Here is a 922746-nt window from a genome sequence, read left to right as displayed (position 1 = left end):
GTGGGGCGACGGGTCGGAGACCGGGGAGGCGGACCTCATCCGGCAGACGGAGGGCCTGCTCCAGTACGTCGACGACAACGTGGTGGCGTACGAACAGGGTTAGGGGCGTGTGACGCAGGTTACGTACGAGTATCAACGCGACCGCTGAGCAAGTCCGTTCGGTATCTCGTACATAGCGGCGTACGCTCCCCTACCTCTTCAGGAGGCGCGCATGTCGCGCAGGAGAACTCCCGGTACGAAGAAGAAGATCGCGCTCCTGGTGAGCGCGGCCGCCGTGGCGGGCGGCGGCGCCTTCGTCATGGCGAACGCGTCGAACGCCGCGCAGCCCACCCAGCAGGCGCGGACGAAGGCCGCCCAGGACTCGAACGTCTGCCAGGGCCTGGCCACCGCGCTCGGCAACAACCAGCGGTTCATCGAGGGCCAGCGGGCCGACCCCGACGCGCAGTCCGCGGCCCGGATCGAGAACCGCGAGGCCGTCGTCGCGGAGATCGAGCGCAAGCAGGCGGCGTCCGGCTGCGCGGTGGGGGAGTCGGCTCAGGACTCCCAGGCCGCGCAGCCGCCGCAGGCCGGGCAGGAGGCGGGTCAGGACGCCGGCCGGGGCGCCGGGGAACAGACCGGAGAACAGGCGGGCGGCCAGGCCGGAGGTGCCGCACAGGCCGGCGAGCAGGTCTGCGCCGGGTCCACCGTCACCCTCTCCGGCGAGGGCGGCGCGCCCGCCGCCTCCAGCAACCGGTTCCCGGTGGGCACCAGGCTCAAGGTGACCAACCTCGACAACGGCAAGTCCACGACCGTCGAGGTGAACTCGGTCTCGGGAAGCTGCGCGCTGCTCAACAACGCGGCGTTCGAACAGGTCCGGGAGGAGGGCAAGTTCCTGATTCGGCGGGCGCTGATCGAGAAGGTCGGCTGAGGCTCACACGCCCGGCACGCCCGGCACGGCCAGGAAGTCGCCGAGGCGGCGGCCGAGAGCGGGCGGTGCGGACTGCGGCAGCGCGTGGTGGGAGACGTCCGGCAGGACGGCGGTCTCCACGTGCGGCAGCAGGGCCCGCGCCCGGGCAGCCACCCCGGCGGGGTCGTGCGTCCTGCTGTTCCCGGCCAGGAGCAGCAGGACCGGCACGTCCAGTGCGCGCAGGGCCTCCGGGGCCGGGCGCGGTCCGGTGACCGGCCTGCGCTCCGGGAAGCCGACGGCGGCCTCCTGGAGGGCGAGCCAGTCGGCGTCGAGCGGGGTCGCGCCGGTCTCCCAGTCCAGGAAGGCGCGCACCCGGCGGGGCGTGGGCCGCAGCAGCATCGGCAGCGCGCGCAGCAGGTAGGCCGCCTTGAACCCGGCGAAGCACTGGGTCGGGTCCAGGAGGAACAGGCGGCGTACCCGCTCGGGGGCGTGCAGGGCGTGATGCAGGGCGATCCAGGCGCCGTAGGAGTGCCCGCCGAGGTCGGTCTCCGCGATGCCGAGGCCGTCTAGGAGCACGTCCAGCCAGCCGGTGAGGTCGGCGACCGTACGGGGGTGGCGGTCGCCGGCCGGGGTGCTGCGGCCGGGGGCGCCGATCAGGTCGACGGCGTGGACGCGGTGGGTGCGGGACAGCTCGCCGGCCTGGGCGTGCCAGGACGCGGAGGTCGCCGCGCCGCCGCCCGGCAGCAGGACGAGGGGGCGGGCACCGGCCGGTCCCGTCACGTGGACGTGCGTCTCGCCGAAGGGGGTGGGGACGGTCACCGACCCGGTCCCCGTGGGCCACTTGGCCATGACCCTGTCGTAGGCGTCGTGGAAACGGCCGGCGTCGTACGGACCGCGAGCGCTCATCAGTGGTGCCCCCTGTTTCGCTTGCTCCTTGTTCCTGCCTCCCCGGTATTGTCTCGGTGAACGAGATACTTGTCGAGCGAGACGAATCCGGAAGGGGTCCACATGCCCGACCAGGAACCGGAGATGGAGATCGTCCATCTCCTGCGCGCGGTCACCGTCGAACTGGGCGCGCACAGCGCGCGGTTCGCGCAGCGCAACGGCATGCACCCCACCGACGTCCGGGCGCTGATCGCGCTCATGGACGCCGCCCGCGCGGGCGAGGCGGTGACCGCCGGGCACCTGGGCGCCGCGCTCGGGCTGAACTCCGCGGGGACGACGGCGCTGGTCGACCGGCTGGAGCGGGCCGGTCACGTGCGCCGGGTGCGTGACGAGCGGGACCGGCGCAGGGTCACCGTCGAGGTGGACGAGCGGGCCGTGGCTCTGGGCCGGTCCCACTTCGGACCGCTGATCGGGCGGGCGGTGGAGCTGCTGCGCGGTTACGACGAGCGGGAGTTGGCGGCCATCAGGGGCTTCCTGACCGGCGTCCGGGAGGCGGCCGGGGACGACGGACGTGAGCCTGACCACAACGACCGCGGGTAACACGGGGTTCACATACGGGCAACGGCCGGGAAATCGCCGGTTGGCACGCTGCACGGCAGTAGACGCGGCGCCCCTGCCGCCCCAGCGCCGCGGCACCCGCGAGTGCGGCGAGAACACCCGAAGGATGTGGCCCCCGTGACCTTCAAGGCCGAGTACATCTGGATCGACGGCACCGAGCCGACGGCCAAGCTCCGTTCCAAGACGAAGATCATCACGGACGCCCCGGCCGGCCTCGACGCCCTGACGCTCTGGGGCTTCGACGGCTCCTCCACCAACCAGGCCGCGGGCAACTCCTCGGACTGCGTGCTCAAGCCGGTCTTCTCCTGCCCGGACCCGATCCGCGGCGGCGACGACATCCTGGTGCTGTGCGAGGTCCTGGACACGGACCTGACGCCGCACCCCAGCAACACCCGCGCCGAACTGGCCGAGGTGTCGGAGCGCTTCGCCGCGCAGGAGCCGATCTTCGGCATCGAGCAGGAGTACACCTTCTTCAAGGGCGCCCGCCCGCTCGGCTTCCCCGAGGGCGGCTTCCCGGCCGCGCAGGGCGGCTACTACTGCGGCGTCGGCTCGGACGAGATCTTCGGCCGCGACGTCGTCGAGGCGCACCTGGACAACTGCCTCAGGGCCGGTCTGGGCATCTCCGGCATCAACGCCGAGGTCATGCCCGGCCAGTGGGAGTTCCAGGTCGGTCCGCTGGCGCCGCTGGAGGTCTCCGACCAGCTGTGGGTGGCCCGCTGGCTGCTCTACCGCACCGCCGAGGACTTCGAGGTCTCCGCCACCCTCGACCCCAAGCCGGTCAAGGGCGACTGGAACGGCGCGGGCGCGCACACCAACTTCTCCACCAGGGCGATGCGCGAGGGTTACGAGGCGATCATCACCGCCGCCGAGTCCCTCGGTGAGGGCTCCAAGCCGATGGACCACGTCAAGAACTACGGCGCCGGCATCGACGACCGCCTCACCGGTCTGCACGAGACCGCCCCGTGGAACGAGTACTCCTACGGCGTCTCCGACCGCGGCGCCTCGGTGCGCATCCCGTGGCAGGTCGAGAGGGACGGCAAGGGCTACATCGAGGACCGCCGTCCCAACGCCAACGTCGACCCGTACGTCGTGACGCGTCTGCTCGTCGACACCTGCTGCGCGGCGCTGGAGAAGGCCGGCCAGGTCTGAGACCGGCCGACTCAGCCACTGACCACTCCGCCACTGACGACTCCGGCCCGGGCCACTGCGGCCCGGGCCGCGTTGTCAGTGGCGCGTGCGAGGGTGGGGTCATGGAGATCGACGGGGTCCTGGCCATCAGGGTCGAGACGGAGAACTGGCAGAAGCACGCCCGGATTGGGGCGGCCGAGCTGCGGGAACTGGTCACGCGCATCGGCCACGCCGGCGACCGCTTCCTGGTGGTGCAGCGGATACCGGACATCCCCGACGTGTTCGCGCAGGTGTGGCACGAGGAGGGCGGGGAGTACCGGCTGGAGTACCGGGCCGCCGCGGACGCGTTCTTCGGTACCGACCTCGACGATCCCCACCGCGCGGCCGACCTCCTGACCGGCTGGGCACGCCAGGAGCCCGGCTGGGACGCGGGCGTGGCCTGGGAGCCGATCGCCGTCCCGCCGCAGGAAGGTGTCCCCGACCTGCCGGACGAGGTCCGCGAGCAGGTCGAGCGGCGGGTGCGCGAGCAGCTCCGCTGCGGCTACGACAGCCGCGGGACGCTCTCCGAGATCGCGGAGGACTACCTCGTCGGCGGCGAGTACGGCGAACGGCCGGTGTCCCCCGCCCAGGCCCGGCAGTTGGTGGACCGGCTGTGGCTGGAGCGACTGGCCGAGCAGGAGTCCTGGGGCGGGGACACCACCGACCCGGACCGCCTCACCCGGGTCTTCGAGGTCCTGGACGCGGCCGGTGTCACCGCCCGGGAGAACTTCGCCTGCTGCCGCGGCTGCGGCACCGCGGAGATAGGCGCGGAGCGCGAGGGGGCCCGCGGCTTCGTCTTCTTCCACCGGCAGAGCACCGAGGCCGCCGCCGAGGGACACGGACTCATGCTGCACTACGGCGGCTTCGACGGCTCGGAGGAGACGACCACGGCCGTCGGGCACGAGGTCGTGGCGGCGTTCACGGGGTCCGGACTGTCCACGGAGTGGAACGGCGACCCGGGCAGAGCGATCGCCGTCACCCCGCTGAACTGGCGCAAACGGCTGGAGGGCTGACCGGTCCGGCGGCTGGTTCCGGGCGGTCGGCGTCCACGCACTGAGAGGACCCTCCTCTCCCCCGCCGCCGTCTGCTTCAATGAGCCCATGGTCGGCTTCCGGAAGTACGCAGCGACGGGTCGCCGTGACCTCGAGCCCTTCTGGCCCTCCCGTCAGCACGACGACTTCGACCGGGTGTGTTGCCGCGCGACGATCGCGCCGGCCCGCTAGAAGCCGTATCTCACAGGCCTTCCGCGCCTGCCGCCGGTGCGCACGACGTACGTCCCGCGACGCGCCCGACCACGAACTCGCGCCCGTCGCCCCTCCCGACGAACTCACGCGCGAAAGAGCTGACGTCTCATGGCGACCACCCGTTCCCTGTCCACCGTCACCCTCGGCTCCCCCACCGCCCCTCCCGACTCCACCGGCACCCGGCACCGGCTGCGCGCCGTCGCCCCGGGCGAGGCGCCGGACGTCGCGGACCTGCTGCCACCGGGCGCCACCTGGCTGCCCGCGCCGCCGCACACCCTGCCGGCCCTGCCGGGACACCCGCCGATGGTCGGCTACCTCGTGCTCGTCCCCGCCGACCAGCAGCCGCCGTTCCTGGACCCGGCTCCTGACCCGGGCCCGGCCCCGGGCTCGGACCCGGCCCCGGACCGCAGCGGGGGCCGGGCGGAGAACCCACTCGTCCGGATCGACCCCGCACGACGCACCGCCGCCGTGGACGGACGCGACCTCGACCTGACCTACCTGGAGTTCGAACTGCTGGCCCACCTCGTCACCCATCCGCACCGGGTGCACACCCGCGACCAGCTGGTCACCACGGTGTGGGGCTACGGACACGTGGGTGACGGCCGCACCGTCGACGTGCACGTGGCGCGGCTGCGCCGGAAGCTCGGCGCGGAACACCGGCGGACGATCCAGACGGTACGGCGCGTCGGCTACAAGTACACGCCGCCCACCGGCCGCTGAGCCCACGGAACCCACGGAATCCACGGAACCCACGGAGCCATCGAGTCACTGAGCCGCCGAGGCGGGGACCCGTCGAGCCGCTGCGTCCGTCTGCCGACGGCAGAGACCCGTTCCCCGCGGCCGCCGCACCCGGCACAGTGACCGGCATGAGACTACTGGTGCTGGGCGGTACGGAGTTCGTGGGGCGGGCCGTGGTCGAGGCGGCCCTCGACCGGGGCTGGGAGGTGACCGTCCTGCACCGCGGACGGCATGCCCCGCCGCCCGGAGCGCGGGCGCTGCACGGCGACCGCACCGCGCCCGACGGGCTCACCGCCCTGGCCGGGGCGGCGGACACGTGGGACGCCGTCGTCGACACCTGGTCGGCGGCGCCCCGCGCGGTACGGGACGCGGCGCGGCTGCTGCGGGACCGCGCCGGACGGTACGTGTACGTGTCGAGCCGCTCGGTGTACGCCTGGCCCCCGCCCGCCGGGTGCGCCGAGGACGCCCCGCTCGTCGAGGGCGCCTCGGCGGACGCCGGGCAGAGCGACTACGCCCGGGACAAGCGGGGCGGGGAGCTGGCCGTCTCGGACGCCTTCGGCGCGGACCGCTCGGTTCTCGTCCGGGCCGGGCTGATCCTCGGCCCGTACGAGAACATCGGCCGGCTGCCGTGGTGGCTGGACCGCGTCGCCCGCGGCGGGCCCGTCCTCGCACCGGGCCCGCGCGAGCTGCCCGTGCAGTACATCGACGTCCGCGACCTCGCCGACTGGACGCTCGGCGCGGTGGAGCGGGAGCTGGGCGGACCGTACAACCTGGTCTCCCCGCCGGGGCACACCACCATGGGCGGACTGCTCGACGCCTGCGCGGCGGTCACGGGCGGCACGGCGGAGCTGCGCTGGACCGACCCCGGGACCGTCCTCGCCGCCGGCATCGAGCCCTGGGTGCAGTTGCCGGTGTGGACTCCTCCGGGCAGCGACCTGCACGACGCCCTGCACACGGCGGACGTCTCGCGGGCCCTGGCGACGGGGCTCACGTGCCGGCCCGTCGAGGACACCGTGGCCGACACCTGGGCCTGGCTGCGGAGCATCGGCGGCACGGCACCCCGGCGCCCCGACCGGCCACCGGTCGGCCTGGACCCGGAGACGGAGGCGGAGGTCCTGGCGGCCGGCGCCGGCGGGCCCGGCGGTGGTGTACCTGGCAACACCCCCTGACCGGGGTGCCCGGCCCAGTGCCCCGCGCCGTCGCCTCGGCGAGACTGATGCCATGAGCATCGAGACGAAGAGCGGCACACGGCAGGCAGGACCAGCGGAGCGAACGCGGACGCGGACGCGGCGTGCGGCGCTGTCGGCCGTGCGGGGACTGGCACTGACGTTCGTCTCCCTGCCCATCGCGGTGGTCTGCTTCTGCCTGACCCTCGTGTCCGTCGCCCTCGTCCCGATCGGGATCGGCATCGTCACCACACCCTGGGTGCTGACCGGCGTGCGGATGTTCGCGGACTGGCGGCGGGTGCTCGCCGCCGAGTGGGGCGGGGAGCGGATCCAGCGGGCCTACCGGCCGCTGCCCGCGGACGCCAACCCGTGGACGCGCACCTTCGGGATGCTCGGTGACCCCGCGACCTGGCGGGACTTCCGCTGGCTCCCGGTCGACATGACCGCGGGCTTCGTCACCGCGCTGCTGGCCTTCGCGCTGCCGGTCTACGCGCTGGAGGGGTTCGTGATCGCGGCCGGGCTGTGGCGGGCCTGGGACGACACCTACTGGTACGGCTTCGTGCCCGTGACCGACCAGACCACCGCGCTCTACGCCGCCGCCCTGGGCGCCGTCCTCCTCGTCGCCGCCGTACGGCTCTCTCCGCTCGTGCTCCAGGCCCACTTCCGGCTCACGAGCGCGATGCTCAACTCGGGCCAGGGCGAACTGGCCGAGCGGGTGCGGGTCCTGACCGAGACCCGGCGTGACGCCGTCGACACCTCCGCCGCCGAGCTGCGCCGCATCGAACGGGACCTGCACGACGGGGCGCAGGCCCGGCTGGTCGCCATGGGCATGGACCTGGGCACCATCGAGGCGCTGCTGGAGAAGGACCCGGCGAAGGCCAGGGAACTGCTCGCCCAGGCCCGCCGGTCCTCCGCCGACGCCCTGACCGAGCTGCGTGAACTCGTCCGCGGCATCCACCCGCCGGTGCTCGCCGAACGCGGCCTGGGCGACGCGGTGCGCGCGCTGGCGCTGCGGCTGCCCGTCGCCTCGGAGGTCGACGTGGACCTGACCGGCCGTGCCGACGCCCCGGTGGAGGCGGCCGCGTACTTCGCGGTCAGCGAGATCCTCACCAACGCCGTGAAGCACTCCGGTGCCGACCGGATCTGGATCGACATGCACCACGAGGACGGCCGGCTGCGCGTCTCCGTCACCGACAACGGCAAGGGCGGCGCCGTGATCGGGGCGGGTTCGGGCCTGGCCGGGGTGGAACGGCGGCTCGGTACATTCGACGGTGTCCTGGCCGTCGGCTCGCCCGCCGGCGGCCCCACCATGGTCACCATGGAGATCCCTTGCGCGTTGTCCTAGCCGAAGACCTGTTCCTGCTGCGCGACGGACTGGTCCGGCTCCTGGAGGCCCACGACTTCGAGATCGCGGCGGCCGTCGAGACCGGCCCCGAGCTGTCCCGGGCCCTGGCCGAACTGGAGCCGGACGTCGCCGTGGTCGACGTCCGGCTGCCGCCCACGCTCACCGACGAGGGCCTTCAGTGCGCGCTCCAGGCCCGGCGCGACCGGCCCGGGCTGCCGGTGCTCGTCCTCTCCCAGCACGTGGAACAGCTGTACGCGCGCGAGCTGCTGGCCGACGGGAGCGGCGGGGTGGGGTACCTGCTGAAGGACCGGGTGTTCGACGCGGAGCAGTTCATCGACGCCGTACGGCGGGTGGCGGGTGGCGGTACGGCGATGGACCCGCAGGTCATCCAGCAGTTGCTGAGCCGGCGGGCGGCGGAGGACCGGCCGCTGGAGCGGCTGACCCCCCGCGAGCTGGAGGTGCTGGAGCTGATGGCGCAGGGCCGGACCAACGCGGCGATCGCCGGCAAGCTCGTCGTCACGGAGCGGGCGATCGCGAAACACACGGCGAACATCTTCACCAAGCTGAGCCTCGAGGTCTCGGACGACGACAACCGCCGTGTGCTGGCCGTTCTCGCGTATCTGGACCGCGGCCGCTGACCTCCTCTCGGGTCCCGCACGTCCCACGGGACCCAGCAATTCCCCCTACGGGTGAACACCTCCGGAGCGGCTTCCGTATGGATGGGAGCCGCTTCACCCCTGTCGGGCGCCCTCGATGCCCCGCAAGCGATGCCTCCGCAAGGAAGTTCAGAGGAGTTCCATGGGACGCAACACGAGAAAACGCCGTATGCCGCTGGCCACCAAGATCGTTGCCGGGGCGGCGGCCCTGACGGTCGGCGGGGGCGGGCTGGTCTGGGCCAACTTCTACGCTTCGGCGCACGAGGATCATTCGGGCCACAACCGGACCCGGTCGGCCGCCGCGCAGGTGGCGACGATCGACTGCCCCGACGTCGGTCAGCAGATCCGGGACGTGCCGGACCGGGCGCGCGGGGAGGTGGACGGCGAACTGGCCACGATGGACAGCCAGATCACCAACGCCTACCAGCGCCTGGCCACCACACGGCGGGCGCAGGCGGGTGACGCGCAGTTCGTGCAGAACTCCATCCTCGGCCCGCTCAAGGACCGGCGGAAGGCGATCATCGACCGGATCCAGCTGGAGATCAACCGGGCCGGCGGCAAGGCCGACGACAACCTGGACGAGCTGGCCGCGTGCCAGGGCCGCCCCGCGGACCAGATGCAGAACGGCGACGGCCAGAACGGCGACGGCCAGATGGACGACGGCCAGAACCAGGGCGGCGACGGCGACGGCGGCGACGACAACGGCAACGGTGTCGCGGGCCCGGTCGCCGAGGACTTCGTCGACATCAACGACGTCCGGCCGAACACCCGCGACAGCCGCAACGGCCTGGCCGCCGACGGCGACGGCGGCTCCACCGGCACCTTCACCACCGACTGCGGCGTCAACGAGAACAACCTGTTCAACAGCGACAACCTGATCGCCGCCCCGGGTGTCGACAACGGCGCGCACCACACGCACGACTACGTCGGCAACCAGGACAACGACGCCTTCTCCAGCGACGAGGACCTGGCGAACGCGGACACCTCCTGCCAGAACCAGGGCGACAAGTCCACGTACTACTGGCCGGTGCTGCGCCTCCAGGACGGTACGCAGGAGTTCGACGCGAACGACCAGGGCGGTGGCGCCGAGGGCAACATCGGCAAGATCCTCAAGCCCGCCGAGGCCCGGATCCAGTTCGTCGGCAGCCGGCAGGGCGACGTGGTCGCGATGCCGAAGTTCCTGCGGATCATCACCGGTGACGCCAAGTCCTTCACCAACGGCGACGCCAACGCCAACACCTCGTGGAGCTGCTCGGGCTTCGAGGACCGGCAGGTGACGGACAAGTACCCGCTGTGCCCCGACGGCAGCCAGGTGCTGCGGACGACCAACTTCCAGAGCTGCTGGGACGGCCAGAACATCGACAGCGCCAACCACCGGGACCACATGGCGTTCGTCCAGGAGGACGGCAGCTGCCCGAACGGCTTCCAGGCCGTCCCCCAGCTCCAGATCCGCCTCGCGTACGACATCCCCACCCCGACCGTCGAGAACGGCCAGGTGCAGAACCCTTACGCGGTGGACAGCTTCCCGGAGCAGTTGCACAAGCCGATCACCGATCACAACGACTTCATCAACGTCATGGACGAGGACCTGATGAACGAGGTGGTCGACTGCATCAACCGCGGCGAGGACTGCCAGTAGCGACGGGGGGTCGTTGAGCCGGGAGAGGGCCGGTGACGGAGATCGGATCCGTCACCGGCCCTCCTGGTGTTCCCGTGCGTCCGGTCAGCCGCCGTGTCCGGCGTGCTCGCCGTGCCCGGCCGGGTGCCCGCCGCCGTGCTGGACGCCCTGTTCCAGGGTCCCGCCGAGCCGGCCGCGCAGGCCGGCCACCACGTCCTCGTGGCCGACGGCGACCCATTTGCGGCCGACGAGGTAGTAGCCGCCGTAGTCCTTGGCGGTGTTGATCCACTCGCGCTGGCCGCGGTCGGTGGCGAAGGTGGCGAGGACGTATTTCTCGTCGCCCTCGCGGCAGAGGGCCTGGCGGATGGTGTCGGCGTCGGTCTGCATGTTCGGGGCGCACTCGGCCTCGGCGGCCAGGTGTTCCAGGCTGCCGGTCGCCGTCTCGGGGACGGCTGCCCCGCCGTCCCCGCCGGCGCCGCAGCCCGTCAGCGCCAGGACCGCCGCCAGGGCGGCCGGCGCGAGCAGTGGTCGGGTCAGCCTCATGTGTTCCTCCGGTCCGCTGGTGCGACATGCCGCACGGAGCCCCCGCGAGGGGCTCTCGCCATCGGTACGGCTGCCGGAGGCGAAGTACTCAGCAACGCTGGTGCCCTTGTGCCGGGGCCGTGCGAGAGTGGCGTGGTGGAACAGGACTGGGAAGAGCGCGTGACGGCCGCCTGGGCGGCGTTCGACGACTACGCCGAGGAGGACGCCGCCGGCTTCCGGGCGGTGGTCGACGCCCTCGCCGACGAGTTGCCCGCGGGCGACCCCCGCGGCCTGTTCGAGCGGGCCTGCGCCTGGGACTCCACGGGCCACTCCGACCGGGCCGTGCCGCTGTACCGGGAGGCACTGGCGGGCGGGCTCGGCGAGGTCAGCCAGTACAAGGGGCGCCGGGCGAAGATCCAGCTCTCCAGCTCCCTGCGCAACACCGGGCACCCGGAGGAGGGCGTGAAGCTGCTCTCGCCGGAACTGCTGGCACCGTCGGACGAGTTGGACGACGCCGTGCGCGCGTGCCTCGCGCTCTGCCTGTCGAGCATGGGCCGCGACCGCGAGGGCCTGTCCCTGGTACTCGGCGCGCTGGCGCCCCATCTCCCCCGCTACCAGCGGTCGATGGCCAACTACGCGCGGCTCCTGGTGGAGCCGGAGGAGGAGTAGCGCGCCCTCGCCCGGCGCGGCCGGACGGTGACCATCGCCCCGTTCGCTCGTTCTGCTGAACGTGCAGCCACAGGATGTCGCCCCGCGCCCCGCACCGTCCTCCGCTCCCTCGGCCGACCCGGTCGTCGACGTCGAGCAGGCCGAGGCGGCGCTCGTCGAGCACTATCCGCGCCTGGCCCGGCTGGCCTACCTGGTGCTGCCGCCGGGCCTGGGCCGGGGCCGCCGTGTCCTGACCGCGCACGCCCTGGCCCAGCGCGCCCTGCCCCGGAACCGGACGACGACCCCGGTGATCCCGGCCCAGTCCACCGGCCGCCCGGTCGACCCCGGGTACGCGCTGGTCCGGCTGCGGGTGGTGCGTACGGCGCTGGAAGCGGGGCTTCCGCTGCGGCGGCGGGCGTGGCCCCGGCGGTCCCAGCTGCCGCCGCTGCTGCCGCAGGTACGGGGGCTCAAGCTCTTCCCGCGCTCGGGCGGCGCCGACGAACTGGCCCTGGACCAGCGGCTGGCCGCGCTCTCCGCGCCGGGCCGGGCGGCGTACGCGCTGCGCGGTCTGGAGCGGCTGTCCGAGGACGGGGTGCGCCAGGTGCTGCGTGCCGCGGGCGTCCGTGACGCGGACGCCGCGCTGCGGGAGGCCGACGGGGTGCCGGGGCAGTACGGGCTGCTGGACTCCCCCGAGTTCGACCCCTGCTCGTTGCAGGCCAGGCCGACCGATCTGCTGCGCCGGCGGCAGCACACGAGGGCCGCGCTGGTCGCCGGGGCGGCGCTGGTGGTGTGCGCGGCGCTGCTCGGCCTGCCCGGGGACGGCTGGGGGCCCGACGGTGCCGCCGCCCCGCCCTACGCGCGGAACCCGGCGGCCGAGGCGGCCCTCGACCCCGGCAAGCTCGGCAGGGTCGCGCCCGCCGCGTGGGAGACGTCCGCGCGCACCGACTTCTCGGTGTGGCCGGCGCGCGGCGACCTCACCGGCGACGAGGAGCTGCTGCGCCGTGCCCTGGCCGTCTGGGCCCGGCCCGGCGAGAGCGTGGGAGTGTCCGCGACGCCGGGCACCCAGACCGGCGGTCCGGCCGGTCCGCCCCAGCTGCTGTACGCGGGCACCGTGGACAACGCGCGGGTGGTGATCCTGCACGACGGTCTGCGCCTCGTCCGGTACGCCGAGCCGAAGGACGGTTCCGCCGGTGCGGCCCTGGACTTCGCGCGGACCGACGGGGCCGGCCGGGCCACGGCGACCGCGGTGGTCCTGGGCCGGGCCGACGCGAACGTCCGCTATCTGACGGCCCCGTGGGTGACGGAGGTGGCCGCGCGCGATCTGGTCGAGCCGGACTCCGGTCCCAGGGAGCTGACGCTCACCGACGGTGTGACGTCCCCGCTGGCCAGCCCCGTGCAGCAGCAGTCCGGCGCGTGCACGTCGTGGAACGTGCTGGAGCTGACCGACGGTTCGGACACCCGGGTGGTGACCGACCTGGGCGAGCTGGTGCCGGCCCGCCTGACCACCGGGCGCCCCGGTTCCGCGAAGGACGCCTCGGGCGCGAAGGCCCTGGACGACTGGGCGCCGTACGCCTGTTCGCTGGGCGCGGTGCGCGGGCAGGGGGTCCGGTCGGTGAACGCCTGGGAGTTCGCGGCGCAGCCGCTGCCCGACGGGACGGGGTCGGGGGACTGGGTGTGCACCCGCGCCGAGACCTGGCGCGGTGGAGGAGCCCGGGTGCTGGCGCAGTTCCGGACGCCGGGCGGGGCGCAGGGCGCGGTGGCGGCGAAGGCGCAGGACGTGCCGGCCTGCGGCGAGCGGGACCCGCACGTGCTGGCCGGGGTGCTGTGGAAGTCGCAGGGCGGGCACTGGTACCTGCTGGCCGCGGGCAGCCGGGGCACGACGTCGATCGAGGCCACCGGCGGTATCAGCGACTCCGCCGACGGGAACCTGCTGACGGCGAAGGCCGAACAGGGCGCCCGGGCCGAGCTGAAGGGCACGCTGGACGACGGGCGGACGATCGGCGGACTGCGCTAGCCACCGTCCACCGCACCCGGGCATCCTTGCTGACATCGGCGTCAACAAGTATCGGCGGAAGGGTTCCCCGCGGACTTACCGCTCAGTACATTGACGCCATGTCTAACAAGCCTGTCCCGCTCATGGCACGGCTGCGGAAGCCGACGACCCTGCTCTTCGCGGCCGGCGCCGCGCTCGTCGTGGGCGCGGGCGCGGTGCGGCGCCGGACGTCGGGCTCGCCGCCCCGGACGAGGTCCGTCCCGCGCCCGTCCGCCTCCGGTCCGTCCCGTCCCCGCGCGCTGACGCTGCTGGTGACCGCGCACGAGCGGCTGGCCGACGGGGTGGTGCTGCTGCGCCTCGAGGGGACCGGCCTGCCGTCCTGGGAGCCGGGCGCGCACCTGGACCTGGTGCTGCCGTCGGGCCTGGTACGGCAGTACTCGCTGTGCGGCGACCCGGAGGACACCTCGTCGTACACGGTGGCCGCGCGGCTCGTCGAGGACGGGCGGGGCGGCTCGCGCGAGCTGCACGAGCAGGTGCAGGAGGGCACGGAGCTGGAGGTGCGCGGCCCGCGCAACCGCTTCCCGCTGGTCGATGCCCCCTCCTACGCGTTCGTCGCCGGCGGCATCGGCATCACGCCCGTGCTGCCCATGCTGCGGGCGCTGCCGGAGGGCGCGGAGTGGCGGCTGCTGTACGGCGGGCGGACGCGCGCGTCGATGCCGTTCCTGGAGGAGATCGAGAAGCTGGACGCGGACGGCGGGAGGGTCACCGTCGTCGCCGAGGACGAGGACGGGCGGCCCGATCCCGGCGCCTTCCTGGCGGGCCTGCCGGAGGGGGCAGCCGTGTACTGCTGTGGCCCGGAGGGCCTGATGACGGCCGTGGCGGAGCACCTCCCCGACGGCGCCGCACTGCACCTGGAGCGGTTCGCGCCGCGCACGACGGCCGACGGCGACGGGGAGTTCGAGGTCGAGCTGCACCGCAGCGGGCGCACGCTGACCGTGCCCGGCGACTCCTCGGTGCTGGCCGCCGTGCGCGCCGAGCTGCCGAACACCCCGTACTCGTGCGAGCAGGGCTGGTGCGGGACCTGCCAGCAGACGGTGCTGGAGGGCGAGATCGACCACCGGGACGACCTGCTGACCGACTCGGAACGCGGCGACTCGATGCTCATCTGCGTGTCCCGGTGCCGCGGTACCCGGCTGGTGCTCGACATGTGAACGCCGATGCCCGGTCCGGCCCGTTCAGGGCCGGATTCGATCGGTAAGGTGTTCGTATGACTACCGGGGTACGCCGCAGAATGGGCGTCGAGGAGCGGCGGCAGCAGTTGATCGGCGTCGCGCTCGATCTGTTCAGCCGCCGCTCGCCCGACGAGGTCTCCATCGACGAGATAGCGTCGGCCGCCGGTATCTCGCGCCCGCTGGTCTACCACTACTTCCCCGGCAAACTCAGCCTGTACGAGGCCGCGTTGCAGCGGGCCGCGGGCGATCTGGCGGCCCGGTTCGCGGAGCCGCGCCAGGGCCCGCTGGGGGCGCGGCTGCTGCGTGTGATGGGCCGCTACTTCGACTTCGTGGACGAGCACGGCCCGGGTTTCTCGGCCCTGATGCGCGGCGGTCCGGCCGTCGGCTCGTCGACGACCAACGCGCTCGTGGACTCCGTACGGCAGGCCGCGTATGTCCAGATCCTGTCGCACCTGGACGTCACCGAGCCGCCCGCGCGTCTGGAACTGGTGGTCCGCTCCTGGGTCTCGCTCGCCGAGTCGACGGCGCTGATCTGGCTGGACGGCCGTCGCGTTCCGCGCGCCGAGCTGGAGAGGCAGCTCGTGCACGACTTCGCCGCGCTGCTGGCGGTGAGCGCCGCCTACGACGAGGAGATGGGCGCCCTCGTGCGCCGTGTCGTCGCGGACGAGCCGGCCGACGGCCCCTTCGCGGACCTGGCCGCCCGGCTCGTCACCCTGACGGCCCGGTGAGCGCCGTACCGGCGTGGGGCCTGGTGGTGGAGACGACCGTGGGCACCGGGGAGCGCAAGCACACGGAGGCCCAGGTCGTCGGGCACGTCACGGGGTCCCGCCAGGAGGCGCTGGCGGAGCTGGAACGGCGGGCGCGGAGCTACTCCCCCACCCACCCCCTCAGCCCCCGGCGCCGTCGCCTGCTGCGGGTCGGGGACGGATTCCTGCTCGTCGTGGACGGCGCCTGGCAGTCCTTCGTCACCCGGTTCACGGTGGCGGAACTGCTGGAGGACTCGGCGGCCCCGCGAATCCCCGAGCCGGAGCCGGAGCCGGAGCCCGAGGCCGACGCGGCCCCGGAGCCGGTGGCCGGGGCGGCCCCGCCCGCCCCCGCCGAGGCCCGGGAGTCCGGGCTGGACGCGGACGGGGTGCCGGTACGGCCCGCCTGGCTGGGCCGCCGCGACCTGCCCTGAGGCGCGGCGCCCGTCCGGCGGGACCTCCTACTCGGTCTCGAACTTCCGGTACGACGGGTCCAGGTCGCGGACCTCGGCGGAGGCGTGCAGGGCGAGGCCGTCGCCCGGCTTGGCGTACTGGCGCAGCAGTTCCAGGACGGCCTCGGTCAGCCGCACCTTGGTCGCGTCGGTGCGGCCCGCGAGCAGCCCGAGCGTGACGTGCACGACGGCGTGCCCCTCGGTGTCGGGGCCGACCACGGTGTCCTCGGTGCGGCGGAACTGCGTCTTGCAGGCCGGCGGCTTCGCGGCCGCGATCTCGACGACGGCCTCGTGCAGGGCCCGCGCGAAGGCGGGCCGGTCGAAGTCGCCGGCGAGCCGCTCGGAGTAGTCGACGGTGATCTGCGGCATGAGCCCTCCCGTTGCGTGAACAGCAGGGCTCACCCTAACCGCAGACCTCCCGCCGTCAGCCGGCCCGCTGGAAGACGGCGACCGTACGGGCCGGCACGGTGAACGTGCCGGTCTTCGCCGCGTACGCCGACTCCTTCACCACCGGGTCCGCGCCCGCCGCCTGCACCGGGTGCAGGCGGTAGCCGGTCCCGGCCGCCGCGCCGACGCGCTGTTCCTGCTTCTCGGGCGTGGCGTTGAAGACGACGACGAGGTCGCCGAGGCTCATGGTGATCACCCCGGGTGTCTCGTCCTCGCCGGAGAGCGGGAAGGAGAGCTGGGACTGCACCTGCGCGGTCGTGGCGAGGGAGAAGTCCTTCTCGCCGCTGCGGATCCTCAGCAGGTCCCGGTACGCCGCCGAGGCGCCGTTGATCTGCGGGCAGCCGACCCGCACGGTGTCCAGCAGGGGCTTGGCGTAGGGCCACTTGTCCTGGTTGTCGGCGGCCGGCGGCAGTCCCCGGCCGAAGCCGTTGCCGTCGGCGCAGTTCCAGTGCAGGGCGTTGAACCAGTCGCCGCTGTCGTAGGAGTTGCGGTCCAGCGACTTGGAGCGCAGCAGGTCGGTGCCCGCCTGGGAGAGCGCCGGGCCCTGCGAGAGGGTGGCGGTCGCCATGGCGAGGACCTGCATGCGGGCCCGGTCGTCGGCGGAGGTGTCCTTGGGCAGCTTGAAGGCGAGCGCGTCGAAGAGGGACTCGTTGTCGTGGGCGTCGGCGTAGGCGAGGGCGTCGCCGGGTGCCGCCGCGTATCCGGCGGGGGCGCCGTTGTAGTCGACCTCGGAGCCCTTGACCTCCTTGCCGTCGGTGTCGGTGAAGGCGTAGTCGGCGAGGTTGCCGGTCAGGCCGACCTTGATCAGGTCCTGGTAGTGCAGGAGGCGGGCCTTCTGCTCGGCCTCGGTGCCGTTGGCCTTCGAGGAGTTGGGGTCGGTGTAGAGGCCGGAGGCGAAGCCCTGGACGCCGGGGTCCTCGTCGAAGGGGCCGCCGCCGCGCACGGCGTCGCGGGCCCGGTCGGAGAAGGTGGCGATGCCGGTGCCGGCCATGTTCTTCTGGGTGGCCTGGACGAAGCGGGCGTCGTCGGCGACCTCGCCGAAGTTCCAGCCCTCGCCGTACAGGATGATCTTCTTGCCGTCGACGCCGTCCTTCTTGAGCGTCAGCTCGTCCAGCGCCTTGCGGACCGCGAGGATGTTGGCCTTGGGATGGTGGCCCATGAGGTCGAAGCGGAAGCCGTCGACCTTGTACTCCTTGGCCCAGGTGACGACCGAGTCGACGACGAGCTTGCCCATCATGGCGTTCTCGGTGGCGGTGTTGGAGCAGCAGGTGCTGTTGGCGACCGATCCGTCGGCGAGCAGCCGCTGGTAGTAGCCGGGCACGATGCGGTCGAGGACGCTGGTCTTCGCCTGGCCGCTCGCGGCCGTGTGGTTGTAGACGACGTCCATGACGACGCGCAGGCCGTCGTCGTTGAGGGCCTTGACCATCTTGCGGAACTCGACGGTGCGCCCGGTGCCGTCCGGGTCGGTGGCGTAGGAGCCCTCGGGGACCGTGTAGTGGTACGGGTCGTAGCCCCAGTTGAAGGCGTCCTTGGCGGCGGCCTTCGTCACGCACTCCTGCTGCTTGTCGGAGTCGGCCGGGTAGGCGGCGAGGTCGCAGTCGGGCACCGTCTGCTCGGACTTCTTCTCGGGGATGGTGGCGATGTCGAAGGCGGGCAGCAGGTGCACGTAGGAGGTGCCGGCCTCGGCCAGCTCGCGCAGGTGCTTGGAGCCGTCGCTCTTCTCGTCGGTGAAGGCGAGGTAGGTGCCCCGGTGGTCCGCGTCCGCCGTCGGGTCGGCGACGGAGAAGTCGCGGATGTGCAGCTCCTGGATCTGCGCGTCCCGCAGCGGGACGGCCTCGGGCTTGCGGTAGTGCTCCCAGCCGCGCGGGGCGAGGGAGCGGTCGTCCAGGTCGACGACGAGGCTGCGCTCGGAGTCGGTGGTCAGGGCGAGGGAGTACGGGTCGGTGACCTTGTTGGTGACGACCTCGCCCGCGGTGGGCGCCCAGACCTTCACCGCGTACCGGTAGGCCTTGCCCTTCCAGGACTTGGGACCGGTGACGGACCAGACGCCGGAGGCGTCGTTCCGGCGCATCCGCACCGTGCGGTCGCCGATCTCCAGCTTCACGTCCTGCGCGGTCGGCGCCCACACGGACAGGGTGGGCCTGCCGTGGTGGAAGACCGGACCGAGGTCGGCCCCGGTCGCCCGGTCCGCGTACAGATCGTCCAGGGCGCCCGCGGTCTGTACGCCCGTCGCCGCGAGCAGGGCGCCGGTGGCGGTGCGCTGGGAGGCGACGACCTGGCCGCGCAGGGCCTCGCGGACCCGGTCGCGGTCGCGCGGGTCGACGGACCAGGCGGTGTACTCCTTCAGGTGCGGGAACTTCGCCTTCTGGGCGTCGGTGAGGGCGCTCTTCGTGAGGCGGAGCCACTGCTGGTCGTCGCCGGTGAGCCGGCCGTCCTCGGCGGCGACGGAGCCGGTGCGGGAGGCGAGCAGCTGGGTGGAGGCGGCGCCGTCGGAGCCGTTCCAGGCGACGGTGTTCCGGTCGATCCACACCGCCTTGGAGGTGGTGAGGTCGACGGCCGCCGCCGAGCCCGCGGGCTGCGGCAGCAGGTACTCCTCCTGGCCGCTCAGCAGCCACACCTCGTGGCCGTCGGCCTTGAGGTCGAGGGCCTGGTCGGTGGGCAGGTCCTTCTCGTCGCCCTTGTGGACGATGTAGCTGAGGCTGCTCGCGCCCTCGGTGAGGGGCACCTCGAAGACCGCGCCGTAGGGGTCGGTCCCGACCGGCTGGAGCGGCTTCGCCCAGTCGGTGGGGTTCGCGGCGTCGCCCCAGACGTGCAGGCCCCAGCCGTCGTAGTTGCCGTCGGCGCGCTTGTAGTGCAGTACGGCCTTGGTGGTGTCCTGGGCCGGGTACTCGGGCCGCTCCGTGGCGACCTGCTCCTTGCCCTGCTCGATCCACACCTCGCCGGTCTCGGTGACGTCGATGGTGCGGTCGGCGGCGACGTCCTTGTTGCCGTCCTTGTCGATGACGAGGAAGCCGACGTTCGACGCGCCGGGCTTGAGCTTGACGTGGGCGAAGGCGCCGTAGGCGTCGCGGCCGGTGAAGGGGTGGGTCTCGGGCCAGGTGGTCGCCTCGCCGTCGGCGAGGTCGCCCCAGGCGTACAGGCCCCAGTCGTCGTAGCTCCCGTCCGCGCGCTTGTAGTGCACGACTGCGTAGTCCCGGGAGGCGGCGGTGGGCACCTCCTCGGCCGGCGGGGTGCCGGTGCTGGAGGCGGCCGTGGCGCTCGCGGTGCGGCCGGCCGAGTCGACGACGACCGCCTTGTAGCGCAGGGCCGTACCGGCGGGGGTGTCCGCGTCGACGGTGTGGGTGACCTTGTAGGGGGCGTGGTCGGCGGTGCCGAGGGTGCGCCACTTGCCGTCGCCGGTCTGGGCGGCGAAGACGACGCGGTTGAGCTGTCCGCCCGCGACGTCGGCGCTCAGCTCGACGGTGCCGGTGGCGCCGGGGTCCGGGGCGCGGAGGGTGATCGTCGGCTCGGCGGCGGGCGCGGCGAGCCGCCCCGCGGCCTTGAGGACGACGGCCGACCGGGCCGGGACGGTGACGGTGACCTTCTTGTCGGCGCCCGACTTCACGGTGTCGTCGGTGCCGTAGACGCCGCGGAAGGTCATGTGCGCCGAGCCGGTGGCGAAGGTGGCCGACTTCGCGGCGTCCGCGTTGTTGAAGGCGACGACGTACTCGGTGCCGGTCTTCGCGTCGGTGCGGGAGAAGGCGTAGATCCCGGCGCCGTCGGCGGCGTAGCGCTCGGTCTGGACGCCGTCGGCGAGGGCCGGGTTGGCCCTGCGCAGCTCGGCGAGGGCGCTGATCTGCCGGTAGAGCGGGGCGCTCGTGTCGTAGGCGGCCTCGGCGTGGGTGCGGTCGGTGCCGAGCTGGTCGTCGTCGAGGTAGTCGGCGGTGCGGGAGGCGAACATCGGCTGGCGGGCGTCCTTGTCGCCGCCGGCGCCGGTGAAGCCCTGCTCGTCGCCGTAGTAGATCACCGGGTTGCCGCGGCTGAGGAACATCAGCTCGTTGGCGAGCTTGTCCTTCTTCAGCAGTTCGGCGTCGGTGGCCTCGGGGTCGTCCTGCTTCAGGAAGGTCCCGATGCGGCCCATGTCGTGGTTGCCGAGGAAGGTGACCTGCTCGTACGCGTTGGCCTTGTCGGTCGTGTACTTGTAGTCGTCGCCGAAGACGGAGGCGAGCTTCTGCGCGCTGCCGCCCTGGGAGGCGTAGGCGCGGGCCGCGTCCTGGAAGGGGAAGTCCAGGGTGGAGTCCAGGCGGCCCTGGGTGACGTAGGGCGCGGTGACGGAGGTGTCGGCGGAGTAGACCTCGCCGAACATGAAGAAGTCGTCGCGGCCCTTCTTGGCGGCGTAGGCGTCCAGCGCGGTCGCCCACTGGGTCCAGAACTCCATGTTGACGTGCTTCACGGTGTCGATCCGGAAGCCGTCGATGGCGAAGTCCTTCACCCACCGCTGGTAGATCTTCTCCATGCCGCCGACGACCTCGGGACGTTCGGTCCACAGGTCGTCGAGGCCGGAGAAGTCGCCGTAGGTGGCCGACTCGCCGGCCCAGGTGGAGTCGCCCCGGTTGTGGTACATCGCCGGGTCGTTGAGCCAGGACGGCACCTTGAGCTTCTTCTTCGCGGCCGGGACCGTCGGGGTGCGCGGGAAGGAGCCGGCGTCCACGCGGGGGAAGCGGCGCTCGCCGTCCGCGTAGTCGGCGTCGTCGAAGGGCTTTCCGTCCTTGGTCAGGTAGGGGAAGGCGCCCTTGGAGAGGTAGTCGTAGGACTTCTCCTCGTAGTCGACGACGTCGGCGGTGTGGTTGGTGATGACGTCGAAGAAGACCTTCATTCCCTTGGCATGGGCCTTGGAGATGAGGTTCTTCAGGTCCTGGTTGGTGCCGAAGTGCGGGTCGACCTGGGTGAAGTCGGTGATCCAGTACCCGTGGTAGCCGGCCGAGGCGTCCTTGCCGGTGCCCTGGACGGGCTGGTTCTTGAAGATGGGCGCCATCCAGATGGAGGTGGTGCCCAGCCCCTTGATGTAGTCGAGCTTCTCGGTCAGGCCCTTGAGGTCGCCGCCCTGGTAGAAGCCCTTGTCGGTGGGGTCGTAGCCGGTGGTGAGCCGGGTGCCGGTCAGGCCGCCCTTGTCGTTGCGGGTGTCCCCGTTGGCGAAACGGTCCGGCAGGACGAAGTAGAACTGCTCACGCGTCAGGTCGTGGCGTGCGGCGGTCTTCGCCAGCTTCGCGTCGGACGGGGGCGCGGGCGGGGCGTCGGCCCGCGCGGCGAGCGGGGGAAGCAGAGCGGCGGCGAGCGCGGTCACGGTGACGGCCGCGACCCGTCTCACTCGTGCGGTACGGCGCGCGACAGGCACCGGCCATCTCGGTATCACAGGCGTGAGCTCCTTGCGAGTACGGCTCGTTCGGGTCCGACCCCGGCGAGACCGTAGCGCTGTCGCAAGTCTTGCGGCAAGGCCCGTGAAAGTATCGGCAAGAACTTTCACGACCGTCGGTCGTGCTGCCGCTCGGCGTCCGGGGCGGTGGTCCACAACTCCTCGTCGTCGTGCACCTCTTCGCTCGGTTCCATGCCCAGCGACCGGGCGATCCCGGCCGATGCCCGGTGATCCGGGTGCACATGGGCCACGAATCGCGCCACTCCCCACTCGCGCAGCCACAGCGCCATGACGGCGGCGGCCTCCTTGCCGTAGCCCTCGCCCTGGAAGTCGTGACCGACGACCCAGGCCAGCTCGGCCTCGACCCGGTCGGGGCCGGTCCGGTGGAGCGTTGCCTGCACGGTGCCGACCAGCCTGCCGTCGGTGTGCCGGCGCAGCATCCAGTTCAGCCAGCCCTGCCGGCCGTCGGGCGAGTGGCCCACGGCCTGCCGTCGATAGCGCCGCCGCAACTCCTCGCGGGTGGGCGGCGAACCGCCGATCCACCGGTGCAGGCGGACGTCGTCGAGGAAGTCCACCGCTTCGCGGGCGTGTGCGACCGTCAGGGGTTCCAGCCGCAGTCGGGCTCCCCGCAACGGGGCGGCGACCGGCCAGGAGTACGTCTCGGACATGGGGTGTGTCTACCGCACACCGGTCGCCGAGGGCCCGCCACTTCCTCGTCCGGCGAGTGGCGGGCCCTTGGGCGGGGCGGGCGGGGGAGCGTCAGGCGCGGGTCCACCACACCGTCGTGTCCGCCGGCACCTTCGCCTCGCCGGCCGCCTCGGTGATCTCACCGCTGGCCAGCAGGACGCGCCCGTACGCGGGCATCGCGACCGACTCGCCGGTGGTGTTGGCGACGCACACGAAGTCGCCGCGCCGGAAGGCGACGACGCCCTCGGGGGCGCGCAGCCACTCCACCGCGTCGCCCGCGCCGAGGTCGGCGGTGGCGCGGCGGACGGCCAGGGCCTCGCGGTACAGCTCCAGGGTGGAGCCCGGTGTACCGGTCTGCGCCTCGACGCTCAGCTCGCCCCAGCCCGCCGGCTGCGGCAGCCAGCTGCCGCCGTCGCCGAAGCCGTACGAGGAGCCCTCGCGGGTCCACGGGATCGGGACGCGGCAGCCGTCGCGGAAGCCGTCCTGGCCCGCGCCCCGGAAGTAGGCCGGGTCCTGGCGGACCTCGTCGGGCAGGTCGACGACGTCCGGGAGGCCCAGTTCCTCGCCCTGGTAGACGTAGGCCGAGCCGGGCAGGGCCAGCATGAGGAGGGTGGCGGCGCGGGCGCGGCGCAGGCCCAGTGCGCGGTCGCCGGCCAGGCGGATCTGGGTGCCGAGGCCCGCCGGGTTGGCGAAGCGGGTGGCGTGCCGGGTGACGTCGTGGTTGGAGAGGACCCAGGTGGCGGGGGCGCCGACGGGCCGCATGGCGTCGAGCGTCCGGTCGATGACCGTGCGCAGCTCCTCGGCGTCCCAGTGGGTGCCCAGGTACTGGAAGTTGAACGCCTGGTGCAGCTCGTCGGGGCGGACGTAGTTGGCGGTGCGCTCGACGGTCGGGGTCCAGGCCTCGGCGACGAAGATGCGCTCGCCGGAGTACTCGTCGAGGATGCGCCGCCACTGGCGGTAGATGGCGTGCACGCCGTCCTGGTCGAAGAACGGCATGACATCGTTGCCCAGCAGCTTCAACTGCTCGTGGGATCCGAGGTCGGGCAGGCCCTCCGCCTTGACCATGCCGTGGGCGACGTCGATGCGGAAGCCGTCCACGCCCATGTCCAGCCAGAACCGCAGGATGGAGCGGAACTCGTCGCCGACGGCCGGGTGCTCCCAGTTGAAGTCGGGCTGCTCGGGGGCGAAGAGGTGCAGGTACCACTCCCCCGGCGTGCCGTCGGGCTCGGTGACCCGGGTCCAGGCGGGGCCGCCGAAGACGGACTCCCAGTCGTTGGGGGGCAGTTCGCCGTTCTTCCCCTTGCCGGGGCGGAAGTGGTAGCGGTCCCGGGAGGGGGAGCCGGGGCCCTCGGCGAGGGCGCGCTTGAACCACTCGTACTGGTCGGAGGAGTGGTTCGGCACCAGGTCGACGATGATGCGCAGGCCCAGCGCGTGGGCGTCGCGGATCAGCGCGTCGGCGTCCAGGAGGGTGCCGAACATGGGGTCGACGGCCCGGTAGTCGGCGACGTCGTAGCCGGCGTCGGCCTGCGGGGAGGCGTAGAAGGGGCTGAGCCACACGGCGTCCACGCCCAGGTCGCACAGGTACGGCAGGCGGGTGCGGGCACCCTCCAGGTCGCCCATGCCGTCGCCGTTGCTGTCGGCGAAGCTGCGCGGGTACACCTGGTAGATGACCGCGTCCCGCCACCAGTCGTGGCGCTCGGAGACGGTGGCGACGGCGGAGGTGGGGGCCGGTGCGGCGGAAGGCTGCTGGCTCATGTCGTCCTTGGTACGTAGCGAAACGAAGCGAAACGGAGCGGAACGGAGTCGGGGCGTCGGTGGCGGAAGGGGCGGCCGGCCGCGGTGCAGCGGGGTCGGATGGGCACCGCGGCCGGACGTTTTCCGGGGCGGGCGGTCAGCCCTTCGTGCCGCCCGCGGTGAGGCCGGTCACCAGGTTCTTCTGCACGAGGTAGAAGAACGCGGAGACGGGTATCGCGACGAGCACGGCGGTGGCCGCCATCAGGTTGCGCTGCGCGTCGTGCTCGCTGACGAAGCTCTGCAGTCCGACGGCGAAGGTGTACTTCGTGTCGCTCAGCATGAACGTCGAGGCGAAGGCGACCTCGCCGAACGCGGTGATGAAGCTGTAGAAGCCGGCGACCGCGAGGCCCGGCCGGGCCAGCGGCAGGATCAGCCGGAAGAAGGTGCCGAACGGGCTCAGCCCGTCCACCCGCCCCGCCTCGTCGATCTCGAACGGGATGGTGTCGAAGTAGCCCTTGAGCAGCCAGGCGCAGTACGGCACCGCGGTCGAGCAGTAGACGAGGATCAGGCCCAGGTAGCTGTCGATGAGCTGGAGCTTCGACAGGAGCTGGTACATCGGCACGATCAGGACGGCGATGGGGAACATCTGCGTGACCAGCAGGACCCACATGAGCTTCCGGTAGCCGGGGAAGCGCATCCGCGAGACCGCGTAGCCGGTCGTCGCGGCGACCAGCACGCCGATGACGGTGGTGCCCAGCGAGACGAGCAGCGAACTCTTCAGCCAGTCGAAGAAGTTGGTGTCCTGGAGCACGAACGCGTAGTTGTCGAAGGTCATCTTCGACCAGATGCGGCCGGGGTGCAGGTAGTCGTTCTTGTCCGGGCCGAGGGAGAGGAAGACCAGCCAGGCCACCGGGAAGAGCGCGACGAGGCTCGCGAGGGTCAGGACGCCGTGCGAGGCGAGGGACGCGGCGCGGCTGCGTTCGCCGCGGCGGCGCACCTTGCGCGGCGGTGCGGTGGAGGCGGTGACCTGCTCGGCGGGGGCCTTGGTGGGCGCGGTGCTTGTACTCATGGCGGCTCCTGCCTCAGTTCGCGAGCTGCTGCTCATTGCGGTTCAGCCAGCGGCGGTAGAAGGAGGTGAAGACGATCAGGATGGCCAGCAGCAGGATGCCGTAGGCCGCGGACTGCGCGAAGTCGCGCGGCTGCTGTCCGAAGCCGAGCTGGTACGCCCAGGTGACGAGGATCTGCGCGTCGGGGGCGGTGTTGCCGAACAGCAGGAAGATCACGGCGAACTGGTTGAAGGTCCAGATGATGCCGAGCAGCACGACCGTGGAGCTGACCGAGCGCAGTCCGGGCAGGGTGACGTAGCGGAAGCGCTGCCAGGCGTTGGCGCCGTCCATCTCGGAGGCCTCGTAGAGGCTGTTGTCGATGGACTGGAGGCCGCCGAGGAGCGAGACCATCATGAACGGCACACCGCACCAGGTGTTGACCATGATCGCGGAGAAGCGCTGCCAGAAGGTGTCCTCGAGCCACGCCGGCGTCGGCAGGTGCAGCCAGTCCAGGGCGGAGTTGACGATGCCCGCGTCGGCGAGCATGAAGCGCCAGCCGAAGACGGTGACGAAGGTGGGCACGGCCCAGGGCAGGACCAGGATCAGCCGGTAGAGGGTGCGGCCGCGCAGCTTCTGGTTGAGCAGCAGGGCGAGCCCGAGGCCGATGAAGAAGTGCAGGCCGACGCAGACGGCCGTCCACACGATGGTCCAGATGAAGTGCGACCAGAAGCGGTCGTAGGCCGTCGGGCCCCACAGGATGTCGGCGTAGTTGTCCAGGCCGACGAACTTGTAGGTGGCCTCGATCTCGTTGACGCCGATGGTGCGGGCGCTGTTGAGGCTGTTGGCGTCGGTGAGGGTGAGGTAGAGGCCGTAGCCCAGCGGGTACAGCACGAGGACGCCGATCACGACGGCCACCGGCGCGATCATGGCGTAGGCGTACCAGTGCTTCTGGTAGCCGTCTTTCAGACGCCGGCCGAGGCCGGGCCGCGGGGTGCGGTCACCGCGGCGCTTGCCGGTCGCGCGGTCGATGGCGACTGTCATGGTTCGACACCTTCGGGAGCGATCATCGGGAGGATCGGAGGATCAGGGGTGCGGCGCACGGCCGGTGGCCGCCGGGTCCCTCCCCTCCGGTGGGGACCCGGCGGCCACCCGGGCTCACTTGCTGAAGTCCGGCACCAGCTTGGCGATCGCGGTCTCGGCGTCGCCCAGGCCCTCGTCCAGGGACTTCTTGCCGCCGGCGATCTGCGGCAGTTCGTCGTCCAGCGGCGTCCACAGCGAGCTGTACTCGGGCAGCGCCGGGCGCGGCTGCGCGGCGGGCAGGACCGTCTGGAAGCCGGCGATGCCCGGGTCGGCCTTGACCTTGTCGGTGTAGGCGTCGTCGCGGGTCGGCAGCGTGGAGTTCTTCAGGGCGACGGCCTCCTGGGACTTCGCCGAGGTCATGAACTTCACGAACTTCAGCGCCGCCTCCTGGTGGGCCTTGTCCGATCCGGCGTAGACCGACAGGTTGTGGCCGCCGGTCGGGGCGCCCGCCTTGCCGGTGGAGCCGGCCGGGACGGTGGCGATGCCGAGGTTGTTCTTGTCCTTGAACGCCGAGCCCTTGTAGAAGTTGGTGATCTCCCACGGGCCCTGGATGATCGAGGCGACCTTGCCGCTGACGAACGCCTCCTGGATGTGGGCGTAGGTGTCCGCGGTGGTGTCGGCCTTGTGCAGGCCCTTGCCGTCGAAGAGGCTCAGCCAGGTGCCGTAGGCCTTCTTGGCCTCGGGCGAGTTGACGGTGACCTTCTTGGCGTCGGCGTCGACCGTGTCGGTGCCCTCGCCGTAGAGGAACGGCTGCGCGTAGTAGCCGGCCGTGGAGGCCCAGTAGCCGTCGGCGCCGGTCTTGTCCTTGATGGTGGCGGCGGCCTTCTTCAGGTCGTCCCAGGTCTTGGGGACCTCGACGCCGGCCTTCTTGAACAGTTCCTTGTTGTAGACGAAGGCGAGGGTGTCGGTGACCAGCGGCACGCCGTAGGTCTTGCCCTCGTACTTGGCCTGCTCGATCAGGTTGGGCTGGAACTTGTCCTGCTCGGCGAGGGCCTCGGTGCCGTCCAGCGGCAGGAAGAAGCCCTTCTTGGCGAAGGCGGGCGTCCAGCCGACCTCGGAGCGCAGCACGTCCGGGGCACCCTTGGAACCTGCGGCGGTGTCGAACTTGTTCTGCGCCTGGTCGAAGGGCACGTTGACGAAGTTGACCTTGACGCCCTTGTTGGCGGCCTCGAACTCCTTGACCAGGGCCTTGTAGGTCGGCGCCTCGTTGGTCGCGTTGGAGGTGTCCCAGTAAGTGATGGTGACCGGTCCGCCCGACTCGCTGTCGCTGTCGCCGTCCCCGCCGCACGCCGTCGCCGCGAGGGCGAGGGACGCCACCAGAGCGGTGGCCGCTATGCCACGCCGCATGAGTTCTCCTTGAGGGTGAAAGCCCGTGTGGTGCAGGGTGCGGGCCCGTCCGCCGCTCCTGCCGACACCGACCGCGTCCTTGCCGCCGTCGGGCGACGTGAACGTAACAGCGTTGAAAGCCCGCCGAAAGGTCTTGCAGCAAAAATGTGCAAGAGATCTCCGAAGTTATCCGGGCGTGACCTCTCGGCGACCGTCATGAGACGCTTGTTTACGGGGCCCGAGCGGTATCGGGCCGGTTGTGCAAGACTCTGCAAGTTCTTGCCGCCACTTTCTCGAGGGAGCGCGATGACGCAGCAGCCCGCGCCGGGCCGTCCGGCGGGCCGTCCAACAGGCCGCCCACGGCGCCCGATCGGTGTGCAAGGGGGCGGCCGACAGGTACAGTCCACCCCTGTGACCACACGGCTTGCCGACATCGCCGCCCAGGCGGGAGTGAGTGAAGCGACCGTCAGCCGCGTCCTCAACGGGAAGCCGGGCGTCGCCGCCACCACCCGCCAGTCCGTGCTCGCCGCCCTCGACGTGCTGGGCTACGAGCGCCCGGTGCGGCTGCGGCAGCGCAGCGAGGGCCTGGTCGGTCTGATCACCCCGGAGCTGGAGAACCCGATATTCCCGGCGCTGGCCCAGGTCATCGGCCAGGCGCTGACCCGCCAGGGCTACACGCCGGTCCTCGCCACCCAGACGCCGGGCGGCTCCACGGAGGACGAGCTGACCGAGATGCTGGTCGACCGCGGGGTCGCCGGCATCATCTACGTCTCCGGACTGCACGCCGACACCACCGCCGACATGCAGCGCTACGAGCGGCTGCGCGCGCAGGGCGTGCCGTTCGTCCTCGTCGACGGCTTCTCGTCGCAGGTGCAGGCGCCGTTCATCTCCCCCGACGACCGGGCCGCGATGAGCCTCGCGGTCACCCATCTCGTCTCGCTCGGCCACACCCGGATCGGACTGGCCCTCGGGCCGAAGCGGTTCGTGCCGGTGCAGCGCAAGATCGAGGGGTTCGTGCGCACCGTCCAGGAGCAGTTGGGCCTGACCGCCGAGACCGTGGAGAAGGAGCTGGTCCAGCACTCGCTGTACACCCTGGAGGGCGGTCAGGCGGCGGCCTCGGCGCTCATCGGGCGGGACTGCACGGCGGTGGTCTGCGCCAGCGACATGATGGCGCTGGGCGCGATACGCGCGGCCCGGCAGCTGGGCCTGGACGTGCCCAAGGACGTCTCGGTGGTCGGCTTCGACGACTCGCCGCTGATCGCCTTCACCGACCCGCCGCTGACCACGGTCCGCAAGCCGGTCCCGGCGATGGGTCAGGCGGCGGTGCGCACCCTCCTCGAGGAGATCGGCGGGACACCCGCCCCCCACAGCGAGTTCGTGTTCATGCCCGAGTTGGTGGTGCGCGGCTCGACGTCGTCGGCGCCCGGCGAGCGCGTCCGGCCCTGATCCTGCCCCGGCCCTCCTCCGGGTGCCGGCTCCGGGGCGGATGCGGGTCGGGCCGGCCTGGGGGATGATCGGTGGGAGACGGCTTTTCTGGCAGACTTCATGCCTATGGGTGACGCGATCATGAGGACTCGAGAACGCCTGGAGGACGGCGTTCCGCGCCCCGTCACCGAGACGACGGGGAAGGGCCCCCTGCGTCGGCTCCGCGCCCCGCGCCGGCCCCGCCTCTGGTTCGAGATCCTGCTGATCGCGCTCAGTTACTGGACGTACTCCCTCGTCCGCAACGCGGTGCCGGAACAGCGGACGGCGGCGCTGCGCAACGCCGACTGGATCTGGCGCGTCGAGCAGCAGCTCGGCATCGCCGTCGAGGAGACCGTGAACCACGCCGTCAACTCGGTCACTTGGCTCGTCGTCGGCATGAACTACTACTACGCCACACTGCACTTCGTGGTGACTCTGGGTGTCCTGGTGTGGCTCTACCGGAGTCATCCCGGCCGCTACGCGGCGACCCGGCTGGTCCTCTTCGCGACCACGGGCGTCGCCCTGGTCGGCTACTACCTGTATCCGCTCGCCCCGCCCCGGCTGATGAACGGCGGCCACTTCATCGACACCGTGATGGTGCACGAGACGTGGGGGTCGATGGCGTCGGGGGACCTGAAGAACATGTCCAACCAGTACGCCGCGATGCCGTCGATGCACATCGGGTGGTCGGTGTGGTGCGGGCTGACGATCTTCGCGCTGGCGTCGGTGCCGTGGGTGCGGGTGCTGGGGCTGGTGTATCCGGCGCTGACGCTGGTGGTGATCGTGGCCACGGCGAACCACTTCTGGCTGGACGCGGTGGGGGGTGTGGCGTGTCTGGCGTTCGGGTTCGGGATGGCATTCGTCCTGTACGGGAGGTTGCCTTACGCGTTGCCCCGGATGGTGCCAGTCGCCGCACGGCGGAGGGTGTGGTTGCCGGGGCGGGCTTGAGGGGTGCCCGGCACGAGAGTGGCCGGGGAGTGGGTGCGCAGCCCGGCGCAGCGGGGTGCCCGGCACGAGAGTGGCCGGGGAGTGGGTGCGCAGCCCGGCGCAGCGGGGTGCCGCCTGCGCCCACCCGTGCCGCCCCAGCGGCACGACTGCCCGCAGTTTGGCTACGCGTAGAACAGGTCCTCCACCACCGTGCGGGCGCGGCGGGCCGTGCGGCGGTATTCGTCGAGCATGTCGCCCGCGTGGCCCGAGCCGTGGCCCAGGTAGCGGCCCACGGCCGCCAGCTCGCGCGGGTCGGTGGGGAAGGTGTCGCCGGCCCGTCCGCGGACCAGCATCACCGCGTTGCGGACCCGTGTCGCCAGCACCCACGCCTCGTCGAGCGTGGCGGTGTGCTCCTCCGAGACCAGCCCCGCGTCCCGGGCGGCGGCCAGCGCCGTGCGCGTCCCCGTGGTCCGCAGCCCGGCGATCTCGTGCCCGTGCCGGAGCTGCATCAGCTGCACGGTCCACTCCACGTCGGAGAGCCCGCCCGGCCCCAGTTTGGCGTGCAGCTTGGGGTCCGCGCCGCGCGGCAGCCGCTCGGACTCCATACGGGCCTTGAGCCGCCGGATCTCCCGCACGGCGTCCTCGGTGAGCCCGCCCGCCGGGTAGCGCAGGGGGTCGATCAGCCCGATGAAGCGCCGACCCAGGTCCTCGTCGCCGGCGACGAACTCGGCGCGCAGCAGGGCGTGCGACTCCCACCCCAGTGACCAGCGCCGGTAGTAGGCCTCGTACGACTTGAGGGTCCGCACCAGGGGCCCGGACCGGCCCTCGGGCCGCAGGTCGGCGTCGATCAGCAGCGGCGGGTCGGCGCTGGGCACCTGGAGCAGGCGGCGCATCTCGGCGACGACCTTGTTGGCGGCGTCGCCCGCCTCCCGCTCGTCGACCCCGTCGCGGGGCTCGTGCACGAAGAGCACGTCGGCGTCGGAGCCGTAGCCCAGCTCGTGGCCGCCGAAGCGGCCCATGCCGATGATCGCGAACCGGGTGGGCAGGACGTCGCCCCACTTGGCCCGCACGACCGCCCGCAGCGTCCCCGCGAGCGTCGCCGCCGTCAGGTCGGACACCGCGCCGCCGACCAGGTCCACCAGGGCGCCCTGGTCGGCCTCGACGGGCTGGGCCTCGGTGCCGTAGGAGCCGACGATGTCGGCGGCGGCCGTGCGGAACAGCTCCCGGCGCCGTACGCCGCGCACCGCGGTGACGGCCTGGACGGCGTCGTCGGCGCGGCGGACCGCGGCGAGGGTCTCCTGCTCCAGCGGGGCCCGGCCGCGCGGCCGCAGTCCCCCGGCGACGCCGTCGCCGAGCAGCGCGACCGCCTCCGGGGCCCGCATCAGCAGGTCGGGGGCGAGCCGTCCGGCGGACAGCACGCGGGCGAGGTTCTCGGCGGCGGCGCCCTCGTCCCGCAGCAGTCTGAGGTACCAGGGTGTCTTGCCGAGCGCGTCGGAGACCTTGCGGAAGTTGAGCAGCCCGGCGTCGGGGTCGGCGGAGTCGGCGAACCAGCCGAGCAGGACGGGCAGCAGGGTGCGCTGGATGGCGGCCTTGCGGGTAACGCCGGACGCCAGCGCCTCCAGGTGCCGCAGGGCGGCGGCCGGGTCGGCGTATCCGAGGGCGACCATGCGCTCGCGGGCCGCCTCGGGGCTGAGCCGGGCCTCGCCGGGGGCGAGCTGGGCGACGGCGTCGAGCAGCGGCCGGTAGAACAGCTTCTCGTGCAGCCGGCGGACGACGGAGGCGTGCCGTTTCCAGGCGCGCAGCAGTCCGGTCACCGGGTCGGTGCGCAGGCCGAGCGAGCGGCCGAGGCGGCGCAGGTCGGCCTCGTCCTCGGGCACGAGGTGGGTGCGGCGCAGCCGGTGCAGCTGGATGCGGTGCTCCATGGAGCGTAGGAAGCGGTACGCCTCGTCGAGCTGGGCGGCGTCGGTCCGGCCGACGTAGCCGCCCGCGGCGAGGGCCTCCAGCGCGTCCAGGGTCGTGCCGCTGTGCAGGGAGGTGTCGGCCCGCCCGTGCACCAGCTGGAGGAGCTGTACGGCGAACTCGACGTCCCTGAGGCCGCCGGGGCCGAGCTTCAGCTGGCGGTCGACCTCGGCGACGGGAATGGTCTCCACCACCCGGCGGCGCATCTTCTGCACGTCCGGGACGAAGTTCTCGCGGTCGGCGGCCTGCCACACCAGGGGCTGGAGGGCGGCGACGTACTCGGCGCCGAGGCCGGGGTCGCCGGCCACCGGGCGGGCCTTGAGCAGCGCCTGGAACTCCCAGGTCTTGGCCCAGCGCTGGTAGTAGGCGACGTGGCTGCTGAGGGTGCGCACGAGGGGGCCGTTGCGGCCCTCGGGGCGGAGGTTGGCGTCGACGGGCCAGATGGAGCCCTCGACGGTGGTCTCGGAGCAGATCCGCATCATGTGCGCGGCCAGCGAGGTCGCGGCCCGCATCGCCTTGGTCTCGTCGGTGTCCTCGCCGCCGACCGGGCTCTCCACCGCCTCGCCCACGAAGATGACGTCGACGTCGGAGACGTAGTTCAGCTCGTGTCCGCCGCACTTGCCCATCGCGATCACCGCGAGCCGGCACCGCGCGGCGTCCTCGGGCGCGGCGGCCTCGGCGAGGGCCAGGGCGGAGCGCAGGGTGGCGGTGGCGAGGTCGGCCAGTTCGGCGGCGGTCTCGGCGACGTCGATGGTGCCGCACACGTCGCGGGCGGCGATGGACAGCAGGCAGCGCCGGTAGGCGACGCGCAGGGACACCGGGTCGGTGGCCTCGGCGAGCCCCCGTTCGAACTCCTCGACCCCGCGGTGCAGGTCCCGCGGCTCGTACGTCACCAGGGCCTGCCAGTCCCCGGCGTGCCGGGCGAGGTGGTCGCCGAGCGCCTCCGACGCGCCGAGGACCCCGAGGAGACGGTCGCGCAGCGGCTTGGCCGCTATCAGGGTGTCCAGCAGCTCCTGGCGGGCGGTGGGGTCGGGCTGCGCCTCCAGAAGCCGGACCAGTCCGTGCAGGGCGAGGTCCGGGTCGGCGGTGGCGCCCAGCGCCTCGAGCAGGACGGGGTCGGCACGCAGCTCGGCCAGTTCGGCGCCGTCGAGCAGCCGTTCGGCGGCCGAGGGGTCGGTGAAGCCGTGCCGCAGCAGCCGCGTGAAGGTACTGCTCCTGCGCCCCGGCGCCGTCATCTCGGCCTCCTGTCGGACTGCGGGGCACGTGGGCCCGGTCGGATCAAGGTCGTACGGGCTGAGCGTAGCCGGGGAACGGCGCGCGGGCGCCGGGACGTACCGCTCCCGCTTTCCGTTGGACCACCCCAGACTCGTACGATATCTTGTACAAGCCGAGGAAGGGAGGCACTGGTATGTCCATCACCGCCAGCGAAGCCCGTCAGAATCTGTTCCCGCTGATCGAGCAGGTCAACGAGGACCACGCCCCGGTGCACATCACCTCCCGCAAGGGGAACGCCGTGCTCATGTCCGAGGAGGACTTCACGGCGTGGACGGAGACGGTGCATCTCCTGCGCTCACCCAGGAACGCCCGCCGGCTGCTCGACTCCATCGCGGAGGCCGAGGCGGGCGACGCACGGCAGCGTGAGCTGATCGACCCGGACCCGGCCCCGGAGCGGGCGTGAGGATCACTTTCACGTCCCACGGCTGGGAGGACTACGTCCACTGGGCCGAGAGCGACCGGAAGGTGACCAAGCGGATCAACAGGCTGATCAACGACATCACCCGTGACCCGTTCAAGGGCATCGGCAAGCCGGAGCCGCTCAAGGGCGACCTGTCGGGCTACTGGTCACGGCGCATCGACGACACGCACCGTCTTGTGTACAAGCCCACCGACGATGTCCTGATCATCGTCCAGGCGCGCTACCACTACTGACACCCGCGACCGACGAAAGCCCAAGGAGTCATGCCATGGACTTCACGCTCGAAGTCATCCCGCTGCCCGTGACCGACATCGACCGCGCCCGGGACTTCTACCGGGACAAGGTCGGCTTCCACGTCGACATCGACCAGGAGGTCATGCCGGGCATGCGGATCGTCCAGCTGACGCCTCCGGGCTCCGGTTGTTCGATCGCCCTCGGCGACGCCATCTGGGACATGGCGCAGGGGCAGACCCGGCCGGAACCGGGCTCGTACCAGGGCCTCCAGCTCTGCGTCGCCGACATCAAGGCGGCCCACGCGGAGCTGACCGCGCGCGGCCTGGAGGTGTCGGAGCCGGTGCAGTACGCGCCGGACGACGGCGCGACCTTCATGTACTTCAAGGACCCGGACGGCAACGGCTGGGCGGTCCAGGAGTACCGGCGCCGCGTGGCGGAGCCGCTGCACAAGGTGCTGGCGGACCTCAAGCGCGAGGGCTGACCGGCCGGCGCGCCTGCCCGGCGGGGCGGGTCGGCGCGCCGGACGCCCCTCACCTCTGCGGCTTCGCGTCCCGCTCGGCCAGCAGGTCGGCCATCAGCCGGATCTCCGACTCCTGCGACGCCACCATCCCCTGGGCGAGCCGCTTCTCCACGCCGACCGTGCACCTCTCGACGCATCCCTTCGCCATGTGGACGCCGCCCTTGTGGTGCTCGGTCATCAGCTGGAGGTAGAAGACCTCGGCCCGCTTCCCGTTCAGCGTCCCGAGCTTCTCCATCTGGGCGTCGGTGGCCATCCCCGGCATCAGCGAGCCCTCGCCCGCGGAGGGCGCGTCGCCCATGCCCATCCAGGTCATCGGCGGGTCGGACGACACCTTGGGCAGCGCCCACAGGTCGAGCCAGCCGATCATCATGCCGCGCTGGTTGGCCTGGGTCTGCGCGATGTCGTACGCGAGCCGCCGCACCTCCTCGTCGTCGGTGCGGTCGCGCACGATGTACGACATCTCCACGGCCTGCTGGTGGTGGACCGACATGTCGCGGGCGAACCCGGCGTCCGCGGAGTCGGCGGCCGGGACCCGGCTGCCGCCGTCGTCCCCGGCGACCGCGTAGGTGATGCCGCCGGCCGCGACGAGCACCGCCGCCGCGGCCCCCGCGATCCAGCCGGCCCGTTTCGGGGTCACTGGGACAGCCCGTTGGTGCACGCGGCCCCCGGCTCGGGGGTCTGCTCGCCCTGGACGAACTTCTCGAAGAACTTGTCCACGTTCGGGTCGTCGGCGCCGGTCACCGTGCGCTGGTGCCCCCAGGCGGACAGCATGATCGGGTCCTTCTGCCCCTCGTCGGGGCTCATCAGCGAGTACGGCGTCTTCTTGACCTTGGCGGCCAGCTTCTCGACGTCGGCCTCGGGCGCCTTGTCGTTGTACGTCACCCAGACGGCGCCGTGCTCCAGGGAGTGCACGGCGTTCTCGTTGTTCAGCGGCTTGGTGTAGACGTCGCCGTTGCAGTTCATCCAGACCTGGTTGTGGTCGCCGCCGACGGGGGGCTCGACGGGGTAGGTGACCTTCTCGGTGACGTGGTTGCGCCCCAGGTCGCCCTTCCAGGTCCGTACGCCGTCCGCGCCGGTCTCGAACTTGCCGGAGGTCTTGCCGTCGGACGCCGTGTCGTCGGAGGAGCCGTCGGACTGCGACCGGACGAGGAAGACGCCGCCGACCACGAGACCGGCGACCACCACGGTGCTGAGCGTGATCGCGAGGATCCGGTTGCGGCGGTTGCGGGACTCCTCGGCACGCCGCATCTCGGCTATGCGGGCCTGTCGCGCCGTGCTGCTGCTCTTCTTGGCGGAACCCATGGGGTGTTGCCCTTCTGGGAAGTGTTCGGGAGACGGAGGAGCGTGAGGTCCGCTGATCGTAATGGCGCGAGGCCGGTCCTTCGTAGGGCGGGCGCCGGATCCGTCCCGGCCGGATCCCAGGAATGGCCCGATCGAACAGGTGGCCTCTACGCTGCGGTCACGGGGTGGGCCGGCCCAGCGAGGTCCGCAACGCGTACGTAACGGCGCTGTGGTGTGATGCTCAGGTGCCCGACCGCCTCCCGCCGTACCGGAGACAGGCGGCCTGACCAGCAAGGATGGGGAAGCGGAAGATGGACAAGCAGCAGGAGTTCGTGATCCGGACGCTGGAGGAGCGCGACATCCGGTTCGTACGCCTGTGGTTCACGGACGTGCTGGGCTTCCTCAAGTCCGTCGCCGTGGCCCCGGCCGAGCTGGAGCAGGCCTTCGACGAGGGCATCGGCTTCGACGGCTCCGCGATCGAGGGCTTCGCCCGGGTCTACGAGTCCGACATGATCGCCAAGCCGGACCCGTCGACGTTCCAGGTCCTGCCCTGGCGGGCGGAGGCCCCCGGCACGGCCCGCATGTTCTGCGACATCCTGATGCCGGACGGCTCGCCGTCCTTCGCGGACCCGCGCTACGTCCTCAAGCGCGCCCTGGCCCGCACCTCCGACCTGGGCTTCACCTTCTACACCCACCCCGAGATCGAGTTCTTCCTCCTCAAGGACAAGCCGGTCGACGGCTCGGTGCCCACCCCCGCCGACAACTCCGGCTACTTCGACCACACCCCGCAGAACATCGGCATGGACTTCCGGCGCCAGGCCATCACCATGCTGGAGTCGATGGGCATCTCGGTGGAGTTCTCCCACCACGAGGGCGCCCCCGGCCAGCAGGAGATCGACCTGCGCTACGCGGACGCGCTCTCCACCGCCGACAACATCATGACGTTCCGCCTGGTGATGAAGCAGGTGGCCCTCGAGCAGGGCCTCCAGGCGACCTTCATGCCGAAGCCGTTCTCGGAGTTCCCGGGCTCGGGCATGCACACCCACCTCTCCCTCTTCGAGGGCGACCGCAACGCGTTCTACGAGTCCGGCGCGGAGTACCAGCTCTCCAAGGTGGGCCGCTCCTTCATCGCGGGCCTGCTCCGCCACGCCGCCGAGATCTCCGCGGTCACCAACCAGTGGGTGAACTCCTACAAGCGCATCTGGGGCGGCACCGAGCGCACCGCCGGCGCGGGCGGCGAGGCCCCCTCCTACATCTGCTGGGGCCACAACAACCGCTCGGCCCTGGTCCGCGTCCCGATGTACAAGCCCGGCAAGACCGGCTCGGCCCGCGTCGAGGTCCGCTCCATCGACTCCGGCGCCAACCCGTACCTGACCTACGCCGTCCTCCTCGCCGCCGGCCTCAAGGGCATCGAGGAGGGCTACGAGCTCCCGCCGGGCGCCGAGGACGACGTCTGGGCCCTCTCCGACGCGGAGCGCCGCGCCCTGGGAATCGAACCCCTCCCCCAGAACCTGGGCGAGGCCCTCGCCCTGATGGAACGCAGCGACCTGGTCGCCGAGACCCTGGGCGAGCACGTCTTCGACTTCTTCCTCCGCAACAAGCGGCAGGAGTGGGAGGAGTACCGGTCGCAGGTGACGGCGTTCGAGCTCAGGAAGTCGCTGCCGGTGCTGTAGGCGGGCCCCACACGTGGGGCGTGGTCACCGCGCCGCACCCGTGTAGCGGGCGTGCTGGTTCCGTGTGTGCAGCGTGTCAGGGTGATCGGGTCCGAGCACCCGAGTGCGGTCGCGCACCAGGTCGGCGTACAGATCCCGCGCGGCCGCGGCGTCGCCCGCCGTGCCGGTGTAGCGGGCGTGCTGGTTCTGCGCGTGCAGGGTGTCAGGGTGGTGAGGTCCCTGCACCCGGGCGCGGTCGCGCACCAGACCGGCGTACAGGTCTACGCCGACGGCCGGGTCACCCGCCTCAGCCGTGAAGTACGCGTGCCAGTCCCGCGCCCGGAGGGTCTCCGGGTCGTCGGAGCCCAGTGCCCGGGTGCAGTCCCGCACCAGGCCGGCGAAGAGATCCCGCGCGGCGGCCGCGTCACCTGCCTCGCCCACCGCCTGGGCTTCACGGGTGCGCTCCCGCAGGTCCGTCGTCATCGGACGGGTCGTAGCCGATGGCCGGGGCGGGGCGGTCGAAGCGGTGGATGCCGGACCGAAGCCCTCGATCACCGCAAGCGCCTTCGCGGGGAGCTACTGCCATGGCGCAGTTCACGGATACGTGGCTGCCGGGAATCCGTGAACCCTGGTGGAACGCAGCCATCTGGTCTCCAAACCCGTGCGGCGGGCGTCATGTCTGGCGGCGGGGAGATCACCACCTCGGCCGTCGGCTGCGGCTCAGGAATCTGGCGTGATCGTGGTGGGAGAGCAGGGTGTCGGGGTGGTCGGGACCGAGAACGCGTTCCTGGTCGGCGGCGAGTTGCGCGAAGAGCCGTGCGGCCTTGAGGTATCTCCCGGCCTCGCCCAGGTAGCGGGCACGGTAGAAGCGAGAGCGGAATGTGTCGGGATGGTCGGGGCCCAGAACGCGCGCACGGTCGGCGGCGACACCGGCCAAGAGCCGTGCGGCCTTGAGGTATCTCCCGGCCTCGCCCAGGTAGTGGGCCCGGTAGTAGCGGGAGCGCAGGGTGTCGGGATGGTCGGGGCCCAGAACGCGCGCACGGTCGGCGGCGACATCGGCGAAGAGCTCCACCGCCTCCAAGCGGACCCCCACGAGGCCGAGGTTGTGCGCCTCTTCGTGACGACAGAGCAGGGTGTCGGGGTGGTCGGGGCCGAGGACCTGCGCGTGGTCGGCGGCGACTTCCGCGAAGAGCTCCACCGCCTCGGCGGGGCGTCTCATGCTGATGCGCAGCGCTTCCTCGAACCGTCTGGTCAGCTCGTTCTCCGGGGCGGGTCCTATTGTGGTGGGTGCGTCATGGACGGGGTCGGAGAGCTGGGTGTAGGGCGCGGTGGGGGTGGTGGACCGCTGCTGGATGAGGGTGGTCACGCCCGCGGGCCAGAGTGAGGTATCGGAAGCATCGTCCGGCGGGTCCCAGTGTGCGGTGATCCGGTCGAGCACCTGAGGGAGGGTGGGCCGCTCGTCCGGGCTCTTGGCCAGGCAGGCGGCGGCCAGGTCGTGGAGCGGTCCGTGGACGGCGTCCAGGCGCGGCTCCTCGTTGACCACGCGGTGGAGGATCGCCCAGGGCTGCCCCTGGCCAAACGGCTCGATGCCGCCGGCGGCGTAGGCGAGGACCACCCCGAGGGAGAACACGTCGCCGGCCGGCCCGACCCGACCGCCCTGGGCCTGTTCGGGGGACATGAAGCCGACCGTGCCGATTATCATCCCGGTGCTCGTCAGCGCGGTGCCCTCCAACGTGCGGGCGATCCCGAAGTCGATGACCCGTGGCCCGTCCGCCGCCAACAGGACGTTCGCCGGCTTCAGATCCCGATGCAGCAGCCCTTTGGCGTGGATGGCCTGCAACGCCTCCGCCAGGCCGGCTGCCAGCCCCCACACCGACCGTTCCGGCAGCGGGCCGGCCTCGGCCACGGCTTCGGCCAGGTCCGGGCCGGGGATGTAGGCAGTGGCGATCCACGGCGGGTCGTCCTCCGGCCCGGCGGCCACCACGGGGGCGGTGAACGCCCCACCGACCGCCTCGGCCGCCGCCACCTCCACGGCGAAACGGGCCCGGAACTCCCGCTGCCCCGCCAGGTGCGGGTACACCATCTTCACCGCTACCGAGCGGCCCCCCGGCGACCGGCCCAGGAACACCTCACCCATCCCGCCGGCGCCCAGCCGACCCCGCAACACGAAGCCACCCACCCGCTCCGGATCTCCCGCCCTCAGCGGCTCCACCCCGAACCCCCTTCTTCCGGCGCCAAATGCGCGGCTCCCCGGACGTGCTCCGGGGCCGTGAAACCCTGGGGTGCCCCTCGCCTGCGTGGAAGCCCTGGTCACTGCGCCCGCCGCCGGGCTGTCCCGGAGTCGATCACTCAGAGCCCGTCAACGGTCACCGGCACATCCGTCACACAGCTCCCACTACGCGAACTGGCCCTTCCCAGCCCGTCGTTGCCGAGTTCCGCCACTCAACATCACGTGCGACTCCGGCGCCACCGGACCGGTCAACGGTCACGAACCACCGTCCCCCTGACGGTGTTACTCCCCCTGAGGGGCGCACGCCCGGGGGCAACGACAAAAGTCCCCCGGACCTGCACACCCTCATCGCACGGTCGTACGACAACGCTGTGACGGAACGGCGGGCTCTCCGGGGCTCAAGCCTGTCCCGTGACGGCCACGAAAGCCGACCACGCCGCCCGGGCGACGGAGAGGCGGGGGGCGTGGGGGCGCTTGGAGTCGCGGATGTGGATGGTGGCAGGGGTTATCGCCACCTCGACGCAATCGCTGGGGTTGCTGCTATCGCTGTAGCTGCTCGTGAACCAGAGCAGGTCGGTGGTGTCTTCAGGCTCGGTACGATTCATGTCTCCCTCAGCAGTTGTTCGATGAATGCGCTTGACTCCCGGGCGGTCAGAGCCTCGGCCCGGATGATTCCATAGCGCAGTTCGAGGATGCGCAACTGACGGGGATCGGTGACGGGACGGTTGTCGAACTCGTCGTCGGCCCGGCCCACGGCCGTGCCGTCCCCGAACTTGAGCACTTGGATCCGCCCGCCTGTTCCCGGGTGGTCACCGCGAGATGTCGGCATCACCTGAACCTCGACGTGCCGCAACCGTGCCACCTCCAACAGGTGCTCGAGTTGCCTGAGCAGGACCATCTTGCCGCCTACGGGGCGCCGGAGCGTCGCCTCTTCCTGGACGAAGCTGAGTTCCGGAGCCGGGTCCCGGTCGAAAATCGTCCTGCGGGCCATCCGTGCGGCGACCGCCCTGTCCAGTTCTCCCTCCGACAGCGCCGGTCGCCGCGTGTTCAACAGGGCACGGGCGTACTCGTCGGTCTGGACGAGACCGTGCAAATTGTGGGTGGCGTACGAAAGAGACTCGACCGCCCGCGACTCCAGCTTCGCCAAGTCCCGCACCTGCTTGGGGTACCGGACCCGCTTCACGTCCTCCCAGGCCGCGGCGACGAGGCCGCCCGCGTCGAGGACCTGGTCCGCCTTCTCCAGGTACTCCCGCCGGGGGATCCGCTTCCCGCCCTCCACCTTGTAGACGAGATCCTCGCCGTAGCCGACTGCCACCGCGAAGTCGCCCACCCGCATGCCCACCGCCTCGCGGCGCAGCTTCAGCTGCCGCCCCACGGTGGTGAGGACGGCCACGCCCCACTCGTCGTCCGGGTCGACCTCCCAACCCGGCTCGTCCGCCCCGCCGTTCCCCGACATACGCACTCCTCCGTCGTACGCGTCCTATCGCGATGGGCGTCACGCTAAACGGAACGGCAACGCCGCGTGACCGGATACGGGCGCCCCGTCACCCGGACGTGCGCAACGGCCCCGGGCCTCACGGCCGTCGAACGGCTCAATGTGCGGCGGTGGGTTCGACGCACCCTGTCTCTGGATAGTGTCCGTTGACCTCGACCCACGTGCGTGAGGTGCTCACGGCACCGGAGACGCAGGCGGACTCACCGACGTAGACGCCGAAGACGCTTCCTTCGGCCGACGCGGTTCCGGAAGCTCCCGTCGTGCGGTTCCGGACTTCGACTCGCCAGGGGACGGCGATGTCTTCGAGAACCGGCAGCAGCTGCTCGGGAGAGATCTGTCCACGTTGCTGCTGCACCTCGAGAGCGGCCTTGACGTCATCGGCCATGGCGAGGGCCGCCCCCTTGTCCTTGCGTGCCATCGTTCCTGACCGGCGAGCCGCGCCGTTGTCCCCGTAGTCGGGCGGGGAATCCCCCGGGGGCGGGTGGGGGGCCGTGGCAGACGGGGGTACCGAGTCGACCTCCGGCGTCCCGTTCATGTTGGAGAAGAGGTCGTCCCCGCAACCAGCCAGAGCCAGCGGGGCGACAGCGACACAAAGGACGGCGACCGTCTTGCGCGAAGGCATGGCCTCAGTGTTCCGGACACCTCGGGATCTCGACTGAGTACGCATACCTAGGCCGCACGCCGTACCCGTGCCGCGGGCGCCGATGTGTCACACCCCCGTGAGCCGGACCCCGACCCAGGACCGGTCCCGGAAAGCCCGTGAATCTCCACAGCGTTCATCGCTCGGTCGCACGGTCGGGGCGTGCCGGCGGCCCACCGGCCGGACCGGGGCGCGGCGCGGCGCCGCGGAACCCTGCGCCCCGGGGGATGGCGTGAAGATCCGGTCTCATTCCCTGACCGCATTCACACACTGGTGAAGCCGGGGGCGTCGGACGGTGTTGCTCGACAGCTCGACGATGGTGATGCGTTCACCCCCGTGCTTTGATCGGTGCGCGGCACGCCGGTGGCCCGTGCCGGAGGCCCCCAACTCCGGACCCGGGCATGCGCACCGCACCGCTCCCTCTTCCCCTGACTTCCCCCGAAAGGAACAGACCTGTCATGAACACTGTCCCCCAGGTCGAAACTGCCGAGATCTCCGACGCGGACCTGGACCAGGTGTCCGGCGGCATCGGCCTCACCGCCGGCACGGCCCTCGTCGCGGGCGACGGCGCCTTCGCGGCCGGCCTCCACGCGGAGTCCGGTGCGTTCTCCCTCACCGGCGGCCTCGGCCTCTCGGCACCCTTCGGCGGCGCGGCGGCCAACGCCCACACCACGAGCCTCTGACCCGACCGAAGCCCCGCACCACCCCGGGCCCCGGACCACCGCGTCCGGGGCCCGTCGGCGACCGCTCGGCGACCGCTCGGCAGGCTGTTGGCGTCGATGGCGACCGCACCTACACTGCCGTCCACAGCGCGCGACGACCGGGGGAAGGGAACTCGTGGTGCGGGAGTGCTGGTTCTGCGGGGAGGACACCCCTCCGTCGTGGCACGACCACGTCCTGGGGTTGCACAGGGACGTGGACACCACCATGACCCCGTTCATCATCGTCCTGCGCTCCACCTGGCGCATGGAGATCGTGTCCGTGCCACGCTGCGCCCGCTGCCACACCGGACACCAGATAGAACGGACCGCGGCGGTGCTCTCCGTCGCCGCGTTGATCGCCTATGCCGCCAGCGGCCAACTGGACCGGCTGCTGGGCATCCTGTCGTCCTCGACCGGGGAGCGGGTGGTCGCGGCCATCTGGGCGGCCGTCGCCTGTCTGCCGGGGCTCGCCTGGATCGCGATCCGCCTGGGCCGGGTGCCGTGGCAGCGCCTGGCGCCCCGTCGTCTGGGCTACGCCCGCCACCACCCGGAGTACCTGGAACTCCGGGCGGACGGCTGGAAGCCCCGAGCGGACCCCGTCCACTACTGGCGAAGCCCGCCGAACCCCCATCACCCGCCCCCCGCGAATCGCCCCCGGCGGCTGATCGGGGGCTCCTTCGAGCTGCTCGGAGCAGCCTGCGGACTCGCCATCCCCGTCGCCTATTTCACCGGTTACGAGGAACTGGCCGGAGTCCTCATCGCGGCAACGGCCGGGCTGCTCTTCGTGGCCTCGAAGATCAAACCCGAGGACTGACCACGCCCGGCCAGGCCACGAACGCCTCGCCGTCATCGGCATCCGCACCCGGGGTACGGCCACTTCGTCACCCGGACGTGCCGCACAGCCCCCGTTCCACCGCGTCCATCACCCTGCGCTCCGCCTCCTCCGCCTCCGGCGGGCGCAGGCCGCGCAGGGGGCCGTCGGTGAGAAGTACGGCCATGCCGTGGACGGTGGACCAGACGAAGTACTCGGCGTCCGGGCGGTGTTCGGGGGGCAGGGCACCCGAGGCGGCCAGGTCGTCCAGGGCCTCGGACAGGAGGCGGTAGGCGGTCCGGCCCTCGGCACCGGCCGCCTCCTCCGTGTCGGTGTCGGCCATGCCCGTCGTCGCGAACGCGGCGCGGAACAGGCCGGGTTCGGACTGGGCGAAGGCGAGGTAGCCGCGGGTCAGGGCGCGCAGGCGTGCGCGGGCCGGAGAGCCTGTCACCAGCTCGCGTTCCATCGTGCGGGCCAGTTCCGCCAGGCCCGCCTGCGAGACCGCGGCCAGCAGGGCCCGGCGGTCGGCGAAGTGGCGGTAGGCCGCGTTGGGGGCGACGCCCACCCGCCGGGTCGCCTCGCGCAGGACCACCGCGTCCGGGCCGCCCTCGCGGGCCAGTTCGACACCCGCCGCGATGAGCGCGTGACGCAGGTTTCCGTGCCGGTAGGTGTTCCGTGTCGCCATCGGCGCTCCTCACTTCCGCGGCTCTCCCGATCCCCCTCGATGTGGACGGCGTACACATCGAGGGCTAGTCTACGACGCGTCGAAAATGTGGACGGCGTCCACATAGGCACGGTCGAGGGGGAACGAGCGACGTGAACGACGACGACGTGGTGCGGCTCGAGGCGCTGACCAAGCGGTACGGATCGGGGCGGACGGAGGTGACCGTGCTCGGGCCGGTCGACCTGGGGTTCGAGCGGGGGTGTTTCACCGCCGTGATGGGGCCCTCGGGGTCCGGCAAGTCGACCCTGCTGCAGTGTGCCGCCGGGCTCGACGGGCCCAGTTCGGGACGCGTCGTACTGGACGGGACCGACCTCGCGGCGCTGAGCGAGACGGCACGGACCCGGTTCCGCCGGACCGCCACCGGGTTCGTCTTCCAGGCGTACAACCTGCTGCCCTCCCTCACCGCCGAGCAGAACGTCGCGCTGCCCCTGCGGCTCGCCGGGCGGCGCCCTGCGCGCGGGGAGGTGCGGCGGGCGCTGGAGCAGGTGGGGCTCGGCGACCGGGCCGGGAGCCGTCCGCATCACCTCTCCGGGGGCCAGCAGCAGCGGGTGGCCGTCGCCCGGGCGCTGGTGACCCGCCCGGCCGTCCTCTTCGCAGACGAGCCGACCGGGGCGCTCGACCTCACGACGGGGCGCGAACTGCTGCGTGTCCTGCGGGACCTGGTGCACTCCCCCGGTGAGCGGGCGGCGGGGACCGTCGTGATGGTCACGCATGATCCGCAGGTCGCCGCGTTCGCCGACCGCGTGGTCTTCCTCGCCGACGGGCTCCTCGCGGGAGAGCTGCGCTCGCCCACGGCGGAGGCGGTCGCGGAGCGGATGACGGCGCTGGGCCGGCCCGCGGCGGAGGAGACGGCGGGTGCCCCGTGCTGAGGATCGCGCTGGGCACGCTCCGGGTCCGCTGGGTGTCCTTCCTCGGGACGGTCGTCGCGCTCGTCCTCGCGGTGGCGCAGCTGACCGCTCTCGGTGTCGTACTGATGTCGGCGGCGGAGCCCGCGCAGCGGCCCCCGCACCGATTCGCCCGCGCGCCCGCCGTCGTCCTGCCCGCCGACCCGCACTGGGACTCCGCACAGCACGATCTGGGCGTACGGTCGCCCGCCGCCGCCCGCGGACTGTCCGCGCGGTTGATACGGGACGTGTCCGCGACGGGTACCACGGTCGTCGACCGCGCCTTCTACGCGCAGTTCGCGGACGGCGGAACGAAGAAGCAGGTCGGACACCCGTGGCCGGTGGCCGAGTTCGGCGGGTACGCGCTGCGGGACGGGCGGGCGCCGCGCGCGGCGAACGAGATCGTCGTCCCCTCCGGCCGAGCGCGCACCGGGGAGTCGGTGACCGTGCTGACGGCCGCCGACGGGCCGGGGCGCTACACCGTCGTCGGCACGGTGACGCCGGTCGGCTGGGAGGACGCCGTCTTCTTCGCGGCGGCCGAGGCGGAGCGGCTGTCGCCCCGCGTCGACGCCCTGGTCGCGCTGGGGCCGGTGGAACGGGTGCGCGCGCTGGTCCCGGACACGGCCGAGGTGCTCACCGGGGCCGGCCGGCACCGCGCCGACGCGGACGCCGCCGACGACCGGGAGGCCCTGGACAACACCCTCACCCTGCTGCCGGTGATGGCCGCGGTCGCCGGTACCACGGCCGTGTTCGTGGTGGCCTCGACGTTCGCCTTCGCGGTGGTGCAGCGGCGCCGGGAGATCGCCCTCCTGCGGACCGTCGGCGCCACCGGACGGCAGGTGCGCCGTATGGTCCGCGCCGAGGCGCTGCTGGTGGGCTGCCTCGCGTCGTCGCTCGGCGGGGCGTTGGGGCTGCTGGGCACCCGGCCGCTGACCGGCCTGCTCATCGCGATGGACGTCGCACCGCCCTGGTTCGCGGTGGAGATCTCCGCGCGCCCGGGAGTGCTCGCGCCGCTCGGGGCCGCCGTCCTGACGGGGCTGCTCGTGGCCCTGTGCGGTGCGGTGGCCGCCGCGCGCCGGGCCTCGCGCGTACGGCCGGTGGAGGCGCTGCGGGAGGATACGGCCGAGGACACGGCGGTGCCGCCCGGCCGGGCCGCCCTCGGCCTCGTGGGGCTGGCCGGCGGGGCGGGGACGGCGTGCTGGATCGGGTTCGCCGCGCCCCGGACGGTCCTCTCCCCCACCGCGTACGTGGTCTCGCTGCTGGTGCCCGTCGTCGCGGTCGCCGCGCTGGCACCGCTGCTCGTGGGCCCCGTCGTCCGGATGCTGACGCGGCCGTTGCGGCGGTTGCGCGGTCCGGCCGCCCTCGTCGTGCGGCAGAGCGCGCTCACCTCGCGCCGGCGTACGGCGGCCACCGCGGCGCCGGTGCTGCTGACGGTCGGGCTCGCCCTGTCCCTGCTCACGGCCACCGACTCGCTGGGGGCCGCCCGGGACGCGGGGTTCCGGGCGGGGGTCGGGGCGCCGTACGCCGTCGTGCCGCAGGACGGAACGCGCGGGTTCAGCCCGCGGGTGGCCGAGCGGGTGGCCCGGGTGGCGGGGGTGCGGGTCGCGGCTCCCGTGCTGACCACCGTCTACTTCCCGGACGGGGACGGGCGGCTGGAGGAGAACGACGGGCTCGCGGTGGACGCCGGGGCCCTGCGTCGGTCGACCCGCCTGAAGGTCGTGCACGGGTCGCTGGACGACCTGGACGGGCGGAGCATGGCCGTCGCCGAGCGGTGGGGGATGGAGGTCGGCGACCGGGTGCGTACGAGGCTCGCGGACGGTCGCGACGTCACCCTGCGCGTGGCCGCGACCTACGCGGCGCTGCCCGGCGAGGACGTGGCGTACCTGCCGGAACGCTTCGCCGGGACGGGGCTGTTCGCCCGCGACGGTCTGGTCCGCCGTGCGTCGCTCTCCCTGGCTCCGGGCGTGGATCGCCCGGCCGCCCTCGCGCGGGTGCGGGCGGCGCTCGCGGGCAGCGGAGCACAGCTCACCACCCGGGACGGGCTGGTCGCCGCCGAGGCCGCGCAGGCGCGCCGGCTCACCGAGACCCGGCAGCGGTCCACCGCCGTGATCGTCGTGCTGTTCTGCTTCGTGGCGATCCTGAACACCCTGCTGATGGCGACCGCGGACCGGCGCCGCGACCTGACCGTCCTCGGCCTGGCCGGGGCCACGCCGCGCCAGGTCCTGCACTTCTTCGTCGCCGAGGCGCTGCTGGTCACGGCGGTCGGGGTGACCCTGGCGCTGCTCGCCGCCGGGATCAACCTCCTCGGCCTCGGCGCCGCCCTCCACCAGCTCTTCGGCACGGCGCCGGTCGTCGTTCCGTGGGCGGCGGTCGGCGCGGTCACGGCCGCCTCGGCCTTGCTGGCGGTACTCGGCACGGTGGTACCGGTGGCGTCCGCGCTGCGGCGTCGCGCCGCCCGAGCCGTCGGTCCATGACCGCCGGAGTTCGGGGAAGGGCCGGCGATGGGTCCGCCCCGCCGTTCACCGACGTCCGCGCCCCTCCGCCGTACGCGTCCTGTCGCGATGGGCGTCGCGTCAGGCGGAGCGGCGACGCTGCGTGACGGGATACGGCCGCTCCGTCACTCGGGCGTGCGGCACCGTTCCCGTCGGCGTCAGCGGGCCGCGCCGTGCGTCAGTGATGTCAGGATCTCCTCGGCGTGCGTCCACAGCAGGGCCCCGCCGATGCCGGGGACGACGCGGCGGCGGGCGCCGGGGATGCGGGAGGCGAGCAGGGCGCCGTTGTCGGGCGAGTGGGCGGTGTCGTGCTCGCCGTACCAGATGTCGACGGGCAGGGCGAGGGAGCCGAGGGCGAAGGGCCACTGCCCCACGGCCAGAACCGTGTCGCGGGCGTAGCCGGCCGCCGCGCCCCGGGCGAATCCCTCGTCGAGGGCGCGGCGGTAGGCGGCGGAGAAGCCGGGGTCCCGGTACACGGCGAGATCGCAGTCCGGGCTGCCGTCCATGACCATGTCCCACATGCTCTCGGCGTCGAAGCCGGCGAAGAACTCCTCGGCGCCCGAAGGGTCGTGCACCGCGCGTTCGGTCAACGCCCGCAGTTTGGCGGGCAGTACGGCGGCGAACTCGGGGGCCGCCACCTCGTCGGCGGCCGACACCAGGGCCAGCGCGGAGGCGAGGCCCGCCTCCGCGCAGGCGAGGGCGAACGGAGCGCCCTGCGAGTTGCCGACCACGGCGGGGCGGTCGAAGCCGCGCCGTGCGCACAACTCCCGCACGTCGGCGGCGAAGTCGGCGAAGGTCCGGCCGGGGGCGGGCGTGGACGCGCCCAGGCCGGGCCGGTCGACGGAGACGAGGCGGACGCCGAGGGTGGCCACGGCGCCGGGGCCGAAGCCGAGGCTTCGGCTGGTGGCCGCGCCGGGGCACAGCAGAACCGGCGTGCCTTCCTGCGGGCCCCACTCGGCCCAGCCGAGCAGGCGTCCGTCCGGCAGCCGCGTCTCACCGAGGCGGGCGGGGGTGGTGGTGTGGACGATCATGGCCCCCATCATGCTGCGGGGGCGGGCCGCGCCGCACTGAACTTTCCGCCGACGCGCGCCGGGCGGGTGCCCGTCACCGCCGTACCGCCTCCACCGGCTCCGGCACGTGCCCCGCGACCACGCGCTCGCGGCCGGGAACCGGGGCGGTGGCGGCGTGGCGCCGGTCCACCGCCCACGCCGTACCCGCGACCGCGAGGCCGAGGACGGCCAGCGCCGCGCCCGCCGTCGCCGGGGACGTGACGCCGAACCCGGCGGCCAGGGCGAGGCCGCCGATCCAGGCGCCGCCGGCGTTGGCGAGGTTGAAGGCGGCCTGGTTGGCGGAGGAGGCGAGGGAAGGGGCGGCCGCGGCCTTCTCCATCACCATCAGCTGGAGCGGGGACCCGGTGACGAAGGCGGCCATGCCGAGCAGGGCCACCGACACCGCGGCCGTGACCGGCGTGCGCATCAGGAGGGGGAACAGGGCGAGGACCACGACCAGGGAGGCGAGGCCGCCGAACAACGTGCCGCGCAGGGAGTGGTCGGCCAGGCGGCCGCCCAGCAGGTTGCCCGCGGTGGCGCCGACGCCGAACAGGGCAAGGAGCAGCGTCACGCTGGTCTCGGCGAAGCCGGCGGCGTCGGTCAGCATCGGCGTGATGTAGCTGTACGCGGCGAAGAGCGCACCGAAGCCGGCGACCGTCGTGCCCAGCGCCAGCCAGACGGGCAGGGAGCGCAGGGCGGCCAGTTCGCCGCGCAGGCCGGTCGTGGGGGCGGGGGCGCTGTCGCGCGGGATCAGCACGGCCAGCGCCGCTATCGCCGCCACCCCGATCGCGCTCACGCCGAGGAAGGTGGCCCGCCAGCCGAGCTGCTGGCCCATGGCGGTGGCGGCCGGGACGCCGACGATGTTGGCGACGGTGAGGCCCAGGAACATCAGGGAGACGGAGCGGGCCTTGCGTTCCGGCGCGACCATGCCGGTGGCGACGACCGCGCCGACGCCGAAGAAGGCGCCGTGCGGCAGGCCGCTGACGAAGCGGGCGGCCAGGAGGGAGATCTCGCCGGGGGCGACGGCCGACAGGGCGTTGCCCACCACGAACAGCGCCATCAGGGCGATCAGGACGGCGCGGCGGGACATCCGGGTCGTGGCCGCCGCGAGCAGCGGGGCGCCGATGACGACGCCCAGCGCGTAGGCGGAGACCAGGTGGCCGGCGGTGGGGATGGAGATGCCCAGGTCGTCCGCGACGTCGGGCAGCAGGCCCATCATCACGAACTCGGTGGTACCGATGCCGAAGGCGCCCACGGCGAGGGCGAGCAGGGCCAGGGGCATGAGGGGGTCTCGCCTTTCGAGAGCGGGGTTGCGTACGGGAGGCCGGGAGGGCCGGGCGGGGACGACTGTATGTTCCCGTACGGAACAAAGACTCTCAGGGCGGGTATTCCGCAGACGAATTCTAGGAAGCCGTTGTGTCGACCTTCACACGCGCGGCGATCGGGAGGTGGTCGCTGCCGGTCGCCGGGAGGGTCCAGCTCGTCATGGGTTCCACGCCGGTGACCAGGATCTGGTCGATGCGGGCCATCGGGAAGGACGCCGGCCAGCTGAAGCCGAAGCCGTTGCCCACCGCGCCCTGCGGGGAGCGCAGCTGCGAGGTGATCGCGGTGAGCGAGCGGTCGTTCATGGTGCCGTTGAGGTCGCCGAGCAGGATCTTGCGGGGCAGCTTCTCGTCGGCGATGGCCTCGCCGAGGGCGTCGGCGCTCTTGTCCCGCTGCCGCGCCGTGAAACCGGCCTCCAGCTTCACCCGTACGGAGGGCAGGTGGGCGACGTAGACGGCGATCGGCCCGGACGGGGTGGCGACGGTGGCGCGCATCGCGCGCTTCCAGCCCAGCTCGATGTCGACCGGCTTCACGCCGCTGATCGGGTACTTGCTCCACAGCCCGACGGTGCCGACCACCGCGTGGTGCGGGTACTTCGCCTCCAGCGCCTTCTCGTACGTCGGTACGGCGGACGCCTTCAGTTCCTCCAGGGCCATCACGTCCGCACCGGCGGCGGCCACCGCGCGGGCGGTGCCCGCCGGGTCGGCGTTGTCGGCGTTGACGTTGTGCGTGGCCACCGTGAGGTCGCCGCCGGAGCCGGTCTTGTCGAAGAGCAGGCCGCCGAAGAGGTTGAGCCACACGCTCACCGGCAGCACCAGCGCGATCAGCGCCGTCGCCGACTTGCGGACCAGGGCGATCGCCAGCAGGACGGGGATCAGCAGACCGAACCACGGCAGGAAGGTCTCCGTGAGGCTGCCGAGGTTGCCGATGGCGTTCGGGATGTGCGAGTGGGCCGCCATGACGCCGGACAGGAGGACCGCGACGGCGGCGGTGACCAGGCCCCGGCGCCAGATCCGCCGGTCGCCGCGCCAGCCGCTGACCGCCCGGCCGAGCAGGCGCCGAATCCGGTTCTGCCGGCGCTCGGGCTCCGAGCCGCCGCTGTCCGTCTCCGTCATGTACGCCTGCTGCGCCATACCGTTGCCTCACTGCCTGCCGTGCACACCGTCGCCCCCTGTGACTCAGCACCATAGGGGATGATCGGTTCCGATCCTGCCGCCCCTGGACGGCCGTACGGGCACGAGGACGTGCGGGCTTCCCCGGGGAGTTCCGCCCGGGGTCCGGGACGGACCGCTCTGTGACAGAACGGGCACATTTCACCCCATGACGCGTGACGGCGGCCCCACTAGCCGTCGGCCCGCCACAAGTGCCACCATGGAAGGGATCCGGGGACGCCGTCAGGGCGCCTCGAGATGACATGAAGGAGCCGTTGCCATGACGCAGCTTTCGGCTGCCCAGACGCCGCAGCGCAAGCCCGCCGAGGGGAACAGGGCGCTGTACGGGGGCAAGATCAACCGCCGTATCACCGTCCGGGACATCACCGCCGCCAAGGAGCGCGGCGAGAAGTGGCCCATGCTCACCGCGTACGACGCGATGACCGCCTCCGTCTTCGACGAGTCCGGCATCCCCGTGATGCTCGTCGGCGACTCCGCCGGCAACTGCCACCTCGGCTACGAGACCACCGTGCCCGTCACGCTGGACGAGATGACGATGCTCTCGGCCGCGGTCGTCCGGGGCACGAGCCGCGCCCTGATCGTGGGCGACCTGCCCTTCGGCTCCTACCAGGAGGGCCCGGTGCAGGCGCTGCGCTCGGCGACCCGGCTGGTCAAGGAGGCCGGGGTCGGGGCGGTCAAGCTGGAGGGCGGCGAGCGCTCGCACGAGCAGATCCGGCTGCTCGTCGAGTCCGGCATCCCCGTGATGGCGCACATCGGCCTCACCCCGCAGTCCGTCAACTCCATGGGCTACCGGGTCCAGGGCCGCGGCGAGGAGGCGGCCCAGCAGCTGCTGCGGGACGCCAAGGCGGTGCAGGACGCGGGCGCCTTCGCGGTCGTCCTGGAGCTGGTGCCGGCCGAGCTGGCCGCCGAGGTGACCCGGACGCTGCACATCCCGACGGTCGGGATCGGCGCGGGCCCGGACACGGACGCCCAGGTGCTGGTGTGGACCGACATGCTCGGGCTGACCGGCGGCCGGATGCCGAAGTTCGTCAAGCAGTACGCCGACCTGCGCAAGGTCATGGGCGACGCGGCGAAGGCGTACGCCGAGGACGTCGTCGGCGGCACCTTCCCCGAGGACGAGCACTCCGTCCACTGACAGACCATCGCGGTACGACACCGGCCCCGCCGATCATCCCCCGTCGGCGGGGCCGAGTGGTTCCCGGGCGGCTGTCGGCGGGATGTCGGTGGCGTGCGGCGCCTGTCGGTGGGATGTCGGTGCTTTGTCGGTGCGCCCTGCCATCGTCCGGTGCATGAAGCGAATCGACGACACCCCTCCGGCCGCGGGCAGCGCGGTCACCGTTCGGGGGCTGGCCAAGCACTACGGCGAGACCAAGGCGCTGGACGGCGTCGACCTGGACGTCCGCGAGGGCACCGTGATGGGCGTGCTCGGGCCGAACGGCGCCGGCAAGACCACCCTCGTACGCATCCTGTCCACCCTCATCACCCCCGACTCCGGCCGGGCGCACGTCGCCGGCTACGACGTCGTACGGCAGCCCCGGCAGCTGCGCCGCGTCATCGGGCTGACCGGGCAGTACGCCTCCGTGGACGAGAAGCTCCCCGGCTGGGAGAACCTCTACATGATCGGCCGGCTGCTCGACCTGTCCCGCCGGGACGCGCGCACCCGCGCCGACGAGCTGCTGGAGCGGTTCTCGCTCACCGAGGCGGCCAAGCGGCCCGCGTCCACCTACTCCGGCGGCATGCGGCGCCGGCTGGACCTGGCCGCCTCCATGATCGGGCACCCGGCCGTGCTGTTCCTGGACGAGCCCACCACCGGTCTGGACCCGCGCACCCGCAACGAGGTGTGGGACGAGGTCAAGCGCATGGTCGGCGACGGCGTCACCGTGCTGCTCACCACCCAGTACATGGAGGAGGCCGAGCAGCTCGCCTCCGAGCTGACCGTCGTGGACCGCGGCAAGGTCATCGCGAACGGCGGCATCGAGGAGCTGAAGGCCAAGGTCGGCGGCCGCACCCTGCGGGTCCGCCCGGCCGACCCGCTCCAGCTGCGCCCGCTCGCCGCCTACCTGGACGAACTCGGCATCACCGGGCTCGCCAGCACCACGGTGGACACCGAGCGCGGTGCCGTCCTGGTGCCGATCCTCAGCGACGAGCAGCTGACGGCCGTCGTGGGCGCGGTCACCGCGCGCGGCATCACCGTCTCCGCCGTCACCACCGAACTGCCCAGCCTGGACGAGGTCTTCCTGTCCCTCACCGGCCACCGTGCCAGTGCCCCGCAGGACCCCGCTCCCGCCACCGACGACGCCCGCGAGGAGGTCGCCGTATGAGCGCCGCCACCACCACCGCCCCCGCCACCGCTCTCACGCCCGACGCGCGGATCTCGCTGCGCGCGCATGTCCGGCACACCGGCGCCCTGGTCCGCCGCAACCTGCTGTGGATCCGGCAGGACCCGGAGTCGATGTTCGACGCGCTGCTCATGCCGATCGTCTTCACCCTGCTGTTCGTGTACGTCTTCGGCGGGTCGATCGGCCAGGCCCTGGGCGGCGGACAGGACGGCTATGTGCAGTACGTGATCCCCGGCATGATCGCGATGATGAGCATGACGCTCTCCCAGGGCGTCGGCACCGGGTTCAGCCAGGACTTCAACTCCGGTGTGATGGACCGCTTCCGGTCGCTGCCGATCGGGCGGGGCTCCGTGCTCTTCGCGAAGATCGCGGTCGAGATGGCGCGGATGCTCTTCGCCACCACGGTGCTGATGATCGTCGCCGTCCTGGTCGGCTTCGACATCGACCACTGGGCCGGGCTGTTCGCGGCCGTGGGTTTGTCCGCCGTGTTCGCATCGTCGATCATGTGGGTGTTCCTCACCCTGGGCGTCGTCCTGAAGAACGCGCAGTCCGTGCAGGCGATGGGCTTCATGGTGCTGTTCCCGCTCCAGTTCGGCTCGTCGATCTTCGCGCCGACGCAGTCGATGCCGGGCTGGTTGCAGTCCTTCACCGACTACAACCCGCTGTCCACGCTCGCCGACGCCGCGCGCGGGCTGATGGTGGGCGGCCCCGTCGCCCACGACCTGTGGATCACGCTCGGCTGGTCGGTGGCGATCACGGCGGTGATGGCGCCGGTCGCCATCCACAAGTTCCGTACGAAGACCTGATCCGGCCTCTCGCACACCCGCTGAGCAGCGACGACGCGCTCAGCGGGTTTCTGCTGTCCGCTCAGAGTCCGCACGAGCCCCGTCACCCCCCTCCGCGAACGCCCCGTCGATGGCCTTCCGGGTCCGGTCCTCGGAGTCCGGGAACAGGTGGCTGTACACGTTCAACGTCATCGCCGCGTTCGCGTGCCCCAGCCGCTCCGACACCACCTTCACCGACTCGCCCGCCGCGATCAGCAGCGAGGCGTACGTGTGCCGCAGCGCGTGCAGTCCCGTCGCCGCGAGCTCCAGCCGCTTCCGCGCCGGCCGGAAGGCTCCGTCCATGAACCGCGTGTAGACGACCGGGCCGTCGTCCGGGCCGCGGAAGAGGAAGTCGTCCGGCTCGGCGGGGAACGCCTGGAGGTGCGCGACCAGGGCGTGCACCACGGTGTCGGGCAGCGGGACAACGCGGTACGACTCCTTGGTCTTCGGCGGACACACTCGCACCTCGCCGCCCTTGGTCTGCTGCACCTGCTGCTCGACGCGCAGCTGCCGCTTGAAGAAGTCGACGTGCCGCACCTCCAGGCCGAGCAGCTCCCCCGGCCGCAGGCCCGTACCGGCGCCCGTGAGGATCAGGGCCCGGTACCGGTCGGGCATCTCGTCGGCTAGGGCGCGCACCTGGTCGACCGTGAGCGGCTGCACCCGGCGCCGGGGCACCTCGGGCAGGCCGACGCCAGCGCACGGTGAGGTGGCGATGAGCCGGTCCTCCACGGCCGCCGCGAAGACCGCGCGGATGCTGTTGTAGACGGTGCGGATCGTGGAAGGGCTCAGCGGCTTGAAGCCCTCGCGCGGCTTGCTGAGGCCGGTCACGAGGGCCTGCACGTCGCTGCGGCGGATCCGGGCGAGGGGCCGGTCGCCGATCGCCGGGTAGGCGTGGACGCGCAGGGCCTTCTCCACGCCGGCCGCGGTCGTCGGCCGGTGCGGCTTGGCCTGCCGCCACTGCTCGCCGTACGTGCGGAAGGTGACGCGGCCGGCGCGCGGGTCGACGTACTGGCCGGTGAGCTGTGAGGCGCTGACCTCGTCGAGCCAGCGCTGTGCGTCGATCTTCCGCTCGAAGTGGCGGGAGTGCTCCTTGCCCGCGTCGTCCCGGTAGCGGGCGCGCCACTTACCGTTCGGGCGCTTCGCGATGCTGGCCATGGTCGTCCCCCTCGCCCCGGACGTGCTCGATGCCGCCGATCACTGCTCCTGTGACGCCCCGACCGTTCTGGCGACTGACGCGCATGTCGGCGATCGATACCTCACCGAAGAACGTCCGTTCGTCGACCCCGGGCAACGGCTTCTGGCCACGCACCCAAGCCCGGACGGTGTCAGCGTCCTCGACCCGATTGGCGGCCACCTGATAGGGCGCGTCGTTTACCGGGACCAGGAGGTTGACGGGCGCCACGTCGAAGACGAGCGCCAGGGCCAGCAGTTCGTTCACGCTGACGGTTCGCCGCCGGCCTGCCTCGAAGTTGGCGACGATCGAGCGATCCCAGCGCAACCCGTACGGCTTCAGGCGCGCCCCGAGCTCGGCGGCAGTCCACCCGCGGTGGCCGCGTAGTTGTTTGGTCCGCGCCCTGATCGTGTCGATCGGGCCGACCGCCCCCTTCTCCGTGTGTTCCATAAGCACTTTCTACCAGCTGTGGACACGATCGGCAATGTCCGTCTACAGTCGTACCCAGCACAACGGGTGTCTTCAACCCGTAGAGTGTGCGTTCAGAACACAAGGAGTGCTCGTGAACCGTCGTCCGCTCGCCACAAGGGCGCAGGTCGCCGAGTACTTCGACCTCTCGCCGAACACGGTCAAGGACCAGGTGTACCGGCAGGTCGGAGTCGGCCGGCTCGCGTTCCGCGTCGGCAAGTACCTCCGCTGGGACTGGGACGACATCGACGCCTACGTCGCCGCCCAGAAGCAGCAGAAGCAGATGGAGGCCGCCTGACCGCGTTCCAGCGCGGATCAGACGACCTCCCACCGCTCCACACACGCCGAAGCCCCGGCTCATTCGCTCGCCAGCGACCGGGGCTCCAACAGAAACGGATGTACCGATGATGGCACACAGCACCCACATCGCGCCCCTCGACCGCGTCACGAACGGGCACCTGCCCTTCGTCGTCCGGGCCGCCGAGGCCACCGCCGCCCGCGCCGAGCAGGACGAGCCGCAGGCCGGCGCCTGCCACTTCCGGGACTGCGAGGACACCACCCCGGGCCACTTCGACCACTTCGCCCACAGCGTGCCCGGCCTGGAGGTCAAGGACGGAGACGACCGCCTCATCGAGGCCGGGTTCGCCGCCTGCTCCGGCTCCAACCCCGCGCCCGTGGTCTACCTGCGGAACTGGGAGGCCAACAACATGGCCGAGCTGGTCGCGAAGGTCGACGAGATCCGCCGGATGCTCGACGCCACGCTCGAGTTCGGCGCCCGCGTCTTCGCCGACGGAGACCGCGCCTGATGACCGCCCGCACAACGCAGGGGAGCCCCGACGCCACCACGGCGCCGGGGCGCCCCCGCGTTCCCGGCCAGTGGCCGACCCCCAGCACCGACGAGATCGGCCCCACCTACGCCGCCCTGATGCGCGAGCGGGCCCGCCGCGTCCTCGTCATGCAGTCGATCCGAGCAAGCCTCCAGGAACAGCCCAGCCTCCGCGCCGTCCTCGCCTGCGCGCGCCGCTGGGTCGCCGACGTCACCCGCACCGCGGATGAGGTCGCCAAGAGCAAGCGGGAGACCCGTAAGTGAACGCCTTCAACCGGCTCGCCGACCTCCTCAGGGACAAGGGCGAGCCGACCCTGTACCGGGGCGGGGCCATGCGCACCCGCGGTATCTGCCACGACGGCGACGCCCCGGACACCGTGGCCTTCCGGCCCGGGAACAACGGCTCCCTCGTCATCCACTGCCACAAGTGCGACGGGAACAGCGAGTTCCTCGCCGCGCTCGGCTGGACCGAGTCCGACCTGTACGACGAACCCCTGCCCGAGCGCGAGCGGCCCGCAGACGACGTCTGGCTGCCCTGCACCCGGCACGGCCACAAGCGGGTCGCTCAGTACGTGTACCGCGACGCCAACGGTGCCGTCGTCCACGGCGTCACCCGCTGCGACCACAAGGACTTCGCGCAGTGGCGCCCGGACACCACCACCCGGTCGGGGCGCCGCTGGTCCCTCAACGGCCCTGACGGCAAGCGCCTCGTGCCCCTGGTCCCCTACAGGCTGCCCGAGCTGCTGGCCGCAAAGGAGAACGACCGCGTGATCTGGATCGCCGAGGGCGAGAAGGACGTCCACGCCCTCGTCGACCACGGCCTCGAAGCCACCTGCAACGCGGGCGGCGCCGGGAAATGGACTGGTGAGCACTCCGCGTACTTCGAAGGCGCGGACGTGACCATCGTTGCCGACCGGGACGACAAGGGCCGGGAGCACGCGATCGCCGTCGTCGACAGCCTCCGCGGCCTGGCCCGCTCGGTGTACGTCGTCCAGGCCCGCACCGGCAAGGACGCCGCCGACCACTTCGCCGCCGGCCACAAGGACGCCGACTTCCTCAACGTCTGGGCCCCGGTCCCGCACCCGCAGGACCCGGAGGTGACGGCGTGAACCAGAACCCCGAGTGGGCCGAGAACGTCAAGGCCGAGTCCGACGCCCACACCGCCGCCGAGAACGCCCCGGAGGAGGACCTCCTCCCGAAGTCGTTCACCCCGGGCGGCACGTTCTTCCTCCAGGCGCAGGAGACGCCCCCCGCGGTCTGGGGAGAGGGCGGCGACGTGCTGTGGGCAGAGGGCGAATCGCTGATCCTCGCGGGGCCCCAGGGCGTCGGGAAGACCACGATCGCCCACCAGATCATCCGGGCCCGCCTCGGGCTCCAGGACACCGTCTTGGGCCTCCCCGTGCAGCAGGGCAGCAAGCGCGTCCTGATGCTCATGATGGACCGGCCCGCGCAGGCTCGCCGAGCCGGGCGCCGGATCTACGGCAACGACGACGAGGCCTTCCTGAACGAGCACCTGGTCGTCTGGGAGGGCCCGCCGCCGTACGACCTCGCCAAGCGGCCGGAAGTCCTCGCCGCGATGTGCGAGCGCGCGAAGGCAGACACGGTCCTGATCGACTCCATCAAGGACGGCGCGATCGGCATCTCCAACGACGAGGTCGGCGCCGGATACAACCGGGCCCGACAGAAGGCCCTCGCCGAGGGCGTCCAGGTGCTGGAGAACCACCACACCAAGAAGGCCGGCACGAACGGCGGCGAGCCCAACAAGCTCGAGGACGTCTACGGATCGGTATGGATCACCGCCGGATCAGGATCCGTGGTCATGCTGTGGGGCGAGGCAGGCGACCCCATCGTGTCCTTCCGCCACCTCAAGCAGCCCATGAACGAGGTCGGGCCCTTCCAGCTCCTGCACGACCACGCCAGCGGCCTCACGACCGTCCGGCACACCGTCGACCTCCTCGACATGGCCCGTATCAAGGGTGTCCACGGCCTCACCGCCGTAGATGCCGCCGCAGCCCTCTTCGAGACCAAGAAGCCCAGCTCCTCGGACCGGGAAAAGGCACGTCGCAAGCTCACCAAGCTCGTCGACCAGGGCCTGCTGACAAAGGTCGACGCCGCGGCCCCCGGAGATCCAACCCGTTGGTTTCCCGGGCGGGCGTACGTCCCGTCACAGCAGGCGTCATGACCCTCACGGACCCCCTCACGCACCCCTCACCGGGCGAGGGGGTCACGCACCCCTCACGCACCCTCACGCCAAACCGAAAACCGCAGATCACAGCCTCACGCACCACCACACGCACCCACACGCACCAGGGGTCTCACGCTCCCCCCTCCTCTTAGAAGGAGGGGAGCGTGACCCCCCACCAGAAACGGAAGTCCACATGACCGACCTCATCCCCGCCGCACCCGGCTGGTACCTCAAGACCGACGACGACCCCGCCCTCGAACCGATCGTCGGCTGGATGCCCAGCACCTCCACCGACCCGGACGGCACGCTCGGCCACATCCTGCTGCCCTACATCGCGAACGGTCCCGGACTGCCCCCCAGCCTCGTCCCCAACCGGTCGTTCAGGAGCAGCAATTGGGAGGCCGTCTACCGGCCCAACCACGACCCCGCCAACGACTGACCCCGCGTCGCACCGCGGCGCACCCTGTCGCTCTCACACGCGCGCGTAACCACACCCCCCGAAAGGCACCCCGATGAACGGACGCCCCGCAGCCGTCACCGCCCTCGCACAGGGCCTCACCACCGCCCAGGCCGCCGAGGCCGCCGGGGTCACCACCCGCACCGTGCAACGCTGGGTCCACGACCCCGACTTCGGCGCCGAGGTCCGCGACACCCGCAAGCAGCTCCTCCAGAACGCGGCCGGCATGCTCGCCACCGGCGCGATCCGAGCCGCGGAAACCCTCTTCCGGGCCCTGGACGACCCGGACACCCGTAACCAGATCCAGGCCGCCCGCGTCATCTTCGACACCCTCCTGCCGCTGCGTGCCAGCGTGGAGTTCGAGGAGCGCATGGCCGAGATCGAGGCCCGCCTTGGAGAGCGTCAGTGAGCCGCGCCCTCGGTCGTCTGGCCGCCCGCCTGGACCGCGCCGAGACCGTGCTCACCGTCCACGACATCACGTTCCACACCGAGGCCGGCCGAACCTTCACCCTGCCCAGTCAGGACGTCCTCACGGCCATGAGCCAGGCCCTCAAGTGGCTGTACGGCGACGGCGAAGACCGGCCCACCGGGCCCGTCATCGAGCGGCTCGCCACCGCCGACCCCGGGGAAGGCGCGGACCTGATCACGCAGACCGCCATTGGTGCCGCCCGCCGCGTCGTCGCGGGGGTGAGGGAGTGACCGAGGAACTGCTGTCCCCCGACGAACTCACCGACCGCTGCTGGGCCGTCCTCGCCGCCGCCGCCGAGGACCGCCACGACGACGTGTCCGAACTCCTCGAAACCCTGCCCTGGCCCGACCTGGTCACCGTGGTCTGCGGCATCGGCGCGTTCACCGTCGGCGCCATGGCCGGCCGCGCCGGGCTGGACGAAGCGACGGCGCGGGCCGACGTCGCCGCCGTCGTCCGCCGGGAGCTGCTGGAGCGGCTCGCCCGACGGGAAGGGCCGACCGATGGCTGACACCGACGAGGAGACGCTCCTCCTCGCCGTCCCCCGCTCAGCAGCCGGGCAACTCGAACAGGTCCTGACCCTGGGCCTGATCGCCCTCTCCCTGCGCACCGGGGGCAAGCCCACCGCCCTGACCGACCGACTCCTGCGGGAGCTGCACAACGCAGCCCAGGGCCGCCGCAGTAGCGAACCCGCTACCCCACCCGCCGCACCCGTCACCGTGGACGAGTCCGGAGTGAGGAACGTGTTCAGCGTGGCAGAGGCCGCGGACCTGATCGGGTGCCACCCGAGCTACATCCGCCGCCTCTGCCTCGCTGGCCGTCTCCCCGCCCGGCGTACCGCGGGCGGTTGGCTCATCGACTCCTCCGCCCTGGACAGCTACCGCTACGGGCGCGAGGAGAACACGGGTGGGAAGCCAGGACCAGCATCGGCAGAACGAGCCGCAGACGAGCGCTGAGGCGTACGCCAAGGCCGCCGAACTCAAGCAGCAGGCCGACGCCGCCGACCAGGACGACGCGTTCGACATCAGGCAGCAGGCCGCGGACATGCGCCGGCACGCCGACGACCTCAAGCGGCAGGAGCGGCGCGCGAAGAACCGCGCCGACTCGGAGAAGGTGGAAGCCGCACTCACCGTCCGCCGCGCCTCCCGCCTCCACCCGATCGGAGGCGACGCAGCATGAGCGAGCAGCAGACCCCCGACGAGATCGAGCAGACCGCCGTCCAGGCCGTCACCGACGCGGACACGGCACTCGCCGACCTCGAAACCCGCGTGATCGCCGGTGAGGTCATCGACCCCGCCGACATCGAACGCGCCCGCACCCAACGGCACGTCGCCGGCCTCCAGCTCGAGGGCGCCCGCAAGCGCGCCGAGCAGCTGCGCACCGAGCAGGCCGCAGCCAAGAGGCAGCAGGCCATCGGTGACGCCGCCGCCGACCTCGACGCGCACTCCTTCACCGAGATCACCGCCAAGTACGCCGCCGCCGACGCCGCGGTACGGGACCTGATCACCGCCTGCCTGGACCGCAACACCGCGATCCGGCAGGCCCACCAGCGGCTGCGGCCGCACGGCGACTGCGAGCGCCTCCAGGTGTCCGACGCCACGCACGGCCGGGCCCCGTACGTCGTCATCGACGGGCAGCAGCACCAGACGGCCGACAGCCTCGTCGGTCCGCTGGTGCGCTACCTGCTCCAGCGGGCTGGCAGCGACTTCGGCAAGACCACGTTCGACATCCCCGGTGGGGAGTCGGTGACCCGTGCGCTCGGCAACTCGGGGATGCTGCACCCGCCGCGGGCTGCGGGCGGACGGTAGGGCGGCCGGCATGACGTTGAACGTCGGTGAGCTGGTCGCCACCATCACCGCCGACCCGCGGGGCATGACGTCGGGTCTGAACCGTGCCGAGGGCCTGCTGCGGGCCTCCGGACAGACGATGGCCGACGACGCCGATCGGGCCGGGCAGCAGGCCGGGCAGCAGCTCGGCGACGGCATCGTCGCAGGCGCTGACGGCCGACTGCGGGACCTGCGCGGCCGGTTCACCACCGCCGCCCGCCAGGCCGGAGACGACGCCGGAGACGCCCTCGGGGACGGCCTCGCCGACTCCGGCGGGGAAGGCGCAGAGCAGGCCAGCCAGACCATCGGAGACAAGCTCAAAGGCGGCCTGAAGCTCGCCGCGGCCGGGGTCGGTGCCGCTGCCGGGGCTCTGCTGATGCAGGCGTTCGGCGAGGCCATGGACCAGGGCCAGGCCGTCGGCAAGCTCCGGGCGCAGCTCGGCGCCACCCCCGCCGAGGCCAAGCGGTACGGCGAGATCGCCGGACGCCTGTACACCTCGGCGGTCACCGACACCTTCGAGGAGGGCACGCAGGCCATCCGGCACGCGATGCAGTCCGGACTCATCCCGCCGGACGCCACGAACGCGCAGATCGAGAGCATCAGCCGGAAGGTCACCGACCTGTCGAAGACCTTCGAGGTAGACCTCGGCGACGCCACGACCGCCGTCGGACAGATGATCCGCACCGGCATGGTCAGGGACGCCAACGAGGGCCTGGACCTGATCGGCAAGGCGTTCCAGATCAACGACAAGCGTGCCGACGACATGCTGGAGACCCTGAACGAGTACCCGACACAGTTCCGGGATCTTGGGCTCACGGGGTCGCAGGCTCTCGGCATCATGCAGCAGGGATTCGACGGCGCGTCGAAGGACAGCGACAAGGTCGCGGACGCGCTGAAGGAGCTGAACATTCGTGTTCAGGACCTGTCCGGCGCCGAGGGCTTGCAGAAGCTGAAGATCGACGCGAACGAGGCTGCTGCCGCGTTCGGCAAGGGCGGTCCGGAGGCTGCGGCGATGCTCGACCTGATCACGGATCGGCTCCGTGCGGTCAAGGACCCGAGCGAGCGCTACCGGCTGTCTCAGGAGCTGCTGGGCACGCAGTCTGAGGACCTGTCGAAGGCGCTGCTGTCCATCGATCCGTCGCAGGCGAACGAGCGGCTGGGTGACTTCAAGGGCACCCTCGATGAGGCGGGCAATGCGCTGCGGGACAACGCCGGCACCCGCGTCAAGCAGTTCCAGCGCGGCCTGCAACAGGGCGTCGTCGACTTCCTCGGCGGCACCGTGATCCCGGGCCTGGCCTCGTTCGGGAAGAAGCTCGGCGGGATCTGGGACACGGCCACCGCGGGTATGGACGGCGCGTCGCTCGCGGCGAAGCTGTCCGCCTTTGTGCCGATGCTCGGTGACGCGATCGCCTCGAAGATCGCGACGATCGGACCGAAGATCGCCGAAGGGCTGGCGATGGCCGGGTCGCGGGCCGCCGAGTGGGCCATGGCCAACCCGACGGCGTTCTTCAAGGTCGCGGCGTTCGCTGCTGCGTTCCTGCTGGCGCTGGCGTTCCTGCCGGAGCTGCTGATCGCCGGTGTCGCCGCGACCGTGGGCCTGATCATCGGCGGGTTCGTCGCGAAGCTGATCCAGGCCGCGCAGGTGAAGCTGCCCGAGTGGGGCGAGGCGATCAGCGACTGGTTCGGCGGCCTGTGGTCGAAGTACGTGTCCGGGCCGATCTCCCGCACCTGGAACAGCCTGGTCTCCTCGGTGAAGGAGCTGCCCGGTAAGACGGTCGGTGCGCTGGCCGCGCTCGGGTCGATGCTGGCCTCGACGGCGGCCCGGCACTGGCAGCGGTTCAGTACGGCGACGGCGCAGAAGGTCGTCGGTTTCATCAGCTGGGTGCGGGGCATCCCAGGCCGGATCACCGGAGCGATCGGCAACCTGGGCTCGCTGCTGTACAGCAAGGGCGTCGACGTGGTCCGCGGCTTGTGGAATGGGATCAAGTCCATGGGTTCCTGGCTGCGTTCCACGCTGATCGGCTGGGCGAAGGATCTGGTGCCGGGCCCGATCGCGAAGGCCCTCGGCATCAGTTCGCCGTCGAAGGTCATGGCGAAGGACATCGGCCGGTGGATCCCCGCGGGTATCGCGAAGGGCATCACGGACAACGCCGGCGTCGTCGACCGGACGATGTCGGGCCTGGTGGACACGCCTACACCGTCGGCGACCATGTCGGCGAGCATGGGGGCCGTCGGCGGCGGGCAGGGCGGCCGCGGGGCGCAGGCGCCCCGAGTCGTCCGGCTCGACGGCGGCAGCGAACTCGGCGACGCGATCATCAAGCTCATCCGCCAGCGTGTCGGCGTCAGCGGCGGCGACGTGCAATTCGTGCTGGGGAGGTAGGGCGTGAGCCGGAAGACGAAGCCGCGGAAGCACCGTGCCGACTCGGCGCAGATCGTCGCCCTCGTACAGGCCGCCGTGCCGCAGCTGCTGCGCACAACACCGGACGGTGAGCACGAGGTGTGGCAGTGCGGGCCCGCCACGGTCGTCGTACCGGTCATCCCGGACGATGCTCCGGTGGAGTTGCGGCAGGCGCTCACGGCGCACCGTAGGGCCGCCACGACGGCCCGCTGCCCGCACTGTCGGGTGAAGGCTGGGGTGACGGTGTCCGGGGTGTGGGAGGTGCGGCACGCGGCCGTGTGCCCGGGGGACCCGGAGCAGCTGGTGAAGCTGGGTGAGCGGCTGGGGGTGGGGATCACCCGCCGGGCGTGAGTGCGGCAGGGGGCGAGGGGCGTGGCCTACGCGGTCGCGCCCCTCAGTCGTGCCCGCGCCCGCGTGGGGCGGACCCTCGCCCACCAGCCCCTACGACTGGCCGCCCGCGGGGAGCGCGATGACGAACACGCCCTTCCCCTGCACGCCCTGCACCAGGCCCTCATCGGCGAGTACCTCGAGCGCGCTCTTGATCGTGCGCCGGGAGACGATGCCGCCCGTTTCCGCCTCCAGCTCAGCTTGGGAGGGCAGGCGCCGGCCTACCGGGATTTCACCCGCGTGGATGCGGTCGCGCAGCACGTTGGCCAGCTGCACGTACATCGGCGTCATGGCGTCCCGGTCCAGCTCGATCATGCTGCGACCGTATGAGCACCACCAGGGCGGACATAGATCTGCCTAGGCCGTCTGAGGACGTGCCAAGACGTACTAAGTCGGCGTACGGTGTGTGACCTGGACAACAGAAGCCCCCGCAGCCTGGCAGGGCTCGGGGGCGTGGCCGACGGGTGGAGTCGACATGGACGAGGTTACGCAGGACCAGGTCCCCAAGGGCACCCCTACGACCGCGGGCTACTGCTCGTGGCATCAGCGGATCGTCGACAGCGTGCGGCGTATCCAGCTCAGCGAGGCGGGCAGCGGCGGGAAGATCCATTACGCCTGCGTGCACTGCATCCGCATCTTCAAGCTCACCCCCTACGAGGACCAGCAGTGAGCGGGGCCCTTCCCGACGCGGCCACCCTGCCCCGCAACGTCTACTCCGGATGGGCCTGCGTGCACTGCGGGACGTCGCTCGCGGTGACGGGCGGGGTGTCGGCCGGCCGAGCGTCCGGCCGCTCGGGCGCCCATGATCTGTCGGTGGAGGTGTACTGCTGCCCGCCCCTGTCGGGCTGCGGGCCGACGAGACTCCGGTCCGGCGACGTGCCCCCGTCGTAGCCGGACCGGGACGCGGAACGGCCCCCGAGAGCGAACCAACTCGGGGGCCGTTGCCGTGGGCGGGCGCCTACAGCTTATGCAACAAGGTGCACAAGCGGGGTCACTTCGGGTGGCCGCAGTTCTCGGTCCACCATCCGCACGTCGGGCAGTACTCGTGCACGCGTGCCAGGAGACGACGGATCATCGCTCGGTCACCCCCTCGACGATGTGGACGTGGGTGTGGGTGAGGTCGCCGGGCTCCGCGCTGGTGTAGATCAACATCCCCTTCTGAGTCTGAGAAGGGGTCACGCCGATGAGTTCGTGACCAGCGCATTCGCTGCAAGAGGGGCGGTCCTCCCCCGGTGGGGGAGTGGCGGGCATATCGGACACCGGGCGGGACACGGTCCACCACGTGGCGACCGTGGCGGCCGCGACCGTGGCGAGGATGCCGGCCGCGTCGGAGACGGCGAAGACGACCGCGAGGACGGTCCCGCCGAGGACGACCAGGACCAGCGCACCGGCGAGCACGCTCCGCTCCTCCGGCTCCTCGGTCTGCTTGCCGCGGCCCATCACAGGGCCCCGTACAGGCCGTCGCCGAGCCAGTTCACGGCGACCGCGATCGGCGCCGCAGCGAACCCGGCCACGCCCGCGCTCGTACCGAGGCAGATCCCGCACCAGACGCCCCGCTTCAGGTCCGTCCCGTACCGGTTCTTCCGGGCCAGCACGACCATCACGGCGGTGAGGATGAGGACGATGCCGCCGCCGGCCTGCGTCAGCGGCAGGTACTGGGCGGCGCCCGCGGTCTGGCCGGCCTGCCCGCCGACGCCCCAGACGAGGGCGACGTCCCCCAGCCACGAGGAGATCCACAGGGCGGTGTCGGCTGCCCAGCCGATGAGGCCGCCGACGCCGAGGACTGCGAGGACGCCGTACGTCCAGGAGAGCAGGAACGGCAGGAGGGCCGCGGCGTGGTGGGCGGGCTTGCTGCGAAGGGACTTGAGGCCGGGCCACCAGTCGGTGAGGTGCCAGGCGAGGACGAGGAGACCGACGGTCACGCCGCCGAAGGTGACGATCTGCATGGAGGGTCCTATCGGAGGACGGCCACGGCGAGCGCGGCGAAGGTGAGTACGAGGGCGCAGGTGCCGGTGACCGGCGGGACGGCGCGCGGGGCGACCGCGGCCAGCACGAGGAGGGCGGAGAGCGCGGCGAGCGCGTACAGGACGGCGAGGATCACGTGTCCTCCCGGGCGGTCCGCAGCAGGCGCCGGCCGTACGAGGCGGAGACGTCGAGTCGGGTTCCGACTTCGGTTCCGCTGAGTTCCGGTTCGGCCTGGAGCCAGCCGCGGACGGTGGCGACGCGCTTGCCGAAGGTGGTGTTCGCGGTGTCCTCGGACACGATGTCGGCGGCGCCGGTTCCGGCGGGCGGAACCGTGAGCGAAACCGGTTCCGGCGTCGGTTCCGGGGCTGGCTCCGCTGCGGGCTGGAAGCCGTTGGGGAGGCTGGCGAACCAGTCGGAGAGCGGCACGTCAGGGCCGGTTCCGCCCTCGGTTCCGCCGGTTCCGCCCGCGAGTTCCGCCACGGGCGTCCATGGGCCGAGGACGGGCCCGACCGGTGCGGCGTCGACCGGCTCAACCGTTGCCGTCTGGGCAACAGTTGCCCGCTCGATGGTGATCGGTTCCGCCGGGGCGGAACTCGGTTCCGGCCTCAGTTCCGCCGACGCCTCGATCGGTTCCGCCACGGCCGGGGCCGGTTCCGCCTGCCGCTCCGAGAGCCGGTGCACGCGCCACAAAATCACCGGAGGCAGCGCCGACACGGCCACCACCAGAGCCACCGAGACGGGCAGCATCCCGACCGCCACCAGATGGCTCGCCGCGTTCACGGCGACGAGGACCAGGACGACCGCGAACACGTCCCGACGGGCCCGGAGCGCGGCCAGGGCGTAGATGTCGAGGGACGCCGGGAGGCCGGCGGCGACGTACTGGCCGAAGCCGACGGCCGCCGCCAGTTCGTACTCGGCGGAGGCGAGGACGACGAGGACCGCGGCGAGCGCGGCCCACAACAAGGGGTCGCGCTTCACGCCGCCCTACCTTCTTGAGTGCGTCCCGTGAGCCACGGCTGAAGGACCAGCAGCAGGCCGAGCGGCAGCACGTCTGCCTTCGCCTGGTTGCACGGGTCGCAGGCCAGGACGAAGTTCGCCATGCGGTCGTAGCACCAGACGGAGCGGGGCACGAAGTGGTCCAGGGTCGCCTCGTCGGTGGACGCGAAGGGCACGCCGCAGTGGAAGCAGCGGACGCCGTCGCGGCGGCCGATGATGGCCCGGAGGCGGCGGCCGCGGTGGCCGCTGAGGCGGGAGGGGCGGCGCTTGCTCACTGGTCCTCCCCGGCGAGGATGACGAGCAGCTGGTCCGCGAGGGCGCGCACGCCGTGGGCGTACTCCTCCAGGGCGGCCGCGTAGGCGTACAGGCCGCGGGCGTCCAGCTCCCGCTCGTAGAGGTCGTCCGAGCCGTGGACGTGGTTCCCGGCCTTCTTCCCGGCGAACGGGGCCTGGGCGAGGCAGGCGGTGCTGAGGGTGAGTCCTCGGAACTCCAGGACGACGGCCGGGCTGGTGTGGAGGATCTCGACGCGGTGGTGGCGGGCATCGTGGCGGGGGTGGCCGGCGCACCACGAGGGTTCGGGGAGGGTCACCGCCCCGTGGTCGGCGGTGGGCAGGGTGACGGTACGGTTCACGGCAGGTCTGCTCCTGGTCTGGTCAGGTGTCGGACTCAGGCGCCGTTCGGTGGGTGAGATCACCGGGCGGCGCCGCTCTGTCTGCACGGGGCAGACGAGGGGACCAGGAGGACCACGGGCCGGGGAGTCCGCGGACAGTCCGCAGCACACTCGGAAGCGACCGGACGCAACCGGATTCGACCGTACGGAAAACCGCAGGTCACAAGGGGTGTAGTCGGTAAAGGCGCAGGTCAGACGACCGTGCCGCAAGTTCCGTACGAAGACCTGATCCGCGCCCGTGCGGCAGGCGTCAGACGAGGGCGACGGCCTCCTGCGGGGAGAGCCGGCCGCCCTCGGCGTACGCGGCGTCGTACGCCTCGGTGCCGAGGACCCCGCGGACGCGTTCGACGGCCCGCCCGCGCGCGTCCCGCTCCATGCCCGTCGCGACGTGCCCGGGCGGGAGCATCGCGTCGGCGGCGCCGAGGCACCGGGCGCCGTCCGCGGCCCGGGCGCCGCCGTCCAGGCGGGCCAGGGCCATCGCGGCGATGGTCAGGTACGCGGAGCGCATGTGCGGGGCGATGGCCGCGGACAGCGGGTCCTCGGCCCGCACCAACGACTTGCGGATCCCGGTCAGGCACTCCTCGTGCCGGTCCTCCAGTGTGGCGAGCCACGCCTCGGCGGCGAGGATGAAGGCGTCGAAGACGACGAAGTGCGCGATGGAGAACTCCTCGCGCAGCAGCCGCAACTGCTCGCCCGCGTCGGCCGCACGCCCGGTCATGCCCAGGTGCCCGGCGAGGAACAGCCGGGCGGCGGGCATCGCGCCGTTGTGGCCCGTCCCGGCCGTGCGGTCGATCACCCCGCGCAGTACCCGCTCGCCCCGCTCCGTGTCGCCCGCCTCGAGGAGCACGCTGCCGAGGCGGGCGTCCAGGACGTCCACCTGGGCGTGGGCACCGAGCCGCTCGGCGTGCTCGGCGGCGGCCCGGTAGTCGTCGGCGGCGAGCCGGTACTCGCCGACGCGTTCACGGGCCTCGGCGCGTCCGGAGAGGGCCTCGGCCATGCCCCAGGCGTCGCCGAGCCGGCCGTAGATCTCCAGCGACTCATCGGCGTCTCGGACCGCGTCGCCCGCCCAGTCGGTGCGGTTGGCGAGCATCTGGGCGCGCATCTGCAGGCCGCCGGCCAGCTCCCACTCGTAGCCGGGGGTCTCGCGGCAGGTGCGCAGGGTGGCGTCCATGATCTCGCGCAGCCGGTCCATGTCACCGGTGAGCATCACGGAGTAGAACCAGAGCAGGCCGGGGCTGGAACAGGTCTGCGGCATCCCCGGCTCGTAGGTGTCCGCGATGATGCGCAGCTTGCGCTGGGCCGCCGGGTTCTGCCAGGCGTCCAGCTCCGTGTCCATGCAGGCCAGATGGGCCAGGTGCACCCCGCGCCGGGCCTCGGCGAGGACCTCGCCGGTCATCGGGGGCGGGGCGGACGTGCACCGCTCCCACACCGGCCGGGCGGGGGTGCCCGGTTCGGCGAAGGGGTCCGGGCCGAGTGCCATCACCTCGACGAACCAGTTCCGGGCCTCCACCCGCAGGTCGCGCATCTGCCAGTACCAGACCAGCGACAGCGCCAGGCACAGCGCCTCCTGCTCGTCCCGCTCGGCGACGGCGTGCCGCAGGGCGGTGCGCAGGTTCTCGTACTCGCGCTCCAGCCGCTCGATGGCGGCGAGCTGCTGCGGGCCGCGGAGCAACGGGTCGGTGGTGCGGGCGAGTTCGCGGTAGTACGTGAGGTGGGCGCGGGCGGCGGCGGGGCGGGCGCCGGACTCGTCGAGGCGCTCACCGGCGTATTCGGCGACGGTCTCCAGGAGGCGGTAGCGCATGCCGTCGCCGTTGCCGCGGTCGGTCACGGGCGCGGCCACGACGAGGGACTTGTCGACGAGGGAGCCGAGGGCGTCCAGCGCGGCGGGCCCGCACACGGCCTCGGCGGCGGCGAGGTCGCAGCCGCCCGCGAAGACGGACAGCCGCCCCAGCACGTCGCGTTCGTCGGCGTCGAGCAGGTCCCAGGACCAGTCGACGACCGCGCGCAGCGTCTGCTGGCGGGGCAGGACGGTGCGGCTGCCGGAGGTGAGCAGGCGGAAGCGGTCGTCGAGGCGGTCGGCGATCTGGCGCGGGGTGAGCATGCGGAGCCGGGCGGCGGCCAGTTCGATGGCGAGCGGCAGTCCGTCGAGGCGGCGGCAGATCTCGGCGCAGGCGGCGGCGGTCTCCTCGTCGGCGTCGACGCGGAAGCCGGGGCGGGCGGCGGCGCCCCGGTCGGCGAGCAGCCGCAGCGCGGCGGGCTCGGGCAGCGGTTCCACCGGGCGCAGCGACTCCCCCGGTACGCCGAGGGGTTCGCGGCTGGTGGCGAGGACGGTGAGGTGGGGGCAGCGGGCGAGGAGTTCCTCGGTGAGGCGGGCGGCGGCGTCGACGACGTGCTCGCAGTTGTCGAGGACGATCAGCATGCGGCGCCGGCCGCAGTGCTCGACGAGCCGCTCGACGGCGGTGTCCTGCCCCTCGGAGGCGGTGACGGCCCGCATCTCCTCGGCGCCGGCGCGGTAGAGCACGGTCTCGCGGGCGCCGACGGCGGTCAGGACGGCCTCCGGTACGTCGGCGGGGTCGTCGACGGGCGCCAGCTCGGCCAGCCACACGCCGTCGGGCGCCGTGTCCCCGGCCCCGTCGGCGGCCTCCTGCGACAGCCGCGTCTTGCCTGCCCCGCCGGGCCCGAGCAGGGTGACGAGCCGGGTGCCCGCCAGGTCGGCGCGCAACGCCTCCACGTCCCCGTCCCGGCCGACGAAGGAGGTGAGCCGGGCGCGGAGGTTGCCCCGGGGGCGGACTCCCTCCGGGACGGACGTCGTGCCGGGGGCGGGCGTGGTGTGGGGCCCGTGTGACGTCCCGGTGGCGGGGTCGCTTCCCGGGGCGGGCGCTGCGGCGCGTCCCGGGGCCGGGTCGGGCGCCCCTGCCGGACGCGGTGTCGAACCGGGCACCGGACCCGGGCCGGAGGCCGCCCCGGACGCCGTGCCCGGACCGCCGCCGGACACCGGCCCCGGCGTCGAGGCCGACGCCGGGGCCGGTGGCGTGGTCGTGGCGGCCGGGGCGGTCGGGCTGAGCAGTTCCGTGTGGAGGGTCCGCAGCTCCGGGCCGGGGTCCGTGCCGAGACGGTCGGCGAGGAGGTGGCGTACGGCCTCGTAGGCGGCCAGGGCCTCCGCGGTGCGGCCGGTGTCGCGCAGGGCGCGCAGGCGCAGGGCCTGGAGGGGCTCGTCCAGGGGGTGGCCGTCGCACAGGGCGGTCAGCTCGGGCAGGGAGTGCTCGGCCTGTCCCAGGTCCAGGGCGGCGGTGTGGCGGGCGCGCAGGACGTCGAGGTGCCGGGTCTCCCAGCGGGCCGCCTCCGCGGTGCGGTCGGGCAGGTCGGCGAGGACGGGGCCGTGCCACAGCGCGAGGGCGTCGTCCAGCACGACGGCCGCCTTGGCGGGGTCGCCGTCGGCGAGGGCGCGGGCGCCCTCGCCGGAGAGCCGGTCGAAGCGGTGCAGGTCGACGTCGTCCGGGGTGGCGGTGAGCCGGTAGCCGCCGTCGGCCGAGGCGACCGCCTCCGCGCCCAGCGCCCGGCGCAGCCGCCCGACCAGCGCCTGAAGGGCGCCCGTCGCGTCGGCGGGCGGGTCCCCGTCCCACACCTCCTCCACCAGCAGCCCCGCCGGAACGGCACGGCCGGCCCGGAGGGCGAGCACGGTCAGCAGGGCGCGCAGCCGCGCCCCGCCGAGCGGGACGGCCGTGCCGTCGGGACGGAGTACCTGTGTGGTGCCGAGGATGCGATAGCGCACGGACCCATTGTCCCCGCTGCCGTCGGAGCCGGTCACGGGGTTTTGACCGCACGGCGTGGCCGCCCGCCGGTCCGGCTCCGGAACGACCGCCGCCCGCGAGACGTTTCCCCCGTGCGCCCGGTACCGTCGGGCAGTCCCGCGTCCCGCAGGTGCCCGCCACGCGTGCCCGACAGTCAGGGAGTTCCATGTCCGCCGCCACCGCCCGCCCCAGTGACCGGCGGATCAGTCCCGTCTTCCTCGGGATCGTCGCCGTCGCGGCGGTCACGGGCTGGGCCACCTGGACCGGGTTCGCCGAGCAGCCGGGGCTCGCCGTGTTCCTGTTCGTGACGGCGGCGTGGGTCGTCTCGCTGTGCCTGCACGAGTACGCGCACGCCCGCACCGCGCTGCACAGCGGCGACATCTCGGTCGGCGCGAAGGGCTACCTCACGCTGAACCCGGTGAAGTACACGCACGCCCTGCTCAGCATCGTCCTCCCCGTCCTCTTCGTGATCATGGGCGGGATCGGCCTGCCCGGCGGCGCCGTCTTCATCGAGCGCGGGCGGATCCGGGGACGCTGGCGGCACAGTCTGATCTCGGCGGCGGGCCCGCTGACGAACGTACTGTTCGCCGTCGTGTGCACGGCGCCGTTCTGGCTGGACGCGCTGGACGGCGTGCCGCGCGACTTCCGGCTTGCGCTGGCGTTCCTCGCGCTGCTCCAGGTCACGGCCGCGATCCTGAACTTCCTGCCGGTGCCGGGCCTGGACGGCTACGGCGTGATCGAGCCCTGGCTGTCGTACAACGTGCGGCGGCAGGTGGAGCCGCTCGCGCCGTTCGGGCTGCTGATCGTGTTCGCGCTGCTGTGGATCCCGGCGCTCAACGGCGTGTTCTTCGACGCGGTCGACGCGCTCCTGCGGAGCCTGGGGATCGGCGACGTCGACACGTACTGCGGCTTCGAGCTGTACCGCTTCTGGCAGACCGACCCGCTGTGCACGCCGGCCGGGTGAGGCCGCTCAGCCGGTGACGGACGGGGAGGACGCGGCACGCCGGGCGTCCCGGCCGCGCTTGACGTAGTACCAGCACATGTTGGACGACAGCCCCGACAGCAGCACCCACACGACGCCGATCAGCACGCTGCCCCGCACGAAGGAGACGACGGCGGCGGCCACGGCGAGTACGCAGACGACCAGGGCGTAGAGGGCGAGGCGGGGCATGGGAACGGCTCCTGTCGGGGGGACACTGGTACCGACCAGTGTCCCCCATCGCCTCATACGTCCGTGACGCGGAGCCCGGCGTGTGCCTTGTAGCGGCGGTTGACGGAGATCAGGTTGGCGACCAGCGACTCGACCTGGTGGGCGTTGCGCAGCCGCCCGGCGAAGACGCCGCGCATACCGGCGATGCGGCCCGCGAGGGCCTGCACGATCTCCACGTCGGCCCGCTCCTCGCCGAGCACCATCACGTCGGTGTCGATCTCGTCGATCTCCGGGTCCTGGAGGAGGACCGCCGAGAGATGGTGGAAGGCGGCGGCGACCCGGCTGTCCGGCAGCAGGGCGGCGGCCTGCTCGGCGGCGCTGCCCTCCTCGGGCTTGAGCGCGTAGGCGCCCTTCTTGTCGAAGCCGAGCGGGTTGACGCAGTCCACGACGAGCTTGCCGGACAGTTCCCCGCGCAGGGACTCGAGGGTCTTGGCGTGGCCGTCCCACGGTACGGCGACGATCACGACGTCGCTGCGGCGGGCGGTCTCGGCGTTGTCGGCGCCCTCGACGCCGTGCCCGATCTCCTCGGCGGCGGCCACGGCGCGCTCGGCGGCGCGGGAGCCGACGATCACCTTCTGGCCGGCCTTGGCGAGGCGGTACGCGAGGCCCTTGCCCTGGGGCCCGGTGCCGCCGAGCACGCCGACCACCAGCCCGGAGACGTCGGGCAGGTCCCAGGGATCCTTGGCCGGAGCCTTGGCGGGGGCCTTCTGTGCGGCGCTGTCCGCACTGTCGGTAGAGGTCATGGGGCGACCCTACGTCCGCGGGGGCCGGCTCAGGGGTACGGGTCCCGGCCGGTGGGAGGCGGTCCCCGGGGCGGGTGAATCCGGGGCGAACGCCGGACCGCGCGCGCGGGGTTGCGGCAGGATGCGGCGGCATGGACGCCGTACGGGTCGCGCTGCTGCGGGAAGTGCTCGCCGGGACCGAGTGGCTGGGGGCCACCCGGTCCTTCGCGGGGGCGCTGCGGGGGTCGGTGGTCCCGCACGGTGGCGGTCTGCTGCTGGTGGGCACCGCGGGGTACGAGCCCTGGCACCTGGCGGCGCACCTGGTGGACGAGGCCGCCTGGTCGGGGACGCCGGAGCTGGCGCCCACGCTGGTACGGCACGGAGCGCGCCCGTCGGACCCGGCGCACCTCGCGGTCGGCCTGGGTCGGCTGGCGGCGGCCCGGCGCGGGGAGACGCTGCTCGTGGTGACGCCCGACGATCCGGGCGCCGGGCTCCTGGAGCGGGTGCACGACGCCCGCCGGGCCGGGGCGACGGTGCTGGCGCTGGGCACCGACCGCGCACCGGGCGAGCGCGAGCTGACGGCGATGGCGCACGAGACGCTGACCGTCCCGGACGGCGCCGAGCTGGACCTGGACACGGTCCAGCACCTGGTCAGCGCCTCGGCCGGGGAGAACGCGGTGCCGCCGCCCCGGGGCCGCCGCCGCTTCCGCGACCGCCTGTCCCGCCTGGCCGACCACCTGACGGCCCCGCCGCCGTCGGGGTGGTGACCCGGGGCCCGCGGCTCGGCAGGGTCCGGGCGGGCGGCACGGCCGCGCTCGCGGGTCCGCGCGTGGCCGGCCGGCTCCGCGTGTGCTCAGTCGTCCCGGTCGCCGTCGGCGCTTCCCGTCGGGGAGGCGTCGTGCCACTTGGGGTCGTTCTCCCACTCGAGGTTGCGCTCGCGGGCCGTCTGCATCGCGTGCTCGGCCTCGGTGCGGGAGGCGTACGGTCCGAAGCGGTCCTTGCCCGGGCAGTCCGGGCCCTCCTCGACCTTCTGGTGCTCCAGGCAGTAGTACCACTCGCCCGGTTTGCCGACCGTGCGCTTCTTGAACAGGGCCATGGACAGCTCCTTCCGCCACGGACATGTTCCCCCATGCGTGCTGGTTAGACTCGCTGCATGTCTGGCCAGTCGCTGCTCGTCCCAGGGGAGCTGTCCCCCACCCGTTCCGTGCCCGGAAACATCCGCAGGCCCGAGTACGTCGGCAAACCCGCGCCGACGCCGTACACCGGACCGGAGGTGCAGACGCCCGAGACGATCGAGGCGATGCGCGTGGCCGGGCGGATCGCGGCGCGGGCGATGGAGGAGGCCGCGAAGCACATCGCACCCGGTGTGACGACGGACGAACTGGACCGGGTGGCGCACGCGTACATGTGCGACCACGGCGCCTACCCGTCCACGCTCGGCTACCGGGGCTACCCCAAGTCCCTGTGCAGCTCGGTCAACGAGGTCATCTGCCACGGCATCCCCGACTCCACGGTGCTGCGCGACGGCGACATCGTGAACCTGGACGTGACGGCGTACATCGGCGGGGTGCACGGCGACAACAACGCGACGTACCTGGTCGGCGAGGTGGACGAGGAGAGCCGGCTGCTGGTCGAGCGGACCCGGGAGTCGCTGGCCCGCGCGATCAAGGCGGTCAAGCCGGGCCGGCAGATCAACATCATCGGCCGGGTCATCGAGTCGTACGCGAAGCGGTTCGGGTACGGGGTGGTGCGGGACTTCACCGGCCACGGCATCAACTCCTCGTTCCACTCGGGGCTGATCGTCCCGCACTACGACAGCCCGCACGCGACGACCGTGATCCAGCCCGGCATGACCTTCACGATCGAGCCGATGCTGACGCTCGGCACCCACGAGTACGACATGTGGGACGACGGCTGGACGGTCGTGACGAAGGACCGCAGGCGGACCGCGCAGTTCGAGCACACGCTGGTGGTGACGGACTCGGGCGCGGAGATCCTCACGCTGCCCTGACCTCGGACACCCCTGGACGGCCCGCTCTCCCCGGAGGGCGGGCCGTTTCGCGTCCCGGCGGGTACGCTTTTACCGACAGACCGTCGGCAAACCTATTGACTTAGGTAAGCCTAACCATAGAAAATCATGGCCATGGACTCCTTCTCGACGCTCATCCGCACCGCCTCCCACGAGCAGCACGTGGAGGCGGAGACCTCGACGTTCATGAGCGACCTGCTGGGCGGGCGCCTCGGCGTGGACGCCTACGCGCGCTACACCGAGCAGCTGTGGTTCGTCTACGAGGCCCTGGAGGCCGGGGCCGGCCGGCTGGCGTCGGACCCGGTGGCCGGGCCGTTCGTCCGGCCGGAGCTGATGCGGCTGGCGTCGCTGGAGCGGGACCTGGCGCACCTGCGCGGCGCGGACTGGCGCACGGGGCTGACCGCCCTGCCCGCGACCGAGGCGTACGCGGCCCGGGTGCGCGAGTGCGCCGAGGAGTGGCCGGCGGGGTACGTCGCCCACCACTACACGCGCTACCTCGGCGACCTGTCGGGCGGGCAGATCATCCGCGACAAGGCCGAGCGGACCTGGGGCTTCGCCAGGAAGGGCGACGGGGTCCGCTTCTACGTCTTCGAGGAGATCACCAACCCGGCCGCCTTCAAGCGGGAGTACCGCGAACTGCTGGACGGCATCCGCGCGGACGACCTGGAGAAGCAGCGGGTCGTCGCCGAGTGCAAGCGCGCCTTCGCCCTGAACACGGCGGTCTTCCGGGCGCTGGGCGAGGAGTTCCCGCTGTCCGCCTGAGTCACCGCTCCAGGCGTACCCGACCGCCGATCTCGACCCAGCCCTCGGGCTGCGGTGCGGTGAGGATCTGGGAGCCGACGCCCTGGGTGATGTTGAGGGCGCGGCCCAGCCGTCCGGTCAGCAGCAGCGCCGCCGCGCCCGTCGCCTCGTCCTCGTGGATGCCGTCGTCGCGGCCGGGGAAGGCGCGGGCCCGCACCCGGCCCGCCGCCTCGTCCTCCCACGCCCAGGCATAGATCCACTCCCCGGGCGGCGGCACCGCGAGGTCGTCGACCTCGGCGACGGTGGCGTACTGGCGCAAGGTGCGCGGCGGGGCCCACTCCGGGCGGGCCTCGATCCAGCTGAACTCGCCGTCCAGCCGGGCGCCCACCACCCCGGCCGGCGTGACGAGTTCGGGCACGTCGAGCAGCCAGGCGGTGCCGACGCAGGGGTGCCCGGCGAAGGGCAGGCGCAGGGTGGGCGTGTAGATGTCGACGACGCCGCGCTCCGGGTCGTCGACGAACACGGTTTCGCTGAAGCCGAGTTTGGCGGCCAGCTCCTGCCGCCGCTCGGGCTCCGGCAGCACGGATCCGTCCCGGACGACGCCCAGTTCGTTGCCGTATCCGCCGTTGGGCGCGCAGAAGACCCGCAGTACGTCGTAGTCGGTCACCGGGGCATTCAAGCATCGTCCGCGGGCGGCCAGAGCGGGGTGGGGGCCTCGTCGTACGGGAGGGTGGCGAGCGCGTCCGTGTACCCGCGTTCCAGGGCGGCGCGTTGGCGTTCGGTCCCCGGTCCGGCGGGGCGCTCCGACAGCCGGGACATCCGCTCCGCGTGCCCCTCGGCGACCGCGTCGGCGGTCCGGCGCCACTCCGACTCGTCCGGCAGCCGGGCGAGTATCACGCAGGCCGGTTCGGTGCCCTCCGCCAGTGCCGCCACGGCCCGGTCGTGGCCGTCCAGGATCAGCCAGCCGTCGAGGAACGACACCCACCACAGCAGGACCGGGGCGAGGGTGCCGTCCCGGGCGTGCTTGCGGTACGCCTTCACGCGCGGCGCGCCGGGGGGCGAGAGCGGGCGCAGCGGCAGGACACCGTGCCAGCCGCCGCCGCAGAGCAGTTCGAGGACGGTGTCGGGCCAGTCCCGTACGAAGTCCTCGGTCCAGATGCCGGGGGCGAACGACGCGCGTGCGGTGAGCGACCAGCGTCCGTCGTGCAGCGGGCCGTGGGGGCTGTCCTCCAGCCGACGGGCGCAGCGGTGGCGCCAGTCGGCGGCCGGGTCCCGCATCGACGCGGCGCGCGGCGGTGGCAGCGGGGAGCGGTACCCGGGCAGGCGGCGCAGGTGCAGCTCGCGGCAGCAGCCGCCGCCGTGCCAGCGGGCCCGGGTGAGGGGGCGGTCGCCCAGGTGGAGCGTGGGCGGGCCGCCGTCCCGGGCCCGGACGAATCGCAGCGGCGGTGGGCCGGGGCGGCCCCGGACGTCCAGGACCAGGGGTCCCCCAGTCGTCGCTTCCCGCACCGCCCGTTCCATACGGCCAGTATCGGGCGCGGACCGCCCCGGCCCGCAAGGGATTACTCGGCGGACCGCGCCTGGGTCCGCCGCCTGCGCGTCGCGTACACCGCGCCCGCGCCGGCCACGACCGCGACACCGGCCGCCGCGCCCAGCGCCGGGCCGGGCAGGTCCGAGCCGGTGGAGGCGAGGCTGCCGCCGCCGATGGAACCGCCGGTGGTCGTGCCGGTGCCGCCCACGGTCGATCCGGTGCCTCCGGCGGTGCCCGCGCCCCCGCCGGCGGAGCCGCCCGCCGTGCCGGAGCCGCCGCCCGTGCCGCCGGACGTGTCCGGGCCGCCGCCGTCCGGCAGTCGGGCGTCGTCGCTCAGCGCCACCGAGAGGCCGACCGGGTCGAGGGCCGTGCCGGCCGGGTAGTTGCCGAAGACCTTGGCACCGGCGTCGGTGACGGTGGCGGCGATGCCGTCGACCGTGATGACGTTCTTGTCGGCCTTCAGGTCGCCGGACTTCGCCTCGAGGTCGGCCAGGACCACGCCCTCGGTCCGCGTGCCGAGGCTGTTCACGTCGGCGGTGAGGGTGCCGGTGCCGCCGTCGAGGGTGGCCTTGAGGTTGCTCAGGGTCAGGTCGAGGCCGTAGGTGCCGCCCGACTCGTGGCCCTTGAAGTTGACGGCGCCCTGGAAGGTGGCGGTCAGCCTGTCGGCGTCCGTGTCGTAGGTGCCGGTGGCGTCCTTGAAGGTGAACGCGCCGTTCCCGGCCGCCTGGACGGCACCGCCGGAGACGGTGACCTTGCCCTTGGCGATGTTGCCGACGACGTAGGAACGGAAGGACTCCTTGACGCCCCAGCCCAGGGTGCCGTCGGCGATCTCTCCCTTGGCGGGGGCCGCGCTCGCGGGGGCCGAGGGCGAGGCGCTCGTGCTCGCCGTGGGGCTCGGGTCCTGGGTGGCGGGCGTGGTCTGCGGGTCGGTCGGCCCGGGTTCGGTGGAGTCGGTCCCGGTCGGCTCCGGGCCGGTCGGGTCGGTGGAGGGCTCCGTGCTCGGACCGGTGGTCGGCTCCGTGCTCGGACCGGTGGTGGGTTCCGTGCTCGGACCGGTGGTCGGCTCCGGCGTCTTCTTGACGACCGTCAGCGGGTCTCCGGCGGCGCCCGCGTAGCCCGCGCTGCCGAGGTACTCGCCCGCCTCGGTGGTGAGGGTGGTCGCCATGTCGGTCATCGCGCGGGTCACGGCGACCTTGGCCAGCGGCACGTCGTCGCCCTTCTTGACGGGCGTCGCGCCGGAGGTGTCGACCGTCGTCACGTCGGCGGTGATCTCACCGGCGCCGCTGTCGAAGCGCACGTCGGTGAGGGTGACCTCGAAGCCGTGCGCGGCGGAGGCGCTCACCAGCCTGCCCCGGAAGCCGAGGTCGACGGCGTTCGTCGTGCGGTCGTAGGTGCCGGTGCCTTCGGTGAAGGTGAACGCGCCGTTCCCGGCGGCCTGGGTGGCGCCCTCCGAGGTGGTGAAGGTGCCGAACATGCCGACGTACGTCCGGTAGGACTGCTTGATGCCCCACGTCAACTCGTAGTCGGAGAGCGGGGATCCGGCGGCCGAGGCGGCGGCGGCGCCGCCCAGCGTGGCGAGGGCGGTCGCGCCGAGGGCGGCGGCCGTGGTCACGGCGGCGGCGAGTGCGGTGGAGCGGCGTCGTCTGACGGGCATGACTCGGTTCTCCTTGAGTGGTGTCGGGCTGGTGTCGGGGGTGTTCAGCCCTGGTCCGGGCCCGCCGGCGAATCGGCGGACGCGGTGGGCCGGGCGCGGCGCCTGCGGAGGGCGACGGCCACGAGGGCCGTGGCCGCCAGCAGCAGGGCGCCGGCCGCGAGGGAGACGGGAAGTGCGGGGAAGCCGTCGTCGTCGGTGGTGCTCGCGACGGGGGCGGCGGAGGTGCCGGCGCCGGTCTTGTCGGGCCGCGGGCTCGCACTCGGCGTGGGCCGGCTGCCGAGGTCGGGCAGGGCGGGCAGCCGCGCGTCGGCGGTGAGCGCGACGGCGAGGGAGACCGGGTCCATCTCGGTGCCCGCCCGGTACATGCCGCCGAAGGCCTCGGCACCGCGCGCGGTGAGCTTCGCGGGGGCCTCGGTGACCTTCACCAGGCCGCCGGCCGGCTTCAGGTCGCCCGCGGTGAAGGTGACCAGGGGCACCTTCCGCTCCTTGACGTCCGGGCTCGTCACGTCGGCGTACAGCGTGCCCCGGCCGTCCTCGACGACGGTCCGTACGTTGCCGAGGCTCAGGTCGAGGCCGTGGGCGCCGGTGAAGCGGACCGTGCCCTCGAAGGCGGCGGTGAGGCCGCCGTCCTCGTACGTCCCCTCGCCGCCGGGGAAGCGGAACAGCGCGCCGCCGTCCCGGGCGCCCGCGGTGAGGGCCCACGTGCCGTCGGCGATGTCGCCGGTGACGTACTCGCGGAAGGTGCGGCGCACGCCCCAGTCGACGGCGCCGTCCCGGATCGCGCCGCCCGACGTCTTCGTGGGCTCCGGCGACCCGGCGGACGGTGCGGGGGTGTCCGACGGCCGCGTGTCCTGCCGCGACGCGGGCGCCTTCACGTCGGCGGACAGGCTCACCGGGTCCAGCGCGGTGCCGGCGGTGTAGTACCCGGCGAAGGACCGGGCGCCCTCGGCGGTGAGGGTGGCGGGGACGTTGTTCAGGGCGACGGTGCCGCCGCCGCCCCGCATGTCGATGCCGCCGAGGGAGAGGGAGGCGAAGGGCACCTGACGGGACGTCGTGACCGCCCCGGTGTCCTTCGCCCTGCTGACGACGTCCACGTGGAGCGTGCCGGTGGAGCCGGAGATGCTCACGGTGGGACGGCTGAGGGTGAGGTCGAGCCGGTGGGCGCCGGTGCCGGTGCGGTGGCCGAGGAAGTGCACGCCGCCGGAGAAGGCGGCGCGGAAGGCGCCGGTGGCGGCGTCGTAGGTGCCGGTCGCCGAGTGGAAGCGGAAGGCGCTGTCCCCGACGGTCGCCGCTCCCCGGGTGAGGGAGTAACTCCCCTTGGCCACCGGCCCGGTGACGTAGCTCTGGAAGGAGGACTTGATGCCCCAGTCGAGCCGTCCGCCCTGCACGGGTCTGCTCTCGGCGTGTGCGGCGGTCACGGGCAGCAGGGCGCCGAGGACGGCCGCGCACACCACGGTGACCAGGGCGCGAAGACGGGCGGGCATGCGAAGTCCTCCGGATCGGGGGGCCGGTAGCGAAGCAAGGTAAGGCTAACCTAAGCTCTATCGAGCCCGATGGGGCAGTCGCCGAAAGGACGGGACGGAACCGTGCGACGCTTGCGCAACCGACTGGCGGGAGCACTGCTGTCCGTGCTCGCCCTCACCCTGACCGCGACCGGATGCGGAGGCTCCTCCGAGGCCGCGTCCGGCGGCGACGGCGGCAACTCGCGGGCCGCCCCCGCGGGGGAGCCCGTCGCGAACCGGGTCGAGCCGCTCGCGAAGAGCACCGAACCGCGGCTCCCGGTGACCGTCCGCTCCGCCGACGGCGAGCGGGTGACGGTCGAACGGGCCGGGCGGATCGTCCCTCTCTCCGGCAGCCTCAGCGAGATCGTCTTCACCCTCGGACTCGGCGACCGGGTCGTCGCCCGCGACGTCACCGCCACCTTCGAACAGGCGGCCGGGCTCCCCGTGGTGACCCGGGGTCACGACGTCTCCGCCGAGAGTGTGCTGGCCCTGAAGCCCGACCTGGTGATCGCCGAGACCACCACGGGCCCCGAGGAGGCGGTGGGCCAGATCCGCGCCGCCGGGGTCCCGGTGCTCTTCGTCGAGGCGGCGAAGGGGCTGGACGACGTGGGCCCGCGCATCGAGGCCGTCGCCGACGCGCTCGGCGTACCGTCGGCCGGGAAGGAGCTGACCCGGCGCTCCGAGCAGCGGATCGCGGCCGTGCGGGGGGACGTTCCGCACGGGGACAAGCCCCGCGTCGCCTTCCTGTACCTGCGCGGCTCGGCCTCCGTCTACCTGATCGGCGGCGCGGACTCCGGGGCCGGTTCGCTGATCGAGGCGGCCGGGGCGGTGGACGCCGGGGCCGCCTCCGGCCTGGACAAGGACTTCACCGCCATCACCAGCGAGGCCCTGGTCAAGGCCGCGCCGGACGCGATCCTCGTGATGAGCAAGGGCCTCGAATCCGTCGGCGGCGTCGACGGGCTGGTGAAGATCCCCGGCATCGCCCAGACCCCGGCCGGGATGGACCGCCGCGTCGTCTCCGTCGAGGACGGCGTACTCCTCAACTACGGCCCGCGCACCGACCAGGTGCTCGAGTCGGTCGTGGCACAGCTGTACGGCGAGGACGGCGCCGAGTGACCGTACTGGACAAGCCCGCCACTCCCCGGACGCCCGCGGACCCGGCCGCGCCCCGCGCCCGGCGCACCACCGCCTGGCTGCTGACCGCGGCCGTCGCCGCCGGACTCCTGGTCCTCGTCCCGGTCGCGGCCGGCACCGGTGCCTATCCGATCCCGGTCGGCGACGTGCTCGGCTCGCTGCTGCACCGGACCGGGCTCGGCGGCACGGAACTGGACCGGGTGGCCGAGTCGGTGCTGTGGAACGTGCGCTTTCCCAGGATCGTGCTCGCCCTCCTCGTCGGCGCCTCGCTGGGCTGCGCGGGCGCGCTGATGCAGGGCGTGTTCGGCAATCCGCTGGCCGAGCCGGGCGTCATCGGCGTCTCCTCCGGCGCGGCGGTCGGCGCGGTCGGCGCCATCGCGTTCGGCCTGAACTTCCTCGGTACCTGGACGGTGTCCGTCTTCGCCTTCGCCTCCGGACTCGTGACGGTCCTGGTGGTGTACGCGATGTCCCGCTCGGGCGGCCGCACGGAGGTCGTCACGCTGATCCTGACGGGCATCGCGGTGAACGCCTTCGCGGGGGCGCTGATCGGGCTGTTCCTGTTCTTCGCGGACACGGCGGCGGTCAACCAGATCACCTTCTGGCAGCTGGGTTCGCTCGCCCAGGCGACCTGGCCGAAGGTGCTGGCGGTCCTGCCGTGCGCGGCGCTCGGACTCGGGCTCGCCCCGCTGTACGCGCGCCGGCTCGACCTGCTCGCGCTCGGTGAACGTCCGGCCCGGCACCTGGGCGTGGACGTGGAGCGGCTGCGGATCGTGCTGGTGCTGGTGATCGCGCTGCTGACGGCGGCGGCGGTGAGCGTGGCCGGTGTCATCGGCTTCGTCGGGCTCGTCGTCCCGCATCTGCTGCGGATGGCGGCGGGTCCCGGGCACCGGTTCCTGGTCCCGGGCAGCGCGCTGCTGGGCGCGCTGGTGCTGCTCGCGGCCGACCTGGCGGCCCGCACGGTCGCGGAGCCGGCCGAACTGCCGCTGGGCGTACTGACGGCGCTGCTGGGCAGCCCGTTCTTCTTCTGGCTGCTGCGCCGCACCCGGCGCAGGCAGGGAGGCTGGGCATGACAGGGCTGAAACTGACGCGGTTCATGCCGTCGTCCCGTCCGGTGCCGCCGCCCCCGGCCGCGCCGGGCGACGTCCTCGCCGAGGCCGAGGGAGTGCGCGTGCACCTCGGCGGGCGGCCGGTCCTCGACGGCGTGGACGTGCGGGTCCGCGCGGGCGAGCTGCTGGCCCTGGTCGGCCCCAACGGGGCGGGCAAGTCCACCCTGCTGGGCGCGCTGGCCGCCGACGTCCCGGCCGCCGGGGGCGTCGTACGCGTCCACGGCCGCCCGGTGTCGCACTGGTCGGCGCCCGAACTCGCGCTGCGCCGGGCGGTGCTGCCCCAGGCGGCGTCGCTGTCCTTCCCGTTCGCGGTGGAGGAGGTGGTCCGGATGGGCCGGGCGCCCTGGGCGGGCGGTGACCGGGAGGGGGAGGACGACGCGGCGGTGGCCGAGGCGATGGCGCGCACGGAGGTGACCGGGTTCGCCGGGCGCCCGTTCTCGGCGCTCAGCGGCGGAGAGCGGGCCCGGGTGGCCCTCGCCCGCGTCCTCGCGCAGCGCGCTCCCCTGCTGCTGCTGGACGAGCCGACCGCGGCCCTGGACCTCAGGCACCAGGAACTCGTGCTGCGGCTGTGCCGGGAACGGGCGCGGGCCGGGGACGCGGTGGTCGTCGTCCTGCACGACCTCGCGCTGGGGGCGGCGTACGCGGACCGGGTGGCGATCCTGCGCTCGGGCGGGATCGCGACCGACGGTCCCCCGGCCGAGGTGTTCGCCGAGGGGCTGCTGTCGGAGGTCTACGACCAGCCGGTGGAGGTGTTCCCGCACCCGCGCACCGGGGCGCTTCTCGTCCTCCCGCGCCGCGCACCGTGACGCGCTCCCCCCCCCGCTCCGCCACCCGCCGGGCGCCGCCGACGCTCGTCTTTGACGCCCTTTTGACCTCCCTATGGGCACGTCATTGAGCCACCGTGACCGGCCCGTGCTCATACACCGTCCATGAGATTCGGATCACCGTATCGACGGGTTTTACTTAGGAAATCCTTAGGTATGTTAGGCCAGCCTCACCTTCCCTGTGAGGCCCGTCACGCGCACTTTCGGCCACCCTTGGAGCCCCGCATGCGAGCCGCCAGACTCACCGCCGTCACCGCCGTCGCAACCGCCGCGGCCCTGGCAGCAGTCACGGGCTGCACGGAGAAGAGCGGCGCCGAGGACGGCGAGCACGTCGTCGCGGTGACGGCGACGGACGACAAGTGCGAGGTGTCGAAGAAGGAGTTCCCGGCCGGGCACGTCGAACTCGCCATCGAGAACAAGGGCTCCAAGGTCACCGAGGTCTACCTCCTCTTCCCCGACGACCGGGTGGTCACCGAGCGGGAGAACATCGGCCCCGGCACCAAGCAGCGGGTCACCGCCGAGGTGAAGGCCGGCGACTACCGGATCGCGTGCAAGCCCGGCATGAAGGGCAAGGGCATCCGCCAGGACGTGAAGGCCACCGGCGGCAAGGCGGCCGAGCGCGACCCGCGCCTGGACGAGGCCGTGGCCGCCTACCGCCAGTACGTGCAGGCGCAGGCCGACGAGACCCTGCCGAAGGCCGAGGCGTTCGCGAAGGCCGTCGAGGCCGGTGACCTGGAGGCCGCGAAGAAGGCGTACGCCCCCTCCCGCATCGGCTGGGAGCGCACCGAGCCGGTCGCGGAGTCCTTCGGCGACATCGACCCGAAGGTCGACGTCCGCGAGGACGGTCTCGAGGAGGGCCAGGACCCGGCGACCGACTGGACCGGCTGGCACCGCCTGGAGAAGGCGCTGTGGCAGGACGGCCAGATCGGCGACCGGGAGAAGGAGCTGGCCGCCACGCTGGTCACCGACCTGAAGGACTGGCAGAACCGGGTCGGCAAGGCGGACATCACCCCCACCTCCATGGCCAACGGCGCCAAGGAGCTCCTCGACGAGGTCGCCACCGGCAAGGTCACCGGCGAGGAGGAGCGCTACTCGCACACCGACCTGGTCGACTTCAAGGCCAACGTGGAGGGCGCGCAGAAGTCGTACGAGCTGCTGAAGCCGGTCGCGAAGGAGAACGACGCGGCGCTGACGAAGGAGCTGGACCGCCAGTTCGGGGCGCTGAACAAGCTGCTCGACCGGTACCGCCCGAGCACCGCCTCGTACGAGTTCACCTCCTACGACAAGGTCGGCAAGGCGGACCGCAAGGAGCTGTCGGACGCGGTCAACGCGCTGGCGGAGCCGCTGTCCAAGCTCGCCGCGGCCGTGGTCACCAAGTAGGCGCGGGGAGACGACGATGACGGACACCGAGCCCCCCGGCCCCGCCCCCGATAAGGGTCCCGCCCCCTCCCGGCGGGCGCTGATCGGCTGGGGCGGCGCGGGCCTCGCGCTCGGCGCCGCCGCGGCGGCCGGCGGGGCGGTCGCGATGGACCGCACCGGCGACGACGCGGACCCGGCCGGTGCCGACGCGGGCGCCGCCGTCCCCTTCCACGGCGCGCACCAGGCGGGCATCGCCACACCGGTGCAGGACCGGCTGCACTTCGCGGCGTTCGACGTGACGACGGAGGACCGGGCCGCGTTCGTCGCGCTGCTCAAGGAGTGGACGGCGGCGGCCCGCGCGATGACCGCAGGGCACGCGGTGGGCGAGGGCGCCTACGGCGGGCTGCCCGAGGCCCCGCCGGACGACACCGGTGAGGCGCTGGGCCTCAAGCCCTCCCGGCTGACCCTCACCATCGGCTTCGGCCCCTCCCTCTTCGCGAAGTTCGGCCTCGCCGACCGGCGCCCCGAGGCCCTGGCCGACCTGCCGAAGTTCCCCGGCGACAACCTCGACAGGGCCCGCAGCGGCGGCGACCTGTGCGTCCAGGCCTGCGCGGACGACCCGCAGGTCGCGGTGCACGCGATCCGCAACCTCGCCCGCATCGGCTTCGGCAAGGTCGTCGTGCGCTGGTCGCAGCTCGGCTTCGGCAAGACCTCGTCCACGACGCCCGACGAGCAGACGCCGCGCAACCTGCTCGGCTTCAAGGACGGCACCCGCAACATCGCGGGCACGGAGCGGGACCGGCTGGAGAAGTTCGTCTGGGCCGCCGCGAAGGACGGCTCGGACTGGATGGCGGGCGGCTCCTACCTCGTCGCCCGCCGCATCCGCATGCACATCGAGACCTGGGACCGTACCTCCCTCCAGGAGCAGGAGGACGTGTTCGGCCGCGACAAGGGCGAGGGCGCCCCGGTCGGCAGGGCGAAGGAACGCGACGAGCCGTTCCTGAAGGCGATGAAGCCCGACGCGCACGTCCGGCTCGCGCACCCCGACTCCAACGGCGGCGCGACGCTGCTGCGCCGCGGCTACTCCTTCACCGACGGTACGGACGGTCTGGGCCGCCTGGACGCCGGTCTGTTCTTCCTCGCCTACCAGCGCGACGTGCGCGAGGGCTTCATCCCCGTGCAGCGCAATCTGGCGACGGACGCGCTCAACGAGTACATCCAGCACGTGGGTTCGGCGGTCTTCGCCGTGCCGCCCGGGGTCCGCGACGCGGACGACTGGTGGGGCAGCACGCTGTTCGGCAAGGAGGCGTAACCGTGTTCTCCAACTACCTGATCGGACTGCGCGAGGGCCTGGAGGCCTCCCTCGTCGTCTGCATCCTGATCGCCTATCTGGTCAAGACGGGCCGCCGGGACGCCCTGAAGCCCATCTGGGCGGGCATCGCCGTCGCCGTCGCCATCGCGTTCGGCTTCGGCTGCGCGCTGGAGTTCGGCTCGCAGGAGCTGACGTTCAAGGCGCAGGAGGCGCTGGGCGGTTCGCTGTCCATCCTGGCCGTGGTCCTGGTGACGTGGATGGTCTTCTGGATGCGCCGCACCGCCCGGCACCTGAAGGCGGAGCTGCACGGCAGGCTGGACGCGGCCCTCGCGATGGGCACCGGCGCGCTGGTGGCCACCGCGTTCCTGGCGGTCGGCCGGGAGGGTCTGGAGACGGCGCTGTTCGTGTGGGCGTCGGTGCACGCGGCGAGCGACGGCACCCCGCGCCCGCTGATCGGCGTGGCCCTGGGACTGGCCACGGCGGTGCTGCTCGGCTGGCTGTTCTACCGGGGCGCGCTGCGCATCAACCTCGCCAGGTTCTTCACCTGGACCGGCGGCATGCTGGTCGTCGTGGCGGCGGGCGTCCTGGCGTACGGGGTGCACGACCTCCAGGAGGCGGACCTGGTGCCGGGGCTGACGAACCTGGCCTTCGACATCAGCAACACGGTCGATCCGTCGAGCTGGTACGGCACCCTGCTCAAGGGCGTGTTCAACTTCCAGCCCGATCCGACCGTCCTCCAGGTCACGGTGTGGCTGCTGTACCTGGTCCCGACACTCGCGCTCTTCCTCGCCCCGGTAGGGTTCGCCTCCGGGAAGGGGAAGGTGAAGGAACCTGATGAGCCAGGATCGCGGCCCTCGAAGGCCCCGCAGGCTTGAGAAGTGCGCGCTCATATCCGCCTCGGCGACCGCGTTGTCGTTGGCGGCGAGCGGATGCGTGGTGGTGCACGGCGAGCGCGAGGTGCTCCCCTCGGCCACCCGGGCCGAGGCCGCGAAGGCGCTGGAGCAGTTCACCACCGCGTACAACGAGGCGGACAAGGCGTACGACGCCGAGCTGGACGCCGACCGCACGACGGGAGCCCTCGCGGCGATCGACTCGGCACGGCTGGAGGCGGGGGCGGCCAACCATCCGGACGGCAATCCGACGCACACGCCGCTGGAGCTGACCGACGCGAAGTTCACCATCCCGGCGAAGGCGGGCTGGCCGCGCTGGTTCGTCGCGGACACCAAGGCCAACAAGGGCGGCGACGCGCGCTGGTTGCTGGTGTTCACCCGGGACGGTCTGAAGGACACCTGGGAGGCGGCGTACCTGACCCTGGTCGCCCCCGGCAAGGTGCCCGAGTTCAAGACCGACGCGGACGGCTGGGCGGAGGCGGTTCCCGCGAACGCGGCGGACGTGAGCATTCCGCCGGGCGAGCTGAGCAAGGACTACACGACGTATCTGCAGGACGGCGGCAAGACCTTCGCGGACGGGACGCACACCAGTTCCTGGCGGGCGTTGCGCGAGAAGCGGTCGACCCGCCCCGGCCTGGCCACGCAGTACATCGACGAGCCGCTGACGAACGGCGACTACGCGCCGCTGGCGCTGCGGACGAAGGACGGCGGGGCGCTGGTGTTCTTCACCACCCGGCACTTCGAGAAGCAGACCGCCGCGCGGGGCGCCTCGGTGCCGACGCCGAACAAGGACGTGCTGGCGCTGACGGACGGCGAGATCAAGCAGTCGCTGACGATGGAGTTCGTCTCCAACGAAGTGGCGCTCGACCCGGCGGACGGGCCGGTGTCGGTACTCGGCCGCGTCCAGGGCCTGACGGCGGCGAAGGGCGAGTAGCCGCCGCCCCGCCCGCCGCGCGCTCTCGGCGGCGCAGCGGCGGCCTCACGGCGCGGCGGTCTCTCAGCGGCGCAGCGGCCAGGCGGCGCCCTGGTGGTCGCTCTCCTCGCCGACGTGCCGGGCGCAGGCGTCGGTGAGGGTCTCCAGGACGGTCAGCGGGTCCGGCAGCGGATGCTCGGGGCCGCGTACCCAGTGCACGGTGCGGTCCTCGCCGGGCAGCCGGGCCGGCGGCACCAGCACGTAGGAACCGCGGCAGTGCCAGCGCAGGCCGGGGTGCTCGTCCATGGTCTCGGGGTGGCAGTCCAGCTCGCAGGGCCACCACTCGTCCTCGTCCTCGGGGGTGCCGCGGGTGAGGGTGAACAGCAGCATGCGCCCGTCGTCGCTCTCGGCGACCGGACCGACCTCGACACCGGCGGCGAGCAGCCGCTCCAGCGCCTCCCGCCCGGCCTGGAGCGGTACGTCCAGGACGTCGTGCACCATGCCGGTGGCGGTGATGAAGTTGGCCTCGGGCTGGTGCCGGGCCCAGCGCTCGATCTGGGCGCGGTCGGTGGTGGACTGCGTCTGCCAGGCGAACGACACCGGGTGCCGGGCCGGGGTGGGACAGCCCACGCGGTCGCAGGAGCAACGGTATCCGGCGGGGTGTGCGGCGGGCGCCAGGGGCAGTCCCGCGCCGGCGGTGGCGAGCAGCAGATCCTCCCGGCCACCGTCTCCGGCGGCCTCCTTGGGGCGGCGTCCGCGCAGCCACGAGGAGAGTTTGCCCTGCAGACCGCTCCGACCGCCGAACTCCGCGCTCATCTATCCCCTTGCCCTCGCCGTCGTGCGCACCAGCATGCCCTATCGTCGCACCATTCAGCGCTTCGGGGTCGCGAAGGGACAAACTTCCCTGGTCAGACCTCTTCGGTCACCGGGGAGCGAGCCCGTGCAGCGCGTAGTCGACGAGGGTGTCGGTGTAGGCGTGGGAGAACGGTCCCGTGTGCTGGAGCCAGCGCTGGGCGAGCGGGGAGACGAAGAGTTCCAGGGCGATCCGCGGGTCGATGTCCTGCCTCACCTGGCCGGCCCGCTGGGCGGCGCGCAGCCGGTCGGCGTGGAGCTGGAGCGACGGCTCCAGGAGCCGGTTCACGAAGGTCCGGCCCAGTTCCTCGTTGACGACGCCCTCCGCGGCCAGGGCGCGATAGGGGGCCTCGAACCGGGGGTCGCGCAGCTCGTCGACCGTGGCGCGCAGCACGGTCTTGAGGTCGGCGGCCACGTCGCCGGTGTCCGGGATGGTGTACGCCTCCTCGCCGGCGGCCTCCACGAGCCGGTCCCCGAGGTCGAGGAAGGCCTCCAGCAGGACGTCGGCCTTCGAGGACCACCAGCGGTAGATCGTCTGCTTGCCGACGCCGGCGCGGGCGGCGATGCCCTCGATGGTGGTCTTCGGGTAGCCGACCTCGCCGACCAGGGCGAGGGCGGCGTCGTAGATGGCCTGGCGGGACCGCTGGCTGCGCCGGGTGGCGTCGGGGTGCGGCCGCTCGGCGGCGGGGGCGTCGGGGACGGGGACGGACTTCTGTGTGGCCATGTTCCGAAGCTACCAGGTTGACAAGACGCTGCGTCTCGCGGACGGAGGGCGGACCGCGGCGCGGGCCGCCGCCGCTCAGCGGCGTGTCGCCCGCGCGTCCTCCAGGTAGTGCAGCACGGCCGCCACCCGCCGGTCGACCTGGTCGGCCGGGGACAGGTCGAGCTTGGCGAAGATGCTGCGGATGTGCTTGTGGACCGCGCCGTCGGTGACCACGAGCCGCCCGGCGATGGCGCTGTTGCCCAGCCCCTCGGCCATCAGGGCCAGCACCTCCCGCTCCCGCGGACTGAGCCGCTCCAGCCGGGTGTCCTTACGGGTCCGGGTGAACAGCTGGGCGACGACCTCCGGGTCGATGGCGGTGCCGCCGCCCGCGACCCGGCCGAGCTCGTCCATGAACTCCTCGACCCGGCCGACCCGCTCCTTGAGCAGGTACCCGAGGCCGCCGACGCCGCCGGTCAGCAGGTCGGTGGCGAAGGACTGCTCCACGTACGCGGACAGCACCAGCACGGCGAGTCCGGGGCGCCGCCGCCTGGCCTCCACGGCGGCGCGGACGCCCTCGTCGGTGTGGGTGGGCGGCATGCGGACGTCCAGGATGGCCACGTCGGGCTCGTGCGCGTCGATGGCGTCGAGCACCGAGTCGGCGGTGTCCGCGGTGGCCACCACGTCCATCCCCTCGGCCCGCAGCAGCAGGGCGAGCCCTTCGCGCAGCAGCGGGTCGTCCTCGGCGATCACGATCCGCAGGGCAGGGTGCACGTCACGTTCCACGGGGAGGTCCACTTCCAGCTCGTCGGGGCTCGACGACCCTACTCCGCGGCGGAGTTGGCGACGGACACCGTCATGCTTCCCCGGTGGGCCAGGGGTCGCCCCAGGCCGCGTCCCGGGCCGCCTTGTACAGGTCGCCGTGGCGCTTGGTGACCGTCCGGCGGCCGAGCCTCTCGTCGGGCTCGCACAGGTCCAGCAGGACCTGGCCCTTGCGGATCTGCGGACGCCGGACCACGCGGGAGGGGGCGGGTTCGACGGGGAGCCGGGTGGCGGCGACGTAGCTGAACTTCTCGTCCTCGTAGGCGAGGGAACCGCTCTTGACCTGCCGGTGGAGGCTGGAGCGGCTGACGCGGGCCGCGAAGTGGCACCAGTCCGTGCCCGGCACGATGGGGCAGGCGGCGCTGTGCGGGCAGGGCGCGGCGACCCGGAACCCGGCGGCGATCAGCCGGTCGCGGGCCTGGATGACGCGGGCGTACCCGGCGGGGGTGCCGGCCTCGACGATCACGACGGCCCGCGCGGCCCTGGCGGCGGCGTCGACGAGGGCGGCGCGGTCGGTGTCGGTCAGTTCGTTGAGTACGTAGGACACCGTGACGAGGTCGGCGCTCTCCACGGTGAGCGCCGCTCCGATCCGGGCGCGCTGCCAGCGGGTGTCGCGCAGGGTGTCGAGCGACGCGGCGATCTCACGGCCGAGGGCGAGGGCGGGTTCGGCCCAGTCGAGCACGGTGACCGGACGCGTGCCCTCCCAGGTGTCGCTGACGGCCCAGGTCGCGGCGCCGGTCCCGCCGCCCACGTCCACGTGGCTGCCGGGCACCCAGCCCGGCACGGCCGCGGCGAACTCGGCCAGCGCGGAGCGCACCGCGGCGAAGGTGGCGGGCATGCGGTACGCGGCGTAGGCGACGACGTCGGCGCGGTCGCGGAGGATGGGGGCGTCGGTGGGGGTGTCCCCGCGGTAGTTGGCGATCAGCCGCTCCACGGCCTGCGCGGCCTGCCGGGGCGGGAGCCCGTCGACGAGGTCGGCGAGGGTGGCTCGCAGGGTGTCGGCGGGGGTGGCGGGGTGGTTCACGCGGCGATTGTACGAGGCACTCCGTGGGGTGCGGTGGGTCGCGGGGGCCTTGGTTGACCGGTGGCCCTGCGTGAGGGCGGGCGCCGGGTGGGTCGCCGGCCCGGCGCTGCCCGGGTGCCTCCCCCGGTGCCCGAACGGCCCGGGAGGTACCCCCACCGCCCACCCGTGCCGCCCCAGCGGCACGACTGCCCGCAGTTCCGTCAGGCGCGTACCGATCTGGCCACGCCGGTGCACAGGGCCGCTCGGGGGGCGTTGGACGCGGGGCGGCGGCGGGGGTGGACCGTGTTGGCGAGGAGGATCGCGAAGGTTTCGGTCGCGCGGTCGAGGACCAGCATCGTGCCGGTGAAGCCGGTGTGGCCCGCCGTCCCGCGCCCCGCCAGCTCGCCCATGAACCACGGCTGGTCGATGACGAAGCCGAGCCCCGGTTCGGTGAAGAGCAGCTCCACGAAGTCGGGGCCCAGGATGCGGGCCGGCCCGTGGGAGCCGCCCGCGAGCAGGGTCCGGCTGAAGACCGCGAGGTCCCGCGCCGTCGAGAACAGCCCCGCGTGTCCGGCCACCCCGCCCAGCGCCCACGCGTTCTCGTCGTGGACGACGCCGCGCAGCATCCCGCGGTCCACCTTGGCCCACGGCCGCCGCTGGTCCTCGGTGGCCGCCGCGCCGGGACACGGTCCGAAGCGCGTGGCCGCCATGCCCAGCGGCCGGGTGATCCCGTCGTGGACCAGGACGTCGAGGCCACGGCCGGTGATGCGCTCCAGGACCTGCTGGAGGAGCAGCATGTTCAGGTCGGAGTAGCAGTACGTGCCGGGCACCCCCACGGGCGGCTCGGCGCGCAGCCGACGCAGCCGTTCCTCGTCGTCGGCGCAGTCGTACAGCGGGAGTTCGGGCCGCAGCCCGGAGGTGTGGGTGAGCAGCTGCCGTACGGTGACGCGGTGCTCGGCCGCGGCGCGGAAGTCCGGCAGGTAGGCGCCCACCTCCGCGTCGATGCCGAGCGTGCCCCGCTCGATCTGCTGCACGGCGGCGACCGCGGTGAACAGCTTCGTCAGCGAGGCGAGGTCGAAGGGCGTGTCGACGGTCATCGGCACCCGGGCGCGCTCCGGCAGCTCCACGCCCGTGTCGCTGTGCGGGTCGTAGAAGGCGTAGCGCACGGCCCAGCCCGCCGCCTCCTCGACGGCGAGCACGGGTCCGCGTCCGACGGCCACGACGGCGCCCGCCGCCCAGGGGCGTTCGCCGGCCGTGAGGTCGTGCACCTGGGCGACGGCACGGCGGAGCCCCTCGCGATCGAGCCCGGCCCGCTCCGGGGTGTCGCCACGCAGTCTCGGAGCGCTCAGTTGTCCGCTCCCTTGCCTGTGCCCTTGGCCTTGGCCTTGTTGACCGTGCCCGTGCCCATGGCCTTGTCCGCTCCCTGCCCGCGGCACATGGTCACGAGGAAACCGAGCGCCACGACCGCCGCCACCAGCTGGACCACGGCCATCGGAACGGCGGTGTCCTCCCCGGCGATCCCGACCAGCGGGGAGGCGACGGCGCCGATGAGGAAGGAGGAGGTGCCGAGCAGCGCGGAGGCGGAGCCGGCGGACTTCCTGACCCGCATCAGGGCGAGTGCCTGGGTGTTGGGCAGGCTGACGCCCATCGCGGACATCAGCACGAACAGCGCGACGGCGACCGGCCCGAGCCCGACCTCGCCGAAGACCCCGAGGGACATCAGCAGCAGCGCGGTCGCGGCGGCGATCACGACGACGAGGCCGAGGCCGAGCACCCGGTCCAGCCTGACCCGCCCGACCAGGATCTTGCCGTTGATCTGCCCGACCACCACGAGCCCGACGGAATTGAGGCCGAACAGCAGGCTGAACGTCTGCGCGGAGGCCCCGTAGATCTCCTGGACGACGAACGGCGACGCCGCGACGTAGGCGAACAGGGAGGCGAAGGCGAAACCGCCCGCGAGCATGTACCCGGTGAAGGCGCGGTCGGCGAGCAGCCCGCGCATCGCGCGGAGGGTGTCGCCGGCACCGCCCGCGTGCCGCTCCTCGACGGGCAGGGTCTCCGGCAGCCTGGCCCACACGACGACGCCGAGCACCACGCCCACCATGACGAGGACGACGAACACGCCCCGCCAGTCGGTGAAGCGCAGGATCTGCCCGCCGATGAGCGGTGCCACGACCGGCGCGACGCCGGAGATCAGCATGAGGGTGGAGAAGAAGCGGGCCATGGCCACGCCGTCGTACAGGTCGCGCACCACGGCGCGGGCGATGACGATTCCGGCGGCGCCCGCGAGCCCCTGGACCAGCCGGAAGGCGACGAGGAGTTCCACGTTCGGCGCGACGGCGCACAGGGCGGTGGCGACGACGTAGACGGCGAGCCCGGCCAGCAGCGGGCGCCGGCGCCCCCACTTGTCGCTCATCGGGCCGACCACGATCTGCCCGAGGGCCATGCCGGCCAGGCAGGCGGTGAGCGTGAGCTGGACGGTGGCGGCGGGCGCGCTCAGGGAGCGGGTGACCTCCGGGAGCGCGGGGAGGTACATGTCCATCGCCAGCGGTGGCGTGGCGGTGAGGCTGCCGAGGATCAGGGTGACGAGCAGGCTGATACGCCGGGCGGCGGGCAGCGCACGGACTGTCTCCCCGGCCCCCGGCGACGGGTGCGGCATGGGTGGTGTGGACGACGGTACGGACGGTATGGACGGCCCGCGCTCGGGCATGTGCCCCTCCCTCTTCTACAGATCCGCCGCCTATGCTCTCAGGTCGTACGCAGTTGAACGAACCTGAGCGAGGGTGGGGCAGGGTGTCAGCGGTGACCGGGCAGAAGGTGCGCTGGGGGATTCTCGCGACCGGCGGGATGGCGGCGCGATTCACGGCGGATCTGGTCGATCTGCCGGACGCGGAGGTCGTGGCGGTCGCGTCGCGGACCGAGGCGTCGGCGAAGACGTTCGCGGAGCGGTTCGGGATACCGCGGGCCTACGGTGGCTGGGAGACGCTGGCGCGGGACGAGGACGTCGACGTGGTGTACGTCGCGACGCCGCACTCGGCGCACCGGACCGCGGCCGGCCTGTGTCTGGAGGCGGGCCGGAACGTGCTGTGCGAGAAGCCGTTCACACTGAACGCGCGCGAGGCGGCGGAACTGGTCGCGCTCGCCCGCGAGAACGGCGTCTTCCTCATGGAAGCCATGTGGATGTACTGCAACCCGCTGGTGCGGCGCCTGAAGGCGCTGGTCGAGGACGGCGCGATCGGCGAGGTCCGCAGCCTCCAGGCGGACTTCGGCCTCGCGGGCCCGTTCCCGCCCGCGCACCGGCTGCGCGACCCCGCGCAGGGCGGCGGCGCGCTCCTCGACCTGGGCGTGTACCCGGTGTCGTTCGCGCAGTTGCTGCTCGGTGAGCCGTCGGACATCGCGGCGCGCGCGGTGCTCTCGGAGGAGGGCGTCGACCTCCAGACGGGCGCACTGCTCTCCTACGACGGCGGCGCTCTGGCGACGGTCCACTGCTCCATCACCGGCGGCACCCCCAACTCCGCGTCGATCACGGGTTCCGAGGGCCGTATCGACGTCCCGAACGGCTTCTTCTTCCCGGACCACTTCGTCCTGCACCGGGACGGCCGGGAACCGCGGGAGTTCCGGGCCGACCCGGCGGACGGGCCCCGCGAGAGCCTGCGGCACGAGGCCGAGGAGGTGATGCGGGCCCTGCGCGCCGGGGAGACCGAGTCGCCGCTGGTCCCCCTCGACGGCACGCTCGCCGTGATGCGGACGCTCGACGCGATCCGGGACCGCGTCGGCGTCCGCTACCCGGGAGAAACGGGAGACCGGGGCGAGCAGGGAGAACCGGGAGACCGGGGAGGGGCGGCGGAGCCGGTCGTCACGCCGGCTTGAGCCCCGGCTCCCCCGCCTCGGTCACGAAGGACCCGGCGGTCGTGAGCGGCGCGCCCTCGGTGCTGACGTGGGACACCGTCTTGAAGTCGGCGCGCGCCGACTCGCGGCCCAGGGACACCGTGGCGTAGCCGCGCCGCCCGTTGAAGAACTTCAGGTGCGGGTTGGCGGCCATCAGGGTGTCCCAGTTCGACGGCTTCTCCGAGCCGTTGCCGCCGCTGGTGACGGACGTGGTGACGATCTCCGTGCCCAGGGTCCGGGAGTCCGGGTCGTCGAAGTCGCGCTTGATGTCGAAGCCGTAGGAGACGTGCACGTCGCCGGTGAGGACCATGAGGTTCTCGATCCCGGCGGCCTGCGCGCCGGCCAGGACCCGCTCGCGGGAGGCCGGGTAGCCGTCCCAGGAGTCCATGGAGACCTTGGACGGCGTGGTGGTCATGTTGTACCGCTGGGAGAAGGTGACCTGCTGGGGCACCACGTTCCACAGGGCGTCGGACCGGTGCCAGCCGTTGATCAGCCAGCGCTCCTGGGCGTCGCCGGTGAGCGTGCGCCCCGGGTCCTCGGACTCGGGCCCGGGGAACTGCCAGCCGTCGCCGTACGCCTGGTTGGAGCGGTACTGCCGGGTGTCGAGCACGTCGAACTGGGCGAGGCGTCCCCAGTGCAGGCGGCGGTAGAGCTTCAGGTCGGGGCCGTCGGGCAGCTGGGGCCGGCGCAGCGGCATGTTCTCCCAGTAGGCGCGGTAGGCGGCGGCCCTGCGGATGAGGAACTCCTCCGGCGGGACGCTGTTCTCCGGCGTCTCGTCGGCGTAGTTGTTCTCGGTCTCGTGGTCGTCCCAGGTGACGACGAAGGGGTGCGCGGCGTGCGCGGCCCGCAGGTCGGGGTCGGACTTGTAGAGGGCGTACCGCAGTCGGTAGTCCTCCAGGGTCACCGTCTCGTGGTTGAAGTGGGCGGGCAGGGTGCCCGCGGGGTAGGCGCGGGAGCCGCCGGTGGCGTTCACGGCGTACTCGTAGAGGTAGTCGCCGAGGTGGAAGACGACGTCCACGTCCTCCTGGGCCAGGTGCCGGTACGCGGTGTAGTAGCCCTGGTCGTACTTCTGGCAGGAGACGACGCCGAAGGTGAGGCCGGAGACCCTGCTGTGCTGCGCGGGCGCGGTGCGGGTCCGCCCTGCCGGACTGACGTAGCGGCCGGCGCGGAAGCGGTAGTGGTAGACGTGGCCCGGCGCGAGGTGGCCGACCTCGACGTGCACGGTGTGGTGGAACTCGGGGTGGGCGGTGGTCCGGCCCCTTCTGACGACGCGGCGGAACCGTTCGTCCAGGGCCAGCTCCCAGCTCACCTCGACGCGTTTGGCGGGCAGTCCGCTGTCGGCCTGGTACGGGACCGGGGCCAGGCGCGTCCACAGCAGTACGGAGTCGGGCTGCGGGTCGCCCGAGGCGACGCCGAGCGTGAAGGGGTCGGCGGTCAGCCGCGCGGCGTCCAGCTCGGCGGCGCTCGCGGTGCCGGCGGCCGGCAGGTTGACGGAGAAGGCGAGCGCGGCGGCGGCGCCGGTGACGGTCAGGAAGCGGCGGCGGCCCAGGCTGCGGGCGGCGGCGCGGAGTTCGGGCGCGTGCGAGGACTGCGACCGGGCCGGAGCCGAGGTCGGGGCCTGGTGGTTCGCGGGTGTCATCCGTTCCTCCCCTTACGGTGGTTGCAAGGGGCATTCGACGGTCCGGGAACGACCCGGGCTTGGCGCGGACATGGCGGTCGCATGTCGGACGGATGAGTTCCGCATGTTCGGCGGCCCGTACGCTGCCGAGTCATGAACACCGTGAGAACCACCGTCGGGGAAAGCACCGACGAGGAAAGCAACGGCGCGCGGAAGGTCGCCGTCGTCACGGGCGCCGGGTCCGGCATCGGCCGGGCGGTCGCCGTCGAACTGCTCACCGCCGGCTGGTCGGTGGCCCTGGCCGGCCGCCGTCCCGAGCCCTTGGCCGAGACGGCCGCGGCGGCACCCGCGGGCGCCGGCACGGCGCTCACCGTCCGGGCCGACGTGTCACGCCCCGAGGACGTGGCGGCCCTGTTCGGCGCCGTGCGCGACCGGTTCGGGCGCCTGGACCTGCTGTTCAACAACGCGGGGACGTTCGGCCCCGGTGGCGTGCCGGTCGAGGAGCTGCCCTACGAGGCCTGGCGGCACGTGGTGGACACCAACCTCAACGGGGCGTTCCTGTGCGCGCAGGCGGCGTACCGGCAGATGAAGGAGCAGGACCCGCGGGGCGGCCGGATCATCAACAACGGTTCGATCTCGGCGCACACGCCGCGGCCGCACTCGGTGGCGTACACGGCGACGAAGCACGCGCTGACGGGTCTGACCAAGTCGCTGTCGCTGGACGGCCGTCCCTACGGCATCGCGGTCGGCCAGATCGACATCGGCAACGCGGCGACCGACATGACGGCCGGGATGCAGACCGGCGCGCTCCAGGCCAACGGGGAGACGGCACCCGAGCCCGTGATGGACGTCGCCGACGTGGCGCGCACGGTCCGGCACATGGCCGACCTGCCGCTGGAGGCCAACGTGCAGTTCGCGACGGTCATGGCGACGGCGATGCCGTACGTGGGGCGCGGCTGAAACTCTTCACACGATCGGAATTTCGGAGTCCGCGGTATTGCGGCCGGTGACGGACGTATGCTCAAATCTCCTTCACCAGAACTTCACACTTGAAGCGTTGGGGTCCACACTTCCACCACGCTCCATGGGCCATACCGAGGGGGGAGGCGGCAGCCGTTCCGGCACACCGGTCGCACCGGTGGCGGGAACGGCTGCCGCACCGTTTTCGTTTCCCGGCTACGCCTGCCCGGTCTCGAAGCGGGCGATCCGGCCGTCCTCGTCCACGGTGAAGTCCCAGCGGGTGCGCATCTCGCCCCAGGTGTCGTTGCGGTAGCGGGCGATGAGGGCGCGACCGCCGTTCGACTCGTTGTCGACCTCCATGTGGCCGTTGGAGGAGAAGATCTCCTGGTCGATCCACTGGTCGAGGTTCCGGTCGTCTCCGTCGTCGGCCATGGTGGCGTCCGGCGCGAGCAGCGCGAGGAAGGCCTCGCGGTCGTGGGCGTTGACGGCGGCGACGAAGGCGCGGACGGCCGGGTCGCTGAGTCGCGTGGTCTGAATGGTCATGGCGGCAGCGTCACACCGCCTCCGTACCCCCGCCACCCGCCACCACCCGAACGGCGCCCGTGACGGGCCCCCGCGCCGCCGACGGGTGACGGTGGACCGGTGAGCCGCCCGCAGCGTACGAGGGAGCCGACGTGAAGTGTTTCGACCGGCGTGATCTGGGCCTGCTGCTGCTCCGGCTGGGCACCGGCGGCGTCCTGGCCGCGCACGGGTCGCAGAAGCTGCTCGGCTGGTTCGGCGGCGGCGGGATCGAGGGCACCGGCCGGGCCATGGAAGCCATGGGTTACGCACCCGGCCGGGCCAGCGCCACCGCGGCGGGCCTGGCGGAGGCGGGCGGCGGCATGCTGCTCGCCCTGGGCCTGGCGACCCCGGCGGCGGGTGCGGCGGCGGTCGGCGCGATGGCGGGCGCGGCGGCGGTGCACGCCCCGAACGGCTTCTTCGCGCAGGCCGGCGGCTACGAGTACGCGGCGTCCCTCGGTCTGACGGCCGCGGGCCTCGCGGTCTCGGGCCCCGGCCGCCTCTCCCTCGACCACGCCCTCGGTCACGCGGTCAACCGGAGCTGGATGGTCCCCGCCGCCCTCGCGGCGACGGCGGCCGCCACGACGGTGGTCGTGGGAGCGCGGAACAGGCGGTTGCGCAGGGCGGCGGAGGGACGGCAGGAGCCGCTGTTCGACTGACGGCCGCGGCGACGGCCGACGGCGGCGGGCGTACCGCGCCGGGACAGGGCGGCACATGGCACGCTGCTCCGTATGAGCGACCACCCGGACGGCGCGCGAGCCGACCTCTGGAACACCGTCGACGACCTGTGGAAGTGGCTGGAGGCGGACCAGCCCATCGGCGGCAGGGAGGGCCTGCTGCTGCGCATGCTGAAGCTGTCGGAGGAGGTCGGCGAGGTCGCCGAGGCGGTGATCGGCGCGACCGGCCAGAACCCGCGCAAAGGTGTCACGCACACCTGGGACGACGTGGAGGCCGAGCTGTGCGACGTCGTGATCACGGCGCTGGTGGCCCTACGGACCCTGACGCCCGAGGCCCGCGAGGTATTCGGCCGGCGCCTGGCACGGGTCGCGGCGCGCTCGCTGGACACGTCGCCGGACACGTGAGCACGCGCGGAGGTCCGCACCCGTGGGAGTCGGTCACGGGTGCGGACCGGTCACGGCCCGGTCAGCCCGCGCTGCACGACACGGTCGGCCAGGTCCAGTTGCCGTTGGCCTGGATGGTGGCGCCCCAGTTGTCGCCGCTGCCGTTCGACCTGGCGGTCAGGGTCTGGGCGCTGGGGTAACTCGCGTTGACGTTCCAGGTGGTCATGACCTTCGCCGGGGACGGCACGTTCATGGTCACCGTCCAGTCACTGGCACCGCTGACGGAGACGTTGAGGTTGTACCGGTCCCCCCACCGCTGCCCGGCGGACAGCGTCGCGGTGCAGCTGCCGCCACCACCGTCGCCCCCTCCTCCCCCGCCGCCGCTGCCGCCGTCGGGGGCGACCGCGCGGCCGGTCTGCGGCGAGATCATGCCGGAGCACAGCCCCTTGCCCGCCAGGGTCTGCGCGATGCGCGGGATGGCGGCGAGGGTGTTGGCGGGCCAGTCGTGCATGAGGATGACCTGGCCGTTGCCGAGGCGCGAGACGGCCTGCACGATCGCGTCGGTACTGGCGTTGTTCCAGTCCTGCGAGTCGACGTCCCAAATCACCTCCGTCAGCCCGTACTTGGCCTCGACCGACCGGAGCGTCGCGTTGGTCTCGCCGTACGGGGGCCGGAACAGCTTGGGCGTCCCGCCGCCGGCGCCCGCGATGGCCTGCTGGGTCCGGGAGATCTCCGAGTCCATCTGGGCCTGGCCGAGCTGTGTCATGTGCGGGTGGGTGTAGCTGTGGTTGCCGACCCACATTCCGGCGTCGACCTGGGCCCGGACCAGTGAGGGATTCTGGGCCGCGTACTGGCCCTGGTTGAACATGGTGGCCCGCAGCCCGTTCTGCCGGAGCGCGTTGAGCAGGGACTGGGTGTTTCCGGAGGGGCCGTCGTCGAAGGTGAGCCCGACGTAGCCGTTGCAGGCCGCGGCCTGGGCGGGCGCGGCACCGGCCACGACGGTGCCCGCGGCGGCGAGCGCGGTGACGGCGACGCCGGTGGCCAGGGTGCGCAGGGAACGCAGGGGGCGCGACGACGCACGTGGTCTGGTACGCATACGAGTGATTCCTCCTCTCTGAGCGTGCGGTGGTGCGGTCAGCCCGCGGTGCAGGAGACCGAGGGCCAGGTCCAGTTGCCGTTGGCCTGGATGGTGGCGCCCCAGTTGTTGCCGCTGCCGTTCGACCTGGCGGTCAGGGTCTGGGCGCTGGGATAGCTCGCGTTGATGTTCCAGGTCGACATGACCTTCGCCGGGGACGGCACGTTCATGGTCACCGTCCAGTCACTGGCACCGCTGACGGAGACGTTGAGGTTGTACCGGTCGCCCCACTTTTGCCCGGCGGACAGCGTCGCGGTGCAGCCGCCGCCGCCACCGCCCCCGTTGTCGCCACCGCCGTCGTCGCCACCGCCGCCGGTGCCGCCGACGTTGATGTTGGAGCTGCCGCTGCTCTGGTAGCCCTCGGTGGCCATGATCATGTAGTAGTTGAAGCTGCCCAGCGGCATCCCCGCCCGCGCCCACGCGTCGAAGTGGTTGCCGGTGGTGATGGTGCCGCCGGTCCGCTTCGACTGCCGCACGCTCCAGTACTGGTCGAAGGTGCGGGTGCCCTCGACGGAGGGCTTGTTGACGCGGGTCGTCTTGTAGATGTCGTAGGTGCCGCCGTCACTGGTGACGGTGCCCTTGTACTCGCCCGTGGGCCGGTAGGTGCCCCAGTTGTCGACGATGTAGTACTCGACGAGCGGGTTGGCCGTCCACCCGTAGAGCGTCAGGTACGCGTTGCCCGACGGGTTGAAGGTGCCCGAGTACTGCACGGTCCGGCGTCCGCCGTTGGCCCATCCCTTGCCGGCGACGAAGTTGCCGGTGTTGCGCCACGAGGTGCTGTACTGACCGCCGGACCCCATGTTCATGGAGACGGTGCCCTGGCTGTCGGTCCAGAACGAGTAGTAGTAGCCGTTGTTGGTGCCCTCCTGGTTGGTCGTGACGACCGTGTCGGCCCGGGCGGTGCCCGGCAGCATCAACGCCACGAGCGCGGCCAGCGCGAAGGCCCACGCACTCCTGGTCAGAAGCGTGACGGGGCCTCGTCTGCGGCGTCTCGGTTGGACGAGCAGGTTCATGGGGGGTCCTCTCTGCGGAGGTGCGGACAACGGCGCCAGTGTTGGCCTGCACTCGTCAAGCGTCAACAGTTTCGGTAGAAGTTTCGAAACCTTCGCCATGCCGCAAGAAGCCCCTCAAGAAGGGAAGTTGCAGCTCACCCCACCCACAATCCACACCACCACACCGATGACAGAGGCATCCGACAGGAGGTGCCGGAAAGAACGAAGCAAGCTTCCGAAAATTTCGAGACTCAGGCTCTCTGGACAGCCGCGGCGCGACCTCACATCCTCGGTAGAGGCAGCGCACCGTTCTCCACAACGGAAGTTGGTCGCTCGTGAAGTTCAGCTATGCGATGCTCCCCGACTACCCGCTGGCCGAGTCCCTGGAGTCGATCCGGCTCGCCGACGAACTCGGCTTCCACGCCTGTTACGCCGCCGACGAGACCTGGCACAAGGACCTGTGGCTCCTCTTCGCGGCGGCGGCAGGCCGCACCGATCGCATCCGCCTGGGCCCCAGCGTCTCCCCGGTGACGCTGCGCGAGCCGACCCTGATCGCCCAGGCCCTGGCCACGCTCGACGAACTCTCGGGCGGCCGCGCCGAGGGCGTCCTGTCCAGCGGCAACTTCGGCCTGCTGGCCCAGTACCGCATCGACTGGGCCCGCACCAGGCCGCTGTCCCGCGTGAAGGAAGCCCTGCACGTGATGCGCACGTTCCTCGACGAGGGCGCGATCACGCACGAGGGCGAATTCTTCTCCTACGACGGCCTGTTCACCTTCGCCCGCCCGGTCCAGGACCGCCTGCCGCTGAAGCTCGGCGCGATGCGGGGCCCCAAGTCCTTCGAAGCGGCCGGAGAGTTGTCGGACGGCTGCCACCACGCCCTGAGTTACACCCGCGAGGCCTACGACTACGCGGTACGGCACATCAGGGCGGGTGCGGAGCGGGCCGGGAAGGACTGGCGCTCGCTGGACATCGGGGCCTGGGTGGTCTTCGCCACCGGCCCCGACTCGGCGACCGCCAAAGAGGCGGCGCGCAGCATGGTCGGCATCTACGCCTCCTCGATGCCCGAGGAGCAACTGCGCCGCAACGGCGTCGACCCGGCGGAGCTGAAACCGGTCGTCGACGCGATCGGCGCCGGCGACCTGGCCCGCGGCATCGAGCTGACCACCCCGGAGATCGCCGACCGCCTCTCCGTCGCCGGCACGCCCGAGGAGTGCCGGGAGAAGATCGCACGGGACATCGCGCCCAGCGGCGTCAACCACATGATCTGCGCGATCACCGACCGCGCCCTGGTCCGGGCGTTCACGGGCCGGGACCTGCCGGAGGCGGCGGACGTGGACACGCAGCTGCGGCTGATCGCGGAGCGGGTGATGCCGGGGTTCGCCTGAGTCCTCACCCTCGTCCCAGCATGCTTGCGCCCCATGGCTCGGAGCAACAACTCCAACACTGAGCGACTCGGCCGCGTACTGGGTGTGGGCCGGGGCCACAGGAGGTCTCGCGAGCCACGGCGAGCACGGCGAACGGATCCAGTACCAGGACGGTGATTGATTCCGGGCAGCGCGGCGAGATGCTCCGCGGTGCCGGCCCGGATGCGGTCCGCCGCGACCGTCGCCGTGTCGTCGAGGACGATGTGCGGAGGTGCTGTCGTCACCTGGCGCCCGCTTCCCTCAGCCGCCGGTCGAGTTCGGCGTCGAGAGCCGCCCGTTCGCTTGCGCTCGGGTCGTAGCCGTCCCCCTCGCGCAGGGCGACGCGGGTCCGTTCCGGCCTGCTCCGCACGCTCCTCGGGGGTGAGGAGCGTCTCGGCGCCCGGTGGTTCAGCAGCCCCCGTCCGCGAGCACGAAGTACCCGGGTGACGTCTCCTTCAGGGTGTGCGTGACGAAGACGTTGTACAGGCCCATGTTCTGGTTGGAGCCGTTCGCGTAGGTGTAGCCGCCGCTGTGGTGGGCGCGGCCCGCGGTGACGTGGTGGTAGTTGGTCGCCGTGTAGCACTTGGCCGCGGCGCCCGCGGTCGTCGCCGTGACCGCCCCCGAGCGCGCCCCCTCGGCGCCGGAGGAGTCGATCGCGGCGACCGTGTAGCGGTAGGCGGTGCCCGCGCTCAGGCCGGTGTCGGTGAACGCCGGGCCCGTCGGGGAGCCGGCCTTGGTGCCGTCGCGGTAGACGGCGTACGAGGCGGCGCCGTTCACCGCGCTCCAGGACAGTGACGCGCCCGTGTCGGTCGTGCCGGTGACCGTGAGTCCGGCCGGGGCGGGCAGCGTGCCGCCTTCGCCGTCGTCGGGGGCGTCGTCCAGGCCCCAGAACTTGCCGGTGTAGTAGCTGGAGCAGATGTGGTTCAGGTAGTACGTCCCGGTGCTCCCGCACTGGTCGGCGCCCGAGCCGGGGCTCACCGCGAGCCCGTGGGCCATGCCGGCGACCGAGAACAGGGCGACGGCGGGCCGGCCGGTGGAGTCGTCGTAGGTCGTCTCCGTGGTGCCGCCGGGCAGGGTCCGCGTGCCGGAGGCGGTCTGGCCGATGCCCCAGACGTCGGTCCACTGGTCGCGCAGCTCGGTGCCGTTGACCGGGGCGACGGTCCGGTCGGCGGTGCCCTGCCAGATCGCGACCCGGGGCCACGGGCCGGTGTACCCGGGGTAGGAGCCGCGGACCTTGTCGCCCCACTGCTCCGGGGTGAGGCGCTGGTCGCTGTACTGGCAGCCCGAGGCGGCGCTCACGCTGGTCGCGCACTGCGCGGGCAGGCCGGAGTTCACCGCGCCGCCCGCGAACACGTCCGGGTAGGCCGCGAGCAGGTTGGACGTCATGCCGCCGCCCGCGGACAGGCCGGTGACGAAGACACGGTCGCGGTCGGTGCCGTACCGCGCCGCAGCGTGCTCGACCATCTGCACGACCGAGGCGGCCTCGCCCCTGCCGCGGGTGTCCTCGGCGGGGTCGAACCAGTTGAAGCAGGACAGGCTGTTGTTGGCCGCGCTCGTCTGCGGGTAGACGACCGCGAAGCCCCAAGCGTCGGCGAACTTCCGCCAGCCGGAGTGGGAGTGGTAGTCGCTCGCCGACTGGGTGCAGCCGTGCATCGCCACGACCAGCGGCGCGTCGGCGGGGAGGTCGGCGGGCGCGTACTCGTACATGGCGAGGTTGCCGGGGTTGGGGCCGAAGTCCGTGACCTGCTGGAGGCCGTCGGCCGCGGCGGCGGGCGGGGCGAGCGGGGAGAGGGTGGTCAGACCCGCGGCGAGGGCGAACGCCGCGGCCAGGACGCAGCGTCCGAGGGCGCCGCGCGGGGTGAGGGAACGCATCGAGTGACTCCCGTGAGTGGGGTGGGGCGGGGTGGGAGGGGAGCGAGTGCGGGTGCGGACGCGGACGCGGACAGGACCGGCACGCCGGCCCGCCGGTGTACGGGCTTGCTGGTAGCGGAACGTAGGACCGGGCTGCTGACCGCGACATGTCAAGGGCTGCCAGCAGGGCGATGGCGCGGTGGTGGTCGCGACCATGGCGTCGGCGGGGACGGTGTGGCAGAGCCCCGCAGGTACGCGCCGCGGACCCCGGGACGGCTCCGTACGGCCCTGCTCCAGCCCGCGCACGAGACCCGTTCGGCCTCCGCCATGGTGGGAAGCACCATGTGCCCGGCCCGAATTGTGGGGCGGGCCCACGTGTCTGAGGCCTCCCGTCCTTCCTACGGTGTTCCGCCATGGAGAGCACCGAGAATCCCCTCACCCCCCGGTTCCTGGCCGGACGCAAGGCCCTGGTCACCGGGGCGGCCGGCGGGATCGGCCGGGCCTGTGCCCTGGCCTTCGCCGCCGCGGGCGCCCAGGTCTACGTCGTGGACATGGCCGCCGGGCCCGCCAAGGACGTCGCCGCGGCGACCGGCGGTACGGCGATCGTGGCCGACCTCTCCGACCCGGACGCCGTGGACACGCTGCCGGACGACGCCGACATCGTGGTCAACAACGCCGGTCTCCAGCACGTCGCCCCCGTCCACGAGTTCCCGATGGACCGCTTCGCCCTGATCCAGCGGGTGATGGTGGAGGCGCCGTTCCGGATCCTGCGCCGCACCCTGCCGCACATGTACGCGCGGGAGTGGGGCCGGGTCGTCAACATCTCCTCCGTGCACGGCCTGCGCGCCAGCGCCTACAAGTCGGCGTACGTGATGGCCAAGCACGCCCTCGAAGGGCTCAGCAAGGTGGTCGCGCTGGAGGGCGCCGCGCACGGTGTCACCAGCAACTGCCTCAACCCCGGCTACGTCCGCACCCCGCTCGTCGAGGACCAGATCGCGGACCAGGCGCTCGCCCACGGCATCCCGGCGGGTGAGGTGGTCGAGCGGGTCTTCCTCGACCGCACCGCGATCAAGCGGCTGATCGAGCCGGCCGAGGTCGCCGAGGCCGCCCTGTGGCTGTGCGCCGAGAACACCGGCTACATCACGGGGTCCTCCCTCCCGCTGGACGGCGGCTGGACGGCCCACTGACGCCCACCCCCGCCACGCCGCCACTCCGCCCCACCGCCCACTCCCGCCACCCCGCCCCACCGCCACGCCCGCTCCGCCGCCGCCCGCTCCCGCCGCACTCACCTCCGTCCCCCGCTGCTCCCCCACCCCCCACCACCCACTCCCCCGGACCCGCTCGACCGTCCCCGACGTCCCCCGAGCCCGGCGGATCCGACCCTCCTCGCCCCGAGACGGTGACACACATGGCCAGCGCTCACACCGCCGTGAACGATCCAGGCAGCCCGAAGAAGCCGGCCGACCTCCGCAAGGTCGTCGCGGCCAGCCTCGTCGGCACCACCATCGAGTGGTACGACTACTTCCTCTACGGCTCCGCCGCCGCCCTGGTCTTCGGCCGGGTCTTCTTCCCCGAGTCCGACCCGCTGACCGGCACCCTGCTCTCCTTCCTCACCTACGCCATCGGCTTCGCCGCCCGGCCGGTCGGCGCCGTCGTCTTCGGCCACTTCGGCGACCGGCTCGGCCGCAAGAAGCTGCTGGTGATCAGCCTGCTGATGATGGGCGGTTCCACCACCCTGATCGGCTGCGTCCCCGGCTACGCCACACTGGGCGTCGCCGCCCCGCTGCTGCTGACCACGCTCCGCCTGGTCCAGGGCTTCGCGCTGGGCGGCGAATGGGGCGGCGCGGTGCTGCTCGTGTCCGAGCACGGCGACGCCCGGCGCCGCGGCTTCTGGGCGTCCTGGCCGCAGGGCGGCGCACCGGCGGGCAACCTGCTGGCCGTCGGTGTCCTGTCCCTGATGACCACGGTGCTCAGTGACGACGCGTTCAACTCCTGGGGCTGGCGGGTGCCGTTCCTGCTCTCCGGCGTACTGGTCATGGTCGGCATGTGGATCCGGCTGTCCGTCGACGAGTCGCCGCTGTTCAAGGAGGCGCTGGCGAAGTCGAAGGAGCGCGAGGCGGAGCAGAAGGCCGAGCAGTTGCCGTTCGTCGCCGTCGTCCGCGACCACTGGCGGGACATCCTGGTAGCGATGGGCGCCCGCATGGCGGAGAACATCTCGTACTACGTGATCACCGCGTTCGTCCTGACGTACTGCGTGGAACACCTGGACATCGAGAAGCAGCCGGCGCTGAACGCGGTGCTGATCGGCTCGGCCGTGCAGTTCTGCCTGATCCCGCTGTTCGGCGCCCTCTCCGACCGGGTCGGCCGCAAGCCGGTCTACCTGGTGGGCGCGCTCGGTGTGGGCGCCTGGTCCTGGGCGTTCTTCGGCCTGCTGGACACCAGGTCCTTCCCGGCGCTGGTGCTGGCGGTCACCGTCGGACTGGTCTTCCACAGCGCGATGTACGCCCCGCAGGCCGCGTTCTTCTCCGAGCTGTTCGCCACCCGGATGCGGTACACCGGCGCCTCCATCGGCGCCCAGCTCTCCTCGGTCGCGGCCGGCGCCCCGGCCCCGCTGATCGCCACGGCGCTGCTGGGCTCCTACGGCTCCTCCACGCCGATCTCGGTGTACGTCGGGCTGTCCGCCGTGGTCACCGTGATCGCGGTGGTCGCCGCCCGGGAGACCCGCGGCACGGACCTGGCCGAGGTCGGACCGGCCGGACCCGCGGCGGCGGCACGTCCGGCCGCCGGCCCGAAGGAAACCGCCTCCAGGTGACCCGGCGCCGAGCGCGGCGGGCAGGAGGGGGGCGGCCTACCGTCCCCCTCCTGTCGTGCCTCCCCGCACCGTCGCCCTTGCGGCGGTGTCCCGTCTTCCACACAATGGTCCGCCCATGCCCAAGAACACGTCCGCCGCCGCCCACCTGCGCCGTCTGCTCGAACTCCTCGCCGCCGGAGCGCCCGCCGAGGACTTCGGCGCCGTCGCCACCGAGGCGCGACGCTCCGGCGCCGGCGCCGACGACCTGGCGGAGATCGAGCAGGCCACCCAGGCGGCGCTGCGCGTGCACAGCGCCCTGCGTCAGCACCAGCGCCGGGAGGCGGAGCTCACCGCCCTCTTCGACACCGCGGGCGACCTCGCGGCGCTGCGCGACCTGGACGCGGTCCTGCGGTCCATCGTGCGCCGCGCCAGGATGCTGCTCGGCACCGACACGGCGTACCTGACGCTCCCCGACGAGGAGGCGGGCGACACCTTCATGCGGGTCACCGACGGCTCCGTGTCGGTGCTGTTCCAGAACCTGCGGCTGCAACTCGGCGAGGGGCTCGGCGGCCTGGTCGCGCAGACCGCCCGGCCCTACGCCACCCCGGACTACCGTACGGACGAGCGCTTCCACCACACGCACAGCATCGACGCGGGTGTCCTGGACGAGGGCCTGGTCGCGATCCTCGGCGTCCCCCTGCTCCTCGGCTCCGGCAGCGGCGGCAAGGTGATCGGCGCCCTGTTCGCCGCCGACCGCACCCCGCGGACCTTCTCGCCGGACGAGGTGGCGCTGCTGTGCTCGCTGGCCAACCACGCCGCGATCGCCATCGACACCGCGAAGGCCATGACCGACGCGCGGGTCGCGCTGGCCGAGCTGGCGGAGGCCAACGCCGTGATCCGGGAGCGCTCGGCCGCCATGCAGCGGGCCGAGGAGTCCCACGACCGGCTCAGCGACCTGGTGCTGCGCGGCGGCGACGTGGCCGACGTGGCCGCCGCCGTCGCCGACCTGCTCCGGGGCGACGTCACGGTGTTCGACGCGGGTGGGTGGCCGCTCACGGAGACCGCGCGCGGGGCGGACCCGGCCGGCGGGAGCGCGGCGCACGACGCGACCGGCGACGACGGGGGCGGCGGCCCGGCCCAGGCCGGCGCGGCGGCCGCCGTGGTGCGTGCCGCGGAGGACTCGCGTGCCACCGCCCACGCGGTGCTCCACGACGGGCGCTGGGTGTGCGCGGCGCTGGCCGGGCAGGAGATGCTGGGCAGCCTGGTGCTGTCGGGACGGCCGGACCTGGACGGCCCCGACCGGCGGCTGTTCGAGCGCAGCAGCGTCGTCACCTCGCTGCTCCTCCTGCTGCGGCGCTCGGTCGCCGAGACCGAGAACCGGGTGCGCGGCGACCTGGTCACCGACCTGCTCACCGCGCCCGACCGCGACCCGGCCGGCCTGGTGGCCCGCGGCCGGAACCTCGGCGTCGACCTGAACCGCCCGCACCTGGTGCTGGTCGCCTCGACGGAGGCGGACGTCCGCGAACGGCTGGCCGGGGCGGCCGTGCAGTACCTCTTCGGCACCGGCAGCGTCAGCGCGGAACACGCCGGTACGGTCATGCTGGTCCCGGCCGGCGGCGCCACGCCGGGCGGGGCGGCGCGTGCCGCGGCCGAGCAGCTGACCCACCTGGTCGGCGCCCCGGTCACGGTGGCCGGAGCCGGGCCCGCCGCCGGTCCGCGCGCCCTGGCCGACGCCCACGCCGAGGCCGCGCGCTGTGTGCAGGCGCTGCACGTGCTCGGCCGCCGGGGAGCCGGGGGCAGTGCGGGCGAACTCGGCTTCCTCGGGGTGCTGCTGGGCAAGGACCACGACGTGGACGGCTTCGTCACCGCCACCCTCGGACCGCTCCTTGAGTACGACGAGCGGCGCGGCACCCAGTTGGTGCGGACCCTGGCCGCCTACTTCGGCTGCGGCGGGAGCCTGACCCGGGCCAAGGAGGAGCTGCACGTGCACATCAACACGGTGGTGCAGCGCCTGGACCGCATCCAGGCGATCCTCGGCCCCGGCTGGAACAGCCCGGAGCACGCGCTGGAGCTGCAACTCGCCCTGCGTCTGCGGCTGCTGTCCCTCAGCTGACGCCCGCCGCCGTCAGCAGGCGCTCCGCCACCAGGCGCGCGCCCCCGTCGCCGACGACGATCGTGTAGTGGTTGGTGCCGAGGACGCGCGTGGTCCTGAGCAGCGCGCGGTCGACTCCGGCCGCGGTGAGCCGCCGCTCGTCGTACAGGCCCTGCGCCTCGTCCATCAGCCCGCGTTCCGCCCACAGCAGTCCGGCCGGCCGGGGCAGCTGGTGGACGGCGTCCGCGACCGCGCCGCCGAGCTGGTCGGTGCCGTCGACGCGGACGGCGTCGAGCCGGCACGAGGAGCGCAGCGCCGGTTCCTCGCCGACCAGGTCGCGCTGGATGTAGGCGTCCACCCAGGGCGACCAGGCACCGGCGAAGGCGGGATGGCGCTGCCAGAACTCCCGGTAGGCCGCCCGGTCGGGGAACGTCATCGACAGGCGCCGCATGGCCGGCCCGATCACGGCGGTGATCAGCTCGTCCGGGCTGAGCCCGGCGGGGACGGGGAAGCCGACTCCGCCGTCCACCAGCAGCAGCGCCGAGAGCAGATCCGGGTGGCGTACGGCGGTCAGGGCCGCGGTGAAGGCGCCCATGGAGTGACCGGTAAGGACAACGGGTCCGGCGTCCAGTGCCCGCACCACGGCGGCCATGTCGTCGGCGTGCGCCCCGATGCCGTACGGGCCGGGGAGCGGGCCGCTGCCGCCCCGGCCGCGCAGGTCGGGTGCGAGCAGGGTGACCCGGCCGGCGAGGTGGTGGGCGACGCGGGCCCAGGTGAGGCCGTTGGCGGTGATGCCGTGCAGCGCGAGCACCACCGGCGCGCCCGGCCCGGCGGCCGGCCAGCGCAGTACGGCCAGTTCACCGCCGGCCACGGGCACCCGCAGCTCCTCGTACGGCGGAAAGCCGGGATCGTCGGGGGTGAGGCCGGCGGTCGGATCGTGCGTCGGGGTGTCACTCACGGTGCGGGAGCCTCCTCGCGGTCGGGCGTGGCGCGCGGGGTGCGGGCGGCGCGCAGTCGCCGGGGCAGCCGGACCACGCCGCCGGGCAGCAGGTATATCACCGCGACGAACAGCGCCCCGAGCAGGAACAGCGGCTGGGACAGCGGCACCCGCAGCACGGCCGGCAGGCCGGCGACGGCGCCGGAGCCCGCGAGGTCGCCGAGCCGGTGGTCGGCCCAGGTGTAGAGGACGCCGCCGAGCATCGGGCCCCAGCGGGTGCCGGATCCGCCCAGCACCACCATGACCAGCAGGGAGAGGGTGAAGTCGGAGGTGGTGGTCTGCGGGGTGGCGCCGCCGGTGAGCAGCAGGTAGACGATGCCGCCGAGCGCGGCGAGGGTCCCGGCGAGGACGAAGGCGATCAGCTTGAAGCCGTACGGGCGCAGCCCCAGCATCTCCACCCGGCGCTCGTTCTCCTTGATCCCCTCCCAGACCCGGCCGGTGGGTGAACGGACCGCCCAGTGGACGACGGCGAGCACGAGGACCAGGTAGGCGAGGGCGATCCAGTAGAGGTTGGCGGTGTGGTCGATGCCGACGAGGGAGGCCGGCAGCCGGTCCGCCGGGGCCGCCCTGCCCTCCTCGCCGCCGGTGACGCCGCCGGGGTCGCGCTGGACGAGGATGGAGCCCGCCTGGGCGAAGGCGAGGGTCACCATGGAGAACCCGATGCCGCTCACCCGCAGGCTGACCGCGCCGAGGAGGGCGGCCAGCGCCACGCCCGCGAGGAGGCCGAGCACGGCGGAGGCGGCGAACGGAAGGCCCGCCTCGAGCATCACGGTGTTGGTGACGTAGGTGCCCGCGGCGAAGTAGAGCGCGTGGCCGAAGGAGAGCAGCCCGGTGCGGCCCAGGAGCAGGTCGTAGCCGGTGGCCAGGGCACCGAAGACCAGGCAGAGGGCGAGGAGTTGGAGGTTGCCGGGGCTGCCGATCGGCCCGTCGAGGAGCCCGGGCAGCGGCAGTGCGCTGTAGGGGGCGACGAGCAGCACCGCCAGCAGCGCGGCCGGCCACCAGCGGGTGGCGCGGCGCAGCGGCCCGGCGCGGCCGGCGAGGTGGGGGTCCGCCGTGCGGGCGTTGCCGCGCGGCTCGGTGGCGGTGGTCATGCGAGCCTCCCGGTCAGCCCACGCGGCCGGACGAGCAGCAGGGCGGCGAGCAGGACGACGACGGCGAGGTCGCCGAGTCCGTCGGTGGTGTAGTAGTTGGCGAACTGCTGGACGAGCCCGACCCCGACGGAGGCCAGCGCGGCGCCGGTGAGCGAGCCCATGCCTCCCATGACGACGACCACGAACGCGAAGATCAGCAGCGAGGTGCCCTGTTCGGGGTCGACGGAGCCGAAGTAGAGGCCGCCGATGGCGCCGCCGAGCGCGGCCGCCGCCCCACCGATGGCGAAGACCAGGGTGAACGCCTTGCGTACGTCGGTGCCGAGCGCGGTGACCATGGCGCGGTCCTCGACGCCCGCGCGGACGACGAGGCCGTGCCGGGTGCGGCCGAGGAACACCTTGAGCGCGATGAGCACGATCACGGCGGCGGCGATCAGCACCAGGCGGTTGAGCGGCACCTGGGCGCCGAGCAGCCCGAAGGTGCCGGACAGCGCGTCGGGGGCCGGGAAGGGCCGGGCGTCGGCGCCCCAGATCGCGGAGAGCAGCGCGGGTACGGCCAGGCCCACGCCGACGGTGGCGAGGATCTGTTCGCGGGGACGGGTGTAGAGCGGGCGGATGACGGCGAGTTCGAGGACGACGGCGGCGGCCGTGCCCACGGCCGTGCCGAAGGCGACCGCGAGGACGAAGCCGAGGCCGCCGGGGCCGGCGCCGGGGAGACGACCGGAGGCGGCCCACCAGGTGCCGTAGGCGCCGATGGACATCAGGGCGCCGTGCGCGAAGTTGAGCACGTCCATCAGCCCGAAGATCAGCGACAGGCCGGAGGCGACCAGGAAGTACAGCGCGCCCAGGCCGAGTCCGGTGAGGACGAGCAGAACGACGGTGGACATCAGGCTTCCGCCTCCTGGTCCTGGACGGTTCCGGGGTGCGCGGGTGGGCGCGCGTGTGGCTGCGTGTGTGGGTGCGCGTGTCCGACGCCGAGCAGCCGGCGGGCCGCGTCCGGGTCGTCGAGCAGGCCGGCGGCGGGGCCGCGGTGGGCGGTGCGGCCGTCCGCGATCACGGCGCAGTACCGGGCGAGGCGCCGCACCACGGCGAGGTTCTGCTCCACCAGCAGCACCGGCACCGTCTCGGCGGCCCGCTCCAGCACCCGGGCGACCTCGGCGACGACCTTGGGCGCCAGCCCCTTGGTGGGTTCGTCGGCGATGATCAGGCGGTTGCCGTTGAGGAGGGTGCGGGCGATGGCGACCATCTGCTGCTGGCCGCCGGACAGGGTGCCGGCCGCCTGGCGGGCGCGGGTGCGCAGTTCCGGGAAGAGTTCGTACACCAGGCCGTACGCGGGCTCGCCGGCCCCGGGCCGCTCGGCCAGGCGCAGGTTCTCCGCGACGGACAGGGCCGCGAAGACGCCGCGGTCCTCGGGGGCGTAGCCGACGCCGCGGCGGACCAGGGCGTGGGTGGCCAGGTGCACGGTCTCCTCGCCGTCCAGACGCACGCTGCCGGTGCGCGGGACGAGGCCGAGGATGCCGCGCACGGTGGTGGTCTTCCCGGCGCCGTTGCGGCCCAGCAGGGCGGTGGTGCCGAGGGCCGCGACGTCGAGGTCGACGCCGTGCAGGATGTGCCGGCCGCCGACGACGACCTTGAGGCCGCGCACGGTCAGCAGCGGCGGGGCGGCGGTGGCTTTGGCGTTGGCGTTGATGTTGGCGTTGGCGTTGGCGTTGGCGTTCACAACTCCTCCCCGAGATAGGCCTGTTGCACGGTGGCGTCGTCCATCACGGCCTGCGGGGTGTCCAGGGCGAGCAGCGTGCCGTGGTGCATGACGGCGAGCCGGTCTGCCAGGCCGAGGAGGACGTCCATGTGGTGCTCGACCATGAGCACGGTGCGGTGCTCGTCGCGGTGCAGGGAGCGGATCAGCGCGGTCAGCGCGGGCACCTCCTCGGCGCTCACGCCCGCCATCGGCTCGTCCAGGAGCATCAGCCGGGGTTCGCCGACGAGCAGCACGGCGAGTTCCAGCTTGCGTTTCTCGCCGTGGGAGAGGACGTCGGCGGGGGTGTCGGCGCGGTGGGCCAGCTCGGTGCGGGCCAGGACCTCGGCGACCTGCTCCGGGTAGCCGTCGGCGCGGCGCCAGACCCGGTACGAGCCGCCGTCGGCGGCCTGGGCCGCCAGCTCCACGTGGTCGGCGACGGTCATGCCGGGCCAGAGGCTGGAGGTCTGGAAGGTCCGCCCGAGTCCCCGCCGGGCGCGGGCGTAGGCGGCCTCGCCGGTGATGTCGGCGCCGTCGAGTTCGATAGTGCCCCGGGATGCCCGGTTGATGCCGCTGACCAGGTTGAACAGGGAGGTCTTGCCGGCGCCGTTGGGGCCGATGAAGGCGAGGAACTCGCCCTCGTGCACGTCGAGGGAGACCGAGTCGACGATGGTGGCGCCGCCGACGGTCCAGCCGATGTCGCGCAGGCGGAGCACGGGTGCGGGAGCGGCGGTGCCGTCCACGGTGCTTCCGGAGGTGCTTTCGGGGGTGCTTTCGGGGGTGGTGTCGGGGGTGGTGCCGGAGGCGGTGTCGGGGGTGCCCATCCGCTCAGCCCGCCGTCTTCCGCACCGGCGGGGCGACCGACGCCATCGGCACGGTGTCGATCAGCTCCGGCTCGGCGTCGGCGCCGCTGCCCTTCAGCCGGGCGGTGAACATGGGCTGGAGCAGGGCGTGGTCCTCGGCGCGGATCTGCTGCCTGCCCTTGGGACCGTCGAAGGTCCAGCCCTCCAGCGCGTCCACCATGGCGGCGGTGTCGGTGGCGCTGCCGGACTCGACGGCACGCACGATCATCTGGGCGGCGGTGAACCCGTCCGGGCTGAACAGGTCGGGGGTGCCCCCGGACTCGGTGATGCCGTCGAGCATCGCCTTCTCCACCGGGTTGCCGCCGCCGGCCCCCGGGAAGTAGTGGGCGAGGAAGGACACCTTGGCGGCGCCCGCGCCGAAGACCGGGTACGAGGCGGTGCCGGCCATCCCGGTGACGACCTTGGCCGCGTCCAGCACGCCCTGCTGGTTGAGCGCCGTCCACAGGGCGGGTGCGGTGGCGCCCGCCCAGGCGACGAAGACCAGGTCCGGCTCGCCCGCCTTGACCTGGCGGGCGAAGGGGGTGAGGTCGGTGGCGCTGGGCGGGGCCAGCACGGAGCCGACGGTGGCGCCCTTCCTGCCCAGGACGTCCTTCACGGCGGCCACGTTGGCCTGCCCGAAGGCGGAGTTCTGCGCGAGGACGGTGACCTTCTTGCCCTTGGCGTCACCGAGTTGGGCGCTGACGGCGAGGATGTCCTGGTAGGACTGCCGGCCGGAGCGGAAGGTGTAGTCGTTGATGCCGGTGAGCGCGTCGGTGGCCGCGTCGCCGTTGATGTACAGCACCTTGTTCTGCGCGGCCAGGGGCGCCATCTGGAGGGCCACCCCGGAGTCGGTCGTCCCGGCGAGGATCCTGTAGCCCTTGCCGATGAGGGTCTTCGCGGCGGCGACGGCCTTCGCCGGGTCGCCCGCGTCGTCCTGTTCGGTGACCTCGATCCGGTGCCCGCCGGCCTTGTTCGTCCCGTGGGTGGCGTAGGCCAGGCCCGCCTTGAAGCCCTCCTCGTACTGCTTGCCGTAGGCGGCGAGCGGTCCGCTGCGGGAGTAGACCAGGCCCACCTTGACCGGGCCGTCGCCGCCCGATCCGTCCGCCTCGGTACCGGCGGTGCCGGCCGAGGAGCAGCCGACGAGCAGGGTCGTGGCGGCGAGCAGGGCGAGCGCGCCGAGCGCTCTGCCTCTGGTGGTGCCTGTGACGGTGGAACGCATGATGACCGGCTCCTTGGAAGGTGTCGCGGCGCGGGATTGCCGGAACGATAGGGGCGCCGCGCGGCGGGCGGCATGTGGCCGGTCACCGCTCCTGGACGCCCGGTCATGGCATGGGCGCACATGGCCGCGGACGCCGGGCGCCGCAAGGGTGGAGAACGGCCGTCGAACGCCCGCCCCCCCCCCGCTGCACGCACCACTCGGCACTCGGCCCGGGACCGCAGGGCGCGACGGCCCGTGTGCGAGCAGGCACCCCGACCCGGACGGAGAAGGAATCAGCATGGACAAGGTGGTGGAGTCGGCCGCACGGGCGGTGTCGGACATCCCCGACGACGCGGTACTCGCGGTCGGCGGCTTCGGCCTGTGCGGCATCCCCTCGACCCTGATCGGCGCCCTCGTCCGGGGCGGGGCGAGCGGACTGCGCGTGGTGTCCAACAACTGCGGGGTCGACGACTGGGGCCTGGGCCTGCTCCTGGCGGCGGGCCGGATCGCCCGGATGACGTCCTCCTACGTGGGCGAGAACAAGGAGTTCGCCCGCCGGTACCTCGCCGGTGAGCTGGAGGTGGAGCTGACCCCGCAGGGCACCCTCGCCGAACGGCTGCGGGCCGGCGGCGCGGGCATCCCGGCGTTCTACACCCCGGCGGGGGTCGGCACCCAGGTCGAGGAGGGCGGCCTGCCCTGGCGCTACTCCCCCGACGGCGGCGTCGCGGTGGCCTCACCGCCCAAATGCGTCAAGGAGTTCGGCGGGCGCCGCTACCTCCTTGAGGAGGCCATCACCGCCGACTTCGCGCTGGTACGGGCGGCGGTCGCGGACCGGCACGGCAACTGCGTCTTCCACGCGGCGGCCCGCAACTTCAACCCGCTGTGCGCGACGGCGGGCCGCGTCACGGTCGTCGAGGCCGAACGCGTCGTGGAGCCCGGCGAGCTCTCCCCGGACGCCGTCCACCTGCCGGGCGTGTACGTGGACCGGGTGGTCGCCGCCGACCCGTCCTTGGACAAGCGCGTCGAACGCCGCACGGTCCGCGGCCCGCGCACCGCCACCGCCACCGCCACCGCCACCGCCACCGCCACCGCCACCGCCACTGTCGCCGAGGAGAACTGACCATGCCCCTGGACCGCGACCGACTCGCCGCCCGCGCGGCCCGTGAACTGCGCGACGGCCAGTACGTCAACCTGGGCATCGGCCTGCCCACGCTCATCCCCGGCCACCTGCCCGACGGGGTGCACGTGGTGCTGCACTCGGAGAACGGCATCCTGGGCGTCGGCCCCTACCCGTACGCCGGTGAGGAGCACCCCGACCTGATCAACGCCGGCAAGGAGACGGTGACCACCGTCCCCGGCACCGCATGCTTCGACTCGGCGCTCTCCTTCGGCATGGTCCGTGCCGGCCGCATCGACGTGTCCGTGCTGGGCGCCATGCAGGTCTCGGCCGGCGGCGACCTGGCGAACTGGATGATCCCCGGCAGGATGGTCAAGGGCATGGGCGGCGCGATGGACCTGGTCCACGGCGCCCGCCGCCTGATCGTCGTCATGGAGCACACGGCGAGGGACGGCTCCCCCAAGATCGTGGAAGAGCTGACCCTGCCCGCCACGGGCCGACGGGTCGTCGACCGCATCGTCACCGACCTGGCCGTCCTCGACGTCACTCCGCGAGGGCTGCGCCTGGTGGAGACGGCTCCCGGGGTGTCGGTGGACGAGGTGCGGGGAGCGTCGGGGGCGGAGCTGCTGATCCCCGAAACCTCAGCCTCAACGGTCTGAGGGAAAGCCTCGCCGGTGCTTCGACGTGCGGCGCACGATGTCTTTCACCTGGTTGCTCGCCTTCGCTTCGTCGTCCTTCCCGCCGGTCGGGGCCCCGGCGCCGCTCTGCGTGACGGTCGTGGAAGGCTCCTTGCCCGGCCGCACGGTGAGGACCCTCGCCGCCAGGGGAACGTCATGCCGTACGACACGATGGGCCGCGGGAAGTAGAATGAGCTGAGCCGGCGGCGGGCCAGCCAGTGGAAGAGGGCACTGCCTGCGACATCCGGGGGGCCGGTGCGCAGGGAAAGCAGGACAGCGTGGACAGACTTGCGGCGGTCGAGCACGCGCTGCGCGCGGCGACGCCGAACTCCCTTCTCGACGCCGTCACGGTGGCCCTCGTGGAGCACTACGGCGTCGTACGCGTCGAGCTGCGCCTGGTCGACTACGGCATGCGGTCACTGCAGGCAGTCGAGACCGTTCCCCTCACCACGGAACCGGTCATGATCCACGACAGCCCGCAGGGACGGGCGTTCGGGTCCCAGGAAGCGTACGCGCTTGCCGACCCCGACGAGCACACGGTGACCGTGCATCTCCCGGTGACCGTCCGGGGCGACCGCATGGGAGTCCTGTCCGTCACCTTGCCCGAGGACCGCTACGCCCAGGCCCCGGTCCCGGTCCCGGAGATACAGCACGTCTGTGACGTCCTGGGGCACGAGATCCTCGTCGCGGAGCGCGACACCGATCTGTACGTACTGGCCAGGCGGGCCGCGCGGCTCACGCTGGCCGCCGAGATGCAGTGGCAGTTGCTGCCGGGGCGTGCCTGCTCCCGCCCCGAGTTCTCCCTCGGAGGCCACCTCGAACCCGCGTATTCGATCTTCGGGGACAACTTCGACTGGTCCGCCTCCGCGGACGAGCTCACGCTGACCGTCACCAACGGCATGGGCGAAGGCATAGAGGCCGCCCTTCTGACCAACCTGGCCGTCAACGCCATGCGCAACGCCCGACGCGCCGGCCTCGGCCTGGCCGATCAGGCATGCCTCGCCGACCAGGCGGTATACGCGCAGTACGGCGGTACGGCCTACGTCTCGGTCCTGCTGCTCCGCTTCGATCTCGCGACCGGCGACGTCCAGGCCGTGGACGCGGGATCCCCCCGGCTCTGGCAGCTGAGGGACAAGCACGTGAGGGCGGTGCCGTTCGACGCCCAGTTGCCACTCGGCATGTTCGAGGACACGCCGTACGAATGCGAGCACTTCCAGGTGCTTCCCGGCGACCGTCTCCTGATCGGCAGCGACGGCGTGTACGACGCCGCCTCCTCCGTCGGCGAGACGTACGGGGAACGGGCTCTCGCGCGGTCGCTGAACGCCACCCGGCTCCTTCCGCCCGCCCAGGTGCCCGAAGCGGTGTTGCGCGAGCTCGCGACGTACCGGGGAGAGACCCCGCTGGACGACGACGCGCTGGTCGTGTGCCTCGACTGGAACGGGCGTCCCTGAGCGCTCGCGAGCAGCCGAGCGGCGGGACATCACGCGTCAGGCGCCGGTGATCTGGGCGACCTCCGCCGGGTCCAGCCCCGTGAGCTGCGCGATGCGATGGGCGGGGACGCCTCGTGCCAGAGCCTGGCTGACCATGCGCTCACGGTCGTCGTTCGTATGGCGAAAAGCCCGGAGTTCCGCCTCGGCTTCCGCGGTCGAGCGGGGCGCACAAGCCCCGCGCACCCGGTCGGCTTCCTCCGCGCTGAGAGGGATGGGCAGGCGTTCCGCGACTTCGGGGATACTGCCGTCCGCCTCCTGGGGAAGCACCCTGAGCAGTTCACTGCCCGCCGTGACGTCGTGGGCGTGCAGCCACGCCAGTACGGCGGGGGTTTCCATGCACTCGAGTTCACCCACCGCCGCGGCCGGCGCCCCCAGGCAGGTGTGCGGGTCGGGCAGGACGAACAGGTAGGCGGTCTCAGCCATGGTGACGGTCAGCTCTCGTTGGAATGCGGAGCGAAGCACCGCGATGCTAGCGGAATCCGTCCGGTCGTGCCGCAGGCCGACGGGGGACGGGTCGCCCTCAAGACGACGTCCGGCATGATCGTGCCCTGTGTAGGCTCGGGCGCGTCACTCGTTTGCCAGAGATGCCACTCATGCGCTAAACGTTGCGGTCAGACAAATGATCAGCAGTGAGATATCCAGTCAGCCAGCACGAGTGGGAGACGAGAGCGACGTGCGGTGTCAGTGCGGCAACACGACGGTCAGACCGCTGCCGACGAACGGGCGGGGCGCCGTGTGACACCGGGCACCGTCCCTTCTCGCGTCGTGGGTCACCGCCGTGGCTCGCCGGCGGCAACCGCTCTCCCCCAGCCCCTGGGCCCGTACGAGTGCGATCTCGTCCGCCGCAGCCTCACGGTGGTGGAGCCGCAGGCCCAAGACCTGGCCGTCTATTTCTACGCCATCCTGTTCATGCGCCATCCCGGCGTCCGCGACCTCTTCCCGGAGGACATGGACGTGCAGCGGGACCGTCTTCTGCGGGCTCTTCTACGCATCGTGGATCTTGTCGACTCCCCCGAGCACCTGGCCCGTTTCTGCTCCAGACTCGGCCGCGATCACCGCAAGTTCGGGGCCGTGACGGCACATTACGCGGCTGTGGGCGAGTGCCTGCTGGAGACGCTCGCCCGCTACGCGGGGCCGGCCTGGACGCCGGAGACAGCCCTGGCCTGGCAGCGCGCCTACGGGATCGCATCCGAGGTGATGGTTCTGGCCGCGGACGACGACGCCCGTCTTCGCCCTGCGGTCTGGTCGGCCCGCATCGTTGAGCACCGCCACCTGGGCAACGCCCTGGCAGAGATCACTGTGGTGACTGATCCGGCCTACCCCTATCAGGCCGGCCAGTACGTCAGCATGGAAACCCCGTGGCGGCCCCGTGTGTGGCGGCACTACTCCCCCGCCAACGCCCCGCGGCTGGATTCGACGCTGACCTTCCACGTCCGGCATGTGCCCGGCGGCCACGTGAGCCACGCGCTGGTCTACCGGGCTCGGGTCGGCGACGTCGTGCACCTCGGTCCTCCCGAGGGCGACATGCTGCTTTCGAACGCCTCCGCGCGGGACCTGCTGTTCGTGGCGGGAGGCACGGGTCTCGCCCCGGTCAGAGCACTGATCGAGCAGCTCGCGGCCGACCGGGAACAGCCGGAACGGCGTGCGAGTCTTTTCGTCGGGGCACGCACCGGCGACGAACTCTACGGATTCAACGACATGCTTCGCATGGCGCAACGCCACCACTGGCTGACGGCCCGGGCCGCCGTCTCCCACGAACACGTCCCCGGCGCCCAGGGCTTCCTTCCCGAAGTGATCACCACGGCCGGTCCGTGGGACCACGCGGAAGCGTTCGTCAGCGGGCCGCCCGGCATGATCGCTGCCACGCGTCAGGCACTCAGGCGGTGCGGGATGCCCGCCTCCCGCATCCACCACGACTCGTGGGGAGTCCCGGTGCTGGACGCTCCGCTGGAGCCGGCACATCAGGAGCAGGAAGAGGACCACTACACATGAACGACCGGCCAACAGGCCCCGGCTCCGCCGGCGAACGCCTCCTTCAGAGCCATCTGGGGACGGGCGACCGTGCCGCCTCCTTCTACGACCGGCAGGTGCAGCCGCAACTGACGGCGCAGATGCTGGAGTTCATCAGGCAGCAGACCATGGTCTTCCTGTCGACCGCCGACGCGGCCGGCAACTGCGACACCGGTTTCCGGGCCGGTCCTCCCGGCTTCGTCGTCGCTCTCGACGCACGCACCTTGACGTACCCCGAATACCGGGGCAACGGAGTCCACGCCGGCAATGGCAACATCGTCGAGAACCCGCACCTGGGCATGCTCTTCATCGACTTCACCCATCACCACATAGGGCTCCACGTCAACGGAACCGCCCAAGTGGTCGGTGACACCGAGCAGCGACGCCTCTACCCGCTTCTGCCCACCGACACCGCCCAGAGCCGGAAGCCCGCCCTGTGGGTCCACCTCACCGTGGACGAAGCCTACGTCCAGTGTTCGAAATACATACCGCACCTCGAACCGGCTCCCAGGCCCAGGAGCCTGACGAACCGGCCGAAGGACGGCGACTACTTCGTCTCCCCCGCACCCGACCGCCGCCGATCCGAGTACCAGGGCTCCGGACACGGACTGCCCGCCAGGCAGCACGAACGACTACGGTTCGTGCCCGACCAGACCTGAGACGTTGCCGGGGTCCTTCCCCGCGGCGGTGTCGCGCGTCTGCCGACCCGCGGTCCATCGGGTCCGGACCGTCTTGCCGTGGGCGCGGGGAAGTATCTCCACCGGGCCGAACAGTTCCCGGACGATGTTCAGCCCGTGGCCGCCGAGCCCGTCGAACCTCGCCAGGCGGGCGGTCGGTACCGCGGGACTTCGGTCATCAACGTCCACAACGACAGCCTGCCCGTCCGTGCGTACGGTAAGGCGCCACCAGCCACCGGCGTGCCGGGCGGCGTTGGCGACCAGTTCGGACACCACGAGCGCCAGAGCACCGAGATCGGCCTCCGGCCGTTCCCGGGCCACGAACGCTGTCGCGGCGCGCCGTGCGTCCCCGACGTTGCCGTCTGACGACGTCATCGTGATCAACGGACACTCCGATCTGCACTGACGGCTCCGCGCGAAGCCCGAAGCCGTGCAGCGCGCAGGCGTCCGGGGAGACGAGCCGGGAGCCTGGAGCCCCGGACTGCGCCGCCTCGCCCTCCCACTCCGTGGACGGTTCCCTCGAATCGCATCCGCCCCCTGGTGAAGCCGGTTCGCGGAACCCTCCTTGCCCGGGCATTCGTCTCGACTGCCACTCACCTACCCGTAAGCTCCCCCCGCACGCGCTCCAACTCACCGCACCGCCACAGCGGCGCCTGAGGCCGCCCACAGGTGAGCCGCCGGGTGCGCCGCCCGGGATCGGCAACGCGGCGGAGGAAGGCACCGAGTCGCCGGGGCCGGGTGGATGGGCCGACCCGCGGACAAGGACGTAGACTCCCCTGGTCGAAGCCCGTCACCACCGTGACCTCGGCAGGCGACCCAGACTTCAGGCAAGCAGCACCCGGTGACTCCTGCCCGGGCCGGAAAGCAGGAGCTCGTGAACAGGTTCGCCGCGGTCACGCGGGCACTGCGCGCCGGCGCACCCCATTCCCTCCCGAACGTGCTGGCCGCGAGCCTCGCCCAACACTACGGGGCGGAGGACGTCACCCTTCGCCTGGCCGACTACTCCGTGCGCTCCCTCCAGGCCGTGGGCCTACCGGTCGCGGAGCCGGTGACGATCAACGGCAGTCCGGCAGGACGAGCCTTCGACACCCAGGAGCCCCTTGTCGAGGAGTGCGGGCCGACCGGCCTGATCGACGTACACCTGCCCGTCACGATTCGGGGAGATCGTATGGGCGTCCTCTCCGTCCGGCTGCCCGCGGACAGGTACGTCGCGGATCTGGTGCCGCAGATGCAGCGTCTCAGCGAAGCGTTGGGGCACGAGATCCTCGTCGCCGAGCGGGACACGGATCTGTACGTGCTGGCCAGGCGGGCCACGCGGCTGACACTGGCCGCGGAAATGCAGTGGCAACTCCTCCCGGCGGGCCGCACCTGCACCCGGCCGGAGTTCACACTCGGAGCCCATCTCGAACCGGCCCGCGCGGTGTTCGGCGACAACTACGACTGGTCCGTGTCGGCGGACCATCTCACGTTGACCGTCGCCAACGGCATGGGAGAGGGTATAGAGGCCGCTCTGCTCACCAACCTGGCCGTCAACGCACTGCGCAACGCCCGCCGGGCCGGCCTCGACCTGGTGGGCCAGGCGTCCCTCGCGGACCAGGCCGTCTTCGCGCAGTACCGGGGCCGGGCCCACATCTCCGTCCTCCTGCTCCGCCTCGATCTCGCGACGGGAGAGGTCGAGGCGATCGACGCAGGTTCACCGCGCCTGTGGCGGCTGCGCGACGGCGCCGTCGGCGCCGTCCCGTTCGACGCGCAGCTTCCGCTGGGAATGTTCGACGAGACCGTCTTCGTGCCCGAGCACTTCACCGTGCGCCCCGGCGACCGACTGCTCTTCGCTAGTGACGGAGTGTTCGACGCCCCGTCACCCGGCGGCGACCGGTACGAGGAGCGTTCCCTGCCGCGCGCGCTCGCGGCAACGCGGCTGCTGCCGCCCGCCCAGGTGCCCGGGGCCGTACTGCGTGACCTCGCCGCACATCACGGAGACGGCCGGCTGGACGACGACGCCCTGGTGCTCTGCCTCGACTGGTACGGACGCACCGGAGAGGAGCCGCAGTCGGACGGGAGGGACGAGTGACTGCGGGGCGCAGGGGACGGGGCATTGCCCGACCGGCGCCTCAAGCCGTTCTGTCGGTCCGGTCGGTACGGCGGACCAGCGCGGTGCCCTCCACCGAGTCCCGGAAGGCCGACAACCCCTTGAGCAGGGCCGTTCGGGACGAGCGAGGCATGGTTTCGATCAGCGATCGCAGCACTTCCTCCCGCCGGGCCCTGAGCTCGCTCAGATAGGTCTCACCCCGCGTGGTCAGGTGGAGCATCAGCTCCCTGCGGCTCACGGGACTCGGGGCCCGCTCCACGAAGCCGAGCGCCTGCAGCCGGTCGCACAGGCGGCTGACCGACGGCGCGGAGGACCCGAGGATCTCGCCCAGCGCGCGCAGGTTGATGCCGTCCTGCCGCTCAAGGCTGTAGAGCACCCGCAACTGCGAGGAGGACACCGGAGTGACCTGGGCGGCATCGCGACCGCGCTCCCACAGAACCTCCAGGAGTTCGATGACCTCACATGCCGCTTCGGCCGCTTCCCAGGACCGAGGCGAGGGCGGGGTGGCTGGCGAGTTCATGACGTGAAACACTCCATTGGGATGATCATCCCCGTATCACGGGTTGAACTGGTTGAACATCCCCGCTTCGGGGTTCCGGCTGGTGCGCCCCGTCCTTTGCTCCGGCCGCCTGACGGCCGCCTTCCCATGGCCTCGGCCAGGGCACCCGTGAACCATATCTTCCCACGGGGGCCGTGCCGCCTGTCGCTGCGCGGTCCGGCTGCCACCGGGCAGCCGTGCCCGACGGCCTTGTTCCACGGCTAACTGCCCGATTCCCCTTCCCCCGTCTCGATCGCCGCTTCGGCTTCCGGGGGCAGGCAGGCCGCCGAGGCACACGTGAGGTAGTCGTGGGTTCCGGTGATGCGAAGGAGGCGCTCAAGGACCGGACGCGTGTCGTCCAGGTGGAAGCGGATGCCCGCCTCGTGGGCGTCGCGACGCAGCTGCAGCAAGACGCTCAGGCCCGTGGAGTCGGCCATTTCCAGTTCTCGGCAGTTCAGTCGCAGGCTCCGCACGCCCTCACAACCTCGCAGCGCCTCCCGGGCCCGGTAGAGCACCTCGTCGCCGACCTCGTGGTCCAAGTCGCCGACGAGGGCCAGGCACAGTGTGTACGGATCGGTGGAGGGCAGGATCTGGAGGGGTTCTGCCTCAGGAATCATGGGCACGGGTCGGTTCCGGAGTCGAGGGGTCAGGGTCGGGTGGCGAGCTCGGCTCGACCGGTGCCGATGACGGCGCGGGCGCGAGGAAAGTCGTGAAGCTGTTCCTCCAGCAAGTCCAAGCCCGGTAGCAGGGAATGGGCCGGGACGCCGCGGGCGGTGAGGACTTCGGCGGTCCAGGTGAGGAAACCGGTGAAGACGTCGGCATCGTCCACGTAGAGGGCCGCGGCCAGGAAGTCGACGATGTGGGCGAGGTCCTCTGCGGTACGTTCGCGCTGCTCGTCGTCGTACGAGCGCATCGCGGGGAGCCGCCGCTCCAGGCGCTGGGACGTCTCGCGTACGAGGCTGCGCGCGGAGCGGGCGACCATGGTGTACTCCTGGTCCGCCAGGTGCGGCAGGTCGTCGACGGCCTGGTGCGGCGGCCGGGGCCGGGGCAGGGGGCCCGCTGCGAGCCGGTCGGCGGCGGCACGGGCCTCGGGTGCCCAGGCGTCGGCCCCCAGGCTGCGGGCGTGACGGCCGTCGGTGCCGAAGGCGAGGCCGCCGACCATGACCGGCGTACCGACGGCCTGCACCGCGGTGATCGCTGCGTGCGCCGGGGGCAGACGGGTGGGGAGGGCGGCGGACAGGCACACGGCGGTCGCCCCGCTGCGGTGGATCTGGCTGACGAGGTGCGCGGTGGGCACCTGGGCTCCGAGGTAGCCCACCTGCCAGCCGCGCAGGCGCAGCGTCTCGGCGAGCAGGCGGGCCGGCAGCGCGTGCCATTCCTTGTCCACGCAGGCGACGGTCAGCTTGCCCCGGGAGGTGGCCGGGCGCTGCCTGGGCAGGGCCGCGATGACGCGGTCGTTGATCGCGGTGGCGGCGTGCTCGTCGGCGACGCTCATACGGTTGGCGGCCCATTCGACACCCACCTTGTGCTGGACGGCGCCGATCACGTCCAGCAGCACGGTTTCCGCCGCCAGCCCGGCCTCCAGCGCGTTGTCGATCACGTCGAGAGCCGAGTACTCGTCGGCCGTCCGGACGGCCGTCCAGAGTTTGTCCATCCATTCCACGGCCTGCTCGGCGCGCTCGGGAGCGGCGAGCCGGGCTCCCCCGCGGTGACGAACGGGCTCCCCGTCACGGCCGGGGGCGGAGGTCGTCGTCATGTGGTGTACCTGCCTCGCGTCGTCCCGTCCACGGCGCTGAGATGCGCTCCACGGGGTGCGGTGACGGCCAGAACGGCGATGTCGTCGTGGCGGCCTTCTCCGATCCACTCGTCGGTGAGCATCTGGACGCGTTCGACGACGGCGGCGGCGGGGATGCCGGCGCATTCGGCAAGGGCTCGCTTCAGGCGCTGCTCACCGAACATGACGTCGCCGACAGGCCCTCCCCTGGCCTCGGTGACTCCGTCGGTGTAGAGCAGGCACGTCTCGCCCGGGGCGAGTCGCACGTGTGTGGTGCGGGAACTGATCGTGGGCAGCACTCCGATCAACGTGCCCTCGGTGTCGGCTTCCTCGACCCGGCCGTCCCGTCGCACGATCAACGGCACGGGGTGGCCGGCCGACGTCAGCCGCAGCAGTACGTCGCGGTCCTCGCGGCGTACGGAGGCGAGCACGAGCGTGGCGAAACGCACCCGGTCACTGCCGCGCATCGCGTTGTTGAGCCGCCGCAGCATACGGGCGTGGTCGTCGGCCATGGGCAACAGGGCATGCAGCGTGTTGCGGATCTTGCCCGTGAGGACGGCGGCCTCCAACCCCTTGCCCGCCACGTCTCCCAGCACGGCGAGGGTCTCGGGGCAGTCCTCACCTGGCGGGTGGACGTCGTAGAAGTCACCGCCGATCAGCTCGGTCTCCACGCTGGCCCGGTAACCGCCGGCGAACTCCACGCCCTCCACCTGGTGCAGTGCGGGCGGGAGAAGGGCACGCACCAGGGTGTCCGCGACGACGTTCTGCTCGGCGTACAGTCGCGCGGCCGACATCGCGGCGCCCGCCCGTGCGGCGAACAGCCCGGCGAACGCCTCCTCCGATGCGGTGAAGCTGGTCTGGCGCGCCCGGCGCAGCAGGATCAGCGCACCAGCCGGCACTCCGTGTCCGGGGAGGGGCGTGATGGCGAGCGAGCCGACTTCTCCGAAGCCTTCGGGGACGAGCCAGTCCGGGGCGGTGGCGGGATCTATCCACCGCGAGGGCACCGGCGGAAAACCGCGCAGCGCCTCGGCGAGTCCCAGCACGGCCTCGGGCTTGCTGGACACGGTGGCCTGGGAGAGCTGTCCCAGGTGGTCACAGACGACCACCGGCAGCTTCCGCGCCCGGGTCGGGGCGATGACCAGCGCGGCGTCGGCGAGGTGCGCGGCGGCCAGGGTCGCCGTCACCTCCATGCAGCGGTCCAGGTTCAGCGAAGCGAGCAGGGCGCTGGAAGCCTCCGCGAGGAAGCGGGTGCGCTCTCGCTCCGTGGCGAGCTCTGCGGCGACCGACCGGTAGGCTGTTTCGTCCACCAGCCACCACGCCGTTCCGCCGTCGGCGAGGCTGGACCTCTGCGCCGAGAAGTAGCGATCACCGACCTCACCACTGGCCTCACGGTGCTCTGCGGCGTGATGGGCGGAAGCGAGCCACGCGGGCGAGGACAGCGGCTCTTGGATGCGCGCGGCAGGCAGAAGGGCCGAGGCCGCGTCGTTGAGCTCGACGACGCGGCCTCCTTCGTCCACGACCACCACTGGATAGGGTGCGCCAGCGGGACCCACCGCACCGGCGGCGGGCATACCGACACTCTCTGGGAGAGTAGCCATGGACGGGCCTGAACTCGGCCCTTCACCTCACATCTCACGAGCACGTCACTTGTCGAATGACAACTATTACTCAAACCCGGCGAGCGGGCAACCCGCACCGGCGACAGGATGAGTACCCGCGGTGGGCCCTCACACCCCCCTGAGGCGAATTCGCCGCGGAGCCATCTTGGAGCCCTGGTGTTCGAGCTGGCAGAGTGCGGAGCATGAGCGACGAACAGCTGGTCACAGTCCGAGAGAGCGAACGGGCGTTCGTGGTGGCGGTCACCGGAGAGATCGACGTCGACGCGGTCAACGAGCTCCATGAGGCCCTGGCCCGGGCATTGCGTGCGAACGCCGCCATGACAGTGGTCGACCTGTCGGAAACCGAGTTCGCCGACTCGAGCCTCCTCAACCTTCTCCTGGAGGCGCAGCAGAGACACACCGCCGAGGGCCGGCCGTTCGCCGTGGCCGGACCGTTCCGCCCGGCGGTGACGCGCCTGTTCAGGATCACCGGCACCGCGGACCACCTACCGCTCGCCGAAACCGTGGACGCGGCTGCCCGGCAGGTCGATTCCCAGCGCTGAGATGCACCACCTCCGCGGGGACGCGTCACGAACACGACATGCGCGGCGCCTGGCCGGGAAGCGCGGGGATACCGTCGACCACCTGCGCCTCACGGACCTCACCTGCGAGTTCCTGCAACCGTGCCGAGTTCCTGCAACCGTGCGAGGAGTGCGCACCCCTCGCACAGCACCGTGTCGTAGCCTCCGTACGACTCGAGATCGAGGATCGCCGCCTCCACGTGCCGGATCTCGGACACCCGCATCGCTGCTCCACTGCCGCCACGAGCGGTCACGAGACCGAGGCGGGGCGACAGCAGGGACAACAACTCGGCTCCACTCGCGTTGCGGACGATGTCGTCGTCGATGCCGCTGCGCTTCACGAGGAGGGGGTGCGCGCGTCCGATCACTCGAGCAGCGGCCTGAACTTCGCACCGGCCGGGCCCAAAGGCCCTACTCGTGGACGGCTTCCCCTCCGGCTTTGCACCGTTTCGGTAGCGTTTTCGCGCAGAACCGACCTTCGAGATGATTCCCTTCGGCAACGGGATGGCCGAGAAGGGGGGCCGGAGGGGCGCATCAGGGTCGACCGACCCCGACGGATTGTCCCCTCACGGCGTGCACCTTGGGGTGTGTGCCTTCGGGGCGTGCCTCGCAGGGGGTGCGTCACTCATGACGGCGCGATCCACCCTGCCGTCTCCGTGAGGGCGGTCACGAACCTGCGGCCCCCGGTGGAGGGCCCGACGGCCCGCCGTGGCTCGGCATCACCTTCGGCGTCCTTGTGGTGATCGGAGCTGTCTTCTTCGCCGTGACATCACAGCACTCCTATGCACCATCGCTTTCGGGTTCACCGTCACGAACAAGACACGCCGGTGGGTGAGTGCGCTCCTTTCGCGCACGTTTCATCCCGGGCCGTCCCGGCCCCAGGGAGGGCCGGGACGGACGCTGTCGACGTTCAACCGGGGGTCCGGGGGCACTTTGAACTCCATGACGACGTGAAATCGCTGAGGACGGGCATCTGAGGGTCTCTGAGAAGGAGGAGCGCCATGACTTTGGCCGGCCCGTCGGCGTCGCACGCGCCGCAGCACGAGTGCACCTCTTGCCGGGAAGGGGAACAGCACAGAGTCCAGTCACCGCAAGAGCCGGAGCGAGAACGTCTGAATCGCAAGTGGAACGAGATCCTGCAAGAGACGAGGGTCGCGCAGACGGGCGTGCAGATTCTCTTCGGTTTCCTGCTCAGCGTGGCCTTCACACCGCACTTCCACAGGCTGGAGACGTTCGACCACGTCGTTTACGTGATCACAGTGATACTCGGCGCCTCGGGTACCGGTGCACTGATCGCGCCGGTGTCCATCCACCGGCTTCTGTCCGGGCAGCGAATGAAGGACCACATCGTCAGGGTTGCGGGCCGGCTGATGGTGTGCGGAATGGTGCTCCTCGCATTGACGATCGGCGGTACCCTTCTGCTCCTCCTCCACGTCGTCGTACCGGGCCTTCTCGCCGAACTCCTGGTCGGTGGAGTCATGTTGTGGTTCGCCTTGTGCTGGTACGGCCTGCCCGTCTGGCTCCGCCGTCGTTCCGACGACGACGCGGCATGAGGTCGCCGCAAGCTGGCAAGGCGTGACTCCGTGCGGCGCACGGTCACGCATGGTCCCGCCCCGCCGGGGCAATCGACAGACACGCCTCGTTCAGGAGCCCCCTCATGATGATCCTCGGAATCGTCGCCGTGTGCGTCGTTCTCGCTCTGCTCGCTTTCCTCGTGCCGCGCCTGTCCCGTCACCCGCAACGCGGCACCCAGCGCACGCTCGGCCTCGGGTCCCGGGCCGGCGGGAAGGCCCCCGGCGTCCTCGGCCGGGCTCTCAGCAAACCCTTCCGCAGCAGTTCCAAGGCAGTCGGCCGCAGCGGGTCGGCTGGTCGACGGGCCCGTGGCCATATGCCGTTCTGACCTGTCGCGTTGTCCCGTCGTGAGCGCTTCCGGAGAGGACATGCATACGGCCGACGGAATGCGCACCATCGCTTACTGGTCGGCGAAGACAGGCACATCCTGGGCCGTGCACGTGCCCCCGGCGTCTGCAGGAGACCCGCGTCCAGCCGGCCCGGGGCCATCGAGGAACCGCGCAGCCGACTCGGCCGCACCCGCAACCACCCAGGAACGCGCGGAGTCGATGAGCCTGCCGGAGGACGAGGTCGTCGAGGCCCGTCTGGCACCCGACGGCTACGACTCCGCTTCGTTGGACGCGGCCCTCCACGGCAGCGAGGACGGTGAATCGGCCCTGGCGGACTTCACCGGCGCGGACGACGACGCCCTCGAACGGGTCGAGGACCTCCACGCGCTCGCCCCCGTGATCGCCGCGGTGGACGAGCGTGACCGGCGGATCGTCCGCTGGCGCTTCGTCGACGAACTCACCCAGAAGGAGATCGGCGCACGCCTCGGCTGCTCGCAGATGCACGTCTCCCGCCTCCTCACGCGCCTCCTGGCCCGTGTCTGCGCGACGGCATGCTCACCACCAGCTGAACGCCGGCCGAGGTCGCTCTCACTCGTTGACCTGGAGCGGGACGATGAGGGCGGAGGCAGCCGCCCGACGAAGAGGTCGGGGCCGTGCCGCGCACCGCGGCTGCGCGGCCTTGAGTACCCCCGGGCGCGCGGCCCGAGCCGGTCGGCGCGGCTCGAGTGGCAGGGGGAGCAGGCCGCGACAGCGTATGCGCCCGGCCGGACCGCCCCGGCACCGGGAGTAGAGTCTGCTCGCTGCTCGGCCCGCGCCGGACCGGGGAACGCAGCCTGATGACTCCCCATCGAGAGCCGGCCAGGAAATGCCATGACCAGTACGCAAGAACCGCTGGAGCCGACCTCGCACGTCACCGGGTCACCGGGCGAACCCTCCGTCGACGACCGCGTCAGACGCATACGGCGTCGGCTGGAACGGCTGATCGGGATCGCCGCGACCGAGGGCAACGCGCTGACCGTCCTGCGCAACGGTGACGAGATCTTCGCCGCGATGCTGGCCGCGATCCGGTCCGCCGAGCACACGGTCGACATGATGACCTTCGTCTACTGGAAGGGTGACATCGCCCACCAGTTCGCCCAGGCCCTAGCCGAGCGCGCCCGCGCCGGGCTGAGGGTGCGGCTGCTGCTCGACGGCTTCGGCAGCCGGCTGATCGAAACCGAGCAACTCCGGGCGATGGAGAGCGCCGGGGTACAGGTTTCGTGGTTCCGCAAGCCGCTGCGCCTCTCGCCCCTGAAGCAGAACCACCGCTGCCACCGCAAGGTGCTCGTCGTCGACGAGGAGACGGCCTTCACCGGCGGGGTGGGGATCGCGGAGGAGTGGTGCGGCGACGCCCGCAACCCAGATGAGTGGCGCGACACACACGTCGAGGTCCGCGGGCCGGCGGTGGACGGCATCGCCGCGGCTTTCGCGCAGAACTGGGCCGAGTGCCATGACGAGCTCTTCGACGACCGGGACAGGTTCATCGAGCACCGTCCACAGGGCGACGCGATCGTGCAGGTGGTGCGCGGCTCGGCCAGTTTCGGCTGGCAGGACATGCAGACCCTCATCCGCGTGATGCTGGAGTCGGCCGAGGAGCGCTTCCGCCTGGCAACCGCGTACTTCGCCCCGGACGAGTACTTCGTCGAGCTGCTCTGCGCCGCAGCACGGCGCGGGGTCGAGGTGGAGATCGTGCTGCCCGGGCCGCACACCGACAAGCGGGTCTGTCAGCTGGCAGGGCAGCACTTCTACGAGGACCTCACCGCGTGCGGGGTGAGGATCCACCAGTACCAGCCGACGATGATGCACGCCAAGGTCATCACCGTCGACCGGGTCGCCGCGCTGATCGGCTCGACCAATTTCAACCGCCGCTCGCTCGACCACGACGAGGAGGTCATGCTCGCCGTTCTGGATCCGGAGTTCGCCACGACCTTGGACGAGCACTTCGACGATGATCTCGCGGCCAGTGAGCTGATCCAGGCAGGCCGATGGAAAGGACGTCCTCTCGTCCAGCGGACCCGCGAATTGGCCGTCCAGCCGATCCGCCGGTTTCTGTGAAGCACTCGCAGACTTTTCGCCATACACCGAACCCAGCGCGCGAAAAGTCCCGTACAAGCTTCTCGTAAACGCATGTGGTCTCGAGGCGTGCCGGGCTCACGGCAGGGCATATGAGGGCTCGGAGGTTGATAACTATGGTTCCCTTGCTTCTCGTTCTGCTCCTCGCATTGATCCTTTTCGGCGCAGGTTTCGCCCTCAAGGCCCTGTGGTGGATCGCCGTTGTCGTGCTGGTGCTCTGGATCCTTGGCTTCGTGGTTCGACCCGCAGGCCAAGGCGGTCGCAAGGGCCGCTGGTACCGCTGGTAGACCCGCTGTGCACGTGGGGTGGAGCCGCGGACATTCACGGTTCCACCCCACACCCGTACCCACCAGAATAAAAAATCCTTCAACGTTGCCCCGGCCGCCGTTCCGTATTAACGGCAAGCGGCAAGAATGACGCCGCCCCCCCTCTCGTGGTGGGTGACCACTGTCACAGACCTTCACCGTGTCGTCCCCTCCGGGAGACCGAAGCCCGTCCCGCCAGTCGGCAAGGGGGCTTGCCGACATGATGCTCGCTGGTGGCAGGATGAACCCTATGGATGTGCGCCGCAGAAACAACGTCGTGGTCACCGGCCGTGCGGACGGGCCGGTGGTGGTTCTGGCGCACGGGTTCGGCTGTGACCAGAACATGTGGCGGCTGGTCGTGCCCGCCCTCGCCGATCACTACCGCGTCGTGCTCTTCGACTACGTCGGCTCGGGCAGGTCCGACCTGTCGGCGTGGAGCGAGGAGCGGTATGCCGCCCTCACCGGCTATGCGCAGGACGTCGTCGATCTCCTGGAGGAACTGGATCTGCGGCGCGTGGCCTTCGTGGGGCATTCGGTCAGCGCCATGATCGGGCTGCTGGCCGCCCGTGCGGTCCCGGAACGGATCGGGTCGCTGGTCATGGTGGCGCCCTCGCCCTGTTACATCGACGACGACACCTACCGCGGCGGATTCAGCGCCGAGGACATCGACGAACTGCTGGCGTCCCTGGAGTCGAACTACCTGGGCTGGTCGGCGGAGATGGCACCGGTGATCATGGGAAACCCGGAGCGGCCGGAACTGGGCGAGGAGCTGACGAACAGCTTCTGCGCCACCGACCCGGACATCGCCCGCGTCTTCGCCCGCACCACGTTCCTCAGCGACTCCCGCGACGACTTGAAGACGGTGACGGTACCGACGCTGGTTCTCGAATGCGCCCACGACGCCATCGCCCCCCGCGAGGTCGGCGCCTTCGTGCACGCCGAGATCGCCGGCTCCACCCTGGTGACGCTGCCGGCCACCGGGCACTGTCCGCAGCTGTCGGCACCTCAGGCCACCAGCGCCGCGATCCTCCTCTTCCTGGAGCACACGCAGTGATGTGCCGCGCGGACGAGCACCCCGAACCCCGCGAGGCAGGCGCCGGAGCCTCCACGGATGCCGCGTTCACCGCCCTTTTGGAGGACAGCGCCGAGGAACTGTACGAGTCGGCGCCGTGCGGCTATCTGTCGACGCTGATGGACGGCACCATCGCAAAGATCAATGCCACCCTGCTGGACTGGCTCGGCCTGGAACGCGAGACGGTGGTGGGCCGCAAGCGGTTCGCCGACCTGCTCACCGTCGGTGGCAGGCTTTACCACGAGACGCACTTTGCACCGCTCCTGCAGATGCAGGGCGAGATCAGCGGCATCGCCCTGGAGATGAAGACCTGCGGCAGTGACCGGCTGCCCGTCCTCGTGTCCTCCGCCGTCAAGCACAGCAGTGACGGCGAGCCGCTGCTGATCCGCACCACCGTCTTCGACGCCTCCGACCGACGCGCCTACGAGCAGGAGCTGCTGCACCGCAAGCAGGACGCCGACGAGGCACGCAGACAGGCCGAGGAGGCACGTGAACAGGCGGAAGCCGACAGGAGCCGGTTGCAGGAAGCCCTGGCGGTGCTCCAGCAGTCGCTGCTGCCCGCTTCACTGCCCGCCGTGCCGGGGGTGGAGACGGCCGTGTATTACCACACCGCCTCGCCCGACCGACTCGGTGGCGACTTCTACGACCTGTTCCCCCTCGACGGCAAACGCTGGGCGTTCTTCCTCGGAGACGTGTGCGGCAAGGGCCCCCAGGCCGCCGCCGTCACTTCCCTGACCCGCTACACCCTGCGCACCGCCGCCCTGCACGACCCGGACCCCGTCGCGGCCCTCACCACCCTCAACTCGGTGCTTCACGACCGCTACACCGGCGGCGACCCCCGTTACTGCACGGCGATATTCGGTGTCCTCGAACCCGATCCCGCCAACGACTGTGTCACGGTGCGCCTGGCCTCCGGCGGTCACCCGCCCGCCCTCGTGGCCCGCAGCGACGGCACCGCCGCCCTCCTTCCCACCCCCGGCGGCTTCCTGGTCGGCGCCCTCGCCCACGCCCACTTCGCCTCGACCACCACGGAGCTCCACCCCGGCGACACCCTGCTCCTCTATACCGACGGCCTGACCGAAGCCCGTACCGGACCCGACCGCACCAGCCTGTACGGCGACGACGCCCTGCTCGCCTTCGTCACCGACCACGCCGGTGCCCCGCCCGAGGAGATGATCCAGGCCTTGGCCGGCCTGCTGCGCGGTCTCGGCGACGGAGTCGACGACGACACCGCCCTGCTCGCCCTCGGCAGCCCCGCCCACACGTCCGCACACTCACCGGCAACGAGTCACCTGAGATGAGCCCGCTCAAGATCGCCGCCCGCGACGCGGCCACCGGTCCCGTTCTCCACATCCTCGGCGACCTCGACTACACCACCGCACACCAGCTGCGCGCACACCTCACCGCTCTCACTCTCCGGCGCGGCCAGCGTCTGGTCCTGGACCTGGCGCGGCTGGACTTCTGTGACTCCAGCGGCATCACCGTCCTGATCGCCGCCCACAACCAGGCCACCGCGGCCCATGCCACGCTGGTCCTCGCCGCGGTACCCGACAACACCCTGCGCATCCTGCGCATCGTCGGCCTCGACCAGCTCTTCCCCCTCTATGCCGACACCACCGCCGCGACCAGTACCTGACCCGTCGACAGGAGTGGCGTCACTCACGGTCGACCTGGGAAAAGGACCAGCGGCACAGGTCGGACGACCTCGCCCGGGCGAGCCCCGGGGGGGGCGGCAGACGAGTCGGGCTGTACGCCGGGTTCTGTTCCGGCGGGTCCTCGCGGGCCCGCCGGCGACGGCCATCCATCTAGGGCCGGCGTTGCCACCGGCCTCCAGCGGTCTACCCGCGGACTCGGGCGGGCAGCCCTCGATCGTCCGCGCAGAGACGCCCCTTCTTGCGAGGAGGCGTCTCCTCTTGACCTTGCTCCGGGTGGGGTTTACCTAGCTGCCCAGGTCGCCCTGGGCACTGGTGGTCTCTTACACCACCGTTTCACCCTTACCGGGGGCCGAGGCCTCCGGCGGTCTGTTTTCTGTGGCACTGTCCCGCGGGTCACCCCGGGTGGCCGTTAGCCATCACCCTGCCCTGTGGAGCCCGGACGTTCCTCGGGAAGTCCCGTGAGGGACTCCACGCGGCCGCCCGCCCGGCTCGTCTGCCGTACGGACCATGGTACCGGGCACGAACGCGGCCTTCGGACGGGCTCAGAGGAAGTCGCTGGTGTCCAGGTCGAAGGAGAAGGGGGCGGGGAGCGTCAGCGGCTTCCCGAAGGTGACGGTGCAGTGCTGCCGGTAGTCGTCGTGGCCCGGATCGCTGAACAGTGTGATCGACGACTCCTGGCGGTCGACGAGCAGGTAGAACGGGATATCACCGCGCGCATAGGCGTGGCGTTTGGTCTCGCGGTCGGCCTTGGGCTTGCTGGAGGTCACCTCCAGCACCAGTGAGACACCGTCGCAAGGCATCCAGGGCTCGGCTCCGCGATAGAGCCTGGAACCCGCGGGCGCGAAGGTGCCGTCAGGGATCACATGGTCTGCCGGGAGACCATCGGCGTTCTTCAGTTTGAGGCCCTTGTTGCCGGAGAACTGCATGTCGGTGACGGACCGCCGGTGCACCTGACTCACAATCAGCCCGATGTAATCCTCGTGGTCCCCGTCCGGCGGCGGTGTCACGACGATCTCCCCCTCGATCAGCTCCGCCCGGAACCCCTCCGGGGTGTCCAGGGCGAGAAACCACTCCAGCAAGAGGTCCTGCGTGATCGGTTCGTGTGCCATGGCAGTCATGTCACGCCCCTCCTTCGGTCGCTCGCCAGATTGGGGCATCGGCTGATCACCTGTCCGAGAGATCGGGAACCGTTCCCTCGATCGTGGCACAGGAGCGACGTCGCTGTCCGGAGGCCGGGGCCTCGCGCTTGACCCTGTCGCAACGTCAACGTTTCTACTGGGGTCATGCGGATCGGAGAACTCGCCGACGCCGTCGGCGTCACCACGCGGACCGTGCGGCACTACCACCATCAGGGCCTGCTGCCCGAACCGGAGCGGCTGGCCAACGGGTATCGGACGTACACGTTGCGGCATGTCGTCGTGCTGGCCAGGATCAGGCGGCTGACCGAGTTGGGGCTCGGCCTGGCGGAGGTGCGGGACGTGCTGGCGGACGACGCCGGGAAGGACCTCGCCGAGGTCCTGGAGGAGCTGGACGCGGATCTCGCACGGCAGGAGGCGGCGATCCACGAGCGCCGGGCGCGGCTGCGGGCGCTGCTGGAGGCGGAGGGCGGGGTGCCGGCCGAGGGGCCGGTCGCGCCCGAGCTGACCGAGCTGTTCGCCGGGATCGGGGACGTGTCGGGCTCACCGATGGCCGTGCGGGACCGGGAGATGCTGGTGCTGCTGGAGAGCACCGTCGCCCCGGAGGAGCGGGAGGAGCTGCTGGCCGCGATGCGCGGGGCCCTGGGTTCGCCGGAGGCTGCGGCGCGGGCCCGCCGCGCCTATGCGCTGCTCGACGAACTGGCCGACGCCGGCGCCGACGACCCCCGTGTGGCGGAGGCGGCCCGCGTACTCGCCGACTGCATGCCCGCCGAGCTGCTGCCCGAGGACGGCTTCGACCTCGACCCCGGCCACGGTCTCCTGCGCGCCCTGTACGCCGACTTCGCGCCGGCCCAGGCGGAGGCGGTCCGGCGGGCCATGGAGATCGCCTCCCGGGGACGGCGGTCGTGAGGGGCACCGGTCCCGCCGCGTTCGCGCACCTGCTCGTCCGGCACGAGCTGCGGCTGTGGGCGAGCCTGTGGCTGTGGGCCGCCCGGCGGACGCACGACGCGGCGGCCGGCGGGTCCGCCTTCGGGTACGCGCGGGGGCAGGGCGCGATGATGGCCGGGTTCGCGTTCGTGTGTGTCGTCGAGTCCGTGATGATGTCGGTGCTGCTGCGGGACTGGCCCGCAGCGCACCATGTGGTGCTGGTGCTGGACGTGTACACCGTCGTGATGGTGATCGGGCTGCACGCCGCCTCCGTGGTCCGGCCGCATGTTCTGGACCCGGGCGCGGGCGTGCTGCGGATCCGCCGGGCCCTCCACGTCGATCTGCGGATACCGCTGGAGCGGATCGCCTCCGTCCGGCGCGAGCTGCGCACGACGCACGAGCCCGCCGACGGGGAACTCGCTCTCGCCGTGGGGTCCCAGACCTCCGTCACCGTCGAGCTCGCCGAGCCCGTCGCCCACGTCTCCTTCTTCGGGCGGCGCCGGGAGGTGCGGGTGGTGCGGTGCCATGCCGACGACCCGGGGGCGCTGGTACGGGCCGTCGAGCGGGCGCGGGCGGGGGACGCCGTACCCTGACCGGGGGCTGGGGAGCCGGCTCGATGTGAAGGAGTACGTGTGCTTGTCCTGCTGCCGCCGTCCGAGGGGAAGGCCGCGTCCGGCCGGGGCGCCCCGCTGAAGACCGGGTCGCTGTCCCTGCCGGGGCTCACCGCGGCCCGGGAGACCGTCCTCGGCGAGCTGGTCGAGCTGTGCGCCGGCGACGAGGAGAAGGCGCGCGAGGTGCTCGGGCTGAGCGAGGGCCTGCGCGGCGAGGTCGCCAAGAACGCGGAGCTGCCGACCGCGGGGGCCCGTCCGGCCGGGGAGATCTACACCGGGGTGCTGTACGACGCCCTGGACCTGGCCTCGCTGGACGCGGCCGCCAAGCGGCGGGCGGCCGGGTCGCTGCTGGTCTTCTCGGGATTGTGGGGTGCCGTGCGGGTGACCGACCGGATCCCCTCCTACCGGTGCTCGATGGGCGTGAAACTGCCCGGTCTCGGGGCGCTGGGCGCGTACTGGCGGGCTCCGATGGCCGAGGTGCTGCCGGAGGCGGCCGGGAACGGGCTGGTCCTCGACCTGCGGTCGGCGGCGTACGCGGCGGCCTGGCGGCCGAAGGGCGAGGTCGCCTCGCGGACGGCGACCGTGCGGGTGCTGCACGCGCCGACCCGGAAGGTGGTCAGCCACTTCAACAAGGCGACCAAGGGGCGGATCGTCCGGAGCCTGCTGGCGTCCGGGACCGCGCCCGAGGGGCCGGCGGAGCTGGTCGGCGCGCTGCGCGACCTGGGGTACGCGGTGGAGGCGCAGGCGCCCGCGAAGGCCGGGAAGCCGTGGTCGCTGGACGTGCTCGTGGACGAGGTGCACTGACCCCCGCCGAGTCCCCGTTGCATGTCTTGCAACGGTGATTGCAGAGCGTGCGGTTCGGCGGCACGATGAGGGCATGAGTTCTCCGCTGCCCTCCTCCCCCGCCGCCTCGGTGCTGGATCTCGCGCCCGTCGTGCCCGTCGTGGTCGTCGACGACCTCGCCGACGCCGTGCCGCTCGCCAGGGCGCTCGTCGCCGGCGGGCTGCCCGCGATCGAGGTGACGCTGCGGACACCGGCCGCCCTCGACGCGATCCGGGCCATCGCCGATGAGGTGCCGGACGCGGTGGTCGGCGCGGGCACCGTCATCACGGCGGAGCAGGTCGGTGAGGTCGTGGCGGCCGGGGCGCGGTTCCTGGTCAGCCCGGGGTGGACGGACGTACTGCTGGAGGCCATGCGGGCGTCCGGGGTGCCGTTCCTGCCGGGGGTGTCGACCACCTCGGAGGTCGTGGCGCTGCTGGAACGCGGGGTGCGGGAGATGAAGTTCTTCCCGGCCGAGGCGGCGGGTGGCACCGGCTATCTCAAGGCGCTCGCCGCGCCCTTGCCGCAGGCGCGCTTCTGCCCGACCGGCGGCATTACGCCGGCCTCCGCCCCGGAGTACCTGGCCCTGCCCAACGTCGGCTGCGTGGGGGGCAGTTGGATGCTGCCCAAGGACGCGGTGGCCGGCCGGGACTGGGGGCGTGTGGAGGCGCTGGCCCGGGAGGCGGCCGGACTCAGCGCAGGTGGGACGTCTCGTTGAACAGGCGGACGCTGGCGCCGCCGTCCGCGTAGTACGCCACCGCCGACAGGGACGCGGCCGACAGCTCCATGCGGAACAGCGACTCCGGCGGGGCGCCCAGCGCGAGTCGCAGGAACGTCTTGATCGGCGTCACGTGGGAGACCAGCAGCACCGTGCGGCCCGCGTACGCCGCGACGAGCCGGTCGCGGGTGGCGGCGACCCGGACGCCGGTGGCCGCGAAGCTCTCGCCGCCGCCGGTCGGTTCCGCGTCCGGGGAGGCCAGCCAGGCGTCCAGGTCCTCGGGGTAGCGGTCGCGCACCTCGCCGAAGGTGAGCCCCTCCCACGCCCCGAAGTCGGTCTCGCGCAGGCCCTCGTCGACCGCCACCTCCAGGCCGAGGCGGGCGGCGACGACACCGGCGGTCTCACGGGTGCGGGCCAGGGGTGAGGCGACGACCGCCTCGATCGTGCCGCGCCGGGCGAGGCTCTCGGCGACCTTCTCGGCCTGCTCCCGGCCGACGGACGACAGGGACGGATCGCTGCCGCCGCTCCCGGAGAACCGCTTCTGCGGGGTGAGGGGCGTCTCCCCGTGCCGCAGGAGGACGAAGGTGGCGGGGGCGCCCATGTCGGGGGGTCCCCAGCCGGGCGAGGCCACGGTCTTCGCGGCCCGCACGTCGGCCTCGCCCGGGGTCTCGGCGGCGACACCGGTGCCGGGAGCTCCGGTGGCGGCGGTGACGGCGGAGGGGCTGACGGCGGTGGCGCTGACGGCAGTGGCACGCGCCCCCGTGCCGGCCGTCGCGGTCCCCGTGCCGGTCCGGGGGGCCTGCTGCGCCGGGCGCTCTCCCGGGGCGGTGCGGCCGGCGGCGCCGCCCGCGTCCAGTTCCGCCGTCGACCCGGACGGCGACCACGCCTCGCCGCGCGCGCCCGCGTCCATCGCCTCGTTGGCCAGGCGGTCGGCGTGCTTGTTGCTCGCGCGGGGGATCCACTCGTACGTCACGCGGCCGGGCGGGAAGACCCGCGCGGCCTCGGCCGCCAGCGGCTTCATGTCGGGGTGCTTGATCTTCCAGCGGCCCGACATCTGCTCGACGACGAGCTTGGAGTCCATGCGGACGTGAACGACGGCGTCCGGATCGAGTTCCCTCGCCGCGCGCAGGCCGGCCAGCAGCCCCCGGTACTCGGCGACGTTGTTGGTGACGACCCCGAGGTACTCGGCGGCCTCCACCAGGGACTCCCCCGTCGCCGGGTCGAGGACCACCGCGCCGTAGCCCGCGGGCCCCGGGTTGCCCCGCGACCCGCCGTCCGCCTCGACGACGAACTCCCGTACCCGGCCCTGCGCACCGGCCACCGGATCAGTCACCGAACCGGCTCCCTACAGTCCGGAGTCGGCCGTGCGCACCAGGATGCGGCGGCAGTTCTCGCAGCGGACGACCGTGTCGGGCGCCGCCGCACGGATCTCGCTCAGCTCGGTGATGGCCAGCTCCTGGCGGCACCCCTGGCAGCTGCGCTGGTACAGCTTGGCCGCGCCGACGCCGCCCTGCTGCTCGCGCAGCTTGTCGTAGAGCTTCAGCAGGTCGTCGGGGACGGAGCCCGAGACGACCTCGCGCTCCTTGGTCACCGAGCCCGCCTCGCCGTCCAGCTCCTCGACGGCCGCGTCACGGCGCGCGGTGGCGTCGTCGATCTTGCCCTGGACCGCGCCGACCCGCTCGGTCAGCTCGGCGACCCGCTCCTGCGCGGACTCGCGGCGCTCCATCACCTCCAGGACGACGTCCTCGAGGTCGCCCTGGCGCTTGGCGAGGGAGGCGATCTCGCGCTGGAGGTTCTCCAGGTCCTTCGGGGAGGTGACGGCGCCGGAGTCCAGGCGCTGCTGGTCGCGGGCGGCGCGCTGGCGCACCTGGTCCACGTCCTGCTCGGCCTTGGTCTGCTCGCGGGCGCAGTCGCTCTCCTCGGTCTGCGCGGCCACGAGCAGGTCGCGCAGCTGGGTGTGGTCCTTGGTCAGCGACTCGATCTCGGCGTGCTCGGGCAGGGACCGGCGCTTGTGCGCGAGCTGCTGGAGCCGCGTGTCGAGGCCCTGGACGTCGAGGAGTCGGATCTGGTCGGCGGGCGCGGCTTTCAGTTGGGGGCTCCCATTGCGCTAGAGGTCGGGGCGGACGCCACCTGGGCGGTCCAGGGGTCGGTGACCGTTTTCGAGACGTGGACCCTGAGGTCCCAGCCGTTGCGGTCGGAGATCTCGTCGAGCTGGGCCGCGCCCAGCTCGCACCAGGGCCACTCGGTGGCCCAGTGCGCGGCGTCGAGCAGCGCGAGGGGGCTGTGGGCGCGAGCCGCGGAAAACTCCGAGGCCGGGTGGTGGCGGAGGTCCGCGGTGAGGAAGGCGTCGACGCCCGCCGCCCGTACGTGGTCGAAGAGGCTGTCGCCGGAGCCGCCGCTGACGGCGACCGTGCGCACGGTCGCCTCCGGGTCGCCGGCGACGCGGACGCCCTGCGCCGTGGCGGGCAGCCGCTCGGCGGCGCGGGCGGCCAGCTCGCGGACGGTCAGCGGGTGCGTCAGCTCGCACACCCGGCCGAGGCCCCGGCGCCCCTCCGGGTCGGCCGGGTCCGGCACCAGGGGCCGTACGACGTTCAGGTCGAGGGCGCCGGCCAGCGCGTCGGAGACGCCCGGGTCGGCGGTGTCGGCGTTGGTGTGGGCGACGTGCAGGGCGATGTCGTTCTTGATGAGGGTGTGCACCACGCGGCCCTTGAAGGTGGACGCCGCGACCGTCGTCGTCCCGCGCAGATACAGCGGGTGGTGGGTGACGAGCAGGTCGGCGCCGAGCATCACCGCCTCGTCGGCGATCTCCTGGACGGGGTCCACCGCGAACAGGACCCGCGTGACCTCCTGGTCCGGGTCGCCCACGACGGTGCCGACCGCGTCCCAGGACTCGGCCCGCTCGGCGGGCCACAGGTTGTCCAGCGCGGCGATGACTTCTGACAGACGGGGCACGCGTGCAAGGCTACCTGGAGCTTCTGTGCCGTTGTACCCGCAGCCGCGCACACCGGCCGACGCCGCGACGGCCCGGTCCGGCACAGCACACCCCGTGCCCTTCCCTCAGGCGAATCGTTCCTGTGACACACGTATGTGTGATGAGGGCCGTCCCGGTCCCCCGCCCGTGCGTACGAAAACTAGCTTCGTCGCCGGAGGTGACCGAACGATGACGGTCTGTGCGATCGAGCCTTCGGCGGACCCCGGCGACGGCGGGACCCCGAAGGTGGGGTGCAGCATCACCGCGGAGGGTGCCTACGCCGCGCGTCTCGCCCGGAGCGAGGGAAGCGGCGAGGCCTGGTATCCGGAGCGGTGGACACTGGACGGCCCGGAGCCGTACGCGGTGCCGCTGCCGGGCAACCAGCCCGAGGAGCCCGGCACCGAGGTGCAGCCGATGGGCGACGGGCGGGTCCTGGTCCACCGCGTGACGGCCGGCCGGCACCTCTTCGCGCTGCTGTACCCGACCGGGCCCGGCACCGGCGAGCTGTCGCTCGGCGCGGTCGAGTGCCCCGCCGACGCCCCCGGGCTGCGGCTGCTGCCGCCGGCTCCGGGCGGTGAGCGGGCGTACGCCCTGGCGGCCGGGGCGCGTTCGACGGTGCTGTGGCAGGTCGCGGGCGGCGCCTTCGGACCCGAGCGGGTGGCCGAGATCCCCGGCCGCTGCTCGGGCGGGGTCTGGCTGGACCGTACGGGCCGGATGCTGGCGGTGGACCGGGAGACCGGCGGGCGCACCAAGGCGGTCGTGGTGGACCTGGAGCGGGACGGCGAGGTCTCGCCGCTGCTCCAGATCGCCCCGGACAGCGACGACCGGCTGCTGCTGGCCGACCCCGACAGCGGTCTGGTGCTGATCGGCTCGGACGCCCCCTCGCCGGGGCGGGAGCGGCTCGGCTGGGGCGTCCTCGGCAGCACGCTGCCGGTGCGTTTCCCGGAGTGCCTGCGCATGCCGGACTGCGTCGTGACGCCGTTCGCCGTCCAGCCGGGGCAGGTGCTGACTCCGGAGCGGTGCGGGGTGGCGCTGCGCGTGGACGGCGCCTTCGGCAGTTGGGTCGGGGTGTGGCGGCCCGCCGAACGGCAGGTGCGTCATCTCCCGCCGCCCGACGGCTGGTTGACGGGGGCCGGGCTGTGGACGCCGGACGGGGAGCTGCGGCTGCCGTGCTCCACACCGCGCTCGCCGTGCGGGGTGGCCCGGCTGGTCGCGCCGGACGCTCCCGGCCAGGAGGGGCCGGAAGACCCGGGTGGCGCAGACGGCGCAGACCGCACAGAGGGTGTGGGCGGCGCGGGCGTCGGGCGGTCCGAGAATCCGGAGGAATCGACTCCGGACGAGTCGGGCAAACCCGGCACGGCGGACGCTCCCGCCCCCGCCCAGCCGCGCCCCGTACCGCTTCAACAGGCCCCGCTGGCACGGCTTGTAACGAAGTAGTGCCGGTTGGCGTGGTCGCCTGGATCCGCCCCGAGGTGTGCCGGTTAGACTCGCCCGGCTGTAGGAAAGATCATGTTGACGGGGTGAATTCCTTCCGATGAACGACGCCAGCACGACCCAGCCGATGCAGGCCGCCGGTGCCGACGTTTCCGAGACCGACGCCGGCCACGGCAAGCACCGTGGACCGGTCTCCAGCCAGGAGGGCGAGGCGACCCCGCAGGGCCGCCACCGCAAGCCTGCCGAGGAGTCCCAGACGGCCGCCTGACGCCACGGACGAGGCATAAGTCTCAGACACAGGCACAGGCACAGGCACAGGCACACACGAAAGCACGCGGCTCCGGCCCCGTTCGTCGCATCCGACGGGCGGGGCCGCTGTCGTCCCCCGCGGCACCGTCCCGCCCGTTTCTCCCCGCCCCTACCGGTACCGGACGACCGTGTCGGCGAGGACGGGCGCGTCACCGCGCTCGACGGCGCTCACGGCCACCCGCACCTCCGACGTCTCCCCCGTCTCCCCCGTCTCCCCCGCCCCGGCACCGTCCGCCCCGGGCCGCCGCCACATCCGCACCCGCAGCGTCTCCCCCGGGTACACCACCCCGGCGAACCGCGTGCGGTACTCGCGCACCCGGGTCACGTCGCCGTCCAGCAGCGTGTCGACGACCGCCTTGAGGGCGGCGCCGTAGGTGCACAGCCCGTGCAGGACGGGCCGCTCGAAGCCGGCCCGCGCGGCGAACTCCGGGTCGGCGTGCAGGGGGTTCCAGTCGCCGGAGAGCCGGTAGAGCAGGGCCTGGTCCTCGCGCACGGCCCGGTCGACGACGCGGTCCGCCGGCTCGGCGGGCGGTGGCGAGGGGCGTCCGGACGGGCCCCGCTCGCCGCCCCAGCCGCCTTCCCCGCGTACGAACACCTCGGCCTCGTCGGTCCACAGGGGCCCGTCCGCGTCGGCGACCTCGGTGCGCAGGACCAGTACGGCCGCGCTGCCCTTGTCGTACACGGCGACGACGCGCGAGGACGCGTTCGCCCGGCCCCGCACCGGGACGGCGGGCCGGTGCAGCCGCAGCCGCTGCCCGCCGTGCAGGACGTGGGCGAGGTCGACGTCGACGCCGGGCACGGACAGCGCGCCGATCACCCCGGGGACGCCGCCGCCGGCGACGGTCGCGAAGCTCGGCAGGACGTGCAGCCGGGACTCCAGGGTGTAGCGCAGCTCGCGCGGGCCGGTGGCGGGCCGGCCGGCACCGATGCCGAGGTGGTAGAGCTGGACGTCCTTGTGGTCCCAGGCGATATCCCGGACCCGGGGCGCGGCGGCGAGCGCCGCGGCTGCGTCGACGGGCATGTCCCTCCCGGCTCGTCTCCCATGCGTCCCTGCAGTTCCCGGTCACCGTACGGGAACAGCGGGGACGAGCGGCACCCATGACATTTGTCCTGCCGATCTCCGGACAACCGCATCTGCCGCGCGTCCCCGCCGGCTCCGTAACGTCATCGGCATGAGACCGACAGAGGGCACCACCCCCGCCGTCTCCTTCACGGGAGCGGCCAAGGCGTACGGCGACGTCCGCGCCGTCGACGGCGTGGACCTGCGCATCGGGCGCGGTGAGACCGTCGCGCTGCTCGGACGCAACGGCGCGGGCAAGTCGACGGCGATCGCGCTGCTGCTCGGCCTGTGCCCGCCCGACGCGGGCACGGTGGAGCTGTTCGGCGGCCCTCCGGAGCGTGCCGTGCGCGCCGGCCGGGTGGGGGCCATGCTCCAGGAGGCGCGGGCGGTGCCCCGGGTCACCGTGGGCGAGCTGGTCGCCTTCGTGGCCGGCCGCTATCCGGCGCCGATGCCGGTCGGGCAGGCCCTGGAGCTGGCGGGGATCGCGCCGCTGGCGGGTCGGCGGGTGGACCGGCTGTCCGGCGGGCAGGTCCAGCGGGTGCGGTTCGCCCTCGCGCTGGCCGGCCGCCCCGGCCTGCTGGTCCTGGACGAGCCGACGGCGGCCCTCGACGTGGAGGCCCGGCACGCGTTCTGGGAGTCGATGCGGGCCTACGCCCGGCGGGGCAGCACGGTCCTCTTCTCCACGCACTACCTGGAGGAGGCCGACGCGCACGCCGACCGGATCGTGGTCGTCGACCGGGGGCGGGTCGTCGCGGACGGCACCGGCGACGAACTGCGCCGGGCGGCGGGCGGCAGCCGCGTCTCCGTCGACCTGGCCGGCCGGCCCGCCGACGGATTGGAGCTGCTGCCCGGAGTGCGCGCGGTGGAGATCCGCGGGGACCGCGCGCTGCTGCGCAGCGAGGACTCCGACGCGACCGTGGTCGCCCTCGCGGAACTCGGCGCGATACGCGGCCTGGAGGTGGCCCCCGCGTCCCTCGACGACGCGTTCCTGGCCCTGACGACGAAGACGAAGGAGAGCGCGCGATGAAGAGCGGGACGATCGACTACCTGCGGCTGGAGACGCGCCGTACGCTGCGCGATCCCGGCTTCGTCATCGGCGGCGTCGCCATGCCGGTCCTGATGTACCTGCTGTTCACCAACCTGGGGGGCGACGCGGGCGAGTGGAAGACGGGCGCGATGGTCGGCATGGCCGCGTACGGCGCGGTCGGCTCGGCCCTGAACACCGGCGGCGGGGTCGCCGAGGACCGGGCGATCGGCTGGCTGCGGCAGCTGAGGGTGACGCCGATGCCCCCGCACCAGGTGGTCGCGGGCCGCGCCCTGACCGCCTCGGTCACCGTGCTGCCCGCGATCGCGGCGGTCCTCGGCGCGGGCGGCCTGATCAACGGCGTACGGCTGGACGCCTGGCAGTGGGCGGCGCTGGCGCTGCTGCTCTGGCTCGGGTCGGTGCCCTTCACGCTGCTGGGGCTGGGCAACGGCTACCGGCTGACCGGGCAGACCACGGGCGTGGCGAACATGGTGGCCAATCTCGGCCTCGCGGTGCTGGGGGGCCTGTGGTTCCCGCTCGCGCTGTTCCCGGAGTGGCTGCGCACGGTGTCGTCGTACACGCCGACCAACCGCTTCGCGCAGCTGGGCACTTCGGTGGCCACGGGGCAGGCGCCGCCCGCGGGTGGAATCCTCGTCCTCGCGGGATGGCTGCTGGCGTTCGGTGCGTACGCCGTCCTGTCCTACCGCCGCGGCGCGGGAAACGACTGAGCGCCCGGTGCGCCCGAGCGGAAGGAAGCCGACAGCCATGACCGGGACCCGAGGGCGGCTGCGCAGGATCTCGCACCGCCTGGACGCGTGGCAGCTGGCACGGCAGCCCGAGCCCGAATCCGAACCGGCCCAGGGCGGCGAACGGCCGGAGCGCGTCGGCCCGCCGCCGACCGGATTCACCCTGCTGCCGTGGCTGCTGATGGGCCTGGGCAGCCTGGCGAACATCTTCCAGGGGAACAGCGCCAACCCCTGGATCGGCGGCGCGGGGCTGATCGTCTTCAACTCGCTCTACATCCACGTCGCCTTCCGCTCGTTCCACAAGACCTTGCGCGAGTCGCTGAACACGCGGCTGGCGCTGGCCGCCATGGCGGTGGTGACCTGTGCGCTGGCGCTGGCGTACGGCGGCAGCTGGCTGCTGTTCTTCCCGCTGCTCGGCCTCGCCGCGGGGGCGGCCCTGCGCGGCCCGTGGCTGGGCCGGTGGGGCTGGTCGCTGACGGTGGTGGCGGGTGCCGTGGCCGGCGTCAAGGACGGCTGGAACGGCCTGAACATCGCCTACGGGACCTTCCTCTCGACGATGGTGACGGCCGCGATCCTGAGCCTGTCCGACGCCGTACGGCAACTGCGGGCCGCCCGGGAGGAACTGGCCACCCGGGCGGTGGCGGAGGAGCGGCTGCGGTTCTCGCGGGACCTGCACGACCTGCTGGGGCACACGCTGTCGGTGATCGTGGTCAAGTCGGAGGCCGCCCGCCGGCTGGCACCCCGGGACCTGGACGCCGCGCTGACCCAGGTCACGGACATCGAGTCGGTCGGCCGCCAGGCGCTGACCGAGATCCGCGAGGCGGTCACCGGCTACCGGGAGGGCAGCCTGGGCACCGAACTGGACCGGGCCCGTTCGGTGCTGGACGCCGCGGACGTGGAGGCGGTGGTCCGCCGCACGGGCCCGCCGCTGCCGCCGCAGACCGAGGCGCTGCTGGGGTGGGTGGTGCGGGAGGCGGTCACCAACGTCGTACGGCACAGCGGGGCGAGCCGCTGCGAGATCGCGGTCCGGGGCGGCGCGGACCGGGTCCGGCTGACGGTCACGGACGACGGCACGGGCGTGGCGGGCCCCACCCGGGGGCCGGGCACGGGCCTGACCGGCCTCACGGAACGCCTCGCCACGGCGGGCGGTTCGCTCACGGCGGGGGCGGAGCCGCGGGGCGGCTTCTCGGTGACGGCGGAGCTTCCGGTGCGGGCGGAGGAACGGCCGGTGGGCGCACCGGCCTAGGAGAAACGACACCCCCTGGCGCCGCGTCCTACTCTTGCCCCCGTGACCGACGAGACGCCGCGCGCCCACCCCGTCCGTGTCCTCCTCGCCGAGGACCAGGGCATGATGCGGGGCGCGCTCGCGCTGCTGCTCGGGATGGAGGAGGACATCGAGGTGGTCGCGCAGGTGGCGGCCGGGGACGAGATCGTCGACGCCGCGCTGACGCACCGCCCCGACATCGCCCTCCTCGACATCGAACTGCCGGGCCTGAGCGGCCTGGACGCCGCCGCCGAGCTGCGGGAGCGGGTGCCCGGCTGCCGGGTGCTGATCCTGACGACGTTCGGCCGCCCCGGGTACCTCAGGCGGGCCATGGACGCGGGCGCCGCCGGCTTCCTGGTGAAGGACGGCCCGGTGGAGGAGCTGGCCGGCGCGATCCGCCGGGTGCTGGCCGGGGAGACGGTCGTCGACCCGGCGCTCGCCGCGGCCGCGCTCAGTGCGGGTCCCAGTCCGCTCACCGGCCGGGAGTGCGACGTGCTGCGGGCCTCGGCGGACGGGGCGACGGTCGCGGACGTGGCCGCGGTGCTGCATCTGTCCGAGTCGACCGTCCGGAACTATCTGTCCGCCGCGATCGGCAAGACGGGGACGCGCAACCGGGCGGAGGCGCTGCGCGCGGCTCGGCAGCGGGGGTGGGTTTGAACTGGGGTGGTGCGTCGGCCGCGGGCCGGTGGGGGTTGCTCGCGCCCCGCGGCGGAGCCGCAAATGGATGCAGCCCCGCGCCCCTCAGGAGGCGCCCCTTCGGGGCGCTCCCCTTCGGGCGCGTTCAGACCTCTGCGCGCTCAGTCCCTCGTGCGGGTCTTCGGCAGCCACGTCCACATCAGTACGGCCGCCGCGACCAGGACCGCCGTCGCCGTGCGGAAGACCAGGGCGTAGCCGTCCGTCAGGGCCACCGGGCCGGCGTGCTCCTCGCCGCCCGACCGGGACGCCGCGATCGTCGCCATCACCGCGAGGCCCAGCGAACCGCCCATCGTCCGGGAGGTGTTGATCAGCCCGGAGACCAGTCCGGCGTCCCCGGGGGCCGCGCCGGAGATGGCGAGCGAGGCCAGCGGGGTCGCGGCCAGGCCCGCGCCCAGCATCATCAGCACGCCGGGAATCATGATCGCGGTCACATAGCCGCCGTCCGCGGTCATCGTCGACTGCCAGCCGAAGCCGACCGCGGCGACGAGTGTGCCGAGCACGGCCACGTTGCGCGCGCCGAGCACCGGCAGGAACCGCGGGGCGGCCTTCGAGCCGAGGATGACGGCGAGGGAGCTGGGCACCAGGGCGAGACCGGCCTCCAGCGGGGAGTAGCCGAGGACGTTCTGCGCGTACAGGGTCATGAAGAACCACATCGAGAACATCGACGAGCCGGACACCAGCATCGCCACGTTCGCCGACGCCACCGACCGCAGCCGCAGCAGGCCGAGGGGCATCAGCGGGGCCGCCGTCCGCGCCTCCACGAGGAGGAAGAGCCCGAGCAGCGCGAGGCCGGCCAGCAGCGGCACCAGTGTCGCGCCCGCGGCCCATCCCTCGGACTCGGTCTGCGAGATGCCGTAGGCGAGTGTGGCGAGCCCGGCGGTCACCAGCAGCGCGCCCGGCAGGTCGAGGCGGCGGCGCTCGCCGCCCCGGCTCTCGGTCAGCCACAGCAGGGCGCCGGCCAGCACGACCGCGCCCACCGGCACGTTGATCAGCAGCACCCAGCGCCAGGACAGCCCGTCCACCAGGACACCGCCCACCAGACCGCCCGCGGCACCGCCGCCCGCGCCCACGGCGGTCCAGGTCGCGATCGCGCGGGCCCGGGCCGCGCCCTCCGGCACCGCGGCGGTCAGGAGCGTCAGCGTCGAGGGGGCGAGTACGGCCGCGCCGAGGCCCTGCACGGCCCGCGCCGCCAGCAGCTGCCAGCCCTCCTGGGCGAGTCCGCCGCCCAGCGAGGCCAGCGTGAAGAGCCCGAGCCCGACCAGGAACATCAGCTTGCGTCCGTACAGGTCGCCGGCCCGCCCGCCGAGCAGCATGAACCCGGCGAAGGCGATGGCGTAGGCGTTGACCACCCACTGGAGGCCCTGGGCACTGAGCCCGAGGTCCGTCCGCATCGAGGGCAGGGCGACGTTGACGACGGACACGTCGAGCACGACCAGGAACTGTCCGGCGCAGGCGATGGCCACGACCAGCCAGGTCGGCGGCGTGCGTCGCGGGGATATGGGGCGTGCGGAGGTGGCGGCGGCGGGGGCGGTGGCTTCGGGCATGGGTGTCATGGTCTCAAGTCCGCTCTGCCCCTTGCATCGGTTTTTGGTCGCACCCGCCGCCGACCCGTCCTAGGACCCGAGACGTAGGCGACCGGCCGGTGAACCGCGTGTAGGCGCGGTCCCAAGAGAAGGTCAAGAATTAGTTAGGGACTCGAAGCAACGGAATAGTTGCCCCGGCGCACGAGGTTCATCCTGCACACACCCAAGATCCGCGCATCCACCGACTCCCGGCCTGGAGGCCCCACCCCATGTCCCACACGACGACCGACGAGCCCGTGCGGCAAGCGAGCAGGGCCACCGTCCCGGTGCTCGCGTTCGCGGGCATCGTCGTCGCGGTGATGCAGACCCTGCTGGTCCCGGTCATCAAGGACCTGCCCCGACTTCTCGACACCTCACCCAGCAACGCCACCTGGGTCCTGACCTCCACGCTCCTGTCCGGAGCCGTGGCCACGCCGATCATGGGCCGGCTCGGCGACCTGTTCGGCAAGCGCCGCATGCTGATCGCCAGCCTGTCGGTGATGGTCGTGGGCGCGCTGCTCAGCGCGCTCACCGACGCCCTGGTCCCGATGATCGTGGGCCGCACCCTCCAGGGCTTCGCGATGGGCGCGATACCCCTCGGCATCGGTCTGATGCGCGACATGCTGCCCCGTGAGCGGCTCGGCTCGGCGATGGCGCTGATGAGCTCCTCGATCGGCGTCGGCGGCGGCCTGGCGCTGCCCGCCGCGGCCCTGGTCGCGCAGAACACCGACTGGCACGCCCTCTACTTCGGCGCCGCCGGCCTCGGTGTCCTGTCCATCGCGCTGACCCTGCTGGTCGTGCCGGAGTCCCCGCTGCGCGCCAAGGGCACCTTCGACCTGCCGGGCGCGCTGGGTCTGTCCGCCGGCCTGATCCTCTTCCTGCTGCCGGTCAGCAAGGGCAGCGACTGGGGCTGGTCGTCACCGACCACGCTCGGCCTGTTCGCCGCCGCCGTCGTGGTGCTGCTCCTGTGGGGTCTGATGGAGCTGCGCGTCGCGGCCCCGCTGGTCGACCTGCGCACCACGGCCCGCCGTGAGGTCCTGCTCACCAACCTCGCCTCGATCATGGTCGGCGTCTCCTTCTTCGTCATCTCCCTCGTCCTGCCGCAGCTGCTCCAGTTGCCCTCCGAGACCGGCTACGGCCTCGGGCAGTCGATGGTCGTCGCGGGCCTGTGCGTGGCCCCGCTGGGCCTGACGATGATGTTCACCGCGCCGGTCTACGCCCGCCTGTCCGCCCGCTACGGCCCCCGCACCACCCTCATCATCGGCCTGCTGATCATCGGTGTCGGTTACGCCGGCGGTCTCGGCCTGATGAACGCCGCCTGGCAGACCGTCGTCACCTCGGTGCTGATCGGCGCGGGCATCGGCCTCGCCTACTCCTCCCTGCCCGCGCTGATCATCGGCGCGGTCCCGGCCTCGGAGACGGGCGCGGCCAACGGCCTCAACACCCTGATGCGGTCCATCGGTACGTCGGTGTCGAGCGCCGTCATCGGCATGGTGCTCGCCAACACGTCGAACGTCGTCGGCGGCGTCGCCGTCCCGACCATGCACGGCTTCCGCGTCTCCTTCCTCATCGCGGCCGGCGCCGTCGCCGTCGGCCTGGTGCTGGCCTTCTTCCTCCCGCGCCGCAGCCCGGCCGGGGTCTCGCAGCTGCGGGCGAGCAGCGAGGAGGACGCCAACCTGGCCCGCGCCGAGCGGGCGCTCGCCGGGGCCGGGCAGCCGCCGCACGGCTTCCGCGGCCGGGTGCTGGCCGCCGACGGCGCGCCCGTCGCCCGCGCCAAGGTCACGCTGATCGACCGGCACGGACGGCAGGCCGGCGCGACCCTCTCCGCGGGCGACGGCAGCTACGCCCTCGCCGTGCCCGCACAGGGCCCGTACGTCCTGGCCGCCCGCGCCGCGGGCCACCCCCCGCTCGCCCACGCGGCGACCCACGGCGGCGACCGCCCGGTCGACCTGGACCTGTCCCTGCCGGGCGAGACCGTCCCGGCCTGACCCTCTGCCGTCCCGGACCCGTACCCCCTGTCGCACCGCGCGGCGGGGGGTACGGCAGCATGGGCCGCCGCACACCCCGTACGACCAGCGAAAGGCCCCCATGACCGCGGCCCCCGGCTCCCTCCCCGCCCCCTCCCCCGACGTCCTGGCCGCCTTCGAGGCCGCGAAGGGGTTCATGCCCGCGCACGAGGGCCGCGCGCTGTACGCCGCCGCCGTCGAGGCGGGCGGGCTCGGGCTGCCGCTGCTGGAGGTCGGCACGTACTGCGGGCGTTCCACCGTGCTGCTCGCCGACGCGGCCCGCCGGGCCGGGGTCACCGCGCTCACGGTCGACCACCACCGGGGCAGCGAGGAGCAGCAGCCGGGCTGGGACTACCACGACCCGGAGACGGTCGACCCGGAGCTGGGCGTGATGGACACCCTGCCCGCCTTCCGCCGCATCCTGCACCGGGCCGGTCTGGAGGAGCACGTGGTCGCCCTCGTCGGCCGCTCCCCGCAGGTCGCCGCGTTCTGGAACTCCCCCCTCGGACTCGTCTTCGTCGACGGCGGCCACACCGACGAGCACGCGAACGCCGACTACGAGGGCTGGGCCCCGCACGTGGCCGACGGCGGCCTGCTGGTCATCCACGACGTCTTCCCGGACCCGGCCGACGAGTTCACCGGCCAGGCCCCGTACCGCGTCTATCTCAGGGCGCTGGAGTCCGGCGCGTTCACCGAGGTCTCGGTGACCGACTCGCTGCGCGTCCTGCGGCGAACCGGCACGGGGATCCGAAGGCGCGGTTAGAGTCGCTGACGTGTCGTACACAGGCCCGGACTTCGAACCGCCCCAGCGCCGCCGCTCCCCGCTGCGCCGCCCCCTGACCGTGGCGGTCGCCGCGCTCGTGCCCGGGGCGCTGCTCGGGTGGGGGGTGTACGCGGCGGTCGGCGGCCCGGACGACGGCGACGGAGGCGGCGCCGACCGCGCGGGCGCCGTACGGACGTCGGCGGCGCCGTCGTCGCTGCCTCCCTCCTCCAGTGCTCCCGCGTCGCCCGGCGACGACGACGGCAAGAAGCCCGCGGGTTCGTCGCCCGCGCCCACGTCGAAGCAGCCGTCCGCCTCCCGGCCCGCCGCCTCGGGCCCCCTCAAGGGCAAGGTCGTCGTCATCGACCCGGGCCACAACCCCGCCAACTTCCAGCACGCGTCCGAGATCAACCGCAAGGTGAACGTCGGCACGCACTGGAAGGAGTGCGACACGACCGGCACGGCCACCAACGCGGGCTGGCCCGAGGCGAAGTTCACCCTCGACGTGGCCCACCGGCTGCGCACCCTGCTGGAGGCGCAGGGCGCGACCGTGAAGCTGACTCAGGACGGCGACCGTGCGTTCGGTCCGTGCGTGGACGAGCGGGCCCGAATCGGCAACGAGGCGCACGCGGACGCGGCGATCTCGATCCACGCCGACGGGTCGGGGGCCGGCAACCGCGGCTTCCACGTGATCATGCCGGGCGCGGTGCACAAGGGCGCCGCCGACACCCGCGCCATCGTGGCGCCCTCCGCCGAACTGGGCCAGCGCGTCGCGGGCAACTTCGTGCGCGTCACGGGCAGCGCGCCGTCCAACTACCTCGGCGAGGGCACCGGCCTGGTCACGCGTACGGACCTGGGCGGTCTCAATCTGTCAACGGTTCCCAAGGTGTTCATCGAGTGCGGCAACATGCGGGACGGCAAGGACGCGGCGCTGCTGACCAGCGGCAGTTGGCGGCAGAAGGCGGCGGAGGGGATGTCTGAGGGGATTGTGAGTTTCCTGCGCGGGTAGCGCCGGTCGTCCCGATCCCTGCGGACAGCCCCGAGGTCCGGACGATAGTGTCGTCCGTACGATGAGGGGCCACCCCCGCGCTTCACACCGGAACCTTTCGGCGCCATCGTGACAGCGACGCCTCTACCGACGACGAGACGACCTACGAAGGACCTGAAGTGAATATCCGCTCCCTCACTCGAGGCGACGGCGTGGTGATCGGAGCAGCGGTGTTGCTGTTGATCGCGTCGTTCCTCGGCCTCTACTCCGTCAAGGACGCCCCCGACAGTCTCGAACTGCCGAACCTGTGGGGCAGCGGGCCCGTCGTGCTCGGCGTCGTCCTGGCGGGCATCATCGGCGCCGCGCTGATCGTGGTGGCCCGAGGGCTGCCGCAGCCCAAGAAGGTCGCGGGTCTCGACCTGGGCCAGCTGGGCATCGCGTTCACGATCTTCGCTGCCTGGAGCGCGCTCGGCAACGTCTTCGACCCCGCGAGCGGCGTCGACAACGTCGGCGGTGGCTCCGACGGTCCCGACCTCGGCATGGGCCTGATCCTCGCCCTCGTCGCCACGCTGGTCATGGCCGCCGCGGCCGTGGCCACCCCGCTGGTCCCCGCCCTCAAGGGCTCCCTGATCCCGGCCGCCCGTCCGGCCGCGCCGCAGCCCTACGGCGGCCAGCCCCAGGGTGGTTACGGCTACCCGGGCGCCCAGCAGCAGCCGTACGGCGGCCAGCCCGGTCACCCGGGTCAGCCGGGTCAGCCCGGTCCGTCTTTCGGTGGCCAGCCGCAGCCGGGGCAGCCGCAGGCCGCTCAGCCGCAGGCGCCGCAGCAGGCGCAGGCGCAGCCGGCCGGGGACTTCTCCCCGTTCTGGTTCGCCGTGCCGGTGCCGCGTCCGCTGTTCGCGGAGGACGGCTCGCCGACGCCGATCGCCGAACTGGCGCCGGGCACCTGGTACCTGGCCGTCGAGCAGCGCGGCGCCAACCTGGTCGCCCAGACCCAGGACGGCCGCCGCGGCGTCCTCCAGGACACCTCGGGCATCCAGCGCGGCTGATCACTCCGACGCCGCAGAAGCCTCAACGGCCCCCCGTCCGGACTCGGTTCCGGGTGGGGGGCCGTCGGTGTACAGGTTTCCTTCGGGCTCGGGCGGCCATACGGAAGGCATGTCCAGATACAGCGGTTCGAACTCCGCGGGCAGGGCCGTCGCGATCGTCGCGGACATCATGGCCTTCATCCTCGGCCTGTGGATCCTGATGTACCTGTTGGACGCCAACCGGGCCAACGACCTGGTGCGGTTCGTCCATGACGCGGCCAGTTGGCTGGCGGGCTGGTCGCACGACCTCTTCACGTTCGACGAGGCGTGGGCCCGGGTCGTCGCCGGCTACGGTCTGGCCGCGGTCGTCTACCTCTTCGTCGGCCACGCCGTCGCCAACCGCCTCGGCCGTCACTGACCGCCGGTCCGCCGGTCCGCCGCTCAGACGCAGCAGTCCGGGTCCAGTCCCCTGGGCAGCCGGTCGCCCGCGAAGACCTGGCAGGTGGCCTCGTGGCCGCCGAGCGCGGCGACGGCGAGGAGCAGGGAGCCGGCCGTCCAGGTGGTCAGTTCGCGGGGCCAGATCGCGTCGTCGTCGAAGACGTAGCCCGTCCAGTACAGGCCGCTGTCCGCGTCCCGCAGGTGCTGGATGGACTGGAGGATCTCCAGTGCGTGGTCGGACTCGCCCACCGCCCACAGGGCGAGCGCGAGTTCGGCCGACTCGCCGCCGGTCACCCACGGGTTGGGGACGACGCAGCGCACCCCGAGGCCGGGGACCACGAACCGGTCCCAGCTCTCCGTGAGGCGGCTCCTGGCCTCCGTGCCGGTCAGCGCGCCGCCGAGGACGGGGTAGTACCAGTCCATCGAGTAGCGGCCCTTGTCCAGGAACCGTTCCGGGTGGCGGCGGATGGCGTGCCGCAGCGCACCGGCCGCCAGCTCCCAGTCGGGCTGCGGCTCTTCGCGCTGCTCGGCGATGGCGAGCGCGCAGCGCAGGGCGTGGTGGATCGAGGAACTGCCGGTCAGCAGGGCGTCGGTGGTGTCGGTGCCGTCGTCGCCCTGGCGCCAGCCGATCTGTCCGCCGGGCTGCTGGAGGCGCAGCACGAACTCGACGGCCGCGTGGACGACGGGCCACATCCGGTCCAGGAAGGTGTCGTCGCCGGTGGCGAGGTAGTGGTGCCAGACGCCGACGGCGACGTAGGCGACGAAGTTGGTCTCGCGGCCGCGGTCGGTGACGTCGGCGAAGTCCCCGTCGGCGTAGGCCGCGTACCAGGAGCCGTCCGGGTTCTGGTGCCGGGCCAGCCACGTGTAGGCCCGCTCGGCGGCCTCGTGCTCGTCGGCCGTGTCCAGGGCCATCGCGGCCTCGACGTGGTCCCACGGGTCGAGGTGGTGCCCGCGGAACCAGGGGATGGCTCCGTCCGCGCGCTGTACGGCGAGGATGCCGCGGACGGTCGCGGCGGCCTCGGCGTCGGTGAGGACGCCGGGCAGGACGAGGTGTTCGGTACGGGGGGTGCGGGGCGAGCGCGGGGTCGTCACGCGGCGTCCACCGGCGGCAGGTGCGGCTTGGTGGCGTAGGCCACGAAGCTCTTGCCGATCAGCGGGTTCAGCGCCTGCTCGGCGACCCGGGTCGCCAGTGGCTTCTTCATGATGTCCCACACCAGCAGCTTGTGGTACGCGCGCACCGGCAGCGCCTTGTCGTTGTCGACGCCGAACGCGCACTTCAGCCACCAGTACGGCGAGTGCAGCGCGTGCGCGTGGTGGGTGCCGTACGGCTTGAGGCCGGCCTCGCGGATGCGCTCGAGGAGCTGGTCGGCGCGGTAGATGCGGATGTGGCCGCCCTCGACCTCGTGGTAGGCGTCGGAGAGGGTCCAGCAGACCTTCTCGGGGCCGTAGCGCGGCACGGTGATCGCGATGCGGCCGCCGGGCCTGAGGACGCGGACCATCTCGGCGAGGACGCCCTTGTCGTCGTGGATGTGTTCCATCACCTCGGAGATGATGACGACGTCGAAGGAGGCGTCGGGGAAGGGCAGGGCCAGCGCGTCGCCCTCCATGGCGGTGGCGGTGGCGCCGGCCGGGGCCTCGCCGGCCTCCTTCATCGCCGCGAACCACTTGGCGACCTCGCGGATCTCCTCGGCGTTCTGGTCCAGCGCGACGACCTGGGCCCCGCGCCGGTAGCACTCGAACGCGTGCCGCCCGGCGCCGCAGCCGAGGTCCAGGACGCGGTCGCCCGGGGCGAGCGGGAACCGGGAGAAGTCGACGGTCAGCACGTGGCCCTGCTTTCGGGGTAGACGCCGGTGTCACTGGTGGTCGGGGTCGCGGGCACGATCCTCGGGGTGGCGGTGGGGGCGGGGCCGATGGCCTCCCGGTAGCGGGCGACCGTGCCCTCGGCGGCGCGGGCCCAGGTGAAGTGCTTCAGGACCCGTTCGCGTCCGGCCGCGCCGAGTCTGGCCCGCAGTTCGCGCTCGCCGAGCAGCCGGTTCAGCCCGGCGGCCAGCGCGTCCGCGTCGCCCGGCGGCACCGCGAGGCAGGTCTCCCCGTCGGGTCCGGCGACCTCGGGGACGGCGCCGCCGGTGGTGGCGAGCAGGGCGGTGCCGGTGGCCATGGCCTCGGCGGCGGGCAGCGAGAACCCCTCGTACAGCGACGGCACGCACGCGACCTCCGCCGACCGCACGAGGTCGACCAGTTCGGCGTCGGAGATGCCCTTGACGAACTCGACGGCGCCGTCGAGGCCGTACCGCTCGATCGCCTGCGCGACGGGTCCCTCGGCGGGCCGCTTGCCGACGACGACGAGGTGGGCCCGGGGGTGCTCGGTGCGCGCCTTGGCCAGCGCCTCGACGAGGAAGACCAGGCCCTTGAGCGGCACGTCGGCGCTGGACGTGGTCACGATCCGGCCCGGCACCCGCGGCACCGACGGGTCGGGCGAGAACAGGTCGGTGTCGGCGCCGATGTGGACGACGTGGATGCGGTCGTCCCGGACGCCGAGGTGGTCGACGATCTCCTGGCGGGAGGTGCCGGAGACGGTGAGCACGGAGGGCAGGCGGCGTGCGACGCGCTTCTGCATCCGGGTGAAGGCGTACCAACGGCGCACGGAGTAGCGGCGCTTGCGGCTGTCGGCGGCATCCAGCTCCAGTTGCCGGTCGACGGTGATGGGGTGGTGGATGGTGGTGACGAGCGGCGCGCCCACGTCCCCCAACAGCCCGTACCCGAGGGTCTGGTTGTCGTGCACGACGTCGAAGTCGCCGCGGCGGGCGCGCAGATGGCGCCGGGCGCGCAGCGAGAACGTGAGCGGCTCCGGGAAGCCGCCGGTCCACATGGTGCCGACCTCGAGCGCGTCGATCCAGTCCCGGTACTCGCCCCGCTTCGGGGTGCGGAAGGGGTCGGGCTGGCGGTAGAGGTCGAGGCTGGGCAGCTCGGTGAGGGAGAGCCGGTCGCCGACGAGGGGCCCCTCGTCCAGGACGGGGTAGGGCTGGGCGCCGATGACCTCGACGCGGTGGCCGAGGCGGGCCAGTTCGCGGGAGAGGTGGCGGACGTAGACGCCCTGGCCGCCGCAGAACGGGTTCCCCTTGTAGGTGAGGAGTGCGATGCGCAGCGGTGGCAAGCCGTCGGCTGCGGGTTCCGGACGGGGACCCGTCTGACTGGCCTCGGCGGTCACTCTGGGCCCCCTTCTCGCTGCGCTGTCCCGCGACACTACGTCGGGAGGTTAATCTAGAACAAGTTTCAGACTTGATCGTCAGCGGCTTCGAATCTACCGGCAGGTAGCCGGGCTGTGACGAGTGGATCAGGTGATTCACGCCACGGCGGGAGCACGACGGGAGCACGGCGGGAGGGGGAGCGGGTGACCGAGGCGGACGAGCGGGCGACACAGGCGCCGGGCCCGGCGCATCGTGCCACCACCCCGCCCCTCACCGAGCGGCAGCGGGAGCGCCGCGGCCGCATCCTGCACGCGACCGCCCAGCTGGCCTGCCGGGGCGGCTTCGAGGCGGTGCAGATGCGCGAGGTCGCGGAGTCCTCGCAGGTGGCCCTCGGCACCCTGTACCGCTACTTCCCCTCCAAGGTCCACCTGCTCGTCGCGACGATGCACGACCAACTGGAGCGGCTGCACGGCACCCTGCGCAAGAGCCCGCCCACCGGCGAGACGGCGGCCGACCGGGTGGCGCAGACCCTGATGCGGGCCTTCGGCGCACTTCAGCGCGAACCCAGGCTGGCCGAGGCGATGGCCCGCGCCCTGACCTTCGCCGACCGCAGCGTCTCCCCGGAGGTCGACCAGGTCTCCCGGCAGACGACGGCGATCATCCTGGACGCGATGGGCGGCCTGGACAACCCGACCCCGGAGCAGCTCTCCGCGGTCCGGGTCGTCGAGCACACCTGGCTCTCCACCCTGATCACCTGGCTCGCCGGCCGCACCTCCCTCGCCCAGGTACGGGTGGACATCGAAACGGTCTGCCGCCTGATCGACCTGACGGACGCCGGCCCGGGAGAGCGGGCGGCGCGCCCCTGAGCGCGGCCGCCCGGCCCGGCCGCCACCGCCTCCCGGCCGCTCCCTCCCTCCCGGCCGCCCCTCGGCCCCGGCCCGGTGGGCGGGTAAAGTGGCGGCGTCGTCATCACCCGTACGGGGGGAAGCCGGTGCAATTCCGGCGCTGACCCGCAACCGTGAGCCGCCCGCCGAGCCCGCCCGGGGCCGGTGGACGGTGAGCCGGACTGCCCCGCGCGGATGTGACCGGCTCACGTGCCCGGCGCCCGCCGGCGCACGGGCACCGTCGAGGCATACGGGCCGAGCCGCCGGGGGTGCCCCGTGCTGCCAGGCCCCGCACAGGGAAAGGCACCCGCCGATCATGAACGTCCGCCGTCGCAGCAGCGCCGCGGCTCTGGCCGCCATAGCCGTGATCGGCGCCGCCACCGCGCCCGCGGTCGCCGCCGATCCGTCGCCGTCCTCCTCCTCGTCCAAGAGCGGACCGTCCGGGCTGTACGGGACCACGGACCCGCAGTACGACGGTGTCTGGCGCCAGTCCCTCGCGCTGCTCGCGCAGGACACCGCGGGCGTCGTCCCGTCCTCCAAGGCCGTGAAGTGGCTCACGGAGCAGCAGTGCGCGAACGGCTCCTTCGGACCCTTCCGCGCCGACCCCGCCAAGGCCTGCGACGCCAAGACCATGGTCGACACCAACAGCACGGCCGCCGCCGTCCAGGCCCTGTGGGCCGTCGGCGGGCACGGCGACGTCGTCGAGGACGCCCTCGGCTGGCTGAAGTCCGTGCAGAACGAGGACGGCGGCTGGGGCTACAGCCCCGGCACCCCCAGCGACGCCAACTCCACCTCCGTCGTCATCGGCGCCCTGACCGCCACGGAGACGAACCCCGAGGACGTCCGCAAGGGCGGCAAGTCCCCCTACGACGCCCTGCTGACGTTCGCCCTGCCCTGCGCGAAGGACAAGGGCGCGGGCGCCTTCGCCTTCCAGCCCGACAAGGACGGCAAGCTGCTCCCCAACGCGGACGCCACCGCCGCCGGTGTCCTCGGCTCGCTCGGCAAGGGCCTGGTCACCGAGGCCGGATCCGGCGCGAAGGCCAAGGCGGCCACCTGCTCCGACGCGGGCGAGCCGACCCGCGAGCAGGCCGCCGCCAACGGTGCCGCCCACCTCGCCGATGCCCTCGCCAAGGACGGCCACCTCGTCTCCGCCCTCGGCGGCTCCGCCGACCAGCCCGACTACGGCAACACCGCCGACGCCGTCGTCGCCCTCGCCGCGCAGGGCGGCGCCGACCGGGCGGCCGAGCCGCTGGCCTGGCTGGAGAAGAACGCCGCCAAGTGGGCCGCGGAGAGCGGCCCCGCCGCCTACGCCCAGCTGATCTTCGCCGCCCACGCCACGGGCACCGACCCGCGCGCCTTCGGCGGCACGGACCTGGTGGAGAAGCTGAACGCGACGGGACCCGCTCCGCAGGGCACGACCGCCAAGGACACGGCCACCGCGAGCGACGCGGACGAGGCGGAGAAGAAGGACGACGACTCCCCCTTCGGTGTCTGGTGGTTCGTCGGCGTCTGCCTCGTCTTCGGCATCGGCGTCGGTTTCCTGCTGAGCAACCGCAACAAGAAGCAGCAGCCGTGACCCGCCGCCGCCTCGTCCTCCTCTTCCTGGCCGCGTTCCTCCTGATCGGGAGCGCGGGCCAGGCGCAGGCCGCCGGATACCGCTACTGGTCCTTCTGGGACCGCGACGGCGGGAAGTGGGTCTACGCCACCCAGGGCCCGTCCATGGTCCGCCCCTCCGACGGCGACGTGCAGGGCTTCCGTTTCGCGGTGAGCGAGAACTCGGGCGACGCGGCCCAGCCGCGCGGCACCGCGGACTTCGCGTCGATCTGCGCGAAGACACCGGCCGAGGAGGGCAGCAAGCGGGTGGCGCTGGTCCTCGACTTCGGCACGGCCCCCGACGCCCCGTCCGGCGAGACCCCGCCCGCCCCGCGCACCGCCTGCGCCCAGCTCTCCCCCGACGCCACGACGGCCGACGCCCTGGCCGCCGTCGCCGGCCCCCTCCGCTACAACACCAACGCCCTCCTGTGCGCGATCGCGGGCTACCCGAAGTCGGGCTGCGGGGAGCAGGTGTCGCAGGAGCAGGAGGAACAGGAGAAGCAGGGGACCACAACCACCCCGGAGCAGAAGGACACCTCGGACGACGGGGGCCCCTCGGTCGGCCTCATCGCGGGCGTGGCGGTGATCGCCACCCTGGCCGCCACAGGCGCCTGGCAGGCAAGGCGGCGCAGGAATGCAACCCGCTGAACCCGCTGTCCCTGCGGGCAGTCGTGCCGCTGGGGCGGCACGGGTGGGCGCAGGCGGCACCCTGCACGCGCCGGCAAGCGCCCCCACCCCCGCCCGCCACCAGCGCCGGGGCGCCCTGCACCCCGGCGCCTGGTGGCTCTGGGCCCTGGCCCTCGGCACCGCCGCCACCCGCACCACCAACCCCCTCCTCCTCGCCCTCCTCGTCGCCGTCTCCGCGTACGTCGTCGTCACCCGCCGCCCCCACGCCCCCTGGTCCCGCTCCTACGGCGCCTTCGTCAAACTCGCCCTCGCCGTCCTCCTCGTCCGCCTCCTGTTCACCACCCTCCTCGGCTCCCCCATCCCCGGCACCCACACCCTCCTCACCCTCCCCGAAGTCCCCCTCCCCGACTGGGCGCAGGGCATCCGCCTCGGCGGCCGGGTCACCGCGGAGGGCCTCACCTTCGCGCTGTACGACGCGATGAAGCTCGCCACCCTCCTCATCTGCGTCGGCGCCGCGAACGCCCTCGCCAACCCCTCCCGCCTCCTCAAGTCCCTCCCCGGCGCCCTGTACGAGATGGGTGTCGCGGTCGTCGTCGCCCTCACCTTCGCGCCGAACCTCATCGCCGACGTCCACCGCCTGCGCGCCGCCCGCCGCCTGCGCGGCCGCCCGGACCGGGGCGTACGCGGCCTGCTCCAGGTGGGGCTCCCCGTCCTGGAGGGCGCCCTGGAACGCTCCGTCGCCCTCGCCGCCGCGATGGACGCCCGCGGCTACGGCCGTACCGCCCAGGTCCCCGCCCGTGTCCGCCGTACGACCGCCGCCCTCACCCTGGGCGGCCTGCTCGGCGTCTGCGCCGGCACGTACGGGCTGCTGACCGCCGCGGGCGGCACGTACGGCATCCCCGTGCTCCTGGCCGGTGTCGCCGCCGCCGTCGCGGGCCTGTGGCTCGGCGGCCGGCGCACGGTCCGCACCCGCTACCGCCCGGACCGCTGGGACGCCCGCGCCTGGCTGGTGACCGCGTCCGGCGCGACGGTCGCCGCCCTGCTCCTCCTCGCCGCCGCCCGCGACCCGGCGGCGCTGCACCCGGGCGTGATCCCGCTGACCGCGCCCACCCTCCCGCTCTGGCCCGCGGCGGCCGTACTCGTCGGCCTGCTCCCGGCGTTCGTCACCCCCGCGCCTGACCCCGTATCCACCAAGGAGCCGTCGTGATCCGCTTCGAGGACGTGTCGGTCACGTACGACGGTGCGGCCGAACCCACCGTCCGGGGCGTCGACTTCGAGGTGCCGGAAGGCGAACTCGTCCTGCTCGCGGGCCCCTCAGGCGTCGGCAAGTCCACCGTGCTCGGCGCGGTCGGCGGTCTGGTCCCGCACTTCACCGGCGGCACCCTGCGCGGCCGGGTCACCGTGGCCGGCCGCGACACCCGCACCCACAAGCCGCGCGAACTCGCCGACGTGGTCGGCACGGTCGGCCAGGACCCGCTGTCCCACTTCGTGACGGACACCGTCGAGGACGAGCTGGCCTACGGCATGGAGTCCCTCGGTCTCGCCCCGGACGTGATGCGCCGCCGCGTCGAGGAGACGCTGGACCTGCTGGGCCTGTCCGACCTGCGCTCCCGCCCGATCGCCACGCTCTCCGGCGGACAGCAGCAGCGGGTCGCCATCGGCTCGGTGCTCACCCCGCACCCCGAGGTCCTGGTCCTGGACGAGCCGACCTCCGCCCTGGACCCCGCCGCCGCCGAGGAGGTCCTGGCCGTCCTCCAGCGCCTGGTCCACGACCTCGGTACGACCGTCCTGATGGCCGAGCACCGCCTGGAGCGGGTCATCCAGTACGCCGATCAGGTCGTCCTGCTCCCGGCCCCCGGCGAGGCACCGCTCCTCGGCGCCCCGGCGGACGTGATGGCCGTGTCCCCGGTGTACCCGCCGGTGGTGGACCTGGGCAGGCTGGCGGGCTGGTCCCCGCTGCCGCTGACGATCCGGGACGCCCGCCGCCGGGCCGCGCCCCTGCGCGAGCGCCTGGCCGGCCGGGAGATCCCGGACCGCACCCCGTCACCGTCCGCCACGCTCCCCGCGCCGCCCGCCCGGCGCCCCGTCACCTCCCGTTGGCGCCGCCGCAGGAAGCACCCGGAGACTCCCCCGGCGCCCACCCCCTACGCCGCCGAGGTCCGCTCCCTCGCCGTGCGCCGCGACCGCGTCCAGGCCCTGCGCCACGTCGACCTGACCGTCTCCCCCGGCGAGACGGTCGCCCTGATGGGCCGCAACGGCGCCGGAAAGTCCACCCTGCTGTCCGCGCTGGTCGGCCTGGTCGAACCGTCCGCCGGTTCGGTCCGGACCGGCGACGCCGTACCGCACCGCACGGCCCCCCGCGACCTCGTACGCCGGGTCGGCCTGGTCCCGCAGGAGCCGCGCGACCTGCTGTACGCCGACACGGTCGCCGCCGAGTGCGCGGCAGCCGACCGGGACGCGGAGGCGGCGCCCGGCACCTGCCGCGCGCTGCTGTCGGACCTGCTCCCCGGCATCACGGACGACACCCACCCCCGGGACCTCTCGGAGGGCCAGCGCCTCACCCTCGCCCTGTCCGTCGTCCTGACCGCCCGCCCGCCGCTCCTCCTCCTGGACGAGCCGACGCGCGGCCTGGACTACGCGGCGAAGGCCCGCCTGGCCGGCATCCTGCGCGCCCTGGCCGCCGAGGGCCACGCGATCGTGCTGGCCACGCACGACGTGGAACTGGCCGCCGAGCTGGCCCACCGCGTGGTGCTGCTCGCCGAGGGCGAGGTCATCGCCGACGGCCCGGCGGCGGACGTGGTGGTGGCCTCCCCGTCGTACGCCCCGCAGGTCGCGAAGGTGCTGGCGCCGCGCAAGTGGCTGACGGTCGCGCAGGTGCGGGAGGCCCTGGCATGACCGGCGGCACCCCTCCCCAGCGCCAGGCCCGCGCCGTGCGCCTGGGCCCGCGCTCGGTCGCCGCGCTGATCCTGGTCAGCGCGGTGGGCGTGGCGGGCTTCGGGTGGCCCTTCCTGGCCCCGCCGGACGCGTCGCTGAACGCGCACGCGCAGGACGCGCCGTGGCTGTTCGCGGGCGTGCTGGTGCTGCTGGTGGCGGTGGTGGCGGCGACGATCTCGGAGTCGGGCCTCGGTCCGAAGGCCGTGGCCATGCTCGGCGTGCTGGCGGCGGCGGGCGCGGCCCTGCGTCCCATCGGCGCGGGGACGGCGGGCCTGGAGCCGATGTTCTTCCTCATGGTCCTCAGCGGCCGGGTCCTGGGCCCCGGTTTCGGCTTCGTGCTCGGCTCGATCACGATGTTCGCGTCCGCGCTGCTGACGGGCGGGGTGGGGCCGTGGATGCCGTTCCAGATGCTGGCGATGGGCTGGTTCACGATGGGCGCGGGCCTGCTGCCGGGCCCGGACCGGCTGCGCGGGCGCGCGGAGCTGCTGATGCTGGCGGCGTACGGCTTCCTGGCGGCCTTCGCCTACGGCACGGTGATGAACCTGGCGGGCTGGACGTTCATGAACACCCTCGCCTCGAACATCGCCTTCGACCCGGACGCGTCGATCGCGGACAACCTGGCCCGCTTCCTCTCCTACTGCCTGGCCACGTCGCTGGGCTGGGACGGGGGCCGCGCCGCCATGACGGTCGTCCTGACCCTGGCCCTCGGCACCCCGCTCCTCAAGGCCCTGCGCCGCGCGACCCGCAGGGCGGCCTTCGAGGCGCCGGTCACGTTCGAGAAGGGCGACGGGGTGAGCCGCCCCACGTGAGCCGCTTCACCTACGAAGCGGCTTCGTAGGCGGCGTCCAGCCGACGGACGGGCCACCGCTACGGCAGCGCCTGCGACACGTGGAGCTTCTGGCAGTCCAACGGCTGGTACTGGACCGGCGTCAGCGGTTCAGGTCCAGTACGGGCAGGCCCCGCCCCTCGTACGCCTTCGTAGCCACCGTGGCGATCAGCGCGTCCGCGCCCCACTCGGGCAGGTGCCGAGCCGCGTGGATCGCCGCGCCGATCCCTGGCGGCACGCCGTCACGGCTCAGCTCTGCGATCGCGAGCACTGCCGGGTAGTCGAGGTCGACGGTGTGCATCACGTCCAACTGCCCGACGTGTTCGGCGATGCCGAGAAGCTCGCTCTCCGCCTCCAGAACGGAAAGGGCCGGCACCCACAAACGGGTCTCCGTCTCGAAGTTCGCCCGGTGGACGAGAGCGGACACCTGCCGATTGCCCGACAGCGCCACGAGCGTGGGCGTGTCGAGGACCAAGTGGTGCAGGATCACGCGGCATCACTCTGCTGCCCGGCAAAGGCCTCCCGGAGCCTGCGTCCCATCACCGCGCTCTCTTCGTCGTCCACCTCGACCCCGAAGTTCTCGGCCAGGTAGGCGCGCGTCCGCTCGGCGCGCTCCAGGCGCTCTTCCTCCGTCAGCGTCGACTCCGCGAACTCCTGCACCAGGGATCGAATAGACGTCCCCTGCGCCTCCGCGATCACTGCCAACCGGTCCCGCACCTCGGCCGGGACCCGGATCATCGCATCACTCATGCCCGCAGTATACGTCGACGTATACACGGACGGAGGCCGCTTGACGCGCATGCTGCTCCATCAGCTTTCGGGCCGTGCAGTAGCTTTCCGGCATCCCCGAAACGACCGGAAGCGACCGGAGGTCCACCCATGTCCCGTCAGGCGCCCTACCTCGCACTGGCCGACGTGCTGCGGACGCGGGTTCTCGCCGGAGAGTGGGAGACCGGGGCGCGGCTGCCGTCGCGGGCGCGGCTCGCCGAGGAGTACGGGGTCGGGCGCAACGTCGTACAGCGGGCGGTGGACCGGCTGGTCGTCGACGGGCTCCTCGAAGGGCGTGCGGGCTCGGGCACGTACGTCCGCAGCCCGCGTGAGCGCCTGCGTCTGGTCCGCTCGCGGCACCGGGAGCGGGCGGGCGGGCGTCCTCGCGGCGCCGACGCGCGGGAGCGGGGCGGGGCCGACGCCTGGGACGCGGACAGCCGGGTGGGCGTCCCCGCGCCGGAGGGGATCGCCGAGCGGCTGGGCATCGCGCCCGGCGACCTCTGCGTCACCACGCGGTACGAGTTCCTCGCCGGCGGGCAGCCCGTCCAGCTCTCCGAGTCCTGGGAGCCTCTGGCCCTCACCAAGGGGACCCCGGTCGCGCTGCCCGAGTCCGGGCCCCTGGCTGGCCAGGGGGTGGTCGAGCGGATGCGTTCCCTCGGGATCGTCGTCGACACGGTCGTCGAGGTGCCGCGCCCGGCCCGCGCCACCCGGGAGCAGGCGAACCTGCTCGGCATCAGCCCGGGGGACCTCGTCCTCCTGATCGAACGGACCATGTACGACACCGTGCGTCGCCCCGTGGAGACGGCGGACATGGTCGTCCCGGACCGGTACCGCGAGGTGGTCTACGAGTTCGGAGTGGAGCGCCCCGCCCGCACCACCGCCGGGCGATAGGCATGCCCACGTCTCACCGGCTCGGACTCCTCGGCAACCCGGACTTCCGGCGCCTCTTCGCCGCCACCGCACTCGGGCAGCTGGGCGACCGGATCATCTTCCTGACGTTGCCGCTGGTGGCGATCGCGACCCTGCACGCCGACGAGTTCCAGGTCGGGCTGCTGACCGCGACGACCACGGCGGGCTCGCTGCTGGTCGGGCTGCCGGCCGGGGCATGGGTCGACCGGATGCGGAAGAGGACCGTGCTGATCGGCAGCGACCTCCTGCGCGCGGCGGCCCTCCTGACGATCCCGCTCGCCTGGTGGGCCGACCTGCTCAGCGTCCGGCTGCTGTACGCCGTGGCCCTGCTGCACGGGGTGCTGACCGTGTTCTTCGACGTCGCCCACGTCAGCTACCTGCCGCATCTGGTGGGACGCGACAAGCTCGTGGAGGGCAACGCGAAGCTCTCGGCGATCCGCTCGGTGACCAGCATCGGCGGCCCGGCGGTGGCGGGGCCTCTCGTCGGTCTGGTGGGGGCTCCGGCGACGCTCCTGGCGAGCTCCGCCGGAATGACCATGTCCGGCCTCTTCGCGGCCACGATCCGCCGGCGAGAAGAGACGCCGGAACCCGGCCCGAGCCCTCGACTCGGACGGGAGATCAAGGAGGGCCTGCACTTCGTCCTCCGGCACCCCGCGCTGCGCGCCATCATGATCTCGGACGCGCTGTTCAACCTCTCCCTGGTGATGTACCAGACGATGCTGCTGGTCTTCCTGGAGCGCACCATGGGCCTGGAGCCCTTCGGCATCGGACTCGTCCTGTCGGGGATGGGGTGCGGCGCCCTGCTGGGCGCGTTGACGGCCACCACGCTGGCGAAGCGGATCGGACAGCGACCGGTCATCTGGCTCACCACGCTGGCCACCTGCCCGCTGGCTCTCCTCATGCCGTTGGCCCGCCCCGGCTGGACCCTCTACGGGGGTGCCGTCGGGCTCGCCGCACTCTCCCTGGGCGGCGTCGTCCGGGTGGTGGCCCAGTCGAGTCTTCAGCAGTCACTCACCCCGGACCGGCTCCTGGGCCGGATGGCCGCGACGGCCCGGTTCGTCTCTTCGGGCGGCGTTCCGCTCGGCGGGCTCATGGGCGGGGCGTCCGGGGCCGCGTTCGGCGCGACGGCGACCTTGTGGATCGGCGCCGCCGGTATGACGCTGAGCGCCGTCCCCGCCTTCCTGTGGTGGCACGCCGCGCGAAACCGGCCTAGCTGTGGGTGCTCACGACGGTCCGGAAGCGGCGGCGGTACTCCGTCGGTGTCGTGTCCAGCCTGCGGCGGAAGGCCCTGACCAGGGTGTCGACGGTGCCGAAACCGCAGGCGGAGGCGACGCGTTCCAGGGTGGCGTCGGTGGACTCCAGCTGCTGGCGGGCCACTTCCACGCGCGCCGACTCGACGTAGGCGTACGGAGTCGTGCCGAGTTCGGTCTTGAAGATGCGGGTGAGCTGCCGGTCGCTGACGTGGGCGTGGGCCGCGAGGTCGGCGACGGTGAGCGGCGCGGCGATGTTGCGCATGATGTGGTGCCGGAGATCCTCGACGCGCCGGGTGGTGGAGACCTGCTCCAGCGGCACGCTGAACTGGCTCTGCCCGCTCGGCCGTTTCAGGTACATCACCAGCTGACGGGCCACCCGCAGCGCCACCGCCTCGCCGAGGTCGTCGGCGACCAGGGCGAGGGAGAGGTCGAGGCAGGAGCTGATGCCCGCGCCGGTCCACACGTCGCCCTCGCGGATGAAGATCGGGTCGGCGTCGACCTCGACCTCCGGATGCTCGTCCGCGAGCTGCCGCGCGGTCGACCAGTGCGTGGTGGCCCGCTTGCCGTCGAGGAGCCCGGCGGCGGCGAGAACGTGCGCTCCGACGCAGACGGAGGTGACCCGCCGGGTCTGGCCGGCGAGCCGCCGCACCCACTCCACCACGACCGGATCGGCGAGCGCCCGGATCCGGCGCCGACCGTCGACCTCGACCGCGCCGGGCACGATCAGGGTGTCGACGCGCCGCCCGGACAGGTCGTCGAAGGTGACGTCGGGCAGGACCCGGACACCGGCGGCGGTGGTGACCGGGCCCGTGGTCCCGGCGGCGAGGACCACCTCGTAGCCCGCCGCGTCCTCCGTCTCGCGCCGCGCGAGGGAGAACACCTCCGGCGGTCCGGTGACGTCGAGCAGGTCGACGCCGTCGAAGAGCACGACGACGATCAGTCGTCCGGCGGGGTTCACGGTGCCTCCCGGGGCGTCGCACGGCCATGTCGGTATCTGCATGTTAGACGACGTTGCCGACACCGGCGGGCGGCCGTAGCGTCGTGGGAGCAGGCCGACGCAACGGCTGCCGCCCACACCCGAATCCCAAGGAGCCCTCATGCCCAGAACCACGCTGCGCCGCGTCAGCGGACTCGACGACACCCCCGCCAAGCTCGCCGACTCCACGCTGGTCCTCGTCGACTACCAGAACACCTACACGACCGGCGTGATGGAACTCGACGGCTGGCAGGACGCGCTCGACGCGGGCGCCCGCCTGCTGGCCCGCGCCCGCCGGGAAGGCGCCAAGGTCGTCCACGTCGTCCACGACGGCGGCGAGGGCAGCCCGTACGACCTCGGGGCCGAGGTCGGGCAGATCCACCCGAGCGTCGCCCCCGTCGACGGCGAGCCCGTCGTCACCAAAAAGGCGCCGGACTCCTTCTTCGGCACGGACCTGGGCGAGCACGTCGACGCGGCCGGCCACAACGACCTCGTCGTCGTCGGCTTCATGACGCACATGTGCGTGACCTTCACCGCCCAGGGCGCCTTCCTGCGCGGCAACCGCCCCACGGTCGTCGCCGACGCCTGCGCCACCCGCGCCCTGCCGGTCGCGGACACCGAACTCGACGCCCGTCAGGTGCACTACGGCGCCCTCGCCACGGTCGCCGACATGTACGGAGTCGTCGTGCCGTCGCAGGACTCCCTCACCTAATCCGGTACGGAGCCCGCCCCGCACTCGAACCAGACCGCCTTGCCGCCCCCGGCACCCGGCGCGACACCCCACTTGTCGGCCACCGCGTCCAGCAGCACCAGCCCCCGGCCGCCCTCCGCGTCGTGGCTCACCCACGCCGACGGTACGGGCTGCCGGGGGCTCCCGTCCGCCACCTCCACCCGGACCCCGCCCGCCTGGCGCAGCAGCAGCAACGTGCAGCGCCGGTCCGGGACATGGCGCACGACGTTCGCCAGCAGCTCGGTGACGCCGAGTTCCACCGCGTCGGTCAGCTCGGCCAGGTCCCACTCGCACAGGTACGAGCGGACGATGCGGCGGACGTGCCCCGCCGAGTGCGCGCCGGCGGTGAAGCTCATCCGGTACTGGTCCGCGCGGTGGCCCGCGAGGACCGAGGGAAAGTATTCGTTCACGGCACGAGCCTGACGTCGGACGACTACCGTGGGCTACGCAACGGATACAACCGGTGCCCCAGTGGACCGAGTTGTGCGCGAAGGGGGCTGTGCGTGACCCACATCAACGTCCTTGACCCGGGCGCCTCGCCGCTCGACTACTACGGCTTCGAGCTGCGCCGCCACCGGGAGGCCGCCGGCCTGACCCAACGGCAGCTCGGCGACATCATCAACTACACCGGCTCGTTGGTCGGCCAGATCGAGACGGCACGGAAACTGCCGACGCCGGAGTTCAGCGAACGGGTGGACGCTGCGCTGGGTACGGGAGGATTACTGTCCCGACTCGTCGACCTGGTGATGCGCAGTCAGGTACCGGCCTGGTTCCAACAGGTGGCCGAGTTGGAGGGGCGGGCGGCCGAGATCTGCACCTTCCAGACGCATATGATCCACGGCCTGCTCCAGACCGACGCCTACGTCCGGGCCGTGCTCGGCACACTCGACCCGAACGACCTCGACGACCGCACCGCGGTACGGCTCGCCCGCCAGCGCATCTTCGAGAAGGAGGAGCCGCCGGTCTTCTGGACGGTCCTCAGTGAGGCCGCGCTCCACCAGGAGATCGGCGGCCGGGACACGATGCGCGGGCAACTGGCCCACCTGTTGTCCTTCGAGAACAATCCCCGGATCAACGTCCAGGTGCTGCCGTTCTCCGTCGGCGCACACCCTGGACTCACCGGCTCATTCAACCTCTACCGCTTCGCCAAGGACCCGACCATCCTCTACACGGAGAGGTACGGCAGCGGTCATCCGACCGCCAACCCGGAGACGGTCAAGGACTGTTCGCTCCGTTACGATCACCTCCGGGCCGCCGCGCTGTCCCTCAAGGACTCGGCGGAATTGATTCGCCGGGTGATGGAGGAATGCTATGGACAGCAAGGCCATACCGACGACGGCCCAGTGGCGTAAGTCCAGCTACAGCAGCGACCAGGGTGGCGACTGCCTCGAAGTGGCCGAGACCCCCCACGCCACCGTCGCCGTACGCGACTCCAAGACCCCGGCGGGCCCGACCCTCACCCTCGCCCCCGCCGTCTTCGCCACCTTCGTCGACTGGGCCCGCACCACCCACAAGTGACGCGTCGGCGTGCGCAATTGCGCCAACCATGAGCCGCACTCTGGGCCGTGTGATCTTCGTGTGCCTAAAGTGTGTGCGCCTCAGGCACTCGCAACAGGTCACCCCCTGACACACGACCGCGGCGGGCACGCACCACCTCTGCCCGACTCGCGCCGGTCGAGCGCGGCCTCACTCGGGCTCGGGTGGCGGCGCCCTCCGTCCGAGAGGAAGCCGGCCCATGGCTGACGAGATGGTGCGCGCAGCGCAGCAGTTCATCAACACCACGTATGACGACGGCGCCAAGCTGGGCATATCGCGGCTCGACGAGAACGGCCAGACGAGCTGGACCGTGATGTACGCCCTGACCCGGGCGCTCCAGTACGAGCTGGGCATCTCCGGCCTGTCGAACAACTTCGGCCCCACGACGCTCTCCACGCTCCAGTCGAAGTACCCGAACATCCACGCCTCGGGCGCTCCCGAGAACATCGTCCGGATCGTGCAGGCCGGCCTGTACTGCAAGGGGTACGACGGCGGCGGCATCGACGGGACGTACAGCGAGCGGGTCCAGGACTCGGTGCTGTCGCTGAAGTCGGACATGGGTGTCGACTTCGCCTACCCCGGCGGTGACGTGGTCCCGAAGGTCTTCAAGGGCCTGCTGAACATGGACCCGTACGTCACCGTCAACGGCGGTTCCGAGCAGATCAGGGCCGTCCAGCAGTGGATGAACGGCGAGTTCGTCAACCGCCGGGACTTCTACATCGTGCCCTGCGACGGACACCACTCCCGGACCGTCGCCACGGCCATGCTCTACGCGGTGCAGTACACGATCGGTATGGCCGACGGCGTGGCCAACGGCAACTTCGGGCCGGGCACCAAGTCCGGGATCAAGGCGCACACGCTGTCGGTGGGGTCGTCCGGCACCTGGGTGCAGCTCTTCACCGCGGGCATGCTGCTCAACGCGCGGCCGGTGTCGTTCGGCGGCACCTTCACCTCGGCGCTCGCCGACGCCGTCCGCTCGTTCCAGTCGTTCGCCAAGCTCCCGGTGACGGGACAGGGCGACTTCTCCACCTGGGCGTCGCTGCTGGTGTCGTACGGCGACCAGGACCGCAAGGGCTCCGCCTGTGACGGCGTCACCCGGATCACCCCCGACCGGGCCAAGGCCCTCAAGGCGGAGGGGATCACGATCGTGGGGCGCTACCTCACCAACCCGGTCCCGGGCGGCGGCACGGTGCCCGAGAAGGAGATCCAGTCCGGGGAGTTGCAGACCATCGCCGACGAGGGCATGCGCTGCTTCCCGATCTACCAGACCTTCGGCCGGGGCGCGAGCGACTTCAGCTATCCGCTGGGGCGCGCCGCGGGCCAGGCCGCGATCAACGCCGCCCTCGACCACGGGTTCAAGTCCGGGGCCAGGATCTTCTTCGCCGTCGACTTCGACGCGTACGACTACGAGGTCACCGACAGCGTCCTGCCGCACTTCAAGGGCATCGAGGACGCGATGCGCGACGACGGCAACCGGTACACGGTCGGCGTGTACGGCCCGCGCAACGTGTGCACGCGCGTGTCCGACGCCGGACACGCCTCGGCGTCGTTCGTGTCCGACATGTCCTCCGGGTTCTCCGGCAACTTCGGATACCCGCTGCCCGCGAACTGGGCCTACGACCAGATCGTCACCAAGACCGTCGGCTCCGGCAGCGGCTCCATCAACATCGACGTCAACATCGCCTCCGGACGGGACAGCGGTCAGGGATCCTTCGACCCGCCCCGCGGCGTCAAGCCCGACACCCGTCTCAGCCCCGACGTCACGACGGCCATGGAGACCGACGTCGGCAAGTACATGGAGTCCCTCGGCTTCCCCCTCGACGGGGGACTGCGGTCGTACCAGCACTGGAAGTGCTTCGAGCGCACCGTCACCGCGCACGACGACCTGATCACGGAGCTGTCGAACCGGCACAACATGCGCAAGGCGCTGATCCAGACCACCGCCTACTGGGAGATGCGGCACATCTCCCCGGACGACGAGGCGGCCTGGGCCGCGGTCATCCTGGCCTTCAACACGACCCGGCAGTACATCCGGGACACCTCCACCGGCATCGCCAAGCAGCGCGCCGTCACCCTCATCGGCGCCTGGAACCACGCGCTGGACAAGGGGTACGGGTCGGGTCAGCCGCGCCGGGACGTGTCGGTGGACGAGGACAAGTACAACGCGTGGAAGCAGGCGTACGACAGCGAGACGTACGCCCTGACCAGCGTCGCGCTGATCCACCGCTGGGACATCGACGGCAAGCCCGGCGGCGACGACGACTCACCGGCCCTGCGCCAGCCCACCCTGGGCTACACGGACCAGGAGATCTACGAGGTCCTGCGCCGCTACCAGGGTCCCGGCGACGTCGCCTACGAGGAGGCCAAGAAGAGAATGGGGCTCTACTACGTGATGGAGAAGTACAACTCCATCTCCCGCAACCTCTGACAGGAGTACGGCACATGTCAGGCGACCAGCCCTACGCCGAGCACGAGGGGGCCGTCCTGCTGCTGTTGCTGCTGGCCGGTCTCGTCGCCGTGGTGTGGCTCACGGTCCGCGCGGTCACCGGCCTGGTGCGGGCCCGCCGGAACGGCACGACCCTCCTCGGCCCGGCGGCCGTACTGGCCTGGGACGCGGCGGTCGGCATGTACACCTGGGGGCTGCTCCACCTGTTCTTCTTCGACGACCACGCCCAGGCCGAGGCCTGTGCGAAGGCCGTCGAAGGCAGGGTCACCGGCTACGAACCGACCTTCGTGCCGCTGCACTTCGGCTGCCGCGCCGGTGACGGCCGGGTGACCGAGGCGGTCGTCCCGTCCTATCTCAACCCCGCCACCCTGCTGCTCGGCATCTGCGCACTCGTCCTGACCTGGCTCGTCATCGCACACCACAAGAAGGGCACCCACACGTGACCACCCCCCTGTCCCGCCGCCACGTCCTGCGCCGTGCCGCCTTCCTGGCCGCCGGGGCCGCCGTCGGCTCCCAGGTGCTGTCCTCCCCCGCCCTCGCCCAGCCGGCCGGTCCGGAACCCGACAAGCTGCGCGAGTCGGTGCGCAAGGCGCAGGAGCGCAACAAGCGCGTCCTGAGCGGCGTCCCGTCCCGCAACGGCTGGGAGATGGAGAAGACCGCCGACAACCGCGGGCACGTCTACACCAGACCCGTACCGGGCCTTCCGGTCGACGGCGTCCAGGTACGCATGGGCGACGTCGAAACCGTGCTGGTCCATGTGGTCCGCCGCTTCCACTACGAGGTCGACGAACTGCGCCACGGCGACGTGACCGGCTGGCGCCACCCCTCCACGGTCCGCAAGGGCATGGCCGAGTCGAACCAGGCGTCCGGTACGGCGGTCCAGATCCGGCCGGGTTCCTACCCGTCGGGAGTGCGGGGCGGCTTCTTCCCGCAGCAGTTGACGGTGATCCGGGACATCCTCGCGGAGTGCGGCGGTGTGGTCCGCTGGGGCGGCGACGACAAGCACCCGGACGAGGCGCTGTTCTACATCGACGTCAAGCCCGGTGACGACAGGCTGCCGAAGCTCGCCGAGAAGATCGTGGAGTGGGACTGGACCCCCGGCAAGGGGGCCGGTTCCGGCACCGGCTGAGCCGGAGCGGGAGCCGGACCCGGTCCGGGCCAACGTTTCTGTTCGATTTATCGTCTTCGCACGTGTGTCCACTCCGGGCACGCTCGATGACCTCGAACGGAAACCCCGACCGTGGCCCCTGCCGAACTCACCGTCCGCCGGCCCGAACAGCGCCGGGACAGACGTCCGGGCAACGCCCTGCGCGCCTTCGGGCGCCGGCATCGCGTGCCGCTGCTCGCGACCCTGCCCACCATTCCGCTGTACGCGGTGTGGTGGGCGTTTCTCGCGACGGGCGGCGGGGACCTCGCCGCGCAGGAGGCGTGGGCCGACTTCGCCTCGAACCACGGGGGTTCGGCGTACGGGCTGTTCTGGTACGGCGGGATGCACACCGCCAACTACAGCGTCTTCTCGCCGTACTTGATGGCGCTGGTCGGTGTCCGCACCGTCACGGTGGTGTCCGGGCTCGCCGCCTCCTGGCTCGCGGCGGTGCTGCTGGTGCGGGGCGGGGTGCGCCGGCCCGTGTGGCCCGCGCTGCTCGCCTCCCTGGCGCTGTGGTGCGACGTCGCCTCGGGCCGGGCCACCTTCGCGCTCGGCGTCGCGCTCGCCCTGGCGGCCTGCGTGCCGCTGGTGCGGGAGCGGCGCCTGTGGCTCGGCGCCGGGTACGCGGCGCTGGCGACGATGGCCTCGCCGGTGGCCGGGCTGTTCGTGGCCGTCGTGGGCGCCGCGTTCCTGCTCGTACGGGACTGGGGGCGCGCCCTCGTCCTGCTCATACCCCCGGCGGCCGTGGTCGGGCTGACGACGCTGTTCTTCCCCTTCACGGGGGAGCAGCCGATGCCGTTCGCCCGCATCTGGCCGCCGGTCCTGCTCGGTCTCGCCGTCACCGTGCTGGCCCCGCACACCTGGCGGGTCGCCCGGTGGAGCGGGGCCGTGTACGCGCTGGGGACCGTGCTGACGTATCTGATCGCCTCGCCGGTCGGGACGAACGTCGAGCGGTTCGCCGAGTTGTTCGCGCCCGCCGTGCTGCTGGCGGCCCTGCTCACCGCCCCGCCCGCGCTCACCGCGGACCGGGTGCGGCGGCTCGCGCGGGGGCTGCTGGCCGTCGCGCTCGCCTACTCCGTGTGGTGGGTGGGCGGCAAGACCGTGAGCGACCTGAGGGTGTCCACCGTCGTGCCCGCCTGGGCCGCCGAGACGGAGGGTGTCGTGGCGGCTCTGGAGGGGTTCGGCGCCGACCGGACGCGGGTGGAGGTGGTGCCCGCCCGCAATCACCGGGAGGCCACCCTGCTCGCCCCGCACGTCAACATGGCCCGCGGCTGGAACCGGCAGCTCGACGTGGAACGCGGACGCCTGTTCTACGACGGCAGCTTCTCCGCGGCCACCTACCGGGAGTGGCTGGACCGGTGGGCGGTCGGTTTCGTCGTCGCCCCGCTCGGCAAGCCGGACGGTCCGGCGAGGGCCGAGGCGAAGCTGGTCCGGGACCCGGAGCGGCGGCCCGAGTGGCTGGAGCCCGTCTGGCGGGACGCGCACTGGCAGGTGTACCGGGTGCGGGACGCCGTACCGCTCGTCTCCGCGCCCGGCACCGTCGTTTCCACCGGCCCCGCCGACCTCGTACTGCGCGTGGCGCGGCCCGGCGCGGTGACCGTGCGGGTCGCCTGGTCGCCGTGGCTGCGCAGCGACGGCGGGTGTCTCGCGCAGGAGGGCGAGTTCACCCGGCTGACGGTCGACGAGCCGGGCGAGTACCGGATCAGCTCGCGGTACGGTCCTTCGCCGGGGCCGGGGGGCCGCTGCTGACGCCGGGCGCGGGCTCCGCGGGCTCCTTCGCCGCCGCCACGGCCGTCCGGGCCCGCGGGCCCTGGAACCAGTACGTCAGCCCGAAGCCCGCCGCGACCACGGCCGCGCCGCCCACCGCGTCCAGCACCCAGTGGTTGCCGGTCGCCACGATCGCCGAGACGGTGAAGAGCGGGTGGAGCAGGCCCAGGGCCTTCATCCACATCCTCGGCGCGATGACCGCGATCACCACCCCGCACCACAGCGACCAGCCGAAGTGCAGCGACGGCATCGCCGCGTACTGGTTGGTGAGGTGGGTCAGCGTGCCGTAGTCCGGCTTGGAGAAGTCCTGCACGCCGTGCACGGTGTCGATGATCCCGAGGCCCGGCATCAGCCGCGGCGGGGCCAGCGGGTAGAGCCAGAAGCCGACCAGGGCCAGCAGCGTGGCGAAGCCGAGGGAGGCGCGGGCCCAGCGGTAGTCGACCGGGCGGCGCCAGTACAGGATGCCGAGGACGGTCAGCGGGACGATGAAGTGGAACGACGTGTAGTAGAAGTCGAAGAAGTCCCGCAGCCAGCCGACGCCGACCACCGCGTGGTTGATCGTGTGCTCGATGTCGATGTGCAGGAACCGCTCGAGGTCCAGGATCTGCGTCCCGTGCTCCTCGGCCCGCGCCCGGCCCGCCGAGTTGCTGCCCCCGGTCGCGGCGAGGCGGACCTGGGAGTAGGCGGCGTAGGTGACCCGGATGAGCAGCAGCTCGAGGAGGAGGTTGGGGCGGGTGAGGACCCGGCGCAGGAAGGGCAGCAGCGGGACGTGCTTGAAGCGGGCCGGGACCGGCGGCGCGTAGGCGGTCGGGGTCGGGTTCTCGAAGTAGGGCGACGTGCGCGGCAGGAAGGGCACGGCGACGGCGGCGGCCAGCGCGGCGAGCAGCACGACGTTGTCCCGCAGCGGGTACAGCGCCTCCATGTTCGGCAGCATCATCTTCGCGGGCAGCGTCATCACCAGGACGACGGCGACCGGCCACACGTACCGGTCGGAGGCCCGCTTGCCGACCCGGCCGACGAGCGCGGGCAGCACCCACAGCAGCTGGTGCTGCCAGGTGGCCGGGGAGACGACGACGGCCGCGCAGCCGGTGACGGCCACCGCGAGCAGCAGCTGGCCGTCACGGGCGTAGCGCACCGCGCGGCGCAGGGCCAGGACGGCGACGGCGGCGCCGAGCAGGAGGAAGAGGGCGATCTCCAGCGGACCGTTCAGGCCGAGGCGGAGCAGGACGCCGTGCAGCGACTGGTTGGCGAGGTCGTCGGCCTCGCCGCCCAGGCCGACGCCGGCCATGTGGTGCACCCAGTACGTGTACGAGTCCTGCGCCATCGCCGCCCAGGCGACGGCGGTGCAGGCGGCGAACGTGATCGCGGTCGACACGGCGGCGCGTCTGCGGTCGGTGAACCACAGCAGGGGGACGAAGAGGAGGACGGTCGGCTGGAAGGCGGCGGCGACGCCGATCAGCACGCCGCCCACCCGGTCGCCCTGCGCCCCCCGTACGGCGAAGCAGCCCAGCAGGACCAGCAGGACCGGGATGATGCTGGTCTGGCCGAGCCAGAACGCGTTGCGCACCGGGAGGGACAGCATCAGCAGGCTGATGGCGACGGGCGCCGCCAGCAGCGCCGTACGGCGTCCGACGGGCTGGGGCAGGGCGCGGGCGGCGACCAGGCCGAGGGCCACCACCAGCAGCAGCGAGCCGAAGGTCCAGCCCCAGCCGAGGGCCTGTTCGGCCGCCCGGGTGAAGGGTTTGAGGACGAGGCCGACGAACGGCGTGCCGGTGAACTGAGTGGAGTCGTACAGCGACCCCTCCACGTGCAGGACGCCGTGCTCGCCGACCCAGGTCTCCAGGTCCGTCAGGCGTTCCCCGCGCGGGGTGCCGAGGACCGACGCCACCTGCCGTACGGCCAGGACGGCGGCGATCAGCCACAGGCCGAGACGTGCGACGCGCAGCCGTGCTCTGGTCGCGTCGGCGGCCGTGGCTCCGAAGGAATCCGCCGGTCGCCCACTGTGCTCCGCATTCGCCACGCCTCGTCGGCCTCCCGCCCCGTTCGTACCGTCCGCACGTACCCTACGTACCGCGTTCGTGTACGCGGTGTGTCGTCCCTGCGAACCCTATGAGGCTCGCACCACCTTCGGAGGAAGACGCGAGCACCCCCCACTCAACCTGACAACCGCCCGCCTTTCGATCCGGCGAGCGAGAAGGATCACAGCTCGCGGCCGAGGGAACCGCGCACGGCGCGCGCATGTCCCCTGCGTGCACGCCATTTCGGTGCACAGTGCAACGAAAAGCATACCGGGCGTAAACGGCGCATCAGCGCCTATGGTCGCTTTTCTGCCCGTGGCCGAGTGCCGCGGGCTCTTTCCGGCCCGGCGACAGCGCCGCCGTACGGGTCACACGGCGTTCCCCCGCCTCCGTCCCTGTCCCCGTCGAAAGCAGGCGAGCGTAGTTTTGTCGGCCGCCCCCGTCGCCACTCCCCCGTCCCGCACGACCCCCGCACCCGTCCCGCGTGCCTCCGGCGCCCCCACCGCCACCGATCCCGCGCTCGTCCGGCGTGCCGTCAAGGCGGCGGCGCTGGGCAACGCGATGGAGTGGTTCGACTTCGGCGTCTACAGCTACATCGCCGTGACGCTGGGCAAGGTCTTCTTCCCGTCGGGCAATCCGACCGCGCAGCTGCTCTCCACCTTCGGCGCCTTCGCCGCCGCCTTCCTGGTTCGTCCCCTCGGCGGCATGGTCTTCGGTCCGCTCGGAGACCGGGTCGGCCGGCAGAAGGTGCTCGCCGTCACGATGATCATGATGGCGGCGGGCACGTTCGCCATCGGCCTGATCCCGTCGTACGCGACGATCGGCGTCTGGGCGCCGGTGCTGCTGCTGCTCGCCCGGCTGGTGCAGGGCTTCTCCACCGGCGGTGAGTACGCGGGCGCGTCCACCTTCATCGCCGAGTACGCGCCGGACCGGCGCCGCGGGTTCCTGGGGAGCTGGCTGGAGTTCGGCACGCTCGCCGGGTACATCGGCGGCGCCGGCCTGGTGACGCTGATGACGGCGCTGCTGTCGGACGGCGACCTGATGTCGTGGGGCTGGCGCATCCCGTTCCTGATCGCGGGCCCGATGGGCATCGTCGGCCTGTACCTGCGGATGCGGCTCGAGGAGACCCCGGCGTTCGCGGCCGAGGTGGAGAAGGCGGAGACGGCGCGGGTGAAGGTGCCGCTGCGCGAGATGGTCACCGGTCAGTGGCGGGCGCTGCTGCTCTGCGTCGGCCTGGTGCTGGTCTTCAACGTCACCGACTACATGCTGCTGTCGTACATGCCGAGCTACCTGACCAGCGAGCTGGAGTACGACGAGACGCACGGGCTGCTCGTGGTGCTGGGCGTGATGGCCCTGATGATGGTCGTCCAGCCGTTCGCGGGCGCGCTGACCGACCGGGTCGGACGGCGGCCGGTGATCGCGGCGGGCTGCGCGGGCTTCCTGCTGCTGTCCGTCCCGGCGCTGCTGCTGATCCGCGAGGGCAGCCTGCTCGCGGTCGCCCTGGGCATGGGCGCGCTGGGCCTGCTGCTGGTCTGCTTCACCGCCTCGATGCCGTCCGCGCTGCCCGCCCTCTTCCCGACCCGGGTGCGCTACGGCTCGCTGTCGATCGGCTTCAACGTGTCTGTGTCCCTGTTCGGCGGGACGACACCGCTGGTGGTGACGGCGCTGATCGGAGCGACGGGCGACATGATGATGCCCGCGTACTACATGATGGCCGCGGCCGTGGTCGGCGGCGTGGCGGTGTGGTTCATGACGGAGTCGGCGGGCCGCCCGCTGCCGGGCTCGGCACCGGCGGTGGAGGGACGGCGCTGATCGCCCCCGTCTGAGAGACTGCCAGGATGATGGTCAGACTCGCCGAGGAGCGAGACTTCCCCGGATTCCTGGGCCTGGCGGGCCAGGTGGAGCACTGGTTCGGCCCGATGGTCGAGGAGGCCGGATTCCACGACGCGGTGCGCGAGCACATCCGCCGGGGCGCGGCCCTGGTCGCCGTCGCCCCGGCCCCGGACACCGGCGCGAGCCCGGGTGCGGGCGCGGAGCTGCTCGGCGGGCTCCTGTTCGGCACGGACACGGAGGCGGACGCGCCGGTCCACCACGTCCACTGGCTGGTCGTGTCCCGGCAGGCCCGCGCGGGCGGCGTCGGCCGTGCCCTGATGCGGGACGCGATGCGCAGATGGGTGCGGGAACCGGCCGACGTCGAGGTGGTCACCTTCGGCGCCGACCACCCCGGCGCCACCGAGAGCGGCGCCCGCGCCTTCTACGAACGCCTCGGCTTCACCCCCGCCGAAGTCGTCGCCCCCGGCCCGGAGGGCGGCTCCCGCCAGCTCTTCCGCCTCGGGGCACGGGTCCGGCCCGCGCACCGGGAACACGTCACGACGTACACGGGAGGCCCCGCATGAGCGAGTCGAAGGTCTGGGACGACGTCGACAGCTACTTCATCAGCCACCTCGCACCGGACGACGACGCCCTGGCGGCCGCCCGCGGGGAGAGTGACGCCGCCGGGCTCCCCCCGGTGAACGTCGCCGCCAACCAGGGCAAGCTCCTCCAGCTCCTCGCCCAGATCCAGGGCGCCCGCACCATCCTGGAGATCGGCACCCTCGGCGGCTACAGCACCATCTGGCTGGCCCGCGCCCTGCCCTCCGACGGCCGCCTGGTCACCCTGGAGTACAGCGCCCGGCACGCGGAGGTGGCCACCCGCAACATCGCCCGCGCCGGCCTCGACGCCCTCGTCGACGTCCGGGTGGGTCCCGCGCTGGAGTCCCTGCCGAAGCTCGCCGACGAGAACCCGCCGCCCTTCGACCTGGTCTTCATCGACGCCGACAAGGGCAACAACCCGCACTACCTCGAGTGGGCCCTCAGGCTCACCAGCACCGGCAGCCTGATCGTCATCGACAACGTGGTCCGCGGCGGCCGCGTGGCCGACGCCGGCGACACCGGCGACGACGTGCGCGGCACCCGCGCCGCCATCGAGCTGATCGGCAGCCATCCGCGGCTCAGCGGCACCGCGGTCCAGACGGTCGGCACCAAGGGGTACGACGGTTTCGCCCTGGCACGCGTGCTGGCCTGACCCCGCCGAGCGGCTACGCCTCGTGGTAGAAGCCGACGTTGACGCTGCGCGGCTCCGCGCGGTCCTGGACCACGACCTCGCCGCTGCCGCCCCTGGGCAGCGGCACCGTGCCGCCGTACGGCAGGGACTGCAAGTGTTCGCCGATGGTCAGCCGGACCTCGCTGGAGGGGTCCGGCTGGGAACCGCGCAGCCAGCTCAGCCGCCAGGTGCCGTCGGCCCCGCAGCGGAACTCCAGGTGGACCCGGGAGACGAACAGCCAGTCGTCCGGCGTCGACAGCCGGCACACGGACCTGTCCCTGCCCACGCGCAGCACCGCGTCCGGCTCGCTGGGCGCGTCGGCCATCTGCATGCCGGCCGTGGCGCCCGCGTCCGCCGCGGTGACGGCGGCCATGGTGAGTTCGAGCACGTGCGCTCCTTCTGGGTCCGTTGGCCTGTCGCCGCCGCATGATAGATCGACCGGTGGTGTGCTGTCCGGCACAATGGGGTCATGACCGAGCGAAAGCCACCTGGCGTCGACTTCGAGTCCTGGGTCGACAAACAGATCCGTGATGCGGACGCGCGCGGCGAGTTCGCCGAACTGCCCGGCGTCGGCAAGCCCCTGCCGAGCGAGATGGACAGCACCTACGACGAACTGTGGTGGGTCAAGCGGAAGATGGCCCGCGAGGGCTTCTCCGTACTGCCGCCCACACTGGCCCTCCGCAAGGAGGCCGAGGACGCCCTGGAGGCGGCGGCGAAGGCCCCGTCGGAGCGGGTGGTCCGCCGCATCGTCGAGGAGATCAACGTCAAGATCCGCGACGTCATGTTCAAACCGCCGCCCGGCCCCCCGCTGGGTCTGAAGCCCTACGACGTCGAAGAGGTCGTACGGCGGTGGCGGGAGGGCCGGGCGGAGCGGTGACGCCCGTCGCTCACAGGCGCATCAGACGGTCCGCCAGCTCGCGGTAGTCCCGTAGCGCCAGGCGGAGTTGCTCGGTGTCCGTGCTGGGCGCGCCGCCGGCCTGCCCGGCCTCCTGCCAGGAGGTGCGCAGGGCCTGCCGACGGTGCGCCACGGCGTCCGTGAGGACGGCGGCGACCTCCTCCAGGACCCGGTCGGCCTCCTCGACGGAGGCTCGCGGCGCGTCCACGAACCCGGCCACCGCGTGGTGCAGCCGCTCACCGAGCCGGTCGGACGCACCGGGCGGGAGGAGCGCGGGGGCCGACGCGGGGGTGGTCGCCGGGGTTGCCCCGGCGGCGGTGCGGGACACGGCGGCAGTGGCGGCGTCGCCGCCCGCCCGGGTGCCGGGGGCGGCGCCGGAGTTGGGGACGGGGTCGGCCCCGGTGCCGGGACCGGCAGGGGTGCGGGGATCGGCGACCGCGCCGGGATCGGCGGCGGTGCCGGGGTCGGCGGCGATGCCGGGATCGGGACCGGTATCGGCAGGGGTGCCGCGGTCGGCAGCCGTGCCGCCGATCTTGCCTGTGGTGCCTGTCACGTCGGACATTGCCTCAGCTCTCCTTCGGCCGGCGCTTGCCGAGCGACCACCCGTGCGGCGCCCGGGCCGCGCGAGTCGGTGCCGGTGCCGGTTCGCCGGCTTCGGTACCGGTCCGCCGCCCGTCGCCGCCGTCGTGGCGGGCCGGGCGCATCAGGGCCTCGAACAGGGCGCGGGCCTCGACCATGGACGCGCGCATCTCCTCCGTCCCCGCGCCACCGCCGTCCCGGGCGTCGTCCACGCGCGCGTGGGTCACGCGGTGCACGCGGCGGTAGCCCTCGACGTGGTGGGCGTGGTGCACGGACAGCGCCGTGAGCTGCTCCTCGTACTGCCCGCCGTCCGGGAAGCCCCGCGCGCCGGCGAGTTCCGCGAGCAGCCGGTCCGCCTCGGCGACCGCCTCGCGCGGGGAGTCGACGAAGCGCTCCTGGGCCGCGGTCCAGCGCGCCTCGAAGCGCTCGCGCTCGGCGGACTCCAGGGGCCGTGTGCGCAACGACCCGTGCCGCCGCACCCGTTCGGTCAGTTCGCGTTCGGCGGCCTTGGTGTCGCCGTCGTGCCGGGCGACGGCCAGGTCGTACTCGGGCCCGAAGCGGCGCTTCAGACTTCCGCCGTGCTGGGGGCCCCGTGCGCGCAGGGCAAGGACGGCCGCGGCGACGAGCACGACCGCCACGACCACGATCAGAGCGATGATCACGCCTGTGGACATGAGTGCCTTCCGGGTATTCCGCCTGCCGGCTCTCCGAGCAAGCCGGTTCGCGGTTCGGGTTGCCTCCGGGGCCGCGCTCAAACGGCGCACGGCGTGCGCCGAGGGCGCATCGGTGGGAAAATACGCTTGCTCCGTCCACCGGTCCCTGCCGACCATGCCCGTCATGACCTGGACCGTCGCCCCGGAACCGTACGACTCCCCCGTCGCCGCCGCCCTCTGGCGCGCGTACTACACGGAGGTGAGCGACCGCTGGTACCAGCTGTACGAGGGGCGCTCCACCGACCCCGACGAGCTGGAGCGGGAGATCGCCGCGTACTCCGGCTCCGACCTCGTACCGCCCCGGGGCGGGCTGCTGGTCGCGCGCTACGGCGGTGAACCGGCCGGCACCTCGGGCGTGCGGCTGCTGGACGACGCGACCGCCGAGCTGACCCGGGTGTTCCTGTACGCCGGGATGCGCGGCCGGGGCGGCGCCGCGCTGCTCGTGCGGGCCGCCGAGGACGTGGCACGCACGCTCGGGGCCGAGCGCATGGTCCTGGACACGCGCGGCGACCTGATCGAGGCCCGCGCCCTGTACGCGCGCCTGGGCTACACCGAGACCGAGGCGTACAACGAGAGTCCCTACGCCGAGCACTGGTTCGCCAAGCCGCTGCGCCGCGACTCCTGACGGCGCCCCTCTAGCCGGCCCGCGCGGGCGAACGCCCCTTGCGCCGCTCCTCCCCCTCGCGTCCCGTGCGCCGGTCCTGCGGGCGCTCCCGCTCCGAGCCGCACAGTTCGCCGGTCAACTCGTGCACGAGTTGCACCAGGTCGGTCGGGCGGTCCGGCCCCCACCAGTCGCCGAGCAGTTCGGCGAGGGAGTCCTCGCGGGCCAGCGCCAGCCGTTCGGCGACCTCGCGGCCCCGGCGGGTGAGGACCAGGTCGGGGCCCTCCCGGACGGCCAGGTGCCGTTCCTCGACCTGGCGGGCGGCCGCCATCACGGTGGCCAGCGGGACGGGACTGCGCTCCGCGAGCTGGGCCGGCTCCACCCGGCCGTACCTCCGGACCCGCAGCAGCATCCAGCTCGACGCGGGCAGCAGGTCGTACCCCGCCCGTGCGGTGATCCGGCGGTAGATCTCCCGGCGGCCCTCCCGGGTGCCGAGCACCGACAGGGCGCGGCACACCTCGTCGTGCGAGGAGCGCTCCACCGGGTTGCTGGCCAGGGTCTGGGTGGCGTCCGGCGCGGTGACCGAGCCGCGCAGCCGGTCCTCCTTGAGGAACCAGGCCAGGAGGAAGGCGACGAGGGCGACGGGGGCGGCGTACAGGAAGACGTCGGTGATGGAGGAGGCGTAGGCGTGGATCGCCTCGGGGCGCAGCGCGGGCGGCAGGGCGCCGATGCCGCGCGGGTCGGCCTTGAGCGTGTCCACGGAGACGCCGGGCGGCAGGGCGGCGCCCCGGAAGGCGTCGGTGAGCTGGTCGGCGAGTCGGCTCGCGAAGACCGTGCCGAAGATGGCCACGCCGAACGAGGCGCCGATGGACCGGAAGAAGGTCGCGCCGGAGGTGGCGACGCCCAGGTCCTCGTAGGCGACGGCGTTCTGCACGATGAGGACGAGGACCTGCATCACCAGGCCGAGGCCCAGGCCGAAGACGAAGAAGTAGGCGCTCACCTCGCCGGTGGCGCTGTTCTCGTCGAGCTGGTGCAGCAGGAGCAGCCCGAGGGTGGTGACGGCGGTGCCCGCGACGGGGAACACCTTCCAGCGGCCGGTACGGCTGACGATCTGCCCGGAGACGGTCGACGACAGCAGCAGGCCGAACACCATCGGCAGCATGTACACACCGGACATGGTGGGGGTGACGCCCCGCACAACCTGCAAGAACGTCGGCAGGTAGGTCATCGCGCCGAACATCGCGAAGCCGATGACGAAGCTGATGACGGCCGAGAGGGTGAAGGTGCGGACGCGGAAGAGCTTGAGGGGCAGGACGGGCTCGGCCGCCCGGCGTTCCACGGCCACGAAGAGGGCGGCGAGGACGACCGCGAGCACCGCGAGCCCGATGATCTGCGGGGAGCTCCAGGCCCAGGTCGTGCCGCCGAGCGAGGCCACCAGGACCAGGCAGGTGGCGACGGAGGCGATGAGGAGGGTGCCGAGGTAGTCGATGACGTGCCGGGTGGTGCGGCGCGGGATGTGCAGGACCGCCGCGATCACGGCCAGGGCGACGATGCCGATGGGCAGGTTGATGTAGAAGACCCAGCGCCAGCTGAGGTGCTCGGTGAAGACCCCGCCGAGCAGCGGCCCGAGCACGCTGGTCGCCCCGAACACCGCGCCGAACAGCCCCTGGTACCGGCCGCGTTCGCGGGGCGGGACCAGGTCGCCGACGATCGCCATCGACAGCACCATCAGCCCGCCGCCGCCCAGCCCTTGCAGGGCGCGGAAGGCGATCAGCTGGCCCATGCCCTGCGCGATGCCGCACAGCGCGGAACCGACCAGGAAGATCCCGATCGCCAGCTGGAACAGCTTCTTGCGCCCGTACTGGTCGCCGAGCTTGCCCCACAGCGGCGTCGCGGCGGTCGCCGCCAGGAGGTACGCGGTGACCACCCAGGACAGGTGCTCGAGACCGCCCAGATCGCTGACGATGGTCGGCAGCGCCGTCGAGACGATGGTCTGGTCGAGCGCGGCGAGCAGCATGCCGAGGAGCAGGGCCCCGATGGACACGAGCACACCGCCGGCGACCTGCTCCCGCTCCTCCGGCACCCCGGGCCCCCGCCCGGGGTCCGCCTCCGCAGCCTCGCGCACCTCTCCGGCCATGTGGACCTCCACGGATGTCATGACTCGCGCGCGTACCGACGCGCGCTGCCCATCCTGGTCGGTGTGACCGGATATGGCCGTTTCAGTCCTCCGGGAAGCCGGTATTCCGGGGGCGTGTGCGCGGAAGTGTGGAGAAGATCTGCATAATCTCTGAAGTTCGCGAGGGGAGTCGCGAGGGGCGCGAGGGGAGGGACGAACGCGTGGAGCAGGAGAAGGAGCCGTCGCAGGAGCGGCCGGGGAGGGCCTCGTGCCCGGAGTGCGGCACGCCCAGAGCGGCGGACAACACCCCGTCCTGCGCCTGCGGGACACGGGCGTCCGACGCCCTGCGCGACGCGCGCACGGCCCAGGCGGCAGCGGCGGAGGACTTCGACCCGCTGCGCATACGGCCGTACGTCGAGCTGGACGGGGCGGCGGAGCCCTCCGGTACGCCCGAGGCACCCGGGGCGTCCGCGGCGCCCGCGGCGTCCGGCGAGCGCCCCGACGGGTCCGCGTCCGACCCGGACGCCACCATGACGCTGCGCGCGGTCGGTGCGGGTGCGGACGGAGGTGCGGGCGCCGGTACCGGTGCCGGTTCGCGCGACGGAGGCACGAAGGCGGCACCCGCGCTGCCGACGCCGCTCGCCCCGTCGGCCGGCTCGCCCAGCGCGCACGACCTGCGCCTGTTCGAGGCTTCCGCCACCGCGCCCCTTCCGCAGGTCTCGCGGCCGGGCCCGGGCACCGGGGGCGCGAGCGGCGGCGGACGGCCCTCGCGCGGGCGCCGCAAGGGCCTGCTGCTGAGCGCGGCCGGAGCGGTCGTGGTCGTGGTCGGCGCGGCGGGATACGCCAGCGGGCTGTTCTCGTACGACACCCCGTCGCGGGACGGCGCCCTGCCGGACGAGGTCCGGGCGAGCGTGCCGGACCCGTCGACCGGCGAGGCCTCACCGAGCGAGGAGCCCAGCGCTTCCCCGGCCTCGTCGGCGCCCTCCGCTTCCCCGTCCCCGTCTCCGTCGGCGTCCGCCTCCGCCTCCGCCTCGGCGAGTGCGAGCGCCTCCGCCTCGCCGTCCCCGTCGAGCGCCTCGCCCACGGCGTCCCGGCCGGCCGAGCCGACGCAGAGCACGACCGCACCGGCCGAGGACGCGCCGCCGGAGTCCGAGGAAGAGGGCCTCGCCCCGGGCGACGGCCCCACGCTCCAGCGCGGCGACCAGGGCCCGGAGGTCGTGGAACTCCAGCAGCGCCTGAGGGGGATGGACATGTACTGGGGCGACTTCAACGGCAACTTCAACCGCCAGGTCGAGGACGCGGTCCGCCAGTACCAGTGGTACCGCGGCATCTACACCGACGGGGTCGGCGTCTACGGCCCGGACACCCGCCGCAGGCTCGAGTCGGAGCAGCGACAGCGGTAGCCGCACGAGGGGCGGGCCAGGAGCCCGGGCAGGCGGGCCCCCGATGGCTGTCCCGGCCGTCCCGGCCGTCCCGTCAGCCGATGTGCAGGCGCAGCGTGCCGTCCGCGCCGGCCTCGACGCGCACCCGCGTGAGGTCCTCCACGACCACGTCCGGCCCGTGGAGCCCGGCGCGCGGCCCGACCCCGACGACGCGCATCCCGGCGGCGCGCCCGGCCGCGATGCCGGCGCCGGAGTCCTCGAAGACGATGCAGTCGGCGGGGGCGATGCCGAGCTCGGCGGCGCCCTTGAGGAAGCCCTCCGGGTCGGGCTTGCTCGCGCCGACCGACTCGGCGGTGACCCGGACGTCCGGCTGTGCGAGCCCGGCGGCGGCCATCCGCGCGGTGGACAGGGCCACGTCGGCCGAGGTCACCAGGGCGTGCGGCAGCCCGCGCAGCGAGGCGAGGAACTCCGAAGCGCCGGGGATCGCGACGACGCCCTCGGTGTCGGCGGTCTCCTCGGCGAGCATGCGCGCGTTGTCGGCGTGGTTCTGCTCCATGGGCCGGTCCGGCAGCAGCAGCGCCATCGAGGCGTAGCCCTGCCGTCCGTGGACGACCTTCATGACCTCGTCGCCGTCCAGCCCGTGCCGGTCGGCCCAGCGCCGCCAGACGCGCTCGACGGCGGCGTCCGAGTTGACGAGGGTGCCGTCCATGTCGAGCAGCAGGGCACGGGCGGGCAGAACGGTGGTGGCGGTGGCCGTCATCGGCAGACTCCAAGGCACGGGGAGGAGAAACAAGGTGGCCCCGCCCGCCGGTCAGGGAGAACGGGCGGGAGCCACTTTGTTCATCCACGGTACAAAACGGAGCGGGGATAGCGCCAGCGGCCCGCGCCACCGATGCCCGCCCGGCCCCCGCCGACCGCCCCCGCCGACCGCCCCCGCGGACCGGTGGCGGCCCGGGCCGGCCGGCACTCAGCCGCTGATCGCCTCCCACAGGCTCCACACGCCCAGGCCCAGCATGAGCACGGCCGCGATCTTCGTGATCAGCGCCAGCGGCACCCGCTTCATCAGGGCCTTTCCACCGACGATGCCGAGCCCGGCCACCGCCCACAGCGCGAGCACCGCACCGAGACCGACGGAGAGCGGATCGTCGTAGCGGGCGGCGAGGTTGGCCGTCATGATCTGCGTCAGGTCGCCGAACTCGGCGACCAGGATGAGCATGAATCCCGCCCCGGAGACCTTCCAGAAGGACTGGTCCTGCGGCTTGCGGACCTCCTCGTCCTCGTCGTCCTTCTTCATCAGCAGCACGGCGGCACCGCCGAGGAACAGCACGCCGGTGATCGCGTGCACGAGCTGCTGCGGCAGCAGGGTCAGCACACTGCCGGCCGCGACCGCGAGCACGACGTGCAGCAGGAAGGCGGCGGCGACGCCCGCGAAGACGTACGAGGCGCGGTAGCGGGTGCCGAGGACGAGGCCGGCGAGGGCGGTCTTGTCCGGCAGTTCGGCGAGGAAGACGACACCGAAGACGAGCGCCGTCACGGTCAGGCTGATCAAGATTCCTCAATCGGTCGGGGCCACCCCACCGAGAGTGCTGATTGCGCGGATCCCACGATCCGCGCGACGCGCGACACCTCGGCACGGCAGCACACGGATCCACCCGTGCCGTACGGCACGGGCGTGCACTGCTTGCCGAAGGTCTCGCTGGCCAGCCTCGCGCACGAGGCCTGCCTCCGGGCGCCGGCTCAGGCGGGCTGAGCAGTATGTCGACGGTCCGGCGAAGAGCTACTCCCCTTCTGCGCCGTCCATAGTACGCGAACCTCCGGACGGGACCGAGGGCCGAAAGTCCCGCGCCGAGTCCCGTCAAGGTCCTGTGACGAGTCCCGTCACACTCCTAGACGTGCCATGCACACGTCACTAACTTCTTACCGACCGCACACCTGTGCGTCATGCGGCGTCGCGAGCATTCCCCTGCCCGCGTCCCAACACCCCCACACCTCAAGGGAGTTCGCATGCCGAAGTTCTACGCGCGTCGACGGCTCGGTTTCCTCGCCGCGTTCACCGGGCTCATAGCCTCCGCCGGGCTCCTCAACGGCCCGGCCGCCTCCGCCGCCCTCCCCACCCCGGTCAGCGCCGCCACCGCCCGCACCTACCTCTCCTCCCTCACGGTGGCCTCCGAGGACCGCACCGGCTACGACCGCGACCTCTTCCCGCACTGGATCACCCAGTCCGGCACCTGCAACACCCGCGAGACGATCCTCAAGCGGGACGGCGAGGACGTCGTCACCAACTCCTCCTGCGCCGCCACCAGCGGCACCTGGTACTCCCCGTACGACGGCGCCACCTGGTCCGCCTCCTCCGACGTGGACATCGACCACATGGTCCCCCTCGCCGAAGCCTGGGACTCGGGCGCCGACTCCTGGACCACCTCGCGCCGGCAGTCCTTCGCCAACGACCTGACCCGGCCCCAGCTCCTCGCGGTCACCGACAACGTCAACCAGTCCAAGGGCGACCAGGACCCGGCCACCTGGATGCCCTCGCGCAGCGCCTACCGCTGCACGTACGTGCGCGCCTGGGTGCAGGTGAAGTACTACTACGACCTCTCGGTCGACTCGGCGGAGAAGTCCGCCCTCCAGGGCTACCTCGCGAACTGCTGACGCGCCGTCCACCGTCCGTTCGTCCATCCGTTCGGCCCGGAACCTCCCCGCCGGCCTCCGTCGTTCCGTACCGTACGGTGCGACGGAGGAGAGGATCATCATGGCGGGACTGCGCCTGGGCCCACTGCTGAGATACGCCGACGGTTCGTGCGCGACCGTCTGGGTGGAGACGAGCGGCCCCTGCACCGCCGAGGTGCGCTGCGCCGACGGCGCCCGGGGCACGGCCCGCACCTTCCGGATCGCGGGCCACCACTACGCCCTGGTCCCGGTCGGCGGTCTGACCCCGGGTACGGCGACGGAGTACGAGGTACTCCTCGACGGCGCGAGCGTGTGGCCGCCGGCCGACTCCCGCTTCCCGCCCTCGGTGATCGCCACGCCCACGGACGACGACGGCATGCGCGTCGCCTTCGGCTCCTGCCGCTGGGCCGCGCCACCGGCCGGCGGCAAGGACTCGGTGGGCCCGGACGCCCTGGACACCCTCTCCGCCCGTCTCGCGGCCGACCCCGAGCGCGCCCGCCCCGACGTCCTGCTGCTGCTCGGCGACCAGGTGTACGCGGACGAGGTCTCCGACGCGACCCGCCACTGGCTCGCCGGCCGCCGCGACCTGGACCGGCCCCCAGGCGACCAGATCGCCGACTACGAGGAGTACACCCGCCTCTACTACGAATCGTGGCTCGACCCCGAGGTGCGCTGGCTGCTGTCCACCGTGCCCAGCTGCATGATCTTCGACGACCACGACGTCATCGACGACTGGAACACCTCCGCCGCCTGGCTCGCCGACATGCGGGCCACCGACTGGTGGCAGGAGCGGCTGCTGAGCGGGCTGATGTCGTACTGGGTGTACCAGCAGCTGGGCAACCTCTCCCCCGACGAGCTGACCGCCGACCCGCTCTACGCCGCCGTCCGCGGGACCCCCGACGGCACCGACGCCCTGCGCGCGTTCGCCGCCCGGGCGGACTCCGACCCGGCCTCCGTCCGCTGGAGCTACCGGCGCGACTTCGGGCGCACCCGGCTGCTGATGGTGGACTCCCGCGCGGCACGCGTCCTGGACGAGGACCGCCGCACGATGCTCGACCCGGGCGAGGCCGCCTGGCTGCGCGAACAGATCCTGGAGGGACGGGGCGACAGTGACAGCGACAGCGCGTACGACCACCTGCTGATCGGCACCTCCCTGCCCTGGCTGCTGCCCCACCTGGTGCACGACGTGGAGGCGTGGAACGCCGCGATGTGCGGCGGCGAGCGGGGCGAGCGCTGGGCGCGGCGCGGCGAGTGGATCCGGCGCGGGGCCGACCTCGAGCACTGGGCCGCGTTCCCGTCGTCCTTCGACGCGCTCGGCGACCTGATCGCCGAGGCCGGTACGGGACCGGGGGCGCCCGCGACGGTGAGCGTGCTGTCCGGCGACGTCCACCACGCCTACGTGGCCGAGCCTTCGTGGGCGGGGCGTGCGCCCGACGCGCGGGTGGCCCAGCTGACCTGCTCCCCGGTGCACAACTCCGTGCCGCTCTCGATCCGCCTCGGCTTCCGCTTCGGCTGGAGCGCCCCGGCGCGAGCGCTCGGGCGGCGCATCGCCCGGCACGGACGCTGTGCGCCGCCGGCGGTGAGCTGGCGCAGGACGGGCGGCCCCTGGTTCGGCAACCAGATCATGACGCTGACGCTGCGGGGCCGGTCGGCGCGACTGCGCCTGGAGCAGGCCCGGGCGAACCGCGACGGCACGAACGTGCTCCGGATGATCACGGACCGGGAACTGGCGTAGGCGGGATACGCCGGGCGGGGCGTGCGGCGGGCGGGGCGGGGTATGAATTGAGTCACGTCCGCAGGCCGCACCGCGGGCGTGGGAGCGCTCCCACCTGCCTCGGCGTCCATGCCGTGCAGGTGACCGCACGTCAGGCTATGGCTAAATGTTGAACTTGCAAGTACTCATTAGGCACACCTAACGTGGGCAGCCCACTCGGTTCCGTCCCCCGCCGGCCGCGCCCTCGGCCGGTCGACCGAAGGAGCAACCCCCCATGCCCGAACGCCTCAACGGCACCAACGCCCAGCCCTACGTACTCGGCTTGTTCCGCATGGTCGTCGGCCTGTTGTTCGCCTGCCACGGCGCCGCCTCCCTGTTCGGCGTCCTCGGCGGCGCGGCGGGCTCGGGCGGCACGATCGACGCGGGCACCTGGCCGGGCTGGTACGCGGCCGTGATCCAACTGGTCGGCGGCGGCCTCGTCCTGCTGGGCCTCGGCACCCGAGCCGCGGCGGTCGTCTCTTCCGGCTCCATGGCCTACGCGTACTTCAAGGTGCACCAGCCGGGCGCCCTGTGGCCGATGGAGAACGGCGGCGAGGCCTCCGTCATGTTCTGCTGGGTCTTCCTGCTGCTCGCCTTCACCGGTTCCGGCGCCTTCGGCCTGGACCGGCTCCTCGCGCGGCGCACGTCCGAGCGGAAGCAGCCCGCCCCGGAACCGAAGACGCCGGTCGCGGCCTGACCGGACCGCGCGGGGCTCCCCGTCGTCACGCACGCCGGCGGAGCCCTGCGCGGTCGACTTCGGTGTGAACGTCACGCGCCGAACACACGAGCCCCCTGTGAACCCTCTGTCACACCCCGGGCGTACGCTGTATGGCTGTCATTGGCCGATCCTGCCGTCCCCGCGTCTCGCGGCAGGCCCGGCCCACGGGGGAGTCGTCGGGGAGTTGTGGTCGTGGAGAGTCTGGGAGTCGTCGGGGCACTGGTCAGCAGCCCGTGGATCTATGCGCTGGTGGCCGTCTCGGTGCTCCTCGACATCTTCCTGCCGGTGCTGCCGAGCGGCGTCCTGGTGATCACGGCGGCGACGGCGGCGGCCGCCGGTTCGGGAGCGGCGGCTGCCGGACGGGTGCCGCAGGACGTCCCCGACATCCTCGTCCTGACGCTCTGCGCGGCGACCGCCTCCGTCCTCGGCGACCTGGCCGTCTACCGCCTCGCCTGGCGCGGCGGGGCACGGCTGGACCGCGCCATCGCCCGGTCCCGGCGGCTGACCACGGCGCAGGAACGTCTCGGCGGCGCCCTGGCCCGCGGCGGCGGCGCCCTCGTCGTCCTGGCCCGCTTCGCCCCGGCCGGCCGCTCGGTCGTCTCGCTGGTCGCCGGCGCGGCCCATCGCCGGATCCGCGAGTTCCTCCCCTGGTCGGCCCTGGCCGGGCTGGCCTGGGCCGCCTACAGCGTCGCCCTCGGCTACTTCGGCGGCCAGTGGCTGGGCGCGAGCTGGCTGACGACGGGCGTGTCACTGGCGGCGCTCTTCGGCGCGGGGGCGGGCGCGGCGTACCTGATGCGCCGCCAGCCCCGGACCGCCGAGGCCTCGTAGCAGCGGCACCGGCCTCATGGCGGCAGGTGCCGCGGTGCGGCCCGAGTGGTACGGGGCCGGGCGCGGTGCGGCCCGAGCGGCACGGGGCCGGGCGCGGTCCCGCCGGACGGCGTCAGGAGGCCCGTCGCGCGCCGCCGCCTCCCCGAATCTCCAGGCCGGCCAGCAGCTCGGCCGTGGCCTCGGCGACGGCCTCGACGGCGCGGTCGAAGGCCTCCTGGTTGTGCGCGGCGGGCGCGCGGAAGCCGGAGACCTTGCGTACGTACTGAAGGGCTGCGGCCCTGATCTCGTCCTCGGTGGCCTCCTCGGCCAGCACCGGCGGACGCAGGGTCTTGATGCTGCGGCACATGACGTCAGTCCTCCCTCTCCAGGTCCACGCGCCAGTCGTTGGACCTGATCCAGTGGCCCTTCGGATACTCGAAGTCGGCCTGCCCGAGCAGCGTGAACCCGGCTCCCCGGCAGACCGCGTTGGACGCGGCGTGGCCGACGCTCGGGAACGCGTGCAGATACCGGTGGGACCCGTCCGCCCCGGCCGCCTCCCGGACGGCGCGGGCCGCCCGCACGGCCAGCCCGCGCCCCTGGAACTCGGGCAGCACGCCCCAGCCGGCCTCCCAGATCTCGGCGCCCTGCCAGGTCCGCCGCCAGTACCCGACGGAGCCGACGGTCTCGCCGCCCGCCGCCAGGGTCACCCGGTACATCCGCCCCGGCGCCGGCTCCACGTACCGGCGGTTGCGGAGCAGGAGCTGCTCCTCGCTCTCCGGGCCGCCCAGGTGCGCCGTCATCTCCGGGCTGTTCAGCCTGCGCAGCAGCCACAGGTCCCCCTCCGCCCAGGGGACCAGGCTCACCTGCTGCCCGCCCGCCCCGGTCCGCCCGCCGTCGAACTCGTCCACACCGTCCATGTCTTTCACGGTAGGGCAGGGGTCTGACAGCCGGACCGGCCCGCGGCGCCACCCTTTCGCGTGAACCACCGAAGGGAACGCGCGCCTCAAAATCGAACAGGCGTATCATTGGAATGTGGCTACGACCTATGATTTCCCCAGTGACCTCCTCGCCGGTCAGGAGGAACTGCATCAGGTCCGGGCCGAGCTGGCGGCCCTGCTGAAGAGACTGCCGTGGTCCGTCGAACCGCTCGACGGGTTCAGCGACGACAACGGCTGGCGCAAGGTCGAGCGCCCGGCCTCGCCCGGCTGGTCGGCGGACGACCAGGCCGAGGTCGAGAAGCTCCGGCAGCGCGAGCGCGAGCTGGCCGTGTTCGTCAGCACCCATCGCTACTGGTCGGAGATCACCGGCCCCGACCAGGTGAGCGCCCGGTCGGCGCTGAAGCGCGCCCACGAGGCCCCGCCCGAGGACGCCTGAGGAACGTCACGCGGGCGGGACCGGTGTGCCGGGCCGGGGACGGCCGGAGACTCAGTCCTTGTCGTTCGCGCCGTCCTTGCCGTTCCCGCCGTTCCCGCCGTCCTTGCCGAGGAGCTTGTTCATCTCGGTGATCTCGGCGTTCTGCGCGGTGGCGATGGCGTCGGCGAGGTCCTTGGCCGGGGCGTAGCGGCCCTTGGCCTTCTCGGTCCCGGCCATCTCGACGGCGCCCTCGTGGTGCTCGACCATCATGGTCAGGAACATCGTGTCGAACTCCCGGCCGGAAGCCTCCTTCAGCTTCGCCATGTCCTCGTCGCCCATCATCCCGGGCATGCCCGAGTGCGCCGAGTGGTCCATGCCGGGCATCGACTCCGGCACTTCCTCGCCCCAGGCCGTCAGCCAGCCGGTCATGGTCGTGATCTCCGGGTCCTGTGCCTTCTCGATGCGCGCGGCGAGGTCCTCGACCCCGGCCGACGCCGACCGGTCCGCGGCCAGCCGTGCCATCTCGAGCGCCTGCCGGTGGTGCGGGATCATGCCCTGCGCGAAGGCGACGTCCTGGGCGTTGTGCGCGTTCTCGCCGGTCTCGTTCCCGGCCGTGCTCCCCGCCTCGGCGCCCGCGGAGGCGGAGGCGTGCGGGCCCTCGTGACCGCTGCCGCCGTCGCCGTCGCCGCAGGCGGCGAGGAGGAACGCGGCGGTGGCCGTCGCCGCCGCCAGGGCGGTACGGCGCGTGCGGATACGGATGCTGGTCCTGCTGGTCATGCGTGAACTCCTGCTGTGAGGGGGGATGGACATGCCGGTGCACCGCGCCGCGCCCTGGCGGCGCGGGTGCGGGGGGCGGTGTCTATATCCGCAGGAGCTGGAGTTCGGCGAGGGAGGGCGGCGCCCGCGCACCGTCCGGTGCGGCGGCCGCGTACGCGCGTACGATCCCGTCGCACCCGACGACGGGGACCGGGTCGGGGACCGGCGCCGGCAGCACCGGTCCGTCGCTCACCGCGCCGGACGCGCACATCGCGTCGGCATGCCGGAGATGGCCGCCGCCGCAGGAGCCGTCGTCCTGCGGGCAGCCCGCGTGCGCCGCGCCCGCGCCCGTCGTCGGGGACCCCGCCGAACGCGTGTGCGTGCCCGGGCCCGTGGAGGCGGCCATCGGTGCCGCCGACGCGTGCCGGTGCCCGGCGGAGTGCTCCGGGAGGCCGCCGCCGGGCGCCAGCCCGTGCATGCCGAGGAGTCCGGCGAACAGCCCGAGCACGCACACGGCCCGCCACCACCGCGCGGGCGGTCGCGGGACGTACTGCTCGGGGCTTCTCACGGACCTCATCCTAGGGAGGCGGGGAACGAGCGCACGCGTAAGGCCCCCGGAAGAACTCCGGGGGCCTTCGCGCCGACGACGGCGCCGGTCCTGGTGGGCGCGGACGGTTTCGAACCGCCGACATCCTGCTTGTAAGGCAGGCGCTCTACCCCTGAGCTACGCACCCAGGACGAGTCGACAGCCTACATGGCCCGGGGCGCTGCCCGGCAAACGTGTTCGCACCGTGCCCGGCCGACGGGCCGGGGGTTATCCCCACCCCGGATCCGGTAGCGGTCCGGATCCCGGCGGGGGCCCGCGCTCCGTACGGTCGAAGAGCCTCGCCGACGGGGCCGTCCGCCACCGCGGAGGGGCTCGGGCGCGGCACCTCGTCGTCCGTTCCAGGGGGAGACCGTCATGCCTGCCCGTACCGTTCCCGTCCGCGTGTCCGCCGCCGTCGGCGCCGTCGCCGTTCTCGTCGCGGGCCTGAGCGCCTGCGCCTCCGCGTCGGACGACAAGGACCCCGAGCACCGGTCGTTCGACCTGCCGGGCCGCACCCTCACCGTGGACACCGACGACTCCGCCCTGGAAGTCGTCGCCTCGGACGACCACGCGTCCGGCAGGATCGAGGTGACCCGGTGGTTCTCCGGGTCGGTCGCCGTCGGTTCGGACCCCGAGGCGACCTGGAAGATGGACGGCGACCGGCTGGTGCTGCGGATGCACTGCTCCGGCGTCATCGCCGACTGCGCGGCCAAGCACCGCGTCGAGGTGCCGCGCGGCATCGCCGTCAAGGTGAGGGACGGGGACGGCAGCGTGCGGGCGAGCGGGTTCGAGGACGCGTTGGACATCCGTACCGGCGACGGCTCCGTGCACGTCACCGACTCCTCCGGGCCGCTGAGGCTGCGCACCGACGACGGCTCCGTACGGGCCGCGGTCTCCTCCCGCCGGGTCAGCGCGCACACCGGCGACGGCTCGGTCCGGCTGGACCTCGGCGCCGTCCCGGACGAGGTCGAGTCCCGTACGGGCGACGGCTCCGTGACGATCTCGCTGCCCCGGGCCACGTACAAGGTGTCCACCGACACCGGTGACGGCGCGGTCGACGTGTCCGTGCCCACGGACGACACCAGCGCGCACGTGGTCGACGCCCGGTCCGGTGACGGCAAAATCACGGTCCGAACCGCGAACTGACCGGCCCGTGTGTTCGTCCTCAACGGGTGGGAGAATGAACCCGGGCAGGACGGACGACACGGGAGAGTGATGTGACGGCGACGCCATCGCAGCCGTACTCGCCGATGGCGGTGCGCGCCCAGCGCCCACCGCGCCGCTCCCACCGCTCCCGTCCCCGGGCGCCCCGGCCGGTCCGTGACGCGCTCGCCCTGATGGGCCTGCCCCTGCTCGCCGTGCTGGCCCTGCCCGCCGCGTTCGCCGGGGGCGGTACCCGCCGCTGGTTCGGCGGGCGGGCCGAGAGCCAGCGGGCCGAGGCCCAGACCGCCAAGGACGACGCGGCCGCCGCCTTCTACGAGCTGGACACCGCCCAGCGGGACCTGCGGATCTCCATAGAGACGATCGCGGCGGTCGACTCCTCCCCCGCCGCCCGGCGCGCGGTCACCGACTTCGAGGCCCTCGGCCGGCGCATCGACGAGGTCAGCCACCAGTACATCAGTGCCGTCGACGCCCACGACCTGGACCGGGACGACCTGGAGGCGTCGGCCGCCGCGCACGCCCGCGGCGAACTGACCGCGGCCAGGACCGAGCTGGGCCGGGTCAAGCAGGAACTGGACCGCTTCGCCGAGGGGCTCGGCCCCCTCCTCGGCAAGGCCGAGACCCAGCTGGCGCGGCTGGCCCCCGCCGTGGAGCGCGCCCGGCAGGCCCTGCTCGCCGCCTCCGACGCCCTGGACTCCGCGCGCGGATCCGGTCTGAAGGCGGACGACCTCGCCACCCGTCTCGCCCGTCTCGGCCCGGAGCTGACCCGGCTGAACCAGGGCGCGGGACAGCACGGAGTGCCCCAGACCCTCGAGCGCGCCGAGCGGGTCACCCGGGAGGCCGAGGCGGTCCGCGCCGAGGCGGAACGGCTGCCCGAGCGCGCCGCCGAGACCGGCCACCGGCTGGTCTCCCTGCGCACCCGCGCCCAGGCCCTGACCACCCGCACCGGACAGGTCGAGCCGGTCCTCAGCGAGCTGCGCCGGCGCTTCACGGCCGCTTGCTGGCAGGACCTCCAGCACGTGCCGGAGCAGGCCACCGAGTCGGTCCGGCAGGCCGAGCAGAAGCTGGCCGAGGCGCAGGCCGCCCGCGACGAGCAGCGCTGGCCCGACGCCACCGCCCTGCTGTCGACGGTGCGGGCGCTGCTGAACTCGACCGACGAGGCCGTCTCGGCGGCCGGCGACCGGCTGCGGCAGCTCAACGCCGTGCAGAAGGACCCGCAGCAGGAGATCGAACGCACCCGCTTCGCCATCCGCGACGCCCAGCGCCTGGCCATGGCCGGCCGCAACACCCCCGAGCCACGCCACGCGCGCCCGCTGGACGAGGCCGTGGCCCGGCTGGAGCGGGCGGTCACCACGCTGGAGGGGCGGCACCCCGACTACTGGCACTTCCTGACGGAGACGGAGGCGGTCCGGCAGGCGGTGGCCCAGGTGGTCACCCGGATCCGCGAGGAGCGCGGGGCCGGTCAGTGATCGCCCGGGACGACCGGGTCCGCCGGCCGGCCGTGCCGGTTAACCTGTGCGCATGCCTCGCTACGAGTACCGCTGCCGGACCTGCGGCGACACCTTCGAACTGAGCCGTCCCATGGCCGAGTCCTCCGCTCCCGCCGCCTGCCCGGCGGGTCACGGCGACACGGTGAAGCTGCTGTCGACGGTCGCGGTCGGCGGCTCGGCCTCCGCGTCCGCGCCGGCGCCCTCGTCGGGTGGCGGCGGAGGCTGCTGCGGCGGGGGCTGCTGCGGCTGAGCCTGCCGCGACGGGCTGCCCGCTCCCCCGGCCGCATGATCCCGGCACGGCGAGGAACCCGCGGAGGAAGGCGTCCGCAGCGGACAGCGAAGGGAGCCGCAGTGTGCCCCGTGCCCTTCCTCAGGATCCCTTCAGCCGCGGTTTCCTAGCGTGGGCGTCATGACAGCCATCGCAGCGCAGCCGGCCGCGGACAGCGGCGCGGGCCCGCAGTGGATCAACGACCTCATGGACGCCCTCGGCGCACCGGGTGCCGGTCTCGCCATCGCTCTGGAGAATCTCTTCCCTCCGCTGCCGAGCGAGGTGATCCTGCCGCTGGCCGGGTTCGCCGCGAGCTCCGGCCGGATGAACCTGATCGCCGTCCTGCTGTGGACGACGGCGGGTTCGGTGATCGGCGCGCTCGCCCTGTACGGGATCGGTGCGCTGCTCGGCCGGGACCGCACGGTGGCGATGGCGGGGAAGCTGCCGCTGGTGAAGGTGTCCGACATCGAGAAGACGGAGGCGTGGTTCCTCAAGCACGGGACGAAGGCCGTGTTCTTCGGCCGGATGATCCCCATCTTCCGCAGCCTGATCTCCGTCCCGGCGGGTGTCGAACGGATGCGGCTGCCCGTCTTCCTCGCCCTGACGACGCTGGGCAGCGCGATCTGGAACACCGTCTTCGTCCTGGCCGGCTATGCGCTGGGGGACAACTGGTCCGACGTCTCGGGGATCGCGTCGACCTACTCGAAGGTGATCCTGGCCGCGGCCGCCCTCGCCCTGCTGGTCTTCGTCGTCATGCGTCTGCTGCGTCCGGGCGCCGGCCACCGCAGGCGGGGCCCGGACGACAGGTTCAGCGAGCCGGGCTCGCCGCGCGCAGGAACTCCCGGAGGATCCGCTCACCGGCCAGGACGCCGCGCTCGGGCAAAGCGCTGATCGTCGGGGCCGTCCACCCGGAGTCGGCCAGTTCGCCGTGGCCCGGGCGCCAGCCCCGGTCGGCGGCGAGCAGCAGGTCGGCGTCGAGGAGCGAGTCGCCCGCGGCGAGGGTGAGTTCGGCGCCGGTGCGGCGCGCGACCTCGCGCACGGCGGCGCTCTTGGTGAGCGGCTTGGGCACGGCGTAGATCTTGCGGCCCTGGAGGGACACGGTCCAGCCGCGGTTCTCGGCCCACACGGCGAGTTCCTTCACCCAGTCCTGGGGCAGCAGGTCGCGTTCGACGACGAGGTAGGCGAAGAGGTCCTCGGCGACCCGGTGCTTGCGCACCCACAGCGGGTCGGCGGTGTTCGTCAGGTGGTCGCGGACCTCGGCCAGCGACGCGCATTCGTCGGCCAGCCGCGCGGTCACCCGGGCGTGCCAGGCGGGGTCGGAGACGCCGTCCACCAGCAGGTGGCCACCGTTGGCGCAGATCGCGTACTTCGGCGGCGGGCCGGGCAGGTTGATCCGCTGGTACTGCTTGCGGGTCCGGGTGGTGGCCGGCACGAAGAGCGCCGTGTCGCCGAGGTCGGTCAGCAACTGGGCGGCCGTCTCGGTCAGGTAGGACAGGGGTCTGCTCTCGTAGACCTCCACGCACAGCAGGCGGGGTGCCCGCAGGTCGGGCATGGTCAGTCCGAGGGCGGCCGCGGAGTAGATGAGCGTGCGGTCGAGGTCGCTGGCGACGAGCACCGGCATCAGAGGGTCACCGCCTTGCCGTCGGCGCCGGTGGCGCCCCGCGTGTACTGGGGGTGGATCAGCCCGACGCAGGTGTAGGGCAGGCCGTCGACCTCCTCCACGGGTACGCCCCGCTGCTCGGCCAGCAGCCGGACGTGGTCCAGGTCGGCGCCGGCGCCCGCCCGGGCCAGCACCTTCCACGGCACGCGGCGCAGCATCACCCGCGTGGTCTCGCCGACGCCGGGCTTGACGAGGTTCACGTCGTGGATGCCGTACTCCTCGCTGATGCGCTCGACGGCGGCCCAGCCCTCCCAGGTGGGGGTGCGGTCGGCGGAGAGGAGCTCCTTGGCGTGGGCGTCGACCGTGTCCGTGACCTCGGGGAAGCGGGCGGAGACGGCGTCGAGGAAGGCCGGTGACAGGTCGGCCCCGGCGAGTTCGCGGTAGAACTTCGCGCCGTGGAAGTCGTGCGGGCCGACCAGGTCGGCGCGGAGCACGGTGCGGGATATCAGGCCGGAGACGGTGGAGTTGAGGCAGGCCGAGGGGATGAGGAAGTCGTCCCGGGTGCCGTAGGTGCGTACGCAGGAGCCGGGGTCGGCCAGTACGGCGATCTCCGGGTCGAAGCCGGTGACGCCGTCGGAGGCCTCGAAGTCGCGCAGGGCGGCGGCTAGTTCGCGGGTGATGGCGCCCTTGCCGGTCCAGCCATCGACGAAGACGACGTCGGCGGGGTCGTGGTGGCCGGCCAGCCAGCGCAGGGCGTTGGCGTCGATGCCGCGCCCCCGGACGATCGACACCGCGTAGTGGGCGAGGTCGAGGCCGTGCCGGTACCGCGCCCAACGGCGCATCAGCACGCCGACGGGGGTGCCCGCGCGGGCGAGGGAGACCAGGACCGGGCGGGGCGAGCGCTCCGCGAGGACGATCTCGGTGACGGCGCCGACGGCGCGCGCCAGCCGGGCGGCGGACGCCTCCAGCGCCGCGTGGAACAGCTCCTGGTACTGCTCGCTGGGCTGGTACTCCACGGGCAGCGACTCGGCGTAGTGCGCGCCGCCGCTCTGGATCGCCTCCTCGCGCTCCTCGGTCGGCGCCTCCAGCGTCACGTCGGAGAGGTCCTGGAGCAGCCAGCCGACCTCTTCGGGCGCGTACGAGGAGAACGCGGGGCCGCGCAGCGGCTCGGGCAGCATGGAGGGCCTTTCGGGGGCTTGCGGGACGGGCGGGATGTCGGGGACGTCGGGGACGTACGACGGGACGACCGCGAGCAGGACGTGGGGGACGTGGGCGGCGAGCCGGGCGGCCAGCCCGTCCGGGGCGTGCAGCGCGGGGGTGTCGGCCGCCGAGTCGACGACGGCGACCACGGCGTCGAAACCGGCGCCCGCGACGTTGTAGGCGTAGCGCTCGCCGGGGCCGTCGGCCGGGTCGTCGTGCGCGGGGAAGACCAGGCGGGTGCGTATCGCGTAGCCGGGGTCGTCGACGGCGAGGACGGGAGAGCGGGTGGTGGTGGAGTAACGCACGTCGACGTCGTCGCCGGCGGCCTGCTCCAGCGCCCGGGCCAGGCGGAGCGGGGCGTACATCAGCTCCTCGAAGCCGAGGACGAGCACCCGCCGGGCGCCGGCGGGCAGCGCCTCGGCGATCCGGGCGGCCATGGCGGGGAGGGCGGCTTCGAGGCGGACCCGGTGGGCGGCGGTGAAGCCGTGCCGGCCACCGTCGGGAAGACCGGCGGGCCAGCGCAGGTCCACGGGGGTGGCGTGGGGGCGGGTGCGGTGGTCGTGTGCGGGGCCGACGACGCCCTCCAGGGGCGTGGGGAACTGCGCGACCGGCCACGACGGCGCCGCGGACGGCCGACCACCGGCCTGCGCGCTGTCCGCCTCGTACCGCGTCACCAGGGCCTGCCCCTTCTCCAGCACCCCGTCGGGGAGCCGCACCGTCCCCGAGGCCGCCGCTACGAGATCCACCCGCGCGCCGATCTCCCGCGCGAACTCCTCGAGGCGCCCCGCGTCCGCCGCCGACCGCATGTCCACCAGGGCGACCACCACGTACCGCTCCCGCGGATAACGCTCGTGGAGATCGCGCACGGTGTTCAGCACCGTGTTCCCCGTGGAGAACTCGTCGTCGACGAGGACCAGCGGCCCGTCCCCGGCCAGCAGCGCGGGGTCCTCCGGCAGCAGGAGGTGGGAGGTCGCGTGCGAGTGGGACTCCTCGAAGCCGCCCGCCCGGGCGACTCCGGCGACCGGACGGCGGGTGGAGTGCAGGTACGGGGCGGGGCCCAGGCCGTCGGCGACGGAGTGGCCGAGTCCGGTGGCGGTCTCCGCGTAGCCGAGGACGACCGCGCGTTCGGCCGCGTCCGCGCCGAGCAGCTCGCGGACCCGCCGGCCGAGGGCGACGCCGTGCCCGTACACGACGGAGGGCGACTGCGGGACGTGTTTGCCGAGCACGTTGGAGACGAGCAGGTGCGCCCGCTTGGGGTTGCGGCGCAGGGCGAGCCCCAGCAGGCCGGTCAGCGCCTCGTCGCCGGCGAGTTCGACGCCGAGCCGCTCGGCGACCCAGCTGCCGGACCAGACTCCGACGGGCTCTTCGGCGTGCGCTTCGGCGTGCGCCCTCTCGGTCATGTACTCGTGCCTCCCGTTGTCCGCCGCGGCGTGCGCCCGGCGTCGGTCATGGATCGCTTGGGTCCGGTCACCCGGCGTTCAGTCGGACAGGCCGGCGGCGAGCAGTTCCACGAAGCCGATGTCCTCGTTCGCCACCCCGAAGACCTCGGCGCGCAGCAGGGTCCGCTCGGCCCAGGCGCGATGGGGCTTCACCTCGTTCATCTTGTTGGTGTAGGCGGACCTCATCACGCCCCCGCCGCCCCGTTCGGGCCGCAGGATGTCCTGGGCGTCGCTGTACTCCTCGTGGCTGACCACGGACAGCGCGTGCACGGGGAGCACGTGCGAGGGGTGGATGCAGGTCTTGCCCAGCAGGCCGTTGGCCCGGTCCAGGGAGATCTCGCGCAGCAGGCCGTCCATCGAGTGCTCGATGAGCTTCTGGCGCAGTTCGACGGCCTGTCCCTCGAGGAAGGGGCTCTGCCGCAGCTGCGGTTTGAACATGCGCTCCTGGACGCGGAAGTACTCCCACACGGGTCCGGTCACCGTGAAGCCGGTGCCGTCGGCGCGGGCGAGCATGTTCACCACGTCGGCGATCACGGAGGCGACGATCTGGACGTCGTAGGCCGTCATGTCGGGGCCTCTGCGCAGCCCGTAGGAGGAGCAGAAGTCGGTCACGCCGAGCCGCAGGGCGAGGACGCGGTCCCGGTACTTGTCGACCGCGCGGAAGATTCCCTCCAGCGTCTGCACCCGGGTCTCCCGGTAGAGCAGGTCGGGGGACTCGAGCACCGGCATGGCGAAGAGCCTGCGGCCGCTGGTGGCCTCGGCCGCGGCGAGCGCCTCCAGGAAGGGCATGCCGCGTTCCTCGGTGAACTTCGGCAGTACGAATCCGGACAGCAGCCGCACGGCGGGGCCCAGGCGATGGACGAGGTCCGGTATCTGCTCGGGGGTGCGGACCCGGATGAACAGGAGGGGCAGGTCGACGCCGGAACGTTCCGCCAGGTCCGTGAGCCGGCGGACGAGGTTCTCCTCGCCGAAGGGCACGTCGGCGTCGTCGATCGAGTCCTCCAGGCACAGCACCATCGACACCAGACCGCGGGCACCCTGCTTCAGGATGTCGTCGGCGAGGCTCGGCCGGGTGGCCGGGCTGTAGAGCGTGGCGCCCAGGGCCGCGGACAGCAGCCGGGCCGGGGAGTCCGCCGTGAAGGAGCACGGCTCCTGATGGAAGAGACGCTTCCGCACATCAGGGGCTATCTGTCCGAAGTGACGCATTTAAACTCCCCCGTGGTGTCTGGGCAACCTGTTGAGCGGCGAAAGGTGGCCGGTAATAGTACGTACGTATCCGTGTCGGAGGTTCCCACCGGGCATGAATTCCAGGTAACCCGGCCGTGTCGGTGACGGCGAGCCGGGGCGGGCGGACACGGGCCGAGTACCCGCCCCCGCGTTGTCGTGACCAGGACCGAGAGGGCAGGATGACGGCATGACGCACGCGATGCTGAAGGGGTCGAACGTCCCGCTGCAAGCCACCACGGTACGCGCCGTGCTGCGCTGGACTCCCGGGCAGGGGGTCCCCGACGTCGACGCCTCCGCGCTGCTGCTGGGGCCGGACGACCGTGTGCGTTCCGACGAGGACTTCGTCTTCTACAACCAGCCCCGGCACCCGTCCGGCCAGGTCTGGCGGCTCGGCAAGAAGCGGGTCGCCGAGGGGCTGACCGACACGATCCAGACAGACCTCTCGGGGGTCGAGCCCTCCGTGGGCCGGATCCTGCTGGTCGCCTCGGCGGACGGGGTCGCCTTCGACCGGGTCACGTCGCTGCGCATCCTGCTGTACGACGCCGCGGCCGCCGACGCGGAACCGCTGGCGTACTTCGACGTCAAGCCGGAGACGGGCCAGGAGACGGCGCTGATCTGCGGCGAGCTGTACCGGCGCGGGGAGGGCTGGAAGTTCCGGGCGCTGGGCGAGGGCTACTCCAACGGGCTCAAGGGCCTGGCGACCGACTTCGGCATCTCGGTGGACGAGTCGGAGGGCGCGGACGATCCCATGTCGGCCCCCCGGCCCGACCCGGCCCCGCCGGCCCCCGCCCAGTCCCAGTCCACGCCCGACCCGTCCGTGTCGGCCCCGCCGGTGGTCGGTCCCGACCAGCCGACGGCGGTGCAGCCCCTGCCGGAGGTCTCCCGGCCGCTGCCGCCCGAGCAGCCCGCCGGCGTACCGGCGCAGCCCGCCTACGGCTATCCGCAGCAGCCGGCGGCCCAGCCCGCCTACGGGTACCCGCAGGCGCCCGCAGCGGCCGGGGTCACCGGGGCGCAGTCCGGGTACGGCTATCCGCAGCCGGTCACCGGGGCGCCCGACCCGGACTTCCGGCTGCCCCCGCAGGGGCCGCAGTTCCTCGGCCGCTAGTCGCCGCGGAGGGGCCGCACGGCCGCGGGACGCGCAGGGGCCCGGGTACCGGCTCAGTGGTCCGGGTACCGGCTCAGTGGTCCGGGTACGGGCTCAGCGGTCCGCCTTGCTCTTGTGCCCCCGGCCCCACTGGAGGCCCCACCCGTACAGCCGGTCCAGTTCGCCCTGGAAGCCGTACACGAACTTCACCTCGCGGCGGACGATGATCTCGTCCTTGACGTTCTCGAGCATCACCACGGCGCACGACCGGGCCTGCGGATGGCGCTCGTCGAGGCCGATCTCGATGCGGGGGCCGTTGCTCGGGTAGAGCGTGACGACTGCGTGCGTCCGGTCGAAGGCCGGGGTCTGGTCGTAGATGTAGGCGAAGAGCAGCAGGCGCTTGATGGCGTTTTTGTGGTCGAGGTTGATGTACAGCGTCTCGCCGGAGGCCGAGCCGAAGCGGTCGTCGCCGCTGAGCTTGACGTAGGGCGGGGCGTTGACGTCGCCCAGGAAGCCGCCGAGCGGCTGGACCACCCCGCGGGTGCCGTCCTGGAGTTCGTAGAGGCAGCCGAGGTCGAGGTCGACGTTGACCATGCTCTGGCTGTGGCCGACGACCTCGGGGGGCTTGAGCGCCTTGAAGGGGTGCCGCAGCAGGCTCTCCCGCTGGACGCCCGAGATGTCGGAGGTCCGCATCCGCCAGGAGAGGTTGACGCGGAGATTGCCGGTGGCCGCTCCCTGCTTGGTCAGGGAGACCTGGCTGTGCCGTTTGGTCAGCTGTATGGAGTTGGTCGCCGCGCTGCCCGAGTCGAACTCGGACTCGCGGCCGCGCCACAGCCCGTCCAAGAAGCCCATTCCCGCCCCACCTTCGCGTCACCGCCGACGGGGCGGCCCCGAGGAGTCGTCCTCGTCGGCCGCCCCGCTCAGAGCGTTCCTCGTCCGGGCCGGGTTCACACCAGGGGCATGGGCGCACCGGGAGCGCGTCCCGGCCCGGAGATCAAGGGTTTCACACCCCGGAGGAGACCTCCGCCTTCTCCTGGTCGCCGCCTCCGCCGGCCGCCGCCAGTGCGCGGTTGCGGCGCACCGAGGACCAGAAGGACCAGCCGATCAGGATGACACCGACGAGGCCGGTGATGATCTCGTGGATCTGGTACTGGATGGTGACCAGCAGGATGAGGGCCAGGGCGCCGATGGCGTAGTGGGCGCCGTGCTCCAGGTAGACGTAGTCGTCGAGGGTGCCCTGGCGGACCAGGTAAACCGTCAGCGAACGGACGTACATGGCGCCGATGCCGAGGCCCAGGGCCATCAGGACGATGTCGTTGGTGATGGCGAAGGCGCCGATGACGCCGTCGAAGGAGAACGACGCGTCCAGGACCTCCAGGTAGAGGAACATGAAGAACGCGGCCTTGCCCGCCAGCTTGACGGCCGACTTGGGCTTCCCGGCGCGTTCCGCCGCCTCTTCCTCCTCGTGCTCGCGTTCCTCCTCCTCTTCGAGTTTGTCCTCGAAGTAGCCGGAGAGGCCACCGACGATCATGTAGGTGATCAGGCCGGCGATGCCCGCGAGCAGGACGGTCTCCGCCTTGTCGGCGTGTGCGCCCCCGTGCTGATGGGCATGGGCGCCGAAGGTGATGGCGGAGACCAGCAGCACGATCAGGGCGATGCAGACCGACAGCATGTCGACCTTGCCGAGCTTGGCCAGCGGACGCTCCAGCCAGGCCAGCCACTTGATGTCCCGGTCCTCGAAGATGAAGTCAAGGAAGATCATCAGAAGGAACATGCCACCGAAGGCGGCGATCGACGGATGGGCGTCCGTCACCAGCTCCTGATAGCGGTCCTTGTCGGTGAGCGCGAGGTCGACGGCCTCGATCGGTCCGAGCTGGGCGCTGATCGCCACGATCACGACCGGGAACACCAGACGCATGCCGAACACCGCGATGAGGATGCCGATGGTGAGGAAGATCTTCTGCCAGAAGGCATTCATCTTCTTCAGGATCCCGGCGTTGACCACCGCGTTGTCGAAGGACAGCGAGATCTCCAGGATGGAGAGGATCGCGACGATGCCGAAGGCGGTCCACCCCCCGTAGAAGACCGCCGCGACCAGGCCGAGCGCGGTGACCGCGAACGACCAGCCGAAGGTTTTCAGAAGCACTGGCTACCCAATCGTGTGTGTACGGGGCTCCCCCGCGCCGTACTCGGCTTTACGAAACGTTGACTCCGAAGTCTAGAGCGATGCCGCGAAGCCCCGACGCGTACCCCTGCCCCACTGCACGGAACTTCCACTCGCCCTGGTAGCGGTAGAGCTCGCCGAAGATCATCGCGGTCTCCGTGGAGGCGTCCTCGCTGAGGTCGTAGCGGGCCAGTTCCTGGCCGTCGGCCTGGTTGACGACCCGGATGAAGGCGTTGCTGACCTGGCCGAAGGCCTGGCCGCGCTCGTCGGCCATGTGGATGGAGACCGGGAAGACGATCTTGTCGCAGTGCGCCGGCACCCTGGCGAGGTCGACCAGCAGCGACTCGTCGTCGCCGTCGCCCTCACCGGTGAGGTTGTCGCCGGTGTGCTCGATCGAGCCGTCCGGGCTCTTGAGCTGGTTGTAGAACACGAACCACTCGTCGCCGAGCACCCGGCCGCCGCCGCACACGAGTGCGCTCGCGTCGAGGTCGAAGGGTGCTCCGGTGGTGGAACGCGCGTCCCAGCCGAGCCCGACCAGTACCTGTGTGAGGTTCGGTGCGGCCTTGGACAGGGAGACGTTGCCGCCCTTGGCAAGCGTGACGCCCATGGTGATGGTCCCTCCCCGGGTGATGGTTCTTGGGTTTCCTGCGCGTCCGGCGCCGCACGTAAACCGTGCGGCGCCGGACGTGTCGAGACCGTGCCTCGCCGGACGATCGAGGCCGTCGTCCCGGCCGTTCAGTCGGTCGGTCGCCCAGACCCGCTCAGACGTTGACGCCGAAGTCCTGGGCGATGCCGCGCAGGCCCGAGGCGTAGCCCTGGCCGATGGCGCGGAACTTCCACTCCGCGCCGTGGCGGTACAGCTCGCCGAAGACCATGGCGGTCTCCGTGGAGGCGTCCTCGCTCAGGTCGTAGCGGGCGATCTCGGCCTCGCCGGCCTGGTTGACGACGCGGATGAACGCGTTGCGCACCTGGCCGAAGGACTGCTGGCGGTTCTCGGCGTCGTAGATCGAGACCGGGAAGACGATCTTCTCGATGTCGGCGGGGACCGTGGCGAGGTTGATCTTGATCTGCTCGTCGTCGCCCTCGCCCTCACCGGTGATGTTGTCGCCGGTGTGCTCGACCGATCCGTCCGGGCTCTTCAGGTTGTTGAAGAAGATGAAGTGCGCGTCGCTCGCGACCTTGCCGCCGCTGTTCAGCAGCAGCGCGCTGGCGTCGAGGTCGAAGTCGGTGCCGGTCGTGGTGCGGATGTCCCACCCCAGACCGACGATGACCGCGGTCAGGCCGGGGGCCTCCTTGGTCAGCGATACGTTGCCGCCCTTGCTGAGGCTGACTCCCACGAGTCCTCCATTGGTGTCCAGGGGCGGGGTGCCCCGTAGTGCGTGGATATCGGATCAACGAGTCGATCCTAGTGACGGGTTCCCGCCCCCCGCAGTCCCCGGAGCCGACAAATCACGTGGTGTCGGCACCCGGGGCCGGTACCCGGCGTCGGCGCCGGGCGCCGGTCACAGGGAGTCGAGCGCCTTCACGTACTCGGTCAGGTCACGGGCGTCGGGCAGACCGTTGACCACGGTCCAGCGCACGACGCCCTCCTGGTCGATGACGAAGGTGCCGCGGACCGCGCAGCCCTTGTCCTCGTCGAAGACGCCGTAGGCGCGCGAGACGTTGCCGTGCGGCCAGAAGTCGGAGAGCAGCGGGTACTCCAGGCCCTCCTGCTCGGCGAAGACGCGCAGGGTGTGGATGGAGTCGTTGGACACGGCGAGCACCTGGGTGTCCCGGTCGGAGAACTGCGGCAGGTTGTCGCGCACCTCGCACAGCTCGCCCGTGCACACGCCGGTGAAGGCGAAGGGGTAGAAGAGCAGCACGACGTTCTTGCGGCCGCGGAACTCGGACAGCCGGACGGTCGCGCCGTGGTTGTCCTTGAGTTCGAAGTCGGGGGCCTTGTCGCCGACCTGGATCGCCATGTCCCGTACATCCCTTCCGAGGGTGGTTCGCTGGGAACACCCTACGCAGGGACGGTCGCGGCCCGCGGACGGGCCGACAGCGGTCGGCTGCCGGCCCGTCCGGGGTCCGGTTCGTCGCGGAGCCCGGGGGCTACCGCTTGGACTTGGCGGCCTTCGGCGTCGCCAGCCGGCTGCCGCTCCAGTCCTTGCCGACGCTGACGCTCTTGGACGCCGTCAGTCCGGCGGTCGTCGAGGCTTCCGAGATGTCACTGGCCTCGACGTACCCGTCACGGCCGGTCTTCGGCGTGAGAAGGAGGATCGACCCGCCCTCTTCGATGTACGTGGTGGCATCCACCAGCGCATCCGTCAGGTCGCCGTCGTCGTCACGGAACCACAGCACGACGGCATCGGCCACGTCCTCGTAGTCCTCGTCCACCAGCTCGCCCTCGACGGCGCCCTCAATGGCCTCGCGGAGCTCCTGGTCGACGTCGTCGTCGTAGCCGATCTCCTGGACCACCTGCCCGGGCTGGAAACCCAGCCTGGCGGCAGGGTTCGTCCGCTCCTCCGCGTGGTCCGCGGTCGCGCTCACGGGTTGCCTCCTGATCATGTTTCGGTAGATGTCTTGTGGCCTCGCGCGTGCGCGAAGCTTGGCCGTAGTCCACACGGGCGGGACGGATCGCGCAAGTACCCGGCGTCCGGGACCGCCGAAACGGTGACGATCCCGGCCGTGTCGACGCAACTCCAGCCATGCCGTCCAGCCTGAAGGTGACGTACACCACACCTATCTGCCCCGTTTGCGTATTTGGGAACCATGTGTGGGTACGAGACTCGAATGAACGTGCCCCCGATTCTCACGGGAGAACCGGTTACCCCACGGTACAGATGACGATTGCCGCCGCGAGGTCCACGATGGGGAATCAGCGGGGCAATCGGCGCAGACACCCGGAAAGAAACCGAAAAAACACCGGAAAACGGCCCTCCGACAGCGAAGGAACAGCGTGGCTTCCGCATCCGATCGCAGTGATCGCAGTCCGATCATCATTGGCGGCCTCCCGAGTCAGGTTCCCGACTTCGATCCCGAGGAGACCCAGGAGTGGCTCGACTCGCTCGACGCCGCCGTCGACGAGCGCGGCCGGGAGCGGGCCCGGTACCTGATGCTGCGGCTGATCGAGCGGGCCCGCGAGAAGCGCGTGGCCGTGCCCGAGATGCGCAGCACGGACTACGTCAACACCATCCCGACCAAGAGCGAGCCGTTCTTCCCCGGCAACGAGGAGATCGAGCGCAAGATCCTCAACGCCACCCGCTGGAACGCGGCGGTGATGGTCTCGCGCGCGCAGCGGCCCGGCATCGGCGTCGGCGGTCACATCGCGACCTTCGCCTCCTCCGCCTCCCTGTACGACGTGGGCTTCAACCACTTCTTCCGGGGCAAGGACGAGGGCGACGGCGGTGACCAGGTCTTCTTCCAGGGGCACGCCTCGCCCGGCATCTACGCGCGCGCTTACCTGCTCGACCGGCTGAGCGAGGAGCACCTGGACGGCTTCCGCCAGGAGAAGTCCAAGGCGCCGAACGCGCTGTCGTCGTACCCGCATCCGCGGTCGATGCCGGACTTCTGGGAGTTCCCGACGGTCTCCATGGGCCTCGGTCCGATCGGCGCCATCTTCCAGGCGCGGATGAACCGTTACATGCACGCGCGCGGGATCGCGGACACGTCGCGTTCGCACGTGTGGGCCTACCTCGGCGACGGCGAGATGGACGAGCCGGAGTCGCTGGGCCAGTTGTCCATCGCCGCCCGCGAGGGCCTGGACAACCTGACCTTCGTGGTCAACTGCAACCTCCAGCGCCTGGACGGCCCGGTGCGCGGCAACGGCAAGATCATCCAGGAGCTGGAGTCGGTCTTCCGCGGCGCCGGCTGGAACGTGATCAAGCTGATCTGGGACCGCACCTGGGACCCGCTGCTGGCCCAGGACCGCGACGGCGTGCTGGTCAACCGCATGAACACGACCCCGGACGGCCAGTTCCAGACGTACGCCACCGAGTCCGGCGCCTACATCCGCGACCACTTCTTCGGCGACGACCACCGGCTGCGCAAGATGGTCGAGGACATGACCGACCAGCAGATCCTGCACCTGGGGCGCGGCGGCCACGACCACCGGAAGATCTACGCGGCGTACAAGGCGGCGCTGGAGCACAAGGGCCAGCCGACGGTCATCCTGGCCAAGACGATCAAGGGCTGGACGCTGGGTCCGAACTTCGAGGGCCGCAACGCCACGCACCAGATGAAGAAGCTGACGGTCGACGACCTCAAGCGCTTCCGCGACCGGCTGCACCTGCCGATCTCCGACAAGGAGCTGGAGTCCGGCCCGCCGCCGTACTACCACCCGGGCCGGGACACCGAGGAGATGCAGTACATGCACGACCGGCGCCTGGGCTGCGGCGGGTACGTGCCGACCCGGGTGGTGCGGTCGAAGCCGCTCGCGCTGCCGGACGACAAGACGTACGCGACCGTGAAGAAGGGGTCGGGTCAGCAGTCCATCGCGACGACGATGGCCTTTGTGCGGCTGCTGAAGGACCTCATGCGGGACAAGGAGATCGGCAGGCGGTTCGTGCTGATCGCGCCGGACGAGTACCGCACCTTCGGCATGGACTCGTTCTTCCCGAGCGCGAAGATCTACAACCCGCTCGGCCAGCAGTACGAGTCGGTGGACCGCGATCTGCTGCTCGCCTACAAGGAGGCGCCGAACGGGCAGATGCTGCACGACGGCATCTCCGAGGCGGGCTGCACGGCCTCGCTGATCGCGGCGGGCTCGGCCTACGCCACGCACGGCGAACCGCTCATCCCGGTCTACGTCTTCTACTCGATGTTCGGTTTCCAGCGCACCGGCGACCAGTTCTGGCAGATGGGCGACCAGTTGGCGCGCGGTTTCGTACTGGGCGCGACCGCGGGCCGTACGACCCTGACCGGTGAGGGCCTCCAGCACGCGGACGGACACTCGCAGCTGCTCGCCTCGACCAACCCGGCGTGCGTGGCGTACGACCCTGCCTTCGGGTTCGAGATCGCGCACATCGTCCAGGACGGCCTGCGCCGCATGTACGGCGGGGACGAGCAGCACCCGCACGGCGAGGACGTCTTCTACTACCTCACCGTCTACAACGAGCCCATCCGGCACCCGGCCGAGCCGGAGAACGTGGACGTCGAGGGCATCCTCAAGGGCGTGTACCGCTTCAGCGAGGGCACGGGCGGCTCCATCCCCGCGCAGATCATGGCGTCGGGCGTGGCCGTGCCGTGGGCGGTGGAGGCGCAGCGGATCCTCGCCGAGGAGTGGAACGTGCGCGCCGACGTCTGGTCGGCGACCTCCTGGAACGAGCTGCGGCGCGAGGCCGTGGACTGCGAGGAGCACAACCTGCTGCACCCCGAGGAGGAGCAGCGGGTGCCGTACGTGACGCGGAAGCTGGCGGGCGCGCAGGGGCCGTTCGTGGCGGTGTCCGACTGGATGCGGTCGGTGCCGGACCAGATCGCGCGGTGGGTGCCGGGGACGTACCAGTCGCTGGGCGCCGACGGGTTCGGCTTCGCCGACACGCGCGGGGCGGCGCGGCGCTTCTTCCACATCGACGCCGAGTCGATCGTGGTGGGCGTGCTGAGCGAGCTGGCGCGGGAGGGGAAGGTCGACCGGTCGGTGCTGAAGCAGGCGATCGACCGGTACCGGCTGCTCGACGTGACCGCGGCGGACCCGGGGGCGGCTGGCGGGGACGCGTAGTTTTCGTCACCCCTGTACCCCGTACCGCCTGCCGGGAGCCCAGGGACGGCACATGGCTCACCCCCGTCCGTCAGTGACGGGCGGGGGTGAGAACACCTGGGCGAAGGGTGACGCCGTGACCGAGTACGGACCGGCGGTTGCGAGCGTCGCGCGATCCTGCCCGGTCCATGACCACGTCCGGCCACGTGAGCGGGGGCACCTGCGCGATCCCTGTTCGAGGCTCGCCGTCAACGCCCTGAACTCCTTGTGGAGTTCGAGTACCCCCGTGCCGAGTGTCATGCCTGCTTCGAACATGCTGCCTGCGCGCCGCCCCCCTCCGGCAGCGCGCCGCAGCCGCACGCCCTCCGTGCCCTGCGGAGGACATGACCCACTGTGACCTGCGAGGTCTGGTGGAGGGGAGGGTTCGCGGCCCCTGTCACCCTGATGGACGAAACAGGGGGCCGGCGAACTCCGCGGGCCGGATCAGATGTGGCCCACGCCCGCGCCCGCGTCCGCGTTCTCACCGCGCTTGGTGAGGAAGGCGACGAAGACGGCCACGACCGCGACGCCTGCGGCGACGAGCGAGGCGAGGCTCATGCCGGAGATGAAGGTGTCGTGGGCGACGTCCGCGATCTTCCCGGCGACCTCGGCGGGGGTGCCCTCCGCCACCGGCGGGACGCCGACCCGGACCGCCTCGGAGGCCTGGTCCGCCTGCTCCGGCGTCAGCTCGGGCAGTCCCGCGTCCGCCCAGTTGCCCGGCAGGTCGCTGTCGACCTTGGAGGCCATCACGGCGCCCAGCACGGCCGTGCCGAGGCTGCCGCCGATCTGCATCGCGGCCTGCTGGAGTCCGCCGGCCACGCCCGAGAGCTCCATCGGCGCGTTGCCGACGATGACCTCGGTGGCGCCGACCATGACGGGCGCGAGGCCGAGGCCGAGCAGGGCGAACCAGATCGACATCAGACCGCTGCCGGTGTCCGTCTCCAGCGTCGAGATGCCGAACATGGCGACCGCGGTGCACACCATGCCGCCGGCCAGCGGGATGCGCGGGCCGACCTTGGTGATCATCGCGCCGGCCAGCGGAGAGGCGACGATCATCATGCCGGTGAGCGGCAGCAGGTGCAGACCGGCGTCGATCGGGCTCATGCCGTGGACGTTCTGCAGGTAGAAGGTGACGAAGAACAGACCGCCCATGAAGGCGATGGCCATCAGGACCATCAGGACCACACCGGCCGACAGCGGCACCGAGCGGAACATCGCCAGCGGGATCAGCGGCTCCTTCACCTTGGTCTCCCAGACGGAGAACAGGACGAAGCCCACCACCGACCCGGCGATGAACAGCCAGGTCTGCCCCGAACCCCAGCCCCACTCGGGGGCCTTGATCAGCGCCCAGACGAGGGCGAACATCGAGGCCGAGAGCAGCACGATGCCGAGGACGTCGAAGGAGCGCGGCGCGTTCTCGGCCCGGTGGTCCAGCAGGATCATCACGCCGAGCACGACGGCGACGATGCCCACCGGCACGTTGATGAAGAACACGGACTGCCAGCTGACGTGCTCGACCAGCACGCCGCCGAGGATCGGGCCGCCCGCGGTGGAGGCGCCGATGACCATGCCCCAGATGCCGATGGCCATGTTGAGCTTCTCGGCCGGGAAGGTGGCCCGCAGCAGGCCGAGCGCGGCCGGCATCAGCAGCGCGCCGAACAGGCCCTGGAAGACGCGGAAGATGATGACCGCGGAGATGCTGCCCGACAGCCCGATGGCGCCGGAGGAGACGGCGAAGCCCGCCACGCCGATGAGGAAGGTCTGCCGGTGGCCGAAGCGGTCACCGAGCTTGCCCGCGGTGATCAGCGCGACCGCGAGGGCGAGGAAGTATGCGTTGGTGATCCACTGGACGTCCGCGAGGCTCGCGTCCAGGTCGTCCTGGATGGCCGGGTTGGCGATCGCCACGATGGTGCCGTCCAGGGCCACCATCATGACCCCGACCGCGACGGTGACGAGAGTGACCCACGGATGGCCCCGCCATCCCTTGGCGGGCGCTGAACCCGCCGGGGTGCCGTCACCCGGTCCCGGCTTGTCGATGGTGGTCTGACTAGTCATACCGATGAGGCTAATGACAGCCGCTGACAGTTGACAAACCAATTCACGAGTCAGTAACTGACAAGACATCCCCCATTTAGCCTGAACTGGGGAAACGTACGAAGGAGACGACTTTTGAAGGTGGCCGGCACGTCGGCACCGCCGGAGACCGCCCCCGCGGCCTCCCGCCCCGGCCTGCGCGAACTCAAGAAACAGCGCACCCGGGACCTGCTGCTGCGCTCCGCCCTCGAGCTGTTCACCGAACGCGGTTACGAGGAGACGACCGTCGACGACATCGCCGAGGCCGCCGACGTCTCGCAGCGCACCTTCTTCCGCTACTTCGCCTCCAAGGAGGACGCGGCGTTCTTCGTGTCCCGGCTCGCGGAGTCCCGCTTCGTCGACGCCGTGCACGCGCGGCCGCCCGAGGAGGCACCCCTGGACGCGCTGCGCATGGCCCTGGCGGAGAGCTGGAACACCATCGGCGAGGCCGTGGAACAGCTGGTCCCGCTGGAGCTGCACATGCGTTTCTACCGGGTGGTCGAGTCGACGCCCGCGCTGCTCGCCGCCCATCTGCGGCGCGCGACGGAGCTGGAGGAGGAGATCGCCCGCGTCGTCGCCGCCCGCGAGGGCCTGGACATCGACCGGGACCCCCGGCCCCGCGTGGTCGTGGCCGTCTTCGGCGCCGTGATGAGGGTCACCGAGCGGATCTGGTCGGCGCGCGACGACGCCGGCCTGGCGGCCCTGCGGGACCTGACGACCACTTACCTGGACCAGGTGGCACCCGCGCTCACCGGGAACTGGCGCCGCGCCGAAACGTGATCCGTGTCACTGGATTCACGCGAGACCGGCCCGTTCTCCTAGTGTGTCCTCCCAGTGACTTCCTTCGACACCTCCCCGCAGCTGAACGTCTGGCGCGTACTGCTCGCCCTGGCCGTGGTGTTCGTGATGCTGGCGACCACCGGCTGGACCGCCCTGCGCGACCGGCGGGGCCCCACCGCCCTCGAAGCGTCGGTCACGGCCTGGGAACACGGCCGGATCGACGGACGGCGGCTGCCCGACGCACAGGCGTCGCCCACCCGGCTGGCCCGCTTCTTCGCCTCGCTCACCGCATGGCAGCGCACCAGCCTGGCCCACCGGTATCCGCTGGCCGTCGGCAACATGAACGGCGCCCCCGTCCAGCTGCGCTACGTCGCCAACCGTTCCGCGCTGCACAAGGCGCGGTCGGTGGAGCGGAAGCGCATGCACGACAAGCACCTGTCCCCGGCCGGGCAGCGCGAGGCGGGCCGGCGGATGCACAACTACGAGTCGCTGCTCGACCCGGGCCGGCACATCCTCGCCTTCGATCCGGCGGGCTCGGGCAGGGTCGCCGAGGTGTTCGGGAACCTGAACCGCGCCGACCGCGTGTCCGTGGTCGTGCCCGGCGTCGACACCGAACTGCTCACCTTCCAGCGCACCGACCGCAAGAAGTACGCGGCGCCCGTCGGCATGGCCCGCTCCCTGTACGCGGCCGAGCGCGCGGCGAGCCCCGGCACCGGCACGGCCGTGATCGCCTGGGCCGACTACACCTCCCCCAGTGGCCTCGGCATGGAGGCGGCCACGGCGAACCGCGCCGCACACGGGGCCGTACGGCTGAACGCCCTGCTGCGCGCACTGCCCGGCAAGACGCCCGTCTCCCTGTTCTGCCACAGCTACGGCTCCGTGGTGTGCGGCCTCGCCGCCGACACGCTGCCCCGCCGGGTGACCGACATAGCGGTGGCCGGCAGTCCCGGCATGCGCGCCGAGAACGCCTCCCACCTGGACACCTCCGCCCGGGTGTGGGCGATGCGGGACGCCGACGACTGGATCCAGAACGTGCCGTACCTGGAGGTCGGCGGGCTCGGGCACGGGGCCGACCCGGTGTCCGCCGACTTCGGGGCGCGGGTGCTGTCGGCGCGGGACGCCCGGGGACACAGCGGCTACTTCGTCCCCGGCACCGACAGCCTGCGGAACTTCGCGGGGATCGGCGTTGGCGCATACCGCACGGTCGCCTGCGCCGGCGAAGACGACACATGCCGGGCGGATTTGTCCGTGGCGACGGCGGCCGGACGCGCGTAGAGGCGCAGAAACTCCGGTTTGCACGGGGAGGGGACGAAGAGGCTCATGCCGCATACGATGAGCCGCATGGGTGACGTACTGGCCGGATTTCATGCCGCCTGGGAGTTCGAGTCCGACTCCGTGCTCATCCGCTACGAACGGGGGATTCGAACACCCAAGCTGTTTCAGGCCCTGGGGGAACGCCGGGTGCCCCTGGAGGCGATCGAGGGCGTGACGCTCACGCCGGGCAGGCGCGGCACCGTCGTGCTGCGCGTCCAGCCGCGCGCGGGCGCCGATCCGCTGATCGAGGCGGCGGCCGGACAGCTGAAGGAGAGCGGCGACCCCTACCGGCTGGTACTGCCCGCCGAACGGGAGACGCTCGCGGAGTACTACGCCGACGAGCTGACGGCGCTGCTGACCGGGTCCGGCAGGACCGAGCGCTACCTGGTGGCCCCGCCCGAGGCTCCGCTGCACTTCAAGGCGTACGACGGGAAGGCGTCCTTCGACGGGAAGGCGGTGTCCTTCCGGTGGTCCTGGACGGGCGCGTCCTCGGCGAAGTGGAAGGCCGGCGACCAGAGCTTCCCGGTCGCCGGCCTCGGCGGGGTGGAGTGGCGGTCCCCCGAGACGTTCGAGGGCTACCTGCGGCTGCTGCCCCGCGACGCCGACGCGGTGGCCGGTACGGCTGCCCCGGCCGCCCCGGCCGCACCGCCCGTCCCCCAGGCCGACCAGGATCCGGCGGCGGTCGTGTTCGGCCTCGGGTACGGGCCGGTGCACGAGTCACTGCCGTTCGCGGCGGCCGTGCTGGCGGCGGTGCGGGAGCGGGGCGCCGTGGCGCCCGTTCCCGTTCCGGTGCCGGCGCCGCGTCGTGACCCGGCGGACATCGCCGAGCGGATACGGCATCTGGGGGAGCTGCATCAGCAAGGGCTGGTGACGGACGAGGAGTTCTCCTCGAAGAAGGCGGAGTTGCTGGCGGAGCTTTAGCGTCCGTCCTCGGGGCGCTTCTCTACTCCCGTCCGGCAGACGTGAACGTCATGTCCGCGTAGCGGTCGCCTGCGACCTTTTCCGCGATCGGTTCCAGTGCGGACAGCTCGGTCTCCGTCAGGACGATCCTCGTCGCCCCCGTGTTCTCCTCCACCCGCGTCGGCTTCCGCGTGCCCGGGATCGGGACGACCGGGAGGTCGTGGATCCGGGCGCGCTGCTGGACCCAGGCCAGGGCGATCTGGCCGAGGGTGGCGCCGTGGGCCTCGGCGAGGGCGCGGACCGGGGCGAGGAGGGCCGCGTTGGCCGCCGCGTTGCCGCCGGTGAAGCGGGGCTGCTGACGGCGGAAGTCGCCGTCGGTGAGGTCCTGTTCGGCGTCGGTGAAGGAGCCGGTGAGGAAGCCCCGGCCGAGCGGCGAGTAGGGGACGAGGGTCACGCCCAGTTCGCGGGCGGCCGGCACCACGCCCGCCTCGATGTCCCGGCTGAACAGCGACCACTCCGACTGCACGGCGGCGATGGGGTGCACCGTCTGCGCGGCCCGCAGCTCGTCCCCCGTCACCTCGCTCAGCCCGAGCTGCTTGACCTTGCCCTCGCGGACCAGGTCGGCCATGACGCCGACGGTCTCCTCGATCGGCACGTTCACGTCGCGCCGGTGCATGTAGTAGAGGTCGATCACGTCGAGGTCCAGACGGCGCAGGCTCGCCTCGACGGCCTCCCGGATGTACGGCGCGTCGTTGCGGATGATCCGCCTGGTCGGGTCGTCCGGCGGAATCGACAGGGCGAACTTGGTCGCGACGACGACCTCGTCGCGGTGGGCCTTGAAGAAGGGCGAGAGGAACCGCTCGTTCTCGCCCGCGCCGTAGGCGTCGGCGGTGTCGTACAGCGTGACGCCCAGCTCCAGCGCCCGCTCCAGGGTCGCCCGCGAGGCGTCGGCGTCCGTCGGTCCGTAGGCGAAGCTCATGCCCATGCAGCCGAGGCCCTGGACGCCCACCTCCGGGCCGCCCGCGCCGAGCCGGGCCGTCGGGATCCTGCTGTCGGTCATCGGTTCCCCTCTTCCTCACGGGCACGTCCCGCGTCCCCGTAGAAACTGATCTTGCGGTCGAGTACGGCGACGGTGTCCTGGAGTTCGGCGATCCGCGTCAGCACGTCGCGCCGGGTGGATTCCAGCAGTTCCCGCCGGTCGAGGTAGGTGCTCTCGCCCTCGCGCACCATCTCCGCGTACCGCACCATGTCGGCGACCGGCATGCCGGTCATCCGCAGCTTGCCGACGAAGTCGAGCCAGTCCAGGTCGCCGTTGCTGTAGCGGCGCTGCCCGGTGTGCGAGCGGTCGATGTGGGACATCAGGCCGATCCGCTCGTACCAGCGCAGCGTGTGGGCCGTCAGGCCGGTGAAGGCGACCACCTCGCTGATCGTGTAGCGGTCCTGCCCGTCGGGGCGCGGGTGGCGCCGGGGCGGGGTGGAGCAGATGTCGGTTCCCGTGGCGTGGCCGGTGGCGTCGGGACCGAGGGTCCCCGCCGTGGTCTGCATCACCGTCATGGCCTCAACGCTATGACCTTGGAGTGCACTCCAGGCAAGCGACGCCGGCCGGAACCCACCGCCGGAAATCCGCAGGACACACGACCCGGCAGGTCACTAGCGTGCGGGCATGAGTCTCGTACGCCGTGCCGTCGCCGAGGACGCGGAGGAAGTGCTCCGCCTCCGGCAGGTGATGATCGCTTCCGTCAGTCCCGACGCCTCCACCGACTGGCAAACGGAATCGCTGCCCGGCCTGCGGTCGAGACTGGCCGATCCGGACGGGGACTTCGCGGCGTTCGTGGTCGACCACCCGGACCACCCCGACCGGCCGGACGCTCTGGCGGCGCTGGTGGTGGGGACGCTGGAGTACCGGATCGGCGGTCCGAACAGGCCGGGCGGTCTGCTCGGGTACGTCTTCAGCGTCGCCACCGACCCGGACGCCCGGCGCCGCGGGTACGCGCGGGCGTGCATGGACGCGCTGCTGGAGTGGTTCCGCGAGCGCGGCGTGGGGCACGTCATGCTGACGGCCTCCCCCGACGCCGAGCCCCTCTACGCGTCGATGGGCTTCACGCGCGACGCGACCCCCTCGATGCGGCTGTACCTCTGAGCCGCTTAGGCTCGGTGCCATGTCCTTGAAGAGCCTCGCGTCGATCGAGAACTGGCCGGTCCCCACCGCCGCGGCGGGCGCCGTACGCGCCGACGGCACGATCCTCGGCACCCACGGGCCGACCACGCACCGCTTCCCGCTCGCCTCGGTCACCAAGCCGCTCGCGGCGTACGCGGCGCTCGTGGCGTACGAGGAGGGCGCGATCGAGCTGGACGAGCCCGCCGGGCCGCCCGGGGCGACGGTCCGTCACCTGCTCGCGCACACGTCGGGCCTGGCCTTCGACGAACACCGGACGACCTCCGCACCCGGGGAGCGCCGGCTGTACTCCAACGCCGGTTTCGAGCAGCTCGGCGACCACATCGCGAAGGCGGCGGACATGCCGTTCGCCGAGTACGCGCGGCAGGCGGTCCTGGAGCCGCTGGGCATGAAGTCCACCGCCCTCGACGGCTCCCCCGCGAAGGACGGCGTCTCCACGGTCGAGGACCTGCTCCGCTTCGCCGCCGAGGTGCAGGCGCCCCGGCTGCTCGACCCGCGCACGGTCGCCGAGGCGATGACCGTCCAGTACCCGGGCACCAAGGGCGTCCTGCCGGGCTACGGCCACCAGAACCCCAACGACTGGGGCCTCGGCTTCGAGATCCGCGACGGCAAGTCCCCGCACTGGACGGGCTCCGCCTCCTCCCCCCGCACCTTCGGCCACTTCGGCCAGTCCGGCACCTTCCTGTGGCTCGACCCGGACGCGGGCCTCGCCTGCGTGGCCCTCACCGACCGCGCCTTCGGCCCCTGGGCGGTGGAGGCGTGGCCGCCGTTCACGGACGGGGTGCTGGCGGAGGTGCGCGGCTGAGGTGGCCTACTCCCTGGGCCTGTACTCGTTCTCCGACGGCGAGTTGGCCGCGTTCGACATGGACGTGGTCCGGGCGGTCCTCTCGCCCGTCGCAGCCGTGCCCGAGGAGGTGATCGACGGGGCGACGGAGTGCTGGATCCGCGCCGCCGACGGCAGCGAGGCCGAGGTGAGCGTCTCCGGCGGCCTGATCTGTGTGATACGCCCACAGGCCGGCGACGTGTGGAAGATCATCGTCGAACTGGCCGACCGGCTCCGCGCGGCGGTCCTCCTCCCCGACGGCACGCTCCTGTGCCGGGAGGAGATCCGCGGACACCTCCCCGGAGGCATGGAGCACGATGCCGTTCTCGTCCCGGAGATCACCCTCGCGGCCTTCGAGAGGGCGGCGGGCCCGTTCACGCACCCGCTGGCCTGAGGCGCGGCCTCTGCCCCGTCAGCGGGCCGCCATCTCCCACACCAGCAGCTCCGCGCCGGACGCCGCCCCCGCCACCGCTTCCAGCGCCTCGGCGTCCGTGACGCGGGCCGAGTCCCCCGCGCCCAGCGCCTCCCCGCCCAGCGTCACCTCGCCCCGCACCACATGCACGTACACGTACGCCCCGTCCGGCACCGCCGTCCGCTCCCCCGGTGACAGGCGGCGTACGTGGAGCATCGCTCCGGCCTCCGGGACGGCGTACGGGGTGGAGTCGGCGATGCCCCGGACGGTCTCGTAGGCCGGGTCGCCGCCGGGATCCAGCGGGGCCAGCCACATCTGGACGAAGGTGAGGGGGACCGGCGCGTCGTTGCGCTCGACGTGGCGGACGCCGTCCGCGGCGCTGAGGCGTTGCACGTCCCCGGCGCGGACCACCGTCTCGCGGCCCGTGCTGTCGCGGTGGGTCAGCTCGCCCGACACGACCCAGGTGACGATCTCGGTGTGGCTGTGCGGGTGTTCGTCGAAGCCGGCGCCGGGGGCGAGGTGCTCCTCGTTGCAGGCCAGCAGCGCCCCGAAACGCAGGTTGCCGGGGTCGTAGTGGGGGCCGAAGGAGAAGGCGTGGCGGGAGGTGATCCCGGCGGCCGGATCACCGCCCGGATAGCGCTCGTCGGCGCGGCGTACGTCCATCACGCTGTTCACCGTAGACCCGGCGCGGCACGGTCCGGAGCGCGGCCGTGCCGTGCAGTACCGCCCCGGCGGCACACCCGCCCGGCCCGATAAGGCAGTCTTGTCCCCGTGCCCGAACCCGAAACCGGCAAGCCCGACGCCCCCGCCCAGCCCCCTCACTCGCACACCGCGACGCTGAAACGGCTGGAGCAGTCCTCCGGATCGCTCGCCGCGCAGGCCATCGCGCGCATGGACGAGACGCTGCCGTGGTATCGGGCCATGCCACCGGAGAACCGTTCCTGGATCGGGCTGGTCGCCCAGGCCGGCATCGCCGCGTTCACCGAGTGGTTCCGGCGGCCGGACGCGCCGCAGGCCATCTCCACCGACGTCTTCGGCACCGCGCCGCGCGAGCTGACCCGGGCGATCACGCTGCGGCAGACCGTGGAGATGGTGCGGACCACCATCGAGGTGATGGAGTCCGCGATCGACGAGGTCGCCGCGCCCGGCGACGAGTCCGTGCTGCGCGAGGCGCTGCTCGTGTACGCCCGGGAGATCGCCTTCGCGACCGCCCAGGTGTACGCCCAGGCCGCCGAGGCACGCGGTGCCTGGGACGCGCGCCTCGAGTCGCTGGTGGTGAACGCCGTGCTCAGCGGCGAGGCCGACGAGGGGGCCGTGTCGCGGGCGGCCGCGCTGGGATGGAACTCGCCCGAGCACGTCTGTGTCGTCCTCGGCACCGCGCCCGACGGGGACTCCGAGCTGACCGTGGAGGCCATCCGGCGCGCGGCCCGGCACGCCAAGCTCCAGGTACTGACCGGGGTGCTCGGGGACCGGCTGGTCGTGATCGCCGGGGGCCGCAACGATCCGCTCGCGGTGGCGAAGTCGCTGATCGGGCCGTTCGCGCAGGGGCCGGTCGTCGCCGGTCCCGTGGTGTCGGACCTGCTGGCCGCGACCCGGTCCGCGCAGGCCGCCGCGGCCGGACTGAAGGCGTGCACCGCCTGGCAGGACGCGCCGCGCCCGGTGCTCGCCGACGATCTGCTGCCGGAGCGCGCGATCGCCTCCGACCCCTCGGCCCGTGAGCAGTTGGTGGAGGAGATCTACAGACCGTTGCAGGAGGCGGGGGCGGCTCTCCTGGAGACGCTCAGCGTCTATCTCGAACAGGCGAGCAGTCTGGAGGGTGCGGCCCGGATGCTCTTCGTTCACCCGAACACCGTGCGCTACCGGCTCCGACGTGTGACTGACGTCACCGGATGGTCACCCTCTGATGTACGGTCTGCGTTCACACTGCGGATCGCGCTCATCCTGGGGCGTCTGGCCGACGGAGATCCGCAGTTCTAGGATTTTGTGCAGGGTCCACAAAACCCGCTCCCGTTCTTCGTCCCTGTCCCCACGGGCGGTCGTGGCCGTCCTCAAGAGAGAGTGTGAGAGTGCTCGTACTCGTCGCTCCCGGCCAGGGCGCCCAGACGCCCGGCTTCCTGACTGACTGGCTCGCCCTCCCCGGTGCCGCTGACCGCGTCGCCGCGTGGTCGGACGCCATCGGACTCGATCTCGCCCACTTCGGCACCAAGGCCGACGCGGACGAGATCCGAGACACGTCCGTCGCCCAGCCGCTGCTGGTCGCCGCCGGAATCCTCTCCGCCGCGGCACTCGGTGACATTTCCGAGATCGCGCCCGGCGCGGTCGCCGGTCACAGCGTCGGCGAGATCACCGCCGCCGTCTTCGCGGGCGTCCTCGACAACACCGCCGCGCTGTCCCTCGTACGCCGTCGGGGTCTGGCCATGGCCGAGGCCGCCGCGGTCACCGAGACCGGCATGTCGGCGCTGCTCGGCGGCGACCCCGAGGTGAGCGTCGCGCACCTGGAGAAGCTCGGCCTGACCCCGGCGAACGTGAACGGCGCCGGTCAGATCGTGGCCGCCGGCACCATGGCGCAGCTGGCCGCGCTGGGCGAGGACAAGCCCGAGGGCGTGCGCAAGGTCGTCCCGCTGAAGGTGGCCGGCGCGTTCCACACGCACCACATGGCGCCCGCGGTGGACAAGCTCGCCGAGGCCGCGAAGACGCTGACGCCCACCGACCCGAAGGTGACGTACGTCTCCAACAAGGACGGGCAGGCCGTCGCCTCCGGTGCCGAGGTGCTGGAGCGGCTGGTCGGTCAGGTCGCCAACCCGGTCCGCTGGGACCGGTGCATGGAGACGTTCAAGGAGCTCGGCGTCACCGCGCTGATCGAGGTGTGCCCGGGCGGCACGCTGACCGGGCTGGCCAAGCGGGCGCTGCCCGGCGTGAAGACGCTGGCCCTGAAGTCCCCCGCCGACCTCGACGCGGCCCGCGAGCTCGTCGCCGAGCACACCCAGGCCTGACAAGGAGCGCGAGAGCATGTCGAAGATCAAGCCCAGCAAGGGCGCCCCGTACGCGCGCATCCTCGGCGTCGGCGGATACCGCCCGACCCGGGTGGTGCCGAACGAGGTGATCCTCGAGACGATCGACTCGTCCGACGAGTGGATCCGCTCGCGCTCCGGCATCGAGACCCGGCACTGGGCCGGCCCCGAGGAGACGGTCGCCGCGATGTCCGTGGAGGCGTCCGGCAAGGCGCTCGCGGACGCGGGGATCGACGCCTCCCGGGTCGGCGCCGTGGTCGTTTCGACCGTGTCGCACTTCGCCCAGACCCCGGCCATCGCCACCGAGATCGCCGACCGGCTCGGCACCGACAAGGCCGCGGCCTTCGACATCTCGGCGGGCTGCGCGGGCTTCGGCTACGGGCTGACGCTGGCCAAGGGCATGGTCGTCGAAGGTTCGGCCGAGTACGTGCTGGTCATCGGCGTGGAGCGACTGTCCGACCTGACCGACCTGGAGGACCGGGCCACGGCCTTCCTGTTCGGCGACGGCGCGGGCGCGGTCGTGGTCGGCCCGTCCCAGGAGCCGGCGATCGGCCCGACGGTCTGGGGTTCGGAGGGCGACAAGGCCGAGACGATCAAGCAGACGGTCTCCTGGGACCGTTTCAGGATCGGCGACGTCTCCGAGCTGCCCCTCGACCGCGACGGCAACGTCAAGTTCCCCGCGATCACGCAGGAGGGCCAGGCGGTCTTCCGCTGGGCCGTGTTCGAGATGGCGAAGGTCGCGCAGCAGGCGCTGGACGCCGCCGGGATCAGCCCGGACGACCTGGACGTCTTCATCCCGCACCAGGCCAACGTGCGGATCATCGACTCGATGGTGAAGACGCTGAAGCTGCCGGAGCACGTCACGGTCGCCCGTGACATCCGCACCACCGGAAACACCTCGGCCGCCTCGATCCCGCTCGCGATGGAGCGGCTCCTGGCGACGGGTGACGCGAAGAGCGGCGACACCGCCCTCGTCATCGGCTTCGGGGCGGGTCTCGTCTACGCCGCGACGGTCGTTACCCTCCCCTAGGCACTCCGTGCCGGATCATGCGGTCCGGGACGGAGAGCAGCAACACCCGCCGCGACGCGGCGGGCCGCCACACCCTCTGGACAACAAAGAAGGAGCGCCATCATGGCCGCCACTCAGGAAGAGATCGTCGCCGGTCTCGCGGACATCGTGAACGAGATCGCCGGCATCCCGGTTGAGGACGTCCAGCTGGACAAGTCCTTCACCGACGACCTGGACGTCGACTCGCTGTCCATGGTCGAGGTCGTCGTCGCCGCCGAAGAGCGCTTCGACGTCAAGATCCCGGACGAGGACGTCAAGAACCTCAAGACGGTCGGCGACGCGACGAAGTACATCCTCGACCACCAGGCCTGATCCGCCGATACTCGGGCATACCCCGGGTATCTGGCAGATCCGGGCAGACTGCCCCGCCACCCGGCGGTGGCGCCGTACGAATCCGTATCCCGTTGGAGAAAGAATTCCCGTGAGCTCGACCAATCGCACCGTGGTCGTCACCGGTATCGGCGCAACCACACCGCTGGGTGGCGACGCAGCCTCGACCTGGGAGGGCCTGGTCGCCGGCAGGTCCGGCGTCAAGCCCCTGGAGCAGGAGTGGGCCGCCGACCAGGCGGTCCGCATCGCCGCGCCCGTGGCCGTGGACCCCTCCGAGGTCATCCCGCGGCCGCAGGCCCGCCGCCTGGACCGCTCGGCGCAGTTCGCGCTGATCGCGGCGCAGGAGGCCTGGAAGGACGCCGGGTACTCCGGCAAGGCGGGCGAGAGCCCCGCCGAGGAGGGGGCGGCCCACGTCGACCCCGACCGGCTCGGTGCGGTCATCGCCTCCGGCATCGGCGGCGTGACGACCCTCCTCGACCAGTACGACGTGCTCAAGGAGAAGGGCGTCCGCCGCGTCTCCCCGCACACCGTCCCCATGCTCATGCCGAACGGCCCCTCGGCCAACGTGGGCCTGGCCGTGGGCGCCCGTGCGGGCGTGCACACGCCGGTGTCCGCCTGCGCGTCGGGCGCCGAGGCCATCGGCTACGCCATCGAGATGATCCGCACCGGCCGTGCCGACGTCGTCGTCGCGGGCGGCACGGAGGCGGCGATCCACCCGCTGCCCATCGCCGCGTTCGGCAACATGATGGCGATGTCCAAGAACAACGACGACCCGCAGGGTGCCTCGCGCCCCTTCGACACGGGCCGCGACGGCTTCGTCCTCGGTGAGGGCGCCGGCGTCCTCGTCCTGGAGTCCGCCGAGCACGCCGCCGCGCGCGGCGCCCGGGTCTACGCGGAGGCGGTCGGCCAGGGCATCTCCGCCGACAGCCACGACATCGTGCAGCCGGAGCCGGAGGGCCGCGGCATCTCCGCCGCCCTGCAGAACCTGCTGGACCGCAACGACCTGGACCCGGCCGAGATCGTGCACGTCAACGCGCACGCCACCTCGACGCCGGCCGGTGACATCGCCGAGCTGAAGGCGCTGCGCAAGGTCCTCGGCGACGACGTCGACCACATGGCGGTCTCCGGCACCAAGTCGATGACCGGTCACCTCCTCGGGGGCGCGGGCGGCGTGGAGTCCGTGGCGACCGTGCTCGCCCTGTACCACCGGGTGGCGCCGCCGACGATCAACGTCGAGAACATCGACCCGGAGGCCGAGGCCAACGCGGACATCGTCCGCGGCGAGGCCCGCAAGCTGCCGGTCGAGGGCCGGATCGCCGCGCTGAACGACTCGTTCGGCTTCGGCGGGCACAACGTGGTTCTCGCGTTCCGGTCGGTCTGACGGACGCACCCGCGCGCACGAGGAAGGCCCCCCACCGGCCGGTGGGGGGCCTTCCTCGTGCCCGGACGGCGCCGGTGGTCACACCACGTCACACCACCTGGTGCAGCCAGCGGACCGGGGCGCCCTCGCCGGCGTGGCGGAAGGGCTCCAGTTCGTCGTCCCAGGGCTTGCCGAGGAGCTTGGCGATGTCCGACTCGAGGTCGGTCTCGCCGCGCTGGGAGCGGACCAGGGCGGCGCGCAGCCGGTCCTCGGGGATCATGATGTCGCCGTGGATGCCGGTGACGGCGTGGAAGATGCCGAGGTCGGGAGTGCAGCTGTAGCGCTCGCCCTCGACGCCCGCGGAGGGTTCCGCGGTGACCTCGAAGCGCAGCAGCTGCCAGCCGCGCAGTGCCGAGGCGAGCTTGGAGGCGATGCCGGCCTGGCCCTGCCAGGAGAACTCCGAGCGCCAGGTGCCGGGCGCGGCGGGCTGCCGGATCCAGTCCAGGCCGACGCGCGTGCCGAGCACACCGGCGATGGCCCACTCGACGTGCGGACACAGCGCGCGCGGCGCGGAGTGCACGTACAGGACTCCACGTGTCGTCACCGGAACCTCCGGGCTGAGCGGGACATCTCGGAACGGGGTGGAACGGCCGTGACCGGGCGGGCCACGTTCATGGCGAGGCTACCGTGCGGCGGGGCAAGGAGTGTGACCTACCGTCGGTCCCGCCGTCGACAAAACGCCGCCATTCACCCGGCAGGACGCTTGTACGGGTGTGAGGCGTCGCATCGCCGCCCTCGGGAACCCTCGCGCGGTGTCATGGGTTGAGCACGGTGGAGGCACGAGGCGAGGGGTGGGACCGGTATGGGCCGAGGGACGGACCGGCGAACGCGGCGTGTCCGTCGCCGGGCGGGTGCCGCGCTCGCCGTCGTGACCGCCGCCGCCCTGGGCGCGGCGGGCTGCGACGCCGCGGGCGGCGACTCCCCCGCCCCCTCCGGCAGCGCGTCGAAGCGGGCGAAGACGGCCCCGGCCTGGGACACGAGCCCCGAGTCGGTCGCCGCCGTGGGCGACTCCATCACGCGCGGCTTCGACGCCTGCTCGGTGCTGTCGGACTGCCCCGAGGTGTCGTGGGCGACCGGCAGCAGCGCGGAGGTCGACTCGCTGGCCGTACGGCTGCTGGGGAAGGCGGACGCGGCCGAGCACAGCTGGAACTACGCGGTCACCGGCGCCCGGATGGCGGACCTGACCGGGCAGGTGACGCGGGCGGCGAAGCGGAAGCCGGAGCTGGTGGCGGTGATGGCCGGGGCGAACGACGCGTGCCGGGCCACGACCTCGGCGATGACGCCGGTGGCGGACTTCCGGGCGCAGTTCGAGGAGGCGATGGCCACCCTGCGCGAGAAGCTTCCCAAGGCGCAGGTGTACGTGTCGAGCATCCCGGACCTCAAGCGGCTGTGGTCCCAGGGGCGTACGAACCCGCTGGGCAAGCAGGTGTGGAAGCTGGGCATCTGTCCGTCGATGCTGGGCGACGCGGACTCCCTGGACCCGGCGGCGACGCTGCGGCGCAACACGGTGCGCGACCGGGTGGAGGACTACAACGAGGTGCTGCGGGAGGTCTGCGCGAAGGACCGGCGCTGCCGCACCGACGACGGCGCGGTGCACGCGTTCCGGTTCGGCACGGACCAGTTGAGCCACTGGGACTGGTTCCACCCGAGCGTGGACGGCCAGGCCCGGCTGGCGGAGATCGCGTATCGCGCGGTCACCGCGAAGAGTCCCTGACCGGAGTCCCTGACCGGAGTCCCTGACCCGGCCGCTGACCTGGGCGTGTCCTAGAGTTCCGCACATGAGCGAACTCTTCGGCACACTTTCCGACGGCACCCCGGTACACCGCTGGACCCTGGAGCGGGCCGGCGTACGGGTCCGGGTCCTGTCGTACGGCGGGATCGTGCAGTCGGCCGAGGTTCCGGACCGGGACGGCAACACCGCCGACGTGGTGCTGGGGTTCGCGGACCTGGACGGCTATGTGACGCACCCCGAGCCGTACTTGGGTGCGCTGGTGGGGCGGTACGCCAACCGGATCGCGGACGGACGCTTCCCGCTGGACGGGCGCACGTACGCGCTGGCGCCCAACGAGGGGCCGAACGTGCTGCACGGCGGCGCGCGCGGGTTCGACAAGCGCGTGTGGGACGTGGAGGCGGTCGCGGAGGGCGTCCGGCTGAGCCGGATCTCGCCGCACGGCGAGGAGGGCTTCCCGGGGCGCGTGGAGATGTCGGTGACGTACACGCTCCAGGAGTCGGGCGCGCTGCGGATCGCGTACGAGGCGGTCACGGACGCGCCGACGGTGCTGAACCCGACCAACCACAGCTACTTCAACCTGGGCGGCTCCGGGCACGCGGGCGGGCACGAACTGCGGCTGGCCGCCTCCCGGATCACACCGGTCGACGCCGGCCTGATCCCGACCGGCGGCCTCGACGACGTGACGGACACCCGCTTCGACTTCCGGCGGGCGCGCAAGGTCGGCTCGGGGTACGACCACAACTTCGTCCTGGACAAGGGCGTGACAGACGCCGCCGAGGAGGTCGCCGAGCTGTACGACCCGGCGTCGGGGCGGGTGCTCACGGTGGCGACGACCGAGCCGGGCCTCCAGCTGTACACCGCCGACCACCTGGGCGAGCCCTTCGCCCCCGGTGACGGGATCGCGCTGGAGACCCAGCACTTCCCGGACTCCCCGAACCGGCCCGGCTTCCCGAGCACGGTGCTGCGGCCGGGCGAGGTGTTCCGCTCGGAGACGGTGTACGGCTTCTCGGTGCGCTAGGGGGTGCCGAGCCCCGGCCCGGCCGTCAGGTTCCGGGCCGGGGCTGTTCACCGGGGCGCGCCCGCGGGCGTCCCTGGTCCGACGTTAATCGTCGTGGTGATCCGGCGGCCCGCGATCGCGCGTCCGATCAGGAGTTCGTACGAACCCTTCACAAACGGCTACGAGTCGGTCGTCACGCGCCATGGCGCCCGCCCCTCCTGTCACGCGATACTGCCGCCGTCCGCAGCGCACCCCCACGGCGACGGAAGGACCTGGACTCCCTTGAGACCCATACGTGTTCGGATCGGCGTACTCGGACTGGCCCTGGTGGCGGGGCTCGCCACCCCACTCGCCGCCCCCACGACGGCGGCGGCGACACCCCCGGCGGGCACCGCCCCCGCGCCGACCGTCGAGGAGCGGCGGCTCGACGGGGAGGTGCCCGGGGAGATCCTGCGGCGCTCCGGCTTCGCCGCGGTGGCACCGGCGTTCGCCCGGAAGCTCGGGCGGGCGGACACCTACGGCGAGGCGCGTGCCGTGGTGGCGCGCGAGGGCGCGGCGCTGTGGCGGCGGGCGGTGGACCGGGTGCAGGGGCGCGGGCCGGCCCGCGGGGACCTCAGCCGCGACGACGACCGGCCGCTGTACTGGGCGCGGCTCGCGATGACGCGGGAACTGCGCACCTGGGAGCCCGGGTTCGGGCTGGGCGAGCGGCAGCGGGCCGCGCTGCTGGCCGAGCTGGAGCGCACCTCCCGCGGGCAGAGCGACCTCCGCCTGCCGCGCGACGGGCACGGGAAGGGCGGCGGCAAGGGCGTGAAGCGGGTGCTGCTCACCGGTTTCGACCCGTTCACCCTGGACCGGGACATCCGGATCTCCAACCCGTCCGGCGCCGTCGCGCTCGCCCTGGACGGCACGGTGATCGACACCCCGGACGGTCCCGCGCGGGTGGAGACGGCCGTGTTCCCGGTGCGCTGGGAGGACTTCGCGCAGGGCGTGGTGGAGCGGGCGCTGCGGCCGTATCTGCCGCGGGTGGATCTGTTCACCACGGTGAGCCAGGGCCGGGTCGGACGCTTCGACGTGGAGCGGACCAACGGGGCCTGGCGGGGCGGCTTCCCGGACAACGAGAACGTCTCCCGCACGGAGACGGTCCCGGTGGCCGATCCCGCCTCGCAGCCGCAGTGGACGACGACCACGCTGCCGTACGCGGCGATCACGGCCGCGGACACGGGCCGTTTCCCGGTGTACGACAACACGCGGGTGACGGAGATCCCGGCGGGCGGCACCGAAGCGGTCGTGCGGCCGGACGGGCCCACGCCCGGTTCGACGGCCCGGGAGGGCGGCGGCGGGAATTACCTCTCCAACGAGATCGCCTACCGCGCGACGCTGCTGCGGGACCGGCTCGGGCTGCACGGCACGCTGCCGGGCGGGCACGTGCACACGCCGGTGCTCCAGTTCGGGACGGGGAACACCGATCCGGCGACGGGGGCGGTCACCGACCCGGAGTTCGTGCGCAACCGGCTGGACATCGTGGCGCAGACGCGGGCGATCGTGGCCGTGGCGGTCAGTGCCCCGGGGCCGGACCGGGGCTGACGGCCGGGTCGGGAGTGTCGCCGCCGGACGGGTCGCCGGCGCCGTCTCGGGTCTCCTCGCCCAGCAGTTCGCGGGCGAGGAGCGTGGCGCCGGCGACCGCGCCCGGCATCAGGAACACCGCGACGAACGGCACCAGGAAGGACACGCCCAGCGGGGTGCCGAAGCCCCAGACCAGCATCCTGCGCGAGCGCAGCAGGGCGAGGCGCTCGCGCAGTTCGACGCCGCGGCGCTGGAGGGCGACGGCGGCCAGCTCCTCGGTGAGGAAGAAGCCGGTGACGAAGAAGCCGACCACCGGGACCACCGTCTGGCCGACGACCGGGATGAAGCCGAGCGCGAAGAGCAGCACGCCCCAGACGGCGGCCCGGACCAGGATCCGCAGGCTGTCACGGCCGGAGATCCACAGCTCGCGCCAGAGCGGCAGGGAGGACACTGGAGCCGTGCCGTCCGGGGAGACGTCGCGGTCGACGCGCTCGGAGAGGGCCTCGTAGAAGGGCTGGCCGACCAGCAGGGTGACCGCGGTGAAGGTGAGGACGGCCAGGAGCAGGGCGAGGGCGAACAGCACGGCGGTGAGGAAGCCGCGGAAGAGCCCGAGCCAGGGGCTCGACCAGTCGTCGGCGAAGGGGGTCACCCAGCCGACGAAGTCCTCGCCCCTCAGCGCGAGCGCGATCAGTACGCCCACGTACAGGACCAGGGTGATCAGGCCCGGGACGAGTCCGAAGCCGTAGCTCCGGCCGTGCCGGGCCACCCAGCGCTGGCCCTTCATCAGGTGGCCGAATCCCGCCCCAAGATCACGCATGGGCGGCACTCTACCGGTCGGCGCGCCGGACCGTTTCCGGTCCCGGCACGGCCCCGGTCAGACGAGCGTCACCGTGATGTTGCCGCGGGTCGCCTTCGAGTACGGGCAGACCTGGTGGGCCTTCTCCACCAGCGACCGCGCGGTGGCGGCGTCGACCGTCGGGATCTCGGCGGAGATCTCGACGATGATGCCGAAGCCGTCGTCGTTCTTGCCGATCCCGACCTTCGCGGTGACGGTCGAACCGGAGATGTCGGCGCCCTCCTGACGGGCCACGACGCCGAGCGCGCCCTGGAAGCAGGCGCTGTACCCGGCGGCGAACAGCTGCTCCGGGTTGGTGCCGGCGCCGTTGCCGCCCATCTCCTTGGGCGGGTTCACGACGACGTCGAGCTTGCCGTCGTCGGTGGCGACCCGGCCGTCGCGGCCGTTCTCGGCGGTGGCGACGGCGGTGTAGAGGACTTCGGACTGCTGGATGGGCATAACGGGTGTCTTCCTCCTCGGTCCGCCGTGACTCGCGCCCACGATCACGACGGATTTCGGAAAGACACTACCGCATGCCGGAAATCCGGGGAAGTCCACTCCCGCCCCCGCCGGCGACGTCGTCGTCAGAGCTTGACGATCATCTTTCCGGTGTTGTCGCCGCGCAGGACCCCGAGGAACGCCTCCAGGTTGTTCTCGATGCCCTCGACGACCGTCTCGCGGTACTTCAGCTCGCCGGAGCGGACCCAGGGGCCGACCTCCTCGACGAACTGCGGCTGGAGGTCGTAGTGGTCGCCGACCAGGAAGCCCTCGATGCGGCCGCGGGTCTGGATGAGCCGGGCGAGGTTCTTCGGGCCGGGCGCGGGCTCGGTGTTGTTGTAGACGGAGATCGCGCCGCAGATGGCGATGCGGCCGTTCAGGTTGAGGGAGCCGATGGCGGCCTCCAGGTGGTCGCCGCCGACGTTGTCGAAGTAGACGTCGACGCCGTCCGGGGCGGCGGCGCGCAGCTGCTCGCTCACCGGGCCGTTCTTGTAGTTGAAGGCGGCGTCGAAGCCGTACTCGTCGAGGAGCAGCTTGACCTTCTCGTCCGAGCCGGCCGAGCCGATGACCCGCGAGGCGCCCTTGAGCCTGGCGATCTGCCCCACCTGGCTGCCGACGGCACCCGCGGCGCCCGACACGAAGACGGAGTCGCCCTCCTTGAAGGACGCCGTGCGCAGCAGACCGGCGTAGGCGGTGAGCCCCGTCATGCCGAGCACGCCGAGGTACGTCGACAGCGGCGCCGCGTCCGGGTCCACCTTGACGGCGTTCTTCGCGTCCAGGGCGGCGTACTCGCGCCAGCCGAAGAAGTGCAGGACGTGGTCGCCGGCGGCGAAGCCCTCGGCGTTGGAGGCGACGACCTCGCCGACCGCGCCGCCCTGCATGACCTTGCCCAGCTCGTAGGGGGCGGCGTAGGACTTGGCGGCGCTCATCCGGCCGCGCATGTACGGGTCGACGGAGACGTACAGGTTGCGCACCAGCACCTGCCCGTCGCCCGGGGTGGGGACCTCCGCCTCGACGAGCGCGAAGTCCTCGGGCTTGGGCCAGCCGACCGGGCGGGTGACCAGGTGCCATTCGCGGTTGACGGCGGGGAGGGCGGGGGAGTCGGTCATGGGGCACCTTTCCTGGGGCGTGCTCGGAGTTCCTGCCGAGAATGTTTCATGTTCTGAAACAACCATGCGGCTGAACATTTCAGGTTGTCAAACAAATGGGTACCCTGGATTCCATGGCCACACCACGCGACACCCCCCGCCGACCCGACGCTCTCACCCTCGAAGTCGTCGAGCTGATCGGCGAGGTCGTGGCCCGGTTCCACGCGGACTACGAGGAGGCGGCGGCGGAGCGTGCCCTGACCGGGGCGCAGGCCAAGCTGCTCAGCCTGCTGTCCCTGGAGCCGCTGCCGATGCGGAAGCTGGCCCACAAGCTGAAGTGCGAGCCGTCGAACGTCACGGGGATCGTGGACCGGCTGGAGGCGCGGGGGCTGGTGGAGCGGCGCCCCGACCCCGGCGACCGGCGGGTGAAGGTCGCGGCGGCGACGGAGGAGGGGCGCCGGGTGGCGCGGGGGCTGCGGGAGTCGCTGCGATTCGCCCGGGAGCCGCTGGCGGGGCTCTCGGAGGGGGAGCGGGTGGCCCTGCGGGACGCGCTGCGGCTGATGGTCGGGGAGAGCCCGCCGGAGGGCTGACCTCACGGCACGGCGGACCCGTATGGCAACCCGTGGAGGTGCCCCGCCCGCGGCGGCTCCGCGACGGTCAGGGCAGCGGCCTGTGGTTGACCCAGACCGCCTTGTACGGGTGGCGGCCCTGCCACCGCCTGATCAGTGCGACCGCCCCGGGCATGGTGAGGACCGCGTTCAGGGCCTCGACTCCCCGTTCGACGATCCGACCGGCCTGAACCCCGAAGCCCTGGCGGTCGAGGGCCGTGTTGCGATCCTGCCGCCCGGCCACCGCCTCGCCTCACGCACCGAGGTCACTCTCTCCGACCTCGCCCGGGAGCCCCCCCCCCGCTGGAAAGGCGTGGGCTGGACCGGAGCGCCCGAGGCCCGGCATGGGCCCGGGGTCGCCGAAGCCCCCCGCAGCGGACTCGTCCTCGCCCGGATGCGGGACGACCGCCGCCGTCTCGTGGCTTCCTTCGTCACCGCCGCCATGGACGCCGCGGCGGCAACGTGACCTACGTGCACCACCACAGGAAGCGGTCGCAGGTTTCCGTCGGGGTCGGGTCCGGGGAGTCCGGCGGGGTGGGGGACGCCGTCGGAGGCGGGTCGTCGTTCGGCTCCGTGGACGACGGGTCCAGGTCCGAGGGCGGCCGGGTGGCGGTCGGGACCGGTGCGCGGGAAGCGCCGGGCGCGCCGGACTCGCTCGCCGTCCCGGACTCCTCCGCCTCCGGGGACTCCGAGGGGGACGCCGACACCGTTGTCGACGCCGATGCCGACGTGGACGGCGAGCCCTGGGCCGGGGTCGTGCGCGAGGTGTCGTCGGCCGGGATCACCGACGCCTCCCCCACCTCGCGGGTGGCCCCGCCGTCCGTCGTCTCGCCGCCCGCCGCGGCCGGCTTCCGGGGGGAGTGCGGGGCGTCCATGCCGAGTTCGGCGAGGCTCAGTCCCCCGGCGGCCAGGACGAAGCCCGCGGTGACGAGCAGGGTCCGGCGGCGGCGCCTGCGGTGTGCGGCGGCCTTGCGGTCGCGGCGGCTGGAGCGGGCGCCGGACGGCGTGGCGTCGCCGGGGTCCTCGTCGTAGCCCTCGTCGGGGCCGTTCACCGCGCCTTCCCGGGGCCCTTCGTCGGCCGTCACCGCTTCACCGGCGGACCTCGGGGCTTCCTCACCCCCCGTCAGGTGGGCGCCGGAGGCGTGGAGTTCCTGGGCGGGCGTGCCGCACCCCGGGCAGGCGAGGGCGCCGTTGAGGTGCCGTCGGCACGGGTGGCAGTAGTCCATGACGCGGGAAGGTTAAGTTCCGGGACGGGCGCGTTCCTAGAGGCCACTGTGAATGTTGTGTGGGGAAGCACGCGACCTCGTTTCTTCCCCCGATCCGAAACTGCCGAAACCGTTATGTGTCCGACCCATTGACACCCCGCGCACCCCGTCCTTACTGTCACGCCAGCATTTCGAACGAGTGACGAAATATCGAACACAGCGAAGGGCAGCCGCCGTGCGCATCACCGGAATCAGCACACACGTGGTCGGGACGCCGTGGCGCAACCTGACCTACGTCCAGGTGCACACCGACGAGGGCCTCACCGGAGTCGGCGAGACCCGGATGCTGGGGCACACCGACGCTCTCCTCGGCTACCTGAAGGAGGCCGAGGCCAACCACATTCTCGGTTCCGACCCGTTCGCTGTCGAGGATCTGGTCCGCCGCATGAAGTACGGCGACTACGGCCGCGCGGGCGAGATCGTGATGTCCGGCATCGCGGTCGTCGAGATGGCGTGCTGGGACATCAAGGGCAAGGCGCTCGGTGTCCCGGTGTGGCAGCTGCTGGGCGGGAAGGTCACCGACAAGGTCAAGGCCTACGCCAACGGGTGGTACACCACCGAGCGGACCCCGGAGGCGTACCACAAGGCCGCGCAGGGGGTCATGGAGCGCGGGTACCGGGCGCTGAAGATCGACCCGTTCGGCACCGGGCACTTCGAACTGGACCAGGAGCAGACGAACTACGCGGTGTCGCTGATCGAGGCCGTGCGGGACGCCATCGGTCCCGACGCCGAGCTGATGCTGGAGATGCACGGCCGGTTCTCGCCCTCCACCGCCGTCCGGCTCGCGCGCGAACTGGCGCCGTTCAGGCCGGCCTGGCTGGAGGAGCCGGTCCCGCCGGAGAACCTCAAGGCACTGAGGAAGGTCGCCGACAAGGTCGACATCCCGGTCGCCACGGGGGAGCGCATCCACGACCGGATCGAGTTCCGCGAGCTGTTCGAGGACCAGTCGGTGGACGTCATCCAGCCCGACGTCGGCCACATCGGCGGCATCTGGGAGACCCGGAAGCTGGCCGCGACCGCCGAGACCCACTACACCCTGGTCGCCCCGCACAACGTCGGCGGGCCCGTGCTCACCGCCGCGAGCCTCCAGGTCGGGTTCACCTCCCCGAACTTCAAGATCCTGGAGCACTTCAACGACTTCGCGGACGCGGAGATCAAGCAGGTCGTCAAGGGCGCCCCCCGGGTGGACCCGGAGGACGGGTGCTTCCACCTCTCCGACGCACCCGGTCTCGGCGTCGAGCTGGACACCGACGCGGCGGCCGAGTTCCCGCAGCAGCAGGCGCGGTTCGACCTGTGGGCCGAGGGCTGGGAGAAGCGCTCCCCCAAGGAGGCCGGGGCATGAGCGGCGCGGTCCTCGTCGAGGCGCCAGGGGTGCACCGGCTCGTGCCGCACGAGCCGCGCGAACCGGGGCCCGGCGAGGCGCTGGTGCGGGTGCACGCCGCCGGGATCTGCGGCAGCGACCGCGAGGTCTACCAGGGCAACCGGCCCGAGGGGTACGTGCGTTACCCGCTCACCCCCGGACACGAGTGGTCCGGGACGGTGGAGCGGGTCAGCACCGGGGCACCCGCGTCGCTCGTCGGCCGGAAGGTCGTGGGCGAGGGCTTCCGCAACTGCCAGGTGTGCGACCGCTGCCACGCGGGCGAGACGACGCTGTGCACGGCCGGCTACGAGGAGACCGGGTTCACCCGGCCGGGTGCCATGGCGCCGACGCTGACCCTGCCCGCCCGGCTGCTGCACACCCTGCCCGACGACGCCGATCTCACCGCGGCCGCCCTGCTGGAGCCCGCGGCCTGCATCGCCGCCGCCGCGCTGAAGGCGAACGCCCGGCCCGGCGAGCGGGTCGCCGTCGTCGGCACGGGCACGCTCGGCATGTTCGCCGTGCAGTTCCTGCGCGCCGCCTCCCCCGCCGAGCTGCTGGTCGTCGGCACGCGCGGGGACCGGGAGGCGCTGTCGCGGCAGTTCGGCGCGACCGACTTCCGGACCAAGGACCGGCCGCTCCCGGACGACTTCGACGTCGTGATCGAGACCGCCGGGTCCGCGGACGCCGCCCGCACCGCCGCCGCGCTGCTGCGCAGGGGCGGCCGGCTGGTGCTGACCGGCATCCCGGCCCCGGGCGCCGACGGCCTCGACCCGACCGACCTGGTCGTACGGCAGCTGGAGGTGCACAGCGTCTTCGGGGCGCCGCCGGACGCCTGGGCGCACACGGTGCGGGTCTTCGCCGCCGGTCTGCTCGATCCGCGGCCGCTGGTGACGCACGAGCTGCCGCTCGCGGAGTTCTCCCGGGCCATCGAGCTGGTGGGATCCGGCGACCCGAAGGTCGGAAAGGTGCTGCTGCACCCCGACGCCCTCCCCTGAACCGTACGCCGGTGCGGGGGCGACCTGACGGCCTCCGCACCGGCGTACCCCCACCGGACGGACGACTCGCACCCGGGCGACCGGCGCGGACGGACGCGGCCGGCACCCGCGGCCCCGCACGCCCGCCGCCGCGAACTTCGTCCGACATACCGAACACTAAGGACAGCTTGTGACCGACCCTTCCGCCCCGGCCGCCGCACGCAGGCCCGGTGAGCAGGCCCTCGCCGCCCTCGGCCTGGCCGCGCCCGACCCCGACCCCGCCGACGCTTCGCCGCACTCGTTCCCGGGCGGCGGCCGCTGGCGCACCGAGATCCCGTCCTGCGAGGGGCCGGAGGCGCTGGGGGTGGTGCTCAAGGAGTCCTCGCGCCTCGACGTGCCGATCCACCGGATCAGCCAGGGCAGCGGCGTGTGGATGCTGACCGACGCCGAGATCACCGAGATGGTCGAGGCCACCGCCGAACGCGACATCGAACTCTGCCTGTTCACCGGTCCGCGCGGCACCTGGGACATCGGCGGCTCCACCCGGACCGACTCGGGCGGCGCGGGCCTGCGGGCGCGCGGGCACGCCGCGGTCGCCGGCTGCGTCGAAGACGCCGTGCGCGCGGCCGAGTTGGGCGTCAAGTGCCTGCTCGTCGCCGACGAGGGCGTGCTGTGGACGCTGCACCGGGCTCGCACCTCCGGCCTCCTGCCCGCCGACACCACGCTGAAGCTCTCGGCCCTCGTCGGACCGGTCAACCCGGCCTCGTACGCGGTCTACGAGCGGCTCGGCGCCGACTCCATCAACGTGCCCAGCGACCTGACACCGGATCACCTGACCGAAATACGGCGGGTTTCGGCCGCGCCGATGGACATGTACATCGAGGCTCCCGACGACCTCGGCGGCTATGTGCGCATGTACGAGGTCGCCGAACTCATCCGGCGCGGCGCACCCCTGTATCTGAAGTTCGGCCTCTCAAAGGCACCCGGGATCTATCCGTACGGGCACCACCTGCGGGAACTGACGCTGGCCACCGCCAAGGAGCGGGTGCGGCGCGGCCGGCTCGCCCTCGACCTGCTCGCCCGGCACCGCGCGGACGGGGAGATGGCACCGCTCGGCACCCGGCTTCCGGGGGCGCTCAACCGGTTCGAGATCTCGTCATAACGTTCCGGAAAATCCCTTCACAAAAGACGACACGACCGCGCACAATCCCACACACCTGCGTCGCCGACACAGCCCTCACCTCAAGGATGATGACCATGCGCAACCGCAGAGCCGCACTCGCCGCGATAGCCTCCGCCGCCTCGCTCGCCCTCACCCTGACCGCCTGCGGCCAGAACAGCGAGGGCGGCAGCGAGGAGGACAAGGGGGGCAGCGACGGCGCCACCGTCGGCATCGCGATGCCGACCAAGTCCTCCGAGCGCTGGATCACCGACGGCGCGAACGTCGAGAAGGAGCTGAAGGCGAAGGGGTTCGAGACCAAACTCGTCTACGGCGAGGACGACCCGGACCAGCAGGTCTCGCAGATCGAGAACATGATCACGCAGGGTGTGGACGCGCTGATCGTGGCCGCGATCGACAACAAGTCCCTCGGCAACGTCATGCAGCAGGCCAAGGACGCCGACATCCCGGTCATCTCCTACGACCGGCTGATCCTCGGCACCGAAAACGTCGACTACTACGCCTCGTTCGACAACGAGAAGGTCGGCGAGCTTCAGGGCGGCTACATCGTCGACAAGCTCGGGCTGAAGGCGGGCAAGAAGGGCCCCTTCAACATCGAGCTGTTCGCCGGCTCCAACGACGACAACAACACCCGGTACTTCTTCAACGGCGCGATGAAGGTCCTGAAGCCCTACATGGACAAGGGCCAGCTGGTCGTCCGCTCCAAGCAGACCGACCTCAACCAGGTCACCACCCTGCGCTGGGACGGCGGCACCGCCCAGAAGCGCATGGACGACCTGCTCACCTCCAGCTACCGCAGCGCCCGGGTCGACGCGGTGCTCTCGCCGTACGACGGCATCTCCATCGGCATCCTGTCCGCCCTGAAGTCGGACGGCTACGGCTCCGGCAGCAAGCCGATGCCCGTCGTCACCGGCCAGGACGCCGAGATCGCCTCGGTGAAGTCGATCAAGGCGGGCCAGCAGACCCAGACCGTCTTCAAGGACCTGCGCGAACTGGCCAAGGTCGCCGCGAACATGGTCGACGCGGTCCTGGACGACAAGAAGCCCGAGGTCAACGACACCAAGTCGTACGACAACGGCGCCAAGGTCGTCCCCGCCTACCTGCTCCAGCCGGTCAGCGTCGACAAGAGCAACTGGGAGAAGGTCCTCGTCGACGGCGGCTACTACTCCGCGGACCAGCTCAACTAACCGGGCCCCACCAAGGATTGGAAGGCACGACCATGGCGGGACCCGTCCTGGAAATGCGCTCGATCGTCAAGACCTTTCCCGGTGTCAAAGCGCTGTCGGACGTCACGCTGACCGTCCGCCAGGGCGAGGTCCACGCCATCTGCGGGGAGAACGGCGCCGGCAAGTCGACCCTGATGAAGGTGCTCTCCGGAGTCCACCCGCACGGCAGTTACGAGGGGGACGTCCTCTTCGAGGGCGAGACCTGCCGGTTCAGGGACATCCGGGCGAGCGAACAGCACGGCATCGTGATCATCCACCAGGAGCTGGCGCTGGTGCCGTACCTCTCCATCGCGGAGAACATCTTCCTCGGCAACGAGCACGCCAAGCGTGGACTGATCAACTGGAACGACACCCTCAAGCACGCCACCGAACTGCTGCGCCGGGTCGGTCTCGACGAGCACCCCGAGACCCGCGTCGCCGACATCGGCGTGGGCAAGCAGCAGCTGGTGGAGATCGCCAAGGCGCTCTCGAAGAAGGTGAAGCTGCTCATCCTCGACGAGCCGACGGCGGCGCTGAACGACGAGGACAGCGGCAAACTCCTCGACCTGATCCTTCAGTTGAAGGAACAGGGCATGACCTCGATCATCATCTCGCACAAGCTGAACGAGATCCGCCGGGTCGCCGACTCGGTCACCATCATCCGCGACGGGCGCTCCATCGAGACGCTCGACGTGAAGGCGGCGGAGACGACCGAGGACCGGATCATCAGCGGCATGGTCGGCCGCGACCTGGAGAACCGCTTCCCGGACCGGACCCCGCACCAGCCCGAGGAGGGCACGGCCCCGGCCCTGGAGATCCGCAACTGGACCGTGCACCACCCCATCGACCAGCAGCGCAAGGTCGTCGACGACGTCTCGATCGAGGTGCGGCGCGGCGAGATCGTCGGCATCGCCGGGCTCATGGGCGCGGGCCGCACCGAGCTGGCGATGAGCGTCTTCGGCCGCACCTACGGCCGGCACGCGGGCGGCACGGTCCTCAGGGACGGCAGGGAAATCCGTACGAAGACCGTCCCGGAGGCGGTCAAGCACGGGATCGCCTACGTCACCGAGGACCGCAAGCACTACGGCCTCAACCTCATCGACACCATCAACCGGAACATCTCGCTGACCGCGCTGGGCAAGGTCTCCAAGCGGGGCGTGGTCGACGAGCACGGTGAGCAGCAGGTCGCCGAGGACTACCGCAAGTCGATGAACATCAAGGCGCCGACCGTCTTCGAGCCGGTCGGCAAGCTGTCCGGCGGCAATCAGCAGAAGGTCGTCCTCAGCAAGTGGATCTTCGCGGGTCCCGAGGTGCTGATCCTGGACGAGCCCACGCGCGGCATCGACGTGGGCGCCAAGTACGAGATCTACACGGTCATCGACCGCCTGGCGGCCGAGGGCAAGGCGGTCGTGTTCATCTCCTCCGAACTGCCGGAGCTGCTCGGCATGTGCGACCGCATCTACACGATGGCCGCGGGACGGCTGACGGGTGAGTTCTCGCGGGCCGAGGCCTCGCAGGAGGCGCTGATGCGGCAGATGACGAAGGACAAGCAGGACCAGAAGACCCTGAAGGGCGAAGAGGTAAGCCGATGAGTACGGACCTGACCGCCAAGACTCCCGCACCGGCGCCGCCCGGCAGCAAGGGACCGGCCTCCGGCGGCGGCCTGCTGCAGCTGATGCTCGACGGCATGCGCCGCAACATGCGCCAGTACGGCATGCTGATGGCCCTCGGCCTGATCGTGGTGCTGTTCGCCGTGTGGTCCGACGGCGACCTGCTGCTGCCGCGCAACGTCTCCAACCTGGTGCTGCAGAACAGCTACATCCTGATCCTCGCGATCGGCATGATGCTCGTCATCATCGCGGGCCACATCGACCTGTCGGTGGGCTCACTGACCGCGTTCGTCGGCGCGACGGCGGCCGTCCTGATGGTCAGGAACGACCTGCCCTGGCCGGTGGCGGTGATCCTGTGCCTGGCCATCGGCGCCGCAGCCGGCTCCGTGCAGGGGTTCTTCATCGCCTATCTCGGCATACCGTCGTTCATCGTGACCCTCGCGGGCATGCTGCTCTTCCGCGGTCTGACGGAGATCTTCCTCAAGGGCCAGACCCTGGGCCCGTTCCCGAAGGACCTTCAGAAGATCGCCAACGGCTTCCTGCCCGAGGTGGGACCGAACACCAACTACCACAACCTCACCCTGCTGCTGGGCTTCGCCCTGATCGCCTTCGTGGTGTACCAGGAGGTCCGCGACCGCAAGCGGCAGCAGGAGTTCTCCCTCGACGTGCCGCCGGCCAAGCTGTTCCTGCTCAAGCTGGTCGCGCTGGTCGCCGCGATCCTCGTGGTCACGCTGCTGCTGGCCAGCTACAAGGGCGCGCCGATCGTGCTGCTCATCCTGGGCGTGCTGGTGGTCGGCTTCGGCTACCTGATGCGCAACGCGATCATCGGCCGCCACATCTACGCCATCGGCGGCAACCTGCCCGCGGCCAAGCTGTCGGGCGTGAAGGACAAGAAGGTCACCTTCCTGGTCTTCCTGAACATGGGCATGCTCGCCGCGCTGGCGGGGCTGGTCTTCGCCGCCCGCTTCAACGCGGCCTCGCCGAAGGCGGGCCTCAACTTCGAACTGGAGGCCATCGCCGCCTCGTTCATCGGCGGCGCGTCGATGAGCGGCGGCGTCGGCACGGTCCTCGGCGCGATCATCGGCGGCCTGGTCCTCGGCGTGCTGAACAACGGCATGAACCTCGTCGGCATCGGCACCGACTGGCAGCAGGTCATCAAGGGCGCGGTGCTGCTGGCGGCGGTCGGGTTCGACGTGTGGAACAAGCGCAGGGTCGGTTCGTAACGGATCTCGGGCCCCGCCACTCACGGCGGGGCCCGCTTCTTCTCACGGAAGTACAGGAGCCGCACGCATGGAACTGAGCAGACGAACGGTCATCGCGTCGGCGGCAGCGGCCGGCGTGGCCGCCACCGCGGTCGGCGGCACGGCGTACGCGTCGGGAGGCAGGAAACCGGTGAAGGAACTCTTCGGCAGGCTCGCCGACGGGACGAAGGTGTACCGCTGGTCGCTGGAGAACGGCGGCACGCGGATGAAGGTGCTGTCCTACGGGGGCGTCGTGCAGTCCCTGGAGGTCCCGGACCGCCGGGGCCGCTACGCCAACGTCTCGCTGGGTTTCGACAACCTCGACGACTACGTGGCCCGCAGCCCGCACTTCGGCGCCCTCATCGGCCGGTACGGCAACCGCATCGCCAAGGGCCGCTTCACCCTGGACGGCACCACGTACCAGCTCTCCGTCAACGACGGTGAGAACTCCCTGCACGGCGGCGCCCTCGGCTTCGACTACCGCGTGTGGGACGTCGAGCCGTTCACCCGGGGCTCCGACACCGGTCTGGTGCTCCACTACGTCAGCGTCGACGGCGAGATGGGCTACCCGGGCACGCTCAGGGCGAAGGTGACGTACACCCTCACCCGGCGCGGCGACTGGCGCGTCGACTACGAGGCGACCACCGACCGGGCCACCGTCGTCAACCTCACCAGCCACGTCTACTGGAACCTGGCCGGCGAGGGCAGCGGCACCGTGGAGGACCACGAGCTGGCGATCGCCGCCTCCCGCTACACGCCCACCGACGCGGGCCTGATCCCCACCGGCGAGCTGGCCCGGGTGGCCAGCACCCCCTTCGACTTCCGCCGGGGCAAGCCGATCGGCCGCGACATCCGGGACGCCCACCCGCAGCTGGTCACCGCCAAGGGCTTCGACCACAACTGGGTGCTCGACAAGGGCATCACCGACCGCCCCGAGCACATAGCCACCCTGCGCGAGCACGCCTCCGGGCGCACCCTGCGCATCGCCACCGACCAGCCCGGGCTCCAGTTCTACTCGGGCAACTTCCTCGACGGCACCCTGACCGGCACCGGCGGCTCCCTCTACCGCCAGGGCGACGCCCTGTGCCTGGAGACCCAGCACTTCCCGGACTCGCCGAACCACCCGTCGTTCCCGTCGACCGTGCTGCGGCCCGGCGAGACGTACCGGACCTCGACGGTGCACTCGTTCGACGCGTAGGCGGCAGGCCACGGCAGCGGGCGGACACATTTTCTTCACACGCGTTGAACGGTGCCCCGTCCGCCTCCGTATACAGGGGCGGCCCGTGTCCCCCGCACGGGCCGCCCACTTACGGAGGTCCACTTGTCCGGCAACGTCACCTCGTTGTTCCGCAGCACCGCGGCGCACAGCCCGTCGATGGCGGCGCTGACGCGGGAGAGCGGCGCGGCGGCGGGCGCGGGACCGGTGGACTTCTGCATCCCCTGCAACCCGTACTTCCCCACCCCGGCGATGTTCGAGGACCTGGCCGGCCGGCTGCGCGACATCGTCACGTACTACCCGAGCAGCGCCGACACCATCACCGCCGAACTGTGCGGTCTGCTCCAGCTCCCGCCGCAGTGCGTGGCGATGGGCAACGGCTCCACGGAGCTGATCACCTGGATCGACCACCTGCTGGTCCGGGAGTCCCTCGCCGTCCCCGTCCCCACCTTCGGCCGCTGGACCGACCAGCCCATGGAGACCGGCAAACGGGTCGACATGTTCCCGCTCCAGGAGGCCGGCGGCTTCGCCCTCGACCTCGCGCGGTACGCCGAGTTCGTCCGCGCCAGGGGCACCCGGGCCGTGGTGGTCTGCAACCCGAACAACCCCGACGGCGGCTATCAGCACAAGCAGGCGCTGGTGCAGTTCATGGACACGATGGCCGACCGGGACCTGGTGGTGGTCGACGAGTCGTTCCTGGAGTTCGCCGACGCCGAGACGGACGCCAGCGTGGTCCAGGAGGCGATGCTGCGCCCCAACGTCGTCGTCCTGCGCAGCCTCGGCAAGAACTTCGGCCTGCACGGCGTCCGCTTCGGCTACCTGGTCGCCAACCCGGCGCTCGCGGGCCGGGTGCGGAGCATGCTGCCCAAGTGGAACCTCAACTCCTTCGCGGAGCACGTGGTGTTCATGCTGCGCGACCACGGCCCCGAGTACGCGCAGAGCCTGCACCAGGTGCGGCGCGACCGCCTGGAGATGGCCGCGCAGCTGTCCGCGCTGCCCGGCCTGACCGTCTACCCCTCCCAGGGCAACTTCCTCTTCGTCCGCCTCCCCGTGGGTGCCGAGGGCACCGCCGTGCGGGACCGCATGCTCACCGAGCACCGGGTGCTGGTCCGTGAGTGCGGCAACAAGATCGGTTCGTCCAGCCGCTTCCTGCGTCTCGTGGTGCGCCCCCAGGCCGACGTGCGTCGCCTGGTGTCCGGCCTGGAACAGGTGCTCTACGGGGCCGGGAGGGGAGCCGCCGTGCCCGAGCCGGCCACAGGGACCGGCTACAGCTCGGGCACGGCGGCGGTGGACCGGCTGATGTACGAGACCAACGGTTCCGGCATGCGCGCGATCACCGCACGGGCCGCCGGTGCCGGTGCCCCGGGGCCCGCCGCCGCTCCGGCTCCCGCCGCGGGCACCGGCACCGGCATACCGCTGCCCGCCGCGGTGCCCGCCGCTCCGGCGGCCGCCGTGCCGCCCCCGGCGCCGGTCCCCCAGCCGGCGCCGTACCCCGGACCGGTGCCGGTCCCCCACCCGGCACCGGTCCCGCAGCAGCCCGCGCCCGCTCCGGTTCCGCAGCCCGTGCCCACGCCCGTGCCGGCGCCCGTGCCCGCGGCCCCGCCGGCCGCCGCGTATCCGGCGTCCTTCGGCCCGACCCCGCCCGGCGTCCCGGCCCGCGGTGGGCTCACGGCCGCCCAGGTCCGGGGCACCGACGGCCTGGAGTCGGTCCCGGCGACGGGCTGGCCGAACGCGGCGGGGATGGGCCGGGCGGGCTGACCCCCGCGGCGGCTCCTACTCGTCCCGCTCGGCGGAGGTGGCTGTCGGGCTCGGGCAGGGTGCGTCCGTCGGGGAGGCCGTGGGGCCGGGAGTCGCGGTTCCCGGCTCCCCGGAGCAGTCGTCCGTGGCAGTCGGCGAAGGGCTCGGGCCGGTCGGGTCCGGTGTGGGGTCCACGGGGTCCGTGGGGCTTTCGGTGGGGGTCCCGGTCGGTGGCGTGGTGGGGCCCTGGCTCGTCGGGGGCAGCGGCGGGGAGGACGGGTCCGGGCCCGTGGACGGCACGGGCCGGGAGGGGGAGGGGGACGGCCCGGGGCTGCCGTCCGGCGTGGTGGCCGGGTCCGGGCCAATGACGACGCCGTCGTCCACGCCGTGGCCGGCGCCTCCGCCCCCGTGGCCACCGCCGCTGCCGTCGCCGCCGCCCTCGCCGTCGACGGGCTCGGTCGCCGGGGTGTCGCCGCCCGCGCCGGGGCTCTTCGGTACGACGCCCTCGCCGTCCGGGACGGTGTGGACTCCCCGGCGGTAGAACTCCAGCCAGTACCGCACCGTTTCGAGGTAGGCGCGCGAGTTGTTGTAGCTGAGGACCGCCCGGTCCAGGTCGGCCCCCCGGCCCAGGTCGCGGTCGCCGGCGCAGAGGTAGTGCCCGGCCGCCAGCGCCGCGTCGAAGACGTTGTTCGGGTCGGCGCGGCCGTCGCCGTTGCCGTCCGTGCCCCAGCGGGCCCAGGTCGAGGGCAGGAACTGCATCGGGCCCACCGCCCGGTCGTAGACCGTGTCGCCGTCGTGGGCGCCGCCGTCGGTGTCCAGGATCAGGGCGAAGCCCCGCCCGTCGAGGGGCGGTCCGGTGATACGGCCCAGGGTCGTGCCGTTCCGGTCGACCGCGCCGCCGCGTGCCTGGCCGGACTCGACCTTGCCGATCGCCGCGAGCAGTTCCCAGGGCAGCCGGCAGCCGGGGTCCGTCCGGCCGACGGCCGTCTCGGCGGCGCGATAGGCACGCAGCACGGTGGCCGGAATGCCCGACTGGGCGCGGACCTCGGCCCGCGCGGGCGCGGGGGACGCCGGGCCGCCGGCGCGCGTCGTCAAAGGCGGGAGTTCGGTGTGGTACGAGCCGTCGCCGGGGGGCGCGAGCTCCGCGAAGGGGGTGTCCGCCGTCGGCAGGACCGGGTCGTCGGCCGCCGGTCCCGCGTGGGTGTCCTTCGCGTTCCCGGTGAGGCCGGGGGCCTGGGAGGCGGTGAGGGCCGCCATGGCCGCCACCGCGAGGGCGGTCGTGCGCAGTCCCTTGCGGGTCCGCCCGCGATACAGGCGTCGGGCACGGCGTACGGGCATGGTCGTCACTCCTGTCGGGTCCGTCGGGGATTGGGGGGTGTCAGCGGCCGAAGGTGTCGAGGGCGGAGACCAGCCAGCGTCCGTCGCGGCGTACGACGTCGACGGCGAGCATGGCCGCCGCGTACACGCCCTCGTCCTGCGCGGCGTTCCCGTCCCCTGCCGCCTCTTTGGTGCCGCTCTTGTCGCCACGCGTGGCGACGCTGCTCTGGTCGGCGTAGACGAGGACCCGGGCCCGGTCGCCGTCGATGCGTTCGACCGCGCTCTCGGTGACGGTCGTGGTGAGCACCGCCTTCTGCGCGTCGGCCCGCTCGCGGACGTCGGCGAGCAGCTCGCGGTGCTGACCGACGGCCTTGCCGGTCAGGAGCTCCTTCGCCGCCTTGTCCAGGGCTCCGGGGTCGGCGTGGTCGTAGGAGAAGAGGCGGTCGACGGCCTTGGTCACCTGTCCCTTGATCTCGCTGGTGCGGGCGAGGTCGGTCAGTGCGGTGTTGCTCCGCGCGGGCTCGGACCTGAGCCCTTCGGCCTCCGCGTGCGCCCAGCCCGCGAAGCCGCCGAGGAGCACCGTCAGCGCGCAGAGCAGCACGAGGACCGGGGGGCGGCGGCGCGGGCGGACCCGGGTGGGCTTCCGCTCGTCGCCGACCGTGGGCGCGTCGGCGGTGGCGGCGATGTCGGCGGTCTTCGTGGGCTCCAGGACGGCCGTGGCGCCGCGCGTGCGCTCCAGGCCCGCGGCGGGGGCGGCGGGGGCGGCGGGCCGGGTCTCGCGGGCCTGGCGGCGCCGCTGGCGGTTGATGTGGTGACGGGTCGTCGACATGGTGCGGTGTCCTCCTCGCTGCGGCCGGCTTCGCGGTACGGAACCGGGTCAGCCGGTCGATGTGCCGCCGACGGGTGCCTGTCCGAGGGCGCTCAGCTTCCACCGGCCGTCGGTCCGGGTGAGTTCGCCGAGCATGCGGCTGTCCTTGTCGGTCTTCGCCCCGTCGGCCGCCTCGACGGTGACGCGCAGGGCGACCAGCACCCGGGCCCGTCCGGCGCGGTCGTCGAGTTCGGTGACGGCGCCGGACAGCACCCGCGCCGTGCTCACCGTCCTGGCCTCCTTCACCTGCGTGGCGAACTCGTCGCGGCCCGCCGCCAGTTGTTCGTGCAGTTCGCCGGTCGTCGACGACGCCCACAGGTCGAGGCCGCGCTTCAGCTCGCGGTGGTCGAGCGTGTTGAGGTTCTGCACGGCCTGCTCCCCGGCGGAGAGCGCCGCGTCCCGCTCGGCGGCGTACGCGGCCCGGTCGTCGTGGGCCGCCCGGTACCAGTCCTGGCCGGCCCAGGCGGCGAAGCCGCCCGCGACGAGGGTGAGGGCCAGTGCCAGGGCCGTGAGCGGCCGGAAGCGGCCGACGTCGGGGAGGCGGACCGCGCTCTTCATGGGGTGCTCTCCAGTCTCCCGCGCATGCTCAGCGGGCCTTGATGTCGACGATCCGCCACCGGTCGTCCTCGAGCCGTGCCGTCACCGTGAGCTGGGCCGCCGCGGTGGTGGCCCCGGCCTCGTCCTCGCCCGTCCCCTTGCCCCTGTGGGAGGTCTGGTCGAGGAAGACCAGCAGGCGTGCCCTGTCGCCGTCGAGTTCGATCACTCCGGTGCGGACGGCCCGGGTGCTCAGGGTGACGCGCTGGTCGGTGAGGTCGTCGCGGACGCGGGCGAAGAGGGTCTCGTACTGGCGGGCTGCGCGGCCGTCGAGGACGGTGCGCGCGGAGCGCTCGGCGGCCCCGGTGCCGTCCGGGGTGTAGGAGAAGACCCGGGCGAGGGCGTTGCCGACGTCGCCCGCGACGCGGGTGGTGGCCCCGGCGTCGGTGAGCGCCTGGTTCCGGGCGGGCGCCTGCGACCTCAACTGGTGGGCGCCGTAGAGGAATCCGCAGCCGCCGAGGACGAGGACGGCGGCGGCGCCCGCCAGGGCGGCCTTCCGCAGGCGTCCGTTCGGCGGGCGGGCGGCGGCGGCTTCGGGGCCGGACTCGGGCTCGATCTCGGGCTCGGCGGCCTCGGCTTCGGACTCGGCGACCTCGGCTTCGGGCTCGGCGGCCTCGACCTCGGCCTGGGGCTCGGCGGTCTCGTCCGCCGTGCCGGGCTCCGGTGCGGCGTTCCTGCGCAGCAGCCATGTCGGTGTCATCACTCCCCGCCCTTCTCCTCCGCGACGGGCACCGCGCTCAGCGCCCTCACCTTCCACTCCCCCTCGCCCGTGCGGGCCAGCACCGCCTCCAGGCGCTTGCGGTCGGTGGCCGGCTTCTTCGTCCCGGCGGTCCCGGCGGTCCCGGCCGGGGTGACCTCGACGCGGACGGTGGCGATGAGCTTGGCCGTGCCGGACCGCGTGTCGAGCGCGGTGAGGGCGGCCTCGGTGACCGTGCCGCGCGCCGAACTCCCCGCCTCGGCCTCGGTGTCGCCGAGTTCCTCGCGCAGCGGTCCGGTGGAGACGTCGCGCCAGTTCCGGATGCTCCGCTCGGCGCTCTGCCGGGTGGTGGCGTCGAGCGTGGTGAGTACGGCGATGCCCTCGCGTCCGTCGGCGAGCGCCTCGTCCCGTTCCCGGCCGCGGACGAGCGCGTCGTCGGTGCGGGCCTGCGTGTACGTCCACGCCCCGGTGCCGCAGAAGGCGAGGGCCAGCGCGAGCCCCGTCCCGGTGAGGATCCGCGCCCGCCTCATCGGGTGCTCCCGGTGCCGGCCGGGGCGAGGAGACCGGTGAGGCCGGCCGGGGCCTCGCCGCTCTGTCCGGGCAGGGCGAGCGCGCCCGGGAGTGCCGGGGAGGCGTCGCCCTCGGCGGACTCGGCGGGCGTACCGGCGCTGCCCGAGGGCAGGGAGCCGGGCTCGGCGGGGTCGGGCACCGCGCCGCCCTTCGGGGCGTTGGCCGAGCCGCGCACGTTCTTGCCGCTCGACGCCGGGGCGGTGCAGGCGGCGCCGGTGTTGAGGGCGGGAGCGGTGCCGAGGTCGAGGCCGTTGCGGTAGCGGGTGGCGCCGTATCCGTCGGTGCAGGGCAGCGGGCTGAAGAAGGTGACGGCCATGCCGAGGTTCAGCTTCCCTCCGTCGACGGCGGTGGCGCCGGCGGAGACGGCCGCCGGGTACTTCACGAGGAGTTCCTCGATGCCGCGCTGCCGGGTGACGGCGACCTCGGAGGTGGTGAGGAGGTTGGCGAGGACCACGCCGAGGCTCGGGTCGAGGTCCCGCAGCAGACCGCTGACCTGGGTGGCGGCCTCGGGGGTGACGGCGAGGAGGCGGCGCAGGTCGGCGTCGGAGCCCTTGAGGGCGGCGGCCAGGTCCTTCGCGCCGGCGGCGAAGTCGCGGATGGCCTGCGCCTCCTGGGCCTGGGTGCGCAGGACGGTCTCGCCGTCGTTGATGAGCAGGGTGGTGGAGGGCAGGGCGCGGTCGGCGGCCTCGACGAAGTCGCTGCCGCTGTCGAGGAGCACCTGGAGGTCGTCGCCGTGGCCTTCGAAGGCCTTGCCGAACTCGTCGACGACCGTGCGCAGGTCCTCCAGCGGGACCGAGCCCACGAGGTCGTCGACGCTGGCGAGGACGTCGGTGACGGGTGCGGGCACCTGGGTGTCGGCCTGTTGGATGCGGGTGCCGTCGGCGAGGTAGGGAGAGCCGTCGCTCTCGGGCCGCAGGTCGATGTACTGCTCGCCGACGGCGGAGAGCCCGGCGACCACGGCCTTGGTGTCGGCGGGGATGCGGGGCGCGGACTTCTTGATGCGCAGCTCGGCGACGACGCCTTCGGCGGTGAGGTCGATCGGCCCGACGCGGCCCACCGAGACGCCCCGGTAGGTGACGTCGGAGTGGGTGAACAGTCCGCCCGTGCGCGGGAGTTGTACGTCCACGGTGTAGTAGTCGGCGACGCCGACGTACCGGCCGAGGTCGGCGTAGCGGATACCGAGGTAGGCCAGGGCGAGGACGGCGATGAGCAGGAAGGCGAGGTTCTTCAGCCGTACGGCGAGGGTGATCACCCGTGCTCACCTCCGGGTGCGGCCACGGAGGGCAGCGACAGGGGCGAGGAGGCGGGCGACGGCATGTCCTCGGGGACGAGCGGCGGGATCACCTGGCTGCCGGGTACGGCGACCATGCTCAGGTACGTGTTGAGGTAGTCGCCCTTCACCCCGCGCAGCACCTCGTCGGTGAACGGGTACGTCAGCAGCACCTGGAGCGAGTCGGGCAGGTCCGTGCCCGCGTCGGCGAGCGCCTTCAGCGTCGGCGCGACGGCCTTGAGGTCGGCGATCATGTCGTCCTTGCTCGCGTTGATGGTGGAGACGGCGACGCCGGAGAGCGTGTCGAGGGAACGGAGCATGGTCAGCAGGGAGCCGCGCTGCTTCTCCAGCGTCTTCAGTCCCGGCGAGAGGTCGGTGAGGACGGTGCCGACGTCCTCCTTGCGGTGGGCGAGGGTGGAGGAGAGCCGGTTGACCGCGTCGAGGGCGTCGGTGATGTCGCCCCGGTGGTCGTCGAGGTCGCCCACCAGGGTGTTGACCCGTTTCAGCATGGAGCGGACCTCGGGTTCGCGGCCGCCGAGCGCCGCGTTCAGTTCCCGGGTGATGGTCTTGAGCTGGTTGACGCCGCCGCCGTTGAGGAGCAGGGACAGCGCGCCGAACACCTCCTCGACCTCGGTGTTGCGGCTGGTGCGGGCCAGCGGGATGACACTGCCGTCGGTCAGCCGGCCGGCCCCGGAGTCCTTGGCGGGCGCGGCGAGCTGGACGTACTTCTCGCCGAGCAGGCTGGACTGTTCGAGCCGTGCGGTGGCGTCGGCGGGCAGCCGCACCTCGCCGTTGATCTCCATGGTGACGCGGGCCGACCAGTCGTCCTCGCCGAGTTCGATGCCGGTGATCCGGCCGACGGCGACGTCGTTGACCCGTACGGCCGCGTGCGGGACCAGGCTCAGTACGTCCTGGAGTTCCGCGGTGACGGTGTAGGGGTGGTCGCCGAGGTCGGCGCCGCCGGGCAGCGGCAGGTCCTCGATGCCGTCGAAGCCCGGCACGCCGGCCGGGACCCCGCCGAGGGTCAGGGCGAGGGCGAGACCGAGGGCGACCAGTCCGCCGGCGGTGAGCCCGGCCACCCGGCCTCCGGGGAGCGTCGCGCGCTTCATCGGCCGTCCCCCTTCTCCGCGTCGGTCGCCCCGCCGGTCGCGCCGGCCACGGGCAGCGGCAGCAGCGGTCCGCCGCTGCTGATCTCGTTGAGGTTGGCGCGGCCGTCGAGGGTGCGGGTGTCGGGGTTGTAGGCGTTCACGACGTTGCCGGCGGCCAGGGGTGCCACGTCCAGTGCCTCGGCCAGCGAGGCGCGTTGCTCGACCAGGGTGCGGGTGATGGGGACGAGCCGGTCGACGTTCTTCTTCAGCTCGCCGCGGTTGTCCTCGATGAAGGTCTTGACCTGGCCGAGGGCCTTGCCGAGTTCCTCCAGCGCGCCGGTGAGGTCGTCCTTGTTGTCGGCGAAGAAGCTGACGACCTCGTCCAGGTGTTCCTGGGCGGTGCGCACGTCGGTGTCCTTGTTCTTGAGCATGGTGGTGAAGGTCTGGAGGCTGCCGAGCGTCTTGAACAGGTCGCCGCTGCTGCCGTCGAGGGTCTTGGCGGCCTTGCCGAACTGCTCGACGCCGTCGCCGATGGCCTCGCCGTTGCCGTCGAGGTTGTCGGCGCCGGTCCTCAGCAGGTCGGACAGGGCGCCGTCGGCGTTGGCGCCGTCCGGGCCGAGGGCGTCGCCGAGTTCGGTGAGGGAGTCGTAGATCTGGTCGATCTCGACGGGGACGCGGTTGCGGGCGGCGGGCAGGACGGCGCCGTCGGCGAGGGCGGGGCCCTTGCGGTAGGCGGGGGTGAGCTGGACGTAGCGGTCGGCGACGACGCTCGGCGCGACGACGACGGCCCGCGCGTCCTCGGGGACCTTGATCCCCTCGTCCAGGCGGAGGCCGACGCGGACCCGGGTGCCCTCGGGGTCCACCGACTCCACCTCGCCGACCCGTACTCCGAGGATGCGCAGGTCGGATCCGGCGTAGACGCCGATGGCGCGGTCGAAGTAGGCGGTGACGCGGGTGCCGTCGGGTTCGAGGGCCCGGGTGGCGGCCAGGCCGCCGGCGGCGAGCACCACGAGGGCGAGCACCGCGGTGAGGATCTTTCGGCGTCGGGTCATCGCTCACCGCTCCCCTGGGCGGCCGCCGGCTGTTTCGGCGGCAGGCATCCGGTCTCGGGCTGGGAGGTCTCGGGCAGGTAGGCGCGGGGCACGACGCCGCACAGGTAGCTGTCGAACCAGCGGCCGTTGCCCAGGGTGTTGCCGACCAGGCGGTAGTACGGGCCGACGAGTGCGAGGGTCTCGCCGAGTTGGGTGTTGTTCTTCTCCAGGACGGTGGTGACCCGGCCGAGCGCCTTGAGGGTGGGGCCGAGCTGCTTCTCGTTGTCCTTGACGAGGCCGCCGAGTTCGGTGCCGAGGTCCCGGCTGCCCTTGAGCAGGGCGCTGATGGCGGTGCGGCGGTCGCGGAGTTCGCCGAGCAGCGGGCCGCCGTCCTCGATGAGGGTCTCGAAGCTGGACTTCTTGTTCTCCAGCGTCTTGGTGAACCGCGCGCTGCCCTTGAGGAGTTCGGAGAGTTTCGCGTCGCGTTTGGAGATCGACTTCGACAGGTCGGACAGTCCGGTGGCGGCCTTGCGCACGTGCGGCGGTGAGTCCTTGAAGGTGTCGGAGATGGTCTCGAAGCTCTCCGCGAGCTTCCCGGTGTCGATGGCGTCGACGGTGCCGCTGAGGTCCTGGAAGGCCTGGGTCACGTCGTAGGGGGAGGTGGTGCGGGCGAGCGGGATGCGGGCGGCGGGGTCCTGGCGGCCGGAGCCGAGCGGGTCGAGCGCGAGGTACTTGTCGCCGAGGACGGTCTTGATGGCGATGGCTGCGGTGGTGCGGTCGCCGAGCCAGGCGTCCTCGACCTCGAAGCTGACCTTGACCTTGGCGCCGTCGAGCGCGACGCCGGTGACCTGTCCGACCTTGACGCCGGCGATGCGCACCTCGTCGCCCTCGTCCAGGCCGGCGGCCTCGGAGAAGTCGGCGCTGTAGGTGGTGCCGCCGCCGAAGGGCAGCCGGTCGACGTTGTAGACGAGGAGGGCGATCAGGGTGAGGACGAGCAGTCCGGCGACGCCGACGGCGACGGGGTTGCGTTCCTTGACCGGCTTGAACAGCGGCTTCCCGCGGGGGCGCTTCATCCGCGGCACCTCGATTCGGTGATCGCGATGCCGGTGGGCGGCTTCGAGCCGTCGGAGGTGGTGACTCCGCTCACGCGCGCCTCGCAGAGGTAGAGGTTGAACCACGATCCGTAGGAGGACAGGCGGGTCAGCGCGGTCATCTTGGCGGGGCTCTTCGCCAGGAAGTCCTCGATCTGCGGGGTGTGCTCGCCGAGGTTCGCGGAGAGCCGGCCCAGTTCGCGGATGTCCTTCTTGAGTGGCGCCCGTCCGTCCTCGAGGAGACCGGCGGTGACGGTGGTCAGGTCGCCCATGGCGGCGACCGCCTTGCCGAGGGGTTCGCGGTCCTGGTTGAAGCCGGTGACGAGCTTCTGGAGGGTGTCGACGAGGTCGTCGAAGCCGTCCTCGCGGTCGTTGAGGGTGTCCAGGACGGTGGTGAGGTTCTCGACGACCTGGCCGATCACCTTGTCCTTGGCGGCGACGGTGGTGCCCAGCGAGCCGATGTGGCGGATCAGGCTGTCGACGGTGGCGCCCTCGCCCTGGAGCACCTGCACGATCGACCCGGCGAGTTCGTTGACGTCCTTCGGGGACAGGCCCTCGAACAGCGGCTTGAAGCCGTTGAAGAGCAGGGTCAGGTCGAGCGCGGGCGTGGTGCGGTCCAGTGGGACGGTGCCGCCCTCCGGCAGGGTGCCGGTGAGGTCGCCGCTGCCGCGGCCGAGGGAGACGTAGCGCTGGCCGACCATGTTGAGGTACTTCACGGCGGCGGTGGTCGAGCGGGGCAGGGTGCGGTCGTCGCGGACGCTGAAGGTGACCTGGGCGGTGCGCCTGTTGACGACGCGTACGTCGGTGACCTCGCCGACGGTCACCCCGGAGATCCGCACGCTGTCGCCGTCGATGAGCCCGGTGACGTCGGTGAACAGGGCCTTGTAGGTGCGGGTGCCGGTGCCGGAGTCGACACCGGTGCCGGCCACGCTCAGGCCGAGGACGGTGGTGGCGAGGGCGGTGACCACCACGAAGACGAGGGACTTGAGCAGCGGTCCGGTCAGCGGGCGGCGCCGCGTGTGCGCGTGGTCGGCACCGGTCATCGCAGGGTCACCTCCGTACCGCGGTAGACGGGGCCGACGAGCAGGCTGCTCCAGTCGGGCAGGTCGCCGGGGCTCTTCTCGGCGGCGGGCGCGATCAGTTCGTTGACGAGGTCGTTCTCCTGCGGGGAGTTGGCGGGCCCGAGGTCCTGCTCGGCGGCGGGCGTGGCGGCCCGCGCGGTGGGCCGGGGCAGGGTGCCGAGGTAGGGCACGGAGGGGCAGCGGGGGCCGCCGCCGGAGTCGTACACCGGGGTGTCGCGACCGGGGCGGTAGGCGCCGCGGGAGGCGACGGTGGTGACGTCGACGTGGATGCCGGGCCGGTCGGTGCCTTTGCCGAGCGCCTTGTCCATGGCCGGCACGAACTCGGCGAGGGTGCGCAGGGTGCAGGGGAAGGCGGAGGAGTACTCGGCGAGCAGTTCCAGGGTGGGGCGGCTGGTGTCGCCGAGCCGGATGATGTTGTCCTTGTTCTTGCGCAGGAAGGCGGTCACGTCCTCGGCCGTCCGGGTCGTGGCGCCGAGGGTGGCGGCGAGTTCGGCCTCCTGCTCGGCGAGGGTGCCGCTGGTGGTGGTGAAGTCGGTGAGCGCCGTGACGATGTCGGGCGCGGCGTCCGCGTAGACGTGGCTGACCTTCACGAGTTCCCTGAGGTCGCGGTTGAGGGCGGGCAGGTTGGGGTTGAACTCGGCCAGGTGCTCGTCGAGCAGGGTGAGCGTGTCGCCGAGCCGCTCCCCGCGTCCTTCGAGGGCCTGCGAGACGGCGGACAGGGTGGCAAAGAGCTTCTGCGGCTGGACGGCGGTGAGCATCGGCAGCACGTTGTCGAGGACCTGCTGGAGTTCGATGGCGTTCGCGGACCGGTCCTGGGGGACGACGGCCCCGGCGGCCAGGGGTTCGGGCGAGGGGCTCGCGGGCGGTACGAGGGCGACGAACCGCTCGCCGAACAGGGTGGTGGGCAGCATCTGCGCGCGGACGTCGGACGGTACGTCGTCCAGCGTGCCGGGCTTCATGGCGAGGGTGAGCCGGGCGCCGTCGCCGGTGGCGTCGATGGCACGGACCTCGCCGACGACGACGCCGCGCAGCTTCACCTCGGCGCCGGGGTGCATCTGGTTGCCGGCGCTGCCGGTCTCCACGACCACCGGGTCGGAGTCGGTGAACTTCTTGTCGTAGACGGCGACGGCCAGCCAGATCAGCAGGGCGGGCACCAGCACGAACACCACTCCGGCCAGCCGGCGGCGCAGCGCCTGCCCTCGTGCCCGTCGCGTTCCTCGGGGTCGGCTCATCTCACCCCGCCACCTTCACGGTCGTGGTCGCGCCCCACAGGGCCAGCGACAGGAAGAAGTCGGTGACGCTGATCAGCACGATGGCGTTGCGCACGGACCGGCCGACGGCGACGCCGACACCGGCCGGGCCGCCGGAGGCGCGGTAGCCGTAGTAGCAGTGGGCGACGATCACCATGACGCTGAAGATCAGCACTTTCAGGACGGACAGCAGGACGTCCGTCGGGGACAGGAACAGGTTGAAGTAGTGGTCGTAGGTCCCCCGGGACTGCCCGTTGAACAGGACGGTCACGTAGCGGGAGGCGAGGAAGGAGGACAGCAGCCCGATCGCGTAGAGCGGGATGATGGCGACGACGCCGGCGATGATGCGGGTGGTGACGAGGTACGGCATGGAGCGGATGCCCATGCCCTCGAGGGCGTCGACCTCCTCGTTGATGCGCATGGCGCCGAGCTGGGCGGTGAAGCCCGCCCCGACGGTCGCGGACAGGGCGAGTCCGGCGACGAGCGGGGCGATCTCGCGGGTGTTGAAGTAGGCGGAGACGAATCCGGTGAACGCGGCGGTGCCGATCTGGTCGAGGGCCGCGTAGCCCTGGATTCCGACGACGGTCCCGGTGAAGAGCGTCATCGCGATCATCACGCCGATGGTGCCTCCGATGACGCCGAGGCCGCCGGAGCCGAAGGCCACCTCGGCCAGCAGGCGCTGCACCTCCTTGAGGTAGCGGCGCAGGGTCCGCGGGATCCACAGCAGGGCCCGGACGTAGAAGAGGAGCTGGTCGCCGGAGCGGTCGAGCCAGACGAGCGGGGAGGCCATCGGACCTCAGCCTCCCTTCGGCGGGACGATCTGGAGGTAGATGGCCGTCATCACCATGTTGACGAAGAAGAGCAGCAGGAAGGTGATGACGACGGACTGGTTGACGGCGTCGCCGACGCCCTTGGGGCCGCCGCGCGGGTTGAGGCCGCGGTAGGCGGCGACGATGCCGGCGATGAACCCGAAGATCAGCGCCTTGAGTTCGCTGACGTAGAGGTCGGGCAGCTGGGCGAGGGCGGAGAAGCTGGAGAGGTAGGCGCCGGGGGTGCCGCCCTGCATGATGACGTTGAAGAAGTAGCCGCCGAGGATGCCGACGACGGAGACCAGGCCGTTGAGCAGGACCGCGACGCCCATGGCGGCCAGTACCCGGGGCACGACCAGGCGCTGCACGGGCGAGACGCCCATGACCTCCATGGCGTCGAGTTCCTCGCGGATCTTGCGGGAGCCGAGGTCGGCGCAGATGGCCGAGCCGCCGGCGCCGGCGATGAGCAGCGCGACGATGAGCGGGCTGGCCTGCTGGACGACGGCGAGGACGCTGGCGCCGCCGGTGAACGACTGGGCGCCGAGCTGCTCGGTCAGGGAGCCGACCTGGAGGGCGATGACGGCGCCGAAGGGGATCGAGACCAGGGCGGCGGGCAGGATGGTGACGCTGGCGACGAACCAGAACTGCTCGACGAACTCCCGGAACTGGAAGGGTCTTCGGAAGACGGCCCGGACGACTTCGGCGGCGAGCGCGAAGAGCCGTCCGGTCTGCCGCAGCGCGCCGGTGATCACGCGCCGCTCCCGGCGGCGGGCATCGGCAGGGTGGCCGCCTCGGCACTCTTCGCATAGGTGTCCCGGATGGCGGACCGTGCGGCGGGCGGCAGCGTGTCGATCATGCCCATGACACGCTTGCGCCGGCGGGCCACGGCCTGCCGCGGCGGCAGGCCGGGCGACGGCTCCAGCTGCGGGACGATCACCCGGGGCGCGGCGGGGACGGAGGCGGAGGCGGCGTCCGCCTCGGCGGCGAGGGTGGCCGCGTCCTTCTCCTCGGACATCCCGATGGGTCCCTCGCGCCGGCCGCCCAGGAACTGGGACACGACCGGCTCGTCGCTGGTGAGCAGCACCTCGCGCGGGCCGAAGGTGACCAGTTCGCGCAGGAAGAGCATCCCCATGTTGTCGGGCACGGTCGCGGCGATGTCGAGGTTGTGGGTGACGATCAGCATCGTCGCGTCGAGCTGCGCGTTCAGGTCGATCAGCAACTGGGAGATGTAGGCGGTGCGGACCGGGTCGAGCCCGGAGTCGGGTTCGTCGCACAGGATGATCTGCGGATCGAGGACGAGCGCGCGGGCCAGTCCCGCCCGCTTGCGCATGCCGCCGCTGATCTCCCCCGGAAGCTTCCCCTCCGCGCCCAGCAGCCCGACGACCTCGATCCGCTCCATGACGATGCGGCGGATCTCGGACTCCTTCTTGCGGGTGTGTTCGCGCAGCGGGAAGGCGATGTTGTCGAAAAGGGACATGGACCCGAAAAGCGCGCCGTCCTGGAACATGAGCCCGAACAGTTTCCGGGTCTCGTAGATGTCCCTTTCCGGACTGTTCACCATGTCCACCCCATTGATGAGGACACGGCCCTGCTCGGGCTTGAGCAGCCCTATGAGCGACTTCAGGAAAACGGTCTTACCGGTTCCGGACGGGCCCAGCATCACGCTGACCTCGCCGGCCGGAAGAGTGAGCGACACGTCCCGCCAGATGCTCTGCTTACCGAAGGACTTGGTCAGGCCCTCGACCACTACTTCGATTCCCATATCACCTCCAGCGGACGTCCATCGGATTCGCGCCGCGGGCCCGCACGTTAAGTCGGCCCGGAGCGCACTGACAACGGGTGCGGCACCGATCTCCGGCACCCCGGCGGAACTTGTCACCGCGCAGACAACATGCCCGCGCCGTACTTGTCTCCGGGGAGACAGGGCAGGGTCTCGCGGTTCCGGGGGGTGTGAAGCCCGCGGGACCCCGCCGGCGGACACCCCGGCCGCACAGGAGGTGGGCCGGAACGCGTCCGCCATGGCTCCGGCCGACGGGGGCCACCGACCTGGAACCGAGCACCGCACCGGCACGTTACGGCCGAGTAACCTCGGCGGGCAACACCGGAATCGGAGTTTTCCGGGATACCGACTTCGGCCATCCGGAACCTGTCAGGGAAAGCACAGAAACCCTTCGACACCTTGTCATCCGGTGAGCATTTCGACCCGGCCAGGGACGACCGCCGGGCAAGTGGATCAACGTCGCCCCCGCGTCTCGTCCTTGGCAGCCGGTGACTAAGGAGAATCGCGATTCACTCACCCCGGAAACAGCTTGTTCCACTTTTCAAAGAATCATGGACGGCCGCATTGTTCGGCTATGTTTCCCGCGAGTAACGTCACGGCCCAATGCAGCTCAACCCTCAAGGAGAGTCCGAGCCATGAAGAAGAGCATGAGAAGGTCGGCCCTCGTGGTGTGTGCGGCCGCGTCAGCGCTGGGCCTCGCCGCCGCCCCGTCCATGGCGGCGCCCTCCACGGTGTGGACCGTCAACCCCTCGCCGGCCAACTTCCAGGCGACGAACGTCGGCAACATCGTGCTGACCGCCACCATCCCCATGACGTGCACGGTCTCGAACGCGGCCGGTTCGATGGCGAGCGCCACCGGCAACCCCGGTGACGTCGCCGACATCACCACCATGAACTTCGGTGCGTCCGGCTCGCCGTGCACCAGTGTCCTGGGCAACGTCACCACCACGTCGGTCACCCCGTGGGACGTCGTCGGGGTGGACTACACCGCCTCCACCGGCGTCACCAAGGGCTACGTCGGCAACGTCAAGGCCAACGTGACCGCCGGCGCCTGCAAGTTCACCGTGACGGGCAAGGCCTCGGGCACCTACACCAACTCCACCGGCATCCTGGCGATCAACAGCACCGCCGGTGAACTGGTGGTCACCAACCCCGTCAACTGCGGTGCGATCGTCACGACCGCCACCAAGCCCACGTTCAAGGGCAACTACGCCGTCAAGGTCGCGGGCTCCAGCGTCATCCCGACCATCGTCGGCTCCAACCCGTAGGCCGCCGGTCAGCCACGTCCGCCCGGCCGGTACCCCGGTCGGGCGTTCGCGGGCCGTACACCGGGCCCGGAGAAGACCGGCCACCCGTCCGAGCCGTCCGAGCGGAGTCGCATGAAAGCCAAGCCAGCCGCCGCCCCGCGCCCGTCGCGGACCCGCGCCCGGGCCCGCGCCCGGACCACGTCGATCGCCGCCTTCGTGGTGCTCGCCGCCCTGGTCCCGACGACCGCCTCGGCCTCGGGCACCCAGCAGGTCGAGGCCGAACTCCCCTACGTCTGCACCCTCCCCTCGGGGCCGCTGCCCGCGACGGTGCGGGTCTCGGCCGAGTTCCCGGAACGGGCCTCGGCGGGTGAGCCGTTCACGCCGTCCGGCGTCACCACCACCGTGGAGCTCCCGGACCAGGCGGTCGCCGACCTGGCCGCACGCGACGCGGCCGGGGTACGGGCGGCCACCCGGCTCGGAGTCGGCGTCGCCCAGAACGCGGCCACGGCCACGGCGACCTGGCGGGGAAGCGCCGAGCCGGTCGCGCTGCCCGAGTCGGGGCCGCTGACGCTGGTGACGAAGGGAGACGTCCCCTCGGTGGCCGGCCGCGGCGACGGCGACCTGACGTTCTCCGCGGGCGCCCTCGCGATCGACCTGGCGCTCGAGTCGGCGGACGGGACCGCCACCGACGCGGCCACCGCCGGCCCCGGCTCGCTGACCGTCGACTGCGCCCTCGCCGAGGACGCGCCCGGCCAGGGCCTGCTGGCCACCGTGCCCGTCGGCACGGGCACCGCGGCACCGAGCGGCTCGCCGTCCTCGCCGTCCCCGTCGGGACCGGCCGGAACCTCCGGGGCGCCGGACGACGGACAGTCGGACGCGCCGGGCGACCGGGAGGCGGAACGGCAGTCGGAGCGGTCGCCGAAGGTGCTGGAGAACACCCCCGGCACCGCCGCGGACCGCGACGAGGTCCCGCCGTGCCGCTACGACGAGCAGCACCCGCCCACGGACGTGTCGCTCAACGCGTACGTCACCGGCTACGCCAACGTGAAGAAGATGAAGGGCGCCGCGTACCTCCCGCCGTCCTGCGTGCTGATCGAGCAGGGCATTCCCGTGCCGGGGCCCCCCGACCCGGACTACCTGATCTTCGACACCGTGTCGTACGCGAACTTCCACTACCAGGAGCGCAGGCAGACGCCGCCCTTCGAAGCGACCTTCCTGTCCTTCGACTTCGCCCCGGTGAAGGCCACCATGGTGCTGGAGCAGACGGACACGATGCGGATCGACTCCCGCATGAAGATGAGCATGACCGACTTCTCCACGACCACGGACACCTATGTCCGGGCCCCGCTGGTCCTGCACGTGCTGGACCTGGAGGTCAACGGGACACCCCTGGACGTCGGTTCCGAGTGCCGGACCGAGACGTCCCTCACCTCCGAGGACCCGGACCCCGCGAACTTCCCCGGTGACCACCTGGTGCTGTACGGCCGGGGCGAGCTGCTCATCGGCCAGCCGGCCACCGGATATCTGCTCCTCAGCGGCGGCGTGCTGTCCGGCGAGGCGACCATCCCCGCCTTCACCGGCTGCGGCACCGACGGCGAGGACCTCGACCGTCTGCTCACCGCCTCCGTCTCCGGTCCCGGCAACCTCATCAAGCAGGTTCAGGGCCAGACGTGCGCGATCGCCGCCCCCGTGTTCCCGAGCCCAGCCAACGAAGGCCAGTGCACCGAGGACCTCCAGCCCTACGAGATCCCCGTCGCCGAGCACTGACCCGCCCTGCCCCCGACTCCCCGGAAGGCCACCACCATGCGTCCGATCTCCACCCGCACCCGGCTCGCCACCGTGTCCGCGCTGACCGCGCTCGGCGCCTTCGCCTCGCTGGGCACGGCGACCGCCGCCGGCCCCGCGCTGAACGGCGAGTGGGCCCCCTTCACCCGCTGTCCCGTGGACGCCCCCGCGATGCTGAACGCCGACGGCTTCGACCGGACCCCGCAGTGCGTGGTGTCCAGCTCGGCGAGCGGCACCATCAAGCTGGGCGACACCACCGTGACGACCGGCAGAACCAACCTCCAGATGGGCGTCGTCCAGAACGCGGACGGCACCAGCACGGTGGTCGCCCCCGCCTCCGGCGCGCTGGTCGCCGAGCCCGCCACCGTGCCCGGCGGACTGCTCGGCCTCATGTGCCCGAGCGACATCTTCGTCATCACGGGCATCTGCGAGTCGCTGGAGAACTCGAGCCTCAACAAGATCACCGCGACCATGGAGTCGGTCGGCGCGCCCTACGCCTTCGACCAGACCGCGGGCGCCCTCACCGACCTGCCCATCGTCGCCCTGCCGGTCCGCATCCACCTGGAGAACCCGCTCCTGGGCGACAACTGCTACATCGGGACGGCCGCCGACCCGATCGTGCTGCGCCCGGAGAACCGGAACTACCCCGAGTTCGGCATGACCTTCTTCCAGGGCGACGGCACCGTGGACCCGGCCGGCGAGATGAGCCGGATCAACCTCACCGGCGCCACGCAGAACGACAGCACCTTCGCGGTGCCCGGCGCCACCGGCTGCGGCCTGAACGTCGGCCTGATCAACGCCGCGGTGAACGCGAAGACCGGGCTGCCCTCCGCCGCCGGGAACAACAGCGTCACCCTCAACGACACCCAGACCCACCTCACCGGACTCAACGCGCCCGGGACCGTCGTCCCCGACGCCGGCAAGGTCCTGGCCGAGAACTGGCACTCCGCCGTCGAGTAACAGCCAAAGGCACACACAACCGGGACACGATTCCTCCCCAAGAGATGTACAACACAACAAAGTTGATTTACCTTCAGCTTTGCCAGACCGGTGAACGCCCGGGAGACCGGTCCAGGCACCGCCCGCCGAGGGCGGGGCCCGGCCGGTCCGCCCCACCGGACATGTCGACGGCAAGGGATCACTCATGCCCTCAATCGCGCGTCCCTCGGTGCTCGGTGAACCGCTCGATCCTCTCCCCAAGAAGTTCGCGGCCTTCATGCGGCCCCTGCTCCCGGGGCTGCTGAACGAGATACGCAGCGAGGTCACCCGCAGCTACCCGGTCTACGGCAGGCTGCTCAACGGCCCGGACGGGGACGCGATCCGCCAGGGCGTCGAGCAGGCGCTGACCGCCTTCGTGGACCGGGTGGCCGACCCCTCGAGCAGCTCGGAGCTGCGGGACGAACTGCTGCGCAGATTCGGCCGGGTGGAGGCCTACGAGGGCCGCGACCTGGAGGTCCTCCAGGGCGCCTACCGGCTCGGCGCCCGTATCGCGCTGCGCCGGGCCAAGACCCTCGGCCGCCAGTACAGCCTCTCCCCCTCGCTGATCCTCGCCTTCGCCGACGCCCTGTTCGCCTACGTCGAGGAGCTGGAGTCGATCACCCGCGAGGGATACGCGGAGGTGCGGGAGCGGGCCGCCTCCGAGGAGTCCGCGTTACGAAGACAGTTGCTGCACTTCCTGCTGGCCGCCGCGCCGCTGCCCCGCACGGCCGTGTCCGAACTGTGCAAGGCCGCCGCCTGGGAGCTGCCCCGCTCGTGCTTCCTCGTCGCCCTGCGGTCCCCGGCGCCGGAGCACATCCAGGCGGGCCTGGACCGGGACGTCCTCGCCGACCTGGACATACCCCAGCCGCACCTGCTCGTGCCCGGGGACGCCACCCCCGCCCGCCTCGACATGATCGCCGCCGCCCTGGCCGGCACCCGCGCCGCGGTGGGCCTGACCGTGCCGATCACCCAGGCCGCCGACTCCGTCCGCTGGGCCCGCCGCGTGCTCCAGCTCGTTGACGACGATGTCATACCCGAGGCTCCGCTGGTCCGCTGCGAGGATCACCTGACGACCCTGTGGCTGCTGTCCGACCCCGCCCTCGTCGACCGCATCGCGGCGCGCGAGCTGGCCCCGCTCGACGACCTGCCGGCCAGGCGCCGCGACCGGCTCGTCGAGACCCTCCGCGTCCACGTGTCCACCCGGGCGCCCGCGGAGCAGGTCGGCGAGGTGCTGGGCGTGCACGCGCAGACCGTCCGCTACCGGCTGCGGACGCTGGACACCCACCTGGGCGACCGCCTCGCCGACCCCGACCACCGCTTCGCCATCGAGGTGGCGCTGCGCTCGCTCCACCTGCGCGGGCACGGCGACCCGGAGTGATGCCCGGGGCCGGCGCATGCGTCCGGGTCAGTAGGCCACGGGCCAGCCGCTGCTCCAGTCCAGCAGGTTGATGCCGAGCTTGGGCGTGCCGTTGTCGTTGCCGTCGTAGTAGTGGTAGACGATCAGGTCGCCGTCCACGTCGTTCATGATCGACTGTCCGCCGGGGCCGATGACGCTGCCGTGCGACTCCAGGACCGGCGCTCCGCCGTTGTTCATCATCGAGACGCCGTTGCGGTCCAGGTAGGGCCCGGTGACGCTGGTCGCCCGGCCGACCTTGACCTTGTAGGTGGAGCTGGTGCCGGCGCAGCAGGTGTCGTACGAGGCGAAGAGGTAGTAGTACCCGTTCCGCTTGACCACGTACGGCGCCTCGACGGCCTTGGTGCCGGTCGGGCGGGAGGCCAGGGAGCGGCGGGCGGTGTCGGAGGCGTGCTGCTTGCCGGTGGCCGGGTCGATGCGGATCATCTTGATGCCGGTCCACCAACTGCCGAAGGAGAGCCACCACTTCCCGTCGTCGTCGACGAAGAGGTTCGGGTCGATGGCGTTGTAGTCGCTGGCGGAGTTCGAGGTGTAGACGATGCCGTAGTCGCTCCAACTGCCCGGCGCCCCGGTGGTGGAGCCCGCGAGTCCGATGGCGGAGGTGTTGGAGCCGAAGGACGAGACGGAGTAGTACATCAGGTACTTGCCGCCGTGGTACGAGATGTCGGGCGCCCAGGCCTCCGGTACGGACGAGTACCGCGACCACCAGCCGGGCCGGGTGCCGAAGGCGTCGGCGCCCGCGGCGAAGGCGGTGCGGTCGGAGGACGACTTGCTGCTGATGCCGCCGCCGGTGGCGTAGAGCCGGTACTGCCCGGAAGCGGTGCGGATCATCGTCGGGTCGTGCGTGACGACGGAGCCGGTGACCCGGCCGGGGTTGGGGTAGGCCGACGCCGTGGAGGGGACGAGGGCGAGCAGGGCGGCGGTGGGGAGAGCGAGGAGTGCGGCTCGTCTGCGACGCATGGGGGGCTCCTGTTCCACTTCTCGCGTTCTGTATCTCGAACACTGGTCGTGTTGTCGGACGCTGCGCAGTGACGGAACCTAGAATCGAAGCGCTTGCGCGTCAATGCCCCGGGCGACAGCCGCGGTCGATGTCCGGAAAACACCGGGTGTCGAAGGTGACCCGCGCGTGAATTCGAACCGGGGAGTCACCGGTTCCGCGCCCCGGCCCGCCCCTCCCCCGCCACCATGGCCTCCCGTGTCACCGTCCTGAGGGGGAGCCGGACGTGAGTGTGTCCTGGGGTTCCGTGGCCGCCGTCCTGGGTCTGGCCGTGCCCGTCGCTGCCGCGCTGTGGGAGTTCGTGCTGGCGGGCCGCAAACGACTCGGCTACCGCGTCCAGCTGGACACCACCATCCGGGACTCGGCCGCCTCGGGGCCCGCCACGACGGTACTGCAGCGCATGCAGTGGGACGGCACCAACCTGCGCGACCCCTCGGTGGTCCTGCTGCGGATCGAGAACGCCGGCTGGAGCCCCGTGGTCGCCGCCGACTACGTCGCCCCCGCCAGCGACCCCGTGGGCATACGCATCGCCTTCCCCGGCCGCCGGGTGGTCGGCATGACCGTCACCGAGCGCAGCCCGCAGGTCCCGCCCACCTTCTTCGTGCCGGGGGCCGAGGGCTTCGAGACCACGGGCAGGGAGGTCAAGCTGCCCAAGGTGATCCTCAACCGCAGGACCCACTACAAGGTCCTCGCGGTCCTGGACCGTGAGGAGGGCTTCACCGAGCCGGAGTTCCCCGAGCCGGAGGTCACCGCGGGGATCGTCGGCGGGGTGCGCGGCGGGAACATCAAGAAGACCGCGTACTACCCCTTCGCCTCGCGGCAGGTCCGCTGGCTGCTCGCGTCGCTCATCCTGGTGAGCGCCACCCAGTCCGCGTTCACCCTGGCCGGGGACGACGACGCCGTCGCCGCGCCGCTGGACTGCGCCGCCGGGACCCTGCACCTGTCGGGTTCCACGGCCTTCGCGCCGGTGCTGCGGGAGGCCGCGCGGCAGTACGAGCGGACCTGCCCGGACGCGCACATCCCGCTGACCGCCACCTCCTTCAAGGGCAGCGTCGACGGGCTCGACACCCTCGCCGCCGCCGGGGAGGACGCACGGCTCCCGGACGGCCGGGGCCTGGGCGACCGGCTGGCGTTCAGCGACGGGCCGAAGTCCGAGGGCCGCCCGCGCCTGCTGCCGAGGCCCGTCGCGCTGTCCCTGTTCACCCTGGTCGTGCACAAGGACGCGGGAGTCGAGGACCTGTCCCTGAAGCAGGTGCGGGACGTGTACGCCGGGCGGATCACCAACTGGAGCCAGGTCAGGGGCAACGACGTGCCCGTCCACCTGATCAGCCGCAACCCCGGCTCGGGCACCCGGACCACACTCGAACAGCAGGTCCTCGGCGGTCGTCCCCTCCCCGCGGTCACCGCCGCGGACTGCGCCGGGCTCGACCGGGACCGGCCGGGCCGCTGCGAGGTGGGAGGCACCGGGACACTGCTGGACACGGTGGCCTCCACCCCGGGCGCCCTGGGGCACAGCGAGGTCGGCGCCGCCGCCACGCACGACGACGTCCGGCAGATCCGCATCGACGGCTACCCGGCCACCCTGGAGGGCGCCGACCAGGGGGCGTACCCGTACTGGCAGACGGAGATCGCCTACACCTACGGCGAACCGCCGGCCGACTCGATCGCGGCGGGCTTCCTGCGCTACCTCGCCAACGAGGTCGGCAAGGACATCGTCCGCTCCAGGGGCCACCGCCCCTGCGCCGAGCTGGACAAGCCGCTGCTGTGCCGGCCGGACGGCACGCCCGCCGCGAGGTGAGCCCGAGGGGGCCCGCGGCGGTCCGGTCAGGACTCCGGGCACTCCTTCCACGCCAGGTGGTACACGGTGCTGATGTCGCCGTCCGTCGAGTCCATGGTCATGAAGCTCACCCGGTCGGGGTCGGACGTGCCGGTGCTGACCCTCAGCTCGGTGTTGATGTTGAAGTTGCGCTGGACCCCGCAGGGCGCCCACACCAGCTGCGCCCAGTCGGTGCTGTCGGTGGCCTGCCAGTTGTCGTCGTACGGGCCGTCGAAGGGGTGGCTGCGGTACTCCGTGTTCGGGGAGCCCTGGAAGTAGTACGAGGCCCGCTGGGTGCCCTTGGCGCCGGGCTGGAGGGCGGCGAAGCCGCGGTAGTCCGCGCTGGCGACGGCGTAGGTGAACCCCTGCGGGACGTGCACGAGCAGGTTGAGCTGGCAGTTCTTGCGGAAGTCGGTGGGCGCGGAGCCGCCGCCCGCCTGGGCGAGGTAGTCGCTGTAGGTGACGGTGAAGGCGGTGTTGTCCTGGGAGACGGCGACCGCCGCCGTGCCCTGCGGACAGCCGGAGCCGTTCACCGTGGCGACCTTGATGACGATCTTGTCCGGCGGCGGGTCCTCGAACCCGCCGGAGGGCTGGTGCTGCGCGGGCAGCACGGAGGTGAGGAGCGCGGCGATCGTGCCGCTCAGGAGCAGGCCGGTGGCCATGGGTCTCCCATCCCGTTCGACGGTGGGGGGTGGATGTCGTTGAATGCGTCCGCCATCTACACATGGTGTGCACATGACATTCACGGTCGCATCGTAGGAAGCCCCGCCGGGCGCGGACAGACGCTCTCCCGGCCATTCACACCGGCCTGTTCCCAGCACGTGCGCGCGGGGCGCCCCGCGCGCACGGCGGCGGGCGGCGGCGGGCGGCGCCCCACCCCCAGAAAGTGTGTGCGGTCCGCACGCGCCGCGGTCCTCGTACCGGACCACGGGGCGTCCGCTGGGACAATGGCCCGGCACAGGCGGTCCCGGGCACGACGGGACCAAGAGGTACGCGCGCAACAGGAGAGGCTCCCTTGGAGCTCAGCAGGCCCCACCGGCTCGGCAGACGAGCGTTCAGCGCCCTCGCGGGCAGCACCGTCCTCGGGCTCGCGCTCGGCGGCAGTGTGAGCAGCGCGGCGCTGCCCCGCCCGGGCGGCCCCGGTCCCGTGCCCACCGGGCCGCCGCCCGGCCCGCCCGCGCCCGACGGCCGGCACCACCGGGTCGCCCTGGACCGGTACTCCCTGCTGGTGGACGGCCGGCGGCTGGCGCTGTGGTCCGGCGAGCTGCATCCGTTCCGGCTGCCGAGCCCGTCCCTGTGGCGGGACGTGCTCCAGAAGATGCGGGCGTACGGCCACAACGCGGTCAGCGTCCGCCTCGCCTGGAACCAGCACTCCCCCGCCCCCGGCACGTACGACTTCACCGGCGTCCGCGACCTCGACCTGTTCCTGCGCACGGCCGCCGAGTGCAACCTGTACGTCGTGCTGCACGCCGGCCCCCGCATCGGCGCGGACGTGGACGCCGGGGGCCTGCCCGGCTGGCTGACGACCGTCGGGGCGCGGGCCGGGACCACCGACCCCGCGTATCTGCGTCACGCCGACGAGTGGCTGAGCCGGGTCAACGCGATCGTCGCCCGCCACCAGTTCACCCGGGGCACCGGCACCGTGCTGCTCTACCGGGCCGACACCCCCGAACGCGCCGACCTGGACCACCTGCGCGAGCGGCTGCGCGCCGACGGCGTCGAGGTGCCCGTGCTGCACGCCGACTCCCCGCTCGCCTGGGAGGAGCCGGAACGGACCCGGGACGCCGCCGAGGCCCGACGGCTCCACTTCGCCCGCCTGGCCCACGGGAGCACGCTGCACAACGTCCACATGGCGTTCGGCGGCACCTCGTGGGGGTGGCTGCCCGCGCCGTCGGCGCCCGCACCGACCTACGACCCGGCCGCGGCGATCGACGAGGCACGCCGGCCGACGGCCAAGCTCGCGCCGCTCCACCAGCTCGGCCACCTGCTGCGCCACGTCCCGGACTTCACGCGGATGACCGAGGCGCCGGCGATCCGGGCCGCGGACGCCCGAGTCCGGGTGCGGCGCATGGCCAACCCGGACACCGGCGCCCAGGCGTACGTCCTGCGCAACGACTCCGCCGCCGACGTCACCTCGACGGTGCCGATGGGCGGGACCGAGGTGGAGGTCACCGTCCCCGCCCGGGACGCGAAGCTGCTGGCGACCGGGCTCCACCTGGGCGCGGGTCGCAAGCTCGCGTACGCCACCGTGCAGCCGATGCTGGCGCTGAGCGTCGGGAAGCTGGACATCGCCGCGTTCGTGGGGCGGGCCGGCGAGATGGCGCACCTGGTCCTGGACTGTCCGGACGAGCCGTGGCCGACCCGGCTGGACGAGGAGGCCGCCTGGACCTTCGACCACGGCAAGCTGCACGTGATGGTGCCGCTGAAGGAGGACCGGCTGACCCGGCTGCGGGTGCGCAGCGGCGAAACCGACCGCACGCTGCTCCTCCTCGTCGCCGACGACGCCGCCTCGCTGCGGCTGTGGCCGTACGAGACCCCCTCGGGCCGGATCCTGGTGCGCGGCCCCGAGCTGCTGCGCGAGGCCGCCCTGGACGGTCCCGTGATCCGGCTCACCGGCGACACGGTCGACGAGCGCGAGCTGGAGGTGTGGGCACCGCCCGGCATCACCGACGTCACCTGGAACGGCGAGCGGGTGCAGTCCGGGCTGGGCCGCGCCCTGAGCCTGATGACCGTGTGGCCGCTGCCGGGCGTGCCCGACCCGGTCCTGCCCGCGCTCGACGGCTGGCGGCGGCGCACGGAGAACTTCGAGTGCGAGCCCGACTACGGCGACGAGGGCTGGCCGGTCGCCGACCGGCGCACGTCGCACAGCACGACCCCGGTCCCCGACGGGCAGCCGGTGCTTTTCGCCGACGACTACGGCTTCCACTACGGCGACGTCTGGTACCGCGCCCGCCTCACCGGCGCCTCCGGCCTGGAGTCGGTGTCCCTCGCGTACAGCACGGGCGCCGACGGCCTGCTGATGGCCTGGCTGGACGGGGAGCCGCTGGGCACCCACCGGCCGGGCGGGGCGGGCGACGGGAAGGGCACCTGGACGGCCACGGCGGACCTCGAGCTGCCGCGGGCTCTGCGCACGCGGCGGGGCGAGGACGGTGAACCCGCCGTTCTCTCCGTCCTGGTCCGACGCACGCAGCACGGCCAGGACGCCTACCGGGCGGCCCGCGGCCTGACCTCGGCCCGCTTCGAGGGCGCCTCTCCCGAGGTGCGCTGGCGGATCATGGGCGCGGCCGCCCCCGACCCGGTGCGCGGGCCGCTCAACCACGGCGGGCTGTACGGGGAGCGCCACGGCTGGCACCTGCCCGGGTACGACGACGGCGCCTGGCAGCCGGGCTCCCCGGCGGCCGCCCGGGACGAGGAACCGCGCCAGGGCGTGACCTGGTACCGGACCACGTTCCGGCTGGACGTCCCGCCGGAGACCGACGCCTCCGTGGGCCTCGTCCTGGACGGCCCGCCGGACCGGAACGTGCGCGTCCAGGTCTTTCTGAACGGCTGGAACATGGGCGCGAACGTGGGCGGCGCCGAGGGCGCCCCCCACACCTTCGTCCTCCCGAACGGCATCCTGCGCACCCGCGCCGCCGCCAACACCCTGGCCCTCGCGGTCCTGTCCGACGGCGACACGGCGCCCGGACCCGGCCCGGTGCGCCTGGAGCTGCTGGGCAGCGCGGCCGGTGGAGTGCCGGTGAAGCCCGTCCCCTCCCCCGGCCGGCGCCGCGGCTGACCGGCTGCGCGGGGTTCAGCGCAGCCGGATCACGTTCCAGGACAGCGGTTCCAGGGCGGCGGTGAGCCTGCCGTCGGTCAGGGTCGTGCCGTCCACCGGGTGCGGGGCGACGCGCTCGGGGTCGGCGAGGGTGTTGCGGGCGTCGGGGTCGGCGTCCGCGAGGGCGCTGTGCTCGACGACCTCCGTCAGGTGCAGGCCGCCGAGGGCGACCTCCAGCGGGAGGGCCTCGGTGCGGGAGCGGTTGACGGCGAAGACGGCGACCGAGCCGTCCTCGGCGCGCACGGCGGTGGCGTGCAGGAGGTCGGCCTCGCCGTACTTCGCGGTGTCGTACGTCGGTGAGTCCACGCGGACGTCGAGGACCTCGCCGCGGCCGTACCTGGAGGCCTGGGAGAAGGGGAAGAAGGTGGTCTGGCGCCAGGCCGGGCCGCCCGGCTCGGTCATGATCGGGGCGATGACGTTGACGAGCTGGGCGAGGCAGGCCACGGTGACGCGGTCGGCGTGCCGCAGCAGGGCGATCAGGAGCGAGCCGAAGACGACCGCGTCCAGGACGCTGTAGTTGTCCTCGAGGATGCGGGGCGCCTCGGGCCAGTCCAGGACGCTCACCTGGGCCTCGGTCCGGCTCATGTACCAGACGTTCCACTCGTCGAAGGAGAGGTTGATCCTCTTCTTGGACTTGAGGCGGGCGCCGACGTGGTCGCAGGTGGCGACGACGTTCTCGATGAACGACTCCATGTCCACGGCGGAGGCGAGGAAGGAGTCGACGTCCCCGTCGTGCGGTTCGTAGTAGGCGTGCAGGGAGATGTGGTCGACCAGGTCGTAGGTCTCCTGGAGGACGGTCGCCTCCCAGGCGCCGAAGGTCTCCATCGCCTGGCTCGACGAACCGCAGGCGACGAGTTCGACGTCCGGGTCGATCTGGCGCATGGCGCGGGCGGTCTCGGCGGCGACGCGGCCGTACTCCTGGGCGGTCTTGTGGCCGGTCTGCCAGGGGCCGTCCATCTCGTTGCCCAGGCACCACAGGCGGATGCCGAAGGGGTCCTTGTCGCCGTGCTCGGCGCGCAGGTCGGACAGGGCCGTGCCGGAGGGGTGGTTGGCGTACTCCTGGAGTTCGAGGGCCTCCGCGACGCCCCGGGTGCCGAGGTTGACGGCCATCATGGGTTCGGCCCGGGGGCCGATCTTCTTGAGGAAGGCGATGTACTCCGAGAGGCCGAAGCGGTTGGTCTCGGTGGAGCGCCAGGCCAGGTCGAGGCGGCGCGGGCGGTCCTCCACCGGGCCGACGGAGTCCTCCCACTTGTAGCCGGAGACGAAGTTGCCGCCGGGGTAGCGGACGGCGGTGACGCCGAGTTCGCGGACGAGGTCCAGCACGTCCTGGCGCAGGCCCTCGGCGTCCGCGGCGGGGTGGCCGGGTTCGAAGACGCCGGTGTACACGCAGCGTCCGAGGTGTTCGACGAAGGAGCCGAAGAGCCGGGGGTTGACGGCGCCGACGGTGAAGGCGGGGTCGAGGGTGAAGCGGGCGGGGCGCATCTTTTCCTTTCGGGGGGTGACTTGTCCTCGTGAGGGCTCTCTGCGTGGGGGCTCTCTACTGGCCGGCCAGGCCCGTGTGGGCGACGCCCGCCACGATCTGGCGCTGGAAGAAGACGAAGACGACGATGAGCGGCAGGCCGGCCATCAGGCCGCCGGCCATGAGCTGGGCCCACTGGATGCCGTAGGAGTTCATGACGGTCGCGATGCCGTTGGGCATCGTCATCAGGTCGGGGTTGTTGGTGACCATGTAGGGCCACAGGAAGTTGTTCCAGGAGCTGATGAAGGTGAAGATGCCGACCGCCGCGAGCGAGGGGCGGGAGAGCGGCACGATGATCGTGAAGAAGACGCGCCAGCGGCCGGCGCCGTCGATGAAGGCGGCCTCCTCCAGCTCGCGGGGGATGCCCTGGAAGAACTTGTAGAGGATGTAGACCATAGCGGCGGGCGCGCACTGCGGCAGGATCATGCCCCAGTAGGTGTCGACCATCCCCATCTGCTGGACGGTGGTGAACAGCGGGACGCCGAGCACGGCCGGCGAGACCATGAGGCCGGCCATCACCACGCCCATCAGGACGCCCTTGCCGCGGAACTCGGTGCGGGCGAAGCCGTATCCGGCGAGCGCGGCGACCAGCAGCACGATCGTGGTCACGCACACGGACACGACCAGCGAGTTGACGAACCAGTTGGTGATGTTGCCGGTCTCGAAGAGGGCCGTCCAGGCCTGGCCGGTCCAGTCGTGCGGCAGCCAGTGCGTGGGCACCTCGACCGCCTCGGTCTCCGACTTGAGCGAGGTGAACAGCGCCCAGGCGAGCGGGGCGAGGAAGAGGGCGGAGACGGCGGTGCCGAGCAGGGTGAGCACGATCTGGCCGGGGGTCCACCCCCGGCGGGGGCGGGTGCGGACCGGTGGTGCGGCGGTGGTCATCGGCCGCCCTCCTCACGGTTGCGCAGCAGCCACATCCGGGCGAGGGCGACGGCCGCGATGAGCACGAAGAAGATGATGGAGATCGCGGAGGCGTAGCCCACGCGGTAGCTGGTGAAGCCCTGTTCGAGCGTGTACTGCACGAAGGTGCGCGTCGAGTTCTCCGGGCCGGGTCCGAAGTCCTGCATGACGACGGCCTGGTCGAAGACCTGGAGCGAGGCGAGGATCTGGAGGGCGACGACGAGGCCGGTGATGTTGCGCAGCATCGGCAGCGTGATGTGCAGGATGCGGTGCCAGGCGTTCGCGCCGTCCAGCTTGGCGGCCTCGTAGAGGTGGGCGGGGATGCCCTGGAGCGCGGCGAGGTAGAGCAGGAAGCTGAAGCCGACGGTCCACCACAGGGTGGTGATGACGACCGCGAGCATCGCGTACGACTTGTCGGTCAGCCAGGGCGTGTCGAGGCCGAAGACGTGATTGATCATGCCGGTGCCGGGGTTGAACAGCCACTGCCACAGGTTGGCGGCGACGGTGGACGGCAGCAGGAACGGCAGGAAGAAGCAGAGCCGCCACAGCCACTTGCCGCGCTCGATGTGGTGGGCCAGCATCGCGAGGAGGAGGGCGAGGACGGTGATGCAGGGCACGACGAGCAGCGTGAAGTACGCGCTGTGGCCGAGCGCGTCCCACATCAGGGGGTCCTTGAGGGCCTCGCGGTAGTTGTCGAGGCCGACGAAGTGCGCGCTGTCGCCGGAGATGTTGGCGTCGGTGAAGCTGAGGTAGAGGCCGCGCAGCAGCGGCCAGACCACGAAGAGGGCGAAGAGGGCGAGGAACGGGGCGACGAACCAGCCGCCGTGCTGGAAGCCCTGCCGGCGGCGGACGCCGGCGCTGTCGGCGGCGGTCGTCGCACGCGAAGGGCGGACGATCGTCTCGGCGCTGGTGGCGGTCATGCGGTGGCACCTCCCTGCGCGGCGGTGCGGCCGTCCATCGGGTTCTTCATGGCGAGCAGTTCGGCGAGGGTGCTCCTCATCCGGCGGGCGGCGGCCCCGGGCTTCGCGGAGCCCGTCGTCGAGGAGACGACGACCGGGCCGACGCGCTGGGCGAGGATGCCGGTGGAGCCGGCGAACCACACCTTGGGCTCGGTGGCCTGGTGGTCCATGGCGGAGACGTACTCGTTCTGCGGTCGCAGCTTCCGGTACGCGGCCGTGGACAGGGTCGGCGTGTGGGCGGGGATGTGGCCGCCGGCCGCCCACTGCCGGGCGTGCTGGACGACGTAGGCGGCGAGCCGGTGCGCGCCCTCGTTGGTGGCGCCGCCGCGGCCGGCCTGGTGCGGCAGGACGAAGGAGTGGGATTCGGCGTGGGTGGCCCGCCTGCCGAAGACGGGCGGCAGCGGGGTGGCGCCGTAGTCGAGCTTCGCGGCGTCGAAGACCGGCACGGACCAGTTGCCCTCCCAGGCGAAGGGGGCCCCGTTGACGAACTGTTCGGCGCCCGCGTTGCCGCCGAAGGAGGGGTCGGCGTAGCCGTCGGCGACGTGCTTGCGCAGGAACTCCAGGACCTGGACGGCCTTGTCGGTGTCGAAGGTGACGTCGGTCCTGGCGTCGTTGAACCAGGTGCCGCCGAGCTGGGTGTAGAAGGCGACGAAGAACCACCACTGGAAGTTCTGGTCGTTGTGCCACAGGCCGATGGTCTGCCGCCCCTTCGCAGTGGCCTTCCTGGCCTCCTTGAGGACGTCGAACCACTCCTCCGTGGAGGTGACCGGCACGATCCGCCCGTCTTCGCCGAGCAGCCCCGCCTTCTTCAGCACGTCCTTGCGGTAGAAGCAGAGCTGGACGTGGATGTCGAGCGGCAGGGCGTAGAGCTTGCCGTCGATGACGGCGCGCTTCCACAGCTCGGGGTTGAAGTCCTCCTCGCGCACGCCGTACTTGGCGAGCAGAACGGGGTCCCAGGGGTCGAGGAGGCGGCCGGGCGAGAAGCCGGTGACGCGGCCGAGGTGCATGACGCCGAGGTCGGGGGCGCGGTTGCCGGCCGCGGCCATGGCGAGTTTGGTGTAGAAGGGGCTGCCCCACTGGAGGGTGGAGTCCTCCACGTCGATGCCGGGGTTGTCCCTGCGGAAGGAGTCCAGCATCGCGATCATGTTGTAGCCGTCGCCGCCGCTGAAGAGGTTCCAGTAGCTCACCCGGGTGTCCGCGCCGGAGGCGAGCGCGTCGGCGCCGGTGCCGAGTCCCGCGAAGCCGAAGCTGCCCGCGACCGTCAGGCCGCCGGCCGCGGCCAGAAAGTGCCTGCGATTCAGGCCAGGTCGTCCCATGCCCTGCCCCATCTGTCGTCGTTCGCCGTTCGATGGTTGGTGGTCGGTGCTCGGTGATCCGTGATCCGTGATCCGTGATTGACGATCGATGGCGTTCGATATATCGGATGTCGCTCGTAACTTCGAACGGGAAACGTAGGTGGGAAGCGCTTTCACGTCAATGGCCTGGGCAGGATCGCGCGCAGGAGTTTCCCGGAGAGCGGAGAGACGGCCCCGGACCTGCCGCGGAACTGGCCCACAGGGCCCGGGTCTTGGCATATTGCTGGGGTGACCGGAGGACTGCCGGGGGGACGAGGAGACAGCGGTGCGTACCAGGAAGGAGATGCGGCGTCTCGCTGACGCCCTCACCGACCCCATCCGGGTGGCCGTGCCGGCCGATCCCGAAGTGCTGTTCGACGCACTCGTCGCCTCCGTCAGCGCGTGGCGGGGCCGGCAGGTGGTCGTGCACCGGGCGGCGTTCCCGCCGCACACCGCGAGCGGACTGTGGCTGGAGCGCGAGAGCCACGACGACGTGGTGGTGGACGAACGCGCGGCCGTCTGGCACCAGATCGTGATCCTCTGCCACGAGGTCTGGCACATGAGCCGCCGTCGGGCCGAGGCCGAGGCGGCGGAAAGAGCGGGGGCGGACGCCGGCACGCGGACCGGTGCCCGGCCCCGGCCGGTGGCCGCGCGCACCGACTTCTCCCTGGCCGAGGAGCAGGAGGCGGACCGCTTCGGCATGCTGATGGGCAGCCGGCTGCGCCCCTGGCTGGACGCCTCCACCGACTCGGTGTTCGCCGCGGAGGGCAGCGACCCGGCCAGTCCCCAGAGCCTCGCGGGACGCATCGGCGCCGCGCTCAACTACCGCGGGACGGCCGGATGAACAGCGTGATCAACTACCTGAGTTGCGCGGCGCTCTGGCTCGGTCTCGCGGTGAAGGCCCCCGACCTGCTGCGGCACCGGCACGATCCGTATCTGCGGGCCATCTGCGCGGTACTGGGACTGGCCGGGCTCTGTTTCCTGCTCGGGGCGCCGCCGACGGTCGGAGCCGTCAACCGGCTGAGCGGCGTGCCGAACCTCGCGGCGCCGCTCACCTACGCGGCGATCACCGGGTACTGCGCCGCCTCCCAGGTCCTCGTCGTCCACTGGCGCGGCGGCCCCCGGGTGCGGAGCACCGCCCGCCGGTGGACGCTCGCCTACGCCGCCGTGGTCCTCGGCATCGGGGTGGCCTTCGCCCTCGGCGACGCGCCCGTGGAGCGCCGCACCGACCTGGACACGTACTACGCGACGACCCCCTTCATCGCCGAGATGATCGTGCTGTACCTGGTCGCGCACCTGACCGCGGTGTCCGTCACGACCGTCTCCGCGCTGCGCTGGGCCCGGCAGGTGCGCGGCGGACTGCGGGCCGGGCTGCTGCTGCTCGGGGCCGGTTCGCTGTGCGGCGCCGGTTACAGCGTCGTCAAGCTCGTCGCGGTGGGTGCCCGCTGGTCCGGGCACGACTGGTCGGCGCTCGGCACCACCGTCTCCCCGGCCGCGGCCGGCCTGGGCGCCCTGCTGGTGGTCGTCGGGGTGCTGGTGCCGCTGGCGGTGTCGTGGGTGGGCGAGTGGCGGCGCGCGTCCCGCGCGTACGTCCGGCTCGAGCCGTTGGAGCGGGCCCTGGACGACCTGCTGGTCCGCCGGGCGCTGCGCCTGCCGCGCCCCCGGTTCGCCTCGCCCGCCACCCTCCTGATGTGGCGCCGGACGAGCATCCACAACGCGCTCGGGCATCTGGACGCGTACGGCGACCGGGACCTGTACGACCGGACCCGCGCCGACGCGCTGGCGGCGAAGGGGGACCCGGAACTGGCCGGGGCCACGGCCTGGGCCGCGGTGATCACCGACGCGCTGCGGCACGAGGCCGGACCCGGACGGGCGGCCCCGCCGGCCGCCGGCACCGTCCCGCCCCCCGCGGCGTCACCGGACCCGGCCATGCTGGCGCGGATCGCCGACGTGCTCGCCGGCACCGTGCGGGTACCGGGCGCCCCCGCCGTGCCGAGCGGCCGGGCCCCGGCGGGCACCGTATGACGGGCCGCGGGGTCTCGGCCGCCGTCGCGGGCGGCCGCGACGGCGAGCGGCACGGCCGCGACGGAGAAGGCCCGCACGAGAGGAGTGGTCGGACGTGAGTCTCGTCGTCTACCTGGCGGCACTGGTGTTCGGCATGACGTCCGTGCTGCTGTTCCGCCGCCCGCGCACCGCCATCCGCAATCCGCTGACCCTGTCCACCTGCGCGGCGATCGTCCTCGGTGCCCTGGTCTTCGTGTGCGCCGCCCCGGCCACCCTCGGCACCGTCAACGAACTCACCGGCGTCACCAACTTCGGCGCCCCGCTGACCTACGGCATGCTCTCCGCGTACAGCTGCGCGGTGCTGGTGCTGCTGATCAACTGGCGGGGCGGGCCCCGGCCGGTGGTGCGGCGCGCGGTGCTGCGCAGCATGGCCGCCTACGGTCTGCTGGTGGCCGCCATCGTCGTGCTGTTCCTGCTCGCCGACGCGGACACCGAGCGGCTGACCGACCTCGACACGTACTACGCAGGCACCCCGTTCATGCGGGAGATGATCCTGCTGTACCTGCTCGGGCACAGCGCGGCGATGCTGGTGATGTGCGCCGTGTGCGTCAAGTGGAGCCGTGAGGTGGGCGGTCTGCTGCGGGTCGGGCTGCGGCTCATCGTGCTGGGCGGGCTGCTGGACCTGGTGGGCTTCCAGCTCGCCAAGTACACGGCCGTGGTGGCCCGGTGGGCGGGGCACGACCTCGACTTCCTGTCCACCAGCGTGGCCCCGCCGATGGCGTCGCTGGCCGCGCTGGTGTGTTCCGTGGGGTTCGCGCTGCCCAGGCTGCTGCCGTCCGTGCTCGCGCACCGGCGGGGGCTGGACGACTACCGCCGGCTGGGGCCGCTGTGGGCCCTGGTGGAGTCGGTGTCCACCGCTCCCAAGCCACCGGCCGCCTGGTGGCAGCTCCCCCGGGCCCGGCTCCAGTGGCGCGAGGTCTCGATCCACGACGCCCTGCTCGCCCTGGCCCCGTACTTCGACCACCGGGTCCGTGAGCGGACCCGGGACGCCGCCCTGCGCGCGGGCCGCTCCGCGCACGAGGCCCGGCTGGCGGCGGAGGCGGCGATGCTCGCGGACGCGGCGCGCCGGGCCGCCGCCCACGAGGAGGCACCCGACGCCACCGGTTCCTACCGGCTGCACGCCACCGAGGTGCCCGGCCCGAGCGGGCTGGTGGAACTGTCCCAGGCACTGCGCCACCCGCCCGGCCGGGCCACCGCGCCCGGCGGCACGAGCCCGTCCTCCCTGACCGGAACCCTGACCGAACCCGAGGAGCCCCATGTCGCGTAGAGCCGTCGTCGTCGGTGCCGGACTGGCCGGGATGCTGACCGCGGCCGTACTGGCCGACGCGGGCGTGGAGGAGGTCGTGGTACTGGACCGCGACGAGCTGCCCGACGGGCCCCGTCAGCGCCGGGGGCTGCCCCAGGGGCGGCACGCGCACCTGCTGATGAGCGGCGGGCTGACCGCGATGGAGGAGATCGTGCCCGGCGTGAGCCTGCGCAAGCGGCTGCTCGCGGCCGGGGCGCACGAGGTGTCCCTCAGCTCGGGCATGCTGGCCCGCACTCCCGAGGGCTGGTTGCGCCGCTGGCGGCGCGAAGGTCCCATGATGCTCACCTGTACCCGGGCGCTGGTGGACTGGACGGTACGGGCCGCCGTGCTCGAACACCCGGCGGTCGAGGTGCGGCGGGCGGCCGCGACCGGCCTGACGGGGTCCGCGGGCCGGGTCCGGGGGGTGCGGATCTCGGGGCCGGACGGGGAGACGGACCTCGACGCCGACCTGGTCGTCGACGCGAGCGGACGCGGTACGCGCGTCGTCACCTGGCTGAACGGGATCGGAGTGTCCGGCGTCCGGACGCGGACCGTGGACTCGGGGCTGGTCAACGCCTCGCGCGTGTACCGGGTACCGGCCGGGGCCGAACGGTTCCCGCTGACCGTCGTGCACGCCGATCCGTACGTCTCCCGGCCGGGCCGGAGCGCCATGGTCATGCCGGTGGAGGGGGACCGCTGGCTGGTCAGCTGCGGCGGCACGCGCGGCGGTGAGCCGCCGGCCGACCCCGAGGGCTTCCTGCGATACACGCTCGGCCTGCCGGACCCGATCGTCGGCCGGCTGATCTCCGGCGCCGAACCGCTCACCGACGTGCATCTGAGCCGGTCCACCAGCAATGTGCGGCACTACCTGGACAAGGCGCCCCACTGGCCGGAGGGCCTCGTGGTCCTCGGCGACGCGCTCGGCACCTTCAACCCGGCCTACGGGCAGGGCATGTCGGTGGCCGCGTTCGGCGCCCGGATACTCGGCCGGGAGCTGGAGCGGGCCGGCGGTCTCGACGCGCCCGGCCTGGCCCGGAGGGTGCTGCGGGGCGCGGCGCGCCCGGTGGACGCCGCCTGGGCGATGGCCGTCGGGCAGGACGCCCTCTACCCCGAGACGCGCGGCGGCGGACGGCGGGGGCTCGCCGACCGGGCGGTGACGGCGTACACGCGGCGCATGACGAGGGCGGCCACCGGCAACTTCGCGGCGGCCTCGGCGCTCTGGGACGTCACCAGCATGCGCACCCCGCCGACCCGCATGTTCCACCCGTCGGCACTCCTGGCCGCCCTCGCCGGCCCCCCGCTCCCGCTCCTGCCCGGGCCGCCGCTGACCCCCGGCGAACGCGAGGTGCTCACCGGGCTCGACCGCACGGGCGGGTGACGGGACGGCCGTGCGCCACGGCGGAGGCACGGCCGTGCGCCACGGAGGGGGCGCGGTCGCCGCCCGCGCCGCTCACCCGGCGCCCCGCCGCACCGACCCCGCGCCGCTCATCCGGCGAACGCGGGCTGCGCCACCCCCCGTCCGGCCCCCGGCACCACCAGCAGCGAGCCCGCCAGCGGGTGCGGGGCCGGGAGGCCGACGCGGGCCGTGGTGAGGTACAGGTCGGTGAGGTCCGGGCCGCCGAAGGCGCAGGCCGTGACGCGGGGGACGGGGAGGGTGATCACCCGGTCCAGGTCGCCGGACGGGGTGTAGCGGCGTACCCCGCCGCCGTCCCACAGGGCCACCCACACACAGCCCTCGGCGTCGACGCACAGGCCGTCGGGGAAGCCCGCGCCGTCCTCGACGGTGGCCAGGGGGCGGCGGTTCGCGACCCGGCCGTCCCCCGCGACGTCGAACACGTCGATGCGGCGGGTCGGGGTGTCGACGTAGTACATCAGGCGGCCGTCGGGGCTCCAGCCGGTGCCGTTGCTCACCGTCACGTCGTCGAGGACGGTCTCGGCCGTGCCGTCGCCGGTGATCCGGGACAGCGTGCCCCCGCCGCGCGCCTCGTCGTAGCGCATGGTGCCCGCCCACAGGCTGCCGTCGGGGGCGACGGCGGCGTCGTTGCCGCGGCGGCCGGGGACGGGCTCGCGGTGCAGCCAGCGGAAGGTGCCGTCCGGGTCGAGCAGGCCGATCCCGTCCCGCAGGTTGAGGACCAGGCCGCCGCCCGCGCGGGGCTTGACCGCGCCCACGTGCTGGTCGGTGCGGCGCAGCGTGCGCCGGCCGGTGGCCGGGTCGTAGGTGTGGATCCGGGAGTTCAGGATGTCGAGCCACAGGAGCCGGTTCGTCGCCGGGTCCCAGGTGGGCCCCTCGCCGAGGGACGCCTCTTCGTGGACGGCCACCTCGAAGGCCGTGCCGACCGCCGTCATGCCGCGCTCCGGTGACCGAGCCGCTCGGAGAGGTCGGCCGCGCCCTTGACTGCCAGCTGCTCCAGCTCGGCCCGGCGCTCCTCGCTCCAGCGGATCATGGGCACGGAGATCGACAGCGCGGCGACGACGCGGCCGGTGCGGTCGCGGACCGGGGCGGCCACGCAGGACACGTCCGGGTTGGACTCACGGCTCTCCACCGCCGTACCGCGCTCGCGGATCGCGGCCAGGGCCTCGCGCAGGGCGGCCGGGTCGGTGATGCTGTTCGGCGTCATCGAGGTCAGCTCGGCACCGTCGGGGAAGCGCGCGGCGACCTCCGGCTCGGGCAGGGACGCGAGCAGCATCTTGCCGACGGACGTGCAGTGCGCGGGCAGCCGCCGTCCGGCCGCGGAGACCATGCGCACCGCGTGCGTGGAGTCGACCTTGGCGATGTAGATGACGTCGGTGTCCTCCAGGATCGCCACGTGCACCGTCTCGTCGCAGGTCTCGGCGACGGTCCTGGCGACCTGCTGGCCCTCGGCGGCGAGGTCGAGGTGCTCGGCGTAGCGGGCGCCGAGCTGGTACGGACGCACACCGAGCCGGTACCGTCCGGACTGCCCGGCGACCGGGACGATGTACTTGCGGGCGGCGAGCGTGGTGACCAGCTCGTGCACCGTGGTGCGCGGCAGCTGGAGCCGGCGCACGATGTCGGGGGCGGAGAGCGTGCCGTCCCCGTCGAGGAAGAGCTCCAGTATGTCGAGAGCCCGGGTCACGGCCGGCACGAGGCGTCCCATGTCCAGCCCCCTCCCTAGGTGTGTTCGAGATTTCAACAGTCGGTCGGAATAACGAACACAGGCTACTCACATCGCGTTTGCCTGGGCAATGGCCGGGTGATGATGGTTGTCATGCCGACCGGAAAGCGGCCCGCGGGCCCGTTCACGCCGCGCGACTTCCAGCTGGTCCTGCTGCGCCGCATGGCCGACCACAACCCCGGCCCGGTCGAGGACGCCCGCCGCGAGCTGGGCGCCTCGGTCGCGGACATGCGCGAGGCCAACAGGCGCTGGCAGGCGATGCTGCGCTCCCCCGGGTCCCGCTCGGCCACCACTCGGTACCGCTCCGTCCTCGGCGAGCCGGAGTCGGTGGCGCCGCGCCGGATCGGCGACCTGGAGTGCGAGGCCCGGCGGTGGGCGCTGCCCCTGTGGCCGGACCTGCGCTTCGAGGTGCTGGTCGCCGGCAGGGGCGTGGTCTGGAACGAGTGGCTGGTGCGCGCCCCCGGCGCTCCGGCGCCCGAGCTGCGCACCCTGGACGACCTCACGCCCTGGTCCTGCACGGTCGACGAGGCGGCCCGCGCCTTCGCCCCCGCCCGGCCGCTCCAGGGCTCGGCCCCGACCAGATGGGGGCTGGCCTTCACCGCCCCGGACCGGGACGGCGTACGGCACGAGGTGGTCGCGGAGTTCACCTGGGGGCTGCTCCAGCGCACGGCCGTCGGCGGGTGACGCGGGACCGGCGGGCCGGGGACGGAGCCGTACCCGGCCGGGTCAGCGCTCGTCCTCCGGGTCCCAGTCCAGCAGCCGGACCTTGGCGACCGTGCGGACGTGGCGGCGCATCGCGGCGGCGGCCTGCCGGGGCTCCCCGGCTGCCACGGCGTCCAGGATCGCCCGGTGCTGGGCCAGGGAGCGGCCGGGGCGGCCGGGCTGACGCAGGGACTCGGTGCGGCTCTCGGCGATCTGGTGGGCGATGGAGCGCATGAACTCGGCGAGCAGGCTGCTGTGCGCCGCCGCCGTCACCGCCGCGTGGAACAGCCGGTCGCCCTCGACGCCGTGCCCGTCCCGGTCGATCTCCTCGGCCATCACCGCCAGCGCGGACCGCATCGCCGCGAGGTCGTCCTCCGTGCGGCGCTCGGCGGCCAGTTCGGCGAGTTTCGTCTCCAGCGCCTCGCGGGCCTCCAGGACGTCCGGGAGGCGCCGGCGGCGTTCGACCATCTTCTCGACCGGTTCGACGTCGAGGCTGTCGCGGACCAGATAGGTCCCGCCGCCGTGCCGCGCCTCCACCAGGCCCTGCACCTCCAGGACCACGATCGCCTGCTTCACCGAGGCGCGGCTGACACCGAGGCGCTGGGCGAGGTCCCGTTCGGGCGGAAGGCGGTCGCCGGCCCGCAGGCCGCCGTCGGCGACGTACTGGCGCAGCCGCTCCAGCACCTGTTCGTACAGGCGCTGCTTGGTCATGGGCCGCAGGGCGTCGGTCATGAGATCCCCCTCTCGCCGGGAGCGTAGCACCGGGCGAGGAGGTGGCCCGGTGGCCGAGTGGCTGAGCCAATTGTTGCGCGACCCCTTGACGCCGGCTCCCGCCGGGCCCACGCTGACCAGCCAACCGCACCATTCCAAGTGGCTCAGCCACTCAGCCACTCCGCTCAGCCACTCCACATCGGCAGTCAGGTCAGCACTCGGGAGCCCCCGCATGTCCCCCGAACTCATCTCGATCCTCGTCCTCGTCGTGGTGTTCGTCATCGCCACCACCCGCTCCGTCAACATGGGCGCACTCGCCTTCGCCGCCGCGTTCGGGGTGGGCACGCTCGTCGCCGACCTCGACGCGGACGGCATCTTCGCCGGCTTCCCCGGCGACCTGTTCGTCGTCCTCGTCGGCGTCACCTACCTGTTCGCCATCGCCCGGGCCAACGGCACCACCGACTGGCTGGTGCACGCGGCCGTACGGCTGGTGCGGGGGCGGGTCGCGCTGATCCCGTGGGTGATGTTCGCGCTCACCGGCGCGCTCACCGCGATCGGCGCGGTCAGCCCGGCCGCGGTCGCGATCGTCGCGCCGATCGCCCTGAGCTTCGCCACCCGGTACTCGATCAGCCCGCTGCTGATGGGCACGATGGTGGTGCACGGCGCGCAGGCCGGCGGCTTCTCGCCGATCAGCATCTATGGCTCGATCGTCAACGGCATCGTGGAGCGCGAGAACCTCCCCGGCAGCGAGGTCGGCCTGTTCCTCGCCTCCCTCGTCGCCAACCTCCTCATCGCGGCCGTGCTGTTCGCGCTGCTCGGCGGGCGGAAGCTGTGGGCGCGCGGTGCGGTGACGCCGGACGACGACGGTGGCCCCGGCAAGGGCGGCACGGAGCACACGGGCTCGGGCACCGGCGCAGGCACGGGCACGGGTACGGGTACGGGTACGGGCACGGGTACGGGTACCGCTCCGGGCGCCGGCGGCACCGCCCCCGCCGCCGTGGCCGTCCGCCCCGACCAGGGGACCGGCGGCGCCGAGGGCACCGGCATCCGCCTCAACCCCGCCCGCACCGCCACCCTGGTCGCGCTGGTCGCCCTGGTCGTGGCCGTGCTCGGCTTCGACCTGGACGCGGGCCTGACCGCGGTCACCCTCGCCGTCGTGCTGAGCACCGCCTGGCCGGACGACAGCCGCCGCGCGGTCGGCGAGATCGCCTGGTCCACGGTGCTGCTGATCTGCGGCGTCCTCACCTACGTCGGCGTACTCGAGGAGATGGGCACCATCACCTGGGCCGGTGAGGGCGTCGGCGGCATCGGCGTCCCGCTGCTGGCCGCCGTACTGCTCTGCTACATCGGCGCGATCGTGTCGGCGTTCGCGTCCTCCGTGGGCATCATGGGCGCGCTGATCCCGCTGGCGGTGCCGTTCCTCGCGCAGGGCGAGATCGGGGCGGTCGGCATGATCGCGGCGCTCGCGGTGTCGGCGACGGTGGTGGACGTCAGCCCCTTCTCGACCAACGGCGCGCTGGTACTGGCCGCGGCCCCGGACGTGGACCGGGACCGCTTCTTCCGCCAGCTGATGATCTACGGCGGGATCGTGGTCGCGGCCGTGCCCGCGCTGGCCTGGCTCGTACTGGTCGTGCCCGGCTTCGGGTAGACCCACCTCGGAACACCGGCACGTCCGGCAGCCTCGAACGACGGCTCACGGGCGGCAGCCATCCCGGCAACAGCTAAGGAGTACGACGCGTGTCCTCTCTCTTCCCGGCCCTCTCCCCGGCTCCGGCCGGCGCCCCGGGCGACCGGCCCGCGCTGCGGTTCGGCGAGCGTTCCCTGACCTACGCGGAACTCGCGGCCGCGGCGGGCGCCACGGCGGGGCGGATCGCCGGTGCCGGCCGGGTCGCGGTCTGGGCGACCCCGGCGATGGAGACCGCGGTCGCCGTGGTGGGGGCGCTGCTGGCCGGGGTCGCCGCCGTCCCCCTCAACCCGAAGTCCGGCGACAAGGAACTCGCGCACATCCTCTCCGACAGCGCGCCCTCCCTCGTCCTGGCGCCCCCGGACGCCGCACTGCCGCCCGCCCTGGGCGCCCTGGAGCGCGTGGACGTCGACGTGCACGCCCGCGGCACCGTCCCCGAGGACCGCTGCGCCGACGGCGACCCCGCGCTCGTCGTCTACACCTCCGGCACCACCGGACCGCCCAAGGGCGCCGTCATCCCGCGGCGGGCGCTCGCGACGACCCTGGACGCGCTGGCCGACGCGTGGCAGTGGACCGGCGACGACGTGTTGGTGCAGGGGCTGCCGCTGTTCCACGTGCACGGGCTGGTCCTCGGCATCCTCGGCCCGCTGCGCCGCGGCGGATCCGTGCGGCACCTGGGCCGGTTCTCCACCGAGGGCGCGGCGCGGGAGCTGAACGACGGCGCGACCATGCTGTTCGGGGTGCCGACGATGTACCACCGGATCGCCGAGACGCTCCCCGGCGACCCGGAGCTGGCGAAGGCCCTGTCCGGGGCGAGGCTGCTGGTGTCGGGGTCGGCGGCGCTTCCGGTGCACGACCACGAGCGCATCGCCGCCGCCACCGGCCGCCGGGTGATCGAGCGGTACGGCATGACCGAGACGCTGATGAACACCAGCGTGCGCGCCGACGGCGAGCCGCGCGCCGGGGCGGTGGGCGTGCCGCTGCCCGGCGTGGAGCTGCGGCTGGTGGAGGAGGACGGCACGCCGGTCGCGGCGCTCGACGGGGAGAGCGTCGGCGAGATCCAGGTGCGCGGCCCGAACCTGTTCACCGAGTACCTCAACCGCCCCGACGCCACCGCCGCCGCCTTCACGGAGGACGGCTTCTTCCGCACCGGGGACATGGCGGTGCGCGACCCCGACGGCTATGTCCGCATCGTCGGCCGCAAGGCCACCGACCTGATCAAGAGCGGCGGTTACAAGATCGGCGCCGGGGAGATCGAGAACGCGCTGCTGGAGCACCCCGGGGTGCGGGAGGCAGCCGTCACCGGCGAGCCCGACCCGGACCTCGGCGAGCGGATCGTGGCCTGGATCGTGCCGGCCGACCCCGCCGCGCCGCCCGCCCTCGAGGCGCTGGCCGACCACGTCGCGGGCCGGCTCGCCCCGCACAAGCGGCCCCGCGTCGTCCGGTACCTGGACGCGCTGCCCCGCAACGACATGGGGAAGATCATGAAGCGGGCGCTGGACCATGGCTGAGCGTCCGGGCGCCCGGGAGTTCCTCGCCCTCGTCATCGACGACGCCTCCTTCGCCGAACTCCCCCACCCGGACGGCCCGTGGCCGCCCGACGGCCCCCTCGGCTGGCCCGGCTACGACGCCGCGCGGGCCCGCGCCGCCGAGCGCACCGGCGAGGCGGAGTCCGTCGTCTGCGGCACCGGCCGCGTCGAGGGCGTCCGAGCCGTGTTCGTCGCCTTCGAGTTCGGCTTCCTCGGCGGCTCGCTGGGGCACCGCACCGGCGACCGGCTGGAGGCGGCGTACGCGTACGCGCGCGAACACCGGCTGCCCGTGGTGCCGTTGGTCGCGACCGGTGGCAGCCGGATGCAGGAGGGGATGCTCGCGCTGACCCAACTCCAGCGGGTGGCCCGGCAGTCGGCGCTCACCCGCGCGGCCGGGCTGGCGCAGATCGCGGTGGTGCGGGACCCGGCGACCGGGGGCGGCTGGGCGACGCTGGGCGCGGGCGCCGACGTGGTCCTCGCCCTGCCCGGCGCCCAGGTCGGTTTCGCCGGGTCGCGGGTCCGGCCGCCGGACGCCGACCCCGCCGCGTACACGGCCGAGGCGCAGGTGGCGGCGGGCAGCGCGGACGCGGTCGTCCCGCCCGGGGAGCTGCGCGCGACGCTGGGGAGGTGGCTGCGGCTGCTGACGGCGCCGTCCGGCGAACCGGCGCCGGTGCCCGAGCCGCTGGGCGCGCGGGACCTGCCGGCCGACGGCTGGGACGCGGTACGACGGGCCCGCGCCGCCGGACGTCCGCGCGCCGGGGCGTACCTGGACGCGTACTTCACCGACCGCGTCGCCCTGTCCGGCGACCGCTGCGGCGGCCGGGACCCGGAGGGCATGCTGTGCGGCTTCGGCACGCACGCGGGGCGCACGGTCGCGTACGCCGCCCAGACGGGCGCGGCGACCCGGCCCGCCGGGTACCGCACCGCGACCCGGCTGGTCCACCTCGCCGACCGGCTCGGCATCCCGGTGCTGACCCTGGTGGACACGCCCGGCGCGGCCAACGACGCGGCGGCGGAGCGGCAGGGGGCGGGCCCGGCGATCGCGGACCTGTTCGGCGCCGTGGCCTCGGTGCGCACGCCGGTCACCACGCTGGTGATCGGCGAGGGCGGCTCGGGCGGGGCGCTGGCCCTGGCCGCGCCCGGCGCCACCTGGGCCACCCCGGACAGCTACTTCTCCGTCATCGCGCCGGAGCACGCGGCGGCGATCCTGAAGCGCCCGCCGGAGGAGGTGGAGGCGACGGCCGGTCAACTGCGCCTGCGTCCGCAGGACTTGGCGGCACTTGGCGTGATCCGAACAAGCGAGCAGTTGTTCCCTGGAACAGGTGATCGTCGCTCTGAAGAGCGTATGTGACTGAAGGGACCAACGATACTTACGGTGTGCGAGCGACGGGCTGCAGACCGTAGTCGACGCACATGTCCCAGTAGTCCCCAGCGGGTCCCGGCCAGTCCCGGCGGGTCCCGCACATGAACAGCGCAAGGAGCTGCACGATCATGAACCTTCTCACCGACATCCTCGCCGGCCTCGTCCACTTCGTCGGCTGGCTGGTCTGACGGTCCGAGAACCCAGGCGGCGCCGCCTCCCCGTCCCAGGGAGGCGGCGCCGTCCGCGTGTGCGGGTCCGGTCGCGGGGCTACCGCACGGCCACCGCCCGCACGATCTCCTGCGTGACCGAGCCGCCCCGGTCGTCGCGCGCGGAGGCCCGCAGCGAGACGTGCCCGGCGTCGCGCGGCACGCTCACCGTTCCATGCCAGGACGCCTCGCCGTCACCGCCGCGCAGCCGGACCTGCTGCCAGGTCTTCCCCTCGTCGTAGGACACCTCCAGCTTCCCGCCGCCGATCGTGCCGGTGTCCGGGGCGTCCGCCACGTACTCCGCGCCGAGCCCGATCCGCAGCTTCTTCCCGCCGCGCACCTTCCCCGCGAGGTCGGTGTCCACGTCGAAGGAGAGGTTGATCAGCGGCAGGTAGGTCCACCGGTCGTCCGGGGTGGCCGCGGAGCGGAAGGTCCACTCCGCGTGGCCCTCGCTCGCGAGCGGCCACCGCTCCGCGTCGAGCGCGGTGTCGGTGACGAGCCGGTACGTGTGCTCGTCGGCGGGCATGTCCCACGCGTAGGCGGTGGAACCCTTCCGCTCGTCGACCTGTTCACCGTCCAGGTACACGGACGTGGTCTGCGACATGCCGCTGCCCTCGCTCCACACGTCGCCGAAGCCGGTGTGGTCGGGCCCCGAGTCGCCCCAGCCGGGCGCGTTGAACTGGAGCTGGTTCCCGGCGCGCTGCTGTCCCCAGCCGAGCCCGGTGCCGAGGTAGGGGTGCCACACCGGCTTGAACCAGTTCAGCTCCGCGCGCGAGCCGCCCCGGTAGCGGGACAGTCCGCCGCGTTCCTCGAGTGCTCCGCCGGCGCCGGTCACCGTCTCGTGCCAGAGCTGGCCGGGGCCGGTGGACACGTACTCGGTGCGCTCGACGGGGTAGTCGATCCGCTCCCGGAAGCCGAGGCCGATCGGGAAGGTGCCGGTGATCGAGTAGCGGAACTCGCCGCCGCTCGACGGTTCGTCGCCGTGGTACTTGGTGTGCAGCACGGCGAGGTCGCGGTGGCCCGGCTCGTAGGTGAGGTCCCGGTCGGGCACGGCGCCCTCGTGTCCCTCGGACAGGTCGTACACGTAGGGCGTGTTGCGGGTGCCGGTCATGTCGACCCGTCCGGCCTCGCGCAGCCGGCGGGCGTCGGCCGCGTCGACCGTGGCGATCTGGAGCGGCCGGTCGGCGTTGTCGTCCGTGCCCCACCACGCCATCAGCCGGCCGGGGGCGTCGTCGGTCACGAACAGCGCCTCGACGCCCGCGTCCTGTGCGGCCTGCGCGAGCGCCGCCGGTTCGGTTCCCTCGGTGAGCTCGGCGAGGACCGCCTTGCCGCGCACGTCCTCGGGGAAGGGCCCGTCCCCCACGTCGACCAGCGGCAGCCGGGTGCGGCCCTCGAGCAGCGTGCCGCCGGACTGGACGGTGGCCTCGCCGATCCCCTTCACCTCGAGGAGCGGCTTGCCGAGCCGCCACACGGTCCGGTACTCGAAGCCGCCCTCGGTGACCTTCTTCGTGGGCGCGGCGAAGATGCTGTCGTACGTCAGCGGCACCTGGACGGCGCCGAAGAGGTCGGAGCCGTTCGCGCTGCGGTCGTACTCCATGAGGAGCTGCCGGGTCTCGGTGCGCTTGCGGACGTCGGCGCCGAGCTCGCGCAGCTCGCGGCCGTCCAGGGTGATCTCGCGGTCCCGGTCGACGACGACCTCGGGGGCGGCGAGGAAGCCCAGGCCGAGCGAGTCGGCGCCGTGGCTGCCGCGTACGTCGAGGAAGGACGACAGGCTGTACGTTCCTGGCTCGAGCCGGAGCTCCAGGGTGCCGGACTCCCCGACGTGGGCCGGGAAGGGGTCGACGCCCTCGGCGAGCTGCTGGACGGTCAGGTCGGCCGGCGTCGCGGCACCGGAGCGGTCCTTGACGTGCACGGTGAGCGTGTACCGCTCGCCTTCCTTGACCAGCCCGAACGCGGTGTGCGCGAGGGTGTTCCCGCTCGCGTCGGCCGCCACGACCTGCCCACTGGTGTTGCCGACCGGCGCCTTCGCCCCGTTCCCGGTGACGGTGGTGGCGGCGGTGCCGTGCGCGGGCACGGTGAGGGAGGTGTCGGCGAGGGTGGCGACGCCCTCGGGGGCGCCCCGCACGGACAGCTTCAGCTCGACGTCCGTGTCGGACGAGTTGGTGTAGGTGACGGTCCGGGTGACCGGCTCGTTGGCGTCGTACGGCCAGGAGTAGAAGCCCAGGTCGGCGCTGCCGGTGGCGGTGACGTCGGCCTCGACGGCGTCCGGCACGCTGACCCGTCCCGCGCCCAGCTGGTGGACGGGGGCGTCCAGCTCCTTCGACGTGGACATCAGCGCGTCCTTGAGCCGCGCGCCGGTCCAGTCCGGGTGCTCCTCGGCGAGCAGGGCGGCCACACCGGCGATGTGCGGCGTCGCCATCGACGTACCGTCCATGCTGATGTAGTCGCCGCTGCCCTCGGTGAGCCGGGAACGGGCGGCGAGGATGCCGACGCCGGGGGCCGACAGGTCGGGCTTGAGCGCGTTGTCGCCGTAGCGGGGCCCGGCGCTGGTGAACCAGGCCGCCTGGTCGGCGGAGTCGACGGCGCCCACCGTGAGGGCGGCGTCGGCCGCGCCGGGCGAGCCTATGGAGGACGGGGTGCCGGTGTTGCCGGCCGCGATGACGAACAGGGCGCCGGTCTCGCGGGACAGGATGTTGACGGCCTCGGCCATGGGGTCGGTGCCGTCGCTGGCCTCGGTGGAGCCGAGGCTCATGGAGACGATGTCGGCCTCCACGTCCCGGGCGGCCCACTCCATGCCGGCGATGATCTCGGACTCGCTGCCGAAGCCCTCGTCGGAGAGGACCTTGCCGACCGCCAGGGTGGCGCCGGGCGCGACGCCCTTCTCCTTGCCGTCGGATGCGGCTCCGCTGCCGCCCACGGTGGAGGTGACGTGCGTGCCGTGTCCGTTGCGGTCGGCGACCTCCTCGCCGGGTATGAAGCTCCTGCTCTCGGCGATCCGCCCCGCGAGGTCCGGGTGCCCGGCGTCCACGCCGCTGTCCAGCACGGCCACGGTGACGCCCTTGCCGGTCAGCCCGGCCTCCCAGGCCTCGGGCGTGCCGATCTGCGCGTTGGACTCGGCCATGTCGGCGGTGACCCGCCCGTCGAGCCACACGCCGTCGATGCCGGCGCCGCGGCGGGTGAACTCCCGCCAGAACGCGCGCCCCTTGTCGGCCTCCACGGCGGCCCCGCGCACGCTGGGCAGCGACCGCGTCCGCTCGGCGCCCCTCGGGGTGGCGGCCCGCGCGCCCTTGTCGTAGGTCACGATCAGCGGCAGCTCGCCGGTCTCGGTGTCGGCGAGCCCCTGCTCCAGCAGCTCACCGACGTCGAAGAGCCGCTCGTCGAGGCTGCCGTCGCGCAGGTACGGCAGGGCCTCGTCCGGTACGACGACGGTCCGGCCGCCGGAGCTGCTGGTGCGCACCGCTCCGGTGGCGCCCTCGGGCCGGTCGACCGTGATGGTCTTCCTGCCGCCTCCGAGGTCGGTGACGGTCACCCGGTCGCCGGTGACGAGGGTGACGGTGCGGGCCGCGCCGGCCGCCGAGGCCGTGCGAGGGGCGTCGCGGGCGGCGGCGGCCCGGGTGTGCGCCGGGTCCGGGGGCGGCTCCTGCGCCACCGCCGCCCCGGCAGGCAGCAGCGCGATCACGAGCCCCGCCGACAGGAGGGTCGCCCCACGTCTGACTGGTCCTGTGCTCATCCACGTCTCTCTTCATGTCGTCGTAGAGTGCAGTGACGAGTGCTGTGAGCAGTCTCAGGGGGCGTGCGGAACAAGGGAGTTGACCGGAGGCGGCGGGTAGTTGCCCTGGCGGGTTCCCGCCAGTGGCGCGGGAGGCCGGCGGCCGGGGCCGGCCACGCCCCGGTCGTTGCGGACGCTTGGCCGCCCCCCTCGGCCGCTTCGCGGTACCGGCCCGGACCCCCGGCGAGGTCGGGGCACCCCCCGTTCAGCGGCCCCCCGCCCGGCCCCCTCCAGCAGGCGCCCGGCCTCGCCGACGCGCACGATCTGTGCCTAAGGGCCGGCCGCCGGGCGGCCCCGCACGGTCCGCGCTCTCGGGAGGATTCGCCATGACCGCCAGTACCGCCAGTACCGCCAGTCTGGAGGCGCTGCGCCGCTGCCACTTCGCCGTCGACCTGGGCGCGGCGCGGACCCGCGTGTATGTGAAGGGGGCCGGGCTCGTCGTCGACCAGCCGTCCGCCGCGGCCGTCAACACCCGCACCGGCGCCCTCATCGCGGTCGGCGAGTTCGCGGAGAAGATGACCGGCCGCACCCCCGGCTACATCCGCGTGGTGCGGCCCGTCTCCGGTGGCACGGTCGTCGACATCGAGATGGCCCAGCGCATGCTGCGGCACCTGCTCGGCGACCGGATCCGCCGCGCGCTGCGCCGCAAGCCCCGGCTGCGGGCCGCCGTGTGCACCCCGCACGACGCGGACCCGCTCTCCCAGCGGGCGGCGATCGAGACGCTGGTCGGGCTCGGCGCGCGCCGGGTGGAACTCGTCGACACCCTCATCGCGGCGGCGGTCGGCTGCGGACTGCCCGTGGAGCGGCCCGAGGCGACCATGATCATGGTGTGCGGTGCGCACGCCACACAGGTCGCGGTGCTCTCCCTCGGCTCGATCGTCACCGCCGAGCGCGTCCCGGTGGGCGGCGAGGCCGTGGACCACGCGATCGTGCAGCTGCTGCGCCACCAGCACGAACTGGTGCTGCCCAGCCAGTCCGTACGCCCGCTGCAACTCGCCCTGTCCGGCAACGGCCTGACCCCGCAGGGGCCGGCGTCCACCGAGATCCACGGCCGGGACGTGGCGACCGGCCTGGCCCGCAGTGTGCGGGTGGACACCGCCACGGTGCGCAACGCCATCCAGACCCCGTTGACGGCCGTGCTCGACGGCATCGGCAAGGTGCTGCGGGACTGCCCGCCGGACCTGGTCGCGGACCTCGCCGACCGCGGGATCATGATGGTCGGCGGGAGCGCGCTGCTGCCGGGCTTCGACCAGATGCTGCGTCAGGCCACGGGCATGCCGGTGCACATCGCGGAGCGGCCCGACGTGTGCGCGGTCCAGGGTCTCGGCAGCATGCTGGAGGGCCGGGTCGAGCCGCTCGCCCTGCACCCGACGACCTTGGACGCCGGCGTCGGCACCGGCGCGGGCTCCGGTTCCGGCTCCGGCTCCGGCTCCGGCTCCGGCTCCGGCGCGGACGCCGCTCCCGGCGTCGACTCCGACTGATCCGCCGCCGTACGGCCGAAGAGGCCGGGACACCGGGGCCGGACGGCAGGAAACCGAGGAAGCCCGACGCATGACCGCGCACCCCGCGCCCCGCCCGACCCGTCTCCTCGAAGCGCTCCTGGGCGTGGGCACCGCCCTGGATCTGCCCACCGTCCTTCAGCACATCGTGGACGGCGCCGCCGACCTGACCGGCGCCCGCCACGCGTCCCTGGTGGTCACCGCGCCGCGCGGGACGCGGCTCACCGAGTTCCGCGCCGCCGGCCCGGGACCCGTACCGGAGACGGCACCCGTACTGCGGGTGCCGGTCCACGTGCGGGACGAGGAGTTCGGCGAGCTGCGGCTGGCCGGGCGGCCCGGGGCCGGTCCGTTCACCGTCGAGGACGAGCAGCTGCTGCGGGTGCTGGCCGTGCAGGCCGGTGTCTCGATCGGCAACGCCCGGCTGTACGAGACGGCCCGGCAGCGGGAGCGCTGGATCGAGGGCGCGGCGGCCGTCACCACCGCGCTGCTCACCGAGGAGAGCGCGGACGACGCGCTGACCACCGTGGCGGAACGGGCCCGGCTGCTCGCCGACGCCTCCGCGGGCGTCATCCTGCACCCGACCGCCGAGGGCGGCATGGCCATCGTGACCGCGTCGACGCCGGAGGACCCGGACGGCATCGTCGGCGCCACCATCGCGCCGGGCAGCCCGGTCCTGGAACAGCTCCTGGGCGGCGAACCGGTGTTCATCGACGACTCGGCGACCGACCCGCGCATGACGACCCACGTACGGCACCGGTTCGGGCCGAGCATGATGCTGCCGCTGCGGGCGAGCGGCCGGCTGATCGGCACCCTCGCCCTGCCCCGCCGCCGCGGCGGACGCCCCTACACGGAGGTGGAACGGCTGCTCGCGACGCAGTTCGCCTCGCAGGCGGCGCTCGCCCTCGTCCTGGCCGACGCCCGGCGCGGCCGGGAGCGGCTGGCGGTCTACGAGGACCGCGACCGCATCGCCCGCGACCTGCACGACCTGGTGGTGCAGCGGCTGTTCGCCACCGGCATGATGCTGGAGTCGACCGAACGCCGCCGCGGCGCGGAGGACGTGCGCGACATCCTCGTCCGGGCGGTGGACGAACTGCGGTCCACGGTGCAGGAGGTCCGCACCACCATCCTCACGCTCCAGCAGCCCCCGGCCGAACCGCCGACGGGCCTGCGCGGCCGGGTCCTGCGCGAGACCGCGGCCGCCGCCGCCCGGCTCGGCTTCGCCCCGTCCACCCGCTTCCTGGGCGCCGTCGACACCCGCGTGCCCGGCCCGGTCGCCGACCGCCTGATCACCGCACTGCGCCACGCTCTGGCGCAGGCGTGCGCCCGCGGGAACGTCTCCCGCGTCGAGGTCGCCGTCGACGCGGCCACCCCGCTCGCCGACGGCCGCGCCGGAGTGCGGCTGACCGTCCACGACGACGGTACGGACGGCGACGGCGCGGGGGGCGCCGCCCCGGAGGGCGGCGGTACGGACGAATCCGCCGCGGACGCCGGCGCGGGGGGCGGGGACGGTGGCGGGCACCGTGGTGGGGGGACCGCGGTGACGTGGTGGTCGCCGCTGTGAGGCACGCGCCGCCGGGCGGGCCCTGGCGCCGGCCCGGTTCACGGGACGGGTGGTGGGGACTGGCCGGTACGGGTACCCGGACCGCGATCCCGCCGGGCAGGAGCTGGAGGAAGACCTGATGAGCGAGCCGACCCCGTCCCAGGCCGAGGGCGAACGCGACGACGACCAGAACGACGCACCGGAGGTGCCGCACACCACTCCCTCCCAGGCGGAGGGCGAACGCGAGGAGGACGAGACCGCGCCGGGGAGCCCGGGGGACCGGAAGCCGCCTCGCTGAGACGGGTGGCGGCCCCGGGAACCGGCGTCGGCGCCCTCGCCGCCCGTGCGCTCCCCCGGGGCGTCGCGGCCGGTCAGTCCGGCCCGGTCCCCTCCGTCAGCAGGTCGGCGAGACCTTCCGTCGGGAGCACCATGCCGACCTGGGCGCTGCTGTTGAGGTAGAGGGCGTGACCGGAGGGGACACGGGTGAGCAGGGTGCTGACCGGCAGGTTCTCGAAGGCGAGGCGGCCCGCGGCGTGGAGGTGGCGGGCGGATGTGTAGACGGGGACCGCCGGGGTGCCGTCGGGGGCCGAGACGCGGACCGGTTCGCCGTCCGCGGTGACCAGGACGGCGACCTCGGCTCCGGACAGGGCTGCGGTGACGCCCTCGGCCGGGCCGTAGCCGGTGGTGGCGAGCTGGATGGCGCGGTCGATCTCGTCGGCGGGCTCGGGCCAGCCCATCGCCTCCGGGGAGGGCCGGTACTCCGGGTTGTCCTCCCACTCGACGATCGTGCCGTCGGAGTCGGAACGCCACTGACCGACCACGGCCCAGTCGGGCGGCGGCCCCTCGCCCCGCCAGGCGGGATCGGGCAGGTAGAGCCAGTGATCGGGGGCGAGCCTGGCCGCCTCGACGTACTCCTGCGGGGGCTCGGGGTCCAGGGGGGCGGCGGCGGGCGCCTGGGCGCCGGACTCACTCATCTCGTCGTCCTCTTGTCGTCGTGTGCATCGGGATCACCGTCCCGGGTGGGCGTCGCAGCCCCGTCCGGCGCGGGCGCGGGGGCGTCGTCCGGGGCCGGGGCGTCGTCCCGGCGTGGGGTCGCGGGCCGCTCCGCCCTCAGCCGGTCGAGCAGGGCGCGGGCGTGTTCGTCCGGGAAGAGTCCCTCACGAGCCACGAAGGTCCGCAGCTCCTCCTCGGTCAGCGGGTAGACGTCCCAGTACCGGCCCCAGTTGTCGGAGTAGACCGACGCCGCCCGGGGGTCGAACTCGTCCAGGGCCAGCTGGGCGCCGGTCATCACCTCGTGGAAGCTGTGGTGCCCCACGCCGACCAGGATGCTCGCCAGCCCGGCCCGGACGAGGCCGAGATCGACCGGGACACCGGCGATCCGGGTCAGCCGGGCCACGTGCGTGAGGATGCGGTACGCACTGCCCGAGGTACCGGTCAGCACCAGGCCCCCGGAGTCCTCGGAACGCGCCTGGAAGTCGGCGGCCATCGGCAGCGTGTGCTCCATGCCGGCGGGTGACCAGAGCAGCTCGCCGTCCCGGACCGACCGCCGCCACTCGGCCGCGCTGAGCGGCGGACCGACCTCGTCGGGGCGCAGCGGCGTCCGCAGCATCGCCTCCAGGTCGTCCATCTCCTGTGCCTCGTCCTCGGGGTCCAGTCCCGCCGCGCGGAGTTCGACGACCCTGCGCTCGTACTCCAGGAAGAGCTGGCTCTTGTGCCGGTCCCGGCGTTCCAGCGCGATCACCGGGTGCTGGGGTTCGACACCGCCCATGAGGTGGGGGACGAGGTCCTTGGCGACGCCGTTGAACAGGAACGTGACCCGTTCCCGCAGGTTGCCGGAGTCCACGACGCGTGCGAGGGCCTCGTACCGCTGTCCGACGGCGCCGGCGGACAGCTCGCTCCTGCTGCCGAACAGCCGGTAGTCGAGCCGGTTGTGCAGGGTGATGCTCCAGAAGGCCCGCACGACCTTGCCGATTTCGGCGTTGACCTGCTCATTCTCCCCGAGGTGTGCGGCGAGCCGCTGCTCGAAGAGGAGGGCTTCCTGCGCGTAGCGGATGCGGGCCAGGACCCAGTCGGGCGCGGGGCGGCTCTCCGCGCGTTCCTCCGCGTCGTCCGCCGTCGCCGCGTCGGCGTCGGGGCCTGGGTCGGAGTCCGAGCCGGAGTCCGAGCGGGAGTCCGAGCCGGAGTCGTACGCCTCCCCTCCCGTGTCCGTGTCCTCGTTCAGGGTGAGGGCCGGGAACGACTCGAGGAGCGGGGCGGCGGCCCTGGCGAGCGGTGCCTGGACCGGGCGCGGCGCGTCGCCGGGGGACGTGGCCTGGGCCGGGCGGGCCTGCTCCCAGGCGCCGGCGTCCGGTACGTCGCCGTCGGGTGTCGCCCGCAGGGTCAGGACCGGCTCCCCCGAGGGGCCGGTCGCGGACAGGTCCACCGGGAACTCCGTCCACCACACGGTGCGGCCGAGGCGCTGGGCCGCCCGCCCCGCGAGGTCGCCGGGGTCGCCGTCGGCGGACGAGAACGCGAGGACGACCGGTACGCTCAGTTCCTTTCCGGTCAACGAGGCGTCTTGCGCCAGGAGTTCGAGGAACTCCCCGGCCGCCACCCGGTGCGTCTCCCCCTCGAAGGACAGCTCCAGGAGGTCGGGCGTCCTGCGGTCCGGGGTGACCCGTACGAGGTAGGGGGCGGGTCCCTCGCGGTCCGCCCACGGCGCGTCCGCGACGCCGGAGGGCGTGTCGAACCGCGCCAGGTCGACCGTCGTCGGCGTCTGCTCGGCGGTGTAGTCCCGGCCGTCGCCGCTCTCACCGCCGTTCCCCGTCGCCACGTCGGTCGTGGCGTAGGCCCCCGACTCGTCCAGGTGGTAGGCGGCCGCCACGTCCGGGTCGGCGGCGTCACGGCCCGCGGCGAAGGCGCGGGTGAGCAGGTCGAGCAGCGTGTCGCGGAGGCCGGCGGGCCGGGTGCCGGGCGGCAGGTGGAGCACCTTGGACACCCGCGCGTCCAGGTCCGTGCCGGGGACGCCCAGGGCCTCCTCGGCCTTGACCCGGGCCCAGAACATCCGGGACCGCTCGGCCTCGCCCATCTCGTGCGGGCCGGTCAGGTCCAGGGCGGTGACGGCCTCGTCCTCGGGGTCGCCGTCCCGCATCCACCGGGCGGCCGCCTCGATCGCCGGCACCTCCACGAAGCCGACCAGTTCGTCACCGGGCCACGCGGCCCAGTGCTCCGCCGCGGCGGCCAGCACGCGGCGCACGGCCGCCCGGTCCACCCCCGAGGCGGCCTCCGGGTGCGCGGCGACCACCCGGTTCAGCAGGTCCAGGGTGAACGGGCCGGCGTCGTCGAAGTCCGTGTCGCTGCGCCACATGTGGTCCACCGCGGCCACGCCGCGCAGCAGCTCGCCGAAGTCGGCGGCGTCGTCCGCGTCGTGGCCGAAGGTCAGCCGCAACGCCCGCACCAGGCGCAGCGTCCCGGCGCGCATCTCGTCGGAGACCTCGCCGTCGCCGGAGGTCAGGCCGGCGACGGCCGCCAGCCGGTCGAGGTCGGCCTCCGAGGGGTCGGGCCGGAACAGGGCCCACGCCCGGTGGCGGCCCCGCGCGTCGGCGAACAGGGTCCGCGTGTAGCGGCCGTCGCTGCTCCGGGTGCCCTGCGCACTGTACGACAGCCGGACGCTGCGGCCCGTGGTGTTGGCGAGCTGCTGGCCCGTGGAGAGGCTGCTCAGCGGGTCGGGGACGAACGGTCCGGCGTAGGCGTCGCTCGCCGTGTTCGGCGACGCCGGCACGGCGCGGTCCCGGGGAGCGCCGCTCCAGCAGACCACGAAGTCGATCCAGTGGTCCTTCGGCAGGTTCGACAGGCTCTTGCGGCGCCTGAGCCACCCTCCGGCCTCCCGTCCGTCGACCGGCCTGACGGTGCCGTCCCGCATCGCCAGGTGCAGGTGGCCGGGCGAGCCGTGCGCGTCCAGGCGGTAGGCGGTGTCCTCCGGGCCGGGCCGCGGCAGTTCCCGCTCGGCGGAGACCAGTCCGGTGGCCGGGTAGTAGTGGACGTACGTCGTCATCCGGTCCAGGTGCCGGTCGTCGTCCTCGAAGTCGGCCGCCCACTCGGCGGCGTGGTGCGAGGCCCGTCCGATCTGCCTGCCCGTCAGCGCGCTGACGATGGGCCGGGTGGCCACCCGGTGGTGCCACTCCGGTACGTCGTCGTCGGGGTCGGGTGCCAGGCCGGGCTCGCTCGCGGTCCAGTCGCCCTCGGGGGAGCCGGCGCGCCGGACCGTGTCGACGGTGCTCACGCCGCCGTCCGAACCGAGCGTCACCTCGCCGCTGTGTGCCCACACCGTCAGACCGGTGCGGTCCGCGAGCGTGCGCGGCAGGGCGAGGTACTGGTCGCCGGCGAAGGGCACGGCCAGCACGAGCGGGGTGTCCTTCGGCAGCCGTTCCCGTGCCACGTCCGCCGCCACCAGCTCGGTGAACTCGTCGACGTCCAGGTCCCGCGTCGTGCCGTCCGGCAGCAGTGCCCGCACCGTGTCGTGCCGCCCGCCGGCCGCCACGACGTAGGGGGTGGTGCCTCGGGGCCAGGGGGTCTGCCGGGTCTCCGCGACGGTGTGGGGACCCGGTCCGGTGTCCTCCAGTGCGTCGCTGCGGGTGGGGTCCAGCTCGGCGGCCGCAGCGGCGTCCGGGTCCCAGTTGAGGCCGGGCACGCGGCGGCCCCCGGCGGTGAAGTGGCGGGTCCGGGCCGGGTCGGTGACGCCCAGTTCGGCGAGGTGGTGGGCGGCCAGCGCGGCCGGGCTGGTCGCGCGTCCGGCCGCGGCGGCCCGGTTCACCAGCGCGAACAGGGCGTCGCGGGTGTCCGGGTCCACGGCCGTGCCCGGGTCGAGATGCAGGATGCGGGCGGCGAGGGCGTCCACGTCCAGCGGGCGGTGGCGCAGCTCCCGGTCGCGGCGGCGCAGGGCGTCGAGGGTCTGCGTCGCGGTCGCGTCCGGCGCCTGGACGACGCGGATCGTCGCCTGCCGTCCCAGGTCGGCCCGGCCGGTTCCGGCGAGTTCGCCCGTGCCCGTCCAGTCGTCGGGTACGCGGGTCACGGCCACCGCCTTGACCCGGAAGTCCTGGGCGGTCAGCCGGGGGGCGCCGGCGGGCAGGTCCCGTTGCGACCGCTCCAGTGCCTCGGTCAGCCGGCGCAGGAAGTGGTTGCGTGCGGCCGTCGCCCGTTTCAGGCCCCGGTTGCCCGGGCCGTCGGCCACGTAGCCGGTGACCTCGACGCGTGGCGGGGCCCAGCCCTCCGCGCGGTTGTGCAGCCCGGCGGCGGCCACCTGGTGCGCCAGCCGCTCGATGGTCTCCCGGCCGGCCGGCGAGGGAACCGTGGACTCCCGTGCGTAGGCCACGAGGCTCCGCCGGGGCAGGGACGCGGGCGACGGTGCCGCCGGGCCCGTGAACACCGGGCCGGCGGAGGGGACGGGCGCGGGCGCGGAAGGCGGCGCGGGCGTGAGGGCGGGCGCCGAGGCCGGCTCCACCCCCTCCATGGGCTCCCCGGCCGACGAGCGCGCCCTGGCGGCGGCGAGCGGGACCTCCGCGGAGCCGGGGAGGCCGGTGGGACCGGCGGGTTGCCCGGCGGGCGGCGCCTCGGGCAGGGGCGGGGCGACGGGGCGCGGGCCCTCCTCGGGGCCGGCGGGGTCGGTGGGGCGTGCCTCCTGCCAGTCGGCGGCGGTCGGGGTGCCCGCGGTGAGGAGCGACAGGACGAGCGTGGGCACCGAGGAGCCCGTGTCGTCCGTGCCGGAGAGCTCCGCCGGGTACCGGCTCCACCACACGCTGCGGCCGAGGCGCTGGGCGATCGTGTCCGCGACGCCGGGTGCGGGCCCGTCGATGCCGGTGAGCACCAGCAGGACGGGGACCGACAGGTCCTTGCGGTTGAGGTCGGGGTCGGCGGCGAGCAGCTCGGCGAACTCGGCGGCGGAGGTGTCCTGGAGGGTGCCGCCGGTGCTCACCTGGAGGCGGGCGCCGTCCTGGAGGTCGACGTGGGCCGCCACCAGGTACGGGACGGGCCGGTTCCCGCCGTGGCCGTCCGGGCCGGCCCACGGCGCGTCGGCGAGTCCGGCCGGGGTCCTGACCCTGCCCACCTCGGGCAGCAGCGTCGCCGTGTCCCGCCAGTCGCGCCCGCCGCCGGACTCCGTGCCCATGGTGGTGAGCGTCGCGGTCCAGTCGAAGGCACCGCCGGTCTCCAGGGCGTAGGCGGCCGCCGCGTCGGGGTCGGCCATGTCGCGGCCGGCCGCGAAGCCCCGGGTGAGCAGGACCAGGGCCGCCTCGTGCCCGGCGCCGTCCACGTCGAGGGCCGGGTCGAGGTGGAGCACCCTCCTGGTGAGCGCGTCCGGTCCGGCCGCGGCCAGCGTCTCCACCGCCTTGACGCGGGCCCAGAACACGCGGGCCCGCTCGGCGGCGCCCACGTCCTCTGGGCCGGTGAGCCCCAGCGCGGCCACGGCCGTCGCGTCCACCGTCGCGGAGTCCTGGAGCCAGCGGGCCGCGGTGTGCGGTGCGGGCAGGCTCACGAAGCGGCTCAACGGCGCGCCCGGCGCGGCCCGCCACGCCTGCGTGGCCGCGTTCAGCACCCGGCGGACGGCGGCACGGTCCACTCCGGAGGCGGCCGACGGGTGGGCCGCGACGACCCGGTGCAGCAGGTCGAGGGAGAAGGGCCCGGCCGGGCCGAGGACCGGGTCGGCGTCGCGCATGGCGTCCAGCGCGGCCGCGCCGCGGAGCAGGTCCGGGTGGTCGGCGGCGTCCTCCGCGTCGGGTCCGAGGACGCGGCGCAGGGCCCGGACCAGGCGCAGGGTCGCGGCCCGGCCGGCCGGCGACGGCTCTCCCGGGAGACCGGCCCGGGCCGCCAGCCGGTCCAGCTCGGCCTCGCCCGGCTCCGGACGGCTGGTCTCCCACCACCAGCGGCGTCCGCGGACGTCGGTCCACAGCAGGCGTGCGGGGTCGTCGCCGTGCGTGCCGGCGCCCTGCACGTCGTGCGAGAGGCGCACCGTGCGTCCCGTCACGTTGGCGAGGTGCTGCCCCAGCGAAACCGCGTCGTCGGCGAGCGGGTCGGCGGCGAACGGTGCGGCGCGGAAGAGGCCGCCGGCGGGCGGGCGGTCCTGCGTGGCGCTGTCCCGGGGGGCCGAGGAGTGACAGACCACCAGGTCGATCCAGTGGTCCTCGGGCAGGCTCGACAGGCTCTTGCGCCGCCGCAGCCACTCCCCCGCCTCGTGCCGGCCGGCCGGCCTCGATCCGCCGCCGGCCAGCGGGAGCAGCAGCCGGCCGGGCAGACCGTGGCCCGCCAGGTGGTACGCCTTGTCCTTGGGCCCGGGGTCCTCCAGCGGGAGCTTCGCGGAGTACGTGCGGGTGGCCGGGTTGTAGTGGGCGTACACCGTCATCCGGTCGAGACGGCCGAAGTGGTCCTCGCGCTCCACGAGTTCGCCGTCGTCGTGCAGGCTGCGGCCGATCTGCCGCCCGGTCAGGTCGCTGACGACGGGTTGGCTCAGGACGTCGCGGTGCCAGGCCGGGGCCGAGTCGTCGGCCCCGGGGGCGAGGCCCGGGGCGACCGCGAGCCAGGAGCCGTGCGGTTTCCCGCTGCGCCGGAGCACGGCGACGGTGGTGCCGGAGGCCGGGTCGGGGTGGCGCCGCGCCACTCCGGTGTGCACCCACACGGTGCGGCCGGTGCGGTCCGCGAGCGTGCGCGGCAGGTCCAGGTACCGGTCTCCGGCGAACGGCACGGCCAGCACGATCGGCGTCGCGTCCGGCAAGGACCGCAACGCCGGGTCGGCCGCGACCAGTTCGGCGAACGCGTCGGCGTCGAGGTCGCGCGTCGTCCCGTCGGGCAGTGCCGCGGTCACCCTGTCGTGGCCGCCCTCGGCGAGGACGGCGTACGGGGTCGCGTCCCAGGGCCACGGGGCGAGGTCCGTCGTGCCCAGGGGGGTGCCCGGGACCGGCGGGGGCGCGACGGTGCCCGTGCCGTCGGTCGGGATCTCCTCCACGAGCAGGCCGTTCAGCTCGGCGGCCTCGGGGCCGGTCCAGTTCAGGCCGGGCACGCGCGTCCCGCCGATGGCGAGGTGCCGGGTGCGGTCGGCCGCGAGGACGCCCTCCTCCGCGAGGTGGAACGCGGTGAGCGCCGCCACGCCGGACGCCCGCCCGGCCTCGGCCGCCCGCCGGACCATCGCGTACAGGTCCCTGCGCATCTCCGGGTCGACGAGGACGTACGGCGCCAGGCGGAGCACCCGCCGTGCGACCGCGTCCGCCTCGAACCGTCCCGGGCGCAGCACCGGGTCGTCGCGGCGCGCCGCGTCCAGGACCTCCACGGCCGCCGCGTGACCCGGCGAGCCGATGGCGATCGTGGCCTGCCGGCCCAGCTCCGTACGGCCGACCCGGAGGGCCGGCGCCGTGGTGGCCGTCCCGCCGGGCAGCCGTGCGCGGCCGCGCGAGGTGACCGTGAAGTCCCTCGCGGTGAGCCGCGGCCGTCCCGCGGGGAGCCGGTCCTGGAGGGTGTCCAGGGCGGCGTCCAGTTCCCGGGTGAACAGTTCGCGGGCCGTCCGTGCGCGCTCGTCGCCGCGCCGCCGGGCGTCGTGCTCCCGCTGCTGCGCCGTACCGGCGCCCCGCGCGTCGGCGCCGTACCCGGCGATGTCGACCTTCGGCAGGGGCACCCCCGCGCGCCGGTTGCGCAGGCCGGCCCGGGCCACGCGCCTCGCCAGCCGTGCGACGCCCTCGCGGGCGTCGGCCGAGGGGGTCGTCCCGGCCGGGTCGAAGGCCACGAGGCTCAGCCGGGGCAGGGGTGCGAGCGGCCTCGCGGGCGCGGCGGTGACCGGCGCGGCGAACACCGTCTGCCCTCCGGCCGTCTCCAGCGCGGCCGGGGCGGGGGCCGGGGCGGGCGGCTGTGTGCCGGGCGGGTCGCCGGACGGGTCGGTGCCGACGGGGACCGGAGCGTCACCGGTGACGTCGGCTCCGGTGAGGCCGAAGTCGCCGAGGTCCACGTCGGCGAAGTCGACACCGGTGAAGTCGACACCGCTGAAGTCGAAGCCGGTGAAGTCGAAGTCGCCCAAGCCGGAGTCGGGGACCTCGAGATCGGTGACGCCGATCCGGTCGAGATCCATGCCGTCCATGCCGTCTAGGCCGTCCAGGCCGTCCAGCACGGACGGGTCGAAGCCGGGGAGGCCGGTGGAGTCCGGGGCACGGCCGTCCGGGAACGCCCTGCCGTCGTCGGGCAGATCCGTGTCGGCCATGTCCGTGTCGGTCTTGTCCGTGTCGGCCATGTCGGTGCCCGCCCCCGACTGGGCCGCGGGCGCCCGCCACCGCGTCCCGGGCGGGTCCGTCGCCGTCGCCGCGGTCGGGTCCTCTGCCGTGGTCCGCGCGTCGGGGCCGGGCGTCGTCCAGCGCGGGCGCAGGCCCAGCTCCCGGCGCAGGGTGTCGGCCGGTCCGGCGGCGGACCAGGCGTCCGTTCCCCCGGTCAGCACCCGGTCCGCGACCCGGCGCACGGCGTCGCGGAAGTCCTCGCCCGCGTAGCGGGAGTCGGCGAGTACGTCGTGCGGCTCGGCCGGCAGGACCAGGACGACGGCCGCGGCCCAGGCGCGGGAGGCCTCGGCCTCGTCCGTGCCCTCGGGCACCGCGTCCGCGAAGCCGGCGTACGCCCGCGCCCACAGCCGCCGCGCGGCGTTCGCGGCCGCCGTCTCCGACGCGGCCGTCCAGGGGCCGGGGCCGGTCATCCGGACGCGGGCCAGGTCGAGCGGGGTCAGCGCGGACGCGGGCAGCCAGTCGTCGCCGCGCAGCATCATCTCGGTGCGCTGGCCGACGGAGGGCGTGATCCCCGCCGCCTCCAGCTCGCCGAGGCCGACGGTCTCGTCCTCGGCCGGGGGCGGTGTCGCGGACGGCAGGTCCGCCTCGGTCACCCGGTCCGCGGTCCGGCGGCGGGCCTCGGCGTCCCCCGGGACGGACGGGACCCCGGCGCTCTCACCGCTCTCCCCGCTCTCCCACCGGGCCCGCCGGGCCGCGCCGAGTGCCTCCGGGGCGACGCCCAGGGCCCGCAGCCGCGCCTCGGCGTCCTCCAGCCGGCGGCGCGCCGCGTCGGCCTCCGCCCGGGCGTCCGCGACGGCGGCCTCGTCACCGCCGGTCCGCTGCGTCGTCGCGGCCGCGTCGGTCGCGGCGCCCAGTGCGGACAGGGCCCGCGCGTGGACACCCCAGGCCTCGCCGGTGGCCCCGGCGGTGGCCCCGGCAGTGGTGTCGGCGGTGTCGACGGCGGTGGCGTCGGCGGATTCGGTGACGGGCTGCGCCGGCCGGTCCGCCCCCCGCGCCGCAGCGGAGTTGGCGGCGAAAGCGGCGGGGTCCGTGGCGGGGCCCTCCGGGTCGCCCTTGGGACGGGCGGTCCGGTCCCAGGTGCCCGTCGGGGCCGGCTGCCCGTCGGGGCCGGGCAGCATCGCGACGGTGTACGTGCCGGTCGCCGGATCGTGGTGGAGGGTGGCGGCACCGCGGGTGGCCCACCAGTTGCGCGCCGAGTTGCGGGCGCCCTCGTCGGGGAGGCCGCCCGCGGACGGCCGGGTCCCGGCCGGGCTGCCGTGCGGGACCACCGCGACCACCTCGGTGTGGCCGGCCATGCCGAGCAGCACCGCGTCGCGGAAGACCAGTTCGCCGAACTGCCGGGCCGGCACCGCGGCCGGCACCGGTCCCGGCAGCACCAGCCCGTCGGCGTCGCCGTCGGCGACGTAGACGAAGGGGGCCGGGCGGCCCGGCTGCGCCGCCCAGGGCGCGGGCTCGCTGCCGACCGGGACCAGGGAGCCGTCGGGTCCGTGCCCGAGGAGGGTGACCACGCTCGGGTCGAAGGTGCCCGGCGGCCGGTGGGTGCCGTCCAGTGCGCGGCCCCACGCCGTGCCGTCGGCGTTCGTCAGGAGCCGCGGCGGCGCCAGGACGCCCTGCCGCTCCAGGTGGTGGGCGGCCAGTTCGTGGATCCGCCGCGGGTCGCGGCCGACGGCCACCGCCTGCCGCGCCACGGTCACCGCCTCGCCGAACCGCGCCGGGTCGGGGGCGGGCAGGTGCAGCACCGCCGCGGCGAACGCGCCCCGGTCCACCCGGCTCGTCACCAGGGCGACCTTGAACGACGCCCACACCAGCCGGGAGAGTTCGCTCTCGCCCACCGGCGCCGTGGCGTCGAGTCCCAGGATCTGCCGGGCCAGGTGCTCGCGCTGCGGGGACGCGGGCAGGCCCGCCAGCAGGTGGGCCAGGTGCGGCAGGGCGAGCCAGTCGCCCAGGGGGCCCGGCCGGCCGGCGTCGAGGCGGGTGGCGGCCTCGGTGAGCAGGCGGCGGTGGTCGTCCGCCGTGACGGGCGGTACCGGACCCGGGGCGTGCCCGGCCGAGCGGTGCCGGGCGAGGATCTGCTCGTACAGGTCCAGGGTGAACCGGCGTGCCCCGTCGCGGTTCAGGGCGGGGTCCGCCCGGTGCATCAGGTCGAGGGCGCCCATGCCGCGCAACAGTCGCGGGTACGGGGCGCTCTCGTCGGCCTCGGGGCCGAAGACCTCGCGCAGCGCCCGCACGAGGCGCAGGGTCCGCTCGCGCACGGGTTCCGGGACGGGTCCCGCCCCCGTGTGGAGGCCGGCCGTGCGGGCCCGCAGGTCTAGCGCGTCACCGGCCGGCTCGGGCCGGAACATGACCCACGGGTGGGCGCGGCCGCGGGCGTCGGTCAGGAGGTTGACGTACGACTGCGGGTCGTCGTGCCGGGACGGGCCGACCGAGTTCGACAGGACGGTCGCGAACACGGTGCGGCCCGTCTCGTTGGCCATGTGCTGGCCGGTCGCGACGACCGCGAGGGGATCGGGCACGAACGGCAGCGGTCCGCCGACGTCGCCCCCGAGGACGCCGCCGATGCCGGGGCGGGCCGCGGCGTAGCAGATGAGCGGCACCACGGGGTGTCCGGGGGCGAGCGAGGCGAGGCTGCGGCGGCGGGCGAGGGTCCGGGCGAACCGCGGGCCGTCGTCCTCCCGCGGACCCTGCGGGGTGTGCCACACGACGCTGCCCGGCGCCCCGTGGTTGTTGGGGAAGTACGGTGCCGGCAGGCCGAGTCGCACCCAGGGCAGCGGGGCGGGGGTGCTGCCGTGGTCGTAGCCGCTGCGCAGGTGGGTGTAGGAGGTGACGGACCCGAGGCGGCTGTGTTCCAGCGTCCGGGACCAGCCGCCGTCCGGCTCCTGGGCGAGGTCCATCGAGAGGTAGCCGGTGGACCGGTGCCCGTCGTGGGCGACGGGGACGGCGGTGACCCGGTCGTCCGCCGTCCTCGCGGGTCCGTCGGCCGCGAGGGCGGGCGCGCTGACGATCCACTGGCCGCGGGGCGCCCGTCCCTCGTCGTCCAGGAGCAGGAGCCTCGAACGGTCCGGGCCGCTCGGGAGGTGTCCGATGCCCGCCCGGCCGGTGGCGGCCCACACCTCGCGGCCGAGCCGGTCGGCCAGACCGCGCGGCAGGTCCGGGGGCGCGGCGCCGGGCCGTTCGGCATGGAGCAGGACCGCGCCCGGACGGCCGGCCAGGTCCCGGTCGAGGGCCATCAGTTCGTACAGCACCTCGGGCGGCACGGACCGCGAGAACCCGCCGAGCCCGCGCACCACGGTCCCCTCGCCCCGGCCGGCGGTCAGGACGAGGTACGGGCCGGGGTCGCCCGGCGCGGGACGCCACGGCGCGTCCTCGGCGCCGCTGTCCGCGGTCGTGCCGTCGGGGGTGCGCCGGACCCGGCCGGTGCCGTCCGCGTCGAAGTCGGCCGGCAGGGCGCGGCCGGTCCAGTTCCGGCCGCGCGGGCGGCCCTGGGCGTCGGTGATCCGGAAGTCGGGGTGGAAGGCGCCGCGGTGGGCCAGGTAGTGGGCGGACAGCGCGGCCGGGGAGACCACCCGCGCCGACGAGGGGACCGTCATCAGCCGCACCAGGGCGCCGCGGGCCGCGGCGTTCACCGGCTCCGCGGGGTCGAGCAGCAGCACCCGGCGGACCATCGCGTCCAGGTCCAGGAAGCCGCCGCGCAGCGCGGGGTCGGCCACCCGCAGCCGGTCCAGCCGCTCCAGGGCGTCGGCGGCCCGTTCCCGGTCGACGTCGCCGAGGGCGCCGAGGCCGTACAGCGCGTCCAGGAGCCCTTCGCGGTGCCGCTCGGCCTCGTCGGACGTCACGTCCTGGAGCGTGCCGACGCCCGGGGAGGACCCGGGGCCGGTCGCGGGGGCGTCGAGCGGGTTGGTGCGGTGCGGCACCGTGCGGTCCGGCGCCTGCGGCCGGGGCTGCGACTGGGGCTGCGACTGCGGTTGGGGCTGGGAGCGGGGGCGGGGGCGGTTGAGGCCGGTGGTGGCGGGCCGGGTGTGGATGGGGCGCGCCGGTGCCGGGCGGTGCGGCAGGCCGGTACCGGTCCGGGCCGGCGGGAGGGACCGTCCTTCGAGTGCGTCGAGCAGGGCCCGGGCGTGCTCGTCGGGGAACCGCCCGTCGCGGGCGACGTTCTCCCGCAGCTCCTGCTCGCCGAAGGGGTGGATGTTCCAGTAGCGGCCCCAGTTGTCCGTGTAATCCAGGGCCGGGTCGTGGCCGGGCACGTCGTTCAGTGCCAGCTGGGCGCCGCGCATCACCTCGTGGAAGGTGTGGTGGTCCACCGTGAGGGAGACGGCCAGCATGCCGGCCCGGATCAGGCCGAGGTCGAGGTCGACGCCCCACTGCTCCCGCATCCGGGCGGCGTGCAGCATGAAGCGGTACGTGGATCCGGCGGTGCCGGTCGCCACGAGGCCGCCGGACGCCTCCGAACGCTGCTGGAAGCCGGCGCTCATCGCGAGGTCGTACAGGGACGTCGCCGGCAGCCAGGTCAGGCCGTGCTCGTTGACCGCGAAGCGCCGCTCGGCCTCGCTGAGCGGCGGGCGCGCGTCCTGCGGGCGGGTGCCGATCGTCACCGACCGCTCCAGCTCCTCGACCGCCGCCCTCTTCTGCCCGGCGTCCAGGTCCGGCCGGGCGAGGATCTCCTTGGCGCGCCGCTCGAACTCGGCGTGGCTCTCGTGCTGCCGTCGGCTGGGCCGCTCCTCGGCGATCTCTGGGGGCTGCTGTTCCCGGCCGCCGAGCATCGAGGGCACGAAGTCGCTGGAGATGCCTTCGTAGAGCAGCGCGACCAGCTCGCGCAGGTTGCCGCCGCGCAGCACCTGCTGCAGCGCCTGGCGGGAGGTGCCGACGACGCCGGCCTTGTACTTGCTGGTGTCGCCGAACACGTCGAGGCTGCGGGGGTGCCGCTCGCGCGCCGCCTTCCACGCCGCGTTCGCCATCTTCCGGTACTCGGCGACGACGGCCTCGCGCTCGGCCAGGTACTCGCCCAGCCGCTTGTCGAAGGCGAGGGACTCCTCGGCGTAGCGGATGCGCGCCATGACCCACGGCGGCGCGGCGCTGTTCCGCTGCTCCGGGCCCGGCTGCGGGGAGCGGCTGCGCGCGCGGGCGGCGGAACCGGCGGGGGACGCGGTCCGCGCGGGGCCGGTCTCCTCGTGCGAGGCGGTCCCCTCGTGCGAGGCGGTCTCCCCGGGGCCGGGCGCCGCGAGCCGCGCGGCCGCCGGGGCACCGGCCGTCGGGCGCGGGACCGCGGTGGCGGCGGGCGTCGTGGGCGCGGCCCGGCGGTGGTCGTCGATGTCGACGCTCACCACGCGTCCCGCGTCGGGGTCCGTGGCCCCGCGCACCCGCTTGGCCTCCAGGGTGAGCTCGAAGTCCCGTACGGCGAGGGGGGTGCCGGTGCTCCCCTGCTGGGACGCGGCGAGGATCCGGGAGAGCCGGGCGCCGAGCGCCCCGCGGACGGCCTCGGCCCGCTTGCGGGCGACGGCCTGCGAGCGGTTGCCGTGCCCGGTGACGGTGACCGCCGGCGCCGGCAGCCCGTGGGCGCGGTTCCACAGGCCCGTGCGGGCCAGGGTCCGGGCCAGGGCGTCGATCGTGCCGTCGGCGTCCGCGGGGAGGCCGTGCTGCTCGCGGGCAAAGCGGATCGTCCGCTGGTGGGGGCGCGGGGCGTGGCCGTGCAGGACCACCAGCGTCAGCGGGTTGGCCGTCGCGGGCGCCTCCTGCGACAGCAGCGCCGCGTTGACCTCGTGCGCCGACTCCCCCGGCCGCTTGCTGTACGCCCGGAAGAACCACAGGTCCTTGGGGTCGGGCAGCGGCGCGACGGCCCGGACGGCCTCCCTGGCGCGGGCGCGCGCCCGTTCCGCCTCGCGCAGCGCCAGGGCGTGTTCGGGGCGGTCCTCGTCGAAGTAGAACGGGATCTGCTCGGCTTCGTGGACCTCGGCCAGGGCCCTGGCCGCCCGCGCGAGGCCGGTCGGGCGGGCCGTCTGCTCCGCGTCGGCGCCCGCGCGCCCGGTCTCGGCCAGGCGCCGCTCGGCGGCCTCGGCCAGCCGTCGCAGGCCGTCGCCGCCGTGCCGGTCGAGGTTGTCCTCGACGATCGCGTCCAGTTCGGCGTCCGTGACCGGGCCGCGGGAGTGGGTCTCGTTCTCCAGCGTGATCTGGTGGGTGCCGTCCTCGCTGGCGAGGACGACCTGCGCGAAGTGGTACGGGGCGTGCGGTCCGACCCGGTCGCCGGGCTTGGCGTGGTTGTGGGTGAACAACTGCGCGCCGCTGTCGTTGGTGGTGCTGACCGACTGGACCAGATAGCCCTCGCCGACGCCCGCCCAGGCGTGCTCGTTGACGCCGATGCGCCGCGCGGCCGCGGCCAGCGGACCGCGCCGGGGGTTGTCCGCCGGTACGTGGCTCAGGGCGCCGCCGTAGCGCTCGCCGGGGGTGGGGGCGCCGACGACCCCGCCGGTGAACCGCGGGTCGCGGCCGGTCTGGCGGGCGGCCCAGCGCGGGGTGACCTCGTCGGCGGGGCGGGTGCCCTCGGCGACCTCCGCCAGGGCCTCGGCCAGGTGGTGGGTGCCGGTGACCTCGCGGCCGTGCTGCCCGTTCACGGGGGCGGTGGCGACGGCGTCGCCGGCGGGACCGCGGAAGGCGGCGTGGGACAGGGGCGCGGACCCGGTGCCGGCCAGCATCTGGGCGAAGTCGCGCGTGAAGGCGTGCTCCGAGGCGCCGGACGGGGTGAGGAACTCGGGCTCGACGCGGAACAGGGGGTCGCCGTACGAGCCGTCCTCGCGCGGGAGCAGGACGCCCGTCGACTCGTCGGCCTTCAGCCGCAGGCCCGCCCCCGCGGCGGCCAGCCGTGCCGAGGAGGCGTCGATCGCCGCACGGGTGGCGTACACCTGGCGGCCGCGGCCGGTCGTGTGCTCGCCGTCGGCGGGCAGGGCCAGGGTGCGGTCCTCGGAGACGTGCAGCGGCGGCCGGTCGGCCATCGGGACGGTGCCGTGGTCCTGGCTCGGCAGGAGCAGCGCGTCGGAGCCGTCGCCGGTGCCGTCGCCGACGGGTACCTCGGCGACGCGGCGCGGGAGCGGCCGGGTGAACAGGACGCCGGTGCCGCGCTTGTCGATGACGCCGTAGTCGCGGGTGATCAGCGGCCGGGTGCGGCGTGCGTCGATCCGTCGTTCGAGGACGAGTTCGTCGGCGAGGCGGTCGAACTCCGCGTCGCCGTCGCTGCTGGAGCGCTCGCTGTCGTCGTCGTGGCCGGCGTCGCTCTCGTCGTCGCTGCTCAGGTCGCGGGCCCCCGGGAGGCCGTCCTGCTCCGAGGGGTCGACCGGCACCCAGCCCGCGCCGGTGTCGCCGTCGCGCAGGTCCAGGGCGAGGCGGGATCCCGCCGTGGGGTGCGTGGCCACGGTGACCGGTGCCTCGGGGCGCCAGACGCGCCGGCCCGTGGTGCCGGCGACGAGGACGGCGAGGGGCTCGGCGATGTGCGGGGGCAGGGCCAGGACGACGTCCGCGCCGCGGGGCCGCCGGTCGTCGTAGGAGATGAGCATCGCGAGTTCGTCGAGGCGGGTCACCCGGAAGGTCCGGCCCGGCATGAGGGAGACCTCGACGGCTCCGTCGACCGCCCGGGCGACGACCGTGTAGGGGTTGTGCCACGGCGCGGGCCGTTCGACGACCCGGCCGGTGCCGCGCAGGAGGTAGGAGCCGGGGGCGGGGGCGGGCTGCCCCGTCCTGCCGAAGTCGCGTCCGGCGGCCGCGCCGGCGGTGTCGTGCAGCAGCGTGCCCTCGTCGAGGGCGCCGCGTCCGGTCTCGATCTGCCGCTCGACGAAGTAGCGGGAGAGGTCGTCGGTGGTCTCCAGGTCGTCCGAGGAGGCGTCGAGCGCCAGGGAACCGAGGAGCTGGTGGTCGGCGGGGCCCGGCCGGGCGTCGCCGGGCAGGTGCAGGACCTGACGGGCGACCCGGTTCAGGGCGCGGTACGGGGCCTGCGGTGCCCGGTCCGCGCCGGCCTCGGCCTCGACCAGCTCGTACAGCGCCTGGGAGGTCTCCCTGAGCCGGTCGACGGGCACGGTGTCCCACCGGGGGCCGAAGACGGTGTTCAGCCATCCGGTGTCGGCCCAGGGCGGCCGCTCGTTCCCGTCGGTGGAGTCGTCGGAGTCGGAGTCGGACGAAGACTCGGCGTCGGAGTCCTCGGACTCGTCGGAGGCCTCCTGCACGGTGGTCATCGGACGGCGGCCGGGCCGTGGCGGCGGGACCGCGCCGTCCGGGCCGGCCCGCGGGGTGGACGCTGGGAGCGTCACGGGGCCGGTCCCGACCCGTTCCCGGGCCTCGGCCGGTGCGGCGGCGCGGCTCGTCCCCTCCGGGAGGCTGCCCGGCGCGTCGTGGCGGCCGGGGCCCGCCGCGCCGGACAGCGTGTCCAGACCGAACGCCTCCTCGGGGTCCGGTCCGCGTTCCCGGCCCGGACGCGGGGCCGGGGTGCGCTCGATCAGCGGCACGAAGTCGCCGCCGCGGCGGCGCAGCCGCAGGTGCGGGCCGTCGTCCCCGCCGGGGCCGGGGTAGGTGTGGGCGGTGCCGTTCTCCTCGACCAGGATGACGGTGGCGCCGGTCGCGGCGGCGGCCCAGCGGGCGACCGCCGCGTCGGCCCCGGTGGTGGTCCAGGGGGCGTCGGCGAGGTGGCGGCGCAGGTGGCCCTCCTTCGCCTCGGGGCTCGGCGCGGGGGCGCCGCGGCGCTGGGCCGGGGGCGGCGGCGAGAAGAGCGAGGTCCGCTCGGCCGGGGTGCCCGGCAGGCCGTTCAGCCGCATGAGCCGGGCGGGCGTCGACGCCGCCCGCGAGAGCAGCCGGCCGGCCTCCCGGCCGTCCAGGCCCGGCTGTGCGGCGGCGTGCCGCAGGGCGGTGGAGAGGGCGCCGAAGAAGCCGTTGCCCCGGCCGGTGGGCGTCCCCTGCGCGTAGGTGGCCCCGTCGGGCGCGGTGAGTACGCCGTCGCGGGCGAGGCGGTAGCGCGGCCCGTCGGCGTCGGCGGGCGGGAGCCAGGGCGCGGTGCTGTGACTGCGGTGCGCGGGCGGCGCGGACGGTTCCCCGCTCGGGCCCGAGGTGGCGCCGGACGGGTTCGGCGCGCCGTTCGCGCCGGACGCCTCGCGGGCCGGCTGCGGCAGCGCGGTGGCGGTCGGGGCCGGGGCGGGGACGGGCAGGGCCGCGTGGAAGTGGCCGTCGGCGGCGAGGAGCACCGGGTCGGCCGCGCGGTCGACGGGGGCCGGGCCGTCGGGGGCGGTGCCGTCGCCGTACGGCAGGAAGAGCTGTTCGCGGCCCTCGCCGGTCACCACGGTCAGCGAGGTGCCGAGGAGCCGCGCGGCCAGGGCGGGCAGCAGGTCGGCCCCGCCGTGGTCGCCGGCCCGGCGCTCGGGCGGGGCCGGGGCGTCGTCGGGGCGCCCGGCGTCCGCGGGCAGCGGTTCGGCGGCGAAGGGGCGGGCCAGGGCGAGGGAGGCCAGCGCCGCCCGCTGCGCCGGGGTCGGCCAGAACGTCTCCGGGAGCCGGCCGAGGGCATCGAACTCGGCCTGCTGCTCCCGGGAGAGCGTCACGCCCGCGCCGTCCAGCTCCTCCTGCGTGAAGGTGTCGGCGGTGTCCGCGGCGAGGGCGTCGAGCAGGTCCCGGTTGTCCGGCCTGCCCAGTTCCCGGGCGAGCCGGTCGCGGGCGGTGTGGACGGCGTCGGCGGTGACCTCGGGGTCGCCCGGGGCCCCGGCGAACCGGTCGGCGAGGTCGGCGCCGAGCAGCCGCGGCAGCCGGCCGCTCGCGTGGGCGGCGGCGATCAGCGCGTGGAAGAACGACGCGCCGTCGTGCGGTACGTCGTGCACCGTCCGCACGACGGTGCCGTCCGGTGAGGTGAGGGTGCGGGGCCCGGTGCCGTCGGCGCCGGTGACCGTGTACGGGGCGGGGGCCTCGGAACGCCAGCCGGGCTCGGTGTACTCCTGCGGCACGTCCCGCACCGGCACGGCGGCCGAGCCCTGGTGGTGGGCGGTGAGCCGGGAGGCCGCGAGGTGCAGCCGGTGGTGGTCCGCGGCGGCGGCGTCCACCCGGTCCCGCCACAGCCCCACGTCGTCGCGGGCGCTCTGCCAGGCGCGGACGGCCGGGGACTCGGCGAGGTCCCGCGGCAGGACGGTCGTCAACGGGGAGGTCCGGCCGGGGTCGCCGTCACCGAGGGCGCCGCGCTCGGCGGGAGCGAGGGAGAGCCACGCCTCCCGGGCCCGGGCACGGGCGTCGTAGTACTCCTTCTCGGCGGCGGCGAGGTCGGCGGCGCCCTTGGCCATGTCGTCCCAGGCGGTGGCGGCCTCCTCGGGGAAGGAGGTGTCGTCCAGCAGGCCGTACTCGCGGGCCTGGTTCTCGCGCAGCCAGACCAGGGCGGTGGTGTCGGCCTCGGCTGCGCGCGGGCCGCGCCGGGCCTTGCCGAGGGCGTGCACGGGACGGCTGTCGGTGAACCGGTGGTCCGCCTCGGAGACCGCCAGCCAGCTCACCGGCAGCGCGAAGAGCATGCTGCGGTCGATGCCGTACTTGACGTGGGTGCCGAGGGTGACGTCCTCGGACTCCTTGGGCGCCGTGCCGTCGTTGGCGCCGCCGACCGGGGCGGTGGCTCCGGGATTGGTCAGACCGGCGCCCGTGGTGGAGACCAGCGGCGCGGTGCCGGCCGCGCCCTCGGTGTTGTCGGTGATCCCGGTCTCCTCCGCCTGGGCGGTCTTGCGCCGCTGCATGGACTCCATGCGGGGCGCGCTCTCCACGGCGAGCAGCCGCGCGCCGCGGCGGTGCATCCTGGCGTGCAGACGGGCGCCGGCGGTGTGGGACTGGCCGATCAGGCGTGCGGAGGACTGGGTGGGCAGCACGGAGCCGTCCGCGCCGAGCGCCTCGCGGAACGCGGCGGCGAGTCCGCCCTGGGAGGTGGCCTCCTGCTGGGCCTGCGCGGGCGCCGTGCCGAGGGCGGTGAGCGGGGTGTGGCGGGCCATGCGCACCTGCGCGGCCAGGGCGTCGCCGGTGTGCCGCCCGCCGAGGTCTCCGTCGCCGAGGCCGTCGGCGCGGGCGGTGGCGAGGGTGAGCGCGTCCGCCACGTTGGCCGCGCCCCGGAAGTCGACGGCGAGCATCCCGGACCCGGTGCGGTCGTCGAAGGGCAGGATGTCGTCGCCGTCGGTGCGCCAGGCGGCGACGGCCTCCCGGCGTGCCCGGTCGGCCGTCAGCATCCGTACCGCGCGCTCGGGTTCGGCGACGTCCTGCTCGGTGAGCGTGCCGTCGGCGCCGGGACCGGACGGCGTGAGCAGTCCCGCCGAGACGAGTTCGTGGAGCGTGCCGACGTGCGCGACGGCGTGCGGCGCCAGCCGGTCGCCGGCGGCGTCGGTCATGGTGACGGACAGGGTGTAGCCGGTGACGACCTCCGCGTGCGCCTGCGTGGTGGCCATGTCGGGCATCGCGGTGCTGCCCTCGGTGTCCGTGCGGGTGGCGGCCTGCTGCCCGGTCGCCGTGCCCTGGAGGGAGGGGTTGGCCGCGAGGACGTCGCTGCCGGGGGTGCGCTGGCCGACGCTCAGGGTGAGGTCGCCGCCGCGGTCCTGCGTGGTGCCGAGCGCCGAGTCGCGGACGAGGTTCCGGTAGTCGTCCACCTCGTAGCCGGTGCGCAGCCGCTCCACGGTGGTGGTGACCGGCGTCAGCCTGAACCGGACCTGTGCGGGGCTGCCGCCGACCGGCAGGTGGTGGGGGCTGGACCAGGCGCGGTAGCGGACGGGCAGGGACATCCCGTCGGTGGTCAGCTCGTGCAGGTGGGCGCGGAGGAAGTCGGGCGAGAGCCGCTGCAGGACCTGCTCGCGGTCGTGCGAGGGCACGCCGATCTTCTCCAGGCGCGGCATGAGCTGCTGCGCCGCCCGGCTCGCGTCGAGCCGGCCCAGGGGGTGGGTAGGGAAGCGCCGGCCGCGCAGGAAGCCCGGCACGCGGTAGCCGCCGCCGAGGTTGCGCGGGGTGCCGGTGCCGAGGCCGTCCGGAGCGAGGCCGGTCTCGATGGCGTCCTGCATCGGCAGGTGGAACATGACCGCGTCGCGGACGCGCTGGAGTGCGGCGGCGGCCCGCCGCGGGGACAGGGTCTGCCCGGCACGGTCGGACAGCCGTCCGGCGGCGGCGCCGATCCGCTGCCCGGCCCGGGTGCCGACGGCGCCCATCGCGGCCGTCCAGCGGTCCCGGACGGCGACGGTCTCGGCGGCGTCGGCGACCACCAGGTACATGCGTCCGGCGTAGGTCAGGGTGGTGCTGCGGCCGCGGGTGACGGACTGCGCGAGGGCACGGCCCTTGCCCCAGGCGTACTGGAGCGCGGTGCCGTACGAGCCGGACACCGGCTGCACGCCCGGTGCCTGCTGGAGCGGCGAGTCGCTGCCCTGGAGCCCGAGCGTGGTGCGCGAGGTGGTGCTCGAACTGCCGGTGATCTTGTGGTCGTTGGCGAGGGTGTTCTCCAGGGAGGCGGGCTTGGGGTCGCTCATGACCCGTACGTTGTCCAGCTCGCCGCGGACCGCGGCCTTGAGGTAGTGCGTACGGAAGGGTCCGGCGCCGTTGAGGCCGGTGATCCGGGTGCCGAACGGGCCGAGGTACTGGCCGAGCTGCCCGGCCACGCCGAGGTCGGTCACCGCGCGGCGCAGCGCGGTGCGGACCGGCGCGCCGGGGGCGCTGGTGTGCCAGGAGCCGCCGGAGGCGCGGTCCGCGGTCTCCTGCATGAGCTGCCGGCGGCGCGGTCCGCCTTCGACGCCGAGCACCACGTGGGGTGCGCTGAGCAGCCGCCCGACGAGCGACTGGTTCGCCGGGGCCGTCCTGGGCAACGGCCGGGTGCCGTCGAGCAGTTGGTCGGCCTCGGCGGCGGAGAGCCGCTGCGGTGCGGGGGCGGGCGTACCGTCCGCGGACGTCGCGGGGGCGGGCGTACCGTCCGCGGACGTCGTGGGGGCGGGCGGGTCCGCGGGGGCGTGGCGTGCGGAGCCGTGTGCGGCGGGTACGGCCAGCTCGACGCGTCCCACGGGCTCGCTGCCGCGGCTGAACAGCGGGCGTTCGGCGACCGTGCTGACGAACACGCCGGTGCCGAGCAGCCCGGCCGACAGCAGTCGGGGCCAGCCGCGCGGACGCCGGTGGCCCTCGAAGTCGGCCATCAGCTCGACGCGGTAGCTGTAGAGGTCGATGCCGCTCTGCGACGTCAGGTGGTCGTGGGCGACGGTGATCGTGTTGCGGGTGGCCTCCTGACGGGTGTGGGCGTAGCGCCCGCCGACCATGAGGTTGCCGATCTGGCGCGGCAGTCCGGTACTCCCCACCTTGTCGTGGCCGCGCGGCGAGATGCCGGCCTCGACGCCGGCGGTGTAGGTGCTGGACTGCTGCTGGCCCTGACCCGCGACCTCACTGCCGATCACCGCGTTGCGCAGCGTCCGCTCGTTCAGGGTGGTCTCGAACCGGCGGTCGGTGAGCCGGGCCCGCAGGGTCAGCGTGTGGTGGCCGCGACGGACTTTTCCGTCCTCGACGAGCGTGACCGGGACGCCGGTGGTGGTCAGGTCGTCCAGCGCCTGGGCGAGGGTCGGCCGGTTCAGCGCCTCGCGCACCTGCCGCTCGTTGAACCACGCCGTCCGCAGCCGCGTGTCGCTGTACCGGAGCCGCGCCAGCCGCGGGTGGTTCCGCATCGCCGGCGGGACGAAGAGCGACGGGTAGGAGGCGTGCAGGGTGTCCAGGACCGTCTCCGCGAACTGCTGCAACGGCTCGCGGGCGGGCTGCGGCGTCGCGTCGGCCTGCGGCGTCGCGTCGGCCTGGGGTGTTGCATCGGTCTGCGGTGTTGCGTCGGTCAGCGGCGTTCCGTCGGCCTGCGGACCGGGCTGCGGCTGAGTCGTCCCCGGGCCGTCGTCCTGCGCGGGTGCCGTCTGCGGGCCGGGCGCGGGCGTGGTGTCGGGGCGGAAGCCCTCCGCGCGGACCTGGCCGCCCAGATGGACCGGGTCGTCCTTCTTGAGGTACCACGGCACGGGCGGCTCGGCGTCCGGGTTCGGCCCCGTACGGCCGGGCGTACGGCTGTCCCAGCCGGCCAGTCTGCGGGCGTCCCGCGTGGACATCCAGTCCAGGCTGACCACCCGTACGGGCCGTGCCGCGGACCTGGGTTCGCCGGCGCCCCGGACCATCAGGGTGCGCTCGACCCGGTACAGCGCCATTGGCTGGTTGCGGACCCGGCCGGTGACCTTGCGGGCCGCGTCGGTGCCCAGGTAGTGCCCGCGCCCGGCGGCGAAGTCCGTACGGACCGCCGGACCGCCCTGCACCCGTACGTCGGTGACCGGACCGGCGAACTGGTGGTTCGGACCGGAGGTCACCTGGACGCCGAACCGGGTCTCCCGGACGTGCCCGCGCTGGTTGGAGTACGTGGTCTGGGTGAGGTCGCGCACCTCGACCTTGGTCGACTCGGTGACCAGGTCGGCCCGGTGCGGCACCGAGCGCTCCACCACCAGGTGTCCCAGCGGGCGCCGGCCCCGGCCCCGGGTGAGTTCGGGACCGCTGACCGGCCCGGTGAGCCGTCCGAAGATGCCGAGCAGCCGCCCGGGCCGGGTGTACGACACGAGCGTGCGGTGGGCGGAGCTGCCCGGCCGCGCGCCCGCGAGGGCCAGCGCCACGTCCTCCGCCGGGTCCGTCAGGTACAGGCCCGTGGAGTCGAGCAGCCGGGGGTGCTCCCCCTCCGGGAACGTGAGCGTCCCGGGTGCCCGGCGCGGCCCCGCGTAGGGCACGGTCAGGTCGTCCGGCAGCCGCCAGCTCAGCCCGTCCCGCATGCCGAACTCGGCGGTGTGCACCAGCTGCCGCGTCCAGCGGGGAGCCGGGCCGGTACCAGTGGCGCCGCCGGTCGTGCCGTCGGCCGTGCCACCGGTCGTGCCATCGGTGACGGCCGCGGTGGCGGAGCGCGGTGCCTCGGTGACGCGGTGGACCCGTACCCGGTAGTGGACGTCGTCCAGGTGCAGGTGGGAGCCCTCGTGGGCGCGGTGCTCGGTCTGCTGGTAGGCCGCGGTGCCCTGGGAGTAGTCGGTGCGGCGGGCCCAGCCCAGCGAGGCGCCGATCTTCAGCAGCCACTCCAGCGGCGGGCCCATGCTGAGCGTCCCGGCGATCCGGCGTCCGAAGCCCACGCTGCGCCCGCCGCCCGTGCCGGCCTGCCCGCGCCGCATCGTGTCGGCCTTGACCGTGCCGCCGCCCACGTCGGGCAGGCGCACCCAGCGGTGGTACGGAACGGCCTCCACCGTCATCTCCAGGCCGACGCCGGACTTCTCCCGGCCCACGAGGCGGGCGCCGCGCGGGGCGGTGAACGCCGAGGGCTGGTCGGTCAGCAGCCGCAGCAGTTCCTCCTCGTCGAACCGTGTGCGCAGCCGCTCCGGCAGCCCGTCGAGGATCTGCCGCGCCGCGAGTTCGGGGCCGCGCAGGCCGAGGACGCCGGTCCCGGCGAACAGTCCGGTGGGTTCGGCGCCCGGCGTGCCGTCCCCGCCGGTGTCGCGGGGGTCGGCGCCGGGCCTGATCAGCGCGGCGGGGAGCCTGCTGCCGTCCTCGAAGGTGACCGAGCGCGGCGCCGGGCCGGGCGGCCGGACGTCCGTGCCGGTCAGCAGCCGGGCCGGACGGTACCGGTCCAACTGCGTCTCCAGCGGCGCCCGGTCGCCCGGGTCGGCGGGGTCGGCGTCGGGGTCGGTGATCCCGGCCCTCTCGCGCAGCCATTCCCCGTACGGGTCGGAACCCTCCGGAGCGGGGTCCGGGTCCGGAGTGGGGCCGGGGTCGGGCGTGGTGCTCGCGTCCGGGACGGGGCCGGGGTCGGGCATGGTGCTCGGGTCCGGGGTGCTGCTCGGGTCCGGTGCGGGGCTCCGCACGGGTAGGGGGCTCGGGTCCGGCGCGGGTACCAGGGCGTCGAAGTGATCGGTGCCGTTGTACTCCACGTGCAGGGGGGCGCCCGTGCCGCCCGGGTGCAGCGCGACCGTGGTGAGGGCGCCCGGCGTCCGCGTGTCGGGCTGCACGATCCGCAGGTCGAGGTCGAGCGTGTGCGCCAGCGCCTCCGGGATCAGGTCGGCGAAGGGGGACGGCCACAGGTCCACGCGTCCGGCGGTGGCCGCGAGCAGCCCGCGTCCGCCGAGCCGCCGCGCGTCGGCGGGGGTGGGCGCCACCTCGGCGAGCCCGGGGTAGTCGCTGCCCGCGACGATCTCCCGCCACCTGCCGGCGTCGCCGTCGGTGACGACCTCCCCGGCGATCCGGTCCCACTCCTCGGCGATCCGCCGCTGTGCGCCCGGGTCGGTCTCCCCGGCCAGGGCGCGCAGCCGCAGGTCGTTCACGACGGAGTGGACCGGGTCCGGCACGAGGGCGTCGACGATGTCGCCCAGCTCGCTGTGGGCGACGCGGTCCCGCACCCGCGCGCGCAGCCCGGCGATGCTCCCCGCGGCCCAGGCGGGCGGGACCGCCACGGCGCGTGCGCTGTCGAGGACCGACCGGAAGAAGCAGTTGCCGTCGGGCCGGGCGTCGACCCGGTGGAAGACCCGCCCGCCCGCGCGGACCACGTCCGCCGGGCCGGAGTCGGGGGCGGCGGGCACCGGGCCGAACCGGGTCAGATCCTCGGCCGGGCTCTCCGGCCGGCTCGGCACGGGGGCCAGGTCGGGCCTGCGGCGCGCGAGTTCGGCGGTGTCGTCGGGACCGAGACCCAGCTGGGACAGGGGCAGCGGATCGTCCGACAGTCCCCAGGCGACCTGTGCCGACTTGGCGTAGTCCAGGCCACGCACGTCGTCCTGGGAGACCAGCGCGGTCGGCGGCGGGGAGGGCGGCGGCGGGGGGATCAGGTCGTCGAGTGTGCTGCCGGGGCCCTGGCCGGCCCGCGCGGCCGCCGCCGCCCGCAGGAAGGCGGTGTACTGCTCGGGCGCCGGCCCGGTGACCGGGTCGACGGCGGTACGGCCGTCCCCGCGGCCGCTCGCCGGGCCGCCCCCGGCGGCGTGCCAGTCGGTGGCCATGCGGCGGAGCAGGTCGGGGGTCATGCGGCCGTCGCCGTACCGCGCCCCGCCGTCCGTGCCGTGCCAGCGCAGACCGTCCACGTACGCGAGGCCGGCGAGCAACTCGCGGCTCTCGGGGCGCTGTTCGGCGTCCGGGCCGAGCGCGTCGCGCAACGTGCGGACCTGCTGGAGCGTGCGGACGCGGGCGAACGCGTCCGCCGGTCCGGGCCCCGTGTGCAGACCGGCGTCCCGCGCCAGCCGGTCCAGCTCCCCGCCGCCGGGTTCCGGGGTGAACAGCCGCCACCGTCCGGGCCCGTCCTCGTTCTCCACGAGCACCGCGCGGACCTCGCCGTCCTTGTCGCGGGCCGTGCCCACCTCGCCGGTCGGCGCGTACACGGGGCGCCCGGTCCGGTTCGCCACGTGCTGGGCCACCGGCAGACCCGCGATCCGCGGCTGCCGGCCGGTCTCGCAGGAGTACAGCACCAGGGGTCGTTCCGTGTCGCCGTCGGCGGCCCACACCCGGAGCGCCTCACCGAGTTGTACGCCGCTGACCTTCACGGTGGGCCGGGAGGCGTCGTGCGTGCCGAGGGTGACGGCTCGGGGGGTGCCGTGCCCGACGAAGTAGTCGGCACCCTGTTCGGTACCGGCGCCGGGGAGCGGGGCCGGCGGACCGGTGAACACGGCACGCGGGACGGACGACCCGGTGTCCACCGTGCCCGTGCCCACCGTGCCGGTCGGGTTCGGGACGACCGGGTCCGACTCCGTGCGGACGCCCCGGAAACCGTCCTGTCCGAGCAGCGCCCGGCGTCCGGCGTCACGGGCCGTGCCGTCGTCGGACGGGTCCTGGGAGATGGTCAGCGTACGTACGGCGCGCCCCGGTTCGGGCCGTACGGCCGTGTCCGGCACCAGGCGCCGCACCTGGTCGAGCGGGACGGAACGACCGTCCAGGGTGGTGAGGGCCGGCTCGCCGACCGGTCGCGGAACCCCGTCGGCGGGACGTACGACGACCCGGGCGGGCGGTGGCGGGGAGGCGAGGGGCGCGGCGCCGCCGTCGGCACCCGACTCCACGTGCAGTGCGGTGGCGGGCTCGCTCCACGGCCGCGAGGAGAGGTCGAACTTGGCCGCGGGACCGCCGGTGGTCCGCGTGTCGCCGTTCGGTACGGGTCCGTCGCCGTCCTGCGAGAGGGTGTCGGCCTGCGGCAGCGGCGCCTTGCGGGACGGGTCCGCCGGGGCGGACGGGGGCGTGTCGGCGGACGGGTCCGTGTCGGCGGATGGATTCGTGTCGGCGGATGGATTCCTGTCGGCGGATGGATTCCTGTCGGCGGATGGGTTCCTGTCGGCGGATGGCTTCGTTTCCACCGACGGGCCCGTGTCCGACGACGGCTCCGTGTCCACCGACCCGGTGCTCTCGGTCGCGACGGGCCGGGCGTCCGGAGCCGGGCCGAGCGCGTCGGCGAGCGGCAGCAGTACGTCCGCGCCGGGGAACCCGGTGCCCGTCGCGGGGGCGTCGGTGGCGGGAGGACCCGCGAGGGGGCGTACGCGGACCGGGGCGTCGGGTGTCTCGCGGGTCAACTCGGCGGCGGTCCGCACCGGGCGTCCGGTTCCGTCCGACGCCGTCGGCGGACCCAGCACCACGGCGCGGTCGGCGCCCGCCCGGTCGAGGAGCGCGGCCGCTTCGGGCGAAGCCGCCGCCGGCGGGGGCCCGTCGGACACGACGACGGTCAGCGGCGAGGCGTCCCCCGCGGCGTCGACGGAGCCGTCCGCCCCGAGCTTCGGCGGCACGGGAGCCACATCACCCGGCAGCACATCCGGGCCCCCCGGCACGCCATCCGTCGAAGTCACGATCCCGGAAACGGGCGCGCCCCGGTCCGCCAGTTCGGCGGCGGCAGGCGGAGCCTCCCCCGTCGCCCCGACGGAACCGGCCGCCCCAGGTTCCAACGGCACGGGAGCCACATCACCGGACAGCGCCTCCGGACTCCCCGGCACACCATCCGTCGAAGTCACGACCCCGGAAACGGGCGCGCCCCGGCCCGCCGGCTCGCCAACGGCAGGCGGGGCCTCCCCCGTCGCCGGAGCCGCCCCGTCGGAGTCCACGACACCCCGGTCGCCGCCACCTGTCTCGCCGGCCCGTGTACCGGTGTTCGGGCCGGTGCCGGCACCCGTACCGGGAGCGGTACTCGTACCGCGGCCGGCGCCTGCCCCTGTGCTGCCGCTGTTGTTGCCGCTGGCACCCGTACCGGGTCCGGCGGCCGCGCCCGTACCGGTGGCACCCGCGGGGGAACCCGCACCCGTGGTCGTACCGGCGCCGGCCACCGGCCCCGGACCGGCACCCGCGCCGCCACCGGTACCGGAGTCGGCACCGACGCCCGCGCCACCGCCGGTCCCCGCATCCGTACCGACGTCACTGCCGGTCCCCGTCCCCGCACCGACGCCACTGCCGCCGCCCGCGTCGCTGTCGCTGCCGGTACCGGGGGCACCCCCGGTGTCCGTGGCCGGGGTCGTGCCGGAACCCGGGGCCGTTCCCGGACCCCGGCCGCCCGTCTCCCCCACCGGCGCCGGGCCCTCGGTGGCGGTGGGCGGCGGGGTCACCGTCACCGGCGTACCGAAACCCTCCAGCGCACGGCGGACGCCGTCCGTGTCGATCTCGGTGGCGGGGCCGTTCCCCGTGGGGACCACGCGGATCTCCGGGGCCCGCGAGAGGTTTCCGTGCAGGGCGTCGCGGACGCCGATCTCCACGGCGCCGGGAGGCTGCGCGCCCCGCAGGGCGGCCAGGTCGCGAAGGGCCTGCTCGCGGAGGTCGGCGGAACCGTTGTGGACCTGCTGCCACAGGCCGTTCTCCGCGGCCGTCACGGGCAACGGGCCTGGGGAGTACGGCGGCGGGGCCGGGGACGTGTACGGCGGCGGGGCCGGGGACGTGTACGGCGCAGGCTCCTGGGCGGAGTACGGCGGGGGCGCCTCGACGCCACCGCCCTGCGGGGACGGGACGGACGCGCCGGTGCCGCCGCCGGTGCCCGCGGGGGCGGGGTCGTCGGTGCGGTCGGTGCCGCCCCCGGCGCGCGAGGGCCCGTCGGAGTCCCGTGCCCCGGAGGACTCGGAGGAGCCGGAGGACCCGGTGTCGTCGGCCGAGACGGTGGGCGGCTTGCCCCGGAACCCTTCGAGGATGTTGCGCAGCTCGGCGCTGCCGTTCTTGGCACCGTCGGTGAGCGTCGACTCGACCTGGCTGCTGAGACCGGCGCCGACGAACGTGGACCAGCTCGTGGACCAGTCGCCGTCGAAGGCGCCCTTGATGAGGATCTCGGCGAGCGCCTCGCCGGAGCCGGTGGCGAGGAAGTCGGCCGTGCCCTTGACTCCGTAGTGCCCGGCGAGCGCGCCCGGCCGGTCGGCGTTGTTGCGCAGGAGTTGGTTGTTGCGCCACAGGTCGGGGTTGTTGCGGAAGTTGTTCCGGAAGGAGAACAGGTCCCGGAAGCCGGTCGGCGGGTTGTACCCCGGCCCGGGGCCGCCCGTGACCGGGTCGGGTCGGTCGTGCGAGGTGGTGTCGAACTTGGCGTCGGGGTCCGGCTTGGTGTTCGGCGTGGGGTTGTCGATGCCGAGGTCGGGGTCGTTCTTCACCCTCGGCGGCGGCGCCTTGTAGTCGAGGTCGGTGCCGTTCTTCAGGAAGGTGTCGTCGTAGCCCCTGACGATCTTGCGGGCGAAGTCGGCGAAAATGCTGGTGAGACCGCCGGCCGCGGCACCGAACGCGCCGTCCTTGAGGATCTGGCCCCAGTCGAAGCCGTCGGGACGGCGGCCGTCGGGGGCGAAGTTCATCATCGCCAGCCGGACCGCGAAGGTGGTGAACGCCTCCGAGAACGCCTCGGTCAGCGAGGGCGCGATGTGCAGCCGCTGGAGCAGGTGGCTGAGCGTGGAGAGGATGAAGAACCGGCTGCGCATCTTGGCCAGCATGATCTGGCTGGCCGAGGCACCGCCGGTGAAGAAGGACAGCGCCAGGTAGATGGCGATCTCGATGAGCAGCCGGATGACCTCGGCGATCACCTGCCACTTGGACTCCATGATGTCCATGGAGGTCTTGCGCCGGCCCTCGGCGATCTTGTCGAGCTGCTCGGAGAACTCCCGCAGGTAGTTCCGGCCGCCGTCGTCGGTGAGGGTGCCCATCGCGGCGGCGTACGCCTTCGACAGGTCGTCCGGCATCGCCTGGCCGATGTCGTGCACCGACTTCTGGATCAGCGCGGACATCCGGTCGATCTTGCGGCCCAGCCTGGCGTACGGCCCGCGGCTCTCGTAGGCGAGGTCCTCGTCCGCGTCGATGAGCCGCTCTCCCGTGAGGATGAAGATCATCGCGTTGACCTCGGGCGAGGGCATGATGCTCATCGGCGACCACCCGCGGGGCCGTGCGGGCAGCACCGCGGGACCGTTCCCGGCACGGGGCGGGAACGGTCCACGGCGGCGGACGGGTCAGTGGCGGCCATGCCCGCCCGTGTCACCGCCGCCCGAGCCGCCGAGACCGAAGCCGTCGGTCTCGATCCGGTTGGTGTTGCGCTCGATGTCCTCCAGGTTGCGGTCCCGGGTGTCCTCCATGAGCTTGACCTGGCTGAGCGTGGCGTCGGTGATGCTCACCAGCGCGTCGCGGACGGACATCATGGTGTCCTTGGTGACCTGCCGCTCCTTCTGCTCCTGCGGCTTGGCCTTCTCCGCGAAGTCCCCCGACGTGCCGGGCCACGAGACGGTGGGAGCCAGGCCGTCGAGGAACTCCTCGGTCATGCTCCTGGCCAGCGTGGCGATCTCTTCCAACTGCCCGCTGAGGGCCTCGATGCGCGCCGGGTCGACGTAGTAGCGCTGCCCCATGTCAGTCCTCCCCGTCCTCGTCGAGCGCGTCGCGCCAGCCCGGCGCCGGGCCGTCCGCGCGGGCCGTGTCCTCGTCGTCCTTCTCCAGCACCCCGGGACCGAAGATCCGCTCCCAGTCCAGCTCGAAGCCCTTCAGCTCGGGCACCTCGCTGCTGGGTTCCGTGAAGGGCGTCATCGCCTTCATCACGTGCCGGTTCATCTTCTGCTGCGCCGCGTTCGCCGCCTCCAGGACGCTGGCGGCCAGCTCCTGGGGGGACATGTCGCGGTACTTGTGCTCCAGGAAGTCGATGCCGGTCAGCGCGCCCTGGGCGCCCACGGTGACGCGGACGGCACGGTCGGAGGAGAGCACCGCGAACGAGGCCTGCCGCAGCTCGCGTTCGGTACGCTCGACCGCCTCCTGGGCGGACCGGAGCTCGGCCATGGCCTTCTCCAGCCGCTGTTCCAGTGGTTCCGTCACGTCCGCTCCCTGAAGTCCTGTGGCTGCACGGTCGATCTTGCCTGGTGGGGTGCCGGTCGCGGCAGCCGGGGACCGGGTGGCGTTGCTCTCCCGGCACCGTCCGCGGCGGCCGACCGCCCGGCCGTCACCGTCCGATGACGGCCGGGGTGCCGCCGTCCTCGGTGCCCCACACGTCCGCGTCCTCCTCCAGGTAGTCGGCGGACGTCGTGACTCCGCGGCTCTGGCCCGGCTCCTGCTCGGGGGAGTCGCCGCCGGTGGTGGCGACGCGGGACGCCGGGGCCAGGAAGGTGTCGCTGTCCTCCTGGCGGTTCCAGGGGCTGCGCCGCCTGCGGTTGCGGCGCTCGCTCTCCTCGGCGGCGTCGACCAGGACGGCCCGCACCCGTTCGCCGTTGCCCTTCTCGCCGCCGCCTCCCATGCCGCCCATGCCGCCCATCGGCATGCCGGGGGTGCCGGGCATGCCCGGGGCTCCGGCCGTTCCGCCCCCGGCGGCCGGGGCGAGCGGGGTGCCTCCGGCCCCGGTGGTGGCGCCGTCGGACAGCGGGGCCGCGGTGCCGGTGAGGAGGCCGTCGGAGCCGACGGAGGCGCCGGCGGTGAGTCCGCCGCCGGTGGCGGAGGCGAGCGAACCCCCGTTGCCCAGGCCGAGGTCGGGGGCGGAGAGGGTCTCGGTACTGATGCCGCCGCCGACGCCACCGCTGCCCCCGGGCCCGTCGAGCGAGCCGAGACCGTCGAGCGAGCCGAGTTCGTCGAGGAGACCCGTACCGTCCGAGGAGGTCGGACCGTTGCCCGTGTTGAGGTCGTGCAGGTTCACCGTCTCGGTGTGGCCCTGCGCGTCGGTGACGGTGGCGATGCCGGTCTCCGGATCGACGACCTGGGTGCTGCCGTCCGGAAAGTCGGTGGTCAACTGGCCGTTGTCGAGGGAGGTGACGGAACCGTCGGGGTTGGTCACCCGCGCGCCGTGGGTGAGGTCGGTGGTGGTGACGGACCCGTCCGGGTTGGTGGCGGTCAGCATCCCGGTCTGGGTGTCGAACGTCGCCCGGGTGCCGTCCGGGAACCGGGTGAGCAGGTCGTCGCCGGCCAGCGACGTGTCCCCGCCCGTGGGTGTCTGAAGCCCGGAGCCGCCACCGGCGTTCAGGCCGTCGAGGCTGCCCAGGTCGAGGTCGCCGAGGCCGGCGAGGTCCCCGTTCGACTGGGTCTGCAGGTCGCCCGGGGAGCCGGGGCCGCCCTGACCGCTCTGGCCGTTGAGGCCGCCGAGGCTCCCCAGGTCCGTCGTGGTCGTCGAACCGTCCGGACGCGTCGTCACCGCCTGACCCGTCGACGGATCCACACTCTGCGTCGTACCGTCCGGGAACCTCGTCGTCAGACTCCCGTCCTCACCCAACGACGTCACCGAACCATCCGGATTCGTCACCCGCACACCATCACCCAGATCCACGGTCGACGTCCCACCGTCCGGACCCGTCGACGTCAACAACCCCGAATCCGGATCAAAACTCGAACTGCTCCCGTCCGGGAACCGACTGGTCAGATCACCACCCGACAACTGCGTACTGCCACCCGTCGGCATGTCCAACACCCCACCACCGCCACCACCGTTCAACCCACCGAGACTCCCCAGATCCGTCGTCGTCGTCGAACCGTCCGGACGCGTCGTCACCGCCTGACCCGTCGACGGGTCGATGGTCTCCGTACGGCCGTCCGGGAACGTCGTGGCGAGCTTGCCGTCGTCGGTGAGCGAGGTGACCGAGCCGTCCGGGTTGGTCACCCGCAGGCCGTTGCCCAGGTCCGTGGTGGTGGTCGAGCCGTCGGGGCCGGTGGTGGTCAGCAGGCCGGTGTCGGGGTCGAAGCTGGTGCTGCTGCCGTCCGGGAACCGTGCGACGGGGTTGCCGTCGACGAGGCCCGGGGTGCGCTCGTTCGGCAGCCGCGTGCCGCCGCCACCGGAGTTGAGACCGCCGAGGCTGCCCAGGTTCGCCGGCGGGGGCACGACCGCGGGTTGGCCGCCCCCCGGGTTGCCGTCCGGGCCGCCGCCGAGGCCCGCGAGGCTCTCGTTCACCGCGTTGTTGGCGTCGCCGAGGTTGCCGAGGTCGTCGGTGGCCGGGCCGCCGCCGGGTCCGCCGTTCACCGCGCCGAGGTTGCCGAGGTCGTCGGTGAGCGCGCTGCCGGCGTCACCGGGACCGCCGTTGAGGCCGCCCATGTCGCCGAGGCTCTCGGTGACCGGGAGGTCCCGGTTCAGCAGGTCGTCGAGGCCGCCGAGGTCCGTGGCCGAGGGGTCGTTCAGCGTCCGCAGTTGCTCCTGGGCCTCGTCGGCCTGCTTCTCCTGCTCGGCGCGGAGTTCGTCCTGGTACTTCCGGTCCTCCTCGCGCTGCCGTTCCTGCTCCTCGCGCAGCTCGTCCTGGTAGTCGCGGTCCTCGTCGCGCTGCCGGTTCTGCTCCTCCCGGAGTTCGTCCTGGGCCCGCTGGTCCTCCTCGCGCTGCCGGTTCTGCTCCTCCCGCAGCTCGTCCTGGGCCCGCTGGTCCTCCTCGCGCTGCCGGTTCTGCTCCTCCCGCAGCTCGTCCTGGTACTTCCGGTCCTCCTCGCGCTGCCGTTCCTGCTCCTCGCGCAGCTCGTCCTGGTAGCGGCGGTTCTCCTCGTTCTGCCGGTTGATCTCCTCCTGGGCCTCCTCGGCCTTGCGCTCCTCGTACTCCTGCGAGGCCGTGCTGGTCGACTTCGGCTCCGGGAGGTTCTCGGTGAAGTCTCCGCCCAGGTCCAGGAAGGTGTTGTTCAGCGTGGACTGCACGGTCCGGGCGGGCTTGACGAGGTACTCGTCGACGCCGCGGCTCCAGATCTGTACGGCCTTGTCGCCGACCTTCGCCCAGTTGGCGATGTCGGTGAGGTCGCCGTACTCGGGGTGGTTCTGGGTGAAGCCCTCGCGGGGGTCGTGGTAGGTGGTCGAGGAGTACGCCGAGTAGGTCGTCTTGATGTCCGTGTTGGCGACGTTGTTGGTGTCCACCCACTGGGCCAGGTCGTCCAGGACGTACCGCAGCACCCGGTGCGGGTCGTAGTAGTCCGAGTTGGCCCAGGTGATCCACGCGTCCAGCAGTTTGTCGGCCGCGTCCTCCAGTGCCGAGCGGGCCTGGGAGAGGGCGCGCGAGTACACCGTCTTCCCGGTGCCGTCGCCCTCGCCCGTGCCGGGCTTCTCGTCGAACGTGTCGATGTACGCGTCGTAGTTCTCACGGATCTTCGTCAGCAGGCTGCGGAAGACCTCCGCGGCCTCGCCCTTCCAGGTCGCGTCCTCCCGGCCGAGGGCCTCCTCCCACTCCTTGATCTTGGGCCCCTGGTCCCGGAAGAACTGGGCCGCGAAGTCGAAGGCCCGGCCGGTGGTGTCGAAGGAGTTGAGGTCGACCGAGGCGTCCTCGGCCACGCCGAGGTTGCTGAAGCGGGCGTCCGCCGTGTTTCCGCCGAGCAGTTCGAGGAGCGCCGTCCGCGGCCCGTTCATGTAGCGGGCGAGGGTGACGGTGCTCATCTCGTCCTTGTTGTAGTCCTTGAACTCGTTGCCCTCGCGCACGGAGGCGTTGGCGACGTCGTCCGTCCCGGGGTCGGCGAAGATCAGCTCGTCGCCCGCCTTCACCCGTCCCTCGAAGACGATCCTGGCCTGCTTGATCTGGGTCTTCTTGCCGCCGTCGAAGAACCAGATGTCGTAGTCCTCGCCGGTGTTCTGCAGGAAGCCGGACGCGTCCTCGACGAACGAGCCGAGGCCGCGGTCCCTGATGTCCATCCGGAACAGCTTGCCGCCGTGGTCGGAGCGGAGGGTGTCGAAGACGGTGCTGCGTTCCGGCACCGGGTAGCCGGTGATGTGCGTGACCAGGCCCGCCCAGACGTCGGACGACGCGTCCGTGGCGTCCTCGTACTTGTTGACGTTGTCTATGGAGTCCGCGTCGTAACGGTCGACCACCGGGCGCCCTCTCTGGTCGGGTTGTCGTGCGGCACGCGACACGCCTGTCGCGCGGCACGGGTTCTCTAGGAGTCGGAGTCGCCCTCGCCGCTGCCGCCGGCGGTGAGGGTGTCGACCTCGTCGAAGTGCTGGAGCAGCGTCTGGGCGTCGATCGCGTCCAGGTTCTTGGCCTGTGTCTTGCGCGCCCCCTCGATGGTGTCGGTGAGCGCGTCCTGCAGCTCCTTGTACAGGTCGATCTGATCGCCGAGGAGCTTGTCGAGGGCCGTGGCGGCCTCCCGGACGCCTTCGAGCAGCTTGGGCCCCGAGATCCGCCCGTCGGTGGCCATCTTGCCGATACGCAGCAGTTGCTGGTTCTGGTCGAGGTTGTCCGCGGTGGTGTGGCCGTCGACGAGGTCGCCGAGCGTGCGGGGGTCGCCCTCCCCGCCGCCTTCGCGGTGCCTCTTGGCGTCCTTGTACGCCCGGTCCACCTCGTAGTCGCGGAAGTTCTCCATCGCGGACAGGTCGAAGTGCTTGATGTCTGTGGGGTTGTCGGCCATCGGAAGCTCTCCTGCCGCTCGGTGCCTGACGGGGGGCGGACCGCGGAACGGCGAGGGCACGCCGCCGCGTGACCGCCGCGGCGTGCCGCCCGCCGCTCCGCCGTCCGGACGGAAGCGGGACGGGGCGGCGGTTCTTAACGCGCCCGCACGTTGCCCCAGTTGTCGGCGCTGCGGCGCTCGTCACGGGAGTGGTTGTCGTGGATGGACTGGATCAGCGTGCCGTTGTCGTTGAGCAGGGTGGCCATGTTCTTGGTGGCCTGGTCCCACTCCATCTGCACCCGCCGGTACATCTCCTGGTCCGCACCCTCCCAGGACGCGACGAGCGGCCGCAGCTCGTCCTCCAGGTTGTTGAGGGTGTTGATGATCTGCTGTGTCTGGTCCGTCAACTCCTCGACGGCCTTGCGGACCACGGGGTACTGCACGTCGATGATGCCGTCGGCCATGACGTCTCCTCTCGGGTGGCCGGACGCCTCGCGTCCGGGGAAGCACGAACAGTGCGGCGTCGCTGGGGGCCGCACCGCGCCGGACGCGTCAGAGCAGCGCCTGGAAGACGCCCTGACTGGTCTTGCTGTTGAGGACCTCGGTGAGGTCCTGGTTCTCCTGCGCCAGGCGGTTGGCGGAGGTGACGTTCTCCTGGAGGGCGTCGATCATCTTGCTGATCTGGACGACGACCGTCTGGGCCTCCGTGTTCCAGCTGCGGAAGAGCTTCAGCAGGGCCTGGCCCTCGTCGCCGCCGACGCCGGAACGCGAGGCGATCTCGGCGACGTTGTTCTGGATCCTCTCCACCTGGCTCCGGGCCGACTCCAGGGACGAGACGCCCCCCAAGCCCTTGGCATAGTCCGCTTTCCTTGCGGCACTGTCCGCCATGTCGCGCTCCCTTCGTTCGAGCGATCGCATTCGAGCGATCACGTCGCACCGTTGCCCGCTGAGGCTAAGTAGAACCGCCTCTTCCGCGCAACGCGCGGCGATACTTTTCAGAGTTCGCCCGGCGGTCCGAAATATGTCTGGAGCAAGGTGGTTGACCAAAGGTTTCGAGCAGATGAACGGCCGAGCCGGGCGGACTGTCCGTCATGTGGCATCCGCCGGGACACACAGTTCGATGCGGGCGTCATTCGGGCGCTCCCGAGCGGCAAACGGTCACCGGAAACGGGCGCCGCACCGACCACGGACGCGACATGAGGGCGAATACGGTCAATTCACGGAACAGCAGCGTGGATTTCCGAGCCGGGCTTCGGCCGCGACCACAAAGACCGAAATGCACGTCGGCGAATGACCGCGGCGACCACACGGACCGGAAATCGCCCTTGTTTTCGCCCTCTTGCGTCTTCAGAAATCCCTTTGACCCTCTTGTCGGGCTCGGGGCGCGGTGTCCGCTGTGCCCGACGTGGCGGACGGGCTTCCTGTGACGAGGCTCGCGGCCTCGGCCTTCTGTCCCGGGTCCGGCTCCTCCCGCTGCGCGGCCCCCTCGCAGTCGGGCGCCGTGACCCGTACCTTCGCGGCGCCGGAGGCGGCGTCCGGGTCGAGGTCCGCGCCGGTGGGCAGTGCCGCGAGCAGCGGCGCGGGCACGGAGTCGATGTCGCCGGTGGTGTACCCGAGCGCCCGGAGGGTGTCGTCGGCGGGCACCCGGTACTTCACCCCGTTCTCGGCGACCAGGTAGGTGGTGCCGGCGTGGGCGGCGCCACTCGCGTGCAGCGCCCGCACCAGGGCGCCGTGGCCGGGCCGTACGACGGTGGCGTCGGTCGGTACGCAGGCCTCGCGCACGGGGTCGGCGGTGCCCTCCGACACGGCGACCGGGGCGAGTCCGGTCAGCGGGGCCAGCACCGAGCCGATGCGGGCACCGCCGTCGCCGCCGTCCACCTGGGCGCACAGCGCGCTGCCCCGCGGCACGGACTGCGGGACGGGGGGCGCGTCCGGCAGTCCCGCCGTGCCCGGCCGGCCGGCTCCCTCGGCCCGGTGCTCGCGCAGCGCGTCGGCGCCGACCGTGCGCGCCTCGGGCGACTCGCCCCGGTAGGCGTCCTTCTGGGTCGCCGGGTCGCCCAGCACCAGGGCGGCGCCGAGCCGGGTCAGCGGCACCAGGCCCTCCTCGTGCAGCAGGTGGTACGTGCTCGCGCCGCCGGGCACACTCACCTCGAAGACCTGGCCGACGCGGGTGGCCTCGCCGCCCAGCTCCGGGCCCTCGCCGCCGCGTCCGGGCACGTCGGGCGAGCGCAGCGCGGGGCCGGGGGCCAGTGCGTCCAGGAAGGCCGCCGAGACCGGCGCCGCCGACACGGAGCCGTAGCCGAGCGCGGTGCGGGCGTCGGACTTCTCGTCCAGCGGCAGCCTGCTGCCCCGCCACACCAGGTACCGCGTCCCGTCCGGGCCGCGCACCAGCACCCCGCGGTCGGCCGCGATCGCCGTGGCGTCCACGGGCGCGCCGGCCACCAGCGTCGTGGCCCCGGCCTTCTCGACGCCCGAGGACGTGGGCGTGCCGGAGGTACTGGGACCGGCGCCGTCCGGTCCGGTGACGCACATGTTCCAGGCCCCGCCGTCGAGTTGCCCGGCGGCGGGCAGGCCGTCCGGGGCACCGGGGATGCCGACCGGACCGCCGACGGGAACGCCCCGCAGCGAGGCGGTGCCGACGTCCTCGGTCGGCAGGTCGGATCCGCCGATCAGCCGCGCGGAGGTGTAGTTGCGCACCGGGTGCAGTACGCCGTCGGTGTCGGTCCACAGGTAGCGGGCGCCGGTCTCACGGTTGACCACCAGGTGCGGGCCGTCGCGCCAGCCGTCGTTCCCGCCGGGCCGCAGCAGCCCGTAGACCACGGTGCCGGCGCCGATCAGGACGGTGAACAGCAGGCCGAAGACGACACCGCGGGTGGTGCGTCCCAGCGGGCTCTCCGGGGCGTCCGGGGAGGCTGTCAGCAGACCCGAACTGAGCCTGCCCATCATGAAGCTGTGGGCCTGTACCTGGTCGCGCTTGGACTGCACGGCCTCTCCTCGTCTCGTCTTCCGTGGGCCCGGGCTCCGTGCCCGGCTCTCCGCCCGGCTCTCCGCCTAGCCGAACAGTCCGCGCAGCCAGCCGAAGAGACCGGCCACCCAGAGGGTGAGCGGCAGCAGTGCGACCGCGAAGACGGTGTGCGCCAGCTCCGCCGTGCGGCCCCAGTACGGCAGCATCCGGCGGCCGGGAACGGTCCAGGTGGCGATCACGAGGCCGGACGCGGCGGCCAGCAGGACCGCGAAGACCACCAGGCGGGTGTCGGTGTCGCCGTCCACCGCCCAGGCGCGGGCGAGCAGCAGCAGGCCCCAGACGCCCGGCAGCGCCAGCGTCAGCCGCTGGCCGACGGCGACCAGGCCGCGGGAGTGCAGGAGCAGCAGCAGACCGAGGACGAGCGCGGTCAGGACCTCGGGCAGGTCCGGGTGGTGGGTGAGGACGACCAGGGCGGCCACGGCGGCGGCTCCGGTGGCCGCGAAGAGCGCGGTCACCCAGCGGCCGGCCAGTTCGGTGCGGGCGGCGACCTCGTCGCCGGCGTAGGGCTCGATGCCCTCCTGCAACTGGCCGGCGGAGGAGGGCAGTGCGGGCATGCGCATGCCGGCCAGCTTGAAGGCGAACGGCGCGACGGCTCCGGCGCCGAGGGCCAGCACCGCCATCACCAGCGCCACCGCGGCCGGCGCGTCCAGCCCGGTGTAGCCGACCAGCGCCCCGGTGACCGCGGTGGCGACCGCCACCAGGGCCGTGGCGAACAGGGCCGGGGCGCCCACCGCGGTCGCCGCCAGGGCCAGCACCGCGCCGCCCGCGCCGGCGGCGCCGGCGGCGAGCAGCCGCGCGCCCACCACCCTTGCCGTGTCCGGGCCGGTGAGGTCGCCGCCGGGCAGGACCCAGCCGGCCAGCGCGAGACAGGGCGCGACCAGCAGGCCGAGCGCGGTCGCCGTGAGCCGGTCGCCGACCGCCCGGCTGGCCGAGCCCGCGCCCGCGAGCGCCAGCAGTCCGGCCACCGCCGCACAGACCACCCGCAGCGAACCGGAGCCGTCCACGCCGGGCCAGAAGAGCAGCACCAGGGCGACGACCACGGTCGCCGCCGCCGTACCGCCGAGCAGTCCGCGGGCGGCCTTCGGGCTCCAGGTGTGCATCCGCCGGCCGACCGTCTCGGATATGCCGTCCACCAGGTCGTCGAGGCGCGCCTCGGGCAGGACCTCGGTGTGCGGGCGCAGGTACAGCACCTCGCCGTCGGCGAGGCCCGCGCGGGCGAGGGTGGTCTCCTCCTCGAGCGGGGCGTCGCCCAGCCGCTGAAGCACCCAGCCGGCGTGGTCGAGTCCGGCCTCCTCGGCCTCCTCGCCCACGTACCGCAGCAGGGTGGGCAGCAGGTCGGTGACCGGTACGTCGGCGGGGACGGCCAGGTCGACGGAGACGTTGGGCGCACGTACGGTCAGGCGGCACAGTTCGGCCGCCGTGCTGTCGGTCATCAGCACAACTTTCGTCATCCGTGGGGGGACTTCGGCAGAAGGACTTCCACGTAAAGGGGACGGGAGCACAATACGGAACGCGGACGGGGCGGGGCAGAGGGGTACCGGCACCGGGACGGTCACGTGAATACGAGCCGCGTACCGAACGGTGTGCACGCCCCTCGTGGACAGGCCGTGTTCGATGAATGCAGACTACTGCCTGCGCCCGTCGGACCGTGTCGCGGACCTGGCGCCGCAAAGGGAAAGGGAGTTGCCCGGTTCGGAAGCCCCGCGCCCGATTTCCGCCCGGAATATTCACCTGCGTTCCACCGGACCACGGGCCGTCCGGAACCGGCGCGGTACAGCCTGTCCGTCCCCGGCACGCCGATAGGCGGCCGGGTCGCAATGCCCAGTGATAGCGGAGGTTCTGTCCTTGAGTGTGGTGCTGTTTCGCCGTCCCGCCCGTAGGCGCGGGCCGGAGATGCCCGAAGGACAATTGACCCTCCAGGAACCGCCGGTCCTCTCCGAGACCGTGCCGGACACCTCCACGATATGGACATATCTGCCGATGGCACTCATGTCCATGTCGATGATGCTGATGTTCCTGCGCCCGGGCGGCGGCAACGGGGTCTTCATGTACCTGGCGCTGGGTGTCATGGCGCTCTCCGCCGCCGCCATGCTGCTGGGCCAGCTGATGCGCCGCTCCGGCGAGCGCAAGCAGCGACTGAAGGGCGAGCGCCGCGACTACCTCCGCTACTTGGCGCAGATCCGCAAGCGGGTCCGGTCGACCGTCGTGGAGCAGCAGCGGGCGCTCGCCTGGCGCCACCCCGACCCCGCCTCGCTTCGGTCCCTGGCCCGCACCTCACGGCTGTGGGAACGGCGGCCGGCCGACGAGGACTTCGGCGAGGTGCGCCTCGCGGTGGGCGAGCAGCAGTTCGCCCTCTCCCTCAACCCGGTCTCGACCCGGCCGGTCGAGGACCTGGAACCGCTGTGCGCGCACGCCCTGCGCCGTTTCATCCGCGCCTACTCGACCATCCCCGAGCAGCCCCTCGGCCTCTATCTGCGCTCCTCGGCCCGCATCCTGCTGCGCCCCGAGGACGCCGTGGAAGAGGACGGCGGCGTCCCCCGGGTGCCCGCGCAGGGACGGTCCCTCGACGGCACGGGCGAGCCGGCGGGCGACGGCGCGGCCCGGCCGGCCGGTCCCGCCGACGAGGCGCTGGCGGCCCTGGTGCGCGCGGTCGTCGCACAACTCGCCGTCTTCCACGCCCCCGAGGAGCTGTGGCTCGCCGTCTGCGCCAGTGACGACCGGCGCCCCGACTGGGAGTGGGCGAAGTGGCTGCCGCACGTCCTGGACCCGCACGAGGAGGACGGCGCCGGACCGGTGCGCCGCATCACCGCGGACCTCGCCGAACTGGACGACCTGCTGGGCAGCGAGTTCGCCGAGCGTCCCGGCTTCGACCCGGACGCCAGGCCCGGCCGTGACGAACCCTTCACCGTCGTCGTCCTGGACGGCGTCACCGTGCCCGAGGGTCATCGCTGGGCCGGCCACGGCTACCGCAACGCCCTGGTCCTGGACGTGTCGGGCGCCCTGCGCTGGCGTCCGGGCCGCAACACCCTGCGTCTGACGGTGGGTCCCGACACGGTCAGCCTGGCGCGCACCGACCGCAGCCGCAAGGAGCGGTCCGTGCCGCTGGGCCGTCCCGACCGGCTCGGCCCGCTGGCCGCCGAGTCCCTGGCCCGGCTGCTCACCGCCCGCCGGATCAGCCTGGGCACCGACATCGCCCAGCCACTGGAGACGGACATCGAGCTGACCACGCTGCTCGGCATCCCCGACCTCCACCGGCACGACGCACGGGCCCACTTCGCCCGGCAGACCGGGTCCGCCCGGCTGCGGGTGCCGGTGGCCGTCGGCGTCGACGGCCGACCGGTGGAACTCGACATCAAGGAGTCCGCGCAGGGCGGCATGGGCCCGCACGGCCTGCTCATCGGCGCCACGGGCTCCGGCAAGAGCGAACTCCTGCGCACCCTGGTCCTCGGGCTGGCGCTGAGCAACTCCTCCGAGACCCTCAACTTCGTCCTCGTCGACTTCAAGGGCGGCGCCACCTTCCTCGGCCTGGAGGAACTCCCGCACACCTCCGCCGTCATCACCAACCTCGCCGACGAGGCCGCTCTCGTGGAGCGCATGCAGGACGCCCTGCACGGCGAGCTGATGCGCCGGCAGGAGCTGCTGCGAGCGGCCGGCAACCACACGTCCGCGCTGGAGTACGAGCGCGCCCGCGCGGGCGGCGCGGATCTCGTGCCGCTGCCCAGCCTGTTCGTGGTGGTCGACGAGTTCAGCGAACTGCTCTCCTCGCACCGCGAGTTCATGGACCTCTTCGTGATGATCGGCCGCCTCGGCCGTTCGCTCGGCGTCCACCTGCTGCTCGCCTCGCAGCGCTTGGACGAGGGCCGCATGCACCAGTTGGAGAGCCACCTGTCGTACCGGATCGGCCTGCGCACCTTCTCCGCCATGGAGAGCCGCGGTGTGCTGGGGGTGCCGGACGCCTACCAGTTGCCCTCCGCCCCCGGCAACGGCTACCTGAAGTCCGGCGTGGAGTCCCTGACCCGGTTCCGCGCTGCCTACTCCTCGGGCACCTACGCCCGCCGTACCGGTGCGGTGGCCCGGGCGCGCGTGGCCAGCCAGGTGGTGCCGTGGACCAGCGGCTGGGTCGTACCGCGGGCCCCGGAGTCGCTGCCGGAGCCGGAACCGGCCGCCGAGGAGCCCGGCGAGGAGGAGACGCTGCTCGCCGTGGCCCTGGAACGGCTGCGCGGGTCCGGCCCCGCGGCGCACCAGGTGTGGCTGCCCCCGCTGGACACGCCCGTGCCGCTGGACACGCTGCTGCCCGGCATCGTCGCCGACCCCGAGCGGGGCCTCACCGCGGCCGGCTGGTCCGGCACCGGCCGGCTGCGCGTGCCGGTCGCCCTGGTCGACAAGCCCTTCGAGCAGCGCCGCGACCCGCACGTCGTGGACCTGTCCGGGGCCGGCGGCCACATCGCCGTCGCGGGCGGTTCGCAGAGCGGCAAGTCCACGCTGACCCGTACGCTGATCGCCGCCCTCGCGCTCACCCACACCCCCGCGGAGGTGCAGTTCTACTGCCTCGACTTCGGTGGCGGCGGTCTCTCGCAGCTGGCCTCGCTCCCGCACGTCGGCGGGGTCGCCGCCCGGCTCAACCCGGAGCGCGTGCACCGGGCGGTCGCCGAGGTGATGACGCTGCTGGCCCACCGCGAGCAGTTCTTCGTGGACCACGCCGTCGACTCGATGCAGTCCTACCGGCGCCGCCGGGCCGCCGGGGAGTTCCCCGACGAGCGCTTCGGCGACGTGTTCCTGGTGGTCGACGGCTGGTCGACGGTCCGCCAGGACTACGACGACCTGGTGCCGAAGTTCAACGAGCTGGCCGCGCGCGGCCTCAACTACGGCATCCACCTGCTGATCAGCACGACCCGCTGGGTGGAGCTGTCCGCGCAGGTCCGCGACCAGTCCGCCACCCGCCTGGAACTGCGGATGGGCGACCCGATGGACTCCGAGGTCGACACCCGCAAGGCGCGCGCGGTGCCCCGCACCGGCGGGCGCGGCCTCACCCCCGACAGCAAGATGCACTTCCTCGCCGGTCTGCCCCGCATCGACGGCAGCGGCTCCCTGGAGGACCTCGGCGAGGGCGTCGCCCACCTGGTCTCCGAGATCTCCCGGCACTGGACGGGTCCGTCCGCGCCGCAGATCCGGATGCTGCCGCACCGGCTCCCGGTGGCCGAACTCCCCGCCCCGCAGCCGACGGAGGGCGGCGGCCTGCGGCTGGCGCTCGGCATCGACCAGGACGCCCTGGAGCCGGTCTGGCACGACTTCAGCCGCACCCCGCACCTGACCGTGATCGGCGACACCGAGAGCGGCAAGACCAACCTGCTGCGCCGGATCACCGAGGGCATCACCGCCCGGTACGCGCCCGGCGAGGCGAAGATCATCGTGGTCGACTACCGCCGGACGCTGGTGGACACGATCCCCGAGGAGTACCGCATCGGGCACGTCATCTCCCTGGACAACCTCAAGGAGACGGTCGAGGGCACGGCCCGCGCGATGAAGACCCGGGTGCCCGGAGCGGACATCGCCCCGTCGCGGATGCGCCGGTGCGACTGGTGGACGGGTCCGCGTCTGTTCGTCCTCGTCGACGACTACGACATGGTCTCCGGCAACTCCTTCCAGAGCCCCTTCGAGCCGCTCTTCGAGCACCTGACCCTCGGCTTCGAGATGGGCCTGCACATGGTCGTCGCCCGCAGCGCGATGGGCGCGGGGCGCGCCATGAGCGACGCGCTGCTGCGCCGTCTGGACGAGGCCAACAACCCGGCGGTGCTGCTGTCCTGCCCGCCCACCGAGGGCAACCTCTTCGGCAACACCAAGCCGCGCAACCTCCCGCCCGGGCGCGCCCTGCACGTCGCGCGGCGCAGGGCGCGGCTGGTCCAGACGGCGCTGGTGGAGGACGCACCGGAGAGCTGAGGAACGGCGTACGCGCGACGCCCGGGGCGGCGCCCGAGGTGGCCGCCCCGGGCGTTCCCGCGCCGTGCGAACGCACCGCCGGCACACCCCGGACCCGTACTCCCCACCGGGCGGGCAGCCTCACCCGGTGCCGCCCGGCCCCCGCGCACGGACACCCCGCGGCGGACAGCGCCGGGCGCGAGCAGCCGACCGGCACGACGCGGGACGACCACCCGCCCCGGACGCGGGAACGGCCGGACGGCACCGGCACGGCGACACCCGTCCGGGGAAGCCCGGCCCCCACCGGCCCGGGCACCGCCCGCCGGACGGTTCCGCGCACGTCCGCCGGGCGGGAGAGGCGCCGGTGCTCAGTCCCGGGCCGCGTCCGCCGGGCGCCAGCCGCGGGCGCGGGCGCGCGGGAGGGCGACGACGGCCCAGAGCACGGCGAGGACTCCGGCGGTGCCGAGGAGTACGAAGACGGTGGCGCGGTCCGCGACCCGGTCGGCGGCGGCGGTGTCCCGTACGGTCACCGGTTCCGCCTCCGTGCGCGCGGGGGCGGCGTCCGTGTCGCCGAGGACGGTGGTGACGGCGGCGTAGGCGTCCAGCTGCGGGATGTCCGCCGGGTAGGCGGTGGCCGTCAGCCGGTGGACGATCTGCCCGGGGGTCTCGTCCGGGCGGGCCGCGCGGAGCAGCGCGGCGGTCCCGGCGGTGTACGCGGCGGCGACCGACGCCCCCGCCCCCAGGTAGTGGCCGCTGCCGCGCGGGCCGCCGGAGACCACCCCGGCGCCGGGCGCGACCAGGTCGACGCCGTCGGTGGGCAGGGCGCCGCCCGGGCGGGCGCCGTTGGGCAGCATGTCGGCGACGGAGAGGACGCCGGGCTCACCCGCGGGGTAGTAGGTGCGGGTCGGTGTCTCCCGTGTGGCGTTGGCGGTCGGCGGGTCGGGGGTGGCGGCGGCGACCACCACCGCACCGGCGTCGAGGGCGTCGGCGACCGCCGAGGTCAGCTCCTTGTCGCGCTTGGGCAGGGCCACTCCGACCGCGATCACGTCCGCCTCGGCGGCGGTCGCGTCCCGCACCGCCCGTGCGACCAGCGCGGCGTCGGGCGTACCGCGCTCGTCGGTGCCGCGCAGGGCGAGCAGCTTCGCCCCCGGTGCGACGCCGGGCAGCCGCGTGCTGCCCCAGCCCTCCCCCACGATCAGCCCGGCGAGGAAGGTGCCGTGTCCGACGCAGTCGTCACCGGCGGCCCCCCGGGCGGTGACCCGGTCGCCGAGCCCGGCGGCGCCGGCCCGGACGCCGGTGTCGACCAGGGCGACGGTGGTCCCCGCCCCGTCGCCGTGCCGGCGCACCCGGGCCAGGTCCAGGCGCTGGCGCGACCAGTCCTGCTTCCCGGCCTTCTCGCGCGAGGCGGCGGTGCACTCCACGGCGTCCGCGTCGGGGTCGAGCGCGGAGGGCATCGGCGGCAGCCCCTGCCGCTCGCCGTCGGCGGCGGGCACCGCGCGCGCCGGATCCGCCAGGGCGGGCGCCGCCGTCGGCAGCAGCAGGACGGCGGACAGCGCGAGGCCGCACAGCGGACGGACCGCGCCCGGCCGGCGGCGCCTCACCGGGCCGCCTTCGCGGTCGCCGCGGTGACGTCCTGGGGCAGCAGAACGCGCAGGTCGTCGAGGGTGGGCGCGGCGAGCGAACTGAGCCGCCCGGCCTGCCGGGTGACCATCGACTCCACCACCTGCCGGGCCAGCCGGGCGTTGCCGAAGGACTGGTCGCGGGGCAGCGAGTCGAAGTACTCGCGCAGCAGCGGGCCGGTTCCGGGTCCGCACTCGTAGCCCATGGCGGAGGCCTGGGCGCGCACGATGGTGACCAGTTCCTCGGAGGAGTAGTCGGCGAAGGCGATCCGGCGCGGGAAGCGCGACGCCAGGCCGGGGTTGGAGGCGAGGAAGCGCTCCATCTCGTCGGTGTAGCCGGCGACGATGACCACGACGTCGTCGCGGTGGTCCTCCATCAGCTTCAGCAGCGTGTCGACCGCCTCCTGGCCGAAGTCGTTGCCGCCGCCGCGCGGGGTGAGGGTGTACGCCTCGTCGATGAAGAGCACGCCGCCCCGGGCCCGTTCGAAGACCTCACGGGTGAGCTGGGCGGTGTGCCCGATGTACCGGCCGACCAGGTCGGCGCGGGCCGCCTCGACCAGCTGGCCGCGCGGGAGGATGCCCAGCTGGCTGAGGATCTCGCCGTAGAGCCTGGCGACGGTGGTCTTGCCGGTGCCGGGCGGGCCGGTGAAGACCAGGTGGTGGCTGAGCGAGGGGACCGGCAGCCCGGCGGCGGCGCGGTGGCGGGCCGTGGTGATGAGGTTCACCAGGTCCGTGACGTCGCGCTTGACCTCGGCGAGGCCCACCATGTCGCCGAGGCGGGTCAGCGGGTCGTTCTCCGGTACGGCGGTCCCGGCGCTCTGCTCGGCGGCGGCCGCGGAGACGTCCTCCGGCAGCAGCAGCCTGAGGTCGCGCTCGCCGACCTGCTGGAGCGTGGCGAGCCGGACCGCCTGCCGGTCCACCATCTCCTCGAAGACGCCGCGCGCGGCCCGCCCGTTGCCGAAGCCGGCGTCCCGGGGCATCGCGTCGAAGTGCGCGGCCAGGGCTGCCGCGGTGCCCTCGCCCAGCTCGTACTGGTGCGCGGCGCACATGCTCTCCATGATGGCGACCAGTTCGGGCACGGTGTAGTTCTCGAACTCGACCGTGCGGGAGAAGCGCGAGCCGAGGCCGGGGTTGGAGGCGAGGAACTTGGTCATCTCGTCGGTGTAGCCGGCCACGATGACGACCACCTCGTCCCGGTGGTCCTCCATCAGCTTCAGCAGCGTGTCCACGGCCTCCCGGCCGAAGTCGGCGCCGCCGTGCCCGCTGTCCGAGGTCAGGGTGTACGCCTCGTCGACGAACAGCACACCGCCCAGGGCGCGTTCGAACGTCTCGCTGGTCTTGATCGCCGTACCGCCGACGACCTGCGCGACGAGGTCGGCGCGCGAGACCTCCACGAGGTGTCCGTCGCGCAGCGACCCCAGCTCGGCGAGGATCGCGCCGTAGAGGCGGGCGACGGTGGTCTTGCCGGTGCCGGGCGGGCCGGTGAAGACCAGGTGGCGGCTCATCGGCGGCGCCGACATGCCGAGTTGCTCGCGGCGCTGGGCGAGCTGGGTGAGGTTGACCAGCGTACGGACCTGTTCCTTGACGTTGTCCAGGCCGATCAGCGCGTTCAGGGCGCCCAGCGGGCCGTCGGGCCGGTCCCGGGCGGGTCCGTCGGCGGCGCCCGAGCCCGCCGGGTCGGTGTTCTCGGCGCTGCCCGAGCCCCACGCGTCGCGCTTGCCGTTGCCGGTGCTGGTGAGTCCCTCGACGGCGAGCCGCTCGCCGGGGGCGGTCTGGACCAGGCCGCCGCCCTGGTTCTCCCGCGCGAGGCAGTTGACGAGGGAGACCGGCGCGGTGGTCTCCACCCGGAAGCCGTCCTGTGCCCCGCCGGCCACCTCGCAGCCGCTGAGCGAGGCGATGGCACCCTCGCGCAGCAGCACGCCGTGGCCCTGCGGGGTGAGGACGGAGGTGCGGTTGGCGGTCAGTTCGCCCCCGGAGTCGACGACGACGCCCTCGGCACCGGGGTTCTCCACGCGGAAGTCCCGGACGGTGACGCTGCCGCCGTCCTCCAGCACGAGGCCGCTGTCCACGGCGTCGGAGACGCCGCCGCCGGCCAGGTACAGGGTGCTGCCGCCCGCCGCGCGCACGCCCGAGCCGCCCGGCCGCACGATCTCGCAGTCCTCGATGCGGCCGCGGGCCTCCCTGGTGGCGGTGATGCCGTCGCCCGACGGTTCCACGAGGCGGGCCCGGCGCAGCAGCGGGTTGGCCCCGGCACGCAGCGCGATCGCCGGGGCGCCCCCGATGACCTCCAGCCGGTCCAGCTCGGCCGCCGCGTCCTCCTCCAGGAGCACGCCGGTCTCGGCGCAGTCGCGGACGGTCAGGCCGGTCAGCGCCGGGGAGGCCGCCCCGGCGACCCGCAGGGCCACGCCCTGGGCGCCGTCCACCCAGCAGTCCTCGAAGGTGCCCCGCGCCCGGTCGGTGACGACCACGCCGTGGCCCCGGGTGCGGGAGACGCGGCAGCGGCGCAGCACCGGGTCGGTGCCCGCGGCCAGGGTGACGCCGGTGCCGGACGCGCCGGTGACCCGGACGTCCTCCAGCGTCGTACGGCCGCCGCTGCTCAGGTGGACGCCGCTGCCGGTGTCGTGCACGACCGTACGGCTGACCGTCAGCGCGGAGTCGCCCTCCAGGGCGAGGGACGGCTTGTCGGTGGAGGAGATGTCGCAGTCCTCGACCAGGCCGCGGGCCTCGCCGTTGGCGAGGATGCCGTTGCCGCGCGCGTCGCGCACCGTGCAGCCCCGGACGCGGACCTCGCCCTGCTCGGCGACGACCAGGCCGCTGGTGCCGAGGTGTTCGAGGGTGCAGCTCTCCACGGTGGTCAGTGTGGTCGAGGTGACCACGATGCCCGCGCCCTGCGAGTTGCTCACCCGGCAGTCCCGCAGCGCCAGCGATCCCGTGCCGCCGGCCAGCAGCGCCGTCCAGGCGGCACCGGCTATCTCGCAGCCGTCGAGCGCGGCCTGACCGCGCCGTACGTCCACGGCGGGTGCCTCGGCGTCGGCGCCGCGCAGGGTCAGTTCCGAGAGCATCACGGCGTCGGCGCGCAACGCGACGACGCTGCCCGACCGGGGCCGGATCTCCACGGTGCCCCGCCCCTCGGCGGCGGTGAGGGTGACCCGGGTGTGGATCACCAGGTTCTCCGCGTACGTCCCCGGCCGGACGCTGATGAGCGCGCCGGTACGAGCCGCAGCGAGTGCCTCACCGATCGTCCGGAAACGGTCCCGGTCGTCGGGGCCGACCGACAGTACCTGGCGCGACACGCGCGAACCTCCTTGCTCAGTCTGCGTCTTGGACAGGACCCGGGTGAACCGGGGGGGCGGACGGCCGCCTGCCTGCTCAGACGCTCCATTTCTGGTTGTCCAGCCCCGTGCAGGTCCACAGTTGCACACGGGCCCGGGCGTTGTGGTCGTGGTCTTCGATCTCGACGCACATGCCCACGGCCGTGTTCACGAGGTCGTGCGCCTCGTTGAGCACGAACTTCTGCGCGTCGACGCCGGTGCAGTCGGCGAGCTGGATGGTGGTGCCGTCGGCGAAGTCGGCGCCGGCCACGTCCAGGCACAGCCCCTGCGTGCGGACCGTGCCGTCGGAGGCGAACCGGAACTTCTGCGCGTCGCTGTTGTTGCAGTCCCACATCCACAGCGCCTGGCCGTCGGTGAAGCTGCCGTCGGGCACGTCGATGCAGCGGCCGGAGAGGTGGCTGTGGAACGACACGGGGAAGCCGAGGGCCGGCCCCCCGGGGGCCATGCCCGTGTTCCCGGCGCCGTCCTTCCCGGAGTCCTCGGAGTCCTGCTGCGAGGTCTTCGCCGCCTCCTTCTTCTCCTGCGCCGCCTTCTCCCGCGCCGCTTCGCCCTCCGCCGCCTTCTTCCCCTTCTCGGCGTTCTCGTCCGGGGTGTCCTTCTCCGTGCCGCCGGGGTCCGTCTTCGGTCCCGGCGGTGCCTTCGGCTTCTCGGACTCCTTGCCGTCCGCCGGGTCCTCGGCCCCGGCGCGGGGAGAGCTGACCGCGAAGTCGCCGGTCTCCTGTTCCCGGTCCCCGCCCAGGACGGTCGCCGCGGTCGTCGACGTCCTGTCCTCCTTGTCCTCGTCGTCCGGCCCGAGCAGCAGGAACGGCACCGACACGAGCAGCGCGCCACCGATCGCCGCGGCCGCCAGCACGGCCCGGCCCGGCCGTCCCACCGGCCTGACCGCGTCGTCGGGCCTGTCGATGGCGGTGGCGGTCATGGTCCGCACGAGCAGCGGCAGCCGGCTCTTGGCCGCGGACGCCCCGCCGGCATCGACTCCGGAGTCGGTATCGGTGTCGGTATCGGAGTCGGTGTGTGCGCGCGTGCCGGTACCGGGCCGGGCGCCGGAGGCCGCCGCGGGCGCCTCGGCGGCCAGGGCCACCGGCTCGTGCTCCGCCTCCGGCGCCGGCGCCGACGCGTCGGCCGCGGACTCGTGCTCCGCTCCCCGCGCCGAGGACCCGGCCGCGTCCACCGACGTGGCCGCGGCCCCGGGCTTCTTCGCTCCGGGCGGCGGTTCCGCGCCGGCACCACAAGCGGCGGCGTCCGCGGGGGCGGTGGCACGGGACTCGGAGGCGGCGGTGGAACTCCGCTCGCCGTGGGAAACGGAGTCCGCGCGCGCAGCGGGAGAGGTGGGGGGCTGCTGCGTCGAACGCGTCACGGGTACCTCCCCGAGGTGGGGGTCGAGGGGGCTGCCGGGTCTTCGCCGCCGTCCACCGGAACGCTTGCCGCGGGGACGAGGAGGGGGGCAACCGCACCGGCGTTGACCAGCAGCGAGAGGGTGGGGGATCCGGCCAGGGAGCGGGTCAGCTCCCGGGCGGGGAGGGTCGCATGGCGAAGTGTGGCGGACATGAACGCGTGTGTCGGCGAGGTGAACACCAGCACCACCGGTTCACCGTCCCGGCCTTGGGCGACCAGCGGGGCGCCGTCCGGTCCGGCCACGACGGTGACCTCGGCCGCCGCCAGCGCGGCGAGCGCCTCGTCCACGGAACCGTATCCGGTGGCGGCCCGCTGGGCCGCCGCGTCCACCGGGTCGGTGGGCTCGGGCCAGCCGAGGGCGCGGGCGGAGGGCCGGTACGCGGGGTTGGCGCGGTAGGTGCCGACGTCGCCCTCGTCGCCGGACCGCCACTCCCCCAGCACCGCCCACTCCGGCGGGGTCCGGTCCTCGGGCCACTGCGGGTCCACCACACCGATCCAGTGCCCCGGCGCCTGCCGGGCCGCGGCACGGACGGCCTCGGGTATCGCGGGGGTGCCGTCGGCCTCGACGGCGCCGGACGACGGGTGCGACGGGGCCGGCGGGGCCTCCATCTGTTCTCCGGGCCGCATGTCCACCTGAACTCTTGAACTCTCGGTCCTGTGAACCGACGTTGATCGGTCGGCGCGAACAGAATGCCACAACGACCTGCGCGGGGGGCGGGTCGAGACATGCCCGAACAGGCCTCTCACGTGCCCGTTCACTGCCCGCTCCGGGGACGTTGCAGGAGCAGTTTCCCGCCCCGGGACATAGCGACCGACGGCATTGCCGGGACGGGGGACCATCTCGCTCCGGTACGGGCTATGTTCGGTACGCCGGTACGCCGTCGGATCCGCCGTGCTCCGCCCTCAAGGAGACATCCCATGTCCTCGCAGAAGCCCGCCTCCGGCACGAACTCGACGCCGGCTTCGCCTTCTTCTTCCTCTTCCCCCTCTCCTGACGCCCCGCCGCCCGCCGCCCCCGCCTCCCGGGCGACGGAGGAGCAGCCCACCGCGGCGACCGCACCCGCCCCGGACACCCCCGCGGAGACCGCCGGGACCGGTGAGACCGCACCGTCCCGGGAGACCGCCAAGACCGCCGAGACCGCCGACACCGGCGAGACCGGCGAGGAGTCCCCGGCTGCGGCGGCCGCCGCCGGGGCGAACGGACCGGAGGCGGCGGCAAGGCGCACGGCCGTCGCCGCGGCCGTCGCGGCGCCCCCGGTCACGACCGCCACCGGCGTCGACAGCGGACGCCCCCGCAAACCCGTGCTGGCCGTGGCCGGGATCCTGGGGGCCGCCCTGATAGCCGTACCGCTGCTGCTGGCGGGCGGTGCGGAGAACGACGAGCGGCCCCGGAGCGCCAAGGAGTTGACCGCCGAGGACTCGGACACCGTGCTGGACCCGGGTTCGGCGGGCGCCGCCCTGGACGACTACGTGGCGGAGAAGCCGAGCCCGAGCCCGACGAAGGAGAAGCCGAAGCCGAAGCCGAGCGAGCCGGTGAAGGCGGTCGCCCCGCCTCCGGCGCCCGAGCCCGCGCCGGCGACGAGCGCGCCGGAGAAGAAGGCCGAGCCGAAGCCCAAGCCGAAACCGAAGCCGAAGGCCACGCCGACGCCGAACTGGACGACCGCGACGGTCCGCGCCGTGAGCGTCCTGGAGGTCAACCAGGCCTGGACCACCAACCGCATCCGCATGGTGATGCAGCCCGACGGCAACCTGGTCGTCTACAACGAGAAGGACAAGCCGATCTGGGCGTCGATGACGTTCGGCGAGAACCACCGCGCGATCTTCCAGGGCGACGGCAACCTCGTCATCCACAACGGCGCGGACCGCCCGATCTGGGCCTCCCAGACCTGGGGCAAGGAAGGCGCCGAGCTGATCCTGCGCAAGGACGGCAAGGTGGTCATCTCCCACCACGGCACCGTCGTCTGGTCGACCTGACCCCACGGGCCGGACCCCGCCGCCGCACCCACGGGCCGGACCCCGCCGCCGCACCCGCGGGCGGGGCCACGGGGGCCCGGCCGGTCGGTGGGAGTCCCGAAGGCGAGAAGGGTTCGCACGTCGCCCTCGACCGCGGCAACGGTGCGAAGGTGAAACTGGTGGGGCGGGTGGGACTCGAACCCACGGCCGACGGATTATGAGTCCGCTGCTCTAACCGGCTGAGCTACCGCCCCTAAGCGGCGTGTCGCGTACATGTGTGCGCGCCGTCTGCCGCAGCATAGCCGCTCATACGATCTCCTGCCTCGGATGGTCGGCTTCCACGGCTGCCTTCATGACCTTGAGGACTCCGCAGCGTGCCGCGCGGTTCCCGGGACACGGGACGAACGTGGGGGCACATGAAAAAGGACCCCGGAGGGTCCTCGTTCACCGCGCTCCCCCGACTGGACTCGAACCAGTAACCTGCCGGTTAACAGCCGGCTGCTCTGCCAATTGAGCTACGGAGGACCGAGCTCCCCGGACTGGACTCGAACCAGTAACCTGCCGGTTAACAGCCGGCTGCTCTGCCAATTGAGCTACCGAGGAAGGTCTCGTGTCGCATCGAACGTGTCTGCCTGGGTATTCGCCAGGGGGCGCGCGCTCGCTGCGACACATACATTAGCGCAAGCAGGGGGGTGCTCCGCCAATCGGTACTCTCCGGCACCCCCGAAGCCAGCGAAGGGAAGGGTGGCCGCCATGCGATACCGGCTCACATTCGTCGTCGGACTAGCGGTGGGTTACGTGCTCGGCACGAAGGCCGGGCGGGAGCGTTACGAGCAGTTGCGGAAGTCCGCGCAGCAGGTCGCGCAGAACCCGGCCGTGCGCAACACCGCGGAGTCCGCCGCCCAGCAGGGCAGGCACTTCGCCGACAAGGCGTACCACGTGGTGAGCGACAAGGTCGGTGACCGGGTGCCCGACTCGGTGGCCCACCGGGTCCGCTCGCTGCGCGAGCGCGGCACGAACGGCAGCGGTCCGGACGACTGGGGCACCAGCAACACCTGAGGCCCGGTACGGCCACCGCACCCGGTGCGGCAGAATTTCACGTATGGGGATAGTCGCCGGGTTGGACAGTTCGCCCGATTTCACTCGTATCGTCGTCTGCGATTCGGACACGGGCGCCGTGCTGCGCCAGGGCTACGCGCCGCACCCGCTGGAGAGCCCCGAGGGCGGGGGCCGGCCCGCGGACGTCGATCCGCAGGCCTGGCTGCTGTCCCTCGGGGAGGCGGCCGGCGGCGGACTCCTCGAGGGCGTGCAGGCCATCGGCGTGTCGGCGCAGGCCAACTCGGTCGTGCCGCTGGACACGCAGGGCAACACGGTGCGCCCGGCCCTGGTCGGCGGCGACCGGCGTTCGCAGGTCGCGGCGGCCGACCTGATCGACGCCCTCGGCGGGCGCGAGGCGTGGGCGCAGGCCGTGGGCTCGGTGCCGCAGACCGCGCAGCCCGTGACGAAGCTGCGCTGGCTGGCGCGGAGCGAGCCGGAGGCCGCCGCGCGGACCGCCGTCCTGCTCCAGGCCCACGACTGGCTGGTGTGGCAGCTGCTCGGGCGGCCGGCCCGGCGGACCACGGACCGGGGCGGGGCCTCCGGCACCGGGTACTGGTCGGCGGCGACCGGCGGTTACCGGCCCGACCTGGTGGAGCTGGCGCTCGGGCACCAGGCGATGCTGCCGGAGGTGATCGGCCCGTCCGACGCGGCCGGTACGACGCCGGAGGGGCTGCTGATCTCCGCCGGGACCGGCGAGACCCAGGCCGCCGCCTTCGGGCTCGGGATCGGACTCGGCGACGCCGTGGTGTCGCTGGGCGCCTCCGGGTCCGTGATGGCCGTGCACACCGAACCGCTCGTCGACCAGTCCGGGATGATCACCGCTCTGGCGGACGCCACGGGCATGCACCTGCCGGTCGTCACCACGCTGAACGCGGTGCGGGTCCTGCGCGGTACCGCCGAACTGCTCGGCGTGCCGGACCTGGAGGGGCTGTCCGAGCTGGCGATGAAGTCGACCCCCGGGTCGCACGGCCTCGTGCTGCTCCCCTACCTGGAGGGCGAGCGGACGCCGAACCTGCCGCACACCGCGGGGACGCTCGCCGGCCTGCGGCGCGAGTCGATGCGGCCGGAGCACCTGGCGCGGGCCGCGTTCGAGGGCATGCTGTGCGGTCTCGCCGACGCCCTGGACGTGCTGCGCTTCCGGGGCGTGGACGTACGGCGGGTGTTCCTGCTGGGCGCGGCGGCCGAGCTGCCGGCCGTGCAGGCGGCGGCGCCCGCGCTGTTCGGGACGCAGGTCGTCGTACCGCAGCCGGCGGACTACGCGGCGATCGGCTCGGCCCGGCAGGCGGCCTGGGCGCTGGGCGTCTCCCAGGGCACGCTGGACCCGCGCACTCCCCCGGCCTGGCAGGGCGCGGTGGCGCAGGTCCTCGAGCCGGGCGAGGACCTGGCGGTCGGGCAGGCGGTGCGCCAGCAGTTCGTGTCGGTGCGCGAGCAGACGCACCCGGGCGCGCTGTGAGGCGCGGGGAGGGCCGCACCCCCTCTTGACCCTACGTGACCCCTCGTAGGCCGGAATTTGCCGTGCTCTTGGGTTAATCGGTTGAGGTAACGCGGGTGGAGTGTTCGACGATAGGGGCCAGGGGCAACCAACCGCGGCCCCTGTCGCCGACTCCGAAAGACTCAGTGTGCTCATACGACTACTGCGGGCCCATCTCAGGCCGTACAAGAGACCCATCGCTCTGCTGGTGACGCTGCAGTTCCTGCAGACCTGCGCCTCCCTGTACCTGCCGACCCTGAACGCGGACATCATCGACGAAGGCGTCGTCAAGGGTGACTCGGGCTACATCCTGAGTTACGGCGCCCTGATGATCGGCATCTCGCTGGCCCAGGTGGTCTGCAACATGGGTGCCGTCTTCTACGGCGCGCGCACCGCGGCCGCCCTGGGCCGGGACGTGCGCGGTGCCGTCTTCGACCGGGTGCAGTCCTTCTCGGCGCGCGAGGTGGGCCACTTCGGCGCGCCCTCGCTGATCACGCGGACCACCAACGACGTGCAGCAGGTCCAGATGCTGGCCCTGATGACGTTCACCCTGATGGTGTCGGCGCCGATCATGTGCGTGGGCGGCATCGTGATGGCGCTCGGCCTGGACGTACCGCTGTCCGGGGTGCTGCTCGGGGTCGTGCCGGTGCTGGCGATCTGCGTGACGCTGATCGTGCGGAAGCTGCGGCCGCTGTTCCGGAAGATGCAGGTGCGCCTCGACACGGTGAACCGGGTGCTGCGCGAGCAGATCACCGGCAACCGCGTCATCCGCGCCTTCGTGCGGGACGAGTACGAGCAGCAGCGCTTCCGGAAGGCCAACACCGAGCTGACCGAGGTGTCCCTCGGCACCGGCAACCTGCTGGCGCTGATGTTCCCGGTGGTCATGACGGTGGTGAATCTGTCGTCGATCGCGGTGGTCTGGTTCGGCGCCCACCGGATCGACAGCGGCGGCATGCAGATCGGCGACCTGACGGCGTTCCTCGCCTACCTGATGCAGATCGTCATGTCCGTGATGATGGCCACCTTCATGTTCATGATGATCCCGCGCGCGGAGGTCTGCGCCGAGCGCATCCAGGAGGTCCTGGACACCGAGAGCAGCGTGGTGCCGCCGGTGGCCCCGGTCACCGAGCTGCGCCGGCACGGGCACCTGGAGATCCGGGAGGCGGGCTTCCGCTACCCCGGGGCCGAGGAGCCGGTGCTCAGGAACATCGGCCTGGTGGCCAGGCCGGGCGAGACGACCGCCGTCATCGGCTCGACCGGCAGCGGCAAGTCGACCCTGCTGGGCCTGGTGCCCCGCCTGTTCGACGCCACCGAGGGCGAGGTGCTCGTCAACGGCGTGGACGTGCGCACCGTCGACCCGAAGACGCTGGCCAAGGTGGTGAGCCTGGTGCCGCAGAAGCCGTACCTCTTCGCCGGTACCGTCGCGACGAATCTGCGGTACGGCAATCCGGACGCCACCGACGAGGAGCTGTGGCACGCGCTGGCGGTGGCGCAGGCCAAGGGGTTCGTCTCCGACCTGGAGGGCGGGCTCGACGCGCCGATCGCGCAGGGCGGCACCAACGTGTCCGGCGGTCAGCGCCAGCGCCTCGCCATCGCGCGGACCCTCGTCCAGCGCCCGGAGATCTACCTCTTCGACGACTCCTTCTCCGCCCTCGACTACGCGACCGACGCGGCGCTGCGGGCCGAGCTGGCCCGGGAGACCGCCGAGGCGACCGTGGTGATCGTGGCGCAGCGGGTGGCGACCATCCGGGACGCGGACCGGATCGTCGTGCTGGACGAGGGGCGGGTGGTCGGCGTGGGCCGGCACCACGAGCTGATGGCGGACAACGAGACCTACCGGGAGATCGTGCTCTCCCAGCTGACGGAAGCGGAGGCTGCCTGATGGCGGGGCCTGCGGGTCGCATGATGGCCGGGGGCGGACCCGACCAGCGGTCGATGGACTTCAAGGGGTCGGGCAAGCGGCTCGTCGCCCAGTTCCGGCCGGAGCGGGCGACGCTGTTCACGCTGCTGGCGTGCGTCGTCGTCAGCGTCGGCCTCAACGTGGTCGGGCCGAAGATCCTCGGCCGGGCCACCGACCTGGTCTTCGCGGGCATCGTCGGGCGGGACATGCCGTCCGGGGCCACGAAGGAACAGGTCCTGGACAACATGCGCGAGCAGGGGGACGGCAACGTCGCCGACATGCTCCGCAGCACGGACTTCACCCCGGGGCAGGGCATCGACTTCGGCGCGGTCGGCGAGGTGCTGCTCCTGGCGCTGGCGACCTTCGCGGTGGCCGGTCTGCTGATGGCGGTGGCGACGCGGCTGGTCAACCGCACGGTCAACCGGACGATGTTCCGGCTGCGCGAGCACGTGCAGACGAAGCTGTCCAGGCTGCCGCTGTCCTACTTCGACAAGCGCCAACGCGGCGAGGTGCTGAGCCGCGCGACGAACGACATCGACAACATCCAGCAGACCCTCCAGCAGTCGATGGGCCAGCTGATCAACTCGCTGCTCACCATCATCGGCGTGCTGGCGATGATGTTCTACGTCTCCTGGATCCTGGCGCTGGTCGCCCTGATCACCGTGCCGCTGTCCTTCGTGGTGGCCACGCGGGTGGGCAAGCGGTCGCAGCCGCAGTTCGTGCAGCAGTGGCGCTCGACGGGGCAGCTGAACGCGCACATCGAGGAGATGTACACCGGGCACACGCTGGTGAAGGTGTTCGGGCGGCAGGAGGAGTCGGCCAAGCAGTTCGCCGAGCAGAACGACGCGCTGTACGAGGCCGGGTTCAAGGCACAGTTCAACAGCGGGATCATGCAGCCGCTGATGATGTTCGTCTCCAACCTGAACTACGTGCTGGTCGCGGTGGTCGGCGGACTGCGGGTGGCCTCGGGCCAGCTGTCCATCGGCGACGTGCAGGCCTTCATCCAGTACTCCCGGCAGTTCTCGATGCCGCTGACGCAGGTCGCGTCGATGGCGAACCTGGTGCAGTCGGGCGTGGCGTCGGCGGAGCGGATCTTCGAGCTGCTCGACGCGGAGGAGCAGTCGGCGGACCCCATCCCGGGCGTGCGGCCCGAGGACCTGCGCGGGCGGGTGGAACTGGACCACGTGTCCTTCCGTTACGACCCCGAGAAGCCGCTGATCGAGGACCTGTCGCTGAAGGTGGAGCCGGGCCACACGGTCGCCATCGTCGGGCCGACCGGGGCCGGCAAGACGACCCTGGTCAACCTGCTGATGCGGTTCTACGAGGTCTCCGGCGGGCGGATCGCCCTGGACGGCGTCGACATCGCGAAGATGTCCCGGGACGAGCTGCGGGCCGGCATCGGCATGGTGCTCCAGGACACCTGGCTGTTCGGCGGCACCATCGCGGAGAACATCGCGTACGGGGCCTCGCGGGAGGTCACCCGCGGGGAGATCGAGGAGGCCGCGCGGGCCGCGCACGCCGACCGGTTCGTACGGACGCTGCCCGACGGCTACGACACGGTGATCGACGACGAGGGCACGGGGGTGAGCGCGGGTGAGAAGCAGCTCGTCACCATCGCGCGGGCGTTCCTGTCCGACCCGGTGATCCTGGTGCTGGACGAGGCGACGTCGTCCGTGGACACCCGCACGGAGGTGCTGATCCAGAAGGCGATGGCCAAGCTGGCGCACGGGCGGACGTCGTTCGTGATCGCGCACCGGCTGTCGACGATCCGGGACGCGGACACGATTCTGGTGATGGAGGACGGGGCGATCGTGGAGCAGGGGGCGCACGCGGAGCTGCTGGCCGCGGACGGCGCGTACGCGCGGCTGTACAAGGCGCAGTTCGCGGAGGCCGTGGCCGAGGTGGGGTGAGGCGGGGGGTCAGTCCAGGTAGCCCCTCAGCTGGTCCGCGTAGGCGTGGTCGCGGAGTTTGTTGAGGGTCTTGGACTCGATCTGGCGGATGCGTTCGCGGGTGACGCCGAAGAGGCGGCCTATCTCCTCCAGGGTGCGGGGGCGGCCGTCGACCAGGCCGTAGCGGAGCTGGACGACCTTGCGTTCGCGTTCGCCGAGGGTGGAGAGCACCGCCTCCAGGTGCTGGCGCAGCAGCAGGAACGCGGCCGACTCGACGGGGCTGGCGGCGTCGCCGTCCTCGATGAGGTCGCCGAGGGCGACGTCCTCCTCCTCGCCGACCGGCGTGTACAGCGACACCGGTTCCTGGGCCAGCCGCAGCACCTCGCCGACGCGTTCGGCGGGCAGGTCCAGGTGGGCGGCGACCTCCCGCGGGGTCGGCTCGTAGCCGCGTTCCTGGAGCATCCGGCGCTGGACGCGGACGACCCGGTTGATCAGCTCCACGACGTGGACGGGGACGCGGATGGTGCGGGCCTGGTCGGCCAGGGCGCGGGACATGGCCTGGCGGATCCACCAGGTGGCGTAGGTGGAGAACTTGTAGCCGCGGGCGTAGTCGAACTTCTCGACGGCCCGGATCAGCCCCAGGTTGCCCTCCTGGACCAGGTCGAGCATGGTCAGCCCGCGCCCCACGTACCGCTTGGCCACCGACACCACGAGCCGCAGGTTGGCCTCGATCAGGCGCCGCTTGGCGAGGCGGCCCATGACGACGAGCCGGTCGAGGTCGAGGGCGAGGCGGTCGTCCAGGCCCGGGGTGCGCCGCAGCTTCTCCTCGGCGAACAGGCCGGCCTCCACCCGCCGGGCGAGGTCGACCTCCTCGGCCGCGGAGAGCAGCGGGATCCGGCCGATCTCGCGCAGGTACTGCCGGAACAGGTCGGAGGAGGGGCCGCCGGACTCCGTACGGGTGGGCGGCGGCGGTTCGGCGGGCGCGGGGGCGTCCGCGGGGCCGCCCGGGTGGTGCACGGCCGGCCCGGCACCGGGCTGCGCGGGCATCGCGACGAGCGTGCCGCGCTCCGCGACCGGCTCCGCACCACCGGTACCGGTGTCGGTCTGGGTGAGGGTCTGGGTCTGCACGGGGGCGACCTCCAGGATGGACGCGGCCGGCGGGGGCCGGCGGCGGTACGTCGGGGGCGGAGCCGGCTCACTCACCGCCGTCCGCCTCGCACGCGTGCACTCAGGTACCGCCCCCAGTGTGGGGTACGACACATCACCGCCACGAGGGTCGTGCGGTGACTTTTTGCGTCCGGGCCGTGACCGACGGGTAACCCGCGAGTGCCTCCGGAGGCCCTCCTAGAGCGCGGCGGCGCCGTGTTCGCGCAGGTTCTGGTCGTACTGCTGGAGGATCCACAGCTCGTTCTGGACGGCGGCCAGTTCGGCGGGGTCGCCGTGGCCGGAGAGGCGGGTGAGGCGGCCGGTGATGTCGCGGATGCGGCGCTCGACGGCGCGGCGGCGGACGGTGACGAGCTGGGCGCCGGCGTAGACCTCGTCGACGCCCTTCACGCCGCGGTGCAGCATGATCGCCTCGACCGCGAGTTCGGTGACCATGGCGCGGACCGCGTCGTCGGGGGCGGCCTCGCGGACCCGGACCAGGTAGTCCTGCGGGTCCTGGACGCCGAACTCGGCGCCGCCCGCTTCCATGATCGCCTCTCGTACGGCGGCGTAGGGCTGGGCGGTGAACTCGTCGACGCCGTACGCGTCGAAGGCCGGGGAGACCAGCTCGGGGCGCTGGAGGGCGAGCTTGAGCAGCTCGCGTTCGGTGGCGAAGACCGGGTTGCGGAGGTTGAGGGCCGGGCCCCGGGGGGCGGATGTCAGGGGCCCGGACCGGTGCTGCGGGGCGCCGCCGCGCTGCCGCTGGTCGGGCGCGGGGCCCTTGCCGCCGCGGTCGCGGGCCCAGCGGGCGAGCTGGGCGATCCGCTTGACCACGAACTGGGTGTCGAGGATGCCGAGCATGCCGGCGAGCTGCACGGCGACCTCGTGCTGGGCGCCGCTGTTCTTGATCCGGGCGACGACCGGCGCGGCCTCGTCGAGGGCCGAGGCGCGGCCCGCCGGGGTGTCCAGGTCGTAGCGGGCGACGATCTGGCGGAGCGCGAACTCGAAGAGCGGGGTGCGCGGCTCGACCAGGTCGGCGACCGCGTCGTCGCCCTTGGCCAGGCGCAGGTCGCAGGGGTCCATGCCGTCGGGGGCGATGGCGATGTAGGTCTCGGCGGCGAACTTCTGGTCGTCCTCGAAGGCGCGCAGGGCCGCCTTCTGGCCGGCCGCGTCGCCGTCGAAGGTGAAGATCACGCGGGCCGAGCCGTTGTCCATCAGGAGCCGGCGCAGGATCTTGATGTGGTCGCCGCCGAAGGCGGTGCCGCAGGTCGCGATGGCGGTGGTGACGCCGGCGAGGTGGCAGGCCATGACGTCGGTGTAGCCCTCGACGACGACGGCGCGGGACGCCTTCGCGATGTCCTTCTTGGCGAGGTCGATGCCGTAGAGGACCTGGGACTTCTTGTAGATCGCGGTCTCGGGGGTGTTCAGGTACTTCGGGCCGTTGTCCGCCTCGTAGAGCTTGCGGGCGCCGAAGCCGACGACGTCGCCGCCGATGTCGCGGATGGGCCACATCAGCCGGCCGCGGAAGCGGTCGATGGGGCCGCGGCGGCCCTCCTGGGAGAGGCCGGAGAGCAGCAGCTCCTTGTCGCTGAAGCCCTTGCCGCGCAGGAAGCGGGTGAGGTGGTCCCAGCCCTGCGGGCTGTAGCCGACGCCGAAGTGCTCGGCGGCGGCCTGGTCGAAACCGCGGTCGGCGAGGAAGGCGCGGCCGGTGTCCGCCTCGGGGCCGGTCGCGAGCTGTTCCGCGTACCACTGGGCGGCGATCTTGTGGGCCTCGACCAGACGGATGCGCTCTCCGCGCTGGTGGGAGGGGTTGTACCCGCCCTCCTCGTAGCGCAGCGTGATGCCCACCTGGCCGGCCAGGCGCTCGACCGCCTCCGAGAAGGTGAGGTGGTCGATCTTCATCACGAACGTGATGGTGTCGCCGCCCTCCTGGCAGCCGAAGCAGTGGAAGAACCCCTTGCTCGGACTGACCTGGAAGGACGGCGACTTCTCGTCGTGGAAGGGGCACAGCCCCTTCAGGTTGCCGCCGCCTGCGTTGCGCAGCTGGAGGTACTCCGAGACGACGGCGTCGATCGGGACCGCGTCCCGTACCGCCTTCACGTCCTCGTCGTTGATCCGTCCTGCCACGCGTGAAGTCTACGGGGGCGGACCGACAACTATGCGACGAGGCTTTCGAGGGATACGTGCGGGTTTGCCAGCGCCTCCGTGTCCACCCGGGTCTTCGAGCGGATCAGCTGCTGGATCGGCTCCGTGACGTCCCACACGTTGACGTTCATCCCGGCCAGCACGCGGCCCTCCTTCACCCAGAAGGCGATGAACTCGCGCTTCGCCGCGTCCCCGCGGATCACCACCTGGTCGTAGGACCCGGCGGGCGCCCAGCCGGAGTACTCCATGCCCAGGTCGTACTGGTCGGTGAAGAAGTAGGGCACGCGGTCGTGGGCGAGGCCCTTGCCGAGCATCGCGCGGGCGGCTGCCGGGCCGCCGTTCAGGGCGTTGGCCCAGTGCTCCACGCGCAGCCGGGTGTCGAAGAGGGCGTGGTGGAAGGAGGCCACGTCACCGGCCGCGTAGATGTCCGGGTCGGAGGTGCGCAGGTTCGCGTCGACGACGATGCCGCCGCCGACCGCGCGGTCGGCGATCTCCAGTCCGGCCGCCTGGGCGAGCGCGGTGCGCGGGGCGGCGCCGATCGCGGCGAGCACGTCGTGGGCGGGGTGCTCCTCGCCGTCGTCGGTGCGGGCGGCGAGCACCATGCCGTCCTGGCCGACGATCTCGGTCAGCTTCACGCCGAAGCGGAAGCGGACGCCGCGCGCCTCGTGCAGCTCGGCGAAGACGGAGCCCAGCTCGGGGCCGAGGACGCCGTGCAGCGGGGTGGGGGCCGGCTCGATGACGGTGACCTCGGCCCCGTACTCGCGGGCCGCCGCCGCGACCTCCAGGCCGATCCAGCCCGCGCCGGCGACGACCAGGTGGCCGTTGTCCCGGCCGAGGGAGCCGAGGACGCCCTTGAGGCGCTCGGCGTGGGCCAGCCGGCGCAGGTGGTGGACGCCCGCGAGGTCGGTGCCGGGGACGTCGAGGCGGCGCGGCTCGGCGCCGGTCGCGATGAGCAGCTTGTCGTACCTGACGTGGGTGCCGTCGTCGCCGTAGTGGACGGTCCTGGCGGCGCGGTCGATCGCGACGACGGTCTGGCCGAGGTGCAGCTCGATGTCGTGCCGGGCGTACCAGGCGGGCTCGTGCACGAAGACGCTGTCGCGTTCCTCCTTGCCGAGGAGGTAGCCCTTGGACAGCGGCGGGCGCTCGTAGGGGTGGTCGCGTTCGTCGCAGATGAGGATCACCCGGCCGGTGAAGCCCTCCGTGCGGAGCGTCTCGGCCGCCTTCGCGCCCGCCAGGCCGCCTCCGACGATGACGAATGTCTGATCCGCGTCGACCACTTGTCTGCCTCCTCGTCAGGGTGCCGCCACATGCGAGCGTCCCGCACGTGGCGTGGTGCGGGAAGGGGGAAGGACCCGTTCAGGCCACGACCTGCCGTGTTCCGACCGCCCGAGTACCGCGTTGTACCGCGTTTCGGGCGCCGGGTCACACCCGTCCCGCCGCCAGTCTCATGGATGCCCCGTCAGACGGGCGTGAAGCGAGCGGGCCGAGGCGTCGGTGAGGGAGGCGATCTGGTCGACGATCACCCGTTTGCGGGCCCGGTCGCCGTCGGCCGCGTCGAACAGGGCGCGGAACTGGGGGTCGAGCCCGTCCGGTGCGCGGGCGGTCAGCGCCTCGGCCAGCTCCGCGACGACGATCCGCTGGTCGGCGCGGAGCCGCTCCTGCTCGGTGCGCTGCATGACGTACCGGACGGCGACCGCCTTGAGCACGGCGCACTCCATGCGGGTCGCGCGCGGCACCACCAGCTCGGCGGTGTACCGGGTGAGCCGGCCGCCTCCGTACGCCGCCCGGGTGGCGGCCTCGGCGGCGAGGCAGAAGCGGCCGATGAGCTGGCTGGTGGCGTCCTTGAGCCGGGCCTGGGCGACGGCCGAGCCGTCGTAGCCGTGCGGCCACCAGTCCTGGGCGAGGAGCCGGTCGAGGGCGGCGGCCAGCTCGGCGTGGTCGGTGCCGGCCGGGACGTACCGTCCGACGGCCGTGGCGAAGACGGCCTCGCGCTCGGGGTCGGCGAGCAGGCAGTTCGGGTCGATGTGGCCGGCGTGCAGGCCGTCCTCGACGTCGTGCACGGAGTACGCCACGTCGTCGGCCCAGTCCATGACCTGGGCCTCGAAGCAGGTGCGGGCGCCGGGGGCGTCCTCGCGGAGCCACTCGAAGACGGGCCGGTCGTCGTCGTACACGCCGAACTTGCGCGAGAGCGGGTCGCTGGGGTGCGCGCCGCGCGGCCAGGGGTACTTGGTCGCGGCGTCGAGGGTGGCGCGGGTGAGGTTGAGTCCGACGGAGCCGTCCTCGGTGAACCGCTTGGGTTCGATGCGGGTGAGGAGGCGCAGGGACTGGGCGTTGCCCTCGAAGCCGCCGCAGTCCTCGGCGAACGCGTTGAGCGCCTGCTCGCCGTTGTGCCCGAAGGGCGGGTGGCCCAGGTCGTGCGCAAGGCAGGCGGCCTCGACGAGGTCGGGGTCGCAGCCCAGGGCGGCGCCCAGCTCCCGGCCGACCTGGGCGCACTCCAGGGAGTGCGTGAGGCGGGTGCGGGGGCTGGCGTCCCAGACGGGGCTGCCCTCCCCCGGCGCGACGACCTGCGTCTTCCCGGCGAGGCGGCGCAGGGCAGCGGAGTGCAGGATGCGGGCGCGGTCGCGCTGGAAGGCGGTGCGGCCGGGGCGTTTGTCCGGTTCGGGTGCATAGCGGGCCACTGACGTGGGGTCGTACGGGGGTGGGGTGCCTGTGCCTTCCATGCCGTGAACAGTATGCGGAAGGTGTGACAGGTGGCGCGCCGATGCGTGTGCCGGGTGGTGTCCGTTGAGCGAGTGCGGCGTGCGTCGTGGCCGGTCGCGCCCCGCGGCGGAGCCGCATGTCGAAACAGTCCCGCGCCCCTCAGGGGGTTGCCGGCGCCCTGGGCTTCAGGCTGCTGCTCGTCTTCACCGCCTCGTCGTAGCGGTGCAGCAGCAGGCGGGCCATCGACGGGTGGGTGCCCAGGGGCTCCGAGGCGATCCACGGGGCCGCTGCCGCGCACTGTGCCGCGAAACGGCCCGGGGCCGTGAAGCAGGAGGCGACGGCCACCCGGCGGTAGCCCCGGGCGGTCAGCGCGCGGACGGCCTCCGGGACCGTCGGCGTCGCCGCCGAGGCGTACGCCGGGACGACCGGGGCGCCCAGGCGGGCGGCGAGGAGTGCCGCCGTGCGGGACGTGTCCGTGCGGGAGGCCGGGGCACGGGAGCCGGCGGAGGCGAGGACGACGGCGTGGTCCGGGCCCGGGTGGGAGGGCCAGCCGGCCTCCGTGAGGCGGGCGTGCAGGGCGTCCACGAGGAGGGGGTGCGGGCCGAGCGGGGCGGCCACGCGGGTGCGGGCCGGGGAGGACCCCGCCATGTCGGGGATGTCCCGCTCGACGTGGTGACCGCGGCTGAGGAGGAGCGGGACGAGGACCGCCTCCCCGTCGCCGAGCCCGGCCAGTGTGCCGGGGAGGAGGGGGGCGTTCAGTTCTATGTGGCCCAGGTGCACCGGCAGGGCGGGGCGCAGGGCGCCGACCCGGTCGAGGAGCGCCCGTACGGTGCTCAGCGCGCGCGGGTCGCGGCTGCCGTGGGCGACGACGACCAGGGCGGGGGTGCCGCCCGGGGTCGCCGTGTTTCTGCCGCTCGTCACTGTCGTCGCCCTCATGGGTCGAGGGTGGCGGGCGGACGTTGCCTCCTCGTTGCGCGGACGTCACGGGGATTTTCCGTCGGTCCACACGGCGCCGGGGCGTCCGTGTGAGCGCGCGGCGAACCGGACGGCCCGCCCGGACGTCCCTGGTGGCAGGAACCGACCGGGGAGGGAACCGTACGCATGCGCCGCCCGAGACTTCGCAGACCGCGCCTTCCCCGTACCCGGAAGGGGCAACGGCGGCTGCTGCGGGCGGTGGTGGCCGGATGCGTGCTGGCGCTGCTGCCCGCGGCGTGGCTGCGCCTGGTCACCGACGACCGGCTGCGTACCGTCGCCGACGTGCCGCACACCGAGGTCGCCGTCGTCTTCGGCGCCGGGCTGTGGGACGGGGAGCCCTCGCCGTATCTCGCGCACCGGCTGGACGCGGCGGCGGAGCTGTACCGGGCGGGGCGGATCGAGGTGGTGCTCGTGACCGGGGACAACAGCCGCGAGGAGTACGACGAGCCGGACGCCATGCGCGCCTACCTGGTCCGGCACGGTGTGCCCGACGGGCGGATCGTCGGCGACTACGCGGGCTTCGACACCTGGGACTCCTGCGTCCGCGCCAAGAAGATCTTCGGCGTGGACCGGGCCGTGCTGATCAGCCAGGGCTTCCACATCCGGCGGGCGGTCGCGCTGTGCCAGGAGGCGGGGGTGGTCTCGTACGGCGTCGGGGTCGACGACGAGCACGACGTGACCTGGTACTACGGGAGCGCGCGGGAGGTCCTGGCGGCGGGCAAGGCGGCGCTGGACGCGGTCTTCGAGCCGGATCCGCACTTCCTCGGGCCGAGGGAGCCGGGCGTCTCGCGGGCCCTCGCCGGTGCGCGGTGACGCGTCCCGCACACGCCCCGCCCGCGCTCCTCACGCGGGCCCGGCGGCGGCGGGGAGGCCGCCGTCCCCGCGGCGTAACAGAGCGCCGACCGGCCGCGTAACACGGAAGCCGCAGGCTGGGCGGCATGCAGAACACCGCCGCGCCGAACGCCGTCCCCACGCACTGCCCGTACTGCGCGCTTCAGTGCGGGATGAACCTGACTCCCGTCGGGGGCGGGACCGTCGAGGTGTCCGAGCGGGCGGACTTCCCCGTGAACCGGGGTGCGCTGTGCGGCAAGGGGCGTACGGCACCGCAGGTGCTCGCGCCGGGGGCGCGGCTGACGTCGCCGTTGGTGCGGTCGCGGGACGGTGCGCTGGTGCCGGCCGGGTGGGACGAGGCGCTGGACCGGATCGCCGGGAGTCTGGGGCGCACGCGGGCGGAGTACGGCGCGGACGCGCTCGGGGTGTTCGGCGGGGGCGGGCTGACCAACGAGAAGGCGTACGCGCTGGGCAAGTTCGCGCGGGTGGTCCTCGGCACCTCGCAGATCGACTACAACGGGCGGTTCTGCATGTCGTCGGCGGCGGCGGCCGGGACGCGGGCCTTCGGGCTCGACCGGGGGCTGCCGTTCCCGCTGGAGGACATCCCCGAGGCCGGGTGCGTGATCCTCGTGGGGTCCAACCCGGCGGAGACGATGCCGCCGTCCATGCGCTACTTCACCGCACTGCGGGAGAACGGCGGCACGCTGATCGTCGTCGACCCGCGCCGGACGCGGACCGCCGAGCAGGCCGACCTGCACCTCGCGCCCCGGCCCGGCACCGACCTCGCCCTCGCGCTCGGCATGCTGCACCTGGTGGTCGCCGAGGGCCGGGTCGACGAGGCGTACGTCGAGGAGCGCACGTCCGGCTGGGAGGAGGCGCGGGCGGCGGCGATGGCGCACTGGCCGGAGTACGTGGAGCGGATCACGGGGGTGGCCGTGCCCGAACTGCGGGAGGCGGTGCGGCTGTTCTGCGCGCCCGAGGCGGCGATGGTGCTCACCGCGCGCGGGCCCGAGCAGCAGGCCAAGGGCACGGACACGGTGGGCGCGTGGATCAACCTGTGCCTGGCGACCGGGCGGGCCGGGCGGCCCCGGTCGGGGTACGGCTGCCTGACCGGGCAGGGCAACGGGCAGGGCGGGCGCGAACACGGGCAGAAGGCGGACCAGTTGCCGGGGTACCGCAAGCTGACCGACCCGGCGGCGCGGCGGCACGTGGCCGAGGTGTGGGGCGTCGGCCCGGACTCGCTGCCGGGGCCGGGGCGCAGCGCGTACGAGCTGCTGGACGCGCTGGGCACGGACATCAGGTCGCTGCTGGTGATGGGCTCCAACCCGGTGGTGTCGGCGCCGCGCGCCGCGCACGTCGAGGGGCGGCTGCGGTCGCTGGACTTCCTGGCCGTGTGCGACGTGGTGCTCTCCGAGACGGCGGAACTGGCGGACGTGGTGCTGCCGGTGACGCAGTGGGCGGAGGAGACGGGGACCACGACGAACCTGGAGGGCCGGGTGCTGCTGCGGCGGCGCGCGCTCACCCCGCCGGAGGGGGTCCGCAGTGACCTGGAGGTGCTGCACGGGCTGGCCGGGCGGCTCGGCGTGGAGAAGGGCTTCCCGGTGGAGCCCGAGGAGGTCTTCGAGGAGCTGCGGCGCGCGAGCGCGGGCGGCCCGGCGGACTACTCCGGGATCGACTACCGGCGGCTGGCCGAGGAGAACGGGGTGTTCTGGCCGTGCCCGGCACCGCCGGCGGACGGGGGCGCGGACCACGGCACCGGCACCGCGCCCCACCCGGGCACGCCCCGCCTCTTCCTCGACCGTTTCGCCACCGAGGACGGCCGGGCCCGTTTCGCACCCGTCGCGCACCGTCCGAGCGCCGAGGAGCCGGACGACGCCTACCCGGTGCTGCTGACCACGGGGCGGGTGGTGGCGCAGTACCAGTCCGGGGCGCAGACCCGGCGGGTGGCCGAGCTGAACGCCGCCGCGCCGGGCCCCTTCGTGGAGCTGCACCCCCTGCTGGCGGCGCGGCTCGGGGCGGCCGAGGGCGACCCGCTGGCGGTCGTGTCCCGGCGCGGGCGGGCGGTGGCGCCGGCCCGCATCACCACCGGCATCCGGCCCGACACCGTGTTCATGCCGTTCCACTGGCCGGGCGAGGGCCGCGCCAACACCCTGACCAACCCGGCCCTGGACCCGGTCTCGCGGATGCCGGAGTTCAAGGTGTGCGCGGTGCGGGTGGAAACGGTGAGGCCCTAGCGGCGTCATTCTCTCCTCTCATGATCTCCACGCGAGCGCTATGGACATGTCATGTCCCGGGTCCTTGAATCCGAGTCAGCACCAGCGCCCGCAAGCGCCGAGAGGCGCGCCCGCCCCGAGGAGATCGATGAGCCGAATACGGCACGTCAGAGGTTCCCGTACCGCCACGGCCGGCCTCGCCGCCACCACCGCGACCCTCCTGGTCGCCGCCCTGGCCCCCGGCGCCACGGCAGCCGACCGCCCGCCCCGCACCGCCGCCCTGGAGCACGCGGCGTCGGCGCTGCTGGACCACGCCGCAGCGCTGAAGCTGACGGACGCCCAGGACACCGAGGCGCGCGACGTCGTCGTCGACGAGGACGGCACCCAGCACGTCCGCTACGACCGCACCTACCGCGGACTCCCCGTCCTGGGCGGCGACTTCGTCGTCCACCTCGCACCGGACGGCGACTTCCGCTCCGCCGACCGCGCGACGGACGCCGCCCTCTCCCTGCCCACCGTCACGCCCAAGCTGTCGGCGCCCAAGGCCGCCGGCCTGGCCGCGAACGCGCTGCGCGCCGCCAACCCGGGCGAGCTGCTGAAGCGGCTCACCGCCAAGCCCGAGCTGATCGTCGACGCCCTGCACGGCACCCCGAAGCTGGCCTGGCGGACCAACGCGGTGGCGCTGGACTCCCTCGGCAACCCGGTCGCCCGCACCGTGCTGACCGACGCGGGCACGGGCGCCCGCATCGACGCCTGGGACGCCATCGAGTCGGTCTCCGGTGACGGCGAGTCGCTGTACGGGGGCACGGTGCCGCTGGAGACGACGCGGTCCGGGTCGTCGTACCAACTCGAGGACCCGACGCGCGGCGGCACGTACACGGGTGACGCGGAGAACCAGACCGACCTGTGCTTCCTGGGCATCTGCCTGGTGCGGGCACCCGCGACGGTGTTCACCGATGCCGACAACCACTGGGGCTCGGGGAACGCGGACGACCGCGCCTCGGCCGCGGTGGACGCGCAGTACGGCACGGACGCCACCTGGGACTACTACCGGGACGTCCACGGGCGCAGCGGCATCGCGGGCGACGGCAAGGGTTCGTACAACCGCGTGCACTACGGCACCAAGTACAACAACGCCTTCTGGGACGACAGTTGCTTCTGCATGACGTACGGCGACGGTGACGGGACGACCTTCGGGCCGCTGGTCTCGCTGGACGTCGCCGGGCACGAGATGTCGCACGGGGTGACGTCGAAGACGGCCGCGCTGACGTACTCGGGCGAGTCCGGCGGCCTCAACGAGGCGACCTCCGACATCTTCGGCGCCCTGGTGGAGTGGCACGCCGGCAACGCCGCCGACCCCGGGGACTACCTGATCGGCGAGAAGGTCGTGCGGGACGGGTTCGGCCGCGAGGCGCTGCGCTACATGGACAGGCCGAGCAGGGACGGAAGTTCGGCCGACTGCTGGAGCACCGCGGTGGGCGACCTGGACGTCCACTACTCCTCCGGCGTCGCCAACCACTTCGCCTACCTGCTGGCCGAGGGCAGCGGCGCGCGGACCGTGGGCGGCGTGGCGTACGACTCCCCGACCTGTGACGGCTCCACGGTCTCCGGGATCGGCCGGGACAAGCTGGGCGACATCTGGTACCGGGCGCTGACCGTGTACATGACGTCGTCCACCGACTACGCGGGCGCCCGTGCCGCCACCCTGGGCGCCGCCGGTGACCTGTACGGCACCGACAGCGCCGAGTACGCCGCGGTCGGCGCGGCGTGGAGCGCGGTGAACGTGGGCTGACGGCCTCTGCCTCCCGTGCTCACCTACGCTTGCGGCGAGAGCGCGAGCGGCAGGAAGCGAGCGCGGGAGAAGGGGACGGAGCCGATGAGCCTGAGGCAGTTCGAGTACGCCCTGGCCGTCGCCGAGGAGGGCTCGGTGACGGCGGCGGCGGAGGTGCTGCGCGTCGCCCAGCCCTCGGTGTCCCAGCAGATCCGCGGTCTGGAGCGGGACCTCGGCGTGGAGCTGTTCTCCCGCACGCCGACCGGTCTGGTGCCCACCGTGGCCGGCCGTGCCTTCCTGCGCGAGGCGGAGGTCGCCGTGAACGCGGCGCGCCGGGCGCGGGCGACGGCACGGGCCGGCGCCGACGAGCTGGTGGGCGAGCTGGTGGTGGCGGTGCAGATGGGCCTGGGCGCCCGGCAGCTGCCGGGCGCCCTGAGCGCACTGCGCCGCCGCTTCCCGCGCCTGGAGATCACCGTCTTCGAGGAACCGAACCCGACCGAGCTGGAGCGGCTGGCGCGCGGCGGTGTCATCGACCTCGCCCTGATGGCCGGGCCGTGCGAGGAGGGCCTGTACGACGGCCACCACCTCGGCGACGAGGAGTTCGTCGTCGTGCTGCCCGCCGGGCACCCGGCGCTCGCCGCGGACCGCGTCGGGCTGCGGGAGCTGGAGCGGGAGCCGTGGGTGCGGTTCGACACGAGCAGCGCGCTCGACGGCGTACTGGTGGAGGTGCTGCGGGACAACGGGCTCGCCCCGACCACGGTCGCCCGTGTGTCCCAGACGGCGACGGCCGTGCGCTGGGCCGTGCACGGCCTCGGGGTGACGTTCGTCCCGGCCTCCGCGGTGCCGCCCGGTCACGAGCACCTGGTGCGCCCGGTGTCCCCGGCCGTCTCCCAGCCCGTGGTCGCCGCGGTCCGGCCCGGCGCGGGTCCGGCGGAGACCGCGCTCCTCGAGTTCCTGCGCCAGGAGACCTGGTACAGGTTCGGTCAGAGCTGGGTGGCGCCGCCGTCCGCGACCAGTTCGGCGCCGGTCGTGTAGGTGGCGTCGAAGGCGAGGAAGGCGGCGGCCCGGGCGATCTCCTCGGGGGTGCCGAAGCGGCGCATGGGGTTGTCCGCGACCCGCTCGGCCTTGAACCGCGCGGCCTCCTCGGCGGTCATCGTCGCGTCCAGGGCACCCGTGTCGACGGGTCCGGGGCTGATCGCGTTGACCCGGACGCCGCGGGGCAGCAGCTCCCGGGAGAAGCTCCGGGCCATCGAGCGCAGCGCCGCCTTCCCGGCCGCGTAGACGCTGGTGTCCGCCATGCCGACGACGTTCGCGACCGAGGTGGTGAGGACGACACCGGCGCCCGTGCTCAGCAGCGGGGCGAGCTTCTGCACGGTGAACCAGGCGCCCTTGACGTTGATGGCGAACAGGTCGTCGTACGCCTCCTCGGTCGTCGACTCGAAGGGTGTGAGGGCGGCGACGCCGGCGTTGACGAACAGGGCGTCGACCGTGCCCAGCTCCGTCTTCACCCGGTCGGCCAGGGTGTCCAGGTCGGTCAGCGACGCCACGTCGCCGCGCACCGCCACCGCGTTCTCGCCGAGCCGCTCACGGGCGGCGTCGAGCGTGGCCTGCGAACGGCCGGTGATCACGACGCGGGCTCCGCCGGCCACCAGCAGTTCCGCCATCGCGAAACCCATTCCGCTGCCGCCGCCCGTGATCACGGCGTTCCTGCCGCTGTACGCACTCATTTCCGGGGCATCCCTTTCCACTTTTTCCACGCCCGCTTCTCACTTTTCGGAATTCGACGGGGGTCATCCCCGGGGGAATTCCCCGCCGTCCACGACGAGGTTGGTCCCGGTCACCCAGCCCGCCCGGCCGGAGACGAGGAACAGCACCGCTTCGGCGACGTCCCCGGGCCGGCCGTCGCGTCCCAGGGGCGCGGTGGCGGTCGGGCCCGGCCCCGCGTTCAGGCCCGCCCAGTGCTCCCGGGTCTCCTCGCCGCCGGGGGTGGCGGTGCGGCCGGGGCTCACCGTGTTGACCCGGACGCCGGCGGGGGCCAGCACCGAGGCCAGTCCCCGGCTGTAGGTCTCCAGCGCCGCCTTCGCCGCCTGGTAGTGCAGGAACGGGGGCACCGGGGGGACGACGGCCGCCGAGGAGATGTGCACGATCGCCCCCGAGCGGCGGCCCCGCATGCCCGGTGCCAGCAGCGAGTCCAGGCGGACCGAGGCGAGGAGGTTCAGGTCCAGCGCGTCCCGCCACTCCTCGTCGGGAATGGCCAGGCCGTCCTTGTGGGGCCGCGCCCCGCCCGCGTTGTGGACCAGGACGTCCACCCCGCCGAGCAGCTCCTGCGCGGCCGTGGCCAGCGCCTCCGCGCCGGCGGTTGTCCGCACGTCGGCCGGTACGAAGGCGGCACCCTCCGGCGCCGTACCCGTCGCCGACCTGGCGGTGGTGACCACTTCGGCGCCCGCGTCGAGGAGCCGGCGGACGATCTCCGCCCCGATTCCCCGGGTGCCGCCCGTGACGAGAGCCCGCTTTCCGGCGAGTTCCCGACGAACCGGCGCGTTTTCATTCGTACTCATTCCACTGGCCTTTCCGGAATCCCGTGATGACGCAGTCACGGTAGATCCGGGAAATGACCGGGAGCAAAGACGAAATTGCAGCGGGTGCCATAGGAACCTCCTATGGCACCCGCCGCGGCATCTCACGTGCCGTCGTCTCACGCGCCGTCGTAGGGCCGCTTCTCCTTCGCCTCCCGCAGGGCCCGCCCCCACCACACCAGCTGGTCGAGCATCGTCTTGGCCGCGGCGTCCGGGCCGGACGGGTCCCTGAGCCTGCCCCCGTCGTCGAAGGAAGCGCCCGCGTTGTGGAAGGAGACGGTGTCGCGGACGGTGACGGCGTGCAGTTCGGCGAAGACCTGGCGCAGGTGCTCCGCGGCGCGCAGGCCGCCGGCCAGGCCGCCGTAGGAGACCAGCCCGACGGGCTTGGCGCGCCACTCGGTGAAGTGCCAGTCGATGACGTTCTTCAGGCCCGCCGGGAACGAGTGGTTGTACTCGGGAGTGAGCACGACGAACGCGTCGGCGTCCGCCAGCTTCGGGGTGATCTCCGCCAGCGCGGCGGTCGCCTCCGGGGTCGGGGCGAAGGTCGTGGGCAGGTCGGTTTCGGCGACGTCCACCACGTCCGGGAGCAGGTCGTCGTGGGTGCGGAGGTGGTCCAGGAGCCAGTCGGCGACGACGGGGCCGAAGCGGCCGTGGCGGTTGCTGCCGACGAGCAGGGTCACACGGAGCGGTGCGGTCGTTGTGTCCATGCGGGAGAGCCTGGTACCTCAAGTTTGCTTGAGGTCAAGTCGGCCGGGGGCGGGGGCCCGTTCGGAGGCACCGGTCACCCGTTCACACCGCTCGGGGAGCGGGCCGGGCCCGGTGCCACTTTCCTCGGTAGGGCAGGGGCCACCGAACAGCTCAAGGGAGCACCGATGCGACGTACCGCCCGCCTGCTCACCGGTACCGCGCTCGCCGCCGCGGCCGTCGGTCTGACCACCGCGGCCCCGGTGTACGCCGGGGAGGACGCCGCCACCGGCGGCCTGACGGTGTATCCGTCCTCGGTCGTACCGGGCGAACGGGCCGTGGTGACGACGACGGCGTGCGGGAAGGGCGGCTCGGCCGCGGGCGACGCCGGCGCGGTCGGCGCGGGCGCGTTCCCGCTGGCCCCGGGCACCGGCGACGGGGCGACGACCGGCCGCTTCGTGGTGCCGCCGAGCGCGCAGCCCGGGACGTACGAGATCGTCGCGGCGTGCGGGGACGGCGACCGGCGGGTGACGGGCGACCTGGTGGTCACGCTGACCCCGGCCGCCGAGCGGGTGTACCCGAGAGGAAGCGTGAAGACGGGGGTCGGCGGCGCTCTTGGCCCCGACCCCGTGCAGACCGCGGCCGGCGTGGCGGCTCTCGCCGTCGCCGCCGCGGGCGGTACCTGGCTCCTGCATCGCCGGGCGAGAGGCGACGGGATCTGACGGGCACCCTCCGCTGCCCGTCCGCCGGTACCGCACTTCCCCACCCCCTCCGGGTCCGACCGCCCCTCGCGGCCCGGAGGGGGCCGGGGGCTCCAGGGATCCGAGGGAGAGGGGACGTCGTGCGCAGGGTCAAGGACACCGCGATAGCCGCGGTCACCGCGGTCGCTCTCGGCTCGGGGGCGTGGCTGCTGCTCGGCGGTACCCACCCCGACGCCCCGCCCCAGCCGTCGGCCGAGCAGGCCCTCACCACCCGTACCGGCCGGGGCGCCGCGGCCCCCGCGCTGCCGCCGTCCCCGCCCGACCGCGTCCGCATCCCGGCGATCGGCGTGGACGCCCCGCTGACGGGCCTGGGCCTGACCGCGACGGGCAGCCTGGACGTGCCGCCCGCCGGGAAGAAGAACCTCGCCGGCTGGTACGAGGCCGGCACCACTCCCGGCGAGACGGGCACCGCGATCGTCGCCGGACACGTCGACAACGCCGAGGGCCCCGCCGTCTTCTACCGCCTCGGCGCCCTGGAGAAGGGCGCCGAGATCGAGGTCGACCGGCGCGACGGAGGCGTCGCGGTCTTCACCGTGGACGCGGTGGAGGTGTACGCCGCCGACGCCTTCCCCGACGAGAAGGTCTACGGCGCCGCCGACCGCCCCGAACTCCGCGTCATCACCTGCGGCGGCCCCTACTCACGCAGTACCGGGTACCAGGGCAACGTCGTCGTCTTCGCCCACCTCACCGGCAGCCGGTGACACGTTCAGCACGTGCGTCCTGCCCCACGCTCCGAGCGGCGCCAGCGCCTCGTTGAGGGCGACGCCCCGGGCGGTCAGCGAGTACTCCACGCGGGGCGGCACCTCGCCGTACTCCTCGCGGTGCACGATGCCGTCGGCCTCCAGCTCCCGCAACTGCGCCGCGAGCACCTTCTCGGTGACGCCCGGCAGCGCGCGGCGCAGCGCGCCGAAGCGGTGCATCCCCTCGCCGAGGGCCCACAGGATCAGCACCTTCCACTTCCCGCCGATCACGTCGATCGCCGCGTCCACCCCGCACTGGTACGCCCCCGGCCGCCGTGCCGTCCCCATGCCCGTCACCCCGTCCCTGCCCGCTGCCTGCACCCTTCCGCCGGGGTAACCACCCACTCGCAAGTGCGTACTTGAGCGGCCGTCGGCCCCGGCGGAACCTGATCACCATGACTGACAAGACACCCGCCGCCCCTATTCCGCTCACCGTCCTCGGCACCGGCGCCATGGGCACCGCCCTGGTCCGCGCCTGGCTCGCCGCGGGCCACCCCGTGACCGTCTGGAACCGCACCGCCGCCCGCGCCGAGGCCCTCGCCGCCGAGGGCGCGACGGTCGCCGCGAGCGCCGCCGAGGCGGTGGCCGCGAACCGCCTGGTGATCGTCTGCCTGCTCGACGACGCCTCGGTCGGCGCGGCCCTGGACGGTGCCGGGCTGACCGGCCGTGACCTGGTGAACCTCACCACCGGGACGCCCGCGGAGGGCCGCGCCCGCGCCGCGTGGGCGCAGGACCGCGGCGCCCGTTTCCTGGACGGCGGGATCATGGCCGTACCGCCGGCGATCGGGTCCCCCGACTCCGGCGGCTACGTCTTCTACAGCGGCTCCGCCGAACTGTTCGCCGATCACCGCGACACCCTCGCCGTGCCGGCCGGCACGCGCTACGTCGGTACGGATCCGGGGTTCGCGGCGCTGCACGACGTGGCGCTGCTGAGCGCGATGTACGGCATGTTCGCGGGCATGGCACACGCCTTCGCGCTGATCGGCCCGGAGGACATCGCCCCGAAGGACTTCGCGCCGCTGCTGGTGTCCTGGCTCGGCGCGATGTCCGGCTCGGCACACAAGGCGGCCGACCGGCTGACGAGCGGCGACTACACCAAGGACGTCGTCTCCAACCTGGCGATGCAGGTGGCGGGCAGCGCGACACTGCTGCGCACGGCGGAGGAGCAGGGGGTGAGCGCGGAGCTGCTGACGCCGTACCTGGCGCTGATGGAGCGGCGGGTCGCGGAAGGGCACGGGGAAGAGGACACCACGGGGTTGGTGCACCTGCTGAGTCCGCGCTCCGCCGACTCCTGAAACGGCGCGGGATCCCGGCCGCGAGCCCGCCCGACGAGCCAGGGGGTGTCGTTTGGATCTTGCCGGGGTCGCGGGGCCTGGCACGCACATCTGCGGCGTTGTCGTCGGTTGCCAGGGCTCCGCCCTGTCGCCCTCCTCCGCCTTGCAGCTGCACGCACCAGACCCCGCTCGGGTCGGCCACACGGCGCCGTCGCTCGGAGCCGTCCTGATCCAAACGACACCCCCTAGCCGTGCCGGGTGAAGACCTCGCGGACGGCGAGCAGGTCCGCTTGCCTCTCCTCCGCGTCCTTGTACCGGCCGTCCGCGTCCCGGGCGGCCACGACGGTCTCCGGGGTGAAGTCCCGGCCGAAGCCGTAGGCGTTCAGGCAGTAGGCGAAGCCGGACTCGCCGAAGAGGTCCTCGTCCTCGCGTCGGCAGTACTCCGCCAGGCCGTCGGACACGTGCCAGCGGGTTCCGTCGTACCAGAAGACACCGCCCGCGTAGTGGATCGTGCGGCCCGTCGCGGAGTCGGTGAGGTTCAGCGACTCGTAGTTCTCGGGGCGGTCGCGGACCAGGGCGACGAGGGCTTCGGGGACGCCGTCGTAGAGGGACTCCTGGAGGGCGTAGTCCTCCTCGGCGTACAGGTTCAGCTCCGACTCGTGGTCGAAGGTCAGCAGCAGCACGCGGCCGTCGTCGGCGAAGTACCAGACCGCGGACTGGCCACCGCGGTCGTTCCAGGCCAGACGGTGTGCGCCGGGCACCGTCACCGGTTCGACCCCGGTGAGCGCGTCCACGACGGCCGCGCGGCGCCGCACTTCCCGGAGGGGCGTCGCCGACAGGGCGTCCCATATCGCGTTACTCATTGCCGCAGGCTATCCGCCGCCCACGACACGGCTGCGCCACCGCTACGCCACCCACTGCTCCCACGCCAGGTTCGCCACCAGCGCGAACACCACCGTCAGCAGGACGACGCGGACGAAGCCGGTGCCCTTCTTGAGGGCGGTGTGGGCGCCGAACATGCCGCCGGCCAGGTTGAAGACGGCCATCAGGGCGGCCAGCTGCCACAGGACCGCGCCCTGCCAGGCGAACGTGGCGAGGGCGCCGGCGTTGGTGCAGCAGTTGACGATCTTGGCGGTGGCGGAGGCGGTCACCAGGTCCAGGTGGAGCAGGGCGGTGAGGGCCAGGACCAGGAAGGTTCCCGTGCCGGGGCCGACGAGGCCGTCGTAGAAGCCGATGCCCACGCCCGCGAGGCCGATCGCCGTCAGGATCTGGCGGCGGGTGGCCGGGCCGGTGGCGGGCGCGGAACCGAAGGCGGGGCGGAAGATCACGAAGGCGGCGACCGCGAGCAGCACCACCATGATCACCGGCTTCAGGACCTCGGTGCTCATCCCGGCCGCGAAGAACGCGCCGCCCGACGACCCGGCCAGCGCCGCCAGGCCGATGCGTACGGCGGTGCGCACGTCCACCGGCGCCTTGCGGGCGTAGGTCACCGCCGCGCCCGTGGTGCCGACGATCGCGACCGCCTTGTTGGTGCCGAGCGCGTGCGCGGCCGGGGTGCCGGAGGGCAGGCCGAGCAGCAGGGCGGGCAGCAGCAGGAGGCCGCCGCCGCCGACCACGGCGTCGATCCAGCCGGCCGCGAGTGCGGCGAGGCAGAGCAGGACGACCGTGGTCAGCGATATGTCGGGCATGATCGCGACCCTATGGACGGAATGGATGTGCCGTCCATCAAGATGAGGGACTTCTGAGGTTCCCGCGCACCCGGCCGGGGCCTCACACGCACCGGCCGCCCCCGCTGAGGGCAGCGTTCCCCGTGGGAAACAGAAGGGATGCCACCGGGTAACACCCGCACCGCACGCTCGGTGCCATGACCTCGAAAACGCGTGTGGTGGTGATCGGCGCCGGACTCGCGGGCGTGACGCTCGCCCGGCGGCTCGGTGAGCTGGGCACGCCCGCGCTGACGCTCGGCGACGAGGAGCACCGCCCGTACAACCGGGTGCTGCTCGCCGAGGTGCTGGCCGGACGGTACGGCCCCGAGGTGATCGCCCTCCCCGCGCCCGCCGGGCTGCTGCGCGGCCGGGTCACCGGCATCGACCGGGCCGGGCGGACCGTGCGCTGCGCCGACGGGTCCGTGATCGCGTACGACACGCTGGTCCTGGCCACCGGCTCCAACGCGGTGCTGCCGCCCCTGCGCGGCCTGTTCACCCCGGACCGCGCGCTGCCCGAGGGCGTGCACGCGTTCCGGACGATGGACGACTGCCTCGGGCTGTCGAAGGCGGTGCGGCCGGGGGCCAGGGCCGTCGTCATCGGCGGCGGGCTGCTCGGGGTGTCCGCCGCCCGCGCGCTGGCCGCGCGCGGCGCCCAGGTCGTCCTCGCCCAGCAGTCCGAGCGGCTCATGGAGCGGCAGCTCGACCCGGCGGCCTCCGCGCTCGTGCGGCGGCACCTGGAGGGCCTCGGCGTCGAGGTGCACACCGAGTGCCGGGTGCGGGACGTACGCAGCGTCGGCGGAGCGGTGCGGTCGGTGGAGATGGGCGACGGGTACGCCCTCGGCACCGACCTGGTGGTGCTCGCCTGCGGGGTCCGGCCGCGGGTCGGGCTCGCCCGGGAGGCGGGGCTCGAGGTCGGCAAGGGCGTCCTCGTCGACGACGAGCTGCGCACCTCCGACCCGGACATCCGCGCGATCGGCGACTGCGCCCAGCACGCGGGGCGCGTGTACGGGCTGGCAGCGCCCGCCCTCGAACAGGCGGGTGTGCTGGCCGAGCTGCTCGCGGCGGGCGGGGCCGCCTCCCGGTCCTACACCGGCACCCGCTCCCTGACCCGCCTCACCCTCACGGGACCCGACGGTCCCCCCACCGGACCCGGGGGCCCCGTCGCCCCCTTCGACCTCGCCGCGTTCGGCGAGACCGACCCCCGCCCCGGCGACGACGTCGTGCAGCTCGCCGACGCCACCCGGGGCACCTACCGCAAGGTCGTCGTCCGTGACGACCGGCTGGTCGGCGGGGTCCTGGTCGGCGAACTCGGCACCGTCGGCGCGCTGGCGCGCGCCTGGGAGGGAGCAGAGCCGCTCCCCTCCGACGGCGGCCCCCTGCTCCACCTGCTCACCCAAGACGGAGGCTCCTGATGACCGCCACCCCGGGGATCACCCCGACGATCGTGCTGGTCGGCCACGGCATGGTCGGCCAGCGCTTCCTGGAGGCCCTCGCCGAGCGCGGCCTGACCCGCACCCACCGCGTGGTCGTCCTGTGCGAGGAGCCGCGCCCCGCCTACGACCGCGTCCAGCTCACCTCGTACTTCTCGGGGAAGACCCCCGAGGACCTGTCGATGACCGACATGGCCTTCATCGAGGAGCACGGCATCGAGCTGCGCGTCGGGGACCCGGCGGAGACGATCGACCGGGAGGCGCGCGAGGTGACGGCCCGCTCCGGGCTGGTCGTCGACTACGACGTCCTCGTCCTGGCCACCGGCTCCTACCCGTTCGTCCCCCCGGTGCCCGGCAAGGACGCCGAGGGCTGCTTCGTCTACCGCACGATCGAGGACCTCCTCGCCATCGAGGCGTACGCGAAGAACGCGACGACCGGTGCCGTGGTCGGCGGCGGGCTGCTCGGCCTCGAGGCGGCCGGCGCGCTCAAGGGGCTCGGACTCACCTCGCACATCGTGGAGTTCGCGCCGCGCCTGATGCCGGTGCAGGTCGACGAGGGCGGCGGCGCGGCGCTGCTGCGCACCATCGAGGAGATGGGGCTGTCCGTGCACACGGGCGTCGGCACCCAGGAGATCGTGGTCGACTCCTCGGGTGCCGTCACGGGCATGAAGCTGTCCGACGGGTCCGAACTCGCCACCGATCTGGTGGTGTTCAGTGCCGGTGTCCGCCCCCGCGACCAGCTCGCCCGGGACTCGGGCCTCGCGGTCGGCGAGCGCGGCGGGATCAGCGTCGACGAGCGGTGCCGCACGGTCACCGACCCGCACGTGTTCGCGATCGGCGAGTGCGCGCTGGCGTCCGACGGCCGGGTGTACGGGCTGGTGGCGCCCGGTTACGAGCAGGCCGAGACGGCCGCCGCGACGATCGCCGACGACGAGGCGTCCTTCACGGGGGCCGACCTGTCCACCAAGCTGAAGCTGCTCGGCGTGGACGTGGCGTCCTTCGGGGACGCGCACGGTGCCACCGCCGACTGCCTGGACGTCGTCTACTCCGACTCCCGCTCGGGCCTGTACAAGAAGCTGGTCGTCGGCCGCGACGGCACGCTGCTCGGCGGCATCCTGGTGGGCGACGCGGAGGCCTACGGCACCCTGCGCGCCTTCACCGGCTCGGTCCCGCCGGTCTCCCCCGAGTCGCTCGTACTGCCCGCCGGTGCCGGGGCCCCGGCGCAGCTCGGCCCGGCCGCGCTGCCCGACGACGCGGTGATCTGCTCCTGCCACAACGTCACCAAGGGCACCGTCCGGGGCGCCGTGACGGAGCACTCCTGCACGACCGTGCCCGAGGTGAAGCAGTGCACCAGGGCCGGCACCGGCTGCGGCTCCTGCGTGAAGGTGCTCGGGCAGCTGGTCACCGCCGAGCTGGAGGCGAGCGGCGTCGAGGTCGACAAGGGGCTGTGCGGCTGCTTCGCGCACACCCGCGAGGAGCTGTACGAGATCGTCGGCGCCCTGCGGATCACCTCCTTCCGCGAGCTGCTCGACCGGCACGGCCGGGACGGCGCGCGGGGCGGTGAGGGCTGCGAGGTGTGCAAGCCGGCGGTCGGCTCGATCATCGCCTCCCTCGCCCCGGCGATCGGCGCGAGCGGCTACGTCCTGGAGGGCGAGCAGGCGGCGCTCCAGGACACCAACGACCACTTCCTCGCCAACCTCCAGCGCAACGGCTCGTACTCCGTCGTCCCGCGCATCCCGGGCGGTGAGATCGCGCCGGAGAAGCTCATCGTCATCGGCGAGATCGCCCGGGACTTCGGGCTCTACACGAAGATCACCGGCGGCCAGCGCATCGACATGTTCGGCGCCCGCGTCGAGCAGCTGCCGCTGATCTGGGCGCGGCTGGTGGACGCCGGATTCGAGTCGGGGCACGCGTACGGCAAGTCGCTGCGCACGGTGAAGTCCTGCGTGGGGCAGACCTGGTGCCGCTACGGCGTCCAGGACTCGGTGCGCATGGCGATCGACCTGGAGCTGCGCTACCGGGGCCTGCGCTCCCCGCACAAGCTGAAGTCGGCGGTCTCCGGGTGCGCCCGCGAGTGCGCGGAGGCCCAGTCGAAGGACTTCGGCGTGATCGCCACCTCCAACGGCTGGAACCTGTACGTCGGCGGCAACGGCGGCGCCACCCCGCGCCACGCGGACCTGCTCGCGCAGGACCTCTCCGACGCCGAACTGGTCCGCCTGATCGACCGGTTCCTGATGTTCTACATCCGCACCGCCGACAAGCTGGAGCGCACCTCCACCTGGCTGGAGCGCATCCCCGGCGGCCTGGACCACGTACGGGACGTCGTCGTGCACGACTCGCTCGGCATCTGCGACGAGCTGGAGTCCCTGATGCGGGCCCACGTCTCGCACTACCGCGACGAGTGGGCCGAGACCGTCAACGACCCGGAGAAGCTGGCCCGGTTCGTGTCCTTCGTGAACGCGCCCGACACCCCCGACCCGGTCGTGGGCTTCGTGCCCGAGCGCGACCAGATGAAGCCCGACCTGCCGCTGCTGGACATCGGCCTGCGGCGCCCCTCGGAAGACGACCTCCTGGAAGGAAGCACCCGGCGATGACCCTGGCCCCCGAGACCCTCGCCCCCGACACGACCGGCCTGAAGGTCCGGCTGCGGCTCACCGACGACTGGTTCACGGCCTGCGACCTCGGCGCCCTGCTCCCCGGCCGCGGCGTGGCGGCCCTGCTGCCGGACGGCGGTCAGGTGGCCCTGTTCCGCGACCGGGACGGCGGGCTGTACGCCATCGACAACCGCGACCCGTTCACCGGCGCGGCGGTCCTCTCCCGCGGGCTGACCGGCACCCACCGGGGCCGCCCGTTCGTCGCCTCCCCGCTGCTCAAGCAGCGCTTCGACCTCACCACCGGGGAGTGCCTGGACGACGGGGTGATGCGGGTGGAGACGTACGAGGTGGAGGCCGTGAAGGCCGCGCAGGCCGTGCAGACCGTGAACGTCGCCTGACCCAGGCTTTCTTGACCGATCGTTTCAGATGGGTCTAGGCTGCGGATCGTGGCCAGGACCAAGGAGTTCGATCCGGACGCCGCGCTGCGGGCAGCCCTTGAGCTGTTCTGGCGGCGCGGCTACGAGGCGACGTCGATGGCCGACCTCGTCGAGCACCTCGGCGTCGGACGCGCCAGCATCTACGCGACCTTCGGCAACAAGCGGGAGCTGTACCTGAAGGCGCTGGCGCACTACGAGCAGGGGCTGCTCCCGGATCTGCTGGCGGACCTGTCCCGGCCGGGCCCGGCCCTGCCGGGGGTGCGGGCGCTGGTGCGGCGCTACGCCGCCGAGGCGAGCGCCGACGACTCGCGCCTGCACGGCTGTTTCGTCACCAACACCGCCGCCGAACTGGCCCCGCACGACACGGTCGCCGCCCGGCGGGTCGAGCGCAACTGGGACCAGCTGGAGACCGTGCTGCACACCTCGCTGGCCCGGGCCCGCGCCGAGGGCGAGCTGCCGGCCGGGCGCGATCCGCTGGCGCTGGCCAGGATGCTGCTGGTCCTGCTCCAGGGCATGCGGGTGGTCGGGAAGGCCTCGCCGGACCCGGCCAGGATGCGGGACGCGGCGGAGGCCGCGCTCGCGCTGCTCGACTGAGGACACGGACCCGCCCCTCTCCGGAGGGGCGTTTCCACGGCCACATACTGAACCGATCGGTCAAGAAATTCGGTCAAGAAAAGGGGAGATTCATGACCACCCAGCGCTTCACCGGCAGGACCGCCCTCGTCACCGGCGCGGGCTCCGGCATCGGACGGGCCGTCGCCCTCGCCCTCGCCGCCGAGGGCGCGCACGTCGTCGTCGCCGGGCGCGCACGGGGTCCGCTCGACGAGACGGCGGCCCTGATCGAGGAGGCCGGCGGCAAGGCGCTGGCCGTCACCGCGGACGTCACCCGGCCCGCCGACGTGGACGCCCTGGTGGCCGCCGCGGTGGACCTCCCCCACTCTCGACTTCGCTCGAGCGGGGGGACCCCCACCGGCTCCCTCGACGTGGCCGTGAACAACGCGGGCGTCTTCCGCGGCGGGGTGCCCGTCGCCGAACTGTCCGAGGAGGACTGGCACACGCAGCTCGACATCAACGTCACCGGCGTGTTCCTCGCCCTGCGCGCCGAGGTCCGGCACATGCGCACCCAGCCGGGCGGCGGCGCGATCGTGAACATCGCCTCCACCTTCGGGGCGCACAAGCGCAGCCCGGGCGCCACGGCCTACGCGGCGACCAAGGCGGCCGTGTCGGCCCTCACCCGGGGCGCCGCCCTGGACCACATCGGGGACGGCGTCCGCATCAACGCCGTCAGCCCCGGCGCCACGGCGACCTCGATGTCGCTGCAGCCGGGCGAGACGGAGGCGGGCCGGGCCGAGCGGATGCGCGAGGAGACGCCGCTCGGCCGGGTGTCAGCGGTCGCGGAGGTCGCGGCGGCCGTGCTGTACCTGGCGTCGGACGACGCGGCGTCGGTGGTGGGCACGGACCTGATCGTGGACGGCGGGCAGACGGCCTGACCCTCCGCGGAGGGCGGAGCCCCGGACGGCCTCAGGGCAGCAGCGGCTCGTAGACGACGCCCGTCAGCCGCTCCGAGGCGGCCCACAGCCGCTCCCCCATCGTGTCGTCGGTGGTCCAGGATGCCCGCCAGGACGGTGCGGGCGACCCGCGCCACATCGCGAAGGACGGGCCGGTGAAGGAGTCGGAGGGGACGCCGGGTGCGGTCGCCGCATACAGGACGGGCAGCGCGCCGGCCTCCGGGGACTGGGCGACGACCCGGTTCCCGAGCCGCGCCAGCCGCTCGGCGAGCCGGCGCCCCTCGGCGCGGGGCCCGGCGGTCTGGAGTCCGGTCTCGGCGTACCCGGGGTGGGCGGCGACCGCGCGTACGTCCGAGGCGCCCTCGCGTGCCGCGAGCCGGCGCGCCAGCTCGTGGGTGAAGAGCAGGTTGGCGGACTTGGAGCGGGCGTAGGCGGTCCAGCGCCCGTACCGCCGGACGCTGTTGAGGTCGCGTGGATCGACGTTCGCCAGGGCGTGCATGAAGCTGGAGACGGTCACGATCCGGGCGCCGGGCGCGGCGAGCAGGGCGGGCAGCAGCAGCCCGGTGAGGGCGAAGTGGCCCAGGTGGTTGACGCCGAACTGCGTCTCGAAGCCGTCCGCCGTCGTCCCGTGGGGCAGCGCCATCACCCCGGCGTTGTTGACGAGGAGGTCGACCCGCTCGTACGGCAGCGCGTAGGCGAACTCGCGGACGGAGCCCAGGTCGCCGAGGTCCAGCCGCGCCGGTTCCACGGCGGCGGCGGGCACCTCGCCGAGGAGGCGCTCCACGGCCGCGCTCCCCCGCGCCGCGCTGCGGCAGGCGAGCACGACGGTCGCGCCCTTGCGCGCCAGCTCCCGGGCGATCACGTGGCCGAGGCCGCCGTTGGCGCCGGTGACGACGGCGACGCGCCCGTCCAGGTCGGGGATGTCACCCGTGTTCCAGCCGGTCATCCGCGGCTCCTTCGCTGGTCCGGACCCGTCTCACCGTACGCGCCCGTCCGCCCTGAGCGGAGAGCTACCGTCCGGTCACGTCACGTTCTCATCACGAGTCCTTCATATCTCCACCACATCTCGCCCGTCTCAATAGCTTCGTCACTTCATATCCGCTCATCCGTACCAACGACACCACTTCCGGGACTCTCGATGAAGCTGCTCCGCAAGCCCGCCGCCGTGACCGTCGCCGCGCTGGCCCTGGCCGCCCTGCCGGCCGCCGCCGCCCAGGCGCACGACGGCACCCACCCGTTCAAGAACTGCACCGAGGCGTACGACGCCGGGTACTCCAACATCCAGAAGGGTGACGAGCACTACGGCGAGCACCTGGACCGCGACAAGGACGGCGTCGGCTGCGACAAGCCGCCGGCCGACTTCGTGCCCGCGAGCGACAAGGACACCGGCGCCGAGGACACCGACGACGCGGCGGGTGCCGGGAGCGGCGAGGGCTCCGGGAGCAAGGAGAGCGGCGGGGACGAGGCCGCCGGTCAGCAGGGCACCGACCTGGCCGAGACCGGCGGCGACGACAGCACGCCGTACATCGCGGCGGGCGGCGCGGTGGTCGTGCTCGTCGGTGGCGGGCTGATGCTGGCCGTGCGCCGGCGCCGCGGCGACGGCGCGGCCTGACCCGCCCTCCGGCCCGTGTCCCGGGTCCCCGGACCCCGTCCGTTCAGCGGCGTGGCCCGGGCGTACTACGGCGGGGCTCGGGCGTCTTGAGGCTGAAGGCGGCGCTGCTCAGCCAGCGCCGTGCGGCCCGGGCCACCGGGCGCTCGACGAACCGCTGCACGACGTACGACAGCGCGACCAGCGCGGCGACGGTGACGCCGACCACGACCCAGGGGTCGGCGCGGTCGCCGAAGCGGTGCAGGACGTTGACGCCGATGGCGTCGTGCAGCAGGTACAGCGGGAAGGTCAGGGTGCCCGCGACGGTCAGTCCGCGCCAGCGGACGCGGCTGGTCCAGCCGAGGGCGACGGCGGCGATCAGCAGGAAGAAGACGGTGACGACCAGGACCAGCCAGGCGCGGCCCGGCTGCCAGGAGTCCCAGTTGAGGCGGCCCCCGTCGGGCGTCAGCAGGTAGTGCAGCGCCACCAGCCACGACATGGCGACGATGCCCCACAGCAGCGGCGTCGGCCGGTAGCGGTACATGAGGTAGAAGGCCATGCCCGCGATGAAGTACGGGGCGGACGGCGGGTTCACCAGCAGCGTCAGCAGGTGGATGTCGGCGCTGGGCGCGAGCACGGCGGCGACGGTCCACAGCCCGCAGTAGATCACCACGCGCTGGTAGGTCAGGCCCTTCCAGACCACGACCGCGAAGGTCAGGTAGAAGCACAGCTCGGGCCAGAGCGTCCAGTAGACGGAGTCGAGGTGCTCCACGCCGAGCGGCGTCTGGAGCATCGTCAGGTTGGCGAACAGCACGCGCGGCGACGGGTGTCCGAACGGGTTGTCGGCGAAGAAGATCACACACCCGCTGATCAGGATGGCCGCCCAGTACATCGGGTACAGCCGGGTGACGCGGGAGATGAAGAAGTCGCGCGGGGTGCGGCCCCACGCGCTCATGCAGATGACGAACCCGCTGATCAGGAAGAAGAGTTCGACGCCGAGCCGGCCGTAGGCGAAGTAGCCGTGGGCCTCGGGGAAGACGGTGTCGACGGGGCGGCCCCAGATGGTCTCCATCGTGGAGGGCACCTGGCCGACGAAGTGGAAGAAGACCACGGAGAGGGCCGCCAGGAAGCGCAGTCCGTCCAGGGCCGCGAGCCGGTTCCTGCGGACGGGGGGCCCGGCCTCGGGGACCCGCTCCCGCACGCCGGCCCGGGGGCCGGGCACCGCGTCGACGGTTCTGTCAGCGTTTCCGTCGCCGTCGGTCGGTCCGGCCGGTTCCCTGTGCTCCGTCTGCGTCATCCAACCACCGTTCCGGGTGTCGGCCGCTGTCCGCTGCCAGGGGCCTCCAACTCTGCTGACAGCTTGCTGCTGCTCAGCCGACAGGAATTCACACCGTTGAACGTGTCACAAAGGCGGCCGGATGTGAATGTGCCGAAGGAGACCGTGGAGACCGCCGGGGCGCACGCGAAAGGCGGCACCCCCGCACGGGTGCCGCCTTTTCTCGTGGTCCGGAGCCGCCGCCGATCGGTGAGGGTGGTCGGGTGACAGACGACGGCTCCGGGGCTCAGGGGCCCCCTCGAGGGCCTACCGGTGGTCGCTGCCCTTCGACCGCGACGCCGCCCGCCCGGCCTCCAGGCGGGCCACCGGGATCCGGAAGGGGGAGCAGGAGACGTAGTCCAGACCCACCTCGTGGAAGAAGTGCACCGACTCCGGGTCGCCGCCGTGCTCGCCGCAGACGCCGAGCTTCAGGTCGGGGCGCGTGGCGCGGCCGGCCTTCGCGGCGGCGGCGACCAAGGAGCCGACGCCGTCCTTGTCGATGGTCTCGAACGGGGAGACGCCGAAGATGCCCTTCTCCAGGTAGGCCGTGAAGAAGCTGGCCTCGACGTCGTCGCGGCTGAAGCCCCACACGGTCTGGGTCAGGTCGTTGGTGCCGAAGGAGAAGAACTCCGCGGCCTCGGCGATCTGCCCGGCGGTCAGCGCGGCGCGCGGCAGCTCGATCATCGTGCCGATCGACAGCTTGAGCTTCGCGCCGGTGGCGGCCTCGACCTCGGCGATGACCTGGTCGGCCTCCTCGCGGACGATCTCCAGCTCCTGGACGGTGCCGACCAGCGGGATCATGATCTCGGCGCGCGGGTCGCCCTTGGCCGCCTTGCGCTCGGCCGCGGCCTCGGCGATGGCGCGGACCTGCATGGTGAACAGGCCGGGGATGACCAGGCCGAGGCGGACACCGCGCAGGCCCAGCATCGGGTTCTGCTCGTGCAGCCGGTGCACGGCCTGGAGCAGGCGCAGCTCGTTCTCGTGCGGCTCCTGCCGGGACTCGGCGAGCGCCACGCGCACCGACAGCTCGGTGATGTCGGGCAGGAACTCGTGCAGCGGCGGGTCGAGGAGGCGGACGGTGACCGGGAGGCCGTCCATCGACTCGAAGAGCTGGACGAAGTCCTGCTTCTGGAGCGGCAGCAGCTCCTTCAGGGACTCCTCGCGCACGGCCTCCGAGTCGGCGAGGATCAGCCGCTCGACCAGCTCGCGCCGGTCGCCGAGGAACATGTGCTCGGTGCGGCACAGGCCGATGCCCTGGGCGCCGAACCGGCGGGCGCGCAGCGCGTCCTCGGCGTTGTCGGCGTTGGCCCGCACCCGCAGCCGGCGCTTGCGGTCGGCGAAGGCCATGATCCGGTGCACGGCCTCGACCAGCTCGTCGGCGTCCTCGGCGCCCGCATGCATGCGGCCCTCGAAGTACTCGACGACCGGGGAGGGCACGACCGGCACCTCGCCGAGGTAGACCTTGCCGGAGGAGCCGTCGATGGAGACGACGTCGCCCTCCTCGACGACGTGCCCGCCGGGCACGGTCATCCGGCGGCGCTTGGTGTCGACCTCCAGCTCCTCCGCGCCGCAGACACAGGTCTTGCCCATGCCGCGCGCGACCACGGCCGCGTGGGAGGTCTTGCCGCCGCGCGAGGTCAGGATGCCCTCGGCGGCGATCATGCCGTCCAGGTCGTCGGGGTTGGTCTCGCGGCGGATCAGGATGACCTTCTCGCCGGAACGGGACCACTTGACGGCGGTGTACGAGTCGAAGACGGCCTTGCCGACCGCCGCGCCCGGGGAGGCGGCGATGCCCCGGCCGACCTGCTCGACCTTCGCCTCGTCGTCGAAGCGGGGGAACATCAGCTGGGCGAGCTGGGCGCCGTTGACCCGCTGGAGGGCCTCGGCCTCGTCGATCAGGCCCTGGTCGACGAGCTGGGTGGCGATGCGGAAGGCAGCGCCCGCGGTGCGCTTGCCGACGCGGGTCTGGAGCATCCACAGCTGGCCGCGCTCGATGGTGAACTCGATGTCGCAGAGGTCCAGGTAGTGGTTCTCCAGCGTCTCCATGATCTGCATCAGCTGGTCGTACGACTTCTTGTCGATGCGCTCCAGCTCCGCCAGCGCGACGGTGTTGCGGATGCCGGCGACGACGTCCTCGCCCTGGGCGTTCTGGAGGTAGTCGCCGTAGACGCCCTGGTGACCGGAGGCGGGGTCGCGGGTGAAGGCGACGCCGGTGCCGGAGTCGGGGCCGAGGTTGCCGAACACCATCGAGCAGACGTTGACGGCGGTGCCGAGGTCGTGCGGGATGCGCTCCTGGCGGCGGTAGAGCTTGGCGCGCTCGCCGTTCCAGGACTCGAAGACCGCCTTGATGGCGAGGTCCATCTGCTCGCGCGGGTCCTGCGGGAAGTCCCGGCCGGCCTCGGTCTTGACGATCTTCTTGAACTTGGTGACGAGCTTCTTGAGGTCGGCGGCCTCCAGCTCGGTGTCGACCGCGACCTTCTTGGCCGTCTTGGCCGCCTCCAGCGCCTCCTCGAAGAGGTCGCCGTCGACGCCGAGGACGGTCTTGCCGAACATCTGGATCAGGCGGCGGTAGGAGTCCCACGCGAAGCGGTCGTCGCCGGCCTGCTTGGCCAGTCCCTGCACGGACTTGTCGGAGAGGCCGATGTTGAGGACGGTGTCCATCATGCCGGGCATGGAGAACTTGGCCCCGGAGCGCACCGACACGAGCAGGGGATCGTCGGCCTGGCCGAGCTTCTTGCCCATCTTCGCCTCGAGGGCGTCGAGGTGCGCACTCACCTCGTCGCGCAGGGCCGCGGGCTCCTCACCGCTGTCGAGGTAGGTCTTGCAGGCCTCGGTGGTGATCGTGAAGCCGGGAGGGACCGGGAGACCCAGGTTGGTCATCTCGGCGAGGTTGGCGCCCTTGCCGCCGAGGAGGTCCTTGAGGTCCTTGTTGCCCTCGGTGAAGTCGTAAACGAACTTCGCTGCGTTCGCTACCTGGGGATCTTTGTTTTCCGACACGGGTCTCGACTCCTCGAGGACGCGGTGGCTGCCCTGACGGCGAGGAATGTACCCAGATCAAAGGCCTGTGGGTACGTCCACTTGCGCGTCATGCGCCCGTAACCACTCGTCCGCCACCGGATCGAAAGTCAAAGCTTGGCAAGCGACCGGCCGCTTATGTTTTCACTTCTTGAACGAATGGATGACCGAACGCTGGGCCGAGCGCTCATGTGAGCGCGATTCTCTACGTTTGAGTTCGATCGATGAACGATCAAGGTGTGGCACTCAGTGCCACACCTTGGAGAAGTGGAGTCGCTCATGATCCGCTCATCTGAGCGCCTCCCCTATCAGAGGTGGCGAGAATCACGCTCCCACAGGCAGCCGGATTTCACCATGCGGACCCGTGAACGGACCGCCTCCGCCGGACGTACGAGAGGGTGGCGGGCCCCGGCCCCCTCGCCGGGTCCCGCCGTCCACGACCGTCCACCGGGTTTCGTACGGAAGGACCCCCGGGTGCCCGCCATCACGCCTTTCCGCCGTCCGTCGCGGCCCCCCGACCACGCTCCCGACGACGCCGGCACCCCCGGATCCGCCCCGTTGGAGGCCCTCACGGCCCTGCGGACCCGCCTCGCCCACTGGCGTGCGTGGGGCACCCGGCACCCGCGCGCGGCCCTCGCCGCCGGCCGGGTCACGACGTCCCTTTCGGCCATTCTGGTGCTCGGGGCGCTCCTGCTGCCGAACACCTTCGTCGCCCTGGAGCCCAACCGCTTCGCGCGGATCCCGGGGGAGGCGGTCGTCGCGGCGGTGCTGCTGCTCTGCCTGCCCCGGGTGCCGCGGCTGGTGGCGGCGGCGCTGTTCGGGACCGCGCTCGGGGCGCTGACCGTGCTGAACCTGCTCGACATGGGCTTCACCGAGTACCTGGGCCGCAGCTTCAACCTCGTCCTGGACTGGGGTCTGCTGGACGACGCGCAGTCGTTCGTGGCGGACTCGATGGGCGGGGCGGCGGCGACCTGGGCGGCGGTGGGCGCCGCCGCGCTGGCCGTGCTGCTGCTGGTGCTCATGGCGCTGGCGGCGGTCCGGCTCGGTGAACTGCTGGCCGCGCACCGGGAGCGGGCGGCGCGGGGCGCGCTGATGGCGGCCACCGTGTGGATGACCTGCGCGGCGCTGGGCGTGCAGACCTTCGGCGTGCCGGTCGCCACCACGAGCGCCTCGAAGGCCGCCGAGGCACAGGCGCACCGGGTGGTGGACACGCTGCGGGACGAGGCGGCCTTCGCGAAGGAGGCGAAGGCGGACCGCTTCGGCGCCACGCCCGGCGCGCAGCTGGTGCCCGACCTGCGCGGCAAGGACATGATCTTCACGTTCATCGAGAGCTACGGCCGCAGCGCCATCGAGGATCCGGTGATGGCACCGGGTGTCGGCCGGACGCTGGACGCGAGCACCGAGGCACTGGCGAAGGCGGGCTTCCACGCCCGCAGCGGCTGGCTCACCTCGGCGACGTACGGGGGCAGCAGCTGGCTCGGTCACTCCACCTTCCTGTCCGGCCTGTGGGTGGACAACCAGCAGCGCTACCGGACCGTCACCGCGGGCGACCACCTCACCCTCACCAAGGCGTTCGAGAAGACCGGCGACTGGGACACGGTCGGGATCATGCCCGGGGTGCAGAAGGCCTGGCCCGAGGCGGACTGGTACGGCCTGGACAAGGTCTACGACGCGTTCGGCATGGGCTACCGGGGGCCGAAGTTCAGCTGGTCGACGATGCCGGACCAGTACGCGCTGGAGGCCTTCCAGCGCCTGGAGCACGGCCGCGAGCGCGACAGGCCGCTGATGGCGGAGGTCATCCTCACCTCCAGCCACCAGCCCTGGGCGCCGATCCCCCGGATGGTCGGCTGGGACGAGGTCGGCGACGGTTCGGTGTACGACGGCATCGAGGCGTCGGGCGTGAAGGCGTCCGACGTCATCACCGACTCCGCCCGCTCGAAGGAGGAGTACGGCAAGTCGATCCAGTACTCGGTCACCAGCCTCACCCAGTGGCTGGAGCGCTACGGCACCGACGACACCGTCCTGGTCTTCCTCGGCGACCACCAGCCGCTCGCCCGCGTGAGCGGGAACGAGGCGAGCCGGGACGTCCCGGTGTCGATCGTCGCCAAGGACCCGAAGGTGCTCGACGCGATCGACGACTGGAACTGGACGGAGGGGCTCGAACCGGCGAAGGACGCCCCGGTGTGGAAGATGAGTGCCTTCCGGGACCGCTTCCTGACGGCGTACGGCTCGACGCCGCACCCCACCGGCGCGGGGGGCTGATCAGCCGCCGGAGGTGTCCAGCTCGGCGTCCTCGCCGACGCCCGCGCAGTCGTACGGGTCCTTGAGCCAGCCGTCGGGCAGGACCACCCGGTTGTTGCCGGAGGTGCGGCCGCGGGGGCCGTCGGCGCCGGTGGGCCAGGGCTGGTCGAGGTCGAGTTCGTCGAGACCGGCGCGCAGGGCCTCCAGGGAGGAGGTGATCGCGAGCCGCTTGCGCATCTCGGAGCCGACGGCGAAGCCCTTGAGGTACCAGGCGACGTGCTTGCGGAAGTCGATGACACCGCGTGCTTCGTCGCCGATCCACTCCCCCAGCAGCGTGGCGTGCCGCACCATCACGTCGGCGACCTCGCGCAGGGTGGGCCGTACGAAGGAGTCGGTGCGGCCCTCGAAGGCGGCGACCAGGTCGGCGAAGAGCCACGGCCGCCCCAGGCACCCGCGGCCGACCACGACGCCGTCGCAGCCGGTCTCGCGGACCATGCGCAGCGCGTCCTCGGCGGACCAGATGTCGCCGTTGCCGAGGACGGGGATCTCCGGGACGTGCTCCTTGAGGCGGGCGATGGCGTCCCAGTCGGCGGTGCCGCCGTAGTGCTGGGCGGTGGTGCGGCCGTGCAGGGCGATGGCGGTGACGCCCTCCTCGACGGCGATCCGGCCGGCGTCGAGGTAGGTGAGGTGGTCGTCGTCGAGGCCCTTGCGCATCTTCATGGTGACGGGCAGGTCGCCGGCTCCGGTGACGGCCTCGCGGACGATGGCCCGCAGCAGGTTCCGCTTGTACGGCAGCGCCGAGCCGCCGCCCTTGCGGGTCACCTTCGGGACCGGGCAGCCGAAGTTCAGGTCGATGTGGTCGGCCAGGTCCTCCTCCGCGATCATGCGGACGGCCTTGCCGACGGTCACCGGGTCGACGCCGTACAGCTGGATCGAGCGCGGGGTCTCCGTCGCGTCGAAGTGGATCAGCTGCATGGTCTTCTCGTTGCGCTCGACCAGCGCCCGCGTGGTGATCATCTCGCTCACGAACAGGCCCTTGCCCCCGCTGAACTCCCTGCACAGGGTGCGGAACGGCGCGTTGGTGATGCCGGCCATCGGGGCCAGCACCACGGGCGGCGCGACGGTGTGCGGGCCGATCCGCAGGGGCGCGGCGGCGGTGTCGGGGGCGGGCGTGGTGAGCGTGGGCATTCCCCCATTGTCACGCACGCGGGGCGGTGCCCGCCGCGCCCTGTGGACAAAGATCGTGCATCGGTCATTAGTTAGACGCACTATCGAAGTAGGCGTAGGCTGGAGTTCATGCCCGAGCTCACCCGTCGCCGCCGCATGCTCGTGCTCGCCATCTGCTGCATGAGTCTGCTGATCGTGAGTATCGACAACACGATCCTCAACGTCGCCCTCCCCTCCATGCAGCGCGACCTGCACGCGAGCACGTCGGGGCTTCAGTGGGCCATCGACGCGTACACGCTGGTGCTGGCCGCACTGCTGATGCTGTCCGGTTCCACCGCCGACCGGATCGGCCGCAAGCGGGTCTTCATGACCGGCCTGGTGATCTTCACCCTGGGCTCGCTGCTGTGCTCGCTGGCCCCCGACCTGTCCTCGCTGGTCGTCTTCCGGATGATGCAGGCGGTGGGCGGTTCGATGCTCAACCCGGTCGCCATGTCGATCATCACCAACACCTTCACCGACCCGCGCGAGCGCGCCCGCGCGATCGGCGTCTGGGGCGCGGTGGTCGGCATATCCATGGCCGCCGGTCCGCTGGTGGGCGGCGTGCTCGTGGAGTCGGTCGGCTGGCGCTCGATCTTCTGGGTCAACCTGCCGGTGGGCCTGGCCGCCCTGCTCCTGACCCTGCGCTTCGTCCCCGAGTCCCGCGCGCCGAAGGCCCGCCGCCCCGACCCGCTGGGCCAGCTGATGGTGATCGTGCTGTTCGGTTCCCTGACGTACGCGATCATCGAGGCGCCCAACGCCGGGTTCACGCACGTGCTGCCCTTCGCCGTCCTGGCGCTCGCCGCGCTGACCGGCCTGCTCGTCCACGAGCCGCGCCGCACCGACCCCCTCATCGAGTTGCGTTTCTTCCGGTCGGCGCCGTTCAGCGGGGCCACCGTCATCGCGATCAGCGCCTTCGCCGCGCTGGGCGGCTTCCTGTTCCTGTCCACGCTGTATCTCCAGAACGTGCGCGGGCTGAGCGCCCTGGAGGCCGGTCTGTGGATGCTGCCGATGGCGGTGCCGACCTTCCTGTGCGCCCCGCTGTCCGGACGGCTGGTCGGCGGCCGGGGTCCGCGCCTGCCGCTGCTGATCGCGGGCGGCGCGCTGACCGTGAGCGGGACGCTGTTCGCCGCCTTCGAGGCGGAGACCTCCGACGTCACGCTCTTCATCGGCTACGTCCTGTTCGGCGTCGGCTTCGGTTTCGTCAACGCGCCCATCACCAACACCGCGGTCTCCGGCATGCCCCGGGCCCAGGCCGGGGTCGCGGCCGCCGTCGCCTCGACCAGCCGCCAGCTGGGCCAGACGCTCGGCGTGGCGGTGGTCGGCGCGGTGCTGGCGGCGGGCGTGGGCGCGTCGCCGTACCGCGACACCTTCGTCTCCGCGGCCCGCCCCGGCTGGTGGATCCTCGCCGCCTGCGGCCTCGCGGTCCTCGTCGTGGGTGCCGTCACCAGCGGCCGCTGGGCCCACCGGACGGCGGAGCGGACGGCCGAGCGCCTGCGGTCGCCGGAGGTGCGGGAGGCGGCGCGGACGGGGGTGTGACGGCGCCTCACGCGTACCTCACACGAACCTCACACGTAGTCGAAGTACCTGTCGGCCCAGACCGCCCGCATGTCGTCGTCCTCGTCGTCGTCCTCGTCGTCGTCCTCGTCGTCGTCGGCGTCCTCACCGTCGTCACCGTCGTCACCGTCGTCGGCATCCTCGTCGTCGGGGCCGAGCGCCGCGAGTGTCTCCGCGAACAACCGGTCGTCGTCCACCAGGGTCGCGGTCGGGCCCTCGTACGGCTCCAGCAGCAGTTCGAGCGGGACGAGGACGCACCCCGCCGCCGTACAGACCTCGTCCAGCCACGTCACGAACTCCGCGCTCAGGTCCGCCGCGGAGTCGGCGGACCAGTCGGTGCCCGTCCCCGCGGTGACGAAGCCGCCGAAGTTGCTCAGCTCGACCCACAGTCTCCCGGCGGGCCCGGCGCCGTCCGCGACCGAGAACCTCCCGTACACACTGGCGTCCTGAAACAGACCGGCGCTGCCGGACGGCCCGAAACGCCGCTCCAGCGCGGCCGTGAGGAGCGCGAAGCGGTGCGCGGATGCCTCCGCGTCGAAGTCCCGGGGCCGTTCCCGGTGGAGCGGGTCGTCGTGTGCGTTCAGCAGGGTGCGGATCTCGTCCGGGGGAAGCACGGACACGCCTTTCGGCCGGCGACGACGGATCCGCGCATCATCCCCTCGCCCCCTGCGGCACCGCACCGGATTTCTCCACCGGCAACCGCTCCGCCACCTTCGGCCAGTACCTCGCGATCGCGTCCTCCACCCCCGGCAGCGCCCGCTGCCCGGCCAGCGCGAGCGCGATGGCCGCGGCCACGCCCGTCCAGGCGACCGGGCCGAGCGGGGTGCAGCCGAAGAGGCGGCTGGCGCCCGGGGTCATGACGAGGGCGACCAGGGCGGCGGCGGAGCCGAGGGAGGTGACCTGGACCAGGCGGCTGTCGCGGCGGTCGGCGAGGGTCTGGGCGAGCTGGGTGCCGACGACCGCGCACAGGGCCATGGTCGTGGAGCGCCGCTCCGTGCCCGGCGTGAAGCGGCCCAGCAGCCAGGCCGCGGTCGCCCCGAGCGCGGTGGTCAGGGCCCGGTGCCGGATCTGCCGGAGGAGGGGCTCGCCCAGCACGGCCGTACCGAGCGGGGCGCCCGCGTCGGCCTCCTCCTGCTCCGGATCGCCCGTCTTCGTCACCGCGACGGCCATCGCCGGGAACAGGTCGGTGAAGAGGTTGACCAGCAGCATCTGGCGGGTGGACAGCGGGGCGGCGCCGCCCAGCACCGTGCCGAGGATGCCGAAGCCGACCTCGCCCGCGTTACCGCCGATCAGGATGGCGATGGCGTCGGCGACGCTGTGCCACAGGGCCCGGCCCTCCCGCACCGCCTCCACGAGGACCAGCAGGTCGTCGCCCGTCACCACCAGGTCGGCGGCGTTGCGGGCGGCGGCCGAGCCGCGGGCGCTGATGCCGACGCCGATGTCGGCGGCCCGGATCGCGGCGGCGTCGTTGGCGCCGTCGCCCACCATGCCGACGACCCGCCCGGCGTCCCGCAGCGACTCGACGACCTGGAGCTTCTGCTCCGGCGCCACCCGGGCCACGACGTCCGCGTCGCGCAGCATCCGGGAGCGGGCGGTGCGGTCGGCGGCGGCGAGTTCGTCGCCGGTGACCACGACCGCGTCCTCGGGCCAGCCCAGGTCGAGGGCGATGGCGCGGGCGGTCTGCGGATGGTCGCCGGTCAGCACCACGGGCCGTACGCCCGCCTCGCGCAGCCCGCGCACCAGTGCCGGGGAGGTCTCGCGGGCCACGTCGGCGAGGGCCAGCAGCCCGGTGAACTCCAGCCCGGACGGCGGCTGTTCGAGGACGTCGGCGGCCTTCTCGCCCTTCGCCAGGGTCCGCCGCGCCACCGCGATGATGCGCAGCCCGTCACCGGCCAGGCGCCGCGCCACCTCGGCGGTGTGCGCGGGCAGGCCGGCGCAGGCGGGCAGCACCGTCTCCGGGGCGCCCTTGACCACCAGCACCGCCGGGCCGCGGGAACGACTGGACCGGCCGGACCGGCCGGAACCGCCCTCGCGTCCGACGGCGGCGGCGTAGCCGCGGGAGGTCTCGAAGGGCAGGCCCTCCTCCTGTGTCCACCCGGGGTCGTCCCCGGCCGCGTCCAGGATCGCCTCGTCGGTGGCGTGGGTGGGCCGGGCGCCGTCGCCGTTCAGCCGGGGGCAGGCGCGCGCGGCGGTCCGTACGGCGTCGGCGGCGTCCGGGTCGCCCGCCCGGCGGACCGTGCCGTCGGTGCCGGCGACGCGCGACAGCCGCAGCCTGTTCTCGGTGAGGGTGCCCGTCTTGTCGAAGCAGACGGTGTCCATCCGGCCCAGCGCCTCCAGCGTGCGCGGGGTGCGCACCAGGACGCCCCGGCGGCTGAGCCGGCGGGCCGCCGCGAGCTGGGCCACCGTCGCCACCAGCGGCAGCCCCTCGGGCACGGCGGCCACCGCCACCGACACGCCACCGGCGACGGCCTGCCGGATCGGCGCCCCGCGCAGCAGCGACAGACCGGTGACCGCGGCGCCGCCCGCCAGGGTGAGCGGCAGCGCCTTGCGGGTCAGCTCCTGGAGCCTGGCCTGCACCCCGGCCGCGGCCGGGGTACGGGCCGCCAGCGCGACCGCGCGCGCCGCCTCGGTGTGGTCGCCGGTGTCGACGACGACGGCGCAGGCCCGCCCGGCCACCACGGTCGTGCCCTCGAAGACCATGCAGTACCGCTCCGCCACGGGGGCGCGGGGCGACGGGTCCACGCACTTGTCCACCGGCAGCGACTCGCCGGTCAGCGCGGACTCGTCCACCTCCAGGCCGTCCTCCCACAGCAGCCGCGCGTCGGCCGGCACGACGTCGTCCGCCTTCAGCTCGATCACGTGGCCGGGGTGCAGCTTGGCCGCGTCCACGATCCACGGCTCGCGCTGCGCCGCGAACTCCTCGCCGTTCCCGCCGAGTTGCTCCTCGGTGACGCGGGCCTTCTGCTTCTGCTCCGCCAGCAGCCCGGACAGCGCCCGCTCCGCGCGCAGCCGCTGGAAGCCGCCGACCAGTGCGTTGAGGTCCAGGGCGCCGACGACGAGCAGCGCGTCGACGACCGACCCGAGGATCGCGGAGGCGGCCGAGCCGACCGCGAGGACCGGGGTGAGCGGGTCGTCCAGTTCGCCGCGTACGGCGCGGGCCAGCTGCCACGACCAGCGGACCGGGGCCAGCACGGGCACCCGGCCCGCCCGGTCGGCGGCCGCGCGCAGCCGGGCGCCGGCCTGCTCCACGGCGGTCGGCTCGGGCTCGCGCTCCCGGTCGAGCCGCTCCCGTACGTCGTCCGGGTCCAGCGCGTGCCAGGCGACCCGGGCCCGGGGGTGCGGGGCGCGGGCCGCCGCCACGCCGATCGCCGCCCGGGTGCCGGACAGCAGGGCCAGCGCGGCGCTCGCGTCGACCGGCGCGTGCCGCATCCCGAGGAGCGACGACACGCCGCCCCGGCTCCTGCCGCGCGCCTCGCCGACCGCGACCAGCAGCCCGGACAGCGCGGCCCCGGACCGGGCCAGCGTCTGCGACCGGCGCCCGACCGCACGCGCCACCGGCACCGCCCGCAGCACCCGCCACACGTCGGCGAGGCCCTGCGGCGCGAGCACGTCCGCGCCCCAGGCCACCGGGCAGTCCGCGTCGGCCAGCGCGACGGCCACGTCCCCGGCGAGCAGCCCGTCCGACACCGACCCGTCGTCGCCGGGCAGCGGCCGTACGACGGTGACGACGCCGCCCTCGGCGCGCAGCCCGGCCACGACGTCCGCGAGCGGACGCCCGGCGCCGACGACCTGGTCGGCGAGGCCGGTGAAGTCGGCCAGCGCGGGGTCCTCGACCATCACCACGCGCAGTCCCGCGCGGCGCGCCGCGTCCAGCACGTCCTCGGTCCACGGGTCGGCGCCCGCGTCCGGCACCCGCAGCGCGCTGGGGTGCAGGACGACCGTGCGGGCCATCTCCAGCTGCCGCAGCCGCCCGGGGTCGCGCACGAGCACGCCGGTGCGGGACAGCGCGGCGCTCAGTACGGCGTGGAAGGCGGCGGGCCCGTAGCGCGCGGCCTTGGGCGACCCGGCGAGCACCGCCTCCGCGGCCTCCGCGACGTCGTGCTTGACCAGCAGGGTCGCGGCGGCGCCCGCCACACTGCCCGCCGAGGCGTGGGCGGCGTAGTCCTGGGCCGGGGAGGTGCGCGGCGGCGGGCGCAGCGCGGGCCCGGCGGGCAGGCTGCCCCGGCCGGGGACGCACAACTGGTCGTGCACGACCTCGAAGGCGGCCCCGCGCGCCACCGCCTCCGTCAACTGGCAGACGCGCAGCGCCCCGTCGAGCACGAGCGAGGTGGGGCTCTGCCCGGCGCCGTGGACGGCCGCGTTGGCGGCGGCGAGGGCCACGTCCATGCGGTGGTCGCCGAGCCGCCCGCGCAGCCAGGCGCGGAAGGCCGGGTTCTCGCGCAGCAGCGTCGCCACGGCGGTGACCAGGCGGGGCGAGGCCGGCAGCCGCAGCCGGGCCCCGGTCACGGCGGCGGCGATGCCCAGCACGTCGGCGCCGAGCGCGGCAGCCGCGACCCGCACCGGGGCCGGATCGCCCGGGTGGTCCGTCTCGTCCACCGGGTCGTCCAGGGCGTCCGGGGCGTCCGGGTTGTCCGGGCCGTCCGGGCCGGTGGCGGCGGACTGGTCCACCCGGGTGAGTCCGTGGCGTTCGGCGAGTTCCGCGGCGTGGTCCACGACGCGGTCGGTGAGCGTGTCCTCGGTCGCGGTCACCACCAGTCTGGCGAGACCGGTGTCCCAGTAGGCGAGCAGGACGTCCGGGTGCTCGGCCAGTGCCGCCGCCACCCGCCGCGCCACGCGCTCGGTACCGCCCGCCCGGCGCACCTCGTCCCTCGCGGCCGGCCGGAGCGCGAGGTGCGCACGGGGTCCGGCCCGCCAGTCCCGCGACCCGCCGGGCAGCGCCGCGCGGGCCACCCGTGCCGCCCGCGCCGCGAAGTCGGCGCCGCGCACACCGGCCCGCGCGGTGCCCGCCGCCGCTCCGGCCGCGGCACCCACGGCGGGCGCGGTGCCGCGCGCGAGCAGCCGGGGTCCGGCCAGCACCAACCCCGTGACGGCGTCCTGGGAACGCGTCAGCAGTCCACCGACCATGGCTCTCCCTCAGCCGGACGTGCGGGTGCGCGACGCGGCGGCCGTCTTGCGGCCGCGGCCGCGGCTGCCGCCCGAGGCGGCGGGCCGGCTCGAGGACGCCTTGGTCCCCGACTGGCTCTTGGCCCGAGTGGGGGACGCGGTCTTCTTCGCGGGCGACTTCCTGGCGGCGGTCTTCTGCGCGGTCGCCTTCTGCGCGGTCGCCTTCTGCGCGGTCGGCTTCTTCGCGGCGGCGGTCTTCGCCGACTTGGCCGTCGCCGACTTGGCGGCCGTGGACTTGGCGGCGGTCTTCCTGGCGCCGGCGCCGGTGGTCCTCTTCGCCGCGGCCGTCTTGGTGGCGGCCGCCCCGGCGGTGGTCTTCTTGGCAGTCGTCTTCCTGGCCGTCGTCTTCCTGGCGGTCGTCTTCCTGGCGGTGGTCTTCCTGGCCGCTGTCCGGGCGGACCTCGCGCCGGACTCCGAGCCGGAGGCGCCCCGCGTCCCCGTCCCCTCCGCGCCCTTCGCCGCGCTCCCGTCGCCGTTCCGCCCGCTCCGCGCGGCCTGTCCGTTGCGCCCGCGCGACTGCGTCAGCCAGGCCACCGCCGCCCCGGTGGCCGCCACCGGCCACTCCACCAGTCCGGCGACGCCCAGTACCCCGGCGCCCGTGTAGACGAGCACGCGCCGCCCGCGCGGCGACACCGCCCCGATCCTGTCCAGCGCGCCCTCGGCGGCCCTGCCCACCGTCCCGGCACCCGGCACCTTCCGCACCGCCGAAGCGGCCGCGTGCAACGGCCGCGGGAGTGTCCGCGCCGACTTCTGCTCAGCCATGACTCTTCGTCCTCGCCCTGTCCGTGCGGTGGGAACCCCGGGCTGTGGCAACCCTGGGAAACCCCGGGAACATCACCTTCCGCATTTCCCCGGGTTCCCGCACTTCGAGCACTCTCACCCGGACGATGCGGGCCCGCGCTCCAGAGCGATCGCGTGCAGCTTCTCCAGCCGCTCCCGGGATGCCTCGTCGGCCGGTGCGTACGTCACCATCCGGGGCCCCGGTTCCGGGCCGAGCCACAGGTCGGTGTGGTCGACGCGGATCCGGCCGACGTGCCGGTTGAGGAACTCCTTGCGCTTGCCGCGGTGCGCGACGACCTCGTACCGCTCCCAGGCCTCGCGGAAGTCCGGCGACTGGGTGCGCAGCCGCTTGAGCAGCATCTTCCAGGCGGGCTCGGCGAGATGGCCGGCCATCGTCGCGCGGAACCGCGCCGCCATCAGCCGCTGGGTCTCCTCCAGGTGCACGATCGAGGACCGCCAGTCCTCGTGGGTGAAGCACAGGATCATGCAGTTGCGGTCCTCGGGCGGCACCTCGTCCAGGTCGCAGAGCAGCAGCCCGTACGTCCGGTTGTGGGCGAGGATGTCGTACCGGCTGTTCTGCACGCAGGCGGGGTACGGCTCGATCTGCTCCAGCAGGGCGCGCACCGCCGGGGTGATGGCCGGGCAGACCGTCGCGGGCGTCGGGTCGACGGCCCCCGCCAGCTGGAAGAGGTGGCCGCGTTCGGTCGGGTCGAGCAGCAGGGCGCGGGCGAGGGCGTCGAGGACCTGCACGGAGACCTGGATGTCCCGGGCCTGCTCCAGCCAGGTGTACCAGGTGACGCCGACGGCCGAGAGCTGGGCGACCTCCTCGCGCCGCAGCCCCGGGGTCCGGCGGCGGCGCCCGCGGGGCAGCCCGACCTGCTCGGGGGCGATGCGTTCGCGGCGGCTGCGCAGGAAGGCGGCGAGCTCGTGCCGCCGGATCTCCGAGCCGGTGTCCCGGGGCGGGGACTGCGCCGCCGTCTCCTGACCCGTCATCGTCGTCATGCCTCCAGGGTGCCGCGTCCCGGACCCTGTTGCCAGGTACTCCCACTACCAGCATAAGGAGACTCTGGTACCACCCTCGAAACGGTCGCAGGCTCGACCACGTGACCGAAACCATCACTTCTCGTCCCGTCCGCACGGGCCCCCCGGCGACGCCCGCGCTCGGCGGCCTCGGACTCTTCACGGTGCTGCTGGCCGCGGCGCTCCCGCTGGTCGACTTCTTCATCGTCAACGTCGCCCTGCCCACCATCGGCGCGGACCTGTCCGCGAGCGAGGCGGTCCTGGAACTGGTCGTCGCCGGATACGGGGTGGCGTACGCCGTCCTGCTGGTCCTCGGCGGCCGGCTCGGCGACCTCTTCGGCCGGCGCCGCCTGTTCCTGGGCGGCATGGCGGCCTTCGGACTGACCTCGCTGGCCTGCGGCCTGGCGCCGGACGCCTGGTCGCTGGTGGCGGCACGGGCGGCGCAGGGCGCCTCGGCCGCCGCGATGCTGCCGCAGGTGCTGGCGACCATCCAGGCGACCACGACCGGTCCCCGGCGCGCCAAGGCCATGGGCCTGTACGGGGCGACGGCCGGCCTGTCGATGGTGGCCGGGCAGATCCTCGGCGGCGTCCTCGTGGCCGCCGACATCGCGGGCACCGGCTGGCGTTCCGTCTTCCTCGTCAACGTCCCGGTCGTCCTCGTGGGCCTCTTCCTGGCCGCCCGCGCGGTCCCGGAGACCCGCTCCGCGCGCCCCGAGCCGGTGGACGTGCCCGGCACCTTCCTGCTGGCCGCCTCGATCCTGACCCTGCTGGTCCCGCTCACCGAGGGCCGGGCGGCGGGCTGGCCGCTGTGGACGTGGCTGTCGCTGGCGACGTTCCCGTTCGCGGCGGCCGCGTTCTTCGCGGTGGAGCGCCGGGCCGACCGCGCGGGCCGTACACCCCTGGTCCCGCCGAGCCTGTTCGCGATCGTGTCGCTGCGCCGCGGACTCCTGCTCGTCGTGCCGTTCTCGATCGGCTTCAGCGGCTTCATGTTCGTCATCGCGGTGGCCTTGCAGCAGGGCGCGGGTCTGAGCCCGGTGGCCGCGGGCCTGGCCCTGGCCCCGCTCGCGGTGGTGTTCTTCTTCTTCTCCCTCGCCGGCCCCCGGCTGGTCGCCCGCTACGGCACCCGTGTCGTGCCCGCCGGCGCCGCCCTCCAGGGGGTGGGCCTGGCCCTGATGACGCTGGCCGCGTGGCGTTCCTGGCCCGATCTGGGGCTGGTCGAGCTCCTGCCGGGCGCGGCGGTCGCGGGGGCGGGCCAGGCGCTCCAGCTCCCGGTCATCATGCGGGTGGTCCTGTCGGAGGTGCCTGCCGTACGGGCCGGCGTGGGCAGTGGCGTCATGGTCACCACCCAGCAGTCGTCGCTGGCCCTGGGGGTGGCCACCCTGGGCACGCTGTTCCTGTCGCTGGTCCCGGGGATGGGCATGCGGGACGCCCTGGTGACGACGCTGCTGGTCCAGCTGGCGGGGGTGGTCCTGACCGGCCTGCTGAGCCTGCGCCTGCCCCGGACGATCGCCTGACGGCCGGCTGAAGCGTGCCCGCTTCTTGGTCCAGACCTCTTGACGAAAGGTCTGGACCAAAGCACTGTCATGCCTACGACATGAGACGACTCTCCCTCACCGAACCCCCACCGGGAGGCCCGGCATGATCCGCCGCAAGATCCGTCTACTGGCCGCCGCACTGGCGGCCACCGTCCTCACCCCCCTGGGAGTCGCCACGGCGTCCGCCGCCCCCACCGGCGCGACCCCCGCCCAGGCCGCCGACACCTGCGCCGTGAAGTCGAAGCCCGCCGGCAAGGTCCTCCAGGGCTACTGGGAGAACTGGGACGGCGCCGCCAACGGCGTCCACCCGCCCTTCGGCTGGACCCCGATCACCAACCCCGAGATCGGCGCCCACGGCTACAACGTCCTCAACGCGGCCTTCCCGGTGATCCTCTCCGACGGCACGGCCCTGTGGGAGGACGGCATGGACCGGGGCGTGAAGGTGGCGACGCCCGCCGAGATGTGCGCGGCCAAGGCGTCCGGGCAGACGCTGCTGCTCTCCATCGGCGGCGCGACGGCCGGCATCGACCTCAACTCGACCGCGGTCGCGGACCGTTTCGTCGACACCATCGTGCCGATCCTCAAGAAGTACAACTTCGACGGCATCGACATCGACATCGAGACCGGCCTGACCGGCAGCGGCAACATCAACCAGCTCTCCGCGTCCCAGTCCAACCTGATCCGCATCATCGACGGCGTACTGGCCCGCATGCCCTCCAACTTCGGCCTGACCATGGCCCCGGAGACGGCGTACGTCACCGGCGGCAGCGTCGTCTACGGCTCGATCTGGGGCGCGTACCTGCCGATCATCAAGAAGTACGCGGACAACGGCCGCCTGTGGTGGCTGAACATGCAGTACTACAACGGCAGCATGTACGGCTGTTCCGGCGACTCCTACTCGGCCGGCACCGTGCAGGGCTTCACCGCCCAGACCGACTGCCTGGACAAGGGCCTGGTCATCCAGGGCACGACGATCCGGGTGCCCTACGACAAGCAGGTCCCGGGCCTGCCCGCCCAGCCCGGCGCGGGCGGCGGCCACATGTCACCGTCCCTGGTCTCCCAGGCCTGGAACCACTACAACGGCTCCCTCAAGGGCCTGATGACCTGGTCCCTCAACTGGGACGGCTCGAAGAACTGGACCTTCGGCGACAACGTGAAGTCCCTACAGGGCCGCTGACGTGAAAACGCCCACCCACCAGCCGACCGAGTCGGGTGGTGGGTGGGCACAGGCCGGGGGTCCAGGGGGCGGAGCCCCCTGGTACCTCAACCGGAACGGACGTTCAGCAGCCAACCAGCCGAGAGGCGAGGTACCCCTCGATCTGGTCGAGAGACACCCGCTCCTGCTTCATCGTGTCCCGCTCCCGCACAGTCACCGCGTTGTCGTCGAGCGTGTCGAAGTCGACGGTCACACAGAACGGCGTACCGATCTCGTCCTGACGCCGGTACCGGCGCCCGATCGCGCCCGCGTCGTCGAACTCGATGTTCCAGTTCTGCCGCAGCGCCTGCGCGAGCCCCTTCGCCTTCGGCGACAGCTCCGGGTTGCGGGACAGCGGCAGCACGGCGACCTTCACCGGGGACAGCCGCGGGTCGAGCCGCAGCACCGTGCGCTTCTCCAGCTTGCCCTTGGCGTTCGGCGCCTCGTCCTCGATGTACGCGTCGAGCAGGAACGCGAGCATCGCGCGCCCGACACCGGCCGCCGGCTCGATGACGTACGGCGTCCAGCGCTCCTGGGCCTCCTGGTCGTAGTAGGAGAGGTCCTGGCCGGAGGCCTTGGCGTGCGAGGAGAGGTCGTAGTCGGTCCGGTTGGCGACACCCTCCAGCTCGCCCCACTCACTGCCGCCGAACGAGAAGCGGTACTCGATGTCGGCCGTGCGCTTGGAGTAGTGGGAGAGCTTCTCCGCCGGGTGCTCGTACCACCGCATGTTCTCCTCGCGGAGACCCAGGCCGGTGTACCAGTTCCAGCGCTGCTCCATCCAGTATTCCTGCCACTTCTCGTCCTCGCCCGGCTTGACGAAGAACTCCATCTCCATCTGCTCGAACTCGCGGGTGCGGAAGATGAAGTTGCCGGGCGTGATCTCGTTGCGGAAGGACTTGCCCATCTGGGCGATGCCGAACGGCGGCTTGCGCCGCGAAGTGGTCTGCACCTGGGCGAAGTTGGTGAAGATGCCCTGCGCGGTCTCGGGCCGCAGGTAGGCGACGGAGCCGCTGTCCTGGGTCGGGCCGAGGTGGGTGGAGAGCAGACCGGAGAACTGCTTGGGCTCGGTGAAGGTGCCCTTGTTGCCGCAGTTGGGGCAGTTGAGGTCGGCGAGGCCGTTCTCCGGAGCCTTGCCCTTCTTCTCCTCGTACGCCTCCTCCAGGTGGTCCGCGCGGAACCGCTTGTGGCAGGAGGTGCACTCGGTCAGCGGGTCCGTGAAGGTGGCGACGTGACCGGAGGCCACCCAGACCTCGGGAGCCAGGATCACGGAGGAGTCGAGACCGACGACGTCCTCGCGCGAGGTGACCATGTAGCGCCACCACTGGCGCTTCAGGTTCTCCTTGAGCTCGACGCCCAGCGGCCCGTAGTCCCAGGCGGCGCGCTGACCGCCGTAGATCTCACTGCACGGGAAAACGAAGCCACGGCGCTTGCTCAGGCTGACGATGGTGTCGATCTTGTCGGCGGCCACGGTGCTCTCTTCATTACGACGACGGGCGACGAAGCGAGATGCTTCCAGAGAATGCTTCAGGTTACCGGCGTGGGTCGCCCCACGGCCAAATCGGGGCCTCCCATCTGCGGATACGGGCGCTTGTTGACAACGGTTTCCATATTTGTTGAAAATGAGTGTCATGAACGTACGACGACGCCGCATCTCCGGCATAGCAGTCACCGCGGCCACCGCGCTCGGCCTCGGCACCCTCTCCGCCTGCTCCAGCGACAGCTCGGCGGCGGGCAATACGGACAAGTTCGACGTCGTCGCGTCGTTCTACCCCATGGAGTACCTCGCCGAGCAGATCGGCGGGGACCACGTGAACGTCACCACGCTCACCGAGCCCGGCCAGGAGCCGCACGACCTGGAGCTGAGCGCCAAGCAGACCGCCCGGATGGGCGAGGCGGACGCGGTGCTCTACCTCAAGTCCCTCCAGCCCGCCGTGGACGAGGCCATCGCCCAGTCCGACGTGAAGACCAAGATCGACGCCGCCTCGCTGACCAAGCTGGAGGACCACGGCAACGTCGAGCACGACCACGACCACGGCGGCGAGGAGCACGCGGACGAGCACGCCGAGGAGGAGCACTCCGAGGGCGGGGAGCACCCGCTCGACCCGCACGTCTGGCTGGACCCGGTGAAGTACGCGGAGATCGCCGAGGGCGTCGCCAAGTCCTTCGAGAAGGCCGACCCGGATCACGCCGCCGACTACCGCAAGAACGCCGAGGCGCTGGCGAAGAAGCTGGGCGGCCTGGACACGGCGTTCAAGGACGGCCTGGCGAAGACCGACACCAAGGTCTTCTTCACCAACCACGCCGCCTTCGGCTACCTCGCCGAGCGCTACGGCCTCACCCAGGAGGCCATCAACGGCCTCGACCCGGAGAGCGAGCCCAGCCCCGCCCGGATCAAGGAGCTCCAGCAGGAGGCCAAGGCCGACGGCGTCACCACCGTCTTCTACGAGACACTGGTCTCCGACAAGACCGCGAAGACCCTCGCCAAGGACGCGGGCCTGAAGACGGACGTGCTCGATCCGCTGGAGGGCATCACCGACAAGTCCAAGGGCAAGGACTACGTCGGGGTCATGGAGGCCAACCTCAAGGCGCTGGAAACCGCCCTCGGCGCCAAGTAAGCAGCCCGGCCGGGCAGCCCGACAGGGCGGCCCGGCCCGTTCGATCGTTACGGAGGACATCGTGAGCGACGAGTCCGTCATATCCCTGCGCGGCGTCCGCGCCGAGCTGGGCTCACGCCCCGTCCTGCGCGGCATCGACCTCACCGTGCGGCGCGGCCAGGTGGTCGCGCTGCTCGGCGCCAACGGCTCGGGCAAGTCGACGGCCGTGCGCACGGTCATCGGCCAGGTGCCGGTGACGGACGGGGAGATCGAGCTGTTCGGCACCCCCAGGCGCCGCTTCCGCGACTGGGCGCGCGTGGGCTATGTCCCGCAGCGCACCACGGCCGCGGGCGGCGTCCCCGCCACGGTGACCGAGGTGGTCTCCTCGGGCCGGCTCTCCCGGGCCCGCTTCGGCGTCCTGCGCAAGGCCGACCACGAGGCCGTACGCCGCGCCCTCGACCTGGTCGGCATGGCCGACCGCGCCAAGGACTCGGTGAACGCCCTCTCCGGCGGCCAGCACCAGCGCGTGCTGATCGCCCGCGCGCTGGCCGCCGAACCCGACCTGCTGATCATGGACGAGCCGATGGCCGGCGTCGACCTGGCCAGCCAGGAAGTACTGGCCGAGACCCTGCGCGGGCAGGTGGCGGCCGGCACCACCGTCCTCCTCGTCCTGCACGAGCTGGGCCCGCTCGAGCCGCTGATCGACCGGGCCGTGGTGCTGCGCGACGGCTGCGTCCTGCACGACGGCCCGCCGCCCGAGGCGGTCGGCCAGCACGCGCTGCCCGGCCACGACCACGTCCACCCGCACGCACCGGCGGGCGCCGAACCGATCCGCACCGGCCTGCTGAGCTGAGAAGGCGACGACCATGGAAATCCTGAACTACGCCTTCATGCAGCGGGCGCTGCTGGCCGCCGTCCTGGTCGGCATCACCGCCCCGGCCATCGGCATCTACCTGGTCCAGCGCCGCCAGGCCCTCATGGGCGACGGCATCGGCCACGTGGCGATGACCGGCGTCGGCCTCGGCTTCCTGCTCTCCTGGTCCCCGGTGTGGATGGCGACCCTGGTCTCCGTCCTCGGCGCGGTCCTCATGGAGCTGATCCGCTGGTACGGCAAGACCCGCGGCGACATCGCCCTCGCCATGCTCTTCTACGGCGGCATGGCGGGCGGCGTGATGTTCATCAACCTCGCGCCGGGCGGTTCCAACGCCAACCTCACCTCGTACCTCTTCGGCTCCCTGTCGACGGTCTCCGAGTCCGACGTGACCGCGATCTGCCTGCTGGCCGCCTTCGTGGTCCTCGTCACCGTCGGCCTGCGCCGCCAGCTGTTCGCCGTCAGCCAGGACGAGGAGTTCGCCCGGGTCACCGGCCTGCCGGTGCGCGCGCTGAACCTGCTGACGGCCGTCACGGCGGCGGTCACGGTGACGGTCGCGATGCGCGTCGTCGGCCTGCTGCTGGTCTCCGCGCTGATGGTGGTCCCGGTGGCCGCCGCGCAGCAGCTCACCCGCAGCTTCGCCGCCACCTTCGCGATCGCCGTCGCGCTCGGCGTGGGCGCGACGACCGGCGGCACCGTCACGTCGTACTACCAGGACGTGCCGCCCGGCGCGACGATCGTGCTGCTCACCATCGGCGCGTTCATCGCGCTGAGTGTGCTGGCCGCCCCGCTGGCCAGGCGACGCGCGCGGGCACTCGCCGCCGCGCAGCCCGCCGCGGATCCGGCGGAGTGCAAGATTCCGGCCACCAGGGGGGCCGCCGACGAGGTCGGCGTCTGACCGCGGTCGAACCGGGCTGGCACAATGGCCCGGCAAGCCGCGAAGACGTGAGGAGGAATCCGGTGACCACCGCTGGACCGCCCGTGAAGGGCCGCGCCACCCGGCAGCGGGCTGCCGTGTCGGCCGCCCTTCAGGAGGTCGAGGAGTTCCGCAGCGCACAGGAACTCCACGACATGCTCAAGCACAAGGGCGACGCGGTCGGGCTCACCACGGTCTACCGCACCCTTCAGTCCCTCGCCGACGCCGGCGAGGTCGACGTCCTGCGCACCGCCGAGGGCGAGTCCGTCTACCGGCGCTGCTCCACCGGTGATCACCACCACCACCTGGTCTGCCGCGCCTGCGGCAAGGCGGTCGAGGTGGAGGGCCCCGCGGTGGAGAAGTGGGCCGAGGCGATCGCCGCGGAGCACGGCTACGTCAACGTCGCGCACACCGTGGAGATCTTCGGCACCTGCGCCGACTGCGCGGGAGCCTCCGGCGGCTGAGCGGGTGGGGACCGGGGCTGCGCCCCGGACCCCCGTATCGGCCTGAACGGCCTCGTCCTCAAGCGCCGGACGGGCTTGGTTTCGCCACCCCGGCCTACTCGGTACTGCGGCCTTCCATGGCGAGGAGCTCCTCGTTGGGAATGGCGCCGCCGAAGCGGCGGTCGCGGGAGGCGAACTCCAGGCAGGCCCGCCACAGGTCACGCCGGTCGAAGTCGGGCCACAGGACGTCCTGGAAGACCATCTCCGCGTACGCGCTCTGCCAGAGCAGGTAGTTGGACGTGCGCTGCTCCCCGCTCGGCCGCAGGAAGACATCCACGTCCGGCATGTCCGGGTAGTACAGGTACTTCGCGAGCGTCTTCTCGTTCACCTTCGACGGGTCGAGCTTCCCGGCCCGCACGTCCTCCGCGAGGGCCTGCGCCGCGTCGGCGATCTCGGCCCGCCCGCCGTAGTTCATGCAGAAGTACAGCGTGAGCCGGTCGTTGTCCTTGGTCTGCTCCTGCGCGACCTGGAGCTCCTTGGCCACCGACTTCCACAGCCTGGGCATCCGCCCCGCCCAGCGCACCCGCACCCCGAGAGCGTCGAGGGTGTCGCGGGACTTGCGGATGAAGTCGCGGTTGAAGTTCATCAGGAAGCGCACCTCCTCCGGCGAGCGCTTCCAGTTCTCGGTGGAGAAGGCGTACAGGGAGATGTTCCCCACGCCCATCTCGATCGCGCCCTGGAGGACGTCCATGACCTGCTCGGCACCGACCTTGTGCCCCTCGGTGCGCGGCAGCCCGCGCTCCTTGGCCCAGCGTCCGTTGCCGTCCATGACGATCGCCACGTGCTCCGGAACCAGCTCGCCGAGCTTCGGCGGCCGCGCGCCGGACGGGTGCGGCTCCGGCGTCCTGTACTCCCGGCGCTGCCGCCCCAGAATCCCGCGTACGGCCATATCGGTTCTCTCCTACTTCTGCTTCTACTTCTCGACGTACCGCAGGGAGCGCAGTCCCCGCTCAAGGTGCCAGTGCAGGTAGGCGGAGACCAGTCCGCTCCCCTCCCGCACGTACCGCGGCTCGGCCGCGTCCGCCGTGCCCCAGTCTCCCGCAAGCAGCGCCCCGAGCAGTTCCAGGGCCTGCGGCGAGGGTACGACGCTGCCGGGCACCCGGCAGTCGACGCAGACGGAGCCGCCCGAGCCGACCGAGAAGAACCGGTTCGGGCCGGGCAGGCCGCACTTCGCGCAGTCCCCGAAGGTCGGGGCGTAGCCGTTCACGGCCAGCGAGCGCAGCAGGAACGCGTCCAGCACCAGCGTCGGCGCGTGCTCGCCCCGGGCGAGGGTCCTGAGCGCGCCCACGAGCAGCAGGTACTGCTGCACCGCCGGCTCGCCCTCGTGGTCGGTGAACCGCTCGGCCGTCTCCAGCATGGCGGTCCCGGCGGTGTACCGCGCGTAGTCGGTGACGATCCCGCCGCCGTAGGGCGCGATCGTCTCGCTCTGCGTGCACAGCGGCAGGCCGCGCCCGACCAGCTCGCTGCCCTTCGAGAAGAACTGCACGTCCACGTGCGAGAACGGCTCCAGCCGCGCCCCGAACTTCGACTTCGTGCGCCGCACCCCGCGCGCCACGGCGCGTACGCGGCCGTGACCGCGCGTAAGCATGGTGATGATCCGGTCCGCCTCGCCCAGCTTCTGGGTGCGCAGCACGATGCCGTCGTCGCGGAACAGACTCATGCCGCCCATTCTCGCGCATCCTTCAAGGCACCTCGCCACGGCTTCGCGCGTTGGTGTACGCCGTCGCCGCGCTGAGCCGCTCCGACGCGGTGGCGTGGCGTACGTCACCCGGTGCGGCGTCCCACTCCCGTCCCCCGCCGTACGGCCGCATCTGCACGTACGGCCCCTCGTGCCCCATGACGACCCCGACCCGTCCGCTGCGGGTGTCCACGGCGTAGACGCCGACGGGCGGTGTCGTCGTCATCGCAGGGCCGCCGCGAGGCGCCGCGCGGTCTCCACGGAACACCGGCCCAATTCGACGAGCGGGCAGGGGGCCTCCCGCGCGAGACTCACCGGGTCGAGCCCGAGTGAGGGCAGAACAATTCCTGCCTCGGCGAGCGCTGCGCGCAATTCTTTCACCGTGTCCTCCGCTCCTTCGACGCAGAGCGCCGAGTGTCGTGCTTCCACCGCGTTCCCTCCCTTTTACGTTTTCACTCTTCGTGTCCCCAGAATGCCGCGACGTGCCTACACTCGACAGGAGTATGCGCACTACAAGTGCGGGTCAGCGCATGGGGGTTGGTTATGGCCAATGGTTCACGGCAGGCCGCGTGGGAGTTCTTCGGAACGGAACTGAAACGACGGCGGGAGGACGCCGGAATCACCCAAGCAGAGCTGGGGGCACGGGTATTCGTCTCCGGCGGCTACATCGGGCCAGTTCGAACAGGCAATTCGTAAACCGCAGCTGGATGTGGCCCAGCGGATCGACGAGACACTACAAACCGACGGTATTTTCGAGCGCCTGTGCCGGAAGCTGATCGATGATCCGCGGTATGCGGATTACTTCGCGGGTGGCTCATGGAGTTCGAGGACGCTCCGCCAACCGCCTATACGGAGACGTCGTTTTCAGGGAGCCTGCTGGACGATCCGGCGGTGGTGCACCGTGCACGCCGAACCTACGATCTGATCAGGGGCGCCGCCCTGTCACCGGAGGCGTCCCTCACCGTGGTCCGATCGGCAGCCTGGACGGAGTTCGTACGCACCGTGGGGGCCACTCGTCCCACACGCGGTACCGCGACCTAGGACTTGCGTCCCCGCCCCTGTCGATCTTCCGGACGATGCCCAAGGCACCTCCGGCCAGTCAGAGTTGCCTCAGCCAGTCACGATGGAGGAGGCACACCATGTCGTACCCGGAGCCGCGCTACCTCGGTGAGAACGGCGAGATCAACGCCGTCTTCAGGCCGGCCGACACCCCGCCGGACATCGTCTCTCCCGGCGGCACGACCACCCACTACCTCGCGAGCCACGCCTCCACCGGGGGCGAGTTCGGCCTGTACAAGGTGGACATGGGGCCCAAGGCGCCCGGCGCCAGGACGCACTTCCACCGGGGCATCTCCGAGTCCTTCTACGTCCTGTCGGGAGAGGTGGAGCTCTACAACGGCGAACGCTGGGTCACCGGCCGCCAGGGCGACTTCCTGTATGTCCCGGTCGGCGGGCTGCACGCCTTCAAGAACGACAGCGACGACCCGCTGTCCATGCTGATGCTCTTCTCACCGGGCGCTCCGCGCGAGGAGTACTTCGAGCGCGTCGCCGACTTCGCGCAGCGGGGCGGTGAGGAGCTGCGGGCGTTCCAGGTCCGGCACGACAGCTTCTTCGTCGAGGGTTGACGGACGGGTACCCCGGGAGGGGGTTCGCAGGCCGTTGTTCAGTCCTGCACACCGGGTGTCTGAACAACTCGTCCGGCGCTTGAGTGGCCCCATGATCACGCGCCGATTCGCCCTCGCCCTGTCCGCAGCCGTGACGACGGCCCTGACGCTGTCCGCCTGCGGCGGCGACAACGGGGAGACGGCCGACGACCGGCCGTCGCCCCGGGCCGCTTCCTCCGCCCCGTCGGAGTCGAAGCAGCCCTCGGCGGCCGCCTCCTCGGCCAAGCCCGCGACCCCCGCGGAGCTGCTGCCGCTCTTCCGCGTCACCTACGGCATGAGCACCTCCCCGATGTGCAGCCACGTCGCCTGGGACGACCCCGGCTGCGGGCAGGACCTCACCGCGGCCGCGGAACTCGCCGGCGCGATGGCCAAGAGCATCGGGCGCGACTTCCCCGACGGTGAGTACACCGAGGTCGAGAAGTCCGCGGACCACGTGGTGAAGGCGGTGGGCACCGTCCGCAAGCTGGGGTGCTACGAGATGGGTTCGACACCGCCCAAGACCGACTCGGCCAAGCTGCGGGAGCTGTGCCCCTCGATGGGCACCATCGCCTCCCTGGCCTGGCTCAACTTCGAGAGCAACGTGACCCTCCCCTAGTCCGCACGGTGCTCCTCCTAGGGGGCAACCCCCCGTAAATACCGGGTTGTTGCCCGGATGTGGCGGCCCCCGGGCTTCGGCGAGGCTCGTCGCATGACGCAGCGCAAGCGAAGCAGAAGCATCCGCAACGCCGCCATCGTCGGCGTGTCCACCGCCCTCCTGGGCATCACCGCACCGGTGACCGCCTCCGCGACGGGCACGAACAGGCCCGAGCCCCTCACCTGGTCCGCCTGCGAGGGCACGGGGCTCGACCCCCGGCAGGAGTGCGCCACCCTCGACGTGCCGATGGACTACGCCGATCCCGACGGTCCCCGTATCGAGATGGCCGTCTCCCGCATCCTCGCGGAGAAGCCGAACGCCCGGCGCGGGGCCCTGCTGCTCATCGCCGGCGGGCCGGGCGGGTCCAGCCTGGGCGACCCGTCCGGGAAGGGGCAGAAGCTGCCCCAGCGCGTCCGCGACACCCACGACCTCATCGGCTTCGCGCCGCGCGGGCTCGCCCCGTCCACTCCCGCCGACTGCGGCCTGGAGCACGGCGACCTCGCCACCTCCCGGCTCCGCCCCTGGCCCGCCCCCGACGGCTCGGTGGACGGGAACATGACCACCGCCCGGCGCATGGCCGACGCCTGCGCACGCAACGGCGGCGAGCTGATCAAGCACCTCAGCACCGCCAACGAGGCCCGTGACATCGACCGCCTCCGGGCCGCGCTGGGCGAGCGGAGGATCTCCGCGTGGGGCGTGTCGTACGGGACGTACGTCGGCGCCGTGTACGCGCAGTTGTTCCCCCACCGCACCGACCGGATCGTGCTGGACAGCGTCGACAACCCCGACCCGGCCCGGGTCAACCGCGCCTGGCTGGCGGCGCACGAGCAGGGCGTCGAGGACACCTTCCCGCACTTCGCCGCGTGGGCGTCGCGGCCCGGCAACCCCGACCGGGTGGCAAAGCGGGCCGCCGACGTACGTCCGCTGTTCCTGCGCCTCGCCGCCCGGCTCGACCGCGAGCCGATCCCCTGGCCCGGGGCCAACCCCGAGGAGCTGAACGGCAACGTGCTGCGCCAGACCATGCTGGAGACCTTCGCCGCCCCCGGCCGCTATCCGACGCTCGCCAAGCTGATGCTGGCCGCCCAGCGCGGCACCGTACCGCCCGCGCCCCAGGCGCCGCCCGAGGCGGTGCTCCAGAACGTCGCCGCCGTCGGAGCCGGTGTCCTCTGCAACGACGTCGCCTGGCCCCGCACGGCGGCCGAGTACGAGAAGGACGTCGCCGAGAGCCGGGCCAAGTACCCGCTCACCGCCGGGATGCCCCGCAACGCGATGCTCTGCGCGGCCTGGCCGTACCCGCCGCGTGAGGCCCCCGTCCGGATCACCGACCGCGGGCCGTCCAACGTGCTGCTCGTCCAGAACGAGCGGGACGTCAACACCCCGCTCGCCGGCGCCCTGCGGATGCGGGAGGCGCTCGGCCGGCGCGCGGTCATGGTCACCGTGGACTCCACCGGGCACGACGCCTACCTGGCCAACGGCAACGCCTGCGGGGACGCCACGGTCTCCCGGTTCCTGGCGACCGGGCAGCGCCCCGACGGGGACCTCTACTGCCGCTGACCACTCGTGCCCGGCGTCACCAGGCCCGACTCGTAGGCCACGATGACCAGTTGCGCCCGGTCCCTCACCTCCAGCTTGCCCATGATGCGGCTGACGTGGGTCTTGGCGGTGAGGGGGCTCAGGCCCAGGGTTTCGGCGATCTCCGTGTTGTTGAGGCCCCGGGCGACCAGGGTGAGGACCTGGCGTTCCCGGTCGGAGAGGCAGTCGGGGCCCGTTCCGGGCGTGTGGTGGGCCGACGGGCTGCGCAGGAAGCGTTCGATGAGGCGGGCCGTCGGGCCGGGCGAGAGGAGGGCGTCGCCGGCCGTCACCGTGCGGATGGCGTCCAGGAGTTCGGCGGGCCTGGTGTCCTTGACCAGGAACGCGGAGGCGCCCGCGCGCAGCGCGTCCACGATGTTCTCGTCGGTGTCGTAGGTGGTGAGGACCAGTACCTTCACCCCCGCCAGGTCCTCGTCGGCGGCGATCAGCCGGGTCGCCTCGATGCCGTCCAGGTCGGGCATGCGCACGTCCATGACGACGAGGTCGGCGCGCGAGGTGCGGGCCAGGTGCACGGCCTCGCGGCCGGTGGCCGCCTCGCCGACCACCTCCATGTCGGGGGCCGACGCCACGAGCAGGGCGAACGCCGCGCGCACGAGGTTCTGGTCGTCCGCGAGCAGTACGCGAATCGTCATCCGGTTCTCTCCGAGGTGAGCGTCGTGCCGGTCGTGGTCGGGGGTGCGGCGGGGGTGGGCAGTACGGCCGTCACCTCGAAGCCGTCGGTACTCTCCCGCGGTCCGGCGTCGAGTGTGCCACCCACGCTGCGGGCCCGCTCCCGCATGCCGACGAGGCCGAAGCCGGGGGTGCCCGCCGGGTCGGGGCCGGTGCCGTCGTCGGTGACGGACAGGCGCAGGGCGCCGGGCCCGGCGTACACCTCGACGCGGACGGACGGTTTCGGTCCCGCGTGGCGCACGACGTTGGTCAGCGCCTCCTGGACGATGCGGTAGGCGGCCGCGCCGACCGCGGACGGGACGTCGTCGGCGCGCACCGACAGCTCCACGTGGGCCCCGGCGAACCGGGCGCTCTCCGCCAAGTCGGTCAGCCCGCCCAGGTTGGGCAGCGGGCCGCGCGCGTCGGGGACGCCGGCGTTGTCCTGCGCCCGCAGGACCTCCAGGGTGGTGCGCAGTTCGCCGCGTGCGGTGCGGCAGGTGTCGGCGATGTCGTCGAGGGCCCTGGCGACGGCCGTCCGGTCCAGGCGTTCGGGGTCGGCGGTCAGGACGTGTGCGGCGACGGAGGTCTGCACGCCGATGAGGGTGATGCTGTGCGCGAGCAGGTCGTGCAGGTCGCGGGCGACGCGCAGGCGTTCCTCGGCGACGCGGCGCCGGGCCTCCTCCTCGCGGGTGCGCTCGGCGCGTTCGGCGCGCTCCACTATGGCGGCGACGTACTGACGGTAGTAGCGGATGTCGATGCCGCAGAAGAGGACGGCGATCACCCAGCCGGAGATGCGGAGCAGTTCGAGGGCCTGGTGGGTGTTGACGGTGAGCATGACGCTGACCGACACGGTGAGGACCGCGACGCCGGTCACGACGGTGCGCAGGGGGCGGCCGGTGACGGCCAGGGTGTACAGGGCCACGTAGGAGGCGGGGCCCACCGCGGTGTGGTTGTTGTCCATCGCGTGGTACGGCGCGGCCACGGCGACCAGCGCCGCGAGCACCAGCAGCGGGCGGCGGCGCCGCCACACGATCGGGACGTGCGCGGCGACCAGCAGCATCCAGCCGAGGGCGTCCGGGCGCTGGGCCTCGTGGGTGAGGAGCGCCAGGCAGACGGCGCCGGCGAGGAGGACCGCGGCGAGCACGGCGTCGTTGCGGGTGCCGTGCGGGGCGGTGCGCGGGTCGCGGTTGATGGCGGCGATGACCCGCTCGCCGACGCGGGGGCGGGACGCTGCCTCGGTGGTGGGGTGCACGCGTCCATACTCCGCGACCCGCGCGCCCCACCGGGAGGGGAGGGGCGCGCTCCGGTCGTCGGGCACCTCAGACACCGACGGTTTCCCGCACGCCGTCCGGCGAGGACGGTCCGGGTTCCCGGGACAGCCGGCCCGGCCACCACACCCGGCGCCGCAGCGCGACGCTGGCGCTGGTGACCAGGTAGGTGCGGACCAGGAAGGTGTCGAGCAGGACGCCGACCGCGATGACGAAGCCCAGCTCGACGAGCTGCACCATCGGCATGCTGGTGAGCACGGCGAAGGTGGCCGCGAGGACCAGCCCGGCCGAGGCGATGACGCCGCCGGTGGTGCGCAGCGCGGCCAGCGCCGCCTGGGTGGGTTCGGCGCCGTGCAGGGCCTCCTCGCGCATCCGGTGCATCAGGAAGATGCCGTAGTCGACGCCGAGGGCGACGAGGAAGACGAAGGAGAGCAGGCCGAGCCCGGGGTCGGTGCCCTCGAAGCCGAAGAGCGGCTCGAAGACGAGGCCGCCGATGCCGAGGGCCGCGCCCCACACGGCGACGACGGCGGCGACCAGGATCAGCGGCGCGACCAGGGAGCGCAGCAGCACCGTGAGGATCAGCAGCACCGACAGCAGCACGATCGGTACGACGATGACGGTGTCCCGCGCGTTGGTGTCCTCCAGGTCGATCTGCTGCGCGCTGGGACCGCCGACGTAGGAGCCGTCGAGTGTGTCGCGCAGTTCCTCGATGGTGGCGGTCTCGGCGGCCGACTGGGGCGGGTTGGAGGCCAGGACGGTCAGCTCGGTCCAGCCCCCGCCGCTGCGGCCGGCCTCGGCGCTCTCGACCCCGTCGGTGGCGCGGATCTCGGCGAGCGCGGCGTCGGCGCGGTCGGTGGGGCTGATGACGGTGATCGGCTGGGTGCCGGACTCCGGGAAGGCGTCGGCGAGGGTCTCCATGGCGGCGATCGCGTCGGGGCGGGTGGTGAAGGAGTCCTCCTGCTTGATGCTGCCGGGCAGGGCGAACGTGCCGAGCGCGAGGGCGCCGAGCAGGACGGCGCCGCCCACCAGGACGGTGCGGGGCCGGCGTTCGGCGGAGCTGCCCATCGCGGCGAACAGCGAGCGGCGGGCCTTGGGAGTGCTGCCGTAGCGGGGCACCAGCGGCCAGAAGACACGGCGGCCGAGCAGCACCAGCAGCGCGGGCAGCAGGGTCAGCATGGCGGCCAGCGCGCACAGCACACCGACGGTGCCCAGCGGGCCCATGCCCCGGCTGGAGTTGAGGTCGGCGGCGAGCAGGCACAGCAGTCCGGCGGCGACGGTGCCGGAGGAGGCGAGCACGGCGGGGCCGCAGCCGCGCAGCGCGGCGAGCATGGCGTCGTACGGCCGCTCGACGCGGCGCAGTTCCTCGCGGTAGCGGGAGACGAGGAGCAGCGCGTAGTCGGTGCCGACGCCGAAGACGAGGATGGTCATGATGCCGCTGCTCTGGCCGGAGACGGCGGTGCCGAAGGCCTGGTTGAGGCCGTAGGCGACGCCCATGGAGAGGTAGTCGGCCATTCCGGCGACGGCGAGCGGGACGAGCCACAGGAAGGGGCTGCGGTAGATGAGGATCAGCAGGAGGGCGACCACGGCCGCGGTGGTGTAGAGCAGGGGCCCGTCGAGGGAGTTGTAGACCTCGGCCGAGTCGGTGGCGAGCGCGCCCGCGCCGCCGACCTGGACGCTGAGCCCGTCGCCGCCCCGGGCGACGTCCCGTACGTCGTTGACGAGTGCGTCGCGCGCCTTCTCGTCCGTGCCGGGCTCGGTCGACGCGACCGGGTACATGAGGGTGGTGCCGTCCTTGGACGGGATGCCCTCCGGGCGGCCGGTGAGTTCGTGCGCGCCGGCGATCTCGGCGACCTGCTCGGCGGCGGTGGCCCGGTCGGCGGCGGTCAGTCCGGCGTCGCGGTGGTAGACGAGGACCATCTCGGTGGCCTCGCCGCCCGGCAGCCGCTCCTGGATCTTGGCGACCTGCGTGGAGTCGGCGCTCGCCGGCAGGTAGTCGACGGCCCGGTCCCGCTGCACGTCCCCGAGCTTCGCCGCGAACGGCGAGGCGATCGCCAGCACGGCGACCCACAGCCCGAGCACCAGCCAGGGCACGGCCCGCCGCCGCCCCCCGCCTGTCGTTGTGGCCCCCATCTGACGGGCCTCCCTCCGGTGGATGTCTGGATCACCCTCCAGACTTCCGCCGCCCGCACCCCACCGCGTCGGACGTGAGACCGACCCTGCGGCTACTGCCCGGGGTGACGTGGGGGGTTCGTTACTCCCGCGGGAGTACGGCGTGCGGGGCGACGGGTGACTCGGGTGGCCGGCATCCACAGGTGCAGGAGGTGTCGACGGCCGGACGCAGCGTCCACCGCGGCGCGTGCGAGAACGGGCCATCGCCGTTCCGGCTTGATCGCGCTCTTATGCGCTGGGCTCGCAGGGTAGTGCACTCAGGTGATGCTCCGGACTGCCGGGCTCGTGAGGGGGCTGTGGAGCTGTGACGTCGTTATCGAAGGCATATCGCTCACCAGGGAAGCTGACGGAGTATCTCCCGGATCCATGTGAACCGATCGACCGGTGGTTTCAGGCCAGGAACGCGTCAAACGTTCGCACCACGGCCCGAATCGTCCGGGACCTGTGCCCGGCGGCCGACCTCTTCGTGGATCCCCTTGCCGGCGGTGGAAGTTCGGCTTGCGCGGCGCGCCTGCTCGGCCTGCCCTTCTTCGGTATCGAATTGGACCCCCTACTGGCATGCGTGTGTCTCGCCAAGTCGACGGCTGAATCCGGACACGCGCGAGCCGTGCCTCCACTGGTGATTCCTGACCAACCACTGGCATCGTGTCTCTCAGTAACTCGCCGCATGAGCGCGAGCACCGAACATCCCGTGTCGGACCACGAAATACTGGCGGATCTGGCGGACAGCCCGTGCGCGTCCGCCAAGTCGCGCGTGCTGTGGGGCGACGCGACTCAGGCTGAGGTATGGGACGAACTGCCTGAGGAGGCACGACATGCCGTGCTCTACACCTCTCCACCGTTCGGCCTCTCCTCACCACGACCCCAGGCACCTCCAGGGCTTCGAGCGGAGGCCGAGCTGGCCCTGGTAGCGGCGAAAGCCGCTCGGTCTGGCATCGGACCTGGCACTTTTGCCTCGTACGACCAGATCGCATCCACCGTCGTCCTCCGCGCGGCGCACCGGCTCCGGCGGCTCACCGTGATACTCGAGCACGAACCGGCCGACGACGGCTCCGATTCCCGTCTCCCGGCGATCCGTCGACTGACCGACGCGTTGGGCGGTCGCATACGGGACATCCGAATCCTGGAGTGCGGCGCCTACTCACCACGTGGCTTGTTCTCTCTGATCGTCTGCGAGGTAGTTCAGTGAAGGCAGACTCATCCGCTTACTCACTCACCGAGCACGAGTGGCCCGCGCTCGCCGCCAGCACCATCAATCTGGCTGACGCGCACGCCCGTCACTCCCTGTCCTCCGACTCTGTCCGACGTGTTTCCGAGGTAACACAGAACCTCTTGGCCGATTCCGGGTCCGACTACTTCGAGGCAGAAACCTGGTTCCGCGAGGCTCTCACCCTCCACACCGGCCAGCACTACCCGATGCGCTCTTCCTACCTGACGTACTCTGCTTCCATCGCCCTGGATGTGATCGGCAAGTACCTGCGGTCGGTGCAGGGGCCGATCGGTATGCTCACGCCGACTTTCGACAGTGTGCCGGCGCTCTTCGGCAGGAGTGGCCTGGATCTGGTGCCCGTCCCAGAAGACCGAATCCTGCCGAACTGCGACACCGGCTTCCTCGACTCACTGGAACTCGGCGCACTCGTCGTCGTAGCGCCTAACAACCCGACCGGCGCGGTGCTGACGCCCGATCAGGCATGCGCGCTTCTCGAGTGGTCGGCTCGACACGACGTACTTCTCGTTCTTGACGCGTCATTCCGGATGTTCGACCCAAGGCTGAAGCTGGACCTCGTCGAAATGGCGAACGACATTGGAGCCGACGTCACAACGGTCGATGACACCGGCAAGACCATCCCCTTGCACGACACCAAGGTCGGAGTGCTCACGGCTACCCGTGCCCTTGCCCGCGACCTCGGCTCCATCTGCACCGATGTGCTCCTCAACGTCTCGGAGCTCAACATCCGGATGCTCGCGGCGCTGCTGGAGGACGACGGACCGCATGGGGAAGCCGCCCGTGCTCGCGCCGTCGCCGCCGCCAATCAAAAGCATCTGGAGCAACGTTTCGGCCTCACACTGGACCCGCCGCATGAGCACGCATTCCAACGAAGCGTTGCCTGGCTGCACCTGGGGGGAGACCGGGACGCTGTCGTCGATGCCTGCCGGGCCAGGTCTGTGCAGGTGCTCCCCGGTGACCGCTTCTACTGGGACCGTGATCGCGACGACACAGACAATCCAGGATCGCAGTGGATACGCGTGCCGCTCCTGCGCGACAAGGACTTGTTCAACCGGGGTTTGGAGGCCCTGCACAGCGCCCGGCTTTCCGTAGAAGCCCCCAGGGAGACGGTGTGAGCAGCGACAGCAGAATCGTGCTGGTGACCGGCACCACGCTGGTCGTCCCCTCTGCGCTCCAAGAGGTCGAGGCCCGCGGGTACACCCTGCGCAGACTTGAGCAGGACGAGATCAGCGGGGCTGAGCTTCACCAGGCACTGCTAGGCGCGTCGGGGTATGTCATCGGCGGTTACGAGGAACCGGAGGCCGAGCACTTCGAGGAAGCGGATCTGCTTGAGGCTGTGGCATTCGTGGGCTCCGACTACCGGGGCATCGTGCCGGGTTGGCGGCGTGCCATGGAACTCGGCATTGCCTTTTCCGCCACCCCGGGCGCGAATGCCGACTCCGTGGCCGAATTCACGACCTTTCTCATGCTGGCTCTGGCACGACCGATTCTCGGATCGGTCGCTCGTTCGGGAGTTGACGGGCTCATCACGCCCGAGACAATGGGGCCTGCGGCATTGGAACTGCGTGGTCTCACCCTTGGTGTCATCGGCCCGGGCCGTATCGGCACGCGTGTGGCCACGATTGCTTCGGCCGGTCTTGGCATGCGCGTCGTCTATACCGGTCCACGCCGGAAGCCAGAGTTCGAATCCGTGACTTCGGCGCAGTATCTCGAGAAGCCGGAGCTACTGGCGATGTCGAACGTAGTGAGTCTGCATCGTCCCGGCCCCGCACGGGGAGAGCGGCCGGAGATCGGCCGAACCGATCTGGAGCAGATGAAGGACGGTGCACTGCTGATCAACTGCGGGCATCCAGACCTGGTCGATCCGGCCGCCCTCTTTCACGTCCTCACTGGCAATCGCGGGATACGGGCGGCGAGCGATGGGCTGCGCCGCTCGCCGGCCTGGCAGGATCTGGTGTCCCTGGGGCCCGAGCGCTTCCTGTGCCTCCCGCAGACAGGCTTTCACACTACGGCGGCGAACCTTCGGGCTTCGTCGCTCGCTGTGCAGACGGTCTGCGCCGTTCTGGAGGGCACGGACGCGGAGGCCGCAGTCGAGAACCCGGACTACCGAGAAGTCAGACGGACAATCGGGCGGTTGATCAGGGACCGCAGGTGAGACCCGCGGGAAACCGCTCACAGGACCCGGCTCGCCAGCCTCGCGATCGCCGCCCCGTCCTGGGTGCGCAGCAACTGCCTGAGCCCTCGTACCGCGGGCTCCAGGCGGGGCTGGTCAAGTCCCAGTAGTTGCAGCCCCTCTGCCCATGAGACATCGTCCTCGGCCGCCGCCGCGAGTACGCCCAGCCCTCGGTCCCTCTCCACCCGGCGGTGCAACCGACGCTGCAACGCGGGCCATCGCACGACGATCTCGGCCACGTACACCAGCAAACAGGCGCGTTCCACCGCCGCCTCGGATCGGGCCAGCGGCTCGTCCACCATGAGCGCTCGTTCATAGAGTTGCCAGACGTTCAGCATGCGCTTGGCCTCACGGATCGACGGCTCCTCCAGCCCTGCGATTCGTTCTTTCAGAAGACTCTGGATCCTGGGATGTTGTTCAAGGGTGCGTACAGCGAGGACCGCGGTGGGTGCGGACCTGGGTGTGTTTCCCGGCCTGGAACCGCTTGCGGGTGCAGTGGCCGGTTCCCCCGGGAGCGCGCTCCGCCCCGCGGAAGCGACGTGGGTCCGGCTCCGTGGCGCCGGAACGGTCACCGGTAGGGATGTCCGATGTGCGGACGGCAGTCGGGTCACGGTTTCGACGAAGCCCGCGACTCCCTGGTCCGAGACCTGGGGCAGCACGACAGGCAGTTGTACGAGCTTGCGCAGGAAAGCCCAACCAGGGCTCGGGTCCTGCGCGTAGACGCCTGGATCCGTATCGGTCGCACTCGTGTAAGCGTCCAGATGGCCGGCCACCACCGAGGGATCGAGACCGATGACGAAGCGGGCACGTAGGCCGTGCCCGGTGGCGATGCCGTTCAGGAAGAGATTGACGGCTTCGAACACCTCGGCGGTGGTATCACTGCGGCAACGGTCCAGGTCGTCGATGAACACCACGAGTTCGTTACCCGTGTCAGCGAGATCACCCAGCAACTGCCCGATGTCGTGCTGCAACAGGTACAACGATCCGGCCGAAGCACGGAGAAGCGGGTCGGTGGCCTGGTCCTGGCTGTCCTGAACGCCTGGTTCCATGCCTTCGTGTACCGGCAGGCGCAGCATCGCGCCCGGGATGAAGAGGGAGGCACGGCCAACGCAGTACCGGACGAGGGAATGGATCAGCACCGCGAGCAGAAATACGACAGCGACGACGAACGAGACGTCGGCTGCCGTCCAATCGGTACTGAAGAGGTCCAGAGACCTGTTCAATGCGGCAAGGCCGAGGAGGAAGGGCAGCAGCACCGTGACGATGCCGATGCCGAGCAGAGGCGAGACGGTGCGCCGGAGCAGGAGCCGCCGCAGGGCGAAGCGGTCGACACGGTCCAGATTGCGGGTGAACCAGTAGCGCTCGCGTTCGCTCTCGCTCGGGTAGAGCACCGGTGCCACCGCCTCAATGATCTCCCCGGCCAGTCCCGCCCAGACCTGTTGTCCGGACTGGTAGAACCAGGGGTTGAACCAGGCGGTGACGATGCCGGCCTGACCGGGGCCGGTTTCGGGTGCAGATCGGTTCCGACCGTGCCTGCCGATCAGGCGCACAGCCTCACGCGCGGTCATGGGGCGCTTGCGGGGGCGGGTCACGCCGGAGCGAGCCGGACTCGGTGCCAGATCGCGTACCAGGCTCATCAGGGTACTTTTCCCGCTGCCCCAGGGGCCCTCGACGCTGATCACACTCGGGCCGCCCTCCCCTTTCGACGGGTCGATGGGCCGGAAGGCCTGGTGGGCGAGGGCGCGAGCGAGAGCATGACGGCCGAGCAGGTCCGTTTGGGCCGGGGCATCCGACATGCCCCACAAAGTGACCGGTCCGGTTTCGATCGTCCGGACCGCTTCTCCCGTCCTCGGATTCCACAGTCTTACGGTTCCGTCATACCCAGCGGACGCAATCCGCTGGTCGCCCGAGGGGGTGGTCCAACTCGTCAGGGCCCAGACACCCGATGTGTGACCCACGAGAGGCTCGCCTGCCGAGGTCTGTGTATGCGGGTCCCACACCCGGACGGTGTCGTCGTCGCTGCCGCTGGCCAAACGGATTCCGCCGTCTGCGCCCTGCCAACTGGTCAGGGCCCCGATACGTGCGGTGTGCCCTGAGAGCGGGTCGCCCAGCGCGGCGCCCGTCTCTGGATCCCAAGTCCGGACGACAGCGTCGAAGCCCGCCGAAGCGAGTGCGGGCAGTCCTTGGCCTGTGGTCCATACGGCCAGTGCTCGCGCCCATGCGGTATGACCGGCTATCTCCGCGCCCACCGCATCGCCCGTCTCCGGGTCCCAGATCCTTATGTGGCCGTCGTCCCCGGCCGAAGCCAGTCGTTGCGATCCGTCGGCACTCTTCCACGCCGCCAGAGCCAACACCCACGGTGAGCCTGACGCCCATTCCCGGACGAGCGCTCCTGTCTCCGGATCCCAGAGACGTACGACGCCGTCGGTTCCGCCCGAGGCCAGGCACCATGCACCGTTCGCCCCCTGCCACGAGGCAAGGGCCGGTAGCCAGGCCGCTTGTCCCGGCAGCGGTTCGTACAACGCGGCTCCCGTGTCGGGGTCCCAGACCCGGACGGTTCCGTCGTCACCGGCCGAGGCGAGCCGGGATCGCCCATCCGCGCGTGTCCAACTCGTGAGCGCCCAGATTCCGGCGGTGTGCCCTGTCAGAGGCGGTCCGGCGGGTGTGCCCGACTCGGGGTCCCAGAGGCGGATGATCGCGTCATCCCCCGCTGAGGCCAGTCGTACGGTTCCGTCGGCGCTCTGCCAACTGGTCAGCGCCCACTGGCCGGCGACGTGGCCGATCAACGGCTGCATCACGTCGAGGCCCGTCCGGGGATCCCAGAGCCGGATCGTCCCTCCGTCGCCGGCGGTGACCAGACAGGAGTCTCCGGTGTCGTCGGTCCATGCGGCGACGGCAGGCATCCAACCGAGATGACCGGGCGAGGGATCTCCCACGGCGGTGCCGGTCTCGGCATTCCAGATACGAACAGTGCCGTCTGCGGCGGCAGACGCGAGGAGCATCCCGCCGTCGTTGCCGGCCCACACGGCGAAGGAGCGTACGGCGGCCGTGTGCCCGGTCATGGGTTCGCAGACGGAGTGCCCCTCGGCGTCCAGGACCTGTACCGTGCCGTCCATTCCGCCGATCGCGAGCCGGGCCGAGCCGTCCGGGGTCTGCCAGGCCTTGAGCGCGTAGACGCCCGCAGCACACAACTGAGGGATTCGGCCGGTGGGTTCGCCGGTTTCGGCATTCCACAGGTGTACGTCGCCGCCATCGCCGCCGGCCGCCAACCGCACGGAGCCGTCGGGGAGGACGAGTGCCGCAACCGCCCAGAGACCACCCGAACTCGCGGTCAACGGCTCCCCCAGCGGGTCTCCGCTGCGGGCGTCCCAGATCCTGACGGTGTGATCCGCACTGGCCGAGGCGATCCGGGCCCCGCCGTCCGGCGCGGTCCAGTTCGTCAGTCCCATGACCCATTCACTGTGTCCGGTCAGGGGTCCAACGACGGCTGTTCCCCGGGCCGGGTCCCAGATCCAGACCGTGTGGTCCTCGCCTGACGACGCGAGACGAGGCTCTCCTGTGTCGTCCCTCCACTGGGTCAGCGCGCCGACGCAGGCGGTGTGGCCGATCAACGGGGACCCCAGGGGGGTGCCGGACCGCAGGTCCCAGACGCGTACCGTACGGTCCGCGCCCGCCGAGGCCAGACGTAATGCGCCGTTCGCCTCGCGCCAGGTCACCAAGGCCCCAACGCCGCCGGGCTGGGGATCGAGCCACGGAATGCCGTCCTCGGAGGGCGCGACAACGGGGACGGTCATACCTCAGGACGCCCCAAGATGAACCGATGACTTCCCTGAGGGGCCTTGGAGCCAGCGAGGGCGATTCGAAACCCGGCCCCGTGCACCACAGATGCCCCTATGGACCTGAACGCGGAACCCACTACGCCCCCTTGAGCCGGAATCGAGCTCGTGCGAGGGATGCCTACCCGGCAAGGGCAGGTTCATTCGCCAGGCCCGGCACGGCCGTCTGCGCCCTCTCGAACTCCAGGAAGTGGCTCTGTTGCTCGCGCGTCAGCCCGGCGGGGGGGGGCGCGGCGACATCCGGGGAAGCGTCAGTTCTCCGTGCCCCGGGCACATATCAGGCGCACGCCGGCACAGTCCTGTCATGCTTGAGATTGCCCGTGAACTAGAGGCGAATCGGACGCTCGCTCTGGCCGGAAACAACCATTGGCGCCCCATTCCCTCCTTCATATGAACGGCAGCCACGGCTTCCGTATTGACGTCTCACGTCCCGACTGGGGGGTGGCATGACCGCCGAACCGCTTGCGCGCGCCCTGGACCACGAGAAGTGCCTCACCCAGCCGACACCTCTACCGGAACCACCGCCTCCGCTACTGCGGCCGGCACGGGAGTCCGACCTGTCCGAACTTCAGCGGCTCGACGAGGAGGCCTTCCAGGAGGTCGCCTATTCGGCGTTCCTGCTGCGGCAGCTCCACGACCTGTACGCCGGTCCCGCCGGTCATCTCCTCGTCCTCGACGACGGTGACGGCCGGCTGCGCGGCTACGTCCTGGCCGCTACCGCGGCGTTCCACCGAGACAGCTGGATACTCGGTCTGTGCGTGGCCGAGGACCGGCGCAGGCAGGGGCTGGGCCGGGAACTGATGCAGGAGGTCCTCGGACGGCTGCGCCGCTGCGGGACCGAACGGGTCCGGCTGACCGTGGGGCCCGCGAACGACTCCGCGATCCTGTTCTACCGTTCCCTGGGTTTCCGTCCGGAGCCGCCCGACGGGGGACTGCGCCGGGACTACTTCGGACCGGGTGAGGACCGCGAGGTGATGTGCCTCGTGCTGTGACGCGCCCCGGTGCCGCCTCGGCAGCGTGTCAGGACGGCGTCCCCGCCGAGTCCAGGAGGCGGGTGACGTCGTCGGAGCAGAGGGTCAGGGCCGCGCCCACGGTGGCCAGGGCGTCGCGCTCGGCGGGGGTGTAGGGGCCGTCGGCCAGGGCGATGCGGGCGCCCTGGAGGAGGATCGACTCGCGGCCGACGGCGGCGAGGTGCGGGGCCAGCGGGTCCAGCGCCTCGTGCAGTTCTATCGCCAGGCCCGGCACGCACGGTTCGCCGCGGACCCGGCCGGTGTCCGCCTCCAGCGCCTCGACGAGCGCGTTCAGCTGGTCCTCGGTGCAGTCCTCGAAGCCGGCCGCGCGCACCGCGACGGCGGCGGTCTCCAGCGAGGTGCGGGCGCAGGTGCCCCCCGCGGTCAGGACCGCGAGGGCGACGGTGTGGACGGCGTCGCGGAGCATCGCGGAGAAGCGGGTGGTGGTGGGGTGGTCCAGGGCGTCGGTGCCGTAGTGGCTGCGGCAGGCCGCGCACTCGACGGCGGGCGCGGACTCGCCGCGGGGCAGCACGGGCACGCCGAGCACGGTGAAGCGGCGGTGGCCGGTGAGCCGGGTGTAGTTGCGGTCGCCGCCGCAGCCGGGGCAGAAGAACTCGCCGTCGCCGACGGGTGTCCACGCGGTGCGGGTGCCCAGGATGCGTGGCAGCCGGGCAGCTCGGCTGGTTCGTCCCCGTCCAGGCAGCACGTCGCACCTCCATAACGGCGCGACAGCATCGTCGCGCTGGCGTGATGTTAGCCACATCACCGACGTGGAGTCAGTACCCAGGAAGAGACCTTTCCGTGACCATCACAGATATATGGCCGGTATATGACGGGGCCCCGCCCGCCGTTTTGCGGCGAGCGGGGCCTCAAACCACCGATTCGGCTGGTCAGCGCGTCGCGCGGTTGACGGCGGAGACGACGGCCTTCAGCGAGGCGCGTGTGGTGTTCGCGTCGATTCCGATGCCCCACAGCACCTTGTCGCCGATGGCGCACTCGATGTAGGAGGCGGCCTGCGCGGAGGCGCCCTCGCTCATCGTGTGCTCCTGGTAGTCCAGCAGCCGTACGTCGATGCCGACGCCCTGCAGCGCGTGGAAGAACGCCGAGATCGGGCCGTTGCCGGTGCCGACCAGGGTGGTCTCCGCGCCGTCGACCGTGGCGTCGACGGTGAGGGTGTCGACGCCGTCGCGGTCGGTCGTGGTCTGGCCGTTGGCGACCTGGATGCGGCCCCACGGGTTGTCCGGGTTGGGCAGGTACTCGTCCTGGAAGACGTCCCAGATGGCGGTCGGGGTGATCTCGCCGCCCTCGGCGTCCGTCTTGGCCTGGATCAGCTTCGAGAACTCGATCTGCATCCGGCGCGGCAGGTCCAGGCTGTGGTCGTTCTTCAGGACGTAGGCGATGCCGCCCTTGCCGGACTGCGAGTTGACCCGGATGACCGCCTCGTAGGAGCGGCCGACGTCCTTGGGGTCGATCGGCAGGTACGGGACGGCCCACTCGATGTCGTCGACGGTGACGCCCTTCGCGGCCGCGTCGGCCTCCATGGCGTCGAAGCCCTTCTTGATGGCGTCCTGGTGGGAGCCGGAGAAGGACGTGTAGACCAGGTCGCCCACGTACGGGTGGCGCGGGTGGACCTCCATCTGGTTGCAGTACTCCCACGTGCGACGGATCTCGTCGATGTCGGAGAAGTCGATCTGCGGGTCGACGCCCTGGGAGAACAGGTTCATGCCCAGGGTGACCAGGTCGACGTTGCCGGTGCGCTCGCCCTGGCCGAACAGGCAGCCCTCGATGCGGTCGGCGCCGGCCATCAGCGCCAGCTCGGCGGCCGCGACGGCCGTACCGCGGTCGTTGTGCGGGTGGACGGACAGGCAGACGTGCTCGCGGCGGGACAGGTTGCGGCCCATCCACTCGAAGCGGTCGGCGTGCGTGGACGGCGTGGAACGCTCCACCGTGGCGGGCAGGTTGAGGATGATCTCGCGGCCGGGACCGGGCTGGTAGGTGTCCATCACCGCCTCGCAGACCTCCAGGGCGAAGTCCAGCTCGGTGTCGGTGAAGATCTCGGGGCTGTACTGGTAGCCGAACTCCGTCTCCGGGCCCAGCAGTTTCTCCGCGTACTCCATGACCAGGCGGGTGCCGTCGACCGCGATCTGCTTGATGTCGTCGCGCGAGCCGCGGAAGACGACCCGCCGGAAGACGGGGGCGGTCGCGTTGTACAGGTGGACGGTGGCCTTCTTGGCGCCCTTCAGGGACTCCACCGTGCGCTCGATCAGGTCCTCGCGGGCCTGGGTCAGTACGGAGATGGTGACGTCGTCCGGGATGGCGTCCGGGTCCTCGATGATCGAGCGTACGAAGTCGAAGTCGGTCTGGCCGGAGGCCGGGAAGCCGACCTCGATCTCCTTGTAGCCCATCTTGACCAGCAGGTCGAACATGGCGCGCTTGCGGACCGGCGACATGGGGTCGATCAGGGCCTGGTTGCCGTCGCGCAGGTCGGTGGAGAGCCAGCGGGGGGCGGCGGTGATCCGCTGGTCCGGCCAGGTGCGGTCGGCGATGTCGACCTGCTCGTAGCCGCGGTACTTGGCGGTCGGCATGGGGCTGGGCTGCTGGCGGTTGGCCATGATGGCGTGGGCTCCTCGTGATGTCCGCGGTGTCAGCGGGTGACGGCGGTGTCACCGACCTCAGCGTGTGACGTCCGCGTGTCCGGAAGGACGGCCGACGGCACCACCAAGCTCCGCGGGGAGGGAGTCGGCCTCTACAGGCCCTCGCCGCGGCAGCTAAGGAGAAGCAGCCCGAATCGCATGATGCCCAGCACCTTAGCCGAGTCACGCGGGTCACGCGGGTCCGTATCAGTATGCGGGACCGGGGAGGGAACCGGGACAAAAAGTGCCGTATACCACTCTTCACCGGATCGCGGAGCCGCCTTGGCGCCGCTGTGCACCAATCGTGGTCGCGGATGGTGACAGCGCGGTCACACAGTGCGAAAGTGCCGGACATGACTGCATACGGGGGCTTCCAGCCCGTCTTCTGCACCATCGTGCCGCCCCACGTCCTCGACCGGCTCGCCCAGCACGCGGACCCCGTGCTGGCCGGACCCGCCCGGCGCACCCTCCAGCGCGACGCCCTGGAACGCACCCGCCGCGGTCTGACCACGGTCATCGGCGCCCCCTCCGTCGCCCCGCGCGCCGGCGCCGAGCCCGAGCAGCCGCAGCGCACGATCTACGACGCCCGGCACGGCACCGACCTGCCGGGCCGCGAGGTGCGCGGCGAGGGCGACGAACCCGGCCAGGACGCCACCGTGAACCGGGCCTACGCGGGCCTCGGCGCCACCTTCGAGCACTACCTCAAGGTCTACCGGCGCAACTCCATCGACGGTGCGGGGCTGCCGCTGGACGCGACGGTGCACTACGACCGCGAGTACAACAACGCGTTCTGGAACGGCGAGCAGATGGTCTTCGGCGACGGGGACGGCGAGATCTTCGTCGACTTCACCGTCGCACTGGACGTGATCGGCCACGAGCTGACCCACGGCGTCACCCAGCACACCGCCAACCTGACCTACTACGGGCAGCCCGGCGCCCTCAACGAGTCGGTGTCCGACGTCTTCGGCTCCCTCATCAAGCAGTACTCGCTCGGCCAGACCGCCGCCGAGGCCGACTGGCTGATCGGCGCCGGGCTGCTCGCCCCGCGCGTGACCGGCGAGGCGCTGCGCTCCATGAAGGCGCCGGGCACGGCGTACGACGACGACGTGCTCGGGAAGGACCCGCAGCCCGCGACGATGGACGACTACGTGCGCACCGGCCGTGACAACGGCGGCGTGCACATCAACTCCGGCATCCCCAACCACGCCTTCTACCTCCTGGCCACCGCGCTCGGCGGGCACGCCTGGGAGCGGGCCGGGCAGCTCTGGTACGACGTGCTGACCGGCGGCGAGCTGGCCCAGGACGCCTCGTTCGCGGACTTCGCGACGCTGACGCTGAAGGCCGCCCGGGAGCGCTACGGCGACGCGGACGAGCTGGACGCGGTGCGCAAGGCCTGGGAGCAGGTCGGGGTGCGGACGCCGTAGTTCCGTACTAGACACGGGTCCATGCGGATTCAGGTGAGGCGCACAGGAGGCTTCGCGGGCATCGAACGCCACGCGGAGGTCGACACGGCGGGACGCCCCGACGCGGGCGAGTGGCACGCCCTGGCCGAGCGGGCGGTCGCCGACGGCCGGACCACCCCGCCGGTCGGGGTGCCGGACGGGTTCAGCTACCAGCTCACCGTGGACGGGAACACGGTGTACGCCGCCGATCCCCGGCTGACGGACGAGCAGCGGACGCTGATCTCGCGGGTGCTGAAGGAGGGCGCGTAACGACGGTCGGACGCACGGGCGTTGACTTCCCTTACCGCGGGTACGGATGATCCGCGCATGGCGACTGACGACGCGATGCCGGCGCGGCCGATGCCGCGGTTCCCGGACGGCTTCCTGTGGGGCGTGTCCACGTCCGCCCACCAGATCGAGGGCGCGGCCGGGCTGCGGGGGCCGTCCGTGTGGGACGCCTTCACCGCCGGACCCGGGCGGGTGAAGGACGGCTCGACGGCCGACGTGGCCTGCGACCACTACCACCGCTACCGCGAGGACGTCGCCCTGCTCGCGGACCTCGGCGTGGACGCGTACCGCTTCTCCGTCTCCTGGCCCCGGGTGGACTCCCCCGGCGGCCTCGACTTCTACGACCGCCTGGTGGACGAGGTGTGCGCGGCGGGCGTACGGCCGGTGCCGACCCTCTTCCACTGGGACCTGCCCGCGGGCCTGGACTGGCTGGAGCGGGACACGGCGGCCCGGTTCGCCGAGTACGTGTCGGTCGTCGCGGGGCGCCTCGGCGACCGGGTCGGCAAGTGGATCACCCTGAACGAGCCCGCCGAGCACACCCTGCTCGGCCACGCCCTGGGCGTCCACGCCCCCGGCCGGAAGCTTTTGTTCGACGCGCTGCCGGCCGCCCACCACCAACTGCTCGCGCACGGTCTGGCGGTACGGGCCCTGCGCGCGGCCGGCGCCACGGACGTCGGCATCGCCAACTCGCACGGCCCGACCTGGCCCGCCTCGGGCGACCCGGCGGACCGGGAGGCGGCGGAGTTCTACGACCTGCTGCTGAACCGGATGTTCGCCGACCCGGTGCTCACCGGGCGGTACCCGGAGGGCGTCGGCGAGCTGATGCCCGGCTCCCCCGGCGAGGTGGCGGCCGACCTGGAGATCATCGGCGAGCCGCTGGACTGGTACGGCGTGAACTACTACGCGCCGACGCGGGTGGGCGCCCCGCAGGGTGCCGAGATCGAGTTCGGTGGGGTGACGCTCCCGGCCGAACTGCCCTTCTCGGTGCGCGAGATCGAGGGCCGGCCGCTGACGGACTTCGGCTGGCCGGTCGTCCCGGAGGGGCTGACGGAACTGCTCACCGGCTTCCGCGACCGCTACGGCGACCGTCTCCCGCCGGTCGTGATCACGGAGAACGGCTGCTCCTACGAGGGCCTCGACGACCGGGACCGCATCGCCTACCTCGACGGGCACGTGCGCGCCCTGCACCGGGCGATGGAGGCGGGCGTGGACGTGCGCGGCTACTTCGTGTGGTCGCTCCTGGACAACTTCGAGTGGGCCGAGGGGTACGCCCGCCGGTTCGGTCTCGTGCACGTGGACTTCACGACGCTGGAGCGCACGCCCAAGGCGTCGTACGGCTGGTTCCGGGACCTGGTGCGCCACGGACGGTGAGCGCCGGGCGACGGTGCGGATACCGGTCGGATAAACGACTCGGTGCTGTGGACGGGGAGTCGTACGCTGGAGGCAGCAGACACACCCGTCACGCGGCGCACGCCGCAGAGGAGGACGAGCAGGCCTAGAGCGCCGGCCCATGACTCAGACACCCTCAGCCCACAGCCCCGCGCAGGGGCAGGCGAGAGCGCAGTTCACCGTCCCCGCCCAGCACCCGATGGTGACCGTACTGGGCTCCGGAGACTCCCTCCTGCGCGTGATCGAGAAGGCCTTCCCGGCGGCCGACATCCATGTCCGGGGCAATGAGATCAGCGCCGTCGGCGACACCCATGAGGTCGCCCTCGTACAGCGCGTGTTCGACGAGATGATGCTGGTGCTGCGCACGGGGCAGCCGATGACGGAGGACGCAGTGGAACGCTCGATCGCCATGCTCAAGGCGAGCGAGAACGGGGAGAGCGACGGCCGGGAGACCCCGGCCGAGGTGCTCACGCAGAACATCCTGTCCTCGCGCGGCCGCACGATCCGTCCCAAGACGCTGAACCAGAAGCGCTACGTCGACGCGATCGACAAGCACACCATCGTCTTCGGCATCGGCCCCGCGGGCACCGGCAAGACCTACCTGGCGATGGCCAAGGCGGTGCAGGCCCTCCAGTCCAAGCAGGTCAACCGCATCATCCTGACCCGCCCGGCGGTCGAGGCCGGTGAGCGGCTCGGCTTCCTGCCGGGCACGCTCTACGAGAAGATCGACCCGTATCTGCGCCCGCTGTACGACGCGCTGCACGACATGCTCGACCCGGACTCGATCCCGCGGCTGATGGCGGCGGGGACGATCGAGGTCGCGCCGCTGGCGTACATGCGCGGCCGCACGCTGAACGACGCGTTCATCATCCTGGACGAGGCGCAGAACACCAGCCCCGAGCAGATGAAGATGTTCCTGACCCGGCTCGGCTTCGACTCGAAGATCGTCATCACGGGTGACGTGACCCAGGTCGACCTGCCGGGCGGCACGAAGTCGGGCCTGCGGCAGGTGCAGGACATCCTGGACGGCGTCGAGGACGTCCACTTCTCCCGGCTCACGTCGCAGGACGTCGTCCGGCACAAGCTGGTGGGCCGTATCGTCGACGCCTACGAGCAGTACGACAGCAGGAACGGCACCGAGAACGGCGGCCACAACGGCGGCCGGACACCCAGACACGGTGCCAAGACCAAGGGGAAGTAGACCAGCACGACCATGTCGATCGACGTCAACAACGAGTCCGGAACCGAGGTCGACGAGCAGGCGATCCTCGACATCGCCCGCTACGCACTCGCGCGGATGCGCATCCACCCGCTCTCCGAGCTCTCGGTGATCGTCGTGGACGCCGACGCCATGGAGCAGCTGCACATCCAGTGGATGGACCTGCCGGGTCCCACCGACGTGATGTCCTTCCCGATGGACGAGCTGCGTCCGCCGTCCAAGGACGAGGAGGAGGCGCCGCAGGGGCTGCTCGGCGACATCGTGCTCTGCCCGGAGGTCGCCGCCAGGCAGGGCGCCGAGGCGCCGACGGAGCACTCCATGGACGAGGAGCTCCGGCTCCTGACCGTCCACGGGGTGCTGCACCTGCTCGGGTACGACCACGAGGAGCCCGACGAGAAGGCCGAGATGTTCGGTCTCCAGGCCGCGATCGTGGACGGCTGGCGTGCGGAGAAGGGCCTGACCGGCCCGTCCCCGGCCCCGACGGTCTCATGAGCCTCCCGCTCGTCGCCGGTGCCGTCGCCCTGGTGGTGGTCGCCTGGCTGGCCGCGTGCGCGGAGGCGGGGCTCGCGAGGGTCTCCAGCTTCCGCGCCGAGGAGGCGGTACGGTCCGGGCGCCGGGGCGGCGAGAAGCTCGCCCAGGTCGCCGCCGACCCGACGCGCTACCTCAACGTGGCGCTGCTGGTCCGCGTCGCCTGCGAGATGGCGGCCGCCGCGCTGGTCACGTACGCCTGCCTGAGACAGTTCGACGGCACCGGCGAGGCGCTGATCATCGCCATCGCGGTGATGGTGCTGCTCTCCTACGTCGCCGTCGGGGTCTCGCCGCGCACCATCGGGCGCCAGCACCCGCTGAACACGGCGACCGCCGCGGCGTACGTGCTGCTGCCGCTGGCCCGGATCATGGGCCCGATCCCCTCGCTGCTGATCCTCATCGGCAACGCGCTCACCCCCGGCAAGGGCTTCCGCCGGGGCCCCTTCGCCTCGGAGGCGGAGCTGCGGGCGCTGGTGGACTACGCCGAGGCGGAGTCGCTGATCGAGGCCGAGGAGCGCCGCATGGTGCACTCGGTGTTCGAGCTGGGCGACACGCTCGTGCGGGAGGTCATGGTGCCGCGCACCGACCTCGTCGTCATCGAGCGCTACAAGACCATCCGGCAGGCCCTCACCCTCGCCCTGCGCTCCGGTTTCTCCCGGATACCGGTGACCGGCGACAGCGAGGACGACATCGTCGGCATCGTGTACCTGAAGGACCTGGTCCGCAGGACCCACATCAGCCGGGACGCGGAGAGCGACCTGGTCTCCACGGCGATGCGCCCGGCGTCCTTCGTGCCGGACACCAAGAACGCCGGCGACCTGCTGCGCGAGATGCAGAAGGAACGCAACCACGTCGCCGTCGTCATCGACGAGTACGGCGGCACGGCCGGCATCGTCACCATCGAGGACATCCTCGAGGAGATCGTCGGCGAGATCACCGACGAGTACGACCGGGAGCTGCCGCCGGTGGAGGAGCTGGGCGAGGACCGCTTCCGGGTCACCGCCCGCCTGGACATCACCGACCTGGGCGAGCTGTACGGCCTGGACGAGTACGACGACGAGGACGTGGAGACGGTAGGCGGCCTGCTGGCGAAGGCGCTGGGCCGGGTCCCGATCGCCGGGGCGTCCTCGATCGTGGAGCTGCCCGACGGCCGCGAGCTGCGGCTGACGGCCGAGGCCGCGGCGGGCCGCCGGAACAAGATCGTGACGGTGCTGGTGGAGCCGGTCGCCGAGGCGAAGCCGGCTTCGGCCGAGGAGGCCGTGTCCGAATGACCCCCGGGGAACTGCGCGACTTCTGCCTGTCCTTCAACGCGGCGGTGGAGGACTTCCCCTTCAACCCGGAGACCTCGGTCTTCAAGGTGCTGGGGAAGATGTTCGCGCTCACGTCGCTGGACGGGCGCCCGCTCACCGTCAACCTCAAGTGCGACCCGGACGACGCGCTCCGGCTGCGCCGCGAGCACCCGGGCCTGATCGTCCCGGGCTGGCACATGAACAAGCGGCACTGGAACACGGTGACGGTGGCCGGCGGACCGGACGCGGGACGGCTCCCGGACCGTGTCGTCCGGGAGCTCGTCGAGGACTCGTACGACCTGGTCGTCGCCGGCCTACCGCGCGCCGACCGGCTCCGCCTCGACCGCCCCTGAGCCCGCCGGGCGGTTGACGCGCAGCCCCACCGCGACCAGTACGGCCGCCGCCAGCACGATCGCCGCGTCCAGGACCAGCACCGTGTGGACGCCGGACCGCAGGTCGGTCGCGGTGGTGGCCAGCACGCCGAGCAGCGGGATCCCGACGGTGATGCCGACCTGCTGGGTGGAGGTGACCAGGCCGGTCGCCAGGCCCTGCTCCTCGTCGGGGACGCCGGAGGTGACGGTCAGGCCGTAGGAGATGATCGCGCCCAGGTGGCACATGCTGGCCAGGGACACGGCGGCGGTGGCGAGCACCACCGACCAGCCGCCCTCGCCCAGGGCCGGCAGGGACAGGCCGATGGCGCCCTGTCCGGCGAGCGCGCCGACCAGGGTGCGGCGGGCGCCGAAGCGGCCGATGACGCGGGGCGCGAGGGAGCCGGCCACCACCGACAGCACGCCCTGCACCCCGAAGACCAGACCGGTCTCGAAGGCGCTCAGGTGCAGGACCTCCTGGAGGTACAGGGTGAGGACGAAGACCACCGTCGACATCATCGAGAAGGTGACCAGGCCGCCCAGATTGCCCCACGCCACCGTGCGGCGGCGCAGCATCGGCAGGGACACCAGGGGCGCCGCGCTGCGCGACTCGACGGCCACGAAGGCGGCCAGGAGCAGCAGGCCCGCGGCGAGGGTCACGAGCACGTCGGCGCGGCCGAAACCGTGCTCGGCGGCCGTGGTGAGGGCGTAGATCAGGGAGAGCAGGCCGCCGGTGACGGTGACCGCGCCGGGGACGTCGAGACGGGGCCGCTCCGGGGTCCGCGACTCGGGCAGCAGGCGGGGCGCGAGGGGCAGCACGATCAGGGCGAACAGGGCGAGCAGGCCCATCGTGGAGCGCCAGCCCAGCAGGTCGGTCAGGACGCCGCCGGCCACCATGCCGACGGTGAAGCCCAGCGAGAGCAGGGTGCCGGAGATGCCGAGGGCGCGGTCGCGGGCGGGGCCCTCCGGGAAGGTCGTCGTCAGCAGGGACATGCCGGTCGGGACGATGGCCGCGGCGCCGAGGCCCTGGAGGGCGCGCCCGGCGAGGAACGAGGCCGGGTCCCAGGCGAGGGTGGCCAGCAGGGAGGCGGCGCCGAAGAGCGCGAGCCCGGCGAGGAAGAGCCGCCGGCGGCCGTAGAGGTCGCCCATGCGGCCGAAGAGCAGCAGGAACCCGCCGGACGGCAGCGCGAACGCGGTGACCGCCCACTGGAGGGCGGAGGTGCTCATGCCGAGGTCCGCGCCGAGCACGGGCAGGGCGACGTTCAGGACGGAGAAGTCGAGCGCGACCATGAACTGGGCCGCGCAGAGCACGAACAGGACGAGCCGGTCGCGGGCGGAGAGCCGGGGAGCGGCCTGCTGTCCGGCCGCGGGGGCCGGGGTGGAAGTCGGGGTGGTGTCGATCGCCATGGACATGAGCCTCGGGCCCCCGGAATAGTTGTGGGGAGACGCCGATTGTTCTGGTGGTGCCACCACCAGGCACTGCTGGGTTGGCTACGGGGGGAGTGCGTACGTGCCGGACGTGATCACGAGGACCGGGACCGCGGGCCGGGACCGGCGCCGCAGTGAGCTGCGGGAGTTCCTGATGAGCCGCCGGGCGCGGGTGTCCCCGGCCGAGGTCGGTCTGCCGGACGGCGGGGCGCGGCGCCGCACGCCGGGGCTGCGCCGCGAGGAGGTGGCCGTGCTCGCCGGGGTGGGCGCGTCCTGGTACCAGTGGCTGGAGCAGGGCCGCGACATCTCCGTCTCGCCCCAGGTGCTGGACTCGGTGGGCCGGGTGCTGCGGCTCAGCAACGCCGAGCGCCGCCACCTGTACGTGCTGGCCGGACTGAACCCGCCCGCCGCCGAGGTGGAGCCGGCCAAGCGGGACATGTGCGAGGGGCTGCGGCGGCTGATCGACGCGTGGATGCCGTATCCGGCGCACATCATGGACCGGTACTACAACTGCGTGCTGTACAACGACGCGGCGGCGATGGTGCTGGGCATGCGGCCGGAGACGACGTGGAACTGCATCCTCGACTTCTTCACCGACCCCCTCTACCGCTCGCGCGCCCGCAACTGGGAGCACAACGCGCGCACCGTCGTCGCCCAGTTCCGCGCCACCTGCGCGGCCAACCCGGACGACGAGGGCTTCCAGCAGGTGCTGGCGGACCTGAAGGACGCCAGTGCCGAGTTCGCCGCGCTGTGGGAGGAGCGGGGCATCGAGGACGCCGGGCAGATCCGCAAGGAGCTGGACCACCCGCTGGTCGGCCTGCTCAGCCTGGAGTCGACGGCCCTCCAGGTCCCGGCCCGCCCCGATCTGACCATCGTGCTGCACACGCCGCTGGACGAGGCGAACACGGCGGCGAAGCTGGAGTGGCTGGCCTCGCCGGAGGGGCGGCGCGGGGCGATGTACCCGGTGGCGGGGTGAAAGCGGACCGGTGGCGGGGGGAAAGCGGACCGGTGGCGGGGGAAGAGAGCGGGCCGGTGGCGGGGTGAGAGCGGGCCGGTGCCCGGGCGGGGGCGGACCGGTGCCGGGGCGCGCAGGCCGGCGCCCGGCGGGGCTCCGTATGCTCACCCCATGACCACCGAGACTCCCGGCCTCGACCCCGAGGACCGCAAGATCGTCACCCTGGCCCGCTCCGCCCGCGCCCGCAACGGCGTTCCCGAGGGCGCCGCCGTACGCGACGAGACCGGCCGCACCTACGTCGCCGGCACGGTCGCCCTGGACTCCCTCCGTCTCAGCGCCCTGCGCACGGCGGTGGCGATGGCGGTGGCGTCCGGTGCGAAGTCCCTGGAGGCCGCGGCCGTGGTGACGGAGGCGGAGTCGGCGTCGGAGGAGGACCGGGCGGCGGTACGGGACCTGGGCGGGGCTCAGACGCCGGTGCTGGTGGCTTCGCCGGACGGGTCGGTGCGGGAGACGGTCAGCGCGGGCTGAAGCTCGCGGGCCCGGCGGACGACCGTGGTACGGCGGGGCTTCGGGGATCAGGGACAATGGGCGCCATGAGCGTTCGTACCCAGTCATCCGAAGAACCGGCCGAGGCTGTTCACCGGGCCGGCTTCGCCTGCTTCGTGGGCCGCCCCAACGCGGGCAAGTCCACCCTCACGAACGCTCTGGTCGGGCAGAAGGTGGCGATCACGTCCAACCGCCCGCAGACCACGCGGCACACCGTGCGGGGCATCGTGCACCGCGAGGACGCGCAGCTGATCCTGGTGGACACCCCGGGGCTGCACAAGCCGCGCACGCTGCTCGGCGAGCGCCTCAACGACGTGGTGCGCACCACGTGGGCCGAGGTGGACGTCATCGGCTTCTGCCTGCCGGCGAACGAGAAGCTGGGCCCCGGTGACCGCTTCATCGCGAAGGAGCTGGCGGGGATCAAGAAGACCCCGAAGGTCGCGATCGTCACCAAGACCGACCTGGTGGACTCCAAGACCCTGGCCGAGCAACTGATCGCGATCGACCAGCTGGGCAAGGAGCTGGGGATCACCTGGGCGGAGATCGTCCCGGTGTCCGCCACGGCCAACCAGCAGGTGGGCCTGCTCGCCGACCTCCTCACCCCGCTGCTGCCCGAGGGCCCCGCGCTCTACCCGGAGGGCGACCTGACCGACGAGCCGGAGCAGGTCATGGTCGCGGAGCTGATCCGCGAGGCCGCGCTGGAGGGCGTACGGGACGAGCTGCCGCACTCCATCGCGGTGGTCGTCGAGGAGATGCTCCCGCGCGAGGACCGCCCCGCCGACAAGCCGCTCCTCGACATCCACGCCAACGTCTACATCGAGCGCCCCAGCCAGAAGGGCATCATCATCGGCCCCAAGGGCAAGCGCCTGAAGGACGTCGGCATCAAGTCCCGCAAGCAGATCGAGGCGCTACTGGGCACGCCGGTCTTCCTGGACCTGCACGTGAAGGTCGCGAAGGACTGGCAGCGCGACCCGAAGCAGCTGCGGCGGCTCGGGTTCTGACGCTCGCGGACAGCCGTGGCGGTCAGGGTGTCGGGGGGCGGAAGCCGATGGTCGGGACCGCGCGGCGCAGGGGCCAGGAGCCGGGCGGGACGTCGGGGACCAGGCCGGCCAGGAAGGCGTAGCGGCTGAGGGCCGCCGGGTCCTGGTCCTGGAGCGACCGGACCTTGCGCCACCAGGTGGCGATCTCGCACCAGCCGGGGGCCGACAGGGAGCCGCCGAATTCCTGGACCGAGAGGGCCGCAGTCAGGCCGGCGAAGGCCAGGCGGTCGGCCAGCGGCCAGCCGGCCAGGGTGCCGGTGACGAAACCGGCCACGAAGACGTCCCCCGCGCCGGTCGGGTCCAGGGCCTCCACCTCGATCGCCGGGACCTCGGCGCTCTCCCCCGTGCGCCGGTCCACCGCATAGGCGCCGTCCGCGCCGAGGGTGACCACCGCGAGCGGCACGTGCTCGGTCAGGGCGTGTGCGGCGGCGCGCGGGCAGGTGGCGCCGGTGTAGCGCATGGCCTCCTCCGCGTTCGGCAGGAACGCCTCGCAGTGCGCGAGGTCGGGCAGCGCGGCCAGGTCCCACGCGCCGGTGTCGTCCCAGCCGACGTCGGCGAAGACACGGGTGCCGCGGGCGGCGGCCTGGGCGATCCAGGGGGCGCGGACGCCGGGCGTGAGGGAGGCGACGGCGGCACGGGCGCGGGGCGGGCAGTCGGGGGACGGTTCCTCCGGCGGCGGCTCGTGCCCGTGGGAGACCATCGTGCGCTCCCCCTCGTACGCCATCGAGACCGTCACCGGCGAGTGCCAGCCGGGCACGGTGCGGGACGGGGAAAGGTCGATGCCCTCGCCCTGGGCGAGCGCGTCCCAGCAGTAGTCGCCGTAGTGGTCGTCGCCGAAGGCGGCGGCCAGCGAGGTGCGCAGGCCGAGGCGGGCCAGCGCGGTCGCCATGTTGGCGATGCCGCCCGGGCTCGACCCCATCCCGCGGGCCCAGGACTCGGTGCCGCGCACCGGGGCGGAGTCGAGTCCGGTGAAGACGACGTCGAGGAAGACGGTGCCCGTCAGGTACACGTCCCAGGGCGGATCCTGCGGGGCGCGCAGGGCGGCGAGCGGATCGACCTCGGGCCGCCGGTGCGCTCCCTCACCCTGGGCGTGGCGGTGTGTCGTCCGCTCGTCGGCCGGCACTACGGGCATGGCGGGCACGTCGGACGCCGTCGGCGCGGACGCGGCGGGCACGGACGCGACGGACGCGGACACGGTGGACGCGGACGCGGTGGACGGCTCGGTGGACACTGTGGACACGGTGGAGGCTGTCACGGTGCGCTCCCTGGCATGGTGCGGATCAGGCCAGTGTGCACCACCCCACCGACAACCGGGCGCAGGAAGCGGGACCGCCCGTCACCAACGCGGCACGGACGGGGTGACCCACGCGGGGTCGGCGACCCGCATCGCGGCCGCGTCGTCGCGGTCGCGGAGCGTGCCGTCGTCGTCGAGCCAGCGGCGGTGGAGGAACGCCAGCCGGTCGCGGTCGAGTTCCACGCCGAGGCCGGGGGCGTCGGAGACGGTGACGCGGCCGCCGTCGAAGGTGAGGCGTTCGGTCAGCACGTCCTCGGACTGCCAGGGGTAGTGGGAGTCGCAGGCGTGGTGGAGGTTCGGGACGGTGGCCGCCACGTGGGTCATGGCGGCGAGACTGATGCCGAGGTGGGTGTTGGAGTGCATGGAGACACCGACGCCGAAGGTGCGGCAGACGGCGGCGAGTTGCCGGGTGTTGTGCAGCCCGCCCCAGTAGTGGTGGTCGGAGAGCACGACCTGGACGGCGCCCTTGGCGAACGCCTCCGGTATCTCCGCGAACGTCGTCACGCACATGTTGGTCGCGAGCGGCACCCCGGTCCGCGCGGCGACCTCGGCCATCGCCGGGGTGCCGAGCGCGGGGTCCTCCAGGTACTCCAGGACGTCCCCGAGTTCCCCGGCGACCTTCAGCGAGGTCTCCACGGACCAGGCGCCGTTGGGGTCCAGGCGCAGCGGGTGTCCGGGGAAGGCGGCGGCGAGGGCCCTGACGGCGGCGATCTCCTCCTCGGGCGGGAAGACGCCGCCCTTGAGCTTGAAGGAGGTGAAGCCGTACCGCTCGGTGAAGGCGCGGGCCTGCTCGACGACGCCGGCCGGGTCGAGGGCGGCGCCCCAGTCGTCCTTCTCGGCCGCCACGCCCTCGGGGTGGCCGCCCCACTTGTAGAAGAGGTACGCGCTGTACTCGACGGCGTCGCGGACCTTGCCGCCGAGCAGCGTGTGCACGGGCAGGCCGAGCGCCTTGCCGAGGGCGTCGAAGCAGGCGACCTCGAAGCCGGAGAGGACGGACAGGCGCAGCTTGTCGGCGGTCTGGACACCGCGCAGCCCGCCGACGTCGACCTGTCCGGAGACCCGGGAGGAGTCGACGGCGACCTCGTCGGCGAGGGCGAACAGACCGTTCAGGTCGCTGACCCGGCGTCCCACCAGCCGGTCGGCCAACGGGCGGGCGAGTTCCAGGTACTTGGTGTCGCCGTAGGTCTCGCCGACGCCCCGGGTCCCGTCGGCGGTCTCGACCTCGACGATCAGCCGGGGGGTGTACGGCTGGTGCACGCCCTGGGTGTTGAGCAGCGGCGGGTCCGCGACGAGGATCGGCGTGAGGTGAACGGCCGTGATGGTGAGGTCGGCGGTCACAGGGGCACCTTTCCTTCGTCCATGTATGCGAATGAAGGCTAGGTAAGTGAATGCGCGGCGTCAATGAGTCGACCGCGCGCAACAGGAATCCGCGGGCCGGTCGCGGCCGGGACCGGCCCGGTCCGCCGACGCAAGCGAGCGCTGCTACCCAGTCCTGAAACCTGCAAACAACTATGTGACCTAGATCACACCGGGTCGCCTGTTTCGCGCCACCCCGCGCTTGATACAAATTGCCCGCGCGCCCCTCTCGGTCGACGGGTCGTCGCCCCCTCCCTTCACACCGTCCCTTTCGCATGCCCCGGGAACGCCCGTGTTCGCCCCCCGCTCCATTCCCTGGCCCCTCGTCGCCCTTTTCACGGCCGGGTACCTGCCTCCGTATCTGCTGCCCACCACCGTCGGCAGACTCGACACCAGCCTTCCGCTGTCCACCACACAGGCGGGCGCCGTCGGCAGCGCGCTGCTGCTGAGTTCGGCGACCGCGGGCTTCCTGCTGGCCTCCCGGGTCCAGCGCCTGGGTGCCCGGACACCGGCCCGTTTCGGGCTCGCACTGGCCGTCCTCGGCTACGGCGCCGCCGCGCTCACCACCGCCGTCCCGGCCGTCGTCGCCGGCGCGGTCGTGGGCGGTTTCGGGTCGGGGACCGCGATGACGGTCGCCGCCGCCCGGATCGCCGCCGAACGGGATCCCCACCGGGCCTCCACGGCGGGCCTGCTGAGCGTGTCCGCGCTGGCCGGTGCGGTGTACCTGACGGTGCCCCACCTCGGCCGGGCGCACGGGCTGCCGCTGGCCGCCATCGCCCTGACCGCGCTGGCGGTGTGGCCGCTGACCGGCCGCCTGCCGGGCGGTACGGCCGGCGCACCGGCCTGCGCACCGGCCGGGCAGGGCGCCGACGGCCTCGACGGCCGCACCGGCCCCGACGACACCACCGTCCCGCTCCCCCACCGCCGTTCGGGACTGGTCCTCGCCGTCACGGTGCTGTGCTGGTCGCTGGCGCAGAACTCCCTGTGGGGCGTCAGCGGCCGGATCGGGCTGACGCAGGCCGGCCTGGGCGACGCCGCTCTCGGGGCCGTCTTCGCCGTCGCGCTGGGTGCGGGCCTGGTGGGCGTGCTCGTGGCCGGCGCGCTCGGGCCGCGGCTCGGGCGGGCGATGCCCGTCGGCGCCGGCACGGTGCTCATCGCGGGCTGCATCGCGGTGAGCGCGTCCGCGACCACTCCGGCGGCCTTCGCGACCGGCGAGATCGCCTGGAACACCGTCTACCCGGTCGTCCTGTCGTACTTGATCGGCCTCGCCGCCTCGCTCGACCCGCGCGGCCGGTGGGCGGTGCTCGTCGGCTCGGCGTCCTCGCTGGGCACGTCGGCCGGTCCGCTGACCGGCAGTGTGCTGTCGGCGCAGGCCGGCTACCCCGTCATGGGCCTGGTGCTCGGCGCCGGGCTACTGCTGCTCGCCGCGCCGATGACCGCCGTCGCCCTGCACACCGGCGGGCGCCCGCTGCTGCCCGGCGCGATCCGCCGCCGCGGTGGCACCCCGGCCGCGCTGGTCGCCGCCGCGACGGGCACGCCGAGCGGTGCGGTGCCGGAGGTCGGCGCCGTGGAGCAGCCGGTCGTGGAGATCGACGTGGAGGCCCCGGCGGTGGCCGTCCAGGGCGCCTACGGCACGGCGGGACCCCGGCAGGCCGCGGCCACACCGGGGTCCGGGACGGGCTGAGCCCTACGGGTCGTGCCGGGCCCACGTCGCTGCGTCGAGCCCGTCCTACACCGTCGGGAACTCGTACGCCTCGACGTCCGCGAGGTACCGCGCCCGCAGCTCCTCGTCGTCCTCCAGGAAGGAGGCGAGGAACGAGTTGCGGGCCAGCTCCCGCAGCCGCTCCCCGGTGAGGCCGAGGGCCTCGCGCACGGCGTCGAAGTTGTCGCCCGCGTAGCCGCCGAAGTACGCCGGGTCGTCGGAGTTCACCGTGCACATGAGACCCGCGTCGAGCATCGCGGGCAGCGGGTGGTCGGCGAGGGTGTCGACCGTGCGCAGCCGCACGTTGGACAGCGGGCACAGGGTGAGCGGGACGCGCTCGCGCACCAGCCGCTCGACCAGCGCCGGGTCCTCCACCGAGCGCAGCCCGTGGTCGATCCGCTCGACGCCGAGGACGTCGAGGGCCTCGACGACGTACTCGGGCGGCCCCTCCTCGCCCGCGTGCGCGACCCGGCGCAGGCCGAGGGCGGCGGCGGCCTCGTACACCTCGCGGAACTTGACCGGCGGATGCCCGACCTCGGCGGAGTCCAGGCCGACACCGGTGATGCGGTCGAGGTACGGCTTGGCGGCGTCCAGCGTCGCCATCGCCGACTCGGCGGACTCGTCGCGCAGGAAGCAGAGGATCAGCCGGGTGGAGACGCCGTGGTTCTCGCGGCTGCTGCCGAGCGCCCGCCACAGCCCCTCCACGACCGTGCCCATCTCCACGCCCCGGGCCAGGTGGGCCTGCGGGTCGAAGAAGATCTCGGCGTGCCGGACGCCCTGGGCCCCGGCGCGGGCGAGGTAGGCGTTGGCGAGATCCTCGAAGTCCCGCTCGGTGCGCAGGACGGCCATCAGTTCGTAGTACAGGTTCAGGAAGGACTGGAGGTCCGCGAAGCGGTACGCCTCGCGCAGCGCGTCCTCGTCCGCGTAGGGCAGGGACACGCCGTTGCGGGCGGCCAGCGCGAAGGCCAGCTCGGGTTCCAGGGTGCCTTCGATGTGGAGGTGCAGTTCAGCTTTGGGCAGGGGCATCAGAGCATCGTACGACCGTTCTACCGGCGTTTCGGAACCGGTACGCGGGTGAGGTCGCGGGCCACGGTCAGCTCGCCCGCGTAGCCGGCCGCGCGTGCCTGCCGTTCGAACTCCTCGGGGTCGGAGTAGCGCTGGCTGAAGTGGGTCAGGACGAGGTGCCGCACGCCCGCGTCCCGGGCGGCCCGGGCGGCCTGTCCGGCGGTGAGGTGGCCGTGGTCGGTGGCGAGGGCCTCGTCCTCGTCGAGGAAGGTGGACTCGATGACGAGCAGGTCGCATCCCTCCGCGAGCGCGTGCACGCCCTCGCACAGCCGGGTGTCCATGACGAACGCGAACCGCTGGCCGCGGCGGACCTCGCTGACCTCGTCGAGCGCGACGCCGTTCAGCGAGCCGTCGCGCTGGATGCGGCCCACGTCGGGGCCCTTGATGCCGTGCGCGGCGAGGCGGTCGGGCAGCATGCGGCGGCCGTCGGGCTCGGTGAGCCGGTACCCGTAGGACTCGACGGGGTGGGACAGCTTGCGGGCGTCCAGGGTGTAGGCGGGGGTGACGGCGAGGGGGCCGTCCGCGGCGACGACGGGGGCCTCGGTGAGGGCGACGGTCTCGCGGTAGGCGGTGGCGTACCGCAGGCGCTCGAAGAACCGCTGCCCGGAGCGCGGGTAGTGGGCGGTGATCTCGTGCGGGACCCGGTCGAGGTTGATGCGCTGGATCACGCCCGCGAGACCGAGGCTGTGGTCGCCGTGGAAGTGCGTGACGCAGATCCGGTTCAGGTCGTGGGCGGCGACCCCGGCGCGCAGCATCTGGCGCTGCGTGCCCTCGCCGGGGTCGAACAGGATGCCCTCGCCGTCCCAGCGGAGCAGGTAGCCGTTGTGGTTGCGGTGCCGGGTCGGGACCTGGCTGGCGGTGCCGAGGACGACGAGTTCGCGTACGGACATCGGGGGTGATCCGGTCTGGTCTGGTCTCGGGTCCGGTTATCCGGGGGGCCATTCGAGGCCGCGGCCGCCGAGCACGTGGGCGTGCGCGTGCCACACGGTCTGCCCGGCGCCGGTGCCGGTGTTGAAGACGGTGCGGTAGCTGTCCAGTTGCTCGGCGTCGGCGACGGCCTGGGTCTCGCGCAGGACGTCGGCGGCGAGCTGCGGGGCGTCGGCGGCGAGCGCGGCGGCGTCCTTGTGGTGGGCCTTGGGGATCACCAGGACATGGGTGGGGGCCTGGGGGTTGATGTCCCGGAACGCGACGGTCGTGTCCGTCTCGCGGACGATCGTCGCGGGAATCTGCCCTGCGACGATCTTGCAGAACAGGCAGTCGTCCTGGGGTTCCCCTGCCATGGGGTGCTCCTCACGCCGGTGATCTTCTGGGGGCATCGTATCCGTCGTGCTCCGCGCGCACGGAGTTCCCGCGGGGTCAGCGGGCGGCGACGCGCTCGGCGGAGCCGGCCTCCGGGTCGGCCTCCGGATCGGCCTCCGGGTCGGCCTCCTCTCCGGCTCCGGCGGGAGCGGCGTCCTTCGGACCGCGCAGGGCGAGGAGGACGAGCAGGGCTCCCATCACCGCCGCGCCGGTCCACATGGCGTGCTGCCAGCCGTCGACGAACGACTGCTGTGCGGCCTGGACGAGGTCCTGGGCGTGGCTGCCGGTCCCGGGGGCGACCTCGACGGCGTTGGCGACGCCTTCGCGGGCGGCGGCCGCGGCGCCCGCGGGGATGCCGTCGAGCCGGTCGTCGACGGCACTGCGGTAGCCGTTGGCCACGAGCGCGCCGAGTATCGCCACGCCCAGGGCCGTGCCCAGCTCGCGGGTGACGTCGTTGAGTGCCGAGGCGACGCCCTGCTCGGCCCGGGGCAGAGCGCTGGTGATGGCCTCGGTGGAGGGCGTCATGGACAGTCCCATGCCGATGCCCATGGCGAGCATGCCGGCCAGGACGGACGGGTAGCCGCCGTCGACCGACACGAACAGGGCCATCAGGACCAGGCCGAGGGCGGCCAGGGCCACGCCGGCGGTCGTGGTCGGGCGGGCGCCGATCCTGGCGGCCGCCTTCGGGGCCAGGCCGGAGGCCGCCATCATCATGACGGCCATGGGCATCATCGCCACGGTGGACAGCAGCCCGGACCAGCCGAGTACGGCCTGGAAGAACGGGAAGAGGACGACGGCGATCCCCGCCTGGACGCCGAAGACGACGAGCAGCGTGAGCGAACCGCCGGCCAGGCCGCGCTCGCGGAAGAGCCGGACGTCCAGCAGTGAGGCGTCGCGGCGGCGCAGCTCCCAGGCCACGAAGGCGACGGCGGCCACCACGCCGACGGCCAGACCGCTCAGGGTGAGGGGGTCGGTCCAGCCGAGCTCGGGTCCCTCTTGCAGGACGAGGATGAGACCGGTCACGGCGACGACGGAGAGCAGTGCGCCGACGGTGTCGAAGGAATGGGCGGAGCGTTCGCGGGAGTCGGGCACCGACTTCAGCGTCATCGCCAGCGCGGCGGCGGCCAGGACCACGGGCAGCGCGAACAGCCAGCGCCAGTCGGCGACGTCGACCAGCAGGGCGGAGAGGAACATGCCCAGGATGCCGCCGCCTCCGGCGACCCCGGTCCATACGCCGATGGCCCTGCCCCGTCGCTCCTCGGGGAAGGTGGAGGTGATGACGGCCAGTGTGATCGGCATGATCATCGCGGCGCTGATCCCGGCGGCCGCGCGGGCGCCGATCATCACCCCGGCCGACGGTGCGAGACCGGACACGACGCCGGCGGCACCGAAGACGACCAGTCCGGTGATCAGCACGGGCCTGCGGCCCAGTCGGTCACCGATCGCGCCGAGCGGCAGCAGCAGCGCGGCCAGGGCGAGGGTGTAGATGTTGATGATCCACAGAACGGTGGTCTGCGAGACGCCCCACTCGACGGCCATGTGGGTCTGGGCGACGTTCAGCCCGGACACCGAGGCGATGACCGCCATCAGGGCGAGCGAGACGGTGATCAGGATCAGACGCAGCTGACGCGCGTCCGGTGTGCCGCCGGTGCCGGCCGACGTGTCCGGCGTCCGGGGAGGCTGGTGGGTGCTCATGGTGTCCTTCCGGCGGGGCATGCCGCACCGGCGCCGGTAGGGGGCCGGTGCGGCAGGGGGTGGTGCGGCATGGGGGTGGTGCGGCAGGGGGGGTACGGCAGGGGGGGTGGTGCGGCAGGGGGTGGTGCGGCAGGGGGTGGTGCGTGAATCTGTTTCGACGCTAAGCCCGCCTTGCGGTGCTGGCATACAATGTTGCCCATGACGCAAGAAGATGGTGAGCTGGACAGCCTCGTGCGCAAACGGATCCGCGCGCTGCGGGTGGCGCAGGGCTGGTCGCTGGAGGAACTGGCCGGCCGGGCCAACCTCAGCCAGTCCTCACTGAGCCGCATCGAGAACGGCCGGCGGCGCCTCGCCCTGGATCAGCTGGTCACCCTCGCCCGCGCCCTGGACACCACGCTGGACCAGCTCGTGGAGAACGCCGCCGACGACGTCGTCGTCAGCCCGATGATCGACGCCACCCACGGCCTGATGCGCTGGCCCGTGAAGGGCGACCCCGGCATGAGCGTGATGCGTCAGCGGATGACCGACCCGCCGCCCGACAATCCCGCCCGCATGCGCGCCCACCCCGGCCGCGAATGGCTCGTCGTACTGTCCGGCACCGCCGTCCTCATGCTCGGTCACCGGCGCTTTCGCGTCGAGACCAACCAGGCCGCGGAGTTCCCCACCATGCTGCCCCACGCCATCGGCGCCGAGGGCGGACCGTGCGAGATCCTGGGGATCTTCGACCGCGACGCCCGCCGCGGCCACCAGAAGGGCGCCGGCGCCGACGGCACCGAAGCCGACTGCGAGGGCACGGGGAGCCCCTTCACCTCGGGGCCCACGGCCGACCGGGGCCCCGGGTCCGGCCGGTGAGTTGCGTGCCGGGCAGCGCAGCACGCGACCTTCTTGCCTTCCACGCAAGCGGCCACGCGTTCCGCGCATGACCTGCCTACGGTGTCGCCATGACCCGAGCGCACCAGCACACCCCCCACCACGCCGAGGCAGTCCACCACCCCGGGCACGGCCACAGCAGCCCCGAGGGGCACGAGCACGATGACACCGGCCAGGCGGAGATCCTCGATCTGGACGCCGAGGTGCTCTCCGAGCACATCGCGTCGATCACCGCCTGGCTGCCGCTCAGGAGCGGGCCCCGCCGGATCGTGGATCTGGGCTGCGGCACCGGCGCGGGCACCTTCGCGCTTCTCGACCGCTTCCCCGACGCGCACGTCACCGCCGTCGACACCTCGGCCGGGCACCTCCAACTGCTGCGCGAGAAGGCGTGCGCCCGCGGCGCCGAGGGGCGCGTACGGACCGTGCAGGCCGACCTCGACAGCGACCACTGGCCCGACCTCGGCAGGCCGGACCTGGTGTGGGCGTCGGCATCGATGCACCACATGTCCGACCCCGGCCGCACCCTCGGACGCGTCCGCGAACTGCTTGCACCCGGGGGCCTGTTCGCCGTCGTCGAGCTCGCGGGCTTCCCCCGTTTCCTGCCCGCCGACGCTCCCGAGGGCCGGCCCGGCCTCGAGGAGCGCGCCCATGCCGCGACGGAAGGCTTCCACGCCGAGCACGTTCCGCACCGCGGCGCCGACTGGGGGCCGATGCTGACGGCCGCCGGTTTCACCGTCGAGGACGAGCGCACCGTCACCGTCGACATCGAGGGCGCGCGCAGCGAGGCGGTCGGCCGCTACGCGCACGGCAGCCTGCGGCGCATCCGCGACGTGGCCGCCCCCGCCCTCGACGCCGAGGACCTCGCCGCGCTCGACGAGCTCCTGGACCCGGACGGCCCGGACAGCCTGCTGCGCCGCGAGGATCTCGCCGTACGCACGGAACGCAGCGTCTGGGCCGCCCGCCGCACCTGACGCCGCGAGCCGGTACGGCTAGGGCAGGCTCGGCGGTGTCTTCGCCGGAGTCTCCTCCAGTGCGGCCAGCGCCAGCGTGATCGCCTCGTCCAGCTGGGGGTCGCGGCCCGCCGCGTGGTCCTGGGGGCGCTGCGGCACCTCGACGTCCGGATCGACGCCGTGGTTCTCCACGCCCCAGCCGTAGCCCTCCAGCCAGAACGCGTACTTCGGCTGCGTGATCAGCGTGCCGTCGACCAGCCGGTAGCGGCTGTCGATGCCGATGACGCCGCCCCAGGTGCGGACGCCGACGACCGGGCCGATGCCGAGTGCCTTGATCGCGGCGTTGACGATGTCGCCGTCCGAGCCGGAGAACTCGTTGGCGACCGCGACGACCGGTCCGCGGGGCGCGTCCTGCGGGTAACTGGTCGGCCGCATGCCGCGCGGCAGGTCCCAGCCGACGATGCGCCGGGCCAGCTTCTCCACGACCAGCTGGGAGGTGTGGCCGCCGCGGTTCTCGCGGACGTCGACGACCAGGCCCTCCCGGGCCACCTCGACGCGCAGGTCACGGTGGATCTGGGCCCAGCCCGGCGCCTGCATGTCCGGGACGTGCAGGTAGCCGAGCCGGCCGCCGGACTTCTCGTGCACGTAGGCGCGGCGGTCGGCGACCCAGGCGTGGTAGCGCAGCGGCTCCTCGTCGGCGAGCGGGACGACGACGGCGTGCCGCACCTCGCCGCCGCCGGACGGGGAGACGGTCAGCTCGACCGGCTTGCCGGCCGTACCGACGAGCAGCGGGCCCGGACCGGTGACGGGGTCCACGGCCTGTCCCGCCACCGCGACGATCGCGTCCCCGGCGCGCACCGCGACCCCGGGTGCGGCGAGCGGGGAGCGGGCGTCGGGGTCGGAGGTCTCGGACGGCAGGACACGGTCGATGCGCCAGGCGCCGTCCTCGTGGCGGGAGAGGTCGGCGCCGAGCAGGCCCTGCCGGGCGCCGGAGCCGTGGCCGCCGCGCGGGGTGACGTAGGCGTGCGAGGTGCCCAGTTCGCCGTGCACCTCCCACAGGAGGTCGACCAGGTCGTCGTGGGTGGCGACGCGGTCCAGGACGGGCCGGTAGCGGTCGAGGACGCCGTCCCAGTCGACGCCGTTCATGTCGGCCCGCCAGTAGTGGTCGCGCATGATGCGGCCGGTCTCGTCGAACATCTGCCGCCACTCGGCGGCCGGTTCGACGGTCTGCCGGACCCGCCCCAGGTCGACGCTGATGTTGGTGTCGCTGTCCTCGTCGCCGGAGGCCCGCCGGTCGCTGGGTACGACCTTGAGCCGCCCGTCGGTCCACAGCAGCACCCGCTTGCCGTCGCCGCTGACCTCGAAGTGGTCGGCGTCGCCGCAGAGGTGCTCGACGCGCTGCTGGGCGAGGTCGTACCGCTCCAGCTCGGTGTTGGGGTCGGGGTCCTCCGGGTTGGCGCGGGAGGCGCCGAGGACGCCGGTGAGCGGGTGGCGCAGCCACAGGACGCCGTCCTTGGCGGCGCGCAGCCGGGAGTAGCGGGCGGCCTCGACCGGGAAGGGCACGATGCGGTCGGCGAGGCCCTCGATGTCGATGCGGGTGGTGGGGGTGCCCTCGCTGTCGGGGGTCTCCTCGCGGTCCGGCGTCTCGAAGGGGCGGCCGTGGCGCTGCGGGCCGAACGGCGAGGGGGTGGTCGCGGCGAGGGTGATCAGGTAGGGGCGGGCGCCCTCGACGAAGGCCAGGTCGAAGACGTGCTCGTCGTAGACCGGGTCGAAGGAGCGGGTGGAGAGGAAGGCGAGGTGCTTGCCGTCCAGGGTGAAGGCGGGCGAGTAGTCCTTGAAGCGCAGCGGGGTCGCCTCGCTCACCGACAGGTCGGTGGTGTTGGCGAGCTTGAGCTGGCGCAGCGGTTCCGGGCCGGGGTGGGACCAGGCGAGCCAGGAGGAGTCGGGCGAGAAGACCAGGCCGGAGGCGTCGCCGTCCTCGCTGCGGTCGACCTCGCGGACCTCGCCGCTCTCCCGCTCGACGAGCAGGACCCGCCCGTCGTGCGAGGCGACGGCGACGCGGCTGCCGTCGGGGGCCACGGCGAGGTGCAGCACCCGGCCGAGCTGCCCGGCGGCCAGGCGCCGTGCGGTGGCGCCGGGGGCGAGCCCGGTGGCGGGCGCGAACTCCAGGGCGTCGTCACCCTCGGCGTCCGTCACCCACACCACCCACTCCTCGCCGTCGGCGCGGAAGGTGCGCGGCAGCCGGGTGCGCACGCCCGGGGTGACCGCGAGGGCGCGGGCGGGTCCGGAGCGGTGGGTGACCCAGTGCACGCCGCCGCGTACGGCGACGGCGCTGCCCCGCCCCGTGTGGTCGGGGGAGGCCGAACCGAACCAGCGGGCGGCGTTGACCGGGTAGGACTGGAGGTCGACGCGGGCGCCGCCGAGCCGGATGTCGAGCCGTCGGGGCTCGGCGCCGTCGAGGTCGTCCAGGGTCCACAGTTCACCGGCGCAGGCGTAGACGACGCGGGTGCCGTCGGTTGCGGCGTGCCGGGCGTAGAAACCGTCGAGGGGCGTGTGCCGGCGCAGGTCGGAGCCGTCGGCGAGGGAGGAGTAGAGGGCACCGGTGCCCTCGTGGTCGGAGAGGAAGGCGATGCGGTCGCCGACCCAGAAGGGGTACTCGATGTTGCCGTCGAGGCCGTCGTGCAGGCGCACGAACTCGCCGTCGTCCTCGCGGTCGATCCACAGCTTGCCGGCCGTGCCGCCCCGGTAGCGCTTCCACCAGGCTGCCTCGCGGCCCATCGGCGCGGACAGCAGCACGGTGTGCGGGCCCTGGGCGACGTCGCCGACGGGTCCGTACGGCAGGGTGGTCGCCGGGCCGCCGTCGAGCGGGACGGCGCGGGCCCAGCTGCGGCGCAGGCTGGCCTGGCCGTAGGTGCTCAGGGCGAGGACGCGGCCGTCGGCGGTCCAGCCGCGTACCTGGGTCCTGATGCTGCCCCAGTGGGTGAGGCGCTTGGCGGGACCGCCTTCGACGGGCGCGACGTGCACCTCGGGGGCGCCGTCGCGGGTGGAGGTCCAGGCGACCGTGGTGCCGTCGGGCGAGACCCGCGGGTGGTTCACCGGTACGTTGTCGGCGCTGACCCGCCAGGCACGGCCGCCGTCGAGCGGGGCGAGCCACACGTCGTCCTCGGCGGTGAAGGCGACCAACTCGCCGTGCGGGTGCGGAAAGCGGAGGTAGGCAGGCGCTGCGGGCTGAGTCACCCCCATACCCTATGCAGGGGTGCGGCCCGCCGACAGAGGTTTGGATCACTTCCCGGCCATGGGCCCGGTCCGGTCACTTGCCCTCGACCGGCCCGCAGTGCGGGTCGGTGGGGCACCAGATGGTCCGGGTGACGGTCACGGTGGGCCCGGGCCCGTTCCGGGAGGGCCGGTTGGCGGGCGGGGCGCTGGTGGCGTCGCAGTTGCCCAGGCCCTTGACCCGGAACCGTTCCTTGCCGTCCACCTTCGCGGTCAGGTTCCCGCGCACGCAGGCGCCGTCGACGACCTTGGTGACCTTGCCGTCGACGGTGATGTCCTTGCCGTCGTCGGTCCTGCCCTCGCAGTGCACGGAGGCGACCGCGTTCTCGCTCGCCGGGGCGGTGGTGCCCTTGTCGCCGTAGGAGGCGGTGCAGGTGAGCCAGCGCACCTCCGCCTTCTGCCGCTGGAATTCGCGGGTCACGGTCTGGTCGGTGGTGTACGCCACCGTCGCAGAACTGAGTCCACCCGGCTCGCACGCCACGGCCCCGCCGACGGCGACGGCCGCACCGACGACCACCGGAGCCATGCGCCGAATCCGTCTCATTGCCCACATGAAGGGCAGCGTCCCACCGCCCGGGGGTCGGCGGTAGGGCGCATACGGCCACTCCTCACTACCGTGGGCGCCATGGGCAACGACCGCAGGCAGCGCAGGCTCGTCGTGGACGAACGCACCACCTGGCTGTGGAGTCACCGGCAGAAACGGGGCCGCGACGGCGTCTGGCGGGACGCGCTGACGCTCTACCGGGACGAGGTCCGGGTCCGGTTCGTCTTTCTCGCGGGCGCGCCCGACTCCGGCCGGTACACCTCGGAGGGCGACTACTGGTGCGAGGGCTGCGTGGCGGACGGTCGCGGCAACCTGCTCAACCTGCGCGAACCCGGTGTCGTACGGGCGTTGGCCGAGGAGGCCGGGCGGCGGGGGCTGCTGCCCGGGCCCGGGGGCCGGCCGGTGGAGCTGGACGGCTGGGAGCTGTTCCCCGCCGTGGCCGCCGCCACCGACGGCTGACCGGGACGGTCGGGCCCCGGGCGATCCGGCACCGTCAGGACCAGCGGCCGGTGCGGGCCAGGAGTACGGCGGTCGCGGCGGTGCCCGCGGTGGAGGTGCGCAGGACGCTGCGGCCCAGGCGGTAGGGGCTCGCACCGGCCTCGGCGAAGAGCGCCAACTCCGCCGGGGACACGCCCCCTTCGGGGCCCACGACCAGCACGATGTCGCCGGTGGCGGGGAGTTCGGCGTCGGACAGGGGAACGTCGCCGCTCTCGTGGAGTACGGCGGCGAAGTCGGCCTCGGCCAGAAGTGAGGCAACCTGCTTGCTCGTCGCCGCGTCCGCGACGTCGGGGAAGCGGACCCGGCGGGACTGCTTGCCGGCCTCCCGGGCCGTCGCCCGCCACTTGCCGAGCGCCTTCAGGCCGCGCTCGCCCTTCCACTGCGTGATGCACCGGGACGCCGCCCAGGGCACGACCGCGTCGACACCGACCTCGGTCATCGTCTCGACGGCCAGCTCACCGCGGTCCCCCTTGGGCAGGGCCTGCACGACGGTGATGCGGGGCTGCTCGGCCGGCTCCTCGCGCACCCCGTCCGGGACGGTGACAACCAGGCGGTCCTTGCCCTCGGCGGCCTTCACGACGCCCTCGGCCCAGTGGCCGCGTCCGTCGGTGAGGACGACGTCCTCGCCCGTCCGCAGCCGCTTCACGGAGACGGCGTGGCGTCCCTCGGGGCCGTCGAGGACGTACTCGCCCGCGGGCAGGTCCTGGGGCTGCAGGGAATCGACCACGAACACCGGTGCCGTCATCGGCCGCCGCCTCCCGCCGGGTAGCCCGACAACCCCGACAACGCTGTCCCGGCGGCGGCGAGTTCGGCCGCCAGCACCTCCACGAGCTGTCCGGCGGGCAGCTCCCGGGCCATCCGGTGCCCCTGTCCCGCCCACAGCGCCAGGCCCTGCGCGTCGCCCGCCTTCGCCGCCGCCTTGCGCACCGGCGAGGTGAGGTGGTGCACCTCGGGGTAGGCGGCGGGGGCGTAGGGACCGTGCTCGCGCAGGAAGCGGTTGACCAGGGCGCGGGCGGGGCGGCCGGAGAAGGCGCGGGTGAGTTCGGTGCGCACGAACAGCGGGTTGGTCAGCGCCTGCTTGTGCAGGTCGTGGGCCCCGGACTCGGGGGTGGCCAGGAAGGCGGTGCCGAGCTGGGCCGCGCTCGCGCCGGCCGCGAGAACCGCGGCGATCTGGCCGCCGCGCATGATGCCGCCGGCGGCGACGATCGGCAGGCTGACCGCCTCCCGGACCTGGGCGACCAGCGACAGCAGCCCGGTGCCCGCGCCGCCGGTCTCCGGGTTGTCCCGGTGGGTGCCCTGGTGCCCGCCGGCCTCGGCGCCCTGCGCGATCACCGCGTCGGCGCCGGACTGCTCGACGGCCCGGGCCTCGTCCGCGGTGGTCGCGCTGACCAGGGCGAAGGTCCCCACGCGGTGCAGGGAGTCGACGACCTCACGGCTGGGCACGCCGAAGTGGAAGGACACCACCGGTACGGGGTTGTCGAGCAGTACGGCGAGCTTGGTGTCGTAGCCGTCGTCCCGGCCGCTGTCGGGGTCGCCCAGCTCCGTCTCGTACCAGGCGGCCTCGCCGGCCAGCTGGTGGGCGTAGACGTCGACGGCGGCGAGGTCGGCCGTCTCCGGCTGCGGGAGGAAGAGGTTGACGCCGAAGGGGCGGCTGGTCAGTCCCCGCAGATGCTTGATCTCCTGGTACATCCCGTCCGCGGTCTTGTACCCGGCGGCCAGGAAGCCCAGCCCGCCCGCCTCGCACACCGCGGCCGCGAGCTGCGGCACGGAGACGCCGCCCGCCATGGGCGCCTGCACGATCGGGTAGGGGAAGAGATCGGTCAGTGCGGAGGACATGACGGCATGTTGTCACGTCCTCCGCACAAGTCCGAATCCGGGCTTCCGTTGGCATACGCCAGGAGCATCCGCATCGGAACGTACGGCTCAGCGCCCGTTGAACGCGTCCTTCAGCCGCGAGAACAGCCCTTGCTGCCCGGGCTGGAACTGCCCGGTCGGACGTTCCTCGCCGCGGAGCTTGGCCAGCTCGCGCAGGAGGCGTTCCTGTTCGGGGTCGAGCTTGCCCGGGGTGGTGACCTCGACGTGCACGATGAGGTCGCCGCGGCCGCCACCGCGCAGGTGGGTGACGCCCCGGCCGTGCTTCGGGATCGACTGGCCGGACTGGGTGCCCGGGCGGATGTCGACCTCCTCCATGCCGTCGAGGGTCTCCAGCGGCACCTTCGTGCCGAGGGCCGCCGCCGTCATCGGGATGGTGACCGTGCAGTGCAGGTCGTCGCCGCGCCGCTGGAAGGTCGAGTGGGGCAGCTCGTGGATCTCCACGTACAGGTCGCCGGCGGGGCCGCCGCCGGGGCCGACCTCGCCCTCGCCCGCGAGCTGGATCCGGGTGCCGTTGTCGACACCGGCCGGGATCTTCACGGTCAGGGTGCGGCGGGAGCGGACCCGGCCGTCGCCCGCGCACTCGGGGCACGGGGTGGGGACCACGGTGCCGAAGCCCTGGCACTGCGGGCAGGGCCGCGAGGTCATGACCTGGCCCAGGAAGGACCGGGTGACCTGCGAGACCTCGCCGCGGCCCCGGCACATGTCACACGTCTGGGCCGACGTGCCGGGCGCCGCGCCCTCGCCGTTGCAGGTGTTGCAGACGACCGCGGTGTCGACCTGGATGTCCTTGGTCGTGCCGAAGGCCGCCTCGTCCAGCTCGACCTCGATGCGGATCATCGCGTCCTGGCCCCGGCGGGTGCGCGAGCGCGGCCCGCGCTGCGACGCCGTACCGAAGAACGCGTCCATGATGTCCGAGAAGTTCCCGAAGCCGCCCGCGCCGAAGCCGCCGGCCCCGCCGCCGCCCGCCTGCGAGAGCGGGTCGCCGCCGAGGTCGTAGACCTGCTTCTTCTGCGGGTCCGACAACACCTCGTAGGCGGCGTTGATCTCCTTGAACCGCTCCTGGGTCTTCGGATCGGGGTTGACGTCCGGGTGCAGCTCGCGGGCGAGCCTCCGGAACGCCTTCTTGATCTCGTCCTGGGAAGCGTCGCGGCGCACGCCGAGTACGGCGTAGTAGTCCGTGGCCACCTACGACTCCGCCAGGATCTGTCCGACGTACCGTGCCACTGCGCGTACCGCTCCCATCGTTCCCGGGTAATCCATGCGGGTCGGTCCGACCACGCCGAGCTTGGCAACCGCCTCGCCGCCCGAACCGTAGCCGACCGACACGACGGACGTTGAGTTGAGTCCCTCGTGGGCGTTCTCGTGACCGATTCGGACGGTCACGCCCGGATCCTTCGCCTCGCCGAGCAGCTTGAGGAGCACGACCTGCTCCTCCAGTGCCTCCAGCACCGGCCGGATCACCAAGGGGAAGTCGTGCCCGAAGCGGGTCAGATTGGCGGTGCCGCCGATCATCAGCCGCTCCTCGTTCTCCTCGACCAGCGTCTCCAGGAGAGTGGAGAGCACGGTGGAGACCGTACCGCGATCCTCGGCCTCGAAGGGCTCCGCCAGATCTTCCACCAGAGCCGGCACATCCGTGAAACGGCGCCCCGCGACCCGGCTGTTGAGCCGCGCCCGCAGATCGGCCAGCGACGCCTCGCCGAACGGCGCCGGGCAGTCGACCATCCGCTGCTCCACCCGGCCGGTGTCCGTGATCAGCACGAGCATCAGGCGCGCGGGCGCGAGCGAGAGCAGCTCCACGTGCCGCACCGTCGAACGGGTCAGCGACGGGTACTGCACGACGGCGACCTGCCGGGTCAGCTGCGCGAGCAGCCGCACCGTGCGGGCCACGACGTCGTCGAGGTCGACGGCGCCCTCCAGGAAGTTCTGGATGGCACGCCGCTCGGGCGCGGTCATCGGCTTGACGCCCGCCAGCTTGTCGACGAAGAGCCGGTAGCCCTTGTCGGTCGGGATGCGCCCGGCGCTGGTGTGCGGCTGGGCGATGAACCCCTCGTCCTCCAGGGCCGCCATGTCGTTGCGCACGGTGGCCGGGGAGACGCCGAGGTTGTGCCGCTCGGTGAGGGCCTTGGAACCGACCGGTTCCTCGGTGCCGACGTAGTCCTGGACGATGGCGCGCAGCACCTGGAGCCTGCGTTCACTGAGCATTCGCGCACACCTCCAGCTTCGTCCGCCCGTTTCGGCCTGTCTGGCCTGTCTGGCCTGTCTGGCCCGCCTTGACCTGTCTGCCCTGGCACTCATGGCTCGCGAGTGCCAGACTTCCCCGGCCCAGTGTACGGCCGTGGGGTACGCCCCCGGCAAGGCCGTGACGATGCCGTTAGCGTCGTCGCCGTGACGGTGACTTGGGAAGAGCTGGGCTGGGAGCGGCTGGCGGAGGGTGTGGGGCGGTGCCGGCTGCCGGGCTGGGACTGCACGACGGGGCTGGTGCTCGGCGCGGACGCGGCGCTGATGGTGGACGCGGGGTCGAGCCTGGCGGAGGGCGTCCGGTTGCGGGAGGCGGCGCGGCGGCTCGCCGGGCGGCATGTGACACATCTCGCGCTGACCCACCCGCATTTCGACCACGTCTTCGGCGCGGCGGCGTTCGCGGGCGCGGAGGTGTACGGCGCGCACGGCACGTCGGGCGCGGGCGCGCTGTTCGCGCCGGGCGGACAGGGGCGGGAGGCGCTGCGCGCGGACGCGGTGGCGGAGGGGATGGAGGCGGGGGCGGCGCGGGAGGCGGCCGACGCGCTCGTCCCGGTCCGGCACGAGGTCGGCGACGCGTGCGTGCTGGACCTGGGCGGAGACAGGCGGGTGCTGCTGGCCGACGTGGGGCCGGGGCACACCGGGCACGACCTGGCGGTGCTGGTGCCGGGCTCCCCGAACGTCCTGTTCTGCGGCGACCTGGTCGAGGAGTCCGGCGAGCCGCAGGCGGGCCCCGACGCCGTACCGGCGCGCTGGCCTGCCGCACTGGACCGGCTGCTGGAGCTGGGCGGGGCGGACGCGCTGTACGTTCCCGGTCACGGGGCGGTGGTGGACGCGGCCTTCGTCCGGGCCCAACGGGACGCCCTGGCCGCCCGGTTCGGCGTGTCGCGCTGATCATGGCGCGGGCGTTTCTCGTATCGTCGGCAGAATGCGCCAGTACTCCGCCGACCTGACCCCTCCGTGGAAGAAGCCGCAGCCCGTCCCCGAGGTGCCGGCCGATCCGGGCCTGGTGGTCGAGGAGCCCGGCACCGGGTTCTGCGGCGCGGTGATCCGCTGCGAGGCGGGCACAGTGACCCTGGAGGACCGCTTCGGCAAGCACCGCGTCTTCCCGCTGGAACCGCGCGGCTTCCTGCTGGAGGGGCGCGTGGTGACGCTGGTGCGGCCCTCGTCGTCCTCCGGTCCCGCCCGCCCCTCCCGTACGGCGTCCGGTTCGGTCGCCGTCCCCGGCGCACGGGCGCGGGTGGCGCGCGCCGGGCGCATCTACGTCGAGGGGCGGCACGACGCCGAGCTGGTCGAGAAGGTCTGGGGCGACGACCTGCGCATCGAGGGCGTCGTCGTGGAGTACCTGGGCGGCGTGGACGACCTCCCGTCGATCGTCGCCGACTTCGCCCCGGGCCCCGACGCACGGCTGGGCGTCCTGGTGGACCATCTGGTGCCGGGTTCGAAGGAGTGGCGCATCGCGGAGGCGGTGACGAGCGAGCACGCGCTGGTCGTGGGCCACCCGTACATCGACATCTGGGAGGCGGTGAAGCCGGCGTCGGTCGGCATCGACGCCTGGCCCCGGGTTCCTCGCGGTCAGGACTGGAAGACGGGGGTGTGCCGGGCGCTGGGCTGGCCGTCGGAGAACACGGGGGCGGTGTGGCAGGCGATCCTGGCGCGGGTGGGGTCGTACAAGGACCTGGAGCCGGAGTTGTTGGGGAGGGTGGAGGAGCTGATCGACTTCGTGACGGCGTGACGTTCTTGTCCGGCTGGTGAATCCAGCCCCTCCGGCGTTTGAGGAGCGGGGGTCCGGGGGCAGCGCCCCCGGGTCGGGACGGGAAGGGGCGGCGGGGGCGAGAAAAGTCCCCGTCAGTCCACCAGGTCCCGCACCACCGCGTCCGCCAGCAGCCGTCCGCGCAGCGTCAGCACCGCGCTCCCCGCCCCGTACGGCCCCTCCTCCAGCAGCCCCTCCGACAGCGCCCGCCGCGACGCCGCGAGCCCCGCCTCCCGCAGCAGCGACAGCGGGACGCCCTCCCGCAGGCGCAGCTCCAGCAGGACGCGCTCCACGCGCCGGTCCTCGTCCGTCAGGACCTCACGCCCGGCGCCCGGCGACTTCCCCGCCGCCAGCGCCCCCGCATACGCACCGGGATGCTTCACGTTCCACCACCGCACGCCCCCCACGTGGGAGTGCGCGCCCGGTCCCGCGCCCCACCAGTCGGCGCCCCGCCAGTACAGCTCGTTGTGCAGGCAGCGCCCGGCGTCGGAGGTGGCCCAGTTCGACACCTCGTACCAGTCGTAGCCCGCCGCGGACAGGGTCTCCTCCGCGATCAGGTAGCGGTCGGCGTGCACGTCGTCGTCGGTCATGGGGACCTCGCCGCGCCGGATGCGCCGGGCGAGCCGGGTGCCCTCCTCGACGATCAGGGCGTACGCCGAGACGTGGTCGGGGCCGGCGCCGAGCGCGGCGTCCAGGGAGGCGCGCCAGTCGTCGTCGGACTCGCCGGGGGTGCCGTAGATCAGGTCGAGGTTGACGTGGTCGAAGCCGGCCGCGCGGGCCTCGGCGACACAGGCCTCGGGGCGTCCGGGGGTGTGGGTGCGGTCCAGGATCTTCAGGACGTGCTGCTTGGCGCTCTGCATGCCGAAGGAGATCCGGTTGAAGCCGCCTTCGCGGAGGGCCGCGAGGTACGCCGGGTCGACGGACTCGGGGTTGGCCTCCGTCGTGATCTCCGCGTCCGGCGCCAGGCCGAACTCGTCGCGGATCGCGCCCAGCATCCGCACCAGGTCACCGGCGGCCAGCAGGGTGGGTGTACCGCCGCCGACGAAGACCGTGCGCACCTCGCGGGGGTCGTCGCCGAGCACCTTGCGGGCCAGGCGGACCTCGTCGACGAGCGTGTCGGCGTAGTTGTCGCGGGAGGCGAGGACGCCGCCGGTGCCGCGCAGCTCGGTCGCGGTGTAGGTGTTGAAGTCGCAGTAGCCGCAGCGGGTCGCGCAGTACGGCACGTGCAGGTAGAAACCGAGGGGGCGGTCGGCGGCCCCGGCGAGCGCGGACGCGGGCAGCGCGCCGTCGGCGGGGACGGGCTCGCCGTCGGGGAGTGCGGAGGGCATGCGTTCCATTGTCCCGCACCCGGCCGGATCCCCTGCCCGCCCCGTTCACTGCCCCCGTTCACTCCGCCTGGAGCACCAGCAGGGCCAGGTCGTCCTCCGGGGGCCGGGGCCCGAACTCGTGCACCAGCCGTCTGATGCGCTCGGCGACCAGCTCGGCGTCCAGGCCCGTGCAGCCGGCCAGCGCCGCGGCGAGCCCGTCGCCGTCGTCGAACTGGCGGGAGCCGCTGCGCCGCTCGGTGACCCCGTCCGTGACGCACAGCAGGGTGTCGCCGGACCGCAGCTCGAAGGTCTCGCTGACGTACGTCGCGTCCTCGACGACGCCGAGCAGGGTCTGCGGGCACGCGACCGCGGTCACCGTGCCGTCGGGCCCGAGGAGCAGCGGCAGCGGGTGTCCGGCGGACGCGAGGGTGCAGCGGACGCCGCCCTCGAAGGGGACCAGCTCGCCGTAGAGCAGGGAGAGGAAACGGGTCTGCGGTCCGTCGCCCGGGGCAACCGGTGGGCCTCCGGCGGCGACCAGGGCGCGGGCGGCGGCGTCGGCGGCCTCGGTGGCGTCGTCGAGGAGGAGCTGGTTGAGGCGGTCGAGGACGTCGGGGACGCCGTACTGCTCGCGGGCCAGCAGCCGCAGCCAGGGCCGGGCGAGCCCGATGACGACGGCGGCCTCGGGGCCCTTGCCCTGGACGTCGCCCACGGCGAAGCACCAGCGGCCGTCGCCGGCCGGGAAGAGGTCGTAGAAGTCGCCGCTGGGACCGCCCTTGTCGCGCGGTTCGTAGACGAGGGCGCTGCGCACGCCGGGGATCTCCGCGACGGCGCCGGGCAGCAGGCCGCGCTGGAGCACGGCGCTGATGGTGGCCTGCCGGGCGTACTGGCGGGCGGCGCCGATGGCCAGCGCCACCCGGCGGCTGAGATCCTCGACCAGCCCGGTGATCTCGTCGGGGAAGCCGGGGAAGCCGCTGGTGTCACAGGCGTCCGGGCCGGCCTGGCCGCCCTGGGCTCCCCCGGGGCTCTGGATGCCGCTCCGGATGCCCTCGGGGCCAAAGTCGCCCGGGTCGCCCTGGGCTCCCAGGGTGCTCTGGGTGTCCGGAACGCCCGCGGGGTCGGCCCGTCCGATGACCAGGGTGCCCAGTGGCCGGCCGCCGGCGACCAGACGGTAGGCGAGCGCGGTGCCGTGCGTGCCGAGTGCCTCGCCGGGCCAGGGGTGGCCGACGGGACCGGAGCGCCACGGGTCGCGCGGGCGGGGCGGCTCCTTCTCCAGGGCCGCGCGCAGCTCGTCGAGGTGCCCCTCGCCCGCGTGCCACACGCGGGCGAGCCGGGCGCCGACGGACGCCCCGGAGTCGTCGCTCCAGGCGCCCCGGCCCAGGGTCTCGTCCTCCAGCCACACCCCGCACCAGTCGGCGAGCCGGGGCACGATCAGCTGGCCGGTGAGGGAGGCGACCAGGTCCTCGTCGAGCTGCCCGGCCAGGAGGTCGGAGGCCTCGGCGAGGAAGGACAGGGCGCCGCGGCCCAGCCACTCCCGGTCGCGGGAGCGGCGCCGGCCGGGCCTTCCGGGCAGCACACCGGACGCGCCGTCCGGCCCTCCGGGGGCTCCCGGCTCCGTCGTGTCCGTGGACGGCGTTCCCGGACGCCCCGCGGCGCAGTCCTCGGCCCGCTCCGCGCTCCCGGCCGGCCCGACCGTCTCCCCGCCCGGCCGGACGGCCGCGACCTCGCCGGCTCCACCACCGGCACCGGCCCCCGCACCGTGACCGCTCCCCACACCCACACCGGCTCCCGCGCCGCCACCGCTCCCCACACCGTCGGCGGGCTCCGCGCCGGGGGCCTGCAGCCGCGCCCACACCGTCTTGGTGCCCGGGCGGTAGGTGATGCCCCAGGACTCCGCCAGTGCGGCGACGAGCCGCAGGCCGCGCCCGTACTCGGCGGGTTCGTGCGGTGTCTCGTGGTCGCCGCCCCTCGGGGCACGGGAGGGGTGCCGGTCCGCGACCTCGACGACGAGGGTGCCGGTCGCCTCCGCCCGCAGGCCCACCTCGACGTCGGTGCCGGCGTGCACGACGGCGTTGGTGACCAGCTCGCTGACGACGACCAGGGCGTCGGCGGCGAGGTGCTCGGTCAGGTGCTCCGTGCCGGGCAGGCCGAGCGCGGACCAGTCGGCGAGCGCGGCCCGTGCCATCGCGCGGGCGGCGCCCGGCGCCAGGGAGCTGCCCAGCAGGGTCACGCGCGCCCGGGCGCACTCCTCGAAACCCTCCTCGAAGCCCTCGCCGAAACCGTCGTCGAAGCCCTCGGCCGATGCCTCGGCGGCGCGCGCCGGCGCCGCGCCGGAGCGGGAGACGGTCTCCCGCTGCGTCGGAATGGCCCCCATGGACGTCTCCCCGGGCAGTTCGTGCGAATTCCTCACACTCGATGCCGACAGAGTGACAGACCGGCCCGGCCCATAAGCGCGGAGTTACCGAAGTGGGCCGTGATGGGTGAGAACCGTGCTAGGCGAACGTTCGAAGACGGCCGGAATCCGAACGGAAACCGGCCGTCTTCGAACATCTGCCGCGCGAACGGCGGCGGGACAGCGCACCTCATGGGGCTGCGGGCAGCCCCGGCGGCTACGCCTCGCGCGAGCCCTCGTACATCTCCTCGATCAGGTTCTTGTACTCCCGCTCCACCACCGGCCGCTTCAGCTTCAGGCTCGGGGTGATCTCGCCGTGCTCGACGTCGAGGTCGCGGGGCAGCAGGCGGAACTTCTTGATGGTCTGCCAGCGCTGGAGGCCCTCGTTGAGCTGCTTGACGTAGCCGTCGACCATCTCGACGGTCGCGGGCGCCGCGACGATCTCGGCGTACGGCTTGCCCTCCAGGCCGTTCTCCTTGGCCCACTCCGTGATCGCGATCTCGTCGAGGGCGATGAGCGCGGTGCAGAAGTTCCGGTCGGCGCCGTGCACAAGGATGTTGGAGACGTAGGGGCAGACCGCCTTGAACTGGCCCTCGACCTCGGCCGGCGCGATGTACTTGCCGCCGGACGTCTTGATGAGGTCCTTCTTGCGGTCGGTGATGCGCAGGTAGCCGTCGGGCGACAGCTCGCCGATGTCGCCGGTGTGGAACCAGCCGTCGGACTCGAGGACCTCGGCGGTCTTCTCGGGCAGCTTGTGGTAGCCCTCCATGATGCCGGGGCCGCGCAGCAGGATCTCCCCGTCGTCCGCGATGCGCACCTCGGTGCCGGGCAGCGGCTTGCCGACGGTGCCGGTGCGGTAGGCCTCGCCGGGGTTGACGAAGGAGGCGGCGGAGGACTCGGTGAGGCCGTAGCCCTCCAGGATGTGGATGCCGGCGCCGGCGAAGAAGTAGCCGATCTCGGGGGCGAGGGCCGCCGAGCCGGAGACGCAGGCGCGCAGGCGGCCGCCGAAGGCCTCGCGGATCTTGGCGTAGACGAGCTTGTCGGCGACGGCGTGCTTGGTGCGCAGGCCGGCGGGGGCGCTCGCGGTGCCGGTGCGCTTGAAGTTGTCCTGGGTGACCTTGGCGTACTCGCGGGCGATCCCGGCGGCCCACTGGAAGATCTTGTACTTGGCCCCGCCGCCCGCGCGGGCCTTGGCGGCGACGCCGTTGTAGACCTTCTCGAAGATGCGGGGCACGGCCGCCATGTAGGTCGGCTGCACGACCGGCAGGTTCTCGATGATCTTGTCGACGCGGCCGTCGACGGCGGTGACGTGGCCGACCTCGATCTGGCCGGAGGTCAGCACCTTGCCGAAGACGTGGGCGAGCGGCAGCCACAGGTACTGCACGTCGTCCTTGGTGCACAGGCCGGTCGCGGCGATGGCCTTCGCCATGTACGCCCAGTTGTCGTGCGGGAGGCGGACGCCCTTGGGCCGGCCGGTGGTGCCGGAGGTGTAGATGAGGGTGGCGAGCTGGTCCTTGGTGAGCGCGCCGACCCGCTCCTTGATCAGCTGCGGGTCGGTCTCCAGGCGGGCCGCGCCCCGGCGCTCCAGCTCGTCGAGGGTGAGGATCCAGTCCTCGGAGGTGTCGGCGCCGGCCGCGTCGATCACGACCACGTGGGTGAGGTCGGGCAGCTCGGCCCGCTTCTCCCTCGCCTTGGCCAGCTGCGCGGCATCCTCCGCGATCAGCACCCGGCTCTCGGAGTCGGAGAGGATGTACGCCGATTCGTCGGCGTTGGTCTGCGGGTAGACGGTGGTCGTCGCCGCGCCGGCGCACATGATGCCCAGGTCGGTGAGGATCCACTCCAGCCGGGTGGAGGCGGCCAGCGCCACCCGCTGCTCCGGCTGCACGCCCAGCTCGACCAGGCCGGCCGCGATCGCGTAGACCCGCTCGGCGGCCTGCGCCCAGGTCAGCGACTTCCAGTCGTCGGGGCCCTCGCCCGAGGCCGGCGGCACCGGGTAGCGGTACGCCTCGGCGTCCGGCGTGGCGGCCACCCGCTCCAGGAAGAGTCCCGCCACGGAGGGCGGACGGTTCTCGATCAGTGTCTGTGTGTCGCTCACGACATCCTCCGGGCCCGCGACGGTGCGGCTGGCTGGTGCGGCTGGCTCGTTGCGGCTGGCTCAGGTGCGGCTGGATTCACTCTCGGGCGATGGTTCGGGCGGTTGTTCGGGCCGCGGTCAAGCGGCGCGTCGGACTGTTGCCCGATCACTTGTTTAACTCACGAGTAACTAAGGGGCAGGCATCAGGGTAAAGGGCGACCGGCCCCCGCGTAAGAGCCCGCGCCCTGTCATTTCCTACAGAGGCCTGCCCGTGACATGCGAAGAGACCCGCCGCACTTTCGTACGACGGGCCCCTCGGTGTCCGTTTTGGCCGGACCCGGCGTGCGGCGCGGCGGCTACTTCTTGCCCTTGCCCGACCCCGCGCTGTCGTCGCTGGACAGCACCGCGATGAAGGCCTCCTGCGGAACCTCCACGGAACCCACCATCTTCATCCGCTTCTTGCCTTCCTTCTGCTTCTCCAGCAGCTTCCGCTTGCGGGAGATGTCACCGCCGTAGCACTTGGCGAGGACGTCCTTGCGGATGGCGCGGATGGTCTCGCGGGCGATCACCCGGGAGCCGATGGCGGCCTGGATGGGCACCTCGAAGGCCTGGCGCGGGATGAGCTCGCGCAGCTTGGCGACGAGCCGGACGCCGTACGCGTACGCCTGGTCCTTGTGGGTGATCGCCGAGAAGGCGTCCACCTTGTCGCCGTGCAGCAGGATGTCGACCTTGACGAGGCTGGAGGTCTGCTCGCCCGTGGGCTCGTAGTCGAGGGACGCGTAACCGCGCGTCTTGGACTTCAGCTGGTCGAAGAAGTCGAAGACGATCTCCGCGAGGGGGAGGGTGTAGCGGATCTCCACCCGGTCCTCGGACAGGTAGTCCATGCCCAGCAGGGTGCCGCGCCGGGTCTGGCACAGCTCCATGATCGCACCGATGAACTCGGTCGGCGCCAGGATCGTGGCGCGCACGACCGGCTCGTAGACCTCGTTGATCTTCCCCTCGGGGAACTCGCTCGGGTTGGTGACCTCGACCTCGGTGCCGTCCTCCATCACCACGCGATAGACCACGTTGGGCGCGGTGGCGATGAGGTCGAGGCCGAACTCGCGCTCCAGGCGCTCCCGGATCACGTCCAGGTGGAGCAGGCCGAGGAAGCCGACGCGGAATCCGAAGCCGAGGGCGGCGGAGGTCTCCGGCTCGTAGACCAGGGCGGCGTCGTTGAGCAGGAGCTTGTCCAGCGCCTCGCGCAGCTCGGGGTAGTCGGAGCCGTCCAGCGGATACAGGCCGGAGAAGACCATGGGCCTGGGGTCCTTGTAACCGCCGAGCGCCTCCGTGGCGCCCTTGTGCATGCTGGTGACCGTGTCACCGACCTTGGACTGGCGGACGTCCTTCACGCCGGTGATCAGGTACCCCACCTCGCCGACACCGAGGCCGTCGGCGGAGAGCATCTCGGGCGAGTTGGTGCCGATCTCGAGCAGCTCGTGCGTGGCGTTGGTGGACATCATCCGGATCCGCTCGCGCTTGTTGAGCTGGCCGTCGATGACACGGACGTACGTCACGACACCGCGGTAGGAGTCGTAGACCGAGTCGAAGATCATCGCGCGGGCGGGGGCGTCCTTGACGCCGACCGGGGCCGGGACCTCGGCGACGACCTTGTCCAGCAGCGCCTCGACGCCGAGACCGGTCTTGGCGGAGACCTTGAGTACGTCGTCGGGGTCGCAGCCGACCAGGTTGGCCAGCTCCTCGGCGAACTTCTCGGGCTGTGCGGCCGGCAGGTCGATCTTGTTCAGTACGGGGATGATCGTGAGGTCGTTCTCCATCGCCAGGTAGAGGTTGGCGAGGGTCTGGGCCTCGATGCCCTGGGCGGCGTCGACGAGGAGGATGGTGCCCTCGCACGCGGCCAGCGACCGCGACACCTCGTAGGTGAAGTCGACGTGCCCCGGGGTGTCGATCATGTTGAGGATGTGCGTGGCGCCCTTGTCGTGGGTCGGGGCCCACGGCAACCGCACCGCCTGGGACTTGATCGTGATGCCGCGCTCGCGCTCGATGTCCATGCGGTCGAGGTACTGGGCGCGCATCTGCCGCTGCTCGACCACACCGGTCAGCTGGAGCATCCGGTCGGCGAGCGTGGACTTGCCGTGGTCGATGTGCGCGATGATGCAGAAGTTGCGGATCAGCGCCGGGTCGGTACGGCTCGGCTCGGGCACATGGCTGGGGATCGCGGGCACGCAGGGTCCTGATTCTTGAGGCGTCCGCAGTGTCTGCGGTCTCGGGTCTCGGGTCGGATCGATACGTAGCCTCCATGGTCCCACGGGTGGGGAGCCGGTACGGGTTTGGGACCCTCGACGACGCGCTGGTAGTGTGGGGGGCTGTGTCTCTTGCCCTCTCAGCGCGAGGCACTCCTTCAAGAAATCACCGGCACGGGACCCTCGCGGCCTCGTGCCTGAACCTGCAAAGGCTCATTCGTGGCGAACATCAAGTCCCAGATCAAGCGGAACAAGACCAACGAGAAGGCCCGGCTGCGCAACAAGTCGGTCAAGTCCTCTCTGAAGACCGCGATCCGCAAGGCCCGCGAGGCCGCCGCCGCGGGTGACGTCGAGAAGGCCACCGAGTTCCAGCGCGTCGCTTCGCGCGAGCTCGACAAGGCCGTCTCCAAGGGCGTCATCCACAAGAACCAGGCCGCCAACAAGAAGTCGGCGCTGGCGCAGAAGGTCGGCGCTCTCAAGGGCTGAACCCCTGTCTGGATTTATCTGGTGTGACCGCCGGAAGGACCCAGAGCGGGCCCTCTCTCATCCGCTCCCGTCCGGCACCCAGGATCCGTGCGCGGCCTGCGTTCGCCACGCGGGCATGGATCCGCGAGCTTGATCCCGAGGCCCCGGTGGCCGTCCTTCCCCAGGACGGACGCCGGGGCCTCCGGTGTTTCCCGGACCGGAGGCACACGGGGAGCGTGAGGAGAGTGGAGAGTGGAGAGTGCGGTGGGCAGGGCGGGAAGGGGCGGGCCGGGTGGGCTTACGACCGTCCCCGCGAGCGCGCCGCCCGGGCTACGGTCACCACGGCCTTCTCCAGGGCGTACTCGGGGTCGTCCCCGTCGCCCTTCACGCCGGCGTCCGCCTCGGCCACCGCACGCAGGGCCACGGAGACGGCGTCCGGGGTCCAGCCGCGCATCTGCTGCCGGACGCGGTCGATCTTCCAGGGCGGCATCCCCAGCTCGCGGGCGAGGTCGGCGGGGCGTCCGCCGCGGGCGGAGGACAGCTTGCCGATGGCCCGGACGCCCTGCGCGAGGGCGCTGGTGATCAGTACCGGTGCCACTCCGGTCGCCAGCGACCAGCGCAGCGCCTCCAGCGCCTCCGCCGCACGTCCCTCGACCGCCCGGTCGGCGACCGTGAAGCTGGAGGCCTCCGCCCGTCCGGTGTAGTACCGCCCGACGACCGCCTCGTCGATGGTCCCCTCGATGTCGGCGGCCAGCTGGGACACCGCCGAGGCGACCTCCCGCAGGTCGCTGCCGATCGCGTCGACCAGGGCCTGGCAGGCCTCGGGCGTGGCCGACCGCCCGGCCGTACGGAACTCCGCGCGCACGAAGGCCAGCCGGTCGGCGGGCTTCGTCATCTTCGGACAGGCCACCTCGCGCGCGCCCGCCTTGCGGCCGGCGTCGAGCACGCCCTTGCCCTTGGCACCGCCCGCGTGCAGCAGTACGAGGGTGATCTCCTCGGCCGGGGCGGCGAGGTAGGCCTTGACGTCCTTGACGGTGTCGGCGGACAGGTCCTGCGCATTGCGTACGACCACGACTTTGCGCTCGGCGAAGAGCGAGGGGCTGGTCAGCTCGGCGAGGGTGCCGGGCTGAAGCTGGTCCGGGGTGAGGTCGCGCACGTCCGTGTCGGCGTCGGCGGCCTTGGCGGCGGCCACCACCTCCTGCACGGCACGGTCGAGCAGGAGGTCCTCCTGGCCCACGGCAAGGGTCACCGGGGCGAGAGGGTCGTCATTCGCAGTCTTCCTGGCCATCGCGACAAGCATCGCACGCGCCACTGACAACGCCGGACGAGCGATGCCGGGCGGTACGCGGCGGGGGCGGGCGGGACGCGTCGGGTGCCGGGCGGCGCTGGGCGGGCGCGTCGGGTGCCGGGCGGCGCTGGGCGGGCGCGTCGGGTGCCGGGGGGGGGGCTGCGCGGTGCGAGGCGGGTGGCGGGGGGGCGGGCCGGCTAGGGCTCCTCGCGCCAGCCTTCCCACTCCCCCGCGAACGCGTCCAGCTCACCGGGGTCCAGTGCCTCCCGCTCGTCCCGCAGGACGACCAGCCACTGCGCGTCCTCGGCGTCGTCCTCCCCGGCCAGGGCGTCCCGGAGGATGCGGGGCTCCTCGTCGAGCCCGAACCGTTCCCCGAGCGCCTGGGCGGCCTCCTCCGCCGCGTCGCGGTCGGGCAGTACCAGCACATGTCTCACGTCGCTCACGGGAGCCATTGTGGGTCAGTCCCGGGCACGGTCAGCCCTTGGGCACGATCTGCACGTCGAGGTCGATGCGGATGCTGGGGCCGACCACGGCGATGCCGCGGGCCAGCATCGTCTGCCAGCTGACGGTGAAGTCGTCGCGGTGCAGCTCGGTGGTGGCGCGGCAGGCGGCCCGCGTCTCGCCCTCCATGCCGTTGCCGAGTCCGAGGTACTCGGTGTCCAGGGTGACCGTGCGCGTCACACCGTGCAGGGACAGCGCCCCGGTGACGGCCCACCGGTTGCCGCCGCGGTGGGTGAAGCGGTCGCTGTAGAACTCCAGGGTCGGAAACCGCTCCACGTCCAGGAAGTCGGCCGAGCGCAGGTGGTCGTCGCGCATCTTGACGTTGGTGTCGATGGACGCCGCGCCGATCACGACGTGCATCGCGGACTGTTCCATGTCGTCGGCGATGCGCACCGCGCCCGCGAAGGAGTTGAACCGGCCGTGGATCCGGGCCAGCCCGATGTGCCGCGCGGTGAACGCGATCGAGGAGTGCGCGGGCTCGATCTCCCAGTCGCCCGAAGCGGGCAGCTCCGGCGGCCGGGCCACCTGGAGCGTCACGTCGCCGAGCGAGGCCAGCGTGTCCTCGACGACCGTCGCGGAGGCCCGGTACGGCGTGTAGCCCTCGGCGGACACGGCGAGCCGGTACTCCCCCGCGGGCACCGTCGCCACGAACGACCCGAAGGGGTCCGTGCCGCCGCCGACGACCTTGCGCCCCATGGTGTCGCTGACCGTGAACTCCGCGTTCGGCACGGGGTCGTTGACGGGGTCGAGCACGCGGCAGCTCAGCACGCCCGCGTCCGGCGGGGTGTGCACCGCCGCCAGGGGACCCGTCCGTTGCATCCGCTTCGTTCGGCTTCCCAGCAAGCGGCCGATCATTTGCGACACCCTCTGCACGACATGAGAAAACTAGTTGACGGAGAAACATTCGATCACCGATGTGGCTTTCGAGGCAACACGGGGCCACATCGCGGGAAACCGTCACATGTGCTGCAAGTAGGCAGGAGTGGCCCCGTGTGGTCCGGTTTCACCACACCGGGCGGGATTTCTCACAGCGGGCGCACAGGCGGCACCGACGGCCCGGTCCGGTGGGCCGACGGTGCCGCGGCGGGACTCCGGTCACGCCTCCCAGTACAGCCCGCGGACCTTCGCGCTCGTCACCGTGACCGGGGTCTCGTCGCCGGAGTCGGGCGGGTAGTAGACGAACTCGAAGCGCAGCCGTTCGGTGGCGACGATCGAGCCGCTGTTCCCGAAGTCCGGGAAGCTGTCACCGCTGGTGCCCACCCGCTCGACGATCGGCCCGGTCCATCGGGTGCCGTCCGGACGCAGGTGGTAGAAGCGGCCCTGGAGCGTGGAGCCGGGCGGCACGTCCGCTCGAAGGTAGGCCGTGGCCTGGTAGTGGGACGCGCCGGTCAGCAGGTCCACCCCGTCCACGGAGAGCGTCGTCCACTCCCGGGGCGTGATCTCCTGGTCGTCGCCGTCGGACCGGCTGATCGCTCGCGGCATGTCTTCCTCCTCGGAGTCGCCGGGCGTCCAGCCGGCGGGGTGGGTGAGGCGTTCTTCGACGCGGGCGCGCATCGACGCCATGGTGAAACCGCGCGGGTCGATCTTCCCGGGCTGCCACTCGAGGTGGCCGATCACCGATCGCTCGTTCCAGCCGTGGTGACGGCACACCGCCGCGGCGGCCCGCTCGATCGCATCCAACTGCGCGGCGGGCCACGGGTCCTTGCCGTCCCCGAGGTTCTCGCACTCGAAGCCATAGAAGTGCCGGTTGCCGTCGGTGTTGGCCTCGTTGTCCCGGGGCAGCGCCTTCTCCGCGACGACGGCACGCAGCACGTCGTCGTCGCCGAGACCGGCGTGGTTGGCCCGGCCGTAGCCGACCAGATGGACCCTGCCGTCCTTGGTGATGACGCCGTGGCACAGCGGGCCGGGCAGGCTGTCGTAGCCCTTGCGGCAGATCTCCACGGTGGCCGCGCTGCCCCGGGTCACGGTGTGGTGGATCATCACACCGTTGACGGGGCCCCACGGGCCCTTGTGGTTGCGGTTGTGGTCCCGCCAGTCGCCCACCTCGACGACGGTGAGGCCCTCCGCCTTCAGTGCCTTGAGGAAGCTGCCCGCGCTCATGGGGGTGGCCATCAGCCACACTCCGGCCGCGACCGCGTGGCCTGGCGGCCGTCCTCGCCGGGCCGGTGCACAACGGTGCGCCCCGGCGTGGGGGGTTGGGGCATGGGTTTCTCCTTCTGCCGGTGGGGCGGGCGTTCCGGCGCCGAGCCCGTCGTGTCGTGATGCCGGTGGTGGTGACGGTGGTGGTGACGGTGGCGGTCGGGAATGGCCTGTGAGGCCGTGGAGTGGTGGTGGTGTGGGGGGAGGCCGTTGGCGGGCGCGTCGGCTGCGCGACACGGTGACGTCATCCGCGCCTTCTTCCGTGCTGTACTGAAAATTCCCGGCGCCATCCCGGCCTACGCCTCCCCGCGCCGCAGAGACCGGAACGGCTCGCGATCCGGCCAGTACCGCTCCCTGCGGGAGAATCTGCGAAGTCCGTGTACTGAGGCAACGGTCTGGCCGGCTCATGGACTCCTTCAGGTATTCAGGAGGTGCCCATGGGGGATGCCAAGCAGACACGGGACGAGGAGTTCCGCAGATTCGTGATCGGCCGGTGGCCGGGGCTGATGCGCACGGCCTTTCTCCTCACCGGCGACAGGTACGCCGCCGAGGACCTGGTCCAGTCGACGCTCGAGCGGGCCTACACGGCCTGGCGCCGGGTGAACGCGGCCGACGACCCGGACGCCTATGTGCGGCGCGTGATGATCAACGCGCACGCCCGCAGACACAGAAGACGGCTCAAGGAGTTCCTGGCGCCGAAGGACGACTCCGGCCCGGTGCGCGAACCGGCCGACGCCGCCGACCCGATGGCACGGGCCGACGACCGCGGCGCCCTGCTCGAAGCGCTCGCCCAGTTGCCCGCGCGGCAGCGCGAGGCGGTGGTCCTGCGCTACTGGGAGGACCTCACGGAGACACAGACCGCCCGGGCCATGGGCTGCTCGGTCGGCACGGTCAAGAGCAACACGGCCAAGGGGATAGCGAAACTGCGCGCCGTACCGGCGCTGGCCGACACCACATTGCAGGGAGGACGGACATGACCGGTGTGGACGGTACCGGCCGGGACACGGCACAGGAGCGGATCGCTGCTCTCCTCGCGGACACCGCTCACGAGGTGGAGACCGGCGTGGCCCCCGTGGACGCCGTCGTGCGTGCGGGCCGTCGGCGCAGGGCGCGGCGACGGACGGTGGCAGCGGTCGCGGCGGTGGTGCTGGCGGGCACCACGGGAACGCTGGCCCTGACGAGCCTGCCCGGGGGGAACGACTCCAGCGCCCCCGCCAAGCCCGCCCCCGCGGACGAACGACGCGTGTTCCTGCCGCAGATCTCGCAGGTGGCCGTCGGCACGTCCGGGGGCGAGAGGTGGGCCGTCAACGTGCAGGTGTGGCCGGCACCCCACGACAGGGCCGAGGCCGTGAAACAGACCGAGGCCATGGCGGACTGGGGGCTCACCCCGGCGACCTCGGGCGACCCCGCCGGCCTCGTCGGCCGCACCAGCTACTTCGTCATCCGCTTCTACGGCCCCGAAGGCGCCACGAACGACGAACTCACCCATCGCATGGTGGACTCCGACACCACGAGCACACTGCCCTGGCCGAAGGGGAAGGAGGTCGAGGTCCTGCCCCAGCCCCTCACCGGTGAGGACGGACCGCACCGTCTGGTCATCGGGACGGTTCCCACCACGGCGAAGCAGGTCGCCTGCCACTGGAAGGACGGCACCACCACCCTGGCCGACCGCGCCCCCGACAACACCCCCGTACGCGACACGAACGCCGTCATCCGGTCCGTCCGCGGCTTCCCCACGGCGAACTGGTTCGCCTGCGCGTCCCCGGGCTCGGCCGCCTACCAGTCCGCTGAGGTGACCGAGTAGCGACTCGACGACTCGGCGACTCGGCGATTTGGCGACTCGGGGGATCAGTCCCCCGCCACCCGCAGCTCCCTCCCCTTGCCCGTGACCGCCAACGCCCCGTCCCGGTCCGTGCGCAGTACCGTCGCGCCCTGGGCGCGCAGGGCCGCGACGGTACCGGGGGCCGGGTGACCGTAGGTGTTGTCCTCGCCGCAGCTGATGAGGGCCAGGCGTGGGGCGACCTGCCGGAGGAACGCGAAGTCCTGGTGCGCCGAGCCGTGGTGGGCCACCTTCAGCACGTCGACGCCCTTCAACGCCGCTGCCGCCGGGGAGCGGGCCAACTCGCGCTGGGCCGGAGGTTCCAGGTCGCCGAGGAGGAGCAGACGGATGCCCGCCGTGCGGACCAGGAGGGTGACGCTGGCGTCGTTGGGGCCGCCCTCCGTGCCCGGCGCCGTGGTGGTCGGTGGGCTCGGCGGGGGCCACACCACCTGCCAGGACAGCGGACCGGAGCGCCGCTGCTCTCCGGCGGACGCGTGTCGCAGGGGGATGTGCCGGGCCGTTGCCTGCCGACGGACGAACTCGGCCTGGTCGGCGGGCTCCTCGAGGGCGGTCGTCCCGATCGCGCCCACCGAGCGGCCCCGCAGTACTCCGGGCAGCCCGGCCACGTGGTCGGCGTGGTAGTGGGTCAGCAGTACGAGGGGGACGCGGGTGATGCCGAGGGAGCGCAGGCAGTGGTCGACCAGGGCGGGGTCGGGGCCCGTGTCCACGACGACGGCCGTCCCCTCCCCCGCCGCGAGGACCAGCGCGTCGCCCTGGCCGACGTCGCACATCACCATCCGCCAGTCCGGTGGGGGCCAGCCCTTGATCACCCGGGCCAGCGGGGGTGGCTGCACCACCACGAGGATCAGCAGCAGGGCGCAGAGGCCGCACCACCAGGGGTGCCGCAGCAGGCGTCGGCCGGCCAGCAGCACGCCCACCGTGACGAGGGCGAGCAGCGCCGCCCCGGCCCAGCTGCCCGGCCAGTCCACTCCCGCGCCCGGCAGCCGGGCACCGGTGCGGGCGATTCCCGCGATCCACTCGGCCGGCCAGCCTCCGCACCAGGCAAGGCTCTCGGCCAGCGGCATCGCCACCGGCGCCGCCGCCAGTGCCGCGAAGCCGAGCACGGTGGCCGGGGCCACCGCGAACTCCGCCAGCAGGTTGCACGGCACCCCCACCAGGCTCACCCGCGCCGACAGCACCGCGACGACCGGCGCGCACAGGGCCTGCGCGGCACCCGCGGCGGCCAGCGCCTCCGCGAGCCGGGGCGGCACCCGGCGGCGGCGCAACGACGCGCTCCACCGTGGAGCGAGCGTGAGCAGCGCCCCCGTGGCCAGCACGGAGAGCAGGAAGCCGTAACTCCGGGCCAGCCAGGGGTCGTAGAGCACCAGGAGCAGTACCGCCGTCGCGAGGGCCGGCAGGAGTGATCTGCGGCGTCCGGTGGCCAGGGCGAGCAGCGCGACGGAGCCGCAGGCCGCCGCCCGCAGCACGCTCGGGTCGGGCCGGCACACGACGACGAAGGCCGACGCGAGCAGGCCGCCGAGCAGCGCGGTCGTGCGCAGGTGGAGGCCGAGGCGGGGCGCCAGGCCTCGGCGCTCGCTGCGCTGGGCCAGGCCCGGCGGGCCGAGGAGCAGGGCGAGCACGATGGTGAAGTTGGCGCCGGACACCGCGAGCGTGTGCGTCAGGTCGGTTTCCCTGAACGCCTCCTCCAGCTCGGGCGTGACGCGTGAGGTGTCTCCGACGACCAGGCCCGGCAGCAGCGCCCTCGCGTCCGTCGGCAGGTCCTCGGTCGCCTCGCGCAGGCCGGACCGCAACCGGCCCGCCAGGCGTTGTGCCGTCGAGGGCTTCGCCGTCGTCTCCGGTGTCTGCCGGCCGGCCCGGACACTGAGCACGGCGGCGATCCGGTCGCCGCGCGTCCTCGGGGGCGACAGGCGGGCGGTGACGTTGAACCGGGTGGTCGGCAGCAGGTTCAGCCAGCGGGAGGATGCGGCCCGGGTGCGGGACTCGCCGACATCCACGAGTACGAGGACCGGCGTCCGGGTCGTCACCGCCGTCCCGCCCCTCTCCGTCACCCGCCGCACGTCGGCCTCGATCAGCACCGTGGGCGGCACGGCACGGTCGCCCCTGACGCGCGGCCGGGTGAGGCGGGGGTCGGCCGTGACCTCCACCTCCGCGGTGACGGTGGCGTACCGCCGCGCCAGCTCCGGCACGGGTCCCCGGCGCAGGTCCGCGCCGTGCAGTGCGGCCGAGCCCGCGGACGCGGCGACGCAGAGCAGCAGGGCGGCGACCGGTACGTGGGGGCGTCCGCGCGGCGCCGCCAGCAGCAGTGCTCCGGCCAGCAGGAGGCTGCCCGTCACCACGCCCACCGCCCAGCCCGTCGGCGCGTCCAGCACCAGCGCCGCCGTCGCCCACGCCGCCAGAGCGGGTGGCACCAGGCGCAGGTCCGCGGGGCTCTCCTGCCGGGGGTGGGCCGCACCCAGCCGGTGACCGGAGGCGGCGTGCACGGCGGCGCGCGGGGGCCTCGTGAGCGGCTGCTCCTCCGCCCCGGGTGTCCCGTCCCGCCTGCCCGCACGGGTCACGTCCGTGTTCATGGCCGTACGAGGTCCCGCAGGTCGGCGAAGCGGCGCTCGCCGATGCCGTTGACCTCGCGCAGTTCGTCCACCGAGCGGAAGCCGCCGTGCCGGGTGCGGTAGTCGATGATGTGCTGGGCGAGGACCGGGCCGACGCCCGGGAGGGTGTCGAGCTGGTCGGTGGTCGCCGTGCTGAGGGAGACCGGTACGGCGGGCCCTGCTCCCACCCGTCCGCCGGAAGCAGTCCCCGGTCCCGGCGGGGGCGCGGGCGCGGACGCTCCGACCATCACCTGCTCGCCGTCCACCAGGAAGCGGGCCCGGTTCAGTCCGTCGGTCTTCGTGCCGGGCTTCACGCCTCCGGCGGCTCGCAGGGCGTCCTCGACGCGGGAACCCGCCGGGAGGCTGTGAACGCCGGGTTTGCGGACCTTGCCGCCGACGTCCACCACGATCTCGGCCCCGGCGCCGGTCGTGGGCGCGGCACCCGGCTCGGGCTCCTTGGCCGTGGCGCGGTCCTCGGCCGTCGGCCCCGGTGTCGCCGCTCCGTACGCCGCCGCCTCCCGGACCACCTCGGGTGCCGCCACGGACTGGGTGCGGCCGGACCGGAAGTGCTGCACCGCGAAGACCGCCGCGACGACGAGCAGCACCGAGAGCGCGACCACGCTGCGCCGCTCCAGCCCGCACCGTGTCTGCAACCACAACGGCATCCGCTCCCGCAGCGCCTGCCCGGTCCGCTCCCGCCAGGTCGTCGCGGCGCCCCCGGAGTCACCGGTGCGCGTGACGCCGGGGACATCGAGCGCACCATGGGCAATCGGGGCAACAGGCGCACAAGTGACATCAGGAGCACCAGAGGCGCCAGGGGCGTCAGTGGAGTCAGTGGAGTCAGTGGCACCAGTGCCGGGCAACGGCGGCCCCTTGCCCGACTCGCCCCGCATCCCCTCCTGTCCGGCGTGCTCGGTGCGCTCCCCGAAGAGCGCCTCCGCCCTTTGCCGCAGCTCCTCCGGCGGCGCGTGCCGGCGGCCGTGCCGAGCGGAGGAACGGGGGCGGGCGTGGGAGGGGGAGCCGGGTGCGCGCCGGTGGGCGAGGCGGCCGTCGGATGCCGGGGCGCGGCCCGGGCCGCTGGTCGCGGACGCGGTGCGTGAGCGTGATCGAAGAGCCATGCGACGAGGATCGGGCACCCCGGCACCCTCGCGATGATCAAGGTCAATTCCCGGGGACTACCCACCGGTTGTGGAAAACTCCGGCCCCCTCAGGTGACACGGCAGGCGCTCACCGCGACGAGACGACAACTCCCAGCAGCCCCGGCCCCGTATGCGCGCCGATCACCGCGCCGACCTCGCTCACGTGCAGGTCGGCCAGCCCGGGCACCCGCTCCCGCAGGCGGTCCGCCAGGGCCGACGCCCGGTCCGGGGCGGCGAGATGGTGGACGGCGACGTCGACGGGCGCGCTGCCCGCGCGGTCGGCGGCGATCTCCTCGAGCCGGGCGATGGCCTTCGACGCCGTCCGCACCTTCTCCAGGGGTTCGATGCGGCCGCCCTCCAGCCGGAGCAGCGGCTTCACGGCGAGCGCGGAGCCGAACAGCGCCTGGGCCGCCCCGATCCGGCCGCCGCGGCGCAGATAGTCGAGGGTGTCGACGTAGAAGTAGGCGGAGGTGCCCGCGGCCCGCTTCTCGGCGGCGGTGACGGCCTCGTCCACCGTGCCGCCCGCCTCGGCCGTCTCCGCGGCGGCCAGCGCGCAGAAGCCCAGGGCCATCGCGATCATCCCGGTGTCCACCACCCGTACCGGGATCGATGCCCCGCGCGCCGCGACGAGGGCCGCGTCGTGCGTGCCGGAGAGCTCGGCGGACAGGTGGAGGGAGACGATGCCGTCGGCGCCGGACTCGGCGATCCGGCGGTAGGTCTCGGCGAAGAGTTCGGGGCCGGGGCGGGAGGTGGTGACCGGACGGCGTTTCTGGAGGGCCTGGGCGAGGGAGCGGGTGGAGATCTCGGTGCCCTCCTCCAGGGCCCGGTCGCCCAGGACGACGGTCAGGGGTACCGCGGTGATGCCGTGCCGCTCCATCGTCCGGGCCGGGAGGTAGGCCGTTGAATCCGTGACGATAGCGACATGGCGGGACATGAGCTGGAGGTTACCTGGCGTAGTGCCCGTACGGCAGTCCGGCCCCGGCGACCGGGCGTTCACAGGGCCGTGACGGGTTCGACGGGACGGGCCGGCCGGACGAGCCGGTCGGCCCACGCCGCGTCAGGTCGTGCTCTCGGGGCGGGCCTTCTTCTGCCAGGGGTACACGGGAGGCGCGGCGGGCGGGGTGATGGCGGGGCGGGCGGTGTCCGCCTCCGCGGGCTCCCGCGCCGGGGAGTCCGGCCAGGTCTGCCGGGCGGACGCGGCGTCGGCGGGCGGGGCCTCGGGCCAGGACGGCGGCGCGGCGGCCGGCCCCGCTCCCGGCTCCGTCCCGGCCTCCGTCGGCGTCGTCTGCGTCCAGTGCCGCAGTGCACCGGCCTCCACGTCGATCTGGGCGCTCAGCGAATCCAGGTCATCGTCCGCGAAGCGGTGGGCGCGGTCGCGGGCCGCCCAGCGCAGGGCGTCGGCCGACTGTGTGATGCGCTCGGTCCGCTCGCGCAGTCCGGGCAGGCGCTCGGCGAGGGTGGCGCGGTCCGGCTCGGACTCCAGGCGCCGCAGCTCGCCGTCCAGCTCGAAGCCGTGCGCGCTGAGCCGCTCGAAGAGGGCGAGGGACTCCTTGAGGGACTCGTCCTCCGCCACGCGCGCGTGCAGCGCGTCCTGCGTGGCCCGCATGGAGGTGCGCAGCGTCAGCCGCAGCTGTGCCAGCTCGGCCGCCGGCCCCACCTGGACCAGGGACTTGGCCCGCAGGGTGTGGTCCTCGACGGTGCGGCGGGCCTGCGTGATGCCGCGGTCCACGCTGCGCTTGGCGGCGCCGACGGCCTTCACCGTGGCGTAGACGCCCAGCACGACGGCGAGCAGGAAGAGCAGGGCGAACACTGTGAGCGCTGCTTCCACGAGGCTCCTCCTTCGGACGTCCGGCCCGCGCACCGGCGGTCCACGGCACACGTCGCGCCGCTCTTCCACGGTAAACGCAGCAGGCAGGCCCAGGGTTCCGCGAGAACCCCGAACCTGCCCGCACCGGACCCCGAGCCGGCCCCTAGGGGACGCCGCGAAGCGCCTCCGGTCCGGCCACGGACACCGCCTACGCCGGCACGATGTTCACCAGCTTCGGCGCCCGCACGATCACCTTCCGGATCCCGGCCCCGCCCAGCGCGGCCACAACCTTCTCGTCGGCCAGCGCCGCCTTCTCCAGGTCGTCGTCGGAGATGGAGGGGGCGACCTCCAGGCGGGCCTTGACCTTGCCCTTGATCTGGACGACGCAGGTCACGGTCTCGTCGACGACGTAGGCCGGGTCGGCGACCGGGAAGTCCTCGTGGACCACCGAGGACGCGTGTCCCAGCTTGCGCCACAGCTCCTCGGCGACGTGCGGGGCCAGCGGCGCGACCAGCAGCACCAGGCGCTCGGCGACCGAGCGCGGGACCGGGCCCCCGGCCTTGGTCAGGTGGTTGTTCAGCTCGGTGACCTTGGCGATGGCGGTGTTGAACCGCATGCCCTCCAGGTCCTGCCGCACGCCGTCGACGGCCTTGTGCAGGGCGCGCAGGGTGCCGGCGTCGATGTCGGCCTCCGCGACGTCGGCCACCGACAGCTCACCGGTGTTCTCGTCGACGACGTTGCGCCACAGCCGCTGCAGCAGCCGGAACTGGCCCACCACCGCGCGCGTGTCCCACGGCCGGGACACGTCCAGCGGGCCCATCGCCATCTCGTACAGGCGCAGGGTGTCGGCGCCGTACTCGGCGCAGATCTCGTCGGGGGTGACCGCGTTCTTCAGGGACTTGCCCATCTTGCCCAGCAGCCGGGAGACCTTCTCGCCCCGGTAGTAGTAGGCGCCGTCGCGCTCCTCGACCTCGGCGGCGGGCACCGCGATGCCGCGGCTGTCGCGGTAGACGTAGGCCTGGATCATGCCCTGGTTGAACAGCTTGTGGAACGGCTCGGCCGAGGAGACGTGCCCCAGGTCGAACAGGACCTTGGACCAGAAGCGCGCGTACAGCAGGTGCAGCACGGCGTGCTCGGCGCCGCCGACGTACAGGTCGACGCCGCCGTGCGGCAGGCCCTCGCGCGGGCCCATCCAGTACTGCTCGATCTCGGGGTCGACCAGCTGCTCGCTGTTGTGCGGGTCCAGGTAGCGCAGCTCGTACCAGCAGGAGCCGGCCCAGTTGGGCATGGTGTTGGTCTCGCGGCGGTACTTGCGCGGGCCGCGGCCGTCGCCCAGGTCCAGGGTGACGTTGACCCAGTCCTCGTTGCGGGACAGCGGGGTCTCCGGCTCGGTGTCGGCGTCGTCCGGGTCGAAGGTGCGCGGGGAGTAGTCCTCGACCTCGGGCAGCTCCAGGGGCAGCATCGACGCGGGCAGGGGGTGGGCGGTGCCGTCCTCGTCGTAGACGATGGGGAAGGGCTCGCCCCAGTAGCGCTGGCGGCTGAACAGCCAGTCGCGCAGGCGGAAGTTGACGGTCCCCGCACCGGCGCCGGTGCGCTCCAGCCACTCGGTGATGCGTTCCTTGGCCTCGACGACGGGCAGGCCGTCCAGGGTGACGCCCTCGCCCGAGGAGCCGGAGCTGGAGCCGGTACCGGACGAGTTGATGATCTTCGCGTCGTACGACGCGAAGGCGTCCTCCCACGTCGAGGTGTCGGTGCCGCGGCCGTCGGTCGGCTCGACGATGCAGCGGATCGGCAGCTCGAAGGCGCGGGCGAACTCGAAGTCGCGCTGGTCGCCCGCCGGGACGGCCATGATCGCGCCGGTGCCGTAGCCCATCAGCACGTAGTCGGCGATGAAGACCGGGACCTGCTCGCCGTTGACCGGGTTGGTCGCGTACGCGCCGATGAAGACGCCGGTCTTGTCCTTGGCCTCGGCCTGCCGCTCGACGTCGGACTTCGAGGCGGCCTGCGCGCGGTAGGCGGCGACGGCCTCGGCCGGGGTGGCGTGGCCGCCGGTCCACGCGTCGTGCGTGCCCTCGGGCCAGGCGTCCGGGGTGAACTTCTCGACCAGCGGGTGCTCGGGCGCCAGCACCATGTAGGTCGCGCCGAACAGGGTGTCGGGGCGGGTGGTGAAGACGGTGATGCGCTCGCCGTCGATGGGGAAGTCGACGCGGGCGCCCTCGGAGCGGCCGATCCAGTTGCGCTGCTGCAGCTTGATCGCCTCGGGCCAGTCCAGCTGGTCCAGGTCGTCCAGCAGCCGGTCGGCGTAGGCGGTGATGCGCATGTTCCACTGGCGCAGCTTGGACTTGAAGACGGGGAAGTTGCCGCGCTCGGAGCGGCCGTCGGCGGTGACCTCCTCGTTGGCCAGCACGGTGCCCAGCCCCGGGCACCAGTTGACCGGCGCGTCGGAGGCGTAGGCCAGGCGGTACTCGCCCAGGACGTCGGCGCGCTCGGCCCCGGTCAGGCTGCTCCACGCCCGGCCCGCGTGGCCCGGGACCTCCCGTTCACCGGACTCGAACTGCGCGACCAGCTCGGTGATCGGGCGGGCCTTCTTCGCCTCGTCGTCGTACCAGGAGTTGAAGATCTGCAGGAAGATCCACTGGGTCCACTTGTAGTACTCGGGGTCGATCGTGGCGAACGACCGGCGCTTGTCGTGGCCCAGTCCCAGCCGGCGCAGCTGGGACTTCATGTTCTCCATGTTGGCTTCGGTGGACACGCGCGGGTGCGTGCCGGTCTGCACGGCGTACTGCTCGGCGGGCAGGCCGAAGGCGTCGAAGCCCAGGGTGTGCAGGACGTTGTGGCCGGTCATCCGCTGGAAGCGGGCGAAGACGTCGGTGGCGATGTAGCCCAGGGGGTGACCGACGTGCAGGCCCGCACCGGACGGGTACGGGAACATGTCCATGATGAACTTCTTGGGCCTGGCGACCAGCTCCGGGTCGCCCGCCAGGTCACCCTTGGGGTTCGGCGCGGCGTACGTCCCCTCGGCGTCCCAGAAGTCCTGCCAGCGTGCCTCGATCTCGGCGGCCATGGCAGCCGTGTAGCGGTGCGGCGCGGCGTCCGCCGACACAGGGGCGGTCGCCGCGGGGTTCGTCTCGCTCATGATCCTCAAAGCTCCATCGATCGTCTCTGCCAGCGGCTGCGACCTTCATGACCAGCGGCTGCAAGGGCCGGGAAATGAGAAATCCCCTCGCACAGGAGGGGACGCCGCGCCGATTCCGGCCACCGGACTACGACCGGGGTCGGGACTGATCAGCGCGGCTCGCTAAGCAGAAGGCGTACGGCACGCATGGCGTCAGGGTACCGCAGTCACCGGCCGGGCCGCTCCCGGGCTCGAGGAGCACCGGAATCCGGCGTCCGGGATCCGGAAACCGGAGGTCGACCTGAACCAAGTTCAAAGGTTACTTCGCGTAACGACCGCTAAGGGACGCCGTCACGAGCGCGCCGTCATTTGATAACAACGCAATAACTCAAACCTCCTACCCACGGGTATGGCGCCACTTAGAGTGCGGCAGCGGGACCGCTTTCCCGAACCGCTCCGGAGTCGCCCCCATGAACCCTCCCCCGATCCACCCTCGCGACAACAGCTCGCCGCCTCCCCTCACGTCCCTGACGTGGGGAGGCCTGCCGTGGTGACGAACGACAGCACGGTGGACGACACCTTCGCCCAGTTCCTCGACTTCGGCGCCGGCGTCCTCTCCCTGGTCTTCCTCAGCTGCTCGGTGATCTGGGGCCTGCTCGCCCAGGACCGGATCGTCCTCGACACCCGTCAGCGGATCCTGGCCCAGGCGGTGCACCGGGTCACCGCGGTCGCCTCGGTCGTGTTCCTTCTGGTGCACATCGTGGTCAAACTCGTCCTCGACCACACCACCTGGGTCGCCGCGGTCCTCCCGTTCGGGCTCCTGGCCACGGACGACGAGTCGTTCGGCGGCCGGGCCGTCCTCATCGGCTTCGGCACCCTGGCCAGCATGCTCATGATCTTCGTGGGGGTCACCGGAGCACTGCGCAACCGCTTCGCGTCCCCGGCCCCCGTGGCGGCCCGCTGGCGGGCGATGCACATGCTGGCCTACCCGGCCTGGTGCCTGGCCCTGCTGCACGGGCTCTACGCGGGTCGAGCGGCGAAGCCGGTCTTCACAATCCTGTACGCCCTGTCCGTGGTCGGCGTCATGGCGGCCCTGGCGCTGCGTGCGGCGCCCCGCCCGGTCAAGCGCAAGGTCGCCGACCGGATCGCCGGCCTCCTCGGCACCGGGGACCGGCTCGCCCGCGAGGAGCGCGAGGAGGACGAGGAGCCCGACGAGAGGGCGCGGAGGCGGCCGAGGGACACCGCCGCCCTGCCGGGCCACGAGCGCGCCGGGGCGTCCCGGTCACGCGGCGCGTCCCCGTCCGCGCGGCTGTACGAACCCGCGGAGCGCCTCACTCCCCCGGAACCCGCGGGCGGCTTCGCGGCGGCCTACCGCGCCGTGTCCGGCCCCTCCGGCGGTGCGCGCCGGCCGCCGCTGACGGCCGACCCGGCCGCGTCCGCCGCCCCGCCGCAGCCGGACCTGTGGCCCACTCAGGCCGTGCCCGTCGTCGACGGCGGCGGCAGCACCTCGGGCAGCTGGCCCGTACCGTCGCCGCCCCCGGTCGGCGAGGCGCCCCCGTCGCACTACGACCCGCTCAACGACACGGGGCACACCATCCCGGTCTACGGCGACACGGACGCCGCGGGCCCCTCCGGTAACGACTCCGCGCCCTACGCGTCGCCGTACGCGTCGGGCTACGGATCGAGTGACGTGTACGACACCCGTGAGACGAACGCGGTCTACGACACGTACTACCCGAACGACACGTACAACAGCGGTCCCGCCCCTGAACCAACCCCCGGTGCGCCGTCGTCGTCCCGCGACTTCGACGCACCGGGTTCCGGTGAACCCTGGAACACGCCTTCCGGAGGCTTTTAGTGAACGAGGCCCTGCCCGACGTCCCAGAGGTCCGCGTGGTCGGGCTTCCCCAGCTCACGTCGGGCTTCGACCTTGTCGAGCGGCTTGATCTGCCGATGCACCTCAAGGTGCACGGCCCGCTCGAACCGATGGGCGGGGAGCAGCTCGCGCAGCTCTCCGAACGCATCGGCCTGAAGGGCCGCGGCGGCGCGGGCTTCCCCTTCCACAAGAAGCTGCGCTCGGTCGCCGAGGCGGCGATCAAGCGCGGCGTACGGCCCGTCGTGGTCGTCAACGGCAGCGAGGACGAACCGGCCTGCCGCAAGGACACGGTGCTGATCAACCGCGCCCCGCATCTGATCCTGGACGGCGCGCTGCTGTGCGCCGAGGCCATGGGCGCCCGCACCCTGGTCATCGGGGTCACCCGCGAGTCCACGCAGCGCTCCATGGAGGCCGCCCTCGCCGAGCGCGGCCTGAGCAACGGCCGGCGGTCCGCCCTCCGCGCGCGCGTGCAGCGCAATCCGGTGCGCATGGTCACCGGCGCGGCGGCCTCGCTGATCCGCTCCATCGACGGCGGCCCGGCGATCCCGCCGGGCCGCAAGGTGAGCGCCTCCAGGAGCGGCGTCGGCGGCGCCCCGACCCTGCTGTCCAACGCCGAGACCTTCGCCCAGCTGGCGATCGCGGCCCGCATCGGCCCGGAGCGCTACGGCAACACCGGCCTGTACGACGAGCCGGGCACGGTGATGCTCACGGTCTCCGGCGCGGTGGCCCGCCCCATGGTGATCGAGGTCCCGACGGGTGTGCCGCTGCGCTACGTCCTCCAGCTGGCCGGCGCCCCGCCGGTGCCGCAGGGCGTGCTGACCGGCGGCTACCACGGCAAGTGGATCGACGCGGCGACCGTGGACGAGGCGATCGTCTCGCGCAACTCGCTGCAACAGGTCGGCGGCTCGCTCGGCGCGGGCGCGATCCTGCCGATCGGTCAGGACACCTGCCCGCTGGGCGAGTCGCTGCGGGTGGCGCAGTGGCTGGCGGAGGAGAGCGCCGGCCAGTGCGGGCCCTGCTACCTGGGCCTGCCGGCCGCCGCGCGGGGCCTCGAGGACATCCTCAACGGCGGCGGCCCGGCCGCCCTGGAGGCGGTCAAGCAGGTCGCGAGGAACGTGAAGCGGCGCGGCGCCTGTTCGCACCCGGACGGCTCGGCGATGTTCCTGGAGTCGACCGTCAAGGCGTTCACGGACGACCTGGCCGCCCATGTCCTCGGCAACGGCTGCGGGCGGCCCGTGGAAGGCGTCCTGCCGCTCTTCGAGGGGGGCAGGGCACCCACGGGCGTCCCGGGCGGCGGGGAGGAGAACGGCCCCAGCCGCCAGAAGATCTACGTCGACTGGACGCTGTGCCGGGGCCACGGGCTGTGCGCCGACATCCTGCCGGAGGTCTTCCAGCTCGGCGCCGACGGTTTCCCGACCGTCGCGCAGGCCGAGGTGCCCCGGTTCGCGGAGGCCAAGGCGGTGCGCGCGGTGCGCCGCTGCCCGGCGCTGGCGCTGCGCATCGAGGAGGACACCCGCACGCCGGCGCCGTCCTCGCGCACCAACCTGCCGGTGCTGTCCCAGGGCCGCGGCCGCCGGGCGCTGGGCCGCTGAGACCGGAGACGAACGAACCCCCCGGACCGAGGATCCGGGGGGTTCGTCTGTGTGATTGTGGAGCTAAGGAGAATTGAACTCCTGACCTCCTGCATGCCATGCAGGCGCTCTACCAACTGAGCTATAGCCCCTTGTTTTCCGCCGCCCGGTCTCCCCGGCGGCGACGCCAACATTACACGGTCGACCGGGCACAACACCAAATCGTTTCCGCTTTGCCCGTTTCGCCCTCTTGCGGGCCCGGCGAGGCGTCGGGCTGTCAGGCCGTCACGAACGAGTAGAACCGCTTGAGCGTGCAGTGCTCCTCGAGGAGCCGGCCGTAGATCGGCTCACCCTCGAGTTCGCGGTACGTCTCGATGGGGTCGCCCTTTATGATCAGCGCCCGCGCGCATTCCTCGCACCAGTACTGGTAGTCGGGGTTGACCGGCTCCATGTCGCGCACGATGGGCGTACCGCTGCCGCACCAGTCGCACTTCCGCCTGTGTGCACCCATCGCTCAGCTCCAGCTGTGGCCGCAGGCCGTGCACACGTAAGAGATTCCGCCGTTGTCGCCGAGGACTTGGGCCACGTGCCCGGATCCGCAGGAAGGGCAGCTGAGACGGGTGAGCGTGTTCCTCGCCACCGCTCCGCCGAGGAGGTGACCGACCTCCTCGAGGATGCTCCCAGGCATCGCCACTCCCTCCCGTCGGGCCGCGGTCCCCTTCCGGCCGTTTGATTCTGCCACGACCGGGCCGACCCGGTCAGCGACGCCTCAGTACCGGTCCGGACACGGAGTCCACCGACGTATACGCCTGTGGGACGCGTGTTGCTCAAGCGGGCGGAGACGAAAAATCCCGCCCCCCGAAGGGGACGGGATTCGTCCGTGGGCTGTGGAGCTAAGGAGAATTGAACTCCTGACCTCCTGCATGCCATGCAGGCGCTCTACCAACTGAGCTATAGCCCCTGGTGCCACGCGACCCGAGTCGCATGGTCCTGCTCTCCGTCCGCTCCGCTCGGCGGGGCGAACAAGAAGAACTTTAGCCTGCGACCTGCCGGAAAGTGAAATCGCGGTTCAGACGTCGTCGCCGAGCACCGGTTCCGGCAGGGTGCCGGCGTTGTGCTCCAGCAGGCGCCAGCCGCGGGCGCCCTCGCCCAGGACGGACCAGCAGCAGTTGGTCAGGCCGCCGAGGCTCTCCCAGCTGTGCGGTTCCAGGCCGAGCAGGCGGCCGATGGTGGTGCGGATCGTGCCGCCGTGGCTGACCACGACGAGGGTGCCGTCCTCGGGGAGCTTCTCGGCGTGCCGGAGCACCACGGGGGCCGCGCGGTCGGCGACCTCGGTCTCCAGCTCGCCGCCGCCGCGGCGCACGGGCTCGCCGCGCTTCCAGGCCGCGTACTCGTCGCCGTGCCGGGCGATGATCTCGTCGTGGGTCAGCCCCTGCCAGACGCCCGCGTAGGTCTCCCGCAGGCCCTCCTCCAGGGTGACCTCGAGGCCGGTGAGCACGGACAGCTCGGCGGCCGTGTTCGCGGCGCGCACGAGGTCGGAGGCGACGATCGCGTCGGGCCGCAGGTGCACGAGCAGTCCGGCGGCACGGCGGGCCTGGGCGACGCCGGTCCCGGTCAGCTCGACGTCCGTGCTGCCCTGGAAGCGGCGCTCCACGTTCCACGCGGTCTGGCCGTGCCGCCAGAGGATGACGCGCCGGCCGCGGCCGGGCTTGCCGGCCGTCACCTCGCCGGTGGCGCTCATCGCCAGTCCTCGTCGGTCCGCGTCGCCTCCTCGGCGGCCTGGAGCTTGGCGTGCTCCTCCGCCTTGCCGCGGGTCTCCTTGGCGTCGGCGGGCAGGTCCAGCTCGGGGCAGTCCTTCCACAGCCGCTCCAGGGCGTAGAAGACGCGCTCCTCGCTGTGCTGGACGTGGACGACGATGTCGACGTAGTCGAGCAGGACCCAGCGGGCCTCGCGGTCGCCCTCGCGGCGCACCGGCTTGGCACCCAGCTCCTTGTTCAGCCGCTCCTCGATCTCGTCGACGATGGACTTGACCTGGCGGTCGTTGGGTGCGGAGGCCAGCAGGAAGGCGTCCGTGATCGACAGCACGTCGCTGACGTCGTAGGCGATGATGTCGTGCGCGAGCTTGTCGGCCGCCGCCTGGGCGGCGGCGTTGATGAGTTCGATGGAGCGGTCGGTCGCGGTCACTGCCTGGCTTTCGGGTCGGCGGTCGGTTGACCTCAAGGGTCTCACGACCGCCGACACGGGCCCACGCGGAAAAACCGTCCGCCCCGCCCGCCCCGCACGCCGGCCCCTAAGACGCCGGCTTGTAGTCCTGGCCGAGCACCACCGACACCCGCGCGTTCGCGGAGACCTTCCCCTTCGAGACGGAGTCGGTGGGCAGGCCCAGGGTCTTGGCGACCTGGACGGCGTTCTCCTTGTCGGCGGCGTCCGCGTAGACGACCTCCGACGTGGCCTCGGTGCCGGAGGCGGTGCCGCCGGACACGAAGGTGAAGCCGCCGTTGAGGAGGACCACGCGGGCCTTGCCGGTGCGGTCCTCGTCGCCGGTGGCGTTGCGGACCGAGACGCTGACCGCCGCGTCCTTGTCGGGGCTCTTGGCGGTGCCGCCGAGGACGTCCTTGACGACGCTGTCACTGGCCTCGGCGCTGAGCCGGCCGTCGTCCTGGACGGGCAGCAGCGCGGTCTTGAAGTCGCCGCCCTTGGCGCGGTCGGAGAGCCCGGCGAGGAAGGTGCCGAGGTCCTTCTCGGTCAGCGGCGGGTCGAGGATCAGCCCGAGGGTCTGGACGGTGGTCGTCGCGGCCTGCGGGTCGGAGGACAGCTTGCGCAGGACGCCCTGCATGACCTGCCCGAACCGCTGGAGCTGGGCGTTGGCCTCCTCGCCCTTGGCGCTGTAGGTGGCGTAGGCGACGGCCATCTTGCCGCTGAGGGTCTGGCCCTCGCCCTTGTGCACGAGGGGCGCGGCGCCCTTGTCCTTGGACTCCGGGTCCGGGACGTCGGCGTCGGTGTCGACGTCGATGTTGCCGACCAGGTCGACGAGGATCTGGAGGTAGGGGGTGTCCAGGCGCCAGGTGCCCTCGATGTCGGTCCCGAGGGCCGAGTCGAGGGCGGTCCGGGTCGCGTCGGGACCCTCGTCGTCGACGGACTTGGCGAGCGTGGTGGTGCTGCCGTCGTCGCCGGTCAGGGCGAGCGCGTTGGGCACCAGCACCGCGGTGCCCTGCTTGGTGGTGGTGTTGTTGACCAGCAGCGCGGTGGAGGTGCCGCCGCCCTTGGTGTCGTGCAGGTGGACGGCGATCACGTCGCGCTTCTGGGCACCCGCCGTCGTCGCACCGCCGCTCTTGTCGTCGGAGGAGGACACGCCGGGCAGCTTCCCGGCGTACCAGAGGTAGCCGACGCCGCCGACCGCGACCAGCGCGAGGACGACGACCAGGGCGACGACGCGCGAGCGTGCACGCCGGCGGGCCTCCTCGCGGCGTTCGGTGCGGTTCTCCGTGAACTTCATCCAGTCGATGACGTCCTCGGAGTCGCCGGCCGGCTCCTCGACGAAGGCGAACTGCTCGGTGCGGTAGTCCCCGCCGTCGGCGGCGGAGGGCTCGTCGGTGTCCGTCCGCTCCCGCTGCCCGGCCGGGCCCGCCTGCTGCGGGATGTGGGCGGTCTGCTCGGCGACCCGCGGCTGCGGGCCGCTGCTCGCGGCCCGGCCGTAGGGGTCGTACGACTGCTGCGGGGCCGGGCCGCCGCCGTGCGGGGCGCCGGGGTGGCCGCCGTAGGCGTCGTAGCCGGGCGCGGGCGGCTGCGGGGGCTGCTGACCGGTGTCGTAGCCGCCCTGGGAGCCGTAGGGGTCGTAGGGCTGCTGAACGGGCTGCTGGGTGCCCGTGGCGTACGGGTCGTAGCCGTAGCCCTGCTGCCCGTACTGCTGCTGCCCCTGGAGCCCGTGCTGTCCGTGCTGTCCGTGCTGTCCGTGCTGTTGCGCGTACTGCTGTCCCTGCTGCTGCGCGTACGGGTCGTACTGCTGCTGCCCGCCGGGCTGGGGCGGGACCTGGCCCTGGGTGTGTCCCTGGGCCTGGCGGTACACGGGGCGGCCGTACTCGTCGTAGCCGACGAGTTCGTACTGGTCGTCGCCGTGTCCCGGGTCGTATCCGTCGTTCACCGGTGCCCCTCTCGGCTCACTCGCCGCGGTACAGCCGGCGTTTGTCGATGTAGCGCACGACTCCGTCGGGCACCAGGTACCAGACGGGATCGCCCTTGGCGACTCTCGCACGGCAGTCCGTGGAGGAGATGGCGAGGGCGGGGACCTCCACCAGCGAGACGCCGCCCTTGGGGAGTCCGGCGTCCGTGAGGGTGTGGCCGGGCCGGGTGACGCCGATGAAGTGGGCGAGGGAGAACAGTTCCTCGCTGTCGCGCCAGGTGAGGATCTGGGCGAGGGCGTCGGCCCCGGTGATGAAGAACAGGTCCGCGTCCGGATTGAGGGCGTGCAGGTCGCGGAGGGTGTCGACGGTATAGGTGGGGCCGCCGCGGTCGATGTCGATGCGGCTGACCGAGAACTGCGGGTTCTCCACGGTCGCGACGACCGTCATCAGATAGCGGTCCTCGGCCGCGGAGACCGCGCGGTGGCTCTTCTGCCACGGCTGCCCGGTCGGCACGAACACCACCTCGTCGAGCTGGAACTGCGCGGCGACCTCACTGGCCGCCACGAGGTGTCCGTGGTGGATCGGGTCGAAGGTGCCGCCCATGACGCCCAGGCGTCGCTTGCCCGACGTCGGGCCGTCGCCCGGACCGTTGACCCGGCCGGGGGCGCGGGCGGGCACCGCGTTCTGCGTGCCGCGCGCCGGCGCGTGCGCCGGGCCGGTAGGCGTGTCGTGCTCTCCCATGCGAGCAGACCCTACCGGCCCGCCCGGAGCGACCCGGTCGCGCCCACGGAGCCGCGCGCTCAGCGGTCGCGGTTGAACCGGGTGGTGATCCACAGCAGGAGCAGCAGGATGATCAGCGCACCGAAGCCGGTGACGTAGGGGCTGAGGCTCGCGTGGTTGCCGCCGTGCTCCTCGCCGCCCTCGGCGGCGAGGGTGACGAACTGGGCGGCGCTGAGGGGAAGGCTCATCTTCGGCAGGACCTATCCGGTGTGGGCGGGACAAGACGTCCGCTCATCGTATGCGGGCGCCCCGCGGGCGATCACGCCGACTCCGCCGTTGGAGCCGGGCGGAGCGCCGGGCGGCGACCGGTCCGCGACCGGGCACGGCGGGTCCGGGGGAACCTTCGGATCTCCTCAGTCGTCCTTCTGCTTGTACCCCCGCAGCAGGAACCACGCGGTCAGCACGCAGCCCACCACCATCACGATCAGGACGATCCGGAGCAGATTCCCCGGCCCCTGCTGCTCGGCGGCGGTCGCGGCCCCGGCGAGCCAGTCGGTGTGGGGGAGGTGCTGCATGGTGTGGACTCCTTCGACGTACTGCCCGTCCACGGTATCGCCGCCTAGGCTGGGCCCGGCTCCTGGGGTGCAAAGGGCCGCACAAGGGTTCGCAAAGGCCAGACATACGTACAGGTCACAGATCTTCATACATCCGTATATGGGGGAAGAGATGTCCGACAGCCACGACAACGGGCACGAGCAGGTGCCGAGCAGGCAGCGCAGGCGCTTCCCCGGCATCTCCTCGCGTGCGTACGAGCACCCGGCCGACCGCAGCGCGCTGGTGGCGCTGCGCAAGCTGAGCGGCTTCGACACGGTCTTCAAGGCGCTGAGCGGCCTGCTGCCCGAGCGGAGTCTGAGGCTGCTGTTCCTGTCCGACTCGGTGCGCGTCTCGGACCGGCAGTTCGCCCATCTGAACGTCATGCTGCGCGACGCCTGCTACATCCTGGACCTGGAGAAGGTTCCCGCGATGTACGTCAAGCAGGACCCGGCTCCGAACGCGATGTGCATCGGCCTGGACGAGCCGATCATCGTCGTCACCACGGGCCTGGTCGAGCTCCTCGACGAGGAGGAGATGCGGGCGGTCGTCGGCCACGAGGTCGGGCACGCCCTGTCCGGGCACGCGGTCTACCGGACCATCCTGCTCTTCCTGACCTCGCTGGCCGTCCGGGTCGCCTGGATCCCGCTGGGCAACGTGGCGATCATGGCGATCGTGACCGCGCTGCGCGAGTGGTTCCGCAAGTCGGAGCTGTCCGCCGACCGCGCGGGCCTGCTGGTCGGCCAGGACCTCCAGGCGTCGATGCGGGGCCTGATGAAGATCGCGGGCGGCAACCACCTGCACGAGATGAATGTGGACGCCTTCCTGGAGCAGGCCGAGGAGTACGAGGCCAGCGGCGACCTGCGCGACTCCGTGCTGAAGATCCTCAACGTGCTGCCCCGCTCGCACCCGTTCACCACGGTCCGGGCCGCCGAGCTGAAGAAGTGGGCGGCCTCCCGCGAGTACCAGCGGACCATGGACGGCCACTACCCGCGCCGCGACGAGGACAAGGACACCTCGGTGCGGGACTCCTTCCGGGAGTCCGCGTCCCATTACGCCACGCACGTGCGCAGCTCCAAGGACCCGCTGATGAAGCTGGTCAACGACATCGCGGGCGGCGCCGGCGACCTCGGGGACCGGATGCGGCGGGGCTTCGGCGGCTTCGCGGGCTCCCAGCCGAGGCCGCCCAAGGACGGGGACGGGCCGGCGGAGGGCCCCGGCGGTCCGCAGGGACCGGAGGGCCCCGGGAGCGACGGGGACGACGGGAGCGGCGGTCCGCGGGCCCCGCGGGACGGCTCTCCGCGCGACGGGGCCTGACGCCCCGCCCCGGCTCACGCCTTCGGCCGGGCGCCCTGCGCAAGGCTCCCGCACAGGGCGGTGGCGTGGTCCGAGGTGTACGGGTCGGTGGCGGCGGGGACGCCGGCCCCGGCCTGCCGGCCGGCCAGCAGCGGGCGGAGGTAGTTCGCCGAGTCCTCGGCGCAGGACAGCGGCCCGGCCTGGACGTAGGAGGCGACGAGCCGGGTCTGGTGCAGCCGCAGGTCGTCCCGGTCGAAGCGGAAGCGCAGCTCGCGCCGGACGGTGAACAGCGACTCCTCGGCCCGCGCGTCGCCGGCCGGCCGCAGCGCGTACACCATGGTGTGGTCGGCGGTGACCTCCAGGGTGGACGCGTCGCTCTCCACGATCCGCAGGCTGCCGTCCACCCGGATCCGCGGGTCGGCCAGTTCGGCGCGGGCGGGGTCGAAGCGGATCAGCCATCCGGTGGGCGCGTGCCGGCCGTCCGTGGCGGGGCGGTCGAAGCTCTCGTCGAACTGCTGGAGCTGGTCCGGGTCGAGGAGCACCCGCACGGAGCGGACCTCCCCGCCGCCGAGGACGTCCGGGTCGAGCGCCGAGCGCAGGATGTAGTTCTTGGCGGTGGTGAGCGCATTCATCACCTGGTCCTCGGAGAAGTGCGCCGTGCGCCGGGCTCCCGGCAGCGGGACGCCCTGGGCCGCGGTCCTGAAGTGCGCGGCGGGACTGTGCGCGTACAGGGACGCGGCGTCGTCGGCGCCGGGCACCCGGTCCCGCGGCGCGAGCGGGACGAGGGTCATCCGCGCCGGTTCGGCGGCCCGCTCCCCGGCGCTGTCCTGGTAGGGGTGCCGTACGCCCATGTAGACGGCGGTACCGAAGGCGACGGCGATCAGCAGGACGAGGATCAGCGCCTGCCGGGACAGTCCGGCCCGGCGCAGCGGCGGGCGGCGGCGCACGGCGGGCGCGTGGTCGGTGATGCGTTCTTGGGCGGAGAACTCCTGGAGCGGGGCAGCGCGCACGAACGATTCGTCGAAGACGACGGATCGGTACTCGTCCTCGCCGCCTCCGGGGGCGCCCTCGGGCGTTCCTCCGGGCGGACCGCCAAGCCCTGCCATACCTTCAGAGTGAGTCTGCGGAAGGGCGCGTAAACGCGCCGGTGCAGGTCAAGTTGGGACAGCTTGGCGCCGGCCGGCGGGCAGGTCAGGGGCTGCGCGGAAGCACCGACACGGCCGGCCGGGAGTAGTCGGCGGAGGCCGAGGGCGTCGCGGTGCCGCCCTGCTCGGGGCCGGTCGAGGCGGGCGGCGGCACCTGCTGCGGGCCGCTGCCCGAGGAGGCGCCCCGGTAGACGGCCGCGAAGGCCAGCGCGACCATGCCGATGCCCATCGCGAGGGCGAGCAGCCAGGCGACGGGCCGGTGCCAGCGGGCCTGCTTGCCGTAGGCCGCGGGGGCGCCGTAGGGGCGGTCGAGGGGGTCGCGGTCGTCGTCCGGGTCGTCGAGGTCGGGATCATGGCCGAAATCGCCGTACCCGTCGTCGTAGCGCTCGGCTCTGCTGCGGCCGCGGCGGGCCGCTTCCGCCTCGGTGGCCTCGGCTCTGGCCTCCGCGGCGGCCAGGAGGCGTTCGACGGCGGTCGGCTCGTGCACCGCGGCCGCCTGTACGAAGGCCTCGTCGAAGACCACGGAGGCGAACTCTTCGTCCGACACCCCGCGGTCGTGGTCGTCGTCGGGCTCCCTGCCGTCCGGGAACGGCGTGCCCCCCACGTCCTCCGGCACGGGTCCAGACTAGACCTGGGGGGTCGTTTTGGGCAGACGGCGGGGAAATTCTCCCGGTGGGTGAGATGCCCCGATCGGTGCGTCCGCCGCCCGGATGTCAGCGGCGTACGTGTCCGTCGCCGGTGACGATGTACTTGGTGCTGGTCAGCTCGGGCAGCCCCATCGGGCCCCTGGCGTGCAGCTTCTGCGTGGAGATGCCGATCTCGGCGCCGAAGCCGAACTGGCCGCCGTCGGTGAAGCGGGTGGAGGTGTTCACAGCGACGGTGGTGGAGTCGACCAGCTGGGTGAAGCGCCGGGCGGCCTGCTGCGAGGTGGTGACGATGGCCTCGGTGTGGCCGGAGGTCCACAGCCGGATGTGCTCGACGGCCCGGTCCAGGGAGTCGACGACGGCCGCGGCGATGTCGTACGACAGGTACTCGGTCTCCCAGTCCTCCGGCGTCGCCTCGACGACGGTCGCCCGGGAGTCCTTGGCGTACGCCGTCACGCGTTCGTCGGCGTGCACGGTGACCCCGGCCTCGGCGAGGGCGTCCAGCGCGCGGGGCAGGAACTCGGCGGCGATGTCCTGGTGGACCAGGAGGGTCTCGGCGGCGTTGCAGACGCTGACGCGCTGGGCCTTGGAGTTGATCAGGATGTCGACGGCCATGTCGAGGTCGGCCTGCGCGTCGACGTAGACGTGGCAGTTGCCGGTGCCGGTCTCGATGACGGGGACGGTGGACTCCTGGACGACGGTGTTGATCAGCGAGGCGCCGCCGCGCGGGATGAGCACGTCGACCAGGCCGCGGGCCCGCATCAGCTCGCGCACGCTGTCGCGGCTCTCGCCGGGCACCAGTTGCACGGCGTCGGCGGGCAGCCCGGCCCCGCCCACGGCGTCGCGGACGACCCGGACCAGGGCGGTGTTGGACTGGTAGGCGGAGGAGGAGCCGCGCAGCAGCACCGCGTTGCCGGACTTCAGGCACAGGGCGGCGGCGTCGACCGTCACGTTGGGCCGGCCCTCGTAGATGATGCCGACCACGCCGAGCGGCACCCGGACCTGGCGCAGGTCGATGCCGTTGGGCAGGGTGGAACCGCGCACGACCTCGCCGACCGGGTCGGGCAGCGCGACGACGTCGCGCACGTCGGAGGCGATGGCGCGGACCCGCTCCGGGGTGAGGGTGAGCCGGTCGATGATGGCCTCGCTGGTCCCGGCGGCGCGGGCCTTGGCCACGTCCTGGGCGTTGGCCTCGACGATCTCGCTGGTCCGGACCTCGAGGGCGTCCGCGACGGCGAGCAGCGCGTCGTCCTTGGCGGCCCGCGGCAGCGGCGCGAGGTCGGCCGCGGCGGCCTTGGCCCGGTAGGCGGCCCGGGCGACGGGGGACATCGAGTCGTACGGCGAGAGCGTGGTCATGAGGGAAGGGTAGTGCGCGCGGTGGGGGCGGACGCCTGCCGTCCCATCTCGCGAGATATGCCGGGAGACGGGCAGAAGCCGGTCCCGGGGGGCGGGTCAGAACGGGTGGACGCCGACGGGTGTCGCCGGAGCGGGCCCGTACCCGGCGGCGATGCGCTGGTGGTAGGTGGCCCGGTCGATGACCTCGAGGCCGACGATCTCCCAGGGCGGCAGCCCCGCGGTCTGCCGGTGCTCGCCCCACAGGCGCAGGGCGACGGCGGCGGCGTCGTGCAGGTCGCGGGCCTCCTCCCAGTACCGGATCTCCGCGTGGTCGTCGGCGTAGCGGCTGGTCAGCAGGAAGGGGTGGTCGTGCGCGAGCTGTTCGAGCGCCCGGCGCACCTCGGTGAGCGGGGCGCGGGCGCCGGAGACGCTGAGGGTGACGTGCCACAGGCGCGGGACGTGCTCGGGCTCCTCGCCGCGGAACCGGTCGCCGGCGGCGACGCTGGTGAGGGCGCGCTCCTCGCCGCCCGCGCGGTTCGCGCCCCGGGCGGCGCCGGAGCGCGCGCCCGTGGTGCCGCGGGTGCCCGCACCACCGCGGGAGGCGCTGCCACCGCGGGGCGCCGCCGTCTCAGGGCGTACTCCGCTCACGACGGCCCCTCCTTCACGCACACGGCTCGGCCCGGTGGTCGGCCGGGCTTGTCCCTGAGGAAAGTTGAGCAGGCCGCGCGAGATCGCGGGGCGGTTTTGCGGAACGTCCACCGCCGATTCGGGGACGTTTCGACCCATTACGGGTGCAGGATCACCAGATCGTCCCTGTGTACGACCTCACGTTCGTACGCGGGCCCGAGTTCGCGCGCCAGTTCCCGGGTCGAGCGGCCGATCAGCCGGGGCATCTCCTTGGCGTCGAAGTTGACCAGTCCCCGGGCCACCGCACGGCCCGCGCCGTCCCGCAGCTCGACGGGGTCGCCCGCGGCGAAGTCCCCTTCGAGGCCCGCGATACCGGCCGGCAGCAGCGACTTCCGGCCCTCCACCACCGCCCGTACGGCGCCGTCGTCGAGGACCAGCGCCCCCTGCGGGGCGGAGGCGTGCTGGAGCCACAGCAGCCGGTCGGCGGAGCGGCGGCCGGTGGCGTGGAAGTACGTGCCGGTGTCGCCGCCGGCCAGGGCGTCGGCCGCGTGGACCGCGCTGGTCAGCACCACGGGGATGCCGGCGGCGGCGGCGATCCGGGCCGCCTCGACCTTGGTGACCATGCCGCCGGTGCCGACGCCCGCCTTGCCGGCGCTGCCGATCTCGATGTCGGCGAGGTCGGCCGGGGCGCGCACCTCGGCGATCCGCGACGTGTCCGGTCTGCTCGGGTCGCCGTCGTACACGCCGTCCACGTCGGACAGCAGCACCAGCAGGTCGGCGCGGACCAGGTGGGCGACGAGGGCGGCGAGGCGGTCGTTGTCGCCGAAGCGGATCTCGTCGGTGGCGACGGTGTCGTTCTCGTTGACGATCGGGAAGGCGCCCATCGCCAGCAGCTTGTCGAGGGTGCGCGACGCGTTGCGGTGGTGGGCGCGGCGGCTCATGTCGTCGCTGGTCAGCAGTACCTGGCCGACGCGGACGCCGTAGCGGGCGAAGGAGGCGGTGTAGCGGGCGACCAGGAGCCCCTGGCCGACGCTGGCGGCGGCCTGCTGGCGGGCCAGGTCCCTGGGGCGGCGGCGCAGGCCGAGGGGGGCGAGCCCGGCGGCGATGGCACCGGAGGAGACGAGGACGACCTCCTGGTCGGCGCCGCGCACCTTGGCCAGCACGTCGACGAGCGCGTCGACCCGGTCGGCGTCCAGGCCGCCCGCGGCGGTGGTCAGCGAGGAGGAACCGACCTTGACGACGATCCTGCGGGCCTCGCTCACGGCCTGTCTGGCCCCCGGCCCTGTCCCCGGCGTTGCCCCTGCCACGGCCCCGTCCGCCTCTCCCGTCGACACGCGCCGATCCCTGCGCTCGCCAGGCAATCTACGCGAAGGCGCACACGCGCCGCACCAGAGTTCACGCTGCGGACGGGGCGCTCGGAGCCCGCCGGGTCCGGGCCGCGTCAAGGCCCGGCGTCAACGCGCGCGTGTCGTCCGGCGGTCACCGCGCGTTAACCCGGTTGTCCGATGCGCGACGATTCTGGAGCGACGTAGTGCCCCTGTCCCTTCCCCGCCGCCGTCTCCCCCGCCGGCCCCGGCCGTCCCGGCCCGTCCGGCGGGCCCGTGGCCCCCGCTTCGGCCTGCCGGGGCGGCGGACCGTCGTGAAGCTGCTGGTCCTGGGCGTGCTGGCGGCCGCCTTCGCCGCGCAGGCCCTGGGCGCGCTGCTGCCGCACGTGCCGCTGCTGCTGGCGGCGAGCGCCGCCTCGCTGGCCGCCGAGGGGGCGCTGTACCGGTGGCAGCGGGGCATGGTGTCGCTGTTCGCCAAGTCGCACGCCGACGTCACCGTCCGGCACGTGCTGCGGGACCTGCTGCTCGTGGTGGGCCTGCTGCGCCTCGGCGAGCAGCACCGCGAGGGGGCGTACGCCCCGCTCGTCGCCGGGCTGCTCCTCTTCTACGCGCTGCACTGGGCGATCCAGGCGGTGTCCGTCCTGGTCCGGCGCACCCGCACGCTGCCCGTGGTGACCCGGAACGTGGACGCCTCGGCGCTGCGGCTGACCCCGGCTCCCCCGCTGCTGCTGCGCCGCCCCGGGCACCGGCTGGCCGCCTTCGGGCTGCCCGCGACGGCCGGGCTGCTGGCGACGGCGGCGACCGACGCGCCGGTGTACGGGGCGGCCGGGCTGGCGGTGTCCCTGGCGGTGGCGCTGACGGGCCTGGGCGTGCTGCTGCCGCGGCTGCTGCCGGGCCGCCGTCCCGCCGGTGAGCAGGAGGTGCTCGACTGGTTCGACGCGTGGCTGGCCCGGTACCGGCCCACCGTCGGTCTGTACTTCTCGGGCGGAGCGTCCTCGGCGTACCAGGCGAACATGTGGCTGGAGCCGCTGGCCGGGCTGGGCGGGCGGCCGGTGATCGTGCTGCGGGAGCGGCACATGGTGCAGCGGATCGCGGCGACCGGCATCCCGGTGGTGTGCCTGCCGAAGGTGTCCACGCTGATGCGCCTGGAGCACTCCACGCTCCGCGTCCTCCTGCACCCCTCCAACTCGGGGAAGACCTCCCAGGTCCTGCGCATCCCGACCATCAAGCACGCCTTCGTCAACCACGGGGAGAGCGACAAGCTGTCCTCCTGCAACCCGTACGCGAAGGCCTACGACGAGGTGTGGGTGGCGGGCCCCGCGGCGCGCGAGCGGTACGCGCTGGCGGAGGTCGGCGTCGAGGACAAGGACGTGGTGGAGATCGGCCGCCCGCAGCTGGACGCCGTACGGCCGTACGCGGGGCCGCCCGCGCCGGGGGCGTTCACGACCGTGCTGTACGCGCCGACCTGGGAGGGCTGGGACGGCAACCCGGGCAACACCTCGGTGGTCGAGGCCGGGGAGAACCTGGTCCGGGCGCTGCTCGCGGACCCGGGCGTACGGCTGCTGTACAAGCCGCATCCGCTGACCGGGTCGGTGGACCCGCGGGCCCGCGCCGCCGACCTGCGCATCCGGGAGCTGGTGCGGGCGGCGAACCGGGAGCGGGGCGGGCCCCGGCCGGACGCGTCGGCGGCCGTCGCCCTGGCCCGGCGGACGGCGGAGCTGGACCGGCTCACCACGGCCGGGTTCCGGTCGGCGGCGGACCAGGCGGAGCGGATGCTGCGGCAGCCGCCCCCGGAGCCCGGGCGGGCCGGGGCGGTGCGGCGGGCGGAGGCCGCGTGGGAGGACGCGTACTGGGCGTCGCTGCCCGAGTGGGAGCACCAGGTCGTCACGGACGCCCGGCCGCCGCTCTACGCCTGCTTCAACCGGGCCGACCTGCTGGTCAGCGACGTGTCGAGCGTGATCAGCGACTTCCTGGCGAGCGGCAAGCCCTACGCGGTCGCCAACACCGGCACGCTGGCCGAGGACGTGTTCCGCAAGTCCTTCCCGACGGTGGCCGCGGCGACCGTGCTGACGCCGGACGCGTCCGGGGTGCCGGCGCTGCTCGCGTCGGTGCGGCATCCGGAGCGGGACGAACTCGCCGGGGAGCGCGCCGCGTTGGCCCTGCGTCTGCTGGGCCCTGCCGATCCGCCGTCCCGGGAGCGTTTCGCGGGTGCGGTACGGGAGCTGTGCGCGGCGGCGGTGCAGCACCGGGCCAGGATGGCGGAGCGGCTCGCCGCGGACCTGCCGCTGCCCGGCCCGCGCCGCGAGCCCGCCCGGCCGTCCGGCACCTCCGCGGCCCCGGAACCGCACGGCCGCGTCTGAGCCCGCTTCCCCGCTTCGGCCTCACGGCTTCAGGCTCCCTGCTTCGGCTTCCCTGCTTCAAGCTCGCTGCTTCGGCCTCACGGCTCTGGCCTCACGGCTCCGGCTTCACGGCTTCACGGCTTCGGCGGGCGCCCCGCCTGTCACAGCATGGTCACGAAACATGCCCCCCCCCGGTGGGGCGGTCCGGCCCGCCCCGGCCGCCGGCGGCCCCGACCCGGGGCGCGACGGCCGGTGCCGTCGCCGGACCGTTCGCGGCCGGGTCGTCGCACGCGCCCCCGCCTTCTCCGGCGCCCGCGCCCGTGCGCGCCGCCGTGCCCGGCTCCGCCCTTGACCAGCCAGCTCGTCCCCCGGTCCCGCGGGGCCCGGCCACCGGGCGCGGACTCGTCCGCGGGCGGCGGAAAACGAGTAGGGCACATGGGGCGGAAACCGGCGCAAGTCGGTAAAGAGGACAGGGGGGCCGAATGTGAGGAAGTTCTCCGGCCGCTTCGGCACGACCCATTCCGGCCGCCGGTGCGGCCATTTCCCGCTGTGGCGGGGCACAGGGTGTCCGACTACCGTGCCCGCGGAAACTCCGCGTGAATCCTTTACGCTGATGCGGCGGCGCGCTCCAGGCCCGAGCAGTGCCCGGAGCGCGTTCCGGTCCCAGCCCGCGGTCCCGTGGTCAGTTCTCGGAACAGGTTGTAAGGATGCCCAAACTCTCTCTCGTCGTCCCCGTGTACAAGGTGCAGGGCTATCTGCCCGAGTGCCTTGACTCCATACTCGGACAGGACTGCACGGACTTCGAGATCATCGCGGTCGACGACTGCTCGCCCGACGGTTCAGGGGCCATTCTCGACGAGTACGCGAAACGCGACGACCGGATTCATGTGATTCACCTCACGGAAAACGTGGGGCTGGGACGCGCACGCAACGCCGGACTGGAAAAGGCCACCGGCGATTACGTGTTGTTCCTGGACAGTGACGACACGTTGTCGGACGGCGCCCTGGCGGCCATTCGGGACCGAATCGACGCCGCGGGCGATCCCGAGATCCTGATCTTCGACTACGCGCGTACCTACTGGGACGGCCGCGTCCGCCCGAACCTGCGGGCCGACCTGCTCAAGGAGGAGGGTCCGGCCACCTTCTCCCTCGCCGAGCGCCCCCAACTGCTCGACCTGCTCCAGATCGTGTGGAACAAGGCCTACCGGCGCGACTTCGTCACCCGGACCGGCCTCACCTTCCCGCCCGGCTACTACGAGGACGCCCCCTGGACGTTCTGCTCGCTGATCAGCACCGAGCGGATCGCCGTCCTGGACCGGGTCTGCGTGTACTACCGGCAGCGGCGCGAGGGCGGCAACATCCTCAAGACGGTCAGCCGCAAGCACTTCGACGTCTTCGACCAGTACCAGCGGGTCTTCGACTACCTCGACGCGCACGAGGAACTCGCCGAGTGGCGCGCCCCGTTGTTCCGCAAGATGGTCGACCACTACCTGACCGTCCTGGAGCGCCCGGGCCGCCTGCCGCAGGACGCGCGCGCCGAGTTCTTCCACCGGGCGTCGGCCGACTACCGCGCCCGCGTGCCGAAGGGCTTCACCCGCCCGGGCGGCGGCCGCGGCCACAAGTACGGCATGCTCGAGCGCGACGCCTACACGACCATGGTCAGCGCCCTGGCGGCGGTGAAGCTGCGCCAGCGGGTCAGGACCCGCACCCGCACCGCCCTCAACCGCTCCAAGCGCGGCGCGATGGGCGCCTTCTACCAGTCGCAGCTCCGGCTGCCGCTGGACGACGACCTCGTGCTGTTCTCCGCCTACTGGAACCGCAGCGTCTCCTGCAACCCCGCCGCCATCGACGCCGAACTGGCCCGGCTGGCCCCGCACATGCGCCGGGTCTGGGCGGTCCGCGCGGAGAACGCGGGCCGGGTGCCCAAGGGGGTGGAGGTCGTCCGCGTCGGCTCACGCGAGTACTGGTCGGCCGTGGCCCGCGCCAAGTACCTCGTGAACAACGTGAACTTCGCGGACTCCGTGGTCAAGCGCCAGGGCCAGATCCACCTGCAGACCCACCACGGCACGCCGCTGAAGACGATGGGCCTGGACCAGCAGAAGTACCCGGCCTCCACCGACATGGACTTCGAGAAGCTCTTGGAGCGGTGCGACCGCTGGGACTACAGCATCAGCGCCAACCAGTTCTCGACCGTGATCTGGGAGCGGGTCTACCCCTGCTCCTACACCACGCTGGAGACCGGCTACCCGCGCAACGACGTGCTCGCGAACGCCACGGCGGAGGACGTGCGCGCGGCCCGCGCCGCGCTCGGCCTGGCCGACGGCGCCAAGGCCTTCCTGTACATGCCGACGCACCGCGAGTACCAGCCGGGCTTCACCCCGCCCCTCGACCTGGGCAGGTTCGCCCGCGAACTCGGGCCCGACGTGACCCTGCTGGTGCGCGGCCACTACTTCTACGGCAGCTCCCCGCACGTCGACGAGCTGCGCCGCACCGGCCGCGTCGTCGACGTCTCCGGGCACGCCCGGGTGGAGGAGCTGTATCTCGCGGCCGACGCCCTGATCACGGACTACTCCTCGGCGATGTTCGACTACGCCGTCCTGGACCGCCCGATCATCAGCTACGTCCCCGACTGGGACGTCTACTCCGCGGTGCGCGGCACCTACTTCGACCTGCTCCAGGAACCGCCCGGCGCGGTGGCCACCACGCAGGCGGAGCTGCTGAAGCTGCTTTCCTCCGGCGCGTACGACGGCCCGGAGACGACGGAGCGCCGGGACACCTTCCGCCGGCGTTTCTGTGAATTCGACGACGGACACGCAGCCGAACGGGTCGTGCGACGCGTCTTCCTCGGTGAAGAGAGCCTGCCGCCCATCGTCCCCTTCGACGAACGCCACCACGCCCCTACCCCCGCCCAGGCGCTCGAACTGGTCGAGCGGGCCTGACCCCGAAAGGAGACCCACCAAGCCATGGCCCCTCGGCTCAGTGTCATCGTCCCCATCTACGACGTGGAGCGTTACCTCCCCGCCTGTCTGGACTCGCTCGCGGCACAGACCTTCCGTGACTTCGAGGTCCTGATGGTGGACGACGGTTCACCCGACGGCTCCGCCGCCATCGCCGAGGAGTACGCCTCCCGCGACCCGCGCTTCAAGCTCATCCGCAAGGAGAACGGCGGTCTCGGCGCCGCCCGCAACACGGGCATGACCCACCTGGCGCCCGAGTCCGAGTTCCTGACCTTCGTCGACAGCGACGACCTGATCCCGCCGGACGCCTACCGGCTCATGGTCGGCAGCCTCGACGAGAGCGACTCGGACTTCGCGACCGGCAACGTCTACCACCTCAAGGGCGAGAAGTCCTGGCAGGTGCCGCTGATGCGGATGCTGGCCGGCGAGGCCCGGCTGGGCACCCACATATCCCGCTACGCCAAGCTCGTCGCCGACCGCATCGCCTGCAACAAGGTCTTCCGCCGCACCTTCTGGGAGAAGCACGGCTTCGCCTTCCCCGAGGGCCGGCTGTACGAGGACACCCCGGTCACCATGCGGGCCCACTACCTGGCCGAGAGCGTCGACGTCATCTCGGAGCCCTGCTACTACTGGCGGCTGCGCGAGGGCGAGTCCGCCCCGTCGATCACGCAGCGGCGCACCGACCCGGCGGGCGTGCGCGACCGCGTCACCTCCGTGATGGAGATCAGCGCCTTCCTCGCCGAGCAGCCGGGCGAGACCTACGCCCGCCTCAAGCGCGAGTACGACACCCGTGTCCTCCGCGACGACCTGCGGCTCTTCCTCAACGTGGTGCCGGACGGCGACGAGGAGTACCGCGCGGAGTTCCTGCGTTCGGCCAACCGCTTCCTCGACAGCATCGACCCCAAGGTCGTCATGGACCTCCCGGCCGAGCTGCGCGTGCAGTGGCTGCTGGTGCGCAAGCACCAGATGGAGGAGCTGATCGCCCTGCTGGCCGGCCAGCGCCGCAAGGAGACCCCCGAGGTCAGCGGCCTGGTGCGCAAGTACGCCTCGTTCCCCTCCCTGGAGGGCGCGGACCTGCACCTGCCCAAGGGCGCGCTCCGCATCGACCAGCACCTGAACATGCGGGCCCCGTTGCAGGAGGTGAGCTGGTCCGGCGGCAAGCTGGTGCTGTCCGGCAACGCCTGGATCGACAAGATCGACCTGCCGACGCGCAAGGCCTCGGTCAAGGTGCTCCAGCTGCGCAAGGACCGCTCCCGCCGCCGCATCCTGCTGCCGGCCCGCAACCTGTCCCGCCCCGAGGTCACCACCGACTCCGGCCAGGACCGCTACAACTACGAGTGGGCCGGCTGGGAGGTCACCATCGACCCCGCCCGGCTCCGCAAGGGCGGCGAGTGGCAGGAGGCCGTGTGGCACGTGGGCCTGGGCATCTTCGCCTCCGGCCTGGTGCGGCGCCACGCGGTCCACTCCAGCGGCGGCGCGTCCTGCAACTTCCCGCCGTACCACTGGCTGAGCCCGGACTTCCGGATGCTGCCCGCCGTGGAGCGCGGGGCGCTGAAGCTGCGGATCGAGAAGGTCCGCGCCCTGATCACCGGCCGTGCCCTGGACGGCGACCGGATCAAGGTCACCGGTGAGATCCGCGAGCCCCTCGCGGCGGACGAGCAGGTGGTCCTGCGGGTCAAGAACCAGAAGGGCGCCGAGACCCTCGACTACCCGGTCACCGTGGAGCGCACGGGCGGCCGGCAGGCCTTCTCGGTCGAGGTGCCGGTCGCCGACGTGGCGCTGGTCTTCCACGAGGGCGTCGACGAGAAGGCGCAGCCGGAGAAGCGGACCTGGTCCACGGTGCTGGTCGCGACCGACGCCCACGGCAAGGAGCGCCGCTTCGGCACCGTGATGCAGGAGGGGCTGTCCGACGCCGAGTTCGCGCTGCCCACCTCCCTCGGCACCCAGTCGCACCTGGTGGAGCTGGCCGTCGTGGCGGGCCACACCGGCTTCCTGAAGTTCTCCGGCCGCACCCGCCGCGCCGTGATCGACTCGGCCGCGGTGCGCGACGGCGCGATCGTCCTCACCGGCCACGCCGACCCGCGGCTGTCCGGCTCCCGCTTCCTGCTCAAGCCGCGCAACCGCTACGAGGAGCGCTTCGTCGAGACCCGGTGGCTCGACGGCGGACGCTTCGAGGTCTCCTTCGACCCCTCGCGCCTCGGCGGCAAGGGCGACCTGCCGCTGCGTGCCGGGCGCTGGAACCTGTTCCTGCGGCCCGACGAGGAGGGCGTGCCCGACGTCGCCTTCGTGACCGACCGGCTGGCCTCGGACTCGTTCCCCGTCCAGGCGGAACTCGGCGGCCGCCGCTACTGGCTGGAGAACCGCTGGGGCGACTTCCCGCAGCTCAACGCCCGTTCCGAGCTGAGCGACCTCGAGCGCGGCCCGTACCGCCAGAAGGAGCTGCGGCAGACGGTGTACGAGCCGCTGTTCCAGCAGCCGCTCAAGGACCAGGTCTTCTACCTGAGCTACAACGGCAAGCAGTTCTCGGACAGCCCGCGCGCGATGTACGAGGAGCTGGTGCGGCGAGGCTCGGACCTGAAGCACCTGTGGGCGGTCCGTGACGGCCAGGTCAACCTGCCGGACGGGATCGAGAAGGTCCGCATGTGGGGCAAGGAGTGGTACGAGGCGCTGGCCTCCAGCCGCTACATCGTCACCAACGCCCACCTTCCCGACTGGATCGTGCGCCGCCCGGGCCAGTCGATCGTGCAGACCTGGCACGGCACGATGCTGAAGAAGATCGGGCACGACATCGACACCCTGCACTTCGACCGGCGCTACCAGGAGAAGCTGGCGCTGGAGGCCAAGCAGTGGAGCCTGCTGGTGTCCTCCAACCGCTTCAGCACGCCGATCCTGAAGCGGGCGTTCTCCTACGACGGTGAGATCCAGGAGGCGGGCTACCCCCGCAACGACTACCTGTACTCCGCCGACCGGGACGCGATCACGGCGCGGGTGAAGAAGGCGCTCGGCCTGCCCGACGGCAAGAAGGTCGTCCTGTACGCGCCGACCTGGCGCGACGACCAGTCGCACAGCGCCGGACAGTACCTGTTCGACCTGCGCATCGACCTCGAGGACGCCCAGCGGCGCCTCGGCGACGACCACGTGCTGCTGATCCGCCGCCACTCCAACGTGGTGGACGCGGTGCCGGGCGCGGGCAACGGCTTCGTGTGGGACGCCTCGGAGTACCCCGACATCGTCGACCTGTACATCGCGGCGGACATCATGATCACGGACTACTCGTCGGTGATGTTCGACTACGCGCACCTGAAGCGGCCGATGCTGTTCTTCACGTACGACCTGGAGCACTACCGGGACACGCTGCGCGGGTTCTACTTCGACTTCGAGCAGGACTCCCCCGGCCCGCTGATCGACAACTCCAAGGAGCTGGTCGACGCGATCCGGGACATCGACCGGGTGCAGGAGAAGTACCAGGAGCGGTTCGACCGCTTCCACCACCTCTTCTGCGACCTGGACGACGGCAACGCGTCCGCGCGGGTCCTCGACCGGATGATCGAGCAGGCCCGGGAGGGCTGAGCCGCCGCAGCGAAGGCGAACGGGGCGGGGCCCGGAGGATCACCTTCCTCCGGGCCCCGCCCCTTTTTGCGTCCGCTCCGACCACGGCGTCCGCGGCCGGCGTCAGAGCCGTACGGTCTTCACCGAGAGCTGGCACGCGGCCGTGAAGTAGGGCCGCAGCTCGGTGCGCCGGCGGGTGGGCGGCAGCGGGGCGGGCGTCTGGCCCATCGCCCGGCGGGACTTGCGCACCGCGCGGGTCAGCACGGTCGGCGGGGAGCCGACGGGCTCGCTGAGCACCGGGCGGGGGAAGGTGAACACGTTGATCGGCTGGAGCACGTCGGTGCCCAGCTTGGCCAGCGGCACCCGGGGCGCGTCGGCCGCGGTGCGCAGCGACAGGTCCCAGATGACTTCCTTCTCGTCGTCGTCGGTGTGTTCCCGCACCAGGGTGGCGCAGTCGACGTCGACGGCGACCCAGCCGTCGCCCTCGTCGCGCAGCGGGAAGGTCAGCACCCGCTCCTTGTCCCGCCGGTGCACGGCCTCCACGACGGCGCCCGCGGCGGGCCGCGCGCCCCACAGCTCGGCGCGTACGGCGATGGTCCGGTCGTCGACCGCGACCGGTCCGACCTCGGCGTGCACCTCGCGCAGCGCGCTGCGCAGCCGCAGCCCGCCGTCCTCGTGCAGGTGCGGCAGCATCAGCGCCAGGGACGGCCCCTGTACGCGCGGCAGCGGTACGGCGAGCAGGTCCCGGGTGTCGCAGCCGTAGCCGTCGGTGGTGAGCGCCACCTCGCGCTCGCCCTCCCGGGTGGCCAGGGCCAGCTCCCAGGTACCGTTCGGCACCCCGGCGTCCCAGGGCACGACGGCCTCGCCCGCGGCGGAGAACGGGAAGCGGTGCTCCGCGGCGCCGGCGGCGCCCTTGCGCAGGACGAGGTCGGCCTGCCCGGCGCTCGGCGGCAGCGCTCCCACGGCGACGTGGACCGAGCCCTCCCGGTCGACCCGGGCGGTGGCGCGGCGGGGCAGCTCCTTGCGGGCGAAGGCCTCCTCGAGGATGCCCTCGAAGCGCTCGCGGCTGGCCCGCTCGTGGAAGTTCTCGGCGTTGCGGATGCCGGCGGCGCCCATCTTCAGGCGCAGTTCGTCGTCCTGGACCAGGCGCCGGATCGCGTCGGCCATCGCCTCCACGTCGCCGCGCGGGACGATCAGCCCGTCCTCGCCGTCGGTGAGGACGTTGCGCGGCCCGTGGTCGGCGTCGGTGGCGACGACGGGCAGTCCGGCGGCCATCGCCTCGACCAGGACGTTGCCGAACGCCTCCCGCTTGGAGGGCAGCACGAAGATCGATGCCTTGCCGAACTCCGGGGTGACGGGCGAGGTCTGACCCATCAGCAGGATGCTGTTGGACAGCCCCAGTTCCTCGATGCGGGTCCGCAGCTTCTTCTTCTCGGCGCCGTGGCCGTAGATGCGCAGGGTCCACTCCGGAGCGACGGCGTGGACCTTGGCGAAGGCCTCGATCAGCAGGGCGTGGTTCTTGTTGTCGGTCAGGTGACCGGCGGAGACGACCACCTTGTTGGTGCCGCTGGAGCGGATCGTGGAGGCGGGCACGCAGTTGGGCATCACCGCCAGGCGGTTGCGCACCGCAGGCACCTGCCGGGCGAGCGCGGCGACCTCCTCCGGGGTGAGCGCGGTGAGGGCGTCCAGGTGGCGGTAGGCCGGGAAGAGGCGCTGCTTGATGTCCGTGGCGTAGATGGCGGGCATCGAGTGCTCCTGGGTGACCTTCAGGTAGTCACCGGGCGCCTGCGCCAGCATGATCGTGTTGCGCGGGCTGGAGCTGACGACCACGTCGGCGTCGGTGGTGTCGAGGTACTCCAGGAGCCGCAGCTCCGCGAGCCGGCTCACCACCGGCGTCTTGGCACCGGCGTTGAGCGGGTAGATCAGCGGGAACTTGTCGGACAGCGGATCGTCCACGTCGGACACCGGGGAGTGCGGCCGCATGTCGGTGAGCGCCCGGACCCTCACCCGCGGGTCCAGCGGGAAGTACGACTCGTCGCGCACCTTGCGCAGCGCCACGATCTCGACGTCGTGGCGCTCGGCCAGGGCCCCGGCGAGGTTCTGCGTGGCGCTGACCACGCCCCCCATGTGGCACAGATCCCGAACGAGGAATGCGATCTTCACTTTTCGGCTTCTCTCTGCTCCCGGAGGCGGCTGGTCACCGCCGTCCCCCCCACCCCTGGCCACACGTGCGGCCACATACTCCTCACAAAGTACACACGGGCGCTCGACTGCGGGTCACGAGCCCGACACACCTGTGTAACCCTGTGAACAGCAAGATGCCGCCCGCGGGACCGGGGTTCCACGGGCGGCTGTGCGCGTCGTCACCGTCCGGCCGGACGGCGCCGCGCGGGGCTGTCGCAGAGGCGTCAGAACGGCTCGAAGCCGTCGAACTCCTGCTGGGCCTCGTCCCGTTCGGCCTCGCGGTCGCGGCGGCGCTGCGCGGCGGGGCGGGGCGCCTCGAAGCGGTGGTCCTCGCCGCGGCGCCCGAGCATCTCGGCACCGGCGGTGACCGAGGGCTCCCAGTCGAAGACGACCGCGTTGTCCTCGGGGCCGATGGCGACGCCGTCGCCGTTGCGGGCGCCCGCCTTCATCAGCTTGTCCTCGACACCGAGGCGGTTGAGCCGGTCGGAGAGGTAGCCGACGGCCTCGTCGTTGTTGAAGTCGGTCTGGCGCACCCAGCGCTCGGGCTTCTCGCCGCGCACGCGGAACAGGCCGTCCTCCTCGCGGGTGACGGTGAAGCCGGCGTCGTCCACGGCCTTGGGCCGGATGACGATGCGCGTGGCCTCCTCCTTCGGGCGGGCGGCACGCGCCGTGGCGACCAGTTCGGCCAGCGCGAAGGACAGCTCCCTGAGGCCCATGTGGGCCACGGCCGACACCTCGAAGACCCGGTAGCCGCGCGCCTCCAGGTCGGGGCGGACCATCTCGGCGAGGTCCTTGCCGTCGGGCACGTCGATCTTGTTGAGGACGACGATCCGGGGCCGGTTGTCCAGGCCGCCGTACTCGCGCAGCTCCGCCTCGATGATGTCCAGGTCGGAGAGCGGGTCGCGCTCGGACTCCAGTGTCGCCGTGTCCAGGACGTGCACCAGCACGCTGCACCGCTCCACGTGCCGCAGGAACTCCAGGCCGAGGCCCTTGCCCTGGCTGGCGCCGGGGATGAGGCCGGGGACGTCGGCGACGGTGTACACGGTCTCGCCGGCCGTCACCACGCCCAGGTTGGGGACGAGCGTCGTGAAGGGGTAGTCGGCGATCTTCGGCTTGGCCGCGCTCAGCACGGAGATCAGCGAGGACTTGCCGGCGCTCGGGTAGCCGACCAGCGCCACGTCGGCGACGGTCTTCAGCTCCAGGTGGATGTCCTGGAGGTCGCCGGGCTCGCCGAGCAGCGCGAAACCGGGGGCCTTGCGGCGCGCGGAGGCCAGCGCCGCGTTGCCGAGGCCGCCCCGGCCGCCCTGTGCGGCGACGTAGGAGGTGCCGTGGCCGACCAGGTCGGCGAGCACGTTGCCCGCGCCGTCGAGGACGACGGTGCCGTCGGGCACGGGCAGGACCAGGTCCTGGCCGTCCTTGCCGGAGCGGTTGCCGCCCTCGCCGGGCTTGCCGTTGGTGGCCTTGCGGTGCGGGGAGTGGTGGTAGTCGAGGAGCGTGGTCACCGACTGGTCCACGGTGAGGATCACGTCGCCGCCCCGGCCGCCGTTGCCGCCGTCCGGGCCGCCGAGCGGCTTGAACTTCTCACGGTGGACGGAGGCACAGCCGTGGCCTCCGTTACCCGCGGCGACGTGCAGTTCGACGCGGTCCACGAAGGTGGTCATGGGATGTGCCTCCAGTTACTGCCTACTGCGGGAATGTCTCTTGGGTAACACGCGAAAGGCGGACCCACTTCCCGTGGGGGAAGTGAGGCCCGCCTCGCGAAAGTGTCCGGTCAGGCGACCGGGACGATGTTCACGACCTTGCGGCCGCGGTGGGTGCCGAACTGCACCGCACCGGCCTCCAGGGCGAACAGCGTGTCGTCGCCACCGCGGCCGACACCGGCGCCCGGGTGGAAGTGGGTGCCACGCTGGCGGACCAGGATCTCACCCGCGTTGACGGCCTGACCGCCGAAGCGCTTCACGCCGAGCCGCTGGGCATTCGAGTCGCGACCGTTCCGGGTGGACGATGCGCCCTTCTTGTGTGCCATGTCTCCTCAGTCCCTTACTTCGCAGCCGCGGGGATCTCAGTGACCTTGATCGCCGTGTACTGCTGGCGGTGGCCCTGACGACGGCGGTAGCCGGTCTTGTTCTTGTAGCGCAGAATGTCGATCTTCTGGCCCTTGTGGTGGTCCACGACCTCGGCCTGGACCTTGATGCCGGCCAGCACCCACGGGTCACTGGTCACAGCGTCGCCGTCGACGACGAGCAGGGTCGAGAGCTCGACCGTGTCGCCGACCTGGGCGGTGGAAATCTTGTCAACCTCAACGATGTCGCCGACAGCAACCTTGTGCTGGCGACCACCGCTGCGCACGATGGCGTACACGCGGATCTCACTCTCTCGCTATGGAACGGCACCCCCGCAGTCCAGCCACCCGGTGACACACGGACGGCCTCTCCCGAACGGGGCCCGCGAGGGCGCACACCCGGAAGGAAAGAGGTTTACGGGGATGTGACGCGTCAGTCGACACGCCGACGGTCAAGATTACGGGCCCGCACGACAGGGGTCAAACCGGGCCCCGCGCTTCAGCCGGAGACCGCCGCGACGTACTCGGCGTACGCCTCCCCCGCCCGCGCGGGCGACAGGTCGAGGTGCTCCAGCACCGTGTACCGGCCGGGCCGGGTCCGCGGCGCGAACTGCACGGCCCGCACGAACTCCTCGTCGCCGAACCCGATCTCCCGGGCCACCACGGGCAGCCCGTGCCGGCGCAGGGTGTCCGCCATCAGCAGGGAGCCCTCCCGGTCGCCGCGCAGATACGTCGCGAAGGCCGCGCCGATGCCCACCTGCTCCCCGTGGCTGGCCGCGCGCCCGGGGTACAGCAGGTCGAGGGCGTGGCTGATCTCGTGGCAGGCGCCGGACGAGGGGCGGGTGTGCCCGGCGATGGTCATGGCGATGCCGGACAGCACCAGGCCCTCGGTGAGCACGGTCAGGAACCCGTCGTCGCCGCAGCCGCCGGGGTGGCGGAGCACGGCCTCACCGGCCTGCCGGGCGAGGGCGGCGGCGAGTCCGTCGACCTTCTCACCGTTCACCCGGTGGGCCAGCTCCCAGTCGGCCACCGCGGAGACGTTGGAGACGGCGTCGCCGATCCCGGAGCGCACGAACCGGATCGGCGCCTCGCGGATCACCGCCAGGTCGACGACGAGCGCGATGGGCGTCGGCACGCCGTACGAACCGCGGCCCGCGTCGTTGTCGAGGATCGAGACCGGCGAGCAGATGCCGTCGTGGGACAGGTTGGTGGCCACCGCGACCATGGGCAGGCCCACGCGGGCCGCGGCGAACTTGGCGCAGTCGATGACCTTGCCGCCGCCGAGGCCGACGACCGCGTCGTAGCGCCCCGACTTCATGCCGTCGGCGAGGCGCACCGCGTCGTCGATGGTGCCGCCGCCGACCTCGAACCAGTCGGCGCCGGGCAGGGACGGCTCGAGGCGCCTGCGCAGCCGGGCCCCCGAGCCGTCGCTGATCGCCACGGCCAGCATCCCGGACTGCGAGATCCGCTGGTCCGCGAGGACGCTCGCCAGGTCGTCCAGGGCACCCGGCCGGACGTCCACGACGAGCGGCGAGGGGATGAGCCTGGTCAGTACCGGCACGCGGTCTCCTCTCCTCGCCGGGGACACCCGGCTGTCGTTGATGATGCGCCGGAGGGCGGCCGGGGAAACGTGCGGCCCCGTCCGAACGGAATCCGAACGGACGGGGCCACACGTTTTGCGACACGTACCGGATCAGGCGGGTGCCGGACCGGGCGGGTGCCGGATCAGCCCTCGTCGGTGGCGGCCGTGACCGACGACGGTGCCTGCTGGGCGGCCGCCGCGGTCTTCTTCGACGCCGTCTTCTTGGCCGTGGCCTTCTTGGCGGTCGTCGTCTTGGCCGCCTTCTTGGCGGTGGCCTTCTTCGCGGTCGTCGTCTTCTTGGCCGCGGTCTTCTTGGTGGCGGCCTTCTTCGCCGTCGCCTTCTTGGCCGTCTTGCGGGCCGCCGCCTTCTTGGCCGGGGCCGCCTCCTCCGCGGCGCCCTCCGCCTCCGGGGCGTCCGCCGCGGCCGACGGGACGACCGTGACGGCCGCCTCCTCGGACGCGGTGGACGTGGTGGGCTTGCGCACCGCGCGGCGCCGCGGACGGGCCGGGGCCGCGCTCTCGGCCACCTCGCCGGCGGCCGGGGCCTCCGGCGCCTGCTCGGGCTCGGCCGGCTGCTCGGCCACCGGGGCCACCGTGCCGGCCGTCTCCGGGACCGTCAGTACGGCGGCCTCGGCGCCCTCGGGCGAACCGGCCGGTGCGGACACCTTCCGGGTGGCCCGGCGGCGGGTACGGCCCTTGGGCGCGGCCTCGTCCGACGCGGGCGCCGGGGACTCGGCCGGAGCCGGGGCCGGGGCGCCGGAGACGGCGTCCTCGACGGCGGCGGGCTCGGCCAGCACCTCGGCGGCGGGCTCGCGCCGCACGGGACGCTCGACCTCGTCCTTCACCGTGACGTCCTGCGCCGTCGGCCCCTCGGAGGGCACGGCCTCGGCCTTCGCCGTCTCACGCCCGGCCGTCTCGCCCTTGGCGGTCCCGGCCTTCGCCGTCTCGCCCTTGGCGGCCTTGGGCGCACCCGCCGGGGCGGACGCCCGACGGCTCGCGCGGCGCCGGCCGCGACCGCGCGTGGCGGCGGCCTCGGCCTCGGCGGCGCTGCTGTACAGCTCCTCGTCCGCGCTGAAGTCGGGCGCCGGGAGGGCGACCGGCTCGGCCACCTCGGCGGCGACCTCGGCCTCGGACTCGGTGTCCGCCTCCTGCTCCGGCGTCGGCCCGGTCTCGACCCCGGCGACGGCCTCGTGCTCGTGCGGCTGGTCGGCCCCGGCCCGTGCCCGCTTGCGGCGCTTGCCACCGCCGCCGCCACCGGCCGCGGACGGCTGGTCGAGGTGGACGATGACACCGCGGCCGTTGCAGTGGACGCAGGTCTCCGAGAACGACTCCAGCAGACCCTGGCCGACCCGCTTGCGGGTCATCTGGACCAGGCCCAGCGAGGTCACCTCGGCGACCTGGTGCTTGGTCCGGTCCCGGCCCAGGCACTCCAGCAGGCGCCGCAGCACCAGGTCCCGGTTGGACTCGAGCACCATGTCGATGAAGTCGATGACGATGATGCCGCCGAGGTCGCGCAGCCGCAGCTGGCGCACGATCTCCTCGGCCGCCTCCAGGTTGTTCCTGGTGACCGTCTCCTCGAGGTTGCCGCCCTGACCGGTGAACTTGCCGGTGTTGACGTCGATGACGACCATCGCCTCGGTCCGGTCGATCACCAGCGAACCGCCGCTGGGCAGCCAGACCTTGCGGTCCAGCGCCTTGGCGAGCTGCTCGTCGATCCGGTACGTGGCGAAGACGTCGACCTCGCTGGTCCACCTGGACAGCCGCTCGGCGAGGTCCGGCGCCACGTGGGACACGTAGCCGTGGATGGTCTGCCAGGCGTCGTCGCCGCTGACGACGACCTTGGAGAAGTCCTCGTTGAAGATGTCGCGCACGACCCGGACGGTCATGTCCGGCTCGCCGTACAGCAGCGTGGGCGCGCCGGCGCTGCCGCCCTTGGCCTTCTTCTGGATGTCCTCCCACTGCGACTGGAGCCGCTCGACGTCACGGCGCAGCTCGTCCTCGCTGGCGCCCTCGGCGGCGGTGCGCACGATGACGCCCGCGTCCTCGGGGACGATCTTCTTCAGGATCGTCTTCAGGCGGGAGCGCTCGGTGTCCGGCAGCTTGCGGCTGATGCCGGTCATCGAGCCCTCGGGCACGTAGACCAGGTAGCGGCCGGGCAGCGAGACCTGGCTGGTCAGGCGGGCGCCCTTGTGGCCGATCGGGTCCTTGGTGACCTGCACGAGGACGGACTGGCCGGACTTGAGGGCGGACTCGATGCGGCGCGGGCCGTTCGCCATGCCCAGCGCCTCGAAGTTGACCTCACCGGCGTACAGGACGGCGTTGCGGCCCTTGCCGATGTCGATGAAGGCGGCCTCCATCGACGGCAGCACGTTCTGCACCTTGCCGAGGTAGACGTTGCCGACGTACGAGGTGGCCTGCTCCTTGTTGACGTAGTGCTCGACGAGCACGCCGTCCTCCAGGACGCCGATCTGGGTGCGCTCGCCGTGCTGGCGCACGACCATGACGCGCTCGACGGCCTCGCGGCGGGCCAGGAACTCGGCCTCGGTGATGATCGGCACACGCCGGCGGCCCTGCTCGCGGCCCTCGCGGCGGCGCTGCTTCTTGGCCTCCAGACGGGTGGAGCCCTTGATGGACTGCACCTCGTCGGACGGCTCGCTCTTCTCCCGCGCGGGGCGCGGCTCGCGGACCTTGACGACGGTGCGCTCGGGGTCGTCGGCGGAGGAGTCGCCCTCGCCGGAGCCGTCCCCGGCCCGGCGGCGACGGCGACGACGGCGCCGGCTGCTGCTGGACCCGCCGCTCTCGCCGGAGGTCTCCTCGCTCTCCTCGGCGTCCTCCTCCGCCTGCTCGGCGGTGTCCGCAGCGTCCTGATCGGCCCGATCGGCCTGCTCGGCGGCGGTGTGCTCGACCTCGCCGTCCGTCAGGTCGCCGTCGGCGGCGTCACCCCGGCGACGGCGACGGCCGCCCCGGCGACGGCGACGGCGCGAGCCGGACTCCTCGTAGCCGTCGGCGTCGTCGTGGTCGTGGTCGTCGCCCGACGCGTCGGACTCGGCCTCGGTCTCGGTCTCGTCGGCGGCCTGGGGCTCGGCCTCGGGCTCGCTGCGCGTGACGGCGGCGGTGGCCCGCTCCTCGGCGGCCTCCTCGGCGGCGGCACCCCGGCGCTTGCGGCGGCGGCGCGAGCCGGCCGGCTGCTCCTCCGGGGCCTGGGCGCTCTCCTCGGCCGGCTTCACCGGCTCGGCACCGGCCGCCTCGGCGGCGGCCTCGGCCGCGGCCCGCTCGGGCGTCTGGAACTGGGGCTCGGCGAACACGGGCGCCTGGAACACGGCGACCGCGGGACGCGACGGACGCTTGGGCGCGTCCGCCTCGTCGGACGCCCCGGCGGTCTGCGCGGGGGCGGCGAACCCGGAAGCGGCCTTACGGGTGGACCGGCGGCGCGCACGACGCGGGGCGGCTTCGTCGCCGGACTCGGCGGTCTCGGCCGGCGCGGCGGAGGCGGCGGGCTCCGCGGCCTGCGTGGTCTTCGCCGCCTTCGTGCTCTTGACGGCCTTCGCGGGCTCGGGGGCCGCCGCGGGCTCGCTCGCTTCGGCGGCGGCCTCGGCGGGCGCCTCGGCCGGGGCGGACACCCGCCGCGTGGCACGACGCCGGGTCCGGCCCTTCGGCGCGGCGCTCTCGGCCTCGGTCTCCTCCGCGGCGGGCGCCTCGACGGGCTCGGGGGCCGCGACGGGCTCGGGGGCCACGGCGGCGGCCGGCTCGGCGGCGGCAGTCTCGGTGGCCGAGGTCACGCTGCGCGTGGCGCGACGCCGGGTACGCCCCTTGGGCGCGGCGTCGTCGGTGGCGGCTTCGGCGGTCCCGGCAGGCTCCTCGGCCTGCGTCGGCGTCTCGGCGGCGGGGGTCGCGGGCACGACGGTCTCGGCCGTCTCCGGCTGCGCGGGAGCCCCGGCGGGCGCGGACGCACGGCGTACCGCACGACGCCGCGGCCGGGCGGGGGCGGCGGCCTCCGGAGCCGGCGCGGGGGCCTCGGTCGCCTCGGCGGGGGCCGGCTCGGCCGGCGCGACCGTCTCCGCGGGCGCCTCGGATCCACCGGACGGCGGACCCGCCGGGCGGGACGCGGCCCTGCGCCGGCGGCGCGGCGGCAGGGTGTCGCTGGGGGTGTTCGACTCTGAGTCCGTCGAGGTGGTCGACGACTCGGTGGGTTCGGTCGGTTCGAGCATGCGGGGGTTTCTCCCGTCAGGCTCCCGGGCGCCGCGCCTGGTCCGGCATCGACATGTCGACCGCCGGTGACGTCCGCGGCTCGCGCGGTGCGCGGTCGCCGCCGTCCGGGGCGCGGGCGCCGCTCGGAAGCTCATCCGTGTCTTGTCTCGCCGGTTCCGTACCCCTTGTCGTGCACGGCCTGGCGAAAGTCTTGTGGTCGGTGCGCTGCCCGACCCAGGTGGCTCCCGAGTTCGAGGGCGGCGCTACGACGTCCGTCCCTACGCGGAACCTTCCTTACGCCGGCGCCTTCGCGGCGGCGGAAGCGGCGGCCGGTTGCGGCTCGGGCACTTCTGCCTCGCGGTCGGGCGCGAGCGGGTCGGTCACCGCACCGGTCTCTTCATCGAACAGCCCCTGCGCCAGCCTGGTCACCGCTGCGGGGACCGGCGGCGCCAGGTCGGCCACGGCGCGAAGACCGGACAGGACGTCGTCGGGTCGTACGGCAGGCGTCACGTGCCGAACAACCAGCCGCAGTATCGCACAGGGCCGGTCGGTCGGCCTATCAGCCGGTGAACCGTGCGTGGTGACGCTCTCCAGGTGCGCGACGGCGGAGCGGGTGTCGAAGGTACGGACGCCGTTCTTCGTACGGCGCTGCACCTCCACCACCGGAGCCGCGTCGAAGGCCGCGACGGCCCTCTCGGCCTCGGCGGGCTCCACACCGTCCAGCCGCAGCTCCCACACGGAGGCCGTCAGCCGGTCGGCGAGCCCGGAGGTCCGGGCCTCGACCGCGTCGACGACGTCGAGCCCGGCGGGCAGCGACGCGTCGAGGAGCAGCCGCAGCCGCTCCGGGTCGCGCGCCTCGGTCAGCGCGATCTCCAGGTACTCCGCCTCACTGCCCGTGCCGGTGGGTGCGGCATTGGCGTACGACACCTTCGGGTGCGGGGTGAACCCCGCCGAGTACGCCATGGGCACCTCGGCGCGGCGCAGCGCACGCTCGAAGGCGCGCTGGAAGTCACGGTGGCTGGTGAACCGGAGGCGGCCGCGCTTGGTGTAACGCAGTCGGATGCGCTGCACCGCGGGAACGGGCGGCGGGCCTACGGGCTGTCGCTTGCCCAGTGTCGTTCAGTCCTTCGTGAGAGCGGTCGTACTGCTACCAAGAGTACGTGCCTCGGCGGCGGATGGTTCCCGCCGGTCCGCCGGCTGCCGCTCGGCGGGCTCCCCGAAGAGCGTCCGCCGCACGTCGGCACGGGCCCGCCGGACCCGAATCCGGCCACCGGCAGCGCCTGGCGGCTCCGCCGCGGCGACGCCCGCCGGTGCTCAGTGAGGAGAGGTACCGGCCGAGGGCCCTGCTCCCAGGAGTGCGAGGAGCCCGGGGAATCTCTTCTCGACGTCCGCGCGTCGCAGACGGATGCCCTTGCGGTTGCCGTAGTCGATCTCGTCGATGAGACCTGCCTCGCGCAGGACGCGGAAGTGGTGGGTCTGGGTCTGCTTCGAGATCGGAAGATCGAACGAGTTGCAGCCCCGCTCGCCGTCGCTGCGGTCGGCGGCCAACTCCGTCATCACCGAACGACGGTTCTCGTCGGCGAGGGCACGGAACACCGTACCCAGATCGAGCGCATCGGCCTCCGGGCCGACCAGGTTCCTCCCGGCCACGCGGCACCTCCTTCAGGTACGACTTGCATCGTACCTGAAGACCGTGCTTCCCTGAGGTACGAAATTGATCGTACCTGGGTCCGGTTGCGCCGCCCCTTGCCGCCGCGCCCTGTGACCGGCCCCGGCACTCGCCGGGGACCTGGTCATCGACACTCCGAGAGGTCATCGTCATGAAGAAGCCCGAGGTGCTGATAGTCGGTGCCGGAATCGCAGGGCCCGCACTCGCGTACTGGCTCTCCCGGAATGGCTACCGGCCGACGGTCGTCGAACACGCCCGGCAGCTGCGCTCCGGTGGTAGCGCGATCGTCGTGAAGGGGCCCGCGATCCCGGTCGCCGACCGCATGGGCGTCCTCCCGCAGCTCCGCGAGCTCGCCACCCGCAACCGGTCGCTGACCCTGCTCGACCCCGACGGCAGGCGAATCCTGCAGCTCCCGCTCACCTCGGACAAGGCGCCGACGGTCGAGGTGACCCGAGCCGACCTGTCCGAGGTGCTCCACCGGTCGGCGCAGACCGGGGCCGAGTTCTTGTTCGACGACACGGTCACCGCTCTCGACCAGGACGAGGGCGGGGTGGACGTCACCTTCCGGCGGTCCGCGCCACGGCGCTTCGACCTGGTGGTCGGTGCCGACGGGATGCACTCCACCGTACGGCGCCTGGTATTCGGCCCCGAGCGGCAGTTCGCGGGCGACCTGGGCCTGTACGGCGCGACCGTCCCGCTGGCCCCCGACGCCGTCGAGGACCCGACCGAGATGACGATGCTGACCGTGCCGAACCGAATGCTGGTCCTCCACCCCTCGCGGACCACCCCGCTCGCGATCTTCACCTTCCGGGCCGCACAGCCGACGCCCCACGACCGCAAGAACGTCGCCCTTCACAAGCAGACCGTGGCCGACGCCTACGCCGACGTGCGGTGGCGGGCACCGGAACTCGTGGCGGCCTTCCTCGACCACCCGGCTCCGTACTTCGACCCCCTGACCACCGTCCGGGTGCCCTCGTGGTCCCGCGGACGGGTCGTACTGCTCGGGGATGCGGCGGCGGCGACGGCCCTGCTGGGCGACGGGTCCAGCATGGCGATGGCGGGCGCGTACGCTCTCGCCGAAGAGCTCGCCGCCCATCCCGGTGACCACGCCCGCGCCTTCGCCGCCTACGAGGCGCGGCTCCGCCGTGAGGTGGGCCCGCGGCAGCGACGCGTCGGTCTGCTCTCCAGGCTCATGGTGCCCCGCACCCGGCCTGGCCTCGCGGTGCGCAACACGGTGGGCCGCGCGGCCGGTCGCACGAACCGGATCACCTCTCGCGAAGCCGCGAACCGGTAGACCGGGTCCGCGCCGACCGGTCACCGGCCGGCGCGCAGCTCCCCGGTAGCTCTCAGCCGGGCGGGCGCCGCCATGTCCCACGAGCCCGGCTCCGTGTCCCGCAGGGACCGCCCCACGACGACCGTGCGTCCCCCACCATGCGCACCGGCACGACCCGCATCAGCACCAGCACGACGATCCGCGCCGGCATCCGGACCGCCCCGGCCGGACACCCTCGGTCAGCTCCCGGTGACCGGCACGAGGGTCAGGTACGCGATGCCGAGGACGTCGCGGTAGCCGTTGACCCAGGACGACCGCTGGCCGTCGACCCGTTCCCGGGTCTCGGCGGCCAGGGGGTGGTCCGGGTGGGCGGCGAGCCAGAGCTCCGTGTCGTGGCGGTAGCCGGACTCGAACTCCTGCCACTCCTCACCGCTCGCCGACTCGATCCAGGCCGGGCGGAAGCCCGACTCGACGGCGAGGTCGACCAGCGGTCCGAGTTCGAGGTGATCGCCGGCGTGCGCTCCGGGCCACATCGCCGCGAGTTCCGCCTCCGACGGCGAGCGCTCCCAGAACCCCTCGCCGAGCACGACACGGCCGCCCGGGCGGACCAGACGGCGCAGCTCGCGCAGCACGGCACCGGGGTCGTACGGCTGTTCCGGGTCGCACAGCGCCTGGCCGGATCCCAGGCAGAGCACCGCGTCCACGGGTCCGCGCGACGTGCCGAGGGCCGACTCCTCCACGAACTCGACCCGGTCGGCGAGTCCGCGCTCCTTCGCGAGGTCCCTGCCCCTGGCCAGGTCTTCGGCGTTGATGTCCAGACCCACGCCGGTCGCCCCGGGGACGGACTCCAGAACGCGGAGCAGCAGTTCGCCCCAGCCGCAGCCTATGTCGAGGACGGTCGCGGGCGAGGCGGCGGCGAGCCGCGCGACCATGCGCCCGGCGCGGTCTTCGGAGAGCGGCCCGTGGAAGGTCAGACTGCCGAGACGCGGGGGAAGATCAGAAGCTGTCATGCGACGGACGTTAGCTCCTCCCGGGTGGCATGCCGAGCGATTAAGTCGCGGCCCGCAGGGAGAGGGACAGCCGGCGTCGCTCGTGGTCGACGTCCGTGACGACGACGGTGATCTCCTCGCCCACCCGCACCACGTCCTCCGGCGCCCCGACGGGTCCCGCGCTCAGCTCGGACAGGTGCACCAAGCCCTCGACGCCCTCTGCGACCTGTACGACGACACCGAACGGCAGAATTTTGGTCACCGGCCCGGTCAGTCTCCGGCCCACCGCGGTGCCCTCGACGAACCGCAGAAACGGGTCCGGACGAGTGGCCCGCAAGGACAGCCGGGCCTCACCGTTCCACGTGTCGAACTGCAAGAACTCGCAGCACACCCGCTGCCCGACCTCGACGACCTCCGACACCTCCTCGAGACGGCGCCAGGACAGCTCGGGGTACGTGATGAAGCCGACGCCTGGATAGACCGGGTGATCGGGGCCCTCGTCCAGCGACACGAACACGCCGAACGACTCGACCGCCGCCACCGTGCCGGCCAGGCGCCGGCCGGCACGGAGCCGCTTGAGGAACGCCCAGAGTTCCGGGTTCTCGGTGGCCGCCATCGACAGCCCCACCCGGCCCTCCTCCAGGTCCACGGAGAGCACCTCGGCGGTGACGCGCCGGCCGACCGCAGCAGCATCGGCCGTGCGTCGTTGCCAGGAGACATCCAGCGGCCCCACCACTCCGAGTGGACGGGCGGCGAACCCGTCCAGGGTCACCGTCACCTCGGACCGGGTGGTCGCCGCCACCACACCACTGCAGACATCACCGACCTGGATCGGTGCCAGAAAGCTCCTCATTGCCCGATCGGCCGACGCATCCCCCATGCCGCCCAGGATCCCACGCATCGGCCGGACGCCGAACGCCCCCGGATCAGCCGGTCGGAGCGGTGTTCTTGACCGTCAGCGGCAGCAGCTTCTTGCCGGTCGGACCGACCTGGATCTCGGTGTCCATCGCCGGGCAGACGCCGCAGTCGAAGCACGGCGTCCAGCGGCAGTCGTCGACCTCGGTCTCGTCGAGGGCGTCCTGCCAGTCCTCCCAGAGCCATTCCTTGTCGAGGCCGGAGTCCAGGTGGTCCCAGGGCAGGACCTCCTCGTAGCCGCGCTCGCGGGTGGTGTACCAGTCGACGTCGACGCCGGTGGGCTCCAGGGCCTTGTCGGCGCAGGCCATCCAGCGGTCGTAGGAGAAGTGCTCGCGCCAGCCGTCGAAGCGGCCGCCGTCGTCGTAGACGGCGCGGATGACGGCGCCGAGGCGGCGGTCGCCGCGGGAGAGGAGGCCCTCGACGATGCCGGGCTTGCCGTCGTGGTAGCGGAAGCCGATGGAGCGGCCGTACTTCTTGTCGCCGCGGATCTTGTCGCGGAGCTTCTGGAGGCGGGCGTCGGTCTCCTCGGCGGAGAGCTGCGGCGCCCACTGGAAGGGGGTGTGGGGCTTGGGGACGAAGCCGCCGATCGACACGGTGCAGCGGATGTCGCCGGAGCCGGAGACCTCGCGGCCCTTGGCAATGACGCGGGTGGCCATGTCGGCGATCTGGAGGACGTCGTCGTCGGTCTCGGTGGGCAGGCCGCACATGAAGTACAGCTTCACCTGGCGCCAGCCGTTGCCGTAGGCCGTCGCGACGGTACGGATGAGGTCGTCCTCCGAGACCATCTTGTTGATGACCTTGCGGATGCGCTCGGAGCCGCCCTCGGGGGCGAAGGTGAGGCCGGAGCGGCGGCCGTTGCGGGTCAGCTCGTTGGCCAGGTCGATGTTGAAGGCGTCGACGCGGGTGGAGGGGAGGGACAGACCGATCTTGTCCTCCTCGTACCGGTCGGCGAGGCCCTTGGCGACGTCGGCGATCTCCGTGTGGTCGGCGGAGGAGAGGGAGAGCAGGCCGACCTCCTCGAAGCCGGTCGCCTTGAGGCCCTTGTCGACCATCTCGCCGATGCCGGTGATGGAGCGCTCGCGCACCGGGCGGGTGATCATGCCGGCCTGGCAGAAGCGGCAGCCGCGGGTGCAGCCGCGGAAGATCTCCACGGACATGCGCTCGTGGACGGTCTCGGCGAGCGGGACGAGGGGCTGCTTGGGGTAGGGCCACTCGTCGAGGTCCATGACGGTGTGCTTCGAGACCCGCCACGGGACGCCGGAGCGGTTGGGGACGACGCGGGCGATGCGGCCGTCGGGGAGGTACTCGACGTCGTAGAAGCCGGGGACGTAGACGCCGCCGGTCTTCGACAGGCGCAGGAGGAGTTCCTCGCGGCCGCCGGGGCGGCCCTCGGCCTTCCAGGCGCGGATGATCGCGGTGACCTCCAGGACGGCCTGCTCGCCGTCGCCGATGACCGCGCAGTCGATGAAGTCCGCGATCGGCTCGGGGTTGAAGGCCGCGTGGCCACCGGCCAGGACGATCGGGTCGTCGATGCCGCGGTCCGCCGCCTCCAGGGGGATGCCCGCCAGATCGAGGGCGGTGAGCATGTTGGTGTAGCCCAGCTCCGTGGAGAAGGAGAGGCCGAACACGTCGAAGGCGCCGACCGGGCGGTGGCTGTCGACGGTGAACTGCGGGACGGAGTGCTCCCGCATCAGCTCCTCGAGGTCCGGCCACACGCTGTAGGTGCGCTCGGCGAGGACGCCCTGCTGCTCGTTGAGCACCTCGTAGAGGATCATGACGCCCTGGTTGGGCAGGCCGACCTCGTAGGCGTCGGGGTACATCAGGGCCCAGCGGACGTCGCAGGACTCCCAGTCCTTGACCGTGGAGTTCAGCTCTCCGCCGACGTACTGGATCGGCTTCTGCACATGCGGCAGCAGGGCTTCCAGCTGCGGGAACACGGACTCGGCGGCCGGGGAGGCTTCGGCAGGCATCTCACGGGACCTTCGTGTGCTGACAAGGGGGACCATCCAGCCTAACCCGGCCGGACCGGTCCCCCTTACCGCTCGCCCCTCGGGCACCGTACGGCTCACGCCCCGGTGCCGGTCTACGCCGACATCGGTCTCTGCACGGTGATCGACTGGAGCAGGCCGACCGCTATCCACACGGCGAACATGGAGGAGCCGCCGTAGGAGACGAACGGCAGGGGCAGGCCGGTGACCGGCATGATGCCGAGGGTCATGCCGACGTTCTCGAAGGTCTGGAAGGCGAACCAGGCGACGATACCGGCGGCGACGACCGTCCCGTACAGGTCGGGGGTGCCGCGGGCGATGCGGCAGGCGCGCCAGAGGACGACGCCGAGCAGGGCGATGATGAGGCCCGCGCCGAGGAAGCCCAGTTCCTCGCCGGCGACGGTGAAGACGAAGTCGGTCTGCTGCTCGGGGACGAAGCGGCCGGTGGTCTGGGAGCCCTCGAAGAGGCCGGAGCCGGTGAGTCCGCCGGAGCCGATGGCGATGCGCGCCTGGTTGGTGTTGTAGCCGACGCCCGCGGGGTCGAGGGCGGGATTGGCGAAGGCGGCGAAGCGGGCGATCTGGTAGTCGTCCAGGATGCCGAGCTGCCACACGGCGAGCGCCCCGGCCGTGCCGGCGCCGAGCAGCCCGAAGATCCAGCGGTTGCTGGCGCCGGAGGCGAGCAGGACGCCGAGCACGATGATGACCATGACCATGACCGACCCGAGGTCGGGCATGAGCATCACGATCAGCATCGGCACGGTGGCCAGGCCCAGGGCCTGGAGCACGGTCCGGTGGTCGGGGTGCGGGCGGTCCCCGGCGTCGACGCGGGCGGCCAGCAGCATCGCCATGCCCAGGATGATCGTGATCTTCACGAACTCCGAGGGCTGCAACGAGAAGCCGCCGGGGAGCTTGATCCAGGAGTGGGCGCCGTTGATGGTCGAGCCGAGCGGGGTGAGCACCAGCAGGATCAGGAACACCGAGAAGCCGTACAGGAGCGGCACGGCGGTGCGCAGGGCGCGGTGGCCGAGCCAGACGGTGGCGACCATCAGGGCGAGGCCGATGCCGGTGTTCAGGAGGTGCCGGGTGAGGAAGTAGTACTGGTCGCCCTGGTTGAGTTCGGTGCGGTTGCGGGTCGCCGAGTAGACGAGGAGCGAGCCCATCAGGGAGAGCGCCACGGCGGCCGTCAGTATCGGCCAGTCGAGCCGCCGGGCCATGGAGTCCCGGGCGAAGAGGCGGGCCCAGCCGCCCTTGTCGGGGCCGTATCCGGAGATGTGGAAGCTGTTGCCGGTCATGCGCGTGCCCTCCGGCTTCTGCCCCCGGCGCCCGGCCGGGTGCCGCGCCCGGTGCCGCGTGCGCCGCCTCGCCGTCGGTGGCGGCGGGTGTCGCGGTTCTCCCCGTTCTGGTTGGGGGTGGCCGCCGGCTGGTCGCCCTCCTCGACGGGGGCGTACTCCTCGTCCGGGGAGGCCTTCTCGTCGGGCTGGAGCTCCTTGACGACGTCCTTGGGCATCTTCGGCGAGAGGATGGTCCCGTCCGTCTTGATCTTCGGGAGGCTCGCCTGCGGCTTGGGCAGCAGCGCCTTCTTCGGGTCGATGTCGCCGTCGTCGGAGACGCCGTACAGGGCGTCGTAGATGTTGCGGACGGCCGGGCCGGAGGCGCCGGAGCCGGTGCCGCCCTGGGAGATCGTCATGACGATCGAGTAGTCCTTGGTGTACGTCGCGAACCAGGACGTGGTCTGCTTGCCGTAGACCTCGGCGGTACCGGTCTTGGCGTGCATCGGGATCTTGTCCTGCGGCCAGCCGACCTGGGCGAACCGCCAGGCCGCGGTGCCCCGGCTGGCGACGCCGGCGAGGGCCTCGTCCATCTTGGCCAGCGTGGTCTTGCTTATGGGCAGCTTGCCGTGCGCGGTGGGTTCGATCTCGCGGACGGTCTTGCCGTCGGGGCTGACGATCGCCTTGCCGATGCTCGGGTCGTACATGGTGCCGCCGTTGGAGATGGCCGCGTAGATGGTGGCCATCTGGATGGGGGTGACGAGGGTGTCGCCCTGGCCGATGGAGTAGTTGATGGAGTCACCGGCGCGCATCTTGTTGCCGCTGTGGCAGTTCTCGTACGCGATCTTCTCTACGTAGGAGCCGTCCTTCTTGCCGGACTTGCACCAGGCGTCCTTGTTGGCCTCCCAGTAGTCCTGCTTCCACTGGCGGTCGGGGACGCGGCCGGAGACCTCGTTGGGGAGGTCGATGCCGGTCTTGGCGCCGAGGCCGAACTGGTGGGCGGCCTTGTAGAAGTAGTCGTTGGGGTCCTTGGGGTGCATCCCGCCGTCCTTCTTCCACTCCTGGTGGGCCAGGCGGTAGAAGACGGTGTCGCAGGAGAGTTCCAGGGCGCGGCCGAGGCTGATCGGGCCGTAGCTGGCCGACTCGAAGTTCTTGAAGACCTGGCCGCCGACGTTGTAGGCGCTGGAGCAGTCGTACCTGCCGTCGAACTCGTAACCGGCCTCGACCGCGGCGGCCGAGGAGACCACCTTGAAGATGGAGCCGGGGGCCGCCTGGCCCTGGGTGGCGCGGTTGAGCAGCGGGTAGTTGGACTCCTTGCCGGTGAGCGCCTTGTAGTCCTTGGCGGAGATGCCGCCCACCCAGGCGTTGGGGTCGTAGTCGGGGTTGGAGGCCATGGCGACGACGCGGCCGGTCTTGGCCTCCATCACCACGACCGCGCCGGCGTCGGCCTCGTAGAGCCGGTTGGTGTTGCGGTCCATCTCCTTGCGGGCGGCCTTCATCGCCTCGTTCAGCTCGTACTCGGCGACGCGCTGGACGCGGGCGTCGATGCTGGTGACGAGGTTGGCGCCGGGGGTGCCGGGGTCGGACTCGGCCTCGCCGATGACGCGGCCGAGGTTGTCGACCTCGTAGCGGGTGACGCCGGCCTTGCCGCGCAGTGCCCTGTCGTACTGGCGCTCCAGGCCGGAGCGGCCGACCTGGTCGGAGCGCAGGTAGGGCGAGTCGGTGTCCTCGGCCTTCTTCAGCTCCTCGTCGGTGACCGGTGAGAGGTAGCCGAGGACCTGGGCGGTGTTGGACTTGCCGGGGGCGGCGTAGCGGCGTACGGCCATGGGTTCGGCGGTGATGCCGGGGAAGTCCTCGGCGCGCTCGCGGATCTGCAGGGCCTGCTTGACGGTGGCCTCGTCGGTGACGGGGATCGGCTGGTAGGGCGAGCCGTTCCAGCAGGGCTGGGGGGTCTCGGCGTCGCAGAGGCGGACCTTGTCGATGACGTCCTGGGGCTTCATGCCGAGGACGCCGGCGAGCTTGGTGAGGACGGCCTTGCCGTCGTCCTTCATCTTCAGCAGGTCGGTGCGGGAGGCGGAGACGACCAGCCGGGTCTCGTTGTCGGCGAGGGCGACGCCGCGGGCGTCCAGGATCGAGCCGCGGGTGGCGGGCTGGACGACCTGCTGGACGTGGTTTCCGGAGGCCTCCGCGGCGTACTCGTCGCCCTGGCGGATCTGGAGGTACCAGAGCCGGCCGCCGAGGGTGGCGAGGAGGGAGAGGACGAGGACCTGGATGACGACGAGCCGGGTCTGGACGCGGGTGCTGCGGCCGGTCTCCGGAATGTTAGTCATGGGCGCGGCCCGTCCGCTTGAGGGTGGTGGTGGGCGACGGGTGGGAGTGGGTCACTGCTCTACTGCCTCCCCCTCGTGAGGTGTGTGCTCCTGGTGTGCTGCCGCGTCCTCACAGGCGCTTGACCCCCTTGATGCGTCCGGCGCGGGCCACGCGGGCGCGGGCCGTCTTCACCCGCAGGGCGTTGCGCTGTCTGCCGATGCGCAGGCCGGTGCCGCCGGAGAGCCAGCCGGAGGAGATGTCGGGGCTCTGGGCGGCGGAGTTGGTGTCGGCCAGCGGGTCGTTGTCGGCGCGGCGGGCGAGCGCCATGATGCCGGGGACGACGAAGGGCGCGAGCAGCAGGTCGTAGAGGGCGGCCGTGAACAGCAGGCTGGGCAGGCCGACATGGCGGGCGGCGGTGTCGCCGACGAGGGCGCCGACGCCGGCGTAGAGCAGGGTGGTGCCGACGGCGGCGGCGACCACGACGACCATGGGGCCGGTGGCCGAGCGGAGCCGTCCGTTGTCCGGTTTGGCGAGGCCGGCGAGGTAGCCGATGACGCAGAGCACGAGGGCGTAGCGGCCGGCGGCGTGGTCGGCGGGCGGGGCGAGGTCGGCGAGGAGTCCGGCGCCGAAGCCGACGAGGGCGCCGCCGACGTGGCCGTAGACCAGGGCGAGGCCGAGGACGGTGAGCAGCAGCAGGTCGGGGACGGCGCCGGGCAGGTGGAGGCGGGCGAGGACGCTCACCTGGATCACCAGGGCGACGACGACCAGGGCGACGGACAGCAGGATCCGGTTGACGCGCATGGGGTGAAGGCTCCTACGGCTCGGTCTGCTCGTTCTGCTGGTCGGTCTGGTCGTTCTGACCGCCGGTGTCGCTCTGACCGGTGGCGTCGTTCTGACCGCCGGTGTCGCTCTGGCCGGTGTCGTTCTGACCGGTGCCGCCGTCCTGGGCCTGGCCCTCGGGGTCGGCCCCGGGGGTCACGGTCACCGTCACGGTCGGCGTGGGCTCGGGCTGCTTCTTCTCCGGGAGCACCGTGTCGCGCGGGTCCTTCGCCGGGGCCTGGACGACGACGCCGACGATGTCGAGCTTGGTGAAGCTGACGAACGGCGTGACGTCGAGGATGCGGGTCAGGTCGCCGCCGTTGGGGTCGACGCGGGTGATGGTGCCGACGGGCACGCCCGGCACGAAGGGCTTGTCGGCCTGCGAGCCGAAGGTGACGAGGCGGTCGCCCTTCTTGACGTCGGCCTTGCCGTTGAGGAGTTCGACGCGCAGCGGGCGGCTGCCCTGGCCGGAGGCGAAGCCGAGTTCGTCGCCGGACTCCATCCGGGTGCCGACGGTGAAGTCGGGATCGTTGGCGAGCAGCACGGTGGCGGTGTTCGGGCCGACGGTGGTGACGCGGCCGACGAGGCCGTCGCCGTTGAGGACGGTCATGTCGCGCTCGATGCCGTCGTTCGCGCCGACGTCGATGGTGACGGTCCAGGAGAAGCCCTGGGCCGCTCCTATGGCGATCACCTGGGCGCCCTTGATGCCGTACTGGCCGGCTCCGGCGAGTCCGAGCATCTTGTCGAACTGCTTGAGCCGGCTGCGGCCGCGCTCGTCGCTGCCGAGCTTCGCCTTCAGCGCCGCGTTCTCCGTCGCCAGCTGCGCCAGCCGGTCGTGCCGGTCGCCGGAGTCGCGGATCGCGGAGACGGCGTTGCCGACCGGATCGACCGCGGACGACACCCCGTTCTCGATCGGGCCGAAGACGGTGGCCGCGGCCTGCCGGGCACCGTCGACCGGTGAGTCCTCCCCGCCGCGGATGTCCACCGTGATCAGTGCGAACGCGATGGCGATCAGCAGCACCAGGAGCAGCCGGCTCTCTTTCGTGTCCCTCACGTGCGGCGGCCGTGCCTTCCTCGTCGAAATTCGGGAATCTCGGAATGTACGTGGCGATGTTCAGGAATTCGGGGATGCGGTGCTTCGGGCGTGTGCGGCGCATCGGGCACTTCACCGCATCCGCTACCGCAACCCTCTATATCAACGATCCGCCGCACGAGAGGAGATCGTCTCGTACGGCGGAACCGAAGTGTTACGTCATCTGCGCGGCGAGGCGTCCAGCACCTGCTGGAGTGCCTCGAACTCCTCGACGCACTTGCCGCTGCCGAGCGCGACGCTGTCGAGCGGGTCCTCGGCGATGTGGATCGGCATTCCGGTCTCCCGGCGCAGCCGTTCGTCGAGCCCGCGCAGCAGCGCCCCGCCGCCGGTCAGGACGATGCCCCGGTCCATGATGTCGCCGGACAGCTCCGGCGGACACTTGTCGAGGGTGGTCTTGACGGCGTCGACGATGGCGTTGACCGGCTCCTCGATCGCCTTGCGCACTTCGGCGGCGGAGATGACGACGGTCTTGGGCAGCCCGGAGACGAGGTCCCGGCCGCGGATTTCGGTGTGCTCGTCGGAGTCGAGGTCGTACGCAGAACCGATCGTGATCTTGATCTGTTCGGCCGTGCGCTCGCCCAGCAGAAGGCTGTACTCCTTCTTCACGTGCTGGATGATCGCGTTGTCCAGCTCGTCACCCGCGACGCGGATGGACTGGGCCGTGACGATGCCGCCGAGCGAGATGACCGCGACCTCCGTGGTGCCGCCGCCGATGTCCACCACCATGTTGCCCGTGGCCTCGTGGACCGGCAGGCCGGAGCCGATGGCCGCGGCCATGGGCTCCTCGATGATGTGCACCTGTCGGGCGCCGGCCTGGGACGACGCCTCGATGACGGCGCGGCGCTCGACGCCGGTGATGCCCGAGGGCACACAGACGACGACCCGCGGCCGAGCCAGATACCGCCGCTTGTGGATCTTCAGGATGAAGTAGCGGAGCATCCGCTCGGTGATCTCGAAGTCGGCGATGACGCCGTCCTTCAGCGGGCGCACGGCAACGATGTTGCCGGGCGTGCGCCCGATCATCTTCTTCGCTTCGGCGCCGACCGCGAGGATGCCACCGGTGTTGGTGTTGATCGCGACGACGGACGGCTCGTTGAGTACGATCCCGCGACCCCTGACGTACACCAGCGTGTTGGCGGTCCCGAGGTCGACAGCCATGTCACGGCCGATGAACGACATTGAGTTCCCCATCAGGATTCGACTGGCCTTCCCAGGAGCTTTTGAGGGCTTTTCAGGTAGGCGAAGTGGGTGCAGTGACGCGTGGAGGCTTCCATCGTAGACGCGCTTTCGCGAACACTGCGCGAGGGTCTTCGCCATTGTCAGCAGATGGCGCACCGCCTCGCTTGTGGAGACGGGCCAACGGTGGGATCCGTTCCCCCGAACAGGCGCGCATATGCCACAGGGCGGTCGCTTTTACGCGACCGCCCCGGCTCCGCCCGGTCCATTCGACTGACGCGGTGTCAGAAAAAAAGCCTCTCCGGCGTGTCCCGAAGACGGATCGGAACAGACGGATCGGAACAGATGGACCGGACCAGATGGATCGGACCAGACGGATCGGACCAGACGGATCAGACCCGGCCCGGGAAGAAGATCTTCAGCTCGCGCTCGGCGGACTCCTCGGAGTCGGAGGCGTGGATCAGGTTCTCGCGGACGATCACACCGAAGTCGCCCCGGATGGAGCCGGGGGCCGCGGCGATCGGGTCGGTCGGGCCGGCCAGCGCGCGCACGCCCTCGATGACCCGCTCGCCCTCGACGACCATCGCCACGACCGGCCCGGACGCCATGAACTCGACCAGCGGCTCGTAGAACGGCTTGCCCTTGTGCTCGCCGTAGTGCTGCTCCAGCGTCTCGGCGTCCAGGGTGCGCAGTTCCAGCGCGGTGATCTGCCAGCCGGCCTTGCGCTCGATACGGCTGATGATCTCGCCGGTCAGGCCACGACGGACGGCGTCGGGCTTGAGGAGGACGAGGCTGCGCTGGGTCACGAGGGCTCCCTTGGAGATGTTCGAGATGTGTCGTGCGGGTGATGACTGAGGTTACCGGGCGTGTCGCGGCCCCGGTCACGCAGCGTCAGGCCTACCGCGTCCGGCCGGCCCCGGTCGCCGCGGTCGCCCCGGTCGCCGCGGTCGCCGTCCGGCGCCTTCAGGCGGGGTCGGGCGCGGAGGCCTCGGCCTGGGCGGCGAACCTCGCCTTCGCCTCGTCGATCTTCCGCCCGTAGTGCACGGACGCCCACCACAGGGCGGCGAAGATCGCGCCCAGGAAGAACATGGTCGGCACGACGAAACCGGCGGCGATCAGGGCGACCTGGAGCGCCCAGCCGAGGGCGACGCCGCCGGGCCGGGTGATGACCCCGCACAGCAGCACGCTGAGGAGCATCGCGATGCCGCTGACCGTCCACACCGTCGCCGTGGACAGGTCCGGGTCCTTCATGGCGACCAGTCCGGCGAAGCCGATCACGAAGAACTCGCCGATCAGCGTCGAAGCACAGAGCGTACGCACGGTTACTCAGCCCCTCCTCAGGAGCAGTCGGGCCTCGCCGACGGTGATGACGGAACCGGTGACGAGCACACCGCCGCCCGCGAACTCGCCCTCCTCCTCGGCCAGCGTGATCGCGGCCTCCAGGGCGTCCGGCAGCCGCGGCTCGACCTGGACGCGGTCCTCGCCGAAGACCTCGACGGCGACCGCGGCCAGCTCGTCGGCGTCCATCGCGCGGTGGCTGGAGTTCTGGGTGACGACGACCTCGGCGAAGACCGGCTCGAATGCCTCGAGCAGCCCCCGCACGTTCTTGTCGCCGCTGGTGCCGACCACACCGATGAGCCGGCTGAACTGGAAGGCCTCCCCCACCGCCTCGGCGGTGACCCGGGCCCCCGCCGGGTTGTGCGCGGCGTCCAGCACCACGGTCGGCGAACGCCGCACGACCTCCATCCGCCCCGGGGAGGCGACGGAGGCGAAGGCCTTGCGCACGGTGTCGACGTCCAGCGGGTCGGGACGCTGCGCCCCGACGCCGAAGAACGCCTCGACGGCGGCCAGCGCGACGGCCGCGTTGTGCGCCTGGTGGGCGCCGTGCAGCGGCAGGTAGACCTCGGTGTACTCGCCGCCGAGCCCGCGCAGCGTCACCAGCTGCCCGCCGACGGCGACCTCGCGGGCGACGACGCCGAACTCCAGGCCCTCGCGGGCCACGGTGGCATTGACGTCCACGGCCTTCTTCAGCATCACCTGCGCCGCGTCCACCGGCTGCTGGGCCAGGATCACGGTGGCGTCCTGCTTGACGATGCCGGACTTCTCGACCGCGATCTCGCCGGGCGTCCCGCCGAGCCGGTCGGTGTGGTCCAGGTCGATGGGGGTGACGACGGCGACGTCCCCGTCGATGACGTTGGTGGCGTCCCAGGAGCCGCCCATCCCGACCTCGACGACGGCCACGTCCACGGGCGCGTCGGCGAAGGCCGCGTACGCCATGCCGGTCAGCACCTCGAAGAACGACAGCCGGTACTCCTGCTGCGCGTCGACCATCTCGACGTACGGCTTGACGTCCTCGTACGTCTCGACGAACCGCTCGGCGGAGATCGGCGCCCCGTCCAGGCTGATCCGCTCGGTGATCGACTGCACGTGCGGCGAGGTGTACCGCCCGGTGCGCAGCTCGAAGGCGCCGAGCAGGGCCTCGATCATGCGGGCGGTGGAGGTCTTGCCGTTGGTCCCGGTGATGTGGATGGAGGGGTACGAGCGCTGCGGCTCGCCCAGTACGTCCATCAGCGCGGCGATCCGGGTGACGGACGGCTCCAGCTTGGTCTCGCCCCAGCGGGTCGCCAGCTCCGTCTCGACGGCGCGCAGGGCCGCGTCCACCTCGGGGTCCTCGGGGCGCCCGGGGACGTCGGCCTCCGGGGGCCCGCCCTGGGTGCGGAGGGTGCGGCTGCCGGCCTCGATGACGGCGAGGTCGGGGTCGCGGGTGGTCTCCGCGTCGATGATCTCGTCGAAGGAGTCGAGGGGGTCGGAGGGGTCGGGCTGGTCGTTCTGGCCGGGGTTGTCGCTCACGGGGACAGTCTACGTACCCGCCGCTGCGGGCAGTCGTGCCGCTGGGGCGGCACGGGTGGGCGCGGCGGCACCCCGTCAGCGCCGGGCTGCGCGACTGCCTCCCGGGGCGCCGACGGAATGGGGTGGTTGAGGTCTCGCGGCGAGTGCGGCGCCGTTGTGGCCGGTCGCGCAGTTCCCCGCGCCCCTGGGCAAGTGACGGCCCCCGGCGCCAGCACGGTACCGGGGGCCTTCTTGACGTAACGGCACCTACGCCTCCGGCAGCTTCTCCAGCTGGGCGGTGATGCGGGCGATGTCCTCGTCCGCCTTGGCGAGGCGGCCGCGGATCTTGTCGACGACCTGGTCCGGCGCCTTCACCAGGAACGCCTCGTTGCCGAGCTTGGCGTTCGCCTGGGCCTTCTCCTTCTCGGCCGCCGCGAGGTCCTTCGCCAGCCGCTTGCGCTCGGCGGCGAAGTCGATGACCCCGGAGAGGTCGAGGGCCACCTCGACGCCCGCGACCGGCAGCGTGGCCGTCGCCGTGAAGGCGTCGCCCTCCGGCTGGAGCCGCAGCAGCTGGCGGACGGCCGCCTCGTGGGCCGCGAGCGCGCTGCCCGCGAGGGTCAGCCGGGCCGGCACCCGCTGGCCGGGCTGGAGCCCCTGGTCGGCACGGAAGCGGCGGACCTCGGTGATGACGGACTGGACGGTCTCGATCTCCCGCTCGGCGGCGGCGTCCCGGAACCCGGAGTCGGACGGCCACTCGGCGATGACGACCGACTCGCCACCCGTGAGCGTCGTCCACAGCGTCTCGGTGACGAAGGGGACGACCGGGTGGAGGAGACGCAGCGTCACGTCCAGGACCTCGCCCAGGACCCGCTTCGAGACCTCGGCCGCCTCGCCGCCCGCCTGGAAGGTGGTCTTGGACAGCTCGACGTACCAGTCGAAGACCTCGTCCCAGGCGAAGTGGAACAGGGCGTCCGAGAGCTTCGCGAACTGGTAGTCCTCGTAGTACGCGTCGACCTCGGCGACCACCGAGTTCAGGCGGGAGAGGATCCAGCGGTCGGTCGAGGACATCCTCGACGCGTCCGGCAGCGGGCCGTCCACCGTCGCGCCGTTCATCAGCGCGAAGCGGGTGGCGTTCCAGATCTTGTTGGCGAAGTTCCGCGAGCCCTGGACCCAGTCCTCGCCGATCGGGACGTCGACGCCCGGGTTGGCGCCGCGCGCGAGGGTGAAGCGGAGGGCGTCGGAGCCGTACTTGTCCATCCAGTCCAGCGGGTTCACGACGTTCCCGAAGGACTTGGACATCTTCTTGCCGTTCTGGTCACGGACCATGCCGTGCAGGGCGATGGTGTGGAACGGCGGGGTGCCGTCCATCGCGTAGAGGCCGAACATCATCATCCGGGCGACCCAGAAGAAGAGGATGTCGTAGCCGGTGACCAGGACCGAGTTCGGGTAGAACTTCGCGAGCGACTCGGTCTGCTCGGGCCAGCCCAGCGTGGAGAAGGGCCACAGGCCGGAGGAGAACCAGGTGTCCAGGACGTCGGAGTCCTGGTACCAGCCCTCGCCGGTCGGCGGCTCCTCGTCGGGGCCGACGCAGACGACCTCACCGTTCGGCCCGTACCAGACGGGGATGCGGTGGCCCCACCACAGCTGGCGCGAGATGCACCAGTCGTGGAGGTTGTCGACCCAGTCGAAGTACCGCTTCTCCATCTCCTGCGGGTGGATCTTGACCTTGCCGTCGCGGACGGCGTCCCCGGCGGCCTTGGCCAGCGGGCCGACCTTGACCCACCACTGCATGGACAGGCGCGGCTCGATGGTGGTCTTGCAGCGCGAGCAGTGGCCGACGGAGTGGACGTAGGGCCGCTTCTCGGCGACGATCCGGCCCTCGGCGCGCAGCGCGGCGACGATGGCGGAGCGGGCCTCGAGCCGGTCCTGGCCCTGGAAGGGGCCGTGGGCGGTGATGACGGCGTGCTCGTCCATCACGGCGATGGCGGGCAGGCCGTGCCGCTGGCCGATCTCGAAGTCGTTCGGGTCGTGGGCGGGCGTCACCTTGACGGCGCCGGTGCCGAACTCGGGGTCGACGTGCTCGTCGGCGACGACCGGGATGGAGCGGTCGGTCAGCGGCAGCTTGATGAGCTTGCCGACCAGGTGCTTGTAGCGCTCGTCCTCGGGGTGGACGGCGACGGCGGTGTCGCCGAGCATCGTCTCCGCGCGGGTGGTGGCGACGACGATGGTCTCGTCGCCCTCCCCGTACTTCATGGAGACCAGCTCGCCGTCGTCGTCCTGGTACTCGACCTCGATGTCGGAGATCGCGGTCAGGCAGCGCGGGCACCAGTTGATGATGCGCTCGGCGCGGTAGATCAGCTCGTCGTCGTAGAGCCGCTTGAAGATGGTCTGGACGGCCTGGGAGAGCCCCTCGTCCATGGTGAACCGCTCACGCGACCACGCGACGCCGTCTCCCAGACGGCGCATCTGGCCGCTGATCTGCCCGCCGGACTCGCTCTTCCACTGCCAGACGCGCTCGACGAAGGCCTCCCGGCCGAGGTCGTGCCGGGACTTGCCCTCCTTGCCCAGCTCGCGCTCGACGACGTTCTGCGTGGCGATGCCGGCGTGGTCCATGCCGGGCTGCCACAGCGTCTCGTAGCCCTGCATGCGCTTGCGGCGGGTCAGGGCGTCGATGAGCGTGTGCTCGAAGGCGTGCCCGAGGTGCAGGCTGCCCGTGACGTTCGGCGGCGGGATGACGACGGTGTACGGCGGCTTGTCGCTCTTCGCGTCGGCCTCGAAGTAACCCCGTTCTACCCAGCGCTCGTACAGCTGCCCCTCTACCTCGGCCGGCGTGTACTGGGTCGGCAGTTCGGTGCTGGGTGCGGGCTGCGGCTGCTGAGAGTTCTCGGTCACGGGGGTCAGTTTACGGGCGTCACGGCCCTGTCCCGAAACGCGTTTCTTCTGTAACGGTGCGGCCCCCGGTGACCTGCGCCCGCCGGGCCTGAGTCAGGATGTCAGAACCACGTAAAGCATCTGAGGGGGAACCCCGAATGAGTCACAACCAGCCGGGCCCGTACGGCGGGCAGCCCCAGCAGCCCGGACCGTACGGCCAGCCGGGTCCGTACGGCCAGCAACCGCCGCAGGCCCCCCAGCCCGGCTACGGCTACCCCCAGCAGACCCCTCCCCCGCAGCAGCCGGGCTACGGCTACCCGCAGCAGTCCCAGCAGGGCGGCGTCCCGCCGCAGACTCCGCCGTACGGCCAGCAGCCCGGCTACGGCCAGCAGGCCCCTTACGGTCAGCAGCCGCCGTACGGCCAGCAGCCCTACGGCATGCCGCAGCCCCCGGCGGCGGGCGGCGGCGGCAAGAAGACCGGCCTGATCATCGGAGCGGTCGCCGTCGTGGCGGCGATCGGCGTGGGCGCGTACTTCGTGTTCGGCGGCAGCGGGAGCGGCGGCGGCTCGGACATCGCCGACGACGGGCCGCACAAGCTGACGACTCCGGCCACGGTGCTCGGTGAGTACACGAAGGGCGAGAGCGACAGCGGCACCATGGACGAGAGCGATCTGAAGGACGCCGAGTCCTGGGGGGTGAAGGACGCCAAGGACGTCAGCGCCTCGTACACCGCGGAGAACAAGGACAACCCGCTGGCGAGCAAGCAGATGATGTTCGCCGGTGTCTACGGCACCATCGACGACCCCGAGGCGGCCGTCGACGCGATGTTCGCCCACATGAAGAAGGAAAGCGAGAAGGGCGGCGACGACGAGGACGTCACGCTGCAGGGCGAGCCGAAGGAGTACAAGCCGGACTCCCTGGAGGGCGCCATCATCAAGTGCCAGCAGGCGGAGGTCGACAACTCCAGCGGCGGCGCCAACGAGCCCAAGAAGATGAACATGACGTACTGCATCTGGGGTGACCACAGCACGCTGGGCTGGGTCATGCCGATGGACATCCTGGACATCGCCGCAGGCAAGAGCGGTGACCCGGACAAGGCGGCCGAGATCACCGCCAAGCTCCGCAAGGAAGTTCGCGTCAAGGCCTGACGCGAACGCGCGACAACGTGGAAGGGGCCCGGTCACTCGACCGGGCCCCTTCACGTGTGTGCGTACGGTGCGGCTACGCCGTCTTCTGCTCGCCCGAGCCGCGGCCCCGCGAATCCCGGGGAATGAGCGTCGGGTTGACGTTGGAGAGGACCACGTCCGCCGTGATGACGACGCGGGCCACGTCCTTGCGGGACGGGACCTCGTACATCACGCCCTGGAGGACTTCCTCCATGATGGCGCGCAGGCCGCGCGCGCCGGTCTGGCGGAGGATGGCCTGGTCGGCGATGGCCTCCAGGGCCTCGCGCTCGAAGTCCAGCTCGACGCCGTCGAGTTCGAAGAGGCGCTCGTACTGCTTGACGAGCGCGTTGCGCGGCTCGACCAGGATCTGGAGGAGCGCCTCGCGGTCGAGGTTGTGGACGGAGGTGATGACGGGCAGCCGGCCGATGAACTCGGGGATCATGCCGAACTTGACCAGGTCCTCCGGCATGACCTGCTCGAACTGGTCCTTGGACTCGATCTCCCGCTTGGAGCGGATCTGCGCGCCGAAGCCGATGCCCTTGGCACCCGCGCGGCCCTCGATGATCTTCTCCAGGCCCGCGAAGGCGCCGCCCACGATGAACAGGACGTTCGTCGTGTCGATCTGGATGAACTCCTGGTGCGGGTGCTTGCGTCCGCCCTGCGGCGGGACCGAGGCCGTGGTGCCCTCGAGGATCTTCAGCAGGGCCTGCTGGACGCCCTCGCCCGACACGTCGCGGGTGATGGAGGGGTTTTCACTCTTCCGCGCGACCTTGTCGATCTCGTCGATGTAGATGATCCCGGTCTCGGCCTTCTTGACGTCGTAGTCCGCGGCCTGGATCAGCTTCAGCAGGATGTTCTCGACGTCCTCGCCGACGTACCCCGCCTCGGTGAGCGCCGTGGCGTCGGCGATCGCGAACGGGACGTTCAGCATGCGGGCGAGGGTCTGGGCGAGGAGGGTCTTGCCGGAACCCGTGGGCCCCAGCAGGAGGATGTTGGACTTCGCCAGCTCGATGGCGTCCTCGCGGCCCTGGGCGCCGCCGTTCTCGCCGGCCTGGACCCGCTTGTAGTGGTTGTACACCGCGACGGAGAGCGCCTTCTTGGCCGCCTCCTGGCCGACCACGTAGCTCTCGAGGAACTCGTAGATCTCGCGGGGCTTCGGGAGCTCCTCCCAGCGGACCTCGCTGGTCTCCGCCAGCTCTTCCTCGATGATCTCGTTGCAGAGGTCGATGCACTCGTCGCAGATGTACACACCGGGCCCTGCGATGAGCTTCTTGACCTGCTTCTGGCTCTTCCCGCAGAACGAGCACTTGAGCAGATCGCCGCCGTCACCGATGCGTGCCACGGTGTGCTTCCCCTTCGCCTGGGAGACTCCTGGACGTCGACGTCGCGTCAACGCGCAGCGGACTCCTGGTGCTGCCTTATGTCCGACGGTACCTTGCCGGGCCCCTCGTCCGGGCCCCCCTTGGCACGGTTCCCTTTGACGTGAATCGCGTCAAACCGTGCCAAGGAGCGGCAGACGATACAGCCTCCCGCCTAGCGGAGAGAGGAGTTGTCCATCTTCCGGGTGGTGATGATCTGGTCGATCAGGCCGTAGGCCAGCGAGTCCTCGGCCGTGAGGATCTTGTCGCGCTCGATGTCCTCGCGGATCTTCTCGACCGGCGTGGTGGAGTGCTTGGCCAGCATCTCCTCCAGCTGCGAGCGCATCCGCAGGATCTCGTTGGCGGCGATCTCCAGGTCGGAGACCTGGCCGCGGCCGGTCTCGCTGTACGGCTGGTGGATCAGGACGCGGGCGTTCGGCAGCGCCATGCGCTTGCCGGGCGTACCGGCGGCCAGCAGGACGGCGGCGGCGGAGGCGGCCTGGCCCATGCACACCGTCTGGATGTCCGGCTTCACGTACTGCATCGTGTCGTAGATGGCCGTGAGCGCGGTGAAGGAGCCGCCGGGGCTGTTGATGTAGATCGAGATGTCCCGGTCGGGGTCCATCGACTCCAGGCACAGCAGCTGCGCCATGACGTCGTTGGCCGAGGCGTCGTCGATCTGCACGCCGAGGAAGATCACGCGCTCCTCGAAGAGCTTCGCGTACGGGTCGTACTCGCGCACGCCCTGCGAGGTGCGCTCGACGAAGCGCGGGATGACGTAGCGGGACTCGGCGGACGGGCCGGTGTACTCGGCACGCGAGCGGTCGTACAGGCCGCTGCCGGGGAAGTCGTTCACAGTGTCTCCTGTAAAGGGGCTGAGGCGGTCGGCTCGGGGCGGGGGATTGGCTCAGGCGCCCGTGCCACCGCCGCCCGGCATGCCGGCGGCCGTGGTGATGACGTCGTCGACGAGGCCGTACTCCTTGGCCTCGAACGCGTCGAACCAGCGGTCGCGGTCCGAGTCGCGGGTGATCTGCTCGACCGACTGGCCGGTGTGCTGAGAGGTCAGCTCGGCCATGCGCTTCTTGGTGTGCAGCAGCCGCTCGGCGTGGATCTTGATGTCCGAGGCCGAACCGGCGAGGCCGGCGGAGGGCTGGTGGATGAGGATCTCGGCGTTCGGCAGCGCGAAGCGCTTGCCGGGGGTGCCCGCGCTGAGCAGGAACTGCCCCATGGAGGCCGCGAGACCCATCGCGATCGTCACCACGTCGTTCTTGATGTACTGCATGGTGTCGTAGATCGCCATACCGGCCGTGATCGAACCGCCCGGGCTGTTGATGTACAGGAAGATGTCCTTGTCCGGGTCGGCGGCAAGGAGCAGCAGCTGTGCGGTGATCTTGTTGGCGATGTCGTCGTCGACCGGCTGGCCGAGGAAGATGATCCGCTCGCCGAGCAGTCGGTTGTAGACCTGGTCGCCGAGGCCGCCACCGATGGAGGGCTCGCCGGCGGCTGAGGGCATCAGATTCGTCACGTATCCACCTGCTCGTCTTACGACGGCGCCGGGCCGTCTCACGTTTCCCTGCGGGGCTGGAGCCGCTTTCGGGGACTCCCCTGCCCTCGTATTCATGGACCCTAACGCGGTGACCCTCCGGTGCCATCCCGGTTCTGCGGGTGTTCGCCGGGGGCGTAGCGCTCCGCGGGGTGCGCGGATCCCCACCGCCGTAGCGGATCTGCCGGTTCCCGGGCCGCGGGCCGTCTGTGGCTGGTCGCGCAGGTCCCCGCGCCCCTTGCAGTGCTGTCCAGCCGTAAGCGAAAGGGCCCCGGCGTCGGAACGTCCGGGGCCCGTTTCACATCCGTCGGGGACGGCGCGAGGGGATCAGCCCTCGGTCTTCTCCTCGGCCTTGTCGTCGGCCTTCTCGGCGTCGGCGGCCTCGGTGGCGGGGGCCTCGGCGGCCTCCGTCTCCTCGTCCTCCTCGTCGTCCAGGTCGACGACCTCGCCGTTGGTGTCCTTGACCGTGGCCTTCTCGACCACGGAGGCCAGGGCCTTGCCGCGGGCGACCTCGCCGACGAGGAGCGGGACCTGGCCCTGCTCGACGACGGCCTGGGCGAACTGGTCGGGGGACATGCCGGAGGACGCGGCGCGGCGCATGAGGTGCTCGGTCAGCTCTTCCTGGCTGACGTTGTGCTTCTCCTGCTTGACCAGCTCGTCGAGGACGAACTGGGTCTTGATGCCCTTGACCGCGGCCTCGCGGGTCTCGGTCTCGAACTCCTCGGCGGTCTTGCCCTGGAGCTCGAGGTACTTCTCGAGGTCGAGACCCATCTGGCCGAGCTGGTGGTGCTCGAGGTTGTGCTTACGGGTGTTGATCTCGTCCTCGAGGAGCTTCTCGGGGACCGGGACCTCGACCAGCTCGAGCAGCTTGTCCAGGACGCGCTCCTGGGCCTGCGTGGCCTGGTCGTACTGCTTCATGTTGGCGAGGCGCTTGCGGCTGTCGGCCTGCAGCTCCTCCAGGGTGTCGAACTCCGAGGCGAGCTGCGCGAAGTCGTCGTCCAGCTCGGGCAGCTCGCGCGCGGCGACCTGGGTGACCTTGACGGTGACCTCGGCCTCCTTGCCGGCCGCCGAGCCGCCCTTGAGCTCGGAGGTGAAGGTGGCCTCGCCACCGGCCTCCAGGCCCTTCACGGCGTCGTCGATGCCGTCCAGCAGCTCGCCGGAGCCGATGGTGTAGGAGACGCCGTCGGCGACGCCGTCCTCGAGGACCTCGCCGTCGACCTTGGCCTGGAGGTCGATCGTGAGCACGTCGCCCTCGGCGGCGGCACGCTCGACCGGGGAGGTCGAGGCGAAGCGCTCGCGCAGCTGCTCCACCGACTTCTCGACGTCCTCGTCGGTGACCTCGACGGCGTCGACCTCGACCTCGATGCCGGAGTAGTCCGGGATCTCGATGGAGGGGCGGATGTCGACCTCGGCGGTGAAGTTCAGCGTCTCGCCGTCCTTCAGCTCCGTGATGTCGACCTCGGGCTGGCCGAGCGGGTTCAGCTCGGCCTCGTTGACCGCGTCGGTGTAGAACTTGGGAAGCGCGTCGTTGACCGCCTCCTCCAGAACCGCACCGCGGCCGAACCGCTGGTCGATGACCCGGGCCGGGATCTTGCCCTTGCGGAAGCCCTTCACCGTGACCTGCTGGTTGATCTTCTTGTACGCCGCGTCGAGGCTGTCCTTGAGCTCCTCGAAGGGCACCTCGACAGTGAGCCGAACCCGGGTCGGGTTCAGGGTCTCCACGGCGCTCTTCACGGTTCGGTCTCCTTGGTGGCTGACTTCTTGGGTTCTGCCGGAACCAGAGAGTGTCCGGCAAATTTCGCCGCCCGGAGACTTCAAACGCTGAGACACACGGGCGTGCAGCTTGCATAGTAACGGCAGCGACTACACGGCCCAAAAGGCGATCACTCGCACTCGTCGGGGAGGCCGGGGCGACCGACGGACGAACCGCCTGGGGGATCGGCGGACCGACCGGCGGATGGTGGTCGGGGTGGCGGGATTTGAACCCACGGCCTTCCGCTCCCAAAGCGGACGCGCTACCAAGCTGCGCCACACCCCGTCTGGTGCGAGACGTAGGGTACATGGCGCCAGGCACCGGGGGCCGCAGGGTTTCCCGGGCGTCGGTGAAGGTTCGGCGCGGACCGGAAGGGGTGTGCGCCGAGGGGCGGTGACCCGCTACGATGCGTACAGTGCCGCGGTCACCGACCTGCGGCGCGAGCTGTGCGGGCGTAGCTCAATGGTAGAGCCCCAGTCTTCCAAACTGGCTACGCGGGTTCGATTCCCGTCGCCCGCTCCGAGAGGCCTCCGGCCCGGTCCCCCAGGGATCGGGCCGGAGGCCTTCGTGCGATCCGGGGCCTGGATCCGGGGGCCTGGGTCCGGGGCCTAGAACTGGATCGAGTTGACCATGTCGGCTATCGAGTCCAGGAAGCGCTGGATGTCGTCGGCCATGCCCGTCGAGGCAAGGAAGAAGCCGAAGAGGACCGCGACGATCGCCGGCCCCGCCTTGATGGAGCCTCCCCGCAGCAGCACCACCAGGATGATCGCCAACAGCAGCACCACTGACAGCGAAATGGCCACAACTGATCACACCCTCGGTCGGTCCGCTCTCCCGGCCCGGAGGTGCGGCACCGCACACCCCCGCCAGAACCATCGTGCCACCAACCGGGCCCGGTCATGCGGCAGGTGACACATCGTCCGTCCGGTTCCGGCACCGGCACGCTCCCCCGCGCACGCGGGCGCATCCGGCTCCCGAGCCCCGTACGGAATTTCGATAGAACGTTCGTGCGGGGAATTACGGTCGCTTCGTTTCAATGCCCACACAACGCGTTCGCAGTTATTTCGAATTGTCGCGGCGGACACATCGGCAGGGACTTCGGCGAGTGCGTCGACAGGGTCATCACAGGGAGATCACAGGATCACCCACCGGCCCCGCAACCGCATTGAAGCGGACATTCCAGTGGAGTCGCCCGCCGCTCTTATGCGGCGTTTAGTCATGACGTGTCATGACAAGTGGGGTGCTCCAGACGGCGCTTCGGCGTGCGGCGGCATCAGGGGATGTGGGGGCCGTCACGCTCCCGGAGAGGCCGAGTTCCCCTAATACGGGGGTACTCGCACGGTACTCACACCGTACTCAAGACCCGAAATGCAGGAATGACGTCGAGGGTTTTACGGAATCACACGGAGAACGCTAGGGTGCCTCAGATGTTCTACGCTGCCTCGTCCCCCACCAGAGCAGCGAGGTCCTGTGACCACTCGCCGGGTTTTCGGCGGGGGGCTGCATGACTAGCTCGCTGCGATCCGACGGCGACCGGAAGTCGCCGTCCCCGCGCGCACAGCCGAGCCGGCAGCGCGACGCGTTCTTCGACAACGCCAAGTACCTGGCGATCGTGCTCGTCGGTGTGGGCCACGCCTGGGGCCAGATCCTGGACGGGAACCGGACCGTGGAGACCCTCTACCGGGTCCTGTACACGTTCCACATGCCGGCGTTCATCGTCATCTCCGGCTACTTCTCGCGCAGTTTCGATCTGAGCCCCAAGCGCGTCAAGCGGCTGATCACCGGTGTCGTCGTCCCGTACCTCGTCTTCGAGGTCGCCTACACGCTGCACCGCCGCGTCAGCGAGGACCCGCAGAGCGACTTCAGCCTGCTGGACCCGACCTACCTCCTGTGGTTCCTGTGCGCGCTGTTCGTCTGGCGGCTGACCACCCCCATCTGGCAGACGGTCCGCTGGCCGCTCCCGATCGCCCTCGCGATCGCCGCGCTGGCCTCCGTGACGCCGTCCGTCGGCAACGACCTGAACATGCAGCGCGTGCTCCAGTTCCTGCCGTGCTTCGTGCTGGGTCTGCTGCTGCGCCCCGAGCACTTCCAGCTGGTGCGGCGCCGCTCGGTGCGGATCTGGTCCGTGCCGGTGGTCGCGGCCGCGCTGGTGATCGGCTGGTGGTCGGTGCCGCGCATGGAGACCGGCTGGTTCTACCGCAACGCCGCCGTGCAGGACACGGGCGGCCCCTGGTGGTCCGGACCGGTTCTGACGCTGGCGCTCTTCGGCTGCTCCGTGGTGCTGAGCGCGTGCTTCTTCGCCTGGGTGCCCGGCCGCCGCATGTGGTTCACGGCCCTGGGCGCCGGCACGATCTACGGCTACCTGCTGCACGGCTTCCTGGTGAAGGAGGGCAGCTACACCGGCTGGTTCCAGCACTCCTTCCTGGACGAGCCGCTGGGCGAGATCGGGCTCACCGTCCTCGGCGCCACCGCCATCACCCTGCTGTGCACCAAGCCCGTCCAGCGGGTCATGCGGTACGTGGTCGAGCCGAAGATGGACTGGGCCTTCAAGGCGGACCCCGGCGACGCCGCCCGGGACCGGGAGAAGCGCGACAAGTCCGGCAGCGGGACGCGCGAGGCGTCCACCGAACCCGCCGCACCGAACGGCAGCGGCGAGAAGGTCTCCGTCTAGCGCCGCCGTTCATTCCCGGCCGGCCCGACCGAGAAGTGCGCGCATCCGCGTGTACTTCTCGGTCAGTCGTGTGCGGGTGGCCTCGTCGAGGACGGCGAGCCGCGCGGGGTCGGCGTTGTGCGCCAGGTCTGCCTCCTTGACCAGGAGTGCGCCGGGGGTGGCGAGGATCCGCGCGGCGTACGCCTCGAGCGGCTCCCCCGCCCGCTTGGTGAGGGCCAGGACGATGTCCTTGGTGCGGCGGCTCAGCGGCGCCTCCTCCAGCCACCGCTCGGTCAGCGCGTCGTCCTCGACGGCGTCGTGCAGCCAGGCGGCCGCGATCTGCTCGTCGTCGCCGCCGCGTCGCCGTACGCCCTCGGCGACGGCCCTCAGGTGTCCGGCGTACGGCCGGCCCGCCTTGTCGGTCTGTCCGGCGTGGGCGGCACGTGCGGTGGCCTCGACCTCGGCCAGGGTGAGCGGCGGGGCGGACGGTCCGGAGTCGTGGGACATGGACCCAGTATGTCGGCGCGGGCGCTCAGCCCGTCGCCGTCGCGGACTGGGCCGTCGGCCCCTCCCGGGAGATCAGCAGCAGCGCCCGGTCGTCGTTGACGTCCTTGGCCACCGCCTCGATCAGGTGCCAGGCGGCGCCGTGGAAGCCGCCGGCGACATAGCGGTCGGCCTCGCCGGTGAGGCGGTCGATGCCCTCGGCGATGTCCCGGTCGGAGGTCTCCACCAGGCCGTCGGTGAACAGCATCAGTACGTCTCCGGGGCGCAGGGTGCCCTTCACCTGGTCGAACTGCGCCCCGTCGTACACGCCGAGCAGCGGTCCCTCGGCGGACTTCTCCTCCCAGCGGCCGGTGCCCGCGCTGAGCTGGAGGCCCGGGGGATGTCCGGCGGAGTACAGCTCGTAGTCGCCGGAGTCGAGGTCCAGGACGAGGTGGATGGAGGTGGCGAACCCCTCGTCCCAGTCCTGGCGCAGCAGATAGCCGTTGGCGGCCGGCAGGAAGGCGTGCGGGGGGAGGCTGCCCAGGAGTCCGCCGAAGGCCCCCGACAGCAGCAGGGCGCGCGAGGCGGCGTCCATGCCCTTGCCGGAGACGTCGGTGAGCACGACCTCCAGGGTCCGGCCGCCGTTGGTGCGGGCCGCGACGACGAAGTCGCCGGAGAAGGACTGGCCGCCGGCCGGGCGCAGCGCCATCTCGCGATGCCAGCCCTTGGGCAGCTGGGGCAGCTTGCTCTGGACCCGGATGCGTTCGCGCAGGTCGAAGAGCATGGTGCCGCCGCGCCGCCAGGGCACGCCGACCCGGCTGCGGAACTGGGCGACGAGGAGCCCGAAGAACCCGCAGGCCGCGACGACGAGGACCACGCCGGGGGTGACCCGGGAAGGGCCCTCGGTGTACGGGCCCAGTTGCACGGACTCCACGATCAGCGCGGTGGCCGCCGCCGCGTACAGGCCGAGCAGGCTCGCCGGGCGCAGCAGCAGGCCGCCCGCGACGATCGGGATGACCAGCGCGGAGGGCGAGCACCACACGGAGTTGACCATCGTGGTGGCCGCGATGACGGGGATCGTGAGCAGCAGTCCGGCGAGCGCGATCCAGTCGGAGCCGTCGCCGCGGAAGTAGTCGACGGCGGATCGGCGCACGCCGACGCGGGCCCGGTGCCACTGCTTCTTCCACCGGGCCGTGAAGGTCTCGGCCTCCGCGCGCCGCTGCCGTCCTGCTGCCATTAGTTCGGGACCCTATCCATCGGACCGGCCGCTTGGCACGGGAGGTCCCACTTGTCCCCCGTCCGGGGCCGGACTTCACAGTGAACTTCACGAACGGCCGCCGCGCCGCAACCCCGCGGAAATTGTCTCGCCCCGCTCGCGCGGCCCTGGTACGCATGCCTCATGGGACGCACGACTGATGGCGGCGACGGTGTGACGACGACGGCCGCGGAGACGCGAGTGCCGCGGGTGCTGCGGCGCGAGGAGTGGGAGAGGTGGTACGGGACGCTGATCCGTGCCTTCGGAGGAATTCCGGGGCCGGACGAGGAGTTGGCGCTGTTCCGGGAACTGACGCAGGTCGACCGGTCGATCGGCGTGTGGGAGGGCGACGGGCCGAGCGAGGAGTGCGTCGGGACTGCGGGGGCGTTCGCCTTCCGGATGACCGTGCCGGGCGGCGCGCAGGTGCCCGCCGCGGGCGTGACCATGGTGAGCGTCGCCGCCACGCACCGGCGCCAAGGTGTGCTGACGTCGATGATGCGCCGGCAGCTGGACGACGTACGGTCCTGGGGCGAGCCGCTGGCGGTCCTGACGGCTTCCGAGCCGGCGATCTACGGCCGGTTCGGCTACGGCGCCGCGACCTTCGAGCTCGGCGCGGAGATCGACACGAGCCGGGTCCGGCTGTCGGTGCCGCCGGGCACGGACGACGTACGGCTGCGGTACGCGGCGCCCGCCGACGTGGTCGACGCGTGCGAGGCGGTCTACGCGCGGCTGGTGCCGGCGCGGCCCGGGATGCTGGCCCGGCGGCCCGGCTGGGAGCGGCTGGGACTGCTGGACCCGGAGAGCGGGCGGGACGGTGCCTCGCCCCTGCAGTGCGTGGTCGCCCGGCGGGGCGGCGAGGTCACCGGGTTCGCGCGGTTCCGGGTGCGGCCGGCCTGGGGGCCGGAAGGGCCCAAGGGCACGGTGGTCCTGGACGCCCTGGCCGGCCTCGATCCGGCGACCGAGGCGGCGTTGTGGCGGTTCCTGTACGACGTGGACCTGACCTCCACGCTGACGGTGCGGGGGCGGCCGGTCGACGAGGCGTGGCAGTACCAGGTGTCGGACGTACGGCGGTGCCGGCCGACGCTGCGGGACGCGTTGTACGTACGGCTGGTGGACGTCGGCGCGGCGCTGGCGGCGCGGACCTACCGGGCGCCGGTGGACGTGGTGTTCGAGGTCGAGGACGCCTTCTGCCCCTGGAACGAGGGGCGTTGGCGGCTGACCGGCGACGCGAAGGGGGCGTCCTGCGAGCGTACGACGGACGCCGCCGATCTCGCCCTGTCCGTGCGGGAGTTGGGGGCGGCGTATCTCGGGGGCGTGAGTCTCGGGGCGCTCGGTGCGGCGGGACGGGTGCGTGAGGTGCGGGCCGGGGCGCTGGCGGAGGCGTCGGCGGGGTTCGGGTCGGACGTGGCGCCGTGGCTGCCGCACGGGTTCTGAGCGCGGGCTCCTAGCGCTTCTGGCAGGCCGGGCACCAGAAGAGGTTGCGGGCGGCGAGGTCGGCGGTGCGGACCGGGCTGCCGCAGAGGTGGCAGGGCTGGTTCGCCCGGCGGTAGACGTAGACCTCGCCGCCGTGGTCGTCGACGCGGGGCGGGCGGCCCATGGCCTCGGGGGTGTGCTCGGGGCGGACGGTGTCGATGCGGTTGTTCCGTACGCCCTCGCGCATGAGGGCGGTGAGGTCCTGCCAGATCGCGTCCCACTCGGCGGGGGTGATGTCCTTGCCGGGGCGGTACGGGTCGATGCCGTGGCGGAAGAGGACCTCGGCGCGGTAGACGTTGCCCACGCCGGCGATGACCTTCTGGTCCATGAGCAGGGCGGCGATGGTGGTGCGGCTGCGGGAGATCCGGCGGTGGGCGGCCGCGGGGTCGGCGTCCGGGCGCAGGGGGTCGGGGCCGAGTCGGTCGTGTATCGCCTGCTTCTCCGGGTCCGTGATCAGGGCGCAGGTGGTGGGGCCGCGGAGGTCGACGTACGTGGTGTCGTCGAGCAGGCGGAGGCGGACGGTGTCCGTGGGCGGGGGTGCCGGGGCGGGGCCGAAGGTGACCTTGCCGAAGAGTCCGAGGTGGATGTGGACCCAATGGAGGTCGCCGAAGCCGAGGAAGAGGTGTTTGCCGTGGGCGTCGGCGCCGGTCAGGACGGTGCCGTCGAGGAGAGCGGCGGAGTCCGTGAACTTGCCCTGGGGGCTGGTGACGCGGACCGCCGTCCCGGCGAAGGCGGCGGTGTGGTCCTGCGCCAGCCGGTGGATCGTGTGCCCCTCTGGCACGTGCGGTGTCCTTTCCTGCCCTGCCTTTGCCCGTCCACCCGACTCGGTGGGGCAAGAGGCTCGAATCGTTCCGGGGCTCGACCCCGGACGCCGCCGGCGTTCTTCGCGTCGGCGGCGTCCGTGTGCCGGGGTCTTCCAGGGTCTTCTACTGCTGCGGGTGGTGGGCCGGGACCGGGGGGAGGTCGCCCGTGGTCTCGTAGGACGAGAGCATGTCGATCCGGCGGATGTGCCGTTCGTCGCCGGAGAACGGGGTGGCGAGGAAGGTCTCGACGAACTTCGTCGCCTCGTCCTGCGTGTGCATGCGGGCGCCGACCGCCACAACGTTGGCGTCGTTGTGCTGGCGGCCCAGCGCCGCCGTCTCCTCGCTCCAGGCCAGCGCCGCGCGCACGCCCTTCACCTTGTTCGCCGCGATCTGCTCGCCGTTGCCGGAGCCGCCGATCACGATGCCGAGGGCGCCCTGGTCCGCGGCCGTGCGCTCGGCGGCGCGCAGGCAGAAGGGCGGGTAGTCGTCCTGGGCGTCGTAGATGTGCGGGCCGCAGTCGACGGGCTCGTGGCCCGCTTCCCTGAGCCACTCGACGAGGTGGTTCTTGAGTTCGAAGCCCGCATGGTCCGAGCCGAGATACACGCGCATGCGTCGAGTGTGACACGGGGGCCGTAAGGCGGACTCCTCGGGTGGCAGCTGGGAAAAGAAGACGTAAAACTTTCGAACCTCAGGAAAAGCTCAAGTAACGATCCGGATTCAAAGGTTCCTGAATTCGTTCGCCTCCGTTTCACTGGTGCGGCTCGTACACCGCTCGTACGGGAAAGTGCTCGACCGGCGCAAAGGAAACCCTCCCCCCATGACTTCGCAGCCGACCCTGACCAAGCCCGAGGACGGGCCCGAGAACCCGTCGTCCCCCGGGTCCGGGCTTCAGGCCGGGCTCAAGAACCGCCATCTCACGATGATCGCCATCGGCGGCGTCATCGGGGCCGGGCTGTTCGTGGGGTCCAGTTCCGGAATCGCCACCGCGGGACCCGGCATCCTCCTCTCGTACGCCCTCGTCGGCACGCTCGTGGTGCTGGTGATGCGGATGCTCGGGGAGATGTCGGCCGCCAACCCGACCTCGGGTTCCTTCTCCGCCCACGCCGACCGGGCGCTCGGCCCCTGGGCCGGGTTCTCCATCGGCTGGCTCTACTGGTTCTTCTGGGTCGTGGTGCTGGCCGTGGAGGCGACCGCCGGGGCCAAGATCCTGGAGGGCTGGATACCCGCCGTGCCGCAGTGGGGGTGGGCGCTGATCGTGATGGTCGTGCTGACCGCCACCAACCTCGCCTCCGTCGGCTCCTACGGCGAGTTCGAGTTCTGGTTCGCCGGGATCAAGGTCGTCGCCATCGCCGCGTTCATCGTCGTCGGCGGGCTGGCCGTGTTCGGCGTGCTGCCCGGTGTGGACAGCGGGCAGGCGGGGCTCGGGAACCTGACGGAACACGGCGGGTTCCTGCCGAACGGGCCCGGGGCCGTCCTCACCGGTGTGCTGCTCGTGGTGTTCTCGTTCATGGGCAGCGAGATCCCCACGCTCGCCGCCGGCGAGTCCGAGGACCCGCAGCGGGCCGTCACCAAGGCGACCAACAGCATCATCTGGCGCATCGCCGTCTTCTACCTCGGCTCCATCTTCGTCGTGGTCGCGCTGCTGCCCTGGGACTCGCAGTCGATCGTCGACCAGGGCTCCTACGTCGCCGCCCTGGACTCGCTCGGGATCCCGAACGCCGGGCAGATCATGAACTTCATCGTGCTGACGTCGGTGCTGTCCTGCCTCAACTCGGGGCTCTACACGGCCTCCCGCATGGCGTTCTCGCTCGGCGAGCGCGGGGACGCGCCCAGGGCCTTCGCCCGGACCACCCGGCGCGGGGTGCCGCAGACGGCGATCCTGTCGTCCGTCGTCTTCGGCTTCGTCGCGGTCTTCTTCAACTACAAGTTCCCCGACACGGTCTTCCTCTTCCTGCTCAACTCCTCGGGTGCGGTGGCCCTCTTCGTCTGGCTGGCCATCTGCTTCTCACAGCTGCGGCTGCGGAAGATCATCCAGGCGGAGACGCCGGAGAAGCTGGTCGTGCGGATGTGGCTGTACCCGTATCTGACCTGGGCGGCCGCCGCGGTCATCGTGTTCGTGCTCGGCTACATGCTGACCGACACCGAGCACGACGGGCGCAGCACCGTGCTGCTGTCGCTGCTCGTCGCCGCGCTCGTCCTCGTCGTCGCCTTCGTCAAGCAGCGGATCACCGCGCGGAAGGCCGCCGCCGAGGAGGGGTGACCCGGCCGTCGCGGACGTACGAAAGAGGCTCGCCGGGGCGCTGTCCGCGCTCCGGCGAGCCTCTTTCGCGGGCCCGGTGGGCCTCTACCGCTTGTCGACCAGCTTCCAGGCGGTGGGCAGGACGCCCATCGCCAGCGCGGCCTTCAGCGCGTCGCCGATCAGGAACGGGGTGAGGCCGGCCGCGATCGCGGCGGTGAGGGACATGTCGGCGGCGAGGGCCAGGTACGGCACGCCGACGGCGTAGATGATCGCCTCGCCGAGCAGCATCGTGCCGGCCGTGCGCAGCATCGAGCGGTCGGCGCCGCGGCGGGCCAGCGCGCCCACGACCGTGACGGCGAGCAGCATGCCGAAGACGTAGCCGAGGGAGGGGGCGGCGGTGCCGGATCCGCCCTCCGCGAACCACGGCACGCCCGCCATGCCGACCAGGGCGTACAGCGCGAGCGAGAGGAGGCCGCGGCGGGCGCCGAGCGAGGTGCCGACGAGCAGCGCGGCGAAGGTCTGGCCGGTCACCGGCACCGGGGAGCCGGGCACGGGTACCGCGATCTGGGCGGCGAGGCCGGTGAGCACGGCGCCGCCCGCGACGAGCGCGACGTCCCGGACTCGGGAGGAGGGGATGAGGTCGGCGAGGACCTGCCCGGAGCGTCGGGCGGGGACGGCAGCGGTGCTCATGGGGACTCCGCGGTGGTGTGGACATGTCGGGACACCGCGACGCTATCCCAGCCGCCTGGAGCCGATCACCAGCAGCGCTCGACAAAGGCCCGCTCGTCGTCTTGGTGGGCTCCCGACAAAGGGTGCGGGATACACCCGGTCGCGGGTGACACCGGTCACCGAGAAGGTGAGGCGGGCGTCACCCGGGCGCACCCGCAAACGGAACGACGTATTCGGATGATCGCGTTCCGTGTCCAGTCCGTCCGCATCGTGGGCAGCCGCTGTCGCCGCGCGACACGAGACCGGAGACTGTGGGCGCTTTTGCCCTGCCCAGCCCCCACCCCAGCCCCACCCCAGCCCCACTCAGCCCCACCCTGCTCCACCCCCCACCGTCCCCATCCGCCCCCCCACGCATTGGACGAGCCGCTCCATGTCCAACAGCACCACCACCGAGGCGCCCCAGCAGCCGGCGGACGCCTCCCTCTCCCACGGCCTCAAGCAGCGCCACCTGTCGATGATCGCCCTGGGCGGCGTGATCGGCGCCGGGCTGTTCGTCGGTTCCGGGGCCGGCATCGCCGCCGCCGGGCCCTCGATCGTCGTCGCCTACACCGCCTCCGGCCTCCTCGTGATGCTGGTGATGCGGATGCTGGGCGAGATGTCCGCCGCGTATCCGTCGTCCGGTTCCTTCTCCGCGCACGCCGAGCGGGCGATCGGCCCCTGGGCCGGTTTCACCGCGGGCTGGGCGTTCTGGGTGCTGCTGTGCACGGCGGTCGGCCTGGAGGGCATCGGCGCGGCGCAGATCGTGCACGGCTGGCTGCCCGGTACGCCCGAGTGGGCGTGGGTGGCGCTGTTCATGGTGGTGTTCTGCGGGACGAACCTGGCCGCCGTGAAGAACTTCGGCGAGTTCGAGTTCTGGTTCGCCGCGCTCAAGGTCGGCGCGATCTCGCTGTTCCTGGTGCTCGGCGTGCTGGCGATCTGCGGCGTCCTGCCGGGCACCGACTCGCCCGGCGCCTCCCACCTGGGCGACTTCCTGCCCAACGGCGGCAACGGTCTGATCATCGGCCTGCTCGCCTCGGTGTTCGCCTACGGCGGCCTGGAGACCGTGACCATCGCGGCCGCCGAGTCGGAGAACCCGGTCAGGGGCGTGGCCAGTGCCGTGCGGACGGCGATGTGGCGCATCGCGCTGTTCTACATCGGCTCGATGGCGGTCATCGTGACCCTGGTCCCGTGGGACTCCCCCGAGGTCGTCGAGAAGGGCCCGTACGTCGCCGCCCTGGACGAGCTGGGCATCCCGGGCGCGGGTCAGCTCATGAACGTCGTGGTCCTGGTCGCGCTGCTCAGCGCGATGAACGCCAACATCTACGGCGCCTCCCGCATCGGCTACTCGCTGGTCGAGCGGGGCCAGGGGCCGAGGGTGCTGGGCCGGGTGTCGGGCGGGGTGCCGCGGGTCGCGGTGCTGGTCTCCTCCCTGTTCGGCTTCGGCTGCGTGCTGCTCAGCTACTGGCGGCCGGACGACGTCTTCTCCTGGCTGCTGAACATGATCGGCGCGGTCATCCTGGTCGTCTGGATCTTCATCGCCGCCGCGCAGCTGCGGCTGCGCCGCCGCCTGGAGCGGGAGGCGCCCGAGAAGCTGGTCGTGCGCATGTGGCTCTTCCCGTGGCTGACCTGGGTGGCGCTGGCCGGCATGGCCGCGGTGTTCGTGCTGATGGCCCGCGAGCCGGACACGCGGGTGCAGCTGTACTCGACGGGCGGGATGACGCTGGTCCTGGCGGCCGCGGGTTGTCTCCGGCAGCGGCGCCGGGCGGCCCGCCTCGGCTAGCCGCAGAGCCCGGCGCTCCACCGAGGGCCTCCGCACGGTCGTGTGCGGGGGCCCTTCCGTGTGTCGCGGCACGCCCCTCCACCCCTTTCCACCCTCTTGCTGTTAGCGTGCACTTGCAAGCCTTTTGCAATAAGAGGTCGGAGGGGATCCGCCATGTCCGTCTACACGCTTCCTGAACTGCCGTACGACTACTCCGCGCTGGCTCCCGTGATCAGTCCCGAGATCATCGAGCTGCACCACGACAAGCACCACGCCGCGTACGTCAAGGGCGCCAACGACACGCTGGAACAGCTTGCCGAGGCGCGGGACAAGGAGACGTGGGGCTCGATCAACGGCCTGGAGAAGAACCTGGCCTTCCACCTCTCCGGCCACATCCTGCACTCGATCTACTGGCACAACATGACCGGCGACGGCGGCGGCGAGCCCCTCGACCAGGACGGCGTGGGCGAGCTGGCCGGTGCGATCGCCGAGTCCTTCGGCTCCTTCGCCGGTTTCAAGGCGCAGCTCACCAAGGCCGCCGCGACCACCCAGGGCTCGGGCTGGGGCGTCCTCGCCTACGAGCCGCTGAGCGGCCGGCTGATCGTCGAGCAGATCTACGACCACCAGGGCAACGTCGGCCAGGGCTCCACCCCGATCCTGGTCTTCGACGCCTGGGAGCACGCCTTCTACCTTCAGTACAAGAACCAGAAGGTCGACTTCATCGACGCCATGTGGGCCGTCGTCAACTGGCAGGACGTGGCCAGGCGCTACGAGGCCGCCAAGTCCCGGACCAACACGCTGCTGCTGGCTCCCTGAGAGCCGGCCGCCCCCGGTCGTCCTGCCTCGTGATCGTCTTCTCAACCTTCACCGGGCGGGCGGAATGAGGGAAGCCCCCGCGAGGACGTGACTCGCGGGGGCTTTCCGTGCGGGAACGCCGCCTACAGGTTGCTGAAGTCCGGGCCCTTGGTGCGGGTCCGCTTGATCTCGTAGAAGCCCGGCACGGAGGCCACGGCGAGGGTGCCGTCCCAGAGCTTGGCCGCGTCCTCGCCCTTGGGTGCGGGGGTGACGACCGGGCCGAAGAAGGCGAGCTGTCCGCCGTCGGCGCCGGGCACGGCGATGACCGGGGTGCCGACCTCCTGGCCGACCTTGTCGATGCCCTCCTTGTGGGAGGCGCGCAGCTGGGGCTCGTAGGGGGTGTCGTCCCAGTGGTCCATCAGGGACTCGGGCAGACCGACGTCCTTCAGGGCGGCGGCGACCGTCTCCCTGCCCGGGCCCTCCTCCTGGTTGTGGATGCGGGTGCCGAGCGCCGTGTAGAGGTCGCCGAGCACCTCGGCGCCGTGCTCCTCCTGGGCCGCGATGACGACGCGGACCGGGCCCCAGGCCTTGACCTCCAGCATCTCGCGGTACTCCGCGGGCAGCTCGTCGAGCTTGTCCTCGTTGAGGACGGCCAGGCTCATCAGGTGCCAGCGGACCTCGATGTCCCTGACCTTCTCCACCTCCAGGACCCAGCGGGAGGTCATCCAGGCCCAGGGGCACAGCGGGTCGAACCAGAAGTCGACAGGCGTCTTCTCGGACATGTCTCTCCTCTTGAGGCGCGCGAGTAGCCGTTTGTCGGGGCAACCGACCGGCCGGCCCGCTCATTCCCGGCTGCCGCGCGTCAGGGGCGCATGGCAGGATCGGGGCTGTCCGCATACTGAACATCACCCGCAACACCACTCACATACCGAACACCACCCGAGGGAGTGCCGCCCGTGCCCGGTGAGAATCTGTCCCGCGACGAGGCCCGGGAGCGGGCCGCCCTGCTGTCCGTCGACGGGTACGAGGTGTCCCTCGACGTGCGCTCGGCCATCGGTGACGCCCGGGGCGAGGGGCCGCGCACGTTCCGGTCCGTCACCACGATCCGCTTCCGCTGCAACGAGCCCGGCGCGAGCAGCTTCGCCGACCTGATCGCCCCGAGCGTCACCGCCGTCTCGCTGAACGGCCGCGACCTCGACCCGAGCGAGGTCTTCGACGGCTCCCGGATCCTCCTGGAGGACCTGGCCGCCGACAACGAGCTGGTGGTCGACGCCCAGTGCGCCTACTCCCGCACCGGCGAGGGAATGCACCGCTTCGTCGACCCCGAGGACGGCGAGGTGTACCTGTACACCCAGTACGAGCCGGCCGACTCCCGCCGGGTGTTCGCGAACTTCGAGCAGCCGGACCTCAAGGCCCCCTTCCGCTTCGAGGTGCGCGCGCCCGAGGAGTGGACGGTGTGGTCCAACGGCGCGGGCGCACGCGCCGACGGGGTGTGGCGGTTCGCGGAGACGAAGCCGATCTCGACGTACATCACGTGCGTGGTCGCGGGGCCGTACCACTACGTCACGGACTCCTACGAGCGCGTGCTCGAGGACGGTACGCGGCTGGAGATCCCGCTCGGCGCCCTGTGCCGCAAGGGCCTGGCCCCGCACTTCGACGCCGACGACGTCTTCCTGATCACCAAGCAGGGCCTGGACTTCTTCCACGACCACTTCGACTACCCGTACCCCTTCGGGAAGTACGACCAGGCGTTCGTGCCGGAGTACAACCTCGGCGCGATGGAGAACCCGGGGATGGTCACCTTCCGGGAGGAGTACATCTTCCGCGGGAAGGTGACGCGGGCGTCGTACGAGGGCCGCGCCAACACGATCCTGCACGAGATGGCGCACATGTGGTTCGGCGACCTCGTGACCATGGAGTGGTGGGACGACCTGTGGCTGAAGGAGTCCTTCGCCGACTTCATGGGCGCGTTCGCCAACGTCAACGCGACCCGCTTCGAGGACGCCTGGATCACCTTCGCCAACCGCCGCAAGGCCTGGGCGTACCGCGCCGACCAGCTGCCCTCCACGCACCCGATCACGGCCGACATCCGTGACCTGGAGGACGCCAAGCTCAACTTCGACGGCATCACCTACGCCAAGGGCGCCTCCGCGCTCAAGCAGCTGGTGGCGTACGTCGGGCAGGACGCGTTCCTGGAGGGCGCGCGGCGCTACTTCAAGCGGCACGCGTACGGCAACACGCGCCTGGGCGACCTGCTGTCGGTGCTGGAGGAGACCAGCGGCCGGGACATGGCGGCCTGGTCGCGCTCCTGGCTCCAGACGGCGGGGGTCAACTCGCTGACCCCGCAGGTGCTGCTGAGCGCGGCGGGCACGGTCGACGAGCTGGCCGTGGTGCAGGAGGCCGCCGAGTCGCACCCCGAACTGCGCCCGCACCGCGTCGCGGTGGGCCTGTACCGGCGTACGGCCGAGGGCGCCCTGGAGCGGTACGCGCGTGCCGAGGTGGACGTCGAGGGGCCGCGCACGGTGGTCGCGGAGCTGGCCGGTGCCGAGGCGCCGGAGCTGGTCCTGGTCAACGACGACGACCTCACGTACTGCAAGACGCGGTTCGACGCCACCTCGCTGGCGACCCTGCGCGAGCACCTGGGCGCGCTGACGGACCCGCTGGCCCGCGCCCTGTGCTGGTCGGCGCTGTGGAACATGACGCGGGACGCACTGCTGCCGGCCCGGGACTTCGCCGGGCTGGTGCTGCGGTTCGCGGGCCGCGAGTCCGACATCGGCGTCCTGCAGATGCTGCACGCCTGGACCGGCTCGGCGCTGGTGCACTACGCCGCCCCCGACTGGCGCGGGACGGGCGGCCGGCTGCTCGCCGAGGGCGCGCTGCGCGAGCTGCGGGACGCGGCACCGGGCAGCGAGCAGCAGCTGGCGTGGGCGCGGTTCTTCGCGTCGGTGGCGTCCGAGGAGGCGGACCTCCTGGTGCTGCGGGGGCTGCTGGAGGGCACCGACAAGATCGACGGCCTCGACGTGGACCAGGAGCTGCGCTGGACCTTCCTCGCGCCGCTCGCCGCCCACGGCGGGGCCGACGAGGGTGTCCTGGCCGCCGAACTGGCCCGCGACGACACGGCCTCCGGCAAGCGGCACCAGGTCCGCTGCCTGGCCTCGCGGCCGTCCCCGGCGGTGAAGGCGCAGGCCTGGGCGCAGGTGGTGGAGTCCGACGCGCTGTCCAACGCGCTGGTGGAGGCGACCATCGCCGGCTTCGCGCAGCCCTCGCAGCGGGAGCTGCTCGCGCCGTACACCGAGAAGTACTTCGCGGCGATCGAGCGGGTGTGGGCCGAGCGGTCCATCCAGATCGGGATGGACGTGGTCCGGGGGCTGTTCCCGTCGCTGCGGGACTCCCGGGACACGCTGGACGCGACCGACGCGTGGCTGTCCGCGCACGAGGAGGCGGCGCCGGCGTTGCGGAGGCTGGTGCTGGAGGCTCGGGACGATCTGGCGCGGGCTCTGCGGGCGCAGGCCTGCGACGGGGGTGCGTAGGGGTTCTGTTGGTCGCCGGGTGCGGGTGCGTCGTGGCCTGTCGCGCCCACGCGGCGGAGCCGCACATCGACACGGCCCCGCACCCCTTCGGGGCGCCACAGTGCCCCGACGTGACATGAGCACCCTTGCTTTGGCCAACGGTTGAGCGTTCCGTCGTCGTTACGGAATTCGGGCAATGGCAGCCGTAACCCCTGGGCCGCACGGTGGCGGACCAGGGGTTTTCGGCATCCGAACACCCGTCCTTTAGGGCGGGCTTGTCCCGGTTCGGCGATGGGCTTGTAACAGCGGTTAAGGGGCGGATCGGGCGCGGGAAATTGCTGGTCATGACGCACAACACCCCGCTCTCCCCCCGCCCCCGCCCGCTTCACTCGCTGGCCGACGGCCGGCGCCGGCCGATGACGGTCGCCCAGTTGCGGGCGCACGGCGTCTCCGCCGCGGAGACCAACGAGCAGTGCCGGCCGGGCGGTCCCTGGCAGCAGTTGCTGCCGAACGTCGTCCTGCTGCACCCGGGCCCGCCGACCAGCGAGGAGCGTCTGCACGCGGTGCTCCTGTACGCGGCGCGGGACCGCGGCGCGGGCCCGGCCTCCGGTGCGGCGCCCGCGGTGTCCGTCTCGGTGCCGGTCCAGCCGGGCGCGGAGCACCCGCCCGTGTCCGCCTACGCGGAGGCGATGATCACGGGCCTGGCCGCGCTGACGCTGCACGGGTTCTCCGCCGCTCCCCCGCTGCCGTCCCTGGACGTGGTCGACGTCCTGGTCCCGCGCATGCGCCGGCTGCGGACCACGGGCTGTGCGCGCATCGTCCGCACGACGGCACTGCCCACTCCGGTGGAGCTGACCGGGGTCCCGGTTGCTCCGGTGGCGCGGGCACTGGCGGACGCGGTGGCGGAGCTGACCGATCCGGGCACCGTGCGCCGGCTGCTGACGGAGGCGGTGCGCGGCGGGCACTGCGAACCGGCCGCCGTGGTGCGGGAGCTGAACCGGGCCCGGCTGCTCAGCCGCCCGCACGTGGTGGACGCCGTGGACTCGCTGGTCGCGGAGGGGCGGGCGCTGGCGGAACAGCGCCTGTACCGGATGGTGCGCGAGCACGCCCTGCCGGAGCCGGTCTGGAACGTCGACCTGCGCCTGCCCGGCGGCCCCCACCTGGGTGGTGTGGACGCGTTCTGGCCCGAGCAGGCGGTGGCGCTGGAGCTGGACACCCGGGCGCACCGCAAGCAGGAGGACGACGCCGCCTGGGCGGAGCACGCCCGCAAGCGCGAGCACCTGGAGCGGCTCGGCATCACGGTCGTGCACCTCACCCCGCGCAAGCTGCGGGACTGCCCGGAGCACCAGGCGGCCGTCGTGCGTACGGCGTTGATGGCGGCCGGGGACCGGGAGCCCGCCGCGTACGTCGTGGTGCTGCCCCGGTAGCCCCGGTGGTCCCGTCGGGACGCCGGGACCACCGGGACGCCGCCGGATCAGTCGCCGCAGAACTCCGCGTCGATCACCGCGTCGCTGTCGCCCGACCAGTCGCCGTTGAAGTTGAGGGCGAGCGCGTGCCGGCCGTCCCGGGTCGTCACCGCCTCCGAGGAGGAGCCGTGGATGCCGCCGGCGTGGCCCCAGACGGTCACTCCGCAGTCGAGTCGCCGCTTGATCAGTCCGAGGCCGTAGGAGGCGCCCGGCCGCGCGGGGACCGTGGTGGTCATCTCGGCCAGCTGCTCGGCGGGTAGCAGCCGGCCGCGGAGCAGGGCGGTGTAGAAGCGGTTCAGGTCCGCCGAGCTGGAGATCATCTCCCCCGCCGAGCCGGCCAGGGACGGGTTGAGCCGCGTGACGTCGTAGGTCGGGTCCGCCGCCGTCCCGTCCAGCTTCGAGTAGGCGCGGCTGCTGGGCCGGGGCAGGGTGGTCCGGGTGCCCGGGACCGACGTGGCGCGCAGCTTGAGCGGGGCGATGATCCGGCGGCGCACCTCGTCGCCGTACGGGCGGCCGGTGACCTCCTCGATCACCATGCCGGCCAGGATGTAGTTGGTGTTGGAGTAGTTCCAGTCGGTGCCGGGCGCGAAGTCCGGCTCGTGGGCCGTGGCGATCGCCACCAGCTGCCGCGGCGTCACCGTGTCGTAGCGGTGCTCGAAGAAGCCGTCCCGGGTGAAGTAGGTGCGGGCGAAACCCTCGTCGGACGTGACGTTGTAGATGCCGCTCGTGTGGTTCAGGAGCTGGCGCAGGGTGACGCGCTTCCCGTCGTTGCCGTTGCCCTCGACCACGCCGGGCAGCCACTCGTCCACGGTGTCGTCCAGCGAGAGCCGGCCCTCGGCCTCCAACTGGAGCACGACGGTGGCGACGAACGTCTTGGTGATGCTCCCGACCCGGTAGCGGTCCCGCTCGGAACGCGGCTCGCCGGTCCTCAGGTCGCCCACTCCGGCGGTCCCGGACCAGGTGCGGTGGCCGTCGCGGGCGGTGGCGGTGACACCGGGTACGCCGTCCGCGACCGCTGCCTCCAGGGCGCGGCGGGTCGCGTCGTGGCCGTCGGTGACCGGGGGCGCCGCGGCCGGGGCGGCCAGTGCCGGGGCGGTCAGTGCCGCCGACAGCGCCAGGGCGCAGGCCGCCACCAGGGTGGTTCGTACGCGTGCGGTCATGTCTTCCCCGTCCTCTGTGTCCTTCGTGTCCTCTGCTGCGTTCTGCTCGGTCCGGGGGGAGAGACCCGGCGGGCGGCGGGAAGGTTGCCGGGTCCGGGAGGGTTGAGCACCTTTCGGCCCTCCGCCACCACGGTTGTCACGGGCCGCCCCTTGTGTCCGCGGTGGCGTATGGCGGAAGTACGCCATGACTCCATCCCGTCCCGGACAACTCTCCCCAAACGGTGTCCCCTTGCGTCAGGCTGAGCGGTCGTCCGGGATCGGATTCCGGACCGTTTCGGCCGGGACCGATCGGTTCCGGTCGAGCCGCGTGTTCCTTCCTCCGCACGTTCCTTCCTCTACAAGGGATGCCGATGACCAACAGCCCCCAGCGGGAACCGATACCGGGCGCCAGACGCGCGGCGCGGATCGTCCTGGCCACAGGTCTCGTCGCCGCGCTCGCCGCGGTCGGGCCGGTGCCCGTGGCCCTCGCCGCCGACGGCCCGGCGGCGACCGCGCCGCCCGACGGCACCTCCGTCAAGTCCGCCCACGACAAGCTCGGTTCCGGCGACGCGGACCTGCTCGCCGAGGCGAAGGCCGACGGCGAGAAGAACGTCACGATGATGGTCGCCACCGCGCCGGGCCGGACCGAGCAGGTGGCGAAGGAGCTGGACGGGGTCGCCGGCGGCACCGTCGGCCGCACCTACGACGAGCTGGGCTACGTGCGCGCCACCGTGCCCACCGCCAAGGCGGACTCGGTCATCGCCGCCGCCGCCAAGCTCTCCTCCGTGGACGGCATCGACCTGCGCGACGAGATCCCGCTCGACGACCCGACGCCGAGCGCGGACACGGCCGAGGGCGCCGCGTCCCACAAGGGCCGGAACCACTACCGCGGCCCGAACCGCTGGACCCCGGCGAAGAACCCGTACAACCCGTCCTTCGAGACGGGCGCCGTCGACTTCGTGCGGAAGCACCCGAAGTCGGACGGCCGCGGCGTCACCATCGGCATCCTCGACTCCGGCGTCGACCTCGGCCACCCGGCGCTCCAGAAGACCACCACCGGCGAGCGCAAGATCGTCGACTGGGTCACCGCCACCGACCCGGTGGTCGACGGCGACCGCACCTGGCGCCCGATGACCACCGCCGTCTCCGGCCCCACCTTCACCTACGGCGGCGAGACCTGGACGGCGCCCGCGGGCTCGTACCGGGTCAGCACCTTCCTGGAGTCGTACACCACCGGCGGTGATGCCGCGGGCGACGCCAACCGGGACGGCGACACCACCGACTCCTGGGGCGTCCTGTACGACGCGAAGGCCGGCACGGTCCGCGTCGACCTGAACGACAACCACGACTTCTCCGACGACACCCCGATGAAGCCCTACAAGGACGGCTTCCAGGTCGGGTACTTCGGCACCGACGACCCGAAGACGGACGTGGCCGAGCGCCAGCCCTTCGTCGTCGAGATCCGCAAGGACGTCGTCGTCAACTCCGCGGGCGCCAAGGCCGACTTCGTCAACATCGGCGTCATCGAGTCCGAGCACGGCACGCACGTCGCCGGACTCGCCGCCGCCAACGGGCTGTTCGGCGGCCGCATGGACGGTGCCGCGCCCGGCGCGCAGATCGTGTCGTCCCGCGCGTGCACGTGGAGCGGCGGCTGCACCAACGTCGCGCTCACCGAGGGCATGATCGACCTCGTCGTCAACCGGGGCGTCGACATCGTCAACATGTCGATCGGCGGCCTGCCCGCCCTCAACGACGGCAACAACGCCCGCGCCGAGCTGTACACCCGGCTCATCGACACCTACGGCGTCCAGTTGGTCATCTCGGCGGGCAACTCCGGCCCCGGTGCCAACACCATCGGCGACCCGGGCCTCGCCGACAAGGTGATCTCGGTCGGCGCGTCCATCTCCCGCGAGACCTGGGCCGCCAACTACGGCTCCCAGGTGAAGACCAAGTACCAGATGATGCCGTTCTCCTCGCGCGGCCCGCGTGAGGACGGCGGCTTCGCGCCGACGCTGACCGCGCCCGGCGCGGCGGTCAACTCCATCCAGACCTGGATGCCCGGCGCCCCGGTCCCCGAGGCGGGCTACGACCTGCCCGCCGGCTACGGCATGCTCCAGGGCACCTCGATGGCCTCCCCGCAGGCCGCGGGCGCCTCCGCGCTGCTCCTGTCGGCGGCGAAGCAGGCCCGCATCGACCTCACCCCGGCGAAGCTGCGCACGGCGCTGACCTCCACCGCCGACCACATCAGGGGCGTGCAGGCGTACGAGGAGGGCGCGGGTCTGATCGACGTCCCCGGCGCCTGGAAGTCGATCCGGCGCGGCGCCACCGCCCACGAGTACACGGTGAAGGCACCGGTCGACACCGCGATCGACCAGTTCCTCGAGACCCCGGGCCACGGCACCGGCCTGTACGACCGCGAGGGCGGTCTGAAGGCCGGGCAGAAGAAGACGTACGAGATCACGCTCACCCGCACCACGGGACCGGACCGGGCGGTCCGGCACGAGCTGGACTTCGAGAACAACGCCGGTCACACCTTCCGCGTCGTGGGCCGGGACGAGGTGCGGCTGCCGCTGAACGAGCCGGTCACCGTCGAGGTCGAGGCGCGGCCCGGCTCCGCCGGTCTCAAGAGCGCGATCCTGGAGGTCGACGACCCGCGCACCGAGGGCGTCGACCAGCAGGTCCTGACCACGGTCGTGGTCTCCGCCCCGCTGAAGTACGACTTCTCCGCGAAGGGTTCGGTGCAGCGCAACAGCACCGAGTCCTACTTCGTGACCGTCCCCGAGGGCGCGAAGTCGCTTGAGGTGGCGATCGGCGGGCTCAAGGGCGGGAGCCAGACCCGGTTCATCTCCATCCACCCGTACGGCGTCCCGTCCGACAACACCTCCACGCCGTACTGCTACAACAACTACCTCGACGGCAACGGCTGCCGTCCCGACGTGCGCGCGTACGCCGACCCGCAGCCCGGCGTCTGGGAGGTCGAGGTCGAGGCCCGGCGCACCTCGCCGCTGCTCGACAACCCCTACCGGCTGGACGTCACCGTGCTCGGCGCGGTCTTCGACCCGGAGGTCGTGACCGTGCCCGAGGCCAAGGCCGGCACCCCGGCGGACGCCTCCTGGACGGTGACCAACGAGTACGCCGCCCTGGAGGGCAAGCTGGTCGGCGGCCCGCTCGGCTCCTCCGAGACGTCCCGCCCGACGATCGAGCAGGGTGGGACGGCCACCTCCACGGTCGAGGTGCCCGAGGGCGCCGAGTCGCTGGACGTCGCCATCGGGGGGGTCTCCGACGCGGCCGCCGACCTGGACCTGACGGTCTACGGCGAGGACGGCGCGGTCGTCGCCCAGTCCGCCGACGGCGACTCGGAGGAGTCGGTGTCCATCACGAAGCCGGCCGCCGGGACGTACACCGTCGAGGTCGCGGGCTACTCGGTGCCGTCGGGCAGCACGGAGTACGACTACCGGGACGTGTACTTCTCCGCCGGTCTCGGCTCGGTCACCGTGGACGACGCGGCGACGGTGCGGCTCGGCACGGGCGACTCGGCGACGGTGACGGGCAGCGTCACGGCCCTGGCCGCCGCCCCGGAGGGCCGTGAGTTCTTCGGCCGGGTCCAGCTGGTCAACGCCCACGGCACGGTCGCGGGCCTGGGCAGCGTGCGGATCGGGAAGGTCGTGCCGTAGTCCGGTGCGGTACGGGGAGGGGCGGGCGCGCCGGCTTGGGCGCCCGCCCCTTCCGCTTGCTCCCGGCGGTGGGTCAGTCGCAGGTGAGGGTGCGGGACTCGGGGAGGGAAGCGGTGATCCAGGTGCGGGCGGTGGCGATGTTCCGGTCGCCGGTGATCACCGTGTCGGCGGTGGGCCGGTCCCTCAGGACGCCGACGAGGACCCGGTCGCCGGGGGCGAGGCGGGCCAGGCCGTCGTCCAGGACGAACGTCGTCGTCGGGCCGGTGCCGCCCCCGGGCACGTGGGCGCGGGTCACCCGAAGCGTGATCCGGTGCCGTGCGGCGCCCGGCACGGGTTCGGCGGCGGTCACCGTGCCCTCGGCGACGAGACGGGCGCAGGCCAGGTAGCGGGGGGTGCCGAAGACGAGGGCCGCCTCCTGGCCCGCGCTCGGGTTCCCCGGCCGTACCGCGGACTTGTCGGCCGCGCTGCCGCCCGCCGTGTCGTCGGTGGCACCGCTGCCGCTCTGCACGACCAGCCAGCCCAGGCCCGTGACGACCACACCCGCGCAGGCCGCCGCGAGGACGCCCAGGGCGAGGCGGAAGGGGCGGCGGCGCGGCGCCGGGACCGGGGCCGGAGCGGGGCGGTCCTGCGGAACGGCGTCGCCCAGGGCGTCGCCGAGCAGGTCGAGCTGCTCCCGCAGCAGCGCGACGTCGGCGGTCGCCGACCGGTACTCGCCGTGGGCGTCCGGCCCCGCGTCCGGCGGCAGCGGCTCGCCGGTGATCGCGGCCATCAGCGCGTCGTACCCGTCGTCGTACCCACCGGGGTGCTGTTCGGCGGCCATCTCACACCACCTCGTCCTCGTGCAGGCGGGCGCGCAGGGCCCGGACCGCCGTGTGCAGCCTGCTCTTGACCGTGCCCTCGGGGATGCCCAGCTCCTCGGCGATGCCGCGTACCGGCAGGTCGGCGTAGAAGCGCAGGACGAGGACCTGGCGCTGGGCGTCCGGCAGCTCGTCCAGGCCCTGCACGACGGCGAGGGACAGGACGCTGGCGTCCTCGTTGCCGGGGTGCTCCGTCTGGCGCAGCGCGGCCAGGCGTTCCCCGAGCCGGTCCTGGCGGCGCCTGGCCCGGTGCCAGTCCATGGCCAGGTTGGAGGCGACGACCGCCGCCCAGGCGGACACGTCGCGCGGCGCCTCGCGGCCACTGGCCGTCCGCTCCAGCAGCCGCAGGCGGACCTGCTGCACCCCGTCCGGCAGGTCCGCCTGCGGCACCCCGCCGAGCGCGAGCACCGCCCGCACCCGGCGTTCCTGCGCCGCGTCCAGGGGGTCGTCGCGTACGTCGTCCCCCTGGCCGCGGCGGGCCCTTCTGCGCAGCAAAGCCATTTCCTCCCCCGGCCACGTTTCCCCTACGACGCGCGAGGGGCCCGAAACGTTCGCCCGGACGGCCGCCTTTCCGCGCGAGGCGTACGTCACATCGTCGTGTGGGGCGGGAAGGGATGGGCAGGGGCGGACCGAGCCATCGCGTCCCAAGGTGCGGGAACACCGTGCAAAGGATTGGACAGGCGGGCCGGGCATCGCCCCATGATGGAAAAGTCTCGGCCGAGCAAAGCGCGCGTGAAGACACGCGCACAAACGGAGAAGGAGCCACCGTGAGGGTCGGAATCGTCGGAGCCACCGGTCAGGTCGGCACGGTCATGCGCAGGATCCTCACGGAGCGCGACTTCCCCGTCACCGAGCTGCGCCTGTTCGCCTCGGCCCGCAGCGCCGGCAAGGAGCTGGACGGCGTGACGGTGGAGGACGCGGCCACCGCCGACTACTCCGGCCTGGACATCGTGCTCTTCTCGGCGGGCGGTGCCACCTCCAAGGCACTGGCCGAAAAGGTCGCCTCGCAGGGCCCGGTCGTGATCGACAACTCCTCCGCCTGGCGCCGCGACCCCGAGGTTCCGCTGGTGGTGTCCGAGGTGAACCCGCACGCGATCGCCGACCGCCCCAAGGGCATCATCGCCAACCCGAACTGCACCACGATGGCCGCGATGCCGGTGCTGCGTCCGCTGCACGCGGAGGCGGGCCTGGAGGCCGTCGTCGTCGCCACCTACCAGGCGGTGTCCGGTTCCGGGCTGGCCGGTGTGGACGAGCTGTTCGAGCAGGTCCAGAAGGTGGGCGCGGACGCCCCCAAGCTGACCCACGACGGTTCGGCGGTCGAGTTCCCGAAGCCGGACAAGTACGTGGCCCCGATCGCGTACAACGTGCTGCCGCTGGCCGGGTCCATCGTCGACGACGGTCTGCACGAGACGGACGAGGAGCAGAAGCTCCGCCACGAGTCCCGCAAGATCCTGGAGATCCCGGAGCTGAAGGTGTCCGGCACCTGCGTGCGGGTGCCCGTCTTCAGCGGCCACTCCCTTCAGATCAACGCCCGCTTCGCCCGCCCGATCAGCGTGGAGCGCGCCAAGGAGCTGCTGGCCGGCGCCCCCGGCGTCGCGCTCACCGAGGTACCGACCCCGCTGGAGGCGGCCGGTCAGGACCCGTCCTACGTGGGCCGCGTCCGCCAGGACGAGACCGTGGACCACGGCCTGGCCCTGTTCGTCTCCAACGACAACCTGCGCAAGGGCGCGGCCCTGAACGCGGTGCAGATCGCGGAGCTGGTGGCGGCGGAGCTGAAGGGCTGACGCCCCGGGGCTAGCCCCGCCTGACCTCGTAGAGGAAGCAGCCGTACTCGACGGCCCGGACGTGGACGAACGCCACGGCCGGGTCGTCGAGCGCTTCCTGGAGGGCGGGCGCGAAGTCGTCGCCGGATCCGACCAGGCGTCCGCCCAGGATGCGTCCGTCGGCGGAATAGCGGCGGACGGTGCGGTGCGCGTTGGTGAAGGCGAGGCCGTCGCCGTCCGGCCCGGCGCACTCCTCGGCGTGGATGAAGACGGGCCCCTGCTCGTCGTAGGCGCCCGGGTCGGCGCCCGTTTCCGCCGCCCAGCGGCGCAGCGGGGCGTAGGAGACGAGGGCGACGCGCTCCCCCGCGCGGCTGCGGCGCAGGCAGCAGCGCAGGGGTGCGCCGCCCTCGTCGTCGGTCACGGGTGCGGGGACGCGGCCCGCGTCGTCGGCGGCGCGGAGTTCCTCGAGGGCGGCCCGCGGGACGGGACGTGCGGTGTAGCGGTTCATGCGGTCCAGGCTCGCGCGCGGGAGGCCCGGGTACCGGCGGGAAACGGACATCGCGTTGGGCGCGGTTCACGTGGAAGGATGGCGCAACCCACACATAACGAGGAGATGACCGCGTGCCTGGCACAAACCTGACTCGCGAAGAGGCGCGGCAGCGGGCGACGCTGCTGACCGTTGACTCGTACGAGATCGATCTCGACCTCACCGGCGCGCAGGAGGGCGGCACCTACCGGTCCGTGACCACGGTGCGCTTCGACGTCGCCGAGGGCGGCGGCGAGTCCTTCATCGACCTGGTCGCGCCGACGGTCCACGAGGTGACGCTGAACGGCGACGCCCTCGACGCCGCCGAGGTGTTCCAGGACTCCCGCATCGCCCTGCCGGGCCTGCTGCCGGGACGCAACATCCTGCGCGTGGTCGCCGACTGCGCGTACACCAACACCGGCGAGGGCCTGCACCGGTTCGTCGACCCGGTGGACGACCAGGCGTACCTGTACACGCAGTTCGAGGTGCCGGACGCGCGCCGGGTCTTCGCTAGCTTCGAGCAGCCGGACCTGAAGGCGACGTTCCAGTTCACCGTGAAGGCCCCCGAGGGCTGGACGGTCGTCTCCAACTCGCCGACGCCCGAGCCGAAGGACAACGTCTGGGAGTTCGAGCCGACCCCGCGCATCTCGTCGTACATCACGGCGCTGATCGTCGGCCCGTACCACTCGGTGCACAGCGTGTACGAGAAGGACGGCCAGTCCGTGCCGCTCGGCATCTACTGCCGTCCCTCGCTGGCCGAGCACCTCGACGCGGACGCGATCTTCGAGGTCACCCGGCAGGGCTTCGACTGGTTCCAGGAGAAGTTCGACTACCAGTACCCGTTCAAGAAGTACGACCAGCTCTTCGTGCCGGAGTTCAACGCGGGCGCGATGGAGAACGCGGGCGCGGTGACCATCCGCGACCAGTACGTGTTCCGCTCGAAGGTCACGGACGCCGCGTACGAGGTGCGGGCGGCGACGATCCTGCACGAGCTGGCGCACATGTGGTTCGGCGACCTGGTCACCATGGAGTGGTGGAACGACCTGTGGCTGAACGAGTCGTTCGCCACCTACGCCGAGGCCGCCTGCCAGGCCGCCGCGCCGCGGTCGAAGTGGCCGCACTCGTGGACGACGTTCGCCAACCAGATGAAGACCTGGGCGTACCGGCAGGACCAGCTGCCGTCCACGCACCCGATCATGGCGGACATCAGCGACCTGGACGACGTGCTCGTCAACTTCGACGGCATCACGTACGCCAAGGGCGCCAGCGTCCTCAAGCAGCTCGTCGCCTACGTCGGTGAGGACGCGTTCTTCCGGGGCGTGCAGGCGTACTTCAAGCGGCACGCGTTCGGCAACACCCGCCTGTCCGACCTGCTGGGCGCGCTGGAGGAGACCTCCGGCCGCGACCTGAAGACCTGGTCGAAGGCGTGGCTGGAGACGGCCGGCATCAACGTGCTGCGCCCGGAGATCGAGACCGACGCCGACGGTGTCATCACCTCCTTCGCCATCCGCCAGGAGGCCCCGGCCCTGCCCGCCGGCGCCAAGGGCGAGCCCACCCTGCGCCCCCACCGCATCGCGATCGGCGCCTACGACCTCGACGGCGCCGGCAAGCTGGTGCGCGGCGACCGCGTCGAACTGGACGTGGACGGCGAGCTGACGGCCGTGCCGCAGCTGGTCGGCAAGCCCCGCCCGGCGGTGCTGCTGCTCAACGACGACGACCTGTCGTACGCGAAGGTCCGCCTCGACGAGCAGTCGCTGGCCGTGGTCACCGAGCACCTGGGCGACTTCACGGAGTCCCTCCCCCGCGCCCTGTGCTGGGCGTCGGCGTGGGACATGACCCGGGACGCGGAGCTGCCGACCCGGGACTACCTGTCGCTGGTGCTGTCCGGCATCGGCAAGGAGTCCGACATCGGTGTCGTGCAGTCGCTGCACCGCCAGGTGAAGCTGGCCATCGACCAGTACGCCGCCCCGACCGCCCGCGAGGCGCTGCTGACCCGCTGGACCGAGGCCACGCTGGCCCACCTGCGGGCCGCCGAGGCGGGCAGCGACCACCAGCTGGCGTGGGCGCGGGCGTTCGCGGCGACGGCCAGGACCCCGGAGCAGCTGGACCTCCTCGACGCGCTGCTCGACGGCACGAAGACCGTCGAGGGCCTGGCCGTCGACACCGAGCTGCGCTGGGCGTTCGTGCAGCGCCTCGCGGCCGTGGGCCGGTTCGGCGGGTCGGAGATCGCGGCCGAGTACGAGCGGGACAAGACCGCCGCCGGTGAGCGGCACGCGGCCACCGCGCGGGCGGCCCGCCCGACCGAGGCGGCCAAGGCGGAGGCCTGGGAGTCGGTCGTGGAGTCCGACAAGCTGCCGAACGCCGTGCAGGAGGCGGTCATCGCCGGCTTCGTCCAGACCGACCAGCGCGAACTGCTGGCGGCGTACACGGAGCGGTACTTCGAGGCGCTGAAGGACGTCTGGGGGTCCCGTTCGCACGAGATGGCCCAGCAGATCGCGGTCGGCCTGTACCCGGCGGTGCAGGTCTCCCAGGAGACCCTGGACCGCACGGACGCGTGGCTGGCCTCCGCCGAGCCGAACGCGGCCCTGCGCCGGCTGGTCTCGGAGTCCCGCTCCGGCGTCGAGCGCGCGCTGAAGGCCCAGGCGGCGGACGCGGCGGCGGCCGAGTAGGCGGTCGGTCCGTCCGTTACGGACGAGGGGGCGCCCGGTGTCACACGGGGCGCCCCCTCTGCGCGTGCTCGGGGGCAGGGGCGCGGGACCGGCCGTACCGACGTGCGGCTCCGCCGCGTGGGCTTCAGGCGGCGCGCCCCTCCGCCGCCGCCCGCAGGGCCGTGAGGACGGTGGCGACCGCGGGGGCGTCCTCCGCGCCCTTGCGCATGGCCGCGACGACGTGCCGGACGGGGCGGTCGACGTGCAGTTCGCGCATCACCACCCCGTCGCGGGGCACGGCCGCCATGCGCGGCACCAGGGCGACGCCCATGCCCGCCTCGACCATGGCGAGGATCGCCGGCCAGCCGGCCGCCGCGTGCCCCTGGTACGGCCGGAACCCGGCGGCCTCGCAGGCGCCGCGGGTGATGTCGGACCAGGGGCCGCTGCCGCCGAAGATCCACGGTTCGGCGGCGAGGTCGGCCAGCCGCAGCCGCTCCGCGCGGGCCAGCGGGTGGTCGCCGGGCAGGGCGACGTCCAGCGGGTCGGCGAGCAGCGGGACACGGGTGAAGCGCGGGTCGACGGCGCTCGGCGCCTGCGCGGCCAGCGACAGCGCGAGGTCCACCTCCCCGGCGGCAAGCAGCTCGTACGCCTCCTGCGCCTCGGCCTCCCGCACCCGCACCGCGATCCCCGGGCGCGTGGCGCGCAGGGCGGTGACGGCCGGTACGACGAGGGCGGGCACGGCGGTGGAGAAGGCGCCGACCCGCACCTCGCCGGCCTCGCCCCGGATGTGCGCCGCCAGCTCGGCGTCGGCGCGCTCCAGTTGCTCGAACACCGCCTCGGCGTGCCCCAGCACCAGCCGCGCCGCGTCCGTCAGCCGGACCCTCCTGCCGTGGGCCTGGAGCAGCTCCACGCCGAGCTGCCTGGAAAGGTTGGTCAGCTGCTGGGACACGGCGGACGGCGTCATGTGCAGCGCCTCGGCCGTCGCGGTCACCGTGCCCCTCTCCCGCAGCGTCCGCAGGATCTGCAGCTTGCGGATGTCCCAGTCGGCCATGACGGCAACCTACCGGCGCGCCCCGCGGCCTACCGGCGGGCCCCCGCGCCGAGGACGACGCCGCCGAGGATCAGCGCCATGCAGCCCGCCTGTGCCCAGCCGGTCGGCTCGGCGAGCAGGGCCCACGACAGCAGGGCGACGCACACCGGCTGGAGGTAGTAGACGACCCCGGCGCGGGAGGGGCCGATCAGGGAGACCGCCTTGTTCCAGGCGAAGAAGGCGACGGCGGAGGAGGCGACGCCGACGTACAGCAGCGGCCAGACGGTGCCCGCCGTCGGCCGGAAGCCGCCCTGGACGGCGAGGCTGACGCCTTGGGCGGGCAGCAGCAGGACGGTGCCGACGAGGAACGTGGTGAACAGGAACCCGGCCCCGTCCAGCCCCTCGGGCCTGCGGCGCAGCAGTGCGCTGTACGACCCGAAGCAGCAGGCGGCGGCGATCATCCACAGGTCGCCGGCCGAGAAGGACGCCCCGTCGCCTCCGACGAGCAGCAGGACGCCGGCGCAGGCGACGACCAGCCCGGCGATCCGGCGGGCGCCGAGCCGGACGCCGCCCGCCCGCTCGTACAGGGCCATGAGCACCGGGGACGCCGCCATGATCATGCCCATGTTGGCGGCGGGGGTGGTGACGCCGGCCTGGTTGACGAGGGTGTTGTAGACGGTCACGCCGAGCAGGGAGGCGAGGACCACGAAGCCGAGGTGGCGCCGGATCAGCGCGCGCTGCCGCCAGGCCCGCCGGGCGCCGAAGGGGGCGACGACGGCGAGGGCCACCACCCAGCGCCAGAACGCGTGCTGGACGGGCGGCACGCTGTCGCCGAGGGCCCGCGAGGTGACGAAGCTGCCGGACCAGACGACGGTGGCGACCACGGCGAGCGCGAGACCGAGGGCGGCGGGCGCCGTCGGCCGCGCCGCCGGGGCGGTCGTCCGTCCGGAGCTGCTCCGGACGGTGGTCCGGCGGGCGGCTGTGGCCACGAAGGTCCTTTCCTGGTCGGAGGTCTGGCGGACCTACCGTCGCAGGGCCGGACCCGTCAGGTCCATCGAATCTTCGCGACCGTTCTTTGAAGCAGAACTGAAAGGTGCGGGCGACGCGGCCGTTCGCCCGCGCGGGGCGCCTCGACGAGGAGGGCGAGCGGCGCGGGGAGCAGACCGCCGGCGGCGATACTCGTCGCATGACTGAACACCCCGAGGCCCCCGAGGACCCCGTCGACGTGATCATCGGCCAGTGGGCGGCGGTGCGGCCCGACCTCGACACGGCCGGCATGGAGGTGTTCGGCCGGGTCTTCCGGCTGGCGCGCGCGATGGGCGACCGGATGGAGCAGGCGTACGCGCGCTTCGGCATCTCGCGCGGGGAGTTCGACGCCCTGGCCACCCTGCGCCGCTCCGGCGAGCCGTACACGCTCTCCCCCCGGCAGCTCTCGGCCACGCTGATGCTCACCACCGGCGGCATGACCGGCCGGCTCGACAAGCTGGAGCGTGCGGGCCTGCTGCGCCGCTCCCCCGACCCGCACGACCGCCGGGGACTCCAGGTCACGCTCACCGACCGGGGCCTGGAGCTGATCGACGAGGCGGTCGGCGCGGGCCTCGCCGCCCAGACCGAGGCCCTGGCCTCCCTGGACCCGGAACGGGCCGCTCTCCTGGCCGGCCTGCTGCGGGACCTCCTCGCCGGCACCGAGAGGTAGGCCCCGGCCCGTCCTCGGCAGCGCCGGAAACGCCCGAGGGCGCCGTCCCCGTCGGCGTACGGCTGACGCGCGTACGTGCGGCGGGGGCGGCGCCCTCGGGGGAGCCTGGGTGGGGGGGCCGGGCGGGAGGTCAGGCCTTCGCGCCGGCCTTGACCTTGCCCTTGGCCTTCGTGCCGGGGGTCTTCACCAGGTGGTCCGGGTGCGACCGGTCCAGGACCATGGTCAGGCCCGCGATGATCGCGAACAGCGCGATCGGGGCCAGGACGTAGAGGCCCAGCGTCTCGACGACGCTCAGGCCGGTGCCGGGGTCGTCGCCGTCGTCGCGCGTCAGCGCGAGCGCGGGGGACGACATGAGCAGCATCATCAGCGTCGTACCGGCTGCCAGGGCGCCGGCGCGCAGGGCGTTCTTCTTGTCCACGGTGCCAAGTTAGCGAATGCTCCCGGCGCCCGCGCGCCCGGGGTGCCCGTACGGGCCCGTGGGCGTCCGGCGGACCCGCCCCGTTCAACCGTCCCGGTCGCCGCCGCGTTCCCGCACCACGTCGACGAGCGCGTGCAGGCGGGGCGAGGCGGCGAGGTCCTCCAGGGTCACCGGGCGGCCCCCGGCGTCGGCGAGGGGCAGGCGCCAGTTCGGGTACTGGTCCCAGGTGCCGGGGAGGTTCTGGGGGCGGCGGTCGCCGACGGTGTCCGGGAGCCAGATGCCGACCATGCGGGCGGGGGTGCGCAGCAGGAAGCGGTGCACGGCCTGGATCCCGGCCTCCTCGGCCGGGGTGCCGGTGTCCCCGCCGGTCCCGTGCAGCAGCCCGAGCCGGGCCAGGACGTCCAGCCATTCCGCGGTGTCCGTCGCGGCCCCGACGCGTTCCTCCTCCAGCGGGCGGGTGAGCAGGCCGAGACGGTCGCGGAGTTCGACGTGTTCGCCGGTGAGGCGGGCGGCGGTGGACGGCAGGTCGTGGGTGGTGGCGGTGGCCAGGCAGTCGGCGCGCCACCGCTCGGGCGGCAGGGGGCTGCCGTCGCCGGTCCAGTCCCGTTCGAACCACAGCACCGAGGTGCCCAGCACCCCGCGCTCGCGCAGCGCCTCGCGCACGCCGGGTTCCACGGTGCCCAGGTCCTCGCCGATGACGACGGCACCGGCCCGGCCCGCCTCGAGGACGAGGACGGCGAGCATGGCCTCCGCGTCGTAGTGGACGTAGGTGCCCTCGGTGGGCGGGCGGCCCTCGGGCACCCACCAGAGCCGGAACAGGCCCATGACGTGGTCGACGCGCAGCGCCCCGGCATAGCGGAACAGGCCGCGCAGCAGCTCCCGGAACGGCGCGTACCCGGAGTCGGCCAGGCGGTCGGGGCGCCAGGGCGGCAGCCCCCAGTCCTGGCCGCGGGCGTTGAAGGCGTCCGGCGGCGCTCCCGCCGACATGCCGGCGGCGAAGTGTTCCTGCTGCGCCCAGGAGTCGGCGCCGCGGGGGTGCACGCCGACGGCGAGGTCGTGGACGATCCCGACCGGCATGCCGGCCTCGCGGGCGGTGCGCTGGGCGGCGGTGAGCTGGGTGTCGGTGAGCCAGGTGAGCCGGGAGTGGAAGTCGACGCGGTCCATCAGCTCGACGCGGGCGCGGTCGGTCGCGGCCGAGCGGGGGTGGCGCAGGCCCTCGGGCCACTGGTGCCAGTCGGAGCCGTGGACCTCGGCCAGCGCGCACCAGGTGGCGTGGTCCTCCAGGGCGCTGCCCTGTTCGGCGAGGTAGTCGCAGTAGGCGGCGCGGCGGCCGGGGCCGAGGGGAACCTCGTGGAGCAGCTCAAGAGCCTCGCGCTTCAGCTCCCACACGGCGTCCCGGTCGATGAGGGCGTCCTTCTCCAGTACGCCCTCGCGCAGCCGTCCGGCCCGTTCCCGCAGGGCCCGGGTGCGCTCGTGGTCGGTGACGTACGCGAACTCGGGCACGTCCTCGATCCGCAGGTGCACGGGGTCGGGGAAGCGGCGCGAGGAGGGCCGGTACGGGGAGGGGTCGGTGGGGGCGCCGGGCACGGCCGCGTGCAGCGGGTTGACCTGGACGAATCCGGCGCCGAGGGCGCGTCCGGCCCAGGCGGCGAGTTCGCCCAGGTCGCCGAGGTCGCCCATGCCCCAGGAACGGCGGGAGAGGAGGGAGTAGAGCTGGACGAGGAACCCGTGGGAGCGCGCGGCGGGGGCGGGCAGCCGGGCGGGCGCGACGATCAGGTGGGCCACGGCGGTCCGGCCGTCGGGCGCGGTGGCGGTCAGCCGGTGGACCCCGTTCGGCACCCCGTCGGCGCCGTCGTGGCGCTCGCCCTGCTCGGTGTCGACGCGCAGCCGGGTGCCCGGCGGCAGGGCGGCCAGCGCGGCCGGGGTGCCCCCGCCGTCCCAGCGGACGACGGTGGGCGGCAGCAGCCGCTCGCGCAGCTCGGTCTCGCGGGCGGTGAGCGCGGCCCGTACGGCCCCGGGGCTGCCCGTGTCCACGCCGAGGGCGGCCAGCGCGAGGGTGACGGCGGTGGCCGAGGCCCGGACGGTGCGGTCCGGGGAGGGACGGTAGGAGGTGGCGACGCCGTGCAGGGCGGCGAGCCTGGTCAGATCCTCGGGAAGGTCCTCGGTGGGGGGCTCGGCCGGCTGCGCTGCGGGCATCTGCTTCCTCTACGGCCTCGTGGGTTCCGGGACGGGGACGGCGAAGGAGGGGCCGCCCTGCTCCGGCACGTCGGCCGTGAGTTCGGGCGAGGACTCGCTGGTCAGCGGTACGGCGTCGGCGAACGGCGACTCGCTGGTGAGGGGTTCGGCGTCGGGCAGCGGCGGTTCGCTGGTCAGCGGGGTGTCGGCGCAGCTGCCGGTGGCACCGAAGACGCAGTAGTGCGGGGTCTCGGAGGCGGCGGAGGGCTCCGCCCAGGGGGTGGACGGCTCCGCCACGGGTTTGGAAGGGGCCGGCAGCAGAAGGGGCGCCAGTGCAGCCACGGGGGTCTCCTTTGGATCAGGCTCTGGGTCGGACGGTGGAACAGGCCCGTCATCGGGCTCCGGGTCGGGCGGTGTGTCGAGCTCGCTTGTGGCGAGTTACGGCAGCCCCTACCCAGTCCGGGCGAGGACAGACGCCCCAATACCGCCAACGTGGCCCTGGTCACATCCTCCCCTTCCCGAATCACCGCAGAACCGGCCAAAAAATCACCTAACCCGAGCGCGGATCGCCCAAACCGGTCACGTACGCACGCCGCCCCCCGCCAGATCCCCTTCAGCTATTCACTCAGTACATGTACTCAGTGAATACTGATCCTCATGAGCACCCGTCACATCCTCCTGGGGCTGCTCGCTTCGGGGCCGAGCCACGGCTACGACCTCAAGCGGCGGCACGACGAACGCTTCCCCCAGGCCCGCCCGCTGGCGTACGGGCAGGTCTACACGACGTTGCAGCGCCTGGTCCGGGACGGGCTCGCCGAGGTCGACGGCACCGCGTCGGACGGCGGCCCGGAGCGGACCGCGTACCGCGCCACGGACGAGGGAGCGCGCGAGCTGGAGCGCTGGGCGGTAGAGGTCGCACCGCCCGCGCCCTTCGTGACGAACGAGATCTTCGCCAAGGTCGTCGTCTCGATCCTCACCGGCGGCGACGCGGGCGCCTATCTGCTGGCCCAGCGTGCCGCGCACATGGGCCGGATGCGGGAGCTCACGGCACTCAAGACGGCCCCGGGCGCGGACCTGACGACCGTGCTCTCGGCCGACTACGCCCTCAACCACCTCGACGCCGACCTCCGTTGGATGACGACCACGGCGGCCCGGCTCACCACCCTGACCACGGAGGTCCGTACCGCATGACACACGGGGAGACGGCCACGGCCACGCACGGCACCGCGGCGCCGCCGCTGCTCACGGCCCGCGGACTGGCGAAGGCGCACGGCAGGACCGAGGCCCTGCGCGGCGCCTCCCTCGAACTGCGGGCCGGGGAGATCCTGGCCGTCACCGGCGCCAGCGGCAGCGGGAAGTCGACGCTGCTGCACTGCCTGGCCGGGATCGTCCGGCCGGACGCCGGTTCGGTGACGTACGCCGGCCTGCGGCTGGAGGAGCTGCCGGAGAAGCGGCTGAGCGAGCTGCGGCGCACCGACTTCGGCGTGGTCTTCCAATTCGGACAGCTGATCCCGGAGCTGACGGCGGTGGACAACGTGGCGCTGCCCCTGCTGCTGGCTGGCACCGCCCGCACCGAGGCCCGGGCGCGGGCCGGGGAGTGGCTGGAGCGGTTCGGGGTGCGCGGGCAGGAGGAGCTGCGGCCGGGCGAGATGAGCGGCGGGCAGGCGCAGCGGGCGGCGCTGGCCCGCGCGCTGGTCACCGGGCCGAAGGCGGTGTTCGCGGACGAGCCGACCGGCGCGCTGGACTCACTGGCGACCGAGGAGGTGATGACCGCGCTGGCGCACACGGCCCGGGAGTCGGGCACCGCGGTGCTGCTGGTCACGCACGACGCCCAGGTGGCCGCGTACGCGGACCGCGAGGTCCGGCTGCGGGACGGCGCCGTGTCCCCGCTGGAGGTGACGGCGTGAGCACGCTGACCTCCGACCTCCGACTGGCCCGGCAGCTCGTACACGGCTCGGACCGCAAGGAGTGGTGGCGGATCGCGCTGACGGCGGCGGGCGCGGCGGCGGCGACGGGCTTCGCCCTGGCGGCGGTCACGCTCGCGTCGGTCCCGGCCGGTTACTCCGTCTCCCACTTCCACGGCCTGCTGACCGGTTCCGGCACTCGGGGCGGGGTCATCAGCGGCCTGCTCCTGCTGCTGGTGCCGGTGCTGGCCTTCCTCGGCCAGTGCGCCCGGATCGGTGCCGTGCACCGCGACCGGCGGCTGGCCGGGCTGCGGCTGGCCGGAGCGGCCCCGGGGCAGGTGCGCCGGATCGCCGCGCTGGAGACCGGGCTGGCATGTCTGCTGGGCTCGGCGGTGGCGACGGTCTTCTCCGTCCTGTTCGTGCTGCGGCTGTGGAGTGGTCCGACCGCCGTGACCTGGCTGGGCTTCGTACTGGTCGCGGTCGGCGTCCCGGCGCTGGGCGCGGTGGCGGGTGCGGTGGCACTGCGCCGGGTGGTGGCCTCGCCGCTGGGCCGGGTGCGCCGGGTGGCCCAGCGGACGGGCCGTGGACCGGGGCTGCTGTTCCTGAGCGGACTGGCGGTGCTGGTGGCAGTGGCACCGCTCGCCCTGAACGAGAGGCATGTCGCGGGCAACCGCCTCGACTGGAGCACCCCGTTGACCGTCTTCAGCCTCGTGATCGCGCTGGGCGCGGGTGTGGTGTGGCTGGCCGGTGCCACGGCCCGGTTCACGGGCGGCCTGCTCGCCGTGCGGGCCCGCACCGCGGCGCCGCTCCTCGCGGCGGAACGGCTGCGCGACGACCCGTGGGCCCCGGCCCGGACCCATGCCGCGGTCCTGCTGGTGACGGTCGCCGGCACGGCCTTCCTCTGCGTCCGGCACGCCATGCTCACCGACCTGCGCGCCACGGATCCGGAGTACCGCGCCGCCGACCTGGCGTACTACACGACCGGCCTTGACCTGACCGGCGCGGCCGTCCTCGTCGCCCTGGCGATCGCCCTGTCCGGCCTCGCCGTGGGCACCGCCGAGTCCCTGACCACCCGCCGCCGGACCCTGGCCGCCCAGGTCGCCGCCGGGGTCCCCCGCACGGTCCTGAACCGCGCCCTCCTCCTGGAGACCGCCCTGCCCCTGGCGCCCGCCCTGCTGCTGGCCGGCGCCGGGGGCCTGGCGATCGGCATCTGGTACTCCTCGCTCACCGGCGACGGCTCCCTCCCGTGGACGGCCCTCCTGGTCGCCCCGGCGGTGTACGCGTCCTGCCTGCTCGCCGCGGCGACGGCACTGCCCCTGCTGGGCCGCTCGGTGCGGCCGGGGGAACTGCGGTACGTGTGACGGCGCCGCGATACGAGTCCGGCCGCCGTGACCGAACGCGGCTGACGGGTGTCACACCTGCGCGTAGCCACCGTCGGCGAAGAACTCGGCACCATTGACGTAACTCGACGCGTCCGAGGCGAGGAACGTCGTCAGGGCGGCGATCTCTTCGGGTTCGGCGAGCCGGCCGAGCGGGACCTCGCCTTCGGCCTGCTGGAGAGCCTCGGGCGGGAGCAGCTCCAGCAGACCAGGGGTGCGCGTCGCGCCCGGGGACACGACGTTGACCCGGAAGCCGTGCGTGCGCGAGCTGAGGGCCCAGCCACGGGCGAGGTTGCGGATGGCGGCCTTCGACGCCCCGTAGACCTCGAGTCCCTGGGTGGGCCGTGTCGAGGCGGTCGAACCCGTCAGGATCACCGAAGCGTTGGAGCTGAGCAGCGGCAGCGCCTGCTGCAGGGTGAAGATCGTTCCCTTGACGTTGACGGCGAACATCGAGTCGATCAGCTCCTCCGTCACCTCCCCGAACGGAGCCACGGTGCCGATGCCTGCGTTGGCGACCAGCACGTCGATGCGGCCGGCCCGGTCGCGCACCGTGCCGTAGAACGCGTCGAGGTCCGCGGGCACGGAGACATCACAGACCACGCCGGTCACGGCAGGTCCGAGCTCGGCGGTCGCGGCCTCGAGCGCGTCCTTGCGGCGACCGGTGATGAAGACCTCGGCACCCTCGTCGCGGAACGCGCGTGCGGTCGCGAACCCGATGCCGGTGCTGCCCCCGGTGACCACGGCGATCTTGCCCGTCAGTGACTTGCCCATTCGTCCCACCTCGTTGATCGACCCTTCAGATAGTCGCAACACTAATTGTTACGACAATTTGTCGCAACCTCCGTTGTTACGACTGCGCTGTCGTAACATGAAGCGTTGCGTCCGGGAGGAGGGACTCATGAGCGCCAACAGCAGGCTGACCATCGCCGCCCACGCGCTGGCCTGGATCGGTCTCTACCAGCGCCAGGGCCACGAGGTCGCCACCTCCGAGCAGATCGCGGCCAGCGCGAACACCAACCCCGTGGTGATCAGGCGGCTGCTGGGCGAGCTGCGCAGGTCCGGGCTCGTGGAGTCCCGACGGGGTGTGGGCGCGGGCTGGTCGCTGGCGCGCGAGCTGGGGTCGATGACCCTGCTCGACGTGTACGAGGCAGTGGAACCCGGCCCCCTGTTCGCGATGCACCGCACCACCCCGGACCAGGGATGCGTGGTGGGTCACGGCATCCAGCCGGCGATGCAGGACATCTACGAGGGCATCGAGGAGACCGTGCGGCACGAACTGGCCCGCGTCACGCTCGAAGACGTACTCCGGAACGTACTCGCGACACCTCGCTAGCCTTCCCGTCACGCCCGGGCTCGGCACGCGCGGCGACAGCGGCCGTGCGCTCTCAGGCTGCGCGAAGAAGGCAGAAAGGGTGCCCGGCGGGGCCGGCGTGCGGTCGGCGCCCGCTCCTGTTCCGAGGCCGTGCAGGATACCTTCGCCGGGTTCGAGCATCCTGCTGCACCAAGAGCACCTCGCCGTCGGAGGACAGCATGACGTTGGCCGGCTTGACCCCGCACCGCCTCGTTCAGGCGCTCGACCGGTTCCACGCCGCTCACCCCTGGGACCACAACGCCCACTACCACCGCTGGATCCTGCGGCAGCTCCCTCGCCGGTTCGGCAGCGCGCTGGACGTCGGTTCCGGCACCGGTGACCTGGCCCGCCTGCTCGCCACCCGGGCCGACGAGGTCCGCGGCGTCGATTCGGATCCGGCGATCACCGCACAGGCACGCGCGCTGACTCCCGAGCCGACGGCGGCCTCCTTCGCCGTCGCCGACGCCCTGACGGACCTCCCCGCCGGACCCCACGACGTCATCACCTGCGTCGCCACCCTCCACCACCTGCCGTTCACCGAGGCCCTGGACACCTTCCGCAGCCGCCTCGCTCCCGGCGGCACCCTGGTCGTCGTCGGCCTCTACCGGCCGCGGACCGCCACGGACCACCTGCTCGGCGCGGCCGCCGTCCTCCCGAACGCCGCCCTCGGGTGGCTCAAGAACAGGGGCCGGGCCGCGGCCCCGCCCACCTCGATGACCGCCCGGACCCGGCCGGCCGACATGGCGTTCTCCGGCATCGTCGAAGCGGCACGCGCGGTTCTGCCCGGAGCCCGGCTGCGGCGGCGTCTCTTCTGGCGCTACTCCCTCACCTGGCGCAGCCCCTGACCGGCCGGATCTCCCCTACGCTGAGGGTGTGGACCCCCGCAGATCCGGAGGAGCCTTGTGACCGTGACCGCCGACAGGCCGCAGATGCTCGTTACCGAGTTCGAGGAACTCGCCCGCCATGCCGACCGGAGCATAGAAGGCGCGCGGCTCGAGTTCATCAACGGACATCTTGGGGGGAAGGCCGTGCCCGACGGCGACCACGGACGCGTCATCCAATGGCTGACGCGAATCTGCATGCAGCACCGACCCGACCTGTGGCTGGATCCGACACAGGGACTGGTCGTCGAGGCGTACCGGGGCGGCCGTGCCCGGCCGGGCGGCTCCCTCGCACCGGCGGAGGCCTTCGTCGGCCAGGGCGAGTGGGCCGACCCCGCCCCCGTCCTCATGGTCGTGGAGGTGACTTCGTACGACTCGGACACCGACCGGCGCGACCGTGTCGACAAGCCCCGCGCCTACGCCGGGACGGACATCCCGGTGTACCTGCTGATCGACCGGGACACCTGCGAGGTCAAGGTGCACAGCCGCCCCGACGGGGGGCGGTACGAGACCGTGCAGACGCTGCCCTTCGGCAAGGAGGTCGCGCTGCCCGAGCCGGTCGGGATCACGCTGGACACCGAGCCGCTGAAGAACTGGGTGCGCTGACCCGGGGCAGACAGAGGCCCGGACGTCAGGCGGAAATGCCGTCGATCCGGGCCATGGCGTCCTCCGCGCCGTACGGCTGCAAGTACGGCAGCCAGCGCGGGTCCCGATGCCCGGTGCCGATGATGCGCCAGGCCAGTCCGGTCGGCGGAGCCGGTTTGTGGCGCAGGCGCCAGCCCAGCTCGACCAGGTGGCGGTCGGCCTTGACGTGGTTGCAGCGGCGGCAGGACGCCACCACGTTGTCCCAGGCGTGCAGACCCCCGCGGCTGCGCGGGATGACGTGGTCGACGCTGGTGGCGACGGCGCCGCAGTACATGCAGCGGCCTCCGTCGCGGGCGAACAGGGCGCGACGGGTGAGCGGGACGGGCCCCCGGTAGGGCACCCGCACGAAGCGCTTGAGCCGTACCACGCTGGGTGCGGGCACGGTGACGGTCGTGCTGTGCAGAAAGGCGCCGGACTCCTCGAGGCACACGGCCTTGTTCTCCAGGACGAGGACGAGCGCGCGGCGGAGCGGTACGACGCCGAGTGGCTCGTACGACGCGTTGAGGACCAGGACATGCGGCACGGGTGCCTCCTTGGGCGTCGGCGGCGCGTGGCTCGCGCCGGGACGATCTGGTTCAGTCTCCCCTCATGGCTGGTCGTAGCGCCACCATGTCCCGGTAACGGGCTGGGAGTGTTTTCGACCACACGGGATCCGTGGCCGCGGGCGTGACCAGTCCGGGCGCGGGTGAGCGGCGTCCCGCCCGCCCGTTTCGGGCCGAACCGCGTCCGGTGCCCCGTTAGTGTGGTGCATCTGCCCGTCCGGTGACCTTTCCGTGACCTTGGACCGGACCTCGGACCGGACCGCGCTGGACGGGCCGCCGCATCTGGAGGTTTCCGCCGTGTCTCTGTCCGCCGCCGTCCTGTCGGCCGTCGGTTCGTCCCCCTCTCCCTCGCCGACCCCTTCCGCCCCGACCGTGCCCTCGCTGCGGGAGGCCCACGAGAGCGCGACGAACGCCGCGGGCTGGGTCGAGGAGAACTGGTCGACGTGGCTCGCGATCGGGCTGCGGGTGCTGCTGATCGTGGTGATCGCGGTGGTGCTGCGCGCCGTCGTGCGGCGGGCGATCAGCAAGTTCATAGAACGGATGAACCGGCGGACCGGAACGTCCGGCGGTACCGCGCTGAGCGGGCTGCTGGTCAACGCCGAGCGGCGCCGGCAGCGGTCGGAGGCCATCGGGTCGGTGCTCCGCTCGGTGGCCAGCTTCCTCATCCTCGGCACCGCGGCCCTGATGGTCCTCGGCACCTTCCAGATCAACCTGGCCCCGCTGCTGGCCTCCGCCGGTGTCGCCGGTGTCGCGATCGGCTTCGGCGCCCGCAACCTGGTCACCGACTTCCTGTCCGGCGTCTTCATGATCCTGGAGGACCAGTACGGCGTCGGCGACAGCATCGACGCGGGCGTGGCCTCCGGCGAGGTCATCGAGGTCGGGCTGCGGGTGACCAAGCTGCGCGGCGTCGACGGCGAGATCTGGTACGTCCGCAACGGCGAGGTCAAGCGCATCGGCAACCTCTCCCAGGGCTGGTCCACGGCCGGCGTCGACGTCACCGTCCGCTCCGACGAGAACCTGGACAAGGTGAAGGAGACGCTCACCGCGGTGGGCGAGCGGATGAGCAAGGAAGAGCCCTGGAACGAGATGCTCTGGGGGCCGATCGAGATCCTCGGGCTGGATTCCGTGCTGCTGGACTCGATGGTGGTGCGGGTGTCCGCGAAGACCATGCCCGGCAAGTCCCTCACCGTCGAGCGCGAGTTGCGCTGGCGCATCAAGCGGGCCTTCGACGCGGCCGGCATCGCTATCGTCGGCGGCGCCACCGTCCCGCTGGAGGGCGCCCCGGCCGCCGACCCGACGGCGGGCGTCGCGGCACCGTCGGCGTACGCGAGCACCGTGTCGCCGCAGTCCATCGCCGCGTCCCCGATTCCGCCGCCCAGCACCAGCAAGTAGACCGGGCAGCCGGTCACTCACCCCCGGCTCCGCTCCCGCGCCCGCTCCCGCCCCCGAGGTAACGACTGCGTTGCCTCGGGGGCGGTCCCTTGACGGCTGCTTGCGGGCGGGCCTACGTTCTCCGTCCAACAGGAAACTTTCCTAACAGACGCGCACAGGCTTGCGGTCAGGACGTTTCCCGTGATACGCGCGGTGGACTTCCCCACCGCCCCCTGAAAAGCTGAGCGGTCGAGAGGCAGGTGTGGACACGCATGGCAGGAACCGCCGGTACGCCGGGCACCCCGCGCGTCCTGCGCGCCATGAACGACCGGGCCGCACTCGACCTCCTGCTGGAGCACGGGCCGCTGTCCCGGACCCGGATCGGCAAGCTGACCGGGCTGTCGAAGCCGACGGCCTCGCAGCTGCTGGCCCGGCTGGAGGCGGCCGGGCTGGTCCTGGCCGGGGGCACGACCGAGGGGCGCCCGGGGCCCGGCGCCCAGCTCTACGAGGTCAACCCGGCCGCCGCGTACGCCGCCGGGCTCGACGTCAGCCCGGACCGCATCCTGGCCGCCGTCGCCGACGTCACCGGACGCACGGTCGGCCGGTACGAGCTGCCCACCCCGGGCCGGCGCCCCGCCACCCCCGTCGTCCAGCAGGTCACCGACGCCCTCGACGGCGCCGTGAAGGCGGCCGGTCTTGACCGCAGCGCCGTCCACCGCGTCGTCATCGGCACGCCGGGCGCCTTCGACCCGGGCACCGGGCGGCTGCGCTACGCCTCCCACCTGCCCGGCTGGCACTCCCCCACGCTGCTCGACGAACTCGCCGCCGCGCTGCCGATGCCGGTCGAGTACGAGAACGACGTGAACCTCGCCGCCGTCGCCGAGCAGCGCCTCGGTGCGGCCCGGGACCACGAGGACTTCGTGCTGCTGTGGAACCAGGAGGGCCTGGGCGCCGCCCTGGTCCTCGGCGGCCGGCTGCACCGCGGCTGGACCGGCGGCGCCGGGGAGGTCGGCTTCCTGCCGGTGCCGGGCGCCCCGCTGGTCCGCAAGGTCAGCCGTACCGGCAGCGGCGGCTTCCAGGAACTGGCCGGTTCCCAGGCCCTGGCGGGACTGGCCCGGGAGCTGGGGGTCACCGACGTGCCCTCGGGGCCGTACACCGAGGTCGCCGCCGCCCTGGTGGCCCGCGCCGCGCGGGCCGAGGACGACGACGACCCGCACCGCCGGCTGCTCCAGACCTACGCCACCCGCCTGGCCACCGGTCTCGCCTCCCTCGTCTCGGTCCTGGACCCCGAGCTGGTGGTCCTCAGCGGCACCTCGCTCACCGCGGGCGGCGAGGCGCTGCGCGACCTGGTCCGGGACGAGCTGGAGGAACTGGCCGCCTCCCGGCCCCGGCTCGCCGTCGGTGACGTGACCGAGCACCCCGTCCTGCGCGGCGCGCTGGAGAGCGCGCTCGCGACCACCCGCGACGAGGTCTTCGACACCTCGCGCTGACCCCCGCGCCACCCGACTCGCCCCACCCCGCATCGCCCCACTCGCCTCACCCACTCATCCACTCGCCCCACCCACCTGTCCCCGTCCTGCCCCTGGGAGCTTCGCCATGCCCGGAATATCCAGGAAAGCGGCCCTCGCGGTCGCTGCCTCCGCCTCCCTCGCCCTGCTCGCCACCGCCTGCACCGGCCAGTCGGAATCCGGCGCCTCCGACGACCCGAACGCCGAGACGACCATCACCTTCTGGCACGGCTGGAGCGCCCCCGCCGAGGTGAAGGCGGTCCAGGCCAACGTGGACCGCTTCGAGAAGGCGCACCCCAACATCAAGGTGAAGGTCGTCGGCAACATCAACGACGACAAGCTCAACCAGGCCCTGCGCGCGGGCGGTTCGAGCGGCCCCGACGTGGTGTCCTCGTTCACCACCTCCAACATCGGCAAGTTCTGCTCCTCGGGCGCCTTCCTCGACCTGAAGCCGTTCGTCGAGAAGTCGAAGCTCGACCTGGACGCCCTCATCCCGAAGCCGATGCTGGAGTACACGCAGTTCGAGGGGACGCGCTGCGCCCTGCCGCTGCTCGGCGACGCCTACGGCCTCTACTACAACAAGGACGCCTTCGAGGCGGCCGGGATCAAGGCGCCGCCGAAGACCTGGTCCGAGTTCGCCCAGGTGGCGAAGAAGCTGACGAAGACCAAGGGCGACTCGTACGAGCAGCTCGGCTTCATGCCGAACTACCACGGCTACGAGACGGTCGTCGACCACTACATGTCCCAGTGGGACCACGCCTACTTCGACGAGGACGGCAAGTCCAGCGTCGCGAAGGACCCGGCGTTCGCCGAGATGTTCACGTACCAGAAGAAGCTCGTCGACGACCTCGGCGGCTTCGACAAGCTGGAGAAGTACCGCAACACCTTCGGCGACGAGTGGGGCGCCAAGCACCCCTTCCACACCGGCCAGGTCGCCATGCAGCTGGACGGCGAGTGGCGGCTCGGCATGGCGAAGGACGCCGGGGTCGACTTCGAGATCGGCACCGCGCCGATGCCCGTCGCCGACGACGAGGTGGACGAGTACGGCAAGGGCTTCCTGTCCGGCACCGTCATGGGCATCGCCCCGCAGAGCAAGAAGCAGAACGCCGCGTGGGAGCTGGTGAAGTACATGACGACCGACACCGGGGCCGTCGTCTCCTTCGCCAACGCCATCCGCAACGTGCCCTCCACCTTCCCGGCCCTCAAGTCGCCCGACCTGAAGACCGACCCGGCGTTCAGGACCTTCCTGGACATCGCCCAGCACCCCGAGTCGAACTCCCCGCCGGCCTCCGTCAACGGCGCCACGTACCAGCTGACCCTCCAGGACTTCGGCTACCAGTACGAGTCGGGCAAGGTGAAGGACCTCAAGGCCGGTCTGGAGAAGACCGCCGCGCAGATCGACCGCGACATCGCGCAGGCGAAGTAGCGGTCCATGGCCACCAACACGCTCCGCGCGAAGCGCCGTTCCTCGGCGCTTCGGACGGCGGCCTTCATGTCGCCGTGGCTCGTCGGGTTCGGCGTCTTCTTCGCCTATCCCCTGGTGTCCACCGTGTACTTCTCGCTGATGAAGTACGACGGCTTCGGCGTCCCGGAGTTCCGGGGCCTGGAGAACTGGGCGTACGTCTTCCAGGACTACCCGCTGTTCTGGCCCGCCCTGCGCAACACCCTCTGGCTGGTCCTGGTGATGGTGACCTGCCGGGTGGTGTTCGGGCTCGGGGTCGGGCTGCTCATCACGAAGATCAAGACGGGGGCCGGGATCTTCCGCACCCTCTTCTACCTGCCCTACCTCGCCCCGCCCGTCGCCGCGACCCTCGCCTTCGTCTTCCTCCTCAACCCCGGTACGGGGCCGGTCAACTCGGTCCTGGAGGGACTGGGCGTACCGGCGCCCGGCTGGTTCACGGATTCCGCCTGGTCCAAGCCGGCGCTCACCGCGCTGGCGGTGTGGGGCGTGGGCGACCTGATGGTGATCTTCATGGCGGCGCTGCTCGACGTGCCGAAGGAGCAGTACGAGGCGGCCGAGCTGGACGGGGCGTCGGCCTGGCAGCGGTTCCGGTTCGTGACGCTGCCGAACATCTCGCCGATCGTGCTGTTCGCCGTGGTCACGGGCGTGATCCAGACCATGCAGTACTACACGCAGCCGCTGGTCGCCGGGAAGGTCGCCTCCGGGATCATCGGCGGCTCCGGGCAGTCCTTCGAGCCGGGCTATCCCGACAAGTCGACCCTCACCCTCCCCCAGCTCGTCTACAACCTCGGCTTCCAGCGCTTCGACTACGGCTCCGCCTGTGTGGTCGCGCTCGTGCTGTTCGCCCTGGCCATGGCGTTCACGGCGCTGCTGATGCGCCGCCGGGGCGGACTTCTCCAGGCAGGTGACCGATGACCCAGGTATCGACGGCCGAGGTGCCGGCCCGGCCCGTCGCGGCCGGCAGCTCGCCGCAGCCCACCGAGGAGCGCACCGCCCGCCGGCGCGTCCTGCTGCACTGGATCGCGGTCCACTCCCTGGGCGTGGCCGCCGCCCTCTTCTTCACCCTGCCGTTCGTCTTCGTGGTCCTCACCTCGCTGATGAGCGACCAGCAGGCCCTCACCCGCGACCTGTGGCCGCACACCTGGGAGTGGGGCAACTACCGGACCGTCCTGGACACGCCCGGCTTCCTCACCTGGTGGAAGAACACGCTGCTGTACGCGGGCCTCGGCACCGTGCTGACGGTGGCGTCGTCGATCCCGGTGGCGTACGCGCTGGCCAAGTTCCGCTTCCGGGGGCGGCACCTGTCCCTGATGCTGGTGATCTCGATGATGATGCTGCCCCCGCAGGTGATCATCATCCCGATGTACCTGTTCTGGGCCAAGCAGCTGGACCTGTCCGGCACGCTGTGGCCGCTGATCATCCCGATGGCCTTCGGCGACGCCTTCTCCATCTTCCTGCTGCGCCAGTTCCTGCTGACCATCCCGGACGAGTACCTGGACGCGGCGAAGGTCGACGGCTGCGGGGAGCTGCGCACCCTGCTGAGGGTCGTCCTGCCGATGGCGAAGCCGGGCATCGCGGCCGTGGCCCTCTTCCAGTTCTTCTACGCCTGGAACGACTACTTCGGCCCCCAGATCTACGCCTCCGAGAACACCGGCGCCTGGACGCTCTCCTACGGCCTGGAGTCCTTCAAGGGCGCCCACCACACCGACTGGAACCTCACCATGGCCGCGACCGTGCTGGTCATGGCCCCCGTGATCCTCGTGTTCTTCTTCGCGCAGAAGGCGTTCGTCGAGGGTGTCACGCTCACCGGAGTAAAGGGTTGATGTCTGCATGAAACTCACCGTGGTCGGCGGCGGTTCGACCTACACGCCCGAACTGATCGACGGCTTCGCCCGGTTGCGGGACACGCTTCCGGTGGAGGAGCTGGTGCTCGTCGACCCGGCCGCGGACCGGCTGGAGCTGGTGGGCGGGCTCGCCCGGCGTATCTTCGCCAAACAGGGGCACGGCGGCCGCGTGGTCACCACCTCCGACCTGGACGCGGCCGTCGACGGCGCCGACGCCGTACTGCTCCAGCTGCGGGTCGGCGGGCAGGCGGCCAGGCAGCAGGACGAGACCTGGCCGCTGGAGTGCGGCTGCGTCGGGCAGGAGACGACCGGTGCGGGCGGGCTCGCCAAGGCGCTGCGCACGGTGCCGGTGGTGCTGGACATCGCCGAGCGGGTGCGCCGGGCCAACCCGGACGCGTGGATCATCGACTTCACCAACCCGGTCGGCATCGTCACCCGCGCCCTGCTCCAGGCCGGGCACCGGGCGGTCGGGCTGTGCAACGTGGCGATCGGGCTGCAACGGAAGTTCGCCGCGCTGCTCGGGGTGACGCCCGCCGACGTCCACCTGGACCACGTCGGCCTCAACCACCTCACCTGGGAGACCGGGGTACGGCTCGGCGGCCCCGAGGGCGAGGACGTGCTGCCCCGCCTGCTGGCCGAGCACGGGGACGCGGTCGCCGCCGACCTGCGCCTGCCCCGGCCGCTCCTGGACCGCCTGGGCGTCGTCCCCTCCTACTACCTGCGCTACTACTACGCCCACGACGAGGTCGTCGACGAACTGCGCACCAAGCCGTCCCGGGCCGCCGAGGTCGCGGAGATGGAGCGGCAGCTCCTCGAGATGTACGGCGACCCGGCCCTGGACGAGAAGCCCGCGCTGCTCGCCAAGCGCGGCGGCGCCTACTACTCCGAGGCCGCCGTGGACCTCGCCGCCGCCCTGCTCGGCGGCGCGGGCTCCCCGTACCAGGTGGTGAACACCTACAACCGGGGCACGCTGCCCTTCCTCCCCGACGACGCGGTGATCGAGGTGCCGGCGGCGGTGGGCGGCAAGGGCGCCGCCCCGCTGCCGGTGGCGGACGTGGACCCGCTGTACGCGGGGCTGATGGCGAACGTGACGGCGTACGAGGACCTGGCCCTGGACGCGGCCCTGCGCGGCGGGCGGGACCGGGTCTTCCGGGCGCTGCTCGCGCACCCCCTCGTCGGTCAGTACGCGTACGCCGAGCAGCTCACCGACCGGCTGATCGCGCACAACCGGGAGCACCTGGCGTGGACCTGAGCGCAAGCGTCCTCGCCGTCGACGCGGGCAACAGCAAGACCGACGTGGCCGTGGTGGCGGCCGACGGGAAGGTCCTCGCCACGGCCCGCGGCGGTGCCTTCCGCCCGCCCGCCGTGGGTGTCGAGCGGGCCGTGGACGCCCTGGCCGACGCGGTCACGCGCGCCTTCGCGGCGGCCGGGGTCACCTCCGTCGAGCACGTGTCGGCGTGTCTGGCCAACGCCGACCTGCCCGTGGAGGAGGAACAGCTGGCCGCCGCGCTGCACGCGCGCGCGTGGGGCGGGAGCGTCGAGGTCCGCAACGACACGTTCGCGGTCCTGCGGGCGGGCGTCGCCGAGCCGCTGGGGGTCGCCGTCGTGTGCGGGGCGGGCGTCAACTGCGTCGGCATGCGCCCCGACGGCCGTACCGCCCGCTTCCCGGCCATCGGCCGCATCTCCGGGGACTGGGGCGGCGGCTGGGGCCTGGCCGAGGAGGCGCTGTGGCACGCGGCGCGCGCGGAGGACGGCCGGGGGGAGCCGACCGAGCTGGCCCGCACGCTGCCGGCGCACTTCGGCCTCGACTCGATGTACGCGCTCATCGAGGCCCTGCACCTGCGGCGGGTCGAGCCGGTACGGCGGCACGAGCTGACCCCGGTGCTGTTCGCCACGGCCGCGGACGGCGACCCGCTCGCCCGGTCGGTCGTGGACCGGCAGGCCGACGAGGTGGTGGCCATGGCCACGGTCGCGCTGACCCGCCTCGACCTGCTGGACGAGCCGGCACCGGTCCTGCTGGGGGGCAGCGTGCTGGCGGCCCGGCATCCGCGGCTCGACGACCGGATACGGGAGCTGCTTGCGGCCCGCGCCCCCAAGGCGGTGCCGCGCGTGGTGACGGCCCCGCCGGTGCTGGGCTCGGTGCTGCTGGGGCTCGACCACGTGGGCGCGGGGCCGGGGGCCGGTGAGCGGGCGCGGGAGCACTTCGCCGCCTGAGCCGCCGGCGTCCACCCGCGTCACCCGCCGCGTCACCCGTCGCGTCACCCGCCGTGTCGGCGACCGGGAACCGGTACGGGGAACCGAACCGGTTCCCGTGGCGTATTCATGGGCAGGGGTGGTGCGTTGCACCGGAATCGCATCAAGATCGGGTGAAGCCCGGTGCGCATACCGGTGCGGGCAGCGATACTTGCGGCGACGGATGACCATGGGGGAGGTCAGCAGTGACTCAACCGCCGAAGGGCGGCGCGGCGCCGCCGCCGGGCACGGGCGTGCCCGGTCCGCCCGCCGTACCGCCCCGTTCCGCGCCGGTGCCCGGACCGCGGCCGGGCGGCGCACTGTCCGCTCCCCCGTCGCCTCCCTCTCCCCCACCGCCCCCGTCGCCGCCGGCCCGGCGCCGTACCGCCTTCGCCGAGGGCGTGGACCGGCTGCGCGCTGCGGCGGTCACCGAACCGGGGCGGCTGCGCATCATCGGCGCGCTGCTCGCCGTGCTCGTGATCGCCTTCGGTGCGGTCACCGCCTGGCAGATGAACGAGCGGACCACGGCCGCCGACGACGTACTGACCCGCAGCCAGCCGCTCAGTTCCGCCGCGGCCGACATCTACCGCTCCCTCGCCGAGGCCAACACCGCGGCCTCCAGCGGCTTCCTGGCCGGCGGCCAGGAGACGGAGGACTCCCGCACGCGCTACGACCACGGGATCCGCGCGGCCGCCGAGGGGCTCGTGACGGCCGCCGCCAACTCCGAGCCCAAGTCGCCGGCGGCGAAGACCATCGCCGAACTCAACCGGCTGCTGCCCGAGTACAAGGGCCTGGTCGAGCGTGCCCGCACCTACAACCGGCAGGGCTTCCCGGTCGGCGGCGCCTATCTGCGCTACGCCAACGAGAAGATGCAGAAGGAGATGCTCCCGGCGGCGGAGGACCTCTACACCAAGGAGAACCAGCGGCTGAGCGCCGACTACGGCGACGCCAAGCCCTACCCGTGGGCGGCGATCGCGCTGGGCGTCGTCCTGCTCGCCGCGCTGGCCTGGGCCCAGCACCGCAACTACCGGCGCACCAACCGGGTCCTGAACCACGGCCTGGTCGCCGCGACCGCCGCCTCCGCGGTCGTGCTGCTCTGGCTGGTCGTCGGTCACGGCATCGCACGGTCGAACCTGACCGACTCCTACGAACACGGCGTGCGCTCCCTCAACGCGCTGAACGAGGCCCGCATCGCCTCCCTCAAGGCCCGGGGCAACGAGAACCTGACCCTGGTCTCCCGCGGCGCCGAGACCACCAAGGTGGACGGCAGGACGTACGACTCCTACGACCTGGCCTTCGGCAAGAACATGGACGCCCTCGGCAAGGCGCTGACCGAAGCGGGACGGTTCGCCGACGACGAGGCCGGCGAACGGCCGGTCGGCACGGCGAACGGCAACATGACGGAGTGGAAGAAGCGGCACACCACGGCCCGTGAGCAGGACGAGAACGGCAACTACCAGCAGGCGCTGGACCTGGTGATCGGCGGCGACGGCGCCACGGTCGAGTGCTTCGACGGCGTCGACGCCGCGCTCGCCACCGCCCTGAAGCACGAGAAGGCGGAGTTCGAGCAGGCGGCGGGCGACGGTCTGGACGCGATGGGCTACCTGCCCCAGGGCGCCGGCGTGCTCGCCGCGCTGGGCGCGGCCGGCGCGCTCATAGGCATCGGCCGCAGGCTGTCGGAGTACCGGTGAGGCGGGCCGCGGACCCGGCGGGCCGGCGGGAAGGGGGGCCCATGAAGCCCGTGGCGGCGCTACCGGGGAAGGGAGGCGTGAGGATGCGTGCGCGACGGTTGCGGACCGGCCTGAAGGGCTGGGGCGGGGTGGGGGCGATGGCCCTCGCCTGCGTCCTCGCGGTGCTGGCCGCCCTGCTTCTGCCGGCGGTCCACTCACCCGGCGGGGCGGGCGGCGGCGGTGCGGACGGCGGCGGCCACGGCGTCGCCCACGGCAGCCTGGCGCGGGCCGCCGAGGAGTGCACGGACCCGGAGAAGCAGACCCTCGCCCCGTCCGGCGACGACGGGCCCACCATCGACGCGATCCGCGCCCGCAAGGGCGAGAAGCGCAAGCTGATCGTCGGCGTCGACCAGAACAGCTACCGCTGGGGCTACCGCGACCCGAACAGCGGCGGCGACGCCGAACTGGAGGGCTTCGACATCGACCTGGCGCACCGGATCGCGAAGGACATCCTCGGCGACGAGGACGCCGTGCAGTTCAAGGCCATCCCCACCGACCAGCGCATCCCCGCCATCCAGGACGGCCGGGTCGACATGGTGGTCCGCACGATGACCATCAACTGCGACCGGCTGGAGGACGTGGCGTTCTCCGCCCCCTACTTCCGCACCGGCCAGCAGGTCCTGGCGCCCAAGTCCTCGAGGATCACCGGGTACGACGGCACCCTGGCCGACACGGAGATCTGCACGGCGGCGGGTTCGACGGCGCTGAGCACGCTGGAGCAGGACCGGACGGACGGCACGCTGCCCGAGGGCGTCGACCTGCGCACCACCGTGCCCAACCAACTGGACTGCCTGGTGCGGCTCCAGCTCGGCGAGGTCGACGCGGTGGTCACCGACGGCGCCCTCGCCGCCAGCCAGGCCGCGCAGGACCCGACGGTCGAGCTGAAGGGCGACGCCTTCACCACCGAGTACTACGGCGTGGCGATGAAGAAGGACGCCGACGATCTGGTACGCCGGGTCAACCGGGTCCTGGAGCAGTGGCGCGCGGACGGGGCGGAGGGGTGGCAGCACTCGTACGACCGCTGGCTGTCAAAGACCATGGACGACGCGGCGAAGTCACGGCCGCCGACCCCGCAGTACCTGCGCAAGAGCTGACCGACGGCCGCGGCGCAGGCGAGAAGGAACACGCGAGAACGCACGAGAACACACGCACGGCACACGCAAGTCCGCGACGGCGAGAGGTGATCGATGGGCGACACGGGACCCACCGGGCCGGTGATGGACCGGGACGAGGTGGACCGTGCGCTGGCGCGGCTCGGCGCGGAGCACGAGGCGATCGAGACCTCGCTCCTCGCCCTCCAGGACCACGCGGGCCGCAGACTCCTCGAGGGCGCCGAGCTGACCGGCGTCACCGCCGAGCGCTGGGCGGCCGCGGAGGCGTCGATCACGCTGCTGTGGACCTACTTCGACGCGTACACGGGCGCGTTGCGCACCGCCCGGGAGATCCGCTCCCGGCGCCGCTGGTCCAGCCGTGAGGACCTGGTGGAGCTGACGGAGCTGCTGCGCGGCGAGGCCGTCACGGTGTCCGGCGGCGCCGCCGCCACCGCCAACGCGCCCACCCCGGACGGGGGGCCGGGGCGGCTCAGCGAGCGGTACACGCTGGTGGCGCTGGTGGACCGGATGAACCAGCTCTACGCGACCTCCCTGGACATGGTGGTCGCCGCCGACGCGGTGTGGTCGGCGCTGCCCGCCCGGATCGATTTACTCGCCGCCGAGTTGCAGCGCACCCGCAAGCTGGCGCACTCCGTGGGCGTGCGCCCCGGCGAGCACCCGTCCGGCGACGACCTGGAGCGGATCACCCGCACCCTGACGCGGCTGCGCGAGCGGGTGGTCTCCGACCCGCTGGCCTTCTGGACGCCCGCACAGGGCAGTTCAGCGCCGGGCGGCGGCCGCCCCGACACGACGGTGTACGACCGGGAGGCGCTGGCGCTCGAGGAGGTGCGCCGCGAGATCGACGCGGTGCTGGCCGTGCGCCAGGATGCCGAGCAGCGGATCGTGCGGCTGCGGGACGTGCTCTCGCGCGCCGACCGCACGCTCGCCGAGGCCCGCACCGCGCGCGGCGAGGTGCTGGCGAAGATCGCCGCGACGGAGGTGCCGGTGGTCGGCGGGCCGCCGATCGTGCTCCAGGAGCAGCTGGCGGCCGCCGCCGAGTACCGCAGGCACGCCCAGTGGCACCGTCTGTCGCCGCTCCTGGAGTCCCTGGAGGAGAAGGCGGAGGACGAACTGCTGCGGGCCCGCGAATCGTTGACGGCGGTCACCGCGCCGCTCGCGGTCCGTGCCGAGCTGCGCGGCCGGCTGGACGCGTACAAGGCGAAGATGGCCCGGCTGGGCCACGCCGAGGATCCGGAGCTGGCCGAGAAGTACGAGAGGGCGCGCCGCATGCTGTGGAGCGCGCCCTGCGACCTGCGCGTCGCCGAGCAGGCCGTGCTCCGCTACCAGCACGCGGCGGCCGAACTGCTCGGCACCGCACCGCGCGTGCCCGGCCAGGGCGGCCCGGTGGACCGGACGGGGCCCGGCGCATGAGCGATCACCGGCGCGCGAGCGGCATCCGGCGCGTGAGCGAGAAGGGGGAGGCAGCGTCATGAGTGAGGCAGGGCGGACGTGTCAGCGTCCCGGCTGCGACGGGTCCTACGAGGACATGGGCGGCGGCGAGCTGTACTGCGACACGTGCGGCCTGGCGCCGGTCGTCGCGGCGGGCGGCGCCCTCGGCTCGTCCCCGACCGGCGTCACCGGGGGCGGCCGGGGCTCGCGCGGTTCGTCGGGCAGCGCCGGTTCCCGCTCCGGCGCCCGCGGTTCCCGTACGTCCTCGCAGTCGTCGAAGTCCCGGCGCTCGGTGTCGGGCCGGCTCTCGCGGGCCGTGTCGGGCCGCTCCACGGGGCGTTCGGTGTCCGTGCGCAGCTCGGGTTCGGGTACGGGTTCCACCGGGCGCGGGCGCCTCGGCGTCGGTCTCGTCGAGGTGCCGGGGGTGCCGCGGCCCGACCCGCGCGAGATGGTGATGGACCGCCCGGAGGTGCCCGAGCGCAAGCGGTTCTGCTCGCGCTCGGACTGCGGGGCGCCGGTCGGGCGGGCACGCGGTGAGCGGCCGGGCCGCACGGAGGGCTTCTGCACCAAGTGCGGCCACCCGTACTCGTTCGTGCCCAAGCTGAAGGCCGGGGACGTGGTGCACGGCCAGTACGAGGTGGTGGGCTGCCTCGCACACGGCGGCCTCGGCTGGATCTACCTCGCCGTGGACAAGGCGGTCTCCGACCGCTGGGTGGTCCTCAAGGGCCTGCTGGACACGGGCGACCAGGACGCGATGGCGGCGGCGATCTCCGAGCGGCGCTTCCTCGCCGAGATCGAGCACGCCAACATCGTGCGCATCTACAACTTCGTGGAGCACCTCGACCAGCGCACCGGCTCCCTCGACGGCTACATCGTCATGGAGTACGTCGGCGGCAAGTCGCTCAAGGAGATCGCCAACGCCCGGCGCTCCCCGGACGGGCGGCGCGACCCGCTGCCGGTCGAGCAGGCCTGCGCGTACGGCATCGAGGCGCTGGAGGCGCTCGGCCACCTGCACAGCCGCAAGCTGCTGTACTGCGACTTCAAGGTCGACAACGCCATCCAGACCGAGGACCAGCTCAAGCTCATAGACATGGGCGCGGTCCGCCGCATGGACGACGACGAGTCGGCCATCTACGGCACGGTGGGCTACCAGGCCCCGGAGGTGGCCGACGTCGGCCCGTCGGTGGCGTCCGACCTGTACACGGTGGGGCGGACCCTCGCCGTGCTGGCCTTCGACTTCCAGGGCTACACCACGGTCTACGCGGACTCACTGCCGGACCCCGACCACATCGACGTCTTCCGGCGGTACGAGTCGTTCTACCGGCTGCTTGTGCGGGCCACCGACCCGGATCCGGCCCGCAGGTTCGCCTCCGCGCAGGAGATGGCGGAGCAGCTGACGGGTGTGCTGCGCGAGGTGGTCTCGCTCCAGACGGGCCGGGCCAGGCCCGCCGTGTCCACGCTGTTCGGGCCGGAGGTGCGGGTGACGGACACGGAGCTGTTCCCGCGGCTGGACGGCGAGGTGTCGCGGCTGGGCGCCAGGGCGGTGCGTGCGGGCGGCCGGGGCGGCTCCGGTGCGGCCCTGCCGGGCGGGCCGGGTCCCGCGCTGCCGGGCGGGTCCGGTCCTGCCGTGGGTGCGCCGGGCGGGACGGTCGCGCACGCTCCGCCGGGCGGCGCCGGTGCCGTACCGGCGGGCGCGGTGGCCACGCCGGCCACGACGACGGGTGCGCCGGGCGGCGCGAGCGCGTCGCTGCCGGGGGCCGTGAGCACGGTCGGCGGTCTCGACGCCGGGGTCTCGGGCCTGGTCAAGGCGGCCGACGCGCCCACCGCCACGCTCGCGCTGCCGGTCCCCCGGGTCGACGCCGGCGACCCCAACGCGGGCTTCCTGGCGGGCCTGATGGCGTCCGCACCGGCCGAGCTGCTGACCGCGCTGGCCGCCGCGCCGGCGCCGTCGGCCGAGACGCGGCTGCGGCAGATCCGGGCCCTGCTGGAGAACGGCGACGCGCCCGGCGCGCTGGAGGTCCTGGGCGACCTGGAGGGCGAACGCCCCGACGACTGGCGGGTGGTCTGGTACCGCGGCCTCGCCGCTCTGGTGACCGGCGCCCACGAGGACGCCGCGCTGGCCTTCGACGCGGTCTACGACGCCTTCCCCGGCGAGATCGCGCCCAAGCTGGCACTCGCCCTGTGCGCCGAGGTGCTGGGGCAGTTGGACAACGCCGCCGAGTACTACCGGCTGGTGTGGGCCTCCGACCCGAGCCACGTCAGCGCGGCGTTCGGGCTGGCCCGGGTCCAGCTGGCCGGCGGCGACCGGGCCGGTGCCGTACGGACGTTGGAATCGGTGCCGGAGACGTCCGTGCACTGCACCGGAGCGCGGGTGGCGGCCGTACGGGCGCGGCTGCGGCAGCGCACCGCGGCCGCGGGCGACCTGGGGTTCCTGGACGACCTGCTCGCCGCCGCGCGGCAGGTCGAGGCACTGGACGTGTACGGTCTGGATCCGGCGCGGCGCGAGCAGCTGTCGGCCGAGGTCCTCGGCTGCGCGCTGGACTGGGTACTCTCCGGAGGTCGGGGTTCCGTCCCTCCCGCCGCCGGGGGACGGACGCTGCTCGGCAGCGGCCTGGACGAACGCGGCCTGCGTTTCGGCCTGGAGCGTTCGTACCGCACGCTGGCGCGGCTGGCGCGGGGCGGCGAGGAAAGGATCGACCTGGTGGAACGTGCCAATCGTTACCGCCCCCGGACGTGGGTGTAGTTGATGTCGCAGATGCCCCAGCAGGCCGCTGTGCCGAAGTGCCCGAGCTGCGAGGAACCCCTCGAGCCGGGTGACCGTTTCTGCGGTGCGTGCGGATACGACCTGTCCGTGGTGCCCGCGCGGCCCGCGGACAGCCCCACCCTCGCCGTCAACGGCGCGGTGCCCGCACCGGACGGCGTGGACTGGCCGGTGGCCCGGGACTCGGACGGCCACGGCCGGCCCGCCCCGGTGCACGCGGCGGCCGAACTGCCGGGCACCGACTCGGGCGGCTCCCCGCTGCCGCCGCCACCGCCGGAGGCGCCTCCCGGGGCTCCGGAGTCCGCCGCGCCCGGCGTACGGTTCGACCGGCCGGACGAGCCCGACGAGTACCCCCTTCAGGCCCCCGACCCTCGGCTGACCACCGAACGCGACGCCGCCGCACAGGACGCCGCCGCACCGGCTCCGGCCGCGCACGCCGAGCCCGCCGCCGTCACGAAGGTGTGCGTCGCCTGCCGCGCGGGCCGGGTCGACGACGACGGCTACTGCGAGAACTGCGGGCACGCCCAGCCCCGCGAACGCGACCACATGGAGCAGGAGTCGGGTCCGATCGCCGCCGTCAGCGACCGGGGCCTGCGCCACCACCGCAACGAGGACGCGTTCTCGGTGGGCTGCACCGCGCTGCCCGACGGCGCCCCCGCCTCGGTGGCGATCGTCTGCGACGGCGTGTCCTCGGCGACCCGCCCCGACGACGCCTCCCTCGCCGCGTCCCGGGCGGCCGGCGAGTCGCTGCTGGGCGCCCTGCCGCGCGGCACGCACCCGCAGCAGGCCATGCACGACGCCATCCTCGCCGCCTCGCACGCCGTCAACGCGCTGGCCGACGAGCCCGCCACCGCCCGCGAGCAGGCCCCGCACCAGAACGCGCCCGCCTGCACCCTGGTCGGCGCCGTGGTGACCGCCGGTCTGCTGGTCGTCGGCTGGGTCGGCGACAGCCGCGTCTACTGGGTGCCCGCCGACCGCTCCACCCCGCCCGCCCGGCTCACCGAGGACGACTCGTGGGCCGCGCAGATGGTCGCGGCGGGCCTGATGAACGAGGCCGAGGCCTACGCCGACGAGCGCGCCCACGCGATCACCGGCTGGCTGGGCGCCGACGCCTACGAACTGGAGCCGCACACCGCGTCGTTCAAGCCGGACCGTCCCGGCCTGGTCGTGGTCTGCACGGACGGCCTGTGGAACTACGCGGAGTCCGCCGAGGAGATGGCCGACGCCGTGCCCCCGGACGCCGCCGCCCGCCCGCTGCACGGCGCCCGCGTTCTGGTGGGCCACGCCCTGGACGGCGGGGGCCACGACAACGTAACAGTGGCCCTCCTCCCGTTCCCGGCCCCGCCGCAGGGGGCAGGATCGGCCTGAGGCCCCCGCACGGGTACGGGTCGGGGCGGCCTCGCGGACCGCAGGGGGCGGTCCGCGCCGACGAGCCAGGACCCCGCCATCGGGGGACGTAGAGGGGGATGCGATCCGGCATGGCCAATTTCTCGAAGTCGAACGTGCCGCAGTTCGCGGTGGACGTCTACCAGAACGAGTACCTGCCCGACGGCGGCCGTGAGGTCAACGCCATCGTGACGGTCACCGCGACGGGCGGCGGCACGATCGGGAGCGCGGTCGCCGCGCCCCACCTGTACTCGCCCGGCCAGGGCCCGTCCGCCGCGGTGGCGCTGCTGGTCGACTGCTCGGGCTCGATGGACTACCCGCCGACCAAGATGCGCAACGCCCGCGACGCCACGTCCGCCGCGATCGACACCCTGCGCGACGGCGTCCACTTCACGGTCGTGGCCGGCACCCACGTGGCCAAGGAGGTCTACCCGGGCGGCGGGCGGCTAGCGGTCGCCGACGCCACCACCCGGGAACAGGCCAAGCAGGCGCTGCGCCGGCTGAGCGCGGGCGGCGGCACCGCCATCGGCACCTGGCTGCGGCTGGCCGACCGGCTGCTGTCCACCGCGGACGTCGCCATCCGGCACGGCATCCTGCTCACCGACGGCCGCAACGAGCACGAGTCGCCCGAGGACCTCAGGGCCGCGCTCGACGCCTGCGCCGGACGTTTCACCTGCGACGCCCGTGGCGTGGGCACCGACTGGGAAGTGAAAGAAGTCACAGGGATCGCCTCCGCCCTGCTCGGCACCGCCGACATCGTCGCCGATCCGGCGGGCCTGGCCGCCGACTTCACGCGGATGATGGAGACGGCCATGGGCAAGGAGGTCGCGGACGTGGCGCTGCGCCTGTGGACCCCGGTCGGCACCACGGTCAGGTTCGTCAAGCAGGTCGCGCCGACGGTCGAGGAGCTGACCGGCCGCCGCGCCGAGGCCGGACCGCGGGCCGGCGACTACCCCACCGGTTCCTGGGGCGACGAGTCCCGTGACTACCACGTCTGCGTGGAGGTACCGGCCGCGGGCCTCGGCCAGGAGATGCTCGCCGCCCGCGTCTCCCTGGTCATCCCGGAGCCCGACGGGAGCGTCCAGAACCTCGGCGCGCAGGGTCTCGTACGGGCCGTGTGGACGGACGACATGGCCGCCTCCACGTCGATCAACCCCCAAGTCGCCCACTACACCGGGCAGGCCGAACTGGCACAAGCCATCCAGCAAGGGCTGGATCTGCGCAAAGCGGGAGACATCGACGGAGCAACGGCCAAACTGGGCCGCGCGGTTCAGCTCGCCGGGGCTTCCGGAAACGCCGATACGGCGAAACTGCTCGCCAAGGTGGTGGACGTGGTGGACGCGGCGGCAGGTACTGTGCGACTGAAAGCGAAGGTCGAGGAGGCCGACGAGATGACTCTCGAGACCCGGTCGACAAAGACTGTTCGTGTAAAGAAGTGACGCACAACAACCGCGCGAGACGCCCGCTAGAGAGGGAAGCCCCGACATGCCGACCTGCCCGAACGGACACCAGTCGGGTTCCGACGACTGGTGCGAGGTCTGCGGTCACCGCATGGCCGGTGCCGTGCCGCCCCCTCCGCCGCCACCGCCCCCGGGCGGCGGCTACGGCTTCCCGCCGCCGGCCGGTCCGGGTGGCCCCGGTGGTGGTCCGGGTGGTCCCGGCGGTGGTCCGGGTGGTCCCGGCGGCGAGCCGCAGCTGTGCCCGCAGTGCCGCACGCCGCGTGAGGGCGGTGCGCCGTTCTGCGAGGAGTGCCGGTGGAACTTCCTGACCAACACCGCCACCTCGTACACCCCGGCCGCCCCGCGCCCGCCGGCGCCGCACTTCGGGCAGCCGCCGGGCGGCCCCTCGGCGGGCCCGTCCTACGGCGGCGGTGACGCCTACGACTACCAGGGCTCCCGCCCGTCCCAGGTGAACCGCCCCGCCGAACCGATTCCCCCGGGCCCGCCGCCCTTCGGCGCCGACCCGTCGGGACGCGGTGGCCCGGGCGGCCCCGGTGCCCCCGGGGGTCCGGCGGGCGGACCCGGCGGCCCCGGTGGTCCCTTCGGCCCCGGCGGTCCCGGTGGGCCGGGTGGGCCCGGCGGTGCCGACAGGCCTGGCGGTCCCGGTGGGCCCGGCGGCTACGGCAACCCCGACAGGCCCAACGGCCCGGGCGGTTTCGGCGGGCCCGGTGGTCCTGAGGGGCCCGGCGGTCCTGGTGGTCCTGCTGGCCCTGGTGGCCCTGGTGGCCCTGGTGGTCCCAACGGCCCCAGTGGTTTCGGTGGCCCCAACGGTCCCGGTGGCCCGGGCGGTTTCGGTGGCCCCGGTGGCCCCAACGGTCCGGGCGGCCCCGGTGGTCCGGGCGGTCCCGGCGGTCCCGGCGGACCGGGTGGCCCGAACGGCCCGTCCGGTCCCCCGTCCCCGCCCGGTTTCGGTACCGATCCGTCGCGTCCGGTCCCGCCTCCGCCCGGGCCCGTCCCGCCCCCGCCCGGTGGCGCAGGTGGCCCTGGCGGCCCGGGTGGCGGCCCGCAGGGGTTCCAGTCCGGCCCGCCGGCCCCGCCCGCCTTCCCGCAGGAGACCAACCGTCCGCAGCAGGGCGGCCCGTCCTTCGGCGGCGGTGACGACGACTGGGTGCTCTCCCCGCCGACGTCCGGCGGTCCGGGCGGCCCGGGAGGTCCCGGCGGCCCGAACGGCCCGGGTCCGGCCCAGGGCGGCGGCTACGGCTACCCGCAGCCCGGCGCCACCCAGGCGCCGCCCGGCCCCGGCCAGGGCTTCCCGCAGCAGCCGCAGCGGCCCCAGCAGCCCACGACCTGGTCGGCGACGATCGGCCCGGACCGCGACTACTTCATGGCGATGATGCAGCGCTCCGGCCCCGAGGCCGCGGGCCTGAACCTGCCCGCGTACTCGCCCGAGCAGCAGCGCACGCTCACCGGCAACCAGATCACCATCGGCCGCCGCCGGCACTCCACCGGCGACACCCCGGACATCGATCTGGCCGTGCCGCCGGAGGACCCGGGCGTCTCGCACCAGCACGCGGTGCTGGTGCAGCAGCAGGACGGCAACTGGGCGGTCGTCGACCAGAACTCGACGAACGGTACGACGGTCAACGGCGGCGAGGAGCCGATCCAGCCCTTCGTGCCGGTGCCGCTCCAGGACGGCGACCGGGTGCACGTCGGCGCCTGGACGACGATCACGATCCGCCGGGGATAGGCACGAGGGTGCCCCCGGGAGGGGCCTGCGTCAGGCGAACGGCCAGGCGTACGGCCCCTCTGGGTCGTCTAGCCACGCCCAGGCCCGTTCGCCGCTGACGGTGATGCCGTAGCGCTCGCGGCGCGGGGCGTCCTCGCGGTCCCACAGCGCGTACGCCTCCTGCGGGTCGAGCCCGCCCCGGCTCAGCGCCAGCAGGAAGCGGAACAGGTCGTCCTCCCGGGCCCGGCGCGGTACGCCGCCCAGGCCCGGCGTCTCGGGCTCGGCGCGGTCCGCGCCGCGCAGCGGCACGAAGTACGCGGGCGTGTGCAGGAACCGCCCCTCCGCGTGCCCGGCGTCGCGGACGGTGAGGACGACGAGCCCGGTGGCGAGCGGGGTCAGGATCCGCCCGCCGGGGCGGCACTGGGCGATCCACGCGCGTGGCACCGAGGGCAGCGCGCAGGTGGCGAGGATCCGGTCGTAGGGGGCGCGTTCGGGGACGCCGCGCGCTCCGTCGCCCGTGACGACGGCCGGGTGGTACCCGGCGGCTTCCAGGTGCCGGCGGGCCGACTCCGTGATGTCGGCGTCCAGGTCGACGGTGGTGACCAGGGCGTCATCGCCGAGGCGGTGGGCCAGCAGGGCGGCGTTGTAGCCGGTGCCGGCGCCGATCTCCAGGACCCGGTCGCCGTCGCGCACGTCCAGCTCCACCAGCATCATCGCCATCAGCGAGGGCTGGCTGCTGGAGGAGAGCAGTTCGCCGTCGCGCATCCGCGTCGCCAGCGGGGCGTCCGCGTACGCGCCGCGCACCCAGCGCTCACGGGCGCCGGGGTCGGGGTCCTCGCCCCACCGGCGTTCGTAGCCGCCCCGGACGCCGACGTAGTAGTACGGCACGAAGAGGTGGCGCGGCACCGTCCGGAAGGCCTCCCGCCACACCGGGTCGGCCTCCCAGGCGCCGCTCAGCTCGATCTCCCGCACCAGCTCCGCCCGCGCGGAGGCGGCGAGGCTGTCCAGGTCCTCGTACCCGCCCATGCCTCCACAGTACGGGCCGGGCGGGCCGCGGGCAGGGTCCCGGGGCGGGGTCCCGGGCCGGTCCTAGGTCTTGAGTCCTATGCCCCCGGGTCTGAGACCATGGACGGCGTGAATGAGATTCGGCGCGGCACGCTTCAGGAGCAGACCTTCTACGAGCAGGTCGGCGGGGAGGAGACCTTCCGCCGGCTCGTCCACCGCTTCTACGAGGGAGTCGCCGGGGACCCGATCCTGCGGCCGATGTACCCCGAGGAGGACCTGGGTCCGGCCGAGGACCGTTTCGCGCTGTTCCTGATGCAGTACTGGGGCGGCCCGACGACGTACAGCGACAACCGGGGCCACCCGCGGCTGCGGATGCGGCACGCCCCCTTCGTCGTCGACCGGGCCGCACACGACGCCTGGCTGAAGCACATGCGGGTCGCGCTCGACGAGCTGGGGCTGTCCGAGGAGCACGAGCAGACGCTGTGGAAGTACCTGACGTACGCGGCGGCCTCGATGATCAACACCCCCGGCTGACGGGTTGACGGACTGACGGACACATTCCGGTCAGTCGCCACCGGATTCCGGTCACGATCCGGTCAAGTCCCGGTTCCGAGCGCTTACTTCGGCGCCCCCACCTCTGACAGCATCCCGGCGAGGTCTGGACGACAGCGGCGGGGGGCCGGGTGGCGGGGTTCGGGGGGCTCACGGCGTTCGTGCTGCTGCGCGCGCGGGCGCACCGCCTGCTGCTGGCCGCGGCCCTGCTCACCGTCCTGCTGACCACGACGGTCCTCGCCACCCTGACCGCCTACTCGGGCACCGTCGGCGACGCGGCCCTGCGGCACTCCCTCGCCGACGCGCGCACCGGGGCCGACACCGCGCTGGTCGTGAAGGCGGACGTACCGGCCGGACAGTGGCCGGCCGCCGACGCCACCGTGCGCAAGGGTGCCGCGACGGCCTTCGACGGGCTGCCGCTCACGGTGCGGACCCTGGTGCGCTCGGGCCCGTACGCGCTGCCCGCCTCCCTGCGGCCGCCGACGGAGCGGTCCGGCGACCCCGATCTGACGTTCTTCGCGGCGCTCGACCCGACGCAGGTGCGGGTCGAGGAGGGGCGGATGCCCGTGGCGGGGGCCGCGGGCGGCCCGGTCGAGGTGGCGGTGCCCGTGGCCGCCGCCGAGCGCGTCGGCGTCGGTACGGGCGACCGGCTCACGCTCACCGACCGGCTCGACGGCCCGGCCGTCCCCGTCGTGGTGATCGGCCTGTACCGGCCGGTCGACACCGGGTCGCCGTACTGGCGCCTCGACGACCTGGCCGGGCGCGGCGTCGAGCAGGGCGGCTTCACGACGTACGGGCCGCTGCTCGCGCCGCCCGGTGTGCTGAGCGGCGGCCGGGTCAGCGCGGGGTCGTCCGGGTGGCTGGTGCGGGCGGACTACGCGTCGTTGACCACCGGACGGACCCGGGCCCTGGGGGAGGCGGCCCGGGGTGGCACGGCGTGGCTGCGCGAGCAGCCGGTGCTCAGCGGCACCACCGCGGCGACGACCGAGCTGCCCGCGGTCCTGGACCGTCTCGACCGTTCGCTGGAGGTCTCCCGTTCCACCCTCCTCGTCATCGCGGCGCAGCTCGTCGTGCTGGCGGCCGGAGCGCTGCTGCTGGTGGCGCGGCTGCTGAGCGTGGAGCGGGCGGGCGAACTGCGCCTGCTGCGGGCGCGCGGCGCCTCCCGGGCCCGGCTGGCGGCGGGATCCGCGCTGGAGGCGCTGCTGCTCGCCGTGCCCGCGCTGGTCTGCGCGCCGCTGCTGGCCGGGCCGCTGATCCGCTTGATGGCCGGGCAGGGGGCGCTGTCCCGGACCGGGCTCGGGCGGGAAGCGGCGGCCGGCGGCAGCGGCACCGTGTGGCTGGTGGCGGCGGTGGCGGCCCTCGGGTGCACCCTGGCCGTGACGCTGCCGGCGCTGACCCTGGCGCCGGGGGACGGCGGCGGCCGGTCCCGGGCGCTGCCGGGCCTGCTGCGGGCCGGCGCGGACGTGGGTCTGCTGGTGCTCGCCGGCACCGCCTACTGGCAGCTGGACCGGCAGACCTCCGCCGCCGGGACGGACGACGCCGACGGCACGGGCGCCCTGGGGGTGGATCCGCTGTTCGTGGCGACGCCCACGCTGGCGCTGCTGGCCGGGACGGTGCTGGCGCTGCGGCTGCTGCCGCCGGTGGCGCGGCTCGCGGAGCGCCGGGCGGCGAGCGGGCGCGGGCTGGCGGCGGCGCTGGCCGGCTGGCAGCTGAGCCGGCGTCCGGCGCGCGGGGCGGGTCCGGTGCTGCTGCTGGTGCTCGCCGCGGCGCTGGGCACGATGGCGATCGGGCAGGGCGCCTCGTGGTCCCGGTCGCAGGACGACCAGGCCGACTTCCGCACGGGCGCGCCGATCCGGGTGCTGGCCTCCGGCACGGCGGGCCCGGACCGCACCGACCGGATCGCGGGTGTCGCGGGCGTACGGCAGGTCGCTCCCGCGGCGCGGTCCGAGGTTCCGCTCTCCGGCGACCGGACGGCGACGTTCCTCGCGCTGGACACCGCGCACGCGGCGGACACGATGCTGCTGCGGCCGGACCTGGCCGACCGGTCGCCGCACGGGCTGCTGTCCGGGATGGCACCCTCGCGGCCGTCGAACGGCGCGAGGATCCCGGCGGGCACGGCCCGGCTGGCGCTGACGGCGACCCTGGCCGTACCGGGGCCGGGTGCGCCATCCGCCGCCCCACCCTCAGACGGCTCACCCTCCGACAACTCGCCCTCCGACAACTCGCCCTCCGACGGCTCGCCCTCCGACGGCTCGCCCTCCGACGGCTCGCCCTCCGCAGGCTCCCGCTCGGCGGACGTGACGGTCACCGTCGAGGACCGCTGGGGCACCCCGTACCGGCTCGGGGCCGGTGCGCTGGCCGCCGACGGCCGGGAGCACACCCTCGGCCTGGACGCCCCCGCCGGACCGCTCACGCTGACCGGCGTCGAGTTCACGGTGGTCCAGCCGGAGGACCGGAACGAGGAACACCGTCTGACCGTACGGCGGCTGACGGCCAGGGCCGCCGACGGGGCCGTACGGCCGGTGCCGCTGCCCGGAACCTGGACGGCCGGGTCGGAGCTGTCCCCGGCGCCGGCCGTGCCGGGCCCGGACGGTGCCCCGCCCGAGCCGCGCCTGCTCGATTCCGGTCCGCCCGCCGTCGCGTACTCCACGGGTCTGTCCGACGGCTCGCAGATCACCACGTTGACCGTGCGGCTGCGGGTCGCGCAGCCCGAGCCGGCCGAGGTGACCGCCGTGGCCGGCGACCGCTTCCTCGACTCCGCGGGCGCCCGCACCGGACAGCGCGTCACGGTGCCGATCGGCGGCCACGACGTCCCGGTGCGGATCGTGCGCTCCGTGCGCGAGCTGCCCGGCACCGGACCCGACACCACCCCCTCGGCGCGGTTCGGCGGCGCCCTGCTGGTCGACCTGCCGGCGCTGAACCGGCATCTTCAGGCCGAGTACGGCGCCGCCGTCGAGCCGACCGAGTGGTGGCTGGGGACCGGGCCGGGGAGGACCGGGGAGGCGGCGGCGGGACTGCGGGCGTTCCCGGACACGGCACCCGCCCAGGTCCTGGTCCGCGACGAGGTCGCCGAGCGGCTGCGCGACGACCCGTTCGGCGCCGGTCCCGGGGCGGCGTTCGCCGCGGCGACCCTGGTGGCGGCGGCGCTGGCATCGGTCGGCTTCGCGGTGAGCGCGGCGGGGTCGCTGCGCGAGCGGGGCCGGGAGTTCTCCGTACTGCGCGCCCTGGGCGCCTCGCGCCGCCGGCTGGCCCGCACGGTCGCCGTCGAGCAGGGCGTGCTGACCGGCCTGGCGCTGCTGACCGGCGCCGCCCTGGGCGCGGCCCTGACCCGGGCGGTGATCCCGCTGACCGTACTGACCCCGCAGGCCACCCGTCCCGTGCCGGACGTGCACGTGACCCTGCCTCCCGGCCGGATCGCCCTGCTGCTGGCCGGCATGGCCGTCGTCCCGCTCCTGGTCACGGCCGCCCTGGCCCTGCGCCGCACGGACACGACGGTGACCTTGAAGGAGCAGGGAGGTACCGCCCGGTGAACCCCGCGACCGCCCCCCGGATGCGCACCCACCCGCGGACCGCCCTCCCGGCAACCGCCCCGCACCCGGTCACACCCGCGCCCCCGCCTCCCCCCACCGGGACCGCGGTCCCCCGCGCCGAACACGGAGGTGCCGCCCGGTGACCCCCGTGACCGCCCCCTGGGTCCGTACCCGGCTGCGGGCCGCGCCCGGCGCCGCCGTCGCGCTGGCCGTGCTGGTGGCGTTGACCGCGTGCCTGGCCGCCGCGTTCCCCAGAGCGCTGGACCGGTACACGGACGCCGGTCTGCGCCAGGCCGTGGAGCGGGCCCCGGCCGACGTGACCGGCGTCCTGGTGTCCGCCGCTCCCGCCCCCGGGCTGGATGTCGCGGCCGCGGAGGACAGCCTCCGGCCCCGGCCCCTCGCCGACGGCCACCGCTCCGTGCTCGACGCCGTGGAGCGCCCGCTCGTCGTCGACGAGGAGCAGTCGTCCTACGGCGTCCGCGCCACCGACAGCCTGCCCTCGCCCGAGGAGTGGCTGCCCCGGCCCGACGGGCTGCCCGCGGAGATGGTCCTCGCCGCACCGCAGGGGCTCGGCGACCACGCCCGGCTGCGCTCCGGCCGGCTGCCGCGGGTCGCCGGCGGTCGGGCCGGCGCCTCGACCACCGAGCTGGAGGCCGCGGTGACCGAGGAGACGGCCCGCACGCTGCACATGAGGGCGGGCTCGGTCGTCCGCCTGCCCGGACACCGCGAGCTGACCGTCCGCGTCACCGGCATCGTCGTGCCCGAGCGGCCCGACGGCGCCTACTGGTCCGTCGACCCCGTCCTGCGCTCGCCCTCCCTGCGCCGCGCACCGGGGCCGCCCGGCGCCCCCGCGCCCACCTACTGGGTCGGCGGTCTGCTGCTCGCCCCCGAGGCTGCGCCCGCGCTCCTCGGCTCGGCCCCCGTGATCCGCTACTGGCACCTCGCGCCCGACCCGGACGCGCTGCACGGCCGCGACCTCGACGGGCTGGCCTCGGCCGTGGCCGCCCTGGAGTCCGGGCCCGGACTCCAGCGACTGCACGCGACGGTCAGCCCGCTGGCGGACGCCACGACCGGCCTCGACGACGTCCTCACCACGTACGGGCGGCTGCGCGGCGACATCGGCCCGCTGGTCGCCGTCGCCGCGTCGGGCGCGGGCACGGTCGCCGCCGTGGTCCTGCTGATGGCGGGCGGCCTGGCCGGTGACCGGCGCCGCGCCGAACTGGCCCTGCTGCGGGCCCGCGGTGCCTCCGTACGGGGCCTGGCGGGGCGGCTGCTGGCGGAGACGGCGGTCGTGGCGGTGCCCGCGGGAGCGCTCGGCCTCGGCGTGGCGCTGCTCGCGCTGCCCGGCGCCCGGCTGCTGCCCGCGCTGTGGGCCGCCGTCGCGGTCACCGCCGTGGCCTGCCTCGCGCTGCCGCTGCGGGCCGCCGCCGCGCACCACCGGGTACGCGTCCACGACGACCGGCGGGACGCGGCGTCGCCCCGCGCCTCCCGGCGCCGGACGGTCGCCGAACTGACGGTCGTGGTCCTCGCCCTCGGCGCGGTCGAGGTCTTGCGCCGGCGCGGCGCGACGGACGGCGCCGGCGGCCCGGTGGCGATGGCACCGGTCCTGGTCGGGGTGATCGCCGCGCTGGTGCTGGTGCGCGTGTACCCGCTGCCGCTGCGCGGGCTGGCCCGCCCGGCCCGGCGGCTGCGCGGCGCGGTCGGTCCGCTCGCGCTGGCCCGGGCGGGCCGTACCTCCGCCTCCACCGTGCTGCCCCTCCTCGCGCTGCTGACCGCGTTCACCGTCGCGGCGTTCGGCGGCTCGGTGCTCGGCGGCGTGGCCGACGCCCGCGACCGGGCGGCACTGCTCGCCGTGGGCGCCGACGCGCGGGTGGAGGCGGTCGAGGCACTGCCCTCCGGCCTGTCCGCCCGTCTGGGGGAGGCGCCTGGGGTGCGTGAGGTCACCGAGGCCGGCGTCGACTACCTGGCCAAGACGCCCGACGACGGCCAGTCGCTCCCGCTCGCGGGCGTGGCACCCGGCGCCTACGCGGCCCTGGCCGGACGGACGGGCCTCGGCGCGTTCCCCGCGGGGCGGCTGACGCGGCCGGACGGCGCCGGGGGCGACTCCGGGAACGCCGTACTGCCGGCGCTGGCCTCCCCGGCGGTCGCCGAACGGTTCGGCGACCGCGCCTTCCGGCTGCGGCTGGCCGACGGGGGCGTCGCCACGCTGCGGATCGTGCTGGTGCGGGACCGCACCCCGGCCGTGTACGGCGACGACTTCCTCGTGGTGGACCGGGCCGGGCTGCCCGCCGGGGCCGCCCCGCCGAACGTGCTGCTGCTGACCGGCGACGACCTGGACGCGGGCGCGCTGCGCCGCGCGGCGGGCGACGCCGGCGCCGTCCACCTGAGGTCCGAGGAGCGCGACAGCTACGTGGACTCGCCGCTTCAGTCCGGTGCGGAGCGCGTCTACACGGCCGCCGTGGCCGCCGGCGCCGGCTACGCCGCCCTGGCCCTGCTGCTGTCCCTGGCGAGCACCGCGCCCGAACGCGCCGCCCTCCTCGCCCGGCTGCGCACCATGGGCCTCACCCGTGCCCAGGGCCGCCGCCTGCTCGTCCTGGAATCCCTCCCGCAGGCCCTGCCCGCCGCGCTGGGCGGCGTCCTGACCGGCTGGGCGGCCGTACGGCTCCTCTCCCCCGGCATCGACCTGACGACGATCGCGATGTCGACGACGGCCTCCCCGGTGGGCCGCGCGGAACTGCGCACCGACCCGTGGTCGCTGGCCGTCCCCGCGGTGGCGGTGCTGGTGCTGGCGGTGGGGGTGGCGGCACTGCAGGCGTGGTGGTCGGGCCGGCGCGGGGCGGTGGCGGAGTTGCGGGCGGGTGACGCGAGATGAAGGCGCGACCGGAGACACGGCGTACCGCGGACGCGGACCTGGAGGAGACCCGATGACGACCGACCCCACGCTCGCCGACCCCACCCTCGCCGACCTGTCCGACCGTGCCAGCGCGTCCCGTGACCGGCCCGCCTACGGGCACGACGCGCTGATCACCTGCGACCGCCTGGTCCGGATCTTCAGCACGGACGGGGTGGAGGTGCAGGCCCTGCAGGGGCTCGACCTGCTGGTCCGCGAGGGCGAGCTGATGGCGCTGGTCGGCGCCTCGGGCAGCGGCAAGTCCACGCTGATGAACATCCTGGCCGGCCTGGACACGCCGACCGCCGGGGCGGCCCGGGTGGCGGGGCGCGACCTGCTGGCGATGACGGCGAGGGACCGCCTGGCCTACCGCCGCGCGGTGGTCGGCTTCGTGTGGCAGCAGACGTCCCGGAACCTCATGCCGTACCTGACGGCCGCGCAGAACACGGCCCTGCCCATGCAGTTGGCCGGCACCGGCGGGCGCCGGGCGGCGCGCACGGCACGCGCGCTGGAGCTGCTCGGCCTGATGGGCGTCGCCGACTGCCGCGACCGCCGCCCGCGGCAGATGTCCGGTGGGCAGCAGCAGCGGGTCGCCATCGCCGTGGCCCTCGCGGGCGCCCCGTCGGTCCTGCTCGCCGACGAACCCACGGGCGAGCTGGACTCGCACACCGCGGAACAGATCTTCGCCGCCTTCCGCACGGCGAACGAGCAGCTGGGCACCACGGTCGTCATCGTCACCCACGACCAGGCCGTGGCGGGCGAGGTCCGCCGCACGGTCGCCATCCGCGACGGCCGTACCTCGACGGAGGTGCTGCGGCGCAGCGAGGTGGACGCCGAGACCGGCCACGAGACGGTGGTGGCCCGCGAGTACGCCATGCTCGACCGCGCCGGCCGGCTTCAGCTGCCCGCCGACTACACTGCGGCCCTCGGCATGCGCGACCGCGTCGCCCTGGAGCTGGAGAGCGACCACATCGCCGTCCGCCCGGACGACAGCGAGCCGCACCACTGAGACCGGGGCCCGACGGGGGCCGGGGAGCCCTGCGAGGTTGATTCAGCGCACGCTGATGCCGAGTGCCCCCGTGCCCGCGCGCCGCAGCGCGACGGACCCGAAGGGCGTGCGCAGCCGCAGCCACGCACCGGAGGAGAACAGCGTCGGCGCGCCGGCACCGGAACCCGGCGCTCCGGACGTCCGCAGGAACCCGAGCGACTGGGCCGCGTGCACGGCCCGCACCGGCAGCCCGGTCTCCCCGACCGTCCGGGACCAGATGTCCCGCCCGATGCGGTCGAGTTCGGCCCGCGTACGGTCCTCGGCGGCCAGTTCCTCGGTCCGCGCCCGGAACTCCGCCACCGCGGCGGCGACCAGGGCGCGCAGGGCGTCCGGGGCGGGCAGCCCCGTCTCGGCCCGCCAGCCCCCGCGCGGGGGCAGCACCCCGGCCCACGGAGGCCCGGTCACCGCACCGGGCACGCCGGACGTCGCCGCCCGCTCGTCCACACTCTCCAGCAGTTCACCGGCGGACACGGTCACGTCCAGCGTGACGTCGAGCCCGCTCTCGTAGGGCTTGGCCAGCCGTACCGCGCGCACGGCCAGCACCTCGAAGGAGGGCGGCCGGCCGAAGACGGCGAGGGCCGTGCCGGCCGCCTGGAGGCGCACCGCGGCCGAACGGTCGTAGTGGAGCAGCCGGGAGAGGAAGGCCGCGAGATCCGCGGCCTCCCCCTCGTCGGCGAGATGGAGCACCGTCATGCGGCGACGGCCTCCTCCTTGGCGTCCGTGTACTCCTGGAGGAACTCCCGCTCCTCGGCGGTGATCCGCCGGGGCCGCTGCCGCTCGAAGTCGAACGGCACGATCACCGTGGAGGCCCGGACGTAGACGACGTCCTCGTCCTTAACCTCGTAGGTGAGCGTGAACGAAGCGGCCCTGATCTCGGTGACCCACAGCTCGACGTCGACCGGGTGGTGCCGGTGGACGAGCTGCCGCTTGTAGTCGATCTCATGGCGTGCCACCACGGACCCCTGCTTGAAGTCCTTCTCCGGGCGGAACAGGAAGTCGATGCGTGCCTCCTCCAGGTAGCGGAGGAAGACCACGTTGTTGACGTGGCCGTACGCGTCCATGTCCGCCCAGCGCAGTGGGCAGCGGTAGATGTGCCGCAAGATCAGCCCCGGGTCAGCTTCTTGTAGGTGGCGCGGTGCGGACGGGCGGCGTCGGCGCCGAGCCGCTCGACCTTGTTCTTCTCGTAGGACTCGAAGTTGCCCTCGAACCAGAACCACTTGGACTCGCCCTCGTAGGCGAGGATGTGGGTGGCCACTCGGTCCAGGAACCAGCGGTCGTGGGAGACGACCACGGCACAGCCGGGGAACTCGAGCAGCGCGTTCTCGAGGCTGCTCAGGGTCTCGACGTCGAGGTCGTTGGTCGGCTCGTCGAGGAGCAGCAGGTTGCCGCCCTGCTTGAGGGTGAGCGCGAGGTTCAGGCGGTTGCGCTCACCGCCGGAGAGCACACCGGCGGCCTTCTGCTGGTCCGGCCCCTTGAACCCGAAGGCGGAGACGTACGCGCGCGACGGCATCTCCACCTGCCCCACGTTGATGTAGTCCAGCTCGTCGGAGACGACGGCCCACAGGGTCTTCTTCGGGTCGATGTGCTCGCGGCTCTGGTCGACGTAGGAGATCTTGACGGTGTCGCCGACCTTGATGGTGCCGGAGTCCGGCTCCTCGAAGCCCTGGATCATCTTGAACAGGGTGGTCTTGCCGGCGCCGTTCGGCCCGATGACCCCGACGATCCCGTTCCGGGGCAGCGTGAACGAGAGATCGTCGATCAGCACCTTCTCGCCGAAGGCCTTGCTGAGGTTGTTCACCTCGACGACGACGTTGCCGAGCCGCGGGCCCGGCGGGATCTGGATCTCCTCGAAGTCCAGCTTCCGCATCTTGTCGGCCTCGGCGGCCATCTCCTCGTACCGGGCGAGGCGGGCCTTGGACTTGGCCTGGCGCCCCTTGGCGTTGGAGCGCACCCAGTCCAGCTCGTCCTTGAGGCGCTTCTGCCGCTTGGCGTCCTTCTGGCCCTCGACCTTGAGGCGGGTGGCCTTGGTCTCCAGGTACTTGGAGTAGTTGCCCTCGTAGCCGTGCAGGCGGCCGCGGTCGACCTCGCAGATCCACCCGGCGACGTTGTCCAGGAAGTACCGGTCGTGGGTGACGGCCACGACGGTGCCCTCGTACTTGGCGAGGTGCTGCTCCAGCCAGTTCACCGACTCGGCGTCGAGGTGGTTGGTGGGCTCGTCGAGCAGCAGCAGGTCGGGAGCCTCGAGCAGCAGCTTGCACAGCGCCACCCGACGCTTCTCGCCGCCGGAGAGGTTCACGACGGGCCAGTCGCCGGGCGGGCAGCCCAGCGCGTCCATGGCCTGCTCGAGCTGGGCGTCGAGGTCCCAGGCGTTGGCGTGGTCCAGCTCCTCCTGGAGCTTGCCCATCTCCTCGAGCAGCGCGTCCGAGTAGTCGGTCGCCATCTGCTCGGCGATCTCGTTGAACCGGTCGAGCTTGCCCTTGACCTCGGCGACACCCTCCTGGACGTTCTCCAGGACGGTCTTCTCCTCGTTCAGCGGGGGCTCCTGGAGCAGGATGCCCACGGTGTAGCCCGGGGACAGGAAGGCGTCCCCGTTCGAGGGCTGCTCGAGCCCCGCCATGATCTTCAGAACGGTCGACTTACCGGCCCCGTTCGGACCGACCACACCGATCTTCGCGCCGGGCAGGAAGCTCAGGGTGACGTCATCAAGGATCACCTTGTCGCCGTGCGCCTTGCGCGCCTTGCGCATGGTGTAAATGTACTCAGCCAAGAGAAACCGTCCGGCAGCTTGATCAGGCAGGTGGGCAGATACACCCCATCTTGCCGCACCGCCACCGCTGGGAGGAAACGCGTTCCCTGCGGGGGCTCTGACCTGGCCTTTCCTGGACGCCGCCGGAGCCTCCCCGGTCACTGCCGACCGCCGTCACTCGACCCCGGGCACTCTCGCAGCTCCCGGGGACGGCTCGGACCGAGAATGCCGCTCCCCCATGGGGCTGGGCTACGGTGCGGCCGTGACCAGCGCATCGGAGCGCCCCCTCCTCTTCCTCGACGTGGACGGCCCACTGATCCCTTTCGGGTCGTCGGCTGGTGATTCGGAGGCCGTTGCCGCCTCCCCGACCACCGTCGACCAGGGGAACCCGTTGCTGGCCCGGCTCGACCCCGGGACCGGGGCGCGTCTCATTGCTCTGGGCTGTCATCTCGTGTGGGCGACGACCTGGATGGAGGAGGCGAACGAAGTAGTCGCCCCGCGCATCGGCCTGCCGACGCTGCCGGTGCTGGAGTGGCCGGACGCCGACGCAGGAGGAACCCCGCGCGGTCTCCACTGGAAGACTCGCCCCATGGTCGAGTGGGCCGCCGGCCGGCCCTTCGTCTGGGTCGACGACGAGATCAGCGCCATGGACCGCCACTGGGTCGACGCCGCCCACCCCGGGCCTTCACTGCTGCACCGGGTCGACCCGGCCAAGGGCCTCCAGGACGCCGACTTCCACGCCCTCGCCGAATGGCTCGATGCCGTGCCACCGAGATGACCGATCGTCGAACTGGGCGGACTTCCAGCGGCGAGCGTCGTCGGCCGTACGACGAAACCCAAGGGCCCCGCGATTGATCACGGGAGGGCCGACGGTCCTCTCTTCGCCGTGGGGCTGCGGCGGGATGGCCTCGGCCCCTGCCTCGCGCGGCCCGGGAGCGGGCGGTGTTCAGCGGTGGGGCGGGGCGGGGGGTGCGGCGAGCAGGTGTTTGCGGTGGGCTCTGCGGCGGACGGCGGTGACCAGGGTGATGACGGCAGCCGTGGTGATGCCTACGACGGCCAGGAGGACGGCCGGTATCAGGTCGACGGCGAAGGAGACGAGACCTTCGGAGTCGCCGAGGGCGTAGCGGGAGAGGGCGCGGGAGGAGCAGGTGAGCGTGTAGTCGCCCGCTCGCGTTACCTCGGTGGTGCCGACCGGGGTCCAGGTCTCGTCGTAGGTGGTGAAGAGGTCGGCCCCCGGGTCGGTGAGACGCGGGGCGCCCGGGCCGGAGATGTCGCACTCCGGGCCGGGTGAGACGCCCGGGTACTTGGCCCAGATCGTCTGCTCGTTCTCCGGGTCGAGCCGCAGGGTGACGGTGTCGCCGTTGGCGAACTGCTGGTCCGTGTCCACGGCGTCGAGCAGGTTGTTGAACCGGTACACGCCGATGACAACGCCCAGCACCGTCAGGACGACGGCGATCGCGGCCGCGGTCAGGTACCAGTGGCGGCCGGGACGGAGTTCCTTCGCCGTCGGTGTCCGCGGTGGCGGGTGGGGCTGCATCAGGCCATTCCGTCGCGGGGGCGCGTCGTCACTGCTCGTTCCTCCGGCGGACGAGCAGCAGCACCGCGCCGCCGATCACGACCAGGCCGATGGCGGCGCCGCCGATCAGGGGCGTCGCGTCGGAGCTGCCGGTTTCGGCCAGGTTGGGGTTGGGGTTGGGAGACGGGGTGACGACCGGGGCGGGGGCCGGTTCGCTGAGGGGGTGGGTGGCGTCGGCGAGGGCGGCGCTCTGGGTGCGGCAGTCGAGGACGCCGCTGAAGCGCTGTTCGAAGCCGGCCGGGCCCCGGATGGTGAAGTCGTAGGGGCGGTCCTCCGGCAGCGGGACCGGCACCTTCCGGGTCTCACCCGGCGCGACGGTGTACTCCGTGTCCAGGATTTCGAAGGTGAAGGGCTCGTCGCCCTTGTTGAGCGCCGTGATGTCCAGGGTGCCCTCGGCGCAGTTCTCCTGCGCCGACAGGGCGGGTATCGCGCCGCCGGCGGCCCAGGTGGCGGTCGCCGTCGCCGCGACCGTCGACTCGCTGGAGCCGGCCAGGATCTGGGTCTGGCTGCGGCTGTCGGAAGCGAAGGCACGGCCGACCGGCACGGTCGTCGAGGCCTGGACGGACAGCTGGGCGGTGCCGGCCTCCGCGTCCTCGGGCACGTCGAAGAAGACCTGGCTGCCGTCGGTGACCTCGGTGACGGGCCGGCCCTTCTTGTCGACGATCCGTACCGCGTCCTTGCCGGCGGCCCCCAACGGGGGTGTCACCGTCGCACCGTCGGAGTTGGTGTGGACCGTCACCGGGCCGAGCCGCTCACCGGGGTGGCCCGAGACGGCCGGCGGGTCCAGGGCGAGGGACGCCGCGGGCTCGGCGAGGCTCCGGGCGTGCTTCTCCAGGTAGTCGGCGAGCCGCTCGGCCTGCGGGTCGGCGGCCTCGACGTCCGTGTCGTCCGAGTAGCGCCAGATGGCGACCTGGGTGCCGGCCGCCGCCTCGTCCTCGGTGAGCCCGCGGACGCCCGCCTTCTTCGCGAGCGCGGCGAGGTCGTTGACCTGCGGGTAGCTGTTCTGAAGGATCCAGCGGACGCGGCCGGCGTCCTTGTTGGTGCCGAGCGAGGTGCTGCTCCAGGGAGTCTCCTGGTACTTGGCGTCCTTCTGCGTCGGGGTCTGGATGTCGACGCAGTACGTCTGCAGCGTGCCGCCGCCCTCGACGGACATCTCGAACAGGCCGGCCTGCACCTGCTGGTCGCCGTCCTCCCCGTGGATGACCGCGGTGCCGTGGGTCTTGAGGCCGCCTATGGTGGCCGTCGCCCCGCCCTGGCCCCGCGCCGCATCGCCCTGGGCGGCGGCGGCCGGAGCCGCACCGGTCACCACACCGGCGACGGCGAGCGCGGACGCCAGCGCACCGGCGGCGAGACGCACCGCCCCTCGACCGGGCAGTGACGGCACAGCGAACGAAGAAAACACCAAATTCCCCTTCGAGCAGGACCCGTTGGCGTGGGGGAACGGTCCCACCAGCAGAATCAGCAGCCACACAAGGCTCGTTCGGCATCCTAAGGACGTGACGGTCCGGGGCTGCCGGTGATCGTCGCCCGAGCAGTGATCCGAATCGGAATCGTTATCGCCAAGAGGGTCTTTGAGCAGGGCTTATCGACAAATCCACCTGGGTTCGCTCCGGGCGCATGGGTCGATAAGCCGTGCTTCGGGCGGTTCCGGCAGGGCGTCGCTGTCACGCCACCGCGACGGGCTCCGGTCGCTGTTCGCGGGCCGGTCCCGCCGCTTCGCGCGCCGCTTCGTTCGCCGCTTCGTTCGTCGCTTCGTTCGCCGGTTCACCGGCCGGCTCCGCCGCCGCGGTCTCCCAGTTGGGTTCCGGCTGGGGTGGTGAGGTCGACGCCTCCGTCCTGCCGGTGCGCCGGAAGGCCGCGGTGCCGCGGGCGAGGTCGTGGCCGATCGCCACCGCGTCGATGTCGGCCGAGGTCCGGCTCTGTCCCTCGCGCACGTCGGTGCGCACCTTCAGCCTGCCCTGCACGACGACGGGGTCGCCCACCGCCAGTGACGCCGAGGCGTTGGTGGCGAGCTGCCGGTTGGCCCACACCGTGAAGAAGTTGGTGTGGCCGTCCGTCCAGGCGCTCTTCTCCCGGTCCCAGTAGCGCGCGGTGACCGCGAGCCGGAAGCGTGCCGACGGCCCGTTCGCCAGGTCCCGGAAGACCGGCTGGGTGGCCACGTTGCCCACGGCGCAGATCATCGTCTCGTTCATCGCGAGTCCTCCCTCCCGTACGGGCACCTCCCGTACGGCGGCCGGGGCGACCGCGTTGCTCGCGATCGCCGCGAAGGCCAGACTGCCCGCGGCCGGGCCGGTCCGCCGGGGGCTGTGGACCGCCCGGTGGCTGTGGAGAACTCCGCCACCCGTACGAGTGGCCGGCGGCACGCGAAGGTCCGCGGCCCGCATTCCCGGCGGCCTCGCCGCACCCCGCCCGCAGGCCCGGCTGCCTCGCCGCGCCCCGCCCGCAGGCCCGGCCGCCCCTCGCCGCGCCCCGCCCTCGAAGGCCCGCTGCCGTGTCCCCCTGCGGCGCCGCGGCAGGCCCGCGAAGACCCACCGCCGCACCCACCCCTACCTCGTCGCGGCCCCCACCCCCGTCACCCGCGCGTACTGCTCCCGCACCTCGCGGTACCGCAGCAGCTCCGCCGCCAGCGGGTCCAGCACCCGGGCCCGGCCGCACCCCGCGGCCGCCTCCCGCAGCAGCCGTTCCGCCTCGTGGCCGTAGCGTCTGGCGGGACCGCGGGCCGCAAGACGGCAGCTCCACTCGATGAGCGGGCCGCCGACGATGCCGGCCAGCATCAGCAGCACCGGGACGCCCAGGTTCGGCGGTACGAAGCCGATGATCTGGCCGAGCAGCCACAGACCGCCCACCACCTGGAGCAGGGTCATGGCCGCCTGGGCGAGCACGGCCACCGGCCACCACCCGGGCCGCGGCGGACGGCCCGGCGGCAGCCCCGTGCGCCCCGCCAGTTCGTCGAGGGCCTCGGGCAGCCCCTGGGCACCGCGGACGGCCGCCTCGCGCATCGCCTGCGCCCACGGGGCGGGCAGTCCGGCCGACGCCCGGTCCGAGACCGTACGCACCGCGTGCTCGACGCGCTGGCGGGCCGTGGCCTCCTCGTCCGCCTGGGCGCGCGACGGCAGCCGTCCCGTGACGGGGTCGCGCCGGTCGTGGTACCAGCGCCACAGCCGCAGCCAGGGCGTCCCGCACGCCCGGTTGGCGTGGCGCAGCCAGGCCCGTTCGGCCGCCTCGCCCGCCGCGGTGGCGCCCACGGCGTCGGCCAGCCGGTCCGCGAACTCGTCCCGCGCCTCCTCGCTGAGCCCGGTGCGCTGTCCCGTGACGTACACGGGACGCAGGTGCCGGGCGGCGGCGTCCACGTCGGCCGCGATACGGCGGGCCGGGGCCTGCCGTTCGGCGACGAACTGGCCGAGGGTCTCGCGCAGTTCGCCGATGCCCTCCCCGGTGAGCGCGGACAGGGCGAGCACGGTCGCGCCGGGTTCGCCGTACTCGCCCAGCGCGATGCCGTCCTCGTCCAGCAGGCGCCGCAGGTCGTCGAGGACCTGCTCGGCGGCCTCGCCGGGCAGCCGGTCGACCTGGTTGAGGACGACGAAGGTGACCTCGGCGTGGCCCGCCATCGGCCGCAGATAGCGCTCGTGGATCAGCGCGTCGGCGTACTTCTCCGGGTCGACGACCCAGACGACGGCGTCGACCAGCGCCAGGATGCGGTCCACCTGCTCGCGGTGCTGCACGGCCGCCGAGTCGTGGTCGGGCAGGTCGATCAGGACGAGACCGCGCAGCGGCGACTCGGAGTCCGGGTGCTGGAGCGGACGGCGGCGCAGCCGGCCGGGGATGCCGAGCCGGTCGAGGAGGCTGGCCGCGCCGTCGCTCCAACTGCACGCGATGGGCGCGGCGGTGGTCGGCCTGCGGACGCCGGTCTCGGAGATCGTCACCCCGGCGAGGGTGTTGAAGAGCTGCGACTTGCCGCTGCCGGTCGCGCCCGCGATGGCGACGACGGTGTGCTGCCCGGAGAGCCTGCGCCGCGCGGAGGCCTCGTCCAGGACCCGGCCGGCCTCGGCCAGGGTGCCGCTGTCGAGCCGGGTCCGGGAGAGCCCCACCAGTTCGCGCAACGCGTCGAGGCGTGACCTGAGGTTCCCGTCGTAGGCCAGCGGCATCAGTGCGGCCGAGGAGGCAGGGGGCCTGCTGGGCAGGACGGCGTACGGCTCGGCCCCGCCGTTCTCGTCCACCCGCCGCGCGATCAGCCCGTCGCCCCAGGCGCCCTCCCCGTCACCGGAGTCGGCCGCACCGGCGGACGCACCGGCGGACGCACCGCCGGACGAGCCCTCGTCGCGGTCCCCACGGCCGCCCTCGCGGTCCCCACGGCCGCCGTCGCGGTCCCCACGGCCCCCGGCGACGTTCCCCCGGCCGGGGTCCCCGCCGCGGCGGGACGACGCCTCCGAGTCCTTCACGCGGACGTCCTTCACGCGTGCGTGGGGCTCGTCCTCACGGGCGGCCCCGGAACCGGCTCCGGCCCCGGCTCCGGCTGCGCCCTTCCCGGCGGAAGGCTCCGGGCCCAGGCCCGCACGCTCCGCCTCCTCCGCCCCGTGTCCGGTGCGATCGACCGTGTTCTCGGTGTGCTCCGTGTGATCGGTGTGCTCCGTGTGATCGGTGTGCTCGGTGGGGTCCTGGTCAGTGACGGCGGTCACCGGTCACCTCTCCTTCTGCAGTACGGACAGCGCGGCGATCAGCTCCGCCTGTGGCTCGGGGTGCACCTCCAGGCCGTCGAGCGGAGCCAGCCTGCGCTCGCGTTCGGCGTGCATGACCCGGTCGACGTGTTCGTCGAGCAGCCGGCCGCCCCGGTCGCGCAGGCGCAGCGCGCCGTGGGCACCGATCCGTTCGGCGAGCCGCTCCCCGGCGGCACGCGCGCGCCGGCCGCCCAGCAGCACGGTGGCGACCAGTCCGGCGACCACCCCGGGGTCCGGCGCGAGGTTCCGGTCCAGCTCGCGCACCTCCTCCTCGGCGTACTCCTCCAGCTCGCGCCGCCACCGCCGTACGGCCATCCCGATGCGGTGCTCGGCGCTGTCCGGCGCGGGGGCGTGGGCGGCGAGTTCGGGGGCGTCCGCCGCCGGCTCCTGGCGCCAGGCCTCGTCGACGCGTTCGTCGGCGGCCGTGACGGCGCACAGCAGCAGGGCGCTCAGGCTCTCCACCAGCGAGTCGAGGAGCTCTTCCGGGGAGCAGTCGAGGGGGAAGGCCCGCCAGCGCTTGAGCGCGTCCCCGGCGAGTACGGCGCCCGCCCGCAACCGCCCCCTCACGCGCGCGTGCTCGCCGTCGTAGGCGCCGTCGACGGCGGCGGTGAGCCGCAGCGCGGCGGCGTACTGCGCGGCGGTGGCGCCGGCCAGCTCGGGCATCCGCGACTTCAGCGAGTCCAGGATGCCGTGCGCCGTACGGGCCATGGCGTGGTGCCGGGCCTCGAGTTCCTGGGCGCGGTGGACGAGCCAGGTCCGCAGCGGTGCCACGGCGCTGGCCGGCAGCAGCCCGCCGCCCCAGGCCGACTCGGGCAGTTCGGGGACGGTGAAGCGGGGCACGTCGCCGAGTCCGGCCTTGGTGAGCAGCGCCCCGTACTGCCGCGAGACCTCGGCGACCACCTGGTGGGGCACCCGGTCGAGCACGGTGACCAGGGTCGCGTCGTACTCCTTGGCAGTGCGCAGCAGGTGCCAGGGCACCGCGTCGGCGTACCGGGCGGCCGTGGTGACCATCACCCAGATGTCGGCGGCGCAGATCAGTTCGGCCGCCAGGACGCGGTTGTCGGCGACGAGGGAGTCGACGTCGGGCGCGTCCAGGAGGGCGATGCCGGGCGGCAGGGTGTCGGCGGTCTCGACCCGCAGCACGCGCGCGGGGTTCTCGCCGGGCAGCAGCAGGTCGTCGTCGGGGTCCCGGTGGGGCACCCACACGCGTGTGAGGTCGGGCAGCACCCGCATGCCGCTGAACCAGTGGTGATCCTCCGGGTGGCACACCAGGACCGGCGTGCGGGTCGTGGGACGCAGCACGCCCGCCTCGCTGACCCGGCGCCCCACGAGGGAGTTCACCAGGGTCGACTTGCCCGCGCCGGTGGATCCGCCCACGACGGCCAGCAACGGCGCTTCGGGCTCTTTGAGGCGGGGCACCAAGTAGTCGTCGAGCTGTGCGAGCAGTTCGTCGCGGTTGGCACGCGCGCGTGGCGCCCCCGCCAGGGGCAGCGGGAAGCGTGCGGCCGCGACACGGTCGCGCAGGGCGGAGAGTGCGTCGAGCAGCTGAGGCCGTACGTCCAAGGTCACCACATGGGAAGAATGCCCAATTTTGAGGGAATTCTGAAGCATATGAGCATGATGAGCATGTCCGCGCGCCGACCGGACACTCCGGACGGAAGGGACTACCGGGACACGAGGACAGTCCAGGCATAACGAGTGGACAACACCCGATGCGCGAGACGCCAAAAGCGATGCACGATTCGTAACTGCCTGCGATTATCAGGACCGCTTCACCGAACCTCCACATCGAGCCACGGAGGGGAAGCATCAGGGACATGGAGCCGGGAGCCCTATCCTTGTCCCCGGCGACGTCACGGACCGGCCATGCCCGGACTCCACGACCGAGGCCACCACACCTGGCCCCCGTAGCTCAGTGGATAGAGCAGGCGCCTTCTAAGCGCTTGGCCGCAGGTTCGAGTCCTGCCGGGGGCGCCATGGCTCGTTTGGCGGGAGGGACCGGAGGACGTGCGACTGCGCTGCGCGGTGCTCGACGACTTCCAGCAGGTGGCGACCGAGATCGCCGACTGGTCCCCGGTCGCGGGCGATGTGGACGTCGTCTCCTGCGCCACCCACTTCCCGGACGAGGACGCGCTCGCCGCGGCGCTCGCCGACGTCGACATCGTGGTCACCCTGCGCGAACGCGTGCCCTTCCCCGGCTCGCTCATCGCCCGGCTGCCCCGGCTGAAACTGATCGTCGCCTCCGGCATGCGCAACAGCGTGATCGACTACGCCGCCGCCGAGGCGCACGGCGTCACCGTCTGCGGTACGGCCTCCTCCTCCACCCCGCCCGTGGAGCTGACCTGGGCCCTGCTGCTCGGCCTGGCCCGCGGCATCGTCGAGGAGGCCAACGGGCTGCGCGAGGGCGGCCCCTGGCAGCGGACGGTGGGCGCCGACCTGCACGGCCGCCGGCTCGGACTGCTGGGCCTGGGCAGGATCGGCGGCCGGGTGGCACAGGTCGGCCTGGCCTTCGGCATGCGGGTGAGCGCCTGGAGCCAGAACCTCACGCGTGAGCGCACCGACGAGGTCGGCGTCGAACTGGCCCCGTCCCGGGAAGAGCTCCTGCGGACCGCCGACTTCGTCTCCGTCCACCTGGCGCTGGGCGAGCGCACCCGCGGCCTGCTCGGCCCCGCCGAACTCGCCCTGCTCAAGCCGACGGCCTACCTGGTCAACACCTCGCGCGCGGCGATCGTCGACCAGGAGGCGCTGCTCGCCGCGCTGCACGAGGGCCGCATCGCCGGTGCCGGCGTGGACGTCTTCGACACCGAGCCGCTGCCCGCCGGCCACCCGATGCGCACCGCCCCGCGCCTGCTCGCCACACCCCACCTGGGCTACGTGTCGCGCGCCAACTACGCCACGTACTACGGCCAGGCCGTCGAGGCGATCAGCGCCTACCTCGCGGGCTCCCCCGTACGACGGCTGCCCGTGTCCCCGGCGTAGGGGCGTTCAGGCGGTTCCCGCCCGGGCCGGGTCGGCCGGGCGGGAGTAGATGCCGTCGCTCCGGCGCAGGTGACCGAGGTCCACCAGGTGGCCCCGGAGCGTCACATGGTCGACCTCGCCGTCCTCGCACCAGGCGCGCAGCTTCTCGTCGACGGTGCGCTCCGGGTACTCCGTGCCGGGCGCGAAGGTCTGCTCGGCGATGTGCCGCAGCACCACCTTCTTGCGCGTCCAGCGCGCGGGCAGCCGGACCAGCCGGCCGTCCCGGACGAAGGTCCGCACCACGATGTCCGCCGGGCCGTCGTCACCCTCCACGGCGGAGGACCCGGCCGCCGACGGCACCGGACGCGCGGCGCGGGCCAGCTCCCGGAACCGGTCGTGGGCGACGACGAGTTCACCGTCGTCGCCGGACGTCACCACGCCCTGGTCGCGCAGCCGGCGCAGCGCACCGGCCGTGTCCTTCGCGGAGAGGCCCGCCTCCCGGGCCACCCGCGCGGCGTCGCCCGCGCCCAGCGCGACGGCCGCGAAGGCCCGCACCCGGCTCTCCTCGGAGAAGAGGGCGGGCAGCGCGGCAAGCGCGGAGGACGGGGTCGGTTCGGTCGGCTCGGGAGCCCCGACGGACGCGTCGGATCGGTCATTCGGCATGCCGGGAGGCTAGTGGACGCACCGGCGCGCACGGGAACGGTTTTCCACGGCCCGCCTCCCCACCGGCCCGAGCGTCCAAAAAGGGTGATCCGCACATTCCCCCCGTGACCGGCTGCGACCGGGTGCGTTGAACCGGCAGTGCGGCGGCGCGTCCTGCCGCCGCGCTCCCCGAGTCAGAAGGAGAACGTGATGTCTCGCATCGCGAAGGCCGCCGGTGTCGCCCTCGGCGCCGGTGCCGTGGTGCTCAGCGGCACCGGCATGGCCATGGCGGACGCGGGCGCGGAGGGCGCGGCCATCGGCTCGCCCGGTGTCCTGTCCGGCAACGTCGTCCAGGTCCCGGTGCACGTGCCGGTCAACGTCTGCGGCAACACCATCGACGTGATCGGCCTGCTGAACCCGGCCTTCGGCAACGCCTGCGAAAACGGCGACGACGACGAGAAGAGCGGCGGCTACGGCGGCTGAGTCGCCAGGCACCCGAGGAGCCCCGGCCTTCCCGGCCGGGGCTCCTGCCGTAAGGGCACCGCCTAGGCGTACCGGTAGATCCGGCCGACGTCCTCCAGTTCGTCCGGCGTCACGTCCCACGGCGGCAGCTTCTCGTGCCGTGCGACGATCCGCCCGCGCTGTGCGCTGCCCCGGCCGGGCGGCTCGGCGGGCAGGTAGCGGGCGCCGCGGTGGCGGGCCTGCCAGCGGGACCACTGGAGGTCGATGAAGGCGTGGTGCAGCCAGAACACCGGGTCGTTGACGGAGGCGCCGCCGACCATGGCCCCGCCGACCCAGCGGTGCACGCGGTTGTGGTTGCGCCAGGAGACGCTGCCGCGGCCGGTGCCCCACCCCTCCAGCTTGTTGCGGAATCCCTTGCGGACCGTGGAGTCGTACGGGGAGGTGTCGTACTTCGGGTCGTCCAGCGCCCATTCCAGGTCGCTCTTCGAGGGCAGGTCGAGGGGGTTGCCGGCGCGTCCGAGGTCCCGGGTGAGGTACTCGGTGTCGGTGACGTTCTCCTTGATGGTCCAGTTGCCCTCGGCGTGGGCGAAGGGGCCGGTGGTGACCCGGTGGTCGGACCGCCGTCCGGTGCCGCCCAGCAGGTCGGCGGTCCAGGGCGCCGACTTGGCGCCGCGGTCCTTCGTCCAGTCCCAGTACGGCACGGTGACCGACGAGTCGACCCGGCGCAGCGCCTCCTCCAGGTCCAGCAGGAACCGGCGGTGCCAGGGCAGGAAGGACGGCGCCATGTGCGCCGTACGCAGTCCGTCCTCGCCGTCGGAGACGTAGTACTCGATGTGGGTGCGCACGAACTCGTCGTACTCCCCGCGTCGTTTGATCTCCAGCAGCGCGTTGACGAACCGTCGCTTCTCGCTCCGGGTCAGTGTGCTGACGTCCTTACGCGTGTACGCCATGCCGCCCCCCGGGGTGCTGGTCGTGGCCGGTGGACGGGGTGTCGCGCAGGTGCTCGCCGGGGCCGAGTTCGTCGACGGCGCCGCGGGCCGCGGCGAGCGGGGTGGGGTACGACCGGTAGTGATCGATCATGCTCAGCCAGCTGCCGTCGGCCCGGCGCATCAGGTGCAGCGGGCGGCCGTCCACGGTGACGTGCCAGGTCCCGGCGCCCACGGCCCGTCCCGCGGCGGAGCGGATGCCCCGGATGCGCCGGCCGCGGTAGGTCTCGTCGAAGGCGGTGCTGTCGGCGGTCAGGGGGGCGGACCCGGCGGCGTGCGGCCCGGGGTGTGCGGGTCCCGCCGTGTCCCCGGTGCCGCCGGCCTCCGTGGCCCGGGCGGGCCGGGAGGCGGCGACCAGGGGCGCCAGGCCGACGGCGAGCGCCGGGGCGAGCAGCCCCCGCATCACCTGCCGCCGGGTGCCGGACGCCGGGCCGGGGTTCGCCGCTCCGGGGATCGCCGCTCCAGAGTTCACCGGTCCGGGGTTCGCCGGTCCGGGGTTCGCCTGCCCAGGCTTCGCCGGTCCGCCTCGCGTCGCGCCCTCCCCTTGCGCCGCGCGCCGCCGCTCCCCCTCCGTGCCGTTCGTTCTGGTGCCCGCGTTGACGGCCATGGCCCACTCCTCGTCCGGTTGCGTTGGTCCGCACCGCTAACCGCGGGGCGGGCCTCGCGGTCACCGCCCGCAGGGCCAGTCGGAGCACGGCCGCTCCACCGGGCGAGGCCGCTTCGGGCCGGTGCGCCTACAACCCCGGCCCGACACCCAGGTCGGCCACCGGCACCGTCTGGACCACCGGGGCGAGCACCCCGACCTCGGGGAGCTTGGGCGCCGGCAGGCCCAGGGCATCGGGGTTCGGCGCGGTGAGCGGCGCGTCCAGGGACAGGCCAGGCGCCAGGGTCCGCAGTTCGGCGGCGGGCGCGTCGACACCGGCGTGGTCGAAGTCGTCGCCGAGGACGTGCGGGACCGGCTGGCGCACGTCGACGCCGGGCAGCCCGCCGCGCACCGGCAGCTGCGGCAGCGTGCGTTCCGGCAGCAGCCGGCCCTCCACGTACCGCGGGCCCTCCGGGGCCCCCGCCGTCGGCACGGGCAGCTCGCCGGCCACCTCGGGCAGTTCCATGCCGAGGGCCGTCTCCGCGCCGTCCAGCGGCACCGGCACGGGAATCGCGCGGGCCGCGACGGCGGGGGTTGCGGTCGCGCCCACGGCGGCGGCCACACCGGTGACGACGGCGGCCAGGGTTCGTCTGGTGGTCGGCTTCATGACAGGCACGGTCCCTTTCGAGAAGGCGGGAGTACGGCTTCGGGAAGGCGGGAGAGGGAGGGGGAGGGATGGGAAGGGAGGAGGAGGGAGGAGGAGCGCGGCGGGGAGCGGGGTGGCTCAGCCGCCCAGCGGGAGGCCGCCCAGCAGGCCGCCGGCGGAGTTCAGTTCGGTCGTCGCGCCCTTCACGCCGTGCAGCACGGAGTCCTTGTTCTCGGTGTCCAGCGCGTCGGACCGCCCGTCCGACTGGTGCTTGATCGGCATGATGTCGATGGGCTCCGCGGTCAGCGCGTTCACGGCACCGTTGAGGCTGGTGGGCGTGAGAGCGGCGGTGTCGGCGGCGTCGTAGGCGAACGCGGGCACGGCGGAGCCTGCGGCGACCAGGGAACCGGCGACGACGGCGGCGGCCTTGAGGGACTTCATCGTGTTCCTTTCCTCGGCGACCCGTGTCACCGGTGGGATTGCTGACGCCCTCCTTAACGACCTGCGCCGGACCCGGAAACTCCGCCGTCCGGAAGACATATGAGATCTCCGGACACGGAACTCGACGCACGGGACCCGGCGCACGGGACCCAACACACCAAAGGGCCGTCGCGCCTCCGGGGAGGGAGGTGCGACGGCCCGGGACGCCCGGGAGGGGGCGGCGTCAGGAAGGGTCGGCCGGCAGCGGGTTCGCTGGCGCGGCGGCTTCCGGGGTGGTCGCCTCGGGGGTCGTGGCCTCGGGCGCGGTGGGGACGCCGGGCAGGCCGGCCAGGTCCGCGGCGGGCAGCCCGTTGCCCACCAGCGTGGCGGCGACGACGTTGACGATGCCGGTCATCACGTCCTTGACGGCCGGGCTCACCTGTTCGGCGGTACCGGAGGTGGTGGCCTTGACCAGGGCGTCGATCTGCTTCTGCAGCTCGGCCTCCGCGGCCGCGGACAGGTCGGAGGCCGCCGCGGTGCCGTCGTCGCTCTGCGCCGTGACGGGCGCCGGCAGCGTCACGGGCGCCGGCAACGTGACCGGGGTGTCGGCCTCGGCCTCCGGCGCGGTCACGGCCGGCGGCTGGGCCGGGGTGGTCGTGCCGGGTGTGGTCGCCGCGTCGTCGGCGTCCGTGTCCGCGGCGTCCGCCTTGGCGAGGGCGTCCTCGACGGCGGCGGAGAGCTTGTCCGCGTCCGTGGCGGAGAGTTGGCCGTTGTCGGCCTTGAGGACGGCGGTGAGCATGTCGGTGACCGGCGTGAGCACCCCGCCCAGCTCGGCCAGGCCGGCGACCTGGCTCTGCAGTTCGTCGGCGTCGGGGAGGGGGGCGTGGGACGCCGCGTGGGTGCGCTCCCGGGCCGGGTCGCCGTCGGCCGCCATCACCGCCGGACCGGAGAGGCCGATCAGCAGGCCGGCGCAGAGAGTGGAGGTGGCGATTCGCCGTGCGGGCAGACGCATGGGGGTTCCTTTCGGTGGTGCGTCGGATGTTGTGCCCACCGTGGAAGTGCCCTTGGCGCTCTGCAACCGAGCGGTGACCCTGCCGGTCCGCCCGCTCTCCCCGCGTGCGGCGTCTTACCTGCTGAGACACCCTGTCAAGGTCCGTGCGCCGTGTCCCGGCCCGGTCCCCCCATTCGGGGCAGCACACCGCCGTCCGCGCGGCAACGCGAACCGGCCGCCCGCTCGCGGAGGAACCGCGGTGCGGACGGCCGGTGCGGGGAGTTGCCAGTCGACGTCAGTCGTTCTCGCACTCGTTGCCGAACGCCGGGTTCAGCAGGCCGATGACGTCGATGGTGTTACCGCAGACGTTGACCGGGATGTGGACCGGGACCTGCACCACGTTGCCGGACAGAACGCCCGGGGAGTGGGCGGCGGCGGCCTGCGCGCCGCTGTCGGCGGCGGCGACACCGGCGGTGCCCGCCACCGCGGCGGCGGCGACGGAGGTCAGGGCCAGGCCCTTCGCGATACGCGACATGGAGAAGTGCTCCTTGGGGTTGTACACACATCCGGGCGGCTGCCCGGCGCAGTGTCAACGCGTGGCGCGCGCCCGAGTTGTGCCGCCAAAGGGGTGATCTCGCGAAAGGCCGGCATTCACAAATCCAACACACTTACCCGGTTTCGCCGTATTAGTACGGATAGCAGCTAGAGTCCCACACCATTCGACGCACCCGTTTCGACCGTTTCGACGCACCCGTATGCCGCGTCGCGGCCGGCGCCCGCGGCCGGGCGCGCACCCGCCCGTACCGAGCATTCCCCGTGAGCGAGGAAACGCGCATGCACCTGCCACCGACCGGCTTACGGCCACGGGTTCTGCACCTCACCCAACCGGTGGACGGCGGGGTCGCCCGGGTGGTGACGGACCTGACGCGCGCTCAGCTGGCCGCCGGGATGCGCGTCGTGGTCGCCTGTCCCGACGGGAGCCTCGCCGACCGGCTGCGTTCCCTGGGCGCCGATGTGCGGAACTGGCCCGCGACGCGTTCGCCGGGCCCGGCGCTGGTGCCGGAGGTGCGGCGGCTCGTCCGCGTGCTCGAAAACGTGCGGCCCGACCTGGTGCACGCGCACAGCGCGAAGGCCGGTCTCGCGGGGCGGCTCGCCGTACGGGGCCGGATCCCGACCGTGTTCCAGCCGCACGCCTGGTCGTTCGAGGCGGTCGGCGGTGCCGCCGGGCTCCTCGCGCTCGGCTGGGAGCGGTGGGCGGCGCGGTGGGCCGCGCGGACGGTGTGCGTGAGCGAGGCGGAACGGCTGCGGGGTGTGCGGGCGGGGCTGCGCGGACCCTGGTCCGTGGTCCCGAACGGCATCGACCTCACCCGCTTCGACACCGACGCGCCCGGGGAAGCCCCCGAGGACCCGGCCGGGCCGGGCGATTCCAGCGACCCCGGCGACCCCGGCGATCCCGGCGGCGTACGGCTGCGGCACGGCATCGGTCCGGACGCGCCGTTGGCGGTCTGCGTGGGGCGCCTGTGCCGGCAGAAGGGGCAGGACCTGCTGCTGAGCGCGTGGGAAACGGTGCGGGCCCGGGTGCCCGGCGCCCGGCTGGTGCTCGTCGGCGACGGCCCGGACCGCGCCCGGCTGGCCGCACGGGCCCCGGCCTCCGTGGTCTTCGCGGGGACCGTCGCCGACGCCACCGCCTGGTACCGGGCCGCCGACCTGGTCGTCCTGCCGTCGCGCTGGGAGGGCATGGCGCTGGCCCCGCTGGAGGCGATGGCGTGCGGCCGGCCCGTGGTGGTGACCGACGTGGACGGCGCCCGCGAGGGCCTGCCGCCCGCTCTCGTCCCGCACTGCCTGGTACCGCCCGCGGATCCGGCGGCCCTGGCCGGCGCCGTCGCCGCGCTGCTGCTCGACGCGCCGCTGCGCGCGTCGCTCGGCCGCCGGGGGCGCGCGCACGTCCGGTCCGCGCACGACGTACGGCGCACGGCCGCGGCGGTCGCGGCCCTTTACGACGGCCTCCTGGCCGACGGTCTCTTGGCCGACGGTCTCTTGGCCGACGTGGCACCCGCCGCCGACGCACGCCCCGCCGCCGACACACGCCCCGCCGTCGACGCATGCCCCACCGCCGACACACGCCCCACCGTCGGCGTACGGCCTGCCCTCGACGCACGGCCCACCGCCGACGTGCGGCCCACGGCCCCGGCGCACCCCGGCGTCGCCGTCGGCGGCACCGGCAGGAGCGCCGGCCCGCCCGCCGTTGCGCGCCCTCTCCCCATCGAGTGCAGGGAGTCCATCCACCCGTGACCGCGGAAAGCACCGTTCCCTCCCCCGCCGGCCAGTCGCGCGACCTCGGCTCCACCCCCGTCGCGGTGCTGCCGCGGCGCGACGGCACCGGGAGCCACCGGCTGCCCGCCGGGCCTCCCGCACCGCGGCCGGGCTCGCCGTTGCCGTTGCTCGTCGCGGACGGCACGGCCGCCCTGCCGGGCTCGCTGGTCCTCACCGGTGTCCCGCACCGGCCGCTGCTCGCGGCGCTGCTGGTGGCCGCCTCGCTGCTGCTGCGCCCGCGTCCGCGTCCGGACCGGCGGCCGTCCGGCGCGCTGGACGAGCTGCCCGCCCTGTGCGGCCGGATCGCGGTGGTGTGGCTGGTGCTGGCGGCGCTCGTCGCGGCGTACGCCCCCGCGCACGTGCTCCCCGCGCACACCCTGGCCGCGGGTTTCCTGCTGCACGCCGTGACGGGCTGCGCCGGCCGGGCCGCCGTGCACCACCGGCACCGTACGGCGCTGCTGAACCACCCCCGCGCCGCCCTCGTCGTCGGGCCCGCCGTGACCGCGCAGCGCGTGGCCTCGGCGCTGCTGCGCCACCCGCGCTGCGGGATGCGCCCCGTCGGGATCGTCACCGACGACCCGGGCGGCACCGCGGGTCTGCCCGTGCTGTCCACGGGCGAGGAGGTGCGGCGGGCGGTCGTGCAGAACGGCGTCCGGGACGTCCTGGCCGTGGACCCGTCCCCGCGGCCCCGGCAGGCGGCGTTGCTGCGGGCGCTGGCCGAGTCGGGCTGCACGGTGTGGGAGCTCGACGCCGAGACCGCCGCCCCGGCCCCCCGGTACGCGGCCGGGGACCGGATCGCCGCCTTCCGCTGCCGGCGTCTGGAACCGGCGCCCCGACGGCCGGGCGGCACGGGCAAGCGAGTGCTGGACGTGCTGGTGTCCGGCGTGCTGTTGCTGCTGCTGAGCCCCTTGCTGCTGGCCTGCGCGGCGGTCCTGAGGGTGGTGGGCGGTCCCGGGGTGCTGTTCCGGCAGGAGCGCGTCGGGCAGGGCGGCAGGCCGTTCACGCTGCTGAAGTTCCGCACGCACCGCCCGGCCGACGAGCACGAGGCGGCGACCCGGTGGAGCGTGGCGGACGAGCACCGGATGCCGTGGTTCTGCCGCTTCCTGCGCCGCACCTCGCTGGACGAGCTGCTCCAGCTGTGGAACGTCTTCCGGGGCGACATGAGCCTGGTCGGCCCGCGTCCCGAACGCCCGTACTTCGTCGCCCGGTTCAGCCAGGCCTACCCCGGTTACGCCGCCCGCCACCGGATGCCGGCCGGGATCACGGGCCTCGCCCAGATCAACGGGCTGCGCGGCGACACCTCCATCGAGGACCGGGCCCGCTTCGACAACGCGTACATCGACGACTGGTCGCTGTGGCGGGACGTGTGCATCCTGCTGCGCACGGCCGCCGCGCTCGTGCGGCCCACGGGGAGCTGACCCGGGTGGCCCACGCCCTGTCCGTCCTGCCCTCCCGGCCGGCGGCGCGTGTACGGCGGCTGCCGCCCGTACTGGCCGTGGTCGCCGTCGTGGCACTGCTCGCGCTGCCCCTCGGCCCGGACGGCGGGGGCGGCGCGCACCCGGCCGACGCGGTCTCGGCGCTGGCGGTGCTGTACTGCGCGCTGCGGCTGGTACGGGACCGGCGGCGCCCCCTGTCCCGCACGGCGGCCGTGGTCCTCGGCCTGCCCGTGCTCGGCCTGGCCGTCGCGGCGGCAGGGGCCCTCTCTCCGGGGGCCGGGCTCACCGGACTCGGCCGCTATCTCCAGGTCTTCGTCCTCGTCCCCGCCGCCGTGCTGCTGCTGGTCCGCGACCGGGCCGACGTGCGGCTGCTCACCTGGTCGATGGTGGGGCTGGCGCTGTGGCAGGGGGCGGTCGGCGTGCACCAGTACGTCACCGGGACCGGAGCCTCCTACCAGGGGGAGCCGATCCGGGCGGTGGGCACCTTCGGGCCGCAGGACGTGATGGGGATGGCGACCGTGGTGTCGCTGGGGCTGGTCTGCGCTGCCGGGCTGGCGCTGGGCCGGACGCCGGTGCGGCACCGGCTGCTCGCCGCCGGGTGCGCGCTCGCCCTGCTGCTGCCGCTGGCCCTGTCGTTCAGCCGCGGGGCGTGGATCGCGACGGCGGTGACGTGCGCGGTGCAGCTGCTGCTCGCGGGGGTGCGCAGGGCGCTGGCGGTGGGGGCGGCCGTGGTCGCGGCGGCGGTGGTGCTGGTGGGCGGCTTCGGGGTCGGTACGGCGATGCTCCAGGAGCGGGTCGGCAGCATCACGCAGGTCACCGACGCCCCCGACCAGTCGGTGACCGACCGCTACACGATGTGGGCGGCGGCGGCCGGCATGTGGCGGGAGCGGCCGCTGACCGGCGTCGGGCTGAAGGGCTTTCCCGAACACCGGGACGCGCACGCCTCGTTGGCGCTGTCGTCGGGCAGCGAGACCGACGGCGCGGGGGCCGGGTACCGCAGGCAGCCGTTGCTGTCCCCGCACAACATGTATCTGCTGGTGCTGGCCGAGCAGGGGCTGATCGGGCTGCTGGCGCTCGCCGGGAGCTGGCTGGCGCTGCTCGTGCTGGGCCTGCGCAGGCTGCGCGCCGTACGGCGGGAGCGGGGGACGGTGCCGGACTGCGCGTTCGTCGCCTGCGGGCTGCTGGTCTGGCAGCTGACCGACTTCGCGTACGCCGACATCGGCGGACCCTCGACCGTCCTCACGGCGGTGTGCTTCGGCCTGGCGGCCTGGTGGGCCCTGGCCTCCGCCGGGCCTGAGGTACCGGAGCGGTGACGACGACCTCGCCGCACACGGCGGACGGAACGGGCGCGCGTCACGGCGCGGACGGAGGCGGTGCCGGCGCCGCGGGCAAGGCTGTCGCCCCACCGACCGCGGCCGCCGCGCGGGACTCCGGCTCCGCGACCTTCCCGCCGCACCCGGAGACCGCACCGACCGCCGAGGCCCGGTCCTCGGGGCGCTTCCTGGCGCGGGCCGCGTTGGTCACCGCCGTGCTCTCGGTGGCCGGGTCGGTGCTCGGGCTGGTGCGGGACCAGGCGCTGGCGCGGTTGTTCGGGGCCGGCGGCGAGACGGACGCGTTCCTGGTGGCGTGGACGGTGCCGGAGTTCGCGGCGACGCTGCTCATCGAGGACGGGCTGGCCTTCGCGCTGGTGCCGATGTTCAGCCTGGCCCTGGCCCGCCGCGCGCGGGGCGCGACCGGGGACCCGGTGCGCGCGCTGGTCGCCTCGACCCTGCCCGGGCTGGCCCTCGCGTTCACGGCGGCCGGTGCGCTGGTCGCCGTCGCCGCGCCGGTGCTGGTGCGGGCCCTGGCGCCGGGGCTGCCCGACCACGCCCTCGCCGTGGACTGCACCCGGCTCACCGCCACCTGCGTCGTCACCTTCGGGCTCGCCGGGTACTGCAGCGCCGCGCTGCGGGCGCACCGGCGGTTCCTGGCTCCGGCGGCGATCTACGTCGCCTACAACACCGGCATCGTCGCGGTGATGTTCGTGCTGGGCGGCCGCTGGGGGGTGCGCTCGGCGGCGGCCGGGGTCGCGGTGGGCGGGGTCCTGATGGTGGCGGCTCAACTGCCTTCGCTGCTCCGGCGGTTGAAGCGTCACGAAGGCGAGCGGCCCTCGGTGGTGGCGGACGACGCCGCCCGGCCGCTCGCCGTCGCCCTGTTCGCCACCGTGCTGCTCTTCGCGCTGTGCCGGCAGTCGCAGGTCCTCATCGAGCGCTTCCTGGCCTCCGGGCTCCCCTCCGGGGCCATCTCGCACCTGAACTACGCGCAGAAGGTGGCGCAGATCCCGATGACGCTGTCGCTGATGCTGTGCACGGTCACCTTCCCGGTGGTGGCCCGCGCGCTGGCCGACGGCGACACGGAACGGGCCCGGGACCGGGTCGAGCGGGACGTGGCGCTGGCGGCCTGCCTGGTGCTGCTCGGCGCGGCCACCGTCGTCGCCTGCGCACCGCAGATCGTCCAGCTGCTCTTCCAGCGCGGCGCGTTCACGGCGGCCGACACGGCGGCGACCGCCGGGGTCATGCGCGTGTACGCGCTCGGGCTGCTCGGCCAGACCGTGGTGGGCGCGCTGGCCCGCTCCTACTTCTCGGCGGGCCGCGCCTCCTGGTACCCGCTCGGGGCGATGGCCGTCGGTGTCGTCGCCACCGCCGTCGCCGGCGCCTCGGCGGTCGGCCCGTGGGGGGTGAGCGGCATCGCCGCCGCCAACGCCGCCGGCATCACCGTCACCGCCGCCCTGCTGCTCGCCGGGATGGGCCCGCGCAGCGTGCCGGTGCGTCTCCGGCGGGTCCTGGGCGACCTGGGCCGGGCGGTGCCGGCGGCGGCCGTGGCGACCGGTGCGGGCGCGCTGGCCGCCGACCGGGTCACCGGTGCCGGTGCCGCCGTCTCGCTGGCCGTGGGCGCCGCGACCGTCGGCGGTGTCTTCGCCCTCCTCTGCCTGGTCCTGGGCGTCCGGGGCGTCCCCGGCACCGTTTTGCGGACGGTCCGCCCCGTCCGTCCCCCTTCCCCCCGCTCCGTCACACAAAGGCACCCGCATGGCCGTTCCCGCTTCCGGTTCCCCTTCCGCGCCGACCGCTGACCCGCGCCCGGGTACCGGCACCGGCCCGGCGCCCGCCCCCTGGGTCGCGATGTACCACTCCGTCGGCGACTGCTCGGACGACCCGTACCGCATCACCGTCACGCCCGGCCGGCTGGACGCGCAGCTGGGCTGGCTGCGGCGGCGCGGGCTGCGCGGCGTGCCGGTCGCCGAGCTGCTGGCGGCCCGCGCCCGGGGTGGCGGACGGGACCTGGTGGGGCTGACCTTCGACGACGGGTACGCCGACTTCGTCGAGCACGCGCTGCCGTGCCTGCGCCGCTGGGGCTGCGGGGCGACCCTGTTCGTCCTGCCGGGACGGCTCGGCGGCGACAACGCCTGGGACCCGCTGGGCCCGCGCAAGCCGCTGCTGACCGCCGACGGCATCCGCCGCGCCGCCGCCGAGGGCGTCGAGATCGGCTCGCACGGTCTCACCCACGTCGACCTCACCGCGGCGGACGACGCCACGCTGACCGCCGAGACCGCCGGGAGCAGGGCCAGGCTCGCCGAGTTGACCGGCACTGAGGTCACCGGCTTCTGCTACCCGTACGGCACCGTCGACGCCCGCGCTGCCGACGCGGTGCGCGCCGCCGGGTACGGCTACGCCTGCGCCATCGACCCCGGCCCGCTGACCGGCCCGTACGCGCTGCCCCGCGTGCACGTGGGCCAGCGGGACACCCCCGTACGGCTGCTGTTGAAGACCCGGCTGCACCGCCTGCGCCGCCGGGCCGCGGCGGGGGTGTGAGGTGGCGGACGTGAAGGCCCTGCACATCATCACCGGTCTCGGCGTCGGCGGCGCCGAGCAGCAACTGCGGCTGCTGCTGCGGCACCTCCCCGTGGACTGCGACGTCGTGACGCTCACCAACCCCGGACCGGTCGCCGAGGGGCTGCTGGCCGACGGCGTCAAGGTCGTCCACCTCGGCATGACCGGCAACCGCGACCTGGCCGCACTGCCCCGGCTGGCCCGCCTCATCCGCACCGGCGGCTACGACCTCGTCCACACCCACCTCTACCGCGCCTGCCTCTACGGCCGTGTCGCCGCCCGCCTGGCCGGGGTGCGCGCGGTCGTCGCCACCGAGCACTCCCTCGGCGACTCCCAGATGGAGGGCCGCCCGCTCACCCCGGGCGTCCGCGCCCTGTACCTGACCGGTGAGCGTCTCGGCAGTGCCACGGTCGCCGTCTCCTCCACCGTCGCCGACCGGCTGCGCCGCTGGGGCGTGCCCGCGCCCCGCATCGAGGTCGTCCCCAACGGCATCGACCTGGCCCGCTTCCGCTTCGACCCGGTCCAGCGGCTGCTCACCCGGCGCCGCCTGGGCCTGCCCGAGGGCGCGTACGTCGTCGGCGGTGTCGGCCGGCTGACGACGGCCAAGCGCTTCGACGTCCTGGTGCGCGCCCTGGCCCTGCTGCCGCCGGACTGCTGGCTGCTCCTGGTCGGCGGCGGCCCCGAGGAGCACCTGCTGCGCCGCACCGCCCGCGAGGCGGGGGTCGCCGACCGCGTCCTGCTCACCGGCGAACGCCCCTACCTGCCCGACGGCTCCCCCGGCCCCGACCTGCCCGCGCTCGCCGCCGCGATGGACGTCCTCGCGTCGCCGTCACCGGAGGAGGCCTTCGGCCTGGCGGCCGTGGAGGGGCTCGCGTCCGGGCTGCCGGTGCTGTACGCCTCGTGCCCGGCGATCGAGGACCTGCCGCCCGGGGCCGCGCCCACGGCACGGCGCGTCGACGGCGGCGGCGCCGGGGAGTTCGCGCGTGCCCTCGCCGAGACCCGCGCCTCCGGCGGCCCGGTCCCGGGCATGCGCGGCGCGTCCGAGGCGGCCCGCCACTACTGCGTCACCCGCAGCGCCGCCCGGCTGATGGACGTGTACGCGACCACTCTCGCGCAACCGCTGCCCCCGTCCCCTTCCCCGGCGTCCCAGGGAGTCAGTTCCGCATGACCGAGCCCCTCACCCAGTCCCCGGCCCAGCCCGCGACGGCCCCCGAGGCCCCCGCACCCGCCCGCCGGGAGCGCGCCAGGAGGGCCCTGCGCCGTGTACCGGGCCGCCTGCGTTCCCTGCCGCCCTGGTCGGCACTGGCGGCCGGCGTCCTCGCCGGCGGCCTGCTCGGCGCCGGGTACGGCCTGGTCGTCACCCCGCAGTACACGGCGACGAGTTACGTCGTCGCCGTGCCCTCCGACCAGTCCGACCCCGCGTCCGCGCTGGGCTTCGCGCAGGCCTACGGCCGGGTCGCCACCCAGCTCGCGGTGCTCGGGGACGCGCAGATGTGGGCCCACGTGCCGGTGGCGGACCTGGAGCGGAGTGTGCGCACCGCCACCTCGCCGGACGCGCCGATGGTCTCGGTGACGGCCACCTCCGCCGACCCGGAGGAGGCCGCCGACATGGCCAACGCGGTCGCCCGCGCCCTGACCAAGCACGCGGACGCCGCCGCCGACGACACCCATGTGGAGCTGCGGCAGTTCGCCCGGGCCACCGAGCCCACGGAGTCGTCCTCGCCGTCCGCCGCCGTGACGGGCCTGGTGGGCGCGAGCGCGGGCGGTCTCCTCGGCGGCCTCGCCCTGCTCGTCCGGCCGCGCCGCTCCGGCCGGGAGCCCGGACGCACGCCGGCGGCCGTACCCGGACCGGCGTCGGCCGCCGACGGCCGCGGACAGCTGTGACCCGGCCGGGGCCCCCGCACCACCCGGGTCCGCTCCCGCCCGGCCACACGATCGAACTGGTCACCGACGAGCGCGTCTTCGCGGGCCTGGCCTCCGAGTGGCGGCGGCTGTACGGCAGATGTGCCACCGCCACGCCGTTCCAGAGCCACGCCTGGCTCCGCTCCTGGTGGCGTTCGTACGGCTCGCCCGGACGGCTGCGGCTGGTACTGGCCCGCGACGGCCGCGAACTGGTCGCCGCCGCGCCGCTGATGCTCGTACGGCGTCCGGTGCCGGCGCTGGTGCCGCTGGGCGGGGCGATCTCGGACTACGCGGACGTCCTGCTGGACGACGGGCGCGGCCCGGACGCCGTGGCCGCGCTCACCACGGGCCTGGCAGCGGCGGCCCGCACCGCGCTGGTCGACCTGCGCGAGGTGCGGCCGGGCGCCGCCGCCGAACGGGTCTACGCACGCTGGCGCGGGCCCCGGCGCCGGCTGGACGACTCGCTCTGCCTGGAACTGCCCGCCCTCCCACTGGACGGGCTGGTCGCCCGGCTGCCCTCGGCCAAGGCCCGGCAGCGGGTCCGCGCCCAGCTGCGCCGGCTGGACGCGCTCGGCGTCAAGAGCCGGCCCGTCCTGCCCGACGAGGCGGACGCGGCGGTGCGGCGCCTCCTCGAACTGCACCGGTTGCAGTGGCGGGGGCGGAAGGTGACCGGCGAGCACCTGCTCCCCCGGTTCCGCGAGCACCTGGTGCGGGCGGTGGGCCCGATGGTGCGGTCCGGGGACGCGGTGGTCACCGAGTTCCGGATGGCCGACGAGGTGGTGGCCGTGGACGTGACGCTGCTGTCGCCGCGGCTGGCCGGCGGCTACCTCTACGGCGCGCATCCCCGGCTGCGGGAACGGAAGGCGGACGTGGCGGTGATGCTGCTGGACGCGTGCGCCTCGTACGCCCGCGCGCCGGGGCGCGGCACGCTGAGCCTGCTGCGGGGCGACGAGCCGTACAAGCACCGCTGGTGCCCGGAGCCGGTGCCGAACCAGCGGCTGCTGCTGGCCCGCCGCCGCACGGCCCCGCTGCTCGCGGCGGCGCTGTGCGATGCGGCGGCACGACGGCGGGGCAAGGACCTGCTGCGGCGGCGGGAGGAGCGGAGGGAGCACGACGGTGGCGGCACCTGACCGGGCCCGCCACCGCCGTGGCACCCTCCGCGCGCCCCTACTTCTCGCGCGAGTACCAGTCCAGGCGCAGGCACAGCTTCCCGCCGAGCCAGTGCTCCACCCAGTCGCCCAGTTCCAGCGGCGAGCAGTCGGCCGGCGACTCGGGCGCGGTGGACGGCACCGGGGGCACCGGTGGTGCGGTGGGCGCGGGCGGGGTGGACGTACCGGGCTCCGGGACCGTCGGTTCCGTCTCGTCGGTGCGGCCGAAGAGCACCGACCGGTAGACGGCGGTGGAGCGGGGGTTGTCGTCGCACTGCCAGACGCCGTGCGGGCAGTAGTCGGTGACCGTGTTGTAGACGGGCTTGTGCTCGTCCATCCAGGCGAGCATGCCCCGCATGTACGCGGCGTTGTCGCCGTTGCGGAACAGCCCCCACTCCGGGTAGGAGACGGGCTTGCCGTGCGCCTTCGCGAAGTCCACGTGCGCCTGGAGTCCGTAGGGCTCCTTCACCTGTTCGTCGAACGTCATGCCGCGCGGCTGGTCGTAGGAGTCCATGCCGATGATGTCGACGGTGTCGTCCCCGGGGTAGCACCGCGTCCAGGGCACGGCGTCCCGGCCGCGGCTGGGCGCGAAGTCGAACCGGAACTTCTGGCCGGGCACCGCGCGCATGGTGGTGACGATGCGGTTCCAGTACGTCTTCCAGGCCTCGGGGTCGGGTCCGCAGCGGTGGGTGTAGGTGGTGCCGTTCATCTCCCAGCCGAGCACCAGGACCGTGTCCGGCACCTTGAGCGCGACGAGGCGTTCGGCGAGGGCGCGGAAGTGGTGGTCGAAGCGTCCGGCGGCGCCCTGGCGCAACAGTTCGCGCACCTCGTCGTCGTCGACGTGCTCCTCGTTGCGTTCCATCATGGGCACGTTGAGGACGAGCATCCGGTCGGCCTTGCGGGTGCGCCAGTCGGCCCACACGTCGAGGAAGCCGGGGGCGCCCTCGATGTTGCTCCAGCGGTCGCCGGGCAGGTAGGTGTGGCCGACGCGCAGTTCCGCGCCGCCCAGCCAGTGGCTCAGCGCGGCCATCCGGGCCACGCCGCGCGGGCCGTAGTCCAGGTACGCGCCGAAGGCGGGGGCGGCTTCGGGGCCGGGCTCGGGCGCGGGCGCGGCCTCCGGACCGGGTTCGGGCGCGGGTGCGGCCGGTTCGGTTGCGGGTGCGGCCGGTTCGCCGGCGGCCGCACCGGGGCCCGCGGCCAGGAAGGCCGCCGCCGCGATCGCCGCCACCGCGGCGGCGTGCGCCGGCCGCCGCCCGGAGCGGGCCCGTGACTGCCGTACGGCCATGCCGGCCTCCTTAGATCGTTGGTCCGGTCTCCGTTACTGACACTCAGTCATATGAAATGCCATCACGCCACCGCCGTTACGGCGTTCGAGTGCGTCGATCGCCCGCACCGGTGAATCACCCCGGTACTCGCTCGAACCAGCCCGAATCCGAAGGATGTCTCCCGTGTCGCTGCTCGACACCCGTGTCCCCGCCGTAGTGCTGCGGACCGACCGGAATCCCTTTCACCACGGAACACTGGGTGCCGTGCGTTCCCTCGGCCGCGCGAGCGTGGACGTGCACGTGGTCGCCGACTGCGCCGGAAGCCCGGTCGGCGCCTCCCGCTATCTGAGCGGGCTGCACACCCCGCCGCCGCCCGGCGCGTCGCCCGCCGAGATCGCGGTGGTCCTGCGCCGCGTCGCCGCGCGGATCGCCCGCCCCGCCGTGCTCATCCCGATGGACGACGCGTGTGCCGTGGCGGTGGGCCGGGCGCGAGCGGAACTGGCGCCCGCGTTCCTGCTGCCGGACCAGCCGGGCGGGCTCGCGGAGCGCGTGGCCGACAAGGCGGAGCTGGCCGGCGTGTGCGCGTCCCTGGACCTCCCGCACCCCGAGACCGTCGTCCCCGACGGCGCGGCGGAGGCGGCGCGCGCGGCGTGGCGGCTGGGGCTGCCGGTGGTGGCGAAGTGGAGCCGGCCCTGGCTGGTGCCGCCGGGCGGCGGGCTGCGCAGCACGGTGCTGGTGCGCTCGGCATGGGAGGCCGGGGAGCTGTACCGGCGGGCGGAGGAGGCGGGCAGCCGGCTGCTGCTCCAGGCGTTCCTGCCGCCGGGCCCCGACCGGGACTGGTTCTTCCACGGGTACGCGGACCGCTCGGGCGCGGTCCGGGCGGGCGGTGCCGGCCGCAAGACCCGGGCCAGGCCGCGCGGCGCGGGTCTGACGGCGGTGGGCCGCTGGACGCCGAACCCCGAGGTGCGGGCGCTCGCCGGGCGGATCGTCGCCGAGCTGGGCTACCGGGGCGTCCTCGACCTCGACTTCCGCCGCTGCGGCACGACCGGCCGCTATCACCTGCTCGACTTCAACCCGCGTCCCGGCGCCCAGTTCCGGCTCTTCGCCGACACCGCGGGGCTGGACGTCGTACGGGCCCTGCACCTGGACCTGACCCACCGTCCGCTGCCGGAGGGGGCGCCGCGGCCGGGGCGGGTGTTCGTGGTGGAGAACTACGCGCCGCTGAGCGCGCTGCGTCCGGCCCGTGAGGGGCGCGGGGGCCGGGAGCTGGCCTGGTACGCCCGGGACGACCGGGCGCCGGGCAGGGCCCTGTGGGCGCTGTGGGGCCGTCATGTGAGCGCCCGGCTGCGGGACCGCGTGCACCGGAGCGAGGCCCGCCCGCAGGCCGGTGCGCAGGCCCGGGCCCGCGTCGTGCGCCAGGCCTCCCCGCCGGCCGCGGACCGCACCGGTGTCGCCGACCGCCCGGACGAGGACCACCGGGACCGCCCGTGCCCTACCGGCCGCCGGGACGCGGACCGGGCGGGCACCCGCTGACGCGCCACGGGCCGCCGGGGGGCGAAGAGCACGACACCCCCGGCGGTCCGTGCGGGACCGTCGGGGGTGTCCGGGGTGTCTGGGCGAGCAGGGCGGGGTCAGCGCCCGGCGGCGGCCCGGCCCCGGCGGTACAGGATCGCTCCGCCCGCGATCAGCACGGCACCCGCGGCCGCGGCACCCAGCGTGCCCTCGCTGCCGGTCTCGGCCAGCACGGGCGGCTGCTCCGTCTGCGGAGCCGGCGGGGTGTGCTCCTCCTCGGTGGGCGGCGGGGGCTCCTCCTCACCGGGGGGCGGCGGCTCCTCGTCGGTGGGCGGCGGGGGCTCCTCCTCGCCGTAGCCCGGGGGCGTGGTCGGGGGCGGGGGCTCCTCCTCGCCGTAGCCGGGGGGCTCCTCCGCGGAGTTCTCGCACTCGTTGCCGAACACCGGGTTCAGCGCGGCGATCACGTCGACGGTGTTGCCGCAGAGGTTGACCGGCACGTCGACCGGGACCTGCGTGGTGTTGCCGGAGCCGACGCCGGGCGAACCGTGGGTCGCGCCGTCCGCGTGGGCGCCGGAGCCGGACGAGGCAGCCGAATCCGACGCGTCCGACGAGGACGACGTCGAGGTGTCCTCGCCGTATCCGCCGCCGTGGCCGCCGGTCTGCTCGTCCGAGGCGTTCTCGCACTCGTTGCCGAAGGCCGGGTTCAGCGCGGCGATCACGTCGACGGTGTTGCCGCAGGCGTTCACGGGCACGTCGACGGGGACCTGGAGGGCGTTGCCGGACACTGCGCCCGGCGAGTTCGTGGCGGCACCGTCCGCATGCGAGTCGGCAAGGGCGGGGCTGCCGCACAGGGAAAGGATGCCCGTCGCGGCGGCAGCCGCGACCATCCCCCTGCTCAGGGTCTGTCGCACTCTGTTGTCTTCCTGCTGGATGGATGAGAGATGGCTGGAGAACGATCCGGGGGACGGGCTGCAGAAAGGGGAAAGGCCGGCCCCGAACCAAACGAGTTGGCCAAGGCCGGCCCCGACGCAGCCGGTCGGCTGGTGCGGAACGACGTCAGTCGTTCACGCACGTGTTGCCGAACGCGGGGTTCAGCAGACCGATCACGTTGATGCTGTTGCCACACACGTTGACGGGAACGTGCACGGGGACCTGGACGACGTTGCCGGACAGGACGCCCGGGGAGCCTACGGCGGCACCCTCGGCGCCGGCGTCGGCGAAGGCCGGAGAGGCCATGCCGAGGGCCATGATCGCGCCCGCGACGACAGCAGCGCTCTTCTTCATGAACTTTCCCTTCTCTGCGGTCATGCCTGAATGACGGCCGAAACCGCGCGAGCACAGCATTGACGGCTCGCACCATGACCTGCAGCCTGCAAACGAGGAATTGACGGCCGGAGAAACTACCGAACGTATGACACCCCGAAATTCACTCGGATGCCTCACGACACGGTCCGGCCGTTCCCCCAGGAGAGCGACGACGTCGATCCGCTCCCCGGCGAAATCCCGTTCCGTTCACGGCCGGGCGGCCCACGCGGAAATCAGCGGGCCGCCCGGACCGGGCGGAGCTGGGCTCAGCGGCCCTCGCCGTTCGCCGACAGGACCGACAGGTCCTCCAGGACGTGCGAGAGGGCGCCGTCGCGCTTGGCCTGCGTGGAGTTGTCCGCGCACTGCTGGTTCAGGTCGTCCGCCAGAACGTTGACGTCCTGGATCGGCACGAGGTTGATGACGGCGACGTTGACGTCCTCGACACCGAGGCACGGCTTGTTCAGCGTGCCCTCGACCAGCGACAGCTGGGGGCTCATGTCGCCCTTGGTGGCCGAGTTGCCGAACGCCGACTCGGCGCCGTTGCCGTTGGCCACGGCCGGCCCGTTGTCGTCCCCGATGGCCAGGGCCTGGGGAGCGGCGGCAGCCGACATGCCGATCACAGAAGCGGCAGCCGCCGCGGCGACCATTGCCTTCTTGAGCACTTCGCGTTCCTTTCGTCGTAGCGACGCACTGTCCTACGGCCTCATCAACCCGGTGCGCCATGATTGGTTGCGGGCGTTCACCCGGTTGGCCCGCACGGCATCTCGGAATCGGCGCGGGAATCGCCGGAATCCCCGGGGGAAACGCGGACCCGTACACACTTCCCGATGTCCGCCGTCGGAGTGAACGGGAGAAACCCGGACGGACTCACGGAGTTGACCAGTGCGCTCCGGCGAACGGGGTTTCCTCAGAAAGGACTGGCCAGTGATCAAGAAGGTAGTTGCCTACGCGGCGATCGCCGCCTCCGTCATGGGCGCCTCCGCTGCCGCGGCCCCGCAGGCGATGGCGATCGGCGACGACAGCGGTCCCGTCGCGGCCAACGGGAACGGCGCCTCGCAGTACTTCGGCAACTCGATGACCACGGGCAACATGAGCCCGCAGATGGCGCTCATCCAGGGCTCGTTCAACAAGCCCTGCATCGCGGTCAGCGACATCCCGGTCAGCGTCATCGGCCTCGTGCCGATCCAGGACCTCAACGTCCTGGGCGACGACATGAACCAGCAGTGCGCCGAGAACTCCACGCAGGCCAAGCGCGACGGTGCGCTGGCCCACCTCCTGGAGGACGTCTCGATCCTGTCCGCCAACGGCGAGGGCTGAGCACGGCAGGCGCCGGTACGCGCCGGGGGCGGTCCGCCGAGCACATCGGCGGACCGCCCCTTTCGCACGCCCTCGGCGCCCGGCTGCGTTCCGGCAGGATCGGCAGGATCGGCAGGACCGGCAGGACCGGCAGGACCGGCAGGACCGGCAGGATCAGCGTGCCGGCTTCGCGTACAGCGCCTCGATCTCGTCCGCGTACGCCTCGACCGCCGCGTGCCGTTTCACCTTCAGGGACGGGGTCAGCAGCCCGTTCTCCTCGGTGAACTCGTCCTCGACCAGCCGGAAGGCGCGGATCGACTCGGCGCGGGAGACGGCCGCGTTGGCGTGGTCGACGGCCTTCTGGACGTCGGCGCGCATCCTCTCGTCGTGCACCAGCTCGGACAGCGGGGTGCCGGCGGGCAGCTTCCGCACCGCCAGCCAGTGGGCGACCGCCTCCGGGTCGAGGGTGATCAGCGCGGCGACGTAGGGCCGGTTGTCGCCGACGACCAGGCACTGGGCGACGGGTGGGCGGCTGCGCAGGCGGTCCTCCAGGACGGCCGGGGAGACGTTCTTGCCGCCGGAGGTGACCAGCAGGTCCTTCTTGCGGCCGGTGATGGTGAGGTAGCCGTCGGCGTCGAGGGAGCCGAGGTCGCCGGTGGCGAACCAGCCGTCGGTGAGGGCCGCCTCGGTGGCCTCGGGGTTGCCCCGGTAGGCGCCGAAGACGATGCCGCCCTTGACCAGCACCTCGCCGTCGTCCGCGATGCGCACGGCGGTGCCCGGGACCGGCGGGCCGACCGTGCCGGGGCGGGGTCCGAGCGGCGGGACGATGGTGGCGGCCGCGGTGGTCTCGGTCAGGCCGTAGCCCTCGTAGACCATGATTCCGGCGGCGTAGAAGAACAGGTTGAGGTCGCTCTCCAGCGGGGAGCCGCCGCTGATGGCGTAGCGCATCCGGCCGCCCAGCTCGCCCCGGACCCGGCGGTAGACCAGCAGGTCGTACAGGGCCCAGCCGGCCCACAGGCCGAGGGTGGGGCCCTTGCCGCGGCCCAGGAAGCGTGCCAGGTGCGCGGCGCCGAAGCGGACGGCGAGGCGGTGGGCGCGTTCGAAGGAGGCGCCGCGGCCGATCTTCTCGGCGGTCGCCCGGCCGGTGTCGTGGATCTTCTCGAACAGGTACGGGACGCCGACCAGGAAGGTCGGGCGGAACGACTTGAGCGCGGGGCGCAGTTCGTCCGGTTTGATGCTCGGGAAGTGGCCGACCTCGATGCGGGCCAGCAGGCAGGAGATCTGGATGGTGCGGCCCAGGATGTGGGCGAGGGGGAGGAAGAGGAGCGTCGAGGCGGTCTGGCCGGTGACCTCCTTGAAGATCGGGTGCAGCAGTTCGACCGTGTTGGCGGCCTCGGCGTGCAGGTTGGCGTGGGTGAGGACGCAGCCCTTGGGGCGTCCGGTGGTGCCGGAGGTGTAGCAGACGGTGGCGACCGCGTCCGGGGTCAGCGCGGTGCGGCGCTTGGTGACCTCCTCGTCGCTCACGCCCAGGCCGAGGGCGGTGAGGTCGGCGAGCGCGCCGGCGTCGAGTTCCCAGACGCGCGGGTGCTCGGGGTGGCCGGCGGTGCTGGTCAGGACGGTGGCGGTGTTGGCGGCGGTCTCGGTGACGACGTGCCGGGCGCCGGAGTCGCGGACGATCCACTCGACCTGGTCGGCCGAGGAGGTGGCGTACACGGGGACGGTCTGGCCGCCGGCCGCCCAGACGGCGAAGTCCAGGACCGTCCACTCGTAGCGGGTGCGGGACATGACGGCGACCCGGCCGCCGGGTTCCAGGCCCGCCGCGATCAGGCCCTTGGCGACGGCGGTCACCTCGCGGGCGAACTCCGCCGCGGTGACGGGCCGCCAGGCATCGTCCACCTGGCGGCGCAGGACGACCGCGCCGGGGGCCTCGGCCGCGTTGGTGAACGGGATGTCGGCGGTGCTGCCCTCGGTGGGACGGGGCGCGAGGGGGGCGGTGCGGGCCTCGCGGACGGTGCCGCCGGCGTCCGTGACGGTCTCGGTCCTCGTGCGGGACGCCAGGTCACCGCGGTCTCTCGCCCGTTTCAGGTCCCTGCGTACGCCCATGACGGCTCCCGGTCGCGGTCGGACTGAAGTGCTTCGCGTGTACTCGCTCGCGAACTTACTTCAGAGTAAACTTACTCACGCGTAAGGAAACGTCAATGGGCGCACTCGACCACCGTCGGGTCAGGCCAGCCGGTCCGCTTCCCCGATCGCCTCGGCCAGCTCGCGCAGGTCCTCGTCCTCCGTGCGGTCGGCCAGGCCGTCGGCCCGCTCGGACAGTTCGGACAGGCCCGGCGCGCCCGGCAGGGAACTCCGGTCGCCGTCCGCGGACCGGAGGGCGTCGGCGAAGTACGCGGCGGTCGCCGTGACCCGCAGCCCGCGCTCCGCGTCCCAGACCGACTCGCCGAGGGCGTCGGTCTCCACGGCGCCGGACTCCTCGTGCGGGTCCCGGCTGTCGGGGTCCAGCCAGCGGACGGTGGCCGTGGCGAGGTGGCCGTCGGCGCCGGGCCTCGTGCGGACGGCGTACAGGGCGGTGACCGTGTGGCCGGGGCCGACCTCGCCGCCGTCGACGCGGTCGTCGCGGAAGTCCTCGTCGGCGACCTGGCGGTTGTCGTAGCCGACGAGGCGGAACTCGGCGACGGTCTCCGGGTCGAAGGCGACCTGGGCCTTGGCGTCGCGCGCGGTCAGCTCGATGTGGCGCGGCAGTTGCTCGCAGAACACCTCGCGGGCGTCCTCGGTGGTGGAGACGTACGCGGTGTGGCCGTCGCCCTTGTCGGCGAGGCGTTCCATCAGGGCGTCGCCGTAGTCGCTGCCGACGCCGACGCCGAAGAGGGTGATGCCGTGCTCGCGGCGCTCGGTGGCGACGCGTTCGAGGATGGTGTCCGCGTCGGTGTCGCCGGTGTTGGCGAGGGCGTCGGAGACGAGGACGACGCGGTTGGTGACGCCCTCGCGGCGGCCCTCCACGGCGGTCTCGTAGCCGGCCTCGACGCCCGCGCCGAGGTTGGTGGACTCGGCCGGCTCCAGACCGTCGATCGCGTCGTGGACGCGGCCGCGGTGGTCGCCGAGCCGGGTCATGGGCAGGACGGTCTCGGCCTCGTCGCTGAACGTGACGAGCGCGACGGAGTCGTCGTCGCGCAGCCGGTCCGTCATGGTGCCCAGCGCCTCCCGGGCGAGGTCGAGGCGGCCGGGCTCGGCCATGGAACCGGAGACGTCGATGACGAAGGTCAGGGCGGCCGGCGGGCGTTCGCCCCGCCCCTCGGCGGAGCGGGTGGCCAGGCCGACGCGGACCAGCGACCAGTCCTCGTCGTCGGTGCGGGCGCCGTCCACGGTCACCGAGAAGCCGTCGCCGTCGGGGCGCTCGTAGTCCTGGCGGAAGCTGTTGACGAACTCCTCGGGGCGGACCGTGGCCGGGTCGGGCAGCCGGCCCTCGGACAGGGTGCGGCGTGCGTAGCCGTAGGAGGCGGTGTCCACGTCGAGGGCGAAGGTGGAGAGGTGGTCGGGGTCCGGCGCGATCTCGCGGGAGTCGCCGTTCTTCTCCCCCTCGCCGGTGCTGGTGCCGCCGTCGTCACGCTGTGCGCCGCGCGGGCGGTCGGGTGGGGGCATCGGGGCCGAGCCGCGGCGCCGCGAGTCGACCGTGGTGTCCTTCGCCCCGCCGGACGCGTCGTCGTCTCCCCCGCAGCCGGTGAGCAGCAGCCCGCCCGCCAGGGTGAGCGCGAGCAGCGCGGTCGCGCCGCGCCGCCCCCGCTTCCCGTGAGTCCCGTACCGGTGCATCGTCAAGTCCCCCTGTGCTTCGTCGGCGCCGGTGTACGTGACTGTGACGGGGCGGCGGGGCGAAACGTGCGGCACGGGGTGTTACGGCTGTGTCTCGAAGCGGGTACGGGGGCGTCCCGCCGAGACCGGTGGGTGATCCTCCGGTGACCTAGGAGACGACGTCCTTCCTGGCGAAACCCCGGAAGGCCAGGGCGAACAGCACCAGCGCGTACGTGACCGAGACCGCCGTGCCCTGGATCATGCCGGACCACTCCGGGTTCGGCTGGACGGCGTCCGCCCAGGCGAACTGCCAGTGCGCGGGCAGGAAGTCGCGCCAGTGGCCGAGCGCGGTCACGGCGTCCAGGACGTTGCCGACGATGGTGAGACCGACGGCGCCGCCGACCGCGCCCAGCGGTGCGTCGGTCCGGGTGGAGAGCCAGAACGCGAGGCCGGCCGTGACCAGTTGGGACACGAAGATGTACGCCACGACCACGACCAGGCGCTGCGCGGCCGTGCCCGGGGCGAGCGAACCGCCCGTGGGGATGGCCAGCGGTCCCCAGCCGTAGGCGACGGTGCCCACGGCCAGCGCCACCAGGGGCAGCAGCACCATCGCGGCCAGGCTCAGCCCGAGCCCGACGGCCAGCTTGGAGGCGAGCAGCCGGGCGCGCGGCACCGGCGCGGCGAGCAGGTAGCGCAGGGAGGACCAGCTCGCCTCGGAGGCCACGGTGTCCCCGCAGAACAGGGCGACCGGGACGACCAGCAGGAAGCCCGCCGAGACGAAGAGGTTGACGGCGGCGAAGTTGGCGCCGGAGGCGGTGGCGGTGTCCATGAGGGTGATGCGGTCTCCGGGGCCCTCGGGCTCGCCGCCGATCGCGAAGGCGACGACGAGGACGAGCGGCAGCACGGCGAGGATCGCGCCCATGACCAGGGTGCGGCGCCGCTTGAGCTGGCGCACCAGCTCCACCCGCAGGGGGAGGGTGCGGCCCGCCCGGTAGCCGTACGCGGACTCGGACGCCGACGCCGGGCCGGGCGCGGGCCCGGTCGTGGCCGGCTTGGTGGGCGTGCTCATGCGGAACCTCCGATCAGGGTGAGGAAGGCGTCCTCCAGGCGGCGGTGCGGGCCGACCGACGCCACGGGGATCTCCAGCCGCACCAGTTCGGCGACCAGGCCGGGCGCGGTGCCGCCGGGGTCGAGGCGGACCAGGAGACCGTCGTCGGTGTGCACGACCGAGGCCACGCCCGGCAGGGCGGCGACCTTGTCCACGAGCGGTTCGTCCACGGGCAGGCCGGTGCCGACCAGGAGGGTGTCGCCGGAACCGACGATCTCGGCGACCGGGCCCGCCTGCACCAGCCGGCCCCGGTCCATGACGACGAGGTGGGTGCAGGACTGCTCGACCTCGGCAAGGAGGTGGCTGGAGACGATCACCGTGCGGCCTGCCGCCGCGTAGCGGATCATCACCTCGCGCATCTCGCGGATCTGGGGCGGGTCCAGGCCGTTGGTCGGCTCGTCCAGGATCAGCAGGTCGGGCAGGCCGAGCATGGCCTGGGCGATGGCGAGGCGCTGGCGCATGCCCTGGGAGTAGGTGCGCACCGCGCGGGCGAGCGCGTCGCCGAGACCGGCGATCTCCAGGGCCTCGTCGAGGTGGGCGTCCTCGGGCGGACGGCCGGTCGCCCGCCAGTACAGCTCCAGGTTCTCCCGGCCGGACAGGTGCGGCAGGAAGCCCGCGCCCTCGACGAAGGCGCCGACCCGGGACAGGACCGGGGCGCCGGGGCGGATGGCGTGGCCGAAGACCCGGATCTCGCCGTCGTCCGGCTTGATCAGGCCCATCAGCATCCGCAGCGTGGTGGTCTTGCCCGCACCGTTGGGCCCGAGCAGGCCCAGCACCTGCCCCTTCTCCACGCGGAAGGACAGCTCCCGCACCGCGTACCGCTCGGTGGACCCGGCGTAGCGCTTGCTCAGGCCGGTGATCTGAAGGGGTACGTCGGCCAGCGCCGGGTCGGGCGCGGGCGCGGCGGTGCGGCGGCGGCCGGTCCACAGCAGGGCCAGGGCGACGGCGGCACCGGCCAGGGGCAGCCACCACACCCACGCGAGCAGCGGCGCGGCGGCGGTCGTGACGCCGGGGGCGGTCGGCACCTTCAGGTCGCCCTCGAGGGAGACGGTGTACGTCGCCGGGGTGGCCGGCGAGGCGTAGCCGAGGTCGGTGGAGGCGAGGACCAGGCGGAGCCGGTGGCCCTTCTGCACCTCGTGGTCGATCGCCGGGAGGGTGACCGTGACGTCCTTGCCCGCCTTCGCGTCCTCGACGCGGACGGGGGTCACCAGCTGCGACGGGAGCACGGGCGAGGTGCCGCCGGGGCCGACGTCGTACACCTTGGCGAAGAGGACGGCGTCCTCGGTGGTGGAGCGGACGTGGACGGTGGCCGTCGGGGAGCCGGTGATCCGCAGGTCGTCGCCGACCGGGGCGGACTCGAACGCGGCGTACTGGCCGGGGAAGTCCAGGGAGATGCCGACGCCGAGCGAGGAGAGCCGGGAGAGCCCGCCGGCGCCGCCGATGCCGGGGAGGGCGGAGACGGCGGGCGGGTTGGCGCCGGCCGGGTTGTCGACGCTCTGCTCGCGGCCGCGCAGGGGCACGGAGCGCTGCCCGTTCGCCAGGCCCGGGTAGTGGTCGGCGCTCGCGCCGCGCAACTGGGCCTGTCCGTCGGTGGAGTCGACGCCTCCGGTGCGGGTGACGCGGAAGGCCGGTCCGGTGTCGGCGCCCTTGTCGTCCTTGAGGTAGCGGTCGAACCAGCCGTCGATGCGTGCCTGGACGCGGTCGGTCTCCATGTCGCCGCCGTCGTGGCCGCCCGCGATCCAGTCGACGTCCACGGGGGCGCCGTTGGCGCGGATGGCCTTCGCCGCGGCGTCGGCCTGGCCGAGCGGGAAGAGGGAGTCGGTCTGGCCCTGCATGAGCAGGGTGGGCACCTTGATCCGCTCGCCCACCGCCTGCGGGCTGCGCTCCTCGAGGAGCTTCACGGCCTCGGCGTCGGGCGTGCCGGACTCGGCGACCCGCTGGTACATGCGGCACAGGTCCGCCTCGAACCGGTCGCAGCCGCCGCCGGAGTTGACGAAGATGCCGGCCCACAGCTTCTTGAAGACGCCGTTCGGGAACAGCGCGTCCGCCAGGTTCCAGTAGGTGATCGCCGGGGCGACGGCGTCCACGCGGGCGTCGTGCCCGGCGGCGAGCAGCGCGACGGCTCCGCCGTAGGAGCCGCCCGCGATGCCGACGCGGGGGTCGCCGTCCTTGTCCAGCTCGACCTGGGGCTGCTCCGCGAGCCAGTCGAGCAGGCGGGAGACGTCGGCGACCTCGCCGTCCGGCGCGTTCAGCCCGATCTTCCCCGTGGACTCGCCGAAGCCGCGAGCCGACCAGGTGAGGACCGCGTACCCGTCCCGGGCGAGGTCCTCGGCCTGCTCCCGTACGTCGTCCTTGCTGCCGCCGAAGCCGTGCGCGAGCAGGACGGCCGGGCGGCGGCCGTCGGAGCCCGCCGTGAAGTACGAGGTGTCCAGGCGCACTCCGTCGCCCACCGCCACGGCCCGGTCGGCGCGCCGCACCGGTGCCGGGTCGTCACCGGCGACGGCCGTCCACGTCCCGGCGCCGGCGAGCACGACGACGGCGGCCGCGGCGGAGAGCATCCGCCGCGGCCCCCGTAGCAGCCCTCGCACGCGGGGCAGTCGAAGATCCATGCGTCAACGGTACGGGCCGCCGCCGACAACGGGGGCCGCCCCGGGGCTGAACCGGCGGCCCTCCCACGGAAGTACGCGGCCGGCGGCGCGTACCACGGGCGCGGTAGTCCGGGCGGAGCCCGGCAGACCGGTCGGGATCCGGCGGACCGGTCGGAGTCCGGGCCGGTCAGTCCGGGGGCCGGTCAGGCTCCGGCGGACTTCTCTCCCGGCGCGGTGGCAGTCCCGGCCGACGGGCTGCCCCGGGCACCCCGGCCGGTGTTACGGACCGGCGGGCTCGCGTACGTCCTGCGGGACGGTCACCAGCCAGCGTGTGGTGCGGCGCGGGCGCAGGTACAGGGCCCAGTACAGGGTGGCGACGGCCGCGATGCCGCCGGTCCACAGGAGGTGGCTCGGCTCCTGCTGGGTCAGGACGTAGGCGAGGACCGCGATCAGCAGGACCGGCATCGCCGGCCACAGGGGCATGCGCCACGCGCGCGCGTGCCGGTGGGCGCCGCGCCGGGCCCCGAGGGCGGCGACGGCGACGAGCAGGTACATCGCGGTGACGGAGACGCCGGTGACGCCGTACAGGGTGTCCAGGTCGACGAAGCACAGCGCGGCGCCGGGGACGCCGACGGCGAGGGTGGCGACCCACGGGGAGCCGAAACGGCCGAGCCTGGCGAAGAGTCCGTTGACCGGGGCGGGCCAGGCCTTGTCGCGGGCGGAGGCGAACAGGACGCGCGAGTTCTGGATGACCATGACGATGCCGGCGTTGACGATGGCGAGGGCCACGCAGAGGCTGACGAAGGTGCCGACGGCGGAGTTGGACCAGGCGGTGACCATGGCGCCGATGTCGCCGCCGGTCAGCTCGGCCAGGTCCGGGGCGCCGAGGGTGAGGGCGACGACCGGGACCAGGATGATCACGGCGGAGATGGCGAGGGTGGCCAGGACCGTACGGGCCACGTTGCGGCGCGGGTTCTCCAGTTCCTCGGAGAGGTAGACGGCGGTGGAGAAGCCCTGCGTGACGAAGAGGGCGATGGCGAGCCCGGAGACGACCAGCATCGCCGTGACGGGGTCCGTGCCGCCGTGGGCGCCGCCCACCTCCATCGACACGAGGGAGCCGGGGCCGCGTTCGGCGTGGGCGAAGCCCAGCACCGCGACGACGGCCGCGGCGATGACCTCCAGGACCAGGAAGACACCGGTGATCCAGGCGTTGGCCCGCAGGTCGAGCAGGCCCGCGAGGGTGGCGAGCAGCATGACGCCGGCCCCGGCCAGGGACGGGTCGAGGTGCAGGACCGGTTCGAGGTAGTCGGCCGTGCCCATGGCGATCACCGGCGGCACGATCATGACGACCAGCAGGGACAGCACGAAGACCAGCCAGCCCGCCGCCCGCCCGGCCAGCGTCGAGACCATGGCGTACTCGCCGCCCGCGCTCGGGACGAGGGTGCCCAGCTCCGAGTAGCAGAACGCCACGGCGACGCAGAGCAGGGAGCCGATGGCGATGGTGAGCGCGGTGGCGGTGCCGAGCGTGCCGAACAGGTCGGGGACGACCACGAACAGCGTGGAGGCGGGGGTCACGCACGAGAGCGTCAGGAGGGTGCCCCCGACGACCCCGATGGAACGCTTCAGTGTCCGGGACTCCGGAGGGGCCGGGGCGTCCGGGGGCGCGGCGGCGGTCTCGACGGGGCGGAGCGTGTCGGTCATGGAGCGGTTCCGATCGACTCGTGCGGCGTGGTTCGCGAGGGAGCGCTATCGCCTCCGGCGGCTGGGTCGTACGTCGTTCTGGTTCGCTCCCGACGCCGCATGGAATCGCGACGAAAACCGCTGCGTCAATGGGTGTTTACCTACGGAAACCGTTGATCGCCACCGTCCGTACATCCGGAAACGGCAACATGCCCCTTGAACCGACGGGCTATTGGGCCGTGCGGGAACCGTAGGGGGCCGGGCGAAAAAACGTGCCGTCGTCCGGTATCCGGACGCTGTCGGTGGGGGCCGGTACAGTCTTTCGCACAGCTGAATCACAGGAACAAGGCAACGGGTGGGGACCATGAAGCTGAAGTACACCGCGGCCTGGGTGGGGCTCACGGCGGCCGCGATGGTGACGGCGACCGCGTGCGGTTCGGACGGCGCGAAGACGGCGACGGAGACGGCCGACAAGGCCGTGGACAAGGCGAGCACGGTCATGGCGGCCCTCACCCGGGCCACCGACCGGACCGAGGAGCTGGGCTCCGCCGAGATCAGGACGACGACCACGCTGGAGGCGGCCGGCGGCGAGCCGGTCTCCATGGACGGCACGTACTCCTGGGGCGACGGCGCGGCCATGGACGTCGAGATGGACACCGCCGCCGCGCAGATGAGCGCCCTCCAGGACGACCCGACGACGCGGGTCGTCATGGTCGACGGCGCCTACTACTACGACATCGACCCCCAGCCGAGCGGCCCGATCGCGGGCAAGGAATGGATGCGCGTCGACGTCGCCGCCGTGACGGGCGAGGCGGGCGCCGACAACATGGCGGCCAACGCCGACCCGACGGCGGGGCTGCGCTACCTGACGGCTTCCTCGAAGGTGGAGGACCTGGGCAAGGAGACGGTCCTCGGCAAGGAGACCACCCACTACCGGGGCAGCGTCGGCGCGGAGCACATCGAGAAGTCCAAGCTCACCGAGGCCGAGAAGAAGGCCGCCGTCGCCGCCCTGGAGGCGAACGGCGGGAAGATGACCTGCGACATCTGGGTCGACGGCAAGGACCTGCCGGTGCGGATGTCGCAGACCGGCGCGGGCATGACCGTGCAGATGGACTTCCTGAAGTTCGGGACCACCAAGGAGATCACCGCTCCGCCCGCCGCCGAGACCGGCGACCTCAGCGAGCAGGTCAGGGAGCAGCGGGACGCGGCGATCGGCCAGTGACCCGCCGGTGACGCGCCGACGCCCCCGGCCCGCCGTGTCGCTCGGCGGGCCGGGGGCGTCTGCACGGCCTCAGTGCTGCGCGGCCTCAGTGGTTGCGCGCCCTGAGCCGTTGCGCCGCCTCAGTGGTTGCGCGGGAAGCCCAGGTCGACGCCCGCCGGGGCGTCGGCCGGGTCCGGCCAGCGGGTGGTGACGACCTTGCCGCGGGTGTAGAAGTGCGTGCCGTCGTTGCCGTAGATGTGGTGGTCGCCGAAGAGCGAGTCCTTCCAGCCGCCGAAGGAGTGGTAGCCGACGGGGACCGGGATCGGGACGTTGACGCCGACCATGCCGGCCTCGACCTCCAGCTGGAAGCGGCGGGCCGCGCCGCCGTCCCGGGTGAAGATCGCGGTGCCGTTGCCGAACGGCGAGGCGTTGATGAGGGCCACGCCCTCCTCGTAGGTCTCGGCGCGCAGCACGCACAGCACCGGACCGAAGATCTCGTCCTGGTACGCCTTGGCGGTGGTCGGCACCCGGTCGAGCAGCGAGAGGCCGATCCAGTGGCCGTCCTCGTGGCCGTCGACGGTGTACCCGGTGCCGTCCAGGACGACCTCGCAGCCCTCGGCCGCCGCGCCCTCGACGTAGGAGGCGACCTTGTCGCGGTGCGCCTTGGTGATGAGCGGACCCATCTCGGAGGACGGGTCGGTGCCGGGGCCGATCTTGATCTTCTCGGCGCGCTCGCGGATCTTCTCCACCAGCTCGTCACCGACGGAACCGACCGCGACGACCGCGGAGATCGCCATGCAGCGCTCGCCGGCCGAACCGTAGGCCGCGCTGACCGCCGCGTCGGCCGCCGCGTCGAGGTCGGCGTCGGGCAGCACCAGCATGTGGTTCTTGGCGCCGCCGAGCGCCTGCACGCGCTTGCCGTTGGCGGAGGCGGTGGTGTGGATGTAGCGGGCGATCGGGGTGGAGCCGACGAAGGAGACCGCCTGGACGTCCGGGTGCTCCAGGAGGCGGTCGACGGCCACCTTGTCGCCGTGCACGACGTTGAAGACGCCGTCCGGCAGACCCGCCTCGGAGAGCAGTTCGGCGACCTTCACGGCGGCCGAGGGGTCCTTCTCGCTCGGCTTGAGCACGAAGGTGTTGCCGCAGGCGATGGCGATCGGGAACATCCACAGCGGCACCATCGCCGGGAAGTTGAACGGCGTGATGCCCGCGACGACGCCGAGCGGCTGCCGGATCGAGGACACGTCGACGCGGGTGGCGACCTGCGTCGACAGCTCGCCCTTGAGCTGCACGTTGATGCCGCAGGCCAGGTCGACGATCTCCAGGCCCCGCGCGACCTCGCCGAGCGCGTCGGAGTGCACCTTGCCGTGCTCGGCGGTGATCAGCTCGGCGATCTCGTCGCGGTGCGCGTCCAGCAGGGCGCGGAACCGGAAGAGGATCGAGGTCCGCTGGGCCAGCGAGGACTGACCCCAGGTCAGGTACGCCTCCTTGGCGGCGGCGACCGCGGCGTCCACCTCGTCGACGGAGGCGAAGGCGACCTTGGTGGTGACCTCGCCGGTCGCCGGGTTCGTCACCGGCCCGTACGTGCCCGAGGCGCCTTCGGCGGTCTTGCCGCCGATCCAGTGGTTGACGATGTTCGTCATGACCGAGAACTCCTTCACAGATGGCGGCGACGGGTCGAGACGTGCCGTTGGTGCAGCTCATGCTGCTCGTACTGCTCGTGCTGCGCACGGGCCGGGACCGGTGACGGTGCTCGGGTCGCGGTCTCGGCCGTGACTCCATCCCAGCAGCCGGGCGCCGCGGGCGCGCCCGACACTGTGTCTGCGGTTCGGGCGTCCGCGTAGACACGTGGGGCAGTGTGGGCGCCCCGGGTGCCCGGGGCGCTCCGTGCCACCGCGCGACGCGGGGACCTCCGGCGCGGAGCCGGTGCGAGCGGGGAGTTGGCGCTCGTGCCTCGCTCCTGCCAGGGCGAGACCGCCTTCCCGCGCCGGAGGCGTTCGGTGGGGGAACCGGCGACCGGGCCGTGTGCCATCGGGTCGTGCGCCATCGCGTTCCCTTCTTGCCCGCGCCCTTGCGTCACCCCGGTTTCTAGCCCCGTGCGTGCGGCCTGTCAATGTTTTGTCCGGACATTCGGACGACGTGTCCCGAGTGACGTTCGAGGGACGGGAAACGGAACGCCTCCGGCCGCCCCAGTCAACGTGCCGCGCCTGAACGACGGCGTACGCCTGTGTGGCACTCGTGTCACAAATGCGCCCTCCGGGTCACACATGTCACGCGCACGCGGGTCTTCCGTCACACCCCGGAACGGCCCCTGACCGTCCCCCGCCCGGCGTCGTTCACCCGGAACAGGCTTGGTGATCGCCGGCGCAGCGCCCGGCTCCCCCCGGCGGCCGTCCCCGGTCGCCGCCGCGGCGCGCGCAGGGAGGTGCAACGAGTGACCGACCGAAGGCTCTGGTCCTACAAGGACATCGCGGCCCACATCAACGTCCAGCCGGACACCGTGCGGTCGTACCGCAAGCACGGGCTGCTGCCCCCGCCCGACCACGTGGAGGGAGGGAAGCCGTACTGGTACGCGGACACGGTCCGGGCCTGGGTGGCGTCCCGCCCGCGGAACCGGAACAGATAGACGGACGGCGGGCGGTGCCGGAAAACCGTTCGGTGCCCCAGGCCGGCGTGGGGCACAGTTCGGTCCATGGACTTCTCCGTCAAACCCGTGCTGACCGGCGACAGGACCGTGCTGCGGCCCTTCACCGAGGCGGACGCCGAGCGCATGTGGGACCTCGTCAACGACCCCGAGGTCACGCACTTCACCGGCTCCCCGCCCGGGGAACTCACCCCTCGGGTGCTGCGCGACTGGTACGGCTCGCGCAGTGCGCAGCCCGACCGCCTGGACCTCGCCGTCACCGATCCCGACGACGGCGAGGTCCTCGGCGAGGTCGTGCTCCACGCGTGGGTGCCCGAGGACCGCACCTGCACCTTCCGCACCCTGATCGGCGCGCGGGGACGCGGCCGGGGCATCGGCACCGAGGCGACCCGGCTGATCGTCGGCCACGCCTTCGAGGCACTGGGCCTGCACCGCGTCCAGCTCGACGCCTACGCCCACAACCACCGGGCGCTGCGGGTCTACGAGAAGGTCGGGTTCGTGCGCGAAGGCGTACGGCGCGAGGTGGAGCAGCGGGACGGGGTGTGGGTGGACGAGGTGCTGATGGCCGTCCTCGACCACGAGTGGGCCGTCCACCGCGGGCACCCCGACACGCCGCGACGACGCGACGTTCCCCGGCCCGGCCCCTCCGGGGCGGCCGTCACGGCTCGATGACCGTCACCCCGGCGCCGGGCGCCGTCCCCAGCGCCGCGAGGGCCGCCGGGACCGCCTCGAGGCCGATGGTGGACGTCACCAGCAGGTCGGGCCGCAGCACTCCGCCGCGGACCAGTTCCAGCATCGGCGGGTAGGTGTGCGCGGCCATCCCGTGGCTCCCCAGCAGTTCCAGCTCCAGGGCGACGGCGCGGGCCATCGGCACCGGCGTGGTGCCGTCCGCCGAGGGCAGCAGCCCGACCTGGACGTGCCGGCCCCGGCGGCGCAGCCCGGCCACGGACGCCGCGCAGGTGGCGGGCGAACCGAGGGCGTCGAGCGAGAGGTGGGCGCCGCCGCCGGTGAGGTCGCGGACGGCCGCCGCCGTGTCCGGCGTCCGGGAGGCGTCCACGGTCTCGGCCGCGCCGAAGGTGCGCGCCAGCTCCAGCGCACGGGCCGACACGTCCACGGCGACCACGCGCGCGCCCGACGCCGCCGCGATCATCACCGCGGACAGGCCGACGCCCCCGCAGCCGTGCACCGCGACCCACTCCCCCGCCGCGAGGCGCCCCTGCTGCACCACGGCGCGGAACGCGGTGGCGAAACGGCAGCCGAGCGACGCGGCCGTGGCGTACGACATGCCCTCGGGCACGGCGACCAGATTGACGTCGGCGTGGTCGAGCGCCACGTACTCGGCGAAGGAACCCCAGTGGGTGAAGCCCGGCTGGGTCTGGCGCTCGCACACCTGCTGGTCCCCCGCCGCGCACGCCGCGCAGCTCCCGCAGGCGCAGACGAAGGGCACGGTCACCCGGTCGCCGGGCCGCCACCCGGTCACCCGGTCGCCGACCGCCTCGACGACACCGGCGAGTTCGTGACCGGGGACGTGCGGCAGCGCGATGTCCGGGTCGTGCCCCTGCCATCCGTGCCAGTCGCTGCGGCACAGTCCGGTGGCCTCGACGCGCACCACGACACCGTGCGGCGCGGGCGCGGGGTCGGCGACCTCCCGCACCTCGGCCGGCTCCCCGAAGCGCTCGAACACGACCGCGCGCATCCGTCCCCTCACTTTCGTACTGTCGTGTCTGTCATCTCTGTCATGTCTGTCGGGGTGGCGTTCGCGCCTCCCGTCCCTCATCTCACGACAGGCCCATCCGAAGTCATACCCCCTAGGGGTACAGTGGAGGCGAGTGGTCCGGCCAGGACCCCACGGGTACCCGCCCGTGCACGCCCCCGACGAGGAGTAACGACATGAGCGCCCAGACCGACACCACCCAGGACTCCGTCACCACCGTCTACAAGGTGAGCGGAATGAGCTGCGGCCACTGCGAGGGCGCCGTCTCCGGCGAGATCTCCGAGATCGCGGGCGTCGGCTCCGTGCAGGCCGTCGCCGCCACCGGCGAGGTCACCGTCGTCTCCGAGACCCCCCTCGACGACGCGGCCGTACGCGCCGCCGTGGACGAGGCGGGCTTCGAGCTCGTCGGCCGGGTCTGAGCACCGGCACGCACCCCCGTCCTGGAGTCCCGACCATGACCAGCACCACCGAGGACACCCGCACCGCCGCGACGGCACCGGGCACCGACTCCGGCACCGGCACCGATCCGGGCCTCGCCGAGACCGAGCTGCTGATCGGCGGGATGACCTGCGCCTCCTGCGCGGCCCGCGTCGAGAAGAAGCTCAACCGCATGGACGGTGTCACCGCCACGGTGAACTACGCGACGGAGAAGGCCCGCGTCAGCCACCCCGCCACCACCGGGGTCGCCGACCTGATCGCCACCGTCGTGAGGACCGGGTACACCGCCGAGGAGCCGGCCCCGCCCCCGGAGCCCGCCGACGAGGCCGGCACCGGGGAGAGCGGCGCCGGGGACGGTGACGGGGACCCCGAGCTGTCGGCCCTGCGTCAACGCCTGCTGGTCTCGGTCCTCCTCGCCGCCCCCGTCGTCCTGCTGGCGATGGTCCCGGCGCTCCAGTTCGACAACTGGCAGTGGCTCTCGCTCACCCTGGCCGCGCCCGTCGTGGTCTGGGGCGGGCTGCCCTTCCACCGCGCCGCCTGGACGGGCGTGCGGCACGGCGCGGCCACCATGGACACGCTGGTCTCGCTCGGCACGCTGGCCGCGTTCGGCTGGTCCCTGTGGGCGCTGTTCTTCGGGGACGCGGGCATGCCGGGCATGCGGCACGGCTTCGACCTCACCGTCTCCCGCGCCGACGGCGCCTCCGCGATCTACCTGGAGGCCGCCGCCGGGGTCACCGCCTTCCTCCTCCTCGGCCGCTGGCTGGAGGCCCGCTCCAAGCGCCGCGCCGGGGCTGCCCTGCGGGCGCTGATGGAGCTGGGCGCCAAGGACGTGGCCGTGCTCCGGGACGGGCGCGAGGTGCGGATACCGGTGTCCAAGCTGGCCGTGGGCGACCGGTTCGTCGTACGCCCCGGCGAGAAGATCGCCACCGACGGCACGGTGACCGAGGGCGCCTCGGCGGTGGACGCCTCCCTGCTGACCGGCGAGTCCGTGCCGGTGGACGTCACCGTGGGCGACGCCGTCACCGGCGCCACGGTGAACGCCGGGGGCCGGCTGGTCGTCGAGGCGACCCGCGTGGGCGCCGACACCCGGCTGGCCCGGATGGCGAAGCTGGTGGAGGACGCGCAGAGCGGCAAGGCCCGGGTGCAGCGCCTCGCCGACCGGATCTCGGGGGTCTTCGTCCCCGTCGTACTGCTGATCGCGTTCGCCACCTTCGGCGGCTGGCTCGGAGCCACCGGCGACACGGTCGCCGCGTTCACCGCGGCCGTCGCCGTCCTGATCATCGCCTGCCCCTGCGCGCTGGGCCTCGCCACGCCCACCGCGCTGCTGGTCGGCACCGGCCGCGGCGCGCAGCTCGGCATCCTCATCAAGGGCCCGGAGGTGCTGGAGTCCACGCGGCGCGTCGACACGGTCGTCCTGGACAAGACCGGCACCGTCACCACCGGCCGCATGACCCTGCACGAGGTGTACGCCGCCGAGGGCACCGGCGAGGACGAACTGCTGCGGCTCGCGGGGGCCGTGGAGCACGCCTCCGAGCACCCCGTGGCCCGCGCGGTCGCGGCCGGCGCCGAGGAACGGCTCGGCACGCTGCCGGGCGTAGAGGGCTTCGAGAACGTCCCCGGGCGCGGCGTACGGGCCCGGGTGGCGGGCCGCGAGGTGGCCGTGGGGCGCCTGTACGACGCCCTGCCGCCCGGGGTGGCCGCCGCCGTGGACGAGGCCGAGCAGCGGGGCCGTACGGCCGTCGTCGTCGGCTGGGACGGCGAAGCGCGCGGGGTCCTCGCCGTGGCGGACGCGGTGAAGGGGACCAGCGCCGAAGCGGTGGCCGCTCTGCGCCGCCTCGGCCTGACCCCGGTCCTGCTGACCGGCGACAACCGCCGGGTGGCCGAGTCGGTCGCGGAAGCCGTCGGCATCGACGAGGTGATCGCCGAGGTGCTGCCCGAGGAGAAGGTCGCGGTCGTGGAACGGCTGCGCTCCGAGGGCCGTACGGTCGCCATGGTCGGCGACGGCGTCAACGACGCGGCCGCGCTCGCCACCGCCGATCTGGGTCTGGCGATGGGCACGGGGACCGACGCGGCGATCGAGGCGGGGGACCTGACGCTGGTGCGCGGGGACCTCAGGGTGGCGGCGGACGCGATCCGGCTGTCCCGGCGCACCCTCGCCACGATCAAGGGCAATCTCGTGTGGGCCTTCGGCTACAACGTGGCCGCGCTGCCGCTGGCCGCCGCCGGGCTGCTGAACCCGATGATCGCGGGGGCGGCGATGGCCTTCTCCTCGGTCTTCGTGGTCACCAACAGCCTCCGGCTGCGCACCTTTCGCTGACCCGGCGATGGTCCGCATTTCACGCAGGTAGAAGGGCTGAGCCTCTGGAGTCCGGCACTCGCCTCACATAAGCTCTTCACAAGGCTCGCGCATCTTCCTTACGCTTGAGCCCCGGGTGACGTACGGGGTTCTTGCGCACCTAACGGACATATGCAAGAGACGCAGATCACAGTGATGCGAACGTAACCATCTAAGGGGTTCGAAGGTCTAAGTTGGCGATGTCAGGGAGCGTCTTGGGGGGCGTGACCTGGCGTCTGGGGACGTCTTGGGGGACTTTCCCAGAGCTGCGTTGCCGGGACACGTACACCGGGAAGCTTTGAGCGGCCCTCCCGGGCGTGCGCTGTCCCGGCAGACCGCACCGACGAGCACCACCAGCACGACGAGCTCCACCAGTACCACCAGTACGACACAGCGAATTCAGGCGCTGTCCTCACAGACGCCCGGCCGGATCCCGTGGGGGGAATCCGCACCGGGGCATGGGAAGGCGCCCTGGATCGTCGGCCCGTGGGGGGACCGGCGCCAGGGCGCCTTCTGCTGTTCCCGCACCGTTCCGGGGTCCGGGCACGGAAAAGTCCCGTACCACTCGGGGCGGTACGGGACTCACCTGACGCGCTGCGGGGGTGCCTTGCGGCTCAGCGCTCCTCGACGGGGACGAAGTCGCGCTCGACGACGCCCGTGTAGATCTGGCGCGGGCGGCCGATGCGGGAACCCGGCTCCTTGATCATCTCGTGCCACTGGGCGATCCAGCCCGGCAGCCGGCCGAGGGCGAACAGGACCGTGAACATCTCGGTCGGGAAGCCCATGGCCCGGTAGATCAGACCGGTGTAGAAGTCGACGTTCGGGTAGAGGCTGCGCGAGACGAAGTAGTCGTCGGAGAGCGCGTGCTCCTCCAGCTTCAGGGCGATGTCCAGCAGCTCGTCGGACTTGCCGAGGGCGGAGAGCACGTCGTGCGCGGCGGCCTTGATGATCTTGGCGCGCGGGTCGAAGTTCTTGTAGACCCGGTGGCCGAAGCCCATCAGGCGGACGCCGTCCTCCTTGTTCTTCACCTTGCGGATGAAGGAGTCGACGTCGCCGCCCGCGTCGCGGATGCCCTCGAGCATCTCCAGCACCGACTGGTTGGCGCCGCCGTGCAGCGGGCCCCAGAGCGCGTTGATGCCGGCGGAGATCGAGGCGAACATGTTCGCCTGCGAGGAGCCGACCAGGCGGACCGTGGAGGTCGAGCAGTTCTGCTCGTGGTCCGCGTGCAGGATCAGCAGCTTGTCGAGGGCCGCGACGACCGTCGGGTCCGGCACGTACTCCTGCGCCGGGACCGAGAAGGTCATGCGCAGGAAGTTCTCGACGTAGCCGAGGTCGTTGCGCGGGTAGACGAACGGGTGACCGATCGACTTCTTGTACGCGTACGCCGCGATCGTCGGAAGCTTCGCGAGCAGCCGGATCGTGGAGAGGTTGCGCTGACGCTCGTCGAACGGGTTGTGGCTGTCCTGGTAGAACGTCGACAGCGCCGAGACCACGGACGACAGCATGGCCATCGGGTGGGCGTCGCGCGGGAAGCCCTTGTAGAAGTTCTTGACGTCCTCGTGCAGCAGGGTGTGCTGCGTGATCTCGTCCTTGAACGAGGACAGCTCGTCGACGGTCGGCAGCTCGCCGTTGATCAGCAGGTAGGCGACCTCGACGAAGGAGGAGCGCTCGGCCAGCTGCTCGATCGGGTAGCCGCGGTACCGGAGGATGCCGGCTTCGCCGTCCAGATAGGTGATGGCGGATTTATAGGCGGCGGTGTTGCCGTAACCGCTGTCCAGCGTCACCAGACCGGTCTGGGCGCGGAGCTTCCCGATGTCGAAGCCCTTGTCGCCGACGGTGCTGTCGATCACCGGGTAGGTGTACTCGCCATCGCCGTACCGCAGTACTACAGAGTTGTCGCTCACGTCTTCCCTCACCGACGTAGTGCCTCATCTTCGAGGTGCCCTGACTGTCTCTACCATCCCCCACTTGGCTGAGGAGAGTGCACTCGGGGTCGACCATCGGGCCTATTGGCGGCACTCAGTGCCGCCAACTTGCTCATCCTGCCCCCTCCGGAGCCCATCCGGAAGTGCTGTGTGACCTTTCCGACTCGTTTGATCGATCATTTTTTTCACACAGTCCGGGAGGTTTACCGCAAGGTTTCAGGTCCGGGGTCCCGCCAGCCGGAAGTCGAGCGCCGTGCACCGCCTCCCGGCGGACACCGTCCGCACCGCCTGCCCGATCGCCTTGCGCGAGCCGACGAGCACGACCAGCTTCTTCGCCCGGGTGACCGCGGTGTAGAGCAGGTTCCGCTGGAGCATCATCCAGGCGCCGGTCGTCACGGGGATCACCACCGCCGGATACTCGCTCCCCTGGGACCGGTGGATGGTCACCGCGTAGGCGTGGGCCAGTTCGTCGAGTTCGTCGAAGTCGTACGGCACCTCCTCGTCCTCGTCCGTCAGCACGGTGAGGCGCTGGTCGACCGGGTCGAGAGAGGTGACGACGCCGACGGTGCCGTTGAAGACGCCGTTCTCGCCCTTCTCGTAATTGTTGCGGATCTGGGTGACCTTGTCGCCGACCCGGAAGACCCGGCCGCCGAACCGCTTCTCCGGCACGTCCGGGCGCCCCGGGGTGACGGCCTGCTGCAGCAGCCCGTTCAGCGTCCCGGCCCCCGCCGGCCCCCGGTGCATGGGCGCCAGCACCTGCACGTCCCGGCGCGGATCGAGCCCGAACTTCGCGGGGATGCGCCGCGCGGCGACGTCGACGGTGAGCCGCCCCGCCTCCTCGGTGTCGTCCTCGACGAAGAGGAAGAAGTCCTTCATCCCGTCGGTGAGCGGATGCTGCCCGCCGTTGATCCGGTGCGCGTTGGTGACGACGCCGGACTGCTGGGCCTGCCGGAAGACGCGGGTGAGACGGACGGCGGGGACCGGGCTGCCGGGTGCCAGCAGGTCCCTCAGCACCTCCCCCGCCCCCACGCTGGGCAACTGGTCGACGTCCCCGACGAGCAGCAGATGAGCACCCGGCGGCACGGCTTTCGCAAGCTTGTTGGCGAGCAGCAGGTCCAGCATCGACGCCTCGTCCACCACGACGAGGTCGGCGTCGAGCGGCCGCTCCCGGTCGTAGGCCGCGTCGCCGCCCGGCTTCAGCTCCAGCAGCCGGTGCACCGTGGACGCGTCGGCGCCGGTCAGCTCGGAGAGCCGCTTGGCGGCCCGCCCGGTGGGCGCCGCCAGCACGACCTTGGCCTTCTTCGCCCGCGCCAGCTCCACGATCGACCGGACGGTGAAGGACTTGCCGCAGCCGGGCCCGCCGGTGAGGACGGCGACCTTCTCGCTGAGCGCGAGCTTGACGGCCTCCTCCTGCTCGGGCGCGAGATCGGCACCCGTGCGCCGCTTCAGCCACCCGAGCGCCTTGTCCCAGGCCACGTCCTGGAAGCCGGGCATCCGGTCCTCGTCGGTGCGCAGCAGGCGCCGCAACTGCCCGGCGAGGGCCTGCTCGGCGCGGTGGAAGGGGACGAGGTAGACGGCGGTGACGGGCTCGCCGCCCTCGGGGTGGGGCACCTTCTCCCGTACGACACCGGGGTCGCCGTCCGGGTCCTCCGGCTCGGCGGCCAGCTCGCCCAGGCACTCGATGACGAGCCCGGTGTCCACCTGGAGCAGCTTCACCGCGTCGGCGATCAGCTTCTCCTCCGGGAGGTAGCAGTGCCCCTGGTCGGTCGCCTGCGACAGCGCGTACTGCATCCCGGCCTTGACCCGCTCGGGGCTGTCGTGCGGGATCCCGACGGACTGGGCGATCTTGTCGGCGGTGAGGAAGCCGATGCCCCAGACGTCGGCGGCGAGCCGGTAGGGCTGGTTCTTCACGACGGAGATGGAGGCGTCCCCGTACTTCTTGTAGATCCGGACGGCGATGGAGGTGGACACCTCGACCGTCTGGAGGAACAGCATGACCTCCTTGATCGCCTTCTGCTCCTCCCAGGCGTCGGCGATCTTCCTGGTCCGCTTGGGCCCGAGACCGGGCACCTCGATGAGCCGCTTGGGCTCCTCCTCGATGATCGTGAGGGTGTCGAGCCCGAAGTGCTGCGTGATCCGGTCGGCGAAGATCGGCCCGATCCCCTTGACCAGCCCGGACCCCAGGTAACGCCGGATGCCCTGGACGGTGGCGGGGAGCAGCGTCGTGTAGTTCTCGACGTGGAACTGCTTCCCGTACTGCGGGTGCGACCCCCAGCGCCCCTCCATCCGCAGCGACTCCCCCACCTGCGCACCCAGCAGCGCGCCGACGACGGTCAGCAGATCGCCGGCGCCTCTGCCGGTGTCGACGCGGGCGACCGTGTAACCGTTCTCCTCGTTGGCGTACGTGACGCGCTCCAGGACGCCTTCGAGGGTGGCGAGCCGACGTTCACCGGGGGCCGCGGGGGGCTGGGTGGGCATGATCCGACGGTACCGGTGGGGACTGACAGGGGGCGCGGCCCGGGCGGTGACCGGCACGGGACGCTGCCGCGGTCCCCTCGGCGTCCAGGGCGTAGCCGCCGAGCTGCCGTTGCGGGCCCTTGCGCCGGTAGCCCTCGGAGTGGTGGTCCTCGCTCATCTCCCGTGCGCACCGGCACGATCGAGGTGCACTCCGAGTGGAGACGTCGGAGTTCCGCAGGGACGGCAGGGACGGCTAGCGTCAGTCGTCCACAGTACGGCGGGGGGAAACATGGGACTGAGCTACGGCTACGACATCTTCCTGCGTCCTCGCCGCGTCGCGGGGGCGCTGACCGCCGTGGCCGGGCTGGCACCCCCGTCCCGGGACGTGCCCCCGCTCGACGTCACGCTGCCCCGGGGCGACCGGGTCGTCCTCCCCTTCACGTCGGACTTCGGCAGCGAGCCGGTCGACTGCTCCGCGCGCGACACGCTGGACCTGGACACGTCCCTCATGTTCCCGGTCGACGACGCGGTGCGCGCGTACGGGGAGTCGTCCGGTCTGCCGCCCGAGGAGAACGGAAGAGTGCGGATCGGGTACGTCTACCTGACGGTCCGGTTCGAGTCCTTTCTCGACCCCGCGTACACGTCCATGGAGTTCTGGGCGGCGACGTCGGGCATGAGCCGCCTGTTCGAGCGCTCGGAGAGCATCAGGAAGACGTTCACCGACCTCGCCGCCGCCGTCGGTGGCGTGTGCTGCCAGTTCGACCGGGGGGACGGGAGTCCCGGGGAGGTGTGCTGGCTCAGCGGGGAGGCGGACTTCCCTTCGGCTCCTTCATCGTCGTGAGGAAGCGGGTGAAGGCGGCGCGCGGGAAGGTGAGGGTGGCTCGGGCGGGGGTCTTGCTGTCGCGGACGGCGACGTGGGTGGGTGAGGTGGCTATCTCCACGCATTCGTTGCCGTCACCCGGACCCGAGTACGACGACTTGCGCCAGTTGTCCATGGGGTGGTCAGAGCTCCTTCGTCATCCGGTGGATGAAGTCACGCGACTGGCCAGGGTCGAGTGACGCGGCCTCCACCTTAAGAAAGCTCGTTCGATAGGTATTGAGCTGGGCCTCGGAATCGATGAAGGCCGAGCCATGCAGCGCGTCACGGACCACGGTGTCCAACTTGGACATGGGACCGCCCACGTACGTCATTGTGCTGGAGGCGCTGGCAAACCCGTCCAAGTCCAACGGGATGACTCGCACAGTGACGTGGTCCGCCTCGGAGAGCTCCAAAAGACGCCCGAGTTGAGCTCTGGAAGTGGCACGATCGCCGACTCTGATGCGGAGTGCCGCTTCATGGATCACCGCTTCGTACGGGACGACGAACGCCTGCCGCGCCTTACGGTGCTGGATTCGCACCTCCAACTCCTCGGCGGTCAGCGCCGGCAGCCTGGACGAGAAGACGGCACGCGAGTAGTCCTCGGTCTGGAGGAGCCCCGGCACGTACAGGATTGCCACGTGGCGGAGCAACCGGGCGTGGTGTTCCAGCTCGGACAAATCCAGGAACGGCGTGGGGAGCAAGCCTCGGTACTCCTCCCACCAGCCGGTCGACCGCTCGGTGGCCATAGCGACGAGCGCGTCGATGAACTCCTCGTCCGTACAGGCGTAGTGAGATGCCAAGCGGCGAACTCGCTGCTCGCTGACGCCCGCGAGGGCGGACTCGATGTGAGTGATCTGGGCGGGTGCCACACCGAGCAGCTCCGCCGCCTGGCGGGAGTTGAGTCCCGCCGCTTCACGGAGTCTGCGCAGTTCGGTTGCCAGTCGCACCTGACGTGCCGTTGGTTCGCGCCTCTTCACCATCGACTGGCCCTCTTCACACGCCTGTTTGTGCAACTCGTTCAGCGTCAGATTACGCGATCGACTTGCCGCGTCCCTAAATTTAGATCTACCGTCGGTGACGCGACGCACACCGTGCGACACCGGGCCACCGGAAGCGCACCGCCCCGTCCTGCCACGACGGCTGCGGCAATGACACCGGCCCGCCTCACACCCCACCGCCCTCCGCGAGGAGTCCCGCATGCCTGAAAACGAAGCCTGGGAGTACTCCCTCTACATCCCCAACGACCTGCGCGCCGTCACCGTCAGCCGCCGCACCCTCCGTCTGGTCCTCACGATGCACGGCCTGATCCGCCTCGTCGACGTCGCCGAACTGCTCGCCACGGAGCTGGTCTCCAACGCCGTACGGCACACCAAGGGCCCCGCCGCCCTCCGCATCCGCTGGTCGCCGCCCGGCACGCTGCGGATCGGGGCGTGGGACGCGGATCCCGAACCGCCCGAGCCGCCCGCCCGGTTCGAGAGGGTGACGGAGCTGGAGGAGGGCCGGGGGCTGGCACTCGTGCGGGCCTGCGCGGACGTGTGGGGGTGGCATCCGCTGGCCAGACACGGCAACCGGGGCAAGTACGTGTGGTGCGAGCTGGCCGCGGGCTAGCGCCGCCGGCAAAGGCCGGGCACGCGGGAAACCCACACGCTAGCCCGGCCATTACCTCTGCCGTAATCGACCACGCTCCCCTGCTGCGGCAGCGTGGTGAATGTCAACGAGATCCCGACGAGGGTTCCGGCACCCAAGGCGCGAGGAGCGACCATGCCCATCAAGTCCGCTGGCCCCACCGCGAGTTCCGTCACCGACACCACCCGCCGCGTCGTCCAGGAGTTCCTCGCCGCCCGGATGGCCGGGGACGTCGAGCGGCTCGTCGCGCTCTTCGCGGACGACGTCGACTGGCTACTCGCCGAGAACCCCGCCGTCCCGTGGATCCGCCCGCGCTCCACCGGAGCCGAATGCGCCGCCCAGTTCACGGAGCTGGCCGAGCACACGGTGGCCGAGGACGCACGGGCCTCCGTCGACACGTTCCTCGTGGACGGCACCGACGCCGTCCTGACGGGGCACCTCTCGGGGACCGTGCGCGCGACGGGGAAGTCCTTCGAGGGCCCCTTCGCGCTGCGCCTCACCGTCGAGGAGGGCCGGATCACCCGGCATCACCTCTACGAGAACAGCGTATCGATCGCCGAGGCGTGCACCCCTTCCTGAGTCCCACCCCCCTTCGCCTGGTCCGCCACCGCGCCCGTGCGCTGTCGCGATGCTCCGCGACAGCACCTTCCACGAACCCGGAACGCCGCGCGCCGCTTGACGGAAGACGGAGAGGCACCCCCCGGCCGGGGGAGGCGGTTCCCCCTCGCGCGGGACCCTGTGCGGCGCGTCGGGCCGTGTACTGGGGGGGGAACGGCGACTTCGGAGGGACTCCCATGCGCAGCCTCACAAGACGACGTCTGCTCACCACCACCGCCGCGTCGGCGGCCTCGGTCGCGGGCCCGAGCGCCTTGACGGGACCGGCCGCCGAGGCCGCGGACCGCCTCGACGCGGGATCCGGTGACGTGGTGGACCGACTGCGGGCGCTCCCCGGCCTGCGGGTGATCGAGGAACGGCCGAGCGGCGACCCCGGCCACCGCTTCTTCGTGCTGGGTCTGCGTCAGCCGGTCGACCACAAGGACTTCCGAGCGGGGTTCTTCGAGCAGCGCCTGACCCTGCTCCACACGGGCACCGACCGGCCGACCGTCCTGTACACCACCGGATACGAGATGCCGTTGATCCCCCGGCGAGCGGAGCCGGCCGTTCTGCTGGACGGCAACCAGATCGGCGTGGAGCACCGCTTCTTCGGCACGTCGCGCCCCGCCACGACCGGTCTGGCCGGCCTCACGATCCGTCAGGCCGCCGACGACCACCACCGAGTGGTGCGGTCCTTCCGCCGGTTGTACCCCGGCTCCTGGATCTCGACCGGCGGCAGCAAGGGCGGCATGGCCAGCGTCTACCACCGCCGGTTCCACCCGCGCGACGTGGACGGCACCGTCGCCTACTCGGCCCCGAACAACGTGGACGACCGCGACGACTCGGCCTACGTGCGGTTCCTGGAGAGCGTCGGCACCTCCGCCGCCCGCGAGGCGCTGAAGGCGGCCCAGCGGCAGATCCTGCTGCGCCGTGCGGAGATGGTCGCCCGCTACCAGGCCTGGGCGGCCACGGCCGGTGACACGTTCCGCGTCGTCGGCGGCGCCGACAAGGCGCTGGAGACCGCCGTCCTGCGGGTCCCGTTCATGTTCTGGCAGAACCGCACCGCGGCGGACGTCGCCGGCATCCCCGGCCCCGGCGCCTCCACCGACGCGCTGTACGCCTGGCTGGAGGAAACCGCCGCCCTGCCCGCGTACGCCGACGCCACGGCCCGCCAGTACATCCCGTACTGGTACCAACTCGGCACCCAGATGGGCTACCTGAACGTGCCCACGGCCCACCTCGCCGGACTGCTGCGCCACCCGGGCGCCATCGAGCCGCGCAGCTTCGTGCCCCGCGACATCCCGATGCGGTTCGACGACGAGGCGATGCCCGACATCGATCACTGGGTACGCAGGCGCGGCGACCGGCTCCTCTTCGTCAACGGCGGCCGGGACCCGTCCGTCGCCGAGCCCTTCCGCCCCGGTGCCCGCGACAGCCGCGTGCTGTGGGTGCCGAACGCCAACCACCACGTCACCGTCGGCGACCTGCCCGACGCGGACCGGTCGGACGCCGTCGCGATGATCCGGCGCTGGGCGGGCGGGGGACGGCGGCGGACGGAGCGGTAACGCGGTTGCCCCGTCCGAGCCGTGTCGTCCAGACTCGGCCGTCGGGGACGGCGGGGCGGCGGGAACAGCGGGGGCGGGGACACGTGGGGGATCGGGAAAGCGACCGGCGGCTCGTGGCATCGGTGCGGGCGGGGGACCACGAGTCGGTGCGAGCCGCGCTGGACGAGGGTGCCGATCCGGACGTCCCGGACCCCGGCACGGGGCTGCCGGTGCTGTGCACGGCCGTGGCGGCCTTCGACGCCCAGGTCGCCGAAGCGCTGATGGATGGCGGTGCCGATCCGGACCGGGGACTTCCCGACGGAAGCACGCCGTTGCTGCGGGCGCTCGACGGCGGGTCGCCGGCCGTCTTCCAGTCGGTCCTCGGCAACGACCCCCGGCTGCGCCTGCCCGAACGGGAGCGTGCGCGGCTGCTCGCCCGGGCCCGGAACCGGTACGAGACCGGCGCGGTCGAGGAGTTGCGGCGCAGGACGGGGGCACGCGGTCCCGTCGTGGCGGAGCGGGTGACGGACGAGGGACACGACTGGGTCGATCAGTACACGCTCGGCGGCCGGGTCGTACGGGCCGGGCACGGGGCCGTCCTGACCTGGCTGGAGTCGCGTCTGCGGGTCCTGCCCTCCGTGGACGAACTGATCGACCGGGCCGTCGCCGTGGCGGACGAGGACCACGTCGACTGGTGGGGGGCGTGCTACGCGCTTCTGGAGCGCCACCGCCGGGAGGCGTGGCCGGACGCGCTGGCCCACAGCGACCACCCCGACCCGGTGCACCGCCGCTTCGTCGCGGACTACCTGCGGACGCGCGGGATCACCGCGTGCGACTCCCCGTTCGCCGAGCGGGAGAGCGAGCTGCTGACCGCGTGGGCCGCGCGGGAGACGGACGGTGCGGTGCTCGCCAAGGTGCTGGAGGCCCTCGCCGAGTACGAGCATCCCCGCATGGAGGCGACGGGGCTGCGTCACGCCGCGCACCCGGATCCCCGCGTGCGACTGCGCGCGGCCACCGTCCTCGACGCGTCGGAGCAGGCCCGCTCGCCCGGGGCCCGCGCGGCCCTCCTCGCCCTCCTCGGCGACCCGGACGCCCGCGTACGGCTGGAGGCGTGCCGGGCGGGCTCGCGCGACGACACCCTCCTCGCCCCCGCCGCCGAGGAACTGGTCCGGCTGGCCGAGGGGCCGTACGAGGATCTGCGGGGCGGGGTGGCAGAGACGCTGGCCTCCTCCCGGGACCGTACGCCCGCCGTCGCCGACGCCCTGGCCGCACTGCTCGCCGACGGCGACCAGCTCGTACGCCTGGAGGCCGCCTACGGCCTCGCCCTGCGCGACGATCCGCGCACCGGTGACGCGATCGGGCAGGTCGGGCCGCTCTACGGCGACGGATTCGAGCACGACCACAGGGTCAACGCGCTGTGGGACTGGACTCGCCGGGAGAACCGGCCGTGGCCGCTCGCGCCGGGCGCCGAGACCGCGTAGGCCCGACGGAGTGCGGGCGTCACAGCGCCCCGAACAACCCCTCCAGCGGAGCCGGTGTCCGGGCCGGCTCCAACGCCTCCACCAGCACCCGGCCGTAGCGGATCTTGCGGCCCGCCTTGGTGCCGAGGAAGCGACGGAGTTGCTGGTGGGCGGCGCGGCCCTGCTGGGCGGGCTGCCGGAGGAAGGTCTGGAGGCGGCGTGACTCGCCCTCCGCCTCGACGAGTTCCGTCACCGTGCTCACGCCCAGCGCGCGGATCAGCTCGTCCTCCAGGTCGGCCGCGCAGACGAAGAGGCCCTGCGGGGACGCGTCCGCCCGCTTCAGGGCCCGGACGTAGAAGTCCTGCTCCCGTTCGTCGCACAGGCCGACGAGGCGCAGGTCCAGGGCGGAGGGGCCGAGGAGTTCGGCGAAGCGGCCGACGCTCATCGCGCCGCCCATCGGGAGGACGCAGACGCCCTCCGCCGCCAGGTCCCGGCCGTGCCGCGCGGCCATCGCCTCGACCGCCGCCGCGTCGCTCGGTCCTTCGAGGAGGACGGCGGTGTGGACGAGCAGCCGGTCGGCCAGGTCGTGGGCCGGACCGCCGGGGCCGCCGGCCGCCCACGCGGTGACCGCTTTCCGCAGTGCCCCCATGTCCGTCATGGGGAAAGTCTCCCGCCCCCGCCCGTCGTCGCGACAGTGGGTTTTGACATGCAGCCGAATGGCTGCCTATCGTTAAAGGCAGCCAATGGGCTGCATGTCAGAGGGGAGGAGACGGGGCGGAGATGGACGAGGTCTTCAAGGCGCTGGCCGACGGCAGCCGGCGACGGCTGCTGGACAGCCTGAACGCGCGCAACGGGCAGAGCCTGCGCGAGCTGTGCGCCGGGCTGGACATGGCCCGGCAGTCGGTCAGCAAGCATCTGGCGCTGCTGGAGGCGGCCGGCCTGGTCACCGCCGTGCGGCGGGGGCGGGAGAAGCTGCACTACCTCAACGCCGAGCCGATCAACGCCATCGCCGACCGCTGGATCAGCCGCTACGACCGGGAGCGGGTGCACGCACTCGCCGACCTCAAGCACGCGCTGGAGGACACCGCCATGGACAGCAACGCGTTCGTGTACACGACCTACATCAGGGCCACGCCGGAGAAGGTGTGGCAGGGCCTGACCGACCCGGCCTTCACCCGTCGCTACTGGGGGCTGGAGTTCGGTACCGACTGGGCGGCCGGGTCGCCCGTGGTGTGGCGGGAGCGGGGGACCGAGACCGCCCACCCCGAGCAGGTCGTCCTCGAGTCCGACCCGCCCCGCCGGCTGTCGTACACCTGGCACACCTTCACGCCGGAATGGGCGGCGGCCAACGGGATCGACGACGAGACCCTCGCCGGGCTCTCCGCCGAGCGGCGCTCGAAGGTCGCCTTCGACATCGAGGACCTCGGCGGCGGGTCGGTGAAGCTGACCGTCGTCCACGACGGGTTCGAGCCCGGCAGCACCGCCCGCGAGATGATCCAGCACGGCTGGCCGGCCCTGCTGTCCGGTCTCAAGACGCTGCTGGAGACCGGCGAGACGCTGCCGGAGCCCCGCTGAGCCGGTCCGCCCCGCTGAGCCGGTCAGCCCCGCTGAACCGGTCGCCGGTCAGCGGCTCAGGACCGTCGCCTCGCGCATGTACGACAGCTTCTCCGGGTTGCGCACCGCGTAGAGACCCTTGATGCGCCCGGCCTCCATGCGGACGGCGACCACGGTGTCGAGTTCGCCGTCGAGCCGGATGACCAGGGACGGGTGCCCGTTGACCTGGGCCGGGTCCATGGTCACCGCGACGGGCAGCTTGACCAGGCCGCCGAGCATGAGGCGGGCCACCTTGTCGGCGCCCACGACGGGCCGCAGCACCGCCTGCTTGATGCCGCCGCCGTCGCCGAGCAGGACGACGTCCGGGGAGAGGATGTCGAGCAGGCCCTGGAGGTCGCCCGTCTCCACCGCCCGCTGGAACGCCGCGAGCGCCCGGCGGGACTCGGCCGCGGTGACCTCCCCGCGCGGACGGCGGGCCGCCACGTGCGCGCGGGCCCGGTGCGCGATCTGCCGCACGGCGGCCGGGGTCTTCTCCACGGCCTCGGCGATCTCGTCGTAGCCGAGGTCGAACACCTCGCGCAGGACGAACACGGCCCGTTCGACCGGCGCCAGCGTCTCCAGGACCAGCATCATCGCCATCGACACGCTGTCGGCCAGCTCGACGTCCTCGGCCACGTCGGGCGTGGTGAGCAGCGGCTCGGGCAGCCAGGAGCCGACGTAGGACTCCTTGCGGCGGCCGAGCGTGCGCAGCCGGTTCAGGGACTGGCGGGTGGTGATGCGGACGAGGTAGGCGCGTCGGTCGCGCACCGTGCCGAGGTCGACGCCCGCCCACTTCAGCCAGGTCTCCTGGAGCACGTCCTCGGCGTCGGCGGCCGAGCCGAGCATCTCGTAGGCGACCGTGAAGAGCAGGTTGCGGTGCGCGACGAAGTCCTCGGTGGCCGCGTCCACGGAACCGCCGTCGCCGGTCGCGTCGGCCTGTCCGCGTCCGTTGTTCTCGCTGGTCACCAGCTTCTCCCGTTCGTTCGGTTCCGGCGGTGTCACGCACACAGGACACCGGCCGGCGGGGTTCTGTGACACCCGTCCATGGTGGTCCGTGTCACAGCGGCGACCTGTCACAGGGGGCGGAGCGCCGGCGTCTTGTGTCCGTCACCGAGACACCGAGACACCGACAGCGAGGACGCGATCATGGACACCCGATTCAACCTCTTCGAGAACGAGTTCGCAGGCCGCTTCGCGAAGCGGTTCGCGGGCATGGGCATGCTGCTGCACGAGTCGCCGCTGCCGAAGGCCACGCAGGAGCTGGTGTCGCTGCGGGCCAGCCAGATCAACGGCTGCGGCCACTGCATCGACATGCACGTCAAGGAGGCCGCGGCCGCCGGGGAGAGCGCGGTCCGGCTCCACCTGGTGGCCGCCTGGCGCGAGTCCACCGTGTTCACCGAGGCCGAGCAGGCGGCGCTGGCCCTCGCCGAGGAGGGCACCCGGCTCGCCGACGCGCACGACGGCGTGTCCGACGAGACGTGGGCCCTCGTGCGCAAGCACTACGACGACGACCAGGTCGCCGCGCTGATCTGCCTGGTCGCCATGATCAACGCGGCCAACCGGCTCGCCGTGATCACGCACCAGAAGGGCGGCTCGTACGAGGCGGGGATGTTCGCGACGGCCGTGGCGGACTGACCTCGCGGAGGCCGGTCCGGGCGGCACCCGGGGCCGAGTTGCCCGAGTGCCGCCCGCCGCTCTGCGCACGTCCCTTCCCGGTCACGATTCGGCATCGGCGCCACCCCACCCCTTGAATCCACTCGTGTAATCGTTTCCAATCCTCCGTGTAATCGATTCCACGAGGAGGTGGAACGACGATGGCGAGCATCAAGGACGTTGCCGCCGAGGCAGGCGTGTCCGTCGCCACGGTCTCGCGGGCGCTCAACGGCCACCCGTCGGTCAGCCCCGCCGCCCGCGCGCGCGTGCTGGCCGCCGTCGACACGCTGGGCTACCGTCCGAACGCCGTCGCCCGGTCGCTGCGCACCGACCAGACCCGCACCCTCGGCCTGGTCATCAGCGACGTCATGAACCCGTACTTCACCGAGCTGGCCCGTTCCGTCGAGGAGGAGGCCCGCGCGCTCGGCTACAGCGTCATCATCGGCAACGCCGACGAGCGCCCCGACCTCCAGGACCACCACGTCACCACGCTGCTCGACCGGCGGATCGACGGGCTCCTCGTCTCCCCCACCGACGGCGGCTCCCCGCGCATGCTGGACGCCGCGCGGGCCGGGACGCCGATGGTCTTCGTCGACCGGTGGATCCCCGGCGTGGACGTGCCGGTCGTCAGGTCGGACGGGCGGGCGGCCGTCCGGGACCTCGTCGCTCACCTGCACGGGCTCGGGCACCGCCGGCTCGCGATCATCGCCGGGCCCGCCGCCACGACCACCGGACGCGAGCGCGTCGACGCCTTCCGCGAGGCGCTCGCCGCGTACGGGCTTCCCCTCCCCGACGCCTACATCGGCCAGGGCGACTTCCAGGCCGGCAGCGGACGCCGGGTCACCGAGGGCTTCCTCGACCTGCCCGAGCCGCCCGAGGTCGTCTTCGCCGCCGACAACCTGATGGCGCTCGGCGCGCTGGACGCCGTACGGGCACGGGGGCTGCGGGTCCCCGAGGACATCGGGCTCGCCGCGTTCGACGACATCCCCTGGTTCGTGCACACCGATCCGCCGGTCACCGCGATCGCCCAGCCCACCCGCGACCTCGGACGGGCCGCCGTACGCGCCCTGGTCGAGCGGATCGCGGGGCGGGCCGGCGAGTCCGTCGCCCTGCCGGCGCGGCTCGTCGTGCGCCGCTCGTGCGGCGAACCGCCGCCCGCCGGCTCCGCCGAACAACCCGGTGAACACCCCGCAGAACACCCCCCGTCCCCCTCCCCCGTACGAAGGAGTACGCCGTGAGCAGCCGCAGTCCGGACGAGTTGCTGCGCATCGAGGGCATCCGCAAGACCTTCCCCGGCGTGGTCGCGCTCGACAGCGTCGACTTCGACCTGCGCCGGGGCGAGGTGCACGTGCTCCTCGGTGAGAACGGCGCGGGCAAGAGCACCCTCATCAAGATGCTCTCCGGCGCCTACACGCCCGACGCCGGGCGGATCCTGGCCGGTGGCGAGGAGGTGCGCATCCACGGTGCGCAGGACTCCGAGCGCCTCGGGATCGCCACGATCTACCAGGAGTTCAACCTCGTGCCCGACCTCACGGTCGCCGAGAACATCTTCCTGGGCCGTCAGCCCCGCCGGCTCGGCATGATCGACCGGAAGAGGATGAACGCCGACGCCGAGGTGCTGCTCGAGCGGGTGGGGGTCAAGGTCTCCCCGCGTGCGCGGGTGCGTGAACTCGGCATCGCCCGGCTCCAGATGGTCGAGATCGCCAAGGCGCTCAGCCTGAACGCGCGCGTGCTCATCATGGACGAGCCGACCGCCGTCCTGACCTCCGAGGAGGTCGAGAAGCTGTTCGCCATCGTGCGGCGGCTGCGCGAGGACGGCGTCGGGATCGTCTTCATCACCCACCACCTGGAGGAGATCGCCGCGCTCGGCGACCGGGTCACCGTCATCCGGGACGGCCGGAGCGTCGGGCAGGTGCCCGCCTCCACGCCGGAGGACGAGCTGGTCCGGCTCATGGTGGGGCGGTCGATCGAGCAGCAGTACCCGCGCGAGCGGACCGACGCCGGTGAGGCGCTGCTCAAGGTGGAGGGGCTGACCAGGGACGGGGTCTTCCACGACGTCGGCTTCGAGGTGCGGGCCGGTGAGGTCGTCGGCATCGCGGGCCTCGTCGGGGCCGGGCGTACGGAGGTGGTGCGAGCGGTGTTCGGCGCCGACCCGTACGACGCCGGGACCGTGCACGTCGCGGGCGCGCCGCTGCGGCGGCACGACGTGAACGCCGCCATGGCGGCCGGGATCGGGCTGGTGCCCGAGGACCGCAAGGGGCAGGGGCTCGTCCTCGACGCCTCCGTGGAGGAGAACCTCGGGCTCGTCACGCTCCGGTCCACCGCCCGCGCCGGGCTCGTCGACCTCAAGGGGCAGCACACGGCGGCCGAGCGGATCGCCGGGCAGCTCGGCGTGCGGATGGCCGGGCTCGGGCAGCACGTGCGCACGCTCTCCGGCGGCAACCAGCAGAAGGTCGTCATCGGCAAGTGGCTGCTGGCCAACACCAAGGTGCTGATCCTCGACGAGCCGACGCGCGGCATCGACGTCGGCGCCAAGGTCGAGATCTACCAGCTCATCAACGAACTGACGGCCGCCGGTGCCGCCGTGCTCATGATCTCCAGCGATCTGCCGGAGGTCCTCGGCATGAGCGACCGCGTCGTCGTCATGGCGCAGGGACGCGTCGCGGGCGAACTCCCCGCCGACGAGGCCACCCAGGACGCCGTGATGGCGCTCGCCGTCAGCACGCACACCGGCGACTCACCGCACACCAGCGATTCACCGCACACCGACGGAACGGACGGAACGGAGGCCTCCCGTGGCCACTGACACGCTCAAGAGCAAGCCGGGCGCGCAGGGCGGCGCCACGGGCGGCCTGCGCCGCCTGCTGCTCGACAACGGCGCGCTGACCGCGCTGATCGTCCTCGTCATCGCCATGTCGGCGCTGTCCGGGGACTTCCTGACCGCCGACAACCTCCTCAACGTCGGCGTCCAGGCCGCCGTCACCGCGATCCTCGCGTTCGGCGTCACCTTCGTCATCGTCTCGGCGGGCATCGACCTGTCGGTCGGTTCGGTCGCCGCGCTGTCGGCCACCGTGCTGGCCTGGAGCGCCACCGAGGCCGGGATGCCGGTCGCGCTCGCCGTGCTGCTGTCCGTCGCCACGGGCATCGCCTGCGGTCTGGTGAACGGTTTCCTCATCTCGTACGGGAAGCTGCCGCCGTTCATCGCGACGCTGGCCATGCTCTCCGTGGGGCGCGGTCTGTCGTTGGTCATCTCGCAGGGTTCGCCGATCGCCTTCCCGGACTCGGTCTCCCACCTCGGTGACACGCTCGGCGGCTGGCTGCCGGTGCCGGTGCTCGTGATGATCGTGATGGGTCTGATCACCGCGTTCGTGCTCGGACGGACCTACATCGGCCGGTCCATGTACGCCATCGGCGGCAACGAGGAGGCCGCGCGGTTGTCCGGGCTGCGGGTGAAGCGGCAGAAGCTCGCCATCTACGCCTTCTCCGGCCTGTTCGCCGCCGCCGCGGGCATCGTGCTCGCCTCCCGGCTGGCCTCCGCGCAGCCCCAGGCCGCGCAGGGCTACGAGCTGGACGCCATCGCGGCCGTCGTCATCGGCGGTGCCTCGCTGGCGGGCGGCACCGGCAAGGCGTCGGGCACGCTGATCGGCGCGCTGATCCTCGCGGTGCTGCGCAACGGCCTCAACCTGCTGTCCGTCTCCGCGTTCTGGCAGCAGGTCGTCATCGGTGTCGTCATCGCGCTGGCGGTGCTCTTCGACACGCTGCGCCGCAAGGCGGGCGCGACGACTCCGGCCGCCGGGGCGTCCGGCGGCGGCAACCGGGGCAAGCAGGCGCTGACGTACGTGATCGCCGCGGTCGTGGCCGTCGCCGTCGTCGGCGCGACCTCGCTGCTGCACAACGGCTCCTCCGGCGGCAAGACCCAGAAGATAGGGCTGTCGCTGTCCACGCTCAACAACCCGTTCTTCGTGCAGATCAGGAACGGCGCGGAGGAGGAGGCGAAGAAGCTGGGCGTGGACCTGACGGTCACCGACGCCCAGAACGACGCCTCCCAGCAGGCCAACCAGCTGCAGAACTTCGTCAGCGGAAGCCTGTCCGCGGTCATCGTCAACCCCGTGGACTCCGACGCGGCCGGTCCCTCGGTGCGCTCGGCGAACAAGGACGACATCCCCGTCATCGCCGTGGACCGCGGCGTCAACAAGGCGGAGACGTCCGCACTGGTCGCCTCCGACAACGTCGAGGGCGGTGAGCTGGGCGCCAAGGCGCTCGCCGAGAAGCTCGGCGGCAAGGGCACCCTCGTGATCCTCCAGGGCCAGGCCGGCACCTCCGCCAGCCGGGAACGCGGGGCGGGCTTCGCGGTTGGGCTGAAGGAGTACCCGGGCATCAAGGTCGTCGCCAAGCAGCCCGCGGACTTCGACCGCACCAAGGGCCTGGACGTGATGACCAACCTGCTCCAGGCGCACCCCGACATCGACGGCGTCTTCGCGGAGAACGACGAGATGGCGCTGGGCGCGATCAAGGCGCTGGGTTCCAAGGCCGGAAAGTCGGTCCAGGTCGTCGGTTTCGACGGCACGCCGGTCGGGCTGAAGGCGGTCGAGGCGGGCACGTTGTACGCGTCCGTCGCGCAGCAGCCGAAGGAACTGGGCAGGATCGCCGTACAGAACGCGCTGCGGGCGGCCGAGGACAAGAAGGTGGAGCAGACGGTGAAGGTGCCCGTGAAGGTCGTCACCAAGGAGAACGTGGCCGGCTTCGAGGGCTGAGACCGGCCCCCGGGACCCGGCGGAAGCCAGTGGGAATCAGCGGGAATCAGTGGGAACCACTCGAATCGGAGAACGACTGATGTACGACTACGACCTGCTGGTCGTCGGGTCGGCCAACGCCGACCTGGTGATCGGTGTCGAGCGGCGGCCGGGGGCCGGGGAGACGGTGCTCGGCTCCGACCTGGCCGTCCACCCGGGCGGCAAGGGCGGCAACCAGGCCGTCGCCGCCGCCCGGCTCGGTGCCCGTACGGCCCTGCTGGCCCGGGTGGGCGACGACGACTACGGGCGGCTGCTGCTGGACTCGCAGCGGGCGGCCGGTGTCGACACGGTCGGCGTGCTGGTGGGCGGCGCCCCGACCGGCGTCGCGCTGATCACCGTGGACCCGTCCGGGGACAACAGCATCGTGGTCTCGCCGGGCGCCAACGGCCGCCTCGCACCGGGCGACGTCCGGGCCGCGGCCAGCCTCTTCCACGCCTCCCGGGTGGTCTCCACGCAGTTGGAGATCCCGCTGGAGACGGTCGTGGAGGTGGTCCGCTCCCTCGCGCCGGACAGCCGGTTCGTGCTGAACCCGTCGCCGCCGCGGCCACTTCCGCAGGAGGTGCTGGCGGCGTGCGACCCGCTGATCGTCAACGAGCACGAGGCGAAGGTGATCCTCGGCGACGCCCTCGTCGGCGAGCGGCCCGAGGACTGGGCCCGTGTCCTGCTGGCCAAGGGGCCGCGCTCGGTGGTCGTGACGCTGGGCGCCGAGGGCGCGCTGGTCGCGTCGGCGGCCGGCGGCGTGGTCCGGGTGCCGTCCGTGAAGGTGGACGCCGTGGACACCACGGGCGCCGGTGACGCGTTCACCGCGGCGCTGGCCTGGCGGCTCGGCACCGGCGAGTCGCTCGCCGACGCGGCGGCGTACGCGGCCCGGGTGGGCGCGGCGGCGGTCACGAAGGCGGGGGCGCAGGAGTCGTACCCGACGGCGGCGGAGGCCGAGGCGCTGTGAGGAAGGCGGGGATACTCAACCGGCACCTGGCGGGCGCCCTCGCCGAACTCGGCCACGGGGACGGTGTCCTGGTGTGCGACGTGGGCATGCCCGTTCCGGACGGTCCGCGCGTCGTCGACCTGGCCTTCCGGGCCGGGGTGCCGGCCTTCGCGGAAGTGCTGGACGGTCTGCTCGCCGAGCTGGTCGTCGAGGGTGCGACGGCGGCGCGGGAGGTCCGGCAGGCCAACGCGGAGTGCGCCGCGCTGCTCGACGGGCTCTTTCCGGCGCTCGAACTCGTCCCGCACGAGCGGCTGAAGGAGCTGTCGGCGGGCGCGCGGCTGATCGTGCGCACCGGGGAGGCCCGGCCGTACGCCAATGTGCTGCTGCGGTGCGGGGTCTTCTTCTGAGGACGCCGCTCGTGAGTGCGGGAGAAGTTTGAGGGGGCCCGGTCGTCGACCGGGCCCCCTCGGGTTTCCCCTCCCCATCAGAACTCCGGGATTTCCCCCCCGGGTACCCCCACGGAAGTTCCGATGCCAGGTACGACCCACGGACCCCCGGAAGGGTTGCACGGTCGCCGGATTTACTTTTCGGGACCTGTGGCGCCCGCCCCGTCCCCGGCGTGCGCGGCGAACCGGGCCGCCGTCTCGGCCAGCACCTCCCGCCCGTCCCGCGCCCACAGCCCCTCGTTGAACAGTTCGACCTCGATCGGGCCGGTGTACCCGGCCGCCTCGACGTACCCCTTCCACTCCCGCATGTCGATCGCGCCGTCGCCGATCTGGCCGCGGCCGTTGAGGACGCCCTCGGGCAGGGGGGTGGTCCAGTCGGCGAGCTGGAAGGTGTGGATGCGGCCGCCCGCGCCGGCCCGGGCGATCTGCGCCGGAGCCTGGTCGTCCCACCAGACGTGGTACGTGTCGACGGTGACGCCGACCTGGTGGGCCGGGAAGCGTTCGGCGAGGTCCAGTGCCTGGGTGAGGGTGGAGACCACGCAGCGGTCGGAGGCGTACATGGGGTGGAGCGGTTCGATGGCGAGGCGTACGCCGTGCTGTTCGGCGTAGGGGCCCAGCTCCGCCAGGGCGTCGGCGATGCGTTCGCGGGCGGCGCGCAGGTCCTTGGTGCCCGGCGGGAGACCGCCCGAGACCAGGACCAGGGTGTCGGTGCCGAGGGCGGCGGCCTCGTCGACGGCACGGCGGTTGTCGGCCAGCGCCTTCGCGCGCTCGTCGGGGTCGACGGCGGTGAGGAAACCGCCCCGGCACAGGGTGGTGACCCCCAGGCCCGCCTCGCGGACCAGCTTCGCCGCCGCCTCGACGCCGTACGCCTGGACCGGTTCGCGCCACAGACCGACGTTGCCGATGCCCAGTTCACGGCAAGCCGTGGTCAGTTCGGGCAGCGAGAGCTGCTTGACCGTCATCTGGTTGATGCTGAAGCGGGTCAGGCCGGGCTGCGTGTCGTCGTTGCTCACTGGTCCACTCCGTGCAGTTTCAACAGGGTTCGCATGCGGTCCTCGGCCAGCAGCGGGTCCGGGAACAGGAGGAGTTCGTCGGCGAGTTCGTAGGCGTGGACGAGGTGCGGCAGGGAGCGGGCCGACTGGAGGCCGCCGACCATCGTGAAGTGGCTCTGGTGTCCGGACAGCCAGGCCAGGAAGACCACGCCCGTCTTGTAGAAGCGGGTGGGGGCCCGGAAGAGGTGGCGGGAGAGTTCCACGCTGGGGTCGAGGAGGCCGCGGAAGGCCTCCGTGTTCCCGGTGTCCAGAAGGCGGACCGCCTCCGCGGCCAGCGGGCCCAGGGGGTCGAAGATGCCGAGCAGGGCGTGGCTGAAGCCCTGGTCGTCGCCCGCGATCAGCTCGGGGTAGTTGAAGTCGTCGCCGGTGTAGCAGCGCACGCCCTGCGGGAGGCGGCGCCGGAGGTCGATCTCGCGCTGGGCGTCCAGGAGGGAGACCTTGATGCCGTCGACCTTGTCGGGGTGGGCGGCGATGACCTCAAGGAAGGTGTCCGTCGCCGTGTCGAGGTCGGACGAGCCCCAGTAGCCGTCCAGGGCCGGGTCGAACATCGGGCCCAGCCAGTGCAGGATCACCGGTTCGGCGGCCTGGCGCAGCAGGTGGCCGTAGACCTCCAGGTAGTCGTCCGGGCCCTTGGCCGTCGCGGCCAGGGCGCGGGAGGCCATCAGGATGGCCTGGGCGCCCGACTCCTCGACGACGGCGAGCTGTTCCTCGTACGCCGTCCGGACCTCCGCGAGGGAGGGGGTGGCCGTCGCGGTCAGCTGGTCCGTGCCCACGCCGCAGGCGATGCGGCCGCCGGCCGCCTTCGCCTCGGCGGCGGAGCGGCGGATCAGTTCGGCCGCCGTGGGCCAGTCCAGGCCCATGCCGCGCTGGGCGGTGTCCATCGCCTCGGCCACGCCGAGTCCGTGGGACCACAGGTGACGGCGGAAGGCGAGGGTGGCGTCCCAGTCGACGGCGGCGGGCCCGTCGGGGGTGGTGTCGGCGTACGGGTCGGCGACGACGTGCGCGGCCGAGAAGACCGTACGGGAGATGAAAGCGCTTCCCGGAAGCGGCATGGTGCGGCGCAACGGCTCCGGGTGGGGCTCGTAGGTGCGCAGGGTGCCGTCGGGGTTCGGCAGGTGGAGGGTCACAGGCCGATCTCCGGTACGTCGAGGCGGCGGCCCTCCGCGGAGGACCTGAGGCCCAGTTCGGCGAGCTGGACGCCGCGGGCGCCGGCCAGCAGGTCCCAGTGGTAGGGGGCGTCGGCGTAGACGTGGCGCAGGAACAGCTTCCACTGGGCCTTGAAGCCGTTGTCGAAGTCGCCGTTGTCGGGGACCTCCTGCCACTGGTCGCGGAAGGCCTCGGTGGCGGGGATGTCCGGGTTCCAGACCGGCTTGGGGGTGGCAGAGCGGTGCTGGACGCGGCAGCCCCGCAGGCCCGCGACGGCGGAGCCCTCGGTGCCGTCGACCTGGAACTCGACCAGCTCGTCGCGGTGGACGCGGACCGCCCAGGAGGAGTTGATCTGCGCGATCGCACCGCCGTCGAGTTCGAAGACGCCGTAGGCGGCGTCGTCGGCGGTGGCGTCGTAGGGCTTGCCCTTCTCGTCCCAGCGCTCGGGGACGTGGGTGGCGGTGAGGGCCTGGACGGACTTCACCCGGCCGAACAGCTCGTGCAGGACGTACTCCCAGTGCGGGAACATGTCGACGACGATGCCGCCGCCGTCCTCCGCGCGGTAGTTCCAGGACGGGCGCTGCGCCTCCTGCCAGTCGCCCTCGAAGACCCAGTAGCCGAACTCGCCGCGCACGGACAGGATCCGGCCGAAGAAGCCGCCGTCGATCAGGCGCTTGAGCTTGAGCAGGCCGGGGAGGAAGAGCTTGTCCTGGACGACGCCGTGCTTGATGCCGGCCGCGTTCGCCAGCCGGGCCAGTTCCAGGGCGCCGTCGAGGCCGGTGGCCGTCGGCTTCTCGGTGTAGACGTGCTTGCCCGCGGCGATCGCCTTCCTGATCGCCTCCTCGCGGGCCGAGGTCACCTGGGCGTCGAAGTAGATGTCGATGGAGTCGTCGGCGAGGACCGCGTCCAGGTCGGTGGAGACGTGGTCGAGTCCGTGCCGCTCCGCCAGCGCCCTCAGCGCGTGCTCGCGGCGGCCGACCAGGACCGGTTCCGGCCACAGCACGGTGCCGTCACCGAGGTCGAGGCCGCCCTGTTCGCGCAGCGCCAGGATGGAGCGGACCAGGTGCTGGCGGTAGCCCATGCGTCCGGTCACACCGTTCATGGCGATACGCACCGTCTTGCGTGTCACGTCATTCCCTTCGTACGAGCCGTGCCGCGAGCCCCGGATCGAGTTCGAGCCGTACAGCAAGCGCTTTCTATGTAGAACGAAGCTAGCCTGTGAACGGTGGTCTGGACAAGACCGCGGTTCGGGTGAGTTGTTCGAGGGGGCGAACGACGGCGGGTGGTGGCCGTAAGGTCACCCGGGACGGCGTTCGACTCACACGCGCGATGCGGAGGACGAGGACATGACGGTGACACTGGCGGACGTGGCGGCCCGCGCCCAGGTCTCCCCCGCGACGGTGTCGCGCGTACTGAACGGCAACTACCCCGTGGCCGCCTCCACCCGGGAGCGGGTGCTCAAGGCCGTCGACGAGCTGGACTACGTGCTCAACGGCCCCGCGAGCGCGCTGGCGGCGGCCACCTCCGACCTGGTCGGCATCCTCGTCAACGACATCGCCGACCCCTTCTTCGGCATCATGGCCGGCGCCGTCCAGTCCGAGATCGGCGGCCCCGGCGGCAGAGCGGGCGGCGAGAGACTCGCCGTGGTCTGCAACACCGGCGGCACCCCGGAGCGCGAGCTGACCTACCTCACGCTGCTCCAGCGGCAGCGGGCGGCGGCGGTGGTGCTGACCGGCGGCGCGATGGAGGACGCGGTCCACCAGGCGGCGGTGGCGGCGAAGCTGCGCAAGCTCACGGAGGCCGGGACGCGCGTGGTGCTGTGTGGGCGGCCGCCGGCGCCGGACACCGGGGCGATCGCGCTCACCTTCGACAACCGCGGTGGCGGGCGGGAGTTGACCGAGCACCTGATCGGGCTCGGACACCGGCGGCTCGGCTACATCGCGGGTCCGGAGGAACGGACCACGACGCGGCACCGGCTGGAGGGTCACCGCACGGCGCTGGCCGCGCACGGCATCGAGGAGGACCCCCGCTGGACGGTCCACGGCCGCTACGACCGGCAGGCCGGGTACGAGGCCACGCTGGAGCTGCTGCGCAGGGACCCGACGCTGACCGCGGTCGTCGCCGCGAACGACACCGTCGCGCTGGGCGCGTGCGCGGCGCTGCGCGACTCGGGGCTGCGGATTCCGGACGACGTGTCCGTGGCCGGCTTCGACGACCTGCCGTTCAGCATCGACGCGGTGCCCGCGCTGACGACGGTCCGGCTGCCGCTGGCGGAGGCGGGGGCGCGGGCGGGCCGGGTCGCGATGGGGCGGGAGGACGCGCCGGTGGGGGGGATCGCCATGGTGCGGGGGGAGTTGATGGTGCGGGGGTCCTCCGGACGGCCGCGGGGTTGACGCGGGCCGTTGGTTTCGCGGTGACCCGCGTGGGTGTGGGCGTTGCTGGGGGCTGCCGCCCCCAGGCCCCCGCTTCGGCCTGGACGGCCTCGTCCTCAAACGCCGGACGGGCTGAGAGTGCCGGCCGGCGTCTATGGGCGACCGGGCTGGGTGCACCGGCCCACGTCCCCAGGCGACCAGGCCGAGAATGCCGCCCCGCGTCCATGAGCGACCGGGCTGGGATCACCGGCCGGCGTCCATGAGCGACCGGGCTGAGAATGCCGGCCCGCGTCCACAAACGACCGGGCCGAGAGTGCCGGCCGACGTCCACAGACGACCGAGCTGAGATCGCCGGCCGGCGTCGCGGAAAGTGCCGTCCGTGTCCCCACGTAAACCGAGTGATCGCGGGTACGCTCCGTGGGCATGAAGCTGGCGTTCTCCACTCTCGGTGTTCCCGGACTGCCCCTGGCCGATGTGCTGGGGCTGGCGACCGCGCACGGCTACCACGGGGTCGAGTTGCGCGCCCACCCCGAGGAACCGGTCAACCCGAGCCTCGGGCCGGACGAACGGGCCGCAGTCGCCGCACAGTTCGCGGCGGCCGGTGTCGAACCGCTGGGGGTGGCGGGATACGCGCGGGTCGCCGCGCCCGGGGACGACGACGCCGTGATCGCCGAGATGCGCGGCCTGCTCGACCTCGCCCGCGACCTGGGCGCCCCGTACATCCGGGTCTTCCCGGGCGGCGGCACCGAGCAGGGCGCCGAGGAGGCGGACGCGGTGGCCGCGCGGCGGCTGGGCACGGCCGCCGAGTACGCCGCCGAACTCGGCGTACGCATCCTGCTGGAGACCCACGACTCGCACCGCACGGGCGCCGACGCGATGCGCGTCCTCGGGCTGGTCGGGCACCGGCAGGCCGGCGCCCTGTGGGACGTGATGCACACCTGGCTGGGCGGGGAGCAGCCCTTCGAGTCGTACGCGGCGCTCTCCCCGCACCTGGGCTACGTCCAGGTCAAGGACATCGCCTCCGCCGAGGACACCACGCCGCTGGCGCTGGGTGCCGGGGTGCTGCCGCTCACCGAGGTGGTGGACGTGCTGTCGCGGCACGGCTGGGACGGCTGGCTGTGCTGGGAGTACGAGAAGCGGTGGTACGAGTCCGCCGCCCCGCTGCCCGAGCTGCTGGGGCGGGGCCGCGAGCACCTCGCCCGGCTGCTCACGGACGCGGCGTGAGCGCGGACGGCTCCACCGCCGCCGACGGCTCCACCCGCGCGGACCGTACCGTCGCCGACCGCACCCTCTCCTCCAGCCGCTCCCGGCACCCCGGCCACTCCGCCGCCGTGATCGAGTAGATCGCGGAGTCGCGCAGCCGTCCTTCCTCGCCCGGCGCCCAGGAGCGGGACCAGTTGCGCAGGACGCCCTCGAAGCGGGCGCCGGTCTTCTCGATCGCGGCGCGGGAGCGCTGGTTGCGGGCGTCTGTCTTGAGGTCGACGCGGGAGACGCCCCAGACCTCGAAGGCGTGGCGGAACAGGAGCAGCTTGGCCTCGGCGTTGACGCCCGTGCCCTGGGCGGAACGGGTCAGCCAGGTGAAGCCGACCTCGATGGCGTCGAGCGTGTCGTCGGTGAGCCAGGAGCGGGGTTCCCAGTAGGCGGTGGTGCCGACCGCGCGGCCGGTGGCGAGGGACACCTGCGCGTAGGGCGCCAGCCGTCCGGCGGCCGCCCTGGCCAGCTGGGTGTCGATGTAGGCGGCGACCTCGTCGGTCCTCGGCACCGTCGTGAAGCCGTAGGTGCTGCGGTCCTCCTCCCCCGCCACCGCCAGGTCGGCCGCGTGCCGATGGCCCAGCGGCTCCAGTCGTACCAGCGTGCCTTCGAGGACCGGGCCCTTCAGTGTGAATGTCACCCGACGGATTCTTCAGCCCGGGCCGGGGGCCGTCCAGCCAATTCCGGGCGGGCCGGGGCGGTCGCCTCCCGTGCGCGGCCCCGGCGGGCGGGAGTGAGCGTCGTCAGCGCCACCCCGCCCACCAGCAGGGCCGCCGCGCACCAGCGCAGGGGCGTCACCGACTCGCCGAGGAAGAGCGCCGCCGACGACATGCCGAAGACCGGGACGAGGAGGGAGAACGGCGCGACCGTCGAGGCGGGGTGACGGCGCAGCAGCCGGCCCCAGGCGCCGAAGCCGAAGACGGTCGAGACCCAGGCGACGAAGAGGATGGTGCCCGTCCCCTGCCAGTCCAGGGCGCGCAGGGCGGCGAGGTCCTCGGCGGGGCCCTCGGTGAGCAGGGAGAGGGCCAGCAGGGGCAGTACGGGGACGGTGGAGACCCAGACCATGAAGTTCAGCGCGTCGGGCGGGGACGCCTTGCGGGTCAGGACGTTGGACACGCCCCACGCCGCCGCGGCGCCGATCACCATCAGGAACGCGCCCAGCGGTCCCGAGGCGCCCTCGTCGATCGCCGCCACGCCGATGCCGGCCAGCGCGACCAGCATGCCCAGGGCCTGGACGCGGGAGGGACGTTCCCGCAGGACGGCGGCGGCGATCACCGCGGTGAACACCGCCTGGATCTGGAGGACGAGGGAGGACAGGCCGGCCGGCATGCCCGCGTCCATGCCCACGAAGACCAGGCCGAACTTGGCCACGCCGAGGACCAGCCCCACCGCCACGATCCACTTCCACGCCACCTTCGGGCGGCCCACCAGGAAGACGGCGGGCAGCGCGGCGGCCAGGAAGCGCAGGGCGGAGAAGAGGAGCGGCGGGAAGTGGCCGAGGCCGATCTCGATGACCGTGAAGTTCACGCCCCAGACGGCGGCGACGAGCACGGCGAGGAGGAGGTGGGAAGGTCGCATGCGTCGAGGATCGGCCGGGAGGACCGTGTAGCACCAGCGATGATTACTGCATGGTTGGATGAAGCATTGCTGTTCATTGGTCCTCCGTCGCGTTCCCCGGGAGCCGTCATGCTCGACCTCCAGCGTCTGCGCGCCCTGCACGCCGTGTCCGTGCACGGGACGGTCGGTGCGGCCGCCGCCGCGCTCGGGTTCACGCCGTCGGCCGTGTCGCAGCAGATCGCCAAGCTGGAGCGGGAGACCAGGACGGTGCTCCTGGAGCGGGAGGGGCGCGGGGTGCGTCTCACCGACGAGGCCCGGCAACTGGTCGTCACCGCGGCCGAGTTGCTGGCCATCGTGGAGCGGGCGGAGACCCGGCTCGAGGAGCGGCGCGGGGTGCCGTCGGGGCGGCTGGCCGTCGCCGCGTTCGCGTCGGCGGCGCGCGGTCTGCTGCCGTCCGTTCTGGCCGACCTGGCGGCACGCCACCCCGGTCTCGACGCGCGGCTCACCGAGGTCGACCCGCACCTGTCCGTGGACCTGGTGGCCAAGGGGGCGGTCGACCTGGTGGTGGCGCACGACTGGGACATCGCCCCGCTGCCCGCCCCGGCCGGGGTGGAGCAGGCGCCGATCGGGGAGGACCTGTGCGACCTGCTGGTGCCCGAGGGGCACCGCCTCGCGGGACGGAGCGCCGTACGGCGCGAGGAGTTGGGCGGGGAGCGGTGGATCTGCCAGCCCCCCGGGCGGGTGTGCCACGACTGGCTGCTGCGGACGCTGCGCGGTGCCGGGCACGAGCCGGACATCGTCCACCAGGCGGACGAGAACCCGACCCTCGTCGCGCTGGTCGCCGCCGGTCTCGGCGTCGCCCTCATCCCCCGGCTGGGGCGCGGCCCGCTGCCCGCGGGGGTGGTGGAGGTGCCGCTCGACCCGATGCCGGTACGGCGGCTGTACGCCCTGTGGCGCACGGGCGCGGCCCGCCGCCCGGCCATCGCGGAAACGGTCCGCACGCTGCGGGCCCACTGGCCGGGCGTCTCGGCCCACGGCACGCCGCCGGCCCTGACCGCCGGCTCCGCCTGACCGACGTTCCGTCACCGACCCTGCCCTGGCGGGTCGGAGCAAGCGCCTTCCAAGCGCTTGGCCTCTGTGCGGTCCCTTGACTGGCAGAAACTTCCCGGATATTGGTGACTCCTTGGAAGTTTCCTTCAGCAGCCCTCCGGAAGGAGCGCACGTGCACCACACCAGCACGGCCGGCCCGGGAAGCACCGCACAGCCCTCCAGACGCACCGTCCTCACCGCCACCGCGGTCGTGACCGCGGCCCTCGCGGCCGGGGGCGGCACGGCGTACGCCGACGCCCGCAGGCCCGACGACGACAAGCTCCGCGGCCTCATCTCCCGTATGACGCTGGAGGAGAAGGTCGGGCAGCTCTTCGTCATGCGGGTCTACGGCCACTCCGCCACCGACCCCGACCAGGCGGACATCGACGCCAACCTGAAGGAGATCGGCGTCCGCACCGCGGCCGAGCTGATCGCCAGGTACCGGGTCGGCGGCATCATCTACTTCGCCTGGGCGCACAACACCCGCGACCCGCACCAGATCGCCGGCCTGTCCAACGGCATCCAGAAGGCCTCCCTGGAGCAGCCGCGCGGGCTGCCCGTGCTGATCTCCACGGACCAGGAGCACGGCATAGTGGCCCGCGTGGGCGAGCCGGCCACCCTCTTCCCGGGCGCGATGGCCGTCGGGGCGGGCGGGTCGCGCTCCGACGCCCGTGCCCTCGGCCGGATCGCGGGCGCCGAGCTGAACGCGCTGGGCATCCGCCAGGACTACTCCCCCGTGGCCGACGTCAACGTCAACCCGGCCAACCCCGTCATCGGCGTGCGGTCCTTCGGCGCCGACCCGGACGCGGTGGCGGAGCTGGTGGCCGCCGAGGTGACGGGGTACCAGCGCTCGGGTGTCGCCGCGTGCGCCAAGCACTTCCCCGGGCACGGCGACACCGCCACCGACAGCCACACCGGCTTCCCGGTCATCACGCACAGCCGCGAGCAGTGGGAGAAGCTGGACGCGCCGCCCTTCCGCGCGGCGATCGAGGCCGGCATCGACGCCATCATGACCGCCCACCTGATGGTCCCCGCGCTCGACGACTCCGGCGACCCGGCCACCCTCTCCCGCCCCATCCTCACCGGCATCCTGCGCGAGGAGCTGGGCTTCGACGGGGTGGTGGTCACCGACTCCCTCGGCATGCAGGGCGTGCGCACCAAGTACGGCGACGCGCGGGTGCCGGTGCTGGCGCTGAAGGCCGGTGTCGACCAGCTGCTCAACCCGCCGGACCTGCCGCTCGCCTGGAACGCCGTACTGACGGCCGTGAAGGACGGCGAACTGACCGAGGCGCGGCTCGACGAATCGATCCTGCGCGTGCTGCGGCTGAAGGCGAAGCTGGGGCTGTTCCGGGACGCGTACACCAGCGGCCGGGACGTCGACCGGACCGTCGGCACGCGGGGACACCTGGCCGCGGCCGACCGGATCGCCGAGCGGACCACCACGCTGCTGGTCAACGAGGGGCGGCTGCTGCCGCTGTCGCGCCGCGAGCACCGCAGGCTGCTGGTCGTGGGCGCCGACCCGGCCTCGCCGTCGGGCACGACCGGGCCGCCCACCGGCGTCCTGGCGGGCGCGCTGACGGAGCTGGGCTTCACGGCCACCGCCCTGTCCACCGGCACCGCGCCCTCCGCCGCCGTCGTCGACCGCGCCGTCGCGGCGGCCGGGGACGCCGACGCGGTGGTGGTCGCCACGTACAACGTGACCGCGGGCAGCAGCCAGCGCACCCTGGTCACACGGCTGCTGGAGACCGGGAAGCCGGTCGTCGCGGTCGCCGTCCGCAACCCGTACGACGTCGCCCAGCTGCCCGGCGTGCCCGCCTTCCTCGCCGCCTACTCCTGGACCGACGTGGAGGTGCGCGCGGCGGCCCGCGTGATCGCCGGGCGGGTACGGCCGCGCGGGAAGCTGCCGGTGCCGGTGGTGCGCGCCGACGACCCGGAGACGGTGCTCCTTCCGCTCGGGCACGGGCTGACCTACCGGTCGTAGCGCGTCGTGGCGCGGGCCGCGGCACGCGCCGGGGGCGCCCCCGGCACCCCTGCGCACACCCTTTCGCGCGTCTGGCGTGCGCCCGCCCCGGCGGGCCACGCTGGACCGGGGGAACGCGGGGGGGGGCGGCGATGGGTGGACGACGGGCTGCCGGTGCCTGGATGCTGTGCGCCCTGCCGGCGCTGCTGGGACCGGCCCTGACGGGTTGTCACGCTGGTCTGCCGGGTGCGGCCGGCGAGGGCTCCGGCGGGCAGCGGCCGGGGGCGACGTCCGCCGACCTCCGGCCGTCGGGGTACGGGGCGGTGTTCCTGGCGGTGGGCGAGTGCAGCTCGTCCGGCACGGTCGGCGTCACCGAGGTGCCCTGCGACAGCGAGCGGGCGGCGGCCCGGGTGGTGGCCCGGGAGGACGGCCGCGCGCGCGACGGACCGCCCTGCCCCGGCACCACCGACTTCGTCCTGCACATCAGCGAACACCGGCCGTCCGGCGACGAGGACGGCGACGGGGCCGTGCCCCGGGGCTACGCCTGCGTGCGCAGGCTGCGGCCGCCGCACCCCGGCGATCCGGGCGGCGGGGGCGGCCCGCGCACCGTCGTCGGCGACTGCGTCCGCGACATCGGCGGCGGCCGGGTCCGCGAGGCCGCGTGCGACGGCGAGGACACCCGCGGACCGCGGTTCGAGGTGGTCGAGGCGGTCGCCGTCCGCGCGGACTGCCCCGCCTCGACCGCTCTGTACGTCCGGCTCGGCGGCAACCGCCCGGTGGGCTGTGCCCGGCCGCTGTGAAAGCGGCGGCCGGGCACCGTCACCGTGCCGGAGGAGACGCCGCTACGGGCGCAGCGCCGGCTCGCGCTCGACGTCCCGCTTGTCCAGCCTCGCGTCGAACGCCGCCAGCGGCTTGGCCGCCGACGGGTTCTCCTGCACCTTGGCGGAGGCGACGCCCGCCCAGTCCAGGATGCGGGCGGTGGCGAAGGCCTTCTGGCCGTCGACCAGGCCGGCCACGTTCGCCCCGTGGTTCATGCCGGGCGCGGTCATGACGTAGGAGTCACGCGCGCCGTGGCCGACGCGGAAGGGCTCGGCGCCCCACGGGTCGTTCTCGCCGTACACGAACAGCATGTGCCGGGCGTTGTGCCGCACCCACGTGTCGACGTCCCGCATCGCCCACGGCTCGAACTTCATCGGGATCGAGCGGGGCACGAAGTTGCGCGGCGGCTGGTAGCCGTAGCGGATGTACTTCTTCTCGATGTGCGGGAAGTGGATCGTCGGCGCGCCCAGCTGCGTGCCCGCCTGGTAGTAGTACGGCGTGTACCTCTCCAGGCCCTGGTCGGTGTAGGCGGAGAAGCCGGAGATCGTGTCGACGGAGTCCCAGATGGCCTCGTCGGTGGCGTTCTTCGCGTCGGCCGGGATGTCGGCGCAGTCGGCGAGGGTGCTGTACTGCCAGAAGCCCCACACGTAGTCCAGGACGACGGCCTCGTAGGCGCGGTCGAGGCTGCCGATGGTGTCGAAGGTGTAGCCGTTCTCGGCCGCGTACGCCGCGTACTTCTCCTCCAGCGGCGCCCGGCGCACCAGCGCCTCGCGCTGCACGCCGTTGAGCTTGTCGCGGCACTCCTCCGTGCCGACGCGGGCGAAGAAGCGGTCGTACGCCGAGTCCTCCCTGTTCACCACGTCGTTGGGGGCGACGTAGGCGACCACGCCGTCCATGTCACGCGGGTAGAAGCGCTCGTAGTAGGTGGCGGTCATGCCGCCCTTGGAGCCGCCGGTGGAGATCCAGTTCTCCGAGTAGAGGGGCTTCAGGGCCTTGAAGATGCGGTGCTGGTCGCTGGCGGCCTGCCAGATGTCCAGCTTGGACCAGTCGGCCGGGGCGGGCCGGGACGGGGTGAAGTAGCGGTACTCCATGGAGACCTGGTTGCCGTCCACGATCTGGGTCGGCTCGCGCCGGCTGGGGTTCGTGGAGACGTTGTAGCCGCCGGTGTAGAAGACCGTCGGGCGGTTCACGTCCTTGTGCAGCACGGTGATCCGCTGCTGGAACGTGCCCTTGGACGGGTGCCGGTGGTCCACCGGCTGGGTGTAGTTGAGGACGAAGAAGCGGTAGCCGGTGTACGGCTTCTCCTCGATCAGGCTCATGCCCGGTATGGACAGCAGCCGGTCCTTGATGTCGACGGCCTTCGGCTCGGCGGCGGTGGCCGCGCCCGCCGTGCTGACGGTGCCTATGAGCACCACGAGCGCCAGCAGCCATCTGAGCGCCTTGCGCATGCACCCTCCCTGTGAAACTGATGTCCGCCGGAAGCTATCGGAGCAACTCCCGCGGCACCAGAGTCAGCAGAGGATCCAGCCGGAGCCGACGGAGCTCCTGGACACCTTGCCGGTCACCCGCACGCAGCGCTTCCCGGCGTGCACGGTCACCGGCCCGGCCCGGTAGGCGAACCGGCCCGAGTCCACGACCGCCCGGCCGCCCCGGGCCTGCACGCTCACGGACATCTGCCGCTTCGTCCCGGGCTTCTTGGGGACGGTGACGGCGCACACCTGGCCGCCCCGCTGGTGGACGAGGACGGACCCGGTGGCGAAGTGGAGGGTGCGCACCTTGCGGCCGGGGCACCCGGTGGCGGCCAGCGCCTCCTGCGGCAGCCCGACGGCGAGCAGCGCGGCCGCGCTCAGCACGGCCGTGCCGAGCGCCAGCCGACGACGGGTTGTCACACCGGCGCGGTCCACTGCGGTCCCCTCCCCATCGGGCGATGACTGACGACGTACGCGTGTACGGACGCACGACGGGTGTCGCACGGTTGCGCGAGCGGTTCGGCGCGTCGCTCGCGTCAGCGGGTCGCGCCGACCGGCTCCTCCGGTTCGGACGCGCCGACGAAGGTCCGCCACAGCCGCGCGTACCGTCCGTCGAGGGCCAGCAGTTCGTCGTGCGTGCCGTCCTCGGCGACCCGCCCGCCGTCCATGACGACGACCCGGTCCGCGCGGGCCGCCGTGGTCAGCCGGTGCGCCACGACGAGTGTCGTACGGCGTCCCGCGATGCGGTCGGTGGCCTGGTTGACCTGCGCCTCGGTGGCCAGGTCCAGGGCCGCCGTGGCCTCGTCGAGGAGCAGGACGTCCGGGTCGACCAGCTCGGCGCGGGCCAGCGCGATCAGCTGCCGCTGCCCGGCGGAGAGGTTGCGGCCCCGCTCGGCGACCTCGTGGAGGTAGCCGCCGGTGAGCGTCGCGATCATCTCGTGCGCGCCGACCGCCCGCGCCGCCGCCTCCACCTGGGCGTCGGTGGCGTCCGGACGGCCGTAGGCGATGGCGTCCCGGACGGTGCCGGGGAAGAGGTACGCCTCCTGCGGGACGACGCCGAGGCGGTGCCGGTAGGAGGTGAGGTCGAGGGCGCGCAGGTCCTGCCCGTCGACGGTGACCCGGCCGTCGGTCGGGTCGTAGAACCGGGCCACCAGCTTCACCAGGGTCGACTTGCCCGCGCCGGTCTCGCCGACGAAGGCGACGGTCTGCCCGGCCGGGATGCGCAGGTCGATGCCGGTGAGGGCCGCCTCCCCCTCGTCGGCACCTGCGTACCGGAAGTGCACGTCCTCGAAGGCGATCTCGCCGCGCAGGCCGGTGACCTCGGACGGCTTCTCGGCGGCCCGCGTCGAGGTGGGCTCGCGCAGCAGTTCCTGGATGCGGCCCAGCGAGACGGACGCCTGCTGGTAGCCGTCGAAGACCTGGGAGAGCTGCTGGACCGGTGCGAAGAACAGGTCGATGTAGAGCAGGTACGCCACCAGCGCGCCGGTCGTCAGGGTCGCGTCGTCGATCCGCGCGCCGCCCACGACCAGCACCGCCGCGGCGGCGGCCGACGACAGCAGCTGCACGAACGGGAAGTAGACCGAGATCAGCCACTGTCCGCGGATGCGGGCCTGCCGGTAGCTGTCGCTGCGCTCGGCGAACCGCCGCCCGCCGTCCCGCTCGCGCCGGAAGGCCTGCACGATCCTGAGGCCCGCCACCGACTCCTGGAGGTCGGCGTTGACCGTGGACACGCGCTCGCGGGCGAGTTCGTAGGCCTTCACGCTGGCCTTGCGGAAGAAGTACGTGGCGATGATCAGCGGCGGCAGGGTCGCGAAGACGATCAGGGCGAGTTCGACGTCGATCACCAGCAGGGCGACCATGATGCCGAAGAAGGTGACGACCGAGACGAAGGCGGTGACGAGTCCGGTCTGGAGGAACGTGGACAGCGCGTCCACGTCCGTCGTCATCCGGGTCATGATCCGGCCGGTCAGCTCCCGCTCGTAGTAGTCGAGGCCGAGCCGCTGGAGCTGGGCGAAGATCTTCAGGCGGAGCGAGTACAGGATCCGCTCGCCGGTCCGCCCGGTCATGCGGATCTCGCCGGTCTGCGCCGCCCACTGGGCGAGTACGGCGAGCAGGCCGAGCAGCGAGGACGCCCAGACCGCGCCGAGGGCGACCTGGGTGACGCCGTCGTCGATGCCGTTGCGGATCAGCACCGGCAGCAGCAGGCCCATGCCCGCGTCCACGGCCACCAGGGCGAGGCTGATCAGCAGCGGCGTGCGGAAGCCGAGCAGCAGACGCCGCAGGCCGTACGACGACTCGGGGCGTACCGCCTGCTGCTCGTCGATGTCCGGGGTGCCGTTCGCCGGGGGCAGCGCGTCGACCTGGGCGAGCAGCTCCGGGGTGGCCGGGGTGCCGGCGAGGGCGGTGTCCTTGGGCGCGCGGTCGCCGGTCCACAGCCGGGGCGTGACTCCGCGCTCGGCGTCGAACTCGGCGTCCAGCTCGTCCCGTACGGAGGTGTCGGCGGGGTCCTCCGCCTTCTCGGCAGGGCGGGTGTGGCCGGGCGAGACGCCGCCCAGCTCGTCCGGGTCGGTGAGCAGGCGCCGGTAGAGGGCGGAGCGCTCCTGGAGCTCCTCGTGGGTGCCGAGGTCCGCGAGGCGGCCCCGGTCGAGGACGGCGATGCGGTCGGCGAGGCCCAGGGTGGAGCGGCGGTGGGCGATGAGGAGCGTGGTGCGGCCCCGCATGACCTGCTTCAGGGCCTCGTGGATCTCGTGCTCCACCCGGGCGTCCACGGCGGAGGTGGCGTCGTCGAGGACCAGCAGCCGGGGGTCGGTGAGGATCGCCCGGGCGAGCGCGACGCGCTGGCGCTGGCCGCCGGAGAGGGTGAGGCCGTGCTCGCCGACGGTCGTGCCGTAGCCGTCGGGCAGCTCCGTGATGAACCCGTGGGCCTGGGCGGCCCGCGCGGCGGCCTCGACCTCCTCGTCGGTGGCGTCCGGGCGGCCGTAGGCGATGTTGGCGCGGACGGTGTCGGAGAAGAGGAAGGAGTCCTCGGGCACCAGGCCGACGGCGGCCCGCAGCGAGTCGAGGGTCAGTTCGCGCACGTCGTGGCCGCCGACGAGGACGGCGCCGCGCGTGACGTCGTAGAAGCGCGGCAGGAGCAGCGAGACGGTGGACTTGCCGGAGCCGGAGGAGCCGACGACGGCGAGGGTCTCACCGGCGCGGATCTCGAAGGAGAGCCCGTCCAGGACGGGCCGCGGCTCCCCGTCGCCCGTGTCGTAGCCGAAGGCGACGTCGTCGAACTCGACGGTCGCGGGCGCGTCGGCCGGGAGGGTCTTCGTGCCGTCCTCGAGGGACGGCTCGGTGTCGATCAGCTCCAGGACGCGTTCGGTGCCGGCGCGGGCCTGCTGGCCGACGGTGAGCACCATGGCGAGCATCCGGACCGGGCCGACCAGCTGGGCGAGGTAGGTGGAGAAGGCGACGAAGGTGCCGAGGGTGATGTGCCCGCGGACGGCCAGCCAGCCGCCGAGGGCGAGCATGGCGACCTGGCCGAGGGCGGGGACGGACTGGAGGGCCGGGGTGTAGGTGGCGTTCAGCTTGATGGTGCGCAGCCGCCCGGCGAAGAGCTTGCGTCCGACCTCCCTGAGCTTCCCGGTCTCCTGCTCCTCCTGCCCGAAGCCCTTCACCACGCGGACGCCGCTCACCGAGCCGTCGACCACCCCGGCGACGGCGGCGGCCTGCGCCTGCGCGTACCAGGTGGCGGGGTGCAGCCGGGTGCGGCTGCGGCGGGCGATGAACCACAGGGCGGGGGCGACGGCCAGCGCGACCAGGGTGAGCGGCAGGGACAGCCACGCCATGATCACGAGGGAGATCAGGAAGAGCAGCACGTTCCCGATGGTCATCGGGAGCATGAAGAGCAGGCCCTGGATCAGCTGGAGGTCGCTGGTCGCCCGCCCGACCACCTGGCCCGTGGACAACTCGTCCTGGCGTCTGCCGTCGAGCCGCGTGATCGTCCCGTACATGTCGGTACGCAGGTCGTGCTGGACGTCGAGGGCGAGGCGGCCGCCGTAGTAGCGGCGGATGTAGGTCAGGGCGTAGACGACGACCGCGGCGCCGATCAGGAGCCCGGCCCAGACGGCCATGTCCCGGGTCTTGTCGCCGATGACGTCGTCGATGATCACCTTGGTGATCAACGGGACGAAGGCCATGACGGCCATGCCGCCCAGCGAGGCCCCCAGGGCGAGAACGACGTCCTTGGGATACCGCCAGGCGTACCCCGCCAGTCGTCGCACCCAGCCCCGTTGCGCGTCCACGCCGTGCCCTCCGGTCGGTCGTCCTGCTCACCTGATCTACCGGAAGGCACCAACACGGGCGAGCGGGGATTTCATCCCGCCGCGACGATCGGCCGGGGGATCAGGCCCGGACGCGCAGCCGGAGGAAGCGGGTGGTCTGTACGTCGTTCCGGTTGTCGTCGCTGACGATCAGAACCTCCAGGCGGCCCTCGGAGCGGCCGGTCACCGCCATCCCCTCGAAGTTGTCGAGGAGCGGGTTGGGCTGGGGCTGCTCGGCCGTGGCGCCGAGGGAGGGGCAGTCTGCGAGGTCGGCGAGGAGCCGCTTGCGGAGCACGGTGCCGCCGCGTCCGGGCCGGTCGGCCAGGTGGAGGCGGACGGTGTTGCCGACGCCGGAGGTGAAGCCGCGCTCCAGGACGAGGAGGCGCCCGTCGGGGGTCGCGGTGACCTCGGAGACGCCGAGTCCGGGGCCGGTCCGGTAGGTGTACCGGGCCCCGAGCCGGAAGTCGCCGTGCCGCGTGCGCTGCCAGGTCTGGAAACGGACCAGGTCGGCGGGGTCGCCGGCGAGCGGATACTCCATCGAGGCGAGCAGGGTCCGGCCGCCGGGCAGGAGGGTGAGCCCCTCGAAGCTGCCGTTCACCCGTGCGCGGCCGTCCGGGGCGGTGCGGAGGTCGTCCGGCACGGGCAGGCGGCCGAGCGGTTCGCCGGTGCGGGAGTAGCGGCGCACGGACGGCTCGGTCTCGGAGGAGACGAGGTAGGTGCCGGTGGGGGTCCCCCCGCTCGAGCGAAGCCGAGAGTGGGGGATGTCGGCGACCAGGCCCTCGGCGTCGAGCGCGGCGCCGTCCTCGTCGGTGAGCGGGATCACGCCGCGCGGTTCCAGGGTGCGCGCGTCCAGCCGGAAGAGGGAGGAGCGGTCGGAGAGGGCGGCGACCGTGCCCCGACGGTCCCGGGCAAGGGCGGAGAGGTTGCCGACGTACGTGCCGTCGTACGTCGTCTTGTCGAGGGCGTCGGAGAAGCCGGTGAGGGAGACGGAGGGCGAGCAGGCGTTCGCCGCCGGGTGCCTCCCCTGCGCGGCGGCCGGTCCGGCGGCGGTCAGGCAGCCGGCCGCCGCGAGGCTCGCGGTGAGGGCGGCGAGGACGGTACGGAGGGTTCTCGGGCGCATGCCGGTCACTCTAGGGCGGGGAAATGGACGGAAGTTGACCGCTTTACGAAAGCTGGGATGCGGGGGCGTCGGGACGGCAAGTAATGCTTCATGCCAGATCAGAAGGAAAGCGGCGAGAAGTTGGCCGGGCGCCTGTACGCCACTCTGCGGGTGCTGAAGTTCATCGCGGATCCCGGCAGTGGCGTCAAGCCGACCCTGCGGGACGAGTTCAAGGACAAGGACAGTCCACGGCAACGGATCCAGGCTCTGAAGCTCGATCTCTTCGAGAACCTGGTGACCGCCGTCCAGAAGGGCCGGCACGCGAAGGCGATGGCCGAGGTGTTCGGCGCGATGCCCTCGGTGGTGCCGTTGCGGCAGGGCGCCATCGAGCACAACCTCGGCGAGCGCGAACTGGCCGAGTTCAACGCGGGATACCGGGACCAGCTCGGGATCCTCAAGGAGGCTCTGCCCAAGCTGCTCGACTGACCGCCGCGCCGGGCGCGGGCACGCGCCCCCGGCTCGCCGTGACGCGGTGCACGGGCGCGGACCGAGCCGGCGTGCGGCCACCGTCACGCAATCGACACGCCCCGTACACCCCACCTCCTACATGTCCATGTCACGCTCGATCTACCGCAGGACTCCACACGCGTAGATCGGACACCCCACATGCTCGCGATACGCACCCGCCGCCGGAAGGCGGCGACCCTCGCCGCGGTCGCCGTACTGGCCGGACTCGCCGCACCCTCCCTGACGGCGAGCCCGGCCACGGCGACCACGACGACGAACACGGACTACGACTCGACGTACTACGAGGACGCGATAGGCAAGACGGGCACGAGCCTCAAGTCGTCCCTCCACACCATCATCAGCGACCAGACGAAGCTGTCGTACTCGGAGGTCTGGGACGCCCTCAAGGCCACCGACGAGGACCCGGACAACAGCGGGAACGTGATCCTGCTCTACTCGGGCGTCTCCCGCAGCAAGTCGCTCAACGGCGGCGACACCGGCGACTGGAACCGCGAGCACGTGTGGGCCAAGTCCCACGGCGACTTCGGCACCTCGACCGGACCCGGCACGGACATCCACCACCTGCGCCCGTCGGACGTCCGGGTCAACAGCGTCCGGGGCAACAAGGACTTCGACAACGGCGGCAGCGCGGTCAGCGAGGGCGGCGGCAGCCTCACCGACTCGGACTCCTTCGAACCCCGCGACGCCGTCAAGGGCGACGTGGCCCGCATGATCTTCTACATGGCGGTCCGCTACGAGGGCGGCGACGGCTTCGCCGACCTGGAGGTCAACGGCCAGGTCGACAACGGCAGCAACCCGTACATCGGCAAGCTCTCGGTGCTGAAGGCGTGGAACGAGGAGGACCCGCCGGACGCCTTCGAGGAGCACCGCAACCAGGTCATCTATGACGACTACCAGCACAACCGCAACCCGTTCGTCGACCACCCGGAGTGGGTGGAGTCGATCTGGTAGGCGGTCGATCCGGTAGGCGGTCGATCCGGTAGGCGCTCAGCCCACGAGGCCGGCGTAGACGATGATGTTGTCCGGGCGGTGGCCGTCGGTGATCTCGCCGCCGCAGGTGATCAGGCGCAGCTCGGGGCGGTCGGTCCTGCCGTAGACCTTGTCGGTGGGGAAGGCGTCCTTGTCGACCTGTTCCAGCGCGGTGACGGCGAAGACCGCCCGGGTGCCGTCCTCGCGGGTGACGTCGATCGTGTCACCGGGTTTGATCCTCCCCACGTTCCTCATCACCGCCGGGCCGTTCACGGTGTCGAAGTGGCCGACGAGGACGGCGGGGCCGGTCTCACCGGGGGTGACGCCCTTCTCGTACCAGCCGATGCGGTCGGCCTGGGGGACGGAGGGGACCTCGATGGTGCCGTCGTCGTTCAGGCCGAGCCGGAGCAGGGGTGCGGTGTCGACCCCGGCGGCGGGGATGGTGACCCGCACGGGCGCGGAGGCGGGCATCGCGGCCGGGACGGTCGTCCCGCTCGGGGCGGGGGCGGCGGGCGCGGTGGCGGACGGGGTGATGTGCGGGGGCGGGGTGGCCGCGTGCCCGTCGCCCGCGCAGCCGGCGAGGGCCGCGGCGAAGGGCAGGACGAGCAGGGCCGTGGCCAGTCGGCGTCCGGCGGTCAGGCGCATGGTCGGGTCTCCTGGGAAGGCCCTGGCCCGGGGGACCGGACCAGGGCTCGGGTCGTGCTCTTCAGCGCGTGGCGGCCGACCGGCGGCGGCGCAGCGCGACGAAGCCCAGACCGGCGGCACCGGCGGCCGCGGCGGCTCCGCCGATCGCCACGAGCGACGAGTCGCCGCCGTCCGACGCCTCGTAGCCCGCCGCGACACCGCCCTTGGGAACGACGGACGTCTGGACGGTGCCGCCCTGCTCCGACGTGCCCGACCGGCCCGACTCGTCGGTCCGGTAGGTGAAGCTGCACCCCTCCGGCAGGGACGGGAACGAGGTGACCGACGCCGGGTGGCCGCCGCCCTCCATGTTCGTCCGCAGCTGCGGGTGGCTGCTGTTGGGCCCCAGGATCTCGGCGAGGAAGCCGGCGCTCGCGGGGAGCTTCGGGTGCGTACGGTCCAGGAACAGGCCCGGCAGGTAGCCGTCCTCGCCCGCGCCCTTGAAGCGGACGGACGGGCCGGACGGGCCGATCGACAGGACCGCGGCGGTGCCGGCGCCTATGTTCTGGGTCTTCGTCACCACGCAGCGGACCGGCGTCACCGGACCCTGGCCGTCCGAACCGCCGTCGGTGACCGAGGGCGTCGGGGTCGGCGAGGTCACGGGCGTCACCGGGCCCTGACCGTCCGAACCGCCGTCGGTGACGGAGGGCGTCGGGGTCGGCGAGGTGACCGGCGTCACCGGGCCCTGACCGGGCGAGCCGCCGTCGGTCACCGAGGGCGTCGGGGTCGGCGTGGGAGAGGAGTCGGCAACGGCGGTCATCGCGGAGGCCAGGACCATGCCGGTCACCGCGACGGCGCCGACGGCTCCGCGCAGCACGCGCCGGCGGTAGGAGGAGGACGGGGAGGAAGCAGCAAAAGTGGGCACAACGGTCTTCTGCAAGGAAGGACAGCCTTTCCGGTCTACGTGATGTCTTGACGCTATAAATCACCGACCGGTGGAACCGTGTGCTCCGCGTCACAGGACTGTCACAGGCCACGCGCGGCCCGGCAGTGGGCCCGTGACGTGCCGTCAGCCCGAATGCGTCGGCGCGAACATCCGCAGCACCGCCGGGAGGACGACCACCGAGGGCCCCGGTGCGGCCAGGGCCTTGGCCAGGTCGGCCGCCAGCGTCTCCGGTGACGTCCGTACGCCCGGCACGCCGAACGACTCGGCCAGGGCGACGTAGTCGGGGCGGGTCAGTTCCGTCGCCGTGGGTTCGCCGAAGGCGTCGGTCATGTACTCGCGCAGGATGCCGTAGCCGCCGTCGTCGACGATGAGCCAGGTGACGTTCAGATCGTACTGGCGGGCGGTGGCCAGTTCGGCGACGGAGTACAGGGCGCCGCCGTCGCCGGAGACCGCGAGGACCGGCTGGGTGGGGTCGGCCGCCGCGGCGCCCAGGGCCGCCGGGAAGGCGTAACCGAGGCCGCCGGCGCCCTGGGCGGAGTGCATGGTGTTCGGGGCCCCGGGGTCGAAGGCCGACCATGCCCAGTAGGCCAGGATGGTCATGTCCCAGAAGGAGGGGGCGCGGGACGGCAGGGCCTTGCGGACGGCGGCCAGTACGTCCTGTTCCAGGGTGAGTTCCTGGGAGGCGATGCGTGCGCGGACCCGGTCCAGGACCTCGCGGACGCGTTCCGGGGCGGTCGGGTCCGTGCGCGGCTCCTCCACCGTCTCCAGCAGTGCCTGGAGGGCGAGGCGGGCGTCGGCGTGGATGCCGAGGGCGGGGTGGTTGGACTCCAGCTTGCCGAGGTCGGCCTCGATCTGGATCACCCGGCCGCGCGGCTTGAAGGTGTGGTAGTTCGAGGAGAGTTCGCCGAGACCCGAGCCGATCACGAGGAGGACGTCGGCGTCCTCCAGGAAGTCCGTGGTGTGGCGGTCCTCCAGCCAGGACTGGAGGGAGAGCGGGTGCGTCCAGGGGAAGGCGCCCTTGCCGCCGAAGGTCGTGACGACGGGGGCCCGGAGGCGTTCCGCGAGCTGCCGGAGCTTCTTCGACGCGTCCGCCCGGACCACTCCCCCGCCCGCGACGATCGCCGGGCGCTCGGCGCGCGCCAGCAGGTCCGCCGCCACCGCCGTCAGTTCGGGGCGCGGGGGCAGTTCCTCGGGGAAGGTGTCGCCGCCGGTCACGACCGGGATCGGCGTCCCGGCCAGGAGGACGTCCTGCGGGATCTCCACCCACACCGGGCCGTGCGGGACGGTCAGCGCCGACGTCCACGCCTCGGCGATCGCGGAGGGGATCTGGGACTGGGTGCGGACGATGTGCACGGACTTCACGACGCCCCGGAAGGAGGCCGCCTGGTCGGGGAGTTCGTGCAGGTAGCCGTGGCGTCCGCCGCCGAGGCCCGCCGTCGGGACCTGGCTGCTGATCGCGAGGACGGGGGCGGAGGCCGCCCGGGCCTCCTGGAGCGCGGCGAGGGAGGTGAGGGCTCCCGGGCCGGTCGACAGGAGCAGCGGGGCGGCCTCGCCGGTGATCCGGCCGTAGGCGTCGGCGGCGAAACCGGCGTTGTTCTCGACCCGCAGCCCGACGTAGCGCAGGTCGGAGCGGCGCAGGGCGTCGAACATGCCGAGGGCGTGCTGGCCGGGCAGGCCGAAGACGGTGGTCGCGCCGAGCCCGGCCAGGGTCTCCACGACCAGGTCTCCGCCGTTGCGGCCGGGGGGAGGATTCAGCGCGGCCTCCGTCTGCGCGGCGGTCGGACGGAGTACCAGGTCGTGGTCGTGGGTCACTTCGCGCGGGCCTCTGCGATCTGGCGGGACATGATGGTGGTCAGTTCGTACGCGGTGTGGGACGCCGCGACGGAGGTGATCTCGGCGTGGTCGTAGGCCGGGGCGACCTCGACGACGTCGGCGGAGACCAGGTTGCAGGAGGCCAGGCCGCGCAGGATCTCCAGCAGCTCGCGGGAGGTCATGCCGCCGGCCTCGGGGGTGCCGGTGCCGGGGGCGTGGGCGGGGTCGAGGCAGTCGATGTCGATGGAGATGTACAGCGGGCGGTCCCCGATGCGCTGCCTGAGCTGGTCGGCCACCTCGTCGGCGCCGCGGCGGTAGACGTCCGCCGACGTCACGATGCCGAAGCCCATCTTCTCGTCGTCGGTGAGGTCCTGCTTGCCGTACAGCGGGCCGCGGGTGCCGACGTGGGAGAGGGCGGAGGTGTCGAGGATGCCCTCCTCGACGGCACGCCGGAAGGGGGTGCCGTGCGTGTACTCGGCGCCGAAGTAGGTGTCCCAGGTGTCCAGGTGGGCGTCGAAGTGGAGCAGGGCGACCGGGCCGTGCTTCCTGGCGACCGAGCGCAGCAGCGGCAGGGCGATGGTGTGGTCGCCGCCCAGGGTCATCAGCCGGGCGCCGGTGCCGAGGAGGTCGTCGGCGGCGGCCTCGATCGTCTCGACGGCCTCGTTGATGTTGAAGGGGTTGACGGCTATGTCGCCGCCGTCGGCGACCTGGGCGAGGGCGAAGGGGGAGGCGTCCTGGGCCGGGTTGTAGGGGCGCAGCAGGCGGGAGGCCTCGCGGATGGCGTTGCCGCCGAAGCGGGCACCGGGGCGGTACGAGACGCCCGAGTCGAACGGCACGCCCACCACGGCGACGTCGGCGGCTGCGACCTCGTCCAGGCGCGGGAGCCGGGCGAAGGTCGCCGGTCCGGCGTAGCGCGGGATCCGGGACGAGTCCACGGGACCGCGGGGCGTCTCGTTGCTGCTCATGTACTGCCTTTCCTTCTTACGCTTCGTCGCGTATGTACTACTGCCGTCCGACTCTACTGGGGAGTCGGGACGGCCGGTTCGGACTGGGGTTCGGGGGCCCGGCCGGCGAGGCGTTCGCGCCAGGCGGTGAGGGTCGCCTCGTCGGTGGGGCGGGTCGCCAGGGAGACGGCGACGTAGACGGCGAGGGAGGCCAGGAGGCCGTAGTAGACGGGCTCGTTGGCGAGGATGCCGTAGGCCGCCATCAGGCCGACGACGGCGAGTCCGCCGACGGCGACGGCGGCGAGGGCGCCCTGCGCGGTGCCGCGCTTCCACAGCAGCCCGCCGAGGATGGGGACGAGGAGACCGCCGACGAGGAGGTTGTAGGCGACGGTGAGGGCCTCGACGACGTCGTTGAGGGCGATGGCGATGAGGATCACGGCGACGCCCATGGCCAGGATGAAGGCGCGGTTGCCCTTCACCTCGTCGTGCCCGTCCTCGTCGTGCCCGTCCCCGTCGTGCCCGTCCCCGCCCCGCGGACCCCGGACCGCGCCGCGCAGCCGGGACCAGATGTCGTTGTTGGCGACCGTGGCGCAGGCGATGAGGGCGCCGGAGGAGGTGGACATCACGGCGGCCAGGGCGGCGGCCAGCACCAGTCCGCGCACGCCGACCGGCAGCTCGTCCTTGACGATGGTGGCGAAGGCGTCGTCGGGGCTCGCGAGCCTCGGGTAGAGCACCTTGGCGGCCGTGCCGATGACCGCGCCGGCGACGGCGTAGACGAGGCAGTAGGTGCCGGCGACGGTGCCGCCCCACTTGGCGGTGCGGTCGCTGCCCGCGGTGAAGACCCGCTGCCAGATGTCCTGCCCGATGAGCATGCCGAAGGTGTAGATCAGCACGTAGGTGAAGATGGTCTCGCCGCCGATGCCCAGCGGGTCGAAGTACTCGGTCGGGAGCTGCGCCTTCATCTCGCCGAAACCGCCGGCCTTGACGACCGCGATGGGCAGCAGCAGGAGCAGCACACCGATGGTCTTCACCACGAACTGCACCATGTCGGTGAGCGTGATGGACCACATGCCGCCGAGCGTGGAGTAGGCGACGACGATGGAGCCGCCGAGGACGATCGCGAGGGTGCGGTTCACGTCGAAGAGGACGTCGAAGATCGTGGCGTAGGCGATGGTGGAGGTGACGGCCAGCATCAGGGTGTACGCCCACATGACGACGCCGGAGATGAGGCCGGCCCGGCCGCCGTAGCGCAGGTCGAGCATCTCGGAGACGGTGTAGACCTTGAGGCGGGCGATGCGCGCGGAGAAGAAGACGGACAGCGCGAGGATGCCGAGGCCGATGGTGACGACCATCCAGGCGCCGGAGAGGCCGTACTGGTAGCCGAGGCCGACGCCGCCGATGGTGGACGCGCCGCCGAGGACGATGGCCGCCATGGTGCCGGAGTACATGCCGGGGCCGAGGCGGCGTCCGGCGACGAGGAACTCGCTCTTGGACTTGGCGCGGCGCATGCCCCACCAGCCCATGGCCAGCATGCCGGCGAGATAGACGACGATCACGATGTAGTCGACGGCCATGTGGGGCCCTCCTTCGCGCACTCTCGGTGGCGTGTCGTGCGACGGGGTTGTCCGGTGGCGCTGCGCGGGGACATCCGCCCGTACCCGCGGCTGCCGGTGTGGATTCCGGTTCGGCTTGACATTAGGTGGCTGGAAGGCGACTGCGAAGTGTACGTTTCATCCACCAGGAGCCACTTGAGTGGAGGAATCGTCCATCGTGCGGGAATCGGTCGCCCCCTCTCTGCCGCCCACTCCCCCGGTCCCGCTGGCGGCCCTGCTGGCCCGGGACGACCTGGGGCTGCGCCAGATCACCGGGCCCCCGGCGGCGGACGTCACGATCCACGGGGCGCACACCTCGGAGATGTCCGACCCCTACCCGTACCTGCTGGGCGGCGAGCTGCTGCTGACGGCGGGCGTGCACATTCCGGAAGCGGCGGGCGCCGGGTCCTCGTACTTCGACGACTACGTCGCCCGGATCGTGGCGGCGGGCGGCGCCGCCCTCGGCTTCGGGGTGGCGCCGGTGCACGACACGGTGCCGGCGGGGCTGGTCGCGGCCTGCGAGGCGTACGGGCTGCCGCTGGTGGAGGTGGAGCCGCGGACGACGTTCTCGGGCGTGGCCCGGGCGGTGTGGCAGCTGATGGCGCAGGCCAGGATGGCCGAGCTGCGCCGGATCACGGAGGCCCAGCAGGGCCTGGCCGCCGCGGCCTCCCGTCCCGACCCGGTGCCGTCGGTGCTGCGCCGGCTGGCCGGCCGGCTGGAGGGGCGGGCGGTGCTGTACGGGCCGGAGGGCACCGAGATCGCCGCGGCGGGGCGGGAGCCCGGGGCAGATGTGCGGCGGGCGCTGGCGGAGCTGGCCCGGTTCGTCACCGGGCACACCTCCAGCACCGCCACGGACACGGCCGCCGGGACCAGGCTCACCGCGTACGCCCTCGGTACCGGGCGGGGCTTCGTCCTCGGGGTCGCCGCCCCGCACCGGGGGTCCGGGGACCACACCGTCGCGTCGATCGCCGCGGTGCTGCTCTCCCTGCTCACCGGCGAGCACCAGAGCGGCACGGGCGCGGCCCGCTCCTCGGCCCTGGTACGGCTGCTGCTGGGCGCCCGGCGCGAGGAGGTCGCCCCGCTGCTCGGCGGCGCGGAGGACGAGGACGGCGTCACCCGCTGGCACGTCGTGCACGCCCGCCGGGACACCGGCACCTCCGACGCGGTCTCCGCCTCGGCCCTGGGAGCGGCCCTCGGCTCCCCCCTGGTCGACGCGGCGGAGGACGTCGTACGGGTCCTGGTGCCCGCCGGTCCGCGGAGCCAGGCGGGCGCGGCCCCGCCGGCACCCGCCGCCCAGCCCGGCTGGACGATCGGCGTGAGCACCCCCGTGGCCCCCGCCGAGTGGCCGGCCGCCGACGCCCAGGCGGCGCGGGCCCTGGCGCGGGCCAGGGCCACCCGGGCCCCGCTGGTCCGGCACGCCGAACGGCCGGCCTTCGCCGACCTGGTGCCGCCCGGCGAGGCCGCAGCACACGCGCGGGCCCTGCTCGCGCCGCTCGGCACCGTTCCGGCGCTCGCCGAGACGCTGCGCGCCTGGCTCTCCCTGCACGGCAGCTGGGACCGCACGGCCGTCGCCCTGTCCGTGCACCGCAACACCGTCCGCCAGCGCGTCGCCCGCTGCGCCGCCCTGCTGGGGACCGACCTCGACGACCCGGACGTGCGGATGGAACTGTGGTTCGCGCTGCGGCACCTGCGGGGGTGACCCGCGTCCCAGCGGGTGGCATGCCGAAGACGCCCACGGGCGGCTGCTACACAATGGAGCCATGCCGATACCCGGGACACCCAGCCGCGCCGAACTCGCCGAGCACCTCGTCAGAACCCGTATCGCGGGTGACGTCGCCACTCCCCGCGAGAACAACCTCTCCCACTACCGGAAGCTGGCCAACGGCGACCGGGGGTTCTGGCTCGGTCTGGAGCTGGGCGACCGCTGGAGCGACGAGCAGGACGTGCTCGCGGTGATGGCGGAGCGCGTCGGCGTCAACGACGACCCCGAGCACCGCTACGGCCAGGACACCATCGACCCCGAGCTGACCGTCTCCGCGCTGGAGCGCATGGCGGGGCGGCTGCGCAAGGCGGCCGACGGCGGGCAGCGGGTGCTGTTCGCGACCGGACACCCCGGCGGTCTGCTCGACGTGCACCGCGCCACGGCCGCCGCGCTGCGGGACGCGGGCTGCGAGATCGTCGTGATCCCGGAGGGGCTGACCACGGAGGAGGGGTACGTCCAGCAGTTCGCGGACGTCTCGGTGCTCGAGCACGGGGCCTCGCTGTGGCACACCCACTCGGGCGAGCCGATGAAGGCGATCCTGACCGGCCTGGAGCGCGAGGGCCGCCCGCTGCCCGACCTGGTGGTCGCCGACCACGGCTGGGCCGGGTACGCCGCCCAGCACGGCGTGGACTCGGTCGGCTACGCGGACTGCAACGACCCGGCCCTCTTCCTCGCCGAGTCCGAGGGCACCCTCCAGGTGGCGGTGCCGCTGGACGACCACGTGGTCAGCCCGCGCTACTACGACCCGATGACGGCGTACCTGCTGACGGAGGCGGGGCTGAAGTAGCCCGCCGAGGTGACCGGCCCCCGCTAGGGGGTGTCGTTTGGATCTTGCCGGGGTCGCGGGGTCTGGCACGCACATCTGCGGCGTTGTCGTCGGTTGCCAGGGCTCCGCCCTGTCGCCCTCCTCCGCCTTGCAGCTGCACGCACCAGACCCCGCTCGGGCCGGCCACGAGGCACCGTCGCCTGGAGCCGACCTGATCCAAACGACACCCCCTAGGGCCAGGGGTTGAGGCCCTCCGAGCGGCGCTGCGCGAAGCCCGGCGTCGGGTCCAGGTAGACCCGGCGCACGATCGGGAACTCCTCGCGCAGCCGCTGCTCGGCCCGCTCGCAGGCCCACTCGATCTGCGCCGCCGTCGACACGTCCCGGAAGTCGACCTTGGCGGCGACCAGGGCCTCACTCGGCCCCTGCACGAGGGTGGTCAGCTCCAGTACGGCCTCGATGTGCTCGACGGCGACCAGTTCCGCCCGGATCCGGTCCCGGACGGTGCGCGACAGGGGGCGGCCGACGAGGAACTCGGCGTTGGAGCGGCCCAGCACCCAGGCGACGTACAGCAGCAGCGCGCCGATGCACAGCGAGGCCACGGCGTCCCAGACGCCGGAGCCGGTGAGCTGTCCGCCGAGCAGTCCGCCCGCGGCCAGCAGCAGGCCGGCCAGCGCGGCGGAGTCCTCCATGACGACGGCCTTGACGGCGGTGTCGGGGGTGCGGCGCAGATAGCGGCCGAAGGACACCCGGTGGTGGGCGGCCTCGCCGCGGACCTGCCTGAGGCCGGTGCGCAGCGAGTAGCCCTCCAGGACGAAGGCGACGGCCAGGACGATGTACGACACCAGCGGGTCGCCGAGGTCCTCGCCGTGGGTGAGGGTGTGGATGCCGTCGTAGAGGGAGAAGACGGCGCCGCCGACGAAGGTGGCGACGGCGGCGAGCAGCGCCCAGATGTAGCGCTCGGGGCCGTGGCCGAGGGGATGGTCCTCGTCGGCGGGGCGGACGCTGCGTTTCAGCGAGGTCAGCAGCAGGACCTCGGTGACGGTGTCGGCGACCGAGTGCGCGGCCTCGGAGAGCATGGCGCTGGAGCCGCTGATCACGCCGGCCACCGCCTTGGCGACGGCGATGCCCAGATTGGCGAAGGCGGCGACGAGCACCGTGAAGGTGCTGTCGCCGTTCTTCTTCGCCCCGGCCGTGTCCCCTGTGTCCGCCATGCCCCTCAGTGTTCCCGAGGGACGCGGACCACGCCTTCCTGGACGACGGAGACGGCGAGCCGCCCGTCCTGGGTGTGGATGCGGGCCTGGCCGAGGCCCCGGCCGCCGGACGCGGACGGCGACTGCTGGTCGTACAGCAGCCATTCGTCGGCGCGGAAGGGCCGGTGGAACCACATGGCGTGGTCCAGCGAGGCGCCGACGACGTCGCCGACGGCCCAGCCGCCGCGGCCGTGCGCGAGCAGGACCGAGTCGAGCAGGGTCATGTCGGAGACGTAGGTGGCGAGGACGACGTGCAGCAGCGGGTCGTCCGCGAGCTTGCCGTTGGTGCGGAACCACACCTGGGAGTGCGGTTCGCGCGGGGTGCCGAAGTCGCCGAAGGGCGGGTCGTCGACGTAGCGCAGGTCGACGGCGGCCCGCGCCTCCAGGAAGCGCTCCACCGTCTCGGCGGGCAGGTGCGGGTAGCCGCGCAGCCGTTCCTCCCCGGTGGGGAGGGTCGCCGGGTCCGGTGCGGGCGGCATCGGGGCCTGGTGGTCCAGGCCCTCCTCGTACGTCTGGAAGGACGCCGACAGGGTGAAGATCGGCTTGCCGTGCTGGACGGCGACGACGCGGCGGGTGGTGAAGGAGCGGCCGTCGCGCAGCCGGTCGACGTTGTAGACGATGGGGGCACCGGGGTCGCCGGGGCGCAGGAAGTACGCGTGCAGGGAGTGCGCGTGCCGGTCCTCGGGGACCGTGCGGCCGGCGGCGACCATGGCCTGGGCCGCCACCTGCCCGCCGAAGACCCGGGGGACGACGGCGGACCGGGAGCGGCCGCGGTAGATGTCCTCCTCGATCCGCTCGAGGTCGAGCAGGTCGAGGAGGGACTGGAGTGCTTCGCTCATGACCTGTGGTCTACAGGCCCATGTTCTTCGCGATGATCGACTTCATGATCTCGCTGGTGCCGCCGTAGATGCGGTTGACGCGGTTGTCCGCGTACAGGCGGGCGATCGGGTACTCGTTCATGTACCCGTAGCCGCCGTGCAGCTGGAGGCAGCGGTCGATGACGCGGTGGGCGACCTCGGTGCAGAACAGCTTGGCCGACGCGGCCTCGGCGGGGGTGAGTTCCCCGGCGTCCAGGGCCTCGGTGGCGCGGTCGACGACGGCCTCGGCGGCGTCCACCTCGGCCTGGCAGGCGGCCAGCTCGAACTTGGTGTTCTGGAAGTGGGCGACCGGCTTGCCGAAGACGGTGCGGTCCTGCACGTACTGCTTGGCGAACCGGACGGCGGCCTTGGCCTGCGCGTAGGCGCCGAAGGCGATGCCCCAGCGCTCGGAGGCCAGGTTGTGGCCGAGGTAGGAGAAGCCCTTGTTCTCCTCGCCGAGCAGGTCCTCGACGGGGACCTTGACGTCGACGAAGGCCAGCTCGGCGGTGTCGGAGGTGCGCAGGCCCAGCTTGTCGAGCTTGCGGCCCACCGAGTAGCCCTCGGACTTGGTGTCCACGGCGAACAGCGAGATGCCGTGGCGGCGGTCCTCGGCGGTGGGCGCGTCGGTGCGGGCGCAGACGATGACCTTGTCGGCGTGCACGCCGCCGGTGATGAAGGTCTTGGCGCCGTTGAGGACGTAGTGGGTGCCGTCCTCGGAGAGCTTGGCGGTGGACTTCATGCCCGCGAGGTCGGAGCCGGTGCCGGGCTCCGTCATCGCGATGGCCCACATCTCCTCGCCGGTGACGAACTTCGGCAGGTAGCGCTTCTTCTGCTCGTCGGTGGCCAGCATGTTGATGTAGGGCAGGGCGAGCAGCACGTGGACGCCGGAGCCGCCGAACTGGACGCCGGCGCGGGCGGTCTCCTCGTACAGGACGGCCTCGAACTTGTGGCTGTCCATGCCGGCGCCGCCGAACTCCTCGGGCACGTTGATGCCGAAGATGCCCAGCTCGCCGAGCTTGTAGTAGAACTCGCGCGGCGCCTGGCCGGCGGCGAACCAGTCGTCGTAGACGGGGACGACCTCGGCCTCGATGAAGGCGCGCAGGGTCTCCCGGAACGCCTCGTGGTCCTCGTTGAACACCGTACGGCGCACCGCGCCACCTCCAGGGTACGAATATCTAAGCGCTTGCTCAGACTCAACCGTACCGGCGGGTAGGGAGGGGCGTCCAGACCGGGACGCGGGTAACCCTCGTCACTCCCCCGCCCCCGGAGGGGGCCCGCTACGCCTCCCCCACCGCCGCGAACGCCCCCCGGGCCATCCGGTGCAGCAGGGACGCCGTCACCGCGCGGCCGGGCACGGAGCCGGGGCGGCCCAGGTGGGGGGTGGAGTTCAGGAGGCCGAAGACGGAGTGGACGGCGGAGCGGGCGGCGGGCTCGGCGAGCGCCGGGTAGACCTCCCGGAGCACCCCCACCCACAGCTCGACGTACTGCCGCTGCAACTGCCGCACCATCTTGCGGTCGGCGTCCCGCAGGCGGTCCAGCTCGCGGTCGTGCAGGGTGATGAGCGGGCGATCGTCGAGCGCGAAGTCGATGTGCCCCTCGATGAGCGAGTCGAGGACCGCCTCGGGTCCCGTCGCGCCGGCGCCCGCCCGGGACCCGGCCGCCCCGTCCGCCTCCGCCAGCCGCAGCTTCGCCCCGGTCAGCAGCGAGTCGCTGATCCCGACCAGCAGCTCGGCGAGCATCGCGTCCTTGCCGGGGAAGTGACGGTAGAGACCGGGGCCGCTGATGCCGACCGCGGCGCCTATCTCGTCGACGCCGACCCCGTGGAAGCCGCGCTCGGCGAAGAGCCGGGCGGCCTCCTTGAGGATCTGCTCACGGCGGGTGGGGGCGTCGGTTCTGGTGGCCATGAAGTCGATTCTAGACAGGGAGGTTAGCGGTCGTTAACCTGAGGGAAATGCGTTAACGCTCATTAACTGGTCGATCACTGGGTGAGGGGACCGCAGGATGCAAGAGGCACCGGAGCTGACGACGGCGGCAGACCCCGCCGCGGAGGCCTTTCGGGCCAACGAGGAGGCGCACGGCGTCCTCGTTCAGGAACTGCGCGCCAAGCTCGCGGCGGCCCGGCTGGGCGGCGGCGAGCGGGCGCGGGCCCGGCACACCGCGCGCGGCAAGCTGCTGCCGCGCGACCGCGTGGACACACTGCTCGACCCGGGCTCGCCGTTCCTGGAGCTGGCGCCGCTCGCGGCCGACGGGCTCTACGACGGAGCGGCCCCGGCCGCCGGCGTCATCGCCGGGATCGGCCGGGTCAGCGGCCGGGAGTGCGTGATCGTGGCGAACGACGCCACCGTCAAGGGCGGCACGTACTACCCGATGACCGTGAAGAAGCACCTGCGGGCGCAGGAGGTGGCGCTGGAGAACCGGCTGCCGTGCCTCTACCTGGTGGACTCGGGGGGCGCCTTCCTGCCGATGCAGGACGAGGTCTTCCCGGACCGCGAGCACTTCGGGCGGATCTTCTACAACCAGGCCCGGATGTCCGGCGCGGGCATCCCGCAGATCGCCGCCGTCCTCGGCTCCTGCACGGCGGGCGGCGCGTACGTCCCGGCGATGAGCGACGAGGCCGTGATCGTCCGCAATCAGGGCACGATCTTCCTGGGCGGCCCGCCGCTGGTGAAGGCCGCCACCGGTGAGGTGGTCACCGCGGAGGAGCTGGGCGGCGGCGAGGTCCACTCGCGCGTGTCCGGCGTGACCGACCACCTCGCCGAGGACGACCCGCACGCCCTGCGCATCGTCCGGCAGATCGTCTCCACCCTGCCGGAGCGCGGCACGCTCCCCTGGGGCGTGGAGGCCGCCGTCGAGCCGAAGGTGGACCCGCAGGGGCTGTACGGCGCGGTGCCGGTCGACTCGCGCACCCCCTACGACGTCCGCGAGGTCATCGCGCGCGTGGTGGACGGCTCCCGCTTCGCCGAGTTCAAGTCCGAGTACGGGCAGACCCTGGTCACCGGCTTCGCCCGCATCCACGGCCACCCGGTGGGCATCGTCGCCAACAACGGCATCCTGTTCTCCGAGTCCGCCCAGAAGGGCGCCCACTTCATCGAGCTGTGCGACCAGCGCGGCATCCCGCTGGTGTTCCTCCAGAACATCTCCGGGTTCATGGTGGGCCGGGACTACGAGGCGGGCGGTATCGCCAAGCACGGCGCCAAGATGGTGACGGCGGTGGCGTGCACGCGCGTGCCGAAGCTGACGGTCGTCGTCGGCGGCTCGTACGGCGCGGGCAACTACTCGATGTGCGGGCGGGCGTACTCGCCGCGCTTCCTGTGGATGTGGCCCAACGCCAAGATCTCCGTGATGGGCGGCGAGCAGGCCGCGTCCGTGCTGGCCACGGTCAAGCGGGACCAGCTGGAGGGGCGCGGGGAGGAGTGGCCGGCCCAGGAGGAGGAGTCCTTCAAGGCGCCGATCCGGGCGCAGTACGAGCACCAGGGCAACGCCTACTACGCGACCGCCCGCCTGTGGGACGACGGCGTCATCGAGCCCGCCGACACCCGGCAGGTGTTGGGCCTGGCCCTGACCGCGTGTGCCAACGCGCCGCTGGGCGAGCCCCAGTTCGGCGTCTTCCGGATGTGAGGAGGGGACTTCGATGGGGAGCTTGATGTTCGACACGGTACTGGTCGCCAACCGGGGCGAGATCGCCGTCCGCGTCGTCCGGACCCTGCGCGCGATGGGCGTGCGCTCGGTGGCGGTCTTCTCCGACGCCGACGCGGACGCGCGGCACGTGCGGGAGGCCGACGAGGCGGTACGGATCGGCCCGGCGCCCGCGACGGAGAGCTACCTCTCCGTGGAGCGGCTGCTGGAGGCGGCGGCACGGACGGGTGCGCAGGCCGTCCACCCCGGGTACGGCTTCCTCGCCGAGAACGCCGGCTTCGCGCGGGCCTGCGAGGAGGCGGGGCTGGCCTTCATCGGACCGTCCGCCGACGCGATCGCCCTGATGGGCGACAAGATCCGCGCCAAGGAGACGGTGAAGGCGGCCGGGGTGCCGGTCGTCCCCGGCTCCAGCGGCAGCGGGCTCACCGACGAGCAGCTGGCCGGGGCGGCACGCGAGATCGGGATGCCGGTGCTGCTGAAGCCCTCCGCGGGCGGCGGCGGCAAGGGCATGCGGCTGGTGCGGGACGAGGCGGTGCTGGCCGACGAGATCGCCGCCGCGCGCCGCGAGGCCCGCGCCTCATTCGGCGACGACACCCTGCTGGTGGAGCGGTGGATCGACCGTCCCCGGCACATCGAGATCCAGGTGCTGGCCGACGGCCACGGGAACGTCGTGCACCTGGGCGAGCGCGAGTGCTCGCTCCAGCGCCGCCACCAGAAGGTGATCGAGGAGGCGCCGAGCGTCCTCCTCGACGAGGCGACGCGGGCGGCGATGGGCGAGGCGGCCGTGCAGGCGGCCCGCTCCTGCGGCTACCGGGGCGCGGGCACGGTGGAGTTCATCGTGCCGGGCGGCGACCCCTCGCAGTACTACTTCATGGAGATGAACACCCGTCTCCAGGTGGAGCACCCGGTGACCGAGCTGGTGACCGGCCTCGACCTGGTGGAGTGGCAGCTGCGGGTGGCGGCCGGCGAGCGGCTCGGCTTCGCGCAGGAGGACGTACGGCTGACCGGCCACGCGATCGAGGCCCGGCTGTGCGCGGAGGACCCGGCGCGCGGCTTCCTCCCCTCCGGCGGCACGGTGCTGCGGCTGCGCGAGCCCGAGGGCGACGGCGTGCGCACCGACTCGGGGCTCAGCGAGGGCACCGAGGTCGGCAGCCTGTACGACCCGATGCTGTCCAAGGTGATCGCGTACGGCCCCGACCGGGAGACCGCGCTGCGCAGGCTCCGGGCGGCGCTCGCCGGGACGGTCACCCTGGGCGTGCAGACCAACGCCGGGTTCCTGCGGCGGCTGCTCGCGCACCCGGCGGTGGTGGCGGGCGAGCTGGACACGGGGCTGGTGGAGCGGGAGGTCGACGGTCTGGTCGCCACCGACGTACCGGAGGCGGTGTACGAGGCGGCGGCGGCCGTACGGCTGGACGCGCTGCGTCCGCGCGGGGACGGCTGGACGGACCCGTTCTCGGTGCCGAGCGGCTGGCGGATGGGCGGCGAGCCGAAGGCGGCGGCCTTCCACCTGCGGGTCACCGACCCGGTCGAACACACCCCGCGCGGCACCCACACCGTCACCGGGGACCGGGTGACCGTCACCCTGGACGGCGTCCGGCACACCTTCCACCGCGCCGCCGACTGGCTCGGCCGCGACGGCGACGCCTGGCACGTGCGGGACCACGACCCGGTCGCCGCCTCCCTCAACCGGTCCGCCCACGCGGGCGCCGACTCGCTGACCGCGCCGATGCCGGGCACGGTGACGGTCGTGAAGGTCGCCGTCGGCGACGAGGTGAGCGCCGGGCAGAGCCTGCTGGTGGTGGAGGCGATGAAGATGGAGCACGTCATCTCCGCCCCGCACGCGGGCACCGTCGCCGAGCTGGACGTGGCGCCGGGCACGACGGTCGCCATGGACCAGGTACTCGCGGTCGTCGCGCCTACCGACGACACGGCGGAGGAGACGGCATGAACACCCCGGAACCGGACCTGCCCATGGCCGTACCGGCCGAGGGCCTGCCCGCCCGCGTCCGTATCCACGAGGTCGGCGCGCGCGACGGGCTCCAGAACGAGAAGGCGACCGTGCCGACGGCCGTCAAGGCGGAGTTCATCCGCCGCCTGGCCGGCACGGGCCTGACCACGATCGAGGCGACGAGCTTCGTCCACCCCAAGTGGGTCCCCCAGCTGGCGGACGCGGAGGAGCTGTACCCGGCGGTGGCGGACCTGCCCGTCGAGCTGCCGGTGCTGGTGCCCAACGAACGGGGCCTGGACCGGGCCCTCGCCCTCGGCGCGCGCCGCGTCGCGGTGTTCGCCAGCGCCACGGAGTCCTTCGCCAGGGCCAACCTCAACCGCACGGTGGACGAGGCGCTGGCCATGTTCGAGCCGGTGGTGACGCGGGCGAAGGCGCAGGGCGACGACGTCCGCGTACGGGGCTACCTCTCGATGTGCTTCGGCGACCCGTGGGAGGGGGCCGTCCCCGTCCCCCAGGTGGTCCGGGTCTGCCGGGCCCTGCTGGACATGGGCTGCGACGAGCTGAGCCTCGGCGACACCATCGGGGTGGCCACCCCGGGCCATGTGACGGCCCTGCTCACCGCGCTGACCGGGGCGGGCGTGCCGGTGTCCGCGCTGGGCGTGCACTTCCACGACACCTACGGCCAGGCCCTGGCCAACACGCTGGCCGCGCTCCAGCAGGGCGTCACCACGGTCGACGCCTCGGCCGGCGGGCTCGGCGGCTGCCCGTACGCGAAGTCCGCCACCGGCAACCTCGCCACCGAAGACCTCGTGTGGATGCTGCGCGGCCTCGGCATCGACACCGGGGTCGACCTCGGCCGTCTCGTCGCCACAAGCGTCTGGATGGCCGCCCACCTGGGCCGGCCCAGTCCGTCCCGCACCGTTCGAGCCCTCTCCCACCAGGAGTCGTGAACAGCATGGACCACAAGCTCTCCCCCGAACTGGAAGAACTGCGCCGCACGGTCGAGGAGTTCGCGCACGACGTGGTGGCGCCGAAGATCGGCGACTTCTACGAGCGGCACGAGTTCCCGTACGAGATCGTCCGCGAGATGGGCCGCATGGGCCTGTTCGGGCTGCCGTTCCCGGAGGAGTACGGCGGCATGGGCGGCGACTACTTCGCCCTCGGCATCGCCCTGGAGGAGCTGGCCCGGGTCGACTCGTCGGTGGCGATCACCCTGGAGGCGGGCGTCTCGCTGGGCGCGATGCCGCTGCACCTGTTCGGCACCGAGGAGCAGAAGCGCGAGTGGCTGCCCCGGCTGTGCTCGGGCGAGATCCTGGGCGCGTTCGGCCTCACGGAGCCGGACGGCGGCAGCGACGCGGGTGCGACCCGCACCACGGCCCGCCTGGACGAGGCGACGAACGAGTGGGTCGTCAACGGCTCCAAGTGCTTCATCACCAACTCCGGCACGGACATCACGGGCCTGGTGACGGTCACGGCGGTCACGGGCCGCAAGCCCGACGGGCGGCCCCTGATCTCGTCGATCATCGTGCCGTCGGGCACGCCGGGCTTCACGGTGGCCGCCCCGTACTCGAAGGTCGGCTGGAACGCCTCGGACACCCGTGAGCTGTCCTTCGCCGACGTCCGGGTCCCGGCGGCGAACCTGCTGGGCGAGCCGGGGCGCGGTTACGCGCAGTTCCTGCGGATCCTGGACGAGGGCCGGGTCGCGATCGCCGCGCTGGGCACGGGGCTCGCGCAGGGCTGTGTGGACGAGTCGGTCGCCTACGCGAAGGAACGTCACGCCTTCGGCAGGCCCATCGGCGCCAACCAGGCCATCCAGTTCAAGATCGCCGACATGGAGGTGAAGGCCCACACGGCCCGTCTCGCCTGGCGGGACGCGGCCTCGCGGCTGGTGGCGGGCGAGCCGTTCAAGAAGGAGGCGGCGGTGGCGAAGCTGTACTCGTCGACGGTCGCGGTGGACAACGCCCGGGACGCCACGCAGATCCACGGCGGCTACGGCTTCATGAACGAGTACCCGGTGGCCCGCATGTGGCGGGACTCGAAGATCCTGGAGATCGGCGAGGGCACCAGTGAGGTCCAGCGGATGCTGATCGCACGGGAGTTGGGGCTCACGGGCTGAGACCCGGACGGCCGGGGGCGGGGTCCCGCGGGCCCCGCCCCTGGACAAGACCTGAGGTTAGGCTAACCTACCTTCGAATTGTCCCGCAGGGCACGACGCTCCGCACCGTTCGAAGGCAGCCACCACCATGTCCAACGCCAGCGCTACCCACCCGACCCGCCGCGGAATCCTCGCCGCCGGCGGCGCCCTCGGCCTCGGCGCCGTGCTCGCGGCCTGCGGGGACGACGACGGCAAGAGCGGTGGCTCGGGCGACGCGACGGGCGGCGGCGCCGCCAAGTCCGGCCCGTGGTCCTTCAAGGACGACCGCGGCACGACCGTGAAGCTGGACGAGGTGCCGACGAGCATCGTCGCCTTCACCGGTGTCGCCGCCGCCCTCTTCGACTACGGCGTCCAGGTCAAGGGCGTCTTCGGCCCGACCACCACCAAGGACGGCAAGCCCGACGTGCAGGCCGGCGACCTCGACGTGGACAAGGTCACCGTCCTCGGCAACGAGTGGGGCAAGCTCAACGTCGAGAAGTACGCCTCCCTCGCCCCCCAGGTGCTCATCACGACCACCTTCGACACCGCGGGCACCCTGTGGTCCGTCCCGGAGGAGTCGAAGGACAAGATCGCCAAGCTCGCCCCGAGCGTCGCGATCTCGGTCTTCGACCGCCAGCTCACGCAGCCGCTCCAGCGCATGTGGGAGCTGGCCGAGTCGCTCGGCGCGGACATGAAGGCCAAGAAGGTCACCGACGCCAAGGCCGCCTTCGACAAGGCCGCCGCCCGGCTGCGCGCCGCCGCCAAGGCCCGGCCCGAGATCCGGGTGCTGGCCGGCTCCGCGAGCCCCGACCTGTTCTACGTCTCCGGCACCAACCTCTCGGTGGACCTGGAGTACTTCAAGGCGCTCGGCGTGAACTTCGTGGAGCCCTCCGAGGCGGCCAAGAAGGCGACCGGCGGCTGGTTCGAGTCCCTGAGCTGGGAGAACGTCGACAAGTACCCGGCCGACGTCATCATCATGGACGACCGCGCCTCGACCATCCAGCCCGCGGACATCACCGAGGGCACCTGGAAGAAGCTCCCCGCGGTCAAGGCCGGCCAGGTCATCGCCCGCTCCCCCGAGCCGATCCTGTCCTACGACAAGTGCACGCCGCTCCTCGACAACCTGGCCGAGGCGATCGAGAACGCCAAGAAGGTCGGCTGACCCTCCCCCTTTCTCCCCCGGAGCCCTCCATGACGACGGCCGTGGCCGCCCCGTTCCGTTTCTTCTCCCTCCAGGTCGTACGGACGCGGCGGCTCGGCCCGTCCCTGACCCGGGTCACCTTCGCGGGGCCCGACCTGCGGGCCTTCCGCTCCGACGGCCTCGACCAGTCGCTGTCGCTGTTCCTGCCGCACCCGGGGCAGGCGGAGCCCGCGGTGCCGGTCGAGCTGGGCGAGGGCTGGTGGCAGGGCTGGCGCGAACTGCCGGAGGACGTACGGGCGGTGATGCGCTCCTACACGCTGCGGGCGCTGCGCCGGGACGGCGAGGGACACACCGCCGAGATCGACGTCGACTTCGTGCTGCACGGCCTCGAACCGGGGTCGGGGGTGCAGGCCGGTCCCGCCGCCCGCTGGGCCGCCGGCGCCGCCCCGGGCGACCGCGTGCTGATCCTCGGCCCGGCGGTCGCGGACAACCGGGCGATCCGCTTCCGGCCGCCCGGGGACACCGACCTGGTGGTGATCTGGGCCGACGAGACCGCCGTACCCGCCGCCTGCGCCGCCCTGGAGGCACTGCCGGCCGGCACCCGCGCCCGGGTCTGGCTGGAGGTGCCGCACGCCGGCGACGTGCAGGACGTCGGGACGGCCGCGGACGCCGAGGTCACCTGGCTGGTCGGGGACGCCGACGGCGGCCCCGAGGCCACCCTCGCCGCCCTCCGCGACGCCCGGCTCCCGACCGCCGGGCACCCCTACGTCTGGCTCGCGGGTGAGTCCGGCCGCGTCAAGCAGTTGCGGCGGCACTTCGTGGGCGAGCGCGGCGTCGACCGCCGGCGCGTCACCTTCGTCGGTTACTGGCGCCGGGGCCTGACGGAGGAGCAACTGCGCGAGCAGGGCTGACGTTTGCGCCCTGCGGGGGCCGCAGTGACGGTGGTCACCCCCCGACACACGTTTGATCCACTCGACTTAGGTTAGGCTAACCTAAGTCGATCAGAGGGCTTGCCCTCTTCAGCCCCTCTCGGACCGTCCCCACCGGAGGACCCCCACATGCGCTCGCACCTGCTCAACGACGCCACCGCGGAGCAGTACCGCCGCTCCGTGACCGAAGGAGTCGAGCGGGTGGCCGCCAGAATCGCCACCACCGACCGCCCGTTCACCGGTGTCACGGTCGACGCCCTCGCCCCCCGCATCGACGGGATCGACCTCGACCGGCCGCTGCACGACACGGCCGCGGTCCTCGACGAGCTGGAGGACGTCTACCTCCGCGACGCCGTCTACTTCCACCACCCCCGCTACCTCGCCCACCTCAACTGCCCCGTCGTCATACCGGCGGTGCTCGGCGAGGCGGTCCTGTCCGCCGTCAACTCCTCCCTGGACACCTGGGACCAGTCGGCCGGCGGCACGCTCATCGAGCGGAAGCTCATCGACTGGACCTGTGCCCGGATCGGCCTCGGCCCGGCGGCCGACGGCGTGTTCACCTCGGGCGGCACCCAGTCCAACCTCCAGGCGCTGCTCCTGGCCCGCGAGGAGGCGAAGACCGAGAACCTCGCCGACCTGCGCGTCTTCGCCTCCGAGGTGAGCCACTTCAGCGTGAAGAAGTCGGCGAAACTGCTCGGCCTGGGCCCCGACGCCGTCGTGTCGGTCCCCGTCGACCACGACAAGCGCATGCAGACCGTCGCCCTCGCCCGGGAGCTGGAGCGCTGCGCGAAGGACGGCCTCGTCCCCATGGCCGTCGTCGCCACCGGCGGCACCACCGACTTCGGCTCCATCGACCCGCTGCCGGAGATCGCCGGGCTGTGCGAGCAGTACGGCGTGTGGATGCACGTCGACGCGGCCTACGGCTGCGGACTGCTCGCCTCACTGAAGTACCGGGACCGCATCGACGGCATCGAGCGGGCCGACTCGGTCACCGTGGACTACCACAAGTCCTTCTTCCAGCCGGTCAGTTCCTCCGCCGTGCTGGTCCGGGACGCGGCCACCCTGCGCCACGCCACCTACCACGCGGAGTACCTCAACCCGCGCCGCATGGTGCAGGAACGTATCCCCAACCAGGTGGACAAGTCCCTCCAGACCACCCGCCGCTTCGACGCGCTCAAGCTGTGGATGACGCTGCGCGTGATGGGCGCCGACGGCATCGGCGCACTCTTCGACGAGGTCTGCGACCTGGCCGCCGAGGCCTGGAAACTGCTCGCCGCCGACCCCCGCTTCGACGTGGTCGTCGAGCCGTCGCTCTCCACCCTGGTCTTCCGCCACATCCCGGCCGCCGTCACCGACCCCGCCGAGATCGACCGCGCCAACCTCTACGCCCGCAAGGCCCTGTTCGCCTCCGGCGACGCCGTGGTCGCGGGCACCAAGGTCGCCGGACGCCACTACCTGAAGTTCACCCTGCTCAACCCCGAGACGACCACGGCCGACATCGCCGCCGTCCTCGACCTGATCGCCGGCCACGCCGAGCAGTACCTGGGAGACTCCCTTGACCGCGCTTCCTGAAGCCAGCGCCCCCTACGACTTCGTGGGCATCGGCCTCGGCCCCTTCAACCTCGGCCTGGCCTGCCTCACCGAGCCGATCGCCGGGCTGAACGGCGTCTTCCTGGAGTCCAAGCCGGACTTCGAGTGGCACGCCGGCATGTTCCTGGAGGGCGCCCACCTCCAGACCCCGTTCATGTCGGACCTGGTCACGCTCGCCGACCCGACCTCGCCGTACTCCTTCCTCAACTACCTGAAGGAGAAGGGCCGCCTCTACTCCTTCTACATCCGCGAGAACTTCTACCCGCTGCGCGTCGAGTACGACGACTACTGCCGCTGGGCCGCGCACAAGCTGAGCAGCGTCCGCTTCTCCACCACGGTCACCGAGGTGACGTACGACGAGCGGGAGGAGCTGTACGCCGTCGCCACCACCTCCGGCGACACCTACCGCGCCCGCCGCCTCGTCCTGGGCACCGGCACCCCGCCGCACATCCCGGACGCCTGCCGGGGCCTGGCCGGCGACTTCCTCCACAACAGCCGTTACGTCCAGCAGCGGGCGGAGCTGGTGAAGAAGAAGTCGATCACGCTGGTCGGCAGCGGCCAGTCCGCCGCCGAGATCTACCAGGACCTGCTGGGCGAGATCGACGTCCACGGCTACCGGCTCAACTGGGTCACCCGCTCCCCGCGCTTCTTCCCCCTCGAGTACACCAAGCTGACGCTGGAGATGACGTCCCCGGAGTACGTGGACTACTACCACGCGCTGCCCGAGGACACCCGCTACCGCCTCACGGCCGAGCAGAAGGGCCTGTTCAAGGGCATCGACGGCGACCTGATCAACGAGATCTTCGACCTGCTCTACCAGAAGAAGCTCGCCGGTCCGGTCCCCACCCGTCTGCTCACCAACTCGGCCCTCACCAGCGCCCGGTACGCGGACGGCACCTACACCCTCGGCTTCCGCCAGGAGGAGCAGGGCGAGGACTTCGAGATCGAGACCGAGGGCCTGGTCCTCGCCACCGGCTACCGGTACACCGAGCCGGAGTTCCTCAAGCCCGTCCGCGACCGGCTGCGCCACGACAGCCGCGGCAACTTCGACATCGCCCGCAACTACGCGGTCGACGTCACGGGAAGCGGCGTGTTCCTTCAGAACGCGGGGGTCCACACACACAGCATCACCAGCCCCGACCTGGGCATGGGTGCCTACCGCAACAGCTGCATCGTCCGGGAGCTGACGGGCACCGAGTACTACCCGGTCGAGAAGACGATCGCGTTCCAGGAGTTCTCCGTATGAGTACGGCCACCACCGCGGTCGGGGCGCTGACCCTGCGCCCCGTCGACCCGCTGACCGACGCCGAGCTGCTGCACAGCTGGCTCACCCACCCCAAGTCCGCGTTCTGGATGATGCAGGACGCCCGGCTGGTGGACGTCGAGCGGGCCTACATGGAGCTGGCCGCCGACGAGCACCAGCAGGCCCACCTCGGCCTGCACGACGGCGTCCCGGCCTTCCTGACGGAACGCTACGACCCCGCCCACCGCGAGCTGGTCGGGCTGTACGAGCCCGAGCCGGGCGACGTCGGCATGCACTTCCTGGTCGCGCCGACCGACCGGCCCGTGCACGGCTTCACCCGCGCCGTGATCACCACCGTGATGGCCGCGCTGTTCGCCGACCCGGCGACCCGGCGGGTCGTCGTCGAACCGGACGTCGCCAACACCGCCGTCCACGCCCTGAACGCAGCCGTCGGATTCGTGCCCGAGCGCGAGATCCAGAAGCCGGAGAAGAAGGCGTTGCTGAGCTTCTGCACCCGCGAGCAGTTCGAGAGGGCGGTGTCCGCATGAGCCTCGCCGACGCCGTCGCCCACCTGACCCCCGAGCACTGGGAGCGGGCCGACCGCCTCCTGGTCCGCAAGGCGCTCGCCGAGTTCACGCACGAGCGCCTGCTGACCCCCGAGCGGGAGCCGGACGGGGAGTCGTACGTCGTCCGCAGCGACGACGGCACGACCGAGTACCGCTTCACCGCCACCGTCCGGTCCCTGGACCACTGGCAGGTGGCGGCCGACTCCATCACCCGCCACCGTCACGGCGCCGAACTCCCGCTCTCCGCGCTGGACTTCTTCGTCGAGCTGAAGCAGACGCTGGGCCTGAGCGACGAGGTCCTCCCGGTCTACCTGGAGGAGATCTCCTCCACCCTCTCCGGCACCTGCTACAAGCTGACCAAGCCGCGGGTCACCTCCGCCGAACTGGCCCGGAGCGACGACTTCCAGGCCGTCGAGACCGGCATGACCGAGGGCCACCCGTGCTTCGTCGCCAACAACGGCCGGCTCGGCTTCGGCGTCCACGAGTACCTGTCGTACGCCCCCGAGACCGCGAGCCCGGTCCGGCTGGTGTGGCTGGCCGCGCACCGCTCGCGGGCGGCGTTCACGGCGGGCGTGGGCATCGAGTACGAGTCCTTCGTCCGGGACGAGCTGGGCGAGGGGACCGTCGACCGCTTCCACGGCGTCCTGCGCGGGCGCGGCCTGGACCCGGCCGACTACTTCCTGATCCCGGTCCACCCCTGGCAGTGGTGGAACAAGCTCACCGTCACCTTCGCCGCCGAGGTCGCCCGGGGCCACCTGGTGTGCCTGGGCGAGGGCGACGACGAGTACCTGGCCCAGCAGTCCATCCGCACCTTCTTCAACGCCTCGCACCCCGGGAAGCACTACGTGAAGACGGCCCTGTCCGTCCTCAACATGGGTTTCATGCGCGGCCTGTCGGCGGCGTACATGGAGGCCACCCCGGCCATCAACGACTGGCTCGCCCAGCTGATCGAGGGCGACCCGGTGCTGAAGGGGACGGGGCTGAGCATCATCCGGGAGCGGGCGGCCGTCGGCTACCGGCACCTGGAGTACGAGCGGGCCACCGACCGCTACTCGCCGTACCGCAAGATGCTGGCGGCGCTGTGGCGGGAGAGCCCCGTGCCCTCCCTCCGGGACGGCGAGACCCTCGCCACCATGGCCTCCCTGGTCCACGTCGACCACGAGGGCGCCTCCTTCGCGGGGGCACTGATCGAGCGGTCCGGGCTCGCGCCCGCCGAGTGGCTGCGGCACTACCTGCGGGCCTACTACGTCCCGCTGCTGCACAGCTTCTACGCCTACGACCTGGTGTACATGCCGCACGGCGAGAACGTGATCCTGGTCCTGGAGGACGGCGTGGTGCGGCGGGCCGTCTACAAGGACATCGCCGAGGAGATCGCGGTGATGGACCCGGACGCGGTGCTGCCGCCGGAGGTCTCCCGCATCGCGGTGGACGTGCCCGACGACAAGAAGCTCCTCTCCATCTTCACGGACGTCTTCGACTGCTTCTTCCGCTTCCTCGCCGCGAACCTGGCGGAGGAGGGCATCGTGGCGGAGAACGTCTTCTGGCGGACGGTCGCGGAGGTCACCCGGGAGTACCAGGAGTCGGTGCCGGAGCTGGCCGAGAAGTTCGAGCGGTACGACATGTTCGCGCCCGAGTTCGCGCTGTCCTGCCTCAACCGGCTCCAGCTGCGCGACAACCGGCAGATGGTGGACCTGTCCGACCCGTCCGGAGCGCTCCAGCTGATCGGGACCCTGAAGAACCCCATCGCGGGGCTCTGACCCACCAACGGGCGGGCACCCCGGAGACGGTCCTCCGGGGTGCCCGTCGTGCCGTCCGGGTCAGGTCCAGGGCACCTGCGGCGAGCGGTAGAAGTCGATCCCCGCCGCCTCCCAGTACGGGGCCTGCGCGGCGAGCCGCACCTTGTAGGTGTCCCAGTCGTGCGTGGACGCCTGGGACCAGCCCAGTTCGGCGACGCCCGGCAGCCTCGGGAAGGCCATGTAGTCCAGCTGGTCCGGGTCGGACAGGGTCTCCGTCCACAGCGGGGCCTCGACGCCGCGGACCGCGTCGGCCGGGGCGCCCGGCAGATAGCCGGCCGGGTCCCAGTCGTAGGACCGCTGCACCTCGACGTAGCCCGCCCAGGACAGGCCCAGCGGGGTGTCCTTGGTGTACTTCATGTCCAGGTACGTCCGGTCGGCCGGGGAGAGGATCAGCCCCGTGCCGTTCCTGGCGGCCTCGGCGACCTCGGCCTTCTCGGCGTCGCCGGTGCGGTCCAGGCCCCAGTACTGGACGAGCGCGCCCTCGACCGGTTCCGCGCCGGCCAGCTGGTGCCAGCCGACGACCGTCTTGCCGTACTTGGCGACGATCGGCTGCACCCGCTTCATGAACGCCACGAAGTCGGCCTTGGGCGTGGAGTGCGCCTCGTCGCCGCCGATGTGGAGGTAGCGGCCGGGGGTGAGCGCGGCGAGTTCGCCGATGACGTCGTCCACGAAGTCGTAGGTGACGTCCTTGTCCACGCACAGCGAGCTGAAGCCGACCTTGGTGCCGGTGTACAGCGGGGGCGCCACACCGTCGCAGTTCAGCTCGGCGTAGGAGGCGAGGGCGGCGTTGGTGTGGCCCGGCATGTCGATCTCGGGGACCACCTCGAGGTGGCGGGAGGCCGCGTAACGCACGATCTCCTTGTACTCCGCCTTGGTGTAGTAGCCGCCGGGGCCGCCGCCGACCTCGGTGGAGCCGCCGTATGTCGCCAGGCGCGGCCAGGAGTCGATGGCGATGCGCCAGCCCTGGTCGTCGCTGAGGTGCAGGTGGAGCTTGTTGTACTTGTAACGGGCGACGCGGTCGATGTAGCGCTTGACCTCGTCCACGCCGAAGAAGTGTCGGGAGACGTCGAGCATCGCGCTGCGCCAGGCGTAGCGCGGCGTGTCCTCTATGGTGCCGCCCGCGACCAGCCAGGGGCCGGGCTGCGCGGAGTCCTTCTCGACGGCGGGGGGCAGCAGCTGACGCAGGGTCTGGACGCCGTGGAAGAGTCCGGCGGCCTTGCGGGCGGTGATGGTGACGCCTGCGGGGCCGCTGTCGAGGCGGTAGCCCTCGTCGCCGTACGGGCCGCCCGCCAGGCGCAGCCGTATGCCGCCGTGGCCGTGGCCGGTGACGGGGAGCCGGTAGCCGGTGGCGGGCCGCAGCAGGTCCGCGAGGTAGTCGCCGACGCGGCGGGCCTCGCGCGAGTCGTCGACGCGGATGTGGGTGCCGCGCGTGATGCGGTACGGCGCGCCGCCGGGGTCGACCGAGGCGGGGGCCGGGATCACCCGGTCGAGGGGCGTCGGCCGGACGGGCGCCTTCCGGTCCGGGGCGGCGCCGGTGGTCATGGCGCCGACCGCCGCCACCAGCAGCAGCGATCCCAGCAGCCGGGAGATGCGGGGAGTCGTTCTGTGGTGCCGTCGATGAGGTCTCACGTGGGCTCCCTTCGCGATGAGTGCAATCGAGGGGTCGGGCTTGGGCGTTGAGGACGGGCACGGACCACTCTCCCGCACCATCACCGCCCACGGGAGCGATGAAACAATTGCCGCATGGCGGAAATCATCCAGAAGGACGGAACGTGGGTCTTCGACGGCGACGCCCTGCGGCTGACACCCGGGCGGGACAAGAACGTGGGTCTGCTCCGCAGGGAGCTGGGTGAACTGCTCGTGCCGCTCGCCGCGTTGGCGGGCATATCGTTCGAGCAGGGGAAGAAGTCGGGGCGGCTCAGGCTGCGGCTGCGGGACGGCGCCGATCCCCTGCTGCACGCGACGGGCGGCCGGCTGACCGAGCCGCACGACCCGTACCAGCTCCTGGTGGAGCCCGACCGGTACGGCGTGGCCGAGTACTTCGTGGACGAGGTGCGCAACGCGCTGCTCCTCGACCAGGTTCCGTCCGGCCCGGTGGACGCCTACCTGCTGCCGGGGCCGTCGGTGCCGCTGTCGGTGTCGGCCGGGGACGGCGTAGCGAACTTCGACGGGGAGCGGGTGCGGCTGGAGTGGAAGTGGCAGGCGGAGGACGCCAAGTCCGCCGCCGGGCCGCGCACCCTCCCCCTGGCCGACATCGTCGCCGTGGAGTGGCAGCCGACGGTGGGCCTGGAGAACGGCCACCTGCGCTTCACCGTGCGGGCGGCGCCGAGCAAGGTGCCGCCGAAGTACGACCCCAACGCGGTGGAGCTGTGGGGCTTCAAACGGGACCCGCTGATGGCCCTGGTGGCCGCGGCCGTCCAGGCCCGCCTCCCGCACCCGGCCGCCCGCACGGCCCCGGAGGACGCCGGCCCCGCCGAGGAGACTCCCGCCCCGGCGCCGGCGTCCGCACCGGCCGCCGAGGACGACCACGACGCGCTGCTGCGCCGGCTGCGGGAGCTGGGTGAGCTGCACCGCTCCGGGGTGCTGACGGACGAGGAGTTCACCCTGGCGAAGCAGGCCGTACTGAAGCGGATGTAGACCCGGGAGCAGCACAGGAACCGCCACGCCTGCCCGATATCGGGCAGGATTCTTGCACAAGCGTCTCCCTTACCCCAGGATCTACCGGGTGCACGACGAACTCGTTGATCATCTGACGCGGTCCACCCCCCTGAGCCGGGGCGAGGCACTGCGCGTGGTCCAGGACGTGCTCGCCTACTTCGACGAGACGACCGAGGTGTACGTCCGTCGCCGCCACCGCGAGCTCCAGGCCCAGGGCCTGGTGAACGCGACGATCTTCGAGCGGATCGAGGCGGAACTGAAATACCGGGCGGTCGCGCCGCCGGAGCTGTCGCTCCGTCAGCTGCGCCGCATCGTCTACGGCTGAGCAGGCCGAGAAGGACACGAGGGATACATATACATGTGCGGAATCGTCGGATACATCGGCAAGCGTGACGTCGCGCCCCTGCTCCTCGAGGGCCTCCAGCGTCTGGAGTACCGCGGGTACGACTCGGCGGGCATCGTCGTCACCTCCCCGAAGGCGGCCGGCCTGCGGATGGTCAAGGCCAAGGGCCGGGTGCGCGACCTGGAGGCCAGGGTCCCGGCGCGCTTCAAGGGCACCACCGGCATCGCCCACACCCGCTGGGCCACCCACGGCGCCCCCTCCGACGTGAACGCCCACCCGCACATGTCGGCCGACAACAAGGTCGCCGTCGTCCACAACGGCATCATCGACAACGCCGCCGACCTGCGCCGCAAGCTGGAGGCGGACGGCGTCGAGTTCCTCTCCGAGACCGACACCGAGGTCCTCGTCCACCTCATCGCCCGCTCCGAGGCCGAGAAGCTGGAGGACAAGGTCCGCGAGACCCTCAGGGTCATCGAGGGCACGTACGGCATCGCCGTGATGCACGCCGACTTCCCCGAGCGCATCGTCGTGGCCCGCAACGGCTCGCCGGTCGTCCTCGGCATCGGCGAGAAGGAGATGTTCGTCGCCTCGGACATCGCCGCGCTGGTCGCCCACACCCGGCAGATAGTCACGCTCGACGACGGCGAGATGGCCACCCTCAAGGCCGACGACTTCCGCACCTACACCACCGAGGGCACCCGCACCACGTCGGAGCCCACCACCGTGGAGTGGGAGGCCGCCTCCTACGACATGGGCGGCCACGACACGTACATGCACAAGGAGATCCACGAGCAGGCCGAGGCCGTGGACCGCGTGCTGCGCGGCCGGATCGACGACCGCTTCTCCACCGTGCACCTCGGCGGCCTCAACCTGGACGCCCGCGACGCGCGTGCCGTGCGCCGCGTGAAGATCCTCGGCTGCGGCACCTCGTACCACGCGGGCCAGATCGGCGCCCAGATGATCGAGGAGCTGGCCCGCATCCCCGCGGACGCCGAGCCGGCCTCCGAGTTCCGCTACCGCAACGCGGTCGTCGACCCCGACACCCTGTACATCGCCGTCTCGCAGTCCGGTGAGACCTACGACGTGCTGGCCGCCGTGCAGGAGCTCAAGCGCAAGGGCGCCCGGGTCCTCGGCATCGTCAACGTTGTCGGTTCGGCGATCGCCCGCGAGGCCGACGGCGGCATGTACGTGCACGCCGGCCCCGAGGTGTGCGTGGTGTCCACCAAGTGCTTCACCAACACCTGCGTCGCCTTCGCGCTGCTCGCCCTGCACCTGGGCCGCACCCGCGACCTGTCGGTGCGCGACGGCAAGCGGATCATCGAGGGGCTGCGCAAGCTGCCCGCGCAGATCGAGGAGATGCTGAAGCAGGAGGAGGACGTCAAGAAGCTGGCCGCGCAGTACGCCGACGCCCGCTCGATGCTCTTCATCGGCCGCGTCCGGGGCTACCCGGTCGCCCGCGAGGCCTCCCTGAAGCTCAAGGAGGTCTCCTACATCCACGCCGAGGCCTACCCGGCCTCCGAGCTGAAGCACGGCCCGCTCGCCCTGATCGAGCCCGCGCTGCCGACGGTCGCGATCGTGCCGGACGACGACCTGCTGGAGAAGAACCGCGCGGCCCTGGAGGAGATCAAGGCCCGCAGCGGTCAGATCCTCGCCGTGGCCCACCAGGAGCAGGAGAAGGCCGACCACACGATCGTCGTCCCGAAGAACGAGGACGAGCTGGACCCCATCCTCATGGGCATCCCGCTCCAGCTCCTCGCCTACCACACGGCGCTGGCCCTCGGCCGGGACATCGACAAGCCGCGCAACCTCGCCAAGTCGGTGACGGTGGAGTAGCCCCGTCCCACCGGGTCACCTGTCCCGCCGGGGCACCCGTCCCGCCGGGGCACCCGTCCCGCCGGGGCACCCGTCCCACCGGGTCAGGGGATGACGACCACGGGCCGCTTCGCCCGCTTGGCGAGGCGGCCCGCGACGGAGCCGAAGAGGCGGCCGACCAGGCCGTGGCTGGAGCCGACGACGATGGCGTCCGCCTCGTACTCCCTCCCCACCTCCTCGAGTTCGTGGCAGATGTCGCCGCCGCGCTCGACCAGGATCCAGGGCACCTCGGCGAGGTAGTCCGCGCACGCCAACTCCAGCCCGAGCACCTCGGTGCGGTGGTCGGGCACGTCGACGAAGACCGGGGGTTCGCACCCGGCCCACACCGTGGTGGGCAGCCGGTTGGCGACGTGCACGATGACCAGGCCGGAGCCCAGCCGGGACGCCATGCCGATGGCGTAGGCGAGGGCGCGTTCGCTGGAGGTGGAGCCGTCGAAGCCGACGACGACGCCGTGCTTGAAGGCTGGGTCGCACGACTGGCGTGGCTCTTCGGCCGCCAGGGGCTCGGCCGCCGTAGGTTCGGCGACGGGCCGCTTGCGGTCCGCGGGTTCGAAGAATTCGTGACCGGCCATGGCTGTCTCGGCGTTTTTATCCTCTATGGGGGACAACAGTGGGCGGCGGAGCTGTGTGTCCGGGAATGGTCTTCCCAACCCCATACCCCCAAGGGTACGGCGGCACGCCTCCTTCGCCCAGATCCCGCGGAGGGTCCGCCGCGGGCTGCACCGGAGCATGCCCGAGAGGGCGCCCGTAACGCAATGGTTGCTGCTCTGTACAGGCGGTTTGCACAGGATTCAACTGTCCGTCACCGGTCGTGACCGATGCGCCGCGCGGACGTTGATCCCTCTGCCGCCACCCCAGGGAGCACCCGTGACCGGACCGCACCGACCCGCCGAGCCGACGTCCGGCGCACCGGGCCGCGACGGCGTCACCGACCTCGTCCGCTGGGCGGCCTTCAGCTGCTTCCTCGTGCCCGTCGCACTGCTCTGGTACGGCGCCTCGTTCGCGGGCGCCGCCGGCACGGCGTTCGGCCTGGCGGCGGTCACCGGCGCCTGCCGTCTGCTGCTGCGCCGCTCCGAGCGCACGGCGGCCCGGCGTCGGGCCCGCGGGGGCGGACGGCACACTGGGGAAAACACACCGGTCGACTGACCGGTTTCCGCGCACAGTTCCGCTTCTTTTCAGCCAACTTCCGCGGGTGGCGCATCCGCACCCCCCACCACCCCCAAACCCCCGTTCCACCTGCACGGAAAGGGTCTCGGGACCCCTTCGCACCCTATGTGGATTGGCCACTGACACAAGGCGCACTTCCCAGGGGCGCCCCGGAGTGCAACGCTTCGTGATCGACTGCTTCACGCCAAGTTGCCATGTCGACAATGTCCCAAGTGCCGAACCAGCCACCTCGGCGCGACGGGACACAGTAGATTCGATCTTGACCGTCTACGGCGGGGGACTCGTGCAGGACCGAGGGGAAACGTGTTGGAGCGACAGACCCGAAGGGTGAAGGGCGCCGCGACCACCGAGGGGGGCTTAGCAGTATGAGCCACGACTCCGCTGCCGCGCCGGAAGCCGCGGCCCGGAAGCTTTCCGGGCGACGCCGCAAGGAGATCGTCGCGGTGCTGCTGTTCAGCGGCGGCCCCATCTTCGAGAGTTCCATACCGCTGTCGGTGTTCGGGATCGACCGCCAGGACGCCGGCGTGCCGCGCTACCGGCTGCTGGTGTGCGCCGGCGAGGAGGGCCCGCTGCGGACCACGGGGGGCCTGGAACTCACCGCACCGCAGGGGCTGGAGGCGATCTCCCGCGCGGGCACCGTCGTCGTACCGGCCTGGCGGTCGATCACCTCGCCGCCGCCGGAGGAGGCGCTCGACGCGCTGCGCCGGGCGCACGAGGAGGGGGCGCGCATAGTCGGACTGTGCACGGGCGCCTTCGTCCTCGCGGCGGCCGGCCTGCTGGACGGCCGCCCCGCCACCACGCACTGGATGTACGCGCCGACCCTGGCCAAGCGCTACCCGTCGGTGCACGTCGATCCGCGCGAGCTGTTCGTGGACGACGGCGACGTACTGACCTCCGCGGGCACCGCGGCCGGCATCGACCTGTGCCTGCACATCGTGCGCACGGACCACGGCAACGAGGCGGCCGGTGCGCTCGCCCGCCGCCTGGTGGTCCCGCCGCGCCGCAGCGGCGGCCAGGAGCGCTACCTCGACAGGTCTTTACCGGAGGAGATCGGCGCCGACCCGCTCGCCGAGGTCGTCGCCTGGGCGCTGGAGCACCTCCACGAGCAGTTCGACGTGGAGACGCTGGCCGCGCGCGCCTACATGAGCCGCCGCACCTTCGACCGCAGGTTCCGCTCGCTGACGGGCAGCGCCCCGCTCCAGTGGCTGATCACCCAGCGGGTGCTCCAGGCGCAGCGGCTCCTGGAGACGTCGGACTACTCGGTGGACGAGGTCGCGGGCCGGTGCGGTTTCCGCTCGCCGGTGGCGCTGCGCGGTCACTTCCGCCGCCAGCTCGGCTCGTCCCCGGCCGCCTACCGGGCGGCCTACCGGGCCCGCCGTCCCCAGGGCGACCGCCAGCCCGACCCGGACCCCGCGGGTGCCTCCCGGCCCCTGCCCCCGTCCGACCCGCCGACCGCCCTCCCCCCGGAGAACGCGGTCCCGTTCCAGACCCGCCGCACGGCGACCCCGATGCCGGCGGGCGCCGCCGGCGTGCCGGGACAGCGCAGCGCGCCGTGAGGTGAGGAGACGGCTCCCGTGAACGCCGGGCACGCTCAGCCCGCCCGGCGTTCACGTCCGACGCCGGGCAGGGCATCTCAGCCCGTCCGGCGTTTGAGGACGAGGCCCGTTCAGGGCCGAAGCGGGGGCCTGGGGGCGGCAGCCCCCAGCGAGGCCCGCACCGACGCCGGGGGCCGATAAGCAGGCGCCCCCCGTACAGTGGCCCGCATGAACGATCGCATGGTGTGGATCGACTGCGAGATGACCGGCCTCTCGCTGTCCGACGACGCGCTCATCGAGGTTGCCGCCCTCGTCACCGACTCCGAGCTGAACATCCTCGGCGAGGGCGTCGACATCGTCATCCGCCCGCCGGACCGGGCCCTGGAGACGATGCCGGAGGTGGTGCGCGAGATGCACACCGCGTCCGGACTGCTCGAGGAGCTGGACGGCGGCACCACCCTGGCCGACGCCGAGGCCCAGGTCCTGGCCTATGTGCGGGAGCACGTGAAGGAGCCCGGCAAGGCCCCCCTGTGCGGCAACTCCGTCGGCACCGACCGCGGTTTCCTGCTGCGCGACATGGCGACGCTGGAGGGCTACCTCCACTACCGGATCGTCGACGTCTCCTCGATCAAGGAGCTGGCCCGCCGCTGGTACCCGCGGGCGTACTTCAACAGCCCGGAGAAGAACGGCAACCACCGCGCGCTCGCCGACATCCGCGAGTCCATCGCCGAGCTGCGCTACTACCGGGAGGCGGTCTTCGTCCCGCAGCCCGGCCCCGACTCCGACACGGCCAAGGCGATCGCCGCGAAGCACGTCGTACCGGCCGGATAGCGGCGCGGGAACCGCCGGGCAGCGGCGCGGGAACCGCCGGACGGCGGGGCGCGACCGCCCGGCGGCGGCGTCCGGAAAGCCGGGCGCGAGCACCCCTTCGGACCCTGTACACTTTTTCTCAGCCGGTCGGGAAACCCCGCCACGCGGGATTCGAGCACCGGCCTTGGTGGGTGTAGCTCAGTTGGTAGAGCACCTGGTTGTGGTCCAGGTGGCCGCGGGTTCAAGTCCCGTCACTCACCCTGAGTAATCAGCCGGTGGCTCTCGGAAGAGAGTCACCGGCTGATCTCGTTGGAGCACGAGCAGGGCAGCGGCGCCGACGGCACCGCACCCGAAGCACGGCCCCGCCGACCCTCCCCGCACCTCACGACGACCGGCGCTCCACCAGCTCCGTCGCCAGCACCACCTGGTGCCGCTCCAGCCCCCGCGAGGCGGCCGGCCTGCGGTCCGCGATCTCGGTCAGCAGCAGGTCGATCATCGCGCGCCCCATCTCCTCGATGGGCTGGCGCACACTGGTCAGCGGCGGTTCCATGTGCCGGGCGATCGCCGAGTCGTCGTAGCCGACCAGCGCCACGTCGTCCGGGATGCTTCGGCCCGCCTCGCGCAGGACCTGGCCCGCGCCCGCCGCGGTGACGTCCGAGGCGGCGAAGACCGCGTCGATGCCGGGGTCGCGGCGCAGCAGTTCCGCCATCGCGCGGCGCCCGCCCTCCTCGGTGAAGTCGCCCGGCTCGATCAGTCGCTCGTCCACCTCGTGGCCCGCCTCGCGCAGCGCGTCGCGGTAGCCGTCGACGCGTCGCTGGGCGCCGTAGACGGCGAGGTGGCCGGTGATGTGGGCGATGCGGCCGCGCCCCCGGGACAGCAGGTGCTCGACGGCCGAGCGGGCGCCCCCGTAGTTGTCCGAGTCCACCGACGCCAGCGGCTCGGCGGCCGAGCGCGGGCCGCTGATCACGGCGGGGATCTCGAGCTGGGTCAGCAGGTCGGGCAGCGGGTCGTCGGCGTGCACGGAGACCAGCAGGACGCCGTCCACCCGGTGCGCCGCGAGGTACTGGGCGAGCCGCTCCCGCTCCCGGTCGCTGCCCGCGAATATCAGCAGCAGCTGCATCTCGGTGTCGGACAGCTCGGAGCCGACGCCCTTGAGCATGTCCGAGAAGTACGGTTCCGCGAAGAACCGGGTCTCCGGCTCGGGCACCACCAGGGCGATCGCGTCCGTGCGGTTGGCCGCCAGCGCGCGGGCCGCCGTGTTCGGGACGTAGCCGAGCTCCTCGACCGCCGCCTCGACCGCCGCCCGGGTCGCGTCGCTCACCCGGGGGGAGCCGTTGATCACGCGGGAGACCGTGCCGCGGCCGACGCCCGCGCGTGCCGCCACTTCTTCGAGGGTGGGCCGGCCACCGCTCCGCCCACGCACTCCGTGGCCTGCCATCGGCTCCGCCTCCCGTAGTCACCCCCGCACTCTGCGGCTGGCCTGGAATTTAACAGGCCGGTCGGGTGTAATGACCGACTCCGGCCCCTCCACCGCCGTACGGGAGTGTCTCCGTGTCGCTCGCAACGTCCAGTTAACAGGCCGATAACTGAACGCAATTCGTCGCGTCCGCTCCCTTGACACCCCCGTCCGGACCCGGGACTCTTCAACACATCACTTGTGGGAGCGCTCCCACACTACCTGGCACATACACATCCCGCACGTTCCACGCCCGAGCCGCAGCGACGAACGCACCACATGAAGCAGCGGGTCCAACCATGTAGTTGGCCGGGGGGTCGGCACGTCAGGGCAACAGGAGGACGCACATGCGAGCAGCACGCAGAGGATCGGCCCGCAGAGTGGTGGTCATGGCGGCCATCGCGTCGCTGGGCGCCGGGCTGCTGGCCGGCTGCGCCGACGACGGCAAGGACGAGGACAGCTCGTCGTCGGGCGACAGCAGCGGCAAGACCACGATCACCCTCGGTCTGTTCGGAACGATGGGCTTCAAGCAGGCCGGCCTCTACGAGGAGTACGAGAAGCTCAACCCGGACATCAACATCGAGGAGAACGTCACCGAGCGGAACGAGAACTACTACCCCGCTCTGGTCAACCACCTCACCACCGGCAGCGGCCTCCAGGACGTGCAGGCGATCGAGGTCGGCAACATCGCCGAGGTCGTCGCCACCCAGGCGGACAAGTTCGAGGACATGTCCAAGGCCTCGGGCGTCAAGAAGGACAACTGGCTGGACTGGAAGTGGCAGCAGGCCACCACCAAGGACGGCGCCACGATCGGCCTCGGCACGGACATCGGCCCGATGGCCATCTGCTACCGCAAGGACCTCTTCGAGAAGGCGGGCCTGCCGACGGACCGCGAGGAGGTGTCGAAGCTGTGGGCCGGCGACTGGAAGAAGTTCGTCGAGGTCGGCGAGGACTACAAGAAGGGTGCCGGCAAGGACACCTACTTCATGGACTCCCCCGGCGGCCTGATCAACGCCATTCTCAGCAGTGAGAAGGAGAAGTTCTACGACGCCTCCGGCGAGGTCATCTACAAGACCAACCCGGCCGTGAAGAGCGCCTTCGACCTGACCGCGGAGGCCGCCGAGAAGGGCCTGGTCCAGTCGCAGACCCAGTTCCAGCCCGCCTGGGACCAGACCGTCGCCAACAGCCTGTTCGCCACCGTCGCCTGCCCGCCGTGGATGCTCGGCACCATCAAGGAGAAGTCCCAGCCGGAGTCCGCCGGCAAGTGGGACGTCGCCCAGGCCCCGAAGTCCGGCAACTGGGGCGGCAGCTTCCTCGGTGTGCCCAAGGGCGGCAAGCACGTGAAGGAGGCCCAGAAGCTGGTCACCTGGCTGACGGCTCCCGAGCAGCAGGCCAAGCTGTTCTCCGTGATGGCCAGCTTCCCGAGCACCCCCTCCGCGTACACGACGCCCGAGGTGACCGGCGGCAAGAACGAGATGACGGGTGACGCGCCGATCGGCAAGGTCTTCGCCAAGGCCGCCGAGGAGATCCCGACCCAGGTCATCGGCCCGAAGGACCAGATCATCCAGCAGGGTCTGACGGACAACGGCGTCATCCTCGTCACCCAGGGCAAGTCCGCCAAGGATGCCTGGGAGAACGCCGTGAAGACCATCGACAACAACCTGGAGAAGTGACCGGAATGACCACCCGGCACGACACCGCCGCGTCCCCCGTCAAGGGGGGCGCGGCCCCGGGCCGCCCGCCCGGCGGCAGGTCGGCCGCCGAGGCCGACCGGAAGAAGCGGGCGAAACTCTCCCGGCGCTGGCAGCGGGACATCCGCTGGAGCCCGTACGCGTTCGTCTCGCCCTTCTTCCTGCTCTTCGTCGCCTTCGGCCTGTTCCCGCTGATCTACACCGGCTGGGCCTCGCTGCACACGGTGGAGCTGACCGCGCCCACCGACATGAAGTGGACGGGCCTGGACAACTACACCCGGATCTTCGACGACGACTTCTTCTGGAACGCGGCGAAGAACACGCTGTACATCGGCATCATCGCCACGGTGCCGCAGCTGCTGATGGCGATGGGCCTGGCGCACATCCTCAACTACAAGCTGCGCGCCTCGACCTTCTACCGGGTCGTGATGCTGGCGCCGTACGCGACGTCGATCGCCGCGGCCTCGCTGGTCTTCGTGCTGCTCTTCGGCCGTGACTACGGCATGATCAACTGGTTCCTCGACCTGGTCGGCCTGGACAAGATCGACTGGCAGAACGGCTCGTGGGCGTCGAAGTTCGCCGTGTCCTCCATCGTCATCTGGCGCTGGACCGGCTACAACGCGCTGATCTACCTGGCCGCCATGCAGGCGATCCCGCAGGACCTGTACGAGTCGGCGGCGCTGGACGGCGCCAGCCGCTGGCGGCAGTTCATCCACGTCACGCTGCCCTCGCTGCGTCCGACGATCCTGTTCACGGTCGTCGTGTCGACCATCGGTGCCTCGCAGCTCTTCGGCGAGCCGCTGCTGTTCGACGCGAACAAGGGTGCCTCGGGCGGTTCCCAGCACCAGTTCCAGACGCTCGGCCTGTACCTGTACGAGCAGGGCTGGGTCAACCAGCACCTGGGCCGCGCCTCCGCGATCGCCTGGGCGATGTTCCTGATCCTCATCGTGATCGGGATCCTGAACGCCGTCATCTCGCGCCGGCTGCGCGCCAGTAGTTAAGGAGAACCGGCCGTGACGACGACCATGACGAAACCCCCGGCCGACGCGGCACCCGACCCGTCCGGCAAGGGCAGGGGCCGGCGAGGCTCCAAGTCCTCCCGGGCCGGCGGGCACATGCACGCGGGGCCGATCGCCTACATCATCCTCGCCCTGTTCACCATCGGCTCGCTGTTCCCGCTGGTGTGGACGGCGATCGCCGCCTCGCGCGACAACCAGCGGCTCGCCCAGACACCGCCGCCCTTCTGGTTCGGCGGCAACCTGTTCGACAAGCTGGAGATCGCCTGGAACGACGCCAACCTCGGCGAGGCGTTCCTCAACACCACCATCGTGGCCGGCACCTCGGCGCTCACCATCGTCTTCCTGTCGACGATCGCCGGGTTCGCCTTCGCCAAGCTGCGCTTCCGCGGGCGGGGCGCGCTGATGCTGATCGTCATCGGCACGATGATGGTGCCCCCGCAGCTCAGCATCATCCCGCTGTACATGATGGTCGCGAAGCTGGACTGGTCCGACCAGCTCCAGGCGGTGATCCTGCCGTCCCTGGTGAACGCGTTCGGCGTGTTCTTCATGCGCCAGTACCTGCTCCAGGCGCTGCCCGACGAGATCATCGAGGCCGCGCGTGTCGACGGCGCCAGCAGCTGGCGCGTGGTGTGGCACGTGGTGTTCCCGGCGGCGCGGCCCGCGATGGCCGTGCTCGGCATGCTGATGTTCGTACAGTCCTGGAACGACTTCCTGTGGCCGTTCCTCGTGCTGACGCAGAACGGCAGTCCGACCGTGCAGGTCGCCCTCGCCGGACTGGGCCGCGGCTACACCCCGGACCAGTCCCTGATCATGGCCGGCGCGCTGCTGGGCACGCTGCCGCTGCTCCTGGTGTTCGCGATCTTCGGCAAGCAGATCGTGGGCGGCATCATGCAGGGCGCCGTCAAGGGCTGACACCTCGGCGGCACCTCACCCCCGGGGGCCGGGTCACCGCTGCCCCGGCCCCGGTTCGGGTGGGCGCCACCCGGCCCGGCTTCCCCCCTCGTCCTTCTATCCGTCGGTCTCACCGGCCGGACTTCGCGCCGACCGGGACGACCCGCCACGAACCCTCTATGGGAGCGCTTCCATGCCTGAGTCCGCAACGCCGGTGACCCCGGTGACCTTCCCCCCCGCCTTCCTGTGGGGCGCCGCCACCTCGGCGTACCAGATCGAGGGCGCGGTGCGGGAGGACGGCCGTACCCCCTCGATCTGGGACACCTTCAGCCACACCCCCGGGAAGACGGCCGGCGGGGACACCGGTGACATCGCTGTCGACCACTACCACCGCTACCGCGACGACGTGGCGCTGATGAAGGACCTGGGCCTCGGCGCCTACCGCTTCTCGGTCTCCTGGACGCGGGTGCAGCCGACCGGCCGCGGCCCCGCCGTCCAGCGCGGCCTGGACTTCTACCGCCGCCTGGTGGACGAGCTGCTGGCCGCCGGGATCAAGCCGGCCGTCACCCTCTACCACTGGGACCTGCCGCAGGAGCTGGAGGACGCGGGCGGCTGGCCCGAGCGGGACACGGCCTACCGGTTCGCCGAGTACGCGCAGATCGTCGGCGAGGCGCTCGGCGACCGGGTCGAGCAGTGGATCACGCTGAACGAGCCGTGGTGCGCCGCGTTCCTGGGCTACGCCTCCGGGGTGCACGCCCCCGGCCGCACCGACCCGGCGGCCGCGCTGCGCGCCGCGCACCACCTGAACCTGGCGCACGGCCTGGGCACGGTGGCGCTGCGTTCGGTGATGCCGGCCCGCAACTCGGTGGCGATCAGCCTCAACACGTCCGTCGTGCGGCCCCTGTCGCAGAGCCCGGCGGACCTGGCGGCGGCGCGGAAGATCGACGACCTGTCCGGCGGGATCTTCCACGGTCCGATCCTGCACGGCGCCTACCCGCAGACCTTGCTGGAGGCCACGGCGCCGCTCACCGACTGGTCGTTCGTCCAGGACGGCGACCTGGGGCAGATCCGCCAGCCGATCGACGCGATCTGCCTCAACTACTACACGCCGACGGTGGTGTCGGCGGCCGACGCCGACTCGCGCGCCCCCCGCGCCGACGGCCACGGCGCCAGCGACCACTCGCCGTGGCCCGCCGCGGACGACGTGGCGTTCCACCAGCCGCCGGGCGAGCGCACCGAGATGGGCTGGACCGTCGACCCGTCCGGCCTGCACGAGCTGATCATGCGGTACAACCGCGAGGCCCCCGGCATGCCGCTGTACATCAGTGAGAACGGCGCCGCCTACGACGACAAGCCCGGCGCGGACGGCTCGGTGCACGACCCCGAGCGGGTCGCCTACCTGAACGGCCACCTCACCGCGGTCCGGCAGGCCATCGCCGACGGCGCCGACGTCCGCGGCTACTACCTGTGGTCCCTGCTGGACAACTTCGAGTGGGCGTACGGCTACGAGAAGCGGTTCGGCGCGGTGTACGTCGACTACGTCTCCCAGCAGCGCACCCCGAAGTCGAGCGCCCTGTGGTACGGCCGGGCGGCCCGCACGGGGGCGCTGCCTCCGGTGGACGCGGCCGAGTAGACCTTCGGGGAGCCGGAGGGAAGCAGGAGCGACGCGGGGGGACACAGAAGGAACGCAGGAGGAACGCAGGAGGGACGCAGGACACGGGGCGCGGCATCCCGCGGGGGGATGCCGCGCCCCGCTCGCAGGGCCGGTGTGGGGCCCGGCCCTGCGCGAAGGAGCCCGGCCCTACTTGTAGGCGGCGAACGCCTTGGAGAAGGCGTTCGGCTCCTGGTCGACGGAGCTGCACGTGGCGTCGGCCGAGGGCTTCGGGCCGCCGGGGCAGGCCTTGTCGCGGGTGGCGGACCACATGGACAGCGCGCCCAGGCCCTTGGACTTCGCGAACTCCACGAGCTGGGTGGCGTCGTCGACCTTGAAGACCTCGGAGACGACGTCGTTGACGCCGATCATCGGGGTGACGGCGACCGTCTTCCAGGCGTCGGCGTCGGACAGGCCGAGGACGCCCTTGATCTGGGCCTGGGTGGCGGTGGCGGCCTGGGTGGCGTAGGTGCCCATGTCGTCGCTGTACGCGGGGCCGTAGTCCATCGCCATGATGTTGACGGCGCCGATGTCGACGCCGTTCTTCTTCGCGTCGGCGAGGAGGTCGACGCCCGCCTGGGTGAGGCCCTCGGGCATCACCGGGAGGGTGAAGGAGACGTCCAGGCCGGGGTGCTGCTTCTGGAGCGCGGCGATCGCCTGGGCGCGGCGGGTGTTGGCGGCCGTGTCGGGCAGCGCGCCGCCCTCGACGTCGAAGTCGACCTTGGTGAGCCTGTAGGCGTCGACGACCTTGCCGTACGCCGCCGCCAGCGCGTCGGCGGACGTGCAGGTGGTGCCGAGTTCGGAGCCGGAGGCACCGCCGAAGGAGACGCGGACGTCGCCGCCCTTCGCGCGCAGGTCGCCTATCTGGTTCGCGACGGCGTCGCTGCCGAGGTCGGTGACGCCGCCCCACTTGGGGGTGCAGCCGCCGCCGTCGGTGACGAAGGCGAGGTTGTACTCCTTCACACCGGTCGCCGCGGAGTGCGCGAGCAGGTCGAAGGCGGGGTAGAGGGAGGTGTCGACGTACGGCGCGAAGCCGGCGCCCGCGTCGGTGCCGTCGCCGGGGGTGCCGGTGGGCGCCGGGGTGGTGGGGGTGCCGGTCGGGGCCGGTTCGGTGCTGTCGGTGGCCGTGGGGGTGGGGGTCGGCGTGGGCGTCGGGGCCGGGGGCTCGGTGGGGCGGCCGCTGGGCTCGGGGGTGGCGCCGTCGTCCGCCGAGCACGCGGCGTCGTCGACGAGGCAACCGGTCGGGTCGGCGGTGCCGTTGACGACGAAGCCGACCGTGACGGACTCGCCGGCCTTCAGCCCGTCCGTGTCCCACTTCGGCGGGGTCACGGTGACGTGCTGTCCGTCGACCTTCGACTCGGCGTTCCACAGCGAGCCGAGCTTCGCGCCCGAGGGCAGGTCGAACTCGAGCGTCCAGTCCGCCTTCGCCTGCCCGCTGGTGTTGGTGACGACGTACTGGGCGGTGTAGCCCGTCGACCACTCGCTGGTCTTCGTGTACGCGGCGCCGACCGCGGCCGCCTGGGCGGTACTGGTGAACAGCAGCGCGCCGCCGCCGGCCACGGCCGCCGCGACGACGGCGCCGATCGCCTTGTTCCTGCCACTGACCTTGCGTCGGTGCGTACGCATCACGTGCCTGCCTTCGCTGTTCACGGTGCCCCCGGCGGGAGGCCGACGGGGGCGGGGTGGGGGTGCGGCAGCACGCTAGCGACCCGGAAACGGGCAAAGGGCCTGATCCGGGCGGGCGTTGACGATCTTAGGGTGGACTTAAGGGAGGGATCGGAACCGATTAATGGTCGCGTCCCGTCCGGGCCGCGGGTGTCGGCGCGGGCGTCGGCGTCGCGGCAGGCGCAGGCGCGGACGCTCGGCCCTGTCTGCGCCGGCGTACCGCTCCCCGGTGTCCGCGCCGTACCGGCGCCGGCCGCCCGTCCAGCTGGATCCAGATGCGCACCTCGGTGCCGCCCAGCACGGAGGAGCCGATGCGCACGTCGCCGCCGGTGGACTCGGCCATCCGGCGCACGATGTCCAGGCCGAGCCCGGTCGACCCGTCGGTGCCCGAGCCCCGGCCGCGGGCCATCGCGGCCTCGGGGTCGGATATGCCGGTGCCCGCGTCGGAGACGAGCACGATCACCGCGTCCTCGCCGTTGTGCAGGTCGACGGCGAAGGCGGTGCCCTCCGCGGTGTGCCGGAAGACGTTACCGAGCAGCGCGTCGAGGGAGGCGGCGAGGTCGGCGCGGGCCACGGGTATGCGCACCGGCCGGTCGGCGCCGGCCACCCGCCACTTGCGGCCCTCGTCCTCGGCGAGGGCCGACCAGAACCCCATGCGTTCCCGGACCACCTCGGCGGCGTCGCACCCGGCGCCGGGTCCGGCGGCGGCGGTCTGCGGCTTGGCGTCCCGGGCGGTGCGGATGATGGTGTCGACCTCGCGCTCCAGCTGCTCGACGGCGGCCCGCGTCTGCTCGGCGGCGGGGCCGTCGCCGAGCGAGGCCGCGTTGAGGCGCAGCACGGTCAGCGGGGTGCGCAGCCGGTGGGACAGGTCGGCGGCCAGCTCCCGTTCGTTGGCGAGGAGCTGGACGACCTGGTCGGCCATGGAGTTGAACGCGACCGCGGCGCGCCGCAGTTCGTCCGGCCCCTCCACGGGCACCCGCGCGCCCAGCCTGCCCTCGCCCAGCTCGTGCGCCCCGTCGACCAGGCGCCGCGCGGGCTGCACCATCCGTACGCCCAGCCGGTCGGCGACCGCGACGGAGCCGACGATCAGTGCGGCGCCCACCGCCGCGAGCACCGCCCAGGCGGTGCCGACGCCGTTGGTCACCGCGGACTCGGGGACGTACACCTCGACGACGGCGATCTCGCCGGAACTGAGCGCGACCGGCTGGAGCAGGGTGGAGCCGCCGCCCACCTCGGTGGTGGAGGCCCGCCCCATCTCCCGTACGGCGGCGATGTCCTCGTCGGTGGCGCGCTGCCGGCCGATGTCGGTGGCGTCCCCGCTCCCGTCACCGGGCGCCGGTATGTGCACGGCCATCCCGGCGTCCGAACCGGCGGAGGCCACGACGCGTTCCAGCTGCTCGCGGTCGGTGGTGATGGACAGGGCGGGGGCGACGGCGGCGGCCTCCCGTTCGGCGTTGGAGAAGGCGCGGTCCCGGGCCATCTCGCGGATGACGAGTCCGAGGGGCACGGCGAAGGCGACCACGACCATGGCGGTGACCGCCAGCGAGACCTTGACCAGGGCCCATCTCATCGGGGTGGCTCCAGTCGCGGCGGCTCCAGCTTCACGCCGACGCCGCGCAGGGTGTGCAGGTAGCGCGGCCGGGCCGCGGTCTCGCCCAGTTTGCGGCGCAGCCAGGACAGGTGGACGTCGATGGTCTGGTCGTCGCCGTAGGACTGCTGCCAGACCTCGGCGAGCAGCTCCTTGCGGGGGACGACGACCCCGGGCCGGCCGGCCAGGAAGGCGAGCAGGTCGAACTCGCGGCGGGTCAGGTCCAGGACCGCGCCGTCCAGTTCGGCCTGGCGGCGCAGCGGGTCGACGGTGAGGCCGCCGACCCGGATGACCGTCGGCGGCGCCGCCTCCGCCGGGCCGCCGCGGGCGCGGCGCAGCACGGCCGCCATCCGGGCCGACAGGTGCTCGACGGAGAAGGGCTTGGTGAGGTAGTCGTCCGCGCCCGCGTTCAACAGCCGTACGACCTCCGCCTCGTCGTCGCGGGCGGTGGCGACGATCACCGGCACGTCGGTGATGCCGCGCAGCATCTTCAGCGCCTCGGAACCGTCCAGGTCGGGCAGTCCGAGGTCCAGGATCACCACGTCGAACCGGAAATGGGCGACCTCGCGCAGCGCCTCCAGTGCCGTGCCCACGCTGCGCACCGTGTGCGAGGCGTCGGTGAGCTGCCGGATGAGCGCCGAGCGGACGAACTGGTCGTCCTCGACCACGAGCACACTTGCCATGGGCGGCACCGTACGCCATGCGGACCAACCCGGTCCGGGCCTGTGGACAACTCCGCCCGGACCCGCGTCCCACGGCGTTCGGGCGACACGGGTGGGGCGGGTGAGGCAGTATGGCCGCGATGCGCAGAGGACTCGTCCACGTGATCGCCTGGCTGTTCGCCACCGGCGCCGCGGTCACCCTGTCGTGGTGGGGCGTCCACACGGTGATGGCGGGCACGGCCTACGACGCCCCCCGCGCGCTGCCCATCACGGCCGCCGACGCGAGCGTGCGGGACGGGAAGGGCGGCGACGACGGCGAGGCCCTGGCCTCGTCCACGAGTCGGCCCCCGCCCCCGCCGTCGCCCTCGCGCAGCCCGTCGCCGGCGCCGAGCCGGACACCCGGCGAACCCGACCCCGCCCCGTCGCGCCCCGCGCCGTCCACCACACCGCCCGCGGACCCGGCGAGCCCCGCCCCCGAGACGTCCGGCCGGGTCAGGAGCTACGACACCGACGGCGGCCGCGCGGTCTTCGACCTCGGTACGTCGTCCGCGTCGCTGGTGTCGGCGACGCCGGGCGCGGGCTGGTCGATGCAGGTGTGGAAGACGGAGTCGTGGATCCGGGTGGAGTTCACCTCGGGCGCCGACCGGGTCTCGGTGTTCTGCACCTGGCACGACGGGCCGCCGCGGGTGGAGATCGGCAGCTACTGAACCGGACCGCTCCGGTACGGGCCCCGGTACGGGCTCACTTGAAGACGGATTCCGGCGGCGCGGGCGAGTCCACGGCCGCCGCGTCCGTCACGGTCTGGGCGCCGCCGGTGAAGTCGGTGAGCGCGCGGCCGTGTTCCACGCGCGCGGGGTGCGGGTCGGAGGCGGCGCGGCGGGTGAGTTCGGCGACGGGCAGCGGGTGGTCGGCGGCGACCAGGATCGCGTTGCCGAAGCGTTTGCCGCGCAGTACGGCCGGGTCGGCGACGAGCGCGAGTGCGCCGAACCGGGCGGCGGCGGTGGCGATCTGGCCGCGCAGGTGGGCGAGCGGCGGGCCGTCGGCGAGGTTGGCGGCGTAGACCCCGCCGGGCGCGAGCGCGCGCCGCACCTCGTCGAGGAACTCGGTGGAGGTCAGATGGGCCGGGGTGCGGGCCCCGCCGAAGACGTCCGCGACGACGAGGTCCGCCCAGCCGTCGGGCACCTTGGCCAGCCCGGCGCGGGCGTCGGTGGAGCGCACCCGGATCCGCGCGCCGGGGTCGAGGGGCAGCTCCCGCCGGACCAGTTGGACGAGGGCGGCGTCGCGCTCGACGACCTGCTGGGTGGAGCGGGGGCGGGTGGCGGCGACGTAGCGGGCGAGGGTGAGCGCACCGCCGCCGAGGTGCACGGCGCGGACCGGCTTGCCCGGCGGGGCGGCCAGGTCGATGACGTGGCCGATGCGGCGCTGGTACTCGAAGGACAGGTACGCCGGGTCGTCGAGGTCGACGTGCGACTGCGGGGCGCCGTCGATCAGCAGCGTCCAGGCCCGGGGCCGGTCCCGGTCGGGCACCAGTTCGGCGCGCCCTCCGTCGACGTCCTCGACGACGGCTTCGGCGGCGGCGCGCCCGCGACGGGCGGTGTTCCTGGACTTTCCCATCGGTCCATTATCGGACCGGGCGCGGAAGGCGTTCGGCGAAGGGTGTTCAGCGGCAGCTGTCCGCGGCCCTGATCAGCCGGGCCGCCTCGCCCAGCGCGGCCCGCAGGACGACGGGGTCGGTCGCCAGGTCCGCCTCGCCGGGCGGCAGCAGCCAGTCGGAGCCCTCCACGGGCGGCTCGGGCTCCGGGACGATGCTCAGCCCCCGGCCCTCCGTCTCCATGCAGGTGCTGCCCGGCACGTCCCAGGCGGCCGCGGTGCCCGGCGGCACCAGGAAGCCCAGGGTGTCGCAGCCGTCGTCGTGGAGCACCGAGCCCACCCCCTCGCCGGCTCCCCGCCTGATGATGTCGACCGCCTCCAGACCCTGCCGGGCCGGCACGGTGACGACGTCACAGGCATCGCAGGGGGGAACGCTGACACTGGTGTCCATCCCGGCCTCCACCACGGAACTCCTCCTCGGACGAGCGGATCGGGAGTCGGCGGGCTCCCGGTCCACCCGGTTCAACGCGGCGGACCGTCAACGGCTACGGCACGGGGCCGCCGCAAAGGATGGCACTTCATGGCAGATCGTGGATGAGATATCCGGTTTGTAGCCAAACAGCGCGTGGTGGCTCCGTCACAGCCGGTACGTTCTTGCTCGCCGGAAACAGGGCCGCGCAGGCTCGCGACCTCTCCCGGCATGGTTCGACGGTTCGCACGAGAGGACCCGGCCATGGCGTCGTCAACGGTGACCTCCGCCCAGCCCGAACGGCCCCCGCGGCCGAACCTCGCCTTCAGGCGGTTGCGCGGCAAGCGCTCCCCGGCGGAGTTCGCGGCGGCGGTCCGGCGGGCCGCGCGCGAGATCGGCGAGCGGGTCAGTTGTGACGCGCGCTACGTCGGCCGGGTCGAGGCGGGCGAGATCCGCTGCCCCAACTACGCCTACGAGCGGGTGTTCCTGCACATGTTCCCCGGCCGCACGCTCACCGACCTGGGCTTCGCGCCCCGTTCGTCGGTCCGCGGACGGCAGGCGCGCGGCGCCGGTGAGTCGTGGGAGGCGGGTGAGCCGTATAAGACGCATGACACGCGAGACAACCGAGACACACGGGATTCACGAGACAACCGAGACACGCAAGACCTGTACGAAACGCACGACAACAACGAGGAGAGCGACGTGCTGCGTCGCGCATTCATGACGAGCGGTGCCACCGTGGCCGCCGCCTCGCTGGGCCCCCTGGGACTCGCCCTGGACGCCGCGGCGGCGGGCCGCCCCACGCGACGGGCCGGGACGGGCGAGGCGGGCGCCCTCGAAGAGGCCGTCCGCCGGATCCGGCTGCTGGACGACCGGCACGGCGCGGACGGTCTCTACCGGCGCGCGGCGGCCCCGCTGCGCACCGCGTACGCGCTCCTGGACGCCGGCGCGTCCCGGCAGGCGACCGCGGACCGGCTGTACACGGGCGCCGGTGAACTGGCGATCTCCGTGGGCTGGCTGGCACACGACTCGGGGCGCTTCGACGACGCACGCTCCCACTACGCCGAGGCGCTCGCCACCGCGCGGATGAACGGCGACGCGGGCCTGGAGGCGCACGCCTTCTGCAACATGGCGTTCCTGGCCCGCGACGCCGGCCGGCCGCGCGAGGCCGTGCGGGCGGCCCAGGCCGCGCAGCGCGCCGCCCGCCCGCTGGGCTCGGACCGGCTGATGTCCCTGCTCTCGCTGCGTGAGGCGGGCGGCTGGGCGGGGCTCGCCGACCGGGTCGGCTGCGAGCAGGCGCTGGTCCGCGCGCAGACCTTCTACGGGCGGGGCCCCTCGGACACCGACCCCGAGTGGATGAGCTTCTACGGCGAGGCCGAGCTGGAGGGGCTCGAGGCCCAGTGCTGGTCCACCCTGGGCGACTGGCCGCGGGCCGCCCGGCACGCACGGCGGGCGGCGGACCTCCAGGACCCGCACTTCACCCGGAACCTCGCGCTGTACTCGGCGGAGCTGGCGGACGACCTGGCCCGCGGCGGCCGCCCCGACGAGGCGGCAGGAGCGGGCCTGCGCGTCCTGGACCTGCTGGGCGAGGTCCAGTCCTCCCGCATCCACACGATGCTGGCAGGCACGACCCGAGTCCTCCTCCCCCACCGCCGCTCCCCCACCGTGTCCACCTTCCTGGACCGCCACGGAGCACTGCCGCGACCGGCGTAGCCGCACTCCGCCGCCGCTGCGGGCAGTCGTGCCGCCGGGGCGGCACGGGTGGGCACTGGGGGAGGCACCCCGCAACGCCGGGCCGCGCACCCCACCCCGCCCCCAACGCCGGGCACCGCCAAGCACCGGCACCGGCAGGGCACCAACCGTCAGCCGCCAACCGTCAGCCGACGAGATGCCCCACGTCGTTCCAGCTCTCCACCGCCGGCTCCCCGTACGCCCACCCCAGCACCGACAGCGACGTCGGATTCAGCCGTATCCGCGCCCCGAACGACACCGGCAGCCCCAGCCACCGCGCGCCGATCGCCCGCAGCACATGCCCGTGGGCGAACACGAGCACGTCCCGCTCCGCCTCCCGCGCCCAGGCCACCACCTCGTCCGCGCGCGCGGTGACATCCGCCACGCTCTCCCCCTCGGGCACCCCGTCCCGCCAGATCAGCCAGCCGGGCCGCACGGCCTGGATCTGGTCAGGGGTCATGCCCTCGTACGCCCCGTAGTCCCACTCCATCAGCGTGTCCCACGCGCGTGCGCGCTCGCCGAAGCCCGCCAGCTCGCAGGTCTCGCTCGCGCGCACCAGCGGACTGGTCCGCACCTCCACGCCGTCCAGCCCGTCCAGCGGCGCCCGGTGCAGCCGCTCTCCCAGCAGCTTCGCGCCGCGCCGGCCCTCCTCCAGGAGCGGCACGTCGGTCCTGCCGGTGTGTCTGCCGGACAGCGACCACTCCGTCTGTCCGTGCCGGGCCAGCAGAATGCGCGGTGCCATGAAGAGGCCTTTCCGGGAGAAATGTCTGGGGGGACCTTTCCATCATCCCGTACTGTCCGTGCGGGCAACCCGAGGGGCGGTGCCCGCGTCTATCCGGTCCGAGGGCGCTTCGCGGAGCGAGCCCGGCGAGGCCGTAGAGTGGCTCGCCCGTGTCCGTCCGGGCGTACGAGTGAGCGAGAAGTGAGAAGCGTGAGAAGGGGGAGGGCGATCGGATTGCCGCACACCGAGACACCGGGCACCGAGGCGGCCCCGAACACTCGGCTGCGCTGGTGGACCGAGCTGCCGCTCATCGTCCTCGTGTACGCCTGTTACAGCGCCGGGCGCCTGCTCGTGCGGGGCGACGTCGCCGATGCCGTCGACCACGGCCTGGCCCTCCTGGACATCGAGAAGGCGCTCTTCCTCAACGCGGAGCACCCCCTCAACCGCCTGTTCACCAGCGAGCCCTGGATCGGCGTCCCGGCGGACTTCTGGTACGCGTCGCTGCACTACCTGGTCACCCCCGCGATCCTGGTGTGGCTCTTCCGCTCCCGCGCGGTGCGCTACCGCGCCGCCCGCACCTGGCTGATGACGTCCACGTTCATCGGCCTCATCGGCTTCACCCTCCTGCCCACCTGCCCGCCCCGGCTGCTGGACGCGAGCCACGGGTTCGTCGACACGATGGCCCAGTACAGCTCGTACGGCTGGTGGGGCGGCGCGGCGAGCGCGCCGCGCGGCATGGGCGGCATGACCAACCAGTACGCGGCGATGCCGAGCCTGCACGTGGGCTGGGCGCTGTGGTGCGGGGTGATGCTGTGGCGCCACGGCGGCACCCGCCTCGCGAAGGTCGCCGCCGTCGTCTACCCCCTGGGCACCACGATCGTGGTGATGGGCACCGCCAACCACTACTTCCTCGACGCGGTCGCCGGCGTGGCCGTGATGGGCGCGGGGCTGCTGCTGACGCCGTTCGTGCTGCGGACCGCGGAGCGGCTGCGGACCCGGCTCCCGGCCCGCTTCGCACCGGCCCCGACCGGCTCCGCGACCGACTCGGCGACCGCTGCCCCGACCGGCTCCGTCCCGGCCGCCGACGACGCGGGTTCCGCGAATGTCAGTGGTGGATGCCAGACTTCCGCGGGTGAGCGATTTCCACGGCAGCGCGAGCAGCGGTTCGGAGCGGGAGCCGAGCCGGACCCCGCCCCCTCGGACGCAGGGGACGAGACTCCGGCACCGGCTCGCTGAGCTGCGCGGTCCCGACGTACCGGCCAAGGCGCTGGACGCGCGCGCCCTGGCCGCCCTCGCCGCCAATCCGGGGTGCCGCCGACGGGCGATCCTCGACGGCGCCGGGGTGGACAAGGGCTCGCTGGCGAGCGCGCTGGGTTCCGCGTCCGTCTTCGGGCAGTCGCAGTTCGCCTTCACCCGGGGCAACGCCTTCGAGGCCAGGGTCAAGGCGGACGGCGGCGCCGAGCTGCTGCGGCTCGTGCACGACGGACTGGACCGGGGCGCCGAACCGCCCGCCGAGGCCACGGTGCACCTGCCCGACCTGTCCGCGACCGGCCCCGAGGGGCGTGCGGCGCGGACGTCGCTGGCGCTGCGCGAGGCCACCGGCGCGGCCGGCGCGTGGACGCTGCTCGACCATCCGATGCTCGCCCTCGAGGTCGCCGGTTCGCCCGCCTTCCTGGAGCCGGACGCCGTGGTGGTGCATCCGGACGGCAGCTGGACGGTCGTGGAGATCAAGTCCTTCCCCATGCTGGACGGCTCCGCCGACCCTGCGAAGGTGGGCGCCGCGGCGCGGCAGGCCGCGGTGTACGTGCTGGCCCTGGAGCGGGTCGCCGCCCGCCTCGACCCGGCCCCGCGCGTGCGCCACCGCGTCCTGCTGGTCTGCCCCAAGGACTTCTCCAACCTGCCCACCGCGTCCGCCGTCGACGTGCGCAAGCAGCGCGCCGTCACCGGCCGCCAGCTGGCCCGGCTGACCCGTGTCGAGGAGATCGCCGACGCGCTCCCGGAGGGCGTCTGCTTCTCCCCCGAGCAGTCGGCCGAGGAGCTCGCGGCGGCGGTGGAGGCGGTTCCGGCGACGTACGCGCCCGAGTGCCTGTCCGCGTGCGAGCTGGCCTTCCACTGCCGCGCCCGGTCCCGCGAGGCCGGCGCCGTGACCTGCCTGGGCCGTCCGGTGCGGGCGGAGCTGGGCGGTCTCTCCACGGTCGAGGACGTCCTGGCCGCGGCCCGCGGGGAGGCCGGGGACCCGGACGACCCGGCGGTGGCCGCGCTGCGCAGGGCGGCCGGGCTGCGCGCGGAGGCACTCGCGGCGGCAGGCGGGGTGACCGGGTGTCACTGATCACCACGCTCGCCCGGCTGGAGGCCGTGCACACCGGCCGGGCCCAGCCCGCCGCCACCGTCCGGCACCGGCACCTGTCCGACCGTCCCCTGGTCTTCGTACCGCTGACCACGGCCGGTGAGGCCGGGGCGCCGCTCGGTGCGCTGGTCGGCACCGACCGGGACGCGCCGCACCTGCTGGCCGTGCCGCAGCCCCGCGACCGCGACCTGCGCTTCGCGTTCCTGGCCGAGCTGGCGGACATCGTGCTGCCGTACGTCGAGGCGTACGCGGAGAGCGTCGAGGCCGCCGAGCGCACCGAGACCGACCCGGAGACGGGCAAGCGGGTCAAGGTCGAGGTCGACCTGTGCGCGGACGCCGCCCAGCTGGTCGTGCCGAGCCGCGCGGGCGTCGACTTCGTACGGCTGCTCGGCCGGTCCATGCGCTTTCGGCGTACGGCGGAGCAGGACCCGGAGACCCCGCACCCCGCACCGCCCCGGGTGCCGCTGCTCGGCCGGTGGCTGACCCACTACGGCGAGCGGGCCCGCGTCCCCGGCTCCTCGCTCCTCCTGGCCGTGACCGACCTGCTGGGCCGGCACTGGGCGACCGGGCAGTCCACGCTGGAGGACCAGCACCTGGGGGCCCTGCTCGCGTGGATCGCACCGGACGGCGCGGAGGGCGCGACCGGCGCGGAGGCCGCCCGCCGGGCCGAGCTGGCCCGCGACGGCGACGGTCAGCTGCTGTGCCCGCCCGCGGGCCCGGCCACCGATCCGGCCTTCGACAACAAGCTGCTCGCCCCCGCCATCGAGCGCTACGACCGCGCCCGCACCGCGCTGGCCGCCGCCGAGGACGGTCTGGAGGCCGACGAGCGGCTCGGCGCGCTCACGGCCGCCGAGCGGGAGATCCGCGCCCTGGTCGAGAGCCGTACCCGGCCCACCTGGGACGCGGTGTGGCGGGGCCTGGACCTGCTGCGCGAGCTGCCCGAGGGGGCGCACGCCGAGGAGCGCTGGACCCGCGATCGCTGGTCGTTCACCTCCCACCGCGACCGCGTCCTGGCGGGCGAGCCTCCGCAGCCGCGCCGCGACGACGCGGTGACGGCGGCGAACAAGCTGGCCACGCGCGAGCGCGAGCAGGCCCGTCTGGAGGCCCAGGAGGCGCTGGACGATCCGCTGGTGATGGCCGGGCGGCGGCTGGCCGGGGAGGCGTTCGCGGGCGAGGTCGTGGACGTGGTGATGGCGTACAGCGAGAGCAAGCGGCCCAGTCCGCGCCCGCTGGTCACGGTCCGCACGGACGACCGCCCGTACCTGGGCGAGCGGGTGAAGGTGTACCGCTCGCTGGGCGGCAAGCCCCAGACGGCCGAGTTCGTCGGCGCCGCGTCGTCGGACGACGCCCCGGAGGACGGCACTCTGGTCCTGCGGATCACGGACAGGATGGGCCGCGGCAAGGAGCCGGAGGCGGGTTCGGTGCCGGAGAAGGGCGACCTGGTCTGCTTCACCCTCTTCGAGCACGAGCCGCGGGGCGGCGCGAAGCTCCCCGACCCGGAGCAGACCCCGTGGACGCACGGCGGCCCGCCCGGTGAGGCGGCCTCGGTGCCGGAGGCCGCCGACGCCCAGACCGAGGAGGACGTGCTGTGACCGCCGAGACCCTCGCCGCACCCGCCGCCTTCGACCCGGGCGCGGAGGCGGCCCGCGCCACCGCGGCGATCCTCCACGACACCCTGCACGGCACCGAGCGCGGCGTGGTCGTCGACTCCCCGCCCGGCGCCGGGAAGTCCACGCTGGTGGTGCGGGCGGCCCTGGAGCTGGCCGCCGCGGGCCGCCCCCTGATGGTGGTGGCGCAGACCAATGCCCAGGTGGACGACCTGGTGCTGCGTCTGGCCGAGAAGAACCCGGACCTCCCGGTGGGCCGCCTGCACAGCAGTGACGCCGACCCGTACGACAAGGCGCTCGACGGGCTGGAGAACGTCCGCAAGTCGGCGAAAGCCGCCGACCTCGCCGGGCTGTCCGTCGTCCTGTCGACGGCGGCGAAGTGGGCGCACGTCAAGGTGGACGAGCCGTGGCGGCACGCGATCGTCGACGAGGCGTACCAGATGCGCTCGGACTCCCTGCTCGCGGTCGCCGGGCTCTTCGAGCGGGCGCTGTTCGTGGGCGACCCCGGTCAGCTGGACCCGTTCGCGACGGTGGGCAGCGAGCAGTGGGCGGGCCTGGCCTACGACCCGTCGTCCTCGGCCGTGACCACCCTCCTCGCCCACAATCCGGGCCTGCCCCAGCACCGCCTCCCGGTCTCCTGGCGGCTCCCGGCGTCGGCGTCCCGCCTGGTCTCCGACGCCTTCTACCCGTACACGCCGTTCCGCAGCGGCACGGACCACGGCGACCGGAGTCTGGCCTTCTCGGTGCCGTCGGACGGCTCGGGCCCCGACCGGGTGATCGACGAGGCGGCCGCCGCGGGCTGGGGCCTGCTGGAGCTGCCCGCCCGGCACACCCCGCGCACCGACCCGGAGGCGGTGCGGGCGGTGGCGGCGGTGGTCCGGCGTCTCCTCGACCGCGAAGGCCGGGCGACCTCCGAGCGCTCGCCCGACCCCGCACCCCTGACCGCCGACCGCGTCGCCGTCGGCACCGCGCACCGCGACCAGGCGGCGGCGGTCCGTGCCGCACTGGCCGGCCTGGGCGTGCACGACGTGACCGTGGACACGGCCAACCGCCTCCAGGGCCGCGAGTACGACGTCACGGTCGTGCTGCACCCGCTCTCCGGCCGCCCCGACGCCACCGCCTTCCACCTGGAGACCGGCCGCCTGTGCGTCCTCACCTCCCGGCACCGGCACGCGTGCATCGTGGTCTGCCGGGAGGGCGTGGGCGACCTGCTGGACGACTACCCGTCCACGGAGCCGGTCCAGTTGGGGACGCTCGTGAAGTTCCCGGACGGGTGGGAGGCCAACCACGCGGTGCTGGCGCATCTCGCGGAGCACCGGGTGGCCTGGCGGCCCTGACCGGTGCGCCGGGGCAGCCGCCGAGCCCTGACGGCCGCCGTCTCAGCCCATCAGGATGCCGGTGACCTCGGTGGCCATGACGGTCTCCTCGGCCGCCGGAACCGTCACCCGGACCGGCTCGCCCAGGTCCGACAGCACCGTGGTCACCGTCACCCCGGCGCCGGCCAGGTTGAACTCCATGCGGGTCCGCACGAGCCGGCCGCGGCCGTCGACCCACGCGTCGGCGAACACGGGGATGTCGGAGCCCAGGAGGTCGCGGGTGTCGTCCACCTTTTCCCGCACGTCCTTCGCCATCCGCAGGGTGAGGGTGTCGTGGTCGAGCATGCCGCGGTAGTGCACGGCCCGTACGCCGTCGACGGTCTCCTCACCCTCGCGACGCACCTGGCGCATCTCGGAGATCTGCCGGAGCGCGTGCTCGGGGTCGTTGACCGGGGCCCGGAGCACGTAGTGGGCCTCCGCCGCGTCCCGGGACACGAGTCCCCACATGTCCTCGCCGACCCCGTTGAGGCCGCTGACGTAGACGTGTCCGTCGGAGAAGACCTCGTCCACGTGGCTGATGCCGCCGCCCGGAAGGTCGACCGCCACGTTCCCGCGATCGCGGGCGAAGTCGAAGTCGCCGGAGACGGTCATCGGGTACTCCTCGCCGTCGCCCTCCAGCACGATCTCCTGGTGGAAACGGGCCGTCCCCCTGCCGAGTTCGGTGACGGCCGCCCGTACCGCGGAGCCGTGCTCGACGGCGGGCGAGGCCGCGGCTGGCTTGCCGTCGTCCCCGCCCCCGCGTCCGGAGCAGCCGACGCACAGCAGCACGGCGGCAGCGGTCAGACACAACAGACGACGCACGATGTCCCTCTCCGACGGATGACCGAGCACGGAACCAGGACACCGCCTCGCATACGATGATCTTACGGTCTCGAAGCCCCGCGCCCCTGGCCCGCGTCCTGGACCGGTCTCCCGGCATCGAGGCCGGAAGCGTGCGCACGGGCGATCCCGACCGCGAGCCGCTCCACCAGCCGCCGGGCGGCCTCCGGTGCAACGACCTCGATGTGCTCGCCGAACTGGAGCAACTGCCGTACGCCGTCGACCTGGTCGTACGCCACGGTGATCTCGACCCGCCCGTCGTCCCCCTGGTCGCTCGCCGCCCTGAGCCGGGCGCCCAGGATCCGGCGGGCGATGTCGAGGCTGGCGGCGTCGACACGCGCCGTGACCGTCACGTGCTCCCTGCGCTCCAACGCGTCACCCAACTCGCGTGCCGTACCGGCGAGGTCGGCACCGTCCCGTAGCCGACGCCCGTCGTCGAGCACGGCCCACCGCTGGAGCCGGGCGAGCGCGAACAGGCGGGGCTCGCCGTCCCGGTCGGCCACGAGATACCAACGCCCGCCCCGCTGCACGAGCCCGTAGGGATCGACCACCAACTCCCGCGCGGACGCGGCCCCGCTCCTCCGGTAGACGATCCGCAGCCGCCTCCCCGTACGCACGTCCCGCACCAGCCCCGCGACGTCGGGCAGGGGTACGTCGTCCTCGAACCAGGGCCGGTTGTCGATCGCGATCACGTCCGTCAGCGCGAGCGGCAGCTCGTCCCGGGCGGGCGGCGGCTGCCTGCACGACGTGAGCTTGCGCAGCGCCGAGCGGGCGGCCGCCTCACCGCCGAGCTGACGGGCCCGTTCGAGGTCGAGCCCGACCGCCCGCAGCAGGTCCGCCTCCCCGGTCGTCAGCTTCGACAGGTCGGCCTGGTCACCGGGCAGCAGGCTGATGCCGCCGTACTTGCCCCGCTCGGTGAAGACGGGAATCCCTGCGTCGACGAGCGCCCGCACATCGCGCAGGACGGTCCGCGTGGACACCCCCAGCTCTTCGGCCAGCGCCTCGGCGGTGGTCCGGGGCCGCGCCTGGAGGGCCGCGAGAAGCTCGATCAACCGCTGCGGCCGACTCATGCGACAGCTCCCTCACCGGAACACGACAGGTTCTGTCATGTTCTCAGGCGAGGCTGGCACCAGCGGCCGAACGGCCCGCCCGGAAGGAGCCCACACCCCATGCCCGCACCCAACCTCTTCCTCGTCTACGTCACCGACGTCGAGCGCGCGACCGCCTTCTACTCCGACCTGTTCGACATTAAGCCGGTGGTGACGACACCGCGTTACGTCCCCTTCGAGGTCGCCCCCGGGGTCCTCTTCGCCCTGTGGAGCGGCCGCGCGGACGCGGTCACGCCCCGCACCCCGCGCACCTCGGAGGTCGGCCTCATGGTCCCGGGCCCGGCGTCGGCCGTCGACGCGCTCCACACCGAATGGGTCGCCAAGGGCGTCACCGTGGTCGAGGAGCCCCACGACGAGCCCTTCGGCCGCACCTTCACGATCACGGACCCGGACGGCAACCTGATCCGGGTCTCGCCGGTCGACTAAGCGCCGTCACGGATCGGGTGGGTGAGGTTGATCGGGTTGCCGTCGGGGTCGCTGACGTGGGACGCGCTGTCCCCACGGCATGTCCTTGGGGCCGCCGCTGACCGAGCCGCCCAGCGTCTCCACCCGGCCGAGCGTCTCGTCGACGTCGTCGACACCGATGCTGAGCAGGATCCGCGGCGCCTCTCCGGCGCCCGGGTCCTTCTTCGCCACCAGCCCGAGGTCGGTGTCGCCGATGCGCAGGCCGAGGTAGAAGGCCGGGCCTTGGGCCGGCACCCGGAAGATCTCCTCGGCGCCGAACAACTCCGAGTAGAAGTCGAGCAGAACGTCCAGGTCGGCGGTCAGGATCACTGGCTGGATGGTGGACATGGCACTCCTGTCGAGAACGGTCGAGTAGTAGGACAGACCGCTCGAGGACGGAGAACTCATCGAGACAGCCCTGCACCGCTTCACCCGGGCGCCGCACGATCGACACCTGCTGCGGCACCCACCCGGTGGCCGTACTGTCGGACTCGAACGGCTACCGAGGAGGCCTTCCGATGCGCAGGGTGACCTATTCGATGAACGTGTCCCTCGACGGCTTCATCGTCGACCCGACCGGCGCCATCGACTGGTCGGACCCGGACCCGGAGGTCTTCCGCCACTTCACCGACGAACTGCGGCGGACCGGCGTCCACCTGCTGGGCCGGCGTCTGTACGAGACGATGCTGTACTGGGAGACCGCCGATCGGGACGAGTCACTCGACGCCGCGGAGCTGGAGTGGGCCGCACTGTGGAAGGCGCTCCCGAAGGTGGTGTTCTCCAGGACGCTGACGACGGTCCAGGGCACCAACACCCGCCTGGCCTCCGGCACCCCGGCGGAGGAGATCCAGCGCTTGCGGGCCGAGCCCGGCGGGGGAGACATCGCCATCGGCGGCGCGACCCTCGCCGCCGACGCCGCCGCGTCCGACCTGATCGACGAGTACCGGGCCATGGTCCACCCGGTACTGGTCGGCGGCGGCACCGCGTACTTCCCCCGGCACGGGCGCCGGGTGAAGCTCGAACTCGTCGAGTCCCGCACCTTCGGCTCACGCGTCGTCCATCTCCGCCACCGCGTGGTCCACTGACCGACGCGTCACGCCGTCCGTCTCCCGGCGGCCGGCACCGCCCCCAGCTCGCACCACACGTACTTCCCCCGGTTCCCCTCCCGCGCGAGCGGCTGCCACCCCCACACGTCCGCACAGGCCCGCACCAACGCCAGCCCCCGCCCGTCCTCCCGCTCCACGGCCCGGTCGAACGGCTGCGGCGGCTCCGGGGGTGAGGGATCCGCGTCCCAGGCACCGAGCCGGAGTACTCCCGCAGCCCCGGACCAGCGCACCCGTAGCGCGGCGGGCCCCTTGGTGTGCCGTACGGCGTTGGAAACCAGCTCCGTGGCGAGCAGTTCGGCGAGGTCGACCATGCGGATCAGTCCGTGCATGGTCAGGATCAGACGCAGGGTCCGGCGGCAGACGGTGACGGCTCTGGGGTCGTTCGGGATGTAGAGGGAGTACTCCCACGGATCGCTTTCGGGCATGCCGGTTCCCTTCGGGGATGGGGCGGGTGGTCGCGGTGCCGGTGTCCATGCCGCGCTGCCATGACAGGGCAAAGCGGTGCGCTTCCGACGCCACGACGTCGCAATGAGTGCGACTCTTGTCACCGAAGGTAGGGCATAGATTTATGACGCAGCAAGCGGATCGCGTAATCTTGCCTCGAACGAGCCGCGTGCGAACGGCCGTTGAACAAGGAGGAGACGTGCCGCCCAGACGCACCCGAACGGCTCGCCAGGAGCGCCTGGGAGCCGAGCTGCGAAAGATGAGGGAAGCCGCCGGCCTCAAGGCGACTGAGGCGGCGAGCCTCCTCGGCGTGAACTCCGTCCAGATCAGTCAGATCGAGTCCGGCATCGCGGGCGTAAGTGAGGAGCGCCTGCGCCGCCTTGCCGCTCACTACGCGTGCGCGGACGAGAATCTGATCGCGGCACTGGTGACGATGGCCACCGGCCGCCCACACGGTTGGTGGGAGGAGTATCGGGGGTCACTCCCCCACGCCTTCCTGGATCTTTCCGAGTTGGAGCATCACGCATCGCTGCGGTGGGACGTGGACTTCCTGCACGTACCGGGACTTCTCCAGACCGCGGACTACGCTCGCGCCCTCTTCTCCTACGTCAATCCTCAGTTCTCGGGCGAGGAGATCCAGCGCTGGGTGGAGCACCGTATGAGACGCAGGGTCATTCTCGAGCGCCCGCAGCCGACTCCGTACGAGGCCGTCATCCATGAAGCGGCCTTGCGCATTAAGGTGGTCGACAAGGCTGGCATGAGGGCTCAGCTCTCGAACATCTTGAGTCTCTCCGAATCCGACCACGTGACCGTACGCGTCGTCCCATTCGCCGTGAGCGGTTTCGCAGGCGCCGGTAGCGCGATGGTGTACGCGGGCGGACCCGTCCCCCAACTGGACACGGTCGTCCGGGACGCCCCTCACGGCACCGTCTTCGTCGACGCCGAAGCGCAACTGAGCCACTTCCGAACGTTGTTCCGCAGGGTGGAGGAAGTAGCCTTCGAGCCCGAATGTTCCCGTGAGTTCATTCACCGGCTGACGAAGGAGCTGTGACCCGATGACGCGCGGCCCATGGAAGAAGTCCTCCTACTCCGGCGGCGGCGAAGGCAACGCCTGCGTGGAGGTCGCCCTCGACCACCCCCACATAGCCGTCCGCGACTCCAAGGTCCCCGCCCGAGCCGTGCTCACCTTCCCCGCCCCCGCCTTCGCCGCCTTCCTCGCCGCCCTCCGTAGCTGAGGCACGCGGGCCGGGGAGCGGGGCTTACGCACCTCGGCCTAGGACCCGCGCCCGATGCGCGTCGCGCGCGCGATGCCTAGGGTCGGCGTCCATGCAGGCAACGGAGATCACGCGCCGCACTGCGGCGGAGCGCAGGCGCGACGTCCTGGAACGGCTGGGCAGGGAGCGCGACGTGTGGGTGTCGACGGCCCACCCCGACCACGGGCCGCACCAGGTGCCCCTGTGGTTCCTGTGGGACGGGCGGGCCGTGTGGATGTGCACCGGCGCCTCCTCCGCGACCGCGCGCAACATACGCGAGGAGCCGCGCGTACGGCTGTCACTGCCGGACACCTTCGACGTGGTGTTGCTGCAAGGAGAGGTGGAGGCGTATCCCGCGAGCGAGGTGCCCGACGAGGCCGCGGACGCATTCGCGGGCAAGTTCGGCTGGGACCCGCGGACGGAGCAGGGTGCATTCGTCTACCTGCGCGTCGAGCCGACGACGGTGCGGGCCTGGCGCGGAGAGCGGGAGCTTCGCGGCCGCGTCGTCGTGCGCGAGGGGGTGTGGCCGGCGTAGCGCCACCGGGCCGACGCGACCCGCCGGGGAATAACCGGAGACCCCCTCCTGTTACGTCGCGAAGCGACCCGCGTACGAACCGCGTGTACGACCACGTCAAGCACAGGAGGCACCCGACCATGCCCGCAGACGCCGCAGAGGAGATCCGGGGCACCGCCCACGGCACCGCTCCCGTCCCCCTCTCCGTACTGGACCTGGTGACCGTGGGGGCCGGTCGCACCGCCTCCGACGCGCTGCGGACCAGCGTGGACATCGTGCGGCTCGCCGAGGGCCGCGGATTCGAGCGGTACTGGGTCGCCGAGCACCACTCCATGCCCGGCGTCGCCTCCTCCTCCCCCGCGGTGATCCTCGCCCACCTCGCGGCCCACACCGACCGCATCCGGCTCGGCTCCGGCGGCGTCATGCTGCCCAACCACGCGCCGCTCGTCATCGCGGAGCAGTTCGGGACGCTGGAGGCCATGGCGCCGGGGCGGGTCGACCTCGGGCTCGGCCGCGCCCCGGGTACCGACGGGGCCACCGCCGCCGCCCTGCGCCGCAGCGACCGGCTGAACGAGGGCGCCGACGACTTCCCGCAGCAGCTCGCCGAGCTGATCCGGTTCCTGGACGACGACTTCCCGGACGGGCACCCGTACGGCCGCATCCACGCCGTGCCGGGACCGGTGCAGGCCACCTCGCCCGGCGGTGTGCAGTCGGCGCACCGGCCGCCGGTGTGGCTGCTCGGCTCCTCCGGGTTCAGCGCGCGGCTGGCCGGCACCCTCGGGCTGCCGTTCGCCTTCGCGCACCACTTCTCTGCGCAGAACACGGTCCCGGCGCTCGACCTGTACCGCGAGTCCTTCCGGCCGTCCGCCGTGCTGGACGCCCCGTACGCCCTCATCGGCGTCGCCGCGCTCGCGACCGACGACGAGAAGGAGGCGCGGCGGCAGGTGCTGGCGGCCGCGCTGAACATGGTCCGGCTGCGCACCGGGCGCCCGGGGCTGGTGCCGACGCCGGAGGAGGCCGAGGCGTACGACTTCAGCCCGATGGAGGAGGACTTCGTACGGTCCTGGAACGCCAACGTCGTCCACGGCACCGCCGACGAGGTCCGCGCCGGCCTCGACGACCTCCAGAAGCGCACCGGCGCCGACGAACTGATGCTCACCGCCAACGCCCACGGCGGCGACGTACGGCTGCGCTCCTACGAGCTGATCGCCGACGCCTACGGGTTGCCGACGCCGGCCTGAACCCCCGCCGGGCCGGCCCCGGCCGAGCCCAGCAGCGCGGAGATGCGGTCCGGTGCCACCGGCCGGGAGTAGAGCCAGCCCTGGCCGGTGTCGCAGCCGATGCGGCGCAGGCGGGTCGCCTGGTCGGAGGTCTCCACGCACTCGGCGGTGACGGTCAGGCCGAGGCGGTGGGCGAGCTGGACCATCGCCTCGACGATGACCTCGTCGGCCGGGTTGGCGACCCCGGTACCGGCGGCCCCGGCACGGGCGACCTCGGCGCCGGCGACCTGTGAAGCACCGGCGCCGGGAGCCGCGGCGTCGGACACGGCCTCGGACACGGCGTCGGGCACCGCTTCGGGCACGGCCTCGTACTGGAAGCCCCGTACGAACGCGCCGTCCAGCTTCAGCACCGAGACCGGCAGCCGGCTGAGGTAGGCCAGGTTCGAGTAGCCGGTGCCGAAGTCGTCGATGGCGATGCGGACGCCCATGTCGCTGAGCGCCTGGAGGACCTGGAGCGGTCGCCCGGCCGAGCCCATCACCGCCGACTCCGTCAGTTCCAGCTGGAGGAGACGGGGCGCCAGGCCCGTCTCCTCCAGGGTGTGGGCGACGTCCGCGACCAGGTCGGAGTCCCAGACCTGGCGGACGGCCACGTTGACGCTGACGAAGATCGGCGGCTCTTCGGGGTGCGCCAGCTGCCAGCGGCGTGCCTGGTGGCAGGCGGTGCGCAGGATCCAGCGGCCGAGGGGAACGATCGATCCATCCTCCTCCGCCAGTGCGATGAACCGATTCGGCGCCAGTACGCCGAACTGAGGATGATTCCAGCGGATGAGCGCCTCGACGCCCCGCACCCGGCCGTCCTCCATGCCGACCAGTGGCTGGTACTCGAGGGCGAACTCGCCGCGTTCGATGGCGGGGCGGAGGGTGGCGGCCAGCGCCTGGCGGGTCATGCGGCTGGCGTTGCGCTCGGGGTCGAACAGGGTCCAGCGGGCCCGGCCGTCGGCCTTGGCCCAGTACAGGGTGGTGTCGGCGGCCTGCATCAGGGCGGTGGGGGTGGTGCCGGCGGTGTGCCGTTCGACGACGCCGACCGAGGCGGTGACCGACAGGCGCCGGTCGGAGAGTTCGAACGGCGGCTGGAGGGCCGCCAAGACCGCTCCGGCCAGGTCGGCGAGCTGGTCGGTGCCGGTGGAGTCCTCCACCAGGAGGGCGAACTCGTCGCCGCCGAGCCGGGCCACCAGGGGCGCGCCGGACCGGGCGTGGGCGGCCTCTTCCGCGCACCTGGTCAGCCGTTCGGCGACGGCGGCGAGCAGCCGGTCGCCGACGCGGTGGCCGTGGGTGTCGTTGACGGCCTTGAAGCCGTCCAGGTCCAGGTAGCACACGCCGATCCGGCCGGTGCCGCCGTGCTCGTGGGGCTCCGCCTCCAGCGCGGCCGTCAGGCGTTCGAAGAACAGGGCGCGGTTGGGCAGCCGGGTGACCGGGTCGTGCATCTGGAGGTGGCGCAGCCGGGCCTGGAGTTCGCGCCGGGCGCTGACGTCGGCGACGGAGAGCAGCAGGCCCTCGCAGTCGCCGTCCCCGGGCTCCCCGGAGCCGGCCAGTGGTTCGACCGTCACCTGCGCCCACAGGGAGTGCCCGTCGGCCCGCTTGAGCCGTCTGGTGCAGCGCAGCCGGGGACGGTGGCCGCGCAGCACCTCCCGGTAGGCGTGCCAGGTGCCGGCGTCGGAGGCGAGGTCGACGAGGTCGGCCGCCACGCCGCCGGCCAGCGCGGCCGGGTCGGTGCCGAGGAGGGTGCCCAGGGAGTCGTTGGCGCTCACGACCAGGCCCTCGGCGTCGACGACGGCCATGGCGAGCGGGGCGGTGGTGAACACCGACCGGTAGGCCGGGGGCCCCGTACGCCCGGTACCGGGAGCCAGACCTTCGTCACGTTCTGTGATGACCGACGGGCCGAGGTCTGTCGCGGGCGCCGGCCCTTCGGAGGTTCCGTTCACCGCTCGCTCCCGCAGTGCCTCGATCTCTGTTCGTGCTCTGTTCGTGCAGGAAAGTGTGCCGATCATAGAGGCTGACACCGGGCCCTTCCAGCCGCCGTTCCGCGCTGCGGACCGGTCCACCCCTCCGGCAGATCGTTTCTGCTCACACCTGGACGGGTCCGTCACCCCTCCGACCAGTTGTGACGTTCCGTGAGTGTCTTCGGGACGTCGCCCAGGAGAACTCGCGCGAAGACCCGGCCGGCTCACCCATCCGGTGCAGGCGAACAGGTCGTAATACGACAATCATGCACAAGCTGGGTGCGGTGTCCCGTCAACCGCGTCCGGAGGTCCATGTGCCGCGCCCGTTCCCCCGGACCAGGCTGCGCAGCACCGCCGCGGTGTGCACCACGATGTCGGCGCTCGCCGCGACCTCCCTGATCAGCGCGCCCTCGGTCGCCGAGCCCTTCTCCCCGGAGCCCTGCGCGCTCCAGCGCACCGACGTACACCACTCGGAGGGCCTGGACACCTGGAACGCGGCCTACCCCCGGCCGGCCCGGGCGCTGGACGCGGTGATGGTGTTCCTGTCCTTCCCCGACTCCCAGCCGCTGACGGCACCGGCCGAACTCGCCGCCGACCACTTCCCGGCCACCGGCGACTTCTTCCGGCGCGCCTCCTACGGCGCCTTCACGCTCCGCGCGCACCCGCTGCGGGACTGGATCCGGATGCCGAGCCCGTCGACGTCGTACGCCATACGGCGCGACTGGGGTCCCGAGCACCGGGCCGCCTACCTGCGCGACGCGCTGGCCGCGGCCGACCGGCACGTCGACTTCTCGCGGTACGACGTCGTCTACTTCGTCGCGGACCCGGACGCGCCCGGCGTGGACTCCGACGCCACGAAGGTCGTCAACCTGGACACCCCGATGCGGGCCGACGGCACCGACATCCGGCGGGTCGTCACGGTCTTCGAGAACCATCCGCCGGACCGGCTGGTCCTGGCCCACGAGACGGGGCACGTCTTCGACCTGCCGGACCTGTACCACCGGCCGGTGGACGGCGAGGGCGACTGGGACACGCACGTCGGCGACTGGGACCTGATGGGCAGCCAGTTCGGGCTCGCCCCCGACCTGTTCGGCTGGCACAAGTGGAAGCTGGGCTGGTTGCAGCCCCGGCAGGTGGTCTGCGTACGGGGCGGCGAGCCGGCCCGGCTGACGATGGAGCCGCTGGGGGCGGGCCCGGGTGTGGTGGTGACCGGCGCCGCCGGAGCGCCGGCCTTCGGCCTGGGGCGGGGTACGAAGCTGGCGGTGGTGCGCACGGGGGCGGGCAGCGCGCTCGCCTTCGAGGTGCGCACGCCGGTCGGCAGCGACGCCTCCGCCTGCCGCGCGGGGGTGCTGGTGTACCGGGTGCGCAGCGGGGCGCAGTCGGGCGGCGGGCCGATCGAGGTGGTCGACGCCCATCCGGGCACCGAGGCCTGCTGGGCCGACTCGGTCTACCCCCCGCTCGCCGACGCGCCGGTGGGCCTGGGCGAGAGCTTCACGGTCCCGGGCGACGGCGTGCGGGTCGAGGTCGAGGACCGCACGGAGTCGGGCGCCTGGACCGTACAGATCACCCCCGGCTGACCTACTCGTCCCCGGCCCACCCACACGCCTGGGCGAGCCCACCACCCCCGGCCCACCGAGCGGGGGGTGTGGGTGGCGAAGCCCCCACAACGCGCGGCGAAGCCGCGCAAAAACAACGATGGCGAGGTGGGTTCGCGCTTTCCGCGAACACGCCTCGCCATCGCCAACGTGCGCCGCCAGGGACTCGAACCCCGGACCCGCTGATTAAGAGTCAGCTGCTCTAACCAACTGAGCTAGCGGCGCCTGCTGACGTCGTAGACCTTAGCACCCTGGTCGGCGGGAGGAAAAATCGAAATCCGCACCGCCGCGCGGGCCGCCCGCACCGCCGCCCAGAGCAGGATCTCCGGGCCGGGCAGCCAGGGCCGGCGGATGTCCGGGGCCACCAGCCAGCGGGACCCGGAGCGCGCCGGCGCACCCGCCGGAGCGGCGGAACCCGCGGGGGCCGGGACGGTCACCGTGTCCCCGACGCCGTGGCACAGCAGCGGCGGCACCGCGCCCGTACGGCCGTCCGCCCGGCCGCGGGCGCCCCACTCCTCCCAGTCGAGCAGCGAGGGCAGGCGCTGGGCGGTGCCCGGCGCGGCGAACAGCAGCATCCGGCCGCGGAACTCCGCCACCGGGCCGGACCCCGGGCCGTCCTCCCACAGCCGGTCGAGCATCCGGCGACCGAAGATCGCGGGAGCGCTCACCACGTCGAAGGCGGAGCCGCAGGGCAGGACGACCGGGGCCGCGGGCCGCTCCTCCCAGAGCGCGAGCGTGTCGCGCGGGTACGCGACCGCCGACGCCAGCCAGGCGGCGCCGTCCGCGGTGACGTCCGAGACGTGGGGCGTGACGTTGCGTGTGCTGCTCATACCGCAAATATCTACCGTGCGTGAGGGCGAAGCTCCGCCGGGTTACGGGAAACGGGGACACGACGGCCGGGAAGGGAGTATCTTGCCCAGCCCCCTGTCATATGCGTCCCGGTTACTCGGCCGGTTCGCCGCGCATCAGGTCGCGCCCGAACTCCACCATCTTCTTGGCGTAGTCCTCGGTCCACTCGGCCCGTTCGGCGATGTCCGCGGTCGTCAGGCGGTCGAACCGCCGGGGATCGGCCAACTGTGCCGCCGCGATCGCCTGGAACTCCATCGCCCGGTCCGCCGCCGCACGGAACGCGTGGGTCAGCTCGGTGGCCCGCTCCAGCAGGGCCCGGGGGTCGTCGACCGACTCGAGGTCGAAGAAGTGCTCCGGGTCGGCGGCCGCCTCCGCCGGCTCGAAAAGCAGGGGCGCGGGGCGTAGCCGCGGTTCGTGCCGACGCGGCGTGGGCTCCGCCATGTCTTCTCCTCCTCGTGCGTGACGACGGCCCGTCCCCGGGTGCGGGGGTCACTCCGGTGGAGTGGGCCACCGTCCATTGTCCCGCGCCCGCGCAAGAGGGCGGGGTGTGTCCGGCACCGCGATCCGGACACACCCCGCCCGCCCGGCCGTGTCAGCCGGCGTACGTCTCGAACTCGGCGACCTTCGGGGTGCCCGAGGCGCCGGTGATCTCGAAGGTGATCTTCTCCAGCGAGACCGGGGAGAAGGCGATCACGCCCGCGCCGCTGCCGGAGGCCAGGACGGCACCGGTGTCGTGGTTGAGGACGCGGTACGAGCCGACGGTGCCCTCGGAGCCCGCCGCCTCCCGGATGTTGATCTTGGCGACGGTCCGGGCGGAGGACCACTTGACGGAGACGGAGCCGGTCGTACCGGCCGGGGACCAGTACGTGCCGAGGTCACCGTCGCGGACGTTGCCGTAGCTGGTGCCGCTCGCCTTGGACGAGCCGTCGGAGCCGGCCCCGATGCTGAGGTTGGTCCCGCTCGGCGGATCGGTCGGGTCCGGGTCGGTCGGGTCCGGATCCGTGGGGTCGGTCGGGTCCGGGCTCTGCGGTGTGCAGCTGCCGTCCGACACCTTCAGGCCCTTGTTCGCGCCCGCCGTACCGCTCACGACGGACGGCACGCAGGAGGCGTCGTCGAGGGTGTAGGAGTACGGGATGGACACCGTGGTGTTGGACTGCGGGTCGGGGCCGGCCGGGTTGTTGTCGCCGCCGGGCTCGGACCAGGTCACGTTGTCGAAGATGTTGCCGCCGACCTGCCAGGAGCCGGCCTCGTCGGTGTAGAAGGTGCCGAGGACGTCCTTGGAGTCCTCGAAGTAGTTGTTGTCGACCTTGGCCTTGGCGCCCGCCCGGGAGTTGATCCCGGACTTGTTCAGGCTCACGTAGTGGTTGTTGTACATGTGGGCGACGCCGCCGCGCAGGAGGGGCGCGCGGGAGTCGATGTTCTCGTACAGGTTGTGGTGGAAGGTGACGTAGCCGTTGGAGCGGTCGCTCTCGCTGGAGCCGATGAGCCCGCCGCGGCCGGAGTTGCGCAGGACGCTGTAGGACAGGGTGACGTACTGGGTGTTGTCCTTCATGTCGAAGAGGCCGTCGTAGCCCTCCGACTCGCCGCCCGAGGCCTCCAGGGTGGAGTGGTCGACCCAGACGTTGCGGACGTCGCTCTCCATGCCGATGGCGTCGCCGCCGTTGGAGGTGGGCGAACCGGACTTCTTGACGTTCCGGACGGTCACGTTCTGGATGATGATGTTGCTGGACTCCCTGATGTGGATGCCCAGTTGGTCGAAGACGGCACCGCCGCCGACCCCGACGATGGTGATGTTGCTGACCTGCTTCAGCTCGATTTTGTCGGCGGCGGTGTTGCAGCTGTCGCCCGACACCTTGCTGGTGTTGCCGTGGTTGATGGTGCCCTCGACCTCGATGACGATCGGGGTGCTGCTGTCGGCGCGGCCGCACAGGGCCTGGTGGATCGCCGTGCCGGTGGTGGCGCGCACGGTCTGCCCGCCCGCGCCGCCGGTCGTGCCGCCGTTCTGGGTCGCGTAGCCGGTGGCGCCGCCGGCCGCCGCCGACGCCGTCTCGGGCATCGTCAGCACCACACCGGCCGCGGCCGCGAGGGCCAGCGTGCCCAGTGCCGCTTGGAGTCGCAGCGCGACTGGTCGTCTCATCCTCGGTCTCCCCATTCGCCTTCACATGCCGGAACGGAAGCCATGGCGTGATCATGTCAAACACGCCGTGGCGGAAAGCGCTTTCTCGGCGTGAGAATAGGGGTAGGCCCGGGAGCTGACAAGGCCTCAGGCAAGACATCGCGCATTCACACTATGGGTCATCGTCCTCGTACATGAACGAGCGCGGCTCGATGTGCACCCCACCCGGGGCTGCGGTACGATCATCGTGCCTGATCACGGAGGTCAACCTCCCACGGCAGGCAGTGCGTTGGTGGTCCAAGGAAAGACGCCCCACTTCCCGTGGGGAAATGCAGGTGCAAGGCCTGCCCAGCGCTCGACGAGAACCCCGGTCCCGCTCAAGCGGACCGGGGTTCTTCCGTGCCGGCCGGGCCCGGATCATCGGGCGAGCTTGGCCTCCTGCGCGTCGATGACGGCGGTCGGCTGCTCGTACGCCTCACCGCGGCTGATCGCCGCGATGTTGAAGGAGGAGAACCCGGCGAGCGTGGTGCCCGTCCGGAAGACGACGACCTTGGTCTCGACGGGGTCCTCGTCCGTCTTCGTGCCCACCGTCCAGGCGACGGCGTCCTCACCGGCCGTGAGCTTCTCCCCGGTGACCTTGGTGACCTGCTGCTTCTCCCCGTCGATCGTCATGGCGAAGCCCTTCGCGCACTTCTCGCCCGCCGTCCGCAGCGTGCCGAGGGCCTGGTCGGCGCCGTCGGCGCCGTAGGACCAGAGGGAGGTCATCGTCTTCGTGATGTCGAGGGAGTCGATGGTCGCCTCCTTCGCCTCCTCCTCCGTCATCTCCGCGAGTTCCTCCATCGAGGGCATCCCCTTCTTGGACGCCGCGGACTCCTGGACGACGAGTCGCTGGGCGCTCGCCGCCGGGTCGCCCGCCGGGAGAGCCGAGAGCACGCGGGCGACGGGCTCGCACTCCGCCCGGTCGACGGTGAGGGAAGCGGGATCGAAGACGTCGTCCTTCCCGGGCTCCTGCACCTTGTGGTCCTTGAGGTCGGCCGTGGCCACGATCCGCTTCTCCAGTTCGGCGGCGGTCAGCGCCTTCGCCGCCGGCTTCGCGGCCGCGTCGCCCTTGGGCTTGCCGTCCCCGCCGTTTCCGCCGTCCTGGTCACCTCCGCCGCAGGCGGCGACCGCCAGGGTGAGGGCGACCGCGGAAGCGGTCAGGACGGTACGGCGTACGCCGGTGGCGCGCATGGTCGTTCTCCTTGTGCTCAAGCGCCCCGCGCCGAGATGCAGCGCGGGGTCGACAAGATCAAGACGAACGAAACCCGCCCGGGGTTGTACGCGACCGCGCCGTGCCACCGACGTGCACCCTGGCCGGCCCTGCGGTACGATCATCGTGCCTGATCACGGGGCCAACCCCCCGCGGCGGGCGATGCGTTGGTGGTCCAAGGAAAGACGCCCCACTTCCCGTGGGGAAATGCAGGTGCAAGGCCTGCCCAGCGCTCGACGAGAACCCCGGTCCCGCTCACGCGGACCGGGGTTCTTCTACTTCTGCTCCCCGCCCCGACCACGTTCCTTCGCGACGGCCGCGCGCACGGCCGGGGCGATGTCGCCCGCCCAGCGGCCGAGGGAGACGAGGTCCTGGGTTCCGCCGTCGGCGGAGAAGAGCGTGAAGCCCGAGGCGTCGTGCTCCAGGACGGCGCCGGTCAGCTCCTCCACCCACTGCTCGACCGACCCGCCGGTCCAGCGCCCGTCCTGGTCGCGAGGGGCGGGCAGCGGCCGGTCGGTGATGCGCCCGGTGAAGTTGAAGACGGTGCGGACCTCGGCGGGATCGCGGCCGACGGACGCCGCCGCTTCGTCGATGACCGGTCGTGAGGTCCGGTAGCGCTCGCTGAGCCAGTCCGCCGCGTGGCCCGGAATCCATCCGTCGGCCACCCGGCCGGTGACTGCCAGGGACTTGCGGCCGACCGACCCGGTCCACACCGGCGGCGCGGCCACCGGGGACGGCTCGATGTCCCGCACCCGGTAGTGACGGCCCTGGTGGGTGACCGGGGGGCCACCGCCCGCCAGCTTCTTGACCAGGACGATCGCCTCCTCGAAGGCCTCGACGGCCTCGGCCGGTGACAGCCGAGGCACGCCCATGTCGGAGATCCGGTCCCACAGCCCGCCCGCTCCCATGCCCAGCACGACGCGTCCGCCGGCCAGGGCCGACAGGGAGGTGACCGTCCGCGCCAGCATGGGGGCGGGCCGGGTCGGCACGTTGGTGACGTTGGCGAACCCGGCGATGTTCCGGGTGCCGCCGAGGAGGAAGCCGAGTGCGGCGTAGGCGTCCAGGCGGTCGCCGAAGAAGGGGTGGTCCGACAGGGAGAAGGTGTCGAGTCCGTCCCGGTCGGCCTGCTGGACCATGCGCAGCAGCTCCGGCGCTTGGCCGACGCCGCTGTGCGCGCCGAACCCGAAAAGGACCTTTTGCTCGGGAACCGGAGACATGGTTCTTCCTTCTGCTCGACCGGTGAAGGTACGGAAACGGAACAGCACGGCAGGTTAGTTCGCACCACGAACACTATTAGTTCGTACTACGAACTGCAACTCCGGTCGATCCGGCAGACGGGAAGCGGGTACCCGGCCCTATCCTCCGCGCGGCGTCCTCGGCCCGTTCGAGGCGTCCGCCTCGACGAAGACCACGGGCACCTTGTTGTCCCGCACGATCCGGCCCAGCAGGTGCGCGAGCATGTCCCGGTCCGCCGGGTCCAGGGCGGCCGGCAGATCCTCGATCCGCCGGCACGTCTCGGCGTAGAACTCTCCCGCGAGCTCGTCCCCCCGCTCGGTGAGCGCGACCCGCACGGCACGGGTGTCCCGGGGGTCCGGCTCCCGCCGGACCAGGCCGTTGCGCTCCGTGCGGTCCACGAGACCGGTGAGGCTCGACTTGGCCAGCCGCAGCGTGGCCCCCAGCTCCCCCATGCCGCAGGGCCGCGCCATCAGGACGCACAGCAACTGCCCCTGCTGAGGCGTCACTCCGAACTCCCGGCCGGACTCGGCGTACACGGCGTTCACCAGGAACGCGGACCGCACCAGCGCGGCGACCACGCCGATACCGCCGTCATCATGCTTGACCACCCGGCCAGCCTAGCAGCGCAAAGAGCCGGTAATTCGCACAGCGAACTACGCCGTTCCCCTCCCTTCTCAGACCTGCACCAACGGCTCCCGGGTGAACAGTGCGCCCAGCTCCGGCGCGTTGACGCGGCGGTCGGCCAGGCGCAGGCCCTCCCAGACGGTGACCTGGTTGGCGGTGAGGACCGGCTTGCCCAGTTCCTTCTCCAGGGCCGGGATGTGGGCCACCGTGCGCAGGGCCGTGTCCGGCAGGAACACCGCCTCGGCGTCCGGGCGGTCGGCGGCGCGGGCCAGCGCCAGCACCTCGTCCTCCGTCCAGGTGCCGACCTCCGCGGCGGTGATGATGCCGGAGCTGACGACGTCGGACACCCCGATGCCGGCTGCGCCGAGGAAGTCCGCGAAGAGCCGCGCCACGTCGTCCGGGTAGGTCGCGCCGATCGAGACCCGCCGCGCCCCGATCTCCTTCGCCGCGTGCACGAAGGCGAACGAGGTGGAGGAGGCCGGCAGACCCGCCGCCCGGGCCAGGGCGCGCACCTGTTCGTGCGCGCCGTCCCAGCCGTGCACGAAGCTGCCGCTGGTGCAGGCCCACACCACGGCGTCGGCACCGGCCAGCCGCAGCTCGGCCACGCCCGCCTCGAGGCGTCGCGGCGAGCCCATCTCGAGCAGCGCGTCCACCCGGTGGGCGTCCTCGCCGATGTCCGTGTGCACCAGGTCCACCCGGATGTCGCTGCCCAGGAGCTGCTCGATGCGTGGGTAGTCGTCCTCGCCGGAGTGGCCCGGGTACAGGAATCCCAGTGCTGTCATGTCCACCCTTCCTGCTGCTGTTCGGTGTCCGGGACGTCACCGACGCCCGGCAGGTCCGCCGCCGCGGGTCCGACCGGACCCGCCACCGCGGGGTCGACGGGACCGGCGGGTCCCACCACCGTGGGACCCGCGGCGGCCGTCGCGGCGGGGCCGATGCGGGCGGCCGGATCGGTCAGCGCCTGGTACGGCCCCACCGCAGGGGTACCCAGTCGGCGCAGTGCCGCCCACATCGTCACTTGGTTGGCCGAGATCACGGGGATCCGCAGCTCGGCCTCCAGCTGCGGGATGACGTCGTAGGTGGGGAGGTTGGTGCAGGAGATGAACAGGGCGTCCGCCGCCCCCGGCGTGGGCACGGCCTGGCGGGCCATGTCGGCCACGTCGCGGTACGGGACCTTCCAGATGTGCCGGGTCAGCCCCATGAAGGCGCAGCCGGAGATGGTGACGCCCGCCTCGGCGACGTACGCCTCCAGCGCCCGGGTCACGGACACGGTGTACGGCGTCACCAGCGCGACCCGGCGTACGCCCAGCTCGGTCAGCGCGTCCAGCAGTGCGCCGGAGGTGGTGACGGACGGGACGGCGCCCGCCCAGGTCATCGCCTCGCACATGGCGCGTTCCCCGGCGATGCCGCCGACGAAGCTGCCCGAGGTGCAGGCGTAGGCGACGACCTGCGGCGCGATGGCGTTGAGGGTGCGGACCGCCTCGCCGAGGGTCTCGTGCTCGCTGACCATCCGGGCGAGGTCCAGACTGACCTCGACGGGTACGAAGGGGGTCCGTGTCATGTGCAGTGACACGTCGTCGGGCACCCACCGCCACAGCTCGCGATCGAGTGCGAAGTCGAACGGGGCGACCACGCCGACCCCGCGTTGCGGAGCTGGTCCGCCGAGAAAGGAGATGTCCATGGCACGCACCGGCCTCACACTGAGGAAGGGGAGGGCAACGCACCGTTACGCACGGCCGTGTTGACGAAGGTAGGTTCCGGTGCGAGCGTGGTCAATCCACTCGCATCACCTCCAGGTCAACAGCTGGTTGAGTCCCCCGTCAACTCCTGAACCGCCCCGCTTCCGCCGACCGGAGACAGGCCCGCCGATGACCACGTCCGCGCCCTCACCCACGCCCGCGTCCGGGCCCGCGCCCACACTCCTCGTCCTGGACGCCGAGCCGCTCCCCCGTCTGGGCCGGCTGACCGGCCGGGTCCGCGTCGAGCACGCCGACGCGGCGACGCTGGCCGAGCGGCTGCCGCACGCCGACGTCCTGCTGGTGTGGGACTTCACCTCGCACGCGGTGCGCGAGGCGTGGCCGGGCGGCGGGCCGCGTCCGCGCTGGGTGCACACGGCGAGCGCCGGGGTGGACCACCTGATGTGCCCGGAGCTGGCCGGGTCGGACACGGTCGTGACCAACGCGCGCGGTGTCTTCGACCAGCCGATCGCCGAGTACGTCGCCGCGCTCGTGCTGGCGATGGCGAAGGACCTGCCGGCCACGCTGCGGCTCCAGGGCGAGCGGACCTGGCTCCACCGCGAGTCGATGCGGGTGGCCGGAACACGCGCCTGTGTGGTGGGCTCCGGCCCGATCGGCCGGGCGATCGCGAGCACGCTGGAGGCGCTCGGCGTCACCACCGCGCTGGTCGGCCGCACCGCGCGCCCCGGCGTGCACGGCACCGGGGAACTGGACCGGCTGCTGGCCGGGGCCGACTGGGTGGTGGCCGCGGCGCCGCTGACCGACGACACGCGCGGCATGTTCGACGCCCGGCGGTTCGGGCTCATGCGGCCCTCCGCGCGGTTCGTGAACATCGGGCGGGGCCCCCTGGTCGTCGAGGAAGACCTGGTCGAGGCGCTGACCGCGCGCCGGATCGCGGGCGCCGCGCTGGACGTGCTGAACCACGAGCCGCCGGCCCCGGACAGTGCGCTGTGGGAGGTGCCGGGGCTGATCGTCTCGCCGCACATGAGCGGGGACACGATCGGCTGGCGGGACGAACTGGGCGCCCAGTTCGTGGAGTTGTTCGAGAGCTGGATGGCGGGCGGACCGCTGGCCAACGTGGTCGACAAGAAGCGTGGATACGTGCCCGGACACTGACGTCGCCGACGTCGCCGACCCGCGGGAGGGTGCCGCATGACCGACCTCACCGAGCTGACCGCCGTACAGCTCGTCGACGGCTACCGCAAGGGTTCTTTCAGCCCCGTGGAGGCCACCCGGGCGGTGCTGGACCGGGCCGAGCGGATCCAGCCGGAGGTGAACGCCTTCGTCCGGCTGACCGGTGAGGAGGCGCTGGACCAGGCCCGGCGGGCCGAGGAGCGGTGGCGCCGCGGGGAGCCGTGCGGGCGCCTCGACGGGGTGCCGGTCACGGTGAAGGACATCCTGCTGACCCGCGGTCAGCCGACCCTGCGCGGCTCGCGGGCCGTCTCTCCGGACGGGCCCTGGGACGAGGACGCGCCGTCCGTCGCCCGGCTGCGCGAGCACGGCGCGGTGTTCGTCGGCAAGACCACGACGCCGGAGTTCGGCTGGAAGGGCGTGACGGACTCGCCCCTGTCCGGCGTGACGCGGAACCCGCACGATCCCTCCCGCACCGCGGGCGGTTCCAGCGGGGGCGCGGCGGCGGCCGTGGCGCTCGGGGCGGGGCCGCTGGCGCTGGGCACGGACGGCGGCGGCAGTGTGCGCATCCCGGCGTCCTTCTGCGGCATCTTCGGCCTGAAACCGACGTACGGCCGGGTGCCGCTGTACCCGGCGAGCGCGTTCGGCACCCTCGCGCACGTCGGTCCGATGACCCGGGACGCGGCGGACGCGGCGCTGATGCTGGACGTCATCGGCACCCCGGACGCCCGGGACTGGTCGGCGCTCGGCCCGGCGCCCGGGGCGTACACGGAGGCCCTGTCGGGCGGGGTGCGCGGGCTGCGGGTGGCGTACTCGCCCTCGCTGGGCGGGCAGGTGGCGGTGCGTCCCGCGGTGGCCGGGGCGGTGCGGCGTGCGGTGGAGCGGCTGGCGGGGCTCGGCGCGTACGTGACGGAGGCCGACCCGGACTTCACGGACCCGGTGGACGCCTTCCACACCCTGTGGTTCAGCGGGGCGGCGCGGGTGGTGCAGCACCTGCGGGCGGGGCAGCGGGAGCTGCTGGACCCGGGGCTGCGGGAGATCGTGGCGGCGGGGGCGCGGTACTCGGCGCTGGACTATCTGGCGGCGGTGGACGTGCGGATGGAGCTGGGGCGGCGGATGGGCGTGTTCCATCAGGAGTACGACCTGCTGGTGACGCCGACGTTGCCGGTCACGGCGTTCGAGGCGGGGGTGGAGGTGCCGAAGGGGGCCGGGTACCGGCGGTGGACGGGGTGGACGCCGTTCACGTATCCGTTCAATCTGACGCAGCAGCCGGCGGGCACCGTGCCGGTGGGGGTGGACGGGGACGGGCTGCCCATCGGGGTGCAGATCGTCGCCGCCCGGCATCGGGACGATCTGGTGCTGCGGGCCGCGCATGCGCTGTATGCCGCTGGTGCGGGTACGCCGGCCGGGTAGCGGCCGGCGTGGGGGTGGGCGCAGGGGGCACCGACCGGCGGCGGCCGGGTGCCTCCCCCGCTCTCGGCTTCGCTCGAGCGGGAGGTGCCCCCACCGCCCACCCGTGCCGCCCTGGGGGCACCTCCCGGGCCGTTCAGGCACGGGGGGAGGCACGGCTGCCCGCGGCTATGCCGCCCGGCGGAAGCTGAGCGTCTCCCCCGCCGCTCCCGTGCGCCACAGGTCGTTGCAGGCCTCGGCCATCTCGTCCAGGCCCTCGGTGATGCGGCCCCAGACGGTGCCCGGGACCCAGCCGACGTCGCCGTTGAGGAGCAGGTTGTTGCGCTCGTAGAAGAGGGCCAGGTCGACGAGGGTGGTGCCGGGGCGGACCTCTCGGTCGTAGCCGTACGCCTTCGTGCCCAACTCGGCACCCGCGAAGGCGAAATAGCACAGGTCGCCCGGAATGGGCGTTACCGTCGGGTTCTCCAGTGGTGGTTCGGATGTCGCGAAGGGCGGGAAGAGGGCGTAGATCTCGTTGCGGGCGTATTTGGCGTGGTACACGTCGCCGCCGAGAGGGAGCGCGTCCCAGACGGCCGCGCAGGTGATCGGGGCCCGGTCGTCGAGCAGTTGGGCCTTGCAGGTGATTCCGCGCTTGACCAGCGAGACTTCGATGTAGCGATCAGCCATGCCCTCCATGGCAGTGCCCCGCGGCCCCGCGGTCAAGGGCGCCGGGCCGATGTATCGGACTGAAAAAGATCGGCATAACCCGCCCGCCTTCGGGTAGCTGCGCGCCCATGGCTCCACCACACAGAACCCCTTCATGGGGTATATCCGACCAATGGTCCAGGACAGCCGGGCCCACCCGCCGGTCGCTGCTCGCGGGGGTCGCGGCGCTCGGCGCACTGGGGGCGGCCGGCTGCTCGCGGGTGGCCAGCGCATCCGACGTGGAGGGCGGTGATCTGCTCGGCAGGCTCCGGGCGCAGGGTGTCGCCCGGCTCGGCATCGCGGGTGAGATCCCCTTCGGGTACATCGACAAGAACGGCGAGCTGACCGGTGAGGCGCCGGAGCTGGCGAAGGTCATCTTCAAGCGGCTCGGAGTGGACCGGGTGCAGCCGGTGCCGACGGAGTTCGGCTCCCTGATCCCGGGGCTGGCCTCGCAGCAGTTCGACGTCGTGGCGGCCGGTATGTACATCAACCCCGACCGGTGCCAGCAGGTCATCTTCTCCGACCCGGACTACCAGATGCTCGACGCGTACATCGTGCGCAAGGGCAATCCGCTCGGGCTGCACAACTACGAGGACGTCGTCAAGAAGAAGGCCAAGTTCGCGACCGGCACCGGCTACGCCGAGATCGCCTACGCGGTGGAGCACGGGTACAAGGAGGACGACATCCTGATCGTCCCCGACCAGGTGGCCGGACTCAACGCCGTCGAGTCCGGGCGCGTGGACGTCTTCGCGGGTACGGCCCTGACGGTCCGCGAGGTGGTGAAGAAGTCAAGCAAGGCGGAGGCCACCGAGGCGTTCGCCCCGGTCATCGACGGCAAGCCGCACGTCGACGGCGGCGGTTTCGCCTTCCGCCCGGACGAGACCAACCTGCGGGACGCCTTCAACGTCGAGCTCCAGAAGCTCAAGAAGAGCGGCGAACTGCTGCGCATCCTCAAGCCCTTCGGTTTCACCAAGAACGAGATGACCGATCTGACCGCGAAGGAGCTCTGCGGCGGATGACCTCGGGACTGTGGGAACTCGTACTCCAGGGCGTCTGGGTCACGGTCCAGCTGCTCTTCTTCAGCGCCCTGCTCGCCGCGGGCGTCTCCTTCGTGGTCGGCATCGCGCGCAGCCACCGGCTGTGGATCGTCCGCTTCCTCGCGGGCGTCTACACCGAGGTGTTCCGCGGGACCTCCGCGCTGGTGATGATCTTCTGGGTCTTCTTCGTGCTGCCACCGGCCTTCGGCTGGCAGCTGGTGCCGATGTGGGCGGGCACGCTGGCGCTCGGCCTGACCTACGGGGCGTACGGCTCCGAGATCGTGCGCGGCGCGCTCGGCGCGGTCGACCCGGCGCAGAAGGAGGGCGGCATCGCCCTCAGCTTCACGCCCTGGCAGCGGATGAGGCTGATCCTGCTGCCGCAGGCGGTGCCGGAGATGATCCCGCCCTTCTCGAACCTGCTGATCGAGCTGCTCAAGGGCACCGCCCTGGTCTCGATCATGGGCATGGGCGACCTGGCCTTCAGCGGCAACCTGGTGCGCCTGGCGCTCCAGGAGAGCGCGGAGATCTACACGTACATCCTGCTGATCTACTTCGTGATCGCGTTCCTGCTCACGCGGGTGATGCGCGGTCTGGAGAAGAAGCTGAAGGCGGGCGTCGGGAAGGCGCCGACGCCCAAGCCCGAGGTGGAACTGAAGCGCCCTGAGGCGACCAACGTGGGAGGTGCTGTCTGATGAAGTGGGACTGGAGCGCGGTCTCCGACTTCATGCCGCACTTCTGGGACGGCCTGCTGGTCACCCTGCAGATCCTGGTCCTCGGCTCGCTGGTCTCCTTCGGCCTCGGTCTGGTGTGGGCGCTGCTGATGCGGGTGCCGAGCCGCTGGGTGACCTGGCCGGTCGGTGTGGTCACCGAGTTCGTGCGCAACACCCCGCTGCTGGTGCAGCTGTTCTTCCTGTTCTACGTGCTGCCCGAGTGGAACATCACCTTCTCGGCGCTCACCACCGGTGTGGTCGCCATCGGGCTGCACTACTCGACGTACACGATGCAGGTCTACCGGGCCGGCATCGAGGGAGTGCCGGTCGGCCAGTGGGAGGCCGCGACGGCGCTGAACCTGCCGATGCGGCGGACGTGGACGGCGGTCATCCTGCCGCAGGCGATCCGCCGGGTGGCTCCCGCCCTCGGCAACTACGTGATCTCCATGCTGAAGGACACGCCGCTGCTGATGGCGATCACGGTGCTGGAGATGCTCGGCGAGGCGCGGCTGTTCTCGCAGCAGAACTTCCAGTTCACCGAGCCCCTGACGGTGATCGGCGTGGCCTTCATCGTCATCTCCTACCTGGCCTCCCTTGCCCTGCGAGCCCTGGAGCGACGCCTTGCCCACTGACACTCTCCCCAATCCCGAGAAGAGCCCCGAGCGCAGCTCCGGCGAGCTGATCCGCCTGGAGCAGGTCACCAAGCGGTTCGGGGACAACACCGTCCTCGACCACCTGGACTTCTCCGTCGACGCCGGCAAGCACGTCACCCTGATCGGCCCGTCCGGGTCGGGCAAGACGACGATCCTGCGGCTGCTGATGACGCTCCTCAAGCCCGACGAGGGCACGATCACCGTGGACGGGCAGAAGCTCTTCCCGGCGACCGAGAAGGAGCGGCGCGAGGTCCGCAAGCAGATCGGGATGGTGTTCCAGCAGTTCAACCTGTTCCCGAACATGAGCGTCCTGCGCAACATCACCGAGGCGCCGGTCACGGTGCTCGGGATGTCCAAGGACGAGGCCGTGGAGCGGGCCAAGGGTCTGCTCGACATGGTGGGCCTGGCCGACAAGTGCGACGCCCGGCCGGCCCAGCTCTCCGGCGGCCAGCAGCAGCGGGTGGCGATCGCCCGGGCGCTGGCGATGCGCCCGAAGGTGCTGCTGCTCGACGAGGTGACCTCGGCGCTCGACCCGGAGCTGGTCGCGGGCGTCCTGGACCTGCTGCGGGACATCGCCCGCACCACGGACATCACCATGCTCTGCGTGACCCACGAGATGAACTTCGCCCGGGACATCTCGGACCAGGTCCTGATGTTCGACTCGGGCCGGGTCATCGAGGCCGGCGCGCCGGAGAAGATCTTCAGCGAGCCGGAGCACGACCGCACGCGGGAATTCCTCAGCGCGGTCCTGTAATCACGCGCCGTGACTGCCCCAACGTCCGAGGTCGGGACGTTGGGGCATTCCTGTGACATATGCCACCGGGCCAGTGCCGCAGTTCGGAGCCCTGAAATCGGGCCAACACCCCCTCACATCGGGCACCTTGGCGGCTATCGTGGACGTCATCCGCTGTCCGGACCGGGGGCACAGGCAGGGACAGGGGCAGGGGCCCATCAGCTAGCGCAGGGGGAGACCACCGTGGCGCTGCAGCACAAGCCGACCGCGCCGCACCACTCGGCCCAGGACGCCCTGCGCGCCCTGGAGACGGTGACGCGGCACACCTCCGGTGTCACCGACACCGAGATCGCCCGCCTCAGCGGCCTCGACCGGGAGCGACTGACCCCGCTCCTGCGCATGCTGCGCCGTGAGGGCTACGTCGAGCAGACCGCCGACGGCACGTACGTCACCGGGGAGGCACTGGCCCGCCTGGGCTCGGCCCACGGCCGGGAGCAGGCGCTGCGCGAGAAGCTCCAGCGCACCCTGGACCGGCTGCGCGACTCGGTGGGCGCCGCCGTCTACATCAGCCGGTACGTCGACGGCGAGGTCAGCGTCACCCAGTACGCCGACAGCCCGGCCACGCCCAAGGTGAACGAGTGGGTGGACTTCCGGGTCTCGGCGCACGCGACCGCCGTGGGCAAGAGCCTGCTGACCCAGCTGGACCACGCGGGCCGCCGCGACCACCTCGCCCGGCACAAGATGGCCCGCCTGACCTCGCGCACGATCACCAGCGACAAGCTGCTGCTGTCCCGGCTGGAGTCCCAGCCGCCCACCGTGCCGGTCCTGGACCTCCAGGAGTACGCGGTGGGCACGGTCTGCGCGGCCGTCCCGATCACCGCCGGTACCGCCGTGGGCTGCCTGGCCCTGTCGCTCCCGGTCGAGCACGCGCACCGGCTGCGCCGGGCCGCCGACGAGCTGAACCGGAGCGCGGCACCGGTGCTGCTGTCCATGGCGATCTAGCCGGCCCTGGGGTGGTCACGAGCACTGTCCGGGACCGGGTAGTATTTTCCTCGTCGCCGGCCGCGGAGAGCGGACGGCGGGAGTCATGCGCCGCTAGCTCAGTTGGTTAGAGCAGCTGACTCTTAATCAGCGGGTCCGGGGTTCGAGTCCCTGGCGGCGCACATCGGAAGGCCCCCCTCGCCCGGCGAGGGGGGCCTTCACTCGTTCCGTGCGGGCGGCGCCCGGTCAGAAGGTGACGTCCGAGCAGGCGTAGAACGCGTTGCCCGTGTCGTGGACCGTCCACACCGCGAGGATCACGTGGTGCCCGCTCAGCCCGGACGGCAGCGTGCCGCTGTGGGAGAGGGTGGCCGGGGGCTGCTTGCCGCCGTAGGGCACCGTGAAGAACGGCGTGAGGTTGAGGTCGGACCGGGACAGGTTGTGGTTCTGGTTCCAGCCCGGCTTGGTGACGTAGTACTTGAAGTCGGTCGTGGCGTGCCGGGCGGTGAACTGCCAGCGGAAGGTGTAGCTCTGTCCGCCGTTCACCCGGGTGGTCGGCCACGCCTGGCCGTTCGGCTGCTTGGGGCTGTCGAGGGCGGCGAACGTCCCGTGGCCCGCGGAACAGATCTTTCCGTCGGCCGGACCGGAGGCGGGGAAGCCCTTGGGGCCCTCGACGCTCTGCGGCTCCCACTGGATGGCGCCGCACCCGCTGACCGTGCCGTTCTGGCACACCTTCTGCCGGCTGACGGGCAGGTCGGTGTAGCCGTGACCGCTGGCGCCGCCGGACGAGAGCACGAGGGCTCCGGTGGTCGCCATGCCCAGCGCGGCCGCGTACAACTTGGTCCTTGTGCGCATACTGCTGCTCCCTGTGACGTGTGGGGAAGTTCAGTGAGCCGTGCAGGTCTAGACCAAGTTCAGATTATTGCCGGTAGTTGAACATGTCCATACCAAAAACGGAACGCGCTGCCCGGCCGCACGGGCCGGGGCGGCGCCCCGGCACCCCGGCACCCCGGCCGGTCAGGTCCCCGTGTCCCCCCGCCCCGCGCAGAACGCCACCGTCAGGTCCTTCACCAGCACCTTGCGCTCGTAGTCGTCCAGTTCGACCAGCCCCCGCATGGTCAGCCGGGTCACCGTGTCCTCCACCGAGTCCACGACCGAGGTGAGCACGCTGGCCCGCTGCGCCGCGTCCAGCGCGGCGATCCTGCGCCGGTGCATCGCGGCGGCGACCTCGGGGGCGTACTCCACCCGGACCGGCCGCACCGAGAACACCTCCAGGCCGACCGGCGCCGCGTCCGCCGCCACCAGCCGGGTCAGCGTGTCACCGGCCACGTCCGCCGAGCTGCGGACCGTGCCGAGCGGCTCCACCGGGACCCGGGCCAGCGCCGCCTCCACGCACTCGCGCAGATACGTCTCGTGGTCCTCGACGCCCAGCGTGGCCCGCACGGTGTCCCGCACCCGCCACACCACCAGCGTCACCGCCCTGAGCACGACGCCGTTGCCGTCGGCCGCGGGCATCGGCTCACTGCGCCAGTGCCGCAGCCGCACGTCCACCCGGCGGCGCAGCAGCAGCGGGTTCACCCACATCAGGCCCGTGCGCCGCACCGTCCCCCGGTAGCGGCCGAAGAGACCGAGCACCCAGGCCCGCCCGGTCCGCCCCCGGGCCAGCCCGCCGAACCCGAACATCCCCAGCGCCCCGGCCGCCGCGTACGCCGCCCACTGCGCGGGTCCGAGCCCGGCGCCCGCGGACGCCGGCAGGCCCAGCGCCTGGGCCGCGAGGGGAGGTACGAGACCGGCCCACCAGGAGGTGGCCGCGCACCCGGCCACCCCGCACAGACCGGCGGCCACCCCCGCGGCGCCGGGCAGCACCCGCGCCGGACGTTCCGTCAGTTCCGGGTCGACCGACGGCACCGGGCGCGGGCGGGCGTTGACGCGGCGCCGGGCCGCGGGCCGCTCGCCGGGCCGCTCCCCCGGACCCTGGCGCCGCGCGACGACCGCGGGCCGCAGCGGCACCGGCGCCGGGTCGGGGTCGTCGCGGAACAGCAGGTGGACGGGGATCTCGGTGGTGGCCTCGTTGTGGATGAGCCGGGCGGGCCGCGGACCGGCCTCCGGCGACGCGGGCCCGGCGGCGTCCGGGGCCACGGCCCGGGAGCAGCCCCCGGCGGACTCCGCCGGACTCCCGGCCGAGGACGCCTTCGAGGACGCCGCCGGTGCACCGGTCGAGGGCGCGCACGAGGTCCCGGCCGAGGACGCCGCCGAGGTCCCGGCCGAAGGCTCTGTGGAACGTTCCGCCGAGGGCTCCGTGGAGAGTTCGGCCGAGGATGTCGTGTTCGTACTCATGCGTGCTCCAGCCTCCGCGCCAGACGCGTCATGAACGGGTGATCACCTGCTGGTCGCCGGTCACGAGAAGAGCCGCCGCCAGGTCTCCGGGCCCGGATGGCCGTCCGCCGCCCCGCCCCGCCAGCCCTGGGCGCGCTGGAAGGCCTGGACGCCCCGCCGGTCCGCCTCGCCCCAGCGCGGCCCCGGTCCCCTCGTGTAGTACGTGCCGAACCCCTTCCTCACCAACTGCCTGCCGAGCCGGGTGACGTACGCGTTGTCGGCGCCCGGCCGGAACATGGCGCGCCCGGGGTACCCCGCCACCCCGTGCGAGGCGGGACCCGCGGCCGGGACCGGTTCCTCCCGGGCGCCGGCCTTGCCCGTCCCGCTCGCGGCGACCCCCTTGTAGCGGTACGGCAGGTACTTGGCGGAGTCGCTCCAGTAGGCGTACGGCGTGTCCCGCTTGCGGGTGTGCGGCGGGGTCTGCTCGTACGCGGTGTAGGCGGTGCGCGTGCCGTCCGTCCAGCCGCCGAAGATCACCACGTGGGAGCCCTTCTCCGGGTCGGACGCGTTGTGGAACAGCAGGATGTCGCCGGGCTGGAGCTCCGCCTTGGTGATGCGGTCGGCGACGGTGCCGAGGCTTCCGGTCCACTCGTTGGCGGGCAGTTTCCAGGCCATCGACACGAAGCCCGAGCAGTCCTGCCGGTAACCGTCGGACCAGTACGCGGTCAGGCTGTACGGGACCTTCGCGGCCACCCAGGTCCTGGCCCGGTCGAGGATCTCCGTGCGGGTGAGGGAGGCCAGTTCCGCACCGGCCGGGGGCGCCGCGGGCCGGCCGGTCGAACCGTGCAGCGGCGACCTGGGCCCCTGCGGGGTGTCGGGCTCGTCCCCGGCGGGAACGCCCGGCCGGTGGGGCGCGTGGGCGGCCGCGGGGAGCGCCGCCGCCGGGCCCGCGCCGAGGGCGGACACGGCGGTCGCGGAAGCGGCGGCGGTGGCCACGACCAGCGTGCGGTACGCCGCCGGATGGGCGAGCGCGCGGCCTGCCGGGGAATGCGGCAGGACACGCCGCCAGTGACGGCAGCCGGGACATTCGCAATCGCTCGCGGGATCGATTTCCTCGAATACGGGAGTCTCCATGCGATTCCCCTCACACTCCCGGTGAAAATGTCCGCGGCGGCGCACTTCGGTACATGTGGGCCAGTTTCACAACTGTCGTCGTCACTCGCATGTTGACGGTCCGAATGATGTACCCGGCCGCGACGCCCGTGCTCCGGGTGCGCCGGGCGGCGGTCCGGAGCACCGGTCGGCATCGGGTAGAGTTGCGCAGGTCAGCAGGCGCCGCTAGCTCAGTTGGTTAGAGCAGCTGACTCTTAATCAGCGGGTCCGGGGTTCGAGTCCCTGGCGGCGCACAGACGGTCGAAGGCCTCTCGTATCACACGAGGGGCCTTCGGTGCATTCGGTACCAGGACGTCTTGCGATCATGACGAACGCCGTAGAACCCTGGTCCGGCTGGGGGCCGGGGGCGGAGGGGATGCCGAGGGGGGCATCATGCAACCGGGGGTCGCCATTCCATGTCTATATGGTGTGCATGCCGTGGTGACCGTGACCCACCACTGAGGCGTTCGCGAGGTCGAGGGGGACCGGAGCGGGCGAAGGAAGCGACGAAACACGCATGACCCGCGTGTGGGGGGATGACTCATGACGTCGACGCCGACGGGCGCCGGGCGGGACCACGACCCGTCCGAGACCACCCAGCTCAGGGTGCCCGGGCACCGGAACTGGAACACCGGTTCGTTCCGCCGGATAAAGAAGACGCTGCCGAAGTACGACTACGAGCACTACAGCCGCCTCGCGGGCCCCCTCACCCAGCCCGACCCGAACAAGCCGTACCGGGTGCAGTACCGCTCGCTGATATCGCAGGAGCCGCACCGCGTCCGGGTCGCCCTGATGCTGGCCGCCGCCCCGCTGCTGTCGGTGGTGCTGCTGGTGTGGCTGCTCCAGCCGGAGCACTGGACCGAGCGCGACTACCCGGCCTTCTCCTGGCTGCCCGCGCTCGACATCGTGATGCTCGTGGCGATCGGCCTGATCGAGCTGTTCCGCTGTCTGAACGTGCTGTCGAACGCGCACGCCACCCTGGTCGCCCGCGACCCGGTCCCGGTGGTGCCCGAGACCGGCACCAGGGTCGCCTTCCTCACCTCCTTCGTGCCCGGCAAGGAGCCGCTGGAAATGGTGACGAAGACCCTGGAGGCGGCCGTGAAGATCCGCCACCGCGGTCTGATGCACGTCTGGCTCCTCGACGAGGGCGACGACCCGGAGGTGAAGGAGGTGTGCGCGCGCCTGGGCGTGCACCACTTCTCCCGCAAGGGCGTCTCGAAGTGGAACCGGAAGAAGGGCCCGCACCGCGCCAAGACCAAGCACGGCAACTACAACGCCTGGCTCGAGGCGCACGGCGACGACTACGACTTCTTCGCCTCCGTCGACACCGACCACGTGCCGCTGCCGAACTACCTGGAGCGGATGCTCGGCTTCTTCCGCGACCCGGACGTCGGCTTCGTCATCGGCCCGCAGGTCTACGGCAACTACGACAACCCGATCACCAAGGCCGCCGAGTCGCAGCAGTTCCTCTTCCACGCGCTGATCCAGCGCGCCGGCAACCGCTACGGCGGGCCGATGTTCGTGGGCACCTCCAACGCGGTGCGCATCAGGGCGCTCAAGCAGATCGGCGGCCTGTACGACTCGATCACCGAGGACATGGCGACCGGCTTCGAGATGCACCGCCACAAGAACCCGGCCACCGGCCGCAAGTGGCGCTCGGTCTACACCCCGGACGTGCTCGCGGTCGGCGAGGGCCCCAACGCCTGGACGGACTTCTTCACCCAGCAGATGCGCTGGTCGCGCGGGACGTACGAGACGATCCTCAAGCAGTACTGGAAGGGCTGGTACTCGCTCCCGCCGAGCAAGCTCTTCAACTACACGATGATGATCATCTTCTATCCGATGTCGGCCCTGAACTGGATCCTGGCGGCGCTGAGCTGCTGTCTGTTCCTGGGCCTCGGCGCATCCGGCGTCAACATCGACCCGGCGGTCTGGCTGATGCTCTACGGCAACGCCTCCGCGCTCCAGATCGGCCTGTACGTCTGGAACCGCCGCCACAACGTCTCCCCGCACGAGCCCGAGGGCTCCGGCGGCGTGGCCGGCATGATCATGTCGGCGCTGTCGGCGCCGCTGTACGCCAAGGCGCTCATCGACTCCGTGCTGCGCCGCAAGAGCAAGTTCGTCGTCACCCCGAAGGGCGACTCGGCCAGCCCGGACACGCTGTTCGGGACCTTCCGGTACCACTGGTACTTCATCGTGATCTTCGCCGGTTCGATCGCCGCCGGCCTCGTCCTCGGCCACTCGCACCCCGCGATGATCATCTGGGCCACGTTCGCGCTGCTGATCACCGCGTCGCCGATGTTCGCCTGGCGCCACGAGTTGAGGAAGGCGAAGAAGCAACCGCCGGTCGCGGCGGCGGAGCCCGCGCCCCGGGTCCCGCCGCAGCAGCCCGCGCCCGGACCGGCGTACCCGCCCCACGGGCAGCAGCAGACGCCGTACGGACAGCAGGCGCCGTACGGACAGCAGGCGCCGCAGCAGACGCCCGGCTGGGCCGCCTCCGCCGACGGGGGCAACGACCAGACCATGCAGATCGCCCTTGGTGGACTTGGGGGACGTAAGGAATGAAAGACCGTGCCGGCCGCCGCCGCGCCCGTCGCTTCGCGATAGGTACGGCGGTGGTAGTCGCGCTGGCCGGGATGAACGGGCCGTGGCTCTACCGCTTCGGGACCGAGAAATACCACCAGTACAAGATCAATCAGCCGGAGTACAAGGCCGCCAACGGCAAGTGGGAGATCATCGAGTTTCCCGAGAAGTACCGGCAGAACACCATCCACGCGGCGCTGCTGCGCACCGGCAAGGTGCTGCTGGTCGCCGGGTCGGGCAACAACCAGGACAACTCCGACGCCAAGCAGTACGACACCCGGATCTGGGACCCCGTCAAGGGGACCATCAAGAAGGTGCCGACACCGTCCGACCTGTTCTGCACCGGGCACACGCAGCTCGCCAACGGCAATCTGCTGATCGCGGGCGGCACCAAGCGGTACGAGAAGCTCAAGGGCGACGTCACCAAGGCCGGCGGCCTGATGGTCGTCCACAACGAGAACCCGGACAAGCCGATCACCCTGCCGGCGGGCACCAGGTTCACCGGCAAGGAGAACCACAAGACCTTCGTGTCCAAGGACCCGGTCCTGGTGCCCCGCGCCGAGAAGGTCTTCGACAAGGCGACCGGGAAGTTCGTGCGCAACGACCCGGGTCTCGGCCGGATCTACGTCGAGGCGCAGAAGAGCGGCCACAAGTACGAGACGGGCACCGAGGACAACTACCGCGTCCAGGGCCTGTCGGGTGCCGACGCCCGCAACACGTACGGCATCGCGCAGAAGCTCGCCCTCGACAAGAAGGACTTCCAGGGCATCCGGGACGCCTTCGAGTTCGACCCGGTCGCCGAGAAGTACATCAAGGTCGACCCGATGCACGAGGCCCGCTGGTACCCGACGCTCACCACGCTGAGCGACGGCAAGATCCTCAGCGTCTCCGGCCTCGACGACATCGGCCAGCTGGTCCCGGGCAAGAACGAGATCTACGACCCGAAGACCAAGGAGTGGACCTACACCGACAAGATCCGCCAGTTCCCGACCTACCCGGCGCTGTTCCTGATGGAGAACGGCAAGATCTTCTACTCGGGTGCGAACGCCGGCTACGGCCCCGACGACGTGGGCCGCGACCCGGGCATCTGGGACGTGGAGACCAACAAGTTCACCAAGATCCCCGGCATGAGCGACGCGAACATGCTGGAGACGGCGAACACGGTGCTGCTGCCGCCGGCGCAGGACGAGAAGTACATGGTGATCGGCGGCGGCGGGGTCGGCGAGTCCAAGCTGTCCAGCGAGAAGACCCGGATCGTCGACCTCAAGGCGGACGACCCGAGGTTCGTGGACGGGCCGTCACTGGAGAAGGGCACGCGCTACCCGCAGGCCTCGGTCCTGCCGGACGACAGCGTGCTGGTCTCCGGCGGCTCGGAGGACTACCGGGGCCGCAGCGACTCCAACATCCTCCAGGCGCGGCTGTACCACCCCGGCACGAACTCCTTCGAGCGGGTCGCCGATCCGCTGGTGGGCCGCAACTACCACTCCGGTTCGATCCTGCTGCCCGACGGGCGCCTGATGTTCTTCGGCTCGGACTCGCTCTACGCCGACAAGGCCAACACCAAGCCGGGCAAGTTCGAGCAGCGCATCGAGATCTACACGCCGCCCTATCTGTACCGGGACTCGCGTCCCGACCTGGCGGGTGGCCCGCAGACCATCGAGCGCGGCGAGTCGGGCACGTTCACCTCGCGGGCGGCGTCCACGGTCGAGAAGGTGCGGCTGATCCGGCCGAGCGCGTCGACCCACGTCACGGACGTGGACCAGCGGTCCGTCGCGCTGGACTTCGAGGCGGACGGGGACAAGCTGACGGTGACGGTGCCGAGCAGTAAGAACGTGGTTCCGTCGGGGTGGTACATGCTGTTCGTGACGGACGGGGAGGGGACGCCTTCCAAGGCGGAGTGGGTGCGGATCCCGTAGCGCTCCCGCGGGTGGTGCCTTCGGGCGCGGGGAACGTGGTGGCTGGTCGCGCGCACGCGGCGGCAGCCGCACAGGTCACGGCCCCGCGCCCCCGGGGCGCTTATCCTTTCGCCAGTTTCAGGGCGTACTCGGGGTACCACTCCCCCGCCTTCGGGCCGCCCTTGCACTCGCCGTCGGACTCCCCGGGGCGCTTGACCCACAGGTAGGCGTCCACGAGGGGGTCCGACGTCTTCGTCGTCGGGGTTTCGCCGAGGGCCCGGCCCGGGGGGTTGCACCAGCGTTCGTCCGGGGCGCCCTCGGTGTAGGGGCCGTTGCCGTTGCGGCTGGTGTCGATGACGAAGTGCTTGCCGCCCACCTTGGCGGAGAGCTGCTTGCCGTAGGCGAGGGAGTCCTCGGTGGTGTAGAAGTTCGAGACGTTGACCGCGAAGCCGTCGGCCCGGTCGATGCCGGCCCGCTTCAGGGGCTCGAAGATCTGGTCGGGGTGGCCCCAGCCGGCGTTGCCCGCGTCCAGGTACACCTTGGTGTTCTTCAGGGCGGTGAGCTTCTCGATCGCGCCCTTGAGGAGGTCGTAGCGCTCCTCGTGGAACTCCTGCGGGGTGCAGCCGTCGACGAGGTGGAGCACGGCGTCCGGTTCGAGCACGACGGTGGCGGCACGGTCGCCGATGCCCTTGGCGACGCCGTCCACGAAGGAGCGGTAGGCGTTGCCGTCCGCGGCGCCGCCCCCGGAGTACTGGCCGCAGTCGCGGTGCGGGATGTTGTAGAGGACGAGCAGCGCGGTGCGGCCGGCCTCGTCGGCGGCCTCGGTGAAGCCGCGGGCCTGCTCCTCGGGGTTCTCCGGGCTGATCCACTCGCCGGTCGGCTGCTGGGCGATCCTGCGGATCTGTTCGGCCTGGTCCTTCTTGCCGTCCTCGGTGAGGGAGGCCACCTGCCGGGCCGCGGTGCCGTCGGGGTTGACCCAGAACGGGTCGGCCTCCTTGGGCTGCTGCGTGATCCCGGCACCCGCGCCCTTGCCGTCCCCGTCACCGTCCCCGGACGAGGAGCAGCCCGCGAGCAGCAGTGCCGCCGCCCCGAGCACCGCCGCCGACGCAGCCCGCCTCCTGGACATGTTTCCGGCCGGCTTGCTGCCGTACATCCAACCCCCCTGGGTGCACTGTTCCGAGGCTCAATCCTGACATACGCCTCCGCCGCCCACGCGGTTCCCGGACGCCGGGACCGGGGCTGTGCTACGGGGCGGTTCCGGTCAGGTAGGCGGAGACGACGACGTTGGCCGTGTAGCTGTCGGTGGCGCGGTCGAAGGTGCCGCCGCAGGTGATGAGGCGCAGCTCGGAGCGGCTCGTGTCGCGGGGTCCGAAGGCCTGCTGGGCGTCGAAGCCGTCGCGGGTGAGGACCTGGACGTCGTCGACCGTGAACTCGGCGGTCCCCTCGCCGTCGCGGACCACGCGGATCGTCTCGCCGGGTTCCAGGGTGCTGAGTTCGTAGAAGACGGCGGGCCGGGTCTCGGTGTCGACGTGACCGACCATCAGGGCGGTCCCGGCCGCTCCCGGGGTGACGCCGGCCGCGTACCAGCCGACGGAGCCGGGCTGGTCGAAGGGCGGTGGTTCGATCGCGCCCTCGGCGTCGAGGCCGCGGGCGACGACGGGGGCCTCGATGCCGAGTTCGGGCACCTCGAGCCGCTGCGGCCGGGCCTCGCCGAGGGGTGCGTGGGCCGGGGGCAGCGGGACGTCGGGGGGCCGGCCGGCGGCCGCCATGTCGCCGGTGGCCGGCCGGGAGACGCCCTCGCGCACGTCGGTGGCCTCGCGGCCCCACAGCCACAGCCCGAGGAGCAGCACCACCCAGGCGATGCCGGTCACCAGACGGCCACCGGAGGCGGCGGCGCCGGGTGCGGCTGCCGGGGCGGTGTCCCGGGCGTCCTGTCCGGACATGGTCAGTCCGTCCCGCGGCTCCGGCTGCGGACGCTGCGCAGCGCGACGGCGACGGCGGCGATGCCCGCGAGCACCAGGCCGGTCACGGTGTGCGCCGTGCCGGGGGGATCGACGCGCGCCCCGGCCCCGGCGTCCGACGCGGCCAGCTCCGCGGTGCCGCCGCCGCCCGCGTCGACCGGGGCGACGGGTGAGGCGTGGGTGGACGGGCGCCGCCCGTCGTGGACGGTGATGGTGCCCTTGTGCGCCTGGTCGCCGCACTTGACCTGCACGGCGTACGCACCGGCCCGCACGCTGGTGCGGACCTGGCTGGAGCCGACGAGGACACCGTCCCCGGCGGCCAGGCTGAGCCGGACGTCCGATTCGAACGCCGCGGACACGGCGACGGCCGTCTTCTCGGTGCAGTCGGGCACCCGGAGCGTGACGTCGGTGCCGGGGGCGGGCGAGGACGGGGACACGGAGACGCCGCCGCCGTCCGCCGCGTAGGTGTAGGCCGCCGGTGCGCACAGCGCGGTGGCCAGCGCGGCTCCCGCACAGAGAGTGACTTTCAGTGAGCCCATCGTGTACCTCCAGTTACCTGGAGGCTCCCCCGCGGGTCCCGTACCCGCATCCCGCGAGGGGGCCGGACTACTCCGTTCGGGTCACTCGGAGAGGTCCGCGTTTCAGACCCGTTCGACGAGGTCCGCGATCGAGTCGACCACCTGCGACGGGCGGTACGGGAAGTCCTCGACCTGCTCGGGCCGGGTGAGGCCGGTGAGGACGAGGAAGGTCTGCATCCCGGCCTCCATGCCGGCCAGCACGTCGGTGTCCATGCGGTCGCCGATCATCGCGCTGGTCTCGGAGTGCGCGCCGATCGCGTTGAGGCCGGTGCGCATCATCAGCGGGTTGGGCTTGCCCGCGAAGTACGGCTGCTTGCCGGTCGCCTTGGTGATCAGCGCGGCCACCGCGCCGGTCGCCGGGAGCGGCCCCTCGGCGGACGGGCCGGTCTCGTCGGGGTTGGTGCAGATGAAGCGGGCGCCCGCGTTGATCAGCCGGACCGCCTTCGTCATGGCCTCGAAGGAGTAGGTGCGGGTCTCGCCGAGGACCACGTAGTCGGGGTCGTGGTCGGTGAGGATGTAGCCGATGTCGTGCAGGGCCGTGGTCAGCCCGGCCTCGCCGATGACGTACGCCGAGCCGCCGGGCCGCTGGTCCTCCAGGAACTGGGCGGTGGCCAGCGCCGAGGTCCAGATGGACTCGATCGGCACTTCCAGCCCCATGCGGCGCAGCCGGGCGTGCAGGTCGCGCGGGGTGTAGATCGAGTTGTTGGTCAGGACCAGGAAGGGCTTGCCGGAGTCGCGGAGCCTCTTGATGAAGGCGTCGGCGCCGGGGATCGGCACCCCTTCGTGGATGAGGACCCCGTCCATGTCGGTGAGCCACGACTCGATGGGCTTGCGGTCTGCCATGTGCGGGTCTCCTGCCTGCGCGGTCCTGCGTGCGCCCCAGCCTAGACAGTGCGGGATCTTGTGGGAACGGCCGTCTCAGCTTCCGGTGGCTTCCTTCCAGGCGTCGATGTAGGAGGTCAGGTTCTCCTCGATGTCGTTCCAGTCGGGCTCGAAGACCTCCACGCCGTCCATCAGCTTGGTGAGGGCGATGGCGTTGGCGTCGGTGGCCTTGACGTCCTCACGGGCCGCGAAGCCGCCACCGATCTCGCTGACCTGCCGCTGCGCCTCCTGGCTCAGCAGGTGGTCGAGGAGCTTCTTCCCGTTCTCGGTGTGCGGGGCGTCGGTGACGAGTCCGGCCGCGTAGGGCAGGGCGAAGGTGGTGGGCTTTCCGCCGTCGCGGGCCGGGAACCAGATGCCGAGGTTCGGCATGGACTTGGACTGGGCGTAGTTCATCTGGACGTCGCCGTTGGCGACGAGGAGTTCGCCCTTGTCGACCTTGGGGGCGAGCTTGCCGGTGGAGGCGGACGGGCCGACGTTGTTGGCCTGGAGCTTCTCCAGGTACTCCATGGCGGGCTTCTCGCCGCCGAAGTCGTGCATGGCCTTGATGAGGACGGCGGTACCGTCGCCGGCGATGCCGGGGGTGGAGTACTGGAGCTTGTTCCGGTACTTCGGGTCGAGCAGGTCCTCCCAGGTGGTGGGGGCCTGCTCCAGCTCCTTCGTGTTGTGGACGAAGCCGAAGTAGTTGTTGACGACGGCGGTCCAGGTGCCGTTCGCTGCCTTGTCGGCGCCGCTGACGCGGTCGGCGCCCTTGGGTGCGTACTTCTGGAGCAGGCCCTTGGTGTCGGCCTGCTGGATGAAGGGCGGGAGGGTGACGAGGACGTCGGCCTGCGGATTGCGCTTCTCGCGGACGGTGCGCTGCACCATCTCGCCGGAGCCGCCCTCGACGTACTCGACCTTGATGCCGGTCTCCTTCTCGAAGTCCTTGAACACCTGGTCGTACCAGCCGTCGCCGTTCTCGCCCTTGAGGCCGTCGGCGCTGTAGACGGTGACGACGTTCTCGTCGGAGGCGGCGGAGGTGCCGGAGCAGGCGGTGAGCGGGACGGCGAGGGCGGCGACGGCGGTGAGGGCGGTGAGCGGCTTGAGGGCGTTGCTGGGCATGGCGAGGTGAACTCCTTGCGGGGTCGGGGCGGCTGGTTCAGCGGTAGGAGGCTCTGGTGCGGATCCGGGAGACGGCGAGCAGCACCAGCAGGGTGGCGGTCATGAGGACCACGGCGACGGCGGAGCCGGTGAACAGGGCGCCGCGGTCGGTGGCCGCGTAGATCAGGACGGGCAGCGGGGTCCAGTCGGGCGGGTAGAGCATCATGGTGGCGCTCAGCTCGCCCATGGACAGGGCGAAGCAGAGCCCGGCGGCGGCGGTCAGGGACGGCAGCAGCAGGGGCAGCTTCACCCGCCACAGGACGTACGCCGGTGAGGCGCCCAGGGACGCGGCGGCCTGCTCGTAGGCCGGGTCGAGGCGGGCGAGGGCGGCGGACACGGACTGGTGGGCGAAGGCGGTGACCAGGACGGAGTGCGCGACGATCACGATCCAGCGGGTGCCGTTGAGCAGCATCGGCGGCTGGGAGAAGGCGACCAGGGTCGCGAGGCCCACGACGACCGAGGGCACGGCGAGGGGCAGTACGAACAGGGCGTCGAGCGCCTTGCGATGCCGCTGCTTCAGCGCCGCCGCGGCGAGGGCGGCCCAGGTGCCGGTCGCGAGGGCGAGGAGGCTCGCGGTGGTGGCGGTGACCAGGCTGGTGGTGAGCGCCTCCAGGGCCTCGCCGCGGGTGGCCGCCTCGTAGTGGGCGGTGGTGAGGCCGGAGGGCAGCACGCCGGACCAGTGGGTGGCGAAGGAGGCGCCGAGGACCACGAGGAGCGGGAGGGCGAACAGGGGCAGGAAGAGGACGAGGAAGAGGGCCCACACGGCCCACCTCGCCGCCCGGCTATGCACCAGCACGGCGGCTCACCACCCGGTAGAGGCCGTAGAGGCCCACGGAGATCAGGACGTTGACGACGGCGACCACACAGGCGCCCGGGTAGTCGGACTCCAGGATCGCCTTGCCGTAGACGAGGGTCGGCAGGGTCGTGACGCCCTTGGCGCCGGTGAACAGGACGATGCCGAACTCGTTCAGGCACAGCACCAGGACCAGGCTGCCGCCGGCCGCGAGGGCGGGCAGCGCCTCGGGGAGGACGATCTGCCGGACGATGCGCGGCGCACGGGCGCCCAGCGAACCGGCGGCCTCCAGTTGCCCGGTGTCGAGCTGCGAGAAGGCGGCGAGCAGCGGGCGCATCACGAAGGGCGTGAAGTACGTGATCTCCGCGAGGAGCACGCCCCAGGGCGTGGTGAGGAACTGGAAGGGCCCCTGCTCCGCCCCCGTCAGGTCGGTCCACGCGCCGTTGGCCATGCCGACCGTGCCGTAGACGAACAGCAGGGCGAGCGTGATCAGGAAGGACGGGAAGGACAGGAAGACGTCGATGAAGCGGGCCACCGCCTTGGCCCCGGGGAAGGGTACGAAGGCGATGACGAGTGCGAGGACGAAGCCGAGCACCAGGCAGCCGGCGGTGGCCGCCACCGCCAGCCACACGGTGGTCCACAGCGCCTCGCGGAACGCCGACGAGGCGAGGACGTCGGCGTACGGCTGGACCGAGGTGCCGCCGGCGTCCGGCCGGAAGGACTGCTGGACGACGAGGGCGAGCGGGTAGAGGAAGACGAGGGCGAGCAGAGCCACCGGGGGCAACGCCCACAGGGGTGCCGTTCTACTCCTCACCGGCGCTCACCCCCGCGGGCAGCAGCACCGCGTCCTCGGGCGCGAAGTGCAGGCTCACCGACTCCCCGTGCACCGGCGGAGCCTTGAGCTCGCGCAGGTCGGCCATCACCCGGTGTCCGCCCACGTCGACGTAGAGCCGGTGCGTGGAACCCCGCCACTGGATCTCCCGCACGGTGCCGGTGAGCCGGTTGGGGCCGTCGCCGAGTCCGACGAGGTGCGGGCGCACGCACAGGGTGGCCGACGCGCCCCGCGCGACACCCCCCGTGTCGGCCTTGATCTCCGCGTCCCCGAAGGACACTCCCCCGGTGCCGACGGTCACCGGCAGCAGGTTCGCGCCGCCCACGAAGGACGCCGTGAACGCGTCGGCCGGCGCCCGGTACAACTCCGTCGGCGTCCCGCACGCGCGCAGCTTCGCCTTGTCCATCACGGCGATCCGGTCGGCGAGGGTGAGCGCCTCGACCTGGTCGTGGGTGACGTACAGGATCGACACGTCGGGCAGTTCGCGGTGCAGGCGGGCCAGTTCGGCGAGCATGCCGGAGCGGAGCTGGGCGTCGAGGGCGGACAGCGGCTCGTCGAGGAGCAGGACGTCCGGCCGGATGGCGAGCGCGCGGGCGATGGCGACGCGCTGCTGCTGGCCGCCGGACAGTTCCCGGGGGTGGCGGCGGGCGTAGGCGCCCATGCCGGTCATGTCCAGTGCCTCGGCGACACGGGTGCGGATCTCGGCCTTGGGGACCTTGCGGGCCTTCAGTCCGAAGGCGACGTTGTCCGCCACCCGCATGTGCGGGAACAGGGCGTACTGCTGGACGACCATGCCGATGCCGCGCCGGTACGGGGGCAGGCCGGTGACGTCGCGGTCGCCGAGGAACACCCGCCCGGAGGCGGGCCGTACGAACCCGGCGACCGCCCGCAGCGCGGTGGTCTTGCCGGATCCGGACGGCCCGAGCAGCGCCATGACCTCGCCCGGTCCGACGGTGAGGTCGAGGGCGTCCAGGACGACGTTGCCGTCGTAGGCGACGGTGACCGAGTCGAAGCGGATGCCGCTGCTTGCGGTGCTCATCAGCCGGCTGCTCCCCGCAGGAGGGCGGGCAGACCGGCGACGGAGTCCAGCACGTGACCGGCGCCCGCCTCGCGGAAGGCGTCGTCGCCGTGGGCTCCGGTGCGCACCCCGGCGACCAGACCCGCACCGGCCCGTACGCCGCTGAGCACGTCGTACGAGGTGTCGCCGACGACGGCGACCTGCCGTACGGCGTCGGCGGCGCCGGTGCGCAGGAAGGCCGCCAGCACCATGTCCGGGTACGGGCGTCCCCGCCCGCCCGCGTCGGCGGGGCACAGGGTGAGCGGCACCAGGTCGCGCCAGCCGAGCGCATCGAGGACGGCGTCCTGGGTGACGCGGGCGAAGCCGGTGGTGAGGACGACGGTGCGGCCGTCGGCGGCCAGTTCCCCGACGGCCTCGCGGGCGCCGGGGACGGGAGCGATCAGGCCGTCGTCGACGAGGGCGCCGTAGGCCTTCTCGAAGGCGGTGTTGGCCCGCCGGGCGCGGTCCTCGTCGCCGAACAGGTGCCGGAAGACGGAGATCTTGGACTCGCCCATGGTGGCGCGGACGTAGGCGAGTTTCTCGGCGTGGTCCGGGGTGCCGGGCTCGACGCCCAGTTCGCGGGCGGCGGTGTCGAAGGCGCGCTCGACGAGGCCGCCGTCGGCGACGGTGGTGCCGGCCATGTCGAGGACGACGAGGCGGATGTCGGGGGTGGTCGGAGGGGTCATCGGTGCTTTCACCAGCCCAGTTCGTTCGCGGTGGTCTCGGCTATCGCGGGTGAGCAGGTCATACCGCGCCCGCCGGGCCCGGTGACCAGCCACACGCCCTCGCGCACCCGCTGCCGGTGCACGACGCGGCTCTTGTCGGTGCACTGCGCGTACACCCCGGCCCAGCGGCGGCGGATCCGGGGCAGCGGGCGGCCGAGGAGGGACTCGACGACGCCGGTGAGGTGCTCGTAGGGGTCCTCGACGGTGTCGAAGGCGAAGGGGTGCTCGTACTCGTGGGTGTCGCCGATGGTCAGGCCGCCGTCGGCGCGCTGGACCATCAGCAGCTGCATCCGGTGCGCGGCCGCCGTGGCCGGCTGCGGCTGCCGGGCGTTCAGCTCGTCCAGGGCGGGCGAGCCGTACGCGGGGTAGTAGCGGAAGCTGTCGGCGTCGGCGACCGAGGTGGGGAGCGCTTCGCCGAGCGGGTCGGTCTGCATCATCTGGAGCCGCACCCGGCGCACGGGAAGCTCGGGCCCGGCCAGTTCGCGCACCAGGCCGCCGAGCCAGGCGCCGGTGGCGAGGACGACGACGTCGCCGGAGTGGGTGTCGCCGTGGTCGTCGCGGACGGCGTGTTCGCCGACGACGTCGCGGACCTCGCGGCCGGGCAGGAAGGTGTAGCGCGGGGACCTGCGGAGTTCCGAGCGCAGGGCGAGCTGTGCGGTGCGCGGTTCCACGGCGGCGTCGCGCTCGCAGTACAGCGCGGCGTCGAACGCGCCGCGCAGGGCCGGGTTCAGGGCGCGGGCCTCGCCAGGGGTGAGCAGCTTGTGGCCGCGGGCGGCGGCGTCCGGGCGGGCGACGGCCGCCTCGGCGACGGCGCGTTCCAGGTCGCCGCGGAGCGGGGTCAGGGAGCCGTTCGGGCGGAAGCCCAGCGCCGGGATCCGGCCGCCGATCTCCTCCCACAGCTCCCGGGCCCGCAGCGCGGTCTCCAGCTCCTGCCCGCCCGCTCGGCCACTGACCCAGATCTGGCCGAAATTGCGCAGGGAGGCGCCGCGGGCCTCGGTCTCTCGCTCGATCTGTACGACCTCGTGGCCGCGGTTCACTGCGTGCCAGGCGTGCATGGTTCCCACCACGCCGGCTCCGACGACTATCACTCTCACGACCGCCACGCTCCTTGGCATCGGGGAACCGGAGGAATCCGGCTGACAACGAGAGCGTGAACTGGTCATCACGTTTGGGCTAGACCCGTTATCTTTTCGTTACGATCCAGAGTCGGGAGTGAGGGGCGTTTTCCAGCCGTCCTAGCCGCGCAGACGCGTCGTGAAGGAGAAGCGGTCGCCCCGGTAGAGCGTGCGCACCCGCTCCAGCGGGCGGCCCTCCGTGTCCCGGGAGACGCGGTGGATGAGCAGCATCGGGAGGGCCGGCGGGGTGCCGATGAGCAGGGCCTCGCGCGGGGTGGCGAGCACGGTCTCGATGCGTTCGTCGGCGTCCCCGAAGGCGATGCCCTGCTCGGCGAGGTGGGCATAGAAGGACGAGTCGGGGTCGAAGGCGGTGTCGAGGTCGGGAATGCGGGCCACGGCGACGTAGGTGCTCTCCAGCCCGACCCGCTCGTCGTCGGCGAGCAGCACGCGCTCCAGGTGCCAGACGGGCTCCCCGCGCGTGAGGCCGGTCTCGGCGGCGAGCGGTTCGGGACACGGGAAGCGGTCGAGGGTGACGAGCGCACGGCCGGGGGTACGCCCCTGGCGCCGGACGCCCTCGGTGTAACTGGCCAGGGACAACGGCTGCGCCAGCTTCGGACCGGCGACCACGGTGCCGCGCCCCTGCCGCCGCAGCTTGCCCTCCAGCACGAGTTCTCGCAGTGCCTGCCGCACGGTCTCGCGGGCGACCTCGTAGCGCTCGGACAGGTCCCGCTCGGTGGGGATGGCGCTGCCCTCCCCCAGCTCACCGACGAGACGGTCGATCCGCGCCTTGACGGCGTAGTACTTCGGCACGCGTCCGTGCTCGGGAATCCCGGAGCGGACGGGGGCGCCCGGGGCCTGGTCGTTCGGATAGTCCACGCAGGGATGTTCGCAGACGCGGGTGGCGCCGCCCCTCGGGGACCGGCGAGGCTGCGACGAGGCCGGGGCGGCGGCGGGGAGAACGGGCGGGGAGAACGGCAGTCGCCCCGGCGACGACAGAGGCGACCCCGGCGGCGCGGCGCCGAGGGACCGGGGCCGCGACCGCCCAGGGCGACGGCGAGGAGACCGGGCCGACGGCCCGCCCGGTGACGGCGGGGTATGCCGGGGGCGCGGGGACGGGCTCGGCGGTGGGGGGCCGGTGCTGGGGGGCTCGGCGGGTGGGGCGCCGATGCCGGGAGGTTCGGCGGGTGGGGCGCCTGTGCCGGGGGGGCAGGTGGGACGCCGAAGGCGGGCTCGGCGGGTGGGGCGTCTGTGCTGGGTGGCTCGGCGGGTGGGGCGCCAGTGCCCGGGGGGGCGGCAGGTGGGACGCCGAAGGCGGGCTCGGCGGGTGGGGCACCTGTGCTGGGTGGCTCGGCGGGTGGGGCGCCAGTGCCGGGGGGGGGGCGGCAGGTAGGACGCCGAAGGCGGGCTCGGCGGGTGGGGCACCTGTGCTGGGTGGCTCGGCGGGTGGGGCGCCGGGGGCGGGCTCGGCGGTGGGCTCCGGTGCCGGGCTCGGCGGTGGGGCGCCGGTGCCGGAGGGGCAGCGGTCAGCCGCCGTCCCCCCGGCCGAACAGCGGTGCCAGCAGCAGTTGGGCCGCGCCCTCCGCGACCGCCCGCGTCCCGCCCGGCGCGAGCCGCACCGGTACGGCGCCGTCGTGGCCGCCCTCGCGCCGGGCGCGGGCGTCGAGGACCGCGGCGACGCCGTGGACGAAGGCCTCGGGCGCGGCGGCGACGGTACGGCCGCCCAGCAGCACCTGGTCGATGTCCAGCAGTGCGGCGAGGTTGGCGGCGCCCGTGCCGAGCACCCTCGCCGCCTCCGCGAGGTCGCCGCGGGCGACGGCGGCGAGGCACAGGGCCTCCACGCAGCCCCGGGCGCCGCAGGTGCAGGGCGGCCCGTCGAGCTGGAGGACCTGGTGCCCGAACTCCCCGGCGCCGGTCCTGGCGCCCCGGTGCACGCCGCCGCCGAAGACGAGACCGGCGCCGAGGCCCGTACCGAGGTGCAGGTAGGCGAAGGAGCCGCCCGCGCCGCCTCCGCCTCCCCCGTCTCGGACGGCGAGGCCGAGCGCCGCCGCGTTGGTGTCCTTGTCGACGACCACCGGCACGCCCAGCCGCCGCTCCAGCGCGTCCCGCAGCGGATAGCCGTCCCACTCCGGAAAGCCGGTGACCCGGTGCAGCACACCCCGACCGTGGTCGAGCGGCCCGGGAAGGGCGACACCGAGCCCGAGGAGGGTGGGCACGGCACCGAGGGCACCGCCCGCCGACCGCGCCCCCTCCGCGACGGGAGACTCCCGCCCCTCCCCCGAAGCCCGTCCCCCCGGGACCCGCTCGCCCGCCACCTGCTCCCCCGGGACCCGCACCCCCCGGGCCTGCTCCTTCGAGGCCGACGCCCCCGGCCCCTCCGCCGCGGGAGTCCGCAGGGCGTCCTCGGTGGGCGAGCCGGGTCCGTCCGCAGCCGCCGCTCGCAGACCACCCGCAGCCGCTGCTCGCAGACCGCCGGCACCGGGCGGTAGCAGACCCTCCGCCCCCGGCGACCGCAGCGCCTCCGTCGCAAGTTCCTCCGCCGACCGCGCCACCCCTGCCAGCACGGTCTCCGCCCCCGCGCCCAGGTCCAGCGGAGCGCGCCGCTCCGCCACCACGGTGCCGTCGAGGTCGACCAGCACCGCCCGCAGCTCGTCGCGGTCCAGGTGGACGCCGAGGGCGTGACCGGCCCCGGGCACCAGGCGCAGCACCGTGCGCGGCTTGCCGCCGGTGGACGCGCGGCGTCCGGCCTCGGTGGCGAGGCCCTCGCCCCGGAGCCGAGCGGTGATCTTGCTGACCGCCTGCGGGGTGAGCCCGGTGCGCTCGGCGAGCTCCAGCCGGCTGATGCCCTCGGTACCGGCGGTGCGCAGCAGGTCGAGCACCAGGGCGGTGTTGTGGCTGCGCAGGGCGAGCAGGTTGGCGCCGCCCGCCGCGCCCCGCACACCGCCGCCGGTTCCCTTTCCTCCGCCGTCGCTCCTGTTCACGCCCCCATTGTCCCCGGCGCTTGCACTTTGGCAACACCGTTGCGAAAGTGGGACGCATGACTGGTACTCCTTCCGGCAATCCCCCTCTGCGCGTCGGTCTCGTCGGCTACGGCCTCGCGGGTTCCGTCTTCCACGCCCCGCTGATCGCCGCCACCGAGGGCCTGGCCCTGGACACGGTCGTCACCTCGAACCCGGAGCGGCAGCAGCAGGCCCGCGCCGAGTTCCCGGACGTGCGCACCGTCGCCACGCCCGACGAGCTGTTCGACCGGGCCGGCGAGCTGGACCTGGTCGTCGTCGCGTCCCCGAACAAGACGCACGTGCCGCTCGCGACGCGGGCCCTGGAGGCCGGTCTGCCGGTCGTGGTGGACAAGCCGGTCGCGGGCACGGCGGCCGAGGCGCGCGGGCTGGCGGCGCTGGCCGAGGAGCGCGACCTGCTCCTCTCCGTCTTCCAGAACCGCCGCTGGGACAACGACTTCCTCACCCTGCGCGGGCTGCTCGCCGAGGACGCGCTGGGCGACGTGTGGCGCTTCGAGTCCCGTTTCGAGCGCTGGCGGCCGAAGCCGAAGGGCGGCTGGCGCGAGTCCGGCGACCCGGCGGAGATCGGCGGGCTCCTGTACGACCTCGGCAGCCACGTCGTCGACCAGGCCCTCGTCCTCTTCGGCCCGGTCACGCACGTGTACGCCGAGTCCGTGGTCCGGCGGGCGGGCGCGGAGGCGGACGACGACACGTTCCTCGCGCTCACGCACGCGAACGGCGTCCGCTCCCACCTGTACGTCTCCTCCACCGCCGCCCAGCTCGGCCCCCGCTTCCGGGTGCTCGGCTCGAAGGCGGGCTACGTCAAGCACGGCCTCGACCCGCAGGAGGCGGCGCTGCGCGAGGGCAAGCGGCCGGGCCCCGGCTGGGGCGAGGAGGACGAGTCGCTCTGGGGCCGCGTCGGCGCCGGGGAGTCGCCGCTGACCGGCGGCGGACAGGTGACGGCGACCGTCGCGGGCGACTACCCCGCGTACTACGCGGCGGTGGCGAGGGCCCTGCGCGCGGGCGGCCCGAACCCGGTGGACGCACGGGAGGCGGCCGCCGCCCTGGACGTACTGGAGGCGGCCCGCCGGTCCGCCCGCGACGGAGTGGTGGTGTCCCTGTGAGCGACCCCGTGAGCACGACCCCCGCGACGCCCACCGTGGCGGAGCTGGAGGAGCAGGAGCGCCGCCTGGTCTTCCGCCGGTTCACGCACGACGACGCGTGGGCGCTGGGCTCCCTGCTCGTCGAGCTGGCCCGGGAGCGCGAGGCCCCGGTCGCCATCGACATCCACCGCGCCGGACAGCAGCTCTTCCACGCCGCGCTGCCCGGCTCGACCCCCGACAACGACGCCTGGATCGCCCGCAAGCGCCGCGTCGTGGAGCGGTACGGCTCGGCGTCGTACCTGGTCGGCTCCCGTTTCCGGGCCAAGGGCACGACGTTCGAGGAGTCCTCGCGGCTCGACCCGGACACGTACGCGGCGCACGGCGGCTCCTTCCCGGTCACCGTCGCCGAGGTCGGCGTGGTCGGCGCGGTGACGGTCTCCGGGCTGCCGCAGGTGGAGGACCACCGGCTGGTCGTCGAGGCGCTGGAGCGTTTCCTCGGCGAGTAGCCCGAGCGGCCCCGGGCGGCGTGGCCGGGGAATCCCCGGTGGGTACTCGTGGTTGGCAGGCAGACACGCAGGTTGATCACGGTGCCCACCGGAGGGATCGCAAGCGATGAACGAGGCGACGGCTTCGCTGAAGGAATCGGTCGGACCGTACGGCGTCTGGAGCGGGCAACTGCGCGCCGAGGACCCGGAGGGCGCGGCCGAACGCGCCGAGGCGGCCGCCGAGTTGGAGCAGCTCGGCTACGGCGCCGTATGGCTCGGCGGCAACAGTGCCGCCCGGAACGCCGCCCCGCTGATCCGGGCGACCTCGCGGATCGTGGTCGGCACCAGCATCCAGAGCATCTGGGAGCACAAGGCGTCCGAGGCCGCGGCGGGCTTCGCCGAGCTGGAGGTGTCCCACCCGGGCCGCTTCGTGCTCGGTCTCGGCGTGAGCCACGGCCCGCTCGCGCAGGGGTACCGCCGTCCGTACTCGACGATGGTCGGCTACCTGGACGAGCTGGACCGGGCCGGGATGCGCTCCGGCCACCGAGTGCTGGCCGCGCTCGGCCCGAAGATGCTGGACCTGTCCCGGGACCGGGCGGCGGGCGCGATCCCGTACCTGGTGACGCCGGAGCACACCGCGCGGGCCCGCGAGCGGCTCGGCGCGGGCCCGCTGCTGGCCCCGGAGCTGAAGGTCGTCCTCGACGCCGACCCGTCCCGGGCCCGTGCGACGGCCCGCGCCTACCTCGCCATGTACCTGAAGCTGCCGAACTACACGAAGAACCTGCTGAACCTCGGCTTCACGGACGCCGACGTCACCGGCGGCGGCAGCGACCGCCTCGTCGACGCGGTCTTCGCCTGGGGCGACGACTCGACGATCCGCGCCCGCGTCGACGCCTTCCGCACGGCGGGCGCCGATCATGTCGCCCTCCAGCTGGTGGAGGACGACATGTCCCGCCTCCCGAGGGAGGGCTGGCGCCGGCTCGCCGCGCTGCTGGCGTGACGGCGGGCACGGGTGAACGCGCGAACGCCGGCCGCAGGGTGGAATCCCCGCGACCGGCGTGGTGTGCGTCCGGGTCGCGCCGCTACTTGGTTCCGTAATCGGAGCCGTTGCCGTAGCCGCCGTCGTGCCCGTCGTCACCCCCGTGATCTCCGTCGTCGCCGTAGCCGCCGTGGCCGTCGTCGCCGCCGTCGTCGCCCTCGCGCTCGTTGTCGATCCGCACGGTGACACCGTCCTCGGCGTTCGCCTCGGTCACCCTGATCGGGCCGGTCACCGGGTCCGCGGGCAGCTCGTACCCCTCGGGCACAACGGTCTCCCGCAGGTAGTACGACCCGGGTTCGAGGTCCTCGAAGACACAGCCGCCGGAAGCGTCGGTGGTGCAGTCACCGGTCAGGGTGTCGGTGTTGTCGCCGGAGGTCTGGAGACCGGCCAGCCCGTTGGTCTCCTCCCACAGCTCGAACTCCGCGCCGGCGAGGGGCTCGCCGTTCCCCGCGTCGGTCTTCTCCACCTCGACGGACCCCTCGTCGTCGGGTCCGGGCGGGCCGGGCTCGTCCTCGACGGTGTTCTCCGCCTCGATCTGCACCCCGTCCTCCAGGTTCCCCGCGGTCAGCACCAGCGGGCCGAAGACGTTCGGGTCGGGCAACTCGTAGCCGTCGGGCGCGGCCGTCTCACGCCAGTAGTACGTGCCGGCCTCCACCGTCCGCGCGCACCGCCCCAGGGCACCGGTCACGCAGTCGCCGCCGATCCGGGTGTCGGGGGCGGCACCGTCGGTCTGGAGGCCGTCGACCCCGTTGGTCTCCTCCCACAGCTCGAAGACCGCTCCCGGCAGCACGGCGCCCGACTCGGCGTCGATCTTCCGGATCCGCACCTGCCCGGTCTCGGGGCCGGGCTCGTCACCGGCGGTGTTCTCGGCCTCGACCCGCACGCCGCCCGCGGCGTTGTCGTCCGTCAGGACCAGTGGGCCGAAGACGTTGGGGTCGGGCAGTTCGTAGCCGTCGGGCGCGGCCGTCTCGCGCCAGTAGTACGTACCGGTCGCCACCGTCCGGGTGCACTCGCCGTCGGTGTCCGTCGTGCAGACGTCACCCACCTGCGAGTCCGGGTTCGCCCCGCCGGTCTGGAGACCGTCGACCCCGTTGGTCTCCTCCCACAGCTCGAACTCCGCCCCGGCCAGCGCGTCGCCGCTCTCGGCGTCGGTCTTGATGACCTGCACCTGCCCCGTCACCGGACCGGGCTCGTCCTCGGGGGTGTTCCGCGCCTCGACCCGCACCCCGCCGGCGGCGTTGTCCTCCGTCAGCTCGAGCGGGCCGAAGACGTTGGGGTCGGGCAGCTCGTAGCCGTCGGGCACGGCCGTCTCACGCCAGTAGTACGTACCGGTCGCCACGGTCTGCGCGCACACGCCGTCGGTGTCCGTCGTGCAGACGTCACCCACCTGCGAGTCCGGGCTCGCCCCGCCGGTCTGGAGACCGTCGACCCCGTTGGTCTCCTCCCACAGCTCGAACTCCGCCCCGGCCAGCGCGTCCCCGGTCTCCGCGTCCGTCTTCTCGACCCGCACCTCACCCGTCACGGGGTCGGGGCCCGGGCCGGGCGGTGTGTCACCGCAGTCCGGGAGGTCGCCGTCGAACGGGTAGGCGTGGAACTCGACGCCCGACTGCTCGCTGGTGTGGGTGATGGAACCGCCGCTGAAGAAACGCCCGTTGATGCCGGGCAGCGACACCGTGGACATGGAGTTCTGCGGTCCGACCAGCACGCTGCCCTGGAACTGGCCCGTGCCGACGAAGTTCGCCGTGGTGGCGTCGGGGAAGTTCCACAGCAGACGCTCGCGGTAGGCGTTGAGCGGGTCGGTGTCGTCGGCGATGCCCCCGCTGTAGGTGTTGACGGTGCGCTCGGAGCCGAGCATGTTCACCAGGACGGTGGCGTCGTCCGGGATGTTCTCGAAGACGATCCCCTGCTGCCCGCCGGAGGCACTGGCGAGGTCGAAGTCCACGTTGAACACCTGGATCGCGGACGTGCCGTCGCCGGTGAACACGGTCTGGTAGCCCTGGTTGACGGCGGTGCCGGTGGCGGTCCGGAGTTCGCCGTCCACGCGCGCGTAGCACTGGCTGGCCACGGTGAGCCGGTCGCGCAGATCGAGGTAGGGATCGGCGGCGTCCGGGTCGTGCACGAGGTCGCCGTCCACGGTCCCGGTCACCGTGCCGCCGTACCGGACGACCCCGCCGTCGGCGATCAGCCGCTGCCCCGGGGCGACCGTGATGTCGTTGCCCGTGGTCAGGAAGTCCGCCCCGTCCGGCGGCGGCACTCGCGAGCCGACGCCCGCGATGCCGATGTCGTAGACGGCGCTGCCGCCCTCGCTCTTGTTCATGTCGAAGTCGTCGAGGACGACGACCCGGCCCTCGGCCTCGGCGGCCCGTCCCCGGACGCGGAAGTCGTCGCCGGCGAAGACGTTGATGCCGTTGTCGCGTCCGGCGAACGGGCCGTTGTTGATCTCGGGGAACTCGTCCGGGCACAGCGGCCCGGCACACGGCCCGAGTCCGCCCGGCAACGGGGCGGCCTGCGCCTGCGAGGCCCCCGCCCCGACGACCAGGACGGGTGCGAGGCCCGCCACGAGGGCGCAGGCCAGCCCGGTCCGGCCCAGGCGGGGCCGGAGGGCGGTCATGCGTTGTCTGATGGAGTGCATGCGCCACAGGCTCTACTCCGGCCGGGCGCGCCCTCCGGAGAACATTCCCGCGCCCGTCGCCCCTCACACGAACGGCCCGCACCACACCACTCGCCCGCCCGCCTGTCCATCCATCCGTCGGTCTGTCCATCCATCCGTCCGTCCGGGTCGGCGCGCTCCACCCTTGGCTCATTACCGCCTGGGACTCGGCTCCCGGGGCCTGCTAGAAAACTAGAGCGATCTTCCAATTCATGCGGCCGACGGTGCGCGGGGCCCTCTGCCCGGCCCGAACCACCCATGCCCGTCCCCGCTGCCCTGCCGCCCCCGCCGTCTCCGCCGTCCCCGCCATCCGCGCCATCCGCGCCATCCGCGCTCGAACCCGTCCGAGCCACCCGGGTTCCGCATCACGACGAGGAGCACCCATGCCCGACACCACGCCACCCCGGCCCGAGCACCGGACCCAGCCCGAATCCCGGCCGACGACCAGCCGCCGTACCGCGCTGAAGGCCGGCATGGGCCTGACCGCGGGCGCCCTCGGGGTCGCCGGAGCGACGGCCCCCGCCTCGGCCTCGGCCCCGTCCGCACCGCACGCCGGCGGGGCCCGTGTGCTCCAGGCCGGCACCCCGCTGTGCGACCAGCCCGGCGACTCCGCCGCCGCCCAGGGCCTGGGCTCGGGAGACCTGGCCATTCCGTACTACCGCGAGCACGACGGCACCTGGGGATACGTCTTCGGCGACTCCTGGACCGGTATCCAGCAGACCGGGACCTACATCGGGTCTCCCGTCATGCTCAACCAGGACCGTTTCGACGCCTCCGGCGCGACGCCCATCTCCTTCACCTGGGCGATGCCCACCGCCGGCCGCGCCGGCCAGCTCTTCGACTACCGGCACGACCAGAACAACGGACACGGCTTCGAGGTCAGCCGCATCCCCAACGACTGCATCGAGTTCGGCGGCCGGACGTACATCCAGTACACGTCCGTGGCCACCTGGACGCCGCCCGCGGGCTACGACGGGTCGCTGATGTCCGGCGTCGCCTACTCGGACGACCACGGGGTGACGTGGCGGGACTACCCGTACCACTGGGCGGGCGACACCCAGGGCGTCAACCAGTCCATGTACGGCATGTGGTCCTTCGCGGGCATCGACCCCGACGGCTGGCTCTACATCTTCTCCAAGCGCTGGAACGGCACCCACGTCAACACCGCCGACGGGGGCGCGATCCAGCTGTTCCGCATCCGGCCGGACCGGTTCCGCGCCGGTGACTTCGGCGCACAGGAGAACTGGGCCTTCGTGGACGGGGGCTGGCGCTGGACCCGCTCCGCGCCGCCGTCGGTCATCCTCTCCGGCAACAACATCGGGGAGTTCTCCGTCAAGCGGATCGGCGGCACCTACTGCATGAGCTACTTCGACGTCGCCGACTACTCGATCTGCACCCGCACCGCGGCCCGCCCGGACGCCGTGTGGTCGGCGCCCAGACCGCAGATCGTCGGCAACAACACCCTCCCGCCGAGCCATTGGGGCAAGCCCCAGGTCCCCTTCCTCTACGGCGGATACATCCACCCGGGCAGCCCGAACGCGAACGCGCTGACGCTGATCGTCTCGCAGTGGAACGGCAAGCTGCACGAGCCGCCGTACTGGGTCCTCCAATACGACGGGATCGCCGCCTAGCCGCCCGGCCCTTCGGGGCCCGCCCTTCGGGACGGGCCCTTCGGGACGGCCCCGAAGGGCCACGGAGTCGCCACCGGCGCCGCTTCGGCCCCTCAGGCCCCCTTGAGCTCCTGCCGCTGCCGCCCCAGCCCCTCGACCTCCAGCTCGACGACGTCCCCCGCCCGCAGGTACGGCTTCGGCTCGGGCTGCCCCATCGCCACCCCCGCCGGCGTCCCGGTGTTGATGACGTCACCCGGGCGCAGCACCATGAACCGGCTCACGTACCGCACGACTTCCCCCACCGGGAAGATCTGGTCCGCCGTCGTCCCGTCCTGCTTCAGCTCGCCGTTCACCCACAGCCGCAGCGACAGCCGCTGCGGGTCGGGCACCTCGTCGGCGGTCACCAGCCACGGGCCGAGCGGGTTGAACGTCTCGCAGTTCTTGCCCTTGTCCCAGGTCCCGCCCCGCTCGATCTGGAACTCCCGCTCGGACACGTCGTGCGCGACCGCGTACCCGGCGACGCACGCGAGCCCCTCCTCCGCCGACTCCAGGTAGCGGGCCGTACGCCCGATCACGACCGCCAGCTCCACCTCCCAGTCGGTCTTGACGGACCCGCGCGGCACGAGCACCGTGTCGTGCGGCCCGACCACCGTGTCCGGCGCCTTGAAGAAGACGACCGGTTCGGCGGGCGGCTCGGCCCCGGTCTCGCGGGCGTGGTCGTGGTAGTTCAGCCCGATGCACACGATCTTGCCGATGCGTCCCACCGGCGGCCCCACGCGCAGCCCCGTGGCGTCCAGGGCGGGCAGCTCACCGGCCTCGGCGGCGGACCGTATCCGGCCGAGCGCGCTCTCGTCGGCGAGCAGTTCGCCGTCGATGTCCGTCACGACGCCCGACAGGTCTCGCAGGGTCCCGTCGGCGTCGAGCAGCGCGGGCCGCTCCGACCCCGCCGTACCGACTCGCAACAGCTTCATGATCCCCAACTCCTCGCTCGCGGGCAGCCCGCCCGACGTTGCGCGACCTGAGTGCGGCAGCAACGCGACAGCATCGGAGGACTGGTCGATCCTCCAAGGCGGCGGTCCACTCCGCAATACCCCGTTCACGTACTGGACCGTAGCCGGGCGGCGGACCGGCCCGCGCTCAGCGGTAGAGCACCGCCCGCTCCACCACGCTCCACGTCGTGCTGGTGACCACGTACAGCGCGGCGGCCAGCGGTACGACGGCCACGGTGACGAGGGTGAAGAAGGACATGAACGGCATGACCTTGGTGATCGCGCCGACGCCCGGCACGGCCGCCTCCCCGTCGCCGGCGGGCAGCACCGGCCGGGCGGCCATCGTGCGCCTGGTGAGCCGGTAGCTGAAGGTGGCGACCCCGGCGACGACCGCGAACAGCGCCGCGTACACGAGCCCGGCCCCGCCGAGGGGCCCGCCGTCGCCGAGTGCGTCGGCCCAGTGCCCGCCGAGCGGGGCGGCGAGGAGCCGGTGCGAGAGCAGCGCGTTGGCCTCGCCGCCGATCGAGGTGCTGGAGAAGAGGTGGTAGAGGAGAAAGAACGCGGGGAGCTGGAACAGGCTGGGCAGGCACCCGGACAGCGGGGACACCTTCTCCTCGGCGTGCAGTTCGAGCACGGCCCGCTGGAGCTTCTCGGGGTTCTTGGCGTGCTTGCGGCGCAGTTCGGCGACGCGCGGCTGGAGCTCGGTGCGCGCCTTCTGCCCGCGCGCGGCGGCCCGGGACAGCGGGTGGACGAGGAGCCGTACGAGGGCGGTGAACAGGACGATGGCGGCGGCCGCGGCCGAGGCGCCGAACAGGGGCTGGAGCAGGTCGGCGAGGTGCTCGACCAGGCTGGCGAAAACGGACATGGGTGGGTGAGCCCTCCGGGGGTCTCGTCGTGCCGGACTGAGGTGGGGCGGCATGACGACACGACCGGCGCGGGGCCAGGTGTGGAAGAAGCTGTGCCCTACGCGGTGGTCGCCGGGAGGGCGTGTCCGGGCGCTCGGGGCCGACGGCGGCCCGGGGCGTCGGGATCGCGTTGCGGCAGGAAGGCCGTACGCAGGTCACGGTCCCTGATGGCCGTATGCACCCGGGTGGGCGGCACGACGGGGGCGCAGCGCGCGGCGACGACGGCGCACGCGGCGAGCGCGGAACCGACCGCGGTGGTCGCGGCGAGCGCGACGGTGGCGGAGAGGCCGCCGGCGTCGACGAGCGCGACGGGGAGGAGCACCAGCAGCAGGGCGAGCAGGGGGCGCAGGAGGCGTGGGAGACGCTGGACGGCCGGGCGGTTCTCCGTGCTCGTCGGCGGCATCGGCGACTCCTCCTCTCGCACGCGCGTTTGCCCCAGTTATACAGGACGCCGTCACACAGGAGGCTGCGTCATACAGGCCGTTGCGCGGAACCCGGCTCGGTCTCGACGGGCTGGAGCAGCCGCCGGGTGCCGAGCAGCGCCCGGCTGACCGGGTCCGCCGGGTCGGGGTCGAGCCCGGGGCCCGGCCGCATGTCGATGTCCTGGACGGCGACGAGGGTGCCACAGGTGGGGCAGGCGCCGTACGGACTGAGTTCGGTGCCGCAGTCGGCGTGCCAGAAGGTGCGCATCGGTTCGCCGCCCAGGTGCTCGCGCCCCCAGATGCCGAGTGCCCGCAGGGCGGGCCACAGGGCGATGCCGCGGTCGGTGACGACGTACTCGTCCCGGGGCGGCGACTCCTGGTACCGGCGCTTCTCCAGGATCCCCTCGGCGGTGAGCGCCTGGAGGCGGTTGGCCAGGACGGCGCGCGGGATGCCGAGGTGGACCAGGAAGTCGTTGTAGCGCCGGACGCCGTAGAGGGCGTCGCGGATCACCAGCAGCGTCCAGCGCTCGCCGACGACCTCGAGCGCGCGGGCGATCGAGCACTCCTGCGCCGCGTAGTCCTTGCCCAGTGCCATGCGTCCACTGTAGCCACTTCCCGCCATTAGGTTCAGTCACCGAACCGACAGTGCTAGGTTGGTCCGCCTCAGGTCGGTTCATTCACCGAACCCACACCTCGGAGGGGGCCCCTCCTCCGTCGAGCCATCGAGAGCGGACCGCCACCCATGAGCGACACCGGCACGGACTCCCCCACCACGCCCGCACCCGCCCCCGCGGCACCCGCCGAACGCGCCGCACCGCCCCCGCACCCCGGCCGCACCCTCGCGCTGACCAGCGCCGCGACCGCCGTGGCGCTGATGACGTACACCGCGCCGCTCGTCACGCTCCCCGACACGGCCGCCGCCCTGCACACCCCGCTGTCCGCCCAGGCCTGGCTGATCAACGGCACCCCGCTCGGCCTGGCCGCCCTCCTCCTGGTGGCCGGCAGCCTGGCCGACGACTACGGGCGCCGCCGGCTCTTCGTCTCCGGCACACTGGCCCTCGGCATCACCACCGTCCTGGGCGCGTTCGCGTCCACGACCTGGCTGTTCACGCTGGCCCGCGTCGCGCAGGGCGCGGCGAGCGCGGCGCTCCTCGCCAGCAGCCTCGGCCTGCTCGTCCACGCCTTCCCGACCCCGGCCGGACGGCTGCGCGCCACCGGCGTGTGGGGTGCCTTCGTCAGCGGCGGGATAGCCGTGGGCCCCGTGCTCGTCGGCGCGATCCCCGACTGGCGGCTGGCGTACGGCGTCCTCGGCGCCGCCGCGCTGGTGGTGGCGGGACTCGGCGCGCGGGCCCTGTCGGAGTCGCGCTCGCCGCGGCCCGGCAGGCCGGACCTCGCCGGGGCGCTGACCTTCGGACCGGCCCTGGTCGCACTGGTGGCGGCGCTCACGCTGGGCCGGGACGGCTGGCTGCGGGCCCCGGTGGGCCTGCTGCTGGGAGCGGCGGTGCTGCTGGGCGCCCTGTTCGTGGTCGTGGAACGCCGCGCCGCCACCCCGATGATCGACCTGTCGCTGCTGCGCCGCCCGCTCTTCCTGGCCTCCTCGGCGGGCGGGCTGTTCACGGGCCTGTCGGTGATCGGGCTCTTCAGCTTCCTGCCGACGGTGCTCCAGCGGGCGCTCGGCCTGTCCCCGATGGCCACGGCCCTGCTCTCCCTGGTCTGGGCCGGTCTCGCCTTCGCGGTGGCGCTCCAGGCACGCCGTTTCGCCCACCGCGTCTCACCCCGCCACCAACTGGCCGTCGGCTTCGCCCTGCACGGAATCGGCGTCCTCACCATGCTCGGCGCGGTCGGCGCGGGCTCCTGGGCCCGCCTGCTGCCCGGCCTGGTCGTGGCGGGCGTGGGCAGCGGCCTGCTGAACGCCGCGCTGCCGCTGCTCGCGGTGGAGTCGGTACCGGCGGCCCGCGCGGCGATGGGCTCGGGCGCGCAGCAGACGTTCCGCTACATCGGCTCGTGCGCCGGGGTCGCCCTGACGATCGCCGTCGCGACGTCGGCGGGCAGCCCGGGGGCGGGTACGAACGTGGCGTTGTGGGTGTCGGCGGGCCTGGCCGTGGTGGCGGCGGTGCTGGTGGGAACGCTGCGGGAACGGCACTGAGGGGTACGGCGCCTCGTCGGCCCCGCTCCCGGTCCGCGGCCCCCGGATGGCTGACCCTCGTCACCTCACGGCAGTACGGTGTCCCCCATGCGCCCCGACACGCCCGCCGAAAACGTCGACCACGCCGCCGAGGCGGCCCGCCTGGAACGGACCGCCGGCCTCTACCCCGAGGACGCCGAGACCCTGCTGCTGCGCGCGGCGGCCCACCTGGAACTGTCGGGCGACCGCCCGGCCGCGACCAAGCTCTACGACCGCCTGCTGTCACCCTCCGAACCGGCCCCCGCGCCCCTGGACAACCCGTCCCTGGTCCGCGCCCTGAAGGCGTCCAACCTCTGGGAGTACGACCACGAGGCGGAGGCCCGGGCGATCATCGACGGCGTGCGTGCGGCGGCGCCGCGCGACCCGGCCCCCTGGGTGATCGTGGCGGAGGCCCTGGAGTCCCACGACGAGCTGGAGGCGGCCCACGAGACGTTCACGGAGGGCGCCCGCCTGCTCCTCACCGACGTACCGGAACCCCCGTACGCCACCCACCCCCTCCTCTACGGCCGCCACCGCGTCCGCCGCATGCTGGGCCTGGACCACGACGAGTGGGACACGCTGGCCGACACCCTGCACTCGATGCCGGTCTCCCTGGACGAGCTGCACGACCCGAAACGCGTCTGGTCACTGGGCTCGGACAACCCGGCGGACCTGGAGGCGGAGATCTCCCGCCTCCGCGCCGAGCTGGGCGCCTACCGCGAGGCCCTCTCCCGCCCCTTCCCGGTCGCCATGCTCCACTGGCCGGCCGGCGAACTGGCGGAGCTGCTCGAGGCGTACCCGTCCCTCGCCGCCGAGTACCCCTCCTACGACGCCCACCTGGCGTCGATAGAGGCGGCCCTGCGCGAACTGGCCTCGTCGGGCACCCCCAACCTGGGCGTGGTCCCGGGCACGGTCCCGTCCTACGAGGCCTTCGCCGCGTCCGAGGGCGCATCCCCGGCCGACCCGACGCTGCTCCCGCAGTACGCGACGACACTGGCCGCCCGGGGACTCGCGGTGGCGTGGCCCCCACAGCGCGGGGCGGCGTGCTGGTGCGGCTCGGGGCGGGCGTACGGCGACTGCCACGGGGCGGACGTCGCCGGGAACCGCTGAGACACCGGTCGGACAGCGGTCGGACACCGATGAGATTCGGTGCCGCCGGTCGTCTACAGGTGCGAGAGCCTCGCCGGCAGCGGGCGAGGCACCGCCACCCGAGGAGACACGACGCCATGAGCACCGACCAGAACGGCTTCTCCTACACCCTCACCCGCACCCTGGACGCCCCCGCGTCCCGGGTCTGGCAGGCGTGGACCACCCCCGACCAGTACGCCCAGTGGGCCTACGCCGTCCCCGGCTCCGTGGAGATGGACGTCCGCCCCGGCGGCATCTGGAAGGCCACGGTGCGCACGCCTGAGGGCGCGGAGTTCCCGCTGACCGGCTCCTACATCGAGGTCGCCGAACCGCACCGGCTGACCCTCGGCATGGACGTCCCGGGCCGCCCGGACCCGGCGACGATGACCCTCGAACTGACGGAGCAGGGCCCCCGCAACACGGTCATCACCCTCCGCCAGACCTGCGACACGGCGGAGGAACGGGACGGCGCGGAGCAGGGCAGCGGGATGCTGCTTGACGGGCTGACGGGGTTCCTGGCGGACGAGGCAAAGGCCTGACCGCCGTCCCGGCCGTCTTTCCGAGCAGCTCCTGCCACGCTCCCGCCCGGCCCGGCCCGGTCGACGGTCAGTTGCTGCTCAGTTGATGATCTCCGCCCGGCCCTCCGTCACCATCGCGGCCAGCCGCTCCCGCCACATCCGGAGGGCCTCGGGAGTCTGCCGCGTCCAGTCGGCGACCTCACCGACGATCCGGAGCGGCTCCGTACTGCGGTAGGAGCGGGTGGGATTGCCGGGGAACTTCTTGTCGGTCACGTTCGGGTCGTTCTCGAACTCCCCGGTCGGCTCGACGGCGTACACCCGCGGCTCCCCGTCCCCGGCGGCAAGCTCGGCGGCCAGCCCCGCGCCGTCGCGCAGCGCGGTGAAGTAGATGTGGTTCATCACGATCTCGGGCCGGTAGTTCGAAGCGAAGCCGGCGGTGAGGTGATCCCCGATCCGCAGGTCGGCCTTCGTGCCGTGAAAGAACGGTCCCTCGTCCAACACCTCGTCCATCGCGGCAGGTTAACAACCGGGGGGGCCGCCGGGCGAGGCGCCCACGACGGTTCCCGGGCCTGTCCGGCGGCTCTTGCCGGACAGACCCCGGTCCCACGGAGGACTCAGCGCTTGAGCGTGAAGGTGAAATCGCCGGACAGCTTGCCGCTCAGCCGGACCGCCGAAACGAGTCTGCCCTCCGCGATCAGCCTCTCGGTCTCGGCCCGCGAGAGACCGCACCCCTCAGCGATCAGTCGCACCGGCCGGACAGGAATCCGCGCCGCGAAGCGGACCGACACGTCGACCACCTCGCGGTCCAGGTGATCCGATCCGCCTGTGTCGAGGCGCCAGGCGTCGTCCCAGTCGAGGACGATGCGATTACGGCGCTGCACGACCGGGTCCTGCAGCAACTCGGCCGCCAGACCGACGTCGTTGGCATGCAGTCGGTCCAGCAGCTCAGGCCGTATGGAACGCACGTTTGTCCGCTCCAGGACCGTGAGCTTTGCCGTGTCCCCGCAAGCGGTGCAGAGCACGAGGAGCCAGGCGTCGAGAAGCTTGTGGTGTGCGTTGACGCGGAACTTGCCGCTTGCCCGGAAACGTTTGGACGCGCACGTTCGGCAGGTGCGGAGGACGAGAGGCAGGCAGGTGGGCATGACAACCCAGGTGACGAGCACAGAAGTACACCGGTTTCAGTGAGAAGACCGCAGCAGAAAGGAGCGCGTCTCACATGTGCGACGCGCGACAGATCAGCACTCGGGGGGTCTCACAGGGTGTACAACGGCACGTCCTTGCCTGGGCGACTCGGTTCGGCAGCACGGTAGGGGCACACAGCGGCCTCGTTCCAACGGTTTTCGAGCGCCTCACGCACGGTCGTCGAACCTCGTCGCGGCGGCCCGGAACGGATTCGGGACCGACGCCCGGCACGACCTGCGGGCTCGGTCCGTGGTCAGCCACGCACGAGCCCGTCCGGCACAATGGCCGCATGTCCGGCCCCGTCCCGTCCTCCGCTTCCGTGTCCGCCCGCATGAGCCGCCAGGGCTCCCGCGACACGGCTCCGGAGATCGCGGTGCGGCGCCTGCTCCACGCGTCGGGCCTGCGCTACCGCGTGAACGTGCCGGTGCCGGGCATGGCCCGCCGGACAGTCGACGTCGCCGAGTAAGACGCCCAGACAGGACAGCAGGGACACTCCACGGAATCGGATGATCACAGTGAGTCGCTAACACCTTGCTCCCCCACGGCCTTACCTCGCGGGTGATGCTTCAGTGACTCATCAAAAGTGCGAGACTCTTGATGCCGAGAGGCTCGCGCGTGATCATCGCCTCTCCCCGGACGACCATCTTAGGAGTAGCGGCATGCCCCGCAGCGGCCAGACGCGACCGCGGTTCGCCTCGCCATTGACCTCGATCGAGATCTGCGCGGGCGCCGGGGGGCAAGCCGTCGGACTTCACAACGCCGGTTTTGATCACCGCGCCCTCGTCGAATGGGACTCACACGCGGTGTCCACCTTGCGCGCCAACGTAGGAGGCTGGCCCGGCTGGGATCAGCAAAAGGCTGACGAGCTTCATCCTATGGATGTCAAGGATTTCCTAGGGTCCGACGCCAGGAACAGCCTCGGCCTCGAGCCCGGAGAACTCGACTTGTTTGCGGGTGGCGTGCCATGCCCGCCGTTTTCCCTGGCCGGACACAGGCTTGGCCCGGACGATGAGCGAGACCTCTTCCCTGCGGCACTCGACATCATCTCGACTCTCCTGCCAAAAGCGGTGATGATTGAGAACGTCAGAGGGATTCTTGAGCCCCCGGAAGTCTTCATTGAGTACAGGAATTCAATTCTTGACACCCTGCGCGATCTCGGCTACCTAGTTCCCGACATTGACCCGAACCAGTCAGCAAGCGCCCAAGACGTAACCATGCGAAAAGTTTGGCGACGGCTTGACGCAAAACATTTCGGCGTGCCACAACTCCGGCCGCGTGCAATCTTGGTCGCCATTCACCGTTCTGCGGTAAGTCCGGGGAGTGCCGGTTTCCAGTGGCCGATCGGAATAAAGGGCGACGAGGTAACGGTTTTCAAGAAGCTTGATAAAAGCATGCTTGCCCGCTGCAGGGCATTCTGGAACGTAAACGCCGAAGGGAAATCACCCCGGCCCGGTGAACCGACCGGGAAATCAGTTTACGAAGAATGGAAGAAGAACATCATGCGGGCCGCAGCAGCGGGCAAGACCGTTGCCCCGACTCTCGTAGGCGGCTCTAGGAAACACGGCGGAGCCGACTTGGGGCCCACCCGTGCCAAGCGCGCTTGGGCAGAGCTCGGAATCGACGGAATGGGTGTCGCCAACGACCCAGAATACTGCGATCCAGAACGCGATCTCTTCCGCCCTACCGGCCCTATGCTCACCGTCACTCAGGCAGCTTCCATCCAGGGGTTCCCAGAGTCCTGGGAATTCCAGGGACGTAAAACAGCCCGTTACCGTCAGGTCGGGAACGCCTTCCCGCCACCGGTAGCCGAGGCTGTAGGACGGGCTATCGCTGCAGTCTTGCGCCCTGAACACAGCGACGCTCTCACCCGAGACTACGAGATGGAGCCAGCCGGAACGGGCCCGGTCGATGATGTCCCGCAACAACTGGAGATTTCAGTTGCTGCGAGCCGCACCTCCCGCGCGCCGAGCCAAGACCGTCACAGCGATTTCATTGGCACAGGCGTCTGACGGCTCGTGCTCCCAGAAACGGAGCACGAGCCAACCAGCTTCCCGCAGCCTCGCGTCAGTATCCCGGTCTCTAGTGACGTTACGAACGACTTTTTCCGACCAATAACCGGAATTAGTCTTCGGCGGGACGTAATGCTCAGGGCAGCCATGCCAGTAGCAGCCATCGATGAACACCGCGACCTTCGCTGAACGGAAGACCATGTCCGCTGTCCGGCGAAGATCAGGGAGTGGACGGGCAGCTACCCGGTACCGCAGCCCTGCGGCATGCACGAGCCGCCTGATCAGAATCTCCGGCTTCGTGTCGCGGCTGCGGATCGCCTGCATGTTGCGGCGACGTGCTGCGGAGGAAGCCCAGGAACCTTCCGGGGCCTCCCATTCGGCTTCGTGGGACACACCGCAGAGGGTAGTACCGCCGGTCCCTTGTGCACGCAGCCGTCCTAGCGACCTCCCATGTGGCTCAGCAGCGCCTCGATGTCACCCGGAGCAAGTCCAGCAGCTACCGAAGGCTCCTCCTCGAGATCGGCGAGCTGCTGCACCGTGGGGTCGTCCAGGATGCGTCCCATGAATTCCAGCTTCCTTTCCAGGCTGGCGGCCACAACCTCGTCCACGGAGTTCCGTACCGCCAACACCGTCACCCGGGTTTCCGTGCCGGGGGCGAGCCCAAGACGGTGGATCCGGTCCAGGCTCTGCAGGAACCGGCCCGCCATGAAGTCACGGTCCACGTAGACAGCGTCATGGCAGACGTGGTGCAGACTGATCCCCTCCCCCAGCGTGGCCGGGTTCGAGATGAGCACCATGCACGCCGGGTCCTCTCTGAACCGGCGAATCTGCTCCTCGCGGTCAGGCGTACCGCCGTAAACAACAGCCGGACTGTACTTCTCCAGCATGCGCTCAAGCGTGGTCAGGCTCCGGACGAACGTCGTCCAGACCAGCGTCTTCCGGCCTTGGGCAGCGTTCTCCGCGATGATCGTCACGGCTTCCTTGTACTTGGGCGAAAGCTCGTAGTCAGGAAGGTTCTGCATGAGTGAGTACAGCGAACCGCCCTCGGGAACCTCCATCGGGGGCAGCTGATACGCGAGTGGTTCGTATCGGCTGCCTCCTTCCAGAAGAAGGGCAGGGCTCGTGGCAGCCATGAGAAGGCGGAGTGCCGTCTTCCCGAGGGAACTCAGGTCCTCGCGCGCTGCTCCGCTCCTCTCGCCGCCCACGATCGCCGTGTAGATCTCGTCATGCAGCGGCGGCATGTCAACGAAGCGCAGGCCCAGCTGCACGGGAGGCAGGCCGAGTTCATGCTTCGTCGTACGGGTGAACAGCGGCCGGAGAACCGTGCTGGCGTGCGCAAGATCCCCGCCGGCGACCGCCTGGACCACCGTGCGCTGGCCGTGGCCGGGCCAGACGAAGCCCAAGAGGTTTTCCAGGTCCCGTGAACCGTTCGGAGCCGGCGTACCGGTCAGAATCAGTCGGCGTGCGGCCAGGGGCCCAAGCGCCATGCAAGCCGCCCCGTAGGTTCCCCGGGCACCCAGTTTCATCCGGTGCGCCTCGTCCAGGATGATCATGGAGGGGCCCGACTTCAGCCATCCAGCCAGCATGGAGAGTGACCGGTCAAGACGCTCGTAGTTCACCACGAGCACTTCAGCCCACTGATCCAGCGACCCGTCCAGGACGTTGATACGCAGCGGGTGGACAAGGCACTCTGCGGTCTCGTAACGCCATGACTCGTATGCCGACTTAGGGCACACGACCAGCAGTCGGCTCACCCGGCCAGCCGCCTTCTGGGCTGCATACACAGCGAGCGCGACCCGGGTCTTGCCAGCACCAGGCACACTGAAGTTGGCGCCGTGCTGAAGCGACAGGAGCTTCGAGATATCCCGGCGCTGGAACTCGCTGAGTTCGCCCTTCCAGGAATCTCCGAGCAGCAAGGACACGTCGTCGGGCGCGACCTCGCCAGCCGTCTGCCGCCCAGCCAGCCGCTGCTGCACGGTGTGGGCATCCTGAACTACTCCAGACACCAGCTCCCGAAGGTCATCCGCCCACTCCACACCAGCGGGGTCCGACCAACTGCCGAGCAGGCCGAGGTCCGCGAGCAGTTCGTCCAGGGAGACGGAAACGCTCAGAGGGCCAAGCTGACCGCCGGTACGAAACCGGGCGGCCAGCTGTACGAGTTCCTGCTGGAACGATTCCGTGGTTCGCAGCACCACCCGGGTCCGGGTTTCGTCGAACCCGAGCCGCAGCGACTTCTCGCTGGCCGAACTGGTCACTTAGCGCCCTCCGCCGTGACCGCTTCCAGCAGCCAGCTCACGCCGTCTCCCGGCTGCGGCAGCCCGCGGCCGGCCTGCTGCGCAAGCTTGAGCAGGCTGCCCCGCAGCTTGACCACAGCGTCATCGAACGCCTCCTCGTCCAGGCTGCGCGAGGTCCGCGCCTGCACCAGGTCGCTCACGCACTGGTCGATACTCGCGCAGGCTTCCGCCAGCCGGGCCGGGGCAAGCTGCTTGCGCTTGCGCAGGCGCGCACTGCGGCCCGCTGCCTCGATCGCCTCGTCGAACGCCTTCTGCGTGCTGTCCCAGGTGTCCTGCGCGGCAGCCCTCCGCTCGTCACCGAGGTCCGCGGCTTTGTTCCTCACCACGGCTGCGGTGCGGAGGATCTCGTCATTCATCGCCCGCGCCTCCGCGACGGCGGAGGAGGCGGCGGGCACCTCCAAGCCCAGCCCCGGGATGGACACCGACTGCGGCTGCGCGGCCGTCGTACCACCCATGGGCAACTGCTGCTCAAGCCCCGCCTTCAGGAAGTCCTCGTTGATGTGCCGGACGTCAGTCTTGGAGAAGTTGAGCAGGATCGCGGCCAGGCGCAACTCCTTCAGAACCTCGGCCTGGTCACGGTCCACCGTCTCCAGCTTCACGTACAGCCGGTGGAGCTCCTTGAGCCGCTCCTGCGCGCCCTCCCAGTCCACCAAACGCAGTCCGTTGCCGCCGCCGACGCGGCTGCGCTCGTTCAGCTCACGGATCGTGCTGAGGATCCACCGCTCCTGGTAGTAGGTGCGCACCTGAATACGGAAGTCCTTGGCAATCTGCTCAGGCGTCCGGCCCAGCGCCGCCTGCTCCTCCATGGCGATGAGGCGGTTGATGTAGGAGTAATCACGCCGGTGGTCCCTGCGAAGCTGCAAGGACAGCTCAACGGCGTTGATGTCGGCCCAGGTGAACGAAGCCGGCAGCACTCCGACGCGCATCGATTGCGCGCCGAGTTCGCGAAGCGCGGCAGCCCGGGTGTTGCCGTTGACCAGCACCCCATGCCGGGTCACCAGCCCCGGGTCGTTCTGCCCGAACTGGTGAAGGCTGTCTTTCAGGACATCGAAATCCTTGTCCCGCACACTCGTGTTCTCGGGATCCGCCTTGAGCAAGAACCCGAGGTAGTCCTGACTTTCCGCGCTCCAGGGGTCCTTGTCCAACGCCGCGTCGCGCTCGGCGTCGTGGCTGCGCTGAGCCCGGATCCGGTGGGTGCTGGGGTTATAGAAGAGGCTGCTGAGCTGCAAGTCGATCACTTCGACGTGGGCCTGCTGCCCGTTCCAGTCGACGGTCACCGTCTCCCGGGTACCGGCAGACGTCTTGACCTCCTCGACCTTCTTGCTGATCAGCTCGCTGAACTCGGCCGCCCGTGGCGGGGCCGGAAACTCGCGCATCATGGTTTTCCCGTCCTGTCTCAGTCGTCCGTGCCGTCAGAGTCAAGTGCACCAGCCACAGTCATCCGGGAGTCATCCGGCAGAGTCCGGTACATACCCCACAGCACCTCCAGTGAGCTGTACGTACGCTGGTCGTTCTTCACCCAGCTCCTCAGCACGCTCCGCTCAAGGGGAGCCAGCGACTCGACCCGGGAGAGCACCTCCGCCAGGTGAACGGTCCGGTCCACGTTGCCCCGCCCGCACCGCTGGCACTCGGTGACCAACTCATGGGTGACGCTGCTGTCCAGCAGCGCTACCTGCCGCCGGGCGACATTGAGCACCGCTTGCGTTACACCGTCGTCGTACGCCTCGCCGGCCGAAATGCCACACGTGCGGCACAGGTATCCGTCGGCCTGCATCACCTTCGCCCGCTGAGCGTTGGTGATACTCGCCTTGTGACTCGGGCTCTTCGCCTGGCCCGGCACCCAGACGTCCTTGCCTCGCCTCACGAACCGGCGCTCCTGCGGAAGCAGCTCCGGGTCCTCCCGCGCCGTCAAGATCTCCCAGCCGTAGTCGCGCAGACCGCGCATACGCCGGTCGATTTGCGCGACGTCCGGGAAGGCTTCCCGCAGCCGGGCCACGGTGAACCTCTCGCCCACCCGGACCTCTTGGATCAGCCAGAGAGCAGCACGCGCCATGCTTCCCAGCTTGTGGCTACCGACACTGGTGTCCTGCCAAGACGGCAACGTCATGTTGTGGGTCCCCTCCCATAGAACACGTGAAATCAGACAGCCAGCTGCCGAACACAAACTGGCATGAACGCAACATGAATCTGCGCCCCACACCCCCCGCCTCATTAGCGGCTGACTCTTAAATCGTGGCACATCGAACCCACCTTGAACCCTCTCGATGCAACTTGCGCCTCAACTGGCAAGACAAGAAACAAAAAACGCCAGGCGACGGCCCGTTGCCCTCCGGCACAATGACCAACAGCGTCGCCGACTGGCGACACGAATGGCTGCTTTATCCGAATATGCGAAGGTCTACCACTCATGGCAGCACGCAGCAGCAGTCGCCGCCCGTTCGCGTGGACGGAGAAGGATCTTGCCAGGGACGTCCTGCCGGACAGGCGTCAGCTGGCGGTGGCACTTCAAAAGATCTGCCGCCATCTGGCCGTCACGACTCCAGAAGGACTGACGCCGACCCATCCGACACAGGCCCAGGCCGCCCGATACCTGCACGTCAGCGAGACCGCACTGACGCGGTACCTCCAGGGCCAGCGTGTCCCGCCCGAGAAGGGGGCCGCTGTCATCTTCGAGACCGCCTGCAGGGATGCGGGAGGCAGCCAGAATGTCGGCATCACCAGAGAGAAGTTCCTGACACTACGCTCGAGAGCCGAGCAGGAACGATGCGCCAACTGCGCGCGGCACAGGGAACGACGCAGAGATGCGATACATGCCGCTGGCCAGAAACTCCGGGCTTTGCAAGACGCCAATGGAGAGCTCGAACAGTCGGCTGCAGAACAGGCCAGAGAGCTCGGGAAACTACGCCAGAACGTCGCCACACTGAAGAAGGAGGCCCAGCGGATGAAGGCCGCCCCTCCGCTACCGGCAAGTGAGGCCGGCACGAAAAAGTTCTCAACTGCGGTGCGCCCCGCAACGCTGTTGCCGGTCCCCCGCCGTCAGGGGGACCGGCAACAGAGCAGAAACCGAGCCCTGGAGGCCCGCAACGTCGGCCGCCGCGCTGAAGAGCTGCTCCGCGACGGCCGGCCGGACAGCACTCTCGCGCTGCTCCGCTATACGGCAGAGGCGTACACGCCGTTGGAAGTGGCTTTGCTGGTCACACTGTTGCGAGCTCAGGGCCAGGACGAGCTGACCGACAACCTCGTGCACATCTATGCGCGCGACCGCAACGATCACGAGGTGGTGTGTACGGCTCTAGTACTGCACGAGCGAGAAGCCGTCGCGGATGCGGAGGCGCTTTTGCGTATGGCCGCCGCTCACCCGGGATCGTCGCTCTCCCGTGCTCGAGGGGCCGAACCGTCGATATAGCTATGGATCGGCCCAGCGATACCTTCAGGCGGCGGTACCCTCCTCAGCCTCGTAGTACATCTGCGCCCGGCTCAGGACATCATCGGGATCGAGGCCACTGGCGGCCGTCCAGTGCAGCAGGTCGGCGATCAACTCCACCGCAGCTGTCTTAAGAGCGGTATCGCGAAGCCTGCCTCCCCGAGCCATGCCGCCCAGGGTTCGGTAGCCCTCCAGTGCCGCCACCGCGCGTTCCGTCCGTCGGCACGACTGCTCAGGCCCGAGCGCGATCTCACACCACACCGATTTGCCGATCGCCGTCAGAACCGTCCCCCAGTCCGCCGTCACCGAGGCAAGCAAGTGCAGGCCGCGCCCGCATTCGTCGTCGCAGTCTGCTACTGACAGGGACGGCACTGAGCGGCTCTTGTCGTGGACTTCGACACGCAGCCGTTCACCTTCCCACTCCAGGAACAAGGTGGCGGACGCACCCTCACCCACATGCCTGATGACGTTCGTGGCCAGCTCCGTGACCACGAGCTCGACTTCCTCCACGGCATGGTGCATCCCCCACCGCCCCAGCTGGGTCGCAGCGGCTTGCCGTAGCAGCCGGACCTCAGCCGGCACCGCCCTGATCGGAAGGCGGACCTGGGTGAAATCGGCGCTGTCTACCATCGGCGGCCTACTCCTTACCGGGACCGGTTCGGACAGGTGTCGTGTCAGCAGCGGGCCTTCGCGGTGGCGGAGGCGAGACACGGGCTCGGCGGTGTCCTGAACTGTCTGCGATCCGCCGTGTACGTCAACCATCCGGCGGCTGTGGCCCGCGCGGAGTTCAAGCCGGGACAGCTCCAGAGTTTCACGGAACTGGGGTTACGGATTCCCGCGACCCTGGTCACCAACGATGTCGTGACGGCGCGGGACTTCACCGAGAGGCATCTATCCGTTGTCTGCAAGACCTTTCGAGGGCTGCCACCCGGCGAGGACGGCCGTGCCGGTGCGATCTGGACCCAGCGCGTTCACGCCGACGACTTCGACGACTCGCTCTCGGTGACCGCGCATCTCTTCCAGGCCGAGGTTCCAAAGGTCGGTGACGCACGGGTCACCGTGGTCGGCCGGCGGGTATTCGCCCAGCGGATCACTGCCCCGTGCGGGGCACTCGACTGGCGCCGCGGTGACTGGGACGACCTGGTCCACTCTCCCCTCACCGTCCCTCCGGTCGTCGAGACCGCACTGCACGGCTATCTGGCCGCCTCTGGCCTGGTCTTCGGATGCTTCGACTTCGCACTCACCGGTGACGGGCTCTCCCCGGACGACTGGTGGGCAATCGAGTGCAACCCGAACGGACAGTGGGGCTGGCTCCCGGACGCGCCCGCGATCACCGAGGCCTTCGCCGACATTCTGAGCACGGAAGGAACCGTCAGCTCATGACTCTGCCCACGGATCTCGACCACGACGCGGGGGCGCTGCGCGCGGCCATGGTGAAGGGCCTCGCCGATGCCACTGCTGACGCCGGTGCCGATGCCCTGTCTCCGGTCCGCCCGGCTTGGCTCACGGCCGCGGAGGAGGTGCCGCGTCATGCGTTCGTACCCGGCTTCTATCTTGCCGCCGACCACCTCGACGCGCAGGGACTGACGGTGTGGGAGCCGGTGACGTCGAATCTCGACTACGGGCGTTGGCTAGCCGCCTCGTACTCGGACACCACGCTCATCAGGCAGTTCGACGGCGAGGAGACCGACTGGGAGCAGCCGGTCGTCCGGCACGGAGGGGCGCCGACGTCTTCGTCGACGCTGCCCTCACTCGTCCTGCGCATGTGGTCGGACGCGGATGTCAGCGAGGGCCACACGGTCCTGGAGATCGGGACGGGTACCGGGTACTCGACGGCGCTCGCCTGCGAACGGCTTGGATCGTCCCACGTGACCAGCGTCGAGGTAGACGCCGCGAGGCTGGCAGGGGCCGCCGACGCTCTGTACGGCTGTGGCTACACCCCGACGCTCGCCAGGGCCGACGGGTTGTACGGATACTGGCCCGAGGCCTGGTTCGACCGGATCGTAGCCACCTGCTCCTTCCAGTCGGTGCCGCCCGCGCTGCCCCGCCAGACCCGCCCCGGCGGGAAGATCCTGCTTCCCCTCTCGGGGTGGCTCTACGGCAGCGCCCGCGTCCTGCTCACCGTCGACGAGGGGCCTTTGCTGCCCGGCACCATCTCCTTCATGCCCGCCCGGACCCACGCGGCACCGGCATACGGGAATCCCGCAGACTGGGCCGCAGGGCTGCACGAGGATCGGCCCCGGTCCGCGCGGCACACGCCGAAGCGAATCACGGCCGCGACGGAGGAGGCGTTCCACCTGCGGTTCCTCGCCCAGCGTGCCGTACCGGACGCTCAGATGGTCACGTTCGACGGGGTGCTGCACCTCATCGACGTGGTCTCCGGATCCGTTGCCACGCTCACTCCCGACGGTGGGAACTGGAGTGTCCGGGAAGGCGGCCCCCTGGAATTGTGGAGCCGGGTCGAGCAATTCATCGACGCGGTCGACGCTGCGGGACGACCCCGGCCGGAGACGTACACCCTGCGGGTGGACGGTGACGGACAACGGCTGTTGCACGCACAAGTGCCGGACTGCCCCTGGGCCGCTGAGCGGCAAGTGTGGAGGCCCCCTACCCCAAGGACCGGAACCACCGCACCACCGCGGCCGTCCCCGCCTGCTGGGAACCCAGGTGGCGGGAACCGCCGTAGTCGGGGGTGCCGAGGTTGATCGTCGGGGCGTGGACGCCGCGGGCGCGCAGGGCGGTGTGGCAGTGGGCGGTGTTGGCGGGGACGGCCTGTTCGTCGGCGTCGGCGTAGTAGAGCCGGATCGGGGCGCGCGGTGTCCAGTCGGTGCAGACGCCGTCGGCGGTGCGCAGGGCCGCCGCCAGGCGGGCGGTGGGGTGGGCGAGCATCGCGCGGCCCCGGGGGGTGAGGAGCGCGTCGATGGTGTCCGGGGTGCCCGCCTCGACCTCCCGGCCGCTGTGGGTGCCGTCCAGCAGACCTTCGATCGTCCGGTCGTAGGGCGCGCGGAAGACCTGGGCAGGTGTGTCGTACAGGTGGTGCAGGCGGTTGAAGGCGACGAGGGTCAGCGCGGAGTAGATGACGCTTGCCTTCGGTTCGGTCTGCCCGGCCAGCAGTGCGGGCAGTTCCGCGTCGCGGAAGGAGTACGCGCCGCTGATGGGTGCCACGGCGCGCAGGCGGAAGAAGTCGTCGTCGCCGTCCTGCAGCGACCGGGCCAGTCCCAGTGCCGCCGAGGCGCCCTGGGAGAAGCCGGTGACCAGGACGTCGCGCCGCAGTTCCCGGTCCTGCGACCTCGCGACGGCGCGGGAGGCGCGCAGCATGTCCAGGGCGGCCGTCGTCTCCGAGGGAACGTCCATCCAGGGGTGGGGGCCGGGGCCCAGGCCCAGCCCGAGGTAGTCGGGGAGCACCGTGGCGAATCCGGCGGAGGCGTGGGTCAGGGCGGGGGCCTGGTCCCAGACGCTGGTCGAGACGGAGGCGACGTCGGTCTTGGACAGTTCGGTGCCGTGGGTGAAGGAGACGGTACGCAGGCGCCGTTCGCCGTTGCGCGGCAGGGCCAGCAGGCCGCTGGCCGTCGTGGGGCGGCCGTGCGGGTCGACGGTGCGGTACACGATCCGGTAGGTGGTCAGGCCGTACCGTACGGCGCCGGTGTCCCAGGCGCCGGCCTTGTCCCCCGCCAGCTCGGCCGCGACTTCGCGGGCCGTGAGCGTGCGCAGGCGCTCGACCGATACGAGCGTGCCCCGCGGTGCGTCCGCCGCGACCGGCGCGAGGGCGGCGGGCCGGGGGTTCCCGGCTGTCGGTGCGGCCATGGCCGTCGTGCCGCTCGCCGTCAGCGCGATCGCCACCGCCGAGATCATCACTGTCCTGTTCATTCGCTTCATGCCGTGACCGTATGGACCCGTCGGCAGGGGCAGCCATCCGGTCAACCTCCAAAGGATGTGGGGGTTTTCCCCAGAGTGGAGGGGCACGGCGCGTGCGGCCGCGCCCTCACCGGGCCGGGTTGGGTTGGGGGGTGTCGTTCGGAATCAGGCCGGCTCCGGGTGACGGCGCCTTGTTCCCGGCGCGGGAGGGACGGTCGATCACCTCGGGGGTACGGACCGACGCCGACGTGGGCCACGAGGAGGGCTGGTCATCTCCGGTACCGCTCCGCCACCGCCGCGAAGGCGGCCTTGGGTTCCCAGTCCAGGTCGGGGTAGGTCCGGCCCCGGCGGCCTTCGAGGAGTTTGACGATGCCGAGGCCGGCCCGGTCCAGGTCGTCCCTGGGGTCGCCGTCCGGGCGGTGCGGGTAGCCGGCCAGGGCGAACAGGAACACGAACGCGCTGTCCACGCCCTCGGTCTCGAAGATCTCCAGCAGTTCGCTCAGGTAGGCGGCCTGGCCGGGCTCGTCACGCTCGTAGACGCCGTCCAGGCGTACGGGGTCCTTGGTCTGCGGGTCGTACTCGACCACTTCCAGTACGCGCCCGCCGCGGTCTCCCGCGCCGACGTAGGCCGCGGTGCCGAACCCGGTGACGGCGAGCGGCTTCGGGCCCCGGGCCAGGGTGCGCACCGCGTCCCGGAACCGGTCGGCGACCTCGGCGGAGCGGAGCAGCTCGTACGTCACGATGTCGAAGGGGGTCCAGTCGACCTGCTCGAACTGGATGGCCGCGTAGGTGAGCCTGCCCTGGAAGCGCTCGCGGACCGCGGCCACGGCGTCGCGGAGGAACGCGTTGACGCGTACGCCGAGTTCGCGGATCGTGTCGGCCCGCCGCTCGGGTGGGCTCATCAGCCGCGCGACGCGCTCCTCGGGGGTCTGTCCGGGCAGGAAGCCGCGGTTCATCACGCTCAGCTCGACCCCGGCGACGAACACGACCTCGGCTCCGCGCTGCCGGAGCCGTTCGGCGCGCTCGGCGCAGTCGCGGAAGAGGGTGAGGATCTGCTCGGGATCCAGTTCCAGGGGGTAGGGCGAGAACCAGACCTCCAGGCCGAGGTCGGCGGCGGCTTCCGCGGCCAGCTCGAGGCGGGCCGGGTCGCCGCCGGTGATCTGGACGGCGTTGCAGTGCAGGTCGTCGCGGATGACGGCGAGTTCACGCCGGACGACCGCGGGGTCGAAGTGCTCGCGGGCCGTCCGGCCGTGCAGGACGAATCCGGTGTCGTAGGTCATTCCTCTGGCCCGCATGGTGACGTCCTCTCCGTCTGTTCCGTCTGTTTCGTCTGTCCTGGTCGGTTCGGGTGAGGTGAGGCTGACAGGAAACTTGCGTGCACGCAAGTTTGCGGGCACGCAGTCTTGTATGGGACGGTGGCACCGTGACGACACCACCACCGGGGCTGCGGGAGCGGAAGAAGCAGGCCACGCGCGAGGCGCTGCGCGCCGCGGCCCTGCGCCTGGCCATGGAGCACGGCCTCGACCGGGTGCGGGTCGAGGACATCGCCGACGCGGCCGGGGTCTCGCCGCGCACCTACAACAACTACTTCGCCAGCCGCGAGCAGGCGATCGTCTCCGCCGTCACCGCGGACCGGGAGGCGCGGATCGCGGCGGCGGTCGCGGCCCGGCCCGCGGGAGTGCGCTTGGCCGACGCCGTCACCGAGGCGGTGGTCGAGCAGTACACCGACGCCGGGGAGGGCGGGCACGAGGCGCTGTTGTTCATCACCACGCGGCCCGCGCTGCGCCACGCGTTCCTCGACTCCACCGCCGGCATCGAGCCGCCTCTCACGGCGGTGATCGCCGAACGCCTGGACGACACGGGCGCGCACACGGCCCGCGTCCTCGCGGCGAGCGTCGCCTCGGCGGTACGTATCGCCCTGGAAGGCTGGCTTCGGCCGGCCGGGGCCGCGGCGGGCGCCGACGCCGGAGGACTGGTGGTGCCCTCCGGCTCACTGCCCGACCAACTCCGCGCGGCGCTCCTTCCGCTCGCGCCCGCGTTCGATGCCGCCGAGCGTCGCATTCAGGGGTAAGGCCGACTCGACCGTGGGGCATCCCACGCACCTACTGACCCTGACGGGGGCCGAGTTCCCCGGGGCGGGCTTCCTCTTCGCCTTCTCCCAGCACATGCAGACGGCGCTCGGCGAGTCGGCCACGCGCACCGGACTGACCTTCGCGCCGCTCGCCCTCGGCGTGGCGGGCGGAAGCCTGACCTGGCAGAAGGTGCCCGCACGGCTGCACCGGCCGATGATCGCCGCAGCCTGTCTGGTCGCCGCCCTGGGGTACGGCGGCATCGGCTTCGTCATGCGCTCCGGCGGCGACGGCGGCGCGGGCCTGCTGGGACTGCAACTGGTCGTCGGTATCGGCATGGGCTTCATCACCAGCCCGCTGCTGACCGTGGCCCTGGCCCAGGTGAAGCCGGCCGACGCCGCGGACGCCAGCGGTGTGATGACCACCGGGGCCCAGGTCGCCCAGGTCCTCGGCGTCGCCACATACGGCAGCGTGTACCTGAGCGCCGCCGACGGCGCGGGGGCGGCGCGGCGGCGGACGCCATTTTCATCACCTCGATGATCGTCACCGCCGGGGCGCTCCTCAGCTCCACGGCGGCCCTGAAACTGCCGCACAGCCGTTGACGTCCCGGTGGGGCCGGACAGGGGCGCGTCGGTCGCGCCTGCGCGGGGACCGGAAATCCGGTGCCGGGTCCGGCCCATGGGGCGCAGGATGGGGCCATGGCCCTGACCACCCCCGTACTGCGGACCGATCGGCTGCGACTGCGTCCCTTCACCGACGCCGACACCGACGCTCTCTTCACCCTGCACAGCAGCACCACCGTGATGCGGTACTGGGACTCCCCGCCGTGGACCGAGCCGGCTCGCGCCGGGCGGTTCCTCGCGAGGTGCCGGGAGATGGCCGACGACGGCACCGGCGTGCGGGTGGCCGTCTCCCGCACCGGTGACGGGGCCTTCGTCGGCTGGTGCGGCCTGTCCGAGTGGACCCCGGTCCACCGCAGCGCGTCGCTGGGTTACTGCCTCGACGAGGCGATGTGGGGTCACGGCTACGCGACGGAGGCCGCTCGCGCCCTGCTGCGGTGGGCGTTCGACACGCTGGATCTGAACCGGGTCCAGGCGGAGGCCGATACGCGCAACGACGCGTCCGCCCGGGTGTTGGAGAAGGTCGGGTTCGTGCGTGAGGGGACGTTGCGGGAGGACTGCGTCGTGAACGGCGAGGTGTCCGACTCCTGGGTGTACGGGCTGCTCCGGCGGGACTGGCGGCCGTCCCACGGGCCGGTCCCGGCTCGCTGAGCGACGGACACGAGAAGCTGCGCCCGCACGGGACGGGCCCGCCCACAGGTGGGTGCGAGCCTCCACGTGCCGCCTGCATGTGGACGGTGGGGGCGGCGCCGGGGGTCGGCCGCCGCGGGGACGCCGGTCCGGTGGAGCAGCGCGGCGATCGGTCCGCCCACGGCGAAGAGGTAGGACGTGGCGGCACTGGCGGCGAGGGTGTTGAGCAGGGGCGTGCCGATGGAACCGCCGATCTGCTGCATCGTGTTGACGAGCCATGATCGGGCCGAGGCCGATGCCGATGCCGATGCCGGGGCCGAGACCAGGAGGGCGGCAGGACGTCGGCGGCGTACGAGCTGTCCAGTCCCAGGACCGTCAGCCAGAACATGCCGCCGGCCGCGAGCGCCGTGCCCGACAGCATCAGCGTCGCCACCATGGGCAGGCACGCCAACCCTGGCTGGATCGCGGAGAACCCAGGGTGAGTTGAAGGTAGTAGGTGAGGAACAGGAACACGCCGAACATTCCGGCGCCGGCCACCGGCATGGACACGAAGGACGCGCCGCGGTCGCGCTCCGTGCGCTCGAGCAGCAACCAGCCACCCACGATCGCGACCACGGCGATGAAGAGGTTGATGTACAGGGTCCGGCGCCAGTTGAGGTTCGCGGTGAGCAGGCCGACGGACGCGCCGGAGCCCGCGATGGCGCCGAACAGGCCCTGAGGGGCGCGGCCGGTGATGAGTAGCTCGAAGTTCGTGGCGGCACCGGCTGTCGCGGAGGCCACCGCGAATCCGGCGACACCCACCAGGAAGGCCGGTTTGCGGCCGAAGAGGCCGGCGATCCAGGTGCGGTTGCCGCCGGAGAAGCCGAAGTAGGCCTGGGGGAGCGGTCCGAGCAGAAGCGGTGAGGTGTCTTCGCGTCGCCGCCTGGTCCGACCCCCGGGGTGTGCCGCCGACGCGTTCCGCGCGCGTGCGTGAAGTGTTTCCCCGCCGCACCCCTTCTGTTCGCCGTGCCTGGCTATCTTCGCCTCGCCCGGTCCGGCAGCAGGAGAGGTATGTCCATGAGCACCCCGGTCCAGCAGACCTCGCCCCGTCCTTCCACGGCCACGTCGGTCTCGGCCCGACAGCGTCGGGAACAGGACGGGAGCCGGGCCGCGGGTCCGTCCGGGCATGCGGCGGAGCACGCCTTCCTGCGGTTCCAGTCCGGCGTCGGCAACCGGGCCGCGACCGCCGCCGTGCAGCGCGTGCGGAACGCGACCGTGGAACGGGCGCCGGAGTCCGCCGAGTCGTCCCGGCCGGGCACCCCGGACAGCTTCGTGACCGCCCTGTCGGGCAGCTCGGAGAGCTTCGTGACCGCCCGGCCGGGCACCCCGGACGGCCACGAGACGTCCCGGCCGGGCACCCCGGAGACCTTCGAGACGGCGAGGGAGCCGGAGCCGGAAACGGCGAGGGAACCGGAAACGGAGGCGGAGGAGACCGCCGCGGCGAGGTCGGCGGACGAGTTGGTCAAGCGGGCCGCCGAGCTGCTGGACCGGTTCAAGAAGAACCTCGACCCCGCGGACAACCTGGCCAAGGGTGCCCAGACCCCCACCAGCGCCGGCCTCGGCCAGGCGGCCACCGCGGCGGGCGACGGAGCCCTCAAGCACGACGCGGCCGCCGCGGGCACGGCCTCCGGGTCGTGGAACCTCCTCACCGAGGTCACCGGTGTCGTGGTCAACGCCTACGACTCGCTCAAGAACCTGAAGGACGCCAGGAAGAAGCGGACCGGTGCCGCGCACCACACGGCTGGGAAGAAGGCCCGGACCAAGGGGGCGGACGCGGTCGTCGGCACCGCCAGTTCGGGTGGCTACGGCGCGGCCGTCGCCAAGGAGGCGACCAAGGTCCAGGCGGCGGCGGACGCGGCGACCGCCGCCGAGGTGAGCGGCATCTTCAGTGCCGTCACCGGCCTGTGGAAGGGCGCCCGGGCCGCGGGCAAGGTCGGGGGAGCGACCCGCAAGTACCGGAGGATCAAGCAGCTCGGGGACCCCGGCGCCGTCCACGAGGAGCTGCTGACCCGGCTGCGGGAGGAGTCGGACCAGGCCGAGCAGCGGGTCGACGCGGCGTTCGCGCGGCTGAACGCCGTCAGGGAGGCCGGCCGGGGGCGCCCGCCCAGGGAGTGGTACCCGGCCGCCGAGGCGGCCTTCGACGCCATCCGGGAGGAGTACGAGCGCGCCGGGAGCGCCGCGGCGGCCCACCGGCGTGCCGTGCAGGACACGGAGGCCCTGAGCGGGACCACGAAGTACGCGAAGAAGAAGCAGCTCGCCAAGATCGGCAAGGAGACCGTGGGCGGCGTGGTGGGCGAGCCCGCCAAGGCCGCGGGCGGCATCGTGGCGGCGGTCACCGCGGCGGGGGTGCTGGGCAGCAACCCGGGCGGTTGGATAGCCGCCGCGGTGGGGGCCGGTCTCATTCTCGGCGTGGCCGGGTACAAGGCGGGGCGCGCGGCCACCAAGCGCTACGAAGAGGTCCGCCACCCCGAGCGCTGGGCACCGGAGGGCGAGCAGCCGGAGGACGCCTGGTCGCGCAAGGATTCGCTGAAGCACGCCCTGAAGATCTGGAAGAAGGTGTCGAAGGGCGAACGCCAGGCCATGGCCCGCAAGATCTACGGTCTCGCGGCCGGTCCCGACATCCCCGGGAGCGCCGACACGACGCCCGAGATCCGGCAGTCCGCCCGGGAGTTGCTCGTCGCGCTCAAGGCCGGTCCCGCACAGCACAAGCTGGAGCCTGAGGCGTGGGCGGAGAGCCTCAACGATCCGGAGAAGACCGCCGGCTGGGTCAAGGAGATCGCGGAGCAGCTGGCCTCGGGGTGAGCGGGCAGGGGGCCGGGGAGCGCCGCCGTTGCCGCCGTGGCGAGGCGCCGGCTCCCGCGGCACCCTGGCCGCGGGCCCTCCCGCAGCCCTCTGCCGCAGGGCTCCCGCAGTCCTACCGCAGGGCCTCCCCCAGCACCTCCCGCATGCCCGCCGGCTCCCGGCCCAGCAGCGTGCCCAGCGTCGGGTCGGTGGGGGCGAACTCCCCCGCGCGGGCGGCGGCGAAGATGCCCAGCAGCTGGTCGGCGTAGTGCGCGGGGACGCCCTGGGCGACCAGCTGGTCGCGGAAGCCGGCCCCGGGTGCGGTGGTCCTCGTGAAGGTGCGGCCGGTCACCTCGGTGGCGAGGGCCGCGATGTCGTCGAAGGACAACGACCGCGCCGCGGTGAGGGGCGGCGTGGGACCGTCGAAGCGGCCCTCGTCGGCCAGGATCGCGGCGGTCGCCTCCGCGAGGTCGGCGTGCGTGGTCCAGGCGACCGGGCCGTCCGCGGGGAGCACGATCTCGCCGGTCTCCCGGGCGTGGTCGAGGAAGCGCGTCGCGCTGGCGGCGTAGAAGCCGTTGCGCAGTGCGGTGAAGGGGATCCCGCAGTCGCGCAGGATCTGCTCGGTGGCGGCGTGGTCGCGGCAGGCCTGGAAGCGGGAGGCCGCACCGGCCCCCATCTGGCTGGTGTAGAGGATGCGGCGGGCGCCCGCCGCGACGGCCGCCTCGATCGCGGCGCGGTGCTGCTTCACGCACTCCTCACCCAGCTTGTCCACGGAGACGACGAGGACCTGCGAGGCGCCCTCGAAGGCGTGTGCGAGGCTCTCGGCGTCCGTGAAGTCGCCCCGCCTGACGCGTACGCCCCGGTCGGCGAAGGCCCGCGCCCGCGGGCTCTCCGGGTCGCGGACGCTGATGCCGGCCCGCTCCGCCGGCACGCGGGTGAGCAGGTGCTCGACGATCCGGTGTCCCAGTTGTCCGGTGGCTCCGGTCACGATGATCATGATGTGCTCCACATGTCCACGGTGAGTGTGTACGGCGATACCGCTTCGCCGTTTCCAGTGATATCACTCCTACGGTAACAGCGATAATCACGATGGCAACACGACCGCGGTATCGTTGATTGCATGCCATCCCGTTCCGACCAGACCCGACAGCGGGTCATCGAGGCCGCCATCGACCTGCTGACGCACGGCGGCCGCGACGCCGTCACCACGCGCGCGGTCGCCGAGGCGGCGGGGCTGCAGCCGCCGGCCATCTACCGGCTGTTCGGCGACAAGGACGGACTGCTCGACGCGGTCGCCGAGTACGGCTTCGCGAGCTTCCTCGCCGCCAAGCACGTCGACCCCGACCCGCGGGACCCGATCGAGGACCTGCGGAACGGCTGGGACCTCGCGGTCGAGTTCGGTCTGGCCAATCCCGCGCTGTACACGCTGATGTACACCGAACCCGCGCGGACGGGCTCGGCCGCCTTCAAGGCCGGCATGGAGATCCTGATGAGCCGCATGCGGCGGCTCGCCGCCGGCGGATGGCTCCGGGTGGACGAGGAGCTGGCGGCCCAGATCATCCACGCCACGGCGCGCGGCGCGGTGCTCACCTGGCTGTCCCAGCCCGAGGACCGGCGCGATCCGGCCCTCTTCACCACCCTGCGCGAGTCCATGGTCGCCGCCGTCACCAACGAACGACCGGCCGTGCGGGACCCCGGCCCGCAGGGTGCCGCCCGCGCCCTGCGCGCCACCCTGCCCGAGCAGACGTCGCTCAGCGACGCGGAGCGGCGGCTGCTGAACGAGTGGCTGAAGCGTCTCGCCGACGCCGGCTGAGCCACGGCCGGGGCGCCACTACCAGCACGTCACGCTTTGGACCAACTCCCTTTTCAGCCATTGGTGTTCGGTCGCCATCCGGGCATTTTTCGCGTCAAACCCCCGGCGGTTCCGGCTGGTAGTCACGAGGTTGACACGACGTGTGAGCACAAGCGGTAGTGTCCCCTCCTGTACGTCGAACGCCGGTCGCGGATACGGGAGTTCGAGGTGGTGGCCGGGGGTGCGCGTTCCCGTCCCGCTTCGAGCCCGCGTCGTCGGCGCCCCCTGCTCGTACCGGTCCTCGCGTGTTCCTGGGAGTTCCATGTCGTGCGCCTTCGTCGCCGCCCGCGCCGCTGCCGACTCCGCGGCACCGGGTGCCCATGGGAGACACCGGTCCGCCGGGGCCCGTTGAGAGCCCGGCCGGCATCGGGCCGGCCCGCGCACCCGTCGCAGCGCACCGCCCCTCCGCCGCGCCCCCGTGCGCCGTCCCGCCTCGGCCACCTCGCCCACACCGACGGCTTCCGATCCGTGAGGACCTGATGACTGAACTGATAGTGACCGCCACCGCCGTGCTGGCGGTGGCCGGAGTCGGGGCCGCGTGGTACTTCCGGCGCAAGGGCGAGCAGGCCCGGCGCCGGGCCGAGCAGCTGCGCGAGCACGCCGACCGGCTCACCCTGCAACTCGTCGCCGCCGAGCAGTGCGTGGGGCAACTGGCCGCCACCGTGATCCCGGCGGCGGCGAACGGCGGGCCCGGCGGTACGGGACCCGAGGGCGGGCTGCCCGTGCCGGCGCAGCTCGACGGGACCCCGCTCGCCGAGCGGCTGCGCGCCGTGCCCGGCGCGGTGGCGGCCGCCGTGGGCGACGTACGGGCGCGGGAGCGGGCCGCCGCCCAGCAGGCCGCGGCCCACGCCGCCGAGCAGGTGCGGCAGGACACCGCGCGGCAGATCGCGCAGGTACGGCACGAGTCCGTCGGCGTGGCCCGGGCCGCCGTGCGCGGCTTCGCCAACAACGTCGTGGCCCGCTCGGCCAAGCTGGGCCGGGCCGTCAGCCAGGGTGTACGGCGGCACATCTCCGACGAGGCGTACGCGACGCTCGTGGAGATCGACCACCTCGCGCAGCAGATGCTGCTCACCGCGTCCGGTTACTCCGTGCTCGCCGGGGACAAGCTGTCCCGGCGCTGGCCCGCCACCTCGCTGACCGACATCGTGCGGGCGGCCATGGGCCGGATCGAGGGGTACGAGCGGATCAAGCACCCCGAGATGGGGTCCGTGGTGGTCGAGGGCCGTGCCGTGGAGGCGGTCGTGCACGCGCTCGCCGTACTGCTGGACAATGCCCTGCGCTACTCGCCGCCCGCCGCCAGTGTCCACGTCTCGCTGGAGCAGGGGCACCACGCCTGCTTCCTGATCGTGGACGACGCCGGGCTGCGCATGGACGACGAGCGGCTGCTGTGGGCCAGCGACGTGATGTCCGGCGAGCAGCGCGACGACATCACCCGCCTCGGCGCCCACCCCCAGACCGGGCTGCGCGTCGCGTCCCTGCTGGCGGAGAACTACGGCTTCCGCGTCGAGCTGACCGCGCCCAACATCTACCAGGGGACCCGGGCCATGGTCGTCCTGCCGAAGAACCTCGTCGTCGACCCGTCGGCGGCCCAGCCGGTGCCGTCGGCCGTGAACCGCGCGCTGCCGCCGAAGGCCGCGGCACAAGCGGCACAGGCGGCACAGGCGGTGCCCGAGGACGCCGCCGCGCCCGCCCCGGCCGCCACGCCCGCTCCCGAGCCCGCCCCGGCCGCGGCACCCGTACCCGTGCCCGAGCCGGTCGCCGCACCCGCCCCCGAGCCCGGTCCCGCCGTCTCGGCCCCCGCCCGCGCGGCCACGCCCAGCCCCGCCCCCGCCTCCGCTCCCGCGGCCACCACCACCGCCAGCGGCCTCACCGTCCGCCGGCGTTCCCCCGCACCCGCCCCCGTACGCCGCCCCGCCGTCCCCGACGACACCGAGCCCGGCCGTCCCGCCGTCGCCGCCGCCTGGGCGGCCGGCACCCGCCGGGGCCGGGAGGGGGAGCGGCCCTCGCCCACCTCCGCCGACGCCATCCACTCCCCCGCCGCTCATCCCACCCCCCACGACGGCGCTGACGACGAAGGACACTGATCGTGCAAGACACACACACCAACAGCCTGGGCTGGCTGCTGGACCAGGAACTCGGCAGCGTCGAGGGCGTCCGGTACGCCGTGCTGATGAGCAGCGACGGGTTGCTGAAGGCCCGCACCGAGACGATCGGCCAGGACGACGGGGAGCGGTTCGCCGCGCTGACGGCGGCGCTGCGCGCGGCGGGCAAGGCCTGGGACGAGTTCACCGGCGGCGCGGGGATGCGGCAGCTGCTGATCGAGTCGGTCGGCTGCATCGGGCTGACGACCACCGCCGCGAAGAACACCATGCTGTCGGTGTGCACGACCGGCCCCGACGCCGACGTCGGCCTGATCTCGCACCACATGGTGCGGCTCGCCACCCGGGTGGGGCACGAGCTGGGCACGGAGGAGCGCGTGCCGGTCGCGGACGGCGGCCAACCGGTATGAGCGGGCCGCGGCGCGACCCGGACATGGTCCGGCCCTACGTCCGCACCCAGGGCCGGATCCGTGCGCGCGAGGACGTGCGCCTGGAGAGCGTGGTCATCGCCGCGACCGGCCCCACGGACACCCTCGGCCCGGACGCCCGCCGGGTGATGCGGCTGTTCGCCGGCGCGAACGGCGGACTGGCCGTCGCCGACATCGCCGCCGCGCTGGAGCTGCCGCCCTCCACCGTGCGCATCCTCGTCTCCTCGCTGATGGACTCCGGCCACCTCTCCAGCCCGGTCGCCGCGATCGACGACCAGCCCGACTTCGACCTGCTGCAGGAGGTACTCCGTGGACTGCGCTCCCTCGTCTGACCGGGCCGACCGGACCGACGAGTCCGGACGGGCCGTCACCTACGTCCCCGCCACGGTGACCCGGTCGGCGAAGATCGTGGTCGCGGGCGGCTTCGGCGTCGGCAAGACGACGCTGATCGGCAGCGTCTCGGAGGTACGGCCGCTGCGGATGGAGGAGCCGATCACACAGGCCAGCACCGGTGTGGACGACCTGCGCGGCACCCCGCACAAGACGACGACCACCGTGGCGATGGACTTCGGCCGCATCCACATGGCCGGCGGCCGGCTCGCGCTGTACCTGTTCGGGCTGCCGGGTCAGTCCCGTTTCCAGCCGCTGTGGGAGGACCTGGCCGAGGGCGCCCTCGGCTGTCTCGTCCTGGCCGACACCCGCGACCTCGACGCCTCCCACGACGCCCTCGGTCTGCTGGACGGCGCGGGCATCCCGTACGCCGTCGCCATCAACACCTTCCCCGGCGCCCCGGAGTACCCCGAGGCCGAGCTGCGCGAGGCGCTGGCCCTGGAGCCGGCCACGCCCCTGACGTACCTCGACGCCCGCGACCGCATCTCCTCCCTGCACGCCCTGATCACGCTGACCGAGTACCTCACCGAGCACCGTCCAGCCGCCCTCCTGGAGTCCCGCCGATGACGCTGCCCTCCGCCGAGCCCGCGCCCCCCGGTCCGCCGGGCCGGATCGCCCTGTACGCACCGGAGTTCGCCGCCGACCCGCACGCCGCCTACCGGAGCATGCGCCGCACCCACGGCCCGCTCGTCCCGGTCGACCTGGCGCCCGGCGTCCCCGCGACGCTGGTGATCGGCTACTACCAGGCCCGCCGCATCCTGAACGACCCGCTGCACTTCCCGGCCGACCCGCGCGCCTGGGAGAAGCTGATCCCGGCGACCTGCCCGGTGCGGCCGATGATGGAGTGGCGGCCCAACGCGCTGCGCTCGGGCGGCGCCGAGCACGCCCGCTACCGGTCGGCCAACACCCACGCCATCGACCGGGTCGACCAGCACGGGCTGCGCGCCCTGGTCGAGAAGGTCGCCGACGGTGCCATCGACGGGTTCCGCGCGACCGGCTCGGCGGACCTGCTCACCCAGTACTCGTTCCCCATCGCCTTCAGCGTCCTGAGCGCGCTGCTCGGCTGCCCGGACGAGATCGGGCAGCGCATCGCCGACGGCATGGCGAAGATCTTCGACACCACCAACGCCGACCAGGGCAACGTGATCCTCGCCCGGGCCGTGTCCGACCTGGTGGCCCTGCGCCGGGCCCACCCCGGCGACGACATCACGTCCCGGCTGGCCCTGCACCCCGTCGAGCTGACCGACGAGGAGATGAGCCACCAGCTCGTCACGCTCTACGGCGCCGGGATCGAGCCGCTGACCAACCTGATCAGCAACACGATCCTGAAGATCCTCACCGACGAGGAGTTCTCCGCGGACCTGCACGCCGGGCTCTCCACGGTGCGCGACGCGCTCGACGCCGTCCTCTACACCGACCCGCCGATGGCCAACTACTGCATCTCCTACCCGCCGTACCCCATCGACGTGGAGGGCGTCCTGCTGCCGGCCGACCAGCCGGTGGTGATCTCGATGGCGGCCGCGAACAACGACCCGGCCCTCACCGAGGGCGTGCCCGCGGGACAGCACGGCGGCAACCGCGCCCACCTGGCCTGGAGCACCGGCCCGCACACCTGCCCCGCCCGCTCGCACGCCTACCTGATCGCCGAGACCGCGGTCACCCATCTCCTGGACGCGCTGCCGGAGACGGACCTGGCCCGCCCGCTCGCCGAACTGGCCTGGCGCCCCGGCCCGTTCCACCGCGCCCTCGAATCCCTGCCCGCCACCTTCCCCGCCGCGCAACCCGCCGCACACTAAGGAGCCAGGTCATGGCGACCCAGCAGCCCGCCCTCGTCCTCGACCCCACCGGCGCCGGTCACCACGCCGAGCACCGCACCCTGCGGGAGGGCGGCCCGGCCACGCGGGTGGACGTCCTCGGGGTGGAGGCCTGGTCGGTGAGCGACCCCGGCCTGCTCAAACAGCTGCTCACCAGCCCCGACGTCTCCAAGGACGCCCGGGCGCACTGGCCCGCCTTCGGCGAGGTCGTCACCACCTGGCCGCTGGCGCTGTGGGTGGCGGTGGAGAACATGTTCACCGCGTACGGCCCCAACCACCGCAAGCTGCGCCGGCTGGTGGCGCCCGCGTTCAGCGCCCGCCGGATAGCCGCGATGCGGCCTGCCGTGGAGGGGATGGTGACCGGGCTCGTCGACCGACTCGCGGAGCTTCCCACGGGCGAACCCGTCGACCTGCGGCAGGAGTTGGCCTATCCGCTGCCGATCGCGGTCATCGGTCACCTCATGGGCGTGCCCGAGGAGCGGCGCGACGGCTTCCGTGCCCTGGTGGACGGCGTCTTCGACACCACCCTCGACCAGGCCGAGGCCCAGGCCAACACCGTGCGCCTGTACGGGGTCCTGGACGAGCTGATCGCCGCCAAGCGCGCCACACCGGGCGACGACATGACGTCCCTGCTCATCGCCGCGCGGGACGACGAGGGCGACGGCGACCACCTCTCGCCCGAGGAACTGCGCGACACACTGCTGCTGATGATCAGCGCCGGGTACGAGACCACCGTCAACGTCATCGACCAGGCCGCGCACACCCTGCTGACCCGCCCCGACCAGCTCGCACTCGTCCGCAAGGGCGAGGTCACCTGGGGCGACGTGGTGGAGGAGACGCTGCGCCACGAACCGGCGGTCAAGCATCTGCCGCTGCGGTTCGCGGTCACCGACATCGCCCTGCCGGACGGGCGGACCATCGCCCGCGGGGAGGCCATCCTCGCCTCGTACGCCGCCGCCAACCGCCACCCGGACTGGCACGAGGACGCCGACACCTTCGACGCGACCCGCACGGTCAAGGAGCACCTGGCCTTCGGCCACGGCGTCCACTTCTGCCTGGGCGCGCCGCTGGCCCGCATGGAGGTGACCCTCGCGCTGGAGAGTCTCTTCGGCCGCTTCCCGGACATCCGCCTCGCGGACCCGGCCGAGGAGCTGCCGCCCGTGCCCTCCCTGATCAGCAACGGCCACCAGCGGCTCCCGGTCCTGCTGCACGCCGGCTGAGCGGCGGGCGAGCGGGACCGGGCGCCGGGGATGTCCGGCCGGAGCCGACGGCTTCAGCCGAACATCCCCGGCTCGTAGTCGCCGGCCGGCTGCTGGGTGATGACGTTCAGGCGGTTGTAGGTGTTGATGACGGCGATCAGCCCGACCAGGGCGGTGAGCTGCTCCTCGTCGTAGTGCTCGGCCGCCTTCGCCCAGGCCTCGTCGGTGACGCCGCCGCCGTCGGCGATGCGGGTGCCCTGCTCGGTCAGTTCGAGGGCGGCGCGCTCGGCGTCGGTGAAGACCTTGGCCTCCCGCCAGGCGGCGATCAGGTTGAGGCGCAGCGAGGTCTCCCCCGCCTTCGCGGCGTCCTTGGTGTGCATGTCGAGGCACATGCCGCAGCTGTTGATCTGGCTGGCGCGGATCTTGACCAGCTCCTGGGTCGCGGCCGGCAGCGTCGAGTCGGTCACGGCCTTGCCCGCGGAGTTGATGTGGCGCAGGATCTTGCCGGCGAGCGGGCTGGCGAACATGTTGAGACGCGCTTCCATGACGGTTTCCTCTCCATCGGTGCCTGATCGGCTTCTCGGTCGTACACAGCTACGACGGATGCCGACGGCGCGATGTGACAGGCCGGAGCACGGCCCGCATGTGACCTGCGTCTCACCCGATCGGGGTGGTGCGTTCCAGCAGCCGGCCCAGTGCCGCCGTCACGGCGTCCGGGCGTTCGTCCGTCACCCAGTGGCCCGCGCCGTCCAGCAGCGTCAGCTCGGCGCCGGGCACGGACGCGGCCAGCCCGGTCGCGATCGCCGGGCTCAGGTACGGGTCCGCGCGGCCCCAGACGACCGCCGTCGGGCAGGCGATGTCCCCCAGCCCCCGGCGCAGTTCCGGGCGGGCCGGGGTGCGGTAGTCGCCGAAGTAGTGGAGCAGCCAGCGACGGCCCTCGGGGGTGGCCATCCAGCCGACGTAGCCGTCCAGGACGCGGGGTTCCAGGTGCCCGGCGCGGACGAGCGGGGCGAAGGCGCGGCGGTGGAGGGCGGCGTAGGGCAGGCGCGTGGCCGGACCGCGGAGGGCGGGGGTGCGTCCGACGAGGCCGAGCAGGCTGAACACGGCGTACCAGCGGCGGGTGAAGGTGGCGTGGGCGCGGCTGTTGAGGATCGCGAGCCGCCGTACCCGCGCGGGGTCGGTCTGGGCGAGGCCGAGGGCGAGGAAGCCTCCGTAGTCGTGCCCGGCCAGGTTCACCGAGCCGAGGCCCAGCGCGTCGAGGAGCCGGCCGAGCCGGGCGACCTCCGTGTCGTAGTCGAAGGACAGGTGGAGGGGGCGGTCGGAGGCGCCCCAGCCGAGGAGGTCCGGCGTGACGACCCGGTGCCGGGCCGACAGGGGCGGGACCTGGTGGCGCCAGCACTGGTGGTCGGCGGGGTAGCCGTGCAGGAGGACCACCGGTTCGGCGTCGGGCGGTCCCGACTCCCAGCAGGCGACGCGGCCGCCGTCCACCGTGACCGTCCGGGGGCGGGGCGGGTCGTAGGTGCGGGGGCGCTGCGTGGTCATCGGTCTCCTCCGGGGCTCGTCCCCCTCCCCAACGGAGCGGATACCCGGAAGTGTCACGATCAGGGCTCGTTGTTCGGCCGAAAGGGGCGGGGATTAGCCTCGGTCCCGACAAGTCGGTACGGCCGGAGCAGGTCCGGCCGCGGTCGGAGCAGGAGGCAGAGATGGCGAAGGTTCCCAGCGCGGTGGTCGCCGCGGGCGGTCTCGTCGGCGGGTACGGCGTGGCCCGCTGGACGAAGAAGCGGCAGCTCGGCGGGGCCGTGCTCGCCGTCGCCGGGGCCGCCGCCGCGCAGCAGTGGCGGCAGCGGGCCGGCGGGAGGGCGGCGGGCGCGCTGACGGCGGCGTACGTCGCCGGGTTCGCCGGGTCGCACCCGCTGGCCAAGAAGGTCGGCGCGTGGCCCGCCGTGTTCGGTGTGGCCGGCGCGGTGGCGCTGGCCTCCTGGGCGGTCGCCGACCGGCGTGCCTGAGGAGGGACGCCGGCTCAGGACAGGTGGGTCAGCACGTTGATCACCCGGCCGTCCGGGGCCCGTACGAAGAAGCGCCGCACGCCCCACTCCTCGTTCCGCGGCTCCCGTACGATCTCGGCGCCCGACGCGGCGACCTGGTCGTAGACCGCGTCGACGTCCTCCACCTCCACGCTGAGGTCGGGGACGACGGGCGCCGTGCGCTCCTCGGTGAACAGGCTGATCTGGGCGGTCGGGTTGGACGGGGAGGCCAGGGTCGTCACCCAGCCCATGTCCATGACCTCCTCGAAGCCGAGCAGGCCGTAGAACTCGCGGCTCGTGTTCCACTGCTCCTCGGCCTCGACGTGGATGTTGGGGACGATCCTGCGGATGCTCATCGGAGGGCTCCTCGACGACTGTGCCGGCCGGGTTCGGGTCGACGTGTGCGACGCTACGCGGTCTTCGCGCCGGAGCCCTCTGTTCCGGGCGCGTCCGGTGCCGCCGTCGACAGCGGCTCGGCGATGTCCTCCAGTGAGCGGCGTTCCGCCTTCACCGCCAGGAACGCCGCCACCAGGCCGGCCGCGCACATCAGGCCGGCGCCGATCTGGAAGGCCAGGACCGTGTCGCCGACCACGCCGGACTCGGTCAGGTCGGCGAAGAGCAGCGGGCCGCTGATACCGCCGGCGGCGGTGCCGAGGGCGTAGAAGAAGGCGATGGCCATGGCCCGGGTCTCCATGGGGAAGATCTCGGAGACGGTCAGGTACGCGCTGGAGGCGCCCGCCGAGGCGAAGAACAGCACCACGCACCAGCAGGCCGTCATGGTCGTCGCCGTGAGCGAGCCGCGGTCGAAGAGCCAGGCCGTGCCGAAGAGCAGGAGGCCGGAGACCAGATAGGTGCTGGAGATCATGATGCGGCGGCCGACCGTGTCGAAGAGGTGGCCGAGGAGCAGCGGGCCGCAGAAGTTGCCCGCGGCGATGACGGCGAAGTAGTAGCCGGTGCTGCCGGTCGGCACGTCGAAGAACGTGATGAGGATGGTGCCGAAGCCGAAGGTGATCGCGTTGTACAGGAAGGCCTGGCCGATGAAGAGGGACAGGCCGAGGACCGCGCGGCGCGGGTAGCGGCGGAAGACGGTCTTGGCGATCAGGCCGAAGCCGATGGACTTGCGCTGGTGGATGGTGATCTCACCGGCCGGCGGCGGGAGCTTCTCACCCTTCTCCTGCTCGATCTCCCGTTCGACCGAGGAGACGAGTCGGTCGGCCTTCTCGCCCTGGCCGTGGATGAACTGCCACCGTGGGCTCTCCGGGACGTGCCGCCGCACCAGCAGCACCACCAGGCCCAGGACCACACCGAGCGCGAAGCTGAGCCGCCAGCCGACGTCCTTGGCGAAGATGTCGGTGTCCAGCATCACGATGGACAGCAGGGCGCCGCCGATCGCGCCGAGCCAGTAGCTGCCGTTGATGATGAGGTCGACCCGGCCCCGGTAGTGGGACGGGATCAGCTCGTCGATCGCGGAGTTGATCGCCGCGTACTCGCCGCCGATGCCGAAGCCGGTGAGGAAGCGGAAGAGGAAGAACCACCAGGTCTCGAAGGAGACCGCGGTCAGCGCGGTGGCCGCCAGATAGACCACCAGGGTCAGCATGAACAGCTTCTTGCGGCCGTGCCGGTCGGTCAGCCAGCCGAAGAACAGGGCGCCGGAGCAGGCCCCCGCCACGTAGAGGGCGGCGGCGAGGCCGGTGATCTGCGCCGAGCTGATGTCGAGGCCGCTGCCGTCCTCGGCGATGCGTCCGGCGACGTTGCCGACGATCGTGACTTCCAGGCCGTCCAGGATCCAGACGGTGCCCAGGCCGATCACGATCATCCAGTGCCAGCGCGACCAGGGCAGCCGGTCGAGCCGGGCGGGGACGGCCGTGGTGACCGTCCCGGTGGAGGCGGGCACCGAGCCCGACGACGACGCTTCTGCTGCCATGGCACCCTCTCCGTCGGGCTCTCCGTCGAGCGAACGCCTCACGTGTGCCCGGGACCGGCCACGCCACGCGCCGCGTCCGGGGCTACGCCCCCAGGATGCGGGAGACCGTGTAGATCAGCAGCCCGGCCAGCGAGCCGACCACCGTGCCGTTGATGCGGATGAACTGGAGGTCGCGGCCGATGTTCGCCTCGATCTTCTTGGTGGTGTGCTCGGCGTCCCAGCCCGCCACGGTGTCGGTGATCAGCGAGGTGATCTCCTTGCGGTAGGTGGTCACCACGTAGACCGCGGCGCCCTCCACCCAGCCGTCGACCTTGCCCTGCACCTTGGGGTCGGAGGCCATCCGGGCGCCCAGGGAGAGCAGCGAGGCGCGCACCCTGAGCCGCAGTTCGCTGCGCTCGTCCTCCGCCGCCGAGACGATCATGGAGCGTACGGCCGTCCAGGCGGACGCGATCAGATCCTGGACCTCGCCGCGGCCCAGCACCTCGGTCTTCAGCCGCTCCACCCGCGCCCGGGTCTCCGTGTCCGACTGGAGGTCGGCCGCGAAGTCGGTGAGGAAGCGGTCGAGGGCGCCGCGCGCGGGGTGGGCGGGCATGTCGCGCATCTCGGTGACGAAGCGCAGCAGCTCCTTGTAGACACGGTCGCCGATCCTCTTGTCGACGAACCGGGGGGTCCAGCCGGGCGCCCCGCCCTGCACGGCGTCCATCACGGAGTCGCCGTGCAGGATCAGCCAGTCGTGGGCGCGGGAGACGATCAGGTCGACGGCGCGCTTGTGACCGCCGTCGGAGACGACCCGGTCCAGCATCTTTCCGATGCCGGGGGCGATCTCCTGGGCGTCGGCCCGGCGCGTGATCGCCTCGCCGACCACCGCCTGGACGTCGGAGTCGCGCAGCACGGTGAGGGCGCCGCGCAGGGCGGCGGACAGCTCGGCCGTCACCCGGTCGGCGTGCTCGGGCACGGCGAGCCAGGCGCCGAGGCGGCTGCCGATGCCGACGGCGCGCAGCCGGTGGCGCACGACGTCCTCGGAGAGGAAGTTCTCCCCGACGAACTCACCCAGCGAGACGCCCAGCTGGTCCTTCTTCTTCGGGATGATCGCGGTGTGCGGGATGGGGATGCCGAGCGGGTGGCGGAAGAGGGCGGTGACCGCGAACCAGTCGGCGAGCGCGCCGACCATGCCGGCCTCGGCGGCGGCCGACACATAGCCCGCCCAGGCGCCCGCGCCCCGGTGGGAGGCCCACTCGGCCAGGACGTAGACCACGGCGACGAAGAGCAGCAGGCCGGTGGCGGTGAGCTTCATCCGGCGCACGCCGCGGCGCTTCTCCTCGTCGGCCGGGCTGAAGGACGTCATCGCCCGGTCACGCACCACGCCCGCGCCGCCGCCGGTGCCCGCCCCCGCGCCGCCGGAACCACCCGTGCCGCCCCCCGCGCCGCCGGGAAGTTCCGTTTTCGTGCGTTCCATCCGCTCCACCGTTCGCTGATACGTCCCTCACACATTGTCCCTTCATGACCGACTCCCGGAACGGAACACAAGTTCCCGGCGTCTGTCCCCGGGAGGGGGAACGCCCCGGGCTCCCGCGGCACTTCCTCCACCCATGACGCATCATGGGTTCATCGGACCGGAGCCTCGGGGCTCCCCTCGCCCGAGGAGAACAGCACAGCATGACCCGGGGTCGTGACGGGGGTGCGGGGGCGCCCCCCACCAAGCACCGTGCCCTGCTCGCGGCGATCGTCACCCTGATAGTGGCGATCTCCGCGGCCATATACGCCGGAGCGTCCGCGGACGACGGCACCAGGGACCACGCGCTGCGGGCCGGAGGCCGTCTCCCGCGGGGAGACGTCGCCCCCGCCTCCACGGGCGCCTGGGTGGGCGCCTGGGCCACCGCGCCGGCGGCGGCCGAGCCGGGCACCGGGACGACCGGCATGGCGGGCCGCTCCGTGCGCAACGTCGTGCACACCTCGGTCGGCGGCACCAGCGCGCGCATCACCCTGTCCAACCTGTACGGCCAGTCGCCGCTGACCGTCACGCACGCCTCAATAGCCCTGGCCGCGGGACCCGACACGGCCGCCGCGATCGCCGACACCATGCGCCGGCTGACCTTCGGCGGCAGCGCCCGGGTGATCATCCCGGCGGGCGGCCAGGTGATGAGCGACGTCGCCCGCATCGCCATCCCGTACGGGGCGAACGTCCTGGTCACCACGTACTCCCCCATCCCGTCCGGGCCGGTGACCTACCACCCGATGGCGCGGCAGACCAGCTACCTCGCCGACGGCGACCGCACGGCGGACGTCACCGGCGTCGCCTACACCACGCCCACGCCGTACTGGCGCTACCTGACCGCGCTGGACGTACTGAGCCACGAGGCGGACGGCACGGTGGTGGCCTTCGGCGACTCGATCACCGACGGTCTCGGCGCCGACGTCGACGCCAACCACCGCTGGACCGACGTCCTCGCCGAGCGGCTGCACGACGCGGCGGGCGACGGCCGGGACACGCCCCGCTACAGCGTCGTGAATGAGGGCATCAGCGGCAACCGGCTCCTGACCGGCAGGACGGGCCGGCCGGCCGACAACCCGAGCGGCCTGAGCCGCTTCGAACGCGACGTGCTGCACCGCACGGGCGTCAAGGCCGTCGTCATCCTCCTCGGCGTCAACGACATCCTGCACAGCCCGGAACTCGCCGACCGCGACGCCGTCCTCACCGGCCTGCGCACCCTCGTCGACCAGGCGCACGCCCGGGGGCTGCGGGTCGTCGGCGGGACGATCACACCGTTCGGCGGCTACGGCGGCTACACCGGGGCCCGCGAGACGATGCGGCAGGAGATCAACGAGGAGATCCGCTCCGGCCGGGTCTTCGACGCGGTCGTCGACTTCGACAAGGCCCTGCGCGACCCCTACGACCCGCGCCGGATGCGCTCCGACTACGACAGCGGCGACCACCTCCACCCCGGCGACAAGGGCTACGCCCGCATGGGCGAGATCCTCGACCTGGACGTGCTGAAGGGCGCGGTGCCGGTCGAGGCGTAGGGGCGTCCGGGCGGGGCGCGCCCGACCAACACGCCACAAATGGGGCATATTCCGCAGTCAATGACGGGATGCGGTGAAAGCCTGGCAGCGCCGCGGCAAGGAGCCTGCGGCCGGCCGGTACACGGTCGTGACCAGGACGAAGGAGCTCCGCATGCCAGGGATTGTCACCGACACCGGCCGAGAGCACGGTTCTCCGAGGTCTGCCCCGAGAACGGCCCCGGTGGCCGGCCAGTCCTGCCGGAGCAGGCGAAACCGGCGATCTGCCAGTGGCGAACACCGCACGTGAGGCGATTTCTGTGAACATCACGCATTTCACCCCCGAGCGCGGCCCGGTCAACACGTCGGTGACCCTCGCGCTCACCGGTCTGCCGGACGACGCGACGACCGACAACACCACCGTGCATCTGAACGGTCTCTCCACCCTCGCCGTCACCGGCGTCGATCCGCGGGCCGGTTCGGTCACGGTGACCGTCGGGGTCAACTCGCACAGCGGCGACTTCACCGTGCTCGTCCACAGCCCGGGCCAGGGACCGGTCACGGCGCAGGGCACCGGCCACTTCGACGTCACGGTGCCGGACGACGAACCGAAGATCGACACCATGCGGCCCGATCCGGTGCGGGCCCCCGGCACCCTGTCGCTGACCGGACGCAACCTGCACGCGGTGAAGTCCGTGTTCATCGGAACCACCCGCGTGTACGGCATCCAGACCGGCAGCACCACCGTGCGGCTGACCGTGCCCTCGTCCGTGCGGTCCGGCAGCTACCGGGTCGCGGGACAGACGGACGCGTACGGAACGGTGTACGCCCCCGGGATGCTCCGCGTCACGGCGGCAGCCGCCGAGCAGGAAGGAGTCCGCCCATGACGTTCACGCCTCAGCAGGTGGTCGACGCCTGGCAGAACATGCAGCCGTGGGTGGAGGGCCAACTGCCCGGCCTCGCCACGCAGGCGAAACTGGCCGACGACGTACAGAAGAACGCCGGGGACATCGGTGTCTGCCAGACCCTGGACGGGGGCGGCCGAGGCAGCTTGAGGTGGTCCAGCGACGGTGACGCCTCCTACACGCTGAGCTCCCAGAAGATCACGGCTCTCAGCAAAGTGACCATCGACACCGCGACCACGGTGGACGAGTCCACCGCCCATCTCCCCTTCAAATTCGCCCGCCTGGAGGTCAACGGCCACTACACCTGCGACCAGCCCTGCGCCGTCTGGGACCTGGGCAAGAAGGTCACGACGAGCCACGCCGGCGGACAGGGCACGGTCGTCCAGGCGATCGACGACAACACGCTCTCCTACGTCGTCAAAACGGGTGACGACATCACCTTGGACAGCGTCGTGATCGGCGGGACCATCCGGGTGAGCCTGACCCCCGACTCCGTTGGCATGCCCCCCTGGATCGCGTCTCTGCTCAGCTTCATGACCCCTGGCTCCCAGATGGAGGCGTTCAGGTCGAAGCTGCAGAACGCGTTCCAGCGGGGCAGTTTCACCACGACCATGCTCACCCTGCTCGAGCACGAGATCAGAGGATGACCATGACCGGGAATCTCGCGGGCACCTACGACGTGCGGGTCACACACCCCACCGGAACGCTGGACTTCGGGACGTTCACGGTGGACGAGAACCAGCAGATCAGCGGCGAGGGCCTTCGGAGGATCACCTACCGGGGCGGGTGGCACCCCACTCCCGGCGGCGGAGCCAACGTCAAGGTGACGGCCACCATTCCGGCCGGGACACCCGTCGACGAGGAACTGAAGACCCTCGAGGAGTCGCAGCGCGACCTCGAGTTCCACCTGGACCAGGAGCACCTGGCCGGCGCCAAGGCCAAGTCGGTCTGGCTGTACGGCTTCGGGACCTCCGACCTGTTCTTCCACCGGAGGCCGTGACCGTGCCACGCGACGACCAGCCGCCCGCCCACCCCCTGCAGTTGGGCCGCACCCTCTACGAGGTGCTGGACCTCACCCTCGTCGGAACGCCCAAGGGCGGCAGCAAGGCCCAGTACACCCGCGTCACCTACGACAACCAGGGCGGCACGCCCGTCGATGCGCGGGAGACCGTCACCGCCGACATCCTGGACGTCCTGGCGGACACCGACACGACCTCGGCGGTGCAGCACGTCCACCTGCTCACCGGCGACGAGCTGTGGATCATCGGCAGCGAGGCCACCCCCACGACGTTCTCGGTCCGGGACAAGAACCTGCGCCTGCTCGTGGGCCTGGACCCGCAGCGCACCGACGAGAGCCGCATGCAGCTGCTGGGGCAGGACGCGAACGGGGTCTTCCTCCAGTCGATGGACTGCTCCTCCGGGAAGCTGAGCGACCCGCTGCGCCTCACGTCCGTGACGGGGCGGCCGGTTGCCGGCACGCTGGTGCGCCGGGGGACCGCAGCGCACGTCGTGATCGCCACCCTGGACGGCAACACGCTGACCCTGCACGATGTCGGCCCGGGTGTGCTGGGCCCCGCTCCCGAGCCCCCCACCACCGTCGCCCGGCAGGTCGTCCCCGACGTGGCAGCCGACGCCGTGGTCGACATGACCGCGGCCTGCCTGCTGCGGAGCACTTCCGACCAGCAGGTTGCGGTGGCCTGCCCCGCGAGCGACGGCAGCCCACGCCTCGGCGTGTGGAACTTCGGCAGCGAGTCCTCGGACGCGTTCCTGCTGACCACGACGCCCCAAGTCACCGGCGTCAAGCCCGAACGCCCCCTGTTCCGGCTGGCCGCCGCGGACCTCCAGCTGGTCAACGACGACGGCAGCACCGGCGGAGTGCACCAGCTGGTCGTGGCGTACGCCGGCAGCTACACCCCCAAGGCCGGGACCACGTACAAGGGTTGCGGGGTGGTCGTCCTTTACGAACTCGCACCGGACGCGGCCGGCCCGACGAGGATGAAGCTGAATCCTCTGACCGACCACGTCGCGTGCCGGGCGTACGTCGGCGATGCCGGGACGAAGGAGGAGAACAAGCGGGCGATGCCGCTCGCCTCCATCGACCTGCACGTGGCGGCCGGGCTGTTCGGCGAAGTCCTGCCGGCTCACCGGGATCAGCCGCCTCAAGGCGATACGCAGGGCGTCCTGGGCGTGGTCGTCACCGGATGCGGCGCCGACCTCGGGGAGATGATGAGGGGCAGGGCCACCGTCGCCGCGGGCCTGCTGCCGGTCGATCCCCAGACCAAGAAGTTCCCTTTGTACTCCGGCAGGCCGGGCGTGCCGCAGAGCGTCACCGCGCTGATGACCGTGGACTTCAGGAAGCCCGGCCCGCTCTTCGCCCTCCCCAGCGACGTGACCGGCAGGAGCGTCGTCCTGGGGCCGCCGACGTTCTCCACGACCTCGAAGGACGGGGCCGGCGGCCAGCTCCTCGCCGTCGTCAAGTCACCGCCGTACGAGGCCTCCGTCGCCAAGGCGAAGCCGACCCTCGTCTACGGCACGGCCGGCACGGTGACCACCGGCACCACCGTCTCGTCGAACAGGGAGTGGACGTTCACCGACGACACCGCGGTGAAGATCGGCGTCAAGCAGCAGTCGCTCCAGGACAAGATGAGCAACTCGTACGGCCGCAGGTTCAGCAAGTCCGACGAGCACTCCACCACCACGTCCGTCCGCGTCATGTCACAGACGTCGGACAACGACATGCTCGCGGTGTACGGGATGGAGTACTACGTCTGGACGTACCCGGTCTACCGGAAGTCCACGAACAAGGGGGAGCCCGACGGCACGCTGGCGGTCGTCTTCCCCACCACGCCGGATCCGGTCCAGAAGCTGCTCACCGCCGCCGGTGCCCCGGAACTGGGCTACGTGCCCCGCTCGACACCGGGCGTGCTGCTCAGCTACGTCGACACCGACCGAGAGGGCTACGATCCCTCCCGGCTGGTCTTCCAGCTCGACTCCTACCCCGTCTCCGACGAGAAGGAGGGATCGACGGTCACCTACGCCGAGTCCACCATGGACAAGAAGAACATCGGCAAGGACCACACGGTGCGCCAAACCACGTCCAGGAGCGAGCAGTTCTCGCTCAGCACGTCCCTCCTCCAGTACGTGCCGGTCAACTTCGGTCTCGACATCACCAAGACCGACGCGTACGCGAAGACGACCCTGAGCACGACCTCGCTCACCAGCACCACCGACCTCACGGTCAGCATCAAGTCGGGCGCGGTGACGAGCTCCGACTACGACTACGAGGTCACGCCCTACATCTACCACCACAAGACCATGGGCTGCCTCATGGTCGACTACGACGTCTCGCTCCCGGGGAAGGGCTGGAACAGCCACTACAAGCAGCCCGAGCCGATGCTCATCCCTCTCGAGCCCTTCGCGCACGACCCGTTGCTCCGCGGCTACAGCCGGTCCGTGTCCTTCGGGGACGCCACCGCGGACGGCACCGTCACGGTCGGCGTCGAGATCTTCAACAACGGACTCCAGCAGATCGACGAGGTCGTCTGCGAGTTCTACCAGGGCCCGCCCCGGGTGAAGGAGGACGCTCTGGTGCCGCCCGACGGCACGGCGACCGGCACCAAGTCCCTCACGCCCCTCGCCGCCAAGGCCCGTGGCACGGCGAACCTCGGGATGTCCCTGTCCCAGAAGGACCTGGTGACGGTCAAGGTGTACGACGCCAGGAGCCCCGAGTCCGCCGAGGTCTACTGGGCCATCTACCCGGCCTCGGCGTACCAGGACTGGACCCCGCCCTCGACGGCGAACACCACCGGGAGCGGGGAACCACCGGCATGAGGCCGATCGCCACCCAGCGCGCCGAGTACGGCCGGCGGCCGGCGACCGTACTCGGCGCGTCCACCGCCCTGCCCGAAGGGCTCTCCCCCGCGACCGCCGAAGAGGTGCTGCGGACCAGGCGGTTCGACCACGGCCTGTACGTCACGCGGGCCGCCGGGCGGGCGGCCCGCGCGCTGCGGGACAGCGTCCCCTCCCTCGCGGCCGCTCCCCGGCTCGGTCTCGTCCTCGCCACCGACCGGGGCGACCAGCACGCGCTGCTGCGACGGCTTCCCGAGTTCGGCTCCTCGATGCAGCGCGGTGAACGGGCCGCCACCGACCTCTTCCGGTCGATCGCCTACTTCCCGGTCGGGCGCATCGCCCGGAGCGTGTCCGCACTCCTCGGCGCCCACGGCCCCATCGCCACCGTCCCCGCCGACCCCGGGCAGGCCGGGCGACTGGCACAGCTCTGGCTCGCGGCGCACCGCGCCGACCAGGTCGTCGTGGTGACCGCGGAACTGACCGGAGACGAGGAGGCGTCCGCGACGGCCGAGCTGTGGCAGACCGCCCCCGACTCCCGCCCCGCCCCAACGGACCCATCGGACCCAACGGACCCCCACGGCCGGCCCGTGGTTCCCCTCACCGTGACCGGTCATGTCGAACGGCCCCACACCGCGGGCGGTCTCCCCTGGGCCGAACTTCTCGAGAGCGCGCTGACCGGACTCGCCCCCGAGCCGGGGCGGCGCACCGCGCTCGTCGTGACCTCCCTGCTCGCGGACGCGGGCGAGCAGGCGTTCGCCGCCCTCTCGCCCCGGGACGCCGGTCCGCCGCTGAGCCTCGCCGTCCCCTCGACGGCCGGACGGCTCGGCTTCGACGAAACGCTCGTACTCGTCGGCTCGTCCGGCGGAAGCATGACGGCCCTGGCCGTGGCCCAGGACCTGGTGACCCTGGGCCGGGCGGACGACGTGGTGGTCTGCGGGGTCGACCTCGTCCACGGCTCCCTCTCCCAGGCCCTCACGCTGATGGAGTGCCCCGACCTGCCGCACATGCGCGGGGGCTCCACCGCCCTCCGGCTGCGGGCCGCGACCCCCGGGGACGCGGGCAGCCCCGTGCTGCACACGTGTGCGCTGCTCAGCCCGCCGGTCCCCGACGCGCCCGACCGGCCGATGCCGCTGGACGGCGTGCTGCTCCGGCACCGTCCGAGCCCCCGGCCGGCGCACGTCGCGCTCAGCGGACTCAACACGATCGACCTCGCCTGTGCCGGACAACTCGCCGCCCGCCTGTGGCCCGGCACCCCCGTCTCCAGCCGCGGGGACGTGCGGAGCGTCAGCGCGGACGTCCTGCGGCTGCTCGCCCGCGCCGACACCCACGAGCTGCCGATGGGCGTGGCCGGTGTCCACTCCCTCGGCGGCACGGGGTACTGCGTCGCGGCCCGTCATACGCCGTAGCCGCCGACTTGCCGACTCGCCGGAGCCGGGGGAGGCGTTCACCGTCGTGCGCGGCCCCGGGCGTGCCCCAGGCGTGCGTGCCTCGGGCGTCAGTCCTCGCCCCGCCTGCGGCGGTCGCGGTCCTCGCGGCGCAGGTCGCGGCGGTCGCGGCGGTCGTCGCGGTGCTCGCGCAGCATGTCCCGGTGGTCGTCCAGCATCCTGCGGTGGGCGTCCTCCGCGTCCTCCCGGGCAGCGGAGTGCAGCTCCCTCCGCGCGGCCCTGCGCTCCAGCTTCTCCTGCCGGCGCTCCTCCTTCAGACGCTGCCGCTCCGCCCGCGTCACCTTGCGCTCGACGCCGACGCCGCCCCAGAAGGCGAAGCCCGTCACGACCACGCGCGGGGCGCCCCGGTCACCGGGGACGCCCTCCTCGCTGTGGTCGAAGCCGCCCATGATGCCGATGCCGCGCACGATCACCTCGACACCCGGCGGCACGACCACGTTCATCCCGCCCATGACCGCGACGCAGTTGATCACGACCTCGCCGGCCGAGAAGTCCGCCTCGCGCAGATCGATCTCCCCACCGCCCCAGAACGCGAAGCAGTTGAACCGCCCCGGCACCGTCCAGCGCCCCTTGCGCTGGAAGCCGGACATCACCGCGACCGCCCAGGTCGACGAGGGCTCCGCGCCGGTGATCCGCCCCGCCCAGCCCCCGTCCCGCGCGGGCTCCTTGGTCATCGACACCCGGGGCGCCTCGGCCACCGTGCCGACCGGCAGGTCACGGGTGATCGGCGCCAGCTCGCCGTACGTCCGCGCGCTGTACGTGGCGTCCAGCCGCTCCTCGAACTCGGTCATGTCCAGGCGCCCCTCGGCGAGGGCGTCGCGCAGGACCTCGGCGACTCGTTCACGGTCGGCGTCGGATGCGCGGAGTTCCGGGGCGTCGTCGGTCATGAACAGCAGCCTACGAGGTGACCGCGCCGGACACTACGCGCCCGCGCGTTCCGCGTACATCTTCGCGATCACCGACTCGATGTCCGGCTCCCGCACCGACAGGTCCACCAGCGGATACCGGGCCGCGACCGCCGCCACCAGCCCGGCCGCCGACGCCGACGCCGGGAACGCCAGCCACTGCCGCGGCCCCTCCACCCGCACCACCCGCGCCGGCTCCGGCACCTCGATCGGCGGCAACTCCCGTTCCAGGTCCACCACCAGGGTGCGTTCGCTCTCCCCCACCTCGTGCAGGCCGTCCAGCGGACCGTCGTACATCAGCCGACCGTGGTCGATGACCATGACCCGCGAGCACAGCTGCTCGATGTCCTGGAGGTCGTGCGTGGTCAGCAGCACCGTCGTGCCGCGCTCCGCGTTCAAGTCCCGCAGAAACCCCCGCACCTTGTTCTTCGAGACCACGTCGAGACCGATCGTCGGCTCGTCCAGGTACAGCACGTCCGGATCGTGCAGCAGCGCCGCCGCGATGTCGCCGCGCATCCGCTGGCCGAGCGACAGTTGCCGCACCGGCACGTCCAACAGGTCCTGGAGCTGGAGGAGTTCCACGCAGCGGTCCAGGTTCTCCCGATAACGGGCGTCGGGAACGCGGTACATGCGGTGCACCAGCCGGTAGGAGTCGATCAGCGGCAGGTCCCACCACAGCGTCGTGCGCTGCCCGAAGACCACGCCCATGCGGTGCGCCAGCCGGGTCCGGTCCCGGGACGGGTCGATGCCGGCCACCCGCAGCCGGCCGCCGCTCGGCGTCAGGATGCCGGTGAGCATCTTGATCGTCGTCGACTTCCCGGCGCCGTTGGGACCGATGTAGCCCACCATCTCGCCACGCGACACCGTGAACGACAGCCCGTCCACGGCGCGCACCTGCCGCCGCTCCCGCTTCATGAAACCGGTCTTCTTGCGCACGTCGAAGACCTTCTCGACGCCGTCCAGCTCGATGAAGGGCGCGACGCCCGTCTCCGTCTCCGTCACCGTCACGGTCTCCGTCTCCGCCGTCTCCGCCGTCTCCCTCGTTCGCCGGCTCTCCCGCATCTCCCGCATCTCCCTCAGCTCCCGGTGCTCCGGTACGAACGCAGGCCCGCCCGCCAGGCCAGCCCCGCCAGGGCGCAGCAGGCCACGGCCGCGAGCGGCGGCGTGAACGCCACCCACTCCGGCAGGTCCAGCGGATACGGCCGCCCCAGCAGATAGCTCGCCGGCAGCCAGTTCACGAACGCCAGCGGCACCACGAACGTCGCCCCGCGCACCAGGTCGAGGGCGAACACCGTCGGCGGGTACTGCAACATCGTCGTACCGCCATAGGTGAAGGCGTTGGCCACCTCCGAGGCGTCCTGCGCCGCGAACTGGAACGCCCCCGCCGCCACGAACACCGCGCAGAAGATCCCCGCCCCGCTCAGCAGCGCCACCGGCATCAGCAGCAGCTTCCCCGCCGTCCAGTCGACGTCGAGGACCACCAGCGCGTACCCGAGCACCAGCAGCCCCTGCAGCACCCGGCCCAGCCGGCGCAGCGCGAACCGGTCCGCCGCCACCTGCGCGAGCACCGGCACCGGACGCACCAGCAGCGTGTCCAGCGTGCCGTCCCGCACCCGGCGCCCCAGCCGCTCCATCGAGCCGATCGCCAGGTCGGCCAGACCGAAGGACACCCCGGACAGTCCGTACAGGAACGCCACCTCGGGCAGCGACCAGCCGCCCAGCGCGTCGACCCGGGAGAACATCAGCAGGATCGCCACGAAGTCCAGCGCGGTCATCGCGAAGTTCCCGACCGTCGTCAGCGCGAACGACGTCCGGTACGCCATCGTCGACCTGATCCACATCCCGGCGATCAGCCCGTACGCACGCACCCCCTCGACGGCCCGCCCGCGCCGTACCTCCGTGCCGGCCGGCTCAGCCACCCTGGACCACCACCCGTCGCGTCGCCGCCGACTGCACCAGCCGGCCCAGTGCCAGCAGCGCCACCGCCCAGGACGCCTGGAACAGATACGTCCGCAGCGGATCCGCCTCCCCGAGCAGCACGTCCGCCGGTGCCTGGAGCAGCGACGACCACGGCAGCGCCCGCACCACGTCGCCGAGCGCCCCCGGGAACACGTTCAGCGGCAGCAGCATCCCCGAGCAGAACAGTCCCGCCAGCCACGCCATCTGCGTCACCCCGGTCCCGTCCAGCAGCCAGAACGCCGACAGCGCCACCAGATAGCGCAGCGCGAAACCCACCAGCATCGCCAGCACCAGCGTCACCAGGAACGCCGCCCACACGGAGACCTCCCGCGGCAGCGCCACCGGAAAGAACAACGATCCGAACACGAACGGCACCACCCCGCGGCCCAGCAGCTGGAACACCGCCCGGCCCACGTCCGCCGCCAGCCACCACATCTGGAGATCGACCGGACGGTACAGATCGACGGCCACATCACCCGTACGGATGCGCTCCATCAGCTCGTCCTCGAAGCCCCCGCCGCCGATCGCCAGCGCCGCCAGCAGCGCCTGCCCCAGCCACACGAACGTCACGGCCTGCGCCTGGTCATACCCTCCGAGCTGCGGTTTCTCGTCCCACAGGGCCAGATAGGTGTATACGAGGATCAGTCCGAAGACGGTGTTCGTGAACACCCCGGCCGCCGTGGCCGCCCGATACGTCGCGTACCGTCGGAATCCACCCGCCGCGACGGCCCCGTACAACCGCCCCGAGCCCGCACTCACAGCCCTCCCCCTCCGACCGGCACCGAAGCGCAGGAGCCTAGTGCGACCGCCAAGGCCCCCGCCACGGAATTTCACGGGTGTGCCGTCGAGTGGGAACGGAACCCACGGTGCGAGAGTCTTCTTCAGAAGAACTCAGACGTACGAAAACCGTACGAAATGAAACAGGAGTCCGTGCACGAGATGAGCGACGAGCCGCAGCCGCAGCCACAGCAGCCGAACCGGGGCTGGGCGTCGGGAGCACCGGAGGCCGCCGGGAAGGCGAAGAAGCCCAAGCGGCCCAAGCGCACCGGCTGGCGCCGGCTGATCCCCACCTGGCGCATCGTGCTGAGCACCGTCGTCGTCGGCCTGCTGCTGATCGTCGGAGGCTTCTTCCTCGGCTACCACCTGGTGCAGATCCCCGCCGCCAACGCGCTCGCCACCAAGCAGTCCAACGTCTACCTGTACGCCGACGGCAGCGTCCTCGCCCGCGACGGCGAGGTCAACCGCGAGAGCGTCGGCCTCGCCCGCATCTCCAAGGACGCCCAGCACGCCGTGCTCGCCGCCGAGGACCGCGACTTCTACTCCGAGTCCGCCATCGACCCCATGGCGATGGTCCGCGCCGGCTGGAACACCGCCACCGGCAAGGGCAAGCAGTCCGGCTCCACGATCACCCAGCAGTACGTCAAGAACTACTACCTGGCCCAGGACCAGACCGTCACCCGCAAGGTGAAGGAGTTCTTCATCGCGATCAAGCTCGACCGCGAGAAGAGCAAGTCCGAGATCCTCGAGGGCTACCTCAACACCAGCTTCTTCGGCCGCGGCGCCTACGGCATCCAGTCCGCCGCCCAGGCCTACTTCGGCGTCGACGCCAAGGACCTCACCGCCGCCCAGGGCGCCTACCTCGCCTCCCTGCTCAACGCCCCCAGCCAGTACGACGTCGTCGCCCACCCCGAGAACAAGCCCGCCGCCGAGGCCCGCTGGAACTACGTCATGAACGGCATGGTCGACAAGGGCTGGCTCAGCCCCTCCGACCGCGCCGCAGCGAAGTTCCCCAAGCCCAAGCAGTCCACGATCTCCACCAACATGTCCGGACAGCGCGGCTACGTCGTCAACATCGTCAAGAAGTACCTGATCGAGAACGGCATCGTCGACGAGGAGGAACTCGGCCGCGGCGGCTACCGCATCACCACCACCCTCCAGAAGGACAAGCAGGACGCCTTCGTCAAGGCCGTCGACGACAAACTGATGTCCCAGCTGGACAAGAAGGAACGCAAGGTCGACACCTACGTCCGCGCGGGCGGCGCCTCCGTCGACCCGAAGACCGGCAAGGTCGTCGCGATGTACAACGGCATCGACTACGTCAAGCAGTACACGCCCAACGCCACCCGCCGCGACTTCCAGGTCGGCTCCACCTTCAAGCCCTTCGTGTTCACGTCCGCCGTCGAGAACCACTCCGAGACGCAGGACGGCCGCACCATCAACCCGAACACCCGCTACGACGGCACCAGCGAACGCCCCGTCGAGGGCTGGGCCGGCGGCCGCTACGCCCCGGAGAACGAGGACCACCGCGACTACGGCAACGTCACCGTCCGCGAGGCCACCGACAAGTCCATCAACGCCGTGTACGCCCAGATGGCCGTCGACGTCGGCTCCGACAAGGTCATGCAGACCGCGATCGACCTCGGCCTCTCCAAGAACACGCCCGAACTGACCCCCTCCCCCTCCATCGCCCTCGGCGTCGCCACCGCCAGCCCCCTCGACATGGCGGAGGCCTACGCGACCCTCGCCAACCACGGCAGGCACAGCACCTACACGCTGGTCGAGAAGGTCATGAAGGACGGCAAGCACGAGATCGAGCTGCCCGAACGGCGCGAGCACCAGGCCGTCAGCCGCGAGGCCGCCGACACCACCACGTCCGTCCTGCGCAGCGTCGTCCAGAACGGCACCGCGAGCGCCGCCCAGGCCGTCGGCCGCCCCGCCGCGGCCAAGACCGGCACCGCCGAGGAGGACACCGCCGCCTGGTTCGCCGGCTACACCCCCGACCTCGCGACCGTCGTCGCCGTCATGGGCCAGGACCCCAAGACCGCCGCCCACAAGTCCCTCTACGGCGCCATGGGCCTCCCCCGGATCAACGGCGGCGGCGCCCCCGCCGAGATCTGGAGCCAGTACACCCGCAACGCCCTCGAGGGCGAACCCGTCGCCGACTTCGACCTCCAGCTCCAGACGGGCGCCGACGTCACCGCGCCCCCGAGCAGCGACGCCTCGGACGAACCCGGCGACGGCGACGAGAGCGGCAGCGGCGACCCGGACACCCCGTCCACCGACGAGGAGGACGACACCCGGACCCCGGGCGACTCGGGCGGCAGCACCCCGCCCGGCGACTCCGGCGGCACCGAGACCGGCCCCCCGACGACCGGCGGCGGCACTCCCTCCACGGGCGGCCCCAGCACCGAGCCCGGACCCACGGGCGGCGGCGACTCGGGCGGCGACCCCGGCGACGACTCCTCCAACGGCGGCACCGACCCGGGCGGCGGGGCCACCGACGGCGCGGGCGGCGGCGACTCCGACACCGGTCTCCCGGGCTTCCCGGGCACCCCCCGGCGTCAGTGACCGGAGGTCGCCTTCAGCCCCACGACGGCGACCAGCAGCAAACAAATGAAGAAGATCCGGGCGGCGGTCGCCGGCTCCCCCAGCACCACCATGCCGAGCACCGCCGCCCCGGCCGCACCGATCCCCACCCACACGCCGTAGGCGGTACCGATGGGCAGCGTCCGGGCCGCGTACGACAGCAGCACCATGCTCGCGACGATCCCGGCACCCGTGAACACACTCGGCCACAGCCGGGTGAAACCGTCGGTGTACTTCATCCCGATCGACCAGCCGACCTCGAGCAGACCGGCGACGAACAGCAGAACCCACGCCATGACAGGCACCTCCGTGAACGAACTGAACGGGGTGCGTCGTCTTTTCCTGGCCCGGTACGGCGCGTCTCGTCGGGTGTTTCCCAACGTAGCAAAGACAGGCGGAGACAGGAGAAAGGGGCTGGTGACCTTGATCACCAGCCCCCGAAGTCCCACCTGAACCCGTGATTCAGAGGTACAGCCCGGTGGAGTCCTCCGACCCCTCGAACCGGTCCGCCGCCACGGCGTGCAGATCACGCTCGCGCATCAGCACGTAGCCCACACCCCGCACCTCGACCTCGGCACGGTCCTCCGGGTCGTACAGCACCCGGTCGCCCGGCTCCACGGTCCGGACGTTCTGCCCGACCGCGACGACCTCGGCCCAGGCCAGCCGCTTGCCGACGGCCGCCGTCGCGGGGATCAGGATGCCGCCCCCGGAACGCCGCTCGCCGTCGCCCGAGTCCTGCCGCACGAGCACGCGGTCGTGCAGCATCCGGATGGGCAGCTTGTCGTCCTGGGGGTGCTCGTTCTTCTTGGCGCTCACGCCCTGAACCTACCTGCCCCCGCTCAGCGCTTGCGCCGCCGGGTGCCGCCGAACGCGAGCAGCCCCACGACCCCGGCCACCACCAGCGCGGCCGGCACGACACGCTCCATCCGCGGGGCGCCCTGCTCGTCCACGAACTGCGCCCTCACATCGCTGACCACCCGGTTGACCTGGACGTACGCCCGCCCCAGCGTGTGATCGACACTGGAGGCCACCTTGGCCTTCGCGTCGTCGACGATCGTCTTGGGGTGCACCCGCATCCCGAGCTCGTCGAGCGTCTCGGCCAGCACCTCGCGGCGGCGCTTGATGTCCGCCTCGATCTGCGCCGGGGTTCTGATGTCCGACGTGTCCGCCACCGTACGCCTCCGAAGTCCTCTGACACTGTCCCGGACAGTCTGTCAGCTCCAGGCCCGCTCGCACTGTCAGGACCCCCCGTTACGCTGGATCGATGAGCGAGCGACTCCAGCCCGGGGACCAGGCCCCGGCCTTCACCCTCCCGGACGCCGACGGCAACGAGGTGTCCCTGTCCGACCACAAGGGCCGCAAGGTCATCGTCTACTTCTACCCTGCGGCGCTTACCCCCGGCTGCACGAAGCAGGCGTGCGACTTCACGGACAACCTGGAGCTGCTGACCGGCGCCGGGTACGACGTCATCGGCATCTCCCCCGACAAGCCGGAGAAGCTGGCCAAGTTCCGCGACACCGAGTCCCTGAAGGTCACCCTCCTGGCCGACCCGGACAAGAAGGTCCTCGACGCGTACGGCGCCTTCGGCGAGAAGAAGAACTACGGCAAGACGTACCTGGGCGTCATCCGCTCCACGATCGTGGTCGACGAGGCCGGCAAGGTCGAACGAGCCCTCTACAACGTCCGCGCGACGGGCCACGTGGCCAAGATCATCAAGGACTTGGGGATCTGAACCCCCTTTCGACGGGGCCCGTACCGAACCTTCCCGGTACGGGCCCTTCCGCATGCCGTGCGTGACTGTCCGATAAACGGTTCGTTACTCCGTACGAGGCCGCGAACGCGTGGCCGGAGACGGAGGGGATCGATGGGGGCCAGTGCGTACAGCCGGGAACGGCTGGAGGAGGCGGCCCGTGGGGCACGGACGTTGTCGGAGGCGTTGGTGCGGTTGGGGGTGGATCCGAAGAGTTCCACCCGGCGGTATGTGCTGGAGCGGATGAAGAAGCTGGGAGTGAATGTGTCGCACTTCCAGCGTGAGGGAGTGAAGTGGACCAGGGAGGCTCTCCAGGAGGCGGTGTCGGCCTCTACGAACATGTGCGAGGTACTACGGCACCTCGGCCTGGATGTGGTCGGCGGCCACCACACACACATCAGCCGCCGGATCAAGGCGTACGGCATCGACATCTCGCACTTCCGGATGCCGACTCGGAAGGGGAAGCCCTGGCGCCCCCGGACTCCTGAAGGCTTGCTCGTCGAGCAGTCGCCCGCCGAAGCGAGGCGGGTACCAAGCGACCGGCTCAAGTGGGCGATGGCGGCCGTGGGCGCACCTGAGCTGTGCGCACTTTGCGGGAACGACGGCATCTGGCAGGGACGCCCGATCCCCTTGGAGGTCGACCACGTCGACGGCGACTGGCGCAACAACCGCGTCGAGAACCTTCGGCTGCTTTGCCCGAACTGCCACTCGATCACTGACACTTATCGAGGACGCGGCAAAGGGCGTGCCAGCCGATGAGCAATGGCGTGCGTTACACGCGTGCCCGACTCGCGGAGGCAGCCGAGCAGTGCTCCAACCTCGACGAAGTGATCGACTTCTTCGGCACTCAGCCGTCGGGCGATCTGCGGAGGTACCTCGCCAAGAGGTTCACCCACTACGGAATCGACCTCTCGCACTTCGCCGCTGCCCGGAGCCGACTCCGGCCCTCTGCTGAGGAACTGCGTACCGCAGTCGCCGAATGCGTGTCGGTCGCCAGTGTGCTCCGTCGACTGGGGCGTCCCGACAGCGGTGCCCAACGGGCCCGCTTACGTCGATGGATCGCTGAAGACGATCTCTCGACAGCGCACTTCCTGGGGCAAGCGCACCTGCGGGGCAAGCCCAGTACGGCCACACCGCTCAGACAGCCCGAGGACATCCTGGTCAAGCACACAGGCGAACGCCGCACGAAAACCGCATTGCTGCGTCGGGCGCTTGGTGCAGTCGGCGTGCCCAGCCACTGCGACGTGTGCGGTACCGGCACCGAGTGGCTCGGCAAGCCCATGACACTGGAAGTGGACCACGTCAACGGTGACTGGAGCGATGATCGACAGGAGAACCTGCGGCTACTCTGCCCCAACTGTCACGCCGCCACTGCCACCTGGTGCCGAGGCGGCCGACGGCGGCATACTCAGCCCAGTAAAGTAGCCCTGGTCGGGCGCCCGTACGCCAACTGGCCGAGCGGCAATCTTTAGGTGGTTGTGTTTGTCGGTTCGAATCCGACCGGGCGCACAGGGCCCTGTACCTGCGAATCGTAGGTACAGGGCCCTCATTCTTGAGTCACCCCAACAGCTCCCGCACCACCGGCACCAGTGCCCGAAACGCCTTGCCGCGGTGGCTGATCGCGTTCTTCTCGTCCGCCGTCAGTTCCGCGCAGGTCCTCGTCTCGCCCTCCGACTGGAGGATCGGGTCGTAGCCGAAGCCGCCCGTGCCGGCGGGGGCGTGGCGGAGGGTGCCGCGGAGTTGGCCCTCGACCACCCTCTCCGTGCCGTCGGGCAGGGCCAGGGCCGCCGCGCAGGCGAAGTGGGCGCCCCGGTGTTCGTCGGCGATGTCGGCGATCTGGGCGAGGAGGAGGTCGAGGTTGGCCTTGTCGTCGCCGTGGCGGCCGGCCCAGCGGGCGGAGAAGATGCCCGGCGCGCCGTTCAGGACGTCGACGCAGAGGCCGGAGTCGTCGGCGACGGCGGGGAGGCCGGTGGCCCGGGCGAGGGCGTGGGCCTTGAGGAGGGCGTTCTCGGCGAAGGTGACGCCGGTTTCCTTGACGTCGGGGATCTCCGGGTAGGCGTCCGCGCCGACGAGGTCGTGGGGCAGGCCCGCGTCGGCGAGGATGGCCCTCAGTTCGGTGATCTTTCCGGCGTTGCGGGTGGCGAGGATGAGGCGGGTCATGGGGGTCAGTATTCCGGACCCCCCGCCCTGCCCGACCGAGCCCTCCCCTACGGCGTGCAGACCTTCGTCAGTTCGCCCGCCGCGTCGGTGACGGGGCTGAGGTCGGGGGTCTCGTCGCCGTTCTCGACCGAGGTGCGGACGTTGTCGACGGCCTTGCCGAGGTCGTCGACGGCCTTGTTGACGTCGGCGTTGTCGGTCTGGTCGCCGATCTTGCCGAGGTTCTTGTCGATGGAGTCGAGGGACTCCTCCCACTGGGTGGGGTCGTCCGTGTTCTCCACGGCCTGCTGGAGTTCGGTGACGCTGTCGGCTATCGCGTCGGCCGTGCGTACGCAGTCGAGTGCCTTGTCGACGGCGTCGCAGCCGGTGGTGAGTCCGGCCGTCAGCGCGATGGTCGCCACGGTGGCGACGGCGGTGGCGGTGCGGCGAAGGCGGCGGTGGCGGCTCGCGGCCATGGGTCTCGGTCCTCCCCTTGGGACAGGGCCGGGCGGCCCGTGTGCGGTGCGGCAGCGGGCGTACGGCAGAGTCTGCTGCCGTACGCCCGTGGTGCTGTACTGCTAGGGACGCTCAGTCGGGCGGCCGAGTTGCGCGCCCTTGGCGTTCCCTTTACCCGCCTTGCGGGTCGGGCTGCTCGTTCTACCGGTCGAGGGGCTCCTCGAGCGCCTTGCGCTGGAGTTCGGCCAGCTCCGTGCAGCCCGCGGCGGCGAGGTCGAGCAGGGCGTTGAGTTCGTCGCGGGCGAAGGGCTCGGCCTCGGCGGTGCCCTGGACCTCGACGAAGCGGCCGTCGCCGGTGCAGACGACGTTCATGTCGGTGTCGGCGCGGACGTCTTCCTCGTAGGGGAGGTCGAGCATCGGGGTGCCGTCGATGATGCCGACGGAGACGGCGGAGACGGTGCCGGTGAGGGGCTTGCGGCTGGGCTTGATGAGCCTCTTGGTGTGCTGGGCCCAGGTGATGGCGTCGGCGAGGGCGACGTAGGCGCCGGTGATGGCGGCGGTGCGGGTGCCGCCGTCGGCCTGGAGGACGTCGCAGTCGAGGACGATGGTGTTCTCGCCGAGGGCCTTGTAGTCGATGACGGCGCGCAGGGAGCGGCCGATGAGGCGGCTGATCTCGTGGGTGCGGCCGCCGATGCGGCCCTTGACGGACTCGCGGTCGCCGCGGGTGTTGGTGGCGCGGGGGAGCATGGCGTATTCGGCGGTGACCCAGCCTTCGCCGCTGCCCTTGCGCCAGCGGGGGACGCCTTCGGTGACGGAGGCGTTGCAGAGGACTTTGGTGTCGCCGAAGGAGACGAGGACGGAGCCTTCGGCGTGCTTGCTCCAGCCGCGTTCGATGGTGACGGGGCGGAGCTGCTGGGGGGTGCGGCCGTCGATGCGTGACATGCGGGTGAGCCTAGCGGCCCATGGGGAAGGGGCCTGTCCCGCGGTGGGAAAGGCCCCTTGCCGGTGAGCCGGTGGTGAACCGGTGGCTCACATCATGTCTTCGATCTCCGCGGCGATCGGGTCGGCGTCGGTGCCGATGACGACCTGGATGGCGGTGCCCATCTTGACGACGCCGTGGGCGCCGGCGGCCTTGAGGGCGGCTTCGTTGACCAGGTCGGGGTCGTTGACCTCGGTGCGGAGTCGGGTGATGCAGCCTTCGATCTCGTCGATGTTGTCGATGCCGCCGAGGCCGGCGACGATCTTCTCAGCCTTGCTGGCCATGTTGGTTCTCCCTGATCCGAGCCGCTTTGTCGCAGTAACCCACAGTTGGCCCATCTTCGCGAGCGGTCATGCGGTCGGTGCCGAATGATGGCTCACGACGGCGGAGCCGTCCGTCTACTGGTCTACACCAGTGTACCGGCGACCGAATGGAGACCGGATGAGTGCCGACAGCACGGTCAGTCCCGCTCGAGTCCGCTGGAACAAGGCGTTCCAGGGGCTGCAGAAGATGGGTCGCAGTCTTCAGCTGCCCATCGCGGTCCTGCCCGCCGCGGGCATTCTCAACCGGCTGGGGCAGCCGGACGTGTTCGGGGACGACGGTCTGGGCTGGACGAACGTCTCGAAGGTGATGACGGGCGCGGGCGGTGCGCTGCTCGACGGGTCGCTGGGGCTGCCGCTGCTGTTCTGTGTGGGTGTGGCCATCGGCATGGCGAAGAAGGCCGACGGTTCCACGGCGTTGGCGGCGGTGGCGGGGTTCCTCGTCTACTACAACGTGCTGCGGCAGTTTCCGGAGGACTGTCCGGAGGGGTCGGAGGTGGTGCCGCAGGTCGGGTGCCGGCCGACCGGCGGTGACGGTGAGGTGACGGCGTTCGTCTTCCAGAACCCGGGTGTCTTCGGCGGCATCGTGATGGGGTTGCTGACGGCGTACTTCTGGCAGCGGTTCCACCGGACGAAGCTGGTGGACTGGCTGGGCTTCTTCAACGGGCGCCGGCTGGTGCCGATCATCATGGCGTTCGTGGCGATCGTGTTCGCGGCGCTGTGCCTGTGGGTGTGGCCGCCGATCGGTGACGCGCTGGAGAGTTTCAGCGACTGGATGACCGGGATCGGCGCGTGGGGCGCGGGTGTGTTCGGGGTGGCGAACCGGGCGTTGCTGGTGATCGGCCTGCATCAGTTCCTGAACGTGCCGATGTGGTTCCAGTTCGGTTCGTACACGAAGCCGGACGGCACGGTGGTGCACGGCGACATCAACATGTTCCTGGCGGGCGACCCGGACGCGGGTCAGTTCACGACCGGCTTCTTCCCGATCATGATGTTCGCGTTGCCGGCGGCGGCGCTGGCGATCACGCACTGCGCGAAGCCGCACCGGCGCAAGGAGGTCGGGGGCCTGATGCTGTCGGTGGGGCTGACGTCGTTCGTGACGGGGATCACGGAGCCGCTGGAGTACTCGTTCCTGTTCATCGCTCCCCTTCTGTACGCGGCGCACGCGGTGCTGACGGGGGTGTCGATGGCGGTGACGTGGGCGCTGGGGGTGAAGGACGGGTTCAGCTTCTCGGCGGGGCTGATCGACTACGTCATCAACTGGAACCTGGCGACGAAGCCGTGGCTGATCATTCCGATCGGACTGTGTTTCGCGGTCGTCTACTACGTGGTCTTCCGGTTCGCGATCACGAAGTTCGATCTGAAGACCCCGGGGCGGGAGCCGGAGGAAGAGGTGGAGGACGTCACCAAGGTGTAGACCTCTTGTCGACCTCACGTACCCTTTGAGGGTGGTCTCGCGAAGGCCCCCGGACCGTCGGTCCGGGGGCCTTCTCCGCGCCCTCGCGCGCCTGTGATCAGGGGACTTGGCCACGTACTGCGCGTAGCGCTCCGGTCGCGGAATCACGGGTTCCTTACGCGGCCTTCATCGTGCTACAACAGGTCTACACCACTGAGTGGTGTAGACCACCACCCGATGGAGGAAGCATGAGTACCGCCACCGACAAGGCGGCCCCCGCAAAGAAGCGGGGATCCGGTCTTTTCCAGGGGCTGCAGAAGGTAGGACGCAGCCTGCAGCTCCCGATCGCCGTGCTGCCGGCGGCGGGCATCATGGTCCGGCTCGGCCAGGACGACATCTTCGGCAAGGACGGTCTCGGCTGGGACAAGGTCGCCGCCGTCTTCAACAACGCGGGCGGTGCCCTCACCGGCTCGCTGCCGATCCTGTTCTGCATAGGCGTGGCCATCGGCTTCGCCAAGAAGGCGGACGGTTCGACCGCGCTGGCCGCGGTGGTCGGCTTCCTCGTCTACAGCAAGGTGCTCGAGGCCTTCCCGGTCACCGAGGCGGTGGTCCAGAAGGGCGAGGACGTCGCAGCGACGTACAACGACCCGGGTGTGCTCGGCGGCATCATCATGGGTCTGCTCGCCGCCGTGCTGTGGCAGCGGTTCCACCGGACCAAGCTGGTGGACTGGCTCGGCTTCTTCAACGGCCGTCGCCTGGTGCCGATCATCATGGCGTTCGTCGGCATCGTGGTGGGTGTCTTCTTCGGCCTGGTCTGGGAGCCCATCGGCACCGGCATCTCCAACTTCGGCGAGTGGATGACCGGTCTCGGCTCCGGCGGTGCGGCCCTCTTCGGCGGTGTGAACCGTGCGCTGATCCCGGTCGGCATGCACCAGTTCGTGAACACGGTGGCCTGGTTCCAGCTGGGTGACTTCACCAACTCCGCCGGTGACGTCGTGCACGGCGACATCACGCGCTTCCTGGCCGGTGACCCGTCCGCCGGTATCTTCCAGTCGGGCTTCTTCCCGATCATGATGTTCGGTCTGCCGGCCGCCGCGCTGGCGATGGCGCACACCGCCCGCCCCGAGCGCCGCAAGGCCGTCCTCGGCATGATGGTCTCGCTCGCGCTGACCTCGTTCGTCACCGGTGTGACCGAGCCGATCGAGTTCTCGTTCATGTTCATCGCGCCGGTCCTGTACGTGCTGCACGCGGTGCTGACCGCCGTCTCGATGGCGGTGACGTGGGGCCTGGGTGTGCACGCCGGGTTCAACTTCTCGGCGGGTGCCATCGACTACGCCCTGAACTGGCACCTCGCCACCAAGCCGTGGCTGATCATCCCGATCGGTCTGGTCTTCGCGGCGATCTACTACGTGACGTTCCGCTTCGCGATCGTCAAGTTCAACCTGAAGACCCCGGGCCGCGAGCCCGAGGAGGAGGTCGAGGACCTCACCAAGGCGTGAGCCCTCGCCGTACGGCGGGACCGCACGGCGTACGGCATGGGGAAGGCCCCGGAACCGCGAAGGTTCCGGGGCCTTTCCGTCGCCCGCTCAGATCTCGTACACCGCGCCCGCCGCGGCGACGTCCACGGGCCCGTCGTAGACCTCGCGCGCGTCGGCGCGGTTGATCTCGGGGTCGGTCCACGGGGGGATGTGGGTGAGCACCAGGCGCCGGGCGCCGGCGCGGGCGGCGCTCTCGCCCGCCTCGCGTCCGTTGAGGTGCAGGTCGGGGATGTCCTCCTTGCCGTGCGTGAAGGCGGCCTCGCACAGGAACAGGTCGGTGTCGCGGGCGAGTTCGTCCAGCACGGGGGTGACTCCCGTGTCGCCGGAGTACGTCAGCGAGCGGCCGCCGTGCTCGACGCGGATGGCGTACGCCTCCACGGGGTGGGCGACGCGCTCGGTGTGCACGGTGAACGGGCCGACCTCGAAGGTGGACGGCTTGACCGTGTGGAAGTCGAACACCTCGCTCATGGAGGAGGCGGAGGGGGTGTCGGCGTAGGCGGTGGTGAGCCGGTGCTCGGTGCCCTCGGGTCCGTAGACCGGGAGCGGCGCGCAGCGGCCGCCGTCGTGCCGGTAGTAGCGCGCCACGAAGTAGGCGCACATGTCGATGCAGTGGTCGGCGTGCAGATGGCTGAGGAAGATCGCGTCGAGGTCGTAGAGACCGCAGTGGCGCTGCAGCTCGCCGAGGGCGCCGTTGCCCATGTCGAGGAGCAGCCGGAAGCCGTCGGCCTCGACGAGGTAGCTCGAGCAGGCCGATTCCGCGGACGGGAACGACCCCGAGCAGCCGACGACGGTGAGCTTCATGAAGCAGAAACCTCCGCTGGCGCGTGTGGAGAGACGGGGGTCGTGCGGTTTGTCGAGCGTAAGGCGCAAAACCTGTGGTCGCTCCTCCGCCAGGGGCCGTTGTGGGCGAACTCACCTGCGGGATCACCGGTTCGGCTGGAAGTGGGGCGCGCGGGGTGGTGGAGGGGGCGCGCGGCGGTGGTGTGCGCCGGTACGGTCGTCGGTATGAACACGTCCTGGTGGCTCGTCTTCGCGGCGGTGGTCCTGCTCGCGCTCGTCGCCACGGTCGTCGACGGCTGGGGCCGGGGGCGGCGGCCTCGTGGCCGGGGGCGGCGGCCCCCGGACGGGCGGGGCGGGTCCGGCGGAGGGCCCGAGAACTGACGCGCCCCGCGACGCGTACGTCACGGGGCGGTGGTGCGGGCGGCCGCTGTGCGGGAGGAGCCGTCAGGCCCAGAGCTGGCCGTGGAGGGTTTCGATGGCGGCCTCGGTCGTCTCGGCGGTGTAGACGCCGGTCGACAGGTACTTCCAGCCGCCGTCGGCGACGACGAACACGATGTCCGCGCTCTCGCCGGCCTTGACCGCCTTGTTCCCGACGCCGATCGCGGCGTGCAGGGCGGCGCCGGTGGAGACGCCCGCGAAGATGCCCTCCTGCTGGAGCAGCTCACGGGTGCGGGTGACCGCGTCGGCGGAGCCCACGGAGAAGCGGGTGGTGAGGACGGAGGCGTCGTACAGCTCGGGTACGAAGCCCTCGTCGAGGTTGCGCAGGCCGTAGACGAGGTCGTCGTAGCGCGGTTCGGCGGCGACGATCCTCACGTCCGGCTTGTGCTCGCGCAGGTAGCGGCCGACGCCCATGAGCGTGCCCGTCGTCCCGAGGCCGGCGACGAAGTGGGTGACGGAGGGCAGGTCGGCGAGGATCTCGGGGCCGGTGCCGGCGTAGTGGGCGCCCGCGTTGTCCGGGTTGCCGTACTGGTAGAGCATCACCCAGTCCGGGTGCTCGGCGGAGAGTTCCTTGGCGACCCGTACGGCGGTGTTGGAGCCGCCCGCGGCCGGGGAGGAGATGATCTCCGCGCCCCACATGGCGAGCAGGTCCCGGCGTTCCTGGGAGGTGTTCTCGGGCATCACGCAGACGATGCGGTAGCCCTTGAGTTTGGCGGCCATGGCCAGCGAGATGCCGGTGTTGCCGCTGGTGGGCTCCAGGATCGTGCAGCCCTTGGTGAGCCGGCCGTCCTTCTCGGCCTGCTCGATCATGTGGAGCGCGGGGCGGTCCTTGATCGAGCCGGTCGGGTTGCGGTCCTCCAGCTTGGCCCAGATGCGGACGTCGTCGGACGGCGACAGCCGCGGCAGGCGCACCAGAGGGGTGTTGCCCACCGCGGCCAGCGGGGAGTCGTAGCGCATCGGCGATCAGGCCATGCCGCCGGCGACGGCCGGCAGGATCGTGATGCTGTCGCCGTCGGACAGCTTGGTCTCGATGCCGTCCAGGAAGCGGACGTCCTCGTCGTTCAGGTAGACGTTGACGAAGCGGCGGAGCTGCTCGCCGTTCGCCTTGTCGATGAGTCGGTCCTGAATGCCCGTGTGCCGGGTCTCGAGGTCGGCGAAGAGCTTGGCGAGGGTGTCCCCGTTGCCCTCCACCGCCTTCTGGCCGTCGGTGTACTGGCGGAGGATGGTGGGGATGCGGACCTCGATGGCCATGGCTGAGTGCTCCTGTCGGAAGTTTGTCGTGGGTTCGTAGGGCGCGCGGCGGCACACGTCTGCACGCCGCGGCTCACGGCCGTACGGCGGCGGCGAAGATCAACAGATGGCGCTTTTCAGCCTGCACAGGTCGACGTGCAGCCGCGCCACGAGCAGCGTGCCCGGCGCCTTTTCACTCACGTCGAGAAGAACCATGGGCTCATCGTATCGATTCCCGGTCCGGCTTCCGGAGTGTGATCTCACCTGATGGACCCTTTCCGTCCGGTGAGCGAGATCAGTACGCCTCGACGACCTTGACCTCCTCCTCCGTGACCTCGCCTTCCAGGATGCGGAACGAGCGGAACTGGAACTCGCCCGCGCCGTCGGTGTCCGCGGTGGAGACGAGGACGTAGTGGGCGCCGGGTTCGTTGGCGTAGGTGATGTCGGTGCGGGAGGGGTGGGCCTCGGTGGCGGTGTGGGAGTGGTAGATGACCACCGGCTCCTCGTCGCGGTCGTCCATCTCGCGGTAGAGCTTCAGGAGGTCCTGCGAGTCGAACTCGTAGAAGGTGGGCGAGCGGGCGGCGTTGAGCATGGGGATGAACCGCTCGGGGCGGCCCTCGCCGACGGGACCGGCCACCACGCCGCACGCCTCGTCGGGGTGGTCGGCGCGCGCGTGGGCGACGATCTGGTCGTACAGGGCCTGTGTGATGGTCAGCATGCGGCCAGGATAAGCAGACGGGCTCCTCCGTACCGGTGGGTGGTACGGAGGAGCCCGTATGCCGGACACCCTGAGCGGTGGCCGTGGGGACACCACGAGCGTCCCCGGCGGCCGGATGTCCTGGAGTGCGCGCGAAGGCGCTGGTCAGGGGCGGTCGGTGAGTCCGTCAGCCGATCTTCTCGAACTCCGGCTCGCCGGGCCGCTCGGTGATCTGCGGGTTGCGGCTCCTGAGCACGAACCAGCCGATGCCGAGGGCGGCGGCCCAGCCGGCCATCACGTACAGGCAGACGCGGGCGTCGGCGTCGTAGGCGATCAGGCAGGTGACGAAGAGCAGGAAGGCGATCGCGATGTAGGAGCAGACCGAGCCGCCGGGCGCCGGGAAGGAGGAGGCGGGCAGGCGGCCCGCGACGACCTTGCGGCGGTACAGCACGTGGCTGATCAGGATCATCAGCCAGGTCCAGATGCCGGCGGCGGTGGCGACGGAGGTGACGTAGCCGAAGGCCTTCTCCGGGACGAGGTAGTTCAGGACCACGCCGATGGCCATGAAGACGACGGAGACGGCGATGCCGATGGCCGGGGTCTTGGTCGAGGACAGCTTGTTGAAGACCCTGGGGGCCTCGCCGTTGTCCGCGAGGGTGCGCAGCATGCGTCCCGTGGAGTACATGCCGGAGTTGCAGGAGGACAGGGCGGCGGTGAGCACGACGAAGTTGACGATGCCCGCGCCGGCCGGGATGCCGATGACGGTGAAGGCCTCCACGAAGGGGCTGACGCCCTCGGCGAACTCGGTCCACTTGACCACCGCCAGGATGACGGTGAGGGCGCCGACGTAGAAGAGGGCGATGCGCCAGGGCAGGGTGTTGATCGCCTTGGGGAGGGTCTTCTCCGGGTTCTCGGACTCACCGGCGGTGACGCCGACCAGCTCGACGGCGAGGTAGGCGAACATGACGCCCTGGAGGGTCATCAGGGACGAGCCGATGCCCTTGGGGAAGAAGCCGTCGAACTCCCACAGGTTGGAGACGGCGGCGGTGTCGCCGGCCTGGCTGAAGCCGAGGGTGAGGACGCCGACGCCGATCACGATCATGCCGATGATGGCGGTGACCTTGACCATCGAGAACCAGAACTCGATCTCGCCGAACAGCTTCACCGAGATCAGGTTGGCCACGAACAGCAGGACCAGGAAGACCAGGGCCGAGACCCATTGCGGGATGTCCGGGAACCAGTAGTGGATGTAGATGGCGGCGGCGGTGAGCTCCGCCATGCCGGTGACCACCCACATCAGCCAGTACGTCCAGCCGGTGAAGTAGCCGAAGAAGGGGCCGAGGAACTCGCGCGAGTACTCGGCGAAGGAACCGGAGACGGGTCGGTAGAGGAGCAGCTCGCCGAGCGCCCGCATGATGAAGAAGATGATCACGCCCGCGAGGGCGTACATGAGGATGATGCTGGGGCCGGCCTTGGCGATGTTGGCCCCGGCGCCCAGGAAGAGACCGACGCCGATGGCGCCGCCGATCGCGATCATCTGGACCTGGCGGCTGTTGAGCCCGCGCTCGTAGCCCTCTTCGGGGGCCTTGTCCGTGTCGACCTGCGCAGAGGTCATGTGTGGTGCGCCTTTCTCCATGCCGATCCGGGCCTCGACTCGGCCTCGGATCGGGTCTCGATCCCCCCGGATGATGGAGCTGAGCGGGCCTCACATCCCGCTCGGTGCCTGGCCGGCGGTCTGCCGGCTCGGTGGCGCACCCGGCCGAACATTCGGGTGGTGTTCGCCGGGCGGTCGTGAAGATTTACCATGACCGCGACGCTGATCACAGGGGTGGATTGTGACGTGTCACACAAGGAGAACCGGACAAAACGCACCCCTTTTCGTCAAAAAGGGGTGCAGCTTTGACGGGATCGTTATCCGGATTTGAGGCTCCGCTGAGCGGACACATGACCACGCAGAGTCATGGAAACGGTCCGTTCAGGGCATGAGCGTCGCGACGAGCGACTCCTGGAGCCCGCCGAGCCACAGGTACGCCATCACCATCGGCTTGCGCGGGTCCTCGTCGGGGAGCCGGTAGAGCAGGTCGGTGTCGTCCTCGTCGGCGATCTCGAGGCGGGAGCCGATCGCGAGGCGCAGGTCGTTCAGGGCGCGCAGCCACTGCTGGGACTCCTGGGGCGACAGCTTCAGCACCGCGCCCTCCTCGCCCGCCGACGCCGAGGAGAGGGCGTCCAGGGTGCGGACCACCGCCAGCGCGTTGTCCCGCTTGCCGGCCCGCAGGTCGTTCTCGGTGTAGCGGCGGAACTCCGCGGAGTGCGCCCGCTGCTCCTCGGCCTCCTGCGCCTGCGGGGCGCCCTCGGGGTCGCCGTAGGCGTCCGGGAACAGCCGGCGCAGCACCGGGTCGGAGGGCGGCTCGCTCGGGCCCTCGGCGAACAGTTCGGCGAGCGGGTCGTCGGAGGCGTCCTCGGCCGGTCCGGGGCCGATCAGCTCCAGGAGCTGCACGGCCAGGGAGCGGATGATGGAGATCTCGACGTCGTCGAGGGCGACGGCCGCGCCGCCGCCGGGGAGCGGTTCGAATTGTCCGGGCATGAAGGCGATTCAGCTGCTTCCGTCCTGCGGGCGGGCGTGGGTCGTTTCCGGGCTCATTTCCGGTCCTGCTGGAGGGTGGCCCACAGACCGTAGCCGTGCATGGCCTGTACGTCCCGCTCCATCTCCTCCCGGCTGCCGCTGGAGACGACCGCCCGGCCCTTGTGGTGGACGTCCATCATGAGCTTGGTGGCCTTGTCCTTCGAGTAGCCGAAGTACGACTGGAAGACGTACGTCACGTAGCTCATGAGGTTGACGGGATCGTTGTGGACGATCGTCACCCAGGGCACGTCGGGCTCGGGTACGGCGAAGACCTCCTCCGCCGGCTCGGTCTTCTCGATCTCCATGGGTGCGGCTGCCGTCACACTGCCCATGCTGCCACCACAGGGGGGCACCCGCACAAACGGGCCTGTGGCGGGCGTCACCGGACCGGGCGGCACTTGAAATCGTCAGAGTGACGAAATGGGGGTACGATCCGTCGTATGCCGCCTACACCGGGGGACAACCCCCGGACCCCCGGCCGCATCGGGGGCAACCGGCACGTGATGGCTAGGAGAAGTTTCGTGGACGCAGCGGACCTTGGGCTGCCGGTGGACGTCCCCTCGACGGCGCTCTTCACGGACCAGTACGAGCTGACCATGCTCCAAGCCGCCCTGAAGGCCGGTACGGCCGGGCGGCGGAGCGTGTTCGAGGTCTTCACCCGGCGGCTGCCGGACGGCCGCCGCTACGGCGTCGTGGCGGGCACCGGGCGGGTGCTGGACGCGGTGGAGAACTTCCGCTTCGACGCGGACGTCCTGCGCTTCCTGCGCGAGAAGGACATCGTCGACGGGGAGACCCTGGACTGGCTCGGCCGGTACCGGTTCAACGGCGACATCTGGGGCTACCCCGAGGGCGAGGTGTACTTCCCGGGCTCGCCGATCATGCGGGTGGAGGGGACGTTCGCCGAGTGCGTGCTGCTCGAGACGGTGATCCTCTCCATCCTCAACCACGACTCGGCGATCGCGGCCGCCGCCTCCCGCATGTCGTCGGCCGCCGGCGACCGGCCGCTGATCGAGATGGGCGCCCGCCGCACCCACGAGCTGGCCGCCGTCGCCGCCGCCCGCTCGGCCTACGTGGGCGGCTTCGCGACCACCTCCGACCTGGCCGCCGGCTTCCGCTACAACATCCCCACCGTCGGCACCTCCGCCCACGCCTTCACCCTGCTCCACGACAACGAGCGCGACGCCTTCCGCGCCCAGGTGGACTCCCTGGGCGCGGGCACCACGCTCCTGGTGGACACCTACGACGTCGCCGAGGCCGTCCGTACGGCCGTGGAGATCGCCGGGCCCGGGCTGGGCGCGGTGCGCATCGACTCCGGCGACCTGCTCCTGGTCGCCCACCGGGTGCGCCAGCAGCTGGACGAGCTGGGCGCCACCGAGACGAAGATCGTCGTGACCTCGGACCTGGACGAGTACGCCATCGCCTCGCTGGCGGCGGCGCCCGTGGACGCCTACGGCGTCGGCACCCAGCTGGTGACCGGCTCCGGGCACCCGACGGCCTCGATGGTCTACAAGCTGGTCGCCCGCGCCGAGTCCGGCGAGGAGGGCGCGCCGCTGGTGCCGGTGGCCAAGAAGTCCAGCGGGGGCAAGACGTCGATCGGCGGCCGCAAGTGGGCCGCCCGGCGCCTGGACGCCGAGGGGTACGCCGAGGCCGAGGTGGTCGGCACCGGTCCGGTGCCCGACGATCTCGCCGGCCGGCAGCTCCTGGTCGAGCTGGTCAAGGGCGGTGAGGTCGTCGCCCGCGAGCCGCTGGACGCCGTCCGGGACCGCCACGCGGCCGCCCGCGCCAACCTTCCGCTGTCCGCCACCCAGCTCTCCCGAGGGGAACCCGTCATTCCGACGGAGTACGCACAGTGAGGCTCGGGTAGCTAAAGCTGGTGCGGTCCCACAAGGGCCGAATCAGCCCCGGATCTCCTGCATCCACATCCACAGTCGACCCAGTCGAAGGACACCGACCATGCGCCGCGCCTTGATCGTCGTAGACGTGCAGAACGACTTCTGCGAGGGAGGCAGCCTCGCGGTGTCCGGCGGTGCCGACGTGGCCGCCGCCATCACCGAGCTGATCGGGCAGGCGCCCGCCGGCTACCGCCACGTGGTGGCCACCCGCGACCACCACATCGCGCCGGGCGGCCACTTCGCCGACAACCCGGACTACGTCCACTCCTGGCCGGCGCACTGCGTCGCCGGCACCGAGGGGGTCGGCTTCCACCCGAACTTCGCGCCCGCCGTCGCCTCCGGCGCGATAGACGCCGTCTTCGACAAGGGCGCGTACACGGCCGCCTACAGCGGCTTCGAGGGCGCCGACGAGAACGGCACGGGCCTCGCCGAGTGGCTGCGGTCCCGCGAGATCGACGAGGTCGACGTCGTGGGCATCGCCACCGACCACTGCGTGCGGGCCACCGCCCTGGACGCCGCCCGCGCGGGCTTCCGTACGCAGGTGCTGCTCGACCTGACCGCCGGGGTGGCCGCGGAGACCACCGAGCGGGCGCTGGAGGAGCTGCGGGAGGCGGGCGTGGAGCTGTCCGGGAAGCCGGTCGTGCAGTAGGTCCCGGGGCAGTGGAGGCCCGGGGCGGCGGAGGCCCGGGGCGGCGGAGGCCCGGGGCGGCGGAGGCCCGGGGCGGCGGAGGCCCGGGGCGGCGGAGGCCCGGGGCGGCGGAGGCCCGGGGCGGCGGAGGCCCGGGGCGGCGGATCCCTATGTCTGGGCGGTCGGGCGTCTGAGCAGGGCCCGGATCGGGTGCCACAGCTCCTGGACCAGGTCCGGGCCGGCCATCGCGCCCGCCACCGGTGCCGTACGCCATATCAGGCCGTCCGGGTGGTGCAGCACCGCGGTGACCTCGTCCGGGGTCGGCGGGGCCGCGTTGCCCCGCAGGTAGACGCTGCGCAGCCCCAGGTTGCGCAGCCTGGTCAGGGCGCGCGCCCGGTTCTGGGCATGGACGAGGAAGCGCACTCCCCCGGCCTCCGGCCCGGCGGGGCTGGGCAGGTTCAGTGCCACCACCACCGTGCCGTTCGGCAGCTTGCAGAAGCCTCCTGCGGCCATGCGGTCATACCCCCGAGTCAGCCTGGGTCGGTCCGGGTACGGGACCCGGTGTCAATAAGAGAACCACAGGACGCACCTAAACACGGATCGGCGGTGACCCGCCAGGGGGTCACCGCCGATCATGCTCTGACCTGGGCAGATGCTACTTACCTGCCCGCGGGGCCAACCTCGAGCTCGATCGTCGAGCCGTTCTTGGCCTCCTTCAGGATCTTGATCTTCGTGTTGGTGTCAGTGATCTTGACACCGCCGGTCGGGTTCGCCGGGTCGTAGTAGTCGTTCTTGCGGTCGTTGAAGACCGAGACGCCCTTCGAGCCCGGGACGTACTTCGCGACGTCCGCCTTGTGCAGCGTCATGCCGTCCGTGCGGAAGCGGCTGAACGGCGCGTCGTACGTCTGGAAGCGGTTGCGCATGACCGAGCCGTCCTTCCACTTCAGCGCGGTCGGGTGCGAGTCGATCGGCAGGACCAGACCCGTGCCCGGGTGCTGGCTGGTGTTGTTGTCCGCCTGGGAGGTGTCCCACTTCCAGATCAGCAGGCCGTTCTGGTAGGCGTAGTGCTCGACCCAGTTCGGACGCTCCGAGAAGCCGAAGTTGTACGGGCCGACCTCGAGGGTCTTGTCGTACGACACGTACTGGCGGTTCTCGGCGATGTAGTACTGGGCGTAGTCCTTGGTGAAGGACGCGCCCTTGCGGGTGAAGCCGTCCGCCGTCCAGGCGGCGTCCTCGGTCTCCGCGTTGTCGGAGAAGAGGGTCTGGCCGTCGGCCGTCACCGCGATCTCGTCGGCGGCGAAGCCCTTCATGGCCAGTCCGCCGTCGGTCTGGTAGCGGAAGCGCAGGTCGATCTTCTTGCCGGCGTAGGCGTCGAGCGGGTAGACGAGCTTGCCGTAGGCGTCGACCGTGGCGCTCAGGGCCGGCTTGTCACTGCCGTCGCGCTGGATCGGCTGTCCGTCGAACGTGCCGTCGACCGCGGTCCAGTTGGCGCCGCCGTCGGTGGACACCTCGGTGTAGAGGTAGTCGTAGTCGGCCTCGATGTCGTACCAGCCGTCCAGGGTGAGGGAGGCGGACGACTTGCCGGTGAGGTCGACGCTGCGGGTCAGCGTGTTGCTGAGGTCGTTGCCGCTGCCGCTCCACCACTGGGTCTCGCCCTGGGCGGGGGGAACGATCTCGGTGGTGACCGCCTTCTTCGGCAGTTCGACGACCAGGCCCTGCTTGTGCTTGGTGTTGTACTCGGCCAGGCCCAGCTTGTGCCAGGAGTTGACGCCCGCCTTGGCGGTGTCGTAGTTCAGCCAGCCCAGCTGGAGCTTGTCCCAGGCGGTCATGTCGCCGGGCAGGTCGCCGATCTCGTTGCGGCCGGTGCCCAGCCACGAGCCGGACGACATCAGCGTCCAGAAGCCGGTGGAGTTGTCGCCGCCGTTGGTGTCGTAGAGGTCCGGCAGACCGAGGTCGTGGCCGTACTCGTGGGCGAAGACGCCGAGTCCGCCGTTCTCCGGCTGGATGGTGTAGTCGCCGACCCAGATGCCGGTGTCGCCGATCTGGGTGCCGCCGAGCTGGTTGTCGGCCGGGCCGGTGGCGCCGGCGTCGGTGCCGAAGGCGTACCAGCGGTGCGCCCAGATGGCGTCCTCGCCCTGCGCGCCGCCGCCCGCGGACTCGTCCTCGCCGGCGTGCACGATCTGGAAGTGGTCGATGTAGCCGTCGGGCTCGTTGAAGTCGCCGTCGCCGTCGAAGTCGTAGCGGTCCCACTGGTCGTACTGGGTCAGCTGGGACTTGATCTGGGCGTCGGTGCGGCCGGCCGCCTTCTGGTCGGCGACCCAGGCGGTGACGCCGTCCTGCACCGCGTACCAGGCGCAGTTGTCGGGGTCGCACTTGTTGGAGCCGTAGCGGGCCTCGTTGTACGGGACCTTGACCCAGTCGGAGACCTCGCCGTCGACCGAGTAGCGGCCGGAGGACTGCTTCTCGTAGTAGGTCTTGACCGAGTGGACGCCCTTGCCGGAACCGAAGTACAGGTCCTGGTAGTGGTCCTGGTCGTAGTCCTCCTGCCAGGCCGTGGAGTTGTCCTCCTTGCGCTTCGGCTTGGCTATCTCGTTGTGCAGCGGGCCGGGGGTGCCGCCGTAGCGGCTGTCGACCTTGTTGCCGAACTCGACCAGGATGGTGAAGATCTTGTCGGTCTTCTCCCGGCCCAGCTCGACGTACTTGGCGTCGCCCTTCTTGCTCTTCAGCTGGACGACCTTCGAGCCGTCCTTCTTCTTCACCGACGCGTTGCCGGACAGGACCTGCTTGAGGGCCTCCTCACGCTGAGCGGCCTGAGTGTCGCTCAGGGGGCCCTTGAGGTCGTGGGAGCGCGCGGTCTTGTCCGGGCTGGGGTCGTGACGGTTCACGGCCTCCGGCCGGGACGGCGAGTCCGCCTGCGCCACGCCGGCCGCGGAGAGCGTGGCGGTCGCGGTGGCGAGCGCGATGGTGGTCGCCGCCGTTCTGAACGTCCAGGGTCTTCTGGTCACTTGATTTCCTCCCCCGCGTCCACGCGCGCGGAAGGGGGGACAAGGACAGTGCAAGTCCGCGCACACGTGATCAACGCGTGTATTCAAGTGACGACATTTGACTAGAGGTTCGGCGGAAAAGACAGACCTTGACTTGAGCAGAACAATTGCACTATGCGGAGCCGCCGTTCGCTTTGCGGACACCTGATCGTGACCTTCACCGGTCCCGGCGGACCGTCGACCGGTTCCGACGGGCGCGCGGGACCGTCCGCTCTCCGGACGCCATGAATCCGTGCGCCCCCCGTGCATCGGCCGTGCCGGTTAGGTCGTGCTTACTACTGGTTCCGCTCGGGCACACAGCGGGTTAGAGTCGCTTGGCGGAACGCCCGGAGACCGGCGGAAAGCCAGGCCGACAGCCCATCCCGCCCCGCGATTGTCTCCCACCGTCTTCCGAGGACACGATGGCCATGCCCCGTCCGACTGCCGCACAGTTCGCCTACGGTTCGTGCACCGTGATCTTCTCGACGCTCGCCATGCTGCTGCTGTCGCGGACGAGTTCGGGTCCCGGAGTCGCTCTCATCGCCGTCGCGGCCCTCGCCCTCGGGCTGCTGGTCGCCATGACGGTCCCGCTGCCCGGGACGCGCACGGTGGCCAACACGCCGGCCCGGCGGCCCGACGCCGGCCGCGAGCCGGTACGGATGCCCTCGCCGGCCCGCGTCTCCGCGACCGCCGGGGAGTCGACGCGCGGGCGGGCCGCCTGAGACGGGCCGTCATCGGGTGCTGACGACGACCGTCTTGGCCGCCTTGTCGTGCAGGCCCTGCTTGTAGGGCTTGTCGAAGAAGCTCCAGCCGCCCGCGATGACCGTCCACACGCAGGCACAGCAGAAGGCGAACGGGATCCACAGCACCAGGGCCCGGATCAGAGAGGTCTGCACCGAGGGCGTCGCCCCGTTGTCCAGGTTCGCCACCCGCATCCCCAGCCACTTCTTGCCGAGGGTCTGCCCCGTCTTCGTGGTCATGTAGGTGTCGTACGCGATGTAGAGCAGGGCGGCGATCACGGACTGCCCGAAGGACTTGCCGACGGAGACGTTGTCACCGTCCACGGAGTACTCCTGGACGTTGAACGCCCAGCTGAGCAGCCAGACCACGATGCCGACGAGGATCATGTCGATGATCCGCGCGAGCGTGCGGCGCCCGCTGTCGGCGAGCGGGGGCATCCCGGCCAGCGGGTCGTTGGGGTAACCGCCACCGCCGTACGGGGCACCGCCGTAGGGGCCGCCGCCGGGAGGAGGCCCGCCGTAGGGACCTCCGCCGCCGGGAGGCGGGGCGCCGCCGTAGGGACTCCCCCCGCCGGGGGGCGGGGCGCCGCCGTAAGGGTCCCCTCCGCCGGGGGGCGGGGACGGGTTGTCGTAGGGGTTCTTCCTCAGCGGGTCGTCGTCCGGCGGCTGCTGCCCGCCGGAGCCGGGGGGCGGTTCGCTGCTCATGTCCCGAGTCGACCCCGGAGTCTCTTACGGCGCATCCGGCGGGGGGCCGTCCAGGGGACGGGGTACGGTCCGACGCCATCGGGGAGGGCGGCTGATGGGTCGTCGGCGGCTGCGGGTGCGTGGGGGCTGGTCGCGCAGTTCCCCGCGCCCCTTTAGGTACGTGCACTGGACGCCCCTGAAAGGGGCGCGGGGAACTGCGCGAGCAACCACAACGCACCCGCGGCCGAAAACGAGACCGCGGCTCACCCCGACCCCACCCGCCAAGCTAGCCCGCGACGAACGTGCCGGCGGCCTTGTCGTGCCAGCACTGGTGCCAGGGGCGGTCGAACAGGCACCACGCGACGCCGACCACGCCGATGGCCAGGAGGCCCGGCACGCTGTAGACCAGCCAGCGGCGCAGGGCCGCGCCGAAGGACGGCGGCTCGTGGGCCTCGATGTCCCGCACCTCCAGGCCCAGCAGCTTCTTGCCCAGGGTGCGGCCCCACTTGGCGGTGGGCAGCGCTTCGTAGACGACACCGAAGAGCAGCAGGACGGCGAGCACGATGCCCAGGTACGTGGACGTCGTGCCGTCCAGCAGCCAGACCGTGACGGTCTCGCCGGAGAGCTTGGCCTCGTCGATCTTGCCGTTGACGTGGTCGATCGCCTTGACGCCGAGCGGTACGGCGGCCACGGCGGTGACGCCCGCCAGGACCACGGTGTCGATCAGCCGGGCGGCCAGCCGCTTGCCGAGCCCGGCGGGCCGGGCCGACGCCTGGCGCCGGGCGGCGGCCTGGAACACGTCCTCGACCGGCGGCTTCCACGGGGCCACGGGCTGCTCGTCCCCGCCCGCCCCGGCCAGCCGGTGCACCTGCTGCGCCCAGGAGGACTGCCCGCCGCCGGGACCGCCCGCCGCGACCGGCGCGGAAGGGGCGGGCTGCTGCGGAGGCGCCTGGTGCGGAACCGCGGGGGCGGCCGGGGCCGCGGGGGCCGCGGGGGCCTGCGCCGCGGCGGCCCGGGCGGCGGCCGCCTTGCCGGCCGCGAAGCCCGGACCGGAACCGGAGCCGGAGCCCGTGGCGGAACCGGAGCCGCCGGCCTGCGGCCCCGTGCGCGGGGTGACCGCGCGGAAGGTCATGGTGCCCTCGTCCTCCGCGGGGGCCGGGGAGCCGCCCGGGGCCGGGGAGCCCTGCGGGCCGGCCGCGGGACGGCGGAAGACGAAGGTGTTGCCGGCCTCCCCGTCCGCCTCGCCGGAAACGGAACCAGAACCGGAGGCGGGAGCAGGAGCGGACGCCGACGCGGAGGCGGGAGCGGAGGCAGGGGCCGAGCCCGGAGCCTGGCCAAGGGCTGAGCCCGGAGCCTGGCCAGGGGCCGAGCCCGACGTCTGGCCAGGGGCCGGCGCGGCGTCGCCCTGCCCGCCCGCGTCCGCGGTGCCGTCGGCGGGCGGTGCCGGCTGCCGGGCGTGCGGGACCCTCGGGTCCGCGCCCCGCGCCGTGCCCGGCCAGGCGACGCGCTGGTCCGGGGTGCCGGCGCTACCGCCGGGACCGGAGCGGTCGGCGCCCCAGGCCGTGGCGGACTCCGGCCGGCTGCCGTGCTGGGACGCGGCGGCGGGCGGCGGGTCCTCGACCGGGTCCTCGTCGAAGAAGTGCGGTCCTGTCTCCTCGACGGAGGGCCGCGCGCCGGGCGGAGGCGCGAGCGGCTCGCCGTCCTTGGGGGCGGGCCGGCTCGTGCCCGCCACCCAGGAGGCGCCGTTCCAGTACCGGACGTATCCAGGAATGGACGGGTCCGGGTAATACCCTTCGCGGGGCCTGTCGTCGCCGGGGGCCGGGGTTGGGGCGCTCATGTCCGTCGTCCCGTATCTGCTCGGGGGTTGATAGAGGGGCTCCAACATCTATCAGACGGGCGCAATCCGCACGGCCGGTCCCGCCGTACCCGCCCCTTTCCGGGCAACCTCGTGCAGGGACCTTCACACCTGGACACCCGGTCACACGGACATCACACGGACACCCGGGTACCCGGACACCCGGACCGGGGTTCGGAAAAAAGTTCCGCGAACCCGCGTAATGCTCCGGCCCCCGGGCCGCTCTCCCCGGGCAAGGAACGTCCGAGACACGGGAGAGGAACCCCGCCATGCACACCGACCCCACCGGCCCCGCCCGGCCCACCGTCGTCGAGCGCGAGCTGGAGTTGCGGCTCATCCTGTCGCCCGAGCACGGCGTCCCGGTGCCGGCCCGGCTCACCTACCACACCGACGACCCCTACGCCGTCCACGTCACCTTCCACATCGACTCCGGCCACCCGGTGCACTGGACGTTCGCCCGTGACCTGCTGGTGGAGGGCGTCTTCCGGCCGTCCGGGCACGGGGACGTGCGGGTGTGGCCGTCGAAGGCGGAGGGCCGCAGCGTCGTGCTGGTCGCGCTGAGCAGCCCGGACGGCGACGCCCTGCTGGAGGCGCCCACCCCGCAGGTGTCGGCCTGGCTGGAGCGGACCCTGCGGACGGTGCCGCCGGGGACCGAGGGCGGGCGGCTCGGCATCGACGACGGGCTGGCCGAGCTGCTCGCCCGGTGAGGGCCGGGCAGTCCCGCTTACCGGATCAGAAGAGCTTGCCCGGGTTGAGGATGCCCAGCGGGTCGAAGACCTGTTTGACGGCCCGCTGCATCTCCAGGCCCACCGGGCCGATCTCCCGCGCCAGCCACTCCTTCTTCAGGACGCCCACGCCGTGCTCGCCCGTGATGGTGCCGTCGAGTTCCAGGCCGAGGGCCATGATCTCGTCGAAGGACTCGCGGGCCCGCCGGGACTCGTCGGGGTCGGAGGCGTCGAAGCAGACGGTGGGGTGGGTGTTGCCGTCGCCCGCGTGGGCGCAGACGCCGATGGTGAGGCCGTACTTCGCGGCGATCCGGTCGATGCCCTCCAGCATGTCGCCGAGCCGGGAGCGGGGCACGCACACGTCGTCGATCATCGTGGTGCCCTTGACGGCCTCGAGGGCGGTGAGCGCCAGGCGCCGTGCCTGGAGGAGGAGTTCGGACTCGGCGGCGTCCTCGGCCGGGACCACCTGGGTGGCGCCCGCGGCCTCGCACAGCGCGCCGACGGCGGCGAGGTCGGCGGCCGGGTCGGTGGTGTCGAAGGCGGCGAGGAGCAGTGCCTCGGTGGTCTCCGGCAGACCCATGTGGGCGAGGTCGTTGACCGCCTTGACGGTCGTACGGTCCATCAGTTCGAGGAGGGAGGGCACGTGGCCCCCTTCCATGATCGCGCAGATCGCGTCGCAGGCGGCCGACGCGGAGCCGAACTCGGCGGCCAGCACCAGCTGCTCGGGCGGCTTGGGGCGCAGCGCGAGGACCGCCCGTACGACGATGCCGAGGGAGCCCTCGGAGCCGACGAAGAGCCGGGTGAGGTCGTACCCGGCGACGCCCTTCGCGGTGCGGCGTCCGGTGGACATCAGGCGGCCGTCGGCGAGGACGACGTCGAGGCCGAGGACGTACTCGGCGGTCACCCCGTACTTGACGCAGCACAGGCCGCCGGAGGCGGTGCCGATGTTGCCGCCGATGGTGCACATCTCCCAGCTGGAGGGGTCGGGAGGGTAGTAGAGACCGTGTTCGTTCACCGCGCGGGAGAGCGTGGCGTTGACGACGCCGGGTTCGACGACGGCGACGCGGTCGACCGGGTTGATCTCCAGGATGCGGTCCATCTTGGTCAGGGAGAGGACCACGCAGCCGTCGGTGGCGTTGGCCGCGCCGGACAGGCCGGTGCGGGCGCCCTGCGGCACCACCGGGACGCACAGCTCGGTGGCGGTGCGCATGACGTGCTGGACCTCCTCCACGGTGCGCGGCAGGACGACCGCGGCGGGGGCGCCGGCCGGGCAGAAGCTCGCCATGTCGTGGGCGTAGGAGGCCGTGACGTCGGGGTCGGTGAGGACGGACCCGGCGGGCAGACCGGCCAGCAGCCGGTCGACGAGGGCGGACCGGTCGGCGCGGGGGCTGCCGGGGGTGCTGTCGACCGCCGCGGCTGCGTCGTCTTCGTCGCGAGGCGCTTCGATACGGCTCATGATCAAAGGCTCGCATCCACGGCCATCGGTGTGAACCCCGTGGACGGCACCCGTCGCCTGCCCGGTGTGATCGTCGTATTGGAGCACAGTGAGCGCCATGAACGGCACGCATGCGAGGGACACCACGCGGGGACACACCGGAAGCGGCCGGCGGCCGCCCCGCGGGCGCCGGGTGCTGATCGCCTGCGTCGCCGGGGCCGCGGTGCTCGGCGGGGCCCTCGTCCTGCTGGTGCCCTGGGACGGGGCCGACGCGCCCCCGCCCGCGCCGGGGCCCGCGGCGCTGGCGCAGGGGGCGGTCACCACGGGCGTGCCCGCGGCGCTGCCGGACCTGGCGGCGCTGATCGGCGACCGGGAGACCCATCTGCGGGCGCATCCGCTGGACGGGGCGTCGTGGGCGGTGCTCGGCGCCGCGTACGTGGAGCAGGGCCGCCGGACGGCCGACGGCGCGAACTGGCCGAAGGCCGAGAAGGTGCTGCGCACCTCGCTGAAGACGGGGCCGAAGCGCAATCCGCAGGCCCTGGAGGGGCTGGCGGCGCTGGCGGTGGCGCGCCGGGACTTCCCGGCGGCGAAGAAGTGGGGCGAGAGCGCGGTGAAGGCGGCGCCGAAGCGGTGGACGGCGCACGCCGTGCTGGTCGGCGCGTACACCGGGCTCGGCGACGACAAGGGCGTGGGCCGGGCCCTGGACAAGGTGATGGAGCTGCGCCCGGACGCTCCGGCGGTGGGGGCGCTGGCGGCGTCCGTCTACCGGAACCGGGGCTGGCGGGAGGACGCGGCGGCCCGGATCTCGGACGCGGCGGCGTCGGCCGCGGAACCGGCCGAGCGGGCGGCGTACCTGGAGCAGGCTGGGCGGCTGGCGTTCGAGCGCGGGGACCGCGAGGAGTCGTTGCGGTTCTTCCAGGAGGCGCTGCGCACCGACCCCGACCAGCGGGCCGCGCAGGCCGGGCAGGGCCGGGCGCTGGCGGCGCTGGGCCGCACGACGGAGGCGCTGTCCGCGTACCAGGCGGCGCTGGCCAAGCGGCCGAGCCCCGAGTACGCGCTGGAGCTGGGCGAACTGTACGAGTCGCTGGGCCTCGGGCAGGCGGCGCGGGTGGAGTACGACCTGCTGCGGGAGCGGGCGCGGGGCGCGGAGGAGGCCGGGGCGGACGAGGCGCTGATGCTGGGGCGGCTGGAGGCGGACCACGGCGACCCGGAGGAGGCGGTGCGCCTGCTGCGGGCGGAGTGGGGGCGGCAGCCGGGGATCGCGGTCGCCGACGCGCTGGGCTGGGCGCTGCACCGCGCCGGCGAGGACGAGGAGGCGCTGGAGTTCGCGACGATCGCGACCGACGGCGACAAGGGCGGCGGGGTGCGCAGCGCGCTGTACGTGTTCCACCGGGGCGTGATCGAGCAGGAGCTGGGGCGGTCCGGGCCCGCGCGGCGGCATCTGCGGGAGGCGCTGACGATCAACCCGTACTTCTCGCCGCTGCGGGCGCCGGAGGCGAAGCGGGCGCTGACGGAGCTGGGCGAGCCCCCGGTGGAGGGCCCGCCCGACTGACGCCCGTGCGGGTCAGAGGTTGCCGCGCTTCTCCTGCTCGCGCTCGATCGCCTCGAACAGGGCCTTGAAGTTGCCCTTGCCGAAGCCCATGGAGCCGTGGCGCTCGATCATCTCGAAGAAGACGGTCGGACGGTCCTGGACCGGCTTGGTGAAGATCTGGAGCAGGTAGCCGTCCTCGTCGCGGTCGACGAGGATCTTCAGCTCGCGCAGCGTGTCGACGGGCACCCGGGTCTCGCCGGCCCACTCGCCGAGCGTGTCGTAGTACGAGTCGGGGGTGTCGAGGAACTCGACGCCGGCCGCCCTCATCGCCCGGACGGTCGCCACGATGTCGTTGGTGTTCAGCGCGATGTGCTGGACGCCGGCGCCGCCGTAGAACTCGAGGTACTCGTCGATCTGGGACTTCTTCTTGGCGACGGCGGGCTCGTTGATCGGGAACTTGACCTTGAGGGTGCCGTCCGCGACCACCTTCGACATCAGCGCGCTGTACTCGGTCGCGATGTCGTCGCCCACGAACTCCTTCATGTTCGTGAAGCCCATGACCTTGTTGTAGAAGCCGACCCACTCGTTCATGCGGCCGAGTTCGACGTTGCCGACGCAGTGGTCCACGGCCTGGAAGACGCGCTGCTCGGGCGGGGCGACCATCGGCTTGGCGGCGACGTAGCCGGGCAGGTAGGGGCCGTCGTAGCCGGAGCGCTCGACGAGGGTGTGCCGGGTCTCGCCGTAGGTGGCGATGGCGGCGAGGACGACGGTGCCGTGCTCGTCCTTGACCTCGTGCGGCTCGGCGAGCGAGCGGGCGCCGTGCTCGACGGCGTAGGCGTGGGCGGCGCGCGCGTCCGGGACCTCGATGGCGAGGTCGACGACGCCGTCGCCGTGCTCGGCCACGTGCTGGGCGAGGAAGGTGCCCCAGTCGGTCGAGGGCTTGATCACCGAGGTGAACACGAAGCGGGCGGAGCCGCTCTCCAGGACGTAGCTCGCGGTCTCCCGGCTGCCGTTCTCCGGTCCGGAGTAGGCGACCAGCTTCATGCCGAAGGCGGTGGAGTAGTAGTGCGCGGCCTGCTTGGCGTTGCCCACGGCGAAGACGACCGCGTCCATTCCCTTGACCGGGAAGGGGTCGGCCTGCCGGGCGGTGTCGGGAGTGTGGTCTGTGGTCTGCGTCATAGCCGCAGGTTCTCCCGCCTCCGCAAGGTGCGCAATAGTTTGCGTTTTCACTGGGCAACCTGACCAGTGGTACGCCGGTGATGGCGGGCGATGTGTACAGGATGACCAGCCGAGAGGGTGAGGGGTGAGGGGCGTGGCGGGTACGGGCAACGGGATCGACCGGCTGGACGGGCGGATCATCGGTCTGCTGGCGCGGGAGCCGCGGATCGGGGTGCTGGAGATGTCCCGGCGGCTCGGGGTGGCGCGGGGCACCGCGCAGGCGCGGCTGGACCGGCTTCAGTCGAACGGAGTCATACGCGGCTTCGGTCCGGAAGTGGACCCGGCGGCGCTCGGCTACCCGGTGACCGCGTTCGCGACGCTGGAGATCCGGCAGGGCCAAGGCGCCGACGTACGGGCGCACTTGGCGACGGTGCCGGAGGTCCTGGAGCTGCACACCACGACCGGCACCGGGGACATGCTGTGCCGTCTGGTGGCCCGCTCGAACGCCGATCTCCAGCGGGTGATCGACCGGGTTGTCGGTTTTGATGGCATCGTCCGGGCCGCCACGGCGATCGTCATGGAGAACCCCGTTCCGCTGCGGATCATCCCGCTGGTGGAGCAGGCGGCCGAGGACAGCGGCGCACCCGGCTGAGCCCGGCCCGAACCCGGAGGTGAGCGGACGTGAACTTCTGGGACTTCCTGGGCAGCCGCCACCAGCAGCTGCTCGCCGACGCCTACCAGCACGCCAGCGCGGTCTTCCAGTGCATGGTCGTGGCGACCCTGATCGGGGTGCTGATCGGCGTTCTCACCTACCGCAGCGACTGGGCGGGGAACCTGGCGACCCTGACCACGTCGACCATCCTCACCATCCCGTCGCTGGCCATGATCGGCCTGCTCATCCCGATCGTGGGGCTCGGCGTGCCGCCGACGGTGACCGCGCTGACCCTGTACGGGCTGCTGCCGATCGTGCGGAACTCGATCGTGGGCCTGCGCGGGGTCGACCCGGCGCTGGTGGACGCGGCCAAGGGCATCGGGATGTCGCGTCCGGCCCGGCTGCTGCAGGTGGAGCTGCCGCTGGCCTGGCCGCCGATCCTGACCGGCATCCGGGTCTCGACGCAGATGCTGATGGGTATCGCGGCGATCGCCGCCTACGCCTCCGGACCGGGCCTCGGCAACGAGATCTTCCGCGGGATCGCCTCGCTGGGCAGCAAGAACGCGCTCAACCAGGTCCTCGCGGGCACGCTCGGGATCATCGTCCTGGCCCTGCTGTTCGACGCGGCGTACGTGCTGCTGGGACGGCTGACCATTCCGAGGGGGATCCGTGTCTGAGACATCCGTGTCCGGCTCCGTTTCCGACGACGGCCGCGGCGAGGCGTCCGGCGGCGCCACCGGGGCGACCATCGAGCTGGAGGCCCTCACCAAGCGCTACCCGGGCAATCCGCAGCCCGCCGTCGAGAACGTGTCGATGGAGATCAAGGCCGGGGAGACGGTGGTGTTCGTGGGCCCCTCGGGCTGCGGGAAGTCCACCACCCTCAAGATGATCAACCGGCTGATCGAGCCCAGCGGCGGACGCATCCGCATCAACGGCGAGGACGTCACCGACATCGACCCGGTGAAGCTGCGCCGCAAGGTCGGCTACGCGATCCAGTCCTCGGGTCTGTTCCCGCACATGACCGTCGCCCAGAACATCGCGCTGGTGCCGAGGATGACCGGCTGGTCGAAGTCCCGCATCCGCGCGCGGGTGGAGGAGATGCTGGACCTGGTCGGCCTGGACGCCGGGGAGTTCCACGGCCGCTATCCGCGCCAGCTGTCCGGCGGCCAGCAGCAGCGGGTGGGCGTGGCGCGGGCGCTGGCGGCCGATCCGCCGGTGCTGCTGATGGACGAGCCGTTCGGCGCGGTGGACCCGATCACCCGGGACCACCTCCAGGACGAGCTGATCCGGCTCCAGCGGGAGCTGCACAAGACGATCGTCTTCGTCACCCACGACTTCGACGAGGCGATCAAGATCGGCGACCGGATCGCGGTGCTGCGCGAACGCTCCCACATCGCGCAGTTCGACACTCCGGAGGCGATCCTCACCAACCCCGCCGACGACTTCGTGTCGGGCTTCGTGGGCGCGGGCGCGGCCCTCAAGCGCCTGAACCTGACCCGGGTACGGGACGTCGGCATCACCGACTACCCGACGGTGACCGTGGAGGACCCGCTCCAGCACATCTTCGCCCGGCTCAGGGAGTCGGGCACCAACGAGATCCTGCTCCTGGACCGGCGCGGGCGCCCCTACAAGTGGCTGCGGCGCGGCGACCTGATGCGGGCCAAGGGCTCGCTGGCGCGGGCCGGGACGCTGGTCCACGACACGGTGACCCGGGACGCGACGCTGCGGGACGCGCTGGAAGCGGTGCTCACCGACAACGCGGGGCGGGTCGCGGTCACCGGGCGGCGCGGCACCTACGAGGGCGTCGTCGACATGGAGACGCTGATGAACTCCGTGCAGGAGCTGCTGGAGGCCGACCGGCTCGACGCGCTGGAGCATCAGCACGACCTCGAGGAGACCCGGGCCACGCAGACGCACACCGAGCAGGAGGGCTTCGGCGGGGTCGGAGGCCGCGCGTGAGCGGCTCCTCCCGCCGCTCGCCCGGCGGCCGCCCCGCGGGAGAGCACGAGGTCAAGGGCCTCGCCTTCCGGGACGAGGGCGGTGGCGCGGGCGTCGACGAGGAGGAAGAGGCCGGGGCTCCCCCGCCGTCCCCTGCGGCCGCGGGCCCCCGGGTCGGCTGGCGCAAGCTGACCTTCCTGCCCGTCGTCCTGATCGCCGTACTGCTGGCGACCTGGCTGTGGTACCGGCAGGCGGACCTGGACGCGCTCAGCCGGAACGCCCTCGGCAACGGCCAGGTCACCAAGGCCCTGTGGCAGCACGTGCAGCTCACGGTGATCTCCACCTTCTTCGTGCTGATCATCGCGATCCCGCTGGGCATCCTGCTGACCCGCGGAGCGTTCCGGAAGGCCACCCCGTTCGCGATGGCGTTCGCCAACATGGGACAGGCGACCCCGGCGATCGGTCTGCTGGCGCTGCTGGTGATCTGGCTGGGCATCGGCCGCAGGGCGGCCCTGATCGGCATCATCATCTACGCCGTCCTGCCCGTGCTCTCCAACACCATCGCCGGCCTGAAGGCGAACGACCCGACGCTCCTGGAGGCGGCCCGCGGCATCGGCATGTCCCCGCTGGGCGTCCTGACCCGGGTCGAACTCCCGCTGGCCGTCCCGCTCATCCTGGCCGGTGTGCGCACGGCCCTCGTCCTGAACGTCGGCACGGCGACGCTGGCGACCTTCGGCGGCGGCGGTGGCCTGGGCGTGCTGATCACCACCGGCATCACCAGCCAGCGGATGCCGGTGCTGGTCCTCGGCTCGGTCCTCACCGTCGCCCTCGCCCTGCTGGTGGACTGGCTGGCGTCGCTGGCGGAACTGCTGCTGCGGCCGCGGGGGCTGGAGGTGGGGACATGAGGCGACGCTTCTGCTGGTCCCTTGCGGCGGTACTCCTTGCGGCTCCCGCCGGGTGCGGGCTGACCAGCGGCTCCCCGATGGTCGACGACGTGGAACCCGGCACCATCGGGAAGGGGAAGCCGCTGGAGGGGGCGGACCTGACGGTCACCTCGAAGGAGTTCACCGAGCAGCTGGTCCTGGGCGCGATCATGGGCATCGCCTTCGAGGCGGCGGGCGCGGAGGTGCTCGACCGCACCGGCATCCAGGGCTCGGTCGGCACCCGTGCGGCGGTGGAGAACGGCGACGCCGACGCCACGTACGAGTACACCGGCACCGCGTGGATCACGTACCTGGGCAACAGCAAGCCGATCCCCGACCCGGAGCAGCAGTGGAAGGCGGTGAAGGAGGCCGACGCGAAGAAGGGGCTGACGTGGCTGGAGCCGGCCCGCCTGAACAACACGTACGCGCTGGCGATGAACCAGGCCAACTACAAGAAGTACGGGACGAAGACCCTCTCGGAGGTCACCGCCCTGTCGAAGTCCGACCCCGGCGCGGTGACGCTGTGCGTGGAGGGCGAGTTCGCCAACCGCGCGGACGGGCTGCCGGGCCTGGAGAAGGCGTACGGCATGTCCATCCCGGCCGGGAACATCACGCAGATGGACACCGGCATCATCTACACCCAGACCGCGAAGGGCGCCTGCACCTACGGCGAGGTGTACACCACCGACGGGCGGATCAAGTCCATGAACCTGGTGGTGATGGAGGACGACAAGAAGTTCTTCCCGAACTACAACGCGGCGCCCATGGTCCGCACGGCCACCCTGAAGAAGTGGCCGGCGATCGCCTCCGTCCTCGACCCGGTCACCGAGGCGCTGACCAACGACGTCGCGCAGACCCTGAACGCGAAGGTCGACGTGGACGGCGAGGACCCGCACCAGGTGGCGCTGGACTGGATGAAGGAGAAGGGCTTCGTGAAGGAGGGCTAGCCGGGCGTGCCGCTCAGCAGGCGGGGACGTCGCCCTTCCCGCTCTCCAGCGCCTCGAGCGAGTCGACCGCGTCCTTGAGCGTCGTCACGGGGATCAGCCGCAGCCCCTCGGGCAGCTCGGCCCGCGCGTCCGAGCACTCCGCCTTCGGCACCAGGAAGACGGTGGCGCCGTCCCGCCGGGCGGCCTGCGTCTTGAGCGGCACCCCGCCGACGGGGCCGACCCTGCCGCCGTCGGTGATGGTCCCCGTCCCGGCGACGACCCTGCCGCCGGTCAGGTCCCCGGCGCCGAGCTTGTCGACGATGCCGAGCGAGAACAGCAGCCCGGCACTGGGCCCGCCGACGTCCTCGAGCCGCAGTTGCACGTCGACGTCGTCCTCGTCCATCCGGAGGTACCGGAGCGCGGCCGCGGTCGCCGAGTCCTGCGACTCCTTCATCTGCTCCTGGTTGTACTCCTCGATCTCGCTCACGTCGTCGCCGCTCGGATAGACGGCGTCGCGCGGCATCACGGCCCGGTCCGTGTCGAACCAGCTGCTCAGCACGTCCCCGAGGTGAATGCTCGCGTCCGGCCCGGTCGCCTCGATCGTCGTCATCCGCAGCTGACCGCTGGTGTCGTGCGTCGGCGCACCGCTGACCGTGATCACCTCGTCCCCCTGGTTCTTCCCCAGCACGTCGGCCGTCAGCCCGGGCTGCGCCACGGAGAACGGCAGCGGCGCGAACACGGCGGTCGCGAGCAGCGCCACGACGGGCAGACCGCAGACGGCGAGAAACTGGGGACGCGTGAGACGAGAGAGCACGGAGTCAATCTAACGTGCGCCTGGTGGCAGCGGCTCAGCCGTCTCCTGCGGCACCCTGTGGGTTCACGTGCACCGCCAGCCAGCGGAACTCTCCGCCGGGGCCGTCCTGTCCGGAGTACGGCTCCCACTCGAGAGAGTAGGCACCCGTCAAGGTGCAGGTGTTCGGCTCGTACGTCCCCTCGGCCCAGAGCAGCGTTCCGGTGAGCTCACGTCCCTCGTGGATCCTGAACTCGTGGTCCCGGGTGCGCCGACGGCCGGCGGGCGGTGGCGTCCACAGGGACGGCTCGTTCGTCAGCATGAGCGCGAGACCGTCCTGCCCGGACCGCCCGCAGAACCGCTCCAGCCTGGCTATGTCGCGCACGAAATGCAGTCGGGCGAGGTCGGTGGCCCCGTGCGCCTTCAGGATGTAGTCCTCGGCCGGTGTGCCGGCCGTGCCGGTCCAGTCCCGGGTGAAGTACTTGAACTCCACGGCGGTTCGCGCGGCCGGCCCGATGCACAGCAGATCCAGGTACTCGGCTCTCCCCGGCCTCCGCCGGGGAACCTCGAGCCGGGACTCCACCTCCGGTGCCGTCTCCCACAGCACGCGGGCAAAACTGTGCTGGAGATCGGCCTCCGAGTGGAAGACCGGCCGGTGCCCGCGCAGCAGCGCCATGACCTCGTGCAGCGGGGCCTGCCCGGCGATGCTCCCCCCTGCACGGGGCGTCACCGCAGCGCCTCCGCCACCTCGCGGGCCGCGTGCATCACGCGTTCGCCGACGCGCTCCGGGACGACGTCCGCCAGCATGACCACGCCGACGCTGCCCTCCACGCCCGTGACGCCGAGGAGGGGGGCCGCCGCGCCGCAGGCGCCGGCCTCCAGTTCGCCGTGGGTGAGGGTGTAGCCGGGGTCGTCCGCGTTCTCGTCGGCGGGCCGGGGTGGCCGGCGGGCGGCCAGGATCGCCTTGCCGGCGGCGCCCCGTTCCAGGGGGTGGCGGAAACCGGCGCGGTAGGCGACGTGGTAGTCGGTCCAGGTCGGCTCGACGACGGCCACGGCCAGCGCCTCGGCGCCGTCCACCAGCGTGAGGTGGGCCGTCGCTCCTATGTCCTCCGCCAGCGAGCGCAGGGCCGGCATCGCCGCCTCGCGGACCAGGGGGTGCACCTGGCGGCCCAGGCCGAGCACCCCGAGGCCGACGCGGGCGCGGCCGCCCAGGTCGCGGCGTACGAGTGCGTGCTGCTCCAGCGTGGCGAGCAACCGGTACACGACGGTCCGGTTGACGCCCAGTTTGTGGGAAAGCTCGGTGACGGTCAGCCCGTGGTCCGTATCGGCCAGCAGTTTGAGGACCCGCAGTCCCCGGTCGAGCGTCTGGGAGGTCTCCGCGGTCACGACGCCCACTCCTTAGTGGTGAGGTCGGCGGCGCTCCTCGCGGATGTGCGTCACCGAGTCCCGTCAGCGACGCGCTTGAGAGGCCGCCGATCGGCTGACGGCCCGGCGTTGTCGCGGGCCCAGTCGCTTCACGGCTGCGCTCCGCGGCGGCGCTGCCACGGGGCGTGTGCGTAGCGGGACAGTAACGACCAGGTCCGCTCAGCGGAAGGCTCCGTCCAGAATCCGGGCGCCAACCGTTATCGACTGCCTGTTTTTGTCCCTATACGTGCGCCACACGCCCGCGGCGGCGTCATTTCATGCGCGTCGCCCACTCCTGCACCTTGGCGATGCGCTGGCGCAGCTGGCCGCCGGTCGCCTCGGCGCTGGGCGGGCCGCCGCACACGCGGCGCAGCTCGGTGTGGATGACCCCGTGCGGCTTGCCGCTCTGGTGGACGTAGGCGCCGACCATGGTGTTGAGCTGCTTGCGCAGCTCCATCAGCTCCTTGTGGGAGACCACCGGACGGCGGTCGGCGGGCAGTTCGAGCAGGTCGGCCTCTTCGTCGGGCTTCTTGCGGCTGTGCGCGATCTGCCGGGCCTGCCGCTTCTGGAGCAGCATCTGCACCTGGTCGGGCTCCAGCAGCCCCGGGATGCCGAGGTAGTCCTGCTCCTCCTCACTTCCCGGGTGGGCCTGCATGCCGAACTCGGCACCGTTGTACATGACCCGGTCGAAGGTGGCCTCGGACTCCAGCGCCTCGAAGGAGAACTGCTCCTGCTCGCCGGTGTCCTCGTCCTGTTCCCGGTTCGCCTCGTCCATCTCCTTCTCGGACTCGGCGTAGGGGTCCTCCTCGCCCTCCTTCTTGGGCTTGTCGAGGACGTGGTCCCGTTCGCGCTCCATCTCGTTGGCGAAGGTGAGCAGGTCGGGCACGGTGGGGAGGAAGACGGAGGCGGTCTCGCCGCGGCGGCGGGAACGCACGAAGCGGCCGACGGCCTGGGCGAAGAAGAGCGGCGTGGAGATGGTGGTCGCATAGACGCCGACCGCGAGGCGGGGGACGTCGACGCCCTCGGACACCATGCGGACGGCGACCATCCAGCGGTCGGTGCTCGCGCTGAACGTGTCGATGTTCTTGGAGGCGCCGGTGTCGTCGGACAGGACGACGGTGGCCTTGTCGCCGGTGATCTCGCGGATCAGCTTGGCGTAGGCGCGGGCGGAGTCCTGGTCGGCGGCGATGACGAGGGCACCGGCGTCCGGGATCGCCTTCCTGACCTCGGTGAGCCGCTGGTCGGCGGCGCGCAGCACGGCGGGCATCCACTCGCCGCGCGGGTCGAGGGCGGTGCGCCAGGCCTGGCTGACGGCGTCCTTGGTCATCGGCTCGCCGAGCCGGGCCGCGATCTCGTCGCCCGCCTTCGTGCGCCAGCGCATGTTGCCGCTGTAGCTCATGAAGATGACGGGGCGCACGACGCCGTCGGAGAGCGCGGAGCCGTACCCGTAGGTGTAGTCGGCGGCGGAGCGGCGGATGCCGTCGTTGCCCTCCTCGTACGCCACGAAGGGGATCGGGTTGGTGTCGGAGCGGAACGGCGTGCCGGTGAGCGCGAGGCGGCGGGTGGCCGGCTCGAACGCCTCCAGGCACGCCTCGCCCCAGGACTTGGAGTCACCGGCGTGGTGGATCTCGTCGAGGATGACGAGGGTCTTGCGCTGCTCGACGCGGTTGCGGTGCAGCATGGGGCGCACGCCGACGCCGGCATAGGTGATGGCGATGCCCTGGTACTCGCGGCTGAGCGGGCCCGCGCTGTACTCGGGGTCCAGCTTGATCCCTATCCGCGCCGCGGCCTCGGCCCACTGCTTCTTCAGGTGCTCGGTCGGCGCGACGACGGTCACCTGCTGCACGACGTGGTGGTGCAGCAGCCAGGACGCCAGCGTCAGCGCGAAGGTCGTCTTTCCGGCGCCGGGCGTGGCGACGGCCAGGAAGTCCCGGGGCTGGTCCTGGAGGTACTTCTCCATCGCCCCCTGCTGCCAGGCCCGCAGCTTGCCGGCGGTGCCCCAGGGGGCACGGCCGGGGAAGGCCGGGGACAGGTGGTGCGAGGTGCTGGAGCTGGCGGTGGTAGTCACGGTCTCCGAAGGGGGTAGAGCGGCTCGGCCACGTATGACAACCGGGCCACCCTACCGGCGGCCAGACGTGATCAACGCGCGCACGGGGGCGGGTCACCCCCGGGTGGGACGGACGTCACAACGGCCCCGGCGGATCGTCCACGGCTCACCGCTCCCGCAGCCGGGTCGCCACCCACGGCTCACTTCTCCCGCAGCCGCGTCGCCACCCACGCCCCCGCCAGCGCCACCGCCGCCATCGGCAGGAACACCGCCGCGAAGGCCGCCGGGTGGGAGCCGGCCGCCCCGCCGCCCCCGGTGGCCGCGTGGCTCACCGTGCCGCCGCCGAGGGCCGCGAAGGCCGCACCGCCGGCCGACAGCAGGACGACGTTGGACAGGCCGTCGGAGATCTGGAGGGCGGCGGAGTTGGCACCGGCCTCCTCGGGGGCGGAGAGCCTGAGCAGGAGCACGCTGGTGGAGGAGATCACCAGGCCCATGCCGAAGCAGCCGAAGCCCCAGGCGACGGCCACCGTCCAGGCCGGTACGGCGTCGATCAGCACGCTCGGCGCCGTGGCGACGGCCGCCGCGACCAGCACCATGCCGAGGCTCATCAGGCGCTCCCGGTGCGCTTCCAGACGCGGCCGGGACTGCAACCAGGAACCGCCGGCCCAGGTCGCGCCGCCCGCCGCCAGGGAGAGCCCGGCGAGGGTCGGGCTGAGCCCGCGCTGGGTGACCAGCATCAGCGGGACGAAGGACTCGGCGGCGATGAAGGACCCCGCGGCCACGCCGCGCAGCAGGACCACGGAGGGCAGGCCGCGCGCCGCCCGGTAGGTGCCGCGCGGCAGCAGCCCGAGCACGGCGGGGACGAGCAGCGCCACGCCCGCCGCACCCGGCAGCAGGGAGACCGGGCTCAGGTCCTGGGCGGCGTACTGGAGCAGCCCCGCGCCCAGCGAGATGGCGAGGGCGAGACGGATGCGGCGGCGGTCGAAGGACGCCGGGGCGTCCCCTTCCCCGACGGGACCCGCCGCGCGGCTGCGTATCTGCGGCAGCGCGAGGGCCAGCGGGACGACCACCAGCACCGGGATGCCGACGAAGACCCAGCGCCAGCCGAGGTGCTCGGTCACCGCGCCGGATGCCAGCGGGCCGACGACGGACGGGACGACCCAGCCCGCCGCGAACGCCGCCATGATCGCGGGCCGCAGCCGCTCCGGGTAGGCCCGCCCGACGACGACGTACAGCGCGACGATCACGAGCCCGCCGCCGAGCCCCTGCACGGCCCGCCCCAGGATGAACAGCCACATCGCCCCTGCCGTACCCGACAGCACCAGCCCGGCCGCGAAGGCGGCGATGCCGGTCGTCAGCGGCGCCAGCGGGCCGCGCCGGTCCGACCACTGACCGGAGAGCACCATCCCGAACAGGCTGGTGGTGAAGTAGCCCGAGAACGCGAACGCGTAGAGCGACACCCCGTCCAGCTCCCGCGCCGCCACCGGCATCGCGGTGCCGACCGCCGTCGCCTCGAAGGCGATCAGCACGATGACGGAGACGATGCCGATGCTCAGCGCCCGGTAGGCACGGCTCAGCACGGTCTCGTCGGGGGCGGCGGGAGCGGCGGCTCCGCCGGTACCGGCGGAGGGCTCGGCGGGGACCGCGACATCGGTGTCACGGGACTCAGGGACGGTCATGGTCGCCAGAGTAAGGGCCACGACCCGCGTTGACCCCTGTCGGGAGACGGTAGGGGACCGGGACCTTGGTCGTACGACCTGTTGGTCGGCAAGCGGGCAGCCACGTCGTGTGGGCCGAGTTCCGCCACGGCCGACAGCGCACTGAGCCTTCGGCCGGAAGACCAGATGCTGGTCGTCGGCAGCTGGAACGGCATGACGGCTACACCCTCGGCGGTGAACGTGGCCAGATCGAGGTAGGTCATTCCGCCGGTCCCGCACGTGTACGCGCGGGCGCTGGTTACGGCACAGAGGTCGGCGAGCCGTTGAGAGCGCCCCGGCCGGGAGGGCAGATCGCTGCTGCCCAGGACTTGGCCCTGCCAGCCGAGCAGGCCCAGCGACAGGCGGGTGAAGACCGTGGCGACGGCGGCGATTCTGCCCGTGTCCAAGGCGTCCAGCACCTTGTCCTGCAGTTGGGCGAGGGCCGGCCAGCGCGGGCCGGCTCCTAGTACTGGCGCAGCGTCCCCACGGTCTTCCGGCGGGCCCGGCCGGGGTCGACGATCAACGCGTCCCGAATGAGGGGCGGCCTGCCTTGGGGAAGACGGGTGGGGACGCTGCGCCACTGCCGACGGCCCGGTGCATCGAGGGCGCCGAGGCGTGCTCGGTGCTGGTAGTCGCGGCGGGCGAACTGCACGTCGTCCAGGACGATCCAGTAGTCCGCCGCGAACAGCTTGGCCAGTCTCGGGGACAGGCTGGGCTGGTGAATCGTTCGCACAGCCCGCCCGGTTCCGGCAGGTCAGGAGGCGATGAGACGGCTGGTGCAGCCGCCCCGGATGAGAGATTCGTACGCCCCACGCACGTCCTCGGGGACTTCATGCTCGATGGCGAGTCCGAGCTTCGGTGAACGCAGCTCCCAGGAGCGAGGTCCGGCCCGCTCGGGCGTTCAGCCGATGAGGGACGGGTAGGGAGAGGTACAGCGGGTCGGTCACTGGAGGGGTGATGTTGAGCGTTGTGATCTCCGTGCTCGCAGTGCTTGTTTCCCTGGGGTCGCTGGGGGTCGCGTATGCATCCAGTCGGCGCTCTCACATGCCCGTGCTGCAGTTCATGTGGGAGAGCGCGCAGTCCGGGTCCGACGGCCCGAAGTGGTGGCTCGTCAACGTGGGGACAGGACCCGCGACCAACATCGTGGTGGCGCAGGCTGAGAAGACCGGGCTCAAGCGGGGCCTCGGCGGTGAGGTGTGGTACAACCCGGTGCTCGTGCCGTCGATACCGGCCGGGGGAAGGCTGGCGCTCACGTGGCTCGGCGGGACCATGGGGCTGAACTGCGGTTTGGGAGCAAGCTACACCGATGTCGAGCGGCACTTCTACACGACCAAGTGCGGGGACGACGTCTCCATGTTCTTCAGCGGGCTGCACCTGCCGCGTTGGCCACTGTTGAAAATGAGCGGGAACAAGGCTGTGAAGACATGGTGGGGTGTGGAGGATCTGTCCGGTCCCCGATGGTCTCCGGCCGGGTCGGAACACTCCAGGCGGCGCTGGTGGCTTGCCCGGCGTTTCGGGCTGTCCCGCCGGATGGGGGGTTGGGCGGACCCCGTGCTCTCCTACCGGCCGCGGTGAGCATCCCGTTCTCGGTCGCTGCACGTGCCAGGAGGACGACTCAGGTAACCGCGGTGGACGGCGCCACGATCCTCGTCGTGCTGTGAGGTGTCCCTGGCAAGCAGCCTGGCCCGTCGAGTCAGCCTTCCAACCGCCCCGACCTGCGCAGCGCCCAGAGGGTGAGGGCCAGGGCGGAAATGTCCGCCACCAAGGGGTGGAGGGTGCCGTCGGGTGTCCTCCAGGTCAGGACGGTGCCCGTCGTGCCGTCAACGACCACGTGGGCGCCGTCCCTCAGTCGTCCCAGGCGCACAAGGCGCTCCGCCGCGGCGGGGAGCGGGTGGCCGGGGTGCTCCTCGCCGTACTCCGCCAGCGTCGGCAGCGGCAGGTCTTCCGTGTCGAGGCGGAAGGGGTGGGCGTCCTCGGGCAGGCCCGTCTCGCGCAGGAAGCGGCGGGTGGGCTCGTGGGTGAGGGTCCTCGGGAAGTCGATGTCCTCGAAGCGGGTCACGCCGTGACGGCCGAACTCCCGGTCCAGGAAACGGGGCGGCAGGTCCTGCGGGGCTCCGGGCGCCGTGCGGTGGCCCACGGCCAGGAGCAGGCAGCTCATCAGGGCCGACGTGTTCCACAGGGACGGCCGCTCGCAGCTCCCCGGGGAACGGCGGGAGGCGCCGTCCTCCACCGTCGTCGCGAGGCGGACCCGGGTCAGCAGCGAGGGGACCGGCGTCCAGGCGTCCGCCGTCGCGTCCCGCATCGTCGTCGTACCGCCGGTGACCGCGTGCATCGTCTCCCCCGGGAATGTGTGGCCGTGCGCGGGCCGGCGGCTGCCGTTCGCGCTCCTTCGGAGACTACGTGCCACCACTGACAACGCCCCCCGCGCACCGACCCGTTCGCCCTGTAGGACGCGTGCGGGCCGTCCCGCGTTGCCTCGCGTGTGCGCGGCGGCTCAGGTGCCCGTGGCCACGGCTGCCTGGGGGCGGATCGGGAGGCGGTTGACCGGGCGGCCCGTGGCCGCGCGTACGGCGGAGGCGACGGCCGCCGGGGAGGCCACCACCGGGACCGCGCTGACGGCCTTGGCGCCGAAGGGGGCGACCACGTCGCGTTCCTCGACGAGCTTCACGATCCGGATGTCGGGGGTGTCGAGGGCCGTCGGGAGGGCGTAGCCGGTGAGGTCGGGGTGGCGGATCAGGCCGCGCGGGGTGCGGAGGTTCTCCGTGAGCGCGATGCCGACGCCCTGGGTGACGCCCGCCTCGATGCGGGCGGTCAGCTGGGCCGGGTTCAGGACGCGGCCCACGTCCTGGGCGACGGCCAGTTCCACGACCCGGACGGAACCGATCTCGATGTCCACGTCGACCACCGCGCGGATCGCGCAGAAGGCCATGCCGACGAACGCGTCGCCCTGCCCCGCCTCGTCCAGCGGCTCGGTCGGGTGCGGGCGGCACTGGGCGGTGGCCCACAGTTCCTTGCCGTCCAGCGCCTCGGCGACCGTCGTCGACAGCACGCCGTCGTACGAGGTGATCTTGCCGTCGGCGATCTGGAGCAGCTCCGTGGACATGCCGAACTGGTGGGCCAGGGGCTGGAGGAGCTGGGTGCGGACCATCTTGGCCGCACGTTCGACCGCGCCGCCCGACACCCAGGTGTGGCGGCCGCGGCAGCCGGCGCCGGCCGGGGGCTGGTCGGTGTCGACGGGGGCCACGTGGACCTCGTCCACGCCCAGCGTCTCCTGGACGATCTGCCGGGCCAGGGTGGTGAAGCCCTGGCCGGTCTCGACGGCCGCGCACAGCACCGTCGCCACGCCGTCCTGGACCTTCACGGTGGCCGTGGAGACCTCGTCGGCGCCCTCGGCGCCCAGCATGTGCACCATGCCGATGCCGTAGCCGACGCCCCGGCGCACCGCGCCCGGTTCGCCCGCGCCCTCGGGGCCGCCGGGCAGCAGCCACTCGTCCTCGGGCGTGTCCTTCGGGAGGTCGGGGAGGGGGAAGTCGCGGACCGCCTGGAGGAGTTCGGCGACGGGGGCGGGACACGTGACCGTCTGGCCGGTGGGGAGCACGTCGCCGGTGGCCAGGACGTTGCGCAGCCGCACCTCGGCCGGGTCCAGGCCGAGCTTCCTGGCGACCTTGTCCATCTGCGCCTCGTACGCGGCGCACACCTGCATCGCGCCCTCGCCGCGCACATGGCCGGAGGGCGGGTTGTTGGTGCGCACCGCCCAGCCCTCGATGAAGGCGTTGGGGACGACGTACGGGCCGCAGGCGAAGGCCACCGCGGCGGCCAGGGCGTCCGAGGAGGTGTCCGCGTAGGCGCCCGCGTCGAGGAGGATCTGCGCCTCGACCTTGACGATCCGGCCCTCGGCGTCCGCGTGGTGGCGGTAGCGCAGGAGGGTGGGGTGGCGGTGGGTGTGCCCGAGGAAGGACTCCTCGCGCGTGGCGGTCAGTTTCACCGGGCAGCCGGTCTTCAGCGCCAGCAGGCCGAGCGGCAGCTGGAAGCCCTGGTCCTCGCGGTCGGCGGTGGCGCCCGGCACCCCGGTGACGACGATCTTCACCTGTTCGGGGGACAGGCCGTAGCAGGCGGCGGCGATGTCGCGGTCGCCGTGCGGGTCGGTGGAGGCCAGGTACAGCTCCACGCCGCCGTCGGGGCGCGGTACGGCCAGACCGGCCTCGGCTCCTATGGGGGCCGGGTCCTGGCGGCCGATGCGGTACAGGCCCTCGACGACGACCTCGCCGGCCGCCTCCGGGTCGCCGTGGCGCAGTGGGATGTGCCGGATCAGGTTGCCGTCCGGGTGCAGCGGCTCGGCCTCGAAGGCCTGCTCCGGGTCGGTCACCGGGTCGAGCACCTCGTACTCGACGATGACGGCGGCGGCGGCCATCCGCGCGGTGTCCGGGTGGTCGGCGGCGACGGCGGCGAGGGGCTCGCCGTGGTGGCGTACGACGTCGGAGGCGAACACCGGGCGGTCGGCGTGGGCGCCGCGGCCGTGCAGAGGGGTGCCGGGCACGTCCTCGTGGGTGACGACCGCCCGTACGCCGGGCATCTCGCGCGCGTGGGTGGTGTCGATGGACACGATGCGCGCGTGCGGGTGCGGTGAGCGCAGTACGGCCGCCCACAGCAGGCCCTCGGCCCACAGGTCGGCGGCGTACGGGAAGGTGCCCTCGGTCTTGGCGCGGGCGTCGGCGGGCGGCAGGGACGCGCCGAGGCCGTGCGGGATCGGTTCGGGGACGGGGGTGGCCGCCTCGGCGGTTCCCTCGGCCTCCGCAGTCGCGGCGTCGTTGCTCACGCGTGGCCTCCGTCCTGGCCGTGGTTGTCGTGGTCGCCGTGGTCGCCGTACGGCGGCGGGTCGTGCGGTCCTGTCGCGTCCCGTGCGTCCGGCGGTGGCTGGGGTTCGAACGCCGACGGGTTGACGCCGCCCGCGCCCGGCCCCGCCTGGTGCGGGATGCGCGGCTCGTCGGCCTCCGGGCCCGCCTGCGCGTCGTCGGCGTGCGCCTCGCGTTCGGCGACGACCTCCTGGACGGCCTCCAGGACGCCCCGGTAGCCGGAGCAGCGGCACAGGTTGCCGCACAGGGCCTGGCGGGCCTCCAGCTCGGTCGGGGCCGGATTGCCCTCCAGGAGGTTGTGCACGGTCATCGCCATGCCGGGCACGCAGAAGCCGCACTGCACCGCGCCGCGCCGGGCGAGCGCCCGCTGCACGTCCGACGGCCGTCCGTCGGTGGCCAGGCCCTCGACCGTACGCACCTCGCTGTTGGCCGAGGTCACGGCCGGGACCAGGCAGGAGGCGACGAGCCGTCCGTCGACCTGCACGTTGCAGGCGCCGCACTCGCCCTGCGAGCAGCCGTCCTTGGCGCCCGCGAGGCCGAGCCGCTCGCGCAGCACGTACAGCAGCGACTCGCCGATCCAGGCGTCGGTGACGGGCCGGTCGGCGCCGTTGACGCGCAGCACGTAGGAGGCGAGGGGGTGCTCCTCCTGCGGGCCGGCGGGAGCCGGCGGCTCCTCGGCGGCGGTGACGGGGACGGGGGCGGGAACCGCCTCGGGGTCGGCCGGGTCGGTACGGGTCTCGTCGGTGCCGGTGCCGGTGCCCGTGCCCGTGTCGGCGTCGGCGTCGGGTGCGTCCGGGTCCGCGTCCGCGGGGCCGGTTCCGTCGCCGGCCGGGTCGTCGGGCCGCGGCCGCGCTTCTCCGGGTGCCCGCGCGGGCTCGGGTGCGTGGTCCGGACCGGGGGCCGGCGCGGGGCCCGCCAAGGGGGCCTCGGCGGCCTCCGGGCCGGATCCGCCCAGCGCCTCGTCGCCGGAGTGCGCGGAGTGCTCTGCGGGGCCCTCAGGGGCCTCCTCGGCCCCAACCGGCTCGTCGTCGACCGTCTCGGCCGCACGGGCAGGACCGGATGCCGCCACGGTCGTCCCGTCGGCGGGGGCGGAGGCGTACGGACCTGCGTCGGGGCCGGGTCCGGGCACGCCCTCCACGGAACCGGGCTGCTGCCCGCCGTCGGCGTGGCCGGACACCTGCGGTCCCCCGGCAGGGCCGGGCCCGGGCACGCCGCCGTCGGCGGAGGCCGGCGGGTGGGTGCCCCGGGCGGAGGACGCGTGCGGAGCCCCGGCGAGGCCGGTGCCGTGCGGATCTCCGACGGAACCGGACCCGTCCACGCCGTCGGCGGAACCGGGCGCGTGCAGGCCGTCGGCGGCGTCGGACCCGTACGGGCCCCCGTCCGGGCCGTGGCCGTGCGGCTCCCTGGCGGGACCGGGTGCGTGCCTGCCCTCGGCGGAGCCCGGCGCGTGCAGGCCGTCGGCGGCGTCGGACCCGTACGGGCCCCCGTCGGGGCCGGGACCGTGCGGCTCCCCGGCGGGACCGGGTGCATGCGGGACTTCGGCGGAGCCGGGCCCGTGCGGGCCTCCGGCCGGACGCTCCTCGCCGCCCGGGACGGGCCGTGTCGCGTCGTCGCCCCACGGCCGGCCGTCGGGCCGGGCCGACGGTGCGTCGGTGTCCGGCCCGCTCTCCCCCGGGCCGTCGCCCCAGGGCCGGCCGGCCGGCTGCGTCGCCCAGGGCGCGGGGGCGCCGCCGGGGAGGGTGGCCGGGGCGCCGGTGCCCCACTGCTCGGCCAGCGACGACGTGGTGAACTCGCCCGACTCGTCCGGCAGATCGCCGCCGGCGACGGGGATGGACCACTGTCCCGTCACGTCCTGGCCGGACGCGGGCGGGACCGCCTCGGCGTCCGCCCCGGGGTGCGCGACGGACGAAGTCTGCGACGGCTGCGGGAAGTCCCACCGCCCGGTGGCCCCGGGCTGGTAGGCGAACCGGTCGTCCTGCCCGGGGACGCCCTGCCCGGCGTGCGTCCCGTAGGGCGCCGTCCCGCCGTACGGGTCCTCGTGGGCGGCGTAGGCGTCGTACCCCTGCTGGGCGGCGGGCTCCTGACCCGCCTCCGGGGACTGCCACTGGGTGCCGTCCACGGGCGCGGACGGTGCCGTCGGCATCGCCCAGGAGCCGGTGGCGGCCGGGTCGGTGCCCGCGGGGCCGGCGGACGTGACCGTGATCTGGGGCGGCACATAGCCGTGCCCGGGCGCGGCGAGCGGGCTGTCGGAGGAGGCGAGGAGCGCGTCCACGCCGCCCTCGGGGAGTTTCACGAAGGCGGTGGCGCCGTCGTCGTAGTCGCCCTGGGGCAGCGGGTCCCAGCGTCCGCCGCTCGGCGGCGTGCCCCCCGTCTGCCGAGCGTCGTGCCGGGCGTCGTACTGATCTCCGTACTGGTCGCCGTACTCGTCGCCGTATGCGTCGCCGTGCTGGTCGCCGTATGCGTCGCCGTGCTGGTCGCCGTATGCGTCGCCGTGCTGGTCGTCGGTCACGACAGTGCCCTCCCCAGTGCTCGTCGGGCCAGCGCGGCGACGGTGCGCCGCAGGTGCAGTACCGCGGGCGGCAGTGGCGGCACGGAGCCGTCCTCGGCCGGGGGCTCGTCGGGGATGCAGGCCGCGGCGACGTACTCGCCGAAGCCGTGCAGCGCCTCCGGGACGACGGCGCGGCCGTTGTCCCAGTCGATGAGCGAGGCCACCCACTGCTCGGCCTCCAGGGGCCGCAGCGGCATCGGCGCGATGGCGCCCACCGCGCACCGGACGCCGCGCCGGGCCGGGTCGAGGACCAGCGCCACGGAGGCCGTCGCGCGGCCGGGGCCGGTGCGGCCGGTGGCCTTGAGGAAGACCTGCGGCGCGTGCAGCAGCGGCACGCGCACGTAGCCGATCAGCTCGCCCGCGCGGAGCATCTCCATGCCGGCCAGCAGGTGCGAGACCGGCACCTCCCGCCGGGCCCCGTCCGGGCCCGCGATGATCAGCGTCGCCTCCAGCGCGGCGAGCACCGGCAGCGCGTCCCCGGTGGGGGCGGCCGAGGCGATGTTGCCGCCCAGGGTCCCCGCGTTGCGGATCTGCGGCGGTCCGGCGGCGCGCGCGGCGGCGGCGAGCGCCGGGATGAGCGCGGCGAAGTCGGGGCGGCCCATACGGGCGTGGGTGAGGCCCGCGCCGAGCAGGGCGTGCCCGTCCTGGTACTGCCAGCCGCGGATCTCGCTGATCCGGCCGAGGCCCACCAGCGCGGCGGGTCTGAGCTGCCCGGAGTTGACGGCCGCCATCAGGTCGGTGCCGCCCGCCACCGGGACGGCCGCGGGCATCGCGGCGAGCGCCGCCACGGCCTCGTCCAGTGTCGTGGGCAGCGTGACGGCCTGCGCCGCCTGCGGTGCGTGCGTGGTCAAACCGACTGCCCCTTCCCGCTGTCCCACCTGGTCCCGCCCATGTGGCCGTACCGTACGGCCTGACAGGGCGGACGTGGCAACTCTGGCACATCTTCGCAGGGCCCGAACGCACGGGTCCGCTAGGAGGCATTCGCCCACCTCGTCGACGGGATGGTCCGTTTTCACACGGGATCTCCGGCGATCGGTGCTACGCGCGATGCGCACGAGTTGCCACTCTTCGGCGACGTTTAGGGGTCTTTCGCGTTCTGTGTTGTGCTCTGTGTGCTGTTGTTCGTCAACCGTCCGGTGTTTTCCTACTTGTTCGGCGGCGGTCCGTCGATCGGCCGGCCGAGCACACCGGGCCGCTGCTGCCAGGGCAGCGGGCCGGCGGGCGGCCGGTAGCCGACGCCCAGCGCGTCGAGGCGCCGGTAGTGGGCGGCCATCCGCCGTTCGAAGGCGGCGTAGTCCCGGTCGGCCGGGGCCGGCAGGGCGCTCCAGGCGACCTCGGCGAAGGCGGCGAGCCTGGGGAACACCTGGTAGTCCACGCGTCCCTGGTTCTCCATCACCTCGGTCCACACGTTCGCCTGGGTGCCGATCACGTGTCCGGACTCGTCCGGCGTCAGTTCGGCGGGAACCGGTTCGAACCGGTAGACGTCCTCCAGGGTGCGCACGAAGCCGATCGGCACGGGTTCGTCCTCGCCCGGGGCCTGCCGGTGGTCCAGGTACACCTGCTGCTCGGGGCACATCACGACGTCGTGTCCGGCGCGCGCGGCGGCGACCCCGCCCGCGTAACCGCGCCAGGAGGCCACGGCCGCACCCTTGGCCAGTCCGCCCTCCAGGATCTCGTCCCAGCCGATGAGCCGGCGCCCGCGCTGGGTGAGCCAGGTGTCGAAGTGCTGGATGATCCAGGCCTGGAGTTCGTCCTCGTTCGCGAGGGCGAGTTCCTCGATGCGCGCCTGTGCGGTGGCCGACGCCCGCCACTGCTCCTTGGGACATTCGTCACCGCCGATGTGGACGAACTCCGACGGGAAAAGCTCCAGCAGTTCCTCGAACACGCCCTCGTAGAAGCGCAGCACGGCCTCCGTGGGGGCGAGTACGTTCGGGGAGACGCCCCAGGTGTCCCAGACGGACAGCGCGCCGGTGTCGATCACATCCGTGTTGCCGAGTTCCGGATACGCGGCGATGGCGGCCTGCGAGTGTCCGGGCACGTCGATTTCGGGGACGACGGTGATGTGCCGTTCGGCGGCGTAGGCGACGATCTCCCGGATGTCGTCCTGGGTGTAGTAACCGCCGTGCGGTTTGTCCTCCCACAGCGGTGAGGCGCGGTGGCCGTATTTCGTGCGCGACCGCCAGGAGCCGGTCTCGGTGAGCTTCGGGTGGCGGGTGATCTCCACGCGCCAGCCCTGGTCGTCCGTCAGGTGGAAGTGCAGGACGTTGAGTTTGTGCGCGGCCATCAGGTCCAGGTAGCGCAGGACGCCGTCCTTGGGCATGAAGTGCCGGGCGACGTCCAGCATCAGGCCGCGCCAGCGGAAGCGGGGCGCGTCCTCGACGCGGACCAGCGGCAGCCGCCAGCGGCGGTCGGGCAGCGGGGCCCGCCGGAAGGCGTCCGGGCCGAGCAGCTGGCGCAGCGTCTGGGCGCCCCAGAAGAGGCCGGCCGCGTCGCCGCCGGTGAGGTGCACGCCCTCCGGGGCGACGACCAGGCGGTAGCCCTCGTCGGGCAGTCCGGCGTCGAGGGCGAGGCGGATGGCGCCGCCGCCGCCCGCTCCGGGCGCCAGTGGCAGCCCGGTGGCGGCGCCCAGCGTGGCGCGCAGCCAGCGCTCGGTGCGCCCGGTGCCCTCGCCGGCCACCAGGGCGGTGTCCGGGCCGAGGTCGAAGAAGCCGTCCCCCTGGGACGAGACCTGCTGGGGCTGGGGGAGAACGTCGTTCACGTCAGTCCTTTACCGCTCCGCCGAGGCCGGAGACGAGTCGTCGTTGCACGAGTACGAAGAAGACCAGCACCGGAATCGTCATCACCGTGGAGGCGGCCATGACGCCGCCCCAGTCGGGGTCGTCCGGCTTGTAGAAGACCAGCAGCGCCATCGGCAGCGTCGACTGGGAGGTGTCGCTGATGATGAACGACTTGGCGAACAGGAAGTCGTTCCAGGTCGAGATGAAGGAGAAGACACTGGTGGCCACGAGGCCCGGGAAGACCAGCGGGAAAAGGATCTGCCAGAGAAAGCGGCTCCGGCTCGCCCCGTCGATGTAGGCGGCCTCCTCCAGGGCCTCCGGCACGGCTTTCACGAAGCCCCGCAGCATCCAGATCGCGAACGGCAGCGAGAAGGCGATGTGCGGCAGGATCAGCGAACCCAGGGTGTTCAGCTGGCCGAAGTCCCGCATGAGGAAGAACAACGGGATCGTGAGCGCTTCCACGGGCACCATCTGGGCCACCAGGAACATGATCATCAGGGTGGTCCGGAAACGGAACCGGAAACGCGTCACCGCGGTCGCCGCGAGGAACGCGATCAGCGCCGAGGCGATCACGACGGAGCCCGCCACGATCAGGCTGTTGAGAAAGTAGCGGCCGAATTCCTGCTGTTCGAAGACGCGCCGGAAGGAATCCAGCGAGGGGGTCAGGGTCCAGGGCCGGGGCTCGCTCGACTCGATCTCCCCGGCCGGTTTGAAGGCGCTCAGCACCATCCAGTAGAGCGGGAAGGCGACCACTACGGCGATCAGCAGCGCGGACGCCTCTGCCGCGAGCCGCCACGGACGGCGCACACGCGCGCGCGGAAGATTCACAGCTCCTCCCCCTGTCGGCGCAGCAGCCGCAGGTAGACCAGCGTCACGGCGAGCAGGATCAGCAGCATGACGACGCCGATCGCGGAGCCGAGGCTGTACTGCGAGGACGCGAAGGCCTTCTGGTAGGCGTAGACGTTCAGGACCATGTTCTGGCCGGCGATGCCGCCGCCGCCCGTCATGACGTAGATCTGGGTGAAGACCTTGAAGTCCCAGATGACCGACTGGATGGTCACGACCACCAGGATCGGCCGGAGCATCGGCGCGAGCACCGAGCGCCAGATCCGCCACTGGGAGGCCCCGTCGAGCGCGGCGGCCTCGAGCACCTCGGAGGGCACGGCCCGGATCCCGGCGTAGACGGTCACCATGACGAACGGGAAGGAGCACCAGACCACTTCGAGCAGCACGAGCAGGAAGGCGCTGTAGCGCCCGTACGTCCACGAGTGGTCGCCGAGGCCCAGCATCCGGTTGACCGGCCCGAAGTCCGGGTCGAACAGCAGCAGCCACACCGTCGACCCGGTGACCGCCGGGGTCGCCCACGCGCCCAGCCCCGCCAGCATCAGCGCCAGCCGGGGCAGGGCCCGCACCCGCGTCAGCAGCACGGCGAGCGCACACCCGACCGCCAGCGTCGACACGACACAGGCCCCTGCGAACACGACGGTGGCGAGCAGCACCCGCCAGAACTCCGCGTCCCCGAACAGCTCGGCGTAGTTCCCGAACCCCTGGAAGGTCGTCGGCTCCCCACCACTGACCTGAGCCTGCGTGTACTCCAGGAAGGAGATCAGCCCGAGCTGGTAGACGGGGTAGACCAGCAGCCCACCAAGGACGACAAGAGCGGGGGCGAGATACAGCCAAGGTGTACGGGAGGAGCCCCGGAAGGGGCGCGGGGCCGTGTTGGATGTGCGGCTGCCGCCGCGTGGGCGCGGCAAGCCACGACGTTCCCGCACCCGCCCACGAACAACGCCCCCCGGGCTACTGGGCGCTGCACTCATCCGGCGGAGCCGAACGCGTCGTCCATCTTCTTCGCGGCATCCCCAGCGGCAGCGCCCACGTCCTTCTTGCCGCTGACCACCTCCTGGAACATCGTCGGCAGCACCTGCGAGGAGTCGATCGTCGCCCACGCGGGAGAGGCCGGGACGAACTTCGTGCCCGCGGCGAGCGTGTCGACGAACGGCTTCACGAACGGTTCCTTCGCCGCGACCTGCTGCCGTACGTCCGCGAAGGTCGGCAGGAAGCCCATCGCGTCGAACAGTTCGCCCTGCGCCTTCTTCGACGCGAGCCGCTTCATCAGGTCGACGGCGAGGGTGCGGTGCGAGGTGCTCTTCAGGACGCCGATGTTGTTGCCGCCCGCGAAGGCGGGGGCGATGGAGCCGGGCTCGACGCCGGGCAGCGGCACGACCGCGTACTTGCCCTTCACCTGGCCCGCCTCCACGGCCTGGTGGCTGAAGTCGCCGCCGATGGCCATGGCCGCCTTGCCGGAGGCGAAGGCGGTGACGGTGTCGTTGCCGCCCATGCCGGCGCACTTGGCGGCGGGGCAGTTGTCGTCCCCGAAGAGGGAGGTGTACGCCTTGATGCCCTTCCGGGCGGCGGCGCTGTCGATGGCGGCGGCGTAGGAGCCGCCCTTGCCGGTGGCGAGTTCGCCGCCGTTCGCCCAGATGAAGGGCATCGCGCCGTAGGTGTAGGCGCCGCCGACCGCGATGCCGTAGAGGTCGGGCTTCGCGGCGTGCACCTTCTTGGCGGTGGACGCCAGCTCCGCCAGCGACTTGGGGGGTTCGAGACCCAGCTCGTCGAAGACGTCGGTGCGGTAGTACAGGGCGCGGACGCCGACGAAGTAGGGGGCGCCGTAGACCTTGCCGTCCACGGTGACGGACTGGCGGGCGGTGGGGTCGGTGTCCTTGGCCTCGTCCCAGGCCGCGAACTCCTCCGATATGTCGGCGAGTCCGCCGTCCTTGACGTATCCCGCGGTGTCGGTGTTGCCGAACTCGATGACGTCGGGGGCGGACTTCGGGTCGTTGAAGGCGGCCTTGATGCGCTGGGCGCGGGTCTCGACGGGGATGTACTCGACGTCGACCTTCGTGCCCTCGTGCGCCTTCTCGAAGTCGGCCAGGACGGCGTCGACGACCTTTTCCTTCGGCTTGGTGTTGACCTCCTGGAACAGCCAGACGCGCAGCGTGCCGCTCTTCTCGTCCTTGCCGGAGGAGGAGTTGTCGGACGTCTGGGGTGCGCAGGCGGTCGCGGCGACGACGGCCGCGGCCAGCAGTACGGCCAGGCGGGGGGCGAGCTTCATGGAGTCTTTCCTCCGGGCGTGCGTTGCAACATATGCAATGACGGTTTCGCTCTGCACAACACCCAGGAGCGTAGGGAGACATGAACCTGTCCACAAGAGGTCTGAACCAGTTCGTAAACCTCTTTGTTGATCAGCCCCGGCTCAGCCCCGGCCGAGTTCGGGCTCGGCCCGGACGCACGAAGGCCCCCGGAGTGCGCGCGGGCACACTCCGGGGGCCTTCGGGAAGTTCTGAGAGGTCCGTACGGGCAGAGGCGCTACTTCTTGTCGCCGCCCTTGCCCTCGTCCCCGCCGCCGTTCATGGACTCGTAGATCTCCTTGCACATGGGGCAGACGGGGTACTTCTTCGGATCGCGGCCCGGCACCCAGACCTTGCCGCACAGCGCCACGACGGGGGTGCCGTCGAGGGCGCTCGCCATGATCTTGTCCTTCTGGACGTAATGCGCGAAGCGCTCGTGGTCGCCGTCGCCGTGGGACGTCTGCGGCGTCGGCTCGACGAGGGTTCCCGTACCTGTCCCGCGCTCGGGCTCGAGAGTGCTCATAACCGCCAAGGGTACTGAAGCTCACACGCTTCAGTTGAGCGACGGGTCGTCCGGGTACGTCGCCACCATCGCCAGGTCGCCCCGCTGGCGGCGCAGCACCTCGCGCCAGAGTCTCTCGGGGAACGGCGAGGAGACGTCGCCGGGCTCGGACTCGACCACGTACCAGGCGCCCTCGGTCAGCTCGTCCTCCAGCTGGCCCGGCCCCCAGCCCGCGTACCCGGCGAAGATCCGCAGGGCGCCCACGGCGGACGCCAGCAGCTCCGGCGGGGCCTCCAGGTCGACCAGGCCGATCGCGCCGTGCACCCGGCGCCAGCCCAGCGGCGCCCGCTCGCCGGACGCCCCGCCGGGGACGACGGCGACGCCGAGGGCCGAGTCCAGGGAGACCGGGCCGCCCTGGAAGACGACGCCCGGCTCGCCGGCCAGGTCCGCCCAGTCCTCCAGGATGTCGCCGACGTCGACCGGTGTGGGACGGTTGAGGACGACACCGAGGGAGCCCTCCTCGTCGTGGTCGAGAAGGAGCACCACCGCACGCTCGAAGTTCGGGTCCGCCAGGGCGGGCGTTGCCACGAGCAGCCGCCCCGTGAGCGAGGACACCTCGGTCATGCCAGACATGATCCCGCATGTTCCCCTTCCGTGGGGAGGCAATCGAGGGCACGGGGGTGAACACGCACCCGCGCACGCCCCCGAGTCGTGACCCCCCGTACGCGCCGGTGAACACCGCGTGTTGTGACAAATCCATGACGTTGTCCGACCGTGCGGAGGCGCCCTGAAGGGGGGTACAAGACGATTACCCTTTCCCTTCTGGCCCCTGCCCAACCCCACGGAACGCGAGATTCATGACCGTCAACGGCGCTGATGACGTACTGCTTGTCCACGGCGGAACCCCGCTGGAGGGCGAGATCCGGGTCCGCGGTGCGAAGAACCTCGTGCCGAAGGCCATGGTGGCCGCCCTGCTGGGCAGTGCGCCGAGCCGGCTGCGCAATGTGCCGGACATCCGCGACGTGCGGGTCGTACGCGGACTGCTGCAACTGCACGGGGTGACCGTCCGTCCGGGCGAGGAGCCCGGCGAGCTGGTGATGGACCCCTCCCACGTGGAGAGCGCGAACGTCGCCGACATCGATGCCCACGCGGGCTCGTCGCGCATCCCGATCCTGTTCTGCGGCCCGTTGCTGCACCGTCTCGGGCACGCCTTCATCCCGGGTCTGGGCGGCTGCGACATCGGCGGCCGCCCCATCGACTTCCACTTCGAGGTGCTGCGGCAGTTCGGCGCGAAGATCGAGAAGCGGGCGGACGGCCAGTACCTGGAGGCCCCGCAGCGGCTGCGCGGCACGAAGATCCGGCTGCCGTACCCGTCCGTCGGCGCCACCGAGCAGGTCCTGCTGACCGCCGTGCTCGCCGAGGGCGTCACGGAACTGTCCAACGCGGCCGTGGAGCCCGAGATCGAGGACCTGATCTGCGTCCTGCAGAAAATGGGCGCGATCATCGCCATGGACACCGACCGCACGATCCGCGTCACGGGCGTGGACGAGCTGGGCGGCTACACCCACCGTGCCCTCTCGGACCGCCTGGAGGCCGCCTCCTGGGCCTCCGCGGCGCTGGCCACCGAGGGCAACGTGTATGTCCGCGGGGCCCAGCAGCGCTCGATGATGACGTTCCTGAACACCTTCCGGAAGGTGGGCGGGGCGTTCGAGATCGACGACGAGGGCATCCGCTTCTGGCACCCGGGCGGCCGGCTGAAGTCCATCGCCCTGGAGACGGACGTGCACCCCGGTTTCCAGACCGACTGGCAGCAGCCCCTGGTGGTCGCCCTGACCCAGGCCACGGGCCTGTCCATCGTCCACGAGACGGTCTACGAGTCCCGGCTGGGCTTCACCTCTGCGCTCAACCAGATGGGTGCCCACATCCAGCTCTACCGCGAGTGCCTCGGCGGCTCCGACTGCCGCTTCGGCCAGCGCAACTTCCTGCACTCGGCCGTCGTCTCCGGGCCGACCAAGCTGGAGGGCGCCGACCTGGTCATCCCCGACCTGCGCGGCGGCTTCTCGTACCTCATCGCCGCCCTCGCGGCCCAGGGCACCTCCCGGGTCCACGGCATCGACCTGATCAACCGCGGCTACGAGAACTTCATGGACAAGCTCGTGGAGCTGGGCGCGAAGGTGGAACTCCCGGGCAAGGCCCTGGGCTAGCAACCCGCACGAACGCCGATGGGGCGGTCACCCGGACTCGGGTGACCGCCCCATCGGCGTTGCGTGGAGCGCCCCTGCAAGGGGCGCGGGGAACTGCGCGACCAGCCACACCCGGCCCGCGACCGCGAAACGACCGCATACCGGACGAACGATCCGCGCAGTCCCCGGCGCTCACAGCGGAGCGCCTACGCGCTTACTTGCCCTTGGCGGCTTCCTTGAGCTTCGAGCCCGCCGAGACCTTGACGCTGTAGCCGGCCGGAATCTGGATCGGCTCGCCGGTCTGCGGGTTGCGGGCGGTGCGAGCGGCACGGTGGGTGCGCTCGAAGGTCAGGAAGCCGGGGATGGTGACCTTCTCGTCGCCCTTGGAGACGATGTCGCCGACAACCTCGGCGAACGCGGCCAGCACGGCGTCGGCGTCCTTGCGGGTCACCTCGGCGCGGTCGGCCAGGGCGGCCACCAGCTCACTGCGGTTCATGTTGTTACTCCCGTGTTCTACTTGCCGTTGAGGCGTGCCACGCGGCGGAGCCGCACATTGGGCACAGCGATGCCGATGCTGCCAGGGCCCTCTGACATTCCCCGGACCCGGGTCGGTCGTCAGGCCCTCGCGCCCAGGGAGGCATCCTGCCTCCACCTGCGGCGGTAAAGCCAATCCGGCACCCCCAGGAGGTCGTGCGAACACCCTTGGGAGTCACACGCCGAGAGGGCCTGAGCCTTGCGCAACCCTAGAGGGCGATCCGAGGCCCGACATCCCGCGACGCGCCGGAGCGGCGGCCCGCCGTGGTGATCCTCACCACCACGCCACAGGCCGCCTTCCCCGGCCGGGGGAACCTACGCCACCACTCCGGCGGCCTTCGCCGCCTCCCGCACGGCGCCCGCGACGGCGCCGGCGACCTTGTCGTTGAAGACGCTGGGGATGACGTAGTTCGGGTTGAGCTCGTCCTCGCCGACCACGTCCGCGAGGGCGTGCGCGGCGGCCAGCATCATCTCGGTGTTGACGGTGCGGGACTGGGCGTCCAGCAGGCCGCGGAACACACCGGGGAAGACCAGCACGTTGTTGATCTGGTTCGGGAAGTCGGAGCGGCCGGTGGCGACGACCGCGGCCGTCTCCCGGGCGACCGCCGGGTCGACCTCGGGGTCGGGGTTCGCGAGCGCGAACACGATCGCGCCCTCGGCCATGGCCGCCACGTCCGCGCCGTCGAGGACGTTGGGGGCGGAGACGCCGATGAAGACGTCGGCGCCGTGCACGGCCTCCTTGAGGGTGCCGGTGAGGCCCTCGGGGTTGGTGTTGTCGGCGATCCAGCGCAGCGCGGACTCCGGGGCGGCGTCGACCAGGTCGGCGCGGCCGGCGTGCACGACGCCGTGGATGTCGGCGACGACGGCGTTCTTGACGCCCGCGGCCAGCAGCAGCTTCAGGATGGCCGTACCGGCGGCGCCGGCGCCGGACATGACGACCCGTACGTTCTCGATGGGCTTGTCCACCACGCGCAGCGCGTTGGTCAGGGCGGCGAGGACGACGATGGCGGTGCCGTGCTGGTCGTCGTGGAAGACGGGGATGTCGAGGGCCTCGCGCAGCCGGGCCTCGATCTCGAAGCAGCGGGGGGCGGAGATGTCCTCGAGGTTGATGCCGGCGAAGCCCGGGGCGATGGCCTTGACGATCTCGACGATCGCGTCGGTGTCCTGGGTGTCCAGGCAGAGCGGCCAGGCGTCGATGCCAGCGAACCGCTTGAACAGGGCCGCCTTGCCCTCCATCACCGGCAGCGCGGCCTTCGGGCCGATGTTGCCGAGGCCGAGGACGGCGGAGCCGTCCGTCACGACCGCAACCGAGTTGCGCTTGATGGTGAGGCGGCGGGCGTCCTCGGGGTTCTCGGCGATCGCCATGCAGACGCGGGCCACGCCGGGCGTGTAGACCATGGAGAGGTCGTCGCGGTTGCGGATGGGGTGCTTGGACGCCATCTCGATCTTGCCGCCGAGGTGCATGAGGAAGGTACGGTCGGAGACCTTGCCCAGGCTGACGCCCTCGATGCCGCGCAGCCGCTCCACGATCTCGTCGGCGTGGGAGGTCGAGCCGGCCGCGATGGTGACGTCGATGCGGAGCTTGTCGTGGCCGGAGGCCGTGACGTCGAGGCCGGTGACCGAGCCGCCGGCGGACTCCACCGCGGTGGTGAGCTGCGAGACGGCGGTTCCGCCCGCGGGCACCTCCAGTCGGACCGTCATCGAGTAGGAGACGCTGGGCGCCGTTGCCATGGCCGACTTCCTCTGCTTTCACCGTGTAACTGGGTTGTGCCGTCCGATCGTCGCACCTACCACCGAGTACGCGGTAGCCGCCCCGGATTGCGAACTTTTTGTTCGCGCCGGTTTCGGAAAACGACTTCCACCATACGAGAAGTAGCCCGTCGGGGGAAGAGGGCGCCGCAAGACGCGGAGGGGACGCGTTCCGGTCACCGAAGGAACCCGCGGGACGGGAATTGTCTTGCGGGGATCGTTTGTTACCTTGGACGTGGCACCGGCTCGATCCAAGCCCCCGGGCCCAACCATCGTCGCTACGAGCGACCACTTGCCGCGAGGCGAGCATGGCGGGTCGGTGCCACCTAAACGGAAGAAAGCGAAGAGCGAGAGGCCCGCGCCGTCCGACGGCGCGGGCCTCTCGCGTGGGCGGACACGCCCGTCAGTCGCGCAGCAGGTCCGGCACCCCCGAGGCGTCCGGCTCGTCCCGCTCGCAGGAGACCACCGTCAGCTGCTGCGTGGCCCGGGTCAGGGCGACGTACAGCACGCGCAGGCCGGCCGGCGACTCGTCGGCGATCTCGGCCGGGGAGACGACGACCGTGGCGTCGTACTCCAGGCCCTTGGCCTCCAGGCTGCCCAGTGCGACCACGCGGTCGCCGAGCCCGGCCAGCCAGCGCCGGGCCTCCTCGCGCCGGTTCATGGCGACCACGACGCCGACGGTGCCGTCGACGAGGCCGAGCAGCCGGGCCGCCTCCGCGCGGACCGACTGGGCGAGGGACTCGTCCACCACCGTGAAGCGCGGCCGCACGCCGGTCGAGCGGACGGCCGACGGGGACCGCGAGCCGGGCATGGCGAGCGCGAGGACCCTCGCCGCCAGCTCGGCGATCTCGGCCGGGTTGCGGTAGTTCACGGTCAGCTCGAAGCGGCGGCGCGGGCGGGTGCCCAGCGCCTCGTCCCGGGCGGCCGCCGCCTCGTCGGGGTCGGACCAGGAGGACTGGGCCGGGTCGCCGACGACCGTCCAGGTGGCGTGCCGGCCGCGGCGGCCCACCATCCGCCACTGCATGGGCGTGAGGTCCTGCGCCTCGTCGACGATGACGTGCGCGTACTCGGTGCGCTCCTGGGCGAGGCGCTCGGCCCGCTCCCACTGGGTCTCCTCGCGCTGCGGCATCAGCTCCTCGAGCCCGGTGAGCTGGTCCAGCGGGTCCTGCTCGCGCCGCTTGCGGGGGCGGGCCGGGGTGCCGACGATCGCCTGGAGCTCGTCGAGCAGGGCGATGTCGTGCACGGAGTGGCCCTCGCGCCGCAGTGACCGGGCCACCTTGCGGACCTCGCCCGGGTTCAGCACCCGCCGGGCCCAGCGGCCGAGGCGCCGCTCGTCCGCCATGGCCGCCAGCACGGCGCCCGGGGTCAGCTCGGGCCACCAGGCGTCGAGGAAGGCGAGGAAGGAGTCCTCGGAGCTGACGTCCTCGTCGAAGGAGGAGCGCAGCTCGGCGGCCAGCTCGGGGTCGGAGTGCCGGGCCCCGGCGCCCGACTTCTGCCACAGGGCGTCCAGGAGCAGCCGGCGGGCGCGGGGGCGCAGCAGGTTGACGGGCGCGGTGCCGCCGAGGACGGTGCGGCGGATGCCGGCCAGTTCCCCGGCCTCCAGTTCGAGGCGGCGGCCGAAGGCGACGACCCGGAGCAGGGACGGCGAGTCGGCCGGTTCCAGCGCCCCCCGCGCGGCCTTGCGCAGCACCGTGAGCATGCGGGAGGAGCCCTTGGCGCGGGCGGTGGCCGGGGAGTCGTACAGCGTGGCCTCCGCGCCCTCGACCAGGGAGCCGATCGCGCGGATCGCGACCTGACCCTCCTCGCCCAGGGAGGGCAGCACGCCCTCGGTGTACGCCACGAGCAGCGGCGTCGGCGAGACGATGAGGATGCCGCCCGCGTACCGGCGCCGGTCCTGGTAGAGCAGGTAGGCGGCCCGGTGCAGGGCGACGGCGGTCTTGCCGGTGCCGGGGCCGCCCTCGACGTAGGTCACGGAGGCGGCGGGGGCGCGGATCACCTGGTCCTGCTCGGCCTGGATGGAGGCCACGATGTCCCGCATGGAGTGGGTGCGGGCCTGGCCGAGGGCTGCCATCAGGGCGCCGTCGCCGACGACGGCCAGCTCCTCGCCGTTCAGGCGGGCGGTGATCTCGGGCCGCATCAGGTCGTCCTCGACGCCGAGGACGCGCCGCCCCTTGGAGCGGATCACCCTGCGGCGCACGACCCGGCCCGGGTCGACCGGCGTGGACCGGTAGAAGGGGGCGGCGGCGGGCGCCCGCCAGTCGATGACCAGCGGGGCGTAGTCCTCGTCCAGGACGCCGATGCGGCCGATGTGCAGGGTCTCGGCGATGTCGGCGGTGTCGTCGGGCCCGAGGGCGCCCTCCGCGGGCTCGACCGCCGTGTACGCGCCGTCCGGGCCCTTCTTGCCGTCCTTGCCGAGGAGCAGGTCGATGCGGCCGAACAGGAAGTCCTCGAACTCGTTGTTCAGGCGGTTGAGGTGGATGCCGGCCCGGAAGACCTGCGCGTCGCGCTCGGCGAGGGCGCCGGGCGTGCCGACGTGGCCGCGCTGGGCGGCGTCGTGCATGAGGAACTCCGCCTCGTGGATCTTCTCCTCGAGGCGCCGGTACACCCGGTCGAGGTGCGCCTGTTCCACGTCGATCTCTCGGTCGCGCACGGAGTCCTCGCGTGTGGAGTCCTCCCGCGCGGAGTCCCCTCGTACGGGTCGTACGGGGTCGTGCTCCGAGTCGACCGCTGAATCCTGTTGAGCCTGTGCGGCCACCGGGCCCCCTTCTGACGTGCTGGGCAGCCGTCAAAAATACGCGAAGGGGGCCCGGGAAGCTACGGCGCGCCTGCGGCCCGCGCTACGCGTCGACCTCCACGAGCCGCTTCCCGTCGAAGGTCATGACCTCGAAGTGGGAGATCTGGTTGGGCTCGAAGGCGGCTCCGCCGTGCACGTAGAGCGGCTTCTTGGCCTTCTCGGTGGTGGCGCCCGGGATGCCGTACCCCCAGTCGGGGACCGTCCAGGAGGTGAGCGTCTCCCGCTCGCCGTTCTTGCCGACGGCGACCAGGGAGCACTTCTGGGGGCCCTTGAGGTTCTTCAGCTCCAGGACCGTTTCGGTGCCCCAGGCCTTCTTCTCCAGCGCCACGGTCGCGCTGACCTGTGTGCCCGGGTCGGTGGCGGTGACCCGGTCCGGCATGGCGGCGAAGGCGGCCTCGGCGGGGCTCGCGGCCTGCCGCGTCGCCTCGGTCCTGCGTCCGCCGCCGTCGTCACCGCCCCCTCCCCCGCCGCCCGTGGTCGCCACGGCGGCGAACGGGCCGCCGATGATCAGCGCGGCGGCGGTGCCCACCAGGTAGAAGTTGCGGCGGCGCTTGCTCGCGCGGCGTTCGGCGACCTCGTCGACGAGCTTCTCCGAGAGCCGCGCGCCGGGCTTCGCGGTGAGCGACTCGGCGATCGCGGGCGTTCCGGTGCCGGGCAGGTCGGCCAGCGCCGCCATCATCGGCTCCATGCCGGCCAGCTCGTCGAGCTGCTGGGCGCACCACTCGCAGGTGGCGAGGTGCGCCTCGAAGGCGGTCGCCTCCGCGTCGTCGAGGATTCCGAGGGCGTAGGCGCCGACGGTCTCGTGCTCGTTCGGCGCCGGTGATCCCTGCATGGGGACAGAATTACCCGAATCCCCCGGGCCGAATCCCCCGCCGAATCCCTGAGCTCCCCCGTACCCGCTCATCACGCCGTCACCCCCCGCTCCTCCAGAGCCAGCTTCATCGAACGCAGGGCGTAGAACACCCGGGAGCGCACGGTGCCGCTGGGTATGCCCAGTGTCTGCGCCGCCTCATTGACGGTACGCCCTTTGAAGTACGTCTCGACGAGGACCTCCCGGTGGGCCGGGGTCAGGTCGTCGAGCGCGTCCGACAGCGTCATCAGCCACAGCGCCTTGTCGATCTCGTCCTCCGCGGGGATGACCTCCAGCGGCGACGGATCGACCTCCTGCGGCCGGGCCTGCCGGCTGCGGTGGCCGTCGATGACGATGCGCCGGGCGACCGTCACCAGCCAGGGGCGTACCGATCCGGTCGCACGGTTGAGCTGACCGGCGTTCTTCCAGGCACGGATGAGCGTCTCCTGGACGACGTCCTCGGCGCGCTGGCGGTCCCCCGCGACCAGCCGCAGCACGTAGGCCAGCAAGGGGCCGGCGTGCTCGCGGTACAGCGCGCGCATCAGCTCCTCGTCGGGTTCCGAGGACGACTGCGACATGCGATGTCGGGCCCTCGCACCACGTTCATTGGCCACGACGGAATCCTTGCGCACGCCCACCTCCGATGTCCGGGGGTTCCCCCAGTCGGTCGCTCGCCCATTCGGTACGGACGCGAAGTGCGGCGTGTTCAAAACGAGATGAGAGATTTCCCGAAGGCGGTGTGACGAACGGGGCGCGGGCGGACCTACGGGTGCTTACCGGGCCAGGGCCGCGCGGCGCCGGTGCCGGGCGACGCGCTCGCGGTTGCCGCAGATCTCGCTGGAGCACCAGCGGCGGCGGCGGCCCCGGGAGGTGTCGACGTACACGATGGGGCAGTTGTCGCCCGCGCACTGCCTCAGGCTCGCCCGCGCGACCGGGTCGGTGAGCAGTTCCACCGCGTCCCGGGCGAGCGCGCCGAGCAGCGCCGCGCACCGTGGCGGCCCGGTCAGCTCCCGTACCAGGGTGCCGTCTTCTCCGGGCACCGCGCGGGGCGCGGGGGGTGCGGCGAGGGCGAGTTCGTTGACGCGGGCGAGCGCGAGGGCGTGGGCGGGGGTCGGGGGCGCCGGCCGGCCGCGCACCAACCTCGCGGTCTCGCCGCGCAGTTCGCGGAAGCCGGTCAGCCAGGTGAGGTCGGCGTGGGCCAGCGGGGTACCGGGCGGGACGAGTCCGGAGCCGGTGATCCAGGCGCGCAGCGCGTCCAGGGAACCGAGGCGTTCCACGGGGTGGGTGGTGGCGACGAGGTCCAGGCAGATCCGCCCGGTGTCGAACCGCAGCTCGTACGGGTCGGTGGCCGTACCCAGTGCCATGTTCCTGTCACCGCCTTGGGTGGCCCGGTGGGGGCGGGCCGGAGAGGGGAGCAGGGGAACCGCTCCTTCTACAGTGCCTGCCCGCCCGCGCGCCCGGAACCCCTCGTACCGCCCCCGTGTGGACGCTCGCGCATGCGCCCGCGCGTCCGGGCCATGTTCGGTACGCCGGGCCGCCGGTTGACTGGCCGCATGACGAACACCAACGGGGAACAGCGGTCCCGCACCGCCGGTGGAGTGCTGGTCGCGGCCACGGTCGCATCGGGCCTGATGGCCGGGACCTTCTACGTCTTCGCCTGTGCCGTGATGCCGGCGCTGGCACGCAGCGACGACCGCGTGTACGTGGACGTGATGCGCGACGTCAACGACGTGATCGAGAACCCGGTGTTCCTGCTGGGCTTCACGGGCGCGCTGGTCCTCGCGGGCCTCGCGGGGTGGCAGTCGCGCGGCCTGCCGGGCCGCTGGTGGATCTGGGCCGGCGCGACGGCGTACGCACTCGCCTTCCTGGTCACGGTGGCCGGCAACGTCCCCCTCAACGACGCCCTGGCCCGCCCGGGCGATCCGGCGGCGCTGCGCGAACGGTTCGAGGACCCGTGGGTGGCCTGGAACGTCGTACGCGCGGCCCTGTCGACGGCGGCGACGGCCTGCCTGGCAACGGCCCTGGCGACCCGACACCGCCCGACCCGCCCGGCACCGATGCCACCCCACCGCGCCGCGGCACCACACGGGACACCCCACGGCCCCGTCCACTGAGCAACCGGGCCGGGGACCGAGACCCGGCGGCCCGGCGGCAGGGTCCCTGTCCGGGGGTCGAGGGCAGCGTCGCTGGACGGGAGACCCGGGGGGCGGGCCCCGGCAACCCGAGGCAGCGTCGCCGACCGGGGGTGCGAGGCCCGGCGGCCCAGCGGCAGGATCCCTGGCCGGGGGCCGAGGGCAGCATCGCTGGACGGGAGACCCGGGGGGCGGGCCCCGGCAACCCGAGGCAGCGTCGCCGACCGGGGGTGCGAGGCCCGGCGGCCCAGCGGCAGGATCCCTGGCCGGGGGCCGAGGGCAGCATCGCTGGACGGGAGACCCGGGGG

General features: G+C 72.6%; 796 protein-coding genes, 14 tRNA genes, 1 other RNA gene, 7 pseudogenes and 1 riboswitch (1 of these 819 only partly in view). Of the genes and pseudogenes, 398 read left to right on the top strand and 420 right to left on the bottom strand.

The features are described 5' to 3' along the window. Together Sco07f_RS04350 and Sco07f_RS04345 are read left to right on the top strand one after the other, a co-directional pair. Nucleotides 1-103 carry the end of a hypothetical protein gene (locus tag Sco07f_RS04350; RefSeq protein ID WP_244941981.1) on the top strand. The gene continues 791 nt to the left of window position 1, outside the view, so only the last 103 of its 894 coding nucleotides appear in the window; the start codon falls outside the window, past its left edge; it ends in the stop codon at nt 101-103. Between the two features lie 108 nt (nt 104-211). Continuing rightward, on the top strand, nt 212-907 hold the full coding sequence (locus Sco07f_RS04345; RefSeq protein WP_108986996.1) for an SCO2207 family protein: 696 nt from the start codon (nt 212-214) through the stop codon (nt 905-907). Nucleotides 908-910: 3 nt separating this feature from the next. On the opposite strand, the gene Sco07f_RS04340 is transcribed toward Sco07f_RS04345, so the two are convergent. Beyond that, nucleotides 911-1792, bottom strand: a complete 882-nt coding sequence (locus Sco07f_RS04340; protein WP_108986995.1) for an alpha/beta fold hydrolase — start codon at nt 1790-1792, stop codon at nt 911-913. A gap of 102 nt (nt 1793-1894) precedes the next feature. On the opposite strand from Sco07f_RS04340, the gene Sco07f_RS04335 reads away from it, so the two are divergent. The 8 genes from Sco07f_RS04335 to Sco07f_RS04295 all read left to right on the top strand — a co-directional run bounded on the left by Sco07f_RS04335 (nt 1895) and on the right by Sco07f_RS04295 (nt 10344). Next, on the top strand, nt 1895-2371 hold the full coding sequence (locus Sco07f_RS04335; protein ID WP_007448849.1) for a MarR family transcriptional regulator: 477 nt from the start codon (nt 1895-1897) through the stop codon (nt 2369-2371). Nucleotides 2372-2506: 135 nt separating this feature from the next. Next, a complete protein-coding gene (gene glnII / locus Sco07f_RS04330; protein ID WP_108986994.1) occupies nt 2507-3538 on the top strand; it encodes a glutamine synthetase in 1032 nt (343 codons plus the stop codon). 101 nt (nt 3539-3639) lie between these two features. Beyond that, nucleotides 3640-4569 carry a DUF6891 domain-containing protein gene (locus Sco07f_RS04325; protein ID WP_108986993.1) on the top strand — a complete coding sequence of 310 codons (930 nt, stop codon included), beginning with the start codon at nt 3640-3642 and terminating at the stop codon, nt 4567-4569. 339 nt (nt 4570-4908) lie between these two features. Further along, nucleotides 4909-5520, top strand: coding sequence for a winged helix-turn-helix domain-containing protein (locus Sco07f_RS04315; protein ID WP_108986991.1), 612 nt, complete (start codon nt 4909-4911; stop codon nt 5518-5520). Nucleotides 5521-5666: 146 nt separating this feature from the next. Further along, entirely contained in the window at nt 5667-6707 is a 1041-nt protein-coding gene (locus Sco07f_RS04310; protein WP_108986990.1) for an SDR family oxidoreductase, read from the top strand. Between the two features lie 52 nt (nt 6708-6759). Beyond that, nucleotides 6760-8049, top strand: a complete 1290-nt coding sequence (locus Sco07f_RS04305; RefSeq protein WP_087791268.1) for a sensor histidine kinase — start codon at nt 6760-6762, stop codon at nt 8047-8049. After that, a complete protein-coding gene (locus Sco07f_RS04300) occupies nt 8034-8687 on the top strand; it encodes a response regulator transcription factor (protein WP_054103297.1) in 654 nt (217 codons plus the stop codon). The genes Sco07f_RS04305 and Sco07f_RS04300 overlap by 16 nt, the downstream gene beginning before the upstream one ends. 160 nt (nt 8688-8847) lie before the next feature. Continuing rightward, nucleotides 8848-10344, top strand: coding sequence for a DUF1996 domain-containing protein (locus tag Sco07f_RS04295; protein WP_007448868.1), 1497 nt, complete (start codon nt 8848-8850; stop codon nt 10342-10344). Nucleotides 10345-10428: 84 nt separating this feature from the next. Here Sco07f_RS04295 and Sco07f_RS04290 read toward each other — a convergent pair whose 3' ends face one another. After that, nucleotides 10429-10866, bottom strand: a complete 438-nt coding sequence (locus Sco07f_RS04290) for a hypothetical protein (RefSeq protein WP_108986989.1) — start codon at nt 10864-10866, stop codon at nt 10429-10431. 135 nt (nt 10867-11001) lie between these two features. Here Sco07f_RS04290 and Sco07f_RS04285 point away from each other — a divergent pair, with 135 nt between their 5' ends. From Sco07f_RS04285 to Sco07f_RS04265, 5 genes are all read left to right on the top strand, one after another. Next, the gene (locus Sco07f_RS04285) at nt 11002-11514 is read left to right on the top strand and encodes a tetratricopeptide repeat protein (protein WP_167468009.1); all 513 of its coding nucleotides are present in this window, start codon (nt 11002-11004) and stop codon (nt 11512-11514) included. Nucleotides 11515-11575: 61 nt separating this feature from the next. Then, complete coding sequence (locus Sco07f_RS40340) at nt 11576-13507, top strand: hypothetical protein (RefSeq protein WP_108986987.1); 1932 nt, start codon at nt 11576-11578, stop codon at nt 13505-13507. A gap of 98 nt (nt 13508-13605) precedes the next feature. Continuing rightward, complete coding sequence (locus Sco07f_RS04275; RefSeq protein ID WP_108986986.1) at nt 13606-14697, top strand: PDR/VanB family oxidoreductase; 1092 nt, start codon at nt 13606-13608, stop codon at nt 14695-14697. 56 nt (nt 14698-14753) lie between these two features. Next, the gene (locus tag Sco07f_RS04270) at nt 14754-15446 is read left to right on the top strand and encodes a TetR/AcrR family transcriptional regulator (protein WP_078581426.1); all 693 of its coding nucleotides are present in this window, start codon (nt 14754-14756) and stop codon (nt 15444-15446) included. Then, nucleotides 15443-15895: a hypothetical protein gene (locus tag Sco07f_RS04265; RefSeq protein WP_007388387.1), complete on the top strand. Its 453-nt coding sequence runs from the start codon at nt 15443-15445 to the stop codon at nt 15893-15895. The genes Sco07f_RS04270 and Sco07f_RS04265 overlap by 4 nt, the downstream gene beginning before the upstream one ends. 27 nt (nt 15896-15922) lie before the next feature. Here Sco07f_RS04265 and Sco07f_RS04260 read toward each other — a convergent pair whose 3' ends face one another. The 7 genes from Sco07f_RS04260 to Sco07f_RS04230 all read right to left on the bottom strand — a co-directional run bounded on the left by Sco07f_RS04260 (nt 15923) and on the right by Sco07f_RS04230 (nt 27646). Continuing rightward, nucleotides 15923-16282: a 5-carboxymethyl-2-hydroxymuconate Delta-isomerase gene (locus Sco07f_RS04260; protein WP_007388378.1), complete on the bottom strand. Its 360-nt coding sequence runs from the start codon at nt 16280-16282 to the stop codon at nt 15923-15925. 55 nt (nt 16283-16337) lie between these two features. Beyond that, on the bottom strand, nt 16338-21752 hold the full coding sequence (gene pulA, locus Sco07f_RS04255) for a pullulanase-type alpha-1,6-glucosidase (RefSeq protein ID WP_167468008.1): 5415 nt from the start codon (nt 21750-21752) through the stop codon (nt 16338-16340). A 107-nt stretch (nt 21753-21859) separates the two neighbouring features. Next, complete coding sequence (locus Sco07f_RS04250) at nt 21860-22420, bottom strand: GNAT family N-acetyltransferase (protein ID WP_108986984.1); 561 nt, start codon at nt 22418-22420, stop codon at nt 21860-21862. Between the two features lie 91 nt (nt 22421-22511). After that, a complete protein-coding gene (locus Sco07f_RS04245; RefSeq protein WP_087791254.1) occupies nt 22512-24194 on the bottom strand; it encodes a glycoside hydrolase family 13 protein in 1683 nt (560 codons plus the stop codon). Nucleotides 24195-24330: 136 nt separating this feature from the next. Beyond that, entirely contained in the window at nt 24331-25242 is a 912-nt protein-coding gene (locus Sco07f_RS04240; protein ID WP_007388382.1) for a sugar ABC transporter permease, read from the bottom strand. A 13-nt stretch (nt 25243-25255) separates the two neighbouring features. Next, entirely contained in the window at nt 25256-26260 is a 1005-nt protein-coding gene (locus Sco07f_RS04235) for a carbohydrate ABC transporter permease (RefSeq protein WP_054102100.1), read from the bottom strand. 114 nt (nt 26261-26374) lie between these two features. Then, a complete protein-coding gene (locus Sco07f_RS04230; protein WP_108986983.1) occupies nt 26375-27646 on the bottom strand; it encodes an extracellular solute-binding protein in 1272 nt (423 codons plus the stop codon). A 390-nt stretch (nt 27647-28036) separates the two neighbouring features. On the opposite strand from Sco07f_RS04230, the gene Sco07f_RS04225 reads away from it, so the two are divergent. Together Sco07f_RS04225 and Sco07f_RS04220 are read left to right on the top strand one after the other, a co-directional pair. Continuing rightward, nucleotides 28037-29071 carry a LacI family DNA-binding transcriptional regulator gene (locus Sco07f_RS04225; RefSeq protein ID WP_108986982.1) on the top strand — a complete coding sequence of 345 codons (1035 nt, stop codon included), beginning with the start codon at nt 28037-28039 and terminating at the stop codon, nt 29069-29071. Between the two features lie 99 nt (nt 29072-29170). Then, nucleotides 29171-30037: a phosphatase PAP2 family protein gene (locus tag Sco07f_RS04220; protein ID WP_373558671.1), complete on the top strand. Its 867-nt coding sequence runs from the start codon at nt 29171-29173 to the stop codon at nt 30035-30037. A 161-nt stretch (nt 30038-30198) separates the two neighbouring features. On the opposite strand, the gene Sco07f_RS04215 is transcribed toward Sco07f_RS04220, so the two are convergent. Continuing rightward, a complete protein-coding gene (locus tag Sco07f_RS04215; RefSeq protein WP_108986981.1) occupies nt 30199-33210 on the bottom strand; it encodes a bifunctional [glutamine synthetase] adenylyltransferase/[glutamine synthetase]-adenylyl-L-tyrosine phosphorylase in 3012 nt (1003 codons plus the stop codon). 173 nt (nt 33211-33383) lie between these two features. On the opposite strand from Sco07f_RS04215, the gene Sco07f_RS04205 reads away from it, so the two are divergent. From Sco07f_RS04205 to Sco07f_RS04195, 3 genes are read left to right on the top strand one after another with little or no spacing between them, the layout of a single operon-like run. Beyond that, a complete protein-coding gene (locus tag Sco07f_RS04205) occupies nt 33384-33653 on the top strand; it encodes a type II toxin-antitoxin system Phd/YefM family antitoxin (RefSeq protein ID WP_087791240.1) in 270 nt (89 codons plus the stop codon). Then, complete coding sequence (locus tag Sco07f_RS04200) at nt 33650-33904, top strand: Txe/YoeB family addiction module toxin (protein ID WP_108986980.1); 255 nt, start codon at nt 33650-33652, stop codon at nt 33902-33904. Before Sco07f_RS04205 ends, Sco07f_RS04200 begins: the two co-directional genes overlap by 4 nt. 35 nt (nt 33905-33939) lie before the next feature. After that, nucleotides 33940-34386 (top strand): VOC family protein, encoded by a 447-nt coding sequence (locus Sco07f_RS04195; protein WP_108986979.1) that lies wholly within the window; start codon nt 33940-33942, stop codon nt 34384-34386. Nucleotides 34387-34435: 49 nt separating this feature from the next. On the opposite strand, the gene Sco07f_RS04190 is transcribed toward Sco07f_RS04195, so the two are convergent. Beyond that, a complete protein-coding gene (locus Sco07f_RS04190; protein ID WP_108986978.1) occupies nt 34436-35062 on the bottom strand; it encodes a DUF305 domain-containing protein in 627 nt (208 codons plus the stop codon). After that, entirely contained in the window at nt 35059-35727 is a 669-nt protein-coding gene (locus tag Sco07f_RS04185) for a thioredoxin-like domain-containing protein (protein WP_054102096.1), read from the bottom strand. Before Sco07f_RS04185 ends, Sco07f_RS04190 begins: the two co-directional genes overlap by 4 nt. Before the next feature lie 290 nt (nt 35728-36017). Between Sco07f_RS04185 and glnA2 the strand changes: the two genes are divergently transcribed. After that, nucleotides 36018-37379: a gamma-glutamylpolyamine synthetase GlnA2 gene (gene glnA2 / locus Sco07f_RS04180; protein ID WP_007448924.1), complete on the top strand. Its 1362-nt coding sequence runs from the start codon at nt 36018-36020 to the stop codon at nt 37377-37379. Between the two features lie 24 nt (nt 37380-37403). On the opposite strand, the gene Sco07f_RS04175 is transcribed toward glnA2, so the two are convergent. The 5 genes from Sco07f_RS04175 to Sco07f_RS04155 form a co-directional block, all read right to left on the bottom strand. Further along, nucleotides 37404-37841 (bottom strand): tetratricopeptide repeat protein, encoded by a 438-nt coding sequence (locus Sco07f_RS04175; protein WP_244941980.1) that lies wholly within the window; start codon nt 37839-37841, stop codon nt 37404-37406. A gap of 211 nt (nt 37842-38052) precedes the next feature. Continuing rightward, nucleotides 38053-39525 (bottom strand): serine/threonine-protein kinase, encoded by a 1473-nt coding sequence (locus Sco07f_RS04170; protein ID WP_369695753.1) that lies wholly within the window; start codon nt 39523-39525, stop codon nt 38053-38055. A 461-nt stretch (nt 39526-39986) separates the two neighbouring features. Beyond that, entirely contained in the window at nt 39987-40193 is a 207-nt protein-coding gene (locus tag Sco07f_RS04165; protein WP_087791234.1) for a DUF397 domain-containing protein, read from the bottom strand. Further along, entirely contained in the window at nt 40190-41044 is an 855-nt protein-coding gene (locus tag Sco07f_RS04160; RefSeq protein WP_108986976.1) for a helix-turn-helix domain-containing protein, read from the bottom strand. Before Sco07f_RS04160 ends, Sco07f_RS04165 begins: the two co-directional genes overlap by 4 nt. A gap of 136 nt (nt 41045-41180) precedes the next feature. Then, nucleotides 41181-41501, bottom strand: coding sequence for a hypothetical protein (locus tag Sco07f_RS04155; protein ID WP_108986975.1), 321 nt, complete (start codon nt 41499-41501; stop codon nt 41181-41183). Nucleotides 41502-42181: 680 nt separating this feature from the next. Here Sco07f_RS04155 and Sco07f_RS04150 point away from each other — a divergent pair. Both Sco07f_RS04150 and Sco07f_RS04145 read left to right on the top strand, forming a co-directional pair. Continuing rightward, nucleotides 42182-42406 (top strand): hypothetical protein, encoded by a 225-nt coding sequence (locus tag Sco07f_RS04150; protein ID WP_007448926.1) that lies wholly within the window; start codon nt 42182-42184, stop codon nt 42404-42406. Nucleotides 42407-42650: 244 nt separating this feature from the next. Beyond that, nucleotides 42651-43238, top strand: a complete 588-nt coding sequence (locus tag Sco07f_RS04145; protein WP_239109860.1) for a hypothetical protein — start codon at nt 42651-42653, stop codon at nt 43236-43238. Nucleotides 43239-43305: 67 nt separating this feature from the next. On the opposite strand, the gene Sco07f_RS04140 is transcribed toward Sco07f_RS04145, so the two are convergent. Continuing rightward, nucleotides 43306-43920: a TetR/AcrR family transcriptional regulator gene (locus Sco07f_RS04140; RefSeq protein ID WP_007448922.1), complete on the bottom strand. Its 615-nt coding sequence runs from the start codon at nt 43918-43920 to the stop codon at nt 43306-43308. A 131-nt stretch (nt 43921-44051) separates the two neighbouring features. Here Sco07f_RS04140 and Sco07f_RS04135 point away from each other — a divergent pair, with 131 nt between their 5' ends. After that, on the top strand, nt 44052-44828 hold the full coding sequence (locus Sco07f_RS04135) for an ABC transporter ATP-binding protein (protein WP_108986974.1): 777 nt from the start codon (nt 44052-44054) through the stop codon (nt 44826-44828). Beyond that, nucleotides 44822-47317 carry an ABC transporter permease gene (locus tag Sco07f_RS04130; protein ID WP_108986973.1) on the top strand — a complete coding sequence of 832 codons (2496 nt, stop codon included), beginning with the start codon at nt 44822-44824 and terminating at the stop codon, nt 47315-47317. Before Sco07f_RS04135 ends, Sco07f_RS04130 begins: the two co-directional genes overlap by 7 nt. 176 nt (nt 47318-47493) lie before the next feature. On the opposite strand, the gene Sco07f_RS04125 is transcribed toward Sco07f_RS04130, so the two are convergent. From Sco07f_RS04125 to Sco07f_RS04115, 3 genes are all read right to left on the bottom strand, one after another. Continuing rightward, nucleotides 47494-48366, bottom strand: a complete 873-nt coding sequence (locus Sco07f_RS04125; RefSeq protein WP_108987089.1) for an alpha/beta fold hydrolase — start codon at nt 48364-48366, stop codon at nt 47494-47496. Between the two features lie 73 nt (nt 48367-48439). Continuing rightward, the gene (locus tag Sco07f_RS04120; protein WP_087791222.1) at nt 48440-49666 is read right to left on the bottom strand and encodes an MFS transporter; all 1227 of its coding nucleotides are present in this window, start codon (nt 49664-49666) and stop codon (nt 48440-48442) included. A gap of 121 nt (nt 49667-49787) precedes the next feature. Beyond that, the gene (locus Sco07f_RS04115) at nt 49788-50840 is read right to left on the bottom strand and encodes an endonuclease/exonuclease/phosphatase family protein (RefSeq protein ID WP_087791220.1); all 1053 of its coding nucleotides are present in this window, start codon (nt 50838-50840) and stop codon (nt 49788-49790) included. Between the two features lie 298 nt (nt 50841-51138). Between Sco07f_RS04115 and panB the strand changes: the two genes are divergently transcribed. The 3 genes from panB (at nt 51139) to Sco07f_RS04100 (ending at nt 54024) form a co-directional block, all read left to right on the top strand. Further along, nucleotides 51139-52014, top strand: coding sequence for a 3-methyl-2-oxobutanoate hydroxymethyltransferase (panB, locus tag Sco07f_RS04110; RefSeq protein ID WP_054102088.1), 876 nt, complete (start codon nt 51139-51141; stop codon nt 52012-52014). A gap of 154 nt (nt 52015-52168) precedes the next feature. Further along, entirely contained in the window at nt 52169-53200 is a 1032-nt protein-coding gene (locus Sco07f_RS04105) for an ATP-binding cassette domain-containing protein (protein ID WP_167468007.1), read from the top strand. Next, on the top strand, nt 53197-54024 hold the full coding sequence (locus tag Sco07f_RS04100) for an ABC transporter permease (protein ID WP_108986972.1): 828 nt from the start codon (nt 53197-53199) through the stop codon (nt 54022-54024). Before Sco07f_RS04105 ends, Sco07f_RS04100 begins: the two co-directional genes overlap by 4 nt. A gap of 39 nt (nt 54025-54063) precedes the next feature. On the opposite strand, the gene Sco07f_RS04095 is transcribed toward Sco07f_RS04100, so the two are convergent. Both Sco07f_RS04095 and Sco07f_RS04090 read right to left on the bottom strand, forming a co-directional pair. Next, a complete protein-coding gene (locus tag Sco07f_RS04095) occupies nt 54064-55197 on the bottom strand; it encodes a tyrosine-type recombinase/integrase (protein WP_108986971.1) in 1134 nt (377 codons plus the stop codon). Continuing rightward, the gene (locus Sco07f_RS04090; RefSeq protein WP_108986970.1) at nt 55166-55663 is read right to left on the bottom strand and encodes a helix-turn-helix domain-containing protein; all 498 of its coding nucleotides are present in this window, start codon (nt 55661-55663) and stop codon (nt 55166-55168) included. Before Sco07f_RS04090 ends, Sco07f_RS04095 begins: the two co-directional genes overlap by 32 nt. A gap of 112 nt (nt 55664-55775) precedes the next feature. On the opposite strand from Sco07f_RS04090, the gene Sco07f_RS04085 reads away from it, so the two are divergent. The 14 genes from Sco07f_RS04085 (at nt 55776) to Sco07f_RS04020 (ending at nt 64190) form a co-directional block, all read left to right on the top strand. Next, the gene (locus tag Sco07f_RS04085; RefSeq protein WP_108986969.1) at nt 55776-55979 is read left to right on the top strand and encodes a helix-turn-helix transcriptional regulator; all 204 of its coding nucleotides are present in this window, start codon (nt 55776-55778) and stop codon (nt 55977-55979) included. A 106-nt stretch (nt 55980-56085) separates the two neighbouring features. Further along, nucleotides 56086-56487, top strand: coding sequence for a hypothetical protein (locus Sco07f_RS04080; protein WP_108986968.1), 402 nt, complete (start codon nt 56086-56088; stop codon nt 56485-56487). Further along, nucleotides 56487-56771 carry a hypothetical protein gene (locus tag Sco07f_RS04075; protein WP_108986967.1) on the top strand — a complete coding sequence of 95 codons (285 nt, stop codon included), beginning with the start codon at nt 56487-56489 and terminating at the stop codon, nt 56769-56771. The genes Sco07f_RS04080 and Sco07f_RS04075 overlap by 1 nt, the downstream gene beginning before the upstream one ends. Then, a complete protein-coding gene (locus tag Sco07f_RS04070; RefSeq protein WP_108986966.1) occupies nt 56768-57616 on the top strand; it encodes a hypothetical protein in 849 nt (282 codons plus the stop codon). The genes Sco07f_RS04075 and Sco07f_RS04070 overlap by 4 nt, the downstream gene beginning before the upstream one ends. After that, nucleotides 57613-58689, top strand: coding sequence for an AAA family ATPase (locus Sco07f_RS04065; RefSeq protein WP_108986965.1), 1077 nt, complete (start codon nt 57613-57615; stop codon nt 58687-58689). Before Sco07f_RS04070 ends, Sco07f_RS04065 begins: the two co-directional genes overlap by 4 nt. A 196-nt stretch (nt 58690-58885) precedes the next feature. Beyond that, nucleotides 58886-59131: a hypothetical protein gene (locus tag Sco07f_RS04060; protein ID WP_108986964.1), complete on the top strand. Its 246-nt coding sequence runs from the start codon at nt 58886-58888 to the stop codon at nt 59129-59131. A gap of 73 nt (nt 59132-59204) precedes the next feature. Next, complete coding sequence (locus Sco07f_RS04055) at nt 59205-59558, top strand: helix-turn-helix domain-containing protein (RefSeq protein WP_108986963.1); 354 nt, start codon at nt 59205-59207, stop codon at nt 59556-59558. Further along, a complete protein-coding gene (locus Sco07f_RS04050) occupies nt 59555-59848 on the top strand; it encodes a hypothetical protein (RefSeq protein ID WP_108986962.1) in 294 nt (97 codons plus the stop codon). Before Sco07f_RS04055 ends, Sco07f_RS04050 begins: the two co-directional genes overlap by 4 nt. Further along, nucleotides 59845-60126, top strand: a complete 282-nt coding sequence (locus Sco07f_RS04045) for a hypothetical protein (protein ID WP_108986961.1) — start codon at nt 59845-59847, stop codon at nt 60124-60126. The genes Sco07f_RS04050 and Sco07f_RS04045 overlap by 4 nt, the downstream gene beginning before the upstream one ends. After that, a complete protein-coding gene (locus tag Sco07f_RS04040; RefSeq protein WP_108986960.1) occupies nt 60119-60571 on the top strand; it encodes a helix-turn-helix domain-containing protein in 453 nt (150 codons plus the stop codon). Before Sco07f_RS04045 ends, Sco07f_RS04040 begins: the two co-directional genes overlap by 8 nt. Continuing rightward, entirely contained in the window at nt 60522-60794 is a 273-nt protein-coding gene (locus tag Sco07f_RS04035; RefSeq protein ID WP_108986959.1) for a hypothetical protein, read from the top strand. Before Sco07f_RS04040 ends, Sco07f_RS04035 begins: the two co-directional genes overlap by 50 nt. Further along, nucleotides 60791-61423 carry a hypothetical protein gene (locus Sco07f_RS04030; RefSeq protein ID WP_108986958.1) on the top strand — a complete coding sequence of 211 codons (633 nt, stop codon included), beginning with the start codon at nt 60791-60793 and terminating at the stop codon, nt 61421-61423. The genes Sco07f_RS04035 and Sco07f_RS04030 overlap by 4 nt, the downstream gene beginning before the upstream one ends. 10 nt (nt 61424-61433) lie before the next feature. Further along, nucleotides 61434-63821 (top strand): phage tail tape measure protein, encoded by a 2388-nt coding sequence (locus tag Sco07f_RS04025; protein ID WP_108986957.1) that lies wholly within the window; start codon nt 61434-61436, stop codon nt 63819-63821. 3 nt (nt 63822-63824) lie between these two features. After that, the gene (locus tag Sco07f_RS04020) at nt 63825-64190 is read left to right on the top strand and encodes a hypothetical protein (RefSeq protein ID WP_108986956.1); all 366 of its coding nucleotides are present in this window, start codon (nt 63825-63827) and stop codon (nt 64188-64190) included. Nucleotides 64191-64280: 90 nt separating this feature from the next. Here Sco07f_RS04020 and Sco07f_RS04015 read toward each other — a convergent pair whose 3' ends face one another. Continuing rightward, entirely contained in the window at nt 64281-64541 is a 261-nt protein-coding gene (locus Sco07f_RS04015) for a GntR family transcriptional regulator (protein ID WP_108986955.1), read from the bottom strand. A 160-nt stretch (nt 64542-64701) separates the two neighbouring features. On the opposite strand from Sco07f_RS04015, the gene Sco07f_RS04010 reads away from it, so the two are divergent. After that, nucleotides 64702-64896 carry a hypothetical protein gene (locus Sco07f_RS04010; protein ID WP_108986954.1) on the top strand — a complete coding sequence of 65 codons (195 nt, stop codon included), beginning with the start codon at nt 64702-64704 and terminating at the stop codon, nt 64894-64896. A 401-nt stretch (nt 64897-65297) separates the two neighbouring features. On the opposite strand, the gene Sco07f_RS04000 is transcribed toward Sco07f_RS04010, so the two are convergent. From Sco07f_RS04000 to Sco07f_RS03975, 7 genes are all read right to left on the bottom strand, one after another. Beyond that, nucleotides 65298-65666 (bottom strand): hypothetical protein, encoded by a 369-nt coding sequence (locus Sco07f_RS04000; protein WP_108986952.1) that lies wholly within the window; start codon nt 65664-65666, stop codon nt 65298-65300. Continuing rightward, nucleotides 65666-66172, bottom strand: coding sequence for a hypothetical protein (locus tag Sco07f_RS03995; RefSeq protein WP_108986951.1), 507 nt, complete (start codon nt 66170-66172; stop codon nt 65666-65668). The genes Sco07f_RS04000 and Sco07f_RS03995 overlap by 1 nt, the downstream gene beginning before the upstream one ends. A gap of 8 nt (nt 66173-66180) precedes the next feature. After that, nucleotides 66181-66327 carry a hypothetical protein gene (locus Sco07f_RS39695; RefSeq protein ID WP_159106922.1) on the bottom strand — a complete coding sequence of 49 codons (147 nt, stop codon included), beginning with the start codon at nt 66325-66327 and terminating at the stop codon, nt 66181-66183. Next, complete coding sequence (locus Sco07f_RS03990) at nt 66324-67169, bottom strand: hypothetical protein (RefSeq protein WP_108986950.1); 846 nt, start codon at nt 67167-67169, stop codon at nt 66324-66326. The genes Sco07f_RS39695 and Sco07f_RS03990 overlap by 4 nt, the downstream gene beginning before the upstream one ends. Next, entirely contained in the window at nt 67166-67462 is a 297-nt protein-coding gene (locus Sco07f_RS03985; protein ID WP_108986949.1) for an HNH endonuclease, read from the bottom strand. The genes Sco07f_RS03990 and Sco07f_RS03985 overlap by 4 nt, the downstream gene beginning before the upstream one ends. Further along, the gene (locus Sco07f_RS03980) at nt 67459-67818 is read right to left on the bottom strand and encodes a DUF6907 domain-containing protein (RefSeq protein ID WP_108986948.1); all 360 of its coding nucleotides are present in this window, start codon (nt 67816-67818) and stop codon (nt 67459-67461) included. The genes Sco07f_RS03985 and Sco07f_RS03980 overlap by 4 nt, the downstream gene beginning before the upstream one ends. A 289-nt stretch (nt 67819-68107) precedes the next feature. Next, nucleotides 68108-71629: an AfsR/SARP family transcriptional regulator gene (locus tag Sco07f_RS03975; RefSeq protein WP_244941979.1), complete on the bottom strand. Its 3522-nt coding sequence runs from the start codon at nt 71627-71629 to the stop codon at nt 68108-68110. Nucleotides 71630-71814: 185 nt separating this feature from the next. On the opposite strand from Sco07f_RS03975, the gene Sco07f_RS03970 reads away from it, so the two are divergent. Continuing rightward, complete coding sequence (locus Sco07f_RS03970) at nt 71815-72612, top strand: site-2 protease family protein (RefSeq protein ID WP_087791214.1); 798 nt, start codon at nt 71815-71817, stop codon at nt 72610-72612. Nucleotides 72613-72618: 6 nt separating this feature from the next. On the opposite strand, the gene Sco07f_RS03965 is transcribed toward Sco07f_RS03970, so the two are convergent. Together Sco07f_RS03965 and npdG are read right to left on the bottom strand one after the other, a co-directional pair. After that, entirely contained in the window at nt 72619-72819 is a 201-nt protein-coding gene (locus tag Sco07f_RS03965) for a hypothetical protein (RefSeq protein ID WP_167468006.1), read from the bottom strand. Between the two features lie 53 nt (nt 72820-72872). Next, complete coding sequence (gene npdG, locus Sco07f_RS03960; RefSeq protein ID WP_007448898.1) at nt 72873-73601, bottom strand: NADPH-dependent F420 reductase; 729 nt, start codon at nt 73599-73601, stop codon at nt 72873-72875. A gap of 131 nt (nt 73602-73732) precedes the next feature. On the opposite strand from npdG, the gene Sco07f_RS03955 reads away from it, so the two are divergent. Beyond that, on the top strand, nt 73733-74347 hold the full coding sequence (locus tag Sco07f_RS03955; RefSeq protein ID WP_054102084.1) for a hypothetical protein: 615 nt from the start codon (nt 73733-73735) through the stop codon (nt 74345-74347). Nucleotides 74348-74433: 86 nt separating this feature from the next. On the opposite strand, the gene Sco07f_RS03950 is transcribed toward Sco07f_RS03955, so the two are convergent. Then, nucleotides 74434-74676: a hypothetical protein gene (locus Sco07f_RS03950; RefSeq protein ID WP_054102083.1), complete on the bottom strand. Its 243-nt coding sequence runs from the start codon at nt 74674-74676 to the stop codon at nt 74434-74436. 57 nt (nt 74677-74733) lie between these two features. Here Sco07f_RS03950 and map point away from each other — a divergent pair, with 57 nt between their 5' ends. Both map and Sco07f_RS03940 read left to right on the top strand, forming a co-directional pair. After that, entirely contained in the window at nt 74734-75591 is an 858-nt protein-coding gene (gene map, locus Sco07f_RS03945; RefSeq protein ID WP_007446079.1) for a type I methionyl aminopeptidase, read from the top strand. 132 nt (nt 75592-75723) lie between these two features. Beyond that, nucleotides 75724-76371 carry a biliverdin-producing heme oxygenase gene (locus Sco07f_RS03940; protein WP_108987087.1) on the top strand — a complete coding sequence of 216 codons (648 nt, stop codon included), beginning with the start codon at nt 75724-75726 and terminating at the stop codon, nt 76369-76371. A 1-nt stretch (nt 76372) separates the two neighbouring features. Here Sco07f_RS03940 and Sco07f_RS03935 read toward each other — a convergent pair whose 3' ends face one another. The 4 genes from Sco07f_RS03935 to Sco07f_RS03920 are packed head-to-tail and all read right to left on the bottom strand — an operon-like array spanning nt 76373 to nt 81016. Continuing rightward, nucleotides 76373-77017: a PhzF family phenazine biosynthesis protein gene (locus Sco07f_RS03935; RefSeq protein ID WP_054102082.1), complete on the bottom strand. Its 645-nt coding sequence runs from the start codon at nt 77015-77017 to the stop codon at nt 76373-76375. Nucleotides 77018-77025: 8 nt separating this feature from the next. Next, nucleotides 77026-77868 (bottom strand): hypothetical protein, encoded by an 843-nt coding sequence (locus tag Sco07f_RS03930; RefSeq protein WP_167468005.1) that lies wholly within the window; start codon nt 77866-77868, stop codon nt 77026-77028. A 41-nt stretch (nt 77869-77909) separates the two neighbouring features. Next, entirely contained in the window at nt 77910-79532 is a 1623-nt protein-coding gene (locus Sco07f_RS03925) for an HtaA domain-containing protein (protein WP_108986945.1), read from the bottom strand. 44 nt (nt 79533-79576) lie between these two features. Then, nucleotides 79577-81016 (bottom strand): HtaA domain-containing protein, encoded by a 1440-nt coding sequence (locus tag Sco07f_RS03920; protein WP_108986944.1) that lies wholly within the window; start codon nt 81014-81016, stop codon nt 79577-79579. A 69-nt stretch (nt 81017-81085) separates the two neighbouring features. Between Sco07f_RS03920 and Sco07f_RS03915 the strand changes: the two genes are divergently transcribed. From Sco07f_RS03915 to Sco07f_RS03885, 7 genes are all read left to right on the top strand, one after another. After that, a complete protein-coding gene (locus Sco07f_RS03915) occupies nt 81086-82150 on the top strand; it encodes a heme/hemin ABC transporter substrate-binding protein (RefSeq protein WP_167468004.1) in 1065 nt (354 codons plus the stop codon). Next, entirely contained in the window at nt 82147-83238 is a 1092-nt protein-coding gene (locus Sco07f_RS03910; RefSeq protein ID WP_108986942.1) for a FecCD family ABC transporter permease, read from the top strand. The genes Sco07f_RS03915 and Sco07f_RS03910 overlap by 4 nt, the downstream gene beginning before the upstream one ends. Then, a complete protein-coding gene (locus Sco07f_RS03905; protein WP_108986941.1) occupies nt 83235-84080 on the top strand; it encodes a heme ABC transporter ATP-binding protein in 846 nt (281 codons plus the stop codon). The genes Sco07f_RS03910 and Sco07f_RS03905 overlap by 4 nt, the downstream gene beginning before the upstream one ends. 243 nt (nt 84081-84323) lie before the next feature. Then, nucleotides 84324-85478 carry an iron uptake system protein EfeO gene (gene efeO, locus Sco07f_RS03900; protein ID WP_108986940.1) on the top strand — a complete coding sequence of 385 codons (1155 nt, stop codon included), beginning with the start codon at nt 84324-84326 and terminating at the stop codon, nt 85476-85478. Between the two features lie 16 nt (nt 85479-85494). Further along, nucleotides 85495-86769, top strand: a complete 1275-nt coding sequence (gene efeB, locus Sco07f_RS03895; RefSeq protein WP_108986939.1) for an iron uptake transporter deferrochelatase/peroxidase subunit — start codon at nt 85495-85497, stop codon at nt 86767-86769. A gap of 2 nt (nt 86770-86771) precedes the next feature. Next, on the top strand, nt 86772-87644 hold the full coding sequence (gene efeU / locus Sco07f_RS03890) for an iron uptake transporter permease EfeU (protein ID WP_007390019.1): 873 nt from the start codon (nt 86772-86774) through the stop codon (nt 87642-87644). Continuing rightward, entirely contained in the window at nt 87604-88593 is a 990-nt protein-coding gene (locus Sco07f_RS03885; RefSeq protein WP_007390018.1) for an SCO2278 family lipoprotein, read from the top strand. The genes efeU and Sco07f_RS03885 overlap by 41 nt, the downstream gene beginning before the upstream one ends. 63 nt (nt 88594-88656) lie before the next feature. Here the strand turns inward: Sco07f_RS03885 and Sco07f_RS03880 are convergent, their stop codons facing one another. From Sco07f_RS03880 to Sco07f_RS03855, 6 genes are all read right to left on the bottom strand, one after another. Continuing rightward, complete coding sequence (locus Sco07f_RS03880; protein WP_108986938.1) at nt 88657-89388, bottom strand: bifunctional DNA primase/polymerase; 732 nt, start codon at nt 89386-89388, stop codon at nt 88657-88659. 106 nt (nt 89389-89494) lie between these two features. Next, nucleotides 89495-90148 (bottom strand): TetR/AcrR family transcriptional regulator, encoded by a 654-nt coding sequence (locus Sco07f_RS03875; protein ID WP_054102075.1) that lies wholly within the window; start codon nt 90146-90148, stop codon nt 89495-89497. Between the two features lie 75 nt (nt 90149-90223). After that, on the bottom strand, nt 90224-90886 hold the full coding sequence (locus tag Sco07f_RS03870) for a response regulator transcription factor (protein WP_167468023.1): 663 nt from the start codon (nt 90884-90886) through the stop codon (nt 90224-90226). Between the two features lie 94 nt (nt 90887-90980). After that, a complete protein-coding gene (locus tag Sco07f_RS03865; protein WP_108986937.1) occupies nt 90981-91970 on the bottom strand; it encodes a small ribosomal subunit Rsm22 family protein in 990 nt (329 codons plus the stop codon). Nucleotides 91971-92170: 200 nt separating this feature from the next. Then, the gene (locus Sco07f_RS03860; protein ID WP_087791196.1) at nt 92171-93217 is read right to left on the bottom strand and encodes a serine hydrolase domain-containing protein; all 1047 of its coding nucleotides are present in this window, start codon (nt 93215-93217) and stop codon (nt 92171-92173) included. Nucleotides 93218-93294: 77 nt separating this feature from the next. Continuing rightward, nucleotides 93295-94608, bottom strand: coding sequence for a multidrug effflux MFS transporter (locus Sco07f_RS03855; RefSeq protein WP_239109635.1), 1314 nt, complete (start codon nt 94606-94608; stop codon nt 93295-93297). A 143-nt stretch (nt 94609-94751) separates the two neighbouring features. Here Sco07f_RS03855 and Sco07f_RS03850 point away from each other — a divergent pair, with 143 nt between their 5' ends. Next, nucleotides 94752-95819 (top strand): Gfo/Idh/MocA family protein, encoded by a 1068-nt coding sequence (locus Sco07f_RS03850; protein WP_164141560.1) that lies wholly within the window; start codon nt 94752-94754, stop codon nt 95817-95819. On the opposite strand, the gene Sco07f_RS03845 is transcribed toward Sco07f_RS03850, so the two are convergent. Next, entirely contained in the window at nt 95806-97476 is a 1671-nt protein-coding gene (locus tag Sco07f_RS03845; protein WP_108986934.1) for an alkaline phosphatase D family protein, read from the bottom strand. The two genes, Sco07f_RS03850 and Sco07f_RS03845, sit on opposite strands and share 14 nt — an antisense overlap. Nucleotides 97477-97608: 132 nt before the next feature. Between Sco07f_RS03845 and Sco07f_RS03840 the strand changes: the two genes are divergently transcribed. Next, nucleotides 97609-98415 carry an SDR family oxidoreductase gene (locus Sco07f_RS03840; RefSeq protein ID WP_108986933.1) on the top strand — a complete coding sequence of 269 codons (807 nt, stop codon included), beginning with the start codon at nt 97609-97611 and terminating at the stop codon, nt 98413-98415. Nucleotides 98416-98631: 216 nt separating this feature from the next. On the opposite strand, the gene Sco07f_RS03835 is transcribed toward Sco07f_RS03840, so the two are convergent. Then, entirely contained in the window at nt 98632-98958 is a 327-nt protein-coding gene (locus Sco07f_RS03835) for a nuclear transport factor 2-like protein (protein WP_007389745.1), read from the bottom strand. Between the two features lie 131 nt (nt 98959-99089). Between Sco07f_RS03835 and Sco07f_RS03830 the strand changes: the two genes are divergently transcribed. Then, on the top strand, nt 99090-99632 hold the full coding sequence (locus Sco07f_RS03830) for a DoxX family protein (RefSeq protein WP_054102067.1): 543 nt from the start codon (nt 99090-99092) through the stop codon (nt 99630-99632). A gap of 72 nt (nt 99633-99704) precedes the next feature. Next, a complete protein-coding gene (locus Sco07f_RS03825; protein ID WP_108986932.1) occupies nt 99705-100055 on the top strand; it encodes a MazG-like family protein in 351 nt (116 codons plus the stop codon). A 61-nt stretch (nt 100056-100116) separates the two neighbouring features. Here Sco07f_RS03825 and Sco07f_RS03820 read toward each other — a convergent pair whose 3' ends face one another. Continuing rightward, nucleotides 100117-101130 carry a polysaccharide deacetylase family protein gene (locus Sco07f_RS03820; protein ID WP_108986931.1) on the bottom strand — a complete coding sequence of 338 codons (1014 nt, stop codon included), beginning with the start codon at nt 101128-101130 and terminating at the stop codon, nt 100117-100119. A gap of 38 nt (nt 101131-101168) precedes the next feature. Continuing rightward, on the bottom strand, nt 101169-102182 hold the full coding sequence (gene xynA, locus Sco07f_RS03815) for an endo-1,4-beta-xylanase XynA (RefSeq protein ID WP_087791184.1): 1014 nt from the start codon (nt 102180-102182) through the stop codon (nt 101169-101171). A gap of 314 nt (nt 102183-102496) precedes the next feature. Between xynA and Sco07f_RS03810 the strand changes: the two genes are divergently transcribed. Further along, the gene (locus tag Sco07f_RS03810; protein WP_108986930.1) at nt 102497-103546 is read left to right on the top strand and encodes an LLM class flavin-dependent oxidoreductase; all 1050 of its coding nucleotides are present in this window, start codon (nt 102497-102499) and stop codon (nt 103544-103546) included. A gap of 259 nt (nt 103547-103805) precedes the next feature. Here the strand turns inward: Sco07f_RS03810 and Sco07f_RS41065 are convergent, their stop codons facing one another. Together Sco07f_RS41065 and Sco07f_RS03805 are read right to left on the bottom strand one after the other, a co-directional pair. Then, the gene (locus tag Sco07f_RS41065; protein ID WP_256975172.1) at nt 103806-103934 is read right to left on the bottom strand and encodes a hypothetical protein; all 129 of its coding nucleotides are present in this window, start codon (nt 103932-103934) and stop codon (nt 103806-103808) included. Nucleotides 103935-103972: 38 nt separating this feature from the next. Next, nucleotides 103973-105436 (bottom strand): extracellular catalytic domain type 1 short-chain-length polyhydroxyalkanoate depolymerase, encoded by a 1464-nt coding sequence (locus Sco07f_RS03805; protein WP_108986929.1) that lies wholly within the window; start codon nt 105434-105436, stop codon nt 103973-103975. Between the two features lie 392 nt (nt 105437-105828). Between Sco07f_RS03805 and Sco07f_RS03800 the strand changes: the two genes are divergently transcribed. From Sco07f_RS03800 to Sco07f_RS03790, 3 genes are all read left to right on the top strand, one after another. After that, nucleotides 105829-106602, top strand: coding sequence for a 3-hydroxybutyrate dehydrogenase (locus Sco07f_RS03800; RefSeq protein ID WP_054102062.1), 774 nt, complete (start codon nt 105829-105831; stop codon nt 106600-106602). Between the two features lie 221 nt (nt 106603-106823). Beyond that, nucleotides 106824-108227, top strand: coding sequence for an MFS transporter (locus tag Sco07f_RS03795; protein ID WP_167468003.1), 1404 nt, complete (start codon nt 106824-106826; stop codon nt 108225-108227). A 115-nt stretch (nt 108228-108342) separates the two neighbouring features. Further along, nucleotides 108343-110319 (top strand): helix-turn-helix domain-containing protein, encoded by a 1977-nt coding sequence (locus tag Sco07f_RS03790; protein ID WP_108986928.1) that lies wholly within the window; start codon nt 108343-108345, stop codon nt 110317-110319. On the opposite strand, the gene Sco07f_RS03785 is transcribed toward Sco07f_RS03790, so the two are convergent. The 6 genes from Sco07f_RS03785 to Sco07f_RS03760 form a co-directional block, all read right to left on the bottom strand. Then, nucleotides 110312-111175, bottom strand: a complete 864-nt coding sequence (locus Sco07f_RS03785) for an alpha/beta hydrolase (protein WP_174855305.1) — start codon at nt 111173-111175, stop codon at nt 110312-110314. The two genes, Sco07f_RS03790 and Sco07f_RS03785, sit on opposite strands and share 8 nt — an antisense overlap. A gap of 77 nt (nt 111176-111252) precedes the next feature. Beyond that, entirely contained in the window at nt 111253-112386 is a 1134-nt protein-coding gene (locus Sco07f_RS03780) for a branched-chain amino acid ABC transporter permease (RefSeq protein ID WP_087791178.1), read from the bottom strand. Then, nucleotides 112383-113270, bottom strand: coding sequence for a branched-chain amino acid ABC transporter permease (locus Sco07f_RS03775; protein WP_054102673.1), 888 nt, complete (start codon nt 113268-113270; stop codon nt 112383-112385). The genes Sco07f_RS03780 and Sco07f_RS03775 overlap by 4 nt, the downstream gene beginning before the upstream one ends. Further along, nucleotides 113270-114028 (bottom strand): ABC transporter ATP-binding protein, encoded by a 759-nt coding sequence (locus Sco07f_RS03770; RefSeq protein WP_244941986.1) that lies wholly within the window; start codon nt 114026-114028, stop codon nt 113270-113272. The genes Sco07f_RS03775 and Sco07f_RS03770 overlap by 1 nt, the downstream gene beginning before the upstream one ends. Before the next feature lie 71 nt (nt 114029-114099). Beyond that, complete coding sequence (locus Sco07f_RS03765; protein ID WP_239109180.1) at nt 114100-114942, bottom strand: ABC transporter ATP-binding protein; 843 nt, start codon at nt 114940-114942, stop codon at nt 114100-114102. Nucleotides 114943-114946: 4 nt separating this feature from the next. Further along, nucleotides 114947-116179, bottom strand: coding sequence for a substrate-binding domain-containing protein (locus Sco07f_RS03760; protein WP_087791175.1), 1233 nt, complete (start codon nt 116177-116179; stop codon nt 114947-114949). A gap of 277 nt (nt 116180-116456) precedes the next feature. Here Sco07f_RS03760 and Sco07f_RS03755 point away from each other — a divergent pair, with 277 nt between their 5' ends. From Sco07f_RS03755 to Sco07f_RS03745, 3 genes are all read left to right on the top strand, one after another. Beyond that, nucleotides 116457-117278: a CoA transferase subunit A gene (locus Sco07f_RS03755; protein WP_108986927.1), complete on the top strand. Its 822-nt coding sequence runs from the start codon at nt 116457-116459 to the stop codon at nt 117276-117278. A 2-nt stretch (nt 117279-117280) separates the two neighbouring features. Further along, the gene (locus Sco07f_RS03750) at nt 117281-117934 is read left to right on the top strand and encodes a 3-oxoacid CoA-transferase subunit B (protein WP_108986926.1); all 654 of its coding nucleotides are present in this window, start codon (nt 117281-117283) and stop codon (nt 117932-117934) included. Nucleotides 117935-118230: 296 nt separating this feature from the next. Next, on the top strand, nt 118231-119403 hold the full coding sequence (locus tag Sco07f_RS03745; protein WP_087791172.1) for a PP2C family protein-serine/threonine phosphatase: 1173 nt from the start codon (nt 118231-118233) through the stop codon (nt 119401-119403). 36 nt (nt 119404-119439) lie between these two features. Here Sco07f_RS03745 and Sco07f_RS03740 read toward each other — a convergent pair whose 3' ends face one another. After that, the gene (locus tag Sco07f_RS03740) at nt 119440-119865 is read right to left on the bottom strand and encodes a DUF6003 family protein (RefSeq protein WP_087793026.1); all 426 of its coding nucleotides are present in this window, start codon (nt 119863-119865) and stop codon (nt 119440-119442) included. A 342-nt stretch (nt 119866-120207) separates the two neighbouring features. Here Sco07f_RS03740 and Sco07f_RS03735 point away from each other — a divergent pair, with 342 nt between their 5' ends. Beyond that, the gene (locus Sco07f_RS03735; RefSeq protein ID WP_244941978.1) at nt 120208-121434 is read left to right on the top strand and encodes a globin domain-containing protein; all 1227 of its coding nucleotides are present in this window, start codon (nt 120208-120210) and stop codon (nt 121432-121434) included. Continuing rightward, the gene (locus Sco07f_RS03730) at nt 121431-122111 is read left to right on the top strand and encodes a pyridoxamine 5'-phosphate oxidase family protein (RefSeq protein ID WP_108986925.1); all 681 of its coding nucleotides are present in this window, start codon (nt 121431-121433) and stop codon (nt 122109-122111) included. Before Sco07f_RS03735 ends, Sco07f_RS03730 begins: the two co-directional genes overlap by 4 nt. On the opposite strand, the gene Sco07f_RS03725 is transcribed toward Sco07f_RS03730, so the two are convergent. Then, on the bottom strand, nt 122085-122504 hold the full coding sequence (locus Sco07f_RS03725) for an ATP-binding protein (protein WP_143666046.1): 420 nt from the start codon (nt 122502-122504) through the stop codon (nt 122085-122087). The two genes, Sco07f_RS03730 and Sco07f_RS03725, sit on opposite strands and share 27 nt — an antisense overlap. Before the next feature lie 499 nt (nt 122505-123003). Between Sco07f_RS03725 and Sco07f_RS03720 the strand changes: the two genes are divergently transcribed. Beyond that, entirely contained in the window at nt 123004-124200 is a 1197-nt protein-coding gene (locus tag Sco07f_RS03720) for a PP2C family protein-serine/threonine phosphatase (protein WP_108986924.1), read from the top strand. Nucleotides 124201-124240: 40 nt separating this feature from the next. Here the strand turns inward: Sco07f_RS03720 and Sco07f_RS03715 are convergent, their stop codons facing one another. From Sco07f_RS03715 to Sco07f_RS03700, 4 genes are all read right to left on the bottom strand, one after another. Further along, entirely contained in the window at nt 124241-124738 is a 498-nt protein-coding gene (locus Sco07f_RS03715) for a MarR family winged helix-turn-helix transcriptional regulator (protein ID WP_087791168.1), read from the bottom strand. 239 nt (nt 124739-124977) lie between these two features. Continuing rightward, the gene (locus tag Sco07f_RS03710; RefSeq protein ID WP_228126328.1) at nt 124978-125373 is read right to left on the bottom strand and encodes an STAS domain-containing protein; all 396 of its coding nucleotides are present in this window, start codon (nt 125371-125373) and stop codon (nt 124978-124980) included. 29 nt (nt 125374-125402) lie between these two features. Then, nucleotides 125403-126512: a cobalamin B12-binding domain-containing protein gene (locus tag Sco07f_RS03705; protein ID WP_108986922.1), complete on the bottom strand. Its 1110-nt coding sequence runs from the start codon at nt 126510-126512 to the stop codon at nt 125403-125405. After that, the gene (locus tag Sco07f_RS03700) at nt 126509-128128 is read right to left on the bottom strand and encodes a PP2C family protein-serine/threonine phosphatase (protein ID WP_108986921.1); all 1620 of its coding nucleotides are present in this window, start codon (nt 128126-128128) and stop codon (nt 126509-126511) included. Before Sco07f_RS03700 ends, Sco07f_RS03705 begins: the two co-directional genes overlap by 4 nt. Nucleotides 128129-128331: 203 nt before the next feature. Here Sco07f_RS03700 and Sco07f_RS03695 point away from each other — a divergent pair, with 203 nt between their 5' ends. After that, entirely contained in the window at nt 128332-128691 is a 360-nt protein-coding gene (locus Sco07f_RS03695; protein ID WP_108986920.1) for an STAS domain-containing protein, read from the top strand. 98 nt (nt 128692-128789) lie between these two features. Here Sco07f_RS03695 and Sco07f_RS03690 read toward each other — a convergent pair whose 3' ends face one another. Then, nucleotides 128790-129050: a hypothetical protein gene (locus Sco07f_RS03690; RefSeq protein ID WP_159106921.1), complete on the bottom strand. Its 261-nt coding sequence runs from the start codon at nt 129048-129050 to the stop codon at nt 128790-128792. Nucleotides 129051-129710: 660 nt separating this feature from the next. Here Sco07f_RS03690 and Sco07f_RS03685 point away from each other — a divergent pair. The 8 genes and pseudogenes from Sco07f_RS03685 (at nt 129711) to Sco07f_RS03650 (ending at nt 135735) form a co-directional block, all read left to right on the top strand. Beyond that, the gene (locus tag Sco07f_RS03685) at nt 129711-130262 is read left to right on the top strand and encodes a DUF6328 family protein (RefSeq protein ID WP_108986918.1); all 552 of its coding nucleotides are present in this window, start codon (nt 129711-129713) and stop codon (nt 130260-130262) included. A gap of 104 nt (nt 130263-130366) precedes the next feature. After that, nucleotides 130367-130609, top strand: a complete 243-nt coding sequence (locus Sco07f_RS03680; RefSeq protein ID WP_087791162.1) for a DUF6411 family protein — start codon at nt 130367-130369, stop codon at nt 130607-130609. Between the two features lie 94 nt (nt 130610-130703). After that, nucleotides 130704-131179: pseudogene (locus Sco07f_RS03675) on the top strand (sigma-70 family RNA polymerase sigma factor); the annotation flags it as partial. A 301-nt stretch (nt 131180-131480) separates the two neighbouring features. Beyond that, the gene (locus Sco07f_RS03670) at nt 131481-132704 is read left to right on the top strand and encodes a phospholipase D-like domain-containing protein (RefSeq protein WP_108986917.1); all 1224 of its coding nucleotides are present in this window, start codon (nt 131481-131483) and stop codon (nt 132702-132704) included. 134 nt (nt 132705-132838) lie between these two features. Further along, on the top strand, nt 132839-133009 hold the full coding sequence (locus tag Sco07f_RS03665) for a DUF5670 family protein (protein WP_174855301.1): 171 nt from the start codon (nt 132839-132841) through the stop codon (nt 133007-133009). Between the two features lie 268 nt (nt 133010-133277). Further along, the gene (locus Sco07f_RS03660; RefSeq protein ID WP_108986916.1) at nt 133278-134081 is read left to right on the top strand and encodes an alpha/beta fold hydrolase; all 804 of its coding nucleotides are present in this window, start codon (nt 133278-133280) and stop codon (nt 134079-134081) included. Continuing rightward, the gene (locus tag Sco07f_RS03655) at nt 134081-135400 is read left to right on the top strand and encodes a PP2C family protein-serine/threonine phosphatase (protein ID WP_108986915.1); all 1320 of its coding nucleotides are present in this window, start codon (nt 134081-134083) and stop codon (nt 135398-135400) included. The genes Sco07f_RS03660 and Sco07f_RS03655 overlap by 1 nt, the downstream gene beginning before the upstream one ends. Continuing rightward, nucleotides 135397-135735 (top strand): STAS domain-containing protein, encoded by a 339-nt coding sequence (locus Sco07f_RS03650; protein WP_087791158.1) that lies wholly within the window; start codon nt 135397-135399, stop codon nt 135733-135735. Before Sco07f_RS03655 ends, Sco07f_RS03650 begins: the two co-directional genes overlap by 4 nt. Before the next feature lie 97 nt (nt 135736-135832). Here the strand turns inward: Sco07f_RS03650 and rnpB are convergent. Both rnpB and Sco07f_RS03640 read right to left on the bottom strand, forming a co-directional pair. Beyond that, nucleotides 135833-136246, bottom strand: an RNA gene (rnpB, locus tag Sco07f_RS03645) — RNase P RNA component class A. A 50-nt stretch (nt 136247-136296) separates the two neighbouring features. Then, on the bottom strand, nt 136297-136863 hold the full coding sequence (locus tag Sco07f_RS03640; RefSeq protein ID WP_108986914.1) for a Uma2 family endonuclease: 567 nt from the start codon (nt 136861-136863) through the stop codon (nt 136297-136299). Nucleotides 136864-137037: 174 nt separating this feature from the next. Here Sco07f_RS03640 and Sco07f_RS03635 point away from each other — a divergent pair, with 174 nt between their 5' ends. The 4 genes from Sco07f_RS03635 (at nt 137038) to eda (ending at nt 139965) form a co-directional block, all read left to right on the top strand. Continuing rightward, complete coding sequence (locus Sco07f_RS03635; RefSeq protein ID WP_108986913.1) at nt 137038-137799, top strand: MerR family transcriptional regulator; 762 nt, start codon at nt 137038-137040, stop codon at nt 137797-137799. Next, on the top strand, nt 137796-138410 hold the full coding sequence (locus tag Sco07f_RS03630) for a hypothetical protein (protein ID WP_108986912.1): 615 nt from the start codon (nt 137796-137798) through the stop codon (nt 138408-138410). The genes Sco07f_RS03635 and Sco07f_RS03630 overlap by 4 nt, the downstream gene beginning before the upstream one ends. A 39-nt stretch (nt 138411-138449) precedes the next feature. Then, a complete protein-coding gene (gene yaaA / locus Sco07f_RS03625) occupies nt 138450-139232 on the top strand; it encodes a peroxide stress protein YaaA (RefSeq protein ID WP_108986911.1) in 783 nt (260 codons plus the stop codon). A 73-nt stretch (nt 139233-139305) separates the two neighbouring features. Continuing rightward, the gene (gene eda, locus Sco07f_RS03620) at nt 139306-139965 is read left to right on the top strand and encodes a bifunctional 4-hydroxy-2-oxoglutarate aldolase/2-dehydro-3-deoxy-phosphogluconate aldolase (RefSeq protein WP_108986910.1); all 660 of its coding nucleotides are present in this window, start codon (nt 139306-139308) and stop codon (nt 139963-139965) included. On the opposite strand, the gene Sco07f_RS03615 is transcribed toward eda, so the two are convergent. From Sco07f_RS03615 to Sco07f_RS03605, 3 genes are read right to left on the bottom strand one after another with little or no spacing between them, the layout of a single operon-like run. After that, the gene (locus Sco07f_RS03615; RefSeq protein ID WP_244941977.1) at nt 139940-141298 is read right to left on the bottom strand and encodes a bifunctional RNase H/acid phosphatase; all 1359 of its coding nucleotides are present in this window, start codon (nt 141296-141298) and stop codon (nt 139940-139942) included. The genes eda and Sco07f_RS03615 overlap by 26 nt on opposite strands. A gap of 12 nt (nt 141299-141310) precedes the next feature. After that, a complete protein-coding gene (locus tag Sco07f_RS03610) occupies nt 141311-142054 on the bottom strand; it encodes a zinc ribbon domain-containing protein (RefSeq protein WP_063739973.1) in 744 nt (247 codons plus the stop codon). Further along, entirely contained in the window at nt 142051-142917 is an 867-nt protein-coding gene (locus Sco07f_RS03605; protein ID WP_108986908.1) for a Nif3-like dinuclear metal center hexameric protein, read from the bottom strand. Before Sco07f_RS03605 ends, Sco07f_RS03610 begins: the two co-directional genes overlap by 4 nt. A 208-nt stretch (nt 142918-143125) precedes the next feature. On the opposite strand from Sco07f_RS03605, the gene Sco07f_RS03600 reads away from it, so the two are divergent. Then, entirely contained in the window at nt 143126-144373 is a 1248-nt protein-coding gene (locus tag Sco07f_RS03600) for a hypothetical protein (RefSeq protein ID WP_108986907.1), read from the top strand. 97 nt (nt 144374-144470) lie between these two features. After that, entirely contained in the window at nt 144471-144638 is a 168-nt protein-coding gene (locus Sco07f_RS03595) for a hypothetical protein (protein ID WP_063789615.1), read from the top strand. A gap of 150 nt (nt 144639-144788) precedes the next feature. Here Sco07f_RS03595 and Sco07f_RS03590 read toward each other — a convergent pair whose 3' ends face one another. Then, complete coding sequence (locus tag Sco07f_RS03590) at nt 144789-145700, bottom strand: MaoC/PaaZ C-terminal domain-containing protein (RefSeq protein WP_108986906.1); 912 nt, start codon at nt 145698-145700, stop codon at nt 144789-144791. A gap of 151 nt (nt 145701-145851) precedes the next feature. Here Sco07f_RS03590 and Sco07f_RS03585 point away from each other — a divergent pair, with 151 nt between their 5' ends. The 4 genes from Sco07f_RS03585 to Sco07f_RS03570 all read left to right on the top strand — a co-directional run bounded on the left by Sco07f_RS03585 (nt 145852) and on the right by Sco07f_RS03570 (nt 149430). Continuing rightward, on the top strand, nt 145852-146766 hold the full coding sequence (locus tag Sco07f_RS03585; RefSeq protein ID WP_087791149.1) for an ABC transporter ATP-binding protein: 915 nt from the start codon (nt 145852-145854) through the stop codon (nt 146764-146766). Then, nucleotides 146763-147491, top strand: a complete 729-nt coding sequence (locus tag Sco07f_RS03580; protein WP_108986905.1) for an ABC transporter permease — start codon at nt 146763-146765, stop codon at nt 147489-147491. Before Sco07f_RS03585 ends, Sco07f_RS03580 begins: the two co-directional genes overlap by 4 nt. A gap of 37 nt (nt 147492-147528) precedes the next feature. Continuing rightward, nucleotides 147529-148755, top strand: coding sequence for a sensor histidine kinase (locus Sco07f_RS03575; RefSeq protein WP_007449111.1), 1227 nt, complete (start codon nt 147529-147531; stop codon nt 148753-148755). 102 nt (nt 148756-148857) lie between these two features. Continuing rightward, nucleotides 148858-149430, top strand: coding sequence for a response regulator (locus tag Sco07f_RS03570; RefSeq protein ID WP_244941985.1), 573 nt, complete (start codon nt 148858-148860; stop codon nt 149428-149430). Nucleotides 149431-149570: 140 nt separating this feature from the next. Here the strand turns inward: Sco07f_RS03570 and Sco07f_RS03565 are convergent, their stop codons facing one another. Further along, nucleotides 149571-151013, bottom strand: coding sequence for an MFS transporter (locus tag Sco07f_RS03565; RefSeq protein WP_042826054.1), 1443 nt, complete (start codon nt 151011-151013; stop codon nt 149571-149573). 248 nt (nt 151014-151261) lie between these two features. On the opposite strand from Sco07f_RS03565, the gene Sco07f_RS03560 reads away from it, so the two are divergent. From Sco07f_RS03560 to Sco07f_RS03540, 5 genes are all read left to right on the top strand, one after another. Beyond that, nucleotides 151262-153019 carry an MFS transporter gene (locus Sco07f_RS03560; RefSeq protein WP_108986903.1) on the top strand — a complete coding sequence of 586 codons (1758 nt, stop codon included), beginning with the start codon at nt 151262-151264 and terminating at the stop codon, nt 153017-153019. Nucleotides 153020-153119: 100 nt separating this feature from the next. Further along, entirely contained in the window at nt 153120-153800 is a 681-nt protein-coding gene (locus tag Sco07f_RS03555) for a class I SAM-dependent methyltransferase (protein WP_108986902.1), read from the top strand. A gap of 10 nt (nt 153801-153810) precedes the next feature. Next, nucleotides 153811-154806: an N-acetylmuramoyl-L-alanine amidase gene (locus Sco07f_RS03550; protein WP_108986901.1), complete on the top strand. Its 996-nt coding sequence runs from the start codon at nt 153811-153813 to the stop codon at nt 154804-154806. Nucleotides 154807-154964: 158 nt separating this feature from the next. Continuing rightward, the gene (locus Sco07f_RS03545) at nt 154965-155831 is read left to right on the top strand and encodes a DUF5336 domain-containing protein (RefSeq protein ID WP_108986900.1); all 867 of its coding nucleotides are present in this window, start codon (nt 154965-154967) and stop codon (nt 155829-155831) included. Nucleotides 155832-155940: 109 nt separating this feature from the next. Next, the gene (locus tag Sco07f_RS03540; protein WP_007449077.1) at nt 155941-156228 is read left to right on the top strand and encodes a hypothetical protein; all 288 of its coding nucleotides are present in this window, start codon (nt 155941-155943) and stop codon (nt 156226-156228) included. Between the two features lie 23 nt (nt 156229-156251). On the opposite strand, the gene Sco07f_RS03535 is transcribed toward Sco07f_RS03540, so the two are convergent. From Sco07f_RS03535 to Sco07f_RS03525, 3 genes are read right to left on the bottom strand one after another with little or no spacing between them, the layout of a single operon-like run. Beyond that, nucleotides 156252-157340 carry a prenyltransferase/squalene oxidase repeat-containing protein gene (locus Sco07f_RS03535; protein WP_108986899.1) on the bottom strand — a complete coding sequence of 363 codons (1089 nt, stop codon included), beginning with the start codon at nt 157338-157340 and terminating at the stop codon, nt 156252-156254. Continuing rightward, entirely contained in the window at nt 157337-158071 is a 735-nt protein-coding gene (locus Sco07f_RS03530; RefSeq protein ID WP_007449064.1) for a class I SAM-dependent methyltransferase, read from the bottom strand. Before Sco07f_RS03530 ends, Sco07f_RS03535 begins: the two co-directional genes overlap by 4 nt. Next, entirely contained in the window at nt 158065-159456 is a 1392-nt protein-coding gene (locus Sco07f_RS03525) for a glycosyltransferase family 4 protein (protein WP_007449066.1), read from the bottom strand. The genes Sco07f_RS03530 and Sco07f_RS03525 overlap by 7 nt, the downstream gene beginning before the upstream one ends. A 183-nt stretch (nt 159457-159639) precedes the next feature. On the opposite strand from Sco07f_RS03525, the gene Sco07f_RS03520 reads away from it, so the two are divergent. The 6 genes from Sco07f_RS03520 (at nt 159640) to Sco07f_RS03495 (ending at nt 166283) form a co-directional block, all read left to right on the top strand. Further along, nucleotides 159640-160302 carry a TetR family transcriptional regulator gene (locus tag Sco07f_RS03520; RefSeq protein WP_108986898.1) on the top strand — a complete coding sequence of 221 codons (663 nt, stop codon included), beginning with the start codon at nt 159640-159642 and terminating at the stop codon, nt 160300-160302. Nucleotides 160303-160636: 334 nt separating this feature from the next. Then, complete coding sequence (locus Sco07f_RS03515; RefSeq protein ID WP_108986897.1) at nt 160637-161896, top strand: SCO2321 family membrane protein; 1260 nt, start codon at nt 160637-160639, stop codon at nt 161894-161896. Further along, the gene (locus Sco07f_RS03510) at nt 161893-162561 is read left to right on the top strand and encodes an SCO2322 family protein (RefSeq protein WP_108986896.1); all 669 of its coding nucleotides are present in this window, start codon (nt 161893-161895) and stop codon (nt 162559-162561) included. The genes Sco07f_RS03515 and Sco07f_RS03510 overlap by 4 nt, the downstream gene beginning before the upstream one ends. Nucleotides 162562-162604: 43 nt before the next feature. Continuing rightward, nucleotides 162605-163747, top strand: coding sequence for a CbiQ family ECF transporter T component (locus Sco07f_RS03505; RefSeq protein WP_108986895.1), 1143 nt, complete (start codon nt 162605-162607; stop codon nt 163745-163747). Beyond that, on the top strand, nt 163744-165435 hold the full coding sequence (locus tag Sco07f_RS03500; RefSeq protein WP_108986894.1) for an ABC transporter ATP-binding protein: 1692 nt from the start codon (nt 163744-163746) through the stop codon (nt 165433-165435). Before Sco07f_RS03505 ends, Sco07f_RS03500 begins: the two co-directional genes overlap by 4 nt. Beyond that, entirely contained in the window at nt 165432-166283 is an 852-nt protein-coding gene (locus Sco07f_RS03495; RefSeq protein ID WP_108986893.1) for an ECF transporter S component, read from the top strand. The genes Sco07f_RS03500 and Sco07f_RS03495 overlap by 4 nt, the downstream gene beginning before the upstream one ends. Nucleotides 166284-166403: 120 nt before the next feature. Here Sco07f_RS03495 and Sco07f_RS03490 read toward each other — a convergent pair whose 3' ends face one another. Then, on the bottom strand, nt 166404-166790 hold the full coding sequence (locus Sco07f_RS03490; protein WP_108986892.1) for a PIN domain-containing protein: 387 nt from the start codon (nt 166788-166790) through the stop codon (nt 166404-166406). Further along, on the bottom strand, nt 166787-167050 hold the full coding sequence (locus Sco07f_RS03485; RefSeq protein ID WP_108987082.1) for a hypothetical protein: 264 nt from the start codon (nt 167048-167050) through the stop codon (nt 166787-166789). The genes Sco07f_RS03490 and Sco07f_RS03485 overlap by 4 nt, the downstream gene beginning before the upstream one ends. A 129-nt stretch (nt 167051-167179) precedes the next feature. On the opposite strand from Sco07f_RS03485, the gene Sco07f_RS03480 reads away from it, so the two are divergent. Together Sco07f_RS03480 and Sco07f_RS03475 are read left to right on the top strand one after the other, a co-directional pair. After that, the gene (locus tag Sco07f_RS03480) at nt 167180-167959 is read left to right on the top strand and encodes a GntR family transcriptional regulator (protein ID WP_108986891.1); all 780 of its coding nucleotides are present in this window, start codon (nt 167180-167182) and stop codon (nt 167957-167959) included. A gap of 2 nt (nt 167960-167961) precedes the next feature. Next, nucleotides 167962-169269 carry an MFS transporter gene (locus Sco07f_RS03475; RefSeq protein ID WP_108986890.1) on the top strand — a complete coding sequence of 436 codons (1308 nt, stop codon included), beginning with the start codon at nt 167962-167964 and terminating at the stop codon, nt 169267-169269. On the opposite strand, the gene Sco07f_RS03470 is transcribed toward Sco07f_RS03475, so the two are convergent. Then, nucleotides 169187-170188 (bottom strand): GlxA family transcriptional regulator, encoded by a 1002-nt coding sequence (locus Sco07f_RS03470; RefSeq protein WP_167468002.1) that lies wholly within the window; start codon nt 170186-170188, stop codon nt 169187-169189. The genes Sco07f_RS03475 and Sco07f_RS03470 overlap by 83 nt on opposite strands. 139 nt (nt 170189-170327) lie before the next feature. Between Sco07f_RS03470 and Sco07f_RS03465 the strand changes: the two genes are divergently transcribed. Further along, nucleotides 170328-170918: a cysteine hydrolase family protein gene (locus Sco07f_RS03465; RefSeq protein WP_108986889.1), complete on the top strand. Its 591-nt coding sequence runs from the start codon at nt 170328-170330 to the stop codon at nt 170916-170918. On the opposite strand, the gene Sco07f_RS03460 is transcribed toward Sco07f_RS03465, so the two are convergent. Beyond that, nucleotides 170915-171346 carry an ATP-binding protein gene (locus tag Sco07f_RS03460; protein ID WP_108986888.1) on the bottom strand — a complete coding sequence of 144 codons (432 nt, stop codon included), beginning with the start codon at nt 171344-171346 and terminating at the stop codon, nt 170915-170917. The two genes, Sco07f_RS03465 and Sco07f_RS03460, sit on opposite strands and share 4 nt — an antisense overlap. A 93-nt stretch (nt 171347-171439) precedes the next feature. Between Sco07f_RS03460 and Sco07f_RS03455 the strand changes: the two genes are divergently transcribed. The 6 genes from Sco07f_RS03455 to Sco07f_RS03430 all read left to right on the top strand — a co-directional run bounded on the left by Sco07f_RS03455 (nt 171440) and on the right by Sco07f_RS03430 (nt 177814). Beyond that, complete coding sequence (locus Sco07f_RS03455) at nt 171440-172288, top strand: helix-turn-helix domain-containing protein (RefSeq protein WP_108986887.1); 849 nt, start codon at nt 171440-171442, stop codon at nt 172286-172288. Next, nucleotides 172248-172454 carry a DUF397 domain-containing protein gene (locus Sco07f_RS03450; RefSeq protein WP_108986886.1) on the top strand — a complete coding sequence of 69 codons (207 nt, stop codon included), beginning with the start codon at nt 172248-172250 and terminating at the stop codon, nt 172452-172454. The genes Sco07f_RS03455 and Sco07f_RS03450 overlap by 41 nt, the downstream gene beginning before the upstream one ends. A 217-nt stretch (nt 172455-172671) precedes the next feature. After that, complete coding sequence (locus tag Sco07f_RS03445; RefSeq protein ID WP_007388405.1) at nt 172672-174900, top strand: glycoside hydrolase domain-containing protein; 2229 nt, start codon at nt 172672-172674, stop codon at nt 174898-174900. Between the two features lie 14 nt (nt 174901-174914). Then, nucleotides 174915-175361: a hypothetical protein gene (locus Sco07f_RS03440; protein ID WP_007388406.1), complete on the top strand. Its 447-nt coding sequence runs from the start codon at nt 174915-174917 to the stop codon at nt 175359-175361. Further along, nucleotides 175358-176047, top strand: a complete 690-nt coding sequence (locus tag Sco07f_RS03435) for a hypothetical protein (RefSeq protein ID WP_054100632.1) — start codon at nt 175358-175360, stop codon at nt 176045-176047. The genes Sco07f_RS03440 and Sco07f_RS03435 overlap by 4 nt, the downstream gene beginning before the upstream one ends. Before the next feature lie 111 nt (nt 176048-176158). After that, entirely contained in the window at nt 176159-177814 is a 1656-nt protein-coding gene (locus tag Sco07f_RS03430) for a DUF8823 domain-containing protein (RefSeq protein ID WP_108986885.1), read from the top strand. On the opposite strand, the gene Sco07f_RS03425 is transcribed toward Sco07f_RS03430, so the two are convergent. Then, complete coding sequence (locus Sco07f_RS03425) at nt 177768-179852, bottom strand: bifunctional glycosyltransferase 87/phosphatase PAP2 family protein (protein WP_108986884.1); 2085 nt, start codon at nt 179850-179852, stop codon at nt 177768-177770. The two genes, Sco07f_RS03430 and Sco07f_RS03425, sit on opposite strands and share 47 nt — an antisense overlap. Nucleotides 179853-180276: 424 nt before the next feature. Between Sco07f_RS03425 and proP the strand changes: the two genes are divergently transcribed. From proP to Sco07f_RS03410, 3 genes are read left to right on the top strand one after another with little or no spacing between them, the layout of a single operon-like run. After that, the gene (proP, locus tag Sco07f_RS03420) at nt 180277-181662 is read left to right on the top strand and encodes a glycine betaine/L-proline transporter ProP (RefSeq protein ID WP_042822203.1); all 1386 of its coding nucleotides are present in this window, start codon (nt 180277-180279) and stop codon (nt 181660-181662) included. A 26-nt stretch (nt 181663-181688) separates the two neighbouring features. Next, nucleotides 181689-182246, top strand: coding sequence for a GNAT family N-acetyltransferase (locus Sco07f_RS03415; protein WP_007388410.1), 558 nt, complete (start codon nt 181689-181691; stop codon nt 182244-182246). After that, nucleotides 182243-182914 carry an O-methyltransferase gene (locus Sco07f_RS03410; protein ID WP_054100628.1) on the top strand — a complete coding sequence of 224 codons (672 nt, stop codon included), beginning with the start codon at nt 182243-182245 and terminating at the stop codon, nt 182912-182914. Before Sco07f_RS03415 ends, Sco07f_RS03410 begins: the two co-directional genes overlap by 4 nt. Before the next feature lie 13 nt (nt 182915-182927). Here Sco07f_RS03410 and Sco07f_RS03405 read toward each other — a convergent pair whose 3' ends face one another. Further along, nucleotides 182928-183320, bottom strand: a complete 393-nt coding sequence (locus Sco07f_RS03405) for an FHA domain-containing protein (protein ID WP_164243925.1) — start codon at nt 183318-183320, stop codon at nt 182928-182930. Nucleotides 183321-183401: 81 nt separating this feature from the next. On the opposite strand from Sco07f_RS03405, the gene Sco07f_RS03400 reads away from it, so the two are divergent. After that, nucleotides 183402-183809, top strand: a complete 408-nt coding sequence (locus tag Sco07f_RS03400) for a DnaJ family domain-containing protein (RefSeq protein WP_007388412.1) — start codon at nt 183402-183404, stop codon at nt 183807-183809. A gap of 10 nt (nt 183810-183819) precedes the next feature. On the opposite strand, the gene Sco07f_RS03395 is transcribed toward Sco07f_RS03400, so the two are convergent. Together Sco07f_RS03395 and Sco07f_RS03390 are read right to left on the bottom strand one after the other, a co-directional pair. Then, nucleotides 183820-184389 carry a hypothetical protein gene (locus Sco07f_RS03395; protein WP_108986882.1) on the bottom strand — a complete coding sequence of 190 codons (570 nt, stop codon included), beginning with the start codon at nt 184387-184389 and terminating at the stop codon, nt 183820-183822. 4 nt (nt 184390-184393) lie between these two features. Next, nucleotides 184394-185080 (bottom strand): hypothetical protein, encoded by a 687-nt coding sequence (locus Sco07f_RS03390; protein WP_054100626.1) that lies wholly within the window; start codon nt 185078-185080, stop codon nt 184394-184396. 163 nt (nt 185081-185243) lie between these two features. On the opposite strand from Sco07f_RS03390, the gene Sco07f_RS03385 reads away from it, so the two are divergent. Further along, on the top strand, nt 185244-185744 hold the full coding sequence (locus tag Sco07f_RS03385; protein ID WP_042826050.1) for a GNAT family N-acetyltransferase: 501 nt from the start codon (nt 185244-185246) through the stop codon (nt 185742-185744). Between the two features lie 10 nt (nt 185745-185754). Here Sco07f_RS03385 and Sco07f_RS03380 read toward each other — a convergent pair whose 3' ends face one another. Then, nucleotides 185755-187857 carry an MDR family MFS transporter gene (locus tag Sco07f_RS03380; protein ID WP_054100625.1) on the bottom strand — a complete coding sequence of 701 codons (2103 nt, stop codon included), beginning with the start codon at nt 187855-187857 and terminating at the stop codon, nt 185755-185757. A 200-nt stretch (nt 187858-188057) separates the two neighbouring features. Here Sco07f_RS03380 and Sco07f_RS03375 point away from each other — a divergent pair, with 200 nt between their 5' ends. Then, entirely contained in the window at nt 188058-189239 is a 1182-nt protein-coding gene (locus Sco07f_RS03375) for a peptidoglycan-binding domain-containing protein (protein ID WP_054100624.1), read from the top strand. 73 nt (nt 189240-189312) lie between these two features. Here Sco07f_RS03375 and Sco07f_RS03370 read toward each other — a convergent pair whose 3' ends face one another. Beyond that, nucleotides 189313-189978 (bottom strand): HAD-IA family hydrolase, encoded by a 666-nt coding sequence (locus Sco07f_RS03370; protein ID WP_108986881.1) that lies wholly within the window; start codon nt 189976-189978, stop codon nt 189313-189315. Nucleotides 189979-190185: 207 nt separating this feature from the next. Continuing rightward, nucleotides 190186-190767: a TMEM165/GDT1 family protein gene (locus tag Sco07f_RS03365; RefSeq protein WP_042826057.1), complete on the bottom strand. Its 582-nt coding sequence runs from the start codon at nt 190765-190767 to the stop codon at nt 190186-190188. Between the two features lie 455 nt (nt 190768-191222). On the opposite strand from Sco07f_RS03365, the gene Sco07f_RS03360 reads away from it, so the two are divergent. The 4 genes from Sco07f_RS03360 to Sco07f_RS03345 all read left to right on the top strand — a co-directional run bounded on the left by Sco07f_RS03360 (nt 191223) and on the right by Sco07f_RS03345 (nt 195184). Beyond that, nucleotides 191223-191867 carry an HNH endonuclease family protein gene (locus tag Sco07f_RS03360; RefSeq protein ID WP_007449118.1) on the top strand — a complete coding sequence of 215 codons (645 nt, stop codon included), beginning with the start codon at nt 191223-191225 and terminating at the stop codon, nt 191865-191867. A gap of 100 nt (nt 191868-191967) precedes the next feature. After that, entirely contained in the window at nt 191968-193620 is a 1653-nt protein-coding gene (locus tag Sco07f_RS03355; RefSeq protein WP_108986880.1) for an alkaline phosphatase D family protein, read from the top strand. A gap of 253 nt (nt 193621-193873) precedes the next feature. Further along, the gene (locus tag Sco07f_RS03350; protein ID WP_007449121.1) at nt 193874-194335 is read left to right on the top strand and encodes a DoxX family protein; all 462 of its coding nucleotides are present in this window, start codon (nt 193874-193876) and stop codon (nt 194333-194335) included. A 207-nt stretch (nt 194336-194542) separates the two neighbouring features. Beyond that, the gene (locus Sco07f_RS03345) at nt 194543-195184 is read left to right on the top strand and encodes a DedA family protein (protein ID WP_054100621.1); all 642 of its coding nucleotides are present in this window, start codon (nt 194543-194545) and stop codon (nt 195182-195184) included. Between the two features lie 112 nt (nt 195185-195296). Here Sco07f_RS03345 and Sco07f_RS03340 read toward each other — a convergent pair whose 3' ends face one another. Further along, nucleotides 195297-195530 (bottom strand): DUF2277 domain-containing protein, encoded by a 234-nt coding sequence (locus tag Sco07f_RS03340; protein ID WP_054100620.1) that lies wholly within the window; start codon nt 195528-195530, stop codon nt 195297-195299. Nucleotides 195531-195534: 4 nt separating this feature from the next. Then, entirely contained in the window at nt 195535-196080 is a 546-nt protein-coding gene (locus tag Sco07f_RS03335; RefSeq protein ID WP_007389741.1) for a GNAT family N-acetyltransferase, read from the bottom strand. Nucleotides 196081-196195: 115 nt separating this feature from the next. Between Sco07f_RS03335 and Sco07f_RS03330 the strand changes: the two genes are divergently transcribed. Continuing rightward, nucleotides 196196-196537 carry a DUF8825 domain-containing protein gene (locus Sco07f_RS03330; protein WP_087791114.1) on the top strand — a complete coding sequence of 114 codons (342 nt, stop codon included), beginning with the start codon at nt 196196-196198 and terminating at the stop codon, nt 196535-196537. Nucleotides 196538-196588: 51 nt separating this feature from the next. Here Sco07f_RS03330 and Sco07f_RS03325 read toward each other — a convergent pair whose 3' ends face one another. The 3 genes from Sco07f_RS03325 to Sco07f_RS03315 all read right to left on the bottom strand — a co-directional run bounded on the left by Sco07f_RS03325 (nt 196589) and on the right by Sco07f_RS03315 (nt 198006). Further along, a complete protein-coding gene (locus Sco07f_RS03325; protein WP_108986879.1) occupies nt 196589-197293 on the bottom strand; it encodes a DUF305 domain-containing protein in 705 nt (234 codons plus the stop codon). Nucleotides 197294-197375: 82 nt separating this feature from the next. Further along, complete coding sequence (locus tag Sco07f_RS03320; protein ID WP_159106920.1) at nt 197376-197840, bottom strand: DUF6153 family protein; 465 nt, start codon at nt 197838-197840, stop codon at nt 197376-197378. A gap of 91 nt (nt 197841-197931) precedes the next feature. After that, a tRNA-Val gene (locus Sco07f_RS03315) sits at nt 197932-198006 on the bottom strand. A 227-nt stretch (nt 198007-198233) separates the two neighbouring features. On the opposite strand from Sco07f_RS03315, the gene Sco07f_RS03310 reads away from it, so the two are divergent. The 4 genes from Sco07f_RS03310 (at nt 198234) to Sco07f_RS03295 (ending at nt 201668) form a co-directional block, all read left to right on the top strand. Next, nucleotides 198234-199004 (top strand): DUF4097 family beta strand repeat-containing protein, encoded by a 771-nt coding sequence (locus Sco07f_RS03310; RefSeq protein WP_007449137.1) that lies wholly within the window; start codon nt 198234-198236, stop codon nt 199002-199004. A 71-nt stretch (nt 199005-199075) separates the two neighbouring features. After that, entirely contained in the window at nt 199076-200488 is a 1413-nt protein-coding gene (locus tag Sco07f_RS03305) for a coiled-coil domain-containing protein (RefSeq protein WP_042826060.1), read from the top strand. A 52-nt stretch (nt 200489-200540) separates the two neighbouring features. Continuing rightward, on the top strand, nt 200541-200759 hold the full coding sequence (locus Sco07f_RS03300) for an FmdB family zinc ribbon protein (protein WP_108987080.1): 219 nt from the start codon (nt 200541-200543) through the stop codon (nt 200757-200759). A gap of 159 nt (nt 200760-200918) precedes the next feature. Beyond that, nucleotides 200919-201668, top strand: a complete 750-nt coding sequence (locus Sco07f_RS03295; protein ID WP_054100617.1) for a DedA family protein — start codon at nt 200919-200921, stop codon at nt 201666-201668. On the opposite strand, the gene Sco07f_RS03290 is transcribed toward Sco07f_RS03295, so the two are convergent. The 3 genes from Sco07f_RS03290 to Sco07f_RS03280 form a co-directional block, all read right to left on the bottom strand. After that, the gene (locus tag Sco07f_RS03290; RefSeq protein WP_108986877.1) at nt 201586-202398 is read right to left on the bottom strand and encodes an HAD family hydrolase; all 813 of its coding nucleotides are present in this window, start codon (nt 202396-202398) and stop codon (nt 201586-201588) included. The genes Sco07f_RS03295 and Sco07f_RS03290 overlap by 83 nt on opposite strands. Continuing rightward, nucleotides 202398-204977, bottom strand: a complete 2580-nt coding sequence (locus Sco07f_RS03285; protein ID WP_108986876.1) for a phosphoribosyltransferase — start codon at nt 204975-204977, stop codon at nt 202398-202400. The genes Sco07f_RS03290 and Sco07f_RS03285 overlap by 1 nt, the downstream gene beginning before the upstream one ends. Nucleotides 204978-205055: 78 nt before the next feature. Next, nucleotides 205056-206222, bottom strand: coding sequence for an HpcH/HpaI aldolase/citrate lyase family protein (locus Sco07f_RS03280; protein WP_007449184.1), 1167 nt, complete (start codon nt 206220-206222; stop codon nt 205056-205058). A 208-nt stretch (nt 206223-206430) separates the two neighbouring features. Here Sco07f_RS03280 and Sco07f_RS03275 point away from each other — a divergent pair, with 208 nt between their 5' ends. After that, nucleotides 206431-207348 (top strand): TerD family protein, encoded by a 918-nt coding sequence (locus Sco07f_RS03275; protein ID WP_054100614.1) that lies wholly within the window; start codon nt 206431-206433, stop codon nt 207346-207348. A gap of 93 nt (nt 207349-207441) precedes the next feature. On the opposite strand, the gene Sco07f_RS03270 is transcribed toward Sco07f_RS03275, so the two are convergent. From Sco07f_RS03270 to Sco07f_RS03245, 6 genes are all read right to left on the bottom strand, one after another. Continuing rightward, nucleotides 207442-208179 carry a TerD family protein gene (locus tag Sco07f_RS03270; protein ID WP_108986875.1) on the bottom strand — a complete coding sequence of 246 codons (738 nt, stop codon included), beginning with the start codon at nt 208177-208179 and terminating at the stop codon, nt 207442-207444. A gap of 151 nt (nt 208180-208330) precedes the next feature. Continuing rightward, nucleotides 208331-209473 carry a DUF475 domain-containing protein gene (locus Sco07f_RS03265; RefSeq protein ID WP_087791107.1) on the bottom strand — a complete coding sequence of 381 codons (1143 nt, stop codon included), beginning with the start codon at nt 209471-209473 and terminating at the stop codon, nt 208331-208333. Nucleotides 209474-209522: 49 nt separating this feature from the next. Then, nucleotides 209523-210098 carry a TerD family protein gene (locus Sco07f_RS03260; protein WP_087791106.1) on the bottom strand — a complete coding sequence of 192 codons (576 nt, stop codon included), beginning with the start codon at nt 210096-210098 and terminating at the stop codon, nt 209523-209525. A gap of 154 nt (nt 210099-210252) precedes the next feature. Further along, complete coding sequence (locus Sco07f_RS03255; protein ID WP_003976436.1) at nt 210253-210828, bottom strand: calcium homeostasis/redox stress adaptation protein; 576 nt, start codon at nt 210826-210828, stop codon at nt 210253-210255. Between the two features lie 165 nt (nt 210829-210993). After that, nucleotides 210994-211452, bottom strand: a complete 459-nt coding sequence (locus Sco07f_RS03250) for a peroxiredoxin (protein WP_054100613.1) — start codon at nt 211450-211452, stop codon at nt 210994-210996. Between the two features lie 130 nt (nt 211453-211582). Continuing rightward, nucleotides 211583-212020, bottom strand: a complete 438-nt coding sequence (locus Sco07f_RS03245) for a DUF3052 domain-containing protein (RefSeq protein ID WP_007449195.1) — start codon at nt 212018-212020, stop codon at nt 211583-211585. A 409-nt stretch (nt 212021-212429) separates the two neighbouring features. On the opposite strand from Sco07f_RS03245, the gene aceE reads away from it, so the two are divergent. After that, nucleotides 212430-215186 (top strand): pyruvate dehydrogenase (acetyl-transferring), homodimeric type, encoded by a 2757-nt coding sequence (gene aceE / locus Sco07f_RS03235; protein WP_054100612.1) that lies wholly within the window; start codon nt 212430-212432, stop codon nt 215184-215186. Nucleotides 215187-215648: 462 nt separating this feature from the next. Here the strand turns inward: aceE and Sco07f_RS03225 are convergent, their stop codons facing one another. Beyond that, a complete protein-coding gene (locus Sco07f_RS03225; RefSeq protein WP_007449196.1) occupies nt 215649-217259 on the bottom strand; it encodes an MFS transporter in 1611 nt (536 codons plus the stop codon). A 114-nt stretch (nt 217260-217373) separates the two neighbouring features. Here Sco07f_RS03225 and Sco07f_RS03220 point away from each other — a divergent pair, with 114 nt between their 5' ends. The 3 genes from Sco07f_RS03220 (at nt 217374) to Sco07f_RS03210 (ending at nt 220292) form a co-directional block, all read left to right on the top strand. Further along, a complete protein-coding gene (locus Sco07f_RS03220) occupies nt 217374-218057 on the top strand; it encodes a TetR family transcriptional regulator (protein WP_007449200.1) in 684 nt (227 codons plus the stop codon). 54 nt (nt 218058-218111) lie between these two features. Beyond that, nucleotides 218112-219332, top strand: coding sequence for an alpha/beta hydrolase family protein (locus Sco07f_RS03215; RefSeq protein WP_108986874.1), 1221 nt, complete (start codon nt 218112-218114; stop codon nt 219330-219332). A gap of 66 nt (nt 219333-219398) precedes the next feature. Continuing rightward, the gene (locus tag Sco07f_RS03210) at nt 219399-220292 is read left to right on the top strand and encodes a DUF4429 domain-containing protein (protein WP_087791103.1); all 894 of its coding nucleotides are present in this window, start codon (nt 219399-219401) and stop codon (nt 220290-220292) included. 22 nt (nt 220293-220314) lie between these two features. Here the strand turns inward: Sco07f_RS03210 and Sco07f_RS03205 are convergent, their stop codons facing one another. Both Sco07f_RS03205 and Sco07f_RS03200 read right to left on the bottom strand, forming a co-directional pair. Then, entirely contained in the window at nt 220315-221331 is a 1017-nt protein-coding gene (locus Sco07f_RS03205; protein ID WP_108986873.1) for an aldo/keto reductase, read from the bottom strand. Then, entirely contained in the window at nt 221328-221825 is a 498-nt protein-coding gene (locus Sco07f_RS03200; protein WP_167468001.1) for a MerR family transcriptional regulator, read from the bottom strand. The genes Sco07f_RS03205 and Sco07f_RS03200 overlap by 4 nt, the downstream gene beginning before the upstream one ends. A gap of 109 nt (nt 221826-221934) precedes the next feature. Between Sco07f_RS03200 and Sco07f_RS03195 the strand changes: the two genes are divergently transcribed. From Sco07f_RS03195 to Sco07f_RS03185, 3 genes are read left to right on the top strand one after another with little or no spacing between them, the layout of a single operon-like run. Next, entirely contained in the window at nt 221935-222411 is a 477-nt protein-coding gene (locus tag Sco07f_RS03195) for a GNAT family N-acetyltransferase (RefSeq protein WP_108986871.1), read from the top strand. A 19-nt stretch (nt 222412-222430) separates the two neighbouring features. Then, nucleotides 222431-223252 carry a serine hydrolase domain-containing protein gene (locus Sco07f_RS03190; RefSeq protein WP_007449230.1) on the top strand — a complete coding sequence of 274 codons (822 nt, stop codon included), beginning with the start codon at nt 222431-222433 and terminating at the stop codon, nt 223250-223252. Nucleotide 223253: 1 nt separating this feature from the next. Continuing rightward, nucleotides 223254-223664 carry a hypothetical protein gene (locus Sco07f_RS03185; protein ID WP_108986870.1) on the top strand — a complete coding sequence of 137 codons (411 nt, stop codon included), beginning with the start codon at nt 223254-223256 and terminating at the stop codon, nt 223662-223664. Nucleotides 223665-223682: 18 nt separating this feature from the next. Here the strand turns inward: Sco07f_RS03185 and Sco07f_RS03180 are convergent, their stop codons facing one another. Then, nucleotides 223683-224345, bottom strand: coding sequence for a pirin family protein (locus Sco07f_RS03180; protein ID WP_108986869.1), 663 nt, complete (start codon nt 224343-224345; stop codon nt 223683-223685). A 108-nt stretch (nt 224346-224453) separates the two neighbouring features. Here Sco07f_RS03180 and fasR point away from each other — a divergent pair, with 108 nt between their 5' ends. From fasR to Sco07f_RS03155, 5 genes are all read left to right on the top strand, one after another. After that, nucleotides 224454-225659 (top strand): fatty acid biosynthesis transcriptional regulator FasR, encoded by a 1206-nt coding sequence (gene fasR / locus Sco07f_RS03175; protein WP_108986868.1) that lies wholly within the window; start codon nt 224454-224456, stop codon nt 225657-225659. Between the two features lie 89 nt (nt 225660-225748). Then, complete coding sequence (locus tag Sco07f_RS03170) at nt 225749-226675, top strand: ACP S-malonyltransferase (protein WP_108986867.1); 927 nt, start codon at nt 225749-225751, stop codon at nt 226673-226675. Nucleotides 226676-226691: 16 nt separating this feature from the next. Next, nucleotides 226692-227723: a ketoacyl-ACP synthase III gene (locus tag Sco07f_RS03165; protein ID WP_108986866.1), complete on the top strand. Its 1032-nt coding sequence runs from the start codon at nt 226692-226694 to the stop codon at nt 227721-227723. A gap of 102 nt (nt 227724-227825) precedes the next feature. Next, nucleotides 227826-228074 (top strand): acyl carrier protein, encoded by a 249-nt coding sequence (locus tag Sco07f_RS03160; protein ID WP_007449219.1) that lies wholly within the window; start codon nt 227826-227828, stop codon nt 228072-228074. Nucleotides 228075-228183: 109 nt separating this feature from the next. Next, a complete protein-coding gene (locus tag Sco07f_RS03155; RefSeq protein ID WP_007449217.1) occupies nt 228184-229473 on the top strand; it encodes a beta-ketoacyl-[acyl-carrier-protein] synthase family protein in 1290 nt (429 codons plus the stop codon). 88 nt (nt 229474-229561) lie between these two features. On the opposite strand, the gene Sco07f_RS03150 is transcribed toward Sco07f_RS03155, so the two are convergent. After that, complete coding sequence (locus Sco07f_RS03150) at nt 229562-230056, bottom strand: DUF3145 domain-containing protein (protein ID WP_087791096.1); 495 nt, start codon at nt 230054-230056, stop codon at nt 229562-229564. A 258-nt stretch (nt 230057-230314) separates the two neighbouring features. Between Sco07f_RS03150 and Sco07f_RS03145 the strand changes: the two genes are divergently transcribed. From Sco07f_RS03145 to Sco07f_RS03135, 3 genes are all read left to right on the top strand, one after another. Beyond that, on the top strand, nt 230315-231226 hold the full coding sequence (locus Sco07f_RS03145) for an SGNH/GDSL hydrolase family protein (protein ID WP_087791095.1): 912 nt from the start codon (nt 230315-230317) through the stop codon (nt 231224-231226). 64 nt (nt 231227-231290) lie between these two features. Beyond that, nucleotides 231291-232262, top strand: coding sequence for an aldose epimerase family protein (locus Sco07f_RS03140; RefSeq protein WP_108986865.1), 972 nt, complete (start codon nt 231291-231293; stop codon nt 232260-232262). 261 nt (nt 232263-232523) lie between these two features. Then, nucleotides 232524-233825, top strand: a complete 1302-nt coding sequence (locus Sco07f_RS03135; RefSeq protein ID WP_174855300.1) for a pyroglutamyl-peptidase I — start codon at nt 232524-232526, stop codon at nt 233823-233825. On the opposite strand, the gene Sco07f_RS03130 is transcribed toward Sco07f_RS03135, so the two are convergent. The 3 genes from Sco07f_RS03130 to Sco07f_RS03120 form a co-directional block, all read right to left on the bottom strand. Further along, nucleotides 233797-234621: an EI24 domain-containing protein gene (locus Sco07f_RS03130; protein WP_007449147.1), complete on the bottom strand. Its 825-nt coding sequence runs from the start codon at nt 234619-234621 to the stop codon at nt 233797-233799. The two genes, Sco07f_RS03135 and Sco07f_RS03130, sit on opposite strands and share 29 nt — an antisense overlap. A 57-nt stretch (nt 234622-234678) precedes the next feature. Further along, entirely contained in the window at nt 234679-235098 is a 420-nt protein-coding gene (locus Sco07f_RS03125) for an organic hydroperoxide resistance protein (protein ID WP_108986863.1), read from the bottom strand. A 125-nt stretch (nt 235099-235223) separates the two neighbouring features. Further along, the gene (locus tag Sco07f_RS03120) at nt 235224-236246 is read right to left on the bottom strand and encodes an NADP-dependent oxidoreductase (RefSeq protein ID WP_007449149.1); all 1023 of its coding nucleotides are present in this window, start codon (nt 236244-236246) and stop codon (nt 235224-235226) included. A gap of 113 nt (nt 236247-236359) precedes the next feature. Between Sco07f_RS03120 and Sco07f_RS03115 the strand changes: the two genes are divergently transcribed. Next, nucleotides 236360-236815, top strand: a complete 456-nt coding sequence (locus Sco07f_RS03115; protein ID WP_054100720.1) for a MarR family winged helix-turn-helix transcriptional regulator — start codon at nt 236360-236362, stop codon at nt 236813-236815. Nucleotides 236816-236882: 67 nt separating this feature from the next. On the opposite strand, the gene Sco07f_RS03110 is transcribed toward Sco07f_RS03115, so the two are convergent. Next, on the bottom strand, nt 236883-237077 hold the full coding sequence (locus Sco07f_RS03110) for a hypothetical protein (RefSeq protein ID WP_108986862.1): 195 nt from the start codon (nt 237075-237077) through the stop codon (nt 236883-236885). Between the two features lie 69 nt (nt 237078-237146). Between Sco07f_RS03110 and Sco07f_RS40465 the strand changes: the two genes are divergently transcribed. Then, a complete protein-coding gene (locus Sco07f_RS40465; protein ID WP_244941976.1) occupies nt 237147-237299 on the top strand; it encodes a hypothetical protein in 153 nt (50 codons plus the stop codon). A 1-nt stretch (nt 237300) separates the two neighbouring features. Here the strand turns inward: Sco07f_RS40465 and Sco07f_RS03100 are convergent, their stop codons facing one another. Then, the gene (locus tag Sco07f_RS03100; protein WP_167467972.1) at nt 237301-238059 is read right to left on the bottom strand and encodes an SCO2400 family protein; all 759 of its coding nucleotides are present in this window, start codon (nt 238057-238059) and stop codon (nt 237301-237303) included. A 214-nt stretch (nt 238060-238273) separates the two neighbouring features. Between Sco07f_RS03100 and Sco07f_RS03090 the strand changes: the two genes are divergently transcribed. The 8 genes from Sco07f_RS03090 (at nt 238274) to Sco07f_RS03055 (ending at nt 248642) form a co-directional block, all read left to right on the top strand. Beyond that, on the top strand, nt 238274-239440 hold the full coding sequence (locus Sco07f_RS03090; protein WP_108986859.1) for a mandelate racemase/muconate lactonizing enzyme family protein: 1167 nt from the start codon (nt 238274-238276) through the stop codon (nt 239438-239440). Then, nucleotides 239437-240453 carry a zinc-dependent alcohol dehydrogenase gene (locus Sco07f_RS03085; protein ID WP_108986858.1) on the top strand — a complete coding sequence of 339 codons (1017 nt, stop codon included), beginning with the start codon at nt 239437-239439 and terminating at the stop codon, nt 240451-240453. The genes Sco07f_RS03090 and Sco07f_RS03085 overlap by 4 nt, the downstream gene beginning before the upstream one ends. Nucleotides 240454-240622: 169 nt before the next feature. Beyond that, a complete protein-coding gene (locus Sco07f_RS03080; protein WP_007449253.1) occupies nt 240623-241594 on the top strand; it encodes a hypothetical protein in 972 nt (323 codons plus the stop codon). Between the two features lie 95 nt (nt 241595-241689). Further along, nucleotides 241690-242799, top strand: coding sequence for a multiple monosaccharide ABC transporter substrate-binding protein (chvE, locus tag Sco07f_RS03075; RefSeq protein ID WP_108986857.1), 1110 nt, complete (start codon nt 241690-241692; stop codon nt 242797-242799). A 32-nt stretch (nt 242800-242831) separates the two neighbouring features. Then, the gene (gene mmsA, locus Sco07f_RS03070; protein WP_007449257.1) at nt 242832-244409 is read left to right on the top strand and encodes a multiple monosaccharide ABC transporter ATP-binding protein; all 1578 of its coding nucleotides are present in this window, start codon (nt 242832-242834) and stop codon (nt 244407-244409) included. Further along, nucleotides 244406-245650 (top strand): multiple monosaccharide ABC transporter permease, encoded by a 1245-nt coding sequence (gene mmsB / locus Sco07f_RS03065; protein WP_007449260.1) that lies wholly within the window; start codon nt 244406-244408, stop codon nt 245648-245650. Before mmsA (Sco07f_RS03070) ends, mmsB begins: the two co-directional genes overlap by 4 nt. 67 nt (nt 245651-245717) lie before the next feature. Continuing rightward, nucleotides 245718-246866 carry an aldose epimerase family protein gene (locus Sco07f_RS03060; RefSeq protein WP_167467999.1) on the top strand — a complete coding sequence of 383 codons (1149 nt, stop codon included), beginning with the start codon at nt 245718-245720 and terminating at the stop codon, nt 246864-246866. Nucleotides 246867-246989: 123 nt separating this feature from the next. Continuing rightward, nucleotides 246990-248642: a pyridoxal phosphate-dependent aminotransferase gene (locus tag Sco07f_RS03055; RefSeq protein ID WP_108986856.1), complete on the top strand. Its 1653-nt coding sequence runs from the start codon at nt 246990-246992 to the stop codon at nt 248640-248642. Nucleotides 248643-248657: 15 nt separating this feature from the next. On the opposite strand, the gene Sco07f_RS03050 is transcribed toward Sco07f_RS03055, so the two are convergent. The 14 genes and pseudogenes from Sco07f_RS03050 to Sco07f_RS02985 all read right to left on the bottom strand — a co-directional run bounded on the left by Sco07f_RS03050 (nt 248658) and on the right by Sco07f_RS02985 (nt 262050). After that, nucleotides 248658-249959: a lytic transglycosylase domain-containing protein gene (locus Sco07f_RS03050; protein WP_108986855.1), complete on the bottom strand. Its 1302-nt coding sequence runs from the start codon at nt 249957-249959 to the stop codon at nt 248658-248660. Nucleotides 249960-249999: 40 nt separating this feature from the next. Further along, nucleotides 250000-250767 (bottom strand): hypothetical protein, encoded by a 768-nt coding sequence (locus Sco07f_RS03045; protein WP_108986854.1) that lies wholly within the window; start codon nt 250765-250767, stop codon nt 250000-250002. Nucleotides 250768-250815: 48 nt separating this feature from the next. After that, nucleotides 250816-251364 (bottom strand): Rv1363c family protein, encoded by a 549-nt coding sequence (locus Sco07f_RS03040; protein ID WP_108986853.1) that lies wholly within the window; start codon nt 251362-251364, stop codon nt 250816-250818. Between the two features lie 28 nt (nt 251365-251392). Further along, a complete protein-coding gene (locus tag Sco07f_RS03035; protein ID WP_108986852.1) occupies nt 251393-252100 on the bottom strand; it encodes a nuclear transport factor 2 family protein in 708 nt (235 codons plus the stop codon). After that, a complete protein-coding gene (locus tag Sco07f_RS03030; protein WP_108986851.1) occupies nt 252100-252627 on the bottom strand; it encodes a hypothetical protein in 528 nt (175 codons plus the stop codon). The genes Sco07f_RS03035 and Sco07f_RS03030 overlap by 1 nt, the downstream gene beginning before the upstream one ends. Beyond that, nucleotides 252624-253919, bottom strand: a complete 1296-nt coding sequence (locus Sco07f_RS03025) for an MlaD family protein (protein WP_108986850.1) — start codon at nt 253917-253919, stop codon at nt 252624-252626. The genes Sco07f_RS03030 and Sco07f_RS03025 overlap by 4 nt, the downstream gene beginning before the upstream one ends. Then, the gene (locus Sco07f_RS03020) at nt 253916-255046 is read right to left on the bottom strand and encodes an MCE family protein (protein WP_108986849.1); all 1131 of its coding nucleotides are present in this window, start codon (nt 255044-255046) and stop codon (nt 253916-253918) included. The genes Sco07f_RS03025 and Sco07f_RS03020 overlap by 4 nt, the downstream gene beginning before the upstream one ends. Next, nucleotides 255043-256077 (bottom strand): MCE family protein, encoded by a 1035-nt coding sequence (locus Sco07f_RS03015; protein ID WP_108986848.1) that lies wholly within the window; start codon nt 256075-256077, stop codon nt 255043-255045. The genes Sco07f_RS03020 and Sco07f_RS03015 overlap by 4 nt, the downstream gene beginning before the upstream one ends. Then, the gene (locus Sco07f_RS03010; RefSeq protein WP_087791079.1) at nt 256074-257129 is read right to left on the bottom strand and encodes an MCE family protein; all 1056 of its coding nucleotides are present in this window, start codon (nt 257127-257129) and stop codon (nt 256074-256076) included. Before Sco07f_RS03010 ends, Sco07f_RS03015 begins: the two co-directional genes overlap by 4 nt. Continuing rightward, the gene (locus Sco07f_RS03005; protein ID WP_108986847.1) at nt 257126-258190 is read right to left on the bottom strand and encodes an MCE family protein; all 1065 of its coding nucleotides are present in this window, start codon (nt 258188-258190) and stop codon (nt 257126-257128) included. Before Sco07f_RS03005 ends, Sco07f_RS03010 begins: the two co-directional genes overlap by 4 nt. Beyond that, the gene (locus Sco07f_RS03000; protein WP_108986846.1) at nt 258187-259461 is read right to left on the bottom strand and encodes an MCE family protein; all 1275 of its coding nucleotides are present in this window, start codon (nt 259459-259461) and stop codon (nt 258187-258189) included. Before Sco07f_RS03000 ends, Sco07f_RS03005 begins: the two co-directional genes overlap by 4 nt. 1 nt (nt 259462) lies before the next feature. After that, a complete protein-coding gene (locus Sco07f_RS02995) occupies nt 259463-260269 on the bottom strand; it encodes an MlaE family ABC transporter permease (protein ID WP_087791077.1) in 807 nt (268 codons plus the stop codon). Between the two features lie 6 nt (nt 260270-260275). Continuing rightward, a pseudogene (locus tag Sco07f_RS02990) lies at nt 260276-261028 on the bottom strand (MlaE family ABC transporter permease); the annotation flags it as partial. Nucleotides 261029-261036: 8 nt separating this feature from the next. Next, nucleotides 261037-262050, bottom strand: a complete 1014-nt coding sequence (locus tag Sco07f_RS02985; protein ID WP_007388463.1) for an ABC transporter ATP-binding protein — start codon at nt 262048-262050, stop codon at nt 261037-261039. 653 nt (nt 262051-262703) lie between these two features. Here Sco07f_RS02985 and Sco07f_RS02980 point away from each other — a divergent pair. From Sco07f_RS02980 to Sco07f_RS02965, 4 genes are all read left to right on the top strand, one after another. Beyond that, nucleotides 262704-263336: a hypothetical protein gene (locus tag Sco07f_RS02980; RefSeq protein WP_108986845.1), complete on the top strand. Its 633-nt coding sequence runs from the start codon at nt 262704-262706 to the stop codon at nt 263334-263336. A 111-nt stretch (nt 263337-263447) separates the two neighbouring features. After that, nucleotides 263448-265082: a DUF6801 domain-containing protein gene (locus Sco07f_RS02975; protein WP_108986844.1), complete on the top strand. Its 1635-nt coding sequence runs from the start codon at nt 263448-263450 to the stop codon at nt 265080-265082. Nucleotides 265083-265118: 36 nt separating this feature from the next. Continuing rightward, complete coding sequence (locus Sco07f_RS02970) at nt 265119-266060, top strand: hypothetical protein (protein WP_108986843.1); 942 nt, start codon at nt 265119-265121, stop codon at nt 266058-266060. A gap of 184 nt (nt 266061-266244) precedes the next feature. Continuing rightward, the gene (locus Sco07f_RS02965; RefSeq protein ID WP_007388469.1) at nt 266245-267456 is read left to right on the top strand and encodes a PucR family transcriptional regulator; all 1212 of its coding nucleotides are present in this window, start codon (nt 266245-266247) and stop codon (nt 267454-267456) included. A 27-nt stretch (nt 267457-267483) separates the two neighbouring features. Here the strand turns inward: Sco07f_RS02965 and Sco07f_RS02960 are convergent, their stop codons facing one another. Further along, the gene (locus Sco07f_RS02960; RefSeq protein ID WP_108986842.1) at nt 267484-268452 is read right to left on the bottom strand and encodes an arabinan endo-1,5-alpha-L-arabinosidase; all 969 of its coding nucleotides are present in this window, start codon (nt 268450-268452) and stop codon (nt 267484-267486) included. Between the two features lie 263 nt (nt 268453-268715). On the opposite strand from Sco07f_RS02960, the gene Sco07f_RS02955 reads away from it, so the two are divergent. After that, nucleotides 268716-270287, top strand: coding sequence for a substrate-binding domain-containing protein (locus Sco07f_RS02955; protein WP_108986841.1), 1572 nt, complete (start codon nt 268716-268718; stop codon nt 270285-270287). A gap of 26 nt (nt 270288-270313) precedes the next feature. On the opposite strand, the gene Sco07f_RS02950 is transcribed toward Sco07f_RS02955, so the two are convergent. Further along, the gene (locus Sco07f_RS02950; protein ID WP_087791069.1) at nt 270314-270967 is read right to left on the bottom strand and encodes a DUF4360 domain-containing protein; all 654 of its coding nucleotides are present in this window, start codon (nt 270965-270967) and stop codon (nt 270314-270316) included. Between the two features lie 353 nt (nt 270968-271320). Between Sco07f_RS02950 and Sco07f_RS02945 the strand changes: the two genes are divergently transcribed. After that, nucleotides 271321-274080 (top strand): beta-galactosidase, encoded by a 2760-nt coding sequence (locus Sco07f_RS02945; RefSeq protein WP_108986840.1) that lies wholly within the window; start codon nt 271321-271323, stop codon nt 274078-274080. A gap of 15 nt (nt 274081-274095) precedes the next feature. On the opposite strand, the gene arfA is transcribed toward Sco07f_RS02945, so the two are convergent. Genes arfA through Sco07f_RS02925 form a run of 4 tightly spaced genes read right to left on the bottom strand, consistent with a single transcriptional unit; the run spans nt 274096 to nt 278813 of the window. Next, nucleotides 274096-275601 carry an arabinosylfuranosidase ArfA gene (gene arfA, locus Sco07f_RS02940; protein WP_108986839.1) on the bottom strand — a complete coding sequence of 502 codons (1506 nt, stop codon included), beginning with the start codon at nt 275599-275601 and terminating at the stop codon, nt 274096-274098. Nucleotides 275602-275656: 55 nt separating this feature from the next. After that, entirely contained in the window at nt 275657-276520 is an 864-nt protein-coding gene (locus tag Sco07f_RS02935) for a carbohydrate ABC transporter permease (RefSeq protein WP_042826065.1), read from the bottom strand. Further along, the gene (locus Sco07f_RS02930) at nt 276517-277458 is read right to left on the bottom strand and encodes a carbohydrate ABC transporter permease (RefSeq protein WP_042826066.1); all 942 of its coding nucleotides are present in this window, start codon (nt 277456-277458) and stop codon (nt 276517-276519) included. Before Sco07f_RS02930 ends, Sco07f_RS02935 begins: the two co-directional genes overlap by 4 nt. Then, nucleotides 277455-278813, bottom strand: a complete 1359-nt coding sequence (locus tag Sco07f_RS02925; protein WP_108987078.1) for an extracellular solute-binding protein — start codon at nt 278811-278813, stop codon at nt 277455-277457. The genes Sco07f_RS02930 and Sco07f_RS02925 overlap by 4 nt, the downstream gene beginning before the upstream one ends. A 304-nt stretch (nt 278814-279117) precedes the next feature. Between Sco07f_RS02925 and Sco07f_RS02920 the strand changes: the two genes are divergently transcribed. From Sco07f_RS02920 to Sco07f_RS02905, 4 genes are all read left to right on the top strand, one after another. Next, nucleotides 279118-279675, top strand: a complete 558-nt coding sequence (locus tag Sco07f_RS02920) for a toxin (RefSeq protein WP_108986838.1) — start codon at nt 279118-279120, stop codon at nt 279673-279675. Then, the gene (locus Sco07f_RS02915) at nt 279672-280856 is read left to right on the top strand and encodes an MAB_1171c family putative transporter (RefSeq protein ID WP_108986837.1); all 1185 of its coding nucleotides are present in this window, start codon (nt 279672-279674) and stop codon (nt 280854-280856) included. The genes Sco07f_RS02920 and Sco07f_RS02915 overlap by 4 nt, the downstream gene beginning before the upstream one ends. Before the next feature lie 94 nt (nt 280857-280950). Then, entirely contained in the window at nt 280951-282162 is a 1212-nt protein-coding gene (locus Sco07f_RS02910; RefSeq protein ID WP_007449324.1) for an MAB_1171c family putative transporter, read from the top strand. Further along, nucleotides 282152-283558 carry an FAD-dependent oxidoreductase gene (locus Sco07f_RS02905; protein WP_108986836.1) on the top strand — a complete coding sequence of 469 codons (1407 nt, stop codon included), beginning with the start codon at nt 282152-282154 and terminating at the stop codon, nt 283556-283558. Before Sco07f_RS02910 ends, Sco07f_RS02905 begins: the two co-directional genes overlap by 11 nt. A gap of 107 nt (nt 283559-283665) precedes the next feature. Here the strand turns inward: Sco07f_RS02905 and Sco07f_RS02900 are convergent, their stop codons facing one another. Beyond that, nucleotides 283666-284526 carry an SMP-30/gluconolactonase/LRE family protein gene (locus Sco07f_RS02900; protein WP_108986835.1) on the bottom strand — a complete coding sequence of 287 codons (861 nt, stop codon included), beginning with the start codon at nt 284524-284526 and terminating at the stop codon, nt 283666-283668. Beyond that, a complete protein-coding gene (locus Sco07f_RS02895) occupies nt 284523-285296 on the bottom strand; it encodes an IclR family transcriptional regulator (RefSeq protein ID WP_054100581.1) in 774 nt (257 codons plus the stop codon). The genes Sco07f_RS02900 and Sco07f_RS02895 overlap by 4 nt, the downstream gene beginning before the upstream one ends. Nucleotides 285297-285395: 99 nt before the next feature. Here Sco07f_RS02895 and Sco07f_RS02890 point away from each other — a divergent pair, with 99 nt between their 5' ends. Continuing rightward, the gene (locus tag Sco07f_RS02890) at nt 285396-285998 is read left to right on the top strand and encodes a hypothetical protein (protein WP_108986834.1); all 603 of its coding nucleotides are present in this window, start codon (nt 285396-285398) and stop codon (nt 285996-285998) included. A gap of 42 nt (nt 285999-286040) precedes the next feature. On the opposite strand, the gene Sco07f_RS02885 is transcribed toward Sco07f_RS02890, so the two are convergent. Beyond that, on the bottom strand, nt 286041-286748 hold the full coding sequence (locus tag Sco07f_RS02885; protein ID WP_054100579.1) for a FadR/GntR family transcriptional regulator: 708 nt from the start codon (nt 286746-286748) through the stop codon (nt 286041-286043). A gap of 211 nt (nt 286749-286959) precedes the next feature. Here Sco07f_RS02885 and Sco07f_RS02880 point away from each other — a divergent pair, with 211 nt between their 5' ends. From Sco07f_RS02880 to Sco07f_RS02870, 3 genes are all read left to right on the top strand, one after another. Then, nucleotides 286960-288375 carry an SLC13 family permease gene (locus tag Sco07f_RS02880; RefSeq protein ID WP_108986833.1) on the top strand — a complete coding sequence of 472 codons (1416 nt, stop codon included), beginning with the start codon at nt 286960-286962 and terminating at the stop codon, nt 288373-288375. 89 nt (nt 288376-288464) lie between these two features. Then, the gene (locus Sco07f_RS02875) at nt 288465-289922 is read left to right on the top strand and encodes an acyl-CoA synthetase (RefSeq protein WP_108986832.1); all 1458 of its coding nucleotides are present in this window, start codon (nt 288465-288467) and stop codon (nt 289920-289922) included. Next, complete coding sequence (locus tag Sco07f_RS02870; protein ID WP_054100576.1) at nt 289915-291291, top strand: carboxyl transferase domain-containing protein; 1377 nt, start codon at nt 289915-289917, stop codon at nt 291289-291291. Before Sco07f_RS02875 ends, Sco07f_RS02870 begins: the two co-directional genes overlap by 8 nt. Before the next feature lie 279 nt (nt 291292-291570). Here the strand turns inward: Sco07f_RS02870 and Sco07f_RS02865 are convergent, their stop codons facing one another. Beyond that, nucleotides 291571-295239: a S8 family serine peptidase gene (locus Sco07f_RS02865; protein ID WP_108986831.1), complete on the bottom strand. Its 3669-nt coding sequence runs from the start codon at nt 295237-295239 to the stop codon at nt 291571-291573. Between the two features lie 365 nt (nt 295240-295604). Here Sco07f_RS02865 and Sco07f_RS02860 point away from each other — a divergent pair, with 365 nt between their 5' ends. The 3 genes from Sco07f_RS02860 to Sco07f_RS40030 all read left to right on the top strand — a co-directional run bounded on the left by Sco07f_RS02860 (nt 295605) and on the right by Sco07f_RS40030 (nt 298615). After that, complete coding sequence (locus Sco07f_RS02860) at nt 295605-296759, top strand: rod shape-determining protein (protein ID WP_108986830.1); 1155 nt, start codon at nt 295605-295607, stop codon at nt 296757-296759. Between the two features lie 70 nt (nt 296760-296829). Next, nucleotides 296830-298338 carry a sensor histidine kinase gene (locus Sco07f_RS02855; protein WP_108986829.1) on the top strand — a complete coding sequence of 503 codons (1509 nt, stop codon included), beginning with the start codon at nt 296830-296832 and terminating at the stop codon, nt 298336-298338. A gap of 118 nt (nt 298339-298456) precedes the next feature. Next, nucleotides 298457-298615, top strand: coding sequence for a hypothetical protein (locus Sco07f_RS40030; RefSeq protein ID WP_007449277.1), 159 nt, complete (start codon nt 298457-298459; stop codon nt 298613-298615). A gap of 73 nt (nt 298616-298688) precedes the next feature. Here the strand turns inward: Sco07f_RS40030 and Sco07f_RS02845 are convergent, their stop codons facing one another. From Sco07f_RS02845 to eccD, 10 genes are all read right to left on the bottom strand, one after another. Beyond that, nucleotides 298689-299291 carry a type VII secretion system-associated protein gene (locus Sco07f_RS02845; protein ID WP_108986828.1) on the bottom strand — a complete coding sequence of 201 codons (603 nt, stop codon included), beginning with the start codon at nt 299289-299291 and terminating at the stop codon, nt 298689-298691. Then, nucleotides 299288-328915: a lonely Cys domain-containing protein gene (locus Sco07f_RS02840; protein ID WP_108986827.1), complete on the bottom strand. Its 29628-nt coding sequence runs from the start codon at nt 328913-328915 to the stop codon at nt 299288-299290. Before Sco07f_RS02840 ends, Sco07f_RS02845 begins: the two co-directional genes overlap by 4 nt. Before the next feature lie 84 nt (nt 328916-328999). After that, nucleotides 329000-329389 (bottom strand): hypothetical protein, encoded by a 390-nt coding sequence (locus Sco07f_RS02835; protein ID WP_007449349.1) that lies wholly within the window; start codon nt 329387-329389, stop codon nt 329000-329002. A 1-nt stretch (nt 329390) separates the two neighbouring features. After that, nucleotides 329391-329846, bottom strand: a complete 456-nt coding sequence (locus Sco07f_RS02830; RefSeq protein WP_007449352.1) for a YbaB/EbfC family nucleoid-associated protein — start codon at nt 329844-329846, stop codon at nt 329391-329393. 124 nt (nt 329847-329970) lie between these two features. Further along, nucleotides 329971-333774, bottom strand: a complete 3804-nt coding sequence (locus Sco07f_RS02825) for an AAWKG family protein (RefSeq protein ID WP_108986826.1) — start codon at nt 333772-333774, stop codon at nt 329971-329973. Nucleotides 333775-333839: 65 nt separating this feature from the next. Continuing rightward, nucleotides 333840-334310, bottom strand: coding sequence for a type VII secretion system-associated protein (locus Sco07f_RS02820; RefSeq protein WP_007449376.1), 471 nt, complete (start codon nt 334308-334310; stop codon nt 333840-333842). 134 nt (nt 334311-334444) lie between these two features. Beyond that, entirely contained in the window at nt 334445-334753 is a 309-nt protein-coding gene (locus tag Sco07f_RS02815; RefSeq protein WP_007449378.1) for a WXG100 family type VII secretion target, read from the bottom strand. An 88-nt stretch (nt 334754-334841) separates the two neighbouring features. After that, complete coding sequence (locus Sco07f_RS02810; RefSeq protein WP_007449379.1) at nt 334842-335177, bottom strand: hypothetical protein; 336 nt, start codon at nt 335175-335177, stop codon at nt 334842-334844. A 459-nt stretch (nt 335178-335636) separates the two neighbouring features. Further along, nucleotides 335637-337274, bottom strand: coding sequence for a type VII secretion protein EccB (gene eccB, locus Sco07f_RS02805; RefSeq protein WP_108986825.1), 1638 nt, complete (start codon nt 337272-337274; stop codon nt 335637-335639). 66 nt (nt 337275-337340) lie between these two features. Then, nucleotides 337341-338747, bottom strand: a complete 1407-nt coding sequence (eccD, locus tag Sco07f_RS02800) for a type VII secretion integral membrane protein EccD (protein WP_087793014.1) — start codon at nt 338745-338747, stop codon at nt 337341-337343. 460 nt (nt 338748-339207) lie between these two features. On the opposite strand from eccD, the gene eccCa reads away from it, so the two are divergent. After that, on the top strand, nt 339208-343251 hold the full coding sequence (eccCa, locus tag Sco07f_RS02795) for a type VII secretion protein EccCa (protein WP_108986824.1): 4044 nt from the start codon (nt 339208-339210) through the stop codon (nt 343249-343251). Nucleotides 343252-343598: 347 nt separating this feature from the next. Here the strand turns inward: eccCa and Sco07f_RS02790 are convergent, their stop codons facing one another. The 4 genes from Sco07f_RS02790 to Sco07f_RS02775 all read right to left on the bottom strand — a co-directional run bounded on the left by Sco07f_RS02790 (nt 343599) and on the right by Sco07f_RS02775 (nt 350185). Then, nucleotides 343599-344831, bottom strand: coding sequence for a S8 family serine peptidase (locus Sco07f_RS02790; RefSeq protein ID WP_108986823.1), 1233 nt, complete (start codon nt 344829-344831; stop codon nt 343599-343601). After that, a complete protein-coding gene (locus Sco07f_RS02785) occupies nt 344828-348142 on the bottom strand; it encodes a right-handed parallel beta-helix repeat-containing protein (RefSeq protein WP_108986822.1) in 3315 nt (1104 codons plus the stop codon). Before Sco07f_RS02785 ends, Sco07f_RS02790 begins: the two co-directional genes overlap by 4 nt. A 76-nt stretch (nt 348143-348218) precedes the next feature. Then, nucleotides 348219-349538 carry a ricin-type beta-trefoil lectin domain protein gene (locus tag Sco07f_RS02780; protein ID WP_108986821.1) on the bottom strand — a complete coding sequence of 440 codons (1320 nt, stop codon included), beginning with the start codon at nt 349536-349538 and terminating at the stop codon, nt 348219-348221. Further along, nucleotides 349535-350185, bottom strand: coding sequence for a type VII secretion system-associated protein (locus tag Sco07f_RS02775; RefSeq protein ID WP_007449383.1), 651 nt, complete (start codon nt 350183-350185; stop codon nt 349535-349537). The genes Sco07f_RS02780 and Sco07f_RS02775 overlap by 4 nt, the downstream gene beginning before the upstream one ends. 309 nt (nt 350186-350494) lie before the next feature. Between Sco07f_RS02775 and Sco07f_RS02770 the strand changes: the two genes are divergently transcribed. After that, on the top strand, nt 350495-351550 hold the full coding sequence (locus tag Sco07f_RS02770; protein ID WP_108986820.1) for a mannose-binding protein: 1056 nt from the start codon (nt 350495-350497) through the stop codon (nt 351548-351550). 156 nt (nt 351551-351706) lie between these two features. On the opposite strand, the gene Sco07f_RS02765 is transcribed toward Sco07f_RS02770, so the two are convergent. From Sco07f_RS02765 to Sco07f_RS02755, 3 genes are all read right to left on the bottom strand, one after another. After that, nucleotides 351707-351783: transfer RNA gene (locus tag Sco07f_RS02765), tRNA-Ile, on the bottom strand. Nucleotides 351784-351981: 198 nt separating this feature from the next. Then, nucleotides 351982-352054, bottom strand: a tRNA-Asn gene (locus tag Sco07f_RS02760). A gap of 5 nt (nt 352055-352059) precedes the next feature. Further along, nucleotides 352060-352132 (bottom strand) — tRNA-Asn (locus Sco07f_RS02755). Between the two features lie 150 nt (nt 352133-352282). Between Sco07f_RS02755 and Sco07f_RS02750 the strand changes: the two genes are divergently transcribed. From Sco07f_RS02750 to Sco07f_RS02735, 4 genes are all read left to right on the top strand, one after another. Next, complete coding sequence (locus Sco07f_RS02750) at nt 352283-352588, top strand: YtxH domain-containing protein (protein ID WP_007449397.1); 306 nt, start codon at nt 352283-352285, stop codon at nt 352586-352588. Between the two features lie 43 nt (nt 352589-352631). Further along, nucleotides 352632-354080, top strand: a complete 1449-nt coding sequence (locus tag Sco07f_RS02745; RefSeq protein ID WP_007449399.1) for a xylulokinase — start codon at nt 352632-352634, stop codon at nt 354078-354080. Nucleotides 354081-354246: 166 nt separating this feature from the next. Continuing rightward, a complete protein-coding gene (locus Sco07f_RS02740) occupies nt 354247-355980 on the top strand; it encodes an ABC transporter ATP-binding protein (RefSeq protein WP_007449401.1) in 1734 nt (577 codons plus the stop codon). After that, complete coding sequence (locus Sco07f_RS02735; RefSeq protein ID WP_108986819.1) at nt 355980-357908, top strand: ABC transporter ATP-binding protein; 1929 nt, start codon at nt 355980-355982, stop codon at nt 357906-357908. The genes Sco07f_RS02740 and Sco07f_RS02735 overlap by 1 nt, the downstream gene beginning before the upstream one ends. Before the next feature lie 9 nt (nt 357909-357917). Here the strand turns inward: Sco07f_RS02735 and Sco07f_RS02730 are convergent, their stop codons facing one another. The 5 genes from Sco07f_RS02730 to Sco07f_RS02705 all read right to left on the bottom strand — a co-directional run bounded on the left by Sco07f_RS02730 (nt 357918) and on the right by Sco07f_RS02705 (nt 364811). After that, complete coding sequence (locus tag Sco07f_RS02730; RefSeq protein WP_244941975.1) at nt 357918-359090, bottom strand: RNA polymerase sigma factor; 1173 nt, start codon at nt 359088-359090, stop codon at nt 357918-357920. Between the two features lie 141 nt (nt 359091-359231). After that, nucleotides 359232-361157: a DNA primase gene (dnaG, locus tag Sco07f_RS02720; protein WP_108986818.1), complete on the bottom strand. Its 1926-nt coding sequence runs from the start codon at nt 361155-361157 to the stop codon at nt 359232-359234. 29 nt (nt 361158-361186) lie between these two features. After that, nucleotides 361187-362452 (bottom strand): NAD(P)/FAD-dependent oxidoreductase, encoded by a 1266-nt coding sequence (locus Sco07f_RS02715; protein ID WP_108986817.1) that lies wholly within the window; start codon nt 362450-362452, stop codon nt 361187-361189. A 168-nt stretch (nt 362453-362620) separates the two neighbouring features. After that, the gene (locus Sco07f_RS02710) at nt 362621-363895 is read right to left on the bottom strand and encodes a deoxyguanosinetriphosphate triphosphohydrolase (RefSeq protein ID WP_108986816.1); all 1275 of its coding nucleotides are present in this window, start codon (nt 363893-363895) and stop codon (nt 362621-362623) included. A 139-nt stretch (nt 363896-364034) separates the two neighbouring features. Beyond that, nucleotides 364035-364811 carry a sirohydrochlorin chelatase gene (locus tag Sco07f_RS02705; RefSeq protein WP_174855299.1) on the bottom strand — a complete coding sequence of 259 codons (777 nt, stop codon included), beginning with the start codon at nt 364809-364811 and terminating at the stop codon, nt 364035-364037. A 165-nt stretch (nt 364812-364976) separates the two neighbouring features. Here Sco07f_RS02705 and Sco07f_RS02700 point away from each other — a divergent pair, with 165 nt between their 5' ends. From Sco07f_RS02700 to Sco07f_RS02685, 4 genes are all read left to right on the top strand, one after another. Further along, nucleotides 364977-365663, top strand: a complete 687-nt coding sequence (locus Sco07f_RS02700; RefSeq protein WP_087791039.1) for a SanA/YdcF family protein — start codon at nt 364977-364979, stop codon at nt 365661-365663. Nucleotides 365664-365788: 125 nt separating this feature from the next. Then, nucleotides 365789-367915, top strand: coding sequence for a molybdopterin oxidoreductase family protein (locus tag Sco07f_RS02695; protein WP_108986814.1), 2127 nt, complete (start codon nt 365789-365791; stop codon nt 367913-367915). Between the two features lie 127 nt (nt 367916-368042). Then, nucleotides 368043-369686: a M4 family metallopeptidase gene (locus Sco07f_RS02690; RefSeq protein ID WP_108986813.1), complete on the top strand. Its 1644-nt coding sequence runs from the start codon at nt 368043-368045 to the stop codon at nt 369684-369686. A gap of 84 nt (nt 369687-369770) precedes the next feature. Next, complete coding sequence (locus Sco07f_RS02685; protein ID WP_007388426.1) at nt 369771-370700, top strand: LysR family transcriptional regulator; 930 nt, start codon at nt 369771-369773, stop codon at nt 370698-370700. Here the strand turns inward: Sco07f_RS02685 and Sco07f_RS02680 are convergent. The 3 genes from Sco07f_RS02680 to Sco07f_RS02670 all read right to left on the bottom strand — a co-directional run bounded on the left by Sco07f_RS02680 (nt 370649) and on the right by Sco07f_RS02670 (nt 372948). Next, a complete protein-coding gene (locus Sco07f_RS02680) occupies nt 370649-371392 on the bottom strand; it encodes an SDR family oxidoreductase (RefSeq protein WP_007388414.1) in 744 nt (247 codons plus the stop codon). The genes Sco07f_RS02685 and Sco07f_RS02680 overlap by 52 nt on opposite strands. 63 nt (nt 371393-371455) lie before the next feature. Further along, nucleotides 371456-372223: an SDR family oxidoreductase gene (locus Sco07f_RS02675; protein ID WP_007388415.1), complete on the bottom strand. Its 768-nt coding sequence runs from the start codon at nt 372221-372223 to the stop codon at nt 371456-371458. A gap of 137 nt (nt 372224-372360) precedes the next feature. Next, complete coding sequence (locus tag Sco07f_RS02670) at nt 372361-372948, bottom strand: NADPH-dependent FMN reductase (RefSeq protein WP_087791036.1); 588 nt, start codon at nt 372946-372948, stop codon at nt 372361-372363. Between the two features lie 165 nt (nt 372949-373113). Between Sco07f_RS02670 and Sco07f_RS02665 the strand changes: the two genes are divergently transcribed. Next, on the top strand, nt 373114-373647 hold the full coding sequence (locus Sco07f_RS02665) for a GVDTG sorting domain-containing protein (RefSeq protein ID WP_007388427.1): 534 nt from the start codon (nt 373114-373116) through the stop codon (nt 373645-373647). 119 nt (nt 373648-373766) lie between these two features. Continuing rightward, on the top strand, nt 373767-374387 hold the full coding sequence (locus Sco07f_RS02660; protein WP_108986812.1) for a class F sortase: 621 nt from the start codon (nt 373767-373769) through the stop codon (nt 374385-374387). On the opposite strand, the gene Sco07f_RS02655 is transcribed toward Sco07f_RS02660, so the two are convergent. Continuing rightward, entirely contained in the window at nt 374325-374714 is a 390-nt protein-coding gene (locus Sco07f_RS02655) for a winged helix-turn-helix transcriptional regulator (protein WP_108986811.1), read from the bottom strand. The genes Sco07f_RS02660 and Sco07f_RS02655 overlap by 63 nt on opposite strands. A 107-nt stretch (nt 374715-374821) precedes the next feature. Between Sco07f_RS02655 and Sco07f_RS02650 the strand changes: the two genes are divergently transcribed. After that, on the top strand, nt 374822-375721 hold the full coding sequence (locus Sco07f_RS02650; protein ID WP_108986810.1) for an NAD(P)-dependent oxidoreductase: 900 nt from the start codon (nt 374822-374824) through the stop codon (nt 375719-375721). A 224-nt stretch (nt 375722-375945) separates the two neighbouring features. Here the strand turns inward: Sco07f_RS02650 and Sco07f_RS02645 are convergent, their stop codons facing one another. Both Sco07f_RS02645 and Sco07f_RS02640 read right to left on the bottom strand, forming a co-directional pair. Continuing rightward, nucleotides 375946-376563: a hypothetical protein gene (locus tag Sco07f_RS02645; RefSeq protein ID WP_108986809.1), complete on the bottom strand. Its 618-nt coding sequence runs from the start codon at nt 376561-376563 to the stop codon at nt 375946-375948. A gap of 42 nt (nt 376564-376605) precedes the next feature. Beyond that, nucleotides 376606-377388, bottom strand: a complete 783-nt coding sequence (locus Sco07f_RS02640; RefSeq protein ID WP_054100555.1) for a sulfite exporter TauE/SafE family protein — start codon at nt 377386-377388, stop codon at nt 376606-376608. Between the two features lie 176 nt (nt 377389-377564). Here Sco07f_RS02640 and Sco07f_RS02635 point away from each other — a divergent pair, with 176 nt between their 5' ends. From Sco07f_RS02635 to Sco07f_RS02615, 5 genes are all read left to right on the top strand, one after another. Next, nucleotides 377565-378818: an NAD(P)/FAD-dependent oxidoreductase gene (locus Sco07f_RS02635; RefSeq protein WP_108986808.1), complete on the top strand. Its 1254-nt coding sequence runs from the start codon at nt 377565-377567 to the stop codon at nt 378816-378818. Then, nucleotides 378818-381430, top strand: coding sequence for a nitrite reductase large subunit NirB (gene nirB, locus Sco07f_RS02630; RefSeq protein ID WP_108986807.1), 2613 nt, complete (start codon nt 378818-378820; stop codon nt 381428-381430). The genes Sco07f_RS02635 and nirB overlap by 1 nt, the downstream gene beginning before the upstream one ends. Next, the gene (gene nirD, locus Sco07f_RS02625) at nt 381427-381828 is read left to right on the top strand and encodes a nitrite reductase small subunit NirD (RefSeq protein ID WP_167467998.1); all 402 of its coding nucleotides are present in this window, start codon (nt 381427-381429) and stop codon (nt 381826-381828) included. The genes nirB and nirD overlap by 4 nt, the downstream gene beginning before the upstream one ends. A gap of 48 nt (nt 381829-381876) precedes the next feature. Continuing rightward, the gene (locus tag Sco07f_RS02620) at nt 381877-382461 is read left to right on the top strand and encodes a TetR/AcrR family transcriptional regulator (RefSeq protein WP_007388436.1); all 585 of its coding nucleotides are present in this window, start codon (nt 381877-381879) and stop codon (nt 382459-382461) included. A gap of 92 nt (nt 382462-382553) precedes the next feature. After that, the gene (locus Sco07f_RS02615) at nt 382554-383357 is read left to right on the top strand and encodes an SDR family NAD(P)-dependent oxidoreductase (RefSeq protein WP_108986806.1); all 804 of its coding nucleotides are present in this window, start codon (nt 382554-382556) and stop codon (nt 383355-383357) included. Nucleotides 383358-383388: 31 nt separating this feature from the next. Here Sco07f_RS02615 and Sco07f_RS02610 read toward each other — a convergent pair whose 3' ends face one another. Further along, complete coding sequence (locus tag Sco07f_RS02610; protein WP_108986805.1) at nt 383389-384321, bottom strand: oxidoreductase; 933 nt, start codon at nt 384319-384321, stop codon at nt 383389-383391. Nucleotides 384322-384513: 192 nt separating this feature from the next. On the opposite strand from Sco07f_RS02610, the gene Sco07f_RS02605 reads away from it, so the two are divergent. Next, nucleotides 384514-384987: an excalibur calcium-binding domain-containing protein gene (locus Sco07f_RS02605; RefSeq protein ID WP_108986804.1), complete on the top strand. Its 474-nt coding sequence runs from the start codon at nt 384514-384516 to the stop codon at nt 384985-384987. A gap of 43 nt (nt 384988-385030) precedes the next feature. On the opposite strand, the gene Sco07f_RS02600 is transcribed toward Sco07f_RS02605, so the two are convergent. Both Sco07f_RS02600 and ppdK read right to left on the bottom strand, forming a co-directional pair. After that, nucleotides 385031-386260, bottom strand: a complete 1230-nt coding sequence (locus tag Sco07f_RS02600; RefSeq protein ID WP_108986803.1) for an acyltransferase family protein — start codon at nt 386258-386260, stop codon at nt 385031-385033. A gap of 285 nt (nt 386261-386545) precedes the next feature. Further along, the gene (gene ppdK, locus Sco07f_RS02595) at nt 386546-389275 is read right to left on the bottom strand and encodes a pyruvate, phosphate dikinase (protein WP_007388422.1); all 2730 of its coding nucleotides are present in this window, start codon (nt 389273-389275) and stop codon (nt 386546-386548) included. A 492-nt stretch (nt 389276-389767) separates the two neighbouring features. Between ppdK and Sco07f_RS02590 the strand changes: the two genes are divergently transcribed. Continuing rightward, nucleotides 389768-391555: an alkaline phosphatase family protein gene (locus Sco07f_RS02590; RefSeq protein ID WP_108986802.1), complete on the top strand. Its 1788-nt coding sequence runs from the start codon at nt 389768-389770 to the stop codon at nt 391553-391555. On the opposite strand, the gene dusB is transcribed toward Sco07f_RS02590, so the two are convergent. Further along, complete coding sequence (gene dusB / locus Sco07f_RS02585; protein ID WP_007388423.1) at nt 391556-392722, bottom strand: tRNA dihydrouridine synthase DusB; 1167 nt, start codon at nt 392720-392722, stop codon at nt 391556-391558. A 108-nt stretch (nt 392723-392830) separates the two neighbouring features. On the opposite strand from dusB, the gene Sco07f_RS02580 reads away from it, so the two are divergent. Further along, nucleotides 392831-394276 (top strand): MFS transporter, encoded by a 1446-nt coding sequence (locus Sco07f_RS02580; protein ID WP_108986801.1) that lies wholly within the window; start codon nt 392831-392833, stop codon nt 394274-394276. Between the two features lie 29 nt (nt 394277-394305). Here the strand turns inward: Sco07f_RS02580 and Sco07f_RS02575 are convergent, their stop codons facing one another. From Sco07f_RS02575 to Sco07f_RS02555, 4 genes are all read right to left on the bottom strand, one after another. Beyond that, nucleotides 394306-394908, bottom strand: coding sequence for a hypothetical protein (locus tag Sco07f_RS02575; protein WP_159106919.1), 603 nt, complete (start codon nt 394906-394908; stop codon nt 394306-394308). 37 nt (nt 394909-394945) lie between these two features. Beyond that, nucleotides 394946-399418 (bottom strand): cation-translocating P-type ATPase, encoded by a 4473-nt coding sequence (locus tag Sco07f_RS02570; RefSeq protein WP_108986799.1) that lies wholly within the window; start codon nt 399416-399418, stop codon nt 394946-394948. A 9-nt stretch (nt 399419-399427) separates the two neighbouring features. Then, nucleotides 399428-400219 (bottom strand): hypothetical protein, encoded by a 792-nt coding sequence (locus Sco07f_RS41330; protein WP_439959681.1) that lies wholly within the window; start codon nt 400217-400219, stop codon nt 399428-399430. A gap of 114 nt (nt 400220-400333) precedes the next feature. Then, a complete protein-coding gene (locus Sco07f_RS02555) occupies nt 400334-401230 on the bottom strand; it encodes an MmyB family transcriptional regulator (RefSeq protein WP_007449580.1) in 897 nt (298 codons plus the stop codon). 110 nt (nt 401231-401340) lie between these two features. Between Sco07f_RS02555 and Sco07f_RS02550 the strand changes: the two genes are divergently transcribed. Further along, nucleotides 401341-402771: an MFS transporter gene (locus Sco07f_RS02550; RefSeq protein ID WP_108986797.1), complete on the top strand. Its 1431-nt coding sequence runs from the start codon at nt 401341-401343 to the stop codon at nt 402769-402771. Between the two features lie 124 nt (nt 402772-402895). Continuing rightward, complete coding sequence (locus tag Sco07f_RS02545) at nt 402896-403969, top strand: chitinase (protein ID WP_108986796.1); 1074 nt, start codon at nt 402896-402898, stop codon at nt 403967-403969. A 103-nt stretch (nt 403970-404072) separates the two neighbouring features. Here Sco07f_RS02545 and Sco07f_RS02540 read toward each other — a convergent pair whose 3' ends face one another. After that, entirely contained in the window at nt 404073-405455 is a 1383-nt protein-coding gene (locus tag Sco07f_RS02540) for a glycine--tRNA ligase (RefSeq protein WP_007449582.1), read from the bottom strand. A gap of 160 nt (nt 405456-405615) precedes the next feature. Here Sco07f_RS02540 and Sco07f_RS02535 point away from each other — a divergent pair, with 160 nt between their 5' ends. The 4 genes from Sco07f_RS02535 (at nt 405616) to Sco07f_RS02520 (ending at nt 408832) form a co-directional block, all read left to right on the top strand. Further along, nucleotides 405616-406602 (top strand): zinc ABC transporter substrate-binding protein, encoded by a 987-nt coding sequence (locus Sco07f_RS02535; RefSeq protein WP_108986795.1) that lies wholly within the window; start codon nt 405616-405618, stop codon nt 406600-406602. 61 nt (nt 406603-406663) lie between these two features. After that, nucleotides 406664-407434 carry a metal ABC transporter ATP-binding protein gene (locus Sco07f_RS02530; RefSeq protein WP_054100541.1) on the top strand — a complete coding sequence of 257 codons (771 nt, stop codon included), beginning with the start codon at nt 406664-406666 and terminating at the stop codon, nt 407432-407434. Nucleotides 407435-407447: 13 nt separating this feature from the next. After that, nucleotides 407448-408350, top strand: a complete 903-nt coding sequence (locus Sco07f_RS02525) for a metal ABC transporter permease (protein ID WP_087791017.1) — start codon at nt 407448-407450, stop codon at nt 408348-408350. Nucleotides 408351-408412: 62 nt separating this feature from the next. Then, a complete protein-coding gene (locus Sco07f_RS02520) occupies nt 408413-408832 on the top strand; it encodes a Fur family transcriptional regulator (RefSeq protein ID WP_007449657.1) in 420 nt (139 codons plus the stop codon). A gap of 94 nt (nt 408833-408926) precedes the next feature. On the opposite strand, the gene Sco07f_RS02515 is transcribed toward Sco07f_RS02520, so the two are convergent. The 3 genes from Sco07f_RS02515 to Sco07f_RS02505 are packed head-to-tail and all read right to left on the bottom strand — an operon-like array spanning nt 408927 to nt 410775. Then, nucleotides 408927-409760: an isoprenyl transferase gene (locus tag Sco07f_RS02515; RefSeq protein WP_087791015.1), complete on the bottom strand. Its 834-nt coding sequence runs from the start codon at nt 409758-409760 to the stop codon at nt 408927-408929. 24 nt (nt 409761-409784) lie between these two features. Continuing rightward, entirely contained in the window at nt 409785-410531 is a 747-nt protein-coding gene (gene recO, locus Sco07f_RS02510; protein ID WP_042826133.1) for a DNA repair protein RecO, read from the bottom strand. Nucleotides 410532-410553: 22 nt separating this feature from the next. Further along, nucleotides 410554-410775 carry a hypothetical protein gene (locus Sco07f_RS02505; RefSeq protein ID WP_007449592.1) on the bottom strand — a complete coding sequence of 74 codons (222 nt, stop codon included), beginning with the start codon at nt 410773-410775 and terminating at the stop codon, nt 410554-410556. 317 nt (nt 410776-411092) lie between these two features. Between Sco07f_RS02505 and Sco07f_RS40455 the strand changes: the two are divergent. From Sco07f_RS40455 to Sco07f_RS02480, 4 genes and pseudogenes are all read left to right on the top strand, one after another. Beyond that, nucleotides 411093-411590 (top strand): annotated as a pseudogene (locus Sco07f_RS40455) (helix-turn-helix domain-containing protein). Nucleotides 411591-411688: 98 nt separating this feature from the next. After that, nucleotides 411689-412174 carry a cupin domain-containing protein gene (locus Sco07f_RS02490; RefSeq protein WP_108986794.1) on the top strand — a complete coding sequence of 162 codons (486 nt, stop codon included), beginning with the start codon at nt 411689-411691 and terminating at the stop codon, nt 412172-412174. A 91-nt stretch (nt 412175-412265) separates the two neighbouring features. After that, nucleotides 412266-412808 carry a hypothetical protein gene (locus Sco07f_RS02485; RefSeq protein ID WP_108986793.1) on the top strand — a complete coding sequence of 181 codons (543 nt, stop codon included), beginning with the start codon at nt 412266-412268 and terminating at the stop codon, nt 412806-412808. Nucleotides 412809-412901: 93 nt separating this feature from the next. Continuing rightward, complete coding sequence (locus Sco07f_RS02480; protein ID WP_108986792.1) at nt 412902-414401, top strand: alpha/beta hydrolase; 1500 nt, start codon at nt 412902-412904, stop codon at nt 414399-414401. On the opposite strand, the gene Sco07f_RS02475 is transcribed toward Sco07f_RS02480, so the two are convergent. From Sco07f_RS02475 to Sco07f_RS02465, 3 genes are all read right to left on the bottom strand, one after another. Next, entirely contained in the window at nt 414389-415069 is a 681-nt protein-coding gene (locus Sco07f_RS02475) for a response regulator transcription factor (protein ID WP_087791010.1), read from the bottom strand. The genes Sco07f_RS02480 and Sco07f_RS02475 overlap by 13 nt on opposite strands. Then, complete coding sequence (locus Sco07f_RS02470) at nt 415066-416337, bottom strand: sensor histidine kinase (RefSeq protein ID WP_167467997.1); 1272 nt, start codon at nt 416335-416337, stop codon at nt 415066-415068. The genes Sco07f_RS02475 and Sco07f_RS02470 overlap by 4 nt, the downstream gene beginning before the upstream one ends. 67 nt (nt 416338-416404) lie before the next feature. Further along, entirely contained in the window at nt 416405-418483 is a 2079-nt protein-coding gene (locus tag Sco07f_RS02465) for an MMPL family transporter (RefSeq protein ID WP_108986790.1), read from the bottom strand. A 706-nt stretch (nt 418484-419189) separates the two neighbouring features. Between Sco07f_RS02465 and Sco07f_RS02460 the strand changes: the two genes are divergently transcribed. From Sco07f_RS02460 to Sco07f_RS02450, 3 genes are read left to right on the top strand one after another with little or no spacing between them, the layout of a single operon-like run. Beyond that, the gene (locus Sco07f_RS02460; protein WP_159106918.1) at nt 419190-419711 is read left to right on the top strand and encodes a hypothetical protein; all 522 of its coding nucleotides are present in this window, start codon (nt 419190-419192) and stop codon (nt 419709-419711) included. Beyond that, nucleotides 419708-420865 (top strand): pyridoxal phosphate-dependent aminotransferase, encoded by a 1158-nt coding sequence (locus Sco07f_RS02455; protein WP_108986788.1) that lies wholly within the window; start codon nt 419708-419710, stop codon nt 420863-420865. Before Sco07f_RS02460 ends, Sco07f_RS02455 begins: the two co-directional genes overlap by 4 nt. Further along, on the top strand, nt 420862-421905 hold the full coding sequence (locus Sco07f_RS02450) for an NAD(P)-dependent oxidoreductase (RefSeq protein WP_159106917.1): 1044 nt from the start codon (nt 420862-420864) through the stop codon (nt 421903-421905). The genes Sco07f_RS02455 and Sco07f_RS02450 overlap by 4 nt, the downstream gene beginning before the upstream one ends. Before the next feature lie 17 nt (nt 421906-421922). On the opposite strand, the gene Sco07f_RS02445 is transcribed toward Sco07f_RS02450, so the two are convergent. Continuing rightward, complete coding sequence (locus Sco07f_RS02445) at nt 421923-425717, bottom strand: P-loop NTPase fold protein (RefSeq protein ID WP_108986786.1); 3795 nt, start codon at nt 425715-425717, stop codon at nt 421923-421925. A 488-nt stretch (nt 425718-426205) separates the two neighbouring features. Here Sco07f_RS02445 and Sco07f_RS02440 point away from each other — a divergent pair, with 488 nt between their 5' ends. Then, nucleotides 426206-426751, top strand: coding sequence for a GNAT family N-acetyltransferase (locus tag Sco07f_RS02440; protein WP_108986785.1), 546 nt, complete (start codon nt 426206-426208; stop codon nt 426749-426751). Nucleotides 426752-426779: 28 nt separating this feature from the next. On the opposite strand, the gene Sco07f_RS02435 is transcribed toward Sco07f_RS02440, so the two are convergent. Beyond that, a complete protein-coding gene (locus Sco07f_RS02435; RefSeq protein WP_007449611.1) occupies nt 426780-427475 on the bottom strand; it encodes a TerB family tellurite resistance protein in 696 nt (231 codons plus the stop codon). A 184-nt stretch (nt 427476-427659) separates the two neighbouring features. Further along, on the bottom strand, nt 427660-429381 hold the full coding sequence (leuA, locus tag Sco07f_RS02430) for a 2-isopropylmalate synthase (RefSeq protein WP_007449613.1): 1722 nt from the start codon (nt 429379-429381) through the stop codon (nt 427660-427662). A 374-nt stretch (nt 429382-429755) separates the two neighbouring features. On the opposite strand from leuA, the gene Sco07f_RS02425 reads away from it, so the two are divergent. The 7 genes from Sco07f_RS02425 to Sco07f_RS02395 all read left to right on the top strand — a co-directional run bounded on the left by Sco07f_RS02425 (nt 429756) and on the right by Sco07f_RS02395 (nt 435910). Continuing rightward, nucleotides 429756-430826 carry a M4 family metallopeptidase gene (locus Sco07f_RS02425; protein ID WP_087791004.1) on the top strand — a complete coding sequence of 357 codons (1071 nt, stop codon included), beginning with the start codon at nt 429756-429758 and terminating at the stop codon, nt 430824-430826. 21 nt (nt 430827-430847) lie between these two features. After that, a complete protein-coding gene (locus Sco07f_RS02420) occupies nt 430848-431114 on the top strand; it encodes a protealysin inhibitor emfourin (protein ID WP_007449670.1) in 267 nt (88 codons plus the stop codon). A gap of 57 nt (nt 431115-431171) precedes the next feature. Next, a complete protein-coding gene (locus Sco07f_RS02415; protein WP_108986784.1) occupies nt 431172-432503 on the top strand; it encodes a GH1 family beta-glucosidase in 1332 nt (443 codons plus the stop codon). Between the two features lie 139 nt (nt 432504-432642). Continuing rightward, a complete protein-coding gene (locus Sco07f_RS02410; protein WP_087791002.1) occupies nt 432643-433722 on the top strand; it encodes a PhoH family protein in 1080 nt (359 codons plus the stop codon). Between the two features lie 12 nt (nt 433723-433734). Next, a complete protein-coding gene (gene ybeY, locus Sco07f_RS02405) occupies nt 433735-434232 on the top strand; it encodes an rRNA maturation RNase YbeY (RefSeq protein WP_108986783.1) in 498 nt (165 codons plus the stop codon). After that, complete coding sequence (locus Sco07f_RS02400; protein WP_007449674.1) at nt 434229-435539, top strand: hemolysin family protein; 1311 nt, start codon at nt 434229-434231, stop codon at nt 435537-435539. Before ybeY ends, Sco07f_RS02400 begins: the two co-directional genes overlap by 4 nt. Next, the gene (locus Sco07f_RS02395; protein ID WP_087790999.1) at nt 435536-435910 is read left to right on the top strand and encodes an MmcQ/YjbR family DNA-binding protein; all 375 of its coding nucleotides are present in this window, start codon (nt 435536-435538) and stop codon (nt 435908-435910) included. The genes Sco07f_RS02400 and Sco07f_RS02395 overlap by 4 nt, the downstream gene beginning before the upstream one ends. Here the strand turns inward: Sco07f_RS02395 and Sco07f_RS02390 are convergent. Beyond that, complete coding sequence (locus Sco07f_RS02390) at nt 435872-437332, bottom strand: MFS transporter (protein WP_167467996.1); 1461 nt, start codon at nt 437330-437332, stop codon at nt 435872-435874. The genes Sco07f_RS02395 and Sco07f_RS02390 overlap by 39 nt on opposite strands. A 103-nt stretch (nt 437333-437435) precedes the next feature. Between Sco07f_RS02390 and Sco07f_RS02385 the strand changes: the two genes are divergently transcribed. From Sco07f_RS02385 to era, 3 genes are all read left to right on the top strand, one after another. Continuing rightward, a complete protein-coding gene (locus Sco07f_RS02385; protein WP_167467995.1) occupies nt 437436-438329 on the top strand; it encodes a helix-turn-helix transcriptional regulator in 894 nt (297 codons plus the stop codon). Nucleotides 438330-438479: 150 nt separating this feature from the next. After that, nucleotides 438480-438836 carry a cytidine deaminase-like protein gene (locus tag Sco07f_RS02380; RefSeq protein ID WP_108986781.1) on the top strand — a complete coding sequence of 119 codons (357 nt, stop codon included), beginning with the start codon at nt 438480-438482 and terminating at the stop codon, nt 438834-438836. A 65-nt stretch (nt 438837-438901) separates the two neighbouring features. Then, nucleotides 438902-439855: a GTPase Era gene (gene era, locus Sco07f_RS02375; protein ID WP_164139784.1), complete on the top strand. Its 954-nt coding sequence runs from the start codon at nt 438902-438904 to the stop codon at nt 439853-439855. A gap of 22 nt (nt 439856-439877) precedes the next feature. Here the strand turns inward: era and Sco07f_RS02370 are convergent, their stop codons facing one another. Together Sco07f_RS02370 and Sco07f_RS02365 are read right to left on the bottom strand one after the other, a co-directional pair. Further along, the gene (locus Sco07f_RS02370) at nt 439878-441026 is read right to left on the bottom strand and encodes a carbohydrate kinase family protein (protein WP_108987075.1); all 1149 of its coding nucleotides are present in this window, start codon (nt 441024-441026) and stop codon (nt 439878-439880) included. 204 nt (nt 441027-441230) lie between these two features. Next, entirely contained in the window at nt 441231-442526 is a 1296-nt protein-coding gene (locus Sco07f_RS02365; protein ID WP_108986780.1) for a glucarate dehydratase family protein, read from the bottom strand. Between the two features lie 310 nt (nt 442527-442836). Between Sco07f_RS02365 and Sco07f_RS02360 the strand changes: the two genes are divergently transcribed. Beyond that, nucleotides 442837-444228, top strand: a complete 1392-nt coding sequence (locus tag Sco07f_RS02360) for an MFS transporter (RefSeq protein ID WP_108986779.1) — start codon at nt 442837-442839, stop codon at nt 444226-444228. A 45-nt stretch (nt 444229-444273) separates the two neighbouring features. Here Sco07f_RS02360 and Sco07f_RS02355 read toward each other — a convergent pair whose 3' ends face one another. The 4 genes from Sco07f_RS02355 to Sco07f_RS02340 form a co-directional block, all read right to left on the bottom strand. Next, entirely contained in the window at nt 444274-445272 is a 999-nt protein-coding gene (locus Sco07f_RS02355) for an adenosine deaminase (protein ID WP_108986778.1), read from the bottom strand. A gap of 20 nt (nt 445273-445292) precedes the next feature. Next, on the bottom strand, nt 445293-446201 hold the full coding sequence (locus tag Sco07f_RS02350) for a ribonuclease Z (RefSeq protein ID WP_108986777.1): 909 nt from the start codon (nt 446199-446201) through the stop codon (nt 445293-445295). 36 nt (nt 446202-446237) lie between these two features. Further along, nucleotides 446238-446591, bottom strand: a complete 354-nt coding sequence (locus Sco07f_RS02345; RefSeq protein WP_054100528.1) for a histidine triad nucleotide-binding protein — start codon at nt 446589-446591, stop codon at nt 446238-446240. Between the two features lie 76 nt (nt 446592-446667). Beyond that, on the bottom strand, nt 446668-448305 hold the full coding sequence (locus tag Sco07f_RS02340) for an MFS transporter (protein WP_108987074.1): 1638 nt from the start codon (nt 448303-448305) through the stop codon (nt 446668-446670). Nucleotides 448306-448494: 189 nt separating this feature from the next. On the opposite strand from Sco07f_RS02340, the gene Sco07f_RS02335 reads away from it, so the two are divergent. Continuing rightward, nucleotides 448495-449157 (top strand): XRE family transcriptional regulator, encoded by a 663-nt coding sequence (locus Sco07f_RS02335; RefSeq protein ID WP_244941974.1) that lies wholly within the window; start codon nt 448495-448497, stop codon nt 449155-449157. 89 nt (nt 449158-449246) lie between these two features. Next, nucleotides 449247-450146 carry a class I SAM-dependent methyltransferase gene (locus Sco07f_RS02330; RefSeq protein ID WP_108986775.1) on the top strand — a complete coding sequence of 300 codons (900 nt, stop codon included), beginning with the start codon at nt 449247-449249 and terminating at the stop codon, nt 450144-450146. A gap of 18 nt (nt 450147-450164) precedes the next feature. On the opposite strand, the gene Sco07f_RS02325 is transcribed toward Sco07f_RS02330, so the two are convergent. Further along, the gene (locus Sco07f_RS02325) at nt 450165-453368 is read right to left on the bottom strand and encodes a S41 family peptidase (RefSeq protein WP_108986774.1); all 3204 of its coding nucleotides are present in this window, start codon (nt 453366-453368) and stop codon (nt 450165-450167) included. A 67-nt stretch (nt 453369-453435) separates the two neighbouring features. Next, nucleotides 453436-453924, bottom strand: coding sequence for a hypothetical protein (locus Sco07f_RS02320; protein WP_167467994.1), 489 nt, complete (start codon nt 453922-453924; stop codon nt 453436-453438). A gap of 99 nt (nt 453925-454023) precedes the next feature. Between Sco07f_RS02320 and Sco07f_RS02315 the strand changes: the two genes are divergently transcribed. Further along, nucleotides 454024-454401, top strand: coding sequence for a hypothetical protein (locus Sco07f_RS02315; RefSeq protein WP_174855298.1), 378 nt, complete (start codon nt 454024-454026; stop codon nt 454399-454401). Between the two features lie 34 nt (nt 454402-454435). Here Sco07f_RS02315 and Sco07f_RS02310 read toward each other — a convergent pair whose 3' ends face one another. The 4 genes from Sco07f_RS02310 to hrcA all read right to left on the bottom strand — a co-directional run bounded on the left by Sco07f_RS02310 (nt 454436) and on the right by hrcA (nt 458517). Then, on the bottom strand, nt 454436-455185 hold the full coding sequence (locus tag Sco07f_RS02310; RefSeq protein ID WP_108986772.1) for a 16S rRNA (uracil(1498)-N(3))-methyltransferase: 750 nt from the start codon (nt 455183-455185) through the stop codon (nt 454436-454438). Then, complete coding sequence (locus Sco07f_RS02305; protein ID WP_007388450.1) at nt 455182-456276, bottom strand: nitronate monooxygenase; 1095 nt, start codon at nt 456274-456276, stop codon at nt 455182-455184. Before Sco07f_RS02305 ends, Sco07f_RS02310 begins: the two co-directional genes overlap by 4 nt. Nucleotides 456277-456363: 87 nt before the next feature. Beyond that, a complete protein-coding gene (dnaJ, locus tag Sco07f_RS02300) occupies nt 456364-457500 on the bottom strand; it encodes a molecular chaperone DnaJ (protein ID WP_007388451.1) in 1137 nt (378 codons plus the stop codon). Continuing rightward, a complete protein-coding gene (hrcA, locus tag Sco07f_RS02295) occupies nt 457501-458517 on the bottom strand; it encodes a heat-inducible transcriptional repressor HrcA (protein ID WP_007388452.1) in 1017 nt (338 codons plus the stop codon). Between the two features lie 183 nt (nt 458518-458700). Here hrcA and Sco07f_RS02290 point away from each other — a divergent pair, with 183 nt between their 5' ends. Then, nucleotides 458701-459444 carry an MBL fold metallo-hydrolase gene (locus Sco07f_RS02290; RefSeq protein ID WP_108986771.1) on the top strand — a complete coding sequence of 248 codons (744 nt, stop codon included), beginning with the start codon at nt 458701-458703 and terminating at the stop codon, nt 459442-459444. Between the two features lie 34 nt (nt 459445-459478). Continuing rightward, complete coding sequence (locus Sco07f_RS02285) at nt 459479-460285, top strand: DUF3097 domain-containing protein (RefSeq protein WP_007449424.1); 807 nt, start codon at nt 459479-459481, stop codon at nt 460283-460285. 113 nt (nt 460286-460398) lie between these two features. Here the strand turns inward: Sco07f_RS02285 and hemW are convergent, their stop codons facing one another. The 4 genes from hemW to lepA form a co-directional block, all read right to left on the bottom strand. After that, entirely contained in the window at nt 460399-461631 is a 1233-nt protein-coding gene (gene hemW / locus Sco07f_RS02280) for a radical SAM family heme chaperone HemW (RefSeq protein ID WP_054100522.1), read from the bottom strand. 58 nt (nt 461632-461689) lie between these two features. After that, a complete protein-coding gene (locus tag Sco07f_RS02275) occupies nt 461690-463981 on the bottom strand; it encodes an ATP-binding SpoIIE family protein phosphatase (RefSeq protein WP_108986770.1) in 2292 nt (763 codons plus the stop codon). Nucleotides 463982-464216: 235 nt separating this feature from the next. Next, a complete protein-coding gene (locus Sco07f_RS02270) occupies nt 464217-466094 on the bottom strand; it encodes an AMP-dependent synthetase/ligase (RefSeq protein ID WP_054100520.1) in 1878 nt (625 codons plus the stop codon). Nucleotides 466095-466429: 335 nt separating this feature from the next. Beyond that, a complete protein-coding gene (gene lepA, locus Sco07f_RS02265; RefSeq protein WP_054100519.1) occupies nt 466430-468298 on the bottom strand; it encodes a translation elongation factor 4 in 1869 nt (622 codons plus the stop codon). Nucleotides 468299-468535: 237 nt separating this feature from the next. On the opposite strand from lepA, the gene rpsT reads away from it, so the two are divergent. After that, nucleotides 468536-468802: a 30S ribosomal protein S20 gene (gene rpsT, locus Sco07f_RS02255; RefSeq protein WP_003976241.1), complete on the top strand. Its 267-nt coding sequence runs from the start codon at nt 468536-468538 to the stop codon at nt 468800-468802. A gap of 277 nt (nt 468803-469079) precedes the next feature. On the opposite strand, the gene holA is transcribed toward rpsT, so the two are convergent. From holA to Sco07f_RS41215, 4 genes and pseudogenes are all read right to left on the bottom strand, one after another. Continuing rightward, nucleotides 469080-470069, bottom strand: coding sequence for a DNA polymerase III subunit delta (gene holA, locus Sco07f_RS02250; RefSeq protein ID WP_218030728.1), 990 nt, complete (start codon nt 470067-470069; stop codon nt 469080-469082). 197 nt (nt 470070-470266) lie between these two features. After that, nucleotides 470267-470512, bottom strand: coding sequence for a hypothetical protein (locus tag Sco07f_RS02245; RefSeq protein ID WP_042826107.1), 246 nt, complete (start codon nt 470510-470512; stop codon nt 470267-470269). Between the two features lie 31 nt (nt 470513-470543). Beyond that, nucleotides 470544-471425: a YceI family protein gene (locus Sco07f_RS02240; protein WP_007449435.1), complete on the bottom strand. Its 882-nt coding sequence runs from the start codon at nt 471423-471425 to the stop codon at nt 470544-470546. Between the two features lie 672 nt (nt 471426-472097). Next, nucleotides 472098-472670: pseudogene (locus tag Sco07f_RS41215) on the bottom strand (N-acetylmuramoyl-L-alanine amidase); the annotation flags it as partial. Between the two features lie 476 nt (nt 472671-473146). On the opposite strand from Sco07f_RS41215, the gene Sco07f_RS02230 reads away from it, so the two are divergent. Together Sco07f_RS02230 and Sco07f_RS02225 are read left to right on the top strand one after the other, a co-directional pair. Then, a complete protein-coding gene (locus Sco07f_RS02230; protein WP_007449444.1) occupies nt 473147-473686 on the top strand; it encodes a SigE family RNA polymerase sigma factor in 540 nt (179 codons plus the stop codon). Next, entirely contained in the window at nt 473683-474513 is an 831-nt protein-coding gene (locus Sco07f_RS02225; protein WP_007449446.1) for a hypothetical protein, read from the top strand. Before Sco07f_RS02230 ends, Sco07f_RS02225 begins: the two co-directional genes overlap by 4 nt. Before the next feature lie 44 nt (nt 474514-474557). Here the strand turns inward: Sco07f_RS02225 and Sco07f_RS02220 are convergent, their stop codons facing one another. From Sco07f_RS02220 to leuS, 5 genes are all read right to left on the bottom strand, one after another. Continuing rightward, a complete protein-coding gene (locus Sco07f_RS02220) occupies nt 474558-477116 on the bottom strand; it encodes a ComEC/Rec2 family competence protein (RefSeq protein WP_108986768.1) in 2559 nt (852 codons plus the stop codon). Continuing rightward, nucleotides 477113-478252 (bottom strand): ComEA family DNA-binding protein, encoded by a 1140-nt coding sequence (locus Sco07f_RS02215; protein WP_108986767.1) that lies wholly within the window; start codon nt 478250-478252, stop codon nt 477113-477115. The genes Sco07f_RS02220 and Sco07f_RS02215 overlap by 4 nt, the downstream gene beginning before the upstream one ends. A gap of 109 nt (nt 478253-478361) precedes the next feature. Then, complete coding sequence (locus Sco07f_RS02210; protein ID WP_087790978.1) at nt 478362-479207, bottom strand: DegV family protein; 846 nt, start codon at nt 479205-479207, stop codon at nt 478362-478364. A gap of 123 nt (nt 479208-479330) precedes the next feature. Continuing rightward, on the bottom strand, nt 479331-480101 hold the full coding sequence (locus Sco07f_RS02205) for a hypothetical protein (protein ID WP_054100516.1): 771 nt from the start codon (nt 480099-480101) through the stop codon (nt 479331-479333). A 187-nt stretch (nt 480102-480288) separates the two neighbouring features. Then, entirely contained in the window at nt 480289-483216 is a 2928-nt protein-coding gene (leuS, locus tag Sco07f_RS02200; RefSeq protein ID WP_007449481.1) for a leucine--tRNA ligase, read from the bottom strand. A gap of 526 nt (nt 483217-483742) precedes the next feature. On the opposite strand from leuS, the gene Sco07f_RS02195 reads away from it, so the two are divergent. Beyond that, complete coding sequence (locus Sco07f_RS02195) at nt 483743-485053, top strand: ferric reductase-like transmembrane domain-containing protein (RefSeq protein WP_108986766.1); 1311 nt, start codon at nt 483743-483745, stop codon at nt 485051-485053. Then, the gene (locus Sco07f_RS02190; RefSeq protein ID WP_167467992.1) at nt 485053-486663 is read left to right on the top strand and encodes an NADH-quinone oxidoreductase subunit NuoF family protein; all 1611 of its coding nucleotides are present in this window, start codon (nt 485053-485055) and stop codon (nt 486661-486663) included. The genes Sco07f_RS02195 and Sco07f_RS02190 overlap by 1 nt, the downstream gene beginning before the upstream one ends. Before the next feature lie 58 nt (nt 486664-486721). Here Sco07f_RS02190 and Sco07f_RS02185 read toward each other — a convergent pair. From Sco07f_RS02185 to Sco07f_RS02140, 9 genes are all read right to left on the bottom strand, one after another. Further along, a tRNA-Ala gene (locus tag Sco07f_RS02185) sits at nt 486722-486794 on the bottom strand. Nucleotides 486795-486919: 125 nt separating this feature from the next. Then, on the bottom strand, nt 486920-487153 hold the full coding sequence (locus tag Sco07f_RS02180) for a hypothetical protein (protein WP_003976229.1): 234 nt from the start codon (nt 487151-487153) through the stop codon (nt 486920-486922). A 377-nt stretch (nt 487154-487530) separates the two neighbouring features. Next, nucleotides 487531-487603 (bottom strand) — tRNA-Ala (locus Sco07f_RS02170). Nucleotides 487604-487711: 108 nt separating this feature from the next. Then, the gene (locus Sco07f_RS02165; RefSeq protein ID WP_054100514.1) at nt 487712-488383 is read right to left on the bottom strand and encodes a histidine phosphatase family protein; all 672 of its coding nucleotides are present in this window, start codon (nt 488381-488383) and stop codon (nt 487712-487714) included. Then, nucleotides 488380-488826, bottom strand: coding sequence for a ribosome silencing factor (gene rsfS / locus Sco07f_RS02160; protein ID WP_007449501.1), 447 nt, complete (start codon nt 488824-488826; stop codon nt 488380-488382). The genes Sco07f_RS02165 and rsfS overlap by 4 nt, the downstream gene beginning before the upstream one ends. A 106-nt stretch (nt 488827-488932) precedes the next feature. Further along, nucleotides 488933-490783 (bottom strand): LCP family protein, encoded by a 1851-nt coding sequence (locus tag Sco07f_RS02155; RefSeq protein ID WP_108986765.1) that lies wholly within the window; start codon nt 490781-490783, stop codon nt 488933-488935. 16 nt (nt 490784-490799) lie between these two features. Then, nucleotides 490800-491504, bottom strand: a complete 705-nt coding sequence (gene nadD / locus Sco07f_RS02150) for a nicotinate-nucleotide adenylyltransferase (RefSeq protein ID WP_007449503.1) — start codon at nt 491502-491504, stop codon at nt 490800-490802. A 59-nt stretch (nt 491505-491563) separates the two neighbouring features. Then, the gene (locus tag Sco07f_RS02145) at nt 491564-491731 is read right to left on the bottom strand and encodes a hypothetical protein (protein ID WP_007449504.1); all 168 of its coding nucleotides are present in this window, start codon (nt 491729-491731) and stop codon (nt 491564-491566) included. Nucleotides 491732-491896: 165 nt separating this feature from the next. After that, the gene (locus tag Sco07f_RS02140; RefSeq protein ID WP_007449506.1) at nt 491897-492058 is read right to left on the bottom strand and encodes a hypothetical protein; all 162 of its coding nucleotides are present in this window, start codon (nt 492056-492058) and stop codon (nt 491897-491899) included. A gap of 151 nt (nt 492059-492209) precedes the next feature. On the opposite strand from Sco07f_RS02140, the gene Sco07f_RS02135 reads away from it, so the two are divergent. Then, a complete protein-coding gene (locus Sco07f_RS02135; RefSeq protein ID WP_054100511.1) occupies nt 492210-493391 on the top strand; it encodes a M48 family metallopeptidase in 1182 nt (393 codons plus the stop codon). 14 nt (nt 493392-493405) lie between these two features. On the opposite strand, the gene Sco07f_RS02130 is transcribed toward Sco07f_RS02135, so the two are convergent. The 5 genes from Sco07f_RS02130 to proB form a co-directional block, all read right to left on the bottom strand. Next, nucleotides 493406-494476 carry an SCO2583 family membrane protein gene (locus Sco07f_RS02130; RefSeq protein WP_007449507.1) on the bottom strand — a complete coding sequence of 357 codons (1071 nt, stop codon included), beginning with the start codon at nt 494474-494476 and terminating at the stop codon, nt 493406-493408. A gap of 85 nt (nt 494477-494561) precedes the next feature. Continuing rightward, nucleotides 494562-495131 (bottom strand): SCO2584 family spore wall biosynthesis protein, encoded by a 570-nt coding sequence (locus Sco07f_RS02125; RefSeq protein ID WP_054100509.1) that lies wholly within the window; start codon nt 495129-495131, stop codon nt 494562-494564. A gap of 97 nt (nt 495132-495228) precedes the next feature. Beyond that, the gene (locus tag Sco07f_RS02120) at nt 495229-496515 is read right to left on the bottom strand and encodes a glutamate-5-semialdehyde dehydrogenase (RefSeq protein WP_007449511.1); all 1287 of its coding nucleotides are present in this window, start codon (nt 496513-496515) and stop codon (nt 495229-495231) included. A 96-nt stretch (nt 496516-496611) separates the two neighbouring features. Next, nucleotides 496612-497142, bottom strand: coding sequence for a DUF8830 family protein (locus tag Sco07f_RS02115; protein ID WP_108986764.1), 531 nt, complete (start codon nt 497140-497142; stop codon nt 496612-496614). Between the two features lie 137 nt (nt 497143-497279). Then, entirely contained in the window at nt 497280-498383 is a 1104-nt protein-coding gene (gene proB, locus Sco07f_RS02110) for a glutamate 5-kinase (RefSeq protein WP_042823387.1), read from the bottom strand. A 377-nt stretch (nt 498384-498760) separates the two neighbouring features. Here proB and Sco07f_RS02105 point away from each other — a divergent pair, with 377 nt between their 5' ends. From Sco07f_RS02105 to Sco07f_RS02095, 3 genes are all read left to right on the top strand, one after another. Next, nucleotides 498761-500806 carry a hypothetical protein gene (locus Sco07f_RS02105; RefSeq protein ID WP_054100707.1) on the top strand — a complete coding sequence of 682 codons (2046 nt, stop codon included), beginning with the start codon at nt 498761-498763 and terminating at the stop codon, nt 500804-500806. Nucleotides 500807-501492: 686 nt separating this feature from the next. Beyond that, nucleotides 501493-503724 (top strand): bifunctional glycosyltransferase/CDP-glycerol:glycerophosphate glycerophosphotransferase, encoded by a 2232-nt coding sequence (locus tag Sco07f_RS02100; protein WP_108986763.1) that lies wholly within the window; start codon nt 501493-501495, stop codon nt 503722-503724. A gap of 24 nt (nt 503725-503748) precedes the next feature. Continuing rightward, nucleotides 503749-507312, top strand: a complete 3564-nt coding sequence (locus Sco07f_RS02095) for a bifunctional glycosyltransferase/CDP-glycerol:glycerophosphate glycerophosphotransferase (protein ID WP_087790969.1) — start codon at nt 503749-503751, stop codon at nt 507310-507312. A 102-nt stretch (nt 507313-507414) separates the two neighbouring features. Here the strand turns inward: Sco07f_RS02095 and Sco07f_RS02090 are convergent, their stop codons facing one another. From Sco07f_RS02090 to Sco07f_RS02055, 8 genes are all read right to left on the bottom strand, one after another. Continuing rightward, on the bottom strand, nt 507415-509454 hold the full coding sequence (locus Sco07f_RS02090) for a glycosyltransferase family 4 protein (protein ID WP_244941973.1): 2040 nt from the start codon (nt 509452-509454) through the stop codon (nt 507415-507417). A gap of 245 nt (nt 509455-509699) precedes the next feature. After that, on the bottom strand, nt 509700-511136 hold the full coding sequence (obgE, locus tag Sco07f_RS02085; protein ID WP_087790967.1) for a GTPase ObgE: 1437 nt from the start codon (nt 511134-511136) through the stop codon (nt 509700-509702). A gap of 110 nt (nt 511137-511246) precedes the next feature. After that, the gene (gene rpmA / locus Sco07f_RS02080; protein WP_007449530.1) at nt 511247-511501 is read right to left on the bottom strand and encodes a 50S ribosomal protein L27; all 255 of its coding nucleotides are present in this window, start codon (nt 511499-511501) and stop codon (nt 511247-511249) included. A gap of 14 nt (nt 511502-511515) precedes the next feature. After that, on the bottom strand, nt 511516-511836 hold the full coding sequence (gene rplU / locus Sco07f_RS02075) for a 50S ribosomal protein L21 (RefSeq protein WP_007449531.1): 321 nt from the start codon (nt 511834-511836) through the stop codon (nt 511516-511518). Between the two features lie 200 nt (nt 511837-512036). Continuing rightward, entirely contained in the window at nt 512037-513098 is a 1062-nt protein-coding gene (locus Sco07f_RS02070; RefSeq protein WP_007449532.1) for an iron-containing alcohol dehydrogenase family protein, read from the bottom strand. A 164-nt stretch (nt 513099-513262) separates the two neighbouring features. Beyond that, the gene (locus Sco07f_RS02065; protein ID WP_108986761.1) at nt 513263-517327 is read right to left on the bottom strand and encodes an Rne/Rng family ribonuclease; all 4065 of its coding nucleotides are present in this window, start codon (nt 517325-517327) and stop codon (nt 513263-513265) included. A gap of 274 nt (nt 517328-517601) precedes the next feature. Continuing rightward, nucleotides 517602-518378, bottom strand: coding sequence for a TIGR03936 family radical SAM-associated protein (locus Sco07f_RS02060; RefSeq protein WP_007449804.1), 777 nt, complete (start codon nt 518376-518378; stop codon nt 517602-517604). 243 nt (nt 518379-518621) lie between these two features. Continuing rightward, complete coding sequence (locus Sco07f_RS02055; RefSeq protein WP_087790965.1) at nt 518622-518957, bottom strand: ArsR/SmtB family transcription factor; 336 nt, start codon at nt 518955-518957, stop codon at nt 518622-518624. Nucleotides 518958-519127: 170 nt separating this feature from the next. On the opposite strand from Sco07f_RS02055, the gene Sco07f_RS02050 reads away from it, so the two are divergent. Beyond that, nucleotides 519128-520270 carry an FAD-dependent monooxygenase gene (locus Sco07f_RS02050; RefSeq protein ID WP_087790964.1) on the top strand — a complete coding sequence of 381 codons (1143 nt, stop codon included), beginning with the start codon at nt 519128-519130 and terminating at the stop codon, nt 520268-520270. Between the two features lie 218 nt (nt 520271-520488). On the opposite strand, the gene Sco07f_RS02045 is transcribed toward Sco07f_RS02050, so the two are convergent. From Sco07f_RS02045 to Sco07f_RS01990, 12 genes are all read right to left on the bottom strand, one after another. Next, the gene (locus Sco07f_RS02045) at nt 520489-521259 is read right to left on the bottom strand and encodes an SAM-dependent methyltransferase (protein ID WP_087790963.1); all 771 of its coding nucleotides are present in this window, start codon (nt 521257-521259) and stop codon (nt 520489-520491) included. Nucleotides 521260-521299: 40 nt separating this feature from the next. Then, entirely contained in the window at nt 521300-522040 is a 741-nt protein-coding gene (locus tag Sco07f_RS02040; RefSeq protein WP_387918102.1) for a S1 RNA-binding domain-containing protein, read from the bottom strand. Nucleotides 522041-522164: 124 nt separating this feature from the next. Then, nucleotides 522165-524123 carry a TIGR03960 family B12-binding radical SAM protein gene (locus Sco07f_RS02035; protein WP_007449809.1) on the bottom strand — a complete coding sequence of 653 codons (1959 nt, stop codon included), beginning with the start codon at nt 524121-524123 and terminating at the stop codon, nt 522165-522167. A gap of 113 nt (nt 524124-524236) precedes the next feature. Next, nucleotides 524237-525433: a rod shape-determining protein RodA gene (rodA, locus tag Sco07f_RS02030; protein ID WP_087790958.1), complete on the bottom strand. Its 1197-nt coding sequence runs from the start codon at nt 525431-525433 to the stop codon at nt 524237-524239. Next, nucleotides 525430-527739: a penicillin-binding protein 2 gene (mrdA, locus tag Sco07f_RS02025; protein WP_108986759.1), complete on the bottom strand. Its 2310-nt coding sequence runs from the start codon at nt 527737-527739 to the stop codon at nt 525430-525432. The genes rodA and mrdA overlap by 4 nt, the downstream gene beginning before the upstream one ends. 109 nt (nt 527740-527848) lie before the next feature. Further along, a complete protein-coding gene (gene mreD / locus Sco07f_RS02020) occupies nt 527849-528520 on the bottom strand; it encodes a rod shape-determining protein MreD (RefSeq protein WP_007449813.1) in 672 nt (223 codons plus the stop codon). A gap of 13 nt (nt 528521-528533) precedes the next feature. Continuing rightward, nucleotides 528534-529592, bottom strand: a complete 1059-nt coding sequence (mreC, locus tag Sco07f_RS02015) for a rod shape-determining protein MreC (protein ID WP_108986758.1) — start codon at nt 529590-529592, stop codon at nt 528534-528536. A gap of 198 nt (nt 529593-529790) precedes the next feature. Continuing rightward, the gene (locus tag Sco07f_RS02010; protein WP_007449816.1) at nt 529791-530810 is read right to left on the bottom strand and encodes a rod shape-determining protein; all 1020 of its coding nucleotides are present in this window, start codon (nt 530808-530810) and stop codon (nt 529791-529793) included. A 389-nt stretch (nt 530811-531199) separates the two neighbouring features. Continuing rightward, nucleotides 531200-531613, bottom strand: a complete 414-nt coding sequence (gene ndk, locus Sco07f_RS02005; RefSeq protein ID WP_007449819.1) for a nucleoside-diphosphate kinase — start codon at nt 531611-531613, stop codon at nt 531200-531202. 157 nt (nt 531614-531770) lie between these two features. Next, nucleotides 531771-532127, bottom strand: a complete 357-nt coding sequence (locus Sco07f_RS02000; RefSeq protein ID WP_054100498.1) for a DUF4233 domain-containing protein — start codon at nt 532125-532127, stop codon at nt 531771-531773. A 6-nt stretch (nt 532128-532133) separates the two neighbouring features. After that, on the bottom strand, nt 532134-533657 hold the full coding sequence (gene folC / locus Sco07f_RS01995; RefSeq protein WP_107417675.1) for a bifunctional tetrahydrofolate synthase/dihydrofolate synthase: 1524 nt from the start codon (nt 533655-533657) through the stop codon (nt 532134-532136). A 246-nt stretch (nt 533658-533903) separates the two neighbouring features. Next, complete coding sequence (locus Sco07f_RS01990; RefSeq protein ID WP_108986757.1) at nt 533904-536528, bottom strand: valine--tRNA ligase; 2625 nt, start codon at nt 536526-536528, stop codon at nt 533904-533906. 137 nt (nt 536529-536665) lie between these two features. Between Sco07f_RS01990 and Sco07f_RS01985 the strand changes: the two genes are divergently transcribed. After that, nucleotides 536666-537655: a hypothetical protein gene (locus Sco07f_RS01985; protein WP_087790956.1), complete on the top strand. Its 990-nt coding sequence runs from the start codon at nt 536666-536668 to the stop codon at nt 537653-537655. Between the two features lie 73 nt (nt 537656-537728). Here Sco07f_RS01985 and clpX read toward each other — a convergent pair whose 3' ends face one another. The 5 genes from clpX to Sco07f_RS01960 form a co-directional block, all read right to left on the bottom strand. Next, the gene (gene clpX / locus Sco07f_RS01980; protein WP_007449827.1) at nt 537729-539015 is read right to left on the bottom strand and encodes an ATP-dependent Clp protease ATP-binding subunit ClpX; all 1287 of its coding nucleotides are present in this window, start codon (nt 539013-539015) and stop codon (nt 537729-537731) included. A gap of 191 nt (nt 539016-539206) precedes the next feature. Further along, nucleotides 539207-539887 (bottom strand): ATP-dependent Clp protease proteolytic subunit, encoded by a 681-nt coding sequence (locus Sco07f_RS01975; RefSeq protein ID WP_007449830.1) that lies wholly within the window; start codon nt 539885-539887, stop codon nt 539207-539209. Nucleotides 539888-539938: 51 nt separating this feature from the next. After that, entirely contained in the window at nt 539939-540544 is a 606-nt protein-coding gene (locus Sco07f_RS01970; RefSeq protein ID WP_164251099.1) for an ATP-dependent Clp protease proteolytic subunit, read from the bottom strand. A 357-nt stretch (nt 540545-540901) separates the two neighbouring features. After that, entirely contained in the window at nt 540902-542308 is a 1407-nt protein-coding gene (tig, locus tag Sco07f_RS01965) for a trigger factor (RefSeq protein ID WP_108986756.1), read from the bottom strand. Between the two features lie 227 nt (nt 542309-542535). Next, nucleotides 542536-542612 (bottom strand) — tRNA-Pro (locus Sco07f_RS01960). A gap of 163 nt (nt 542613-542775) precedes the next feature. On the opposite strand from Sco07f_RS01960, the gene Sco07f_RS01955 reads away from it, so the two are divergent. Continuing rightward, nucleotides 542776-542846, top strand: a tRNA-Gly gene (locus Sco07f_RS01955). 89 nt (nt 542847-542935) lie between these two features. On the opposite strand, the gene Sco07f_RS01950 is transcribed toward Sco07f_RS01955, so the two are convergent. Then, entirely contained in the window at nt 542936-543130 is a 195-nt protein-coding gene (locus Sco07f_RS01950; protein ID WP_007449834.1) for a hypothetical protein, read from the bottom strand. 701 nt (nt 543131-543831) lie between these two features. On the opposite strand from Sco07f_RS01950, the gene Sco07f_RS01945 reads away from it, so the two are divergent. After that, nucleotides 543832-544998: an acyltransferase family protein gene (locus Sco07f_RS01945; protein ID WP_007449862.1), complete on the top strand. Its 1167-nt coding sequence runs from the start codon at nt 543832-543834 to the stop codon at nt 544996-544998. A gap of 9 nt (nt 544999-545007) precedes the next feature. Here the strand turns inward: Sco07f_RS01945 and Sco07f_RS01940 are convergent, their stop codons facing one another. Together Sco07f_RS01940 and Sco07f_RS01935 are read right to left on the bottom strand one after the other, a co-directional pair. Continuing rightward, on the bottom strand, nt 545008-545484 hold the full coding sequence (locus tag Sco07f_RS01940) for an HD domain-containing protein (RefSeq protein ID WP_108986755.1): 477 nt from the start codon (nt 545482-545484) through the stop codon (nt 545008-545010). A 25-nt stretch (nt 545485-545509) separates the two neighbouring features. After that, a complete protein-coding gene (locus Sco07f_RS01935; protein WP_007449836.1) occupies nt 545510-546697 on the bottom strand; it encodes a PP2C family protein-serine/threonine phosphatase in 1188 nt (395 codons plus the stop codon). Nucleotides 546698-546859: 162 nt separating this feature from the next. Between Sco07f_RS01935 and Sco07f_RS01930 the strand changes: the two genes are divergently transcribed. Next, nucleotides 546860-548149 carry a GNAT family N-acetyltransferase gene (locus Sco07f_RS01930; RefSeq protein ID WP_007449863.1) on the top strand — a complete coding sequence of 430 codons (1290 nt, stop codon included), beginning with the start codon at nt 546860-546862 and terminating at the stop codon, nt 548147-548149. Between the two features lie 10 nt (nt 548150-548159). Here Sco07f_RS01930 and Sco07f_RS01925 read toward each other — a convergent pair whose 3' ends face one another. Both Sco07f_RS01925 and Sco07f_RS01920 read right to left on the bottom strand, forming a co-directional pair. After that, the gene (locus tag Sco07f_RS01925) at nt 548160-548969 is read right to left on the bottom strand and encodes an Fpg/Nei family DNA glycosylase (RefSeq protein ID WP_108986754.1); all 810 of its coding nucleotides are present in this window, start codon (nt 548967-548969) and stop codon (nt 548160-548162) included. A 145-nt stretch (nt 548970-549114) separates the two neighbouring features. Then, nucleotides 549115-549600: a ribose-5-phosphate isomerase gene (locus Sco07f_RS01920; RefSeq protein ID WP_087790950.1), complete on the bottom strand. Its 486-nt coding sequence runs from the start codon at nt 549598-549600 to the stop codon at nt 549115-549117. Between the two features lie 208 nt (nt 549601-549808). On the opposite strand from Sco07f_RS01920, the gene Sco07f_RS01915 reads away from it, so the two are divergent. Continuing rightward, complete coding sequence (locus Sco07f_RS01915; RefSeq protein WP_087790949.1) at nt 549809-551251, top strand: amino acid permease; 1443 nt, start codon at nt 549809-549811, stop codon at nt 551249-551251. Between the two features lie 84 nt (nt 551252-551335). On the opposite strand, the gene Sco07f_RS01910 is transcribed toward Sco07f_RS01915, so the two are convergent. Further along, nucleotides 551336-551920, bottom strand: a complete 585-nt coding sequence (locus Sco07f_RS01910; RefSeq protein ID WP_007449839.1) for a biotin transporter BioY — start codon at nt 551918-551920, stop codon at nt 551336-551338. A gap of 409 nt (nt 551921-552329) precedes the next feature. On the opposite strand from Sco07f_RS01910, the gene Sco07f_RS01905 reads away from it, so the two are divergent. After that, the gene (locus Sco07f_RS01905; RefSeq protein ID WP_108986753.1) at nt 552330-553718 is read left to right on the top strand and encodes an amino acid permease; all 1389 of its coding nucleotides are present in this window, start codon (nt 552330-552332) and stop codon (nt 553716-553718) included. 153 nt (nt 553719-553871) lie between these two features. After that, nucleotides 553872-554513 carry a superoxide dismutase gene (locus tag Sco07f_RS01900; protein WP_108986752.1) on the top strand — a complete coding sequence of 214 codons (642 nt, stop codon included), beginning with the start codon at nt 553872-553874 and terminating at the stop codon, nt 554511-554513. Between the two features lie 122 nt (nt 554514-554635). Here the strand turns inward: Sco07f_RS01900 and Sco07f_RS01895 are convergent, their stop codons facing one another. Beyond that, complete coding sequence (locus Sco07f_RS01895; protein WP_007449840.1) at nt 554636-555274, bottom strand: mycothiol-dependent nitroreductase Rv2466c family protein; 639 nt, start codon at nt 555272-555274, stop codon at nt 554636-554638. 174 nt (nt 555275-555448) lie between these two features. Between Sco07f_RS01895 and pepN (Sco07f_RS01890) the strand changes: the two genes are divergently transcribed. Beyond that, nucleotides 555449-558022 (top strand): aminopeptidase N, encoded by a 2574-nt coding sequence (gene pepN, locus Sco07f_RS01890; RefSeq protein WP_167467991.1) that lies wholly within the window; start codon nt 555449-555451, stop codon nt 558020-558022. 323 nt (nt 558023-558345) lie between these two features. After that, nucleotides 558346-559428 carry a hypothetical protein gene (locus tag Sco07f_RS01885; protein ID WP_167467990.1) on the top strand — a complete coding sequence of 361 codons (1083 nt, stop codon included), beginning with the start codon at nt 558346-558348 and terminating at the stop codon, nt 559426-559428. A 47-nt stretch (nt 559429-559475) separates the two neighbouring features. On the opposite strand, the gene Sco07f_RS01880 is transcribed toward Sco07f_RS01885, so the two are convergent. Continuing rightward, nucleotides 559476-560627: a serine hydrolase domain-containing protein gene (locus Sco07f_RS01880; protein ID WP_108986750.1), complete on the bottom strand. Its 1152-nt coding sequence runs from the start codon at nt 560625-560627 to the stop codon at nt 559476-559478. Between the two features lie 350 nt (nt 560628-560977). Between Sco07f_RS01880 and Sco07f_RS01875 the strand changes: the two genes are divergently transcribed. Beyond that, on the top strand, nt 560978-564280 hold the full coding sequence (locus Sco07f_RS01875) for a S8 family serine peptidase (RefSeq protein WP_108986749.1): 3303 nt from the start codon (nt 560978-560980) through the stop codon (nt 564278-564280). Between the two features lie 73 nt (nt 564281-564353). On the opposite strand, the gene Sco07f_RS01870 is transcribed toward Sco07f_RS01875, so the two are convergent. Together Sco07f_RS01870 and Sco07f_RS01865 are read right to left on the bottom strand one after the other, a co-directional pair. Continuing rightward, complete coding sequence (locus Sco07f_RS01870) at nt 564354-565100, bottom strand: hypothetical protein (protein WP_108986748.1); 747 nt, start codon at nt 565098-565100, stop codon at nt 564354-564356. Between the two features lies 1 nt (nt 565101). Beyond that, the gene (locus Sco07f_RS01865) at nt 565102-565638 is read right to left on the bottom strand and encodes an RNA polymerase sigma factor (RefSeq protein WP_167467989.1); all 537 of its coding nucleotides are present in this window, start codon (nt 565636-565638) and stop codon (nt 565102-565104) included. 266 nt (nt 565639-565904) lie between these two features. Between Sco07f_RS01865 and Sco07f_RS01860 the strand changes: the two genes are divergently transcribed. Then, complete coding sequence (locus tag Sco07f_RS01860; RefSeq protein WP_007449879.1) at nt 565905-566921, top strand: aspartate-semialdehyde dehydrogenase; 1017 nt, start codon at nt 565905-565907, stop codon at nt 566919-566921. Between the two features lie 10 nt (nt 566922-566931). On the opposite strand, the gene Sco07f_RS01855 is transcribed toward Sco07f_RS01860, so the two are convergent. Further along, a complete protein-coding gene (locus tag Sco07f_RS01855) occupies nt 566932-567408 on the bottom strand; it encodes a DUF1203 domain-containing protein (RefSeq protein WP_042826190.1) in 477 nt (158 codons plus the stop codon). Nucleotides 567409-567521: 113 nt separating this feature from the next. On the opposite strand from Sco07f_RS01855, the gene pepN (Sco07f_RS01850) reads away from it, so the two are divergent. Further along, nucleotides 567522-570095, top strand: coding sequence for an aminopeptidase N (pepN, locus tag Sco07f_RS01850; RefSeq protein ID WP_108986746.1), 2574 nt, complete (start codon nt 567522-567524; stop codon nt 570093-570095). Between the two features lie 124 nt (nt 570096-570219). Here the strand turns inward: pepN (Sco07f_RS01850) and Sco07f_RS01845 are convergent, their stop codons facing one another. Together Sco07f_RS01845 and Sco07f_RS01840 are read right to left on the bottom strand one after the other, a co-directional pair. Continuing rightward, the gene (locus tag Sco07f_RS01845; protein ID WP_108986745.1) at nt 570220-571125 is read right to left on the bottom strand and encodes a LysR family transcriptional regulator; all 906 of its coding nucleotides are present in this window, start codon (nt 571123-571125) and stop codon (nt 570220-570222) included. A 29-nt stretch (nt 571126-571154) separates the two neighbouring features. Beyond that, nucleotides 571155-572093, bottom strand: coding sequence for a DMT family transporter (locus Sco07f_RS01840; protein WP_007449542.1), 939 nt, complete (start codon nt 572091-572093; stop codon nt 571155-571157). 197 nt (nt 572094-572290) lie between these two features. Here Sco07f_RS01840 and Sco07f_RS01835 point away from each other — a divergent pair, with 197 nt between their 5' ends. After that, nucleotides 572291-572800 (top strand): MarR family winged helix-turn-helix transcriptional regulator, encoded by a 510-nt coding sequence (locus Sco07f_RS01835; RefSeq protein ID WP_042826120.1) that lies wholly within the window; start codon nt 572291-572293, stop codon nt 572798-572800. Nucleotides 572801-572930: 130 nt separating this feature from the next. Here Sco07f_RS01835 and Sco07f_RS01830 read toward each other — a convergent pair whose 3' ends face one another. The 3 genes from Sco07f_RS01830 to Sco07f_RS01820 form a co-directional block, all read right to left on the bottom strand. Beyond that, nucleotides 572931-573218, bottom strand: a complete 288-nt coding sequence (locus Sco07f_RS01830) for a hypothetical protein (protein ID WP_007449543.1) — start codon at nt 573216-573218, stop codon at nt 572931-572933. Between the two features lie 84 nt (nt 573219-573302). Then, nucleotides 573303-575414 carry a 4-alpha-glucanotransferase gene (malQ, locus tag Sco07f_RS01825; RefSeq protein ID WP_108986744.1) on the bottom strand — a complete coding sequence of 704 codons (2112 nt, stop codon included), beginning with the start codon at nt 575412-575414 and terminating at the stop codon, nt 573303-573305. A gap of 9 nt (nt 575415-575423) precedes the next feature. After that, nucleotides 575424-575735 carry a hypothetical protein gene (locus Sco07f_RS01820; RefSeq protein ID WP_054100484.1) on the bottom strand — a complete coding sequence of 104 codons (312 nt, stop codon included), beginning with the start codon at nt 575733-575735 and terminating at the stop codon, nt 575424-575426. Nucleotides 575736-576050: 315 nt separating this feature from the next. On the opposite strand from Sco07f_RS01820, the gene Sco07f_RS01815 reads away from it, so the two are divergent. Genes Sco07f_RS01815 through Sco07f_RS01805 form a run of 3 tightly spaced genes read left to right on the top strand, consistent with a single transcriptional unit; the run spans nt 576051 to nt 578658 of the window. Continuing rightward, nucleotides 576051-576584 carry a PadR family transcriptional regulator gene (locus Sco07f_RS01815; RefSeq protein WP_054100483.1) on the top strand — a complete coding sequence of 178 codons (534 nt, stop codon included), beginning with the start codon at nt 576051-576053 and terminating at the stop codon, nt 576582-576584. Beyond that, a complete protein-coding gene (locus tag Sco07f_RS01810) occupies nt 576581-577300 on the top strand; it encodes an ABC transporter ATP-binding protein (RefSeq protein ID WP_054100482.1) in 720 nt (239 codons plus the stop codon). The genes Sco07f_RS01815 and Sco07f_RS01810 overlap by 4 nt, the downstream gene beginning before the upstream one ends. Further along, on the top strand, nt 577297-578658 hold the full coding sequence (locus Sco07f_RS01805; protein ID WP_108986743.1) for an FtsX-like permease family protein: 1362 nt from the start codon (nt 577297-577299) through the stop codon (nt 578656-578658). The genes Sco07f_RS01810 and Sco07f_RS01805 overlap by 4 nt, the downstream gene beginning before the upstream one ends. A 51-nt stretch (nt 578659-578709) precedes the next feature. Here the strand turns inward: Sco07f_RS01805 and Sco07f_RS01800 are convergent, their stop codons facing one another. Further along, nucleotides 578710-579447, bottom strand: coding sequence for an SDR family NAD(P)-dependent oxidoreductase (locus Sco07f_RS01800; RefSeq protein WP_087790938.1), 738 nt, complete (start codon nt 579445-579447; stop codon nt 578710-578712). Nucleotides 579448-579574: 127 nt separating this feature from the next. Here Sco07f_RS01800 and Sco07f_RS01795 point away from each other — a divergent pair, with 127 nt between their 5' ends. The 3 genes from Sco07f_RS01795 to Sco07f_RS01785 all read left to right on the top strand — a co-directional run bounded on the left by Sco07f_RS01795 (nt 579575) and on the right by Sco07f_RS01785 (nt 581514). Then, a complete protein-coding gene (locus tag Sco07f_RS01795; protein ID WP_007388733.1) occupies nt 579575-580009 on the top strand; it encodes an Rrf2 family transcriptional regulator in 435 nt (144 codons plus the stop codon). A 197-nt stretch (nt 580010-580206) separates the two neighbouring features. Then, nucleotides 580207-580872, top strand: a complete 666-nt coding sequence (locus Sco07f_RS01790) for a class I SAM-dependent methyltransferase (protein WP_108986742.1) — start codon at nt 580207-580209, stop codon at nt 580870-580872. 57 nt (nt 580873-580929) lie between these two features. Continuing rightward, the gene (locus Sco07f_RS01785) at nt 580930-581514 is read left to right on the top strand and encodes a Uma2 family endonuclease (protein WP_108986741.1); all 585 of its coding nucleotides are present in this window, start codon (nt 580930-580932) and stop codon (nt 581512-581514) included. Nucleotides 581515-581539: 25 nt separating this feature from the next. Here Sco07f_RS01785 and Sco07f_RS01780 read toward each other — a convergent pair whose 3' ends face one another. Next, nucleotides 581540-582076, bottom strand: coding sequence for an HNH endonuclease (locus tag Sco07f_RS01780; protein ID WP_007388731.1), 537 nt, complete (start codon nt 582074-582076; stop codon nt 581540-581542). 316 nt (nt 582077-582392) lie between these two features. Here Sco07f_RS01780 and Sco07f_RS01775 point away from each other — a divergent pair, with 316 nt between their 5' ends. The 14 genes from Sco07f_RS01775 (at nt 582393) to Sco07f_RS01710 (ending at nt 602115) form a co-directional block, all read left to right on the top strand. Continuing rightward, nucleotides 582393-583487, top strand: coding sequence for a mechanosensitive ion channel family protein (locus tag Sco07f_RS01775; protein ID WP_054100703.1), 1095 nt, complete (start codon nt 582393-582395; stop codon nt 583485-583487). Nucleotides 583488-583738: 251 nt separating this feature from the next. After that, nucleotides 583739-584956 carry an ROK family transcriptional regulator gene (locus tag Sco07f_RS01770; protein ID WP_108986740.1) on the top strand — a complete coding sequence of 406 codons (1218 nt, stop codon included), beginning with the start codon at nt 583739-583741 and terminating at the stop codon, nt 584954-584956. Between the two features lie 106 nt (nt 584957-585062). Next, complete coding sequence (locus Sco07f_RS01765; RefSeq protein ID WP_054100478.1) at nt 585063-586400, top strand: ABC transporter substrate-binding protein; 1338 nt, start codon at nt 585063-585065, stop codon at nt 586398-586400. Between the two features lie 6 nt (nt 586401-586406). After that, complete coding sequence (locus Sco07f_RS01760) at nt 586407-587351, top strand: carbohydrate ABC transporter permease (RefSeq protein ID WP_007388739.1); 945 nt, start codon at nt 586407-586409, stop codon at nt 587349-587351. Next, nucleotides 587348-588259 (top strand): carbohydrate ABC transporter permease, encoded by a 912-nt coding sequence (locus Sco07f_RS01755; RefSeq protein ID WP_108986739.1) that lies wholly within the window; start codon nt 587348-587350, stop codon nt 588257-588259. Before Sco07f_RS01760 ends, Sco07f_RS01755 begins: the two co-directional genes overlap by 4 nt. 7 nt (nt 588260-588266) lie before the next feature. Beyond that, on the top strand, nt 588267-589532 hold the full coding sequence (locus Sco07f_RS01750; RefSeq protein WP_087790931.1) for a 6-phospho-beta-glucosidase: 1266 nt from the start codon (nt 588267-588269) through the stop codon (nt 589530-589532). Next, entirely contained in the window at nt 589523-590494 is a 972-nt protein-coding gene (locus Sco07f_RS01745; RefSeq protein WP_167467988.1) for an N-acetylglucosamine kinase, read from the top strand. The genes Sco07f_RS01750 and Sco07f_RS01745 overlap by 10 nt, the downstream gene beginning before the upstream one ends. A gap of 224 nt (nt 590495-590718) precedes the next feature. After that, complete coding sequence (locus tag Sco07f_RS01740; protein ID WP_174855297.1) at nt 590719-592203, top strand: GlnX family signal transduction membrane protein; 1485 nt, start codon at nt 590719-590721, stop codon at nt 592201-592203. An 83-nt stretch (nt 592204-592286) separates the two neighbouring features. Further along, complete coding sequence (locus Sco07f_RS01735; RefSeq protein ID WP_007388744.1) at nt 592287-593336, top strand: glutamate ABC transporter substrate-binding protein; 1050 nt, start codon at nt 592287-592289, stop codon at nt 593334-593336. 93 nt (nt 593337-593429) lie between these two features. Next, nucleotides 593430-594764, top strand: coding sequence for a coiled-coil domain-containing protein (locus Sco07f_RS01730; RefSeq protein WP_108986738.1), 1335 nt, complete (start codon nt 593430-593432; stop codon nt 594762-594764). A gap of 58 nt (nt 594765-594822) precedes the next feature. Then, a complete protein-coding gene (locus Sco07f_RS01725; protein WP_108986737.1) occupies nt 594823-597525 on the top strand; it encodes a serine/threonine-protein kinase in 2703 nt (900 codons plus the stop codon). Continuing rightward, nucleotides 597526-598911, top strand: a complete 1386-nt coding sequence (locus Sco07f_RS01720) for a PP2C family protein-serine/threonine phosphatase (protein WP_174855296.1) — start codon at nt 597526-597528, stop codon at nt 598909-598911. Between the two features lie 110 nt (nt 598912-599021). Beyond that, nucleotides 599022-600368 (top strand): vWA domain-containing protein, encoded by a 1347-nt coding sequence (locus Sco07f_RS01715; protein ID WP_054100701.1) that lies wholly within the window; start codon nt 599022-599024, stop codon nt 600366-600368. Nucleotides 600369-600414: 46 nt separating this feature from the next. Continuing rightward, nucleotides 600415-602115, top strand: a complete 1701-nt coding sequence (locus tag Sco07f_RS01710) for an FHA domain-containing protein (protein WP_108986735.1) — start codon at nt 600415-600417, stop codon at nt 602113-602115. Between the two features lie 30 nt (nt 602116-602145). Here Sco07f_RS01710 and Sco07f_RS01705 read toward each other — a convergent pair whose 3' ends face one another. Then, the gene (locus Sco07f_RS01705) at nt 602146-603120 is read right to left on the bottom strand and encodes a methyltransferase domain-containing protein (protein WP_007449566.1); all 975 of its coding nucleotides are present in this window, start codon (nt 603118-603120) and stop codon (nt 602146-602148) included. Nucleotides 603121-603219: 99 nt separating this feature from the next. Here Sco07f_RS01705 and Sco07f_RS01700 point away from each other — a divergent pair, with 99 nt between their 5' ends. From Sco07f_RS01700 to Sco07f_RS01685, 4 genes are all read left to right on the top strand, one after another. Then, nucleotides 603220-603633 (top strand): globin, encoded by a 414-nt coding sequence (locus tag Sco07f_RS01700; protein ID WP_007449568.1) that lies wholly within the window; start codon nt 603220-603222, stop codon nt 603631-603633. Between the two features lie 149 nt (nt 603634-603782). Then, nucleotides 603783-607181, top strand: coding sequence for an FtsX-like permease family protein (locus tag Sco07f_RS01695; protein WP_108986734.1), 3399 nt, complete (start codon nt 603783-603785; stop codon nt 607179-607181). Between the two features lie 139 nt (nt 607182-607320). Then, nucleotides 607321-610053, top strand: coding sequence for an FtsX-like permease family protein (locus Sco07f_RS01690; RefSeq protein WP_167467987.1), 2733 nt, complete (start codon nt 607321-607323; stop codon nt 610051-610053). Nucleotides 610054-610105: 52 nt separating this feature from the next. Then, the gene (locus tag Sco07f_RS01685) at nt 610106-611080 is read left to right on the top strand and encodes an ABC transporter ATP-binding protein (protein ID WP_087790923.1); all 975 of its coding nucleotides are present in this window, start codon (nt 610106-610108) and stop codon (nt 611078-611080) included. A 42-nt stretch (nt 611081-611122) separates the two neighbouring features. On the opposite strand, the gene Sco07f_RS01680 is transcribed toward Sco07f_RS01685, so the two are convergent. From Sco07f_RS01680 to ettA, 3 genes are read right to left on the bottom strand one after another with little or no spacing between them, the layout of a single operon-like run. Next, complete coding sequence (locus Sco07f_RS01680; protein WP_007449707.1) at nt 611123-611812, bottom strand: DUF8010 domain-containing protein; 690 nt, start codon at nt 611810-611812, stop codon at nt 611123-611125. Next, nucleotides 611809-612219 (bottom strand): acyl-CoA thioesterase, encoded by a 411-nt coding sequence (locus tag Sco07f_RS01675; RefSeq protein ID WP_042826158.1) that lies wholly within the window; start codon nt 612217-612219, stop codon nt 611809-611811. The genes Sco07f_RS01680 and Sco07f_RS01675 overlap by 4 nt, the downstream gene beginning before the upstream one ends. 2 nt (nt 612220-612221) lie before the next feature. Beyond that, nucleotides 612222-613886, bottom strand: a complete 1665-nt coding sequence (ettA, locus tag Sco07f_RS01670; RefSeq protein ID WP_007449710.1) for an energy-dependent translational throttle protein EttA — start codon at nt 613884-613886, stop codon at nt 612222-612224. A gap of 241 nt (nt 613887-614127) precedes the next feature. On the opposite strand from ettA, the gene Sco07f_RS01665 reads away from it, so the two are divergent. After that, entirely contained in the window at nt 614128-614643 is a 516-nt protein-coding gene (locus Sco07f_RS01665; RefSeq protein ID WP_108987068.1) for an HAD domain-containing protein, read from the top strand. A 168-nt stretch (nt 614644-614811) separates the two neighbouring features. Here the strand turns inward: Sco07f_RS01665 and Sco07f_RS01660 are convergent, their stop codons facing one another. The 5 genes from Sco07f_RS01660 to Sco07f_RS01640 form a co-directional block, all read right to left on the bottom strand. Further along, complete coding sequence (locus tag Sco07f_RS01660) at nt 614812-615402, bottom strand: hypothetical protein (protein WP_108986733.1); 591 nt, start codon at nt 615400-615402, stop codon at nt 614812-614814. A gap of 28 nt (nt 615403-615430) precedes the next feature. Then, nucleotides 615431-616843 carry a Cys-Gln thioester bond-forming surface protein gene (locus Sco07f_RS01655; RefSeq protein ID WP_108987067.1) on the bottom strand — a complete coding sequence of 471 codons (1413 nt, stop codon included), beginning with the start codon at nt 616841-616843 and terminating at the stop codon, nt 615431-615433. Nucleotides 616844-617105: 262 nt separating this feature from the next. After that, nucleotides 617106-617633: a single-stranded DNA-binding protein gene (locus Sco07f_RS01650; RefSeq protein ID WP_054100697.1), complete on the bottom strand. Its 528-nt coding sequence runs from the start codon at nt 617631-617633 to the stop codon at nt 617106-617108. A gap of 354 nt (nt 617634-617987) precedes the next feature. Further along, nucleotides 617988-620117, bottom strand: a complete 2130-nt coding sequence (locus tag Sco07f_RS01645; RefSeq protein ID WP_108986732.1) for a YfjP family GTPase — start codon at nt 620115-620117, stop codon at nt 617988-617990. Nucleotides 620118-620120: 3 nt separating this feature from the next. After that, nucleotides 620121-621728 carry a dynamin family protein gene (locus Sco07f_RS01640; RefSeq protein ID WP_087790920.1) on the bottom strand — a complete coding sequence of 536 codons (1608 nt, stop codon included), beginning with the start codon at nt 621726-621728 and terminating at the stop codon, nt 620121-620123. 329 nt (nt 621729-622057) lie between these two features. On the opposite strand from Sco07f_RS01640, the gene Sco07f_RS01635 reads away from it, so the two are divergent. Together Sco07f_RS01635 and Sco07f_RS01630 are read left to right on the top strand one after the other, a co-directional pair. Beyond that, nucleotides 622058-622133: transfer RNA gene (locus Sco07f_RS01635), tRNA-Arg, on the top strand. Nucleotides 622134-622163: 30 nt separating this feature from the next. Continuing rightward, the gene (locus tag Sco07f_RS01630) at nt 622164-623135 is read left to right on the top strand and encodes a D-2-hydroxyacid dehydrogenase family protein (protein ID WP_007449723.1); all 972 of its coding nucleotides are present in this window, start codon (nt 622164-622166) and stop codon (nt 623133-623135) included. Between the two features lie 6 nt (nt 623136-623141). On the opposite strand, the gene Sco07f_RS01625 is transcribed toward Sco07f_RS01630, so the two are convergent. Continuing rightward, a complete protein-coding gene (locus tag Sco07f_RS01625; RefSeq protein ID WP_108986731.1) occupies nt 623142-623777 on the bottom strand; it encodes a DUF2087 domain-containing protein in 636 nt (211 codons plus the stop codon). 189 nt (nt 623778-623966) lie between these two features. Between Sco07f_RS01625 and chpF the strand changes: the two genes are divergently transcribed. Beyond that, on the top strand, nt 623967-624239 hold the full coding sequence (gene chpF, locus Sco07f_RS01620; protein ID WP_087790917.1) for a chaplin ChpF: 273 nt from the start codon (nt 623967-623969) through the stop codon (nt 624237-624239). Between the two features lie 62 nt (nt 624240-624301). On the opposite strand, the gene Sco07f_RS01615 is transcribed toward chpF, so the two are convergent. The 6 genes from Sco07f_RS01615 to chpG all read right to left on the bottom strand — a co-directional run bounded on the left by Sco07f_RS01615 (nt 624302) and on the right by chpG (nt 628379). Then, nucleotides 624302-625168, bottom strand: coding sequence for a tyrosinase family protein (locus Sco07f_RS01615; protein WP_087790916.1), 867 nt, complete (start codon nt 625166-625168; stop codon nt 624302-624304). Continuing rightward, complete coding sequence (locus tag Sco07f_RS01610; RefSeq protein WP_108987066.1) at nt 625152-625607, bottom strand: tyrosinase family oxidase copper chaperone; 456 nt, start codon at nt 625605-625607, stop codon at nt 625152-625154. The genes Sco07f_RS01615 and Sco07f_RS01610 overlap by 17 nt, the downstream gene beginning before the upstream one ends. A 331-nt stretch (nt 625608-625938) precedes the next feature. Then, a complete protein-coding gene (locus tag Sco07f_RS01605) occupies nt 625939-626454 on the bottom strand; it encodes a hypothetical protein (protein ID WP_007445911.1) in 516 nt (171 codons plus the stop codon). Between the two features lie 117 nt (nt 626455-626571). After that, a complete protein-coding gene (locus Sco07f_RS01600) occupies nt 626572-626874 on the bottom strand; it encodes a hypothetical protein (RefSeq protein WP_007445910.1) in 303 nt (100 codons plus the stop codon). Between the two features lie 223 nt (nt 626875-627097). Beyond that, nucleotides 627098-627865 carry a hypothetical protein gene (locus Sco07f_RS01595; RefSeq protein ID WP_108986730.1) on the bottom strand — a complete coding sequence of 256 codons (768 nt, stop codon included), beginning with the start codon at nt 627863-627865 and terminating at the stop codon, nt 627098-627100. Between the two features lie 274 nt (nt 627866-628139). Further along, nucleotides 628140-628379: a chaplin ChpG gene (chpG, locus tag Sco07f_RS01590; RefSeq protein ID WP_007449696.1), complete on the bottom strand. Its 240-nt coding sequence runs from the start codon at nt 628377-628379 to the stop codon at nt 628140-628142. A 299-nt stretch (nt 628380-628678) separates the two neighbouring features. Here chpG and Sco07f_RS01585 point away from each other — a divergent pair, with 299 nt between their 5' ends. From Sco07f_RS01585 to Sco07f_RS01550, 8 genes are read left to right on the top strand one after another with little or no spacing between them, the layout of a single operon-like run. Beyond that, nucleotides 628679-630136, top strand: coding sequence for a glycosyltransferase (locus Sco07f_RS01585; protein ID WP_244941972.1), 1458 nt, complete (start codon nt 628679-628681; stop codon nt 630134-630136). After that, a complete protein-coding gene (locus Sco07f_RS01580) occupies nt 630133-631575 on the top strand; it encodes an exopolysaccharide biosynthesis polyprenyl glycosylphosphotransferase (RefSeq protein WP_108986729.1) in 1443 nt (480 codons plus the stop codon). The genes Sco07f_RS01585 and Sco07f_RS01580 overlap by 4 nt, the downstream gene beginning before the upstream one ends. Before the next feature lie 5 nt (nt 631576-631580). Continuing rightward, nucleotides 631581-632906, top strand: a complete 1326-nt coding sequence (locus tag Sco07f_RS01575; RefSeq protein WP_108986728.1) for an O-antigen ligase family protein — start codon at nt 631581-631583, stop codon at nt 632904-632906. Beyond that, nucleotides 632903-634702 carry a murein biosynthesis integral membrane protein MurJ gene (murJ, locus tag Sco07f_RS01570; RefSeq protein ID WP_439959680.1) on the top strand — a complete coding sequence of 600 codons (1800 nt, stop codon included), beginning with the start codon at nt 632903-632905 and terminating at the stop codon, nt 634700-634702. Before Sco07f_RS01575 ends, murJ begins: the two co-directional genes overlap by 4 nt. Before the next feature lie 49 nt (nt 634703-634751). Beyond that, the gene (locus tag Sco07f_RS01565) at nt 634752-635441 is read left to right on the top strand and encodes a polysaccharide deacetylase family protein (RefSeq protein ID WP_108987064.1); all 690 of its coding nucleotides are present in this window, start codon (nt 634752-634754) and stop codon (nt 635439-635441) included. 10 nt (nt 635442-635451) lie between these two features. Then, on the top strand, nt 635452-636627 hold the full coding sequence (locus Sco07f_RS01560) for a glycosyltransferase (RefSeq protein WP_108987063.1): 1176 nt from the start codon (nt 635452-635454) through the stop codon (nt 636625-636627). Then, nucleotides 636624-637343: a YveK family protein gene (locus Sco07f_RS01555; RefSeq protein WP_108986727.1), complete on the top strand. Its 720-nt coding sequence runs from the start codon at nt 636624-636626 to the stop codon at nt 637341-637343. Before Sco07f_RS01560 ends, Sco07f_RS01555 begins: the two co-directional genes overlap by 4 nt. After that, on the top strand, nt 637340-638491 hold the full coding sequence (locus Sco07f_RS01550) for a GNAT family N-acetyltransferase (RefSeq protein ID WP_108986726.1): 1152 nt from the start codon (nt 637340-637342) through the stop codon (nt 638489-638491). The genes Sco07f_RS01555 and Sco07f_RS01550 overlap by 4 nt, the downstream gene beginning before the upstream one ends. A gap of 37 nt (nt 638492-638528) precedes the next feature. On the opposite strand, the gene Sco07f_RS01545 is transcribed toward Sco07f_RS01550, so the two are convergent. Beyond that, nucleotides 638529-639794, bottom strand: coding sequence for a glycoside hydrolase family 26 protein (locus Sco07f_RS01545; protein ID WP_108986725.1), 1266 nt, complete (start codon nt 639792-639794; stop codon nt 638529-638531). A 163-nt stretch (nt 639795-639957) separates the two neighbouring features. Here Sco07f_RS01545 and Sco07f_RS01540 point away from each other — a divergent pair, with 163 nt between their 5' ends. Then, nucleotides 639958-641307: a carboxylate--amine ligase gene (locus tag Sco07f_RS01540; protein WP_108986724.1), complete on the top strand. Its 1350-nt coding sequence runs from the start codon at nt 639958-639960 to the stop codon at nt 641305-641307. 98 nt (nt 641308-641405) lie between these two features. Here the strand turns inward: Sco07f_RS01540 and chpA are convergent, their stop codons facing one another. From chpA to rdlA, 3 genes are all read right to left on the bottom strand, one after another. Then, nucleotides 641406-642197, bottom strand: coding sequence for an LAXTG-anchored chaplin ChpA (gene chpA, locus Sco07f_RS01535; protein WP_042822296.1), 792 nt, complete (start codon nt 642195-642197; stop codon nt 641406-641408). A 145-nt stretch (nt 642198-642342) separates the two neighbouring features. After that, nucleotides 642343-642570, bottom strand: a complete 228-nt coding sequence (chpD, locus tag Sco07f_RS01530) for a chaplin ChpD (RefSeq protein WP_042822298.1) — start codon at nt 642568-642570, stop codon at nt 642343-642345. A 287-nt stretch (nt 642571-642857) separates the two neighbouring features. Further along, nucleotides 642858-643253 carry a rodlin RdlA gene (rdlA, locus tag Sco07f_RS01525; RefSeq protein ID WP_030179702.1) on the bottom strand — a complete coding sequence of 132 codons (396 nt, stop codon included), beginning with the start codon at nt 643251-643253 and terminating at the stop codon, nt 642858-642860. Between the two features lie 262 nt (nt 643254-643515). Here rdlA and rdlB point away from each other — a divergent pair, with 262 nt between their 5' ends. Further along, on the top strand, nt 643516-643908 hold the full coding sequence (gene rdlB / locus Sco07f_RS01520) for a rodlin RdlB (RefSeq protein WP_061444666.1): 393 nt from the start codon (nt 643516-643518) through the stop codon (nt 643906-643908). A 153-nt stretch (nt 643909-644061) separates the two neighbouring features. Here the strand turns inward: rdlB and Sco07f_RS01515 are convergent, their stop codons facing one another. The 5 genes from Sco07f_RS01515 to Sco07f_RS01495 all read right to left on the bottom strand — a co-directional run bounded on the left by Sco07f_RS01515 (nt 644062) and on the right by Sco07f_RS01495 (nt 653073). Further along, nucleotides 644062-645990: an AMP-dependent synthetase/ligase gene (locus Sco07f_RS01515; RefSeq protein ID WP_108986723.1), complete on the bottom strand. Its 1929-nt coding sequence runs from the start codon at nt 645988-645990 to the stop codon at nt 644062-644064. A 120-nt stretch (nt 645991-646110) separates the two neighbouring features. Further along, entirely contained in the window at nt 646111-647697 is a 1587-nt protein-coding gene (locus Sco07f_RS01510) for a vWA domain-containing protein (RefSeq protein ID WP_108986722.1), read from the bottom strand. Nucleotides 647698-647845: 148 nt separating this feature from the next. Next, a complete protein-coding gene (locus Sco07f_RS01505; RefSeq protein ID WP_054100315.1) occupies nt 647846-648745 on the bottom strand; it encodes an ABC transporter permease in 900 nt (299 codons plus the stop codon). Further along, a complete protein-coding gene (locus Sco07f_RS01500; RefSeq protein WP_167467986.1) occupies nt 648742-651393 on the bottom strand; it encodes an alpha/beta fold hydrolase in 2652 nt (883 codons plus the stop codon). Before Sco07f_RS01500 ends, Sco07f_RS01505 begins: the two co-directional genes overlap by 4 nt. A gap of 258 nt (nt 651394-651651) precedes the next feature. Then, on the bottom strand, nt 651652-653073 hold the full coding sequence (locus Sco07f_RS01495) for an APC family permease (protein WP_108986720.1): 1422 nt from the start codon (nt 653071-653073) through the stop codon (nt 651652-651654). A 343-nt stretch (nt 653074-653416) separates the two neighbouring features. Here Sco07f_RS01495 and Sco07f_RS01490 point away from each other — a divergent pair, with 343 nt between their 5' ends. After that, the gene (locus Sco07f_RS01490) at nt 653417-654274 is read left to right on the top strand and encodes an SCO4651 family lipoprotein (protein WP_108986719.1); all 858 of its coding nucleotides are present in this window, start codon (nt 653417-653419) and stop codon (nt 654272-654274) included. 119 nt (nt 654275-654393) lie between these two features. Here Sco07f_RS01490 and mmsA (Sco07f_RS01485) read toward each other — a convergent pair whose 3' ends face one another. Continuing rightward, nucleotides 654394-655896 (bottom strand): CoA-acylating methylmalonate-semialdehyde dehydrogenase, encoded by a 1503-nt coding sequence (mmsA, locus tag Sco07f_RS01485; protein ID WP_007388540.1) that lies wholly within the window; start codon nt 655894-655896, stop codon nt 654394-654396. A gap of 791 nt (nt 655897-656687) precedes the next feature. Here mmsA (Sco07f_RS01485) and Sco07f_RS40020 point away from each other — a divergent pair. Both Sco07f_RS40020 and Sco07f_RS01470 read left to right on the top strand, forming a co-directional pair. After that, complete coding sequence (locus Sco07f_RS40020; RefSeq protein WP_007388553.1) at nt 656688-656879, top strand: helix-turn-helix transcriptional regulator; 192 nt, start codon at nt 656688-656690, stop codon at nt 656877-656879. Between the two features lie 66 nt (nt 656880-656945). Further along, a complete protein-coding gene (locus Sco07f_RS01470) occupies nt 656946-657569 on the top strand; it encodes a GNAT family N-acetyltransferase (protein WP_108986717.1) in 624 nt (207 codons plus the stop codon). Here the strand turns inward: Sco07f_RS01470 and Sco07f_RS01465 are convergent. Then, nucleotides 657556-658593: a zinc-dependent alcohol dehydrogenase family protein gene (locus tag Sco07f_RS01465; RefSeq protein WP_108986716.1), complete on the bottom strand. Its 1038-nt coding sequence runs from the start codon at nt 658591-658593 to the stop codon at nt 657556-657558. The genes Sco07f_RS01470 and Sco07f_RS01465 overlap by 14 nt on opposite strands. Nucleotides 658594-658787: 194 nt before the next feature. On the opposite strand from Sco07f_RS01465, the gene Sco07f_RS01460 reads away from it, so the two are divergent. Further along, nucleotides 658788-659030, top strand: a complete 243-nt coding sequence (locus tag Sco07f_RS01460; RefSeq protein WP_087790896.1) for a heavy-metal-associated domain-containing protein — start codon at nt 658788-658790, stop codon at nt 659028-659030. A gap of 35 nt (nt 659031-659065) precedes the next feature. Then, a complete protein-coding gene (locus tag Sco07f_RS01455; protein WP_108986715.1) occupies nt 659066-661366 on the top strand; it encodes a heavy metal translocating P-type ATPase in 2301 nt (766 codons plus the stop codon). A gap of 632 nt (nt 661367-661998) precedes the next feature. On the opposite strand, the gene Sco07f_RS01450 is transcribed toward Sco07f_RS01455, so the two are convergent. Continuing rightward, nucleotides 661999-663288 (bottom strand): citrate synthase, encoded by a 1290-nt coding sequence (locus Sco07f_RS01450; RefSeq protein ID WP_042822308.1) that lies wholly within the window; start codon nt 663286-663288, stop codon nt 661999-662001. Nucleotides 663289-663525: 237 nt separating this feature from the next. After that, nucleotides 663526-665787 (bottom strand): SF1B family DNA helicase RecD2, encoded by a 2262-nt coding sequence (recD2, locus tag Sco07f_RS01445; RefSeq protein WP_054100310.1) that lies wholly within the window; start codon nt 665785-665787, stop codon nt 663526-663528. Nucleotides 665788-666055: 268 nt separating this feature from the next. Here recD2 and Sco07f_RS01440 point away from each other — a divergent pair, with 268 nt between their 5' ends. Beyond that, nucleotides 666056-666607: a hypothetical protein gene (locus Sco07f_RS01440; protein ID WP_108986714.1), complete on the top strand. Its 552-nt coding sequence runs from the start codon at nt 666056-666058 to the stop codon at nt 666605-666607. Here the strand turns inward: Sco07f_RS01440 and Sco07f_RS01435 are convergent. After that, the gene (locus Sco07f_RS01435; RefSeq protein ID WP_108986713.1) at nt 666564-666761 is read right to left on the bottom strand and encodes a DUF397 domain-containing protein; all 198 of its coding nucleotides are present in this window, start codon (nt 666759-666761) and stop codon (nt 666564-666566) included. The two genes, Sco07f_RS01440 and Sco07f_RS01435, sit on opposite strands and share 44 nt — an antisense overlap. Nucleotides 666762-666768: 7 nt before the next feature. After that, on the bottom strand, nt 666769-667605 hold the full coding sequence (locus Sco07f_RS01430; RefSeq protein ID WP_108986712.1) for a helix-turn-helix domain-containing protein: 837 nt from the start codon (nt 667603-667605) through the stop codon (nt 666769-666771). A 217-nt stretch (nt 667606-667822) separates the two neighbouring features. On the opposite strand from Sco07f_RS01430, the gene Sco07f_RS01425 reads away from it, so the two are divergent. From Sco07f_RS01425 to Sco07f_RS01410, 4 genes are all read left to right on the top strand, one after another. Further along, a complete protein-coding gene (locus Sco07f_RS01425; protein ID WP_007388561.1) occupies nt 667823-668233 on the top strand; it encodes an ATP-binding protein in 411 nt (136 codons plus the stop codon). A 153-nt stretch (nt 668234-668386) separates the two neighbouring features. Continuing rightward, nucleotides 668387-668830: a nuclear transport factor 2 family protein gene (locus Sco07f_RS01420; RefSeq protein ID WP_087790890.1), complete on the top strand. Its 444-nt coding sequence runs from the start codon at nt 668387-668389 to the stop codon at nt 668828-668830. A gap of 215 nt (nt 668831-669045) precedes the next feature. Further along, nucleotides 669046-670410 (top strand): S28 family serine protease, encoded by a 1365-nt coding sequence (locus tag Sco07f_RS01415; protein ID WP_108986711.1) that lies wholly within the window; start codon nt 669046-669048, stop codon nt 670408-670410. Nucleotides 670411-670493: 83 nt separating this feature from the next. Beyond that, complete coding sequence (locus Sco07f_RS01410) at nt 670494-671870, top strand: HEAT repeat domain-containing protein (protein ID WP_108986710.1); 1377 nt, start codon at nt 670494-670496, stop codon at nt 671868-671870. A gap of 19 nt (nt 671871-671889) precedes the next feature. Here the strand turns inward: Sco07f_RS01410 and Sco07f_RS01405 are convergent, their stop codons facing one another. After that, complete coding sequence (locus tag Sco07f_RS01405) at nt 671890-672507, bottom strand: TOPRIM nucleotidyl transferase/hydrolase domain-containing protein (protein ID WP_087790888.1); 618 nt, start codon at nt 672505-672507, stop codon at nt 671890-671892. Nucleotides 672508-672629: 122 nt separating this feature from the next. On the opposite strand from Sco07f_RS01405, the gene Sco07f_RS01400 reads away from it, so the two are divergent. After that, nucleotides 672630-673424, top strand: coding sequence for an ArsR/SmtB family transcription factor (locus Sco07f_RS01400; protein ID WP_054100299.1), 795 nt, complete (start codon nt 672630-672632; stop codon nt 673422-673424). A gap of 48 nt (nt 673425-673472) precedes the next feature. Here Sco07f_RS01400 and Sco07f_RS01395 read toward each other — a convergent pair whose 3' ends face one another. Beyond that, entirely contained in the window at nt 673473-674408 is a 936-nt protein-coding gene (locus tag Sco07f_RS01395; protein ID WP_439959682.1) for an RNA polymerase sigma-70 factor, read from the bottom strand. 180 nt (nt 674409-674588) lie between these two features. On the opposite strand from Sco07f_RS01395, the gene Sco07f_RS01390 reads away from it, so the two are divergent. From Sco07f_RS01390 to rbsD, 6 genes are all read left to right on the top strand, one after another. After that, a complete protein-coding gene (locus Sco07f_RS01390) occupies nt 674589-675077 on the top strand; it encodes a carboxymuconolactone decarboxylase family protein (RefSeq protein WP_007449749.1) in 489 nt (162 codons plus the stop codon). A gap of 179 nt (nt 675078-675256) precedes the next feature. After that, nucleotides 675257-676333, top strand: a complete 1077-nt coding sequence (locus tag Sco07f_RS01385; protein ID WP_108986708.1) for a LacI family DNA-binding transcriptional regulator — start codon at nt 675257-675259, stop codon at nt 676331-676333. Further along, nucleotides 676330-677901, top strand: a complete 1572-nt coding sequence (locus Sco07f_RS01380; RefSeq protein WP_108986707.1) for a sugar ABC transporter ATP-binding protein — start codon at nt 676330-676332, stop codon at nt 677899-677901. Before Sco07f_RS01385 ends, Sco07f_RS01380 begins: the two co-directional genes overlap by 4 nt. Continuing rightward, entirely contained in the window at nt 677891-679849 is a 1959-nt protein-coding gene (locus Sco07f_RS01375; RefSeq protein ID WP_108986706.1) for an ABC transporter permease/substrate-binding protein, read from the top strand. Before Sco07f_RS01380 ends, Sco07f_RS01375 begins: the two co-directional genes overlap by 11 nt. A gap of 79 nt (nt 679850-679928) precedes the next feature. Continuing rightward, nucleotides 679929-680834, top strand: coding sequence for a ribokinase (locus tag Sco07f_RS01370; protein WP_007449753.1), 906 nt, complete (start codon nt 679929-679931; stop codon nt 680832-680834). Continuing rightward, nucleotides 680831-681220: a D-ribose pyranase gene (rbsD, locus tag Sco07f_RS01365; protein WP_007449755.1), complete on the top strand. Its 390-nt coding sequence runs from the start codon at nt 680831-680833 to the stop codon at nt 681218-681220. The genes Sco07f_RS01370 and rbsD overlap by 4 nt, the downstream gene beginning before the upstream one ends. Before the next feature lie 173 nt (nt 681221-681393). On the opposite strand, the gene Sco07f_RS01360 is transcribed toward rbsD, so the two are convergent. From Sco07f_RS01360 to Sco07f_RS01350, 3 genes are read right to left on the bottom strand one after another with little or no spacing between them, the layout of a single operon-like run. Continuing rightward, a complete protein-coding gene (locus Sco07f_RS01360; protein ID WP_108987062.1) occupies nt 681394-682221 on the bottom strand; it encodes a sugar phosphate isomerase/epimerase family protein in 828 nt (275 codons plus the stop codon). A 47-nt stretch (nt 682222-682268) separates the two neighbouring features. Beyond that, the gene (locus tag Sco07f_RS01355; RefSeq protein WP_108986705.1) at nt 682269-683438 is read right to left on the bottom strand and encodes a dihydrodipicolinate synthase family protein; all 1170 of its coding nucleotides are present in this window, start codon (nt 683436-683438) and stop codon (nt 682269-682271) included. Continuing rightward, nucleotides 683435-684586 carry a Gfo/Idh/MocA family protein gene (locus Sco07f_RS01350; protein WP_167467985.1) on the bottom strand — a complete coding sequence of 384 codons (1152 nt, stop codon included), beginning with the start codon at nt 684584-684586 and terminating at the stop codon, nt 683435-683437. Before Sco07f_RS01350 ends, Sco07f_RS01355 begins: the two co-directional genes overlap by 4 nt. A gap of 217 nt (nt 684587-684803) precedes the next feature. Between Sco07f_RS01350 and Sco07f_RS01345 the strand changes: the two genes are divergently transcribed. Both Sco07f_RS01345 and Sco07f_RS01340 read left to right on the top strand, forming a co-directional pair. Next, the gene (locus tag Sco07f_RS01345) at nt 684804-685850 is read left to right on the top strand and encodes a LacI family DNA-binding transcriptional regulator (protein WP_007449757.1); all 1047 of its coding nucleotides are present in this window, start codon (nt 684804-684806) and stop codon (nt 685848-685850) included. 402 nt (nt 685851-686252) lie between these two features. Next, nucleotides 686253-687053, top strand: coding sequence for a sugar phosphate isomerase/epimerase family protein (locus Sco07f_RS01340; RefSeq protein ID WP_167467984.1), 801 nt, complete (start codon nt 686253-686255; stop codon nt 687051-687053). Here Sco07f_RS01340 and Sco07f_RS01335 read toward each other — a convergent pair. Further along, nucleotides 687037-687720, bottom strand: a complete 684-nt coding sequence (locus tag Sco07f_RS01335; protein ID WP_007449745.1) for a GNAT family N-acetyltransferase — start codon at nt 687718-687720, stop codon at nt 687037-687039. The two genes, Sco07f_RS01340 and Sco07f_RS01335, sit on opposite strands and share 17 nt — an antisense overlap. Further along, nucleotides 687717-688658 carry an EamA family transporter gene (locus Sco07f_RS01330; RefSeq protein ID WP_007449747.1) on the bottom strand — a complete coding sequence of 314 codons (942 nt, stop codon included), beginning with the start codon at nt 688656-688658 and terminating at the stop codon, nt 687717-687719. Before Sco07f_RS01330 ends, Sco07f_RS01335 begins: the two co-directional genes overlap by 4 nt. 108 nt (nt 688659-688766) lie before the next feature. Here Sco07f_RS01330 and Sco07f_RS01325 point away from each other — a divergent pair, with 108 nt between their 5' ends. From Sco07f_RS01325 to Sco07f_RS01315, 3 genes are all read left to right on the top strand, one after another. Beyond that, entirely contained in the window at nt 688767-689708 is a 942-nt protein-coding gene (locus Sco07f_RS01325; RefSeq protein ID WP_108986704.1) for a LysR family transcriptional regulator, read from the top strand. Between the two features lie 151 nt (nt 689709-689859). After that, nucleotides 689860-691707, top strand: a complete 1848-nt coding sequence (locus tag Sco07f_RS01320; protein ID WP_054100290.1) for a glycoside hydrolase family 3 protein — start codon at nt 689860-689862, stop codon at nt 691705-691707. A gap of 131 nt (nt 691708-691838) precedes the next feature. Beyond that, nucleotides 691839-692486 carry a hypothetical protein gene (locus Sco07f_RS01315; RefSeq protein WP_167467983.1) on the top strand — a complete coding sequence of 216 codons (648 nt, stop codon included), beginning with the start codon at nt 691839-691841 and terminating at the stop codon, nt 692484-692486. A 42-nt stretch (nt 692487-692528) separates the two neighbouring features. Here the strand turns inward: Sco07f_RS01315 and Sco07f_RS01310 are convergent, their stop codons facing one another. The 4 genes from Sco07f_RS01310 to Sco07f_RS01295 all read right to left on the bottom strand — a co-directional run bounded on the left by Sco07f_RS01310 (nt 692529) and on the right by Sco07f_RS01295 (nt 699398). Then, nucleotides 692529-693953 (bottom strand): S28 family serine protease, encoded by a 1425-nt coding sequence (locus Sco07f_RS01310; protein WP_087790878.1) that lies wholly within the window; start codon nt 693951-693953, stop codon nt 692529-692531. A gap of 63 nt (nt 693954-694016) precedes the next feature. Then, complete coding sequence (locus Sco07f_RS01305; protein WP_007449773.1) at nt 694017-694409, bottom strand: hypothetical protein; 393 nt, start codon at nt 694407-694409, stop codon at nt 694017-694019. Between the two features lie 101 nt (nt 694410-694510). Beyond that, nucleotides 694511-698260 (bottom strand): ABC transporter ATP-binding protein, encoded by a 3750-nt coding sequence (locus Sco07f_RS01300; RefSeq protein WP_054100287.1) that lies wholly within the window; start codon nt 698258-698260, stop codon nt 694511-694513. Between the two features lie 100 nt (nt 698261-698360). Next, nucleotides 698361-699398, bottom strand: coding sequence for an esterase-like activity of phytase family protein (locus Sco07f_RS01295; protein WP_108986703.1), 1038 nt, complete (start codon nt 699396-699398; stop codon nt 698361-698363). Nucleotides 699399-699488: 90 nt separating this feature from the next. Between Sco07f_RS01295 and Sco07f_RS01290 the strand changes: the two genes are divergently transcribed. Together Sco07f_RS01290 and Sco07f_RS01285 are read left to right on the top strand one after the other, a co-directional pair. Continuing rightward, nucleotides 699489-699863, top strand: coding sequence for a hypothetical protein (locus Sco07f_RS01290; protein ID WP_087790875.1), 375 nt, complete (start codon nt 699489-699491; stop codon nt 699861-699863). Between the two features lie 180 nt (nt 699864-700043). After that, nucleotides 700044-700856 carry an endonuclease I family protein gene (locus Sco07f_RS01285; RefSeq protein ID WP_108986702.1) on the top strand — a complete coding sequence of 271 codons (813 nt, stop codon included), beginning with the start codon at nt 700044-700046 and terminating at the stop codon, nt 700854-700856. A 36-nt stretch (nt 700857-700892) separates the two neighbouring features. Here Sco07f_RS01285 and Sco07f_RS01280 read toward each other — a convergent pair whose 3' ends face one another. The 5 genes from Sco07f_RS01280 to Sco07f_RS01260 all read right to left on the bottom strand — a co-directional run bounded on the left by Sco07f_RS01280 (nt 700893) and on the right by Sco07f_RS01260 (nt 706771). After that, nucleotides 700893-701519: a class F sortase gene (locus Sco07f_RS01280; protein ID WP_108986701.1), complete on the bottom strand. Its 627-nt coding sequence runs from the start codon at nt 701517-701519 to the stop codon at nt 700893-700895. Between the two features lie 61 nt (nt 701520-701580). After that, entirely contained in the window at nt 701581-702435 is an 855-nt protein-coding gene (locus tag Sco07f_RS01275) for a hypothetical protein (RefSeq protein ID WP_159106916.1), read from the bottom strand. 129 nt (nt 702436-702564) lie between these two features. Further along, nucleotides 702565-704253 carry a thiamine pyrophosphate-binding protein gene (locus Sco07f_RS01270; protein WP_108986699.1) on the bottom strand — a complete coding sequence of 563 codons (1689 nt, stop codon included), beginning with the start codon at nt 704251-704253 and terminating at the stop codon, nt 702565-702567. Next, on the bottom strand, nt 704250-705218 hold the full coding sequence (speB, locus tag Sco07f_RS01265; protein WP_108986698.1) for an agmatinase: 969 nt from the start codon (nt 705216-705218) through the stop codon (nt 704250-704252). Before speB ends, Sco07f_RS01270 begins: the two co-directional genes overlap by 4 nt. Before the next feature lie 53 nt (nt 705219-705271). Further along, nucleotides 705272-706771, bottom strand: coding sequence for a sodium:solute symporter family protein (locus Sco07f_RS01260; RefSeq protein WP_108986697.1), 1500 nt, complete (start codon nt 706769-706771; stop codon nt 705272-705274). 178 nt (nt 706772-706949) lie between these two features. Between Sco07f_RS01260 and Sco07f_RS01255 the strand changes: the two genes are divergently transcribed. Both Sco07f_RS01255 and Sco07f_RS01250 read left to right on the top strand, forming a co-directional pair. Next, entirely contained in the window at nt 706950-708488 is a 1539-nt protein-coding gene (locus Sco07f_RS01255; protein WP_108986696.1) for a PucR family transcriptional regulator, read from the top strand. A 61-nt stretch (nt 708489-708549) separates the two neighbouring features. Further along, the gene (locus tag Sco07f_RS01250) at nt 708550-709338 is read left to right on the top strand and encodes a phosphatase (RefSeq protein WP_007449799.1); all 789 of its coding nucleotides are present in this window, start codon (nt 708550-708552) and stop codon (nt 709336-709338) included. A 209-nt stretch (nt 709339-709547) separates the two neighbouring features. Here the strand turns inward: Sco07f_RS01250 and Sco07f_RS01240 are convergent, their stop codons facing one another. The 4 genes from Sco07f_RS01240 to Sco07f_RS01225 all read right to left on the bottom strand — a co-directional run bounded on the left by Sco07f_RS01240 (nt 709548) and on the right by Sco07f_RS01225 (nt 713328). Then, complete coding sequence (locus Sco07f_RS01240; protein ID WP_087790867.1) at nt 709548-710528, bottom strand: cation diffusion facilitator family transporter; 981 nt, start codon at nt 710526-710528, stop codon at nt 709548-709550. A gap of 5 nt (nt 710529-710533) precedes the next feature. Then, complete coding sequence (locus Sco07f_RS01235) at nt 710534-711406, bottom strand: acyl-CoA thioesterase (RefSeq protein WP_007449782.1); 873 nt, start codon at nt 711404-711406, stop codon at nt 710534-710536. Between the two features lie 10 nt (nt 711407-711416). Continuing rightward, nucleotides 711417-712574, bottom strand: coding sequence for an acyl-CoA dehydrogenase family protein (locus Sco07f_RS01230; protein WP_054100282.1), 1158 nt, complete (start codon nt 712572-712574; stop codon nt 711417-711419). Between the two features lie 127 nt (nt 712575-712701). Beyond that, on the bottom strand, nt 712702-713328 hold the full coding sequence (locus Sco07f_RS01225) for an SACE_7040 family transcriptional regulator (protein ID WP_054100281.1): 627 nt from the start codon (nt 713326-713328) through the stop codon (nt 712702-712704). 97 nt (nt 713329-713425) lie between these two features. Here Sco07f_RS01225 and Sco07f_RS01220 point away from each other — a divergent pair, with 97 nt between their 5' ends. The 10 genes from Sco07f_RS01220 (at nt 713426) to Sco07f_RS01175 (ending at nt 726368) form a co-directional block, all read left to right on the top strand. Then, a complete protein-coding gene (locus Sco07f_RS01220; protein ID WP_054100280.1) occupies nt 713426-715042 on the top strand; it encodes a carboxyl transferase domain-containing protein in 1617 nt (538 codons plus the stop codon). Between the two features lie 25 nt (nt 715043-715067). Then, complete coding sequence (locus tag Sco07f_RS01215; protein WP_108986695.1) at nt 715068-717008, top strand: acetyl/propionyl/methylcrotonyl-CoA carboxylase subunit alpha; 1941 nt, start codon at nt 715068-715070, stop codon at nt 717006-717008. Continuing rightward, nucleotides 717005-717958, top strand: a complete 954-nt coding sequence (locus tag Sco07f_RS01210) for a hydroxymethylglutaryl-CoA lyase (protein ID WP_007450001.1) — start codon at nt 717005-717007, stop codon at nt 717956-717958. The genes Sco07f_RS01215 and Sco07f_RS01210 overlap by 4 nt, the downstream gene beginning before the upstream one ends. 5 nt (nt 717959-717963) lie before the next feature. After that, nucleotides 717964-719124, top strand: coding sequence for an acyl-CoA dehydrogenase family protein (locus tag Sco07f_RS01205; protein ID WP_108987059.1), 1161 nt, complete (start codon nt 717964-717966; stop codon nt 719122-719124). 127 nt (nt 719125-719251) lie between these two features. After that, complete coding sequence (gene desE / locus Sco07f_RS01200; protein ID WP_007450003.1) at nt 719252-720304, top strand: siderophore-binding protein DesE; 1053 nt, start codon at nt 719252-719254, stop codon at nt 720302-720304. A gap of 29 nt (nt 720305-720333) precedes the next feature. Next, nucleotides 720334-721194 (top strand): siderophore-interacting protein, encoded by an 861-nt coding sequence (locus Sco07f_RS01195; RefSeq protein ID WP_167467982.1) that lies wholly within the window; start codon nt 720334-720336, stop codon nt 721192-721194. Between the two features lie 147 nt (nt 721195-721341). Continuing rightward, entirely contained in the window at nt 721342-722784 is a 1443-nt protein-coding gene (desA, locus tag Sco07f_RS01190) for a lysine decarboxylase DesA (RefSeq protein WP_108986694.1), read from the top strand. After that, entirely contained in the window at nt 722768-724048 is a 1281-nt protein-coding gene (locus Sco07f_RS01185; RefSeq protein ID WP_164143100.1) for a lysine N(6)-hydroxylase/L-ornithine N(5)-oxygenase family protein, read from the top strand. Before desA ends, Sco07f_RS01185 begins: the two co-directional genes overlap by 17 nt. Continuing rightward, nucleotides 724045-724593: a GNAT family N-acetyltransferase gene (locus tag Sco07f_RS01180; protein WP_007450007.1), complete on the top strand. Its 549-nt coding sequence runs from the start codon at nt 724045-724047 to the stop codon at nt 724591-724593. Before Sco07f_RS01185 ends, Sco07f_RS01180 begins: the two co-directional genes overlap by 4 nt. Next, on the top strand, nt 724590-726368 hold the full coding sequence (locus tag Sco07f_RS01175) for an IucA/IucC family protein (RefSeq protein ID WP_108986693.1): 1779 nt from the start codon (nt 724590-724592) through the stop codon (nt 726366-726368). The genes Sco07f_RS01180 and Sco07f_RS01175 overlap by 4 nt, the downstream gene beginning before the upstream one ends. A 60-nt stretch (nt 726369-726428) precedes the next feature. Here Sco07f_RS01175 and Sco07f_RS01170 read toward each other — a convergent pair whose 3' ends face one another. Further along, nucleotides 726429-728036 (bottom strand): beta-N-acetylhexosaminidase, encoded by a 1608-nt coding sequence (locus tag Sco07f_RS01170; protein WP_108986692.1) that lies wholly within the window; start codon nt 728034-728036, stop codon nt 726429-726431. 114 nt (nt 728037-728150) lie between these two features. On the opposite strand from Sco07f_RS01170, the gene Sco07f_RS01165 reads away from it, so the two are divergent. From Sco07f_RS01165 to glmS, 3 genes are all read left to right on the top strand, one after another. Further along, entirely contained in the window at nt 728151-729044 is an 894-nt protein-coding gene (locus Sco07f_RS01165; RefSeq protein WP_087790857.1) for a DUF4429 domain-containing protein, read from the top strand. A gap of 88 nt (nt 729045-729132) precedes the next feature. Further along, a complete protein-coding gene (locus Sco07f_RS01160; RefSeq protein ID WP_054100273.1) occupies nt 729133-729390 on the top strand; it encodes a hypothetical protein in 258 nt (85 codons plus the stop codon). A 33-nt stretch (nt 729391-729423) separates the two neighbouring features. Further along, nucleotides 729424-731241 carry a glutamine--fructose-6-phosphate transaminase (isomerizing) gene (gene glmS / locus Sco07f_RS01155; protein WP_007450011.1) on the top strand — a complete coding sequence of 606 codons (1818 nt, stop codon included), beginning with the start codon at nt 729424-729426 and terminating at the stop codon, nt 731239-731241. Nucleotides 731242-731324: 83 nt separating this feature from the next. Here the strand turns inward: glmS and Sco07f_RS01150 are convergent, their stop codons facing one another. Further along, the gene (locus Sco07f_RS01150; RefSeq protein WP_007449983.1) at nt 731325-731852 is read right to left on the bottom strand and encodes a universal stress protein; all 528 of its coding nucleotides are present in this window, start codon (nt 731850-731852) and stop codon (nt 731325-731327) included. A gap of 295 nt (nt 731853-732147) precedes the next feature. Between Sco07f_RS01150 and Sco07f_RS01145 the strand changes: the two genes are divergently transcribed. From Sco07f_RS01145 to Sco07f_RS01130, 4 genes are all read left to right on the top strand, one after another. After that, nucleotides 732148-732426 carry a hypothetical protein gene (locus Sco07f_RS01145; protein WP_108986691.1) on the top strand — a complete coding sequence of 93 codons (279 nt, stop codon included), beginning with the start codon at nt 732148-732150 and terminating at the stop codon, nt 732424-732426. Nucleotides 732427-732812: 386 nt separating this feature from the next. Continuing rightward, nucleotides 732813-734003: a helix-turn-helix domain-containing protein gene (locus Sco07f_RS01140; protein WP_007450013.1), complete on the top strand. Its 1191-nt coding sequence runs from the start codon at nt 732813-732815 to the stop codon at nt 734001-734003. A 207-nt stretch (nt 734004-734210) separates the two neighbouring features. Next, entirely contained in the window at nt 734211-734813 is a 603-nt protein-coding gene (gene orn, locus Sco07f_RS01135) for an oligoribonuclease (RefSeq protein ID WP_007450014.1), read from the top strand. Nucleotides 734814-734979: 166 nt separating this feature from the next. Then, nucleotides 734980-735052: transfer RNA gene (locus Sco07f_RS01130), tRNA-His, on the top strand. Between the two features lie 122 nt (nt 735053-735174). On the opposite strand, the gene Sco07f_RS01125 is transcribed toward Sco07f_RS01130, so the two are convergent. Next, complete coding sequence (locus Sco07f_RS01125) at nt 735175-736230, bottom strand: LacI family DNA-binding transcriptional regulator (RefSeq protein WP_007449985.1); 1056 nt, start codon at nt 736228-736230, stop codon at nt 735175-735177. 365 nt (nt 736231-736595) lie between these two features. Between Sco07f_RS01125 and Sco07f_RS01120 the strand changes: the two genes are divergently transcribed. The 4 genes from Sco07f_RS01120 (at nt 736596) to Sco07f_RS01105 (ending at nt 741482) form a co-directional block, all read left to right on the top strand. Then, nucleotides 736596-737921 carry an ABC transporter substrate-binding protein gene (locus tag Sco07f_RS01120; protein ID WP_007450017.1) on the top strand — a complete coding sequence of 442 codons (1326 nt, stop codon included), beginning with the start codon at nt 736596-736598 and terminating at the stop codon, nt 737919-737921. Nucleotides 737922-737926: 5 nt separating this feature from the next. Then, nucleotides 737927-738940 (top strand): carbohydrate ABC transporter permease, encoded by a 1014-nt coding sequence (locus Sco07f_RS01115; protein WP_054100270.1) that lies wholly within the window; start codon nt 737927-737929, stop codon nt 738938-738940. A gap of 12 nt (nt 738941-738952) precedes the next feature. Then, complete coding sequence (locus Sco07f_RS01110; protein ID WP_007450020.1) at nt 738953-739870, top strand: carbohydrate ABC transporter permease; 918 nt, start codon at nt 738953-738955, stop codon at nt 739868-739870. 172 nt (nt 739871-740042) lie between these two features. After that, nucleotides 740043-741482, top strand: a complete 1440-nt coding sequence (locus tag Sco07f_RS01105) for a GH1 family beta-glucosidase (protein WP_007450021.1) — start codon at nt 740043-740045, stop codon at nt 741480-741482. A 168-nt stretch (nt 741483-741650) separates the two neighbouring features. On the opposite strand, the gene Sco07f_RS01100 is transcribed toward Sco07f_RS01105, so the two are convergent. From Sco07f_RS01100 to Sco07f_RS01090, 3 genes are all read right to left on the bottom strand, one after another. After that, nucleotides 741651-743126, bottom strand: a complete 1476-nt coding sequence (locus Sco07f_RS01100; RefSeq protein ID WP_042826209.1) for a glycoside hydrolase family 18 protein — start codon at nt 743124-743126, stop codon at nt 741651-741653. 160 nt (nt 743127-743286) lie between these two features. Next, entirely contained in the window at nt 743287-744735 is a 1449-nt protein-coding gene (locus Sco07f_RS01095; protein WP_108986690.1) for a sensor histidine kinase, read from the bottom strand. After that, the gene (locus Sco07f_RS01090) at nt 744732-745436 is read right to left on the bottom strand and encodes a response regulator transcription factor (RefSeq protein WP_007449991.1); all 705 of its coding nucleotides are present in this window, start codon (nt 745434-745436) and stop codon (nt 744732-744734) included. The genes Sco07f_RS01095 and Sco07f_RS01090 overlap by 4 nt, the downstream gene beginning before the upstream one ends. A gap of 119 nt (nt 745437-745555) precedes the next feature. On the opposite strand from Sco07f_RS01090, the gene Sco07f_RS01085 reads away from it, so the two are divergent. Further along, nucleotides 745556-746122 (top strand): hypothetical protein, encoded by a 567-nt coding sequence (locus Sco07f_RS01085; RefSeq protein WP_167467981.1) that lies wholly within the window; start codon nt 745556-745558, stop codon nt 746120-746122. A 34-nt stretch (nt 746123-746156) separates the two neighbouring features. Here the strand turns inward: Sco07f_RS01085 and Sco07f_RS01080 are convergent, their stop codons facing one another. Next, nucleotides 746157-747029, bottom strand: a complete 873-nt coding sequence (locus Sco07f_RS01080; RefSeq protein ID WP_108986688.1) for a spermidine synthase — start codon at nt 747027-747029, stop codon at nt 746157-746159. A gap of 46 nt (nt 747030-747075) precedes the next feature. After that, the gene (locus tag Sco07f_RS01075) at nt 747076-747456 is read right to left on the bottom strand and encodes a hypothetical protein (RefSeq protein WP_007449995.1); all 381 of its coding nucleotides are present in this window, start codon (nt 747454-747456) and stop codon (nt 747076-747078) included. 282 nt (nt 747457-747738) lie between these two features. Here Sco07f_RS01075 and Sco07f_RS01070 point away from each other — a divergent pair, with 282 nt between their 5' ends. Further along, nucleotides 747739-749187: an NsdA family TPR-like regulatory protein gene (locus Sco07f_RS01070; RefSeq protein ID WP_108986687.1), complete on the top strand. Its 1449-nt coding sequence runs from the start codon at nt 747739-747741 to the stop codon at nt 749185-749187. A gap of 163 nt (nt 749188-749350) precedes the next feature. On the opposite strand, the gene Sco07f_RS01065 is transcribed toward Sco07f_RS01070, so the two are convergent. Continuing rightward, nucleotides 749351-749947, bottom strand: a complete 597-nt coding sequence (locus tag Sco07f_RS01065) for a histidine phosphatase family protein (protein WP_007390057.1) — start codon at nt 749945-749947, stop codon at nt 749351-749353. Between the two features lie 213 nt (nt 749948-750160). Between Sco07f_RS01065 and Sco07f_RS01060 the strand changes: the two genes are divergently transcribed. From Sco07f_RS01060 to Sco07f_RS01045, 4 genes are read left to right on the top strand one after another with little or no spacing between them, the layout of a single operon-like run. Next, the gene (locus tag Sco07f_RS01060) at nt 750161-751162 is read left to right on the top strand and encodes a phosphatase PAP2 family protein (protein ID WP_108987056.1); all 1002 of its coding nucleotides are present in this window, start codon (nt 750161-750163) and stop codon (nt 751160-751162) included. Next, complete coding sequence (locus Sco07f_RS01055; protein ID WP_256975147.1) at nt 751059-752255, top strand: hypothetical protein; 1197 nt, start codon at nt 751059-751061, stop codon at nt 752253-752255. The genes Sco07f_RS01060 and Sco07f_RS01055 overlap by 104 nt, the downstream gene beginning before the upstream one ends. Continuing rightward, entirely contained in the window at nt 752246-753865 is a 1620-nt protein-coding gene (locus Sco07f_RS01050; RefSeq protein WP_167467980.1) for an amino acid adenylation domain-containing protein, read from the top strand. Before Sco07f_RS01055 ends, Sco07f_RS01050 begins: the two co-directional genes overlap by 10 nt. Continuing rightward, complete coding sequence (locus Sco07f_RS01045) at nt 753862-755217, top strand: AAA family ATPase (RefSeq protein WP_108986686.1); 1356 nt, start codon at nt 753862-753864, stop codon at nt 755215-755217. Before Sco07f_RS01050 ends, Sco07f_RS01045 begins: the two co-directional genes overlap by 4 nt. A gap of 42 nt (nt 755218-755259) precedes the next feature. Here the strand turns inward: Sco07f_RS01045 and Sco07f_RS01040 are convergent, their stop codons facing one another. Both Sco07f_RS01040 and Sco07f_RS01035 read right to left on the bottom strand, forming a co-directional pair. Beyond that, nucleotides 755260-756057 carry an SCO4651 family lipoprotein gene (locus tag Sco07f_RS01040; RefSeq protein WP_159106915.1) on the bottom strand — a complete coding sequence of 266 codons (798 nt, stop codon included), beginning with the start codon at nt 756055-756057 and terminating at the stop codon, nt 755260-755262. Nucleotides 756058-756119: 62 nt separating this feature from the next. Continuing rightward, nucleotides 756120-757145: a helix-turn-helix transcriptional regulator gene (locus Sco07f_RS01035; RefSeq protein WP_108986684.1), complete on the bottom strand. Its 1026-nt coding sequence runs from the start codon at nt 757143-757145 to the stop codon at nt 756120-756122. A gap of 99 nt (nt 757146-757244) precedes the next feature. Between Sco07f_RS01035 and Sco07f_RS01030 the strand changes: the two genes are divergently transcribed. After that, nucleotides 757245-757610: a VOC family protein gene (locus tag Sco07f_RS01030; protein WP_108986683.1), complete on the top strand. Its 366-nt coding sequence runs from the start codon at nt 757245-757247 to the stop codon at nt 757608-757610. Here Sco07f_RS01030 and Sco07f_RS01025 read toward each other — a convergent pair. Next, nucleotides 757607-757976 (bottom strand): annotated as a pseudogene (locus Sco07f_RS01025) (VOC family protein). The gene Sco07f_RS01030 and the pseudogene Sco07f_RS01025 overlap by 4 nt on opposite strands. A gap of 170 nt (nt 757977-758146) precedes the next feature. Here Sco07f_RS01025 and Sco07f_RS01020 point away from each other — a divergent pair. After that, a complete protein-coding gene (locus tag Sco07f_RS01020; RefSeq protein WP_108986682.1) occupies nt 758147-758713 on the top strand; it encodes a dihydrofolate reductase family protein in 567 nt (188 codons plus the stop codon). An 8-nt stretch (nt 758714-758721) separates the two neighbouring features. On the opposite strand, the gene Sco07f_RS01015 is transcribed toward Sco07f_RS01020, so the two are convergent. Beyond that, complete coding sequence (locus Sco07f_RS01015) at nt 758722-759159, bottom strand: ATP-binding protein (protein ID WP_108986681.1); 438 nt, start codon at nt 759157-759159, stop codon at nt 758722-758724. Nucleotides 759160-759377: 218 nt separating this feature from the next. Between Sco07f_RS01015 and Sco07f_RS01010 the strand changes: the two genes are divergently transcribed. The 4 genes from Sco07f_RS01010 to Sco07f_RS00995 all read left to right on the top strand — a co-directional run bounded on the left by Sco07f_RS01010 (nt 759378) and on the right by Sco07f_RS00995 (nt 762186). Next, on the top strand, nt 759378-760229 hold the full coding sequence (locus Sco07f_RS01010; protein WP_108986680.1) for a helix-turn-helix domain-containing protein: 852 nt from the start codon (nt 759378-759380) through the stop codon (nt 760227-760229). A 4-nt stretch (nt 760230-760233) separates the two neighbouring features. After that, nucleotides 760234-760413, top strand: coding sequence for a DUF397 domain-containing protein (locus Sco07f_RS01005; RefSeq protein ID WP_108986679.1), 180 nt, complete (start codon nt 760234-760236; stop codon nt 760411-760413). A gap of 91 nt (nt 760414-760504) precedes the next feature. Then, the gene (locus tag Sco07f_RS01000; protein WP_108986678.1) at nt 760505-760966 is read left to right on the top strand and encodes a pyridoxamine 5'-phosphate oxidase family protein; all 462 of its coding nucleotides are present in this window, start codon (nt 760505-760507) and stop codon (nt 760964-760966) included. Between the two features lie 119 nt (nt 760967-761085). Then, entirely contained in the window at nt 761086-762186 is a 1101-nt protein-coding gene (locus Sco07f_RS00995) for an LLM class flavin-dependent oxidoreductase (protein ID WP_007449970.1), read from the top strand. On the opposite strand, the gene Sco07f_RS00990 is transcribed toward Sco07f_RS00995, so the two are convergent. Beyond that, the gene (locus Sco07f_RS00990; protein WP_108986677.1) at nt 762162-764147 is read right to left on the bottom strand and encodes a putative bifunctional diguanylate cyclase/phosphodiesterase; all 1986 of its coding nucleotides are present in this window, start codon (nt 764145-764147) and stop codon (nt 762162-762164) included. The two genes, Sco07f_RS00995 and Sco07f_RS00990, sit on opposite strands and share 25 nt — an antisense overlap. 284 nt (nt 764148-764431) lie before the next feature. Between Sco07f_RS00990 and Sco07f_RS00985 the strand changes: the two genes are divergently transcribed. Beyond that, nucleotides 764432-765742: a M6 family metalloprotease domain-containing protein gene (locus Sco07f_RS00985; RefSeq protein ID WP_087790832.1), complete on the top strand. Its 1311-nt coding sequence runs from the start codon at nt 764432-764434 to the stop codon at nt 765740-765742. Nucleotides 765743-765911: 169 nt separating this feature from the next. Here Sco07f_RS00985 and Sco07f_RS00980 read toward each other — a convergent pair. The 9 genes from Sco07f_RS00980 to Sco07f_RS00940 all read right to left on the bottom strand — a co-directional run bounded on the left by Sco07f_RS00980 (nt 765912) and on the right by Sco07f_RS00940 (nt 773515). Beyond that, a tRNA-Lys gene (locus Sco07f_RS00980) sits at nt 765912-765985 on the bottom strand. Beyond that, nucleotides 765976-766590 (bottom strand): bifunctional DNA primase/polymerase, encoded by a 615-nt coding sequence (locus Sco07f_RS00975; RefSeq protein ID WP_108986676.1) that lies wholly within the window; start codon nt 766588-766590, stop codon nt 765976-765978. Before Sco07f_RS00975 ends, Sco07f_RS00980 begins: the two co-directional genes overlap by 10 nt. 112 nt (nt 766591-766702) lie before the next feature. Then, complete coding sequence (locus tag Sco07f_RS00970; RefSeq protein ID WP_007449898.1) at nt 766703-767050, bottom strand: DUF8844 domain-containing protein; 348 nt, start codon at nt 767048-767050, stop codon at nt 766703-766705. Nucleotides 767051-767201: 151 nt separating this feature from the next. Next, the gene (locus tag Sco07f_RS00965; RefSeq protein ID WP_108986675.1) at nt 767202-768746 is read right to left on the bottom strand and encodes a pectate lyase family protein; all 1545 of its coding nucleotides are present in this window, start codon (nt 768744-768746) and stop codon (nt 767202-767204) included. Nucleotides 768747-769142: 396 nt separating this feature from the next. After that, a complete protein-coding gene (locus tag Sco07f_RS00960; RefSeq protein ID WP_108986674.1) occupies nt 769143-769955 on the bottom strand; it encodes a hypothetical protein in 813 nt (270 codons plus the stop codon). A gap of 294 nt (nt 769956-770249) precedes the next feature. Beyond that, nucleotides 770250-771191: an LLM class flavin-dependent oxidoreductase gene (locus tag Sco07f_RS00955; RefSeq protein WP_108986673.1), complete on the bottom strand. Its 942-nt coding sequence runs from the start codon at nt 771189-771191 to the stop codon at nt 770250-770252. Nucleotides 771192-771329: 138 nt separating this feature from the next. Then, the gene (locus tag Sco07f_RS00950) at nt 771330-771818 is read right to left on the bottom strand and encodes a MarR family winged helix-turn-helix transcriptional regulator (protein WP_174855294.1); all 489 of its coding nucleotides are present in this window, start codon (nt 771816-771818) and stop codon (nt 771330-771332) included. A 66-nt stretch (nt 771819-771884) separates the two neighbouring features. Further along, complete coding sequence (locus tag Sco07f_RS00945; RefSeq protein ID WP_054100250.1) at nt 771885-772616, bottom strand: maleate cis-trans isomerase family protein; 732 nt, start codon at nt 772614-772616, stop codon at nt 771885-771887. Continuing rightward, nucleotides 772613-773515: a maleate cis-trans isomerase family protein gene (locus Sco07f_RS00940; RefSeq protein WP_087790828.1), complete on the bottom strand. Its 903-nt coding sequence runs from the start codon at nt 773513-773515 to the stop codon at nt 772613-772615. Before Sco07f_RS00940 ends, Sco07f_RS00945 begins: the two co-directional genes overlap by 4 nt. 187 nt (nt 773516-773702) lie before the next feature. Here Sco07f_RS00940 and Sco07f_RS00935 point away from each other — a divergent pair, with 187 nt between their 5' ends. Then, the gene (locus Sco07f_RS00935; protein WP_087790827.1) at nt 773703-774686 is read left to right on the top strand and encodes a D-2-hydroxyacid dehydrogenase; all 984 of its coding nucleotides are present in this window, start codon (nt 773703-773705) and stop codon (nt 774684-774686) included. 36 nt (nt 774687-774722) lie between these two features. Next, nucleotides 774723-776114: an amidase gene (locus Sco07f_RS00930; protein WP_108986672.1), complete on the top strand. Its 1392-nt coding sequence runs from the start codon at nt 774723-774725 to the stop codon at nt 776112-776114. A gap of 165 nt (nt 776115-776279) precedes the next feature. On the opposite strand, the gene Sco07f_RS00925 is transcribed toward Sco07f_RS00930, so the two are convergent. After that, the gene (locus tag Sco07f_RS00925) at nt 776280-776777 is read right to left on the bottom strand and encodes a DUF3830 family protein (protein ID WP_167467978.1); all 498 of its coding nucleotides are present in this window, start codon (nt 776775-776777) and stop codon (nt 776280-776282) included. 107 nt (nt 776778-776884) lie between these two features. On the opposite strand from Sco07f_RS00925, the gene ehuB reads away from it, so the two are divergent. The 6 genes from ehuB (at nt 776885) to Sco07f_RS00895 (ending at nt 781091) form a co-directional block, all read left to right on the top strand. Next, nucleotides 776885-777814, top strand: a complete 930-nt coding sequence (gene ehuB / locus Sco07f_RS00920) for an ectoine/hydroxyectoine ABC transporter substrate-binding protein EhuB (RefSeq protein WP_087790824.1) — start codon at nt 776885-776887, stop codon at nt 777812-777814. Further along, a complete protein-coding gene (ehuC, locus tag Sco07f_RS00915; protein WP_007449892.1) occupies nt 777811-778524 on the top strand; it encodes an ectoine/hydroxyectoine ABC transporter permease subunit EhuC in 714 nt (237 codons plus the stop codon). Before ehuB ends, ehuC begins: the two co-directional genes overlap by 4 nt. Beyond that, a complete protein-coding gene (gene ehuD, locus Sco07f_RS00910) occupies nt 778524-779174 on the top strand; it encodes an ectoine/hydroxyectoine ABC transporter permease subunit EhuD (protein ID WP_007449893.1) in 651 nt (216 codons plus the stop codon). Before ehuC ends, ehuD begins: the two co-directional genes overlap by 1 nt. Further along, on the top strand, nt 779164-779949 hold the full coding sequence (gene ehuA / locus Sco07f_RS00905) for an ectoine/hydroxyectoine ABC transporter ATP-binding protein EhuA (protein ID WP_007449894.1): 786 nt from the start codon (nt 779164-779166) through the stop codon (nt 779947-779949). Before ehuD ends, ehuA begins: the two co-directional genes overlap by 11 nt. A gap of 222 nt (nt 779950-780171) precedes the next feature. Beyond that, nucleotides 780172-780930 (top strand): IclR family transcriptional regulator, encoded by a 759-nt coding sequence (locus Sco07f_RS00900; RefSeq protein ID WP_007449895.1) that lies wholly within the window; start codon nt 780172-780174, stop codon nt 780928-780930. Between the two features lie 87 nt (nt 780931-781017). After that, nucleotides 781018-781091, top strand: a tRNA-Lys gene (locus Sco07f_RS00895). Between the two features lie 64 nt (nt 781092-781155). Here Sco07f_RS00895 and Sco07f_RS00890 read toward each other — a convergent pair. The 3 genes from Sco07f_RS00890 to Sco07f_RS00880 all read right to left on the bottom strand — a co-directional run bounded on the left by Sco07f_RS00890 (nt 781156) and on the right by Sco07f_RS00880 (nt 784356). Further along, the gene (locus Sco07f_RS00890; RefSeq protein WP_007449889.1) at nt 781156-781761 is read right to left on the bottom strand and encodes a lytic polysaccharide monooxygenase auxiliary activity family 9 protein; all 606 of its coding nucleotides are present in this window, start codon (nt 781759-781761) and stop codon (nt 781156-781158) included. 162 nt (nt 781762-781923) lie between these two features. Then, nucleotides 781924-783243, bottom strand: coding sequence for an SPFH domain-containing protein (locus Sco07f_RS00885; protein ID WP_244941971.1), 1320 nt, complete (start codon nt 783241-783243; stop codon nt 781924-781926). Between the two features lie 60 nt (nt 783244-783303). After that, nucleotides 783304-784356 (bottom strand): peptidoglycan-binding protein, encoded by a 1053-nt coding sequence (locus Sco07f_RS00880; RefSeq protein ID WP_108986669.1) that lies wholly within the window; start codon nt 784354-784356, stop codon nt 783304-783306. A 198-nt stretch (nt 784357-784554) separates the two neighbouring features. Here Sco07f_RS00880 and Sco07f_RS00875 point away from each other — a divergent pair. The 3 genes from Sco07f_RS00875 to glxA all read left to right on the top strand — a co-directional run bounded on the left by Sco07f_RS00875 (nt 784555) and on the right by glxA (nt 788873). Further along, nucleotides 784555-784628, top strand: a tRNA-Lys gene (locus tag Sco07f_RS00875). Between the two features lie 289 nt (nt 784629-784917). Beyond that, entirely contained in the window at nt 784918-786939 is a 2022-nt protein-coding gene (locus Sco07f_RS00870) for a glycosyltransferase family 2 protein (RefSeq protein ID WP_087790820.1), read from the top strand. Beyond that, the gene (glxA, locus tag Sco07f_RS00865) at nt 786936-788873 is read left to right on the top strand and encodes a radical copper oxidase GlxA (protein WP_108986668.1); all 1938 of its coding nucleotides are present in this window, start codon (nt 786936-786938) and stop codon (nt 788871-788873) included. The genes Sco07f_RS00870 and glxA overlap by 4 nt, the downstream gene beginning before the upstream one ends. A 100-nt stretch (nt 788874-788973) precedes the next feature. Here the strand turns inward: glxA and Sco07f_RS00860 are convergent, their stop codons facing one another. From Sco07f_RS00860 to Sco07f_RS00805, 12 genes are all read right to left on the bottom strand, one after another. After that, complete coding sequence (locus Sco07f_RS00860) at nt 788974-790005, bottom strand: glycoside hydrolase family 6 protein (RefSeq protein WP_007450044.1); 1032 nt, start codon at nt 790003-790005, stop codon at nt 788974-788976. Nucleotides 790006-790096: 91 nt separating this feature from the next. After that, nucleotides 790097-790795: a class F sortase gene (locus tag Sco07f_RS00855; RefSeq protein ID WP_108986667.1), complete on the bottom strand. Its 699-nt coding sequence runs from the start codon at nt 790793-790795 to the stop codon at nt 790097-790099. Nucleotides 790796-790797: 2 nt separating this feature from the next. After that, a complete protein-coding gene (locus Sco07f_RS00850; protein ID WP_108986666.1) occupies nt 790798-791352 on the bottom strand; it encodes a hypothetical protein in 555 nt (184 codons plus the stop codon). Between the two features lie 102 nt (nt 791353-791454). Then, on the bottom strand, nt 791455-792234 hold the full coding sequence (locus tag Sco07f_RS00845; protein ID WP_087790817.1) for an HAD-IIA family hydrolase: 780 nt from the start codon (nt 792232-792234) through the stop codon (nt 791455-791457). Between the two features lie 75 nt (nt 792235-792309). Next, a complete protein-coding gene (locus Sco07f_RS00840; RefSeq protein WP_108986665.1) occupies nt 792310-793371 on the bottom strand; it encodes a 2-aminoethylphosphonate ABC transporter substrate-binding protein in 1062 nt (353 codons plus the stop codon). Nucleotides 793372-793408: 37 nt separating this feature from the next. After that, a complete protein-coding gene (locus Sco07f_RS00835) occupies nt 793409-794206 on the bottom strand; it encodes an ABC transporter permease (RefSeq protein ID WP_174855293.1) in 798 nt (265 codons plus the stop codon). Further along, the gene (locus Sco07f_RS00830; RefSeq protein ID WP_244941970.1) at nt 794193-795017 is read right to left on the bottom strand and encodes a 2-aminoethylphosphonate ABC transporter permease subunit; all 825 of its coding nucleotides are present in this window, start codon (nt 795015-795017) and stop codon (nt 794193-794195) included. The genes Sco07f_RS00835 and Sco07f_RS00830 overlap by 14 nt, the downstream gene beginning before the upstream one ends. Then, nucleotides 795007-796074 carry an ABC transporter ATP-binding protein gene (locus tag Sco07f_RS00825; protein WP_087790814.1) on the bottom strand — a complete coding sequence of 356 codons (1068 nt, stop codon included), beginning with the start codon at nt 796072-796074 and terminating at the stop codon, nt 795007-795009. The genes Sco07f_RS00830 and Sco07f_RS00825 overlap by 11 nt, the downstream gene beginning before the upstream one ends. Continuing rightward, entirely contained in the window at nt 796074-796778 is a 705-nt protein-coding gene (locus tag Sco07f_RS00820) for an HAD family hydrolase (RefSeq protein WP_108986663.1), read from the bottom strand. Before Sco07f_RS00820 ends, Sco07f_RS00825 begins: the two co-directional genes overlap by 1 nt. Before the next feature lie 8 nt (nt 796779-796786). Beyond that, nucleotides 796787-797932, bottom strand: a complete 1146-nt coding sequence (locus Sco07f_RS00815) for a TIGR03364 family FAD-dependent oxidoreductase (protein ID WP_174855292.1) — start codon at nt 797930-797932, stop codon at nt 796787-796789. 120 nt (nt 797933-798052) lie between these two features. After that, nucleotides 798053-798808 (bottom strand): GntR family transcriptional regulator, encoded by a 756-nt coding sequence (locus Sco07f_RS00810; protein WP_108986661.1) that lies wholly within the window; start codon nt 798806-798808, stop codon nt 798053-798055. A 647-nt stretch (nt 798809-799455) separates the two neighbouring features. Next, on the bottom strand, nt 799456-800910 hold the full coding sequence (locus Sco07f_RS00805; RefSeq protein ID WP_244941969.1) for an ROK family transcriptional regulator: 1455 nt from the start codon (nt 800908-800910) through the stop codon (nt 799456-799458). 56 nt (nt 800911-800966) lie between these two features. On the opposite strand from Sco07f_RS00805, the gene Sco07f_RS00800 reads away from it, so the two are divergent. The 3 genes from Sco07f_RS00800 to Sco07f_RS00790 all read left to right on the top strand — a co-directional run bounded on the left by Sco07f_RS00800 (nt 800967) and on the right by Sco07f_RS00790 (nt 803513). Then, nucleotides 800967-802049 carry a Gfo/Idh/MocA family oxidoreductase gene (locus tag Sco07f_RS00800; RefSeq protein ID WP_108986659.1) on the top strand — a complete coding sequence of 361 codons (1083 nt, stop codon included), beginning with the start codon at nt 800967-800969 and terminating at the stop codon, nt 802047-802049. 8 nt (nt 802050-802057) lie between these two features. Next, entirely contained in the window at nt 802058-802534 is a 477-nt protein-coding gene (locus Sco07f_RS00795) for a heme-degrading domain-containing protein (RefSeq protein ID WP_087792986.1), read from the top strand. A gap of 106 nt (nt 802535-802640) precedes the next feature. Next, entirely contained in the window at nt 802641-803513 is an 873-nt protein-coding gene (locus Sco07f_RS00790; protein WP_007388602.1) for an LLM class F420-dependent oxidoreductase, read from the top strand. 82 nt (nt 803514-803595) lie between these two features. On the opposite strand, the gene Sco07f_RS00785 is transcribed toward Sco07f_RS00790, so the two are convergent. Next, complete coding sequence (locus Sco07f_RS00785) at nt 803596-806184, bottom strand: SpaA isopeptide-forming pilin-related protein (RefSeq protein WP_159106914.1); 2589 nt, start codon at nt 806182-806184, stop codon at nt 803596-803598. Nucleotides 806185-806585: 401 nt separating this feature from the next. On the opposite strand from Sco07f_RS00785, the gene Sco07f_RS00780 reads away from it, so the two are divergent. After that, the gene (locus tag Sco07f_RS00780) at nt 806586-807833 is read left to right on the top strand and encodes a glycoside hydrolase family 183 protein (protein ID WP_108986658.1); all 1248 of its coding nucleotides are present in this window, start codon (nt 806586-806588) and stop codon (nt 807831-807833) included. 92 nt (nt 807834-807925) lie between these two features. On the opposite strand, the gene Sco07f_RS00775 is transcribed toward Sco07f_RS00780, so the two are convergent. The 4 genes from Sco07f_RS00775 to Sco07f_RS00760 all read right to left on the bottom strand — a co-directional run bounded on the left by Sco07f_RS00775 (nt 807926) and on the right by Sco07f_RS00760 (nt 810723). Then, a complete protein-coding gene (locus Sco07f_RS00775; RefSeq protein ID WP_108986657.1) occupies nt 807926-808783 on the bottom strand; it encodes a fumarylacetoacetate hydrolase family protein in 858 nt (285 codons plus the stop codon). A 166-nt stretch (nt 808784-808949) separates the two neighbouring features. Next, a complete protein-coding gene (locus Sco07f_RS00770) occupies nt 808950-809666 on the bottom strand; it encodes a YidC/Oxa1 family membrane protein insertase (RefSeq protein ID WP_108986656.1) in 717 nt (238 codons plus the stop codon). A 98-nt stretch (nt 809667-809764) separates the two neighbouring features. Further along, nucleotides 809765-810109: a DUF6412 domain-containing protein gene (locus tag Sco07f_RS00765; RefSeq protein ID WP_108986655.1), complete on the bottom strand. Its 345-nt coding sequence runs from the start codon at nt 810107-810109 to the stop codon at nt 809765-809767. Between the two features lie 68 nt (nt 810110-810177). Beyond that, complete coding sequence (locus Sco07f_RS00760; protein ID WP_108986654.1) at nt 810178-810723, bottom strand: winged helix-turn-helix transcriptional regulator; 546 nt, start codon at nt 810721-810723, stop codon at nt 810178-810180. Between the two features lie 147 nt (nt 810724-810870). On the opposite strand from Sco07f_RS00760, the gene Sco07f_RS00755 reads away from it, so the two are divergent. The 3 genes from Sco07f_RS00755 (at nt 810871) to Sco07f_RS00745 (ending at nt 813959) form a co-directional block, all read left to right on the top strand. Beyond that, nucleotides 810871-812274, top strand: a complete 1404-nt coding sequence (locus Sco07f_RS00755; RefSeq protein WP_108986653.1) for an MFS transporter — start codon at nt 810871-810873, stop codon at nt 812272-812274. An 87-nt stretch (nt 812275-812361) separates the two neighbouring features. Then, nucleotides 812362-813402 carry an SEC-C domain-containing protein gene (locus Sco07f_RS00750; protein ID WP_108986652.1) on the top strand — a complete coding sequence of 347 codons (1041 nt, stop codon included), beginning with the start codon at nt 812362-812364 and terminating at the stop codon, nt 813400-813402. A gap of 116 nt (nt 813403-813518) precedes the next feature. Continuing rightward, on the top strand, nt 813519-813959 hold the full coding sequence (locus tag Sco07f_RS00745; RefSeq protein ID WP_108986651.1) for an SRPBCC family protein: 441 nt from the start codon (nt 813519-813521) through the stop codon (nt 813957-813959). A gap of 78 nt (nt 813960-814037) precedes the next feature. Here the strand turns inward: Sco07f_RS00745 and arr are convergent, their stop codons facing one another. Then, on the bottom strand, nt 814038-814448 hold the full coding sequence (arr, locus tag Sco07f_RS00740; protein WP_108986650.1) for an NAD(+)--rifampin ADP-ribosyltransferase: 411 nt from the start codon (nt 814446-814448) through the stop codon (nt 814038-814040). A gap of 104 nt (nt 814449-814552) precedes the next feature. Then, a complete protein-coding gene (locus tag Sco07f_RS00735) occupies nt 814553-815101 on the bottom strand; it encodes a DUF1062 domain-containing protein (RefSeq protein WP_108986649.1) in 549 nt (182 codons plus the stop codon). Nucleotides 815102-815451: 350 nt separating this feature from the next. Between Sco07f_RS00735 and Sco07f_RS00730 the strand changes: the two are divergent. Both Sco07f_RS00730 and Sco07f_RS00725 read left to right on the top strand, forming a co-directional pair. After that, nucleotides 815452-815580: pseudogene (locus Sco07f_RS00730) on the top strand (very short patch repair endonuclease); the annotation flags it as partial. Between the two features lie 241 nt (nt 815581-815821). After that, the gene (locus Sco07f_RS00725; RefSeq protein WP_369695748.1) at nt 815822-817129 is read left to right on the top strand and encodes a DNA cytosine methyltransferase; all 1308 of its coding nucleotides are present in this window, start codon (nt 815822-815824) and stop codon (nt 817127-817129) included. On the opposite strand, the gene Sco07f_RS00720 is transcribed toward Sco07f_RS00725, so the two are convergent. The 4 genes from Sco07f_RS00720 to Sco07f_RS00705 all read right to left on the bottom strand — a co-directional run bounded on the left by Sco07f_RS00720 (nt 817055) and on the right by Sco07f_RS00705 (nt 821530). After that, entirely contained in the window at nt 817055-817453 is a 399-nt protein-coding gene (locus tag Sco07f_RS00720; protein ID WP_239109434.1) for a very short patch repair endonuclease, read from the bottom strand. The two genes, Sco07f_RS00725 and Sco07f_RS00720, sit on opposite strands and share 75 nt — an antisense overlap. 113 nt (nt 817454-817566) lie before the next feature. Further along, nucleotides 817567-819384 (bottom strand): DEAD/DEAH box helicase, encoded by a 1818-nt coding sequence (locus Sco07f_RS00715; RefSeq protein WP_167467977.1) that lies wholly within the window; start codon nt 819382-819384, stop codon nt 817567-817569. Continuing rightward, on the bottom strand, nt 819381-820802 hold the full coding sequence (locus tag Sco07f_RS00710) for a ParB N-terminal domain-containing protein (RefSeq protein WP_108986646.1): 1422 nt from the start codon (nt 820800-820802) through the stop codon (nt 819381-819383). The genes Sco07f_RS00715 and Sco07f_RS00710 overlap by 4 nt, the downstream gene beginning before the upstream one ends. A gap of 17 nt (nt 820803-820819) precedes the next feature. Beyond that, nucleotides 820820-821530, bottom strand: coding sequence for a KpnI family restriction enzyme N-terminal domain-containing protein (locus tag Sco07f_RS00705; RefSeq protein WP_108986645.1), 711 nt, complete (start codon nt 821528-821530; stop codon nt 820820-820822). Between the two features lie 300 nt (nt 821531-821830). Here Sco07f_RS00705 and Sco07f_RS39690 point away from each other — a divergent pair, with 300 nt between their 5' ends. Next, the gene (locus Sco07f_RS39690) at nt 821831-822829 is read left to right on the top strand and encodes a hypothetical protein (protein WP_159106913.1); all 999 of its coding nucleotides are present in this window, start codon (nt 821831-821833) and stop codon (nt 822827-822829) included. 24 nt (nt 822830-822853) lie between these two features. On the opposite strand, the gene Sco07f_RS00695 is transcribed toward Sco07f_RS39690, so the two are convergent. Next, on the bottom strand, nt 822854-823477 hold the full coding sequence (locus Sco07f_RS00695; RefSeq protein ID WP_108986643.1) for an ATP-binding protein: 624 nt from the start codon (nt 823475-823477) through the stop codon (nt 822854-822856). 36 nt (nt 823478-823513) lie between these two features. Between Sco07f_RS00695 and Sco07f_RS00690 the strand changes: the two genes are divergently transcribed. Together Sco07f_RS00690 and Sco07f_RS00685 are read left to right on the top strand one after the other, a co-directional pair. Further along, nucleotides 823514-824230 (top strand): MvdC/MvdD family ATP grasp protein, encoded by a 717-nt coding sequence (locus tag Sco07f_RS00690; protein WP_244941968.1) that lies wholly within the window; start codon nt 823514-823516, stop codon nt 824228-824230. Beyond that, complete coding sequence (locus Sco07f_RS00685) at nt 824227-825552, top strand: methyltransferase domain-containing protein (RefSeq protein ID WP_108986641.1); 1326 nt, start codon at nt 824227-824229, stop codon at nt 825550-825552. Before Sco07f_RS00690 ends, Sco07f_RS00685 begins: the two co-directional genes overlap by 4 nt. Here Sco07f_RS00685 and Sco07f_RS00680 read toward each other — a convergent pair. Continuing rightward, nucleotides 825455-826723: an alpha/beta hydrolase family protein gene (locus Sco07f_RS00680; protein WP_244941967.1), complete on the bottom strand. Its 1269-nt coding sequence runs from the start codon at nt 826721-826723 to the stop codon at nt 825455-825457. The two genes, Sco07f_RS00685 and Sco07f_RS00680, sit on opposite strands and share 98 nt — an antisense overlap. A gap of 248 nt (nt 826724-826971) precedes the next feature. Continuing rightward, the gene (locus tag Sco07f_RS00675) at nt 826972-827997 is read right to left on the bottom strand and encodes a glycoside hydrolase family 113 protein (RefSeq protein WP_203602916.1); all 1026 of its coding nucleotides are present in this window, start codon (nt 827995-827997) and stop codon (nt 826972-826974) included. A gap of 128 nt (nt 827998-828125) precedes the next feature. Here Sco07f_RS00675 and Sco07f_RS00670 point away from each other — a divergent pair, with 128 nt between their 5' ends. From Sco07f_RS00670 to Sco07f_RS00660, 3 genes are all read left to right on the top strand, one after another. Further along, a complete protein-coding gene (locus tag Sco07f_RS00670; protein ID WP_108986639.1) occupies nt 828126-828773 on the top strand; it encodes a TetR/AcrR family transcriptional regulator in 648 nt (215 codons plus the stop codon). Nucleotides 828774-828786: 13 nt separating this feature from the next. Further along, complete coding sequence (locus Sco07f_RS00665) at nt 828787-829311, top strand: MFS transporter (RefSeq protein ID WP_244941966.1); 525 nt, start codon at nt 828787-828789, stop codon at nt 829309-829311. Nucleotides 829312-829469: 158 nt separating this feature from the next. Continuing rightward, nucleotides 829470-830042, top strand: coding sequence for a GNAT family N-acetyltransferase (locus tag Sco07f_RS00660; protein WP_108986638.1), 573 nt, complete (start codon nt 829470-829472; stop codon nt 830040-830042). Between the two features lie 76 nt (nt 830043-830118). On the opposite strand, the pseudogene Sco07f_RS40440 reads toward Sco07f_RS00660, so the two are convergent. After that, nucleotides 830119-830915 (bottom strand): annotated as a pseudogene (locus Sco07f_RS40440) (MFS transporter); the annotation flags it as partial. A 162-nt stretch (nt 830916-831077) separates the two neighbouring features. Here Sco07f_RS40440 and Sco07f_RS00650 point away from each other — a divergent pair. Then, the gene (locus Sco07f_RS00650; protein ID WP_159106911.1) at nt 831078-832862 is read left to right on the top strand and encodes a hypothetical protein; all 1785 of its coding nucleotides are present in this window, start codon (nt 831078-831080) and stop codon (nt 832860-832862) included. A gap of 112 nt (nt 832863-832974) precedes the next feature. Here the strand turns inward: Sco07f_RS00650 and Sco07f_RS00645 are convergent, their stop codons facing one another. Next, nucleotides 832975-833838: an SDR family oxidoreductase gene (locus tag Sco07f_RS00645; protein ID WP_108987052.1), complete on the bottom strand. Its 864-nt coding sequence runs from the start codon at nt 833836-833838 to the stop codon at nt 832975-832977. Nucleotides 833839-833961: 123 nt separating this feature from the next. Here Sco07f_RS00645 and Sco07f_RS00640 point away from each other — a divergent pair, with 123 nt between their 5' ends. The 7 genes from Sco07f_RS00640 (at nt 833962) to Sco07f_RS00610 (ending at nt 840644) form a co-directional block, all read left to right on the top strand. Further along, on the top strand, nt 833962-834654 hold the full coding sequence (locus tag Sco07f_RS00640) for a TetR/AcrR family transcriptional regulator (RefSeq protein WP_108986635.1): 693 nt from the start codon (nt 833962-833964) through the stop codon (nt 834652-834654). A 518-nt stretch (nt 834655-835172) separates the two neighbouring features. Beyond that, entirely contained in the window at nt 835173-836777 is a 1605-nt protein-coding gene (locus Sco07f_RS00635) for an ATP-binding protein (protein ID WP_108986634.1), read from the top strand. 2 nt (nt 836778-836779) lie between these two features. Continuing rightward, nucleotides 836780-837202: a roadblock/LC7 domain-containing protein gene (locus Sco07f_RS00630; RefSeq protein ID WP_007450033.1), complete on the top strand. Its 423-nt coding sequence runs from the start codon at nt 836780-836782 to the stop codon at nt 837200-837202. Then, nucleotides 837199-837552 (top strand): DUF742 domain-containing protein, encoded by a 354-nt coding sequence (locus Sco07f_RS00625; RefSeq protein WP_007450035.1) that lies wholly within the window; start codon nt 837199-837201, stop codon nt 837550-837552. The genes Sco07f_RS00630 and Sco07f_RS00625 overlap by 4 nt, the downstream gene beginning before the upstream one ends. Continuing rightward, a complete protein-coding gene (locus Sco07f_RS00620; RefSeq protein ID WP_174855291.1) occupies nt 837530-838177 on the top strand; it encodes a GTP-binding protein in 648 nt (215 codons plus the stop codon). Before Sco07f_RS00625 ends, Sco07f_RS00620 begins: the two co-directional genes overlap by 23 nt. Next, complete coding sequence (locus tag Sco07f_RS00615; RefSeq protein WP_108986633.1) at nt 838174-839406, top strand: cytochrome P450; 1233 nt, start codon at nt 838174-838176, stop codon at nt 839404-839406. The genes Sco07f_RS00620 and Sco07f_RS00615 overlap by 4 nt, the downstream gene beginning before the upstream one ends. A gap of 11 nt (nt 839407-839417) precedes the next feature. Next, a complete protein-coding gene (locus Sco07f_RS00610) occupies nt 839418-840644 on the top strand; it encodes a cytochrome P450 family protein (RefSeq protein WP_108986632.1) in 1227 nt (408 codons plus the stop codon). Between the two features lie 53 nt (nt 840645-840697). Here Sco07f_RS00610 and Sco07f_RS00605 read toward each other — a convergent pair whose 3' ends face one another. Both Sco07f_RS00605 and Sco07f_RS00600 read right to left on the bottom strand, forming a co-directional pair. Further along, a complete protein-coding gene (locus Sco07f_RS00605; RefSeq protein WP_108986631.1) occupies nt 840698-841168 on the bottom strand; it encodes a carboxymuconolactone decarboxylase family protein in 471 nt (156 codons plus the stop codon). Between the two features lie 112 nt (nt 841169-841280). Continuing rightward, nucleotides 841281-842165: an alpha/beta fold hydrolase gene (locus Sco07f_RS00600; protein WP_108986630.1), complete on the bottom strand. Its 885-nt coding sequence runs from the start codon at nt 842163-842165 to the stop codon at nt 841281-841283. 161 nt (nt 842166-842326) lie between these two features. Between Sco07f_RS00600 and Sco07f_RS00595 the strand changes: the two genes are divergently transcribed. Continuing rightward, nucleotides 842327-842629, top strand: a complete 303-nt coding sequence (locus Sco07f_RS00595) for a hypothetical protein (protein WP_054100802.1) — start codon at nt 842327-842329, stop codon at nt 842627-842629. A gap of 14 nt (nt 842630-842643) precedes the next feature. Here the strand turns inward: Sco07f_RS00595 and Sco07f_RS00590 are convergent, their stop codons facing one another. The 3 genes from Sco07f_RS00590 to Sco07f_RS00580 form a co-directional block, all read right to left on the bottom strand. Then, nucleotides 842644-843003 carry a VOC family protein gene (locus tag Sco07f_RS00590; protein ID WP_007450063.1) on the bottom strand — a complete coding sequence of 120 codons (360 nt, stop codon included), beginning with the start codon at nt 843001-843003 and terminating at the stop codon, nt 842644-842646. A 53-nt stretch (nt 843004-843056) separates the two neighbouring features. Beyond that, nucleotides 843057-844571 (bottom strand): MFS transporter, encoded by a 1515-nt coding sequence (locus Sco07f_RS00585; RefSeq protein ID WP_087790780.1) that lies wholly within the window; start codon nt 844569-844571, stop codon nt 843057-843059. Between the two features lie 82 nt (nt 844572-844653). Next, nucleotides 844654-846027 (bottom strand): DUF445 domain-containing protein, encoded by a 1374-nt coding sequence (locus Sco07f_RS00580; RefSeq protein WP_108986629.1) that lies wholly within the window; start codon nt 846025-846027, stop codon nt 844654-844656. 200 nt (nt 846028-846227) lie between these two features. Between Sco07f_RS00580 and Sco07f_RS00575 the strand changes: the two genes are divergently transcribed. The 6 genes from Sco07f_RS00575 (at nt 846228) to Sco07f_RS00550 (ending at nt 853728) form a co-directional block, all read left to right on the top strand. Further along, nucleotides 846228-847592 carry an SGNH/GDSL hydrolase family protein gene (locus Sco07f_RS00575; protein ID WP_108986628.1) on the top strand — a complete coding sequence of 455 codons (1365 nt, stop codon included), beginning with the start codon at nt 846228-846230 and terminating at the stop codon, nt 847590-847592. A gap of 296 nt (nt 847593-847888) precedes the next feature. Next, the gene (locus Sco07f_RS00570; protein ID WP_108986627.1) at nt 847889-848455 is read left to right on the top strand and encodes a hypothetical protein; all 567 of its coding nucleotides are present in this window, start codon (nt 847889-847891) and stop codon (nt 848453-848455) included. Continuing rightward, nucleotides 848452-849120, top strand: a complete 669-nt coding sequence (locus Sco07f_RS00565) for a hypothetical protein (protein ID WP_087790776.1) — start codon at nt 848452-848454, stop codon at nt 849118-849120. The genes Sco07f_RS00570 and Sco07f_RS00565 overlap by 4 nt, the downstream gene beginning before the upstream one ends. Nucleotides 849121-849122: 2 nt before the next feature. Continuing rightward, on the top strand, nt 849123-849473 hold the full coding sequence (locus Sco07f_RS00560) for a hypothetical protein (RefSeq protein WP_159106910.1): 351 nt from the start codon (nt 849123-849125) through the stop codon (nt 849471-849473). Further along, entirely contained in the window at nt 849470-852304 is a 2835-nt protein-coding gene (locus tag Sco07f_RS00555; protein WP_108986625.1) for a hypothetical protein, read from the top strand. Before Sco07f_RS00560 ends, Sco07f_RS00555 begins: the two co-directional genes overlap by 4 nt. Beyond that, nucleotides 852301-853728, top strand: a complete 1428-nt coding sequence (locus Sco07f_RS00550; protein ID WP_108986624.1) for a hypothetical protein — start codon at nt 852301-852303, stop codon at nt 853726-853728. Before Sco07f_RS00555 ends, Sco07f_RS00550 begins: the two co-directional genes overlap by 4 nt. A gap of 89 nt (nt 853729-853817) precedes the next feature. Here the strand turns inward: Sco07f_RS00550 and Sco07f_RS00545 are convergent, their stop codons facing one another. Genes Sco07f_RS00545 through Sco07f_RS00530 form a run of 4 tightly spaced genes read right to left on the bottom strand, consistent with a single transcriptional unit; the run spans nt 853818 to nt 857390 of the window. Further along, on the bottom strand, nt 853818-854654 hold the full coding sequence (locus tag Sco07f_RS00545; protein WP_087790772.1) for a DUF1707 SHOCT-like domain-containing protein: 837 nt from the start codon (nt 854652-854654) through the stop codon (nt 853818-853820). 33 nt (nt 854655-854687) lie between these two features. Next, nucleotides 854688-855743 carry an ABC transporter ATP-binding protein gene (locus Sco07f_RS00540; RefSeq protein ID WP_244941965.1) on the bottom strand — a complete coding sequence of 352 codons (1056 nt, stop codon included), beginning with the start codon at nt 855741-855743 and terminating at the stop codon, nt 854688-854690. 5 nt (nt 855744-855748) lie between these two features. Next, nucleotides 855749-856591, bottom strand: coding sequence for an ABC transporter permease (locus Sco07f_RS00535; RefSeq protein ID WP_007450059.1), 843 nt, complete (start codon nt 856589-856591; stop codon nt 855749-855751). Next, nucleotides 856584-857390 carry an ABC transporter permease gene (locus Sco07f_RS00530; protein WP_108986623.1) on the bottom strand — a complete coding sequence of 269 codons (807 nt, stop codon included), beginning with the start codon at nt 857388-857390 and terminating at the stop codon, nt 856584-856586. Before Sco07f_RS00530 ends, Sco07f_RS00535 begins: the two co-directional genes overlap by 8 nt. 180 nt (nt 857391-857570) lie before the next feature. Between Sco07f_RS00530 and Sco07f_RS00525 the strand changes: the two genes are divergently transcribed. Beyond that, nucleotides 857571-859979 (top strand): transglycosylase domain-containing protein, encoded by a 2409-nt coding sequence (locus tag Sco07f_RS00525; RefSeq protein WP_174855302.1) that lies wholly within the window; start codon nt 857571-857573, stop codon nt 859977-859979. Here the strand turns inward: Sco07f_RS00525 and Sco07f_RS00520 are convergent. From Sco07f_RS00520 to Sco07f_RS00510, 3 genes are all read right to left on the bottom strand, one after another. Next, nucleotides 859973-860293 carry a DMT family transporter gene (locus Sco07f_RS00520; RefSeq protein WP_007388588.1) on the bottom strand — a complete coding sequence of 107 codons (321 nt, stop codon included), beginning with the start codon at nt 860291-860293 and terminating at the stop codon, nt 859973-859975. The genes Sco07f_RS00525 and Sco07f_RS00520 overlap by 7 nt on opposite strands. A gap of 30 nt (nt 860294-860323) precedes the next feature. Then, nucleotides 860324-860388, bottom strand: a riboswitch (guanidine-III (ykkC-III) riboswitch). Between the two features lie 71 nt (nt 860389-860459). After that, the gene (locus tag Sco07f_RS00515; RefSeq protein WP_202483635.1) at nt 860460-860762 is read right to left on the bottom strand and encodes a GroES family chaperonin; all 303 of its coding nucleotides are present in this window, start codon (nt 860760-860762) and stop codon (nt 860460-860462) included. Nucleotides 860763-860836: 74 nt separating this feature from the next. Beyond that, entirely contained in the window at nt 860837-861169 is a 333-nt protein-coding gene (locus tag Sco07f_RS00510) for a DUF3618 domain-containing protein (protein ID WP_007388586.1), read from the bottom strand. Between the two features lie 92 nt (nt 861170-861261). Here Sco07f_RS00510 and bcp point away from each other — a divergent pair, with 92 nt between their 5' ends. The 3 genes from bcp to Sco07f_RS00490 all read left to right on the top strand — a co-directional run bounded on the left by bcp (nt 861262) and on the right by Sco07f_RS00490 (nt 863256). Further along, nucleotides 861262-861729, top strand: coding sequence for a thioredoxin-dependent thiol peroxidase (gene bcp / locus Sco07f_RS00505; protein ID WP_007388571.1), 468 nt, complete (start codon nt 861262-861264; stop codon nt 861727-861729). 132 nt (nt 861730-861861) lie between these two features. Further along, the gene (locus Sco07f_RS00500; RefSeq protein WP_108986622.1) at nt 861862-862506 is read left to right on the top strand and encodes an HNH endonuclease signature motif containing protein; all 645 of its coding nucleotides are present in this window, start codon (nt 861862-861864) and stop codon (nt 862504-862506) included. 676 nt (nt 862507-863182) lie between these two features. After that, a tRNA-Leu gene (locus Sco07f_RS00490) sits at nt 863183-863256 on the top strand. 48 nt (nt 863257-863304) lie between these two features. Here the strand turns inward: Sco07f_RS00490 and rdgB are convergent. The 4 genes from rdgB to Sco07f_RS00470 form a co-directional block, all read right to left on the bottom strand. Beyond that, a complete protein-coding gene (rdgB, locus tag Sco07f_RS00485; RefSeq protein WP_108986621.1) occupies nt 863305-863907 on the bottom strand; it encodes an RdgB/HAM1 family non-canonical purine NTP pyrophosphatase in 603 nt (200 codons plus the stop codon). 47 nt (nt 863908-863954) lie between these two features. Further along, complete coding sequence (locus Sco07f_RS00480) at nt 863955-864359, bottom strand: hypothetical protein (protein ID WP_007388584.1); 405 nt, start codon at nt 864357-864359, stop codon at nt 863955-863957. A gap of 181 nt (nt 864360-864540) precedes the next feature. Continuing rightward, nucleotides 864541-865281, bottom strand: coding sequence for a ribonuclease PH (rph, locus tag Sco07f_RS00475; protein ID WP_108986620.1), 741 nt, complete (start codon nt 865279-865281; stop codon nt 864541-864543). An 87-nt stretch (nt 865282-865368) separates the two neighbouring features. Continuing rightward, nucleotides 865369-865602 carry a PTS sugar transporter subunit IIB gene (locus tag Sco07f_RS00470; RefSeq protein ID WP_007388582.1) on the bottom strand — a complete coding sequence of 78 codons (234 nt, stop codon included), beginning with the start codon at nt 865600-865602 and terminating at the stop codon, nt 865369-865371. 157 nt (nt 865603-865759) lie between these two features. Between Sco07f_RS00470 and Sco07f_RS00465 the strand changes: the two genes are divergently transcribed. After that, complete coding sequence (locus Sco07f_RS00465) at nt 865760-867055, top strand: PTS transporter subunit EIIC (RefSeq protein WP_108986619.1); 1296 nt, start codon at nt 865760-865762, stop codon at nt 867053-867055. A gap of 227 nt (nt 867056-867282) precedes the next feature. Continuing rightward, nucleotides 867283-868533 (top strand): PTS transporter subunit EIIC, encoded by a 1251-nt coding sequence (locus Sco07f_RS00460; RefSeq protein ID WP_007388569.1) that lies wholly within the window; start codon nt 867283-867285, stop codon nt 868531-868533. Nucleotides 868534-868620: 87 nt separating this feature from the next. Here the strand turns inward: Sco07f_RS00460 and Sco07f_RS00455 are convergent, their stop codons facing one another. Continuing rightward, nucleotides 868621-869373, bottom strand: coding sequence for an MBL fold metallo-hydrolase (locus Sco07f_RS00455; RefSeq protein ID WP_007388581.1), 753 nt, complete (start codon nt 869371-869373; stop codon nt 868621-868623). A gap of 204 nt (nt 869374-869577) precedes the next feature. Between Sco07f_RS00455 and Sco07f_RS40015 the strand changes: the two genes are divergently transcribed. After that, on the top strand, nt 869578-869733 hold the full coding sequence (locus Sco07f_RS40015; protein WP_042822321.1) for a hypothetical protein: 156 nt from the start codon (nt 869578-869580) through the stop codon (nt 869731-869733). Nucleotides 869734-869796: 63 nt separating this feature from the next. Here Sco07f_RS40015 and Sco07f_RS00445 read toward each other — a convergent pair whose 3' ends face one another. The 7 genes from Sco07f_RS00445 to clpS all read right to left on the bottom strand — a co-directional run bounded on the left by Sco07f_RS00445 (nt 869797) and on the right by clpS (nt 874672). Next, complete coding sequence (locus Sco07f_RS00445; RefSeq protein WP_087790766.1) at nt 869797-870747, bottom strand: PLP-dependent cysteine synthase family protein; 951 nt, start codon at nt 870745-870747, stop codon at nt 869797-869799. 6 nt (nt 870748-870753) lie between these two features. After that, nucleotides 870754-871041 (bottom strand): MoaD/ThiS family protein, encoded by a 288-nt coding sequence (locus tag Sco07f_RS00440; RefSeq protein ID WP_007388579.1) that lies wholly within the window; start codon nt 871039-871041, stop codon nt 870754-870756. Nucleotides 871042-871140: 99 nt separating this feature from the next. Continuing rightward, nucleotides 871141-871236, bottom strand: coding sequence for a putative leader peptide (locus tag Sco07f_RS41210; RefSeq protein WP_309546867.1), 96 nt, complete (start codon nt 871234-871236; stop codon nt 871141-871143). A gap of 79 nt (nt 871237-871315) precedes the next feature. Beyond that, nucleotides 871316-871738, bottom strand: a complete 423-nt coding sequence (locus Sco07f_RS00430) for a M67 family metallopeptidase (RefSeq protein WP_007388578.1) — start codon at nt 871736-871738, stop codon at nt 871316-871318. 166 nt (nt 871739-871904) lie between these two features. Then, the gene (locus tag Sco07f_RS00425) at nt 871905-873332 is read right to left on the bottom strand and encodes an amino acid permease (protein WP_087790765.1); all 1428 of its coding nucleotides are present in this window, start codon (nt 873330-873332) and stop codon (nt 871905-871907) included. 360 nt (nt 873333-873692) lie between these two features. Then, nucleotides 873693-874301 carry a DUF2017 domain-containing protein gene (locus Sco07f_RS00415; protein ID WP_007388576.1) on the bottom strand — a complete coding sequence of 203 codons (609 nt, stop codon included), beginning with the start codon at nt 874299-874301 and terminating at the stop codon, nt 873693-873695. Between the two features lie 53 nt (nt 874302-874354). Further along, a complete protein-coding gene (gene clpS / locus Sco07f_RS00410; protein WP_007388575.1) occupies nt 874355-874672 on the bottom strand; it encodes an ATP-dependent Clp protease adapter ClpS in 318 nt (105 codons plus the stop codon). Nucleotides 874673-874861: 189 nt separating this feature from the next. Between clpS and Sco07f_RS00405 the strand changes: the two genes are divergently transcribed. Then, the gene (locus tag Sco07f_RS00405; protein ID WP_007388568.1) at nt 874862-876193 is read left to right on the top strand and encodes a nicotinate phosphoribosyltransferase; all 1332 of its coding nucleotides are present in this window, start codon (nt 874862-874864) and stop codon (nt 876191-876193) included. 100 nt (nt 876194-876293) lie between these two features. Next, the gene (locus Sco07f_RS00400; protein ID WP_108986618.1) at nt 876294-876881 is read left to right on the top strand and encodes a nicotinamidase; all 588 of its coding nucleotides are present in this window, start codon (nt 876294-876296) and stop codon (nt 876879-876881) included. Between the two features lie 147 nt (nt 876882-877028). On the opposite strand, the gene Sco07f_RS00395 is transcribed toward Sco07f_RS00400, so the two are convergent. Together Sco07f_RS00395 and Sco07f_RS00390 are read right to left on the bottom strand one after the other, a co-directional pair. Next, on the bottom strand, nt 877029-877373 hold the full coding sequence (locus Sco07f_RS00395; protein WP_007388574.1) for a hypothetical protein: 345 nt from the start codon (nt 877371-877373) through the stop codon (nt 877029-877031). 146 nt (nt 877374-877519) lie between these two features. Then, the gene (locus Sco07f_RS00390) at nt 877520-879865 is read right to left on the bottom strand and encodes an immune inhibitor A domain-containing protein (RefSeq protein ID WP_007388573.1); all 2346 of its coding nucleotides are present in this window, start codon (nt 879863-879865) and stop codon (nt 877520-877522) included. Between the two features lie 446 nt (nt 879866-880311). Between Sco07f_RS00390 and Sco07f_RS00385 the strand changes: the two genes are divergently transcribed. Then, nucleotides 880312-880605: a hypothetical protein gene (locus Sco07f_RS00385; protein WP_174855290.1), complete on the top strand. Its 294-nt coding sequence runs from the start codon at nt 880312-880314 to the stop codon at nt 880603-880605. A gap of 9 nt (nt 880606-880614) precedes the next feature. On the opposite strand, the gene Sco07f_RS40010 is transcribed toward Sco07f_RS00385, so the two are convergent. Together Sco07f_RS40010 and Sco07f_RS00375 are read right to left on the bottom strand one after the other, a co-directional pair. Beyond that, entirely contained in the window at nt 880615-881328 is a 714-nt protein-coding gene (locus tag Sco07f_RS40010; RefSeq protein ID WP_167467976.1) for an RDD family protein, read from the bottom strand. A 265-nt stretch (nt 881329-881593) separates the two neighbouring features. Continuing rightward, nucleotides 881594-883144: an RDD family protein gene (locus Sco07f_RS00375; protein ID WP_108986617.1), complete on the bottom strand. Its 1551-nt coding sequence runs from the start codon at nt 883142-883144 to the stop codon at nt 881594-881596. A gap of 287 nt (nt 883145-883431) precedes the next feature. Between Sco07f_RS00375 and Sco07f_RS00370 the strand changes: the two genes are divergently transcribed. Beyond that, the gene (locus tag Sco07f_RS00370; RefSeq protein WP_007389853.1) at nt 883432-883869 is read left to right on the top strand and encodes an SsgA family sporulation/cell division regulator; all 438 of its coding nucleotides are present in this window, start codon (nt 883432-883434) and stop codon (nt 883867-883869) included. Nucleotides 883870-883894: 25 nt separating this feature from the next. On the opposite strand, the gene Sco07f_RS00365 is transcribed toward Sco07f_RS00370, so the two are convergent. Further along, nucleotides 883895-885349 (bottom strand): FAD-binding oxidoreductase, encoded by a 1455-nt coding sequence (locus Sco07f_RS00365; protein WP_087792976.1) that lies wholly within the window; start codon nt 885347-885349, stop codon nt 883895-883897. Between the two features lie 91 nt (nt 885350-885440). Between Sco07f_RS00365 and Sco07f_RS00360 the strand changes: the two genes are divergently transcribed. Further along, a complete protein-coding gene (locus tag Sco07f_RS00360) occupies nt 885441-886874 on the top strand; it encodes a tetratricopeptide repeat protein (protein WP_244941964.1) in 1434 nt (477 codons plus the stop codon). A 12-nt stretch (nt 886875-886886) separates the two neighbouring features. On the opposite strand, the gene hppD is transcribed toward Sco07f_RS00360, so the two are convergent. After that, on the bottom strand, nt 886887-888032 hold the full coding sequence (gene hppD / locus Sco07f_RS00355; RefSeq protein WP_054100786.1) for a 4-hydroxyphenylpyruvate dioxygenase: 1146 nt from the start codon (nt 888030-888032) through the stop codon (nt 886887-886889). Nucleotides 888033-888165: 133 nt separating this feature from the next. Here hppD and Sco07f_RS00350 point away from each other — a divergent pair, with 133 nt between their 5' ends. Genes Sco07f_RS00350 through Sco07f_RS00330 form a run of 5 tightly spaced genes read left to right on the top strand, consistent with a single transcriptional unit; the run spans nt 888166 to nt 892471 of the window. Beyond that, nucleotides 888166-888663 (top strand): Lrp/AsnC family transcriptional regulator, encoded by a 498-nt coding sequence (locus Sco07f_RS00350; RefSeq protein WP_007450106.1) that lies wholly within the window; start codon nt 888166-888168, stop codon nt 888661-888663. A 29-nt stretch (nt 888664-888692) separates the two neighbouring features. After that, entirely contained in the window at nt 888693-889340 is a 648-nt protein-coding gene (locus Sco07f_RS00345; RefSeq protein ID WP_108986615.1) for an ABC transporter permease, read from the top strand. Between the two features lie 7 nt (nt 889341-889347). Further along, entirely contained in the window at nt 889348-890622 is a 1275-nt protein-coding gene (locus Sco07f_RS00340; RefSeq protein ID WP_108986614.1) for a betaine/proline/choline family ABC transporter ATP-binding protein, read from the top strand. Then, on the top strand, nt 890619-891506 hold the full coding sequence (locus tag Sco07f_RS00335) for an ABC transporter permease (RefSeq protein ID WP_108986613.1): 888 nt from the start codon (nt 890619-890621) through the stop codon (nt 891504-891506). The genes Sco07f_RS00340 and Sco07f_RS00335 overlap by 4 nt, the downstream gene beginning before the upstream one ends. Further along, the gene (locus Sco07f_RS00330) at nt 891503-892471 is read left to right on the top strand and encodes a glycine betaine ABC transporter substrate-binding protein (protein ID WP_108986612.1); all 969 of its coding nucleotides are present in this window, start codon (nt 891503-891505) and stop codon (nt 892469-892471) included. The genes Sco07f_RS00335 and Sco07f_RS00330 overlap by 4 nt, the downstream gene beginning before the upstream one ends. A 13-nt stretch (nt 892472-892484) precedes the next feature. On the opposite strand, the gene Sco07f_RS00325 is transcribed toward Sco07f_RS00330, so the two are convergent. The 7 genes from Sco07f_RS00325 to Sco07f_RS41205 all read right to left on the bottom strand — a co-directional run bounded on the left by Sco07f_RS00325 (nt 892485) and on the right by Sco07f_RS41205 (nt 899121). Then, nucleotides 892485-893264 (bottom strand): S16 family serine protease, encoded by a 780-nt coding sequence (locus Sco07f_RS00325; RefSeq protein WP_108986611.1) that lies wholly within the window; start codon nt 893262-893264, stop codon nt 892485-892487. A 34-nt stretch (nt 893265-893298) separates the two neighbouring features. Beyond that, complete coding sequence (locus Sco07f_RS00320; RefSeq protein ID WP_108986610.1) at nt 893299-893970, bottom strand: hypothetical protein; 672 nt, start codon at nt 893968-893970, stop codon at nt 893299-893301. Continuing rightward, complete coding sequence (locus tag Sco07f_RS00315) at nt 893967-894626, bottom strand: IclR family transcriptional regulator (RefSeq protein WP_007450095.1); 660 nt, start codon at nt 894624-894626, stop codon at nt 893967-893969. Before Sco07f_RS00315 ends, Sco07f_RS00320 begins: the two co-directional genes overlap by 4 nt. Nucleotides 894627-894915: 289 nt before the next feature. Continuing rightward, nucleotides 894916-896712, bottom strand: a complete 1797-nt coding sequence (locus tag Sco07f_RS00310) for a DEAD/DEAH box helicase (RefSeq protein WP_087790755.1) — start codon at nt 896710-896712, stop codon at nt 894916-894918. Nucleotides 896713-896891: 179 nt separating this feature from the next. Then, complete coding sequence (locus Sco07f_RS00305) at nt 896892-898370, bottom strand: MFS transporter (protein ID WP_108986609.1); 1479 nt, start codon at nt 898368-898370, stop codon at nt 896892-896894. Further along, the gene (locus tag Sco07f_RS00300; protein WP_369695747.1) at nt 898367-898807 is read right to left on the bottom strand and encodes a WbqC family protein; all 441 of its coding nucleotides are present in this window, start codon (nt 898805-898807) and stop codon (nt 898367-898369) included. Before Sco07f_RS00300 ends, Sco07f_RS00305 begins: the two co-directional genes overlap by 4 nt. 44 nt (nt 898808-898851) lie before the next feature. Continuing rightward, on the bottom strand, nt 898852-899121 hold the full coding sequence (locus Sco07f_RS41205; protein ID WP_369695746.1) for a WbqC family protein: 270 nt from the start codon (nt 899119-899121) through the stop codon (nt 898852-898854). Nucleotides 899122-899432: 311 nt separating this feature from the next. On the opposite strand from Sco07f_RS41205, the gene Sco07f_RS00295 reads away from it, so the two are divergent. After that, nucleotides 899433-899963 (top strand): hypothetical protein, encoded by a 531-nt coding sequence (locus tag Sco07f_RS00295; protein ID WP_244941963.1) that lies wholly within the window; start codon nt 899433-899435, stop codon nt 899961-899963. Between the two features lie 118 nt (nt 899964-900081). On the opposite strand, the gene Sco07f_RS41200 is transcribed toward Sco07f_RS00295, so the two are convergent. From Sco07f_RS41200 to Sco07f_RS00245, 10 genes are all read right to left on the bottom strand, one after another. Beyond that, nucleotides 900082-900720, bottom strand: coding sequence for an SUKH-4 family immunity protein (locus Sco07f_RS41200; protein WP_369695745.1), 639 nt, complete (start codon nt 900718-900720; stop codon nt 900082-900084). A gap of 162 nt (nt 900721-900882) precedes the next feature. Then, nucleotides 900883-903204, bottom strand: a complete 2322-nt coding sequence (locus tag Sco07f_RS00285) for a xanthine dehydrogenase family protein molybdopterin-binding subunit (protein ID WP_007450105.1) — start codon at nt 903202-903204, stop codon at nt 900883-900885. After that, the gene (locus tag Sco07f_RS40345) at nt 903201-905750 is read right to left on the bottom strand and encodes a 2Fe-2S iron-sulfur cluster-binding protein (RefSeq protein WP_108986606.1); all 2550 of its coding nucleotides are present in this window, start codon (nt 905748-905750) and stop codon (nt 903201-903203) included. The genes Sco07f_RS00285 and Sco07f_RS40345 overlap by 4 nt, the downstream gene beginning before the upstream one ends. Beyond that, a complete protein-coding gene (locus Sco07f_RS00275; protein ID WP_087790751.1) occupies nt 905747-906640 on the bottom strand; it encodes an FAD binding domain-containing protein in 894 nt (297 codons plus the stop codon). Before Sco07f_RS00275 ends, Sco07f_RS40345 begins: the two co-directional genes overlap by 4 nt. Before the next feature lie 293 nt (nt 906641-906933). Beyond that, nucleotides 906934-908547, bottom strand: coding sequence for a beta-N-acetylhexosaminidase (locus Sco07f_RS00270; RefSeq protein WP_087790750.1), 1614 nt, complete (start codon nt 908545-908547; stop codon nt 906934-906936). A 1-nt stretch (nt 908548) separates the two neighbouring features. Next, nucleotides 908549-909394: a carbohydrate ABC transporter permease gene (locus Sco07f_RS00265; RefSeq protein ID WP_042826247.1), complete on the bottom strand. Its 846-nt coding sequence runs from the start codon at nt 909392-909394 to the stop codon at nt 908549-908551. Further along, nucleotides 909391-910383: a carbohydrate ABC transporter permease gene (locus Sco07f_RS00260; protein WP_108986605.1), complete on the bottom strand. Its 993-nt coding sequence runs from the start codon at nt 910381-910383 to the stop codon at nt 909391-909393. Before Sco07f_RS00260 ends, Sco07f_RS00265 begins: the two co-directional genes overlap by 4 nt. After that, nucleotides 910380-911678: an extracellular solute-binding protein gene (locus Sco07f_RS00255; protein ID WP_007450146.1), complete on the bottom strand. Its 1299-nt coding sequence runs from the start codon at nt 911676-911678 to the stop codon at nt 910380-910382. Before Sco07f_RS00255 ends, Sco07f_RS00260 begins: the two co-directional genes overlap by 4 nt. 254 nt (nt 911679-911932) lie before the next feature. Further along, the gene (locus Sco07f_RS00250) at nt 911933-912217 is read right to left on the bottom strand and encodes a DUF3039 domain-containing protein (protein WP_007450147.1); all 285 of its coding nucleotides are present in this window, start codon (nt 912215-912217) and stop codon (nt 911933-911935) included. Between the two features lie 30 nt (nt 912218-912247). Continuing rightward, nucleotides 912248-912820, bottom strand: coding sequence for a YqgE/AlgH family protein (locus Sco07f_RS00245; RefSeq protein WP_042826249.1), 573 nt, complete (start codon nt 912818-912820; stop codon nt 912248-912250). Between the two features lie 233 nt (nt 912821-913053). On the opposite strand from Sco07f_RS00245, the gene murA reads away from it, so the two are divergent. Beyond that, entirely contained in the window at nt 913054-914400 is a 1347-nt protein-coding gene (gene murA, locus Sco07f_RS00240) for a UDP-N-acetylglucosamine 1-carboxyvinyltransferase (RefSeq protein ID WP_007450161.1), read from the top strand. A 193-nt stretch (nt 914401-914593) separates the two neighbouring features. On the opposite strand, the gene Sco07f_RS00235 is transcribed toward murA, so the two are convergent. The 6 genes from Sco07f_RS00235 to Sco07f_RS00210 all read right to left on the bottom strand — a co-directional run bounded on the left by Sco07f_RS00235 (nt 914594) and on the right by Sco07f_RS00210 (nt 921670). Continuing rightward, entirely contained in the window at nt 914594-914875 is a 282-nt protein-coding gene (locus Sco07f_RS00235) for an HU family DNA-binding protein (protein WP_003950507.1), read from the bottom strand. Nucleotides 914876-915228: 353 nt separating this feature from the next. Next, entirely contained in the window at nt 915229-916644 is a 1416-nt protein-coding gene (locus Sco07f_RS00230) for an NAD-dependent malic enzyme (protein ID WP_108986604.1), read from the bottom strand. 421 nt (nt 916645-917065) lie between these two features. After that, a complete protein-coding gene (locus tag Sco07f_RS00225; RefSeq protein ID WP_161337124.1) occupies nt 917066-919417 on the bottom strand; it encodes a HelD family protein in 2352 nt (783 codons plus the stop codon). Nucleotides 919418-919499: 82 nt separating this feature from the next. After that, nucleotides 919500-920288, bottom strand: coding sequence for an anti-sigma U factor RsuA (gene rsuA / locus Sco07f_RS00220; RefSeq protein WP_108986603.1), 789 nt, complete (start codon nt 920286-920288; stop codon nt 919500-919502). A 71-nt stretch (nt 920289-920359) separates the two neighbouring features. Further along, nucleotides 920360-920884 carry a sigma-70 family RNA polymerase sigma factor gene (locus Sco07f_RS00215; protein ID WP_007450155.1) on the bottom strand — a complete coding sequence of 175 codons (525 nt, stop codon included), beginning with the start codon at nt 920882-920884 and terminating at the stop codon, nt 920360-920362. Nucleotides 920885-921079: 195 nt separating this feature from the next. Then, entirely contained in the window at nt 921080-921670 is a 591-nt protein-coding gene (locus Sco07f_RS00210; protein ID WP_007450159.1) for a CGNR zinc finger domain-containing protein, read from the bottom strand. 189 nt (nt 921671-921859) lie between these two features. On the opposite strand from Sco07f_RS00210, the gene Sco07f_RS00205 reads away from it, so the two are divergent. Beyond that, a complete protein-coding gene (locus Sco07f_RS00205; RefSeq protein ID WP_108986602.1) occupies nt 921860-922420 on the top strand; it encodes an anthrone oxygenase family protein in 561 nt (186 codons plus the stop codon). Nucleotides 922421-922746 lie beyond the last annotated feature (326 nt).

The sequence above is a fragment of the Streptomyces coelicoflavus genome (assembly GCF_003112555.1).
GTDB lineage: Bacteria > Actinomycetota > Actinomycetes > Streptomycetales > Streptomycetaceae > Streptomyces > Streptomyces coelicoflavus.
The sequence above is the reverse complement of the archived record's forward strand: the minus strand, read 5'-3'. Positions and strand labels throughout refer to the sequence as shown.

Coding starts and splice junctions, on each gene's coding strand:
- Sco07f_RS04345 (WP_108986996.1), top strand. CDS start 212: ATGTCGCGCAGGAGAACTCCCGGTACGAAGAAGAAGATCGCGCTCCTG.
- Sco07f_RS04340 (WP_108986995.1), bottom strand. CDS start 1,792: ATGAGCGCTCGCGGTCCGTACGACGCCGGCCGTTTCCACGACGCCTAC.
- Sco07f_RS04335 (WP_007448849.1), top strand. CDS start 1,895: ATGCCCGACCAGGAACCGGAGATGGAGATCGTCCATCTCCTGCGCGCG.
- Sco07f_RS04325 (WP_108986993.1), top strand. CDS start 3,640: ATGGAGATCGACGGGGTCCTGGCCATCAGGGTCGAGACGGAGAACTGG.
- Sco07f_RS04315 (WP_108986991.1), top strand. CDS start 4,909: ATGGCGACCACCCGTTCCCTGTCCACCGTCACCCTCGGCTCCCCCACC.
- Sco07f_RS04310 (WP_108986990.1), top strand. CDS start 5,667: ATGAGACTACTGGTGCTGGGCGGTACGGAGTTCGTGGGGCGGGCCGTG.
- Sco07f_RS04305 (WP_087791268.1), top strand. CDS start 6,760: ATGAGCATCGAGACGAAGAGCGGCACACGGCAGGCAGGACCAGCGGAG.
- Sco07f_RS04295 (WP_007448868.1), top strand. CDS start 8,848: ATGGGACGCAACACGAGAAAACGCCGTATGCCGCTGGCCACCAAGATC.
- Sco07f_RS04290 (WP_108986989.1), bottom strand. CDS start 10,866: ATGAGGCTGACCCGACCACTGCTCGCGCCGGCCGCCCTGGCGGCGGTC.
- Sco07f_RS04275 (WP_108986986.1), top strand. CDS start 13,606: ATGTCTAACAAGCCTGTCCCGCTCATGGCACGGCTGCGGAAGCCGACG.
- Sco07f_RS04270 (WP_078581426.1), top strand. CDS start 14,754: ATGACTACCGGGGTACGCCGCAGAATGGGCGTCGAGGAGCGGCGGCAG.
- Sco07f_RS04260 (WP_007388378.1), bottom strand. CDS start 16,282: ATGCCGCAGATCACCGTCGACTACTCCGAGCGGCTCGCCGGCGACTTC.
- Sco07f_RS04250 (WP_108986984.1), bottom strand. CDS start 22,420: ATGTCCGAGACGTACTCCTGGCCGGTCGCCGCCCCGTTGCGGGGAGCC.
- Sco07f_RS04245 (WP_087791254.1), bottom strand. CDS start 24,194: ATGAGCCAGCAGCCTTCCGCCGCACCGGCCCCCACCTCCGCCGTCGCC.
- Sco07f_RS04240 (WP_007388382.1), bottom strand. CDS start 25,242: ATGAGTACAAGCACCGCGCCCACCAAGGCCCCCGCCGAGCAGGTCACC.
- Sco07f_RS04235 (WP_054102100.1), bottom strand. CDS start 26,260: ATGACAGTCGCCATCGACCGCGCGACCGGCAAGCGCCGCGGTGACCGC.
- Sco07f_RS04230 (WP_108986983.1), bottom strand. CDS start 27,646: ATGCGGCGTGGCATAGCGGCCACCGCTCTGGTGGCGTCCCTCGCCCTC.
- Sco07f_RS04220 (WP_373558671.1), top strand. CDS start 29,171: ATGCCTATGGGTGACGCGATCATGAGGACTCGAGAACGCCTGGAGGAC.
- Sco07f_RS04215 (WP_108986981.1), bottom strand. CDS start 33,210: ATGACGGCGCCGGGGCGCAGGAGCAGTACCTTCACGCGGCTGCTGCGG.
- Sco07f_RS04205 (WP_087791240.1), top strand. CDS start 33,384: ATGTCCATCACCGCCAGCGAAGCCCGTCAGAATCTGTTCCCGCTGATC.
- Sco07f_RS04195 (WP_108986979.1), top strand. CDS start 33,940: ATGGACTTCACGCTCGAAGTCATCCCGCTGCCCGTGACCGACATCGAC.
- Sco07f_RS04185 (WP_054102096.1), bottom strand. CDS start 35,727: ATGGGTTCCGCCAAGAAGAGCAGCAGCACGGCGCGACAGGCCCGCATA.
- glnA2 (WP_007448924.1), top strand. CDS start 36,018: ATGGACAAGCAGCAGGAGTTCGTGATCCGGACGCTGGAGGAGCGCGAC.
- Sco07f_RS04175 (WP_244941980.1), bottom strand. CDS start 37,841: ATGACGACGGACCTGCGGGAGCGCACCCGTGAAGCCCAGGCGGTGGGC.
- Sco07f_RS04165 (WP_087791234.1), bottom strand. CDS start 40,193: ATGAATCGTACCGAGCCTGAAGACACCACCGACCTGCTCTGGTTCACG.
- Sco07f_RS04160 (WP_108986976.1), bottom strand. CDS start 41,044: ATGTCGGGGAACGGCGGGGCGGACGAGCCGGGTTGGGAGGTCGACCCG.
- Sco07f_RS04155 (WP_108986975.1), bottom strand. CDS start 41,501: ATGGCACGCAAGGACAAGGGGGCGGCCCTCGCCATGGCCGATGACGTC.
- Sco07f_RS04150 (WP_007448926.1), top strand. CDS start 42,182: ATGAACACTGTCCCCCAGGTCGAAACTGCCGAGATCTCCGACGCGGAC.
- Sco07f_RS04145 (WP_239109860.1), top strand. CDS start 42,651: ATGACCCCGTTCATCATCGTCCTGCGCTCCACCTGGCGCATGGAGATC.
- Sco07f_RS04140 (WP_007448922.1), bottom strand. CDS start 43,920: ATGGCGACACGGAACACCTACCGGCACGGAAACCTGCGTCACGCGCTC.
- Sco07f_RS04125 (WP_108987089.1), bottom strand. CDS start 48,366: ATGATCGTCCACACCACCACCCCCGCCCGCCTCGGTGAGACGCGGCTG.
- Sco07f_RS04120 (WP_087791222.1), bottom strand. CDS start 49,666: ATGCCCCTGGCCCTGCTCGCCCTCGCCGTGGGCGCCTTCGGCATCGGT.
- Sco07f_RS04115 (WP_087791220.1), bottom strand. CDS start 50,840: ATGGCGCAGCAGGCGTACATGACGGAGACGGACAGCGGCGGCTCGGAG.
- panB (WP_054102088.1), top strand. CDS start 51,139: ATGACGCAGCTTTCGGCTGCCCAGACGCCGCAGCGCAAGCCCGCCGAG.
- Sco07f_RS04105 (WP_167468007.1), top strand. CDS start 52,169: ATGAAGCGAATCGACGACACCCCTCCGGCCGCGGGCAGCGCGGTCACC.
- Sco07f_RS04100 (WP_108986972.1), top strand. CDS start 53,197: ATGAGCGCCGCCACCACCACCGCCCCCGCCACCGCTCTCACGCCCGAC.
- Sco07f_RS04095 (WP_108986971.1), bottom strand. CDS start 55,197: ATGGCCAGCATCGCGAAGCGCCCGAACGGTAAGTGGCGCGCCCGCTAC.
- Sco07f_RS04090 (WP_108986970.1), bottom strand. CDS start 55,663: ATGGAACACACGGAGAAGGGGGCGGTCGGCCCGATCGACACGATCAGG.
- Sco07f_RS04080 (WP_108986968.1), top strand. CDS start 56,086: ATGATGGCACACAGCACCCACATCGCGCCCCTCGACCGCGTCACGAAC.
- Sco07f_RS04075 (WP_108986967.1), top strand. CDS start 56,487: ATGACCGCCCGCACAACGCAGGGGAGCCCCGACGCCACCACGGCGCCG.
- Sco07f_RS04060 (WP_108986964.1), top strand. CDS start 58,886: ATGACCGACCTCATCCCCGCCGCACCCGGCTGGTACCTCAAGACCGAC.
- Sco07f_RS04055 (WP_108986963.1), top strand. CDS start 59,205: ATGAACGGACGCCCCGCAGCCGTCACCGCCCTCGCACAGGGCCTCACC.
- Sco07f_RS04040 (WP_108986960.1), top strand. CDS start 60,119: ATGGCTGACACCGACGAGGAGACGCTCCTCCTCGCCGTCCCCCGCTCA.
- Sco07f_RS04030 (WP_108986958.1), top strand. CDS start 60,791: ATGAGCGAGCAGCAGACCCCCGACGAGATCGAGCAGACCGCCGTCCAG.
- Sco07f_RS04025 (WP_108986957.1), top strand. CDS start 61,434: ATGACGTTGAACGTCGGTGAGCTGGTCGCCACCATCACCGCCGACCCG.
- Sco07f_RS04015 (WP_108986955.1), bottom strand. CDS start 64,541: ATGATCGAGCTGGACCGGGACGCCATGACGCCGATGTACGTGCAGCTG.
- Sco07f_RS04010 (WP_108986954.1), top strand. CDS start 64,702: ATGGACGAGGTTACGCAGGACCAGGTCCCCAAGGGCACCCCTACGACC.
- Sco07f_RS04000 (WP_108986952.1), bottom strand. CDS start 65,666: ATGGGCCGCGGCAAGCAGACCGAGGAGCCGGAGGAGCGGAGCGTGCTC.
- Sco07f_RS03995 (WP_108986951.1), bottom strand. CDS start 66,172: ATGCAGATCGTCACCTTCGGCGGCGTGACCGTCGGTCTCCTCGTCCTC.
- Sco07f_RS03970 (WP_087791214.1), top strand. CDS start 71,815: ATGTCCGCCGCCACCGCCCGCCCCAGTGACCGGCGGATCAGTCCCGTC.
- Sco07f_RS03965 (WP_167468006.1), bottom strand. CDS start 72,819: ATGCCCCGCCTCGCCCTCTACGCCCTGGTCGTCTGCGTACTCGCCGTG.
- npdG (WP_007448898.1), bottom strand. CDS start 73,601: ATGACCTCTACCGACAGTGCGGACAGCGCCGCACAGAAGGCCCCCGCC.
- Sco07f_RS03955 (WP_054102084.1), top strand. CDS start 73,733: ATGGACGCCGTACGGGTCGCGCTGCTGCGGGAAGTGCTCGCCGGGACC.
- Sco07f_RS03950 (WP_054102083.1), bottom strand. CDS start 74,676: ATGGCCCTGTTCAAGAAGCGCACGGTCGGCAAACCGGGCGAGTGGTAC.
- map (WP_007446079.1), top strand. CDS start 74,734: ATGTCTGGCCAGTCGCTGCTCGTCCCAGGGGAGCTGTCCCCCACCCGT.
- Sco07f_RS03940 (WP_108987087.1), top strand. CDS start 75,724: ATGGACTCCTTCTCGACGCTCATCCGCACCGCCTCCCACGAGCAGCAC.
- Sco07f_RS03930 (WP_167468005.1), bottom strand. CDS start 77,868: ATGGAACGGGCGGTGCGGGAAGCGACGACTGGGGGACCCCTGGTCCTG.
- Sco07f_RS03925 (WP_108986945.1), bottom strand. CDS start 79,532: ATGCCCGTCAGACGACGCCGCTCCACCGCACTCGCCGCCGCCGTGACC.
- Sco07f_RS03920 (WP_108986944.1), bottom strand. CDS start 81,016: ATGCCCGCCCGTCTTCGCGCCCTGGTCACCGTGGTGTGCGCGGCCGTC.
- Sco07f_RS03915 (WP_167468004.1), top strand. CDS start 81,086: ATGGGGCAGTCGCCGAAAGGACGGGACGGAACCGTGCGACGCTTGCGC.
- Sco07f_RS03905 (WP_108986941.1), top strand. CDS start 83,235: ATGACAGGGCTGAAACTGACGCGGTTCATGCCGTCGTCCCGTCCGGTG.
- efeO (WP_108986940.1), top strand. CDS start 84,324: ATGCGAGCCGCCAGACTCACCGCCGTCACCGCCGTCGCAACCGCCGCG.
- efeB (WP_108986939.1), top strand. CDS start 85,495: ATGACGGACACCGAGCCCCCCGGCCCCGCCCCCGATAAGGGTCCCGCC.
- Sco07f_RS03885 (WP_007390018.1), top strand. CDS start 87,604: ATGAGCCAGGATCGCGGCCCTCGAAGGCCCCGCAGGCTTGAGAAGTGC.
- Sco07f_RS03880 (WP_108986938.1), bottom strand. CDS start 89,388: ATGAGCGCGGAGTTCGGCGGTCGGAGCGGTCTGCAGGGCAAACTCTCC.
- Sco07f_RS03875 (WP_054102075.1), bottom strand. CDS start 90,148: ATGGCCACACAGAAGTCCGTCCCCGTCCCCGACGCCCCCGCCGCCGAG.
- Sco07f_RS03855 (WP_239109635.1), bottom strand. CDS start 94,608: ATGCCGCACCCGTCGCCGGGGGCCGGGGAGACAGTCCGTGCGCTGCCC.
- Sco07f_RS03845 (WP_108986934.1), bottom strand. CDS start 97,476: ATGACACCCGCGAACCACCAGGCCCCGACCTCGGCTCCGGCCCGGTCG.
- Sco07f_RS03840 (WP_108986933.1), top strand. CDS start 97,609: ATGAACACCGTGAGAACCACCGTCGGGGAAAGCACCGACGAGGAAAGC.
- Sco07f_RS03835 (WP_007389745.1), bottom strand. CDS start 98,958: ATGACCATTCAGACCACGCGACTCAGCGACCCGGCCGTCCGCGCCTTC.
- Sco07f_RS03825 (WP_108986932.1), top strand. CDS start 99,705: ATGAGCGACCACCCGGACGGCGCGCGAGCCGACCTCTGGAACACCGTC.
- Sco07f_RS03820 (WP_108986931.1), bottom strand. CDS start 101,130: ATGCGTACCAGACCACGTGCGTCGTCGCGCCCCCTGCGTTCCCTGCGC.
- xynA (WP_087791184.1), bottom strand. CDS start 102,182: ATGAACCTGCTCGTCCAACCGAGACGCCGCAGACGAGGCCCCGTCACG.
- Sco07f_RS03805 (WP_108986929.1), bottom strand. CDS start 105,436: ATGCGTTCCCTCACCCCGCGCGGCGCCCTCGGACGCTGCGTCCTGGCC.
- Sco07f_RS03800 (WP_054102062.1), top strand. CDS start 105,829: ATGGAGAGCACCGAGAATCCCCTCACCCCCCGGTTCCTGGCCGGACGC.
- Sco07f_RS03795 (WP_167468003.1), top strand. CDS start 106,824: ATGGCCAGCGCTCACACCGCCGTGAACGATCCAGGCAGCCCGAAGAAG.
- Sco07f_RS03790 (WP_108986928.1), top strand. CDS start 108,343: ATGCCCAAGAACACGTCCGCCGCCGCCCACCTGCGCCGTCTGCTCGAA.
- Sco07f_RS03780 (WP_087791178.1), bottom strand. CDS start 112,386: ATGACCACCGCCACCGAGCCGCGCGGCAACGCCCGCACGGCGGACCCC.
- Sco07f_RS03775 (WP_054102673.1), bottom strand. CDS start 113,270: ATGTCCACCGTCGTTCTGCTCGTCCTCACCGGACTCGGCCTGGGCGCG.
- Sco07f_RS03765 (WP_239109180.1), bottom strand. CDS start 114,942: ATGGGCACCCCCGACACCGCCTCCGGCACCACCCCCGACACCACCCCC.
- Sco07f_RS03760 (WP_087791175.1), bottom strand. CDS start 116,179: ATGCGTTCCACCGTCACAGGCACCACCAGAGGCAGAGCGCTCGGCGCG.
- Sco07f_RS03755 (WP_108986927.1), top strand. CDS start 116,457: ATGGACAAGGTGGTGGAGTCGGCCGCACGGGCGGTGTCGGACATCCCC.
- Sco07f_RS03750 (WP_108986926.1), top strand. CDS start 117,281: ATGCCCCTGGACCGCGACCGACTCGCCGCCCGCGCGGCCCGTGAACTG.
- Sco07f_RS03740 (WP_087793026.1), bottom strand. CDS start 119,865: ATGGCTGAGACCGCCTACCTGTTCGTCCTGCCCGACCCGCACACCTGC.
- Sco07f_RS03730 (WP_108986925.1), top strand. CDS start 121,431: ATGAACGACCGGCCAACAGGCCCCGGCTCCGCCGGCGAACGCCTCCTT.
- Sco07f_RS03725 (WP_143666046.1), bottom strand. CDS start 122,504: ATGACGTCGTCAGACGGCAACGTCGGGGACGCACGGCGCGCCGCGACA.
- Sco07f_RS03715 (WP_087791168.1), bottom strand. CDS start 124,738: ATGAACTCGCCAGCCACCCCGCCCTCGCCTCGGTCCTGGGAAGCGGCC.
- Sco07f_RS03710 (WP_228126328.1), bottom strand. CDS start 125,373: ATGATTCCTGAGGCAGAACCCCTCCAGATCCTGCCCTCCACCGATCCG.
- Sco07f_RS03705 (WP_108986922.1), bottom strand. CDS start 126,512: ATGACGACGACCTCCGCCCCCGGCCGTGACGGGGAGCCCGTTCGTCAC.
- Sco07f_RS03700 (WP_108986921.1), bottom strand. CDS start 128,128: ATGGCTACTCTCCCAGAGAGTGTCGGTATGCCCGCCGCCGGTGCGGTG.
- Sco07f_RS03695 (WP_108986920.1), top strand. CDS start 128,332: ATGAGCGACGAACAGCTGGTCACAGTCCGAGAGAGCGAACGGGCGTTC.
- Sco07f_RS03685 (WP_108986918.1), top strand. CDS start 129,711: ATGACTTTGGCCGGCCCGTCGGCGTCGCACGCGCCGCAGCACGAGTGC.
- Sco07f_RS03680 (WP_087791162.1), top strand. CDS start 130,367: ATGATGATCCTCGGAATCGTCGCCGTGTGCGTCGTTCTCGCTCTGCTC.
- Sco07f_RS03670 (WP_108986917.1), top strand. CDS start 131,481: ATGACCAGTACGCAAGAACCGCTGGAGCCGACCTCGCACGTCACCGGG.
- Sco07f_RS03665 (WP_174855301.1), top strand. CDS start 132,839: ATGGTTCCCTTGCTTCTCGTTCTGCTCCTCGCATTGATCCTTTTCGGC.
- Sco07f_RS03660 (WP_108986916.1), top strand. CDS start 133,278: ATGGATGTGCGCCGCAGAAACAACGTCGTGGTCACCGGCCGTGCGGAC.
- Sco07f_RS03655 (WP_108986915.1), top strand. CDS start 134,081: ATGTGCCGCGCGGACGAGCACCCCGAACCCCGCGAGGCAGGCGCCGGA.
- Sco07f_RS03650 (WP_087791158.1), top strand. CDS start 135,397: ATGAGCCCGCTCAAGATCGCCGCCCGCGACGCGGCCACCGGTCCCGTT.
- Sco07f_RS03640 (WP_108986914.1), bottom strand. CDS start 136,863: ATGGCACACGAACCGATCACGCAGGACCTCTTGCTGGAGTGGTTTCTC.
- Sco07f_RS03635 (WP_108986913.1), top strand. CDS start 137,038: ATGCGGATCGGAGAACTCGCCGACGCCGTCGGCGTCACCACGCGGACC.
- eda (WP_108986910.1), top strand. CDS start 139,306: ATGAGTTCTCCGCTGCCCTCCTCCCCCGCCGCCTCGGTGCTGGATCTC.
- Sco07f_RS03600 (WP_108986907.1), top strand. CDS start 143,126: ATGACGGTCTGTGCGATCGAGCCTTCGGCGGACCCCGGCGACGGCGGG.
- Sco07f_RS03595 (WP_063789615.1), top strand. CDS start 144,471: ATGAACGACGCCAGCACGACCCAGCCGATGCAGGCCGCCGGTGCCGAC.
- Sco07f_RS03590 (WP_108986906.1), bottom strand. CDS start 145,700: ATGCCCGTCGACGCAGCCGCGGCGCTCGCCGCCGCGCCCCGGGTCCGG.
- Sco07f_RS03585 (WP_087791149.1), top strand. CDS start 145,852: ATGAGACCGACAGAGGGCACCACCCCCGCCGTCTCCTTCACGGGAGCG.
- Sco07f_RS03580 (WP_108986905.1), top strand. CDS start 146,763: ATGAAGAGCGGGACGATCGACTACCTGCGGCTGGAGACGCGCCGTACG.
- Sco07f_RS03575 (WP_007449111.1), top strand. CDS start 147,529: ATGACCGGGACCCGAGGGCGGCTGCGCAGGATCTCGCACCGCCTGGAC.
- Sco07f_RS03570 (WP_244941985.1), top strand. CDS start 148,858: ATGATGCGGGGCGCGCTCGCGCTGCTGCTCGGGATGGAGGAGGACATC.
- Sco07f_RS03565 (WP_042826054.1), bottom strand. CDS start 151,013: ATGCCCGAAGCCACCGCCCCCGCCGCCGCCACCTCCGCACGCCCCATA.
- Sco07f_RS03560 (WP_108986903.1), top strand. CDS start 151,262: ATGTCCCACACGACGACCGACGAGCCCGTGCGGCAAGCGAGCAGGGCC.
- Sco07f_RS03555 (WP_108986902.1), top strand. CDS start 153,120: ATGACCGCGGCCCCCGGCTCCCTCCCCGCCCCCTCCCCCGACGTCCTG.
- Sco07f_RS03540 (WP_007449077.1), top strand. CDS start 155,941: ATGTCCAGATACAGCGGTTCGAACTCCGCGGGCAGGGCCGTCGCGATC.
- Sco07f_RS03515 (WP_108986897.1), top strand. CDS start 160,637: ATGAACGTCCGCCGTCGCAGCAGCGCCGCGGCTCTGGCCGCCATAGCC.
- Sco07f_RS03495 (WP_108986893.1), top strand. CDS start 165,432: ATGACCGGCGGCACCCCTCCCCAGCGCCAGGCCCGCGCCGTGCGCCTG.
- Sco07f_RS03485 (WP_108987082.1), bottom strand. CDS start 167,050: ATGAGTGATGCGATGATCCGGGTCCCGGCCGAGGTGCGGGACCGGTTG.
- Sco07f_RS03480 (WP_108986891.1), top strand. CDS start 167,180: ATGTCCCGTCAGGCGCCCTACCTCGCACTGGCCGACGTGCTGCGGACG.
- Sco07f_RS03475 (WP_108986890.1), top strand. CDS start 167,962: ATGCCCACGTCTCACCGGCTCGGACTCCTCGGCAACCCGGACTTCCGG.
- Sco07f_RS03465 (WP_108986889.1), top strand. CDS start 170,328: ATGCCCAGAACCACGCTGCGCCGCGTCAGCGGACTCGACGACACCCCC.
- Sco07f_RS03450 (WP_108986886.1), top strand. CDS start 172,248: ATGGACAGCAAGGCCATACCGACGACGGCCCAGTGGCGTAAGTCCAGC.
- Sco07f_RS03445 (WP_007388405.1), top strand. CDS start 172,672: ATGGCTGACGAGATGGTGCGCGCAGCGCAGCAGTTCATCAACACCACG.
- Sco07f_RS03440 (WP_007388406.1), top strand. CDS start 174,915: ATGTCAGGCGACCAGCCCTACGCCGAGCACGAGGGGGCCGTCCTGCTG.
- Sco07f_RS03415 (WP_007388410.1), top strand. CDS start 181,689: ATGATGGTCAGACTCGCCGAGGAGCGAGACTTCCCCGGATTCCTGGGC.
- Sco07f_RS03410 (WP_054100628.1), top strand. CDS start 182,243: ATGAGCGAGTCGAAGGTCTGGGACGACGTCGACAGCTACTTCATCAGC.
- Sco07f_RS03400 (WP_007388412.1), top strand. CDS start 183,402: ATGACCGAGCGAAAGCCACCTGGCGTCGACTTCGAGTCCTGGGTCGAC.
- Sco07f_RS03395 (WP_108986882.1), bottom strand. CDS start 184,389: ATGTCCGACGTGACAGGCACCACAGGCAAGATCGGCGGCACGGCTGCC.
- Sco07f_RS03390 (WP_054100626.1), bottom strand. CDS start 185,080: ATGTCCACAGGCGTGATCATCGCTCTGATCGTGGTCGTGGCGGTCGTG.
- Sco07f_RS03385 (WP_042826050.1), top strand. CDS start 185,244: ATGACCTGGACCGTCGCCCCGGAACCGTACGACTCCCCCGTCGCCGCC.
- Sco07f_RS03380 (WP_054100625.1), bottom strand. CDS start 187,857: ATGGCCGGAGAGGTGCGCGAGGCTGCGGAGGCGGACCCCGGGCGGGGG.
- Sco07f_RS03370 (WP_108986881.1), bottom strand. CDS start 189,978: ATGACGGCCACCGCCACCACCGTTCTGCCCGCCCGTGCCCTGCTGCTC.
- Sco07f_RS03360 (WP_007449118.1), top strand. CDS start 191,223: ATGCCGAAGTTCTACGCGCGTCGACGGCTCGGTTTCCTCGCCGCGTTC.
- Sco07f_RS03355 (WP_108986880.1), top strand. CDS start 191,968: ATGGCGGGACTGCGCCTGGGCCCACTGCTGAGATACGCCGACGGTTCG.
- Sco07f_RS03350 (WP_007449121.1), top strand. CDS start 193,874: ATGCCCGAACGCCTCAACGGCACCAACGCCCAGCCCTACGTACTCGGC.
- Sco07f_RS03340 (WP_054100620.1), bottom strand. CDS start 195,530: ATGTGCCGCAGCATCAAGACCCTGCGTCCGCCGGTGCTGGCCGAGGAG.
- Sco07f_RS03335 (WP_007389741.1), bottom strand. CDS start 196,080: ATGGACGGTGTGGACGAGTTCGACGGCGGGCGGACCGGGGCGGGCGGG.
- Sco07f_RS03325 (WP_108986879.1), bottom strand. CDS start 197,293: ATGACCAGCAGGACCAGCATCCGTATCCGCACGCGCCGTACCGCCCTG.
- Sco07f_RS03310 (WP_007449137.1), top strand. CDS start 198,234: ATGCCTGCCCGTACCGTTCCCGTCCGCGTGTCCGCCGCCGTCGGCGCC.
- Sco07f_RS03300 (WP_108987080.1), top strand. CDS start 200,541: ATGCCTCGCTACGAGTACCGCTGCCGGACCTGCGGCGACACCTTCGAA.
- Sco07f_RS03295 (WP_054100617.1), top strand. CDS start 200,919: ATGACAGCCATCGCAGCGCAGCCGGCCGCGGACAGCGGCGCGGGCCCG.
- Sco07f_RS03290 (WP_108986877.1), bottom strand. CDS start 202,398: ATGCCGGTGCTCGTCGCCAGCGACCTCGACCGCACGCTCATCTACTCC.
- Sco07f_RS03285 (WP_108986876.1), bottom strand. CDS start 204,977: ATGACCGAGAGGGCGCACGCCGAAGCGCACGCCGAAGAGCCCGTCGGA.
- Sco07f_RS03280 (WP_007449184.1), bottom strand. CDS start 206,222: ATGCGTCACTTCGGACAGATAGCCCCTGATGTGCGGAAGCGTCTCTTC.
- Sco07f_RS03275 (WP_054100614.1), top strand. CDS start 206,431: ATGACGCACGCGATGCTGAAGGGGTCGAACGTCCCGCTGCAAGCCACC.
- Sco07f_RS03270 (WP_108986875.1), bottom strand. CDS start 208,179: ATGGGCTTCTTGGACGGGCTGTGGCGCGGCCGCGAGTCCGAGTTCGAC.
- Sco07f_RS03260 (WP_087791106.1), bottom strand. CDS start 210,098: ATGGGCGTCACGCTTGCCAAGGGCGGCAACGTCTCCCTGTCCAAGGCC.
- Sco07f_RS03250 (WP_054100613.1), bottom strand. CDS start 211,452: ATGGCGATCCAGGTCGGCGACAAGGCCCCCGACTTCGAACTCAAGGAC.
- Sco07f_RS03225 (WP_007449196.1), bottom strand. CDS start 217,259: ATGACTAGTCAGACCACCATCGACAAGCCGGGACCGGGTGACGGCACC.
- Sco07f_RS03210 (WP_087791103.1), top strand. CDS start 219,399: ATGGGTGACGTACTGGCCGGATTTCATGCCGCCTGGGAGTTCGAGTCC.
- Sco07f_RS03205 (WP_108986873.1), bottom strand. CDS start 221,331: ATGACCGACAGCAGGATCCCGACGGCCCGGCTCGGCGCGGGCGGCCCG.
- Sco07f_RS03200 (WP_167468001.1), bottom strand. CDS start 221,825: ATGACGGTGATGCAGACCACGGCGGGGACCCTCGGTCCCGACGCCACC.
- Sco07f_RS03195 (WP_108986871.1), top strand. CDS start 221,935: ATGAGTCTCGTACGCCGTGCCGTCGCCGAGGACGCGGAGGAAGTGCTC.
- Sco07f_RS03190 (WP_007449230.1), top strand. CDS start 222,431: ATGTCCTTGAAGAGCCTCGCGTCGATCGAGAACTGGCCGGTCCCCACC.
- Sco07f_RS03180 (WP_108986869.1), bottom strand. CDS start 224,345: ATGGACGTACGCCGCGCCGACGAGCGCTATCCGGGCGGTGATCCGGCC.
- Sco07f_RS03165 (WP_108986866.1), top strand. CDS start 226,692: ATGTCGAAGATCAAGCCCAGCAAGGGCGCCCCGTACGCGCGCATCCTC.
- Sco07f_RS03160 (WP_007449219.1), top strand. CDS start 227,826: ATGGCCGCCACTCAGGAAGAGATCGTCGCCGGTCTCGCGGACATCGTG.
- Sco07f_RS03145 (WP_087791095.1), top strand. CDS start 230,315: ATGGGCCGAGGGACGGACCGGCGAACGCGGCGTGTCCGTCGCCGGGCG.
- Sco07f_RS03140 (WP_108986865.1), top strand. CDS start 231,291: ATGAGCGAACTCTTCGGCACACTTTCCGACGGCACCCCGGTACACCGC.
- Sco07f_RS03130 (WP_007449147.1), bottom strand. CDS start 234,621: ATGCGTGATCTTGGGGCGGGATTCGGCCACCTGATGAAGGGCCAGCGC.
- Sco07f_RS03125 (WP_108986863.1), bottom strand. CDS start 235,098: ATGCCCATCCAGCAGTCCGAAGTCCTCTACACCGCCGTCGCCACCGCC.
- Sco07f_RS03120 (WP_007449149.1), bottom strand. CDS start 236,246: ATGACCGACTCCCCCGCCCTCCCCGCCGTCAACCGCGAATGGCACCTG.
- Sco07f_RS03115 (WP_054100720.1), top strand. CDS start 236,360: ATGGCCACACCACGCGACACCCCCCGCCGACCCGACGCTCTCACCCTC.
- Sco07f_RS03100 (WP_167467972.1), bottom strand. CDS start 238,059: ATGGACTACTGCCACCCGTGCCGACGGCACCTCAACGGCGCCCTCGCC.
- Sco07f_RS03085 (WP_108986858.1), top strand. CDS start 239,437: ATGAGCGGCGCGGTCCTCGTCGAGGCGCCAGGGGTGCACCGGCTCGTG.
- chvE (WP_108986857.1), top strand. CDS start 241,690: ATGCGCAACCGCAGAGCCGCACTCGCCGCGATAGCCTCCGCCGCCTCG.
- mmsA (WP_007449257.1), top strand. CDS start 242,832: ATGGCGGGACCCGTCCTGGAAATGCGCTCGATCGTCAAGACCTTTCCC.
- mmsB (WP_007449260.1), top strand. CDS start 244,406: ATGAGTACGGACCTGACCGCCAAGACTCCCGCACCGGCGCCGCCCGGC.
- Sco07f_RS03060 (WP_167467999.1), top strand. CDS start 245,718: ATGGAACTGAGCAGACGAACGGTCATCGCGTCGGCGGCAGCGGCCGGC.
- Sco07f_RS03050 (WP_108986855.1), bottom strand. CDS start 249,959: ATGCCCGTACGCCGTGCCCGACGCCTGTATCGCGGGCGGACCCGCAAG.
- Sco07f_RS03045 (WP_108986854.1), bottom strand. CDS start 250,767: ATGTCGACGACCCGTCACCACATCAACCGCCAGCGGCGCCGCCAGGCC.
- Sco07f_RS03040 (WP_108986853.1), bottom strand. CDS start 251,364: ATGAAGAGCGCGGTCCGCCTCCCCGACGTCGGCCGCTTCCGGCCGCTC.
- Sco07f_RS03035 (WP_108986852.1), bottom strand. CDS start 252,100: ATGACACCGACATGGCTGCTGCGCAGGAACGCCGCACCGGAGCCCGGC.
- Sco07f_RS03030 (WP_108986851.1), bottom strand. CDS start 252,627: ATGAGGCGGGCGCGGATCCTCACCGGGACGGGGCTCGCGCTGGCCCTC.
- Sco07f_RS03020 (WP_108986849.1), bottom strand. CDS start 255,046: ATGAAGCGCGCGACGCTCCCCGGAGGCCGGGTGGCCGGGCTCACCGCC.
- Sco07f_RS03015 (WP_108986848.1), bottom strand. CDS start 256,077: ATGACCCGACGCCGAAAGATCCTCACCGCGGTGCTCGCCCTCGTGGTG.
- Sco07f_RS03010 (WP_087791079.1), bottom strand. CDS start 257,129: ATGAAGCGCCCCCGCGGGAAGCCGCTGTTCAAGCCGGTCAAGGAACGC.
- Sco07f_RS03005 (WP_108986847.1), bottom strand. CDS start 258,190: ATGACCGGTGCCGACCACGCGCACACGCGGCGCCGCCCGCTGACCGGA.
- Sco07f_RS03000 (WP_108986846.1), bottom strand. CDS start 259,461: ATGAGCCGACCCCGAGGAACGCGACGGGCACGAGGGCAGGCGCTGCGC.
- Sco07f_RS02995 (WP_087791077.1), bottom strand. CDS start 260,269: ATGGCCTCCCCGCTCGTCTGGCTCGACCGCTCCGGCGACCAGCTCCTC.
- Sco07f_RS02985 (WP_007388463.1), bottom strand. CDS start 262,050: ATGGGAATCGAAGTAGTGGTCGAGGGCCTGACCAAGTCCTTCGGTAAG.
- Sco07f_RS02980 (WP_108986845.1), top strand. CDS start 262,704: ATGAAGAAGAGCATGAGAAGGTCGGCCCTCGTGGTGTGTGCGGCCGCG.
- Sco07f_RS02975 (WP_108986844.1), top strand. CDS start 263,448: ATGAAAGCCAAGCCAGCCGCCGCCCCGCGCCCGTCGCGGACCCGCGCC.
- Sco07f_RS02970 (WP_108986843.1), top strand. CDS start 265,119: ATGCGTCCGATCTCCACCCGCACCCGGCTCGCCACCGTGTCCGCGCTG.
- Sco07f_RS02965 (WP_007388469.1), top strand. CDS start 266,245: ATGCCCTCAATCGCGCGTCCCTCGGTGCTCGGTGAACCGCTCGATCCT.
- Sco07f_RS02960 (WP_108986842.1), bottom strand. CDS start 268,452: ATGCGTCGCAGACGAGCCGCACTCCTCGCTCTCCCCACCGCCGCCCTG.
- Sco07f_RS02950 (WP_087791069.1), bottom strand. CDS start 270,967: ATGGCCACCGGCCTGCTCCTGAGCGGCACGATCGCCGCGCTCCTCACC.
- arfA (WP_108986839.1), bottom strand. CDS start 275,601: ATGCGCCCCGCCCGCTTCACCCTCGACCCCGCCTTCACCGTCGGCGCC.
- Sco07f_RS02935 (WP_042826065.1), bottom strand. CDS start 276,520: ATGACCACCGCCGCACCACCGGTCCGCACCCGCCCCCGCCGGGGGTGG.
- Sco07f_RS02930 (WP_042826066.1), bottom strand. CDS start 277,458: ATGACCGCCACCAGCGCCGAGACGATCGTCCGCCCTTCGCGTGCGACG.
- Sco07f_RS02925 (WP_108987078.1), bottom strand. CDS start 278,813: ATGGGACGACCTGGCCTGAATCGCAGGCACTTTCTGGCCGCGGCCGGC.
- Sco07f_RS02915 (WP_108986837.1), top strand. CDS start 279,672: ATGAACAGCGTGATCAACTACCTGAGTTGCGCGGCGCTCTGGCTCGGT.
- Sco07f_RS02905 (WP_108986836.1), top strand. CDS start 282,152: ATGTCGCGTAGAGCCGTCGTCGTCGGTGCCGGACTGGCCGGGATGCTG.
- Sco07f_RS02900 (WP_108986835.1), bottom strand. CDS start 284,526: ATGACGGCGGTCGGCACGGCCTTCGAGGTGGCCGTCCACGAAGAGGCG.
- Sco07f_RS02895 (WP_054100581.1), bottom strand. CDS start 285,296: ATGGGACGCCTCGTGCCGGCCGTGACCCGGGCTCTCGACATACTGGAG.
- Sco07f_RS02890 (WP_108986834.1), top strand. CDS start 285,396: ATGATGGTTGTCATGCCGACCGGAAAGCGGCCCGCGGGCCCGTTCACG.
- Sco07f_RS02885 (WP_054100579.1), bottom strand. CDS start 286,748: ATGACCGACGCCCTGCGGCCCATGACCAAGCAGCGCCTGTACGAACAG.
- Sco07f_RS02880 (WP_108986833.1), top strand. CDS start 286,960: ATGTCCCCCGAACTCATCTCGATCCTCGTCCTCGTCGTGGTGTTCGTC.
- Sco07f_RS02870 (WP_054100576.1), top strand. CDS start 289,915: ATGGCTGAGCGTCCGGGCGCCCGGGAGTTCCTCGCCCTCGTCATCGAC.
- Sco07f_RS02865 (WP_108986831.1), bottom strand. CDS start 295,239: ATGAGCACAGGACCAGTCAGACGTGGGGCGACCCTCCTGTCGGCGGGG.
- Sco07f_RS02860 (WP_108986830.1), top strand. CDS start 295,605: ATGACCGCCAGTACCGCCAGTACCGCCAGTCTGGAGGCGCTGCGCCGC.
- Sco07f_RS02855 (WP_108986829.1), top strand. CDS start 296,830: ATGACCGCGCACCCCGCGCCCCGCCCGACCCGTCTCCTCGAAGCGCTC.
- Sco07f_RS40030 (WP_007449277.1), top strand. CDS start 298,457: ATGAGCGAGCCGACCCCGTCCCAGGCCGAGGGCGAACGCGACGACGAC.
- Sco07f_RS02845 (WP_108986828.1), bottom strand. CDS start 299,291: ATGAGTGAGTCCGGCGCCCAGGCGCCCGCCGCCGCCCCCCTGGACCCC.
- Sco07f_RS02840 (WP_108986827.1), bottom strand. CDS start 328,915: ATGAGCATCATGCCCTCGCCCGAGGTCAACGCGATGATCTTCATCCTC.
- Sco07f_RS02835 (WP_007449349.1), bottom strand. CDS start 329,389: ATGGGGCAGCGCTACTACGTCGACCCGGCGCGCATCGAGGCCCTCAGC.
- Sco07f_RS02820 (WP_007449376.1), bottom strand. CDS start 334,310: ATGGCCGACAACCCCACAGACATCAAGCACTTCGACCTGTCCGCGATG.
- Sco07f_RS02815 (WP_007449378.1), bottom strand. CDS start 334,753: ATGGCCGACGGCATCATCGACGTGCAGTACCCCGTGGTCCGCAAGGCC.
- Sco07f_RS02810 (WP_007449379.1), bottom strand. CDS start 335,177: ATGGCGGACAGTGCCGCAAGGAAAGCGGACTATGCCAAGGGCTTGGGG.
- eccD (WP_087793014.1), bottom strand. CDS start 338,747: ATGACCGACAGCACGGCGGCCGAACTGTGCCGCCTGACCGTACGTGCG.
- eccCa (WP_108986824.1), top strand. CDS start 339,208: ATGCCCGAAGGACAATTGACCCTCCAGGAACCGCCGGTCCTCTCCGAG.
- Sco07f_RS02775 (WP_007449383.1), bottom strand. CDS start 350,185: ATGGAGGCCCCGCCGGCCCCGTCGCACCCGTCGTCCGGCGCCGTCGAG.
- Sco07f_RS02770 (WP_108986820.1), top strand. CDS start 350,495: ATGTCCTCGCAGAAGCCCGCCTCCGGCACGAACTCGACGCCGGCTTCG.
- Sco07f_RS02750 (WP_007449397.1), top strand. CDS start 352,283: ATGCGATACCGGCTCACATTCGTCGTCGGACTAGCGGTGGGTTACGTG.
- Sco07f_RS02745 (WP_007449399.1), top strand. CDS start 352,632: ATGGGGATAGTCGCCGGGTTGGACAGTTCGCCCGATTTCACTCGTATC.
- Sco07f_RS02735 (WP_108986819.1), top strand. CDS start 355,980: ATGGCGGGGCCTGCGGGTCGCATGATGGCCGGGGGCGGACCCGACCAG.
- Sco07f_RS02710 (WP_108986816.1), bottom strand. CDS start 363,895: ATGGAAGGCACAGGCACCCCACCCCCGTACGACCCCACGTCAGTGGCC.
- Sco07f_RS02705 (WP_174855299.1), bottom strand. CDS start 364,811: ATGAGGGCGACGACAGTGACGAGCGGCAGAAACACGGCGACCCCGGGC.
- Sco07f_RS02700 (WP_087791039.1), top strand. CDS start 364,977: ATGCGCCGCCCGAGACTTCGCAGACCGCGCCTTCCCCGTACCCGGAAG.
- Sco07f_RS02695 (WP_108986814.1), top strand. CDS start 365,789: ATGCAGAACACCGCCGCGCCGAACGCCGTCCCCACGCACTGCCCGTAC.
- Sco07f_RS02690 (WP_108986813.1), top strand. CDS start 368,043: ATGAGCCGAATACGGCACGTCAGAGGTTCCCGTACCGCCACGGCCGGC.
- Sco07f_RS02685 (WP_007388426.1), top strand. CDS start 369,771: ATGAGCCTGAGGCAGTTCGAGTACGCCCTGGCCGTCGCCGAGGAGGGC.
- Sco07f_RS02680 (WP_007388414.1), bottom strand. CDS start 371,392: ATGAGTGCGTACAGCGGCAGGAACGCCGTGATCACGGGCGGCGGCAGC.
- Sco07f_RS02675 (WP_007388415.1), bottom strand. CDS start 372,223: ATGAGTACGAATGAAAACGCGCCGGTTCGTCGGGAACTCGCCGGAAAG.
- Sco07f_RS02670 (WP_087791036.1), bottom strand. CDS start 372,948: ATGGACACAACGACCGCACCGCTCCGTGTGACCCTGCTCGTCGGCAGC.
- Sco07f_RS02665 (WP_007388427.1), top strand. CDS start 373,114: ATGCGACGTACCGCCCGCCTGCTCACCGGTACCGCGCTCGCCGCCGCG.
- Sco07f_RS02655 (WP_108986811.1), bottom strand. CDS start 374,714: ATGGGGACGGCACGGCGGCCGGGGGCGTACCAGTGCGGGGTGGACGCG.
- Sco07f_RS02650 (WP_108986810.1), top strand. CDS start 374,822: ATGACTGACAAGACACCCGCCGCCCCTATTCCGCTCACCGTCCTCGGC.
- Sco07f_RS02645 (WP_108986809.1), bottom strand. CDS start 376,563: ATGAGTAACGCGATATGGGACGCCCTGTCGGCGACGCCCCTCCGGGAA.
- Sco07f_RS02640 (WP_054100555.1), bottom strand. CDS start 377,388: ATGCCCGACATATCGCTGACCACGGTCGTCCTGCTCTGCCTCGCCGCA.
- Sco07f_RS02635 (WP_108986808.1), top strand. CDS start 377,565: ATGACCTCGAAAACGCGTGTGGTGGTGATCGGCGCCGGACTCGCGGGC.
- nirB (WP_108986807.1), top strand. CDS start 378,818: ATGACCGCCACCCCGGGGATCACCCCGACGATCGTGCTGGTCGGCCAC.
- nirD (WP_167467998.1), top strand. CDS start 381,427: ATGACCCTGGCCCCCGAGACCCTCGCCCCCGACACGACCGGCCTGAAG.
- Sco07f_RS02615 (WP_108986806.1), top strand. CDS start 382,554: ATGACCACCCAGCGCTTCACCGGCAGGACCGCCCTCGTCACCGGCGCG.
- Sco07f_RS02610 (WP_108986805.1), bottom strand. CDS start 384,321: ATGACCGGCTGGAACACGGGTGACATCCCCGACCTGGACGGGCGCGTC.
- Sco07f_RS02605 (WP_108986804.1), top strand. CDS start 384,514: ATGAAGCTGCTCCGCAAGCCCGCCGCCGTGACCGTCGCCGCGCTGGCC.
- Sco07f_RS02600 (WP_108986803.1), bottom strand. CDS start 386,260: ATGACGCAGACGGAGCACAGGGAACCGGCCGGACCGACCGACGGCGAC.
- dusB (WP_007388423.1), bottom strand. CDS start 392,722: ATGCCCACGCTCACCACGCCCGCCCCCGACACCGCCGCCGCGCCCCTG.
- Sco07f_RS02580 (WP_108986801.1), top strand. CDS start 392,831: ATGCCCGAGCTCACCCGTCGCCGCCGCATGCTCGTGCTCGCCATCTGC.
- Sco07f_RS02570 (WP_108986799.1), bottom strand. CDS start 399,418: ATGGTCGGTGGACTGCTGACGCGTTCCCAGGACGCCGTCACGGGGTTG.
- Sco07f_RS41330 (WP_439959681.1), bottom strand. CDS start 400,219: ATGGCTGAGCAGAAGTCGGCGCGGACACTCCCGCGGCCGTTGCACGCG.
- Sco07f_RS02555 (WP_007449580.1), bottom strand. CDS start 401,230: ATGACGGGTCAGGAGACGGCGGCGCAGTCCCCGCCCCGGGACACCGGC.
- Sco07f_RS02545 (WP_108986796.1), top strand. CDS start 402,896: ATGATCCGCCGCAAGATCCGTCTACTGGCCGCCGCACTGGCGGCCACC.
- Sco07f_RS02535 (WP_108986795.1), top strand. CDS start 405,616: ATGAACGTACGACGACGCCGCATCTCCGGCATAGCAGTCACCGCGGCC.
- Sco07f_RS02525 (WP_087791017.1), top strand. CDS start 407,448: ATGGAAATCCTGAACTACGCCTTCATGCAGCGGGCGCTGCTGGCCGCC.
- Sco07f_RS02515 (WP_087791015.1), bottom strand. CDS start 409,760: ATGGCCGTACGCGGGATTCTGGGGCGGCAGCGCCGGGAGTACAGGACG.
- recO (WP_042826133.1), bottom strand. CDS start 410,531: ATGAGTCTGTTCCGCGACGACGGCATCGTGCTGCGCACCCAGAAGCTG.
- Sco07f_RS02505 (WP_007449592.1), bottom strand. CDS start 410,775: ATGACGACGACACCGCCCGTCGGCGTCTACGCCGTGGACACCCGCAGC.
- Sco07f_RS02490 (WP_108986794.1), top strand. CDS start 411,689: ATGTCGTACCCGGAGCCGCGCTACCTCGGTGAGAACGGCGAGATCAAC.
- Sco07f_RS02485 (WP_108986793.1), top strand. CDS start 412,266: ATGATCACGCGCCGATTCGCCCTCGCCCTGTCCGCAGCCGTGACGACG.
- Sco07f_RS02480 (WP_108986792.1), top strand. CDS start 412,902: ATGACGCAGCGCAAGCGAAGCAGAAGCATCCGCAACGCCGCCATCGTC.
- Sco07f_RS02475 (WP_087791010.1), bottom strand. CDS start 415,069: ATGACGATTCGCGTACTGCTCGCGGACGACCAGAACCTCGTGCGCGCG.
- Sco07f_RS02465 (WP_108986790.1), bottom strand. CDS start 418,483: ATGGGGGCCACAACGACAGGCGGGGGGCGGCGGCGGGCCGTGCCCTGG.
- Sco07f_RS02460 (WP_159106918.1), top strand. CDS start 419,190: ATGAGCGCGAGCACCGAACATCCCGTGTCGGACCACGAAATACTGGCG.
- Sco07f_RS02445 (WP_108986786.1), bottom strand. CDS start 425,717: ATGACCGTCCCCGTTGTCGCGCCCTCCGAGGACGGCATTCCGTGGCTC.
- Sco07f_RS02440 (WP_108986785.1), top strand. CDS start 426,206: ATGACCGCCGAACCGCTTGCGCGCGCCCTGGACCACGAGAAGTGCCTC.
- leuA (WP_007449613.1), bottom strand. CDS start 429,381: ATGGCCAACCGCCAGCAGCCCAGCCCCATGCCGACCGCCAAGTACCGC.
- Sco07f_RS02425 (WP_087791004.1), top strand. CDS start 429,756: ATGACTGCATACGGGGGCTTCCAGCCCGTCTTCTGCACCATCGTGCCG.
- Sco07f_RS02420 (WP_007449670.1), top strand. CDS start 430,848: ATGCGGATTCAGGTGAGGCGCACAGGAGGCTTCGCGGGCATCGAACGC.
- Sco07f_RS02415 (WP_108986784.1), top strand. CDS start 431,172: ATGGCGACTGACGACGCGATGCCGGCGCGGCCGATGCCGCGGTTCCCG.
- Sco07f_RS02410 (WP_087791002.1), top strand. CDS start 432,643: ATGACTCAGACACCCTCAGCCCACAGCCCCGCGCAGGGGCAGGCGAGA.
- ybeY (WP_108986783.1), top strand. CDS start 433,735: ATGTCGATCGACGTCAACAACGAGTCCGGAACCGAGGTCGACGAGCAG.
- Sco07f_RS02400 (WP_007449674.1), top strand. CDS start 434,229: ATGAGCCTCCCGCTCGTCGCCGGTGCCGTCGCCCTGGTGGTGGTCGCC.
- Sco07f_RS02395 (WP_087790999.1), top strand. CDS start 435,536: ATGACCCCCGGGGAACTGCGCGACTTCTGCCTGTCCTTCAACGCGGCG.
- Sco07f_RS02390 (WP_167467996.1), bottom strand. CDS start 437,332: ATGGCGATCGACACCACCCCGACTTCCACCCCGGCCCCCGCGGCCGGA.
- Sco07f_RS02380 (WP_108986781.1), top strand. CDS start 438,480: ATGACCACCGAGACTCCCGGCCTCGACCCCGAGGACCGCAAGATCGTC.
- era (WP_164139784.1), top strand. CDS start 438,902: ATGAGCGTTCGTACCCAGTCATCCGAAGAACCGGCCGAGGCTGTTCAC.
- Sco07f_RS02370 (WP_108987075.1), bottom strand. CDS start 441,026: ATGCCCGTAGTGCCGGCCGACGAGCGGACGACACACCGCCACGCCCAG.
- Sco07f_RS02355 (WP_108986778.1), bottom strand. CDS start 445,272: ATGCCCCTGCCCAAAGCTGAACTGCACCTCCACATCGAAGGCACCCTG.
- Sco07f_RS02350 (WP_108986777.1), bottom strand. CDS start 446,201: ATGTCCGTACGCGAACTCGTCGTCCTCGGCACCGCCAGCCAGGTCCCG.
- Sco07f_RS02345 (WP_054100528.1), bottom strand. CDS start 446,591: ATGGCAGGGGAACCCCAGGACGACTGCCTGTTCTGCAAGATCGTCGCA.
- Sco07f_RS02340 (WP_108987074.1), bottom strand. CDS start 448,305: ATGAGCACCCACCAGCCTCCCCGGACGCCGGACACGTCGGCCGGCACC.
- Sco07f_RS02335 (WP_244941974.1), top strand. CDS start 448,495: ATGTTGCCCATGACGCAAGAAGATGGTGAGCTGGACAGCCTCGTGCGC.
- Sco07f_RS02330 (WP_108986775.1), top strand. CDS start 449,247: ATGACCCGAGCGCACCAGCACACCCCCCACCACGCCGAGGCAGTCCAC.
- Sco07f_RS02325 (WP_108986774.1), bottom strand. CDS start 453,368: ATGGGGGTGACTCAGCCCGCAGCGCCTGCCTACCTCCGCTTTCCGCAC.
- Sco07f_RS02320 (WP_167467994.1), bottom strand. CDS start 453,924: ATGGCTCCGGTGGTCGTCGGTGCGGCCGTCGCCGTCGGCGGGGCCGTG.
- Sco07f_RS02315 (WP_174855298.1), top strand. CDS start 454,024: ATGGGCAACGACCGCAGGCAGCGCAGGCTCGTCGTGGACGAACGCACC.
- Sco07f_RS02310 (WP_108986772.1), bottom strand. CDS start 455,185: ATGACGGCACCGGTGTTCGTGGTCGATTCCCTGCAGCCCCAGGACCTG.
- Sco07f_RS02305 (WP_007388450.1), bottom strand. CDS start 456,276: ATGTCCTCCGCACTGACCGATCTCTTCCCCTACCCGATCGTGCAGGCG.
- hrcA (WP_007388452.1), bottom strand. CDS start 458,517: ATGCTCAGTGAACGCAGGCTCCAGGTGCTGCGCGCCATCGTCCAGGAC.
- Sco07f_RS02285 (WP_007449424.1), top strand. CDS start 459,479: ATGCGCCAGTACTCCGCCGACCTGACCCCTCCGTGGAAGAAGCCGCAG.
- hemW (WP_054100522.1), bottom strand. CDS start 461,631: ATGCCCTCCGCACTCCCCGACGGCGAGCCCGTCCCCGCCGACGGCGCG.
- Sco07f_RS02275 (WP_108986770.1), bottom strand. CDS start 463,981: ATGGGGGCCATTCCGACGCAGCGGGAGACCGTCTCCCGCTCCGGCGCG.
- holA (WP_218030728.1), bottom strand. CDS start 470,069: ATGGCCAGGAAGACTGCGAATGACGACCCTCTCGCCCCGGTGACCCTT.
- Sco07f_RS02240 (WP_007449435.1), bottom strand. CDS start 471,425: ATGATCGGCCGCTTGCTGGGAAGCCGAACGAAGCGGATGCAACGGACG.
- Sco07f_RS02230 (WP_007449444.1), top strand. CDS start 473,147: ATGGGGGATGCCAAGCAGACACGGGACGAGGAGTTCCGCAGATTCGTG.
- Sco07f_RS02225 (WP_007449446.1), top strand. CDS start 473,683: ATGACCGGTGTGGACGGTACCGGCCGGGACACGGCACAGGAGCGGATC.
- Sco07f_RS02220 (WP_108986768.1), bottom strand. CDS start 477,116: ATGAACACGGACGTGACCCGTGCGGGCAGGCGGGACGGGACACCCGGG.
- Sco07f_RS02215 (WP_108986767.1), bottom strand. CDS start 478,252: ATGGCTCTTCGATCACGCTCACGCACCGCGTCCGCGACCAGCGGCCCG.
- Sco07f_RS02210 (WP_087790978.1), bottom strand. CDS start 479,207: ATGTCCCGCCATGTCGCTATCGTCACGGATTCAACGGCCTACCTCCCG.
- leuS (WP_007449481.1), bottom strand. CDS start 483,216: ATGAGCGAGACGAACCCCGCGGCGACCGCCCCTGTGTCGGCGGACGCC.
- Sco07f_RS02180 (WP_003976229.1), bottom strand. CDS start 487,153: ATGGGTGCACACAGGCGGAAGTGCGACTGGTGCGGCAGCGGTACGCCC.
- Sco07f_RS02165 (WP_054100514.1), bottom strand. CDS start 488,383: ATGAGCGCCACCGGCGAGGTGACGGCCGGCAAGCCCGGCCGCGGCCGG.
- nadD (WP_007449503.1), bottom strand. CDS start 491,504: ATGGGAGAGCACGACACGCCTACCGGCCCGGCGCACGCGCCGGCGCGC.
- Sco07f_RS02145 (WP_007449504.1), bottom strand. CDS start 491,731: ATGAGCCTTCCCCTCAGCGCCGCCCAGTTCGTCACCCTCGCCGCCGAG.
- Sco07f_RS02140 (WP_007449506.1), bottom strand. CDS start 492,058: ATGCAGCACCTCCCCCACACCGACTGGCTCGCCGGGGCCGCGACCGCC.
- Sco07f_RS02135 (WP_054100511.1), top strand. CDS start 492,210: ATGTCCGACAGCCACGACAACGGGCACGAGCAGGTGCCGAGCAGGCAG.
- Sco07f_RS02130 (WP_007449507.1), bottom strand. CDS start 494,476: ATGGCAGGGCTTGGCGGTCCGCCCGGAGGAACGCCCGAGGGCGCCCCC.
- Sco07f_RS02120 (WP_007449511.1), bottom strand. CDS start 496,515: ATGACCACGCTCTCGCCGTACGACTCGATGTCCCCCGTCGCCCGGGCC.
- Sco07f_RS02100 (WP_108986763.1), top strand. CDS start 501,493: ATGCCCAAACTCTCTCTCGTCGTCCCCGTGTACAAGGTGCAGGGCTAT.
- Sco07f_RS02095 (WP_087790969.1), top strand. CDS start 503,749: ATGGCCCCTCGGCTCAGTGTCATCGTCCCCATCTACGACGTGGAGCGT.
- obgE (WP_087790967.1), bottom strand. CDS start 511,136: ATGACCACCTTCGTGGACCGCGTCGAACTGCACGTCGCCGCGGGTAAC.
- rpmA (WP_007449530.1), bottom strand. CDS start 511,501: ATGGCACACAAGAAGGGCGCATCGTCCACCCGGAACGGTCGCGACTCG.
- Sco07f_RS02065 (WP_108986761.1), bottom strand. CDS start 517,327: ATGCTCGAACCGACCGAACCCACCGAGTCGTCGACCACCTCGACGGAC.
- Sco07f_RS02050 (WP_087790964.1), top strand. CDS start 519,128: ATGAAGAAGCCCGAGGTGCTGATAGTCGGTGCCGGAATCGCAGGGCCC.
- Sco07f_RS02045 (WP_087790963.1), bottom strand. CDS start 521,259: ATGACAGCTTCTGATCTTCCCCCGCGTCTCGGCAGTCTGACCTTCCAC.
- Sco07f_RS02035 (WP_007449809.1), bottom strand. CDS start 524,123: ATGCCTGCCGAAGCCTCCCCGGCCGCCGAGTCCGTGTTCCCGCAGCTG.
- rodA (WP_087790958.1), bottom strand. CDS start 525,433: ATGACCGGCAACAGCTTCCACATCTCCGGATACGGCCCCGACAAGGGC.
- mrdA (WP_108986759.1), bottom strand. CDS start 527,739: ATGACTAACATTCCGGAGACCGGCCGCAGCACCCGCGTCCAGACCCGG.
- mreD (WP_007449813.1), bottom strand. CDS start 528,520: ATGCGCGTCAACCGGATCCTGCTGTCCGTCGCCCTGGTCGTCGTCGCC.
- Sco07f_RS02010 (WP_007449816.1), bottom strand. CDS start 530,810: ATGTCGTTCATCGGCCGTGACATGGCTGTCGACCTCGGGACCGCCAAC.
- Sco07f_RS01985 (WP_087790956.1), top strand. CDS start 536,666: ATGAGTCACAACCAGCCGGGCCCGTACGGCGGGCAGCCCCAGCAGCCC.
- Sco07f_RS01970 (WP_164251099.1), bottom strand. CDS start 540,544: ATGCCCTCAGCCGCCGGCGAGCCCTCCATCGGTGGCGGCCTCGGCGAC.
- Sco07f_RS01945 (WP_007449862.1), top strand. CDS start 543,832: ATGACTAGCTCGCTGCGATCCGACGGCGACCGGAAGTCGCCGTCCCCG.
- Sco07f_RS01940 (WP_108986755.1), bottom strand. CDS start 545,484: ATGTCCCACGACTCCGGACCGTCCGCCCCGCCGCTCACCCTGGCCGAG.
- Sco07f_RS01935 (WP_007449836.1), bottom strand. CDS start 546,697: ATGGCAGCAGGACGGCAGCGGCGCGCGGAGGCCGAGACCTTCACGGCC.
- Sco07f_RS01930 (WP_007449863.1), top strand. CDS start 546,860: ATGGGACGCACGACTGATGGCGGCGACGGTGTGACGACGACGGCCGCG.
- Sco07f_RS01920 (WP_087790950.1), bottom strand. CDS start 549,600: ATGCGCGTGTATCTCGGCTCGGACCATGCGGGCTTCGAACTCAAGAAC.
- Sco07f_RS01915 (WP_087790949.1), top strand. CDS start 549,809: ATGACTTCGCAGCCGACCCTGACCAAGCCCGAGGACGGGCCCGAGAAC.
- Sco07f_RS01910 (WP_007449839.1), bottom strand. CDS start 551,920: ATGAGCACCGCTGCCGTCCCCGCCCGACGCTCCGGGCAGGTCCTCGCC.
- Sco07f_RS01905 (WP_108986753.1), top strand. CDS start 552,330: ATGTCCAACAGCACCACCACCGAGGCGCCCCAGCAGCCGGCGGACGCC.
- Sco07f_RS01900 (WP_108986752.1), top strand. CDS start 553,872: ATGTCCGTCTACACGCTTCCTGAACTGCCGTACGACTACTCCGCGCTG.
- Sco07f_RS01895 (WP_007449840.1), bottom strand. CDS start 555,274: ATGTCCGAGAAGACGCCTGTCGACTTCTGGTTCGACCCGCTGTGCCCC.
- Sco07f_RS01885 (WP_167467990.1), top strand. CDS start 558,346: ATGACGCACAACACCCCGCTCTCCCCCCGCCCCCGCCCGCTTCACTCG.
- Sco07f_RS01880 (WP_108986750.1), bottom strand. CDS start 560,627: ATGACCGCACGCGTACGAACCACCCTGGTGGCGGCCTGCGCCCTGGCG.
- Sco07f_RS01875 (WP_108986749.1), top strand. CDS start 560,978: ATGACCAACAGCCCCCAGCGGGAACCGATACCGGGCGCCAGACGCGCG.
- Sco07f_RS01870 (WP_108986748.1), bottom strand. CDS start 565,100: ATGGCCGCCGAACAGCACCCCGGTGGGTACGACGACGGGTACGACGCG.
- Sco07f_RS01865 (WP_167467989.1), bottom strand. CDS start 565,638: ATGGCTTTGCTGCGCAGAAGGGCCCGCCGCGGCCAGGGGGACGACGTA.
- Sco07f_RS01855 (WP_042826190.1), bottom strand. CDS start 567,408: ATGAACCGCTACACCGCACGTCCCGTCCCGCGGGCCGCCCTCGAGGAA.
- Sco07f_RS01845 (WP_108986745.1), bottom strand. CDS start 571,125: ATGGCCGACTGGGACATCCGCAAGCTGCAGATCCTGCGGACGCTGCGG.
- Sco07f_RS01835 (WP_042826120.1), top strand. CDS start 572,291: ATGACTGAACACCCCGAGGCCCCCGAGGACCCCGTCGACGTGATCATC.
- malQ (WP_108986744.1), bottom strand. CDS start 575,414: ATGCCCGCAGCGCAGCCGGCCGAGCCCCCCACCGAGGACCTTCCCGAG.
- Sco07f_RS01815 (WP_054100483.1), top strand. CDS start 576,051: ATGAGCACCCGTCACATCCTCCTGGGGCTGCTCGCTTCGGGGCCGAGC.
- Sco07f_RS01810 (WP_054100482.1), top strand. CDS start 576,581: ATGACACACGGGGAGACGGCCACGGCCACGCACGGCACCGCGGCGCCG.
- Sco07f_RS01800 (WP_087790938.1), bottom strand. CDS start 579,447: ATGGGCAAGTCACTGACGGGCAAGATCGCCGTGGTCACCGGGGGCAGC.
- Sco07f_RS01795 (WP_007388733.1), top strand. CDS start 579,575: ATGAGCGCCAACAGCAGGCTGACCATCGCCGCCCACGCGCTGGCCTGG.
- Sco07f_RS01790 (WP_108986742.1), top strand. CDS start 580,207: ATGACGTTGGCCGGCTTGACCCCGCACCGCCTCGTTCAGGCGCTCGAC.
- Sco07f_RS01770 (WP_108986740.1), top strand. CDS start 583,739: ATGGCAGGAACCGCCGGTACGCCGGGCACCCCGCGCGTCCTGCGCGCC.
- Sco07f_RS01765 (WP_054100478.1), top strand. CDS start 585,063: ATGCCCGGAATATCCAGGAAAGCGGCCCTCGCGGTCGCTGCCTCCGCC.
- Sco07f_RS01760 (WP_007388739.1), top strand. CDS start 586,407: ATGGCCACCAACACGCTCCGCGCGAAGCGCCGTTCCTCGGCGCTTCGG.
- Sco07f_RS01755 (WP_108986739.1), top strand. CDS start 587,348: ATGACCCAGGTATCGACGGCCGAGGTGCCGGCCCGGCCCGTCGCGGCC.
- Sco07f_RS01750 (WP_087790931.1), top strand. CDS start 588,267: ATGAAACTCACCGTGGTCGGCGGCGGTTCGACCTACACGCCCGAACTG.
- Sco07f_RS01735 (WP_007388744.1), top strand. CDS start 592,287: ATGCGTGCGCGACGGTTGCGGACCGGCCTGAAGGGCTGGGGCGGGGTG.
- Sco07f_RS01730 (WP_108986738.1), top strand. CDS start 593,430: ATGGGCGACACGGGACCCACCGGGCCGGTGATGGACCGGGACGAGGTG.
- Sco07f_RS01725 (WP_108986737.1), top strand. CDS start 594,823: ATGAGTGAGGCAGGGCGGACGTGTCAGCGTCCCGGCTGCGACGGGTCC.
- Sco07f_RS01715 (WP_054100701.1), top strand. CDS start 599,022: ATGGCCAATTTCTCGAAGTCGAACGTGCCGCAGTTCGCGGTGGACGTC.
- Sco07f_RS01710 (WP_108986735.1), top strand. CDS start 600,415: ATGCCGACCTGCCCGAACGGACACCAGTCGGGTTCCGACGACTGGTGC.
- Sco07f_RS01705 (WP_007449566.1), bottom strand. CDS start 603,120: ATGGGCGGGTACGAGGACCTGGACAGCCTCGCCGCCTCCGCGCGGGCG.
- Sco07f_RS01700 (WP_007449568.1), top strand. CDS start 603,220: ATGGACGGCGTGAATGAGATTCGGCGCGGCACGCTTCAGGAGCAGACC.
- Sco07f_RS01685 (WP_087790923.1), top strand. CDS start 610,106: ATGACGACCGACCCCACGCTCGCCGACCCCACCCTCGCCGACCTGTCC.
- Sco07f_RS01680 (WP_007449707.1), bottom strand. CDS start 611,812: ATGACGGTGCTCCATCTCGCCGACGAGGGGGAGGCCGCGGATCTCGCG.
- Sco07f_RS01660 (WP_108986733.1), bottom strand. CDS start 615,402: ATGCAGCCCCACCCGCCACCGCGGACACCGACGGCGAAGGAACTCCGT.
- Sco07f_RS01650 (WP_054100697.1), bottom strand. CDS start 617,633: ATGAACGAGACGATGATCTGCGCCGTGGGCAACGTGGCCACCCAGCCG.
- Sco07f_RS01625 (WP_108986731.1), bottom strand. CDS start 623,777: ATGCCGAATGACCGATCCGACGCGTCCGTCGGGGCTCCCGAGCCGACC.
- chpF (WP_087790917.1), top strand. CDS start 623,967: ATGTCTCGCATCGCGAAGGCCGCCGGTGTCGCCCTCGGCGCCGGTGCC.
- Sco07f_RS01615 (WP_087790916.1), bottom strand. CDS start 625,168: ATGGCGTACACGCGTAAGGACGTCAGCACACTGACCCGGAGCGAGAAG.
- Sco07f_RS01610 (WP_108987066.1), bottom strand. CDS start 625,607: ATGCGGGGGCTGCTCGCCCCGGCGCTCGCCGTCGGCCTGGCGCCCCTG.
- Sco07f_RS01605 (WP_007445911.1), bottom strand. CDS start 626,454: ATGAAGCCGACCACCAGACGAACCCTGGCCGCCGTCGTCACCGGTGTG.
- Sco07f_RS01600 (WP_007445910.1), bottom strand. CDS start 626,874: ATGAAGTCCCTCAAGGCCGCCGCCGTCGTCGCCGGTTCCCTGGTCGCC.
- Sco07f_RS01595 (WP_108986730.1), bottom strand. CDS start 627,865: ATGCGTCTGCCCGCACGGCGAATCGCCACCTCCACTCTCTGCGCCGGC.
- chpG (WP_007449696.1), bottom strand. CDS start 628,379: ATGTCGCGTATCGCGAAGGGCCTGGCCCTGACCTCCGTCGCCGCCGCC.
- Sco07f_RS01585 (WP_244941972.1), top strand. CDS start 628,679: ATGCACCTGCCACCGACCGGCTTACGGCCACGGGTTCTGCACCTCACC.
- Sco07f_RS01565 (WP_108987064.1), top strand. CDS start 634,752: ATGTACCACTCCGTCGGCGACTGCTCGGACGACCCGTACCGCATCACC.
- Sco07f_RS01555 (WP_108986727.1), top strand. CDS start 636,624: ATGACCGAGCCCCTCACCCAGTCCCCGGCCCAGCCCGCGACGGCCCCC.
- Sco07f_RS01545 (WP_108986725.1), bottom strand. CDS start 639,794: ATGGCCGTACGGCAGTCACGGGCCCGCTCCGGGCGGCGGCCGGCGCAC.
- chpD (WP_042822298.1), bottom strand. CDS start 642,570: ATGAAGAAGAGCGCTGCTGTCGTCGCGGGCGCGATCATGGCCCTCGGC.
- Sco07f_RS01515 (WP_108986723.1), bottom strand. CDS start 645,990: ATGGGCGTACGCAGGGACCTGAAACGGGCGAGAGACCGCGGTGACCTG.
- Sco07f_RS01510 (WP_108986722.1), bottom strand. CDS start 647,697: ATGCACCGGTACGGGACTCACGGGAAGCGGGGGCGGCGCGGCGCGACC.
- Sco07f_RS01505 (WP_054100315.1), bottom strand. CDS start 648,745: ATGAGCACGCCCACCAAGCCGGCCACGACCGGGCCCGCGCCCGGCCCG.
- Sco07f_RS01500 (WP_167467986.1), bottom strand. CDS start 651,393: ATGGATCTTCGACTGCCCCGCGTGCGAGGGCTGCTACGGGGGCCGCGG.
- Sco07f_RS01495 (WP_108986720.1), bottom strand. CDS start 653,073: ATGACCGACACGCTCCGCCCCGTCGAGACCGCCGCCGCGCCCCCGGAC.
- Sco07f_RS01490 (WP_108986719.1), top strand. CDS start 653,417: ATGAAGCTGAAGTACACCGCGGCCTGGGTGGGGCTCACGGCGGCCGCG.
- mmsA (WP_007388540.1), bottom strand. CDS start 655,896: ATGACGAACATCGTCAACCACTGGATCGGCGGCAAGACCGCCGAAGGC.
- Sco07f_RS01470 (WP_108986717.1), top strand. CDS start 656,946: ATGGACTTCTCCGTCAAACCCGTGCTGACCGGCGACAGGACCGTGCTG.
- Sco07f_RS01465 (WP_108986716.1), bottom strand. CDS start 658,593: ATGCGCGCGGTCGTGTTCGAGCGCTTCGGGGAGCCGGCCGAGGTGCGG.
- Sco07f_RS01460 (WP_087790896.1), top strand. CDS start 658,788: ATGAGCGCCCAGACCGACACCACCCAGGACTCCGTCACCACCGTCTAC.
- Sco07f_RS01455 (WP_108986715.1), top strand. CDS start 659,066: ATGACCAGCACCACCGAGGACACCCGCACCGCCGCGACGGCACCGGGC.
- recD2 (WP_054100310.1), bottom strand. CDS start 665,787: ATGCCCACCCAGCCCCCCGCGGCCCCCGGTGAACGTCGGCTCGCCACC.
- Sco07f_RS01440 (WP_108986714.1), top strand. CDS start 666,056: ATGGGACTGAGCTACGGCTACGACATCTTCCTGCGTCCTCGCCGCGTC.
- Sco07f_RS01435 (WP_108986713.1), bottom strand. CDS start 666,761: ATGGACAACTGGCGCAAGTCGTCGTACTCGGGTCCGGGTGACGGCAAC.
- Sco07f_RS01430 (WP_108986712.1), bottom strand. CDS start 667,605: ATGGTGAAGAGGCGCGAACCAACGGCACGTCAGGTGCGACTGGCAACC.
- Sco07f_RS01425 (WP_007388561.1), top strand. CDS start 667,823: ATGCCTGAAAACGAAGCCTGGGAGTACTCCCTCTACATCCCCAACGAC.
- Sco07f_RS01420 (WP_087790890.1), top strand. CDS start 668,387: ATGCCCATCAAGTCCGCTGGCCCCACCGCGAGTTCCGTCACCGACACC.
- Sco07f_RS01415 (WP_108986711.1), top strand. CDS start 669,046: ATGCGCAGCCTCACAAGACGACGTCTGCTCACCACCACCGCCGCGTCG.
- Sco07f_RS01405 (WP_087790888.1), bottom strand. CDS start 672,507: ATGACGGACATGGGGGCACTGCGGAAAGCGGTCACCGCGTGGGCGGCC.
- Sco07f_RS01400 (WP_054100299.1), top strand. CDS start 672,630: ATGGACGAGGTCTTCAAGGCGCTGGCCGACGGCAGCCGGCGACGGCTG.
- Sco07f_RS01390 (WP_007449749.1), top strand. CDS start 674,589: ATGGACACCCGATTCAACCTCTTCGAGAACGAGTTCGCAGGCCGCTTC.
- Sco07f_RS01385 (WP_108986708.1), top strand. CDS start 675,257: ATGGCGAGCATCAAGGACGTTGCCGCCGAGGCAGGCGTGTCCGTCGCC.
- Sco07f_RS01370 (WP_007449753.1), top strand. CDS start 679,929: ATGTACGACTACGACCTGCTGGTCGTCGGGTCGGCCAACGCCGACCTG.
- Sco07f_RS01360 (WP_108987062.1), bottom strand. CDS start 682,221: ATGACGGTCAAGCAGCTCTCGCTGCCCGAACTGACCACGGCTTGCCGT.
- Sco07f_RS01345 (WP_007449757.1), top strand. CDS start 684,804: ATGACGGTGACACTGGCGGACGTGGCGGCCCGCGCCCAGGTCTCCCCC.
- Sco07f_RS01340 (WP_167467984.1), top strand. CDS start 686,253: ATGAAGCTGGCGTTCTCCACTCTCGGTGTTCCCGGACTGCCCCTGGCC.
- Sco07f_RS01330 (WP_007449747.1), bottom strand. CDS start 688,658: ATGCGACCTTCCCACCTCCTCCTCGCCGTGCTCGTCGCCGCCGTCTGG.
- Sco07f_RS01325 (WP_108986704.1), top strand. CDS start 688,767: ATGCTCGACCTCCAGCGTCTGCGCGCCCTGCACGCCGTGTCCGTGCAC.
- Sco07f_RS01315 (WP_167467983.1), top strand. CDS start 691,839: ATGGGTGGACGACGGGCTGCCGGTGCCTGGATGCTGTGCGCCCTGCCG.
- Sco07f_RS01310 (WP_087790878.1), bottom strand. CDS start 693,953: ATGCGCAAGGCGCTCAGATGGCTGCTGGCGCTCGTGGTGCTCATAGGC.
- Sco07f_RS01295 (WP_108986703.1), bottom strand. CDS start 699,398: ATGCGCCCGAGAACCCTCCGTACCGTCCTCGCCGCCCTCACCGCGAGC.
- Sco07f_RS01290 (WP_087790875.1), top strand. CDS start 699,489: ATGCCAGATCAGAAGGAAAGCGGCGAGAAGTTGGCCGGGCGCCTGTAC.
- Sco07f_RS01285 (WP_108986702.1), top strand. CDS start 700,044: ATGCTCGCGATACGCACCCGCCGCCGGAAGGCGGCGACCCTCGCCGCG.
- Sco07f_RS01280 (WP_108986701.1), bottom strand. CDS start 701,519: ATGCGCCTGACCGCCGGACGCCGACTGGCCACGGCCCTGCTCGTCCTG.
- speB (WP_108986698.1), bottom strand. CDS start 705,218: ATGAGCAGCAACGAGACGCCCCGCGGTCCCGTGGACTCGTCCCGGATC.
- Sco07f_RS01260 (WP_108986697.1), bottom strand. CDS start 706,771: ATGGCCGTCGACTACATCGTGATCGTCGTCTATCTCGCCGGCATGCTG.
- Sco07f_RS01250 (WP_007449799.1), top strand. CDS start 708,550: ATGCCGATACCCGGGACACCCAGCCGCGCCGAACTCGCCGAGCACCTC.
- Sco07f_RS01240 (WP_087790867.1), bottom strand. CDS start 710,528: ATGGCGGACACAGGGGACACGGCCGGGGCGAAGAAGAACGGCGACAGC.
- Sco07f_RS01235 (WP_007449782.1), bottom strand. CDS start 711,406: ATGAGCGAAGCACTCCAGTCCCTCCTCGACCTGCTCGACCTCGAGCGG.
- Sco07f_RS01225 (WP_054100281.1), bottom strand. CDS start 713,328: ATGGCCACCAGAACCGACGCCCCCACCCGCCGTGAGCAGATCCTCAAG.
- Sco07f_RS01220 (WP_054100280.1), top strand. CDS start 713,426: ATGCAAGAGGCACCGGAGCTGACGACGGCGGCAGACCCCGCCGCGGAG.
- Sco07f_RS01215 (WP_108986695.1), top strand. CDS start 715,068: ATGTTCGACACGGTACTGGTCGCCAACCGGGGCGAGATCGCCGTCCGC.
- Sco07f_RS01210 (WP_007450001.1), top strand. CDS start 717,005: ATGAACACCCCGGAACCGGACCTGCCCATGGCCGTACCGGCCGAGGGC.
- Sco07f_RS01205 (WP_108987059.1), top strand. CDS start 717,964: ATGGACCACAAGCTCTCCCCCGAACTGGAAGAACTGCGCCGCACGGTC.
- desE (WP_007450003.1), top strand. CDS start 719,252: ATGTCCAACGCCAGCGCTACCCACCCGACCCGCCGCGGAATCCTCGCC.
- Sco07f_RS01195 (WP_167467982.1), top strand. CDS start 720,334: ATGACGACGGCCGTGGCCGCCCCGTTCCGTTTCTTCTCCCTCCAGGTC.
- desA (WP_108986694.1), top strand. CDS start 721,342: ATGCGCTCGCACCTGCTCAACGACGCCACCGCGGAGCAGTACCGCCGC.
- Sco07f_RS01180 (WP_007450007.1), top strand. CDS start 724,045: ATGAGTACGGCCACCACCGCGGTCGGGGCGCTGACCCTGCGCCCCGTC.
- Sco07f_RS01175 (WP_108986693.1), top strand. CDS start 724,590: ATGAGCCTCGCCGACGCCGTCGCCCACCTGACCCCCGAGCACTGGGAG.
- Sco07f_RS01165 (WP_087790857.1), top strand. CDS start 728,151: ATGGCGGAAATCATCCAGAAGGACGGAACGTGGGTCTTCGACGGCGAC.
- glmS (WP_007450011.1), top strand. CDS start 729,424: ATGTGCGGAATCGTCGGATACATCGGCAAGCGTGACGTCGCGCCCCTG.
- Sco07f_RS01150 (WP_007449983.1), bottom strand. CDS start 731,852: ATGGCCGGTCACGAATTCTTCGAACCCGCGGACCGCAAGCGGCCCGTC.
- Sco07f_RS01140 (WP_007450013.1), top strand. CDS start 732,813: ATGAGCCACGACTCCGCTGCCGCGCCGGAAGCCGCGGCCCGGAAGCTT.
- orn (WP_007450014.1), top strand. CDS start 734,211: ATGAACGATCGCATGGTGTGGATCGACTGCGAGATGACCGGCCTCTCG.
- Sco07f_RS01125 (WP_007449985.1), bottom strand. CDS start 736,230: ATGGCAGGCCACGGAGTGCGTGGGCGGAGCGGTGGCCGGCCCACCCTC.
- Sco07f_RS01120 (WP_007450017.1), top strand. CDS start 736,596: ATGCGAGCAGCACGCAGAGGATCGGCCCGCAGAGTGGTGGTCATGGCG.
- Sco07f_RS01115 (WP_054100270.1), top strand. CDS start 737,927: ATGACCACCCGGCACGACACCGCCGCGTCCCCCGTCAAGGGGGGCGCG.
- Sco07f_RS01105 (WP_007450021.1), top strand. CDS start 740,043: ATGCCTGAGTCCGCAACGCCGGTGACCCCGGTGACCTTCCCCCCCGCC.
- Sco07f_RS01100 (WP_042826209.1), bottom strand. CDS start 743,126: ATGCGTACGCACCGACGCAAGGTCAGTGGCAGGAACAAGGCGATCGGC.
- Sco07f_RS01095 (WP_108986690.1), bottom strand. CDS start 744,735: ATGAGATGGGCCCTGGTCAAGGTCTCGCTGGCGGTCACCGCCATGGTC.
- Sco07f_RS01090 (WP_007449991.1), bottom strand. CDS start 745,436: ATGGCAAGTGTGCTCGTGGTCGAGGACGACCAGTTCGTCCGCTCGGCG.
- Sco07f_RS01085 (WP_167467981.1), top strand. CDS start 745,556: ATGCGCAGAGGACTCGTCCACGTGATCGCCTGGCTGTTCGCCACCGGC.
- Sco07f_RS01080 (WP_108986688.1), bottom strand. CDS start 747,029: ATGGGAAAGTCCAGGAACACCGCCCGTCGCGGGCGCGCCGCCGCCGAA.
- Sco07f_RS01075 (WP_007449995.1), bottom strand. CDS start 747,456: ATGGACACCAGTGTCAGCGTTCCCCCCTGCGATGCCTGTGACGTCGTC.
- Sco07f_RS01070 (WP_108986687.1), top strand. CDS start 747,739: ATGGCGTCGTCAACGGTGACCTCCGCCCAGCCCGAACGGCCCCCGCGG.
- Sco07f_RS01065 (WP_007390057.1), bottom strand. CDS start 749,947: ATGGCACCGCGCATTCTGCTGGCCCGGCACGGACAGACGGAGTGGTCG.
- Sco07f_RS01035 (WP_108986684.1), bottom strand. CDS start 757,145: ATGAGTCGGCCGCAGCGGTTGATCGAGCTTCTCGCGGCCCTCCAGGCG.
- Sco07f_RS01030 (WP_108986683.1), top strand. CDS start 757,245: ATGCCCGCACCCAACCTCTTCCTCGTCTACGTCACCGACGTCGAGCGC.
- Sco07f_RS01020 (WP_108986682.1), top strand. CDS start 758,147: ATGCGCAGGGTGACCTATTCGATGAACGTGTCCCTCGACGGCTTCATC.
- Sco07f_RS01015 (WP_108986681.1), bottom strand. CDS start 759,159: ATGCCCGAAAGCGATCCGTGGGAGTACTCCCTCTACATCCCGAACGAC.
- Sco07f_RS01005 (WP_108986679.1), top strand. CDS start 760,234: ATGACGCGCGGCCCATGGAAGAAGTCCTCCTACTCCGGCGGCGGCGAA.
- Sco07f_RS01000 (WP_108986678.1), top strand. CDS start 760,505: ATGCAGGCAACGGAGATCACGCGCCGCACTGCGGCGGAGCGCAGGCGC.
- Sco07f_RS00995 (WP_007449970.1), top strand. CDS start 761,086: ATGCCCGCAGACGCCGCAGAGGAGATCCGGGGCACCGCCCACGGCACC.
- Sco07f_RS00985 (WP_087790832.1), top strand. CDS start 764,432: ATGCACAAGCTGGGTGCGGTGTCCCGTCAACCGCGTCCGGAGGTCCAT.
- Sco07f_RS00975 (WP_108986676.1), bottom strand. CDS start 766,590: ATGAGCAGCACACGCAACGTCACGCCCCACGTCTCGGACGTCACCGCG.
- Sco07f_RS00970 (WP_007449898.1), bottom strand. CDS start 767,050: ATGGCGGAGCCCACGCCGCGTCGGCACGAACCGCGGCTACGCCCCGCG.
- Sco07f_RS00965 (WP_108986675.1), bottom strand. CDS start 768,746: ATGAGACGACCAGTCGCGCTGCGACTCCAAGCGGCACTGGGCACGCTG.
- Sco07f_RS00960 (WP_108986674.1), bottom strand. CDS start 769,955: ATGCGCGCCACCGGCGTACGCCGTACCGTCCTGACCGCTTCCGCGGTC.
- Sco07f_RS00955 (WP_108986673.1), bottom strand. CDS start 771,191: ATGTCTCCGGTTCCCGAGCAAAAGGTCCTTTTCGGGTTCGGCGCGCAC.
- Sco07f_RS00945 (WP_054100250.1), bottom strand. CDS start 772,616: ATGACAGCACTGGGATTCCTGTACCCGGGCCACTCCGGCGAGGACGAC.
- Sco07f_RS00940 (WP_087790828.1), bottom strand. CDS start 773,515: ATGGACATCTCCTTTCTCGGCGGACCAGCTCCGCAACGCGGGGTCGGC.
- Sco07f_RS00935 (WP_087790827.1), top strand. CDS start 773,703: ATGACCACGTCCGCGCCCTCACCCACGCCCGCGTCCGGGCCCGCGCCC.
- Sco07f_RS00930 (WP_108986672.1), top strand. CDS start 774,723: ATGACCGACCTCACCGAGCTGACCGCCGTACAGCTCGTCGACGGCTAC.
- Sco07f_RS00925 (WP_167467978.1), bottom strand. CDS start 776,777: ATGGCTGATCGCTACATCGAAGTCTCGCTGGTCAAGCGCGGAATCACC.
- ehuB (WP_087790824.1), top strand. CDS start 776,885: ATGGCTCCACCACACAGAACCCCTTCATGGGGTATATCCGACCAATGG.
- ehuC (WP_007449892.1), top strand. CDS start 777,811: ATGACCTCGGGACTGTGGGAACTCGTACTCCAGGGCGTCTGGGTCACG.
- ehuD (WP_007449893.1), top strand. CDS start 778,524: ATGAAGTGGGACTGGAGCGCGGTCTCCGACTTCATGCCGCACTTCTGG.
- Sco07f_RS00890 (WP_007449889.1), bottom strand. CDS start 781,761: ATGCGCACAAGGACCAAGTTGTACGCGGCCGCGCTGGGCATGGCGACC.
- Sco07f_RS00885 (WP_244941971.1), bottom strand. CDS start 783,243: ATGAGTACGAACACGACATCCTCGGCCGAACTCTCCACGGAGCCCTCG.
- Sco07f_RS00880 (WP_108986669.1), bottom strand. CDS start 784,356: ATGGAGACTCCCGTATTCGAGGAAATCGATCCCGCGAGCGATTGCGAA.
- Sco07f_RS00870 (WP_087790820.1), top strand. CDS start 784,918: ATGACGTCGACGCCGACGGGCGCCGGGCGGGACCACGACCCGTCCGAG.
- glxA (WP_108986668.1), top strand. CDS start 786,936: ATGAAAGACCGTGCCGGCCGCCGCCGCGCCCGTCGCTTCGCGATAGGT.
- Sco07f_RS00860 (WP_007450044.1), bottom strand. CDS start 790,005: ATGTACGGCAGCAAGCCGGCCGGAAACATGTCCAGGAGGCGGGCTGCG.
- Sco07f_RS00855 (WP_108986667.1), bottom strand. CDS start 790,795: ATGTCCGGACAGGACGCCCGGGACACCGCCCCGGCAGCCGCACCCGGC.
- Sco07f_RS00850 (WP_108986666.1), bottom strand. CDS start 791,352: ATGGGCTCACTGAAAGTCACTCTCTGTGCGGGAGCCGCGCTGGCCACC.
- Sco07f_RS00845 (WP_087790817.1), bottom strand. CDS start 792,234: ATGGCAGACCGCAAGCCCATCGAGTCGTGGCTCACCGACATGGACGGG.
- Sco07f_RS00840 (WP_108986665.1), bottom strand. CDS start 793,371: ATGCCCAGCAACGCCCTCAAGCCGCTCACCGCCCTCACCGCCGTCGCC.
- Sco07f_RS00825 (WP_087790814.1), bottom strand. CDS start 796,074: ATGAGCACCGCAAGCAGCGGCATCCGCTTCGACTCGGTCACCGTCGCC.
- Sco07f_RS00820 (WP_108986663.1), bottom strand. CDS start 796,778: ATGACCCCTCCGACCACCCCCGACATCCGCCTCGTCGTCCTCGACATG.
- Sco07f_RS00815 (WP_174855292.1), bottom strand. CDS start 797,932: ATGCCAAGGAGCGTGGCGGTCGTGAGAGTGATAGTCGTCGGAGCCGGC.
- Sco07f_RS00800 (WP_108986659.1), top strand. CDS start 800,967: ATGACTGGTACTCCTTCCGGCAATCCCCCTCTGCGCGTCGGTCTCGTC.
- Sco07f_RS00790 (WP_007388602.1), top strand. CDS start 802,641: ATGAACGAGGCGACGGCTTCGCTGAAGGAATCGGTCGGACCGTACGGC.
- Sco07f_RS00785 (WP_159106914.1), bottom strand. CDS start 806,184: ATGCACTCCATCAGACAACGCATGACCGCCCTCCGGCCCCGCCTGGGC.
- Sco07f_RS00780 (WP_108986658.1), top strand. CDS start 806,586: ATGCCCGACACCACGCCACCCCGGCCCGAGCACCGGACCCAGCCCGAA.
- Sco07f_RS00775 (WP_108986657.1), bottom strand. CDS start 808,783: ATGAAGCTGTTGCGAGTCGGTACGGCGGGGTCGGAGCGGCCCGCGCTG.
- Sco07f_RS00770 (WP_108986656.1), bottom strand. CDS start 809,666: ATGTCCGTTTTCGCCAGCCTGGTCGAGCACCTCGCCGACCTGCTCCAG.
- Sco07f_RS00765 (WP_108986655.1), bottom strand. CDS start 810,109: ATGCCGCCGACGAGCACGGAGAACCGCCCGGCCGTCCAGCGTCTCCCA.
- Sco07f_RS00760 (WP_108986654.1), bottom strand. CDS start 810,723: ATGGCACTGGGCAAGGACTACGCGGCGCAGGAGTGCTCGATCGCCCGC.
- Sco07f_RS00755 (WP_108986653.1), top strand. CDS start 810,871: ATGAGCGACACCGGCACGGACTCCCCCACCACGCCCGCACCCGCCCCC.
- Sco07f_RS00750 (WP_108986652.1), top strand. CDS start 812,362: ATGCGCCCCGACACGCCCGCCGAAAACGTCGACCACGCCGCCGAGGCG.
- Sco07f_RS00745 (WP_108986651.1), top strand. CDS start 813,519: ATGAGCACCGACCAGAACGGCTTCTCCTACACCCTCACCCGCACCCTG.
- arr (WP_108986650.1), bottom strand. CDS start 814,448: ATGGACGAGGTGTTGGACGAGGGACCGTTCTTTCACGGCACGAAGGCC.
- Sco07f_RS00720 (WP_239109434.1), bottom strand. CDS start 817,453: ATGCAGGCGATCCGCAGCCGCGACACGAAGCCGGAGATTCTGATCAGG.
- Sco07f_RS00710 (WP_108986646.1), bottom strand. CDS start 820,802: ATGATGCGCGAGTTTCCGGCCCCGCCACGGGCGGCCGAGTTCAGCGAG.
- Sco07f_RS00705 (WP_108986645.1), bottom strand. CDS start 821,530: ATGACGTTGCCGTCTTGGCAGGACACCAGTGTCGGTAGCCACAAGCTG.
- Sco07f_RS39690 (WP_159106913.1), top strand. CDS start 821,831: ATGGCAGCACGCAGCAGCAGTCGCCGCCCGTTCGCGTGGACGGAGAAG.
- Sco07f_RS00695 (WP_108986643.1), bottom strand. CDS start 823,477: ATGGTAGACAGCGCCGATTTCACCCAGGTCCGCCTTCCGATCAGGGCG.
- Sco07f_RS00685 (WP_108986641.1), top strand. CDS start 824,227: ATGACTCTGCCCACGGATCTCGACCACGACGCGGGGGCGCTGCGCGCG.
- Sco07f_RS00680 (WP_244941967.1), bottom strand. CDS start 826,723: ATGAAGCGAATGAACAGGACAGTGATGATCTCGGCGGTGGCGATCGCG.
- Sco07f_RS00675 (WP_203602916.1), bottom strand. CDS start 827,997: ATGCGGGCCAGAGGAATGACCTACGACACCGGATTCGTCCTGCACGGC.
- Sco07f_RS00660 (WP_108986638.1), top strand. CDS start 829,470: ATGGCCCTGACCACCCCCGTACTGCGGACCGATCGGCTGCGACTGCGT.
- Sco07f_RS00650 (WP_159106911.1), top strand. CDS start 831,078: ATGAGCACCCCGGTCCAGCAGACCTCGCCCCGTCCTTCCACGGCCACG.
- Sco07f_RS00645 (WP_108987052.1), bottom strand. CDS start 833,838: ATGATCATCGTGACCGGAGCCACCGGACAACTGGGACACCGGATCGTC.
- Sco07f_RS00640 (WP_108986635.1), top strand. CDS start 833,962: ATGCCATCCCGTTCCGACCAGACCCGACAGCGGGTCATCGAGGCCGCC.
- Sco07f_RS00635 (WP_108986634.1), top strand. CDS start 835,173: ATGACTGAACTGATAGTGACCGCCACCGCCGTGCTGGCGGTGGCCGGA.
- Sco07f_RS00625 (WP_007450035.1), top strand. CDS start 837,199: ATGAGCGGGCCGCGGCGCGACCCGGACATGGTCCGGCCCTACGTCCGC.
- Sco07f_RS00615 (WP_108986633.1), top strand. CDS start 838,174: ATGACGCTGCCCTCCGCCGAGCCCGCGCCCCCCGGTCCGCCGGGCCGG.
- Sco07f_RS00610 (WP_108986632.1), top strand. CDS start 839,418: ATGGCGACCCAGCAGCCCGCCCTCGTCCTCGACCCCACCGGCGCCGGT.
- Sco07f_RS00605 (WP_108986631.1), bottom strand. CDS start 841,168: ATGGAAGCGCGTCTCAACATGTTCGCCAGCCCGCTCGCCGGCAAGATC.
- Sco07f_RS00600 (WP_108986630.1), bottom strand. CDS start 842,165: ATGACCACGCAGCGCCCCCGCACCTACGACCCGCCCCGCCCCCGGACG.
- Sco07f_RS00595 (WP_054100802.1), top strand. CDS start 842,327: ATGGCGAAGGTTCCCAGCGCGGTGGTCGCCGCGGGCGGTCTCGTCGGC.
- Sco07f_RS00590 (WP_007450063.1), bottom strand. CDS start 843,003: ATGAGCATCCGCAGGATCGTCCCCAACATCCACGTCGAGGCCGAGGAG.
- Sco07f_RS00585 (WP_087790780.1), bottom strand. CDS start 844,571: ATGGCAGCAGAAGCGTCGTCGTCGGGCTCGGTGCCCGCCTCCACCGGG.
- Sco07f_RS00580 (WP_108986629.1), bottom strand. CDS start 846,027: ATGGAACGCACGAAAACGGAACTTCCCGGCGGCGCGGGGGGCGGCACG.
- Sco07f_RS00575 (WP_108986628.1), top strand. CDS start 846,228: ATGACCCGGGGTCGTGACGGGGGTGCGGGGGCGCCCCCCACCAAGCAC.
- Sco07f_RS00565 (WP_087790776.1), top strand. CDS start 848,452: ATGACGTTCACGCCTCAGCAGGTGGTCGACGCCTGGCAGAACATGCAG.
- Sco07f_RS00560 (WP_159106910.1), top strand. CDS start 849,123: ATGACCGGGAATCTCGCGGGCACCTACGACGTGCGGGTCACACACCCC.
- Sco07f_RS00550 (WP_108986624.1), top strand. CDS start 852,301: ATGAGGCCGATCGCCACCCAGCGCGCCGAGTACGGCCGGCGGCCGGCG.
- Sco07f_RS00545 (WP_087790772.1), bottom strand. CDS start 854,654: ATGACCGACGACGCCCCGGAACTCCGCGCATCCGACGCCGACCGTGAA.
- Sco07f_RS00540 (WP_244941965.1), bottom strand. CDS start 855,743: ATGCGGGAGATGCGGGAGAGCCGGCGAACGAGGGAGACGGCGGAGACG.
- Sco07f_RS00525 (WP_174855302.1), top strand. CDS start 857,571: ATGAGCGACGAGCCGCAGCCGCAGCCACAGCAGCCGAACCGGGGCTGG.
- Sco07f_RS00520 (WP_007388588.1), bottom strand. CDS start 860,293: ATGGCGTGGGTTCTGCTGTTCGTCGCCGGTCTGCTCGAGGTCGGCTGG.
- Sco07f_RS00515 (WP_202483635.1), bottom strand. CDS start 860,762: ATGCTGCACGACCGCGTGCTCGTGCGGCAGGACTCGGGCGACGGCGAG.
- bcp (WP_007388571.1), top strand. CDS start 861,262: ATGAGCGAGCGACTCCAGCCCGGGGACCAGGCCCCGGCCTTCACCCTC.
- Sco07f_RS00500 (WP_108986622.1), top strand. CDS start 861,862: ATGGGGGCCAGTGCGTACAGCCGGGAACGGCTGGAGGAGGCGGCCCGT.
- rdgB (WP_108986621.1), bottom strand. CDS start 863,907: ATGACCCGCCTCATCCTCGCCACCCGCAACGCCGGAAAGATCACCGAA.
- Sco07f_RS00480 (WP_007388584.1), bottom strand. CDS start 864,359: ATGGCCGCGAGCCGCCACCGCCGCCTTCGCCGCACCGCCACCGCCGTC.
- rph (WP_108986620.1), bottom strand. CDS start 865,281: ATGTCACGCATCGACGGCCGCACCCCCCAGCAGCTCCGCCCCGTCACC.
- Sco07f_RS00470 (WP_007388582.1), bottom strand. CDS start 865,602: ATGGCCAGCAAGGCTGAGAAGATCGTCGCCGGCCTCGGCGGCATCGAC.
- Sco07f_RS00465 (WP_108986619.1), top strand. CDS start 865,760: ATGAGTGCCGACAGCACGGTCAGTCCCGCTCGAGTCCGCTGGAACAAG.
- Sco07f_RS00460 (WP_007388569.1), top strand. CDS start 867,283: ATGAGTACCGCCACCGACAAGGCGGCCCCCGCAAAGAAGCGGGGATCC.
- Sco07f_RS00455 (WP_007388581.1), bottom strand. CDS start 869,373: ATGAAGCTCACCGTCGTCGGCTGCTCGGGGTCGTTCCCGTCCGCGGAA.
- Sco07f_RS40015 (WP_042822321.1), top strand. CDS start 869,578: ATGAACACGTCCTGGTGGCTCGTCTTCGCGGCGGTGGTCCTGCTCGCG.
- Sco07f_RS00445 (WP_087790766.1), bottom strand. CDS start 870,747: ATGCGCTACGACTCCCCGCTGGCCGCGGTGGGCAACACCCCTCTGGTG.
- Sco07f_RS00440 (WP_007388579.1), bottom strand. CDS start 871,041: ATGGCCATCGAGGTCCGCATCCCCACCATCCTCCGCCAGTACACCGAC.
- Sco07f_RS41210 (WP_309546867.1), bottom strand. CDS start 871,236: ATGGTTCTTCTCGACGTGAGTGAAAAGGCGCCGGGCACGCTGCTCGTG.
- Sco07f_RS00430 (WP_007388578.1), bottom strand. CDS start 871,738: ATGCTGACCATCACACAGGCCCTGTACGACCAGATCGTCGCCCACGCG.
- Sco07f_RS00425 (WP_087790765.1), bottom strand. CDS start 873,332: ATGACCTCTGCGCAGGTCGACACGGACAAGGCCCCCGAAGAGGGCTAC.
- Sco07f_RS00415 (WP_007388576.1), bottom strand. CDS start 874,301: ATGCCCGGACAATTCGAACCGCTCCCCGGCGGCGGCGCGGCCGTCGCC.
- clpS (WP_007388575.1), bottom strand. CDS start 874,672: ATGGGCAGTGTGACGGCAGCCGCACCCATGGAGATCGAGAAGACCGAG.
- Sco07f_RS00400 (WP_108986618.1), top strand. CDS start 876,294: ATGCGCCGCGCCTTGATCGTCGTAGACGTGCAGAACGACTTCTGCGAG.
- Sco07f_RS00395 (WP_007388574.1), bottom strand. CDS start 877,373: ATGGCCGCAGGAGGCTTCTGCAAGCTGCCGAACGGCACGGTGGTGGTG.
- Sco07f_RS00385 (WP_174855290.1), top strand. CDS start 880,312: ATGCCCCGTCCGACTGCCGCACAGTTCGCCTACGGTTCGTGCACCGTG.
- Sco07f_RS40010 (WP_167467976.1), bottom strand. CDS start 881,328: ATGAGCAGCGAACCGCCCCCCGGCTCCGGCGGGCAGCAGCCGCCGGAC.
- Sco07f_RS00375 (WP_108986617.1), bottom strand. CDS start 883,144: ATGAGCGCCCCAACCCCGGCCCCCGGCGACGACAGGCCCCGCGAAGGG.
- Sco07f_RS00370 (WP_007389853.1), top strand. CDS start 883,432: ATGCACACCGACCCCACCGGCCCCGCCCGGCCCACCGTCGTCGAGCGC.
- Sco07f_RS00360 (WP_244941964.1), top strand. CDS start 885,441: ATGAACGGCACGCATGCGAGGGACACCACGCGGGGACACACCGGAAGC.
- hppD (WP_054100786.1), bottom strand. CDS start 888,032: ATGACGCAGACCACAGACCACACTCCCGACACCGCCCGGCAGGCCGAC.
- Sco07f_RS00330 (WP_108986612.1), top strand. CDS start 891,503: ATGAGGCGACGCTTCTGCTGGTCCCTTGCGGCGGTACTCCTTGCGGCT.
- Sco07f_RS00305 (WP_108986609.1), bottom strand. CDS start 898,370: ATGACCGTCCCTGAGTCCCGTGACACCGATGTCGCGGTCCCCGCCGAG.
- Sco07f_RS00295 (WP_244941963.1), top strand. CDS start 899,433: ATGCCCGTGCTGCAGTTCATGTGGGAGAGCGCGCAGTCCGGGTCCGAC.
- Sco07f_RS41200 (WP_369695745.1), bottom strand. CDS start 900,720: ATGCACGCGGTCACCGGCGGTACGACGACGATGCGGGACGCGACGGCG.
- Sco07f_RS00260 (WP_108986605.1), bottom strand. CDS start 910,383: ATGAGTGCAGCGCCCAGTAGCCCGGGGGGCGTTGTTCGTGGGCGGGTG.
- Sco07f_RS00255 (WP_007450146.1), bottom strand. CDS start 911,678: ATGAAGCTCGCCCCCCGCCTGGCCGTACTGCTGGCCGCGGCCGTCGTC.
- Sco07f_RS00250 (WP_007450147.1), bottom strand. CDS start 912,217: ATGAGCACTCTCGAGCCCGAGCGCGGGACAGGTACGGGAACCCTCGTC.
- Sco07f_RS00245 (WP_042826249.1), bottom strand. CDS start 912,820: ATGACCGAGGTGTCCTCGCTCACGGGGCGGCTGCTCGTGGCAACGCCC.
- murA (WP_007450161.1), top strand. CDS start 913,054: ATGACCGTCAACGGCGCTGATGACGTACTGCTTGTCCACGGCGGAACC.
- Sco07f_RS00235 (WP_003950507.1), bottom strand. CDS start 914,875: ATGAACCGCAGTGAGCTGGTGGCCGCCCTGGCCGACCGCGCCGAGGTG.
- Sco07f_RS00230 (WP_108986604.1), bottom strand. CDS start 916,644: ATGGCAACGGCGCCCAGCGTCTCCTACTCGATGACGGTCCGACTGGAG.
- rsuA (WP_108986603.1), bottom strand. CDS start 920,288: ATGCAGGGATCACCGGCGCCGAACGAGCACGAGACCGTCGGCGCCTAC.
- Sco07f_RS00215 (WP_007450155.1), bottom strand. CDS start 920,884: ATGTCGCAGTCGTCCTCGGAACCCGACGAGGAGCTGATGCGCGCGCTG.
- Sco07f_RS00210 (WP_007450159.1), bottom strand. CDS start 921,670: ATGGCACTGGGTACGGCCACCGACCCGTACGAGCTGCGGTTCGACACC.
- Sco07f_RS00205 (WP_108986602.1), top strand. CDS start 921,860: ATGACGAACACCAACGGGGAACAGCGGTCCCGCACCGCCGGTGGAGTG.